Source organism: Microbacterium sp. PAMC21962 (assembly GCF_019443465.1).
Classification (GTDB): domain Bacteria; phylum Actinomycetota; class Actinomycetes; order Actinomycetales; family Microbacteriaceae; genus Microbacterium; species Microbacterium hominis.
This window is the reverse complement of sequence record NZ_CP080381.1, coordinates 2215520-3138265: the sequence shown is the minus strand read 5'-3', so window position 1 is coordinate 3138265 and position 922746 is coordinate 2215520. Positions and strand designations below refer to the sequence as shown.

The 922746-nt window shown below is 71.0% G+C and carries 815 protein-coding genes, 9 tRNA genes and 2 pseudogenes (2 of these 826 only partly in view); 404 read left to right on the top strand and 422 right to left on the bottom strand.

The genetic code is table 11. The features are described 5' to 3' along the window. From KY498_RS14725 to KY498_RS14700, 6 genes are all read left to right on the top strand, one after another. On the top strand, nt 1-872 hold the 3' portion of the coding sequence (locus KY498_RS14725; protein WP_191009008.1) for a LacI family DNA-binding transcriptional regulator. 145 nt of this gene lie to the left of the window's left edge; the window shows 872 of its 1017 coding nt (coding positions 146-1017); the start codon falls outside the window, past its left edge; the stop codon is at nt 870-872. A gap of 143 nt (nt 873-1015) precedes the next feature. Then, nucleotides 1016-2335, top strand: a complete 1320-nt coding sequence (locus KY498_RS14720) for an ABC transporter substrate-binding protein (RefSeq protein WP_191009009.1) — start codon at nt 1016-1018, stop codon at nt 2333-2335. Nucleotides 2336-2412: 77 nt separating this feature from the next. Further along, nucleotides 2413-3375, top strand: a complete 963-nt coding sequence (locus tag KY498_RS14715) for a carbohydrate ABC transporter permease (RefSeq protein ID WP_060960735.1) — start codon at nt 2413-2415, stop codon at nt 3373-3375. Beyond that, complete coding sequence (locus KY498_RS14710; protein WP_191009010.1) at nt 3375-4268, top strand: carbohydrate ABC transporter permease; 894 nt, start codon at nt 3375-3377, stop codon at nt 4266-4268. Before KY498_RS14715 ends, KY498_RS14710 begins: the two co-directional genes overlap by 1 nt. Next, nucleotides 4268-6502, top strand: coding sequence for an alpha-xylosidase (yicI, locus tag KY498_RS14705; RefSeq protein ID WP_191009011.1), 2235 nt, complete (start codon nt 4268-4270; stop codon nt 6500-6502). The genes KY498_RS14710 and yicI overlap by 1 nt, the downstream gene beginning before the upstream one ends. 209 nt (nt 6503-6711) lie before the next feature. Next, nucleotides 6712-7566 carry an endonuclease domain-containing protein gene (locus KY498_RS14700; protein WP_223849531.1) on the top strand — a complete coding sequence of 285 codons (855 nt, stop codon included), beginning with the start codon at nt 6712-6714 and terminating at the stop codon, nt 7564-7566. Between the two features lie 203 nt (nt 7567-7769). Here KY498_RS14700 and KY498_RS14695 read toward each other — a convergent pair whose 3' ends face one another. From KY498_RS14695 to KY498_RS14645, 11 genes are all read right to left on the bottom strand, one after another. Next, nucleotides 7770-9599 carry an ABC transporter ATP-binding protein gene (locus tag KY498_RS14695; RefSeq protein ID WP_101306800.1) on the bottom strand — a complete coding sequence of 610 codons (1830 nt, stop codon included), beginning with the start codon at nt 9597-9599 and terminating at the stop codon, nt 7770-7772. Further along, nucleotides 9596-11449, bottom strand: coding sequence for an ABC transporter ATP-binding protein (locus tag KY498_RS14690; protein WP_061781847.1), 1854 nt, complete (start codon nt 11447-11449; stop codon nt 9596-9598). Before KY498_RS14690 ends, KY498_RS14695 begins: the two co-directional genes overlap by 4 nt. Nucleotides 11450-11809: 360 nt before the next feature. Then, the gene (locus KY498_RS14685) at nt 11810-12313 is read right to left on the bottom strand and encodes a methylated-DNA--[protein]-cysteine S-methyltransferase (RefSeq protein ID WP_061781848.1); all 504 of its coding nucleotides are present in this window, start codon (nt 12311-12313) and stop codon (nt 11810-11812) included. Continuing rightward, nucleotides 12310-13830, bottom strand: coding sequence for a DNA-3-methyladenine glycosylase 2 family protein (locus KY498_RS14680; RefSeq protein ID WP_191009012.1), 1521 nt, complete (start codon nt 13828-13830; stop codon nt 12310-12312). Before KY498_RS14680 ends, KY498_RS14685 begins: the two co-directional genes overlap by 4 nt. A 95-nt stretch (nt 13831-13925) precedes the next feature. Beyond that, a complete protein-coding gene (locus KY498_RS14675) occupies nt 13926-15338 on the bottom strand; it encodes a mechanosensitive ion channel domain-containing protein (protein ID WP_060960730.1) in 1413 nt (470 codons plus the stop codon). Then, nucleotides 15335-17458 (bottom strand): adenylate/guanylate cyclase domain-containing protein, encoded by a 2124-nt coding sequence (locus KY498_RS14670; RefSeq protein ID WP_191009013.1) that lies wholly within the window; start codon nt 17456-17458, stop codon nt 15335-15337. The genes KY498_RS14675 and KY498_RS14670 overlap by 4 nt, the downstream gene beginning before the upstream one ends. Before the next feature lie 100 nt (nt 17459-17558). Then, entirely contained in the window at nt 17559-18176 is a 618-nt protein-coding gene (locus KY498_RS14665; RefSeq protein ID WP_191009014.1) for a hypothetical protein, read from the bottom strand. A gap of 129 nt (nt 18177-18305) precedes the next feature. After that, nucleotides 18306-19709, bottom strand: a complete 1404-nt coding sequence (locus KY498_RS14660; RefSeq protein ID WP_191009015.1) for an MFS transporter — start codon at nt 19707-19709, stop codon at nt 18306-18308. A gap of 100 nt (nt 19710-19809) precedes the next feature. After that, nucleotides 19810-21420, bottom strand: a complete 1611-nt coding sequence (gene purH, locus KY498_RS14655; RefSeq protein WP_061781852.1) for a bifunctional phosphoribosylaminoimidazolecarboxamide formyltransferase/IMP cyclohydrolase — start codon at nt 21418-21420, stop codon at nt 19810-19812. Nucleotides 21421-21460: 40 nt separating this feature from the next. Further along, nucleotides 21461-22054 (bottom strand): phosphoribosylglycinamide formyltransferase, encoded by a 594-nt coding sequence (gene purN, locus KY498_RS14650; protein WP_061781853.1) that lies wholly within the window; start codon nt 22052-22054, stop codon nt 21461-21463. Nucleotides 22055-22058: 4 nt separating this feature from the next. Continuing rightward, a complete protein-coding gene (locus tag KY498_RS14645) occupies nt 22059-23312 on the bottom strand; it encodes a DUF6350 family protein (protein ID WP_101306807.1) in 1254 nt (417 codons plus the stop codon). A gap of 95 nt (nt 23313-23407) precedes the next feature. On the opposite strand from KY498_RS14645, the gene KY498_RS14640 reads away from it, so the two are divergent. Continuing rightward, complete coding sequence (locus tag KY498_RS14640; RefSeq protein ID WP_191009016.1) at nt 23408-24862, top strand: NCS2 family permease; 1455 nt, start codon at nt 23408-23410, stop codon at nt 24860-24862. A 154-nt stretch (nt 24863-25016) separates the two neighbouring features. Here KY498_RS14640 and sucD read toward each other — a convergent pair whose 3' ends face one another. From sucD to KY498_RS14625, 3 genes are all read right to left on the bottom strand, one after another. Beyond that, nucleotides 25017-25919, bottom strand: coding sequence for a succinate--CoA ligase subunit alpha (gene sucD, locus KY498_RS14635; protein WP_060960724.1), 903 nt, complete (start codon nt 25917-25919; stop codon nt 25017-25019). A 28-nt stretch (nt 25920-25947) separates the two neighbouring features. Beyond that, the gene (gene sucC, locus KY498_RS14630; RefSeq protein WP_191009017.1) at nt 25948-27126 is read right to left on the bottom strand and encodes an ADP-forming succinate--CoA ligase subunit beta; all 1179 of its coding nucleotides are present in this window, start codon (nt 27124-27126) and stop codon (nt 25948-25950) included. 150 nt (nt 27127-27276) lie between these two features. Continuing rightward, on the bottom strand, nt 27277-28836 hold the full coding sequence (locus tag KY498_RS14625) for an FAD-dependent oxidoreductase (protein WP_191009575.1): 1560 nt from the start codon (nt 28834-28836) through the stop codon (nt 27277-27279). Nucleotides 28837-28923: 87 nt separating this feature from the next. Here KY498_RS14625 and KY498_RS14620 point away from each other — a divergent pair, with 87 nt between their 5' ends. After that, nucleotides 28924-29601: a TetR/AcrR family transcriptional regulator gene (locus tag KY498_RS14620; protein WP_061781856.1), complete on the top strand. Its 678-nt coding sequence runs from the start codon at nt 28924-28926 to the stop codon at nt 29599-29601. A gap of 456 nt (nt 29602-30057) precedes the next feature. On the opposite strand, the gene KY498_RS14615 is transcribed toward KY498_RS14620, so the two are convergent. Continuing rightward, nucleotides 30058-31785: an acyl-CoA dehydrogenase gene (locus KY498_RS14615; RefSeq protein ID WP_191009018.1), complete on the bottom strand. Its 1728-nt coding sequence runs from the start codon at nt 31783-31785 to the stop codon at nt 30058-30060. Nucleotides 31786-31899: 114 nt separating this feature from the next. Here KY498_RS14615 and KY498_RS14610 point away from each other — a divergent pair, with 114 nt between their 5' ends. The 3 genes from KY498_RS14610 (at nt 31900) to KY498_RS14600 (ending at nt 35756) form a co-directional block, all read left to right on the top strand. Further along, a complete protein-coding gene (locus KY498_RS14610) occupies nt 31900-32946 on the top strand; it encodes an ATP-dependent DNA ligase (protein WP_191009019.1) in 1047 nt (348 codons plus the stop codon). 274 nt (nt 32947-33220) lie between these two features. Beyond that, complete coding sequence (locus tag KY498_RS14605) at nt 33221-34540, top strand: threonine/serine exporter ThrE family protein (protein WP_061781858.1); 1320 nt, start codon at nt 33221-33223, stop codon at nt 34538-34540. Nucleotides 34541-34577: 37 nt separating this feature from the next. Next, the gene (locus tag KY498_RS14600; RefSeq protein WP_191009576.1) at nt 34578-35756 is read left to right on the top strand and encodes an AI-2E family transporter; all 1179 of its coding nucleotides are present in this window, start codon (nt 34578-34580) and stop codon (nt 35754-35756) included. Between the two features lie 33 nt (nt 35757-35789). Here KY498_RS14600 and KY498_RS14595 read toward each other — a convergent pair whose 3' ends face one another. Next, complete coding sequence (locus KY498_RS14595) at nt 35790-36473, bottom strand: hypothetical protein (RefSeq protein WP_223848729.1); 684 nt, start codon at nt 36471-36473, stop codon at nt 35790-35792. A 111-nt stretch (nt 36474-36584) separates the two neighbouring features. Between KY498_RS14595 and KY498_RS14590 the strand changes: the two genes are divergently transcribed. The 3 genes from KY498_RS14590 (at nt 36585) to KY498_RS14580 (ending at nt 41209) form a co-directional block, all read left to right on the top strand. Then, nucleotides 36585-37811: a HupE/UreJ family protein gene (locus tag KY498_RS14590; protein WP_191009020.1), complete on the top strand. Its 1227-nt coding sequence runs from the start codon at nt 36585-36587 to the stop codon at nt 37809-37811. Nucleotides 37812-37958: 147 nt separating this feature from the next. After that, nucleotides 37959-39959: a metallophosphoesterase family protein gene (locus KY498_RS14585; protein ID WP_223848730.1), complete on the top strand. Its 2001-nt coding sequence runs from the start codon at nt 37959-37961 to the stop codon at nt 39957-39959. Between the two features lie 95 nt (nt 39960-40054). Beyond that, a complete protein-coding gene (locus KY498_RS14580) occupies nt 40055-41209 on the top strand; it encodes a WxL protein peptidoglycan domain-containing protein (protein ID WP_191009021.1) in 1155 nt (384 codons plus the stop codon). Between the two features lie 14 nt (nt 41210-41223). On the opposite strand, the gene KY498_RS14575 is transcribed toward KY498_RS14580, so the two are convergent. The 6 genes from KY498_RS14575 to KY498_RS14550 form a co-directional block, all read right to left on the bottom strand. After that, nucleotides 41224-41556 (bottom strand): hypothetical protein, encoded by a 333-nt coding sequence (locus tag KY498_RS14575; protein ID WP_101306816.1) that lies wholly within the window; start codon nt 41554-41556, stop codon nt 41224-41226. A gap of 94 nt (nt 41557-41650) precedes the next feature. Further along, complete coding sequence (gene ligD / locus KY498_RS14570; RefSeq protein WP_191009022.1) at nt 41651-42661, bottom strand: non-homologous end-joining DNA ligase; 1011 nt, start codon at nt 42659-42661, stop codon at nt 41651-41653. Nucleotides 42662-42804: 143 nt separating this feature from the next. After that, the gene (locus KY498_RS14565) at nt 42805-43815 is read right to left on the bottom strand and encodes an SseB family protein (RefSeq protein WP_191009023.1); all 1011 of its coding nucleotides are present in this window, start codon (nt 43813-43815) and stop codon (nt 42805-42807) included. Nucleotides 43816-43872: 57 nt separating this feature from the next. Beyond that, nucleotides 43873-46290, bottom strand: coding sequence for an ATP-dependent helicase (locus tag KY498_RS14560; protein ID WP_191009024.1), 2418 nt, complete (start codon nt 46288-46290; stop codon nt 43873-43875). Between the two features lie 47 nt (nt 46291-46337). Next, complete coding sequence (locus tag KY498_RS14555) at nt 46338-46997, bottom strand: response regulator transcription factor (protein WP_191009025.1); 660 nt, start codon at nt 46995-46997, stop codon at nt 46338-46340. Next, on the bottom strand, nt 46990-48210 hold the full coding sequence (locus KY498_RS14550; RefSeq protein ID WP_223848731.1) for an ATP-binding protein: 1221 nt from the start codon (nt 48208-48210) through the stop codon (nt 46990-46992). Before KY498_RS14550 ends, KY498_RS14555 begins: the two co-directional genes overlap by 8 nt. Before the next feature lie 107 nt (nt 48211-48317). Here KY498_RS14550 and KY498_RS14545 point away from each other — a divergent pair, with 107 nt between their 5' ends. The 5 genes from KY498_RS14545 (at nt 48318) to KY498_RS14525 (ending at nt 51901) form a co-directional block, all read left to right on the top strand. Next, entirely contained in the window at nt 48318-49988 is a 1671-nt protein-coding gene (locus KY498_RS14545; protein WP_191009026.1) for a PspC domain-containing protein, read from the top strand. Then, nucleotides 49985-50308 (top strand): hypothetical protein, encoded by a 324-nt coding sequence (locus KY498_RS14540; protein ID WP_101306823.1) that lies wholly within the window; start codon nt 49985-49987, stop codon nt 50306-50308. The genes KY498_RS14545 and KY498_RS14540 overlap by 4 nt, the downstream gene beginning before the upstream one ends. Nucleotides 50309-50337: 29 nt before the next feature. Then, the gene (locus KY498_RS14535; protein WP_060960343.1) at nt 50338-50736 is read left to right on the top strand and encodes a YccF domain-containing protein; all 399 of its coding nucleotides are present in this window, start codon (nt 50338-50340) and stop codon (nt 50734-50736) included. 111 nt (nt 50737-50847) lie between these two features. Next, nucleotides 50848-50920 (top strand) — tRNA-Met (locus KY498_RS14530). 207 nt (nt 50921-51127) lie between these two features. Further along, on the top strand, nt 51128-51901 hold the full coding sequence (locus KY498_RS14525) for a hypothetical protein (protein WP_191009027.1): 774 nt from the start codon (nt 51128-51130) through the stop codon (nt 51899-51901). A gap of 31 nt (nt 51902-51932) precedes the next feature. On the opposite strand, the gene KY498_RS14520 is transcribed toward KY498_RS14525, so the two are convergent. After that, nucleotides 51933-52337: a hypothetical protein gene (locus tag KY498_RS14520; RefSeq protein WP_191009028.1), complete on the bottom strand. Its 405-nt coding sequence runs from the start codon at nt 52335-52337 to the stop codon at nt 51933-51935. A gap of 3 nt (nt 52338-52340) precedes the next feature. Next, nucleotides 52341-53015 carry a DUF433 domain-containing protein gene (locus KY498_RS14515; RefSeq protein ID WP_191009029.1) on the bottom strand — a complete coding sequence of 225 codons (675 nt, stop codon included), beginning with the start codon at nt 53013-53015 and terminating at the stop codon, nt 52341-52343. Between the two features lie 141 nt (nt 53016-53156). Here KY498_RS14515 and KY498_RS14510 point away from each other — a divergent pair, with 141 nt between their 5' ends. Then, nucleotides 53157-53573, top strand: coding sequence for a hypothetical protein (locus KY498_RS14510; RefSeq protein ID WP_101306826.1), 417 nt, complete (start codon nt 53157-53159; stop codon nt 53571-53573). 66 nt (nt 53574-53639) lie between these two features. Here the strand turns inward: KY498_RS14510 and KY498_RS14505 are convergent, their stop codons facing one another. From KY498_RS14505 to KY498_RS14490, 4 genes are all read right to left on the bottom strand, one after another. Continuing rightward, on the bottom strand, nt 53640-56750 hold the full coding sequence (locus KY498_RS14505) for a S8 family serine peptidase (RefSeq protein WP_191009030.1): 3111 nt from the start codon (nt 56748-56750) through the stop codon (nt 53640-53642). A 131-nt stretch (nt 56751-56881) separates the two neighbouring features. After that, nucleotides 56882-57970, bottom strand: coding sequence for an ABC transporter permease (locus KY498_RS14500; protein ID WP_191009031.1), 1089 nt, complete (start codon nt 57968-57970; stop codon nt 56882-56884). Continuing rightward, a complete protein-coding gene (locus KY498_RS14495) occupies nt 57967-58899 on the bottom strand; it encodes an ABC transporter ATP-binding protein (protein ID WP_191009032.1) in 933 nt (310 codons plus the stop codon). The genes KY498_RS14500 and KY498_RS14495 overlap by 4 nt, the downstream gene beginning before the upstream one ends. A gap of 56 nt (nt 58900-58955) precedes the next feature. After that, complete coding sequence (locus KY498_RS14490; protein WP_060960338.1) at nt 58956-59963, bottom strand: glycerophosphodiester phosphodiesterase family protein; 1008 nt, start codon at nt 59961-59963, stop codon at nt 58956-58958. 159 nt (nt 59964-60122) lie between these two features. Here KY498_RS14490 and KY498_RS14485 point away from each other — a divergent pair, with 159 nt between their 5' ends. Continuing rightward, nucleotides 60123-61049, top strand: a complete 927-nt coding sequence (locus KY498_RS14485; protein WP_060960337.1) for a Bax inhibitor-1/YccA family protein — start codon at nt 60123-60125, stop codon at nt 61047-61049. Nucleotides 61050-61250: 201 nt separating this feature from the next. Here the strand turns inward: KY498_RS14485 and guaA are convergent, their stop codons facing one another. The 6 genes from guaA to KY498_RS14455 all read right to left on the bottom strand — a co-directional run bounded on the left by guaA (nt 61251) and on the right by KY498_RS14455 (nt 67725). Beyond that, nucleotides 61251-62834 carry a glutamine-hydrolyzing GMP synthase gene (guaA, locus tag KY498_RS14480; protein ID WP_060960336.1) on the bottom strand — a complete coding sequence of 528 codons (1584 nt, stop codon included), beginning with the start codon at nt 62832-62834 and terminating at the stop codon, nt 61251-61253. Next, nucleotides 62831-63301 carry a DUF3817 domain-containing protein gene (locus KY498_RS14475; protein ID WP_060960335.1) on the bottom strand — a complete coding sequence of 157 codons (471 nt, stop codon included), beginning with the start codon at nt 63299-63301 and terminating at the stop codon, nt 62831-62833. The genes guaA and KY498_RS14475 overlap by 4 nt, the downstream gene beginning before the upstream one ends. Before the next feature lie 78 nt (nt 63302-63379). Further along, complete coding sequence (locus tag KY498_RS14470; RefSeq protein WP_060960334.1) at nt 63380-64201, bottom strand: SURF1 family protein; 822 nt, start codon at nt 64199-64201, stop codon at nt 63380-63382. After that, nucleotides 64198-65319, bottom strand: a complete 1122-nt coding sequence (locus KY498_RS14465; protein ID WP_060960333.1) for a GuaB3 family IMP dehydrogenase-related protein — start codon at nt 65317-65319, stop codon at nt 64198-64200. Before KY498_RS14465 ends, KY498_RS14470 begins: the two co-directional genes overlap by 4 nt. A gap of 15 nt (nt 65320-65334) precedes the next feature. Continuing rightward, entirely contained in the window at nt 65335-66027 is a 693-nt protein-coding gene (locus tag KY498_RS14460) for a TMEM175 family protein (RefSeq protein WP_223848732.1), read from the bottom strand. Between the two features lie 9 nt (nt 66028-66036). Next, entirely contained in the window at nt 66037-67725 is a 1689-nt protein-coding gene (locus tag KY498_RS14455; protein ID WP_191009033.1) for an ABC-F family ATP-binding cassette domain-containing protein, read from the bottom strand. Nucleotides 67726-67972: 247 nt separating this feature from the next. Here KY498_RS14455 and KY498_RS14450 point away from each other — a divergent pair, with 247 nt between their 5' ends. Continuing rightward, the gene (locus KY498_RS14450) at nt 67973-69043 is read left to right on the top strand and encodes an FAD-dependent oxidoreductase (protein ID WP_375140961.1); all 1071 of its coding nucleotides are present in this window, start codon (nt 67973-67975) and stop codon (nt 69041-69043) included. Between the two features lie 16 nt (nt 69044-69059). Here the strand turns inward: KY498_RS14450 and guaB are convergent, their stop codons facing one another. Beyond that, nucleotides 69060-70562 (bottom strand): IMP dehydrogenase, encoded by a 1503-nt coding sequence (guaB, locus tag KY498_RS14445; RefSeq protein WP_061781864.1) that lies wholly within the window; start codon nt 70560-70562, stop codon nt 69060-69062. A 231-nt stretch (nt 70563-70793) separates the two neighbouring features. Here guaB and KY498_RS14440 point away from each other — a divergent pair, with 231 nt between their 5' ends. The 4 genes from KY498_RS14440 (at nt 70794) to KY498_RS14425 (ending at nt 74932) form a co-directional block, all read left to right on the top strand. After that, nucleotides 70794-72149: a branched-chain amino acid ABC transporter permease gene (locus KY498_RS14440; protein WP_060960329.1), complete on the top strand. Its 1356-nt coding sequence runs from the start codon at nt 70794-70796 to the stop codon at nt 72147-72149. A 5-nt stretch (nt 72150-72154) separates the two neighbouring features. Then, a complete protein-coding gene (locus KY498_RS14435; protein WP_060960328.1) occupies nt 72155-73144 on the top strand; it encodes a branched-chain amino acid ABC transporter permease in 990 nt (329 codons plus the stop codon). A 130-nt stretch (nt 73145-73274) separates the two neighbouring features. Then, the gene (locus KY498_RS14430; protein ID WP_197425781.1) at nt 73275-74150 is read left to right on the top strand and encodes an ABC transporter ATP-binding protein; all 876 of its coding nucleotides are present in this window, start codon (nt 73275-73277) and stop codon (nt 74148-74150) included. Nucleotides 74151-74206: 56 nt separating this feature from the next. Further along, on the top strand, nt 74207-74932 hold the full coding sequence (locus tag KY498_RS14425) for an ABC transporter ATP-binding protein (protein ID WP_101307269.1): 726 nt from the start codon (nt 74207-74209) through the stop codon (nt 74930-74932). Between the two features lie 149 nt (nt 74933-75081). Here KY498_RS14425 and KY498_RS14420 read toward each other — a convergent pair whose 3' ends face one another. From KY498_RS14420 to groES, 3 genes are all read right to left on the bottom strand, one after another. Continuing rightward, entirely contained in the window at nt 75082-76344 is a 1263-nt protein-coding gene (locus KY498_RS14420) for an ABC transporter substrate-binding protein (RefSeq protein ID WP_060960326.1), read from the bottom strand. A gap of 181 nt (nt 76345-76525) precedes the next feature. Then, nucleotides 76526-77458: an EamA family transporter RarD gene (rarD, locus tag KY498_RS14415; protein ID WP_060960325.1), complete on the bottom strand. Its 933-nt coding sequence runs from the start codon at nt 77456-77458 to the stop codon at nt 76526-76528. Between the two features lie 198 nt (nt 77459-77656). After that, nucleotides 77657-77953 carry a co-chaperone GroES gene (gene groES, locus KY498_RS14410; protein WP_005050391.1) on the bottom strand — a complete coding sequence of 99 codons (297 nt, stop codon included), beginning with the start codon at nt 77951-77953 and terminating at the stop codon, nt 77657-77659. A gap of 241 nt (nt 77954-78194) precedes the next feature. Here groES and KY498_RS16605 point away from each other — a divergent pair, with 241 nt between their 5' ends. Together KY498_RS16605 and KY498_RS14400 are read left to right on the top strand one after the other, a co-directional pair. Beyond that, nucleotides 78195-79451 (top strand): PHB depolymerase family esterase, encoded by a 1257-nt coding sequence (locus KY498_RS16605; RefSeq protein ID WP_191009035.1) that lies wholly within the window; start codon nt 78195-78197, stop codon nt 79449-79451. A 23-nt stretch (nt 79452-79474) separates the two neighbouring features. Beyond that, nucleotides 79475-80671 (top strand): methyltransferase domain-containing protein, encoded by a 1197-nt coding sequence (locus KY498_RS14400; RefSeq protein ID WP_191009036.1) that lies wholly within the window; start codon nt 79475-79477, stop codon nt 80669-80671. 16 nt (nt 80672-80687) lie between these two features. On the opposite strand, the gene KY498_RS14395 is transcribed toward KY498_RS14400, so the two are convergent. The 9 genes from KY498_RS14395 to coaA form a co-directional block, all read right to left on the bottom strand. Further along, the gene (locus KY498_RS14395) at nt 80688-81152 is read right to left on the bottom strand and encodes a hypothetical protein (protein WP_191009037.1); all 465 of its coding nucleotides are present in this window, start codon (nt 81150-81152) and stop codon (nt 80688-80690) included. After that, nucleotides 81149-82204 carry a tRNA (adenosine(37)-N6)-threonylcarbamoyltransferase complex transferase subunit TsaD gene (tsaD, locus tag KY498_RS14390; RefSeq protein ID WP_061781898.1) on the bottom strand — a complete coding sequence of 352 codons (1056 nt, stop codon included), beginning with the start codon at nt 82202-82204 and terminating at the stop codon, nt 81149-81151. Before tsaD ends, KY498_RS14395 begins: the two co-directional genes overlap by 4 nt. Continuing rightward, the gene (gene rimI, locus KY498_RS14385) at nt 82201-82710 is read right to left on the bottom strand and encodes a ribosomal protein S18-alanine N-acetyltransferase (RefSeq protein ID WP_191009038.1); all 510 of its coding nucleotides are present in this window, start codon (nt 82708-82710) and stop codon (nt 82201-82203) included. Before rimI ends, tsaD begins: the two co-directional genes overlap by 4 nt. Further along, nucleotides 82707-83399: a tRNA (adenosine(37)-N6)-threonylcarbamoyltransferase complex dimerization subunit type 1 TsaB gene (gene tsaB / locus KY498_RS14380; protein WP_219879418.1), complete on the bottom strand. Its 693-nt coding sequence runs from the start codon at nt 83397-83399 to the stop codon at nt 82707-82709. The genes rimI and tsaB overlap by 4 nt, the downstream gene beginning before the upstream one ends. A gap of 44 nt (nt 83400-83443) precedes the next feature. Continuing rightward, nucleotides 83444-83947, bottom strand: coding sequence for a tRNA (adenosine(37)-N6)-threonylcarbamoyltransferase complex ATPase subunit type 1 TsaE (tsaE, locus tag KY498_RS14375; protein WP_060960320.1), 504 nt, complete (start codon nt 83945-83947; stop codon nt 83444-83446). Next, the gene (gene alr / locus KY498_RS14370) at nt 83944-85068 is read right to left on the bottom strand and encodes an alanine racemase (RefSeq protein ID WP_191009039.1); all 1125 of its coding nucleotides are present in this window, start codon (nt 85066-85068) and stop codon (nt 83944-83946) included. Before alr ends, tsaE begins: the two co-directional genes overlap by 4 nt. Beyond that, complete coding sequence (locus KY498_RS14365; protein ID WP_191009040.1) at nt 85065-85460, bottom strand: holo-ACP synthase; 396 nt, start codon at nt 85458-85460, stop codon at nt 85065-85067. The genes alr and KY498_RS14365 overlap by 4 nt, the downstream gene beginning before the upstream one ends. 311 nt (nt 85461-85771) lie before the next feature. Beyond that, nucleotides 85772-87622: a glutamine--fructose-6-phosphate transaminase (isomerizing) gene (glmS, locus tag KY498_RS14360; protein WP_101307271.1), complete on the bottom strand. Its 1851-nt coding sequence runs from the start codon at nt 87620-87622 to the stop codon at nt 85772-85774. A 60-nt stretch (nt 87623-87682) separates the two neighbouring features. After that, nucleotides 87683-88630 carry a type I pantothenate kinase gene (gene coaA / locus KY498_RS14355; protein WP_060960316.1) on the bottom strand — a complete coding sequence of 316 codons (948 nt, stop codon included), beginning with the start codon at nt 88628-88630 and terminating at the stop codon, nt 87683-87685. 100 nt (nt 88631-88730) lie between these two features. On the opposite strand from coaA, the gene KY498_RS14350 reads away from it, so the two are divergent. Then, on the top strand, nt 88731-89672 hold the full coding sequence (locus tag KY498_RS14350) for a Ppx/GppA phosphatase family protein (RefSeq protein ID WP_060960315.1): 942 nt from the start codon (nt 88731-88733) through the stop codon (nt 89670-89672). 274 nt (nt 89673-89946) lie between these two features. Here the strand turns inward: KY498_RS14350 and glmM are convergent, their stop codons facing one another. The 5 genes from glmM to KY498_RS14325 all read right to left on the bottom strand — a co-directional run bounded on the left by glmM (nt 89947) and on the right by KY498_RS14325 (nt 95423). Then, nucleotides 89947-91290: a phosphoglucosamine mutase gene (gene glmM, locus KY498_RS14345; protein WP_191009041.1), complete on the bottom strand. Its 1344-nt coding sequence runs from the start codon at nt 91288-91290 to the stop codon at nt 89947-89949. Between the two features lie 6 nt (nt 91291-91296). Beyond that, the gene (gene rpsI, locus KY498_RS14340; protein WP_005050408.1) at nt 91297-91794 is read right to left on the bottom strand and encodes a 30S ribosomal protein S9; all 498 of its coding nucleotides are present in this window, start codon (nt 91792-91794) and stop codon (nt 91297-91299) included. Nucleotides 91795-91821: 27 nt separating this feature from the next. Then, entirely contained in the window at nt 91822-92268 is a 447-nt protein-coding gene (gene rplM / locus KY498_RS14335) for a 50S ribosomal protein L13 (protein ID WP_060960312.1), read from the bottom strand. A gap of 372 nt (nt 92269-92640) precedes the next feature. Then, a complete protein-coding gene (locus tag KY498_RS14330) occupies nt 92641-93579 on the bottom strand; it encodes a UTP--glucose-1-phosphate uridylyltransferase (protein ID WP_060960311.1) in 939 nt (312 codons plus the stop codon). Between the two features lie 146 nt (nt 93580-93725). Further along, on the bottom strand, nt 93726-95423 hold the full coding sequence (locus tag KY498_RS14325; protein WP_223848995.1) for an ATPase: 1698 nt from the start codon (nt 95421-95423) through the stop codon (nt 93726-93728). A gap of 135 nt (nt 95424-95558) precedes the next feature. Between KY498_RS14325 and KY498_RS14320 the strand changes: the two genes are divergently transcribed. Beyond that, nucleotides 95559-96038 carry a VanZ family protein gene (locus KY498_RS14320; RefSeq protein WP_191009043.1) on the top strand — a complete coding sequence of 160 codons (480 nt, stop codon included), beginning with the start codon at nt 95559-95561 and terminating at the stop codon, nt 96036-96038. Here KY498_RS14320 and KY498_RS14315 read toward each other — a convergent pair. The 9 genes from KY498_RS14315 to KY498_RS14275 form a co-directional block, all read right to left on the bottom strand. Then, on the bottom strand, nt 96035-98311 hold the full coding sequence (locus tag KY498_RS14315) for a right-handed parallel beta-helix repeat-containing protein (protein WP_191009044.1): 2277 nt from the start codon (nt 98309-98311) through the stop codon (nt 96035-96037). The genes KY498_RS14320 and KY498_RS14315 overlap by 4 nt on opposite strands. Beyond that, nucleotides 98308-99543: a glycosyltransferase gene (locus KY498_RS14310; RefSeq protein WP_191009045.1), complete on the bottom strand. Its 1236-nt coding sequence runs from the start codon at nt 99541-99543 to the stop codon at nt 98308-98310. The genes KY498_RS14315 and KY498_RS14310 overlap by 4 nt, the downstream gene beginning before the upstream one ends. A gap of 87 nt (nt 99544-99630) precedes the next feature. Then, the gene (locus KY498_RS14305; RefSeq protein ID WP_219879417.1) at nt 99631-100644 is read right to left on the bottom strand and encodes a right-handed parallel beta-helix repeat-containing protein; all 1014 of its coding nucleotides are present in this window, start codon (nt 100642-100644) and stop codon (nt 99631-99633) included. 84 nt (nt 100645-100728) lie between these two features. Continuing rightward, nucleotides 100729-102552 (bottom strand): amidase family protein, encoded by a 1824-nt coding sequence (locus tag KY498_RS14300; RefSeq protein ID WP_191009047.1) that lies wholly within the window; start codon nt 102550-102552, stop codon nt 100729-100731. After that, nucleotides 102549-103229, bottom strand: coding sequence for a cohesin domain-containing protein (locus tag KY498_RS14295; protein ID WP_191009048.1), 681 nt, complete (start codon nt 103227-103229; stop codon nt 102549-102551). Before KY498_RS14295 ends, KY498_RS14300 begins: the two co-directional genes overlap by 4 nt. 448 nt (nt 103230-103677) lie before the next feature. Continuing rightward, nucleotides 103678-104373: a response regulator transcription factor gene (locus KY498_RS14290; RefSeq protein WP_060960303.1), complete on the bottom strand. Its 696-nt coding sequence runs from the start codon at nt 104371-104373 to the stop codon at nt 103678-103680. Further along, the gene (locus KY498_RS14285) at nt 104370-104627 is read right to left on the bottom strand and encodes a hypothetical protein (protein ID WP_060960302.1); all 258 of its coding nucleotides are present in this window, start codon (nt 104625-104627) and stop codon (nt 104370-104372) included. The genes KY498_RS14290 and KY498_RS14285 overlap by 4 nt, the downstream gene beginning before the upstream one ends. A 326-nt stretch (nt 104628-104953) precedes the next feature. Then, complete coding sequence (locus KY498_RS14280) at nt 104954-106090, bottom strand: sensor histidine kinase (RefSeq protein ID WP_191009049.1); 1137 nt, start codon at nt 106088-106090, stop codon at nt 104954-104956. After that, a complete protein-coding gene (locus tag KY498_RS14275) occupies nt 106087-106833 on the bottom strand; it encodes a response regulator transcription factor (protein ID WP_223848733.1) in 747 nt (248 codons plus the stop codon). Before KY498_RS14275 ends, KY498_RS14280 begins: the two co-directional genes overlap by 4 nt. A gap of 247 nt (nt 106834-107080) precedes the next feature. Here KY498_RS14275 and KY498_RS14270 point away from each other — a divergent pair, with 247 nt between their 5' ends. Next, nucleotides 107081-108175, top strand: coding sequence for a HAMP domain-containing histidine kinase (locus tag KY498_RS14270; protein WP_223849532.1), 1095 nt, complete (start codon nt 107081-107083; stop codon nt 108173-108175). Nucleotides 108176-108218: 43 nt separating this feature from the next. Here KY498_RS14270 and KY498_RS14265 read toward each other — a convergent pair whose 3' ends face one another. Next, entirely contained in the window at nt 108219-108974 is a 756-nt protein-coding gene (locus KY498_RS14265; protein WP_191009050.1) for a DeoR/GlpR family DNA-binding transcription regulator, read from the bottom strand. Nucleotides 108975-109021: 47 nt separating this feature from the next. On the opposite strand from KY498_RS14265, the gene KY498_RS14260 reads away from it, so the two are divergent. Next, a complete protein-coding gene (locus KY498_RS14260) occupies nt 109022-109417 on the top strand; it encodes a DUF4406 domain-containing protein (RefSeq protein ID WP_223848735.1) in 396 nt (131 codons plus the stop codon). 78 nt (nt 109418-109495) lie between these two features. On the opposite strand, the gene KY498_RS14255 is transcribed toward KY498_RS14260, so the two are convergent. The 5 genes from KY498_RS14255 to KY498_RS14235 all read right to left on the bottom strand — a co-directional run bounded on the left by KY498_RS14255 (nt 109496) and on the right by KY498_RS14235 (nt 115210). Continuing rightward, a complete protein-coding gene (locus KY498_RS14255) occupies nt 109496-110848 on the bottom strand; it encodes an HNH endonuclease signature motif containing protein (protein WP_191009581.1) in 1353 nt (450 codons plus the stop codon). Then, nucleotides 110845-111084, bottom strand: coding sequence for a hypothetical protein (locus KY498_RS14250; RefSeq protein WP_219879416.1), 240 nt, complete (start codon nt 111082-111084; stop codon nt 110845-110847). Before KY498_RS14250 ends, KY498_RS14255 begins: the two co-directional genes overlap by 4 nt. Nucleotides 111085-111094: 10 nt before the next feature. After that, nucleotides 111095-112405, bottom strand: a complete 1311-nt coding sequence (locus tag KY498_RS14245; RefSeq protein WP_191009051.1) for a UDP-glucose/GDP-mannose dehydrogenase family protein — start codon at nt 112403-112405, stop codon at nt 111095-111097. 607 nt (nt 112406-113012) lie between these two features. Next, a complete protein-coding gene (locus KY498_RS14240) occupies nt 113013-114041 on the bottom strand; it encodes a glycoside hydrolase family 5 protein (protein WP_191009052.1) in 1029 nt (342 codons plus the stop codon). A gap of 164 nt (nt 114042-114205) precedes the next feature. After that, the gene (locus tag KY498_RS14235; RefSeq protein ID WP_219879415.1) at nt 114206-115210 is read right to left on the bottom strand and encodes a glycosyltransferase; all 1005 of its coding nucleotides are present in this window, start codon (nt 115208-115210) and stop codon (nt 114206-114208) included. A 114-nt stretch (nt 115211-115324) separates the two neighbouring features. Here KY498_RS14235 and KY498_RS14230 point away from each other — a divergent pair, with 114 nt between their 5' ends. Genes KY498_RS14230 through KY498_RS14220 form a run of 3 tightly spaced genes read left to right on the top strand, consistent with a single transcriptional unit; the run spans nt 115325 to nt 118994 of the window. Further along, nucleotides 115325-116773, top strand: coding sequence for a lipopolysaccharide biosynthesis protein (locus KY498_RS14230; protein WP_191009054.1), 1449 nt, complete (start codon nt 115325-115327; stop codon nt 116771-116773). Next, nucleotides 116770-117606 carry a polysaccharide pyruvyl transferase family protein gene (locus KY498_RS14225; RefSeq protein WP_060960292.1) on the top strand — a complete coding sequence of 279 codons (837 nt, stop codon included), beginning with the start codon at nt 116770-116772 and terminating at the stop codon, nt 117604-117606. Before KY498_RS14230 ends, KY498_RS14225 begins: the two co-directional genes overlap by 4 nt. Continuing rightward, nucleotides 117603-118994 carry an O-antigen ligase family protein gene (locus KY498_RS14220; protein WP_191009055.1) on the top strand — a complete coding sequence of 464 codons (1392 nt, stop codon included), beginning with the start codon at nt 117603-117605 and terminating at the stop codon, nt 118992-118994. Before KY498_RS14225 ends, KY498_RS14220 begins: the two co-directional genes overlap by 4 nt. Here KY498_RS14220 and KY498_RS14215 read toward each other — a convergent pair. The 7 genes from KY498_RS14215 to KY498_RS14185 form a co-directional block, all read right to left on the bottom strand. Further along, the gene (locus KY498_RS14215; protein WP_191009056.1) at nt 118975-119943 is read right to left on the bottom strand and encodes a glycosyltransferase; all 969 of its coding nucleotides are present in this window, start codon (nt 119941-119943) and stop codon (nt 118975-118977) included. The two genes, KY498_RS14220 and KY498_RS14215, sit on opposite strands and share 20 nt — an antisense overlap. Further along, nucleotides 119940-120983, bottom strand: coding sequence for a hypothetical protein (locus KY498_RS14210; protein ID WP_060960289.1), 1044 nt, complete (start codon nt 120981-120983; stop codon nt 119940-119942). The genes KY498_RS14215 and KY498_RS14210 overlap by 4 nt, the downstream gene beginning before the upstream one ends. Next, entirely contained in the window at nt 120980-122074 is a 1095-nt protein-coding gene (locus KY498_RS14205; RefSeq protein ID WP_191009057.1) for a glycosyltransferase, read from the bottom strand. Before KY498_RS14205 ends, KY498_RS14210 begins: the two co-directional genes overlap by 4 nt. Then, nucleotides 122071-124200: a glycosyltransferase gene (locus tag KY498_RS14200; protein ID WP_191009058.1), complete on the bottom strand. Its 2130-nt coding sequence runs from the start codon at nt 124198-124200 to the stop codon at nt 122071-122073. Before KY498_RS14200 ends, KY498_RS14205 begins: the two co-directional genes overlap by 4 nt. Further along, nucleotides 124197-125177, bottom strand: coding sequence for a glycosyltransferase (locus KY498_RS14195; protein ID WP_191009059.1), 981 nt, complete (start codon nt 125175-125177; stop codon nt 124197-124199). Before KY498_RS14195 ends, KY498_RS14200 begins: the two co-directional genes overlap by 4 nt. 24 nt (nt 125178-125201) lie before the next feature. Continuing rightward, a complete protein-coding gene (locus tag KY498_RS14190) occupies nt 125202-126674 on the bottom strand; it encodes a sugar transferase (RefSeq protein WP_191009060.1) in 1473 nt (490 codons plus the stop codon). 302 nt (nt 126675-126976) lie between these two features. Continuing rightward, nucleotides 126977-127720 carry a CPBP family intramembrane glutamic endopeptidase gene (locus KY498_RS14185; protein WP_061781874.1) on the bottom strand — a complete coding sequence of 248 codons (744 nt, stop codon included), beginning with the start codon at nt 127718-127720 and terminating at the stop codon, nt 126977-126979. Between the two features lie 203 nt (nt 127721-127923). On the opposite strand from KY498_RS14185, the gene KY498_RS14180 reads away from it, so the two are divergent. From KY498_RS14180 to KY498_RS14165, 4 genes are all read left to right on the top strand, one after another. Then, nucleotides 127924-128529 carry a low molecular weight phosphatase family protein gene (locus KY498_RS14180; protein ID WP_191009061.1) on the top strand — a complete coding sequence of 202 codons (606 nt, stop codon included), beginning with the start codon at nt 127924-127926 and terminating at the stop codon, nt 128527-128529. 378 nt (nt 128530-128907) lie between these two features. Next, nucleotides 128908-130239, top strand: coding sequence for an HNH endonuclease signature motif containing protein (locus KY498_RS14175; protein ID WP_191009062.1), 1332 nt, complete (start codon nt 128908-128910; stop codon nt 130237-130239). A 142-nt stretch (nt 130240-130381) separates the two neighbouring features. Next, the gene (locus tag KY498_RS14170; RefSeq protein ID WP_060960284.1) at nt 130382-131899 is read left to right on the top strand and encodes a polysaccharide biosynthesis tyrosine autokinase; all 1518 of its coding nucleotides are present in this window, start codon (nt 130382-130384) and stop codon (nt 131897-131899) included. Between the two features lie 3 nt (nt 131900-131902). Next, nucleotides 131903-132877 (top strand): hypothetical protein, encoded by a 975-nt coding sequence (locus KY498_RS14165; RefSeq protein ID WP_191009063.1) that lies wholly within the window; start codon nt 131903-131905, stop codon nt 132875-132877. A 21-nt stretch (nt 132878-132898) separates the two neighbouring features. On the opposite strand, the gene KY498_RS14160 is transcribed toward KY498_RS14165, so the two are convergent. Further along, on the bottom strand, nt 132899-133264 hold the full coding sequence (locus tag KY498_RS14160) for a response regulator transcription factor (protein ID WP_219879414.1): 366 nt from the start codon (nt 133262-133264) through the stop codon (nt 132899-132901). 70 nt (nt 133265-133334) lie between these two features. Between KY498_RS14160 and KY498_RS14155 the strand changes: the two genes are divergently transcribed. The 7 genes from KY498_RS14155 (at nt 133335) to KY498_RS14125 (ending at nt 142565) form a co-directional block, all read left to right on the top strand. Continuing rightward, nucleotides 133335-135056, top strand: a complete 1722-nt coding sequence (locus KY498_RS14155; RefSeq protein WP_219879413.1) for a HAMP domain-containing sensor histidine kinase — start codon at nt 133335-133337, stop codon at nt 135054-135056. 19 nt (nt 135057-135075) lie between these two features. Continuing rightward, nucleotides 135076-136728: a cell wall metabolism sensor histidine kinase WalK gene (locus tag KY498_RS14150; protein WP_060960280.1), complete on the top strand. Its 1653-nt coding sequence runs from the start codon at nt 135076-135078 to the stop codon at nt 136726-136728. Continuing rightward, nucleotides 136725-137837: a hypothetical protein gene (locus tag KY498_RS14145; protein ID WP_101306878.1), complete on the top strand. Its 1113-nt coding sequence runs from the start codon at nt 136725-136727 to the stop codon at nt 137835-137837. The genes KY498_RS14150 and KY498_RS14145 overlap by 4 nt, the downstream gene beginning before the upstream one ends. Before the next feature lie 24 nt (nt 137838-137861). Continuing rightward, entirely contained in the window at nt 137862-139652 is a 1791-nt protein-coding gene (locus KY498_RS14140; RefSeq protein WP_191009065.1) for a DUF4012 domain-containing protein, read from the top strand. Between the two features lie 68 nt (nt 139653-139720). Next, nucleotides 139721-140293: a cell wall protein gene (locus tag KY498_RS14135; protein ID WP_191009066.1), complete on the top strand. Its 573-nt coding sequence runs from the start codon at nt 139721-139723 to the stop codon at nt 140291-140293. Between the two features lie 27 nt (nt 140294-140320). Then, nucleotides 140321-141334 (top strand): glycoside hydrolase family 6 protein, encoded by a 1014-nt coding sequence (locus KY498_RS14130; RefSeq protein ID WP_101306880.1) that lies wholly within the window; start codon nt 140321-140323, stop codon nt 141332-141334. An 88-nt stretch (nt 141335-141422) separates the two neighbouring features. Beyond that, complete coding sequence (locus tag KY498_RS14125) at nt 141423-142565, top strand: response regulator transcription factor (RefSeq protein ID WP_191009067.1); 1143 nt, start codon at nt 141423-141425, stop codon at nt 142563-142565. Nucleotides 142566-142589: 24 nt separating this feature from the next. Here the strand turns inward: KY498_RS14125 and KY498_RS14120 are convergent, their stop codons facing one another. From KY498_RS14120 to KY498_RS14110, 3 genes are all read right to left on the bottom strand, one after another. Continuing rightward, nucleotides 142590-144125 (bottom strand): glycosyltransferase family 2 protein, encoded by a 1536-nt coding sequence (locus KY498_RS14120; protein WP_060960276.1) that lies wholly within the window; start codon nt 144123-144125, stop codon nt 142590-142592. Nucleotides 144126-144157: 32 nt separating this feature from the next. Beyond that, nucleotides 144158-144889 (bottom strand): hypothetical protein, encoded by a 732-nt coding sequence (locus KY498_RS14115; protein WP_060960348.1) that lies wholly within the window; start codon nt 144887-144889, stop codon nt 144158-144160. Between the two features lie 89 nt (nt 144890-144978). Beyond that, a complete protein-coding gene (locus KY498_RS14110) occupies nt 144979-145575 on the bottom strand; it encodes a hypothetical protein (RefSeq protein WP_223848738.1) in 597 nt (198 codons plus the stop codon). A gap of 259 nt (nt 145576-145834) precedes the next feature. Between KY498_RS14110 and KY498_RS14105 the strand changes: the two genes are divergently transcribed. Then, nucleotides 145835-146353: an LPXTG cell wall anchor domain-containing protein gene (locus KY498_RS14105; RefSeq protein ID WP_060960274.1), complete on the top strand. Its 519-nt coding sequence runs from the start codon at nt 145835-145837 to the stop codon at nt 146351-146353. 91 nt (nt 146354-146444) lie between these two features. On the opposite strand, the gene KY498_RS14100 is transcribed toward KY498_RS14105, so the two are convergent. The 4 genes from KY498_RS14100 to KY498_RS14085 all read right to left on the bottom strand — a co-directional run bounded on the left by KY498_RS14100 (nt 146445) and on the right by KY498_RS14085 (nt 149917). Beyond that, nucleotides 146445-147296: a universal stress protein gene (locus tag KY498_RS14100; RefSeq protein WP_191009069.1), complete on the bottom strand. Its 852-nt coding sequence runs from the start codon at nt 147294-147296 to the stop codon at nt 146445-146447. Between the two features lie 86 nt (nt 147297-147382). After that, nucleotides 147383-148072, bottom strand: a complete 690-nt coding sequence (locus KY498_RS14095; RefSeq protein ID WP_191009070.1) for an endonuclease/exonuclease/phosphatase family protein — start codon at nt 148070-148072, stop codon at nt 147383-147385. A gap of 75 nt (nt 148073-148147) precedes the next feature. Then, entirely contained in the window at nt 148148-148984 is an 837-nt protein-coding gene (gene truA / locus KY498_RS14090; RefSeq protein ID WP_191009582.1) for a tRNA pseudouridine(38-40) synthase TruA, read from the bottom strand. Between the two features lie 36 nt (nt 148985-149020). Next, complete coding sequence (locus tag KY498_RS14085) at nt 149021-149917, bottom strand: carbohydrate kinase (RefSeq protein WP_191009071.1); 897 nt, start codon at nt 149915-149917, stop codon at nt 149021-149023. Nucleotides 149918-150092: 175 nt separating this feature from the next. On the opposite strand from KY498_RS14085, the gene KY498_RS14080 reads away from it, so the two are divergent. Further along, entirely contained in the window at nt 150093-152057 is a 1965-nt protein-coding gene (locus KY498_RS14080) for an acyltransferase family protein (protein WP_191009072.1), read from the top strand. Between the two features lie 56 nt (nt 152058-152113). Here the strand turns inward: KY498_RS14080 and KY498_RS14075 are convergent, their stop codons facing one another. The 46 genes from KY498_RS14075 to KY498_RS13850 all read right to left on the bottom strand — a co-directional run bounded on the left by KY498_RS14075 (nt 152114) and on the right by KY498_RS13850 (nt 193390). After that, nucleotides 152114-153199, bottom strand: a complete 1086-nt coding sequence (locus KY498_RS14075) for a GNAT family N-acetyltransferase (RefSeq protein ID WP_223848739.1) — start codon at nt 153197-153199, stop codon at nt 152114-152116. Nucleotides 153200-153317: 118 nt separating this feature from the next. After that, nucleotides 153318-153905 (bottom strand): 50S ribosomal protein L17, encoded by a 588-nt coding sequence (rplQ, locus tag KY498_RS14070; protein WP_060960268.1) that lies wholly within the window; start codon nt 153903-153905, stop codon nt 153318-153320. Nucleotides 153906-153988: 83 nt separating this feature from the next. Further along, a complete protein-coding gene (locus KY498_RS14065) occupies nt 153989-154978 on the bottom strand; it encodes a DNA-directed RNA polymerase subunit alpha (RefSeq protein WP_005050489.1) in 990 nt (329 codons plus the stop codon). Between the two features lie 120 nt (nt 154979-155098). Then, nucleotides 155099-155497 carry a 30S ribosomal protein S11 gene (rpsK, locus tag KY498_RS14060; protein WP_005050490.1) on the bottom strand — a complete coding sequence of 133 codons (399 nt, stop codon included), beginning with the start codon at nt 155495-155497 and terminating at the stop codon, nt 155099-155101. A gap of 36 nt (nt 155498-155533) precedes the next feature. Continuing rightward, nucleotides 155534-155914: a 30S ribosomal protein S13 gene (gene rpsM / locus KY498_RS14055; protein ID WP_060960267.1), complete on the bottom strand. Its 381-nt coding sequence runs from the start codon at nt 155912-155914 to the stop codon at nt 155534-155536. A gap of 314 nt (nt 155915-156228) precedes the next feature. Further along, nucleotides 156229-156345 (bottom strand): 50S ribosomal protein L36, encoded by a 117-nt coding sequence (gene rpmJ / locus KY498_RS14050; RefSeq protein ID WP_005050492.1) that lies wholly within the window; start codon nt 156343-156345, stop codon nt 156229-156231. A 73-nt stretch (nt 156346-156418) separates the two neighbouring features. Beyond that, nucleotides 156419-156640 (bottom strand): translation initiation factor IF-1, encoded by a 222-nt coding sequence (gene infA, locus KY498_RS14045; protein WP_005050493.1) that lies wholly within the window; start codon nt 156638-156640, stop codon nt 156419-156421. Between the two features lie 157 nt (nt 156641-156797). Continuing rightward, nucleotides 156798-157484, bottom strand: a complete 687-nt coding sequence (locus KY498_RS14040) for a thioredoxin domain-containing protein (protein ID WP_060960266.1) — start codon at nt 157482-157484, stop codon at nt 156798-156800. A 188-nt stretch (nt 157485-157672) separates the two neighbouring features. After that, nucleotides 157673-158659, bottom strand: a complete 987-nt coding sequence (locus KY498_RS14035) for a hypothetical protein (protein ID WP_191009074.1) — start codon at nt 158657-158659, stop codon at nt 157673-157675. A 206-nt stretch (nt 158660-158865) separates the two neighbouring features. Then, entirely contained in the window at nt 158866-159696 is an 831-nt protein-coding gene (gene map / locus KY498_RS14030) for a type I methionyl aminopeptidase (protein WP_060960264.1), read from the bottom strand. Next, nucleotides 159696-160292, bottom strand: a complete 597-nt coding sequence (locus KY498_RS14025; protein ID WP_101306889.1) for an adenylate kinase — start codon at nt 160290-160292, stop codon at nt 159696-159698. The genes map and KY498_RS14025 overlap by 1 nt, the downstream gene beginning before the upstream one ends. Beyond that, nucleotides 160289-161626, bottom strand: a complete 1338-nt coding sequence (gene secY / locus KY498_RS14020) for a preprotein translocase subunit SecY (RefSeq protein ID WP_060960262.1) — start codon at nt 161624-161626, stop codon at nt 160289-160291. Before secY ends, KY498_RS14025 begins: the two co-directional genes overlap by 4 nt. Before the next feature lie 109 nt (nt 161627-161735). Then, on the bottom strand, nt 161736-162335 hold the full coding sequence (gene rplO / locus KY498_RS14015; RefSeq protein ID WP_101306890.1) for a 50S ribosomal protein L15: 600 nt from the start codon (nt 162333-162335) through the stop codon (nt 161736-161738). Further along, the gene (rpmD, locus tag KY498_RS14010; protein ID WP_060960260.1) at nt 162335-162520 is read right to left on the bottom strand and encodes a 50S ribosomal protein L30; all 186 of its coding nucleotides are present in this window, start codon (nt 162518-162520) and stop codon (nt 162335-162337) included. The genes rplO and rpmD overlap by 1 nt, the downstream gene beginning before the upstream one ends. Beyond that, nucleotides 162520-163164 (bottom strand): 30S ribosomal protein S5, encoded by a 645-nt coding sequence (gene rpsE / locus KY498_RS14005; protein WP_223848740.1) that lies wholly within the window; start codon nt 163162-163164, stop codon nt 162520-162522. Before rpsE ends, rpmD begins: the two co-directional genes overlap by 1 nt. Nucleotides 163165-163196: 32 nt before the next feature. Then, nucleotides 163197-163556 (bottom strand): 50S ribosomal protein L18, encoded by a 360-nt coding sequence (rplR, locus tag KY498_RS14000; RefSeq protein ID WP_005050501.1) that lies wholly within the window; start codon nt 163554-163556, stop codon nt 163197-163199. A gap of 2 nt (nt 163557-163558) precedes the next feature. After that, on the bottom strand, nt 163559-164095 hold the full coding sequence (gene rplF / locus KY498_RS13995; protein ID WP_101306891.1) for a 50S ribosomal protein L6: 537 nt from the start codon (nt 164093-164095) through the stop codon (nt 163559-163561). Nucleotides 164096-164101: 6 nt separating this feature from the next. Next, nucleotides 164102-164500: a 30S ribosomal protein S8 gene (gene rpsH, locus KY498_RS13990; protein ID WP_005050503.1), complete on the bottom strand. Its 399-nt coding sequence runs from the start codon at nt 164498-164500 to the stop codon at nt 164102-164104. 88 nt (nt 164501-164588) lie between these two features. Further along, the gene (gene rplE / locus KY498_RS13985; RefSeq protein ID WP_060960257.1) at nt 164589-165179 is read right to left on the bottom strand and encodes a 50S ribosomal protein L5; all 591 of its coding nucleotides are present in this window, start codon (nt 165177-165179) and stop codon (nt 164589-164591) included. Nucleotides 165180-165181: 2 nt separating this feature from the next. After that, complete coding sequence (rplX, locus tag KY498_RS13980; protein WP_060960256.1) at nt 165182-165541, bottom strand: 50S ribosomal protein L24; 360 nt, start codon at nt 165539-165541, stop codon at nt 165182-165184. A gap of 5 nt (nt 165542-165546) precedes the next feature. After that, the gene (gene rplN, locus KY498_RS13975) at nt 165547-165915 is read right to left on the bottom strand and encodes a 50S ribosomal protein L14 (protein ID WP_018171454.1); all 369 of its coding nucleotides are present in this window, start codon (nt 165913-165915) and stop codon (nt 165547-165549) included. Nucleotides 165916-165918: 3 nt separating this feature from the next. Further along, nucleotides 165919-166284 carry a 30S ribosomal protein S17 gene (gene rpsQ, locus KY498_RS16600; protein ID WP_060960255.1) on the bottom strand — a complete coding sequence of 122 codons (366 nt, stop codon included), beginning with the start codon at nt 166282-166284 and terminating at the stop codon, nt 165919-165921. Next, nucleotides 166284-166598, bottom strand: coding sequence for a 50S ribosomal protein L29 (rpmC, locus tag KY498_RS13965; protein WP_060960254.1), 315 nt, complete (start codon nt 166596-166598; stop codon nt 166284-166286). Before rpmC ends, rpsQ begins: the two co-directional genes overlap by 1 nt. Continuing rightward, nucleotides 166598-167017, bottom strand: coding sequence for a 50S ribosomal protein L16 (rplP, locus tag KY498_RS13960; RefSeq protein ID WP_016463572.1), 420 nt, complete (start codon nt 167015-167017; stop codon nt 166598-166600). The genes rpmC and rplP overlap by 1 nt, the downstream gene beginning before the upstream one ends. Further along, nucleotides 167017-167778: a 30S ribosomal protein S3 gene (gene rpsC / locus KY498_RS13955; RefSeq protein WP_005050510.1), complete on the bottom strand. Its 762-nt coding sequence runs from the start codon at nt 167776-167778 to the stop codon at nt 167017-167019. The genes rplP and rpsC overlap by 1 nt, the downstream gene beginning before the upstream one ends. Next, nucleotides 167778-168161: a 50S ribosomal protein L22 gene (gene rplV, locus KY498_RS13950; protein WP_191009075.1), complete on the bottom strand. Its 384-nt coding sequence runs from the start codon at nt 168159-168161 to the stop codon at nt 167778-167780. The genes rpsC and rplV overlap by 1 nt, the downstream gene beginning before the upstream one ends. A gap of 38 nt (nt 168162-168199) precedes the next feature. Further along, nucleotides 168200-168481: a 30S ribosomal protein S19 gene (gene rpsS / locus KY498_RS13945; RefSeq protein ID WP_005050512.1), complete on the bottom strand. Its 282-nt coding sequence runs from the start codon at nt 168479-168481 to the stop codon at nt 168200-168202. Nucleotides 168482-168493: 12 nt separating this feature from the next. Then, a complete protein-coding gene (gene rplB, locus KY498_RS13940; RefSeq protein WP_060960253.1) occupies nt 168494-169333 on the bottom strand; it encodes a 50S ribosomal protein L2 in 840 nt (279 codons plus the stop codon). A 24-nt stretch (nt 169334-169357) separates the two neighbouring features. After that, a complete protein-coding gene (gene rplW, locus KY498_RS13935; RefSeq protein ID WP_060960252.1) occupies nt 169358-169660 on the bottom strand; it encodes a 50S ribosomal protein L23 in 303 nt (100 codons plus the stop codon). Further along, nucleotides 169657-170319, bottom strand: coding sequence for a 50S ribosomal protein L4 (rplD, locus tag KY498_RS13930; RefSeq protein WP_060960251.1), 663 nt, complete (start codon nt 170317-170319; stop codon nt 169657-169659). The genes rplW and rplD overlap by 4 nt, the downstream gene beginning before the upstream one ends. 2 nt (nt 170320-170321) lie before the next feature. Then, on the bottom strand, nt 170322-170981 hold the full coding sequence (rplC, locus tag KY498_RS13925) for a 50S ribosomal protein L3 (RefSeq protein ID WP_191009076.1): 660 nt from the start codon (nt 170979-170981) through the stop codon (nt 170322-170324). A 10-nt stretch (nt 170982-170991) separates the two neighbouring features. Beyond that, nucleotides 170992-171300: a 30S ribosomal protein S10 gene (gene rpsJ / locus KY498_RS13920; RefSeq protein ID WP_005050520.1), complete on the bottom strand. Its 309-nt coding sequence runs from the start codon at nt 171298-171300 to the stop codon at nt 170992-170994. An 887-nt stretch (nt 171301-172187) separates the two neighbouring features. After that, nucleotides 172188-172400 (bottom strand): Rv0909 family putative TA system antitoxin, encoded by a 213-nt coding sequence (locus KY498_RS13915; RefSeq protein WP_060960346.1) that lies wholly within the window; start codon nt 172398-172400, stop codon nt 172188-172190. A 150-nt stretch (nt 172401-172550) separates the two neighbouring features. Continuing rightward, nucleotides 172551-173744: an elongation factor Tu gene (gene tuf / locus KY498_RS13910; protein ID WP_060960249.1), complete on the bottom strand. Its 1194-nt coding sequence runs from the start codon at nt 173742-173744 to the stop codon at nt 172551-172553. Between the two features lie 165 nt (nt 173745-173909). After that, nucleotides 173910-176024: an elongation factor G gene (fusA, locus tag KY498_RS13905; protein ID WP_060960248.1), complete on the bottom strand. Its 2115-nt coding sequence runs from the start codon at nt 176022-176024 to the stop codon at nt 173910-173912. Between the two features lie 123 nt (nt 176025-176147). Further along, nucleotides 176148-176618: a 30S ribosomal protein S7 gene (gene rpsG / locus KY498_RS13900; protein WP_005050524.1), complete on the bottom strand. Its 471-nt coding sequence runs from the start codon at nt 176616-176618 to the stop codon at nt 176148-176150. A gap of 5 nt (nt 176619-176623) precedes the next feature. Continuing rightward, nucleotides 176624-176992 (bottom strand): 30S ribosomal protein S12, encoded by a 369-nt coding sequence (rpsL, locus tag KY498_RS13895; protein ID WP_017201609.1) that lies wholly within the window; start codon nt 176990-176992, stop codon nt 176624-176626. A 306-nt stretch (nt 176993-177298) separates the two neighbouring features. Further along, nucleotides 177299-179083 (bottom strand): DUF5684 domain-containing protein, encoded by a 1785-nt coding sequence (locus KY498_RS13890; RefSeq protein ID WP_191009077.1) that lies wholly within the window; start codon nt 179081-179083, stop codon nt 177299-177301. Continuing rightward, nucleotides 179080-181530, bottom strand: a complete 2451-nt coding sequence (locus KY498_RS13885) for a transglutaminase domain-containing protein (protein WP_191009078.1) — start codon at nt 181528-181530, stop codon at nt 179080-179082. Before KY498_RS13885 ends, KY498_RS13890 begins: the two co-directional genes overlap by 4 nt. Further along, entirely contained in the window at nt 181527-182903 is a 1377-nt protein-coding gene (locus tag KY498_RS13880) for a DUF58 domain-containing protein (protein WP_082808026.1), read from the bottom strand. The genes KY498_RS13885 and KY498_RS13880 overlap by 4 nt, the downstream gene beginning before the upstream one ends. Beyond that, nucleotides 182900-183865 carry a MoxR family ATPase gene (locus KY498_RS13875; protein ID WP_191009079.1) on the bottom strand — a complete coding sequence of 322 codons (966 nt, stop codon included), beginning with the start codon at nt 183863-183865 and terminating at the stop codon, nt 182900-182902. Before KY498_RS13875 ends, KY498_RS13880 begins: the two co-directional genes overlap by 4 nt. Before the next feature lie 17 nt (nt 183866-183882). Continuing rightward, complete coding sequence (locus KY498_RS13870; RefSeq protein ID WP_191009080.1) at nt 183883-189825, bottom strand: Ig-like domain-containing protein; 5943 nt, start codon at nt 189823-189825, stop codon at nt 183883-183885. Then, nucleotides 189822-190970 (bottom strand): serine/threonine-protein kinase, encoded by a 1149-nt coding sequence (locus tag KY498_RS13865; protein ID WP_060958400.1) that lies wholly within the window; start codon nt 190968-190970, stop codon nt 189822-189824. Before KY498_RS13865 ends, KY498_RS13870 begins: the two co-directional genes overlap by 4 nt. 181 nt (nt 190971-191151) lie before the next feature. Beyond that, nucleotides 191152-191817, bottom strand: a complete 666-nt coding sequence (locus tag KY498_RS13860; protein ID WP_060958399.1) for a hypothetical protein — start codon at nt 191815-191817, stop codon at nt 191152-191154. A gap of 128 nt (nt 191818-191945) precedes the next feature. Continuing rightward, nucleotides 191946-192437, bottom strand: coding sequence for a hypothetical protein (locus KY498_RS13855; protein WP_191009081.1), 492 nt, complete (start codon nt 192435-192437; stop codon nt 191946-191948). Beyond that, complete coding sequence (locus tag KY498_RS13850) at nt 192437-193390, bottom strand: ABC transporter (protein ID WP_101306898.1); 954 nt, start codon at nt 193388-193390, stop codon at nt 192437-192439. Before KY498_RS13850 ends, KY498_RS13855 begins: the two co-directional genes overlap by 1 nt. Before the next feature lie 127 nt (nt 193391-193517). On the opposite strand from KY498_RS13850, the gene KY498_RS13845 reads away from it, so the two are divergent. Then, entirely contained in the window at nt 193518-194180 is a 663-nt protein-coding gene (locus KY498_RS13845) for a hypothetical protein (protein ID WP_191009082.1), read from the top strand. 3 nt (nt 194181-194183) lie between these two features. On the opposite strand, the gene KY498_RS13840 is transcribed toward KY498_RS13845, so the two are convergent. The 6 genes from KY498_RS13840 to pxpA form a co-directional block, all read right to left on the bottom strand. Further along, on the bottom strand, nt 194184-197369 hold the full coding sequence (locus KY498_RS13840; RefSeq protein ID WP_191009083.1) for a hypothetical protein: 3186 nt from the start codon (nt 197367-197369) through the stop codon (nt 194184-194186). Between the two features lie 90 nt (nt 197370-197459). Then, nucleotides 197460-198059 carry a hypothetical protein gene (locus KY498_RS13835; protein WP_191009084.1) on the bottom strand — a complete coding sequence of 200 codons (600 nt, stop codon included), beginning with the start codon at nt 198057-198059 and terminating at the stop codon, nt 197460-197462. Between the two features lie 178 nt (nt 198060-198237). Continuing rightward, nucleotides 198238-202113 carry a DNA-directed RNA polymerase subunit beta' gene (gene rpoC, locus KY498_RS13830; protein WP_060958393.1) on the bottom strand — a complete coding sequence of 1292 codons (3876 nt, stop codon included), beginning with the start codon at nt 202111-202113 and terminating at the stop codon, nt 198238-198240. 39 nt (nt 202114-202152) lie between these two features. Beyond that, nucleotides 202153-205653, bottom strand: a complete 3501-nt coding sequence (gene rpoB, locus KY498_RS13825; protein ID WP_101306901.1) for a DNA-directed RNA polymerase subunit beta — start codon at nt 205651-205653, stop codon at nt 202153-202155. 262 nt (nt 205654-205915) lie between these two features. Continuing rightward, on the bottom strand, nt 205916-207556 hold the full coding sequence (pxpB, locus tag KY498_RS13820) for a 5-oxoprolinase subunit PxpB (protein WP_191009085.1): 1641 nt from the start codon (nt 207554-207556) through the stop codon (nt 205916-205918). After that, nucleotides 207553-208308 carry a 5-oxoprolinase subunit PxpA gene (pxpA, locus tag KY498_RS13815; protein ID WP_191009086.1) on the bottom strand — a complete coding sequence of 252 codons (756 nt, stop codon included), beginning with the start codon at nt 208306-208308 and terminating at the stop codon, nt 207553-207555. Before pxpA ends, pxpB begins: the two co-directional genes overlap by 4 nt. Before the next feature lie 159 nt (nt 208309-208467). On the opposite strand from pxpA, the gene KY498_RS13810 reads away from it, so the two are divergent. The 3 genes from KY498_RS13810 to KY498_RS13800 all read left to right on the top strand — a co-directional run bounded on the left by KY498_RS13810 (nt 208468) and on the right by KY498_RS13800 (nt 210498). Continuing rightward, nucleotides 208468-209331, top strand: coding sequence for a spermidine synthase (locus KY498_RS13810; protein ID WP_191009087.1), 864 nt, complete (start codon nt 208468-208470; stop codon nt 209329-209331). 106 nt (nt 209332-209437) lie between these two features. Further along, complete coding sequence (locus KY498_RS13805) at nt 209438-209959, top strand: hypothetical protein (protein ID WP_060958389.1); 522 nt, start codon at nt 209438-209440, stop codon at nt 209957-209959. Between the two features lie 29 nt (nt 209960-209988). Next, complete coding sequence (locus KY498_RS13800; protein ID WP_191009088.1) at nt 209989-210498, top strand: SprT-like domain-containing protein; 510 nt, start codon at nt 209989-209991, stop codon at nt 210496-210498. Between the two features lie 360 nt (nt 210499-210858). Here the strand turns inward: KY498_RS13800 and KY498_RS13795 are convergent, their stop codons facing one another. Further along, nucleotides 210859-211500, bottom strand: a complete 642-nt coding sequence (locus KY498_RS13795) for a 2-phosphosulfolactate phosphatase (protein WP_191009089.1) — start codon at nt 211498-211500, stop codon at nt 210859-210861. A gap of 39 nt (nt 211501-211539) precedes the next feature. Here KY498_RS13795 and KY498_RS13790 point away from each other — a divergent pair, with 39 nt between their 5' ends. Further along, a complete protein-coding gene (locus tag KY498_RS13790) occupies nt 211540-212073 on the top strand; it encodes a hypothetical protein (RefSeq protein ID WP_191009090.1) in 534 nt (177 codons plus the stop codon). Nucleotides 212074-212114: 41 nt separating this feature from the next. On the opposite strand, the gene KY498_RS13785 is transcribed toward KY498_RS13790, so the two are convergent. The 5 genes from KY498_RS13785 to KY498_RS13765 form a co-directional block, all read right to left on the bottom strand. Further along, on the bottom strand, nt 212115-213584 hold the full coding sequence (locus KY498_RS13785; RefSeq protein ID WP_375140943.1) for an FtsX-like permease family protein: 1470 nt from the start codon (nt 213582-213584) through the stop codon (nt 212115-212117). Beyond that, complete coding sequence (locus KY498_RS13780; protein ID WP_101306906.1) at nt 213581-214342, bottom strand: ABC transporter ATP-binding protein; 762 nt, start codon at nt 214340-214342, stop codon at nt 213581-213583. Before KY498_RS13780 ends, KY498_RS13785 begins: the two co-directional genes overlap by 4 nt. 128 nt (nt 214343-214470) lie before the next feature. Beyond that, the gene (locus tag KY498_RS13775; RefSeq protein ID WP_060958385.1) at nt 214471-215127 is read right to left on the bottom strand and encodes a response regulator transcription factor; all 657 of its coding nucleotides are present in this window, start codon (nt 215125-215127) and stop codon (nt 214471-214473) included. Then, a complete protein-coding gene (locus KY498_RS13770) occupies nt 215124-216362 on the bottom strand; it encodes a sensor histidine kinase (RefSeq protein WP_191009091.1) in 1239 nt (412 codons plus the stop codon). The genes KY498_RS13775 and KY498_RS13770 overlap by 4 nt, the downstream gene beginning before the upstream one ends. Nucleotides 216363-216470: 108 nt before the next feature. Continuing rightward, complete coding sequence (locus KY498_RS13765; protein ID WP_101306908.1) at nt 216471-216923, bottom strand: Lrp/AsnC family transcriptional regulator; 453 nt, start codon at nt 216921-216923, stop codon at nt 216471-216473. 72 nt (nt 216924-216995) lie between these two features. On the opposite strand from KY498_RS13765, the gene KY498_RS13760 reads away from it, so the two are divergent. The 3 genes from KY498_RS13760 (at nt 216996) to KY498_RS13750 (ending at nt 220440) form a co-directional block, all read left to right on the top strand. After that, entirely contained in the window at nt 216996-218510 is a 1515-nt protein-coding gene (locus tag KY498_RS13760; protein ID WP_219879412.1) for a DUF6421 family protein, read from the top strand. Further along, nucleotides 218503-219174: an SDR family oxidoreductase gene (locus tag KY498_RS13755; RefSeq protein ID WP_191009092.1), complete on the top strand. Its 672-nt coding sequence runs from the start codon at nt 218503-218505 to the stop codon at nt 219172-219174. The genes KY498_RS13760 and KY498_RS13755 overlap by 8 nt, the downstream gene beginning before the upstream one ends. Before the next feature lie 144 nt (nt 219175-219318). After that, nucleotides 219319-220440: a low specificity L-threonine aldolase gene (locus tag KY498_RS13750; protein WP_191009093.1), complete on the top strand. Its 1122-nt coding sequence runs from the start codon at nt 219319-219321 to the stop codon at nt 220438-220440. A gap of 42 nt (nt 220441-220482) precedes the next feature. Here the strand turns inward: KY498_RS13750 and KY498_RS13745 are convergent, their stop codons facing one another. From KY498_RS13745 to KY498_RS13735, 3 genes are read right to left on the bottom strand one after another with little or no spacing between them, the layout of a single operon-like run. Next, a complete protein-coding gene (locus tag KY498_RS13745; protein ID WP_191009094.1) occupies nt 220483-222420 on the bottom strand; it encodes a M3 family metallopeptidase in 1938 nt (645 codons plus the stop codon). Nucleotides 222421-222471: 51 nt separating this feature from the next. After that, complete coding sequence (locus KY498_RS13740; RefSeq protein ID WP_223848742.1) at nt 222472-223293, bottom strand: helix-turn-helix domain-containing protein; 822 nt, start codon at nt 223291-223293, stop codon at nt 222472-222474. Nucleotides 223294-223334: 41 nt separating this feature from the next. Further along, on the bottom strand, nt 223335-223997 hold the full coding sequence (locus tag KY498_RS13735) for an NUDIX hydrolase family protein (RefSeq protein ID WP_060958379.1): 663 nt from the start codon (nt 223995-223997) through the stop codon (nt 223335-223337). Nucleotides 223998-224114: 117 nt separating this feature from the next. Between KY498_RS13735 and KY498_RS13730 the strand changes: the two genes are divergently transcribed. The 4 genes from KY498_RS13730 (at nt 224115) to KY498_RS13715 (ending at nt 232457) form a co-directional block, all read left to right on the top strand. Beyond that, nucleotides 224115-224795 carry an alpha/beta hydrolase gene (locus KY498_RS13730; RefSeq protein ID WP_191009095.1) on the top strand — a complete coding sequence of 227 codons (681 nt, stop codon included), beginning with the start codon at nt 224115-224117 and terminating at the stop codon, nt 224793-224795. Nucleotides 224796-225026: 231 nt separating this feature from the next. After that, on the top strand, nt 225027-226622 hold the full coding sequence (locus tag KY498_RS13725; RefSeq protein WP_191009096.1) for an ABC-F family ATP-binding cassette domain-containing protein: 1596 nt from the start codon (nt 225027-225029) through the stop codon (nt 226620-226622). A gap of 207 nt (nt 226623-226829) precedes the next feature. Then, entirely contained in the window at nt 226830-231635 is a 4806-nt protein-coding gene (locus tag KY498_RS13720; protein ID WP_191009097.1) for an ATP-dependent helicase, read from the top strand. 48 nt (nt 231636-231683) lie between these two features. Continuing rightward, a complete protein-coding gene (locus KY498_RS13715) occupies nt 231684-232457 on the top strand; it encodes an Fpg/Nei family DNA glycosylase (RefSeq protein ID WP_191009098.1) in 774 nt (257 codons plus the stop codon). Between the two features lie 164 nt (nt 232458-232621). Here the strand turns inward: KY498_RS13715 and KY498_RS13710 are convergent, their stop codons facing one another. The 3 genes from KY498_RS13710 to KY498_RS13700 are packed head-to-tail and all read right to left on the bottom strand — an operon-like array spanning nt 232622 to nt 236650. Then, nucleotides 232622-233983 (bottom strand): L-serine ammonia-lyase, encoded by a 1362-nt coding sequence (locus tag KY498_RS13710; protein WP_191009099.1) that lies wholly within the window; start codon nt 233981-233983, stop codon nt 232622-232624. A 29-nt stretch (nt 233984-234012) separates the two neighbouring features. After that, nucleotides 234013-235392, bottom strand: coding sequence for a DUF3100 domain-containing protein (locus KY498_RS13705; protein ID WP_191009100.1), 1380 nt, complete (start codon nt 235390-235392; stop codon nt 234013-234015). Nucleotides 235393-235426: 34 nt separating this feature from the next. Then, nucleotides 235427-236650: an amidohydrolase gene (locus tag KY498_RS13700; protein WP_060958404.1), complete on the bottom strand. Its 1224-nt coding sequence runs from the start codon at nt 236648-236650 to the stop codon at nt 235427-235429. Between the two features lie 145 nt (nt 236651-236795). Here KY498_RS13700 and KY498_RS13695 point away from each other — a divergent pair, with 145 nt between their 5' ends. Then, nucleotides 236796-237788: an Lrp/AsnC family transcriptional regulator gene (locus KY498_RS13695; protein ID WP_060958372.1), complete on the top strand. Its 993-nt coding sequence runs from the start codon at nt 236796-236798 to the stop codon at nt 237786-237788. A gap of 225 nt (nt 237789-238013) precedes the next feature. Here KY498_RS13695 and KY498_RS13690 read toward each other — a convergent pair whose 3' ends face one another. Continuing rightward, on the bottom strand, nt 238014-238676 hold the full coding sequence (locus tag KY498_RS13690; protein ID WP_060958371.1) for a YitT family protein: 663 nt from the start codon (nt 238674-238676) through the stop codon (nt 238014-238016). A gap of 89 nt (nt 238677-238765) precedes the next feature. On the opposite strand from KY498_RS13690, the gene KY498_RS13685 reads away from it, so the two are divergent. From KY498_RS13685 to KY498_RS13665, 5 genes are read left to right on the top strand one after another with little or no spacing between them, the layout of a single operon-like run. Then, nucleotides 238766-239731: a phosphodiester glycosidase family protein gene (locus KY498_RS13685; protein ID WP_060958370.1), complete on the top strand. Its 966-nt coding sequence runs from the start codon at nt 238766-238768 to the stop codon at nt 239729-239731. A 5-nt stretch (nt 239732-239736) separates the two neighbouring features. After that, complete coding sequence (locus KY498_RS13680) at nt 239737-240891, top strand: bifunctional glycosyltransferase family 2/GtrA family protein (protein ID WP_191009101.1); 1155 nt, start codon at nt 239737-239739, stop codon at nt 240889-240891. 39 nt (nt 240892-240930) lie between these two features. Beyond that, nucleotides 240931-241338 (top strand): transferase, encoded by a 408-nt coding sequence (locus KY498_RS13675; RefSeq protein WP_061782438.1) that lies wholly within the window; start codon nt 240931-240933, stop codon nt 241336-241338. A gap of 51 nt (nt 241339-241389) precedes the next feature. Next, complete coding sequence (locus KY498_RS13670; RefSeq protein WP_191009102.1) at nt 241390-242136, top strand: LysR substrate-binding domain-containing protein; 747 nt, start codon at nt 241390-241392, stop codon at nt 242134-242136. A 45-nt stretch (nt 242137-242181) separates the two neighbouring features. After that, nucleotides 242182-242907 (top strand): GMP synthase, encoded by a 726-nt coding sequence (locus KY498_RS13665; RefSeq protein ID WP_101306917.1) that lies wholly within the window; start codon nt 242182-242184, stop codon nt 242905-242907. Nucleotides 242908-242920: 13 nt separating this feature from the next. Here the strand turns inward: KY498_RS13665 and KY498_RS13660 are convergent, their stop codons facing one another. After that, complete coding sequence (locus tag KY498_RS13660) at nt 242921-243748, bottom strand: TspO/MBR family protein (protein WP_191009103.1); 828 nt, start codon at nt 243746-243748, stop codon at nt 242921-242923. Nucleotides 243749-243862: 114 nt separating this feature from the next. Next, a complete protein-coding gene (gene treZ, locus KY498_RS13655) occupies nt 243863-245596 on the bottom strand; it encodes a malto-oligosyltrehalose trehalohydrolase (RefSeq protein WP_191009104.1) in 1734 nt (577 codons plus the stop codon). A gap of 82 nt (nt 245597-245678) precedes the next feature. On the opposite strand from treZ, the gene KY498_RS13650 reads away from it, so the two are divergent. Continuing rightward, nucleotides 245679-246506, top strand: a complete 828-nt coding sequence (locus KY498_RS13650; protein ID WP_191009105.1) for a DUF4344 domain-containing metallopeptidase — start codon at nt 245679-245681, stop codon at nt 246504-246506. Between the two features lie 70 nt (nt 246507-246576). Here KY498_RS13650 and KY498_RS13645 read toward each other — a convergent pair whose 3' ends face one another. From KY498_RS13645 to xylA, 13 genes are all read right to left on the bottom strand, one after another. Beyond that, nucleotides 246577-247794, bottom strand: coding sequence for an amidohydrolase (locus tag KY498_RS13645; RefSeq protein ID WP_061782442.1), 1218 nt, complete (start codon nt 247792-247794; stop codon nt 246577-246579). After that, entirely contained in the window at nt 247791-248438 is a 648-nt protein-coding gene (locus tag KY498_RS13640; RefSeq protein WP_191009106.1) for a VOC family protein, read from the bottom strand. Before KY498_RS13640 ends, KY498_RS13645 begins: the two co-directional genes overlap by 4 nt. Nucleotides 248439-248466: 28 nt before the next feature. Continuing rightward, nucleotides 248467-249090 carry an alkylhydroperoxidase domain protein gene (locus KY498_RS13635; protein WP_061782443.1) on the bottom strand — a complete coding sequence of 208 codons (624 nt, stop codon included), beginning with the start codon at nt 249088-249090 and terminating at the stop codon, nt 248467-248469. Between the two features lies 1 nt (nt 249091). Further along, nucleotides 249092-249724 (bottom strand): CMD domain protein, encoded by a 633-nt coding sequence (locus KY498_RS13630; RefSeq protein ID WP_061782444.1) that lies wholly within the window; start codon nt 249722-249724, stop codon nt 249092-249094. After that, nucleotides 249721-250797 (bottom strand): putative FMN-dependent luciferase-like monooxygenase, encoded by a 1077-nt coding sequence (locus KY498_RS13625; RefSeq protein ID WP_191009107.1) that lies wholly within the window; start codon nt 250795-250797, stop codon nt 249721-249723. Before KY498_RS13625 ends, KY498_RS13630 begins: the two co-directional genes overlap by 4 nt. Next, nucleotides 250794-252476 carry an ABC transporter ATP-binding protein gene (locus KY498_RS13620; RefSeq protein ID WP_101306924.1) on the bottom strand — a complete coding sequence of 561 codons (1683 nt, stop codon included), beginning with the start codon at nt 252474-252476 and terminating at the stop codon, nt 250794-250796. The genes KY498_RS13625 and KY498_RS13620 overlap by 4 nt, the downstream gene beginning before the upstream one ends. Then, nucleotides 252473-253369, bottom strand: coding sequence for an ABC transporter permease (locus KY498_RS13615; protein ID WP_061782447.1), 897 nt, complete (start codon nt 253367-253369; stop codon nt 252473-252475). Before KY498_RS13615 ends, KY498_RS13620 begins: the two co-directional genes overlap by 4 nt. Further along, on the bottom strand, nt 253366-254415 hold the full coding sequence (locus KY498_RS13610) for an ABC transporter permease (protein ID WP_191009108.1): 1050 nt from the start codon (nt 254413-254415) through the stop codon (nt 253366-253368). The genes KY498_RS13615 and KY498_RS13610 overlap by 4 nt, the downstream gene beginning before the upstream one ends. A 34-nt stretch (nt 254416-254449) precedes the next feature. Continuing rightward, the gene (locus KY498_RS13605; protein WP_060958402.1) at nt 254450-256105 is read right to left on the bottom strand and encodes a TIGR04028 family ABC transporter substrate-binding protein; all 1656 of its coding nucleotides are present in this window, start codon (nt 256103-256105) and stop codon (nt 254450-254452) included. Nucleotides 256106-256415: 310 nt separating this feature from the next. Then, a complete protein-coding gene (treY, locus tag KY498_RS13600; RefSeq protein WP_191009109.1) occupies nt 256416-258917 on the bottom strand; it encodes a malto-oligosyltrehalose synthase in 2502 nt (833 codons plus the stop codon). Between the two features lie 2 nt (nt 258918-258919). Beyond that, on the bottom strand, nt 258920-261130 hold the full coding sequence (gene glgX, locus KY498_RS13595) for a glycogen debranching protein GlgX (protein ID WP_101306927.1): 2211 nt from the start codon (nt 261128-261130) through the stop codon (nt 258920-258922). Nucleotides 261131-261400: 270 nt separating this feature from the next. Next, a complete protein-coding gene (locus KY498_RS13590; RefSeq protein ID WP_191009110.1) occupies nt 261401-262699 on the bottom strand; it encodes an FGGY family carbohydrate kinase in 1299 nt (432 codons plus the stop codon). Between the two features lie 98 nt (nt 262700-262797). Beyond that, on the bottom strand, nt 262798-263985 hold the full coding sequence (xylA, locus tag KY498_RS13585; protein ID WP_191009111.1) for a xylose isomerase: 1188 nt from the start codon (nt 263983-263985) through the stop codon (nt 262798-262800). 114 nt (nt 263986-264099) lie between these two features. Between xylA and KY498_RS13580 the strand changes: the two genes are divergently transcribed. Beyond that, the gene (locus KY498_RS13580) at nt 264100-265272 is read left to right on the top strand and encodes an ROK family transcriptional regulator (protein ID WP_061782450.1); all 1173 of its coding nucleotides are present in this window, start codon (nt 264100-264102) and stop codon (nt 265270-265272) included. A 60-nt stretch (nt 265273-265332) separates the two neighbouring features. On the opposite strand, the gene KY498_RS13575 is transcribed toward KY498_RS13580, so the two are convergent. Next, nucleotides 265333-266331 (bottom strand): LacI family DNA-binding transcriptional regulator, encoded by a 999-nt coding sequence (locus KY498_RS13575; protein ID WP_060960629.1) that lies wholly within the window; start codon nt 266329-266331, stop codon nt 265333-265335. A 170-nt stretch (nt 266332-266501) separates the two neighbouring features. Between KY498_RS13575 and KY498_RS13570 the strand changes: the two genes are divergently transcribed. The 4 genes from KY498_RS13570 to KY498_RS13555 are packed head-to-tail and all read left to right on the top strand — an operon-like array spanning nt 266502 to nt 272044. Beyond that, a complete protein-coding gene (locus KY498_RS13570; protein WP_101306930.1) occupies nt 266502-267791 on the top strand; it encodes an ABC transporter substrate-binding protein in 1290 nt (429 codons plus the stop codon). Between the two features lie 28 nt (nt 267792-267819). After that, a complete protein-coding gene (locus KY498_RS13565) occupies nt 267820-268821 on the top strand; it encodes a carbohydrate ABC transporter permease (RefSeq protein ID WP_060960651.1) in 1002 nt (333 codons plus the stop codon). Next, nucleotides 268818-269717, top strand: a complete 900-nt coding sequence (locus KY498_RS13560; RefSeq protein ID WP_060960627.1) for a carbohydrate ABC transporter permease — start codon at nt 268818-268820, stop codon at nt 269715-269717. The genes KY498_RS13565 and KY498_RS13560 overlap by 4 nt, the downstream gene beginning before the upstream one ends. Nucleotides 269718-269722: 5 nt before the next feature. Then, nucleotides 269723-272044: a glycoside hydrolase family 3 protein gene (locus KY498_RS13555; protein ID WP_191009112.1), complete on the top strand. Its 2322-nt coding sequence runs from the start codon at nt 269723-269725 to the stop codon at nt 272042-272044. A gap of 72 nt (nt 272045-272116) precedes the next feature. On the opposite strand, the gene KY498_RS13550 is transcribed toward KY498_RS13555, so the two are convergent. Beyond that, entirely contained in the window at nt 272117-273631 is a 1515-nt protein-coding gene (locus KY498_RS13550) for an alpha-N-arabinofuranosidase (protein WP_191009113.1), read from the bottom strand. Nucleotides 273632-273694: 63 nt separating this feature from the next. On the opposite strand from KY498_RS13550, the gene KY498_RS13545 reads away from it, so the two are divergent. Next, nucleotides 273695-274300 (top strand): sugar O-acetyltransferase, encoded by a 606-nt coding sequence (locus KY498_RS13545; protein WP_060960624.1) that lies wholly within the window; start codon nt 273695-273697, stop codon nt 274298-274300. 47 nt (nt 274301-274347) lie between these two features. Here the strand turns inward: KY498_RS13545 and KY498_RS13540 are convergent, their stop codons facing one another. The 5 genes from KY498_RS13540 to KY498_RS13520 form a co-directional block, all read right to left on the bottom strand. Next, nucleotides 274348-274857, bottom strand: a complete 510-nt coding sequence (locus KY498_RS13540) for a glutaminase (protein ID WP_191009114.1) — start codon at nt 274855-274857, stop codon at nt 274348-274350. Further along, the gene (locus KY498_RS13535; protein ID WP_191009115.1) at nt 274854-275549 is read right to left on the bottom strand and encodes an SDR family oxidoreductase; all 696 of its coding nucleotides are present in this window, start codon (nt 275547-275549) and stop codon (nt 274854-274856) included. Before KY498_RS13535 ends, KY498_RS13540 begins: the two co-directional genes overlap by 4 nt. Nucleotides 275550-275593: 44 nt before the next feature. After that, entirely contained in the window at nt 275594-276820 is a 1227-nt protein-coding gene (locus KY498_RS13530; protein ID WP_191009116.1) for a saccharopine dehydrogenase family protein, read from the bottom strand. A gap of 80 nt (nt 276821-276900) precedes the next feature. Beyond that, nucleotides 276901-278451: an APC family permease gene (locus tag KY498_RS13525; protein ID WP_060960620.1), complete on the bottom strand. Its 1551-nt coding sequence runs from the start codon at nt 278449-278451 to the stop codon at nt 276901-276903. Between the two features lie 310 nt (nt 278452-278761). Next, nucleotides 278762-279355, bottom strand: a complete 594-nt coding sequence (locus KY498_RS13520; protein WP_191009117.1) for a TetR/AcrR family transcriptional regulator — start codon at nt 279353-279355, stop codon at nt 278762-278764. Nucleotides 279356-279430: 75 nt separating this feature from the next. Here KY498_RS13520 and KY498_RS13515 point away from each other — a divergent pair, with 75 nt between their 5' ends. Then, nucleotides 279431-279817 carry a DUF1304 domain-containing protein gene (locus KY498_RS13515; RefSeq protein WP_191009118.1) on the top strand — a complete coding sequence of 129 codons (387 nt, stop codon included), beginning with the start codon at nt 279431-279433 and terminating at the stop codon, nt 279815-279817. 78 nt (nt 279818-279895) lie between these two features. After that, nucleotides 279896-280906 (top strand): NADP-dependent oxidoreductase, encoded by a 1011-nt coding sequence (locus KY498_RS13510; protein WP_191009119.1) that lies wholly within the window; start codon nt 279896-279898, stop codon nt 280904-280906. Between the two features lie 149 nt (nt 280907-281055). Here the strand turns inward: KY498_RS13510 and KY498_RS13505 are convergent, their stop codons facing one another. The 3 genes from KY498_RS13505 to KY498_RS13495 all read right to left on the bottom strand — a co-directional run bounded on the left by KY498_RS13505 (nt 281056) and on the right by KY498_RS13495 (nt 284567). Continuing rightward, nucleotides 281056-282066, bottom strand: a complete 1011-nt coding sequence (locus tag KY498_RS13505; RefSeq protein ID WP_191009120.1) for a tocopherol cyclase family protein — start codon at nt 282064-282066, stop codon at nt 281056-281058. Nucleotides 282067-283163: 1097 nt separating this feature from the next. After that, on the bottom strand, nt 283164-283883 hold the full coding sequence (locus KY498_RS13500) for a VIT family protein (RefSeq protein ID WP_101306939.1): 720 nt from the start codon (nt 283881-283883) through the stop codon (nt 283164-283166). Nucleotides 283884-284027: 144 nt separating this feature from the next. Beyond that, the gene (locus tag KY498_RS13495; RefSeq protein ID WP_101306940.1) at nt 284028-284567 is read right to left on the bottom strand and encodes a YaeQ family protein; all 540 of its coding nucleotides are present in this window, start codon (nt 284565-284567) and stop codon (nt 284028-284030) included. A gap of 70 nt (nt 284568-284637) precedes the next feature. Between KY498_RS13495 and KY498_RS13490 the strand changes: the two genes are divergently transcribed. Continuing rightward, the gene (locus KY498_RS13490; protein WP_191009121.1) at nt 284638-285816 is read left to right on the top strand and encodes an ATP-binding protein; all 1179 of its coding nucleotides are present in this window, start codon (nt 284638-284640) and stop codon (nt 285814-285816) included. A gap of 30 nt (nt 285817-285846) precedes the next feature. Here the strand turns inward: KY498_RS13490 and KY498_RS13485 are convergent, their stop codons facing one another. Together KY498_RS13485 and KY498_RS13480 are read right to left on the bottom strand one after the other, a co-directional pair. Further along, nucleotides 285847-286281: a PaaI family thioesterase gene (locus KY498_RS13485; protein WP_223848747.1), complete on the bottom strand. Its 435-nt coding sequence runs from the start codon at nt 286279-286281 to the stop codon at nt 285847-285849. Beyond that, nucleotides 286278-286937, bottom strand: a complete 660-nt coding sequence (locus tag KY498_RS13480; protein WP_191009122.1) for a TetR/AcrR family transcriptional regulator — start codon at nt 286935-286937, stop codon at nt 286278-286280. Before KY498_RS13480 ends, KY498_RS13485 begins: the two co-directional genes overlap by 4 nt. Nucleotides 286938-287103: 166 nt before the next feature. Between KY498_RS13480 and KY498_RS13475 the strand changes: the two genes are divergently transcribed. The 12 genes from KY498_RS13475 to KY498_RS13420 all read left to right on the top strand — a co-directional run bounded on the left by KY498_RS13475 (nt 287104) and on the right by KY498_RS13420 (nt 297978). Beyond that, entirely contained in the window at nt 287104-288309 is a 1206-nt protein-coding gene (locus KY498_RS13475) for an acetyl-CoA C-acyltransferase (protein WP_191009123.1), read from the top strand. Further along, nucleotides 288306-289073 carry an enoyl-CoA hydratase/isomerase family protein gene (locus tag KY498_RS13470; RefSeq protein WP_191009124.1) on the top strand — a complete coding sequence of 256 codons (768 nt, stop codon included), beginning with the start codon at nt 288306-288308 and terminating at the stop codon, nt 289071-289073. The genes KY498_RS13475 and KY498_RS13470 overlap by 4 nt, the downstream gene beginning before the upstream one ends. Next, nucleotides 289070-289948 (top strand): 3-hydroxyacyl-CoA dehydrogenase family protein, encoded by an 879-nt coding sequence (locus KY498_RS13465; protein ID WP_191009125.1) that lies wholly within the window; start codon nt 289070-289072, stop codon nt 289946-289948. The genes KY498_RS13470 and KY498_RS13465 overlap by 4 nt, the downstream gene beginning before the upstream one ends. Continuing rightward, on the top strand, nt 289945-292005 hold the full coding sequence (gene paaZ, locus KY498_RS13460) for a phenylacetic acid degradation bifunctional protein PaaZ (protein WP_191009126.1): 2061 nt from the start codon (nt 289945-289947) through the stop codon (nt 292003-292005). The genes KY498_RS13465 and paaZ overlap by 4 nt, the downstream gene beginning before the upstream one ends. After that, nucleotides 292002-292454 (top strand): hydroxyphenylacetyl-CoA thioesterase PaaI, encoded by a 453-nt coding sequence (gene paaI / locus KY498_RS13455; protein WP_223848748.1) that lies wholly within the window; start codon nt 292002-292004, stop codon nt 292452-292454. The genes paaZ and paaI overlap by 4 nt, the downstream gene beginning before the upstream one ends. 28 nt (nt 292455-292482) lie before the next feature. Further along, nucleotides 292483-293445: a 1,2-phenylacetyl-CoA epoxidase subunit PaaA gene (paaA, locus tag KY498_RS13450; protein WP_191009127.1), complete on the top strand. Its 963-nt coding sequence runs from the start codon at nt 292483-292485 to the stop codon at nt 293443-293445. Further along, a complete protein-coding gene (gene paaB / locus KY498_RS13445) occupies nt 293445-293750 on the top strand; it encodes a 1,2-phenylacetyl-CoA epoxidase subunit PaaB (RefSeq protein WP_060960606.1) in 306 nt (101 codons plus the stop codon). Before paaA ends, paaB begins: the two co-directional genes overlap by 1 nt. After that, entirely contained in the window at nt 293747-294580 is an 834-nt protein-coding gene (paaC, locus tag KY498_RS13440; RefSeq protein ID WP_191009128.1) for a 1,2-phenylacetyl-CoA epoxidase subunit PaaC, read from the top strand. The genes paaB and paaC overlap by 4 nt, the downstream gene beginning before the upstream one ends. Nucleotides 294581-294636: 56 nt before the next feature. Beyond that, nucleotides 294637-295074 carry a 1,2-phenylacetyl-CoA epoxidase subunit PaaD gene (paaD, locus tag KY498_RS13435; RefSeq protein WP_375140960.1) on the top strand — a complete coding sequence of 146 codons (438 nt, stop codon included), beginning with the start codon at nt 294637-294639 and terminating at the stop codon, nt 295072-295074. Continuing rightward, entirely contained in the window at nt 295058-296215 is a 1158-nt protein-coding gene (gene paaE, locus KY498_RS13430; protein ID WP_191009130.1) for a 1,2-phenylacetyl-CoA epoxidase subunit PaaE, read from the top strand. The genes paaD and paaE overlap by 17 nt, the downstream gene beginning before the upstream one ends. A 9-nt stretch (nt 296216-296224) precedes the next feature. Beyond that, on the top strand, nt 296225-297022 hold the full coding sequence (locus KY498_RS13425) for an enoyl-CoA hydratase/isomerase family protein (RefSeq protein WP_375140942.1): 798 nt from the start codon (nt 296225-296227) through the stop codon (nt 297020-297022). Between the two features lie 65 nt (nt 297023-297087). Next, on the top strand, nt 297088-297978 hold the full coding sequence (locus KY498_RS13420; protein ID WP_191009131.1) for an aldo/keto reductase: 891 nt from the start codon (nt 297088-297090) through the stop codon (nt 297976-297978). 131 nt (nt 297979-298109) lie between these two features. On the opposite strand, the gene KY498_RS13415 is transcribed toward KY498_RS13420, so the two are convergent. The 8 genes from KY498_RS13415 to KY498_RS13380 are packed head-to-tail and all read right to left on the bottom strand — an operon-like array spanning nt 298110 to nt 304741. After that, entirely contained in the window at nt 298110-299405 is a 1296-nt protein-coding gene (locus tag KY498_RS13415) for an NAD(P)/FAD-dependent oxidoreductase (protein WP_191009132.1), read from the bottom strand. Next, nucleotides 299402-300235 carry an aspartate/glutamate racemase family protein gene (locus KY498_RS13410; RefSeq protein ID WP_191009133.1) on the bottom strand — a complete coding sequence of 278 codons (834 nt, stop codon included), beginning with the start codon at nt 300233-300235 and terminating at the stop codon, nt 299402-299404. The genes KY498_RS13415 and KY498_RS13410 overlap by 4 nt, the downstream gene beginning before the upstream one ends. Beyond that, nucleotides 300232-300879, bottom strand: coding sequence for an amino acid ABC transporter permease (locus KY498_RS13405; RefSeq protein WP_060960599.1), 648 nt, complete (start codon nt 300877-300879; stop codon nt 300232-300234). Before KY498_RS13405 ends, KY498_RS13410 begins: the two co-directional genes overlap by 4 nt. Further along, a complete protein-coding gene (locus KY498_RS13400) occupies nt 300876-301538 on the bottom strand; it encodes an amino acid ABC transporter permease (RefSeq protein WP_060960598.1) in 663 nt (220 codons plus the stop codon). Before KY498_RS13400 ends, KY498_RS13405 begins: the two co-directional genes overlap by 4 nt. A gap of 1 nt (nt 301539) precedes the next feature. After that, nucleotides 301540-302325 carry an amino acid ABC transporter ATP-binding protein gene (locus KY498_RS13395; protein WP_269801237.1) on the bottom strand — a complete coding sequence of 262 codons (786 nt, stop codon included), beginning with the start codon at nt 302323-302325 and terminating at the stop codon, nt 301540-301542. Nucleotides 302326-302381: 56 nt separating this feature from the next. Continuing rightward, a complete protein-coding gene (locus KY498_RS13390) occupies nt 302382-303254 on the bottom strand; it encodes an ABC transporter substrate-binding protein (RefSeq protein WP_060960597.1) in 873 nt (290 codons plus the stop codon). Nucleotides 303255-303311: 57 nt separating this feature from the next. Beyond that, nucleotides 303312-304025, bottom strand: coding sequence for an SDR family NAD(P)-dependent oxidoreductase (locus tag KY498_RS13385; protein WP_191009134.1), 714 nt, complete (start codon nt 304023-304025; stop codon nt 303312-303314). Beyond that, nucleotides 304022-304741 (bottom strand): SDR family NAD(P)-dependent oxidoreductase, encoded by a 720-nt coding sequence (locus KY498_RS13380; RefSeq protein WP_061781952.1) that lies wholly within the window; start codon nt 304739-304741, stop codon nt 304022-304024. Before KY498_RS13380 ends, KY498_RS13385 begins: the two co-directional genes overlap by 4 nt. Nucleotides 304742-304861: 120 nt before the next feature. On the opposite strand from KY498_RS13380, the gene KY498_RS13375 reads away from it, so the two are divergent. The 8 genes from KY498_RS13375 to KY498_RS13340 all read left to right on the top strand — a co-directional run bounded on the left by KY498_RS13375 (nt 304862) and on the right by KY498_RS13340 (nt 313760). Continuing rightward, complete coding sequence (locus KY498_RS13375) at nt 304862-305791, top strand: LysR family transcriptional regulator (protein WP_191009135.1); 930 nt, start codon at nt 304862-304864, stop codon at nt 305789-305791. A gap of 288 nt (nt 305792-306079) precedes the next feature. Further along, complete coding sequence (locus KY498_RS13370; RefSeq protein WP_060960593.1) at nt 306080-307651, top strand: amino acid permease; 1572 nt, start codon at nt 306080-306082, stop codon at nt 307649-307651. A gap of 30 nt (nt 307652-307681) precedes the next feature. Beyond that, a complete protein-coding gene (locus KY498_RS13365) occupies nt 307682-308311 on the top strand; it encodes a hypothetical protein (protein ID WP_191009136.1) in 630 nt (209 codons plus the stop codon). Between the two features lie 93 nt (nt 308312-308404). After that, nucleotides 308405-309013 carry a copper resistance CopC family protein gene (locus tag KY498_RS13360; RefSeq protein WP_191009137.1) on the top strand — a complete coding sequence of 203 codons (609 nt, stop codon included), beginning with the start codon at nt 308405-308407 and terminating at the stop codon, nt 309011-309013. Further along, nucleotides 309010-309594, top strand: a complete 585-nt coding sequence (locus tag KY498_RS13355) for a copper chaperone PCu(A)C (protein ID WP_223848749.1) — start codon at nt 309010-309012, stop codon at nt 309592-309594. The genes KY498_RS13360 and KY498_RS13355 overlap by 4 nt, the downstream gene beginning before the upstream one ends. Further along, nucleotides 309594-310823, top strand: coding sequence for a Dyp-type peroxidase (locus tag KY498_RS13350; protein WP_191009138.1), 1230 nt, complete (start codon nt 309594-309596; stop codon nt 310821-310823). Before KY498_RS13355 ends, KY498_RS13350 begins: the two co-directional genes overlap by 1 nt. Nucleotides 310824-310972: 149 nt before the next feature. Then, the gene (locus KY498_RS13345) at nt 310973-311620 is read left to right on the top strand and encodes a response regulator transcription factor (RefSeq protein WP_101306957.1); all 648 of its coding nucleotides are present in this window, start codon (nt 310973-310975) and stop codon (nt 311618-311620) included. Then, complete coding sequence (locus KY498_RS13340) at nt 311613-313760, top strand: ATP-binding protein (RefSeq protein ID WP_191009139.1); 2148 nt, start codon at nt 311613-311615, stop codon at nt 313758-313760. Before KY498_RS13345 ends, KY498_RS13340 begins: the two co-directional genes overlap by 8 nt. Here the strand turns inward: KY498_RS13340 and KY498_RS13335 are convergent. Together KY498_RS13335 and KY498_RS13330 are read right to left on the bottom strand one after the other, a co-directional pair. Continuing rightward, nucleotides 313727-315274: a carbohydrate-binding protein gene (locus KY498_RS13335; RefSeq protein WP_191009140.1), complete on the bottom strand. Its 1548-nt coding sequence runs from the start codon at nt 315272-315274 to the stop codon at nt 313727-313729. The genes KY498_RS13340 and KY498_RS13335 overlap by 34 nt on opposite strands. After that, the gene (locus KY498_RS13330) at nt 315271-317499 is read right to left on the bottom strand and encodes a glycosyltransferase family 2 protein (protein ID WP_191009141.1); all 2229 of its coding nucleotides are present in this window, start codon (nt 317497-317499) and stop codon (nt 315271-315273) included. The genes KY498_RS13335 and KY498_RS13330 overlap by 4 nt, the downstream gene beginning before the upstream one ends. Before the next feature lie 165 nt (nt 317500-317664). Between KY498_RS13330 and KY498_RS13325 the strand changes: the two genes are divergently transcribed. Next, entirely contained in the window at nt 317665-317811 is a 147-nt protein-coding gene (locus KY498_RS13325; protein WP_191009142.1) for a hypothetical protein, read from the top strand. A 71-nt stretch (nt 317812-317882) separates the two neighbouring features. Here KY498_RS13325 and KY498_RS13320 read toward each other — a convergent pair whose 3' ends face one another. Beyond that, the gene (locus KY498_RS13320) at nt 317883-320303 is read right to left on the bottom strand and encodes a glycoside hydrolase family 2 TIM barrel-domain containing protein (protein ID WP_191009143.1); all 2421 of its coding nucleotides are present in this window, start codon (nt 320301-320303) and stop codon (nt 317883-317885) included. Nucleotides 320304-320349: 46 nt separating this feature from the next. Next, complete coding sequence (locus KY498_RS13315; protein WP_060960585.1) at nt 320350-321690, bottom strand: MFS transporter; 1341 nt, start codon at nt 321688-321690, stop codon at nt 320350-320352. A 124-nt stretch (nt 321691-321814) separates the two neighbouring features. Here KY498_RS13315 and KY498_RS13310 point away from each other — a divergent pair, with 124 nt between their 5' ends. Together KY498_RS13310 and KY498_RS13305 are read left to right on the top strand one after the other, a co-directional pair. Then, entirely contained in the window at nt 321815-322555 is a 741-nt protein-coding gene (locus KY498_RS13310) for a TetR/AcrR family transcriptional regulator C-terminal domain-containing protein (RefSeq protein ID WP_219879411.1), read from the top strand. Between the two features lie 171 nt (nt 322556-322726). Continuing rightward, nucleotides 322727-323563: a M23 family metallopeptidase gene (locus KY498_RS13305; RefSeq protein WP_082734246.1), complete on the top strand. Its 837-nt coding sequence runs from the start codon at nt 322727-322729 to the stop codon at nt 323561-323563. A gap of 255 nt (nt 323564-323818) precedes the next feature. On the opposite strand, the gene KY498_RS13300 is transcribed toward KY498_RS13305, so the two are convergent. Next, a tRNA-Ser gene (locus KY498_RS13300) sits at nt 323819-323909 on the bottom strand. Between the two features lie 219 nt (nt 323910-324128). On the opposite strand from KY498_RS13300, the gene KY498_RS13295 reads away from it, so the two are divergent. Then, complete coding sequence (locus KY498_RS13295; RefSeq protein ID WP_191009145.1) at nt 324129-325526, top strand: MFS transporter; 1398 nt, start codon at nt 324129-324131, stop codon at nt 325524-325526. Here the strand turns inward: KY498_RS13295 and KY498_RS13290 are convergent. Then, complete coding sequence (locus KY498_RS13290; protein ID WP_191009146.1) at nt 325496-326197, bottom strand: DUF899 family protein; 702 nt, start codon at nt 326195-326197, stop codon at nt 325496-325498. The genes KY498_RS13295 and KY498_RS13290 overlap by 31 nt on opposite strands. 114 nt (nt 326198-326311) lie before the next feature. Between KY498_RS13290 and KY498_RS13285 the strand changes: the two genes are divergently transcribed. Both KY498_RS13285 and radA read left to right on the top strand, forming a co-directional pair. Continuing rightward, entirely contained in the window at nt 326312-327265 is a 954-nt protein-coding gene (locus KY498_RS13285; protein WP_101306964.1) for an L-lactate dehydrogenase, read from the top strand. Nucleotides 327266-327330: 65 nt separating this feature from the next. Next, on the top strand, nt 327331-328686 hold the full coding sequence (gene radA / locus KY498_RS13280; RefSeq protein ID WP_191009147.1) for a DNA repair protein RadA: 1356 nt from the start codon (nt 327331-327333) through the stop codon (nt 328684-328686). Nucleotides 328687-329608: 922 nt separating this feature from the next. Here radA and KY498_RS13275 read toward each other — a convergent pair. The 3 genes from KY498_RS13275 to KY498_RS13265 form a co-directional block, all read right to left on the bottom strand. Then, the gene (locus KY498_RS13275) at nt 329609-330016 is read right to left on the bottom strand and encodes a dehydrogenase (protein WP_191009148.1); all 408 of its coding nucleotides are present in this window, start codon (nt 330014-330016) and stop codon (nt 329609-329611) included. 271 nt (nt 330017-330287) lie between these two features. Further along, on the bottom strand, nt 330288-330971 hold the full coding sequence (locus KY498_RS13270) for a hypothetical protein (RefSeq protein WP_191009149.1): 684 nt from the start codon (nt 330969-330971) through the stop codon (nt 330288-330290). Nucleotides 330972-331023: 52 nt separating this feature from the next. Beyond that, complete coding sequence (locus KY498_RS13265; RefSeq protein ID WP_060960557.1) at nt 331024-331557, bottom strand: amino-acid N-acetyltransferase; 534 nt, start codon at nt 331555-331557, stop codon at nt 331024-331026. Between the two features lie 48 nt (nt 331558-331605). Here KY498_RS13265 and KY498_RS13260 point away from each other — a divergent pair, with 48 nt between their 5' ends. The 3 genes from KY498_RS13260 to KY498_RS13250 are packed head-to-tail and all read left to right on the top strand — an operon-like array spanning nt 331606 to nt 335773. After that, nucleotides 331606-334137, top strand: a complete 2532-nt coding sequence (locus tag KY498_RS13260) for a circularly permuted type 2 ATP-grasp protein (protein WP_219879410.1) — start codon at nt 331606-331608, stop codon at nt 334135-334137. Next, nucleotides 334134-335033, top strand: a complete 900-nt coding sequence (locus KY498_RS13255; protein WP_191009151.1) for a transglutaminase family protein — start codon at nt 334134-334136, stop codon at nt 335031-335033. The genes KY498_RS13260 and KY498_RS13255 overlap by 4 nt, the downstream gene beginning before the upstream one ends. Before the next feature lie 8 nt (nt 335034-335041). Next, nucleotides 335042-335773: a gamma-glutamyl-gamma-aminobutyrate hydrolase family protein gene (locus tag KY498_RS13250; protein ID WP_191009590.1), complete on the top strand. Its 732-nt coding sequence runs from the start codon at nt 335042-335044 to the stop codon at nt 335771-335773. A 322-nt stretch (nt 335774-336095) separates the two neighbouring features. Here KY498_RS13250 and KY498_RS13245 read toward each other — a convergent pair whose 3' ends face one another. The 4 genes from KY498_RS13245 to KY498_RS13230 all read right to left on the bottom strand — a co-directional run bounded on the left by KY498_RS13245 (nt 336096) and on the right by KY498_RS13230 (nt 341355). Next, nucleotides 336096-338621: an ATP-dependent Clp protease ATP-binding subunit gene (locus KY498_RS13245; RefSeq protein WP_060960554.1), complete on the bottom strand. Its 2526-nt coding sequence runs from the start codon at nt 338619-338621 to the stop codon at nt 336096-336098. Nucleotides 338622-338819: 198 nt separating this feature from the next. Beyond that, complete coding sequence (locus tag KY498_RS13240; protein WP_191009152.1) at nt 338820-339530, bottom strand: hypothetical protein; 711 nt, start codon at nt 339528-339530, stop codon at nt 338820-338822. Between the two features lie 74 nt (nt 339531-339604). Then, complete coding sequence (gene cls, locus KY498_RS13235) at nt 339605-341065, bottom strand: cardiolipin synthase (protein ID WP_191009153.1); 1461 nt, start codon at nt 341063-341065, stop codon at nt 339605-339607. A gap of 50 nt (nt 341066-341115) precedes the next feature. Then, the gene (locus tag KY498_RS13230; RefSeq protein ID WP_191009714.1) at nt 341116-341355 is read right to left on the bottom strand and encodes a hypothetical protein; all 240 of its coding nucleotides are present in this window, start codon (nt 341353-341355) and stop codon (nt 341116-341118) included. A 117-nt stretch (nt 341356-341472) separates the two neighbouring features. Between KY498_RS13230 and KY498_RS13225 the strand changes: the two genes are divergently transcribed. From KY498_RS13225 to KY498_RS13165, 13 genes are all read left to right on the top strand, one after another. After that, a complete protein-coding gene (locus tag KY498_RS13225) occupies nt 341473-342660 on the top strand; it encodes a DUF4192 family protein (RefSeq protein ID WP_219879409.1) in 1188 nt (395 codons plus the stop codon). Between the two features lie 28 nt (nt 342661-342688). Next, nucleotides 342689-344158 carry a tyrosine-type recombinase/integrase gene (locus KY498_RS13220; protein WP_219879408.1) on the top strand — a complete coding sequence of 490 codons (1470 nt, stop codon included), beginning with the start codon at nt 342689-342691 and terminating at the stop codon, nt 344156-344158. Next, a complete protein-coding gene (locus tag KY498_RS13215) occupies nt 344152-345951 on the top strand; it encodes a hypothetical protein (protein ID WP_219879407.1) in 1800 nt (599 codons plus the stop codon). Before KY498_RS13220 ends, KY498_RS13215 begins: the two co-directional genes overlap by 7 nt. After that, a complete protein-coding gene (locus tag KY498_RS13210) occupies nt 345948-348053 on the top strand; it encodes a hypothetical protein (protein ID WP_219879406.1) in 2106 nt (701 codons plus the stop codon). Before KY498_RS13215 ends, KY498_RS13210 begins: the two co-directional genes overlap by 4 nt. After that, nucleotides 348050-348460 carry a hypothetical protein gene (locus KY498_RS13205; RefSeq protein ID WP_219879405.1) on the top strand — a complete coding sequence of 137 codons (411 nt, stop codon included), beginning with the start codon at nt 348050-348052 and terminating at the stop codon, nt 348458-348460. Before KY498_RS13210 ends, KY498_RS13205 begins: the two co-directional genes overlap by 4 nt. A 136-nt stretch (nt 348461-348596) precedes the next feature. Beyond that, nucleotides 348597-348980: a hypothetical protein gene (locus KY498_RS13200; RefSeq protein ID WP_219879404.1), complete on the top strand. Its 384-nt coding sequence runs from the start codon at nt 348597-348599 to the stop codon at nt 348978-348980. After that, nucleotides 348977-349216: a helix-turn-helix transcriptional regulator gene (locus tag KY498_RS13195; RefSeq protein WP_219879403.1), complete on the top strand. Its 240-nt coding sequence runs from the start codon at nt 348977-348979 to the stop codon at nt 349214-349216. Before KY498_RS13200 ends, KY498_RS13195 begins: the two co-directional genes overlap by 4 nt. 192 nt (nt 349217-349408) lie before the next feature. Then, nucleotides 349409-350851, top strand: coding sequence for a Rieske 2Fe-2S domain-containing protein (locus KY498_RS13190; RefSeq protein WP_219879402.1), 1443 nt, complete (start codon nt 349409-349411; stop codon nt 350849-350851). After that, complete coding sequence (locus tag KY498_RS13185) at nt 350848-351438, top strand: 3-phenylpropionate/cinnamic acid dioxygenase subunit beta (protein WP_219879401.1); 591 nt, start codon at nt 350848-350850, stop codon at nt 351436-351438. Before KY498_RS13190 ends, KY498_RS13185 begins: the two co-directional genes overlap by 4 nt. After that, nucleotides 351435-351746 carry a hypothetical protein gene (locus KY498_RS13180; protein ID WP_219879400.1) on the top strand — a complete coding sequence of 104 codons (312 nt, stop codon included), beginning with the start codon at nt 351435-351437 and terminating at the stop codon, nt 351744-351746. The genes KY498_RS13185 and KY498_RS13180 overlap by 4 nt, the downstream gene beginning before the upstream one ends. Before the next feature lie 9 nt (nt 351747-351755). Continuing rightward, the gene (locus KY498_RS13175) at nt 351756-351950 is read left to right on the top strand and encodes a ferredoxin (protein ID WP_219879399.1); all 195 of its coding nucleotides are present in this window, start codon (nt 351756-351758) and stop codon (nt 351948-351950) included. Between the two features lie 5 nt (nt 351951-351955). Next, nucleotides 351956-353191, top strand: a complete 1236-nt coding sequence (locus KY498_RS13170) for an NAD(P)/FAD-dependent oxidoreductase (RefSeq protein ID WP_219879398.1) — start codon at nt 351956-351958, stop codon at nt 353189-353191. A 47-nt stretch (nt 353192-353238) separates the two neighbouring features. Continuing rightward, complete coding sequence (locus KY498_RS13165) at nt 353239-353964, top strand: class II aldolase/adducin family protein (RefSeq protein ID WP_219879397.1); 726 nt, start codon at nt 353239-353241, stop codon at nt 353962-353964. 29 nt (nt 353965-353993) lie between these two features. Here KY498_RS13165 and KY498_RS13160 read toward each other — a convergent pair whose 3' ends face one another. The 7 genes from KY498_RS13160 to KY498_RS13130 form a co-directional block, all read right to left on the bottom strand. Beyond that, complete coding sequence (locus KY498_RS13160; RefSeq protein WP_258186421.1) at nt 353994-354719, bottom strand: IclR family transcriptional regulator; 726 nt, start codon at nt 354717-354719, stop codon at nt 353994-353996. Nucleotides 354720-354851: 132 nt separating this feature from the next. Further along, nucleotides 354852-355616 (bottom strand): aldo/keto reductase, encoded by a 765-nt coding sequence (locus KY498_RS13155; RefSeq protein ID WP_258186420.1) that lies wholly within the window; start codon nt 355614-355616, stop codon nt 354852-354854. Between the two features lie 109 nt (nt 355617-355725). Then, complete coding sequence (locus KY498_RS13150; RefSeq protein ID WP_258186419.1) at nt 355726-356526, bottom strand: ABC transporter permease; 801 nt, start codon at nt 356524-356526, stop codon at nt 355726-355728. Next, nucleotides 356523-357323, bottom strand: a complete 801-nt coding sequence (locus tag KY498_RS13145) for an ABC transporter permease (protein WP_258186418.1) — start codon at nt 357321-357323, stop codon at nt 356523-356525. Before KY498_RS13145 ends, KY498_RS13150 begins: the two co-directional genes overlap by 4 nt. Next, a complete protein-coding gene (locus tag KY498_RS13140) occupies nt 357320-358141 on the bottom strand; it encodes an ABC transporter ATP-binding protein (protein ID WP_219879395.1) in 822 nt (273 codons plus the stop codon). The genes KY498_RS13145 and KY498_RS13140 overlap by 4 nt, the downstream gene beginning before the upstream one ends. Next, nucleotides 358138-359103: an ABC transporter substrate-binding protein gene (locus KY498_RS13135; protein ID WP_258186417.1), complete on the bottom strand. Its 966-nt coding sequence runs from the start codon at nt 359101-359103 to the stop codon at nt 358138-358140. The genes KY498_RS13140 and KY498_RS13135 overlap by 4 nt, the downstream gene beginning before the upstream one ends. A 791-nt stretch (nt 359104-359894) precedes the next feature. Beyond that, nucleotides 359895-360227 (bottom strand): hypothetical protein, encoded by a 333-nt coding sequence (locus KY498_RS13130; RefSeq protein WP_219879394.1) that lies wholly within the window; start codon nt 360225-360227, stop codon nt 359895-359897. 222 nt (nt 360228-360449) lie between these two features. Between KY498_RS13130 and KY498_RS13125 the strand changes: the two genes are divergently transcribed. Then, complete coding sequence (locus tag KY498_RS13125; protein WP_219879393.1) at nt 360450-361292, top strand: hypothetical protein; 843 nt, start codon at nt 360450-360452, stop codon at nt 361290-361292. 155 nt (nt 361293-361447) lie between these two features. On the opposite strand, the gene KY498_RS13120 is transcribed toward KY498_RS13125, so the two are convergent. Genes KY498_RS13120 through dhaK form a run of 3 tightly spaced genes read right to left on the bottom strand, consistent with a single transcriptional unit; the run spans nt 361448 to nt 363892 of the window. Beyond that, a complete protein-coding gene (locus KY498_RS13120) occupies nt 361448-362239 on the bottom strand; it encodes an HPr family phosphocarrier protein (protein ID WP_191009155.1) in 792 nt (263 codons plus the stop codon). Then, nucleotides 362236-362898: a dihydroxyacetone kinase subunit DhaL gene (gene dhaL / locus KY498_RS13115; protein WP_191009156.1), complete on the bottom strand. Its 663-nt coding sequence runs from the start codon at nt 362896-362898 to the stop codon at nt 362236-362238. Before dhaL ends, KY498_RS13120 begins: the two co-directional genes overlap by 4 nt. 1 nt (nt 362899) lies before the next feature. Then, nucleotides 362900-363892 carry a dihydroxyacetone kinase subunit DhaK gene (dhaK, locus tag KY498_RS13110; protein ID WP_191009157.1) on the bottom strand — a complete coding sequence of 331 codons (993 nt, stop codon included), beginning with the start codon at nt 363890-363892 and terminating at the stop codon, nt 362900-362902. Nucleotides 363893-364101: 209 nt separating this feature from the next. On the opposite strand from dhaK, the gene KY498_RS13105 reads away from it, so the two are divergent. Next, complete coding sequence (locus KY498_RS13105) at nt 364102-364866, top strand: IclR family transcriptional regulator (protein WP_191009158.1); 765 nt, start codon at nt 364102-364104, stop codon at nt 364864-364866. Between the two features lie 392 nt (nt 364867-365258). Here the strand turns inward: KY498_RS13105 and lysS are convergent, their stop codons facing one another. From lysS to tilS, 12 genes are all read right to left on the bottom strand, one after another. Further along, nucleotides 365259-366809, bottom strand: a complete 1551-nt coding sequence (gene lysS / locus KY498_RS13100; RefSeq protein WP_060960545.1) for a lysine--tRNA ligase — start codon at nt 366807-366809, stop codon at nt 365259-365261. Between the two features lie 91 nt (nt 366810-366900). After that, nucleotides 366901-367590 carry a Rossmann-like and DUF2520 domain-containing protein gene (locus KY498_RS13095; protein ID WP_191009159.1) on the bottom strand — a complete coding sequence of 230 codons (690 nt, stop codon included), beginning with the start codon at nt 367588-367590 and terminating at the stop codon, nt 366901-366903. After that, on the bottom strand, nt 367587-369323 hold the full coding sequence (locus tag KY498_RS13090; RefSeq protein ID WP_223848750.1) for a PH domain-containing protein: 1737 nt from the start codon (nt 369321-369323) through the stop codon (nt 367587-367589). Before KY498_RS13090 ends, KY498_RS13095 begins: the two co-directional genes overlap by 4 nt. After that, complete coding sequence (locus KY498_RS13085; RefSeq protein ID WP_060960644.1) at nt 369320-369820, bottom strand: PH domain-containing protein; 501 nt, start codon at nt 369818-369820, stop codon at nt 369320-369322. Before KY498_RS13085 ends, KY498_RS13090 begins: the two co-directional genes overlap by 4 nt. Nucleotides 369821-369938: 118 nt before the next feature. Then, nucleotides 369939-370433, bottom strand: a complete 495-nt coding sequence (locus KY498_RS13080; RefSeq protein WP_060960543.1) for a DUF3180 domain-containing protein — start codon at nt 370431-370433, stop codon at nt 369939-369941. After that, on the bottom strand, nt 370430-371023 hold the full coding sequence (gene folK, locus KY498_RS13075) for a 2-amino-4-hydroxy-6-hydroxymethyldihydropteridine diphosphokinase (protein ID WP_191009161.1): 594 nt from the start codon (nt 371021-371023) through the stop codon (nt 370430-370432). The genes KY498_RS13080 and folK overlap by 4 nt, the downstream gene beginning before the upstream one ends. Then, a complete protein-coding gene (folB, locus tag KY498_RS13070; protein WP_060960541.1) occupies nt 371020-371394 on the bottom strand; it encodes a dihydroneopterin aldolase in 375 nt (124 codons plus the stop codon). Before folB ends, folK begins: the two co-directional genes overlap by 4 nt. After that, nucleotides 371391-372218, bottom strand: coding sequence for a dihydropteroate synthase (gene folP, locus KY498_RS13065; protein ID WP_191009162.1), 828 nt, complete (start codon nt 372216-372218; stop codon nt 371391-371393). The genes folB and folP overlap by 4 nt, the downstream gene beginning before the upstream one ends. Beyond that, complete coding sequence (folE, locus tag KY498_RS13060; protein WP_191009163.1) at nt 372215-372805, bottom strand: GTP cyclohydrolase I; 591 nt, start codon at nt 372803-372805, stop codon at nt 372215-372217. Before folE ends, folP begins: the two co-directional genes overlap by 4 nt. Before the next feature lie 9 nt (nt 372806-372814). Beyond that, on the bottom strand, nt 372815-374824 hold the full coding sequence (ftsH, locus tag KY498_RS13055; RefSeq protein ID WP_060960538.1) for an ATP-dependent zinc metalloprotease FtsH: 2010 nt from the start codon (nt 374822-374824) through the stop codon (nt 372815-372817). 232 nt (nt 374825-375056) lie between these two features. Further along, entirely contained in the window at nt 375057-375608 is a 552-nt protein-coding gene (gene hpt / locus KY498_RS13050; protein ID WP_060960537.1) for a hypoxanthine phosphoribosyltransferase, read from the bottom strand. 31 nt (nt 375609-375639) lie between these two features. Continuing rightward, nucleotides 375640-376635: a tRNA lysidine(34) synthetase TilS gene (gene tilS / locus KY498_RS13045; RefSeq protein WP_191009164.1), complete on the bottom strand. Its 996-nt coding sequence runs from the start codon at nt 376633-376635 to the stop codon at nt 375640-375642. Nucleotides 376636-376830: 195 nt separating this feature from the next. Here tilS and KY498_RS13040 point away from each other — a divergent pair, with 195 nt between their 5' ends. Continuing rightward, nucleotides 376831-377364, top strand: a complete 534-nt coding sequence (locus KY498_RS13040) for an inorganic diphosphatase (RefSeq protein WP_060960536.1) — start codon at nt 376831-376833, stop codon at nt 377362-377364. Between the two features lie 69 nt (nt 377365-377433). Here KY498_RS13040 and KY498_RS13035 read toward each other — a convergent pair whose 3' ends face one another. Beyond that, nucleotides 377434-378840: a peptidoglycan DD-metalloendopeptidase family protein gene (locus KY498_RS13035; protein ID WP_061781945.1), complete on the bottom strand. Its 1407-nt coding sequence runs from the start codon at nt 378838-378840 to the stop codon at nt 377434-377436. 284 nt (nt 378841-379124) lie between these two features. Here KY498_RS13035 and KY498_RS13030 point away from each other — a divergent pair. From KY498_RS13030 to KY498_RS13010, 5 genes are all read left to right on the top strand, one after another. Continuing rightward, nucleotides 379125-379197 (top strand) — tRNA-Glu (locus KY498_RS13030). A gap of 27 nt (nt 379198-379224) precedes the next feature. Next, nucleotides 379225-379298: transfer RNA gene (locus tag KY498_RS13025), tRNA-Asp, on the top strand. A gap of 82 nt (nt 379299-379380) precedes the next feature. Beyond that, nucleotides 379381-379453, top strand: a tRNA-Phe gene (locus KY498_RS13020). Nucleotides 379454-380094: 641 nt separating this feature from the next. Beyond that, nucleotides 380095-382317 (top strand): caspase family protein, encoded by a 2223-nt coding sequence (locus KY498_RS13015; protein ID WP_191009165.1) that lies wholly within the window; start codon nt 380095-380097, stop codon nt 382315-382317. A gap of 348 nt (nt 382318-382665) precedes the next feature. Beyond that, nucleotides 382666-383265 carry a class I SAM-dependent methyltransferase gene (locus KY498_RS13010; protein ID WP_219879391.1) on the top strand — a complete coding sequence of 200 codons (600 nt, stop codon included), beginning with the start codon at nt 382666-382668 and terminating at the stop codon, nt 383263-383265. Nucleotides 383266-383273: 8 nt separating this feature from the next. Here the strand turns inward: KY498_RS13010 and KY498_RS13005 are convergent, their stop codons facing one another. Continuing rightward, nucleotides 383274-383768 carry a GNAT family N-acetyltransferase gene (locus KY498_RS13005; RefSeq protein ID WP_191009166.1) on the bottom strand — a complete coding sequence of 165 codons (495 nt, stop codon included), beginning with the start codon at nt 383766-383768 and terminating at the stop codon, nt 383274-383276. A 155-nt stretch (nt 383769-383923) separates the two neighbouring features. Between KY498_RS13005 and KY498_RS13000 the strand changes: the two genes are divergently transcribed. Continuing rightward, nucleotides 383924-384133 (top strand): chemotaxis protein CheY, encoded by a 210-nt coding sequence (locus KY498_RS13000; RefSeq protein ID WP_191009167.1) that lies wholly within the window; start codon nt 383924-383926, stop codon nt 384131-384133. Between the two features lie 28 nt (nt 384134-384161). Here KY498_RS13000 and KY498_RS16555 read toward each other — a convergent pair. Next, nucleotides 384162-384994: pseudogene (locus tag KY498_RS16555) on the bottom strand (right-handed parallel beta-helix repeat-containing protein); the annotation flags it as partial. Nucleotides 384995-385042: 48 nt separating this feature from the next. Between KY498_RS16555 and KY498_RS12985 the strand changes: the two are divergent. From KY498_RS12985 to KY498_RS12950, 8 genes are all read left to right on the top strand, one after another. Further along, a complete protein-coding gene (locus KY498_RS12985; RefSeq protein WP_191009170.1) occupies nt 385043-386470 on the top strand; it encodes a carboxylesterase/lipase family protein in 1428 nt (475 codons plus the stop codon). A 374-nt stretch (nt 386471-386844) separates the two neighbouring features. After that, nucleotides 386845-388371 carry a sugar transferase gene (locus KY498_RS12980; protein WP_101306986.1) on the top strand — a complete coding sequence of 509 codons (1527 nt, stop codon included), beginning with the start codon at nt 386845-386847 and terminating at the stop codon, nt 388369-388371. Continuing rightward, on the top strand, nt 388371-389522 hold the full coding sequence (locus tag KY498_RS12975) for a DUF1972 domain-containing protein (RefSeq protein ID WP_191009171.1): 1152 nt from the start codon (nt 388371-388373) through the stop codon (nt 389520-389522). Before KY498_RS12980 ends, KY498_RS12975 begins: the two co-directional genes overlap by 1 nt. Next, nucleotides 389519-390643, top strand: a complete 1125-nt coding sequence (locus KY498_RS12970; protein WP_060960525.1) for a Gfo/Idh/MocA family protein — start codon at nt 389519-389521, stop codon at nt 390641-390643. Before KY498_RS12975 ends, KY498_RS12970 begins: the two co-directional genes overlap by 4 nt. Further along, nucleotides 390640-391539 (top strand): hypothetical protein, encoded by a 900-nt coding sequence (locus KY498_RS12965; protein ID WP_219879390.1) that lies wholly within the window; start codon nt 390640-390642, stop codon nt 391537-391539. Before KY498_RS12970 ends, KY498_RS12965 begins: the two co-directional genes overlap by 4 nt. A 1-nt stretch (nt 391540) precedes the next feature. Beyond that, the gene (locus KY498_RS12960) at nt 391541-392782 is read left to right on the top strand and encodes a glycosyltransferase (protein ID WP_191009172.1); all 1242 of its coding nucleotides are present in this window, start codon (nt 391541-391543) and stop codon (nt 392780-392782) included. Beyond that, nucleotides 392779-393453, top strand: a complete 675-nt coding sequence (locus KY498_RS12955) for a hypothetical protein (RefSeq protein ID WP_191009173.1) — start codon at nt 392779-392781, stop codon at nt 393451-393453. Before KY498_RS12960 ends, KY498_RS12955 begins: the two co-directional genes overlap by 4 nt. A gap of 52 nt (nt 393454-393505) precedes the next feature. Next, nucleotides 393506-398218 carry a LamG domain-containing protein gene (locus KY498_RS12950; RefSeq protein WP_191009174.1) on the top strand — a complete coding sequence of 1571 codons (4713 nt, stop codon included), beginning with the start codon at nt 393506-393508 and terminating at the stop codon, nt 398216-398218. Between the two features lie 100 nt (nt 398219-398318). On the opposite strand, the gene KY498_RS12945 is transcribed toward KY498_RS12950, so the two are convergent. From KY498_RS12945 to KY498_RS12915, 7 genes are all read right to left on the bottom strand, one after another. Further along, nucleotides 398319-400922 (bottom strand): right-handed parallel beta-helix repeat-containing protein, encoded by a 2604-nt coding sequence (locus tag KY498_RS12945; protein ID WP_191009175.1) that lies wholly within the window; start codon nt 400920-400922, stop codon nt 398319-398321. Nucleotides 400923-401053: 131 nt separating this feature from the next. Continuing rightward, the gene (locus tag KY498_RS12940; RefSeq protein WP_223849534.1) at nt 401054-401767 is read right to left on the bottom strand and encodes a CDP-alcohol phosphatidyltransferase family protein; all 714 of its coding nucleotides are present in this window, start codon (nt 401765-401767) and stop codon (nt 401054-401056) included. After that, entirely contained in the window at nt 401764-407115 is a 5352-nt protein-coding gene (locus KY498_RS12935; protein WP_219879389.1) for a PKD domain-containing protein, read from the bottom strand. The genes KY498_RS12940 and KY498_RS12935 overlap by 4 nt, the downstream gene beginning before the upstream one ends. A gap of 75 nt (nt 407116-407190) precedes the next feature. Beyond that, the gene (locus KY498_RS12930; protein ID WP_191009177.1) at nt 407191-407826 is read right to left on the bottom strand and encodes a hypothetical protein; all 636 of its coding nucleotides are present in this window, start codon (nt 407824-407826) and stop codon (nt 407191-407193) included. Nucleotides 407827-407890: 64 nt separating this feature from the next. Then, nucleotides 407891-409174, bottom strand: coding sequence for an O-antigen ligase family protein (locus KY498_RS12925; protein WP_191009178.1), 1284 nt, complete (start codon nt 409172-409174; stop codon nt 407891-407893). 10 nt (nt 409175-409184) lie between these two features. After that, nucleotides 409185-410516, bottom strand: a complete 1332-nt coding sequence (locus tag KY498_RS12920) for a YveK family protein (protein WP_191009179.1) — start codon at nt 410514-410516, stop codon at nt 409185-409187. Between the two features lie 144 nt (nt 410517-410660). Continuing rightward, nucleotides 410661-411872, bottom strand: coding sequence for a hypothetical protein (locus tag KY498_RS12915; protein WP_191009180.1), 1212 nt, complete (start codon nt 411870-411872; stop codon nt 410661-410663). 192 nt (nt 411873-412064) lie between these two features. On the opposite strand from KY498_RS12915, the gene KY498_RS12910 reads away from it, so the two are divergent. The 6 genes from KY498_RS12910 to KY498_RS12885 all read left to right on the top strand — a co-directional run bounded on the left by KY498_RS12910 (nt 412065) and on the right by KY498_RS12885 (nt 418864). Continuing rightward, a complete protein-coding gene (locus tag KY498_RS12910; protein WP_061781929.1) occupies nt 412065-412523 on the top strand; it encodes an adenylyltransferase/cytidyltransferase family protein in 459 nt (152 codons plus the stop codon). 128 nt (nt 412524-412651) lie between these two features. After that, nucleotides 412652-413803 (top strand): polysaccharide deacetylase family protein, encoded by a 1152-nt coding sequence (locus KY498_RS12905; RefSeq protein WP_191009181.1) that lies wholly within the window; start codon nt 412652-412654, stop codon nt 413801-413803. Between the two features lie 112 nt (nt 413804-413915). Then, nucleotides 413916-415049 carry a glycosyltransferase family 2 protein gene (locus KY498_RS12900; RefSeq protein ID WP_061781927.1) on the top strand — a complete coding sequence of 378 codons (1134 nt, stop codon included), beginning with the start codon at nt 413916-413918 and terminating at the stop codon, nt 415047-415049. Further along, the gene (locus KY498_RS12895; protein ID WP_060961124.1) at nt 415046-415306 is read left to right on the top strand and encodes a glutaredoxin family protein; all 261 of its coding nucleotides are present in this window, start codon (nt 415046-415048) and stop codon (nt 415304-415306) included. The genes KY498_RS12900 and KY498_RS12895 overlap by 4 nt, the downstream gene beginning before the upstream one ends. A gap of 130 nt (nt 415307-415436) precedes the next feature. Beyond that, nucleotides 415437-417218, top strand: a complete 1782-nt coding sequence (locus KY498_RS12890; protein ID WP_191009182.1) for an aldehyde dehydrogenase family protein — start codon at nt 415437-415439, stop codon at nt 417216-417218. Continuing rightward, on the top strand, nt 417215-418864 hold the full coding sequence (locus KY498_RS12885) for a GMC family oxidoreductase (RefSeq protein WP_219879388.1): 1650 nt from the start codon (nt 417215-417217) through the stop codon (nt 418862-418864). The genes KY498_RS12890 and KY498_RS12885 overlap by 4 nt, the downstream gene beginning before the upstream one ends. A 368-nt stretch (nt 418865-419232) precedes the next feature. On the opposite strand, the gene KY498_RS12880 is transcribed toward KY498_RS12885, so the two are convergent. The 3 genes from KY498_RS12880 to KY498_RS12870 all read right to left on the bottom strand — a co-directional run bounded on the left by KY498_RS12880 (nt 419233) and on the right by KY498_RS12870 (nt 422962). After that, the gene (locus KY498_RS12880) at nt 419233-420825 is read right to left on the bottom strand and encodes a DEAD/DEAH box helicase (RefSeq protein ID WP_101307295.1); all 1593 of its coding nucleotides are present in this window, start codon (nt 420823-420825) and stop codon (nt 419233-419235) included. Between the two features lie 299 nt (nt 420826-421124). After that, the gene (gene pip / locus KY498_RS12875) at nt 421125-422099 is read right to left on the bottom strand and encodes a prolyl aminopeptidase (protein ID WP_191009183.1); all 975 of its coding nucleotides are present in this window, start codon (nt 422097-422099) and stop codon (nt 421125-421127) included. After that, nucleotides 422096-422962, bottom strand: a complete 867-nt coding sequence (locus tag KY498_RS12870) for a neutral zinc metallopeptidase (RefSeq protein WP_191009184.1) — start codon at nt 422960-422962, stop codon at nt 422096-422098. The genes pip and KY498_RS12870 overlap by 4 nt, the downstream gene beginning before the upstream one ends. Nucleotides 422963-423007: 45 nt before the next feature. On the opposite strand from KY498_RS12870, the gene KY498_RS12865 reads away from it, so the two are divergent. Genes KY498_RS12865 through KY498_RS12855 form a run of 3 tightly spaced genes read left to right on the top strand, consistent with a single transcriptional unit; the run spans nt 423008 to nt 426330 of the window. Beyond that, on the top strand, nt 423008-424012 hold the full coding sequence (locus tag KY498_RS12865) for a malate dehydrogenase (RefSeq protein WP_191009185.1): 1005 nt from the start codon (nt 423008-423010) through the stop codon (nt 424010-424012). A gap of 7 nt (nt 424013-424019) precedes the next feature. Next, nucleotides 424020-425843 carry a sodium:proton antiporter gene (locus KY498_RS12860; RefSeq protein ID WP_191009186.1) on the top strand — a complete coding sequence of 608 codons (1824 nt, stop codon included), beginning with the start codon at nt 424020-424022 and terminating at the stop codon, nt 425841-425843. Nucleotides 425844-425892: 49 nt separating this feature from the next. Next, nucleotides 425893-426330 carry a dehydrogenase gene (locus tag KY498_RS12855; RefSeq protein WP_060961130.1) on the top strand — a complete coding sequence of 146 codons (438 nt, stop codon included), beginning with the start codon at nt 425893-425895 and terminating at the stop codon, nt 426328-426330. A 120-nt stretch (nt 426331-426450) separates the two neighbouring features. On the opposite strand, the gene KY498_RS12850 is transcribed toward KY498_RS12855, so the two are convergent. The 16 genes from KY498_RS12850 to KY498_RS12775 all read right to left on the bottom strand — a co-directional run bounded on the left by KY498_RS12850 (nt 426451) and on the right by KY498_RS12775 (nt 457288). Next, nucleotides 426451-426747 carry a WXG100 family type VII secretion target gene (locus KY498_RS12850; RefSeq protein WP_060961131.1) on the bottom strand — a complete coding sequence of 99 codons (297 nt, stop codon included), beginning with the start codon at nt 426745-426747 and terminating at the stop codon, nt 426451-426453. A gap of 133 nt (nt 426748-426880) precedes the next feature. Next, nucleotides 426881-431365 carry an FtsK/SpoIIIE domain-containing protein gene (locus KY498_RS12845; protein ID WP_191009187.1) on the bottom strand — a complete coding sequence of 1495 codons (4485 nt, stop codon included), beginning with the start codon at nt 431363-431365 and terminating at the stop codon, nt 426881-426883. Further along, entirely contained in the window at nt 431362-432159 is a 798-nt protein-coding gene (locus tag KY498_RS12840) for a hypothetical protein (RefSeq protein ID WP_061781922.1), read from the bottom strand. Before KY498_RS12840 ends, KY498_RS12845 begins: the two co-directional genes overlap by 4 nt. Next, on the bottom strand, nt 432156-433829 hold the full coding sequence (locus KY498_RS12835; RefSeq protein WP_191009188.1) for a serine/threonine-protein kinase: 1674 nt from the start codon (nt 433827-433829) through the stop codon (nt 432156-432158). The genes KY498_RS12840 and KY498_RS12835 overlap by 4 nt, the downstream gene beginning before the upstream one ends. After that, nucleotides 433826-435436, bottom strand: coding sequence for an FHA domain-containing protein (locus tag KY498_RS12830; protein ID WP_191009773.1), 1611 nt, complete (start codon nt 435434-435436; stop codon nt 433826-433828). Before KY498_RS12830 ends, KY498_RS12835 begins: the two co-directional genes overlap by 4 nt. Before the next feature lie 14 nt (nt 435437-435450). Next, nucleotides 435451-436278, bottom strand: a complete 828-nt coding sequence (locus KY498_RS12825; protein WP_061781920.1) for a PP2C family serine/threonine-protein phosphatase — start codon at nt 436276-436278, stop codon at nt 435451-435453. Then, the gene (locus KY498_RS12820; RefSeq protein ID WP_191009189.1) at nt 436275-437441 is read right to left on the bottom strand and encodes an RDD family protein; all 1167 of its coding nucleotides are present in this window, start codon (nt 437439-437441) and stop codon (nt 436275-436277) included. The genes KY498_RS12825 and KY498_RS12820 overlap by 4 nt, the downstream gene beginning before the upstream one ends. After that, nucleotides 437434-439872, bottom strand: a complete 2439-nt coding sequence (locus KY498_RS12815) for a transglutaminase family protein (RefSeq protein WP_191009190.1) — start codon at nt 439870-439872, stop codon at nt 437434-437436. The genes KY498_RS12820 and KY498_RS12815 overlap by 8 nt, the downstream gene beginning before the upstream one ends. Beyond that, nucleotides 439869-441248, bottom strand: a complete 1380-nt coding sequence (locus KY498_RS12810; protein ID WP_101307010.1) for a DUF58 domain-containing protein — start codon at nt 441246-441248, stop codon at nt 439869-439871. The genes KY498_RS12815 and KY498_RS12810 overlap by 4 nt, the downstream gene beginning before the upstream one ends. Next, nucleotides 441248-442219 carry a MoxR family ATPase gene (locus KY498_RS12805; protein ID WP_060961084.1) on the bottom strand — a complete coding sequence of 324 codons (972 nt, stop codon included), beginning with the start codon at nt 442217-442219 and terminating at the stop codon, nt 441248-441250. The genes KY498_RS12810 and KY498_RS12805 overlap by 1 nt, the downstream gene beginning before the upstream one ends. A 37-nt stretch (nt 442220-442256) precedes the next feature. Further along, on the bottom strand, nt 442257-448289 hold the full coding sequence (locus KY498_RS12800) for an Ig-like domain-containing protein (RefSeq protein ID WP_258186416.1): 6033 nt from the start codon (nt 448287-448289) through the stop codon (nt 442257-442259). Between the two features lie 212 nt (nt 448290-448501). Continuing rightward, the gene (locus tag KY498_RS12795) at nt 448502-450856 is read right to left on the bottom strand and encodes an excinuclease ABC subunit UvrA (protein ID WP_191009192.1); all 2355 of its coding nucleotides are present in this window, start codon (nt 450854-450856) and stop codon (nt 448502-448504) included. 62 nt (nt 450857-450918) lie between these two features. Then, the gene (locus KY498_RS12790) at nt 450919-451497 is read right to left on the bottom strand and encodes a DNA-3-methyladenine glycosylase I (RefSeq protein ID WP_060961087.1); all 579 of its coding nucleotides are present in this window, start codon (nt 451495-451497) and stop codon (nt 450919-450921) included. Nucleotides 451498-451818: 321 nt separating this feature from the next. Beyond that, complete coding sequence (locus KY498_RS12785) at nt 451819-453924, bottom strand: acyl-CoA dehydrogenase (protein ID WP_191009193.1); 2106 nt, start codon at nt 453922-453924, stop codon at nt 451819-451821. Nucleotides 453925-454202: 278 nt separating this feature from the next. Beyond that, nucleotides 454203-455987, bottom strand: a complete 1785-nt coding sequence (locus KY498_RS12780) for a glycoside hydrolase family 3 N-terminal domain-containing protein (protein ID WP_191009194.1) — start codon at nt 455985-455987, stop codon at nt 454203-454205. Then, nucleotides 455984-457288, bottom strand: coding sequence for an MFS transporter (locus KY498_RS12775; protein WP_191009195.1), 1305 nt, complete (start codon nt 457286-457288; stop codon nt 455984-455986). Before KY498_RS12775 ends, KY498_RS12780 begins: the two co-directional genes overlap by 4 nt. Before the next feature lie 135 nt (nt 457289-457423). On the opposite strand from KY498_RS12775, the gene KY498_RS12770 reads away from it, so the two are divergent. Further along, nucleotides 457424-458740, top strand: coding sequence for a TetR/AcrR family transcriptional regulator (locus tag KY498_RS12770; RefSeq protein ID WP_191009196.1), 1317 nt, complete (start codon nt 457424-457426; stop codon nt 458738-458740). A 709-nt stretch (nt 458741-459449) separates the two neighbouring features. Here the strand turns inward: KY498_RS12770 and KY498_RS12765 are convergent. The 4 genes from KY498_RS12765 to KY498_RS12750 all read right to left on the bottom strand — a co-directional run bounded on the left by KY498_RS12765 (nt 459450) and on the right by KY498_RS12750 (nt 467178). Then, a complete protein-coding gene (locus KY498_RS12765) occupies nt 459450-460778 on the bottom strand; it encodes a CotH kinase family protein (protein ID WP_191009197.1) in 1329 nt (442 codons plus the stop codon). Between the two features lie 67 nt (nt 460779-460845). Then, nucleotides 460846-462990, bottom strand: a complete 2145-nt coding sequence (gene recQ / locus KY498_RS12760) for a DNA helicase RecQ (RefSeq protein WP_191009198.1) — start codon at nt 462988-462990, stop codon at nt 460846-460848. A 160-nt stretch (nt 462991-463150) separates the two neighbouring features. Then, nucleotides 463151-465817: an RNA helicase gene (locus tag KY498_RS12755; protein WP_191009199.1), complete on the bottom strand. Its 2667-nt coding sequence runs from the start codon at nt 465815-465817 to the stop codon at nt 463151-463153. A gap of 170 nt (nt 465818-465987) precedes the next feature. After that, nucleotides 465988-467178 carry a glycoside hydrolase family 3 protein gene (locus tag KY498_RS12750; RefSeq protein WP_191009200.1) on the bottom strand — a complete coding sequence of 397 codons (1191 nt, stop codon included), beginning with the start codon at nt 467176-467178 and terminating at the stop codon, nt 465988-465990. A 100-nt stretch (nt 467179-467278) separates the two neighbouring features. On the opposite strand from KY498_RS12750, the gene KY498_RS12745 reads away from it, so the two are divergent. The 7 genes from KY498_RS12745 to KY498_RS12715 all read left to right on the top strand — a co-directional run bounded on the left by KY498_RS12745 (nt 467279) and on the right by KY498_RS12715 (nt 473425). Further along, complete coding sequence (locus KY498_RS12745) at nt 467279-467653, top strand: GNAT family N-acetyltransferase (RefSeq protein WP_191009201.1); 375 nt, start codon at nt 467279-467281, stop codon at nt 467651-467653. Further along, nucleotides 467650-468663, top strand: a complete 1014-nt coding sequence (locus KY498_RS12740; protein ID WP_191009202.1) for a pirin family protein — start codon at nt 467650-467652, stop codon at nt 468661-468663. Before KY498_RS12745 ends, KY498_RS12740 begins: the two co-directional genes overlap by 4 nt. 48 nt (nt 468664-468711) lie before the next feature. After that, nucleotides 468712-469272, top strand: a complete 561-nt coding sequence (locus tag KY498_RS12735) for an ECF transporter S component (protein ID WP_060961104.1) — start codon at nt 468712-468714, stop codon at nt 469270-469272. Between the two features lie 71 nt (nt 469273-469343). Continuing rightward, a complete protein-coding gene (locus KY498_RS12730) occupies nt 469344-471185 on the top strand; it encodes an ABC transporter ATP-binding protein (protein WP_191009203.1) in 1842 nt (613 codons plus the stop codon). Next, the gene (locus tag KY498_RS12725; RefSeq protein ID WP_191009204.1) at nt 471182-471985 is read left to right on the top strand and encodes an energy-coupling factor transporter transmembrane protein EcfT; all 804 of its coding nucleotides are present in this window, start codon (nt 471182-471184) and stop codon (nt 471983-471985) included. Before KY498_RS12730 ends, KY498_RS12725 begins: the two co-directional genes overlap by 4 nt. A 22-nt stretch (nt 471986-472007) precedes the next feature. Next, nucleotides 472008-472880 (top strand): siderophore-interacting protein, encoded by an 873-nt coding sequence (locus KY498_RS12720; protein ID WP_191009205.1) that lies wholly within the window; start codon nt 472008-472010, stop codon nt 472878-472880. Further along, on the top strand, nt 472880-473425 hold the full coding sequence (locus KY498_RS12715) for an ECF transporter S component (RefSeq protein WP_191009206.1): 546 nt from the start codon (nt 472880-472882) through the stop codon (nt 473423-473425). The genes KY498_RS12720 and KY498_RS12715 overlap by 1 nt, the downstream gene beginning before the upstream one ends. Before the next feature lie 16 nt (nt 473426-473441). Here KY498_RS12715 and KY498_RS12710 read toward each other — a convergent pair whose 3' ends face one another. From KY498_RS12710 to KY498_RS12700, 3 genes are all read right to left on the bottom strand, one after another. Then, complete coding sequence (locus KY498_RS12710) at nt 473442-473867, bottom strand: GIY-YIG nuclease family protein (RefSeq protein WP_191009207.1); 426 nt, start codon at nt 473865-473867, stop codon at nt 473442-473444. A gap of 190 nt (nt 473868-474057) precedes the next feature. Then, on the bottom strand, nt 474058-475221 hold the full coding sequence (locus tag KY498_RS12705; protein ID WP_191009208.1) for an acyl-CoA dehydrogenase family protein: 1164 nt from the start codon (nt 475219-475221) through the stop codon (nt 474058-474060). 152 nt (nt 475222-475373) lie between these two features. Further along, nucleotides 475374-476402, bottom strand: coding sequence for a M15 family metallopeptidase (locus KY498_RS12700; RefSeq protein WP_223849535.1), 1029 nt, complete (start codon nt 476400-476402; stop codon nt 475374-475376). A 76-nt stretch (nt 476403-476478) separates the two neighbouring features. Between KY498_RS12700 and KY498_RS12695 the strand changes: the two genes are divergently transcribed. Further along, nucleotides 476479-477531, top strand: a complete 1053-nt coding sequence (locus KY498_RS12695) for an Rv2578c family radical SAM protein (RefSeq protein WP_191009209.1) — start codon at nt 476479-476481, stop codon at nt 477529-477531. A gap of 54 nt (nt 477532-477585) precedes the next feature. Here the strand turns inward: KY498_RS12695 and KY498_RS12690 are convergent, their stop codons facing one another. Beyond that, nucleotides 477586-479754 (bottom strand): DEAD/DEAH box helicase, encoded by a 2169-nt coding sequence (locus KY498_RS12690; protein WP_219879386.1) that lies wholly within the window; start codon nt 479752-479754, stop codon nt 477586-477588. Between the two features lie 302 nt (nt 479755-480056). On the opposite strand from KY498_RS12690, the gene KY498_RS12685 reads away from it, so the two are divergent. Then, nucleotides 480057-481136 (top strand): hypothetical protein, encoded by a 1080-nt coding sequence (locus KY498_RS12685; RefSeq protein ID WP_191009211.1) that lies wholly within the window; start codon nt 480057-480059, stop codon nt 481134-481136. A 10-nt stretch (nt 481137-481146) separates the two neighbouring features. Here the strand turns inward: KY498_RS12685 and KY498_RS12680 are convergent, their stop codons facing one another. The 6 genes from KY498_RS12680 to KY498_RS12655 form a co-directional block, all read right to left on the bottom strand. Next, a complete protein-coding gene (locus tag KY498_RS12680) occupies nt 481147-481794 on the bottom strand; it encodes a hypothetical protein (RefSeq protein ID WP_191009212.1) in 648 nt (215 codons plus the stop codon). A 9-nt stretch (nt 481795-481803) separates the two neighbouring features. Further along, nucleotides 481804-485004 (bottom strand): efflux RND transporter permease subunit, encoded by a 3201-nt coding sequence (locus KY498_RS12675; RefSeq protein ID WP_191009213.1) that lies wholly within the window; start codon nt 485002-485004, stop codon nt 481804-481806. A gap of 271 nt (nt 485005-485275) precedes the next feature. Beyond that, complete coding sequence (crcB, locus tag KY498_RS12670) at nt 485276-485653, bottom strand: fluoride efflux transporter CrcB (protein WP_101307030.1); 378 nt, start codon at nt 485651-485653, stop codon at nt 485276-485278. Next, on the bottom strand, nt 485650-486084 hold the full coding sequence (locus KY498_RS12665; RefSeq protein ID WP_223848753.1) for a CrcB family protein: 435 nt from the start codon (nt 486082-486084) through the stop codon (nt 485650-485652). Before KY498_RS12665 ends, crcB begins: the two co-directional genes overlap by 4 nt. Before the next feature lie 20 nt (nt 486085-486104). Continuing rightward, nucleotides 486105-487067 (bottom strand): DNA topoisomerase IB, encoded by a 963-nt coding sequence (locus KY498_RS12660; protein ID WP_061781905.1) that lies wholly within the window; start codon nt 487065-487067, stop codon nt 486105-486107. Nucleotide 487068: 1 nt separating this feature from the next. After that, nucleotides 487069-487338 (bottom strand): Rho termination factor N-terminal domain-containing protein, encoded by a 270-nt coding sequence (locus KY498_RS12655; protein ID WP_101307032.1) that lies wholly within the window; start codon nt 487336-487338, stop codon nt 487069-487071. Nucleotides 487339-487446: 108 nt separating this feature from the next. Here KY498_RS12655 and KY498_RS12650 point away from each other — a divergent pair, with 108 nt between their 5' ends. Then, nucleotides 487447-487608: a hypothetical protein gene (locus KY498_RS12650; protein ID WP_167626506.1), complete on the top strand. Its 162-nt coding sequence runs from the start codon at nt 487447-487449 to the stop codon at nt 487606-487608. Between the two features lie 132 nt (nt 487609-487740). Here KY498_RS12650 and KY498_RS12645 read toward each other — a convergent pair whose 3' ends face one another. Next, nucleotides 487741-488502: a MerR family transcriptional regulator gene (locus tag KY498_RS12645; protein WP_191009214.1), complete on the bottom strand. Its 762-nt coding sequence runs from the start codon at nt 488500-488502 to the stop codon at nt 487741-487743. 134 nt (nt 488503-488636) lie between these two features. On the opposite strand from KY498_RS12645, the gene KY498_RS12640 reads away from it, so the two are divergent. Then, nucleotides 488637-489488, top strand: coding sequence for a DUF4097 family beta strand repeat-containing protein (locus tag KY498_RS12640; RefSeq protein ID WP_101307034.1), 852 nt, complete (start codon nt 488637-488639; stop codon nt 489486-489488). Nucleotides 489489-489490: 2 nt separating this feature from the next. Continuing rightward, the gene (locus KY498_RS12635) at nt 489491-490126 is read left to right on the top strand and encodes a PadR family transcriptional regulator (protein ID WP_191009215.1); all 636 of its coding nucleotides are present in this window, start codon (nt 489491-489493) and stop codon (nt 490124-490126) included. A gap of 111 nt (nt 490127-490237) precedes the next feature. Here the strand turns inward: KY498_RS12635 and KY498_RS12630 are convergent, their stop codons facing one another. Continuing rightward, on the bottom strand, nt 490238-490750 hold the full coding sequence (locus KY498_RS12630) for a universal stress protein (RefSeq protein WP_191009216.1): 513 nt from the start codon (nt 490748-490750) through the stop codon (nt 490238-490240). 166 nt (nt 490751-490916) lie between these two features. Here KY498_RS12630 and KY498_RS12625 point away from each other — a divergent pair, with 166 nt between their 5' ends. Then, nucleotides 490917-491096 carry a DUF3073 family protein gene (locus KY498_RS12625; protein WP_060959110.1) on the top strand — a complete coding sequence of 60 codons (180 nt, stop codon included), beginning with the start codon at nt 490917-490919 and terminating at the stop codon, nt 491094-491096. Nucleotides 491097-491246: 150 nt separating this feature from the next. Here KY498_RS12625 and KY498_RS12620 read toward each other — a convergent pair whose 3' ends face one another. The 4 genes from KY498_RS12620 to KY498_RS12605 form a co-directional block, all read right to left on the bottom strand. After that, nucleotides 491247-492485 carry an MFS transporter gene (locus KY498_RS12620; RefSeq protein WP_101307036.1) on the bottom strand — a complete coding sequence of 413 codons (1239 nt, stop codon included), beginning with the start codon at nt 492483-492485 and terminating at the stop codon, nt 491247-491249. 229 nt (nt 492486-492714) lie between these two features. Continuing rightward, nucleotides 492715-494196 (bottom strand): amidophosphoribosyltransferase, encoded by a 1482-nt coding sequence (gene purF, locus KY498_RS12615; protein WP_060959108.1) that lies wholly within the window; start codon nt 494194-494196, stop codon nt 492715-492717. A gap of 27 nt (nt 494197-494223) precedes the next feature. Then, entirely contained in the window at nt 494224-495336 is a 1113-nt protein-coding gene (gene purM / locus KY498_RS12610; protein ID WP_060959107.1) for a phosphoribosylformylglycinamidine cyclo-ligase, read from the bottom strand. Nucleotides 495337-495429: 93 nt separating this feature from the next. Continuing rightward, entirely contained in the window at nt 495430-495657 is a 228-nt protein-coding gene (locus tag KY498_RS12605; RefSeq protein ID WP_101307037.1) for a histidine ammonia-lyase, read from the bottom strand. 113 nt (nt 495658-495770) lie between these two features. Between KY498_RS12605 and KY498_RS12600 the strand changes: the two genes are divergently transcribed. Beyond that, a complete protein-coding gene (locus KY498_RS12600; RefSeq protein WP_060959105.1) occupies nt 495771-496382 on the top strand; it encodes a hypothetical protein in 612 nt (203 codons plus the stop codon). A gap of 165 nt (nt 496383-496547) precedes the next feature. Here KY498_RS12600 and KY498_RS12595 read toward each other — a convergent pair whose 3' ends face one another. After that, complete coding sequence (locus KY498_RS12595) at nt 496548-496874, bottom strand: hypothetical protein (protein ID WP_060959104.1); 327 nt, start codon at nt 496872-496874, stop codon at nt 496548-496550. A 139-nt stretch (nt 496875-497013) separates the two neighbouring features. Between KY498_RS12595 and KY498_RS12590 the strand changes: the two genes are divergently transcribed. Next, entirely contained in the window at nt 497014-498393 is a 1380-nt protein-coding gene (locus tag KY498_RS12590; protein ID WP_191009596.1) for an NAD(P)/FAD-dependent oxidoreductase, read from the top strand. 926 nt (nt 498394-499319) lie between these two features. On the opposite strand, the gene KY498_RS12585 is transcribed toward KY498_RS12590, so the two are convergent. From KY498_RS12585 to KY498_RS12545, 9 genes are all read right to left on the bottom strand, one after another. After that, nucleotides 499320-502277, bottom strand: a complete 2958-nt coding sequence (locus KY498_RS12585) for an HtaA domain-containing protein (RefSeq protein WP_191009217.1) — start codon at nt 502275-502277, stop codon at nt 499320-499322. A gap of 93 nt (nt 502278-502370) precedes the next feature. Beyond that, nucleotides 502371-503168, bottom strand: a complete 798-nt coding sequence (locus KY498_RS12580; protein ID WP_101307040.1) for a heme ABC transporter ATP-binding protein — start codon at nt 503166-503168, stop codon at nt 502371-502373. Next, nucleotides 503165-504217 carry an iron ABC transporter permease gene (locus KY498_RS12575; protein WP_101307299.1) on the bottom strand — a complete coding sequence of 351 codons (1053 nt, stop codon included), beginning with the start codon at nt 504215-504217 and terminating at the stop codon, nt 503165-503167. The genes KY498_RS12580 and KY498_RS12575 overlap by 4 nt, the downstream gene beginning before the upstream one ends. 53 nt (nt 504218-504270) lie before the next feature. Then, nucleotides 504271-505410, bottom strand: coding sequence for a hemin ABC transporter substrate-binding protein (locus KY498_RS12570; RefSeq protein ID WP_223848754.1), 1140 nt, complete (start codon nt 505408-505410; stop codon nt 504271-504273). Then, the gene (locus tag KY498_RS12565; RefSeq protein WP_191009218.1) at nt 505407-506255 is read right to left on the bottom strand and encodes an HtaA domain-containing protein; all 849 of its coding nucleotides are present in this window, start codon (nt 506253-506255) and stop codon (nt 505407-505409) included. Before KY498_RS12565 ends, KY498_RS12570 begins: the two co-directional genes overlap by 4 nt. Before the next feature lie 101 nt (nt 506256-506356). Beyond that, the gene (locus tag KY498_RS12560) at nt 506357-507115 is read right to left on the bottom strand and encodes an ABC transporter permease (RefSeq protein ID WP_082734107.1); all 759 of its coding nucleotides are present in this window, start codon (nt 507113-507115) and stop codon (nt 506357-506359) included. Then, nucleotides 507112-507939: an ABC transporter ATP-binding protein gene (locus tag KY498_RS12555; RefSeq protein ID WP_191009219.1), complete on the bottom strand. Its 828-nt coding sequence runs from the start codon at nt 507937-507939 to the stop codon at nt 507112-507114. The genes KY498_RS12560 and KY498_RS12555 overlap by 4 nt, the downstream gene beginning before the upstream one ends. Continuing rightward, nucleotides 507936-508295 carry a DUF1048 domain-containing protein gene (locus tag KY498_RS12550; RefSeq protein WP_101307044.1) on the bottom strand — a complete coding sequence of 120 codons (360 nt, stop codon included), beginning with the start codon at nt 508293-508295 and terminating at the stop codon, nt 507936-507938. Before KY498_RS12550 ends, KY498_RS12555 begins: the two co-directional genes overlap by 4 nt. Before the next feature lies 1 nt (nt 508296). Continuing rightward, nucleotides 508297-508638 (bottom strand): PadR family transcriptional regulator, encoded by a 342-nt coding sequence (locus KY498_RS12545; protein ID WP_060959096.1) that lies wholly within the window; start codon nt 508636-508638, stop codon nt 508297-508299. Nucleotides 508639-508771: 133 nt separating this feature from the next. On the opposite strand from KY498_RS12545, the gene KY498_RS12540 reads away from it, so the two are divergent. From KY498_RS12540 to KY498_RS12505, 8 genes are all read left to right on the top strand, one after another. Further along, complete coding sequence (locus KY498_RS12540) at nt 508772-509719, top strand: aldo/keto reductase (protein WP_191009220.1); 948 nt, start codon at nt 508772-508774, stop codon at nt 509717-509719. Next, complete coding sequence (locus KY498_RS12535; protein ID WP_191009221.1) at nt 509716-510081, top strand: MerR family transcriptional regulator; 366 nt, start codon at nt 509716-509718, stop codon at nt 510079-510081. The genes KY498_RS12540 and KY498_RS12535 overlap by 4 nt, the downstream gene beginning before the upstream one ends. A gap of 404 nt (nt 510082-510485) precedes the next feature. After that, nucleotides 510486-510575 (top strand): K(+)-transporting ATPase subunit F, encoded by a 90-nt coding sequence (gene kdpF / locus KY498_RS12530; protein ID WP_060959093.1) that lies wholly within the window; start codon nt 510486-510488, stop codon nt 510573-510575. Beyond that, on the top strand, nt 510575-512263 hold the full coding sequence (gene kdpA, locus KY498_RS12525) for a potassium-transporting ATPase subunit KdpA (protein ID WP_060959092.1): 1689 nt from the start codon (nt 510575-510577) through the stop codon (nt 512261-512263). Before kdpF ends, kdpA begins: the two co-directional genes overlap by 1 nt. A 1-nt stretch (nt 512264) precedes the next feature. Further along, entirely contained in the window at nt 512265-514436 is a 2172-nt protein-coding gene (gene kdpB / locus KY498_RS12520) for a potassium-transporting ATPase subunit KdpB (protein ID WP_191009222.1), read from the top strand. A 23-nt stretch (nt 514437-514459) separates the two neighbouring features. Continuing rightward, complete coding sequence (gene kdpC, locus KY498_RS12515) at nt 514460-515080, top strand: potassium-transporting ATPase subunit KdpC (RefSeq protein WP_191009223.1); 621 nt, start codon at nt 514460-514462, stop codon at nt 515078-515080. 802 nt (nt 515081-515882) lie between these two features. Then, entirely contained in the window at nt 515883-518435 is a 2553-nt protein-coding gene (locus tag KY498_RS12510; protein ID WP_101307048.1) for a DUF4118 domain-containing protein, read from the top strand. A gap of 4 nt (nt 518436-518439) precedes the next feature. Further along, nucleotides 518440-519129 (top strand): response regulator, encoded by a 690-nt coding sequence (locus KY498_RS12505; protein ID WP_191009224.1) that lies wholly within the window; start codon nt 518440-518442, stop codon nt 519127-519129. A gap of 121 nt (nt 519130-519250) precedes the next feature. On the opposite strand, the gene KY498_RS12500 is transcribed toward KY498_RS12505, so the two are convergent. From KY498_RS12500 to KY498_RS12485, 4 genes are all read right to left on the bottom strand, one after another. Beyond that, the gene (locus KY498_RS12500) at nt 519251-520213 is read right to left on the bottom strand and encodes an SRPBCC domain-containing protein (protein WP_101307050.1); all 963 of its coding nucleotides are present in this window, start codon (nt 520211-520213) and stop codon (nt 519251-519253) included. 1 nt (nt 520214) lies between these two features. Next, nucleotides 520215-520577 (bottom strand): helix-turn-helix transcriptional regulator, encoded by a 363-nt coding sequence (locus tag KY498_RS12495; protein WP_060959087.1) that lies wholly within the window; start codon nt 520575-520577, stop codon nt 520215-520217. A gap of 542 nt (nt 520578-521119) precedes the next feature. Continuing rightward, entirely contained in the window at nt 521120-521455 is a 336-nt protein-coding gene (locus tag KY498_RS12490; RefSeq protein WP_101307051.1) for a TraR/DksA C4-type zinc finger protein, read from the bottom strand. Then, nucleotides 521452-521847 (bottom strand): VOC family protein, encoded by a 396-nt coding sequence (locus KY498_RS12485; protein WP_191009225.1) that lies wholly within the window; start codon nt 521845-521847, stop codon nt 521452-521454. The genes KY498_RS12490 and KY498_RS12485 overlap by 4 nt, the downstream gene beginning before the upstream one ends. A 108-nt stretch (nt 521848-521955) precedes the next feature. Between KY498_RS12485 and KY498_RS12480 the strand changes: the two genes are divergently transcribed. Beyond that, a complete protein-coding gene (locus KY498_RS12480; protein ID WP_191009226.1) occupies nt 521956-522231 on the top strand; it encodes a hypothetical protein in 276 nt (91 codons plus the stop codon). A 35-nt stretch (nt 522232-522266) separates the two neighbouring features. Here the strand turns inward: KY498_RS12480 and KY498_RS12475 are convergent, their stop codons facing one another. Beyond that, entirely contained in the window at nt 522267-522845 is a 579-nt protein-coding gene (locus KY498_RS12475; protein WP_191009227.1) for a hypothetical protein, read from the bottom strand. Nucleotides 522846-523125: 280 nt separating this feature from the next. On the opposite strand from KY498_RS12475, the gene purL reads away from it, so the two are divergent. From purL to KY498_RS12460, 4 genes are all read left to right on the top strand, one after another. Further along, nucleotides 523126-525462, top strand: coding sequence for a phosphoribosylformylglycinamidine synthase subunit PurL (purL, locus tag KY498_RS12470; protein ID WP_061782386.1), 2337 nt, complete (start codon nt 523126-523128; stop codon nt 525460-525462). Between the two features lie 4 nt (nt 525463-525466). After that, nucleotides 525467-525601, top strand: coding sequence for a hypothetical protein (locus KY498_RS16550; RefSeq protein WP_255266093.1), 135 nt, complete (start codon nt 525467-525469; stop codon nt 525599-525601). 122 nt (nt 525602-525723) lie between these two features. Continuing rightward, nucleotides 525724-526710 (top strand): hypothetical protein, encoded by a 987-nt coding sequence (locus KY498_RS12465; RefSeq protein WP_191009228.1) that lies wholly within the window; start codon nt 525724-525726, stop codon nt 526708-526710. 42 nt (nt 526711-526752) lie between these two features. Next, nucleotides 526753-527511, top strand: coding sequence for a hypothetical protein (locus KY498_RS12460; RefSeq protein ID WP_101307061.1), 759 nt, complete (start codon nt 526753-526755; stop codon nt 527509-527511). A gap of 10 nt (nt 527512-527521) precedes the next feature. Here KY498_RS12460 and KY498_RS12455 read toward each other — a convergent pair whose 3' ends face one another. The 3 genes from KY498_RS12455 to KY498_RS12445 are packed head-to-tail and all read right to left on the bottom strand — an operon-like array spanning nt 527522 to nt 530642. After that, nucleotides 527522-528409 carry a glycine betaine ABC transporter substrate-binding protein gene (locus KY498_RS12455; protein ID WP_191009229.1) on the bottom strand — a complete coding sequence of 296 codons (888 nt, stop codon included), beginning with the start codon at nt 528407-528409 and terminating at the stop codon, nt 527522-527524. Next, on the bottom strand, nt 528406-529356 hold the full coding sequence (locus tag KY498_RS12450) for a proline/glycine betaine ABC transporter permease (protein ID WP_191009230.1): 951 nt from the start codon (nt 529354-529356) through the stop codon (nt 528406-528408). The genes KY498_RS12455 and KY498_RS12450 overlap by 4 nt, the downstream gene beginning before the upstream one ends. Continuing rightward, a complete protein-coding gene (locus KY498_RS12445) occupies nt 529356-530642 on the bottom strand; it encodes a glycine betaine/L-proline ABC transporter ATP-binding protein (RefSeq protein ID WP_191009231.1) in 1287 nt (428 codons plus the stop codon). Before KY498_RS12445 ends, KY498_RS12450 begins: the two co-directional genes overlap by 1 nt. Nucleotides 530643-531002: 360 nt before the next feature. Between KY498_RS12445 and KY498_RS12440 the strand changes: the two genes are divergently transcribed. Genes KY498_RS12440 through KY498_RS12430 form a run of 3 tightly spaced genes read left to right on the top strand, consistent with a single transcriptional unit; the run spans nt 531003 to nt 533010 of the window. After that, nucleotides 531003-531431, top strand: a complete 429-nt coding sequence (locus KY498_RS12440) for a GntR family transcriptional regulator (RefSeq protein WP_060959654.1) — start codon at nt 531003-531005, stop codon at nt 531429-531431. Beyond that, a complete protein-coding gene (locus KY498_RS12435) occupies nt 531428-532327 on the top strand; it encodes an ABC transporter ATP-binding protein (protein ID WP_191009232.1) in 900 nt (299 codons plus the stop codon). The genes KY498_RS12440 and KY498_RS12435 overlap by 4 nt, the downstream gene beginning before the upstream one ends. Then, on the top strand, nt 532324-533010 hold the full coding sequence (locus KY498_RS12430) for a hypothetical protein (RefSeq protein ID WP_191009233.1): 687 nt from the start codon (nt 532324-532326) through the stop codon (nt 533008-533010). Before KY498_RS12435 ends, KY498_RS12430 begins: the two co-directional genes overlap by 4 nt. Nucleotides 533011-533037: 27 nt before the next feature. Here KY498_RS12430 and KY498_RS12425 read toward each other — a convergent pair whose 3' ends face one another. Continuing rightward, nucleotides 533038-533328 carry a chorismate mutase gene (locus KY498_RS12425; protein ID WP_060959651.1) on the bottom strand — a complete coding sequence of 97 codons (291 nt, stop codon included), beginning with the start codon at nt 533326-533328 and terminating at the stop codon, nt 533038-533040. Nucleotides 533329-533391: 63 nt separating this feature from the next. Between KY498_RS12425 and KY498_RS12420 the strand changes: the two genes are divergently transcribed. The 7 genes from KY498_RS12420 to KY498_RS12390 all read left to right on the top strand — a co-directional run bounded on the left by KY498_RS12420 (nt 533392) and on the right by KY498_RS12390 (nt 543516). Then, nucleotides 533392-534591 carry an AI-2E family transporter gene (locus KY498_RS12420; RefSeq protein ID WP_060959650.1) on the top strand — a complete coding sequence of 400 codons (1200 nt, stop codon included), beginning with the start codon at nt 533392-533394 and terminating at the stop codon, nt 534589-534591. Nucleotides 534592-534718: 127 nt separating this feature from the next. After that, complete coding sequence (locus tag KY498_RS12415) at nt 534719-537556, top strand: discoidin domain-containing protein (RefSeq protein WP_191009234.1); 2838 nt, start codon at nt 534719-534721, stop codon at nt 537554-537556. 189 nt (nt 537557-537745) lie between these two features. Beyond that, complete coding sequence (locus KY498_RS12410; protein WP_223848756.1) at nt 537746-538993, top strand: extracellular solute-binding protein; 1248 nt, start codon at nt 537746-537748, stop codon at nt 538991-538993. A gap of 52 nt (nt 538994-539045) precedes the next feature. Further along, nucleotides 539046-539924, top strand: coding sequence for a carbohydrate ABC transporter permease (locus KY498_RS12405; protein WP_191009235.1), 879 nt, complete (start codon nt 539046-539048; stop codon nt 539922-539924). After that, nucleotides 539911-540810 carry a carbohydrate ABC transporter permease gene (locus KY498_RS12400; RefSeq protein ID WP_101307067.1) on the top strand — a complete coding sequence of 300 codons (900 nt, stop codon included), beginning with the start codon at nt 539911-539913 and terminating at the stop codon, nt 540808-540810. The genes KY498_RS12405 and KY498_RS12400 overlap by 14 nt, the downstream gene beginning before the upstream one ends. Before the next feature lie 22 nt (nt 540811-540832). Then, entirely contained in the window at nt 540833-542269 is a 1437-nt protein-coding gene (locus KY498_RS12395) for a glycoside hydrolase family 5 protein (RefSeq protein ID WP_191009236.1), read from the top strand. A 17-nt stretch (nt 542270-542286) separates the two neighbouring features. After that, nucleotides 542287-543516 carry an ROK family transcriptional regulator gene (locus tag KY498_RS12390; RefSeq protein WP_060959644.1) on the top strand — a complete coding sequence of 410 codons (1230 nt, stop codon included), beginning with the start codon at nt 542287-542289 and terminating at the stop codon, nt 543514-543516. Between the two features lie 70 nt (nt 543517-543586). Here KY498_RS12390 and KY498_RS12385 read toward each other — a convergent pair whose 3' ends face one another. The 3 genes from KY498_RS12385 to KY498_RS12375 form a co-directional block, all read right to left on the bottom strand. Beyond that, nucleotides 543587-544630, bottom strand: coding sequence for a beta-propeller fold lactonase family protein (locus KY498_RS12385; protein ID WP_191009237.1), 1044 nt, complete (start codon nt 544628-544630; stop codon nt 543587-543589). Between the two features lies 1 nt (nt 544631). Continuing rightward, on the bottom strand, nt 544632-545918 hold the full coding sequence (locus tag KY498_RS12380; RefSeq protein ID WP_060959642.1) for an adenylosuccinate synthase: 1287 nt from the start codon (nt 545916-545918) through the stop codon (nt 544632-544634). Between the two features lie 148 nt (nt 545919-546066). Continuing rightward, nucleotides 546067-553239, bottom strand: a complete 7173-nt coding sequence (locus KY498_RS12375; RefSeq protein ID WP_191009238.1) for a DUF5979 domain-containing protein — start codon at nt 553237-553239, stop codon at nt 546067-546069. A 306-nt stretch (nt 553240-553545) separates the two neighbouring features. Between KY498_RS12375 and argG the strand changes: the two genes are divergently transcribed. From argG to KY498_RS12345, 6 genes are all read left to right on the top strand, one after another. Further along, on the top strand, nt 553546-554988 hold the full coding sequence (argG, locus tag KY498_RS12370; RefSeq protein WP_061782382.1) for an argininosuccinate synthase: 1443 nt from the start codon (nt 553546-553548) through the stop codon (nt 554986-554988). Nucleotides 554989-555189: 201 nt separating this feature from the next. Then, entirely contained in the window at nt 555190-555813 is a 624-nt protein-coding gene (locus KY498_RS12365) for a TetR/AcrR family transcriptional regulator (RefSeq protein WP_101307071.1), read from the top strand. After that, nucleotides 555813-556508 carry a hypothetical protein gene (locus KY498_RS12360; RefSeq protein ID WP_060959638.1) on the top strand — a complete coding sequence of 232 codons (696 nt, stop codon included), beginning with the start codon at nt 555813-555815 and terminating at the stop codon, nt 556506-556508. Before KY498_RS12365 ends, KY498_RS12360 begins: the two co-directional genes overlap by 1 nt. Further along, on the top strand, nt 556505-558358 hold the full coding sequence (locus KY498_RS12355) for a YhgE/Pip family protein (RefSeq protein WP_191009239.1): 1854 nt from the start codon (nt 556505-556507) through the stop codon (nt 558356-558358). The genes KY498_RS12360 and KY498_RS12355 overlap by 4 nt, the downstream gene beginning before the upstream one ends. Nucleotides 558359-558606: 248 nt before the next feature. After that, entirely contained in the window at nt 558607-559173 is a 567-nt protein-coding gene (locus KY498_RS12350; protein WP_191009240.1) for an SRPBCC family protein, read from the top strand. After that, nucleotides 559170-560615, top strand: a complete 1446-nt coding sequence (locus KY498_RS12345) for an NAD(P)/FAD-dependent oxidoreductase (RefSeq protein WP_191009241.1) — start codon at nt 559170-559172, stop codon at nt 560613-560615. The genes KY498_RS12350 and KY498_RS12345 overlap by 4 nt, the downstream gene beginning before the upstream one ends. A gap of 184 nt (nt 560616-560799) precedes the next feature. Here KY498_RS12345 and mnhG read toward each other — a convergent pair whose 3' ends face one another. The 7 genes from mnhG to KY498_RS12310 are packed head-to-tail and all read right to left on the bottom strand — an operon-like array spanning nt 560800 to nt 568155. Beyond that, nucleotides 560800-561156 (bottom strand): monovalent cation/H(+) antiporter subunit G, encoded by a 357-nt coding sequence (gene mnhG / locus KY498_RS12340; RefSeq protein WP_060959635.1) that lies wholly within the window; start codon nt 561154-561156, stop codon nt 560800-560802. Next, nucleotides 561153-561422 (bottom strand): monovalent cation/H+ antiporter complex subunit F, encoded by a 270-nt coding sequence (locus tag KY498_RS12335; RefSeq protein ID WP_060959634.1) that lies wholly within the window; start codon nt 561420-561422, stop codon nt 561153-561155. Before KY498_RS12335 ends, mnhG begins: the two co-directional genes overlap by 4 nt. Further along, on the bottom strand, nt 561419-562000 hold the full coding sequence (locus KY498_RS12330) for a Na+/H+ antiporter subunit E (protein ID WP_060959633.1): 582 nt from the start codon (nt 561998-562000) through the stop codon (nt 561419-561421). The genes KY498_RS12335 and KY498_RS12330 overlap by 4 nt, the downstream gene beginning before the upstream one ends. Continuing rightward, on the bottom strand, nt 561997-563562 hold the full coding sequence (locus KY498_RS12325) for a Na+/H+ antiporter subunit D (RefSeq protein WP_060959632.1): 1566 nt from the start codon (nt 563560-563562) through the stop codon (nt 561997-561999). The genes KY498_RS12330 and KY498_RS12325 overlap by 4 nt, the downstream gene beginning before the upstream one ends. Next, nucleotides 563559-564116 carry a Na(+)/H(+) antiporter subunit C gene (locus KY498_RS12320; protein WP_061782378.1) on the bottom strand — a complete coding sequence of 186 codons (558 nt, stop codon included), beginning with the start codon at nt 564114-564116 and terminating at the stop codon, nt 563559-563561. Before KY498_RS12320 ends, KY498_RS12325 begins: the two co-directional genes overlap by 4 nt. Further along, nucleotides 564113-567049: a Na+/H+ antiporter subunit A gene (locus tag KY498_RS12315; RefSeq protein ID WP_061782377.1), complete on the bottom strand. Its 2937-nt coding sequence runs from the start codon at nt 567047-567049 to the stop codon at nt 564113-564115. The genes KY498_RS12320 and KY498_RS12315 overlap by 4 nt, the downstream gene beginning before the upstream one ends. Nucleotides 567050-567105: 56 nt before the next feature. After that, a complete protein-coding gene (locus KY498_RS12310) occupies nt 567106-568155 on the bottom strand; it encodes a LacI family DNA-binding transcriptional regulator (RefSeq protein WP_060959629.1) in 1050 nt (349 codons plus the stop codon). Nucleotides 568156-568243: 88 nt separating this feature from the next. Between KY498_RS12310 and KY498_RS12305 the strand changes: the two genes are divergently transcribed. The 4 genes from KY498_RS12305 to KY498_RS12290 all read left to right on the top strand — a co-directional run bounded on the left by KY498_RS12305 (nt 568244) and on the right by KY498_RS12290 (nt 572590). Beyond that, nucleotides 568244-569476 carry an MFS transporter gene (locus KY498_RS12305; protein WP_061782376.1) on the top strand — a complete coding sequence of 411 codons (1233 nt, stop codon included), beginning with the start codon at nt 568244-568246 and terminating at the stop codon, nt 569474-569476. Between the two features lie 83 nt (nt 569477-569559). Next, nucleotides 569560-569988 (top strand): hypothetical protein, encoded by a 429-nt coding sequence (locus KY498_RS12300; protein ID WP_191009242.1) that lies wholly within the window; start codon nt 569560-569562, stop codon nt 569986-569988. Between the two features lie 1149 nt (nt 569989-571137). Beyond that, nucleotides 571138-571830: an endonuclease NucS gene (nucS, locus tag KY498_RS12295; RefSeq protein ID WP_101307077.1), complete on the top strand. Its 693-nt coding sequence runs from the start codon at nt 571138-571140 to the stop codon at nt 571828-571830. 64 nt (nt 571831-571894) lie between these two features. Then, nucleotides 571895-572590, top strand: a complete 696-nt coding sequence (locus KY498_RS12290; protein ID WP_060959626.1) for an HAD hydrolase-like protein — start codon at nt 571895-571897, stop codon at nt 572588-572590. A gap of 149 nt (nt 572591-572739) precedes the next feature. Here KY498_RS12290 and KY498_RS12285 read toward each other — a convergent pair whose 3' ends face one another. Then, the gene (locus KY498_RS12285; RefSeq protein ID WP_028496198.1) at nt 572740-572946 is read right to left on the bottom strand and encodes a cold-shock protein; all 207 of its coding nucleotides are present in this window, start codon (nt 572944-572946) and stop codon (nt 572740-572742) included. Nucleotides 572947-573149: 203 nt separating this feature from the next. On the opposite strand from KY498_RS12285, the gene KY498_RS12280 reads away from it, so the two are divergent. From KY498_RS12280 to KY498_RS12265, 4 genes are all read left to right on the top strand, one after another. Next, the gene (locus KY498_RS12280) at nt 573150-573800 is read left to right on the top strand and encodes a GntR family transcriptional regulator (protein ID WP_060959625.1); all 651 of its coding nucleotides are present in this window, start codon (nt 573150-573152) and stop codon (nt 573798-573800) included. Nucleotides 573801-574058: 258 nt separating this feature from the next. Further along, complete coding sequence (gene lanKC, locus KY498_RS12275; protein WP_191009243.1) at nt 574059-576707, top strand: class III lanthionine synthetase LanKC; 2649 nt, start codon at nt 574059-574061, stop codon at nt 576705-576707. A gap of 98 nt (nt 576708-576805) precedes the next feature. After that, nucleotides 576806-578098, top strand: coding sequence for a sensor histidine kinase (locus tag KY498_RS12270; protein ID WP_060959623.1), 1293 nt, complete (start codon nt 576806-576808; stop codon nt 578096-578098). Further along, complete coding sequence (locus KY498_RS12265; RefSeq protein WP_191009244.1) at nt 578095-578775, top strand: response regulator transcription factor; 681 nt, start codon at nt 578095-578097, stop codon at nt 578773-578775. The genes KY498_RS12270 and KY498_RS12265 overlap by 4 nt, the downstream gene beginning before the upstream one ends. A gap of 261 nt (nt 578776-579036) precedes the next feature. On the opposite strand, the gene KY498_RS12260 is transcribed toward KY498_RS12265, so the two are convergent. After that, entirely contained in the window at nt 579037-580221 is a 1185-nt protein-coding gene (locus KY498_RS12260; protein ID WP_191009245.1) for an MFS transporter, read from the bottom strand. A gap of 60 nt (nt 580222-580281) precedes the next feature. On the opposite strand from KY498_RS12260, the gene KY498_RS12255 reads away from it, so the two are divergent. The 4 genes from KY498_RS12255 to KY498_RS12240 all read left to right on the top strand — a co-directional run bounded on the left by KY498_RS12255 (nt 580282) and on the right by KY498_RS12240 (nt 583277). After that, entirely contained in the window at nt 580282-580965 is a 684-nt protein-coding gene (locus KY498_RS12255) for a GntR family transcriptional regulator (RefSeq protein WP_191009246.1), read from the top strand. Nucleotides 580966-581061: 96 nt separating this feature from the next. Further along, on the top strand, nt 581062-582045 hold the full coding sequence (locus tag KY498_RS12250) for an AraC family transcriptional regulator (protein ID WP_219879385.1): 984 nt from the start codon (nt 581062-581064) through the stop codon (nt 582043-582045). A 44-nt stretch (nt 582046-582089) separates the two neighbouring features. Then, nucleotides 582090-582521 (top strand): SHOCT domain-containing protein, encoded by a 432-nt coding sequence (locus KY498_RS12245; RefSeq protein ID WP_060959618.1) that lies wholly within the window; start codon nt 582090-582092, stop codon nt 582519-582521. Nucleotides 582522-582605: 84 nt separating this feature from the next. Next, nucleotides 582606-583277, top strand: coding sequence for a GntR family transcriptional regulator (locus tag KY498_RS12240; RefSeq protein WP_191009248.1), 672 nt, complete (start codon nt 582606-582608; stop codon nt 583275-583277). Nucleotides 583278-583282: 5 nt separating this feature from the next. Here the strand turns inward: KY498_RS12240 and KY498_RS12235 are convergent, their stop codons facing one another. Beyond that, the gene (locus tag KY498_RS12235; RefSeq protein ID WP_191009249.1) at nt 583283-584695 is read right to left on the bottom strand and encodes a sigma-70 family RNA polymerase sigma factor; all 1413 of its coding nucleotides are present in this window, start codon (nt 584693-584695) and stop codon (nt 583283-583285) included. A 360-nt stretch (nt 584696-585055) separates the two neighbouring features. On the opposite strand from KY498_RS12235, the gene KY498_RS12230 reads away from it, so the two are divergent. The 3 genes from KY498_RS12230 to KY498_RS12220 all read left to right on the top strand — a co-directional run bounded on the left by KY498_RS12230 (nt 585056) and on the right by KY498_RS12220 (nt 588253). Further along, nucleotides 585056-586714, top strand: a complete 1659-nt coding sequence (locus KY498_RS12230) for a putative Ig domain-containing protein (RefSeq protein ID WP_191009250.1) — start codon at nt 585056-585058, stop codon at nt 586712-586714. A 284-nt stretch (nt 586715-586998) separates the two neighbouring features. Next, the gene (locus KY498_RS12225; protein WP_191009251.1) at nt 586999-587529 is read left to right on the top strand and encodes a hypothetical protein; all 531 of its coding nucleotides are present in this window, start codon (nt 586999-587001) and stop codon (nt 587527-587529) included. Further along, complete coding sequence (locus tag KY498_RS12220; protein ID WP_191009252.1) at nt 587519-588253, top strand: hypothetical protein; 735 nt, start codon at nt 587519-587521, stop codon at nt 588251-588253. The genes KY498_RS12225 and KY498_RS12220 overlap by 11 nt, the downstream gene beginning before the upstream one ends. 22 nt (nt 588254-588275) lie before the next feature. Here KY498_RS12220 and KY498_RS12215 read toward each other — a convergent pair whose 3' ends face one another. The 3 genes from KY498_RS12215 to KY498_RS12205 form a co-directional block, all read right to left on the bottom strand. Continuing rightward, nucleotides 588276-589559: a sigma-70 family RNA polymerase sigma factor gene (locus tag KY498_RS12215; RefSeq protein WP_219879384.1), complete on the bottom strand. Its 1284-nt coding sequence runs from the start codon at nt 589557-589559 to the stop codon at nt 588276-588278. Between the two features lie 168 nt (nt 589560-589727). Further along, complete coding sequence (locus KY498_RS12210) at nt 589728-591911, bottom strand: putative Ig domain-containing protein (protein ID WP_191009254.1); 2184 nt, start codon at nt 591909-591911, stop codon at nt 589728-589730. Nucleotides 591912-592533: 622 nt separating this feature from the next. After that, a tRNA-Leu gene (locus tag KY498_RS12205) sits at nt 592534-592620 on the bottom strand. A 230-nt stretch (nt 592621-592850) separates the two neighbouring features. Here KY498_RS12205 and KY498_RS12200 point away from each other — a divergent pair. From KY498_RS12200 to pknB, 7 genes are all read left to right on the top strand, one after another. Continuing rightward, a complete protein-coding gene (locus tag KY498_RS12200; RefSeq protein WP_191009255.1) occupies nt 592851-593582 on the top strand; it encodes a DUF3662 and FHA domain-containing protein in 732 nt (243 codons plus the stop codon). Then, nucleotides 593579-594121, top strand: coding sequence for an FHA domain-containing protein (locus KY498_RS12195; RefSeq protein WP_101307093.1), 543 nt, complete (start codon nt 593579-593581; stop codon nt 594119-594121). Before KY498_RS12200 ends, KY498_RS12195 begins: the two co-directional genes overlap by 4 nt. A gap of 10 nt (nt 594122-594131) precedes the next feature. Further along, nucleotides 594132-595370, top strand: coding sequence for a PP2C family serine/threonine-protein phosphatase (locus KY498_RS12190; RefSeq protein WP_191009256.1), 1239 nt, complete (start codon nt 594132-594134; stop codon nt 595368-595370). After that, a complete protein-coding gene (locus KY498_RS12185; protein ID WP_060959613.1) occupies nt 595367-596758 on the top strand; it encodes an FtsW/RodA/SpoVE family cell cycle protein in 1392 nt (463 codons plus the stop codon). Before KY498_RS12190 ends, KY498_RS12185 begins: the two co-directional genes overlap by 4 nt. After that, entirely contained in the window at nt 596755-598215 is a 1461-nt protein-coding gene (locus tag KY498_RS12180) for a penicillin-binding protein 2 (RefSeq protein ID WP_060959612.1), read from the top strand. The genes KY498_RS12185 and KY498_RS12180 overlap by 4 nt, the downstream gene beginning before the upstream one ends. After that, nucleotides 598212-599936, top strand: coding sequence for a serine/threonine-protein kinase (locus KY498_RS12175; RefSeq protein WP_061782374.1), 1725 nt, complete (start codon nt 598212-598214; stop codon nt 599934-599936). The genes KY498_RS12180 and KY498_RS12175 overlap by 4 nt, the downstream gene beginning before the upstream one ends. Nucleotides 599937-600023: 87 nt before the next feature. After that, nucleotides 600024-601727, top strand: a complete 1704-nt coding sequence (gene pknB, locus KY498_RS12170) for a Stk1 family PASTA domain-containing Ser/Thr kinase (protein WP_060959610.1) — start codon at nt 600024-600026, stop codon at nt 601725-601727. Nucleotides 601728-601743: 16 nt separating this feature from the next. Here the strand turns inward: pknB and KY498_RS12165 are convergent, their stop codons facing one another. From KY498_RS12165 to KY498_RS12160, 3 genes are read right to left on the bottom strand one after another with little or no spacing between them, the layout of a single operon-like run. Further along, on the bottom strand, nt 601744-602379 hold the full coding sequence (locus tag KY498_RS12165; RefSeq protein WP_223848760.1) for an aminodeoxychorismate/anthranilate synthase component II: 636 nt from the start codon (nt 602377-602379) through the stop codon (nt 601744-601746). Continuing rightward, nucleotides 602372-602530, bottom strand: a complete 159-nt coding sequence (locus tag KY498_RS16545) for a hypothetical protein (protein ID WP_223848761.1) — start codon at nt 602528-602530, stop codon at nt 602372-602374. The genes KY498_RS12165 and KY498_RS16545 overlap by 8 nt, the downstream gene beginning before the upstream one ends. Beyond that, nucleotides 602530-603477, bottom strand: a complete 948-nt coding sequence (locus KY498_RS12160; RefSeq protein WP_375140941.1) for a class E sortase — start codon at nt 603475-603477, stop codon at nt 602530-602532. Before KY498_RS12160 ends, KY498_RS16545 begins: the two co-directional genes overlap by 1 nt. A 55-nt stretch (nt 603478-603532) precedes the next feature. Here KY498_RS12160 and KY498_RS12155 point away from each other — a divergent pair, with 55 nt between their 5' ends. Then, nucleotides 603533-603772 carry a cell division protein CrgA gene (locus KY498_RS12155; protein ID WP_060959608.1) on the top strand — a complete coding sequence of 80 codons (240 nt, stop codon included), beginning with the start codon at nt 603533-603535 and terminating at the stop codon, nt 603770-603772. 147 nt (nt 603773-603919) lie between these two features. Here KY498_RS12155 and KY498_RS12150 read toward each other — a convergent pair whose 3' ends face one another. Both KY498_RS12150 and KY498_RS12145 read right to left on the bottom strand, forming a co-directional pair. Beyond that, entirely contained in the window at nt 603920-604762 is an 843-nt protein-coding gene (locus tag KY498_RS12150; RefSeq protein ID WP_191009258.1) for a rhomboid family intramembrane serine protease, read from the bottom strand. Nucleotides 604763-604781: 19 nt separating this feature from the next. Continuing rightward, entirely contained in the window at nt 604782-605339 is a 558-nt protein-coding gene (locus KY498_RS12145) for a peptidylprolyl isomerase (protein WP_060959606.1), read from the bottom strand. Nucleotides 605340-605430: 91 nt separating this feature from the next. On the opposite strand from KY498_RS12145, the gene KY498_RS12140 reads away from it, so the two are divergent. Both KY498_RS12140 and KY498_RS12135 read left to right on the top strand, forming a co-directional pair. Next, nucleotides 605431-606000, top strand: a complete 570-nt coding sequence (locus KY498_RS12140; RefSeq protein WP_060959605.1) for a hypothetical protein — start codon at nt 605431-605433, stop codon at nt 605998-606000. A gap of 114 nt (nt 606001-606114) precedes the next feature. Further along, a complete protein-coding gene (locus KY498_RS12135; RefSeq protein WP_191009259.1) occupies nt 606115-606597 on the top strand; it encodes an aminoacyl-tRNA deacylase in 483 nt (160 codons plus the stop codon). On the opposite strand, the gene KY498_RS12130 is transcribed toward KY498_RS12135, so the two are convergent. Beyond that, nucleotides 606581-607018 (bottom strand): NUDIX hydrolase, encoded by a 438-nt coding sequence (locus KY498_RS12130; protein WP_060959603.1) that lies wholly within the window; start codon nt 607016-607018, stop codon nt 606581-606583. The genes KY498_RS12135 and KY498_RS12130 overlap by 17 nt on opposite strands. A gap of 64 nt (nt 607019-607082) precedes the next feature. Next, entirely contained in the window at nt 607083-608981 is a 1899-nt protein-coding gene (gene ilvD, locus KY498_RS12125; protein ID WP_191009260.1) for a dihydroxy-acid dehydratase, read from the bottom strand. A gap of 76 nt (nt 608982-609057) precedes the next feature. On the opposite strand from ilvD, the gene KY498_RS12120 reads away from it, so the two are divergent. Then, on the top strand, nt 609058-609912 hold the full coding sequence (locus tag KY498_RS12120; RefSeq protein ID WP_191009261.1) for a helix-turn-helix transcriptional regulator: 855 nt from the start codon (nt 609058-609060) through the stop codon (nt 609910-609912). A 15-nt stretch (nt 609913-609927) separates the two neighbouring features. On the opposite strand, the gene KY498_RS12115 is transcribed toward KY498_RS12120, so the two are convergent. The 6 genes from KY498_RS12115 to KY498_RS12090 all read right to left on the bottom strand — a co-directional run bounded on the left by KY498_RS12115 (nt 609928) and on the right by KY498_RS12090 (nt 615614). Next, nucleotides 609928-611226: an ABC transporter permease gene (locus tag KY498_RS12115; protein ID WP_308813211.1), complete on the bottom strand. Its 1299-nt coding sequence runs from the start codon at nt 611224-611226 to the stop codon at nt 609928-609930. Nucleotide 611227: 1 nt separating this feature from the next. Next, nucleotides 611228-611920: an ABC transporter ATP-binding protein gene (locus KY498_RS12110; RefSeq protein ID WP_101307103.1), complete on the bottom strand. Its 693-nt coding sequence runs from the start codon at nt 611918-611920 to the stop codon at nt 611228-611230. Continuing rightward, nucleotides 611917-613533 (bottom strand): hypothetical protein, encoded by a 1617-nt coding sequence (locus KY498_RS12105; protein WP_223849536.1) that lies wholly within the window; start codon nt 613531-613533, stop codon nt 611917-611919. Before KY498_RS12105 ends, KY498_RS12110 begins: the two co-directional genes overlap by 4 nt. Continuing rightward, the gene (locus tag KY498_RS12100) at nt 613534-614514 is read right to left on the bottom strand and encodes a hypothetical protein (RefSeq protein ID WP_191009262.1); all 981 of its coding nucleotides are present in this window, start codon (nt 614512-614514) and stop codon (nt 613534-613536) included. It lies immediately after the preceding gene. A 142-nt stretch (nt 614515-614656) separates the two neighbouring features. Next, the gene (locus KY498_RS12095; protein ID WP_191009263.1) at nt 614657-615085 is read right to left on the bottom strand and encodes a YdeI/OmpD-associated family protein; all 429 of its coding nucleotides are present in this window, start codon (nt 615083-615085) and stop codon (nt 614657-614659) included. A 112-nt stretch (nt 615086-615197) separates the two neighbouring features. Then, entirely contained in the window at nt 615198-615614 is a 417-nt protein-coding gene (locus tag KY498_RS12090) for an SRPBCC family protein (protein WP_191009264.1), read from the bottom strand. Between the two features lie 310 nt (nt 615615-615924). Here KY498_RS12090 and KY498_RS12085 point away from each other — a divergent pair, with 310 nt between their 5' ends. Next, nucleotides 615925-616377 (top strand): MarR family winged helix-turn-helix transcriptional regulator, encoded by a 453-nt coding sequence (locus KY498_RS12085; RefSeq protein ID WP_219879383.1) that lies wholly within the window; start codon nt 615925-615927, stop codon nt 616375-616377. A 55-nt stretch (nt 616378-616432) separates the two neighbouring features. On the opposite strand, the gene KY498_RS12080 is transcribed toward KY498_RS12085, so the two are convergent. The 9 genes from KY498_RS12080 to dnaA all read right to left on the bottom strand — a co-directional run bounded on the left by KY498_RS12080 (nt 616433) and on the right by dnaA (nt 626690). Next, a tRNA-Ala gene (locus tag KY498_RS12080) sits at nt 616433-616505 on the bottom strand. A gap of 10 nt (nt 616506-616515) precedes the next feature. After that, nucleotides 616516-616592 (bottom strand) — tRNA-Ile (locus tag KY498_RS12075). A 69-nt stretch (nt 616593-616661) separates the two neighbouring features. After that, nucleotides 616662-617063: a DUF3566 domain-containing protein gene (locus tag KY498_RS12070; protein ID WP_060960835.1), complete on the bottom strand. Its 402-nt coding sequence runs from the start codon at nt 617061-617063 to the stop codon at nt 616662-616664. Beyond that, nucleotides 617060-619636 carry a DNA gyrase subunit A gene (gene gyrA / locus KY498_RS12065; RefSeq protein ID WP_060960834.1) on the bottom strand — a complete coding sequence of 859 codons (2577 nt, stop codon included), beginning with the start codon at nt 619634-619636 and terminating at the stop codon, nt 617060-617062. The genes KY498_RS12070 and gyrA overlap by 4 nt, the downstream gene beginning before the upstream one ends. Nucleotides 619637-619759: 123 nt before the next feature. After that, nucleotides 619760-621799: a DNA topoisomerase (ATP-hydrolyzing) subunit B gene (gyrB, locus tag KY498_RS12060; RefSeq protein ID WP_060960833.1), complete on the bottom strand. Its 2040-nt coding sequence runs from the start codon at nt 621797-621799 to the stop codon at nt 619760-619762. A gap of 123 nt (nt 621800-621922) precedes the next feature. Continuing rightward, nucleotides 621923-622420 (bottom strand): DUF721 domain-containing protein, encoded by a 498-nt coding sequence (locus KY498_RS12055; RefSeq protein ID WP_060960832.1) that lies wholly within the window; start codon nt 622418-622420, stop codon nt 621923-621925. Continuing rightward, entirely contained in the window at nt 622413-623609 is a 1197-nt protein-coding gene (gene recF, locus KY498_RS12050; RefSeq protein ID WP_101307107.1) for a DNA replication/repair protein RecF, read from the bottom strand. Before recF ends, KY498_RS12055 begins: the two co-directional genes overlap by 8 nt. Nucleotides 623610-623658: 49 nt before the next feature. Beyond that, nucleotides 623659-624801 (bottom strand): DNA polymerase III subunit beta, encoded by a 1143-nt coding sequence (gene dnaN, locus KY498_RS12045; protein ID WP_060960830.1) that lies wholly within the window; start codon nt 624799-624801, stop codon nt 623659-623661. 470 nt (nt 624802-625271) lie between these two features. Then, nucleotides 625272-626690: a chromosomal replication initiator protein DnaA gene (dnaA, locus tag KY498_RS12040; RefSeq protein ID WP_060960829.1), complete on the bottom strand. Its 1419-nt coding sequence runs from the start codon at nt 626688-626690 to the stop codon at nt 625272-625274. Nucleotides 626691-627017: 327 nt separating this feature from the next. On the opposite strand from dnaA, the gene rpmH reads away from it, so the two are divergent. The 9 genes from rpmH to KY498_RS11995 all read left to right on the top strand — a co-directional run bounded on the left by rpmH (nt 627018) and on the right by KY498_RS11995 (nt 633201). Continuing rightward, the gene (gene rpmH, locus KY498_RS12035) at nt 627018-627155 is read left to right on the top strand and encodes a 50S ribosomal protein L34 (protein WP_005054680.1); all 138 of its coding nucleotides are present in this window, start codon (nt 627018-627020) and stop codon (nt 627153-627155) included. A 10-nt stretch (nt 627156-627165) separates the two neighbouring features. Beyond that, nucleotides 627166-627504, top strand: a complete 339-nt coding sequence (rnpA, locus tag KY498_RS12030) for a ribonuclease P protein component (protein WP_101305164.1) — start codon at nt 627166-627168, stop codon at nt 627502-627504. After that, nucleotides 627501-627887 (top strand): membrane protein insertion efficiency factor YidD, encoded by a 387-nt coding sequence (gene yidD / locus KY498_RS12025; protein WP_223849537.1) that lies wholly within the window; start codon nt 627501-627503, stop codon nt 627885-627887. The genes rnpA and yidD overlap by 4 nt, the downstream gene beginning before the upstream one ends. A 3-nt stretch (nt 627888-627890) precedes the next feature. After that, entirely contained in the window at nt 627891-629015 is a 1125-nt protein-coding gene (gene yidC / locus KY498_RS12020; protein WP_219879382.1) for a membrane protein insertase YidC, read from the top strand. 28 nt (nt 629016-629043) lie between these two features. Further along, nucleotides 629044-629550, top strand: coding sequence for a R3H domain-containing nucleic acid-binding protein (locus KY498_RS12015; protein WP_060960826.1), 507 nt, complete (start codon nt 629044-629046; stop codon nt 629548-629550). Nucleotides 629551-629554: 4 nt separating this feature from the next. Further along, the gene (gene rsmG / locus KY498_RS12010; RefSeq protein WP_191009268.1) at nt 629555-630208 is read left to right on the top strand and encodes a 16S rRNA (guanine(527)-N(7))-methyltransferase RsmG; all 654 of its coding nucleotides are present in this window, start codon (nt 629555-629557) and stop codon (nt 630206-630208) included. Between the two features lie 681 nt (nt 630209-630889). Beyond that, nucleotides 630890-631825 carry a ParA family protein gene (locus KY498_RS12005; RefSeq protein ID WP_101307108.1) on the top strand — a complete coding sequence of 312 codons (936 nt, stop codon included), beginning with the start codon at nt 630890-630892 and terminating at the stop codon, nt 631823-631825. Continuing rightward, nucleotides 631825-632850 carry a ParB/RepB/Spo0J family partition protein gene (locus KY498_RS12000; protein ID WP_191009269.1) on the top strand — a complete coding sequence of 342 codons (1026 nt, stop codon included), beginning with the start codon at nt 631825-631827 and terminating at the stop codon, nt 632848-632850. Before KY498_RS12005 ends, KY498_RS12000 begins: the two co-directional genes overlap by 1 nt. Nucleotides 632851-632859: 9 nt before the next feature. Beyond that, the gene (locus KY498_RS11995) at nt 632860-633201 is read left to right on the top strand and encodes a hypothetical protein (RefSeq protein ID WP_060960823.1); all 342 of its coding nucleotides are present in this window, start codon (nt 632860-632862) and stop codon (nt 633199-633201) included. Between the two features lie 72 nt (nt 633202-633273). On the opposite strand, the gene trxA is transcribed toward KY498_RS11995, so the two are convergent. The 4 genes from trxA to KY498_RS11975 all read right to left on the bottom strand — a co-directional run bounded on the left by trxA (nt 633274) and on the right by KY498_RS11975 (nt 638570). After that, nucleotides 633274-633597, bottom strand: a complete 324-nt coding sequence (gene trxA, locus KY498_RS11990; RefSeq protein ID WP_060960822.1) for a thioredoxin — start codon at nt 633595-633597, stop codon at nt 633274-633276. Between the two features lie 90 nt (nt 633598-633687). Beyond that, nucleotides 633688-634668, bottom strand: coding sequence for a thioredoxin-disulfide reductase (gene trxB, locus KY498_RS11985; protein ID WP_191009270.1), 981 nt, complete (start codon nt 634666-634668; stop codon nt 633688-633690). A gap of 103 nt (nt 634669-634771) precedes the next feature. Further along, nucleotides 634772-636382: a murein biosynthesis integral membrane protein MurJ gene (gene murJ / locus KY498_RS11980; RefSeq protein WP_191009271.1), complete on the bottom strand. Its 1611-nt coding sequence runs from the start codon at nt 636380-636382 to the stop codon at nt 634772-634774. After that, nucleotides 636375-638570: a DUF6049 family protein gene (locus KY498_RS11975; protein WP_191009272.1), complete on the bottom strand. Its 2196-nt coding sequence runs from the start codon at nt 638568-638570 to the stop codon at nt 636375-636377. The genes murJ and KY498_RS11975 overlap by 8 nt, the downstream gene beginning before the upstream one ends. 180 nt (nt 638571-638750) lie before the next feature. On the opposite strand from KY498_RS11975, the gene KY498_RS11970 reads away from it, so the two are divergent. From KY498_RS11970 to malQ, 4 genes are all read left to right on the top strand, one after another. Then, entirely contained in the window at nt 638751-640322 is a 1572-nt protein-coding gene (locus KY498_RS11970; RefSeq protein ID WP_191009273.1) for a methyltransferase, read from the top strand. A gap of 59 nt (nt 640323-640381) precedes the next feature. Beyond that, nucleotides 640382-641821: a CCA tRNA nucleotidyltransferase gene (locus KY498_RS11965; RefSeq protein ID WP_101305171.1), complete on the top strand. Its 1440-nt coding sequence runs from the start codon at nt 640382-640384 to the stop codon at nt 641819-641821. 163 nt (nt 641822-641984) lie between these two features. Beyond that, entirely contained in the window at nt 641985-643316 is a 1332-nt protein-coding gene (locus KY498_RS11960; RefSeq protein WP_060960847.1) for a GAF domain-containing protein, read from the top strand. 152 nt (nt 643317-643468) lie between these two features. Next, nucleotides 643469-645604 carry a 4-alpha-glucanotransferase gene (malQ, locus tag KY498_RS11955; RefSeq protein WP_191009274.1) on the top strand — a complete coding sequence of 712 codons (2136 nt, stop codon included), beginning with the start codon at nt 643469-643471 and terminating at the stop codon, nt 645602-645604. Here the strand turns inward: malQ and KY498_RS11950 are convergent. After that, nucleotides 645576-646532, bottom strand: a complete 957-nt coding sequence (locus KY498_RS11950) for a DMT family transporter (protein WP_191009275.1) — start codon at nt 646530-646532, stop codon at nt 645576-645578. The genes malQ and KY498_RS11950 overlap by 29 nt on opposite strands. A 55-nt stretch (nt 646533-646587) precedes the next feature. Between KY498_RS11950 and KY498_RS11945 the strand changes: the two genes are divergently transcribed. The 3 genes from KY498_RS11945 (at nt 646588) to KY498_RS11935 (ending at nt 649307) form a co-directional block, all read left to right on the top strand. Next, nucleotides 646588-647079, top strand: a complete 492-nt coding sequence (locus KY498_RS11945; protein WP_191009276.1) for a MarR family winged helix-turn-helix transcriptional regulator — start codon at nt 646588-646590, stop codon at nt 647077-647079. 213 nt (nt 647080-647292) lie between these two features. Next, nucleotides 647293-648840, top strand: coding sequence for an aldehyde dehydrogenase family protein (locus KY498_RS11940; protein ID WP_191009277.1), 1548 nt, complete (start codon nt 647293-647295; stop codon nt 648838-648840). 83 nt (nt 648841-648923) lie between these two features. Further along, nucleotides 648924-649307, top strand: a complete 384-nt coding sequence (locus KY498_RS11935; RefSeq protein WP_060960814.1) for a DUF779 domain-containing protein — start codon at nt 648924-648926, stop codon at nt 649305-649307. Between the two features lie 25 nt (nt 649308-649332). Here the strand turns inward: KY498_RS11935 and KY498_RS11930 are convergent, their stop codons facing one another. Beyond that, complete coding sequence (locus KY498_RS11930; RefSeq protein ID WP_191009278.1) at nt 649333-649701, bottom strand: VOC family protein; 369 nt, start codon at nt 649699-649701, stop codon at nt 649333-649335. 58 nt (nt 649702-649759) lie between these two features. Here KY498_RS11930 and KY498_RS11925 point away from each other — a divergent pair, with 58 nt between their 5' ends. After that, nucleotides 649760-650203: a MarR family winged helix-turn-helix transcriptional regulator gene (locus tag KY498_RS11925; protein ID WP_060960813.1), complete on the top strand. Its 444-nt coding sequence runs from the start codon at nt 649760-649762 to the stop codon at nt 650201-650203. On the opposite strand, the gene KY498_RS11920 is transcribed toward KY498_RS11925, so the two are convergent. The 4 genes from KY498_RS11920 to KY498_RS11905 are packed head-to-tail and all read right to left on the bottom strand — an operon-like array spanning nt 650200 to nt 653725. Continuing rightward, a complete protein-coding gene (locus KY498_RS11920; protein ID WP_191009279.1) occupies nt 650200-650805 on the bottom strand; it encodes a response regulator in 606 nt (201 codons plus the stop codon). The two genes, KY498_RS11925 and KY498_RS11920, sit on opposite strands and share 4 nt — an antisense overlap. After that, entirely contained in the window at nt 650802-651965 is a 1164-nt protein-coding gene (locus KY498_RS11915; protein ID WP_223848763.1) for a sensor histidine kinase, read from the bottom strand. Before KY498_RS11915 ends, KY498_RS11920 begins: the two co-directional genes overlap by 4 nt. Before the next feature lie 24 nt (nt 651966-651989). Beyond that, nucleotides 651990-652823 carry an ABC transporter permease gene (locus tag KY498_RS11910; protein ID WP_101305176.1) on the bottom strand — a complete coding sequence of 278 codons (834 nt, stop codon included), beginning with the start codon at nt 652821-652823 and terminating at the stop codon, nt 651990-651992. Next, entirely contained in the window at nt 652820-653725 is a 906-nt protein-coding gene (locus KY498_RS11905) for an ABC transporter ATP-binding protein (protein ID WP_101305177.1), read from the bottom strand. Before KY498_RS11905 ends, KY498_RS11910 begins: the two co-directional genes overlap by 4 nt. A 146-nt stretch (nt 653726-653871) precedes the next feature. Between KY498_RS11905 and KY498_RS11900 the strand changes: the two genes are divergently transcribed. The 6 genes from KY498_RS11900 to KY498_RS11875 all read left to right on the top strand — a co-directional run bounded on the left by KY498_RS11900 (nt 653872) and on the right by KY498_RS11875 (nt 660825). Further along, nucleotides 653872-654558, top strand: a complete 687-nt coding sequence (locus KY498_RS11900) for a response regulator transcription factor (protein ID WP_191009281.1) — start codon at nt 653872-653874, stop codon at nt 654556-654558. A 151-nt stretch (nt 654559-654709) separates the two neighbouring features. Further along, nucleotides 654710-656356, top strand: coding sequence for an ABC transporter substrate-binding protein (locus KY498_RS11895; RefSeq protein ID WP_101305178.1), 1647 nt, complete (start codon nt 654710-654712; stop codon nt 656354-656356). Between the two features lie 119 nt (nt 656357-656475). Further along, on the top strand, nt 656476-657567 hold the full coding sequence (locus KY498_RS11890; RefSeq protein ID WP_101305179.1) for an ABC transporter permease: 1092 nt from the start codon (nt 656476-656478) through the stop codon (nt 657565-657567). A gap of 14 nt (nt 657568-657581) precedes the next feature. Beyond that, entirely contained in the window at nt 657582-658574 is a 993-nt protein-coding gene (locus tag KY498_RS11885) for an ABC transporter permease (RefSeq protein ID WP_191009282.1), read from the top strand. Continuing rightward, nucleotides 658574-660235 carry an ABC transporter ATP-binding protein gene (locus tag KY498_RS11880; protein WP_191009283.1) on the top strand — a complete coding sequence of 554 codons (1662 nt, stop codon included), beginning with the start codon at nt 658574-658576 and terminating at the stop codon, nt 660233-660235. Before KY498_RS11885 ends, KY498_RS11880 begins: the two co-directional genes overlap by 1 nt. 191 nt (nt 660236-660426) lie before the next feature. Continuing rightward, on the top strand, nt 660427-660825 hold the full coding sequence (locus KY498_RS11875) for a VOC family protein (RefSeq protein ID WP_101305180.1): 399 nt from the start codon (nt 660427-660429) through the stop codon (nt 660823-660825). A 52-nt stretch (nt 660826-660877) separates the two neighbouring features. Here the strand turns inward: KY498_RS11875 and KY498_RS11870 are convergent, their stop codons facing one another. Together KY498_RS11870 and KY498_RS11865 are read right to left on the bottom strand one after the other, a co-directional pair. Further along, nucleotides 660878-662095: a hypothetical protein gene (locus KY498_RS11870; RefSeq protein WP_191009284.1), complete on the bottom strand. Its 1218-nt coding sequence runs from the start codon at nt 662093-662095 to the stop codon at nt 660878-660880. A 25-nt stretch (nt 662096-662120) separates the two neighbouring features. Next, nucleotides 662121-663686: an MFS transporter gene (locus KY498_RS11865; protein WP_191009285.1), complete on the bottom strand. Its 1566-nt coding sequence runs from the start codon at nt 663684-663686 to the stop codon at nt 662121-662123. A gap of 196 nt (nt 663687-663882) precedes the next feature. Here KY498_RS11865 and rpsF point away from each other — a divergent pair, with 196 nt between their 5' ends. The 4 genes from rpsF (at nt 663883) to rplI (ending at nt 665602) form a co-directional block, all read left to right on the top strand. Beyond that, complete coding sequence (gene rpsF / locus KY498_RS11860; protein WP_060960846.1) at nt 663883-664221, top strand: 30S ribosomal protein S6; 339 nt, start codon at nt 663883-663885, stop codon at nt 664219-664221. A 5-nt stretch (nt 664222-664226) separates the two neighbouring features. Continuing rightward, entirely contained in the window at nt 664227-664733 is a 507-nt protein-coding gene (locus KY498_RS11855; RefSeq protein WP_060960800.1) for a single-stranded DNA-binding protein, read from the top strand. 149 nt (nt 664734-664882) lie between these two features. Further along, nucleotides 664883-665137 carry a 30S ribosomal protein S18 gene (gene rpsR, locus KY498_RS11850; protein WP_005054609.1) on the top strand — a complete coding sequence of 85 codons (255 nt, stop codon included), beginning with the start codon at nt 664883-664885 and terminating at the stop codon, nt 665135-665137. Nucleotides 665138-665149: 12 nt separating this feature from the next. Continuing rightward, nucleotides 665150-665602 (top strand): 50S ribosomal protein L9, encoded by a 453-nt coding sequence (gene rplI / locus KY498_RS11845; protein ID WP_036288929.1) that lies wholly within the window; start codon nt 665150-665152, stop codon nt 665600-665602. Between the two features lie 211 nt (nt 665603-665813). Here the strand turns inward: rplI and KY498_RS11840 are convergent, their stop codons facing one another. Next, entirely contained in the window at nt 665814-667133 is a 1320-nt protein-coding gene (locus KY498_RS11840) for a hypothetical protein (RefSeq protein WP_219879381.1), read from the bottom strand. Between the two features lie 83 nt (nt 667134-667216). Next, the gene (locus tag KY498_RS11835) at nt 667217-668170 is read right to left on the bottom strand and encodes a hypothetical protein (protein WP_191009287.1); all 954 of its coding nucleotides are present in this window, start codon (nt 668168-668170) and stop codon (nt 667217-667219) included. 480 nt (nt 668171-668650) lie between these two features. Here KY498_RS11835 and dnaB point away from each other — a divergent pair, with 480 nt between their 5' ends. From dnaB to KY498_RS11735, 20 genes are all read left to right on the top strand, one after another. Continuing rightward, complete coding sequence (gene dnaB / locus KY498_RS11830) at nt 668651-670033, top strand: replicative DNA helicase (RefSeq protein ID WP_060960798.1); 1383 nt, start codon at nt 668651-668653, stop codon at nt 670031-670033. A 301-nt stretch (nt 670034-670334) separates the two neighbouring features. Further along, complete coding sequence (locus KY498_RS11825) at nt 670335-671318, top strand: bile acid:sodium symporter (protein WP_204947467.1); 984 nt, start codon at nt 670335-670337, stop codon at nt 671316-671318. 7 nt (nt 671319-671325) lie between these two features. Continuing rightward, entirely contained in the window at nt 671326-671661 is a 336-nt protein-coding gene (locus tag KY498_RS11820; protein WP_067165134.1) for a helix-turn-helix transcriptional regulator, read from the top strand. Next, the gene (locus KY498_RS11815; RefSeq protein ID WP_048809235.1) at nt 671658-672002 is read left to right on the top strand and encodes a hypothetical protein; all 345 of its coding nucleotides are present in this window, start codon (nt 671658-671660) and stop codon (nt 672000-672002) included. The genes KY498_RS11820 and KY498_RS11815 overlap by 4 nt, the downstream gene beginning before the upstream one ends. A 134-nt stretch (nt 672003-672136) precedes the next feature. After that, complete coding sequence (locus KY498_RS11810; RefSeq protein ID WP_191009603.1) at nt 672137-674104, top strand: cation-translocating P-type ATPase; 1968 nt, start codon at nt 672137-672139, stop codon at nt 674102-674104. A gap of 215 nt (nt 674105-674319) precedes the next feature. After that, nucleotides 674320-674772, top strand: a complete 453-nt coding sequence (locus KY498_RS11805; RefSeq protein ID WP_045246905.1) for a hypothetical protein — start codon at nt 674320-674322, stop codon at nt 674770-674772. 91 nt (nt 674773-674863) lie between these two features. Then, the gene (locus tag KY498_RS11800) at nt 674864-675532 is read left to right on the top strand and encodes a thioredoxin domain-containing protein (protein ID WP_045246904.1); all 669 of its coding nucleotides are present in this window, start codon (nt 674864-674866) and stop codon (nt 675530-675532) included. After that, entirely contained in the window at nt 675532-676551 is a 1020-nt protein-coding gene (locus KY498_RS11795; protein ID WP_045246903.1) for an NAD(P)-binding domain-containing protein, read from the top strand. Before KY498_RS11800 ends, KY498_RS11795 begins: the two co-directional genes overlap by 1 nt. Before the next feature lie 13 nt (nt 676552-676564). Next, nucleotides 676565-677281: a copper resistance CopC family protein gene (locus tag KY498_RS11790; RefSeq protein WP_048809232.1), complete on the top strand. Its 717-nt coding sequence runs from the start codon at nt 676565-676567 to the stop codon at nt 677279-677281. Then, the gene (locus KY498_RS11785; RefSeq protein WP_045246902.1) at nt 677278-677553 is read left to right on the top strand and encodes a zf-TFIIB domain-containing protein; all 276 of its coding nucleotides are present in this window, start codon (nt 677278-677280) and stop codon (nt 677551-677553) included. The genes KY498_RS11790 and KY498_RS11785 overlap by 4 nt, the downstream gene beginning before the upstream one ends. A gap of 77 nt (nt 677554-677630) precedes the next feature. Next, a complete protein-coding gene (locus tag KY498_RS11780) occupies nt 677631-678179 on the top strand; it encodes a signal peptidase II (RefSeq protein WP_191009288.1) in 549 nt (182 codons plus the stop codon). Further along, nucleotides 678176-678511, top strand: a complete 336-nt coding sequence (locus KY498_RS11775; RefSeq protein ID WP_060958837.1) for a DUF6804 family protein — start codon at nt 678176-678178, stop codon at nt 678509-678511. The genes KY498_RS11780 and KY498_RS11775 overlap by 4 nt, the downstream gene beginning before the upstream one ends. After that, on the top strand, nt 678508-679107 hold the full coding sequence (locus KY498_RS11770; protein ID WP_191009289.1) for a TlpA disulfide reductase family protein: 600 nt from the start codon (nt 678508-678510) through the stop codon (nt 679105-679107). The genes KY498_RS11775 and KY498_RS11770 overlap by 4 nt, the downstream gene beginning before the upstream one ends. Beyond that, a complete protein-coding gene (locus tag KY498_RS11765; protein ID WP_191009290.1) occupies nt 679104-679871 on the top strand; it encodes a cytochrome c biogenesis CcdA family protein in 768 nt (255 codons plus the stop codon). Before KY498_RS11770 ends, KY498_RS11765 begins: the two co-directional genes overlap by 4 nt. Next, complete coding sequence (locus KY498_RS11760; protein WP_191009291.1) at nt 679852-681540, top strand: cytochrome c biogenesis protein ResB; 1689 nt, start codon at nt 679852-679854, stop codon at nt 681538-681540. Before KY498_RS11765 ends, KY498_RS11760 begins: the two co-directional genes overlap by 20 nt. After that, nucleotides 681537-682478 carry a cytochrome c oxidase assembly protein gene (locus tag KY498_RS11755; protein ID WP_191009292.1) on the top strand — a complete coding sequence of 314 codons (942 nt, stop codon included), beginning with the start codon at nt 681537-681539 and terminating at the stop codon, nt 682476-682478. Before KY498_RS11760 ends, KY498_RS11755 begins: the two co-directional genes overlap by 4 nt. Nucleotides 682479-682481: 3 nt before the next feature. Continuing rightward, entirely contained in the window at nt 682482-684101 is a 1620-nt protein-coding gene (gene lnt, locus KY498_RS11750) for an apolipoprotein N-acyltransferase (protein ID WP_191009293.1), read from the top strand. A 313-nt stretch (nt 684102-684414) separates the two neighbouring features. After that, entirely contained in the window at nt 684415-685431 is a 1017-nt protein-coding gene (gene ccsB, locus KY498_RS11745; RefSeq protein ID WP_045246027.1) for a c-type cytochrome biogenesis protein CcsB, read from the top strand. 129 nt (nt 685432-685560) lie between these two features. After that, nucleotides 685561-687540: a cytochrome c oxidase assembly protein gene (locus KY498_RS11740; RefSeq protein ID WP_219879380.1), complete on the top strand. Its 1980-nt coding sequence runs from the start codon at nt 685561-685563 to the stop codon at nt 687538-687540. Nucleotides 687541-687550: 10 nt separating this feature from the next. Further along, nucleotides 687551-687946 (top strand): DUF4307 domain-containing protein, encoded by a 396-nt coding sequence (locus KY498_RS11735; protein WP_045246023.1) that lies wholly within the window; start codon nt 687551-687553, stop codon nt 687944-687946. A gap of 39 nt (nt 687947-687985) precedes the next feature. Here the strand turns inward: KY498_RS11735 and KY498_RS11730 are convergent, their stop codons facing one another. Then, the gene (locus tag KY498_RS11730; RefSeq protein WP_048809453.1) at nt 687986-690022 is read right to left on the bottom strand and encodes a heavy metal translocating P-type ATPase; all 2037 of its coding nucleotides are present in this window, start codon (nt 690020-690022) and stop codon (nt 687986-687988) included. Between the two features lie 78 nt (nt 690023-690100). Here KY498_RS11730 and KY498_RS11725 point away from each other — a divergent pair, with 78 nt between their 5' ends. The 5 genes from KY498_RS11725 (at nt 690101) to KY498_RS11705 (ending at nt 695481) form a co-directional block, all read left to right on the top strand. Continuing rightward, nucleotides 690101-690433, top strand: a complete 333-nt coding sequence (locus tag KY498_RS11725) for a helix-turn-helix transcriptional regulator (RefSeq protein ID WP_045246029.1) — start codon at nt 690101-690103, stop codon at nt 690431-690433. A gap of 470 nt (nt 690434-690903) precedes the next feature. Then, nucleotides 690904-692661: a P-loop NTPase fold protein gene (locus tag KY498_RS11720; RefSeq protein ID WP_219879379.1), complete on the top strand. Its 1758-nt coding sequence runs from the start codon at nt 690904-690906 to the stop codon at nt 692659-692661. A 317-nt stretch (nt 692662-692978) separates the two neighbouring features. Next, nucleotides 692979-693428 (top strand): hypothetical protein, encoded by a 450-nt coding sequence (locus KY498_RS11715; RefSeq protein WP_219879378.1) that lies wholly within the window; start codon nt 692979-692981, stop codon nt 693426-693428. Continuing rightward, nucleotides 693425-694714 carry a 7-cyano-7-deazaguanine synthase gene (locus KY498_RS11710; protein ID WP_101305223.1) on the top strand — a complete coding sequence of 430 codons (1290 nt, stop codon included), beginning with the start codon at nt 693425-693427 and terminating at the stop codon, nt 694712-694714. The genes KY498_RS11715 and KY498_RS11710 overlap by 4 nt, the downstream gene beginning before the upstream one ends. A gap of 38 nt (nt 694715-694752) precedes the next feature. After that, on the top strand, nt 694753-695481 hold the full coding sequence (locus KY498_RS11705) for a TatD family hydrolase (RefSeq protein WP_219879377.1): 729 nt from the start codon (nt 694753-694755) through the stop codon (nt 695479-695481). Between the two features lie 59 nt (nt 695482-695540). Here KY498_RS11705 and KY498_RS11700 read toward each other — a convergent pair whose 3' ends face one another. Continuing rightward, nucleotides 695541-695861 (bottom strand): hypothetical protein, encoded by a 321-nt coding sequence (locus tag KY498_RS11700; protein ID WP_113681778.1) that lies wholly within the window; start codon nt 695859-695861, stop codon nt 695541-695543. Between the two features lie 264 nt (nt 695862-696125). Between KY498_RS11700 and KY498_RS11695 the strand changes: the two genes are divergently transcribed. Genes KY498_RS11695 through KY498_RS11675 form a run of 5 tightly spaced genes read left to right on the top strand, consistent with a single transcriptional unit; the run spans nt 696126 to nt 702852 of the window. Next, nucleotides 696126-696884 (top strand): TnsA-like heteromeric transposase endonuclease subunit, encoded by a 759-nt coding sequence (locus KY498_RS11695; RefSeq protein WP_198553656.1) that lies wholly within the window; start codon nt 696126-696128, stop codon nt 696882-696884. Nucleotides 696885-696918: 34 nt separating this feature from the next. Further along, complete coding sequence (locus tag KY498_RS11690; RefSeq protein ID WP_101305226.1) at nt 696919-699069, top strand: DDE-type integrase/transposase/recombinase; 2151 nt, start codon at nt 696919-696921, stop codon at nt 699067-699069. Beyond that, on the top strand, nt 699066-700244 hold the full coding sequence (locus KY498_RS11685) for an AAA family ATPase (protein ID WP_191009295.1): 1179 nt from the start codon (nt 699066-699068) through the stop codon (nt 700242-700244). Before KY498_RS11690 ends, KY498_RS11685 begins: the two co-directional genes overlap by 4 nt. Beyond that, nucleotides 700244-702661 carry a TniQ family protein gene (locus KY498_RS11680; protein ID WP_191009296.1) on the top strand — a complete coding sequence of 806 codons (2418 nt, stop codon included), beginning with the start codon at nt 700244-700246 and terminating at the stop codon, nt 702659-702661. The genes KY498_RS11685 and KY498_RS11680 overlap by 1 nt, the downstream gene beginning before the upstream one ends. Next, nucleotides 702658-702852: a hypothetical protein gene (locus tag KY498_RS11675; RefSeq protein ID WP_101305229.1), complete on the top strand. Its 195-nt coding sequence runs from the start codon at nt 702658-702660 to the stop codon at nt 702850-702852. Before KY498_RS11680 ends, KY498_RS11675 begins: the two co-directional genes overlap by 4 nt. A 396-nt stretch (nt 702853-703248) precedes the next feature. Here the strand turns inward: KY498_RS11675 and KY498_RS11670 are convergent, their stop codons facing one another. The 3 genes from KY498_RS11670 to KY498_RS11660 form a co-directional block, all read right to left on the bottom strand. Beyond that, entirely contained in the window at nt 703249-704034 is a 786-nt protein-coding gene (locus KY498_RS11670; protein WP_101305230.1) for a hypothetical protein, read from the bottom strand. Nucleotides 704035-704111: 77 nt separating this feature from the next. Further along, nucleotides 704112-704552 (bottom strand): zinc ABC transporter ATPase, encoded by a 441-nt coding sequence (locus KY498_RS11665; RefSeq protein WP_191009297.1) that lies wholly within the window; start codon nt 704550-704552, stop codon nt 704112-704114. 105 nt (nt 704553-704657) lie between these two features. Further along, nucleotides 704658-705062 carry a response regulator transcription factor gene (locus tag KY498_RS11660; protein ID WP_051498749.1) on the bottom strand — a complete coding sequence of 135 codons (405 nt, stop codon included), beginning with the start codon at nt 705060-705062 and terminating at the stop codon, nt 704658-704660. Between the two features lie 65 nt (nt 705063-705127). Here KY498_RS11660 and KY498_RS11655 point away from each other — a divergent pair, with 65 nt between their 5' ends. The 3 genes from KY498_RS11655 to KY498_RS11645 all read left to right on the top strand — a co-directional run bounded on the left by KY498_RS11655 (nt 705128) and on the right by KY498_RS11645 (nt 707702). Further along, nucleotides 705128-705415, top strand: a complete 288-nt coding sequence (locus KY498_RS11655) for a tyrosine-type recombinase/integrase (RefSeq protein WP_375140940.1) — start codon at nt 705128-705130, stop codon at nt 705413-705415. A 31-nt stretch (nt 705416-705446) separates the two neighbouring features. Next, nucleotides 705447-705740 carry a helix-turn-helix transcriptional regulator gene (locus KY498_RS11650; RefSeq protein ID WP_223849006.1) on the top strand — a complete coding sequence of 98 codons (294 nt, stop codon included), beginning with the start codon at nt 705447-705449 and terminating at the stop codon, nt 705738-705740. A 390-nt stretch (nt 705741-706130) separates the two neighbouring features. Continuing rightward, nucleotides 706131-707702, top strand: a complete 1572-nt coding sequence (locus KY498_RS11645) for a hypothetical protein (protein WP_223849538.1) — start codon at nt 706131-706133, stop codon at nt 707700-707702. Nucleotides 707703-707776: 74 nt separating this feature from the next. Here the strand turns inward: KY498_RS11645 and KY498_RS11640 are convergent, their stop codons facing one another. After that, nucleotides 707777-708166: a heavy metal-responsive transcriptional regulator gene (locus KY498_RS11640; RefSeq protein ID WP_017828519.1), complete on the bottom strand. Its 390-nt coding sequence runs from the start codon at nt 708164-708166 to the stop codon at nt 707777-707779. Nucleotides 708167-708281: 115 nt separating this feature from the next. Here KY498_RS11640 and merA point away from each other — a divergent pair, with 115 nt between their 5' ends. Then, on the top strand, nt 708282-709706 hold the full coding sequence (gene merA / locus KY498_RS11635) for a mercury(II) reductase (protein ID WP_191009298.1): 1425 nt from the start codon (nt 708282-708284) through the stop codon (nt 709704-709706). Next, nucleotides 709616-710113 carry an organomercurial lyase gene (merB, locus tag KY498_RS11630; RefSeq protein ID WP_025104814.1) on the top strand — a complete coding sequence of 166 codons (498 nt, stop codon included), beginning with the start codon at nt 709616-709618 and terminating at the stop codon, nt 710111-710113. The genes merA and merB overlap by 91 nt, the downstream gene beginning before the upstream one ends. 503 nt (nt 710114-710616) lie before the next feature. Here the strand turns inward: merB and KY498_RS11625 are convergent. The 5 genes and pseudogenes from KY498_RS11625 to KY498_RS11605 all read right to left on the bottom strand — a co-directional run bounded on the left by KY498_RS11625 (nt 710617) and on the right by KY498_RS11605 (nt 715737). Then, a complete protein-coding gene (locus KY498_RS11625; RefSeq protein WP_174524677.1) occupies nt 710617-712530 on the bottom strand; it encodes a cation-translocating P-type ATPase in 1914 nt (637 codons plus the stop codon). Next, complete coding sequence (locus tag KY498_RS11620) at nt 712527-712886, bottom strand: helix-turn-helix transcriptional regulator (protein WP_060960787.1); 360 nt, start codon at nt 712884-712886, stop codon at nt 712527-712529. The genes KY498_RS11625 and KY498_RS11620 overlap by 4 nt, the downstream gene beginning before the upstream one ends. A 77-nt stretch (nt 712887-712963) precedes the next feature. Further along, nucleotides 712964-713455, bottom strand: a pseudogene (locus tag KY498_RS11615) (type II glyceraldehyde-3-phosphate dehydrogenase); the annotation flags it as partial. 39 nt (nt 713456-713494) lie between these two features. Continuing rightward, nucleotides 713495-715150, bottom strand: a complete 1656-nt coding sequence (locus KY498_RS11610) for an AarF/ABC1/UbiB kinase family protein (protein ID WP_036286080.1) — start codon at nt 715148-715150, stop codon at nt 713495-713497. Beyond that, the gene (locus tag KY498_RS11605; RefSeq protein WP_036286077.1) at nt 715150-715737 is read right to left on the bottom strand and encodes an AAA family ATPase; all 588 of its coding nucleotides are present in this window, start codon (nt 715735-715737) and stop codon (nt 715150-715152) included. The genes KY498_RS11610 and KY498_RS11605 overlap by 1 nt, the downstream gene beginning before the upstream one ends. A gap of 60 nt (nt 715738-715797) precedes the next feature. Between KY498_RS11605 and KY498_RS11600 the strand changes: the two genes are divergently transcribed. From KY498_RS11600 to KY498_RS11575, 6 genes are all read left to right on the top strand, one after another. Continuing rightward, nucleotides 715798-716082, top strand: coding sequence for a metal-sensitive transcriptional regulator (locus KY498_RS11600; protein WP_005049572.1), 285 nt, complete (start codon nt 715798-715800; stop codon nt 716080-716082). A 46-nt stretch (nt 716083-716128) separates the two neighbouring features. Beyond that, nucleotides 716129-716488, top strand: a complete 360-nt coding sequence (locus KY498_RS11595; RefSeq protein WP_051498747.1) for a heavy-metal-associated domain-containing protein — start codon at nt 716129-716131, stop codon at nt 716486-716488. Beyond that, a complete protein-coding gene (locus tag KY498_RS11590; RefSeq protein WP_060960785.1) occupies nt 716485-718764 on the top strand; it encodes a cation-translocating P-type ATPase in 2280 nt (759 codons plus the stop codon). Before KY498_RS11595 ends, KY498_RS11590 begins: the two co-directional genes overlap by 4 nt. A 25-nt stretch (nt 718765-718789) precedes the next feature. Continuing rightward, nucleotides 718790-719068: a YHS domain-containing protein gene (locus KY498_RS11585; RefSeq protein ID WP_005049577.1), complete on the top strand. Its 279-nt coding sequence runs from the start codon at nt 718790-718792 to the stop codon at nt 719066-719068. 30 nt (nt 719069-719098) lie between these two features. Continuing rightward, entirely contained in the window at nt 719099-719716 is a 618-nt protein-coding gene (locus tag KY498_RS11580) for a hypothetical protein (RefSeq protein ID WP_135948657.1), read from the top strand. 114 nt (nt 719717-719830) lie between these two features. Further along, entirely contained in the window at nt 719831-720607 is a 777-nt protein-coding gene (locus tag KY498_RS11575) for an alpha/beta fold hydrolase (protein WP_223849539.1), read from the top strand. Between the two features lie 28 nt (nt 720608-720635). Here the strand turns inward: KY498_RS11575 and lnt (KY498_RS11570) are convergent, their stop codons facing one another. The 3 genes from lnt (KY498_RS11570) to KY498_RS11560 all read right to left on the bottom strand — a co-directional run bounded on the left by lnt (KY498_RS11570) (nt 720636) and on the right by KY498_RS11560 (nt 723974). Continuing rightward, nucleotides 720636-722243 carry an apolipoprotein N-acyltransferase gene (gene lnt / locus KY498_RS11570; RefSeq protein WP_157532490.1) on the bottom strand — a complete coding sequence of 536 codons (1608 nt, stop codon included), beginning with the start codon at nt 722241-722243 and terminating at the stop codon, nt 720636-720638. Then, on the bottom strand, nt 722240-723259 hold the full coding sequence (locus tag KY498_RS11565) for an NAD(P)/FAD-dependent oxidoreductase (RefSeq protein WP_060960843.1): 1020 nt from the start codon (nt 723257-723259) through the stop codon (nt 722240-722242). Before KY498_RS11565 ends, lnt (KY498_RS11570) begins: the two co-directional genes overlap by 4 nt. 268 nt (nt 723260-723527) lie before the next feature. Continuing rightward, nucleotides 723528-723974: a hypothetical protein gene (locus KY498_RS11560; RefSeq protein WP_191009299.1), complete on the bottom strand. Its 447-nt coding sequence runs from the start codon at nt 723972-723974 to the stop codon at nt 723528-723530. Between the two features lie 424 nt (nt 723975-724398). Between KY498_RS11560 and KY498_RS11555 the strand changes: the two genes are divergently transcribed. Beyond that, on the top strand, nt 724399-726312 hold the full coding sequence (locus KY498_RS11555; RefSeq protein WP_060960784.1) for a DUF4396 domain-containing protein: 1914 nt from the start codon (nt 724399-724401) through the stop codon (nt 726310-726312). Nucleotides 726313-726495: 183 nt separating this feature from the next. Here KY498_RS11555 and KY498_RS11550 read toward each other — a convergent pair whose 3' ends face one another. From KY498_RS11550 to KY498_RS11510, 9 genes are all read right to left on the bottom strand, one after another. Beyond that, the gene (locus tag KY498_RS11550; RefSeq protein ID WP_060960783.1) at nt 726496-728007 is read right to left on the bottom strand and encodes a hypothetical protein; all 1512 of its coding nucleotides are present in this window, start codon (nt 728005-728007) and stop codon (nt 726496-726498) included. 93 nt (nt 728008-728100) lie between these two features. Beyond that, entirely contained in the window at nt 728101-728829 is a 729-nt protein-coding gene (locus tag KY498_RS11545) for a cytochrome c biogenesis CcdA family protein (protein WP_191009300.1), read from the bottom strand. Continuing rightward, nucleotides 728829-729458, bottom strand: coding sequence for a TlpA disulfide reductase family protein (locus KY498_RS11540; RefSeq protein ID WP_005049587.1), 630 nt, complete (start codon nt 729456-729458; stop codon nt 728829-728831). Before KY498_RS11540 ends, KY498_RS11545 begins: the two co-directional genes overlap by 1 nt. Before the next feature lie 19 nt (nt 729459-729477). Next, the gene (locus tag KY498_RS11535; RefSeq protein ID WP_005049588.1) at nt 729478-729753 is read right to left on the bottom strand and encodes a hypothetical protein; all 276 of its coding nucleotides are present in this window, start codon (nt 729751-729753) and stop codon (nt 729478-729480) included. A gap of 25 nt (nt 729754-729778) precedes the next feature. Next, nucleotides 729779-730777: a c-type cytochrome biogenesis protein CcsB gene (gene ccsB, locus KY498_RS11530; protein ID WP_191009301.1), complete on the bottom strand. Its 999-nt coding sequence runs from the start codon at nt 730775-730777 to the stop codon at nt 729779-729781. Next, nucleotides 730761-732407, bottom strand: coding sequence for a cytochrome c biogenesis protein ResB (locus KY498_RS11525; RefSeq protein WP_191009302.1), 1647 nt, complete (start codon nt 732405-732407; stop codon nt 730761-730763). Before KY498_RS11525 ends, ccsB (KY498_RS11530) begins: the two co-directional genes overlap by 17 nt. Next, on the bottom strand, nt 732385-733275 hold the full coding sequence (lgt, locus tag KY498_RS11520; protein WP_191009303.1) for a prolipoprotein diacylglyceryl transferase: 891 nt from the start codon (nt 733273-733275) through the stop codon (nt 732385-732387). Before lgt ends, KY498_RS11525 begins: the two co-directional genes overlap by 23 nt. Continuing rightward, on the bottom strand, nt 733275-733946 hold the full coding sequence (locus KY498_RS11515; protein ID WP_005049595.1) for a M23 family metallopeptidase: 672 nt from the start codon (nt 733944-733946) through the stop codon (nt 733275-733277). The genes lgt and KY498_RS11515 overlap by 1 nt, the downstream gene beginning before the upstream one ends. A 394-nt stretch (nt 733947-734340) precedes the next feature. Beyond that, nucleotides 734341-734796 carry a DUF6153 family protein gene (locus tag KY498_RS11510; RefSeq protein WP_056207388.1) on the bottom strand — a complete coding sequence of 152 codons (456 nt, stop codon included), beginning with the start codon at nt 734794-734796 and terminating at the stop codon, nt 734341-734343. Nucleotides 734797-734960: 164 nt separating this feature from the next. On the opposite strand from KY498_RS11510, the gene KY498_RS11505 reads away from it, so the two are divergent. The 10 genes from KY498_RS11505 to KY498_RS11460 all read left to right on the top strand — a co-directional run bounded on the left by KY498_RS11505 (nt 734961) and on the right by KY498_RS11460 (nt 750597). Further along, nucleotides 734961-735431, top strand: coding sequence for a DUF6153 family protein (locus KY498_RS11505; protein WP_036286051.1), 471 nt, complete (start codon nt 734961-734963; stop codon nt 735429-735431). Nucleotides 735432-735531: 100 nt separating this feature from the next. Next, nucleotides 735532-736146 carry a DUF305 domain-containing protein gene (locus tag KY498_RS11500; RefSeq protein WP_056207384.1) on the top strand — a complete coding sequence of 205 codons (615 nt, stop codon included), beginning with the start codon at nt 735532-735534 and terminating at the stop codon, nt 736144-736146. A gap of 117 nt (nt 736147-736263) precedes the next feature. Next, nucleotides 736264-737124, top strand: coding sequence for a F510_1955 family glycosylhydrolase (locus KY498_RS11495; protein WP_060959933.1), 861 nt, complete (start codon nt 736264-736266; stop codon nt 737122-737124). 58 nt (nt 737125-737182) lie between these two features. Further along, nucleotides 737183-739636 (top strand): phosphoketolase, encoded by a 2454-nt coding sequence (locus KY498_RS11490; protein ID WP_191009304.1) that lies wholly within the window; start codon nt 737183-737185, stop codon nt 739634-739636. After that, the gene (locus KY498_RS11485; protein WP_056518808.1) at nt 739633-742254 is read left to right on the top strand and encodes a heavy metal translocating P-type ATPase; all 2622 of its coding nucleotides are present in this window, start codon (nt 739633-739635) and stop codon (nt 742252-742254) included. Before KY498_RS11490 ends, KY498_RS11485 begins: the two co-directional genes overlap by 4 nt. Continuing rightward, on the top strand, nt 742247-743776 hold the full coding sequence (locus KY498_RS11480) for a multicopper oxidase family protein (RefSeq protein ID WP_113680074.1): 1530 nt from the start codon (nt 742247-742249) through the stop codon (nt 743774-743776). The genes KY498_RS11485 and KY498_RS11480 overlap by 8 nt, the downstream gene beginning before the upstream one ends. Nucleotides 743777-744388: 612 nt before the next feature. Then, entirely contained in the window at nt 744389-746665 is a 2277-nt protein-coding gene (locus KY498_RS11475) for an NACHT domain-containing NTPase (protein WP_219879376.1), read from the top strand. 391 nt (nt 746666-747056) lie between these two features. Further along, nucleotides 747057-748307, top strand: coding sequence for a hypothetical protein (locus KY498_RS11470; RefSeq protein WP_191009305.1), 1251 nt, complete (start codon nt 747057-747059; stop codon nt 748305-748307). Between the two features lie 116 nt (nt 748308-748423). Next, nucleotides 748424-749614, top strand: coding sequence for a DUF4041 domain-containing protein (locus tag KY498_RS11465; RefSeq protein WP_223848776.1), 1191 nt, complete (start codon nt 748424-748426; stop codon nt 749612-749614). Between the two features lie 467 nt (nt 749615-750081). Further along, nucleotides 750082-750597, top strand: a complete 516-nt coding sequence (locus KY498_RS11460) for a hypothetical protein (RefSeq protein ID WP_191009307.1) — start codon at nt 750082-750084, stop codon at nt 750595-750597. Between the two features lie 613 nt (nt 750598-751210). Here KY498_RS11460 and KY498_RS11455 read toward each other — a convergent pair. Together KY498_RS11455 and KY498_RS11450 are read right to left on the bottom strand one after the other, a co-directional pair. After that, nucleotides 751211-751390 carry a hypothetical protein gene (locus tag KY498_RS11455; protein ID WP_191009309.1) on the bottom strand — a complete coding sequence of 60 codons (180 nt, stop codon included), beginning with the start codon at nt 751388-751390 and terminating at the stop codon, nt 751211-751213. A gap of 265 nt (nt 751391-751655) precedes the next feature. Then, a complete protein-coding gene (locus tag KY498_RS11450) occupies nt 751656-752153 on the bottom strand; it encodes a hypothetical protein (protein WP_191009310.1) in 498 nt (165 codons plus the stop codon). 370 nt (nt 752154-752523) lie between these two features. On the opposite strand from KY498_RS11450, the gene KY498_RS11445 reads away from it, so the two are divergent. The 3 genes from KY498_RS11445 (at nt 752524) to KY498_RS11435 (ending at nt 754232) form a co-directional block, all read left to right on the top strand. Beyond that, nucleotides 752524-752793 (top strand): methyltransferase domain-containing protein, encoded by a 270-nt coding sequence (locus KY498_RS11445; RefSeq protein WP_219879375.1) that lies wholly within the window; start codon nt 752524-752526, stop codon nt 752791-752793. Between the two features lie 142 nt (nt 752794-752935). Beyond that, nucleotides 752936-753547, top strand: coding sequence for an MFS transporter (locus KY498_RS11440; protein WP_191009312.1), 612 nt, complete (start codon nt 752936-752938; stop codon nt 753545-753547). Then, the gene (locus KY498_RS11435) at nt 753528-754232 is read left to right on the top strand and encodes an MFS transporter (protein ID WP_191009313.1); all 705 of its coding nucleotides are present in this window, start codon (nt 753528-753530) and stop codon (nt 754230-754232) included. Before KY498_RS11440 ends, KY498_RS11435 begins: the two co-directional genes overlap by 20 nt. A gap of 195 nt (nt 754233-754427) precedes the next feature. On the opposite strand, the gene KY498_RS11430 is transcribed toward KY498_RS11435, so the two are convergent. Together KY498_RS11430 and KY498_RS16540 are read right to left on the bottom strand one after the other, a co-directional pair. Continuing rightward, nucleotides 754428-754829, bottom strand: coding sequence for a DoxX family protein (locus KY498_RS11430; RefSeq protein WP_191009315.1), 402 nt, complete (start codon nt 754827-754829; stop codon nt 754428-754430). An 81-nt stretch (nt 754830-754910) separates the two neighbouring features. After that, a complete protein-coding gene (locus KY498_RS16540) occupies nt 754911-755036 on the bottom strand; it encodes a hypothetical protein (protein ID WP_258186352.1) in 126 nt (41 codons plus the stop codon). 6 nt (nt 755037-755042) lie between these two features. On the opposite strand from KY498_RS16540, the gene KY498_RS11425 reads away from it, so the two are divergent. After that, nucleotides 755043-755171: a hypothetical protein gene (locus KY498_RS11425; protein ID WP_258186351.1), complete on the top strand. Its 129-nt coding sequence runs from the start codon at nt 755043-755045 to the stop codon at nt 755169-755171. A 24-nt stretch (nt 755172-755195) separates the two neighbouring features. Here KY498_RS11425 and KY498_RS11420 read toward each other — a convergent pair whose 3' ends face one another. Further along, nucleotides 755196-755660: a DUF6326 family protein gene (locus KY498_RS11420; protein WP_101305251.1), complete on the bottom strand. Its 465-nt coding sequence runs from the start codon at nt 755658-755660 to the stop codon at nt 755196-755198. Between the two features lie 43 nt (nt 755661-755703). Beyond that, complete coding sequence (locus tag KY498_RS11415; protein ID WP_219879374.1) at nt 755704-756726, bottom strand: NAD(P)-dependent alcohol dehydrogenase; 1023 nt, start codon at nt 756724-756726, stop codon at nt 755704-755706. A 114-nt stretch (nt 756727-756840) separates the two neighbouring features. On the opposite strand from KY498_RS11415, the gene KY498_RS11410 reads away from it, so the two are divergent. Next, nucleotides 756841-757512 carry a TetR/AcrR family transcriptional regulator gene (locus KY498_RS11410; protein WP_060961155.1) on the top strand — a complete coding sequence of 224 codons (672 nt, stop codon included), beginning with the start codon at nt 756841-756843 and terminating at the stop codon, nt 757510-757512. A gap of 19 nt (nt 757513-757531) precedes the next feature. Here KY498_RS11410 and KY498_RS11405 read toward each other — a convergent pair whose 3' ends face one another. Further along, nucleotides 757532-757987, bottom strand: a complete 456-nt coding sequence (locus KY498_RS11405) for a MarR family winged helix-turn-helix transcriptional regulator (protein WP_223848777.1) — start codon at nt 757985-757987, stop codon at nt 757532-757534. 47 nt (nt 757988-758034) lie between these two features. Here KY498_RS11405 and KY498_RS11400 point away from each other — a divergent pair, with 47 nt between their 5' ends. The 6 genes from KY498_RS11400 to KY498_RS11375 all read left to right on the top strand — a co-directional run bounded on the left by KY498_RS11400 (nt 758035) and on the right by KY498_RS11375 (nt 763849). Further along, complete coding sequence (locus KY498_RS11400) at nt 758035-759285, top strand: multidrug effflux MFS transporter (protein ID WP_191009317.1); 1251 nt, start codon at nt 758035-758037, stop codon at nt 759283-759285. Nucleotides 759286-759342: 57 nt separating this feature from the next. Further along, a complete protein-coding gene (locus tag KY498_RS11395) occupies nt 759343-760212 on the top strand; it encodes an NAD-dependent epimerase/dehydratase family protein (protein ID WP_191009318.1) in 870 nt (289 codons plus the stop codon). Nucleotides 760213-760256: 44 nt separating this feature from the next. Further along, a complete protein-coding gene (locus tag KY498_RS11390; protein ID WP_101305254.1) occupies nt 760257-760550 on the top strand; it encodes a DUF2277 domain-containing protein in 294 nt (97 codons plus the stop codon). A gap of 214 nt (nt 760551-760764) precedes the next feature. Then, the gene (locus tag KY498_RS11385) at nt 760765-761757 is read left to right on the top strand and encodes a TerC/Alx family metal homeostasis membrane protein (protein WP_191009326.1); all 993 of its coding nucleotides are present in this window, start codon (nt 760765-760767) and stop codon (nt 761755-761757) included. 82 nt (nt 761758-761839) lie between these two features. Next, nucleotides 761840-762733, top strand: coding sequence for an alpha/beta hydrolase (locus tag KY498_RS11380; protein ID WP_191009328.1), 894 nt, complete (start codon nt 761840-761842; stop codon nt 762731-762733). 240 nt (nt 762734-762973) lie between these two features. Continuing rightward, nucleotides 762974-763849: a GNAT family N-acetyltransferase gene (locus tag KY498_RS11375; RefSeq protein ID WP_191009330.1), complete on the top strand. Its 876-nt coding sequence runs from the start codon at nt 762974-762976 to the stop codon at nt 763847-763849. Nucleotides 763850-763861: 12 nt separating this feature from the next. On the opposite strand, the gene KY498_RS11370 is transcribed toward KY498_RS11375, so the two are convergent. Further along, the gene (locus KY498_RS11370; protein WP_191009332.1) at nt 763862-764398 is read right to left on the bottom strand and encodes a GNAT family N-acetyltransferase; all 537 of its coding nucleotides are present in this window, start codon (nt 764396-764398) and stop codon (nt 763862-763864) included. 10 nt (nt 764399-764408) lie between these two features. Further along, a complete protein-coding gene (locus tag KY498_RS11365; RefSeq protein WP_223848778.1) occupies nt 764409-765215 on the bottom strand; it encodes a FadR/GntR family transcriptional regulator in 807 nt (268 codons plus the stop codon). A gap of 112 nt (nt 765216-765327) precedes the next feature. On the opposite strand from KY498_RS11365, the gene KY498_RS11360 reads away from it, so the two are divergent. From KY498_RS11360 to KY498_RS11350, 3 genes are all read left to right on the top strand, one after another. After that, nucleotides 765328-766599 carry an alpha-hydroxy acid oxidase gene (locus KY498_RS11360; protein WP_219879619.1) on the top strand — a complete coding sequence of 424 codons (1272 nt, stop codon included), beginning with the start codon at nt 765328-765330 and terminating at the stop codon, nt 766597-766599. 98 nt (nt 766600-766697) lie between these two features. After that, complete coding sequence (locus tag KY498_RS11355) at nt 766698-767273, top strand: dihydrofolate reductase family protein (RefSeq protein ID WP_191009335.1); 576 nt, start codon at nt 766698-766700, stop codon at nt 767271-767273. A 668-nt stretch (nt 767274-767941) separates the two neighbouring features. Next, entirely contained in the window at nt 767942-769093 is a 1152-nt protein-coding gene (locus KY498_RS11350) for a DUF998 domain-containing protein (RefSeq protein WP_191009337.1), read from the top strand. A 60-nt stretch (nt 769094-769153) separates the two neighbouring features. Here the strand turns inward: KY498_RS11350 and KY498_RS11345 are convergent, their stop codons facing one another. Next, a complete protein-coding gene (locus tag KY498_RS11345) occupies nt 769154-769321 on the bottom strand; it encodes a hypothetical protein (RefSeq protein WP_167626536.1) in 168 nt (55 codons plus the stop codon). 35 nt (nt 769322-769356) lie between these two features. After that, nucleotides 769357-770562 carry an ice-binding family protein gene (locus KY498_RS11340; RefSeq protein WP_191009339.1) on the bottom strand — a complete coding sequence of 402 codons (1206 nt, stop codon included), beginning with the start codon at nt 770560-770562 and terminating at the stop codon, nt 769357-769359. Between the two features lie 181 nt (nt 770563-770743). On the opposite strand from KY498_RS11340, the gene KY498_RS11335 reads away from it, so the two are divergent. Continuing rightward, nucleotides 770744-771805 carry a zinc-binding dehydrogenase gene (locus KY498_RS11335; protein ID WP_191009340.1) on the top strand — a complete coding sequence of 354 codons (1062 nt, stop codon included), beginning with the start codon at nt 770744-770746 and terminating at the stop codon, nt 771803-771805. Beyond that, complete coding sequence (locus tag KY498_RS11330) at nt 771802-772137, top strand: DUF6804 family protein (RefSeq protein WP_191009342.1); 336 nt, start codon at nt 771802-771804, stop codon at nt 772135-772137. Before KY498_RS11335 ends, KY498_RS11330 begins: the two co-directional genes overlap by 4 nt. 212 nt (nt 772138-772349) lie before the next feature. On the opposite strand, the gene KY498_RS11325 is transcribed toward KY498_RS11330, so the two are convergent. Beyond that, on the bottom strand, nt 772350-773612 hold the full coding sequence (locus KY498_RS11325) for an ROK family protein (protein WP_223848779.1): 1263 nt from the start codon (nt 773610-773612) through the stop codon (nt 772350-772352). Nucleotides 773613-773731: 119 nt separating this feature from the next. Here KY498_RS11325 and KY498_RS11320 point away from each other — a divergent pair, with 119 nt between their 5' ends. Genes KY498_RS11320 through KY498_RS11305 form a run of 4 tightly spaced genes read left to right on the top strand, consistent with a single transcriptional unit; the run spans nt 773732 to nt 778584 of the window. Continuing rightward, the gene (locus KY498_RS11320; protein WP_101305263.1) at nt 773732-775036 is read left to right on the top strand and encodes an ABC transporter substrate-binding protein; all 1305 of its coding nucleotides are present in this window, start codon (nt 773732-773734) and stop codon (nt 775034-775036) included. Further along, the gene (locus KY498_RS11315; RefSeq protein WP_060960129.1) at nt 775033-775941 is read left to right on the top strand and encodes a carbohydrate ABC transporter permease; all 909 of its coding nucleotides are present in this window, start codon (nt 775033-775035) and stop codon (nt 775939-775941) included. The genes KY498_RS11320 and KY498_RS11315 overlap by 4 nt, the downstream gene beginning before the upstream one ends. Further along, entirely contained in the window at nt 775941-776849 is a 909-nt protein-coding gene (locus KY498_RS11310; protein WP_191009343.1) for a carbohydrate ABC transporter permease, read from the top strand. The genes KY498_RS11315 and KY498_RS11310 overlap by 1 nt, the downstream gene beginning before the upstream one ends. A gap of 40 nt (nt 776850-776889) precedes the next feature. Further along, nucleotides 776890-778584, top strand: a complete 1695-nt coding sequence (locus tag KY498_RS11305) for a glycoside hydrolase family 13 protein (protein WP_191009344.1) — start codon at nt 776890-776892, stop codon at nt 778582-778584. Between the two features lie 140 nt (nt 778585-778724). Here the strand turns inward: KY498_RS11305 and KY498_RS11300 are convergent, their stop codons facing one another. Next, on the bottom strand, nt 778725-779129 hold the full coding sequence (locus KY498_RS11300; RefSeq protein WP_101305266.1) for a DUF6855 family protein: 405 nt from the start codon (nt 779127-779129) through the stop codon (nt 778725-778727). Between the two features lie 151 nt (nt 779130-779280). On the opposite strand from KY498_RS11300, the gene KY498_RS11295 reads away from it, so the two are divergent. Together KY498_RS11295 and KY498_RS11290 are read left to right on the top strand one after the other, a co-directional pair. Then, nucleotides 779281-779955, top strand: coding sequence for a hypothetical protein (locus KY498_RS11295; protein ID WP_101305267.1), 675 nt, complete (start codon nt 779281-779283; stop codon nt 779953-779955). Between the two features lie 73 nt (nt 779956-780028). Beyond that, the gene (locus KY498_RS11290; RefSeq protein WP_082734205.1) at nt 780029-781549 is read left to right on the top strand and encodes an SDR family oxidoreductase; all 1521 of its coding nucleotides are present in this window, start codon (nt 780029-780031) and stop codon (nt 781547-781549) included. A gap of 24 nt (nt 781550-781573) precedes the next feature. On the opposite strand, the gene KY498_RS11285 is transcribed toward KY498_RS11290, so the two are convergent. Then, nucleotides 781574-782005 (bottom strand): NUDIX domain-containing protein, encoded by a 432-nt coding sequence (locus KY498_RS11285; RefSeq protein WP_060960134.1) that lies wholly within the window; start codon nt 782003-782005, stop codon nt 781574-781576. 116 nt (nt 782006-782121) lie between these two features. Here KY498_RS11285 and KY498_RS11280 point away from each other — a divergent pair, with 116 nt between their 5' ends. Next, the gene (locus KY498_RS11280; protein WP_060960135.1) at nt 782122-782796 is read left to right on the top strand and encodes a Type 1 glutamine amidotransferase-like domain-containing protein; all 675 of its coding nucleotides are present in this window, start codon (nt 782122-782124) and stop codon (nt 782794-782796) included. Here the strand turns inward: KY498_RS11280 and KY498_RS11275 are convergent. Then, nucleotides 782786-783835, bottom strand: coding sequence for a zinc-binding dehydrogenase (locus KY498_RS11275; protein ID WP_197425776.1), 1050 nt, complete (start codon nt 783833-783835; stop codon nt 782786-782788). The genes KY498_RS11280 and KY498_RS11275 overlap by 11 nt on opposite strands. A gap of 129 nt (nt 783836-783964) precedes the next feature. On the opposite strand from KY498_RS11275, the gene helR reads away from it, so the two are divergent. Continuing rightward, on the top strand, nt 783965-786199 hold the full coding sequence (gene helR, locus KY498_RS11270; protein WP_191009345.1) for an RNA polymerase recycling motor ATPase HelR: 2235 nt from the start codon (nt 783965-783967) through the stop codon (nt 786197-786199). Nucleotides 786200-786229: 30 nt separating this feature from the next. On the opposite strand, the gene KY498_RS11265 is transcribed toward helR, so the two are convergent. Then, nucleotides 786230-787456, bottom strand: coding sequence for an MFS transporter (locus KY498_RS11265; protein WP_223848780.1), 1227 nt, complete (start codon nt 787454-787456; stop codon nt 786230-786232). An 82-nt stretch (nt 787457-787538) separates the two neighbouring features. Between KY498_RS11265 and KY498_RS11260 the strand changes: the two genes are divergently transcribed. Together KY498_RS11260 and KY498_RS11255 are read left to right on the top strand one after the other, a co-directional pair. After that, nucleotides 787539-788414 carry a LysR family transcriptional regulator gene (locus KY498_RS11260; protein ID WP_101305272.1) on the top strand — a complete coding sequence of 292 codons (876 nt, stop codon included), beginning with the start codon at nt 787539-787541 and terminating at the stop codon, nt 788412-788414. 167 nt (nt 788415-788581) lie between these two features. Then, nucleotides 788582-791479 (top strand): aminotransferase class III-fold pyridoxal phosphate-dependent enzyme, encoded by a 2898-nt coding sequence (locus KY498_RS11255; RefSeq protein WP_191009347.1) that lies wholly within the window; start codon nt 788582-788584, stop codon nt 791477-791479. A 6-nt stretch (nt 791480-791485) separates the two neighbouring features. Here the strand turns inward: KY498_RS11255 and KY498_RS11250 are convergent, their stop codons facing one another. Continuing rightward, a complete protein-coding gene (locus tag KY498_RS11250; protein ID WP_191009802.1) occupies nt 791486-792442 on the bottom strand; it encodes a ribokinase in 957 nt (318 codons plus the stop codon). A gap of 69 nt (nt 792443-792511) precedes the next feature. Between KY498_RS11250 and KY498_RS11245 the strand changes: the two genes are divergently transcribed. Then, complete coding sequence (locus KY498_RS11245) at nt 792512-794641, top strand: HAD-IA family hydrolase (RefSeq protein ID WP_191009348.1); 2130 nt, start codon at nt 792512-792514, stop codon at nt 794639-794641. A 142-nt stretch (nt 794642-794783) separates the two neighbouring features. On the opposite strand, the gene KY498_RS11240 is transcribed toward KY498_RS11245, so the two are convergent. Then, nucleotides 794784-795704 carry a DUF808 domain-containing protein gene (locus KY498_RS11240; RefSeq protein ID WP_061782508.1) on the bottom strand — a complete coding sequence of 307 codons (921 nt, stop codon included), beginning with the start codon at nt 795702-795704 and terminating at the stop codon, nt 794784-794786. Nucleotides 795705-795846: 142 nt separating this feature from the next. Between KY498_RS11240 and KY498_RS11235 the strand changes: the two genes are divergently transcribed. From KY498_RS11235 to KY498_RS11225, 3 genes are read left to right on the top strand one after another with little or no spacing between them, the layout of a single operon-like run. Then, nucleotides 795847-797364, top strand: a complete 1518-nt coding sequence (locus KY498_RS11235) for an MATE family efflux transporter (RefSeq protein ID WP_060960517.1) — start codon at nt 795847-795849, stop codon at nt 797362-797364. Then, nucleotides 797361-797663, top strand: a complete 303-nt coding sequence (locus KY498_RS11230) for a DUF427 domain-containing protein (protein WP_060960516.1) — start codon at nt 797361-797363, stop codon at nt 797661-797663. Before KY498_RS11235 ends, KY498_RS11230 begins: the two co-directional genes overlap by 4 nt. Before the next feature lie 39 nt (nt 797664-797702). Then, nucleotides 797703-798509 carry an alpha/beta fold hydrolase gene (locus tag KY498_RS11225; protein WP_060960515.1) on the top strand — a complete coding sequence of 269 codons (807 nt, stop codon included), beginning with the start codon at nt 797703-797705 and terminating at the stop codon, nt 798507-798509. A gap of 112 nt (nt 798510-798621) precedes the next feature. On the opposite strand, the gene sufU is transcribed toward KY498_RS11225, so the two are convergent. From sufU to KY498_RS11210, 3 genes are all read right to left on the bottom strand, one after another. After that, entirely contained in the window at nt 798622-799083 is a 462-nt protein-coding gene (gene sufU, locus KY498_RS11220) for a Fe-S cluster assembly sulfur transfer protein SufU (protein ID WP_060960514.1), read from the bottom strand. A 1-nt stretch (nt 799084) separates the two neighbouring features. Next, nucleotides 799085-800356 carry a SufS family cysteine desulfurase gene (locus KY498_RS11215; RefSeq protein WP_191009349.1) on the bottom strand — a complete coding sequence of 424 codons (1272 nt, stop codon included), beginning with the start codon at nt 800354-800356 and terminating at the stop codon, nt 799085-799087. 63 nt (nt 800357-800419) lie between these two features. Then, the gene (locus KY498_RS11210; RefSeq protein ID WP_060960512.1) at nt 800420-802471 is read right to left on the bottom strand and encodes an APC family permease; all 2052 of its coding nucleotides are present in this window, start codon (nt 802469-802471) and stop codon (nt 800420-800422) included. Nucleotides 802472-802543: 72 nt separating this feature from the next. Between KY498_RS11210 and KY498_RS11205 the strand changes: the two genes are divergently transcribed. Then, nucleotides 802544-803659: a VanZ family protein gene (locus tag KY498_RS11205; protein WP_101305278.1), complete on the top strand. Its 1116-nt coding sequence runs from the start codon at nt 802544-802546 to the stop codon at nt 803657-803659. Between the two features lie 46 nt (nt 803660-803705). On the opposite strand, the gene KY498_RS11200 is transcribed toward KY498_RS11205, so the two are convergent. The 4 genes from KY498_RS11200 to KY498_RS11185 all read right to left on the bottom strand — a co-directional run bounded on the left by KY498_RS11200 (nt 803706) and on the right by KY498_RS11185 (nt 808685). After that, the gene (locus KY498_RS11200) at nt 803706-804389 is read right to left on the bottom strand and encodes a hypothetical protein (RefSeq protein ID WP_223848781.1); all 684 of its coding nucleotides are present in this window, start codon (nt 804387-804389) and stop codon (nt 803706-803708) included. Nucleotides 804390-804604: 215 nt separating this feature from the next. Beyond that, on the bottom strand, nt 804605-805828 hold the full coding sequence (locus tag KY498_RS11195) for an amidohydrolase (protein WP_191009350.1): 1224 nt from the start codon (nt 805826-805828) through the stop codon (nt 804605-804607). A gap of 168 nt (nt 805829-805996) precedes the next feature. Next, nucleotides 805997-807001 (bottom strand): LacI family DNA-binding transcriptional regulator, encoded by a 1005-nt coding sequence (locus KY498_RS11190; protein WP_191009351.1) that lies wholly within the window; start codon nt 806999-807001, stop codon nt 805997-805999. A 1-nt stretch (nt 807002) separates the two neighbouring features. Beyond that, the gene (locus KY498_RS11185; RefSeq protein WP_191009352.1) at nt 807003-808685 is read right to left on the bottom strand and encodes an alpha-amylase family glycosyl hydrolase; all 1683 of its coding nucleotides are present in this window, start codon (nt 808683-808685) and stop codon (nt 807003-807005) included. A gap of 446 nt (nt 808686-809131) precedes the next feature. Between KY498_RS11185 and KY498_RS11180 the strand changes: the two genes are divergently transcribed. Further along, a complete protein-coding gene (locus KY498_RS11180) occupies nt 809132-809650 on the top strand; it encodes an adenine phosphoribosyltransferase (RefSeq protein WP_191009354.1) in 519 nt (172 codons plus the stop codon). A 10-nt stretch (nt 809651-809660) separates the two neighbouring features. Here KY498_RS11180 and KY498_RS11175 read toward each other — a convergent pair whose 3' ends face one another. Beyond that, nucleotides 809661-810713: a LacI family DNA-binding transcriptional regulator gene (locus KY498_RS11175; RefSeq protein ID WP_223848782.1), complete on the bottom strand. Its 1053-nt coding sequence runs from the start codon at nt 810711-810713 to the stop codon at nt 809661-809663. A 150-nt stretch (nt 810714-810863) separates the two neighbouring features. On the opposite strand from KY498_RS11175, the gene KY498_RS11170 reads away from it, so the two are divergent. From KY498_RS11170 to KY498_RS11145, 6 genes are read left to right on the top strand one after another with little or no spacing between them, the layout of a single operon-like run. Next, nucleotides 810864-812231 carry an ABC transporter substrate-binding protein gene (locus tag KY498_RS11170; protein ID WP_258186350.1) on the top strand — a complete coding sequence of 456 codons (1368 nt, stop codon included), beginning with the start codon at nt 810864-810866 and terminating at the stop codon, nt 812229-812231. Between the two features lie 3 nt (nt 812232-812234). Further along, a complete protein-coding gene (locus KY498_RS11165; RefSeq protein ID WP_061782430.1) occupies nt 812235-813197 on the top strand; it encodes a carbohydrate ABC transporter permease in 963 nt (320 codons plus the stop codon). Further along, complete coding sequence (locus KY498_RS11160) at nt 813197-814021, top strand: carbohydrate ABC transporter permease (protein ID WP_101305284.1); 825 nt, start codon at nt 813197-813199, stop codon at nt 814019-814021. The genes KY498_RS11165 and KY498_RS11160 overlap by 1 nt, the downstream gene beginning before the upstream one ends. Continuing rightward, complete coding sequence (locus KY498_RS11155; RefSeq protein ID WP_101305285.1) at nt 814018-814989, top strand: alpha/beta hydrolase; 972 nt, start codon at nt 814018-814020, stop codon at nt 814987-814989. Before KY498_RS11160 ends, KY498_RS11155 begins: the two co-directional genes overlap by 4 nt. 42 nt (nt 814990-815031) lie before the next feature. Beyond that, on the top strand, nt 815032-816513 hold the full coding sequence (gene gtfA / locus KY498_RS11150) for a sucrose phosphorylase (RefSeq protein ID WP_191009356.1): 1482 nt from the start codon (nt 815032-815034) through the stop codon (nt 816511-816513). Between the two features lie 49 nt (nt 816514-816562). Then, nucleotides 816563-818068: a chromosome partitioning protein gene (locus KY498_RS11145; RefSeq protein ID WP_219879373.1), complete on the top strand. Its 1506-nt coding sequence runs from the start codon at nt 816563-816565 to the stop codon at nt 818066-818068. 653 nt (nt 818069-818721) lie between these two features. Here KY498_RS11145 and hpxO read toward each other — a convergent pair. The 4 genes from hpxO to KY498_RS11125 form a co-directional block, all read right to left on the bottom strand. Next, the gene (hpxO, locus tag KY498_RS11140) at nt 818722-819912 is read right to left on the bottom strand and encodes an FAD-dependent urate hydroxylase HpxO (protein ID WP_191009358.1); all 1191 of its coding nucleotides are present in this window, start codon (nt 819910-819912) and stop codon (nt 818722-818724) included. 97 nt (nt 819913-820009) lie between these two features. After that, on the bottom strand, nt 820010-820330 hold the full coding sequence (uraH, locus tag KY498_RS11135; RefSeq protein WP_101305288.1) for a hydroxyisourate hydrolase: 321 nt from the start codon (nt 820328-820330) through the stop codon (nt 820010-820012). After that, nucleotides 820327-820833 carry a 2-oxo-4-hydroxy-4-carboxy-5-ureidoimidazoline decarboxylase gene (gene uraD, locus KY498_RS11130; RefSeq protein WP_191009359.1) on the bottom strand — a complete coding sequence of 169 codons (507 nt, stop codon included), beginning with the start codon at nt 820831-820833 and terminating at the stop codon, nt 820327-820329. Before uraD ends, uraH begins: the two co-directional genes overlap by 4 nt. A 1-nt stretch (nt 820834) precedes the next feature. Continuing rightward, the gene (locus KY498_RS11125) at nt 820835-821479 is read right to left on the bottom strand and encodes a helix-turn-helix domain-containing protein (protein WP_191009360.1); all 645 of its coding nucleotides are present in this window, start codon (nt 821477-821479) and stop codon (nt 820835-820837) included. A 224-nt stretch (nt 821480-821703) separates the two neighbouring features. On the opposite strand from KY498_RS11125, the gene allB reads away from it, so the two are divergent. The 5 genes from allB (at nt 821704) to KY498_RS11100 (ending at nt 828619) form a co-directional block, all read left to right on the top strand. Beyond that, nucleotides 821704-823164 carry an allantoinase AllB gene (allB, locus tag KY498_RS11120; protein WP_191009361.1) on the top strand — a complete coding sequence of 487 codons (1461 nt, stop codon included), beginning with the start codon at nt 821704-821706 and terminating at the stop codon, nt 823162-823164. Further along, nucleotides 823161-824303, top strand: coding sequence for an acetamidase/formamidase family protein (locus KY498_RS11115; RefSeq protein ID WP_191009362.1), 1143 nt, complete (start codon nt 823161-823163; stop codon nt 824301-824303). Before allB ends, KY498_RS11115 begins: the two co-directional genes overlap by 4 nt. A gap of 166 nt (nt 824304-824469) precedes the next feature. Next, a complete protein-coding gene (locus tag KY498_RS11110; protein ID WP_219879372.1) occupies nt 824470-826053 on the top strand; it encodes an AtzH-like domain-containing protein in 1584 nt (527 codons plus the stop codon). Next, complete coding sequence (locus KY498_RS11105; protein WP_191009364.1) at nt 826050-827330, top strand: alanine--glyoxylate aminotransferase family protein; 1281 nt, start codon at nt 826050-826052, stop codon at nt 827328-827330. The genes KY498_RS11110 and KY498_RS11105 overlap by 4 nt, the downstream gene beginning before the upstream one ends. Further along, the gene (locus tag KY498_RS11100; RefSeq protein ID WP_191009365.1) at nt 827327-828619 is read left to right on the top strand and encodes a Zn-dependent hydrolase; all 1293 of its coding nucleotides are present in this window, start codon (nt 827327-827329) and stop codon (nt 828617-828619) included. Before KY498_RS11105 ends, KY498_RS11100 begins: the two co-directional genes overlap by 4 nt. A 117-nt stretch (nt 828620-828736) precedes the next feature. On the opposite strand, the gene KY498_RS11095 is transcribed toward KY498_RS11100, so the two are convergent. Beyond that, entirely contained in the window at nt 828737-829354 is a 618-nt protein-coding gene (locus KY498_RS11095; RefSeq protein WP_191009366.1) for a TIGR00730 family Rossman fold protein, read from the bottom strand. 93 nt (nt 829355-829447) lie between these two features. Between KY498_RS11095 and KY498_RS11090 the strand changes: the two genes are divergently transcribed. Then, a complete protein-coding gene (locus KY498_RS11090) occupies nt 829448-830824 on the top strand; it encodes an amidohydrolase family protein (protein WP_191009367.1) in 1377 nt (458 codons plus the stop codon). Nucleotides 830825-831497: 673 nt separating this feature from the next. On the opposite strand, the gene KY498_RS11085 is transcribed toward KY498_RS11090, so the two are convergent. Both KY498_RS11085 and KY498_RS11080 read right to left on the bottom strand, forming a co-directional pair. Further along, the gene (locus KY498_RS11085; protein WP_191009368.1) at nt 831498-834218 is read right to left on the bottom strand and encodes a molybdopterin cofactor-binding domain-containing protein; all 2721 of its coding nucleotides are present in this window, start codon (nt 834216-834218) and stop codon (nt 831498-831500) included. Then, nucleotides 834215-835018: a xanthine dehydrogenase family protein subunit M gene (locus tag KY498_RS11080; protein ID WP_191009369.1), complete on the bottom strand. Its 804-nt coding sequence runs from the start codon at nt 835016-835018 to the stop codon at nt 834215-834217. The genes KY498_RS11085 and KY498_RS11080 overlap by 4 nt, the downstream gene beginning before the upstream one ends. Before the next feature lie 146 nt (nt 835019-835164). Here KY498_RS11080 and KY498_RS11075 point away from each other — a divergent pair, with 146 nt between their 5' ends. From KY498_RS11075 to add, 7 genes are all read left to right on the top strand, one after another. Further along, a complete protein-coding gene (locus KY498_RS11075) occupies nt 835165-836244 on the top strand; it encodes an XdhC family protein (RefSeq protein WP_191009370.1) in 1080 nt (359 codons plus the stop codon). Further along, nucleotides 836241-836804: an NTP transferase domain-containing protein gene (locus KY498_RS11070; RefSeq protein ID WP_191009371.1), complete on the top strand. Its 564-nt coding sequence runs from the start codon at nt 836241-836243 to the stop codon at nt 836802-836804. The genes KY498_RS11075 and KY498_RS11070 overlap by 4 nt, the downstream gene beginning before the upstream one ends. A 125-nt stretch (nt 836805-836929) precedes the next feature. Beyond that, nucleotides 836930-838003 carry an ABC transporter substrate-binding protein gene (locus KY498_RS11065; RefSeq protein ID WP_101305302.1) on the top strand — a complete coding sequence of 358 codons (1074 nt, stop codon included), beginning with the start codon at nt 836930-836932 and terminating at the stop codon, nt 838001-838003. A gap of 58 nt (nt 838004-838061) precedes the next feature. Beyond that, complete coding sequence (locus KY498_RS11060) at nt 838062-838850, top strand: ABC transporter ATP-binding protein (RefSeq protein ID WP_060960779.1); 789 nt, start codon at nt 838062-838064, stop codon at nt 838848-838850. After that, nucleotides 838840-839676: an ABC transporter permease gene (locus tag KY498_RS11055; RefSeq protein WP_223848785.1), complete on the top strand. Its 837-nt coding sequence runs from the start codon at nt 838840-838842 to the stop codon at nt 839674-839676. The genes KY498_RS11060 and KY498_RS11055 overlap by 11 nt, the downstream gene beginning before the upstream one ends. After that, entirely contained in the window at nt 839673-840473 is an 801-nt protein-coding gene (locus KY498_RS11050) for an ABC transporter permease (RefSeq protein WP_060960770.1), read from the top strand. The genes KY498_RS11055 and KY498_RS11050 overlap by 4 nt, the downstream gene beginning before the upstream one ends. Nucleotides 840474-840496: 23 nt before the next feature. Then, the gene (gene add, locus KY498_RS11045) at nt 840497-841528 is read left to right on the top strand and encodes an adenosine deaminase (protein WP_060960769.1); all 1032 of its coding nucleotides are present in this window, start codon (nt 840497-840499) and stop codon (nt 841526-841528) included. An 11-nt stretch (nt 841529-841539) separates the two neighbouring features. On the opposite strand, the gene KY498_RS11040 is transcribed toward add, so the two are convergent. From KY498_RS11040 to purS, 3 genes are all read right to left on the bottom strand, one after another. Beyond that, nucleotides 841540-842136: a nucleoside deaminase gene (locus tag KY498_RS11040; RefSeq protein WP_191009372.1), complete on the bottom strand. Its 597-nt coding sequence runs from the start codon at nt 842134-842136 to the stop codon at nt 841540-841542. A gap of 81 nt (nt 842137-842217) precedes the next feature. Then, entirely contained in the window at nt 842218-842925 is a 708-nt protein-coding gene (purQ, locus tag KY498_RS11035) for a phosphoribosylformylglycinamidine synthase subunit PurQ (RefSeq protein WP_061782419.1), read from the bottom strand. Further along, nucleotides 842922-843167, bottom strand: a complete 246-nt coding sequence (gene purS / locus KY498_RS11030; RefSeq protein ID WP_060960766.1) for a phosphoribosylformylglycinamidine synthase subunit PurS — start codon at nt 843165-843167, stop codon at nt 842922-842924. Before purS ends, purQ begins: the two co-directional genes overlap by 4 nt. A 342-nt stretch (nt 843168-843509) precedes the next feature. Between purS and KY498_RS11025 the strand changes: the two genes are divergently transcribed. The 5 genes from KY498_RS11025 (at nt 843510) to KY498_RS11005 (ending at nt 849446) form a co-directional block, all read left to right on the top strand. Beyond that, nucleotides 843510-844784: an ABC transporter substrate-binding protein gene (locus tag KY498_RS11025; RefSeq protein WP_060960765.1), complete on the top strand. Its 1275-nt coding sequence runs from the start codon at nt 843510-843512 to the stop codon at nt 844782-844784. A gap of 126 nt (nt 844785-844910) precedes the next feature. After that, nucleotides 844911-845975 (top strand): carbohydrate ABC transporter permease, encoded by a 1065-nt coding sequence (locus KY498_RS11020; protein ID WP_061782418.1) that lies wholly within the window; start codon nt 844911-844913, stop codon nt 845973-845975. Continuing rightward, nucleotides 845972-846889, top strand: coding sequence for a carbohydrate ABC transporter permease (locus tag KY498_RS11015; RefSeq protein ID WP_060960764.1), 918 nt, complete (start codon nt 845972-845974; stop codon nt 846887-846889). The genes KY498_RS11020 and KY498_RS11015 overlap by 4 nt, the downstream gene beginning before the upstream one ends. 29 nt (nt 846890-846918) lie before the next feature. Beyond that, nucleotides 846919-848430, top strand: coding sequence for a GH1 family beta-glucosidase (locus tag KY498_RS11010; RefSeq protein WP_101305304.1), 1512 nt, complete (start codon nt 846919-846921; stop codon nt 848428-848430). A gap of 2 nt (nt 848431-848432) precedes the next feature. Then, a complete protein-coding gene (locus KY498_RS11005) occupies nt 848433-849446 on the top strand; it encodes a LacI family DNA-binding transcriptional regulator (RefSeq protein WP_060960762.1) in 1014 nt (337 codons plus the stop codon). A 22-nt stretch (nt 849447-849468) separates the two neighbouring features. Here the strand turns inward: KY498_RS11005 and KY498_RS11000 are convergent, their stop codons facing one another. Further along, complete coding sequence (locus KY498_RS11000) at nt 849469-850824, bottom strand: uracil-xanthine permease family protein (protein WP_191009373.1); 1356 nt, start codon at nt 850822-850824, stop codon at nt 849469-849471. A 128-nt stretch (nt 850825-850952) separates the two neighbouring features. Continuing rightward, entirely contained in the window at nt 850953-851852 is a 900-nt protein-coding gene (locus KY498_RS10995) for a hypothetical protein (protein ID WP_061782416.1), read from the bottom strand. A 734-nt stretch (nt 851853-852586) separates the two neighbouring features. On the opposite strand from KY498_RS10995, the gene KY498_RS10990 reads away from it, so the two are divergent. Continuing rightward, nucleotides 852587-853813: a peptidoglycan-binding domain-containing protein gene (locus KY498_RS10990; protein WP_191009374.1), complete on the top strand. Its 1227-nt coding sequence runs from the start codon at nt 852587-852589 to the stop codon at nt 853811-853813. After that, nucleotides 853810-855780: an ATP-binding cassette domain-containing protein gene (locus tag KY498_RS10985; RefSeq protein ID WP_191009375.1), complete on the top strand. Its 1971-nt coding sequence runs from the start codon at nt 853810-853812 to the stop codon at nt 855778-855780. The genes KY498_RS10990 and KY498_RS10985 overlap by 4 nt, the downstream gene beginning before the upstream one ends. Nucleotides 855781-855825: 45 nt before the next feature. Here KY498_RS10985 and KY498_RS10980 read toward each other — a convergent pair whose 3' ends face one another. Together KY498_RS10980 and KY498_RS10975 are read right to left on the bottom strand one after the other, a co-directional pair. Continuing rightward, nucleotides 855826-856782, bottom strand: a complete 957-nt coding sequence (locus KY498_RS10980; RefSeq protein ID WP_191009376.1) for a phosphoribosylaminoimidazolesuccinocarboxamide synthase — start codon at nt 856780-856782, stop codon at nt 855826-855828. Nucleotides 856783-856822: 40 nt separating this feature from the next. Next, nucleotides 856823-857149 carry a hypothetical protein gene (locus tag KY498_RS10975; protein WP_191009377.1) on the bottom strand — a complete coding sequence of 109 codons (327 nt, stop codon included), beginning with the start codon at nt 857147-857149 and terminating at the stop codon, nt 856823-856825. 91 nt (nt 857150-857240) lie between these two features. Here KY498_RS10975 and KY498_RS10970 point away from each other — a divergent pair, with 91 nt between their 5' ends. Next, a complete protein-coding gene (locus tag KY498_RS10970; protein ID WP_060960754.1) occupies nt 857241-857864 on the top strand; it encodes a PadR family transcriptional regulator in 624 nt (207 codons plus the stop codon). Continuing rightward, on the top strand, nt 857861-859345 hold the full coding sequence (locus tag KY498_RS10965) for an MFS transporter (RefSeq protein ID WP_060960753.1): 1485 nt from the start codon (nt 857861-857863) through the stop codon (nt 859343-859345). Before KY498_RS10970 ends, KY498_RS10965 begins: the two co-directional genes overlap by 4 nt. Before the next feature lie 37 nt (nt 859346-859382). On the opposite strand, the gene purD is transcribed toward KY498_RS10965, so the two are convergent. Beyond that, nucleotides 859383-860657, bottom strand: coding sequence for a phosphoribosylamine--glycine ligase (gene purD / locus KY498_RS10960; RefSeq protein ID WP_191009378.1), 1275 nt, complete (start codon nt 860655-860657; stop codon nt 859383-859385). Nucleotides 860658-860808: 151 nt separating this feature from the next. On the opposite strand from purD, the gene KY498_RS10955 reads away from it, so the two are divergent. Then, nucleotides 860809-861177 carry a sterol carrier family protein gene (locus tag KY498_RS10955; RefSeq protein ID WP_101305313.1) on the top strand — a complete coding sequence of 123 codons (369 nt, stop codon included), beginning with the start codon at nt 860809-860811 and terminating at the stop codon, nt 861175-861177. 26 nt (nt 861178-861203) lie between these two features. Here the strand turns inward: KY498_RS10955 and KY498_RS10950 are convergent, their stop codons facing one another. Continuing rightward, complete coding sequence (locus tag KY498_RS10950; RefSeq protein WP_191009379.1) at nt 861204-862127, bottom strand: NADP-dependent oxidoreductase; 924 nt, start codon at nt 862125-862127, stop codon at nt 861204-861206. 68 nt (nt 862128-862195) lie between these two features. Between KY498_RS10950 and KY498_RS10945 the strand changes: the two genes are divergently transcribed. The 6 genes from KY498_RS10945 to KY498_RS10920 all read left to right on the top strand — a co-directional run bounded on the left by KY498_RS10945 (nt 862196) and on the right by KY498_RS10920 (nt 865598). After that, nucleotides 862196-863173, top strand: coding sequence for a Gfo/Idh/MocA family protein (locus KY498_RS10945; RefSeq protein ID WP_191009380.1), 978 nt, complete (start codon nt 862196-862198; stop codon nt 863171-863173). 50 nt (nt 863174-863223) lie between these two features. Continuing rightward, on the top strand, nt 863224-863607 hold the full coding sequence (locus KY498_RS10940; RefSeq protein WP_223849541.1) for a helix-turn-helix transcriptional regulator: 384 nt from the start codon (nt 863224-863226) through the stop codon (nt 863605-863607). 5 nt (nt 863608-863612) lie between these two features. Beyond that, a complete protein-coding gene (locus KY498_RS10935) occupies nt 863613-864032 on the top strand; it encodes a VOC family protein (RefSeq protein ID WP_191009381.1) in 420 nt (139 codons plus the stop codon). 28 nt (nt 864033-864060) lie between these two features. Beyond that, nucleotides 864061-864498: a hypothetical protein gene (locus tag KY498_RS10930; protein ID WP_060960748.1), complete on the top strand. Its 438-nt coding sequence runs from the start codon at nt 864061-864063 to the stop codon at nt 864496-864498. 99 nt (nt 864499-864597) lie between these two features. Next, nucleotides 864598-865266, top strand: coding sequence for an acyl-CoA synthetase (locus KY498_RS10925; RefSeq protein ID WP_191009382.1), 669 nt, complete (start codon nt 864598-864600; stop codon nt 865264-865266). Further along, the gene (locus KY498_RS10920) at nt 865263-865598 is read left to right on the top strand and encodes a hypothetical protein (RefSeq protein ID WP_060960746.1); all 336 of its coding nucleotides are present in this window, start codon (nt 865263-865265) and stop codon (nt 865596-865598) included. The genes KY498_RS10925 and KY498_RS10920 overlap by 4 nt, the downstream gene beginning before the upstream one ends. A 37-nt stretch (nt 865599-865635) precedes the next feature. Here KY498_RS10920 and purB read toward each other — a convergent pair whose 3' ends face one another. Both purB and KY498_RS10910 read right to left on the bottom strand, forming a co-directional pair. Then, a complete protein-coding gene (purB, locus tag KY498_RS10915; protein ID WP_167626534.1) occupies nt 865636-867024 on the bottom strand; it encodes an adenylosuccinate lyase in 1389 nt (462 codons plus the stop codon). 58 nt (nt 867025-867082) lie between these two features. Further along, nucleotides 867083-867520, bottom strand: coding sequence for a low molecular weight protein-tyrosine-phosphatase (locus KY498_RS10910; protein WP_258186453.1), 438 nt, complete (start codon nt 867518-867520; stop codon nt 867083-867085). A 225-nt stretch (nt 867521-867745) separates the two neighbouring features. Between KY498_RS10910 and KY498_RS10905 the strand changes: the two genes are divergently transcribed. Both KY498_RS10905 and KY498_RS10900 read left to right on the top strand, forming a co-directional pair. Further along, a complete protein-coding gene (locus KY498_RS10905; RefSeq protein WP_101305319.1) occupies nt 867746-867997 on the top strand; it encodes a hypothetical protein in 252 nt (83 codons plus the stop codon). Continuing rightward, on the top strand, nt 867994-869337 hold the full coding sequence (locus KY498_RS10900; protein ID WP_191009384.1) for a hypothetical protein: 1344 nt from the start codon (nt 867994-867996) through the stop codon (nt 869335-869337). Before KY498_RS10905 ends, KY498_RS10900 begins: the two co-directional genes overlap by 4 nt. A gap of 9 nt (nt 869338-869346) precedes the next feature. Here the strand turns inward: KY498_RS10900 and KY498_RS10895 are convergent, their stop codons facing one another. Then, nucleotides 869347-869745: a phage holin family protein gene (locus KY498_RS10895; RefSeq protein WP_191009385.1), complete on the bottom strand. Its 399-nt coding sequence runs from the start codon at nt 869743-869745 to the stop codon at nt 869347-869349. A gap of 84 nt (nt 869746-869829) precedes the next feature. On the opposite strand from KY498_RS10895, the gene KY498_RS10890 reads away from it, so the two are divergent. The 6 genes from KY498_RS10890 (at nt 869830) to KY498_RS10865 (ending at nt 876852) form a co-directional block, all read left to right on the top strand. Then, nucleotides 869830-870897, top strand: coding sequence for a histidinol-phosphate transaminase (locus KY498_RS10890; protein ID WP_101305321.1), 1068 nt, complete (start codon nt 869830-869832; stop codon nt 870895-870897). A 193-nt stretch (nt 870898-871090) separates the two neighbouring features. Further along, nucleotides 871091-872218, top strand: a complete 1128-nt coding sequence (locus KY498_RS10885; protein ID WP_191009386.1) for a thiamine pyrophosphate-dependent enzyme — start codon at nt 871091-871093, stop codon at nt 872216-872218. Then, nucleotides 872218-873195 (top strand): alpha-ketoacid dehydrogenase subunit beta, encoded by a 978-nt coding sequence (locus tag KY498_RS10880; protein WP_060959764.1) that lies wholly within the window; start codon nt 872218-872220, stop codon nt 873193-873195. Before KY498_RS10885 ends, KY498_RS10880 begins: the two co-directional genes overlap by 1 nt. A gap of 27 nt (nt 873196-873222) precedes the next feature. Continuing rightward, nucleotides 873223-874551 carry a dihydrolipoamide acetyltransferase family protein gene (locus tag KY498_RS10875; RefSeq protein WP_101305323.1) on the top strand — a complete coding sequence of 443 codons (1329 nt, stop codon included), beginning with the start codon at nt 873223-873225 and terminating at the stop codon, nt 874549-874551. Nucleotides 874552-874582: 31 nt separating this feature from the next. Then, nucleotides 874583-875209 carry a MarC family protein gene (locus KY498_RS10870; RefSeq protein WP_101305324.1) on the top strand — a complete coding sequence of 209 codons (627 nt, stop codon included), beginning with the start codon at nt 874583-874585 and terminating at the stop codon, nt 875207-875209. A 125-nt stretch (nt 875210-875334) separates the two neighbouring features. Next, a complete protein-coding gene (locus KY498_RS10865) occupies nt 875335-876852 on the top strand; it encodes an HNH endonuclease signature motif containing protein (RefSeq protein ID WP_191009387.1) in 1518 nt (505 codons plus the stop codon). A gap of 103 nt (nt 876853-876955) precedes the next feature. Here the strand turns inward: KY498_RS10865 and KY498_RS10860 are convergent, their stop codons facing one another. Genes KY498_RS10860 through KY498_RS10845 form a run of 4 tightly spaced genes read right to left on the bottom strand, consistent with a single transcriptional unit; the run spans nt 876956 to nt 879719 of the window. After that, a complete protein-coding gene (locus KY498_RS10860) occupies nt 876956-877939 on the bottom strand; it encodes a formylglycine-generating enzyme family protein (RefSeq protein WP_191009388.1) in 984 nt (327 codons plus the stop codon). Next, on the bottom strand, nt 877936-878286 hold the full coding sequence (locus KY498_RS10855; RefSeq protein ID WP_191009389.1) for a DUF202 domain-containing protein: 351 nt from the start codon (nt 878284-878286) through the stop codon (nt 877936-877938). The genes KY498_RS10860 and KY498_RS10855 overlap by 4 nt, the downstream gene beginning before the upstream one ends. Before the next feature lie 6 nt (nt 878287-878292). Next, nucleotides 878293-878661, bottom strand: coding sequence for a YidH family protein (locus KY498_RS10850; protein WP_191009390.1), 369 nt, complete (start codon nt 878659-878661; stop codon nt 878293-878295). Beyond that, nucleotides 878658-879719, bottom strand: a complete 1062-nt coding sequence (locus KY498_RS10845) for a LacI family DNA-binding transcriptional regulator (protein WP_191009391.1) — start codon at nt 879717-879719, stop codon at nt 878658-878660. The genes KY498_RS10850 and KY498_RS10845 overlap by 4 nt, the downstream gene beginning before the upstream one ends. Before the next feature lie 182 nt (nt 879720-879901). Here KY498_RS10845 and KY498_RS10840 point away from each other — a divergent pair, with 182 nt between their 5' ends. Genes KY498_RS10840 through KY498_RS10830 form a run of 3 tightly spaced genes read left to right on the top strand, consistent with a single transcriptional unit; the run spans nt 879902 to nt 884330 of the window. Then, nucleotides 879902-881242: an MFS transporter gene (locus KY498_RS10840; RefSeq protein WP_191009392.1), complete on the top strand. Its 1341-nt coding sequence runs from the start codon at nt 879902-879904 to the stop codon at nt 881240-881242. Nucleotides 881243-881273: 31 nt separating this feature from the next. Next, a complete protein-coding gene (locus tag KY498_RS10835; protein ID WP_191009393.1) occupies nt 881274-883487 on the top strand; it encodes an arylsulfatase in 2214 nt (737 codons plus the stop codon). A gap of 27 nt (nt 883488-883514) precedes the next feature. Then, complete coding sequence (locus KY498_RS10830; RefSeq protein ID WP_191009394.1) at nt 883515-884330, top strand: purine-nucleoside phosphorylase; 816 nt, start codon at nt 883515-883517, stop codon at nt 884328-884330. 17 nt (nt 884331-884347) lie between these two features. Here the strand turns inward: KY498_RS10830 and KY498_RS10825 are convergent, their stop codons facing one another. Further along, nucleotides 884348-885793: a sulfatase gene (locus KY498_RS10825; protein ID WP_191009395.1), complete on the bottom strand. Its 1446-nt coding sequence runs from the start codon at nt 885791-885793 to the stop codon at nt 884348-884350. Nucleotides 885794-885915: 122 nt separating this feature from the next. Continuing rightward, a complete protein-coding gene (locus tag KY498_RS10820; protein WP_191009396.1) occupies nt 885916-886653 on the bottom strand; it encodes an SDR family NAD(P)-dependent oxidoreductase in 738 nt (245 codons plus the stop codon). 106 nt (nt 886654-886759) lie between these two features. Between KY498_RS10820 and KY498_RS10815 the strand changes: the two genes are divergently transcribed. From KY498_RS10815 to rpiB, 8 genes are all read left to right on the top strand, one after another. Continuing rightward, nucleotides 886760-887707: a sugar-binding transcriptional regulator gene (locus KY498_RS10815; protein WP_157831545.1), complete on the top strand. Its 948-nt coding sequence runs from the start codon at nt 886760-886762 to the stop codon at nt 887705-887707. Nucleotides 887708-887815: 108 nt separating this feature from the next. After that, nucleotides 887816-888568: an SDR family NAD(P)-dependent oxidoreductase gene (locus KY498_RS10810; protein WP_191009397.1), complete on the top strand. Its 753-nt coding sequence runs from the start codon at nt 887816-887818 to the stop codon at nt 888566-888568. Between the two features lie 29 nt (nt 888569-888597). Next, nucleotides 888598-890109, top strand: coding sequence for a mannitol dehydrogenase family protein (locus tag KY498_RS10805; protein ID WP_191009398.1), 1512 nt, complete (start codon nt 888598-888600; stop codon nt 890107-890109). Next, nucleotides 890106-890945, top strand: coding sequence for an ABC transporter permease (locus KY498_RS10800; protein ID WP_101305336.1), 840 nt, complete (start codon nt 890106-890108; stop codon nt 890943-890945). Before KY498_RS10805 ends, KY498_RS10800 begins: the two co-directional genes overlap by 4 nt. Further along, complete coding sequence (locus KY498_RS10795) at nt 890942-891793, top strand: ABC transporter permease (RefSeq protein WP_191009399.1); 852 nt, start codon at nt 890942-890944, stop codon at nt 891791-891793. The genes KY498_RS10800 and KY498_RS10795 overlap by 4 nt, the downstream gene beginning before the upstream one ends. A 3-nt stretch (nt 891794-891796) precedes the next feature. Then, on the top strand, nt 891797-892639 hold the full coding sequence (locus tag KY498_RS10790; protein ID WP_223848786.1) for an ABC transporter ATP-binding protein: 843 nt from the start codon (nt 891797-891799) through the stop codon (nt 892637-892639). A 57-nt stretch (nt 892640-892696) separates the two neighbouring features. Further along, complete coding sequence (locus KY498_RS10785) at nt 892697-893752, top strand: ABC transporter substrate-binding protein (RefSeq protein WP_191009400.1); 1056 nt, start codon at nt 892697-892699, stop codon at nt 893750-893752. An 81-nt stretch (nt 893753-893833) separates the two neighbouring features. Next, nucleotides 893834-894298 (top strand): ribose 5-phosphate isomerase B, encoded by a 465-nt coding sequence (gene rpiB, locus KY498_RS10780; protein WP_101305339.1) that lies wholly within the window; start codon nt 893834-893836, stop codon nt 894296-894298. A gap of 49 nt (nt 894299-894347) precedes the next feature. On the opposite strand, the gene KY498_RS10775 is transcribed toward rpiB, so the two are convergent. Beyond that, nucleotides 894348-894974, bottom strand: a complete 627-nt coding sequence (locus KY498_RS10775) for a manganese efflux pump MntP family protein (RefSeq protein WP_060959756.1) — start codon at nt 894972-894974, stop codon at nt 894348-894350. Nucleotides 894975-895137: 163 nt separating this feature from the next. Between KY498_RS10775 and KY498_RS10770 the strand changes: the two genes are divergently transcribed. From KY498_RS10770 to KY498_RS10710, 13 genes are all read left to right on the top strand, one after another. Beyond that, nucleotides 895138-896076 carry a metal ABC transporter solute-binding protein, Zn/Mn family gene (locus KY498_RS10770; RefSeq protein ID WP_191009401.1) on the top strand — a complete coding sequence of 313 codons (939 nt, stop codon included), beginning with the start codon at nt 895138-895140 and terminating at the stop codon, nt 896074-896076. A gap of 29 nt (nt 896077-896105) precedes the next feature. After that, complete coding sequence (locus tag KY498_RS10765) at nt 896106-896906, top strand: metal ABC transporter ATP-binding protein (RefSeq protein ID WP_223848787.1); 801 nt, start codon at nt 896106-896108, stop codon at nt 896904-896906. A 2-nt stretch (nt 896907-896908) separates the two neighbouring features. Continuing rightward, nucleotides 896909-897763: a metal ABC transporter permease gene (locus KY498_RS10760; protein ID WP_267956415.1), complete on the top strand. Its 855-nt coding sequence runs from the start codon at nt 896909-896911 to the stop codon at nt 897761-897763. A 55-nt stretch (nt 897764-897818) separates the two neighbouring features. Beyond that, nucleotides 897819-898241, top strand: a complete 423-nt coding sequence (locus tag KY498_RS10755) for a Fur family transcriptional regulator (protein ID WP_060959752.1) — start codon at nt 897819-897821, stop codon at nt 898239-898241. Further along, the gene (locus tag KY498_RS10750) at nt 898231-899241 is read left to right on the top strand and encodes a permease (protein ID WP_061782192.1); all 1011 of its coding nucleotides are present in this window, start codon (nt 898231-898233) and stop codon (nt 899239-899241) included. The genes KY498_RS10755 and KY498_RS10750 overlap by 11 nt, the downstream gene beginning before the upstream one ends. Next, a complete protein-coding gene (locus KY498_RS10745) occupies nt 899234-900016 on the top strand; it encodes a TIGR03943 family putative permease subunit (RefSeq protein ID WP_060959750.1) in 783 nt (260 codons plus the stop codon). The genes KY498_RS10750 and KY498_RS10745 overlap by 8 nt, the downstream gene beginning before the upstream one ends. After that, nucleotides 900006-901430 (top strand): hypothetical protein, encoded by a 1425-nt coding sequence (locus KY498_RS10740; RefSeq protein ID WP_191009402.1) that lies wholly within the window; start codon nt 900006-900008, stop codon nt 901428-901430. Before KY498_RS10745 ends, KY498_RS10740 begins: the two co-directional genes overlap by 11 nt. A 4-nt stretch (nt 901431-901434) precedes the next feature. Continuing rightward, nucleotides 901435-902103, top strand: a complete 669-nt coding sequence (locus KY498_RS10735; protein WP_191009403.1) for a DNA-3-methyladenine glycosylase — start codon at nt 901435-901437, stop codon at nt 902101-902103. A gap of 145 nt (nt 902104-902248) precedes the next feature. After that, entirely contained in the window at nt 902249-902485 is a 237-nt protein-coding gene (gene rpmB / locus KY498_RS10730; protein WP_060959747.1) for a 50S ribosomal protein L28, read from the top strand. Beyond that, entirely contained in the window at nt 902485-902655 is a 171-nt protein-coding gene (gene rpmG / locus KY498_RS10725) for a 50S ribosomal protein L33 (protein WP_005051772.1), read from the top strand. Before rpmB ends, rpmG begins: the two co-directional genes overlap by 1 nt. A 4-nt stretch (nt 902656-902659) precedes the next feature. After that, entirely contained in the window at nt 902660-902965 is a 306-nt protein-coding gene (gene rpsN, locus KY498_RS10720; RefSeq protein WP_005051773.1) for a 30S ribosomal protein S14, read from the top strand. Between the two features lie 258 nt (nt 902966-903223). Next, nucleotides 903224-903502: an HU family DNA-binding protein gene (locus KY498_RS10715; protein ID WP_005051774.1), complete on the top strand. Its 279-nt coding sequence runs from the start codon at nt 903224-903226 to the stop codon at nt 903500-903502. 77 nt (nt 903503-903579) lie between these two features. Continuing rightward, complete coding sequence (locus KY498_RS10710) at nt 903580-905574, top strand: cytochrome c oxidase assembly protein (protein WP_060959779.1); 1995 nt, start codon at nt 903580-903582, stop codon at nt 905572-905574. Nucleotides 905575-905587: 13 nt separating this feature from the next. On the opposite strand, the gene KY498_RS10705 is transcribed toward KY498_RS10710, so the two are convergent. Further along, nucleotides 905588-906685, bottom strand: a complete 1098-nt coding sequence (locus tag KY498_RS10705; RefSeq protein WP_191009615.1) for a hypothetical protein — start codon at nt 906683-906685, stop codon at nt 905588-905590. Nucleotides 906686-906732: 47 nt separating this feature from the next. Between KY498_RS10705 and KY498_RS10700 the strand changes: the two genes are divergently transcribed. Continuing rightward, entirely contained in the window at nt 906733-908118 is a 1386-nt protein-coding gene (locus KY498_RS10700; protein WP_375140959.1) for an ATP-dependent RecD-like DNA helicase, read from the top strand. A 94-nt stretch (nt 908119-908212) separates the two neighbouring features. Here the strand turns inward: KY498_RS10700 and KY498_RS10695 are convergent, their stop codons facing one another. Both KY498_RS10695 and KY498_RS10690 read right to left on the bottom strand, forming a co-directional pair. Further along, nucleotides 908213-908872 carry a heme oxygenase (biliverdin-producing) gene (locus KY498_RS10695; protein ID WP_191009405.1) on the bottom strand — a complete coding sequence of 220 codons (660 nt, stop codon included), beginning with the start codon at nt 908870-908872 and terminating at the stop codon, nt 908213-908215. 59 nt (nt 908873-908931) lie between these two features. Further along, complete coding sequence (locus KY498_RS10690; RefSeq protein WP_191009406.1) at nt 908932-909243, bottom strand: DUF2470 domain-containing protein; 312 nt, start codon at nt 909241-909243, stop codon at nt 908932-908934. Between the two features lie 143 nt (nt 909244-909386). Here KY498_RS10690 and KY498_RS10685 point away from each other — a divergent pair, with 143 nt between their 5' ends. The 3 genes from KY498_RS10685 (at nt 909387) to KY498_RS10675 (ending at nt 912250) form a co-directional block, all read left to right on the top strand. Then, nucleotides 909387-910640, top strand: a complete 1254-nt coding sequence (locus tag KY498_RS10685) for a serine hydrolase (protein WP_191009407.1) — start codon at nt 909387-909389, stop codon at nt 910638-910640. Nucleotides 910641-910650: 10 nt separating this feature from the next. Then, nucleotides 910651-911538, top strand: a complete 888-nt coding sequence (locus KY498_RS10680; RefSeq protein ID WP_191009408.1) for a DMT family transporter — start codon at nt 910651-910653, stop codon at nt 911536-911538. 70 nt (nt 911539-911608) lie between these two features. After that, a complete protein-coding gene (locus tag KY498_RS10675) occupies nt 911609-912250 on the top strand; it encodes a peptidase M23 (RefSeq protein WP_223848789.1) in 642 nt (213 codons plus the stop codon). On the opposite strand, the gene KY498_RS10670 is transcribed toward KY498_RS10675, so the two are convergent. The 5 genes from KY498_RS10670 to KY498_RS10650 form a co-directional block, all read right to left on the bottom strand. After that, nucleotides 912223-913383 carry a low temperature requirement protein A gene (locus KY498_RS10670; protein ID WP_060959740.1) on the bottom strand — a complete coding sequence of 387 codons (1161 nt, stop codon included), beginning with the start codon at nt 913381-913383 and terminating at the stop codon, nt 912223-912225. The two genes, KY498_RS10675 and KY498_RS10670, sit on opposite strands and share 28 nt — an antisense overlap. Before the next feature lie 119 nt (nt 913384-913502). Then, nucleotides 913503-913576, bottom strand: a tRNA-Gly gene (locus tag KY498_RS10665). A 58-nt stretch (nt 913577-913634) separates the two neighbouring features. After that, nucleotides 913635-914372: a hypothetical protein gene (locus KY498_RS10660; RefSeq protein ID WP_191009409.1), complete on the bottom strand. Its 738-nt coding sequence runs from the start codon at nt 914370-914372 to the stop codon at nt 913635-913637. Next, on the bottom strand, nt 914369-914833 hold the full coding sequence (locus KY498_RS10655; RefSeq protein ID WP_219879371.1) for a DUF6114 domain-containing protein: 465 nt from the start codon (nt 914831-914833) through the stop codon (nt 914369-914371). The genes KY498_RS10660 and KY498_RS10655 overlap by 4 nt, the downstream gene beginning before the upstream one ends. Further along, nucleotides 914824-915420, bottom strand: coding sequence for a DUF6230 family protein (locus KY498_RS10650; RefSeq protein WP_060959737.1), 597 nt, complete (start codon nt 915418-915420; stop codon nt 914824-914826). Before KY498_RS10650 ends, KY498_RS10655 begins: the two co-directional genes overlap by 10 nt. 174 nt (nt 915421-915594) lie before the next feature. Here KY498_RS10650 and KY498_RS10645 point away from each other — a divergent pair, with 174 nt between their 5' ends. From KY498_RS10645 to KY498_RS10635, 3 genes are read left to right on the top strand one after another with little or no spacing between them, the layout of a single operon-like run. Beyond that, nucleotides 915595-916185, top strand: coding sequence for a TetR/AcrR family transcriptional regulator (locus KY498_RS10645; protein WP_191009410.1), 591 nt, complete (start codon nt 915595-915597; stop codon nt 916183-916185). 40 nt (nt 916186-916225) lie between these two features. Beyond that, on the top strand, nt 916226-916831 hold the full coding sequence (dcd, locus tag KY498_RS10640) for a dCTP deaminase (RefSeq protein ID WP_061782197.1): 606 nt from the start codon (nt 916226-916228) through the stop codon (nt 916829-916831). Next, nucleotides 916828-918489, top strand: a complete 1662-nt coding sequence (locus KY498_RS10635) for a BCCT family transporter (RefSeq protein ID WP_101305358.1) — start codon at nt 916828-916830, stop codon at nt 918487-918489. The genes dcd and KY498_RS10635 overlap by 4 nt, the downstream gene beginning before the upstream one ends. 156 nt (nt 918490-918645) lie before the next feature. Here KY498_RS10635 and KY498_RS10630 read toward each other — a convergent pair whose 3' ends face one another. Next, nucleotides 918646-919290, bottom strand: a complete 645-nt coding sequence (locus KY498_RS10630) for a hypothetical protein (protein ID WP_191009411.1) — start codon at nt 919288-919290, stop codon at nt 918646-918648. A gap of 114 nt (nt 919291-919404) precedes the next feature. Here KY498_RS10630 and KY498_RS16535 point away from each other — a divergent pair, with 114 nt between their 5' ends. Then, complete coding sequence (locus KY498_RS16535) at nt 919405-919992, top strand: MarR family winged helix-turn-helix transcriptional regulator (protein WP_223848793.1); 588 nt, start codon at nt 919405-919407, stop codon at nt 919990-919992. A 9-nt stretch (nt 919993-920001) separates the two neighbouring features. Here KY498_RS16535 and KY498_RS10620 read toward each other — a convergent pair whose 3' ends face one another. Then, complete coding sequence (locus KY498_RS10620; RefSeq protein ID WP_060959733.1) at nt 920002-920601, bottom strand: LON peptidase substrate-binding domain-containing protein; 600 nt, start codon at nt 920599-920601, stop codon at nt 920002-920004. 36 nt (nt 920602-920637) lie between these two features. Here KY498_RS10620 and KY498_RS10615 point away from each other — a divergent pair, with 36 nt between their 5' ends. Next, entirely contained in the window at nt 920638-921135 is a 498-nt protein-coding gene (locus tag KY498_RS10615) for a DUF427 domain-containing protein (RefSeq protein WP_191009412.1), read from the top strand. A gap of 26 nt (nt 921136-921161) precedes the next feature. Continuing rightward, nucleotides 921162-922746, top strand: the 5' portion of a protein-coding gene (locus KY498_RS10610; RefSeq protein WP_223848794.1) for a DEAD/DEAH box helicase. 230 nt of this gene lie beyond the right edge of the window; 1585 of the gene's 1815 nt are visible here — the first part of the coding sequence; it begins with the start codon at nt 921162-921164; its stop codon lies beyond the right edge, outside the window.

Genomic DNA, 922746 nt, shown 5'->3' with positions numbered 1-922746 from the left:
CCGGAGCCCGCATGCTGGCGGGTCGCCTCACCCACATCTTCGCCCTCACCGAGCCGCTGCGACGCGAGACCCACGCGCCGACGCACATGTCCTTCGTGCTGGCGGCGGCCGTCGCGGCGCGCCGCCACGACTACGACATCCTGCTCCTCACCGACCAGCAGGCCTCGGCCGGCATGCAGCGGGTGACGGCCTCGGGTCTCGTCGACGCGATCCTCGTGCTCGACGTCGCGCCCGACGACGAGCGGGTCGCCATCGCCCGCTCGATCACCACGCCGACGGTGTTCATCGGCATCCCCGACGACCACGAGGGCCTGGACTGCGTCGACCTCGATTTCGAGGCGGCCGCACGACGCGCCGTCGACCGCGTGGCCGACGCGGGTCACCGCCGCATCGCCCTCATCGGCCAGCCGGCGAGCACCTACCGACTGTCCAACTTCCCTCCCCGCGTCCGCCGCGCCGTCGCCGAGCACGCGGCGCACCGGGCGCTCGAGCACTCGTTCGCGACGACGGGCGAGGTCGTCACGGATGCCGACGCGGTGCGCGCGGCCGTGAACGACGCGCTCGACGCCGGTGCGACCGCACTGCTGCTGCACGGCGTCGACGACATGCACGCCGCCGTGCTCGCCGCCCTCGCCGAGCGCGGGGCGGAGGTGGGCGCGGACGTCTCGATCGTCTCGATCGCGGCATCCTTCGACACCACGAAGCTGCCGACCCAGCTCGACACCATCCCGCTGATCCCCGAGGCGTCGTGCGATCTCGCCGTCGACCTCGCGCTGGCGCGGATCGACGACCCGCGCCGGCCCGCCGGCATCCACCTGCTCGCACCCGTGTACCGCGACGCGGGCTCGGTGACGACTCCCCCGCACGCGTGACCGCTTCCTCGGAAGCGCTTTCGTTCGCCGTTCATCGAAGCGCTTCGACAGACTTCACCTCCTGACCTGCAACTGAACACCGGCAACTGAACACCGCAATCACAGACCGGGCCGATGGCGGCCCACCGAAAGGAGTGCCGACGATGGCACGAATCACAGGGCGGACGCGGGCACTGACCGCCGCCGTCATCCTCACCGCCGCGGCGCTGAGCATCAGCGCCTGCTCCTCCTCCGGCGACACCGGCACAGGCAGCACCGACGGCGCCGGCCAGACCCTCAAGCTCTGGCACTACGAGGGCGCCGACAGCGCGATGGGCAAGGCCTGGGCCGAGGCCATCGACGTCTTCGAGAAGGAGACCGGCGCCAAGGTCGAGTTCGAGGAGAAGTCGTTCGAGCAGATCCAGAAGACGGCCAGCCAGGTGCTCGACACGGATGCCGCGCCCGATGTCATGGAGTTCAACAAGGGCAACGCGACCGCCGGCTTCCTCGCGTCGACGGGACTGATCAGCGACATCTCCGACGCCGTGGCGAAGTACGGGTGGGCCGACAAGCTCGCTCCCTCGCTGCAGACGACCGCGAAGTACACCGACAAGGGCGTCATGGGCGGCGACACCTGGTACGGCGTGCCCAACTACGGCGAGTTCGTCGGCGTCTACTACAACAAGGACGCCTTCGCCGCGGCGGGGCTGGAGATCCCCACCACGTACGACGAGTTCGTCAAGGTGCTCGACGCGTTCGTGGCGAAGGGCGTCACCCCGCTCGCCGAGGCCGGCGCGGAGTACCCGCTCGGCCAGCTCTGGTACCAGCTGGCGCTGTCCCATGGCGACCGCGACTGGGTGAACGACTACCAGCTCTACAAGAACCCGGTCGACTGGCAGGGCGCCGAGACGACCTACGCCAGCGACACCCTCAAGGACTACGTCGCCAAGGGCTACATCGCCAAGGACGTCTCCTCGATCAAGGCCGAGGATGCCGGGGTGTCCTTCATCAACGGCACCTCCCCCATCTTCGTGTCGGGCTCGTGGTGGTACGGACGCTTCACCGAGCAGGCCACCGGGTTCGACTGGACGATGCAGGCCTTCCCGGGCTCGAAGCTGTCGCTCGGCTCGTCGGGCAATCTGTGGGTGGTTCCGGAGAACGCGAAGAACAAGGACCTCGCCTACACGTTCATCGACATCACGATGCGACCGGAGATCCAGGCGATCATCGGCAACAACGGCGGCCTGCCCGTCGCGGCCGACCCGAAGGACATCACCGACCCGAAGAGCCAGGAGCTCATCTCGGTCTTCAACGGCGTCCTCGACCAGGACGGCCTCTCCTTCTACCCCGACTGGCCGGCTCCGGGCTTCTACGACGTGATCGTCCAGCAGCTCCAGGGCCTCGTCACCGGCACGCAGGATGCCGCGACCACCAACGCGAACCTCGGCAAGGCCTACGACGAGGGCACCGCGGACTACCGCTGACCGACCGGTGGGGGCGGCCTCGTGCCGCCCCCACCCCCGCTCCCGCCCCCGGCCCCGCCCCCGAACGAAAGCACCGCATGTCGCTCACAACACGCTCTCGGCGCACCCCGGTCGTCGACGACGAACCCGCCATCCCCCAGCGCGGAGGCGGACGCGGCGGGTACTGGCTGTACCTGCTGCCCGGCTTCGTCCTGCTGCTGGTCATCGTCATCGTCCCGCTGGTGTGGAACGTCTACCTCACCTTCACGAGCTGGAAGGGGGTGCGCGCACCGGAGTTCATCGGTGTCGACAACTGGATCAAGCTCGTCGGCGACGACGCGTTCTGGACCTCCTTCCTCAACTCCGTGTGGATGGTCATCGCCATGGTGATCGTGCCGACGATCGTCGGCCTGATCGTCGCCGCGCTCCTGTTCGACGTCGTCGGACGCAAGTTCGGCGGCCGGGTCGGCAGCTTCCTGCGCGCGACCTACTACCTCCCGCAGATCCTGCCGGTGGCCGTCGCCGGCATCGTGATCGGCTGGATCGTGCGGCCGGGCGCCGACGGCGCCCTCAACCAGCTGCTGGCCGCCGTCGGCATCGCCCCCGTCGACTGGCTGGGCCAGATGCCCTCCGCGCTCATCGTGCTCATGGTGGTGCTGGTGTGGGTGCAGATCGGCTATCCCGTGGTCGTGTTCATGGCGGCGCTGCAGCGGGTCGATCCCGAGCTGTACGAGGCCGCCGAGCTCGACGGCGCCAACTGGTTCCAGCGCTTCGCGTCCATCACCGTCAGCATCATCCGTCCGGAGATCTTCGTCGTCACCCTCACCTGCACGATCGCGGCGCTGAAGGTGTTCGGTCCGGTCTACGTCATCACCCGCGGCGGCCCCGCCGGCGCCACCCTCGTGCCGTCGTACTACGCCTACCAGGAGTTCTTCACCAAGCGCGACGTCGGCTACGGCGCCACCATCGCGACGGTGCTGACGATCGTCGTCGTCATCGTGTCGATCGTCTTCATCCGGGTGCAGAACTCCCTCGAACGCAAGGAAAGGGCGGGCCTGTGATGGCTGCCGGAACCGTACTCACGACCACGATCCGTCCCCGACGCGCCCCGCGCGGACGCGGCGGCATGGTCACCAAACGCGGAGTCGACTGGCTGATGCTCGTGCTGGTCGCTGTCGGCGCCCTCCTGGTGATCGCGCCGTTCTACCTCGTGCTGGTCAACTCGTTCAAGTCGCCGACCGACTACGCGAACTCGGGTCCGCTCGCCCTGCCGCACGCCCTCGACTTCACCGGCATCACCAAGTTCTGGGAGCGGGTCAACTTCCCGCAGAAGGTCTGGAACTCCCTCTTCATCTCCGGGGTGGTCGCCGTGCTCGCGGTGCTGATCTCGATGCTCAACGCGTTCGCGATCGGCATCGGCCGCGTCCGCGGCCGCACCTGGATCGTGCTGCTGTTCCTGCTGGCGAACCTGCTCCCCCAGGAGGCCCTGCTCTACCCGCTGTACTACATGTTCAAGTCGGTCGGCCTCTACGACAACGTGTGGTCGGTGATCATCATCTTCACGGTCGTCCAGGCCGCGTTCGGCACCTACCTGCTGTCGTCGGTGTACGGCACCTTCCCCAAGGAGGTGCTGGAGGCGGCATCCCTCGACGGCGCCGGACGCTGGACGATCCTGTGGCGCGTCGTCTTCCCGATCAGCCGTCCCACGCTGTCGGTGCTGCTCATCTTCTTCTTCATCTGGACGTGGAACGAGTTCCTCATCCCGCTGACGTTCCTCGCCTCGAACGCGAACCAGACCGTGCCGGTGGCGATCAGCGTGCTCCAGGGCGACCGCCTCATGGACGTGACCACGACCAGCGCGTCGGCCCTGCTGGGCATCATCCCGACGCTCATCTTCTTCCTCATCTTCCAACGCACCCTCACCCGGGGCATCACGGCAGGAGCAGTCAAGTAATGAAGTTCACCGACGGGTTCTGGCAGCTGCGCCCCGGAGTCACCGCGCTCTACGCGCAGGAGGCGTACGACCTGTGGCAGATCCCCGACACCCCCGACGGCCCCGGGCTGATGGTCACCGCGCCCACCGCGGTCATCGCGCGGCGCGGCGACGTGCTCAACCGGCCCGTGCTGACCACGACCCTCTCCTCGCCCGCCGAAGGGGTGATCCGCGTGCGGATCGCGCACCACACCGGCGCCGCGTGGCACGGTGGCTTCCCGATGCCGGGTGCCGGCGGGTCGGCCGACCGCGTCGAGATCACGGAGACCGAAGGTCTCGTCCGCGCCGGCATCCTCACCGCTCGCGTCGGGGCCGGCGCCCCGTGGGACCTCTCCTTCGAGGTCGACGGCCGCCGGGTCACCGGCAGCGGCCACAAATCCCAGGGCTATCTGCGGGTGGCCTCCGACGCTCAGGTCGACACCGGCATCGTCGGCAACGCCCGGGCCGGGCAGCGCACGGACACCGCCCCCGCCTACGTGCACGAACAGCTGGAGCTCGGTGTCGGCGAGCTCGTCTACGGCCTCGGCGAGCGCTTCGGCCCGCTGGTGAAGAACGGGCAGACGGTCGACATCTGGAACGCCGACGGGGGCACCTCGAGCGAGCAGGCCTACAAGAACGTGCCGTTCTACCTCACCACCCGCGGCCACGGCGTGCTCGTCAACGACCCCGGCCACGTGTCGTTCGAGGTGGGGTCGGAAGCCGTCGAGCGGGTGCAGTTCTCGGTGCCCGGCGAGGTGCTGGAGTACTTCGTGATCGCAGGGCCGACGCCCGCCGACGTGCTGCGCCGCTACACGGCTCTCACCGGCCGGCCGCCCGTGGTGCCGGCATGGTCGTACGGCCTGTGGCTGTCGACGAGCTTCACCACCGCCTACGACGAGGCGACCATCACCTCGTTCATCGACGAGATGGCGGCCCGCGAGCTGCCGGTGTCGGTGTTCCACTTCGACTGCTTCTGGATGCGCGAGTTCAACTGGTGCGACTTCGAGTGGGATGCCCGCGTGTTCCCCGACCCCGACGGCATGCTCGCGCGGCTCCACGAGCGCGAGCTGCGCGTGTGCGTCTGGATCAACCCCTACATCGCGCAGCGCTCGCCCCTGTTTCGCGAAGCGGCGGATGCCGGCTACCTCGTGCGCCGCGCGGACGGCTCGATCTGGCAGTGGGACCTCTGGCAGGCCGGCATGGGGCTGGTCGACTTCACGAACCCCGCTGCGACCGCGTGGTATCAGGAGAAGCTGCGGGCGCTGATCGCCCAGGGCGTCGACTGCTTCAAGACGGACTTCGGCGAGCGCATCCCCACCGACGTGGTGTGGGCCGACGGCAGCGACCCGCAGCGCATGCACAACCTCTACACCGAGCTGTACAACCGGGCCGTCCACGACGTGCTGGTCGCCACCCGCGGCGAGGGCGAGGCCGTGCTGTTCGCCCGTTCCGCCACGGCGGGAGGACAGAGCATGCCGGTGCACTGGGGCGGTGACTCGACCTCGACCTTCACCTCGATGGCCGAGACGCTGCGCGGAGGTCTCTCGCTCGCGATGAGCGGCTTCGCGTACTGGAGCCACGACATCGGCGGTTTCGAGGGCACACCCGATGCCGCCGTGTTCAAGAGGTGGACGGCGTTCGGTCTGCTCAGCTCGCACTCGCGCTTCCACGGGTCGGACTCCTACCGCGTGCCGTGGGCCTTCGACGAGGAGGCCGTGGCGGTGACGCGCCGCTTCACCCACCTCAAGATGCGGCTCATGCCGTATCTGCATCAGCTCGGCGTCGACGCGGCGCGCACCGGCATCCCGCTGCTGCGACCCCTGGCGCTGGAGTTCCCGGGCGACCCGGCCGTCGCCTACCTCGACCGCCAGTACATGCTGGGCCCGTCGCTGCTGGTCGCGCCCGTGATGTCGGCGGACGGGGAGGTGGAGTTCTACCTGCCCGACGGCGAGTGGACCTCGCTGCTGAGCGGCGAGCGCGTGAGCGGCGGGCGGTGGCGGCGCGAGACCCACGGGTTCGATTCCCTGCCGCTGTACGTGCGGCCGGGCGCGGTGCTGCCGTGGGGCGCGCGCGACGACCGGCCGGACTACGACTACCTCGACGGTCTCGAGCTGCGCGTGTTCGCGGGCGGCTCCGGGACGCGGGAGGTCGTCGTCACCGCCCCCGACGGTCGCCGCCAGACGTTCGAGGTCGACCTGGACGCGCCGACCCCCTGACCCGGCCGTCGGGTGTTCGGGTTCGCGTTCGCGGATTCGGAGAATGGCGACAGATGCGGATGCCGTGGGCCGCAGCATCCGCATCTGTTCACGTCCTCCGCATCCGCTGCGGGCGCGTCGGCTCCTCCCCAGCCATGGCGGTCCGGCGAGTCGTGCACGACAGCGCGCGGATCGGCGTGCGGAGGCGTGCGGGCGGGCAGGCTCGGACCGTGGGGATCCGAGAGCTGGTGGAGGCGGGTGGCGGCATCGTGCATCGGCGAGCCGTGCTGGATGCCGGCATCCGCCCCACCACGCTGCGAGCGGCCATCACGGCGGGCGAGGTGCGCCGCGTGCGCCGCTTCTGGGTGGCCACGGACGCGGCCCCGGCCGCGCTCGTGCACGCGGCGGAGGTCAGTGCGCGGGTGGCCTGCGTGTCGGCGGCTCGTCACCGCGGCTGGTGGCTGCCGCCGGAGATCCCGACGGGTCCGCACCTGCACGTGCCCGCCCACGCGCAGCGCCCTCGACCCGACGAACGCTCCGGGGACGGCGTGGTCGTCCACTGGGATACGCCGCTGGTGCCGTCGCACCCGCACGTGCTCGTCGAGTCGGTTCCCGACGCGCTGGCGCACCTCGCCCGGTGTCTGCCCCACGAGGATGCGCTCGTCGTGTGGGAGTCCGCCGTACGCCGCGAACGGCTCGACCCGGACGTGCTGCGGCGCTACCGCTGGCGCACGCCCGATGCGCGGCGACTGGCGGCGGAGGTCACGGGCCTCAGCGATTCCGGCCTCGAGACGCTCTTCGTCTCGCGGATACGTGGGATCGGCCTCGACGTCCGCCAGCAGGTGCTGCTGCTCGGACACCACGTCGACGGCCTCATCGGCGAGCGACTCGTCGCGCAGCTGGACGGCTTCGCCTTCCATTCCTCGGCCGCCGATCGGGGCCGAGACCTGAGCCACGACCGCGAGCTGACGGCGCGCGGGTACACCGTGCTGCGCTTCACCTACGCCGAGGTCGTGCATCAGTGGCCCCGGGTGGAGGCCGCGATCCTCCGCGCGGTCGCGCAGGGCCTTCACCTCGCGCGCTGACACCCCGCCGCCACCGGATTCGGATCACGTCACCACATGCGGATGCCGCGAGCCCTCGCATCCGCATCTGCTGCCCATCTCCGAATCTGCGGCAGGGCGCCCAGCCCAGCCCAGCCCGCACCGGATTCGGAGCAGCGCAACAGAATCGGATGCCGCGCGCCGCAGCATCCGATTCTGTTGGCCATCGCCGAAACCGGCGGGGGTCAGACGAGCGACTGCTTCCAGGCGCTGTGCAGCTGGGCGAACTTGCCCGTGCCGGCGATCAGCTCCGCCGGGGTGTCGTCCTCGATGATGCGGCCGTGCTCCATCACGAGCACCCGGTCGGCGATCGACACGGTCGACAGCCGGTGGGCGATGATGATCGCGGTACGATCGGCCAGCAGCGTCTGCAGCGCCGACTGGATCTGACGCTCGCTCGGGATGTCGAGCGACGCCGTAGCCTCGTCCAGGATGAGCACCGCGGGATCGGCGAGGAACGCGCGGGCGAACGAGATCAGCTGACGCTGTCCGGCCGACACCCGGCCGCCGCGCTTGTTGACGTCGGTGTCGTACCCGTCGGGCAGCCGCTCGATGAACGTGTCGGCGCCCACCGCGCGGGCCGCAGCCCGGATCTCCTCGAACGTCGCGTCGGGCTTGCCGAGCGCGATGTTGTCGGCGACGGTGCCGCTGAACAGGTACGCCTCCTGCGTCACCATCACGATCGCGCGACGGAGGTCCTTCGGATGCAGCGACCGCAGGTCGACGCCGTCGAGCATGACCGCGCCGTGCGACGGGTCGTAGAACCGCGACACGAGCTTCGCGAGCGTCGACTTGCCGGCGCCCGTCGTGCCGACCAGGGCGATCGTCTGCCCGGCGGGGATGTCGAGCGAGAAGTGCGGCAGGATCGTGCGGTCGTCCGCGTAGCCGAACACGACGTCGCGGAACTCCACGTGACCGGACGCCTTCCAGAGGTCGACCGGACGCACGGGGTCGGGAACGGTCGGCTCCTCCTCCAGCACGCCCGACACCTTCTCCAGCGCGGCCGTGGCCGACTGGTAGGAGTTCAGGAACATGGCGACTTCCTGCAGCGGCGAGAAGAAGTTCCGCACGTACAGGACGGCGGCCAGCAGGGTGCCCACGAGCAGGGTCCCGTCGACCACCCGCAGACCGCCCCAGAGGAGCACGCCCGCGACGGCGAAGGCCGAGACCGCCATCATCCCCGGCTCGAACGTGCCGAACAGCCGAAGCGAGCGCATGTTGACGTCGCGGTACTGTCCCGACAGGTCGCCGAACTCCTCGTCGTTGCGAGGCTCCTTGCGGAAGGCCTTCACGGCGCGGATGCCGGTCATCGTCTCGACGAACTTCACGATCACCTTGGCGCTGACCACGCGCGACTCCCGGTATGCACGCTGCGAGTTGCGGTAGAACCAGCGCATCAGCAGGTACAGCGGGATGCCCGCGACGGCGAGGATGACGCCCGACTGCCAGTCCAGCAGCAGCAGCGCGATCAGCGTGAACGCGCCGTAGAGCACGCCCGAGACGAGCTCGTTGAGCCCGCCGTCGAGCAGCTCGCGGATGGAGTCGAGGTCGCTCGTCTGGCGCGAGATGATGCGGCCCGACGTGTACGACTCGTGGAACTCCAGGCTGAGCCGCTGGGTGTGCAGGAAGATGCGGGTGCGCAGGTCGAGCATGACCGCCTGCGTCAGCCGCGCGGCCACGACCGCGTACCAGCCGATGAGCGCCGCCCCGCCGATGCCGGCGAGGAGGTAGACGGCGACGATGACGATCGTCGGCATCCAGTCGGCATCCTGCATGGCCTGCGGCAGCGCCGTGTTCAGGCCGTACGCGATCAGCGCGGGGCCCGCGACGCGCAGCGCCGTGGAGACGACGAGCACGGCCAGCGCCAGCACGAGCTGCCACCGCAGCGGGTCGACGAGCGAGCCCAGCAGGCGCAGCGAGCGCTGGCGGATCGAGCGCGACTCGGCGCGCGTGTAGTCCGAGCGGTCTTCACCGGTGGTGCCGGCGACGGACGCCGTGCCTCCCGTTGAGCTCATCGGTTCACCTCCGTCTCCCGCAAGCGGGTGTTCTGTTCCTCGGCGTCTTCCAGACTCGAGATGACGTGCCGGTAGTGTTCGCTCGTGCGCAGCAGCTCGGCGTGGGTGCCGACGGCCGTGATGCGGCCCTCCTCCAGGAGCGCGACCCGATCGGCGAGCATCACGGTCGACGGCCGATGGGCGATGACGAGCGTCGTGGTGTCGGCCATGACCTCGCGGAGGGCGTCCTCGACGAGCGCCTCGGTGTCGACGTCGAGCGCCGACAGGGGGTCGTCGAGCACCAGCACGGCCGGGCGGGCCGCGATGGCCCGGGCGAGCGCGAGCCGCTGGCGCTGTCCACCGGACAGCGACAGCCCCTCCTCGCCGATGATCGTGTCGACCCCGTCGGGCAGGTCCTCGACGAAGCCGGCCTGCGCGACGGCGAGCGCTTCGCGCAGCACCGCCTCGGCCTCGGGGCTTCCCGCGGCCAGGTCCTCGCGGCCGAGCAGCACGTTCTCGCGCACCGTCTGCGAGAAGAGCGTCGAGTCCTCGAACGCCATCCCCACATGCGTGCGCAGCTCCGTGAGGGTGAGGTCGCGGACGTCCACGCCGTCGACCGTCACGCGTCCGCCGGTCACGTCGTACAGGCGGGCCGGCAGCGTCGTGAGCGTCGTCTTGCCCGAACCGGTGAGGCCGACGAGGGCCATGGTCTCCCCCGGCACGAGCGTCAGGTCGATGCCGTCGAGGAGGTCGCGCTCGCCGTCCCCGGCATCCTGGTAGCGGAAGTGGACGCCCTCGAACGCGAGCGCGCCGCGCGACGAGCCCAGCACGACGGGGGCCGCGGCGTCGGTGATCGTGTTCTCCTCGTCGAAGACCTCGAAGATGCGATCGCTCGCCGTGCGCGCGTCGAGCAGGAACGAGAAGAGGAAGCCGATCGACTCCATGGGCCAGCGGAGCACCGTCGCCATGGCGAAGAAGGCCACGAGCTCGGCGATCGACAGCTGGCCGAGCTGCTGCAGCACGATGCCGACGCCGAGGCACAGGGCGAACGCGATCTCGGGCAGCAGCACCAGCCAGAACCAGATCCAGCCGACGGCGCGCGCCTTGCTCAGCTCGGTCTCGCGCAGCGTCTCGGCCTGCCGGGTGAACTTCTGCAGGGCGTGCTTCCCCCGCCCGAAGGCCTTCAGCACGCGGATGCCGTGCACGCTCTCCTCGACGCTGGTCGCGAGGTCGCCGGCCTGGTCCTGGCTCTGGCGCGCGAGGGTGCCGTACGTCTTCTCGAACCGGTAGCCGGCGTACCAGAGGGGGGCGCACACGATGAGGAAGGTGACGCCGAGCGCCCAGTGCCACCGGAAGAGCAGCGCCATGCCGACGAGGATGGTCAGCAGGTTGACGACCAGCAGCACGATGCCGAAGGCCATCCAGCGGCGCAGCATGCTGATGTCCTGCATCATGCGCGACAGCAGCTGGCCCGACTGCCACCGGTCGTGGAACGCGACCGGCAGGCGCTGCAGCCGCTCGTAGAAGCTCGTGCGCAGGTCGTACTCGACCTTGGTCGACGGCGCCAGCACGAACCAGCGCCGCAGCCACACCATGACGGCCTCGAGCAGGCCGAGCACGAGGATGATCGCGGCGCCCCAGACGAGCTGGCTGCGGTCGCCGGCGCTGGAGGCACCGGCGGCGATCGGGCCCTGCACGAGCACTTCGAGCACGAGCGGGATCGACAGGGCGAGCAGGCTCGCGACGAGGGCGCTGACGGCGCCCAGGATCAGGCGCGGCAGGACGGGTTTGGCGAAGGGGTACAGCCGGGCGAGGGCGCGGACGGTGGACAGGCGCTCGACGGGCTCGAGGTGCTCGGAGGAGGAGGTCATGATCCTTGCGAAGGGGTGGAGCGGATGCCGAGGTCACGGGTCGGCGATGAGTGACGGAGGGCGCACAGCGGCGCGGCAGGACGAGACGGGGCCCTGTCGGAGAGAACGCGCGGCGGGACGATGCCGCCGAAGGAGGAGGCGCGGCGCGTTATCCCCGGCCGACTCCGGCGGCCTCGAACGCGCGCGGGGCGACGGCCGAGGGACGGAGGAAGGCGGGCTTCGTGGTGACGATGGCCGTGGACATGGCTTCCTCCAAGGAGTCGGTGAACGGGGACCGCGCGCCGCCCGTGCGGCGACAGGGGCGCGACAGCCCTCCAGCCTATGCCGACCTCTCGCCCCGCCGCAAGGGCGGTCTTCCGATCAGGCCGCGGACTCGCGGGCGAGCAGGGCCCGCTTCACATCCAGGCCCCACGCGAAACCGCCGAGGGCGCCGCCGGTGCGCAGCACGCGGTGGCACGGCACGAACAGGGCGGGAGCGTTGCGGGCGCAGATGGATGCCGCGGCGCGCACGGCGCTCGGGCGGCCCAGAGCGGCCGCGAACTCCGCATAGGTGAGCGGGCTGCCCGGGGCGATGCGGCGCAGCGCCGCCCAGCCGTCGAGCTGCAGGGCGGTGCCGGTCTGCGCGACGGCCACCTCGTCGATGGCCGCGAGGTCGCCGTCGTAATAGGCGGCGACCGCGGCCGCGGCATCCGTCCGTCCCTCTCGCACGTCGCTCGGCGGCGAGGCCAGCCGGTGCAGCACGTCCGCCGGCTCGGCGGTCCACCCGCTGGCCAGGACGCGGCCGCGGTCGTCGGCGAGCAGCGTGAACGGGCCGTCCGGCGTGTCGACCGTCTGCAGGGTGGCGCTGTGGCGGGTGGCGGTCATGGGGTGCTCCGTTCGGGGGATGTGCGGGCCGGGCCGGGCGCGGCCGTGGGAACCGACGCCCGCCACAGGTGGGCGGTCAGGTAGCTGCGCCAGGGGGCGGCCCGCGTGGCCCAGGCGTCGTAGCCGCGGGGGTCGGAGGGGATGCCGACGGCTGCGGCGCCCGCGCGGACCGCGACGTCTCCCGGCAGCGTGATGTCGGGATCGCCGAGCACGCGCATGCGCACGTAGTCGGCGGTCCACGGCCCGATGCCGGGGCGGGCGAGCAGCGCCGCACGTTGCTCGGCGCCGTCGTCACCGGTCGTGAGCTCGAGCGTGCCGTCGGCCAGCGCGGCCGCGGCCGCGGTCACCGCCCGGATGCGCGCCGCGGGGCCGCGCAGCACATCGGCGCCGTGCTCGGCGATGGCCGCCATCGTCGGGAACAGGCGGTCCATGCCGTCGTGCGCATCGACGCGTTCTCCCAATGCCGCCGTGAGCGCGGTGAGCGCCGTGCGCGCCGCCGCGACCGAGATCTGCTGGCCGATCATGGCGCGGATGAGCATCTCGTGCGGGTCTGCGGCGCCCGGCACGCGGATGCCGGGGACGGCCCCGACCAGCGGGGCGATGGCGTCATGGGCGGACAGGGCCGCATCGATCGCGAGAGGGTCGGCGTCGAGGTCGAACAGCCGACGCACGCGCGCGACGAGCACGGGCAGGTCGGCGAGGTGGGTGAGCCGGGCGCTGAGACGCACCCTCCCGGCGTCGTCGAGACGGATCGCGAACCAGACCGGACCGCCCGCCAGACGCAGTACGCGCGCGAACGAGTCGGCACCGGCCGTCTCGATGCCGTCGACGGCGCGCGCCCGCATCCAGGCGAAGAGGCCGGAGGCGTCGAGCGGGCCGCGATGCGGCAGCAACAGATCGATCGTTCCGGCGGCGGGCACGCCGGCCGCCGCCGTGGGCCGGCGGGCGCGCAGGGCGCTCGGCGTCAGCCCGAAGACCTCCCGGACGGTGTCGTTGAACTGGCGCACGCTCGCGAATCCGGCCGAGAAGGCGACGTCCGCGGCGGCGAGATCCGTCGACACCAGGAGCAGGCGTGCCGTGTGGGCGCGCTGGGCGCGTGCGAGCGCGAGAGGGCCGGCGCCCAGCTCGGCCGTCAGCAGCCGGGTGAGATGGCGCGGCGAGTAGCCGAGCCGGCGCGCGAGCCCGGGCACCCCCTCCCGTTCGACGATCCCCTCCGCGATCAGCCGCATCGCGCGGCCCGCGACGTCGCCGCGCAGGTCCCATTCGGGGGAGCCGGGCGCCGCTTCGGGCAGGCACCGCTTGCACGCCCGGTATCCGGCCTCGTGCGCCGCGGCGGAGGTCGGATAGAAGGTGACGTTCGCCGCCTTCGGCGTGCGCGCCGGGCAGCTCGGACGGCAGTAGATCCCGGTCGAGCGCACCGCCGTCACGAACTGGCCGTCGAAGCGCGCGTCCCGCGCGTCGATCGCGCGATAGCGTTCGTCGAACGTCATCGCGGCGGAGGCGTCGACGGGGCTCATGCGACTAGCCTGACACGCCCCCGTACCCCCGGCTCGCGGAAATCGGACACGGCAGCGACGGCAGCGCCGGCCGCCCCGCCGCCGGGCGCGCGGGATCAGGCCGGCGCGACGCCGGCACGGCCGCCGGCGGCGCGGGCCGCCTGGGCCCGCCGCAGCTCGAGGTCGGCTCCGAGCTCGGACGCGAAGACGGGATGGGCGCGGATGATCCGGGCGATGAGCTCGGCGGGCAGCACGAGCACCGTCGTGGATGCCGTGGCGACGGCGGTCACGAGAGCCGGCTCGCGCGTCACCGCGGCGGTTCCCACGAACTCCCCGTCGCGGAGGTCGCCGCAGGCGACCTCGCCGCGCGGCGTCGGAGCGGTCAGCCGCGCCGCGCCCTCGACGAGGTAGCTCACCGCGGACGGCACGACCCCCGCACGACCCAGGTACTCCCCCGGCGCGTACTGCTCCACCCGGCACGCACTGAGCGCCGCTTCGTGCAGCTCCGCATCGAGGTGGAGGGCGCGCGCGACGTCGTCGACCACCGTGCGGAGCCGGTTCTCGGTCGCGGCCGTATCGGGTGCGACCTTGTCGAGGGCGAGTCCATGTCGCCGTGCGGCGTACCACAGGCGTCCGAGAAAGGCCGCGACGGTCTCGTCCGACTGGCTCGGCGCGGCGACCGGGATCTCCACGGTGTAGGCGCCGGCGCCGCCGTACTGCACGCCGGAGGGGACCTCCGCCAGCCTCATCGGCAGATCGTCGGCGGTGCTGCGCAGCAGCGCCGCCACCTCGTGCGGCGCATCGCCCGGCGCGAACACGACGGGGACGACGACGGTGAACGGCCCGGCCGGTCGACTCAGATTGCGAAAGGACGCCCCGGCGAGCGTCGCGTTGGGGATCACCTGGAGTCCCGAGCCGGTGTCGATGTGAAGAGCACGCCAGTTGACTTCGACCACCCGGCCCGCCGCCCCGCCGGTGTCGATCCAGTCGCCGAGCTTGAACGGCTGCTCGAACAGCACCAGCAGGCCCGAGACGATGCCCCCGGCGGCGTTCTGCAGGGCGAGGCCCACGATGATGGACGTGACGCCCAGGGTCGCGATCAAGCCCTCGATGTCGGCGTTCCAGACGACCTGGAAGAGGATCGCGAGCCCGACCACGACGAGCACGAGCCGCACGATCTCCACGAAGATCGTCGGCACGCGCTCCCGCCAGGTGCCTTCGCGCGCGGACGAGAAGAGGGCGACGTTGAGACCGCTCAGCAGGAGCAGGATCAGCAGGAAGCCGAGGAGCGTGCCGACGATCCTCACCCAGATGAGGTCCTGATCCGACCGTGTCGCGAACGCGAGCAGGGCGACGAGGGCCGCCACCGGGACGACCGCGTTGCGCAGGAGGAGCAACGGCCGCACGGCCGGGTTCCGACGCCGACGGAGCACGCCGATGATCTCGGTGAGCGCCACGAGGACCAGCGGAACGCCGACGGCGAGCGCGGCGGCCCACCACACCCACCCCTCGGCGAGCACGGGGATCATTCCGTGACCCGCCAGACCGCGCTCGTCCGCCCGGAGGCGTCCACGGCACCCACCTCGGTGAACTCCCAGAGGCCGTGGACCCGGTCGTGCACCGCGTCGCTGACGTACACACCCGGCGCATCCACGGCGCGTCGGACGCGGCTGGCGAGGTCGACGGCGTCACCCCAGAGGTCGTAGGCGAGGCTCGAACGGGCGACGAGGCCGCTCGTCACCGCGCCGGTGTCGACACCGGCGCGAAGCTCCAGACGCGATCCGGTGCGCTCGTTGAACCGTCGGACGTGCGTGTGCATCTCGAGGGCGAACTCGACGGCCCGACGCGCGTTGTCCACGCGCGGGATCGTCAGCCCGCAGCTGGCGAGGTAGCCGCCGCGAAGGGTGCGCACCGACTCCACGCCGACGCGCTCCGCCGCCTCCTCGAAGCCGCGCATGAGCTCGTTGAGCGCGTGGGTCTCCTGCTGACCGTCGAGCGCGCGGGAGAAGTCGTCGACACCCATCAACTCCGCATACACGACGGCCACGTCCTCGTGCTGCTCCGCGATCGTCTGCTCGCCCTCGCGGTAGCGCGCCGCGAGACTGTCCGGCATGAGGGTGCGCAGAAGGCGCTCGTTCTCCTCGCGCTGGCGGTCGATGAGATCCTGCTTGATCTGCAGGCCCGCGGCCATCTCGTTGAAGTCGCGCGACAGCTCGCCCATCTCGTCGGCCCCGCCGACCGCCACCCGCACACCGTAGTCGCCACCGGCCACGCGGCGAACCGCCTCCGCGAGCCGGCGCAGCGGCGCGGTGAACGCCTGCGCAAGCAGCAGCGACAGCACACTGATGACGAGAGTCAGCCCCAGCACCGACAGCAGCAGCGTGCGGGTGAAGTCGGCGACCGGCGCGAACGCTTCGGACGTCTCCATCCGAGCCACCACGACCCAGTCGAGTCCTTCGATGTTCGCCGGCCCGTAGGCGGTGATGCTCTCCGCGCCGATGTACTGCCCCGAGATCATCGTTCCCGACTGCCCCGCCAGCGCACGGCGCACGGGCTCCTGGTCCACGCTCTGCAGGATCGTCGAGTCGCCGACCTCGACGATGCGCTCGGCATCCGCGGCGGAGGTCCCGTTCTCGATCACCCCCTGGGCGTACGTCGTCGGCGAGGCGATCAGCTCTCGCGAGTTCGACCGCATGAGGCCGTCTGTACCGGCGAGGTACACCTCGCCGGTGTCGCCCAGACCCTGGGTCGTCCACTGCTGGTACCCGGTGGTGACGTCGTTGATCCACGACACGGGGATCTGCAGGGCCATCGCCCCGGTGACACCGGACTCGTCGCCGATGGGAGAGACGACCCACATCGTCGCCGCACCCTGCGCCGGGGCCCACGACTCGATGTCCGTCGTCACGACGGTGTCGACCGAGTTGGTCGCCATCGCCTTCCGGTAGCCCTCGGCGAGTCTGCTGTCGCGGAACGGGCCCTCGTCGAGGCTCGTCCCGAGCGCGGGAGTGTTGTACGTGCTGAAGACCACATCCGCGTCGAGGTTCATCACCAGCACATCCTGGTAGCCGACCGTCTCGACGAGATTCGCGAAGTAGCCCTGCGCGGATGCGTGCGCCGCGCTGTAGGCGCTGCCGTCGCCCGGATCCTTCAGCTCGAGGGATGCCGAGGACCCGCCGCCCTGCCGCGTGTACCAGTACTGCAGGTAGGCGCCGGCGGCACTGTCCGGGAGGAACGCGGCATCCGTGTACTGCTCGCCCGTCCGCTTCTCCAGCCCCGGGAGGAAGGAGCCGCGGTAGTAGTCCTCCACGGCCGCACGCTCCGCCGGCGTCACCGTCGCGGACGCCAGCGCCGCCCACCCCGCGTTCAGGGCGATCGACGCCTCGCGGGCACTGGAGTTGTCGGTCGCGAGCGACGCCTCTCGCTGGATCTCGCCGATCAGCGCGGAGACCTCACCGGCGCGCAGCTCGCGCGCGGCGGTCAGCTTGTCGATGATCGCGTCCTGGAGGGAGTCGCGGCCACTGATGTAGCCGATCGTGCCGACGACGCCGGCCGAGACGATGCCCACCGCCAACAGCATGATCAGCAGACGCGACTGCACGCTCAGCCGCCTGCGCGGGCGCCGTTCCCGATCTCCGACATGTCCCACGCTCGCACCCGACATGCGCATTCCCTCCCCAAGTTCCCTCACTCTAGCGGCCGGCCGCGGCGCCGCCGCGACGGCGCCGGCCACCGGCGAGACCGCGGCGTCACAAGCCGTCCGGTCGGGGCGAGAGCCACCGGGCACCGTACGCCCGAAGCGACTCCCGCCGCTGCGGGTCGATCAGGAACACATCGATCCCGCCGTCGTACGGCGCGAGCAGCCACGCGAGGTGCGGCATCGCGATCACGACATGGGCGTCGCCCGTCGCCGCGAGCTCGAGCAGCAGGTCCGCGCGGTCACGGCGCACAGCGGTGTCTGCCCAGAAGTACCCGACCGTGTCGCCCGTCGTGGGATCGGGGGGCAGCCCCCGCCGCCAGGCCCGTCGCGCCGGCAGTGCCGCCGCGCTCCACCCGGCCGCCCCGTCGGGCGCGCCCCAGTCCTCGGCGATCGCGACCAGACCGGCGGAGGGCTCCCCGCGCAGGAGGTACGAGAGCACCTCCTGCTGCCGACGACGCACTTCCGCGCGATCGTCCTCGTCGGCCGCCGGCCGCGCGCCGTCCGGCAGGGTGTGGAACCGAAGCCAGCGATCGGGATACGCGCGTCGGAGCGCATCCCCGGCGGGCTCGGCGTCTGCCCAGAGGTCACCCCACGTCGCGGTCAAGGAGGCCAGCTCGCTGGCGTCGTCGGCGCCGTCGAAGCTGCCCGTCGGTCTGTCGATGATCATCGCCCCGCCCTTCCTCGCCCGCCCGCACACGCGTGCACGACGCGAACCCGCCGCGCCGCGGGCCTCCATCCTCCCACCGGACGAGTCCGACGCGCCCGGCGCGTGCCGCCCCCGTCACCCCGCGCGGGCTCACGGGGTCGTGCGCGGGCGACGCAGCACCCCGGCCGCGCCGATGCCGGCGCCGATCAGGAGCACGGCGGAGGTCATCACGGCGGTGTGGAAGCCGTCGGATGCGCTGGCACCGGTCAGGGCGACGGCGCCGAGAAGGGCGGTTCCGAACCCGCCGCCGAGATCGTACGAGATCTCCTCCAGTGCGGCGGCTCCACCGACCTCGTGCACGCCGGCGGAGGAGATGATGAGGTCGTTGGCGGCGACGGCGGAGATCTCGATGCTGAGCCCGGCCAGCGCCGTCGACACCGCGAACACGGCGAGGTCGAGGGGTTCGCCCCAGAGCGCCAGCGCTGCCAACGCCCCGCCGGCGAGGACGAAGGTGGCGGTGAGGGCCGTGCGATGTCCCCATCGCCGGAGGACCCGCGGCGAGAGGAACGCGCCGACGATGGTCGCCAGCGCCAGCGGCACGAGGGCGACGGCGGCGTGCAACGGAGTGAGCCCGCGTTCGAGCTGCAGGTAGCGGGCGAACTGCAGCTCCAGCCCGACGAGGGCGAACATCGCCACGGCGATGGCGGCGAGGCCCGCGGAGAAAGCCGTGTTGCGAAACAGCGCGACGTCGAGCATGGGCTGCTCGCCGCGGCGTCGGAGCCGTCGCTGTCGGGCGACGAAGGTCCACCCCGACGCGACCGCGACCAGCATCCCGCCGATGAAGACCTCGACGTGGTGCTCGGCCAGGCTGTTCGCGGCGACGGCCGCCGTCAGCACCGCGGCGATCGCGAGGCCCTGGCTGCCCAGGTCGGCGCTGCCCGGGCGGTCGGACCGCGACTCCGTCACCCAGACGGCGGCCGCGACGACGACGAGGCCGCCGAGCGGCACGTTGATGAGGAACACCCCACCCCACCAGCTGTGCTCGACGATGAACCCGCCGACGACGGGCCCCGCCGCGGCGGCGGCGGCGGAGGACATCGACCAGATCGCCACGGCACGCACCCGCCGCTCCCGATCCGGATAGGCGACGCGCAGCAGCGACATCGTGGGCGGAAGCACCGCGGCGGCGCCGACGGCCATGACCACGCGCGCCGCGATGAGCGCGGCGGGCGTCCACGCGAAAGCTCCGAGAGCGGAGCCGAGGATGAACACGCTCATCCCGGCCATCAGGAACAGCCGACGCCCGTACCGATCGCTGAGCACGCCGGCCGACAGCAGCAGCGGTGCGATCACGAACGGGAAGGCATCGATGATCCACAGCAGCTCCGCGTCGTCCGCGTGCAGCTCGCGAGCGATGGTCGGGGCGGCGACGTGCAGCACGGTGACGTCGATCGAGATGAGCGCGAGCGCTCCGCAGACGGTCGCGAGCACGCGCCGCGCTTCGCGCGCGGACGGGCTCCGCCCCTCGCGGACGTGCGCCCCGACGTCTTCCATGACACCCATGGTGGCCGGACGCGGCGCGAATCGCGAGAACGGATCCGATCGATTCGGAGCCGCGTCGGCAGGCGGTGCCGGCAGACGGAGGCGGCGCCGCTCAGTGGAAGAAGTGGCGCTCCCCCGTGAAGAACATCGTCACCCCGGCCGCCCGAGCCGCGTCGACCACTTCCTGGTCGCGCACCGAGCCGCCCGGCTGCACGATGGTGCGGATGCCGGCGTCGATGAGCACCTGCGGACCGTCGGCGAACGGGAAGAACGCGTCGGATGCGGCGACCGAGCCGGCCGCGCGGTCGCCGGCGCGCTCGACGGCCAGGCGGCACGAGTCGACCCGGTTGACCTGGCCCATGCCGATGCCGACCGTCGCGAGGCCCTGGGCCAGCACGATGGCGTTCGACTTCACGGCGCGGCAGGCCTTCCACGCGAAGATGAGGTTCTCCATCTCCTCGGGGCTGTCGGGACGCTCACCGGAGACGAGCTCCCAGTTCTTCGCGACCGACTCGATGTCGTCCGGGAAGCGGTCCGCGTCCTGCAGCAGCAGTCCGCCCGACAGCAGCCGGACGTCCATGGGCTCCTGGCGCCAGTCGGCCGGCAGGCGCAGCACGCGCAGGTTCTTCTTGAGCTTGAAGACCTCCAGCGCCTCGGGCTCGAAGTCGGGGGCGACGATCACCTCGGTGAAGATGTCGCGCAGGTTCTCCGCCATCTTCAGCGTGACCGTGCGGTTGGCCGCGATCACGCCGCCGAACGCCGAGACCGGGTCGCACTCGTGGGCGCGCAGGTGCGCCGACGCGATGGGATCCAGCGCGTTGGGCGCCGCCACCGCGATGCCGCACGGGTTGGCGTGCTTGATGATCGCGACGGCGGGCTTGACCATGTCGAACGCGGCACGCAGCGCCGCATCGGCGTCGACGTAGTTGTTGTACGACATCTCCTTGCCCTGCAGCTGCTCCGCCTGCGCGATGCCGTGGGCACCGGCACGCGTGTAGATCGCGGCGCGCTGGTGCGAGTTCTCCCCGTAGCGCAGGGTCGCCAGGCGCTCGGCCTTGATGGTCAGGTGCTGCGGCAGCTCGCCCTCGGCCTCGAGGGTCTCCTCGGCGAACCACGTCGCCACCGCCCGGTCGTAGGCCGCCGTGTGGGCGAACGCGCGCGCGGCGAGCTCCCGCCGCTGCGCGAGCGAGGTGCCGCCGGCATCCAGCGCCTCGACGATCGCAGGATACGACTCGGGCGAGACGGCGATCGCGACGTTGGCGTAGTTCTTGGCAGAGGCGCGCACCATCGCCGGGCCGCCGATGTCGATCTGCTCGACGACGGCGTCGCCGACGGCGCCCGAGGCGACCGTCTCCACGAACGGGTAGAGGTTCACGACGACGAGCTCGAAGGGCAGGATGCCGAGGGCTCCCAGCTGCTCCTCGTGGTCTTCGAGGCGGAGGTCGGCCAGCAGCCCCGCGTGCACGCTCGGGTGGAGCGTCTTCACGCGGCCGCCGAGCGACTCCGGGAACCCGGTGACCTCCGCCACGTCCTTGACCGCGATGCCGGCGTCGCGCAGCAGCGCGGCCGATCCGCCGGTCGACACGATCTCGACGCCGGCGGCATCCAGCGCCTGGGCCAGCGGCAGCAGACCGGTCTTGTCGCTCACGGAGATGAGCGCGCGCCGCACGGGGACGAGGTCACGGGATCGGTAGAGGGCGGGATCGACGGCAGGACCGGCCATGCAGGGCTCCAGTGTTCGGTGTGGATCGGGTTCGGATCTGTCAGGACGAGGGGACCGCGGAGAGCTCGAGCTCCCCGCGGGCGATGGCGCGGACGACATCGATGAGCAGCCGCCGCTCGACCGGCTTGATGCGCTCGTGGAGCGTGTGCTCGGTGTCGTCGGGCAGGACGGCGACGCGCTCCTGCGCGAGGATCGGGCCCGTGTCCACGCCGTTGTCGACGACGATGACGCTGGCGCCGGTCTGCGCGACGCCGGCCGCGAGCGCGTCGCGCACGCCGTGTGCCCCCGGGAACTCCGGCAGGAAGGCGGGATGCGTGTTGATGAGCCGCGGCGACCACGCGTCGACGACGGCGGCCGGAAGCAGCCGCATCAGTCCGCTGAGCACCACGAGGTCGGGGTTCCAGACGCGGAGCTGACGGTCGAGCTCCTCCCCCCAGTGCTCGCGGGTCTCGAACTCGCGGAAGGGCACGAGGAAGGTGGGGATGCCGAAAGCCTCCGCGTGGGCGAAGCCGTCGGCCTGGCGGTCCGCCCCGACGACGACGACGCGCGCGGGGAAATCGGGGTCGGCGGCGGCCTCGAGGAGGGCCCGGAGATTGGAGCCGGTGCCCGAGATGAGAACGGCGACCGTCAGCACCCGGTCAGTCTACCGGCGCGACGGCGGCCTCTCGGGAGCGGGCCGGCGAGAACAGCGCGATGGCGGCGCCGACCGCGACCTCGACGCCCACCGTGAACGCGAACGGGCCGGCCGCGGGACCGACCTCGTCGAGGCGTCCGGGGCCGATCGCCCCCGAGGCGCAGGCCGCGAGCAGGGCCGCGGCGGCCGCGGCGAGGACGACCACGGCGACCAGCACCGCCAGCCGCACCGGTGCGGAGTCGGAGCCGGAGGCGGCGACCCCGTCGGCGGCGAGGCGCGCCCGCGCCGCCGCGCCGGCCACGAACCCGATGCCGACGACGAGGAGCACGAGGGCGAACAGCCACGGCGTCGAGCCCTCCGGGACCAGACCCAGCACGGGCAGGCCGGGCACCACGCCCAGTGTCGTGCCGGCCGGCGAGACCGCGGTGCCCGCACCGACGGCGAAGCCCGGACCGGCCGCGAACGCGGCGCCCCAGACGATCAGCGTGGGCAGATAGGCCAGCTGCCCCAGGGCGAGCACGCCGCCGCCGACCGCGTCGACGTGTGCCGCCTCGAACAGCGAGACGACCTGACCGCCGCGCGCGATCGCCGCGACGGCGACCAGCAGCGCGCCGACGGCGACGAGTCCCGTCACCGCGATGCCGGTGCCGCGGGCGGATGCCGCGACGGCGGCGACCCACGGATGCCCCCGGCGCGGGTCGGCGCCGTCGATCCGGTCCCGCACGGCATCCACGAGTCCGTCGTCGCCGCCGCGCCACGCCTCGACGAGGGCGCCGAGCAGTGCGGGGACGGCGAAGACCAGCGTCGGCAGCAGGAGCGCCTGCCAGCCGTAGACCGCCGCGACCGGGGTGCGCGAGGTCGCCCACAGCGCGGCCGCCAGCAGCAGGGTGACCCCCGATCCCGCGGCGACGCCGACGGGCCACGACCCGGAGCGCGCCGCCCGGATGCCCGAGCGCGCCGCGAACACGGCGGTGAAGGTCGCGAGCGCGAGCGGGGCGAGGGAGACGACGAAGGTCGCCGCCTGGGCGGGGATGCCGGCCGCGACGAGGTACTCGTCTCCCAGCACGACGTGCAGCGGAACGAAGTGGCCCAGCTGCCAGATGCGCACGGCCGCGGGCCACAGCGCGCCCCAGTCCGCCGTCCCGCCGAGCCCCACGACCCAGAAGACGGTGAGGGGTGCCAAGACGACGGCGACGCCGACGGCCGCCGCGATGAGGGCATCGACGGCGGAGAGGAGGAGGACGAGCAGGCGGTTCATGCGCGTTCGACCCTACCCACCCCGACCATGTGCGTCGGGTGGACGCGCGGGATGCCGGGACGGCGGCATCCACTACGGTTCTGGATGGAGGATCCATGCCCGCTACACCCTCGTCCGCCGCCCGCCCCACCCCCGCCGAGCCCACCGGCGCACTCGACCGCTTCTTCGAGATCACCCGACGAGGCTCCACGATCGGCGGTGAGATCCGCGGCGGACTGGTCACCTTCGTGACGATGGCCTACATCGTCATCCTGAATCCGATCATCCTGTCGGGCAAGGCCGACATCGCCGGCAACGAGCTCGCGTTCTCCGCCGTGGGGGCCGCCACGGCGCTGACCGCCGGCGTCATGACGATCCTCTTCGGCCTCATCACCCGGCTGCCGTTCGCGTTCGCGGCCGGGCTCGGCATCAACGCGTTCCTCGCCTTCAGCGTCATCCACGAGGTGACGTGGCCCGAGGCGATGGCCCTCGTGATGATCAACGGCGTCATCATCGTGCTGCTGGCGGCGACGGGGCTGCGAAAGCTCATCTTCGACGCCGTCCCGGTGCAGCTGAAGCTCGCGATCACGGTCGCGATCGGCCTGTTCATCGCGTTCATCGGGTTCGTAAACTCGGGCTTCGTCACGGCGACGGGCTCGAACTCCCCGCCCGTCGGGCTCGGCATCGGCGGCTCGGTCGCGTCGGTGCCGACGCTGATGTTCGTGCTGACGCTGCTGGCCACCGGCGTGCTGGTGGCCCGCAAGGTCAAGGGCGGGATGCTGATCGGCCTCGTGGGCGGGACGGTCGTCTCGGTGATCATCGAGGCGATCTGGCACCTCGGCTCGGCGACGGATCACCCCGGGGGCTGGGGCCTGACGATCCCGGCGCTGACCGGCTCGCCGGTGAGCGTTCCCGATCTGAGCCTCCTGGGTGCGGTCGACTTCGGATTCGACGTCGGCAAGGTCGGCTTCGTGGCCCTCGTCATGCTCGTGTTCACGCTGGTGTTCTCGAACTTCTTCGACGCGATGGGCACGATGACCGGACTCGCCAAAGAGGCCGGGCTCGCCGACGAGAAGGGCGACTTCCCCCGCATCAAGTCCGCGCTCGTGGTCGAAGGCGTCGGCGCCGTCGTGGGAGGCGCGACCTCCTCATCGTCGGCCACGGTGTTCATCGAGTCGGGGTCCGGCATCGGCGAGGGCGCCCGCACGGGCCTCGCCAACGTCGTCACCGGACTCGTGTTCCTGCTGGCGATGTTCTTCACGCCCCTCACCTCGATCGTGCCGACCGAGGTCGCCGCCGCGGCCCTCGTGATCGTCGGCGCGATGATGATGGCGCAGGTCAAGCACATCGACCTCAGCGACTTCAGCGTGCTGCTGCCGGTGTTCCTGACGGTGTCGGTCATGCCGATGACGTACTCGATCGCCAACGGCATCGGCGCGGGCTTCATCAGCTGGGTGGTCGTGCGTTCGCTCTCCGGCAAGGCGCGGCAGATCAGCCCCCTGCTGTGGGTGGTCGCCGCCGGCTTCCTGATCTACTTCGCCCGCGGCCCCATCGAGCTCCTCCTGACCTGACCCCTCCCTCGCGAGCCGCTACGCCCCGGGCGAGCCGCTATCGCGCGGGCGGGCCGCCGCGTGGCGGGTCGCACGCGGGATAGCGGCTCGCGGGGATGGAGAAGGGGAAGGGGGTGGATGCTGCGGCATCCACCCCCTTGTCCTACGCGAGGCGTCAGAGCGTCTCGATGATCTCCCGCATGAGGGCGGCGGTCTCGGACGGCGTCTTGCCGACCTTGACGCCGGCGGCCTCGAGGGCCTCCTTCTTGGCCTGCGCGGTGCCCGCCGAGCCGGAGACGATCGCGCCGGCGTGGCCCATCGTCTTGCCCTCGGGAGCCGTGAAGCCCGCGACGTAGCCGACGACCGGCTTGGTGACGTTCGCCTTGATGAACTCGGCCGCGCGCTCCTCGGCGTCGCCGCCGATCTCGCCGATCATGACGATCGCCTTGGTCTCGGGGTCGGCCTCGAACGCGGCGAGCGCGTCGATGTGCGTCGTGCCGATGATGGGGTCGCCGCCGATGCCGATGGCCGTGGAGAAGCCCAGGTCGCGCAGCTCGAACATCATCTGGTAGGTCAGGGTGCCCGACTTCGACACGAGGCCGATGGGGCCCTTGCCCGTGATGTTCGCCGGCGTGATCCCCACGAGCGCCTCGCCGGGCGTGATGATGCCGGGGCAGTTCGGACCGATGATGCGGGTCTTGTTGCCCTTGCTCTTGGCGTACGCCCACGCCTCGGCGGTGTCGCCGACGGGCACGCCCTCGGTGATGACGACGAGGAGCGGGATCTCGGTGTCGATGGCCTCGACCATCGCGTCCTTCGTGAACGCCGGCGGCACGAACGCAATCGACACGTCGGCGCCGGTGGCGGCGATGGCCTCGGCGACCGACGCGAAGACGGGCAGCTCGACGGTGTTGCCGTCCTTGTCGACGTGCGAGACGGTCGTGCCGGCCTTGCGCGCGTTGACACCGCCGACGACGTTGGTGCCCGCCTTCAGCATCAGCGCGGTGTGCTTGGTGCCCTCACCGCCGGTGATGCCCTGGACGATGACCTTGGAGTCCTTGTTGAGGTAGATAGACATTTCTCTGCAGTCCTGTTCTCGTCGGCGCTCAGGCGGTGGCGGTGACGTTGGCCAGCTCGGCGGCCTTGTCGGCGCCCTCATCCATGCCCGCGGCGAGGGTCACGAGCGGGTTGTTCGCGGCGGCGAGGATGGCGCGGCCCTCCTCGACCTGGTTGCCGTCGAGGCGCACGACCAGCGGCTTGGTGGCCGCGTCGCCGAGGATCTCGAGCGCCTTGACGATGCCCTCCGCCACGGCCACGCACGAGGTGATGCCGCCGAAGACGTTGACGAACACCGACTTCACCTGCGGGTCGCCGAGGATGACGTCCAGGCCCGCGGCCATGACGGTCGCCGAGGCGCCGCCGCCGATGTCGAGGAAGTTGGCGGGCTTCACGCCGCCGTGGTTCTCGCCGGCGTAGGCGACGACGTCGAGGGTCGACATGACCAGGCCCGCGCCGTTGCCGATGATGCCGACCTGGCCGTCGAGCTTGACGTAGTTGAGGCCGGAGGCCTTGGCCTTCGCCTCGAGCGGGTCGGCCGCGTCCTTGTCCTCGAGCTCCTCGTGCTCGGGGTGGCGCACCTCGGTGGCGTTGTCGTCGAGCGACACCTTGCCGTCGAGGGCGATGATGTTGCCCGCGGCATCCTGGATGAGGGGGTTCACCTCGACGAGGGTGGCACCCTCACCGGTGTACACGTCGTAGAGCTTGACGAAGACGTCGGCGACCTTCGGCGCCAGCTCGTCGTCGAAGCCGCCGGCCTTGGCGATCTCGAGCGCCTTCGCGGCGTCGATGCCGGTCAGCGGGTCGACCTCGACCTTGGCGAGGGCCTCGGGCTTCTCGACGGCGAGCTGCTCGATCTCCATACCGCCCTCGACCGAGCACAGGCTCAGGTACGAGCGGTTGGCGCGGTCCAGCAGCACCGAGAAGTAGAACTCCTTCTCGATCTGGGCGCCCGCGGCGACCATCACGCGCTTGACGACGTGGCCCTTGATGTCCAGGCCCAGGATGGCCTTGGCGGCTTCGTACGCGTCGTCGGGGGTCTTCGCGACCTTGACGCCGCCGGCCTTGCCGCGGCCTCCGGTCTTGACCTGAGCCTTGACGACCACGACGCCGCCGAGCTTCTCGGCCGCCGCCTTCGCCTCCTCAGGAGTGTCGGCGATGATGCCGGGGAGCACCGGCACCTCGTACTTCTCGAACAGGTCTCGTGCCTGGTACTCGTACAGATCCACGTGCAATCCTTCGCTGGGCGTCAGTGGGTGTCGTGCCGAAGGGTTCTCGGTATCGGAACAAAAGTGCCGAAACAATCTCGATATCGAGAGATCGACCGATCCCCCAGCTTAGTCGACGCGCCGAAGAGCTCCGACCGCGCGGAGCCCGCCTCACTCCTCTCGCAGGTGCCCGCGATCGCCGTCGGCGCGGCGTCGCGACCGGCGCGGTTCGGTCGGCAGATCGGTCACGGCCGGCCCCTCGATCCGCGTGCCGTCAGGGGTGAAGCGCGAGGCGTGCAGCGGGCAGTCCCACGTGCAGTCCGCGTCGTTCCACGTCAGGACGCCGCCGAGGTGGGGACAGACCGCGCGCACCGCGCGGGTGCGGCCGTTCACCGTTGAGACACCGACGGGAACGCCGCCGCGGGAGGTGACGACGCCCTGGCCCTCGGGCGGGCGCGGCACGGGCGCGGAGCGTCGTTCGGCGTCGATCCAGCCGGATGCGGCGAGTCGCGCGACCTCGGCGTTCTCCCGTCCGCCGCGGGCGAGGTCGGCGGGCACCGTCAGCCGCGTGCCGAAGGTGCGCATCCAGGGCGAGCGCTCCCGCCACGGGACGTCCGTGATCTCCGCGGCGAGCCGCAGCGCGGCGGCCGGCGCGAGCGCGAGCCCCCATTTGCCGTAGCCGGTCGCGAACGAGACGCGACCGGCCCCGCGGGGCAGATGCCCGATGAAGGGGATCAGATTGTGGGACTCGTAGTCCTGGGCCGACCACCACGTGACGGGCTCCGCGCCGGGGAAGTGCGCGCGGGTCCACGAGACCAGCTCGCCGACGGCCGCACTCTCCGACGGCTCCCGCCCGACCGGGTGCCCCTCGCCGCCCACCACCAGCCGCGCACCGGCGGGCCCGTCGGAGGCGGTCACCGATCGGAGCGAGCGGGTCGGCCCGTCGACCGACAGGTACAGGCCGTCGGGGACCTCACCGGGCACCGCGAAGGCGACGGCGTAACTGCGCAGCCCGCGGGTCTTGGCGAACGTGAGGCCGCGGTCGACGATCGGCGTGCCCGTCGCCAGCACGATGTGTCCGGCCGCGATGCCACCGGCATCCGTCAGCACCCGTACCTGCGGGAACACACGCACCCCGGTGGCGCGGATGCCGGCGTGCACCGCCCCGCCCTCCGCGAGCAGGCGCACCGTCAACGCGCGCACGAGCGCATACGGATCGATCGCGACCTGGTCGTCGAGAGCGACGGCATCCACCAGCGGAAACGGCACCGCCTCCCCCGCGGGCGGACGCCCCCGCCGCACGGCGAGGCCGGCGGCGCTGGCCGCGGCGGCCTCGTCGGCGACGATCGCCGCGCCGGCGCGTCCCTGCGCGTAGGAGTACGCCGTGCGACGCGTGTACGGGACGCCTTCGGCGTCGGCGAACGCGATGATCCACGCGGCGCCCTCGCGGTTCGCGTCGACGTACGCGCGTGCCAGACCGGCCGGATGATGGGCGCGCAGGCGGGACAGCACGCTCCCCTGCAGCAGCGACAGCTTGCCGGTGTTGCCCCCGCTGGCCAGGGCGCCGGGTCCGGCGGCATCCACCACCGTCACGCTGCGCCCGGCTCGGCGCAGCAGCAGGGCGGTCACGAGGCCGGTCAGCCCCGCCCCGACGATCACGACGTCGGCGGCGCGGGGCGCACCCGCGGTCGTGGGGACGGGGTCGGCGTCACGACGCCACAGCGATTCCATGGTGCCCACGCAATCCTCCGCGACGCCCGCGGGCAACCCGCTTGACAGCGCACGTGCGAGCGGCGGGGGCGCGTTAGGCTCACGGGCATGACCGACGCAAGTCCCACCTCCGCTCGCAACGCCGTCGTCGCCGCTGCGCTGGACCTCTTCGTCGCGCAGGGGTTCGAGGCGACGTCGGTGGAGCAGATCGCGCAGGCCGCGGGGGTCTCCCGCTCGACGTTCTTCCGCCAGTTCGGAGGCAAGGACGACGTCGTCTTCAGCGACCACGACGTCCTCCTCGCGCACCTGCGCGCGTCGCTCGCGACCGGCACGCACGGCGCCGGCACGAACCCGTGGGCCGCCGCGTGCGCCGCCTCGGTCGAGGTGTTCCGCCACTTCGCGGCCGAGCCGGAGCTCGCGCGCCGCCGCTACGCGGTCGTCCGCCAGGTGCCGGCGCTGCGCGATCGGGAGATCGTGACCGTCTTCCAGTACGAGCGACTGTTCGACGACTACCTGCGCTCGGCCCTGCCCGGCCTCGACCCGATCGACGCGGTCGCGTTCTCGGCGGCCGTCACGGCGGTCCACAACCACGTTCTGCGCCGGCTCCTGCGCGGCACGGAAGACATCCCCGAGTCGGTCCTCACCGACGCCTACGACGAGCTCATGCACCGCTTCGGCGTGCATCCCGACGGCGAGCGGGCGCAGAGCGACGACGTGGTCGTCGCGACGTTCCCCCGCCGGATGCCGATGGCCGAGGTCGTCCGGCGTCTGCGCGACGAGCTCTGACCGCGCGCGCTGCCCGCCTGCGCTGCCTGCCCGCGCTGCCTGCACTGCCTGCCCGCGCGCCTGCCCGAACTGCAAGGGCTCGCGCGCGGCGCGCCGTGATCGCGGCCTCCCGAGCGGCGTGTCGCACGGCAGACCTTGCAGTTGCGGCGCGGGCGCTTTGGCGGCGCGGGATGACGGGGCGCGGGATGCCCGGGGTGGTGGTGCGGGCGCGGGATGGCGCGGGCGCGGCGCGTTTCGACTCGCTGCGCTCGCTCAACGACCGGGGGTGCACGCGGCGGCCCGCCCGAACTGCAAGGGCTCGCGCGCGGCGCGCCGTGATCGCGGCATCCCGAGCGGCGTGTCGCACGGAAGGCCTTGCAGGTGCGGCGCGGGACGCCGGCGCGGGATGGCGCGCGCGGCGCGTTTCGACTCGCTGCGCTCGCTCAACGGCCGGGTGCACGGCGGGCGGGCGGCGGGTCAGGCGGTCTCGCCGGAGGCGACCGTCTCGGCGAGCGCGTGCACGCGCGGCAGGTGGTGGGCGCCGTAGAAGTCGGCGGCCGTCAGTCGGGCGGCATCCGCCTCGTCCGCCCCCTCGTGCGCCGCGACGGCCACGACGGCCAGCGCGTGCATCCACCCGCCGGCCAGCACGCCGAGGAGCATGAGGTACGGCACGCTGACGGCGTGGGCGTCCCGCGGCGAGGAGCCGAACGCGACCATCGCCGCGGTGGCGCGACGGGCGGCATCCACGGCCCGCTCGAGCCGGTCGGCCGTGCGCGCCGCGACGTCGCCGCCGGCGGCGCGCAGGGCGTCGACCGTCCGCTCGATGTCGGCGAACAGCGCGGCCGCCGTGGCGCCCTGGTTGCGGATGACCTTGCGGCCGATGAGGTCGTTCGACTGGATCGCGGTCGTGCCCTCGTAGATCGGCATGATCCGGGCATCGCGGTAGTGCTGCGCGACGCCCGTCTCCTCGATGAAGCCCATGCCGCCGTGCACCTGGATCGCGTCGCTGGTGAGGGCCACGGCATCCTCGGTCGACCAGCCCTTCAGGATCGGCACGAAGAACTCGGCCATCGCGAGCACGTCGGCATCCTCGGTCTGCTCGGCGCGGTCGAACAGGTCGGCGACGTACACGCCGAGGGCGCGCATCGCAAACACCTGACTGCGCATCGACAGCAGCAGCCGCCGCACGTCGGGGTGCTCGGCGATGGGCGCGACCCCGTCGCGTCCCAGCACGCGCCCCTGTATGCGGTCTGCGGCATATGCGCGCGCCTGCTGCAGGGCGCGGTCCGCGATCCCCGTCGCCTGGAACCCCATGGCGATGCGTGCGGAGTTCATCATGACGAACATGCCCGCGAGCCCGCCGCCGACCTCGCCGACGAGGTAGCCGGTGGCGTCCTCGTAGGAGAGCACGCACGTCGGGCTGCCGTGGATGCCGAGCTTGTGCTCGACCGCGACGGTCGTGACGGCGTTGCGGGCACCGAGCGATCCGTCGGCGTCGACGAGGTACTTGGGGGCGACGAACAGCGACAGTCCCTTCGCGCCCTCCGGAGCGCCGGGGGTGCGCGCCAGCACGAGGTGCACGATGTTCTCGGCCACGTCGTGGTCGCCCCACGTGATGAAGATCTTCTGCCCGCGGATCGCATACGTGCCGTCGCCGCGCGGGGTCGCCGTCGTGCGGATCGCCCCCAGGTCGGTGCCGGCGGCCGGCTCGGTGAGGTTCATCGTGCCGGTCCACTGCCCCGACACCAGCTTGGTCAGGTACGTCTCGCGCAGCTCGTCGGACGCCGCGGCATCCAGGGCGTGGATCTGCCCCGCGGTCAGCAGCCAGCAGAGCGCGAAGGCCGCGTTCGACGCGTTCCAGATCTCGCCGAGGCCCGCGCGCACCGCTCCCGGGAGCCCGTCGCCCCCCGCCGAGGCCGGCGCCTCCGCGCTGACCCATCCCGCCTCGACGAACGCGGCGTAGGCCTGGGCGAAGCCCTCGGGCAGCCGGACCTGGCCGTCGACGAGGCGTGCGCCCTCGCGGTCGCCGACCGTCTGCAGCGGGGCGAGCACGGATGCCGCGAACTCCCCGGCGCCCGCCACGATGTCGGCGCCGTCCTCCGCGGTCAGCTCCCCGCCGGTGGCGCGCGCGACGATGTCGACGCCGAACGCCTCACCGAAGAGGAAGGCGTAGTCGGCGGTGGGGGCCTGGTAGTCGGCGGCCATGGGGGCTCCTCGGTTCGGGCGATACTCAGTGAGACTGCGAACCATATTAGGTGATACTGAGTGTCATCGCGAGGCCTCTGTCGTCCGCGCCCGCCGAGGGACAGGATGGGGACCATGCCCTACGAGATCCCCGCCCCGATGCTGGCGAAGGCCGTCGCGGCCGTCCCCGACCCGACCAAGACGCCCGGTGGCCTGGCGTTCGAGCCGAAATGGGACGGCTTCCGCGCCCTCATCTCCTGGGACGGCACCGAGGTCGAGATCGGCTCGCGCGGCGCGAAGCCGCTCACGCGCTACTTCCCCGAGCTCGTCGCCGCCTGCGCCGAACTGCTTCCCGAGCCGTGCCTGGTCGACGGCGAGATCGTCGTCGCCCTCACCGCCTCCGACGGGTCGCGCCGCCTGTCGTGGGACGCACTGTCGCAGCGCATCCACCCGGCCGCCTCGCGCGTCGCGCTGCTGGGCGCCGAGACTCCCGCGATGTTCATCGCCTTCGACCTGCTCGCGCGCGGCGACCGCGATCTGCGGGACGAGCCGTTCTCGACGCGTCGCGCGGAGCTGGAACACCTGCTGGCCGGCGTTCCCGCGCCCCTGCACCTCACCCGGACCACGGCCGATCACGACCTCGCGACGCAGTGGCTCGCCCGCTTCGAGGGTGCGGGCCTGGACGGCGTGGTGGCCAAGCCGCTCGCCGGTGCGTACGCACCCGGCAAGCGGACGATGTTCAAGATCAAGCACGCCCGCACCGCCGACGTCGTGCTCGTGGGCTACCGCATCCACAAGAGCGGCGAGGGCGTGGGCTCGCTGCTGCTGGGGCTGTACGACGAGACCGGCACCCTGCGCAACGTGGGCGGCGCGTCCGCGTTCAGCGACGCTCGGCGCCGCGAGCTCGTCGACGAGCTGGCGCCGCTCGTCGTCACGGATGCCGAGGGCGCGGCGGTGACCGGAGAGACCGAGCGCTCGCGCTTCTCGGCGGCGAAGGACACCTCCTTCGTGCGGCTGCGCCCCGAACGCGTGCTCGAGGTGCGCTACGACCAGCTGGAGGGGGCGCGCTTCCGGCACACGGTGCAGTTCGATCGGTGGCGACCCGACCGCGACCCGCGATCGTGCACCTTCGCGCAGCTGGAGCAGGTGAGCGCGTACGACCTCGCCGACGTCCTCGCCTGAGGACGCGCGGACGGCGGCGCTCGGATCCGGCCCGCGCAGCACCGCACGGGCCGGATCCGGCTCTTCCGCACGTCGCCCGCATCGGCGCCGGGTCCCGGCGGCCGGACATGCGATCCGATGGTGCGGCTGGTGAGGGACGCTCTCCCCTCCTCCGTGATGCCGACGATACGCGCGCTCGCGCCCGCGCTCATCCGCCGGCGACCGTGAAAATCGGGGCCCGTTCTCCCGGCCCGTCCCCCTCGCCGCGGCACCGCGACGATGCGAGGATCGAACCATGGTCCCCGCCCCTTCCGACGAGCCGGACGCGCCCGCGCCCGCGCCGGAGCCGACCCCGACGCAGGAACTCGCGCTCGAACCGGTGCAGTTCATCGCGCGCACCGACGCGGTGCTGCGCCTGGGCACCCTCATGCTGGGCGCGGGCGCATCGTCGGCCCGCGTGCGCGACAGCATGGTGCGCGCGGCGGCGGCGCTCGGGATCGACGACGTGCACTGCCGCGTCGGCATGACCGACATCGTGCTCACCACCGGCCGCGGCCAGCTCTTCCGCACCCGGGTCGCCGAGGTGCCGCGTCCCGCGGTCGACGCCGATCGCATGACCGCCCTCAAGCAGCTGACGGCGCGGCTGACGCCCGGCACCACCCCGTCCGGTCTGCAGGACGAGCTGCGCCGGATCGAACGGATGCCGCGACGCTACGCGGAGCTCACCCGCGTGCTCGCGGCCGCGTTCGCCTGCGCCGCGTTCGCCCTGCTCAACAACGGCGGCTGGCAGGAGTTCGTCGCGGTGGGCATCGCCGCCGCCGCCGGTCAGTGGGTGCGCATGCTCATCCACCGCCTGCGCACCAATGAGTTCCTGCTGGTGTTCGCCTCGGCGATGACGGCCCTGCTCGTGTACCTGGCCGTCGCACAGGTCTTCGTGGCCGCGGGCGTGCCGGGCGGTCAGCACGACGCGGCCCTGACCAGCGCGGTGCTCTACCTCGTGCCGGGCTTCCCGCTCGTCACCGGCGCCCTGGATCTTGCCCGCCTGGACCTCAACGCCGGCATCGCCCGCGTCACGTACGCCGTACTGATCCTCCTCGCCACCGGAACGGCGGTGTGGGGCGTCGCGACGCTGTTCGATGCGACGGTGACCCAGGTGGCGACTCCCGAGTTCGCCGAGCCGCTCCTCTCGCTCGTGCGCCTCGCGGCGGGCTTCGTCGGCGTCCTCGGCTTCGCGCTGCTCTTCTCGACGCCGTGGGCGATCGCATTGGTCGCGGCCAGCCTCGGCGCCGTCGCGAACGTCGGACGGCTGGCGCTCGTCGATGCGCACGTGAACCCGGCCGTCGCGGCGGCGGCCGCAGCCCTCGCGGTGGGCCTGGGGGCCTATCTGTTCGGCGAGCGCCTGCGTGCCGCCCGGGTGACCCTCACCGTGCCGGCCGTGCTGATCATGGTGCCGGGCGCGGCCGCGTACCGCTCCATCGCGGGCGTCATCGGCGGCGACACGGTCGCGGCGATCCAGAACGCGACCACCGCGGTGTTCGTGGTGGTGGCGCTCGCCATCGGCCTCACGGTCGCCCGCGTGCTGACCGAACGGGAGTGGTCGCTGCCGGCACGGTGACGTCGTGCGCGCGCCCGCCGTCGTCTACGGTCGAGGCATGGGCCTGTTCCGCGACACCTCCCGCACCGTCCGCATCGACCAGCGCGGCGCCGACGCGGTGACCGTGCGCCCGGCCGGCAAGCCGTGGAGCCTGTGGGCCGACGCGTTCGGGGCGCTCGCGATCCGCGCCGCCCAGATCCTGGTCGTCGTCACCCTCGCCGCAGGGGTGATCTGGGGCATCCGCCAGCTGACGGTCGTGACGATCCCCCTCGTGATCGCCCTGATCCTCGCGTCGGCCTTCGCCCCGCTCATGAGCTGGCTGCGCCGGCGCGGCGTCCCTTCCGTCGTGGCGACGCTGCTGACGCTGCTCGCGATCGTCGTCGTGCTGACGGCCGTCGGCTGGCTGATCGTCTGGGCCGTCCGTGATCAGTGGGACGAGCTGGCCACGCAGGCGCAGGGCGGGTTCTCCGACCTCTTGGCATGGGCGAACACGCTGCCCTTCCAGATCGACCGCGCCCAGATCGACGAATGGATCGCGACGCTCACCGATTTCGTCACGAGCGCGCAGTTCGGCAGCGGGGCGCTGGCGGGCGTCAGCGCGGTCGCCAACTTCATCACGGGACTCGTGCTCATGGTCGTGATGCTGTTCTTCTTCCTCAAGGACGGCCCGCAGATGTGGGCGTTCCTGCTGCGTCCCTTCCGCGGCGAGTCCTACGAGCGCGCGCTGCGCGTCGGGGACAAGACGGTCACGGTGCTCGGCTCGTACGTGCGCGGCACGGCGACCGTGGCGGCGGTGGATGCCATCGGCATCCACATCGGCCTGCTCATCCTCCAGGTGCCGCTCGCGCTGCCGCTGGCCGTGCTGGTGTTCCTGCTCGCGTTCATCCCGATCGTCGGAGCGACGCTCGCGGGCATCCTGGCGGCCCTCGTCGCGCTCGTCGCGAACGGCTGGCTCGTCGCGCTCCTGGTCGTCGGCGTGGTCGTCCTCGTCAACCAGCTGGAGGGCAACCTGCTGCAACCCGTGCTGATGGGGCGGTCGATGCACCTGCACGCGTTCGTGATCCTGGTCGCGTTGACCGCCGGCACCGTGCTCGGCGGCATCGTCGGCGCCGTCCTCGCGGTGCCGCTCACCGCGGTCGCGTGGGGCATCGTGCAGGTGTGGGACGGGCCGCACACGCCCGCGCGCTGGGCGCGTCCGCACCGCGGAGAGGCGAGGGCCGCCGAAGCGGCGCGCTGACGCCGGTCCGTCCCGCGCCGGTCCGTCCCGCGCTCAGGGGATCCAGACGACGACGCCGTTCTGGCCGCTCAGCAGCGCCGCGACACCCGCGTCGACCGCGTCGCGGCAGCGTTCGGGTGTGAAGCTGGCCGGGTCGTGATGCGCGGCCTGACCGAGGTCCTCTCCCCGGAAGCCCGCACCCGCCCAGTCCACGGCGAGCACGTTCTCCGTCGGCTCCGCCAGCTCGCCGCCGAGCACGAGGAACGGCTGATCGAGGTGGCTGGCCGTCACGATCGCGAGCGGGTCGACCAGCGCGTCGCCCGCCGACATGATCACATCGGGATGCATCCCGATCGCCTCGGAGATCGCGGGGATCGGATCGGTTCCCGCCCGCACCTCGCGAAGGTCTGCCCCGACCTCCCGCGCCCAGGTGCGCACGGCCTCGGCCATCGTGGCGGTGCCCGCCTCGTCGCCCATCGTCAGCAGCACCACGCGGTACCCCCGCGACGGGTGGGCGCCGAGCCACGATCCCGGGCTCGGCGTCATGGTCGCGGCGGGCGCGAGCGGCGTGGCGGGCAGGAACCCGGGCTGCGCCGCGGCGACGAGCGTGGGAGAGGGATGCGGCGAGCTCCAGTCCGCCGCGCATCCGACGAGGGATGCCGCGACCACGACGATCGCCAGTCCCGCGGCCACGGAGCGCGGACGCGCGGGCAGGGGACGGAGCCGAGCGGGTCGCACCCCTCCAGCATCGCCGCCGACGCGGCGGGCACCGCTACCGGCGGCACGTCGTTCGTCCAAGGTTGTCACACGGGTCAACCTCCGTTCACCGAGCACGCGCACGCTCACGCCGTGACCGTTCGCCGCCTCCCCACCGCCCTCCTCGTCGCGTTCACGGCCGTACTGGCGGTGGCCCCCGCACTCGTGTCGGCATCCGCCGCCCTGGCGCACGGCTTCAGCTCGGTCGTCTTCGCCGACCTGTCGCACGACGAGGACGGACGAACGGTCGCGACGCTGCAACTCGAGTACGACCTGCTGGTGGTCTCGGCGGCCGACACCCAGCAGGACGACGACTTCTTCCGGGCGGGCACGGCCGCTTTCGATGCACGCGACGACGCGGCGATGGCCACGGCGGTCAGGGATCATCGCGACACCGTCTCGCGCTACCTCGACGAGCGCTTCACGGTCCGCACGACCGGCGGCGACGCGGGCACGTGCACGCTCGGCGCACTCGATACCGTGACGATGACCGTGCAGGAAGGGGTGCCCTACGTGGTCCTCCCGCTCGCGGTGGACTGCCCGCCGGGAGAGGCGCACGTCGTGCGCAGCACCCTGTTCCCCGACGAGGAGGGCTACGTCACGGGCACGAAGACGATCCTGACCTACGACATCGACCTGCACGCCGGGTCGGCCGCCCTGGACGCCTCGACACCGGAGTTCTCGACCGCGCAGAGCACGTGGGAACGCTTCTGGGAGTTCTTCCGCCTGGGCGCCGAGCACCTGCTGACCGGCATCGACCACATCCTCTTCCTGCTCGCGCTCATCGCCGGCTCTCGAAAGCTCCGGGAGATCGTCCTGGCCGCGACGGTGTTCACGATCGCCCACTCGGTGACCTTCATCCTCGCCGCGACCAAGGTGGTGAACCTGCCGAGCATCATCATCGAGCCCACCATCGCCCTGTCCATCGCGATCGTGGCCGCCTGGTATCTGTTCCGCCTGTGGCGCGAGGGTGAGGCCGCGACCGAGCTGACCCGTGACTCGGGTCCACTCGGGCTCGACCGCGCCGGCTGGCTGCGGCTCCTCGTGGTCTTCTGCTTCGGCCTGATCCACGGCCTCGGCTTCGCCTCCGCCCTCGGCATCGACGAGCCGTGGTCGTGGACGCTGCTGTGGTCGCTGCTCGTGTTCAACCTCGGCATCGAAGCCGTGCAGATCGGCCTCATCGCGCTCGTGTTCCCGGTGCTCGTGCTGCTGCGGCGACGCACTCCCCGTCTCGCGATGTGGGCCACCGGCGCCCTCGCGGTGGCCGTCACCCTCGCGGGCCTCATCTGGTTCGTGCAGCGCGTCTTCGGCTGGGACTGAGCCCGCTCTGGGCGAACCCTCAGAGTTTCGCCGCGACGTCACCGCTCCGGGGCGAGATGTTCACCGCGGTGTCATCCCCGAGGCGGATCGTCCAGATGACGCCCCTCGCGGCGCCTGCGTCGGGCCTTCGCCACGCATCCCTCACCCATGAACGGACAGACCATGCCGCACTCCGCCGAACTGCGAGCGCCGCGCCTCCCGCGCCGGTCGATCGCCTGGATCACCGCCGCCACGCTGTGCGCGACGGCCTTCGCGGGAGTCGTCGCGACTCCCGCCCTCGCCGACACCCCGACGACGCAGACCGGCGTCATCCTCGGCGTCGGCGCCGACGAGACCCAGCGCATCGTGAGCTGGTACACCTCCGCCGACACGGCCCAGGTCGTGCAGGTCGCGCCCACGGCCGCGCTCGTGGGCGGCGCCTTCCCGGCATCCGCCGTGACGTTCGCCGCGACCGGCGGCGCCAACATCGCGACCAGCGGCGGCTACAACCGCCACGCGACCATCACCGGCCTGCAGGAGAACACGCAGTACTCCTACCGCGTCGGTGCCGAGGGCGCGTGGTCGACGACCACGACCTTCCAGACGCACTCCTTCGAGGGCGACTTCGACTTCCTCTTCTACGGCGACCCGCAGATCGGCTCGTCGGGCGATGTCGCGAAGGACACCGCCGGGTGGGTCGACACGGTCAACGTCTCGCTGCAGTCGAACCCGAACGCGGAGCTGCTCGTCTCGGGCGGCGACCAGGTCGACAAGGCCAACACGGAGGCGCAGTGGGACGGCTTCCTCGCCCCCGCGCAGCTTCGCAGCTACCCGTGGGTCGCCACGATCGGCAACCACGACGTCGGCGGCAAGGCGTACGAGCAGCACTTCTACACCCCCAACACCGACCGATCGAGCCAGTACTACGTCAACGGCGACCCGACCTCCAACACGTCGGGCGGCGACTACTGGTTCATCCACAAGGACGTGCTGTTCATCGACCTGAACTCGAACAGCTACACCTCCTCGTCGGGCGGCGGCGGCGACGCGGCTCACATCCAGTACGTCACCGACGTCATCAACGCTCACGGCGCACAGGCGAAGTACACCGTGCTCGTCTACCACCACGCGATCTACTCCCCCGCCGACCACGCGCAGGATGCCGACAACAAGGTGCGCCGCGTCGACTTCCCGACCACGTTCTCCCAGCTCGGGGTCGACCTGGTGCTCCAGGGCCACGACCACAGCTACTCGCGCTCATACGAGATCAAGAACGGCCAGAAGGCGAACGCCGACGAGAAGCCCGGTCAGAACGAGGTCTTCGAGGGCCCCGGGGGCGTCGTCTACGTGACGGCGAACTCGGCCTCCGGCTCGAAGTACTACGACCTCACCGCGCCCGTCGCCGGTGACGCCACCTCCGGCGCGGGCAACGGCGCCGACCCGCAGAACCCGTCGAACTACTGGTACAACTCGGTCGAGAACCAGGAGCACGTGCGCACCTTCGTCAAGGTGCAGGTGCAGAAGGACGCCCTCGTCGTGCAGAACGTGCGCTCCGGCACGTGCGACGCGCCGAACGCGGCCGTCGAGCTGCGCAAGGTGCTGTGGTGCGGCCCCGCGAACGGCACGCAGGCGGCGCAGCCCGTCGGCTCGGTGCAGGACGAGGTGACCATCCACCCCAACCACGGCGACGGTCAGGACATCCAGGTCGACGTGCCCGACGCCGCCCCGGGCGAGTTCGGCTGGACCATCGACGGACACAACGGTCTCGTCGACCTCGGCACCGCCACGGAGAAGAGCAACAGCTACTTCGAGGCCACCGGCCAGATCAACCCGATCACCGTCACCGACACCCGCCGCGCCGTCGCCCCCTGGTCGATCGCGGCGAAGGTCGGCGACTTCACCGACGGTGACAAGTCGTTCTCGGGCTCGTACCTCGGCTGGACCCCGAAGCTGGTGACCGCCGGCGGCGGCGCCGTCGCGGGCGCGACCGTCGGCTCCGGCTACGACGGCGGCACGGGTCTGTCCGACTCGCGTGTGCTCGGCTCGGCCGCGCAGGGCCACGAGCGCGGCACCGCGACCCTCGGCTCCGACCTGGATCTGAAGATCCCGGTCGACGTCGACAAGGGCAGCTACCGCGGCACGCTCACCCTCACGGCGATCAGCAACTGATCTCCACCTCACCCCGCGCCCCGGGGCGGATCGGCGCGCATCGCCGCCGATCCGCCTCGGGACGCACCCGTTCCCACCCCACGCCGGAGGACCCCATGTTCCGCTCCCGCCGCTCTCTCCCCACGGCGCTGGCCGCTCCCCTGCTGGCCGCGGCCGTCCTCCTCGGCGGCGTCGCGGTGCCCGCCGCCTCCGCTCACGCGGTCACGGATGCCGCCGCCGCCGACTCCGCGGACGACGTCACCTGGACGGTGCGCACCGCCTCGAACGGCTTCGGCGCCGAGCGCACCTCGTACACGTACGCGGTCGATCCGGGCCAGAGCGTCAGCGACGCCCTCGTCGTGAGCAACCACGGCAGTGCGCCGCTGCAGCTGGCTGTGTACGCCGCCGACGGCTACACGGGCGCGGGCGGGCAGCTCGACCTGCTGACGCCCGCGGAGACCTCCGTCGGCATCGGCGCCTGGACGCATGCCGCCGCGACCACCGTCACGGTGGCGCCGGACGAGTCGGCGACCGTGCCGTTCGAGGTGTCGGTGCCCGCGACCGCGACCCCCGGCGACTACGTCGGCGGCATCGTCACCTCGCTCGCATCGTCGGCCGATCAGGGCATCTCCGTCGACCGCCGCCTCGGCATCCGCATCGGGCTGCGCGTCTCGGGGGCGCTCGCCCCCGCGCTGACGATCGAGAACCCGCAGGTGAGCTGGGGAGGCACGTGGGGACTCGGCAGCGGCGCGGCCACCCTCACCTACACGCTCCACAACACCGGCAACACGACGATGGGGGCCCAGCAGGCGGCCTCGATCGCGGGCCCCTTCGGCTGGTTCCCGACGGATGCCGGCGACGTCGCGCCCGAGGTCCAGATCCTCCCCGGCGAGACCCGCGACGTGCAGATCACCGTGCCGGGCATCGCCGGCATGCTCGCCCTCGTGGCCTCCGCGACGGTCACACCGATCGTCGTGGACGCGTCCGGTTCGACGAGCGCGCTGGAGCCCGTCGCGACCCAGACGATGGGTCTCGCCGTCCCGTGGCTGCTGCTGATCCTCGTGCTGCTCGCCGCCGCGATCGCGCTCGGCGCCGTCTGGTTGCGCCGCCGCACCGCCGCGACGCGGCGCCGGCGCGAGGACGAGCGCGTCGCCCGCGCCGTCGCCGACGCCCTCGCGGAGGCCCAGGGCACGGTCGGGGCGGAGGATGCCGCGGACACCGTCGCCCACGGGCCGAGCGCGGCCGGCACCCGCGCGTCCGGCGCGGACTGACGACCCGGCGGTCGTCAGGATCGACGCGCGGCGCGGGCACGCAGCGCTGCCCCGGCGGCGAGCAGCGCCGCCCCCACCGCGGCGAACGCGAGCGCGCCGGCCACCTGGTCGCCGGTCGACGCGAGGCCCCCGGCGTCGGAGCCGCCCGATGCGTCCGCGGGCGGGGTCACGGGCGGCGCGGGGCGATCGTGTGGAGGAACGACGACCGCGATGACCATGGTCGAGCCGCCCCCGTCCGCGCTCGCGCCGTCGTCGGCCGCGTACGCGACAGAGGTCGGCCCGGCGAGCAGGGCGATCGTGGCAGCTAGTGCGGCGAGACAGCGCGTCGCGGCATCCCTCGCGCCCATTCCCGCCCCCTTCCGCGCCGCAGCGCTCGCGCGCCACGATAAGCGGCGCGGGTGTCGCCGCGGATGCCGGTGGGCGACGCGGCGGTGAACCCGCTCAGTCCTTCTTCGCCCGACTCGGCTGCACCCGCGGGGGCTCGCCGGGCATCTTGGGGAACTCCGGCGGGAACGGCAGCTCGCCGAGCCCCGCCTCGAGGTCGCGCTGCCACCACTGGAGCAGCGTGTCGATGCGGCCCGGGGAGCGCTGCAGCCCCTCCCAGGGGTCGCCCATCGCGGCGAGACGCTCCGGGACGGTGCGCACCGTGAACGCCGTGGGATCGACGCCGTCCGCCAGCTCGTCCCACGTGATCGGCGTCGCGACCGTCGCGGACGGGAGAGCGCGCGGACTGTAGGCGCCGGCCATCGTGCGATCGCGGTTGGCCTGGTTGAAGTCGACGAAGATGCGCGCGCCGCGCTCCTCCTTCCACCAGTCCATCGTGACGGCATCCGGCAGCCGTCGGGCGAGCTCGCGCCCGGCGGCGATGACGGCGTGCCGGACGTCCAGGAACTCATGGGTCGGCTCGATCGGGCAGAACACGTGGATGCCGCGATTGCCACTCGTCTTCAGCCACGGCTCGAGCCCGGCCTCGCGCAGCACCTCGCGCAGCGCGGGCGCGACCGCCGCGGCATCCGCGAAGTCGGTGCCCGGCTGGGGGTCGAGGTCGATCCGCAGCTCGACGGGGTTGTCGGTGTCGTTCGCGAGCGAGGCCCACGGATGGAAGACGACCGTGTTCATCTGCACGGCCCACACGATCGCCGCCGCCTCGTCGAGCACGACCTGCGGGTGGCGGCGACCGCTGTTGTACGTGCACATGACCTCGTGCACGTAGTCGGGCGCGCCGCGCGGCGGGTTCTTCGAGAAGAAGCGCTCACCGTCGACCGTGTCGGGAAAGCGCTCGAGCGAGACCGGCCGGTGGCCGTTGGCGCGCAGGAACGGCTCCGCGACGGCGAGGAAATACTCGGCGAGCTCGCGCTTGGTGATGCCCGGCTCCGGCCAGATCACGCGGTTCGGGCTCGACAGCGACACCTCTCGGTCGCCGACCTCGATCGTGATGCGCTCCGATGCCATGCCTCGACCCTAGGGGGCGCCCGGCGGCGGCGACAGGGGTCTCCGCGACGGCAGCGGATTCGGATCACTCAACCGGATGCGGACGGCGCGGCGCGCGGCATCCGCATCTGTGTCGCGCCCCCGATTCCGCGAGCGCCCGGGTGTCAGTCGTCGGCGAGGGCGATCACGCCGGCGAGCGCGGCGCGGTCCAGCTCGATCCAGGGACCGCCGGGGTCGACGACGACGCCGGTCAGACCCGGCTCGGATGCCAGTGCCCGCCCGAGCTGCACGGGCTGCACGGGAAGGGGCCGATCGCCGCGACCGAGGGCGACGACCTCCAGCGGATGCGAGAACACCTCGATGCGTCGCAGTCCCTCGGGGGTCCGCGCCTCGGCGAGCCCCATCCGCCCCTCGGCGTCCGTGCCGCCGGCGACCCAGACGGGAAGGCGCGACAGGGCGTCGGCGACGCGGGCGGGCGTGCTCTCATCGCGCGGTCCGGACAGGAGCGCCTTGATCTCGAAGGTGGGCTCGCTCTCCTCGATGGCGCGGCTGAGCAGCGGCGCGGGAAGGATCACCCGGGCACCCGGCGTGGCGTGGTCGAGGTAGATGCCGTCGTAGCCGCCGGCAACGGCGTTGCGCAGCACCTCGAGCGCGGGCTGGCCGATGACCGAGGTCGACGCACCCCCCTCGGACTCGACGCTGGCCTGCAGCGCGGCACCGCCGCTGAAGGCGAGGAGGAAGCGCGTGCCCTCGAGCGATGCGATCGCGAGGTTGATCTGTTCTCCCGCGGCGAGCAGCGCCTGCACGTCGCCCTGCGCGCGGAGGAACAGCTGCCCCTGCAGCGCCTGGCGCATGACGTTCATGATCTCGGTGTTCTGCGGTTCGTCCGACAGCGCGGCGAGAGCCGCCTGCAGCAGCCCGTTGTCGATCAGGCCCGGCACGATCTCTTGAGCCTCGGGCGCGGTCGCGGCGGGGCGGGTCGCCGCCGCGGGCGGGGCGGAGGCGACCGCGGGGTCGGTGCCGAACGTCGAGACGGAGATGCGCACCTCGGGCACCGCTTCGGCCGCGGCCTCGGTCGGCGCGGACGCGTCGGCGGCGGACTCGGCCGGATCGACCGCGGGCGTCGCCGCATCCTCGGTGGTGTCGGATCGGCCGCGACGCGAGAACAGTGCCATGCGTTCGAGCCTAGCCGCGGCGCCCCGACGCTGCCGCCGCCGGCGCAGAGCGCTGCGCTACAGCTTCTCGATCGGCGCGATCTTGATCAGCAGCTTCTTCTGGCCGGCCCGATCGAACCGCACGTGCGCGACGCGCTTGGCGCCCTCGCCGGTGATCTGGTCGACGCGCCCCTCGCCGAAGTCCTCGTGACGGATGCGGTCGCCGGGAGCGAGCTCCATGTCGCCGTTGTCGCGCACCTTCGCCGGAATGCGGTTCGTGAACTTGGTCAGGTCGCCCGCCGGCTTCTCGCGTCGCGGCAGGGGAACGAGATCGTCGCCGTAGCGCGATCCGCCCGATCCGCCGAAACCGCCGCCCGGACGCCGCGCGTTGAGCGCGCGCGAGGGGCCGCCGCCGCGGGAGTTGATGTCTCCGGGCGACTGCCGCCAGTCGATGAGCTCGTGCGGGATCTCCTGCAGGAACCGGCTGGGCATCGCGACCGAGACCTCGCCGAACTGGGCGCGCGTCATCGCGAGCGACAGGTGCAGCCGCTTGCGGGCGCGGGTCAGGGCGACGTAGAACAGGCGCCGTTCCTCCTGCGGGCCGCCCGGCTCGCCGGCCGAGATCCGGTGCGGGATCAGATCCTCCTCGACGCCCGTGACGAACACGGCGTCGTACTCCAGCCCCTTCGCCGTGTGCATCGTCATGAGCGACACCGAGCCCGACGCGTCGGCGAGGTCGTCGGCATCCGAGACGAGCGCGACCTCCGTGAGGAAGTCGAGGATCGTCCCGTCGGGATTGTTGCGGGCGAACTCGCGCGTCACCGCGACGAGCTCGTCGAGGTTCTCGACGCGCGCCTCGTCCTGCGGATCCTTCGACATCCGCAGGGCGTCGAGGTAGCCGCTCTTGCCGAGCAGCAGGTTCAGTCCGTCGGTGACGGAGGTGGGGGGCGGCGCCTCGCCCGAGGCGGGCAACAGGATGGCGGTCGCCTCGGCGAGCACGGCGTCGAGCTGAGCGATGGCGGCCTGGATCTTCGGCCCGACGCCGAGGGCGGACGCATTGGCCAGTGCATCGCGGAAGGTGATGCCCTCGTCCGCGGCGTAGCGGGCGATGGCCGTCTCGGTGACGTCGCCGATGCCGCGGCGGGGCTTGTTGAGGATGCGGCGGACGCTCAGCTCGTCGGCCGGGTTGGCGACCGCGATCAGATACGCGAGCGCGTCCTTGATCTCGGCACGCTCGTAGAACTTCGTGCCGCCCATGATCTTGTACGGCACCGCCGCGCGGATGAAGATCTCTTCCAGCGCACGGGACTGCGAGTTGGTGCGGTAGAAGACGGCCATCTCGCCGTACGCGAGTCCTGCGCGGTGCAGGGCCTCGACCTCGTCGGCGACGAACTGCGCCTCGTCGTGCTGGGAGTAGCCGGTGAAGCCGACGATCTTCTCCCCCGCGCCGACGTCGGTCCACAGCTTCTTGTCTTTGCGGTCGAAGTTGTTGCTGATGACGGCGTTGGCGGCGGTGAGGATGTTCTGGGTCGACCGGTAGTTCTGCTCGAGGAGCACGACCTTCGCACCCGGATAGTCGCGTTCGAACTCGGTGATGTTGCGGATGTCGGCGCCGCGGAAGGCGTAGATCGACTGGTCGGAGTCGCCGACCACGGTCAGCGAGGCGCCGTCGGTCTCGTCGAGCAGCGCCCCGACGTCTTCGATGGGCCGGGTGAGCTCGTGGATGAGCGCGTACTGCGCGTGGTTCGTGTCCTGGTACTCGTCGACCAGGATGTGCCGGAACCGGCGCCGGTACGTGTCGGCGACGTGCGGGAAGGCGCGGAACAGATACACCGTCTGCGCGATGAGGTCGTCGAAGTCGAAGGCGTTGGCGCGCTGCAGCGAGCGCTGATAGTCGGCGAAGATCTCCGCGAACAGACGCTCGGCGGGGTCGCTCATGTTGGCCGTGCGGGCGAAGGACTCGGCATCCGCGAGCTCGTTCTTGAGCTTCGAGATGCGGCTCTGCACGGATGCCGGGGTCAGGCCGAACGCGTCGGCCTCGTACTGCTTGACGAGACGTTTGACGAGCGCCCGGGAGTCGCCCGAGTCGTAGATGGTGAAGCTCTTGGTGAAGCCGAACTGGTCGGCCTCGCGGCGGAGGATGCGCACGCACGCGGAGTGGAACGTCGAGATCCACATCCCCTGCGCGGTGTCGCCGATGAGGTGCCGCACGCGCTCGCGCATCTCGCCGGCGGCCTTGTTGGTGAAGGTGATCGCGAGGATCTGACTCGGCCACGCCTCGCGGCCGCGCAGCAGCGAGGCGATGCGGCGCGTGAGCACGCTGGTCTTGCCCGATCCGGCGCCGGCGACGATGAGGAGCGCCTGTCCGCGATAGGTGACCGCTTCGCGCTGCGGGGGGTTGAGCCCGGCCAGGAGGTCGTCGTCGACGCGCGCCCCCGTGCCGCGCGCGGCATCCGTGGGCATGCCGACGATGACGGGCTTGATCGGGTCACTCATATCCCGACAAGTCTAGGTCGCGGCTCCGACACCGCAGTCGCCGCACGTCACAGCAGGCGCCGCTGAGAGGCCCAAACCGTCAGCTCGTGCCGCGACGACAGCTGCAGCTTCCGCAACACCGCCGAGACGTGGGTCTCGACCGTCTTGATCGAGATGAACAGTGCGCTCGCGACCTCCTTGTACGCGTAGCCGCGGGCGATGAGGCGCATCACCTCCTGCTCGCGGGTCGACAGCCGGTCGAGCTCGTCGTCGACGGCGGCAGTCTCGCCGGCGACGGCTCCGAACGCGTCGAGCACGAACCCCGCGAGCCGCGGCGAGAACACGGCGTCGCCGTCGGCGACGGCGCGGGCGGCACGGCTCACTTCGGCGCCCGACGACCCTTTCGTGATGTAGCCGCGCGCTCCGGCGCGGATCACGCGCACGACGTCCTCGGCCGCGTCGGAAACGCTCAGCGCCAGAAAGCGGGTCGACACCCCGGCAGAGCCGCGAATGACGTCCTCGCCGCCCGTCGCGTCGTCGCCGCGTCCCCCGGGCAGGTGCACATCGAGCAGCACGACGTCCGGCTGTGTCTCGGCGACGACGGCGATCGCCGTCGGCACGTCCGCCGCCTCCCCGACCACCGCGACGTCGTCGTCGAGATCGCTGCGCAGACCCGAGCGGAAGATCGAGTGGTCGTCGACGATGACCACGCGGATGCCGTCAACCACGAGCGTTGCCCTCTGCCGTCGTCGCCCGCAGCTGTACCTCGGTGCCCTCCGGTCCCGACGTCACCGTCGCGGTGCCGCCGAGGCGCCGCATGCGTCCGATCACCGACTGGCGAACGCCGAGCCGGTCGTCCGCCACGTCGTCGAGAACGAAACCCGGCCCCCGGTCGCGGACGAAGACGTCGACGCCGTCGGCGCGCCCTTCGATGTAGACGGAGACGTCGCCGCCGGCGTGGCGCGCCGCATTCAGCATCGCTTCCCGTGCCGCCGCCGCGATCTCGCCGCTCGCGCGCTCATTCGAGATCCCCGCGGCGACCACGTCGATCCGCACCGGGTAATCGAGCTCGAGCGCGGCGGCGTAGTCGCGAAGGTCGGTGGCGAGGTCGCTGTCGGCCGGCTGATCGCCGTCGTACAGCCAGGCCCGCAGCTCTCGCTCCTGTGCCCGGGCGAGCCGCGCGACGTCGCTCGATGCGCCGCCCCGGTTCTGGATCAGGGCGAGCGTCTGCAGGACAGAATCGTGCAGGTGAGCGGCCATCTCGGCGCGCTGCTCCTCGCGGATGCGCCGGTCGCGCTCACCTGTGAGCTCGCGCCACTTCTCGACGAGAGTCGACGACAGCACCGCGGCGAGCGCGATCAGCGGCACCACGATCAGGAGAGCATCCGCCGCCACGCCGTCGCGGAGGGCGAGGATGGTCACTCCGAACACGGCGAGGAGGATGATCACGGCCGTGGTTCGGACGATCACCGCGTGCCCCGGTCCGCGGAGAAGGTCACGGCGGTCGACCAGCGTCGCCCATGCTCCCGCGGCCGCGGCCGCCGCCGATGCGGCGACGACGACGACGGCGAGGTCAGAGCTCGCACGCGAGCCGACGACGGCGAGCGCAGTCAGCGGCAGCAGGATGATCGCGGCGCCGCACGTGAGAATCCAGGCGATCGGCGCCGAGCTCGTGGTCGGCGCGTCTCCGGCGGCGCGGGGCGCGAAGGCCCAGCACCAGGCGTAGAAGAGGATGCCGGCACCTCCGCACAGCGCGAGGACGACCAACAACGCGCGCACCGCGCTCACGGGAGCACCGAGGTGGTGGGCGAGGCCCTCGGCGACGCCGGCGACGACGCACTCACGAGGACGAACGAGCGGCGGCCGGGCCGGCGGCACAGGACGCGGCGCGGGCGCGGCGCGCGCGGCATCCGGGGCGGCGGCGGGCGTCATACGGCCCATCAAACCATCCGCGAGCGCGGCCGTCATCGCCGCAGCTGCAGAGATCAGGGCCGTCTCAGGGGTTCCCCCGATGGTCGGCGCGGCCGCCACGCCGCGAAGATCGATGCATGACCACCCCACCCGTGGAGCCGCCGCAGACGACCGTGTCGACACAACCTCCTCCTCCCGACACCGACACCGGTGGCCGCAACGCCGGCGACCGCTTCTTCTCGTGGACCGGGGGACTCGGGCTGATCCGCGGCGACGGGTGGATCGGCGGGGTCGCGGCGGGAATCGCGGCGCGCCTGCGGATCGATCCGCTGATCGTCCGCGGCATCCTGGTCGTGGTCGGCCTCTTCGGGTTCCCGGTGATCTTCCTCTACGCGCTGGCCTGGGCACTCCTCCCCGACCTCGATGGTCGGATTCTGCTGCGCGACGCTCTGCGTCGTCGGTTCGAGCCGGCTCAGATCGGGATTCTCGGTCTGCTGATCCTCGGGCTCATCCCGCTCGGACCGGGAGTCGTCTTCGTCGGCGGCATCCCGCAGTGGATGCTGAGCCCCGGGCTCGGCGGATGGTCTGCGCTGTCCGCGCTGATGGTGACCGTCGGTCTGGTTCTCGCCGTCGCGCTCCTGTTCATCATCGTGCGCGCGGCGCGTCACTCCGCGCGCTCCGTGTCCCCGGCACCGCCGCAGCAGAGGGCTTCCGCTGCGGATGCATCGCCGGACGCGTCCGCCGTGGCCACCGGTTCGGGTCCGGTCGCCTCCGCGGACCCGCAGGGGACGGATGCCGCCGGCTTCGCGGCATCCTCCCCTGCCTTCCCGTCCCCGGGCACCGCCCCCGACTCCTCGAGCGACGCCGCCCCCGACCTCCGGTCGTCGAGCGGGGCCGGCACGGCCGAGTCGGAACGCCCTGCACCCGGCGACGACGCCTACGCCGCGTGGCGCGAGCAGCACGCCGCGTGGAAAGTGCAGGACGACGCCTGGCGCCGGCAGCAGCAGGATGCCGATCGTGCCGTCCGCGACCAGGCGCGCCGCGAGCGGCAGGAGCGCGCCGCCGCGTTCGCTGCCGAAGCCGCCGAGCGCCGTCGACTGCGGCGTCTGAACTCTCCCCGCACGTCGCTCGCGTTCGTCGGCGTCGCCGTCGGAGTCGCCGTGATCGCGGGTACCGCCACCGCCATCGCTCAGCGCGATGCCCTGGGTGCCGCACGCGGGCTGTTCGTCGCGGGCGTCGTGCTCGGCATGTCGATGGTGGTGGCCGGTGCGCTGCGCCGCCGCAGCGGCTTCCTCGCGTTCGTGACCGTCGTGACGCTGCTCGGCGCGGGCGCAGCGACGGCGGTGCCGATTGCGCAGACGCTTCATATCGGAAGCTACTGGATCACTGTGGGCGATGCCTCGCAGCCGGGCACCTCGGCATCGGACCCGTTCATGCAGACGTGGGGCGACCTCGTCATCGCGACACAGGACACCGGCCTCGATGGCGCCGCCTTCGTCGAGAAGAAATCGGGGAACACCCGCGTTCTTCCCGAGCCTCCCGATGACTCTGCCCGGATCGACATAGAGATCACGACACGCGACGCCGCCGTCGACGGCGTCAGCGTGAGCAGTTCCGGTGAGTATTCCTTCTCGCGACTCGACGACATCCCGGGCGTCACGTCCGCTCGACTCCCGGACGGCCGGATCCGCTACTCGGCTGCGTTCGGCGACCCCGGCTCCCGTACCCATCAGAGGATCGTCATCGAACAGGACGGCGGGTCCGTCACCGTCTTCCTCCCCACGCCCACCACCGGAGGTTCCCGATGACCGAGTACGACACCGTGACCGATCTGACCGCCGCATCCACCGCCGACGAAGAGAACACGACTCTCGACGCGATGCCGCAGCCTCGCATCCGCTGGGCGGGCATCGTCTGGGGCCTCGTGTTCGTGGCGGTCGCCATGGTCGGTGCCGCACTGACATGGGCACCCGGCGCGCTCGACGATCTCGCGACGATCGTGCCGCAGCTGGACGCCGCCACGCTCGTCGCCGGCACGCTCATGGCGCTCGGCGCGCTCGCCCTGATCTGCGGACTCGTAGGACTGCTCCGTCACGCGCAGGGCGCGGCGGCCCGGCGCCGCGTGTAGGCCCGCCCGGTTGCGGCGACAATGGACCCATGCGCACGATCCTCAACATCGTCTGGATCATCTTCGCCGGCTTCTGGCTGTTCGTCGGCTACGTGATCGCCGGGGTGGTGCTGTGCATCCCGATCATCACGATCCCATGGGCGATCGCCTCGTTCCGCACCGCCGGCTACGTCATCTGGCCGTTCGGACGCACGATCGTGCCGAAGCCCACCGCGGGCGTGGGGTCCTTCCTCGGCAACGTCGTCTGGGTGATCCTCGCCGGCTGGTGGCTTGCGATCGGGCACCTCGTCAGCGGCATCGCCCTCTGCATCACCATCATCGGCATCCCGATGGCGATCGCCGACTTCAAGATGATCCCGATCTCGCTCATGCCGCTCGGCAAGGACATCGTGTCGACCCGCCAGGGCGCGTTCGACCGCACGCTGTGATGCGGCGGCCGGAAGCCCGTCACGCGCGGACACATAACGCAAACACAGGTCACACACCTAGGCACGACGGGCGTGGCGGGTTAGCGTGATGGCGTCCCCACCTCGGGGCATCGCGGCGATCCGGGCGGACCCGGGCACCGGTTCATACCCGGTCGCGTTGCGGGTTCGACTCCCGCCGTCGCGTCTTCTTTCGAGGGGGCACGATCCCAGTCATAGCAAGGGATCGTGGCCGCTCAGTCGGCGTCGGAAGGCGCCAATGGACGCGGTTTGGACACAATCGCGGTCGTACGAGCCCGGTCGAGGGCGGTCCTCGCGCGCTTGCACCAGACGGTGCCCCCCCTCTGCCTCGCCGCCACCCTTCACCGGTTGGGGTCGCGTGCGATCATTTCTCATGCCGTCCTTCCCGGGGAGCCTTCCCGCCGCGCCCAGCCGTGAACCGGACATTGATGACGACTTCACCACCGGGCTGAACCCAAAGCGATGGGTTGCGAGCTATCTGCCGCAATGGACGACCCCAGAGCGGGCGCGCGCGCACTACGAAATCGTCGCTGCCGGGATCGAGCTGCGGATCGACTCTGACCAGCCAGATTGGCGCCTCGAAGACGCGCCTCTGCGCGTCTCCAATCTGCAGACAGGTGTGTATTCCGGGCCGGTCGGCTCACCGCTCGGAACACATCGTCACCGAGTCGATCTCGACGTCCGTACCGAGACACCACAAAGTCTCCTGTTTGCGCCGTCATGCGGGCGGGTGGAAATCACCGTCTCCGCGACCCGCGCCCCCAATTGCATGCTCGCGGGATGGCTCGTCGGAACTGAACACCGATCCCCGACAGAGTCCGGCGAGATCTGCATCTTCGAGATCGACGCCGACGCCATCGGGGAAACCACCGTGGCCCGCACCGGCATCAAAGCGCACCACGACCCGGGATTGACCACCGACATGGGCGAAGTGGTCCTCCCCTTCGACGCCTCCTCTCCCCACACCTGGACGGTGATCTGGGGTCGGGGAGAGACAGTGATCGGATGCGAAGGCCGCGTGCTCCGACGGATCGAACAGGCTCCCGACTATCCACTTTTCCTCATGATCGACCTGTTCGAGATCGGACCTCACACCGGTAGCTACCCCAAGTCCGCCACTATCCACCATGTCCGCGCCTGGCAATGACAAGAGAACCGAATCGGTTTGGCAACACGTCCTAGGGCGCGGCCAGTCGCTTGCGCGCGAGGCCATGGGCAGCGAGGGAGTACACAAAGGGACCGCGCGCGGCAGCGAGCCTGTGGATCTTGTCCGAGTACTCGAGGCAGAGGTCACCCATCTGCGCCGCGGTGAGGTCGCCTCGGGCGAAGACGAGCACTCTGGCGTCGTGGGCGTAGATCGCATGAGCCTCGAGGGGGCGCGTGGCGATGCGGTGGTCTTTCGCGACGAGGAAGTAGCCGGCCATCGCCCCGGCCCCGATCCACTCCTCGTCGCGCATGCGCTGCGCACGCTCGTCGCCGTACTGGTCGGCGAGCGTTTGAACGTCCCATCCGGCATCGCGAAGCCTCGCCGCAAGCGCTCGCTGACCAAGCGACCGGTCGAGGAGGAAGCGAACCGGGAGCACGGTTCAAGCAGCCTGGAGGATGAGCGAGCGTAGCTCGGGGCGTTCGAGTCCGAAGTCGTCTGCAACGTCGCCCATGGGCTCTCCGGCGCGCACACGGCTCACAATGTCGTCGACGCGCACGCCGATCCGATCCACTGTTGGCTGACCCGAATTGCGGTGCGGGTCCACGACGACATCGACAGCCTCAAAGATGGGCAACCGCAGGTACTGTGCGAATCCGTCCCGGTAGCTAATGCTCTGGAGGAACTCGGCGACGACCTCGTTGAACACGCCCTGGTGGTTGCGGACCACGACGAGCTCGCCCTGACCGTTTTGGTAAAGGATCTCCGCGCCGTCGGTTCGCAGCCGCTCACTGAGCAGAGCGTTTTCGAGGCCGATTTCTTCCCGAAGCACCTCGATCGCTGGCCGGATGCGCGCCATCGGCAGTCCGACCCGGCGGAACGACTCGATGATGAACCCCTCCGCAAGCGCGTTGAACGGCACGGTGTAGCCGCGCCCGTCGGTGACGCCGGTCAGCAGCGGAGGACTCCAACCGAACTCGCCGGCCGTCCGCTGCGCGAAACGGTGTCCGTGCGCCCAGCGTGCAAACGACGTCGGCGGCGCTTGGATGATGCGCGCGGCCTCGCTTTGACCGTAGATCGGCGTTGTGTACGCGCGATCCTTCACGAGTGTTTGCATGCAAACATGCTAGGGCACATCTAGCTCGGTCTGCCTGCTCGAAACCGAGTCACGCGAGCGTGGTCCTCCCCGCGCATTCGCAGGCGCAGGGCCTACCCTCGCTTCATCCGGCATCCGCATCGCCGGCCCGAGGAGGCTCTCATGCGCAGAACACCGATCCTGGCCGTGATCGCCCTGGCGGCGCTCGCCCTCACGTCGTGCGGGTCGGGGGCCACCGACCCGGCCGCGGAGTCGCCCGCCGCGTCGGCGTCGAGCCGACCTCCCCTGCAGACGGCCACACCGGGGCCCGTCGGGCCGACGGGCGCTGCCGTGGAGGTGCCGCAGAGCCGCTGGGATGCGATCGTCGCCGATCTGACCGCACGCGGGGTGAAAGGCACCCCGCAGCTCGTGTCCTCCCAGGCCGTGACGTTCAACGACGGCTCTCTCGGGTGCGCGACGCCCGGCCAGAGCTACACGCAGGCGCAGATCGACGGCCTGCGCATCATCGTGAGCGTCGACGGCACGACCTACGACTACCGGTTCGGCCAGGGCGCCGAGCCGAAGCTCTGCACGGCCTGATCCCTGACCGGGCGCACGACGGAGGGGACGGATGCCGCGGCATCCGTCCCCTCCGTCGTGGCGGGCCTACTTCTTGAGCGGCAGCAGCAGCGCCTCATCGGCGCCGGACTGGTTGTCCATCACGACCACCATCGAGCCGAGCGGCTTCTGCGCCTCGATCTGCTTCGCGTTGAAGCTCACGTCGACGCTCGCCGAGCCGCGCTGCGGGACGGTGACGTACTGCCCGTTGCTGATCGCCGGAGCGGTCGGGTCGTAGGTCGCCCACCCGTCCACGGCATCCGACGCGTTGTTGGACGCGAAGGTCTCGGCCGTGTACGCGAAGGCACCGGTGATGCCGAGGTCGCTGGCGCGGACCGGCAGCAGCAGCGTGCTGCTGTCGGTGGGCGCCTGGGTGAGGAACCCGGCCGCCGCCAGCTCCTTCGTCTTCGCGTTGACGATGAACACCTCCGAGAGGCCGTTCGTGTCTCCGTTGCGCACGGCGCCCGAGTCCGCCGACAGGACGATCCAGTCGGCCTGGCCGTCGCGATCGGTGTCGATCACGATGTCGTACTCGTTGGCGGCGGCGTTGGACCACCGGTGATGCATGTTCATCGCGAAGACCATCAGGTGATCGTCTCCCTCGGCGAACGACTGCACACCGACGGCACGGATGTCATACCCCGTGTCGGGGAGCGACGCCGCGGCATCCTTCGGGTCCGACAGCCCCCAGGTGTAGACGTCGGCACCGGCCGGAAGAGCCCCGGCGAGGTTGCGCAGCGTCAGCTTCTTGGTGCCGTCGGCGACCTTCTGCTTGCCCCCGAACCACGGACCGTTCGCAGTCGCCTTCACCGTGCTGTCCGCACGGGGGACGAGCAGATACGGAACGCGCAGAGTCGAGTCGGCCGCGCTCAGCACGATGTCGCCGGAGATCTCCGAGAACGCGAACTGATCGGACGCCCCCACAGAGCTCGGCACGTCCTTCGCGGCCGCGGCGACGATGAGCAGCAGCTTCGCCGTTCCCCCCGCCGGCACCGTGATCGACCGGTTCGAGAGGATGATCCGCGCCTTCTTCGACTGCGCCGAGGGCGCCGTCGAGACGTCGTAGCGCACGGCGGTCGGGCCGTCGTTGCGCACGGTGACCGTCTTGACCCCGCCGAAGCCGAGCGGCGACTCCTGGAAGCCGAAGCTCAGCGCCGACTCGCGGGCCCAGCCGCTCTCCGTGCGGAAGGCGTCTCCCGTCGCGGTCACCGTGGTGGCGACCGCCTGCGCCGCGTCGACCAGGCCCACGCCGCCGAGAGTCAGGCTCTGGCCGGCGACCTTGTCGGGGTCCGCCGTCGACACGACGGATGCCGCGATCTGCGGAGCCGTCCAGGACGGGTGCGCCTCAGCGGAGAGCGCGGCGACGCCGGCGACGTGCGGGGCGGCCATCGAGGTGCCCGACAGGATGGCGGCGCCGTTGCCCGAGCCGACCGCGGCCGACGAGATCGACACACCGGGGGCGGCGACGTCGGGGCTGATGGCGCTGTCTCCGGACCGCGGACCGGACGAGCTGAACGACGCGTAGCCGCGGAAGCCGGGGTTCGCGATCTGGGTGGCCACGAGGCTCGCCGTGGCGCCGGAGACGAAGACCGGGCCGTTCGAGGACCGCACGCCGAGGAACGGGATCGTCAGATCGAACGCCTCGCCGGTGTCGGGGTTCGCGGTGACGGCACCTTCGTACGGCGGCAGATCGTCGGTCGTGTTGACCATGACGACGGCCGCGGCACCGGCCTGCTGGCCGTAGATCGCCTTCGCGACGCGGGCGCAGGAGCCGCGGTCGACGACCGCGAGCTGATTGCCGCCCGGCACGATGCCGGCGGCCGTGAAGGCGGCGGCGGAGCAGCCCAGCACGTTGTCGCCCGTCAGACGCACGACCGAGAGATCGCCGAGGCCGTCCAGCGAGGCCCCGTTGGCGTTGATCGCCTCGACGGGGGCGCCGTCGACCGTGACCGTCGCGCCCGGGAAGCCCTCAGCGCTGTCCACGGCGGACACCGAGATGACGCCGTCGCCCGTGCCGGGAGAGCCGGTGAGGTAGGGGTTGTGTCCGGCGTTGCCGGACGAGGCCACGACGACCACACCGGCGCCCACCGCGTTGGCCGCGGCGACGGCGTCGGGGTCGTCGCCCCGGCCGAAGGACGAGCCGAGCGACATGTTCACGACGTCCATGCCGTTGTCGACCGCCCAGTCCAGGGCGGGCACGACGACGTCGGTCGATCCCTCGCAGCCGAAGACGCGCACCGCGTAGAGGTCGACCTGCGGTGCGACGCCGGGGCCGACGCGGAAGGTGTTCGACGGGGTCGTCGTGTCGTAGGGGCCCGGATAGGTCGTGCCGTCGGCGAGGACGCCGGAGCCGCCCGTGGTGCCCGCGACGTGCGAGCCGTGGCCGTTGCAGTCGAGCGGGTTGTCGTCGGGGTGCGGCACGGGCTGGTACGACGCGCTGGTCGGGTCGGCGTTGTAGTCGTCGCCGACGAGGTCGATGCCGCCCTTGACGCGCGGCGCGTCGGGGCCGTAGAGCGCGGGGTCGGCCGGCTGCGCCGACGTCGCGGCGGCCGCCTGGAACGCCTCGACGGTGCCGGGCCCGCCGAAGGTGGCGTGCGTGTAGTCGATGCCCGTGTCGATGATGGCGACCTTGACGTTCTGGCCCGTGTAGCCCGTGCTCTCCCACACCTGAGGGACGCCGAGGAACGGCACCGACACCGCGTTGTCGACCGAGTAGGTGCGCACCGGGTGCACGGCGACGACGTTCGGCATCGACGCGATGGCGTCGAGCTCGGCCGCGGGCACCTTCGCCTGCAGACCGTTGTACGCCGACTGCATCTCGGCCTGGACCGAGCCGCCCTTGTCCTCGATCGCCGCGCTCACGGGCTCCTGGGCGTCCTTGAGCCGACTCTTGACGTCGCCGCGCTCACCGTCGCTCAGCTCCCGGCCCTGCTCGGCCTCGACGACCGCCACGGGGTCGCCGGTCATCTCCACGACCACCGTCACGAGGCCGTCGGCCCCGATCGCGGCCGACGTGAACGAGGTCGAGACCTTCCCGGCGGATGCCGCGGGCAGGAACCGTGACGAGGGATCGCTGCCGTCGGGAGTGGCCGCGTACGCGGCTGCGGAGGGCAGGAGCAGCGCTAGCGCGCCGGCTGCAGCCAGAATGCGTCGTCGCAAAGGGGGACCGCCTTTCGTGCAGGGGGAGGTGCCACATCGGGGTGTGACGCGGCTGTATGGAGGCTATGCACCCCCTGCATACGGCGAAAGGAGGATGAGAGGATCCTCATCCATTGGCACTGCCGCCGCCGTCAGGCGATGCGCGTGCCCGGGGGCAGCTTCCGCGCGGGGGTGCGCGTGCGGGCCCAGGCCCACCACAGCAGCAATGCGGCGAGCGCGATCTGCACCGCCAGTCCGACGAACCAGCTCGGCACCGTGCCGTCGATGACCTGCTGGGGCGAGCGCCGGTCGCCGTCGTCGACGTACATGCGGGGGTCGCAGTCGTCCCACCGCTGCTCGAGGGACGGCGGCACCTGAGCCGAGCGGACGGAGAGCTTGAGCGAGCCGAACAGGTCGTCCGGGTAGCCGTACTCGTTGTAGGTCGTCGGCGTCGCATCACCGAGGATGACGAAGGGGTTGGCCGACAGCATCCACCAGACGTAGTCGAAGCGCGGCACGCGGTAGGTGCTGGTCGTCCACTCGCCGCACACGATCCGACCCGGATCGTTCCCGCAGTCGTCGCCGTCGTCGCGGCACAGGGGCAGGCCGTCGGGCCCGATCTCGTACGACCGCGTCAGCGAGGTGCCCTCGCTGGCGACGGCGGAGCCGATGAGCCCGAACCCGAGCGGTGTGCCCACGGCGAGCGCGGCGACGACGAGATACGTCGTCGCCACGGAGAACAGTGGACGGGCCAGCACGCCCGACAGCGCGACGCCGATCGCGGCGATCACGCCGGTCTCCAGGACGAGCACGGCGAGCGACACGACGACCGTCAGCGCATTCACCCCGCCCGCGAACGTCGAGATCACGAGGAACGGCGCTGCGACCGCGGCGAACGCGAGCCCCGTGATCCACCCCGCGAGGAACTTGCCGAGCAGGATCTCGCCGGCCGTGACCAGCGTGACCTGCACGGGCGCCAGGGTCGCGGCATCCCGGTCGCCGTTGATGCTGTTGCCGCTGAGGGTGGGCGAGACGAGGAGCACGAGCAGCAGGGTGACGTAGACGACGACGGAGAAGACCCCCGGCCCGCTCTGACCCCACCCGCCGTAGGCGAGGAACGCGAGGGCGGTCACACCGATGAGGACGAGGGCGAAGACTCCGAGCAGCACGTACCACGAGACGGTGCGCACGCGTTGCAGCAGCTCGAGACGGGCGATCGTCCACAGCCGCGCGGCGCTCATGAGCGGTCTCCTTCGAGGTCGAGGAAGGTGTGTTCCAGCATCCCCGTCGCGGCGGCGAACTCCGCCACCGGCAGGCCCGCTCCGACGAGGGCGGCGAGGGCGGATGCCGCGTCCGCGTCGCTCGCGAACGCGACGAGCAGATCGCGGCGGTCGATCGGCACGAGCGCGGCGTCGAGTCCCAGGGTCCGCGCCACCGGGAGCACCGCTGCCGTCGCGTCGCGGTCGGCCAGCCGGATGCGCCAGGAGCGCTGACGCGTCGCCGCCGCGGCGACGCGGTCGCCGGCGACCGTGGATCCCTCGACGAGGAACACGGCGTCGTCGACCACCTCCTCCAGCTCCGAGAGGATGTGGCTGGAGAGGAGGATGGTGCGCCCGTCGGCCGCGAGCCGGCGCAGCAGCACGCGCAGATCGATACGCGCCTGTGGGTCCAGACCCGACGCCGGCTCGTCCAGGAGCAGCACCCGCGGGTCGTGCACGAGCGCCCGCGCGAGCCCCAGCCGCTGCTTCTGGCCCCGCGACAGCACCCGTGCGGGGGCGTCGGCGAGCGCGGACAGCCCCACCTCGGCGAGCAGGCGGGCGGCACCCTCGCGCGCCGGGTCGGGTTCGATGCCGTACAGACGCGCGGTCATCGTCAGCGTCTCCCGGGCCGTCAGCGACGGCCAGGCGCCGAGCGCGTCCGGCATCCACCCGAGCACCGCGCGGGCCGACGCCGGGTCGGCGACCGGGTCGATCCCGCCGATGCGGATGGTGCCGGCATCCGGCGCCAGCAGCGACGCCAGCATCAGCATCAGGGTGGTCTTGCCGGAGCCGTTGGGGCCCACGAGACCCGTCACGGCGCCGGCGCGGGCGTCGAAGGAGACGTCGCGCACCGCGTGGACGGCGCCGAACGAGCGGCGCACCCCGGTGACGACGATGCCGGAAGGGCTCATGCCCTCACCCTATGCGGTCGCTGTGGAAGGACACCGCCGCGCCGCCGGCCGCTGCGTCAGCGGAAGAACGCGACCCCGAGGTCGGCGTGATCCACGAAGACGCCGTCCACCCCGGCATCCGCGATCACCCCCCACTCCCCCGCGTAGTCGCCGAACGCGGCCTTCGACCGGCCCCGCCGGTACGCCGCCAGGAGGAAGGCGTTCTCGGGACGGCAGGTCCACGTGAACACCCGGAGCCCGCGCTCGTGCGCGTCGGCGACGACGCGGGCCGGACCCGTGGCACGGCCCAGACGATCGGGGGCGAGGATCATGCGTTTGTCGACGCTGATCGCGTCGACCTCGCCGGCGAGGCGGTCCAGGCCCGCCGGCGTCGCCTGCTCGCGGTAGGTCGGTGGCGTGCTCCCGGCGGCGGAGAGGAGGTCGTAGGCGGTGCCGCTCGCCTCGAGCAGGTACACGTACGTGCCCCGGATGCCGCGGGCGCGCAGCCGCATCAGCACGTCCTGCTCGAAGGACTCGAGGTACAGCGGCAGTTCGCCGTCGGCCCACCCCGCACGCCGGAGCTCCGCGGCGACGAGGGCGTCGAGGTCGACGCCGAGGCCGGCGAAGTACGTCGCGTGCTTGATCTCCAGCACGACGCCGATCTCTCGCCCCTGGTCACGGGACGCCGTCCGCACGAGGTCCAACACGTCGCGGAGGCGCAGCGGCGGCTCCGCCCCGTCGAACGCGGCACTGGACGGGCGCAGCTGGGGCAGCCGCTCGCGGCAGCGCAGCGTCGCCAGCTCGTCCCACGTGAAGTCCTCCGTGAACCACCCCGTGTGCTCCACCCCGTCGATGGTCTTCGTGGTGCGCCGCGCGGCGAACTCGGGGTGCTCGGCGACGTCGGTCGTCCCGCCGATCTCGTTCTCGTGACGCACGACCAGCACCCCGTCGGCGGTGACGACGACATCCGGCTCGACCGCGTCCACGCCCAGCGCGAGGGCGAGCGCGTACGACGAACGGGTGTGCTCGGGCCGATACCCCGGGGCGCCACGATGACCGATGATCAGGGGCCGGACGGCAGGCATGCCTCCCAGGCTAACGAGAGCGGCTATGACCTCTCCGAGCGCCTTCACAGCAGCGACACAGCCGGGCCCTGACGCCGCGCGACACCCGTCCGATAGCCTGGTGTCACAGCACCTCGCTGTGCACCCGTCCGGTGCACCCCTAGGGAGTGGAAAGAGACCATGGCCTCCGGCAACTTCGCATTCAACAACCCGGCGTTCCAAGAGCAGCGTCCCGGCCTCACGCCGCCGGCCGCGCCGCAGCCCGGCGCCCAGACCGCCTACGCCGCGACGTCGCACCAGGTGACGGATGCCGCGGTGAACGCCCAGCTCGAGGGCGCCTTCGCCGCGCCCGCCGCCGCGTCGCACCAGACCGGCCGGATGACCGTCGAGGACACCGTCGCGAAGACCGTCGGCCTGTTCGCGATCCTCCTCGTCACGGCCGTCGTCGGCTGGGTGTGGACCCTGGGCGGCGCGTTCTCGCCGGAGCAGCTCACCACCACCTCGCAGGTGACGATCGTGCCCTGGATCATCGGCATGCTCGGCGGGTTCGTGCTGGCGATGGTGATCTCGTTCACGTCGCGCAAGAAGGTCCGCCCCGCGCTGATCTTCGCCTACGCGGCGTTCGAGGGCCTCTTCGTCGGCGGCATCTCGGCGTACTTCGAGTTCATCTGGCCCGGCATCGTCATGCAGGCCACGCTGGCGACCCTGTCGGTCGTCGGTGTCACCCTGGCCCTCTTCGCCAGCGGCAAGGTCCGCGCGAGCGCGCGCGCCACGAAGATCTTCATGATCGCGATGATCGGCTACCTCGTCTTCGGCCTGCTGAACGTCGTGCTGATGATGTTCGGCGCGGCGGGCGAGGGCGGCGCCTTCGGTCTGTACAGCAACATCAAGATCGCCGGCATCCCCCTCGGCCTGATCATCGGTGTGCTCGTGGTCATCATGGCCGCGTACTCGCTCGTGCTCGACTTCGACCAGATCCAGCAGGGTGTGCGCAACGGCGCGCCCCGCGAGTACGGCTGGCTCGGCGGCTTCGGCATCATGGTGACGGTCGTGTGGCTGTACATCGAGATCCTGCGCCTCATCGCGATCGCACGCGGCAACAACTAGTCGGCCCGCGCCCCGCGCGCACGAAGGCCCGTCCGGCTCCCCGGGCGGGCCTTCGGCTTTCCCGGGACAGCCCGCACGCGCACGGCATCCCTGGTCACGCCATCCAGACGGAAGACGAAACCGACCCGGCCCGCACGATGACCGGGCAACGACGGATGCCGGGACCCGGGGCAGTCCCCGCGATCCCGGCATCCGGTCAGATCACTCCCACTCGATGGTCCCCGGGGGCTTCGACGTGACGTCGAGCACGACCCGGTTGACCTCGCGGACCTCGTTGGTGATGCGGTTGCTGATCTTCGACAGCACGTCGTACGGCAGGCGCGTCCAGTCGGCGGTCATCGCGTCCTCGCTCGAGACGGGACGCAGCACGATCGGGTGGCCGTACGTGCGGCCGTCGCCCTGCACGCCCACCGACCGGACGTCGGCCAGGAGCACCACCGGGCACTGCCAGATCTCGCCGTCCAGGCCCGCCTTCGTCAGCTCCTCGCGGGCGATGGCGTCGGCGTCACGCAGGATCTCGAGGCGGTCAGCGGTGACCTCACCCACGATGCGGATGCCGAGGCCGGGCCCCGGAAACGGCTGGCGGCCGACGATCGCCTCGGGAAGCCCCAGCTCGCGACCGATCGCGCGCACCTCGTCCTTGAAGAGGGTGCGCAGCGGCTCGACGAGCTCGAACTGCAGATCCTCCGGGAGCCCGCCGACGTTGTGGTGGCTCTTGATGTTCGCGGTCCCCGCACCGCCGCCGGACTCGACGACATCGGGGTACAGCGTCCCCTGCACGAGGAACCGGATCGGCTCGCCCTCGGCGGCCGCCTCGGCGACGAGGTCGGCCTGCACCTTCTCGAAGGCGCGGATGAACTCGCGGCCGATGATCTTGCGCTTCTGCTCCGGGTCGCTCACGCCGGCGAGGGCGGTGAGGAAGGTCTCGCGGGCGTCGACCGTGATCAGGCGCACGCCGGTGGATGCCACGTAGTCGTTCTCGACCTGCTCGCGCTCGCCCTTGCGCAGCAGGCCGTGGTCGACGAAGACGGCGACGAGCTGGTCGCCGACGGCCTTGTGCACGAGCGCCGTCGACACCGCGGAGTCGACGCCGCCGGACAGCGCCGACAGCACGCGGCCGCTGCCGACCTGCGCGCGGATGCGCTCGACCTGCTCGGCGATGACGTTGCCGCTGTTCCAGTCGGCGGCCAGTCCCGCCGCCTTGTGGAGGAAGTTGACGATGACATCCTGGCCGTAGTCGGAGTGCTTGACCTCGGGGTGCCACTGGACGCCGTAGAAGCACTTCTCGGCGTTGCCGAAGGCGGCGACCGGCGTCGCCGCGGTCGAGGCGAGCACCTCGAAGCCCTCGGGGGCCGCCGCGACCTGGTCGCCGTGGCTCATCCAGACGTTCTGCTCGACGGGCTGACCGCCGAGCAGCACACCGCCGTCATTCGCGACCACGGCATCCGTCGCGCCGTACTCGCGCAGGCCGGTGTTGGCGACCTGGCCGCCCAGCTGCTGCGCCATCACCTGGAAGCCGTAGCAGATGCCGAGCGTCGGCACGCCGAGCTGCAGCACGGCCGGGTCGAGCGTCGGGGCACCGGGCTCGTACACGGAGGACGGACCGCCGGAGAGGATGATGGCCACCGGGTTCTTCGCCTCGACGTCGGCGGCGGTCACGGTGTGCGGCACCAGCTCGCTGTAGACACCGGCCTCGCGCACCCGTCGCGCGATGAGCTGCGCGTACTGGGCTCCGAAGTCGACGACGAGGACGGGACGCTGAGCGGTCTCGGTCTGGGTGGTCACCGGCTGCCTTCCGTGGCGGGGATCGGGGCGGAGGACTCGTCGGCCTCGCGCTGCGCGAGGTAGGCCCGCACCTCGCGGGCGACGCGCGCCTCCATGAAGAACGACAGGAGCGGGACGATGCCGCCGAGCGCGAGCACGATGAACCGCACGAAGCCCCAGCGCATGAGGCTCCACACGCGGAAGCACGCGAAGAGGTACACGACGTAGAACCAGCCGTGCGCGATGAGGATGCCGGTGGACAGGTTGATCGCGCCGCCGGTGAGGTCGCCGCCGCCGTCCAGCGTGACCGGGTGCAGCCAGAGCGCTCCCCCGGCGCCGCCGGCGAACAGCTCGTAGCCGAAGGCGTACTTGACGATCATCTCGGCGCACAGCGACAGGAGCATGACACCCGTGATCACCGAGGCGATCTGGTAGAACCTGAGCGCCCCGCGGATCGCCGGAAAACTGGCGAGTTTGGGCTGAGGCATGCCGTCAAGTCTAGTCGGCGACGCCCGCCGGTTCGGCCGCCGCGGATGCGGTGACGGCGGCGACCGGCGCCTCGCGCATCACACGGTCTCCCGCGCTCGCGCGGCCTGCTCCTCCTCGAGCGCCTCGACCTCTTTCTCCCACGCGTCGCGGGCCAGCCGGTACCACATGTAGAACGCGAAGCCCGCGAAGATGGCCCACTCGACGGCGTAGAAGATGTTCAGCCAGTTGATGGCGGAGCCCTCGGCGGGAGCCGGCGAATCGATCGCGACGAGCCCGCCCACGAGCGGCTCGCCGGCATCGGCGACCAGGTACGGGCGGTACACCGAGAGCTCGTCCGTGTCGTGCCACCAGCTCAGCAGGGCCGCCGGCGACATCCGGGTCATCTCGGTGGGCGCGGCGCCGCGCGGCGGCGCCATGGGGCCCTCGTCGGCGATGAGCCGACCGGTGAGCGTGAGCGCGCCGCCGGGGTCGGCGTTGAGGGCGGATGCCGCGGCATCCGCGACCGCGCGGTCATCCGTCCAGCCGACGGCGACCGCGAGCGAGGTCGGGGTCGCGGCGTCGGTGCGGAACTGTCCGGTCACCCAGTAGCCCTGTCGCCCGTCGTTGAACCGGGACGAGACGACGAGGAAGTCATCGGCGACGAAGGAGCCCGAGACCTCGACGCGCTGACCGACCAGCGGCTCGGGCAGATACGCACCGGGCTCGGTGATCTCCGCGATCGGGCGCACCTGCTCGGTGGCCCCGGGAGCGGGCGGCGACGTGTCGATCGCGCGGCCGAGCTGCCACTGGCCGAGCCAGGCGAAGACGGCCGCGACGACGAGCGCGAACACGAGCATGCCGAGCCACCAGGGGCGCAGCATGACCTCGCGCAGCGTGGGCGGGAACGGCTCCGTGGTCATCGACCTGCCATGTAGGGCGCGACGACGACCTCGACGCGCTGGAACTCCTTGAGGTCGGAGTAGCCCGTGGTGGCCATCGACTTCTTGAGCGCGCCGATGAGGTTCGCGGTGCCGTCGGCGACCGGGGCCGGCCCGTACAGGATCTCCTCGAGCGGCGCCACTTGCCCGACCTCGACGCGCTTGCCGCGCGGGAGCTTCGGGTGGTGGGCCTCGGGACCCCAGTGGTGTCCGCGGCCGGGCGCGTCGGTCGCGCGCGCAAGGGCGACGCCGAGCATGACGGCATCCGCGCCCATCGCGAGGGCCTTCACGATGTCGCCCGAGGTGCCGACGCCGCCGTCGGCGATGACGTGCACGTAGCGGCCGCCCGACTCGTCGAGGTAGTCGCGGCGGGCCCCGGCCACGTCGGCGACGGCGGTCGCCATCGGCGCGTGGATGCCGAGGGTGGCGCGGGTGGTCGAGGCCGCTCCGCCGCCGAAGCCCACCAGCACGCCCGCGGCTCCCGTGCGCATGAGGTGCAGCGCCGCCGTGTACGTGGAGGCGCCGCCGACGATCACGGGGACGTCGAGGTCGTAGATGAACTTCTTGAGGTTCAGGGGGGCGTCGACGCTGGAAACGTGCTCGGCGGAGACGGTCGTGCCGCGGATGACGAAGAGGTCGACGCCGGCCGCGACGACCGTCTCGTACAGCTCCTGGGTGCGCTGAGGGGTCAGGGCACCGGCGACCGTGACGCCGGCATCGCGGATCTCGGCGAGGCGGTCGCGGACGAGCTCGGGCTTGATCGGCTCGGCGTACAGCTCCTGCATGCGACGGGTCGCCTCGGATGCCGGCAGCGACCCGATCTCCTCGAGCAGGGGCTCCGGGTCGTCGTACCGCGTCCACACCCCTTCGAGGTCGAGCACGCCGAGGCCGCCGAGCTGGCCGAGCATCACGGCCGTGCGCGGGCTCATGACCGAGTCCATCGGGGCGCCGAGGACGGGGATCTCGAAACCGAAGGCATCGATCGACCAGGCGGTCGAGACGTCCTCGGGGTTGCGGGTGCGCCGCGAAGGCACGACCGCGATGTCGTCGAACGCATAGGCGCGGCGGGCGCGCTTGGCGCGGCCGAGCTCGATCTCCATGGTCACATCCCCAGCCTACCCGCGCTCTCCGTCCGCCCCCGCGGTATCCGCACCCGCGGCATCCCCTGCGGGATGCGGCGGCGTGAGGCGGAGGATGAGCGCGGCGAGCACGCCGTTGAGCAGGAAGGCGAGGAAGGCGTACGACCCGATCCACGGCGACAGCGCCACGGCGACGGCGGCGCACGTGACCGCGGAGATGCCGCCGGCGCTCGCCGCGCGGACGTTCTCGACCGCCTCCGGGCGCAACAGCTGCCCGCCGCGGGCGGCGGCCCACCTCCAGGACAGGTGACCGAACAGCGCCACGAGGAAGAAGTCGACGGGCAGCAGGACGCGCCCCGCGAGGAAGTCCGAGTACTGCGAGGTCAGCGCCGTCGTGAACGGGATGAGGACGACGAACAGCAGCCGGGCGTTGTTCAGCCACAGCAGCGTCGTGTCGACGTCGGCGATGTCACGGAACTGCCGCAGGTGGATCATCCACATGCCGCTCAGCAGCGCGAAGCTCACGGCGAACGAGGACACATTCGGCCACAGTCCCGCGAGGGCCGCCCACATGTCGGCATCCGAACCGATCTCGCCGAACGAGGCGGTCGTCAGATCGAGCACGAGCAGCGTCGCGGCGATCGCGAAGACGGCGTCGGAGTACGCCTCGACGCGGGAGGTGCCACCGGAGGCCACGCGTCGGCGGCGCGGCCGCGTCGTCTCGCTCACGCGCTCAGGCTAGCGCGGCCGCGCGACGCGCGCCTCGTCCCAGACCGGCTCAGCGGTCTCCACGACGCGGCCGTCGGCGCCGAAGACGAGGAAGCGATCGAACGAGCGCGCGAACCACCGATCGTGGGTCACGGCCATCACGGTCCCCTCGAACCGCTGCAGCGCGTCTTCCAGCGCCGCCGCCGAGACGAGGTCGAGGTTGTCGGTGGGCTCGTCCAGCAGCAGCAGCGTCGCGCCTGACAGCTCCAGCAGCAAGACCTGGAACCGGGCCTGCTGCCCACCCGAGAGGCTGTCGAACGTCTGCTCGGCCTGACGGACCAGTCCGTACCGGTCGAGGGCCGAGCTGGCCGCGTCGCGCGGCAGGCCGGGCCGCCGGTCGTCGCCGCGGTGCAGGATGTCGAGCAGCGACCGGCCGGAGAACTCCGGCTGCCGGTGGGTCTGCGCGAACCAACCGGGAGTGACGCGGGCGCCGAGCACCGCACGACCCGTGTGCGCCACCGGGTCGAGCACGGCTCCCACCTCGGTGACATGGCCCTGCAGCCGGTCGGGGTCGGTTCCCCCGCGCGCCAGCAGGCGCAGGAAGTGGGATTTGCCCGACCCGTTGGAGCCGAGCACCGCGATGCGGTCGCCGAACCAGACCTCGAGGTCGAACGCCGTCATGAGGCCGGTCAGCTCGAGCCGCTCGGCGACGACGGCGCGTTTGCCCGTCCGCGCGCCGCGGAGGCGCACGTCCAGCGTCTGCGCCGGCGGGCGTTCCTCGGGCGGCCCGGCCTCCTCGAAGCGGCGCAGCCGCGTCTGCGCCGCCCGGTACCGGGAGGCGAACTCGTCGCTGGCCGCCGCCTTCGCCTTCATGTCCGCGACGAAGCGGATGAGCTTCGCGTGCTGCTCGTCCCAGCGCCGGCGCAACTCGTCGAGGCGCGCCATCCGGTCTTCGCGGGCGGCGTGATACCCGCCGAACCCGCCGCCGTGCACCCAGGCCGTGCTGCCCGCCCCGCCGGCTTCGAGGGTCACGATGCGGTCGGCGGCGCGAGCGAGCAGCTCGCGGTCGTGCGAGACGAGCAGGACGGTCTTCGCCGTCTCGCGCAGGCGCTCCTCGAGCCAGCGCTTGCCGGGGACGTCGAGGTAGTTGTCGGGCTCGTCCAGCAGGAGCACCTGGTCGGGACCACGCAGCAGCGCCTCGAGGGCGAGCCGCTTCTGCTCGCCGCCCGACAGCGTCGTCAGCGCGCGGAACCGGGCGCGCGCGAACGGCACGCCCAGGGCCGCGGTCGTGCACGTGTCCCACACGGTCTCGTACTCGTAGCCACCCGCTTCGGCGTAGTCGGCGAGCGCGGCCGCGTAGCGCATCTGCGTGTCGAGGTCGTCGCGGTCGATGATGGCCGACTCGGCATCCTCGAGCTCGCGCGCGGCGGAGCGGACACGGCCCGGGGCGACGGAGATGAGCAGGTCGTGGATCGTCTGGCCCGCCTCGCCGTGGCCGACGAACTGGTCCATGACGCCGAGTCCTCCGTCGATGGTCACGACCCCCGAACGCGGCGCGAGCTCGCCGCGGATGATGCGCAGCAGCGTGGTCTTGCCCGCGCCGTTCTGGCCGATCAGCGCGGTGGTCCTGCCGTCGGCGACCCGGAACGTCACCTCGTCCAGCAGCGGGCGCCCGTCCGGCAGCGTGAACGAGACGGCGGCGATGTCGATGTAGCCCATGACGGGTCCTTCCGCCCTCGCCGCGTCGCGGGCGCAGAGCCGACCAGCCTAGCGTGTTGTCCTCCGAGCGACCAGCGCGAGCCTCCGAGCGACCGGCGCGAGCCGTCGCGCGGCCACCGCCGCGCCCGCGGGCCGCCGACCCGCGGCGTCACGAACGCGCCGTCGACGGGCGCGGTGGCCCAGGATGGATGCCGGAACGAGAGGAGACGGCGTGGCGCAGCGCATCGTCGTGATCGGCGGCGGGGTCATGGGCCTGGCGACGGCCTGGCAGCTGACGCTGCGCGGAGAACGGCCGATCGTGCTCGACCGCTTCGCGCGGGGCCACCGCCAGGGCGCGTCGCACGGGGCGACACGCAACTTCAACAACGCGTACGGCGAGGAGCACTACCTCGATCTGCTGGCGCGCGCCCGGGAGGGATGGGACGGGCTCGGCATCGTCGAGGGAGAGCCGCTGCTGCGTCTGCACGGCCTGGTGACGCACGGCGCGGGCCTTCGCGACGCCCCCGTGCCGGTGGCCGAGATCGCCCGCCGCCTGCAGGAGCGCGGCATCCGCGCCGAACTGCTCGACGCCGCGCAGGCGCATCGCCGCTGGCCCGGGATGCGGTTCGAGGACGTCGTGCTCCACTCCCCCGAGGGCGGGGTCGTCCGCGCCGACGCGGCGCTGCGCGAATGGGAGCGGCGGATCGTCGCCGCCGGCGCCGCGGTGCGGTGGCAGACCCCGGTCCACGCGGTGCGTCCCGATGCGGACGGCGTCGACGTCGTGCTCGACGGCGAGACGCTGCGGGCGGATGTCGCGGTCGTGACCGCGGGGGCGTGGACCGATCGGCTGCTGGCGGGCGCCGACCCGGACCTCCGTCTGCCTCCCTTGCGGGTCACCGAGGAGAGCCCGGCGCACTTCGCCGCCGTCGGTCCCGGTCCCTGGCCGTCGTTCAACCACATCGGCGTCCCGGGAGAGCGTCCGGGCGGGGTCTACGGCATGCCGACACCCGGTGAGGGCGTCAAGGTGGGGTTCCACGCCGTCGGAGACGAGGTCGATCCCGACGCCCGGCCGCATCGGCCGACGCTCCAGCGCGAGCTGCGGGAGTACGTGCGGGAGTGGTTCCCGGGCCTGGACGCCGACAGCGCGGCGCCGATCTCGTGCACGTACACGTCCACTCCGGATGCCGCGTTCGTGCTCGACCGCGTGGGACCGCTCGTGGTCGGGGCGGGCTTCTCCGGCCACGGCTTCAAGTTCGCGCCGGGCGTGGGCGCGACCCTCGCCGCGCTCGCTCTGGACCCGTCGGCGCGGGCCGCCGCGCCGTTCCGCCTGCCGTCCTGACGACCGGCGACGGCCGCTACTTCTTGTAGTTGGGCGCCTCCACGACGATCTGCACGTCGTGGGGGTGGCTCTCCTTGAGCCCGGCCGCCGTGATGCGGACGAACTTGCCCCGGGCCTTGAGCTCCTCGATGGTGCGGGCGCCGACGTAGAACATCGACTGACGGAGGCCGCCGACGAGCTGGTAGGCCACTGCAGAGACCGGACCGCGGTACGCGACCTGACCCTCGATGCCCTCGGGGATGAGCTTGTCGTCGCTCGGGATGTCGGCCTGGAAGTAGCGGTCCTTCGAGTAGGACGTCTTCTTGCCGCGCGTCTGCATCGCACCGAGCGAGCCCATGCCGCGGTAGAGCTTGAACTGCTTCCCGCCCTGGAAGACGATCTCGCCCGGCGACTCGTCGGTGCCCGCGAGGAGCGATCCGAGCATGACGGTGTCGGCGCCCGCGACGAGAGCCTTGGCGATGTCGCCGGAGTACTGCAGGCCGCCGTCGGCGATGACGGGGATGCCGGCCTCGCGCGCGGCCTGGTAGGCCTCCCAGATCGCGGTCACCTGGGGTACGCCCACGCCCGCGACGATGCGCGTCGTGCAGATCGAGCCCGGGCCGACGCCGACCTTGACGGCATCCACGCCCGCATCGATGAGCGCCTGCGCGCCCTCGCGCGTCGCGACGTTGCCGCCGATGACGTCGATGTGGGCGAACGACTCGTCGGCCTTCAGGCGGCGGACCATGTCGATGACGCCCTGCGACTGGCCGTTGGCCGTGTCGACGACGATGACGTCGACACCCGCGTCGCGGAGGGCCTCGGCGCGCTCCCACGCGTCGCCGAAGAAGCCGATCGCCGCTCCGACGCGCAGGCGCCCCTGGTCGTCCTTCGTCGCGAGCGGGTACTTCTCGCTCTTGTCGAAGTCCTTGATCGTGATGAGGCCCGCGAGCTTGCCGTCGTCGTCGATGAGCGGGAGCTTCTCGACGCGGTGCTGCGCGAACAGCGCGATGACCTCGTTGGCGCCGATGCCGACGCGCCCGGTGACCAGGCCCTCGCTGGTCATGACGTCGCGCACCTTGGTGGTCTGGCGCTCGAAGCCCGACACGAAGCGCATGTCGCGGTTCGTGATGATGCCCAGCAGCTGCCCGTCCTCGTCCACGACGGGGAGCCCGGAGATGCGGTACTGGCCGCACAGCTTGTCGACCTCGTCGATCGTGGCGTCGGGGGTGGTCGTGATCGGGTCGGTGATCATGCCCGACTCGCTCCGCTTGACCTGGTCGACCATGGCGGCCTGCTCGGCGATGGCGAGGTTGCGGTGCAGGATGCCGAGACCGCCCTCGCGGGCCATCGCGATCGCCATCCGCGCCTCGCTGACGGTGTCCATCGCCGCCGACAGCAGCGGCGTCGCCACGGTGATCCGGCGGGTGACGCGCGACGACGTGTCGGCCTCGGAGGGGATGACGTCGGTGTGCCCCGGCAGGAGCAGCACGTCGTCATAGGTCAGTCCGACGAAACCGAACGGGTCGTTGTGCTCCACGTGCTCTCCTGTTATCTCGCGCGCGCGAATTCGGGTGTGTACCGATTGTAAGTCGCGGGCGGCGGCGCGCATTCCGCGGCCCGTTCCCGCGGCCGGCTTCCGCTCCCCCGGAAACATGAGGCGGGTAGGCGAAACAATGGCGACACATTACGCTCGTACCGTCGTTGATCAATGTCGAGGCGACCGCACCACCTGCCATGGTGTGCCGGACTGGAGGAACCTTTGCGTCCCATGACCGCCACCGCACGAACGCCCCAGAGGTGGCTCGTGCTCATCCTCGGAGCGCTGCTCGCAGCGTCACTCCTGATCGTCGGCGGGGCTGCGAGCGCCGCGCACGCCGCCGGCGCCCCCGATACGCCCGGCGGGGATCAGGAGAAGACCGACTACTACTTCGGCGGGGTGATCACGTTCGAGGACAAACCCGTCGCCGATGTCGGGATGTCGGTGAAGGGCGGCGGCTTCGAGGCGAAGACCGTCACCGATGCCCAGGGCAAGTGGCGACTGTACGTTCCCGACAAGGACACCTACACGCTCGTCGTCGATGAGACCACGCTCCCGGAAGGCGTCATCGTCGACGCGTCGAACCTGCCCGAGGGACTCCAGCCCATCCAGGGCACGACGGGATCCTTCGAGGTCGAGTTCGGGCTCACGAAGACGAAGATCGTCAACCTGTTCCTCGGCCAGGGCGAGCGCGTCACGCAGTCGTTCGTCGACCAGCTCGCGGTGCGGCTGGTCAACGGTCTGAACTTCGGGCTGTTGCTGGCCCTCGCCGCGATGGGCGCGGCGCTCATCTTCGGCACGACCGGCCTGTCGAACTTCGCCCACGGCGAGATGGTCACGTGGGGCGCGCTGCTCGCCCTGCTGTTCAGCACGACCTGGCAGCTTCCGCTGTGGCTGGGGGTGACGGCGGCGGTTCTCGGCGGCGGCGCCCTGGGCCTGGTCCTGGATGCCGGCCTGTGGCGGCCGCTGCGCCGTCGCGGGCTCGGCGTCGTCCAGCTGATGATCGTGAGCATCGGCCTGTCGCTGGCGCTGCGCTACACGTATCAGTACTTCGTGGGCGGCGCGACGAGCCAGCTGCCGGGGTCGAGCCCGGCGCCGATCGAGTTCGGCCCGATCTCCCTGTCGTACATCGACCTCATCAGCATGGGGGTGAGCGTCATCGTCATCCTCGGCGTCGCCTACTTCCTGCTGCGCACCCGCATCGGCAAGGCGACGCGCGCGATCTCCGACAACCCGCAGCTCGCCGCCGCATCCGGCATCAACGTCGACCGCGTGGTGCGCATCGTGTGGGTCCTCGCGGGAGCGCTGGCGGCCATCTCCGGCGTGCTGTGGGCGTACTTCCGACCGGGCGTGCGCTGGGACATGGGAACGCAGATGCTGCTGCTGATCTTCGCCGCCATCACGCTCGGTGGGCTCGGCACGGCATTCGGCGCACTGCTCGGTGCGCTCATCGTCGGCATCGTCGTGGAGACCTCGACGCTCTGGATCCCGTCGGATCTCAAGTACGCGGGAGCCCTCGTCGTGCTCATCATCATCCTGCTGGTCAGGCCTCAAGGTCTGCTGGGTCGCAGAGAAAGGCTCGGGTGACGGCCATGGATTGGGGCGCCATCATCGGCAACACGCTCGGCTATCTGCTGAGCCCCGTCACGATCGCGTACGCGCTGGCCGCGACCGGCCTCGCGGTGCACTTCGGCTACGCGGGCCTCCTGAACTTCGGCATGGCCGGGTTCATGGCCCTCGGTGCCTACGGCTACGCGATCTCGATCCTCACCTTCGGGCTCCCGTGGTACCTCGCGATGATCGTCGGCCTGCTGCTGGCCGCCGTCTTCGCGGTCATCCTCGGCATCCCGACCCTGCGGCTGCGCGCGGACTACCTCGCGATCGTCACGATCGCGGCCGCGGAGATCGTGCGCCTGCTGTTCACCACGCAGGTGTTCGACGAGTGGACGAACTCCGCCGACGGCCTCGGCAACTACAACGGGAGCTTCCAGTCGGCCAACCCGTTCCCGTCGCTGCCCGGCGGCGCGCGCTACGGCTGGGGTCCCTGGCAGTTCACGGCGCAGCAGCTCTGGGTCGTCGTGTTCGGTCTGGTGCTGCTCGCGGTGTCGATCTTCGTGGTCTGGGCGCTCATGCGCAGCCCGTGGGGACGCGTGCTCAAGGGCATCCGCGAAGACGAGGACGCCGTACGCTCCCTGGGCAAGAACGTCTTCGCCTACAAGATGCAGGCGCTCGTCGTCGGCGGCGTGATCGGCGCGCTCGGCGGCATCGTCTACGTGCTGCCGTCCGCGGTGATCCCGTCGAGCTACACGACGGCGCTCACCTTCTTCCTGTGGACGATCCTCCTGCTCGGCGGCGCGTCGACCATCTTCGGCCCGTCGCTCGGTGCCGTCCTGTTCTGGATGGTGATGGCCCTGCTCGGCAACCTCCTGCCCGAGATGGCGAAGGCCGGCTGGCTGCCCATGAGCGACATCCAGGCGGGCACGCTGCGCTTCATCCTCGTGGGCGTCGCCCTCATGCTCATCGTGATCTTCCGGCCGCAGGGCATCCTCGGCGACAAGAAGGAGATGACCTTTGTCAAGTGATCAGAACCCCCAGGGCGTCCCCGACGCGACCGCGCCGGTGACGACCGCGACGGGCAGCATCCGCCGCCCGAAGAAGACCGGTCTCGCCACGGGCGCCGCCGTCCCGGGGGTGGCGAAGGTCGACCCGATCATGGTGATCGACGACGTCACGCGACGCTTCGGCGGCCTCACCGCCGTCGACGTCGACCACCTCGAGATCCCGCGGCACGCCATCACGGCGCTCATCGGCCCCAACGGCGCCGGCAAGACGACCCTGTTCAACCTGCTGTGCGGCTTCGACAAGCCCAACTCGGGCACGTGGTCGTACGACGGGAAGAACCTCGCCGGCATCCCCGCCTTCAAGGTGGCCCGGATGGGGCAGGTGCGCACGTTCCAGCTGACCAAGGCGCTGTCGCTGCTGACGGTGCTCGAGAACATGAAGCTCGGCGCGCCCAAGCAGAAGGGCGAACGGTTCTGGTCCGCCTTCATCCCGGGCATCTGGCGCGGGCAGGAGACGGCGAACGAGGAGAAGGCCCGCGGCCTGCTGCAGCGCTTCAAGCTCGACACCAAGGAGAAGGACTTCGCCGCATCGCTGTCGGGCGGCCAGCGCAAGCTCCTGGAGATGGCGCGGGCGCTCATGAGCGATCCGCAGCTGGTCATGCTGGACGAGCCGATGGCGGGCGTGAACCCCGCGCTCACGCAGTCGCTGCTGGATCACATCCTGGATCTGAAGGATCTGGGCGTGACCGTGCTGTTCGTCGAACACGACATGCACATGGTGCGCCACATCGCGGACTGGGTGGTCGTCATGGCCGAGGGCCGCGTCGTCGCGGAGGGCCCGCCGGACTCGGTCATGCAGGACAAGGCCGTCATCGACGCGTACCTCGGCAGCCACCAGGACGTCGACCTCGGGGTCGTCACGGGCCGCATCCCGGGAGAGCTCGACGAGTCCGCCAAGGAGCTGCTCGAGGAGATCGAGGACGTCGAGGCCGCGAGCATCGCCGAGGCCGAGGAGGAGAAGAAGTGAGTGCATCCACGGGCCCGGGAGCCGTCGCGCAGGCCGCACCCGCGGCATCCGACGAGATCGTCGTCGAGGTCTCCGATCTCACCGCCGGCTACCTGCCGGGCATCAACATCATCAACGGCGCGAACCTCGTCGCCCGCAAGGGCGAGCTGATCGGCATCATCGGTCCCAACGGCGCCGGCAAGTCCACGCTGCTGAAGTCGATCTTCGGGCTCGTGAAGGTGCGCGGCGGCGACATCACGGTGAACGGCGAGTCGATCGTGGGCCTCAAGGCCGACAAGCTCGTCCAGCGCGGGGTGGCGTTCGTCCCGCAGACGAACAACGTCTTCCCGTCGCTGTCGATCGAGGAGAACCTGCAGATGGGGCTCTACCAGAACCCCAAGATCTACGCGGCCCGCCTCGAGTTCGTGACCGGCATCTTCGCCGAGCTCGGCAAGCGCCTCAAGCAGCGTGCCGGCTCGCTGTCCGGCGGCGAACGGCAGATGGTGGCGATGAGCCGCGCCCTCATGATGGACCCGTCGGTGCTGCTGCTCGACGAGCCGAGCGCCGGGCTGTCGCCCGTACGTCAGGACGACGCCTTCATCCGCGTCTCCGACATCAACAAGGCGGGCGTGACGACGATCATGGTCGAGCAGAACGCGCGCCGCTGCCTGCAGATCTGCGACCGCGGCTACGTCCTCGACCAGGGCCGCGACGCGCACGAGGGCACGGGGCGCGACCTGCTGAACGACCCGCAGGTCATCGGTCTCTACCTGGGTACGCTGGGCACGGACGAGGAGCACTGAGCACCCCGTCCGGCACGACCGAAGAGGCCCCCTCCCGCCGCGAGGGGGCCTCTTCGCGTACCGGGATGCCGTGGCATCCATCCGCAGCGGCGCCGCACGCACGGGAAAGGGCCCCGGATCGCTCCGGGGCCCTCTCTACGCGTCGAGTGTCAGCGCGTGTCGATGCGGGTGTGCATGTTGTCGGCACCGAACTGGAAGATGCCGATGGACGCCTGCGTCGGGTCGCCGTGCTCGTCGAAGGTGATCGGGCCGGAGTAGCCGTCGTAGTCGGCCACGCCGCCGCCGAGGATGATGTCGGCGCACTCGGAGAACGAGGTGCACTTCTTGCCATCGCCCGAGCCGCCGGAGACCTCCTGCAGCTTGCCCGCCATGTCGGCGCCGGTGGTCGACTTCGCCGCGAGGGCGGAGAGGGCCAGCAGCACGACCGCGTCGTAGGACTCGGCCGCGTACGAGTAGTCCTCGAGCGCGGCGTTGCCGGCGGCGGTCCACGTGGTGTTCAGACGCTCCTTGAAGTCGTCCTCGAGCACCGGTCCGGGCGTGGTGCCCTTGGCGCCTTCGAGCGACACGGAGACCTTGTCGCCCCACTGCTTGAGGTTGCCGTCGACGAGGTAGAAGTTGCTCGCCGGCAGACCCGCGTTGACCAGGAGCGGAGCGATCGTCGCGAACTGGTCGAACGTGACGAGCACGACCGCGTCCGGCTTGGCGGCCGCGATCGTCGCCACCTGGGCGTCGAACGAGCTGTCGCCGTCGTTGTAGGACGCCTCGGCCACGACCTTGCCGCCGGTGGACTCGAAGACATCCTTGACGACACCGAACAGACCGGTGCCGTAGGCGTCGTTCTGGTAGATGATGCCGATGTTCTTGTGGCCGTCCTCGGCGATCAGGTTGCCGAGCACCTCACCCTGCAGCAGGTCGCTGGGGGCGGTGCGCCAGTACAGGCCCTTGTCGTCCCAGTTGGTGAAGTCGGGCGAGGTGTTGGCGGGCGAGAAGGTGATGATGCCGGCCGCGACGTTGGAGTCGAGGAACAGCTTCGTGACACCCGATGCCGCCGCACCGATCATGGCCGAGACGCCGGCGCTCTGCAGCTTGGGCACCGTGGTCTCGAAGGCCTTGTTGTCGGCGTCGCCGGAGTCGCCGGGGGTGAAGTCGACCGTGATGCCCTTGGCCGCCTTGTTCACCTCGTCGACGGCGAGCAGGACGCCGGCCTCCTCGGGCGGGCCGAGGAAGGCGAGGCTACCCGTCTGCGGCAGCACGCTGCCGATCTTGAGGGTCAGGTCCTCGGCCGGGCCGCTGCTTTCGCTGGGCGTAGACGAGCCGCCGCCGGCACAGCCGGCGAGCAGAACGGCGCTGACGGCGGCCACGGCGATACCGCCGAGCACCTTGCCAGCCCGCGAACGTGTGAAGACGCTCATGTTGCTCCTTGATCTGGTTGACACGGGGCGAGCTCGGGAGCCTCCCCAGTGGGTCAAACCTAACGGCCTGGTCGCGTCCGGATTGTTGCGATGCGTTAACGGTGTGAAACGGAACGGTCACGGTGCGATAACGGTCGCGGCGGGCCGCGCGGCGGGTCTCGCGGTGGGCCGCGCGGTGGGCTCAGACCAGATCGACGACGTCGGCCGCGCCGCGGGCGCGCCGCCCGGCGATCAGCGAGTCGGCGCTGAGGACGATGAGCGCCACCCAGACGAGTCCGAACCCGATCCACCGCTCCAGCGGCATCGGCTCCTGGAGGATCCACGCGCCGGTGATGAACTGCAGGATCGGCGCGACGAACTGGAGCAGGCCGATGACGGTGAGCGGGGCACGGCGGGCGCCGCTGGCGAACAGCAGCAGCGGCACGGCTGTCACGACGCCGGCGAGGGTGACCAGCACGGTGTGGCCGGCTCCCTGGGTGCCGAAGACGAGACCGGTCGTGCTCGCGACGACGACGAGCTGGATGAGCGCGATCGGGGTGAGCCAGAGGGACTCGAGCGTGAGACCGCTGATCGCGTCGACGCGCGGACCGATCTGCTTCTTGACGAGCCCGTAGGCGCCGAAGCTGGCGGCGAGGGTGAGGGCGATCCAGGGGAAGGAGCCGTACGCGACGATGATGACGATCACCGCGAGGCCGGCGAAACCGATGGCGACCCACTGCGCGGTGCGCAGGCGCTCCTTCAGCACGATGACACCCAGCAGGACGGTCACGATCGGGTTGATGAAGTAGCCCAGGCTGCCCTCGATGACGTGCCCGGTGAGGATGCCGATGAGGAAGACCTGCCAGTTCACGTAGATCAGCAGACCCGCCACGATGGTCCAGAACACGAGACGGCGGTCGCGCAGGATCGCGAACAGCTTGCCCCAGGTGCGCGTGACCGTCAGCAGCACCGCGCAGAACAGCAGCGAGAAGAGGATGCGCCAGACGACGATCTCCCACGGCCCGATCGGGGCGAGCGTCAGGAAATAGAGGGGCATGAAGCCCCACAGGAAGTAGGCCGCGAAGGCATAGATCCCGCCGAGCCGCTCTTCGCGTGCGGTGTCGGCGGGTGTCATGAGACAAAGCCTACGACGGTCCTGACACTCGGATGCCGCGGCATCCTGCCGTTCAGCGTGCGCGAACCGCCATGTTCTGTGCGAGCCGCCACATTTCGGACGGGACGGGCCGTGGCGGCTCGACCGGGGTGTAGCGGCTCGCGAGGGGATGCAGAAGGGCCCGGATGCCGTGGCATCCGGGCCCTTCTGTGCGAATCGTCAGCGGACGACGACCGCCAGCACGTCGCGAGCGGACAGGACGAGGAACTCGTCGCCGCCGAACTTCACCTCGGTGCCGCCGTACTTGCTGTAGATGACGCGGTCGCCGACGGCGACGTCGAGCGGGACGCGGTTGCCGTTGTCGTCGATGCGGCCGGGGCCCACGGCCACGACCTCGCCCTCCTGGGGCTTCTCCTTGGCGGTGTCGGGGATGACGAGGCCACTGGACGTGACCTGCTCAGCCTCGACCTGCTTGATGACGATGCGGTCCTCGAGCGGCTTGATGGAAACCGACACGGTCTACCTCTTTCTTGCTGGGCGTGATGCTTCAAGACTCGTTAGCACCCACAGGGGTGGAGTGCTAACAGAAGTCTAGGGCGGAGTTGGCACTCGTGCAACGCGAGTGCCAACCGTGCGACACGGAACCCCCCTGTTACATGAATCATGTTTCACCTAACATCGGCTCTGGGCTCCCCTGAGCCGGGACCGCCGGGCAATGGTGCCCGGTCGAAGGCGGGAGCCGGATCGGAGCAGACCGATGACATCCCCCCGCATCCCCCGACGCCGCGCCGTGGCGGCGATGCTGACGGCCGCCGCACTCGCGGCCGCCGGACTGCTCGCCGGGCCGCTGGCGACACCCGCCACGGCGGCGACCGGGTCGTGGACCACCGAGTCGATCGCCGGCATGAACGTGCGCCTCTACACGCCGGCGAGCGCGCCGACGCTCGGCGCCGGTCGCGCCCTCATGGTCAGTCTGCACGGCTGCGTCCAGACGGCCTCCACCCTGCAGACGGCCGGCAACTGGGCGGCGACCGCCGAGAGGTACGGCATGGTCGTCGCCCTGCCCGACGCCCCCAACGGCGGCGTCGTGCTGGGCTGCTGGGACTACTACGACGCGAACCACTCGCGCACCTCCCCCGCCCGCCACGACGACAACCTCCTCGCCCTCGTCTCCACCCTCACCGCACGCGGCACCCTGGGCATCGACGCGGCGCAGGTGTACCTGTCGGGACTGTCGTCGGGCGGCGGCGAGACGATGGTGATGGGCTGCCTCGCCCCCGACGTGTTCGCGGGCATCGGCATCAACGCCGGGCCCACCGTCGGCACCACGTCCGGTCAGATCGGCAGCGTCGCCGTGTCGCAGGCCCAGGGCCGGAACACCTGCACGACGTTCGCCGGCTCGGCATCCGGAGCCTTCGCGACGCAACTGACCTCGGTGGTCTACGGGTCGAACGACACGACGGTCGCTCCCGGCTACAACACGCTGAACGCGCAGATCATGGCGGGCATCTACGGCGCCGGGTCGACCTCGACGTTCGCGCTCACCGGTCTCGCCGGAACGAACACCGCGGGCTCGGGCACGCTCTACGCGGATGCCGCGGGTCCCCGTGTCTCGCTGATCCAGAACACCGGGCTCGGACACAACTGGCCCGCGGGCGGCGGCCCGGGCGGATCGTACGTGTCGACGAACAGCATCGACTACCCGGCCTACGTCACGGGCTTCTTCTTCCAGAACAACCGACGCGTCGACCGCTCGGGCACTCCGACGCCCACCCCCACGCCCACCCCTACCTCCACTCCGACGCCCACGTCGACGCCGACCGCGCCGGCGGGCTGTGTGACCGCGTCCAACGCGGACCACAAGGCGGCGGGCCGCGCCACGAGCTACGGCACCAACCCCTACAACCCGTACTACGCGGTCGGGAGCCTCGACTACCTGGGACAGGGGGATGCGACCGTGACGAGCCTGCAGCAGGTGTCGGCGACGCGGTGGACCAAGGTGGCCGGCTGCTGAGCCGACCCGCATAGGCTGGCCGGATGGAACGCGCCGAGCTCACCGCCCTGCTGACCGCCGACGGTCTGCGGCTGGTCGATGAGCTCGGCGCGATCGATTCCGCCGACGACGTCGCCCGCACGGTCTCACGGCTGCGCGCCGCGGGGCTGTCGCCCGAGCTGGTCTCGGCCGCCGTCGGCCAGGCGCGGCTGCGCACCCGCGCCCGCGCCAAGTTCGGCGAGTTCGCCGACCGCATGCTGTTCACGAGGGCGGGGCTGGAGCAGGCGACGCGGCTGTCGATCGCCGCCCGTCACGCCGGCCGCTTCCGCGATGCGGGCGTACGGCGCGTGGCCGACCTCGGATGCGGCATCGGCGGCGACGCGCTCGCCCTGGCCGGCATCGGGCTGGAGGTGCTGGCCGTCGACGCCGACGAGACCACCGCCGCCCTCGCCGCCTACAACCTCGCGCCCTTCGGCGACGCGGCGACGGTGCGCCACGCCCGTGCCGAGGAGGTGCCGCTCGACGGCATCGACGCCGTCTGGCTCGATCCCGCTCGGCGCACGGCGGGACACGCCGAGACCGCCCGGCTCGGCGCGGCCGACTGGTCGCCGTCGCTGGACTGGGTGTTCCCGCTGGCCGCGCGGATGCCCGCGGGCATCAAACTCGGGCCCGCCTTCGACCGCGCCCTCATCCCGGACGATCCCGCCGGAGTGGAGGCCCAGTGGATCAGCGTCGACGGGTCGACGATCGAGCTCGTCCTCTGGACGGGCGCGCTGGCCCGCCCGGGGGTGCGGCGGGCCGCCCTCGTCCTCCGCGCGGGCGCCGCCTCCGAGCTGACGGCCGACGCGGACGCGCCCGACGCCGAAGTGCGCCCGCTCGGCAGATTCATCCACGAGCCCGAGGGCGCCGTCATCCGTGCCCGGCTCATCGGGGAGGTCGCGCGCCGGCTCGACGCCGGCATGCTCGCCCCGGGCATCGCCTACCTCACCTCGGATGCCGAGGCCACGAGCCCCTTCGTGCAGACCTTCCGCGTCCGCGAGCAGCTGCCGACCGATGTCAAGGCGCTCGCCCGCGCACTGCGCGAGCGCGAGATCGGCACGCTCGAGATCAAGAAGCGGGGCGTCGACGTCGACCCGGCCGCACTCCGCACGAAGCTGAAGCTGCGCGGCCCCGGCACGGCCACCCTCATCCTCACCCGCGCGGGGACGTCACGGGTGGCGGTGCTCGCCGACCGGGTGTGACCCCACGGCGGCGCCGTCAGCCGAACAGAGGCCCCTGGGTGGAAGCCCACCACAGCCATCCCGCACTGTAGGCGAGCGAGAGCAGGCTCAGACAGAGTGCCCACACCGCGACGGCGCGACTCTCCCACGGCCGGCGAATCGCCACGATCGCCAGCACCGCGCCGACGAGGCCGATGAGGAAGCCCCACCCCACGAGCATCGAGACGATGAGGCCCAGCACGGCGAAGGTGAGCGCCCACGGGGCGCTGCGCGGCAGGACCTCGGGCGGCGGTGCCCAGCGCACCTCGGGCTCGGGCATCCAACTCGACTCCCCCTCCCCCGCGGCCACGGGCGTCGCCAGCGGCACGGGTTGGGTGAACTCGCGCTGGAAGCCGCCCCGGTGCTCGCCGGGGAGCGCCGCGGTCGCCGCGGGCGCCACGTCGTCGGAGGGCGCCTCGACGCGCGGCTCGGGCGGAGGTGCGGGGGTACGCTCGTCGCTCATCCGGCCACCTGGATCTCGGTCACGGGCAGGGTCGAGTCCGCACCGAAGCCGAGGTGCGAGGCCGGGCGTCCGTGAGCGATGAGCTCTGCAGCCAGCGCGGCGATCATCGCTCCGTTGTCGGTGCACAGGCTGAGCGGCGGGATGCGCACCGCGACGCCGGCCTCCGCCGCGCGCGTCAGCGCGACCTCGCGCAGGCGCCGGTTCGCGATGACCCCGCCGCCGAGGAGCAGCCGCGGCACGTCGTGACGCGCGCACGCGTCGAGCGCTTTCGTGACGAGCACGTCGACGACCGCTTCGCGGAACGAGGCGGCGACGTCGGACACGTCGGGTGCCCGCCCGTCGGCCTCGGCCTGCTCGACCCATCGCGCGACGGCCGTCTTCAACCCGGAGAACGAGAAGTCGTAGCGGTGCGCAGCCATGTCCGACGCACGCGACAGCCCTCGCGGGAACCGGATCGCCGCCGGGTCTCCGGTGGCCGCGGCGCGATCGATCTCCGGGCCGCCGGGATAGGGCAGCCCGAGGATGCGCGCGATCTTGTCGAAGGCCTCCCCCGCCGCGTCGTCCAGCGTCTCGCCGAGCAGCTCGACGTCCGACACGAGGTCGCGCACGAGCAGCAGAGAGGTGTGACCGCCGCTGACGAGGAGCGCGATCGTCGGGTACTCCACGTCGTCGCCGGTCAACAGGTCGGCGGCGATGTGGCCCACGAGGTGGTTGACGGCGTACAGGGGCTTGTCCAGCCCGACGGCGAGCGCCTTCGCCGCGCCGATGCCGACCATGAGCGCGCCGGCCAGGCCCGGTCCGCTCGTGACGGCGACCGCGTCGAGGTCGGACAGGGCGATCCCCGCCTCCGCGACCGCGGCGTCGATCGCGGGCTGCAGCGCCTCCAGGTGGGCGCGGGCGGCGACCTCCGGCACGACGCCGCCGTAGCGGGCGTGCTCGTCCATGGAGCTCGCGATCGTGTTGCTCAACAGGGTGCGGCCGCGCACGATGCCGATGCCGGTCTCGTCGCAGCTCGTCTCGATGCCGAGCACGAGGGGTTCGGTGGCCGTCACGAGCACGCTCCCGCATCCGTCGAGGTGGCGCCCGCCGCCGCGGTGCGGGCGGCGGCCCACCCCGCGAGGTCGAGCTTCATGACGACGGCGTCCACGTCGTCGGGCTGGTAGTAGCGGGGACGGCGGGCGATCTCGATGAAGCCCTCGGAGAGGTACAGCGCGGACGCCGTCGGGTTGTCGGCGCGCACCTCGAGGAACACCTCGCGGGCGCCGCGCTCGCGCGCCGCGTCGAGCAGGGCGCGCAGCAGCAGGCGTCCCCGGCCCCGTCCACGGGATGCCGCGGCGATCGCGATCGTCTGGATGTCGGCGTCGGCCGCGCGCGCGACGGCGCGCACCCCGCCGTAGCCGACGAGCCGGCCGCCCTCGACGTCGACGAGGTAGCGCGCATGCGGCGACGCGAGCTCCTCGCGCATCATCGCCGCGCTCCACGCGTCGGTCGGGAACGAGGCGCGCTCCAGCTCCATGATGGCGGGAAGGTCGTCGGCCGCCGCGGGTCGCAGGCTCATCCGGCCGCCCCCGGCGGACGGGCGGCGGCGCTGCGCGGGAGGGTGACGTCGGGAGCGCGCAGATACAGCGGCTCGGGACCGGCGAGGGTCCGCCCGGCGGCCACCGCGCGCGCCGCGAGCACGGCGAGCACGGCCGCGCTGACCGCCGCGACGTCGCGTCGCACCGCGCCGGTGCGGGCGAGGAGGTCGTCGATGTCGGCGCGGGGGCTGAGGGCGGGGCCGTCGGTGCGGATCGGGATGCCGTCGGCATCCACCCCCTCGTACACCGAGTACGCGACCTCGCGCCGGCGGGCGTCCGTGACGACGGCGAACCGCTCCGGCTCGGCGAACGGGTCGACCAGGGCGGTGGCCAGAAGGATCTCGAGAGCGGCGGCGTCGTGGCTGGGCACGGCGACCACCGGCAGCTCCCGGGCCAGGGCGAAGGCCCGCGCCGCGGCGATGCCGACCCGCAGCCCCGTGAAGGGTCCCGGACCCATGCCCACCGCGACGTGGGTGAGCACGACCGGCTCGCTCACGCCGGTCTGACCGAGCGGACCGCGTTCGGCCTCGACGAGCGCCTGCCGCAGCAGGTCGCCGATGACCTCGGCATGGCCGAGCGGGTTCGCGCTTGCACTCTCCGCCCGCACGGCCCCGTCGGGATCGACGATGCCGACGGCGGTGCCGAGCGAGGTGTCGATGCCGAGGATCACCGTTCCAGGGTAGTCGGGGTGCGCGCGCCGGCGGGCAGGACGGCTCAGCCGTGGCGGGTGATGCGGACGAGGCGCGGAGCGGCGTCCTCCATCGCGGCCGCATGCGGGCCGGCCGTGCCGCAGGCGTTGTCCACCCCGGTGCCGCTCCAGCCGCGGTCGATCTCGACCTCCCACCAGCGATCCGCCACGGCATCCGCGAAGGGCGCCGCCCACTCGGCGATGACCACGGCGTTCTCGAAGTCGATGTCGAGGTCGTCGAGCTCGCCGTCGGTGCCGAGACGATACGCGTCCACGTGGACGAGGGCGGGGCCGTCACCCAGCGACGGATGGGTCCGCGCGATGACGAACGTCGGACTCTGCACGCGTCCGCGCACCCCGAGGGACGCGGCGATGCCGCGGGTGAGGGTGGTCTTGCCCGCCCCCAGCGGCCCCGTCAGCACGACCAGGTCTCCCGCGCGCAGGGCCGCTCCGAAGGAGCGTCCGAGGTCCTCCATGTCCGCGGGCGATGCGACCTCACGCTCGCCGAGGAATCCGTCCAGTCCGCTCATGCGCTCCCCTCCCGCCGCGGCACGCGCGGGCCGATGCGCGTCACGATCTCGTAGTTGATGGTGCCCGCGGCATCCGCCCACGCCTCCACCGGCGGGGCGCCGAGGGTCGGATCGCCGAACAGCACCACCTCATCGCCGACCGCGACCGGATGATCGCCGACGTCGACGACGAACTGGTCCATCGCGATCCGGCCCGCGACCGGGAACACCTCGCCGCCGATGCGCACGGCCGCCCCGCCCGAGGCGGCGCGCGGGACCCCGTCGGCGTACCCCGCCGGCACGAGCGCCAGCGTGGACTCCTGCGCGGTGCGGTGACGGTATCCGTACGAGACGCCCTGCCCGGCCGGCACCCGGCGGACGGCGGCGACGGCCGCGCGCAGCGTCATCGCGGGACGAAGGCCCAGGTCGGCCGATGTGCGCTCGGGGAACGGCGACAGCCCGTAGATCGACACGCCGAGCCGCACACAGCCGAAGCGCGACTGCGGAAGGGCGATCGCCGCGTGCGAGGCGGCGATGTGTCGCAGCTGCGGGGCGAGGCCGTGGGATGCCGCGAGCGCGAGCGCGTCGGTGAACCGCCCGATCGCGGCACGGTCGTCGTCGGCCGACGCGTTGGAGAGGTGGCTGAAGATCCCGATGACGCGCAGCCGCCCGATGCGCTCGAGCCGTGCGGCTTCCGCGAAGGCGGTGGCGTAGGCGGCCGGAGCCAGACCGTTGCGGCCGAGGCCCGTCTCGAGCTTGAGGTGCACGCCGACGGGACGGTCGCCGGATGCCGCGGCCGCCGCGGCCTGCAGCTGGTCGAGGCTCGACACACCCAGCTCGATACCGCGGCCGGCGGCCTCGGCGAAGCGGGCTCCGGGGGCGTGCAGCCACGCCAGGATCGGGGCGTCGATGCCGGCGCGTCGCAGCGCGAGCGCCTCGTCGATGTCCGAGACTCCGATGCGCCGCGCGCCGCCGTCGAGGGCGGCGCGGGCCGAGCGGACCGCGCCGTGCCCGTACCCGTCGGCCTTGACGACGGCGATGACCTCGGATGCCGTCAGCTGTCGCAGATGACGCACGTTCGCGCTGATCGCGGACGTGTCGATGAGCGCTTCGCGCAGCACGCCCTCCGGAAGTCGGCTCACGCGTCCCCCTCGATGTCGCGGATGATCGGCCCGCCGCCCACCGCGGACTCGGCGACGACGTAGGCCGCGGCCAGTCCGGCGTCATGGCTGAGCGAGAGGTGGATCATGCCGATGCCGCGGGCGGTGACCGTCGCGGCGGTGTCGCCGCTGAGCGCGAAGACGGGGCGTCCCGAGGGCTCGCTCGCGACCTCGATGTCGGTCCAGTGCACGCCGTCCGAGCCGCCGAGCGCCTTGATCAGCGCCTCCTTCGCCGCGTAGCGCGCGGCGAGCGAGTGCGGTTTCAGGCGACGCTCCGCGGGCGCGAAGAGGCGCTCGCGCAGTCGCGGCGTGCGCTCCAGCGACCGCTCGAAACGCGGGATGTCGACGAGGTCGACGCCGATTCCGATGATCACGGCATCCCCCTGTTCTGCTCGGCGGCGTGGTGGTCGACCTGTTTTGCTCGGCGGCGTCGTGGTCGACCTGTTCTGCTCGACGGCGTGGTGGTCGACCTGTTCTGCTCGGCGGCGTTGTGGTCGACGCCGCGTCGCCCGCGCCCCCGCCAGCCTACTGGCGCCGCATCCCGATCGCCGCGGCCGGCCTGCCCGCGCCCGCGCTCCCGAGAAACCACTCCCGTGCCGAGAAACCCGCCACGGAGTGGTTTCTCGGCACGCAAGATGCGTCTCGCGGTGCGGCGCGAGGCGCGCGGCGGCGCGAGGCGCGAGGGTTACTCGACCGTGACGGACTTCGCGAGGTTGCGCGGCTGGTCGACGTCCAGGCCCTTCGCCGTGGCGAGGCCCATCGCGAACACGTGCAGCGGCACGACGGCCAGCAGCGGCTCGAACAGGGGCCCGGCGAGCGGGATGCGCAGCACCTCGTCGGCGAACGGGAGCACCGCGGCATCCCCCTCTTCGGCGACGACGATCACGCGGGCGCCGCGAGCGCGGATCTCCTGGATGTTGGAGACCACCTTCTTGTGCAGCTCGGCCGACTCGCGCGGCGACGGCACGATGACGAACACGGGCTGGCCGGGCTCGATGAGCGCGATCGGGCCGTGCTTGAGCTCGCCGGCGGCGAAGCCCTCGGCGTGGATGTAGCTGATCTCCTTGAGCTTCAGCGCACCCTCGAGGGCGATCGGGTAACCGACGTGACGGCCGAGGAAGAGCACCGACTGCGTGTCGGCCATCCAGCGCGAGAACTGCTCGATGTGCGCCTGCTCCTCGTCGAGCACGCGCTGGATCTTGCCGGGGACGGCCTCCAGCTCGCGCACGTGCAGCGCCTGCTCGGCGTGCGAGATGGTGCCGCGCACGCGCGCGACGTGCAGCGCGAGCAGGTACAGCGCGGTGATCTGGGCGACGAAGGCCTTGGTGGATGCCACGGCCACCTCGGGTCCGGCGTGCGTGTAGATCACGGCATCCGACTCGCGCGGAATCGTCGCGCCCTGCGTGTTGCAGATCGACAGCGTCTTCGCGCCGTGCTCGCGCGCGTACTTGACCGCCATGAGCGTGTCCATCGTCTCGCCGGACTGGCTGATCGAGACGACGAGGGTGTCCTCGCCGATCACCGGATCGCGGTAGCGGAACTCGTGTGCGAGCTCGACGTCGACGGGGATGCGCGTCCACTGCTCGAGCGCGTACTTGCCGGTCTGGCCCGCGTACGCGGCGGTGCCGCACGCGATGACGACGATGCGACGGATGCCGGTGAACAGCTCGTCCATGCCGTCCAGCTCGGGGATGGTCACGGCGGCGTCGTGGAGGCGCCCGCGGATGGTGTTCGCGACGGCCTCGGGCTCCTCGGAGACCTCCTTGGCCATGAACGACGACCAGCCGCCCTTCTCTGCGGCCGAGGCGTCCCAGACGACCTCGAAGGGCTCCACCTCGACGGGCGCGCCGGCGAAGTCGGTCACCTCGACGCCGGCCGGGGTGATCGCCACGATCTCGTCCTGCCCGATCGCGAGGGCGTTGCGGGTGTGCTCCACGAAGGCCGCGACGTCGGATCCGAGGAAGTTCTCCCCGTCGCCGAGGCCGATGACCAGCGGCGAGTTGCGGCGGGCGCCGACGACGAGTCCCGGCTGGTCGCGGTGCATCGCGAGCAGGGTGAACGCCCCCTCCAGGCGCGCGACGACCGTGCGGAACGCGGCGACGAGGTCGCCCGAGGCCTGGTACTCGCGGCCGAGGAGGACCGCCGCGACCTCGGTGTCGGTCTCGGAGCGGAACGTGAAGCCCTCGCTGAGCAGCTCGGCCTTGAGCTCGGAGAAGTTCTCGATGATGCCGTTGTGGATGACGGCGAGCTTGTCGTCGTCGGCCAGATGCGGATGCGCGTTCGCGTCGGTCGGGCCGCCGTGGGTCGCCCAGCGCGTGTGGCCGATGCCGGTGGTGCCGTCGGGCATGGGGTGGGCGGCGAGGTCGTCGCGCAGCACCTGGAGCTTGCCGGCGCGCTTGCGCATGTCGAGATCGCCCTGACCGTCGATCACGGCGATGCCGGCGGAGTCGTAGCCGCGGTACTCGAGGCGGGCGAGCCCGGACAGGAGGATGGCCTGGCTGTCGCGCGGGCCCACGTATCCGACGATTCCACACATGGGGTCCATGCTAGGTCCGGGTATTTGCGCGGATCCCTCACAAACGCCGTGAGATTGCGCTCAGAGTTTGCGCAGCCGCACCGACTCGACGGCGTGCGCCGCCGCCTTCTTCAGCACGAGGGTCGCCCGATGCCGCGTGGGCGCGACGTTCTCGCGGAGGTTCGGCAGGTTGATGTCGTTCCAGTAGCCGAGCGCCGTGGTCACCGCCTCCTCGTCGGACAGCTCCGCGAACACCTTGAAGAACGAGTGGGGGTTGCTGAAGGCGCCGCGCCGCAGGGCCAGGAACCGGTCGACGTACCACTGCGCGATGTCGGCCTCGTCGGCATCCACGTAGATCGAGAAGTCGAACAGGTCGCTGACGGCGACGTCGTTCGGCGTCGGGGGCGGCGAGAGCACGTTCAGCCCCTCGACGATCACGACGTCCGGGCGGCGGACGGTGACGTGGGCGTCCGGGACGATGTCGTACCGCACGTGGGAGTAGAACGGCGCCCGCACCTCCGCCGCACCCGACTTGACCTCGGTGAGGAAGCTGACAAGGGCGCGCCGGTCGTACGACTCGGGGAACCCCTTGCGGGCCATCAGCCCGCGCCGCTCGAGCTCGGCGTTGGAGTAGAGGAAGCCGTCCGTCGTGACCAGCTCGACGCGCGGTGTGCCGGGCCAGCGGCTCATCAGCTCGCGCAGCAGCCGCGCGATGGTCGACTTGCCCACGGCCACCGAGCCGGCGACGGCGACCACGAACGGCGTCGTGGAGTCGGGCTCGCCCAGGAACGCCGCGGTCTCGGCGCCCAGCCGCTTGGTGTTCTCGGCGTAGGTGCTCAGCAGTCGGCTGAGCGGGAGGTACACCTCGCGCACCTCGGCGAGGTCCAACCGGTCGCCGATGCCGCGCAACTGCACGACCTCGGTCTCACTGAGGGGGGTGGGGATGCCGGCCGCCAGCCGGGCCCACTCGGAACGGTCGATCTCGCGGTACAGCGAGTCGATGGCAGTCGTCTCGTCTTCGGTGGACATCGGGCCTACTCTATCCATGCGGCGGCTCCGCCCCGCGAGGGGATGCCGGGCCCGCGTCGGCTGTGACGGCGCGGAACCCATCTGTGGATACGCTGAACGCATGCGTCTCGGAGTCCTCGACATCGGCTCGAACACCGTCCACCTGCTCGTCGCCGATGTCCACCCCGGAGGACGCCCCCAGGCCACCACGAGCCAACGCACGGTGCTGCGCCTGATGCGCTACCTCGAGCCCGACGGATCGATCAGCGAGACGGGCGTGACGGCGCTGGTGGATGCCGTCACCCAGGCGCGCGCGGTCGCCCAGGCCGAGAACGTCGTCGAGCTGCTCGCCACCGCGACGAGCGCCGTGCGCGAGGCCGCCAACGGCGCCGACGTGATCGCCCGGATCGAGGCGGCGCTCGGACAGGAGCTGCAGGTGCTCGGCGGCGAGTCCGAGGCCCGTTTCACCTTCCTCGCCGTGCGTCGCTGGTTCGGCTGGTCGGCCGGCCAGATCCTGCTCTTCGACATCGGCGGCGGATCGCTCGAGGTGGCCTCGGGCGCCGACGAACTGCCGGACGTCGCCGCCTCCGTGCCGCTGGGAGCCGGCCGGTCGACGGTGGAGTTCCTGCCGCACGACCCGCCCGGGGAGGATGCCGTCGAGGTGCTGCGCGACCACGCGCGCGGCGTCCTGGCGCCCGTCGCCGAGCTCATGTCCGGCCAGCCGCGGCCGAATCACGTGGTCGGATCGTCCAAGGCGATCCGCTCCCTCGCCAAGCTCGCAGGCTATCCCGCCCCCGGCTGGAGCGGCAGCGAGCGGATGCTGCTGCCGCGCGGCGCGCTGGGCTCGTGGATTCCGCGGCTCGCGCGCATCCCGGCATCCGCTCGGCAGGAGCTGCCCGGCATCACCGCCGATCGCACGTTCCAGATCGTCGCGGCGGCCGTCGTGCTGCACACCGCGATGACCGCACTGGACGTCGACGAGCTCGAGGTGAGCCCGTGGGCCCTGCGTGAGGGCGTGCTGCTGCGGTACATCGAGTCGCTGAGCTGGCAGGAACCGGCCTGACGCCGCGCATCGACCGGTCGGGAGCTTCCCCGGCCGTCCGCGCGCGGCATCCCGGGGCCGGAGGGGGAGCGACCCCTCCGTCTGGGGGATGCGGGGGGACATCGACGGAGGGGTCGCGCACCCCAGTCGTCAAACCCGTCGCACCCCGTCCCTGTCGGGTCAGGGCGCGGGGAATGGGCATGTGAGTGCACGCCCAGGGTAGAGTCGCCGCCGATCGCGGCGCCACTGCTGCGGCGACGTTTAACAGACGCTTAACGTGCGGCGCCCACGGCGTTCAGCCGCGGACGATGTCCGCGAGCTCGTCGGCGATGCGCTGGGCGTCCTCCTGCGAGGCCGCTTCGACCATCACCCGCACCATCTGCTCGGTGCCGGAGGGCCGGATCAGCACCCGTCCGCTGTCGCCGAGGGCCGCTTCGGCGACCTGCACGCCCGCCAGGACGTCCGCATCGGTCGCGCGCGAGCGCTCGACGCCGCGCACGTTGATCAGCACCTGCGGGAACACGGTCATCACCGCGGCGAGCTCGGCGAGCGACCGGCCCGTGCGGGCCATCTCGGCGCACAGGTGCAGCCCCGTCAGCACCCCGTCGCCGGTGGTCGCGTAGCGGCTCATGATGACGTGCCCGCTCTGCTCGCCGCCGAGCGAGTAGCCGCCCTCGTTCATGCGCTCCAGGACGTAGCGGTCACCGACCGCCGTCTGCTCGACGGCGATGCCCTGTGCGGCCATCGCGCGGTGCAGTCCGAGGTTGCTCATGACGGTCGCGACGAGCGTGTCGTTCTTCAACCGCCCGTCGCGCTTCATCGCCACGGCGAGGATCGCCATGATCTGGTCGCCGTCCACCAGGGTGCCGTCGGCATCCACCGCGAGGCAGCGGTCGGCGTCGCCGTCGTGGGCGATACCGACGTCGGCGCCGGTGCGCACGACCTCCGCGGCGAGACGCTCCATGTGCGTCGAGCCGTAGCCGTCGTTGATGTTGATGCCGTCGGGGTCTGCGCCGATGACGGTGACCTTCGCTCCGGCGTTGCGGAACGTCTCGGGCGAGACCCCGGATGCCGCGCCGTGCGCGCAGTCGAGCACGACGTGCAGGCCGTCGAGGCGGTGGGGAAGGGAGGCGAGCAGGTGGATCGCGTAGCGGTCCTCGGCATCCGAGAAGCGCACCACACGACCGACGTCGCCGCCGGTCGGACGCAGCTTCTCGCCCGTCATCGCCTCTTCGATGCGCCGCTCGACCTGATCGGGGAGCTTGACGCCGCCGCGCGCGAAGATCTTGATGCCGTTGTCGGGCGCGGGGTTGTGCGACGCCGAGATCATGACCCCGAAATCGGCGTCGATGTCGCCGATGAGGTAGGCCGCGGCCGGCGTGGGCAGCGTTCCCGCATCGAGCACGTCGACGCCGGAGGAGGCGAGACCCGCCTCGACCGCCGCGGACAGGAACTGGCCCGACACGCGGGGATCACGCGCGATGACGGCGGTGAGCCGCTTTCCCGCGGCCTTGCGCGCCTCGGCGATACGGCCCTGGCCCAGGACGACGGCAGTCGCCTGGGCCAGGGTGAGCGCGAGGTCGGCGGTGAGGGGGCCATTGGCCAGGCCCCGCACACCGTCCGTCCCGAACAGCGCCATGAAGCTTTAGCGCTTCGAGTACTGCGGAGCCTTGCGGGCCTTCTTGAGACCGGCCTTCTTGCGCTCCTTGACGCGAGCGTCGCGCGAGAGGAAGCCGGCCTTCTTCAGGGTCGGGCGGTTGTTCTCGGCGTCGATCTCGTTGAGCGCACGGGCGATGCCCAGGCGCAGCGCGCCGGCCTGGCCCGAGGGGCCACCACCGGAGATGCGCGCGATGACGTCGTAGCCACCGGCGAGGTCGAGGACCGTGAACGGGTCGTTGATGAGCTGCTGGTGCAGCTTGTTGGGGAAGTAGTCCTCGAGGGTGCGACCGTTCACCGTGATGGTGCCGGAGCCCGGGATGAGGCGGACGCGCGCGATGGCCTGCTTGCGGCGGCCGACGGCGGCACCGGGAACCGACAGCACCGGGCGGGGAGCGGCAGCGGCCTCGACCGGGGCGCTCTCGGTGGTGTAGCTCTCCGCGTTGTCGAGGGTGTTCTCTTCGATGGAGTCAGCGATCTTCGCCATGAGTTGTCCTTATGTCTCTCGGCGCGCTTACTGGGCGACCTGGCCGAAGGTGTACGGGGTGGGCTGCTGGGCCGCGTGCGGGTGCTCGGCGCCCACGTAGACCTTCAGCTTCGACAGCTGCTGGCGGCCCAGGCTGTTCTTGGGGAGCATGCCGCGGATCGCCTTCTCGACGGCGCGGACCGGGTTCTTCTCGAGGAGCTCGGCGTACGAGGTGGCCGTGAGGCCGCCCGGGTAGCCCGAGTGGCGGTAGGCCATCTTCTTCTGGAGCTTCTGACCCGTGAGGGCGACCTTCTCGGCGTTGACGACGATGACGAAGTCACCGGTGTCGATGTGGTTCGCGAAGGTGGGCTTGTGCTTGCCGCGGAGGATGGCGGCGGCGTGCGAGGCGAGGCGTCCGAGGACGACGTCGGTCGCGTCGATGACGACCCACTCACGGGTCACTTCACCGGCCTTGGGGGTGTAGGTGCGCGTCACAGTAGTGCTGCTTTCTTGATTCGAACGGAGAGGTTCGTGAATCCCGCTCCGGGGTGGTTCGCTGCGCGGTGACGGTGCACGATGCAGGGGAACACGCCAGTGGAGGGCTCACGTTCGCGGTGCCGGCCGCAGGCAGCGCGAGCACCAAAGGGAGAGTCTACGCCATGCGGATGCCGCGACAAAACCGGCCGTGCGACGGGCGCCGTGAGAAAAAGGGCGACCGAGGGGCCGAAGGGATACTCCGGGCCCCTCGGTCGCGGCGGCCGCACGCGGGGGGTCGGCGACCGCCAACCGGTCGTGTGGGGACACTACCGGGGGCTGAGGGATCTTCAGCGGACGCCGGTGACGGCGCCGCGTTTATCGGTAACCAGCCTACCGGGCGGAGGGGCTCTGCACCGTAGCCCCGGCCGGAGAAACATCCGTCGCCGCGAGGCCCGCTGCGAACTGCTTGATCCAGGGTCGTAGCTCGGGTCCGAGGTCGTCGCGGTCCACGGCCAGCTGCAGGATCGCCTTGATGTAGTCGACCCGGTCGCCCGTGTCGTACCGGCGACCGCTGAAGACGACGCCGTAGACGCCGGGGCCCTCGGGGTCGGCCGCGAGCTCGCGGAGGGCGTCGGTGAGCTGGATCTCGCCGCCCTTGCCGGGAGCGGTGTGCGCGAGCACGCCGAAGACCTCGGGGCCGAGCACGTACCGGCCGATCACCGCGAGGTTCGACGGCGCCTCCTCGCGGGACGGCTTCTCGACCAGATCGAGCACCCGGTACGAGCCGTCGGGGTCGCGGTCGCCGACGGTGGCCACGCCGTAGAGGTGCACCTGTTCGGGGTCGACCTCCATCAGGGCGACGACCGCACCGCCGGTGCGCTCGTGCACCGCGAGCATGGTCGGCAGCAGCGGGTCGCGCTCGTCGATCAGATCGTCGCCGAGCATGACGACGAAGGAGCAGTCGCCGACGTACGAGGCGGCGCGGGAGACGGCGTGACCGAGGCCGCGCGGCTCGCCCTGGCGCGTGATGTGGATGTCGGCGAGCTGCGAGGAGTGGGCGACCTTGCCGAGCTTGGCCGTGTCGCCCTTCGTCGTCAGCGCCGTCTCGAGTTCGGGAACCGAGTCGAAGTGGTTGGCGATGTTGTTCTTGTTGCGGCCGACGATGATCAGCACGTCGCGGATGCCGGCGGCGACCGCCTCCTCGACGACGTACTGGATGGCCGGCTTGTCGACGACGGGGAGCATCTCCTTCGGCATCGCCTTGGTGGCGGGAAGGAACCTCGTGCCGAGACCGGCGGCGGGGATGACGGCTTTGTAACGGGGGGACATGCGATCTCCTGCGGGGCGTAGGGGGGTGTGCTCCGAGGCGTCCGGGGACGCGCGCGTATCGCGAGCATAGCGAACGACGTCACATCGTCTGTGACGGGGATGCGACGGCTCGATGACGAGCGCGGACGTGGCCGACGAGCGCGGACTCAGGCGTGGGCCGCGAGCGCCGGAGCCGGGATCATCGACTCGAGCACGACGTCGTCGCCCTCCTGGTACAGGAGCGTGCGACCCGCGAACGGGCGCATCGGCATGACGGCGCGCGGCAGCGCGCCGGAGGACGCGACGCGCACGTGCAGCACGCCGTCGGCGCCTGTCGTGATCTCGATGCGCGCCGCGCGCGCACCGGAGTGCTTGACCGCGTTCACGAGCGCCTCGTTGACGACCTCGGTGACGATCGGTGCGGCCTCGGAGCGTTCGACGGCGGCGACGGCGCCGTCGTCGATGCGGGTGTCGAGATGCATGATGGGCTCCCAGCCCGCCAGCATGCGTCGCAGCTCGCCGCCCGACTCGATCTCGGCGGCGCGCACCGGGGCGATGACCTCGTCGAGGGCGCGATCCGTCTCGGAGCGGAAGCGCGCGATCTCCCGCGCCGTCGGGGCGTTCTCGTCGACGTGTGCCGCGAAGATCACGCACCGCCCCTGCACCCGTCCGTGCAGGGTGGATGCCGCCTGGAGCAGCGGCAGCTGCGCGCGGCGCGTGCGGTCGGCGAACTCCCCCGCGGCGCGGGCGAGCTCGACGGTGGAGCGCGCCGCCTCCTCGCGTGCGCGCCGGCGCGTGTCGATGGCGAGCGCCAGGACGATCGCGGCGAGCGGCATCGCGACCAGCGGGATCAGCATGATGGCGCCCGTGTCGGGCAGCAGCAGGTGTCCGACGGCGGTCGTGGCGGCGCCGGCGAGGATCCAGACCAGCAGGAAGGCGATGCCGCGGGTGCGCGGCGCAGCCGTCGGCAGCGCGCGCAGCACGGCGCCGGCGGCGAGGTCGACGAGCACGACCGCGACGGCCGCGGCGAGCACACCCACGACGTCGGGCAGCGTGACCAGGAACGGCGCGCACATGAAGAGGTAGAGGACGCCGACCCACAGCAGCGGCGTGGGCTGCAGCCGCTCCACGCCACGGCGGCGCGCGGCCGACAGCGGCCGCGGCGTCCACAGCGCAGGCACCGGAGGGCTGGCCGCAGCCAGCTCCTCGAGGCGGTGGCTGGCGGTGCGCACCCGCTCGGAGAAGTCGCGGACGGCGTCGAAGTCGACGGTGCCGGCGAGCATCGCGTCGCGTTCGGTGCGCAGCTCGGCGACCATGCCGCGCACGACCAGTCGCGCATCCCGCTCGTCGTTCAGGACCTGCTGGCTCGCGGCATCCAGTCGACCGAGGGCGTGCGCGAGCCGGTCGACCGTGGCCCGCGTCTGGGAGTACTCGGTCGTGATGATCGCGATCAGGGAGAAGAGGCCGAACGCGACGACGAGGTTGGTGCCCGTGCGGGCGAGCCACACGCCGTTCGAGTGGCCGTGGAAGACGATGCCCACGAGCATCTCGTTCAGGACCGGACGGACGAGGGCGACGGCGACGAGGGTCGTCGTGACGAGGATGCCGCGCGCACGGTGATCGCGCATGCGGCGTTCGGCTGCGGCGACGGCGAGGACGGGCAGTGCCAGCAGGGTCCATGCCATCGCGGCGGCCGCGACGCCCTGGCCGTAACCGTCCGGACGGCCGTCGACGACCGGGACGAGCAGGAGCGTCGCGATCGGCAGCGACACGATGGCGCTCCAGCGCGTGAAGAAACGACCGCTTCCCGCCGCATCCCAGTACGCTGACACGACGTTGATCGTGCGCGACCCACCGCGGGCCATCAGGTGCACCCCAACATTCCTACCCCCAAGTAGTAGTCAGTGTAGCCATTCGTCTACATGATGGGGAGAGGAAATTCCTTATAATCCAGCGTCTATTCCGTCGCACCGGAGCGGCCCCGATTCGAGGAGCCTGACATGACGGACGAGCCCGCTGCGGCACACCGCCGCACCCGGTGGGCGGCGCGCGTGACGGATCCCCGCGCCTGGCTGTCGGTCTACGCGGTCGCCCTGGCGCTCGTCGCGTTCTGGCCTGTGCCCGTCGACTCCGGCGCGCGGCCCTTTCTGCGGGCGGTGACGGCGCTGTTCCCCGCGCTGACCTCCGCACGGATCGAGTTCGTGGCGAACATCGTCATGTTCGTCCCGCTGGGGTTCCTGCTGACCGTGATCCTGCGACGCCGGCGCTGGATGGTGCTGCCGATCGCGTTCCTCACGACGGTCGTCATCGAGACCGGCCAGGCGGTCGCGCTCGCCGCCCGCACGCCGAGCGTGCTCGACATCGTGGCGAACACGGCGGGTGCGTGCGCGGGGATGCTGCTGGCCGCCCTCGCCGAGCGGCTCGCGCGTGCACGCACGCGACCGCCCGCGGACGCTCCCGCGCCGCCGCGGCGCGGCTAGCGACGCGGGCGGACGCCGGGCTCCGGAGGGCGCGAGGCCTCCTCGACCGCTTCCTCGAGCCACGTCTGCAGGCGCCACGCGGGGACGCGGAACATCCGCGAGATGGTCGACAGCGGATAGCCCGCCTCGAGCACGGCGGCCACGGCGAACTGTCGCATCGAGTCGAAGTCGCGGTCGGCGAGCGCGCCGGTGCGCAGATCGGCGAGCGAGCGGGGACGCGCTACCGGCGCGCCGGATGCGGCGCCGGCGTCCGTCGCGATGCCCGGTGACGGTGACGGTGACGGTGCGGATGCTGCGGCGGAGGCGGATGCTGCGGCGGAGGCGGGGGCGGCAGTGCGCGCGCTCGTGGCCGGTCGCGACGGGTGCGGCCGCGCAGGCGGCGGCGTCCGAGGTCCTTGCGGAACGGGCTCGGCCGGCGCCTCGGGGGTGACCGCAGGCTCGGCCGATGCCGGCGCCGTCGCCGGCGCGGCTGCGGGCTCCTCCGTCGATGTCACCGTCTCATCGACGCCGTAGGCCGCGATCCGCTGCTGGCCGTACTGCACGATCGCCTGCTCCAGCAGGCGTCGGAGCTGCCGGTGCCGCACGCGCCGACGCCACAGCAGCGGCACGCCGACCAGGGGGATGACGAGCACCGACAGCCACATCCACGCCATGGGGTGGGCGTTGAGCCACGTGACGAAGTCGGAACGGAACTCCCACGTGCGTGTGTCGTTGCCCTGGACGGTCGGGGCGGCACCGTCCGAGGTCGCGACGGCATCCTGACCGATGCCGCCGAGGACGTTCTTCGCGACGGTGACGCGGCCCTCCCCCACGACGGCGACCGCGTTCCCGAGCCCGACGGTGATGTCGTTGTGTTCCACGTCGGCGACCGAGGCCGCGACGCGCAGCGCCGCCCCCTGCCCGTGGAGGACGTTGCCGGTGACGACGGCCGGCACGACGCCGTCAGCGATGACGACGGCGGGCTCCGCCGAGGAGGTGAGATCGCAGCCGACGATCTCGAGGCGTTTCGCGGGGCCGTTGGCCCGCACGGCGGCGGCGGTCTCGCGGGCCGTGACGCCGGTGAGGATCGTGCCGTCCGCCTCCTCGAGGAGCAGTCCGCCGCGGGCGTTGTCCGCGAACGTTCCTCCCTTGACGGCGAACCCGCTGCTGCGGTCGGTGCCGTAGCCGGCGGCCGTCGGCCCCGTCGCGAGCGCCCGTCCGCTCAGGCGCAGGCCGTACTCGCCCGAATCGCGCACGGTCGCGTCGCCGATGCCGACGGTCGAGGAGCCGCCGCCCACCTGGATGCCGTCATCGCCGGACGCGTCGACGTCCACGCCCGAGAGCGCGACGCGCTGCGACTGGCCGGTGACGGCCACGCCGGAGACCTCGGCGGCGATCGACGAGAAGGAGGTCACCGTGGTGTCGACGACGCCCGAGAGGAAGAGCCCGTAGTGCGAGTCCTCGCTGGACACCCGCGCGAGGTCGGCCCGCGCCGATCCGGTGTCGCTGCCGGTGACGGCCAGCCCGCCGGTGCGTCCGCTCCAGAACCCGAGGTGGTCCACGTGCACGTCGGACATCGTCAGCACCCCGTCGCGCACGCGGAGGTAGGCACGCCCATCGTCGGTGGCGTCGTCGGGGGCGCCGGCCTCGGCATCCCACCCCGTGATCGTGAGCGGCGCATCGGCGCCCCCGTGCAGGTCGAGCGACCCGCCCCAGGCGACGATGCTGACGAAGCCGTCCGACCCGCTGTGCAACCGCAGCGTCGCACCCGGCTGCACGAGGGAGAGGGTGGCACCGGCACGGACGACGACGTTGCGCGTGAGGGCCCACGTGTTCTCGCCGTCGGGGGCGGCGGCGCCGGCATCCACGAGGTCGCTCAGTCCGTAGGGCGCGTCGCGGGCAGCGAGCACGACGGTGCCGAACGTCGAGAGCGCCGCCGGGTCGCCCGGCGCGACGCGGCTCAGCCCCGCGAGGCGTCCGTCCTCGCGGGCGACGGCGACGGCGGGATCGGGGGCGACGGGCGGCGCGTACGTGCCGGCGGTGACCTGCGCGGCGAGGCCGCTCATCGCCGTCGCAACGGCGGTGGCGGTTCCCGGAGGAAGCGTCGGCACGGGCGCGGCCGTCGGCGACACCTGATCCCACGGGTACCCCTTCTGGTGGATGAGGGGACCGACGAAAACGATGAGGAGGACGAAGACGGCGATCGCCGACACCACGACCACCCGCCCGAGCACGTGGCGCGTGAGCGTGGTGTCGCCGCGCTCTTCGCGGGTGAAGCCGTCGGGCGCGCTCATGACGTGGCCGTCGCCGCCGGAGGGCCGTCCAGACTCGCCTCGGACTGCCCCTCGCCGCCCTGCTGCGTGGCGGAGCGGGTGAGCCAGCCCTGCTTGTTCATCGTGAACAGGGCGTAGACCTTGATCGGCAGGGCGATGAGGATCGTGACGGCGGCCACGAGCGGCAGGACCACGATGTCCTCGGGGCGACGCCAGAGGTGCGAGACGCCGCGGATGCCGCGACCGATGACGACCCACACGAATGCCAGGAGGAGGGCGAGGGCGGGTTGGGCCGAGCGGATCGAGAGGATGATGTAGGCGACCGCCACTCCCATCGTGAACGGCGTCATCAGGATCTGCATCATCGTCAGCTGGGAGATGAAGGGCGTGCGGAACACCCATCCTTTCCCGATGGCCGTGAGGTAGCAGCGGTAGGAGTTCCTGCTCCACCGCACCCGCTGCTTCACGAAGGCGCGGAAGGTGGAGGGGAACATCGAGAGGGCGCGCGCATTGTCCTGGTGTGTGACGCGGAAGCCCTGCGAGAGCACCAGCCAGGTCATCCGCCCGTCGTCGCCGGCGACGCACTCGCGGCCGAAGAAGACCTCGTGCTCGAGCTGCTCGACCTGTGGGACGATCACGGCCGCGCGATACGCCGCCGTGCGGCCGGACGCGCAGATCACGCCCCCGTAGCGCGCCATGGCCGGAACGTAGTCGTAGTAGCGGAGGTCGATGATCCAGTCGGCGACCCGCCGCCACACGCTCGACCGCGGGCGGTAGACGTTCTGCCGCGTGCTGACGGCGCCGACCGCGGGGTCGATGAAGGGCATCTGGATCGCGTCCAGCATCCCCTCCTCCCACGCCGTGTCGCTGTCGACGAAGATGACGAGCTCGGTGTCGACCATCCGCATCCCGTGACCGAGGGCCGATCTCTTGCCGTGGTGGTGGAACAGCACCGCCTCGACGCCGCGGAGGGCCAGGGCGTCGATCCTGGCCTTCGCCTCCAGGTCGGCGACGTCGAGCACGATGATGATCCGCGAGGGCCCCTGGCGATGCCAGGTGTGCAGGCAGCGGATGAGGACGTCGGGGTCTTCGTGGTACGACGGCACGACGACGGTGACGGTGGTGCGATAGTCGTTGACGACCGGTCGCGTCATCATCGCGAGCACCTTGCGGAGGATCCAGAACGACCAGGAGATCAACCCGAGCACGCCGAAGGGCAGCATCCAGAGCGCATGCTGAGTCAGCAGTTCCATCGATCCTCCGGGGCTTCGGGGGTCCCCACATCGTGCACAGCATATCTACGGCGTGTTCGCGCACGCACGCACGCGCGCAGGCAGGAATCAGCGGCAGGACGGCGACATCGGCGGCGGGGTCGAGGCGCCGTCGGACACGTTGTCGCACGTGACCGTGTTGCCCGCCCGCCGCGCGGCGCCGACGACGGTGACGGCGACGGCGGATGCCGAGAGGTCGAAGGTGTTCCGTGACACGGTGTTCGACGCACCGCTGCGGACCTCGACCGGAGTCGAGATGCTGTGGATCTGGATGCCGTCGCCCGCCGCGACGGTGAGGCGATTGTCCGCCACGAGCCAGCCGGTGCCCTTGAGGTCGACCACCGAGTCGACGGCGGCGGCATCCGCGATGGAGAGCGTGTTGCCGCTGATCACGCCGTCCGACGTGCCCTCCTTGACGTCGATGGCCTCGGCGGTGACGTCGAAGACGGTGGTGCCGGTCACCCGGTTGCGGTCGCTGCGGTCGGGTTCGCACGCGGTGACGGTGCACCAGTTCGATGCGGCGGTGCCGATGTAGACGCCTTCGCCGAACTCCGGCGTGGAGCGGCCGGTGTCGTGGATGACCAGTCCGTCGATCACGTTGTCGCTGCTGCCCGCGCGGAGGTGGACCGCCTCCTGGCCGGTGCCGGACACCTCCAGACCGGTGAGGGTCGTCGTGGCGACGCCGTCCAGCACGATCCCCTTCTGCCCGCCGGTCACCCGGAAACCGGTGAGCACCCAGTCGGCGACGTGGTCGAGGTGCAACGCGTAGCCGCTGTCGACCGATCCCCCGTCGAGCACCGACGCGCTCGTGCCGCACAGCGTGATGGGCTCGTCGGCGCCGGAGGTCGTGATCGTGAACGGGCCGCGATAGGTGGCTGCGGCGAGCGCGAGCACGTCGCCGGGTCGCGCGTCGTCCAGTGCCCGCTGGAGGGCGTCGGCCGAGGGATCGACGGCCCGCGCCTGCGGTCCGCAGGCACCGACCGCCGCGCCGCCCGCGGAGCCGGGAGCGTCCGGAGCGCATCCCGCGAGCGCGGCAACGAGGACGCCGAGCGCGGCGACAGCCGCGGCGGCTCGTGTTCGCATGCGCACGAGTATGACATCCCGGGCGCGCAGGTCCGCGCCCGGGGGTTCCGACCGGCGCGCCCGCCGGAACCCCCGGGACACGTCCTAGCCGAGTGCCGGGTAGAGGGTGGGCGTCGTGCGGAAGTGCGTCGCCTGCTCGTAGTCGTAGGCGAGACCGAGGAGGCTGCCCTCCGAGAAGTCGCGCCCGAGGAACTCGAGGTTGACGCCGGCGCTCGATCCGCCCTGGCCTGCTCCCGCGCTTCCCATCGGCAGCGTCACCGCCGGCATCCCCGTGTTGGGGCTCAGCCGCATGTTCGTGCCGATCGTGCCGTAGGCATTGGTGCTCGGGTAGATGAGCGCGTCGAGGTCGTTGTCGTCCATCATCTGCGTGACGAGCACCTTGCCGGCGGCGAGCTGGGTGGTGTGGCTGCCGGTCGGCCCGGCCCACGCCTGATAGACGCTGTCCGTGACGCTGTTGCGCTGCACGTAGGTGCTCCGCCGCGAGGTCACGAAGTTCCCGCCGGCCAGGATGTCGTCCAGGGTGCGCTGGGCGACGTCGGGGGCCAGGTGAGTGGCGACGTAGGCAGTGAGGTCGTGCTTGAACTCGTTGGTCGAGCCCGAGCTCTCGCCCAGCACCCCGGCGAACGCGCCGGGAGGCGTGATCTCCACGACCGTCGCGCCCTGCGCGGTCAGCTCGGCCTTCGCCTTCTCGAACAGGGCGACGGTGGTCGCGTTCGAGCCGATCATCGAGGAGACGTAGCCGATGCGCGCTCCCTCCAGCGCGGTCGTCGACAGCCCCGCGGTGTAGGACGAGGGGACCTTGCCCTCCTGACGGGCAGTGACCGGATCGGCGGCATCCACGCCCACGACGGCGTCCAGGGCGACCGCTGCGTCGACGACCGACCGTGCGATCGGGCCACCGGTGTCCTGGGTGAGGGCCAGCGGGATGATGCCGTCACGACTGGCGAGGCCGACCGTGGGGCGCACACCGACGAGCTGGTTGTACGACGAGGGCACGCGGATGGAGCCGCCCGTGTCGGTTCCGAAGCCGATGCCGGCGAGGTTCGCCGCGATCGCCGCGCCGGTGCCTCCGGAGGAGCCGCCCGCGGTCTTCGTCGTGTCGTACGGCGACGCGACGAGCAGGGTCGAGCCGGGGGCCTGGAACGAGGAGAACTCGGACGCGAAGCCGTACGCGAACTCGTCGAGCGAGGCTTTGGCCAGCACGACGGCACCCGCCGCGCGCAGTCCGGCGACCATCGCCGCATCCGTCGAGGTCTGGTTGTCGTTCCAGCAGCCGCAGCCGCCCGTGGTGACCATGTCGACGGTGTCGTAGTTGTCCTTGAGGGCGATCGGGACCCCGAGCAGCATGCTGGTCATTCCGTGCTCCGCGCGCTCGGCGTCGGCCTTGGCCGCCGCGTCCAGCGCCACGGAGCTCACCGTGATGATCGAGTTGAGCGGCCGCGTCGCCCCCGCCACGACCGTGCGATCGTAGGCGCTGATGCGGTCGAGGTATGCCTGCGTCAGCGCGACCGATGTCGTCACGCCGGCGTTCATGGCCGCCTGCATGTCGATCACCGAGGCCTCGACGAGCTCGAACGGGCCGTCGTCGTAGATCATGCGGTGCGAGAGGGCCGCCAGGTCCTTCACCGTGAGGCGGCCGTCGGCATCCAGATCGATGCGTCCGACGGTGGCCCACGCGGCATCCGCCGTCGTCGCACCCAGCGCTGCGGCCGCGACCTCGAGGTCGGCCGCGGTCACCTGCGCATCGCCGGTGAGATCGAGCTCGGTGTAGTAGGGCGCGAGCATCGGCGCGACGGCGGGCGGCGCCTCCGCCGCGGAGGCGGGCGCAGCGACGGTGAGGGCGGATGCGGCCGCGACGACGGTGGCGGCCGCGACGATCCGGCGGGAGCGAGGGGTGAGCGCGGTCATCGCAGGGACTCCTTCGTGGTGGTGGCGCGACGGACGATGAGGACGATGCCGAGCGCGATGACGGCCGCGGCGAGCGCACCGCCGACGAGGAACGGCACGGCGTCGGCACCGGTGGAGGCCAGCGGGTCGCTCGACGTGTCGCCGCTGTCCGCGACGACGGGGGTGGCCGAGGGCGAAACGGAGACCTCCGGGTCGGGGGTGCCGGGCTCGACGACGGGCGCGGCGTCGAGGGCGATCACCGCGGCGGCGGGCGGCGTGACCGCGGTGGAGGCACCGTCGCTCGCGACGAAAGTGATGGCCGTGGGGGTGAGCGCGGTGGTCTGGCCCCCGGCGAGCACCGTGAAGGCGAGAGTGACGAGGGTCTGCGGACCGGTGAGGCCGGGCGAGGAGCCGAGGCGGGTGTGGGTGATCGTCACCTGACCGCTCGTCGGGGTGGCCGCGTCGTAGCCGCCCGCCGGGAACACGGCGGAGCCGTCGTCGTACGCGAGCAGCGCGGGATCGAACTGCAGGGTCAGCTCGTAGGCGTAGAGGTCGCTCACGGCGTCGGCCGCGACCGTGACGCTGATCACGTCGCCGGCGGTGGCCGTCGTCGGCGATGCGAGTGTGACCGCGGGGTCCGATGCGGCGGTGGCGGTCGGGGCGAAGAGCCCGGCCGCGGCGGTGAGCGAGAGCGTCACCGCCGTGAGGAGAGCGGCACGAGCGCGGGCGCGCCGTGCGGTTTCTCTGTGCTGTGGTGCGGGCATGCGAGGAGACGTCCTTTCGGGAGGGCGAGAGGACGGCCGACGCGCCAGTGCTGCGAGTCGCATCGGCGCGTCCGGGGGGGGTCCTCGCACCCTCCCAAAACCGGATGTCGTTCGGGTTTCATCAGATGACGATCGCGTTTCCGCACGACCGGCGGGGTTCTCCGACGCTCGGGAAGCGGCGTTCTCCGACGTCTCGGGAGACGGTCTTCTCAGACGCTCGGGAGGCGGCGCGTGCGCCGCAGGCGAGCGGAGTGGATACGGTCGCCCCGCCGCAGCCCCCCGGCAGGGGCAGGGCGACCGTCTTCCCGGGCGATGTGTGGGGTCACATCGCTGGTGGGGATGGGGCATGCTCATCATCGACGATGCGGGACCCGTTGTGGGGCTAGATGAGAGGAATCTCACCTGCACCGGGCAACGGCGTCACTCCCGCGTGCGCGAGATACCGGCGCGCGGCCTCGACGCGGGCGTTGCGCTCGGGGTCGGACCCGACGCCGAGCAGGGCGTAGGACGTCCGCAGGTGCGCTTCGACCGAACGCGGCGAGATCGCGAGCCGCCGCGCGATGGCGGCGTTGCTCAGCCCGTCGGCGACGAGAGCGAGGACCTCGCGCTGGCGCGGGCTGAGGCGGCTCAGCGGGTTGTTGCGACGCGTCGCGCGCTCGGCGCGGATGGCGGGGTCGAGCACGCTGCGCCCCTCCGCCACGGAGCGGATGGCGTAGACGAGCGCGGATGCCGTCAGCGACAGGTTCTTGGACAGCACGCCCCATCCGGCGGTCTCGGAGCAGTGCACCTCCCGCAGCTGGTCGTGCACGTCCGGCGCCGACAGCACGATGATGCCGAGCCGCGGCGAGCGCGCGCGCAGCGCGTGCCCGAGCGAGATCCCGTCGCCGTCGGGCAGGCGCGGCCCGAGCAGAGCGACATCGATCGCACGGTCGGTCGCGGCGAGCGCGTCATCCATCGAGGCGCAGGCGCGCACCGTGCGCATGTCGTGCTGCTGGTCGACGAGACCCGCGAGAAGATCGCGGAACAGGGGCTGACCCTCGACCACGAGCACCCGCAGCGGTCGCCGACCCTCCGTCACGCGGGTGGCGAGGCGTCGTCGCCACGATGCGTCGTGGTGGCGAGGTAGCGGGCGACCGAGATGTCCCGTCCGACCAGGCCGGCCGAGCGACCGGTGACCCGACTCCACAGGCTCGGCACGACCCGAACCATCGTGATGCCCTCCAGGCGCAGCTGACGCGCGGTCGGAGGGTCGAGGTAGCGGCGGGCCGGCGCCGTCTGCCAGTGCGCGTCGACGTAGATCTCGACGATACGGGCGCCGCCTGCTCGGCTCATCGTTGGTCCTCTTTCCCCAAGGCACGACCCGCCACGGGCACACGCGCGCACCCCGATCGAGCGGGTTGCGCGGCGTCGCGAGTGCTCCGTTCGCAAGGACGGAGGGGTCACGCGGGGCCCCATGACCTCGCGCAGGATCATTGTGGCGCAGGCCGAAACACGCATCCGACCGAACGCCGCGATTTCACGAGAGTTTTACGTGAAATCACCTAGCGCTCCGGGCGGGCGCGGCGGGCGCGTCGATCCGTGAGCGCTCCCACGGACCGTCGGCGGCGGCATCCCGCGGCGCGCCCGGACGCGTGGTCGCGTCGACCACGGCGCGACCGTCAGCGCGGCGGGTCTTCCAACGGGAGCCGGAGCGTCAGCCGCGCACCCGGCGACGGGCGCGCGCCGGCTCCCGCGACCAGGGCCAGCTCGCCGCCGAGCACCTCCGCCCGGCGGCGCAACCGCGCCAGCCCGGACCACGGCGCATCGGAACGGGGCGGAGCGCCGTTGTTGCGGACGGCGACCCGGAGGTGATCGGCATCGGCCCGCGCGTCGATCGTGATCTCGTCGGCGCCGCCGTGACGCAGCGCGTTGGAGAGGGCGTCCTCGATGACGCGGATGACGAGCACCCTCGCCTCGTGCGACAGCCGGTGCTCGACCGTCGCGAGCACATCGGCGGCGGGCGCCCGCACGGCCACCGAGGGCGGCAGGCGCACGACGAGGGCGCGCACGGCGGGCGCCAGTCCGCGCTCGAGGTCGACCGGGTAGAGCCGAGCGCTGAGCGCCCGTAGCTCCTTCTCCCGCAGGCGTTCGAGCTGCCCCGCGATCGCGGTGAGCTCGGCCGCACCGTCCTCGTCGCGCGGCCGCACGCCCGCGGCGAGGTGGCGCAGCCTCGTCTCGATGACGACGAACGTGCCCTGCACGCTGCCGTGGATGGTTTCGGCCAGTTCGTACCGAAGGCGCAGCTCCTCCTCCTGCAGCTCGGCGACGAGCCCCGCCGCCCGGGCCTGCGCGACGGATTGCCCGCGCTCGGCATGGCGGATGCGGCGGGCCACGTCGACCTGCACGAGACCCAATCCGATCGCGCAGGCCGCGGCGAGGGTCGCGCTCGCGAACTCGCCCGCCCCGACCGAGGTGCCCGCGTCGTCGGCGGCGAGCAGGGAGATGACGACGCGGACCCCCGCCAGGGTGAGGGCGGCGCCGAGGGCCAGCACGAGGACGAGTCCGCAGCGCGCGAGGAGCCCGTAGCGCTCGGGGCGCAGCACGTGGACGGCGGCCAGCATGGCGATCGGCGCGACGACGGCCGCCGTGGCCGGCGCGGCGACCCCGACGTCGCTGCCCCAGGTGCGCAGCAGCACCGACTGCAGGCTGGTGTACAGCGTGATGGCGACGGTGGCCGCGGCGGTCGCGACCAGCGCGATGCGATGGTCCGTCGCGGCATCCGACGAGGGATGGCGCGACTGCGACGCGCCGCTCATCCTCCGGCTGTCCAGGGCGACGCGGTGTGCTCCAGATAGCTGCGCACCGCCTCGACGCGCGGGTTGCGCTCGCGGCTGGCGGGAAGTCCGAGCACCGCGTACGCGACGTTGAGGTGCGCGTCGACCGACCGCGGTGAGATGCCGAGACGGTCGGCGATCGCGGCGTTGGTGAGCCCCTCGGCCACCAGGGCGACCACCTCGTACTGCCGGGCGCTGAGGCGCGAGAGCGGGCTGTTCCGCCGCACTTCGCGCTGCGCGCGGATCGCGGGGTCGAGCACCGCGCGCCCGGCCGCGACCGCGCGGATGGCGTACACGAGCGCGGATGCCGAGAGCGAGGAGTTCTTCGAGAGGAAGCCCCAGCCCGCCGCTTCGGCGCCCGGCACCTCCAGGAGGGTGCTGATCGAGTCGGAGGCCGAGAGGATCAGCACCCCGAGACCGGGACGACGGCGGCGGAGCTCGCGGCCGAGGCTGATCCCGTCGCCGTCCGGCAGTCGGAGGTCGAGGAGGGCGACGTCGAGGCCGCGGACGTCGACGACGCGGGTGCCTTCGGCGCTGCGCGCGACCGCCGCCACGCGCAGACCCTTCTGCTCGCCCAGGAGCACCGCGAGCATCTCGCGGAACAGCGGCTGGTCCTCGACGACCATCACGTCGAGGGTCGGCAGGCGCCCGTTCACGGCCGCGGCACGGAGGCGGGACGCGGAACCGGAGTGGAGGTGCCCGAGGTGCGCGGATGCCGCGGGCACGAGAGTCGGGGGCGCGCTTGTCGCATGTGAGGTCTCCTGTCGACGTCTCCCCCGCCGCGCACCATTGTCACGCATCCGCTTCGACGCGCCGGTCGAAAAGTCGGCAGAACACGGCGTCCTCGGGCGGAGAAGCGCAGATTCGCTCGGTGATTCCACCTAGGGGCGGGCGGCGCAGAGCGAGGTCCGCGCCGACGCTCTGCTAGAACCGGGGAGGGAGGAAGTCCGTGGCGAGCACGGGATGGGACCCATGAATCTGGCGAGCAGGAGCGCGAACCAGCCGGCCTTTCCTCGGGGTCGGCGGACACGTCACGCCGCCGCGAGCGACGCGTCCGTCCTCGCGACGGTCAGCGATGCGGTCAGTGATGCCGTCGTCGTGACCGACGAGCGCGGCATCCCGGTGCGCCTCAACGCTGCGGCCCGCGAGGCCTTCGCCCGGGCGGGCCTGCCGGAGCGGATCCGCGCCGACGCGGAGTACCGCGATCTGCGGTTCTTCCATGCCGACCGCGTGACCCCGATCACCGTCGGCCCTCCCCTGCTGCACCATGTCACGCACGCCGGTTCCCGCATCCCCTATACGACGTGGGTGGGAGAGGGCGACGACCAGCGGGCGATGTCGATCACGGCCCGGCCCTACGCGGACGCGCGCGGCACCCGCCGCGGGGCGGTCATCGTCGCACGGGACATGACGGTGATGTTCGAGGCGGCCCGCATCCGCGACGACTTCCTCCGTGACGCCGCACACCGCCTGCGCGGACACCTGACGACGGTGGCCGGCTACGCCGAGCTGCTGGAGACGGATGCCCATCTGGGGGAGATCGGCGAGCGGTTGACGCGGGTGACCGGTCAGCTCGTCGACACGGTGGACGACCTCTTCCGCACGGCCCGCGAAGACATCGCCCGATCGATTCCGCCGGCCGACCTCTCCTCGGCCCTGGCCGACGTGTGCTCCGTCTTCCTGGCCGTCGCGGCGGCGCGGGGCGTCACGCTCCAGGTGATCGACGAGGGATGCGGGCGGGTGCGCTTCGAGCAGGCGGAGCTGCGTCAGGTGCTCGCCGATCTCCTCTCGCACGCGATCGGCCATTGCGCCACGGCGGGGAAGGTGGTGGTGCGGGCGCACCGGGACCACCACCGCACGACCGTCTCGGTGAGCGACGACGGACTCCACACGAGCCACGATCAGCGCCGCCGCGAGCTGGCGCAGCTGACGGGCGGGCCGGCGCCGGAGGAGGCGGCCCCGGGCACCGCCCGGCGCAACGTCGTGCGCGCCAATCAGGCGACGCTGTCGGTACGACCCGACCACCCGGTGGGGACGATCGCGAGTCTCGTGATGATCGCGGTATGAGGCCCTGCGGGCGGGGAGGCGGAGGGGGTTCGTGCGCCGCGCCTCACCGCGTGTGGATGAGGGCGACCCCGGCCTCAACGAGCTCACGGGCGCCGGGGTCGGTGTCGGGGATGTCGGCGATGATCGCCGTGACGGCGTCGAGGCCGAGCACGCCGTAGCGCGAGGCGGTGCCGATCTTCTCGTCGCTGCCGAGCACGTAGGTGTCGGCGGCGCGCGCGGCGAGGGTGCGCTTCATGGCGGCCTCGTCGGCGTCACCGGTCGTGAGTCCCGCGGTGGCATGGATGCCGGTCACTCCCAGGAAGAAGAGGTCGGCGCTGATGCGGTTCGCCGCTTCGACAGCGGCGGCGCCGCACGCGACCGCCGAGTGCTTGAAGAGCTGGCCACCGATGAGGAAGACGTCGACCGCGTGGTCGAGCAGTGCCGCCGCGATCGTCGGGCTGTGGGTGATGATCGTGCCCGGCTGGGTGCGCGGGAGTGCGGCGACGAGGGCGAGGCTCGTGGTGCCGCCGTCGAGGATGGCCGTCGCGCCCGGTTCGATGAGGGCTGCCGCGGCCGCCCCGACCCGCCGCTTGCTGTCGGGGGCGACGCCGGTGCGGGCGGCGTAGTCGACGACGGCCGGGGATGCCGGCAGGGCGCCGCCGTACACGCGGACGGCGAGACCCGCGGCGTCCAGGTCGCGCAGGTCGCGGCGGATGCTGTCTTCGGACAGGCCGAGCTCCGCGGCGATCTCCTTGGCGACGATGCGACCGTCGCGGCGGAGGCGATCAAGCAGCAGGTCTCTGCGGGCGGCAGCGAGCATTCACGTTCCTTCTTGTTTTTGCACGTTGTTGTCGTATTGTAGCCGACATGACCGCATCTCTCATGATCCTCATCGCCGGCCCGTACGCATCGGGCACCGACGGCGACCCCGCCCGGATGGCGCAGAACCTGAAACGCCTGGAGACGGCGGCCTGGCCGCTGTTCCAGGCGGGGCACGTGCCGATGATCGGCGAGTGGGTCGCGTTGCCGGTGCTGGAGAGCGCCGGCGCGTCGGGACCGACCGATCCGCTCGCTGCGCAGGTCATGTACCCGACGGCGGAGCGCCTGCTGCAGCGGTGCGATGCGGTGCTGCGCCTTCCCGGCGCGTCCCGGGGAGCCGACCAGGACGTCGCGATCGCCGAGGCGAGGGGCCTCCCGGTGTACTACGCCCTCGAGGACGTGCCCGGGGTGGCGCCGTCAGCGGGCCAGGAACGCCGCACCTGAGGCCGTCGCGGACGTGCGCGACGGCGGCCCCCTCGGGGCCACGCGGCATCCAGCCCCCTCACGACCCGACGTCGACGCTCAGAACGGTGCCGCCACGACGGCGATCGCGTTGCGGCCCGGCGGGGACGTTCTCGTGGGCGGCGCGACGGCATCGGCCACGAAGGCGACGAGCGGAGTCGGCGCATCTTCTCGGTAGACGCGCCCCGTCGGCGAGGTCCATTCGAGCACTCCCCTCCCGCGCTGTCGTACCGCCCAGGGGGTGAACTGCTTCATCGAATGATGTCGTTGACAGAGGTGCGCGAGGTTCCAGAGCGCGGTGGGTCCGCCTCGAGCCGCATCGACGGTGTGGTCGATCTCGCAGCGGATCGCCGCCCGTCGGCATCCGGGGAACCGACAGTGCTGATCGCGCGCCCGCAGGAACCTCCGCTGCGGCCAGGGCGTCCGGTAGCGGTCGACCGCGACGACCGTGCCGTCGATCGGGTCGGTGAGCACGCGCGAGAGGCTGGGGGCATTGGCCGCGAGACACCGCGCCGTCTCGGCATCCACCGGGGTACGTCCGACGAGGTCGACCGGGCCCTCGTCCGCTCCGAGGAGCGCGAGGACCGGCACCACCACCTGTACCTGCGCACGAATGCCGCCCAGCTCACCGGGGCCGTCGCCGTGGGCGGTGGGGTCGAGGGCGGGCGTGGCGGTCAGGAGCAGGTCGCTGAGCACGTCGGCGCGGATCTGGTCCACCGAACGCGGGTCGTCGTCGCCCGGCTCGCGGGCATCGACGATCACGGTCGCCTGCCGGGTCAGCCGATCGAGGATGCCGTCGGCGATCACCGTCGGCACGGTGGCGACGACCTCGGACATCCCGTGCGCGCCGGGAACGACGCGAACCCGTCGGCCGGCGCTCGCGTCGCGGTGCCGGTCGGTGAAGGAACGTTCCGCCGCGCGTTCGGCGAGGATCTCGACGGCGGCGCGGACCCGGTTGGCGGTGTCGCCCTCGCAGCGCCGGATCGCTTCGGCCTCGAAGTCAGGCCGCCGATCGACGGGAACCACCGCGCCCGCGTCGACGATCACGCGGACATGGCCGCGCGTGATCCGGCCCGCTTCCCAGGCGTCGAGCGTCGCCGGAAAGCCCTCGACGAGCTCGCGCGCCTCACCGATGCGCTGCTGTACCGTGCGGTCGGTCACCCGCAGCACCCCGCCGAGCTCCGCGGCGATCGAGCGCAGCACCATGTCGTGCTCCCGCACCGATCCGCTCTGGCTGGCCACCTCACGCTCCGCGAGTCGACCGGCGCGCGCCAGCATCCGGACCTCGGCGACCTGCGCCTGCGTCAACGCTGCCGCCACCCCCTCGGCGTCGGATACGAGGCCGGCGAGCGCGGTCACGTACCCGCCGCCCGCATCGGCCTGGAAGACGCCCCCCGGCGTGAACTCCGTCATGCGTCCATCATGCCGCGACCCTCGGACATTCGTTCGAATTTCCGGACGAGCGCGCCGGTCGCGGCGCGGGCCGGCGACACGTCCGGCAGAGGCTTCGCCCAGATGGTGGCGGCCAGGATCACCGACACGGCGGCCAGCGCGCCGGCCGAGACCGTATCCCACCACTCCCGCCACCACCTCGCGGCGACGAACTCCGCCGCTCCGCGAGAGCGACGCCGTCGGGACTCCTCCGTCACGGCATGCGGCTTAGGGGCGCCCCATCCCGTAGTACGTCCAGCCCGCGGCGCGCCAGGCGGCGGCGTCGAGCCCGTTGCGCCCGTCGACGACCACGCGCCCCGCGGTGAGCGACGACGCGTGCTCCGGCGGCAGCTCGCGGCGGTACTCGTCCCACTCGGTCACGAGGACGAGCGCATCCGCATCGCGGATGGCGTCGTCGCGGTCGTCGACGTAGGTCAGCTGAGGGTGGATGCGCCGCGCGTTCTCGATCGCGGCCGGGTCGGTCACGGTCACGTTCGCACCGAGGCCGTGCAGGCGCACGGCGACGTCGAGTGCGGGCGAGTCGCGGATGTCATCGGAGTGCGGCTTGAACGCCGCGCCGAGCACCGTCACGTTCTTCTCGTAGACCGAGCCGCCGAGACCATCCACGACGAGCTGCACGGCGCGGTCGCGGCGTCGCAGGTTGATCTCGTCGACCTGTCGCAGGAACGCCACCGACTCGCCCCGGCCGAGCTCCTCGGCTCGCGCGGAGAAGGCGCGGATGTCCTTCGGCAGACACCCGCCGCCGAAGCCGATGCCGGCGCCGAGGAAGCGCCGGCCGATGCGGGCGTCGTGGCCGATGGCGTCGGCGAGCTGGGTCACGTCGGCTCCGGTCACCTCGGCGATCTCGGCCATGGCGTTGATGAAGCTGATCTTGGTCGCGAGGAAGGCGTTCGCCGACACCTTGACGAGTTCGGCGGTTGCGTAGTCGGTGACGATGAACGGCGTGCCCTTGGCGACGGACGGGTGGTAGACCTCGCGCAGCACGGATGCCGCGACCTCTCCCTCGTCACCGGCGGGGACGCCCGCGACGAGGCGGTCGGGGTCGACGGTGTCCTGGACGGCATAGCCCTCACGGAGGAACTCCGGGTTCCAGACCAGCGTCGCTCCGGTCGCCGACACCCGCGGCGCGAGGCTCGCGGCCGTTCCGACCGGGACCGTCGACTTGCCCGCGACGATGTCGCCGGGTGCGAGGTAGGGCAGCAGACCGTCGAACGCCGCGTTCACATACGTGAGGTCGGCGGCGTAGCTGTCCTTCTGCTGCGGCGTGCCGACGCCCACGAAGTGCACCTTCGCGCCGGCCGCGTCGGCCATGTCGGTGGTGAACCTGAGGTTGCCCGCCGCGATCCCGGCGGTGAGGATCTCCTGCAGACCCGGCTCGAAGAACGGCGCCTCCCCCTTCGACAGGGCGGCGATCTTGCGCTCGTCGACGTCGATGCCGACGACCTCGTGACCGATGGATGCCATGGCGGCAGCATGCACCGCGCCGAGATAACCACAACCGATGACGGACAGCTTCATAGGAGCTCCTGTTGGGGGGACGGTGCGTGCGAGGAGAAGGAACACGCAAGACTGTTCCTACCAGAGACGCGTATCCGGCATGTAAACGAGGGAGCGCAAAAAGGAACACACGCGCGAGCGGCGATACCGCAACGGGCGCAGCACGCCCGGACTCGCATCGGATGGCGGCTGAGCCCCCAGCGATCGCCGAACCGTCCGCCGAGAGCCGCGCTCATCGACGCGAGTTCCGTGGCGACGCTCGCGCGCTACGGAACTCACTCACGCCCCGATACGGATGCCCGCCTGAATCTGAGCCAGTTCCTCGAGGCGGGAGCGGTTCGCCACCTCGGGGTATCGCTGAGAATAGGGATCCTGCGCACCCCCGAGTCGAGCACGAAAAGCGGATTCTCGCCGCTTCATCCTCTTGACGACGCGGCGCAATTCGTCGGTCACGAATGGGTCGCCGTCGAGAATCGACGCGAGTCTGGACCGCGACTCGCGCCGCTGGTCCCAGTATTTCTTGGCTTGCTCGTAAGTAACCACATTGCCCCCCGGCTCTGGTCGAGAAGATTGTATGCAGATCAGAGCGCCGTCCGCCAGTTCCGCGGCCGTCGAGGGCAAGGCCGTCCTAGCGCTTGTCGCGCGAGAGGAACTGCTCGATGACGCCGGCCTGCGACCGCGCCTGATCGATCCCCACGGTCACCGGGAAGGTCGGCGAGGTTGAGTCGTACGCGAGCAAGCGGCTGTCGGCTCCCCCCATGGCCGCGAAGTACGTGACGTCCATCCCGTACCGGTCGGCGGTGGCGTACGCGCGATCGCCGACCGCATTCCACGCGGCGATGTCATTCGGATCGACCTCTGGAGATCCGGTCCCCGGCCATCCGATCTCGCCGATCGAACATGTCACACCCCAGCGCTCGCACCACTCACCGAAGTCGACGATCGACGTCTGGAAGGCTTCGTACCCCCGCCAATAGTCGTAGCGGACCTGAGTGGTCGCCGTGCCGCGCGGATAGAAATGCTGGGAGTACACGATGCTCTTGTCCACCTCGCCGTGCGCGTCCGTGACCCAGGGCCCCTTGACGGCGTCTCTCGCGAAGGTCCAGTTCCCGACCATCGCCTCGACCCAGATCCGGGACGTATCGCCCTCGTCGCGAATCGCGTCGACGACCGCCTGGGTCGCGGCTCGATAGGTCGCGAAGCTGATCAAGTCGCTGCGGGGCTCGTTGAAGATGTCATAGGCGTAGATCGCCGGATCGTCTTTGAACTCGCGGGAGAGCGTCCTCCAAATGCTCGTCTGGGCGTCGAGCGAGAGATCGCGGCCGCAGATCAGGGAGTTCTCCGATGTGGCGCCCGGTCCCGTGGGGAAGGTGCACCCATTGTGCAGATCGAGGACGACACGCATCCCCGCGCGTTCGATCCGGTCCACCTGCTCGTGGAGCATCGTCAGCGCTTTCGGGTCGACGGGAGCACTCAAAGCGGCGGCCCGGTCAGCCGCCGTGTCCGTCAGAGCCGGCTGAAGGGTGCCCCACGAGATGGCGAGCCTCACGATTGACATTCCGCGCGAGGCGAGGAAGTCGTAGCTCGACTGCGGCTCTCCCCAATCAGACACCGGCGCATCCGAACCGCGGTGCATCAGGAGCGTGTAGACGTTCACGCCGCGCTCGAAAGGGCGCGACGATATGGGAACGCATCCCGGGAGCACCACGGCAGCGCAGGCGAGCACGGCGAGGAGGACTATCGATCGACGTCGGTGGGGCGACGCGGAGCGGTGGGCGCGCGATCCCCGCCGGCCACGACCCTTCCGGTCGTCCGTGGGGCTCATCGGACCAGCCGGCGATACACCTCTGCGTGTCTCCGTCCGATGAGCGGCCATTCGCGCGCAGCCATGTCGACGCTGTCGCCATCGCAGGTGCGCGCAAGGGCGATGGCTCGTTCGAGGTCGCTCGGCGTGAGAGGCGCGGCGAACATCAGCACCCACCGGTCGCCGAACTCGTCGACGAGCTCCCGCGTCGCCTCGCAGTCCGGCATGAGAACGGGACGGTTCGATGAGAGGGCGAGCAACGCCGCACCAGAGTTGTACATCTCGGCATACGGCAGGGCGACGAGTGTCGACGTCGCGAGGAGTTCGGGAACCTGCTCGTCGGGGACGAACTCGAGCCGCAAGTCGACCCGCGGGTCCTCCCCGGCGATCTCGGCGAGCTGGACACCGTAGGACGGCGGCACGGGTTTGCCCGCGACGAGCAGTTCAGCGCCGGCGTCGCGGGCTCCCACGAATGCCTCTACGAGCTGATCGCTGTTCTTGTAGGGACGAAGAAGCCCGAAATGGAGTACACGGGGGATCTCCGGCAGGGGCTGATCGAGGACGAGCCCGTAGGCGTCGCGGTAGTGACCATGGGGAATCTTCTCCCAGTCCACCCCTTCCACGCCGTCCTCGCGACCGAGCAGGAGGATCCGAAACGCCACGCGCGACTCGAACAGCCGAAGAGCGACGCGGGAGAGCCAGGGCAGCCGCTCGTGAGGCGTGCGGTTGTGCACCGTCCAGACGATCGGTCGGCGCCGGACGGCCAGCCACCCGAGCAGCGTGATGAACAGGACGGCGTTCCGGACACCCGTGCCGCCCTTCGTCGGGCCCGCGAGCGAGTGCGGCCAGTGCACGTGAAACATGTCGTAACGCCCGAGGAACGCGTGGCGCCAGGTGAAGTACGAAGGCGAGATCTCATCGAGCGGCAACGATTCGGCGAGCAGGCGAGTGTAGGGATTCCTCGCTCGCGAGGGATCCCCGAACGACATGAGGACCCGAACTCGATCGCGCGCAGCTGTCACGGCAATCAGCCTAGGCAGTCTCTCGCCCAGGAACGTCACGCGACGGCACTTCTTAGCATGAAGGTAACCTCGCCGTGACCGACGCGAATCCGCGGCCATGAGACGATGACGGACGTGAGCTTGTCGAAGGCTGCGGCGCGTGGCGCGATGACCACCCTCGGGGGTCAGTGGATCCGTTTCGTGGTGCAGACCCTGTCCGTCATCGTCTTGGCGCGGCTGCTCACGCCCCAGGACTACGGCCTCGTGGCGATGGCGACCGCGGTGTCCGGGCTTGCGTTGCTGTTGGGCGACTTCGGTCTGTCGCTCGCATCGATTCAGTCCCAGACGATCACCCATCAGCAACGAAGCAACATCTTCTGGATCAATCTGGGCGTGGGCCTCGCGATATCGGGGATCGTCTTCGGACTGGCCTATCCCATGGCAGCGTTCTACGGACAACCGGAGGTCGCGCTCGTCGCCATGGGGATCTCCCCGATGTTCCTCCTGGAGAACTGCGCCTCGCAGTTCCGGGCCGAATGTTCCCGGAACCTGCGGTTCAAGTGGATGGCGGCCGCAGACATCATCAGTCAAACTGCGGGTCTTGCAGCCGCTGTCATCGTCGCGCTGAGCGGCGGCGGGTTCTGGGCGCTCGTCGTGCAGCAGGTCGGCATCTCGCTCGTGCGGCTCATCGTGCTCGTCATCGCTGCACGTTGGGCGCCCACGCTCCCCCGCCGCGCCCAGGGGATGGGCGCGCTCTACACGTTCGGACTGAACACGCTCGGGGTGCAGTTCGTGAACTACCTCAGCTCCAACGTCGACAACATCCTGGTCGGCAAGGTCTACGGGGCGGACGCGCTCGGCATGTACAGCAGGGCGTATCAACTGTTCCGACTGCCCATGCAGCAGGTCGCGGCGCCCATGACCCGCGTCGCGCTTCCGATCCTGTCGAAGATCGAGGATCAGTCGCGGTTCAACGCCTACGTCGAGCGGGCGCAGCTGCTGCTCACGTATGTGCTCGGCGGCGCATTCATGCTTGCGACGGCGTTCGCGCTCCCCATCGTCTCCATCGTGCTGGGCTCGCAGTGGACAGCGAGTGCGCCGATCTTCGCGGTCCTCGCGGCCGGCGGTGTCTTCCAGGGCATCGGGTACGTCTACTACTGGGTGTTCTTGGCCAAGGCGTTGACGGGGCTTCAGCTCCGGTACGCGATCATCAGCCGACTCCTGATGATCGCACTGATGGTCGCCGGACTCCCCTTCGGTCCGATCGGCGTCGCCGCGGGCGCGAGCACCGGCCTGGCTCTCAACTGGATCATCCTGACCATCTTCGCGATCCCGAAGGCGGGCATCGACGCGAAGTCTCTCGCGGCACAGGCGATCGTCCCGATCCTGGTGTATCTGCCCCTCGTCGCTGCCCTGCTGCCCCTGTCCTATCTCTGGAACGACGCCCTCGGAAGCTGGGGACTGCTCGGAGCGCTGTCGGGTATCGCTATCGTCTATCTCGTGGCCGTCTGGCTGACGATCCCGAGAGTGCGCCAAGACCTCAGACTGCTGACCGCCACCGCTCGCCTGATAAGGAACCGATGACCGTTCGCGACGACGTGCCCCCGTGGATCTTCCACTGGAATCCCCGCAAGCCTGTCTTCCCGGGACGGCTCGGCCGGCTGATCCCCCTGCGAAGAAGAGTCAACAACTTCGGAGACCTCCTCGGTCCGCGGATCGTCCGACTCCTGATGCAGCAGCGCGGGGCGGTCGATCTCGGGCTCGAGGCGCCGCGGCGGCTCTTCAGCGTCGGATCGGTGCTCCACTTCGCTGCGGATGACGACATCGTCTGGGGCTCGGGCGTCAACGGGAAGGTATCGCAGAGCAGCCTGGGCTTCGAACGCCTCGATGTGCGCGCAGTGCGAGGACCGCGCACGGCAGCGATCCTGCGAGACAAGGGCATTGCAGTACCGGAGGTGTACGGCGACCCTGCGTTGCTGTTGCGGGACCTCGATCAGGATTTCGCGGGATGGTCGCTGGACAAGCGCCACAAGATCACGATCGTCCCCAACCTCAACGACCTGTCGACGCTGGGCCGGACGGCCGACGTCCTCGATCCTCGGGGACGCGTCGATGACTGCCTCGAACGGATCGCCCGGAGCGAGGTGGTCGTCGCCTCCTCCCTGCACGGCATCATCCTGGGCGAGCTCGCGGGAGCGAAGGTCGTTCCCTTCCGCGCGACGCGGGAGCACATCTTCAAGTACGACGACTACTACGAAGGGACGGGACGCGCACGACCGGAGTTCGCGCCGGATCTCGACTCCGCGTTGGATCTGGCTGCCGGCGCCGCGTCGGTGTCGGATCCCCTCGAGAACTGGGATGCCCGACCGCTGCTCGACGCGTTTCCCTGGGACGCGCTGACGACGGGCCGGGAATGAGCGCCACTGTTCCGCAGCTGCTCACGACGCCGTCCCCGGCGGCCGTCCAGCGCGCCGCGCGTGACACGCGCAACGCCAGGATCATCGGCCTGCTGTTCGGCATCTACGCCGGGACGATCGGGGTCAGGATCAGCGTCGGCGGCGGGCTGGCGTTTCCGACCGCGGTCTTCTTGATCGGCCTGGTCGCGACGCTCCTGTGCTTCGCACCGCAACGGTTGCGTCATCTGCGGATAACGTGGATCGACTTCGCGATCGTGGCCTATTTCCTCGTGCGTGTGTTGACCGAAGCCATCAACGCCGATCGGCTGGACCACTCGCCGGCATATCCGGTGGCCGTGAACGCCGCGTACTACATCACGGCGTACTACTGCGCGCGGCTGACGGTCAGCAATCGGGACGAGCTCCGCGCCTTTCTCGGCGCTTTGGCGCTGCCCTCCATCGCGGTGAGCGCGATCGGCGTGCTCCAAGTGCTCGGCGTGAGCGCCGTCACGAGTTTCGTCGTCAACTTCACGCAGAGCGACGCGGTGATCAACCGGCTCACGGACGGACGGCTCACGCGCGCATCGAGTCTCATCGGCCACTGGTCCGCCCTCGGCGGGTACCTGTGCTGCGCGGCCGCCATCGCGGCCGTGTGCCTGGTTCTCGATCGGGCGGAGGGGCGTCGGGTGTCGCGAACTCAGCTGCTCGTGTTCGCTGCGAGCATGGTGGGGGTGCTCGCCACGTTCACATTCGCCGCGATCCTCGCCGCGCTCGCGATTCTGATCGCGACGATGGCCGTCCTCGGGTACAAGGTGCGCGGCCTGCTCGCGCTCACCCTGCTGTTCGTCGCCGCGAGCGTCGTCTTCGGAGACTCCTTGCAATCGCGCTTCAACCTCCAAGACCTGCCGACGACATATCTTCCGCCGGAGTTCGCCTGGGTCCCCTCCACGCTGGCCGTGCGGATCTACCTGTGGACGACTCAGACCCTCCCCGCCATCAGCATCGAGCCGTGGCTCGGCTGGGGACACAGCGTGTTCGCGGGCGTGGGCACCTGGCCGGTCTACCCGAAGACGATCGTGTGGCCGTTCCCGGAATCCGAGTACATCAAGACGCTGATCACAGGCGGGATCGCAGAGCTGTCCGCACAGGTCCTCGTCTTCATCGGCTGGCTGACCGTCATCCGGCGGGGCGGCGGGAGCATCGATGTGCGCGCGCGCTCAGTCCTCACGGTGACCTTCGCGTCCCTGCTCATCGCGTCTTCCATCAACGCCTACTTCACGAATCAGGGAGTCCCCTCTATCTGGTGGCCTCTGGTGGGGGCGTTGGCCTTCGCCTACACGCCAGGCAGCGCACTCCCGGCATCGCGCCGAACGTCGACAGTGACGAGGACTACATCTTCCGCACGATGACCGGCGTGGCGAACGGTGCGAACTTGAGAAGGAGGAGCGCCACCGCCCGTCGTCGATCGACGCGAACAGTCCGGGTCACGACCGTCGCGACCGAGATCCTCGCTCGGGCCCGCCGACGCGCTTCGCGCGCCTCCTGCGGTGAGTAGCGAGGATTGTACGAGTCCTTGATCGCGGACAAGAGGAAGAAGCGGTGGACGAAATCCTCCACCAGCGGAGGATCGATCCCGACCCGCTGCGTGGCGGTACGGACAGCTCCTTCGACGATGGCAAGGGACTGCGCACGCCGTCGACCGGATTGGATGATCGATCCGGGACGCACGAGGTAGCGGTACTTCACCTGGTCCGTGAAGATGACCGTCGTCGCGGCGGCGAGATACGAGGACGTCATGGTGAGGTCCGAGTGCACCTCCGAGGGGGGAACCTCGATGCTCTCGATGAGCACGCGCGAGAAGAGCTTGTTCCACAGGTGCCCCTTCAGCACGCCGGACAAGAGACGTTCGACGGCTTCGCGACCATCCATGCGAGAGGTCTGGGCAGTGGGATGCACCGGCCGGACGAGTCCCGACGGGTAGACATAGTCGGCGTCGCAGATCACCACGTCGGCTGCCGCCGACTCGGCGAGCCCCACCATCGAGCTGAGCAGCGTGGCGTCCCAATCGTCGTCGATGTCGACGAACCACACGAAGTCGCCGCTCGCGCGAGCCAGCCCCGCCCGACGTGCCCGCGCCACACCTTGATTCACCTCGAGACGCACGAGCACGACGCGAGCATCGTCGCCGACGACACGCTCGATCACACGGAGCGAGTCATCCGACGAGCCATCGTCGACCAGGATGAGCTCACCGTCCACCTCCGCGACTTCCGCGATGAGCTTCGGGAGGGATTCTTCGAGGTATGCGGACGCGTTGAAGATCGCCGCCACCGCGGACACGCGCGGACGAGTAGTCACTGGTTCACCACTTTCGACATCGTGAGGACGGTGGACTCGATCGACGCTCTCGCGCGACCCAGACTCTCGCGCAAGGCATTCTGCCGCGGCTCGATGTCCGCCGCCGCCCCGATGAGATCATCCGGGGTGACCAGGTCGCGGTCGAATGCTCCGACATCGAGACCGGCCGAGTCGAGCGTGCGCCACGCCTTCTCGCGACGGTTCGAGACCAGCGCGACCGGCAGCGCCCCCTCGGTCACGCCGATGGCGAGCGCGTGCAGTCGATCGCTGAGAACGATCCGAGAGGCTCGATAGACAAGACGGATCCGCTGCTCTTGGCGCATCATGTCGTCGTCATCCCAACGGACGTGCTCGCCGCCGACGAGCGCTGCGAGCTTGCGCGCCATCTGTTCGTCGCGCCGGATCTGGGCGACCACCAGAACTCGCAGATCGAGCTGCCGCGCCGCCTGACGGATGGCGTTGACGAGACCGGGGCTCGGCGCTGCGCCGTCATAGCGCAGGGAGACGGCAAGGACGTCACGGATGCCGGAGCCCTCACCCTCTTCGGGATCGCCCAGCCGCAACGCCCAGTCGGGGGCGACGCCTCCTACACCGATGTACTGGGCGCTCCACTGATCACGCCATTGCACGATGTGCATCAGTCGAAGTACGCACGCGACCACGATGCGCCCACGGCCGGGCGCCCGGATGCCCACTCCCACGTGCACGTTCGTGCCGCCGCGGAGGCGGTTCAGAAGGAGAATCGGAGCGAGCCGCCCGTAGCGAAGGGCATGGCGCCCGGCCGCGCCCGACTCGCCGGCGTTGTGAGCGTAGAGCATCCCTCCCATCGCCCCCGCCAGAAGTGCTCTGCGCCACTCCGCGCGGTCTCGAACGAGGATGTCGTCGTCACGCACGCCCAGTCCGGAGATGTACCCGGCCGATTGACCCCCGACGAAGACCGTGAGCGGGCCGAAGCCGCGGAGGACATCGAAGAACGCTCGGCGGAGGGCTGTGTCTCCAAGATTGTCACGTTGCCCCAGAGCGGAGACGAGGACCCTCATCCGGAGACGTAACGCCTCGTTCGATCGAGCAGAGCCTCGAGGAGCGAGACACTGTTCTCGGGCGAGAACCGGTGCAGCCACCTGCTCGTGTCCGTCATCGTCAGTGCCGACGCGCGCTGCACGGCGTCCGCGATGTCCGAGGGCCGATCCGAGACGGCGAGCTCACCCGTGATGCCGGGGACGATGGCGTCCGCGACACCGAGCGCTGCGGAGAGGGCGACCGACGGGAACCCCGCCGCCGCCGCTTCGACCAGGACGTTTCCGAATCCTTCACGATCCGAGGGGAGCAGCACGACGGCATCGGCGGGGAACTGCGTGAACCAGTCCTCGACCCATCCCTTGAACTCGATGTCCACGCCGGCTCGCCGCGCCGCGAGCTCGACGCTCGCCTTCAACGGCCCGTCGCCGAAACTCACCACCCTGACCGACACGCCGCGGCGCGCGAGTTCGGCGGCGGTCGCGACGGCGAGTTCCGGTCGCTTCTGCGAAACCAGTCGCGAGGGCAGCACGATGGAGATCGTGTCGCTCGGCTGACGCGTGCCGTCCGCAGCCGCGGCTCGGCTCGTCTTGGCCGTCGCCGGGTTGGGGATGACGGTGCAGCGCTCACTGAGCACACCGAATCCCGCCACGAGTTCGGCGGCGACCGGATGCGAGATCGCGACGACGTGATCTGCCCAGGGATAGACCAGCTTCGCGATGCGGATCTTCACCCGGTGGGACAGCGACGCGGACCTCAGCCCCAGAGAGACGAGGTTCCTCTCCGAGATGAGCACCGCCGGGCGGTCCTGCCGAGATATCAGGCGTGAGGCGATGAGTGCGAGGAGATTCGGATGCGCCTGCAGCGCCAGCACGACATCCGGCTTCTCCCGCTGCATGGCCTTGGCGATCGCCCGGACCTTCGCGACCTGCCCTCCGCGCCCCTTGAGCGAATGGAACTCGACACCCGCCGGAGCGTACGCGGGGTCGACGTCTCCTGCGGTGAGAACCGTCACGACGTGATGGCCGCGCTCGACCAGCGCCCCCATCCATGTGCGCGCCACGAACTCTGCGCCGCCTCCGCGCAGCGCCGGCACGACGAACATGATCCTCATCGAGCGATCTCCTCTACTGCTGCGCGATCGCTGCCGTAACGCGCATCCCGCGCCTCGGTCCATGCCCGCTCGAGGACGGGCGCCACGGCCTTCATCGAGTAGTTCTCCTCGAAGCGCTGCAGCCCGCGCGACGCGACGTCACGGCGCTTGGCGGCATCGTCCATGAGGGTGCCCAGTGCGGCGGCGAGCTCATCGACGTCTCCCGGGGGCACGATGAGCCCCGCACCCTCATCGAGGAGCTTCTCGATGCCGCCGACGCTCGTCGCCACCACCGCACAGCCGTTGGCCATGGCTTCGATGAGGAACATCGGCATCGCTTCATCGAACGACGGCAGGACGGCGATCTCGGCGCCGGCCAGATCCGCCATCAGCTCATCATGCGGCTGGGAACCCGTGAACTCGGCGTTCGGGATGGAGAGCCCGGCGAAACTCGAATCCACGATCGGCCCCACGATGCGCAGGTTCCAGTCCGGACGCGTTGCAGACACTCGCGACCACGCCTCCAGCAGCGGGCCGACACCCTTCCTTCGCGACACCGCACCGCCGAACACGACGGTGGGTCGCTTTGCCGAGGATGCGGCCTCCTGAACGGCATTCGGGATCAGCTTCACGTCGCTGTCGGGGAGGAGGTGCGAGACGGCGTCCGCCGTCTCCTCGGAGAGGACGACCACGGTGTCCGCGGCGGCCAGCACTCGTCTCACGAGCTTCGGCCGCTCCGTGGCGAAGGACACGAACTCGCTGCCGTGCAGATGAGCGACGGTCGCAAAACCACGGATGTCGGCGAGCCGGAGCAGCATCCCCTCCCGCCAGAAGGATCCCCCCTGGGACAGATGCACGACGATGACGTCGCGACGGTCCCTCCTCTTGGTGAGTATCTTGGCGGCGGCCGAGAGGAAGAGCCAGGTGCCGCGCAGACCGCGCGTCCCGTCCCGCGAGACGATGACGTGGGATGTGCTCTGATCGAACGACCAGTTCAGATAGGAGTTGACGACCTGCGTCATGCCGCCCGCCACCTCGCCCGACCGTCCCACGTGCCAGACCCGCTGCGGAGAGTCGCCGTCGCCGTCGAACAGCGTGGCGATCTCGGCGCGGACCTCGGCCAGTTCCGCGCGCGCGGCTCGCGCCGCTGCCTGAGTCTCCTCGACGCGTTCGATCGCGGCGGCCAGGTGGTCCTGCAGAAGCTGAGCATCGGCGCCGGCCGCGGAGACGGAGACGCCGTCGATGCCGGCCGCCCTGAAATGGCGATCGATCTTGTCCGACCCGTCCGTGAGCAGCGCCGCCGGGGCCACGCCCTCCGTTGTGGCCGCGATCAGCACGTGAAGGCGATCGCTCACGGCGAGGAGCGATTCCCGGTAGAGGTCGCGCAGAGCCTCCTCGTGCTCGAGGGGACGGGAACCGTCCCAATCGTGCAACGCACCTTCCAAGCGCTGGGCGAGCACCGCGGACCGTTCGCGGTCGCGCAACACCTGCACGACGCACACGATGGCGAGGTCGTGTTCGTCCGCCGTCCGCCGGACGGCGTCGAACCATGCGTCCGAGGGCAGATCGCGATCGCTTCGCATCGACACGACCATCTTCGACCGCGTGGGGCGCTCCGCGGTCGCCGCGGCGGGCAGCCGCTCCGCCTGACCGAACGCCAGATCCGGCATGAGGCGACCGCGGAAGTACTCCGCGGTTCGCGTGTCGCGCCACAGTGTCACGTGCGAGAGGCCGATCGATGGCTTCATCAGCATGCGGGGCAGGGGGGCGAAGTCTCGACTTCCCGCACCGACCCTCGCGACGGGACCCCGTCTCAACCGCACCAGAGCCACCGCCGGCAGCATCCCGAGATGCTCCTTCATGCCTTTCAGCGTCAGCTGGATCTCGCCCGGCTTGAAGACGTAGGCGGCATCGCCTCGCGCAGCGCTTCGCAGCAGCGCCCGGTACCACGCCGTGAAGCTGTAGTAGATCGTGGAATCCGGGCCCGCATCCAACGCGTCCGCGTAGCCCTCCGGAGCCGCACCGACATAGACGTGGAGCTTTCCGAACGGACGCAGCCACTCGATCAGCTCGCGCCGGAGGATGATGTCACCGATGTTGTCGTGCTGCCCGACACCGGGGACGAAGATGTGACGTGCAGAACTCACGGTGTGGCTTCTCCGGGGGAGATGGGACGGACGCGCTTGCTGCTCGCTTCGACCAGCAGGTCGGCGGTCATCTCGTAGGGGTCGACAGCGGTGGCGATGCCCAACTCATTGACCAGCTCCGCGATCTGGGCTTGGTGATCATCGACGTGCTCGCCTCTCTGGCTCTTCCGCACGGCGAGAACGGGATGAACACCGAGCTCCAGCAGCTCGAGGAGCGACCCGACGCCGGCGTGGCTGATCACGACATCAGCGTTACGCGCGTACTCCGAGAACTCATCCGCCCGGATGTGCTCGAACACGTGCCCGGGGAGATCCGTCCGGCCGGTCGTCTCACCGACCTGCCAGATCGTGCGGTCATCCGCCAAGCCCGTCGCGAGCACGGCGTCGATGGCCGAATCGAACCGGTACTTCTTGATGGTGCCCAGCGTGACGAACAGACGCGGCCGATCGACCGGCTGTCCCACCTCGGTCGTGAACTCCGCGAGCACGCTGCGGTGAGGCTTCCACCGTCCTGACGCCCACTGCGGGTGCTGCGTGAAGGTCTCGAATCGGCGCATCGCCGCGAGCATCCGTCCGGACAGCGACGGGCCGGAGACGCGTGAGACGCTCTCGATGTACGTGCAGGGGATGCCGAAGCGTCGCGCGAGCGGCAGCGCCGACACCGCCAGCGCCGCTCCCGTGCTGTACGCCGCGTCGAAGTCGTTCTCGTTCCTCAGATGTTCGGCGATCAGACGCCGCGCCCGGAGAGCGCCCTTCCAGTCACGAGGTTCGACGTAGGGCACGTAGAAGACCCGCTTGTCGGCGAGCAGCGACTTGCTCTGAGCGGTGTCGAAGGTGATCCACAGCGAGTCCTCGCTCGCGCCCAGCGATTCGGCGAATCGGGACAGTTGCGCGAGATGGCCTCCCGTCGATGCGACGAGGAGGAGCTTGCGGGCACCCACGGAGCTGAGGGTCGGCTGGGTCTGGGGGGAACTCATGACCATGCCCTTTCGGTTCGTTGACTAGGACGCGGAGTCGCCCGGCGCGACGGCCGCGCGGGCGGTCTTCGCGAGAATGGCGAGGTCGCCGACGAGCGACCAGTTCTCGACGTAGGAGAGATCGAGCCGCACGGTGTCCTCCCACGACAGCGTCGACCGGCCGCTGACCTGCCACAGGCCGGTGACGCCCGGCTTGACGAGGAACCGCCGATGGACATGCGTGGCGTACTGCGCGACTTCGCTGGGAAGGGGAGGGCGAGGACCGACGAGTGACATCGATCCGCCGATGACGTTGAAGAGCTGAGGAAGCTCGTCGAGGCTGAACTTCCGCATGATCCTGCCGATCGGAGTCACACGCGGATCGTTCTTCATCTTGAACATGACCTCGTTGCCCGAGTCCACGCCCTGCTCTCGACGCTCGCGCCAGAGCTGTTCGAGCATGTCCTCTGCATTGGTGACCATGGAGCGGAACTTCAGCATCGTGAACTCGGTGCCACCGCGGCCGACGCGGACCTGCCGGAACAAGACGGGCCCCTCCGAGGAGAGCCGCACGCTCATCGCCAGGAATGCCAGGAGCGGACTGAGCACGAGGACGCCGACGGCGCTCGCGACGATGTCCACCGCACGCTTCAAGAACAGCTGCCCCTTGCTGAAGCGGGGTGTCTCCACGTGGATCAGCGGCAGCCCGGCCACCGGACGGGTGTGGAGACGTGGTCCCGCGATGTCCACGATGCTGGGGGCGAGAACGAGGTGCTGGCGTCCGGCTTGAAGGTTCCACGAGATCTGCTTGACCTTGTCGGGGGGAAGCTCGTCCGTGCTCGTGACGGCGACGGTGTCAGCCGCCGTGCGTTCCATCGCCCGCTCGATCGCGTCGACGCTGCCCATCATCGGGATCGCGGTTCCGGGGACGAAGTCCGCGACCTTCCCGGTCGGCGTGCAGGCGCCGACGACGTGGTAACCGGCGCTCGGCGTCCGCAGGAGTTCGCGGGCGATCTGCGCGACGGACTCTTCGGATCCGACGAGAAGGACGCGCGCCGAGTAGGCACCGGTACGCCGCTTCATGATGAGCCACTGGCGCCACAGCCAGCGCGTCCACAGAAGCACGAAGACCCCGAACGGCAGGCTCAGCAGGAGGAACCCGCGCGCGATGTCGATGCGCGTCAGGAAGGCGATGATCGCGATCGCGCCGAACAGCCGCAGACTCGCATCGACGATGCGGAGGTATTCGGTCGAGCCCGAGCCCAACACCCGGATGCTGCGCGAATCGTTCCACGACAGCGCGCCCATCCAGAGGAGGACGAGCAGGATCGAGAACACCCAATAGGAGACGTCGGTGATGCGCGCATCGTCACGAATGGCGACTTGGGCGTTGCCGAAGCCGAACCACGCGATCTGGGTACCGAAGACGACCCACATCAGGACGAGGAAGTCGCTGAGGACGAGCCGACGTTGAAAACGCCGACGCCAGTCGTCGAGTGGAGCAGGAGCAGGGGGCATGGGGATGGCGGCCTGAACCGACGGTGCCACGCGATCCGGGGCGCTTGCCGCGCCCTGAGCGGTGGGTCCTGTCGAGTCGTGAGGCGACTCCGGCGTCGCATCGACCTGAAAGCCGGTCGACACTTCGGCGTCCTCCTTCTGTTCCTCTGGTCCTGGGCCCCCCGGCTCTCGGGAGATTATCAGCCGAATGTGTCAGGCGTGTGACGCCTGCCAGCTCGGTTACTCCCGGTGACACCTGAGCGTAGGGGCCAAGGGAGGCCGGCTCATCATCCTTTTGGTGAAAACTTGGTGACTCAGGTGACTCAGATGAGAGCGGTACCGACGACGACGAGGGCGAGGTACGTCACGTTGTAGACGACGTGGGTGAGCACCGCACCCCAGATACGGCCCGTCAGGAGCACGACGAGCGCGCACGTGGCACCGACGGCGAAGAGTTGGATGCCGTCGCTCAGCGTCAAGACGCCGGCGGTCGCATGCAGCAGCACGAAACCGCCCGCCGACACCAGCAGCGCCGTCATTCCGGCGGCGACACCACCCACGCCGCGTCGCAGCAGCTGGTAGACCGCCACGAGCACGACCGTCCGGAAGAAGAACTCCTCCACCACGGGCGCGATCACCCCCGCGGGGAGGGCGTCGGTGAGCCACCATCCGGACGGCAGGGATCCGTCGAGGCTCACGGCGGAGGGGAAGGACGCGGCATCCGCGCCGCTCACCCATCCCTGCATCATGCGCAGTGCGATCCCCAGCCCGAGGCCCCACAGCAGATCGGTCGGCCGGAAGCGCAGGAGCCCGGCAGGCCGGCCGCGCAGGAAGGCGAAGGCGATCGCAGCACCGAGTCCCGCCCACAGCACGACGGTCGACGCGAGCGGTGCCCACGGCGCCGCGATGCGACTGACCGCCCCTCCCCCGACCACCCCGATCCCGACGCCGATCAGCGCCGCCGACAGCACCGTCAGGTCCCACCGCCGCACGGCACGGCCGCCCTCGCGCCAGTCGGTGCGCTTGCGGCGCCGGCGCGGCCGATGGGCGGCATCCGGGGTCGACACGGGCGTGGCCCGTTCCGACTCGCTGCGCTCGCTCGACGACCGGGACGCGCCGGCGGGAGCGGGATGTTCCGGCGCGCCGGACTCCCCCCTCGGCCGGGGGGAAGGCGAAGCGGGGTCGCTAAGCTGATCGGGCACGTGGCCAAACTACCGGTCGCGCAGCGAGCCACACACTCCCCCCGCTCCTCCCGACACCGGAAGTCACCGTGCTCGAGATCCTCACCGTGTGCACCGGCAACATCTGCCGCTCCCCTCTGGCCGCGCAGCTGCTGGCCCTCCGCCTCGCCGACCTGGACGTGTCCGTCACCAGCGCGGGCACGCGCGCACGCGAGGGGATGCCGATGACACCGGAGGCCGCCGATCTCGCCGCCGCCCGCGGCGTCGGCCCCGCGCTCACCGCGGCGCACGGCGCCCGCTACCTCACGCCGGCTCACGTGCACGGCGCCGATCTCGTGCTGGCGATGGCGCGCGACCACCGCCGCGAGATCGTCGAACTCGATCCGTCGCGCACGCGCAGCGCCTTCATCGCACGGGAGTTCGCGCGGCTCGCGGGCGACGTCACCGACGAGGAGCTGCGGACGGCCGCGGCCGGCGCGGGCGATGCGGCCGGTCCGCGGGAGCGGTTCGCGGCGGCGCTCGCCGTGATCGCCGGCCGTCGCGGGATCACTCTGCCCCCGGCATCCCCCGATGAGGACGACGTCGTCGACCCGTACGGGCGCTCCGCGGCGACGTACGAACGCTCCGCGGCGGAGCTCGAGCCCGGACTCGCCGCCGTCGAGCGCGTGGTGCGGATCGCGCTGACCGGTCGTTGAGCGAGCGCAGCGAGTCGAACCACCCACCCACCCCCGGTCGTTGAGCGAGCGAAGCGAGTCGAACCACCCACCCACCCCCGGTCGTTGAGCGAGCGAAGCGAGTCGAAACGCCCACCCACCGGTCGTTGAGCGAGCGAAGCGAGTCGAAACGCCCACCCACCGGTCGTTGACCGCGCGCAGCGAGTCGAACCACCCACCCCCATCCGGTCGTTGAGCGAGCGCAGCAAGCCGAACCACCCACCCACCCCCGGTCGTTGAGCGAGCGAAGCGAGTCGAAACGGCCACCCCCACCCATCCGGTCGTTGAGCGAGCGCAGCGAGTCGAAACGCCTGTGGATAACTCACCCCAGTGTCGTATCTATGTTCTAATGTCGAAGGCATGGAGAACCGACTCGATGGCATCGCCGCAGCGCTCGACGCGCTGACGGCCGCCGGTGGTGGCCGGGCTCCGGAGGCGCTCTCACCGGGCGAGCTCATCGAGGTGAACCGCATCTTCGGTCAGCTCATGCGACAGGTGGATGCCGCGTTCGCTCCCGTCGCCGCGGAGATCGCCCGGCAGTCGCGACCGCAGCTGGGCGGCGACTCCCTCGCGAAGCGGCAAGGCTTCCGGTCTCCGGTCGCGCTGATCCAGGCGACCACCGGCACGAGCGTCGGCGAGGCGATCAGGCTGGTGCAGGTCGGCGAGGCCACGGCGTCGCGGGCGACGTTCGGCGGCGACGAGCGGCCGGCGGCGCATCCGCATGTGGCGGCGGCGGTCGCGACGGGCACGCTGGGTATGACGGCGGCATCCGCGATCATCGGGCTGCTCGATCGGCTGGCACTGCGGGTCGACCCCGACCGTCGAGACGCGGCCGAGCAGGACTTGTGCGAACGGGCACCGGGGCTCCGCGCCGACGAGCTGTCGCGGCTGCTCGCGCGGGCCGAGGCGCAGCTCGATCCCGACGGCATCGCCGCCGCACACGAGGAGCACCGGTCGCAGCGTGCCTTGCGCGTCCAGGAGCGCGACGGGATGCTGCATCTGACCGGTGTGTTCGACGTGGCCAGCGGTGCGCCCATCAAGACCGCGCTCGATGCGATGGTGCCGCGGGTTCTCCAGCAGAACGAGCATCGCGATGACGCGGCGCGAGACGAGCGCACGTTGCCACAGATGCGCGCCGACGCTCTCCACGAGCTGTGCGCGCACGCTCTCGGATGCGATCGGGTGCCGACTGCGGCGACGACGACCGTCGTGGTGCGGATGACCCTCGACGAGCTCGAGTCGGGGCGAGGATTGGCGAGCATCGACGGGTTCGATGCCGCGCTGCCCGCGGCCGAGGTGCGGCGGCTGGCGGCGGATCTGCAGGTCATTCCGTGCGTGCTCGGCGGCGACAGCGAGATCCTCGACTGGGGACGCGCGCGGCGACTGTTCTCCTCGGCGCAGAAGCTGGCTCTCGCCGAACGGGACGGCGGCTGCGCCTTCTGCGGGGCGCCCCCGCCGTGGACGCACGGTCATCACCTCTCCTGGTGGGATCGAGATACCGGACCGACCGACATCGACAACGGCGTGCTGCTGTGCACCGGATGCCACCACCGCGTGCACGACGACGGTTGGGAGATCCGCATCGACGGCCGCGGCACGGCGGCAAGCGTCTGGTTCGTGCCGCCGCCCTGGATCGATGCGGACCGCACACCACGGCTCGGCGGGAACGCGCGGTATGCACTCCGGGAGTGAGTCCGGGTGCGAACGACCCACCCGCACGGCATCGTGCCGTTGCCGCCTGGACACCGGCACGAAACATGGCCTATGGCAGACTGAGTCCGATCGTCCGGCCTCCACCCCCCTCTTGGCCGGCAGCGCGTCTTCGAGAGGCACCATGGAGCTCAGCGACTACATCCGCATCCTCCGCAAGAACTGGCTCGTGATCGTTGTCCTGACCCTCCTCGGGCTCGGGGCGGCCGCGGGGTACTCGCTCACGCGCACGCCGATCTACGAATCGTCGAGCACGGTCTTCGTCTCGACCCAGACGGCGGGCACGGCTGCGGAGCTTCAGCAGGGCTCCAACTTCACTCAGGCGCGCATCAACACGTACGTCGGTCTCGTGAGCACGCCCGTGGTCCTCAACCCGGTGATCGCCGACCTCGGTCTCGCCGTGACGGCGGAGTCGCTGGCGGGGCGCGTGAAGGCGTCGGCCACGCTGAACTCGACCCTGATCACCATCAGCGTGTCGGACCCCGACGCGGTCCAGTCGGCGAAGCTGGCGAACGCGATCGCGGCCAGCCTCGCGTCGGCGGTGCCGCAGCTCGAGCCCGAGACCGCGGCGGGCGGGAGCCCCGTCCGCCTGAGCCGCGTCAGCGACGCGCAGCCGGCGCTGAAGCCGTCGAGCCCCAACGTCCCGCTGAACCTCGCGCTCGGAACGCTCATCGGGCTCGCGCTCGGCATCGGTGTCGCCGTCCTGCGCACGACGCTCGACAACCGCGTGCGCACGCCGCGCGACGCCGAGCAGATCACCGGCGCCCCCGGCATCGGCGCGATCGCGTACGACGCGAAGGCGAAGGAACGCCCGCTCATCGTGCACGCCGACCCCCTCAGCCCGCGAGCCGAGTCGTTCCGGGCGCTGCGCACGAACCTGCAGTTCCTCGACATGGGCGGCCGGTCGAGTTTCGTGATCACCAGCTCCATCCCGAGCGAGGGCAAGTCGACCACGACGATCAACCTCGCCATCGCCCTGGCCGACGCCGGAAAGCGCGTCGCCCTGCTCGACACCGACCTCCGCAAGCCCAAGGTCGCCGAATACCTCGGCCTGGAGGGCGGAGCGGGCCTCACCGACGTTCTCATCGGACGCGCCAAGGTCAGCGAGGTCATGCTCCCGTGGGGTGGCCGCAGCCTCTTTGTGCTCCCCGCCGGCAAAGTGCCGCCGAACCCGAGCGAGCTGCTCGGCTCGCACCAGATGAGCATGCTCCTCGACATGCTCGAGCAGGACTTCGACGTCGTCCTGTGCGACGCGCCGCCGCTGCTCCCCGTGACGGATGCCGCGATCCTCGCGCGCGCCACGAGCGGCGCGCTGCTGATCGTCTCCGCCGGCAAGACCACCCGTCACCAGCTCACCGGGGCGACCGAAGCGCTCAACACGGTGGGCGCCAAGCTCGCCGGGTTCGTCATGTCGATGGTGCCCACACGCGGTCCCGACTCCTATTACTCCGCCTACGGGTACGGATACGGCTACGGGTACGGGTACCGCGAGGCCCCCGCGAAGAGCGACAAGGCCGGCCGCAAGGCGGAGAAGCGCCGTGGACGGTCGACGCCGCTGGCCACCGTCCCCGCAGCGCCGACGCTGGACGAGCTCGGGTTCGACTCCCGCCGCGAGGCGCGCGAGGCCGACAGGGAGAGCTGACACGTGCCCCGCCAGCGCCGCTTCACCGCGACGCGGGGCGGTGTCACCGTCATCGCGATCGGGCTCACCGTGCTCGCTGTCGCGGTCGCCGCCCTGAGCATCGCCGCGCTCCGTCAGGGGCGCGGTCCCGCCGACGCCGAGACGACCGCCGGCCCGGCGCCGACCTTCACCTACGTCCAGCGGACACCGACGGCCTCCGCCGTCCCCACCCCCACCCCAACGGCACCCGCCGACACGGCCCCGGGCCCCGACGAGCGGTTCCTGTCCGTCGGCGCGGAGGCCATGTGGCGCGGCACCGCCGGCGCGTGCGGAGGAGCGGCACCACTGATCGAGCGCTCCGGCGACGAGGGCACCACCTGGCAGAACGTCACGCCCACCGCGAAAGGCATCGCGCAGCTGCAGAGCCTCACCTCCTTCGGCGGCCGCAACGCGACGGCCGTCGCCGATCTGGGCGCCGCGTGCGCCAAGACCACCCTGCGCACCTACACCGACGGCCAGTTCTGGGAGCCCTACCCCGACATCTTCGCCGTCGACACCTACGCCCTCCCCGGCGAGCGCGCGGTCGTCGTCGACGGCGCGAAGATCGCCGCGCCGTGCGCCACCCCCTGGGGTCTGCGTTCGACGGGCGGGGTGGCCGCGCTCGTGTGCGACGGCACCGCCTATCGGCTCGACGGCCAGGCCTGGACCGCCCTCTCGGGCGGCGCGCGCGCCGTCGCCGTGACCTCCGGCGGCGTCTACGTCGCCCAGACGGATGCCGCCTGCACCACCACCGCCACCACGACCACGACCACGACCACCACCACCGCCGGCATCCGCGTCACCGGCCATCCCACCGGCTCGTCGGCGATCGACCTCGGCTGTGTCGAGATGGACGCGGCGGAGGCAGCCGGCCCGGTCGCCCTCGACGCGACGGCGACGGGCTCGGGCACCAGCCTCGCCCTCTGGGCCGGAACGCGCATCATCGCCGTCGCGAGCTGAAGGCTCCCGGCCGAGCCGGGCTCAGGACGCGAGAAGGTCGGCGACGCGGCGGCGCAGCTCGCGCGGCGCGAACGGCTTCACGACGTAGTCGTCGGCGCCGGCCCCGCGGGCCGCGTCGATGTCGCTCTGCGCCGACTTCGCCGTCAGCATGATGATGCGCGTCTCGTCGAAGGCGTGGTCCTGGCGCAGCGTGCGGCACACCTCGATGCCCGTCATCCCCGGCATCATCCGGTCGAGCACGATCAGGTCGGGACGCTGCGCGGATGCCGCCGCGAGGCCGCGCTGGCCGTCGCCCGCGACATCGACCGAATGGCCGGCGATCGTCAGCACGGTGCGCACGAGTTCGGCGACGTCGGCGTCATCGTCGACCACGAGCACATGCGCCATGGGTGTGGCCTCCACCGAGTCTGCCCCTCGTGTACCTAGTTTCCACCCCGATTGCCATTAGCGTACTCGTATGAGAGCCCCCGGGGTGGAACACTCCGTCGCACACCGACCCGCGGCTCTCCGTCGTCGCCCCCCGCAGCGCCGCGCGCAGCAATGGCGCGCGGTCGCGTTCTGGGTGGGCGGCAGCGCGCTCATCTTCGGCCTCTCCTTCCTGGCCGTCGCCTTCGCACTCCCGGGGATGGTCGTGGCATTGTGGTGGCCCGCTGCGGGGGTTTCGGCCGTGCTGGTGCTGCGCGCCCGGGCGGCGCACCGGCCGTCGGCGGTCGCGATCGTGCTCGTGGTCACCACTCTCGGTAACCTCTTCGCCGGTCGGCCGGTGGGAGTCAGCGCCCTGTACGGCGCAGCGAACGCGGTCGAGGTGGCATTGCTGGCCTGGCTGCTCCTGCGCGGCCGGGAGGACGCACGTCTGCGCACCACGAACGACGCCGTGCGCTTCGTCGCCTGGGCGGCCGTGGCGGCGTTGGTGTTCGCGCTCACGATCGCGCTGATCAACGCGGTGCTCGGAAGCGCCGACGCGCTGCCCGCCGCGCTCGCGACGGGCGCGTCGCACTTCTCCGCCGTGCTGCTGATCGTGCCGCTCGCGCTCTTCGATCCGCAACCCCAGTCGCCGCCGGCCGCCAGCGAGCTGGTCGGCCAGTTCATCCTCATGGTCGTCGTGCTCGCGGCGGGACTCGGCCCCCTGACACGGCTTCCCCTCGCGTTCCTCGTCTTCGTTCCGCTCGCGTGGGCGACACTGCGTTTTCCGCCGCTGCTCGCACACCTGCAGGCGCTCGCCATCGCGGTCGTCACGGTCGTGTACAGCAGGGTGAGCGTCGGCGTGTTCGCCACCTCGACCATCGACACGACCGAGCTGTCGATCACGGTGACGATCTTCCTCTCGGCGATCGCGATCTTCGCGGTGTCGACCACCACCGAGCGCAACGAGTCCCTCGTCAACGCGCGCACGGCCGTGGATGCCGCCGAAACGGCCGCCGAAGCGGCGCGGGCGACCGCTGCGACGCTGCAGGTGCGCTACGACCTGGAGCGCCAGCGTCAAGACTTCCTCTCCACCACCAGCCACGAACTGCGCACGCCCGTCACGATCATCGCGGGCTACACCGAGCTTCTCGGCGAGATCGATCTGCCGAGTGAGGCGAGGCCGTGGGTGGACGCGATCCACCGCAACACCGGACGCCTCGCCGGCATGCTCGACGACCTCCTCTCCTTCAGCCGCACGCAGGCCGAGCGTCCACGGCCCACCGACATCGCCGCCAGCGATCTGGTGACCACCGTCGTGAGCCGGCACGTCGAGGTCGCCTCCGCGCGAGATCTCGCCGTCACGGTGGGGGCGATCGGGGATCTCGGCGTCATCGCCGATCGCGACGACGCCATCCGCGCCCTCGGCAACCTGGTCTCCAACGCCGTGAAGTTCACGCCGGACGGCGGTCGCGTCCACATCGAGGCGACCGACGTCGCCGGCGACGTCATGATCACCGTCAGCGACACCGGTCCCGGCATCGGTCCCGACGCGCTGGGCCAGGTCTTCGATCCCTTCTACCGCGGAGAGCAGTCCGAGGTGCGCGCCATGCCCGGCACGGGACTGGGACTGCCGATCGCGCGTATGCTCGCGCGGCGCAACGGGGGCGAGGTCATGCTCGTCTCCCTCCCCGGTCACGGCACGAAGGCCACGCTGCTCCTTCCTCGCGTCGGTGGCGCGGACGACCTGGATGAGAGCGCGGAGGACGCTCAATAGACTGCCGTGTGAGGAACCGATGACCACCCCCCGCGTCGAGAGTCGATGGGCCGACAGCCAGCTGATCGGCACCGTCGTCAGGTCCGTGTGGCAGTGGCAGCTGGTGGTCGCCTTCAGCACGGTCGCGGTCGCCGTGGGCATCGCGCTGCTCGATCCGCACCTCTTCGGCGACATCGCCTTCCTCGCCGGCCTCACCGCCATCGCGGGCGCCACGATCGCCGCGATCGTGATCCCCTGGGCGCGCCACCGCGACGCCGTCGTCGCGCTGCCCCTGTTCGACGCCGCCGCCATCGGGTTGCTCGCGATGTCCGACGAAGCGCTCGGCTACCTCTGGGTCATTCCCATCGCGTGGGTCGCGACCTACTACTCGATGGCGGCCGTCACCGCCGCGCTGGTGGTCGTGCTGGCCCTCCAGCTGTGTCGCTGGGCCGTTCCGGGCAGCGCCGCCGCCTCGCCGCTCGAGATCGTCATCGTCCTGCTGGCGCTGGGCTTCCTCGGCGTCGCGATGAACCAGGGCGCGCGACGAACACGGGCGTTCCGCCTCCTCATCCGCCGCCAGTCCCGGCAGCTCGACCGCTCGGTCGCGCGGATGACCGTCCACGAGGACCGCGCCAACGGACTGTTCGACACGATCAGCACCGCGCTCGCCCGTGTCGACGACCGCGGTCAGCTCGATCTCGCGAACGCCGCGTACCGGCACCTCTACGCCTACGACAACGACGACTACCGGCATCCCCCGCGCGCCGTCGAGTACGACGGCTATCGCGGCACGGCGCTGCCGCGCGAATCGACCTCCATCGCGCGCGCCGGACGCGGCGAGCGTACCGAGAACGAGCTGCTGTGGCTTTACGACGCGAGCGGCAACTGGCGCGCGCTGTCGCTGTCGATCCGGGGTCGCACCGTGATGCAGGAGTCGGCGCCCGACGCGGAGGTCTCGATCATCCAGCTCGACGACGTGACCGCGCACGAGTTCGAGCGTCGACAGCAGCGCGCGGCGACCAGCGCCGTCTCCCACGAGCTGCGCAACCCCCTGACGGTGATCCTCGGGCACGCCGACCTGCTGCTCGACAGCGACGAGCTCACGCCCGCGCAGCGAGAGCACGCCGCGCTCATCGAGGGCGCGGCCGAGCGGATGATCACGCTCACGGCATCCTTGCTCGACACGCACCGCACGACCGATCACGCCGACGGTTTCGATCTGCGCGGGCTCTCGATCGCCACGGTCGACGCCTTCGCGCCGGCCGCGGCCTCCGCCGACATCGATCTCACCCGCGACGGCGACGAGCCGCTCCCGGTCGCGGGGGACGGATTCCGGATGCGTCAGGTGGTCGACAACGTGATCAGCAACGCCATCAAGTACACGCCGCGCGCCGGGACGGTCCGTGTGTGGACGACCCGCGAGGGGGACGAAGCCGTGCTGCGCGTCGCGGACTCCGGCATCGGCATCGCGCCGTCCGATCTGGATAGTGTGTTCGTACCGTACTTCCGCGCCCGCAGCGCCACCGCGAGCGGCATCGCCGGCACCGGCCTCGGGATGTCGATCGCGCGCACGATCGTGGAGGAGAACGGTGGCACCATCGCCCTGGACAGCGCGCTGGGATCGGGAACGACCGTCACGGTCCGCCTCCCTCTGACGCACGGACGAGACGACGAGAGCGGGGACCAGGCGTGACCGAGATCGAACCGCTGCTCATCACCCTGTCGACGGTCTGCACGGCCATCATGATCGGCCTGGGCTTCCTGCCGCATCCCTCGCGTGAGTCCGCGATCTGGTCGAGCGCCTTCGTCGCCGCGATGGTCGCGACCTATTTCGATGCCGCGTCCGAGACCCTCGGCGGCGCCTGGCCGCGCGCCCTCGCGGAGGCCCTCAACGTCGCGGCGCTCGGCCTGGTCTGGGTCGGCATCCGGGTGCGCATCGGACGACGCCACGTGCTGCTCGTGCCGACGCTGCTCGTGTCGGCGCTGGTGGGGGTCGCGCTCGCGGTGAGCGCCGACACCGACGCGCAGCCGCTCGTCCTCGCCGTCGGGCTCGTGCTCGTCGCCGCCGTGTCGGCCGCCATCGCCATCGAGCTGTTCGCGGTGCGCTCCGCACAGCGCGCCGCGACCATCCCGCTCACCATCGCCGCGGGCCTCATCAGCGTCTTCGCCCTCATCTGGTTCGTGTCGGGCCTCGTCCGTCATGCGGAGGACAGCATCGGCACGCTCCTCATGGCGCAGCAGTATGCCCCCGCCGTCGCGGTGGTCACGCTGGTCACCGCCCTGGTGTCGCTGCTCCTGCTCGTACGCACCGAGGCGCCCGTCGCCGACGAGGACGCGCCCACCGGGTTCCGCGCCGTCGCCGTCGATCGCCTCGTCCGCGCCGAGCGCTTCGACGACGCGTGGTGGTCGCTGCTCGACGTGCGCCTCGACGATCCCCTCGCACTGCGCGAAGCCTCCAGCGCGCTCGCCTACACCCGCGTGCTCGACCGCTTCGCCGCGGACGTGTCGGCCGTCTTCCCCGCCGAAGCCGACCTCGACCGCGTCGAGCCGAACCGCATGCTCGTGCTCCTGCCGCGGCACGAGGCCGCGGTCCGACCGATGCTGCGTTCGCTGCTGGAGCGTGTGTCGACGGTGTCGAGCGACCAGTCCATCGATGTGCGACTGTCGGCCAGCATCGGATGGGCGAGCGTCTCGCTCATCGGGTACGACCTCGACGACCTCATCGCCGCCGCCGCGGCCGCGGCCGACGAGGCCCAGCTGTCCGGCGGCGACCGCTGGGAGCGCGCGAGCATCGTCGCCTAGGCCGTCCCCCTTAGGATCAGTGGCGTGAGCCCACTCCCCCGTCCGGCGCGCACCGCGGGCCGCGCCTTCGCCTGGATTCTGGCCGGCGCCCTGGTGCTCGGCCTCTTCGCCGCCGTGTGGATCGGTGTGCGCGGCGCGATGGCCTACCAGCACCTCACCCGCATCCAGACCGGAGCCGACGACACCACGGCGGCCCTCGCGGACGACCCGGCGTCGGCCGCCCCGACCCTCGCGCGACTTGCGACGGATGCGGCGGCCGCGCACGAGCTCACGTCCGACCCGATCTGGGCCCTCGCCGCGCACACACCGTGGATCGGCCCGCAGCTCGCGGCGTTCGGCACGGTCGCGGCCGCCTCCGACGAGCTGCTCCGCGAGAGCCTCCTGCCGCTCGCCACCGCCGCGCAGGGCATATCGGTCGACGCGCTGCGCCCTGTCGGCGGGCGCATCGACACGAGCGTGCTCACCGGTATCGCCGCACCGGCGCAGGATGCCGCGACGAAAGCGACCTCGGCGGCGGAGGCGGTTCAGGAGATCGATCGCACGCCCCTGGTCGGCGTGGTCGGCACGGCCGTCGACCGCGCCGACGACCTGTTCACGCGGGTCGCGACCGCCGTGGACACCGTGTCGCGCACCGCGCAGCTGCTGCCCGACATGCTCGGCCAGAACGGTCCCCGCAACTATCTCGTGCTCGTGCAGAACAACGCCGAGTGGCGCTCGCTGGGCGGGATCGCCGGCGCGGCCATCGTGGTGCACACCGAAGGCGGCGCACTGTCCCTGTCGGGCACGCTCTCCTCGCGCGACTTCCCCCGCGGCTACGACGAGCCGGTCGCTCCGCTCTCGGAGGAGGTGGTCGGCATCTTCGACACCAAGCCCGCCCGCTACTTCCAGAACCTCACCCAGATCCCCGACTTCTCGGTGGACGGCCCGATCGCGCGCGCGATGTACCGGCTAAAGACCGGCAGCGACGTCGACGGCGTGCTCGCGGTCGACCCGGTCGTGCTGTCGTACCTGTTGAAGACCACCGGCCCCGTCTCGCTGCCCACCGGCGACACCCTGACCGCCGAGAACGCGGTCCCTCTGCTCCTGAACGAGGTGTACCTGCGCTACACGAACCCGGCTGAACAAGACGCCTTCTTCGCCGGCGCCGCCGGAGCGGTCTTCCAGGCTCTCGCGGACGGGCGCGGCTCGGCATCCGGGCTCATCGAAGCCCTCACGCGCGCGGGTGAGGAACACCGCCTCCTCGCCTGGAGCGCCGATGCCGACGAGCAGAAGCTCATCGACGGCACCGTCGTCGCCGGTCAGCTTCCCGTCACCGACGCCCGCACCGCGCGCTTCGGCGTCTACCTGAACGACGGCACCGGCTCCAAGATGAGCTACTACACCGAGCCCGACGTCTCGCTCGCCTGGGCTTCCTGCCTCCCCGCCGGAACGGTGGCGTCGAGGCAGCTCACGCTCCAACTGACGCTCACCAGTCGCGCACCGGCGGATGCCGCCACCTCCCTTCCGTCCTACGTCACGGGCGGCGGCAACTTCGGCACGCCCGCGGGAACGACGGAGGTCGTCGGCAACCTCTACCTGCCCGAGGGGTTCGAGCTGGTCTCCGCCGAGGCGACCAACGGTGCCGGGTTCGCCGGCGGCATGCACGAGGGGCGGCGCGTTCTGACGTTCGACATCGATCTCGATCCCGGAGCATCGACAGGGCTGACCGTCATCGTCCGCGCGACGACGCCCGTCGCCGATGCCCAGGCGCTCGTGACCCCGACGGCAGATGCCGGTCGTAGCCCCGTCGTCGTGGCGACGTGCGGGGTCGGTTAGACTCCCTGCAACCGCGACAACCGCCGAGCTCCACCGAGGCCGCACCGCAGATCGCAGGGAGAAGCTCCATGACCCGCTCGCACCGCTCCATCGACCGGCTCCGCGTCGCACGCGTCGCGGGGGCGAGCCTGCTGGGCGCCGCGCTGGCGCTGTCCCCGGTCGCCGCCCAGGCGTCGACGATCTACCCGCCGGTCGACTCCTGCACGAGCTCCCCGGCGAGCGTGCCCGCGGGCGGCACGCTGTCGTTCGTCTGCGCGTCCGGCACCTTCGCCGCGAACGAGCCCGTGACGATCACCGTCACCGGCGAGAACGGTCGCGACGTCGCGTTCGGCATCGTGCGCTTCGCGATCAGCACGGGCAGCGTCACGCGCACCTCCGACGCCACCGGCGCCCTGCCCGCCGTGGGCATCACCCTCCCTCAGAACGCGAGCGGGGTCTACAACATCGCGGCGATCTCCCGCAGTTCCGCGGGCGGCACGGCGAGCACCTCCATCACGGGGGCGGACGGGCTGCCGAGCACCGGCGGCGACAGCGGCCAGCTGGTCGGCGTCTGGGTGGGCGGCGGCGCGCTCGTCCTCGCGGGCGCCACCGTGCTGATCGCCCTCGCCGCGCGGCGGCGACGCGACCGCGACGATCGCTGACGGACCAGCACCCGCTACAGTTCAGGAGTGTCCTCCTCCCCCCGCAGGCGCATCTCCCGCCGCGCGATCGTCATCACCGCGATCTCAGCGGGAGCCGTCCTCGTGCTCGGCGCGATCGCCGTCGTCGGGGTCTTCATCACCCAGGGGGTGCACGCCGTGCTCGCACAGCCGCCCGCCGTCGGCACGACCGTCATCGCGCCCGAGCAGTCGAAGGCGCGCGTCGCGCTGGACCACATCGACATGGCGGCCGACGCCACCGCCGCCACGCAGTATCTCGCCGCCCAACCGACGGCCTACTGGCTCACGCCCGAGCAGGATCCGATCGGCACGGTCGGCGGCACGGTGCTCAGCCTCATCGCTCAGGGCCGCGACCAGGGCCGTGCGACCGCGATGGTCGTCTACGGGCTGCCCGACCGTGACTGCGGCAACCACTCCGCCGGCGGCCTGTCGCCCGAGGATTACCCGCGCTGGGTGCGCGAGATCGGCAAGGCGCTGAAGACGGCGCCCGACGAACAGAAGATCGTGGTGCTCGAGCCCGACAGCATCGCTCTGACGAGTGAGTGCGGCGACATCCCGACGCGGGCGAAGTATCTCTCCGACGCCGTCGACGCACTGAGCTCGACCGGCACCTGGATCTATATCGACGGCGGCCACAGCGCCTGGCACAGCGCCGACGAGATGGCCGATCTCATCGGCCAGATGGGCATCATCGACCGGGTGCGCGGCGTCGCGACCAACGTGTCGAACTATCAGTCGACCTACGACGAGTTCGCCTACGCCCACGCCCTGTCCGCACGGCTCGGCGGCACGCATGCGGTGATCGACACCTCCCGCAACGGCCTCGCGACCGCGGGGGCCACCTGGTGCAACCCTTCCGGGCAGCGGGTCGGCGACCCCGGCGGCACCTTCGGCGACGACGTCGTCGACACCAACCTGTGGATCAAACCCCCGGGCGAGAGCGACGGCACCTGCAACGGCGGCCCGGACGCCGGGCGGTGGTGGCCGCAGGCAGCGGAGGAGCTCACGCGCGACGTCCGCTGAGCGGGCCGCGGTCCCGCGGCGCTCCGCCGTGGCTAGACTGTGGCTCACCACCCTGCTCCACACCCCCCTAATGGAGAACCTCGGGCCCATGACCGATCCCTCGTTGCCGATGAAGACCGCCGTGATCATCGAAGATGATCCCGACATCCGCCACCTCATCGTCGAGGTGCTGGAAGCGGCGGGCTTCTCGACCGTCTCGGTCGGCAACGGCATCGACGGCGTGCGCGCCGTGCTCTCCTACCAGCCGCTCGTCACGACGCTGGACGTCAACATGCCCGGCATCGACGGATTCGAGGCGGCGCGACGCATCCGGGCGCAGAGCGACACCTTCATCATCATGATCACGGGCCTGGAGGAGGAGGCCGACGTCGTCGTGGGGCTCGGGTCGGGGGCCGACGACTACATCGTCAAGCCCTTCCGCCCGCGCGAGCTGCGCGCCCGCATCGACTCCCTGTTGCGCCGACCGCGTGCGACGATGACGAACGCCCCGCAGCAGACGGCGCCGCGCCAGGAGGTCGCCGGTCCGTCCTTCCCCGGCGCACGTCCCGGTCAGCGTGTGCCCGACTACGGGATGCCGTCGGCTCCCGCCGCCGGCTACGGCTATCCCGGCCAGGCGGCGCCCGCGGGATGGCCCGGGGTCGCGTCGCCGACCGGCGCTCCCGACGCCCAGCCGGGGCCATGGCCCACCGTCGAGCCGGTCGCCGACCCGCCCTACAGCTTCGACGAGGTCCGCCACACGGGGGCTCCCGCGGCGGCGGGCCAGCCCGCGGCATCCGCGCCGGCGCCGCCCGCGCCGGCGCAGCCGATCGTCGTCCCCTCCACCGTGGGGCCGCAGGTGCCCGGCACCGAGCTCGCCGCGTCCGGCGGCCCCGGCGCGGTCGTCGCGTTCACGGGACCCGGCTGGGTCGCGCACCGCGATCTCGCCGTCAACCCGGAACAGCGCGTCGCGGCGATCAACGGTCAGGAGCTCGTCCTGACGCGGACGGAGTTCGACCTGCTGGCGACGCTGATGGAGTCCAAGCGTCGGGTGCGCAGCAAGGCGGACCTCACCCTCGTGCTGCGCGGCGAGTCGTACGTGACGAGCTACTTCGTCGGCGAAGCCGACAAGCGCGCCATCGAAGCCCACATGACGAACCTCCGCCGCAAGCTCGGCGACAACCCGGCGAACCCGCGTTACATCGAGACCGTCCGCGGCGTCGGCTACCGGCTCACCTCGGAGCACGCCGCCTGATCCGGCCCGGCGCGGCGCCGGTCGTCAGACCTTGAAGCCCTGGTGCCGGCGGAACAGCTTGAACGACATGAGCACGGTCTGGATGACCGTGACGACACCGACGATCGGCCAGCCCACCCACAGGATGGCGGACTGCGCCACCGGGTCGAGCATGTTCCAAATGACCGCGACGGCGATCGCGACGATCGCGAGCATGATGAACGGCACCCAGTGCCCGATGCTGCCGCCGCCGCGCTCCGCACGCGCCTGCATCGCCCAGTTGTCGACCTTCTTGCGCGAGAGGAACCGCGTCCACGAGCGCAGGAAGTGGCTGATGCGGATCCACATGAACACCTCGGCCGGGACGATGAGACCGGCGAACATGAGGTCTCGCGAATCGCATGCCTCCATCGTGCGCGCGACGCGCAGGTTCAGCATGGTCGCGATCACGGGCGGGATGAGCCACCACGGCGAGAAGACGAAGGCGTTGATCGACAGCGAGGCGATCAGCAGGGTCAGGAAGGCGACGCGCACGAACAGGTTGGTGAGCATCGAGAAGTTCTCGAACCACCGCAGGCGCAGGTTCGGGTGGAACGGCTGCCCCTTCGTGTCGCCGCGCTGACCGGGCCACATGAGCTCGATCGCGCCGTACGTCCACTTCACCTGCTGGGCGTCGTAGCCCTTCAGCGTCGTCATGCCGCCGACATCCGCGCGGGCGAACGGGCTGATCTTGGTGAGGTAGCCGGCGCTCTTGATCTGCAGCGACAGGAGCGAGTCCTCGACCTCGCTGTCCTTGACCCAGGGCGAGTTCTGGTGGTTCGCCTTCATCACGTCGCGCAGCGCCGTCGTCGAGAAGATCGAGAACTGCCCGCCCAGCACGGCCATGTTGCGCCCGCGCAGGAGGTTCTGGAGGTTGAAGGCGGCGAACTGCGTGCGCTGGCCGGCGATCAGGAACTTGGCGACCAGCCCCTGGATGGGCTTGTCGTCGATCGAGTAGATCGCCGAGATGCCGCCGATACGCGAGTCCGAGACCGCCTCGCTCTCGAGGAACTCGACCGCGCGACGGTCCGCGATCGTGTCGCCGTCGACACCGAGGAGGTAGTCGTAGCCCTCGACGAGCGCATAGCCGTAGTTGAGCGCCCCGACCTTCTTGTCGGGGTTCTTGCCGATGTCGTGCACGAACACCTCGGTGAACTGCTCCCCGAGTTCGGTCGAGATCTCGTGCGGTCCGCTGAACTCCGACGCGATCTTGACGGTGGCGTCGGAGGTGTTGTTGACGACGACGTGGATGACGTCGGGAACGCGACTCTGTCCGAGGAGGGAACGGATCACGTCCGCGATCGACTCCTCCTCGTTGTACGCGGGCACGACGCACCCGATCGTCGAGCGGTGGACCGTCGTGTGCTCGAGGACCGAGGCGAAGTCGTCGAGGTCGGGGATCGCGAGATCGGCCGGATGCGCCGACGCGTCCGGCGCCGGGAACGCGAACGGGTTCGCCGGGGGCGCCGGCGGCGTGGCGAACGGCGCAGCGGTGAACTGCGGTTCGGCTGCCTGCCGTCCGGTGTCAAAGGGCGTGCTCACGATAGATACCTCGTGTCTGCTGTGCTGACAGACTATTGAGTGGAAGCGGTCGGAGAGAAGATGGCGACCGGCAGAACCTGATAGACGGTCTGCTGCGCGAAGCTCGAGTCGGTGTTGGCGGTGCCTTCCACCCACACCTGGAGCGCGAACTGCAGCGTGATCCCGTAGGTGTCCGCGGGAAGCTGATGGATCGTGGTGGTGGGCACGAGCAGCCCACCCTGGTAGCTGTTGAGCAGCAGACCGCGGTCGGAGCGCAGCGTGTCGGTCGGCACGAGCGTGCGCGGGTCGGCCGAGAACTGGAACGGCGACATCATCTGCTGCTGTCCGATCGTGGACTGCGACACCTGCGAGGTGACGCTGATCATCGACAGGTAGACCCGGCGCTTCTGCGTGAGGACGGCCTTCTCGTCGACGCGGTGGTCGTACACGTTGACGGCGAACCCGAAGGTCTTGTCGTTGTCGGGCGCCCACTCCTGCGTGCGCTTGGGGTCGGCCGCCCACACGTCGAGGCGCACCTCGAGGCCGTCGGCGACGTCGGTGGACAGCGACACCGACCCGTCGTAGGTGAAGGCGGAGTCGAACGGCATCGAGACCGCGGCCGACGCCGACGGGCGCGGTTCGGGCGTGGCGACGACGTTCTGCTGGAGACCGTTGAAGGCGCTCGCGATCTGAGTGCAACCGGTCAGCGAGGTCAGCACGACGAGTCCGGCCGCGACGGTGCCGACGGCGCGGAGCCGGGCGGGGCGGAGGGGGGCGGGAGGCATGATCGACACGTTATCTTCTGGGCGCTCCCCCGCCCGCGGAACTGGGGAAACCTCGACGCGGTCTTTACCCGATCTTGAGGAAGGGGCGGTCAGCCGCCGGTCTGGGCCGCGATGGCGATCGTGAGCGTGTCGCTGGCGGTCTGCTTCGCGAACTCCGTCGACGTGGGCGTGGTCTGCACGAGGAAGTCGTAGTCGAACTGGATCGTCACGTAGGTCGCCTCGGCGGGGACAGCGCCGACGTTGAAGGTGTTCGAGTAGCTGTAGGGCGAGAGCACGAGATAGCCGGGCGACACGGTCGACTGGTCGACCTGCGCGTCCAGCGGCGCGAAGGTCTCCGTCGCGTTCGCGGGGATCGCCGTCATCGACGCACGCTGGAGGTAGACCTTCTGCCCGTCGTTCGGGGTGATCGTCGTGACCATCGAGAGGCTGATCGGCTTGACGGCCGTGGCGGTCCAGCGGTCCATGCGCAGCGTCGACCAGTAGTTCACGGTGGCCGAGACCGCCCCCGCGGTCAGGGTGCGCTGCGTCGAACCTCCGGACAGGTCGTTCGAGACGGGCGGCGCGACGGGCGCGGCCGAGGTCGCCGGCGGGGCGGCGGGTGTGGTTCCCGTGGCCCACGGCGCGGGTCCGCAGCCCGACAGCGGCAGCGCGACCGCGACGATCCCGAGGGCGGCGAGGCGGAGCATGCGATGACGCGCCGACACTGCTGTGCGGGCGGCGCCCCTCCCGGCTCGTCCCATCCGTCAGGTCCCCTTCACGTCGCGAAACATTTACATATCGGAAACCGCGAGAGTTTGCAATCCGACAGACCCCTAGGCAATACTCGGGAGAGCATCAGCTACACCATACCGCTTCATTCTCATCCCCCCCATCTGCAACAAGACCGGATATACGGAACGAGCGGATCATCAGGTACCCCCAGACCGGATTCGAAAGCAGGCTCTCATGAAGCATCGATTCACCAAGGCGGTGGCCTCGGCCGCCGTCGCCGCAGCGCTCGTCTTCGCGGCGCCCGCCATGGCTCAGGCCTACACGCCGGGCGGCACCGTCGACGTCGTCTCGGACGCGCCCTTCACGGTGTCGGGAGACACCTACACGTTCTCGGGATTCGAGGCGGGCGCCACCGTCACGTTCACCCTGACCGGCGAGAACGCGGCCGCGGGCTCCCTCGCGATCGCCAAGTTCGCCGTGTCGTCGACCTCCACGACGAAGACGGCCAGCTCGTCGGGCGTCGCGGCGGTCACCGTCACGCTCCCCGCCGAGGCCAGCGGCAGCTACACCCTGTCGGCCACCGGTGCTCTGACGCCCGCGAGCGCGGGTGGGAGCGGCACGCTGCCGTCCACCGGTGGCGACAGCGAGTCGCTGCTCGGCATCTGGGTCGGTGGCGGGGCACTCGTCCTCGCCGGCGCGACGATCGCCGTGGCCGCCACGGTCCGCCGCGGCCGCCAGGAGACCAGCGCCTGACACGCACCACGCAACGAGAGAGCCTCCCCGGTCACGGCCGGGGAGGCTCTCTCGTTGTCGGGACGCCCGTGGCGCGGCATCCGCAGCGCGCTCAGCGCACGACGGCGGTGACGCTCGTGAGCCGCGACAGCACCTCCTGGCTGATCGAGCCGAGCAGGAAGCGCGCGAGCGCACCGCGCCCGTGCGTGCCCACGACGGCGAGGCGCGCGGTCATCGCGCGCGATCCGATGACCCGCGAGGGATACCCGCGCTCGACCACCCGCTCCACGACGAGGTCGGGGAAGTCGACGGCGAGACCGGCGAGGGCGACCGCCTGCATCTCCTCCGTCGCGGCCTGCATGTTGGCGAGGTACATCTCGGGGTACACCGCGAGTCCGTTGCGCGGGGCCTCCAGCGGCGTCCACACACTCACCGCCGTCAGCGACTCGCCCAGCCGGTCGGCCTCGCAGGCCGCGAAGCGCAGCGCGTGCTCCGAGACGGGCGAGCCGTCGATGCCGACCACGACGCCCGAGCGCCCCACCAGCTCCACGTCGGGGACGACGACGACCGGGCACGCGGCACCGGCGGCGATGCGGATGCCGTGGGCTCCCCGCGCCGGACCCGCGCCCGGCCCGCGGTAATCGCTGCCGATCACGAGAAGCGCCGCCTCCGCGCTGGCGTCGATCAGCCGCGAGACGGGGTCGCCGGCCTCCGCGCGGCAGACCACCGGGATCCCGGCATCCCGCACCGGCTCGGCGAGGCGCTCCAGCAACGTCTCCGTCACCGCGACGGCCTGCTCGAGCACCGCCGCTTCACCGACGGTGCCGAGCACGCCGCCGACCACCGAGAGGAGCTCGATCCGCTGACTTCCCGGAGGCGCCGCCTGCGCCCGCTGCACTGCCCAGCGCACCGCGCGAACGGCGACGGGCGCACCCGTCACGGCTACAACGATCGAGTCGACCATGATCTCATCCCTCCGTCGGGATCGGCGTAGCAGAACCCTACGCCGGACGGCACGAGACCCGCGCGGGCGCGCGCCGTGACTAACCCTCAGGACGACGCGGTCGGCAACGCGGTCGGCTCGGCCGTGATGAGGATCGGCAGGTGGTCGCTGCGCCCCTGCGGCAGCGTCGTGATCGTGTCGATGTGGAAGCCGACGCTCGTCGCGAAGTCGTAGTGTCCGCGGAAGAACTTGTACCGCGTGTAGGTGCGCGCATCGCTCAGGGTCAGCTCGTATCCCGACTCGCGGACGTGCTGGCCCAGGTTCTCCTTGAACACGGGGTAGTTGTAGTCGCCGACCATGAGGATCGGCAGGTCGGGCCCCAGGCTCGTGAGCTCCTCGAGCGCCGCCTGGATCTGCTTGCGCCGCAGCGAGTTCAGCGCGGTCAGGGGTGCGGCGTGGAAGCTCGCGACGATCAGCTCGCGACCGAGATCGATGTCGTGCAGGCGCACCGCCAGCATCCGCTCCTCCGCAGGCTTGAGCACGCGGTCGTGGAGCGACTTCTTCAGCGCGAGGGAGCGCACCTCGCGGGCGGCGAAGCTGTTGCGGCGGTAGTAGAGGGCCAGCCCCAGACGGTTGCGCGCCGTCGCCTCGGCGAGGTGGAGATCGCCGATCTCCACCGGAAGGTCGCCCGAGACCGCCTCCTGCAGGCACAGGATGTCGGCGCCCGTCGTCTCCACGAGCGCGTCGAGCTCGCCGATCGCCTTGTGCTTGTTGAGGTTGTACGAGATGACCTTCATCCCCCGCCTTCCGTCGCCATCAGCCTAGGCGCGCCTCTTAAGAATCCGCTCCGTCTTGACAACGCGCGCAGGCCGTCAGTCGGCGTCGAGGCGGCGGTGGGCGCGCGTCTGCTCGGCACGGGCCGCGAGCTGATCGTCGGCGGGGTAGCCCACCTCCGTCAGGGTGAGGCCGCGGGCCGCCAGCACCTTCACCTCGCTCGTGCGCACGCCCTCGTCGCGGATCGCGGCGACGTCGGCGACCTCCAGGCGTCCCTCGCCGACGGCGGCGCACGCGCCGACGAGAGCGCGCACCATGCTGTGGCAGAAGGCGTCGGCCCGCACCCGCGCGACCAGGATGCCGCGGTCATCGCGGTGCCATCCGAAGTCGAGCAGCGTGCGGATCGTCGTGGCGCCCTCGCGCCACTTGCAGTAGGCCGCGAAGTCGTGGAGGCCGATGAGGGAGCGGGCCGCGGCATCCATGGCCGCCACGTCGAGAGCGGCCTTGACGGTCGTCGTCCGCACCCTCTCCAGGGGGTCGTATCCGGATTCCCGGTCGGCGATGCGGTACTCGTAGCGACGCCACACGGCGGAGAAGCGCGCGTCGAAGCCGTCGGCGGCGCGCGCGGTGCGCCGCAGCGCGACGTCGGGGTACGGGCCCAGCACGCCGTTCACGCGGGCGGCGAGCGCCTCGGCCGTCGCCGCCCGGCTCTTCGCGAGACGCTCCTGCTGGGCCGGCGTGAGGTCCAGATGCGCCACCTGCCCGGAGGCGTGGACGCCGGCATCCGTCCGCCCCGCGACGACCAGTTGGGGGTCGCCGCCGAGCACGCGCGCGATCGCGGCCTCGAGGGTGCCCTGCACGGTGCGTAGGCCCGGTTGACGCGCCCAGCCGCGGAAGGCGGTGCCGTCATAGGCGAGGTCGAGGCGCAGCCGCACGGGGGCCGTGTCGTCGTCGGTCACCGATCGATCCGCTCAGCCGAGAACCGCGTCGACCTCGGCGCGGACGGGCGGATTGGCTCCGGCACGCGAGACCGTGATGCCGGCGGTGACGGCGGCGCGGCGCAGCGCCGCCCGGAACACGGCGGCGTCCTCGAACAGGGCGGGGTCGTCGAGGGCGCTCGAGACGAGGCTCGCCATGTAGGCGTCCCCCGCGCCGATCGTGTCGGCGACCGTGACCGGGAGCGCGTCGACCGCGGCGACGCCGCCGGGCCCGAGTCCGATGGCGCCGGATCCCCCGCGGGTCATGACGACGATGCGCGGGCCGTGCGCGGCGATCTGGTGCAGGACGGCCTCGGCGTCCAGGCCCGGGTAGAGCCACGCGGCGTCTTCGTCGCTGAGCTTGACGAGGTCCGCGGATGCCGCGGCCTGCGCGAACCGCGCGCGTGCCACCTCGTGACCGCCCACGAGGGCGGAACGGATGTTCGGGTCGAGCGTCACGAGCGCCGTCCCGCTGTCGGCGGCGCGGCGCAGCACCTCCAGCACGGCGCTTCCCCCGGGCTCCAGGAACAGCGCGATCGAGCCCGTGTGCACGATGCGGACGTCGTCGGCGGCGAGCACCGGCACGGCCCAGTCGATGGCGAACTCGTACTCCGCGGAACCGTCGGCGCGCAACCGGGCGCGCGCCGTGGAGGTCGCGGCATCCGTCCACGACGCCTCGTCGACGACCGCTCCCGACGCGGTGATCTGGGCGGCGATCCGCTCGCCGCGCGCATCCCGTCCGAGACGGGTGAGCAGGCGCACGCGGTGCCCCTGACGGGCCACGCCCACCGCGACGTTGGCGGGGCTGCCGCCCACCAGCTCACGGTCGCCGTCCGTCGTCTCCACGATGTCGATCAGGGCCTCGCCGATCACCAGCACATCCGCTTCCATGCCCCCAGTCTGGCAGGACGTCCGCGACCCGCGCGTCACCGGACGGCCGTGCCTCCGCGACGCGTGCCTGGCGTGTCGCCGCGCGCCGGAACGTACACTGGAGAACCTGCGCGAGCCCGCCCCGTCCGGCCCCGCCGCGCCCGCGCTCTCCCCTCCGGAAACAGCCCTCCCCGCCATGACCACACCTTCCGCCCCGCGCTACGCGGGCCTCGACGGCCTGCGTGCCCTCGCCGTGCTGCTCGTGGTCGTCTACCACCTGTTCCCCGCCGGGATGCTGCGCAGCGGGTTCATCGGCGTCGACGTGTTCTTCGTGATCTCCGGCTTCCTGATCACCTCGCTGCTGCTGCGCGAACGGGGATCCACCGGCCGTATCGCGCTGCGCGCCTTCTGGATGCGGCGCGCGCGGCGCCTGCTGCCGGCGCTGGCCGTCGTGGTGGCCACGAGCGCGAGCGTCGCGGGCCTCGTCGGCGGCGACGTGCTGCTCGGACTCGGCCGTCAGGTGATCGGCGCGGTCACGTTCTCGTACAACTGGACGTCGATCTCCGCCGGCGCCTCCTACTTCGGCGCCACACAGCCGGAGCTGCTGCGCAACCTCTGGTCGCTGGCGGTCGAGGAGCAGTTCTACGTGCTGTGGCCGCTGCTGCTGCCGCTGTTCCTGCTGCTGCCGCGCCGGTGGATGCGGACGGCTGTCGCCGCGCTGCTGGCTGCGGCCTCCGTCGCCTGGGCCGCGCAGGTCGTCGGCGCCGGCCCGGGGCTCGCGGGCCTGACCCGCGCCTACTACGGCACCGACACCCACGCCTTCGGGCTGCTCATCGGCGTCGCCCTCGCGTTCGCCCTGGCGGGGCGCACCGCCTGGAGCGCCGCGGCCCGCCCGTCGATCGGCGGCGTCGGCCCCGCGTGGACCGCCGTGGTGGGCGCGGTCAGCGTCGGAGGGATCGTCGTCATCGGCATAATCGCCGACGGCGCGACGGCCTACCCGATCGTGCCGTTGGCGGCGAGCGCCCTGACGGCGGTCGCGATCGCCGCAGCCACGCTCACCGGCTCGTGGTTCGGTCCCGCGCTCGACGTCGCGCCGCTGCGGTGGGTCGGCGAGCGCTCCTACGGCATCTATCTGTGGCATTGGCCGGTCGTCGTGCTCCTCACCGTCGCGGTGACGGGCACGTTCGTCGAGGAGACCGTGCCCGTCCCCGTGGGGGTCGCGGCCGCCGTGACGACCCTCGTGCTGTCGGCGGCCTCGTACCGGCTGCTCGAACAGCCGATCCGCCGGCTCGGCTTCCGCGGCGCCGCGTCCGCGTTCGGCCGCCGCCTGCGCTCGACGCCCGCGCGGCGCTTCGGCGCCGTCGCGTCGCTCGGCGTGACCGCGCTGGTGGTCGCGGGCACCGCCGCGGCCGTGGCCGCCGTGCCCGCCGTCAGCTCGGGCCAAGCCGTCGTCGAAGCCGGGCAGCGCGCGCTGGATGCGGCATCCGCGTCGCCGACCCCTCCGCCGTCGTCGCCGCCGTCCGGCGATCCCGGCGCGACCACACCCCGCCCCACGCCGACGGTGGGTCCCGACGGCGAGCCCTTGCCGCCGCCCCCGGTGTCGGTGCCCGGCGATCGCGTCACGGCCGTCGGCGACTCGGTCATGCTGGCATCCGCCGGCGGACTGCTCGAGGAGCTTCCCGGCATCCAGATCGACGCCGAGGTGTCGCGATCGATGTGGGTCGGCAGCGAGATCGTCGACCGGCTCGCCGCGCAGGGCGCGCTGCGCGACTACGTCGTCGTCGGCCTCGGCACCAACGGGCCCGTCGACGGCGAGGCGCTCCAGGACATCTACGACAAGGTCGGACGGGACCGCACGCTCGTGCTCGTCAACGCCTTCGCCCCGCGCGACTGGATCGACGGCGTCAACCGCGACCTCGCGGCGTTCGCGGCCACCCACCCGGGGGTGATCGTCGCCGACTGGTCACAGGCCATCGCGCCGCGCACCGATCTGCTGGCGGGCGACGACATCCACCCGGGCGAGGCGGGCGGGCGCGTCTACGCCGACACCGTCACGACCGCGGTGGATGCCGTGGCCAACCAGCGCGCGCAGGTGCGCTACCAGGTGCAGCTGATCCGCTGGGCCACCACCCGCGCGCTCGCCCCCACCGCGACGCCCTGAACGGGGCCCACGCCGCCCGCGCCGCGGCGGACAGCCCGGACCAGCTGCGGGTCGGGTCAGACGTGGGCGACGAGCGCGACCGCGCGCTCGTCCGCGACGAAACCGAGTCCCTCGTAGAGGGTGTTGGCCCCGGTCGGGCTCGCCGTGTCGACGTCGAGGACGGCCTTCTCCAGGCCGGCGGCGGCGATGGCGCGGAGCGCGTCCGCGACGACGACCGGCGCGAGCCCCTGCCGGCGATGGGCGCGGACGACGCCGATCAGGTCGATGTACGCGTGCGAGGCGCCGAGCATCTCCCAGTCGTCCTCGTTGACCGACGCGAGGCAGAAGGCGGCAATGGCCCCCGCGTCATCGACGACGAGGCGCGAGAGGTCGGGGCGGAAGAACTCGCCGCCGACGAACTTCGCCCACGACTCCGGCGGGCTCGGCAGGCTTCCCCAGTGGTCGCGGAACGCATCGTTGCGGGCGCGACGCGCGTCGTCGTCGCGGTCGTGGGTGTAGGCCACGACGCGCAGTCCGCGGGCCGCGGCATCCGCCGACAGCACCACGTCGGGAAGCGGACGGGCCAGGTCGCGCAGCATCGTGGCGAACCACCGCTCGGCGGCGAAGCCGCGCGCCTCCGCGAGCCGCCGATGGCCCAGGTTGCCCTCCTCCGCGTAGACCTTGAGATCGGCGGTCCACTCCCCCGCCTCCACCGGCGCGAGCGACGGGGCGACCTCGGCGAGCTGCTCGAGCGCGCGGGCGTACTGCCACGCGAACACGGCCGTCCCGATGCCTCGGCGCCACCGTTCGGGCAGCACGGCGCCGGACAGCGACACGGTCAAGGCCCCATCGCGCGCCGGATGCAGGAACGCGCTGCCGTAGGCGATCACCGTGCCCGCGGCATCCACCGCCAGCACCGTGTCGCGGGTGTGGTCGATGTGCGGCAGGTCGAAGGTGTCCGCGACCTCCTGGCGGGGCGTCGTCCACGTCGGGTGGTCGATGCGCTCGGCCGCGACCATGACGGCGTGAAGCGCGTCGATGTCGTCCGTCGTGGCGGTCCGCCAGGCGGCGACCTCGGGATGCCGCGGCGGCAGCGGACCGGCGTCGACACCGGCCTCGCGCTGCAACCGGTGGATGCGCTCGATCAGGGACGTCTCGCTCACCACACCACCGTAGCGGGGCGCAGGACGGTTCGCGGGCCGGCGCCGCGCCGCGCTCCCGCCCCACGCAGCGAGGCCCGCACCCCCGTTCCGGGGTGCGGGCCTCGCGACAGCGTTCGCCTTACTTGGTGGCGTCCTCGGCGGCGGCCTCCGCGGCCGCGCCCTCCTCGGGCGACTCGGCGCCGGCAGCGGCGGCGTCGTCCGTGGCGACCTCGTCAGCGGCGTCCTGAGCCTCGTCGGCCTCGGCGACGGCCTCGGTCGCGGCCTCCTCGGCGGCGTCCTCGTCCTTCGCCGGGGCGGCGACGGGAGCCGCGGCGGCCGACTTCTTGGCCGACTTCGGCTTCGGGTTGACGGGCTCGAGCACGAGCTCGATCACGGCCATGGGGGCGTTGTCGCCCTTGCGGTTGCCGATCTTCGTGATGCGGGTGTAGCCGCCCTCGCGCTCGGCGACGAGCGGAGCGATCTCGGCGAACAGCACGTGCACCGCATCCTTGTTGCCGATGACCGACAGCACGCGACGGCGAGCGTGCAGGTCGCCGCGCTTGGCGAAGGTGACGAGACGCTCGGCGAGCGGACGCAGGCGCTTGGCCTTGGTCTCGGTCGTCGTGATCGACTTGTGCGTGAACAGGGCGGCGGCCAGGTTGGCCAGCAGCAGACGCTCGTGGGCGGGGCCGCCTCCGAGGCGGGGACCCTTGGTGGGCTTGGGCATATCAGTTACTCCAGAGGAAAAGTGTCAGCGAACCGGTCGGGGCCGGAGCGCGCAGAAGGTCTTGCCGGTGCGAGCGCGGAGGCTCAGAGGGCCTCGTCGTCGTAGCCGCCGTAGAAGTGCGCGCCGTCGAACCCGGGGACCGAGTCCTTCAGCGACAGGCCGAGCGAGACGAGCTTGTCGCGCACCTCGTCGACCGACTTCTGACCGAAGTTGCGGATGTTCATCAGCTGCGTCTCGGAGAGGGCGACCAGCTCGGACACCGTGTTGATGCCCTCGCGCTTGAGGCAGTTGTACGAACGCACCGACAGATCGAGGTCCTCGATCGGCATCGACAGCTCGTTGGTGAGCACCTCGGCGACCGGCGCGGGGCCGATCTCGATGCCCTCGGCCTCGACGTTCAGCTCGCGGGCGAGACCGAACAGCTCGGTGAGCGTGCGACCGGCCGACGCGACGGCGTCGCGCGGCGAGATCGACGGCTTGGCCTCGACGTCCAGGACGAGCTTGTCGAAGTCGGTGCGCTCACCGGCACGCGTGGCGTCGACGCGGTACGACACCTTCAGCACGGGCGAGTAGATCGAGTCGATCGGGATCTGACCGGCCTCGGCGTACTCGTTGCGGTTCTGCGTGGCCGACACGTAGCCGCGGCCGCGCTCGATCGTGAGCTCGAGCTCGAACTTCGCCGAGTCGTTGAGCGTCGCGATGACCAGCTCGGGGTTGTGCACCTCGACACCCGCCGGAGCGGAGATGTCGGCGGCGGTGACCTCGCCGGCGCCGGTCTTGCGCAGGTACGCCGTGATCGGCTCGTCGCGCTCGGACGAGACGACGAGCTGCTTGATGTTGAGGATGATCTCGGTGACATCCTCCTTCACACCCGGGATGGTGCTGAACTCGTGCAGCACGCCGTCGATGCGGATGCTGGTGACAGCCGCACCGGGGATCGAGGACAGCAGGCTGCGGCGCAGCGCGTTGCCGATCGTGTAGCCGAAGCCGGGCTCCAGCGGCTCGATGACGAAGCGGCTGCGGAACTCGCCGATCTTCTCCTCGGTCAGAGTGGGACGCTGTGCAATGAGCACTATGTGTTCCTTTCCGTCACGTGCCCGCTATATGACACGTGCGATTGCAAGAGGTGTTGAGTTTTCAAAGACGACGGATGCCGGGTGCCGCCCGCGATGCGGGGGCACCCGGCCCGGAAGTCAGACGCGGCGACGCTTCGGCGGACGGCAGCCGTTGTGCGCCTGCGGGGTGACGTCGGAGATCGACCCCACCTCGAGGCCGGCGGCCTGCAGCGAGCGGATCGCGGTCTCGCGGCCCGAACCCGGGCCCTTCACGAAGACGTCCACCTTCTTGACGCCGTGCTCGGCGGCCTGGCGGGCGGCCGACTCGGCAGCCATGCCGGCGGCGTACGGGGTCGACTTGCGCGAGCCCTTGAAGCCCACCCCACCCGAGGACGCCCAGCTGATGACGGCGCCCGAGGGGTCGGTGATCGAGACGATCGTGTTGTTGAACGTCGACTTGATGTGGGCCTGGCCCAGCGCGATGTTCTTCTTTTCCTTGCGGCGCGGCTTGCGCGCAGCGGTCTTGGCCTGTGCCATGTGTCTGTTCTCCTAAACCTGTACCGGGGGCCGCGCTTACTTGCGGCCGGCCTTCTTCTTGCCGGCGACGGTGCGCTTCGGGCCCTTGCGGGTACGCGCGTTGGTCTTGGTGCGCTGACCGCGCACCGGAAGGCCGCGGCGGTGGCGCAGACCCTCGTACGAGCCGATCTCGACCTTGCGGCGGATGTCGGCGGCGACCTCGCGGCGCAGGTCACCCTCCACCTTGTAGTTGCCTTCGATGTAGTCGCGCAGGGCGACCAGCTGGTCGTCGGTGAGGTCCTTGACGCGGATCGACTCGTCGATCTCGGTGGCCTTGAGGATCTCGACCGAACGCGTACGGCCGATGCCGTAGATGTAGGTGAGGGCGATCACCACGCGCTTGTCGCGCGGGATGTCGACGCCGGCAAGACGTGCCATGCGGGTTCTCCTAGGAGTAGTGGAGGTGTGGAACAGGATCGGTGCCCGGGCCTCCGCCCGAGGTGTCCCCTCCGGAGAGGTTCTGACCCTGCAATGTGCTGACCGTTGCCGGTCGGTGTGCGAGCGTCGCGCCGCCCCCGACCATCCGGTCGTTGAGCGAGCGCAGCGAGTCGAAACGCGCCGTTCGCGGACCATCCGGTCGTTGAGCGAGCGCAGCGAGTCGAAACGCGCCGTTCGCGGTATGGAGTTGTGTCTTCGTACTGAGGTGTCGACTCGGCCCTGCGGGCCTCGCTCACCCTTGAGTCGCGAGCGACTCAGCCCTGGCGCTGCTTGTGACGCGGGTTCGACTTGCAGATGACCATGACGCGACCGTGGCGACGGATGACCTTGCAGTGGTCGCAGATGGGCTTGACGGAGGGGTTGACCTTCATGATGTTTCCTGTTCGCTGTCTTCGAGTCGCGCGGATGCCGCAGCATCCGCCCGCTCGTTACTTCTCGACCGGTCTAGCGGTAGCGATAGACGATGCGACCGCGCGTGAGGTCGTAGGGCGAGAGCTCCACGACGACGCGGTCTTCGGGGATGATGCGGATGTAGTTCTGCCGCATCTTGCCGGAGATCGTGGCGAGAACCTTGTGTCCGTTCGTGAGCTCAACGCGGAACATCGCGTTGGGCAGCGCCTCGGACACGACGCCCTCGATTTCGATGACACCGTCTTTCTTAGCCATAGCCTCGCTGACGCTTGAGCAGACCGGTCGGTCTGCGGTGAGTGGGATGTGGTGCGGCGACACGCCAATGAAGGCGCAAGGCACCAAAGATTCAGTGTACGTGATAGGGGGCCGGACGGCAAACTGCCGTCCGGCCCCCTCCCCGTCGTCTCGGTGCTTACTGGAACAGCGTCGCGAACTGGCCCTTGGCGGGGATGGTCTGGTTGGCGATGACGGTGCCGTTGACGGCCAGCGTCGGCGTGCCGATGCCGCTGGAGCCGGGCTGCACGGGCGTCTTCTCGGTCATGGCCGCCACGAACTTCGTATACGTGCCGTCGGAGACGCAGGAGTCGATGCCCGTCACCCCGACGCTGGAGGCGACATCGAGGATCTGCTGGTCGGTGAGACCCGTGGAGTTCTCCTCCGGCTGCGCCTTGAAGAGGGCCTGCATGAAGGTCACGGCCTTGTCGGGGTCGGCCTCGGCGACGCAGTACATCGCGTTCGCGGCTCGGGTGGAGTACTTCGTCCCCTGCGAGTAGCGGTCGAGGATCGAGATGGGGTGGATGTTGAGCGTGATCGTGCCGTTGTTGGCGAGATCGAGGATCTCGTCGCCGTAGGTCTGCTCGAACTGGTTGCAGATGGGGCACATGAAGTCGATGTAGGTGTCGAGCGTCTGCGAGCCCGAGCCGACCACGACGGCGCCGGTCTCCTGGTTGATGCCCGATCCGGAGGGAGCCGTGCCCGGGTCGGTCGCCGCGCGGTTCATCCACACGACCAGTGCGACCACGAGGGCGACGATGACGACCACCGCCACGCTCACCCAGATCGCGAACCAGTTCTTCCTGCCTGCCGCTGCCTGCGCCATAGCCCGATGCCTCTCCTCGCCGCGGCCCACGCCGCCGTCGTTCTATCTTCCCTCACTCCCCCCTATGCGTTCCCCGTGAACTCCGTTATCCTCGCGAGCCGCCATCCCCTGCCCGGACCGCCCATCCGCGGACCGCACACCGTGTGCCGGTTCGCGCGCGGCGTGGCGGCTCGCGGAAGGGCGCGGGGTCAGTGGGGCGGATACACCGAGAACGCCGCCAGACGCCGGCCGAGGGCGGCGGCCGAGGTGGTGTGCGCCTTGCCCCACCGCGCGAACCGCCGGTTCGTCGTCCCCCGGATCCAGTCCTCCCGCATCTTCTCGTCGAGAACCGCCTGGGCGATGTCGACGCCGTCGCCGCGCAGCCGCGGATCGAGGTACTTGCCCTCTCCGTCGTACTCTCCCCAGGCTGCGGCATCGTCGAGCCCGAAGTCCGCGTAGTACGTGCCGCCCCTCGGAGCGGGGATCGGTACCTGCAGCCGCGGCGCGGCGAATCCGAGCTCCCGCAGATACAGACGACTGACACTCTCCCCGGGCGACGCCGCGCGGCCGTCCGCGAGGTCGAGGATCCGCCGCGCCCGGCGCACGCCGCGGCCGCCCCGCGGCACGCGCGACGCGATGCGCGCCCGAAGGGATGCCGCGGCATCCTCGTCGTAGCGCCCCGTCGCCCGATCGTGGGCTTCGATCCGCAGCGCCGCATCGGCGAGGGCGAGTCCGGACTCCTCGGACACGCCGCGCAGCGTGTCCGCCACGGTGCGCGGCAGCGATGTGCAGCGCAGTGCGTCGCGTTCGACGATGTCGTCGTCGGGCACGGCGACCTCATGCCGCGCCACGAGCGGATTCGACGCCCTCACGTGCCCGCTCGCCGACCGACCGCTGAGGTGGACGCGCTCGGGCTCGAGCCGGAAGAGCGGCAGTCCCCACAGGACGGCGGCCGCCGTGTGCGAGTACACGAGGGACGAACCGCCGCGCCGGCGCTCCTCGGCCGCGACGACGCGCATCAGCTGACGGCCTTCCGCGTAGGCGCTCCGCCAGTGCGCGGCATCCGCGTACCACCCCTGGTCGACGCGGATCAGCGTGCCCGCCCGTACCCGGGAGGTGATGTCCCGCGTGGTCAGTCCCGCCGCCTCCAGATCCGCGCGCGATCGGAGCGCGGCTCGAGCGTGTTCCGTGAGCATGCCGCCCACCCTGCCGCGCGCCGCCTCTCCCCCGACGCACGCACCCCCACCCCGTGCACAATCCCCCTCTCCTCCCGCCTGTGGAGGACATCCCACCCCTCCGCCGAGCCGCTACTGGGCGGCCGAGCCGACACGGTTCGTGCGGTCCGGCGCGTGGCGGCTCGACCGCGGCGTAGCGGCTCGCGGGCGCGGGGGGGTGGGGGGAGCTAGGGGATGGGGGTGGGGGTCACGTTGAAGGGGGCGAGGGATGCGGCGCCGCCGTCGGCGGCGGTCAGCACCCAGATGCCGCCCTCGTGCACGGCGACGCTGTGCTCCCAGTGACAGCCGTCGCTGCCGTCGACGGTCGTGACGGTCCAGTCGTCGTCCTCGACGTACGTCTGGTCCGAGCCGCCCGTGACCATGGGCTCGATCGCGAGGCACAGGCCCGGCCGCACGGCGGGACCGAGGTCGTCGACCCGGTAGTTGAAGACGGTCGGGCCCTCGTGCATCCGGCGCCCGATGCCGTGACCGACGTAGTCGCGCAGGATGCCGTAGCCCTCGCCGGAGCGCTCGATGTAGCCCTGGACGGCGTCGCCGATCTCGCCGACCCGTGCCGCGGACGCGAGCGCCGCGACGCCCGCCCAGAGCGATCCCTCCGTGACCGCCGACAAGCGCTCGCGCGCGGCCCGCACACCCGGGTCGCCCCCGGGCACCACGACCGTGATCGCCGAGTCGCCGTTCCAGCCCTTGAACTGCGCGCCGGCGTCGATCGAGACGATGTCACCCGGCTCCAGCACGCGCCCGCCGGGGATGCCGTGGACGACCTGGTCGTTGACGGAGATGCAGGTCGTGTGCCGGTACCCGCGCACCAGCTGGAAGTTCGACTCGGCACCGCGGGCGACGATGACATCGGATGCCGCGGCATCCAGCTCTGCCGTCGTCACACCGGGGGCGACCAGCGCACGGACCGCGTCGAGCGCGGCCGCGGTGATGAGTCCCGGCTCGACCATCGAGCGCAGCTGCGCAGGGGTCTTGTACAGGGAGCGGCGCAGCCCCATCAGAGCGCGGCGGCCGTGATGCCGCGCGCCGTCAGCGCGGCGGTGATGCGTGCGTAGACCTCGTCCAACGTGCCGACGCCGTCGATCTGGTCGACGATGCCGCGCTGGCGGTACACGTCGAGGATCGGGGCCGTCTCGGACTCGTAGATCGCGAGGCGCTTGGCGATCGACTCCTCGTTGTCGTCCGCGCGGCCTTGCTCGGTCGCGCGCAGCGACAGACGCTGGATCGACTCCTCGCGCGGCACAACCAGCTCGATGACCGCGGTCAGCGGCTCGTCGCGCGCGTCGAGGAACGCGTCGAGGTCGCCGACCTGACCGAGGTTGCGCGGGTAGCCGTCGAGCAGGAAGCCCGCCGCGGCATCCGGCTGCGCCAGACGGTCGCGGACGATCTCGCCCGTCAGCTCGTCGGGCACCAGATCGCCGGCGTCGATGATGGCCTTGACCTTCAGACCCAGCTCGGTGCCGTCCTTCACGTTGGCGCGGAAGACGTCGCCCGTCGAGACGGCGGGGATGCCGAGGGCCTCGGCCACCCGCACGCCCTGCGTGCCCTTGCCGGAGCCCTGCGGGCCGATGATGAGCAGTCGCGCAGCAGTCATCGCAGCAGCCCTTCGTAGTGGCGCTGCTGCAGCTGCGCGTCGATCTGCTTGACCGTCTCCAGACCCACACCGACGATGATGAGGATCGACGCGCCGCCGAACGGGAAGTTCTGGTTGGCGCTGACGGTGGCAAGCGCCACGAGCGGCAGCAACGCGATGAGACCGAGGTAGATCGAGCCCGGCAGCGTGATGCGCGTCAGGACGTAGTCGAGGTACTCCGCCGTGGGGCGACCGGCCCGGATGCCCGGGATGAAGCCGCCGTACTTCTTCATGTTGTCGGCGACCTCGACGGGGTTGAAGGTGATCGCGACGTAGAAGTAGGTGAAGCCGACGATGAGCAGGAAGTACAGCAGCATGTAGAGCGGGTGATCGCCCTTCGTGAGGTACTGCTGGATCCAGGTCACCCAGCCCGGGATGTTGCCGTTCGCGTCGGGCGTCTGGTTGAACTGTGCGATCAGCGCGGGGATGTACAGCAGCGACGAGGCGAAGATGACCGGGACGACACCCGCCATGTTCACCTTGATCGGGATGTACGTGTTCGTCCCACCGAGCGTGCGCCGGCCGACCATCCGCTTCGCGTACTGCACCGGGATGCGCCGCTGCGACTGCTCGACGAAGACCACGAGGGCCACGACGACGATGCCGACCGCGAGCACCAGGAGGAAGACCTCGAAGCCGCGCGAGGTGGCGATGGCCCACATCGCGGCCGGGAACTGCGCCGCGATCGAGGTGAAGATGAGGATCGACATGCCGTTGCCGACGCCGCGCTCGGTGACGAGCTCGGCGAACCACATGATGAGGCCGGTGCCGGCGGTCAGCGTGATGATCATCAGCAGCTGCGCCCACCACACGTCGTTGGTCAGCAGGGCGTTGCACTCCGCGATGCCGGTCGTGCCGAACAGCTGACCGGAGCGGGCCACCGTGACCAGCGTGGTCGACTGCAGCAGCGCGAGCGCGATCGTGAGGTAGCGGGTGTACTGCGTGAGGCGGGCCTGACCGGACTGCCCCTCCTTGTACAGCGCCTCGAAGTGGGGGATGACGACGCGCAGCAGCTGCACGATGATCGTCGCCGTGATGTAGGGCATGACCCCCAGGGCGAAGATCGACAGCTGCAGGAGGGCGCCGCCGGAGAAGAGGTTGACCAGGGAGAGCAGGCCCTCACTGGCCGATCCGGTCTGCTGCAGGCAGGACTGGACGTTCGGGAAGCTCACGAAGGGCGCCGGGATGTGCGCACCGAGGCGGTAGATGGCGATGATCGCGAGAGTGAAGCCGATCTTCCGCCGGAGGTCCGGGGTGCGGAAGACCCGCGCGATGGCGCTGACGGCGCTGAACAAAAGGATTTCCTCCAGTGAGCTGACCGGTGTCTCGAGACGCGTCCGAGGACACCGCTTCCAGAGTACGGCAACAGGGGCCGGAGGCTCGCCTCCGGCCCCTGCCGTGGAATTACTTGACCGAACCGCCCGCGGCGACGATCTTCTGCTCGGCCGAACCCGAGACCTTGTCGACCGCGACGGTGAGCTTGACCGAGATGTCTCCGGTGCCGAGCACCTTGACCTTCTCGTTCTTGCGCACGGCGCCCTTCGCGACCAGGTCGCTCACGGTGACGTCGCCACCGGCCGGGTACAGCTCGGCGAGCTTGTCGAGGTTGACCACCTGGTACTCGACGCGGAACGGGTTCTTGAACCCGCGCAGCTTCGGCGTACGCATGTGCAGCGGCATCTGGCCGCCCTCGAAGCCGATCTTGACCTGGTAGCGGGCCTTGGTGCCCTTGGTGCCACGGCCCGCGGTCTTACCCTTCGAGCCCTCACCACGACCGACACGGGTCTTCGCGGTGTTGGAGCCCGGGACGGGACGCAGGTGGTGCACCTTCAGCACACCGGGACGCGACGCCTCGGCATCCGCCTTCTTGGCGGGAGCCTTCTTCGCGGCCGGCTTGGCCGCAGCCTTGGCGGGAGCCTTCTCGGCGGTCTTCTTGGCAGCCGGCTTGGCGGCGGCCTTCTTCTCGACGACCTCTTCGGTCGCCTTCTCAGCCTTGTCGGCCATCAGTCGATCTCCTCAACCTTGACGAGGTGGGCGACGGTCTTGACGTAACCGCGCGTCTGCGCGTCGTCGGGACGGACGACCGAGTCGCCGATCCGCTTCAGGCCGAGCGAACGCAGCGTGTCACGCTGGTTCTGCTTCTCGCTCACCTTGGACTTGATCTGGGTCACCTTGAGACGCGCGGCCATCAGGCACCTCCCTTTGCAGCGGCCGCGGCGTCAGCCTCGGCACGGATCAGACGGGCGGGAGCCACCTGGTCGAAGTCGAGACCACGACGGGCGGCGACCGCGCGGGGCTCCTCGAGCTGCTTCAGCGCCTCGACGGTCGCGTGCACGATGTTGATCGTGTTCGACGAGCCGAGGGACTTGGAGAGCACGTCGTGGATGCCGGCGCACTCGAGCACGGCGCGAACCGGACCACCGGCGATGACACCGGTACCGGCGGCAGCCGGACGCAGGAGCACGACACCGGCAGCGGCCTCGCCCTGCACCGGGTGCGGGATCGACGAGCCGGTGCGGGGCACGCGGAAGAAGTTGCGCTTGGCCTCTTCGACACCCTTGGAGATGGCGAGGGGGACCTCACGCGCCTTGCCGTAGCCGACGCCGACGAGACCGTTGCCGTCACCCACGACGACGAGCGCCGTGAAGCTGAAGCGACGACCGCCCTTGACGACCTTCGACACGCGGTTGATCGTCACGACGCGCTCGAGGAACTGGCTCTTCTCGGCGTCGCGCGAACCGCGGTCGCGGTTGGGGTTGCGCTCGCGTCCGCCGCGGCGGGGCTCGCGGGCCTCGCGCTCGACGGGAGCGGTGGCCGCAGCCTGCTCGGTCACTTCGTTCTCCACATTCTGAGTAGTTGCATCGCTCACAGGTTCAGACCTCCCTCGCGGGCGCCCTCGGCGATCGCTGCGACACGGCCCGCGTAGCGGTTGCCACCGCGGTCGAACACGACGTCCGAGAAGCCGGCCGCCTTCGCACGCTCGGCGACGAGCTCGCCGACCTTGCGCGCCTTCGCGGTCTTGTCACCGTCGAACGTGCGCAGGTCCGACTCGAGGGTCGACGCCGACGCGACGGTCACGCCCTTGCTGTCGTCCACGAGCTGGACGAAGACGTGGCGGGCCGAACGGGTGACGACCAGGCGCGGACGGGCCTCGGTGCCCACGACCTTCTTGCGAAGGCGCAGGTGACGACGCGAACGCGCGTCGCTCTTCGACTTGACAGCCATGATTACTTACCAGCCTTTCCGGCCTTGCGGCGAACGACCTCGCCCGCGTAGCGCACACCCTTGCCCTTGTACGGCTCGGGCTTGCGGATCTTGCGGATGTTCGCGGCGGCCTCACCCACGGCCTGCTTGGAGATACCGCTGACGGTGAGCTTGTTGTTGCCCTCGACGGTCAGCGTGATGCCGGCCGGCGCCTCGACGAGCACCGGGTGCGAGAAGCCGAGCGCGAACTCGACCGCCGTGCCCTTCTGTGCGACGCGGTAACCGGTGCCGACGACCTCGAGGCCCTTGGTGTAGCCCTCGGTCACGCCGATGATGTTGTTGTTGATCAGGGTGCGGGTCAGCCCGTGCAGCGAACGCGACTCGCGCTCGTCGTCGGGGCGGGAGACCAGGACCTGGTTCTCCTCGACCTTGACCTCGATGGGCTTGGCGACGGAGAGCGCGAGCTCGCCCTTCGGGCCCTTGACGGTGACGTCCTGGCCGTCCACCGAAACGGTGACGCCGGCGGGGATGTCGATGGGAAGACGTCCGATACGCGACATGTCAGATCACCACACGTAGGCGAGGACTTCCCCACCCACGCCCTTCTGCTCTGCCTGACGGTCGGTGAGAAGACCGGAGGAGGTGGACAGGATCGCGACGCCGAGGCCGCCGAGGACCTTGGGGATCTCGGTCGAGCGTGCGTACACGCGCAGACCGGGCTTCGAGACGCGCTTGATACCGGCGATCGACCGCTCGCGGTTCGGGCCGTACTTGAGCGTCAGGGTGAGGGTCTGGCCGACACGGGCGTCGGAGACCTCCCAGCCGGAGATGTAGCCCTCCTGCTGGAGGATCTCGGCGATGTGGGTCTTGAGCTTGGAGCTCGGCAGCGACACGGAGTCGTGGTGCGCCGAGTTCGCGTTGCGCAGACGGGTCAGCATGTCAGCGACCGGGTCTGTCATCGTCATTTCTTGGTGTCCTTTGTTCAGCGGTTTCGGATGCCGTTACACGACAGCCGACCTTCTTGATGGTCCGACCGGAACGGTCGGGGGTGGGTCAGGCCTGGTTCTCGTCCGTCTTGAACGGGAAGCCCAGCTGGCGCAGCAGCGACCGGCCCTCGGCATCCGTCTTCGCCGTGGTGACGATCGTGATGTCGAAGCCGCGGACGCGGTCGATCTTGTCCTGGTTGATCTCGTGGAAGACCGACTGCTCCTGCAGACCGAACGTGTAGTTGCCGTGTCCGTCGAACTGCTTCGGGGACAGGCCGCGGAAGTCGCGGATGCGCGGCAGCGCCAGGTTCACGAGACGGTCCAGGAACTCCCACGCGCGGTCACCGCGGAGGGTGACGTGCGCGCCGATGGCCTGGCCCTCGCGCAGCTTGAACTGGGCGATGGACTTGCGGGCCTTCGTGACGACCGGCTTCTGGCCGGTGATCTTGGTGAGGTCGTCGACGGCGCCATCGATCACCTTGGAGTCACGAGCAGCCTCGCCGACACCGGTGTTCACGACGACCTTGACGATCCCGGGGATCTGCATGACGTTGGCGTAGCCGAACTCGTCCTGCAGAGCCTTCTTGATCTCGCCCTGGTACTTCTGCTTCAGGCGGGGCTGGATCTTGCCAGCCGCCGCGGCAGTGGTGGTGCTCATGTTCAGAGGTCCTTGCCGCTCTTCTTCGCGTAGCGCACACGGACGGTGCGCTTCACGCCGTCCTTCGTCTGCTCCTCGACACGGTGACCGACCTTGGTCGGCTTCTTGGTCGAGGGGTCGACGAGGGCGACGTTGGAGATGTGGATCGGGGCTTCCATCGTCTCGATGCCGCCCGTCTTGGTGCCGCGCTGGGACTGGCCCACACGGTTGTGCTTCGTGACGTAGTTGACGCCCTCGACGATGACACGGTTCTGCTCGACGATGACGTCGAGAACCTTGCCCTGCTTGCCGCGGTCGCCGCCCTTGTCCTGCTTCTTGCCAGTGATGACCTGAACCAGGTCACCCTTCTTGATCTTGGCCATGAGGGTCAGATCACCTCCGGTGCGAGCGAGACGATCTTCATGAACTTCTTGTCGCGAAGCTCACGACCGACCGGTCCGAAGATGCGGGTGCCGCGGGGCTCCCCGTCGTTCTTCAGGATGACGGCGGCGTTCTCGTCGAACTTGATGTACGAACCGTCGGCACGACGGGTCTGCTTGACGGTGCGGACGACGACGGCCTTGACCACGTCGCCCTTCTTGACGTTGCCGCCGGGGATCGCGTCCTTGACGGTCGCGACGATGATGTCGCCGAGACCGGCGTAGCGGCGGTTGGAGCCGCCGAGCACGCGGATCGTGAGCAGCTCCTTGGCGCCGGTGTTGTCGGCGACCTTGAGGCGGGACTCAGTCTGGATCATTTCTTACTTCGCCTTCTCGAGGATCTCGACCAGGCGCCACCGCTTGGTGGCGCTCAGCGGCCGGGTCTCGTTGATGAGCACGAGGTCGCCGATGCCGGCGCTGTTCTGCTCGTCGTGGGCCTTGACCTTCGACGTGCGGCGGATGACCTTGCCGTAGAGCGGGTGCTTCACGCGGTCCTCGACCTCGACGACGATCGTCTTGTCCATCTTGTCGCTCACGACGTAGCCACGACGCGACTTGCGGTAGCCACGGGCGTCGGCGTCGCGCACGTCGTGCGCAGCCGACTCGTGACCGGCGACGGGCGCCTCGACGACGGCCTCGGCGGCCGGCGCCTTCTTGGCGGCCTTCTTCTCGGTGGTCTCAGCCATCACTCGGCCTCTTCCTTCGTGGCCTCGGCAGCGTCATCCGCCTTCTTGGCCTTGGTCTTCTTCGCCTTGGTCGCGACCTCGACGGGCGCAGGCGTGGCACGGATGCCCAGCTCGCGCTCGCGGATCACGGTGTAGAGCCGCGCGATGTCGCGCTTGACGGCGCGGATGCGGCCGTGGCTCTCGAGCTGGCCCGTGGCCGACTGGAAGCGCAGGTTGAACAGCTCTTCCTTGGCCTTGCGCAGCTCCTCGACGAGGCGCTGGTCCTCGAACGTGTCCAGCTCGCTGGGAGCGAGCGTCTTGGTTCCGACGGCCATTACGCGTCGCCCTCCTCGCGCTTGATGATGCGTGCCTTCAGGGGCAGCTTGTGGATTGCACGGGTGAGGGCCTCACGAGCGAGCTGCTCGTTGACGCCCGCGACCTCGAAGAGGACGCGACCCGGCTTGACGTTGGCGACCCACCACTCCGGCGAACCCTTACCGGAACCCATGCGGGTTTCGGCCGGCTTCTTGGTGAGCGGACGGTCGGGGTAGATGTTGATCCACACCTTGCCACCGCGCTTGATGTGACGGGTCATCGCGATACGAGCGGACTCGATCTGACGGTTCGTCACGTACGCGGGGGTGAGGGCCTGGATGCCGAACTCGCCGAAGGAGACCTTCGTGCCGCCGGTGGCCTGGCCCGCGCGGCCCGGGTGGTGCTGCTTGCGGTACTTGACCTTACGGGGAATAAGCATTATGCCGATGCTCCTTCTGCGACGGGCGCCTCGTTGCGGGGCGCGCGACGACGGTCGCCACCACGGTCGTCACGACCGCGGGGTGCCTTCGGCGCGTTCGCCTGCTCGCGCGCGAGCTCCTTGTTGGTGAGGTCGCCCTTGTAGATCCAGACCTTCACGCCGATGCGGCCGAAGGTGGTCTTGGCCTCGTAGAAGCCGTAGTCGATGTTCGCGCGCAGCGTGTGCAGCGGCACACGACCCTCGCGGTAGAACTCCGAGCGGCTCATCTCCGCGCCGCCGAGGCGGCCGGAGACCTGGATGCGGATGCCCTTGGCACCGGCGCGCTGCGCGCCCTGCAGGCCCTTGCGCATCGCGCGGCGGAACGCCACGCGGGCGGAGAGCTGCTCGGCGATGCCCTGGGCGACCAGCTGGGCGTCGGCCTCGGGGTTCTTGACCTCGAGGATGTTCAGCTGGATCTGCTTGCCGGTGAGCTTCTCGAGGTCGGCGCGGATGCGCTCGGCCTCGGCGCCGCGGCGACCGATCACGATGCCCGGGCGGGCGGTGTGGATGTCGACGCGGACGCGGTCACGCGTGCGCTCGATCTCGATGCCGCTCACGCCGGCGCGGTCCAGCTGCGTCTGCAGGAGCTTGCGGATCTTGATGTCCTCGGCCACGTAGTCGGCGTAACGCTGTCCCGGCTTCGTGGAGTCGGAGAACCAACGCGACACGTGGTCCGTGGTGATGCCGAGGCGGAAGCCGTAGGGGTTGACCTTCTGTCCCATTACTTGCTCGCCTTCTTGCTGGTCTCGGCAACCTCGGGGGTCGCGAGCTGGATGGTGATGTGGCTCGTGCGCTTCTTGATCTGGAAGGCACGACCCTGGGCGCGGGGGCGGAAGCGCTTGAGCGTCGACCCCTCGTCCACGTACGCGTTGGCCACGTACAGGTCCTGCTCGTCCAGGAACTCGCTGTCCTTGTCGGCCTTCACCCGGGCGTTGGCGATCGCCGACTCCACGAGCTTGTAGATCGGCTCACTGGCAGCCTGCGGGGCGAACTTCAGGATGGCCAGGGCCTCCAGAGCCTGCTTGCCCTTGATCAGCGCGACGACACGACGAGCCTTCTGAGGGGTCACGCGGATGTGCTTGACGCGTGCGATGGATTCCACCATTTCTCTCCTCCTCTAGTCCTCTCTGGAACGCCACCGCGTCAGCGGCGGCGACCCTTCTTGTCGTCCTTCTCGTGGCCGCGGAAGGTGCGGGTGGGCGCGAACTCGCCCAGCTTGTGACCGACCATGGTCTCGGACACGAACACGGGGATGTGCTTGCGTCCGTCGTGCACGGCGATGGTGTGTCCCAGCATGGCGGGGATGATCATCGAACGGCGCGACCAGGTCTTGATGACGTTCTTGGTGCCGGCATCGTTCTGCGAGACGACCTTGCGAAGCAGGTGCTCGTCGACGAAGGGGCCCTTCTTCAGGCTGCGAGGCATCTTCCTCTACTCCTACTTGCGCTTCTTGCCGGCGTTGCGACGGCGGACGATGTACTTGTCGCTTTCCTTGTTGGCGTGGCGGGTGCGACCCTCAGCCTGGCCCCAAGGAGAGACGGGGTGACGTCCACCGGACGTCTTGCCCTCACCACCACCGTGCGGGTGGTCGACCGGGTTCATCGCGACACCACGGACGGTCGGGCGCACGCCCTTCCAGCGCTTGCGGCCGGCCTTGCCCCAGTTGATGTTGGACTGCTCGGCGTTGCCGACCTCGCCGATCGTGGCGCGGCAGCGCGCGTCGACGTTGCGGATCTCGCCCGACGGCAGACGGAGCTGCGCGTAGGGGCCGTCCTTGGCGACCAGACGCACCGAGGCGCCGGCCGAGCGCGCCATCTTCGCGCCGCCGCCGGGGCGGAGCTCGATGGCGTGGATGACCGTACCGGTGGGGATGTTCTTCAGCGGCAGGTTGTTGCCCGGCTTGATGTCGGCGCCCGGACCGGACTCGACGACGTCGCCCTGCTGCAGCTTGTTCGGCGCGAGGATGTAACGCTTCTCGCCGTCCACGTAGTGCAGCAGCGCGATGCGCGCGGTGCGGTTGGGGTCGTACTCGATGTGAGCGACCTTGGCGTCGACGCCGTCCTTGTCGTTGCGACGGAAGTCGATGACACGGTACTGGCGCTTGTGGCCGCCACCGATGTGGCGGGTGGTGATGCGGCCCTGGTTGTTGCGGCCACCGGTCTTCGACAGCGGGCGCAGCAGCGACTTCTCAGGCGTCGATCGCGTGATCTCGGCGAAGTCTGCCACCGACGAACCGCGGCGACCCGGGGTCGTGGGCTTGTACTTGCGAATAGCCATGTTGGTTGTCCTCTATCCCAGCTGTCAGCCGACGGCCGTGAAGATGTCGATGGTGCCCGACTTCAGCGTGACGATGGCGCGCTTGGTGTCCTTGCGCTTGCCGGTGCCGAAGCGGGTGCGGCGGGCCTTGCCCGTGCGGTTGAGCGTGTTGACCGCGGCGACCTTGACGCCGAAGATCTTCTCGATCGCGAGCTTGATCTCGGTCTTCGAGGCGCGCGGGTCCACCAGGAAGGTGTACTTGCCCTCGTCGATGAGCCCGTAGCTCTTCTCCGAGACGACCGGCTTCAGGATGATGTCGCGCGGGTCCTTGTTGACGGAGACGTTCATGCCGAGACCTCCTCGGTGGTGGCGCTCTTCGACGCGACGAACGCGTCGTAGGCGGCCTTGGTGAAGACGATGTCGTCGGAGACGAGAACGTCGTAGGCGTTCAGCTGGTCGAACGTGAGCACGTGGACGTACGCGAGGTTGCGCACGCTCTTGACGCTCAGCTCGTCGCCGCGCTCGATGACGACCAGGACGTTCTTGGTCGGCGCGAGCTCGGCGAGGACGGCCGCAGCGGCCTTGGTCGACGGGGCGCCCTCGATGCCGAACGAGTCGACGACGTGGAGGCGGCCACCGCGAGCACGGTCGCTCAGCGCGCCCAGCAGGGCGGCGGCGATCATCTTCTTGGGGGTGCGCTGGGCGTAGTCGCGCGGCTTCGGGCCGTGGACGATGCCACCACCGGTCATGTGCGGCGCGCGGATCGAGCCCTGACGGGCGTTACCCGTGCCCTTCTGCTTGAAGGGCTTGCGGCCGGCACCCGAGACCTCGCCACGACGCTTGGTCGAGTGCGTGCCCTGGCGAGCCGCGGCGAGCTGCGCCACGACGACCTGGTGGATGAGGGGGATGTTCGTCTTGACGTCGAACAGCGCGGCGGGCAGCTCGACCGAGCCGGCCTTCTTGCCGTTGGGGCTGTGGACGTCGAGCGCGAGAGTCGAGTCAGCCATGATCAGGCACCCTTCACTGCGTTGCGGACGTAGACGATGCGGCCGCGCGCACCGGGGACGGCGCCCTTGACGAGCAGCAGACCCTTCTCGGCGTCGACGGCGTGCACCGTGAGGTTGAGGACGGTCACGCGCTCGCCACCCATACGGCCGGCCATGCGCATGCCCTTGAAGACGCGGCTCGGCGTCGACGAGGCGCCGATCGAGCCCGGCTTGCGGTGGTTGCGGTGCGCACCGTGCGAGGCGGAGACGCCCTTGAAGTTGTGGCGCTTCATGACACCCGCGGTGCCCTTGCCCTTGCTGGTGCCGACGACGTCGACCAGCTGGCCGGCCTCGAAGGTGGCGTCCACGGTGAGCTCCTGACCGAGTGAGTAGTCAGCGGCATCCGCGGTGCGCACCTCGGTGAGGTGGCGGCGAGGGGTCACGCCGGCGGCCTCGAAGTGGGCCGTCAGGGGCTGGTTGACCTTGCGCGGGTCGATCTGGCCGTAGGCGATCTGGACGGCGTTGTAGCCGTCGTGCTCCGGCGTGCGCACCTGGGTGACCACGTTGGGGGCCACCTCGATGACGGTGACGGGAACGAGCTTGCCGTTCTCGTCCCAGACCTGGGTCATGCCGAGCTTCGTGCCGAGCAGGCCCTTGGAAACCTTTTCGTTGATGTGTGCCATGACCGGGACCTCAGAGCTTGATCTCGATGTTGACGTCGGCCGGGAGGTCGAGACGCATCAGCGAGTCGACGGCCTTGGGCGTCGGGTCGATGATGTCGATCAGGCGCTTGTGGGTGCGCATCTCGAAGTGCTCGCGGCTGTCCTTGTACTTGTGGGGCGACCGGATGACGCACACGACGTTCTTCTCGGTCGGAAGGGGCACGGGGCCCACGACGGTGGCGCCTGCGCGGGTCACCGTGTCGACGATCTTGCGCGCCGACGTGTCGATGACCTCGTGGTCATACGACTTCAGGCGAATGCGGATCTTCTGTCCCGCCATTGTCTGCTCACTCTCTTTCTCGCGTCGTACCTCTGGGGCATTGGACGCACAGGGCACAGGGTTGTGCCGGGCACTTGCGCACCACTGTTCTGATGTCAGTCCCGACCGCCGCGCGCACGCGCGCGGATCCCGTTTCCGGGTGGAGTCGGATTGTCGTGTTCTGCTGCCCGCGGCCTAGGTCACTGCGCGTTCTCGTGGAGAGGATGCGCCGCCTATGCACTGCCCTGGCAGTGATCCCGCGCCGCGCTTTCGCGCACGCAGGAATGTGGAACTGGTCTAGTCTACGTGCCTCCCGGGCGTGTCGCAAACCCGGGCGTGTCGCGGACGGCGCGCGGCCTCGGCATCCGTCCGCGGGCGCCGCATAACGGCACAAAAAAGGGGAGGGGTGGGCCCTTGGGGAAAGCCCACCCCTCCCGGTCTCCGCGGGACGCGCGACCCCCCGATCACGCGTCCCGGGTCTCAGCGCGCCGCGTCCCCCCGACGCGGACGCGCGGCATCGAGGACGACGCCACGGCGCGGACGGCGTCGACGCGGAAGCCCCCCGGCATCCACGTCGACGGCGATTCGTCCATCGCCGGCAGGAGCGAGAGGCGCGCGGCCGGAGATCCCGTACCGCGGCGAGTGTGCTCGGGTCCCCCGAACGTCCCCCATAAATCCACGAGCAGCGCTCATGCCCCCACAACCTGTCACCGTGCACACACGCATTCTCTGCGTGGTGCGGCGGAACGAACCCCCACAGTTCGTCCAGTCGGTCTCAGCCCCCCGGCGTCGTACTGACCAAGGTCGACGCTAAGCGGTCCGGGTCCCGGCGTCAAGTCGGTTTTGATCTCGTTTTCGACACGGCACGACGAAGGGTCGGATGCCGTGGCATCCGACCCTTCTCGAACTCAGTTGCCGATGGCGCCGTCGACCTGGTCGCGCACCTCGTCGACCTTCGCGTCGAACTGGTCCGGGGCGACCTTCTTGACGAAGTCGGCCGCCGCGTCGAGGACGCTGTCGCTGACCTCCTCCGCCTTGTCGGAGTGGATCACCTCGTCGATCTTGTCCTTGTTCTGCTCGAGGAACTGCTTCCCCTGATTCACGATGTCATCCAGCCCCATGGCCGTCCCCTCTTCGTCGATCGATGCGGCGCGGGCGCGCTCGCTGCCATTCTGGCCGCAGACGACGTCGAGCAATAGGGGGCGGACCCCCGGAAACGACGACGCCTCCGGGAGCGCGAGGCTCCCGGAGGCGTCGTCGGTGCGAAGTGCTTACTTCAGGATCTTGGTGACGGTACCGGCACCGACGGTGCGGCCACCCTCACGGATCGCGAAGCCGAGGCCCTCTTCCATGGCGATCGGCTGGATCAGCTCGACCGACATCTCCGTGGTGTCGCCGGGCATGACCATCTCGGTGCCCTCGGGCAGCGTGATGACGCCGGTGACGTCGGTGGTGCGGAAGTAGAACTGCGGGCGGTAGTTCGTGAAGAACGGGTTGTGACGGCCACCCTCCTCCTTGGAGAGGATGTACGCGGTGCCCTCGAAGTCGGTGTGCGGCGTGACCGAACCCGGCTTGACGACGACCTGACCACGCTCGACGTCGTCACGCTTGGTGCCGCGCAGGAGCAGACCACAGTTCTCGCCGGCCCAGGCCTCGTCGAGCTGCTTGTGGAACATCTCGATACCGGTGACGATCGTCTTCTGCGTCGGGCGGATGCCGACGATCTCGACCTCGGAGTTGATCGCCAGCGTGCCACGCTCGGCGCGGCCCGTGACGACCGTGCCACGGCCGGTGATCGTGAAGACGTCCTCGATGGGCATGAGGAACGGCTTGTCCTTGTCGCGCACCGGGTCCGGGATGGACTCGTCGACGGCGTTCATCAGCTCGACGATCGACTCGACCCACTTCTCGTCGCCCTCGAGAGCCTTCAGGCCCGAGACGCGCACGACGGGGGCGTTGTCGCCGTCGAAGTCCTGCGAGCTGAGGAGCTCACGGACCTCGAGCTCGACGAGCTCCAGGATCTCCTCGTCGTCGACCATGTCGCTCTTGTTGAGCGCGACGAGCAGGTAGGGCACGCCGACCTGCTTGGCGAGCAGGACGTGCTCACGCGTCTGCGCCATCGGGCCGTCGGTGGCGGCGACCACGAGGATCGCGCCGTCCATCTGAGCGGCACCGGTGATCATGTTCTTGATGTAGTCGGCGTGGCCGGGCGCGTCGACGTGCGCGTAGTGGCGCTTCGGGGTCTCGTACTCGACGTGCGAGATGTTGATCGTGATACCACGCTGACGCTCTTCGGGAGCCGAGTCGATCGACGCGAAGTCACGCTGCACGTTGGTCGCCGACGGGTACTTGTCGGCGAGCACCTTCGAGATGGCAGCGGTGAGCGTGGTCTTGCCGTGGTCGACGTGACCGATCGTTCCGATGTTGACGTGCGGCTTGGTCCGCTCGAACTTGGCCTTGGCCACTGGGTCCTCCTCAGGACATTCGTGTAGAGGTTCCGGGCGCTGGATTGCGACCGGTGCTCTACGGGGATGGGTGTCAGTCTAGACGACTGGGTCTGTATTCAGTTTGTGCGGATGCTGTGCGCGGGGCCGTCTGCGCAGACGGCCCTGCGCACGGCATCCAGAGCGTTACTCGCCCTTGTTCTTCTGGACGATCTCGTCGGCGACGGCCTTGGGGACCTCGGCGTACGAGTCGAACTCCATCGAGTACACGGCCCGGCCCGAGGTCTTCGAGCGCAGGTCGCCGATGTAGCCGAACATCTCCGACAGCGGGACGAGCGCGCGGACGATCTTGATGCCCGAGCCGTCCTCCATCGACTGGATCTGGCCACGACGCGAGTTCAGGTCGCCGATGACGTCGCCCATGTACTCCTCGGGCGTGCGCACCTCGACGGCCATCAGCGGCTCGAGGATGGCGGGGGCGGCCTTGCGGACGGCCTCCTTGAAGCCCATCGAACCGGCGATCTTGAACGCCATCTCGGACGAGTCGACGTCGTGCGATGCACCGTCGAGCAGGATCGCCTTGACGCCCACGATGGGGTAGCCGGCGAGCACGCCGACGTTCATCGCGTCCTGGAAGCCCTGGTTGGTCGGCTCGATGTACTCGCGCGGGATACGGCCACCGGTGACCTTGTTCTCGAACTCGTACGTCTTGTCCGCCGTGACCTCGAGGGGCTCGAGCGCGAACTGGATCTTCGCGAACTGACCCGACCCACCGGTCTGCTTCTTGTGGGTGTAGTCGTGGCGCTCGACGGCCTTCTTGATCGTCTCGCGGTAGGCCACCTGGGGCTTGCCGACGTTGGCCTCGACCTTGAACTCGCGCTTCATGCGGTCCACGAGGATGTCGAGGTGCAGCTCGCCCATGCCCTTGATGACCGTCTGACCGGTCTCGGGGTTGAGCTCGGTGCGGAAGGTCGGGTCCTCTTCGGCCAGCTTCTGGATCGCGGTGCCCAGCTTCTCCTGGTCGGCCTTGGTCTTCGGCTCGATGGCGACCTCGATGACCGGCTCGGGGAAGGTCATCGACTCGAGGACGACGGGCTCGGCGGGGTCGGCCAGGGTGTCACCGGTGGTGGTGTCCTTGAGGCCGATCACGGCGTAGATGTTGCCCGCGGTGACCGAGTCGACCGGGTTCTCCTTGTTGGCGTGCATCTGGAAGATCTTCCCGATGCGCTCCTTCTTGCCCTTGGTCGAGTTGATGACCTGGGCGCCGGAGTCGAGGTGACCGGAGTACACGCGGATGTAGGTGAGGCGACCGAAGAACGGGTGCACCGCCACCTTGAACGCGAGCGCGGCGAACGGGTCGTTGGCGTCGGGGTGACGCTCGATGACCTTCTCCTCGTCCTTGGGGTCGTGCGCCTCGATGGCGGGCACGTCCAGGGGCGACGGCAGGTAGTCGACGACCGCGTCCAGCATCGGCTGGACGCCGCGGTTCTTGAACGCCGAGCCGCAGAGCACGGGGTACAGCTCGCCGCCGACGGTGAGCTTGCGGATCGCGCCCTTGATCTCGGCGAGCGTGAGCTCCTCGCCGCCGAAGTACTTCTCGAGCAGCGCCTCGTCGGTCTCGGCGACCGTCTCGAGCAGCTTCTCGCGGTACTCGGCCGCGCGGTCGGCCAGGTCGGCCGGGATCTCCTGGACCTCGTACTTGGCGCCCATGGTGACATCACCCTTGGCGTCGCCGGGCCACACCAGGGCACGCATCTCAACGAGGTCGATGACGCCGACGAAGTCGTTCTCGGCACCGATCGGCAGCTGCAGCACGAGCGGCTTGGCACCGAGGCGGTTCACGATGGTGTCGACGGTGAAGTAGAAGTCGGCGCCCAGCTTGTCCATCTTGTTGACGAAGCAGATGCGGGGCACGTCGTACTTGTCGGCCTGACGCCAGACGGTCTCGGACTGGGGCTCGACGCCCTCCTTGCCGTCGAAGACGGCGACCGCGCCGTCGAGGACGCGGAGCGAGCGCTCCACCTCGACCGTGAAGTCCACGTGGCCCGGGGTGTCGATGATGTTGATCTGGTGCTTGTTCCAGAAGCAGGTGACGGCGGCCGACGTGATCGTGATGCCGCGCTCCTTCTCCTGCTCCATCCAGTCGGTGGTCGAGGCGCCGTCGTGGGTCTCGCCCAGCTTGTGGTTGACACCCGTGTAGAACAGGATGCGCTCGGTCGTCGTCGTCTTGCCGGCATCGATGTGCGCCATGATGCCGATGTTGCGGACCTTGTTGAGGTCGGTGAGCACTTCTTGTGCCACGGGGTGTCCTTACGTGTGGTTTCGGGTTGCGGACGTTTCGACTCGGCTCTGCGAGCCTCGCTCAACGACCGGGGGGGGGTGGGCCCCGCCGGTCGTTGAGCGAGCGCAGCGAGTCGAAACGCGTTACCAGCGGTAGTGCGCGAAGGCGCGGTTCGACTCGGCCATCTTGTGGGTGTCCTCGCGGCGCTTGACCGCGGCACCGAGGCCGTTCGAGGCGTCGAGGATCTCGTTCTGCAGACGCTCGGTCATCGTCTTCTCACGACGACCCTTCGCGTAGCTGACGAGCCAGCGCAGCGCGAGGGTGTTCGCGCGGTGCGGCTTGACCTCGACCGGCACCTGGTAGGTCGAGCCACCGACGCGGCGGCTCTTGACCTCGAGGGTGGGGCGGACGTTGTCGAGCGCCTTCTTGAGCGTCGCGACGGCATCCTGGCCGTTCTTGGCCTCGACGCCCTTGAGGGCGTTGTAGACGATCGACTCGGCGAGCGACTTCTTGCCGTCGACGAGGATCTTGTTCACCAGCTGGGTGACGATCGGAGCACCGTAGACCGGGTCGTTGACGACGACGCGGCGAGGTGCGGGTCCCTTGCGAGGCATCGGACTCAGCCCTTCTTGGCGCCGTAGCGGCTACGGGCCTGCTTGCGGTTCTTGACGGCCTGGGTGTCCAGGGCGCCGCGAACGATCTTGTAGCGGACACCGGGGAGGTCCTTGACACGGCCTCCACGGACGAGCACGAGCGAGTGCTCCTGCAGGTTGTGGCCCTCACCCGGGATGTAGGCCGTGACCTCGGTGCCGTTGCGGAGCTTCACACGGGCGACCTTGCGCATGGCCGAGTTCGGCTTCTTGGGCGTGGTCGTGTAGACGCGGGTGCAGACACCCGCCTGCTGGGGGTTCGACTTCAGGGCGGGAGCCTTGGTCTTGGTGACCTTCGGCGAGCGACCCTTGCGAACCAACTGCTGAATGGTTGGCACGTTCTCTCCTTGTAAGTCCGTGCGGTCTTCTCGTCCGCACGGGTGCTGCACGGTGACAGCGATGGTGGTTTCACCACAGATCCACCGGCGCGGCGGTGTGCCGAGCGTGTGTGGTGGATATGCCGTGGGGGCGGCCTGTTCGCAGACCGGTCCCGCTGTGTGCACCCGCCCCTTCCGCAGGCCGTGGCACGGCGGATGGCGCGCATACGCGCACACCCGGTCAATACTACGCCGTATGACGAACTCGGGCAAACGCGCCCGGTGAGTCGCCGCACGGCCCACGGATGCCGTCGCGCGGGCGCCCGCTCAGTGATCGAGACGCTGCAGATGGAACTCTTCGTCGCCCAGGAAGAAGCGCTCGCCGGCGTCGATCTTCGATCCGGGTTCGACCTCGACCTCCTCGCCCATCAGCGTGCGCACGAGCACGCCGTTGGTCGAGGCCAGATCGGTGATGGTCCACACGTCGTCGTGGCGTTCGAGGCGCGCATGCGTCTTCGAGACGGTGAGCGCCTCCCCCGGCACCGCGACCAGCTGCGCGCGCGGGAAGGCGGCGTCGCCGGAGGGTCGGCGCCCCAGGATGACGATGTCCGAGGTGATCGGCACGGGGGCGCCCGAGACCGGGACCAGCTGCCAGGTGGGCTTGCGGGCCCGGCGCGTGATGATCGTCTGATCGAGGTCGTCGTCGCCGGCGTCCCCGCGGCGGTGCTGGGCGGCGACGGCGCCCGCGGCCGAACGGGGCGACCCGGCGGCGGGCGAGCCGATGACCGCGGAGACCTCTCCCGACAGCTCCGGGAACCCGTCGGGCTCGTTCGGGGCGACCGCGAACGCCGGCCACGGGCGGGCGCGGCGCAGCTCGGGTTCCGGCGCCTCCGCGGACGGCCGGGCGGCGGCCGGCGGGGCGGCATCCGTCGCGGCCTCGGGCTCCGCACGGCGGGCGGGCGCCGGCTCGGGCATGGCGGCACGGGCCGCCGCCTCCGCCGCCGAGACGCGCTGGACGGGCGCATCCGCCGGCGCGGCCGCCTGCTCCGACGGCGACGGCAGCGCCGTGCTGCGCCGGCCCGGCACGAAGTCGATGGGGGCGTCCTCGGTCACCGGCGGCATCGCGTGGCGCCACCCGGCGCCCGAGCTCGGCGGGAACGGCGACGGCGCGATCGCCGAGACGTCGTCGATCTCCGACGGCCATGCGTCGTCGTCGGAGGGAGGGCCGGCCTCGGCGGACGAGGCGACGACGGCCGCGGCGGACACGGGCGCGGGCGCCGCGGGGCGCGTGGCCGCCGGCGGCGGGGAGGCGGCGGGCGACGGGTCCTCCGCGGCGGCGGGCTCGTGGGACGCCGCCGGGGCATCCGCGACCGACGCACCCGGGACGAGCGGGGCATCCGCCGGGCGGTCGTCGAGGACGGACGCCGCGGACTCCGGCGGCGCGGTCGTCGTGTCGGGCGGGGTCCACTGCGCGGCCGGCGCGGAGGGCGGCGGCGCGAACAGGCGGACCAGGTCGTCGTCGGTCTCGTCCGCGTCGGCGTCCTCGCGGCCGCGCGCGAGGGCGGCATCCGGGGCGGCGGCATCCGTGGGCGCGGCCAGCGGCGGCTCCGGGACGAACGGCCCCGTCGGCAGCACGGAGACCACGACCGGCGCGGGCGATGCCGGCTCGGCGGCGAAGACGCCGCCGAGGGTGGCGGCGCGCGACGCGCCCTCGGAACGCGATCCCCCGGCGCGGGCACCCAGCCAGCGGGCCGGACCGAAGCCGAGGATGCTCGCCCAGACGACGAACAGCACGGCGGAGACCACGGTCATGCCGGCGCCGTACCCGAATCCGGGGTTGATGCGGTGCGCGGCGACGATCAGCAGCACCCAGACCGCGACGGGGCCGAGGACCGGGACGAGCAGGAGCAGGATCAGCCAGGGACTGAAGCCGCCCCACGCCAGCACCGTCGCCTGATTGAAGAACGGCACCCAGCCCTTCCAGGCCTCGTCGCCCATCTTCCGGAACATCGCCGCGAGCGCCAGGGCCGTCCAGACGTACAGGGCGAGCCCGACGCCGACGGCGACCAGGCCCAGCAGGGCGCCGACGGAGTCGCCGATGGGTGCGTTCATGCGGTGCGCCGCGGGCGGGATGCCGCGCGACTCCCCCTCTCGAAGTGTGACCGGAACGATCGCGGGACGAACGATCTCAACGATACGGCCGCACGGAGCCGGCGCCACCGGGTCGGTGCGAGCGCGGTGCGTTCCTCGTCGACGATCCGCCAGAACGCATCGGCCTCGTCCGCGTCGATCACGCGCGCAGAGAACACCGCTTCGTCCGCGGCGCGCGCGAGGCCGCCGGCGGACGGGCGCGACAGCGCGGCGGCGATCTCGGTGCGCGTCGCGGCGGCCGGCAGCGGACGGCGCGCGTCGGTCGCCGCATCCAGGTACTCGTCCCATCCGCCCGCGATGCGCGCGGCCGGAGCCTCCTGCCGGCGGCGGCGACGACGGCGCACGGCCTTGGCGATCACGATCGCGAGGAAGGGCCCCGCCAGCACCAGCAGGACCGCGAGCACACCGCCGGCGACGCCCAGCGCCGTCCACAGTCCACGCAGATCCAGAGCGTCGGAGCGATCGGCGGGGGCGGCGGTGTCCTCCTGCGCGGGACGCTGCGGCTGCACCTCGTCGACGCCGTCGGGACGCACGGAGGTCGCGATCTGCGGGTCGGGCTGCTCCGTCACCTCGCGCTGCGGGGGGCGGGTGTGCTGCGGGGTCACGTCGACGGGGATCCACTCCCCCGTCGACGCGCGCACCTCGACCCAGGCCGACACGTCGCCGGCGCGGCACACCCCGTCCGTGCACGCGGCGGCATCCGGATCGGTCGACGACAGACGCGTGCCCACGACGATCCGCGCCGGGAAGCCGAGCTCGCGGGCGATGAGCGCGACGGCCACGGAGAACTGCTCGTCGTCGCCGACGGCGGCCACGAGGTCATCGGATGCCGCGGCGGCCGGGTCGGCCTCACGGGCCAGCAGCGCCGTGAACATGTCGTCGATGCGGGCGAGCGAATGGCCCGACGCGCTCGGGGCGAAGCGGTACCCGCCCGCGGCGGACAGCTCGCGCATCCAGGCGGCGCCGCCGTCCTGGCCCGTGAGGGCATGGCTGAGGTAGCCGCGCTCCCGCAGCAGGGCGACGAGCCCCTCCAGGGCCGCGCCTCCCGTGCCGGTCGCGTGCTGCTGGACCCACGTGCGCAGGCTCGCCGGAGCCGCCGGTGCGCCGCCCGCGGCATCCGACGCTCCGCTCGCGGCGGACTGCCCGCCCGGCGCCGACACCGAGGCCAGCGCCGGCGCCGGCGGCACCGCGGCGCGCAGACGGTACTCGTCGCCGTCCTGCCAGGGGGCCGTCTCGACAGCGGCGTCGCGCGCGTCGCTCACGTAGAACCCGTCGGCGAGCACGCCGGCTCGCGGGCCCGTGAACGAGACGGATGCCACGACGCCCGCCGACGGCATCCAGAGCCCGTCCAGCGCCCCGATCGAGAAGACGGCGTCCACGGGGGCGCCGGCCGCCATCGGGCGCGCCGACGCGAGGCGCACGAACGGATCGCCGGCGGCGTCGGTGCGGAAGACGGCGCCGTCGTAGGCGTCGAGGACCGCCAGCCGCACCCGATCGGGGACGGCCTCGCCGGACACGCGGAAGAGCTCCTCGTCGATGCGCGCGTCCGCGAACAGGGCGCGGTACGAGCTCAGGGGGCTGACCGCCTGCGAGATCTCCTCCCGCGGGCCGGTCACGCCGCGCAGCACGTCGCGCTGTTCGGGGGCGGCGACCGCGGGGACGGCGAGCGCCACGACCGTGGCGATCGCGACCATCCCGGCCCCCAGCGCCGCACGCCGCAACGCGGGCCCTCGCCGGCGGGGCGGCGCCGCACCGAGGCGCGCGCCCGCGTCGTCGGCCGCACGACGCAGGGCACGCCGCCGCCCGTCGCGCGTGCGCCACGCCAGCCACAGCACGCCGCTGAGCAGGACCCCCGCACCCACGGCCGTCTCGACCGGTGCGCGGAGCGTCACCGCGCCGATGACGAGCGGCGCGCTCACCTCGGCGCGCCCGAACAGCAGTCCGAACGCCGCCATCGCGATGGCGACCGGCACGGCGAGGACCGCGAGCGCATCCGTGCGCCAGGCGAGCAGCAGCACGCTGGCGGTGCCGACGAGGAAGACGACGAGCGCGGGGACGAGGAGGTTGCGGTAGGAGCCGACGGGCAGCTCCACGGTCAGCAGGTCCTTCCACCCCCACAGCACACCGGCGCCCAGCTCGCCGAGTCCGTGCACGACGTCCTCCGCGGAGCCGGTGCGAGCCGGCACGGCCAGCGGTACACCCACGATCAGGATCGTCGCGGCGAGCAGTCCCGCGGCGGCCCACCCGCTCCAGCGCCGCCACGCCACGAGGGCCGCGACGGCCGCCGCGAGCACCGCGGCGACGGCGACGAGCAGCAGGAAGGCCGGCGAGCGGTAGAGGGGCCAGGCCGCCACCGCGGCGAGCACCACCGCCACGAGCGCGTAGATCCCGCCGGCGACGATCCTCATGAGCGTGCGCCTCTCAGCAGCAGCCCGGCGAGGTCCTCGATCGTGCCGATCGTGAGCACGGTCAGCGGACCGGCCGCCTGCGTGCGCGGATGCGCGCGCTCGTCGCAGACGACCGCGATCACCGCGGCATCCGCGGGGAAGGCCAGGGCCGCCAGACGCAGCGTCGCCAGCCCCACCCCGGAGCCCGCCACGAGGACGACGACGGACAGCCGCTCGTTCGCCTCCGCGGTGAGGCGGCAGACCTCGGGGAAGGACATCGTCTCGGTGAGGCGCTCGACGCCGCTGAAGCCGTCCAGGACCACGCGCGGCGAGCCGGCGGGGATGTGCCGGATCGCGCGGAGGCGGCCGCGGACGACGCGCGGGATCTCGGCACCGACGACGATGTCGAGGTCGCGCGCGTCGTGCACGGCGCGCAGGGCCAGGGAGCCGGCGGCGCTGACGGCCAGCTCGAACTCGTCGTCCGAGGCGTACTCGCCCGCCGCGAGGCCGAGCACGACCGCCATCCGCGACCGCCGGGACTCCTCGTACTGGCGCACCATGAGCCGGCCGGTCTTGGCGGTCGACTTCCAGTGGATCTGGCGGCGGGCGTCTCCGGGCGCATACTCGCGGATGGCGTGGAAGGACATGTCGGCGTCGACGAGCCGCCGCGTGGCACTGCCGTCGAGGTCGCGGATGAGGCCCGCGCTCGACGAGGGGACGGCGACCGTGCGGGGGTGCACGAACAGCTCCTGCACCTCCTCGAACGCGTGCTCCCGGCGCAGCAGGCCGAGGGGATCCGAGCGGATCGTGGTCGCGGGTCCGATGCGCACGACGCCGCGGCGCTGAGGGGGCAGCTCCAGGGCATGCCGCGACACGGCGCCGGGGGCGAGCAGCGGGACGCCGAACTCGACCAGGCCCGCCCCGATCGGCACGTCGATGCGCCCCGGAAGGGCCGTGCGCGACCCGACGTTGCGCACCTCGACCGTCGCCCGGGCGGGAGTTCCGGCCACGACCCGCAGCCGGTCGAGCACGAGGCCCACCTCGTACGCCCGTGCGTTCAGCAGGAACGGGATGCCGAGGATCAGGAGCGTCAGGGCCGCGACACCCGCGACGATCGCCTCGACCCAGCCGAAGACGATGCCCGCGGCGAGTCCCGCCGTGGCGGCGAGGATCACCAGCGCGCCCGCGGGACGAACGGTCGCGCGCGCCCACTGGACCACGACGTGCGCGCCGGCGCGCACGGTCGTCCACGCGCGCGACGCCCGCAGCGCCGCGCCGACGAGGCGACGGCCGCGGCGCGCGGTGACCTCCGTGCGCTCCCCGGTGAGGCCCCCGGCCGACGTCCGGGTGAGCCGCGACTCGGCCGGCAGGGCGCGGCTGTCGCCGAGCGTCACACCGGCTCCCGGCGGGTGGGCGGCGCGACGTCGAGCAGCACCTGCCCGACCACGGCCTCGGGCGTGACCCCGTCGAACTCGGCCTCCGCGTGCAGGATGAGGCGGTGGGCGAGGACCGGCACCGCCAGACGCTTCACGTCGTCCGGGGTGACGTAGGTGCGGCCGTGCGAGGCGGCGCTGGCCCGCGCCGCCCGCGTGAGCGCGAGGGCGCCGCGGATGCTCACCCCCAGGCGCACCTCGTCCGCGGCGCGCGTCGCGTCGACGATCCGGGCGATGTAGTCCAGGACGAGCGCGTCGACGTAGACGTCGGCGGCGAGCTCCGTCATCCCGACCAGCGCGCCGGGGGTGATCACGGCGGGCAGGTCCGCGATCGGCACCGCGGCGCGGTCGAGGATGCGCACCGTCGCCGCGTGGTCGGGGTAGCCGAGCGCCGTCCGCAGCAGGAAGCGGTCGAGCTGCGCCTCGGGCAGCCGGTACGTTCCGGCCTGCTCGACGGGGTTCTGCGTGGCGAGCACGAGGAACGGCGCGCCGACCGTGCGCGAGACGCCGTCGATGGTGACGCGCCCCTCCTCCATGACCTCCAGCAGGGCGGCCTGCGTCTTGGGGCTCGCCCGGTTGATCTCGTCGGCGAGCACGATGTTGGCGAAGATCGGACCGGCGTGGAAGTCGAAGGTCCCCGTCTTCTGGTCGTACACGGTGATGCCGGTGATGTCGCCCGGGAGGAGGTCGGGCGTGAACTGGATGCGCGTCGTCGTGCCCTGGACCGACTGCGCGACCGCGCGGGCGAGCGACGTCTTGCCCGTGCCCGGGACGTCCTCGATGAGCACGTGCCCTTCGCTCAGCATCGCCGTGAGCACGAGCTCGACGACGTGGCGCTTGCCGAGGACGGCGCGCTCGACGTTGTCGGCGAGCTGCGCGAACGTCTGCGCGAACCAGGTCGCCTGCTCGGTGGTGATCGTCATGGGGGACTCCGTGGGGGTCAGCCGGCCGGGTCGGGCGCGGTGGAGGGCGTGCAGCGGGTGGACAGTTCTGCGGTGGCCGGCGACAGGTTCCAGCCCTGGCCGGACCAGTCGACGACGACCTGGATGCCGGCGACGCGCGCGGCATCCGCCGGCACCGTCCACGGGTCGGCGCCGGGGGCGATGAGCGCGTCGTTGCGGTCGTAGTAGCGGATGGCGGCGGCGTCGAAGGCGATGTCGGCGCGCGAGCCGCTCGAGCTGCCCGAGGGCTCGAGCGTCGCTCCGCCCGTGCAGGATCCGAGCGTCCACGAGGCCTGCACCTGGTACGGGGCGCTGCCCGGCGCCGGGGTCACCGCCCCCCAGGCGGACTGCCACCAGCCGTCCTTGTGCTCGTAGCGCACCTCGATCCCGGGGTCTTTGTCGAACACGCTGCTCGGCAGTCCCCGGAAGACGACGTCGTTCTCGTTCGGCGGCGTCTCGGGGGAGGTCGGCGTCTGATCGATCGTCCAGGTCGCCCGGCCGGCGTCGTTCCCGCTGCCGCTGACGTGGGCCGTCGGCCCGACCACGAAGGTGTAGCCGGTGGGCGCGGCGCCGCTCTGCGTGGCGCGCACCTGCTGCGTGACGGTCGCCCGCCCGAACGACGTCCCGTCGTACCAGGACTCGACGCAGAGCACGAAGGTGTACAGCCGCCCGTCCGGAAGGTCGCCGAAGACTCGCCGCGCGCCGTCCTCGCTCGTGCGACAGCTGTCCGCCGAGACCGGACCGTCGGCGGCGGGCGGGCCGTCCACGCGCACGATGCCGTAGCGCACGCGCGCGTTGTCGCCGCCCGGCGACGCCGTGCCGACGGCGGTGATGTCGACCCGGCCGCCGCCGACGTTCACCGCCGTCAGGCTCAGCGCCGCCCCGGTGGGCGCGCCGATGCCGTAGGCCTGTACCGTCATGCTCCCGATCGCGGGGCCGGGAAGGCCCGGGGGGACGGCGTAGCGGGAGACCGGGGTCACCGTCACGGGCGTCGCGGTGTTCGCGCCGACGCGGAACGTCGGGACGGACACCTGGGTCTGATCGGCGGCGACGGCGATCGTGCGCGTCTCGCCGGAGGGGCTCGAGATCTGCAGTGCGCCGGTGTCGGCGGCATCCACACCGGTGAGCGTCAGCGCCGCGACGCCGCCGTCCGCGCCCGCCACGACGGGGACGGCGCTCCCGCCCGTCGGAGCGGCGGGCGGATCGTAGGCCCACGCGGTGGTGCGCACCGACGTCAGCGAGGCGCCGACGGCGTTGACGGCCACCGCCTCGTAGGAGCGCTGCTCGCCGTTGGGCGCGCTGATCGGCGGGCAGATGCCCTGCGGCGTGCACACCGCGACCCGCTGCCCGCCCTGACGCACCTCGAAGCCGGTGAGAGCCGGATAGGCGGCCTGCGCCGGTCCGGGGTCCACTCGCAGCGTGAGGCTGCCGTCCGCATACGCGGACTGCGCGACGCTGGCCGGCGCGCGGGGGAAGCCCTGCAGGTCGAGGAGGATGCGCCCGTCGCGCGCGCTCGCGCTCTGGCGCCCCTGCGCGTCGCGGACCGTGAAGCTCGCCGCGCAGGCCGCACCCGGCGCGTCGTCGGTCCAGCTGGCGACGACGCTCGTCGGCGAGACGACCGCGAACGTGACCCCCGTGCACGCCGCCGCCGGCGCCACCGCGACCACCTGCAACGGCGTGCTCGGCAGCGGGTTGACCTCGCCGTTGGCCCCGATGACGTCGATCGTGCACGAGCTGCCGGCCGCCTGGCTGCACTGCTGCTGCACCGCGCCGCCCTGCGGGAGGGTCGAGGGCGCGGCGCCGACGCGGAGCGAGACGCGGGCGGGGGCGACGCCCGGGTGCGAGGCGACCTGCACCACGACGCCCTCGACGGTTCCGGGAACGGCGGCGTCGCGCCCGCGGACGGTGAGCTGGGCGCCCTGCAACGACACGTCGAAGGATGCCGGTGTGCCGTCGATCCGGTAGACGATCGCCTCGGGACGGCCCTGCCAGGTCGTCATCGCGCCGAGGTCGAACACCTGGGTGTCGCCGGGGGCGACCTCGAGGGCCGCCGGCGACAGCCGCGGCTGGGGGTCGAGCGGGGTGACGACCACCGCGATCGACAGCACGGTCCACGTCGACTGGCCGGACAGCCGGACCGGCACGAGGCAGGCGTCGGTCCAGGGGGCGTCCGCGCCCGCGGTGTAGCGCAGCGTCGTGCCCGACACCACCGTGCACGTCGCGGCCGCACGCGCACCGGAGGCGCGCACCTCGTCGGACATCTCGAGCGTGCGCCCGCGCGGCACCGCGACGAGCGTGCTGACGTCGACGTCGGCCTGCGCGTTCTCCCCCACCGTCAACGGCGGCGACCCCGGCCGGAGGGTGAGCGGGGCGTCGGCGACGGCGGGGATCCGCAGGAACGCGTAGGTGGTCACCGGTCCGGCCACGGTGGGGCCGGTGACCGAGAACGCGATGAGGTGCGCGCCGTCGTCCACGCTGCCGCGCAGGCGGGTGCCGTCGACGGTGATCCCGGCCGGGGCGCCCCACAGCCCGACGGTGAGCTCGTCCGTGTCGCCGCCGGACCACACCGCCTTGCCGGCGAGCACGTCGATGCCGCGGGCCAGGTCGTCGCGTCCGTCGGCGCTGAGCACGGTGTCGGAGACGACCGGGAAGTCGGCGACGCGCTGGGCGACCACCTTCACGACGATGAGGCCGCGGGCGGTGTTGCCCGACGAGGAGACGACGTCGTACAGGAAGGACATCGTCCCCGGAGACGCGCCGGCGGCGATCGTCAGCGCGTCCTCGCTCTGCGCGACGATCCGATCCTGCAGCCGCGCGAACTCGGCGGTCGGCGTGCCGTCGAGCGCGAACTCGGGCACGTCGGGGCGCACGCGCTCCAGCGTGAGACGCCCCTGCAGGGGATCGATGTCGTTCGCGAGCGGATGCACGCGGATGACGTTGCCGTCGCCGGCCTGCACCTGCACGTAGTCGGTGTAGGTGACGGGGGCGGGGCTGGCTTCGCCGTCGAGCACTCCCACCCGCACGGTGCCGATGGCGCTCCGACCCGACGGGTCGACGACGCGATAGGCGAAGGAGTCCTGCCCGGAACTGCCGGCGACGCTCGAGTAGACGATCGACGCCCCGTCCGCGGAGATCACGGCGGAGCCGTGCGCCGGCTGGTCGACGATGCGGTCCAGCCGCACGACGTCGCCGTCGGGATCCATGCCGAAGCCGCTGAACGGGATGGTCGTCGACAGGCCGCTGAGCACACGGCCGGACAGGGTGCGCGGCAGCGGATCGCGGTTGCTCTCGTCGCCCGCGACGCGGATCCGGACCGTCGCGATGTCACCGAGGGCCGGGGCCCCGGTCGTGAACGCGCGGTACTCCACGGTGTAATCGCCCGGCGTCGTCGGCGCCAGGTAGCGCAGCACGTCCCCGGCCGCGAAGGCGAGGGCGTCGGGGCTCGACGAGACGATCGACTCGGGGTCCAGCCGCGGCCGGGTCCCGACGGCGGCGACGTCGTTGTCGAGCACCGGGATGTCGATCTGCGAGCCGGCGCGGACGACCACACGGTCATCGACCGCGATCGGCGCCTGCTCGTCGGCGGGGGGCAGCAGGTACACGGTGGCCTCGCCGATCACCGACGAGCCGTCGTCGGTCGTCCCGTCGCCGACGCGGTACGAGACGGTGCCGAGCAGCCCCGACGCGCCCGAGGGCGTCGTCCCCGACACCCGCAGCTGACTCTGGGCCACGATGTCGGCGGACAGCGACGCTCCGGTCGCCGGACGGATGACCGGATCGCTCAGCAGCAGCACGCGCCGCGTCGGGTTGGTCACCGCGGCCAGCACGTCCACCGTCGCATCCGCCTGCGGCCGGACGAAGGCGACGACCGGCGCGGTCGACAGGTTCGCGGCACCCGCGGCATCCAGGAGTGTGAGGCGCACCGTGCCGGTCGCCTCGCGTCCGCCCGCCGAGACGGTGACGGCCACGCGGTAGGCGCCCGGGGATGCCGCGGCGAAGTCGAACGTCGTCGAGCCGCCGACGACCGTCGCCGTCGCGGCGGCGTCGTCGAGCACGCGCGCCGCCGTGAGGGTGAGGTCACCCGCCGTGCCGGTCACGTGCGGCGCGACGTCCACCGCCACGCGCGAGCCGGCCACGTCGACGACGGCGAACGACTGCACGACCGGCTGCGCGTCGTCGCGGATGCGGATCACGAGCTGCCGCGTCGCCGTGGCGCCGCGGACATCGGCCACGGTCACCGTGACCGACGCGGCCTGCTCGCCCTCGACACCCGTGTCGTGGTGCTGGAAGACGACATCGCCCTCCGGCGTCGTGGCGACCTGCCCGAGCCCGGAGTCATCGGTCGCCGACAGCAGGAGCACGGGATCGCCCTCGGGATCCACCCAGTCGCCGAGGACGGGCACGCTGACGGTTCCGCCGGGGGCCACCTCCGGGCTCGGCCAGTCCTGCCGGCACGCCTCCACGCCGCACCAGACCGGAGCGGAGTTGTCCTCGTCGGAGACCGCCCGCAGCGTCACGGTCGCCGGCGGCGACAGCAGCCCGTCGGCGGTGGTCCCGTCGGTGACGGCGTAGGAGAAGGCGGCGGTCCCCGACGCCCCCGGCGCGACCCGCACCGCCAGGCGCTGGCGGTCGTCGGTGGTCGTCACCGTTCCGAAGGCCGGGTCCAGCCCCGTGACGGATGCCGGATCGACGGCGAGCACGTCGTCGTTCGGATCGTGGTCGTTCAGCAGCACCGGCAGGCTCACGAGAGCCCCGGGGCGCACCCCGAAGGCATCGTCCTGGGCCACCGGCGGACGCGGGTCGATGACCGGCGGCGGCTTCTGGTCGTTCGTCTTCGGGGCGGTCTGGACGTCGTCCTCGATGTCCCAGTTCTGACTCGACGGAAGGAGCCGCCCGTCGGGCACCGACCACACCCACCCGGATCGGGCGTCGTTGAGGACGACGCCGTCGCCGGCATCCACGAACACCGGTCGGCGCTGCGATCCGAGCCCCTGCCCGGCGTAGTCCAGCGGCACGTCCGCGCCGGTCGAGGTCCACAGCGTGCCGCCACGCGTGCCCTCGCCGAGCCACGCCGCGCTCACGACGCCCTCGCGGACGACGGGGCGCGCCGGCGTGCCGCGCGAGGTCGTGCTGTCACCGAACACCCGCTCCGCGCCGTCGCCCGACACCGGGATGCGCACGAGCCCGGACTCGTCGGCGACGTACACCGCGTCGCCGTCGGCCGAAGCACGCCCCACCGCCGTCGCTCCGGCGATCGGCACGCGTCCGCTTCCGCCGCGCGTCCAGAACCGCCCCGCGTCCGCCCCGCCCGTCTCCACGAGCACCCAGTCGTCGCCGGCGCCCGTGAGCACGGGCCGCTCCACCGTGGCCGCGACGGTGTCGGTGGCCAGGACGCTCCCGGTGGCGGCGTCGATGCGGGCCACCGTGCCGGCACTCGCGGAATAGCTGAAGACCGTGCCGCCCGATTCGGCGGCCACCGCCACCGAGGCCGCCACGTCGACCGCCGCCGCCGGTCCCGCCGATAGCCTGCCCACGAACACCGTCCCCGCGTCGGTGCGGTAGGCGACGATGTCGCCGGAGGCGTCCATGTCGGCGGTCCCCGCCGGCGCCGCCGTCGCCGAGCGCAGGCCGTCCGCGTCGAGATCGACCGGCGCGGCGTCGTCGATCCGCACGACCTTCGCGTCGCTGTCGGTGAACATGTAGGCGGCGTCGGCGGCGCCGACGATCCGGCTCGGGTTGCTGACGGCGCGCACGGTGTCGATCTCACCGATCGCGGTGTTCACGCGGGCATAGCGCAGGGAGTCGGCCTGCAGCACCCACGCCGTGGTCTGACGCGGCGGCGTGCGCTGGGCGTCCAGGCCCGGCCAGACCACGCTCACGCCGGCGATGAGCGCCAGCGCCGCGCCCGCGGCGGCGAGGCCCACGACCGTCCCGCGTTTCATGGGCCGATCACCGTCCACAGTGCGGCCCCGGCGGCGAGGAGTCCGCCCACCGCGACGATCGCGCCGACCACGGAGAGCACGATCACGCGTGGGGACCACAACCTGCGCGGCTCCGAGGCGCTGAGCCCGGTCGCGTCGTCCTCGGCGCTGGGGGTGCGGCGCGCGACGGCATCCGTCGGAACGCGGCGCCGGCCCTCTGCCACGCGGCTGCGGGCCGGGCCGCGCGCGGACACGTCGGTGAAGTCGACGGCGTCGGATGCCGGCATCCACTCCTGGGTCGGCACCTCCAGCGGCGTCGGCGCGAGTCCGACCGACCGCTGCACGTCGCGGATGGCTTCACCGAACGCGCTCGCCGACGCGTAGCGACGGTCGGGATCGCGGGTCATGGCCGTCGCGAGCACCTGCTGCAGCGCGTCGGGGACGTCGGGGCGCGGGATCGGGACGAAGGTCGCGCGAGCGATGCGGCGCCGCATGAGCTCGCGGGTGTTCTGCTCCTTCTCGCGACGCTCGAACGGGCTGTGCCCGGCGAGCAGGGAGTACACGGTCGCGCCGAGACTCCAGACCTCGCTCGCGATCGTGCCGCCGCTGTGCTCGGCGACGACCTCGGGCGCACTCCACGGGATCGACATCGCGAGCACGTCGGAGGCCGCGCTGCGCTGCAGCGACGACGAGATGCCGAAGTCGGCCAGGACCGCCGACCCGAAGCTCGTGACGAGGATGTTGCTCGGCTTGATGTCGCGGTGGATGAGCCCCGCCCGGTGCGCGGACTCCAGCGCTCCCGCCAGGCGCACGGCGACCGCCATCACCTCGTCGACCGGCATCCGCTCGATGCGGTAGCGCTGGGCGAGCGAGCCGGGGCAGTACTCCATGACGATGTACGGGCGCCCGTCGGCCGAGATGCCCGCCTGGTAGACGGTGACGATGGCGGGATGCGCGGACAGATGCGCGAGCACGTCGGCCTCGGCGTTGAACATGCGCAGCAGATCGGGATCGCGCTCCCCCGCCGGCAGCACCTTCACCGCGACGGCGCGCCGGGGCATGTCCTGCTGATACAGGAAGACGTCGGCGAAACCGCCGGACCCCAGTGGACGCACATAGTCCAGCCCCGGCAGCTGCGGCGGCGCAGACGGGAGCCTGCGCGTCATGGCACCCCTCAGTCATCTCACGGACCCGGTCCCCGACGACGTCGACGACCCGGCCATGCTAACAAAACCCCCGGATAGCCCCTCCGCCGAGCCGCCACGTCTCGGCCGAGCCGCCACGCTCCGGACGGGCCACGCGGTAGCGGTTCGGCGAACGGATAGCGGCTCGCGGGGGCGGGGGGAGCTACAGGTCGGGCAGGCCGGGGTCGGCGTGCGGGTCGAACGGGGCATCCAGCGAACGCGTGAGCTCCTCCAGCATCGCCGTGATCTGCGGCTCGACGTATTCGGCGATCGCGGCCTGGATGCGCAGCCGGTGGTGCAGCAGCACGGCGCACACCTCGCGACCGACCATGTTGGCGTAGTCGTCGGCGAGACCCACCTCCTGGCGCAGCGCGGCCTTCGCCTCGTCGCTCAGGGGCGGAAGGGCGGGGATGTCGGCGTCCGCCTCCTCGGCGAGACCGCCGATGGTGAAGAGGAAGGGGGCCCCGGGAACGGGATCGGGATCCATCGGCAGGCCCTCGAACTCGGGGTCCAAGCCCTCCGCGGGACGGTAGCTGCGGGCGCGGTTGCGCGCCGCCTGCTGGTCGAGCTCGGCCTGCAGCATCGGGAGGTTGCGGGATGTGTAGTCCGCGACCGCGTGGTCGACGATGGTCTTGATGCGGGTCGACAGCCCATGCTGCACACCGTGCGGGACGTCGGAGCCGAGACCCGCCGCCGACAGCACCGGCGAGCCGAAACAGCGCCGGCACGGCGCGACGCGGCCCCGATGCGTGGAGGGCTCCCAGCGCGGCAGCCAGCGCAGCCACGCGTCCACCGCCTGGCTGACCTGGGTCTCGATCGACCGCTCCACGGGTCCATTGTCGCGGTTCCGGGCCGTTCCCGGCGGATTTGCGTCGCGGCATCCGCCGCAGGCGCTGTCGAATCCTGCTCGGAGGACGCCGCGAGGGTGTGCCCGCGGCGTCGCCGGCAGCCCAGGGCTCAGTCCTCGTCGCCCTCCCACGGCCAGCGCGGACGATCGGCACTGGTGCGCACGAGGGCGACGGCGACCCAGCCCGCCACGAGGGCGGCGGATGCCAGGACCACGGCGAACCACGAGGTCGCGAACCCGCCGATCGCAGCCGCGGTGCGCGCGGCATCCGTGCCCCCGAGCACCGCCCCGACCAGCACGCCGAGAAGATACGCGAGGAACGTCGCGACGACGACCGTGAGGACGGCGACGTACCGCGGTCGGGCCGGCCGGACGGCGAGCCACGTCGTCGACGCGAACGCCGCGAGCGCCAGCACCGCACCGCCCACGCCGGGCAGCTGCCCGAGCCCCGTCACCGGGAGCACCTCGGCGCCGCTGAACAGGCTCAGCATGCCGAACCCGGCGATCAGCAGCGCGAAGAAGCCCACGACGGCGAACGCCGTCGCGATCGGGGGCGCGACGCCGCCGCCGTCTCCGGCGCGGGGATCGCGCGACCCCGACATCAGCTCTGGTGCAGTCGCGGGCCCGCCTCGAGCGTGCGCTCGTACTCGCGCTGCGCCTCGTCGTTCAGCTCCGTCACGCGCTTGCCGCGCGCGGCGACCCAGGCGCCGAACCAGATCGTGAGCTCGCGGCCGAGCACGAAGGCGACGATCGCTAGCGGCGCCAGCAGCTGGCCCTGGACGAGATCCGCACCCTGTCGCGCCGTCAGCGTCCAGAACGGAGCCTGGAACAGCTGCCCCAGCAGGTGGCCGGCATACGCCACGACGCCCACGAGCAGACCGAAGACCACCCAGTGACCCCAGCGGCCGCGGTTGATGATCGCGCCCAGCAGCCAGAACCCGAGGAAGAAGACGACCACCGGCACCCACAGCCACCACGACTGCACGGCCGCGAGCGCCGCCGTGCCGATGTTGGCTCCCGTGACGTCGCCCGTGATGGCCTTCAGACCGAGGGCCGCGCCGAGGTACAGCACCCCGAAGGAGACGGCGGCGAGGAGGCCGATCGCACCGGCCGCACCGCGGTTGCCGCGCAGACGCGGCGGCTCGGGGGCCTGGACGAAGATCGGCTGCGGCGCCGGCGCCACGACGGGAGCGACGGGCTCGGCGACGACGACGGTCTCGGCCGCGGCGCCGGAGTACGCACCGGGCACATAGGCCTCATCGACCGGGTCGTCGGCGTACGAGGAGCCGTAGACCGGGGCGGCGGGTGCCGTCTCGGCCGCGGCGACGGTCTCGGGGGCGTCGCGGGGAGCGTCCGCGACCGGGGCGGCAGGCGCGGCGGGAACCTCGGCGTCCGCGGGCTCAGCCGACACGACGGGCTCGTCGACCGCGGCCTCCCGAGAGGCGGCCTCCGCGTCGGCGAGGCCGGCGTGGGCGCTCGCGACGGCGTCGTCCACCGACGTGGTCTCGACCGGGGTCGGCTCCTCGATCGGTTCGCCGTACTTGGGGTCGCTCATGGCGTGTGCTCCTCACGCGGGACGTGTGCCGCCGCACAGCGAGCGTAACCCGCACCCCGCGCGCCGGAGCGGAGCCATGCCGACGTGTCTCGACCCCCGGCGCCCGTGGGCCGCCTATCGTGAGCGCATGACCGTTCGCCCTCGCCTCGCCGCTCTCGGCCTCACGCTGCTCGCGGTCACGGGTCTCAGCGCCTGCGCCGGCGTGCCGGACGGCGGCGCCACGACCTCGGGCGCGACGGCCAGCGCGGCCCCCGCGACCCCCTCTCCCGCGCTGACCCTCGCCGCGTTCCCCATGGGCGCCTCGACGTCCACGACCGCGCTGCCCGCCGACCTTCCGCAGGGATGCCGCGACATCCTCACGGCGACGGTGCTGAAGGAGCTGGACGGGGTGCCGCTGAACGCGGACGGGATGGGCGGCGGCATCCGCTCCGACAGCACCCGGGTGTGCGTCTGGGGTGAGCCCGGGGCGGTCGCCACACGGCTCGTGACCCTCATCGGCTACTCCCCCGATCGTGAGGCGCGCGACGCCCTCTACGCCCTCGGCAACGACGGCTACACGTGCTACGAGCCGCACGGCGGCATCCGTTGCGAGAAGACCTGGCAGTCGCCGACGCTCGCCGTGGAGGAGGGACGCACTCTGTTCTACCGCGACGGCGTCATCGTCGACACGCAGTACTCCAACCTCGCTCCCGCCGGCTACACCGACGCGGTCATCGACGCGCTGTGGCCGCCGGCGGGATCTCCACCGCGGACGAGCGCCCCGACGCCGAGCCCGACGCCGACGCGGTAGCCGTCATCCCTCCCACGCGCTGAGGGCGCCCCACCGATCGTCCCGGTGACGGTTTCGTCGCGCCTCCCGCATCAGCACGGTGGCCGCCCGGTCGCGGGGGTTGTGGGCGACCCACGTGTCCACGGCGCCCTGGACCCAGTCCGTCGCCCCCAGTGCGGGGAAGTACAGCAGGTGTTTCAGGAGCGACCGGGCCTCGGGGCGAGTCCCGTGCACCCGCAACCACGACCGCACGGGGTCGAGCACCCAGGCGGCGCGCCGGTAGTCGGCGTCGTAGAGCAGGGCTCCGAGGAGCTCTCGAGCGCCGGCATCCATCGTGTGGTCCTGAAGCCACCTGCGCACGGCGTCTTCGACCCACGGCGCGGTGCGCAGCGCCTCACGTTGGCAGGCACGAGCGAGCAGCGGGCGCGCATCGGCGGACGCACCGTGGTGGTCGAGCCACCGTCGGATGGCGTCGTGGACCCAGGGCACGACATGAAGGTCGTCGTTCTCGAGCAGACGAAGCAGGATGCCGCGGGCGCCCTTCTCCGTTCCGTGGGCCTCAAGCCACCGGCGGGCATCGGAATGCACCCAGTCGGCGGACGCGAAGTCGTCCTGCTCGATCAGTCGCGCCAGGACGTCGAGCGTGTCGGCGTCGTCGCCGTGCGCGTCGATCCAGGTGCGCAGCGCGGTCTGCACCCACTGCCTCTCGCGCAGGTCGGGCTGCTCGATGAGGCGGGTGATGATCACGCGCGCCTCCGCGGAATCGCCGTAGGCGTCGAGCCAGCGGGACGCGGCCGCCTGTGCCCACGGCTGCGTGCGGAGCTGGTTCTGCGCGATGACATTGCCCAGGATGCTGCGGGCTTCTCTCGACGTGCCCCAGACCTCCAACCACGACTCGACCGCGACGCGTACCCACTCTTCGGTGCAGAGCAGACTCTGACCGACCAGTCTCGAGAGAACGCCGCGAGCCTCCGGTGTGCGCCCGTGGAGCGCCAGCCAGGAGGAGACCCACCCCTGGAGTTCTTCCGCGGGATACAACGGCGCGTGACCGACGATCTCGGCCAGGACCGTACGCGCATCGACGTCGTCGCCGTTGACCTCGAGCCACCGGGCGGTGCTCTGGCGCACGGTGGGCATCCCAGCCGCCGCGGGGGACTGGACGAGCGTCACGAGGACGCGACGCGCCTGCGGCGCCGCCTCGTTCGCGCTGAGCCACGGGACGATCACAGAGCTGACCCACTCGCTGTCCTGCCTCGTCGCGGTGCCGGCGATCCTGGCGATGAGCATGAGGGCCGACGGCCGTGTGCCGTAGAGAGCGAGCCATTCCTCGACAGCCGACCGAACCCACTCGAGTCGACTGAACTCGACGTTGCCGATGAGCGACGCGAGCACATTCTGCGCCGTCTCTTCGGTGCCGTGGAGCCGGCACCACTCGCGCCAGCAGTCGCCGACCAGCGAGGCGGTGTCCTCCGTCCTCAAGCGAGGATCGAGAAGGAGGCGCAGGACGGCCGCAAGCTCGCCGTCGTTCGTCTGGAGGACGGCGGCCCGCAGGACCGGAAAGGCCGCCTCCGCCCAGCCCCGCAGATAGAGGGAGCGCTCTTGCGGGGTCGCACGCCCGGAGGTGGCGGCATCCGTCGCGTAGCGCTGGAGGTGCAGGAGCAGGCTCGCCGCGGAAGGGAGGTGAGCGGCCACCGAGGTGAACACCACGCCCGCGTACTCGCGGCGCCCGTTCTGGATGTCGCTCTCGACGACCTCCGACATCAGGTGATCCACCACGGTGTCGTGGATCGAGGCCACCTGGCCGTCGGCGACGGCGACCCACCCCGCCGTCACCAGATGATCCAGCGTGCGTCGGGCGAAGAGATCCGGATCGTGCTCGCCCACGGCCTCGCAAACCCCGCTCGCGCCGCGCAGCGCGACATCCGTCGAGGCGGGGGTGGCGGCGACGAGGGCCACCGCGACGCAGAGAGCGGGCGGCAACTCTCTGCGCTCCGCCAGTCGCGCGGTCCGTGTGCCCGCGTAGCCGTCGTCGGCGAACCTCCGGCGCAGCCAGTCACCGAGATCACCGCTGCGAATCGCGGACGTCTCGCTGGCGCGCAGCGGAGCGTCCCGCGCGAGGGCCTCGAGCTGGCGGGCGATGAGGGTCGCGATCATGGGACGCGACCCGACGAGCCGTCGGAACTCTTCGTCTCCCAGCTGAACGGCCGCGGTGGGGGCGACGGACAACGCGATGGCGTGGGAGACACGTTGCTGATGCTGCTCGCTGTTGTCGATGGCCACGATCTCGAAGGGGCCGAGGTCGGGCGATGTCGCGAGCCAGCCGGGGCGCGCCGCGGCGAGGAACGACACCTGGATGCCGTGATCGCGCGCCTCGGGCAGGAGCTGGTCGCGTAGCTCGTGCAGCGCGAACCCGTCGAGCTCATTGGGATAGTCGATCAGGACGAGTACGGGCGCGGTGCTGGCCAGGACCACGGCCTCGAGGTCGCTGACGGTGCTCGACGGCGTGTGCAGGAGATGGATGACATGCCAGCCGGTGCGATGCGCCCGAGCGGCGATCTCGAGCAGCAACCGGGTCTTTCCCGCGCCCCCCACTCCTTTGAGGAGCAGGGCGCAGCCGTCGTCCGAGGAGAGTCGACGCCAGATGTTCTCGCGGTGCGCCGGATGATCCGGTGCGGGGTCGATGTACTCGTGGGCGCCGGCGACCTGGCCGCCGCTGCGACGCTGCAGCAGTGCGGTGTATCGACCGTGACTGGCGAACGCGCGAGACGTGGAGGCGAGCAGGTGCGCGGTCAGCAGCTCCTGAATGACACCGAGCGACGATTGCATCGCCGCCGCGTCGGCGAGCAGCTGACGTTCGGTCCACGAGGCGAAACGGATCGCACTCGCGCGCAGACTCTCACGAAGCGCCGCGCCGATCACACTCGCGTCGGCCGCATCGCGGACCCCGAGCGCGCGCAGCGTGTCGTCGTCGAGATACTGATCGAGGGGCGATGCCGCGCCGGCGCCGAGCCACGCCAGGAAAGACGGGTGCTTCGCGACTTTCGTCGTGAGCACCGCGGAGGAGGTCCCCGCCGACCGCTCCACGTCCGCGACGACGGCACGGCGGAAAGCGCGATCGGCGAGGGCCTCACGGATCGAGGTCGCGGCCTCGCCGGTGGCCGCCCCCCACCCGAGATTCAATGCCTCGGCGAGATCGAACACCAATCCCATCCGAGATCCTCGCCCTTTATCGCGCTGACATTTCCGCTCAGCATAGCGACGCCGAGCCGGACGCCGAGCCCGACGCCGACGCGGTGGCGGTCATCCCCAGACGCGCTTGGCGGTGCGGGTCACGTAGTCCGACGGATGCCACGCGTTCTCGCTCGTGGACAGCCACAGCCCGCCGCCGGCCTCGATCGTCTCGGTGAGGTCGCCGTCGGTCCGGCTGCAGCGGGTGCGCTCCTTCTCCGTCGTGCAGGAGAACCCCGCGGCGGGGAGCGCGGCGGCGGCGAGAGGTCCGGCATCCGTCGGCACCGTCGCGAGCGTCGTGGAGACGCTGCCGGCGTCGGCGTGCCAGAAGCAGGTGAACGTGACCTGCGGCTGCAGCGCCGTGACGAGCTGGCCGGCCGTCGTGGTCGGCGCGTCGGTCGAGGGGGTGAGCACCGCACCCCGGGTGAAGCGCAGTGCGGCCCAGAGGGCCTCGTCGTACAGTCCGGCGCAGTCGGTGGGGACGCCCGCCGCCTCATCGTCGGCGGCCGCGACCGGTTTCGAGGTGGCCGGCCCCTGGACGGCGCCGCCGACCCACGAGACGGATGCCGGGATCATCGGGATCGCGAGGTACGCCAAGGCACCCACGGTCGCCGCGCATCCGATGCCGACGACCCACGCGAAGAGGGCGTTCCTGCCGCCGATCCGGGCCATGTCCTCAGGCTAGCCCGCCCCGCGGGGGGTCACCCCCCGCGCCGTGCGCGAGCCGCCAACATCCGTGCGAGCCGCCATCGCCCGGACGTACCGGGGGATGGCGGCTCGGCCGGGTCGTGGCGGCTCGCGGGAACGGCGAAGGGCCCCAGGAACGCGTCCTGGGGCCCTTCGCTCGCGATCAGTTGTAGGTGCCGGGCGTGAAGTCGTCCGTCGAGAAGCTGTCGAAGTCGACATAGCTCAGGTCGGCGTCGCTGTACGCGCCGTCCGAGGCGAAGATGCGGTTGGGGTACCGCTCGCTCTTAGCCTCCTCCGTCGCCTCGACCACGACGTTGCGGTACTTCGCAAGGCCGGTGCCGGCGGGGATGAGCTTTCCGATGATGACGTTCTCCTTGAGGCCGACGAGCGGGTCGCTCTTGCCCTCCATGGCCGCCTGCGTCAGGACGCGGGTGGTCTCCTGGAACGATGCCGCCGACAGCCACGACTCCGTCGCGAGCGACGCCTTCGTGATACCCATCAGCTCCGGACGGCCCGACGCGGGGCGCTTGCCCTCGGCCACGGCCTCGCGGTTGATCTGCTGGTAGCGCTTGAAGTCGACCAGCTCACCCGGAAGCAGCGTCGTGTCGCCGTGGTCGACCACGGTGACCTTCCGCAGCATCTGGCGCACGATGACCTCGATGTGCTTGTCGTGGATCGGCACACCCTGCGAGCGGTACACGCCCTGCACGCCGCCGACGAGGTACTTCTGCACCTCGCGGGCACCCTGCACGCGCATGACCTCCTTGGGGTCGAGCGTTCCGACGAGGATCGGCTGACCGACCGTGACGCGCTGGCCCTCCTCGACGAGAAGCGTCGCGCGCTTCAGGACGGGGTAGACGTGCGGCTCGTCGCCGTTATCGGGCGTCAGGATGACCTTCTTGGCCTTGTCGGTCTCATCGATCTTGATGACACCGTCGGCCTCGGCGATCGGGGACGCGCCCTTGGGGGTACGCGCCTCGAACAGCTCCTGCACACGGGGCAGACCCTGCGTGATGTCGTCGGCCGACGCGGAACCACCGGTGTGGAAGGTACGCATCGTCAGCTGCGTGCCGGGCTCACCGATCGACTGCGCCGCGATGATGCCCACGGCCTCACCGATGTCGACGAGCTTGCCGGTCGCGAGCGAACGGCCGTAGCACTTCGCGCAGACACCGACGGCCGAGTCGCACGTGAGCACCGAGCGGACCTTGATGGTCTCGACGCCGGCGGCCACGAGCTTGTCGATGAGCACGTCGCCCACGTCGTCCCCGGCCTCCGCGACGATCTCGCCCGAGGGCGCGACCACGTCGGCGGCGAGGGTACGGGCGAACACCGAGTTCTCGACGTTCGCGTCGCGCACCAGCGTGCCGTCGGCACCCGGAGCGGCGATCGTGAACTCGAGGCCCTTGGAGGTGCCGCAGTCGTCCTCACGGATGATGACGTCCTGCGAGACGTCCACGAGACGACGCGTCAGGTAACCCGAGTCGGCCGTACGGAGGGCCGTGTCGGCCAGACCCTTACGGGCACCGTGCGTCGCGGTGAAGTACTCCGCCACCGACAGCCCCTCGCGGTACGAGGAGATGATCGGGCGGGGCATGATCTCACCCTTGGTGTTGTTGACCAGGCCTCGGATACCGGCGATGTTACGGATCTGCAGCCAGTTACCACGGGCGCCCGAGCTCACCATGCGGTTGATGGTGTTGTCGGCCGGGAAGTTGGCCTTCATGGCCGCCTGCACCTCGTCGGTCGCCTCGGTCCAGATCTTGATCTGCTCCTGACGACGCTCGGCGTCGGTCACGAGACCCTTCTCGAACTGGCCCTGGACCTTCTGCGCCTGCTTCTCGTACTTGGCGATGATCTCGCCCTTGTTCGGCGGGGTCAGGATGTCGCTGAGCGCGACGGTGACACCCGAGCGCGTGGCCCAGTAGAAGCCGGCGTCCTTGATGCGGTCCAGGGATGCCGCGACCTCGACCTTGGGGTACTCCTCGGCCAGCTTGTTGACGATCTGCGACAGCTTGCCCTTGTCGGCCTGCTCGCGCACGAACGGGTAGCCCTTGGGGAGCGTGTCGTTGAAGATCGCCTGACCGAGCGAGGCGTCCACGAGACCGTGGCGCTCGTAGCCCTCGGGGGCTTCGCCCTCGAGGAAGGTCAGACCGGGGATGCGGATGCGCACCTTGGCCTGCAGGTCGAGGGTGCCCTCGTCCTTCGCCAGGATCGCCTCGCCGACCGAGCCGAACACGCGCCCCTCGCCCGCGGCGCCCTCCTTGACCGTGGTCAGGTGGTGGAGGCCGATGATCATGTCCTGCGAAGGCAGGGTGACCGGACGGCCGTCCGACGGCTTGAGGATGTTGTTCGACGCGAGCATCAGCACGCGGGCCTCGGCCTGGGCCTCGACCGACAGCGGCAGGTGCACGGCCATCTGGTCGCCGTCGAAGTCCGCGTTGAAGGCGGCGCAGACGAGCGGGTGCAGCTGGATGGCCTTACCCTCGACGAGCTGAGGCTCGAAGGCCTGGATCCCGAGACGGTGCAGCGTGGGCGCACGGTTGAGCAGCACGGGACGCTCGCGGATGATCTCCTCGAGCACGTCCCAGACCTCGGGACGCGTGCGCTCGACGGCACGCTTGGCCGCCTTGATGTTCTGCGAGTGACCGAGGTCGATCAGGCGCTTGATCACGAACGGCTTGAACAGCTCCAGCGCCATCTGCTTGGGCAGGCCGCACTGGTGGAGCTTGAGCTGCGGGCCGACGATGATGACCGAACGGCCCGAGTAGTCCACGCGCTTGCCGAGCAGGTTCTGACGGAAGCGGCCCTGCTTGCCCTTGAGCATGTCGGACAGCGACTTCAGCGCACGGTTGCCGGTGCCGGTGACGGGGCGACCGCGGCGGCCGTTGTCGAACAGCGCGTCGACGGCCTCCTGCAGCATCCGCTTCTCGTTGTTGACGATGATCTCGGGGGCACCGAGGTCGATCAGGCGACGGAGACGGTTGTTGCGGTTGATCACGCGGCGGTACAGGTCGTTCAGGTCGCTGGTGGCGAAGCGGCCACCGTCGAGCTGGACCATCGGACGCAGCTCCGGCGGGATCACCGGGACGACGTCGAGCACCATGGAGGCCGGGCTCATGCCGGTCTGCAGGAACGAGTTGACGACCTTGAGGCGCTTGATCGCGCGGATCTTGCGCTGGCCCTTGCCCTCGGAGATCTGCAGGTGCAGCGACTCGGCCTCGGCGGCCAGGTCGAACGCCTGGAGGCGACGCTGGATCGACTCCGCGCCCATGTAGGCCTCGAAGTACTGGCCGAAGCGGTCCTGCAGCTCGTGGAAGACGTCGTCCTCCTGCTTGAGCTGGCCGACCTCGAGGCCGCGGAACTCGTCCCACATGCGCTCGAGCTTGGCGACCTGGTCGTCCGCGTTCTTGCGGATGGAGGCCATCTCCTTCTCGGCGGCGTCCTTGACCTTCTTCTTCTGGTCGGCCTTGGCGCCCTCGGCCTCGAGGGCCGCGAGCTCCTCCTCCAGCTTGGCCAGACGCGTCGCCACACGGGCGTCGCGGCGGTCGCCGAGGTTCTTGATCTCGAGGCGGAGGTTCGCCTCGTGCGTGGGCATGTCGCGGTGGCGGGCGTCCTCGTCGACCGAGATCACCATGTACGCGGCGAAGTAGATGACCTTCTCGAGGTCCTTCGGCGCCATGTCCAGCAGGTATCCGAGGCGCGAGGGCACGCCCTTGAAGTACCAGATGTGGGTGACGGGGGCGGCGAGCTCGATGTGGCCCATGCGCTCACGGCGGACCGAGCTCTTGGTGACCTCGACGCCGCAGCGCTCGCAGACGATGCCCTTGAAGCGGACGCGCTTGTACTTGCCGCAGGCGCACTCCCAGTCGCGGGAAGGTCCGAAGATCTGCTCGCCGAACAGACCGTCCTTCTCGGGCTTCAGGGTGCGGTAGTTGATGGTCTCGGGCTTCTTGACCTCGCCGTACGACCAACGACGGATGTCGTCAGCGGTGGCCAGGCCGATGCGAAGCTGATCGAAAGTGGTGGACTCGAGCACTGGTTCTCCTGTGTCTCAGAAAGTTTCGTAACGGCCGGGTCAGATCTCGTCGATGGACGAGGACTCGAAACGGCTGGAGATGTTGATGCCGAGCTCCTCCGCGGCGCGGAAGGCCTCGTCATCCGTGTCACGGAGGTTCACCGCGGTGCCGTCGGCCGAGAGGACCTCGACGTTCAGGCAGAGCGACTGCATCTCCTTCATGAGCACCTTGAACGACTCGGGGATGCCGGGCTCCTGGATGTTCTCGCCCTTGACGATGGCCTCGTAGACCTTCACGCGGCCGACGATGTCGTCCGACTTGATCGTCAGGAGCTCCTGGAGCGCGTACGCGGCGCCGTAGGCCTCGAGGGCCCACACCTCCATCTCACCGAAGCGCTGACCGCCGAACTGCGCCTTACCACCGAGCGGCTGCTGGGTGATCATCGAGTAGGGGCCGGTCGAACGCGCGTGGATCTTGTCGTCCACGAGGTGGTGCAGCTTCAGGATGTACATGTAGCCGACCGAGATGGGCGCCGGGAACGGCTCGCCGGAGCGGCCGTCGAACAGCGTCGTCTTGCCCGAGCTGTCGATGAGACGCTCGCCGTCGCGGTTGGGCAGCGTCGAGTCGAGCAGACCCGCGATCTCCGCCTCGTGCGCGCCGTCGAACACCGGGGTCGCGACCTTCGTGCCGGGAGCGGCCTCGCGGGCCTCCTCGGGCAGGTGCACGGCCCACTCCGGGGTGCCCTCGACCTTCCAGCCCTGCTTGGCGATCCACCCGAGGTGGGTCTCCAGCACCTGGCCGAAGTTCATTCGACCCGGGATGCCGAGCGGGTTGAGCACGACGTCGACCGGCGTGCCGTCCGCGAGGAACGGCATGTCCTCGACGGGGAGGATCTTCGCGATGACGCCCTTGTTGCCGTGACGGCCGGCGAGCTTGTCACCCTCGGTGATCTTGCGCTTCTGGGCGATGTAGACCACGACGCGACGGTTGACGCCCGAGCCCAGCTCGTCGTCGCCGTCCTCGGCGTTGAACTCCTTGACGGCGATGATCGTGCCCTGCTCGCCGTGGGGCACCTTCAGCGAGGTGTCACGGACTTCGCGGCTCTTCTCGTTGAAGATCGCGCGCAGCAGGCGCTCCTCGGCGCTCAGCTCGGTCTCGCCCTTGGGCGTGACCTTGCCGACGAGGATGTCGCCGGGACGCACCTCGGCGCCGATGCGGACGATGCCGCGCTCGTCGAGGTCCTTCAGCAGGTCGGGGCTGACGTTGGGGAGGTCACGGGTGATCTCCTCCTTGCCGAGCTTGGTGTCGCGAGCATCCACCTCGTACTCCTCGATGTGGATCGAGGAGAGGGTGTCGTTCTTGACGAGGTCCTGGCTGAGGATGATGGCGTCCTCGAAGTTGTGACCCTCCCACGTCATGAACGCGACGAGCAGGTTCTTCCCGATCGCCAGCTCGCCGTTCTCGGTGGCGGGGCCGTCGGCGATGACCTCGCCGACCTCGACCCGGTCGCCCGCCGAGACGATGACGCGCTGGTTGTAGGAGTTGCCCTGGTTGGAGCGGTCGAACTTGCGCAGGAAGTAGTCCTTCGTGCCGCCCTCGTCGAGCTGCACGGTGACGACGTCGGCGGAGACCTCCATGACGACACCGGCCTTGTCGGCGGTGATGACGTCACCGGCGTCGATCGCGGCGTAGCCCTCCATACCGGTTCCGACGAACGGCGAGTCGCTGCGCAGCAGCGGCACGGCCTGACGCTGCATGTTCGCACCCATGAGGGCGCGGTTGGCGTCGTCGTGCTCGAGGAACGGGATGAGCGAGGTGCCGACCGACACCATCTGGCGCGGCGAGACGTCCATGTAGCCGATCTCGTCGGCGTGGAACAGGTCGACCTCGCCGCCCTTGCCGCGGCGGGCGAGGACGCGCTCGGTGGCGAACGAGCCGTCGGCGGCGAGCTCGGCGCCCGCCTGCGCGACGATGTAGTCGTTCTCCTCGGATGCCGTGAGGTAGTCGATCTGGTCGGTGACCTTGCCCTCGACCACGCGGCGGTACGGCGTCTCGATGAAGCCGAACGCGTTGATGCGGGCGAACGAGGCGAGCGAGCCGATCAGACCGATGTTCGGGCCTTCCGGCGTCTCGATCGGGCACATGCGGCCGTAGTGCGACGGGTGGACGTCGCGGACCTCGACGCCGGCGCGCTCACGCGACAGACCGCCGGGGCCCAGGGCCGACAGGCGGCGCTTGTGGGTCAGACCCGCGAGCGGGTTGTTCTGGTCCATGAACTGCGACAGCTGCGAGGTTCCGAAGAACTCCTTGATCGCGGCGACGACGGGGCGCACGTTGATCAGGGTCTGCGGCGTGATGGCCTCGATGTCCTGCGTGGTCATGCGCTCGCGGACGACGCGCTCCATGCGGGACAGACCCGTGCGGACCTGGTTCTGGATGAGCTCGCCGACGGCGCGGATGCGACGGTTGCCGAAGTTGTCGATGTCGTCGACGTCGAGACGGATCTCCGCGGCCTGACCGCCCCGGACACCCGGGATCGTCGTGTCGCCGTTGTGGAGGGCGACGAGGTACTTGATCGTCGCGACGATGTCGTCGACGGTGAGCACCGAGTCGCTCAGCGGCTTGTCGAGGCCGAGCTTCTGGTTGATCTTGTAGCGACCCACCTTGGCCAGGTCGTAGCGCTTCGGGTTGAAGTAGAAGTTGTCCAGCAGCGCGCGGGCGGCCTCGGCGGCGACCTGCTCGCCCGGACGGAGCTTGCGGTAGATGTCGCGGAGCGCGTCCTCCTTGGTGAGGATCGTGTCCTTGCTCAGCGTGTCGGCGATCGACTCGTAGCCGGCGAACTCGGCGAGGATGTCCTCGCTCGACAGGCCGAGGGCCTTGAGGAAGACGGTGACGGACTGCTTGCGCTTGCGGTCGATGCGCACGCCCACCTGGTCGCGCTTGTCGATCTCGAACTCGAGCCATGCGCCACGGCTGGGGATGACGCGCGCCGAGACGATGTCCTTGTCGCTGGTCTTGTCGGGGGTCTTGTCGAAGTAGACGCCCGGGCTGCGGACCAGCTGGGAGACGACGACACGCTCGGTGCCGTTGATGATGAACGTGCCCTTGCCGGTCTGCAGGGGGAAGTCGCCCATGAAGACCGTCTGGGTCTTGATCTCACCGGTGAGGTGGTTCATGAACTCGGCCTCGACGTACAGCGGCGCGGCGTACGTCTTGCCGCGCTCCTTGCACTCCTCGATCGAGTACTTCTCCGGCTCCAGGTACGGGTTCGTGAAGCTCAGCTGCATCGTCTCGCCGAGGTCCTCGATCGGCGAGATCTCCTCGAAGATCTCCTCGAGGCCGCTGGTCTCGGGCACGTCGGTGCGACCGGTCTCCTTCGCCTCTGCGACGCGAGCCTTCCAGGCGTCGTTGCCGACGAGCCAGTCGAAGGACTCCGTCTGCAGCGCGAGAAGGTCGGGGACCGTCAGCGTGTCGGAGATCTTGGCGAACGACAGGCGCGATGCGCCGCGGCCGTTCTTGGGGGTGGTGGTGGAATTGGTTGCGTTGCGCGCAGCAGCCAAGGGGATTACCTCCATGAGCCCGGGCAGGGGCTGGTTTCCTTGTCGTCAGGTGGAGTGCTCCGTTCCACTCCTGCGCAACACACCCCGACATGTCGGGGGCGCACAGGCACAAGCCGACCACCATATGAGGGCATGGGGGAAGGGAGCGCAACTACCCACTATAGTCCGGGCGACGCGCCATGTCCAGTCGATTCTTGACGCGTGCCGGATGCTGCGGTATAAACGCGCGACGCAGCGTCCGCCCGGCACCGTGCGGAGCCGCTCAGAGGACCGTCCGTGCGTGGCGGAAGCGGATGCGGGTGCCCGGCCGCGCCTGGCCGAGCGCGTCGCGGTCGGCGTCCGTGACGACCGCGACGACGGGATAGCCGCCCGTCACCGGACCGTCGGGCCCGAGGATGACGGGGCGCCCGTCCGGGGGCACCTGGATCGCCCCCGGGAGCATCCCCTCGCTCGGAATCTCGGCGGTGTCGGTGCGCTCGAGCCCCGGTCCGTCCAGACGGATGCCGACGCGGTCGGCCTGTGCGGACACGGTCCACACGGCGTCGTAGAGCGGCGCGAGCGTGCGGACCAGGTGTGCGCGCGGGCCGGGGGCGAGCGCGACCTCGAGGTCGGCGCCGGGCGGGCTCCACGGCCGCAGGTCGTCGGCGGGGAGGGGCCCCGCCACGGCGTCGCCGACGACGAGCGCCGTGTCCGCCGAGAGCGGCGACGGCCCGAGACCGGCGAGGGTGTCGGTCGCGCGCGAGCCCCACAGCCGCGCGGCCTCGACGCCGCCGCGCAGGGCGAGGTAGCCGCGCGCGCCGTGATCGAACCAGTCGATGCGCAGCTCCGCACCCGGCGGCCAGCGATGGGCCGCATACGGGTCGACCGGGCGACCGTCCAGGAGGACCGGACCCCACGCCCCGGCGACCGCGAACCAGACGTCGTCGGATGCCGAGGCCTCGCGTACGGCGCGGAACCCGCCCATCGTGATCTCGATGCCGGCGGCGTTCTCGTCGGTGCCGACGAGCCGGTTCGCCGTCCGCAGTGCCGCCCGATCGGCGGCTCCGGAGACCGCGACGCCCGCCGCGAGCGCGCCCGGCCGCCCCTGGTCCTGCACGGTGGCGAGCAGCCCCGGCGCGAGGACGCGGATCGCGGCCGCATCCGCATCCGCTCGTCCGCCCGCGGGGGCTGCTGCGCGCCCGTGAGAAACCATCGGCGCACTGAGACCACGCCCGGCATGCGATGTCTCGGTGCGCAATCGCGGTCTCGCGGACACGGCGGGCGTCGCGGAGGCGGCGGAGAGGGGCACGAAGCGGACGAGATCGCCGGGCTGGAGGAGCGCGGGTGTCGCGGCATCCGGATCGAACAGCGGCGCCGAGGTCGTGCCGATCAGCTGCCACCCGCCGGGCGTCGCGCGGGGGTACACGCCGGAGAACGCGCCGGCGAGGCCGACCGCGCCGGCCGGAACACGGGGGCGCGGACGTGCACGTCGCGGCACGTCGAACCGCCAGTCGGGGCTCACGAGATAGCCGAACCCCGGCGCGAAGCCCGTGAAGGCGACCGTCCAGCGCGCAGCGGCGTGCCGGCGCACCAGCTCGGCGGGGCGGATCTCGAGCAGGGATGCCGCCTCCGCGAGGTCGTCGCCGTCGTAGACCACCGGGATCTCGACCGTGCGGGGCGTGCGCGCCGGCGCGGGCGTCCCGTCGGCGACGGCCGCGGCGATCCACGCTCGCGCCGCCGTCAGCGGCAGAACGGCGGGATCGACGACCACCAGCACCGTCCGCGCGGCCGGGACGAGGTCGACGACCCCGTCGATGCGCCCGGACGACAGCCGCGCGTGGAGGGCGAGCACGCGCTCGAGCCCATCCGTCTCGACGAGCAGGCCGCGGTCGCCGAACGGGCGGACGGAGACGGCGTCGGTCACCACGGCGGCGCGACCGCGATGCCCGCGGCATCCAGGGCGCGCCGCACGGCGCGGGCCATCTCGACCGCGCCCGGGGAGTCGCCGTGCACGCACAGCGACACCGCGCCGGTGTCGAGCAGGGTGCCGTCGACGGCCTCGACCACGCCGTCGCGCGCGAGCCGCACGGCGCGGTCGGCGACCTGACCCGGGTCGTGGAGGAGGGCGCCGGGCGCTCCGCGCGGGACGAGCGCGCCGTCGGGCAGATAGCCGCGATCCAGGAACGCCTCGCGGCGGAAGGGCAGCCCGGCGCGAGCCGCCTCGGCGGCGATGAGGCCGTCGAGGCCGAGGATCGGGACGGCGCGCCCGAGCCGGGCGGACAGCGCGGCGACGGCGCCGACGACCGCCCCGGCGTGGGCAGCGTCGTCGCGGACCGCGTGATAGAGCGCGCCGTGCGGCTTGACGTAGCGGATGTCGGCGCCCGCGGCGGCGAGCGCGGACAGCTGCGCGTCGAGGCTCGCCCGCAGGTCGGCCGAGGCGATCGCGAGCCGCGTCCGCCCGAAGCCGGCCCGGTCGGGATAGGACGGGTGCGCGCCGATCGCGACCTCCGTCGCCGTGGAGCGTTCGACCGCCGCGCGCATCGCGGCGGCGTCGCCGGCGTGGCCGCCGCAGGCGATCGAGGCGCTCGAGATCACCGCGAACATCGCGTCGTCGTCGCCGGTGGGCACCCCGTCGACCGTCTCGCCCAGATCGGCGTTGAGATCGATGACCGCCACGCTCCGAGCGTACCCGCGGGGTCCTCGGCGCGGCGCACGCAGCCGACGTCCACAACTCCTCCTCCTTGTTGCAAGACGAGGCTCGCGCGGGTGATGGGGCAGGTCGAGGCGGAGTTGTGCACGCTGCTCCCGACCCGGCACGCCCGGTAGCGTGGGGGCATGGCCCGGGCACGCGTGGAGGACGACGGACCGCAGGCACGCCTGTCCGACGGCACGCTCGCGCGCGTCGTGCCGAGCCGGTTCGCGGGCGGGTACGAGCTCGACGTGGACGGCACGCCGCAGTCGCACGTCGACCTGGACGACCCCAGCCACCTCCACTTCGAGTACGTGGCACGGATGGGCGCGGTCATCGACCGTCTCCGGATGCCGGGGCAGCCCCTCACCGCCGTCCACCTCGGCGCGGGCGCCCTCACCCTCCCCCGCTACGTCGAGCACACGCGGCCGGGCTCGCGCCAGCAGGTGATCGAGCTGGAGCAGCCGCTCGTCGACCTCGTCCGCGCGCAGCTGCCGCTCCCCCGCGGCGCGCAGATACGGGTGCGGATCGGCGACGCCCGCGACGTCGCCGCCCGACTGCCGGCCGGGCTGCAGGGCGCCGCCGACCTCGTCGTGTCCGACGTCTTCGCCGGGGCGCAGACTCCCGCGCACCTGACGACGGTGGAGTACTTCCGCATCCTCGCGGGCCTGCTCGCTCCCGACGGCGTGCTGCTCGTCAACGTGGCCGACGGCGCCGGCCTCGCCTTCGCGCGCCGCGAGGTCGCGACGGTGCGGGCGGTGCTGTCGGAGGTGATCGTCCTCGCGGAGGTGCAGACCCTCAAGGGGCGCCGCTTCGGAAACCTCGTCATCGCGGCCTCGCCGTCGCCCCTTCCGGTCGAGTGGCTCCCGCGCCTGATGGCCGCGGGCCCCCACCCGGCGAAGGTGGCCCAGGGCGCCGAGCTCGACGAGTTCGCCCGGGGCGCGCAGGTCGCGACGGATGCCGACGCCACCGCATCCCCCAAGCCCGCCGCATCGGTCTTCGAGCGTTGAGAATCCGGCGGCGCGGCGTGTGCGCACGGGCTCGCCGCGGCGGTCGGGTGAGACTGGACGGGCGCGCCGCACGCCCGCGCGATCCGGACGGAGGAGGGGGCTGCCGATGAGCTACATCAAGGGATACGACCCGCAGACCCTGCGGGAGATCGTCGACCCCGTCGACTGCCGGGAACGCCTCGACGAACTGGGAGACCAGCGGAGCCTCCCCGCGCTCCTCGAGCGGGTCTGGCTGCTGAAGGTGCTCGATCGCCTCGACGAGTCGCTCGTCGTGTCCGAGCAGTCGGTGCGGGTCGCCCGCATGGGCGGCACGCGCAAAGACCTGCTGCGCGCACGGATCCTGCACGCGAGCGTGCTGCAGTTCCGCGGGGCGTTCGCGGCAGCGCACCAGGAGCTGACGACCTGCGCCGAGGAGGCGGAGGGCCAAGGGTGGGCCGCCCTGGCCGCGTTCGCCTTCCAGCACCGCGGGAAGGTGAGCTACGAGGCCGAGGACTTCGCCGACGCGCGCGCCGACTTCAAGCGCGCCCTGTTCCTGCGTCAGCAGGCGGGTGCTCCCGAGGAGCAGCTCGAGTCGACGCTGCTCGCCATCGAGGCCGCCGATCGTCGTCGCACGGCTGTCGCCAGCTGAATGTCGCAGCCCCTCTCTAGCGTGACCGCATGACCGATCTGGACGTCGTCCGGCGCGAGGCCGAAGAGCTGATCCACGCGCATCTCGACACCTCCTGGACGTTCGCGTTCGACAACGCGAAGCGACGGGCCGGCGCCTGCGACTACACCCGCCGGCGCATCACCGTGTCGCGCTACCTCGCCGCCCGCTACGACGACGAGACCAACCGGCAGACGCTCCTGCACGAGGTCGCCCACGCCCTCGCCGGCCCGCGCACCGGCCACGGGACGGCGTGGAAACGCACGGCGCGCGCACTCGGCTACACGGGCGGAACCACCCACCAGGGCGAGACGGCCACCGAGCTCGCCCCCTGGGTCGGCGTGTGCCCCGCGGGTCACGTCGCCTATCGGCACCGCCGCGCGACGCGCCCCACCTCGTGCGCCCGGTGCTCGCGCTCGTTCGACGACCGGTTCCTGTTCACCTGGACCCGGCGTGAGATCTCCTCGGCCACGCGACGCGCGGCGATGACACCGCGCGAGACCGTCGGCGCCGGGCGCTGACGGCGCCGCTGCCGGGCGCCGCGTTTCGACTCGTCGCTGCGCTCCTCGCTCAACGACCGGAGGAGGGCAGGCGTTTCGACTCGTCGCTGCGCTCCTCGCTCAACGACCGGAGGGTGCTGCGGGCGGGCGTTTCGACTCGTCGCTGCGCTCCTCGCTCAACGACCGGGGAGTGCGGGGCGGGCAGGCGTTTCGACTCGTCGCTGCGCTCCTCGCTCAACGACCGGGGGTGCGGGCGCCGCGTTTCGACTCGTCGCTGCGCTCCTCGCTCAACGGCCGGGGGGGGTGCGGGGCCCCGGTCGTTGAGCGAGCGCAGCGAGTCGAAACGCCCCGAGCCGAGCGGACGCACCCCGAAGCGCCGGGTCAGGCGTAGGCCACGAACACGCCCGCGCGCAGGACGGGCACGGATGCCGCGGCATCCACCTCTGCGGCCGCGAGCACCTCGTCACGCGCGTCACGTCCGATGAGCTCCTGTCCCGAGCCGCTCGCCGTGAGGAGGTGGCGCACGGCGGGCCGCAGCCCGCGGAAGGCCTCGCCCGCGGCGGCGGCTTCGGGCGACGTGTGGTCGATGCCGCGCGCACCCAGGGCGTCGATGACGGCTCCCGCGCCGAGCAGGTCCTCGACGGCGAACCGCAGCCGCGCATCGGACTCGCGGCCGGAAAGCTCACCGGCGGCGAGCACGAGGATGCTCGTGCGTGCGCCGCGGCGGCGCTGCTCCGCGAGGATCGCGTCGGCCACGGCGGCCGCATTCACGAGCGCACCGAGCAGCACGACGGCGCCGGTCGCGCCCGCACGCGCCGCGATCGCGGCACCGTTCACCGACGCGGCGTGCGCGGCGTCGTCCAGCGCCACCGCGTCTCCGGTCGCGACGCGGCGGGCGACCGTGCTGGAGAACCGCAGGACGTCGACGACGACCACGACGTCGGACGCCGCGACGCGATCGAGGCCGTCGGCACCCCATTCGAGGCGCACCTGGTACCGGGACTGATCGAACGGGGAGGCCATGTCTCCAGGCTACGGGGGCACCGGTGCGAGACTGGCGGTATGCGGATCATGCTCAAGCTCGTCCTCGACTGCGATGCGGATGCCGCGTGGCGCGCCCTGCACTCGCCGCGGGCGGTCGCCGACCTCTACGGTCCGTTCCTCGACCTCGCGCCCCTCGCCGCCGAAGGCCTGCCGACCAGACTCGTGCCGGGCGCCGACGTCCCGGTGGCGATGAGCGTCGCCGGCGTCGTCCCGCTCGGATCGCAGCTGATCCACGTCAGCGAGCGGCACACGGTCGATGCCCACGGCCCCGTGCGGATCTTCCGCGACAGCGGCATCCCGCTGACGGGACCGCTGGCCGCCCTCGACGTGTGGGACCACCAGATGGCGGTGGCGCCGGCGCCGGGCGACCCGTCGAAGACGCTGTGGCGCGACCGGCTCGTGATCGGCGGGGCCGCCGCGCCCGCGCTCTGGCCGGTGCTCTGGGCGACGTGGCAGTGGCGCGGCGCCCGCCTCGCCGCGCTCGCGCCGACCTGGGCCTTCGACCCCGACGCCCACCGCGACGAATCGCCGGCTGTCGCGGTCGAAGCCTGACCGCGACAGCCGGCACCGGACACCCCCAGGCATCCGGGTCCTCACTCGGCGAGCGCCTCCACGGCCGTCACCCGCGTCGCCAACCGCGTCGGGACGACCGTCGCGACGACGGTGAGGAGCGCAGTGGCCAGCACCACGACGAGCACCGGCATCCACGGCACGGCCGGGACCACCAGCGTCGGCGCGGAGAGCGCGGGCGGCACGGCCACCGAGCCGAGCAGCGACTGCGCGGCCACCCACCCGTAGGCGACGCCCAGCACGAGCCCGAAGGTGAGCGCCGTGATGGTGACGTGCACGGCCTCGAGCAGCACGACCCGTCGCACCTGGCGGGAGGAGAGGCCGAGGGCCCGCAGCAGTCCGAGCTCGCGACGTCGCTGGACGACGCCGATCGTCAGCAGGTTGACGAGGCCGACGGCGGCGATCACGGCCGAGACGGCGACCAGCCCCATCATGATGGCGGCGAAGGTGTCGAGCACGCGATCGAGCTCCGCGGGCGGCGTTCCCCCCGACGACGACGCCATCACGGCTTTGACCGACGCGCCGGCGACCGCGAACATCACGACGAGCGTCACGCCCATGACCACCCCGATCGCCATGCGGCTCGCCCGCTCGGGGTAGCGCAGGGCGTTCTCGGCCGCGAGTCGCGCCGGCGCCGACCGGCCGAACAGGCGTCCGGTGAGGCGCAGCAGCGGCGGCATGACGATGACGGCGCCGAGGGTCAGGCCGGTGAAGGAGAGGATGCCGCCGAAGAAGGCGACGATGACGCCGAGCGGCGACACGAGCCCGACGACGACGCCTCCGGCCAACAGCGCCGCCCCGGCGAACGACAGGATCACGGCCGCGACATCGCGCGCCGGCGAGCGGGTCTCCTCGTGCGTGCGCGGGGCCGATCCGGCGAGCGCCTGCAGCGGGGTGACGGTCAGCACCCGCCGCGATCCGCTCCATGCACCCGCCCACGTGGTCAGCGCGACGACGGCGGCGGGCAGCAGCAGCACCGGCTGCGCGACGGCGTAGCCGGCCGTGATGCCCAGCAGCGCGTCGGCGAGGCGCACCAGGACGGCGGCGGCCGCGGTGCCCACCGCCAGACCGACGGCGGCACCGATGATCCCGACGCCGAGACCCTGGCGGCCGACCTCCTGGCGCTGGGCACGAGCGGACGCGCCGATGAGGCGCATCATGGCGATGTGACGGGTGCGCCCGGCGACGATCGTCGCGAAGGTGTTCGCCGTCACGATCGCGGCGACGTACACGGCGACGCCGACGAGCAGGACGCTGAGGATGCCGAGCACGATCGCGACCGTCTCGCTGTTGCCGAGATACGGGTCGGAGCGCGCCCATGCCGCGATGTAGCCCGTCGCGGTGAGCAGCAGCACACCGAACGCCGCGGAGATGGCGGCGACGAGCACGGTCGCGCCCATCCCCCGCTCGCGCACCCACGCGAGCCGCGACGCGCGGGACGTGATCGCCGCCGGCGCGCCGAGCGAGACCGGATCGGCCACGGCGGCGCTCACACCGCCACCTCGGACGCGAGCATGAACGCCGAGACCTGCTCCGCGCTCTGCCGGGGCTTGTCGGCGACGACCCGCCCGTCCCCGAGGAAGAGGACGCGATCGGCGTGGGCGGCCGCGATCGGATCGTGGGTGACCATCGCGATCGACTGCCCATGCTCGCGGCTCGCGGTCCGCAGCAGCGCGAGCACCTCGCGGCTGGAGCGCGAGTCGAGGTTGCCGGTCGGCTCGTCGGCGAACACCAGGTCGGGTGCGGTGGCGAGGGCGCGCGCGATCGCCACGCGCTGCTGCTGCCCGCCCGACAGCTCGTGGGGGCGGTGCCGCAGTCGATCGCGCACGCCGAGGGAGTCGATGAGGCTCTCGATGCGGGCGCGCTCCAGCGCCGTGGGCCGGCGCCCGTCGAGGTCGAACGGCAGCAGGATGTTGCTCAGCGCGTCGAGGGTCGGCACGAGGTTGAAGGACTGGAAGACGAAGCCGATGCGCCGGCGCCGCAGCAGGGTGAGCTCGAGGTCGGACAGCCCCGTGATCTCGGTGTCGCCGATCCAGGCACGGCCCGTCGTGGCGGCATCCAGTCCGGCCATGATGTGCATGAGCGTGGACTTGCCCGACCCGGAGGGCCCCATGATCGCGGTGAACTCCCCGCGACGGATGCCGACGGTCACGCCGTCGAGTGCGCGCACCCCCGTCTCGCCGGCTCCGTAGGTCTTCGTGACGCTCTGCACCCGGGCGGCGAGGCCCAGCTCGGTGGTCGTGATCTCCATGCCCCTCACGCTACGGACGCGACCACGGGCACCGCGTCGGCCTGCGGTCGCGAACGCGTACATCGCGAGGATGACGCACCCGGACGGTCGGGGGCGGCCCCGCCGCCGACCGGCGGGTCATCCGCGGGTCAGGCCAGCCCGTGCTCGAAGGCGAACACGACGAGCTGCACCCGGTCGCGGAGGGAGAGCTTGCCGAGGATGCGGCTGATGTGCGTCTTCACGGTCGCCTCGGAGAGGAACTCCCGTTGCGCGATCTCGGCGTTGGACAGTCCTCGGGCGGCGAGGGCGAAGATCTCGCGCTCGCGATCCGTCAGCTCGGTGAAGGTCTCGGGGATGGTGCGCGACGGCTCGGAGAACTGCGCGAACAGCTCGCGGGTCGCCGAGGCGGCGATGACCGCCGAGCCCGACTGCACCGTCCGGATCGCGGCGAGCAGGAACTCCGGGTCGGCGTCCTTGAGGAGGAAGCCGCTGGCCCCCTGCCGGATCGCCCGCGCGGCCGCCTCGTCGAGGTCGAACGTCGTGAGCATGACGATGCGGGGCGGGTCGGCGGCCAGCGTCGGATCGGCGAGGAGCTCGGCCGTCGCGGCGAGGCCGTCCATCACCGGCATCCGGATGTCCATCAGCACGACGTCGGGCCGGGTCTGGCGCACGACGCGCACGCCCTCGGCGCCGTCGCCCGCCTCGCCGACGACCGCGAGGTCGGACTGCGAATCGATCACCATGCGGATCCCCGCACGGAAGAGGGCCTGGTCGTCGACGAGGACGACCCTGATCGGGGCGCTCATGCCTGTCCCCCGGCGGCGGCGGACGGCGCGATCGGCAGCCGCGCCCGCACGACGAACAGGGCGCCCTGCCGGCTCGCGTCGAGCTGGCCTCCGACCAGCTGCGCACGCTCGCGCATGCCGATCAGGCCGTGCCCGCGGTACTCCTCGGCGGATCGGTCGCCGGCGACGGAGCCGCCCGCGGTCTCGGCGGGGGCGACGGGATTGCGCACGGTCAGTTCCACTCCCCCAGCGTGCCACGCGAGATCGACGCCCACGGCCGCATCGGCGCCGTGGCGGAGCGCGTTCGTGAGCGCCTCCTGCAGAATGCGGAACACCGCGAGCTGCACGGCCGCGGGCACCTCCCCGACCGGTGCCGGATCGACGTCGACCCGGAGCGTCACACCCGCCGCACGCACCTGCGCGTAGAGCTGCTCGAGGTCGGCGAGGGTCGGCTGCGGGCCCTCCGCCTGCGTGTGGCGCAGCTGGGTCAGCAGCATCCGGACGTCGGAGAGCGCGGCGCGGGCCGTCGTGGAGATGGTGCCGAGCGTCACGGCGGCGACGGCGGGGTCGGATGCCGCGGCGTACCGCGCCCCGTCGGCCTGGGCGATGACGACGGCCAGCGAGTGGGCGACGACGTCGTGCATGTCTCGCGCGATGCGGGTGCGCTCCGCCTCGGCGACGGCGGTGGCCTCGGCGAGCTCCTGCGCGCGACGGTTCTCGCGGGCGCGCAGGCTCGTTCTGACCAGGGCGCCGGCGGTCCAGGCGAGCAGGAGGGCGAAGGCGGCGGAGGCGAAGGTCGCCGCGGTGGCGAAGACGTAGGTGCCGATGCCGCTGGTGGTCCACTGACCGAGCACGAGCGGCATGACGATGATGTAGATCGCGATGGCCACCGCCCCCAGCAGCGACGACGCGAACCCGAACCAGAAGGTGCGCCGCGCGCCGTAGGCCGCGGTCGTGTAGAGCACCCCGAAGATGGCGATGTTCGCCGGCAGCGGCGGCAGGCCGGTGGCCATCTGGAGGACCGCGGCGGCCCAGCAGACCGCGAGGGCGAGCTCGGGCGCCAGTCGGCGGACCGCGGCGGCCCCGGAGAAGACGAGGGTGAGCGCGAGCGCGACGATCAGCGCGACCCGCGAGGGGACCATCGCCGACCCGATTCCGTCGGACGGCACGAGCGTCGCGAACAGTGCGAACAGCGCGAACAGGCCGGCCGCGACGATGTCGACGGTCAGCTGCATGCGGGTCAGCGTCCGAAACACGCTACGACGCTACGCGACCGCCGCGCGCGGCGGCATCCATCGAGCGATGTATCGCCGTCGGCGCGCGCCGGGCCGGATCGGACCGCTTGGTCCGCGCGGTCTGCGCCGTCAGCCCGACTGCGGCACCAGCGGTCGGTGCTCGTAGAAGGTCTGCAGCACGACGGTCGTGCGGGTGCGGACCGCGGCGGCGAGCCGGATCTCACGTACGAGGTCTTCGAGGGCGCGCGGCGACGCGACACGGGCGAAGAGCATGTAGCTGGCGTCACCGGCGATGGAGTGGCAGGCCTCGATCGCGTCGAGGTGCTCGAGGAGCTCGGGGGCGTTGTCGGGCTGAGCCGGGTCGAGCGGAGTGATCTCGATGAAGGCGGCCAGCGGGCGCCCGACCGCCTCGGCGTCGACGAGCGCGCGGTAGCCGGTGACGACGCCACGCGACTCCAGCCGCTTGAGGCGGGCCTGAACGGCGGAGATCGAGAGCCCGACCGCGGCGGACAGGTCGGCGAGCGTCATCCGGCCGTCTCGCGAGACCTCGGCCACGATCCGACGGTCGACATCATCTTCCATGCATGGAAGAATATCCGATGCAAGGCAGTCTTGCCGTAAATATTCCTGTCTCGACGAGCGGAGGTGCCCACCATGTCCCTTTACACGCCCACGAAGTCCGTCATCGGAGAGCCCGAGGTCGTCGAAGACGACCGACCGATGGTGCCGCTCGTCGAAGACGACCGACCGATGGTGCCGCTCGTCGAAGACGACCGACCGCTGGTGCCGCTCGTCGAAGACGACCGACCGCTCGAGCAGCAGCCCGCCTGGCAGGCGCTGAAGGATGCCGTCGGCCGGCTGCAACCGCTGCAGGCGCAGGACGGCTCGGTTCCCGGCGACGCCGACCGCGCCGTCGCCGCCGACCTCATCGACACCATCGCCGCCGGCATCCGCACCCTCGCACCGCTGTTCCCGCACGACGCCGACTACCTCTCGGCCTGCATCGTCGACCTCCGCCGGTGGGCGGACGCCGACTTCCCCGCGCCGGACTTCCTCGACTCGCTGGTCGCCTTCCAGCCCCAGCGCGACCGTGTCGACGGCCTCCGCCACCTCGTCGTGTTCCCGATGTACACGCAGAACGGGTCGCGCGACCGGCACCTCGAGGCCGTGCTCTGCGAGGTGATCTGGCCGGAGTTCATCGGCGAGCTGGAGCAGACCTACACCAACGGCCTGTTCGTCTCGCTGCGGCTGATCGACTTCACCTCCGGCTACGACACCAATTCCGCCGTGCTCTTCCCCGAGACGGTGGCGATGCGCGAGATCCCCTCGTTCACGTGGGGGGCGATCTTCCAGGACCGCGAGGCCGCACGCTTCCGGCGGGTGGTGGCCGCGGCATCCGAGATCACCAAGCTCGACGTGCCGGACGGCGTCGCCCGGATGCTCGCCGATCAGGGCCTCACCGAGCGGACGTTCGTCATGTGGGACCTCATCCACGACCGCAGCCACATGCGCGGCGACCTGCCGTTCGACCCGTTCATGATCAAGCAGCGCATGCCCTACTTCCTCTACACGCTCGAGGAGTTGCGCTGCGACCTCACGGCGTACCGGGAATGCGTGGGCATCGCCGCGCGACTGTCGGCACGCGCGGCGGACGGTCACCCGCTGACGGATGCCGAGACGGCCATGCTCGACCACGCGCGCCTGGTGCAGTACGCCGTGATCTTCGATCGGATCTTCCGGTTCGCGATCACCGGCTCGCGCGTGCGCAACTACGACGGCCTCGGCGGCCAGCTGCTGTTCGCGTGGCTGCATCGGCGCGGGGTGCTGCACTGGACCGACACCGCGCTCGCCTTCGACTGGGACGGGGTGCCGGACGCCGTCATCGCCCTCAGCGACGCGATCGACCGCCTGTACTGGGAGTCGATCGACCGCCCCAAGGTCGCCCACTGGCTCGCGGCCTACGACCTCGTGCGCAGCGTCGTGACCCCGCATCCGGCCTCGACCTGGGCGCGCGGCCTGCCCGACGACGTGCTCGCCGGCGCGCCGAAGGGGTACACCGACGCGGTGCTCGACGACGAGTTCCCGCTCTCGATGTTCTTCGAGGCGCTCGACAAGAAGATGCAGGGCGTCATCTCCTCGACGGCGGGCATCACGGGTCGCGATGGGTGACGGGGTCCGCGGGCGCACGGTCGTGATCGCGGGTGCCACGAGCGCGAGCGGGCGCGCGGCGGTGCGCGCGCTCCGGGGCGCCGGGGCGGTCGCGATCGCCGTGGGCCGCGACGACGCGAAGCTCGCCGGGCTGCGCGATCTCGGCGCGCGGACCGCGGTGTGCGATCTGACCGACGAGGCCGAGGTGGGCGCGTTCGCGGCGGCGCTCCGCGCCGACGGGACGCCGGTGGACGGCATCCTGCACCTCGTCGGCGGATGGCGCGGCGGCGGCGGGCTTCCGGGCCAGAGCGACGCCGATTACCGCGCGCTCGAGGCCGGACTGACCGCCCAGCGGCACGTCACCCGCGCTTTCTGGGGCGACCTGATCGCCTCGGATGCCGCGCGGGTCGCGATCGTCTCCTCGACCGCGGTCGCGCGCCCGCTGGCGGGAGGCGCCAACTACGCCGCCGTCAAGGCGGCGGAGGAGGCGTGGGCGCGGGCGATGGCCCAGGGGTTCGCCGCGGACACCCGCGGCGGGCACCGCGCGCCGGCGGCGGCATCCACGATCTTCCGGGTGCGCGCGCTCGAGGGTCTGGAGGAGGAGCTCGCGGCGGCGTTCCTCGGCCTCTGGGACCGGGGAGCGGACGAGGTCAACGACGCCGTCATCACCCTCGGCCCGGGCTGAACTCCTCCATCGCACGCCCCTGTCCGCCGGACGCGGCCCCGTCGCCCCATACGCCCGCCTCGATGGAGGAGTTCGGGCCAGGGGGGCGGCGAGCCGCGGTCCGCGACGTCGCGGGCCCGCGCCCCCGAACTAGATTGGATACCCGTGACCACTCTGCATGACACGACCGCCCGCGGCTTCGCCAGCGACAACTACTCCGGCGTCCACCCCGAGATCCTCGAGGCGATCGCCGCCGCGAACCACGGCCACCAGATCGCCTACGGCGAAGACGCCTACACGATCCGTCTGCAGGAGGTCTTCCGCCGCCACTTCGGCGAATCCGCCGAGGCGTTCCCCGTCTTCAACGGCACCGGGGCCAACGTGGTGGGCCTGCAGTCGATGCTCCCCCGCTGGGGCGCCGTGATCGCGGCATCCACCGCCCACATCAACGTCGACGAGGGCGGCGCGCCCGAGCGGGTGGCCGGGATCAAGATCCTGAACGTCCCCACCCGCGACGGCAAGCTCACCCCCGAGCTCGTCGACCGCGAGGCCTGGGGGTGGGGCGACGAGCACCGCGCCCAGCCGCTGGCGGTCTCCATCACCCAGTCGACCGAGCTCGGCACGCTGTACACCCCCGACGAGATCCGCGCCCTCGCCGACCACGCCCACGCCCACGGCATGCGCCTGCACCTCGACGGCGCCCGGATCTCCAACGCCGCCGCCGCCCTCGACGTCCCGCTGCGCGCCTTCACGACCGACGTCGGCGTGGACGTGCTGAGCTTCGGCGGCACGAAGAACGGCGCGCTCGGCGGCGAGGCGGTCGTCGTCCTGAACCCGGATGCCGCGGAGGGCCTGCTCTTCCTACGCAAGCTCAACATGCAGCTCGCCTCGAAGATGCGCTTCATCTCCGCGCAGCTGGTCGCGCTGCTGGAGGGCGACCTATACCTGCGCAACGCCCGGCACGCCAACGCGATGGCCCAGCGCCTGCGCGCCGGCGTCGAGGCGGGCATCGCGGACGGGTCGATCACCGGGGTGGGCTTCAGCCAGCCGACGCAGGCCAACGGGGTCTTCGCGACCCTGCCCGACGGCATCGCCGACGCGCTGCGCGAGAGCTTCCGCTTCTACGACTGGGGCCCCGCCGGCGGAGGCTCGACGGAGCGCGACGGCGATCCGTCGAGTGCCGGTGGGGAGGATGCCGCGAAGAACGAGGTCCGCTGGATGTGCTCGTTCGACACGTCGGAGGACGACGTCGACGCGTTCGTCGCGGAGCTCGCGCGCCTCACCTGATCCCGGCGCGGCCGGGCTCTCACCGCCGCATCCGCGGAGCGGTCACGCCCCGGCGAGCCACTCCCGGTACGCATCGAACGCGTACGGGCGCCCGAGGAAGGCCTCGACGAGCGCGGTCGCGTCGCGGCGTCCCCCGGGCTCGAGGATCTCGCGCCGATAGCGGGTCGCGGCCTCGGCATCCATCAGATCGCCCCCGAACCCCGAGAGCAGGTCGCGGGCGATCACGAGGCTCCACTGGTACGTGTAGTAGCAGGCGCCGTATCCCGTCAGATGGCCGAAGCCGGCGTACGGATGCCGGCCCCGCAGCGGCTGGACGGGACTCGTCGAGGCGTACCAGTGCTCCGTCGCGGCCTGCAGATCGGCCGGTCGATCCACGTGCAGGTGGTACGACACGTTGGCGTGACCGAGCTGGCGCCGCACCTCCAGCGCACGGCCGAAGCCGTCGGCGACGCGCATCTTGGCGACCAGATCGGCCGGAATGGGCTGCCCGTCGGCGTCGGCGGTGAAAGAGGCGAGGACCTCGGCATCCCAGGCCCATTCCTCGAGGAGCTGGCTGGGTGCCTCGACGAAGTCCCACTCGGTCGCGACGCCGGAGAAGCGGACGAAACGCTGATCGCCGCCGAGGATGTCGTGCACGAGGTGGCCGAACTCGTGGAAGAAGGTGACGACCTCGTCGTGCGTCATCAGCCCGCGCGAGAAGTTGCACAGCAGCACGGCCTCGGGGAGCACCCGTCCGGTCACCCCCGGGGCGAGCGGGAAGCACGCGGCGTGGTTGTACTTGCCGTCGCGCGGATGCAGGTCGAGGTGGATGCGGCCGAGCCGCGCCCCGGCACGCACGACGTCGTAGGAGCGGACGTCGTGGTGCCAGGTCGGCACGTCGACCGGCACGTACTCGACGTCGAGCAGCCGCGACGTGGTCGCCAGGACGCCCGGCAGCACGCGGTCGAACGAGAAGTACGAGCGCACGAGCTGCGCATCGACGTCGTGCCGCTCGCGGCGCAGGGCGCTCAGCAGGTAGAAGAAGTCGGCGATGGTCACCTCGGTGGCGGCGGGGTCGTCGCGCTGGAGCCGCGCGAGGAGCACGGGATACTCCGCCGCGGCGGCCGCCGCCGAGGCCTCGTCGAGGCGCGCGAGGAACTCCGCGATGGCCGCGCTGCCGCCGTCCGGGCGACCTGCGCCGATCATCCGCGTCTCGGTCTCGAAGTCCGCCCAGTCGCCATACCCGAGCAGCTGCGCCCGCTCCGCCCGCACGGCGAGCAGCTCCGCGAGGACGGCGTCGTTCTCGGGCCAGGCGAGGTCGTTGTAGGCCTCGACGAGCGCGGTGCGCGTGGCCCGGTCCGTCGCGTATTCCCGTACGGGCATGAGGTCGGTGTACTCGGTGGTGAGCACGACGAGGCCGTCGTCGCCGACGGGGTGGTCGTCGATGAAGTCCTGCGGCAGGCCGGCGAGCCCCGCGGGCGGCACCCGGATCTCGCGCCGTCCGTCGCGCACGTTGCGCGAGAACTCCAGGCTGAGCTGCGTGTCGCGGTCGGTGAGCTCCCGCACGCGCTCCCGCTCCGCGTCGGGAAGGGCGACGCCGCCGCGCCGGAAGTCGCGTCGCAGGTGGTCGAGCAGCCGGCGCTGATCGGCGTCGAGACCGTCGTCCGGCAGGTCCGCGAACGCGGCGAAGAGGCGGTCGTCGAGCAGTCGCGCGGCCGACAGGGCCTCCAGCGCCTGCACCTGCTCCTCCGCGGCGGTGCGCACCGCGGCATCCGGATGCGCCTCGCTGAGCAGATACGCCTCGCTCGTGGCCTGCCGCAGGGCGAGGTCGGCGTCGTTCCACAGCTCCAGGCGTGTCGCGGCGTCGAGGTCGTCGTCCGTCGCGGCGAGGCGTGCGTCGAGGTCGGCGACGAGGGCGACGGCGGCGGCCGGGCGGGCGGACGCGAAGGCGCTCCAGCCCGGGGCGTCGGTCGGGAAGGCGAGGGGCTCGATCGCGGTCATGCTCCGAGCCTACGACGGCGCGCCGAGGGCTCGAGGGCGACGGCTGTCGGTTCAGCGGCGCCCGAACAGGGTGTCGGCCACGGTCGGGCGGAAATGCCGGGCGACGTAGGTGAGCGCCTCGTCCACACCGAAGGCGCGCGTCGAGTTGCCGACCCGCACCCAGAGCTCCTTCGCGGCGCCCTGGGTCACGAAGACGGGCTCGGCGGCGCGCGGACACCGCACGGCGCAGACCGTGCGCCCCTCGACCTCGGCGAAGCGGATGCGGGGCATGGCGGCGGCGTTCTTGCCGAGGCTCGCCGCCAGCATGTCGCGCAACCACAGCTCGAAGCGGTCGGCGTCGGGGGTGCGCAGCGTCGCGAAGTCGCGGTCGAGGCCGTGGACGCGGCCGTCGTCGTCGACGCCGATCACGAGGGTGCCGCCGGCACTGTTCAGGAACGCGGCGACGGTCTTGGCCACGACCTGTTCCATGCGGGCGTCCTTCTTGTCGTCACGGACGTTCCAGCGCGCCGTCTCCTTGAACTCGACCTGCTCGCTCTCGCCCTTCTCGAGCAGCGCGACGACGTCGATGGCACCGTCGCGGCGCACGATCGCGGCGATGCCGGCGACGACGAAGGACAATCCCAGGCTCGTTCCCGCGGCCAGCAGCAGCGACGTCGGCATCCACAGTCGCAGCCCGAAGAAGAACCAGCCCGCGAGGAACAGCCCGAGGCTCACCCCGAGCAGGGAGACGATCGTCATGACCGACAACGGCAGGGAGAGGCGGGCGCCGAAGATGCGGCGGAGCACCCACGCGATGACGAAGGAGAGCAGCAGCGCGAGCGGGAGGGCGCCGGCGAAGTCGACCAGCATCTCGCTGCGGGGCACGGTGATCACCTCTGAATCGGGGGCGGGGTGAGGGTGAGACGGGCGGTGCGTCAGCGCAGAGCGCCGACGCTCGCCAGCGCCAGACGGATGAGGGTCGAGCGGCCGCCCTCCATCTCGGCGGCCAACGACTCCGACGACGCCTCTTCCGGGGTCATCCAGGTGACCTCGAGCGCGTCCTGACGCGGCTCGCAGGTGCCCGTCACGGGGATGACGAAGGCGAGGGAGACCGCATGCTGGCGATCGTCGTGGAAGGCGCTGACGCCCGGCAGCGGGAAGTACTCCGCCACCGTGAACGGCACGGGCTGCGGCGGAAGCTGCGGGAACGCCATGGGGCCGAGGTCGTTCTCGAGGTGGCGGAAGAGGGCGTCGCGCACCGTCTCGCCGTAGCGGACGCGCCCCGAGACGATCGAGCGGGTGATCTCCCCCAGCGGCGTCGCGCGCAGCAGCACGCCCACCTGCGTGACCGCACCGACGCCGTCGGTGCGCACGGGGACGGCCTCCACGTACAGGATGGGCAGTCGCCGACGCGCCTCGGCCAGCTCGATGTCGGTCAGCCACCCCGGGTTGGCGGCGCTGCCCGGCGTGGGCGAGCCGAACGAGCCGTCGCCCATCGGGTGGCCCGGACGCCCGCCGCCGAAGCCGCGGAGCGGATCGCGGGGGGTCCCGTCGTCGTCGCGTTCGTTCGGATCGGGGTCGGGGGTTCGAACGGCCATGCCTCATGTATACCCGCACCTCCGGTCGCCCCGTGTCCGCGACGCCCGTCGACGCCGGCGGTCGGGTGCCCCCGCGAGCACGGCCGCGGTGTCGGCGGGGACTGAGAGGATGTCGGTATGAGCGCGATCGCGATCGATGACGACGCCGTCCTGTGGTCGGCGCCCGCCGCCGAGCGCGCGGGCCGACCGCTGCTGCTGCTCCTGCACGGGTACGGCTCCGACGAGCGCGACCTGTTCGGCCTGGTCCCGTTCCTGCCCGATGCGTATGTGTTCGCGGCCGTTCGCGCACCGCTGTCTCCGCCGTTTCCCGCACCGGGCTGGTCCTGGTACCCCATCGAAGGTCTCGACGGCCGATCGAGCGGGGCGGTGACCGACGCCGCCGAGGCGCTGATCGCGTGGGTGGAGGCGGCGACGGATGCCGAGACCATCGGCATCCTCGGCTTCTCGCAGGGTGCGGCCGTCGCCCTGCAAGCCCTTCGGCTGCGGCCCGAGCGGTTCGCGTTCGCCGTCAATCTCGCGGGATACGTCGACCCGTCGCCGCTGCCCGCCGACGCACGGCTGGCCGAGCGGCGCCCCCCGGTCTTCTGGGGACGCGGCGCCCGCGACGAGGTGATCCCGCCCGCCGCCGTCGCCCACACGGTCCAGTGGCTCCCCGAGCACGTCGAGCTCAGCGGTCGGGTCTACAAGGGACTCACCCACAGCGTGTCGCAGGAGGAGCTCGACGACGTCCGCGTGTTCCTGCAGAAGCGCCTCGACGACGTCGCCGCCGGCCGCCCTGGCGAGGGCGCCGCGGGCTGAGGTAGGCTGTCCGGGTTCCTGTCCCGAGTGTGAGGAAGACCGTTGAAGGGTTTCGACGCCGCGCTGTGATCCCGCGCTGAGCCGTCGACCCTCCGTCCCTCCTCGGACACCGGGTTCTCCGACGCGTCGGCGCATCCTTCCGCGCCGGCCGTCGACCCTCCCGTCGTCCCGGGAACGGTGTCGTGCGCGCCTGCGCCCCGACATCGTTCACGACATCGACAGGAGGCTCCCATGCCCCACCCCTCACCCGCGGTCGTCCTCGACCGCCTCACCTTCGCCTGGCCCGACGGCACGATCGCCGTGGACGACGTCTCCGGCGCGTTCGGCACCGGCCGCACCGGGCTCATCGGGCGAAACGGCACCGGCAAGTCCACCCTGCTCGCACTCATCGCGGGACGCCTCGTCCCGGCATCCGGTGCCGTCGTCCGCACCGGCGCCGTCGAGATGCTGGCCCAGCGGCTCGACCCCCGGACGCGCGTCGCGGACGTGCTCGGCGTGGCCGGCGCCCTCGACGCCGTCCGCGCGATCGGCGCCGGCGACGTCGATCAGCGTCACTTCGACACGGTCGGCGACGACTGGGATGTCGAGGCGCGCGCCGTGGCCGCCCTCGCCGAGGCCGGCCTGCCGCCCGACGCGCTGGATCGTCGCGTGGGAGAGCTCTCCGGCGGCGAGGCGATGCTGGCGGCGATCGTCGGCATCCGACTGCGCGGCGCCCCGATCGCTCTGCTCGACGAGCCGACCAACAACCTCGACCGCGACGCCCGCGTCCACGTCCACGAGCTGGTGCGGGGCTGGCGCGGGACACTCATCGTGGTCAGCCACGACACCGCGCTGCTGGATCTCATGGACGACACGGCGGAGCTCTACGACAACGAGCTGACGACGTTCGGTGGACCCTACTCGCACTGGCGCGCTGCGCACGAGGCGGAGCAGGCGGCGGCGCGGGAGGCCGAGGCGGTGGCGCGTCAGCACGTGCGGCGCGAGAAGCGCGACCGCATCCATCAGGAACTGGTGCTCGCGACGCGGGCCGCGGTCGGCAGGAAGGCGTCGATGGACAAGCGCGCGCCGAAGATCGTCATGGGTGGGAAGAAGCGTGCCGCCCAGGTCTCGGCCGGCCGCCTCCGCGTGGAGGCGCGGGGGAAGGAGGAGGAGGCCCGCGCCGCGCTCGACGTCGCGGAGCGTCGCGTCCGCGACGACGAGTCCGTGCACATCGACCTGCCCGACCCGCGGGTGGCCTCCGGCCGCCGCATCGCGACGATCCGCGATGCGGAGCGGTCGTGGACGGTGCAGGGGCCGGAGCAGGTGGCCCTGGTCGGTCCGAACGGCGCCGGCAAGACGACGCTGCTGGAGCGCCTCGTCGGCGACGGTCGTGGCACCCCGACCGACGTGGATGCCGTGGCCCACACCGACCGGATCGGCTACCTCTCGCAGCGCGTCGACGGCCTGGACGACGAGGCGTCGCCGCTGGCCAACCTGCGGCGCGCGGCGCCCGGGGTCGGCGACGTCGAGCTGCGCAACCGCCTCGCACGGTTCCTCCTGCGCGGCGACACGGTGCTCCGGCCCGTGTCGGCGCTGTCGGGCGGCGAACGGTTCCGGCTGGCGCTGGCCTGCCTGGTGATGGCCGACCCGCCGCCCCAGCTGCTGGTGCTCGACGAGCCGACGAACAACCTCGACCTCGACACCGTCGATCAGCTCGTCGCGGCGCTGTCCGCGTTCCGCGGGGCCGTGCTGGTCGTCAGCCACGACGACGGCTTCCTGCGCCGCATCGAGCCCGACCTCGTCCTCGAACTGCGCGACGGCCGGCTCGCCGAGTCTGTGGTGGGCTGAGCGGGTGAGCTGGGGCCGCCCGGGTGGCACGGCTGGTCGAGCCGGCCGGTCGAGCCGGCCCGGCCGTCCGTATTCAGTCTCCCCGGGTGCCGCAGCGGCGCCGGACCGCAGGATTCCGGGCCCGCCACCGCCCGATGACGCCGCGGAGACTGAATACGGAACACGCGCCGCACCCCGCGTGTCGGCGGTCCGCGGGATGATGGATCGATGGCCGATGTGCTGGAGCGGTTCGGTCCTGCGACCCAGGACTGGTTCCGTGGCGCCTTCGCCCAGCCGACGACCGCGCAGACCGGGGCATGGGAGGCGATCTCGGCCGGCAAGCACGCCCTCGTGGTCGCCCCCACCGGCTCGGGCAAGACCCTGTCGGCGTTCCTGTGGGCCATCGACCGGGTGTTCCGGGAGAAGGCCACTGCCCCGGCCGACGGCGCGGTCCCCGTCGACGCCGCGCCCGCCGGGGCGGCCAGAAAGAGGCCGCCGAAGAAGGATGCCGCGGGCACGCGCATCCTCTACATCTCGCCGCTGAAGGCCCTCGGCGTCGATGTGGAGCGCAATCTCCGCTCGCCGCTGGTGGGCATCGGCCAGGCCGCGCGCCGTCTCGGCATGCCGTTGCCGGAGGTGACCGTCGGCGTGCGCTCGGGCGACACACCCGCCGCCGACCGCCGCAAGCTCGTCACCGATCCGCCCGACATCCTCATCACGACACCCGAGTCGCTCTATCTGATGCTCACCTCCCAGGCGGCCGAGACCCTGCGCGACGTGCACACCGTGATCGTCGACGAGGTGCACGCCGTCGCGGCCACCAAGCGGGGCGCCCACCTGGCGGTGAGCCTCGAACGGCTCGACGCCCTGCGCCGCGGCGACGATCCGGATCGTCCTGCCGCGCAGCGGGTGGGACTGTCGGCGACGGTGCGCCCGATCGACGAGGTGGCGCGCTTCCTGGGCGGCTCCGCCCCGGTCGAGATCGTCGCTCCGCGCGCCACGAAGGCGTTCGATCTGCGCGTCGTCGTGCCGATGTCGGACATGCTCAACCCCCCGCCCCCGCCGGAGCACCGCCCGGATGCCGGCGCCGAGGGCGAGACGGCGGATGCCGAGGGTGACGGCGACTGGTTCGCGCCGTCGCCGCCCACGGAGATCACCGGATCGGTGTGGCCCCATGTGGAGGAGGCGATCGTCGACCGGGTGCTCGCGCACCGCTCGACGATCGTGTTCGCGAACTCGCGGCGGCTCGCGGAACGACTGACCGGGCGCCTCAACGAGATCTACGCGGAACGCCTCGGCCTCGAGCTGCCCGATGCGACGGTCCCCGCTCAGACGATGGCGCAGGCGGGCGCGAGCGCCGGCGCCCCTCCGGAGCTCGCGAAGGCCCACCACGGCTCGGTGTCGAAGGAGCAGCGCGCGCAGGTCGAAGACGAGCTGAAGCGCGGCATCCTGCGCTGCGTGGTCGCGACGAGCTCGCTTGAGCTCGGCATCGACATGGGCGAGGTCGACCTCGTCATCCAGGTGGAGGCGCCGCCGTCGGCGGCGTCCGGACTGCAGCGCGTCGGCCGCGCCGGACACCAGGTGGGCGAGGTGAGCCGCGCCGCGCTGTTCCCGAAGCACCGCGGCGACGTCCTGCACACCGCGGTGGTCACCGAGCGGATGCTGGCGGGGCAGATCGAGGCCATCGCCGTGCCGCAGAACCCGCTCGACATCCTCGCCCAGCAGACGATCGCGGCCTGCGCCGTCGGCGTCGTCGACGTCGAGGGCTGGTTCGAGACCGTGCGCCGCTCGGCACCGTTTCGGACCCTCCCGCGCTCGGCATACGAGGCCACACTCGACCTGCTCGCGGGCAAGTACCCCTCCGACGAGTTCGCGGAGCTGCGCCCGCGCGTCGTCTGGGACCGCGATCACGGCACCCTGACGGCGCGCCCCGGTGCGCAACGCGTCGCCGTGACGAGCGGTGGCACCATCCCCGACCGGGGCCTGTTCGGGGTGTTCGTCGCCGGCGAGACCCGCAACGCACGCGTCGGCGAGCTCGACGAGGAGATGGTCTACGAGTCGCGGGTGGGCGACGTGTTCACCCTCGGCACCACGAGCTGGCGGATCGTCGAGATCACCCATGATCGCGTCAACGTGCTGCCCGCGTTCGGCCAGCCGGGCAAGCTGCCGTTCTGGCACGGCGACGGCCTCGGACGGCCCGCCGAGCTGGGCGAGGCGCTGGGGCGTTTCTCCCGCGAGGTCGCCGCCGCGGGCTCCGAGAAGGCCACCGCGCGTCTTCGCGACTCGGGGCTCGACGACAACGCCATCGGCAACCTGCTGGCCTATCTCGACGAGCAGAAGGAGGCGACGGGCAGCCTCCCCACCGACCGCACCCTGACGGTCGAGCGTTCCCGCGACGAGGTCGGCGACTGGCGCATCATCCTGCATTCCCCGTACGGCATGCACGTCCACGCACCCTGGGCTCTCGCCGTCAACGCGCGCATCCGCGAGCGGCTCGGCGTGGAGGGGTCGGCGGTCGCGAGCGACGACGGCATCATCGCGCGCGTGCCGGATGCCGAGAGCGAGCCGCCGGGAGCCGACCTGTTCGTCTTCGAACCCGACGAGCTGGAACGGCTCGTGACCGACGAGGTGGGCGGCTCGGCGCTGTTCGCCTCGCGCTTCCGCGAGTGCGCCGCCCGCGCCCTGCTGCTGCCCCGCCTCAACCCCAACAAGCGCTCGCCACTGTGGCAGCAGCGGCAGAAGTCCGCGCAGCTGCTGGAGGTCGCCAAGAACCACCCCACCTTCCCGATCATCCTGGAGACGCTGCGCGAGGTGCTCCAGGACGTCTACGACCTGCCCGCTCTGCTGCGCATCGCGCGGTCGATCGGCGACCGGCGCATCCGCCTCGTCGAGACCACGACCAGCCAGCCGTCGCCGTTCGCACGCGATCTGCTCTTCGGATATGTCGGCGCGTTCATGTACGAGGGAGACTCGCCGCTGGCCGAGCGCCGGGCCGCCGCGCTCTCGGTGGATCCCGCACTGCTCGGCGAACTGCTCGGCAAGGTCGAGATGCGGGAGCTCCTCGACCCCGCCGTGATCGCGCAGTTCGAGCGCGAGGCGCAGCGGCTCGATCCGTCGCGCCGCGTGCGCGGCGTGGAAGGGGTGGCCGACCTGCTGCGCCTGCTCGGGCCCCTGGATGCCGCGGAGGTCGCGGCCCGCCTCGAGGCCCCCGACGTCGCGCCGGCCTCCGCCGGGGACGAGACGGATCCGGCCGCGGACGCTGCTGCGACGGCCGCGGATCCGGCTGCGGCACAGGCCGTGGCGGCGTCCCTGCTCGGGGAGCTGATCGACGCGCGTCGCGCGATCCGCGTCACGGTCGGCGGCGTCGAGCGCGTCGCCGCCATCGAGGATGCGGGCCGGCTCCGCGACGCTCTCGGAGCGGCGCTTCCCGTCGGCATCCCCCTCGCCTTCCTCGAGCCCGTCGCCGACCCGCTCGCCGACCTCGTCGCCCGCCACGCCCGCACCCATGGCCCGTTCCGGACCGCGGACGTCGCCGGGCGCCTCGGCGTCGGCACGGCGGTCGCGCGGCAGACGCTGCAACGCCTGGAGTCGCAGGGGCGCGTGTCGGCGGGCTTCTTCCTGCCCGACGCCGCCGCCACCACCGACGGACGCGCCCCCGCGGACGACCTGGAGTGGTGCGACAGCGAGGTGCTGAGGCGCCTGCGGCTGCGATCCTTGGCGGCCATCCGCGGCACGGTCGAGCCGGTCGCCCCGGAGTCGTACGCGCGGTTCCTGCCCGCCTGGCAGCACGTGGCCGGGTCGGCCGGCGGCCGTCCGATGGAGGGCGTCGACGGAGTGCTCGCCGCGATCGAGCAGCTCGCGGGCGTCCCCCTCCCGGCGAGCGCGTGGGAGTCGCTCGTGCTGCCCGCGCGGATCAGCGACTACACGCCCGCGATGCTCGACGAGCTCACCTCGACGGGCGAGGTCGTCTGGTCGGGGCACGGCTCGCTGCCGGGGCGCGACGGGTGGATCGCGTTGCACCCGATCGACGCCGTGCCGCTCACCCTCGCCCTGCCCGACGACCCCGAGCCGCCCACGGAACTGGAGCAGCGGATCCTCGACGCGCTCGGCGCGGGCGGCGCCTTCTTCGCCGGCCAGCTCGCCGGCATGACGTCCGCCCTCAGCGAGCAGGCGGTCGTCGAGGCGCTATGGAACCTCACCTGGACCGGACGGGTGACGAACGACACCTTCGCGCCGGTGCGCGGCCTGCTCGCCGGCGGATCGCAGGCGCATCGCACGACGCGGCGCACGCCGCGGGCGCGGATGTTCCGGGGCACCTCGATCGCAGCGACCGTCATGGCACCGCGGGCGGCACCCCCGCGCCCTCCCCTCGTGGGCGGCCGGTGGTCGCTGCTGCCGCAGCCGTCCGCCGACGCCGCGCTTCGCGCCGCGGCATCCGCGAGCCTGCTGCTGGAGCGCTACGGCGTGGTCACGCGCGGGGCGGTGCAGGCGGAGGGGGTGCCCGGCGGCTTCGCGCAGACCTACCGTGTGCTGGCGGGTTTCGAGGATGCGGGCCACTGCCGTCGCGGATACTTCATCGAGAAGCTCGGGGCGGCTCAGTTCGCGGCATCCGCCACCGTCGACCGCCTACGCGAGTACGCCGCGCTGCCCGATCCCGCGCCGCTGCGGGCGGTGACGCTCGCCGCGACCGATCCCGCCAACCCCTACGGCGCCGCGCTCGCCTGGCCGGCGCTGGAGGCGGTCGCCCACCGGCCGGGACGCAAGGCGGGAGGACTCGTGACGCTCGTCGACGGCGCCCTCGTGCTCTATCTCGAACGCGGCGGACGTTCGGCGCTCGTGTTCAGCGATGACGACGACGTGCTCGCCGCCGCCGCCGCCAGCCTCGTCGACACGGCGCGACGCCGGCACCTCGACACCCTGACCGTCGAGCAGGTGTCGGGCGCATTCGTCTACGGCACGCCCGCCGGACGGGCGCTGCAGACGGCGGGCTTCGTCGAGTCCAGCCGTGGCCTGACCCTGCGGCGGCAGCGGTGACCCGCGGGGGCGCCGTGGCTGGCGGCCGCGCGAACCGCGGAGGGGCGCATGCCTGAGGGCGACACCGTGTTCCGCACCGCCCGACGGCTGCACGAGGCGCTCGCGGGTGCGGAGGTGACCCGCTTCGACCTGCGCGTGCCGCGGTACGCCACGGCCGACTTGACGGGTGAGCTCGTGCACGAGGTCGTGCCGCGGGGCAAGCACCTGCTGATGCGCATCGGCGGCTTCACCCTGCACTCGCACCTCAAGATGGAGGGCCGCTGGCTCGTGTTCCGCCGCGGCGAGCGGTGGCGCTCCCCCGCCTTCCAGGCGCGCGCCATCGTCGGCACCGCGCAGGTGGATGCCGTGGGCTTCGAGATCGCGATGGTCGACCTCGTCCCCACCAGCGAGGAGGACGCCCTCGTCGGCCACCTCGGTCCCGACCTGCTCGGCCCCGACTGGGACCCGGCCGAAGCGGCGCGCCGCCTCTCCGCCGATGGGAGGCCCGTGCACGTGGCGGTCCTCGATCAGCGAAATCTCGCCGGGCTCGGCAACGAGTACGCCAACGAGCTGCTTTTCGTCCGCGGCATCCTGCCGACGACGCCGGCCGCCGACGTGGATGTCGCGGGTCTGGTGGACACCGCCGCGCGGATGATCACCGCCAACCGGGACCGACCATCGCGGACCTTCACCGGTGACACCCGACCGGGTCGGCAGAACTGGGTCTATCGGCGCGAGCGCAAGCCCTGCCGGCGGTGCGGCACGCCCATCCGCCGCACCGAGCTGGGCGCGACCGAGACGAGCGAGCGCATCGTCTTCTGGTGCCCCGTCTGCCAGACGTGACCGCGGCGTCCACCGAGGACGCCGCAGAATCGGAGCGTCGCACCGCATTCGGATGCCGCGGCATCCACCCTCCGCATCCGTTGCAGGGCACCGAATCCGCGACCGGAGCGGGTACCGAATCCGCGCCGGCGCCGGCGAATGCAGCCTCAGCGGGCGGCGCGGGCTCAGCACTCCACGACGTTGACGGCCAGGCCCGCCTCGCTGGTCTCCTTGTAGCGAGCAGACATGTCTGCGCCGGTCTGCCGCATCGTCTCGATGACGGTGTCGAGGGTGACGACGTGCGTTCCGTCGCCCAGCAGCGCGAGGCGTGACGCGGTGAGGGCGGTCGCCGCGGCGACCGCATTGCGCTCGATACAGGGGATCTGCACGAGGCCTCCGACCGGGTCGCAGGTCATGCCGAGGTGATGCTCCATCGCGATCTCGGCGGCGTTCTCGATCTGCGCGGGTGTGCCGCCGCGGATGGCGGTGAGACCCGCCGCCGCCATGGCGCAGGCGCTCCCCACTTCCGCTTGGCACCCCGCCTCGGCGCCGGAGATCGATGCGTTCGCCTTGATGATCGATCCGACGGCGGTGGCCGTCAACAAGAAGACACGGACCTCCGCGCGGTCGAATCCGCCCGCGCGGCACGCGTGATACATCACCGCAGGGAGAACGCCCGCCGCGCCGTTGGTCGGTGCGGTCACCACCCGTCCGCCGGCGGCGTTCTCCTCGTTGACCGCCATCGCGTAGAGGGACAGCGCCTCGGACGTCTCCGCCGGATCGCCGGTCGACGCCAGACGCGCCCACGCCGCCGCGGCGCGTCGGGGCACACCGAGCCGTCCCGGCAGCACCCCGCGAACATTCAACCCGCGCTCCACACAGGCGCGCATCTCCTGCCAGATGAGATCGAGCCCGGCGGCGGCGCGATCCGCACCGCGCAGCGCGACCTCATCGGCCCAGGCGACCTCGGCGATCGTCCGACCGTCGAGGGCGGCGAGCAACTCGGCCATCGTGCGGTACCGCGACGGCAGCATCCCCGCGAGGCCGTCGTCGCCGACCGATTCTGGAACGCTCTCGTCGGACCCGGACTCCCCGACGCGTCGCACGAAGCCGCCGCCGATCGACAGGTAGGTCTCCGAGGCGAGCTCGCCGTCGCCGTCGAACGCGGTCAGGGTGAGGGCATTGGGGTGACCGTGATGGCGCTCGCGGGGAGCGAAGGCGATGTCACCCTCGGTGAGAGCGACCTGGCCGATGCGCACGTCCTCCCCCGCGCACAGGCGTGCCCACTCACCGTGCACGTGCGCCGGGTCGACGGTCTCCGGGCGCAGGCCCCGTAGACCCGCGATGACGGCGTCGGGGGTCCCATGGCCGACGCCCGTCGCCGCCAGGGAGCCGTGGAGCCGACAGACGAACCGGGTCACCCGCTCTCGGATTCCCGCGCTCTCCAGGCCGTCGACGAAGGCGAGCGCAGCACGCATGGGCCCCACGGTGTGCGAGCTCGACGGACCGATCCCCAGGGAGAAGAGATCGAGCGCGGAGACGTACACTCCGCGCTCGATCTCCGGCGACGCGCCTCTCAATGGCCCCACAGGCCCAGCGCGAACTCGGCGACGACGGCCGAGAGGAGGAACGAGGCGGTGATCGACACGATGCCGACCGGGATGATCTTCCACCCGATACTGCGAAGCATCGGCAGGTCCTTGCCCAGACTGAGACCCGCGATCGTGAGCATCACCGTGATCAGTGCGAGGAAGTCGACGGATGCCGCGGCTCCCGTGACCCAGGACGCGATCGGGGAGAGAGGCGAGGTCAGCAGGGCGCCTGCGGTCATCACGACGATGATGGCGGGGACCTTGCCTCGTGTGATCCGTGCCGCACCGAGCCCCGCGAGCACGAGGATCGTCAACATCGCGTACGTGATGACCGTGTTCACCGACAGCGACCTCGCGGCGATGGCTGCGACGACCAGGCCGGCGGCGGAGATGATCAGCACCGACAGCCACAAGGGCACCCGCACGGTGGGCGGGTGGACCGTGGCCGCTTCGATCGTCGGAAGGTCGGCGGCCGGCAGCGTCCCCTGCGGTGAGCGCGGCCGACGGCCCGGGAGGAGGGCGTCCTTGTCCCGTGTCAGCGCCTTGTACAGGCGGTCGGCGAGGGGGAGGGACACCCAGACGCCGATGTAGAGGCCGAGGATCCCGGTGATGAGGTTGGAGGTGGCCGCCAGCGCCAGCACCTGGTCCTGCATCTCCGGGTGTGCGGAGACGATGACCGATGCCGCCGCCGCCATCATCGATCCGGAGCCGACACCCGCCCCCATCGCCAGCGCAAGCGGATCGAACAGGCCGAGAGACGCCGCCAACGAGGCGATGAGGCTGACGATGACAGCACCGAAGATCGTGCCGAACACGTACATCGACAGCACACCGCGGTACTGCGGCGAGTCGGATCCGTAACGCTCGCTCACCATCGCGAACGACCCCTCGCGGTCGATGGAGAACGTCGCCCCGACCGTCGCCGGGCCCATGCGCAGCAGGACCGCGAGCGGGAGAGCGAGCGCGATCGTGCCGAAGAGGTGGCCGAGTTCCTGGAGCAGCAGCGCCGGGCCGGCTTGCAGGAGAAGGGGGATGTTGGGACCGATCGTGAACGACATGCGCGCGACGAGGAACAGCACCGCCACGCCCATCACGACCGTGGCGGCCTGCTGCAGGTCGATCGGGAAGGGCTTGAGACGCTGCCCGGACACGATCGTGCCCGCGAGGATCCCCCAGATCATGGGCAGCAGCGTGATGGAGGCGATGCCGAGGGGGATGACGACGGGACCGATCGCCTGTGCGCCGGCGGCGATCGCGACGACACATGCGAGCAGCATCCACACGCGGCGGTCGCGGAGGGTGAGGACGGCGACGGCGCGTGCCGTCGAGACGGGCGTGGCCGCACGGGCCTGATTGGTGGTCATGGCATCTTCTCCGGTGGGGCCTGTCGCTGCGCGATCAGGCTTCGAGCGTGATCCGAGTCGCCCCGGCGGGGCGAGCGGCGGTGCGCCTGTGGAGCTCGGCGCGGAGGTTCTGGTCGCAGGCGACGTCGAGCGCCGTCCAGGCCAGGAGCAGAGCGCCGTCGACGACGGCGTCGTCGGCGGCCGGGCTGACCGCCGCCACGGCGAAGTCCGGGTTGTGCGGCACGGCCGTCTCGCCGAGGAAGGCGATGGTCGGGTGGATGGACGGGACGACCTGCGAGACGTTTCCCATGTCCGTCGAACCGCCACCGGCAGGGGCATCCCCGATGATGCGCCCGCGGGCGATCAGATTGCGGTCCCACACGTCCGCCAGCGCGGCATCGGGCGTCAACGGCGCATACGGATGCTCCGTCGGGCGCCATTCCCAGCGGCAGCCCGTGGCGATCGCCGCCCCCTCGAAGCAGGCCAGCACTTTGTTCTTCATGTCGCGCCAGACCTCGATGTCGTAGGCACGCAGCTCGACCTGGAGCACCGAACGCTCCGCGATGATGTTCGTCGCCTCACCGCCCATCGACACGAACATGTTCATGTTCGTGTCCGCCGGAAGCTGCTGGCGCAGCAGGGCGGCGGCGGTCTGTGCCAGCGTCGCTGCCGCCGCCGCGTTGATGCCTCGTTCCGGAGCGCCGGCGGCATGGGCAGCGAGCCCGTGGAACTCCACCTCGAACCGATCCACCGCGGTGGAGCGGAACGCCGAGGCGGAGATGTCACCTCCGGTCATGCCGTGGACCATCATCGAGAAGTCGACGTCCTCCCAGGCTCCGCGTGTGAGCATCGCGACCTTGCCCCCACCGTGCTCCTCCGCAGGGGTGCCGAGCAGCTTGATGCGCAGGCCCACCGAAGCGGCCAGGGGTGCGAGCAGCAGCGCGGCGCCCGCTCCTGCGGCGGCGATGACGTTGTGTCCGCAGGCGTGGCCGATCCCCGGCAGGGCGTCGTACTCGGCGCAGAGGGCGAGGGTGAGATCCCCCTCCCCGTACGTCGCTTCGAAGGCCGTGTCGAGACCGTAGGCCTCTCGGCGGACATCGAACCCCTCTGACTCGAGGAGGTCGGCGATGCGGGCGGCGGACCGGTGCTCCTGCCACGAAAGCTCGGGATCCGCGTGGACGGCGTGACTCAACGCGACGAGTTGCGCTCTGCGACGATCGACCTCGTCGGTGGCGCGGTCTTTCAATGCGTCGACGTCGGCGGCGAGCCGGGGCTGCATGGTGGTCACCGGTTGTCCTCTCGTGGGCGGATGCCGATGATTGTGCAGACAGTCATGTCACTGTTTTGTAAACTCTCGCGAATTCTGCGCAAAAGACGGCTTCGGTGCGGGATAACCGGTGCATCCTGTGTTTAGGAGGACCACGATGACGTCCACGCGGCTCGACGACACCGACCTGCGACTGCTGCATGCGCTGCAGATCGAACCGCGCGCTCCCTGGAGCGATCTCGCTTCGGCCGTCGGCGCCGACGCGGGGACCTTGGCGAGACGCTGGGCGCGATTGAGCGCAGAGGGCATCGCGTGGGTCACCGGCCACGCGATCCGGGGGCAGCTCGCGCTGCTGGAGGTCGAAGTCGAGCTATCCCAGCTGAACGCCGTCGCCAATGGGCTCCAGAACGACCCTTTCGTCGTCGTCCTCGACCATGCGTCGGGCTCTCGTGACCTTCTCGCTCTGGTCCAGGCCCCTGATCTGGGGGCCCTGTCCACCTACGCTCTGACGAGGCTGGGCGGGCTGGACGGCATCCGATCGGTGCGCACACACCTGGCCAACGAAGTCCTCATCGACGCATCGCGGTGGCGTCTGCGCGCGCTCGAACCCGAGGAGGCCGGCCGCATCCGACCGCCTCGGCCGCCGCGCCCGCGCGCCAGCCGCCACGTCCCCGACGAGTTGCGCACCGCACTGGCGCGGGAGCTGTGGCACGACGGACGGATGAGTGTCGCCGAGCTGAGCACGCGCACCGGGTTCGCCGCTCAGCGCATCGCGGACGCCATCGCGACGCTGCGCGCGAGCGGGGAGCTCACCTTCCGCGTCGACCTCGCCCGCGGCTACACGGGCTGGCCGATCTACACGTGGTACTTCGTCGAAGCACCCGCGCGCGTCATCGAAGCGGCGCGAACCGCGATCACCAGCGTGCCGGAGGTCCGGCTGGCGATGACGGCCGCCAGCCGCTACAACCTCATCCTTGCGGTGTGGCTTCGCAATCTCGCCGACGTCAACCGCTTCGAGATGGCCCTCGAGACAGCCCTGCAGGGGTCCAGGATCGCGGATCGCGCCGTCGTGCTGCGCATCGCGAAGCAGATGGGGCGAATGGTCAGCCCCGACACCCGGGCAAGCGGCCCCTCCGCACCGCCGGCGTAACCACCAGAATCGGACCACGATCACAGAATCGGATGCCGCGGCCCCCACCCTCCGCATCCGCGACCACCCTCCGCATCTGCGGCGGCCACGCGCGAGCACGCCCCGCGCCACCACCAGAATCGGACCACGATCACAGAATCGGATGCCACGGCCCCCACCCTCCGCATCCGTGATCACTCTCCGCATCTGCTGCCGCGCGGCGACAGCAAAACGCCGGCGCGCGGGTCAGCGACCGAGGTAGCGGCCGGGACGGTGGTTCAGGGCCAGCACCAGGTTGAGGAGCACCGCGCCGGCGGCGCTCATCAGCACGTTCTGCCACGGGACGACCAGCAGCGCGAGCGCGACGATCAGCACGTCGAAGATCATCATCGTCCAGCCCGCCCGGAAGCCCGTGCGGTCCTGGATCTCCAGCCCGATGATGTTGATGCCGCCGACGCTCGCGCGATGGCGGAAGAGGATGAGCACCCCCACGCCCGCCAGCAGGTTGCCGGCGAGGGTGCCGTAGAGCGGCTGCAACCCCTCGATGGGGAAGAGGGCGTCGTGCAGCGGCGCGAACGCCGACACGAGCGCGATGGAGATCACCGTGCGGATCGTGAAGTCCCAGCCCCGACGCCAGACCGCCAGCAGCGCGAAGGGCAGGTTGACCGCGGCGAAGAGCACCCAGAACGGCCAGCCGGTCGCGTAACCGAGGAGCAGCGAGAGGCCGGCCGTGCCGCCGGTCACCGCCTGTGCGGCGTGCAGCAGGTGCAGTCCCGAGGAGACGAGGAAGGTCCCGGTGAGCAGGCCGAGGATGTCTTCGCCGACCGAGTGGTCCTGCGCCTTGGTGTCGAAGACGAGCGTCGGACCGGTGGTCGGGTCGTCATCTGCGGGAGCGGTCACGGCATCCATCTTCGCAACATCCGCGGGGCGCGACGTTCATAGCCGCCGCGTAGCCGCCGCCAAGGGGGCGCCTACCGCGACCGCCGAGGGTGGTCCTCATGAAAAAGCGTGTCAAGCACTCCCTCATCGCCGGTGGGGTCGCGGTCCTGCTCGCCGCGGGGGGCGGGACGGCCTGGGCACTCGACCGGTTCGTCGTCCCCCACGTCGTCGTCTCGGACGTCGCCGCCTACGAGGCGGCGCAGAACGGGACGGCCTCGGCATCCCCCACGGCATCGGCGTCCGCCGACGCGACGAGCACGGCCTCGACGCCCGTCGTCACCGCCACCACCTACACCTCCGACGACGCGGCGATCTCGATCAGCACGCACACCCAGGGCACCGGGGACGCCACGGTCACGTACTACGTCGCCGACATCACGCTGAGCGACGCGACCGCGCTGCGCAGCGCCTTCGCGAACAACCAGTTCGGCGAGAACATCACGGCCCTCGTGAGCGAGACGGCGACCGCCAACGGGGCGGTGTTCGCCGTCAACGGCGACTACTACGGCTTCCGCGACTCGGGGATCGTCATCCGCAACGGCGTCGTCTTCCGCGACGACGGCGCACGCGAGGGCCTCGTCTTCTACAAGGACGGCACGGCGGCGGTGTACGACGAGACGCAGACCTCGGCCGCGGAGCTGCTCGCCGACGGGGCGTGGAACACGTTGAGCTTCGGTCCCGCGCTGGTGGAGGACGGCGCGGTCGTCTCCGGCATCGACGACGTCGAGATCGACACCAACATCGGCAACCATTCGATCCAGGGCGAGCAGCCCCGCACGGCGATCGGCGTCATCGACGAGAACCACATCGTGATCGTGGTGGTCGACGGGCGCAGTCCGGGCTACAGCGCGGGCGTCACGATGAGCGGACTCGCCGACATCATGGTCTCGTTGGGCGCCACCACGGCGTACAACCTCGACGGGGGCGGGTCGAGCGAGATGTGGTTCAACGGCACGGTCGTCAACAAGCCCTCCAACGGGGGCGAGCGCGCGACGAGCGACATCCTCTACATCGCGGCGGGGTGATCGCGATGCACATCGTCCTGATCCCCGCGTACGAGCCCGACGGCCGTCTCGTCGACGTGATCGCCGCCCTCACCGCCGCGGCGCCCGAGACGCCCGTCCTGGTCGTCGACGACGGCTCGGGTGAGCGGTTCGCCCCGGTGTTCGCGGCCGCCGCGGCGGCGGGCGCCGTCGTGCTCCGGCACGGACGCAACCGCGGAAAGGGCGCGGCGCTGCGCACCGGGTTCGCTCACGCCGCGCGGGCATGGCCGGGCGCGGCGGTGGTGACGGCGGATGCCGACGGCCAGCACACCCCGGCGGACATCCGCCGCGTCGCCGAGGCGGTCGATCCCGACGGCGCGCGGCGTCCGCGGGAACTCGTCGGCCAGTCCGCCGGCTCCGCCTCCGGCCCGCGGGCCGGCACCCCCGCAGCGACGCCGACGGCGACGACACCGACGGCGGACGACGCGGCCCGCGCACGCACGATCGTGCTCGGGGCCCGCGCCTTCTCCGGGGAGGTGCCGCTGCGCAGCCGCGTCGGCAACGGCACCACCCGCTGGGCCTTCCGCCTGGCGACCGGGCAGCGGCTGCGCGACACCCAGACGGGACTGCGGGGGTATCCGGCCGCGACGCTGCCGTGGCTGCAACAGGTTCCCGGCGACCGGTTCGAGTACGAGCTGGCGATGCTGCTGCGCGCCCGCGGCGCCGGGATCGCGCTCGCGGAGGTGCCGATCGAGACCGTCTACCTCGACGGCAACCGCTCCAGCCACTTCCGGCCGGTGGCGGACTCGGTGCGCGTGTACGGCCCGCTGCTGAGGTTCACGGCCTCGGCGCTGCTCGCCTTCGCCATCGACACCGCCGCGCTGCTCGTGCTGGACGCGTTGACCGGGTGGCTGCTCTTCTCGGTGGTCTTCGCACGTCTGTTGAGCGCCAGCGTGAATTTCGCCGTCAACCGCTCGTTCGTGTTCGGTCGCGCCCGGTCGCTTCCCACGCGCACGACGGCGCTGCGCTACTTCTCGCTCGCGGGGTTGCTGCTGGCGGCGAACTACGGCATCCTCAGCGCCCTGACGGACGCCGGCATCCCCGTCCTGCTGGCGAAGATCGCGACCGAGACGACCCTCTTCGTGGTCAGCTACGGCGTGCAGCGGACGGTCGTGTTCGCCCCGACGCCCGGCCGGGAATGATTCCCGCCCCGACGCGGTTGCGATCACCAGGAGGGATTCGTGGGTAAGAACTACATCGACATCGAAGACGATCGCGGGCAGACGCTCCGCTATCGAAAGCACGTCAACGGCCGCGGCCTGGTCGCGAACGGCGCGAAGGTGCACGCCTCCGCGCTCGTCGAAGCGGGCGCGTATGTCGAACCGGGCGCGCAGATCGCCGCGGGCGCCCACATCGGCCGCGGCGTCTGGATCGAGCCCGACGCGGTCATCGGCCCCGACGCGGAGATCGCCCCGCACGCGCACATCGGATCCGGCGCGGCCATCGGCCCGCGCGCGAAGATCGGTGTCCGCACCGTCGTCGGCGCGCACGCGCGCGTCGCGGGCGGATCGCTCATCGGCGACGACGAGCAGATCGCCGACGGCGAGCGCGTCGCGACCGACCGCCGGGGATTGCGCCTGGCCGCCTGACGCCCGCCCGTCCCGCGTCGTCCGCCGGCCCACCCGGCTACGCTGGCCTGCATGGCAGGCAGTGGCGCGGGACGCGCGAACCGGCGCGGGGGCAGACCCGCCCGCCCGGGTTCGGGGCGCACGTCCGGAGCGCCCGCGGGCGCGGCCAAGAAGCCTCCGCAGAAGAGGCCCGCACCGCCCCCGCCGCCCGTCGAGCCGCACGGCACGTTCCGACTCGGCGCGATCGAGGGCGCGACGCCGGGCACCTGGATCGACCGCTGGCGTGAGCGGATGCCGCGTGTCGCGGTCGACCTGGTACCCCTGGACATCGCCGATCAGCGTGAGGCGGTCGCCTCGGCATCCGTCGACGCTGCCCTCGTCCGCCTCCCGCTGGATCGCGCGGGGCTGCACGTCATCGAGCTGTACGACGAGGTGCCGGTGGTGGTGTGCGCGGCCGACTCGCATCTGACGGCGGCCGACGAGCTCACGCTCGACGACCTCGACGGCGAGGTCGTCATCGCGCCGCAGCATCCGCCCGTCGAGATCGCGGTGCCCGGAGCGCTCGTTCCCCGGTTCGCGGCACCCGAGAGCGTCGGCGAGGCGATCGCGATCGCCGCGTCGGGGGTCGGCGTCGTGATCGTGCCGATGTCGCTCGCGCGGCTGCACCACCGCAAGGACGCCACGTTCCGCCCCCTCGTCGGCGGACCGGTGTCGACCGTGGCCCTCGCGTGGCCCGTGTCGGCCGACGGCGACAACGGACCGCTCGTCGACGCGTTCATCGGGATCGTGCGCGGGCGCACCGCCAACTCGTCGCGCTGACGTCACACGCGGTCCCGTCGCGGCATCGCCGCCTAGACTCTCCGCATGGCTCCGCTCGTCTACGTGTGTGCGCGCCCCCAGCAGGGCGCGGCGGCCGCCGAGTACGAATCGTTCCGTCTCGCCATGCACCTCGACGAGGGCGATCTGCAACGGTGGGACCTCGTCCGCGACCCGTGGCCGGCCGATGCCGCCGTCCGGTGGCGCGGCGCCGTCGTCGGGGGAAGCCCGTTCAACGTGACCGACCCCGAGTCGGCGAAGACCGCGGCGCAGCGACGTCTCGAAGCCGACCTGGCGCGCCTGGCGGAGGCGGCGGCGGCCGGGGAGACCGCGGCCCTCTTCACGTGTTACGGCATCGGCGTCGCGACCCGCACGCTCGGCGGGGAGGTCACGCGCGCCTACCCCGAGGACACCGGACCGACGGTCGTGAACCTGACGGACGAGGCCCGCCGCGACGGCCTGTTCGGCGCCCTCGCGCCTACCTTCTCGGCGCTCACCGCGCACAAGGAGGGAACGGGGCGGATGCCGGAGGGTGCGGTGCTGCTCGCGACCAACGAGGCCTGCCCCGTGCAGGCCTATCGCCTGGGCGACACGCTCTACGCGACCCAGTTCCACCCCGAGCCCACCGGTCGCGCCTTCACGGAGCGCATGGCGGTCTACCGCGACGACGGCTACTTCGCGGCCCACGACTACGACCGCATCGCCGGGCTGGTGCTCGCCGCCACGCTCACCGAGCCGATGCGCATCCTCCGCGCCTTCTCGCAGACGTTCTGACGCGCGACCCTCGTCAGTCCCCGATGGTCGCGGCGACCGCGCGTCGGCGACCTGCCGCCGCGATCGCCGAGACCAGCACGACGACGGCCACGACGAAGGCCGCGGTCGCGACCGCGGGGGCATGCGGCTCGCCGCTCGTGCGCGCGATCCCGATCCACACGAGGCCCCACGACATCGCGAGCGCCGGGGCGATGCGTCCGCCCGATCCGAACGCGACCGCGACACCGACGAGGGCGACGACCACCAGGACGATCACGCCCCACAGCTGCTGACTGTCGGCATCCATCGCGGGCACGACGTCCGCGGCCAGCCAGGCCGTGATGTTGGCGACCGTCGCGAGGCTCACCCAGCCGAGGTGGATGCCGACGGTGCCGTCCATGAGCAGTCGATCGGCCCACGTCTCCGCAGGCGTCCGCACGAGAGCCCGCAGCGTCGCCCCCAGGGCGACCAGGAGCACGATGATCGCGATCACCGTGGCCGGCAGCGTGAGGAACTGCGCCGCGAGGAGCCAGCCGCCGTTGAGGACGGCGGTGATCGCGATCCACCACCCCGCGCGCCGCTGGCGCTCCCGCCCGCGCTGTGCGGGCAGGGCCTGCCAGACGGCGTAGGCGACCATGAGGACGTAGACGACGGACCAGATCGAGAACGCCGGCGTCGCCGGCGCGAGCACGGTCGCATCGGCATCCAGTGCGCCGCCCTGCAGGTCGCGGACGTTCGTGCCGCCGAACAGTCCGGTCCCCACCATCGCGGCGATGATCATGAAGACCACCGCGGAGATGACGACGATCTGACGCGCGAGGTCGGCGCCCGTGGGGCTCTGCGTGCCGCGAGAAGTGTCCATGCCATTCACGGTATGGAGGGATGCCGCCGTGCGCCAGGCCCTTGACAGGCACCGCGACGGCGCCCGGCGCACCGGCGGTCAGCGAGACACCGGCGGTCAGCGAGACACAGGCGGTCAGCGAGACACGGGGCCGACGATCGCGGCGGTGTCCGCCGGGAGCACGAGGGCGCCGGCGTCCGCAGCGCCCGCGGGGGCGCCGGACGTGGCGAGCCACACCTCGCGCCCGTCGAGGTCGATGCTCCACGGCTCGGGCGAGAGGTTGACGTAGACGGCCGCGGCGTCGCGGCGGAGCACCCACCGTCCGGGGCCGGCGCTCTCGGCCCCGTGCCCGCGGCGATCCGGGTCGGTCAGCTCGGGGCGGGCTCGCCGCAGCCGCGACAGCGCCCGGTACAGCTCCAGCAGTCGCGCGTGCACGCCGGCGCCGGGCTCCGCCCAGTCCAGCTTCGACCGCTCGAACGTCGCGGGATCGTTCGGGTCGGGCACGAGCGCCTCGTCCCAGCCCATCCGCGCGAACTCCGCCGTGCGGCCCGCGCGGGTCGCGGCGGCGAGCTCGGGCTCGGGATGCGAGGTGAAGAACTGCCAGGGCGTCGAGGCCCCCCACTCCTCGCCCATGAACAGCATCGGCGTGCCGGGGGCGGTCATCGTCAGCACCGCCGCCACCTCGAGGCGCTCCGCCGACAGCGACTGGCTGAGCCGGTCGCCGGCGGCGCGGTTGCCGATCTGGTCGTGATCCTGCGCGAAGGTCACCAGGCGCCATGACGGCACCGCGGCGGGGATCGGCGCCCCCCAGTCGCGATCCCGGAACGAGGAGAACGTGCCGTCGTGGTAGAAGCCGCCGGTCCACGTCTTCGGCGGCGCCTGCGGGTCGGCGAAGTCGGCGTAGTACCCCTCCGTCTCCCCGGTGAGGGCGACGTGCACCGCGTGATGCCAGTCATCGACCCACTGCGCGGTGAGCCCGTAGCCGCCGGCCTCGCGCGGAAGGATCATCACCGGGTCGTTGAGGTCACTCTCCGCGATGAGCGTCAGCGGCCGGCCGAGGTGGGCCGACAGCGCGTCGACCCGCTCGGCGATCTCCCGCAGGATGTGCACGGGGCTTGCGGCCGACTCGTGCAGGGCGTGCACGGCGTCCAGGCGCAGACCGTCGACGTGCATGTCCCCGAGCCACATCAGCGCGTTGTCGATGATGTGGTCGCGCACCGCGCGCTGATCGAGATCGACGCTCGATCCCCACGTCGTGCTCTGCCCGTCACGCAGGTACGGCCCGAACTCGGGCAGGTAGTTTCCCGAGGGGCCGAGGTGGTTGTAGACGACGTCCTGCACGACCGCGAGGCCCGCCGCGTGCGCCGCGTCGACGAAGCGGCGGTACGCCTCCGGCCCGCCGTAGTCCTCCTGCACCGTGTACCAGAGCACGCCGTCGTAGCCCCAGTTGTGCGTGCCGTTGAAGCCGTTCACCGGCAGCAGCTCGACGTGCGTGACGCCCAGGTCGACGAGGTGCGGCAGGCGCCCGATCGCGGCATCCAGCGTGCCCTCGTGTGTGAACGTGCCGACGTGCAGCTCGTAGACGAGTCCCCCGGCGAGCTGACGCCCGGTCCAGGCCGCATCGGTCCAGGCGAAGGATGCCGGGTCGTCCCAGGCCGAGAGCTCGTGCACGCCCCGCGGCTGACGCCGCGAGCGCGGGTCGGGGCGCACGGCGCCGTCGTCGAGCACGAAACCGTACTCGTCGCCGGACGCCAGCGTCAGCGGAGCCGTCCACCAGCCGGCCTCCCCCGCGGTCAGCTCGACGTCGTCGAGCCCCGGTCGCCGCAGTCGCACCCGCGCCGCGCGCGGCGCCCACACCTCGATCGTCATGCGACCATCCTGCCGGTCGCGACGAGATCGCCGTGACCCCTTGACCTCGCCCCACGAGCGGTCCTCTGCGAGGATGCTCCCCGTGCACCCTCGTCTCCTCTCCCGCCGCGCCCGCATCGTGAGTGTCCTCGCCGCCGCGACGGCCCTGCTGGCCGGATGCACGGCGCCGGACCCCGGCGCCGTGGCGAGCGGGGCAGCGTCCGCCGGCCACGTCGTCGTCGACTACGCGGCGACGACGACACCGGAGAACGAGACCGAACGACGCCTCTTGCAGGACGCCGGGCTCCTCGAAGCCTTCGCCGCGTGGATGGAGGAGACGGTGCGTCTGCCGAAGGACATCGCCCTCGTCGCGAAGGAGTGCCAGGACGCCAACGCGTTCTACACGGCGCAGGACTCGACGATCACCGTGTGCTACGAACTGCCCGCGAGCGAGCGCGTCTCACTGCGCGCCGACGGCACCGCCGACGCGGACATCGACACGCAGCTGCTCGAGAGCGCTCGCGAGGTCCTCTTCCACGAGGGCGGCCACGCCCTGCTGGCCGAGCTGGACCTCGCATTCACGGGCCGGGAGGAGGACGTGGCCGACCAGTTCTCCGTCTACGCGCTCACCGGCACCGAGGCCGACACCGACTCGCTGATCACGGTGGCGAAGCTCTACTACCTGCGGGCGCAGGCGGTCACCACCATCGACGAGCTCCCGTTCTCCGACACGCACGGACTCGACGCGCAGAGGTCGGCGAACTTCCTCTGCTACGTCTACGGGGCCGCCCCGGACCGCTACGACTACCTCGTCACCGACGGCGTCCTCGACGGCGACCGCGCCGCCGGGTGTCCGGAGGAGTACGCCCAGCTGACCGCGGGCTGGAACGCCCTGCTCGCGCCGTTCCGGACCACCTCCGCGACCTCCTGACTCCGACACCGGGCCCCGCACCGCGGGATCCGGTGTCGTCGCTTCGCCTGTCCGCGTCCGCGCAGCGCGCTCAGTCCGCCCAGCGGGAGGGGCCGCCGGATGCCGCGAACTCCGCCGCCGCCGCGGCGCGCAGCTCGGGGTCGGCCGCGTAGGCGACGGCCGTCGCGGCGAGGGCGGCCGCGGCATCCACGAGCGCGTCGGTCGCGGCCGGCAGCACCGTGAGATCGGCGAAGGCCGCGTTGTGCGGGAAGACGTCGTCGGGTCCGCCGAGGCCGAGCGACGGGTGGATCGACGGCACGAGCCGGCTGACGTTTCCCATGTCGGTCGACGGTCCGCCCTGCGGCGGCTCGGCCGGCGGCGGGACCTCGTGCCCGCGTGCGGCGAACGCATCCACCCAACGCGAGGTCAGGGCGGTGTTCGTCTGCAGCGGCAGGTACGGCGGGACCGGGTCGACGTCGATCTCGGCGCGCGTTCCCGTGGCGAGCGCAGCACCCTCCAGCACCGCGACGACGCGGTCGGTCAGCTCGCGGAGCGCGGCGACGTCGGCCGACCGCACGTAGAACAGCGCCGAGGCGCGTTCGGGCACGATGTTGGGCGCGGCGCCGCCGTCGGTGATGATGCCGTGGAGGCGGTCGGTCGGCAGGATGTGCTGGCGCAGTTGCGCGATGCTCTGGTACGCCGTCACGACGCCGTCGAGCGCGTTGCGGCCGAGCCACGGCGCCCCCGCGGCGTGCGCGGCGCGGCCGTGATAGGTCACGGCGACCCGCCGCACCCCGGTGGTGCGCTGGCCGAGCACCGAGCTGGTGCCCGATCCGCTCGAGGGGTGCACCATGCCCGCGGCATCGACGTCGTCGAAGCCGCCGGCGCGGATGATGAGCTCCTTGCCGCCGCCGTTCTCCTCGGCGGGGGTGCCGATGAGCGACAACCGCCCGCCGAGGCCGGCGACCACCGGCGCCGCCGCGAGGTACGCGCCCACGGCGACGGCCGCGATCACGTTGTGCCCGCAGGCGTGGCCGATGCCCGGCAGGGCGTCGTACTCGGCGATGATCGCGAAGTGCGGGCCGGATGCCGCGCCCGCCGCGGCCGTACTCGCGCGCAGGGCGGTGTCGAGGCCGAAGGCGCCGACCTCGACATCCACACCGTGTGCCGCCAGCAGCGACGCGATGCGGGCGACCGACGCGTGCTCCTCGAAGCCGATCTCGGGCTCGTCGTAGAGCTCGCGCGCGAGCCGCTCCAGCTCGGGGCGGAGCCGCTCGACGGCGTCCGCGATCTCCGCGTCGGCGCTCACAGCTCGACGAGCTCGCCGTCGGTGCGGCGCAGCGTGAGCCGGAATCCCGACTCCTCGCCCGCCACGACCTCCGCGACGCCGTCGCCCAGGCCGTACGCGCCCAGGATCGCCTGCAGCGGCGCCGGGTCGGGCTCGGTGCGCACGAGCGAGACCAGCTCGATGGTGGGGATGTCGCTGAGGCCCGGCTGCGGGGTCGTGCCCCAGTCGATGAGGAACGGCACGTCGATGCGACGGTTCTCCCCGCGGGTGAGCCGCCACTCCAGCAGCGTTCCGTCGGGCGTGCGCCGCGAGAGGTCGCTGACGTCACCCGGGTCGTAGCCACCGGCGCGGGCGGTGGCGACCGTCGCCTCGATGTCGGACGGGTGCACCGCGTAGGCCTGCACGCGGGGCGCGGCGAGGGTGGCGATGCCGAAGGTCTCCGGCAGTTCCGGCTCGGGTCGCGCCGGGTTCGGGCCGATCAGCTCGATGTACTGCGGGCCGCGGCTGCCGTCGACGGTGAGCGCGACGAGCGCGTTGGCGGTGCCGGTCGGGTGCGCGCCGCCGGGCGCGGCGACGACACCGGTGCGCTCGGCGAACCAGTCGACCAGGGCGGCCAGGTCGGGGCCGGCGATGACGACGTGGTCGAGAAGGGTGGGGATGCTCATGGATGTCCTCGCTATCGGGGTGGAACGTCTATCGGGTCGCGGCGCGTCGCGCGGGCACTTCGGGCTCGCCGAGCGACAGCATGAGGCGGTTCGCCCAGTTGAAGAACGCGGCGCCGCCGATGACGTCGACGATCTCGGCGTCGTCGAGGCCCGCATCCCGCAGGCGCGCGATGTCGGCCTCGCCGAACGCGAGCGGGGTGTCGGCGAGCGCCACGGATGCAGCGACCACCGCGTTCCACGTCTCGTCGCCGAGGTCGGCCTCCACGCCCTCGTCGAGCAGGCGCTGCACGTCGGCCTCGCGACCGGACTCGCGGGTGGCGGAGGCGGCGTGCACGGAGGCGCAGAAGACGCAGCCGTTGTGACGCGAGGTGGCCGCGGCGGCCAGCTCCCGCTCGGCGCGCCCGATGCCGCCGGAGACGTTGTAGAAGATGTCGAGGTCGGTGAGCGTGCGGGCGCGGAGCGCCTCGGGGTCGCGTGCGAGCAGCCGGAAGTACGGCATCTTCGCGCGCGCGGGCTCGATGAGCGCGTCGCGCTGCGCGTCGGTCAGCTCGTCCTCGGCCACCGGCAGCAGCCACGGCACCCAGCCGAGCCCCTGCTGCGTGAAGGCGTCGGGGCGGGCGAGGTCGGGGTACGTGGTGACGGTGTCGGTCATGTCAGGCTCCTTCGGACACGGCGGCGGCGGGAACGGCGACGGAGGCCGCGGCGAGCGTGCGCAGCCCCCACGCGACCCGCAACTGGAACGTGAGGAACGCGACGAGCTGCGACAGCGACACGATGTCGTCGGGGCTCCATCCGGCATCCACAAGGGCCTGGATCGCCTCGGCGCGGGCCTCGCGCGGACGGAAGACGAGCAGGTGCGTGTGCGTGAAGGCGGCCGCCAGTCGCGTCTGGAGCGCCTCCGCGGTCGCCGCGTCGGGTGTCCAGCGCGCGCCGTCGGTGGACTCCCCCTGCAGACGCGGCTCGCGGTAGGCGCCGAACGGCCCGGTCGCGGCGGCGGAGGCCGCGGCCGCCGCGACGACGGAGGTCAGCGCGGGGGCCTCGTCGCCGAGGAGGTCGCCGTAGAACGCCGTCGCCTCGGCGAACCCGTGCAGCTGCGAGACGAAGGAGGCCACCGCGTACCGCTCGGCGAGCGGGAAGGTGCCCGGGTCGGCGGGCTCGAGGAGCGCCTCGAAGCTGCGCTGCGCGTTCTCCCGCGCCTGCGCGCGCTGATCGCGCACGGCGGCGAGTGCGTCGCCCGGCGCGATGCCGGCCAGCAGGTCGATGATGTCGGCGGTGGGCGTGCTCATGCGATTCCTTCCGTGGGGGTGCCGGCGAGGGCGAGCGGCCGGTGCGCGCGATGGAGGTCGGCGGCGGCGTCGGGGCCGACGGTGAAGCCGAGGCGCGGAGCGACCTCGTCGGCGAGCAGCTGCAGCGAGCGGAGCGTGAGCTCGTGGGTCGCCGCGATCGAGTGCACCTGGAACGACACGTCGCTGGCCGCCGGCAGCGTCTGGTCGGCCGACAGCGACGCCACGACCTCGTCGACCGTGCCCACATGGGTGTCGGTGATCCGGATGAGCTCGTCGAGCGAGACCCCGTCGGTGTCGATGCCGAACATCGTGCGGGCGAGGTGGCGCAGGCCGTCGCCGGCCAGTTCGAGGGCGCGCGTGCGGTCCTCGGGATCGACGACGAGCGCGGTCCGCGACGCGAGGATGCGCACGGGCGCACCCTCGGGCAGGGCGGCGCGGTACGCCTCGATGATCGGCAGCTGCAGCTCGTGCAGCGGCGCGTCGGGAGCCTCCGGCGTGCGCGGCTGCGTGCGCGACAGCAGCAGGCCGTCGCCCCGCTCGCCCGCGCGGCGGCCGCCGTCGACCGAGAAGGTCGCCTGCCAGATGCGCGCCGACAGGTCGCCCGCGGCGGGGTAGATGTGCGAGTCGGTGCCGCGGACGCCGCGGCCCTCGAGTGCGTCGAGGAGCACGTCGAGGTGGTCGGCGAAGATCTCCCGCCGCCGGTCGGACTCCCGCCCGAACGCCGCGAACGACGACGGCGTGCCGCCGGTGGCCAGACCCAGCTGCACGCGCCCGCCGCTCAGCTGATCGAGCACGGTGGCGTCCTCCGCGACCCGCAGCGGGTCGTCGAGGGGCAGCGTGACGACGCCGGTCGCCAGCGCGATGCGGCTCGTGCGCTCCGCGGCGGCGGCCAGCAGCACGAACGGCGAGGGCAGCCCGCCCTCGTGCTCGCCGAAGTGGTGCTGCGCGACCCAGGCCGACGCGAAGCCGCTGCGCTCGGCCTGGGCGATCTGCTCGATCGCGAACCGGTAGCGGTCGGCGGCGGACGCCTCTTCGAGCACGCGGCTGAAGAAGCCGAGACGGGGGCCGCTCATGCGGGTACCTCTTCCTTGCGGGGGGCGGTCGGGTCGGGGGGCGTCGCCGTCTCCTCGCGCAGTGATGCGCCCGGGATCGCGGCGAGCAGCTCGCGGGTGTACTCGTGCTGCGGACGGTCGAAGACGGTCGCGGCGGCGCCGTGCTCGACCTGGCGGCCGCGGCGCAGCACCGAGACGGTGTCGGCGATCTGGCGGACGACGGCGAGGTCGTGCGAGATGAACACGTAGGTGAGGCCGAGCTCGCTCTGCAGCCGCGCGAGCAGCCGCAGGATCTGCGCCTGCACCGTCACGTCGAGCGCCGAGACCGCCTCGTCGAGCACGACCAGCTCGGGTTCGACGATCAGCGCCCGGGCGATCGCGACGCGCTGGCGCTGCCCTCCGGAGAGCTCCCGCGGATGCCGCGCCCCGATCTCGGGCGCGAGCGCGACGAGCTCGAGGTGGTGCGCCACGCGGTCGGCGCGGTCGGCGCGCGAGCCGATGCCGAAGTTGCGCAGGGGCTCGGCGAGGATGTCGGCGATGCTCTGGCGCGGATCGAGCGACGCGTACGGGTTCTGGTACACGAGCTGGGTGGTGCGGTGGAACGCGCGCCGCGCGCGCCCGCCCGACAGCGCCGTGACCTCCGTGCCGCCGACGCGGATGGTCCCGCGCGTCGGGCTGTTGAAGCCCGCGATCGAGCGCCCCGTGGTGGTCTTGCCCGAGCCCGACTCCCCGACGAGCGCGTGGGTCGTGCCGCGGGCGACGGTGAACGACACGTCGTCGACCGCGCGCAGCGGCGAGCGTCCCGCGCGGCGGAACTCCTGCGTGAGCGCGGAGACCTCCACGAGCGTGTCCGCGCCGGCCGCGGCATCCGGGGCGACCCGGTCGACGACGCGCGCGAGCGACGGCGCGTCGGCGAGGAGGGTGCGGGTGTACGCGGATGCGGGCGCCGCGAGGACCGCGGCCGTCGCTCCGGCCTCCTGCACCTGACCGGCGCGCATCACCACGAGCGCGTCCGAACGATCGGCCGCGACGGCGAGGTCGTGCGTGATGAAGAGGATGCCGGTGCCCGTCTCGGCCCGGAGCTCGTCGAGCAGGTCGAGGACCGTCCGCTGCACCGTCACGTCGAGCGCACTGGTGGGCTCGTCGGCGATGATCAGCTCGGGCTGCAGCGCGAGAGCCGCCGCGATGAGGACGCGCTGGCGCATCCCGCCCGACAGCTCGTGCGGGTACTGGCGCGCGCGGGTCTCGGGGTCGTCGATGCCGACGCGCTCGAGCAGGTCGATGACGCGCGTCTGGATCTTGGCGCGGTCCTTCCAGCCGTGGATGCGCAGCGCCTCCGCGACGCTCCAGCCGATCGTCGCGACCGGGTTCAGCGAGTTGCCCGGGTCCTGCGGGATGAGCGCGATGCAGCGTCCGCGCAGGTGCCGCCACCGCCGCTCCGACAGTCCCACGAGCTCGGTGGGTCCGTCCGTGCGCTCGGACAGGCGGATGCTGCCGCCGGCCACGCGGCCGTTCCCGGCCAGGAGGCCGATGACCGCCTGCGCCACGGTGGTCTTGCCCGAGCCCGACTCGCCGACGAGCGCCGTGACCGACCCCGCCTCGACATCGAACGAGACACCGCGCACGGCGTCGACGGGGCCCCGGCGGGTGCGGTACTGCACGGCCAGGTCGCGGATGGACAGCAGCGGCTGCGCGCTCACGCGGCATCCCCTCCTCTGAGGGCCTGGCTGAGGCGGTTCGTGGCCAGCACGACGAACACGACGATGAGACCGGGAAGCACGGTCAGCCACCAGGCCGTCGCGACGTAGTTGCGCCCCTCGGCGATGAGCAGACCCCACTCGGGCGTGGGTGGCGGAGCGCCGTAGCCGAGGAAGCCGAGGGTGGAGATCTGCAGGATCGCCGAGCCGAACTGCAGAGCGGCCAGGGCGATCACCGGGGTCAGCGAGTTGGGGAGGATGTGCCGCCAGAGCACGCCGAAGAAGGTGCCGCCGGAGCCGTAGGCGGCCTCGACGAAATCGGTGACGCGCACGCTGACCACGCGGGAGCGCGCGAGACGCGCGAACACGGCGATCGACGTCACACCGACCGCCACCGCGGCGCTGGTGGTGCCGAAGCCGAGCAGGATGACCACGCTCAACGACAGCAGCAGGGCCGGGATCGCGAGGAGCACGTCGACCACGCGCATGAGCACCTCGTCGACGGGCCCGCCGAGGGCGCCGGCCGCCAGTCCGATGGCCGTTCCCACGATGAGTCCGACGAGCACGGCGACGAGCGCGCCGATGATCGACTGCGACGCGCCGTAGACGACGCGGGCGTAGAGGTCGCGGCCCGTGGCGTCGGTGCCGAACCAGTGCTCGGCGCTCGGCGCCTGCAGCGCGGGCGCGACGGTCTCCGTCGGGTTCTGGCTCGTGAACAGGCTCGGGAACAGCGCCCACAGCAGGGCGACGACGATCACGAGGGCCGGGACGACGAAGCCGGCGCGCGAGAGGAGGCTCCGCCAGCGGAGCCGACGATCGGCGGCGGGAGCGCCGGGGCCGGAGCCGCCGGGTGCCGTGTCGCCGGCGAGGCCGGCGGTGGTGGCGAGCGCAGTCATCGGGTCTCTCCTCGGGTTGCGGCGCCGACGGGGTCGCCGACCTCGGCATCCAGGCGCTCGTCGACGGCGCGCTCCGCGGCATCCGTCTCATCGGCCGCGCTCGCGCCGCCGCGGGTGCGGCCGGCGGTGCGCAGCCGCGCGTCGAGCACGGGGTAGAGCAGATCGACGATCAGGTTGATGACGACGAAGGCGACGGTGGAGATCACGACCACGGCCAGCAGCACCGGGGTGTCGCGGTTCGCGACGGCCTGGGCGGTGAGCTGGCCGATGCCGGCCCGCGCGAACACCGTCTCGGTGACGACGGCGCCGCCGACGAGCTCGCCGAACAGCAGGCCCGCCATCGTGAGCGTCGGCAGGAGGGCGTTGCGGGCGACGTTGCGCCACAGCAACCACGGCGTGCTCGCGCCGCGGGCGCGGACGACCGCGACGAACGGCTGCTCGCGCACCTCGTCGATCGAGCGCATGAGCACCTGCGCCAGCGGAGCGGAGATCGGGATCGCGAGCGTGATCACGGGCAGGATGAGCGCCTGCACCGGGTCGGCCCCGATCACCGGGACGAGCCCCAGGCGGAACGAGAAGACCTGGATCAGGATGATGCCGATCCAGAAGACCGGCAGCGAGACGAACAGCGGGGGGATGCCGCGGAAGACGCGCCGCAGCGCCCGCCCGGCGCCGTACGTCGCGGTGAACGCGATCGTCACCGCCAGGAAGACCGCGAGCGCGAGGCCGAGCACGGCCAGCGTGAGCGTCGGCGGCAACGCGGTGGCGACCAGGTCGGAGACGGCCGCGCCGCTGGCCACCGAGTAGCCGAAGTCTCCCGTCAGGAAGCCCGCGATCGAGCGGAAGTACTGGACGATGAGCGGCTGATCGGCACCCAGCGACTGGCGGATCGCCTCGATCTGCTCGGGGGTGAGCCCCAGCTCGGGGCTCCCGTACCGGGCGATGACGGCATCGCCCGGGAGGGCCGCCAGCAGCAGATAGGCCGCCGTGTAGGCCAGAGCGAGGACGAGCACCGCCTGGCCCACACGACGAAGGACGTACGACATGGATTCTCCGTGAACCGGTCCGGGAACCGGGTTCTCAGCCTGCGAGCCAGGTCGAGTAGAACGTCGGGCGACCGACCGACTCCGTCTCGAAGCCCTGCACCTTGGCGGTCAGGCCGAACACCTGCGGCTCCTCGAAGATCGGCAGGATGTACGCGTTCTCGGCGAGGTACTTCTGCGCCGCCTCGGACGCCGCCTGACGCTCGGCCGTCGTGGGCTCGGACGCGATCGCCTGCAGCAGCGTGTCGAGCTCCGGGTCACCGACGGTGCCGTCGGCCGGGTTGAGGTTGAGCAGCGTGTTGCGGTTCTTGGAGAAGTACTGCGACTTCAGCACATCGAAGTCCGCGCGGCCGACCATCGAGTGGTACACCTGGATCGTGCTCTGATCGGTCGACGCCTTGGTCTGCGCGGCCATGTCGCCCGCGAACAGCGACACCTGGATGCCGAGCTTGCCCAGCTGCTCCTGGATGAGGGTCACGACCTCCTTGGAGCGCGGCTGCGGCAGCGCCTCGTTGAAGGAGAGCGTCAGCTTCTCGCCGTCCTTCGCGCGGATGCCGTCGGAGCCGAGCGTCCAGCCGGCCTCGTCGAGCAGGGTGGCCGCCTTCTCCGGGTCGTACGTGTAGTACGACGAGGTGTCGACGTAGCCGAGGGCGGTCGTGGCGAGAGCACCGGTGGCGAGGGGGTAGTTCTTCGTGAACAGGGTGTCGACGATCTTCTGACGGTCGATGCCGGCGATGATCGCCTGGCGCACCCGCACGTCGGCCAGACGCGGCTCGCGGAAGCGGAAGCTCAGGCCGTTGTTGACGCCGTTGGTCGCGGCGGCGTGCAGCGACAGGCCGCCGGCCGCGAACTGGGCCTCGTCGGGTGCGGGGATGTTGCGGGCGATGTCGGCCTGGCCGGCGACGACCGTGCCGACGCGGACGCTGTTCTCGGCGGCGACGACGTAGTCGATGCCGTCGAGGTAGGCCGCGCCCTGGTGCTTCAGCGACGGCGGCGCCCAGTTGTAGTCCTTGCGCGCGGTCACGCTGGTCTGCGTGCCGATCTGCTCGTCGGAGATGACGAACGGGCCGCTGCCGATGATCTTCGTGGCGTTGCCGGGGCCGAACTGCTCGCTCGTGCGGTCGAGTGTCGCGTCGGAGAGCAGCCCCGAGTTGATGGTCGAGACGGCCTGCGCGAATCCGGGCGACGGCGCCGTGAAGTGGAAGACGACCGTGTGCTCGCCGGTGACCTCACCGTGGTCGTAGTTGTTGATCGCCTCGGACACGGTCAGGGCGCGACCCTTGTCGCCCTTGCCGTAGAGGTCGATGTTCTTGACGACGTTGGCCGCGGTCAGCGGCGTGCCGTCGGAGTAAGTGACGTCGGTGCGCAGATCGAACGTGTACTCGGTCGCGTCGTCGTTGACCTTGTAGTCGGTCGCGATCCACGGCTCGAGCTCGAGCGTCTCGGGGTTCTGGTAGAGCAGACGGTCGGTGATGTTGTTGACGATGCCGCCGTTGGGGTAGAAGCCCGCGGACGGCGGATACAGCGTCGTCCAGGTCTGCGGCTCGAGGTAGGTCAGGGTGCCGCCGGTCTTCGGCTCGCCGCTGCCGTCCGAGGCGGACGGAGCGGAGGCGCCGGAGGCGCAGCCGGCGAGGAGGGCGACCACGGCGACGGTGGATGCCGCCGCGAGGGCCGTGCGGGTGAATCGGGACATGGTGGTCTCCTGGGATGCGCCGGATGGCGCTGCGGTGTTCGGGATGATCCAGCCCACCATGCGACCCGAGGGCGGAGCCAGTCGCCGGTCACGGGGCGTAAGCGTTCGTCACGAAACGTCATACGCGCTGCGTTTCGACTCGCTGCGCTCGCTCGACGACCGGCGGAAGCGACCCTCCGCGCTCGCTCAACGACCGGCGGGAGCAACCCTCCGCGCTCGCTCGACGACCGGCGCCCGCCTCAGCCCCCGGTCGTTGAGCGAGCGGCGCAGCCGCGAGTCGAAACGCCCCGGCCCCGTCCGCGCCGAGCGGTCAGTCGGCCGCGACCAGCAGCGCGACCGGCAGGTCGGCGAGCACGACGGCCAGGGGCGCGGCCCCGCCGGCGAGCTCGCGGCCCGTGAACGCATCGCGCCAGCGCCGCGCGGGCAGCAGCACCGCGGTGTCGCCCCAGCCGCCGCGCGCCGCGAGCCCGACGGACAGACGCGTCGCCACCGCGATCGCACCGCCCCGGTCGAACGCGACGGCGTGCGCGGATGCCGCGCCGACGACGGGCAGCGGCGTGTACCGCGTGAACAGGTCGGGCCGGTCGCGGCGCAGCCGAAGGGTCCGCGACACGACGAGGAGCTTGGCGCCGCCGGTGCCGTCGAGCGGCGGCATCCACCCGTCGTCGAGCCGTGCGAGCAGCGCGCGGCGGCCGGCGAAGTCGACGGGGCGGCGGTTGTCGGGGTCGACGAGCGAGAGGTCCCACAGCTCCGTGCCCTGGTAGACGTCGGGCACGCCGGGTCCGGCCAGCTGCAGCAGCTTCGCCGACAGGGAGTTCGATCGGCCCGCCTCCACCACCTCGGCGACGAGCGCCTCGACCGTCGGCCGCGCGGACGCGAACGCGGCATCCACGAGCCCGTGGACCCGCGCCTCGAAGGCCTCGTCGGGGTCTGTCCAGCTCGTACCCACGCCGCCCTCGCGGGCCGCCTTCTCGGCGTAGCCGTGCAGGCGCTCGGGCAGGGCGGGGTCATCTGACCACGCGCCGACCACCGCCTGCCACAGGAGCGCATCGAGGGGGCCGTCGCCGGTGGACGCCGCCGCACGGAGCGCGTCCAGCGCCTCGGCCCAGCGACCGGGGATCTCCGCGAGCACCGAGAGGCGCGCCCGCACGTCCTCGGAGCGCTTCGTGTCGTGCGTCGTCAGGGCGGTCAAGGTGTGCGGCCACGAGGCCTGGCGACGCGCGAACGCGGCGTGGAGTCCGGCGACGTCGAGCGCGAACCGCGACGGATCGCCGCCGACCTCGGTGAGCGACGTCAGCCGCGCGTACCGGTAGAACGCGCGGTCCTCCACGCCCTTGGCGGTCACCGGGCCGGTGGTCTGCATGAAGCGCCGCGACAGCTCGGCGTCCGCATCGGCGACGAGCTCCGCCAGCGCGACGAGGGCATCGGCGAGGTCGGGTCGGCGCTCGGATGCCGTGGCCACGGCATCCGCCAGCAGCTCGCGGCCGGCCGGGAGGTACGCGCGGTAGACGGGGAAGGCGGCGAGCAGCTCCGCGAACGCGTCACGCGCACGGGCGTCGCCGAGGTCGGCGCGCACGGCGTCCGGCAGGCAGCGGATGAGGCGACCGACCTCGGCGGCCTGCGACGTGTCGGCGATCTCGCGTTTGGTGCCGCCGATCATGTCGTGCCAGTCCCCCGGCCCGCCGCGCAAGCGCTCGTCGAGCGCGGTCAGCGCCGGCGCACCGGCGGGGTCGACGAGCACCCGGTCGATCTCGCCGAGGGCGTCGTAGCCGGTGGTGCCGTCGGTGGCCCACCAGCCGGGCAGCTCCTCCCCCGGCTCGAGGATCTTCTCGACGTAGACGGGGATGCGCTTCGACGCGGCGCTGCGCGCCTCGCTCAACGACCGGGAAGCATCCTCCTCCCCCGCCGAGCGGGAAGCGCCCACGTGCCGGTCGTCGAGCGCGCGCAGCGCATCGGAGCGCGCCTCCCGCGCGTCCGCGACCGCCGCGGCGAGCGCGTCGAGGTAGCCGCCCGGATCGGCGAGGCCGTCGGGGTGGTCGATGCGCAGCCCGTCGACGAGCCCCTCGCGCACCCACCGCAGGATCTCCCGGTGCGACGCGGCGAAGACCTCGGGAAGCTCCACCCGTACGCCCGCGAGCGAGGTGACGGTGAAGAAGCGCCGGTAGTTCAGCTCCTCGGCATCCCGCCGCCACGACGTCACCCGCCAGTGCTGCCGCTCCAGCACGTCGCGCACCGCGAGGCGGTCGGTCGTCGCGTGCAGCGGCGCGGTGCCGGGGGCCAGCGGCAGCACGAGCTCGTAGTAGCGCGCCGTGCCGAAACCGTCGTCGTCGCCCGCCGGCGGTGCCACCTCGATCTCGCCGCGACCGAGCACCTCGTCGAGCGTCCCGCCGAGCACCGGCAGCACGACGCGCTCGGCGCCGTGCTCCCAGTCGATGTCGAACGCGGCCGCGTGCGCCGAGCGGCGCCCGTGGGTGAGCACGTCCCACCACCACGGGTTCTCGGTCGGGTCGGCGACGCCCTGATGGTTCGGCACGATGTCCACGAGGATGCCGAGACCGGCGTCCCGTGCCGCCGCGACGAAACGCGACAGCCCGCCCGGACCGCCGCGGTCGGCGTCCACGCGCGTGGGGTCGACGACGTCGTAGCCGTGGTCGGAGCCGGCCGCCGCCTGCAGGATCGGCGACAGGTAGGCCCAGTCGACGCCGAGATCGCGCAGGTAGTCGGTGACGGTGGCCGCGGCATCCAGGTCGAACGACGCCCGCACCTGGAGGCGGTAGGTCGAGGCGGGGCGGGGCGCCGTGGCATCCGACATGATCAGTGCGGCAGCTCGGCCTGCGGCGCGGGAGAGCGGACGATGTCGATCGGCACCGTGAGGGCCGCGAGCGACGCGGCGACCGAATGGTCGACGTCGGGCTTCTCCTCCTGATAGTCGCGCAGGACGATCAGCGAGCGCCCCGCCAGCTCGATGGCCTCTCCGCCGTTGCGCGGGTACGTGTCGGTGAGCTGGCCGGTCGTGTCGACCACGATCTCCCACTTCGGGCTGAACTCGGCGCGCGGGATCGTGAACTCGAGCCCTTCGTCACCCGCGTTGAACAGGATGAAGAAGTGGCGGTCCTCGATCTGCTCACCGCGACGGTCGCGCTCACGGATGCCGGCGCCGTTGAGGAACACGCCGACGGCGCGCCCGAAGCCCGACTCCCAGTCCTCCGGCTGCATCTCGGTGCCGTCGGGACGCAGCCACGCGATGTCCGGCAGCGGAGCCCCCTCTTCGCGGCGGACGGGGCGCCCGTCGAAGAAGCGGCTGCGCCGGAAGGTCGGGTGCTCGCGGCGCAGGCGCGCGAGCGCCGCTGTGAACTCGACCAGCGGCTGATCGACGTGGCTCCAGTCGATCCACGTGATCTCGTTGTCCTGCGCGTAGCCGTTGTTGTTGCCGCCCTGCGTGCGTCCGAGCTCGTCGCCGTGCGAGATCATCGGCACGCCCTGGCTCAGCAGCAGGGTCGCGAGGAAGTTGCGCTGCTGGCGGGCGCGCAGCGTGAGAACGCCCTGGTCGTCGGTGGGGCCCTCGACGCCGCAGTTCCAGGACCGGTTGTGCGATTCGCCGTCGTTGTTGTCCTCGCCGTTGGCCTCGTTGTGCTTCTCGTTGTACGACACGAGGTCGCGGAGCGTGAAGCCGTCGTGGGCGGTGACGAAGTTGATGGATGCCACGGGTCGCCGCCCCGAGTTCTCGTAGAGGTCCGCCGAGCCGGTCAGGCGCGACGCGAACTCGCCGAGGGTGGCCGGCTCGCCGCGCCACAGGTCGCGGACGGTGTCGCGGTACTTGCCGTTCCACTCCGTCCACTGCGGCGGGAAGTTGCCCACCTGGTAGCCGCCGGGGCCGATGTCCCACGGCTCGGCGATGAGCTTGACCTGCGAGATCACCGGATCCTGCTGCACGATCTCGAAGAAGGCCGCGAGCCGGTCGACCTCGTAGAACTCGCGGGCGAGGGTCGCGGCGAGGTCGAACCGGAAGCCGTCGACGTGCATCTCGAGCACCCAGTAGCGCAGCGAGTCCATGATCAGCTGCAGCGTGTGCGGGTTGCCCACGTTCATGCTGTTGCCGGTGCCGGTGTAGTCGGTGTAGTACCGCTTGTCGTCGGCCTCGAGGCGGTAGTAGGCCTCGTTGTCGATGCCGCGCATGGAGAGGGTCGGGCCCAGGTGGTTGCCCTCCGCGGTGTGGTTGTAGACCACGTCGAGGATGACCTCGATGCCGGCGGCGTGCAGGGCCTTCACCATGCTCTTGAACTCCTGCACCTGCTGGCCGCGCTGGCCGGTCGAGGCGTAGGTGTTCTGCGGGGCGAGGAAGGCGATCGTGTTGTAGCCCCAGTAGTTGCTGAGACCCTTCTCCTGCAGCGTGGAGTCGTTGACGAACTGGTGCACCGGCATGAGCTCGATGGCCGTGACGCCGATGTGCTTGAGGTGCTCGATGATCGCCGGGTGCGCGATCGCGCTGTAGGTGCCGCGGATCTCCTCGGGGATCTCCGGGTGCAGCTCGGTGAGGCCCTTCACGTGGGCCTCGTAGATGACGGTCTCGGCATACGGCGTCTTCGGCTGCCGGTCGCCGGCCCAGTCGAAGAACGGGTTGACGACGACACCCTTCATCATCGCGTGCGCCGAATCCTCGTCGTTGCGGGAGTCGGGGTCACCGAAGTCGTAGCCGAACACCTCCTGGCCCCACTGCACCTGACCCTCGACGGCCTTCGCGTAGGGGTCGAGCAGCAGCTTGTTCGGGTTGAAGCGCTGGCCGTTCGCCGGGTCGTTCGGCCCGTGGACGCGGTAGCCGTAGCGCTGGCCCGGCTGCACGGTCGGCAGGTAGACGTGCCAGACGAACGCGTCGACGTCGCGCATCTCGATGCGCGTCTCCTTGCCCCGGTCACCGAACAGGCAGAGCTCGACCCGCTCCGCGCCCTCGCTGAAGAGAGCGAAGTTGGTTCCGCTGCCGTCGAAGGTCGCCCCGAGCGGGTACGCGGATCCTGGCCATGACTGCATGTGCGACTCCCTGTTCGATGACATCGCTCGGTGACATCGCTGCCACACCGTGACGAGACCGCCCCGTGACGAGATCAGCCTAGGGGGCGGATCCTCGCACCGGGGTGTCGGGCGGTGGGTCTGGACGGGGGCGCGCGGAGTTGCTATGCACCCGCGGCATCCCCGCGAGAAACCAGCCCCGACGCGAGAAAGACGTGCGGACGGGATGTCTCGCGTCGGGGATGGTTTCTCGACGGCTGCCGGATGCCGGCTCGGGCGAGGGGGATGCCGTCAGGCGGGGAGGAGGCGGGCGGCTTGGCGGGCGGCGCCGAGCGCGACGTACTCCCCCGGTGCGGGCACCTCGACCGGCACGCCCAGCACGTCGGGCGCGATGCGGCGCACGGCCGCCGACTGCGCCCCGCCGCCGACGAGCAGCGCGCGCTCGATCGGCACGCCGAGCCCGCGGATCGCGTCGAGGCCGGCGGCGAGCCCGCGCAGCATGCCCTCGACGGCGGCGCGGGCGAGGTTCTCGCGCGTCGTGGAGGCGAGCGTCATCCCGGTCAGCTCCGCGGTCGCGTCGGGCAGGTTCGGTGTGCGCTCGCCTTCGAAGTAGGGCAGCAGCCGCAGCCCGCCGGCCCCGGATGCCGCGGCCAGCGCGAGGGCGCTGAGCCCGTCGTGGTCGACGGCGAGCAGCCGGGCGGTCACGTCCAGCACACGCGCGGCGTTGAGCGTCGCCACCAGCGGGAGGAAGTGGCCGTCGGCATCGGCGAAGCCCGCGACGGTGCCGGTCGGGTCGATCGTCCGCTCCGCGCTGACCGCGAACACCGTGCCGCTGGTCCCGATCGACACCACGACATCGCCGACACCGGCTCCGACCCCGAAGGCCGCCGCCGCGTTGTCGCCCGCGCCCGCGCCGACGCGGCGCCCGTCGGCATCCGCGACCGACTCGAGCGGGCCGAGCACCCGCGGCAGCGCGGCGTCGTGGCCGAGGGCGGCGACGAGCAGCGCGCGGTCGTAGCCGTCGGTCGCCGGATCCCAGTAGCCGGTGCCCGACGCGTCGGAGCGATCGGTGATCAGCTCGTCGAACGCCGGGGCGCCGTCGGCGACGGGGCCGTAGCCGCGCAGCCGCCACGTCAGCCAGTCGTGCGGGAGCGCCACGGCGGCGACGGCCGCGGCGTTGTCGGGTTCGGCGTCGCGCAGCCATCGGAGCTTCGTGATCGTGAACGAGGCCACCGGCACGACTCCCGTGCGCGCGGCCAGGGCGTCGGCGCCGAACTCGGCGATCAGATCCGCCGCCGCCCCCGCCGAGCGGGTGTCGTTCCACAGCAGGGCGTCGCGCACGACCCGACCCTGCGCGTCGAGGGCGACCATGCCGTGCTGCTGCCCGCCGATCGCCCAGGCCGCGACGTCGGCGATGCCGCCGGCATCCGCGATCGCCGCCTGCAGCGCGACCCACCACGCTTCGGGATCGACGCTCGTGCCGTCGGGATGCGACGCGCGCCCCGTCCGCACGACGGCGCCCGTCGCGGTGTCGACGATGACGACCTTGCAGGACTGCGTCGAGCTGTCGACGCCCATCACGAGTGCCATGTCGGCATCCTCATCTCTTCGTGAGTCGGGGGCGTCCGCGCGTGAGACCCCGGCCGGACGACCAGGGTCTCACGCGCGGACGCGGGCGGATGCCGGGGTCAGCGCGCGCCGAGCAGGTGCTCGGTCGCGAGCTGCTGCAGTCGGACGAAGCCGAAGCCCTTGCCGCCGAGGTACGCGTCGGTGTCGAAGTCCTCGTAGGCGGAGCGGTCGGCGACGAAGTCGTCGTAGCTCTCGCCCTCGCCGAACGTCGGCTGTGCGAGCTCCGCGACGCGCGCGGCGGCGAGCGCCTCCTGCACCTCGGGGTCGGCGCGGAACGCGGCCGCACGCTCCTTCAGCAGCAGGTAGGTGCGCATGTTGGCGGCTGCCGAGTCCCAGACACCCGTCTCGTCCTCGGTGCGCGACGGCTTGTAGTCGAAGTGACGGGGGCCCTCGTACGACTGCCCGCCGTTCGGGCCGCCGTTCTCGAGCAGGTCGACCAGCGCGAACGCGTTGTGCAGGTCGCCGTGACCGAACACGAGGTCCTGGTCGTACTTGATGCCGCGCTGGCCGTTGAGGTCGATGTGGAAGAGCTTGCCGTGGTACAGCGCCTGCGCGATGCCGGCCGCGAAGTTCAGCCCGGCCATCTGCTCGTGGCCGACCTCGGGGTTGAGGCCCACGAGCTCGGGACGCTCGAGCGAGTCGATGAACGCGAGGGCGTGACCCACGGTCGGCAGCAGGATGTCGCCGCGCGGCTCGTTCGGCTTCGGCTCGATCGCGAAGCGGATGTCGTAGCCCTTGTCGACCACGTAGTCGCCGAGGAAGTTGACGGCCTCGCGGTAGCGCTCCAGCGCCTGGCGGATGTCCTTCGCGGAGTCGTACTCGGCGCCCTCGCGGCCGCCCCACATCACGAATGTCTGCGCGCCCAGCTCGGCGCCGAGGTCGATCTGGCGCAGCACCTTGCGGATCGCGAAGCGACGCACGTCGCGGTCGTTCGAGGTGAACCCGCCGTCCTTGAAGACGGGGGCGCTGAAGAGGTTGGTCGTGACCATCGGCACGGTGAGGCCGGTCGCGTCCAGCGCGCCCTTCAGCCGGTCGATCTGATGCTGCCGGTCCGCCTCGGAGGAGCCGAACGCGAACAGGTCGTCGTCGTGGAAGGTGAGGCCGTACGCGCCGAGCTCGGCGAGCTTCTCGACCGCGTGGACGACGTCGAGCGGCGGACGGGTCGGCCCGCCGAACGGGTCGGTGCCGTTGTAGCCGATGGTCCAGAGACCGAAGGTGAACTTGTCGGCGGGGGTCGGGACGGTCATGGCGCTCCTTCGCGAGGACTCCCGTGAGGGAGTTTTGTTGTTAGTCACAACCTATACCACGACGCACCCTCCGTCCACCACGCCCACCGGCATCCGCGCCTCTAGGGTGGACGCGTGGCACGCGCAGAGGGAACCGTCGAGGGCGTCCGTCGCGCCAACCTCTCACGGGTGCTGCGGCTCGTGCACGAAGACGGCCCGCTCTCGCGTGCCGCCCTGACCGAGTCGACGGGTCTGAACCGCTCCACGATCGGGGCCCTCGTCGCCGACCTCGTCGCGGCGGGACTCGCCAGCGAGGGCGCCCCGGAGGTGCATCGCCGCGTCGGGCGCCCCTCCCCCTCCGTCGCGGCCGCGCCGGACGTCGTCGCGATCGCGGTGAACCCCGAGGTGGACGCGCTCACCGTGGCGGCGATCGGGCTCGATCGCACGATCGTGCTGCGCGAGCGCATCGAGCTGGAGGGACTGATCTCGGCCGCGCAGGCCGTCGAGCTCACGACCGGCGTCACCGACCGGTGGCGCGGGGGCGAGCTCGCCGCCCACCGCATCGCGGGCATCGGCGTGGCCGTGCCCGGCCTCGTGCGCACCGCCGACGGCCTGGTGCGCCGCGCGCCGCACCTCGACTGGACCGACGCGCCGCTGCGCGACACCCTCGCCCGCGCGAGCGGGCTGCCGGTCGCGATCGACAACGACGCCACGCTCGGCGCCCTCGCCGAGAGCATGTACGGCGCGGGCCGCGACGTGAGCGACCTGATCTACCTCAACGGCGGCGCGAGCGGCATCGGCGGCGGGCTGGTGATCGGCGGGCGCCTCGTGCGCGGCGCCGGCGGCTACGCGGGCGAGCTGGGCCAGAACCGCCCCGGGATCGCACAGCCCGCCGACCGCCGCTCCGGAGCGCAGGGCACGCTGGAGGACGAGGTGAGCCGGTCCCGACTGCTCGCCGTCGTCGGTCTGCACAGCGCGGACGAGCCGACGCTCGAGCGGGCGATCCGCGAATCGCGCAGTGTGGAGGTGGCCGCCGAGGTCGAGCGCCAGCGCCGCATCCTGGCGACGGCGCTCGCCAACGCCGTCAACGTTCTCAACCCGTCGACCGTCGTGCTGGGCGGCTTCCTCGCGACGATCCTGGATCAGGATGCCGAGGCCCTCCTGTCCGCCGTGCGCGCGCAGGCCATGGCGATGAACGCCGAGGACCTGCAGCTGCGCCCGGCCGACCTCGGCCCCGACCGCCTGCTCGTCGGCGCCGCCGAGATCGCGTTCGAGGCGCTGCTGACCGATCCGCTCACGCCCGCGTGACGGCCCGACGCCGGGAGCGACCGGCGCCGCGCACCCGGACGGCGGCGACCGGGCCGTGCGTCAGCGCAGCGGAGCGGTCGTCGCCCGCGGGATCAGGCGCGTCGGGAGCACCAGGTGCGTCGCCTCCGGGGTGGCCCCGGCCAGCATGGTCACCAGCATCCGCGCCGCCTCGGCACCGAGACGCTGGATGGGCTGACGCACCGTGCTCAGCGGGCGCGCGGTGAGGAATGCCTCGGGGATGTCGTCGAAGCCGATCACCGACAGATCCCCCGGGACATCGAGCCCGAGCTCCGCCGCGACGTCGATCAGTCCGAGCGCGGTGCGGTCGTTGGCCGCGAACACCGCGGTCGGGCGGTCGGGCTGCTGCAACAGGGCGCGACCGACGACGCGCACCGTGTCGGGATCGTACATGCCGACGGCCACGAGGGCGGGATCGAAGCGGATGCCGGACTGACGCAGTGCACGGCGGTAGCCCGCCTCGCGCATCTCCGAGGAGCGCAGCTCGGGGCGGCCCGCGAGGTAGCCGATGCGGCGGTGGCCGAGCTCGATGAGGTGCATCGTCGCCTCGAAGCCGCCGGTGAGACTGTCGGATTCGACCGAGGGGATGTCCACCCGACCCGCGTGGGGGTCGACGGCGACGATCGGGACGTCGGCGTTCACACCCACCACGGTCGGGGTGACCATGATCGCCGCGTCGATCAGCGTGCCGCTGAGCCGGCTGAGCGAGCGCCGCTCCCACCCCTGCGGGTCGGCGTCGCGGGCGCCGCTGTAGGCCAGCAGGTCGTAGCGATGCCCGCTCAGCGCGGCGCCGACGCCCTTGAGCACCTCGGCACTGAACGGCTCGAAGTCCGACACCAGCACGCCCACGACGCCGGTTCGGCGCGAGCGCATGCTGCTGGCGACCAGGCTCGACTCGTACCCGAGCTCGGCCACGGCGTCGAGCACGCGCGACACGGTCTCGCTCGCCACGCCGTATCGACCGTTGACCGCTTTGGAAACCGTGGCCACGGACACACCGGCGGCCGCGGCGACGTCATGGATGGTGGCTCTGCGACTCACGTGGGTGATACTACGGGCGCGGAAACGTTATTGAAAAGGTTTTTGAAAACGTTTGACGTCGTTGACAACAAATGGTCACACTGGTGCTCATTCCGGCCCGAACGCGTTCACCGGAATACTCCGTGCCCCGAATGACCGGGGTGAGGCTCAATGAGGAGGACAGGAATCACATGAAGGCGAACAAGATCCTGACCGGAGCGGCGCTCCTGGTCGCGGGCACGCTCGGTCTGAGCGCCTGCAGCGGCGGGTCGGGCGACACCAACGCCGACGGCAAGGTCGAGATGACGCTGTGGCAGAACTCGACGACGGGCCCCGGCCAGCAGTTCTGGAAGGACGCCATCGCGGCCTTCGAGAAGGCGAACCCGAACGTCACCATCACGATGCAGTCGGTGCAGAACGAGGACATGGACGGCAAGCTGCAGACCGCCCTCAACGCGGGCGACGCTCCCGACATCTTCCTGCAGCGCGGCGGCGGAAAGCTCGCGGCGATGGTGCAGGCGGGCCAGCTCATGGACCTCACCGACAAGATCGGCGACACCGCGAAGTCCGAGATCTCCGAGGGTTCGTTCAAGGCCGAGACCTACCAGGACAAGATCTGGGCGATGCCGCTGGCGGTGCTGCCGAGCGGCTTCTGGTACAGCTCCGACCTCTTCACCAAGGCGGGCATCACGACCGCCCCGACGACGATCAGCGACCTCGAGTCGGCCGTCGACAAGCTCAAGACCGCGGGCGTCGCCCCGATCGCGCTCGGCGCGAAGGACGCCTGGCCCGCCGCGCACTGGTACTACAACTTCGCCCTGCGCGAGTGCAGCCCCCAGACCATCGAGAAGACCGGCGACTCGAAGGACTTCAGCGACGGATGCTGGCTGAAGGCCGCCGAAGACCTCAACGACTTCGCCGCGACGAAGCCGTTCAACGAGGGCTTCCTCACCACCTCCGCCCAGCAGGGCGCCGGCAGCTCCGCTGGTCTCGTCGCCAACCACCAGGCCGCGATGGAGCTCATGGGCGCCTGGGACCCGGGTGTGATCGCCTCGCTCACCCCCGACGAGAAGCCCCTCCCCGACCTGGCGTGGTTCCCCTTCCCGGAGGTCTCCGGCGGTCAGGGTGAGCCGGGATCGATGATGGGTGGCGTCGACGGATACTCGTGCTCGGCCAAGGCGCCCAAGGAGTGCGCGGACTTCCTGAACTTCATCGCGTCGGCCGACCAGCAGGAGGCGTACTACGCGGCCTTCAGCGCCCCGCCGGTCAACAAGACCGCCCAGGCCGCCGTCAAGGAGCCCTACCTCCAGGAGGTGCTCGCCGCCTACAACAAGGCGCCGTTCGTCTCGCAGTGGCTCGACACCGTCCTCGGCCAGAACGTCGGCAACGCGCTGAACGTGGCCGTGGTCGACCTGCTCGCGGGCAAGAGCAACCCGCAGCAGATGATCCAGTCGGTCACCGACGCGGCCAAGAAGGGCTGATCGGATCGTGTCCCTCCGCGAGACCTCCGTGGCCGTCACCGACCCGGAGACGGATCTCGCGCAGCACGGCGGGGGCGGCGTGACGCCGCCCCCGCCCACGCCGCGCCGCCGTCCCCGTGGACTGGGCTGGGCCGGGAGATTCGAGATCGCGCTGCTCGTCGGGCCGGCGCTGATCATGTTCCTCGGCTTCGTGATCTTCCCGGTCGCGATGGCGGCCTACTACGGCTTCTTCCGGTGGCAGGGCTACGGCGCCCCCACCGACTTCGTCGGCCTGCAGAACTATCTGACGATCCTCACCGATCCGACCTTCCTCGAGGCGCTCGGCCACAACGGCTTCATCGTCATCGCCTCCATCGTGCTGCAGGGGCCGGTCGCGGTGCTGCTGGCACTGCTGCTGAACCGCCGGATGCGGGGGCAGTCCCTCATCCGCGTCCTCATCTTCGTGCCGTACGTCATCGCCGAGGTCGTCGTCGGCACGGGCTTCGGGCTCATGCTGCAGACACAGGGAGCGCTGAACGGCCTGCTGGAGAGCTGGGGGCTCGGCGCGCTCGCCCACGACTGGATCTCCGATCCGGCGATCGCCATCTGGACGCTCATGGCCATCCTCACCTGGAAGTACGTCGGCTTCGCCGTCATCCTCTTCCTCGCGGGGCTCCAGGGCATCCCGGAGGAGCTCTACGAGGCCGCCGCCCTCGACGGCGCGGGATACTGGCAGGCCCACTGGCGCATCACGCTGCCGCTGCTGGCGCCCACCCTGCGCATCTGGGCGTTCCTGTCGATCATCGGCGCCCTGCAGCTGTTCGACCTCGTCTACATCATCTGGGGCCAGTACGTCGCCTCGACGGCGGGCACCTCCACGATGGCGACCTACATGGTCGTCAACGGCCGCAACGCCGGCAACTTCGGCTTCGGCAACGCCGTCGCCGTCGTCATCTTCGTCATCTCGCTCGTCGTCGCCCTCATCTACCAGCGCTTCGTGCTGCGCCGCGACACGGCCGGCGCCATCACCGAAGGGAAGAAGACCCGATGAGCGCGCTCACCGTCGACACCGCCACCCTCGCGACCGGCGCCGCCGGCCGCGGGCCCGCACGCCGCCGCGCGAAGGAGCGCCTGCCCTGGGGCAGCCCGCTCGTCTACTTCATCGCGCTCGTCGTCATCGCCCTCATGCTCGCCCCGGTGCTCTACATCGTCATCGGCGGGTTCCGCAGCAATTCGCAGATCACGGTCGATCCCGCCGGCTGGCCCGACCCGTGGAACGTGCAGAACTACCTCACGGTGCTCACGGGTCCGCAGTTCTGGCGTCAGGTGCTCAACTCGCTGATCGCGGCGACGGCCACCACCGCGGGCGTCGTCGCGCTGGGACTCATGGCGAGCTACGTCATCGCGCGCTACCCGTTCCGCGGGCGCGGCGCGCTCTACGCGCTGTTCGCCGCCGGGCTGATGTTCCCGATCACGGTCGCGATCACCCCGCTGTACATCGTGATCCGCGACCTCGGTCTCATGAACTCGCTGGCCGGGATCATCCTGCCCCAGATCGCGTTCGCGCTGCCGACGACCATCATCATCCTGGTGCCGTTCCTCCGGGCGATCCCCGACGAGATCCAGGAGGCCGCGTTCATCGACGGGTGCAGCCGCCTGGGCTTCTTCTGGCGGATGGTGCTGCCGCTGTCGGTGCCGGGCGTCATCACCGTCGGCATCCTGGCGTTCATCGGCAGCTGGAACAGCTACCTGCTGCCCCTGTTCATCCTCAACAACGAGGCGAGCTTCACCCTGCCGCTGGGCGTGCAGGCGTTCTCGTCCCAGTACTCGGTCGACACCGCCAAGGTGCTGGCCTTCACCTCTCTGTCGATGCTCCCCGCGCTGCTGTTCTTCAGCCTGTTCGAGCGTCGTATCGTCGGCGGCCTCACGGGCGCCGTGAAGGGCTGATCCGCATGACGATCTCCGACAACTCCCTCGACCGCCGTCTCGTCCAGCCGGTCTCGCCACGGGTGGCCGCCCTCATGGCCGACATGACGCCCGACCAGAAGGTCGCGCAGCTGGTGGGCTTCTGGGTCGACCAGGGCGAGGAGGCGGTGGCACCCCTGGCCGACGAGATGAGGGCCGGCGCGACGACCGCCTCCGACCGGTACGAGCAGGCCTCCGCCCACGGGCTCGGTCACCTCACACGCGTCTACGGCACCCGGCCGGTGGATGCCGCGGAGCGCGCGAGCTGGCTGTGGGAGCAGCAGCAGCGGTTGCGCGCGGCATCGGGCCACGGCATCGGCGCGATCGTGCACGAGGAGTCGCTGACGGGTCTCGCGGCCTGGAAGGCGGCGACCTTCCCGACGCCGCTCGCGTGGGGCGCCGCGTTCGACCCCGAGCTCGTCGAGCGCATGGGGCGCCTCATCGGCGACACGATGCGCGAGCTGGGCGTGCACCAGACCCTCGCACCGGTGCTGGACGTCATCCGCGATCCGCGCTGGGGGCGGGTGGACGAGTGCATCTCGGAAGACCCGTACGTCGTGGGCACGATCGCGACGGCCTACGTCCGCGGCATCCAGGATGCCGGGGTGCACGCGACCCTGAAGCACTTCGTCGGCTACTCCGCGTCGCAGGCGGGTCGCAACCACGCACCCGTGCACGCCGGTCCGCGCGAGCTCGCCGACGTGTTCCTGCCGCCCTTCGAGATGGCGGTGCGCGACGGCGGGGCGCGGTCGGTGATGAACTCGTACACGGACGTGGACGGCATCCCCGTCGCCTCCGATCCGCGACTGCTCACCGATCTGCTCCGCGGCGAGTGGGGCTTCGACGGCGTCGTGGTGTCGGACTACTTCGCGATCGCGTTCCTCCAGACGATGCACGCCGTCGCCGTCGACCGCACCGAGGCGGCGCGCCTGGCCCTGACGGCCGGCATCGACGTGGAGCTGCCCAGCGGCGACGCGTACGCGACCCCGCTGCGGGAAGGCCTGCGCGACGGTCGCATCGACGAGGCGCTCGTCGACCGCGCGCTGGCGCGCGTGCTCGCGCAGAAGGAGGAGCTCGGCCTGCTCGATCCCGACGACAGCGCGCCGCCGACCGCCGTCGACCTCGACTCCCCCGCCCACCGCGCCGTCGCGCGCGAGCTGGCCGAGCGCTCTCTGGTGCTGCTGTCGAACGACGGCACGCTGCCGCTGGCCCGTCCCGGGCGCGTCGCCGTGATCGGGCCGAACGGCCACGACGCGTCGGCGCTCATGGGCTGCTACTCCTTCGCCAACCACGTGCTGGCCCACCACCCGGGCACGCCGTACGGGTTCGCGATCCCGACGGTCGCCGAGGCCCTTCGGGCCGAGCTGCCGGAGGCCGCGATCGTGTCGGTCGCCGGCTGCGATGTCGAGGGCGATGACCGCTCGGGCTTCGCCGCCGCGGTGGATGCCGCGGCATCCGCCGACGTGGCGATCGTCGTGGTCGGCGACCGGGCCGGGCTGTTCGGACGCGGCACGGTCGGCGAGGGCAACGATGCGGAGAGCCTCGAGCTGCCCGGGGTGCAGCGCGAGCTCGCCGAGGCGGTCGCCGCGACGGGCACGCCGGTCGTGCTCGTGGTGGTCACCGGCCGGCCCTACGCTCTGGCCTGGGCGCTGGACGGCGACGCGGGCTCGGCCCCCGCAGCCGTCGTGCAGGCGTTCTTCCCGGGCGAGGAGGGCGGCACGGCGATCGCCCGCGTGCTCACGGGCGCCGTCGCCCCGTCGGGGCGGCTGCCCGTCTCGCTGCCACGGTCGGCGGGCGCGCAGCCGTTCTCGTACCTGCATCCGATCCTCGGCGGCGACAGCGAGGTGACGAGCGCCGACAGCACGCCGGTGCGACCCTTCGGCTTCGGGCTCGGGTACACGACCTTCGCGCGCACGGGCCTGTCGGCACCCGAGGAGGTCGCCGCGGGCGACGAGCTGACGGTGACCGTGACGGTCGCCAACACCGGTGACCGCGCCGGCACCGAGATCGTGCAGCTGTACGCGCACGACGTGCACGCGAGCGTCGTCCGCCCGGTCGCGCAGCTGCTCGGCTACGCGCGGGTGAGCCTGGCACCGGGGGCGTCCGCCACGGTCCGCTTCGACGTGCCGACGGCGCGCCTGGCGTTCACGGGACGGGGCGGCATCCGGATCGTGGAGCCGGGCCGCGTCGACCTGTGGGTCGGCGCGTCGGTCGCCGACCGCGAGACGGCCGCGACGGTCACCCTCACGGGCGACGTGCACCGGGTCACCGCCGCGGACGCGCGCACCGTGGCCACCCACGTCGAGTAGCGGTCTCTCGTCTCTTCCGCCGCTCGATCGGACGGCCCGCCCCTCCCGGGGCGGGCCGTTCTCACGCGTCGATCAGGCGAGGGCGAGCTCGACGGTCGCGAAGGCGTGCGGGGGCAGCTGCAGGCGCAGGACGCCGTCGTCGATCGCCGCGTCCAGCGGCACCGGGCGGACGACGTCGGGGCTCGCCGGCGTGTTGTGGGCCGCGGCGTCCGTGCCGGTGAGCACCCGGGCGCGGGTGAGCGTCGCGGCACGGCCGCGCAGGTCGATCTCGACCGCGAGCGGGCCGTCGACGCCGACGTGCGTGAGCGACAGGAGCGCCGCGCCGTCCTTCGTGGATGCCGACAGCGACAGCGCCGGCAGCTCCGCGCCGTCGACGCCGACGGAGGGAACCGACACGACGTGCGCGGGCACGGACTGCGCGTCGTGGTGGCCGACGTTCATCTCGTACACGTGGTAGGTCGGTGTCAGCACGAGCCCGCCGTCGTCGTCGGTGAGGATCATCGCCTGCAGCACGTTGAGGGTCTGGGCGATGTTCGCCATGCGCAGGCGAGCCGCGTGGCGGTGGAACACGTCGAAGTGGATGCCGGCGACCAGCGCGTCGCGCACCGTGTTCTGCTGGAAGAGGAAGCCGGGGTTGGTGCCGGGCTCCACGCTCCACCAGGTGCCCCACTCGTCGCACACGAGGTCGATCGACCGCTCGGGGTCGTAGGCGTCCATGACCGCCTCGTGGGCGCGGATCACGCGCTCGATCTCGTAGGCCTTGCCGATCGTGCGCACGTACTCGTCGCGGGAGAACGTCGTGGCCGACTCCTTCTGGATGCCGGTGCCGGCGTGCGTGTAGTAGTGGAACGAGATCGCCTGGAACGGGGACGGCTGCGGGTCGGGCGCGTTCGACGACGTCGCCGAGGCCATGAGCGCGTGCGTCCAGCGCACGTCGTCGTCGGCCGCGCCCGCGGCGATACGGTACAGCCGGTTGCCGTCGTGCTCGCGGCAGAACGTCGCGTACCGGCGGGCGAGCGAGGTGTAGTACTCCGGCGTCATGTGGCCGCCGCACCCCCAGGCCTCGTTGCCGAGGCCCCAGAACGGCACCCGCCAGGGCTCGTCGCGACCGTTCTCGCGGCGCAGACGCGCCATCGGGCTGTCGCCGGAGCGGGTGAGGTACTCGACCCACTCGCTCATCTCCTGCACCGTGCCGCTGCCGACGTTGCCGTTGACGTAGGGCTCGGCCCCGAGCAGGTCGCAGAGGTCCATGAACTCGTGCGTGCCGAACGCGTTGTCCTCGACGACGTCGCCCCAGTTCGTGTTGACCATCGTCGGGCGCTCATCGCGGGGCCCGACGCCGTCGCGCCAGTGGTACTCGTCGGCGAAGCATCCGCCGGGCCACCGGAGGTTGGGCACGTGCAGGCGGCGCAGGGCCTCCACGACGTCGAGGCGGATGCCGCGCTCGTTCGGGATCGGCGACTCCTCCCCCACCCAGAAGCCGCCGTAGATGCACCGGCCGAGATGCTCGGCGAAGTGCCCGTAGAGGTGGCGGCTGATCTGCGGACCGGTGACGTCGAGGTCGACGGCGGCGCGGGCGATGGTCATGACGGCTCCCGTTGTTCTGCGGCGACATCGCCGTACGGCCATCCTCCCACTAATATGTTCCGTATGACAACAAATATGGATCTCGCCGCGCTGATCGCAGACGACGCGGACGTGCGCGCGCTCTTCGCCGGCGACGGGATCCGTTACCGCGCCTCGGCATCCCTGCCCGATCTCACCTGGCACGCCCAGTCGACGTGCGCCCGGATCAACCGGATCTTCTTCGACGACCCCGCCGAGGCCCAGCGCCTGTTCCACGAGCTCGTGCCGGGCGCCGGATCCGGCATCGACTTCCGTCCGCCGCTCAACCTCGACTACGGCATCGGGCTCACGATCGGCGACCGCACCTTCCTCAACAAGGACTTCCTCGTCGTCGGCGGCGGCTACGTCACGATCGGCGCCGACTGCCTCATCGGGCCCCGCTGCAGCATCTACACGCCCAACCACGCCGAGGATCCGACCCTCCGCCGGGAGGGATGGGAGCGCGCGTCCGCCGTCACGATCGGCGACAACGTCTGGCTCGGCGGCTCGGTCACGATCCTGCCGGGCGTGACGATCGGCAGCGACAGCATCATCGGAGCCGGATCGGTGGTCACGCGCGACATCCCTGCCGGGGTCGTCGCGGTGGGCAACCCGTGCCGCGTCGTGCGGCCGATCCGCGCCGACGTCTGAGGCGCGGCACCCGCGCGCCGGAGGGCGTGGCATCCGCGGGGCGAGGGTCAGCGCAGCGAGAGCTGATCGTCCAGGTAGTCCGCCAGGGGCCGGCGCGCGCCGGCCGGCGTCCACGTCACAAGCGGGATGCCGTCGACCAGCGCCAGCGGACCCGACGCCTCCCCGCGGCGCACCGCGTCGAGGTCGATCGCCGTCGCACCGAGGTGCAGCACCTCGCCGTCGGCGAACCCGCCGCGCGCCGCGGCGGCGGCACGCTCGGAGCGGGCGCGCTGCGCCTCGGCGGTGTAGCCGCGGATCGCCTCGGTGCGGGCGCGCAGCACCTCGCCGGTCGCGAAGAGGTCGGCATCCCCGATCAGCAGGACGCCGACGTGCCACGCCTCACCCACCGGCACGATGCGCGGCGCGCGGCCGAACCCGAGCAGGCGGCGGGCGTGCGCCCAGTCGCCGAGCCGCTCCTTCGGCGTGCCCGCGAGCCGGCGGCGGGCGTCGTCGAGGATCGCATCGAGCAGTCCCGGCCCGACGGGGACGTCGGCGCCGGACGCGGACGGGACGGTCATCGTGGGCCGGGCCGCACCGTCAGGTCGCTGATGACCGCGTCGCGCGGCAGATCGAGCGCCGTGAGCGCGGCCGTCGCGACCGAGGCCGGGTCGATCCACCGGTCGGGGTCGTAGGCGGCGCCCTCCTGCGCATGCACCTCCGCCTGCATGGGCGTCGCGGTGCGCCCGGGGTACACCGTCGTGACGCGCACGCCGTGCTCGGCCTCCTCGCCGCGCAGGGCATCGGCGAGCGCCTTGAGCCCGTGCTTGGATGCCGCGTACGCCGCCCAGTTCGGATGCGCGGTGAGACCGGCTCCCGAGTTGATGAACAGCACCTGACCGCGTGCCGCACGCACCCGGGGCAGCAGCACGCGGGTGAGCTCGGCGGGCGCCACGAGGTTGACGGCCAGCTGGCTCGTCCACGCCGAGACGGGCAGGTCGCCGACCCGCCCGAGCTCCACGATGCCCGCCGCGTGGATCACCGCGTCGATGCGGTCGGGGATGCCGTCGGCATCCCGCACCGCGTCGGCGATCGTCTCGGGGTGCGCGAGGTCGGCGACGATCGGGATGCTGCCGGCGAACGCGCGGACGAGGTCGTCCGCCCGCGCGCGGTCGCGCACGACCAGCACGAGCCGGTCGCCGCGCGCCGCGAGCCGCTCTGCGATGAGGGTGCCGATGCCGGAGCCCGCTCCGGTGATCACGTGGGTGGCCATCCGTCCATCCTTCCACCGCGGACACCCCCGCGTCCGCCGACGGCTCAGACGGGCTTGTCCTCCATGCCCCACGGAGAGCCGTAGCCGCCGGGCGCCGGCGCCGCGAGCAGATCGAGGAAGGGCTTCGCGTCGAAGGCCTCGGGGCCGAGCACGCCGGTGCCGGTCCAGACGCCGGTCGCGAGCAGCTCGAGGGCGATGACCGGGTTGATGGCCGTCTGCCAGACGACCGCCTGGGAGCCGTACTCGCGCATCGTCTGCTCGTTGTCGGCCACGTGGTAGAGGTAGGTCGAGCGGGGACGGCCGTCGACGCCGGTGCCGGTCACCCAGACGCCCGCGCAGGTCTTGCCGCTCATCTTGTCGCCGATGGTCGCCGGATCGGGCAGGCACGCGGCGACGACATCGCGCGGCGACACCTCGACGCCCTTGACGTTCACCTTCTCGGTGCTGTCCAGACCGAGCTTGTGCAGCGTCTTCAGCACGCCGATGAACTCGTCGCCCAGCCCGTACTTGAAGGTCACGCGCTTGGCCTTGGTCCACCGCGGCATGAGGAGCACCTCCTCGTGCTCGACGTTGACGCACTCGACCGGGCCGATGCCGTCGGGGAAGTCGAACACCTCGGGCTCGCTGAACGGCGCCGTCGTGTACCAGCCGCGGTCCTCCTCGTAGATGACCGGCGGGTTGAGGCACTCCTCGATCGTCGTCCAGATCGAGAACGAGGGCGCGAAGTCGTATCCGGCGACGACGAGGTTCGCTCCGTCGCGCACGCCCAGCTCGTCGATCTCGCTGAACAGGTGATCCTCGGCGTAGCGGGCGAACACGTCCGACAGCCCCGGCTCGACGCCGATGCCGACGAGCGCGAGCCGACCGGCATCCTTCCACTGGTCGTCCTTGGCGAACTGCTCGTCGCCGAGCTTCACCCCCGGCAGCGCGTGCGGCTGCTCGGGGTGCGGCGTCGAGAGGCTCATCGCCATGTCGAGGTAGGTCGCACCGGCGGCGAGCGCGCCGTCGAAGATCGGCATGACGAAGCGGGGGTCCACGGCGTTGAGCACGTGGGTGATGCCGTGCGCCTCGATGAGCCCGGCCACCGCATCGGCACGGGAGGCGTCGACCTGGGCCGCCTCCACCCGCGGGTCGGCGACCTCGGCGACGAGCGCCTGCGGGCGCGCCGGGTCGTAGTCGGCGATGACGAGCTTCTCGAAGAAGTCGCGACGCACGGCGATGCGGACGGCGGCCGAGCCGACGCCGCCGGCGCCGACGATGAGGATACGCATGGTGTTCCTTAGTCGTGGTGATGAGGGTGCGGATGCCGGGCCGGCGCGGGCCGCTCGAGCCCGACCGGGAGCCGGGGAGGTCAGATGCCGCCGTCGATGGAGCGGACGATGTCGCCCGGCTCGTCGGGCACGAGGACGGGGGTCTCGCGGTTGAGGGCCCGCCCCTGGAAGAACGGCTTCGAGCGCGGGAAGACGAACCAGACGAACATGAGCACGACGCCGACGAGCAGGGCTCCGATGCCGACCACGAACGTTCCGCCGATGCCCAGCAGCACCGAGTTGCCGTAGTCCACGTCGTACATGTCGATCGCCGACTGCACGAACGCGAACGTCAGCATGAGGGCGCCCAGCAGCGGGAAGATGCCCTTGAGCCACAGGTCGCGCGCGGAGCGGCCGAGGTCGCGTCGGTAGTACCAGACGCAGGCGAAGCCGGTGATGGCGTAGTAGAAGGCGATCGCGAGCCCGAGCGACAGGATCGAGTCCTGCAGGATGTTGTCGCTGATCAGCGTCATGCCGACGTAGTAGCAGATGGCGACCGTGCCGCCCACGATCGTGGAGAACGAGGGCGTCTTGTACACGGGATGCACGGTCTTGAAACGCGCGGGGAGCGCGCGGTAGACGCCCATCGCGAGCGTGCCGCGGGCGGTGGGCAGGATGGTCGTCTGCGTCGAGGACACCGCCGAGATCAGCACCGCGACCACCAGCAGCCAGCCCCACGGGCCGAGCAGTCCGTCCTTGATCGCGAGGAAGAAGTCGTCCGCGTTGTCGGCGTTGCCCAGCCCGGTGCCGTCCTCGCCGAGCCCCGCGTACATCATCGCGGCGATCGTCACCGACACGTAGGTGAACAGCAGGATGATCGTGGTGAGCAGCGCCGCACGACCCGGGATGCGCTTGGGGTCCTTGGTCTCCTCGTTGAGGGCGAGGCAGGTGTCCCAGCCCCAGTAGATGAAGAGGGCGAGCAGCACCGCCTCGGTGAAGCCGTGGAAGTCGGTGAAGGCGAAGGGGTTCAGCCAGTTCCAGTCGAACGGCGTGGGGTTCGGTGCCGACCCGGCGAAGAACTGCCAGAGCGAAGCGACGACGAAGATCGCCAGCGCGAGGTACTGCACGGCGAGCAGCACGTTCTGGATCCGTTCGCCGATCTCCACGCCGCGCCAGCTCACCCACGTCATCGCCGCGATGAACAGGACGGCGACCAGCACGATGCGCCAGTCGTTGTTCTCGAGTTCCAGACCGAAGAGGTCCCAGAAGTAGACGGAGGCGATCTGCGCGAGGTTCGCGAGCACGACCATGCCGGCCACCGCGACGCCCCAGCCGCCCATCCATCCCACCCACGGACCGAACGCCTTTGTCCCCCAGGTGAAGGTGGTGCCGCAGTCCGGGATCTCGTTGTTGAGCTCGCGATAGGCGAACGCGATGAACAGCATCGGCACGAAGGCGATGATGAACGCGATCGGCGCCTGGCCCCCGACGGCGAGCACGACGAAGCCCAGGGTCGCGACGAGGGAGTAGACGGGGGCGGTGGATGCCAGACCGATGACGGTCGACCCCCACAGGCCCAGCGTGCCGGCGGCGAGGCCTTTGCCTTCGCCGCGTTCCAGGTGGATCGGTGTGGTGCTGCCGAAGTCGCTCATCGCTCTTCTCCGCCCTCGCGTGATCATGCGTGCGCCGACGTCCCCAGTGACGCGGTGAGGGAAGACTAGAACGAGAGCGCACGCGAGCGCGGTCGACACGAGGGCGAATCTGCGCCGATCATCCGGCCCCCGCGTACATTCCGGGGTTGGGGGCGGGGCGCGGGGCGGGGCGAGTCCCGGCATCCCCCAAACCCAACTGCAAGGCCTCCCGGGCGACACGCCGCACCGGATGCCGCCGCCACGGCGCGCCGCGCGCGAAACCTTGCAGTTCGGCCACCCGCAGCACCCCGAAGGCGCACCACTCCGGCAGTCAGGCGGTGGCGCCCTCGGCGTCCACCAGGGCGGCCGCCGTCTCGAGACCGCGGATCGCCTCCCGGGGCGACGTGCGCACGAGCGCGAACGCGGCGACGACGAGACCCGTCACGGCGTCGCCGAGACGCGTGCGCCCGACAGCGGATGCCGCGGGCACCGCGGCGTCGACTCCGCGGGAGATCGCCGCGTGCAGCTCGGCGCGGTAGTCCTCGATGACGCGGGCCACCTCGGCGTCGCGCGACACCGGGGCGCCGGCGGCGTTGATGAGGAGGCAGCCGTGGGTGGCGGGCATGGACCCGACCCGGCCGAAGGCGGCGGTGAGTCCCCGCAGATACTCGGCGAGCGCCCGCTCCTCGACGGCAGCGGCCTGGAGGGGAGCCAGACGCGGACGGACGATCTCGTCCAGATAGCTCTGCACGGCTTCGTCGAACAGTCCCCGCTTGGAGCCGAAAGCGTTGTAGATGCTGGAGCGGTTCAGCCCCGTGGCGGCCTCGAGCCCCGCGATGGACGCGTCCTCGTATCCGTGCTCCCAGAAGAACTGCCGTGCGGCGCGCACGACCGCCGCACGATCGAACTCACGACTCCTGGCCACGGCATCCGCCCACTTTCCGAAACGACCGTTTCAGTATATATTGAACCAGTCAGTTCAGAAACAGGAGGATCCCCCATGGTCATCGTCGGTCTCGTGCTCGCCTCCCTCGCGGCACTCCTGCACGTCTTCATCTTCTGGCTCGAGTCGATCGCGTGGACCACCCCCCGGGCGCGGGCGACGTTCGGCACGAGCGAGACGGAAGCCCAGGCCACGCGCGAGATGGCGTTCAACCAGGGGTTCTACAACCTGTTCCTCGCGATCCTCGTCGCCGCCGGCGTCATCCTCTTCGCCACGGGCGCCACCGCCCCCGGAGCGGCTCTCGTCTTCGCCGGCGCCGGCTCCATGGCCGCCGCGGCGCTCGTCCTGCTGCTGTCGAGCCCCGACAAGGCGTCCGCCGCGCTGAAGCAGGGTGTCCTGCCCGCGCTCGGCGTGATCGCGCTCGCCATCGGCCTTCTCATCTGACGCCACTCGCGTCCCCCTCCCGCCCCACCCACCGGGCTCCGACCCGCACAGCCCGACCCCATCCCACAAGGAGAACGAATGACAGACGCCACCAGCACCCAGATCCAGCTCGCCGCCCGCCCCGTGGGGTGGCCGACGCACGACGACTTCCACGTCGCGCAGGTCACCTACGGCGCCCCGCAGCCGGGCGAGGTGCGCGTGCGCAACGAGTTCGTGTCCGTCGACCCCTATATGCGGGGACGCATGAACGACACCCGCAGCTACGTCGCGCCGTACGCCCTCGGCGAGACCATCACCGGCGGCGCCGTCGGACGCGTCGTGGCCTCGGCATCCGACGACCTTCCGGTGGGCGCCGTCGTGCTGCACCAGCACGGATGGGCGGACATCGTGCAGGCGGATGCCGCGACCTTCCGCGCCATCCCCGAGATCCCCGGCGTGCCGCTGTCGCTCAACCTGCACATCCTCGGCATGACCGGCCTCACCGCCTATGTCGGTCTCACCGCGATCGCGCACCTGAAGCCCGGCGACACCGTCTTCGTCTCGGGCGCCGCCGGCGCGGTGGGCACCGCCGTGGGCCAGATCGCCAAGCGCCTCGGCGCCGGCCGGGTCATCGGCTCGGCCGGGACGGCGGAGAAGGTCGCCCTCCTCACCGAGAAGTACGGCTACGACGCCGCTTTCGACTACAAGTCCGGCGACGTGCGCACGCTGCTCGCCGAGGCCGCCCCCGAGGGCATCGACGTGTTCTTCGACAACGTCGGCGGCGACCACCTCGAAGCCGCCCTCGACGTCTTCAACGACGGCGGCCGCGCGGCCCTCTGCGGCGCGATCACCGGCTACAACACGACGGAGCGCACGCCGGGCCCCGACAACATGTCGAACATGATCACCCGCGCCCTCACCATGCAGGGCTTCACCCTCGCGGCGTACCTGCACCTCGCGCCCGAGTTCCAGCAGCACATGTCGGGCTGGTTCGCCGACGGCGGCATCGTCTACGACGAGACGATCGTCGACGGCATCGAGAACACCGTCGACGCCTTCCTGTCGATGATGCGCGGCGCCAACACCGGGAAGATGCTCGTCCGCATCTGAGCCGCACCCGACCCGCGGAGGCCCGCCGCATCGGGGTCGCGTCCGCCCTGTGACAACCGTCACGGCGGATCGCGGCCCCGATTCGCGTCGTGGGCACCCCCGCGCGCCGACCCGCTGCGCTCCGGCCGGCCGAGCGCCCCCCGCGGGCGTCAGCGCAGGGCGAGCAGCCGGGCGGTGTCGCCGAAGACCTCGAGCCCGGCGCACGCACCGACGCCCTCCAGCAGCACCCGCCCGGCGGCATCCGTGTGCCGGATCATCACCCGGGCGTCGAGCGTCTCCTCCACCCGCTGGTGCATCGCGGTGCGCAGCGGCGCGTGCAGGAGCCCGCCGCGCACGCGCTCGGCCTCGAGCTCGAGATGCCCGTCGGGTCCGCTCATGCTCCAGCGCACCCGATCGTCGTCGATCTGCAGGCTGCGCTCGCGGGAGCGGTTGTAGGTGGTCCAGCGGTGCAGTCGGCCGCTGTGACGAAGCCCCACGATCGACCCGCGGAACGATCCGCGCAGCCACGGGATGATCGCCACGGATGCCACGAGTGAGGCATCCGTCGGCGCGTCGTCGACCGTGTCGATGTGGTTCGACGCCAGCCAGACGTAGCCGGCGGGAAACGCCTGACCCCAGTCCTTCTCGATGTAGCCGCGGCCGCCGTCGAACGCGACCTCCGCGCCCTCGACTTCCAGCGTGCCGGCGAGCCCGTGCCCGAAGGAGACGACGCCGTGGAAGCACTCCATGAACGGCACGAGCCCGTACCAGCCCATGATCCCGGGTTCGCGGGCGGTGACCGGCCACGGCTCGAGGGCCGTCGTGTACGAGATCCGCCCGCGAAGCTGCGGCAGATCGAGCACCGCACCTTCGGCGTCGAACACGTTCGCCCCGACGCGCACCTCGAACCGTCGATCGGATGCCGAGAACTCCGCCGGATCGTAACGGTGGTACCACGACCTCCCCGAGACCCCGTCGAGCACCTGGACGAACGCCTCGTCCACCGGCATCCCGCCGCGCCCGTCGCCGCGGAAGACCCCCGGGATCACCGCCCAGCGCTGCGCCCGGTCGGCCGTGACGAGCTTGACGTACCAACCCTCGAAGAAGGGCCGCCCGGCCCCGCGGCCGTGGAAGGCCTCGGGATGCCGCGCCCCCCGCAGATACGCCATCGGAGTCCGCATGCGGCTCACCCTACGCCCGGCCCGCGACGTTTCGACTCGCTGCGCTCGCTCGACGACTGGGCGTGGGGGCGGGGTCTTCGCGCGCCGGGGCGGGGGCGCGGGCGACCGGGCCCAGCACGACCGGACCGCAAGGGATCTGACGCGACACGCCGGGACCACGGCATCCGCGCCGGTGTGTCGCCTGACAGGCCTTGCAGTTGCGTCAGGGGGATGCCGCGGGGCGGAGCGTTTCGACTCGCTGCGCTCGCTCAACGACCGGGCGGTGGGGGCGGCGCGGGCGACCGGGCCCAGCACGGCCGGACTGCAAGGGGCCCGACGCGACACGCCGCGACCACGGCATCCGCGCCGGTGTGTCGCCCGACAAGCCTTGCAGATGCGTCAGGGGGGATGCCGCGGAGCGGGGCGTTTCGACTCGCTGCGCTCGCTCAACGACCGGGGGCCGGGGGCGGGGGCTTCGCGCGACCGGACTGCAAGGGATCCGACGCAACACGCCGGGACCACGGCATCCGCCCCGGCGCGTCGTCTGACAGGCCTTGCAGTTGCGTCAGGGGGATGCCGCGGGATGGGGCGTTTCGACTCGCTGCGCTCGCTCAACGACCGGGCGTGGCAGCGGCGCGGGCGACCGGGCCCAGCGTGACCGAACTGCAAGGGATCCGACGCAACACGCCGTGACCACGGCATCCGCCCCGGCGCGTCGGCTGACAGGCCTTGCAGTTGCGTCAGGGGGATGCCGCGGCGCGGGGCGTTTCGACTCGCTGCGCTCGCTCAACGACCGGGCGTGGGGGCGGGGGCGCGGTCGACCGGGCCCAGCGCGACCGAACTGCAAGGGGCCCGACGCAACACGCCGTGGCCACGGCATCCGCGCCGGTGTGTCGCCCGACAGGCCTTGCAGTTGCGTCAGGGGGATGCCGCGGGGCGGAGCGTTTCGACTCGCTGCGCTCGCTCAACGACCGGGCGTGAAGGCGGCGCGGGCGACCGGGCCCAGCGCGACCGGACTGCAAGGGATCCGGCGCGACACGCCGTGGCCACGGCATCCGCGCCGGTGTGTCGCCTGACAGGCCTTGCAGTTGCGTCAGGGGGGATGCCGCGGGACGGGGTCAGCCGACGGCGGTCCCGAACAGCGTGCCGACGAGGAAGGTCGCCCCGAGCGCGAGCGCCCCGCCGATCACCGTGCGCATGATGGCGCGACCGCGGTTGGCCCCGCCGAGCCAGGCGGCGAGGTAGCCGGTGACGGCGAGCGCGACGAGCACCGCGATGAAGGTCCAGATGAGGCGCGCCGGGTGCGGCAGCAGCAGGATCGTCGCCATCGGCAGGAGGGCGCCGACGGTGAACGCGATCGCCGACGCGAGGGCCGCGTGCCAGGGGCTGACGACGTCGTCCTGATCGATGTTGAGCTCGGCCGAGAGGTGCGCGGACAGCGCATCGCGCTCGGTGAGCTCGGTCGCGACGCGCGTCGCCGTCTCCTCGCTCAGTCCCTGCGCCCGGTACAGCCCGACGAGTTCGACGAACTCGGCTTCGGGATCGTCGGCGAGCTCCTTGCGCTCCTTCTCGATGAGCGCGCGCTCGGTGTCGCGCTGGCTGGACACCGAGACGTACTCGCCCAGCGCCATCGAGATCGCGCCGCCGACGAGCGCGGCCGATCCGGCCAGCAGCACGGGCATGACCTCCGAGGTCGCACCGGCGACACCGACCACGACCGCGGCCGTCGACACGATGCCGTCGTTCGCGCCCAGCACCCCGGCGCGCAGCCAGTTGAGTCGCTGCGCGATGCCGGTGCGGTGCGGCTCGTCGGGGTGGGAGGAGTCGATCTCGCTCATACCGTCACCGTAGGCCGACCGCTGCGGGTCCGCCAGCAAGGCAAGCCCAAGCGAACTCGCCCGTGCCCGTCACCCCCGCCACCCCCGGCCGCCACCCCCACGCCCCCCGGCCGTTGAGCGAGCGCAGCGCGTCGAAACGCGCCGTCAGGCGAGCGGATGCTCGTGCAGCGCCGACGAGAGGCTCGTCCCGTTGACGTCGAGGTACAGCTGGCCCTCGGTCACCGAGAGGGTGACGGCGTTGCGCCGCTCGACGGCGTCGGCCGCGGCATCCACGAAGCCGGGGTCGAAGGTGCGCAGCACGATGGCGTCGGCGCGGTGGATCTTCTTGCCCGCCCACAGGGGCAGGAGTTTCGCCGGATCGCGGTGGCTGTAGACGACGGTGCGGTCGGCGAGCTTGCTGCCGCGGTGCAGCCGGTCGGCGTCGGGGGCACCCACCTCGATCCAGGCGGTGATCGATCCGGTCGCGTCGCGCACGAGCACGGCGGGCTCGTCGGTGGCCGACACGCCCTCGGTGAAGGCGATGCCCTCCACGTACTCGAGGCAGTACGCGAGGAGACGGGTGACCATGAAGGCGTCGGTCTCGGACGGATGCCGCGCCATGCGCAGCGACAGCTCCTCGTAGACGCCGCGGTCGACATCCGCCACCTGGACATCGAAGGTGTGCATCACCGCGCCGGTCGCCATCCCTCCAGCCTAGGCGGCCGACCGCCGCGACGCCGCCGTTATCCTGGTCGCAGCCAGGAGGAGAGAACCCATGCCGATCACGGATGCCGCGGCGCGCACCGAGGCGATCGCCGACTACCGCATCGTCGGTGCTCCGGCGGAGCCGAACCTCGAGGGCCTGGCTCGCCTCGCGACGACCCTGTGCCGCGTGAGCGGTGCGGCCGTCAACATCATCGACGACCGATACCAGTACCAGGTGGCCACGTCGGGGGTGGAGGGGGCGATCTGCGATCGCGAGGACTCGATGTGCGCGGTCGTGCTGCCCGACGCCCGGCACGTCTTCGTCAGCGACGCGCGCGCGGACGAGCGCTTCGCGGCGAACCCGTTCGTCACCGGCGAGCGCGGCCGCGTGCGCTTCTACGCTTCCAGCCCCCTCATCACCCCCGCGGGCGTCGCGATCGGCACGCTGTGCGTCTTCGACGACACGACCGGCACCCTGACGACGGAGCAGAGCGCCGCGCTGGACCTCCTCGCCGGGCAGGCCGTGGAGGTGCTCGAGCTCCGCCGGCTCACCCACGAGCTGGAGCGCTCGAACGATCAGCTCGCGCACTTCGCCGGCCAGATCAGCCACGACCTGCGTAACCCCCTCACCGCGCTCATGGGCCAGCTCGACCTCGCCCTCGACGGGTTGGACGACGGCGACGGCTCACGGACGGTGCGGGCGCTGGGGCGAGCGGATGCCGCGGCATCCCGCATGGGCACGATGATCACCGAACTGCTGGCGTACGCGCGCGTGGGCGGGGCGGAGGCCCACCGCGAGCCCGCGGCGCTCGGTGTGATCGTGGAGGGCGTGGTCGCCGACCTGGAGCGGGCGGTGGCCGCGTTCGACGCCGCGATCACCGTGCGCATCGAGCCCGACGACGCGATCGTCTGCGACCCGACGCTCCTCGCCGTGCTGCTGCAGAACCTCCTCGCCAATGCGCTGAAGTTCGCGGCATCCGCCGGGGTCTCCCCCCTCGTCGACCTCGACGCGCAGGTGGGCCCGGCCGGGTGGACGATCACGGTCGACGACAACGGACCGGGCGTGGCCCCCGAGCTGCGCGAGCGCGTGTTCGAGGTCATGGAGCGCGGCGACCCGGGAGACGTGCCGGGGCTGGGGCTGGGACTCGCGACCTGCCGGCGCATCGTGCAGGCGCACGGCGGGCGCATCGCGATCGAGGACGGCGCGCTCGGCGGAGCGCGCGTGCGGGTGACGCTGCCGGCGGCGTGAGAGCGCTCGCCTGCGGCATCGGCGCGGGGCTCACTCGGGGTCGATGAGGAAGTTCGTGATGCGGGCGGTGGCCAGGTGGGCGCCGTCCTCGTGCGTGACGACGATCTGATGCGCCGTCGAACGACGCCCCAGATGCAGCGGGGTGGCCGTCGCACGGATGACGCCCTCGCGCGCGCCGCGGTGGTGCGTGATGTTCAGGTCGACACCGACGCACGCCTTGCCGAACGTGGAGGCGTAGACGAGCGCCGCCCACGACCCGACCGCCTCGGCGAGCGCCGCGCTCGCCCCGCCGTGCAGGCGCCCGAGCGACTGCGTGTTGCCCGCCACGGGCATCTCGGCGATCACGGCCGCCACGCTCTGCTCGAGGACGACGATGCCGAGCTTCTCGTCGAGGGCACCCGGGACGATGCGCCAGGGCTCGTACGGACCGGCGCGCAGCGCCGAGGGGTCGGCGGGGCTGCTCACCGCGTCGCCGCCGCATCGGTCGGGCGTCGCTGCAGGCCGTCCCAGGCGATGCGCAGCACGTCGTCGGCGATCGCATCGGGGTCGAGGGGACCGCCCGGCCGGTACCACTCGGTGAGCGAGTTGACCATGCCGAAGACGAGGCGGGTCGCCACGGCGGCGTCGATGTCGGCGGCGATGGCGCCGGCGGCCTGCGCGTCCTCGACGAGGGCCGTGACGCGCTGATCGAACAGGCGGCGGCGCTCCAGCGCCGCGCGCTCGACGTCGCTGTTGCCGCGCACCCGCAGCAGGAGCGTCACCTGGGGGAGCCGGGCGGCGAGCACCCGCACCGCCCCGCGCACGACGGCGCGCAGGGCTTCCATCGGCGGTATGTCCGCGGCCGCGGCCTCGTCGAGCACCGACTCGAGCGCCGTCAGCGCGTCGTCGAGCGCGGTGCTCAGGATCGACTCCTTGGAGTCGACGTGGTGGTAGAGCGCCGATTTGGTGAGGCCGAGCCGTCCGGCGAGATCGGCGACCGACGTGGCGTCGTAGCCCTGTTCGTTGAACAGCTGGACGGCGATCTCGACGACCTGCGCGCGGTCGTACCCCGGCCGCCCTCGGCGCGCAGCCGCCGGCGGGGTGGCCGTCTCCGGCTGCGGCGCGGTCGCGTGCACGGTCATCGCTCCAGTCTGGCACTGCGCCGATCGGGTCCGGCGGCGCGCGTCCCCGCATCCGGCGGCGGCGGGTTGCCCCGGCGTCGGGACCTCTGTCATTATTACTGAACGATCATTCGGTAATCAACCCCGATGAGCGGATCCGCCGATGGGGGCGGACGAGAGGATGACGATGTCCGAGGCCTACCTGATCGGCGGCATCCGCACCCCCGTCGGCCGTCACGGCGGAGCCCTCGCCGACGTACGGCCCGACGACCTCGCCGCCCTCGTGGTGCGCGCCGCCGTGGACCGCGCCGGCATCGCGGCCGACGCGGTCGACGAGGTGGTGCTCGGGGCGGCGAACCAGGCGGGCGAAGACAACAGGAACGTCGCCCGCATGGCGGTGCTGCTCGCGGGGCTGCCCGACGAGATCCCGGGTCTGACGGTGAACCGACTGTGCGCCTCCGGCATGTCGGCCATCGCGATCGCCGCCAACGCCGTCCGCGCCGGCGAGGCCGACGTGATCGTCGCCGGCGGCGTGGAGTCCATGACCCGCGCGCCCTGGGTGCAGGCCAAGCCGTCGCGACCGTGGGCCGCCCCCGGCGAGACGCACGACACCTCGATCGGCTGGCGGTTCGTGAACCCCGCCCTCGCGCGGCGCGAGAAGGCCACCCTGTCGATGCCCGAGACGGCGGAGGAGGTGGCCCGGCTCGAGGGGATCACCCGCGCGGATGCCGACGCGTTCGCGCTCCGCAGCCACCGGCTCGCGATCGCGGCGATCGACGCGGGACGATTCCGCGACGAGATCGTGCCGGTGCCCACCCGCGGCGGCGCCGTCGACACCGACGAGGGACCGCGCCGGGACACCTCCGCGGAGGCGCTGGCGGCCCTGCGCCCGGTCGTGACCGGCGGCGCGGTGGTCACCGCGGGAAACTCCAGCGCGCTCAACGACGGTGCCGCCGCCATCGTGGTGGCCAGCGCCGACGCGGTCGCCCGTCACGGTCTGCGGCCGCGGGCGCGGATCGTGGCGCACGCGGCGGCGGCGCTGGCGCCCGAGATCATGGGCCTCGGGCCCGTCCCGGCATCCGAGAAGGCCCTCCGCCGGGCGGGCCTGGACGTGTCCGACATGGGAGCCGTCGAGCTCAACGAGGCCTTCGCCGCGCAGTCACTGGCCGTGATCCGCCGCCTCGGGCTGCGCCCGGAGTCGGTGAACGCGGACGGCGGCGCGATCGCCCTCGGACATCCGCTGGGATCGAGCGGCGCGCGCCTGGTCGTCACCCTGCTGGGACGGCTCGAGCGGGAGCGGTCCCGCTACGGGCTCGCCACGATGTGCGTCGGCGTCGGCCAGGGCACCGCGATGATCGTCGAGCGCGTCGCCGACGGGGCGAGCACCCGATGACCGAGCCGAGCGTGCGCATCGAGGAGCGCCCCGACCGGGTGGTGGCGATCCTCGACCGACCGGCGACGCTCAACGCGATCGACCAGGCGATGGTCGACGAGCTGCACACCCTGTGCGCCCTGCTCGAAGCGCACCCGAAGACGCTCCTGCTCACCGGCGCGGGCGGCGTGTTCGCCTCGGGCGCCGACATCGCGCAGCTGCGCGAGCGCACCTCAGCCGATGCCCGCCGCGGCATCAACGCCACGCTGTTCCGCCGGATCCGCGCGCTGCCGATGCCCGTCGTCGCCGCGATCGACGGCTACGCGCTCGGCGGGGGCGCGGAGCTCGCCTACGCGGCCGACGTGCGCATCGCCACGCCGGGGGCACGGTTCGGCAACCCCGAGACGGGACTCGGCATCATCGCCGCCGCCGGCGCGACCTGGCGCCTGCCCGAGATCGTGGGGCACGCGCGCGCGAGCGACCTCCTGCTGACCGGTCGGATGATCGACGGCGAGACCGCCCTCGCGTGGGGACTCGTGAGCGCTCTGCATGAGCGGGCGGAACTGCTGGCGGCGGCGCACGCGATCGTCGACCGCATCGCCGCCAACGGCGCACGCGCGACACAGCTGACCAAACAGGCGCTCAGCGCGCCGATCGAGGCCCACCCCGCGATCGAGCTCGAGCTGCAGGCGGAGCTGTTCGACAGCCCCGAGAAGGCGGCGCGCATGACGGCGTTCCTCGAGCGGCGTCGCGACCGCACCCACCGGACGGAGCCGCGCCGGTGAGCGCGCGGGATGCCGAGGCCACGGCCCCCGCCCGCGTGGGCGTGCTGGGCGGTGGACGGATGGGCGCCGGGATCGCGCACGCCTTCGTGCTGGCCGGCAGCCGGGTCGCCGTCGTCGAGCGCGATGAGGCGAGCGCGGAGGCCGCGCGCGGCCGCATCGGTCGGATGCTCGCGGAGTCGACGACGCGCGGATCCGCGACGGCGCCGCTGTCCGCGCTCGAGGCACGCGTGCGCGTCGGCCTCGACCCGGCCGCGTTCGACGGCGCCGACCTCGTGGTGGAGGCGGTGCCCGAAGACCGCGACGTCAAGACTGCGGCGCTGGCGCGCATCGCCGCGGTCGTGGGCGCGGCATCCGCGATCGCATCGAACACATCGTCGATCTCGATCGACGCGCTCGCGACCGCGGTGACGCGGCCGGAGCGTTTCCTGGGGCTGCACTTCTTCAACCCGGTGCCCGCCTCGTCGCTCGTCGAGGTCGTCGCGGGGACGGCGACGACACCGGCGCTCGTCGAGCGCGCCCGCAGCTGGACGCGCGCTCTCGGCAAGACGCCCGTGGTGGTGCGCGACAGTCCGGGCTTCGCCTCGAGCCGCCTCGGCGTCGCCCTGGGGCTGGAGGCCATCCGCATGCTCGAGGAGGGGGTGGCCGACGCCGCCGACATCGACGCGGCGATGGAGCTCGGCTACCGGCATCCGATGGGTCCGCTGCGCACGACCGACATCGTCGGCCTCGACGTGCGGCTCGGCATCGCCGAGGAGCTCGAGGCGGCATTCGGCCCGCGGTTCACGCCCCCGGCCCTGCTGCGGCGGCTGGTCGCCGAGGGCAACCTCGGCCGCAAGACCGGCCGCGGATTCTACGAATGGAGCGACGCCCGATGACCGAGATCCTGCCCAGCTACGTGCGCGACGGCTGGTGGTCGCCGACCGACGACAGCGAGACGGCGACGGTGCGCGATTCCTCGACCGGCGCCGAGGTGTGCCGCGTCGGCACGGTCGGCATCGACCTGGCCGGGGCCGTCGCCCACGCCCGCAGCGTCGGACAGCGCACGCTCGGCGCCCTGACCTTCCACCAGCGCGCCCTCCTGCTGAAGCAGTTCGCGATCGCGCTGACGGCGCGCAAGGACGAGCTGTACGCACTCTCGGCGCGCGCGGGCGCCACGGCGCGCGACGCGGCGGCCGACGTCGACGGCGGCATCGGCGTGCTGTTCACCTACGGCTCCAAGGGCCGCCGCGAGCTGCCGAATGCGCGGGTGGTGCTCGACGGCCCCGTCGAGACGCTGTCGGCGGACGGCTCGTTCCTCGGCCGGCACGTGCTCACGCGCCTGCCCGGGGTCGCCGTGCAGATCAACGCGTTCAACTTCCCCGTGTGGGGCGCCCTGGAGAAGTTCGCCCCCGCGTTCCTCGCCGGCATGCCGACGATCGTGAAGCCCGCGACGCCGACCGCCTACCTCGCGGAGGCGTGGGTGCGCATCCTCGTCGCATCCGGGCTCGTCCCCGACGGCACGCTGCAGCTGGTGAGCGGGCCGGTGCCCGGGCTGTTCGACCTGCTCGAGCTGGGCGACACCGTGAGCTTCACGGGCAGCGCCTCGACGGCCTCGCGCCTGCGCGCGCAGGTGCGGCCGGGCGTGCGGTTCACGAGCGAGACCGACTCGATCAACGCCTCCGTGCTGGGGCCGGATGCCGCGCCCGGCACCCCCGAGTTCGACGCGTTCGTCCGCCAGCTCCTGGTCGAGCTCACGACCAAGGCCGGCCAGAAGTGCACGGCGATCCGCCGCGCGATCGTGCCGGCCGGCCGGGAGGACGCGCTCATCGACGCGCTGGCCGCGCGGATCGCCGAGCGCGTCGTCGTCGGCGACCCCCGCGGTCCGGGCGTGACCATGGGACCGCTCGTCTCGCGCGACCAGCGCGACGAGGTGCTGCGCCAGGTCGCGGCGCTGCGCGAGGCCGGCGGGCGCCTGGTCCTCGGCGACGTCGACGAGCCCGCGGTCGTGCACGCCGACGGGACCGTCGCCCCCGCTGCGGAGGGGGCGTTCGTCGCACCGATCGTGCTCGCGTTCGACGCCGCGGATGCCGGGGCCGCGGTGCACGAGGTGGAGGCGTTCGGACCGGTCACGAGCGTGATCGGCTACCGCGACCTCGACGAGGCGGGCGCGCTCGTCGCCCGCGGCGGCGGCTCTCTCGTCACGAGCGTCGCGACGCATGATCCCGCGGTCGCGGCCGCGCTGCTGACACGCATCGCCGACGTCAACGGGCGCGTGCTCTTCCTCGACCGCGACGACGCCCGCACGTCCACGGGTCACGGGGCCCCGGTGCCGCATCTGGTGCACGGCGGGCCGGGTCGCGCCGGCGGGGGCGAGGAGCTCGGCGGCATCCGCGCCCTGCACCACTACCTGCAGCGCACGGCGGTGCAGGGCTCGCCGCGGATGCTGACCGCCGTGACGGGCGTGTGGCACGCCGGCGCCGAGGTCGACGTCTCGGACGTCCACCCGTTCCGCAAGCCCCTCTCGCGGCTGCGCATCGGCGACCGGATCGCCTCACCCTCGCGCGAGGTGACCCTCGACGACATCGAGGCGTTCGCGCACCTGACCGGAGACACCTTCTACGCCCACATGGACGAGGAGGCGGCCGCGGCGAACCCGTTCTTCCCGGGCCGGGTCGCCCACGGCTACCTGCTGGTGTCGTGGGCGGCCGGCCTGTTCGTCGATCCCGACCCGGGCCCCGTGCTCGCCAACTACGGGCTGGACGACCTGCGCCTGCTCACGCCGGTCTCGCCCGGCGACCGCATCCGCGTGACCCTCACGGCGAAGCAGATCACGCCGCGCGAGACCGACGACTACGGCGAGGTGCGCTGGGATGCGGTCATCCACAACCAGCGCGATGAGGTCGTCGCCGCCTACGACGTGCTGACGCTCGTGGCGAAGGAGTGGGCGGCGTGAGCGGCGCCGAGGAGATGATGCGCCGCGACGCGGCCTCCGCGATGCTCGGGATGGTGGTCGAGCGCTCCGCTCCCGGCGACGCCGTCGTGTCGATGAGCGTCCGTCCGGACATGCTCAACGGCCATGCGATCACGCACGGGGGGATCGTGTTCGCCCTCGCCGACACCGCCTTCGCCATCGCGTGCAACGAGGACGAGCGGGTGACCGTGGCCGGGGGTGCGGACATCACGTTCCTGCACCCCACGACGGCGGGGCAGACGCTGACGGCGCACGCGGTGCGACGGGCCCGGACGGGCCGCACGGGGCTCTACGACGTCCGGGTGGTCGATGAGACCGGCACCACCGTCGCCGAGATGCGCGGCCGTTCGGTGACGACGCGGCGCCACCCGGCCGGCGACCCCGCGGACGGGGGCGATCTTGACTTACTGAACGATCGGTCTGTAAAGTGACACCATCGTCCAGCCGAAGGAGTCGACGATGACGGCACCGACCGAGGATGAGCTCCACGGCGAGTTCGATGCGCTCATCGCGGCCGATCAGCGCATCGAACCGCGCGATTGGATGCCGGAGGCCTACCGCAGGACCCTCATCCGGCAGATCTCGCAGCACGCGCACTCCGAGATCATCGGCATGCAGCCCGAAGGGGCCTGGATCACGCGGGCCCCGAGCCTGAAGCGCAAGGCGATCCTGATGGCGAAGGTGCAGGACGAGGCCGGGCACGGGCTCTACCTCTACTCGGCGGCTCAGACGCTCGGCATCACGCGCGACGAGATGACCCGGCAGCTCATCGACGGACGCGCGAAGTACTCCTCGATCTTCAACTACCCCGCGCCGTCGTGGGCCGACATGGGCGCGATCGGGTGGCTCGTCGACGGTGCCGCGATCTGCAACCAGGTGCCGCTGTGCCGCGCGTCGTACGGACCGTACGGCCGCGCGATGGTGCGCATCTGCAAGGAGGAGTCGTTCCATCAGCGCCAGGGGTTCGAGATCCTCCTGAGCCTCATGCAGGGCACGCCCGCGCAACGCGCGATGGCGCAGGAGAGCGTCGACCGCTGGTACTGGCCGGCGCTGATGATGTTCGGACCACCCGACGACGCCTCCCCAAACTCCGCGCAGTCGATGGCGTGGAAGATCAAGCGGTTCAGCAACGACGAGCTGCGCCAACGCTTCGTCGGGATGCTCGTCCCACAGGCCGCGGCGCTGGGGGTGACCCTTCCCGACCCCGCCCTGCACTTCGACGAGGAGCAGGGGCGCTGGATCATGAGCGAGATCGACTGGACCGAGTTCCACGAGGTGCTCGCGGGGCGCGGCCCCCTCAACGCCGAGCGCATCCGCAACCGGCGCGACGCGCACGAGGAGGGCGCGTGGGTGCGCGAAGCGGCCGCGGCCTACGCGGCCAAGAAGGCGGCGCGGACCGCCGCGACGGGCAGGGCCGCCTGATGCCGACGCCGGGCGGCTCCCCCGACGAGACGTGGCCGCTGTGGGAGGTCTTCGTCCGCGCGAGCCGCGGCCTGAGCCACGTGCATGTCGGATCGCTGCACGCGCCCGACGCCGAGCTGGCGGTGCGCAACGCCCGCGACCTGTATACGCGACGGGGCGAGGGCGTGTCGATCTGGGTGGTCCCCTCGGATGCCGTCACCACGAGCGATCCGGGAGCGAAGGGCGCCTTCTTCGAGTCCCCGGCGGGCAAGAACTACCGCCACGCCGCCTACTACACGGCATCCGAGGGGGTGCCACACCTGTGACCCCGACATCCGACGACGGCCCGCACGGCACGGTCGAGGTCGACCGCGCCGCACTCGACGAGGAGTTGCGGGGCACTCGCCGCCGCGCCGCGACGGCCGACGTCGCAGAGTACGCGCTGCGACTGGGCGACGACGCGCTCGTGTTGGCCCAGCAGCTCTCGCGCTGGATCGCGCACGCCCCGGAGCTGGAGGAAGACGTCGCGCTGGCCAACATCGCACTCGACCTCCTGGGCCACGCGCGCTCGCTGCTGCGCTTCGCCGGATCGTACGACGGCAGGTCGGAGGACGACCTCGCCTACTTCCGGGGTGAGCCCGAGTTCCGCAGCGCGTGGCTGTTCGAGCAGGAAAACGGCGACTTCGCGCGCACGATCGCCCGCCAGCTGATCGCCTCGGTCTACCTGTTCGAGCTCTACACCGACCTGCAGGCGTCCGAGGAGCCGGCGCTGGCCGAGATCGCGGCCAAGGCCGTCAAAGAGGTGGACTACCACCGCGATCACGCCGCGCAGTGGACGCTCCGCCTCGCCGGCGGAACCGACACGTCGCGCCGCCGCCTGCTCCGCGGACTGACCGACGTGTGGCCCTACGTCGACGAGCTGTTCCGCGACGACGCGCTCATCGACCGCCTCGGCGGCATCGCCGTGCGTCCGTCGTCTCTGCGGGAACGCTTCGACGACGTGGTCGCGGGCGTGCTCGCCGAGGAGGAGATGAGCGTCCCCGGGGTTCCCCCCGCCGCCGGGGGCGGGCGCGACGGACGGCACTTCCCCACGCTGGGGTTCGTGCTGGCCGAGATGCAGGTGCTCGCCCGACAGCATCCGGGGGCGACGTGGTGACCGCGGCGGCGGTCGAGACGGCGCGCGCCGCGGTCGCCGCCGTCTGCGACCCGGAGATGCCCGTGCTCACCATCGACGACCTCGGCGTGCTCCGGGACGTCCGCGTCGACGAACGCGGGGTCGTCGTGACGATCACGCCCACCTACTCGGGCTGTCCGGCGATGGACGCGATCCGCGACGACATCGTGCGGGCGCTCGCGCACGCGGGATTCGACCGGGTGAGCGTCGAGACCGTGCTGTCGCCCGCGTGGACGACCGACTGGATGAGCGATGCCGCGCGGCGCAAGCTCGTCGCCGCCGGCATCGCACCGCCCTCCGGACGGGCCTCCCTCGCGCGGTCGGGCGGCCCCGTCCGCGTGCGCCTCGCGGTGCGCTGCCCGCGCTGCGGCTCCCTCGACACGCAGGAGGTGTCGCGGTTCGGTGCGACCTCGTGCACGGCGCTGTTCACCTGCCGCGCCTGCCGGGAACCCTTCGACCATGTCAAGGCGCTCTGAGGGGGATCCGACCGTGCGCACCGACACCGCCGCACCCGCCCGCCGCCGCGCCCGCTTCCACCGTCTGCGGGTGGCGGACGTGCGAGCGCTGACGGCGGATGCCGTGGAGGTCACGTTCGCGGTGCCCGACGAGCTCGCCGACGCGTTCGACTACGCCCCCGGGCAGTACGTGGCGCTGCGCACCGTGATCGACGGCGTCGAGGTGCGGCGCTCGTACTCGATCTGCCGGCCGCCGGTGCGCGGCGCCATCGCCGTGGGCATCAAGCGCGATCCCGGTGGGCGCTTCTCGACGTGGGCGCACACGGCGCTGCGGCCGGGCGACGAGATCGACGTGATGAGCCCGCAGGGCACGTTCGTGTCGGCGCGGGCCGATGCCGCCGCCGGCCACGTGGTCGGCATCGCGGCGGGCTCCGGGATCACACCGATCATGTCCCTCGCGGCATCCGTGCTGAGCGCCTCGACGACGTCGCGGTTCACGCTCGTGTACACCAACCGCTCGTCGACGGACGTGATGTTCGTCGACGAGCTGGCCGACCTCAAGGACCGCTATCCCGCGCGCATCGCCGTGCACCACGTGCTCTCGCGCGAACAGCGCGCCGCCCCGGTGCTGTCCGGACGCATCGACGAGGAGCGGCTGCGGCTCATCCTCACCGCGCTCATCCGCCCCGAGACGGTCGACGAGTGGTTCCTCTGCGGCCCGTTCGCGCTCGTGCAGCTCTGCCGCGACGTGCTCGCCGATCTGGGCGTCGACGCGGACCGCGTGCGCTTCGAGCTCTTCACGACCGGGGAGGCCCCGGCGCCCGCCACGGCACCCGGCACGGCGGGCGGGCGACCGCGCGCTGCGCGGCCCGACGAGCGGGTGCACCGCATCGACCTCACGCTGGACGGCACCTCGACGCGCGTCGACAGCCCGGTCGACGCGCACGAGAGCATCCTGACGGCCGCGCTGCGGGTGCGCCCCGACGTGCCCTTCGCATGCGCGGGCGGGGTCTGCGGCACCTGCCGTGCACGCCTCGTCTCGGGTTCCGTGCAGATGAGCGAGAACTATGCGCTGGAGCCCGAGGAGATCGAGCGCGGCTACGTGCTCACCTGCCAGTCCCACCCGACGACCGCGCGCGTCGTCGTCGACTACGACGTGTGAGGGGAAGCCGTGATCGAGTACGCGTTCGAGCGCATCGAGACGGATGCCGGAGGCACCGCCGATCTGGCGACGATCACCCTCCGCAACGCGGCGGTCCGCAACGCCGTCGACGAGGAGGCGCTGCGCGCCCTCGACGCCGCGTACCGGAGGGCGGAGGCGGACGGCGCCCGCGCCGTGCTGCTGCAGGGCGAGGGCCGGGCCTTCTGCGCGGGCCGGGACATCTCCCGCGTCGATCCGCGCACCGACGACGTGCCGGGCTACCTCGACGGCCTGCTGGCACCCCTGCTGCGACGGATCGCGGACTTCCCGGCGCCCACCTTCGCGGCGGCCCAGGGCGCCTGCCTCGGCGTGGGCCTCGGCCTGCTGATCGCCACGGACGTCGTGTACGTGGCCGACGACGCCAAGATCGGGTCGCCCTTCGGCGCGCTCGGTGCGGCGCTGGACTCGGGGGGCCACGCGTTCTTCCTCGAACGGCTGGGGGCGCACCGCACCCTCGACCTCGTCTACACCGGCCGCCTCCTCACCGGCGCCGAGGCGGTCGCGGGCGGTCTCTTCTCGCGGTCGATGTCCCCGGACGAGCTGGCCCCTCGCACCCGCGAGGCGGCGATCGCCGCGGCATCCGGCCCCACCGCCGCCTTCGTCGCGAGCAAGCGGCTCCTGTGGCGGCTGCGCACCGAGCGGCTCGGCTTCTGGGACGCGCTCGACGCCGAGAGCAGCGTGCAGGCGACCCTGTCGACGACCGAGGACTACCGCGAGGGCTTCGCCGCGTTCCAGCAGCGGCGCGCACCCGTGTTCCGCGGACGGTGAGCCGGTGTCGGCGACGTGCGGCAGAGTGTGAAGCGCACGTCTTCGGACCCCACCGGAAGGACCCCATGCAGCAGCGCACGATCGGACCGTTCACCGTCTCCGCCATCGGGCTGGGCGCCATGCCCGTCTCGATGAACAACGACAACGTCCTGCCCGATCGGGGCGACGCCGTGGCGACGGTGCACGCGGCACTGGATGCCGGGGTCACCTTCATCGACACGGCCGACATCTACGCGCCGTCCTGGGATCAGATGGGCCACAACGAGCGCATCGTCCGCGATGCGCTCGCCTCGTGGGACGGCGACACGAGCGGCATCCTCGTCGGCACGAAGGGCGGCATCACGCGCACGGCCGAGAAGGACTTCGGCCGCGACGGCTCGCTCGCCTACCTGCGCTCGGCGGTGCAGCGCTCCCTGGACAACCTCGGGGTCGAGGTCATCGACCTCTACCAGTACCACCGCCCCGACCGCTGGATGGTCTACGGCGAGATCATGCAGAACCTGAAGGCGCTGCAGGACGAGGGACTCGTCCGCGCGATCGGCATCTCCAACGCGAGCGTCGAGGAGATCGCGATCGCCCGGGAGGTTCTCGGCGAGGGCAACCTGACCAGCGTGCAGAACGAGTTCTCGCCGCGGCATCCGGGCAGCTTCGACGAGTTGCGGTACTGCGACGCGCACGGCATCGCCTTCCTGCCGTGGAGCCCGCTCGGCGGTACGGGCGGGGGCGGGCGTTCGGTGGGCGAGCGGTTCGGCGTCTTCCGGGAGGTCGGCGAGGCGCACGGCGTCAGTCCTCAGCAGGTGGTGCTCGCGTGGGAGCTGTCGCTGAGCCCCGTCGTGGTGCCGATTCCGGGGGCGCGACGCGCGGCATCCATCATCGACTCGGCGCGCGCAGCCGACCTCGTGCTCGATGCGGACGAGCTCGCACGCTGCTCCGCCGCGGTGGGACTCGAGCTCTGACACCGCGTTTCGACTCGCTGCGCTCGCTCAACGACCGGGGCGAGCGGCGCCGCCCACCCGGTCGTTGAGCGAGCGGCGCAGCCCACCCCCCGGTCGTTGAGCGAGCGGCACAGCCGCGAGTCGAAACGCCCTCACCCGGCGGCGCTGAGCTCCTCCTGCCGCGAGAAGGCGAACGCCTCGAGCAGCCGCTCGGTGTCGGCCAGCTGCGCGAGCCAGGTGACGCGCACGATGTCGATCCGGTCGTCGGGCTCCTGCAGCCGGGAGAGGTACTCCGCGATGGGCGCGAAGCCGCCGGGCGCGGTCTCGTGCAGCTGCAGCATCCGCAGGGCGATCTTCGTCTGCTCGCCGTAGATCGGCAGCTGCGGACCCCGCGGCGCCGTCAGCCCGATGAAGTACAGCTTCTCGAGCCCCGCGGGCACGATGCCCCCCGCGAACCGCAGCGGCACCGACGAGCGGCGCTCGATCAGCGCCTCGTCCAGGAACGGCAGCGAGACGTGGAAGCCCGTCGCCCAGAGGATGGTGTCGTACTCCCCCGCGGTGCCGTCGGCGAAGTGCACCGTCGTGCCCTCGATGCGGTCGATGCCGGGACGGATGTGCACCCGGCCGTGCTGCACCCAGTACAGCAGCAGGTCGTTGACGACCGCGCGCCCCTCGGCGAGGGTCGCGGCGGCGGGAGCCGGCATGCCCGGGTAGTCCTTCGCCTCGCCGATCGAGACCTTGGCGAGCATGCGGGCGATGAAGTCCTGCTCCTCGGGCGAGAACTGCCCCATCCACGGGATCTCCTGGCGGGGCACGCCGAAGTACGACTTCGGCTGGAAGAACATGCCCTCGCGCATCACGATGTCGACCTCGAAGCGGTGCTGCGCCGCGTCGACGGCGAGGTCGCAGCCCGAGTTGCCCGCGCCGACGACCAGCACCCGGCGCCCCGTGATGTCGGACGTGTTGCGGTACGAGCCGGAGTGCACCTGGGTGCCGGTGAAGTCACGACCGACCGCCGGGACCTTCTGATCCCACAGGTGACCGTTGGCGACGAACACGCCGTCGTAGTCGCGGGACTCCCCGGTCGACAGGGTGACGGTCCAGCCGGCCGACCCGACGGGCCCCTCGGTCGCGCGCGGCACGACCGCGACGACCTCGACGCCGAAGACGACCTTCTCGAACAGGCCGTGCTCCTGCGCGTACGCGGCGAGGTAGTCGCGCACCTGGTCACGCCGCGGGAAGTGCGGGTACTCCGCCGGCATGGGGAAGCCCTCGAAGCCGGTCATGTCGCGCGAGGTGATGAGGTGCAGGGCGTCGTAGTCGGTGTTCCAGTGGCCGCCGACCCGGTCGGACTTCTCGAAGCAGTCGACCTGGTAGCCGGCACGGGTGAGCTGGACGACGGCGGACATGCCGGCCGCGCCGGCTCCGATCACGCAGTAGCGGGTCATGCGGGGGTTCCTTCCTGGGAGGTGGATGCCGCGGCGTCGGGGACCAGCCGCCGGGACGTGTGGAGCAGCGCCGCGCGTCGGGCGCCGGCCGCGGACGGGTAGCCGCGATCGGTGGGACGGATGCCGGCGTCGGCGAGGTGGCAGAGCTGCAGGACGTGTTCGAGCGCGAGCAGGTTCGGGTCGATCACCGGCACGTCGGCCGCGGTGCTGACGGCGCGGTAGCCGTGCGCGTCGAAGATCGCCCCGAGGTAGCCGCATCCGACGACGACCGCATCGGCGCCCTCGTCGACGGCGACCCGGGCGGACGCGTCGAAGCGCTCGATGAGGTCGGTCGGATCGTCGACGGCGCGCAGCACGTCGAGGTGCGTGGACTCGGGCCGGTAGGCGCGCACGGGCGGGGCGCCGAAGACTCCCGCACCTCCCAGCCCGCGGATCTCGTCCGCGAAGACCGGGACGAGGCTGTCGGCGACGGTGACGACCGCGGCGCGGCGGGCGAGCGAGCCCATCGCGCGCACGCTCGCCTCGGCCAGGCCGGTGACGGGGACCGGGACGGCGGCGCGGACGACCGCGGTCGGCGCGCCCCAGCATCCGATGACGAACGCGTCCGCGTCGCCCGCCTCTTCCAGCGTGGCGGCGCGGGCGAGCAGGACGGCGTCGCTGAGCAGACGGTTGGCGGGGGTGCGGATGCCGCCGGCGTCGGCGCCCGCGTGGACGAGGCGCGTGCGCACCCGCCCCGCGGCGAGCCGTGCGATCCGTTCGCCGAGGAAGTCCCACAGCCCGCCCAGGGCCGGATCGCCCACGGTGGCCTCGAGCCAGACGACGGATCTCATGCGTACCCCCGGTTGAGCCGACGCTCGACCCAGACCGACAGCCAGGTCGCCGGGACGGCGATGGCCGCGTAGATCAGCCCGGTCAGCGCGTAGACCCACAGGTACTGGAACGTGATCGTGCTGACCTGGTACGCCTGGCTCATCAGCTCGTTGACCGAGATGGAGTACGCCAGCGAGGTGCCCTGGAACGACATGATCGCCAGACCCATGAGGGCCGGGATCGAGGCGCGCATCCCCTGCGGCAGCACGACGCGCACGAACGTGGTCGTCCGCGACAGTCCGAGGGCCGCCGACGCCTCGCGCTGACCGGTCGGCACCGACTGGATGCCGGAGCGGATCATTTCGGACGAGTACGCCGCGGCGGTGAAGGTGAGACCGATCACCGCGGCCCAGAAGTTCTCGAACAGCACGCCGAGGGCGGGAAGGCCGAAGTAGACGATGTAGAGCACGACGAGCGCGGGGATGCCGCGGCCGACCTCCACGAGCACGAGGCACGGCCAGCGCACCCAGCCGCGCTGAGCGGACACCCCGAGGGCGAACAGCAGCCCGATGAGGTAGCCGAGCACGACGGAGAGGGCGGTCAGCTGCAGGCTGACGACGAGCCCCTGTCCGAGCCGGGGCAGGTAGACGGCGAGGTCGATCATGCGACGGCCTCCTTGCGCAGGCGGGTGTCGAGCCGGCGTGCGGTGACCGCGATCGGGATCGACACGACGAGGTACACGGCGGCGGCGAGGAAGAAGGGGACGATGCCGGCGACGGCCGGGTTCTGCCGGGCGAACATCGTGGCCTGGAAGACCATGTCGGCGACGCCGATCGTCGAGGCGATGGACGAGTCCTTCAGCAGCGACAACAGGAAGGTCGCCATCGACGGCAGGGCGGTGCGGAACGCCTGGGGCGCCAGCACGCGGACGAAGGTCGTGACGCGTCCGAGTCCGAGGGCGGCGGCCGCCTCACCCTGGCCGCGGGCCACGGTGGCGAACGCGCCGCGGTAGATCTCGGCGAGGTAGGCGCTGGAGATGAGGCCGAGCCCCGTGACCGCCGCGGACAGCGAGTCGAAGCGGATCGTGCCCACCTGCACGCCGAAGTAGATGAGGAACAGCCACACGATCGGGGGCACGCCGCGCACGATGTCCACGACCAGTCGCAGCGCGAGTCGCAGCGGCAGGATGCGCGAGCGCAGGCCGAGCATGAGGGGGATGCCGAGCACGACCCCCACCGCGTAGGCGAGCGCCGTCACCAGCAGGGTCATCGGGAGGCCGGCGAGGACGAGGAGCATCGCCGCCGAGATGTCGACGCCGCCCATGTCAGCGCTCCAGCACGGCGCTGAGGAAGCGCCGTGTGCGCTCTTCGCGGGGGTCGGCCATCACCTCGTGCGGCACGCCCTCCTCGATGATGCGTCCGTCGGCCATGACCACCAGGTGGTCGCCGACGTCGCGGGCGAACTGCATCTCATGGGTGACGACGATCATCGTCATGCCCGACTCGGCGAGCTCGCGCATGACGGCCAGCACCTCGACGCCGACCTCGGGGTCCAGCGCGCTGGTCGGCTCGTCGAACAGCATCGCGCGCGGGTTCAGCGCCAGCGCGCGCACGATCGCGATGCGCTGCTGCTGACCGCCGGAGCACCGACCCGGATGCTGGTGCGCCTTGTCCTTGAGGCCGACGCGGTCCAGCAGCGTGAGCGCGCGCTGCTCCGCTTCCTCGCGGGAGCGGCCGAGGATGCGCTCCTGCGGGAAGGCGACGTTGCGCAGCACGCTCATGTGGGGGAACAGGTTGAAGGACTGGAACACCATGCCCACCTGGCGCCGCAGGGCGAGCAGGTCGCGGTCGGGGACGCGGCGGCCCGCGGTGATCGTCTGCGAGCCGACGGTGATGGTGCCGGCATCCGGGGTCTCGAGGAGGTTGACGCACCGCAGCAGGGTGCTCTTGCCGGAGCCCGACGGCCCGATCAGGGCGGTGACGCTGCCCGGGCTGACCGACATGGAGATGTCGTCGAGCACGAGGTGGTCGCCGAAGCTCTTCGACAGGTTCTCGATCGTCACTCCGGCGATCGCGAGCTCGTTGGCCTGCGTGATGAGGGGTCGGGACACGGCGGTTCCTAACGTTCGAGGTGGTGGGGGCGCCCGGCGCCCCCACCACGGCCGGCTCAGCGGATGGAGGTCGCCGCTTTGTCGGCGGGGACGATGAGGGAGTCGGGCAGGTCGTAGCTCGCGTTGAGCTCGGCGAGCGTGCCGTCGGCGCGGAAGCCGTCGATCAGCTCGCTGAACGCGTCGGCGAGCGCCGTGTTGTTCTTGTCGATGGGGAACGCGATCATCGGCTGCTCGGTGGTGATGGCCACGCGGTCGTCCTCCTGGGCCGGCTTCACGACGAAGCCGGTGTCCTTGTAGGCGACGGTCGCGACGGCGTACCCGTCGAGGGCCGCCTGGATCCGACCGTTGAGGAGATCCTGCTTCATCTCGGCGGTGCCCGGGTAGGTCTTGAACTTGTCGCCGAGGATGCCGGACATGTCGGCCTCCCACGAGAAGCCCGCGCCGGAGCCGACCGCGCCGACGCTCTCCAGGCCCGTGACGGTGTCGATGCCGTCCTTGGAGATGATGCCCATGGAGTCGTAGAAGGTGGGGCTGGTGAAGCCGACCTTCTCGGCGCGGGCCGCCGTGACGTACCAGCCGCCCGTGATCATGTCGGTCTTCTTCTGCTCGCTGATCATCGGGATGCCGTTGGCGTAGGTGATCGGCACGAACGCCAGGGCGAGGCACTCGGCCTCGGCGAGCTTGCGCACGACGTCGATCTCGAGGCCGGACGCGTCGGAGCCCTTGGTCTGCGTGTAGGGCAGGTTCTCCGGCACGCCCACTGTGAGGGTGCCCGGCGTGAAGGTCGTCAGCCCTTCGTGCGCGGGGGTGCAGTCGGAGGCGACGGTGGACGCGGGGGCGGCGGAGCCGGCGCAGCCGGTGAGCAGCACGGCGACGGAGGCGATGGACACGAGCGCGGTGGCGGCGCGGGCGCGGGTGGTGCGGGACATGGCTTCCTGCTTTCTGGGTAGTGCTCGAGTGGGTTTTCGGGTGTGGATTCGGGTGGGTCAGACGGCCGTCAGGCCGCCGTCGATCGTCAGGACGGATCCGGTGACGAAAGAGGAGGAGTCGGAGATGAGGTAGCGCACGAGCGGGGAGATCTCGTCGGGGCGCGCGCGTCGGCCGAGGGGGGCGCCGGAGGAGCTGCCCCCGGCGGGCTCGTCGTCGTTCATCGGGGTGTCGACGCCGCCCGGGCAGATCGCGTTGACGCGCACCAGCGGCGCGTACTCCACCGCGGCGACACGCGTCAGCGCGAGCACGGCGGCCTTCGACGCCGAGTAGGCGGCGTAGCCCGCGGTCCCCACCAGCGCCGCCGTCGACGACACGTTCACGATGGACCCGCCGGTGTGCATGAGCGGGGCGAGGGCGCGGATGCCGAGGAATGCGCCGAGCGCGTTGACCCGGTCGTGCAGGAGCCAGGTGGCCGCGTCGGTGTCGGCGATCGCCCCGTGCCGGAGGATGCCCGCGTTGTTGACGAGGCCGACCAGCGGGTCTTCGGTCTCGGCGAGCTGCGCGGCGAGCACGGCCCACCCTCCCTCATCGGCGACGTCGAGGGAGAAGTAGCGCGCGTCGGCGCCGCGGTCGCGCAGGGTCGCGGCGACGGCGCGACCGGCGTCGTCCATCCGGTCGGCCAGCACCAGCGCGTGGCCGGCCTCGGCCAGAGCGGCGGCGTGTGCCGCTCCCTGACCGCGCGCCGCGCCGGTGATGACCACGGTGCTCATCGCATCACGTCCGCACCCGACAGGACGATGGTCTCGCCGTCGAGGAACGCGCCGTACTCGGGCTGGGAGACGAGCCACACCCACGCCGCGATCTCCTCGGGCGTCGCGACGCGGCCGAGGGGGATCGACGCGGCGGCCGCCTCCATCCGACCGGTCGCCGCGTTGCCGGGCGTCGCGACCCAGCCGGGTGCGATGCCGTTGACGCGGATGCCGTCGGGGGCGAGCTCGAGGGCGAGCGCCTTGGTCAGCATGACGACCGCCGCCTTCGAGGCGCCGTACAGGAGCTGACCGGGTGACACCGTGAACGCGTCGACCGACGCGAAGTTCACGACGGACGCGCCGCGCGACAGGCGGGGGCGTGCGGCGGCGATCACGTTCAGCACGCCTAGGACGTTGATGTCGAAGATGCGCCGGTAGGTGGCCTCGTCGTAGCTCGCGAGCGTCGTCGGCGGGTAGACGCCGGCGATGTTGGCGACCACGTCGATACCGCGGCCGGGGGCGAGTACGGCGTCGACGGCGGCGGCCACGGCCTCCCGCGACCGGACGTCGGCGACGATCCGCAGCACGTCGCCGTCGACGGCGGCGGATTCCGCCGGCCAGGCGACATCCAGCGCGACCACCGTGTACCCGCGCTCGCGGAAGAGCTCGACGGTGCTCTGTCCCATTCCGCTGGCGGCCCCGGTGATGAGTGCAACCGGGGGTGTGGGGGTCTGCATGCGGGGATCTCCTCGGATAGTCGGGCCGTGTAAAACCCAGTGCACCACTGGCCGCCCACCAAGGACAATCCTCAAACCGTTATAGTCACCATAGGACAAACCTCTACAAAGCGAGCGCCCATGGCCACCCCGACCGTACGACAGCTGCAGTACTTCCTCACCGCGGCGCGGCTCGGCACGTTCTCCGCGGCGGCCGCCGAACACCACATCGCGCAGCCGAGTCTGTCGGAGCAGATCTCGGTCCTCGAGGCCAACCTGGGGCTGCGGCTGTTCACCCGCACGACGCGGCGGCTCCTGCTCACCGGCGTGGGCAAGCAGCTGGTCCCCCTCGCCGAGAAGACGCTCGCCGACGTCGACGAGATCGCCGACTTCGGGCGCCGAGTGGGTTCGCTCGAGGAGGGCACGGTGCTGTTCGGCACCTTCAACAGCGCCCACCTGTACCTCCTGACCGACCTGATCCGCGAGTTCCATTCGCGGCATCCGGCCGTGAAGGTCAAGGTCACCGGCTTGAACTCGTCCGAAGTCGCCGAGTCGGTGCGCAACGGCGACCTGGAGGCCGGGATCGTCCAGCTGCCGATCGACGACCGACAGCTGCGTCTGATCCCCGGCATCTTCGTGGACCACGTCGTCTACGTCTCGCGCAACCCCGAGCACACCCGCGCCCCGATCGACATCCGGACGCTCTCGACCCGGCCGCTGATCCTGTCCGAGGCGCGGTGGTCGCTCGACGATCCGCTGCGCGTGTCGCTGCTGGAGCGCGCGCAGGCCGCGGGCGTACGGCTCGACCCGATCATCGAGGTCGAGTTCCAGACGCACGCGCTGGAGCTCGCGGCGCAGGGCGTCGGAGACTCGCTCGTGTCGTACCACGTCGGCCGCTCGGTGATCGCCGAGCGTGGGCTCTACATGACGCCGCTGTCACCCGCCGTCGAGGAGCACTACGCGTTCGTGACCCGCCGCGCCGGCTCCATCTCGCCCGCGACGGCCGCGTTCATGGCGCTCGCCCGCCAGATCCTCGCCGGCCTGCAGGCGCCTCCGCCGACGGCGGGCTGACCCGGGCGCACGTCGTTTCGACTCGCTGCGCTCGCTCAACGCCCGGCCCACCTCCCGGTCGTTGAGCGAGCGGCGCAGCCGCGAGTCGAAACGCCCCCACCCACCTCCCCCGGTCGTTGAGCGAGCGGCGCAGCCGCGAGTCGAAACGCCCCCACCGCCCCGGTCGTTGAGCGAGCGGCGCCGCCGCGAGTCGAAACGCCCCACCCACCCCCGACCATCGGCTGGTTTTTCACGACACGCGTGGCCACGCGTCACGGCACCGAAACGCACGGCATCCATGATTGCGGGATGACGCACAACGAGCCGACGTCCGGGCTGGACCCGGAGGACGCCCGCGAGAACGCGCGCGAGCTGACGGGCGATCGCACCGAAGCGGTGCAGGACTTCTCCAGCGAGGATGCGGGCTACCACAAGACCCTGCGCCCGCGACAGATCCAGATGATCGCGATCGGCGGCGCTATCGGCACCGGTCTGTTCATGGGCGCCGGCGGCCGTCTCGCCTCGAGCGGACCGTCGCTGATCCTGGTCTACGCGGTCTGCGGCTTCTTCGCATTCCTCATCCTGCGCGCGCTCGGGGAGCTCGTGCTGCACCGCCCGTCGTCGGGGTCGTTCGTGTCCTACGCCCGCGAGTTCTACGGCGAGAAGCTCGCGTTCGGCGCCGGGTGGATGTACTTCCTCAACTGGGCGATGACCTCGATCGTCGACGTGACCGCGGCCGCCCTCTACGTCAAGTTCTGGGCGCAGTACTGGGAGCCGCTGCAGCAGATCCCGCAGTGGCTGATCGCCCTCGTGGCCCTGGTCGTCGTGCTGTCGCTGAACCTGGTGAGCGTCAAGCTCTTCGGCGAGATGGAGTTCTGGTTCGCCCTCATCAAGGTCGCGGCCCTCGTGATCTTCCTCATCGTCGGCACCTGCTTCCTGATCTTCGGCGGCGCGACGGATGTCGGGCCCACCGGCTTCAGCGTGATCTCGGACAACGGCGGTCTCTTCCCGATGGGTGTCGTCGCACCCCTGCTGGCCATCTCGGGCGTGGTCTTCGCCTACGCGGCCATCGAACTCGTCGGCACGGCCGCCGGCGAGACGGAGAACCCCGAGAAGGTCATGCCGAAGGCGATCAACACGGTCGTCATCCGCATCGCCGTCTTCTACGTGGGCTCGATCCTGCTGCTGTCGCTGCTGCTGCCGTTCGGCACCTACGAGGCCGGGCAGTCGCCGTTCGTCACCTTCTTCTCGCACATCGGCTCGCCGCAGACCGGCGCGATCGCCGGCTCGGTCATGAACTTCGTCGTCCTCACGGCGGCGCTGTCGAGCCTCAACGCGGGCCTGTACTCGACGGGCCGCATCCTGCGCTCGATGTCGGTCAACGGGTCGGCGCCGGCGTTCACCGCGGCGATGAGCCGCAACGGCGTGCCGTACGGCGGCATCCTGCTGACGGCCGTCATCACGCTCGCGGGCGTCGGCATCAACGCGCTCTGGCCGTCGCAGGCGTTCGAGATCGTGCTGGAGGTGTCGGCCCTCGGCATCATCGGTGGGTGGGCGACGATCATCCTCTGCCAGCTCAAGCTCGTGAAGTGGGCGAAGGAGGGCAGGCTCCAGCGGCCGTCGTTCCGTCTGTTCGGGGCGCCGTACACGTCGTACCTGACGCTGGCGTTCCTCTTCTTCGTGCTCGTGACGATGGGCTTCTCGGAGACGGGACGGTGGGTGCTCGCCTCGCTGATCGTGCTGATCCCGGCGCTGATCATCGGCTGGTTCGCCGCCCGCGGCAAGATCCAGGCGGCCGTCGCCGCGCGCGAGGGCTACACCGGCACCCATCCGGTCATCGCCGAGCGGCAGGCGACCGAAGCGGCCAAGCGGCGCCGCTGAGGTCGCGGCACGACCTGGCAGACTGGGCGCATGCGACGCTCCCGGACTCCGCGCGTCGCGCGGGGTGCCGTCGTCGCCTCCGTCGCGACGTTCACGGCGCTCGTGTCGCACGTCGTCGCCGGCGGGTCGGTTCCCGGACCGTTCGGGATCGTCGCCCCGTGGATGCTGGCGCTCATGGTGTCGACGCTCCTCGCCGGCCGGACGCTCTCCGCGGTGCGACTCGGGCTGAGCGTCGTGGCGAGCCAGCTGCTGTTCCACACCCTGTTCGTGATGGGCGCCCCCGTCTCGGGCGCCGCCTCGGCGATCTCGCACCACGATCACGGTGCGATGGCGATGTCCGCGGATGCCGTCACCACCACGTCTGCGAGCGCACTCGTGTCGGCGCTGTGCGCCGACCCGCTGATGTGGGCGCTGCACGCGGCGGCCGCGCTCGTCACGACCGCTGCGCTGTACCGCGGCGAGCGCACCATCCGCGCCCTGCTGCAGCTGGCCCGTGACATCCGCGCCTGGGCCCGCCGCGCGGTCGCGCGGGCCCGTACCGTCATCGCCCGTCCCGTTCCCGCCGCCCGTGCGGCCGACGCGGTCGCCTGGAGGGTGCGCCCCGCCGCGCACGTCGTCGACGGTCGCCGCCGCGGACCCCCGCTCGCCCCCGCGCTCTGATCCCTGTCCCCGCCCGCGACGCGATGTCCGGGCGCGGATCCGCTGTGCGCTCGCACCTGCGTCGTGAGCGCGCGATCGATCGGTGGTCGTTCCATGTCGTCTTCCCGTTTCCGCACCCGTCTTCGCACGCTGCTGCTCGCCGTGGCCCTCGCCGGCACGTCGGTGCTCGTCACCGCCCTGCCCGCGGCGGCCCACGATGAGCTGCTCGGCAGCACCCCGGCATCCGGGGAGGCGCTCACCGACGCCCCGGCGGAGGTGACACTCACCTTCTCGGCCGACGTGCTGACGATCGGCGCCGCCGTGATCGTCGCAGACGGAGCGGACCGCGACTGGGTCGCCGACGCCCCCGTCGTGCGCGACGGCACGGTGACGGTGAGCCTCGACCCGCAGCTGCCGACCGGCGGTTACGAGATCCGCTGGCGTGTCGTCTCGCAGGACGGGCATCCGATCAGCGGGATCATCCCGTTCACGGTCGGCGGCGCCGAGCCGTTGACGCGGACGCCGGCGGCCACGGCCCCGTCGACATCGACGGATGCCGGAACGGCCGCGGACGCACAGGACACCACCGCACAGGATCAGGGCGCACGAGAGGACCAGGGGATCATCCGGATCCTGCTGGTCGGCGCGGGCGGGGCGATCATCGCCGTCGCCGCCTACGCCGCTTTCCACTTCCTCCGCCGAAAGAAAGGCACCTCCTCGTGAGCATCCACACCACCACCCGCACCCGCCTGACCGTCGCCGCCCGCGCCGGCGCTCTCCTGAGCGTCGGCCTCCTGGCCTTCGCGGGCTGCGCCAGCACGAGCTCCTCCGCCGGATCGACGCCGTCCGCCTCGGCGACGAGCGCCGACGCCGGCGCCGCCGTGACGATCTCCGACGCCTGGGTCAAGGCTGCCGACTCCGGCATGTCCGCCGCCTTCGGCACCCTCCGCAACGGCTCGTCCGCGCCGGTCACCCTCGTGTCGGCGACCTCCCCGGCCTCCTCCATGCTGCAGTTGCACGAGACCGTCTCCGACGCCTCGGGCGCGATGGTCATGAAGGAGAAGGACGGCGGTTTCGTGATTCCGGCCGGCGGTGAGCTCGTGCTGCAGCCGGGCGGCAACCACATCATGCTGATGGACCTGACCGCGCCGCTGAAGGCGGGTGAGGAGACCCGCTTCACGCTGACGTTCTCCGACGGTTCCACGGCGGCGTTCTCGGCCCCGGTCAAGGACTACTCCGGTGCCAACGAGACCTACCAGGGCGGCGAGATGGACATGAGCCCGAGCCCCACGCCGAGCAACTGATGGCCGCGCCCGACACGGGCGCGCGTCGATCGGCGTCGACCCGGCGGCAGTTCCTCCTCGGAGGAGCTGTCGCCGGCGTCGGCGCCGCCGCCGCCATCGGCATCGACCTCGCCCTCACCCCCTCTCCCGACGCGGCCGCGCCGGCCGCGGCATCCGTCCCGCTCAACGGCACCGAGATCGTGCCGTTCCACGGCGTCCACCAGGCGGGCGTCGACACCGACGCGCAGGCGCACGGGACGTTCGTCGCGCTCGACCTGCACGCCGATGTCGACCGCGACGACCTGCGCCGCCTCCTGCGCGTGCTGAGCGATGACGCCGAGCGGCTGACGCAGGGGCGGCCGGCCCTCGCCGACTCCGAACCGGAGCTGGCCGCGGCGCCCGCCCGCCTCACCGTGACGTTCGCGTTCGGACCCGGGCTCGTCTCCCGGGCGCAGGGAGCCGCGCCGAGCTGGCTGCGACCGCTGCCCGCGTTCGGCATCGATCGCCTCCGCGACGAGTTCAGCCACGGCGACCTGCTGCTGCAGATCGCCGGCGACGACCCGCTGACGGTCGCCCATGCGACGCGGATGCTGCTGAAGGACGCCCGCAGCTTCGCCGAGGTGCGCTGGACGCAGCAGGGGTTCCGCCGCGCCTACGGCACGGTCGCGCCGGGCACGACCATGCGCAACCTCTTCGGCCAGGTCGACGGCACCGCGAACCCTCAGCCCGGAACCGGCCACTTCGACGAAGTCGTCTGGTCGGATGCGGGGTGGATGGCCGGCGGCACGGGCATGGTCATCCGCCGCATCCACATGGACCTCGACAAATGGGACAGGCTCGACCGCCCGGGACGCGAGGACTCCGTCGGGCGCACGCTGTCCAACGGCGCTCCGCTCACCGGTGCGGCCGAGCACGACGAGCCCGACTTCGATGCGAAGACCCCGGTCGGCTTCCCTGTGATCCCGGAGTTCTCGCACCTGCGCCGCTCGCGGCCCGATGATGCGAGACAGCGGATCTTCCGTCGCGGCTACAACTACGACGAGCGTCCGGACGGCGGACAGGTGTCCGACTCGGGGCTGATCTTCGTGTCGTTCCAGGCCGACGTGGACGCTCAGTTCGTTCCCATCCAGCGGCGGCTGGACGAGCTCGACCTGCTCAACGAGTGGACGACACCGATCGGCTCGGCGGTGTTCGCCGTCCCACCCGGGTGCCGGCCGGGCGGGTACATCGGGGAGACGCTGCTGGCGTGACGATGCGGGCCGACGGCAGCCGGGCTGGCGCGCCGGTAATAATGCGGAGTCGACGGCGCGCACGGCGAATCCTGCCCCTATCCTGGAGCGGCGCGAGGTGCGGCACGTCCACCGCCGGGGGGGCCGGCTCGAAGAGAGGTGTCCTGGGGATGGTGGATGCGGCATCCGTCGCCGTCGTCGACGACCACGAGCTCGTCGCGATGGCGGTGCAGAACCTCCTCGCCGCGACGCCCGAGGTCAGCTTCGTCGGTCACGCCCGCACCGTCGACGAGCTGGTGCGCCACCCGCGACGTGCCGAACTGGTCCTGCTCGATCTGAGCCTGCGCGACGGATCGCATCCGGCGGACAACGTCGCGGCGCTGCGCCGCTGGGGCGCCCAGGTTCTCGTGCTGACCTCCGGCGAGGATCCGTACCTCGTGCGCGCCGCCTCACGCGCCGACATCCGCGGCGTCGTGAGGAAGTCCGCGCCGTCGGCAGGGCTGCTCACCGCGATCGTGTCGGCGTCGCGCGGCGAGCACGTCTCGACGGCGGAATGGGCCTCGGCGCTGGACACCGATCCTCTGCTCGAGGGCGCCCCGCTCACCGCGCGCGAGCGCGAGGTCCTGGCGCTGTACGCGTCGGGGCTGGGCGCGCGGGACGTCGCGACTCGGCTGTTCATCTCCGAGAACACCGTCAACGATCACCTTCGCCGCATCCGCTCCGTCTACCATCAGCTGGGCCGCCCGGCGGCGACGAAGGTCGAGCTGTATCAGCGGGGCCTCGAAGACGGCTACGTGCCGGTACCGCGGCGTGAGTGACGCGGATGCCGCTGAGCGCGCCGCTCGGCGGGTGCTGCTGGCGACCAGCGGCGCGATGGTGGCGGCGGTCGGCACGTTCAACCTGACCGTCGTGGCCCGCGAACACCCCGTCCTTCCCCTCTGGTATCTGATCATCGTGGTCGCCGCCACGGCCATCACCATCGTCGGCGGGGCGCTCTCCCCCCTGCTGGGCACCCGGATGCTGCGCCGCACGGCCGGCGCTGCGACGATCCTGTTCTGGGCCGCGGTCATCCTGTTCGCCCCGGCGGCGGCGACGTCGGAGGTGGAGCGGATGCCGTGGGTGCTGACGGCATCCAGCGCCGCCACCGCCTGCGCGCTCGTCGCCTTCGGCCCGCGTGCGGGGTGGGCCACGCTGGCGATCGGGACTCTCGCGGGGGCGACGTACCGTCTCACGTTCGGAGGCTTCGATCTGGACGGAATCGTCAACGACTCGCACGCGCTGCTGACCGCGGCCGTGGTCTGCGTGCTCGGCGGCCATGTGCTGTCGGTCGGCGCCGGCCTGGACGCCGCCGCAGCGGAGCGCCGGGCCGCCGCGGCCCGCGAGTCGGCCGAGCGGGGTCGCCTGGCGGCGCGGACGCACGCGGCCGCCCTCGTCCACGACGAGGTGCTGGCGACGCTCGTGCTGGCCGCCTCCGAACTGCCGGTTCCGCTCGATCGACTCGCCGTCCAGGCGCGGCGTGCGGCGGGGATGGTCACGTCGCTCGTCGACGACGGCGCGCGCGAGCCTCTCCCGCTGGATGCCGAGCTGGTCGTGGAGACCCGCCGGCAGGGGGCAGAGCTGACCTGCGACATCGAAGGTCCCCTCCTCCTCGACGACGGTGCGACCACGGCGATGCTGGGGGCGACGCGTCAGGCGCTGACGAACGCGGCCCGGCATGCACCGCTGGCGCGGCGGCAGGTCCATCTCCGTTCCCGCGACGACGACGTCCGCATCGACATCGTCGATGACGGCCCCGGCTTCGAGCTGGCCCGGATCGACGACGACCGCCTCGGCATCCGCCAGAGCATCGTCGCGCGCATGGAACGCGTTCCCGGCGGCGCCGCCGAGATCGTCTCCACACGAGGCGTCGGCACGCGCGTCACGCTGCGGTACGCGCCGCCCGCGCCGGGCGTCCAGATGGCGGCGGTCACCGACTCCGCGGCGCTGCGACGCGGTGTGACCCGCATCGGGGTGGGCTACGTCGTGCTGCAGTCGTTGTGCGCGATGGCAGCGACGGTCGTGGCGCCGCACACGTGGGCGCTGCAGGTGGCGGCACTGGCGGCGATCCTGGTCACCGCCGAGCTGCTGCGCCGCTCCCTGCCCGCCGAGCCGTCGTGGGGCCGGTCGATCGGCGTCGTCGGGCTCGTGGTCGGTGGCACACTCGGCACCGTCGCGGTCGCCCCGCTGACCTACGGCACCCTGTGGCCGGTGATGGCGCTGTCCTTCCTGCTCGTGCCGCTGGCTCTGCGAGGGCGCGGGGGCACGGCGCTCGTCGGCGCCGCCCTGGTCGTCGGTGTCCTGATCGCCGCGGGAGCCGCTCAGGGCGTCGCCCCCGGCCAGATCCTCCAGCTGATCACCCGCCCCGGACTGGTCGTCGGCGTCGCCGTCCTGATGCTGCACGTCATCGCGCGCATGCAGCGGGGCATCGTCGTCCTGCACCATGAGGCCGTCGCCGCCGCGGAACGGCAGAGCTGGTCGATGTCGGCGCGTGCGGAGCTGCGCGAGCACGCCGACGATCTCGCCGCCTCCGTCGTGCCCCTGCTGAACCGCATCGCCGAAGGGCGGTCGCCCTCACCCGAGGAGCGGCGCGCCTATGCGGCGCAAGAGGGCCGACTGCGCGACGACCTGCGCGCCGGCGCGCTGGCGCGTGAGCCGCTGCGCAGCGCCGTCGCGGCCGCGCGCGCCCGCGGCGTCGACGTGGTCCTGCTCGACGACAGCGGCGCCGCCGCCGCCGACGACGGGATCGATGCGGCCGTGGGGTGGATGGCCGAGAGCATCTCCGATGCGCGCCGGCACGTCGTCGGACGCTTGCATCCGGACGGACGAGCCGTGCGGGCGACCATCGCGATCGACGGCCGCCCGCACGTGTTCGATGCCGTCAGCGGTCACGACCCGTCGAGGAGCTTCCACGGCGAGTAGTCGTGATCGAGCACCGACCGATCGGGACGCTGTCCCTGCGACCACCAGCGCGCCTCGTACCCGCTGCCGTCGTACAGGACGCGATCGCCCTGGTTGTAGAGGCCGGTGGCGGACCATTCCGGGTAGGTGCCCTCCGGCAGCTGCGGCAGGGTGAACGGGCGGTCGCTCGAGAGCACGGGGCCCACGTAGGTCCACGCGGATGCCGCGGCATCCAACGAGGGGTCATCGGGCTGGGGGCCGTCCTCGTTCCACCACTTGGACACGTAGACCGAGCCCCGCCAGACCACGAACACCCCTGCCGAGTAGAACGACTGCGACGTCCACAGCGGGAAGGGGCTGGTGGCGGCGTCGTCGGGGACGATGGGACCGTCCTGCGGAGCGAGGGGCTCCCCCGACGGCGTGCCCGTGTGCCCGTCGGCGAGGGTGCCGGCGAAACTCACGCCGGCCTGATCGACGCCGCTGCACAGGGGCGAGACCCGATGCACGAGCGGGTAGTTCGATCCGCAGGTGCGGTCGCGGTTGAGGGACCACATCGACATCCTCGCGATGCCCTGCGCGGTGGCGTAGTCGGCGAGCGCCCGGGCGTCATCGAGCGTGAAGACCTCGCGCTCGATGTCGCTCTGACCGATCATCGGGGTCGCTCCCAGCAAGGCCCGCGCTCCGCCCGGCGGCAGGGTGCGCCCGTGGGCGTCCCACAGGTCGGTGACCTGCCGGGCGGTGGCGTCCAACGCGCTGATCGCGAGCGACGACGTGGAGGCGGCGTGATCGTCGGCGTTGAAGTCCATCGTCATGGCGTTGACACCGGCGATCTCGACTCCCCCGTCGAGCATCGCCGAGACCTGCGCGGACCCTTGGGCGGTGAGACCGTCGGGCGCCACGGGCAGTGTGAGCCACACCTGCAACGACGTGCCCTCCGCGCTCCGCTGCTTCTGCAGCTGTGCGATCGCCGCGGCACGTCGTGCCGTCGCCGCCGCGTCGTCGAGAGCATCCCCTTCGATGTCGAGGTCGACGGTGTCGATGCCGTACCGGTCGAGCACGGTGCGATACGCCGTCGCCAGGGCGTCGACCGTCGCACACGCGGAGGCCAGCTCGGTGTTGAGGGCGCCTCCGAACGACACCGCGAGCGGGCGCCCCTCGCGGTGCATCCGCTCGACGCGACGATCGAGCTGGAACCGCTGGGCGGCGTCGTCGAGCGTGTACGTGCGTCCCCACGTGGGCGTGCAGTCGTCGTCACCCGCGGCGACGACGAAGGCGAGGACCAGTCCCCCGGGGGCATCGTCCATCGTGCTGCGCGACAGCTCGTCGCCGGATTCGAGCGTCACGTCGTAGTACGGCGCGAACCAGCGGTGGGCGGCGTCGGCGCCGGCCACCGCCGGCGGCAACGCCGGGACGAGGGCGGCCGCGGTCGCGCCGAGTCCCAGCGTGACGACCACGGCCATGCTGAGGGCGAGGCGCCCGAACGAGAGCTGCCGTCCGGCGAACCGCGAACGCCGGGGCGCGTGCACCGGGCTCATGAGAGCGCTCCGATCGCGTCCAGCGGCCCGTCGTCGAGGACCGCAGCCCACCGCGGAGAGGAGGCGGTGGCGGGCGCGGCGGCATCCTTCTCCTCCACCCAGATCCAGTCCATCCACGCGAACCAGAGATCGGATGCCGTGGCACGCACGCCGATGAGACGCACGATGGCCCACAGCGTCGCGATCGTGGTGAACGCCGCGAAGACCGCGGTGCCCCATGCTCCCGCCATCCCGGCGCGCACGCCGACAGCGCCCGCCACGAGTACCAGCGCCAGGGGCGCGACGAGGAAGAAGGCCGGAACGCGGGTGCGCGACGACACTTTCGGCGTCCGCGCGAACTGCGCCTTGCGGCCGGTCAGGACCTGCAGCACCGACGCCGCACTGCCGGCGAGATTGACGGGCAGGAGCAGGAGGTTGAGTCCGTAGATGGCGACGACGTCACGCCGGTGGTAGCCGAGCATGCGCAGATCCGACGCCATCTCGACGAAATAGGGTAACGCGATCAGCATGAGCAGGATGGTGACCAGCTGCCCGTCCATCGGGTAGAGCGTGAGCACCGCGAGCAGGCCCACCGTGACCCAGGAGATCGAACCGAGGTAGTTCAGTCGGAGCAGCCGCTCGGCGGCCCGCATCGGCTCGCCGCCGCGGCGACGGCGAGCGGCCAGGGCGCGCAGGGCGGGGATGATCAGCAGCCCGCCGTCCGCCCAGCGGCGACGCTGGATGACGAGGGAGCCGAAGTCGGGCGGTGTGGCGCTGTAGCTGAGGCGCTCCGGGTAGTTCATCAGCGTCCAGCCGTGCTCGGCGATGTCGATGCTCGACTCGGTGTCCTCGATGGCCGTCCGGTCGGAGATGTACCGCACGATGCGCGTGCCGTCTTCCACCGACTCGCGTCGCAGCGAGGTCAGGGCCTGCCAGCGCAGCACGGCGTTCGCGCCCACCCAGAACGTCGCCCCGAACGCCGTGAGACCTTGGTGCACGACGTGCTGCAGGTCGGTCGTCGCCCCGGCGATGCGTTCGAGCCGGGTCGGAGCCCCGCGGTAGGCGGAGTAGGGCGTCTGGGCGACCGCGACGCGCGCGTTCTCCGGCTGCTCGAGGGTGTGGACCAGCGTCGCGCAGTACCCGGGCAGCAGCATCGAGTCGGCGTCCAGGGTCAGCACGTAGTCGGGTTCGGCCACTTCGAGGGTGCTGCGCCCGGCGCCGGCATCCTCGAGGACCCGCTGACCGCCCACCCATCGCTCCCGGTAGCGACCGCCGATCAGGCCGAGGTACGCGTTCAGGTTCATGGCCTTGTTGGACACGTGCGACAACGAGGCGTAGCGCCGCCGCTCGAAGGTGGAGGCGTCCACACCGAAGATCCGCACGAGGCGGCTGACAAGCTGATGCGCACGCGCGAGCGTCAGCGGCGCCGCCCCGCTCTCCGCGGCTTCGAGCAGAGCCGCGGCCGTGGCCTCGAGATCGGATGCCAGGCGCCGCAGCACCTGCTCGACGAAGAAGACCTCGACGTGCGTCCGGGTCGGCGCCTCCTCGGCGCGTGCGTGCAGCCACTGCGCGCACGCCGCATGCTCGCGCATCACGAGCTCCGTCGCCGCGGCCGCGGAGAGTTCGCCCGCGCGGATGCGGGCGGCGGCGGCATCCACGCGCTCGAAGACCGGACGCAGTGCGGCATCCAGCTCTCCCGTCAGGGCGCGGCACCCCTCCAGCCCGGCGCGCGCCGCGTCGTCGGCGGGGTCGGGGTCGTCGTCCAGCAGCAGCACGACGTCGAGCCGCGGAAACTCCTGCAACGCGACGGACCAGAGCGCCATCCGCACGAGGTCGGGATCCTCGCGTCGAGAGGGCAGCAGAGCGGTCAGCAGGGGTTCGTGATCGAAGAAGTGCTCGTCGATCACGATCCGGCGGGGGCGGCGATGATCCGCGAGCCGAGGAAGAGCGCCCGCCCGCGCGAGCAGATACATGCAGGCCGAGAACGTGAGCGCGGTCACGGAGACGAGGAACAGCGTCGTGGCCAGCAGCTGGGTGGAGTCGACGAGCGCACCGCCGCGAGAGAGGGTGACGATGACCGTCGTGAGGTAGAGCATCCACAGCACCACGCACGAGATCAGGGCGATCCGCGACCGCGCGATACGGGCCGTGGAAGGCCGTGCGTGCTGCGCCGGCTGCGGTGTCGCGTCGCGATCGGTGCCGCCCTGGCGGCGGCGGGCTCGGGTGACGGCGGTGTCTGAAGTCATGGTCGACGTTCCTTCGACGGGGGGCCGCGGCGTCGGGTCGCCGCGGCGACGTGCCCGACAAGTCCCAGGTCGGTCACGGTAGGGCCATCGTGCCGGGCGCGGCCGTCTCGTAGCGGCCGTTTCAGCCACCGGAATCGGTGGTTCTCCGCGGGCATCGGGGTCGCCGTGGCACTGGTGATCCTGTTCGTGATCGGCGCCACCCTCGTGGATGCGGCGCAGACCTGTGCACGCCTCGGAGAGGGCGTGCACACCGTCGGCCCCGCGACGTACACCTGCGGACTCGGCTCCTTCTACGTCCGCTACGGCGGCTGACCGGCAGCCGCCGACGACGAAGGCCCCGACATCCGCGTGATGTCGCGGGCGTCGGGATCTTCGTGGCGGACTCAGAGAATGACCTCGATCTGCGCGCCCTGCTCGGCCTCGGCTGTGAGCGTGATGGCTCCGCGACCGGTGCGACGTACGACCGCCAACGCGCGGCCGTCGAAGGTCGTGTGACGATCGGTGACGAAGCTCTCCTCCGTCTTCGGGTTCGCCGATCCGAAGCCCTGGAGGACGGCGGGACCCTCCAGGCGCACAGCGATCGACTGATCCTCGCCCGTGATGACCGTCCCACGACCGTCGGTGAGGGCGAGCATGACGAAGGAGAGGTCGTCGGCCCCGCTGTCGACCTCTGCATCCAGCCTCCGCGGCGTCCCGCCGGCGTGCAGCGCGTACCGGCCCACCTCGGCGCCGCCGAGGTACGACACCGCCTCGAGCGTCCCCGAACGGTAGACCGTTTCGAAGTCGGCGCGGAAGGCCTTCGTGACGCCGATCGGCTGGCGGCCGATCTCCTCGCCGTCCAACAGCAGCGCCACCTCGTCGCCACGACCATAGACCTCGACATGCACGGGCTGGTTCTCGAAGCCCGTCCACGTCCAACTCGACACCGAATCAGTCCAGGCCCACGGAGTGGCGAAGGCCACGGTCTTGCCGTGGTGCTGCGGCCGCTGGACCGCGATGTAGGGGTCGGTGCGGAGCCCGAAGACGATCTCCCGGTAGAACGAAGCGGGGCGACGGTGACCGATGATGTCGATGTCGCCGCAGTAGGCGAGCAGCCACGGGTAGTCACGGGCGACGCTCTGCTGGGAGTTCTTCAGGTCCTCGACGTAGTCGATGCCGCCGATGCCGGCCTCGCCGATGTAGTCCCACCCGGTCCACGTGAAGTCGCCGATGACGCGCGCATCTGCCTCGACCAGCGCCCAGATCTCGTCGATCGCCGTCGGGAACGACTCGGTGCCGACAGTGATGCGCTCGGGGAAGCGGTCGCGGTCGAGCTCGTATCGCGCTTGCGAGTAGTTCATCCCTGCGACGTCGAGCACCGCCTGCGACTCCTCCGTGCGCACAGTGACCGGCTCGGAGACAGCGATGAGGCCCACGTAGTCGCCGAGTTGCGCCATCATCGTGTTGACGCCGCCGGAGGCCTGGTCGTCGGAGGGAGCTTGGACGCGCATCGCAGCGATGACGTCGTCCAGCGTTGCGACGAATCCGTTGATTCCGTTGGTGACCAGGCGCGTGGGATCGAGGGTCCGGATGTGCTCCGCGATCTTGCGGCTCTGCACGGCACCGAACGGGGTGCCGTTCTCGGGGATTTCGTTGCCGATCGAGTAGAAGATCACGCTGGGGTGGTTGATGTCCTTGGCCACCATCGACTCGACATCGCGCTCCCACCATTCGGGGAACTCGTAGGAGTAGTCTTCGTCGGTCTTGCTGACGGTCCAGGTGTCGAACGCCTCGTCCATGACGTACATGCCCAGGCGATCGCACGCGTCGAGCATCGCTCGGCTCAACGGGTTGTGTGAGCTGCGGATGGCGTTGAAGCCGGCCGCCTTCAACAGGCGCACGCGTCGTTCCTCGGCCGACGCGAAGGTGGCGGCCCCGAGAACGCCGTTGTCGTGGTGCACGCACGCACCGCGCAGCTTGACCGTCTTGCCGTTGACGCGCAGGCCATGCCGCGGGTCGACCTGGATCGTCCGTACCCCGAACCGGGTCTGGCGATCATCGACGACCCCCTCTCCTTCCCGCTCCAGCTCGACCGACACGTCGTAAAGGTGGGGTGTCTCGGCCGACCAGACCACGGGATCGCTCAGGAACACGCGCTGGCGCACCATCATCTGCTCGCCGGGCAACACGGTCACGGGGGTGTCCAACTCGCTCACCGCCGTGCCGGAGAACGACATCCGCAGGGACACGCGCCCGCGTGCGGTGCGGATACCGTCGTTGCGCACGAGCGTGGCGACCTCGACGACCGCCTCAGCCTCGCCCAGATGGGTCGTGCGCACGTGCGTGTGCGCTATGCGCATCCGCGACTGGGTCACCAGGTGCACCGGCCGATAGATGCCCGCTCCCGAGTACCAGCGCGCGTCCTTCCCGTTGCGGCACTCCACGACGATCTCGTTGTCGGCCCCGAACGTGACGTACGGATCGATGCGCACCGAGAACTCGGCGTAGCCGCTCGGCCGCTGGCCCGCCAGCGTCCCGTTGACGAAGACGGCGGCGTTGCGGTACACGCCTTCGAAGACGAGGGTGAGCAGTGCGCCTTCGTCTTCGGCCGGCACGAACAGCGTCCGGCGGTACTGGTAGGCCCCGCCCGGAAAGTGCCCGCTGGTTGCTCCATGCGCGAGATCGTCGCGGCGCGTTTCGTGGAGCATGGCATCGTGCGGGATGACGACCGGCTGCCACTCGGTCACTCCCGCTCCACCGAGCTCGGAGAAGACGCTGGCCTTCGTGCGGTAGTCCCAGCCTTCGGCCAGGGTCTGGATCGGCATGCGGTGGTGCTCTCTCTCGTAGGAACGGGCGTGTGACGGGTCGGGGTCAGGGAACCGACCGGATGAAGCGCACCGAGATCGCCGACAACACGACGACGACGGCGGTGATGACGAAGAGGATGCTGTAGTTGCCGGTGAACGCGATGACCCCACCGGCGACCGCCGGGGCGATGACCTGGGGTCCGGAGTTGGCGATGTTGATCAGGCCGAGGTCACGCGCGGCATTCTGCGTGTTCGGCAGCACGCGGGTGATGAGCACCTGGTCGACGGCGGTGTACATGCCGAAGGCGGACCCGAGGATCCCCTGGGCGATGAAGAAGCCGGTGAGGGTCGGGACGAAGATGAACACGAGGCACGCCGGGACGAACAGCAGGCAGGCCAGTCCGACGAAGATGCGAACCCGGCCGAAGCGGTCCGAGAGCACGCCGCCCACGATCGCGAAGATGAGTGTGAACAGTGCGGCGAGTCCAGCGACGGCGACGACCATCTGCGACGCGGCGTCCGTGCTCCCGTCGCCGACCCCGATGTAGTCGCGCAGCAGGTAGAGGTTGAACCCGCTGATGACGAAGTAGCCGAAGATCATCAAGAAGCGACCGGCGAAGGTCCACCAGAAATCGGGCGCAGTGCGCAGGCCGGGAAGGCGATTGATCGCTCGCTTCTGCTCACGGGAGAGTTCGAGGTTCTCGACCGGCGCGGGGACGTCCTTCGTCGTGAAGGCGAACAAGGTCGAGGTGACCACGAGCAACACGACGATGAGGAGGTATCCGACGAAGGCGGTCGGAGCCAGTCCGCCCAGCGTCACGCCGAAGACGGCGCCGACGACGCTGATCGTTCCGACGATCCCCGACATCGTCCCGCGACGGGCGAGCGGGACGCGCTCGGGGAGGACGGCAGTCAGCGCCGCCTGCAGGGCGCTCAGCGGAATCATGGCGAGAGCCCACAGGATGCCGGCCGCGATGAGGTTGTCACTCAACCCGAGCCCGATGAGCACGAGGCCCGAGGCGAGCCCGCCACACAGGATCCAGAGGTTGCGACGCCCCAGGAACCGGGTGCGCGTCAGATCGGACAGGCGACCCATGACAGGCTGCGCGATCAACGGCACGAGCGAGGCGATGCTCAGCACGAGGCCGAGCGCGCCCGCGGCCTGGAGAGGGTCGGTCACGATCTCTGCGATCTGACGTCCCAGGAGGACGGAGATGACGGCGCCCCACACCGATCCGATACCGATCAGCGCGATCGGGTACGCCACCCACAGCCATCGGCTCATCGTCGTCGGAGCGCTCGCGTCGGCAGTCTCGACGACAGGCTCGGGTGCCGGCACGGCCGACCGCGCGGCGGCGAGTACGGCAGCGGCGTCGTCAGACGAATCGGGAGGGATGGTGGTCATGGTGGCTCCTCGGCACTGAGTAGTTCGCGGCCTCGACGCCGCAATTATCGAGCGTGAATGTTATTCACGCTCGTGAATAGTACAGTGGGTATTCACGACCGTCAAATCACGAGCCGGAGGCGCGATGTCTCGCCGTCAGAACGCACCCTCGCGGTCAGCCGGACGAGGGCCCGGGCAGAGCGCCGGCATCGACGCTCAGCGCATCGTCGAGGTCGCGCGCGGCCTGGAGCCGCACTTGGTGACGGTGCAGGCGGTCGCACGAGAGCTCGGCGTCGACCGCAGCGCCGTGCACTATCACGTCAAAGATCGCGAACGACTGCTCGAGCTCGTGGCGCGCGACGCCTTCGCCGCACACTTCTCGCAGTTCCGATTCCCCTCCGATCCGAGCTGGCAGGAGGGATGCCGCGCCTATGCCCGGGCGCTCCGCGACGCCCTCGTGTCGACGGGCAGTCTTGTGGCCTACTTCCGGTACGACCTCGAAGGCGGACTCGACCTCCTCCGACCGTCGGAGCTCCTGCTGGAGATGATGCTCGACGCCGGATTCGCGCCCGCGCACGTCGCTCAAGCGTCTTTGATGCTGGCGAACATCGCGATGTCGCTGGCCAAAGACATCATCTTCATCCAGACGAGTGGCCACCACCCGCAACCCGGCATCCTGCGCGCTGCCCTGCGCTCAGCACCCGAGGAGGAGTTTCACGCGTTGCGGGTGATCATGACCTCGAGTTCCGACCTCGACGACGACTCGTACGGTGAGCTGCAGTTCGATTTCGCCCTGGATGTCTTCATCAGCGGGCTGGAGCGACTCCTCGCACACGACGACGAAAACCGAGCGCCGCACGATGAGGGTCACGGATCCGGGCATTGAGCCCCACGCTGCCAGCGGCTCCCGGCGCCGCTGGCGCGGGCGCTTCGAAGGCACCCCATGGATCGACCGGCCCGCCGCCGGCGATGAGCTTCGCGGCATCCGCGGGGCTCACGCCGCGTTCATACTTTCGTCGTCTCGCCATCCGTGTGGCGCGACCAATAGCGTGAGGTCATGGAGTCTCCTCAAACGCCGGCGGCCGATGCCCGTGACGCGCCACAGCTGACTCGACGTCAGGTCGTCGGCGTCGCCGGAGCGGCCGCCGCGACCTACGTTGCCGGGTCAGTCGTTCTGGGCGCCGCCCCAGCAACAGCCGCGGGGACCTGGACGCGCGCCCAACACGATGCACTCCCGATCGCGTGGAATCATCCGTTCACGCAACGAGCAGAGACGCGCCTGGGCGTGGACGGTTACCCGGAGCCCAGCTATCCAGGTCATCGTGGCGTCGACTACTACGTCACGCCGCGCGCAGGCACGCCTGCGTGCGCGGTCGCAAGCGGAGTCGTGACCGGTGGGGGTTACGAGCCGAGCGGGCGCGGTCAGTTCGTGACCATCAACCACGGCTCCGGCGTCTTCGGCGACTACTGCCACTTCATCCAAGGCAGCACGAGTGTGTCGATCGGGCAGAACGTGAGCGGCGGCACGGTGGTCGGCCTCACCGGCTTCACCGGCTACCTTGATCCCCCTGAGCGCGAGAACTCGCATCTTCACCTGCGCCTGTACCTGAGCGACGGAACCAACCTGAATCCGATTTGGTTGGTCACGAACGCCCCGCTCGCCGGGGACAGCCCGACAGGCCCGCCGCAGAACCCCGGAGAGGACGAACTCATGTACAAACTCATCACGTTCGCAGAGAACCAGCAGGTCTGGATCGTCGGCATCAGCGGTAAGCGCAAGTACATCCCGAACACCTACCACCTGAGCCTGCTGCAGCGATTCCTGAAGGGTGACAGCCTGCTGGGCGCGGAACTCGACATCATCGCGGGGTATCAGGCAGCCGTCGCTCCCTGAGCGAACCTCGCGTCGACGCTCCTCCCGAGCGCAGCCCGCCCTGGCACCATCCTCCCCGGCACGCGCCGAGGCTGCGCTCGTTTGTCCCCCCTGACCAGGTGGTGGTCCGAGTAGAAGCAGCAGTCGACGAGTGGCCGACCGCTCATCGCATCCTCGACGACGAGGGGAAGGCCGGGGCGGAGGCGCGAGGCGGATGCAGGGAAGGAAGAACCCCCGCGATCCCAGTGTTTCCAGGGGATCTGCGGGGGTTCTCCGTGGCGGTGACGGTGGGATTTGAACCCACGGTAGGGGGTTACCCTACACAACTTTTCGAGAGTTGCACCTTCGGCCGCTCGGACACGTCACCGCCGTATAGCTTACGACACTCCGCGGGGCGCCGCGAACCGAGGAGATGTGGGATGCCGAGGAGCCCGTCGCCCGGAAAGCTCCTCGGATCGCGTCATCTCCTCGGAATCGACGCGGTGGGTGTGGCCGGCGACGGCCGCGGCATCCCGAGCGGCCCTGTCCACCCCCTTCTCGATGTCCGTGCCGCGCCCTAGCGTGAGGACATGACCGAGCGGACACCGTGGCAGACAAGCTGAGCCCCCCGCAGCGCCTGGTGCTGGCGATCGCGATCCTCGGCTCATTCGTGGCGTTCCTCGACGGCACCATCGTCAACGTCGCCCTGCCGGCCATCGCGCGCGACCTGGGCGGCGGCCTGTCCACGCAGCAGTGGACCGTCGACGCGTATCTGGTCACCCTCGGCGCGCTCATCCTCGTCGCGGGCGCCGTCAGCGACGCGTTCGGTCGCATCCTCGTGCTGCGCATCGGCCTCATCGGCTTCGGCATCGCCTCGGTCGCCGTCGCCCTTTCCCCCTCCCCCGAGCTGCTCGTCGCGGCGCGCGCGGTGCAGGGCGCGGCGGGGGCGTTCCTCGTCCCGAGCTCGCTCGCCCTCATCACGGCCACGATGCACGAACCGCTGCGCTCCCGCGCGATCGGCATCTGGACGGCATCCACCACCGCGGCCATGATCGTGGGCCCCCTGGTCGGAGGGCTGATCGTCGACAACTCCTCGTGGCGATGGGCGTTCGGGATCAACCTCCTGCCCATCGCCGTCGCCCTGTGGCTGCTCACCCGACTCGCCCACCCCGACGAGCGCCGCGCCGGCGCCCACGTCGATGTGCTCGGGGCGATCATGTGCACCCTCGGCCTCGGCGCGGCGGTGTTCGCGCTCATCGAGCAGCCCCACCTCGGCTGGACCTCACCGGCGATCTGGATGCCGGGGCTCGCGGGGCTGGTCCTGCTCGCCGCGTTCGTGTGGCGCCAGCGTCACGTTCCCGATCCGATCCTGCCCCTCGACCTCTTCCGCAGCCGCAACTTCTCCGCCGGCAACCTCTCGACTCTCTTCATCTATGCCGCCCTGTCGCTCAACGGCTTCGTGCTCGCGATCTATCTGCAGCAGGGCGCGGGTCTCAGCGCCACCCTCGCCGGACTCGCGAGCCTGCCGACGACACTGCTCATGATCGCCCTGAGCGCACGCATCGGCGCCCTCGTCGGCCGGTGGGGACCCCGGCTGTTCATGACCGCGGGCCCGCTGATCATGGCCGGCGGCGCCCTGCTCCTGCTCCTCGTCGCCGACGACTTCGACTACTGGTGGCAGGTGCTGCCGGGGATGATCGTGTTCGGTCTGGGACTCGCGCTCACGGTGTCGCCGCTGACGTCCACGATCCTCGGCGCGACCGACCCGGACCGCTCCGGCATCGCCTCGGCCGTCAACAACGCCGTCGCCCGCGTCGCGGGACTCCTCCCGATCGCCGCACTGGCGGCCATCACGGGCGGAACCCTCGATCTCGCGGGCTTCCACCGCGCGGCGATCACGACGGCCGCACTCCTCGTCGTCGGCGGCCTCGTCGCGCTCGGCGGCATCCGCAATCCATCCTCCGCCGGACGGGATCAGCCCGCGGCCGATCCTCCCGGCCCGTAGAGCGCCGCGATACCGGGAGAGCCGATACCGCCCTCGTACGTCGGATGCTGCGGCCACCCGTGCGGCGAATCCTCCCAGGCCTCCTGACGCCCGTACGGCAGCACGTCGACGAGCCCGTGGAGGTGCCCGAGCTGCTCCGTACCGCGACCGTCGGTGTGCCAGGTGCGGTAGACCGTGTCGCCGTCGCGCAGGAACACGTTGACGGCGAACCCCGCATCGGGCGGCGCCCCCATGTCGGCTCCGAACGGGCTGTTCGCCGTGGAGTACCAGTCCATGCGGTTGCCGACGCGCTCCCGGTAGGCGAGCGCCTCGTCGATCGGCCCCTGCGTCACGATGACGAACCGCGCGTCGTAGTCGTCGAGGAACTCGAGCCGCGTGAACTGGGCCGTCCAGCTCGTGCAGCCCGGACATTGCCACTGCTTCCCGTCCGCCCACATGTGGCTGTAGACGATCAGCTGCGGCTTGTCGCCGAAGATGTCCGCGAGTCGCACGGGGCCGTCGGGCCCTTCGAGCACATAGTCCGGCAGCTCGACCATCGGCAGCCGGCGTCGCTGCGCGGCGATCGCGTCGAGCTCGCGGGTGGCGGCCTTCTCGCGTACGCGGAGGGCATCGAGTTCGCGTCGCCAGGTGTCGGCGTCGACGACAGGGGGCAGGGCCGGGGCATCCGTCATGCCGCCCATCGTCCGCCGCTCGACAGCCGCCCGCAAGGGCCGCGCCGGTCCCGGCACCCCACCGCCGACGCGGCCGCGGTGGCCTCGGCATCCCCCGCCTGTCAGACTGGGGCCATGAGCGTGATCGAGAACTCGAAACTCACCGTCGTCGGCGCCGGCGCGGTCGGATCGTCCGTCGCCTATGCGGCCCTCATCCGCGGCTCGGCCCGCCACGTCGCCCTGTACGACATCGCGGCGGAGAAGACCGAGGCCGAGGTGCTCGATCTGGCGCACGGCGCGCAGTTCACGGGGTCGAGCGACATCATCGGCGGCGCCGACATCTCGGTCGCCAAGGGCTCGCACGTCGTCGTCATCACCGCGGGCGCCAAGCAGAAGCCCGGCCAGACGCGTATCGAGCTGGCCGGCGTCAACGCCAGCATCCTCAAGTCGATGATGCCGCAGCTGCTCGACGTCGCCCCCGACGCGACGTTCGTCATCGTCACGAACCCCTGCGACGTGCTGACCGTGCTCGCGCAGGAGACCACCGGACTGCCCTACGAGCGCATCTTCGCCTCCGGCACCGTGCTCGACACCTCCCGCCTGCGCTGGAAGATCGCCCAGCGGGCGGGCGTGTCGATCTCGAGCGTGCACGCCTACATCGTGGGCGAGCACGGCGACACCGAGTTCCCGCTGTGGTCGCACGCCACGATCGGCACCGTCCCGATCCTCGACTGGCAGCCGCTCGACGGCCAGCCGAAGTTCACGGTCGAGGAGCTCGACCAGATCGCCGTCGACGTGCGGGATGCCGCGTACAAGGTCATCCAGGGCAAGGGCGCGACCAATTACGCCATCGGACTGTCGAGCGCGCGCATCGTCGAGGCGATCCTCGACGATGAGCACGCGGTCATGCCCGTCTCGGCCGTGCTCGACGACTTCCACGGCGTCAGCGGGGTCGCCCTCTCGGTGCCCGCGGTCGTCTCGGCCGCCGGCGCGGTGCCGATCCGCGAGACGTCGTTCTCCGACCACGAGCTCGGACTGTTCCGCCGCTCGGCCGACGCCCTCCGCGAGGTCGCCGACTCGCTGCGCTGAGTCGCGGGTACCGGCGGGGCAGCCGCCGCGCGTGCACTGTCGGATGCCGCGACTAGCCTGAACGCATGGCATCCAAGCGCACCGCGACCACGAGCGCGTTCCGCTGCACGGAGTGCGGCTGGACGAGTGCCAAGTGGGTGGGGCGCTGCGGCGAGTGCCAGCAGTGGGGCACGGTCGTCGAGGCCGTGTCGTCCACGCCCGTCCACGCTGTGGCGCCGCTCGCGCCGACGCGCGCGGCACGCCCCATCACCTCGATCGACACGCGCGAGACACCCCGGCGCACGACGGGCATCGGCGAGTTCGACCGCGTGCTCGGCGGGGGGCTCGTGCCGGGGGCGGCGATCCTGCTGTCCGGCGAGCCGGGGGTCGGCAAGTCGACCCTGTTGCTCGAGGTCGCCGCGCAGACCGCGCGCGCAGGACGACGCGTGCTCTACGTCAGCGCGGAGGAGTCGCTCGGGCAGGTGCGGCTTCGCGCGGAGCGCACGGGCGCGCTGCACGACGAGCTCTACCTCGCCAGTGAGACCGATCTCGCCACGATCCTCGGTCACGTCGACGAGACCCGGCCCGAACTGCTCATCGTGGACTCGGTGCAGACCGTCGCCTCGAGTCTCGTCGACGGGGCGCCCGGACATCCGAGCCAGGTGCGAGAGGTCGCCTCGACGCTCATCCGCGTCGCCAAGGAGCGCGATCTCCCGGTCATCATCGTCGGACACGTCACCAAAGACGGTCAGGTCGCCGGGCCGCGCGTGCTCGAGCACCTCGTCGACGTCGTCTGCCACTTCGAAGGTGATCGGCAGACGGCGCTGCGGTTCGTCCGCGCCCTCAAGAACCGTTTCGGCGCGACCGACGAGGTCGGATGCTTCGAGCAGACCAGCCGCGGCATCGCCGAGGTACCCGACCCCAGCGCGCTCTTCCTCGGTCACGGCTCCCGCGAACCGGGGACCTGCGTCACGATCGCGATGGAGGGGCGGCGCGCCCTGCCCGTCGAGGTGCAGGCGCTGACCCTGCCCGGGTCGGGGCCGAACCCGCGGCGCATCGTGAGCGGCGTCGACGGCGCCCGCGTGGCGATGGTGCTCGCGGTGCTCGAGAAGCGGGCCGGCATCCGCGTGTCCGACCAGGACGTCTACGTTTCGACCGTCGGCGGGGTGCGGCTGGTCGAGCCCGCGGCCGACCTCGCCATCGCGCTGGCGGTGGCGAGCGCCGTCACCGGCCGGGCGACGCCGAAGGGCCTCGTCGCGATCGGCGAGCTGAGCCTCGCGGGCGAGGTCCGCGCCGTGACCGCCCACGAGCAGCGCCGGTCGGAGGCGAACCGGGTCGGGTATCGGTCGGTGATCGACACGGCATCCCGCGATCTGCGCGGAGCCCTGCGCGATCTGACGCAGCGGCATCCGGTCGAGCCGGGCGACCAACCCGACTTCTGATCCTCCCCCGGTCGTTGAGCGAGGGCGCGCAGCGACCGAGTCGAAACGCCGAACCACCGCGTTTCGACTCGCTCCGCTCGCTCAACGACCGGGACACGACACCACCGCGCCCCCAACACCCGGTCGTTGAGCGAGGACGCGCAGCGACCGAGTCGAAACGCCGAACCACCGCGTTTCGACTCGCTCCGCTCGCTCAACGACCGGGGCGGCTCCGCTCGCTCAACGACCGGGGGCAGAACCGCTCGCACAACGACCGGGAGACAACACCACCGCACCCCCAACACCCGGCCGTTGAGCGAGGACGCGCAGCGACCGAGTCGAAGCGCCGAACCACCGCGTTTCGACTCGCTCCGCTCGCTCAACGACCGGGGGGCACCACCACTGCACCCCCAACACCCGGACGTTGAGCGAGGACGCGCAGCGACCGAGTCGAAACGCCGAACCACCGCGTTTCGACTCGCTCCGCTCGCTCAACGACCGGGGGGGGACAGCTCCGCTCGCTCAACGACCGGGGCGGCACCACCGCACCCCCAACACCCGGTCGTTGAGCGAGGACGCGCAGCGACCGAGTCGAAACGCCGAACCACCGCGTTTCGACTCGCTCCGCTCGCTCAACGACCGGGGGGCACCACCACTGCACCCCCAACACCCGGACGTTGAGCGAGGACGCGCAGCGACCGAGTCGAAACGCCGAACCACCGCGTTTCGACTCGCTCCGCTCGCTCAACGACCGGGGGGGGACAGCTCCGCTCGCTCAACGACCGGGGCGGCACCACCGCACCCCCAACACCCGGTCGTTGAGCGAGGACGCGCAGCGACCGAGTCGAAACGCCGAACCACCGCGTTTCGACTCGCTCCGCTCGCTCAACGACCGGGGGGGACAACTCCGCTCGCTCAACGACCGGGGGCGGCGAAGCCGCGGTCAGGCACCCAGGTCGAGGGCCGCCAGAAGGTCGCCGGGTGCGGCCTGCATCGGGTGCGGGCCGGCGATGTCGAAGAAGACGGTCGTGATCTCCTCCCGGTGCGCGGCCAGGAACGCGCGCAGCCACGCGGGCGACTGCAGCGCGACCGCGGGCGGCAGCGCTTCGGGTTTGTTCGCGGCGTCGCTGAACAGCAGCAGCGCGACATCGCCCGTGTTCGGGTCGCGGTACGTCCAGACCTCGCCGCTGTCGCGGGGGTCGTCGCGCTGGCCCGGCCGCATGAGCGGCGCCACGGTGGGACCGTGGCGAAGTGCGAAGGCGAGGGCGGCCATGTCCTGGGTCTGCAGGGCGTCGGCGAGCTGCGTGTTGCGGAACTCGAGCGGGGGCTTCGCGCGCTTCTTGCCGGCCATCCGTCCAGCATACGAGGGTGTCACCGGTCGCCAGAATGGAGGGGCCCTCTCGATCCCCACATTGGGGGCTGGGGGGATCGAGAGGGCCTGAGCTCGTCGGGCGTTCGTGCCGGATATGCCGGTCATTGGGGGTGACGCGACGACCGTCGTTGGGGGCGACGGCGGCTCGCACCGAGAGCTGAGACAAGGGTAACCTCGCTCACTTCGGTGGCGGCACCGAGGAACGTGAGAAATCTCTCAGACTCAGAGATATATCAGTATCTAGATATCGTCAGCGCAGTTCGAACATCTTCGTGTCGGCGGCCTGGATGCCTCCGATGGACACCGACAGGTGGTAGTAGCCGGCCGCCGCCTGGGGTCGGGACGACCCGCACGTGTCGACGGACGACCGCGTGCGATCCCACTGCAGCGGAGTGACGCTCGACACCGTCTGCCCGCCGGCGAGCTGCACGACCTGGTCGCTGGACTCCGACTGACAGTCGGTCGAGCGCCACCAGGTGTCGCTCCCGCTCGTGATCACGAACGACTGCGTCGCCGTGCCGACATTGATCAAGCAGGGCACCGCGGTCGTGTTGGAGAGCGTGATCGACAGCTTCGGCTGCTCGCCCGACGCGTAGACGTCCTGGTCGGTGACGGCCTGCACCGAGATGTCCGCCGTCGAGCAGGCCGCGACGGCCGGGGTGCTCGCCGAGGGGTCGGGCGCCGGTGCGGGCTCCTCGGATGCCGCGGCATCCGCGGCCGGAGTCTCCGGCGCCGGGGAGGTGACGAGCGCGCTGGGCGAGGCGCTCGGTGTCGCCGACGGGGATGCCGCCGGCTCTCCGCTTCCCCGCCACGGCTGCCAGAACGCCAGCACGACGGCGGCCACCACGGCGATCAGGATCAGCACGGCCACGAGCCGGCGCCGCCGGTACACGGCGGGGCTGGGTCGTCGTGTGCGACGCGTCGGGGTGCTCACCCTTCCAGGCTAGGCCGCGGCATCCCCCGCCCTCGACGTGGCGCGCGGGGGGTCAGAGGTTCTTCAGCATCCGCGTGTTGCCGAGCGTGTTCGGCTTGACGTGCGCGAGATCCAGGAATTCCGCGACACCCTCGTCGGGGCTGCGCAGCAGCTGCGAGTACACGTCGGGGTCGACGACCTGCTCGCCGATGGGGGCGAATCCGCGGCGGGTGAAGAAGTCCACCTCGAAGGTGAGGCAGAACAGTCGCGTGAGACCGAGCTCCCGAGCGCGCTGTTCGAGCTGTGTGACGATCGCGCCGCCGACGCCGTGGTGCAGCCACTCCTCCGCGACGATCAGGGTGCGGATCTCGCCGAGGTCCTCCCACATGACGTGCAGCGCACCGCACCCGATCAGCTCGTCGCCGATCTCCGCGACGACGAACTCCTGCACCGATTCGAAGAGGGTGACGATCTCCTTGCCGAGCAGGATGCGGCGCTGCACCCAGGGCTCCAGCAGGTCCAGGATGCCGCGGACGTCGGAGGTCCGAGCGGGGCGGACGACCGGTCGCGGCGGCCGGGCCGGGTCGGAGGGGGCGGGAAGGGTCACCGACCCACTGTATTGCCCCCTACGCTGGAGCCGGGAGGGGACTTCGCCGTGAGTGTGTTGCGCGACTATGCCGCGACGGTGTCGCAGCCGACGCTGCCCCTGTCGGCTCCGCCGGAGACGTTCCGCTACGACGAGTTCGTCGATGCCGAGGGCGGCCTGCGCCCCGGCTGGAAGGCGCTGGCAGCCCACGCGCTCAGCCTCACCGCCGACGATCTCCACCGCGTCGACGGCGAGATCGTGCGTTTCCTCGCCGATGACGGCGTCTCGTATCTGCGCGGCGAGTCCGGCCCGCAGCCCTGGCAGCTGGATGCCGTGCCGTTCGTGCTCGACGCCGCCGGCTGGTCGCCGCTCGAGGTCGGCCTCGCCCAGCGCGCCGAGCTGCTGAACGCCGTGCTGGTGGATCTGTACGGCGAGCAGTCCCTCCTGCGGGAGGGCATCGTGCCGTCGGCCGTGGTGTTCGGCCACTCGGGTTTCACCCGTCCGCTGGCGCGGGCGAGCGCCGTCGACCCGCATCCGCTCCTGCTCGCCGCCACCGATCTGGGCCGTGACGGTCACGGCGACTGGCATGTGCTCGCCGACCGCGTGCAGGCACCGTCGGGGCTGGGATTCGCGGCGGAGAACCGCCGCGTCATCTCACAGGTGCTCCCCGACCTCTTCCAGGAGGGGAGTCTGCACCGCATCGACCCGTACTTCTCCGCCCTGCGGGCGGCGCTGCTGTCGTCGGTGGCGGACGAGGTCGAAGACCCCCGCGTCGTCATCCTCTCCCCCGGAACCCTGAGCGAGACCGCGTTCGACCAGGCCTTCCTCGCGACCGCCCTCGGCTTCCCGCTGGTGCAGGGCAACGACCTCGTCGTGCGGGACGGGTACGTGTGGATGAAGCCGGCGGGCTGGCCGCGCACACGCCCGACCGACCGCATCGATGTCATCATCCGCCGAGTGGATGCCGCGTGGTGCGACCCCCTGGAGCTGCGCGGCGACTCGCGACTCGGTGTCGCCGGGCTGACGGAGGCCGTGCGCCGCGGCCGCGTGCGGATCGTGAACGGGCTCGGTGCGGGCGTGCTCGAGAACCCGGGCCTGCTGCCGTACCTCCCGGCCGCGTGCGAGCACCTGCTCGGCGAGCAGCTGCGCATCCCCGCGGTGCCGACCGTGTGGTGCGGCGAGCCCCAGGCGCTCGACGCCGTGCTCGCGCGCCTGCGCGACGGCGACCCGGAACTGATCGTCCGGACCATCGACGAGCCGCGCAAGGTCTTCAGCGACCTGCCGGCCGACGAGCTCGCCCGACGCGTCGAGGCCGCTCCGCACCGCTTCGTCGGGCAGGATCTGCTCCCGCTGTCGCAGACGCCCGTCTGGGCGTCCGGCGCCGACGGCCAGGGCGCGCGCATCGGTGCGTTGCCGCTCACGCTGCGCGCGTTCGCGCTGCGGTACGGCTCGGCCTACCGTCCGCTGGTCGGCGGCCTCGCGACCGTCCGCGAGAGCCCCGACGGCCCGCTGCGGACGAAGGACGTCTGGGTGCTGAAGGCGGCGGAGGACGATCCCGACCAGAACCTGGCCGAGATCGCCCCCGGCCCGACGGCGCGCAGCATCCCGCCGCTCGCGCCCCGCGCCCACGCCGACATGTTCTGGATCGGCCGCTACGCCGAGCGCACGGAAGACCTCCTGCGTCTGCTGCTCACCGCGCAGACCGAGCTCGACCAGCCGGGAGCCTACGCGTCGGGCGCTCTCGCCGAAAGCCCGCGCGTCCTGCTCGACGTGCTGGGACGGCTCGCCGGCATGCGGTCGCTCGATCCCGAGGCGGAGTTCCGTTCCCTGCTCCTCGACGCGCGGCGCCCGGGATCGGCGGCCCACTCGATCGCCCGGTTGCGCGAGGCGATGGAGGGCGTGCGCGACCAGCTGTCGGGCGACACGTGGCGCGTGTTCGCGACGATCGATCGGGCGACGCGGGCCCTGCGGGGATCGGCCCACCCGCACCGGACGGCGGAGTCGGGCGGCCGGATGCTGTCGGCGATGCTGTCGCTGTACGGCATCACGGCGAACATGATCCGCGACACGGGCTGGCACATGATCGAGGCGGGTCGCTTCCTGGAGCGCGGTCTGCAGCTGTCGGAGCTGCTGTCGACGGCCCTCGCCGACCGGCACGGCCCGCGCGCGGCGCGCAGCGTGCTGGAGGCGGTGCTGCTGGCGGCCGAGAGCGTCGTGACGCATCGTCGGCGCTACCGCGGCTCGATGCGGGCCGCCGACGTGCTCGATCTCCTGCTGCTGGACCACAGCAACCCCCGCTCCCTCGCCTTCGCCCTGGCCCGGCTGCGCGAGCATCTGGCCGCCATGCCGGCATCCACCGGCTCGACGCGCGCGGAGCGCCTGCTCGACCACCTCGAGACCGAGCTGACCGCCGCCGACGTCGGGGCGCTGGGCGCGATCGAGGGGGGCCGTCGCGAGGTGCTGGTCGACTTCCTCGCGGGCGTCACGGCGCAGCTCGAACAGCTCTCGGATGCCGTCACCCACCTGCACTTCGAGAGCGGCCCGCCGGCCGTGGCGATGACCGACCTGTCCCTCGTCGAGCTGATGGAGAGCCGCGCATGATGCAGTACCGCGTGTGGCACCGCACGGCGTACGCCTACGGCAAGCCGGTGCAGGACAGCGTCGGGCAGTTCCACCTCGTCCCCCGCGAGCTGCCGTGGCAGCAGGTGTCGTCGGCGCGCGTCGAGGTCGACCCGGCGCCGGGAGACATCGCGCCCGATACCGATGCCTTCGGCAACTCCGCCACCTACTTCCACCTCACCGACCCGCACGATGAGCTCACCATCACGGCATCCAGCGATGTCACCGTGCATGAGCCCGCCTACGACGCCGATGCCCTCGCGCGGCCGTGGGAGGACGCCCGGCCCCTGCAGAACCCGCACCTGCCCGAGGCCTGGCTGGCCGTCGAGTACGCCCTCGAGTCGCCGCGGGTGCGGCACGAGGCCGAGGCCGCCGCCTACGGCGCCGCCTCACTGACGCCCGGTCGTCCGATCGGCGAGGCCGCCACCGACCTCATGCGACGGATCTACCGCGACTTCGACTACGACAAGACGGCGACCACCGTCACCAGCACGGTCGGCGATGCGATGCGCGCCCGCGCGGGCGTCTGTCAGGATTTCGCGCACGTCGCGCTGGCATGCCTGCGGTCCCACGGCGTCGCGGCGCGCTACGTCTCCGGGTACCTCGCGACGCAGCCGCCGCCCGGCAAGGAGCGCGTGTTCGGTGCGGATGCCTCGCACGCCTGGCTGGCCGTGTGGCTGCCCGGCACCGACCAGTGGCTCGCGATCGATCCGACGAACGACCAGTGGGCGAACGACCGGTACGTCACGGTCGCGTGGGGCCGCGACTACGGTGACGTGTCGCCGGTGCGCGGCATCATCTTCACGAAGGCGAAGAACTCCACGCTGCGCGTCTCGGTCGACGTCGCGCCGCTCGCGGTCTCGGACGGCGCCGCGTGAGCTCGGCGATGGGAAGCGGACGACCGGTCATCGGGCTGACCACCTATCTGGAGCGCGCCCAGCAGGGCGTGTGGGACGTTCGGGCCGCGTTCCTGCCGCACGTGTACCTCGACGCGGTCACCGCCGTCGGCGGCGCGGGCGTGCTGCTCACACCGCAGATCGAGCCGGATGCCGCGGCGGAGGCGATCCTCGACGGCCTCGACGGCCTCGTGCTCACCGGGGGTCTCGACGTCGACCCTGCGCTCTACGGGGCCGAGCCGCACCCCGAGATCGACGAGCCGCGCCGCGACCGCGACGCGTGGGAGCTCGCGCTGCTGGCCGGGGCGCGTCGCCGCGGCATCCCGGTGTTCGGCATCTGCCGCGGGCTGCAGCTGGGCAACGTCGCCTTCGGCGGGACGCTGCACCAGCACCTGCCCGATGTCCTCGGCACGGATCAGTACCAGCTGGGCGAGGGCGTCTTCGCCCTCAACACCGTGACGGTCTCCGCGGGCTCACGCCTGGCCGCCGTCGTCGGCGCCGGTGACATCGCGGTGCGCAGCTACCACCACCAGGGCATCGACCGGGTCGGCGACGGCCTGACCGTGACGGCGCGCAGCGACGACGGGCTGCCCCAGGCGATCGAGGCCGCCGACGGGTCGTGGTTCGTCGCGGTGCAGTGGCATCCGGAGGAGGATGCCGCCGACCGGCGCCTCTTCGCGGCCCTGGTCGAGGAAGCGCGCCGCTTCCGCGCCGGGCGCTAGGCGTTCGCCCCTGGCCCGCCGCCGCGGCGGGAGCGGGCGGCGGTCCCGAACTCCTCCAGCGGCCCGGTCCCACCCCGAAAAGCGGTGCCCTCGACGCCTGAGACGGTCGGTATGGAGGAGTTAGGGCCCGGGCCCTCACCCGCCCGGCCCCGCCCCCCGGTCGTTGAGCGAGGCGCGCAGCGCCGAGTCGAAACGCCCCCACCCCGCCCCCGGTCGTTGAGCGAGGCGCGCAGCGCCGAGTCGAAAGGCCCGCACCCCCGCCGCACACGCCGGAGGGGCGGATGCCGCAGCATCCGCCCCTCCGGGTGACGTTCGATCCGGGTCAGCCTCCGGCGACGATGTCCGGGGTGGCCTCGATGGCTCCCGCCGCGCCGACGCCGACCGCGACCTTCTCGCCGCGCGGGCCGTGCTCGAACAGGAACTTGCCGTTCTCGGCATCCACCTTGACGTGGTCGCCGGGGTTGAGCTCACCGTGCAGGATCCGCTCGGAGAGCTGGTCCTCGACCTCGCGCTGCATGGCGCGGCGCAGCGGCCGGGCACCGAGCGTCGGGTCGAACCCGATCTCGATGAGGCGGTCCTTCGCGGCGTCCGACAGCTCGACCGTCATGTCGCGGTCGAGCAGACGCTCGCTCAGCCGCTTCGTGAACAGGCCCACGATCTGACGGAGCTCGTCCTTGTTGAGCTGCGGGAAGACGATGACGTCGTCGACGCGGTTGAGGAACTCGGGCTTGAAGTGGCGCTTCAGCTCCTCGTCGACCTTGCCCTTCATCCGCTCGTACGTCGTCTGCGCGTTGCCCTCGACCTGGAACCCGACCGGGCCGCCGGCGATCGCCGACGAACCGAGGTTGGTGGTCATGATGATGACCGTGTTCTTGAAGTCTACGACGCGGCCCTGACCGTCGGTCAGGCGACCCTCTTCGAGGATCTGCAGCAGCGAGTTGAAGATGTCGGGGTGCGCCTTCTCGATCTCGTCGAAGAGCACGACCGAGAACGGCTTGCGGCGCACCTTCTCGGTGAGCTGGCCGCCCTCTTCGAAACCGACGAACCCCGGAGGGGCACCGAACAGCCGCGAGACGGTGTGCTTCTCACCGAACTCGCTCATGTCGAGCGAGATCAGCGCGCCCTCGTCGTCGAACAGGAACTCGGCGAGCGCCTTGGCGAGCTCGGTCTTCCCGACGCCCGTGGGGCCGGCGAAGATGAACGAGCCGCTGGGACGCTTCGGGTCCTTGAGCCCGGCACGCTGGCGGCGGATCGTGCGGCTGAGCGCGGCGATCGCCTCCTCCTGGCCGATGACCCGCTGGTGCAGAGCCTTCTCCATGAAGACGAGACGGCTGGTCTCCTCCTCGGTGAGCTTGAAGACGGGGATGCCGGTGGCCTGCGCCAGCACCTCGGCGATCAGACCCTCGTCGACCACCGCGTGGCTGGCGACGTCGCCGCTGCGCCACTGCTTCTCGAGGCGCAGACGCTCGGCGAGCAGGGACTTCTCCTCGTCGCGGAGGGCCGCGGCCTTCTCGAAGTCCTGCTCCTCGCTGGCGGTCTCCTTGTCCTCGCGGACCTTGGCGATCTTCTCGTCGAACTCGCGCAGCTCCGGCGGGCTCGACAGGATCGACAGGCGCAGGCGGGCGCCGGCCTCGTCGATCAGGTCGATGGCCTTGTCGGGCAGGAAGCGGTCGCTGATGTAACGGTCGGCGAGGTTCGCCGCGGCGACGATCGCGCCGTCGGTGATCTGCACCTTGTGGTGCGCCTCGTAGCGGTCGCGCAGCCCCTTCAGGATGTTGATCGCGTGGGGCAGGCTCGGCTCGGCCACCTGGATCGGCTGGAACCGGCGCTCGAGCGCGGCATCCTTCTCGAAGTGCTTGCGGTACTCGTCGAGGGTCGTCGCACCGATCGTCTGCAGCTCGCCGCGGGCGAGCAGCGGCTTGAGGATCGAGGCGGCGTCGATCGCTCCTTCGGCGGCACCCGCACCCACGAGGGTGTGGATCTCGTCGATGAAGACGATGATGTCGCCGCGGGTGCGGATCTCTTTGGTGACCTTCTTCAGGCGCTCCTCGAAGTCGCCGCGGTAGCGGGAACCGGCGATGAGCGAGCCGAGGTCGAGCGAGTAGACCTGCTTGTCCTTCAGGGTCTCGGGCACGTCGTTCTTCACGATCGCCTGCGCGAGGCCCTCCACGACGGCGGTCTTGCCGACGCCGGGCTCACCGATGAGGACGGGGTTGTTCTTCGAGCGGCGCGAGAGGATCTGCATGACCCGCTCGATCTCCTTCTCGCGTCCGATCACGGGGTCGAGCTTGTTGTCGCGCGCGGCCTGCGTGAGGTTGCGGCCGAACTGGTCGAGCACCGCCGAGCCGCCCTGGGCGGCCTGCTGGTTCTGCTCGCCGGCACCGGCGGCGACGCCCGCGGGCTCCTTGCCCTGGTAGCCGCTGAGCAGCTGGATGACCTGCTGGCGCACCTTGTTGAGGTCGGCGCCGAGCTTGACGAGCACCTGGGCGGCGACGCCCTCACCCTCGCGGATGAGGCCGAGCAGGATGTGCTCGGTGCCGATGTAGTTGTGGCCGAGCTGCAGCGCCTCGCGCAGGCTCAGCTCCAGCACCTTCTTCGCGCGCGGCGTGAAGGGGATGTGGCCGGTCGGCTGCTGCTGACCCTGGCCGATGATGTCCTGGACCTGCTCGCGGACGGCGTCCAGCGAGATCCCCAGGCTCTCGAGCGCCTTGGCGGCGACGCCCTCGCCCTCGTGGATGAGACCGAGCAGGATGTGCTCGGTGCCGATGTAGTTGTGGTTGAGCATCTTCGCCTCTTCTTGGGCGAGAACGACCACACGACGGGCACGGTCCGTGAATCTCTCGAACATTCGTCGACACTCCTCCGGCGCACGTCTTCTGGTGCGCTTACGTCGAGGGTAACGATCAGCGAATGCCGGTATGCCCGTGTTCGCCGTCGGCGCACCGCCGCGGCATCCGCTCGGCCCGCCGCCCGCACGAGCGAGGCGGGTCCGTCCGACGAAGGCCCCGCCGCCACCGAGCAGACCGAGACGATCCGCGGGCTCGGCTCAGCCTGCGATGGGGATGGTGACCGGGGTCGCGAACTGCGCGTCGCCGCCGGAGAGCGTCGCGGTCATGCCGGATGCCGCGGTCGCGCCGTCGACGTGCGCGAGGGCGACGCGCGGCGCCATGTCCATCGTGCAGGGCTGACCGTCCGGCAGGTCGGCGAAGGTCACCGCGATGTCGGTCTGGCCGGCGACGGCATCCTTCACGGTCGGCGCGCACGAGGACGAGCCCCACGTGAGGATGGCCAGCATCCCGTCGCCGACCCAGCCCGCCGAGGGCGCATAGTCGGCCACCTCGGGTCCGGCGTACGGGGACAGCACGGTCTCGCCGGGCGCTCCCCCGTCGAGGGACACCGTGAGGGCGATCTTCTGCGTGGCGTCCACACCGGCCGGCAGGGAGACGAGGCTCGCGCGTGGCGCGTAGTCGGCGGTGCAGACGACATCGCCGGTGGGGTTGTCGAGGGTGACGGCGACGGAGCCGTCGGCCTGGAGGTCGACCGCGGAGGCCGTCGGCACACAGCTGGACGAGCCCTGGGTGACGACAGCCACGGCGCGGCCCCCGTCGAGCCAGCCGGCCCAGACCTCCAGCGCGCTCGCGTCGCCGCTCGCCGCGGGCGTCGCCGCGGGCGAGGTGGAGCCGGATGCGCAGCCGGCGAGCGCGAGCGCCCCCGAGATCGCGATGGTGGACAGGGCGAGCGCGCGTCGGGACGTCATGGCACCATCCTGGCGGAGCGTTCTGAACCCGTCCCGTGAGGGCGGTCACGACCGGATAACGACTGCCGCGCGCCTCACTGCAGGGCGGAGGTGAGGCGCGCGAGGTTGTCGAGCACCGTCGAGCGCAGCGGCTGCTTCATCCACTCGTCGAGCGTCAGTTCGCGGCTGAGCGCGCGGTACTCGTCCTCGACGGTGCGCAGCTGGCCGACGAAGTCCTCGCCGCGCACGAGCAGCGAGATCTCCAGGTTGAGGCCGAAGCTGCGCATGTCCATGTTGCTCGACCCGATGACGGCGACCTCGTCGTCGATCGACATCGACTTGGAGTGGAGGATGAACGGCTTCTCGTACATCCAGATCTTCACTCCCCCGCGCAGCAGGGCCTCGTAGTAGCTGCGCTGCGCGTGGTAGACCATCGCCTGGTCGCCCTCTTCCGAGACGAACAGCTCGACGTGGACGCCCCGCTGGCACGCCGTCTGGATCGCGAGCAGCAGTCCTTCGTCGGGCACGAAGTAGGGCGAGACGATGATGATCTTCTCGCGCGCGGCGAAGAGCAGCGTCATGAACAGCTTGAGGTTGTTCTGGAACTCGAATCCCGGGCCGGACGGGATGACCTGGCAGTCGAGGTCTCCGCCGCCGGTGCGCACGTCGAAGAGCTCGATCCCCTCGACGATCTCATCCGTCTCGCTGTACCAGTCGCTCAGGAAGACGGCGTTGACGGATGCCACGACCGGCCCGTCCAGTCGCGCCATCATGTCGACCCAGTGCAGGCCGCGCTTGATGTTCTTGCGGAGGTTGTATGTGGAGTCGGTGACGTTCTGCGAGCCCATGAAGGCGGTGTGCCCGTCGACGACGAGGAGCTTGCGGTGGTTGCGCAGATCGGGCCGCTGGTACTTGCCGCGCAGCGGCTGCACCGGCAGCATCAGGTGCCACGTCGCGCCCATGGCGTCGAGCCGGCGACAGGTCTCGGCGTAGAAGGGCTTGCCCCGGTTGGCCCAGTGGTCCAGCAGCACCCGCACGACCACGCCCCGCTCGATGGCGTCCTCGAGGGCGTCGAAGAAGACCTCGGTAGTGGCGTCGCACTGCAGGATGTAGAACTCGACGTGCACGTAGCTCGTCGCCTCACGGATGGCGGCGGCCATCTCCTCGATGCTCTCCTCGTATCCGGAGATGAGCGTCGCGTCGTTCTCACCCGAGAGCGGCATCGCCCCGAGGTTGCGGTTGAGCCGTACGAGCTGAGCGAACCAGAGCGGCGGGTCGGGGCGCAGCGTGCCGAGGTCGAGCCCGTGGCTGGTGGTGCGGATGTAGTCGTTGATCTGCTGCTGCTTCTTGCGGCGCTTGCGCGGCAGGCGCGGATTGCCGATCATCAAGAAGAGGAAGACGCCGATCAGCGGGATGAAGTAGATGGCGAGCAGCCACGCCATCGCCGCGGTCGGGCGACGGTTGCGCGGGACGATGATCACCGCGAGGATGCGGACCGTCACATCGGTCACGAAGACCAGGATCACCCAGGCGAGGGTCCATCCGGTCTGGTCCACGTCGCTCTCCCCGCTGTCGGACTCCGCCCAGCGTAGCGACTATCTCCGACTCAGGTCGTCGGCGGCGCGTCGGCGGTCGCGGCCGTCGGGGATGCCGCGACGTGCGCCTCCTCGCCGGCGCCGACGGGCGGCAATCCGCGCTTGGCGCGCTCTTCGTTCTCGACCTCGGTGTAGACGCGACGCTCGGTGCGATCCATCCGCAGGATCGAGCGCAGGACGAACACGAACAGCCCCAGCACGACGACGGTCGGCAGGAGCGACCACGCGACGGCGGTCCAGTACGAGTCCATGCCCTCCATCGTACGCGCGTGGTCGCCGTCTCCTCCCCAGCACCGACGTCCGCGGAGGTTGTCCACGGGTGACGTCCGCGCCGCCCGGCGACCTCGCCCGCCGATCAGACTCGCCGCATGTCCACGATCGTCCGGGCCGCCGACGCGGCACAGTTCCTGTCCGTCCTCCCGCACATGCTGGGGTGCACACCGCACGACAGCGTCGTCGTCGTTCCGCTGGCGCAGGGGCGGAGCCTCGGCGTCCTGCGCGTCGATCTCCCGTCCGAGGAGGCGGCCGCCGGCGCCGCGGCCAGCATCATCGGCATGGCCTGCCGCATCGCCGAGGTGGAGACCGTGATGATCGTCGTCTACACGGATGCCGAGATCAGCGCGGATGCCGCGGACGGGGACGGGGCGGCGGCCGACGGCGGCGCGCGATCCGCGGGTGCGCTGCCGCACCGTCCGGTCGTCGATGCGCTCCTGAACCGCGCCGACGACTGCGGACTCCCGGTCGGCGATGCGTTGATCGTCGCGGCGAACGGCTGGGGTTCGGCGCGAGCCGACGACCTGCCGCCCGGCGGTCACCCGCTGGCCGCCATCGCGCCGCGCGACGACCTGCCCGCGGAGGCCGTCGACGGTCCGCTCGCCGCGGATCAGGCCGCGGGAGCGCGGCTGCCCCTCCCCGGCGCCACCCGGCGACGCGCCGTCGGGCAGGCGCTGCGCTCGCTCGACGCGGCCCTCGAGACCCTCTGCGGCATCCCTCGGGTGAGCGGATCCGCTCCCTCCCGTATCGACCCCGCCGCGCTGCAGGCGTCGTGCGCGCTCGACGACCTGCCGGCCCTGTTCGAACGCGCACTGTCGTGGAACGCCGAGGATCTCGCACCGATGGATGCCGCGATGCTCGGCTGGTGCTTCGCGCGTCCCGCGCTGCGCGATGTCGCGCTGGTCCAGTGGGCGAGCGACGTCGACGGCGGCGACGCGGCGATGGAGGCGCAACGGCGGTGGGAGGACGGCGAGGAGTACCCGAGCGACCTCGCGGAGGTGATGTGGGGCGACGGACCCCGCCCGGATCCCGTACGCCTCGACACGGCGCTGCGCCTGGCGCGCGCGGTGGCGGCGGTCATGCCGAAGAAGCGGCGCGCCGGGGCTCTCGCGGTGTGCGGCTGGATCGCGTGGGCCCGCGGCCGCTCGACGCACGCGGAGGCGTACATCCGGCAGGCGCTGCACGCTGAGCCGCGGCACGGGCTCGCGGAGATCGTCGGCTCCTTCGTCACCGCGGGCCATCTGCCCCGCTTTCTCTGGTCAAGTGAGTGTTGCAATGCCTGAGGGGGCCACGACGACGTAGCTTCGCGACATGCGAACTGCGACCTCCTCGTCGGCGTGGCGATTGTTCTTCCACGACACCGACGCGCTCGGCCCGGACGAGTCGGCGCTGGTCGACTCGGAGACCGCGGTCTTGATCAGCGAGTCACGAGATCGACCGCGCAGACGAGGTACACCGTTCTTCATCGCCCCCGACGGAATCCCGGATGACATTCTGAATGACTACTTCCGATCGGCCGGACCGGGTGCAGCACTGGCTGACACCTCGGCGCGCAGCTATGCGTACGACCTGCTCGTTTTTCTCAGCATCCTCGGCCAGTGGAAGATCAGTTGGCGCGATGCGTCTCCTGAGCAGCTGGGCGACGTGCGCACCTGGCGACTGCACGGCAAAGACAACCCGCGTCGAGTGAGCGATTCCACCTGGCAACGACAGGCGCAAGCAATCAGCTCGGTGTACAAGTGGGCGGCGACCCGAGGCATACGAAATCCCGTGCCGCCCAGCTTCGACCGCGCGCACCGGCGTGTGGCCGACGCCGGGGGGTCCTACCCCCGCGGCAGCTCGATCAAGTGGTTCACGGCGGCCGCCATCCGTCGCTGGATCGACCTCGGCCTCCGTGGCTACCTCCCGGACGGATCGCCGGACTCCAGGTACCGGCACCGCTCCGGACTGCGCGACAGCGCCTTCGTCCGCGCCGCATACGGAACAGGGCTGCGCACCCAGGAGCTCGGGAATCTCGTTCTCGGAACCGAATGGCCCATCAGCACCCCCGGCCCCTACGCAACCCTGCACATCGGAGAAGGGATCGCGAAGGGCGGGCTCGCACGCAAAGCCTGGGCATCAGCCGAGGCTTTGTCTGCCGTCTACTCCTATGTCCAGACCGACCGTCGCCTGGCGGTCGAGGCCGCGAACAGGCGCGGCGACTACGCCCGGGTCGCGGGCAGGCTCACGCTCGATCCCCGACCCGATCGCGCTGTCGCCATCGACGCGCGGGGATTCACACGCTCGCTCGCGCTCCTCACGCCGTTCGAGCGGCAACGGCTCTTCATCGACCGGGATGGGTTCCTGGAACCCGCGCAGATCTGGCTGACAGAGCAAGGCATGCCGCTTCCGCACACACGATGGAACCGCATCTTCGACCGCGCGAACGACCGGATCACCGTGCTGGATGTCACGATGAGCCGGCTGACTCCCCACCGGCTGCGACACAGCTTCGCGCTGAAGTGGTTCGTGATCGGCCGCCTGTTGTGGATGGGACGCGGCTCGGGTCTGCCCCGCGACGAAGTCGAGGCGCTGCGCGACGAGATGGGATCGGAGTGGTTCCTCGTGCAGACGCTGCTCGGGCACCGCAGCGTGGAGACCACCCGCAACGTCTACCTCGAGCCCTTCATCGGCCTCGACATCGAAACGCTCCTCAGCCAAGTCCACGACCAAGACGCTGAGCAACTCCTCACGCTGTTCCTCAACGGACACGCGCGAGTCGAATCGCATCCATCGTGGTAGCCGGTCGCCCCGCATCGCTCCCCTCCCACCCGCCCGAACAGCGGGTCACCGGCACCACGTATGTGTTCATCGCCGCGAAGTCCGGACGCCGGTACGAGATCGACTTCTCCGGCACGGGCCTGGGCCCGAGCCTTGAGTCGTTCTTCATCGCGGTCTTCGACGACGTCGCCGGTCCGCTCGGCACCACTCGTTCGATTCAGGCCGCCAGAATGCACGCGTGGGCGCTGAGAAGCCTGATGCACGCCCTCGCGCGCAGCCGACCGGTTCCCACAACCCCGGCGAGCTTCCCGCCGAGCGCATTTCTGGAGACGCGCCTCCAGGTCGGACCGCGACATTACGACAGGCTCCGATTCGCGCTGCGGCGACGCGCAGACCAGTTCAGCCCGGACGTGCGCGAGCTGTTGCATGCGAGGGGGAGCAAGCGTCCGCCCGACGGTCAGACATCTGGCCTTTCGGCTTCGGAGTTCGATCGTGTCCTCGACGCCGCCCGGGCGGACGTCCGCGCCGCGCGCGACCGGATACGTCCGAACCTCCACGAACTGGAACGATGGCGTCGAGGCGTGAACGCCGACGCGACCCTCTCCCGCCGGCTCCGCGTCCTGGATGGCATCGCCACGACCGGCGACTGCCCCAGGTATGACAACGGCCACCAGCACTCGCGCATGCTTCGCGAAGCGGGGTTCGGAACCGGGGCCAGCGCACTGTCCAGCCTATTCCTGACCGCGCACGACGCCGTCGCGTTCGGCATCCTGCTGGTCGGCCTCACCGGACACAACATGTCCACACTCGAGTCGATGCGGACCCCGCTGCATCATGCCGGAGACCAACCCGACTCCCCCGACGACGCGATCGTGGCGAAAGCCCTGAAGCCCCGGCGCGGCAAGTCGCGGGCCGCGATGACGATCAGCGCGTTCAACACGCCAGCCCAGCCGGACTCCCGCGGTCGAACCGGCGACCTACGGAACGCGCACAACGTGTTCGCGCTGTTGGAAGCTCTCACCGCACCCGCGCGGAACGTCAGCGGAGCGGACCACCTGTTCTCCTGGGTCAGCCCCGCACGCGCACACGGGATCGTCCACTCCACCATCGTTCAGGGAACGAAAGTGCGACCGCAGAACTGGGCGAGCGGCCATGGCATCCTCGCTGACGACGGCACCCCACTCGAGCTGACCTTTCGACGACTTCGGCTCACGTTCGTGACAGCGCGCGACCGCCCGGTCGCCCACAGCCGACGCACCCTCCGACAGACCTACCAGGCCAAGAACACCCGCGAGCTTCACAAGTACCAACGACTCGTCGCCACCGTCCTCGATGAACAAGTCCGGGTCGCCCAGTCCACGCACCACAGCGCCTTCCTCAGCGAAGCGGACCTCGCGCGGCTCTCGGTCGACCCCACGAGTGGCGCGAAGGCTCTCGGCTTACCTGTCCGCGTCGCCGAACGCCTGTTGACCGGCAACCTCGACACCGTCCTCACCGCATGCGTCGACAACGAGAACGGACCACACAACGACGGCCCCTGCCGCGCCTCCTTTCTCCTATGCGCCGGCTGCCCCTGCGCGGTCGCGATGCCGACCCACTGGCCGATGCTCGTCGCCACACACCGACGGCTGCTCCAACACCGCGACGCAATGACTGAAATCGAATGGGCGCGCAGGTTCGGAGAAGCGACAGCTCGCCTGACGCAACTCGTCGACCAGATCCCGGCCGGTGCCGGGGAGAAGGCGATGGCGCAGCTCACCACTGAGCAGAGTGCCCTGATCGACCGGCTCCTCGACGGAGGGATGGACGCGTGAGCCTTCAGCCGCCATCAGCCGTCGCGGATCTGTTCATCGAGCGGCCCGCCGTCACACCCGTGGACGACACGACGCCGGTGCTGCTGACACGACCAACTCGAAAAAATGCCCCGAATCCGTCGCTGTTCGGCGACAGCGTGTGGGACCTGTCAGCCGCTGTCTTCGAAGCGCACGTCCAGCCTCATCTTCTCGATTGGGCCACATACCCTGAAGCGCTGCGCCCCTCGTTCAAGCAGTACTTCTGGACCATCATCAACCTTGACGCCCACCGTCTGGAGGCCAATCACACCGCGTGGTCGATCGCGACCATCAAACACCAGCACCGGTTCCTCCGCAGCTTCGCGCAGCAGATGGCCCACCTGGGCCGAGGCGACCTGAGCCAGCTCCAAGCGAGCGACCTGGACTCGTGGGTCGCATACGTCCAGACCAGCGGTTCGCCCATCAGAGAGCGCCACAAGCTCCTGAACGCCGTCCGTTCCATGTGGGACTGTCGCGCCCTCGTCCCTGAGTACGCACGCCTGCAGAATCTCATCCCCTGGGACGGTCGCAAGACCACTGAGCTCCTCGGTGCCCTGCCGAGCTATGTCGGCGAGAACAAGACACCACGGATCGACGAACTGACGATGGCGGGATTGCTGAGCTGGAGCATCGCGATCGTGGAGCACCTCGCCGCGCCCATCACCGTCGCGTCCCGCCGCCTGCGAGAGCTCCGCCAGCACGGCCCGCGCGCGACGCAACGCCGCTTTGCAGACGCCAGCGAGCGCTCCGAACCTGCCCACGTCGCCGACATCGTCCTCGCGTACTTCCGAACCAGAAACCTGCCCCTCCCCGGCTACCGCCATCAGCACGGCGTCCGCCTACATGCGAACAACATCGCCCGGCTGGTCGGCATCCCCAGACTCAGCGCTGCCCAAGCACGACAGTTGAGCGCCAGCGGGTACCCGATCGCTCCGGACACCGTCCTCCACCCGCTGGTCGCCCCATCCATCGCCGGGCGACCTCTCGAGGTCACCTTCACGTTGACGGAGATACCGGAGCTCGAACGGGTCCTCTGGTCCGCGGCGCTGGTGATCGTCTCCTATCTCTCGGGCATGCGGCCAGGCGAAGCGCTGAACCTCACACGCGGGAGCGCTCGCAAAGCCGGGCGCCTCCACTACCTGGTCGGAAGAACATTCAAGGACGTCCGCGACTCGACCGGGGCCAAGGACCCGGCAGGCAAAGTACGCGACGTCCCCTGGGTGGTGTGCGAGCCCGTCCTGCGCGCCGTAGCCGCGATGGAGAACCTGCACGAGAACACCCTGCTCTTCGCGAGGAGGTCAGAATGGCACCCCGACGGCCAGGCTCACACTGTTTCGCCCGCAGCGAGGACCGTGATCATCATGGGCCTCGTGAACTGGGTGAACACCGCGTGCGCGGCACAGCAGCGGCCCGACCCCATCCCCCACGACCCGAACTGTCGTTCCCTCTATATGAGTCGTTTCCGGCGCACCCTCGCCTGGCACATCGCCCGCCGACCACAGGGGATCGTCGCCGCGTCCATCCAGTACGGACACGTCGGCACCCAGATGACGCAGGGCTACGCCGGCTCGCTCGCGTCAGGCTTCCCCGACGAGCACTCCTTCGAAGCGTTCCTTCAGCGCCTCGAGACCCTCGGGCAGGCGAACACCCGCCTGCAGTCCGGCGAGCAGGTCAGCGGCCCCGCCGCCGCAACCTACCGTTCCAGAGTCACGAACATCGCTCGTTTCGAAGGCATCACCATCCCGACCAACGCGGCCGCCCGCCGCCTGCTGAACAGCCGCGAACTCCAGGTCATCCAAGGCGACGCGCTGAGCTGCGTCTACGACCCGGCCAAAGCACTCTGCAGCAAACGAGCCCAGCCCGACGCCGCGAACGATGCGCCCGACCTCGGCACCTGCCAGCCATCGTGCGCGAACATCGCCCGCACCGACACCGACATCCAAGAGATCCGACGCCGCGCACGGCAGCTGTCGATCATCGTCGCCGACCCGGCCAGCCCACCCATCCGGCATGCCCGCGAACGGAACGAGCTCGACCGGCTCAACAGTCTGATCGACCACCACGAGAACGGACGGATCACATGAGCGACCACGCACAGGAGCGCGAAGCGATACAGCGAGAAGCCGACACGCTCCTCGCCCGAGACGTGTCGCAATCCCGGCCCACCGTCGCCGATCTCTGTATCGCCGCCGGATACCCGCGCTGGAAGCTCACACACCGCCACGTCGACCTCAAAGACAACTTCCTGTCGGACGTGACCCGAAAGTGGGGCGCACGCGCCGACCTCTCGCCACAAGCGAAAGAACTGGAACGGCTCCGAGAACAGAACACCGGACTACGAGACGAACTGGGCGTCGCCGAAACAACCATCCGGATCTACGCGGAAGCTCTCGAAGAGTTGCGACTCCAGCTTGCAGCCGCGCGCCAGCACCCCGCCGAGTCCTGCGTCATCGACATCGCCTCAGCGCGCGCCAAGGGTCGGTCAGAATAGCGGTGCATGTGGGCTAGACGGCCCGTCGACCTTCGGGAGCGCACCGGTCGATCACAACACCGTCAGTCGGACTCGAGCAGCCCGGATGCTCGCCCTCGCGTGAATCACCATTCCTTCTCTATCGAGATCCGAGTTGATGAGTGAGTTCGAGAGCGGGATGGCTCACGCGAGCCAGTCCTCGACGACCTCCGCGAAGGCGGGCGGGTTCTCCCACATGGGGCAGTGTCCGGTTCCGTCGATGACGACGATCGCGGTGCTCGTACTCGGGGTGCTGTGGCAGTGGTTCGCGCAGACCGCCGCATACAAGGCGGCGGTCTGCGTCTACGGCAGCGCGCATCTCAGCGGCGAGTGGCCGCTCGACGGCGACCCGTCAGCGACGCAGACGGTGTCGTGGCCCGACGCGACCTTCGCGCTCTACATCGACTTCTGGCCTGTGTGGGCTGCGCTCGCGCTCGGCGCGTTGGCGGCCGTCATCCGATACGGCGCGCGCCTGCAGCGCGACACCCGGGGCCTCGTGTGAGCCCCTCCGACCACGACGAAGACGGGCCGAGCGGCATCCACTGCCGCCTCGACGAGCTGCTCGAAGGGCGCGGCATGACTCTCACGCGGCTCAGCGAGCTCGTCGGAGTCTCGATCGTCAATCTTTCCGTGCTCAAGAACGACCGCGCGCGGGCCATCCGCTATTCGACGCTGTCGGCGATCTGCCGCGCCCTCGACTGCGAGATCGGCGACCTGCTCGTCCGCGCCGACAGGTAGCCGATCGACGGCGTCACGCCGGCTATCCGCACCCGACGAGCTCCGGAGCGCGCGCTCTGTCGTGAGTCTCGGCGGATGACTTGACGATGCTATCCTCGCACTGACAGAATACTATTCTGCTTACCAGATAGTCAGGCACCTTCGTCTGGCGGGGCCGGCGCAGTACCAAGTGCTAAGGGATAGGGCGCAAAGATGAGCACCTCGACCACCACGATCTATGACGAGATCCATCGCGGCATGATCCCGGCATACATCTACAACGATGCCGAGATCTTCGAGCGCGAGCGGAAGAACCTCTTCAGCCGTGCGTGGCTGTTCGTCGGTCACGAGTCCGAGATCCCGCAAGCCGGAGACTATGTCGTGCGGCGAGTGCTGGACGACTCGTTCATCATCGTGCGCGACGAGAGCGGCCAGATTCACGCGCACTTCAACATGTGCCTGCACCGCGGCATGCAGGTCTGCCGGGCCGAGATCGGCAACGCCTCCCACTTCCGCTGCCCGTATCACGGCTGGTCCTACCGGAACGACGGCCGCATCGTCGGCCTCCCCTTCCATCAGGAGGCGTATGGCGGCGAAGCGGGCTTCAGCCGCAAAGGCGCCCGGTTGCTGCCCGCTCCCAACCTCGGCACCTACAACGGGCTGATCTTCATCAGCATGGACCCCGACGCGCCGAGCCTCATCGACTACATCGGAGACTTCGCGTTCTACCTCGACTACTACACCCGCCAGAGCCCGGGCGGCATCGAATTGAAGGGGCCGCAACGCTGGCGGGTGAAGACGAACTGGAAGATCGGTGCGGAGAACTTCGCCGGTGACATGTATCACACCCCGCAGACGCACACCTCGGTCGTCGAGATCGGGCTCTTCCGCGAGCCCAAGGCGGAGAAGCGCAAGGACGGGAACACGTACTGGGCTGGAAACGGCGGCGGGACCACCTACAAGCTCCCTGCAGGAACGCTCGAGGAACGCCTGAGCTACGTCGGCTATCCAGACGAGATGATCGCCCGGATGAAGGAGACGTGGTCCCAGGAGCAGCTGGATGTCATCGGACGCGACGGGTTCATGATCTCCGCAGCATCGCTGTTCCCGAACATGAGCTTCGTCCACAACTGGCCGAAGGTCGAAGAGGGCTCCGACGAGGATGTGCTCCCCTTCATCTCGATCCGGACCTGGGTGCCGATCAGCGAGGATGAGACAGAGGTCTACTCGTGGTTCGCCGTCGATGCGGAAGCGCCCGAGGAGTTCAAGGCATTGTCCTACAAGGCCTACCTCATGTGCTTCGGCACGAGCGGAATGTTCGAGCAGGACGACGTGGAGAACTGGGTGTCGCTCACGAACACCGCGAAGGGCTCGATGGCTCGCCGCCTCCTCCTGAACGGCCGGATGGGCATGCTCAAGGATGGCACCCCGGTGGTCGAGCCTCTCGGAGCAGACGAGTTCGCCGGTCCCGGTGTGGCGCACATCGGCTATGGCGAGTACAACCAGCGCCACCTGCTCGACCGCTGGGCCGACTATCTGGAACCCGACTACGAAGGCATCGACTTCCACGCCCTCACCATCGGCGGCGAGGTACCGGCGTCCACGACTCCCCGGCCCCTGGGCATCACCAACAACGGCCAGGAAGTGAAGCGATGATCGAGGAAGCCGGAAAGACGATCTCTGAGACATCGACGCTCTACAGCGGCTCCACTCTCGCCGACAGGGTGGGAGCGTCTTTGCCGTTCACCAGCGACCTCCACGCCACGATCCACCGCTGGCTCGTCGAGGAAGCGTACACGCTCGACCAGCAGCGGTACGAGGACTGGCTCGACACGCTCACAGAGGACATCCACTACGTCATGCCGGTCCGGGTCACGACAGCTCTCGGCACGCCGTTCAGCATCTCTCCGGGAATGGCGCATTGGGACGACAACAAGTACTCGCTGAGTCGCCGCGTCGCACGCTTTCTCACGGAGCACGCGTGGACGGAGGATCCGCCGTCGAGACTGCGGCACTATGTGACCAACGTGCGGGTCTTCGAGACCGATGTTCCAGGAGAGGTTCTCGCCGACTCGGCGGTGCTCCTGTTCCGCAGCCGCGGTGACATGAATGAGCCCTCGATCATCTCGGCGCATCGCGAGGACGTCTTTCGCGATGTCGACGGCGAGTACAAGCTCGCCCGTCGCGTCATCATGGTCGACGAATCGGTGCTTCGCACCCAGAACCTCGCGATCTTCCTATGACATTGGAGTGGGAGGGCGCCGACATCGACCGGGCGGCCGCGATCGCGGCCGCCGAGGAGCGCGCGCTGCTCGTTGCGCGCACGGTAGGTGAGCCCCTGACGATCGCCAACGAGTTCTCGGAGGTCAAGGTGAGTCGTGTGGAGACGCGCAACGGCACGCGCCTGCTCGTGGAGTCGCCGAAGTCGGGCCAGTGGATCGCACTCGATCCCCTCGAGCTGGAGGCGCTGACCTGGCAGACCGTCCAGACGTTCTCCGCGATGATCGGCGTCCCGTACGAGCCGATGTTTCCCGACCCCATGGATCACTAAGGATGCTGCATGGCCACCGTCAAGGCTGACCTCTCTCTTTGCCAGGGCTACGCGAACTGCGTCATCGCCGCCGGCGACTACTTCGACATCGACGACGATGGCCTGGTCGTGCTGCTGAAGGTCGACGTGCCGGAATCGGAACGGACCCGCGTCGAAGAAGCAGCGCGGACCTGTCCGGCGGCCGCGCTCTGGGTTGAGGACTGACCGAGATGCCGCACCCCCAGATCTCGCACGTCGTCATCGTCGGCGCCTCGGTCGCCGGCGTGAAGCTCGCCCAGTGCCTTCGCTCGGAAGGCTTCACCGGAGCGGTGACGCTCGTCGATGCCGAGGACGACCCGCTCTACGACAAGCCGCCGCTGTCGAAGGACTATCTGAGCGGCGTTTCGTCGGCGCCGGAGATCGCCTTGACGACGCTGGATGACCTGAACGCCCGGGAGATCAGCGCGCGGTTCGGGGTCTCGGCGGTTTCGCTCGATCCTGCTACGAAGACGCTTGCACTCAGCGATGGAAGCGAGCTGTCCTACGACGCGCTCGTGATTGCCACCGGTGCCCGAGCCCGCCTGACACCGTGGGCGTCGCTTCCCGGCGTACATGTCCTGCGTACGCGAGCCGACGCCGACGAACTCCGCAAGGAGATCGTCGCCGGGCGCCACCTCGCTGTGATCGGCGCGGGATTCGTCGGCGCCGAGGCTGCCGCAACGGCGCTCAAGGCAGGCTTGCGAGTGACGATCATCGAGCCGCTCGGCGCCCCGATGGGCAGAGCGATGAACGCGGAAGTGGGTGGCATCTTCGCCGACAAGCACCGCCATGAGGGTGCCGAGTTCCGATTCGGCATCTCTGTGGAACGCGTCGAGCCGATCGGCGAGCGCTGTCGGCTCCTGCTCACCGATGGCTCCGCTCTGGACGTCGATGCAGTCCTGCTCGGCATCGGCGCCGTTGCCAACACCGAGTGGCTGCAGTCGTCGGGAGTGTCGATCGACAACGGCATCGTGTGCGACGCGACGTTGGCCGCGGTCGGCGTTCCCGACGTCTATGCGATCGGCGATGTGGCACGGTTCACCAACGATCGCCATCCCGACTCGGTGCGGCTCGAGCACTGGACGAGCGCGGCCGATCAAGCATTGCTCGTCGCGCACAACATCGCGCATCCGGACGATCCGCGAAGCTACAACCCGACCGAGTATGTGTGGAGTGACCAGTACGACTGGAAGATTCAGATCGTCGGCCTCACCGGATCCGACCACTGGACCATCGTCGGCGATCCTGCCGCCGACCGGTTCGCGATCGTCTACGGCGTGGACACGCAACCGGTCCAAGGAGTGGTGATCGTGAACTGGCCACGGGCGCTGATCGACTCCCGGCGGTCGGTGGCCTCGGCAGTGGCAACGGGCGACCTGACCGAACGACTGCGTCGCCTCCTCGTCGCATCGAAGGCGGCGGTGTGACAGCCCAACCGCGTCAGCATGACGCACAACAGCGGGAGATGCCGAAGATGCGCACCGACGTCCGACTCGACGCAATCCACGACCTCGTCGACGCCAACCATGTCCTCGTCCGCCGCGACATCCTCGATGGGTTCGGACACGTCAGCGTGCGCAACCCCGAGGATCCGGCGACGTTCCTCATCTCGCGAAGCCTCGCCCCCGGTCTCGTCGTCGAGGACGACATTCAGGTCGTCGCGCTCGACGGAACCACGACGGACACACGGCCGAGCTACCTCGAGCGGTTCATCCACGCCGAGATCTACCGGGCGCGCCCCGACGTGCACGCCGTCGTCCACAGCCACTCCGCTTCGATGGTGCCGTTTAGCATCTCCCGGACGCCGCTGCGAGCGGTGTGGCACATGGCCGGCTTCCTTGGCGACGCGACACCTGTCTTCGAGGTGCGTGACACGGCAGGCGACGGAAGCGATCTTCTGATCCGGAGTGCCGCGCTCGGCGCCGACTTGGCCGATGTGCTCGGCAACGGGGCGGTCACGCTGATGCGAGGGCATGGATTCGTCGCGGTCGGAGACTCGATTCCGCAGGCTGTCGCGCGCGCCGTCTACGCCGACCTCAACGCCCGCGCACAGGCCACGGCAATACAGCTGCTCGGCGACTACACAGCGCTTACCGTCGAGGAAGGCAGGGCCGCCTCTGAGACGAACGACGGACAGCTCGGGCGCGCGTGGGAGATCTGGAGGGCAGAAGCAGGTCGCACACGCGGCGCAGCTGTCTAGGATCATGCGCCGCACGCGCGCGAAGAGCGTCAGCCAAGCGACTCGGCGAGCCGTGCCGCCGCATCCTGCAACGCACGTCCGAACCGCTTCACCTTGCTCGCCGGCAGACGCTGAATCGGCGCCGAAGCGTTGATCGCCAGTCTCAGTCCGGAAGACACGGGAACAGGGACCGCGACGCTCGCCACGCCCTCTTCGCTCTCCTGTCGATTGAGCGCGTATCCGTCGAGACGCGTCTTCGCCAGCTGAGCGAACAGCTGGTCACGCGACGAAAGCGAGTTGGACGTCACTGTCGTGAGGCGTTCGCTCGGATACAGGCGAAGCAGCTGCTCGTCGCTCAGCTCGGCAAGGAGCACCTTGCCGGTCGATGTGCAGTGCGCCGGCGACGACCTTCCCAGACGGGACGCGACGCGGACGGCGACATCGGGTTCTGAGACCGCGAGGAACCGGACGTGATCTCCCTCGAGCGTCCCCAGATGGCATGTCTCGCCGAGCGACTGCACGAGATCGTCAAGAATTGGCTGCGCCAGTCGCGGGATGTCCATGCGACGCAGCACTGAGAACGCGACGGTGGTCAGGGCCGGTCCCGGGCCGTACGTCTTCGTCACTGGATCCTGCCTGACGAACCCGCGCCAGGTGAGCATCGCCAGAAGGCGGTGGGCAGTCGATGTCGCCACACCGAGGTGCGTGCCCGCGTCGGTCAGCCGGATCTCTTGCTGCTCCCCGAGCAGCAAGATCAGCTTCAGCGCGTTGTCCACCGATTCGATCGGATACTGAGGAGGGTCGGTCGGAGACAATCGCGAAGCTCGTTTCTGCACAACAGAGAGCATATCAATGCGTGGCGGGCCACCGGCCCGGATGCGTCGATCTGCCTCCGGGCGGTAGACGGACTAGTGCCCGTTCTCCGGCGCATCGGAGTCGCGTGCCGCCCCCTCGCCTCGGTCGAGCCGCTCGAGCTCAGCGAGCTGCGCGGGAGAGAGCGAGAAGTCGAAGATCGCGAGGTTCTCGGCGATCCAGCGCGGATCGGCAGCCTGCGGGACCGGGACCAGCGAGTTCTCGACGTGCCAGCGGAGAATGATCTGCGCAGGCGAACGACCCGCCTCCGCCGCGATGCGCACGACCGTCGGATGGTCTCGAAGACCGCTGGATCTGCCGAGCGGGCTCCACGACTCGGTCGCTATCCCATGCTGCTCGTGATAGCGACGCGGCTCCTGCCTCGCGATGTCAGGGCTGAGCTGGATCTGGTTGACATCAGGGACGACGCCCGTCGCATCGATGATGCGCTCGAGGTGTGCGGGTGTGAAGTTCGAGACGCCGATGGCCCGGACCGCGCCTTCCGACAAGAGCTGGACCAGCCCCTCCCACGCCTCGACGTAGCGATCGAGCTGCGGCACAGGCCAGTGGCAGAGGTACAGATCCAGATAGTCCAGTCCCATCCGGCGCAGGCTGGCATCGTAGGCGCGTCGAACGCCGTCGACGCTGTGCGACTCCTTGTTGAACTTGCTGGTGACGAACACCTCCTCCCGGGGGACGCCCGAGGAGCGGATCGCACGACCGACCTCCTCCTCGTTGCCGTAGGCGAACGCCGTGTCGACGAGACGGTAGCCGCTTTGCAGCGCCGTGCGGACCGCATCCTCGCATTCGTCGCCGACCATCGGCCACGTGCCGAGTCCGACGCGCGGGATGTCGTGCCCGTGTCCGAGCCGCAGACGCGGCGCGGGCACCGGATGGACCGACGCTTCCGGCTCGGCGCTCACTCCCGGATCACCTTCTCGTGGCGGCAAGCCGCCGCTCCAGCGCCCACAGTGCGATGTTGCCGATCAAGGCGATCAGGGCGAGCAGAACGATGACGCCGTACATCAACGGCAGATCGAGCTGCCCGTATGCCCGCAGCGCGAGCAGCCCGAGCCCGGCGCGCGCCGCGAAGAAGTCGGCGATGATGACGTTGATCAACGCGATGCTGAACCCGATTCGGATTCCGACCATCAACGACGGCGCCATCGCGGGTATGTAGATCTTCGTCACGGTCTGAACCCGGGTGAGACTGAGCGATCGCGCCAGTTTCGGAAGCAACGGGTTCACGGCACGGACGCCGGCCGTCGTGGACACCATGATGGGGAACACAGCCGCGAGCGCCCCCATCGCCGCCTGCGCCCCGACGCCGACTCCGAAGATCTGCAGCAGCACGGGGAAGAAGACGACCCTCGGGATCGCGAAGGCGCCCGCGACGATGGGATCGAACACCGCGCCCAGGAACTTGCTCCGACCGATCATGTAGCCGAGAGGGAAGCCGATCACCGCGGCGATCGCGAACCCCACCACGACCGCGTTGACGGTCGCCCAGAGAGCGCGGTAGATCGAGCCGTCCGCGAAGGTGCTCGCCAGCGCGTCGAACGCCGCGAACGGCGAGGCGACCAGATCGGACACCAGTGACAGGAGCCACCAGATCACGAACAGTCCGACGAGGACCGCGGCCCTCCAGAGGTTGTCGGACACCGTCGTCCGAGTACGCGTGCGCACTGCCGTCGCGCGCGACATGAACAGGCTCTTCGTGTCGACGCTCACAGCATGTCCCTTCGGATTCTCCGCTCAGCCGCCGTCAGCAGTCCGTTGACGATCACGCTCAGGATGACGACGATCATGATGTACGCCCACATGTCAGCCGTCTGGAGTTCCCGGTAGTAGAAGCCCACACGGAATCCGATCCCGCTCGCGGCCAGGATGAACTCCATCGCGATGGTCCCGATGACCGCATAGATGAAGCCGAGCCGGACCCCGGGGAAGATCAGAGGAGTGGCGGCGGGCAGGAGCACCTTGAGGTAGTACTGGCGGTTCGAGGCGCTGACCGACTTCGCCAGCTTGTGCAGGATCGGCTTGACCGCGTTGAGCGCCACCATCGTCGTCAGGGCGATCGGCACGAGCGCCATCGTCGCCGCGATCAGGATGATCGGGCCGGCGTTAAGGCCGAGGAGCGCAAGCAGAACGGGATAGAACAGCAGCGTGGGCATCGCATACCCCGTCACGATGAACGGTTCGAGCACACGACCTGCGGTGGGGACCCGCCAGAGGAAAACGCCCAGCGCTATGCCCGCCACGAGCCCGATCAGGAAGGCCACGAGGATCGTCGACAGCGACACGAAGGCATCGCGCCCGAACTGGGGAGTCGGGACGATGGAGAACAGGCGCCAGATGATCTCGGATGGCGGCACGAAGATCGCCGGGCTGATGGCACCCGCCCGTGTCAGCACCTCGAGGAGCAGGAGCAGCCCGAGGATGATTCCCCACCGGACGAGGGCCGCCTTGCGCTTCATCGGGAGCGCTTGCCCGCGACGGATGCGCCTTTCTTCGATGACGGTCGTCACGCTCGTTGAGCTCCTGGGCCGAGAGTCTTCTCGGCTTCGACCTTGATCAGATTCCACAGATGGTCTTCGAGCTCGCGGAAGCGCGGCAAGGCGTGCGTCCCGCTCGGGCGGGGCCGCGGCAGATCCACCTTCACGACTTCCTTGACCACCGACGGCCGTGCAGACATCACCCACACCTCGTCTGAGAGGTAGACGGCTTCCTGGATGTCGTGCGTGATGAACAGAACCCGGTTGCGGGTCTTCTCCCAGATCTGCAGGAGCTCGCGCCCGATGAACTGGCGCGTCTGCTGGTCGAGCGCCCCGAACGGCTCATCCATCAGGAGAACTCGGGGCTGCATCGCCAGCGCCCGTGCGATGGCCACGCGCTGCTTCATGCCTCCGGAGAGCTGGCCGGGACGATGTGCCTCGAAGCCGCTCAGCCCGACTAGCTCGATCATCGACCGGGCCTTCTCGTAGCGCTCCGCCTTCGGCGACCCGTGCACTTCGAGACCGAACGCGACGTTGTCCAGAACGCTCCGCCAGTGCAGCGTGGAGTCTTCCTGGAATACCATCGAGGTGTCCTTGCGAGGGCCTGCGACCCTCTCGCCGTTGATCGAGATCGAGCCTTTCGTCGGCTTGAGCAGACCGCCGACCATGTCCAGCAGGGTGCTCTTGCCGCAGCCGCTCGGACCGATCACGGAGACGAATCGCCCCTCCGGAATCGTGCCAGTCACGTTTGCGACCGCTTCGGTGCTCGCGGTGTCGCTGTGGAAGGTGATCCCGACCTCGTCAAAGACGACGTCGGTGGTGCCAGAAGTCCGTGTCGCCGTGGCGGTCATGCCGCGAACTCTCTCAGGACGATGGAGTCGACGTCGGGCTCTCGCGTGATCTGGCCCTGCTCCTTGCCGGCGGCGATCACAGCGTCGATCTGGGCATCGGTCAGAACGAGGCTGTAGAAGTCCTGCGAGCTGGCGAGCGCCTTGAACGCGATCTCGGGAGCGATCTCGATCGCGCGCCCGTAGATCTCCGACGCACGTTCGAGATCCGTCGAGATCAGATCCATCCCCCTCCCGATGGCACGCTTCCACGCCCTCAGCGCCTCCGTGTTCTCGTCGACGAAGTCGCCGGTGGCCACCAAGCACGTGTCGGACCATTCGGTCACGAAGTCCCGCGAGCGCCAGATCACCTTTCGACCGCTCTCGGCGTCGATGATCTCCGAGAGCGGCGAGGCGCTCCATGCCACGTCGATCACGCCGCGGGACGCCATGGTCCAGGAATCGGAGGCCGATCCCACCGCGACCAGTTCGACGTCCACGCCCGGGGTGAGTCCCGCCTCTCGGAGCGTGCGCTCCGCGAAGTACGTCGAGTTGGAACCGGGCGCGCTGACGCCCACAGTCTTGCCGCGGACGTCCTCGATGGTGTTGATCGGCGAGTCGGCCACCGTGATGAAGTCCACGGATGCGGCCGTGTACACGTTGCCGATGATCTTGACGTCGAGTCCGCTCTGCGCCGCGATGAACACGGGGATCGTCGACGTCGTGCCGAGCCCGATGCCCGATTCCACCCCTCGCACGGCGTCGAGGCCGCCGGGGAACTGGATGTGCTCGAGTTGCAGGTTCTCCTCTTCGTAGAACCCCTCGGCCTCCGCGATGAAGAAGGGCGCGGAATGTATGAGGCTGGCAAGACCGGTGACGACGACGTCTCCGGAGTAGCCGCCTTGACCGCCGTTTCCAGACGGGGCGCAGGCAGTCGTGCCTGCACCCAGGAACAGGACGCCCCCGGCCGCAGCGGAGAGCTTCATGAACCCTCTTCGGTCGAGTATGAGTCTGTTCATTGCGTTTTCGTTGGCCATTGAGCATTCCTTCGCCATTGACAGGGACCGTACGACAGCAACTCAGTAAAGCATGAAATGTCTCTGCTGTACAGATTCGATACCTGTTGAGCAGAACTTATGAGGAGAGGGCGCAAGCAGACATGAGGCATGGAGTCAGTACGAGCCGTCGATCAGGCATCGGTTCGGTCGCCAGGGATGACAGCTCAGCCGCTAGCCGACCCACCATCTGTGACAACTCGCAGAGGACGGAGCACCGAACGCCGCCCGTCTCACGCGCGCCCGAGCGGGATCCGCCCCAGCACAGTCGTCCCAGCGGCGGAGAGCACCTCGTCGGTTCGGACGACCTCGATCTGCTCGACTTCGAACGAGCCCAGGTCGGCCCGTGCGAGGGAGCGTACTCCCGTGCGAAGCTCACGAACCTCAAGGGTTGCGAAACGAACGAGGTTCACGAACCCAGCAACCGGCGCGCAGGCGGCAGGTCACACCCGGTTGCCGCGGCGACGTCTCCGCGCAACCGCCACAACGAATCTGTGGCATCCCACGCCTGGGCGTAGACTGACTGTGCAATCGCGTCCGGCACCGGACGCGATTTCGCACGAACAGCAGCGAACCCGCATTCTTGCGTGAGCCGCCTGATCACAATCACACTCTGCCAGGGCTCTCGGGCAGCACCACCAGATTCGAGACAGGCGAGCGTGGGAAGAGAGGCTCAGGAGACAGGCCCGGCCCGCAGAACGCACAACACAGAACGACAGGCGTCAGTTCGACCCGTAGATCGGGATGCGGACGTCGGGGAACTCGGCGCCCCCCGTGAGCACGAGCTCGGCTTCGGTCGTCGACTCGAGGCCCTCGACCCAGCCGACAGCCGCCCGCGGTGCGAAGTCCATCGTGCAGACCTGGTTCGGTTCGGGCTCGGCGAAGGTGATCGTGACCTCGGCGGCGCCGGTCGCGGCGATGTCTTCGACGACGGGCACGCACGACGAGCTGCCGTAGGTGAGGAAGACGAACTGGCCTTCGTCCTGCGTCCAGCCGGCGCTCGGTTCGCCGAACGCCTCCTCGTCGGCCTCCAGACCCGCAACGCCTGGCAGCACGACCTCGCCCGTGCTGCCTGGTCCCCTTGCCGGAGTCATCACGTTCTCTTCGCTGGCGGCCCTAGGCTCACGGACTGAGTTCGTGGTGGTTCGAGAGCCATCGTGGGAATCGATATCAGAGGAGGCAAGAGGCGGTCGGCGACGTTCACACCCGGAAGCATGCCTGGTGGCGCAGCACTAGAGTCCACTAGACATCCATCCCGCTGATCGACGGAGGCGACCGTGAGGGAGTACCCGTGGTTCGACTTCGATCAGGTCGACTTCGTCACCGCAGACACCCACTTCAGCCACGCCCGCATCAGCGAACTCGCCGACCGACCCTTTGCCACCGTCAATGAGATGAACGAGGAGCTGGTCCGTCGGTGGAACGACACCGTGGGAGCAGATGACGTCGTCCTGCACCTCGGGGATGTCGCGCTCGGGCCGATCGAGGAGTCGATCGGCCTCACCGCGCAACTGAACGGGCGCCGTTTCCTGGTGCCGGGAAACCACGACCGTGTGTCACCTGCCACTCAGAGCAAGCGCGCGATCGAACGCTTCGTGCCGTTGTACGAAGCGGCCGGGTGGGCGATCCTGCCGGAGGTGATCGAAGGCACCCGACACGGATACCGGCTCTTCGCTTCCCACTACCCGTACCGGGGAGACTCCCAAGACACCGACCGGCACACCTCGCACCGACCGCGATGGGACGACGGCATCCCGCTGCTGCACGGGCACACCCACGCCCACGACCACGGGCCGGACGGACACCAGTTCCACGTCGGTCTCGACGCGCACGACTACGCCCCGATCCCCTTCACCGTCATCGACGCGTGGATCCAGACCATCCCTGACATCGAGACCCGCCTCGAGACCGCGATCCGTGAGGCACGTCAGATCGTCGCCGACCTCGACAGCGGGGAGCGGCCGGGCATGGACGGGGTGTTCTACATGCACGGCTACGAAGAGTTGCACATCGCGCTCGACGAGCTCCTCGACGCTCTGGGCGCCCCGGCCTATCCAGCCCAAGAAGTACAGCAACCGCCGGCCGACACCGCAATAGATGAGGACGGCGCTGCGAGCTAAAGGCGGGGGTCCACTTGAGGCGCTCACCGCTCCCGGAGTCCACAGCCACACGCGAGGGCGCTGACCGCCATCAATGATGGCGCATCTGCGGCGCTCGTATTGCAACACTCCGAAACGGCAAGAGAACCGACTGGGCGTTCCGTGCACGGTAGTCGTCAGGCCGACGCGGCTGCGAGCTCACCAAACCCGTCGTCGACGAGTCGGCGGATGGCATCGACGGCCGCGGCGGCCTCCGCCCCGATCGCGGTGATGCGCACGGTGTCGCCCTCCGACGCCCCCAGGGTCAGCAGACCGATCAGGCTGGCGGCGGAAGCGGGGCCGGCACCCGTCGTGACATCGGCGATCGCGACGTCCGCATCGAACCCGCCGGCGGCTTTGACGACCATGGCCGCCGGCCGCGAGTGCAGCCCCATCGGGTTCCGCAGCAGCGCGTCGACGGAGGCATCCGGCGTCGACGCGCCGTCGGGGGCGACCGGGGTGAGGGCGCCGGGGTTGGACGCGCCGGGGGCAGGCGCTCCGGGCGCTGCGGGGATGGACGCGCCGGGGGATGCCGGCGATCCCTGCGGCTGCTTGGCCGCGAGCGCGGCGGCGGCCTCGTGTGCCACGTCGTCGAGGCTGCCGCCGGTGGCCGCACGCACCATCCCTGCGGTGATGCCCTCCACGAAGGGACCGTCGCTGATGCGCACCGGCACCGTGCTCGTGCGCAGGTCGAGAGCCAGCTCGGAACTGATCACCGCGGAGCCGAGGTCGGTGATGATCACCACGCCGTCGGAGTCGGCCAACGCATCGACGGCGTCGGCGATGGCCGCAGCGTCCGTGCCGAATCCGCCGTCGGCGCCCGAGGCGACCCGCACCGGCGGGGCCGCACCGTGGACCATCTGCATCGCGAGGTCGACGGCAGCGTGCGCGAGGGGCTCGCTGTGCGAGACGATGACGAACCCGATCACGCCGCCTCCCCGGCGAGCGCGTCGGCGAACGCCCTCAGCAGCAGAGCGGTCGAGGCCGAGCCGGGGTCGATGTGACCGACGCTGCGCTCCCCGAGATACGAGGCGCGCCCCTTGCGTGCGACGAGCGGCTCGGTGTCGGCGCTGCCGCGCTCGGCGGCGTCCGCTGCTGCTCCCGCCGCCGCGGCCAGCGTCGCACCGCCGGCGAGTGCGCTGTCGAGCGCCTCCAGGGCGGGGCCGAACGCATCGATCATCGTCTTGTCGCCGGGCTGCGCGTGCCCGCGCGCCACGACGGCGGCGACACCTGCGGACAGGGCGTGAGCCCATTCGACTGCCGACAGCGACGTGCCGTCGGGCGCACTCTTCCCCATGTCGAGGAACAGCGTTCCGTACAGCGACCCGCTCGCTCCGCCGACCTTGCTGACGAGGGTCATACCCACGGCCTTGAAGAACTCCGGCACCGTCTGCGGCGGCGTCGCATCCAGCTTCGCGACGATCGCCGTGAAGCCACGATGCATGTTCGTGCCGTGGTCCGCGTCACCGATCGCCGAGTCGAGCGCGGTGAGCCGGTCGGCCTCGGCGTCCAGCCGGGCGGCGCCGAGACGCACCCACCGGTCGAGGATCTCGAGCGTCACCGCGTCGGTCGTCGCCGCATCCGTCATCTCAGCGCCCCCACCGCAGCGCGCTCGTCTCGACGGGAGCATCCCAGAGGCGCAGCACCTCGTCGTCGGCGCGCAGGAGGGTCAGCGAGCATCCCGCCATGTCGAGGCTCGTGACGTAATCGCCGACGAGGCTCCGCGCGACGGTGATGCCCTTGGCGGCCAGCGCGTCGGCGATGTCGGCGTAGATCACGTACAGCTCGATGAGAGGAGTGCCGCCCAGCCCGGTCAGCAGAGCGATCACGGGAGCCCCGGTGAAGTCCAGATCGCCGGCGATCGCCTCGACGAGCTCGCCCGCGATATCGCGCGCCGGCGCGAGGGGCACGCGGGTGCGCCCGGGTTCGCCGTGGATGCCGACACCCATCTCCATCTCGTCGTCGGGCAGATCGAAGCTGGGATGCCCGACGGCCGGGACCGTGCAGCTGGTGAGCGCCACCCCCATCGACCGCCCCTGTGACGCGACGTGCTCGGCGATCGCCTTCACCTCCGCAAGGCTCTTGCCCTCCGCGGCCGCGGCTCCGGCGATCTTCTCGACGAGCAGCGTCGTGCCGACGCCGCGACGCCCGGCCGTCCAGGTCGAGTCCTTGACGGCGACGTCGTCGGCGACGATGACGGATTCCGAGGCGATCCCCTCGTCGGCGGCCAGCTCGGCCGCCATCTCGAAGTTGAGCACGTCGCCCGTGTAGTTCTTGACGATGAACAGCACGCCCGCGCCGGAGTCGACGGCCTGCGCGGCGGCGAGCATCTGGTCGGGCGTCGGCGAGGTGAACACTTCGCCGGCACAGGCGGCATCCAGCATGCCCGCACCGACGAACCCGCTGTGCAGCGGTTCGTGACCCGAGCCGCCCCCCGAGATGAGGGCGACACGTCCCTCGCGCGGAGCGTTGCTGATCACGACACGGTTGTCATGATCGACCGTGAGCTCGGGATGCGCGGCCGCGACGCCGCGCAGGGCGTCGGCCAGCACCGCTTCGGCCGAGTTGATGAGCTTCTTCATGCGCGGTTCTCCTCTTCGCTGAGTTCTTCGCTCGAGTTCTTGGCTCGGGTTCTTCACTGGCTTCATCGCGGTGCGTCACGGGGCCGCGGCTGCGCCGTGGCGTTTTCGACATGATCGACTGCGATTCGTCTATGTCGAATATCTTCCCCATCTGCACCCCTGTCAAGAGGTAGTGTGACGTCCACCGTCCGCGCGCGAAAGGCCTCGGGATGATCCAGTCCATCGACCGCGCCGCGCGCATCCTCTCTCTGCTGCAGGGCGCGCGGCGACTCGGCATCAGCGAGCTCGCCGCCGCGCTCGAGCTGCCGCCGTCGACGGTGCACGGCCTCGTGAAGTCGCTGCAGGAGCACGGCCTGGTCGCGCAGGAGACGCGTGGCAGCCGCTACGCGCTCGGCCCGGCGCTGCTCACCCTGTCGAGCGTGTACCTCGACACCCTCGACGTGCGCGGCCGGTCATTGCGGCGCATGCACGATCTGTCGCACCGCACCGGACTCGCCTCGCGCCTCGGGGTCGCGCACAACACCGACGTCCTCGTCATCCATCACGACCGGCGTCCCGACGGCACCGAGCAGATGCCCGAGACCGGCATCACCCTTCCCGCCCATGCGTCCGCGCTCGGGAAGGTCCTGCTCGCCTACGACGACGCGTTCCGCGCGGACGTTCTCACCCGCGATCTGGCGGACCTCACCGGCGACACCGTCACCGACGGCGACGCGCTGCGCGACCAGCTCGCCGTCGTGCGCGACCGGGCCCTCGCCACCGAGGACGAGGAGGCGGTGATCGGGGATGCGTCGATCGCGGTCCCGGTCGCCGGGGAGGACGGTGTCGTGGTCGCCGCACTCGGGGTCGTGTTCCCCGCGCCCGCGTCCGCGCTGGATGCTCCGGTGCTCAAGGAGCTGCGCGACGCGGCGCAGGCGATCTCGCGCGATCTCGGTGCGCCCGGCTGGCCCCCGCGACCCGGGTCCGGGATCTGATCACCGCGTTTCGACTCGTCGCTGCGCTCCTCGCTCAACGACCGCGGCTCCGCCCCACCCCCGCGCCCGCGTCCGCGCTGGATGCTGCGGTGCTCAAGGAGCTGCGCGACGCGGCGCAGGCGATCTCGCGCGATCTCGGTGCGCCCGGCTGGCCCCCGCGACCGGGGTCCGGGATCTGATCACCGCGTTTCGACTCGTCGCTGCGCTCCTCGCTCAACGACCGCGGCTCCACCCCACCCCGCCCCCGGCCGTTGAGCGAGGCCGAAGGCCGAGTCGAAACACCCCACCCCCGCCCCCGGTCGTTGAGCGAGGCCGAAGGCCGAGTCGAAACGCCCCACCCCACCCCCGGTCGTTGAGCGAGGCCGAAGGCCGAGTCGAAACGCGCCGCGCCCCTACTTCACCAGCGGGAACAGGATCGTCTCGCGGATGCCGAGGCCCGTGATCGCCATGAGCAGTCGGTCGATGCCCATGCCCATGCCGCCCGTCGGGGGCATGCCGTGCTCGAGCGCCCGCAGGAACTCCTCATCGACGCGCATGGCCTCGTCGTCGCCGCGGGCGGCGAGCTTCGCCTGCTCCACGAAGCGCTCCCGCTGGATGACGGGGTCGACCAGCTCGGAGTATCCGGTCGCCAGCTCGAAGCCGCGGACGTACAGGTCCCACTTCTCCACGACGCCCGGGATCGAGCGGTGCTCCCGCACGAGGGGCGAGGTGTCGAGCGGGAAGTCCATCACGAACGTGGGCCGCTCCAGGCCGCCCTTCACGAAGTGCTCCCACAGCTCCTCGACGTACTTGCCGTGGGTCGCGACCTTCTCGGGCACCTCGACGCCGACGGAGGCGGCGAGCGCCTTCAGCTCGTCGAGAGGGGTTTCGGGCGTGATCGAGATGCCCGCGGCATCCGACAGCGACTCGTACATGGAGATGCGGTCCCACTGCCCGCCGAGATCGAACGCGGTGCCGTCGGCCCAGGTGACCGTGGTCGAGCCCGCCACCGCGATCGCGGCGTTCTGGATGAGCTCCTGGGTGAGGTCGGCGATCCCGTTGTAGTCCGTGTACGACTGGTAGGCCTCGAGCATCGCGAACTCGGGGCTGTGGGTCGAGTCGGCGCCCTCGTTGCGGAAGTTGCGGTTGATCTCGAACACGCGGTCGATGCCGCCGACCACGGCGCGCTTGAGGAAGAGCTCCGGGGCGATGCGCAGGTACAGCTCGGCGTCGAAGGCGTTGGAGTGGGTGACGAACGGCCGGGCGGCGGCGCCGCCGTGCTGCACCTGGAGCATGGGGGTCTCGACCTCGAGGAAGTCGTGGTCGGTGAAGGTCTGCCGCAACGACGCATTGACCCGCGCCCGGGCGACCGCCGTCTCGCGCGCCTGGTCGCGCACGATGAGGTCGAGGAACCGCGAGCGCACCCGGCTCTCCTCCGACAACTCGGTGTAGAGGTTCGGCAGCGGCAGCAGCGCCTTGGCGGCGATGACCCAGTCGGACACCATGATCGACAGCTCGCCCCGTCGGCTGGAGATGACCTGACCCGTGACCGAGACGTGGTCGCCGAGATCGACGAGGTCCTTCCACGCCTGCAGCGACTCCTCGCCCACCTCGGCGAGCGACACCATCGCCTGGATGCGGCTGCCGTCGCCGGCCTGCAGCGACGCGAAGCACAGCTTGCCCGTGTTGCGGCTGAACACCACGCGGCCCGCGACGGCGGCGATGACGCCGGTCTCCGCGCCGGGCTCGAGGTCGGAGTACCGCGCGCGAAGGGCGGCGATGGTGTCGGTGACCGGAACGGTGACCGGGTAGGCGCCGCCCGCGGCATCCGCACGCTCGGCGAGCAGCCGCTCGCGCTTGGCGAGGCGCACCGCCTTCTGCTCGTGCACGTCGGCGAGATCGAGATCCCCGGCGTCGGGCGCGGCCTGGACGGGCGTGGACGCAGCGTTCGGCGTCTGAGTCATGGTGCGGGGCTCCTCGGAATCGACGTTCCAGTCTACCGAGAGCGCACTCCTCATCCCCCGGGGGCCGCGGCTCCGGGAAGACCCGGCCGCGTCAGACGTCGATGACCGGCGAACCGTCCTGGAGGGCACGGTCGACCGCCGAGTGGACGAGCATCGACAGGTACCGCCCGGGCTCCTCGATGCCCGCCGTCCGCAGCAGCGACGTCGCCTGCCGCACGACGGATGCCGAGAACTCGGTCGCCGTCGCGATCGCCTCGCCGTATGCCGCCCGGTCCGCTTCGGCGACGACGACGGGCTCGCATCCGAGCTCCACGGCGAGGGCCTGCGCGATCGGCAGCACGGCGGCCGGCGCGGTGACCGCCGCGAACGAGTCGTGCAGCAGCCGCAGGTCCATCGAGGTGCCGGTGAAGGTGACCGCCGGGTGCACGGCGAGCGGGATGGCGCCCCGGCGCGCGGCGGGAGCGAGTACGTCGGTGCCCCACACCGGGTCGGTGTGCAGGACGAGCTGGCCGATCTGCCAGCGCTCGAGCTCGGCGAGCCCCGACACGAGACCGGGGAGCTCGTCGTGCGGCACCGCCAGCACGACCAGCTCGCTGCGGCGCACGATCTCGTCGGGATCCAGCACGGGAACGCCGGGCAGCACCGCTTCGACGCGGTCGCGGTCCGACCCCGCCGTGATCCCGACGAGCGCATGGCCGGCTCCGGCCAGCGCCGCACCGATGACCGGTCCGACCTTCCCTGCGCCGATGATCCCGACACCCAGCCTGCTCGCGCCTGTCACGCGTTCTCCCTCCGTTCGTCGCCCGCCGGTCCGGCCGCCGCGGCGGCGCTGACGGGCAGGTCGCGCGCACCGGCACCCGTCGCGGCATCGCGCGCACCGGCATCCTCGGCCCCGCCGGCATCGCCCGCTCCGGCATCCCCCACTCCAGCATCCCCCGCTGCGCCGTCACCCGGCTCGGCATCCCTCGGCGGCTCGGCGTCCCATCGATGGGAGCGGTCGGTGGCGGCGGCGGCGATGACGGCCGCCGCGATCCGCTGCCACAGTCCGTAGGCGTCATCGCGGTCGATGATGCCGACCGCTCCCGCGACCTGTCCGGCGACCGTATGTCCGGTCAGGTTCGCGACGCGGCGGGCACGGTCGAGCGGACCCTGCGAGATGCCCACCGATTGCAGGCGCGCCAGCGGGAGGATGATCAGCGAGCGCCAGATCATGCCGCGGCGCAGCAGCAGTGCATCGGGCGTCAGCAGTACGCCGTTGCGCCGCCACGACAGCGGACGCAGCCACCAGGCGCGCCGCGGGGTCGTGACGTACGGATCGCCGTCGTGCGGGCCGAGCAGGCCGTGAACCACCAGTTCCTGCCACTGCGCCGCCGAGATGCCGGGAAGGAACAGGCGCAGCACCCGTTCGACGTCATCACGGGTGCCGACGGGCAGCACGTCGGCGAACTGCTGGGACTGGGCATCGTTCGCGGAGCGACCCGAGAGTCGATTGACCCGGATGGCCCACCACCCGAAACCGCGCCACAGCAGCGGCTGACGGATCTCGAACGCGTGCACGCGACCCGGCGGCAGCGTCTCGGTGATCGTCGTGAACAGCCCGAACGTGATCCGCACCCCCGAGGGCGTGGGGGCGATCGAGTATCGCAGCGCGCGCGTGATCGTACGGAACCAGTACGCCCCGAAACCGAGGATCGCGGGCACCAGGGTGAACAGCACCCACGGCGTGCCCACGATGGCCCCCACCACGATCGCGGCCGCGAGCACCAGCAGCCAGAGGGTCGATCCCGACAGCAGCCGGGAGGCGATGAGGCGTCCGGGCGGGATGTGCACGACGGATGCCGGTTCGGCGACGGGCTGCTCGGCGCCGTCGATCAGCCCGGTCAGTCCGGCGCTGACGGCCGCCACGGCGGCGCGGCCGCGACCTGCCGGGCCCCCGGCATCCGCGGCGCGCGCGAGCTGGCGACCCGACGCGAGGCGCAGGATGTCCGCCCGCACCGCCTCGGCGTTGGCGGTCGAGAGGTACTCGAGCTTGACGTTCGCGTCGAGGCCGGCGCCGACGACTTCGAGCTTCGCGGCACCGAGCAGGCGTGCGACCATCGGGCGCGTCAGGTTGACCCCCTGCACCCGGTCGAGGGGCGCCCGCCGGTGTGTGCGGAAGAGGATGCCGCTGCGCACCTCGACGTCGTCGCCGGTGATGCGGAAGGTGTGGAAGCGCCACGACAGCCAGAACCCGCCCAGCAGCAGCAGGAGCACCCCGAGCACGGCGAGCAGCGCGAGGAGGACGAGGTTGTTGCTGACGACGTAGTCCACCGGGTCGGCCTCGTACCGTTCCCAGTCTTCGAGACCCGGGACCAGCCACCCGATGATGCGATCGCGGAGGTTGGTGATGACGATGCCGAGCACCACGAGGAGGAAGAGCCCTCCGCGCAGGACGGGCGTGAGCGGATGCAGCCGGTGCCACTCGCCGTCACTGAGGGGCGAGCGCACGTCGGCGACGGCGGCGGGATCGGTCACAGGCCGGTCCGCCGCGTCTCGGCCACCGCGATCAGGGTGTCGCGCAGACGCTCGGCGGCGGGCTGCGCGAGCCCGGGGATCGTGACGCCGGTGGTCGCGGCGGCGGTGACGAGCTTGAGCTGGGCGATGCCGAACACGCGGTCCAGGGGCCCGTGGGTGATGTCGACGAGCTGCATACGTCCGTAGGGGACCGCGACGAGACGCTGCCAGAGGATGCCGCGCCGGAAGACCAGGTCGTCCTCGCGGAGCTGATAGCCGTAGGCGCGGGCCTGGCGCGGCAGGATCACGAGCGTCCAGACCGTCACGACGACGACGATCGCCGCCGGGATCCAGACCCACGTCAGACGCAGGACGAGCGCACCCACCAGCGCCGCGGCGAGGACGAGCACGAGGAACGCGATCGTCGAGATCAGCCGGACCCAGACGTAGTTGCGCGAGAGCTGGTGCCACGTGCCGTCGCCGAGCGGCAGCCGGTTCGCGCTGCGCGGCTCGAGGATGCGCTCGTACGTCCCCTCGTCGAGCGCCTCACCCGCGCCCTCCCCCCCGGTCGTTGAGCGAGCGGAGCGAGTCGAAACGCCCTCACCCTCGCCCGCACCCTCACCCGCCGAAGGACCGTCAGTCGTGGTGGGAGAGACCGAAGCCGGGTTCGGGAGGTCCGGGGTGTTCGTCATCGTCGTCCTTCCGGATGGTGCAGAGGTGTTCGGCCACGAGGCCCGCCGCAACGAGCACGAGGCCTCCGACGATCGAGGCGATCACCGCTCCCGTCGAGCCTAACGAGGGCGCGACGGGACGGGTGAGCAGGAAGGCGAGCAGGCCGCCGGCGACCCCGGCGACCGCGGCTCCGACGAGCGTGGACGCCTTGGCGAGCATCGCGATGCGCACGGCGCGGAACGGGTCGACGGGTGTCGGGTTCGCCCCCGAGATCGCCCTCCGGATCGGCAGGGCGAACAGCACGAGCGCGATGCCCAGCAGCACGAGCAGGATCGGCAGCAGGAACGACGGCGTGAAGGTCGGGCGCCCCGTCGCGGTGAGCACCTGGTCGATGGCGAAGCCGAGGAACACGCCGATCGCGACCGCGGCGACGATCGTCCCCGCTCCCGTCCGCTTCACGCCGCACCGCCGTCCGCCGGCGCGGCTCCCGCATCGGGCCCGGATGCCGGCGCCTCCTCCAGCCGCGCGAGAAGCTCGTCCACCCGCCCGGCGCCCGGGAGCACGGCATCCGGGTCGACGTGCAGCCACGGCGCGAGCACGAACGTCCGCTCCGCCGCCCGCGGGTGGGGCAGGGTCAGCGCGGGGTCGGCGGAGCGCACGTCGCCGTAGGCGATGAGGTCGAGGTCGAGGGTGCGGCTCTGCCACCGCAGGTCGTCGACGCGCCGTGGGGGCCTCCCATGCGCCTCCTCGATGGCGTGGAGGTAGCCGAGCAGCACCGAGGGCGCGAGGCGCGTCGTGACGAGGGCGACGGCGTTGAGGTAGGCCGGGGCCTCGGCATCCGGTCCGTCGAGGGTCAGCGCGACGGTCTCGATCGGGGCCGAGGCCACGATCCGGGTGGTCAGCGGCAGGCGGGCGAGATCCTCGAGGGCGGCGGTCATGGTCGCCTCGCGGTCGCCGAGGTTGGTGCCGATCGCGACGACGGCGACGGTCTCGTCGTGATCCCGGGGCGGGGACTCGTCGTGATAGCCCTGCGCGAGGCGGCGGTTCATGCGGACGCTCCTTCACGGACGCGGCGGATGGAGACGCTCACATCGTCGAACGGCACCGCGATGGGCGCCTGCGGTTTGTGGATGGTGACCTCGACGGCATCCACGCGGGCGTAGCCGAGCGCGCGGTCGGCCACGCGCTGCGCGACGGTCTCGAGGAGGTCGGCGGGATCGCCCGCGAGGACGGCGGCGACTTGGTCGGCGAGCTCGCCGTAGTGCACCGTGTCGGCGACGTCGTCGCTGCGTGCGGCGTCGGCGAGCGAGAGCTCCAGCACGACATCGGCGATGAAGACCTGTCCCTCACGGCGCTCGTGCTCGTAGACCCCGTGGTAGCCCGTCGCGCGGACTCCGGTCAGCGTGATGCGGTCGCTCATGCGTGTCCTCCGTCGCTCTCGCCGTTCCAGTTCGTCCAGACCGCGAGCGCATCGCGCGTGCCCGCCGCGTCGTGCACCCGCACGGCCCACGCGCCGCTCTGCGCCGCCAGCACGCTGGTGACCGCGGTCGCGAGGTCGCGCCGTTCGGCCGACACGTCCTCCTCGGGGGTGAGGGCGGCCAGCGCTTCGGCGAGGAACCGCTTCCGACTCGTGCCGACGAGCACCCGCGGACCGATCGCGACGACCCGATCCAGGGCCCGCAGCGCCTCCCAGTTCTGCGCACCGCGCTTGCCGAAGCCGATTCCGGGATCGAGGATCACCCGGTCGGGAGAGATCCCCGCCGCGACGGCCGCGTCGAGGCGCGCCTCGAGCTCCGCGACGAGGTCGCGGCCGAGGTCGTCGTACCCGGCGTGGGCGTACATGTCGGCGGAGGGCCCGCGCCAGTGCTGCAGCACGACGTCGACGCCGGATGCCGCGACCGCGCTCAGCATGTCGGGATCGCTGAGACCGCCCGAGACGTCGTTGACGATGCGGGCACCGCGCTCGACGGCGGCGAGCGCCGTCGAGGCGTTCATCGTGTCGATGCTGACCGTCGCGCCGTCCGCGGCGAGAGCAGCGATCACCGGAAGCACGCGCGCGCGCTCCTCGGCGGGATCCACCCGTTCCGCGCCCGGCCGGGTCGACTCCCCGCCGACGTCGAGGAGGTCGGCGCCGGCCGCGCGCAGGGCCCGGCCGTGCGCGACGGCGGCGTCGGCGGACAGGAAGCGCCCGCCGTCGCTGAAGGAGTCGGGCGTCACATTGACGATGCCCATGATCGCCGTCATGTCGGCGTCCCGGTCACGAGCATCAGGATCTCCGCACGGGCCGCCGGGTCGGCGAGGGCGCCGCGCGCGGCGATCGTGACCGTGGCGGCATCCGGCTGGCGGCCGCCACGCATCGTGACGCACTCGTGGTGGGCACCGAGCACGACCAGCACCCCGCGGGCATCGAGCGCCGCCGCGATCGTGTCGGCGATCTGCTCGCCCAGTCGCTCCTGCACCTGCGGCCGCGCGGCGAGCACCTCCACGACCCGCGGCAGCGCCCCGAGCCCGACGACCTGCTCGCCCGGGAGGTACGCGATGTGCGCACGCCCGGCGAACGGCAGCAGGTGGTGCTCGCAGACCGAGCGGAAGCGGATGTCGCGCAGCAGCACCGCCCCTGACGGCAGCGTGTCGGGTGCGGGACCCCGCGACACACTGATGGTGTGGGCCAGCGGCGCACCGGCATCCTCGCCGACGCCGGCGAAGAAGTCGGCGTAGGCCTCGGCGACGCGCTGAGGGGTCGCCTTCAGCCCCGGGCGATCGGGGTCTTCCCCGATCGCGACGAGGATGTCGCGCACGGCGGCGGCGACGCGGTCTCGATCGACGGCCACGTCACGAGCCTAGGCGGTGGCGGGGCGCGCCTGCCCGCTCGGGCGACGCTGCGCCGCCGTGTGCGCGGCCGGCTGGTCCTCGGCGACGGATGCCGCGGCCAGCCCGGTCTCGTCCTGCCGGCGCGGCACGTCCACCGGCGGCAGCATCGAGACGGGACGGTCGTCGCTGGACAGCCACTGCGGGCGCGGCGGCAGCTTCCTGACGTCGGTGAAGATCTCGGCGAGCTCGAGGTGGTCGAGCGTCTCCTTCTCCAGCAGGGCGAGGGCCAGCTTGTCGAGGATGTCGCGGTTGGCGTTGATCACCTCGTACGCCTCGTTGTGCGCCTGCTCGATGAGCTCGCGCACCTGCTGGTCGACGCGCTCGGCGATGCGCTCGGAGAAGTCGCGACCGTGACCCATGTCGCGCCCCATGAACACCTCACCCGAGGACGAGCCCAGCTTGACCGGGCCGACGTCGGTGGTCATGCCGTACTCGGTGACCATCTTGCGGGCGATGCCCGTCGCCTTCTCGATGTCGTTGCTGGCGCCGGTGGTCGGGTCGTGGAAGACGATCTCCTCCGCGACACGGCCGCCCATCGCGTACGTCAGCTGGTCCTGCAGCTCGTTGCGGGTGACGGAGTACTTGTCCTCGAGCGGAAGCACCATCGTGTAGCCGAGGGCCTTGCCGCGCGGAAGGATGGTGACCTTCGTGACCGGGTCGGTGTTGTTCATCGCGGCGGCGGCGAGGGCGTGACCGCCCTCGTGGTACGCCGTGATGAGCTTCTCCTTGTCCTTCATGATGCGCGTGCGGCGCTGCGGACCGGCGATGACGCGGTCGATCGCCTCGTCGAGGGCTCGCATGTCGATGAGCTGCGCGTTGGAGCGCGCCGTCAGCAGGGCGGCCTCGTTGAGCACGTTCGCGAGGTCGGCACCGGTGAAGCCGGGCGTCTTGCGGGCGATGACGGCGAGGTCGACCGACGGCGACAGCGGCTTGCCGCGGCCGTGCACCTCGAGGATGCGCTGACGGCCCTTGAGGTCGGGGGCGTCGACGCCGATCTGGCGGTCGAAGCGACCCGGACGCAGCAGGGCCGGGTCGAGGATGTCGGGACGGTTGGTCGCCGCGATCACGAGCACCGACGCCTTCGGGTCGAACCCGTCCATCTCGACGAGCATCTGGTTGAGCGTCTGCTCGCGCTCGTCGTGACCGCCGCCCATGCCGGCACCGCGGTGACGGCCGACGGCGTCGATCTCGTCGATGAAGATGATCGCGGGGGCGTTCTCCTTGGCCTGGTTGAACAGGTCGCGAACGCGGCTCGCACCGACACCGACGAACATCTCCACGAAGTCGGAGCCCGAGATGGAGTAGAACGGCACGCCCGCCTCGCCGGCGACGGCGCGCGCGAGCAGGGTCTTTCCGGTTCCGGGAGGACCGTACAGCAGCACGCCCTTCGGGATACGGGCGCCGACCGCCTGGAACTTCGCGGGATCCTTCAGGAAGTCCTTGATCTCCTGCATCTCCTCGATGGCCTCGTCGGCACCGGCGACGTCGGCGAAGGTGACCGTCGGGGTCTCCTTCGTCACGAGTTTCGCGCGGGACTTGCCGAACTGCATCACCTTGCTGTTGCCACCCTGGGCAGCGGAGAAGAAGAACCAGAAGAGCAGACCCAGCAGCAGGATCGGGATCAGCAGCGACAGGAGGCTCTCGAAGAAGGTCGTGCGCGGCACGACGTCGTTGTAGCCGTCCTTCGGGGTCGCGGCATCCACCGCCGAGACGACCTCGTTCGCGCGCGCGCCCACGTAGTAGAACTGCACCTGCGTGGCGCCCTCGAACGGTGCGGACAGGGTCATGTCGACCCGCTGGTCGCCGTCGGTGTTGGTCACCTGGGTGACCGTGCCGCCCTTCAGGAGCGTCAGGCCCTCCTGCGTCGTGATCTGCTTGGCGCCGGTGAGCGTCGAGATCAGCGACATGCCGATCAGCAGCAGGGCGCCGATGAGCAACACGTAGACGAACGGGTTGCGGCTGAGCTTCTTGAAGTCCATGATCCGCTCAGGCTACCGCGCACCGACTATGGGGCGTCTGTGCATTCGCCACAGGCGAACCGGGAGGGACCCGGGCGCCGTCTGCGTTTCGACTCCTCGCTGCGCTCGTCGCTCAACGACCGGGACTTTCCCCCGGTCGTTGAGCGAGCGCACCCCGGTCGTTGAGCGAGCGCAGCGAGTCGAAACGCCCCACCCCGGTCGTTGAGCGAGCGCAGCGAGTCGAAACGCCGCGTCAGCTGTAGACGTGCGGCGCGAGCACCGCGACGTCGCGCAGGTTGCGGAACCGCTCGTCGTAGTCCAGGCCGTAGCCGACCACGAACTCGGTGGGGATGTCGAAGCCGACGTAACGGCAGTCGATCTCGACCTTGGCCGCTTCGGGCTTGCGCAGCAGGGCGAGGATCTCGATCGAGGCGGCGCCGCGCGAGGCGAAGTTCTCCAGCAGCCAGCTCAGGGTGAGGCCCGAGTCGATGATGTCCTCGACGATCAGCACGTGCTTGCCGGTGAGGTCGGTGTCGAGGTCCTTGCGGATCTGGACGACACCGCTGGACTTCGTGCCCGCACCGTACGACGAGACGGCCATCCAGTCGATGACGATGTCGCGGCGGAGCTTGCGGGAGAAGTCCGCCATCACCATGACGGCACCCTTGAGCACCCCCACGAGGAGCAGCTCCTTGCCCTCGTAGTCGGCCTCGACGCGCTGGGCGAGCTCACCGAGCTTCTCGTGGATCTGTTCCTCGGTCACGAGGATGGTGGACAGCTGGTCAGCGATGTCGGCTGCGCGCATTCCTCGATTTTAGGCCCGTCGGCGGGCGTTCTCAGTCCGCGACGAACTCCAGCCGGCTGCCACTGCGCCGGGCACGGCATCCGGGGAGGTCGATCGGCCCCTGACCGTGCCAGTCGGTGACGAGCCGCGCGACCTCGAGCGTCTGGGCCCGGGTGAGGCTCGCCCCGAACTCGCTCGCGACGACGTGCCGGATGATGCGGTGACGCAGGGCCGGCGGGTTGGCGGCGAGCGCGGGAACCGAGACCGCGATACCGGCCTCGGCGTGTTCGACGATGTCCTCGATCGTCTCGTCGATCATGTCGGCGAAGGCCGCGGCATCCTCGCGGAGCTGGTCGCTCGTGCGGGCGAGGGCTTCCGCCACGCCGGGGCCGAGCTCAGCCTCGAGCACGGGCATGACGTCCTGGCGCACGCGCACGCGCAGGAACCGACGGTCGAGGTTGTGCGGGTCCTCCCACGGCGGCAGCCCCGCCGCGGCGCAGGCCGCGCGGGTGGTGGCGCGGCGCACCTCGAGCAGGGGACGCAGGATGCGGATGCCCTCCTCGACCCGGTCGGGCGACATCGCGCCGAGACTCGCGGCGCCGGAGCCGCGGGCGAGGCCGATGAGCACGGTCTCGGCCTGGTCGTCGAGAGTGTGGGCGAGCATGATCGCCTCGGCCCCGGCCTCCCTCGCGGCGGCGAGCAGGGCCGCGCGGCGGGCGTCGCGGGCGGCGGCCTCCGGCCCGCCGTCGGTGCCGACCTCGACCCGGACGACCCGCGCGGTGAGACCTCGCTCCTCCGCGACGGCCGCCGCACGCGCGGCGACGCGGTCGGACCCGGGCTGCAGGCCGTGGTCGATGACCGCCGCGGATGCCGCGATGTTCGCTTTCGGCGCCTCGAACGCGACGGCGTCGGCGAGTGCGAGCGAGTCGGCGCCGCCCGAGAGCCCCACGAGCACCGGCCCCGTCACGGTCGCGAGGGCGGTGCGCACGGCACGACGGATCTCAGCGGCGGCGGGATCGAGGCTGGGGCGATGGTCCACGGCATCCACGGTAGCGAGTTGCCGCCCGCACAACTCCGCCTCAATGGGGGTAGGGGCCTCCGACCGAACCGATACGGGCGGCTGAGGCGGAGTTGTGAAGGTGACGGCTGCGCAACCGGCGCGCGGTGGCCCCCGGACTAGGCTGGATGCCGGCATCCACCAGACCCTCCGAACATCCACCAGATCCTCCGAAGGAGCACCAGTATGGGCGCATACGACGCCGTCATCGAGATTCCGCGCGGCAGCCGCGTGAAGTACGAGGTCGACCACGGAACGGGTCGGGTGTTCCTCGACCGCGTGCTGTTCACGCCGATGGGCTACCCCGCCAACTACGGCTTCTTCGAGGACACCCTCGGCGAGGACGGCGACCCGCTCGACGTGCTGCTGCTGCTCGACCGCGACCTGTACCCGGGTGTCATGGCGAAGGTCCGCCCCGTCGCGGTGCTGAAGATGCTCGACGAGGCCGGCGGTGACGACAAGGTCGTCGCCGTGCTCGCGAAGGACCCGCGCTGGAACCACATCCAGGACGTCGACGACCTCGACGAGTGGACCAAGGGCGAGATCGGCCACTTCTTCGAGCACTACAAGGACCTCGAGCCCGACAAGTGGGTCAAGGTCGACCAGTGGGCCGGCGCCGAAGAGGCCGAGCGCCTGGTGTCCGAGGCCTTCCAGCGCTTCCAGGACGAGGGCGCCCAGACGGCCACGCAGGGCGAGGGCCACGCCCCGAAGACCATCTGAGCCCCGTCTCACACGCAGAAGAGCGGATGCCGATCGGCATCCGCTCTTCTGCGTGGTCGGCGCGAACCGTCAGTAGACGTTGATGCCGTGGTCGAGGAGGACGGGCGCGGGGTCGATCCGCACGCCCTGCCAGTAGACCTCGAAGTGCAGGTGGCAGCCGGTGGAGGCTCCGGTGTTGCCGACGTAGGCGATGACGTCGCCGGCGTTGACCCACTGGCCGTAGTTGACGTTGTAGCCGCCGTTGACGATGTGCGCGTAGCCGGTGACGACGCCGCCGCCGTTGTCGATCTTGATGTAGTTGCCCCAGTCGCCGGTGTACTGGGCCCAGACCACCGTTCCGGAGGCCGCCGCGTAGATCGGCGACCAGCAGGAGGTGGCGAAGTCGATGCCGCGGTGTCCGCCGCTGGTGCACGAGCCGTTGCCACACACCGAGCCGCGGTTTCCGAACCAGGAGCTGATGTAGCCGGATGCCGGGCGCACCCAGCCTCCGGTGCCGGCCGACCCGCCGCTGCCGCTGCTTCCGCCGCTGCTGCTTCCGCCGCCGCCACCACCGCCACCGGCGTTCGCCGCGGCTTCGGCCTCGGCCTGCCGCCGACGCTCTTCGGCGAGGGCGGCCTGGCGGGCCTCCTCGGCCTTGCGCGCGGCCTCGACGCCGGCCTGGTAGTCGGCGACGGTCTTCGCGGTCTGGTCCTGGAGTGCCGCGAGCTGCGCCTGCAGCGTGCCGAGGTTCTTGTCCTGCTCGGCGAGGGCGGCCTGCGCCGCAGCGGCGGCATCCTGGGCTGCCTGCATCTTCTGCTCGGCTTCCTTCTGCAGACGATCGCGCTCGTCGCGCGCCACCTTCGCCTTGTCGCTCAGGCTCTGGGCGTTGTTGCGGGCGCTCACCGCGTCGGCGTAGACGCCGCGGTTGGCCTCGACGAGGCGGTCCATCGTGCCGAGCTTGGTGAGCAGGTCGTCGGCGCTGGCGGCGGAGCCGGAGAAGAAGAGCTCCATCGACGGGTCGTCGCCGCCGGAGCGGTACTGCTGCGCCGCCAGACGTCCGAGCTTCTTGGCGGTCTCGGTGGCTCGCGCCGATTCGGCGTCCGCCTGCGTCTGCAGCGCGTTCGCGTTGTCGGCGGCGGTCTCGAACGCGATCTGCGCCGCGACGTACTCGTTCGCGAGGCGTTCGGCTTCGGCCTGCTTCGCGGCGACGTCGGCCTGCAGTGCGGCGATGAGGTCCTGGATGCGGGAGACCTCGGCCGCCTTCGCGGCTTCGTTGTTCTTGGCGTTCTGGACGTCGTCCCACGAGGGGTAGTCGGCGGCGAACGCCGACGGGCTGAACCGCAGTCCGAGAGCGCTCACGGCGCCGAGGCTGAGAACGCCCAGGCCCGCCAGTCCGAGCGCCGTGCGGCGGCTCAGGGGGCCCCGGAGGGTCGTCAGTTCCTTCGCGGTCGGCGCGCACCCGCAGTCCTCCGCCGAAGCGGCCTTCTCGGTCTTCACCTCGAACCTCCGTCATTCACGCGCGTCGACCCCCGCCATCCTGCGATGGCAACACACGTCACACTAACAACATTCGTCACATTCGCCCAAGGGTTTCTTCGACGCCCCGACGGGAGCGAATCCGGCCGCGACCAGCGGTGACCTGCCTGCGCACGACGGATGCGGATGCCGCCATCCTCCCCCGCGGAGGGGGCGCGCCACGGCATCCCACGCCCTCGATTTCCGATTTGGGGAGGGATCTCGTATGCTTGAGCGTCGGTAAGAATGAGCCCTCGGGTTCGCTCGGCCCCATCGTTTAGCGGCCTAGGACGCCGCCCTTTCACGGCGGTAGCACGGGTTCGAATCCCGTTGGGGTCACTCTCCGACACACAACTGAATACGTATGGCCCTGTAGCGCAGTTGGTTAGCGTGCCGCCCTGTCACGGCGGAGGTCGCGGGTTCAAGTCCCGTCAGGGTCGCTCCGAGCGACGGGCCCTTTTCTTTCGAGATCGAGGGCCCTTCGCGTAGGACGCGGCAGGTTCTGTACAGCGCGTGCCGCGCGGCTCTGTAGCTCAGTTGGTAGAGCGCACGACTGAAAATCGTGAGGTCACGGGATCGACGCCCGTCGGAGCCACACGGACCGTCGTTACAACGGTCCCAGAAACCCTCGCCTAGCTTCTACATGGCGGGGGTTTTGCTTTGGGCTGGCCCGAGGATGTTTTTCAGCGCCCGCTCCACACTCCGATCTCCCGGTCGCTGAGCGAACGAAGCGAGTCGAGATGACGGAAGCGGATGCCATGCCGCAGCCCCGTCAGAAGCTTGGGCCGGTCTAGGGCCGGTCGCCGCAGCAATCTTGCCGCTCGACCGCCACGCGGACCACTGGTCAGCGCACGGCAGATTCGCCCGGATACGCGATCTCGGCCAGGCCTAGGCACCTAGACAAGGGCTGCAGCGGCTCTGCGATCGTCGTTCCGGATGCACTGAAACAGAGTGATTCGAGACGGCAGCTGGGCCGGTCCCGGGCCGGGAACTCGGGTGAAACCATCGAAAACCAGTCGTTGCCATCGAATGCAGCGCGACAGTACGCACTCCATGCACGGATGAGACACGCTGCAGCCGAAAGCTCGGGCCGGTCTGGGGCCAACCAGTCAGCACGCGCGCCGCAGACGCCCTCTGCAGCCATCAACCAACCCAGCCGTCGCCCCCGAAGACGTCGGCGACTTTTGGTGGGCATGGCAACCATCCGGCCCACTAGTGTCAGAGCGGGAGGCGACCATGCGACGAAGCGTAGTGATAGGAATCAATCAGTATGAAGACGCCGACAGGCTGTCCGGGTGCGTCCGGGACGCTACAGAAGTCGCGAAGCTTCTAGCCGGCGACCACTACGGATTCGAGAACAACGTCGTTCTCGATACTGACGCGTCTCGGCGCACGTGCCTCGAGGCACTCTGGGAGGCAGCCGAGCAGGAGGGGGAGACTCTCCTCATCTACTTCGCCGGCCACGGCGGAATACATTCCGGCTCTGGCTACCTCATGACGACAGATGGCATCGGGCGCGACCCAGGTATCGGTCTCCACGAGCTTGCCCAAGTCATCGCTGCGGGTGCGACGAACTATCAGCACGTCGTGACCATCCTCGACGCGTGCCACTCAGGTGCCGGCTCGACGTGGACCGATCACCGACCGCTAACCGCCGCGGCTGTGGCCGAGTCGATAGACGTAGTCAATGCAAGTCGAATCCTCATGGCGGCCTGCCGTCCAGAGCAGGTCGCGTATGAGACGGACGAGCCAAACGTTCACGGCGCGTTCACCAAGGTGCTTCTTGACGCCCTCGCGGGCGACGCCGTCGATTTCGCAGGCAACGTCACCGTCCACGCCCTCTTCGATGTGGTCGCCTCGCGGATGGACCTCGAACAACAGATGCCAGTATTCAAGGGAGATTCCGCGGGATCAGTCATCCTAGGCTCAGGATTTGTCCCGCGGGGGGGCGCCCCGCTCGCGCCAAATGACAAGGCCGAGTTGCTCGCGAAAGCTGAACGGCTCTTGGACGAGTACCAGATCCTCCAGACCCGAGAGTTGTCGCGAAACGACCGCAGAATGAGCGTCGGGCTAAGCGCGTGCGCGCGTTCGCTCTCAGGCATCATTCACTGGTTTAGCGAAACAGAGAAAGAGGATCATGACATCGTCCGAGAGGCCGACTGGCAGAGGTTTCGCCATTCAGTGCTCAACTACCAGGGCACATTAGCGTCAATCGGAATCGGCGATACCTTGCCGCTGGGGGTAGTCCAGCGCCATGTCGGCGATGGAGGCTTTGGTCATGTGTGGGAACTGCGCGACCAGGGAGAGCTGCCCATCGCATACAAGGTCTTTCACGGCTCGGAGTTGAGCGATGCAGTGAAGGCAAAACGCTTCCGAAACGGCTACTTCTCGATGGCGAGCCTCTCGCATCCGCGCATTGTCGCCGTCCATGAACTGACCGAGGCGCCCCTCGGCTTCACGATGGATCTCGTGCAGGGCGCGGACCTGCGAAGCGCTTACGTTGATCGGGACGACGCCGCCGCACTGCTAACTCTTGCGCTAGATATCGCCGATACCATCCGTTTCGCGCACGGCAAAGGGGTTATTCATCGCGACGTCAAGCCGGAGAACGTCATCATGGAGTGGCAAGAAAACGGGTCTCTCGTTCCGAAGCTGACAGACTTCGATCTTGCGTACATCGAGACGAATCGTACCGTCACGATCAACATGGTCGGAGGTGTGGTCAACTACGCTGCCCCAGAGCAGTTCTATGCGAGCAACAGTGCCATCGCACGAGCAGTCACCGTTGACGTCTACGCTTTTGGCCAGCTGTTGTTCTACCTCGCGGTGGGTTCCGACCCTTCTGCCGACAGACCAACTGCGAACATGGAGCGCTTCACGGCTGCCGTCAACGATCACCTCCCCTACGAGGCCGCTGGCATCCTCTCCGAGCTTTACGAGAGATCAACTAAAGTCTCGCCGGGCGAGCGACCACAAGACATGGACGAAGTATGCGCGCAGCTCTCGCGTGCGCGACTGTCCTATCACGCTCACACTCAGCAATCCACTTTCGATCCGAGCGAAATCTGCCGGCAAGTCGCTCACGCATACATCGGCGTGGGCGGATTCACCTCGACGGACGAAGGTGCCTACCTCGATAGTCGCGCGGGAACTCTAAGCATCGAGATCCTCCCCCGCGGAGTCCCTACCGCCGACAGGAGCGATTTTGTGCTGAACATCAGCACTAGTCAACACTTCGGTGTCCCTGGTGCGGGCTCAGGGACTCAGGCGCGGAGGATTCTTAATCAACGCCTGGACCGGCGACTGCAACGGTTCGACGGCGTCACCCGCATCGCAGGGGAGCAAGGCTATTTTGAGACCCATATTCGAGTTGATCAGGTTGCCCGCACTGCCGCGGGGGCGGCGCGATTGTCGGACATCCTCACCTCCACGATCGGCGCCATCGAGCAAGTGGACTAGCGAGTCCGGGCCGGCCCCGGGCCGGGAACTCGATTGAAACCATCGAGGACCAGCCATCACCAACGAGCACGACTTCCGCGGAGTCACGCGGCAAACAAGCACTCGTGAGCACCCGTAAACCCGCCGCATACAACTGAAAATCGTGAGGTCACGGAATCGACGCCCGTCGGAGCCACACGGACCGTCGTTACAACGGTCCCAGAAACCCTCGCCTATCTTCTACATCGCGAGGATTTTGCTTCTTCCTGATGAGGGTCGGGCTCCGATCTTCCGGTCATTGAGCGAGCGAAGCACGCCGAAACGGCGGCGCCGAGTCGACCACCGAGACCACATCGATAGCCTCTTCGGGTGACCGATGTACAAGCCGCGTATGCCGCACGCGCCGCCGAATACTCCGACGCCCTCGGGTCCATGGATGCGGTGCATCCGAGCGACAGGCAACTCGTCGACACGTGGGCGAGCAAGGTCTCCGGCCGAGTTCTCGACGCAGGATCCGGACCGGGCCACTGGACCGATTACCTCGGCCGTCGCGGGATCGATGTGCAGGGCATCGATATCGTCCCGGAGTTCCTCGACAGAGCTCGAACGCGCTACCCGTCTGCCAGGTTCGACGCGGGGAGCATCGACGCGATCGACGAACCCGACGACGCCTTCGGCGGCATCCTTTCCTGGTTCTCGACGATTCATCACGAGCCGTCGCGGGTCGGCATCCCGCTGCTCGAGTTCGCGCGCGTACTGCGGCCCGGCGGCACTGTGCTGCTCGGCCACTTCGACGGCGCCGAGGTCGAGCCGTTCGATCATGCCGTCGTTCGCGCGTACCGCTGGCCCGCAGGCGGACTGATCAAGGTGCTCGACGCCGCGGGATTCGACGTCATCGAGACGCACCGACGAACCGAGCGAGGCCGGCGCGACGTCGGCGCCATCCTCTGCGAGCGTCGCGCGCGCTGAGGTGCTCGCTATCTCACCATGCGCGCATCCGTGATCAGCGGGGCGTGCGGATCGCGCTGCTCCGTCCCGTCGAACCGGAAGCCGTTGCGCAGGTAGAACGCCGTCGCGCGGGGATTCTCCTTCGCGACCCACAGCATGGCGGGCGCGGTCCCGAGCGTCTCGTCCAGGAGCGCCTGCCCGACACCCGCCCCGTGCTGCGATGCCAGCACATAGATCGCGTAGAGCAGGCGGTCCCGAGGCGGCTCCTCGCCGTCCAGACCCTCGCCGGGGCCGACCCACGCGAACCCGACGATGTCTTCACCGACCTCGGCCACACGGATGACCATGCCATCCCGCCGCTCCGCCAGCACCTGACGCCACATCCGGTGCCGCCTGTCGACGTACTCCGCCGAGAAGTAGCCGTCGGGCAGCAGATGCGCGTAGGCCTCCTTCCACGTGGCGACGTGGAGCTCGGCGATGGCCGCCGCATCCGCGGGCCGGGGCTCTCGGATCACGAATGCCATGCACCGATCGTGTCATGAGCGTTCACTCTGCTGCGAACCCGCCGCGACGGTTCCTGGGCTCGGCCCGAGCTATCACCACGGAGCGGGTGCGTGCCCGCTCCGAGACGGGCGGCGCCCGACTGTTATCCTTCTTACCCCCACCCGGAAAGTGCCCCATGGCCGAACGCGTCGCCGAGCGGGTCGCCCGTCTCATGGCGGAGCACCCCGACATCACGGTCCGCTTCACCTCGGCTGTCACCGCTGACAGCTACCTGTTCAGTATGAGCCGCAGCATCCCGGTGATCTTCATGAACCCCGTCCACGAACCGCTGGTCGAGAGCCTGCGCGCTGCGCAGCAGACTCGCGACAACACGGCGACCGCCTGACGCCTCGGGCGTCGCCGGCGCCTCCCGGCTAGACACCGACCTCGGGCGTGGGCCGCACGGCGTTGGCCGCGGGGTCGACGACGAACTGAGCCGTCGTTCCCGCGTCGAGCACGGTGTTGCGCACCGAGCCCGGCTCGACGAGGACCGTGATGACGGCGAGGTCCTGCGCGGTGCGCGCCGACAGCAGCGCGCCGACCTGTGCCGCGAAGCAGTCGTCGCCTACGTCGACACCCCGATCGCGCGCGACCACGTGCATGCTCGCGACGTAGTTGTCGGTCCCGGAGACGATCCGGATGATCACGGGCTTCGCGCCGACGGGACGGACGTCGCCCGCCGCGATGACCGTCGAGAAGTGGTTGGCGATGAGCGAATTGCCGTCGCCCTCGACGCGCAGCAGACCATACTCGTCGTCGCGGCCGCCACCCGCACCGAGGAACGGCGTCCAGGGCTCCTGGTCCCGGAGGAAGTGGTTCGCGGCGACCAGGTTCTCCGCACTCGCCCCGTCGAGCACGACCATGCCGGGAGCGAACGCGTGGAGGCGGTTGCCCGTCACGTTCGACCGCGTGACGCCCCGCAGGTGCACGCTGCTGGCTCCGCGCGGGAAGACGTTGTTGGCCGAGACGAGCAGACCGCCGTGAAGTTGTCGTGGATCGAGAGCGCATCGGCGTGGTGGATGACCAGCGCGTGCTCGAGGTAGACGAAGCCCATGCCGTTGATGCGCACGGAGTCGTTGGCGGTGGCGGCGTAGATGCCCGTCATGCCGTTGACGTAGGTGTTCTCCGGATGCCGCCCCGACCCGTCGGGCTCGAAGTGCAGGCCATCGATGCAGAATCCCGCGAACTCGATCGAGCTCAGCCGCGGCCGACATCCCGCCGACGATCCGCCGACGGGGGCGAATAGGGTGAGGCCATGGAGCAGCCCGTCGCCCCCGAGGTCACGACATCCACCGGCACCGTTCGCGGCAGCCGGACCGACGGGATCGGCCGCTTCCTCGGCATCCCGTACGCGGCGGCGCCCGTGGGCGGACGCCGCTTCCGCGCGCCCGCCCCGCCGGCGGCCTGGTCGGGCGTGCGCGATGCGACGAGGTTCGGCGCGACGGCGCCGCAGGCGCCCTACGCAGGCGCGATCGGCGAGCTCCTCAGCTGCCCGGTGATCGAGGGCGACGACATCCTCACCGCCAACGTGTGGACCCCGGCGGATGCCGCGGCATCCGCCGCCCCCGTCGTCCTCTGGATCCATGGCGGCGCCCTCGAGCGCGGCGCCGCGGCCGAGCCCACCTACGACGGGACCGGCTTCGCCCGCGACGGGATCGTGTTCGTGTCGGTCAACTATCGCCTCGGCGTCGAGGGGTTCAGCGTGCTCGACGGGGCGCCGACGAACCTCGGACTGCTCGACGTGGCACGGGCGCTGGAGTGGGTGCACGCCGAGATCGGCGCCTTCGGCGGCGACCCCGCTCGCATCACGCTGATGGGAGAGTCCGCCGGTGGGGCGCTGGTGGCCGCACTCCTGTCGCGCCCGGCATCGCGCGCCCTGGTCGCCGGCGCGATCATCCAGTCCGGGCCGCTCGACGCAGCACCCCTGCAGAAGGCGCGCCGCGCGTCGGATGCGATCGCGCGCCGCCTCGGCATCCCGGCGACGCGCGAGGCGTTCGCGGCCCGGACGACGGCCGAACTCCTGCGGGCGCGATCGCAGATCGCCGCCGGCTCGTCCCCGTTGCGAGGCGCACCCGGCTTCACGCTCGCGCTCGACCCGGAGACCCTTCCCGCATCGCCGGTCGACGCCCTGCCGAGCCTCGGGATACCGCTCCTGATCGGCACCAACACCGACGAGTACCGCCTCTGGCTGACGCCCGACGCCATCGCCGCCATCGGCGGCGTGAAGTCGTGGCTCGCCCGCCGCGCCCTGCGCACCCCCGAACGCGCCGCCCGGGCCGTGCGGGCCGCGATGCCCGACGCGAGCGCCGGCGAGGTCCTCGGTCAGCTGCTCACCGACCGCCTCCTGCGCGGCCCCGCGACCCGCGTCGCACGGGCGCGGACCGCCCCGACCTACGTCTACGAGTTCGCCTGGGAGAGCCCGGTGCGAGACCTCCGCGCCGCGCACGCGTTGGAACTCGGCTTCGTCTTCGACACCCTGACGACCGACCAGGCCGTGAGACTGGCGGGCGACGACGCACCCGCCGACCTCGCCCGCGACATGCACCGCGCGTGGGTGGCGTTCATCACGACGGGTGATCCCGGCTGGCCGGCTTTCGGCGCCGATCGGACGACGAAAGTGTGGGATGCCGCGTCACACGTGACCCCTCAGCGCCGCGCGGCCGTCGTCGACGCACTGGGGTAGGGCGCTTCGACTCGGCGCTGCGCGCCGCGCTCGACGACCGGGGGCGGAGGGGCGCGGTAGGGCGCTTCGACTCGGCGCTGCGCGCCTCGCTCGACGACCGGGAGGTGCGCGGGAGGGCGCGGGCGGCGAGCGCGTCTGAACACCGGGGGAACGGGATCTGTCCACAGTCCGACGATTGACGGTGGCGCTCCGCACGATCGGCGGGGTAGAGTCGCTCCCGACGCACGCGTGACAGCCGGGGGGCTGGTCCGCAGGAGACGGGGGTCTTCGCGTCGTCTTACTGGGGATGGGGCGGATCACGATTCGCCCGTCGGTTTGCTGGGGGGCAAAATGCCGACTTTGCTGTTGCGTTCCGTCGTGGCGGTGGTCACGCGATGACCGCGATCCACGACGCCGCGAGCATCGCGCGAACGGGCTTCGCCGCGCCGTTCACGACGATCACCTCGCGGGCATCGGCGACCGCCGGCCCGTCGCGGGCGCTGGAGCGGCGTCACTCGTGGGAACGCCGCTACCGGTGGATCCTGCGCACGAGCGACGCCGCCGCGGTCGTGATCACCTGCGCGATCGCGACGGTCGTGTCGACAGGGGTCGCCGGCGGTCCGCTCGCCGCCGGCGACCCCGGCCTCGTCGGTCAGATCGCCCTCGTGACCGCGGCCGTGTGGCTGCTGATGCTGTCGCTGTTCGCCACGCGCGATGTGAAGCTGATCGGCTCGGGCGCCGCCGAGTACACCCGGCTGGTGCACGCGACCGGGTTCGCGTTCGGGCTGCTGGCGATGCTCGACGTCGCCCTCGACGTCGACGGCATCCGCTCTCAACTGTTCGTCGCGCTCCCGCTGGGCGTCAGCGTCCTGCTCGTGGAGCGCTGGCTGTGGCGCCGCTGGCTGATCCGCCGCCGCGCGACCGGGGCCTACACCTCGCGCGCCATGGTGGTCGGCGACCGCGCCGACGTCGAGTACGTCATCCGCACGATCGCCGACCCCGGGCTGGGCTATCAGGTCGTCGGGGCCTCGCTGCGCGGCGACGAGCTCGACAGTCTCCGCGTCGACGACGCCACCTACCCGGTCCTGCGCACGCACACCGTCGCGGAGGCGGCCGCCGCCCTCGACGCCGACACGATCATCGTCGCCAGCGGCGGTGATCGCGATCCCGACGACATCAAGCACCTCGCCTGGCAGTTGGAGAACACGGCGGCCGAGCTCGTCATCTCGAGCCGCCTGTCCGACGTCGCCGGACCCCGCATGTCGCTGCGCCCGATCGAGGGCCTGCCGCTCATCCACGTCGAGATCGCCTCGTTCGCCGGTCGCGCCTATCTCGCCAAGCGCGCGCTCGACATCGTCGTGTCCGCCACGGCCCTTCTGCTCTTCGCACCGGTCGCGGCGGTCATCGCCCTCGCGATCCGGCTCGACTCGCCCGGTCCGCTGCTCTTTCCCCAGGCACGGGTCGGACGGGACGGTCACGAGTTCCGGATGATCAAATTCCGCTCGATGACCGTGGATGCCGAGGAGCGGCGCGCCGCGCTGCTCGCGGCGAACGAGGGCGCGGGCCCGCTGTTCAAGATGCACGACGACCCTCGTGTCACCCGCGTGGGCCGGATCCTGCGGAAGTACTCGCTCGACGAGGTTCCCCAGTTCTGGAACGTGCTGGTCGGCGACATGAGCGTCGTGGGTCCGCGCCCTCCCCTCCCGAGCGAAGTCGCGACATACGACGACGACGTCCTCCGCCGGCTCTACATCAAGCCGGGTATCACCGGCCCCTGGCAGGTGGGCGGACGCAGCGACCTGAGCTGGGAGGAGAGCGTGCGCCTCGACCTGCGCTACGTCGAGAACTGGACAGTCATGACCGACCTGGTGCTCATGTGGCGGACGGTGCGCGTCATGCTCCGCCCGGACGGGGCCTACTGATGACGCGCCGCACCGTCCGCATCCTCGGCACCCACGGGGTTCCGGCCGCCTACGGCGGGTTCGAGACCGCCGCCGAGCACGTGGGGCTGTACCTGCGCGACCACGGGTGGGACGTCGTCGTCTACTGCCAGGTCGACGGGGAAGGCGAGATCGCCTCCGACCGGTGGAACGGCATCGAACGCGTCCTCATCCCCGAGCCGCGCGACGGCTGGAAGGGCACCTCGCACTTCGACCTCGTGTCCATCCGCCACGCGACGCACCACCACCGCGACGGCGACGTCTGGCTGACGTTCGGCTACAACACGGGCGTCCTCGACGTCATGCCGCGCCTTCGCGGCATCCCGAACGTGATCAACATGGACGGCATGGAGTGGACCCGCCGCCGGTGGGGCCTCGCGAAGCAGGGCATCCTGCTGGCCAACGAACGCCTCGCGGGTCTCGTGGGCGACGTCCTGATCGGCGACCACCCCGTCATCTCGGCCTATCTCGGACGCCACTTCGGCCGCCGCCGGGTCGAGACCATCACCTACGGCGCCCCTTCGGTGACGTCGGCACCGGTCGCGCCGGTGCGCGACCTGCGCCTCGAGCCCGACGCCTACGGCATCGTGGTCTGCCGTCCCATTCCCGAGAACTCCGTCCTCGAGATCGTCACCGCGTGGTCGGCGCGACGCCGCGGGATGCCGCTGGTCGTGGTGGGCCCGTACACCGACACCGATCCGTATCACGTCGCCGTCCGCGCGGCGGCATCCGACGAGGTGCGCTTCCCCGGGGCGATCTTCGACAGCGGGCGCCTGCAGGCGCTGCGCTTCCACAGCGCGCTCTACCTGCACGGGCACACCGTCGGGGGCACGAACCCGTCCCTGGTCGAGGCGATGGGCGCCGGCAACGCCGTCGTGGCCCACGACAACAGGTACAACACGTGGGTCGCCGGCCCCGGGAACGCCTATTTCCGAGGCGCGGACGATCTCGGCGACCTGCTCGACGACCTGCTCGCCGACCCGCGACGCCGACGTCGCATGGGCGAGGCGAGCCGCGCGCGCCACCGCGAGGAGTTCACCTGGGACCACATCGGTGCCCAGTACGAGCAGTCGCTGCTCACGGCGCTCGCGCGCCACGGCCATGTCACTCGACGAACGGAGGTGCTGGTGTGATCGATGTCGCTGTCGTGGGCCTCGGCAAAATGGGGCTGTCTCACCTGTCCATGATCAAGGCGCACCCGGAGGTGAACCTCGTCGGCGTGTGCGACGCGACGGGGTACCTCCTCGACGTCCTCGCCAAGTACACGGGGGTGGCGACCTTCAAGGATCTCGGCAAGATGCTCGACACGGCGCAGCCCGACGCGATCATCGTGGCCACTCCCACCCATCTGCACGCGGGGATGATCCGCGAGGCGATCCGCCGCGGCATCCATGTGTTCTGCGAGAAGCCGCTCGTGATCGACCCCGACGAGGGCGCGGAGCTGACCGCGCTCGCCGAGGCGCGCGGGATCGTGACCCAGGTCGGGTACCACAACCGCTTCGTCGGGGCGTTCCGCGAGGTGCAGCGACTGCTGGAACTCGGTGCGATCGGCACGGTGGAGACCGCGCTCGCGGAGGCGTACGGGCCGGTGGTGCTCAAACCCTCGGGTCACACGTGGCGCAGTCAACGGGCCACGGGCGGAGGATGCCTGTACGACTACGCCGCCCACCCGCTGAACCTGCTGACCTGGTATCTCGGCGAGCCGGAGTCCGTCAGCGGAAGCCAGCTCACCAGCATCTTCTCCGCCCAGATCGACGACGCCGTCGCCGCGACCCTCCACTACCCGCAGGGGACGGCGCAGATCATCGCGAACTGGTCCGACGAGTCGCAGCGCAAGATGACGACGAAGGTGACCCTCTGGGGCGAGCACGGGCGCATCTACGCCGACCGGCAGGAGATCCAGGTCTACCTGCGCGACACGGCCGAGATCCCCGAGGGCTATCGCGCCGGCTGGAACGTCCGCTACACGACCGACCTCACCGCCGCGCCCTGGTTCTACCTGCGCGGCGAGGAGTACAGCGCGCAGCTCGACGCCTTCGTGTGGCGCGTGCGTGCGCACGCCGTGCACGGTCAGAACGACTTCGGCTCGGCCGCCGCCACCGATCGCGTCATCGCCATGATCAGCGAAGACGCGACCCGCGTCGACGCGAGGCTGACGACCCCCGGACACGTCGCCACCATCACACCCCTGCCCGCTCGACGCGGCAACCCGTTCGGAACGGCGCTGCGTGCGCTGCGAGGAGGAGCACGATGACTCTCATCACACCGTCGTCCACCCGGACCATGGATCGCCTGCTGTTCGGCGACAACCAGTTCTTCGGGGTGAACCACATGTCGGAGGAGAAGGCGCGCGCCCAGCAGATGCGCTTCCAGGACACCGACGCGATCATGTCGGTGCTGGATGCCGCGTACGACGAGGGCGTCCACACGTTCATGTGCACCACCCACGACCGCATCGGGGAGATCGCCGAACGCGTGCGGACCCATCCCGACCGCTACGAGGGCATGAGCTTCTTCCCGTGCATGCCGTACGCGCACAAGTACGCGAACGCGATCACCGACGACGGCTTCCTCGGGGCCGTGCGGCGGTTCCTGCCGGAGGAGGGTCTGCTCGACAGCATCGCCCGCGGCGCGTCCTCGTTCGCCCGCAAGGACATCGAGGGCGTGGCGACGCTGCTCATCGACGCCGAGCTGAAGATGTTCGCGGGACTGTCCACCCCGGTGATCTGGCTGCAGAACGTGATCGTCGACCTGTTGTCGGGGCTGGGGTTCACGGACGCGTTCCGGATCTTCGCCGACCACGTCCGCACGCGCTACGGCGCCGAGCCGGGCTTCATCACGATGAACCTGCCGCGGGTGCTCGACGACCTCGACCGCGCCGGGGTGGAGAACCCGATCGTCTGCTCCAACATCAACAAGCTCGGCTTCCGCATGTCGGGCGGGGTGGAGAGCTATCTCGACGCGATGGAGCGCCGGCCATTCCGCGCCGTGGCGATGTCGGTCTTCGCGAGCGGGGCGATCTCTCCGCGCGAAGCCATCGAGTGGGTGACCGCGCTGCCCAACCTCGAGGCGATCGTGTTCGGCGCCTCCAGCCGCGCGAACATCGCGTCGACGGTGAGCCTCGTCGACGAGTACTGGCCCGAGCACTGACATGTCCGCCGCCGATCGCGCTCGCACCGTCCTCGTCGCCAACCCGTCCGCCGATCTGTACGGGTCGGACCGGATGATGCTCGAAGGGGTCCGCGGCCTCGTCGAGCTCGGGTGGCGCGTGGTCGTGACGAGCTCGGACGACGGCCCGCTCATCCCGCTCCTTCGCGCCGCCGGGGCCGACGTCCGCTTCCTCGATGCGCCCGTCATCCGCAAGAGCGCCCTGCGTCCTCGCGGTCTCGTGCGACTGCTTCGCGACGTCGTGGCGCGCGGGCCGAGGATGCGGCGCCTCATCGCCGACGTCGGCGCCGATGTGGTGCTGGTGAACACCGTGACCATCCCGTTCTGGATCCTCGCCGCCCGCCGCGCGGGCGTGCCGAGCGTCGTCCACGTGCACGAAGCCGAGTCGACGCTTCCCGCAGCCGCGCGGGCGATCCTCACCCGCCCCCTGCGGTGGGCGTCGGGCGTGATCTTCAACTCTCAAACCAGTCGGCGCGTCGCCGGCTCGGCGTGGCTGGAGCGCCGCGATCGCGCGCGCGTCGTTCCCAACGGCGTCGCCGGACCGTCGGCACCGACCCCCGCCCGGATCCGCCTCGACGCACCGCTGCGCATCGTCTACGTCGGACGGCTCTCGCCGCGCAAGGGCGTCGACCTCGTCGTCGACGCGGTGGCGCGGCTGCAGGGGCTCGGGCTGGCGGCCGAGCTGGAGATCGTCGGCGACGTCTTCCCGGGCTACGAGTGGTACGAGCAGAGCCTGCGCGACCGCGTCGCCGAGCTCGCCATCGGCGAGCGGGTGCGATTCGCCGGCTTCCAGCGCTCGGTGTGGGACCGCCTCTCCGCCGCCGATGTCGCCGTCGTCCCCTCGCGCGGCGCGGAGTCGTTCGGCAACGTGCTCATCGAGGCCGCACTGTGCGCCCGCCCCGTCGTGGCGGCCGACCACACCGGCCTGCGGGAGGCGTCCGCGGACCTCGCCTCGGCGGTCCTGGTGGCCACGGACGACGTCGACGCCCTCGCGGCGGGACTGCGGCGCGTGCACGACGAGTGGGATGCGCTGCGGGAGGGCGCCTGGGGGGATGCCGAGCGCGTCCGGCTGCGCCACTCCCCCGATCGGTACCACCGCGCGCTGTCCGCGGCGCTTCTCGAACGCCTCCGCGAGGAGACGGGATCGGCCGCCGCGCCGGCGCCCGCGCCCTCCCCGCAGGCCGGATCACGAAGCCCGCGACTCACGGAGGAGCTGACACCATGACCACCGAGAGATCTGCGTCCGGGGCGCTGTCCCGCGGCATCGGCGCGACGCTGCTGGCGCTGATCGTCGCCGCCGGGGCGACGGGCTGCGCGGCCTCGTCCCGCGGCGATGCGGCATCCCCGCCCGCGGCGACGCCGGCCGCGGCGACGCCCACGACGACGCCCGAAACAGCCGCGACCGCATCGCCCGCCCCCGCGCCGCCGACGGCAGCCGCGGACGCGCCCGTCCCGAAAGCCGGCCGCGACGGCGCCCCCGCCGCTCCCGCGATCAGCGCGGCGGTCGCCTCGCCGGCCGAACAGGTGACGTACGGCGACGGCGTCGTGCTGAGGATCTCGTCCGTGACGTACGGGTCCGAGACCGCACAGGGACCGGGCGCCGCGACGGGCCGCGAGTTCGCGCGCATCTCGCTCGAGCTGACCAACGGGTCGGACGGCGAGATCGACGTGTCGTCCACCGTGGTCACGGTGCTCGACCCCTCCGGAGCCCGTCTCGTTCCCGTGTACACGACGGAGTCCGGCGCACGCGACTTCGCCGGCACGGTCGGGCCCGCAGCGATCACGACCGCCGTGTACGCCGTCGCGGCACCGGCCGATCACTCCACGCCGCTCACGATCGTCGTCGACTTCGACGCCGTCCACACCTCCGCGGTCTTCCGTGGGGCTCTCAGCTGATGTCCGTCCGTCTCGCCCGCCAACGCGTCCCGCACTCCGTCCGAGGAACATCATGATCCGCACCACTTCGCGCCGACCGCGCCTGGCCCGTCTTCTCGCCCCCGTCATCGCCCTGGCGACGATCGTCGCGGGCGCCGTCGTCGTCACCGCCGCGCCCGCCTACGCGGACGCGGCGCCTGCGGCGCCCGAGACCGCGACCGTCGACCTCCTGCCCACCTGGCAGATCAACGGCGTCGTCTGGAGTCAGGCCGTCGCCGGCAACACCGTGTACGTCACCGGCAGCTTCACCAAGGCCCGGCCCCCCGGGGTGGCCGCGGGAGGGGCGGGAGAGATCGATGCGAACAACGTGTTCGCGTTCGACATCACGACGGGCAACCCGGCCCCGAACTTCTCGCACTCCTTCGACGCGCAGGGGCTGGTCGTCCGGGCCGCGCCCGACGGCAAGACGGTCTACTTCGGCGGCGACTTCACGACCGTCGACGGGCAGGCACGGGCGCACGTGGCCGCCTTCGACGTCGCGACGGGAGCGCTCACCGGCTGGGCGCCCCGCACGGACGGGCAGGTGCGCGGCTTCGCCGTGATCGGCGACACGGTGTACGCCGGCGGTAACTTCCGTTCCAGCAATGGTCAGCCGCGCACTGAGCTCGCCGCCTGGAACGCGACGACGGCCGCGCTCACACCGTGGGCACCGACCGCCGCCGGCAACGGGTTCGTCTGGGACATGCTGACGAGCCCCGACAACTCCCGCATCATCGTCGCCGGATCGTTCACCCTCCTCAACGGCGCCGCCGCGTACGGGATGGGAGCCCTGGATGCCGCGACGGGCGCGGCCCTGCCGTGGGCGGCGGTCGACCGCATCCGCACCGCGGGGCTGAACGGTGCGATCTCCAGCCTCAGCACCGACGGCACGCAGGTGTACGGCACGGGCTACGCCTTCGGTGCCGGCGCCTCGTTCGAGGGCACCTTCGCCGCCGATCCCTACACGGGCGCCCTGAACTGGGTGAATGACTGCCTCGGCGACACCTACTCGAGCTTCCCGCAGGGGGGCGTGCTGTACGCCGTCGGTCACCGCCACGACTGCAGCGTCGTCGGCGGGTTCCCCGACACCAACCCCCGGTCGCGGTGGATGAAGGCGACCGCCGAACCGACCTCGCCGACCGGTGTCATCACGCGCAAGGACGCCTACGGATGGGACTTCACGGGTCTGCCGTACGCCGGCCTGCTGAACTGGTACCCCGACCTGGAGTTCGGCTCCTACACCTCTGCCCGCCAAGCGGCCTGGAGCGTGACGGGCAACAGCGACTACGTGGTGCTCGCCGGCGAGTTCCCGAAGGTGGGCAGCACGGCCCAGCAGGGACTCGCCCGGTTCGGCAAGCGCACGGTGTCGCCGCACCTGAGCGGGCCCATCTACACCTCCGCGATGACACCGGCGCCGTACTCGAACGAGCGCGGCACGGTGCGCGTGCCCTTCGCGAGCGCCTGGGACCGCGACGGCGCCCCCATCACCTACGACGTCTTCCGCAGCCCGGCCACGAAGATCGCGACCTTCACCCGCACGGACAGCCGGTTCTGGTCGCTGCCGAGCCTCAGCATCACCGACACGGGACAGACGCCCGGCGCCCAGGTGCGCTACCAGGTGCGCGCGAAGGATGCCGACGGCAACGTGCAATGGAGCGCCTGGTCGCCCTGGACCACCGTCTCCGATGCGGCGACATCCGCCTATCGTGCGGCCGTGCGCAGCAGCGGCGCCTCGCACTACTGGCGTCTGGGCGAGGGCTCCGGCACGCGCCTGTACGACGACATCGGCGACATGCCCGGCACCACGACGAGCCTCACCCTCGGCACGCCGGGCGCGCTCGCAGGCGACACCGACACCGCCGTGACGTCGACCGGCGGCAGCACGCCCCGGATGACGACGCAGGACGTCGTCCCCAGCGATGCCGCGGTCACCGTCGAAGCCTGGGTGAACACGACCAGCACCCGGGGTGGACGCATCGTCGGCTTCGGCGACTCCGCCACGGGCACCTCGTCGTCCGGCGGCACCGACCGCGTGCTGTACCTCGATGCCTCCGGGCGTGCGAACTTCGCGATCAACGACGGCAGCTACCGCACGATCTTCAGCCGCGCCGGGGTGAACGACGGCCAGTGGCACCACCTCGTGGGCACGGTCGACGGCTCCGGCATGCAACTGTACGTCGACGGCATCCGCGCGGGCAGGTCGCAGGCCGCGACCTCACCGAAGAGCTACGCGGGCTACTGGCGCATCGGCGCCGACCAGACCGGCGGCTTCACCAACCGTCCGAACGACGCCGGCCTCGCCGGCAGCATCGACGACGTGGCCGTCTACCCGAAGGCCCTGTCGCAGAGCGACGTCCAGGCGCACTACCTCGCCAGCGGACGTTCCGCGAGCTGGAGCGCCGTCGCGACCGACGCCTACGGTGCGACGGTGTCGACCGACCGTCCCGACCTGTACTGGCGGCTCGACGAGCCCGCCGGCAGCACCACCCTGACGGATGCCGCCGCGGGAGGACCCACGGGCGCACTGACCGGAACGGTCACCCGCTCGGTGGCCGGTATCACGGCTTCCGGCACGGCCACCACGTTCAACGGGACCAACGCGGTCGGCATCGCCCAGGAGGCGTGGGACTCGCCGCTGGCCTACAGCGCAGAGCTGTGGTTCAAGACGACGAGCACCAAGGGCGGCAAGCTGATCGGGTTCGGCAACACGTCCTCCGGTCTGAGCAGCAGCTACGACCGTCACGTCGTGATGCAGTCGAACGGACGGGTCAACTTCGGCACGTACAACGGGACGCAGACCACGATCACCAGCACCAGCGCCTACAACGACGGCCAGTGGCACCACCTCGTCGCCTCGCAGGGCGCCAGCGGGATGAAGCTGTGGATCGACACGCAGCTCGTCGCGAGCTCACCCGTGGCCACCGGCCAGGCCTACCGCGGATTCTGGCGGATCGGCGGGGACAAGACGTGGGGGAACACCTCCAGCAACTACATCGCCGCGACCCTCGACGAGGTCGCCGTCTACCCCGGCGTCCTCAGTGAGGACCGCGTGCGCGCGCACCACGCCGCCGCCGGGCGGGTGCCGAGCGAGCGCGCGCCGGTCGCCGCCTTCACGCTGTCGTCGACATATCTCGGCATCGGCGTGGATGCCTCCGCCACGACGGATGCCGACGGCAACCTCGCCACCTACGCGTGGAACTTCGGCGACGGGACGTCGGCGGCCGGCCCGACGGCGACCCACACCTATGCCGCGGCCGGGACATACACGGTGACGCTGACGGCGACCGACGCGACCCTGCTGACCGGAGCACTGTCGAAAACGGTGACCGTCGCGCCGAACCAGGCGCCCACGGCATCCTTCACGCCGACGATGGACCACCTCGCCCTGACGGCCGATGCGAGCGCCTCCCGCGACACGGACGGCAGCGTCTCCTCCTACGCGTGGGACTTCGGCGACGGGTCCACCGCCACCGGGGCGACGGCGGCGCACACGTACGCCGCGCCCGGGGACTACACGGTGCGCCTCACCGTCACCGACAACGACGGGCTCACCGGGACGACGACCCGCACGGTCACCGCCAGCGCCCGCCCGAACCAGGCGCCGGTCGCCGCGTTCACCTCGACGACCGACTTCCTCGCGCTCACGGTGGACGCCACGGGCTCGTCCGATGCCGACGGCACGGTCGCCTCGTACGCCTGGGACTTCGGCGACGGGACGACCGGCTCGGGACCGACCGCGACGCACACGTACGGCTCGGCCGGCACCTTCACGGTCGCGCTGACCGTGACCGACGACGCCGGCGCGACGGCCACGACCTCCCGCGCCGTCACGGTCGTGGCCAACCGCGCGCCGACCGCCGCGTTCACCACCACGGTCGCCGATCTGCGGGTGACCGCGGACGGCAGCGGCTCGGCCGACCCCGACGGCACGGTCGCCTCGTACGCCTGGGACTTCGGCGACGGGACCACCGGCTCGGGAGCGACCGCGACGCACGACTATGCGAGTGCCGGCACGTACACCGTCACCCTCACGGTCGCGGACGACCGCGGCGTCACCGCGACGCAGACCGCAGCGGTGACCGTCACCGCTGCGCGCGTGTGGGCGCGCGACGACTTCGAACGCACCGCGACCGGCGGGTGGGGTGCGGCCGATGTCGGCGGGACGTGGGCGATCACGCCGGGGACCACGACCGCGACCTCGAAGTTCTCCGTCGCCGGCGGGGTCGGCAAGGTCACTCTGTCGCCCGGCAACTCCTACACCGCCGCGCTGACGTCGGCGGCACCGTCGACGGACACCGAGGAGCGGTTCACGGTGTCGTTCAACCAGCCCGCGACGGGAGGCGGCTCCTACTTCTCGGCCATCGGGCGCCAGGTCGACGCCGCGAACGACTACCGCGCCAAGGTGCGCGTGGCCTCCACCGGCGCCGTCGCGGTGTGGCTGACCCGCACGGTCGGCGGAACGGAGACGGTGCTCACCAGCCTCACGATCCCGAACACGACGGTGACGGCGGGCGACGCGCTCAGCATCCGCTTCCAGGTGACCGGTGTCAACGCCACGACCCTGAAGGCCAAGGTCTGGCGCACCGCATCGCCGGAGCCCGCCGCGTGGACGCTCACGTCCACCGACGCGACGGCCGTGCTGCAGGCACCCGGCGTCGTCGGGATCAACAGCTACCTATCCGCGAGCGCGACGGCGGCGCCGGTGGTCTACTCCTACGACAGTCTGTGGGCCGGCCCGGCGAAGTAGCAGCATCCGGGCGCGCACCCCGCCGCCCGCCGCCCGTCGTCGCGGCGGCGGGGTGCCGCGGCCGCGTGCCGGGGGCGCCGGGCCCGGGCGCGGCCGCCGATCACGGCATCCGCGCCCCGACACCGTTCGGGGCGCCCGTCCACAGCGCGGCCGCACGCGCGGGTCGCGCCTGCGCGAGGCCGCTCACCGGCACATCGCCGAGCAGGGCGCCGTCCGCCGCGGTCACGGGACGGCCGTCGATCGCGAGCGAATGGAGATCCTGTCCGGTGGCCACGCGGTAGGCGTCCAGCGAGGTGAACACGAACGGATTCACGTTCGCCGCACCGCGGGACCACACGACGAGCCACGCGGGCTGCGGGGCTCCGGCCGGTGAGGCCGTGTTCCGCTGGAACACGTTGCCGTCCGAGCGGATGTTCAGGTCGCTTGCGGCGTACCGGTGCGAGTAGTCCTCGACGCACAGCGTGCACGTGCCGGAGCTGCCGGCGATCACGTTGTTGCCGATCGAGATGTCACGGATCAGCCAGGGCATCGTGGGGTCCGGGAAGGGGCGTCGCGGGTCGTGGCCCGGCACCGCCGGGTCGGCGGCGTCACGCGGATCCTGCACGATGTTGACGGTGCGGTTGCCGCCGACGATCGTGTTGTTCCAGATCAGGACGTCCCCGGTGTTGTTGATCTTCAGCCCGTTGCCGCCGTTTCCGACCACGAGGTCATCCACGACGTCCACCTTCTGGGTGAGCTCGATGAACGCGCCGTGGCCGAGGTTGCCGATGAGGTCGCTGGAGGCCACCGTCAGGTCGTAGACCGACTGATCGGTCCAGATCCCCGGACCGTCGTTGCGCAGGAACGCGGAGTCGGTGATGTCGACACCGCGCGACTTCGCGATCTTGATCCCGCCCGACACGGGGGCCTGGTTGAAGTGGTCGGCGTTGTTCTCGACGGCGAGCACGTCATCGACGCGCAGGCGGTCGGCGAGGTTCGCTCCGATCCCCATGAGGCCGTTTCGCGCCACCGTCACGCCGTGCAGGGTGGCATCGCTCGCCCCCACGAACACGCCCGTGCTCGCGTTGTCGTACACGACGACGTTGTCGAGAACGACCCGCGGCGCCTCGATCGTGACCGTGCCCATCATCCAGACCGAGGTGGCGTAGCGCCGGATGCCGATGTCGCGCACGATCGTGCCCTCGCCTCGCACCGACAGCGCCTTGGCCAGCACCGACGCGCGCACATGATGCCCGTCCGGGGCGGATCCGATGTAGAGACGGCGCGCGGCGGCATCCACGTAGAACGTGCCCGGCGCGAGTGTCGCGCGGCTGCCGACCTGCGCGAGGGCGGCGCCGTCGATCCAGACCTGGTCGGGATGCGCGGCGAGCGGATGCGCGGAGTTGAGCCATTGCCAGCCGCTCGCGGTGCCGTCGGCGGCGCCGCGGGTGAAGGTCGGGCTCGAGTCGAAGTCGGAGGTCCAGCCGTCCACGTACCAGGCGCCGTCGGCGTTCTTCCACCCCGTGACGAGGCGGGATCCATCGAGCCACACCTGCTCTCCCGGCGCGGACTGGATCGTGACGCCCTTTCCGGCCGGGACCGTGACGCTCTCGTTGTAGGTGCCGCCGCGCACGACGATCACGGCACCGGCCGCCGCCCGGTCGACGGCGCTCTGCACGGTCGAGAGGGGCGCCGCCGCCGTGCCCGAACCGCCCGCGCGAGCGCGTGAGTCGACGAAGATCGCGCCGGCGGGCGCGGGCGGCGCGACGGTGCCGAGGGGGGCGGCCCCACGGACGCGGCGCGTGCCGGAGACGTCCCAGGCCGGTGCGCCATCCGTCGTCGAGGGGACGGAGGCGGGCGGCGCGCTCGTCGGCGTCGGGGCGGGAGCCGGCGTCGGCGTGGCGGTCGGGGTCTGGGTCGGCGTGGCGGTCGGGGTCGGCGCCGCGGTGGGGGTCGCGGGAGCGCTGGGCGTCGCGGCGGCTGCGGTCGTCGTCACGCGGTAGTCGTCGAAGACGATCGCCTGCGCGGGGGAGCTGCTGGAGAGGTAGGCTCCAACGCCCACGCCACCCGCGCCCGCCTGGCGCGACGAGCTCGCGTCGATCGCCGACACCCGCGCGACGACGCCGGCGACGCTCACGCTGGCGTCGATCGCGACCGCCGCAGTTCCGCGCACACTGGTCTGCACGGTGAGCGGTGAGCCCGCGCTGACGCGAGGGACCTCCGTCGTGCGGGCGAGCACCGTCTGCGTGCGGCCGTTCACCCGGAGCACCTCCAGCAGCGCCGCACCCTTCGCATCCACGACGACCTGCACGTGATACCGCCCGGCGGCGGTCGTGCGCGACTGCAGATTGAGATAGACGCCGCGGCCGAAGGCGGGCAGCTGCGGCACGGTGAAGACGACCGACTGCGACACGTCCTCCGCCGACACGGCGGCCGGCGATGCGGTCACCGACGTCCCCGGTACGCGCAGCGTGGCCTGGGCGGTCCCGCCCGAGACGGCGAACGCGCGCGGGTCGGAGAGCCGGTACGCGCCGCCGACCGGAGCGTCGCCCAGCCCTGCCGAGACCCGACGATCCATCGTGTCGGACACGACGAGCGCCGGGCCGGATGCCGCGGCGGGCTGCGACGCGGATGCCGCCGCGGGGACGGCCCCGAAGAGGATCGCGCTGGCGGCGACGATCGCCGTCAGCGCGCGGAGGGAGACGGCTGTCGCCGAAGAACGCATGAGGAGTCTCTTTCTCCCCAAGAGTCCGCCCGCGGCAGAAAACACCGGCGGGTCACACCGACCCTAACAACCCGCGGTGGACGGACCACGCACTATGAGACTCTTCTCACGCCGCCCCGCCGGTCGCGGGCTCACCCGAGCTGTCCCATGCGTCGGAACCACACCGGCAGCGCGGCCGCCAGATAGAGCACGGCGGCGATCGCGAGCAGCGAGTACACGACGGCGAAGACCGGCGGCATCCCCCACAGCACGAACGAGAGGCACCACACGCCGTAGTCGACGGGGAGTCCGAGAACGGATCGCAGGGGCGACGAGCCGCCCGCCTCCGCCGCTTGCGGCACGCCCGACCGTGCGCGCAGCAGGTCGTTCAGGATCATGGCGAAGAAGGTCACCGTCGCCACGATCGCGAACCCGAGCGGGACCAGCGTCCACGCGAGCGGCATGCCGAAGAAGCGGAACGCGCCGATCGCCACCGCGACGTGGAGCGAGACGAGCTTCGCGGCATCCACGACGTGGTCGAGCCATTCCCCGGCGAGCGATCCTCCGCCCCGGAGGCGCGCGACCTGCCCGTCGGCGCTGTCCCACGCATACCCCGCGGCCAGCAGCAGCCAGACGCCGATGCCGAGGGCCGTCGACGGCGGGACCAGCGCCAGCAGCGCCACGCCCGTGAAGGTGAGGACCGCGCTGACCGCCGTCACCTGGTTCGGCGACAGCCCCCACGTGTACGCCCCGGCGGCGATCACCCGCCCGACGGGGCGGTTGACGTACAGCGAGTAGGCGGGCGCGCCCCGCCCCCGCCCCTTCTGCGCGGAGCCGAGCAGGGCGTAGGCGTGGGCGATCGTCACGGGGTCACGGCTCTCGCCTGGAAGTCGTCGAACCGCACCGCAGACGGGAGGGCCGTGAAGCCCGTGCCCGCGTACGTCGTGAAGCCGGGGAAGCCGGCCGTCTGCAGCGCGGCCGTCGTGTCGGTCGTGCTCAGCTGCCACGCCGCCGGCTCGGCCGTCCCGGCCGGCCAGATCTTGCTGCGCAGCGCCGTGGTTCCGGTGCCGTCGACCTGCACCCGGACGCTGTAGACCGTGCCGGCGCTCACGGTGAAGCCCGGGAGATCCAGCGACGCCAGCACGGTGCCGCCGCGCGCGAGCTGCGCCTGCACGGCGCCGCCGGGCGCGATCACCCACCGGGCCCGGTAGTCGTCGGAACCCACGACCCGGCCGAGCGCCGAGACGTACATCCGGGCGCCCGTCGGGACGGCGGAGAGCGAGAAGCCGAACGTCAGATCCGTGCTCGTCGAGGTGGCCGCGTTGAGCGTGGCGGAACGGGTCTGCCCGGCGGCCTGCGTCGTCAGCTTCGCCGCGCCGGCGTCGATCGCGACGTTGGCCGTCCCGGAGGTCTGTGTCCAGGTCCCCCCGGTGGTCGCCGCCCCGAGGACCGTCCCCGACGTGCGTTCGAAGGCATCCACCGCGAACGGGGCCGCGACGGGCGCGGTCACGGTCACCGCGTTGGTCGTGGTGCCGGTGGCGCCCTTGTCGTCGGTCACCGTCAGCTTCACCGTGTACGTCCCGGCCGCCGCGTAGGCGTGCGACGCGGTCGCCCCCGTGCCGGTCGCCCCGTCACCGAAGTCCCACGCGAACGCCGTCACCGTGCCATCCGGATCGGACGAGCCCGAACCGTCCACCGCCACCGACAGCCCCGACGGCGTCGAGGTGAACGCCGCCGTCGGCGCCTGATTGACCGGTCCGACGGGCGCGGTCACGGTCACCGCGTTGGTCGTGGTGCCGGTGGCGCCCTTGTCGTCGGTCACCGTCAGCTTCACCGTGTACGTCCCGGCCGCCGCGTAGGCGTGCGACGCGGTCGCCCCCGTGCCGGTCGCCCCGTCACCGAAGTCCCACGCGAACGCCGTCACCGTGCCATCCGGATCGGACGAGCCCGAACCGTCCACCGCCACCGACAGCCCCGACGGCGTCGAGGTGAACGCCGCCGTCGGCGCCTGGTTCACCGGAGCCGCACCCGCGGACGATCCGGCCCAGAAGTTGTCGAAGCGCGTCTCGAAGGGCACGGTGGTCACGCCGCCGCCGAGGTAGACGCCGAGCCCGACGGCCCCCGGCGCCTGCAGGGCGGCGGTGGCGTCGGTCGCCGTCGCCGTCCAGGCGGTCGGCTCGGCCGTGCCGACCTTCCAGACCTTCACCCGCAGCGTCGTGGGCGAGGTGCCCACCGCCTCGGTCCGCACGTGCAGGGTGTCGCCGGCGGCGACGGTGAGAGCGGTGCCCACGTTCGCCAGGGTCACGCCCGTCTGCTGCAACTGCACGGTGAGGCCGCCCGACGGGGCGACGACGAGCCGCGCCTTGTACTCCGCGGTGCCCACGCGCCGCGAGTGCACCGTCACGTACGCGCTGCCGCCGACGGGACGCTGCGGAAGCGTCACGTCCACGTCGACCGCGGTGTCGGTGGACGACACCCCCGTCAGGTACGCGTAGCGCTGCGACGTCGCGGACGGCTGGATGAAGACGGCCTTCGTGCCGTCGACGCGATAGTTGGATGCCGTGTTGGACAGCGTCCACGCACCGCCGTTGTCGGCGGTGCCGAGCCCCGCCGCCACGGCCCGGTTGAACGAGTCGTTCGCATAGGTCGCGCCGACGACCGGAGCGGTCACCGTCACCGGGATCGCCTGCGTCGCCGTCGCGCCGTCGTCGGTGACGGTGAGCGTGATCGTGTAGGAGCCCGCCGTCGTGTAGGCGTGGGTCGCCGTGACGCCGCTGCCCGCCGGGGAGCCGTCGCCCCAGTTCCAGGCGTACCCCGTGACATGCCCGTCGCCGTCGGTCGATCCGCCCGCGTCCACGGCGACCGTGAGGTCGGTGGCGGTCGAGGTGAACGACGCCGACGGCGCCTGGTTGGCCACCGCGACGACGGGCGCGGACGACGTCGCCGTCGCCCCCTTGTCGTCGGTGACGGTCAGGGTCACCGTGTAGGTGCCCGCCGCCGCATAGGTGTGCGTCGCCGTCGCACCGGCACCGTCGGGCGTCCCGTCGCCCCACGACCAGCTGTACCCGGCGACCGTGCCGTCGGCATCCGTCGAGCCGCTCCCGTCGACGGCGACCGCGAGCTTGGTGACGCTCGACGTGAACGATGCGGTGGGCGGGAGGTTGGCGGCCGCTCCCGTCGCGCCCAGCGCGTGATGCTGGGCGACGTCGCTCGCCGCGAGCGGGGCCGCGTAGACGGCGACCTCGTCGATGCGACCGTCGAACTCCCAGTCGCCCGGGCCCCACGTCACGTCGCCGCCGACGTGCCAGTAGCCGGTGTAGTCCTGCGCGTTCGACTGGGTGTTCGACCCCTTCAGCACGCCGTCGACGTAGAGCCGCATGCCCTCGCTCCCCTGGGTCGCCACGACGTGGTGCCACGCACCGTCGTTGTACCCGGGCCCCGACTGCAGCGTCTCGGCGAACCCGACCCACACGCCGTAGACGAGGGTGCCGTCCGGCGTCATGTAGACGTGCCGGTCGTAGTTGTTCGAGTTGCCGTCCGGGCTGTTGCCGAACCCGATGATCTTGCCGCCGGTGGTCGTCGACGTCTGGAACCACGCCTCCAGGGAGTACGACCTCGGGTTGGAGAACGTGTTCTTGCTGATGACCTGACCGCCGGCGAAGGTCGCGGCGGTGTCGGCGACCCCGGCGAGCGCCCCGCCCGCGCCCGGCGCGACCGCGCCGATGTAGGTGCCGGGCTGGCCGAAGCCGGAGGAGTCGGCGGCGACCGGTCCGTTCTGTTCACCCAGACGCCAGTAGAGCGAGGGCTCGAGCGCGTACACGGCGGCGCCGTAGGCGTCGCTCGGCGCGGTCGCCGCGGTCAGCGTGCGCCCCGATGCGACGTAGTGCGCGGCGACCTGCTGGCGCGTCAGCGGCGCCCCGTAGATCGCGACGTCGTCGATCGCCCCCGCGAAGAAGGCGTTGCCCGACCACGGGCTGTCGCCGCCGACGCGCCAGTAGCCGTTGTACGGCTGCGCGGACGTGACATCCGTGCGCATGGCCACGCGCACACCGTCGACGTACAGGACCATGCCCGACGCGCCCATGCCCGCGGAGATCTGATGCCATTGCCCGTCGTTGTAGGCCTTCGACGACGTGATCGTCTGCGCCGAGCCCGGGTAGACGCCGAAGGTGATGCGCCCGTCCGGCTCCATGTACACGTGGCGGTCGTAGTTGCTCGAGGTGCCCGTGGAGCTGTTGCCGAACCCGACGATCTTCCCGCCGGCCGTCGTGGTCGTCTTGATCCACGCTTCGATGCCGAACGAGTCGGGACCGGCGATCGGCTGCGTCGTCGAGGCGAACCCCGCCGCGCTGCCGTCGAAGGTCGACGAGGGTCGCGCGTCGTTGAGCATGGCGCCGGTGGTGCCGCGTGCGACGCCGCTGTTGACGCTCAGGTCGGCCGCGCCCGCCCAGTCGTAGGAGACGGTCGTCGAGTCGTCGTCGAGAGGCCAGTAGTCCAGCGGCGCGTCCGCGAGGACGGCATCCCTGTAGGCGCTCGCGGTCGAGGTCCCGCTCGCGGTCACCGTCGCGGTGCCCCCGAGGATCGCGTGCCCCTGCGGATCGGTCGCGCGCACACGGTAGGTGTAGGTCGTTCCCGACGTCACGGCGTTGTCGATGTAGGCCATCGCGGGGAGGCCCCAGTCGGGCGACTTGGAGCGCACGTTCTCGAACGTCTTGACGACGACGTTGTTGCGGAGCACCTCGTAGGTGAGGAACTCGCTGTCGCGGTCGTAGTTGAGCGGCCAGCTCACGCGCACGGATCCGCCCGACAGCGAGATCGCAGTCGCCGGCCACGCCGTGTTCCACAGGAGCGGCCCCTGCGCGTTGGTCGACTTCCCGCCGACCGCGAAGCGCACGAGGCCCTGTTGGCCGGTGTTGTTCACGCGGGTGAACTCGCCGCCGTAGACGAGGTACTGTCCGTTGCCGTTGACGGTCCACGGTCCCTGCGATGCGCCGCTGACCGAGCCCGTGTTGAAGCTCGGGAACCAGTGGAGCAGTCGCGGCGCCGGGTTGCCGCCGAAGTCGTAGTAGCCGTTATTGAGCCCGGCGGGCGTGATGCGGGCGGGCTCGTTGGTCACGGCGATGCCGCGGTAGAACGTCCACGGGTCGCTCTGCGGGAAGCCGTCCTCGAGGCTGCCGCAGTAGTGGGAGTGGCCCGCCGCGTAGACGACGTCGCCCATCGGCTGGACGTCGTACTCGTCGCCGTGGCAGTCGTTGACCCACACGAGGCTTCCCGTCGCCCACGACGAGCGGAAGCTGCCTTCGAGGTTGCCCCCGCTGCCGTACACGTAGCCCGTGCCGTAGAACGACCCGGCGCCGTCGGACTTGAGCGACAAGATCGAGGCGTCCAGCCCGGCGTTGCGGATCACGTCGTTCGTCTGGAACGGCAGCAGCGAGGCGTCGGCGGCGCTGACCATCGCGAGGCCGTAGCCCGGATTGCTGCTCCCGTTGAGCGTCTGGAAGTTGCCGCCGAGCACGACCTTGCCGCCGTCGGGCGAGACGACGACGACGCGGCCCTGGCGCCCCTCGAGCACCGGGGCCCACGGCAGCAGCGCGCCGGCGCGGGTGACCGCCGCCGCACCGGCGCGGTCGTTGCCGGAGATGCGGCCGAAGGTGCCGGTGAGATAGACCGTGTCGTTCGTCGCGGCGACGCCCGAGGTGACCCCGTTGGAGTTCGGGTTGAAGCTCGAGAGCGTCCCGCTCGGGAGGTCGAAGGCCGCCACGCGGTTGCGCGTCTGCCCGTTGACGGTGGTGAAGTCGCCGACGATGTACAGGCGCGTGCCGTCGGGCGAGGCCTCGACCTGACGCACCTGCGCGTTGATCGACGGCGCGAACGAGGCGATCAGGACGCCGGTCGTGATGTCGTAGGCGAGCAGGTTGCTGCGGGGCGTCTCGTTCGTGCCCGCGGCCGCGCCCGCCGGGCGCGCGGACGTGAACTTGCCGGCCGCGTAGACGACGTTACCGACGACCGCCTGATCCCAGACGATGCCGTTGATCTGCACCGTCGGCAGCGCGTCGGCGGTGACGGTCGACGGTGTTCCCGTCGGCGGGCTGACGTCGGCGTGCGCCGGAGCGACGGCGACGAAGCCGCTGATGACGACGGCGAGCGCCGTCACGAAAACCGCCGCGATGTTCCGCGTCCGCTGTACGCCGACGCCGGCACGAATACGCACCATGACTCCCCCAGTCATCCCCCGCGACCGGATCCCCATCCGTTGATGCCGCGAAGGCGATAGTCCCCCCAGCGCCCGCTACGGCCTGGGGCCGACGAAGACGATGTCTGGCGCAGACGCCAGCAGGTCGACGGTAACACGGATGTCCCCCTCCGCCGCAAGGGGTGCGACGAACGTGAAGTCCGCCGTGGCCTCGGCTCCCGGGGCGATGGATGCCGGGAAGGTGCGCGCGGTCTTGTCCGTGACGGCGATCGCCGGCGTCCTGTCGTCGCCGCCGTAGCTGAGGTTGACGCTGGATCCTGCGGTGTCGATCGGCGTCGTCCCGCCGTTCGCGATGCGCACCGACACCGTGATGGCATCCCCGCTCGGCTCGCCCGGGACGTCGCCGGTGAACGAGCCCGCGGTGAGACCGACCACCTCCACGACGGCGCCGGCGACGGGCGGCGCGGCCTGATCGAGCGGCACCTCCGTCGAGGAGGGCGGCTTGGCGATGTCGGCGGTCGCGCCGGGGCTCGGCGTCTCGAACGCCGTCGGTTGCGGCGTGGGCGTGGCCCACGACGGCGACGGCGACGCGGCGGCCGCGGCATCCCCCGCCGGGCCCTGGCTCACCACCGCCCACACGATCCCGCCGACGAGAAGCGTCGCGACGAGCGCGAACACCAGCCACGGCGCCTGCGTGCGCGCACGCCCGATCCCACCCCTGTGATCCGTCATACGGAAAGCACCCCCCACGTGCTCACGCACCGTGTCGGGGCCCCAGTTCCCCGGATGCGTTCCCTCAGCGTACGCCGACGACGCCCGCCTGGCGAGGGTGAATCCGCGGCCGGTCGTCCGGCGGCGGGCGATCCCCGTGCCGGGAGCGACGTGTGAGCACCGCCGAGAGCGTGACGAACAGCACGAAGGGCATGGCGCTGTCGACCATGCCGCTCTCCGTGAAGGTGCGGATGACGAACATCGTCAGCAGCGGCAGCACGAGACCCCGGCGCGAGCCCGCCGTCACGGCGGTGACCAGACACCACGCCACGAGGAGGCCGACGAGCACGACGCCGACGAGGCCGGCCTGCGCGAGCAGCGACACCCAGCTGCTGTCGAGCACCTGCGAGGAGCGCCACTTCTCCTGGACCGCGACCTCCTTGACCGACAGCCCCACTCCGAGCCACCGCTCCCACGACGTCCAGTCCCAGCCCAGCACCACCTGCCATCCCGTGAGGCGCGAGTCCAGCGCGGTGCTCTCGGCCGACGTGCCGCCGCGACTGGCGAGTCCGTCGACGACGCCGGTGAACACCACGACCGCGTAGACGAGCGGCACGAACGCGAGCAGCGCGTAGAGCACGCCGCGTCGGCGGACGCCGTTGGTGATCAGCGCCACGATCGCGCCCGCCAGCGTCCCGACGAGCGCGATGCGCGAGCCGGTCGCGACGACGATGGCGAACAGCACGACGATGCCCGCGACGGGCCCGGCCCGCACGCCCCGACGCAGCACGAGGATGACGAGGGCGATCAGCGGCAGCGCCGCCAGCCCGGCGAGCTCGTTCGGATGGATCTCGGGGATGCCGCCGCCCAGACGTCCCCCGGCGAGGGTGCGCACACCGGTCGCCGCGGCCACGATCGCCACGAGGGACATCGCCGTCAGCAGCGCGGCCACCGCCCGATCCCACGGCGCGTTGGTCAGCAGCAGCAGCAGCGTCGCCATGACGATGAACACCCGCGTCACCAGCACCGCGGTGGCCGTGCCGTTGCCGGCGACCACGCCGCCGAGGAGGCTGACGGCCAACGTGAGGGCGAGGACGGCCGCGGGGCCGAGCCCGACAGGCATGCGCCGCCGCGTGTACAGCGTCAGCGCCGCGGCGCCGCCGAGGGCGACGAGGGCGATCGCCGCCTTCGCGAGGACCACCGGGTCGACCCCTCCGGCATAGAAGGCCTGGGGCCGCCACGGGATCACGCTGACGATCACCAGCAGGAACAGGGCCGTGAGCACGGCGAAGCGCCGACGGGTGGGATGCGCCGCGTCGGCGTGCGCCGCGACGCGGACGGGCATCCTCGATCCCACGACCGTCGACATCAGCGGAGCCTCAGCGCGGCGTCGGCGCAGGCTGCGGGTCGTCGCCGCCCCGCCAGGTCTCGGTGACGACACCCGTGGAGTGCGCCGGGGCGCCGGTGAGGAGGACCCCCAGCGGGTGCACGTCGGCGAAGGAGAGCTTGGTGACCAGGGCCGTCAGGGCGGATGCCGACGTCGACCCGCTCCGCACGGCGATGACCACGCCGGTGCCGTCGCGGACGAGCTCGCGGGCGACGGCGGTCGCCCCCGCATCCGCGATCGCGACGGCCGCGTCGATGTGCTCCGCGAGGGCCGCCCAGAGCACCGGCATCCGCTCCTGGAGCACGGCCGTGGAGGGAGGCACGGCATCGGCGAAGCGCCGACCCGCCACCTCCGCGGCGAACTCGAGGTCCGCGGGCCACGACGCCTCCCCGACGAGGTCCAGGAGCGCGGCGAGCGATGCCGGCTCGTCGCTCGGATCGGGGTCGGCACGGGTGTCGACGATCGTCGCAGTGCGCCCCGCCGCGGCGAAGGCGGCGGCCAAACCGTCCTTCTCGGCGTCGGCGATCGCGTCGTCGGACGCCGTCAGCACGAGCACGGCCGACACCTGCGGGCCGCCCAGCACGCCGAGGTTCGCGATCGTCTCGTCCCAGGCGGACTCCTGATCGAGGCCCCCGCCGCGCCGCCAGCGCCGACGCCGCGGGATGCGCCCGACGACCCGCAGCCCGGCCAGGCGACGGACGTCGGAGATCGTGATGACGGTGCGGTTGGTCACGGTGCGGTAGACCGCGACGATGCCGCCGACCGCGATGCCGAGGATGAGGCCGAGCCCGGTGATCGCCAGCACCTGCGGCGAGACCGGCGCGAGCGGCTCGACCGCCGGCAGCACGACCGTGAGGTTGACCTGGTAGCGATCGTCCGCGTCGGAGTTCTCCGTCGACTCGATGAGGCGCGACAGATGCGACGCCGCCGCGTTGGCGATCGCCGCGCTGAGCGGCGCCGTCGGGGCGTCGGCCCGCACGACGAGCAGCACGGTGTCGGTGGTGTTCTCGGCGGAGACCATCCTCCGCAGCTCACGATCGCTGTACTCGTCCGGCGACAGGCCCAAATCGGTGCGGATGCCGCTGATCACCTGCGGACTGTCGACGAGCTCCGGATACGACCGGATCCGCGCCAGGCTGAACTGGTTGCGCTCGAACAGCGACGCTTCCTTCGAGTCGACCTGCAGCATCATCGTCGACGTGGACGCGTAGGTCTCCGGCAGCAGCTTCGCGACACCGTAGGCCGCGCCCGCGCCGAGCAGCGCCATGATCAGGACCAGCAGCCATCCTTCACGCAGGATCCGCCCATACGGAACGTCCTCCATGCTCCCCACCCCCCAAGATGAGCCCGACCGCCGGACGTACCCCTGTCACCTTCCGAGCGTCTTCGTGCTGGGCCGAACCTACCACCAGAGCGCTCGACCCGCCTCTGCTCACAGGTGGTTGGGAGAGACGACCCCAGGGACGGCTCAGGCCGGGGGCGGATCGGCATCCGGTCGCGCCGAGGCCGCGATCGCGCGGAGGGCGAGTCCGCCGAGCAGGGATGCCGCGGCGAGCGCGAACGGCACGAGCGCGGCGCCGCCTCCGGCCAGCAGCACGACCGCCGTGAGCACGAGGGCCAGCACCGTGTCGGCCAGGCGGATCAGGAACACGGCCCGCTGGCGCCCGCCGACGGCGCTCAGCGCCCCGTAGGGGGTCACCATCGCGACCGACAGGCCGTAGACGAGCCATCCGACGAGCGTCACCGGATCGAACGCGACTCCGAAGGCGAGCGGACCCAGCCAGGGGGCGAGGGCGAGGGCGACGCCGCTCATCGCCGTCGTCCCGACGACGAGCACGACGACGACGCGGTCGGCCTCGCGGAGCGATCCGGCGCCGCCCGCGCGCCGCCGGTCGGCGAAGCGCACGAACAGGAACGACGAGAGGCCGCCGACCACGAGCAGGAGCGGCGACGCGTAGGTGCGCGCCGCTTCGAGCAGACCGACCGCTGCCGCCCCGGAGACCGCGAGCACGGCGAGGCGGACGACCGTGAGCATCGCCGGTCGCAGCGTCTGCTGCAGTCCGCGCCAGGCCCCGTATCCCCACACGGACGCCAGATCCGCACCGCGCCATCCGACCAGCACGCGCTCGGCGCGCGGCAGCAGCCGCCAGCCCACCAGCGCGCCGACGCTCTGCCCCGCCGCGATCGCGCCGAGGAAGGCCGCCAGCGAGAGCCCGCCGAGCGCGGCCGCACCGCCGAGGAAAGCCGCACTGACCGCGAAGCCCGTGAGGTCGGCGGCCACGACACGGGTGAACCCGTACCCGGCCATGAGGAGCCGGCGCACGATCTCCTCCACCACGAACGCGGCCAGCGCGAGCGCGAACAGCAGCCCCTCCAGGGGGCTCGCGAACCCGGTGAGCGCCGCGACGGCGCCCGCGAGCAGGGCGGTCGCGCCGGCGGCCACGGCGAGCCAGACCTCCAGCCCCGCCCGGATGCGACGGGACGCGCGATCGAGCACGACGAGGGCGTCGCCGACGAGGCCCGTGACGATGCCCGAGGCCAGCACGACGACACCGTAGAGGATCGCGAAGCGCCCGTAGTCCGCGATGCCGAGGAGGCGGGCGACGAGGATCTGCAGCGCGAGGCTGACCGCCGCCTGCGCCGCCTGCGCCGCGATCGCCCCCACCGCCTGCCGCTTCACGCCGTCCCCTTCCCCCTCGCCCATCATGCCCGAGTCGGTCCGCGCGCCGAGGGGCCGCCGGCGCCCGCACTGTCGTCGACGACCCGGGTGCGGTAATGTGCAGCCGTGGGCCGGGGGGCCCGCATCGAGCCGGGGGGCTCGGACCGGGCCGGGGGGCCCGGGATTTCACGTCAGCAGCTGGGGGGGCTCGCTATGGCTGTGTCGATCGGATACGCCGCGGGGGCGTTCGATCTGTTCCACATCGGACACCTGAACATCCTTCGACATGCGAAGGAGCAGTGCGATCTGCTCATCGCCGGGGTGGTCAGCGACGAGATGCTCCGGCTGGTGAAGGGGGTCGAGCCCTTCGTCCCGACGATCGAGCGCGCGCAGATCGTCCGAGACATCAAGTACGTCGACCACGTCCACATCGAGACGGTGCCCGACAAGCTCGAGGTCTGGCGGGAGGTGGGCTTCACCCACTTCTTCAAGGGCGACGACTGGCGCGGCACCGAGAAGGGCCTCCGCCTCGAGCGCGACTTCGCCGCCGTCGGCGTGCAGGTCGTGTACTTCCCGTACACGGCGCACACGTCGAGCACGCAGCTGCGGCGCGCGCTGGAGGCGGCGAGCGCGGCCGGCGAGGACCGGCCGAGCGCGCGTGAGACCGCCTGACGACGCCACGACGGATGTCGCCGCCGCGCCGTCCCGGCCGAGGTCAGGCGCGCGCCGACGAGAGGAGGAGCGGGCCGACCGTAGGATGATCCCGGGCGCGGGGTGCGCCCTCGTCTTGGGGGTCATACATGGGCGGTCTGCAGACCAGTCGTGGCGTTCTCGGCCGGGCGCTCGCCGTCGGCCTCATCGTCGGGGCCGTCGCGGCGGCACTGTCCGGCTGCGCATCCGAGCCGACGGACGGTTCCACGCCGGATGCCGGGGCCTCGGCATCCATCGCCTCGCCGACGCCGACGCCGACGCCGCTCACGGCGGCCGAGCAGCTCCTCGCCGCCCACCCCGACGTCGCGGGCGCCTGCGCCGTCAGCTTCCGCGTCGACGGCGTCACCCTCGATCCGCAGCTGCAGGTGCAGGACCGCCTGTACGACCATCTCCCGATCCCCCGCGCCGACGGACGCGTCTTCGCGGGGTGGTATGCCGATGCGGCGACGGCGGCCGCGGCATCCGCCGACCCCGCCGCGCACGCGGGAGACCCCGCCACGAGGATCAACGGATCCGACCTCGTCTCGTGCACGGAGCGCCAGACGACGCTCTACGGAGCCTGGACGAACGCCGACGCGGTCACCGCCGCGAAGGCGCGGGTGCCGATCCTCATGTACCACCAGTTCACGACCAAGCCCGGCGGCGAAGAGGGCTGGCTGCGCGGCAACTACGCGTACATCGAGGACTACCGCGCGCAGATGCAGTACATCAAGGACCAGGCGTTCTACCTGCCCACCTGGGACGAACTGAGCGCTTTCATCGACGGAGCGCTGTACCTCCCCGATCACTCGGTCATCATCACCGACGACGACGCCGACCCGTCGTGGTTGACCATGGCCTCGCCGATCAACGAGCAGCTGCAGCTCATGGCGACCTCCTTCGTGATCACCGGCTCGGGCGTGCCCGCGCAGAACCGTTTCATCCTGCCGCGCTCGCACACCAACGACATGCACAAGGCGGGCGCGAACGGAAAGGGGGAGATGGTCAACCTCTCCGCTGCGCAGATCGCGGCCGACATGACGGCGTCGGCGACGGCGCTCGGGGGCGTCGCCGAGGTCATGGCCTATCCGTACGGTCACAACGACGACACCGCCAAGGAGGGCCTCCGCGAAGCCGGCTTCGAGATGGCGAGGACCATCGAGCAGGGCTACGTGTCGGTCGGCACGGAGAAGCTCGCGCTGCCCTGCATCCGCATCAACTACGGGATGGGCGTGCCCGATCTGAAGAAGCAGATCGGCTGATCACCGGCGCCGCAGGACCTTGCGGAACTGACAGAGCACGCACAGCACTTGCCCAACTCCGCGTCGATAGGCTGGGACGGTTCTGTCCCTGACCGATCGCGAGCGCATGCCCATGGATCTTTCCGTCATCGTTCCCACCTTCAATGAGGGGGAGAACGTCGCCGAGCTGGTCCGACGCATCGGCGCGGCGCTGGGGGACGTCGACTTCGAGATCGTGTTCGTCGACGACTCGACCGACGACACGCCCGCCACGATCGCAGCGGTCGCCCGGGCCACCGACTTCCCCGTCCGCGTCATCCACCGCGACGCGCCCGAGGGCGGTCTGAGCGGCGCCGTGCTCGAGGGCTTCCGCAGCGCGCAGGCGCGCTGGTGCCTCGTGATGGACGGCGACCTGCAGCATCCGCCGGAGGACATCCCCCGCATGCTCGACCGCGCCGCGCTCGGCGACGTCGACATCGTTGTCGCCTCGCGCTACGTCGCCGGCGGCACCGCCGGCGGGCTCGCCGGCGCCACGCGCACGGCCGTCTCGCGCACCTCCACCCTTCTGACGAAGGCCATGTTCCCGCGGAAGCTGCACGGCTGCACCGACCCGATGACCGGGTTCTTCCTCGTCGACCGCGACACCGTCGACCTCGACGACCTGCGCCCGCGCGGCTTCAAGATCCTGCTCGAGATCCTCGCGCGCCGTCAGATGCGCATCGGCGAGATCCCGTTCGCCTTCGCCACCCGCTTCGCCGGCGAGTCGAAGGCGACGTTCTCGCAGGGCATGCGGTTCCTGACCCAGCTGGCGATGCTCCGCTTCGGCCGCATGTCGGCGTTCGCCCTCGTCGGCGGCGTCGGGGCGATCGCGAACCTCGTCATCATGTGGGGTCTCATCCACCTCGGCATGAACTACCTCACCGCCGCGATCATCGCGAGCGAGGTGACGATCATCGGCAACTTCCTGCTGCTCGAGTACCTCGTCTTCGCCGACATGCGCTCCGAGTCCGGCCAGATGTGGGTGCGTTTCCTGAAGTCGTTCGCGTTCAACAACGTCGAAGCCGTCGTCCGCATCCCGATCATCCCGCTGCTCGTGCAGGGCGCCCACATCCCGAGCGTCCTGGCCGCGGCGATCACGCTCGCGGCGGCGTTCGTGGTGCGATTCGTCTATCACGCGCTGTGGGTGTACGCCCCGAAGAAAACGTCCACGTCCCGTGTGGCGACCCGGGCCGTCACCCGCACCGCCGAGCGTACGCTGGAATCATGACCTCCGAGAACACCCCGATCACGATGTTCGGCGCCGACTGGTGCCGCGACTGCATCCGCACCAAGAAGCAGCTCGACGAGCTGGGTGTGGAGTACACCTATGTGGACCTCGTCGCCGACCCCGCCGCCGCCGACGTGGCCCGCGAGATCTCGGGTCGCACGAACATCCCCGTCGTCGTCTACCCCGACGCCTCCCACCACGTCGAGCCCACCAACGCCGACGTCGAGGCGAAGCTGCGTGAGCTCTCGCTGATCTGAGCGCGCGCCCCGGACCGCGCCGCGAGCCGTCGGAACGGCATCGAGTGGCAATGACCCTGGGACTGCGTCTCGCTCCGACGTAAGCTGGAGGCCCGCGCGCGAGCGCGAACCCGCTTCGAAGGAGAACGCCGTGACCGCAGGCGCCCCGTCCGCACCACCGAAGACGTCGACCGGAGACCGGCTCGACCACGACGTGCAGGACGGTCTGGATGCCGCGATCGCCCAGCTCCGCAGCGGCACCCGCGCGTGGAGCGCCCTCACGCTCGGCCAGCGGCGCACGCTGATCCGCCGCGTCCGCGTCGCGACCGCGGCGGTCGCCGAGGAATGGGCCGACACGGCGGCGACCTCGAAGGGACTGCCGCCCGGGCATCCGCTGCGCGGCGAGGAGTGGCTGTCCGGACCGTACGCGGCCCTCGTCGCCCTCGACGCCTACGCCGACACCCTGCACGCCCTCGCGGTCGGCCGGTCGCCGCTCGAAGACCTCCGAACCGGGTCCGCCCCCGGTGCGCGCACGGTCGTCCACACCTCACCGCTGACGGCGACCGACACGCTGCTGCTGTCGGGCTACACCACCGAGGTCTGGCTGCAGCCCGGCGTCGACGCCGCCACCGCCCGCCGTGAGGCGGGCCTCGGACAGCTCGACCCCGCGGCATCCGGCGGTGTGGGCCTCGTGCTCGGCGCGGGCAACATCACCTCCATCCCCTACCTCGATGTGCTGTACGAGCTGCTGGCGTTCAACCGCGTCGTGATCCTCAAGGTCAACCCCACGCAGGACGCGCTGGTGCCGGTGTTCGAGCGCGCGCTGGCGCCGCTCATCGAGCCCGGACTCCTGCGGATCGTCCGCGGCGGCGGCGACGTCGGGGGCTACCTGACCCAGCATCCGGACATCGATCACGTGCACATCACCGGCTCGGAGTCGACGTTCGGCGCGATCGTGTGGGGGCCGTCGCACACGCCGGGAGCCGCGGGTGCGGCCACGCGTCGGCGGCGGGAGGGACGACCGCTGCTGAAGAAGCCGATCACGGCCGAGCTCGGCGGCGTGTCGCCCATCATCGTGGTGCCCGGTGACTGGTCGGCGGCCGACCTGCGCTTCCAGGCGGAGCACGTCGTCACCATGCGGCTGCACAACAGCGGCCACAACTGCATCGCCGGGCAGGTCGTGCTGCTCTCGGAGGACTGGCCGCAGCGCGACGCGTTCCTCGACGAGGTGCGCGCCGCGTACGAGCGCGCGCCCTCGCGACCCGTCTGGTACCCGCACAGTCAGAGCAAGCTCGACGCGGCGCGCTCCTCCTACCCGGATGCCGCCTGGTGCGCCGGCGGGACCCGCGCCCTCATCGAGGCGCGCCCCGAGGATGCGACCACCCTCGAGGCGACCGAGTACTTCGCGCCCGTGCTCGCCCTGGTGGGCCTGCGCGGGACGGGTCAGGAGTTCCTCGACGCCGCCGTCGCGCACGCCAACGACCGGCTCGTCGGCACCCTCGGCGCCAATGTGCTCATCGACCCCGTCACCCAGAACGCGCTCGGCGACGGCTTCGAACGCGCCGTCGCCGACCTGCGGTACGGCACCGTCGCGGTCAACGCCTGGACGGCGTTCGGGTTCCTCACCCCGACGGCGACCTGGGGCGCGTTCCCGGGAGGCACCCTCGCCGACGCGCCCAGCGGCATGGGCATCGTCCACAACGCGCTGCTGCTCGACCGGGTCGAGCGGACCGTCGTGCGCGGCCCGTTCCGCCCGTTCCCCCGGTCCGTCTCCTCCGCCGCCCGCGGGCGCGGCCTGTCGGTGCTTCCCAAGCCGCCCTGGTTCGTGACGTCGCGCACCGGCGCCGCCGTGTGCGAGGGGTTCACGCGGTTCCGCATCGACGGCAACCCCGCGAAGATGGCCGTCACGCTCGTGAAGGCCTTCGGCGCGTGAGCGCGTCGAGACGGGCGACCCGCGGGAGGCCGTCCACGCTGGAGGCCGACTACGTCATCGTCGGCGCCGGCTCCGCCGGGGCCGCCCTCGCCGCCCGTCTCAGCGAGGATCCGGCGACGTCGGTGCTCGTGCTGGAGGCCGGGCCGCCGGACGCGGCCCTCGCGCTGCACGTGCCGGCGGCCTTCTCCACCCTGTTCCGGGGGCGCTACGACTGGAACTACGACACGGTGCCCCAGCGCGAGCTGGAGAACCGCACCATCTACTGGCCGCGGGGAAAGACGCTCGGCGGGTCGTCGTCGCTCAACGCCATGATGTGGGTGCGCGGTTTCGCCGCCGACTACGACGAATGGGCGCAGAGCGCCGGCGACAGCTGGTCGTGGGCGTCGCTCGCGCCGTACTTCCAGCGCGTCGAGGCGACGCAGGGCGCCGCCGACGCCAGCCAGGGCACCGCCGGCGCGCAGCCGGTCGAGCACCAGCGCGATCCCCGGCCCCACACGGCGGCATTCCTGCAGGCCGCGCGCGAGCTGCGGCATCCCGTCACCGCCGCGAACCTGCCCACCCGTCAGGGCTTCTCCCAGACGATGGTCACGCAGCACCGCGGCGCCCGCGCCTCGACCGCCGACGCGTACCTTCGCCCGGCCCGGGCCCGAGCCAACCTGCGGGTCGTCACCGACGCCCTCGTCCGACGCATCACCTTCGAGGAGGGCGACGGACGCCCCCGCGCCACCGGCGTCTACGTCGACATCGCCGGCATCACCCGCCACGCGCGCGCCCGCCGCGAGGTCATCCTCGCCGGCGGAGCGATCAACACGCCGCAGCTGCTCCTGCTCAGCGGGATCGGCGACGCGGACGAGCTCCGCAGCCACGGCATCCGGGTGCGGGTCGATGCCCCCGGTGTCGGTGCGAACCTCCAGGACCATCTCGTGGCAGGGCTCGCGCCCGCCGCCCGCGGCGGAACGCTCTACGGGGCGCAGCGGCCCGGTCAACTGGCGCGCTACCTCTCCTCGCGACGCGGCATGCTGAGCTCGAACGTGGCCGAGGCCTACGGCTTCGTGCGCACCGCGGTCGCCGACGACCGGGGCGCGCCCGCGGGGCTGCCGGACATCGAGATCATCTTCGCCGCCGCCCCGTACGTCGGTGAGGGCCTCGTGCCGCCGCCCGCGGAGGGCATCACCGTGGGGGCCATCCTCCTGCGCCCGCGCAGTCGCGGGACGATCCGTCTGGCCTCGGCCGACCCCGCGGACGCCGCGATCATCGACCCCGGCTACCTCACCGATCCCGAGGGCGTCGACGCCGAGACGCTGCGGGCGGGGCTCGCGGAGTGCGAACGCCTCATCGCGACGCCCGCGCTGCGCGCCGTGACCACCGGCGGTTGGGTGCAGCCGGCCGGTGGCGAGCGGATGAGCGCCGCCGAACGCATCGAGCTGTCGCTGCGGCGGTATTCGCACACCCTGTACCACCCGGTGGGCACGGCGCGTATGGGCGAGGACGCGGCATCCGTGGTCGATCCCGCGCTGCGCGTGCGCGGAGTCGACGGCCTGCGGGTCGCGGACGCGTCGGTGATCCCCACGATCATCCGCGGGCACACGAACGCGCCCGCGATCGTGATCGGCGAGCGCGCCGCGGACCTCATCCGCGCGGTCTGACCCCGCCCGCCGGGTGGTGGGGCCGGGCGGGGGGCGGCGCGGGTGGGCGGTAGCGCCGGTGGGCGCGTGACCAACGCCGGACAACCGTCAGCTCACCCGCGGGCGTGCCGCGGAAGCCCGCGGGTCATTGGCCGCGCCGGCGTCGATCGTCCGACGCTCGTCACGGCGGACCGGGGACGACCCGTGGCGGCGTGGACGCAGCAGCGGGTGGCACGGGTGGTCGCGTGACCAACGCCGGACAACCGTCAGCTCACCCGCGGGCGTGCCGCACAAACCCGCGGGTCGTCGGCCGGGCCGGCGTCGATCGTCCGACATTCGTCACGGCGAACCGTCGAGGCCCGCGGGGCCGCGGCCCCGACCGCCCGGAATCAGCGTCCGGAGCGGCGCGGGCCGCCATTCTGCCGCACGACCGATCCCACCATGAGCTTGCCGCCGGTGGCACCGGCTCCCCCGGCGTGCGTGGCGCGGCGTCCCGCCGTGCGCGCGTTGCCGGATGCCGCGGGCTGCGCGGCGGCACGGTGATCGCGAGCCGGGCGCTGCTCGCGACCGCCGGCGGCACGGTCCGCGGCCGGGCGTCCGGCACGATCCGCGGCCGGGCGTCCGGCGCGGTCCGCGCGGGGCTGATCCTGGCTGCGCTGGCCGTTGCCACGGCCGCCGCGTCCGCCCTGGCCGGCCGGCGCGCCCTCGCGGGCCGCGCGCTTGCGCTGGGCGTTGGCGCCCTGGCTGCGACCGCCGCCGCCCTGGCCGCGGCCGGGCTGCTCGGACTTCGGCGCGGGTGCGACGTAGGGGGCGACCTCGCCGACGAGCGCGGTGACCTGCGGGGAGGTCGGCGTCACGGGCACGGGGGTCGCGGTGATCGCGGCCTTCCGGAGGAGGTCCTTGACGTCCTTCTCCTGACCGGGCAGCACGAGCGTGACGACCGAGCCCTCGGCACCGGCGCGGGCCGTGCGGCCGGAGCGGTGCAGGTACGCCTTGTGCTCCATGGGCGGGTCGACGTGGATGACGAGCTCGACGTCGTCGACGTGCACACCGCGCGCGGCGACATCGGTGGCGACGAGCACCTTCGCGGCGCCCGAGCTGAAGGCGGCGAGGTTGCGGTCACGGGCCGGCTGCGACAGGTTGCCGTGCAGATCGACCGACGGGATGCCCTGCGACGTCAGCTGCTGGGCGAGCTTCTTGGCGTGGTGCTTGGTACGCATGAAGAGGATGCGACGGCCGGTGCCCGAGGCGAGCGTGCGCACGAGCTCCTTCTTCTCCTCGACGCCGCCGACGTGGAAGACGTGGTGGGTCATCGCGGCGACGGGCGAGTGCGCCTCGTCGACCGAGTGCAGCACCTCGTTCTGCAGGAACCGCTTCACGAGCTTGTCGACGCCGTTGTCCAGCGTGGCGCTGAACAGCAGGCGCTGCCCGTCGCGCGGGGTCTTGTCGAGGATGCGCGTGACCGAGGGCAGGAAGCCCAGGTCGGCCATGTGGTCGGCCTCGTCGATGACGGTGATCTCCACGGCATCCAGCTTCACGAAGCCCTGCGAGATGAGGTCTTCGAGGCGGCCGGGGCAGGCGACGACGATGTCGACGCCGGCCTTCAGCGCGGCGACCTGGCGGTTCTGGTTGACGCCGCCGAAGATCGTCGTGGTCTTCATGCCGTACGCGGCCGCCAGGGGCTCGAGGGTCGCGTTGATCTGCGTGGCGAGCTCACGCGTCGGCGCGAGCACGAGACCGAGGATGCGGCCGGAGCGGCGGCTGCCGCCGGCGAGCGGGCCGCCGAGGCGGGCGGCGAGGGGGATGGAGAAGGCGAGGGTCTTGCCCGAGCCGGTCTTGCCGCGGCCGAGCACGTCGCGGCCGGCGAGCGTGTCGGGCAGGGTGTCGACCTGGATGGGGAAGGCGGTGGTCTTGCCGTCCTTCGCGAGCACGTCGAGCAGGGGGGCGGGCACGCCGAGCGCGCCGAAAGTGATGTCAGACATGGTGATGTTTCTGGGCGGGACGCCCGGATCGGTGGCCTCTGCGCGGATGCGCACAGGGTCGCCGTACGAAGAATGTCAGCCGATCATCCGGTCGGGGCCGGGCGGCGAGGGAAGCGTTCTACGACGCGAGAGCGCCGATTCGGCGCTGCAAGTACCCCCATCCTAGCAGTCCCCCACCCTCCCCCTTCTCGCCGAGCCGCTATCGCCCGGCCGAGCCGCCACGATCCGGCCGGTACGGCGCGTAGCGGCTCGCACGCGGAGTAGCGGCTCGCGCTCCAGAGGGGGGAGAGAGGAGGGGGCTAGGCGAAGCGGTCGGTGGCGGCGCGGAGGGCGCGGGCGATGCCGGGCTCGGATGCCGAGTGGCCGGCATCGTCCACGACGACGAACTCGGCCTCGGGCCACGCGCGGTGGAGGTCCCATGCCGTCATGATCGGGGTGCACACGTCGTAGCGGCCCTGGACGATGACGGCGGGGATGTCGCGGATCACGCCGACGTCGTCGATGAGCTGGCCCTCGCGCAGCCACCCGCCGTGCACGAAGTAGTGGTTCTCGATGCGGGCGAACGCCACGGCGGTCGCGGCGTCGGTCATCGAGGCCACCAGATCGGGATCGGGGTGGAGGGTGAGCGTCGACATCTCCCACGTGGTCCACGCGATCGCCGCCGGCTCGTGGACGGCGGGATCGGGGTCGGTGAGCCGCCGGTGGTAGGCCTCGATCATCCGCGAGCGCTCGAGCACGGGGATCGGCGCGACGTACGCCTCCCACAGATCGGGGAAGATCGCCGACGCGCCACCCTCGTAGAACCACTCCAGCTCGTGGCGACGCAGCGTGAAGACGCCGCGCAGCACGATCTCGCTGACGGCATCCGGGTGGCACTGCGCGTAGGCGAGCGCGAGGGCGGAGCCCCACGATCCGCCGAAGACCTGCCACCGGTCGATCCCGAGGTTGCGCCGCAGCAGCTCGATGTCGGCCACCAGGTGCCAGGTCGTGTTGAACCGCGGATCGGCGTCGGGCGCGCTCATGTGGGGCGTCGACCGGCCGCAGCCGCGCTGGTCGAACAGCACGATGAGGTACCTCTCCGGGTCGAAGAAGCGGCGGTGCCACGGCGAGGTGCCGCCGCCGGGACCTCCGTGCAGGAACACGACGGGCTTGCCGTCGGGGTTGCCGGACTGCTCCCAGTAGACCCGTTGGCCGTCGCCGGCCAGCAGGTACCCCGTCTCGTAGGGCTCGATCGCGGGATACAGGATGTCGTCGAGGTGCGCCGGCCCGTTCACAGTTCTCCTCCCGACACCGAGAAGGTGTCGCAGGCGTCGAGCCCGCTCTGGTAGCCGGTGGTGAACCAGCGCTGGCGCTGTCCGCTCGACCCGTGGGTCCAGGTCTCGGGGTTGACCCGTCCGGACTGCGCCTGGATGCGGTCGTCGCCGACGGCGGCCGCCGCATCGAGCGCGTCGCGCAGCTGCGCGTCGGTGGGCTGCTGCAGGTAGGCCACGCCGTTCGCGTCCGTCGTGGAGGTCGCATCCGCGATCCACGCGCCGGCGAAGCAGTCGGCCTGCAGCTCGGTGCGCACCCCGTTGCTGGTCGGCCCGGTGCCGTCGTTCGGGTACTGGTCCATGATCCCGGTGATCTGCTGGATGTGGTGGCCGTACTCGTGGGCGAGGACGTAGAGCTGGGCGAGGTCGCCCGCCTGCGCTCCGAACTGGCTGCGGAGCAGGCCGAAGAACGTCGGATCGACGTAGATGGTCTCCTCCGGCGGGCAGTAGAACGGGCCCGTCGCGTTCGAGGCCGTGCCGCACCGCGTCGAGGTCGACCCGTCGACGATGATCAGCTGCGGCGCACGGTAGCCCTGCACCTGATCGGCCCAGTAGCCGTCGAGCGCCTTCTGTCCGAACACGAGCCGGCAGTCGTCGTTCGCGTTCGCGTCGGCGCCGGTGTCGCAGCCCGCGATGGCGGAGTCCTGCCCGCCGCCCGTGCCGCCGAGCAGGCTCGTGACGTCGCCGCCGGTGAAGAGCACGAGCAGGAGCACCGCGATCCCACCGAGGCCGGCCAGCCCGCCGCCGGCGACCGCCGCGGCACCTCCCCCGCGGCCTCGTCGCCGTGCGGTCGTCCCTCCCAGCTCTGCATTGCTGTTGAAGCTCATGCCCCACCGTACCGCCACCGGGCTCGCCCCCGTAGGCTCAGATCCATGGATGCCACGACAGTCACCGTGACCGGAGCCGGCGGACAGATCGGCTACGCGCTGCTGTTCCGGATCGCCGCCGGCGACATGCTCGGCGCCGAGCGTCCGGTGCGTCTGCGCCTGCTGGAGATCCCGCAGGGGCTCGCCTCCGCCGAGGGGGCCGCACTGGAGCTGCAGGACTGCGCGTTCCCCCTGCTGGCGGATGTCGAGATCACCGACGACCCGCGCGTCGCCTTCGACGGCGCCAACATCGCGATGCTCGTCGGAGCCCGTCCCCGCTCGGCCGGGATGGAGCGCGCCGACCTGCTGGCGGCCAACGCGGGCATCTTCGGTCCGCAGGGCGCGGCCCTGAACGCGGCGGCCGCCGACGACGTGCGCGTCGTGGTGGTCGGCAACCCCGCCAACACCAATGCGCTCATCGCGGCGGCATCCGCCCCCGACATCCCGGGCGAGCGCTTCGCCGCGCTGACGCGCCTCGACCACGACCGCGCGCTCGCCCAGCTCGCCGCCGCGCTGGAGACGCCGGTGGCGGCGCTGCGCGGCGTCATCGTCTGGGGCAACCACTCGGCGACGCAGTTCCCGGACGTCGCGCACGCGACGGTGGCGGGACGCCCGGTGACGGACGCGCTCGCCGAGCGTCTCGGCGGCAGCGCGGCGGCGGCCGCCTGGCTCGACGAGGCGTTCGTGCCGCGGGTCGCCCAGCGCGGTGCCGAGATCATCTCGGTGCGCGGATCGTCGTCGGCCGCGTCGGCGGCCCACGCTGCGATCTCCCATGTCCGCGACCTCGTGCACGGCACGGGCGACGGCTGGACGTCGGCGGCGGTCCTGTCGCACGGCGAGTACGGCGTGCCGGCGGGGCTCTACTCGTCGGCGCCGGTCACGAGCGACGGCACGGCGTACCGCGTCGTCGACGGGCTGGAGCTGGACGAGCGCGGCCGCGCCCGCCTCGACGCCTCGGTGGCCGAGCTGGTCGCCGAGCGCGACGCGGTGCGCGCCCTCGGTCTGATCTGAGTCCGCGGTGAGCGACCTCACCTGGCTGATCGCGGGCATCGCGGTCATCGGCGTCTCGACGGTCCTCGCGCGGCGGCTCGGCGTCGCGGGGCCGCTGATCCTCGTCGCGATCGGTCTCGTGGCGTCGCTGCTGCTGCCGGCGTTCTCGGTGCCGCCGGACCTCATCCTGGTCGGCATTCTCCCGCCCCTGCTCTACGCCTCGGCCGTGCGACTGCCGGCGGTCGAGTTCCGTCGCGACGCGATGCCGATCGCGGGCCTGGCCGTCGTGCTCGTCGTCATCAGCGCCCTGGCCCTCGGCACCCTGTTCTACTTCGCCATCCCGGGACTCGACTTCGCGCTCGCCGTCGCCCTCGGCGCCATCCTCAGTCCCACGGATGCCGTCGCCACCTCGATCGCGAAGAAGCTCGGCATCGCGCCGCGGGTCATCACGATGCTGGAGGGCGAGAGCCTGCTGAACGACGCCACCGCGCTCGTGCTGCTGCGCAGCGCCGTGGCGGCATCCGCAGCGGGGTTCTCGCTGGGCAGCACGATCGGCGCGTTCGCGTGGGGCGTGCTGGTCGCGGTCGTCATCGGCGTCGCCGTGGGCCTGCTCACCCTTCGGATACGGCGGTGGATCGGCGAGCCGGTCGCCAACACGGCGATCGGCTTCATCGTGCCGTTCATCGCGTACCTGCCCACCGAGCACCTGGGCGGCTCGGGCCTCGTGGCCGCCGTGGCCGCGGGCATCACGACCGGCCAGGGTGCCGCGCGGTGGTCGACCCCCGAGCAGCGGGTCTCCGACGAACTGAACTGGCACACCCTCGAGCTGCTGCTGGAGGGCGCGGTCTTCCTCATCATGGGGCTCGAGCTGCGCGACATCGTCACCGGCAACATCGACAAGCACAACGGTGTGGGCATCGGCATCACGCTGGCGCTGGTGGCGCTCGCGATCGTGCTGGCCGTGCGCGCGCTCTACGTGTCGGGACTCGTGTTCCTCATCGACCGCCGCGCCCGGCGGATGCAGCGCGACCGGCTGCAGGCGTTCAGCGACCGCCTCGACGCCTTCGATCCGGGCACGAGCGATCTGCGCGAGCTGAGACCGTCGCGCGAGGACGGGGACCCCGCCGGCGGGGAGCGGCCGGGGCTGCTCCGACGCACGGCGCGCGGCACCGCCCGCCGCCTGGCCCGTCGCGTCGCACGTCGAGAGCCGGATGCCGCCGCCACGCAGCAGCGCGTCGAAGGGCTCCGGGCGCGGATCGGCCGGGTGCTCAACGACATGGACTACTACCAGGGGTCGCCCCTCGGGTGGAAGGACGGGGTGGTCATCGTCTGGGCCGGGATGCGTGGTGTCGTCACGCTCGCGGCGGCCCAGACGCTCGAGCCGTCCACCCCCGCGCGGGAGCTGCTGATCTTCATCGCGTTCGTCGTCGCCCTCGTCAGCCTCATGGTGCAGGGACTCACCCTCCCCTGGGTGATCCGCATGCTGAAGATCCCCGCGAGCACGGGCGACGGCGGCTCGGCGGAGGAGGGCGAGCGGCTGGACGACGAGCTGCGCGAAGCCGCCCTCGCGCGGCTGCGCACGCCCGGGCTGGCGGATGCGAGCGGCGTGCTCTATCCGCCGGAGGTGCTCGCGAAGCTGGCCGAGCGGATGAGCGCTCCGCGGATCGAGTCGCCCGAGATCAGCTCGGCCGGCGTGATCGACCTGCGGATCGCGCTGATCGAGGCGATGCGGGAGCGGCTCGTCGACGTCTCGCGGGAGGGGTCGTACTCGTCCGCGGCGCTGCGCCACGCCCTCGCACAGCTCGACGCCGACCAGCTGAGCATGCAGCTGCGCCGCCTCGAGGACGACTGACGCGCACCGCTGCACGTCGCACACGTGCGTGTCGGCGCCGTGGGACAGAATGGATGCCGTGAGCACCCCGCATCCGGACGACCAGCGCGCCCCCGCCGACTACGCGGAGTCGATCGCGCTGCCCGCGGTCACCTCCGCGGTGCCCGTGGTCGTCTCGGGCACCGACTGGTGGGCCGCCCGTCCGGCGGGCTCGCGACTGGTGGGGCTCGTGGTCGCCCGCGACGACCTGCCGTCCGTGATCGCCCAGCGCGACGCCCTGGCGGAGTTCGGGGTGCCGATCGAGGGCTTCCGGCATCCCGCCCCCGAAACCGGCGAGAGCTGGTCGGAGCGCCTCACGCGCCTGTTCGGCCGACTGGTGTCGGGCGACGTGGTCGTCGTGGCCGACAAGCACGCCCTCGGGCGCACGGTCGACGAGGAGACCCACGCGATCGCCGAGCTGCGCCGCCGCGGGATCATCGTGAAGGTGCTCGGCCACTCCCGCGGCTGACGCCTCCGGCGGCGGTCGTCGTCCCCCGAGGTTCGCGAGGCCCTCCACCCACGGCGTCGGAGCACCGGGGTGGAAGGCCTCGTGAACCTGCGGAGCGCGGGCGCGCTCCGCAGGTCGACATCACTGGCCGAGCTGGCTGGCGAGCTGCTCGTCCGTCGACTGGAGGGCCTGAGCGGCCTTCTCGAGGAAGGCGGCCATGCCCTCGATGCCCTGGACCGTCTTGGTCGCACCGGTGGTGAACTCGGTGTACGAGGCGTCGAACGCGCCCGAGGCACGGCTCGTGGTGAAGCCGTCCTGGACCAGCTGGGCGACCAGCTGACGCAGGCGCTGGAGGTTCGCCTCGAGCTCGCTCTGGCCGTCACGCAGGCGCGAAGCGGCCGAGTTCATCTGGTCGTAGGTGACATTCAGATTGGCCATGAGGGCCCCTTTCATCTGGCCCGGCCGGTGTGCCGGGAGGTCTTGTTGTTTCGACGATAGGCGGCGGTGCCGCCCGTGACCATGGGCAGAACTCCCCATGAGCGCTCCGTGCGGGCGACGTTCGCGCGCCCCGTCACGAGACGGCTCCCGTCGCCGCCAGCTCGGCCGCCGCGGTCGCGATCGGGAACTGGATGCGCACCGTCTTGCCGCGGTGGGCGAGGATGCCGCGCCCGACGGGCAGCTCGCCGCGGACGAGGCGCGGGAACGGGGTCTTGAGCACGACCTCGCCGTCGATGGTCTCCGGCTGGAGCACCACGCCGCGGCGCGCCGCCTTGATCTCGCCGAGCAGGCCGAAGTTCGTCGTCCACTCGCTCATCTCGCCGACGACGACGAAGAAGACCTCGCCGCGGCCCGCGCGCTTCACGAGGGTGGAGAGGTTCATCTCGATGAGAGAGGTGGCGAACTCGCCGATGCCCTCGAGCACGACGATCGGCACGGCGCCGCCCTCCGCGGTGCGGTCGGCGGCCTCGTCGACGGCACCGAGCACCGCCATCGCCGCCGAGGCGGATTCGGCGGTGGACGTCCACGCGACGGCATCCTGCACCGGGGAACGGCGATCGCCGATGTAGAAGGCGGCCGTGTCGGGCCGTGCGCGCAGGGTCTGGCGGACGATGGCGGCGGCGGCGTTGGAGCGTCCGGCACCGGGCGAGCCCGCCACGATGAACGTGCCCGCCGGCTCGATGCCGTAGGGGCCGAGATCGAGGTCGGACAGGCCGATGGCGACCCCCGTGCCCGCCGTCGGCGGCAGCTCGTCGATCGCGTACTCGACGGGAAGCGCGCGGATGCCGGGGGCGGGCGTCGTGCCGCGGCGGATCATCGCCTCGGCCATACGATCGATCGCCAGCGACTGGTCCTTCGTGCTCGCGGTGCCGCCGATCACGGCGATCTGCGCTTCGTGGTCGTCGACGATCGCCCGCCCCGGCGCCGCGTCGGGCCCGAGGATGTCGCGCGGCATCCCGAGCAGCGCGTAGCCGTCCTCATCCGCCATGCGCAGCACGATGCGGCGCTGGATCATGGCCTGCAGCGAGGTGGGCACGCTCTGCCCGCGGTCGGCCGTGAGGGCCACGTGGATGCCGAGGCCACGACCGTCGGTGAGCACCTGCTGGAACGCGCGGTAGGACTCCGCGCGACCGGGCACGCCCTCGAAGGCGGAGCGGAAGGCGGGGAAGCCGTCGACGAGCAGCAGGATGCGCGGCTCGTCGCCGCGGCCGGCGAGCGTGCGGTACTCGGTCAGGGTCGACGCGCCGGACGCCGCGTACGCGTCGCCGCGGCGGTCGAGCTCGGCCCGCAGCATCCCGAACAGCCGCTCGATGCGCTCGGTGTCGTCGCCCGAGATCACCGCGCCGACGTGCGGCAGCGACTCCAGCATGCGCAGTCCGCCGGTGGCGGCATCCAGCCCGTACACGTGCACGGGTCCCCCGCGCGGCGTGATCCCGGCCGAGACGGCGAGCGTGCGCAGCGCCACCGACTTGCCGGAGCCGCCGGTGCCGAAGACGGCGAGGTGGCCCTCGGTGTCGGGTTCGAAGAAGAACGGCACCTGGTCCTGGCGCTCGGGCACGTCGACGACACCGAGCACCAGCCGCGCGTCGGTGCGCTGGTGCAGCTTGGTCTGGTCGAACGTCCGCGCGAGCTCGTCGAGCCACGGGCGCCGCGGCGGAGCGATGCGGGCCAGCTGGGCCGCGTCGCCGAAGCGGGCGACCAGGAGCTGCTGGTCGTTCGGGCCCAGATCCTCGGTCTCGGCGGGGGCCTCGGAGACCGCGGGCTTCTCCCACAGGGGCGCCTCGCCGAGCAGGAACGGGCGGACCTCCACCGCCGGCTCGGGCTCGGCGCGCAGGCTCCAGCCGCCGGAGTAGGCCGACTGGAAGAGGCTCATGCGGCCCGGTCCGGTCTTCGCGATGCCGCGCCCGGGGATGCCCGGGTCGAACAGCGCGGCCTCCTTCGAGCCGATGACGTCGTCCGAGTCGGTCTCGTCGGCCATGCGGAGGGCCACGCGGAGGTTCGTGTTGGCCCGCAGGTTGTCCTTGATGACACCGGCCGGACGCTGCGTCGCCATGATGAGGTGGATGCCGAGGGAGCGCCCGCGCTGGGCGATGTCGACGACACCGTCCACGAACTCGGGCACCTCTTTGGCGAGGGCGGCGAACTCGTCGATCACGAGCACGAGGGCGGGCGGCGCATCGGGGTCGGCGGCCTTCTCGAGCTCGAGGAGGTCCTTGGCCTTCTTGCGGTTGAAGAGGTGCTCGCGGTGGTGCAGCTCGGCGCGCAGGCTCGTCAGGGCGCGGCGGACCAGGTGCGGACTCAGGTCGGTGACGAGACCCACGCAGTGCGGCAGGTTGACGCAGTCGGCGAAGGCCGACCCGCCCTTGTAGTCGACGAAGAGGAACGTCACGCGCTCGGGGCTGTACTCGGCGGCCATGCCGAGCACCCACGCCTGCAGGAACTCGCTCTTGCCCGAGCCGGTCGTCCCGCCGACGAGGGCGTGCGGGCCCTGCTGGCGGAGATCGAGGTGGAGCGCTCCCTGCGCCCCCTGGCCCACGAGGGCGCGCAGCTTCGGCTGGTAGCCGGCGCCGGAGCGCGTCGCGCGGATCGACGCGTTCTGCGTCCAGCGGTCGATCACGGCGTCGGCGCTGGTCGCCATGTCGGGGCCCAGCAGCTGCAGCAGCGGGATCGTGCGCGGCACGTCACCGGCATCCTCGGCGACGTCGCCGATGTCGGTGATGCGCGCGAGCGCCCGGGCGACGACGCCGAAGCGCGCGGCGTCGAGAGCCTCGACGCGCAGCGGCGCGACGACGACGCCCAGGCGCACGAAGTGCGCGCTCGCATCGCCGTCGGCGGGCAGTTCGACCCACGTGCGGCAGGCCGCGGGCAGGTGCTCCACCTTCGAGACGGCCCACACCGGGACGACGCCGCTGCCGGCGGCCCGCTCGCTGAGCTGGATCAGCCGGCCGCGGTCGACGGGGGCGTCGGGCGTGATGATGACGACATATGCCGGAAGCGGCATCTCCTCCTCGCGCCCGCGGGACTCGCCCACCTCGGCACCGGCGGAGGTCGCGGCATCCGTCGCTTTGAGGGCCCGCAGCCGCCGCAGCCGCTTCGTGCGGGTGTCGACGAGCTCCTCGAGCTGCGCGAGCAGCCGCGAGGCGGTCGCCGCGTTGTCGGCGATGGGTGCCGTGCCCAGTGCGTCCTCGGCGGCCCACGTGTGCGGCAGCCACTTCAGGTCGGCGAGCGCCGCGCGGGTGGCGGGGCCCACGAAGGCGACGATGTGGACATCCGACGGCGCGTGGAGACCCGCCGTCTGTGCCAGGAGCGCGCGGGCGGTGTCGCCGACGCGCGCGGTCGCCCCCGCGATGCCGATCGCCCCTGCCTCGGCGAGCGATTCGAGGATCGGCACGTCGTCGACCTCGCGGAAGGCCTCGACGACCTCGTCGAGACGGTCGACATACGAGGGGATCGCCGCATCGCGCTTGGTGGACTCCGCGACCGTGTTGCGGCTCGCAGCGATGCCGTCACCCAGACGCACGTGCAGGAACGACCAGTGCTCGGGCCGGCGCGTCCAGACGAGCGGACCGGCGGCGAGCGCGTCGGCGCAGATCGGGTCGAGCTCGGGCACCTCGCCGCGGCGGACGCGACGCTCGGTCTCGCGCTCCTGCTCCAGGCGCGAGGAGAGCCGCGTCAGCTGCTGCTCGAAGCGGTCCTTGTCGCGCTGCAGCTGCGCGCGCCCCTGCAGGCGCGTCGTCAGCCACGTGCCCAGCATCAGCAGCGGGGATGCCGCCACGAACACGAGCGCCATCGGGTTCCTCATCACGAAGAACAGCACCGCACCCATGATCACGGGCGCGATCATCGCGAGCCACGGGAACATCTGCGGCGCGGGCGGCGCGGGCAGGTCGGTGCCCGGCAACTCCTCGCCGAGGTAGCGGGCCTCGACCCGCGGCGAGCGCACGAACGGGACCTGCCGCCACGTCGAGGGCGCGACGGTCGCATCTCCGGCCGCGGTGATGCGCACGCGCGTGTCGCCCAGGACGGCGTCGATCTCGCCGTCGGCGGCGGTCAGATAGGTGACCGGTGCGCCGTCGACGAGGATGCCGTTGGCCGAGTTGAGGTCGACGAGCTCGGCCCGTCCCTGCCCCACCTCGAGCCGGGCGTGCCGCTTCGAGACGAGCGGGTCGTCCAGCACGATGTCGCACTGCGGGTCGCGACCGATGATCACGACCGTCCGCTCCAGCGGGATCGTCGTCCCGGCGCCGGGCCCGGACACGATCTCCACCTCGCCGACGCGCTGTCGCGGCTGGTAGCCGGCCGGGACGACCCGGATCGCCGACCCCGCGCCGAGCTGGACGTGGGCGACGGATGCCGCGGCATCCAGCACCTCGCCGGGTCCCTGCGCGATCGTGCCGAACGCTTCCAGGGTGACGTCCTCGCGCGGGTCGCCTCCGCCGCGGGGGTCGACCTCGGCGATGGTGCGGGCGAGGTCGCCGACGGTCGCGTCGGCGTCGGCGTTGATGACGAGATCCTCGGGTTCTCCCCCGGGTCGGACGAGGGTCGTGCGCAGCTTCATCCGTCTTCCTTTCGGCGCGGGGCGTCGTCGCCGGCCTCGCGCTCGAAGCGCGCGGGATCGTCGAGCAGGGCGAGGTCGTCGCGGACGACCAGGCGCGAGGCGACGGCGTGCTCGACGAGGCGCACCCGCCGGTTGGTCGCCGAGCTCGTCACTCCGCCGCGCAGCCCGGGGACCCCCTGACGGTCGAGCTTGTCGCATACGTTGTCGAGCTTGCGGTTGAAGCGGGTGATGCTCCAGCCCAGGCGCTGGGCCGCCGCGGCCGAGCTGGGCAGCTCGCTCATGCCGGTGCCCTCGCGGCGCAGCACGGGCTCGGCGAGGGACAGGATGAGGAGCTTCTGGCTGGGCGTGAGGGGAACGGCACCGATCGTCGACTCGCCGTCGGCCACCCGCTCCGGAACCGTCGCACGAAACGCCGGCTGCGCCGTGTGCACCGACAGCTCGTAGGTCGTGGGACCCGCGCTGAACACCACGGTCGTCACGCCGAACACGATCGGCAACCGCGCCCCCGGCGCCAGCTGCGCCTGCACGCGACCCTCCGTGTCGGTGACGGTCGCCGACAGCCGCGAGCCGATGTTGACAAGCCACCACAGTCCGCCGGACTGCTCGATCGAGAGGAAGTGCCGGTGCAGGAAACGGTTGTCGTCGATGGCGAGGTCGCCCTCGCGCCCGATCGTGAACCGCGTTCCGGACGGCACGGTGACGTACTCGCCGGCGAACTCGACGGTGATGTCCGCCCCCGTCACGTCGTCCTCGGGGGCGTCCGCGGGGGGAACGGTGTCGTGGATGTCGGTCATGGGGTGCACTTCCGTGTCTCGGTGCCCGCGGTGCCGTCCTTGCGGACGAGCGTCACCGCGATGCAGGTCGTGCCGCCGGCATCCACCGGCAGGGTCACGCTCGTCTCGGTGACCTTGCGGGTCTCGCCGTCGCCGGCGAGCGTGTACGGATACCAGAGATAGCCGTCGCCGTCCTGCGGCTCGGGATTGGTCCAGGTGAACACGGCGTCGCCTCCCTGCACCGTGCCGGCGAGCGCCTCCACCGGCGGCACGTACCCGCCCAGCGGGTCTTGCGGCGCGGCCGACGTCGTCGGCTCGTCGTCGGCGGGCGGCTGCACCGCGGGCGCCACGAGGCTGGCCCCGACGGCGACTCCCGCGACGACGACCACGGCGGCGGCGATGCCGAGACCGATCCACAGTCCGCGGCGCGTGCGCGGTGCCGGCGCATCGGCGGCGGCGTCGGCCGCCTCGGCGGGATCCGCGACGGACGGCGACGCGGCGGCAGCGACGGCGGGGTCGACGGTGCGGGCCGCCGCGGCCGGGCCGGGTCGGCGGATCGTGGACGAGGTGTCGAGGTCCGCCGCCTGCGGCGCGATGGAGACGGGGCCCCGCAGCAACGTCGGGTCGGCGGTGTCGGTGGGAACGGGCGGCCCCGGGACGACGGCGGGCGCGGCGGGCGCGGCGGCCGCGGTGTCGTCCGGCCGGTCGCGCCGACGCGTCGGGCCGGCGGCCGGGTGGGTCTGCGGCTCGATGCTGACGATGCCGCGGACGCGGGTGAGCTCGCCGTCGACGTCGTCCTCGCCGGCGTCCTCGGGGGCGTCGTCGAGGATGTCGATCGGGGTCACCGAGTGGGCGAGCTCGATCTGCACGCGCTGGAGGGCCCGCGCGAACGCGATCGCCGAGTCGTAGCGGTCGCCGGGACGCTTGGCCATCGCGCGTTCGAGCACGGCCTGGAGCGACGGCGGGGCGTCGGCGCGCTCCAGACGCGGCACCGGCTGGGACTCGATGCGCTGGATGAGATCGGCGCCGCCGTTGCGCCCGCCCGGCTGCTCGAACGGCGAGCGACCGGCCAGCAGCGTGTAGACGGTGGCGCCCAGGGCGTACACGTCGGTGGCGACGCCCGAGCCGGGCACGTCGCTGAACGACTCGGGCGGCGACCACGGGATCGACATCCCCGCCGACGACTCCTCCGACTCGGCGGTCGTCGCGATGCCGAAGTCGGTGAGGGCCGGACGGTTGTACTCGGTGACGAGGATGTTCGCCGGCTTGATGTCGCGGTGCAGGATGCCGGCGCGATGCGCGGTCTCGACGGCGGCGGCGACCTGCACGCCGACCCGCAGCGCCTCGGCGACCGAGAAGGCCGCGGCGCGCGAGCGCACCTGCAGATTGGGGCGCGAGCAGTACTCCATCACGAGGTACGGACGCCCGTCGTCCGAGACGCCCGCCTGGTAGATGGTGACGATCGCGGGATGCGTCGACAGCAGCGCCATGACGTTCGCCTCGGCGGTGAACTGCTCCGCCGATCCCGACGCCATGCGGTCGGGGAGCATGACCTTCACCGCGACCCGGCGGCGCGGCAGGTGCTGCTCGTAGAGGTAGACGTCGGCGAAGCCGCCGGAGCCGAGCACGTCGACGTAGGTGAACCCGGGCAGCGCGGGCGGCGGTGCCGGCGGACGCTTCGCGGCGCTCACGGGAGGTCCTCGAAGGTCACGGTGACCTCGTCGCCGAGGTCGAGGACGTCTCCCGTGACGACCATGGTCGGCTCGTTGGGGTGCAGTCGCACCGGCTCGTTGCCGCCGCGCAGCAGCACCGTGCCGTTGGTGGTGTCGAGGTCGGTGACGAGGACGTGCTCGCCCTCCGCGCGGATCTCCACGTGACTGCGCGAGATGTCCTGCTCGGGGCTGTCGACGGCCACGAGGGTCGGCAGCTCGGCTCCCGAGGTGCGCGTGGACTTCGGGCGACGTCCGATCACGACGGGCCGCTCGAGCTCCACGACGCGGCCGGTCGACAGCCGGATGCGGCCCCGCGCGGGGCGGCGGGCCGGGACGCTGTCCGTCGACTCGAACGCGATGCGCTCCGCCCGCATCGCCCGCACGTCCGCCACGGCGATCGTCGCGCCGTCGTGGTCGCCGAGCCCGTCGGGCGTGGCCGGTGCGTCCGCTCCGTCCGCTGCGGCGGTCCGCGACGCCGCGGCGGGAGGGGCCGGGTCGGCCGACGGGGCGGGTCCGGGTTCCGCACCCGGTGCGGCGGCGGCATCCGCGGCATCCGTCTCCGCTTCGACGGGGGCGATCGCCGCCGCCGACACGGGACGGGCGACCGTCTCGCCCCACAGCAGGTCGTACTCGTCCACGGGTGCGGGCTCGGCGTCCTCGGCGGCCGTCGCCTCCGGGATCAGCGTGTCGGCGGAGGTGTCGGCACGCGGCGCCACCCCGGGCTCGGGCGGGGATTCGGGTGCCGCATCGGACTCGGACTCGGACTCGGCGGGAGGCGCAGGCTCGGCCGCCGTCGCCGCCGGCGCGACCGTCTCGGCGGGTTCTGGTGCCGTCCCCGGGGCGGCCGCCGACCGCGCCCCGAACAGTCCCGGCGGCACCGAGTCGATGACGGATGCCGAGGAGGCGGCGGGTGCCGAGGAGATGGCGGGTGCCGAGGAGGCGGCGGATATCGAGGAAATGGCGGATGCCGCGGAGGCGGCAGCAGCGGGCGGCTCCTCAGCATCCGACATCTCCTCAGGATCGGACGGCTCGGCCGCCCCGGCAGCCGGCGCAGCGGATGCCGCGGATGCAGCGGATGCAGCGGATGCCGCGGCGGTGGGGACCGCCGGATCGACCCGGGTCGGCGACGCGCCCAGCTCCAGCCGGATCTGGTCCGCGCGCACGACGCCGGAACGCAGCGGCACGTCGGCGGCCGGCGCGGTCGTGGCCCCGGCCGGCACGATCGTCGCGCGGACCGCTCCGGGCAGGAAGCGCTCGGTCCACGTCGCGACGCCCGTGCCCGACACGGCCTCGACGCCGTCGCCCTCGACGATGATCTCCACGTCACCGCGCACCGCGACGCGCACGCCGCCGGGCTCGGCGATCGCGAGCGCGAACGGCGGGATAGCGGCCAGCGAGGTGCCGAACGCGCCGGTGAGCGCCTCCAGCACCGCCCCGATCCCGCCGGTGCCGAGGCCGCGCCAGATGGTCGCCGCCGTCGCCGCCGACACGACGGGCGACAGCGCCGCCAGGGCGCCGTCATCGACAGCCACCCACCAGGCGGCCTCGGCGTCGGCCGGCCGGTAGTCGACTCGTGTGCTCGTCATCGCATCCCCCACCATCAGAAGTCACCCCTCGCGTCCGCGCGCGGGCGCGTATCGCCGTCGGCGTCGCCGCGTCGCGCCCCCGCCGGCGCGGTGTCGTACACGTCGTCGTAGCCCGACACCGCGAGCGCGTCGACCACGACGGCCGTGATGTTGTCGCGCCCGCCGTGCACGAGCGCCTCGTGGATGAGGCGGGTGGCCGCGGCATCCGGATCGGACTCGTCGGCGAGGATGTCGCGCAGCCGCTCGGCGGACAGCTCCCCCGACAGCCCGTCGGAGCAGACGAGGATGCGGTCGCCCGGCGCGGCGGGGACCATCCAGTAGTCCGCCTGACCGTCGCTTCCCGCGCCGATCGCTCGGGTGATCTCGTTGCGGCGGCTGTCGGTCGCGGCATCCGCTCCGCTGAGCACGCCCGCGTCGAGGAGCTCCTGGACCACCGAGTGGTCGACGCTGATCTGCTCCAGGACGCCGTTCGCGAAGCGATAGGTGCGGGAGTCGCCCACGTTCACCGTGAGCCAGTAGCCCACCCCACCGACCTCCGCGACCACCACGCCGGCGAGGGTGGTGCCGGCGGCGCGGCCGTCGCTGGCGATCGCCTCCACGCGGGCGCGGGCGCGACGCAGCGCCGTGCGCATCTGATCGATCGCCAGGCTCGCCCCGCCGACCAGGTGCGCGAACTCCGCGACGACGGCGGCGCTCGCACGGTCGCCGGCGTCGTGACCGCCCATCCCGTCGGCGACCAGGAACAGCGGCGCCTGCGCGAGGAACGCGTCTTCGTTCACGCGGCGGCGCAGCCCCGTGTGGGTCGCCGCGCCCGCGCGCACGACGATGGGCACCGCGGTCACGACGCCACCTCGATCGTCACCTGCCGGTCGCCGAACTCGAGCACGTCGCCGCTGCGCACGCGCGTGCGCTCCCCCGGGACCAGCGGCTGCGCATCCGCGCCGCCGACCCCGCGGCGCAGCACGACGCCGTTGGTCGAATGCCGGTCGACGACCCAGACGGAACGGTCGTCGGCGGGGACGAGCTCGAAATGGGTCTTGGACAGCGACAGCGTCTCATCGCGCACCGCAGAGACCATCGCTCCCGTCTCGGGGGCGGGGTTGCGCCCGAAGAGCGTGCGGCCGTACACGGCCTGGCGGGTGCCGTCGTCCCAGACGAGGCGCGCGAACGGCCGCTCGCCCGTGGAGATGCGGGTCTCGTCGAGGTTCTCGATGAGCGGGACGTCGGCCGTCCGCGGGCCGGGCGCCGCCGCGGTGTCGCGGGCGGGCGGCGGGCCGACCGGCGCCGCATCGACCGTCGGCACCGCCGGCGCCGGGGCGGGTGCCGGCTCGTCCAGACGGGAGGGGTCGCTGACGCCGGGGACGAAGGAGATCACGCCGCTCGCGAGCGGTGACGCGGGCGCCGGGGCGGCGGGGCCGGCCGGCGTCCAGCCGTCGAGGTCGGCGGCGTCGCCGGCCGGGAGGATGGGCGCGGGCGGGAGCACCGACGGCGCGAGAGCACCGACGGGAGCCGCCGGCGTCGGCGCGACCGACGCGTCCTCGGAGGGCACGGCCGGGCGGCCGGCGACGTCGGTCATCACCGCTCCCGCGGCACGGTCGTGCCAGCCGCGACGCCACGGCGTCCCGTCGAACAGGGGGGAGAAGTACCCGACCACGATCGCCGCACCCAGGCCCCAGACGAGGTTGCGCCCGAGCGCTCGACCGAAGCCGAGGGGCGCGGCATCCGACGCGCCCTCGCGGACGAGGCGCAGACCGAGAGCGCGCATGCCCAGCGAGCCCGCCCCCGCCTGCAGGACCGTGTAGACCACGAGCCACCCCAGCCCGACGACGTACGCCAGCAGGACGGCGACCGACAGCGGCAGCCCGCCGCCCGTGCCGAACGAGATGCCGGCGAACACGCCCACGGCGATCAGCAGGACGATCAACCCGATCGCCGCATCGATCAGATACGCGCCCGCACGACGGCCCAGCCGAGCCGGGCGGTGCACCGATGCCGGATCACTCATCGGAGGACTCCGTTCCACGAGAGGGGCGTCGACGGATGCTGCGCCGCACCCAGGCGCCCACGGATGCGCCGGCACCGGCCACGGTGCGGCGCACGGCCTGCCACGGCGGGCCGCCGTGGCGCAGGGAGCGCAGACTGAGCCGCGCGCGCAGGCGCTGCCACAGCGTGGCGGAACCCCTCATCTCCCCGACGATGTCGTCCACCTCGCGCCAGAACGTCTCGACGTCCTCGGGCGTCGGATCACCCGGTCCGAAGACATCGACATCGGCCCGGGTCGCGAGCGAGGCCACGCGCGGCTGGGCGAAGGCGGCACCGAGCACGTCCGCACTCTCGGCACGGGTGGCGCCGGCGACGACGGGCGCGCGCAGATCGACGGCGGAGTCGACCAGTTCGTCCCAGCCGCCGGAGATGCGGTCGGCGGTCCGCGCCGCCCCGCGCCGACGCGCCCGCCGGGCGCCCTTGATGACGCCCATCACGATGAAGGGGGCCAGCAGCAGCGCGAGCACCCCGAGGGTGATGCCGCCGTAGAGCAGCACCGGCCCGAGCCAGCTGAGCCCGGCCGCCTGGTCCTCCTCCTGATCGCGGTTCTCCGCGATCGCGGGCGGCAGGTCGGCCGGCTCCTGCGCCGGGGGCGGCGGCTGCAGCACCTGCGGCTTGGGGTTCGCCTTCGGCTTGGTCGACTGGTCGTTCGGCTTGTTGTCCTCGTCCGGTGTCGGGTCGAAGACGACCCAACCGTGGTCCTGGAACGCGACCTCGACCCAGGCGTGGAGGTTGCCGCCGGTCGCGGTGAGCGTGGGACCGTCCTGCGGGTGCTTGTCGTCGGCGTGCCACCCCATCACGACGCGGGCCGGCATGCCGAGCTGCGTGGCCATGAGGGCCATGGCCACCGCGTACTGCTCGTCGTCGCCGACCATCTGCTCGCTGCCGAACAGCGACGTGATGCGGGCGGCGCCATGACCGGAGAGGGAGAGGACCTCGTCGCCGAGGCCGTGGCTGAAGAAGCCCTGCGTGTGCAGGTAGCTCTCGAGGGCCCGCGCCCGCTCGATGGGCGTCTCGGCGCTCGTGGTCGCCTTCGACGCGAGGTCGGCGATCTTCTCGGGGATGCCGCTCTGCTTCGGCATCTTCAGCGACGCGAAGGGGACATCCGCCAAGGCGGCGTCGCTGGGCTGCTCGGGCACGACCGTCTCGATCGTGTAGGCGTCGCCCTTTGCGAGGCCGATCGGGGAGACCGCGGTTCCCGTCGCATCGTTGAAATGGGTCGTGCGGGCGAGCTCGGACGCCCGCGGCCCGTCGAAGGCGAAGTCGCGGACGGCACCGACATCCGGCACCCACACGCCGTCGAGGTCGCCGACCTCCACGCGCACGGTCGCCGGGGTGCCCGTCGCGGTCGGCGACATGTTCGAGCGGATCGGCGTGAACGCGCTGGACGAGCCGGCGCCGTCATCCGAGACGTTGTACACGATGCCGTCGTACGCATCCATCGTCGCCAGTCGTACCCGGCCGTCCTCGGGCAGCCCGGTGACGGTGAACAGCGTCTTGTCGGCGTCGTCGCGGACGTGGCCGCGGAACGACTGCAGCGGACTGGGGTACTGCGTGACATCGAACGGCGGAACGATGAAGTCGCGCAGGATGTACCGCGGCGGGGTCGCCACGGCGGCCGTCGCGATGCCCGCCGCCGAGGCCACCGCCAGCACGATGCCGCCCGCGACGAGGCGGCGCGTGCGGGAGCTGCGCACCGTGGCGGCGTCGGAGGCACCGGCGGACTCCACCCGGACGGCGGCGCGGTCGTGGTCCCACACCCGCCGCAGGGCGAGCCACACCGTCGCCACGACGGCGAAGAGGATGCCCTGCACGAGCGGCGCCGCGGGCTGCGCGACGCCGAGGAGCACCGTCGTGACGAGCACGGCGAGCGCCGGCAGCAGCGCCCAGGCCGCCTGACGGGCCCGCAGCGCGAGGGAGCCCGTGAGCACGGCGCCGACGAGCGTGAGGATGAACGGCACGACGAGGTGGCCGTCGCCCGCCGCGACGGGCGGGACCGTGGTCAGCAGCTGCTTCCACGAGGTGACGGCGCCGACGGCGAGCTGCTGCAGGGTGTCCAGCGTCGGCACGACGCCCAGCAGCGCGGTGTGCGGCAGCGCGAGCGCCCCGCCGAACACGAGGTAGGCGCCGATCGTGCCGCCCGCGAGGCTCAGGATGCCCCAGCGCCACCGCGCTCCGACCACTGCGAGGGCGAGACCGAGCGCGAGGCCGCCGATCCCGGCGACGAGGTACTGCGGCGAATCGAACGTCGGGGCGAACCCGATGACCGACACGATCAGCAGGAGGGCGGCGGCGACGACATCCAGCGCGACGCGGCGCGGCTCCCGCGTCTCCGGCACCCGCGACGACGCGGGACGCGGGCGCAGACGCGGCATCCGGGCCCGGGCGCTCACGACAGCACCTTCCGGACGGCGCGCGGCAGCTGGTCGAGGGCCCCGATCGTGACGACGTCGGCCTCTCCGATGCGCTGGAGGGCGGGCGCGTCGACGCGGACGTCCGCGACGACGGCGAGGGCGCGCACGCCCTGCGGCAGACGGGAGCAGGCCAGACGCAGCTCGGCGGCGTCGATCCGGGCGCCCGTCACGAGCACGACGACCGCGGCATCCGGGGCGTGCGCGGCGATGCTGCCGGCGAGGGCGACCGTGCCGCCCAGCCGGGGCCGCGACGCGCCCAGCATCGACAGCTCGTCGAGGAAGCGCCGCGCCGTGACGGAGCGCACCGGACCGTGCTGCGTGCGGACGTCGAGGATGCGGGAGTCGCGCAGGGCGCGCAGCCCCACCGAGCCGGCGACCGAAATGGCGAGCTCGAACTCCTCGGCCTCGCGGTACTCGTCGGGAAGGGTCGAGAGCCCGACGACGAAGTGCGAGCGCCGCGTCTCCTCGTACTGGCGGACCATCACCTCGCCGACGCGCGCGGTCGACTTCCAGTGCACGTGCCGCAGGTCGTCGCCCGGCTGGTATTCCCGCAGCGCGTGGAAGGAGACGTCGTCGCGGGACAGGTGCTGCACCGGCAGGCCCTCGAGGTCGCGCAGGTGCCCGAGCGAGAGGCCGTCGAGCGTCGTCGTGCGCGGGTGGACGTAGAGGTCGACGGCCTGGCGGCGGTCGTGGGCACGCTCGAACAGCCCCAGCGGATCGCCGCGGCGCACGCTCACCGGGCCGACCGACAGGACGCCGCGTGCCGTGGTCGGGATGGCGAAGACCTCTTCGTGCTCCTCGCCGGGGACGAGCCGCGGCACCTGGAAGACGCCCCGGCCGGCGCCGACGGGCAGGATCACTTCCGAGGGCAGGAGGGTGCGCGAGGTGCGGTTGGCGAGCATGAGGCCGCCGACGGCGCGTTCGCCGACGACGACGTGGGTGCGCGTCAGATCCAGCCCGATCTCGTACGTGGTCCGCCCGAACAGGAAGCCGAGGCTGACCACCAGCGTGGTGGTGACCACGCCCGCGACGACGAGGAACTCGCGCCAGCCGTACGCGAAGGCGAGCCACCAGACGAGCACCGCCGTCGCGATCAGCACCCAGCCGAGCGGCTGCACGACGTCGGCGACCGTGCGCAGCGCACGTGTCGTGCGCCGCCGCACCACCTCGATCCGCTCCCGGCGGCGCTCCGCCGCCGTCGCCTCGCGCGGGGCGACCAGAGGCGCCTCGTCGTCGCCGGCGACGTCCTCGGATGCCGGCGCGGGTGTCGGCGTCCCACTCGCGGGTACGCCGGAGTCGCCGCCCCGCCGGCGCGCACGACGCGACGGGGTCAGGGTGTCCGGCGCCGACGACATCAGCTCGCGGCCCGTGCCAGGGGTGCCTCGACCGCGCCGACGGCGCGCTGCACGACGCTCTCGGCGCTCGTGCCGGAGAACTCCGCTTCGGGATCGAGCACGAGCCGGTGAGCCCAGACGGGCACCGCGAGCGTCTTCACGTCGTCGGGCACGACGAAGTGGCGGCCCTGCGAGGCGGCGTAGACCTTCGCGACGCGGATCATCGAGATCGCCCCACGCACCGACACGCCCAGGCGCGTCGACTCCGATGCGCGCGTGTGCTCCACGAGCTGCGCGGCGTAGCGGGCCACGACCGGGTCGACGTGCACCGTCGCGGCGAGGTCGGCCATGTCGGCGACGGCGCTCGTCGTGATGATGGCGCTGAGGGATGCCGAGGGGTTGCGGTCGACCGCCCCGGCGAGGATCCGCTCGGTGACGGCGAGCGTCGGGTAGCCGATGGAGGTCTTCAGCATGAAGCGGTCCAGCTGCGCCTCCGGCAGCTTGTACGTACCCGACTGCTCGATGGGGTTCTGCGTCGCGATGACCAGGAACGGGCGGCCGACCTCGTGTGCCACGCCGTCGACCGTCACCCGGGACTCCTCCATCACCTCCAGGAGCGCGGACTGCGTCTTCGGGGAGGCGCGGTTGATCTCGTCCGCCAGCACGATCGAGGAGAACACCGGGCCGCGGTGGAACTCGAAGCGGTGGTTCTGCTGGTCGTAGATGGTGACGCCCGTGACGTCGGAGGGCAGCAGGTCGGGCGTGAACTGGATGCGGGTGCTCGTGCCCTGGACGGAGGCGGCGATGGCCTTCGCGAGGCTCGTCTTGCCGGTGCCCGGCGCATCCTCCAGCAGCACGTGGCCCTCCGCGAGCATGGCGGACAGCACCAGGCCCACCACTTCGCGCTTTCCGAGCAGCGCCTGATCGACGTTGTCGACCAGCCGCGTGAAGGTGTCGCGGAACCACGCCGCCTGTTCGGGGGTCATGCTCATTCGTTCGTTCCTTGCTGTGCGAGTTCGTTCGTGGACGTCAGTTCCGTGGCCACCAGGACGTCTCCGTGTCGACGGAGCCACCCCAGCCGAGGATGTCGACCCACACGTCGTAGCCGTCGGCGCCGAGGAAGCACTCCAGCTGCTTCGAGCCGTTGGCGGGCAGGTCGAAGGGACCCTGCCACGTGTTGATCGGACCGTTGCCGCCGCTGCGGTAGCAGTTGATCTTGTAGCTGCCGGCCGGGAAGTTCTGGGTGTTGACGACGAACTTGTAGCAGCCGTTGACACACCCGTTGTTGACGAAGTCGCCGCGCGTGACCCACACCCGCGGTTTCGGCGGATCGGCGGTGCGCGCCGAGTCGGAGGCCGTCGTCGTCTGGCCCGCCGCGCTCGTGCGCACCTCGATGCTGTGCGTCTCGGCATAGCCGTAGCCCCGGGTCAGCGATCCGTTCGCGTCACGGCTGACGAGCCCGCCGTCGATGTACACCTCGGTCGAGATGTCGCGCCCGTTGCGGCCCGGCGACGACCAGGAGTAGGTGATGTTCGTGCCGGATGCCGACGCCCGCGCCGACGGGTTGCCGATCGGACCGTAGGGGGCGACGGCGTTGGACTCGTTCGACGCGCCGCTCGCGAAGGAGCTTCCGTCGACGGTCGACACGGCGCGCACGCGGATCTTGTAGGTGCCGTTGTTGGCCACCTGCGACCCGCTGATCGTGCCGGAGCCGTTGGTGCCGCCCGACGCCCAGGAGCCGCTCCACCCGCCGTTGTTGACCGAGTACTCGTAGCGGATCTCGTTCGCGGCCGCACCGTTGCCCGACCCGGCCGTCCACGTGACGCCGACCGCGTTGTTGCCCTCGCTCGCCGCGACACCGGTCGGCGCCGCCGGAGCCGTCACACCGCGACGCGGCGCCGACTGCGGGCTGCGCTCGCCCCAGCCCGCCTTGTTCTGCGCGCGCACGTCGAACGTGTAGTCCGTCGTCGAGGTGTCGACGACGACGGCCTGACTGGTCTGGCTGCCCGAGACGGGGACGGTCTTCACGACCGATCCCCCCCGCAGCACGCGCAGCTCGTACGCCGAGATCGTGTCGCCGTTGTTGGCGGGGGCGCTCCAGTCGACACGGATCTGAGCCTGTGAGCCCACCGGGTCGAGAAGCGTCGTCGTGGGCGCGTTCGGCGCCGCCGGCGGCGCGGCCGGCACCATCGAGGCCGACCAGGCACTGAACTCGCTCGGCTCCGGCGCGCGGTTGTGCGCCCGGACGCGCACCTGGTACGACGAGCCGTTCTCGAGGCCGTCCCACACGATCGTGGTGCCGGTGACGCCGGTCTTCTGCACGATGCCCGACGGCGGCGCGGGCGAGATCTCGAGCGTGTACGACTCCACCGGAGAGCCCTCGGTGCGCGGCGCCACCCACGAGACGGTGAGGCTGCGGTCGCCGAACTTCAGCGTCGGCGGCGCGGGCGTGTCGGGGCGGACGTCGGGACGGGCGGTCTCCGACGGCATCGACGGGTCGGACGTGCCGACCTTGTTGCTCGCGGTGACCACGAAGTTGTACTCGACGTTGTTGGTGAGCCCGTCGAGGGTGCACGTCGTCGACGCGCACTGCTTCATGTAGTTGTTCGCCGTCGAGGTGACCGTGTACCCCGTGATCGGCGAGCCGTTGTCGGTCGGCGGCGTCCAGGAGAGCACGACGGTGCGACTCTGGATGCTCGACACGACGGGCCGGCCGGGAGCGTCCGGCTTGCCCTGCACCGTGATGCGGATGCGTCCCTCGACGGCGCGGTCGGGGTCCCCCGTGGCATCCATCACGCGGTAGCGCGCGACCACGACGCCCACGAAGGCCTTGTCGCTCGTGACCTCGACGCGGTCGCCGCGGACGGCGACCTGCGCCTGGCCGGTCTCGAGCGTGGCGCTCTCGACCTTCAGCGGGGTCTCCGGGAACGGGTTGACATCGTTGTCGAGGACGGCGACGGACTCGGTGGAGCCCTGGTTCGACTGGGCGATGACGTCGTCGTTGGCGCTGGCCAGCGGCCGTGTGGACGCCGTCACGGTGATCGAGATCGTCGCTTCCGCCGGCGGCGTCGTGCCGTCGTCCGCGGTGACGGTGAGATCGGCCCGCGTGCCCTTCTTCGTCGACGCGGATGCCGACACCTTGAGCTGGGTGCCGTCGACCGCGGCGGTGAGCCCGTCGGGGGTCGATCCCTTGATGCGGAACGTGAGCTTGCCCTGGTCGCCCGGGTCGGGGTCGCTCGCCAGCGCCGCGAGGTCGAGCACCGTCGCGTCTTCTCCGGGCGAGACGTTCATCGACGCGCCGAGCATCGTGGGCGACTGGTTGTCGGGCGGGAGCACCGTGATCGGGATGGTCAGCGTCGCCTTGCGGCCGGTCGGATCGTCGGGGCCGTCGCCGTCGGTGACCTCGAAGGTCAGCGCATCGGAGCCGAAGTACCGGTCGGCCGACGTGTACACGAGGGTCTGCTGATCCTTGATCAGGTTCGCGCCGTTCGCGTGCACGGCCGTGACCTTGGCGGCCTCGGTGATGACGACGCCCTTGCCGCCGGCGGCGCGGACGTACTGCGAGAGAGGCAGCTCGATGGTCTCGCCGCTCTTCACCTCGACGGGCTTCGTCGAGATCAGGCTGGGCGGCAGCTCCGACAGCGCGGGCACCCGGATGAACGCGGAGTCGGTGAGGCCGTCCGGGTCGGTCACGGTGTAGGTGATCAGCTGACGCTGGTCGCCGACCTCGACCCGCACGGAGCCGTCCGCGCCGACGCGGGCGGTCTCGCCGCCGACGCCGAGCGTGACGGTCAGGTCGGCCTTCGTGCCGTCGGGGTCGTCGTCGTTCTCGAGCACCGCGATCTCGGCGGTCGTGCCGTCCTTGACGTCCTCCGCCCGCACGCGATCGTCTCGCGCGATGGGTCGCTCCAGCGGCACCTCCGGGTCGACGGTGATCTGCACGCTCGTGCTCGCCCGCGCGCCGCGCGCGTCGGTGATCGCGTACTGCAGCGAGGTGTTCATCTGCTCTTCGGGAGCGGTGATCAGCAGGTACTTCCCGCTGATGCGCGCCTTCAGGCCGGCGACGTCGGGAAGCGTGATCGGGTCGTCCTCGGCGAAGCCGAACTCGTCGCCGTCGGGGTCGGAGTCGTTGGCCAGCACCGGCACGGCGACCTCTCGGCCGGGCCGGATCACGACGGCGTCGCGCACGGCGTAGGGCGCCTGGTTGACCGACGCCGCCGGGGCGATGCCCACCTGGATGGTCGCGGTCGCGTCCTTGCCCAGGCTGTCGCGCACGCGGTACGAGAAGGTGTCGACGCCGACCGCGTCGCCGAACGCCTCGTAGGTGAACGAGTTGGCCCCCGTCTCGGCGATGCGCCCCTTCTTGGGCGCTTCTGCGATGCCGATCAGCTCGACGGAGTCGCCGTCCTGGTCGATCCCGTCCAGCGGCACCGGGATCGTCACCGTGGCCCCGCTCAACGTGCGCGCGGTGATGTCGTGCGGCTTCGGAGCGGAGTTCGCCTCGTCGTTGCGGGGCAGGATCTGGATCGTGACGTAGCCGGCGTCGCGCTGGCCCGACGAGTCGACCGCCTCGTACGTCACATAGACGGTCTTGGGCGTGTCCCCGGCACGGAAGCGCACCTTGTCCTCCGAGACGAACGCCGCGCCGTCGGCGGGGTCGACCAGCGGGGCGACGAGATCGGGAGCGACGTGGATGGTGTCGCCGTTGGGGTGGTAGTCGTTCGCGAGCACCGGGATGGTGACGGTGTCGCCGACGCGCACGACGGCCTGGTCGTCGTTCGCGACCGGCGGGCGCAGCTTGGCGGGCGGCGGCACGGGGATCACGACGATCTCGCCGGTGGCCGACCGCGACCCGTTCGAGATCGTGTACCCCACCCGCACCTGCTTGTTGAGCGAGCCGACGTCGCTGATGCGCACCGTCTCGTGGCCGAGGACGGCCGCCGCGACGCCCGAGCCCGGCTCGGACGTGACCGACTGCACCACGAGGATGCCGCCGCCCGGGTCGGTGTCGTTGGACAGCACGTTCACGAGCACGTCGCCGCCGACCGGCAGCAGCGCGATGTCGCGCACCGCGACGGGCGGGAGATCCTCGTTGGATGCCGGGAGCACATCGACGCGGACGAGGCCCGGAACGGAGTTCGGGCCCGCCGACACGAGGTACTGCGGGTAGTAGGTCCCCGGGCTGGCCGCGGTGAACGTGAAGGTCTTGTTCGCGAAGTCCGGAACGATCGTCGCCCCCGGCACCTCGTCGACGCGCGTGAGGCGCAGCGGCTCGCTGCCCGAGCTGGTGTCGTTCGTGAGGGGGGAGACGGTGACGGTGCGGCCCGCGCGGGTGACGACGTGATCGGAGTTCGTCACCGGCAGCGTGGTGCCGAGCGGCCGGATGTCGTAGCGGGAGACGCCCGGACCGTCGGCGGAGCCGTCCGAGACCAGGATCGGCACGTCCTTCCGACCCTGGGTGCCGCCGATCGCGCGATACGTGATCTGGCCGTCGGGGGTGAAGTCCGCCTCGTCGCCGCCGTCGGCCGCGACGTCCTTGAGGAAGATGTCGTCCCCGTCCGGGTCGATCCAATCCGAGAGCACGTTGTACGACGCGGTGCCTCCCGACTCGACCGTGATGGGCGTGGTGCGCTTCTGCACGGGGGCGGAGTTGACGTCGAAGGGGTGCACCGTCACCGTGACGGTCGCCGATGCCTCGCCTCCGCGCCCGTCGTCGACCGTGTAGCGGAAGCTCGTCGATCCGGTGGCGTCCTCCGGCGTCGTGAACTGCAGGGCCGCGCCGTTGTTGATCGGCTCGACGCTGCCGAAGCCGGGGGTCGACGACGCGGCGGCCACGAGCACGTCGCCGTCGGCGTCGGTGTCGTTGTCGAGTACGGGCAGCACGGTCGTGCGGCCCGGCCGCACGCCGTACTCGTCGTCCTGCGCCACCGGGGGCGTGTTCTGGTCGGTGCGCTCCGGGAGGGTGGTCTGCACCGTCTCCTCGGTGGTCTCCTCCTCATCGTCGCCCTCACCCTCGGGCGGCGTGATGTCCTGCCAGTTGTCGACGCGCTGCATCGAGTCCGACGCCATCCACGCCGCCCCGCCGAACACGTCGTTGAGGACGACGACATCGCGGTTGACGCGGAAGCGGAGCACGCTCGTGGGCTCGATGCCCGGCACGTCCTGGACGACGTCGTCGGCCTCGCCGGGGCAGTCGCGGACGAAGCGTCCGCTGCCCGACCAGGCACCGTACGCGCACCCCGCGACGTAGACGGGCTCGGCGGGTGCGCCCTCGGCGCTCCCGGCATCCACGGTCTCCGGGTCACCGCCGCCGATCGGGACCCGCACGAGAGCCGTCGGCGTCGCGAGGGTCACGGCGCTCGCGGTTCCCGACGGCTGCTGGAGGACGGCGCCGCGGGGCACCTGCACGCGGGAGCCGTCGCCGCCGTAGAGGGTGTCGGTGTCGTGATCGAGCACGTACGGCGTGGTGCCGACGACGGTCAGCGACAGCGTGTGGTCGGCGGAGACGCCGTCCAAGTCGCGCGACGACTTCTGCACGGTGGTGCTGTCGTCGCCCGGGCCGTAGGAGCGCAGCACCGCGTCGGCGGCCGACGCCGCGTACACGGTCCCGTCGACGCCGACGGCGACCTTCGCGTTCTTGCCCTCGTCCGCCACCGGTTCGGTGCCCTCGGCCCCGATCCCGCTGATGGCCGTGAAGGGGCTGGTCCAGAGCGCGCCGGTCGGCTCGAGCACCGCGACCGTGTCGGCACCCATCGCGACGGCGGCGCCCGGCTTCAGCTCGGCGGAGTCGGACAGGATCACCCGTGCCGGATCGATCGCGGCCATCGAGGATGCCGTCGAGTCGACGACCAGCACCCGGGTGCCGCTCTGCAGCAGGTCGTAGTCGGCGGTGCCGTTGCGCAGGCCGCCGTCGAGGACGCGCGAGGAGTGGTTGAAGTGGCCGATGAGCAGGCTCGACTGCTTGGTGACCCACACACCGCCGTCGTTGAGGTCGACCTCAGTGGTCGGCTTTCCCTCGTACGAGACGGCGAAGAAGCCCACCACCAGGGCGGCCGCCGTCACGGCAGCGGTCGAAATCAGCGTGCGCGGACGCGCGCGAAGCCACGCAAAGGACTTCATTGTGGGCTCGGCTCCCCTCCGGGCTCGTTGTTTGCGTGGCGTCGGGACCTGTTGCTGAAGCAGGCGCACACGTCGTGCAGACCCGGATAGCCTACGTCACAGAATTCACGGCGGTGCACCCTTGCGCATGGGGAGAACTACCCACTATTGGCTCGTCATCCTCCGACGTACGTCGCGAGATGACGGGCGGTCAGCGTCTCGCGCTGCGCGACGAGCGCGGCCGGCGTCCCCTCGAAGACCACCCGTCCCCCGTCGCGGCCGGCCCCGGGGCCGACGTCGATGATCCAGTCGGCGTGCGCCATGACGGCCTGGTGATGCTCGATCGCGATCACCGAGTTTCCGGCATCCACCAGCCGGTCGAGCAGCGCCAGCAGGTTGTCGACGTCGGCCAGATGCAGCCCGGTCGTGGGCTCGTCGAGCACGTAGACCGCGCCCGGCTTCGCCATGGCGATCGCGAGCTTGAGGCGTTGGCGTTCCCCGCCGGAGAGCGACGCGAGCGACTGGCCGAGGGTGATGTAGCCCAGGCCCACGTCGATCATGCGGACGAGCACCGCGTGCGCCGGCCCCTTCCCCACGAAGGGGGCCGCCTCGTCGACCGGCATGGCGAGCACCTCGGCGATGGTGCGCCCCTGCCAGCGGTACTCCAGCACCGTGTCGCTGAAGCCGCTGCCCTCGCACAGCTCGCACCGCGTCTCGACGCTCTGGGTGAAACCGAGGTTCGTGATGATGACCCCGAGCCCCCGGCACGCGGGGCACGCCCCCTCCGAGTTCGCGCTGAACAGTCCGGGCTTCACGCCGTTGGCCTTCGCGAACGCGGCGCGGATCGCGTCGAGCACGCCGGTGTAGGTCGCCGGGCTCGACCGGCGGGAGCCCTTGATGGGCGTCTGGTCCACGACGACCACGCCCTCGAAGGCGGGCAGGCTCCCGTGGATCAGGGAGGACTTGCCCGAACCGGCGACGCCGGTGACGACGGTGAGGATGCCGAGGGGCACGTCGACGTCGACGCCCTGGAGGTTGTGCAGGCGCGCACCGCGGATCGGCAGCGCGCCCCGGGCGCCGCGCGTCTCGGGCTTCAGTCGGGCGCGATGGTCGATGTGCCGGCCGGTGACGGTGTCGGACGCGCGCAGTCCGGCGACGTCGCCTTCGTACGTGATGCGCCCGCCGGCCCGCCCCGCGCCGGGTCCGAGGTCGACGACGTGGTCGGCGATCGCGATGACCTCCGGCTTGTGCTCGACGACCAGCACGGTGTTGCCCTTGTCGCGCAGCAGGAGCAGGAGGTCGTTCATGCGCTGGATGTCGTGCGGGTGCAGACCCGTCGTGGGCTCGTCGAACACGTACGTGACGTCGGTGAGGCTCGAGCCCAGATGGCGGATCATCTTGGTGCGCTGGGCCTCGCCGCCGGACAGCGTGCCGCTGGCGCGATCGAGGGACAGATAGCCCAGCCCGATCGCCACGAACGAGTCCAGCGTCTGGCGCAGCCCCGTCACCAGCGGCGCGACCGACGGGTCGTCGATCGTCGCCACCCAGGCCGCGAGCTCGGTGATCTGCATCGCCGCGGCATCCGCGATGCTGACGTCCGCGATCTTCGACGATCGCGCCGCGTGGTTGAGTCGCGTCCCGCTGCATGCCGCGCACGGCATGAACTTCACCGCACGGTCGACGAAGGCCCGGACGTGGGGCTGCAGGCCCTCCCGGTCCTTCTGCAGCATCGACTTCGTGATGCGCGGGACGAGTCCCTCGTAGGTCATGTTGATGCCCGCGATCTTCACCTTCGTCTGCTCCCGGTGCAGCAGCACGTGCAGCTCGTCGTCGGTGAAGTCCGCGATGGGCTTGTCGGGGTCGAAGAACCCGGACTCGCTGTAGCCCTTCACCATCCAGCCGTCGGGCGTGTAGCCGGGAACCCGGATGGCGCCCGCGCGCAGCGACAGCGAGCGGTCGAGCAGCTCGTCGATGTCGATGTCGCTCACCTGCCCCAGCCCTTCGCACGCGGGGCACATGCCGCCGGTGACCTCGAACGAGCGGCGCTCGGTCTTGCCGTCGTCGGCGCCGACGGCGATCGTGATCGCCCCCGACCCCGAGACCGACGGCACGTTGAACGAGAAGGCCTGCGGCGAGCCGACGTGCGGCCGGCCGATGCGGCTGAAGAGCACCCGCAGCATGGCGTGGACGTCGGTCGCGGTGCCGACCGTGGAGCGCGCGTTGGCGCCCATCCGCTCCTGATCGACCACGATGGCCGGGCTCACGTTCTCGAGCGCGTCGACGTCGGGGCGACTCAGCTGTCCCATGAACTGCTGCACGAACGTGGGATACGTCTCGTTGATCAGCCGCTGCGATTCGGCCGCGATCGTTCCGAACACGAGGCTGGACTTGCCGGAGCCGCTGACGCCGGTGAAGACCGTCAGCCTCCGCTTCGGGATCTCGACGTCGATGCCCTGGAGGTTGTTCTCACGCGCCCCGACGACGCGGATGCGTCCGTGCGAGTCGGCGACGTGCTCGGATGCGGGTGCCATGGCGTCAGTCTGCCGCGTGGGTGCGACACGGCGCACCCCTCCCGGCGGTCAGGGTGCGTCGATCAGGGTGCGCGGTGACACCCGTGAAGGTGGTCGTCGACCATCCCCGCCGACTGCATCAGCGCGTACATCGTGGTGGAGCCGACGAAACGGAACCCCGCCGTGCGCAGCGCGGCGGACAGCGCATCGGATGCCGGGGTCACCGCCGGCACGTCCGCGAAGACGCGCGGCCGCTCCGCCTCGGCCCTCGCGTCGGGCGCGAACGACCACATCAGCGCGTCGAGCTCACCGGGACGCATGTCGCGGACGAGCCGCGCGTTGCCGATCGTCGCGAGGATCTTCGCGCGGTTGCGGACGATCCCGGCATCCGCCATCAGCCTGTCGACGTCACCGTCGTCGAAGCCCGCGACGACCTCGGGGTCGAAGCCGGCGAACGCCTCGCGGAAACCGGGACGCTTGCGGAGGATCGTGATCCACGACAGTCCCGCCTGGAAGCCCTCGAGGCTCAGCTTCTCGAAGAGCGCGCGGTCGCCGTGCAGCGGCCGGCCCCACTCCTCGTCGTGGTAGCGACGGTACTCCGGGTCGTCACCGACCCAGCCGCACCGCGAGACGCCGTCGGGGCCCACACGCAGATCACTCACTCCGTCAGGCTAGCCGCGGGCGCCGACACCGCGCGGCCGCGTCGCGCCGTCGGGAGCCCCGGCATGACCGGGGTGTCGGGGACGGGCGCCGAGGTCCGGGTCCCGAACTCCTCCAACTCGCTGCGGTCGCGGGGCAGGGACGCTCGGACGCGGCCCACGCCCCCGCGCGTGGAGGAGTCCGGCACACGCGCGGGGTCGGCCGGCCCGCCACTCACCACCACCACCACCGAGCCGCTACCCCGTGACCGAGCCGTCACACAATGGCCCGGCCGCGCCGTAGCGGCTCGCGCGAATCGTGTCGGCTCGCGGGGCGTCGCGGGGCTACTTCTTCTTCAGGGTCTTCTCTGAGACGGGGGCGGCCCCCGAGGCGGCGAGGTCGGCGTAGTAGGTGCGGGCCTCCTCCTGCCGCTCCCGCTCGGCGCCCGAGGCGATCGGCGCACGCACGTGCTCGGGCGCGAACCCGAACGCGTCGACGAGGTCCTGCGCGTGCGGGCGCAGGCGCAGGAGCAGCCGGTCGATGTACTTCGACACGGAGGCCGCTCGCTGCGCCGACAGGCGCCCGTTGATCAGGTACCAGGCGAGGTGCTTCTCGATCAGGTGCAGGCCGAACAGGTCGCGCAGCCACGTGAGCACCTGAGCCGTGCCGGCATCCGAGACGCCGGCGATGCCGTCGCTGAACGCCTCCCACTGCAGCAGCTCGCCGTGGGCGCGCGCAGCCTCGATGAGCTCGGCCTGGTTGGCGTTGAAGATCGCCGCCGCCTCGGCCGGCGAGGCCTTGGATGCCGGGCGCAGCCGGCCCGCGATGTCTTCGATCATCTGCTGTACGCGTCCGGCCAGCAGCTCGTGCTGCTGCTCGGCCCGCAGACCGAGCTCGACGGACCGCGCCGTCGAGCCCAGGTCCGTCACCGCCTGTCCGAGCTGGCGCAGCCCCGCGCCGTGGAACACCTTGCCGGCCGTCTGCCTGGCGGCGAAGGAGGCGAGCTTGGCGGCATCCGCGCCCCGGAACTGCTTCGCGAAGTCGCTGAGCAGCCGCTTGCCGACGAGCTGGAGGAGCACGTTGTTGTCACCCTCGAAGGTGACGTAGACGTCGAGGTCGTGGTGCAGCCCCACCAGACGGTTGTCGGCCATGAAACCCGAGCCGCCGCACGCCTCGCGGCACTCCTGGATCGTGTCGAGCGCGTTCCACGTCGACAGCGGCTTGAGGGCCGCCGCGAGGGTCTCGAGGTTCTCGCGCTCCTCGGGGGTGTCGGTGCGGCCGCTGAAGACGCCGTCGAAGGTGCGCAGCAGCTCGTCGTTGGAGAAGAACTGCGCGTACACCTGCGCCAACCGCGGCAGCAGACGCCGCTGGTGCTTGCCGTAGTCGAGCAGCACGACCTCGTCGCTGCCGGAGCCCGAGTCGAACTGGCGGCGCTGGCCCGCGTAGGTGATCGCGATGTTCAGGGCGAGGGCCGTCGCCGTGGTCGCGGCGCCGTCGAGCGAGACGCGTCCCTGCACCAGCGCGCCGAGCATCGTGAAGAAGCGGCGGCCGGGGCTCGGGATCTCCGAGGTGTAGGTGCCGTCGGCGGCGACGTCGCCGTAGCGGTTGAGGAGGTTGAAGCGCGGGACGCGCACGTGGTCGAAGGCGAGCCGGCCGTTGTCGATGCCGTTGAGGCCGCCCTTCACGCCGTCGTCCTCGCTCTGCACGCCCGGGAGCATCTCGCCGTTCTCGTCGCGGATGGGGACGAAGAAGCAGTGCACGCCGTAGTTGACCCCGGCGGTGATGAGCTGGGCGAACACCGTGGCCGCGCGCCCGTGCAGCGCGGCGTTGCCGAGGTAGTCCTTCCATGCGCCGCGGAACGGCGTGTGGATGACGAACTCCTCGGTCTCGGGGTCGTAGGTGGCGGTCGTGCCGATGGCCGCGACATCGGAGCCGTGGCCGATCTCGGTCATGGCGAAGGCGCCGGGGAGCTCGAGGTCGATGACGTCGCGCAGCCACGCGTCGTGGTGCTTCTCGGTGCCGAGCTGGTAGATCGCCGAGCCGAACAGGCCCCACTGCACGCCCGACTTGATCTGCAGCGACGGGTCGGCGAGGACGAGCTCCATGAAGCCGGCGAGGTTGGCGCCGTTGTCCTCGAGGCCGCCGTACTTCTTCGGGAACGCGCGGCGCGATCCGTTGTTCTCGACGAGCACGCGCAGCTGCCCGAGGACGCGCTCGCGGTGGTCGGCCACCGACAGCCCCTCGATCTTCCACATCGCGGGGTCCTTGATCATCTCGCGGGCCTCGCGCCGCGTGTCGGCCCAGGTGCCGAGCAGCAGGTCGGTGACGGTGTCGACGTGGATGCGGGCCTCGTGCGCCTCGGCCGCGGTGTGCGCGGCGGTGGGGGCTCCCCCCGCGGGAGTGCGCGTGTTCGTGGCGGGCTTCTTCGGACGGACGGCGGCGTCGGTCATCGGCGTACCTTTCGACAGCGGACAGCAGAACTCAGTCTCGACGGTAGGAGGGCTACAACACCGCCGCAAACCCGTTGCGGGCTCTCCACAACGCTCGCGACCGTCGCGGCATCCGGACCTGTATGGAACCCACACCCACGCTTCGTGAGACTGAGTCTCACGGGCACGCAGGGTGCGGGCCGCCGCGGAATCGGAGCACCAAAACAGAATCGGATGCCGCGCGCCGCGGCATCCGATTCTGTCGCCCTCCCCCGATCAGGCGAGACGGCCACGCGCGGTCAGAGATCGACGCCGTGGCCGAAGCGGAACAGCGGGTCGATCGTGTCGAACGGGACGTCGGGACGCGAGGCCTCCACCGCGGCCATCGACCGCGGCAGGTCGAAGGGGAGCCGTCCGCGGGCGACGGCCCGACCCGAGAGCACGTCGAGCAGCGCGGCGGAGCTCGCACCCCAGTTGCCCGTCACCGTCACGCCCAGCTCGACCAGCGGCGTGAGGATCGCGGGACGGTCGAGGAACACGTCGACGACGGTCGGCACCGCGGCCGCGACCTCGGCGACGTGGGCGACGACCTCGTCCGGGAAGTCGAGCGACCCGGCGTGGAAGAAGTTCTCGAACATCGAGCCGCGCTGCTCGTACGGCGCCTGCAGGCGCAGCACGGCGACGTCGGCCTCGCCCGGTGTCGCGACGACCTGCCCGTACTGCGCGGCGAGGTCGGCGTCGATCCCCTCGACGTAGAGCTTCGGCTCGGGCCCGAACGGCACCGCGTCGGTCGCGGCGAGCACCGTGATCGCCGCGCGCTGAGCGGCGTCGCCCGCCGCCCGGAAGTCCGGGGAGCCCACGATGCGATCCGCGGCGTCGACATCGACGTACGGGTCGTCGAACAGGCCGAGCAGGAACTTCTCCCGCAGCAGGCGCCGGGCCGAGACGTCGAGACGGTCCTCGGCGACGACCCCGTCGGCCACCAGCTGCAGCAGGATCTCGGTGCAGCGCTCCCCGCCGAACTGGTCGGCGCCCGCATCGAGCGTCTTCGCCATGCGCTCCGCCGGGGTCAGGTGCTCGACGCCCCAGGCGCGGGCCGGGAACGGCGTTCCCATGATCTCGCTGTCGGTGAGCAGACCCCAGTCCGTGCAGACGATGCCGTCGAACCCGAACCGCTCCCGCAGCAGACCCGTGAGCACGCTCTTGTTGAACCCGAAGCCGACCTCCTCGTACTGCGTGCCGACCGGCATCCCGTAGTAGGGCATGACCTGGCGCACGCCGGCCGCGAACGCCGCCTCGAACGGCTTCAGGTGCAGCTCGAACGCGTCGCCGGGGTACACCTGCTCGCGGCCGTAGGCGAAGTGCGGATCCTCCCCGTCCTTCTGCGGCCCGCCGCCCGGGAAGTGCTTGACCATCGTGGACACCGACCCCGCCCCGACGCTGTCGCCCTGGAATCCGCGGATGTACGCGGCGCCCAGCCGCGCCGACAGCTCGGCATCCTCTCCGAAGGTCTGCAGCTGACGCGCCCAGCGCGGCTCGGTCGCGAGGTCGACCTGCGGATGCAGGGCGACGCGGATGCCGACGGCCGTGTACTCCTGCCGCGCGATGTCGCCGAAGGTGCGCACGAGCTCCTCGTCGCGCGTCGCCGCGAGGCCGAGCGCGTCGGGCCACTGCGAGAACGGGCCCGAGAGCATCGCGGTGCCGGGGTTCTCGGTGAAGGAGTGGCGCGGGTCGGTCGAGATCGTCACGGGGATGCCGAGACGCGTCGAGGCCGCGAGCTCCTGCAGGCGGTTGTGCCACTGCGCGATCTCGCGCGCGGTCGGGGCGACGCCGAGCAGGTTGAAGTGGGTCATGTGCCGCTCACGCACGTACTCGTCGGTCGAGGGGAGCCCGAAGGCGGGGTCGCCGTCGGAGAGCGCGCCGTCGGGACCCATCGCGATCATCGTCTGGAAGAACAGGCCCGCCTTCTCCTCGACGGTCATCTCCCCCAGCAGCAGCTCGACGCGCTCGTCGATCGGAAGATCGGCGTCGAGCCAGGGCCGCTCGATCGCGGTGGGCGGGGTCGTCGTGGTGTCGGTGGTCATTTCACTCCCTTGATGCGGTAGACGAGGACGGCGCCGGCGAGGGCCACGAGGGCGCCGAAGAGGTAGTACGTCGTGTAGCCCCCGAGCGGCGTCGCGGCGCCGAGCGCGATGATCGACGGCGCAATGGCGGGCGCGATCGACTGCGGCAGCGCGTTGGCGATGTTGAGCACGCCGAGGTCTTTCGCGACGTCGTCGGGGTTCGGCAGCACCTGGGTCGCGAGGGCGAGATCGACGGAGAAGAACGACCCGGCGCCGAACCCGATGATCGCCTGCGCGACGATGAGCACGGGGATGCTGGGCGCGAAGGCCAGCAGCACGAGGCCGACGACCATGATCAGACCGGCGATCGCGACGAAGGGACGCCGCTTGCCGATGCGGTCGGACAGGATGCCGCCGAGCGGGCTCGACACCATCATGGCCGCCATCGACGCGAGGTTCGCCACCAGGATCGTCGCGATGGCTCCCTGCTCATCGAGGCCGAACTTCTCCACGAGGTAGAACGGGAGGAAGGTCGCGATGCCGGCGTAGCCGAACATCACCAGGAACTTGGTGAGCCAGGTCCAGCCGAAGTCGGGGTGGGCGGCGGGGTTGAACACGAACGAGCCGAAGAACTTGCCGATCGTGAAGCGGTCGACGGGCTTCTCCGTGCGGACGCGGTCCTTGAGCATGACGACGAAGACGACGGCGAGCACCGTCGAGATCAATGCCGGCACGAGGAAGCGGAGGAAGTCCTCGGCGATGAAGTTCATCAGGAAGCTGCCGCCGAGGATGCCGAGGGGCGTCGTGATGCCCACGAGCCCCGAGACGGCGCCGCGACGGGCCACCGGCACCTGGTCGGGCAGCGTCGCGTTGGCCGCCGCGAGGAGCGCGTTCATCGCCGCCTGCGCGAGGCACCATCCCACCAGCACGACCCACACCGAGGTGGCGGCGCCGATCAACGCGAAGGCGCCGAGACCGACGATCGCCCCGCCGAGGATCCACGGCCGCCGCATGCCCCAGCGCGACGTCGTCCGATCGGAGAGGCGTCCGGCGAGGGGGTTCGCGACGAGGGCGAACAGCGCACCGACGCCCAGGACCAGCCCGAGGTTGGCGGTCGCGGCGGCGGCATCCGTCGAGATGTGCTGGATCTTGAACGCCATCGACACCATGACCGGCGTGAGCAGCGCCAGATAGACGCCGAAGTTCACGGCGGCGAGGCTCGCGGTGTAGCCCCGCGGCGTCTTCGACGGGGTGGTGCCCGGCGTCCGGATGCCGGTCGTTCCGACGGCCGCGGCGGTCGCAGCCGGTGACAGCTCTGTCATGGAGAGTCCTTTCACAGCGATGTGAGGGTGAGACGCGAGGTCTCGAGGGACACGGTACACGAAACCCGACCGATTGGTAACTGAATCCTTCGGGAGGGCAGGGGCCGCAGTAGGGTGGTCTCTCGGGAGGCGAGCATGACGACGAGCACGCCGCAGCGCACACGCAACGCCGCCGCCACCCGCGACCGCATCGTGGAGGCGGCCCGAGACGTGTTCGTCTCGCGCGGCTACCGCGCGGCATCACTGCGCGACGTCGCCGCCGCCGCCGGAATCACGCACCCCGGCCTGCTCAAGCACTTCGCCTCGAAGGATCTGCTCCTGACGGCGGTGATCGCCTCCTTCGACCGCGCCACCGAGGAGGCGCTGCTCGACGGCGACGCCGTCCCCGCGCCGGGCACGCTGATGTTCGCCGCCATCGCGGCGCGCAACGAGGGCCTCGAGGGCTACCTGCCGCTGTACGCCGCACTGGTCGGCGAGAGCTCGACGCGGGACCACCCCGCCCACGCCTACATGCGCGAGCGCTACGCGCGGCTGCGCGAGTTCTCGGTCGTCGCCCTGCGCGACGCGGCCGCCGCCGGCACCGTGGATCCGGCGCGCGACTTCGAGGGCGAGGCCGTGCGCGTCGCGGCCGTCTGGGACGGCCTGCAGCTGCTGGAGCTCTACCTCCCCGACCGCGTCGACCTCGTCCCGTTGCTCACGGAGGTGCAGCACGCGCTCGCGACGCCCCCCGGATGGCACGGGGATGCCGCGGCCACGACCGTGGGCCGGGGGTCTGGGGGTTCCGGGGGGTCTGGTTCCGGGGGTTCTGGTTCCGCCGTGTCCGTCTCGTGGCAGCCGCTCGACTCGGCATCCGCCGACGAGACCGGCACCGACGGCTATCGGGTCGGCCGCGAGCGCCGGGCCCGCATCCTCCGCGACGCGACGGCCCTCTTCGCCCGCGACGGCTACGCCGCCACGAGCCTCCGCGAGATCGCGGAACGTGTCGGCGTGTCCAAATCGGCCCTGCTGCACCACTACTCCTCCAAGGACGCGCTGCTCGGCGCCGTCCTCGCCGAGCGCGACCGAGCCGTCTCGGTCGAACCCCTGGAAGGACTCACCCGCGCCGCCGACATCCTGCGCGACATCCCCCGCGGTGCCGCCGCCAACGCGGCCACCGCACCCGGACTGATCGAGGTCTACGCGGTGCTCTCGTGCGAGGCCCTGCCCGACGACCACCCGGCTCACGACTACTTCGAGCGCCGGTTCACGCTCGCGATCGACCGCCTCGCCGCGATGCTGAGCGCCGCGCGCGACGACGGCGACCTGCCGGCGCACCGCGACCCCGAGCGCGAGGCGATCCGCCTCGTCGCACTGTGGGACGGCCTGCAGTACCAGTGGTTGTACGACCGCGAGAGCGTCGACGTGGCCGCGCACCTCGCTGCCCACCTCGACGACATCCTGCCCCGCCGCTGACCGCCCGGGCCGGGGCCGCTGCCGCGCCGCGGCGGATTCGGAGGAGCGCAGCAGATTCGGACCACATGCGCTCCCGCATCCGATTCCGGCGCGCGCCTCCGACTCCGCGGCGGGGGGGCGGGCGGTAGGGCTCAGGCCGTGCGGGCAGGCGGCCGAAGCGGGCACGCACACCGGAAGCCGCGTCGAGTGCTGGATGCCGCGCAGCGGATGCGGAGACCGCAAGCGGATTCGGACCAGGGCAGCCCCGGCATCCGAATCTGGTGCGCGCCTCCGATTCCGCGGCGGCGGGATGGGCGGGAGTGCAAGCGGTCGCGGGGCGGGTGGGACACAGACCGGATGCCGCATTGCGCAGGCCGGCACCCGTGTCGAGTGCTGGATGCCGCGTGCGCAACGGATGCGGAGAACGCAAGCGGATTCGGATCAGGGGAGCCCCGGCATCCGATTCTGCTGCGCGCCTCCGATTCCGCGGCGGCGGTGCGGGAAGGCGACGGAGCAAGCGGTCGTGAGGCGGGCCGGACACAGACCGGATGCCGCATTGCGCAGACCGGAACCCGCGTCGAGTGCTGGATGCCGCGCAGCGGATGCGGAGAACGCAAGCGGATTCGGACCCGGGCAGCCCCAGCATCCGATTCTGGTGCGCGCCACCGATTCCGGGACGACGGGCCCGGGCAACGACGGGCCCGGACCCAGCCCGGCCCCCGCCCGGGGGTCAGGCGCCCGCTGCGGAGAGGATGGCCGCGGCATCCGACTGGACGGTCGACGCGTCGACGAGATCGCCGGCCTGAGCGGTCAGCAGCGCCGTCCACGCGTCGACCGAGGTGGACAGCGTGCCGTTCGCGACCAGCGTCTGCTGCAACTGCGTCTTCTTCTCGGCGATGAGCTGGGCCCACGTGCTGTTCGCCTCGAACGCCGTGACGAGCGGGTTGTCGGAGGCTCCTCCGCGCACGCCGCCCCCGCCGGCCGCCCCACCGTCGGCCTGCCCGCCCGGAGCCCGCCCGCCTCCCGGCGCGGCACCGCCGCCTTGACCACCCCCACCGACGTTCTGCACCCCGAAGGCGAGGTTGTGGTCCCACGCCACGACGGTGAACCGTTGGGTGCTCGAATCCCAGAACAGGTACGCGTTGTTGCCGGGCCCCGAGATGTCGTCGAAGTTGTCGATGGCCTCCTCGAGGGCCAGGTAGGTCGCGAACGAGTCGACGTCGAGCAGCGTGGGGAGCTTCTCGGCGATCTCGTCGGCCGTGCCGTTGTTGACCAGATCGAGCAGGGTGACGAGCGGCGCGTAGTCCTCCGCACCGGCCTCGATGTCGAACGAGGCACTGTAGTCGCCGTCGGCCCCCGCCCAGTCCCAGTTCCCGTCGGCATTGGCCTTGTAGAGCACCGAATCGGCACCGGCGTCGGGGAAGTTCTCGTCGACCCACGAGTCGTTCAGCGCCTGGACGCTCAGCCGCAGGACCTCCGTGCCGCCGTTGACCGAGAACCTCGTCGCGGCGGACTTCTCGGAGGCGAGACCCGCCGCGGACAGCGCGTCGAGCGCGACCGCCTCGTTCATCGACGTCGACGAGGAGTTGGCGCGGATCGTGAAGTCAGTGACGCCCGACGCGTTCTGGCCGTCGACGTACTTGTCCAGGCGGATGCGCCACGGCAGCGTCGACGCGTCGCTGTCGCTCGTGATCCCCTTCAGGGTCGAGTTGCCCTTCAGCTTGATGCCGACGTTCTCGTAGGCGACGCCGTCGATCGTGACCGTCGCCGTGAGCCACTCCTTGTCACCCGCGGACAGGTAGGTCGCGAGCATGTCGGAGAGCGCATCGGCATCCACCTGGACCGACACCGTGTGGACGGTCGACGTGTCCCAGAGCGACCCCGAAGCGTCCGCGACGACCGTCTCGGAGCTCACCCCGGTCGACGTCGGCATCGACGACACCGTGTCGAGGGCGGCGAGCGAGCCACAGCCCGCGAGGCCGAGCGTGAGCACCACGGCGGTGACGGGCAGCAGCACACGACGTGACGGGTGGACGCGCGAGCGGGATCGATCGGTCATGCAGACCACCCGAACATCCGCGCCTATGGTTCACGCCTCCCCGGGCTGTGGAGCGCGGGGACGGTTCCTATGAACCTGCGATGACAGCGAGGACCGCCTCGCCGTACGCCTCGCGCTTCTTCGCCCCGATGCCCGTGATGCCTTCCAGCGCGGCGACGGATGCCGGGCGCTGCGCGGCCAGCGCCCGCAGGGTCGCATCGCCGAAGACGATGTAGGCCGGCACTCCCTGCTCCTTCGCCGCGCCGGCACGCCACGCGCGCAACGCCTCGAACAGGTCGCGGTCGCCGTCGGCGACGGCATCCGCGGCGGGGGTCTTGCGCACCCGCACCGCCCCGCCGCCCTTGCCGAGCACGTCGCGTCGCAGCGGCACGGCGAGCTCGCCGCGCAACACCGCCGCACCCTCCTCGCCGACGGCGAGCACGCCGTATTCGCCCCGCGCGACGATGATGCCGCGGGCGAGGAGCTGGCGGATCACGCTGCGCCAGTCCTGGTCGCTGAGGTCGGCTCCGAGCCCGTACGTCGCGAGGGCGTCGTGACCCTGCTGGCGGATGCGCTCGGTCGACGCGCCGCGCAGGATGTCGACGAGGTGCCCGGCGCCGAACGCCTGGTTGCGCTCGCGCTGCAGGCGGACGATGGTCGACAGGAGCTTCTGGGCGGGCACGAGCCCGTCCCAGGTGTCGGGGGTGTCGAGACAGGTGTCGCAGTTGCCACACGGCTCGGAGCTCTGACCGAAGTAGTTGAGGAGGTTCTGGCGGCGGCACGACACGGTCTCGCAGAGGGCGAGCATGGCGTCGAGATGCTGGCCGAGGCGCATCTTGTACGACCGGTCGCCCGGTGACTGGTCGATCAGGCGGCGCTGCTGCACGACGTCGCCGAGGCCGTACGCCATCCAGGCCACCGCGGGCTCGCCGTCGCGGCCGGCGCGACCGGTCTCCTGGTAGTAGCCCTCGACGGACTTCGGCAGGTCGATGTGCGCCACGAAGCGCACATCGGGCTTGTCGATGCCCATGCCGAACGCGATCGTCGCGACCATCACGACGCCGTCGTCGCGGAGGAAGCGCTGCTGGTGACGCGCGCGGATCGCGGCATCCAACCCCGCGTGATACGGCAGGGCGTCGACCCCCTGCGTGCGGAGGTAGTCGGCGGTCTGGTCGACCGACTTGCGGCTGAGCGCGTAGACGATGCCGGCGGAGCCCGCCGGCTGCGCGCGCACGAACTGCAGCAGCTGCCGGCGCGGGTCGACCTTCGGCTCGATGCGGTACTGGATGTTGGGCCGGTCGAAGCTCGCGACGAAGTGGCGCGCGTCGGGCAGTTGCAGACGCTCGGTGATCTCCTGGTGCGTCGCGCGCGTCGCCGTCGCGGTGAGCGCCATGCGCGGCACGCCCGGGAACCGCTCGGCGAGGTCGCCCAGCGCGAGGTAGTCGGGGCGGAAGTCGTGGCCCCACTGGCTGACGCAGTGCGCCTCGTCGATCGCGATGACGCTCAGCCGACCGCGCTGCAGCAGCGCCGTCGTCGCGGGTGCGCTCAGCCGTTCGGGGGCGACGTAGAGCAGATCGAGCTCTCCGGCGAGGAAGTCCTGCTCGACGCCCGCGCGCTCAGCGGGGTTCTGGGTGGAGTTCAGGAACGCGGCGCGCACGCCGTTGGCTCGCAGGGCGTCGACCTGGTCGTGCATCAGGGCGATGAGCGGGCTGACCACGAGCCCCGTGCCCGGGCGCACGAGAGCGGGCACCTGGTAGGTGATCGACTTGCCGCCGCCCGTGGGCATGAGCACCACGGCGTCGCCGCCGGCCACGACGTGCGCGACGATGTCGGCCTGGTCGCCGCGGAACTCGTCGTAGCCGAAGACCTCCTTCAGGACGGCCGTCGGGTCGGTCGACCGCGGCGGACGGGCGACCCCGGCCGCGGGCCGCGCTGCGGGGGCGTGGGCGTGGGCGGTGTGGGATGCCGCGGCGGAACGGCCAGCGTATGCCACGCCCCGCGGTGACGCGGAACGGCCAGCGGATGCCGCGCCCCGCGGCGGGGCGACATCGCCACGAGATCCCGGGCCCTCCGGCGACGCCGCGGTGTCACGCGTGGCGCGCGCGAGGGCACCGGCATACCCGTCGTACTCCGGCGGCGGCGGCACATCGAACTCGTCGGGCGGGGTCAGCTCATCGACATCCCACGGCACGTCCGCATACGGGTCGTCGTCGCGGTGGATCGATGCAGTCACCCGTCCAGGCTAGCCGCGGCATCCGACACCTCGTCCCCCTCCGTCGCCAGCACCCGCCGAGCCGCTACGCGCTGGCCGAGCCGCCATCGCACGTCCGTCCGCGCCGTGGCGGCTCGGGCAGGGCGTGGCGGCTCGCGGGAGGAAGCAAGAAGAGGGCGGGCTAGAGGCGGACGAGCTCGACGGCGCGGACCACGGCGGCGCCCTCCTCGACCGAGGCGGCGAGGTCGACCTCGGCGCGCAGGCGCCAGTCGTGATCGCCCTCGGGGTCGTCGATGGTCTGCTCGACGCGCCAGATGCCGGATGCCGCGGCATCCGCCCGGTCGATCGCGCACAGCCGAGGCGCGCGGGCCGGTCCGCCCGTGAGGATCTGGTCGTGCTCGTCGTAGTAGCGGTCGAGCGCGGCCGGCCAGTCGAGGTCGGGGTCGAGGGCGACCAGCGCGTCGTCGTCCTGCAGCGCCGCGAGCTGCACGCGCCGGAACAGCTCGTTGCGCACGAGCACCGTGAAGGCGCGCTCGTTCGTGAGGATCGACGGGGGTGCGGGCGGCACCACGGGAGCGCCGTCCTCGGGCAGCACCGCCGAAGGGTCGACGAGCGCGGACCACTCGTCGACGAGACTCGAGTCCACCTGACGCACGAGCTCGCCGAGCCACTCGATGATGTCCATCAGCTCGTCGGTGCGCGCCTCCGCCGGGACGGTCTGGCGGATCGCGCGATACGCGTCGGAGAGGTAGCGCAGCACCAGCCCCTCGCTGCGCGCCAGCTGATAGAAGGAGACGTATTCCGCGAACGACATGGCCCGCTCGAACATGTCGCGGACGACCGACTTGGGACTCAGCTCGAAGTCGCGCACCCACGGCTGACTCGACGCGAAGACCTCGAACGACTGCGCCAGCAGGTCGGCCAGCGGCTTCGGGTAGGTGATCTCCTCGAGCAGCGCCATCCGCTCCTCGTACTCGATCCCGTCCCGCTTCATGGCCGCGACCGCCTCGCCGCGGGCGCGGTACTCCTGCTGCGAGAGGATCGCCCGCGGATCGTCGAGCGTCGCCTCGATCACGCTGAGCACATCCAGGGCGTAGTGGCCGGTGCCGATGCCGCCCGCGGCGACGGTGGCGGCCTCGGCGCGACCCGAACTCCTCCAATCCGCACCCCGATCCCCCGGATCAGCCTCGACAGCGGCGGGAGCGCCCCCGGTGGAGGAGTTCGGGACGGCAGCGGCGCCGGGCCGCACGTCGTCGTCGGGCGAGAGCAGCTCGATGGCGGCGAGCGCGAACGGCGACAGGGGCTGGTTGAGGGCGAAGTTCGGCTGCAGATCGACGGTGAGCGCGATGTGCGGGCCGGATGCCGCGTCGCGGTCGACCTCGACGATCCCCGCGTCCACGAGCGTCCGGAAGATCGCGATCGCCCGTCGGGCGAGGGCGTAGCGGCGCTCGCGCGGCTCGTGGTTGTCGAACACGAGCGACCGGACGTTGCCGAAGACGTCGCCGCCGCGGCCGATGACGTTGATGAGCATCGCGGCCGTCAGCTTCAGCTGCGGCACGAGCGGCTCGGGCGGCGCCGCGATCAGCCGCTCGTACGAGCCCTCGCCCCAGTTGACGACGCCGGTGGGCGCCTTCTTGCGGACGATCTTCTTTCGCTTGGCCGCGTCGTCGCCGGCCTTCGCCAGCGCGACCGCGTTCTCGATCTCCCACTCCGGAGCCATCACGACGACGTTGCCGTGCGTGTCGTAGCCGGCGCGGCCGGCGCGACCGGCCACCTGATGGAACTCGCGCGCGCTGAGCTGGCGCATCTTCGTGCCGTCGTACTTGCTGAGCGCGGTGATCATGACGGTGCGGATCGGCACGTTGATGCCGACGCCGAGCGTGTCGGTGCCGCAGATCACCCGGAGCAGTCCGCGCTGCGCGAGCGTCTCGACGAGGCGGCGGTAGCGCGGCAGCATCCCGGCGTGGTGCACACCGATGCCCGCGCGCACCAGACGCGACAGCGTCTTGCCGAAGCCCGTCGTGAAGCGGAAGCCGCCGATCGCCTCCGCGATCTCGTCGCGCTGCGCGCGGGTGGTGAGGGTGACGGATGCCAGGGCCTGCGCGCGTTCGAGCGCGGCCGCCTGCGCGAAGTGGACGATGTAGACCGGCACCTCGCGCTCGTCGACGAGCATCGTCAGCACCTCGTGCACGGGGCGACGCTCGTACGAGAAGTGCAGGGGCACCGGGCGCTCGACACCGGTCACGAGCGCCACGGGCCGCCCCGTCCGCCGCGCCAGGTCGTCGGCGATGGCCGTCACGTCGCCCAGGGTCGCCGACATCAGCAGGAACTGCGCCCGCGGCAGCAGGAGCAGCGGCACCTGCCACGCCCATCCGCGGTCGGGGTCGCCGTAGTAGTGGAACTCGTCCATCACGACCTGATCGACGGGGGCGTCCCCGCCCTGGCGCAGTGCGATGTTGGCGAGGATCTCCGCGGTGCAGCAGACGATCGGGGCGTCGGGGTTGACGGACGAGTCGCCGGTGACCATGCCGACGTTCTCGGGACCGAAGATCTCGACGAGGGCGAAGAACTTCTCGCTGACCAGCGCCTTGATCGGCGCCGTGTAGTACGAGCGCCCTCCGGCGGCGAGACACGCCGCGTGCGCCGCGATCGCGACGAGCGACTTACCGGTGCCCGTCGGGGTCGAGAGGATGACGTTCGCGCCGGAGACGAGCTCGATGATCGCCTCGTCCTGAGCGGGGTAAAGCGTCAGCCCCCGCCCGGTCGCCCACGCGACGAAGCCCTCGTAGGCGGCATCCGCCGTCGCCTGCGCGGGCACGAGGTCGGTCAGTGCCGCGGCAGAGGTCATGTCCCGAGTCTGCCAGGCGCCGCCTCCGCTCGGTCACGCCGCCGGGATCGGCTCGCGCGCCCGACACGACGACGGCGGATGCCGGATGCCGGTCACACCGCCGCACCCCGCGACCCGGTCACACCGCCGCACCCCGCGACCCGGTCACACCGCCGCACCCCGCGACCCGGTCACGGCCGCGCGGCTTTGGCGGCCAGCACGTGGCGCGCGGCGTCGTCGACGCGGGCTGCGAACACCGGGTCGGACTGGGCCTTCGCCAGCACGGCGTCGTACATGGCCGGGAAGACGGTGGGATCGGTCGAAGCCAACACGACGTCGATGCCCGCGGTGATGGCGAGCACGGCGCGATCGGCGGGACTCCAGGCCTGCACGGCCTGCGCCGCCGACAGATCGTCGGTCATGAGCATGCCCTCCGGGCCGACCTTCGCCCGTGCGAGGCCCACCACCGTCGGCGAGAACACCGCCGGCGCCGACGGGTCGAGGTTCTGGTAGATCGCGCTCGAGACCATCACGCCCGCCGGCCCGCCCGCGAGCAGCGTGCCGTAGACGGCGATGTCGGGGCCGTCGGCGGTGACGGTCGTGTCGACGACGTCGGCCGTCGTGTCGGTGTTGGCGGTGACGTGTCCGAGTCCCGGGAAGTGCTTGAACACGGGCATCACGCCGGCCGCGCGCATGCCGTCCGCGAAGGCGCCCGCCTTCGCGGCGACGGTCGCCCCGTCGTAGCCGTACTGCCGGCCCAGCCCGCCGATGGGCGGGTTGTCGAACCGGGTCGCCGCGCTCGTGACGATGTCGGCGACCGGGGCGAGGTTCAGCGTCACGCCCGCGGCGGCGATCTGACCGCCCCACGTGGTCGCCACGGCGCGGAGCTGGTCGTCGGGCAGATCCGCCTGCCGGATCGCGTAGGGCATGTCGTCGAACCCGGGCCCCGTGAGCACCTGCACCTCGCCGCCCTCCTGATCGGTCGACACCCACAGGGGGATGCCGTCGGCATCCGCCGTCGTGAACGAACCGACCACCCTCGCCACGGCCTGGGCGCCCGCCTGCGAACGCCCGTGCAGGAAGATGCCGCCCGCGTGCCGGTCGACCACCGCCGAGAGCGTATCGGGGGTGACGGCATCGACCGCCGTTCCGACGATGAACAGCTGTCCGACGCGCTGGCGCAGGTCCAGTCCGGCCAGGGGGTCGGGCGTCGCGGTCGGCGAGGGGGTCGGCGCGGGCGTCGCGGTCGGGGTCGACGTCGGCGAGGGCGACGGGGACGGACCGTAGGCCCCGCATCCCGAGAGCAGGAGCGCGGTCGCCGCGACGACCGCTCCCGCGCAGACGAGGAGGCGCGGACGGCGGCGGGCGGAGCGGGGGGTCATGCCGCCATCCTCCCCGCTCGCGCCTCCCGGCGACAGCCCTGGCGGAACAGGTGACGACGCGCCTACGTTGGGGAGGACACATCGACCCGACAGGAGCGTCATGACCGACGACGTCCGCATCTCACGCAACGACGAGAAGGACCGCTACGAGATCCTCGTCGACGGCGACATCGCCGGCTACACCGAGTTCGAGGAGGATGCCGAGGGGCGTCTGGTCTTCCCGCACACCGAGATCGATCCGGCCTACGGCGGTCGGGGCCTCGGCACGAAGCTGGTCGCGGCGGCGATGACGGACGAGGCCGCCCGGGGCGACGTGGTGGTGCCGGTCTGCCCGTTCATCGTCACCTACCTGCAGAAGCACGAGGTCCCCGGGCTGAAGGCGGTGTGGCGCGAACGCGACGTCGAGACGGCGGAGCACGCGTCGACGGCGGAGCCCACCCCGGGCGACGAAGGCGTGGGAACGCCGCGCGGATGACCCGCCTCGACGACGCCCCGCCCGACGTGGCCGGCCCGGCGGTCTGCGACGGTCCGCGGGCGTTGCTGCTGGAAGCCCGCGAGGTCCCGCTCGGCGGGGTGCGCGCCATGGAGGTGCACCGCAGCCTGCCGCAGCGGGCGCTGCCCCTGGTCGGCGCGTGGTGCTTCCTCGACCGGTTCGGCCCGCAGACGGCGCGCATGCGCGTCGAGCCGCATCCGCACATCGGCCTGCAGACGGTCACCTGGCCGCTCGTGGGCGAAGTGCGCCACCGCGACACCCTCGGCAGCGACGTCGTCGTGCGCCGCGGGGTGCTCAACCTGATGACCAGCGGCGCCGGCATCGCCCACTCCGAGTACTCGGTCGGCGAGGAGGCGGTGGCCCTCGACGCCCTGCAGCTGTGGGTCGCGCTGCCCGAGTCGCGCCGCCACGGCGCCGCCGCCTTCGAGCGCCACGACGACCTGCCCGTGACGACGATCCCCGACGCCGCCGGCGGGACGGGCGCCACCGCAACGGTCGTGGTGGGCTCGTTCGCGGGGGCGACCTCGCCCGCGACGATGTACACCCCGATCGTCGGCGCCGAGCTCCACCTCCCGGCCGGCTCCCGCGTCCGGCTCCCGCTCGAACCGTCGTGGGAGTACGCGCTGGTCGGCATCGACGGCACCCCCGAGGTGTGGGCGACAGCGGATGCCGCGACCGCCCTGCCCGACCAGGGCCTGCTGTACCTCGGCATCCACCGCGACGGCGTCGAGGTCACCGCGGTGCGCGAGACGACGCTCTTCCTGCTGGGCGGGGAGCCGTTCGAAGCCGACATCGTGATGTGGTGGAACTTCGTGGCGCGTTCGCACGAGGAGATCGTCGCGGCCCGGGCGGCGTGGGAGGCCGAGGCGGAGGACGCCCCGACGCCCGCGCCACAGGCGCGCTTCGGTCACGTCGTCGGGCACGGCGCCGAGCGGGTGCCCGCACCGCCGCTTCCCGCGGTGCGGCTGACACCGCGGCGGCGCAGCATCTGAGCATTTTTCCCGGCCTGAGCCCCGGGGACGCGCGGCTACGCTGGGATCGTGGCCCGAAACACCGTCCTGTCGACGCGCGTCCTGCTGGTGTGCGCGGCCATCGGTGTGGCCACCGGCATCCTCGGCGGCATCGCCGGACTCGTCACGCCGGTGGTGCTCGCGGTGCCCGGCCTCGCCATCGTCTACGGGCTCGTCCTCGGGGCGCACGTGCTCCCCGGGATCGTCGCGCAGGAGGTGCTGCGGCTGCCGCTCGTGGCACTGCTCACGCACGTGCTCGCCGCGCTGGTCGCCAGCGCGTTCGCCCCCGTGTGGACGATGCGGTTCCTCGGCACGGCCCTGCTGTTCGGCGCCATCCAGGAGGGGGTCGCGGCACTCACGCGCTATCGCGCCTGGGGAGCGTGGCGCTTCTTCATCTCCGCGGCGGTCATCGGCGTGCTCGTGGCGGTCGTCGTCTTCTTCGCGGCGCATCTGAGCGCCTACGCCCTGTGGGCCCAGATCGCCTACCTCGCCCTCTCCGTGTGCGGTCCCGTCGCGTGGACGGCGATCGGCCTGGGCGTCGGAGCCTCGCTGCGGCGCGCCGGCGTGGCGCGGCAGACCGTCCGGCGCTGACGACTGTTGGCCGCTGAGGTTAGGCTGGGCTAACCTGGGAGCGACCCTCTGCCCGACCGCTGGGATGATCCGTGACCTCTGCCGTCTTCGGAGCGGAAGCCGCTGCTCCCGCCGGCCGTGAGCCTGCTCCGCTGCTGCGCGTGCGCGATCTCGCGATCCGGCATGAGGGCGCGGATGCCGATGCCCCGGCATCCGCCACGTTCGACGTGGCGCGCGGTGAGGTGGTGCTGCTGCTCGGACCCAGCGGCGCCGGGAAGTCCACGCTGGCGCTCGCTCTCAACGGCCTCATCCCGCACGCCGTGCCCGCCGCCCTCTCCGGCACCGTCGAGGTCGCCGGGCTCGACACCGCCACGACGCCCGTGGCCCGGCTGAGCACGCACGTGGGCATGGTCTTCCAGGACCCGGACGCACAGCTGGTGACCGGCACGCTGCTCGACGAAGTGGCGTTCGGTCCCGAGAATCTGCGGCTGCCGGTGGACGAGGTGCTGACCCGGGCCGAGGAGGCGTTGCGCCGCGTCGGCCTGTGGGAGCGCCGCCACGAGAACCCCGACCGTCTGAGCGGCGGCGGCCGGCAACGGCTCGCGATCGCGTGCGCCCTGGCGATGGGCTCGCCCCTGCTCGTTCTCGACGAGCCCACGGCCAACCTCGACCCGCAGGGCATCGAGGAGGTCTACGCCGCACTGGGCGCCCTCGTCGCCGCCGGCGACCGGGCGATCCTGCTGGTCGAGCACAACCTCGACGCCGTCGTGGGGATCACCGACCGGGTCGTCGTGCTCGACCACGTCGGGCGCACCGTCGCGGACGGCACCGTCGACGACGTGCTCCGCGCCCGCGCCGCCGAGCTGCACGAGATGGGCGTGTGGCTGCCCGTGTCGACCCTCGCCGCCCTCCGCCTGCGCGCGGCCGGCTGGACGCTCGACCCCCTCCCCCTCGAACCCGCCGAGCTGCACGCCGCCCTGGAGTCGGCCGACACATCCGCGGGCGGCAGTCTGCACGACTCCGCCTCTACGACGGCCACCGCCGGCTCCGCCCCCTCCGAAGGCTCGTCCAGGCGGAGTCGTGCAGACGATGCGGAGGCACCGGGCGCGGCATCCCCCGTCATCCGTGCGCGCGGGCTGCGCACGCGCCGCGGGCGCCGCGAGATCCTCCACGGCATCGACCTCGACGTCGACGCCGGCGCGTTCGTCGCGATCGTCGGCGCGAACGGCGCCGGCAAGACGACGCTCCTGCAGTCGCTCGCGGGAGTCGTCTCGGTCCCGCGCGGGCAGGTCACCGTGGACGGCGTCGACGTGGGCCGCACCGACCTCCGCGCCCTGTCACGGCGGATCGGCTTCGTCTTCCAGAATCCCGAACACCAGTTCATCGCCCACACGGTGTACGACGAGCTCGCCCACGGCCTGCGCCGACAGCGGCTGCCCGAGGAGGAGGTGCGCGAGCGCGCGTTCGACGTGCTGCGCCGCTTCGGCCTCGAGGACAAGGCCGAGGTCCACCCGTTCCTGCTCTCGGGCGGCCAGAAGCGCCGCCTCTCGGTCGGCACGGCTCTGGTCGCGGGCGCACCGGTGCTCGCGCTCGACGAGCCGACGTTCGGTCAGGACCGCGCACGCGCCGACGAGTTGATGGGCCTGCTGAGCGACCTCAGCGCCGAAGGCACGACCATCCTCGTCGTCACCCACGACATGCAACTGGTCACCGAGCACGCGCACCGCACGATCGTCGTGGGCGACGGGCGCATCATCGCGGATGCCGCGACACCCGCCGTATTCGCCGACGACGATCTGCTCCGCTCGGCGGGGCTGCGACAGCCTCCCCTGCGCCGCGCGTTCGCCGGCCTGACGCGGCATCCTTCCCTCGCCGGCGTCACCCGACTCGCCGATCTGCCGGCGGCGGATGCCGCGGGGAGGGCGGCGCGGTGAGCGCGACGACCGTCGACCCCTGGGCCCGCGTCGACGCGGGCGGGCTCCTCGCGGGGCTGAACCCGCTCGCGAAGCTCGCGGCACCGCTGCCGGCGATGGTGCTCCTCGTCTTCGCGCGCGACCTCGCGACCCCGCTCGCATTCCTCGCCCTCGCCTGTGCGGTCATCCTCGCCGGCACCCGGATCACCCGGCGGATCGCGCTGCTGCTGCTCGTGGCGGTGCCGGTCGCGACGATCGTGATCGGCCTGTCGATGAGCCTGTGGACCGATCCGGCGCGCGTCGGCGGCGACGTCGTCGCCCGGATCGGCGACTGGAGCCTCACGACCGGTGCGCTGACCGTCGGGTTCGCGACGGGTCTGCGCCTGGCGGCGATCGTCGCGCTCGCGCTCATCGCGGGGCTGACGACCACCGGACCCGATCTCGTGCGGGCGAGCGTGCAGCAGCTGCGGGTGCCGTACCGCATCGGCTACACCGCGCTGGCCGCGTTCCGCTTCGTCCCGAGGTTCGGGCACGAGCTCGACGTCATCCGCCAGGCCCACCGCGTGCGGGGGTCGCACGGCGGCCGCGGCCCCGTCGCCGCGCTCGCGCGCTGGTGGGGCTACCTCGTGCCGCTGCTGGCGGGCGCGATCCGGCACGCCGAGCGGGTCGCCCTCGCGATGGATGCGCGCGCCTTCGGCGCCCACCCCGACCGCACCGAACGGCACCTCGTCCCGTGGCGCCGACGCGACACGGTGTTCGTCGCCGTCTTCTGGCTGACCAGTGCCGTCATCCTCGTCGCCCTCTTCCCGTGGGCACCCTGATCCGTCGCAGAAAGGATGCCGCATGGCCCGCTCCTCACGCCTGACCAAGCCCGCCTCCCAAGACCTTCTCCGACTGGAGGTGGTCGCCGTCCGCCGCCTCGCCCCCCACTGGATGCGCGTCACCCTCGGCGGTGGCGACATCGGCCGGTTCGCGCCGCTGGGCTACGACCAGTGGTTCCGGCTGTTCCTGCCGCACCGCAGCGACAGCGCGGGCGCGGGCCTGGAGCGCATCCCCGCGAAGGCGAACCGGATCTTCGGGTACCTGTCGTACCTGCGCATCCCGGAGGGCATCCGGCCCGCGATGCGCAACTACACGGTCCGCGCCTACCGGGCGAGCGGGCCCAGCGGCGGAGCGGAGCTCGACGTCGACTTCGTGCTGCACGGCTCCGGGCCGACCGCGGGTCCGGCGTCGCGCTGGGCCGCCTCCGCGACCGTGGGCGAGTCGGTCGTGATCATCGACGAGGGGCTGGGCTTCTCACCGGAGCGCGGCGTCGAGCGCGTCCTGCTGATCGCCGACGAGACGGGCGTCCCGGCGGTGTCCGGCGTGTGCGCGTCGCTGCCCTCCACCGCGACGGGCACCGTGCTGGTCGAGGCGCCGTCGGCCGACGACGTGCTGGAGATCGACGCGCCCGACGGCGTGGAGGTGCGGTGGCTGGTGCGGGATGCCGGGGCGCGCCCCGGAACCCTCGCGCTGAGTGCTCTGCGGCAGCTCGACCCTCCGGCATCCGATACGCATGTCTTCGTCGTCGGCGAGCAGTCGCTGCCGGTCGCCGCCCGCCGGCACCTCGTCGCGTCGGGGCACCCGAAGGACCGGATCAGCTTCGTCGGCTACTGGCGCGCCGGGTCCGCATCGCCGACGCCGGCGGCGGAGCGCAGCGGCGCGGAGGAGCACTGATGGGCCGGGTCACGACCGCCTACCTGTTGACCTGCGCGGCCATCGGCGTGGCGGGAGGCGTCGTCCTCGCGGCGGGCTGGTGGGTGTCGCTGGCATTGTTCGCGACGTTGCCGTTCGTCTCGATCGGTATCGCCGGTCTCTGGGTGATCCCCGCCGTGGTCGCGCTGCGGCTGCTGCACCGCCCCGTCGCCGGCCTGCTGGTCGGACTCATCTCCGGCCTCGTGCTCGCGCCGTTCTTCACGATCTCGGCGGTGGCGACCACCCTGTTCTGGGCGTTCTTCCCGGAGCTGCCGTTCCTGCTGACGGCGTACCGCCGCTGGGCCACGTGGATGCACTACGCGGGAGCGATCGTCATCGGCATCGCCTACCCCGTCCTCGCCGCCCAGTCGTTCGACCTCTGGGCGATGTCGCCGGTCGCGCTCAGCGGCTTCATCGCGCTGTGCGTGGCATCCTGCGTGGGCGGCACGGCGATCGCGATCGTCATCGCCGACCGGCTGCGCGCCGCCGGGGTGGCCCGCCTCGCCCGTCACCGCGCGGTGGCGTGATCGGTGCGACCCTGCGTCAGCTGACCGCCTGACGCAGGGCGTCGGCCATCCACCGGGCGTAGCGGTGCCACGGGGGCACCGTCCCCGCGAGCTCGGCGGCGTGGGCCCGCAGCTCCGGCTCCGCGCGGAACCACTCGCCACCTTCGCGCAGGTGCGCGAACTGCGCGTGCCGCGCGCGCTCGACAGCGCGCCCGCCGAGTTCGAACGCCAGCAGCTCCTGATGCCGGATCGCGGCGAGACGCCGCCGGGGCTCGCGACTCGTCCCGATCTTGATGCGCTCTTCCCACCGCAGGTAGTAGACCACCTCGACGCGCGGGCGCGGCAGGTCGGGATCGGGACTGTCGCCGAGCCGCCACCCGCACACCGGGCAGGTCGGGGTGCCGTCGGCATCCGCGGTCGGCTGCGTGAGCCCGCACATCACGCACCGCTGCGCCTCCGCCATGCCCGCACGCTACCCGCACCCGCCGACACCCCCGCCGCCCTCGCCCGCGCCTCGCTCTCGCCCTCGCCTTGCCCGCGCCTCGCCCGCGAGAAACCATCCCCACAACGAGAAACCACCTGCGCACCGGTTTCTCGGTGCGCAGATGGTTTCTCGCGGCAGAGCGGATGCCGCGGCAGAGCGGATCTCGCGGTCAGCGCTTGCCGACGATCTGGCGCGACACGATGTCGCGCATGATCTCGTTCGTGCCGCCGTAGATGCGGTGGACGCGGGCGTCGAGGTAGGCGCGGGCGATCGGGTACTCGGTGATGTAGCCGTACCCGCCGTGCAGCTGCACGCCGGTGTCGAGCAGCTCCGCCTCGCGGTCGGTCGACCAGAACTTGACCTTCGCGGCCTCCTCGGCGGTGAGCTTCTTGTCCTTGTAGAGCATCATCGCGCGGTCGTTGTAGGTCCACATGACGTCGACCGTCGTGGCCATGTCGGCCAGCAGGAACCGCGTGTTCTGGAAGTCGGCGATCCGCTCGCCGAACGCCTCACGGCTGAGCACGTAGTCGCGCGTCCAGACGAACGCGGCCTCGCCGGCGGCCGCCGCGGCGACGCCGATCGACAGACGCTCGAGCGGGAGGTTCATCATGAGCTGGATGAAGCCCAGGCCCTCCTTGCCGCCGATGAGGTTCGCCTCCGGGACGAAGACGTCGGTGAAGCTCAGCTCGGCGGTGTCCCACCCGTGGAAGCCCATCTTCTCGAGCTTCTTGCCATGGTCGAAGCCCTCCATGCCGTCCTCGAGGATCAGCAGGCTGAAGGCATCCGGACGGTTGCCCTCGCCGGTCTTCACGAACGTGACGACCATGTCGGCGGTCTTTCCCGAGGAGATGAAGGTCTTGGCGCCGTTGACGAGGTAGCCGCCGTCGACCTTCTTCGCCGTGGTCTTGATGCCGCGCAGGTCGCTGCCGGCGCCGGGCTCGGTCATCGCGAGCGCGCCGAGGATCTCGCCGGTCGCCATCCCCGGCAGCCACTTCTCCTTCTGCTCCTGCGTCCCCATGTGCACGATGTACGGGACGGCGAGGTCGTCCTGGATGCCGAAGGCCCCGGCGAGCGAGCCCTGGCCGGCCCCGATCGTCTCCTCGAGCACGATCGCGCGGAAACGGTAGTCCTGCAGCATCCCGGCGCCGCCGAACTCCTCCGGCACGCTCAGACCGATGATGCCGGCCTCGCCGGCGGCGAGCATGGTGGCGCGGTCGATCTCCCCGTCCGCCTCCCACTGCTTGCGCTTCTGCTCGGTGGCGAAGCGCTTGAGGAACTCCTTGACGACGTCGCGGAACGCCTCGTGATCCTCGTCGTAGATGTCGCGCTCCATGGTGCGCCCGTCCTCTCGTCGTCGAGTGTCGAATCTGCGGGACGCGTCGCGATGAACGACGGATGCCGGTGGCATCGCATCCCAGCATCCATGGTACTGGGTTTCATGTCGGTGGCGACAGGACGACCTCGCGCGACGGCGACCCCGGGCGATCAGTAGTCGGGGGCGGCCGGCAGCCCGAAGAAGTCCTCGAGCGTGTGGAACCCACCCTCGTGGTACGCCTTCGCGAGCTCGGGGCCGATGTAGCGCAGATGCCACGGCTCGGCCTCGTACCCCGTGGTGGCGGTGTAGCCGCTCTCGTAGCGGACGATGTAGCCGAACCGCCACGCGTTCTCGGCGACCCAGGCGCCCTGCGGCGTCCCGCCGAACGCTTCGATCGCGCCGCAGCCGCCGTCGCAGGCCGCCACGTCGGTGGCGAGTCCGGTCTGGTGCTCGCTGAAGCCGGGCCGCGCGCTCTGCTGGTCGGCGGCGGCGCGACCGAGGGTGTTCACGTAGCCGTTGTAGGTGCGCGTCTGCGAGGCGAACGAACGGTAGGCGCTGTTGAGGCCGATCGCCCCCGCGCCCTCGTTCGCCGCCGCCGCCACGAGCGCGGTGAGCGCCTCCGCCGCCGCGGGCTGCAGCCGGCCGTCGACGGTTCGCTGCATGTCGGCGGGGGCGACGACCGAGGTCGGCTCGACGTCGATCGGGTTCAACGGGCGCTGCTTGTCGACGACGATCCACAGCCGGTGCGGGTCGCCGAGATCGATGCAGGGCGCTGCCCCCGACACGACGGCGGCGCGGAAGGCGGCGCCGCCTCCGAAGGCGGTGATGACGTCGGCATCCCTGCCCTCGGCGAGCGCCGACGAGACCGCGGGATCGTCGCAGGATGCCGCGGCCACCCCGCTCTGCGCGGGCACGGGCAGGCCGGTCGCGGGCGTGCCCGACCCCACCCCGTCCGGCAGCGCGACCGCGTCGGTGGGCGCGGTGACGCCCGCGGCGCCGCCCCCGGGCGCCGTGGCGGCGCCTCCGGGACGCGTCAGCGCGATGACGACGACGAGCACCACCAAAGCCGCGAGCCCCGCCAGCACCACGAGACCGCGGCGCCCGACGGCCGGCATCGACCGACGCGCGGGCGACTCCGGCGCCGCCTCGGCGGCGAGGCGCGCGGCGCGTCGGCTGGTCGGCTGCTCGGGTTGCGGCACCCGCCCATTCTGCCGCGCCCGGCCGAGAGGACGGTGCGCATTGCACAGTCATCGAATCTATGTTCGTATATCAGGCATGCGCTGGCGTGGACAAAGAATCGATTCGACGGATGCCGCAGCCCTGCCCGGCCTCGAGACGCGGGAGGGGCTGGTCCGCACGGTGACCACCCCCGAGTTCGCGGGCATGACCTTTCACGAGGTCGCCGCGAAGTCGGCGCTGAACCATGTGCCGTCGGCATCCGCGATGCCGTTCGACTGGACCGTGAACCCCTATCGCGGGTGCAGCCATGCGTGCTCGTACTGCTTCGCCCGCAACACCCACACCTATCTCGACCTCGACGCCGGACGCGACTTCGACGAGCAGATCGTCGTGAAGGTCAACGTCGCCGAAGTGCTGCGACGCGAGCTCGCCGCGCGCTCGTGGGGGCGGGAGCCGGTCGCGCTCGGCACCAACACCGACCCGTACCAGCGGGCCGAGGGGAGATACCGGCTCATGCCGGAGATCATCGACGCGCTCGCGGCGAGCCGGACGCCGTTCTCGGTGCTGACCAAGGGCACGCTCCTGCGCCGCGACCTGCCGGTGCTCGCGGAGGCCCGCCGGCGCGTGCCCGTGCACCTGTCGATGTCGATCGCCATGCCCGACGAGCGCCTGCGGCAGACGCTCGAAGCGGGCGCCCCCACCTTCCAGGCCCGGCTCGACACCGTGCGGGCGGCCGCCGACGCGGGCTTCGCCGTGACCGTGTTCCTCATGCCGATCGTGCCGCACCTGACGGATGCCGTGGCGGTGCTCGACGACGCGCTGGCGCGCATCGCGGCATCCGGAGCCGTCCGCGTCGTCTTCGGAGCGCTGCACCTGCGGCCCGGAGCCCGCGAGTGGTTCTGGCAGTGGCTCGAACGGGAGCACCCCGAGCTGGTGCCCGCGTATCGGGGGCTCTACCCCGGCGCCAGCGTGTACGCGCCCGTCGGCTACCGGAAGTGGCTCGCGGCGCGGGTCCGGCCGCTGCTGCGGCGACACCGGCTCACGGGCGGTCCGGAGGAAGAAGTCGAGACCCGGCCGGCGCGACCGGGGCCCGTGCGGACCACGGCGCGGGCCGCGGCATCCGCCGCCGCCCCGGCGATGCTGTTCTGACCACACGCCGGAGGGGCCGCGACGCGAACGTCTCGGCCCCTCCGGGTGCGGGTGTCAGCGGTCGACGTGCGCGGCCTGCCGCCCGGACAGCTCCTCGATCACGTCGTCGCCGGGACGGGCGTCCTCGAACGGCGCGTCGATCTCGGCGCGGTCGAGCATCTCGGTCATGCGCCGGCGGCGCTGACGCGGGATGAGCGTCACGACGGTGCCGGAACGCCCCGCGCGACCGGTGCGACCGGAGCGGTGCAGGTACGTCTTGTACTCGTCGGGCGCGTCGGCCTGGATGACCAGGTCGATGTCGTCGACGTGGATGCCGCGCGCGGCGACATCCGTCGCGACCAGCACGCTGACGCGGCCCGAGGTGAGCCGCTCGAGGTTGCGCGTGCGCTTGCCCTGGTTGAGGTCGCCGTGGAGGGCGACCGCGTGGATGCCGGCGTCGTCGAACTGCTCGGCGAGCATCTCGGCGTACGCACGGGTGCGGGCGAACACGAGCGTCTTGCCGGCGCGGTCGACGAGCGAGGTGAGGATGTCGGCCTTGTCGCGGTGGTCGATGACGAGCACGCGGTGGTCGATCGTGCCGGAGTCCTGGTCCTCGCCGGCGACCTCGTACACCGCCGGGTCGACGAGGAACTCATCGACGAGCGCCGCGACCTCGCGGTCGAGGGTCGCCGAGAACAGCAGCTTCTGCGCGTCGGGCTCGACCAGACGGAGGATCCGCTGCATCGGCTCGAGGAAGCCGAGCTCGCTCATGTGGTCGGCCTCGTCCAGCACGACGACGCCGATCTCGGACAGGTCGAGCTTGCCCTGCTCCTGCAGGTCTTCGATGCGGCCCGGGGTGCCGATGATGATGTCGACACCCTTCTTGAGCGCACCGACCTGGCGCGCCTGGGGCACACCGCCGTAGATCTGGGTCGTGAACAGGCCGACGCTGCGGGCGATCGGCTGGATCGTACGGTCGATCTGCAGTGCGAGCTCGCGCGTCGGGGCCAAGATCAGCGCGCGGGGGCTGCGGCCGAACGCGCGGCGCTTGCCGGCCTGGCTGCGCAGCACCGACTCGACGAGCGGGGCGCCGAAGGCGATGGTCTTGCCCGAGCCGGTGCGGCCGCGCGCGAGCACGTCCTTGCCGGCGAGAATCGGCGCGATCGTCGCCGCCTGGATCGGGAACGGCGCCGCGGCGCCCAGCTCGGCGAGCGCCCGGACGATGTTCTCGCCCAGGCCGAGGCCGGCGAAGCTCACGTCCGCGACCTCTTCGGCCTGCACGGCCTGCGCCTGCAGCTTCTCGTGCACGACGTCGGCGTGCGCCTCGTAGGCCTTGCGGGCCGCGGCATCCTTCGCGTCGGCGTTCCAGTCCGCACGGTTGCCGCCGGTGGCGCGGGCCGGACGGTCATCGCGGCGGGGGCGGTCGTCGCGGGCCGGGCGGTCGTCGCGGCGGGGGCGGTCGAAACTCCTCCGATCCTCGTCGCGGGGGCCGAAAGCAGGCCGCTCCCGCCGCTCCGCACTCGACGTGGAGGAGTTACGGCCACGGTCATCGAACGACCGAGCCGGGCGGTCATCACGACGCGGGCGGTCATCGAACGACCGGGCGGGCCGGTCGTCACGACGCGGCCGGTCATCGAAGGACCGGGCCGGACGGTCGTCGCGACGCGGGCGGTCGAAACTCCTCCGATCCGTGTCGCGAGAACCGAAACCAGGCCGCTCACGGCGATCCCCGCCCGATGTGGAGGAGTTACGGCCACGGTCATCGAACGACCGAGCAGGCCGGTCGTCACGACGCGGCCGGTCGTCGCGACGCGGGCGGTCGAAACTCCTCCGATCCTCGTCCCGAGAGCCGAAACCAGGCCGCTCACGGCGATCCCCGCCCGACGTGGAGGAGTTACGGCCACGGTCATCGAACGACCGAGCCGGGCGGTCGTCACGGCGCGGGCGGTCATCGAACGACCGAGCCGGGCGGTCGTCGCGGGCCGGGCGGTCGCCGTGGGCGCGGGAGCGGATGCCGCGCGCCTCGTCGCGGCCGGCGCGCTCCTGGGCGCTCCAGCGCTGCTTGGGCGCCGCGTCGGTCGCCTCGGCGGCGCGATAGCCGCGGTGGCCGGGGCTCTTGCTGCCGGGCTTGCCGGCAGAGGACTGACCGGGACGGCGCTTCGCGTCCTGGTAGCTGGTCTTCGCGCCGTAGCGCGGCTCGAAGTTCTGGGCGCGGCCGCCGGCCGGCTTCTTGCTCTTGGGCATGGTGTTCTTCCTGGGTTTTCTCGCGCGAGAACAGCGCCTCCGCGCCGAAGGAGTCCCCCACGACGCGATGGTCGAGGAGATCGGGGCGGCGGGCGACCCGGTGGTCCGGGGGCCATTCACAGTGATGGTCATGTGCGCCGAGCGGCGCTCACCATCGGCCCCTTGGACTCACAAACCCACCCGCGCCGCAGCGCGGTGTCCAGAGCCGACCGCACCACTGTACCGGTCGCACCTGTGAGAGCGCCGGTCGGGTCCGGCCACGCCGGGATCGCGGCCCGCCGGCGGCCCCCTACACTGGCGCCATGACCGCAGCGGAACCCACCCGACTCCCCGCCGCCGCCGACGCCGATCGCGCCCCCGCGCCCTCGTTGCGCGTCGAGGCGGAGGCTCTGCTCGCCGCGGCGATCGCCGCCGTCTCCGGCGGCGGCGTCGGGCTCATCGTCGGACTGCTCGGCATCGGCACGCGCCTGTGGGGCGACGGGAGCATCGCCGGCTGGGCGGCGGCCGGGGCGGGCCTCGCGGCGGGCGTCAGCTCCGCGCTCGGCTATTGGCGCGCCCGCACCACCGACGGTCAGGAGTGGCGGCGCAGGATCGCGAGCTGGCGCTACGTGGTGTCGACGGCATCCGTCGTGATCGCGCACGGCGCCCTCGCGGCGATCGGGACCGTCGCGCTGTTCGCCGTGCTCTCGCGCGCCTTCATCGACGTCGAGCTCACCGCGTTCTGGACGACCGTGCTGGCGGCCACGGCGACGGGCCTGTCGGGCTGGCTGAGCTACCTCTCCGCCTCGCGGATGACGACCCAGCGCCTCACGACGCTGCTGGTCACCTTCATCGGGATCGGGACGCTGGCGGCCATGATCACGACCTCCGACCCGCTCTGGTGGACCTACCACTTCAGCCAGCTGGGGACGTTCGGTGATATGTCGAGCTTCCTCTTCAACGGCACGCTCGTCGCCGGAGGCCTGCTCGTGACGACCTTCACGCTGTACGTCTCCCACGACCTCGCCGCGCTGGGCGAGGCGCCGCGCGGCATCCGTGTCGTCGGCACGGCGCTGGCGATCATGGGCGTCATGCTGGCCTGCGTCGGCATCTTCCCGGTCAACGTGAACATGCTGCTGCACAACCTGTCGGCGTCGGGCATGGCCCTGATGTTCCTGCTGCTGCTCGTCGGCGGCCCGTGGATCGTGCGGCGGATGCCGCGCGCCTACTTCTTGGCGTCGTGGGCGTTCCTGGCCGGCCTGGTCGCCTCGATCGCACTGTTCGCCACGGGCTACTTCGGGCTGACGGCCTTCGAGATCATCGTGTTCGCGCTGATCTTCGGGTGGCTCGCCGTCTTCATCCGCTTCATGGTGGTCGCCGATCAGCCCGATCCGCGCGGCTGAGGCGCCCCGCTCACCCCGCGTTGGCGGCCCGCAGGGCGGCCACGGCGGCGGGGAGGTAAGCGGACTGCATCGCCGCTTCCTTGCTGTTGCCGACGATCGCCAGCCACGTCGTCCCCTCGAACGCATAGCCGACCGCCCCGTCGGCGATCTCACCGTGCACGGCTGAAGTGAAGACCGTGGCGTCGTCGATCGCGGCCTCGGTGTACCCGTCGGCGGTGCGCAGCGCACTCACGAGTTCGTCGCGCACCTCGGCGGGCAGCTCGAGCACGGCCGCGTGCACGCCACCGTCCGAGCCGCCGCGGACGCCCCATCCGCAGTCGACGGCACGCTCTGCCTTCTCGACTGCTGAGCGTGCCACCGGGCCGGGAAGAACCTGCCCGATGGTCCATCCACCGCCGTCGGTGTACCCGACGACGTCCGTCGAGAAGTTCTGCTGCAGCAGCTCGATCGGGATCAGGTCCTCGCAGCGGGGGAAGACGGCCGCGGCGGCCGCGGCCGCGGTCGCCGTCGGCGTCGGCGTCGGCGCGGCCGCGGCGCCTTCATCGCTGGCCGTGGCCGTGGCCGGCGCCGTGGGGGTGGCCGCCGGGACGCTCGCGGCGCACCCGGCCAGTGCGACGCCGAGGGTGAGGACGGCGACGCCGAGGAGTCGGGGACGCATGACTCGACTCTACTTCCCGCGCAGCGCGCGGCGCGGGTGCAGCGCGGCGGCACCGGATGCCGGGGCGACGGGGTCCGCACCGGCATCCGCGGCCGCCTCGTGGCCGCCGTCTGCGGCTCCCCGGCGGGCGGCCCGGCGCTCGCGGGCCCCCTCGACGAGGTTGTAGAGCGTCGGCAGCACCAGCAGCGTCAGCACGGTCGAGGAGACGAGGCCGCCGATCACGACGATCGCGAGGGGCTGCGAGATGAAGCCGCCGTGGCCGGTGATGCCGAGCGCCATCGGCGTCAGCGCGAAGATCGTCGCGAGCGCCGTCATGAGGATGGGTCGCAGGCGTCGCGAGCCGCCCGCGACGGTCGCGTCATGGGTGCTGAGCCCCTTCTCGCGGTACTGGTTGACGAGGTCGACGAGCACGATCGCGTTGGTGACGACGATGCCGATCAGCATCAGCACACCGATGAGCGAGGCGACGCCGAGCGGCACCCCGGTGGCGATCTGCAGGAGGATCGCACCGGTCGCCGCGAACGGCACCGACACGAGCAGCAGCAACGGCTGGCGCAGCGACTTGAAGGTCGCGACCATGACGATGTAGACGATCAGGATGGCCGCGAGCATGGCGAGACCGAGCTGTCCGAAGGCATCCGTCTGCTGCGTCACGACACCGCCGACCTTCGCGTCGGCCCCCGTGGGCAGATCCAGGCTGGTGAGGGCCGTGCGGACGCTCGCCGACGCGGTGTTGAGGTCGTCGGTCGACGGAGTGACCGTCACGGTCGCGGTGCGCTGGCCGCGCTGGGTCGTGATGGAGGTCGGACCCTGGCTCTGCTCGACGGTGGCGACCTGATCGAGGCGCACGAGACCGTTGGCCGAGGCGATCTGCAGGCCCTTGAGCTCGTCGATCGTCTGCGGCACGGTCGCCGCCTGGAGGTAGACGGTGAGCGAGGTGCCGTCGATCTCGACCGAGCCGATCTGACGCGGCTGCATCGTGTTGGAGACGAGCCCGCCGACGGCGACCTCCGACAGCCCGAGCTGGGCGGCCTTCGCGCGGTCGACGGTGACGGCGACGTACGGGAGGGATGCCGAGAGGTTCGAGGTGATCTGGCCGATGCCTTCCTTGCCCTGCAGCCCGGCGACGACCGCGTCGGTGGCCTTCTGGAGCGCGTCGGCGGACGGGGCGGTCACGTCGACCTCGACGTTGCTCGAGCCGAATCCGCCCTGACCGGAGGAGATCGTGACGGTGCCGACGTCGCCGAGTCCGGCGATCGCCTTCTCGACCTCGTCGCGGACGGTGAGCTGGTCGGCCCCCGTGTCGGTCGTGACCGAGTAGGTGATTCCGGTGCTGCCGCCGCGGAAGGCGTCGCGCACCGCCGATCCGCTGGAGCCGATCGAGGTCTGCACCGTGGTCACGCCGGCGACGCCCTTCACGGCGGTCTCGACCTTCTGCGCCGCGGCGTCTTCGGCGTCGAGGCTCGGCGCCTGCCCGACCTGCTGCGTGATGGTGAAGGTGTTCTGCCCGCTGTCGCCGAGGAAGTTCGTCTTCATGAGGGGCGCCGCCGCGGCGGTGCCCCCGAGCACGAGCACGGCGAGCAGCAGCGTGACCCAGGAGTGCTTCAGCGTCCAGCCGAGGATGGGCAGGTAGCCCCGCTGCAGGCGGGACGGAGGCGCTGCGGGGTCTTCCGGGTCGATCGGGTCGCCCTCGGCGTCGCGCACCGGCTTTCCGGGGCGCAGGAACCAGTAGGCGAGCACCGGCACGATGGTCAGCGCCACGAACAGCGAGGCGGCCATCGCGATGGTGACGGTCATCGCGAACGGGCGGAACAGCTCGCCGGTCACGTCGCCCACGAAGGCGATCGGCAGGAAGACGGCGACCGTCGTGATGGTCGAGGCGGTGATCGCGGCGGCCACCTCGCGGACGGCGAGCAGGATCGAGGCGAGCTTGTCGGCCCCCTCGACGTAGTGGCGCTTGATGTTCTCGATCACCACGATGGAGTCGTCGACGACGCGGCCGATCGCGATCGTCAGCGCCCCGAGCGTGAGGATGTTCAGCGAGTAGCCGAACGCCTGGATGCCGACGAAGGTGATGAGAACGCTCGTCGGGATCGAGATCGCCGTGACGAGTGTCGAACGCACCGACAGCAGGAACACGAGGATGACGAGCACGGCGAAGACGAGTCCGAGCAGGCCCTCCTGCGCGAGCGACTCGATCGACTGCTCGATGTAGGGCGCCTGGTCGAAGACCACGGTGAACGACGCGTCGCCGCCGATGTCGCTCTGCAGGGTGGGCAGCAGCGCGGTGACGGCACGGCTGACGTCGACGGTGTTCGCCGCGGGAAGCTTGGTGATGGAGATCGTCAGGGCGGGCTCGCCGTTGACGCGCGAGATCGAGGTGACCGGGTCTTGCGCCAGCGCCACGGTCGCCACGTCGCCGACGGTCAGCGCGCCGCTGGCGAGGGCGCCCTCGAACTGCGCCGCGGACGTCGGCACGAGCGGCAGTGCCGCGATCTGGTCGACGGAGGTCAGCTTGCTCCCCGTCTGCACCGTGAGCGTCTGATCGCCCTCCGTGACGGTGCCGCCGGGGAAGAGCACGCCGTTCTGTGTGAGCGCGTCGGTCAACGCCGTCTGCGTGAACCCGGCCGCGGCGAGCTTCTGCTGGTCGGGGGTGATCGTCACGCGCTGCCCCTGGCCGCCGACGATGGAGGCCGCGCTGACGCCCTTGACGTCCTCGAGGTCGGGGATCGTGGTCGCCTGCAGCTTGGCCTGGATGGTCTTCTCGTCGCTGTATCCGGTGACGGCCAGCGCGATGACGGGCAGATCGTCGATGGAGAACGACACGACGTTCGGCTCGACGCCGCTGGGCAGATCGGACTTGATGCGGTTGATCGCCTGGAGGATCTTCTGCTCGGCGGTGGCCAGATCGGTGCCGTAGGTGAAGGAGGCCTGGATGATCGAGGCGTTCGTCGTGCTCGTGGCGGTCGTGGACTCCAGGCCCGGGATGCCCTGGATCGCGGACTCGATGGGCGTCGAGACGTCGTTGTTGACGACGTCGGGCGACGCGCCCGGGTAGGTCGACAGGATCGACAGCTGCGGGAACTCGACCGAAGGGATGAGCTCCTGTTTGAGGCTCGTCAGGGCGAGGCCGCCGAAGATCGCCGCGACGATCGTGATCAAGGCGATGAGGGCCCGGTTCTTCAGGCTCAGTACGGCGAGATGCGACACGGGAACCCTTGCTCTCCAGACGGGCGCGCACGAGAAGCTCGATACACGCGTGTATCGGCTTCATTGTCGCACGCGCGCTGGTTCCGATCCGCGCACCGCCACCGTCCCGATCTGCGAGGGCGCCCGGTGGACGCGCCGCGGCGGCGACGGATGCCGCGGCGTGTCGCTCGGCATCCCTTGCACATCGGCATGGGCGCCGGCCGGGCCGATGACGAAGCACCTGCCCGGCCGCCCGCCGGGCCGCCGGCCGGGCCGCCGCGGGAGCGCCGGGTCAGCGGGGGAAGAGGCCCCCGAGGAGCAGCCCAAGGGCCGCGGCGGCGAGCGAGAGCACGAGCGTGCCGAGGAGGTTGATCCACGCCCAGTCGCGGCGTCCCCGCTCGGCGAGCAGCGCCGTCTCCGTCGAGACCGTGCTGAAGGTCGTGAAGCCGCCGAGCACCCCGACACCCAGGATGCTCATCCACACCGGTGCGACCGACGTGCCGAGTCCCGTCAGAAGTCCGAGGAGGAACGACCCCAGCACGTTCACCAGCAGGATGCCGACGGGGAACGCCCCCGACCGGCCGCGCATGACCGCGGCATCCATCAGATAGCGCGCCCCCGCCCCGAGCCCGCCGCCGACGATGAGCGCCGCCACCTCGACCGCGCTCATTCCGCGTCCTCGGGCCGCTCGATCTCGCCCGGGCGGTCGGCGAGGCGACGGCCGACGGCGAGACCCGCGACGGCGGCGAGCACCCCGCCGAACAGCGAGACGACGATGAGCGCGATGCCGACGAACGGCGAGGCGGTCGCCGTCGTCACGGCCTGGACGGCGAAGGCGCTGTAGGTGGTGAACCCGCCCATGACCCCGGTGCCGAGGAAGAGTCGTGCGCGTGGATGCCGATCCGCCAGCCATCCGACGATGACGCCGAGGAGTAGCGAACCGATCAGGTTGACGACGAGGGTCGCGGCCGGGACGACGAGCGGATGCAGGCCGGCGGCGGTCAGCGGCACGACGACGACCGCCCGCAGCGCCACGCCGACCATGCCGCCGGCGATCACCAGCAGCAGAGCGACGAGCGAGAACCGGCGGGCGGGGGGCACGTCCGCAGACTAGCGCCGGCTCACGAGGCGAGGAGGGCGCGGATCGCCGATTCCGGGGAAATGGAGGTGTCGAGCAGGACGCCGCGTCGGTAACGGGCGAACACCCGCGGGTCGATGTACGAGCTCTTGGCGACGGCGGGCGTGTTGCCCAGAGCCGTGGCCGTCGCTCTGACCGCGAGGACCTCGGCGCGCTTGCGATCGGTCTTCGTCGACGTCGGACCGATGCGGGCGAGGGCGTCGGCGGCGAGGATCGTGCCGCGGAGGGTGCGGAAGTCCTTCGCGGTGAAGCTTCCGCCGGTCATCGCCCGCACGTACGCGTTCACGTCCTTCGGTGTGAGCGCGACCCGGCGACGCCCGCGCACGTAGGCCAGCAGCGGCGCCGCGGGCCGCCCCGCCGCGAGGAGTCCGACCACCACGGCGAGGTCGGCGTCATCGACGTCGAGGCGCTGCCGTTTGCCGCTCTTGCCGGGAAAGCGCAGGCTCGTGACGCTGCCGTCGACCAGGGCGTCGCGTCGTTGGAGCGTCGTGAGCCCCCGGCTCCCGTGGGCGGAGAAGTACCGCTCGCTGCCCACGCGCGGCGCCGCCTGATCGAGGAGGCGGAAGGCCGTGGCCAGCACCCGCTCCCGGTCGAGATCGTCGCGGCGCAGGGATGCCGTGACGCGGCCGCGCGCATGCGGCAGACGCTCGGCCAGCTCGAGCGCGCGAGCGTACTTGCCCTTGTCGCGACGGGTCGACCAGTCCGGATGGTAGAGGTACTGCATCCGGCCCGCCTCGTCCACGCCGGTGGCCTGGATGTGCCCGTTGGCCGCCGCCGCGATCCACACATCGCCCCAGGCCGGCGGGATGACGAGCGCCCGCACGCGGTCGCGCTCGGCGGCCGGGAGGGGCGACCCGTCGGCATCCACGTAGCGGAATCCCGTGCCCGAGCGCACGCGTCGGTAGCCGAGGTCGCGGCCGGGCCGGACCCTGCGAAGGCGCGCCACCTCAGGAGTCGCGGAGCATGTCGACGAGCTCCGCCTTCCGCGCGTTCGCGTAGCCGCGGATGCCGAGTTCCTTGGCGCGTCCGCGCAGCTCGGCGACGGTCCAGTCCTCGTACGATCCTGCCGCGCCGCCGCGGCGACCCACGGCCGTGCGGCCGTCGCGGGCGGCGGCGTTGGAGATGCGGGCGGCCTTCTGCTTCGATGCGCCGTCCGTGCGCAGCTCTTCGTAGAGCTGCGGATCCTTCAGGGACGCGGGGGTGTCGTTCTGGGGCATATAACGGCCCTATCGCACGGGAAGAGCCCGTGGCAAGGGGGGTGCCCGCGGCCGCGAACGCGACTAGCTTCAGGGGGTCATGGAGTCCCTCGAGAATGGAGCAATCACATGAATCTCGCTCTGATCATCATCATCGTCGTCGCGATCGTTCTTGCGATCGTCGGCGGCATGAACGCCGCCCTGAACTGGCTGCTGTGGGTCGCCCTGATCGTCGGCATCATCGCCATCATCGCGTTCCTGCTGCGACTCGTGCGAGGCGGTCGCGCCTAGCGTCGACCGCCCGGACCGCGCCGGCTCATCCCCTGGGGTGAGCCGGCGCGGTCGCGTGTGCCGCTCGTCCGTCCCGCGTGGTCGCATCTCGGATGCCGAAGCGACAGCGCGGGACGGATGGGCGGCGCGCCCTCACCGCTGGGCGGTGAGGTAGGCCTCGAGCGAGGCGCGGACGAACTCCGCACCGGCGGGGCCGCCGTAGTTCGCCGCGAACCGCGGGTCGGCGACGTACATCTCGCCGAGCCCCCGCAGGTAGCCGGCGATGTCGCCGTCCGGCGCCGCGGCGGGCGTCCCCGGGATGCCGCGGAGCCAGTCCACGTGACGGGCGGCGAGCTCCTGGGCCTCGCCTCCGGCGGGGTCGAGGCCGCGCCCGGCGGCATCCACCCACGCGGCGTTGAGCGCGGCGACCCGCGCCTTCGCGTCGCGGTGGCCCTCGGCATCCAGCCCTCGCCACCAGCGGTCCGCGTCGGCGTACGCCGCCTCGCCCCAGCGCTCGATGACCTCGTCGTGGTATCGCGTGTGGTCGAACCCGTCGAACATGTTCTCGGCCATGGGCTCTTCTCCTTTCTCCAGTGCGGTGATGGTCGATGCGACCGAGGCGATCCGCCGTGCGAGCCGTTCCTGCTCCTCGTGCAGTGCCCGCAGGTGGCGCCGCAACGCGTCGGTCTCGGTCGTGGGCCGTTCGAGCACCTCCGCGATCTCGGGCAGAGCGAGCCCCATCTCGCGCAGGAGCAGGATCCGCTGCAGGCGCACGAGGGCCGCGGCGTCGTAGTACCGATAGCCGTTGGCACCCACGCGGCTCGGCCGCAGCAGCCCGAGCTCGCCGTAGTGCCGCAGGGTGCGGCTCGTGGTGCCCGCGAGGCGCGCGGTCTGCTGGATCGACCAGTCGTTCATGAGGACGACGCTAGAGGTTGACGTCGCGTCAAGGTCAAGGAGACGTCGGCGAAGGCTCTGGCAAATCGAGATATATCGTGTTACTCTCGCCACAACGCGATATATCTCGAATCGCCAGAACCCAGGAGAAACCCATGACACTCGAGAAGTGGCTCATCAAGCCGGGCGAGACCCGGGTGATCGACCTCGAAGACGTCCGCAAGCTCAAGATCGGACTCGTCGGCGGACAGGTGGATGTCGTCGCGCACGACGAGCCCGGGGTGCGCATCGAGGTGCACGCCGTGACCATCAAAGACCTCCGCATCGAGGCGTCGGGCGACGTCGTGGAGATCGACCACCCGCAGCTGCGCTGGGACAACTTCCTCGAGGTGTTCCGCAACTTCGGCTCCGGCGGCCCCAAGGCCGAGATCAGCGTGGCGGTCCCCCGCGGCATCCTCCTCAACCTCGGCGTCGTCTCGGCGAGCGCCCTGGTGTCGGGGCTCGCCTCGGGTGCGCGTCTGAACACCGTGTCGGGCGACATCATCGTCGACGGCCTGACGGGCGACCTGTCGGTCAACGCGGTTTCGGGCGACGTGCAGATCCGCGGACTCGACGGCACCCTGAGCGCCAACTCGGTCTCCGGCGACGTCGCGGCGACGGGCAGCATCCGCAAGGCGACCATCGACACCGTGTCGGGCGGCATGCTCGTCGACTCGACCGATCGCGTCGACGTCGTCAGCCTCAACACGGTCTCCGGCGACGCCACCGTGCGCCTGGACGAGGGCCACCCGGCCAACTTCGTGCTGCGCAGCGTGAGCGGCCGCCTCATGGTCGACGGCGTCAAGCGCTCGACCTCCGGGCCCTCGAACTACGTCGACTCGGTCGGCGAGCTCAGCGGCAGCTTCGCCGACGTTCGCGCGAACTCGGTGTCGGGCGACGTCACTGTGCTGCGTCGGGCCACGGCGACCCCGGATGCCGCGGCCTCCGCGACCGCCGAGGAGGTCTGACGATGCCCCCCGTCTTCTCGCACGGCGACCTGCGCCTCTACCTGCTGAACCTCCTCGACGAGTCGCCCCGGCACGGCTACGACCTGATGCAGGCGCTGTCGGATCGCACCGGCGGCACGTACACGCCGAGCGCCGGAACGATCTACCCGCGGCTGTCCAAGCTGGAGGAGGAGGGCCTGGTCACGAAAGTCGTCGACGGTCGCAAGACCGTCTACGAGATCACGGACGCGGGCCGCGCCGAGGTCTCCGCGCGGGCGCACGAGCTCGAGGGCATCGAGGCGGGACTTGCCGACAGCGTCCGCCTCATCGCCGACGAGGTGCGCGGCAGCGTGCGCGAGGCGATGAAGAGCCTCCGCGCGGATCTGGCGGCCTCGGCCCAGTCGGAGCGCAACCAGGCGCAGCGCGATCGCGACGAGGCCCGCGCCTCGGCATCCGCGTCGCCGTCGGATGACGCGCGCGCGTCGTCCCGCGAGCAGCTGCGGCGCACCGAGGCGATCCTCGGCGAGTTCCGAGCGACCGTGCGCGCCGATGTGCGCACGCATCTCGCACACGGCGGGGAGCTCGCGGCATCCGCCGTCGACGACCTGTCGCGCGCGCTCGACGACGCGCTCGCCGCGCTGACCCGCGCCCTGCGCTGATCCCCCCTGCCTGCCGAGCCGCCATCCCCTGTGCGAGCCGCCACGCGGTGTACAGCACAGCGGATGGCGGCTCGGCCGCGGCATAGCGGCTCGCGGGAGGGGGGAAGAGAGCTAGGCGGGCCAGGGAGTATCGTCGTCGAGCGGCTCCTCCAGGGGGACCACGAGGATCGGGCGCGACTGGCGGTGCGCGAGCCGCGCGGCGACCGAGCCCGTGAAGAACTCGCGGATCGACTCGCCGAACCCGCGGCGCCGCGTCCCCACGACGATCAGGCGCGCCTGCGCGCGCTCGGCGAGATGCTTGATCGCCAGCGCCGGGTCACCCACGAGCTGCGTGACGGTCCACTCCACGCCCGAACCCTCGAGCGCGGATGCCGCGGCATCCCGCACCGACGCGAGCTGCACCTCTCCGACGGCGAGGTCGATGTCGATCGGCGCCGAATGCACATAACCGTCGGGATCTTCGTACGTGACGAACCGCGTGACATCGACGTGGGCGACGATCAGGGGCGCCTGGAAGAGCTTCGCGTACCGCGCCGCCTCTTTGAGCACCCGCGCCGGCTGGTCGGGGATCGCGCCGACCACGACCGCGTGGAGCGGGACCGGGCTCTCATCCGAATCGACCATGACACCCTCCCCGTCCTCCCCCGCACCGCGAGGCGCCGGGGGCACCGTGTTATTCTGAATGCTACTCTTCCCGGCAGGAAGCCGGATCGTCAACCGCATCGTGAATGCGCCGGACCAAAGTGCGGAACACCGCATCGTCCGTGACTCAGAAATGAGGGGGTCTCGCATGGGGCGTGGCCGTCAGAAAGCGAAGCACACCAAGATCGCTCGCGAGCTGAAGTACGACACCTACACCGTGAACTACTCCGCGCTCGAAAAGGAGCTCGGACACCACGAGGACGACCCGTACGTCGACAAGTGGGCCGATCAGTATGCCGACGACGAGGACGAGCTGGAGACAGCCTGACGCCCTCGTCATGCCGTGCTGAACGGCGTCACGTGTGCAACGTCGGACTTTTCAGCGCGCTGATTCTGTGAAGGCAGGAGCGGGCGGGCGTGGACCGCGGCGTCGTCGGAATCTCCGACGTTCGTCACAGGCCCGGCACCGCACTGATCCTCACCACACGCCGTGGCGGCGCTCCCACTCGTCTTCGATCGTCCGCGGCTTCGACACGATGATTCCGGTCGGGATCGCCGCCAGGAACAGCGCGCCGAAGACGAGGAGCACCGGCTGCCAGCTGCCGGTCAGCTCGTGCACCACGGCGAACATCAGCGGGAACAGCGCCGCGATCGCGTAGCCCACGCTCTGCGCGAAGCCGCTCAGCGCCACGGCGCCCTCGTGCGTGCGCGTGCGCAGCTGGATGAGCACGAGCACGGCGGGGAACAGCGCCTGCGGGGTGCCCAGCAGGACGACCCACAGGATCGTGGCGGCCGTCGGGGCCAGCACCATGCCCCCGACACCGGCGAGACCCGCCACCAGGGCGACCGCGTAGATCACGCCGACGCGTCGCCACCGCGTGATGACGATCGGAACCAGGATCGACCAGGGCAGGCCCATCGCGCCGAACAGCGAGAGCAGCGCGCCCGCCTCGGCGTGCGAGACCCCGGCCACGTCGACGAGCACGACCGGGAGCCACGCGAAACACGCGTACACGCTCGCAGCGGAGATGCCGAAGGTCGCCGCCAGTGCCCACGCCAGCGACAGTCGCGGCAGGCGTCCGAGCACCCCCGGCGCGGGCTCCTCGATCGCGACCGCCGACTGCTGCGCGGCGGAGGTACGGGCCCGGACGACGAGAGAGACCCACGGCACCACCGCGAGCAACGCGAAGACGGCCCACATCCCGAGCGAGAAGCGCCACCCTGCGGCATCCGCGACGGGCACCGCGACCAGCGGCGGCACGAAGGCCGCCACGGCGAGCAACGCGGAGTAGAGCGCGGTCATCGTGCCGATGCGATCGGGGAAGTACGCCTTGATCAGGGGCGGCAGGACCACGTTGCCGACGCCGACCGCGGCGAACAGCACCGCGGTGGCCACCAGCAGCGTCACGGCGTCGCCGGCGAGCGCGCGCCAGATGAGCGCCGCCGTCACGACGACCATGGATGCCGCCGCCAGCCGCTGCAGCCCGAAACGCCGTTCGAGCATCGGCGTCACGATGCCGAACACGGCGAAGCAGACGGGAGGGGCGGTGCCGATGAGGCCGACGACCCACGTCGGCACAGCGAAGTCCTCCTGCACCTCGGCGAGGATCGGAGACAGCGCCGCCACGGCGGAGCGCAGCGAGAAGGCGACGAGCACGACGCCCGCGAGTGCGAGGAGCCTTCCCCGCCAGAGGGATCGGGGGCGGGGAGCGGTCACCCGATCCAGCCTAGGGCGGGCGCAGGGGTTTCGACTCGCTGCGCTCGCTCAACCACCGGGCGCAGGGCAGGCGCGGGGGGGTTTCGACTCGCTGCGCTCGCTCAACCACCGGGCGCAGGGCGGGCCGGGGGGGGTTTCGACTCGCTGCGCTCGCTCAACCACCGGCGGTGGTTGCCGGGCGTGGGGCGAGGCGCGCAGCGCCGAGTCGAAACGTTCCCGACGCGCGGGGTCAGCTCTCCTGCGTGCCCTCGACCCAGGCGAGGTACTCGTCCGACACCGTGCCGGTGATGTACCGCCCGTCGAAGCAGCTCATGTCGAGGTCTTCGACGTCGGGCGCCCCCTCGAGGATCGCGGCCTTCAGGTCGTCGATCTCCTGGTACACCATGTAGTCCGCGCCCAGCTCCGCCGCGATCTCGGGGATCGTGCGGCCGTGGGCGACGAGCTCGTGCCGCGACGGCATGTTGATGCCGTACACGTGCGGGTAGCGCACGGGCGGGGCGGCCGAGGCGAACGTGACGCTCTTGGCCCCGGCATCCCGGGCCATCTGGATGATCTCCTTGGACGTCGTGCCGCGGACGATCGAGTCGTCGATGAGCAGCACGTTCTTGCCCTTGAACTCGCTCGACATCGCGTTGAGCTTCTGGCGGACGCTCTTCTTGCGCACCGCCTGCCCCGGCATGATGAAGGTCCGCCCGACGTAGCGGTTCTTGTAGAAGCCCTCGCGATACTCGATGCCGAGCTTGCGGGCCACCTGCATGGCGGCGGGTCGCGAGCTGTCGGGGATGGGCATGACGACGTCGATGGCCCCCGCCGGCGTGTACTTGGCGATCGTGTCGGCGAGACGCTCGCCCATCCGCAGGCGCGCCTCGTACACCGAGATGCCGTTCATGACCGAGTCGGGACGGGCGAGGTAGACGTACTCGAACGAGCAGGGCACGAGCTGCGGGTTCGTCGCGCACTGCTGGGTGTGCAGGCGTCCCTCGAGGTCGATGAAGACGGCCTCGCCGGGCTCGACGTCGCGGACGACCTCGAAACCGCCGTTCTCCAGCACCAGCGACTCGGAGGCGACGATCCACTCGTAGCGGCCGGTGGCGGTGCCCTCGGCATCCACCGCGGGGCGCGTGCCCAGGATGAGGGGGCGGATGCCGAACGGGTCGCGGAAGGCGAGCAGGCCGTACCCGGCGATCAGCGCGATCGTGGCGTACGACCCCTCGACGCGCTCGTGCACGCGGGTGACCGCCTGGAAGACCTGCGCCGGGTCGAGCTCGAACCCGGAGATCGAGGACTGCAGCTCGTTGGCCAGCACGTTCACCAGCAGCTCGGTGTCGGAGCTGGTGTTGAGGTGGCGGCGGTCCTTGCTGAAGAGCTCCTTGGTCAGCTCACGCGTGTTGGTGAGGTTGCCGTTGTGCACCAGCACGATGCCGTACGGGGCGTTGACGTAGAACGGCTGCGCCTCTTCCTCGCTCGACGCGGTGCCCTTGGTGGCGTAGCGCACGTGCCCGAGGCCGATGTTGCCGAGGAGGGCGCGCATGTCGCGGGTGCGGAAGGCCTCGCGCACCTGGCCCTTCGCCTTGAAGAGGTGGAAGACGCCGTTGGTCTCCGCCGTCGCGATGCCGGTGGAGTCCTGACCGCGATGCTGCAGCAGCAGGAGCGAGTCGTAGATGTCCTGGTTGACCGGGCCCTGTCCGACGACGCCGACGATTCCGCACATGTGGTGTAGCTCAATCCGTTTCTGCGTCTAAACCGCTGATGAGTAGGCGCCGACCAGACGCACGGCGCCGCCGTCCACGCCCTTGGCACCCTGCTCGAAGTGCCCGTCGGGACGGGCGCCCTCGTGCACGACGCCGACCTGCCACGTCGCGATGCCGGCCGCCGACAGGAGGGAAGCCGCGGCATCCGCCTGCGCCGCCGAGACGACGGCGACGAAGCCGATGCCGAGGTTCCAGGTGCCCTCGGTGTCTTCGAGCCGCAGTCCGCCGAGGTCGGCGAGCACGCGGAACACGGGCGTCGGCGACCACGTGGAGCGGTCGATCTCGACCCACGCCTGCGGCGGGAGCACGCGGGCCACGTTCGCGGCGATGCCGCCACCGGTCACGTGGCTGAGCGCGTGGACCGCGCCCGGCAGGGCGGTGAGCAGGTTCAGCAGCGGCAGCGTGTACAGACGGGTGGGCTCGAGCAGCTCCTCGCCCCACGTGCGGCCGAAGTCCGCGGCGTGGGCGCCGTAGCTGAGGCCCGTGCCCGCGACGATGTGGCGGATGAGCGAGTACCCGTTGGAGTGCGGGCCGCTGGATGCCAAGGCCAGCACCACGTCGCCCGGCTGCACGCGGTCGGCGCCGAGCACGTCACCGGCATCCACGACACCGGTCGCCGCTCCCGCGACGTCGTAGTCGTTGACGCCGAGCAGACCCGGGTGCTCCGCGGTCTCGCCGCCGACGAGCGCCGTGCCGGTCTGCTCGCACCCGGAGGCGATGCCGCGGACGATGTCGGCGATGCGCTCGGGGAAGACCTTGCCGCACGCGATGTAGTCGGTCATGAAGAGCGGCTTCGCGCCCACCACGACGATGTCGTCGACGACCATGCCGACGAGGTCCTGGCCGATCGTGTCGTGCTTGTCGAGGGCCTGCGCGATGGCCACTTTCGTGCCGACGCCGTCGGTCGAGGTCGCCAGCAGCGGCTTCTCGTACGCCTGCAGCGCCGAGGCGTCGAACAGGCCGGCGAAGCCGCCCACACCGCCCAGCACCTCGGGCCCGTGGGTGCGACGAACCGCCGACTTCATCAGTTCGACGGCGAGGTCTCCCGCCGCAGTGTCGACGCCGGCTTCGGAATAGGGGTTCTGTGGGGCTTCTGCCACGCGAACAGCCTACCGGCAGGGGCGGGGCGCGCGGACCGCGGCATCCGGCCGTGCGTGCGGGCGACGCTGCGGCGCCGACCACGCAGGAGACGCCTACGACGCCGAGGGATCGTGCGGGTTCCCCGGGCCGTGGTGACGACCGGTCGCGGGATCGATCCAGTTGCCGGAGCCGGTGAGCCGGTGCCAGCGCCGGTGGAACGCGAGATCGGTGTCGTTCGCGTCGACGACGGCGGCACCGCACAGGTCGCAGATGCGCAGGATGACGACATCGCCGCCCGCGGTCGTGACGACGACCGACCCCTCCGGAAAGTCGACGCCCATCGTGTGCCCCTCCCCCTGCGGCCGACCGTCATGGTCCGGCTCCGAGAATGCCCTCAGACTACGCGAGGCGCGCACCCTGTCGCCGGCCCGACCGCTGTCCCTAGGATGGCGGCATGGCAGCGGCGGGAACACCGGAATGGATCGTGCGCGAAGACGCGAGCCTCCCCGTCCTCGTCGCCCTGTATCTGCGTCAGGTGCTCGGCATCCGTTTTCCCGAGGAGCTGCCGCACCTGCGCGGCATCCCGCCGACGGCTCGCGCCGAGATGGGCGAGTACGACGATCGGCCGGCGATCGAGCGCGAGTGGCGCGCGTACTGGGACCTGACCGTCGAGCCGCAGGCGAACCCTTCGCCCGTGCCGCTGGAGCTGATCGACGGGTTCGACACCTACGTCGCACTGCCGGTCGAGGGGTTCACCGAGCTGCAGGCGGCGATCGCCCCCCACGGCGAGGATGCGGTGGCGTACGCGCGATCCGCGAACGGCCGCTACCGTTCCAGCCTCGGCAGCGGGGCGTCATACCGGGCCTACGCGAGCGCGATCGCCGAGCACGAGCGGGTGGTGGGGCGCCGCGCGCACTCGTTCGAGCTGAACGTCCAGGTGCTTCCGTTCACGCAGCGCGGCGTGTGGTGGATCGGCGCGCTGACGATCGCGGTCACCGACGGTCTGCGCGGCGACATCGCGGCCTTCGACGCCGCCGTGGGGCCGATCATCGCCGATATCGCCTGATCGCGGCATCCGCTGTCACGGCGCACGGGCCGGGGCGGGTGAGCGGCCCGGGCGGGCGAGCGGCCGGGGGCAGGCGAGCGGCCCGGAACAGGCCGTTCGCGGCGAGAAGCGCCTGCTGCCGGCAGATCGCCGGCCCTCGGGCGGCGACGGTCGTGCGAACGGGGCTTACTCGGCGTCGTCGACGGTGATGACCTCGTGATCGACGCGCACCTCGCGGGCGCGGCGGGCGAGGGAGCGATCGAGCACCAGCGCGACCACGCCGCCGACGGCGATGCCGAGGGGGATCGCGAAGAGGCACACGAAGCCGAAGACCTGCGAGGTCGAGTAGGTCACACCCGTGGTCGCACTGACGTTCTCGGTGCCGTCGAACGCGAAGGTCAGCACCAGGGCGACCAGGATGCCGAGGGCAGCGCCCGCCAGGAGGAACACCGCGTACCGCGGGCTGCGCCGCACCTGGGCGGTCTCGATGCGGTGGTCGGCGGTGGGCGTCATGACCCCATTGTCCCACCTCCCATCCGGAGGCGGGCGACACGAGCTCGTCACGGCGTCGCGGTAATCTGCGGCTATGACGGCATCCGCTCCCCTGGCTTCTGACGGCGCGACGAACCCGGTTCCGGATGCGAGGCCGCACGTGGTCATCATCGGCGGGGGCTTCGCCGGAATCAGCGCGGCGCGGGCCCTGCGCCACGCACCGGTGCGCGTGACGCTCGTCGACCGGCGCGTCTACAACACCTTCCAGCCGCTGCTGTACCAGGTGGCCACCGGCGGGCTGAACCCCGGCGACGTGACCCACTTCCTGCGAAGCCTGCGCGTGCGCCAGCCCAACCTCGACGTCGTGCACGAGCACCTCATGGAGATCGACACCGATGCCCGCACCGTGCGTCTGCTCGACGGTCAGGAGATGTCGTACGACTACCTGCTCGTCGCGAACGGCGTCACCACGGCGTATCACGGCACCCCCGGGGCGAAGGAGAACTCGTTCGCCGTGTACTCCCGCTCGCAGGCGATCGCGATCCGCGACACCCTCTTCACCCGTCTGGAGCGCGTCGCGGTGCAGGGCGGCCGCACCAAGGGGCTCTCGGTCGTCGTGATCGGCGGCGGGCCGACCGGCATCGAGATGGCCGGTGCCCTCGCCGAGCTGCGCGACCAGGGGCTCGAGCCGGCGTACCCCGAGCTCGACGGCGATGCCTTCCGCATCACGCTCGTGCAGCGCAGCGAGATCCTCAAGCCGTTCATCCCGAAGCTCCGCGACTACGCGGCCGCCCAGCTGCGGCGCCGCGACGTCGAGCTGCGCCTCGGGGCGGGCGTGGACGAGGTGCGACCGGATGCCGTCGTGCTCTCGGACGGCACCGTGCTGCCGTCCGATCTCACCGTGTGGGCGACGGGTGTCGCGCCGCACGAGGAGGTGCGCGACTGGAGCCTGCCGCTGGACAAGGGCGACCGCATCCGCGTCGGGGAGGACCTGCAGGTCGTGGGGCTGCCCGGGGTCTTCGCCGCCGGCGACGTCGCGATCGCGCCGCAGGATCTGCCCCAGCTGGCGCAGCCGGCCATCCAGGGCGGTGAGCACGTGGCGCGCCAGATCGTGCGCCTCATCGCGGGCGAGCCGACCGCGCCGTTCTCCTACTACGACAAGGGTCAGCTCGCGATCATCGGCCGTCGCTCGGCGATCGGGGAGCTCCCCGGCATCGCGAACCTGCCGGTGCTGCACCGTCTGCGCTTCCTCGGCAAGATCCCGCTGCTGCGCAAGACGGTGGCGCTCACCGGATCGGTCGCGTGGATGACGTGGCTGTTCGTCCACATCGCGAGCCTGCTCGGGCCCCGCAACAAGCTGATGGTGCTGATCGGACTGGTGGCCCGCTACGGCGTGCACCTGTATCGCACACCGGTGCCGATCGTCGGCGACGTGCCCGCGATCCGCCCGTCGAAGGCGCAGCGCCGCCGCCTCACCCCCGAACAGCGCGCCGCGGCCGATGCCGACGCCGGCGTCGCCGCCGCCCCCGCCGCCGACTGAGCCGCGGCCGGCCGGGGGGCCGGGGCCGGTGGCCGGGGCCGGTGCCGAAGTGCAAGGGATGCGGGGCGACACACCGCGGCATCCCCCTGCGAAGACGGCGTGTCGGGCACCGCGCCTTGCAGTTGAGGCAGCGCGCGGGCGTTTCGACTCGGCGCTACGCGCCTCGCTCAACGACCGGGAGCGTGACCCATGCCCGTGCCCCCGTCTGCGCCCGCGGGCCGGACTGCAAGGGATGCGGGGCGACACGCCGCGGCATCCCCCCGCGGAGACGGCGTGTCGGGCACCGCGCCTTGCAGTTGGGTCGCCGCGTCGCGCGCGGGGCGTTTCGACTCGGCGCTGCGCCCCTCGCTCAACGACCGGGGGTTCCGCCGCATGCCGGTGCCCCCGCCTGTGCCCCCGGGCCGAAGTGCAAGGGATGCGGGGCGACACACCGCGGCATCCCCCTGCGAAGATGGCGTGTCGAGCACCGCGCCTCGCAGTTGAGGCGGCGGGCGCGGGCGTTTCGACTCGGCGCTGCGCGCCTCGCTCAACGACCGGGAGCGTGACCCATGCCGGTGCCCCCGCCTGCGCCCGCATGCCGAACTGCAAGGGATGCCGGGCGACACACCGCCGCATCCCCCTGCGGAGACCGCGTGTCGGACACCGCGCCTTGCAGTTCGGGGCACACGGGCGCGGGCGTTTCGACTCGGCGCTGCGCGCCTCGCTCAACGACCGGGGGTTCCGCCGCATGCCGGTGCCCCCGCCTGCGCCCGCGGGCCGAAGTGCAAGGGATGCCGGGCGACACGCCGCGGCATCCCCCTGCGAAGACGGCGCGTCGGGCACCGCGCCTTGCAGTTGAGGCCGCGCGCGGCCTCGGGCGCCGGGCGCCGCGCCGAAGCGCCGCAGCGCCCCGCCGAAGCCGGGCGGGGCGCTGCGGGGTCGAGGGCTCAGACCGCGCGGTCGGCCATCGTCCTGCGGCGGATCGCCACCAGGCCCGCACCGAGCAGGAGCATTCCGAGCCCCACCCAGACGGTTCCGTCCGGCATCGTTCCGCCCGTGGCCGCGAGTGCTCCCGACGTCGCCGTGTCGCACGGCACCTCCGCGCCCAGCGGGAACGAGAACGACACCGGGTCGAGGCTCTCGCCCGCCGCGTAGAAACCGCCGAAGGCCTCCGCGCCGGCCGCCGTCAGGGTGGCCGCGGCATCCGTCCACGCGATCGCGCCGCCGCGGGTCGTCGCCGCCGGGAGCGTCAGGTTCGCGAGCACGACGCGGCCGTCGACCGACGGGCTGCCGCCGTATCCCTTCGACTGCACGTAGGCGCTGAGGGTCGCAGTGCGCGCGCCGGTGACCTGGATCACGGGGTTGGAGATCGTCAGGTCGAGCAGGCCTCCGTGTCCGGTGAAGCTCGCCGCTCCGCCGAAGGACACCCGGCCGATGCCCTCCTCGGTGTTGAACGCCCCCGATCCGCTGCGCCACGCGATCGACGCGGAGCCCTTCGCGATCGGGCCGTTCACGTACGACACGAAGCTCTGCTTCACACCCCACGTGAGGGAGGCCCCGTCGACCGCCCACGCCGTGCAGACCGCGACCGGTGCGGCGACCGCCTCGGGCGCGGGGGATGCCGATGCGGCCTCGACCGTGATCGGCTGCTCCACGGTGATGTCGCCCGCACGGACGACGACCGTGTGCGCGCCCGCGGGCAGGGTGGCCGGGATGACGCCGGTGACCGAGAAGAGGCCGCCGTCGCCGACGGTCGTGGTGCCGAGGTCGACCACGTCGGAGTGCACCTCGACGGTGACGGCGACCCCGGCGGGGAAGCCGCTGCCGCGCACCGTGAGCGATCCGCCCTGGACGACGCTGGGTGCGCTCAGGAACACGGTGGGCGTCGTGGTGGTCGGCGTCGCCACCGTCACCGCCGTGAAGGTGTCGAGGCTGCGGTCCGTCAGCGACAGCCCGTGCGCCGCGGACGTCGCGACCTGGTAGCTCGTGCCCGGCTCGAGGGTGCCGGCCGGGATCGTCAGCGTCGTGGTGAACGCGCCGTCGAGGATCGTCGGGACCCAGGCCTGCGCGATCCACCCGCCGGCGGGGAGCGCGGACTGCCCCGACCACAGCGAACTCTCGCCGAACAGCACGTACACGCCGTTGGCCGCGCCGGGTCCGGTGAAGCCGGTGCCTGAGACGGTCAGGACGTTCTCGACGGCGGGGTCCAGTTCGGATGCCGGGGTCACGGTGACCGTCGGACCATCGACCGGGGGCACCTCGGCCGTGAACGAGATCGGCGTGGCGGTCTCGAACGGCGCGTACGTCGCACCGCCGGCCGCGTAGGTGTACACGCCCCACGTGCCGTTCGCGAGCGCGCCGTCGGCCTTCGAGACGTGCAGCGTGGTCGAGAAGCTGCCGTCGGCGGCGATCTCGATCGCACCTGCGGCGGCGCCCCCGACCTTCGAAACGTCGGCGGCGAGCAGGCCCCACTTCGTGTCGAAGCCCTTGCGCGCGGAGGAGGTCGCGCCGGTGCTCGGTCGCCAGTCGGCGGCGAAGGAGCCGAACACGACGTAGGCCCCGGTGAACGAGCCCTGCAGCGGCGGCCGGGTGCCGTCGGTGTCGGGCGAGTGGGGGAGGAAGCCGGTGCCGGTGACCGTCACCGTCTCGCCGCTCGGGTCGAGATCCGCCGTCTTCGACACGGTGACCGTCGGGGTCGGGGCGGGCTCCGGCGCGGAGCCGGCCGCGTCGACGACGGTGAACGTCGAGAAGGGCGCGTAGACCGCGCCGCCGGCGGCCCACGTGCGCACGCCGAAGCGGGCACCGTCGGGCGCCGTCGCGCTGCGCACGACGCTCAGCGTCGTGGCGAAGGTGCCGTCCGCCGCGATGGCGACGGCACCCGCCGCCGCGCCGCCGATCTTGGCGACATCACCCTCCGACACCGCCCACCGGGTGTACTCGGTGCTGCGGCCGGCCGAGGTCCAGGCGTCGCCGGCGTAGAAGCCGAAGCCCACGTACGCGCCGCCGAAGGCGCCCGCGAGAGGCGGACGCGTTCCGTCGGTCGCCGGCGCGTCCGGCACGAAACCCCGGCCCTTCACGACGACGGTGTCGCCGTCGTACAGCGCCTGACCCGTATACGCGGTGACGCCGTCGGCGAGGAACACCGAGACGGCGGGCGTCGGCTTCTCGGGCTCGACGACCGCGGTGATGTCGTAGGCGACGGCATCCGACGTCGAGCCGCTGGTGGCGGCATCGGCCGGGGTGAACACGGCCGTCAGCGAGTGCCCGCCGACGCTCAGCGCCGAGGTGATCACCTGCGCCGAGCCGGCCGCGACGGCGACGGAGCCCAGCGACACGGAGCCGTCGAAGAACTCCACGGCGCCGGATGCCGCGGGCGTGACGGTCGCGGTCAGCGCCACGCTCGTGCCCGACACGGCGGACCCACTCGGCGACACGGTGAGGGTCGTCGTGGTCGCGGTGGGCGGGAACAGCGCCTCCCAGTCGATGGTGACCGCAGTGCGCGCGAGCAGGTTCGACGCCGACGGGAACGAGCGCGACGGCCACGCGATCACGTCGTACGCCGTCGCGCTATCCAGCTTCGCGGCGGTCTGCGTGAGGGTTCCGGCCACGCTTCCGCCGGCATCCACGACGGCATCCGTGTTCGGAGTGCTGGCCTGGTCGACGTCGTAGCCGTCGCGCGTCACCAGCGCGAGGTAGACGTGCGGTGCCGTCTGACCCGGCAGCGCCTGCACGTTCTGGAACCCGGTGCCCGCGACCGCGATGTCGCCGACGGTCGCCGTCAGCGCGGGATCGGATGCGGCCTGCGCGGGCGCGGCGACGCCGACGAGCGAACCGGCGGCGACGAGCACGGCGGCCAGCCCGCTCGCGAGGGCGCGTCTCAGCGACGGCCTCCTTGTTCTGTGCACGGGAGAACCTCCAGGAGTGTGGCGAAAGGAAGCGAATGACGTAGGGCAAACGTCCAGCTTGGAGTTAGCTTAGCCTATCCTTATCCATTCCATTCACCGGTATGAACCGCGCCGGGGGAGGATGATCGGCCGGCCCGTGTCAGGGTCGGCCAGCACGCGCACGGGGATGCCGTAGACCTCGGCGATCCGCTCCTCCACCAAGACCTCCGCGGGTTCGCCGTGCGCGACGAGTCGGCCGCGATCGATGACCGCGATCTCGTCGGCGTAGGCGCCGGCGAGCGACAGGTCGTGGAGCACCACGACCACCGCGCGCCCCTCCGCCGCCAGCTCCCGGGCGATCCGCAGCACGTCCTCCTGGTGGCGGAGGTCGAGAGCGGCCGTGGGCTCGTCGAGCAGCACGATGGGCGTGTCCTGCGCCAGCACGCGGGCCAGCGACACCCGCGCCTTCTCGCCGCCCGACAACGACGGGAACTCCCGCTCGCGCAGGTGGGACACGTCTGCCCGCGTCAGCGCCTCGGCGATGAGGCGATCGTCGTCGTCGGCCCGCGCCGTGTTGATCCAGGGCGCTCGACCCATCTCCACGACGTCGGCCGCCGTGAACGAGAACGCGACCCGATGCGACTGCAGGAGGACCGACCGGGCGCGTGCGAGCTCCCGCGCGCGCCACTGGGCGAGCGGACGCCCGTCGAGCTCCACCGTGCCGGCGGAGGGCGCCGCATCCCCGGTCAGCACGCTCAGGAGAGTCGACTTCCCCGCACCGTTGGGACCGACGAGGGCCAGAACCCGCCCGTAGGCGATGTCGAGGGTGACGCCCGCGAGGATCTCGGCGCCTCCCCCGGGCGAGCCGACCCGGTAGGACACGTCGCGGAGCGCATAGGCGAGCCCGCTCACGCCCAGCCTCCGGCGCGGCGACGGGTGCGGCGGATGAGCACGTAGAAGAACGGTCCGCCGACCAGTGAGGTCAGCACGCCGATGGGGAGGTCCGCCGACGGGATCACCGTGCGGGCGAGGAGGTCGGCAGAGACGAGCACGACCGCCCCGCCGAGCAGCGAGGCGGGAAGCAGCGTGCGATTCGAGGGGCCCAGCAGCATCCGCATCACGTGCGGCACCACCAGCCCCACGAACGCGATGATGCCCACGAAGGCCACGGCGACGCCCGTGAGCAGGGCGACCAGCACGATCGCGATCACGCGCAGCCGTTCGACCCGCACCCCCAGGTGCGCCGCCGTGCGGTCGCCGAGGGCCAACAGGTCGAGCCGGCGGGCGAGACCGACCGTGGCGGATGCCGCGGCCAGCCCGACCAGGGCGACGAGCCCCACCTCGGTCCACCGGGAGCCGTTCATCGAGCCCAGCTGCCAGAACACGATCTGCTCGCGAGACGCCGTGTCGCCCGCGAACATCAGCACGGCGAGCGCGGCTCCCGTGAAGGCGTTGACCGCGATGCCGGTGAGGATCAGCGTGACCGATTCGGTGCGACCCTGCGACCGGGCCGTCGCGTACACGACGAGGGTCGCCGCCAGCCCTCCGACGAAGGCGAACACGGCGGTCGTCCAGCCGCCGAGGGAGGTGAGGCCGAGCGTGATCGCGGCGGCGGCCCCGACGGCGGCGCCCGACGACACCCCGACGACACCGGGCTCGGCCAGAGGGTTGGCGAAGATGGCCTGCATGACGGCGCCGGCGAGCGCCAGCAACGCCCCCACCAGCACCGACATGACCACGCGGGGGAAGCGGATCTGCCACAGCGTCTGCTCGATCAACGGCGCCGACGGCGCCCAGGCGTTCGGGATGCCGAGGGAGCGCAGCAGGGAGCCGACGACCTCGGCCGGGCCGATGGGCAACTGACCGATGCCCGCCGAGAGGATGACCCCGACCAGGAGCAGGGCCGCCGTCACCGCGAAGACGGCGCCCGCACGGCCCCGACGGCGCGGACGCGGCGGCACCCGCGTCGCCGCGCCGCGCGACGGACCCGGCGAGGGGGCGGGGGCGACGGAGGTCACGGGCCCTGCTCCGCCGGCACGGCCGGCGACGCGGCATCCGACGCGCCGTCGGGCGCATAGACCGCCCGCGCGAGCGCATCCAGCACCTCCGCCGACCGCGGGCCGAACGAGAGGATCTGCCCGTCCGCCATGTCGACGAAGCGTCGGTGCTGACCCGCGGAGGTGAGCGCGATCGCGGGCTTCTCGGCGAGCAGCCCGTCGATGCCGCCGACCGACGCGATGCCGGCGGTCATGACGAGGATCAGGTCGGGGTCGGCGGCGACCATCGCCTCGTCGGTCATCGGCTGCATGCCGCGCCAGCCCAGCTGACCGGCGACGTCGATGCCGCCGAGGGCGCCGATGAGGTCGTCGGCGCCGGACTCGCTACCGAACAGGTAGTAGATGCCCGACGTCCCGCGCAGATAGAGGAAGACCATGCGCAGCCGGTCGGACTCGGCGGCGGGCGCGATCCGGGAGATCTGCGCGGTGACGGTCTGCAGCTCGCCCTCGATGCGGCCGGCCAGCAGGTCTCCGGCGTCGGCGGCACCGAAGATCGCGGCGACGGCGCGCGCCTGCGCGGCGGCGCCCGCGAACGAGGACGAGCGCTCGACGAACACCACCGTGATGCCGACGTCGCGCAGCTGCTGGACGACGTCGGCCGGACCGATGCTCCCGTCCGTGATGACGAGCGTCGGCGCGAGCCCGATGATCGCCTCGGCGTTGACGGAGTGGCCGCCGGAGGTGATCACGGGCAGGTCGCTCACGCCCGCGAAGGTGGTCGAGATGTCGCGGCCGACCAGCCGGTCGGCGAAGCCGAGCCCCGCGACGGTCGCCGCGAGGGAACCGGAGAGGTCCATGGCGATGACACGCGAGGCGTCGGTGACGGTGACCTCCACATCGCCCGACAGGTCGCGGGAGGTCACGGTGACCGGCAGCCGCGACGACGGCGCGGCGAGGACGGGCTCGATCGCGGCGTCGTCGAGCGTCGCGGTCGAGGGGCCGACGTACGCCTTGGGGTCGGCGAGCGGGCTGACCTCCGACAACGCGACGCGCGGAGCGGATGCCGTGGGCTCGGCGGGCGCCGCCGCGGCGGAGCAGCCGGCCAGGAGCACGACGACGAGGCTCAGCGCCGTCGCCGCGACGCGGCGGAGGATCACGAGCCCTCCCCTTCCGCGCCGGCGCGGTTCCGGCGCCGGCGGACGAGGAGCAGCGCGGCCGCCGCGACCGCGACGACGGCGGCGGCCGCCCCGGCGATCGCCCCGACCGGCGCCGAGGGCTCACGGCTCGCGGCGAGTGCGGCGTCGTCCGTCCCGGATTCCGCGGGGGCGGCGGGCGCGACCTCGGCGGTCGGGGTGGATGCCGGGCACTGCGCCGTGACCGAGAACGTGAGCGGGTCGAACGCCGTTCCGGCCGGATAGCTGCCGAAGGCGGCGAAGCCCTCCTCCGTCACGGCGGTCGCGGCATCCGTCGCGGAGAACGTGACGACGTCGCCGGCGCGCACGTACTCGATGGCGGCCGCGTCGACCGTGACGAACGGCGTTTGGGTGACCGTGTCGACGGTGCCGTCGCCGGCCATCGCGTTCTCCATCGAGACGCCCGCGACGTCGAGGAGCAGTCGGGCCCCACCCGCCGACAGCGCGAGCGTGGGGTGGGCGACGGTCGTGTCGAGCAGCCCGTCGTGCCCCGTGAACCGGATGCCGCCGGGGAAGGAGACCGCGCCGACGGTGCCGTCCGGGGCGACGGTGCCGGTGCCGGCGGACCAGTGGAAGGCGGGCGTGGTGTACGTCGCGCCATCGACCGTCTCCCACCCACCGCGGGCGATCGAGCCGGAGATGTAGGAGCGGAACGACTCCTTGAACCCCCAGGTCAGCGACGCGGCCGTCACCGTGCAGTCGGCGGGATCGGTCTCTCCCGTCGCAGCGGCGGGGGCGGCGGGAGAGACCGCCGCGACGATCGCGAGCAGGGCGATCGCGACGGGACGCGCAGACGGGGCAGGGCGCACGGGAGCTCCTGACGGGACGACGGCCGGAGCCGACTTCGGATAAGGATTGCCTTACCTAAAGTACACGGCCGGGTGGGCCTCCCGCGCGACGGCGCCTCGCGTCAGGTCGTCCGGCGGCGGTAGATCGCCGAGGCGGCGACGAAGGCCGCGACGAGGATGCCGAGCACCCAGCCCAGGGCCACCCAGATCTGACCCGAGACCGGCGCGCCCGCGAACAGGGCACGGATCGTCTCGACGATCGGCGTCACCGGTTGGTTCTCCGCGAACCAGGCGACCGGAGCCGGCATGGAGTCGGTGGGCACGAAGGCGGAGCTGAGGAACGGGAGGAAGATCAGCGGATAGCTGAAGGCGCTCGCGCCATCCACGGTCTTGGCCGTCAACCCCGCGATCACCGCCACCCAGGTCAGCGCCGTCGTGAACAGCAGCAGGATGCCGATCACCGCGAGCCAGCCGAGCACACCGGCCCCCGTGCGGAAGCCCATGGCCAGCGCGACGGCGACCACGATGACCAGCGAGGCGGTGTTCGCCGCCAACGACGTGAGCACGTGCGCCCACAGCACACTCGACCGGGCGATCGGCATGGACTGGAACCGCTCGAGGATGCCGCCCTGCAGATCGAGGAAGAGACGGTACGCGGTGTACGCGATGCCCGAGGCGATCGTGATGAGCAGGATGCCGGGGAGCATGTAGTCGATGTACGGACCCGACCCGGTGTCGATGGCCCCGCCGAACACGTAGACGAACAGCAGCAGGAGTGCGACGGGCGTCACGGCCGTCGTGATGATCGTGTCGGGGCTGCGCAGGATGTGGCGCAGCGAGCGCCCGGTGAGGATGCGGGTGTCCAGGAGTGCGGTGCTCATGATGCGCGCCTCTCGGTGTCGGTGTGGGGATCGGTGTCGGTCTCGGGATCGGCCGCGCCGGTGAGGGCGAGGAAGATCTCCTCGAGCGTGGGCTGCTTCTCGACGTACTCCACCGTCGCCGGGGGCAGCAGGCGCTTCAGCTCCGCGAGCGTGCCCTCGACCAGGATGCGGCCGCGATGCAGGATGGCGATGCGGTCGGCCAGCTGCTCGGCCTCGTCGAGATACTGGGTCGTCAGCAGCACGGTCGTCCCGCCGTCGGCGAGCGCACGGACGGTGCTCCACACCTCCGCGCGCGCCTGGGGGTCGAGGCCCGTCGTCGGCTCGTCGAGGAAGACGACGGACGGATCTCCGACGAGGCTCATGGCGATGTCGAGTCGACGCCGCATGCCGCCGGAGTACGTGCCGGCCGGGCGCGACGCGGCATCCGTCAGCGAGAACCGCGCGAGCAGAGCGTCGACGACGTCGGCCGGTGCGGCCACGTGCCGCAGCCGGGCGACGAGCAGGAGGTTCTCCCGCCCCGTCAGCACCTCGTCGACGGCGGCGAACTGGCCGGTCAGGCTGATGGCGCGCCGCACGGCATCCCCGTCGGTGGCCACATCGTGCCCGTCGACCGTCGCGAGCCCGCGATCGGGTCGCAGCAGCGTCGCCAGGATCCGCACGAGGGTCGTCTTGCCGGCCCCGTTCGAGCCCAGCAGGGCCACGACGGTGCCCCGCGGCACCTCGAGGTCGACGCCGCGGAGCACCTCCAGGTCTCCGAACGACTTCTCGATGCCGGCGACCCGGATCGCGGGCGCGGTGGCGGGGGGCGTGGCGGTGGCGTTCATGAGCGTTCCCGTTCGGCCCGCTCGATCGCCTCGACCAGCCGCGCGCGCTCCTTGTCGATCCACTGCCGGCCCGAGTACGCGCGGACGAAGTCCTCGCCGAACTCGACGGGGTCCGCGCCGACGATGTCGCGCAGCGGGGTGGCGTCGGCCGCGGCGCGCTCCCAGAGGTCGACGAAGTCCGCGAACAGGGTCACGAGCGTGTCGCCGTCGAGGAATCCCGCGGAGTACATGAAGTACCGCTGATAGGCCTTCGCCGCGTCGCGGTAGGGCGCGGGCAAGGCATCCATCCGCGCGACGGCGTTCTTGTACTGCTTCTTCTGCTCGAGCGATCCGGTGAGCTTCTCGATCCACGACATCTCAGTTCTCCTTCTGGTCGTCTTCGGCGTGGAGCTGATCGAGTCGGTCGGCGAGGAAGCTCCACGTTCCCCAGAACTCTTCGAGCTGGTCCGCGCCCTGCGCGTTCAGCGTGTAGACCTTGCGGGGCGGCCCCTTCTCCGACGGCACCTTCTCGACGTCGACGAGACCGCGTTGCTCGATGCGCACGAGGAGCGCGTACACCGTTCCCTCGGCGATCTCCGCGAACCCCTGCTCGCGCAGCCAGGCGGTGATCTCGTAGCCGTACGCCGGACGACGGCCGAGAATCGCCAGCACGATGCCCTCGAGCACGCCCTTGAGCATCTCGGTGGATTGGCGTCCCATGGATCCTCCTCAGTCGGTACTCATCAACAACGAGTACCGGTACATAGTAAGCATGAGTACCGGTACTCCGCAAGACTGAGTACCGATCCCGGTTTTGACCTGGAGCGCGCTCCAGGTGGTGGGCTGTGGAGCCATGGACACCACTCATCGCAAGGAACTGGCGCTGGGCACGATCTGGTTCGGCACGCGACAGGATGCCGAACGCTCGTATGCGCTGCTCGATCACTACGTGGCACGCGGCGGACGCTGGCTCGACACCGCCGACAACTACGCGTTCTGGGAGTCGCCGAGCGGCACCGGCGGCGCGAGCGAGACCGTCATCGGCGACTGGCTCCGCCGGCATCCGGGCGTACGCGACGAGGTGGCGATCTCGACCAAGATCGGCGCGAACCCGACGGTGCCCGGCACGTGGGCCGCCCCGATGGAGGGTCTCAGCCCGCGCGCCGTCGAGGAGGCGGTCGCGCCGTCGATGGCCCGTCTCGGCGTGGACGTCATCGACCTGCTCTGGGCGCACATCGAAGACCGCGCGGTTCCCCTCGAGGAGCAGGTCGAGGCGCTCGGGTCGCTCGTCGCCGACGGCCGGGTGCGTCGACTCGGCGCGTCGAACCACGCGACCTGGCGCGTCGAACGCGCGCGCTCCCTCGCCCGCACGCGCGGACTGGCCTCCTACGATGCCCTCCAACTGCGGCACAGCTACCTCCAGCCGATGCCGTTCGCACCGCTGCCGCCGGGCCACGTGGTCGCGACCCCCGAGTCCCTCGACTACGTCGCCTCCGAGGGACTCGACATGTGGGCCTACACGACGCTCCTGTCGGGGGCGTACGCGCGCACCGACCGGCTGCCGCACGCCTATCGGCATCCCGAGACCGACCGGCGACTGGCCGCGCTGGACCGCGTCGCCCGGCGCCTGGACGCCACACGCAACCAGGTGGTGCTCGCGTGGCTGATCGGCGGCACGCCGGCCGTCACGCCCGTCGTCGGCGTGTCCGACATCGCACAGTTGGATGAGGCGATGGACGCGCTCGCACTGCCGCTGGATGCCGAGGCGCGCGCCGTGCTCGACGGAAGGGATGCGCAATGACCACGATGCTCACGATGGGCGAGGCCGTCGCGGCGAGCGGCCTCTCGGCCGACACCCTCCGCTACTACGAGGACGAGGGGATCATCGGCCCGCTCACGCGCGATCACCGCAACCATCGGGTGTTCAGCGACAACGATCTCGCCTGGATCGGGGTCGTCACGTGCATGAAGGATGCCGGGCTCGGCATCGACGATCTGCGCACGTTCGCCGATCTCCTCCACGGCCCCCACGCCGCCGTCGACCCGGTGGCCTTCCTCGAGGAGCGCCGTCGCGTGCTCTCCCGCGCGATCACGGTCATGGACGACAAGATCGCGCACTTCCGCCGGTCTCGCGATCGAGCGGGCTCTCCCGACGCCGGCTGAGCCGGGCGCGCGTTTCGACTCGGCGCTGCGCGCCTCGCCCCCGGCCGTTGAGCGAGCGCAGCACCCCACCCCCGGTCGTTGAGCGAGCGCAGCGAGTCGAAACGCCCCACCCCCCCGGCCGTTGAGCGAGCGCAGCGAGTCGAAACGCCCCACCCCCGCCCGCGACGTGAGCGAGCCGTGAGGACCGCCCGCCGGGCCGTAGGGAAACCGTAAGGACGGCGCAGCCCGCCGCGACGCCGGAGTTGGATCGGATTCCGTGCCCACGGTGGGCGCCCGCGCAGAGGCCCGATGACGGAGCGCGGTCAGTGTCCGGGAGTTCCTGTGCTCGATGTGATCTACGTCGTCGTGACGATCGCGGTGTTCGCGGTCGTCGCCCTCGTCGCGAAGGGGGCGGAGCGACTCTGATGGACGTCTTCTCGATCATCGGCGCCGTGCTCGGCGTCGCCAGCGTCGTCTACCTGGTCGTCGCCCTCGTGAAGCCGGAGCGCTTCTGATGGGCGTCGACACCGCCGACATCTGGTTCGGCGTCCTGCAGATCGCGACGCTCGTCCTGCTGCTCGCGCTGCTCTACCGTCCCGTGGGCGATCTCATGTTCCGCATCTTCACGAGCGAGAAGGATGCCGCCGCCGAGCGCGTCGTCTACCGCCTCATCGGCGTCGATCCGCAGAGCGAACAGACCTGGCAGGCCTACACCCGCGGCGTGCTCGCCTTCTCGCTCCTGGGCGTGCTGTTCGTCTACGCGCTCCAGCGACTGCAGGCGTTCCTGCCCGCTTCGCTCGGGCTGCCGGCCGTGCCGGAAGGGCTGGCATTCAACACCGCGGCATCCTTCGTCACGAACACCAACTGGCAGTCGTACTCGCCCGAGGCGACGATGGGCTACCTCGTGCAGCTCGCCGGTCTCACCGTGCAGAACTTCGTGTCGGCCGCGGTGGGCATCGCGGTCGCGATCGCGCTCGTGCGCGGCTTCGCGCGGCGCGGGCAGAGCACGATCGGCAACTTCTGGGTCGACCTGACCCGCGGGCTCGGCCGGCTGCTGCTGCCGATCGCGGTCGTGGCGGCGCTCGTGCTGCTGGCCGGCGGCGTCATCCAGAACCTGAACGGCTTCGTCGACGCGCACACCCTCACCGGAGCGACGCAGTCGATCCCGGGCGGGCCGGTCGCCTCGCAGGAGGCGATCAAGATGCTCGGCACCAACGGCGGCGGGTTCTTCAACGCGAACTCCGCGCACCCGTTCGAGAACCCGACGCCGTGGACGAACCTGGTCCAGCTGCTGCTGATCCTCGTCATCCCGATCTCGCTCCCCCGCACGTTCGGCCGCATGGTCGGCGACAACCGCCAGGGCTACGCGATCCTCGCCGTCATGTCGACCCTCGCGATCGCGTCGATCGCCGCGGTGAGCGCGCTCGAGGTCGCCGGCCACGGCACGGCCCCGCAGCTCGCGGGCGGCGCCATGGAGGGCAAGGAGCAGCGTTTCGGCATCGTCGGCTCCGCCCTGTACGCGGCCGTGACGACCCTCACCTCGACCGGCGCCGTGAACTCGATGCACGACTCGTACACCGCCACCGGCGGCATGATCCCGCTGCTGAACATGATGCTCGGCGAGGTCGCCCCCGGCGGCGTCGGCTCGGGCCTGTACGGCATGCTCGTGCTCGCGATCATCGCGGTCTTCGTCGGCGGCCTGCTCGTCGGGCGCACCCCCGAGTACCTGGGCAAGAAGATCGGTCCGACGCAGATCAAGCTCGCGAGCCTCTACATCCTCGTGACCCCGACACTCGTGCTCGCCGGCACGGCGCTGAGCTTCGGCATCCCCGCCGTGCGTGCCGACGTCGAGGCGACCTCGATCCTCAATCCCGGCATCCACGGGATGACGGAGGTGCTCTACGCGTTCACCTCGGCCGCGAACAACAACGGCTCCGCCTTCGCGGGCCTCACCGCCAACACGCCCTGGTTCAACACGGCGCTCGGGGTGGTGATGCTGCTCGGCCGGTTCGTGCCGATCGTGCTCGTGCTCGCCCTGGCCGGCTCGCTCGCCGCGCAGGAGCGTGTTCCGTCCACCGCCGGGACGCTGCCCACGCACCGTCCGCAGTTCGTCGGCCTGCTCGCGGTCGTGACGGTCGTCATCACCGCTCTCACCTACTTCCCCGTTCTCGCGCTGGGTCCCCTGGCAGAAGGTCTGTCCTGACATGAACACGTCCACCCCGGTCCTCCACCGTCCGCAGCCCGCCGGTGACGACACCGCGTCGTCGCCCGCCCCCGCCCGCCGCGCGTTCGGCTGGACGCAGCTGGTCGGCGCCCTCCCCGGCGCCCTCCGCAAGCTCAACCCCGCCGAGCTGTGGCGCAGCCCCGTCATGTTCCTCGTGTGGGTCGGCGCGGCCCTCACCACCGCCATCGCCATCGCCGAGCCGTTCCTCGGCGGACCGCAGAGCTCCGGCGGCACGCCCGTGCCGGCCGGTTTCACGTGGGGCATCGCGGTGTGGCTCTGGCTGACCGTGCTGTTCGCCAACCTCGCCGAGTCGGTCGCGGAGGGCCGCGGCAAGGCGCAGGCGCAAGCCCTGCGGACGACCCGCACCGCGACGCTCGCGCACCTCGTGCGGGGCTACGACCCCACAACGGATGCCGCGGCCACCGCGGCCACCACCGACGACGTCGCCTCGTCCGAGCTCGCCCTCGATGACGTCGTGGTCGTGTCGGCGGGCGAGCTCATCCCCGGCGACGGCGACGTGATCTGGGGCATCGCCACGGTCGACGAGTCGGCGATCACGGGCGAGTCCGCCCCCGTCGTCCGGGAGTCCGGCGGCGACCGCAGCGCCGTCACCGGCGGCACGCGGGTGCTCAGCGACCGCATCGTGGTGCGCATCACCTCCCAGCCGGGCCAGACCTTCGTCGACCGCATGATCGCGCTCGTCGAGGGCGCGAACCGCCAGCGCACGCCCAACGAGATCGCCCTCGGCATCCTGCTGGCGAGCCTGTCGATCGTGTTCGTGATCGTCGTGCTGACCCTCAACCCGATCGCGTCGTACGCGGCGAGCCCGGTCAGCATCCCCGTGCTCGTCGCCCTGCTCGTGTGCCTCATCCCGACCACGATCGGCGCCCTCCTGTCGGCGATCGGCATCGCGGGCATGGACCGCCTCGTGCAGCACAACGTGCTCGCCATGTCGGGGCGCGCCGTCGAAGCCGCCGGCGACGTGACCACGCTGCTGCTCGACAAGACCGGCACGATCACCTACGGCAACCGCCGCGCGAGCGCCTTCGTCGCGCTCACCGGTGTCGCCGGCGACGAGCTGGCTCGCGCGGCCGCACTGTCCTCGCTCGCCGACCCGACCCCCGAGGGCGTGTCGATCGTCGAGCTCGCCGCGGCTCAGGGGGCCGCTCCCGCCGCGCCGGACGGATCGACGCCCGTGCCGTTCACGGCGCAGACGCGCATGAGCGGTCTCGATCTGGTCGACGGCACGCAGGTGCGCAAGGGCGCGGCATCCGCCGTGCTCGCCTGGCTCGAGGCGGAGGGGCACGCGGTGGCGCCGCAGCAGCGCGCCGAACTCCTCCAATTCACCGACGCCATCGCCCAGTCCGGCGGAACCCCGCTGGTGGTCGCCACGCTCGACCCCCGATCTGGAGGAGTTCCGCTCGGCGCCGTGCACCTGAAGGACGTCGTCAAGGAGGGTCTCGCCGAGCGGTTCACGCAACTGCGTGCGATGGGCATCCGCACCGTGATGATCACGGGCGACAACCCGCTCACCGCGCGGGCGATCGCCGCGGAGGCGGGCGTCGACGACTTCCTCGCCGAGGCCACCCCGGAGGACAAGCTGGCGCTCATCCAGCGCGAGCAGGCCGGCGGCGCGCTCGTCGCGATGACCGGCGACGGCACCAACGACGCCCCCGCGCTCGCGCAGGCCGACGTCGGTGTCGCGATGAACACGGGCACCTCGGCCGCGAAGGAGGCCGGCAACATGGTCGACCTCGACAGCGACCCGACGAAGCTCATCGACATCGTCCGCATCGGCAAGCAGCTGCTGATCACCCGCGGCGCCCTGACCACGTTCTCCCTCGCCAACGACATCGCGAAGTACTTCGCGATCATCCCCGCGATGTTCATGGGCGTCTTCCCCGGACTCGCGGCGCTGAACCTCATGCAGCTGCACTCCCCGGCATCCGCCGTGACGAGCGCGATCATCTTCAACGCGATCATCATCGTCGTGCTCATCCCGCTGGCGCTGAAGGGCGTCGCGTACCGGCCGGCGAGCGCCTCGCAGATCCTCGGACGCAACCTCCTCATCTACGGCCTGGGCGGAGTCGTCGCCCCGTTCGTCGGCATCAAGCTCATCGACCTCGTCGTGAGCCTTCTCCCGGGCTTCTGACCGGGCTTCCGAAAGGCATCGTCATGTCCACCCGCACCTCCACCCGTACCTATGCCCGCCACCTCGGCGTCGCCGCCCGCGCGATGCTCGTCGCCACCGCCGTGCTCGGCCTCGCCTACACCGCCGTGATCACCGGCGTCGGGCAGCTCGCCCTCCCCGCGCAGGCGAACGGCTCGCTCGTGCGCGGCACCGACGGACAGGTCGTCGGCAGCGCGCTGATCGGCCAGTCCTTCACGGATGCCGACGGCGCGGCCCTCCCGCAGTACTTCCAGTCGCGGCCGTCCGCCGCCGGCGACGGCTACGACGGCACGGCCTCGAGCGGCTCGAACCTCGGGCCCGAGAACTCGGACCTCGTGGCCGCGATCGGCGAGCGCCAGGCCGCGATCGCCTCGTCGGACGGCGTGGCGATCGGCGACATCCCGGCCGACGCCGTCACGGCATCCGGGTCGGGCCTCGACCCGCACATCTCGCCGGCGTACGCGCAGCTGCAGGTGGCGCGTGTCGCCGAGGCCCGGGGCCTGGACCCCGCCGCGGTGTCGGCGCTCGTCGATCAGCACACCACCGGCCGGGACCTCGGTTTCCTCGGCGAGCCCCGCGTGAACGTGCTCGAGCTGAACCTCGCCCTCGACGCCCTCGGACGCTGACGCGTGCGGGACGGCGGCAAGCGGCGTCTCGACGCCCTGCGCTCGCTCGCTCGCTCGACGAGCGGGGCGGAGTCGGAACCCCCGGGAGCAACCGCACTGCAAGGCCGCCGCGCCGACACGCCGCCGGTGCGACGGATGCGACGGCGTGTCCCCCAGCGTCCCTTGCAGTTCGGGTCGGTTGCCGGGCCGGCGGTGGCCGAGTCCTGTTGGTCGGGTCGGGTCGGGCCTGTGGCGGGAGCCCCGTCCGGGCCACGGACCCCACCCCAACTGCAAGGCCGACGCGCCGACACGCCGCCGGTGCGACGGATGCCACGGCGTGTCCCCCGGCATCCCTTGCAGTTCGGGTCGCGTGTGGTGGGTTCAGGGCGGGCAGGTGGGGGGCAGCCGGGTCCCAACGACCGGCAGCGCCTACCCCACCCCAACTGCAAGGCCGACGCCGCGACACGCCACCGGTGCGACGGATGCCACGGCGTGTCCCCCGGCATCCCTTGCAGTTCGGGTCGGTTGCCGGGCCGGCGGTGGCCGAGTCCTGTTGGTCGGGTCGGGGCGGGCCCACGGCGGGAGCCCCGTCCGGCCCGCAGACCCCACCCCAACTGCAAGGCCGACGCCGCGACACGCCGCCCCCGCAACGGATGCGGCGGCGCGTCGCCCGGCATCCCTTGCAGTTCGGGCCGGTTGCCGGGTCAGGCGAGCGGCACAGCCCGGGCCGCCCGGCCGGGCCTGGTCCCGCCGCCCACACCCGGGCCGACGAGAACAGCTTCGGCGGGGGCCGGAGAACCGACGGGAGAACTAGGGTGAACGCATGAAGCGCGGCAGGCTGCGGGTGCTGCTCGGGGCCGCGCCCGGCGTGGGCAAGACGTACGAGATGCTCTCCGAGGGGCGTCGGCTGCTCGCCGACGGCCACGACGTCGTCGTCGGCATCGTCGAGACGCACGGGCGCGCCGCGACCGCCGCGCAGGCGGAGGGCCTCCCCACGCTCGCGCGCCGGCGGCTACGCCACCGCGAGGTCGAGCTCGACGAACTCGACCTCGACGGCCTGCTGGAGCGGCATCCGGAGATCGCGCTCGTCGACGAGCTCGCGCACACCAACGCGCCGGGCTCGCGCAACGAGAAGCGCTGGCAGGACGTCGAGGAGCTGCTGGCGGCGGGCATCGACGTCATCACGACCGTCAACGTGCAGCACATCACCTCGCTCGGCGGGGTGGTCGCGCAGATCACGGGCGTCGCGCAGCGCGAGACGGTGCCGGATGCCGTGGTGCGCGCGGCCGACCAGATCGAGGTGGTCGACCTCGCGCCGCAGTCGCTGCGCGACCGGCTCGCCGCCGGTGCGGTCTACCCGGCCGAGCGGATCGACGCGGCCCTGTCGAACTACTTCCGTCTGGGCAACCTCACGGCACTGCGCGAGCTCGCGCTGCTGTGGCTCGCCGACGAGGTCGACAGCGCGCTGCAGAGCTACCGCGAGGAGCACGGCATCCGCGGCGCATGGCAGGCCCGCGAGCGCGTCGTCGTCGCCCTGACGGGCGGCCCCGAGGGCGACACCCTGCTGCGCCGCGGCGCACGCATCGCGGCGCGCGCGGCCGGCGGCGAACTGCTGGCCGTGCACGTGACGACGCAGGAGGGCCTGCGCGCCGCCGCGCCCGGGGCGCTGGCGGCCCAGCGCGCGCTGGTCGAATCGCTGGGCGGCAGCTACCACCAGGTCATCGGCGAAGACGTGCCGCGCACGCTCGTCGACTTCGCGCGCTCCGTCAACGCGACGCAGCTCGTGCTGGGAGCGAGCCGGCGCAGTCGGCTCGGCGCGGCGTTCACGGGTCCCGGCATCGGTGCCACGGTCATCCGCGAGTCGGGCGACATCGACGTCCACATCGTCACGCACGCGGCCGCGGGCGGCGCGCTGCACCTGCCGCGGGTCACCGGCGGCGCGCTCGGCTGGCGCCGCCGCATCCTGGGGCTCGTCGTCGCACTGACGGGCGGGCCGTTGCTGTCGTGGCTGCTGTTCGCGACATCCAACGATGAGACGATCACCTCCGATGTGCTCGCGTATCAGCTGCTGGTGGTGGTCGTCGCCCTGATCGGCGGCATCTGGCCGGCCCTGTTCGCGGCGGTGCTGTCGGGACTCACGCTCGACTTCCTCTTCATCGATCCCCGCTTCACCGTCACGATCGACAACCCGCTGCACGCCCTGTCGCTCGTGCTGTACGTCATCATCGCGATCCTGGTCAGCTGGATCGTCGACCAGGCCGCGCGGCGCACGCGGCGGGCGCGTCGGGCGGCAGCGGAATCCGAGCTGCTCGCGACGGTGGCCGGCAGCGTGCTGCGCGGCGAGAGCGCCGTTCCCGCGCTGGTCAGCCGCACCCGCGAGGCGTTCGGCCTGAGCGGGGCGCGCCTGCTCGCCGGCGACGGATCGAGTGGAGAGGTGCTCGCCACCGACGGCGAGCCGGTACGGGACGGTCGCGCCGTCGTCGTGCCGGTCGGCGCCGACGCGAGCGGACGACCCCGCGCCACCCTCGAACTCCACGGCGGCGACGTCGACGCGCTCGAACGCCGGCTGCTCGACGTGATCACGGCGCAGCTCGCGGCCGCGCTCGAGCACGGCGACCTCACGCAGACGGCGCGCACCGCCGATGCCCTCGCCGCCACCGACCAGGTGCGCACGGCGCTGTTGTCGGCGGTGAGCCACGACCTGCGGCGTCCCCTGGCCGCCGCGATCGCCGCCGTCGGGGGCCTGCGGGCCGCGGGGCCCTCCCTGAGCGCCGACGACCGCGACGAGCTCATCACCACGGCGGATGAGTCGCTCGCCGCGCTCGCGTCGCTCGTCACCGATCTGCTCGACGTCAGCCGCGTGCAGGCCGGCGTGCTGGCCGTCTCGCTGGCCCCGGTGGATGTCGCGGCGACGGTGCTGGAGGCGATCGACGAGCTCGGGCTCGGCCCCGATGCCGTCGAGCTCGCCCTCGATCCGGCGGTCCCGGCCGTCCGCGCCGATCCGGTGCTGCTGCAGCGCGTCGTGGTCAACGTGCTCGCGAACGCCCGCCGCTACGCCCCGTCCGGCACGCGCGTGCGCATCGCGTCGAGCCGCCTCTCCGCGACCGTCGAGCTGCGCATCGTCGACCACGGCCCGGGCGTCGAGACGGAGCGGCAGGGCGACATCTTCGCCCCGTTCCAGCGACTCGGCGACACCGACAACACCACCGGGCTCGGCCTCGGCCTCGCCCTTTCGAAGGGTTTCACCGAGGGGATGGGCGGAACGCTCACGCCCGAGACCACTCCCGGCGGCGGCCTCACGATGGTGATCTCGCTGCCCGTGGATGCCGCGGCATCCGTCACCGCGACGACCACCCGCTCCGGGGCGGGAGGATGACACCGTGAAGATCCTGGTCGCCGACGACGACCCGCAGCTCGTGCGGGCCCTGCGCATCACCCTCGCCGCACACGGCTATGAGGTCGTCGCCGCCCCCGACGGCGCCGCCGCGATCGCGCTCACGGCGCAGGCCCGGCCCGACATCGTGATGCTCGATCTCGGGATGCCGCGCCTCGACGGCGTCGAGGTGATCCACGCGCTCCGCGGCTGGACCGACGTGCCGATCCTCGTCGTCTCCGGACGCACGGGATCGGCCGACAAGGTCGAGGCGCTGGATGCCGGGGCCGACGACTACGTCACGAAGCCGTTCCAGATCGATGAGCTGCTCGCGCGGCTGCGGGCCCTCGGGAGGCGCCGATCCGGGGGTGCCGCGGCATCCGCCGACGCGCCCGTCGTGCGCTTCGGCGACGTCGAGGTCGACCTCGCCGCGACGCGGGTGGTGCGCGGGGGCGAGGTCGTGCACCTCACGCCCACGGAGTGGCGCATGCTCGAGTTCCTGGCCCGCAACCCCGGCACGCTGGTGACCCGGCAGAACCTGCTGAGGGACATCTGGGGCACCGATCAGGTGGCGGACTCGGGATACCTGCGCCTGTACATGTCGCAGCTGCGCAAGAAGCTCGAACGCGACCCCGCCCACCCGCAGCATCTGCTGACGGAGCAGGGCATGGGCTACCGGCTGGTGCTCGGGGACTGACCCGACCACGCCGTCGCGGCGTGCCACGTTTCGACTCGCTGCGCTCGATCAACGACCGGAGGACGCACCCTTCCCGGTCGTTGAGCGAGGCGCGCAGCGCCGCGTCGAAACGCCCCGACCCTCAGCCCGCGACGACCGCCTCCAGCCGCGCGTACGACGACTCCATGCCGTCGGTCATCCCCGTGGCGAGGATCATGTCGCGCGTCTCCTTGTCGGGGTACTCGATCAGCAGCGTCAGCAACGTCGCGCCATCCTCCTCGTAGAGCTGGAGGTCGTTGAGGTTGGCCGGTCCCGGAACCCCGATCATCCGCTCGGTCGACACCTCGCGCCAGATCGGCTCGCTGAGCACGGTCTCGCTCTCGAAGCCGAACCGGGTCGACTCGTCGTCGCCCTGCTGCCACACGAAGCGGGTGGTCTCGCCGACCTCGCACTCGATCATCTGCCAGCCGTCGGGTCCCAGCAGCCACTGCCGCAGCAGCTCGGGCTCGTGGTGGGCGCGCCACACCAGCTCGCGCGAGCCCTCGATGAGTCGGGTGATGCGCACGTGCTGGTCGGTCAGCAGCTCGGTGCGGGTGCCCTTGCCCTGCGCGTAGGCGCGGAGGTCCTGCAGCACCGCGTCGAGCTGGCTCATCGCGAGGCGCGAACCCTCGATCGCGCCCATCGCGACGACCTGCTCGAGCGCCTCGAGCGAGGTGAAGTAGGTGGTGTTGGTCAGGCGAGAGCCCTCGGCGGTCGCATCGAAGGAGAACAGCATCCGCATCGACGGGAAGCCTTCGAGCTTCTCGCCGTCGTCGCCGACGAACGAGTCGAGCACCTCGAAACTGCGACCGGGCTCGACGTTCAGGACCTCCCACGATCCGGCGGAGCGCTCCCCCCGCGGACTCGTCATGCGGTAGTCCACGCGACCGCCGGGGCGGAGGTCGAACGCGGTGAACGTCGCCGGCCAGCCGGGAGGACCCCAGAACCGCTCGAGCTGCCGCGGGTCGGTGAAGGCCTCCCAGAGCCGGGAGACGGGAGCCGCGGCATCCGCGACGAGGGTCATCGTGAGGTTCTCGGGGTCGGTCGTGATGTCGGTGACGGGCATGTCAGTCTCCTTGCGTGGGACGGGGATCGTGCGGTTCAGCCAGCAGGGCGTCGAGGCGGTCGATGCGCGAGCGCCAGAGGTCTTCGTAGCGGGCGAGCAGCGCCCGGGCGCGGGCGATCATGCGCGGGTCGGCGCGCACGAGGCGCTCGCGTCCCTCGGCGCGCTTGATGACGAGGCCGGCGGCCTCGAGCACGGCGATGTGCTTCTGCACGGCCGCGAACGACATGTCGTAGTCCGCGGCGAGCGCCGACACCGACTGCTCGTCGACGATCGTGCGTCGCAGGATGTCGCGCCGCGTCGCCGCCGCGAGGGCGTGGAACAGGCGGTCGGTCTCATCGTCGCTCAACTCAGTTTGTACAACCATTTGGTTGTACGTTAGGGCAGGGGATGCCGCGTGTCAATGCCCCCTTTTCACAGCCCCGGAGACCACGCCGTCGAACCTCCGCGGATGTCGCGGCGCACACCGACGGCGCCGGCCCTCCGGGCTGCGGACACGAAGCCGCGCCTGCGTCGTCGCGAGCGCCCGTGGCGGCCCGGACTCCTCCACATCGACACGTGGCATGGTCGAATGCGGCTCGGAGACCACCCCGGAGCAGTGGGTGGAGGAGTTGGGGACCCGGCGGCGCGGCGAGTCGGGCAGGCACGGCGACCCGGCGCGCCCGGCCCGTCAGGTGCCGCCGGCTTGCGCGACCCGAACTCCTCCATATCGGCCGCTGGGTCCCGCTCCGCGGCGTTCCTGGACAGCTTCGACCCGCGAATGGAGGAGTTAGGGACACGGCGACCGCGGCGCGGCGGCCCCGGCACGGCACGGCTCGGCACGGCTCGGCACGGCTCGGCGGGCACCGCACGGCGCCGCGGCCCCCGCTACCCGGGCACGGCACCGCGACCCGGGCACGGCGCGGTGCGTCAGGCGGCGCAGGCGATGCAGGTCGTCGCCATGGGGCGCGCCTCGAGCCGGCCGGGAGCGATCGGGGCACCGCACACGACGCAGACGCCGTAGGTCCCGGCATCCACCCGCGCGAGCGCGGCGTCGACCTCCGCCCGCTCGTCGCGCACGGAGCGACGGAGCGCGTCGATGCGCTGCCACTCCCCCGACAGGGTCGAGCCCTCCGGGTCGTGCTCGTCGTCGGCGGTCGCGTCGGACCGGTCGGCGCGCACGGCGACCTCATCGGCGTCGAGCCGGGCGAGCAGCTCGTCGAGCTCCGCGGCGCGAGCCCGCAGGCGCACGACGGGGTCGGTCATCCCTGATAGCCGATGAGCCAGGTCACCCCGAACCGGTCGCGCACCTGTCCGTCGTGATCGCCCCACGGCCGCAGTGCGAGGGCATCGAGAACCTCGCCTCCCTCGGCGAGCGCCGCGAACCACTCCTCGAGCGTCGCCGGATCGGCGGTGCCCAGGAGGGAGAACAGGATGCCGCGGAGTTCGAGGGTCTGCTCGCCGCTCCCGGCATCCGACGCGAAGAGCTCGACCGGACCCTGCAGCATGCCGTGCGCGATGCGGTCGGCGGGCCCGTCGTCGCGACCGAACTCGCCGAAGGTCGAGAGGACGAGTTCGCCGCCGAAGACGTCCCGGTAGAACTCGAGTGCGTCGTGTGCCGTGCCGTCGAAGGAGAGGTACGGGGTGAGTCCGGTCATGGGGGCGAGGATACGTCGAACCCGCGACACGCACGACCCCTCCTGTCAACCCCCGTGCGCGTCGCGCCGACCCGGCGAACAGTGGAGGGCACCACGAAGGAGGACGAGATGACCGATCCGCAGACGTCCGACACGATCGACGGCACGGCCGGCGTCGGCACCGAAGACGCCCCCGAGGGCGTCGAGCCCGACACCGAGGCGCTGACCGCGCCGAGCACCGAGAAGGACCCGGGCGAGGAGCCCCTGGCACCGCACCCGGAGGAACCGCTCGCGCCGAATCCGGAGGAGCCCCTCGCGCCCACTCCGGACGAGCCGACGATGCCGCAGGCGGAGGAGCCCAGCCACCACGCCGTGGGCATCGGCGTGATCGACGACGAGGTCTGACGGCGACTGCGCACCGGTTCCGCGTCGGCCCGGTTTCAGGACCTCAGCCCGCGCCGGGCGGCGACCGCACCGCACCGCCAGCCGGGCGCATCGCCGCCGCGAGGCGGCGCGATCTCGGCGGTGTCGATCCCCGAGCCTTCCAGAAGCCAGGCGACCAGCGAGTTCGAGTTCCACATGTCGCCGATCCCGAACGGATCGCGTCCCCAGACGAAGCGGGGCGCACTGCCCACCCGCGCGATCAGTGCGCCTGCCGCCGCGGGTGAGAGGGCGAGCCGACGGGGCGGCTCCACGGCCCACCGGCGGTCGGGGATGACGCCGTCCTTCCAGCAGCGGATCTCGTAGCGGAAGAGTCGGGAGCCCCCGAGCCGGCGCGATCCCACCGGTCCCTCGGCGACGACGCCGCGGGGGCCCACCGGACCGCCCCAGGCCGGCGTCATCTCGATGACGTATCCGGCCTCTCCGTCGAAGACCTCGAGGGCGGCATGGAAGAGGGGCCGCGGCGCCCGACGCGCCCGGAGGGCGCGCAGCGACTCCCACCAGCGGCTCGTCCGCACCACGACGCGCCCACCCGCCCCGACGGGCAGCCACCACAGGTCGGCGTGGGCTCCGGTCATGAGCGGCGACCGACGCGAGACGGAGACCCCATGCGTCGAGGCTACCGACCCTCGTGATCCGGGCCACGGCCCGAACTCCTCCACCCCGCCGCCGAACCCCGCCGCCGCACCCGGCGGATCGGGCTGTGGCCGCCTCCGACAGGCGCGGATGGAGGAGTTCGGGACACGAGCAGACGCGGAGCGGACCCCGCGGAGCGGGCCACGGGCGCGCGCCCGTGGCGGACAGCGTCCCGGCTAGACTGAGGCCGTCCCCGGCACCCGAGTCTTGGAGTCCCGCCGCGTGAGCACCCCCGCATCCGACAGCAAGGTCGCAGACACTGTCGAGAACGCCGTCCAGACGCCGGAGAAGGAGCAGCCGTACGCGGCACTCGGACTCAAGAGCGACGAGTACGACCAGATCAAGCAGATCCTCGGCCGCCGCCCCACCAGCGGCGAGCTGGCGATGTACTCGGTGATGTGGAGCGAGCACTGCTCGTACAAGTCCTCCAAGATCTACCTGCGCCGGTTCGGGCAGAAGGTCTCCGAGGAGATGAAGGCGCGCCTCATGGTCGGCATGGGCCAGAACGCCGGCGTCGTCGACGTGGGCGAGGGCTGGGCGGTCACCTTCAAAGTCGAGAGCCACAACCACCCCAGCTACATCGAGCCGTTCCAGGGCGCCGCGACCGGCGTCGGCGGCATCGTCCGCGACATCATCTCGATGGGCGCGCGCCCCGTCGCGGTCATGGACCAGCTGCGCTTCGGCGCCATCGACAACCCCGACACGGCCCGCGTCGTGCACGGGGTGGTCAGCGGCATCAGCTTCTACGCGAACTGCCTGGGCCTGCCGAACATCGGCGGCGAGACGGTCTTCGACTCCGTCTACCAGGGCAACCCGCTCGTCAACGCCCTCGCGGTCGGCGTCATGCGCCACGAGGACATCAAGCTCGCCAACGCCACCGGCGCCGGCAACAAGGTCGTCCTCTTCGGCGCCCGCACGGGCGGCGACGGCATCGGCGGCGCATCGATCCTCGCGTCCGACACCTTCGCCGACGGCGGCCCCACCAAGCGGCCGGCCGTGCAGGTTGGCGACCCGTTCGCCGAGAAGGTGCTCATCGAGTGCTGCCTGGAGCTCTACCGCGACGAGCTCGTCGAGGCGATCCAGGACCTCGGCGCCGCCGGCATCTCCTGCGCCACGAGCGAGCTGGCCGCCAACGGCGGCTCGGGCATGCGCGTCGACCTCGAGAACGTGCTGCTGCGCGATCCCACGCTCACGCCGGAGGAGATCCTCATGAGCGAGAGTCAGGAGCGCATGATGGCGATCGTCGCGCCCGAGAAGCTCGACGCGTTCCTGGCCGTCACGGGCAAGTGGGATGTCGAGACGAGCGTGCTCGGCGAGGTCACCGGCGACGGCCGCCTGCAGATCTTCTGGCACGGCGAGCAGATCGTCGACGTCGACCCCTCGACCGTCGCCGTCGACGGCCCGGTCTACGAGCGCCCGGTCGCCTACCCCACCTGGATCGACGCCCTGCGCGACGACTCGGCCTCGGCTCTCGACCGCACCGACGACCCCGCGACCCTGCGCACGCAGTTCCTCGATCTGCTGGGCAGCCCCAACCTCGCCGACACCAGCTGGGTCACCAACCAGTACGACTACTACGTCATGGGCAACACGGCGCTGAGCTTCCCCGATGACGCCGGCATGATCCGCGTCGACGAGGAGAGCGGCCTCGGCTTCGCGATCGCGACCGACTGCAACGGCCGCTTCTGCCAGCTCGACCCGTATGCGGGTGCGCAGCTGGCCCTCGCCGAGGCGTACCGCAACGTCGCCGTCACGGGGGCCGTTCCCACCGCCGTCACCGACTGCCTGAACTTCGGCAGCCCGGAGAACCCCGAGGTCATGTGGCAGTTCGGCCAGGCCGTCGACGGTCTCGCCGACGCGTGCCTCGAGCTCGGCGTCCCGGTCACCGGCGGCAACGTCAGCTTCTACAACCAGACCGGCGACACCCCGATCTTCCCGACGCCGGTGGTGGGCGTGCTGGGCATCATCGACGACGTCGCCCGCCGCATCCCGAGCGGCTGGCAGGATGCCGGCGAGAACATCTATCTGCTGGGTGTCACGGCCACCGAGCTGAGCGGATCGGCGTGGGCCGAGACCGTGCACGGCCACCTCGGCGGACGCCCGCCGGCGGTCGACCTCGCGCAGGAGAAGCGCCTGGCGGAGCTCATCCACGCGGCATCCCAGCAGGAGCTCGTCTCGAGCGCGCACGACCTCTCGTCGGGCGGGCTCGCCCAGGCCCTCGCCGAGGCGGTGACGCGGTTCGGTGTCGGCGCGCGCGTGTGGCTGCGCGAGATCATGGAGCGCGACGGCGTGGATGCCGCGACCGCCCTGTTCAGCGAGTCGACCGGCCGCGTCATCGTGTCGGTGCCGCGCGAGGAGGACGTGAAGTTCCGCGGACTGTGCGAGGGCCGCGGCTACCCGGTGCTGCGCATCGGCGTGACCGACGTCGCGGCGGACGGCGACGAGCCGGCACTCGAGGTGCAGGACGTGTTCACGGTGACCGTCGGCGAGCTGCGCGCCCGCGCGCAGGCCACGCTGCCCGCGGCGTTCGGTCCGACCGTCACCGAGCCCGTAGGCTGAGCGCATGAGCGACGAGGACGAGTACACCGGCATGAACGAGGCGCGCACGCGCCGCACGCGCATCATCGCCTGGGTCACGATCATCGCCCTCATCCTCGTGGGCGGCGGCGCGACGGTGCTCGCCCTGCTCTTCGGCTGAGCCGGCGCGCGGGCTCCTCGGCGCATCGCGCACTCCGCGTCGGATCGAGAGGCCTCGGCCGGTACGGATGCCGCGGCATCCGGTCTGCGAGCGCTCCCAGGCGTTCTCGTTAGGCTGAGGACGTGGATCCGCTCTGGGCGTCTCTCGCCGAGTTCTGGTGGATCGGGCCGACGGTGATCGGCACCGGCACCCTCGGCTGGCTCGGGCTGCGCCGGGAGCGTCGGCAGCGCCACCGCCGCATCGAGCTCGACGCGGCGCGCCTGGAGATGCACGCCGCCCGCCGCGCGGCGACGGCCGCGCGTGCCCGGCACCGGGTGGCGCGCACCGAGCTGGCGCGGGTGCAGGCCGAACAGGCGACGGGGCGCGCCGGTCGCGCGGACGTGATCGCCGCACGGCGCGAGCTCGACCGTGCCGCCGACGAGGCGCGCGCCGCCGCGGCGACCGCGCGCGCCCGACGTGCGCACGTGGCGGCCGCCCGCGCGGCGCTGCCCGCGGCGACGGATGCCGCCGACACCCCCACCGCGCGGCTGCTGGCCACGCACGACGCGATCACGGCGCGATGGATGACCTATGAGACCGATCCCGCGCGGCTGATCGCCTTCCCGGCGATGACCGATGCCCGCCAGCCGCTGACGGCGGCGTTCCTGGCCGTGGAGCGGCGGGCGCGCGAGCGGCGTCCGGCCTCCGCGCAGGCGCGCATCACGCCGCCGCAGTTCGCCGCGTACCGGGATGCCGTGGCGGCCGTCTCCCGCGCATTCGATGCGGCCGAGGCCGACGCCTGGCGGCAGGCGCGGGCGGCGGGCGACGCCCCGGCACGACCGGCGCCCGGCGACCCCGATGCGCCGCGCGCCGGCACGATCGGGATCGCCCCGTGGACGGAGATCGCGCAGAACCTCACCCAGACGGTCACGCACACGGTGATCGCGCGGGGGACGGAGGCGTTCGCCCGCGTGATGGCGACCCGGGGATCGCCGGCGCCGCCCGGCGACGCGGACACGACGCAGAACCCCGAAGACCCACCCCCGGGCGCCGCCGGCCCCGCCCCTTCCGGTCGTCCCGACGCTCCCGGCGGTCCGATCTGGCCCGTGCCGCGACGCCCGCGCGCCTAGGCCTCGCCGCGCAGAGGCCTCCCCGCGCATAGGGTTGAGGCCGTGGACCAGTTCTGGATCTTCGCCCAGCACTATTGGTGGCTGGTGTTCCCCGTTCTCGGCGTCGCGGGCGGCGCACTGCGCCGGTGGGACGTGCTCGCGCAGCGTCGTCACGCGCGTCGGCTGGAGGTCATGAAGGCGAAGGCCGAGCTGAAGACCATCACGGCGTCCACCCGCGTCTCCGGAAGCGACCCCCAGCCCATCACGAAGCCCTCCCCGCTGCCCGATCAGCTGGAGAAGCTGTTCGCGGTCCACGACGACGTGACCGCGCGGTGGTTGGAGTACGAGCTCGATGTGGCCCGCATGATCGCCTTCCCCACCATGAGCGACGGCCGCCAGCCCCTGACCGCGGCGTTCCTGCGTGCCAAGAAGGTCGCCGACCGTCTGCGCCCGCCGTCGGCCGATGCCCGGGTCGGCGCCGACCAGGTCGCCGAGTACCGGGCGGCGGTGACCGACTACGAGGTCGCCTTCGATCTCGCCGAACGCGAGGCCCGACGCGTGCGCGACTCGCAGTTCACCGAGACCGAGCGCAAGCGTCTCGCCACCGCGCAGCAGCTGCTGGCCGTCGCTCTCGACGAGTCCGCGACGCCGGCCGAGCGCCAGGTCGCCTACCGGCGGGTGCGCGAGGAGGTCGACGGCCTGCTGGCCCTGTCCGACGAGGCCGTCGAGATCCTCGAGAACCGCGTGGCCCTCCAGCTCGAGCGTCCGCATCCCGCTTCCGACGACGAACGGGGTCCGGCGAACGCCGGACCCCGTCCCTGACGGTCACGCCTCACGCGGTGAGGCCGTCGACCCATTCCTGGTTGTCGGCGATCCACTGCTTCACGACGGGGCCGTAGTCGTCGCCGCTGTACTGGTTGAACATGGCGTCCTCGAGCGAGGCGAGCTTGTCGCCCGGCATCGAGAAGCCCGAGATCCAGCCGTGCACCTCGGGGTGGTCCTGCGCGAACGAGGTCGCGGCCACCGAGTGGATGCTCTCGGCATCCCCCAGCAGTCCCTTCGGGTCGGCGAGATCCTTCACCGGGAACGCGTTGTACGCCCAGTGCGGCCGCCACAGGGTGACGGCGATGTTCTGCCCGGCATCCGTCGCCTTCTTCAGCTCGGCGAGCATGGCGGGCGTCGACGACTCGACGAGCTGCAGGCCGTCCAGCCCGTAGCCCGGCACGACGTCGTCGCCGGTGATGCGCATGAGTCCGGACCCGGGCTCGATGCCGATGATCCGGCCGCCGAACTGGTCGGATGCCGCGGCGAGCTCGTCGAGCGAGTCGATCGGCGCATCCGCGTTCACGGCGATGGTGAGCCGGGCGTCGTCGTTCCACGCGCCGAGGTCCTCGACCTTGTCGCCGTAGCGCTCCATGTAGTCGGCGTGGGTCGTGGGCAGCCAGGTGTCGAGGACGAGGTCGAAGTCGCCGCGGGCGAGCCCCTGGTACACCGGCGCGACGTCGGCGTACGTGAGCGTCACCTCGTAGCCCTTGTCCTCGAGGATCGACTGCCACAGGTACGACGCGGCGATGCCTTCGTCCCACCCGTTGAACACGGCGATCTCGATCGACTTCGGGTCGGAGGCGGATGCGCCGGCGCCTCCGGCGCATCCGCTCAGGACGAGCGCGGTCGCCGCGGTCAGGGCGATGCCGCCCAGAATGCTCCTGGTGTTCTTCATGCTGACGTCCTCTCCATCCGCGTGCTGTCCGCGGATCGTTCGGTGTCAGCCGCGGACTCTCCGCGGCTGGGGCGGGCGTCGTGCCCGCCGGGTCGGGGGGCGGTGCGGGCACGGCGCGGTACGCGTGGGCGCCCGAGCGCCGAGGTGAGGCGGTCGAGGATCATGGCGATCATCACGACCGACAGCCCGGCCTCGAAGCCGAGGCCCACGTTGATGCGGCCGATGGCGCGGACGATCTCGCCGCCGAGGCCGCCGGCGCCGACCATCCCGGCGATGACGACCATCGAGAGGCTGAGCATGATCACCTGGTTGATGCCGGCCATGATCGACGGCAGCGCGAGCGGGATCTGGATCTGGCGCAGCACGCGCGCCGGGGAGGCCCCGAAGGCGTACCCGGCCTCGACGACCTCGCCGTCCACCCCGCGGATGCCGAGCTCGGTGAGGCGGACGCCGGGTGCGATGGCGAACAGGATCGTGGCGATCATGCCGGGGACCGCCCCGACGCCGAAGAAGATGATCGCCGGGATCAGGTAGACGAAGGCGGGCATCGTCTGCAGGAAGTCGAGCACGGGACGCACGATGCGCGACACGGTGTCGCTCCGCGCCGCCCAGATGCCGACCGGGATCGCGATCACGATCGCCACCAGCGCCGCGACGATCACGAGCGCGAGGGTGTCCATCGCGTTGTCCCACTGGTCGACGGCGACGATGACCAGCAGCCCCAGCGCGGTGCCGAGCGCCAGGCGCCAGCCGCTCACGGCGAAGGCGGCCGCGGCGAGCACCAGGATCAGCAGCCAGAACGGGGGCGCCATGAGCACGGCATCCACCCCGTCGTAGACGGCACCGAGCACGAACGCGACGGCGTCGAAGAGCCCGCGCAGCACGTCGCCGAGCACGTCGACGACGGCCTCGGCCCACTCTCCGACGGGAATGCGCAGCGCCTCCATCAGCGACCCCCTTCCGCCGCGGCGTCGACGAGCGGGGTGAACTCCGCCACCATCTCCAGCGGCGTCTGCACGACCGGCATCTCGCGCGTGGTCGGCGGCACGTTGCCGAGCGCCGCGAGCAGCGTGATGCGCGGGATGACGCCGCGCAGGCGCCCGTCGGCGTCGACCACCGCGAGCGGGACGGTCGCCTCGACGGCGGTCTCGACGATGTCGGTGAGCAGGTCGTCGGGCCCGACGGTCGGCACGTGCGCATCGACGATGCGGCGGAGGTCGGTCTCCCCCGACTTCACGGCGCGGATGACCGCCCGATCCGTCACGACGCCGACCAGACGCCGATTCTCGGTGGCGAACACCGCGCCGGCCTGGTTCTCGCGCATCGCGCGGAGAGCCCCGCGCACGCCCGCGGTGATCGGCGTGGACAGCGTGGGCGGCTCCATGACGGCGGATGCCGTGAGCACCCGCGCCCGGTCGACGTCCTGGACGAACTGGGCGACGTAGTCGTTGGCCGGGTCGGTGAGGATCTCCTCCGGCGTGCCGTTCTGCACGATGCGGCCATCGCGCATGACCGCGATGCGGTCGCCGAGGAACATCGCCTCGTTGAGGTCGTGCGTGATGAACACGATCGTCCGCCCCAGCTCGCGCTGCAGCTCGACGAGCTGCTCCTGCATCTCGCGACGGATGAGGGGGTCAAGGGCGGAGAAGGCCTCGTCCATGAGCAGGATGTCGGTCCCGGCGGTGAGCGCCCGCGCGATGCCGACGCGCTGGCGCATGCCGCCGGACAGCTGGTCCGGAAGCGCGTCCGCGCGATCGCCGAGCCCGACCCGCTCCAGGATGTCGCGGGCCCGCTCGCGGCGCTCCGCCTTTCCGACGCCCTGGATCTCGAGGGCGTAGGCGGCGTTGTCGAGCACGCTGAGGTGCGGCAGCAGCGCGAAGTGCTGGAAGACCATCGACACCGACTCGCGGCGGATGCTGCGCAGCTGCGCGGCGGAGGCCGTCGTCACGTTGCGGCCGTCGATCGTCACCTCGCCGGCGGTGGGGGCGAGCAGGCCGTTGAGCATGCGGATGATCGTCGACTTGCCCGAGCCGGACAGCCCCATGATCACGAAGATCTCGCCGCGGTTCACGGTGAAGCTGGCATCGACGACGGCGGCCGTCCCGGCATCCGCCACGTCGGCGCGGGACTGTCCGGCGCGCAGCCGCGCGACGGCATCCTTCGGATCGCGTCCGAAGACCTTGAACAGATGCCGCGCCTCCAACAGGGGCGCAGCGGAAACAGCGTCGGTCACAGAACACCTCGGCAGCCCGGTGCACAGGCTGCATCGGTCACGCCCGGGTGACGGCCGCTCGCGCTCGTGCTGAACGCTCGGCGCAGGACATCGGGTCCGCGCAAAGGCCGCCGACCGTACGTCCGCCGGTGCCAACGGGCACGACAGCGGTCGCGGACTGGTCTGGGTCATCGACCCCGCAAGGGGCCGTGCTCCACGGTTTCATCCCTGTGAATGCTCACGCAAATTGGACCTTTCGCCGCCGGCTCGCTATCGCGCGTGCGCGCGGGCCCGGCCGCGGGACGCGACGCTTGACGTCCTCGACGTTCTATGGTTACTTAGTCAAGTAACTAACCAAGAAACCGGATGCCGGGAGGTCCCGTGATCGACGAGGGACGCGCACTCTTCGTACAGATCGCCGAGAACGTCGAGGACTCCATCGTGGACGGCAGCCTCGCCGAGGACTCGCGTGCGCCATCGACCAACGAGCTCGCGGCGTTCTACCGCATCAACCCGGCCACGGCCGCGAAAGGGGTGAACATGCTCGTCGAGAAAGGTGTCCTCGTGAAGCGGCGCGGCATCGGGATGTTCGTCGCGATCGGAGCGCGCGAGCAGCTGCGCCTCGAACGCAGGGCCGCGTTCGCCGCACGCTTCATCCAGCCCCTGCTGGCCGAGGCGCGCACGCTCGGCCTCACCCCGGACGAGCTCGCCACCCTCGTCCGCGAGCAGGCCGCCGCACGGCCGGCCTCCGCCGCCCATCCGTCCGCACCAGCCCCGACCGCCCCGTTCCCGGAAGGAGACGCACGATGACCGTCGTCGACGTGACCGATCTCGTCAAGCGCTACAAGGACACCACCGCCCTCGACCGCGTCTCGCTCGCCCTCGAGGAGAACGTCATCTACGGCCTGCTCGGACGCAACGGCGCCGGCAAGACCACGCTGATGTCGATCCTCACGGCGCAGAACTTCGCCACCTCCGGCGACGTGCGCGTGTTCGGGGAGAGCCCCTACGAGAACGCCCGGGTGCTCACCCGCGTCTGCTTCGTGCGGGAGAGCCAGCGCTACCCCGACGACGCCCGACCGGGCCACGCGTTCCGCATGGCACGCATGTTCTTCCCCCACTGGAACCAGGAGCTCGCGGACGACCTCGTGCGCGCGTTCCAGCTGCCGATGAAGACACGGATCAAGAAGCTCTCCCGCGGACAGCTGTCGGCCGTCGGCGTGATCATCGGCCTGGCCTCGCGCGCCGAGCTGACCTTCTTCGACGAGCCCTATCTCGGGCTGGATGCCGTCGCCCGACAGATCTTCTACGACCGCCTCCTCGCCGACTACGTGGAGCACCCCCGCACGATCGTGCTCTCCAGCCACCTCATCGACGAGGTCGCCGACCTCATCGAGCGGGTCATCGTCATCGACCGCGGCCGCATCCTGCTCGACGAGGAGACCGACGGCGTGCGCGGGCGGGCCGCGACGATAGTCGGCGACGCCGACGCGGTGGCCGCCTTCACCGCGGGCCGCGAGGTGCTCCACCGGGAGAGCCTCGGGCGCGTCACCAGCGTCACGGTGCTCGGCGCGCTCGATGCCGACGACCGGGCGCGCCTGGCGGCTTCCGGCCTCGAAGCGGGGCCCGTGTCGCTGCAGCAGCTGATCGTCCGCCTCACCCAGCACCAGGCCGAGAACGCCGCCGCCGAAGGAGCACTCCGATGAACCGTGTCGTCACCGTCGCCCGCATGCAGTTCGTCAACAAGTACACGTTCGTGTGGCTGCCGCTGATCATCCTCGGCGCCACGCTCGTGCTCTCCATCGCGATCTTCGCGATGATCCCGTACGGCGGCGCGAAGTATGGCGGCGGAAGTCAGGCGCCGATCTGGTACTTCTTCGGCCTGGGCATCATGTCGCTGAGCTACACCTTCCCGTTCTCGCAGGCGCTGAGCATCACCCGGCGGGAGTTCTTCTTCGGCACCATGCTGGCCGCCCTCGTGACCGCGGCGATGCTCGGCCTCGTCTTCGCCGTCGGCGGCGCCGTCGAACGGGCCACGGGCGGCTGGGGGGTGAACGGCTACTTCTTCTCGCTCGACTGGATCTGGACGGCGGGCGCGATCGGCGCCGGCGTGTTCTTCGGCGTCACGGCGATGCTGCTGTTCATCCTGGGGTTCTGGGGAGCCACGATCTACCGGCGGTACGGCGCCCTCGGCCTCACCGTGGCCCTCGTCACGGTCGGCCTGCTGCTGGTCGCCGCGCTGTGGCTCGTCGCCCGCCTGGAGGCCTGGGCCGCGGTCGGCGCCTGGCTCACCGCGCTGGGGCCGATGGGCCTCACGGGCGTGCTGGCGGTCGCGGGGGTCGCGGTGGGGGCGGCGTCGTTCGCGACTCTCCGCCGCGCCATCCCCTGAGCCGTCGGGACGCGACGCCGGGCGGCGTCAGTCCGCGGCGCCCGCCGCCGTGTGATGGCGGATGACCTCCGCGACGACGAAGTTGAACCACTTCTCCGCGAACTCGGGGTCGAGGTCGGCGTCGAGCGCGAGGCGGCGCAGACGCGCGATCTGCTGCTCTTCGCGGGCGGGGTCGGATGCCGGCATCCGGTGCTCCGCTTTGAGCACACCGACCTGCTGCGTGGAGCGGAAGCGCTCGGCCAGCAGGAAGATGAGTGCGGCGTCGATGTTGTCGATGCTGGCACGCAGGCGCTGCAGGTGCGCGGCGGCGTCGGTCATGTGCTCCCTTTCGTCTCCGCCGACCTTACCGGCTCCGCCGCCGCGCAGCCTTAGAGTGTGACCATGGCAGTAGGCACCGACGAGCCCGGCAAGCGTTCACTTCTGCGGCGCGCGAAGACGCAGACGACGCCCGACGTCGACGAGGGCGGCCGGCCGCCGGCCGCGTCCTCCGCGGAGTCCGGCACGCCGCCCGTGGCACGATCCGGACGGCAGGTCTGGACCACGATCAACCGCCCCTTCGTCGCCGGCTTCTTCCTCACGTTCGGCGGGTTGGTCGCGATCCTCCTCGGCCTCGCCGTCAGCAGCCTCGTGACCGTCTGGATCTACGTCGCCTTCGCCCTGTTCGTGGCGCTCGGCCTCAACCCCGTCGTGCAGCGTCTGCAGCGTCACGGCGTCGCGCGCGCCTGGGCCATCGTCATCGTCTACTTCGCCTTCGCGGTCCTGATCACCGCGGTGGTGTGGCTGATCGTCCCGACGGTCGTCCGCCAGATCAGCCAGTTCATCACCGACCTGCCGACGCTCGTCTCGTCGTTCCAGCAGACGGAGCTGTACGCCTGGGTGCGCGAGCAGTTCGGCGACCAGGTGCCGGTGATCCTCTCCGAGGTGCAGAGGTTCCTGACCGATCCGGGGCACATCGCGGCCATCGGCGGCGGCGTCCTGCAGATCGGCATCTCGATCGGCACGACCCTCTCCGGCATCATCATCATCGTCGTGCTGAGCCTGTACTTCCTGGCCTCGCTGCCCGAGATCAAGCAGGCGTTCTACCGCATGGTCCCCGCGCGCAGCCGCGAGCTGGCGGCGGATCTCACCGAGCAGATCACCGAGTCCGTCGGCGGATACCTGGGCGGAATGGTCGTGCTCGCGTTCTTCAACGCGGTGGTCAGCTTCATCCTCTACACGGTGCTCGGACTGCCGTTCCCCGCCCTCATGGCGGTCGTGGCCTTCTGCCTGACGATCATCCCGCTGGTCGGAACGGTGCTCTTCTGGGGCATCGCCTCGATCGTCGCCCTGTTCGCCAGCCCGCTGTCCGCGCTGATCTTCGCCCTCGCCTACCTCGTGTACATGCAGCTCGAGGCATACGTGCTGACGCCGAAGGTCATGAACAAGGCGATCGCGGTCCCCGGGGCGCTCGTCGTCATCGGCGCGCTCGTGGGCGGCACGCTGATGGGCCTGCTCGGCGCTCTGGTCGCGATCCCCGTGACGGCGTCGATCCTGCTCATCATCAAGAAGGTCTTCATCCCGAAACAGGATGCCGCCATCTGAGGCCCCTGTAATTCTGAAGCCCCTGTAATTGCTGGGCTTATTTTAAGTCCTTGACAAAGTAGATGTCGGCTCGCGATGCTGACCAGCGACGGAACCAGTGGGTGTTCCGCGCTGATCAAGGAGGATCGTGAAACGACATGTTCTCGCCGCGCTGGTCACAGCCGCGGCCGTGGCGGCGACCGCCGTCCTACCCGTGACGGCGGCGCACGCCGCCGCCCTCACCTCCGCCGACTTCCTCAAAGCCAGCGGCAACGTGCTGAAGAAGTCCTCGGGCACGGGCGCCGCCGTGAACCTCCGGGGCACGAACATCGGTGGATGGCTCACCCAGGAGGACTGGATGTCGCCGCTGGGCGAGTTCGCCGCCGACCGCACCGGCTGGACCGCGACGGCCTCGGCGGGCACCCCCGCGAACGCGCTGGACGGATCGGGCACGAGCCGATGGACGACCGGAGCGAACCAAGCCGGCGGCGAGTGGATCCGCCTCGACCTGGGGGCGGCCACCCTCTTCAACCGGCTCACGATCGACAACACGGCCAATGGCGGCCAGTGGCCGCGGGCGCTCACCGTCGAGACCTCGTCGAACGGCTCGACGTGGACGAGCGTGGCGAACCAGCCCGGAGCGGACGGTCTCACCACGGTGAAGTTCAGCCCGCAGGTGGCGCGGTACGTGAGGGTCACGCAGACCGGCACCGCCGCGGCGCCGTGGTCGGTCGGTGAGATCAACCTCTACAGCGACCCGGTGCTGTTCAACGGCACGCACACGGCCACCGCGACCTCCAGCGCCCCCGGCACGAACGCCCAGATGACGCTCGACGGCAACGTCTCCACCGTGTGGCAGAGCGGCGCCCCGCAGGCGCCCGGACAGTCCCTGACGGTCGACCTCGGCCGCAACGTCGACATGGACAAGGTGCTGTTCGACGCCGGCGCGGCCACGGCGAACGACTATCCCCGGGTGTACGACGTGTTCACGTCGTACGACAACGCGAGCTGGACGAAGGTGGCGAGCGGCTACGGCGCGAACCGCGTCGTGCAGGCCGACTTCCAGGGCACCAAGAACGGCCGCTACCTGCGGATCACGTCCAACGGCACCTCGTCGCAGTGGTGGTCGGTCGCGGAGATCGCGATCTCGAGCGGGACCTCGCTCGACCGCGGCGGGTGGGCCGTCACCTCGTCGGTGGGCGCCTCCCCCGCGAACATGCTCGACGGCACCACCTCGACACGGTGGAGCAGCGGCGCCGCGCAGGCACCGGGACAGTCGGTGACGGTGGACATGGGCGCGCTCATCACCCTCAACAACGTCACGACCGACACGGCCAAGAACACCACCGACGAGGACGACTGGCCGCGCGGCTACACGCTCCAGCTGTCGCGAGACGGGTCGAGCTGGAGCACCGTGGCCACCGGCGCGGGAACCAAGAAGGCCTCGACCATCGGGTTCACGGCGCAAGCGGCGCGCTACTTCCGGCTCACCCAGACCGCAAGCGCGGGCAACTGGTGGTCGATCGGCGAGCTCACCGCCGGTCTCTACAACGACGACTACTCGCTGACCAACACGATGACCGCGCGCTTCGGCGCCACCACCACGGCCTCCGTCGTCGGCACGCACCAGGACACCTGGTTCACGGCGAACGACCTCGACGCGATCCAGGCCACGGGGATGAACTTCATCCGCGTGCCGATCGGGTGGAACGTGTTCCTGAACCTCGACGGCACCTGGAAGTCCAACCCCTGGTCGAAGATCGACTGGGTCGTGAACGAGGCGGCATCCCGCGGGATCTACGTGCTCATCGACCTGCACACGGTTCCCGGCGGCGGCTGCCCGTGGGGCTCCTGCGGTCGCATCGGCCCGAATCCCAACGGGTTCTGGGGCAGCGCCACGTATCAGAACTGGGTGGAGGACATCTGGAAGAAGATCGCGACGCGCTACAACGGCAACCCCGCTGTCGCCGGCTACGACCTCATCAACGAGCCGCTGATCGACTACAACGAAGACAGCGACGACGTGGCCCAGAAGAGCGACTACTACAACCGGCTGTACACCGCGGTGCGCGCCATCGATGCGGATCACGCGATCTTCCTCGGCGCGTTCTTCGGCCTGGACAAGCTGGCGTCGCCGTCGACCTACGGGTGGACGAACGTCGTCTACGAGTACCACCCGTACGACATGCCGAACTCGAAGGACTGGACGGCGCAGAACCAGCTCGTGACGAACGAGCTGGGCGGACTGGCCGCGAAGCTCTCGAATCCCGGCGTGCCCATCCTCTACGGCGAATACTCGCTGTACTACAACGACGACGTCTGGGCACGGTTCATGGCCGGCCTCAACGCCTCGCAGGTGTCGTGGTCGAACTGGTCGTACAAGGTCAAGGGATCGGCGGAGGACGGCTTCGCGTACTGGGGCATGTACTACGACGATCGCAAGCCGGTGCCGGTCATCAACAGTGACGACGCGGCGACCTACCAGTCGAAGCTGTCGCAGTTCGGCACGGCCAACTTCACGCAGAACGCGCGCTTCGTCGCCACCATCGCGAAGTACGCCGGCGGCCTGTCGAGCTTCGCCCCGGTCGCCGTGAGCCACTCGGGCTGGACGGCGACGGCATCCACGACCGCGGCCGGCAGCACAGCCGGCGCGGGGATCGACGGTGCGAACGGCACCTCGTGGAAGAGCGGTCAGGCCATGGCCGGCGGGGAGTGGTACCGCATCGACATGGGTGCGACCCGCACGGTCGCGATGGTGACGGTGCAGACCGACAGCGGATCGACGTGGGACTACCCGCGCGGGTTCACCGTCGAGACCTCGCTCGACGGGTCGACGTGGTCGACGGCCGCGACCGGCATCGCGTACGGCTGGAAACGCCCGATCTCGATCGCACCGACGAGCGCCCGCTACATCCGGATCACGCAGACCGGAGTCGCGCCGCAGTGGTGGTCGATCGACGAGGTGACGGTGTACTCGTCCTACTGAGCACGATCGGCGCAGGGGGTCGCGATGGCTGCGGCCCCCTGCGTCGTGTGCGGCGGATCTCCTCTTGCCGCCAGATCCGACATGCCTTAATCTAAGGCTTAGAGAAAGGACGAAGGAGTCTCTTCCCGTCCTCTCGCCGCCGAGTCCCGACTCGGCACCGCACCTCCTGCACCCCGAAAGGACCTCTCGATGAAGAGAATGCGCTGGCTCGCCCTGGGCACCGCCGCCCTGACCGCAGCCACCCTCGCCGGATGCTCGTCATCCGCACCCGGCGACGGCGGCACCACCACCACGGAGCTGACCGTCTGGGTCATGGGCGACAGCTCCGCCCACTTCGACGCGCTCGTCAAGCCGTTCGAAGACAAGACGGGCATCGACGTGAAGACCGTCGCCATCCCGTGGGACAGCGTCGACCAGAAGTTCACGACGGCGGTCGCCTCGGGCGACGGGCCGGACGTACTGCAGATCGGGCTCTCCAAGCTGCGCACCTACGCCGACAGCGGGGCGCTGCTCACCCTCGACGAGGCGACCCTCTCCGGCCACGAGAACCTCGCGGCATCCCGCTTCGTCGACGGGGTCGCCGGAGACGCGACCGCCATCGGCGGAAAGGTCGTGTCGGTGCCGTGGGTGTCGGACACCCGCGTGCTGTTCTACCGCAGCGACATCCTCGAGGCGGCGGGCATCAGCACCCCGCCCGCCACCTGGGACCAGCTGCGCGCCGACGCGAAGACCCTGGCCGGTCGTGGCGACGGATCGTACGGGTACTACATCCCCCAGTGGGACAGCGCCCTCCCGGTCATCATGACGTGGGATCAGGGCGGCGACATCGTCGACGGCCAGGGGAAGATCGACTTCGACACCCCCGCCTTCGGCAAGGCCGTGGACCTGTACACCGGGCTGTACGCCGACAAGAGCGTGCCGACGAACAGCGACTTCGACCAGACGCAGGGCTTCATCACGGGAAGCACGCCCATGCTCGTCAGCGGCCCCTACCTCGCGGCCGCCATCTCGCAGTCGGCGCCGGAGCTGGCCGGCAAGTGGAACGTCACCACCGTGCCCTCGGGGGCGAAGGACACGTCGCTGCTCGCCGGCTCGAACCTCGGCGTCTGGGGCTCCACGAAGAACAAGGACGGCGCGCTCCAGCTGCTCGACTACCTGTCGCAGCCCGACGTGCAGGTGAGCTGGTACCAGTCCGACGGCCAGCTGCCGACCGTGAAGGCGGCGCTCACCGACAGCGCGCTGACCAGCGACCCGATGGTCTCCGTCTACACGAAGCAGCTCGCGTCCTCGCGCCTGCTGCCGCTCGTGCCGAACTGGGACGGCGAGACGGGGAAGGCGCTGCTCGACGCGCTGAACTCGATCGTGCTCACCGGGGCGAACCGCGATGAGGCGCTGACGACGCTGTTCACCACCACCGCCGGGACCCCCGCGAACTGAGCTCCGGGGGTGCGCGGCGACCCGATCGCCGCGCACCCCCGGCCCTGAGGCCATGAAGAACCGCATCGTCCCCTATACGTTCATCGCTCCGGCGATGCTCCTGCTCATCGTCTTCGGCATCCTGCCTATCGCCGTGGCGCTCCTCGTGAGCTTCACCGACATGAACCTCGCCGGTCTCGGCAACTGGTCGCGCATCCAGTTCATCGGCGCCGACAACTACACCGCGCTGTTCGCCGACCCCGACTTCTGGCAGGCCCTCGGAAACACGGCCCTCTTCGCGGTCGTCGGCGTGCCGAGCGTGATCGTGCTGTCTCTGGCGATCGCGCTCGCGCTCAACCGGTCGCAGGGGCGCTTCTTCCGCGCCCTGCGCTCGTTCTACTTCGTGCCCGCCATCACCGCGATCGTGGCCGTCGCCCTCGTCTGGGGCTACCTCTACAACACGCAGTTCGGGCTCTTCAACTATCTGCTCTCGCTCGTCGGCCTGCCCCCGGTCCCCTGGCTCTCCGATCCCACCGTGGTGAAGTTCTCCGTCGGGCTCGTCGCCGTCTGGCGCGGTCTGGGGCTGAACGTGATCATCTTCCTCGCCGCCCTGCAGGGCGTGCCGAAGGAGTACCTGGAGGCGGCGGCGATCGACGGCGCGTCCGGGCTGCGACGCATCTTCTCGATCGTCCTCCCGCTGCTGCGCTTCGCCATCGTCTTCGTCACGATCACCACCGTCATCGCCTGGCTGCAGTTCTTCGACGAGCCCTTCGTGCTCACCAAGGGCGGCCCGCTCGGCTCCTCGACCTCCATCGCGCTCTTCCTCTACCAGAAGGGCTTCTCGTCGAGCCAGTTCGGCTACGCGAGTGCGGGCTCGGTCGTCCTGGTCGCCATCATCGCGACCATCACCATCGTCCAGCTGCGTCTGAGGAGGTCCGATGTCGACCACTGAGCTCGTCACCCGCGGCGGCCGCCGCCTCGCCTCGCATCCGTCCGCGTCGCGCGTCGGGCGCCCGGGACGGCGCCGCGGACGCACCGGCACCATCGTGATCGGCGCGCTGCTGACCGTCGGCGCGCTGATCACCGCGTTCCCGTTCCTGTGGATGATCTTCGCCTCCGTGAAGCCGCGCAGCGAGTCCGTCGCGTTCCCCCCGCAGCTGCTGCCGCGCAATCCGACGCTCGAGTACTTCATCCAGCTCTTCACCGAGCTGGACTTCGGGCGCTACCTCCTGAACACTCTGCTCATCGTCGTCATCTGCATGGTCGGTCTGCTGCTCATGGCGGCGGCCGGCTACGGCTTCGCCAAGTTCGACTTCCCCGGCAGGGATGCCCTGTTCTTCCTCGTGCTGGTCACGATGATGATCCCGGGTCAGGTCACGATGATCCCGAGCTACCTCATCCTCAACGGGATGAAACTCACCAACACACTCATCGGCATCGCGCTGCCGATGCTGGTGTCGGGCTTCGCCGTGTTCCTCTTCCGTCAGTTCATGGCCACGATCCCGACGGAGATCCTCGAAGCGGCGCGGATGGACGGCGCGGGCGAATGGCGCATCTTCTTCCGGATCATCCTGCCCATGTCGGGACCGATCCTCGCCGTCCAGGTGGTCCTCACCTTCATCGCCGGGTGGAACAGCTTCCTCTGGCCGCTGATCATCGCCAACGACCAGGGCCTGTACACGCTCTCGGTGGGCATCTCGCTGCTCAACCAGCAGATCTCCACCAACCCGTCGCTCCAGATGGCGGCCTCGACGCTGATGGTCGTGCCCATCCTCATCGTCTTCGTCGTCTTCCAGCGCTACGTCGTCCAAGGGTTCGCCCTGTCCGGCCTGAAATGAGGCCCCGCCCGTGAGGAACACCATGACCCCGCCCCTTCGCCCCCGCGGCTTCGTCCGCGCCGTCGGCACCGAGCTCGTCGATGACGACGGACCCCTGCTCCTTCGCGGTGTGGGCCTCGGCAACTGGCTGCTCGCGGAAGGGTACATGTGGCGCTTCGGCGACGAACTGGCCTCTCCGCGTCAGATCGAAGCGCGGATCGCCGCTCTCGTGGGGCCGGTGCGGGCGGCCGAGTTCTGGCGCCGGTTCCGCGACGAGTTCGTCACCGAGAAGGACTTCGCCCTCATCGCGGCGCAGGGCTTCGATCACGTCCGCCTGCCGATCAACGCACGCGGCGTGATGGACGACGACGGCAGCTTCCTCGACGACGGCTTCGCGCTGATCGCCCGCGCCGTCACCTGGGCCGAACGCCACGGCCTGCGGGTGCTGATCGATCTGCACGGCGCGCCGGGCGGGCAGACGGGGACCAACATCGACGACTCGCCCCGCGGCATCCCCGAGCTGTTCATGTCGGAGTGCCACCGCGCGCACACGGTCGCGCTGTGGCGCGAGATCGCCCGCCGGTTCCGCGACAGCGAGACGGTGCTCGGCTACGACCTGCTCAACGAGCCCCTCCCGAACGACTGGCAGCACCGCTATCAGGACGACCTGATCGCCCTCTACCGCGAGCTCACCGCGGCGATCCGCGAGATCGATCCGCACCACCTGCTCATGTACGAAGGCAGCCACTGGGCGACCAACCCCGAGCCCGTGCGGATGCGCTACGACGACAACCAGGCCGTGCAGTTCCACCGGTACTGGTGCGCGCCCGACGAGACGAGCATCGCCGACTTCCTGCAGCTGCGCCGCGAGTCGGGCCTGCCGATCTACATGGGCGAGGGCGGCGAGAACACGCCCGGCTGGGTCTACGCGGCGACGCGGCTCTACGAACGCCACGGCATCGGCTGGAACTTCTGGCCCTGGAAGAAGCTCGACACGCTCACCTCCCCCCTCTCGGCGCGGGTGCCGGAGGGGTGGGAGCTGATCGCCGACCCGACGGCGACGCTCGACCCCGACCGCGCGTGGCGCATCCTGGAGGAGTATCTCGCCGCCGTCGCGGTGGAGCGTTGCGAGGTGCGCACCCCGGTGCTCGATGCCCTCTTCGCGCGCCCCGACCTGCAGCTTCCCGCCTGGACGGGACGCAGCGGATCGGGCGAGACCTCGATCGCCCGGTTCACCGCCGCCCCCGTCCCGGAGGGGATCTGGCATCACACCGCGGGGGCCGCCTACCGCAGCGACGAGTACGTGCCGGTGGAGGTCACCGCCGAGACCCCCCTCTCCTTCGGGTTCTCCACGCGCCCGGCATCCTGGCACGTCGACGCCGACGACCCCCGGGCCGTCTCGGCGCGGTGGGACGACGGGCGCCTCCAACTCACCGCCACCCGGCCCGTGCTGGTGCGACGACTCGAGGTGCGCACATGACGGGCTATCGTCGAACCATGAGTGCACAGGCCCGGGGGGCCGGCTCCCCGGCGCGCGCCTCCGCGACCGTCACGACACTGCGTCAGCAGAACCGGGCGGCCGCGCTGCGCTTCGTGCTCCAGCAGGGCGAGACGACGCGCGCGGACCTCGCCCGGCGATGCGGCTTCTCCGCGGCATCCGCCGCGAACATCACGTCCGAGCTGATCGACGACGGACTGCTCGCGGAAGTGGGATCCGTCTCCTCGCGGGGCGGACGGCCCATCTCGCTCATCGCCCCGCGCGCCGAGGGCGCCTACGCGATCGGTGTGGATGTCGGCGAGCGCGGGGTGGCGGTCGAGCTCTTCGACCTGTCGCTCACGATGGTCGACCGCGAGTTCCGCGGCGGACGCCACGATGAGACTCCTGACGGCATCCACCGCGATCTCGTCGAAGCCGTCGCCGCCCTGCGCGCGCGCAACCAGGAGCGGTGGCCGCGCGTGCTCGGCATCGGGCTGGGCCTGCCCGGCGTCGTGGAGACCGGACCGGACGGTGCCCAGGTGCTCTACGCCCAGAGCCTCGGGTGGGAGCCCTGGCCCCTCCCGCGCGACCTCGATGCGGACCTGCCGGTCTTCGCCGAGAACGGCGCGAAGACGCAGGCCCGGGCCGAGCTCTGGTACGGCGCCGCCCGCGGCATCGACCATGCCGTCGTCGCCCTCCTCGGGCGCGGCGTCGGACTCGGCGTGATCACCGACGGGTCTCTCGCGCACGGGGCGTTCAGCAGCGCGGGCGAGTGGGGTCACACGAAGATCAACGTCGGCGGTGCGCGCTGCCGCTGCGGGCAGAACGGTTGCGTCGAGGCCTACCTGGGCGCCGATGCGATCCTGCACGCGTGGCAGGCGCGCGGCGGCTCGTTCGACGGGTCGGGATGGCAGGCGGTCGGCGCGCTCCTCACCGCGGCGGACGGCGACGCGGATGCGCGCGCCGTCGTCGACGACGTCGTCGAGGCGCTCGGTGCGGCGCTCGGCAGCGTCGTCAACCTCACCAATCCGGAACGCGTCGTCGTCGGCGGATGGGTCGGGATGCGGCTGATGGAGCACCGGTCGGCGCAGATCGCCGACGCCGTGCGGCGCAACTGCCTGCACCGCCTCGGGATGCAGTTCGAACTCGTGCCGGCGACGTTCGGCGGCGACACCGTCGCACTCGGCTCGGCGCTCATGCCCATCACCGCGCTGATCGACACGCCGCGCAGCGAGCTCTTCGCGGTCTAGTCCCCACCCCGGCATCCGCCTGCTCTGGGCAGACGGCCTGCGCTGAGCACGCGGGGGCCGGGCGACGAGGTCAGGATGCCGGGAGCACGCAGGTCGGCGACGGGGCGTCGACTCGGCGGCGGGCGCGGCCGGGCACGCCGGTGCGCTCGTCGAGTGCCAGCGCCACCACCTCGTGGGAGAGCTGACCGGCGACCAGCACCGTGTCGCGCACGACCACGTGGTGGCGGGGCCCCTCGACGCCCGCGTCCACCAGGGCGACCGGACGCAGCTCGGCCCCATCCCCGCGCACCTCGAGCACCGCCAGCGTGTTCGAGCCGCGGAGACCGGCGTAGACGTAGCGACCGTCGCGCGAGAAGGCGAGCTCCGCGGCGGCATCCCCGGGGAGCTCGGACGGCGACAACGGCACGCCGGCCACGACACGCCACTGTCCGTTCGGGTCGGGCGCCAGGGCGTAGAGCTCGGTGGACAGCTCGGTCACGACGAACAGGTGCCCCGACGGATGCCATCGGCTGTGGCGCGGTCCGGTTCCGCGCGGAAGCACGACATCGCGCGAGCCTTGCCCGCCGTCGCCGTGCCAGAACCGCACGAGGTCGAACCCGAGATCGGTCGTCGCGACGGTGTTCCGCGGAAGGAAGCGGACGTGGTGGGCGCGCGACGGGCGGGGAGGCGTCGCCGATATGCCGCCGAGGGCATACGGGTCTTCAGCGGCGGCCAGATCGGCCGCCGTGACGGGTCGCCCCTCTCCGTCGAGGCGGATCCGCACCAGCCGGCCGTCGCCCCAGCAGGCGGCGATCACGGCGTCGCCCGACGGGGCGACCGCGACGTGGCACACCGCCTCTCCCGCCGCGACCGGCTCACCGAGCGGGGCGAAAGACTCGTCGCCGTCCCGCCGGAACGCCTGCACGAGACCCCGATGCTCCAGCGCCGCGTAGAGGACGGGCAACGTCGGATGCCACGTGATCCATGACGGCGAGTCGGCGCGCACCGCGGGCGCCGCGCACCGCGACAGCTCCCCAGCGGCGGAGGCATCGTCGGGATCGCCCGCGAGGAGCACCCCGATGCCCTCGGCCGCGCCACCCCCGTCGGCGGTGTAGCCCCCGAGGAGGAAACGCACGTCAGTCGACGAGGTCGTGGCGCACGATGACCGCGTCGCGGGCGGGGCCCACGCCGATCACCGAGATGCGGGTACCGCTCATGGCCTCGAGCGCGAGCACGTACTCCTGCGCCTGCACCGGCAGGTCGTCGAAGGTCCGCGCCCCGGAGATGTCGTCCTTCCAGCCGGGGAAGAACTCGAGGATCGGCGTCGCGTGGTGGAAGTCGCTCTGGTTGACCGGCACCTCGTCGAACCGCTCGCCGTCGACGTCGTAGGCGACGCACACGGGGATCTCGTCGAGACCCGTGAGGATGTCGAGCTTGGTGAGCACGAGGTCGGTGATGCCGTTGATGCGGGTGGCGTACCGGGTGATCGGGGCGTCGTACCAGCCCACGCGCCGCGGGCGGCCCGTGGTCGTGCCGAACTCGAAGCCGCGCTTGCGCAGCCACTCGCCCTGCTCATCGAACAGCTCGGTCGGGAAGGGGCCCGAGCCGACGCGCGTCGTGTACGCCTTCACGATGCCGACGATGCGGTCGAGGCGGTTCGGTCCCACGCCGGAGCCGGTGGACGCGCCGCCCGCCGTCGCCGACGACGACGTCACGAAGGGGTAGGTGCCGTGGTCGACGTCGAGCATGGTGGCCTGGCCACCCTCGAAGACGACGACGTCGCCGGCATCCAGGGCGCGGCTGAGCAGCAGCCCGGTGTCGCACACCATGGGGCGCAGGCGCTCGACGTAGGAGAGGAGGTCGTCGACGATCTCGTCGACCGTGATGGCCCGGCGGTTGAAGACCTTCACCAGCAGGTGGTTCTTCTGGTCGAGGGCGCCCTCGACCTTCTGGCGCAGGATGTTCTCGTCGAACAGGTCTTGGATGCGGATGCCGACGCGGTTGATCTTGTCGGCGTAGGTCGGGCCGATGCCGCGACCCGTGGTGCCGATCATGCGCTTGCCGAGGAAGCGCTCGGTGACCTTGTCGAGCGTGCGGTGGTACTGGGTGATGACGTGCGCATTCGCGCTGATCTTCAGGCGCGAGGTGTCGAGGCCGCGCGCGTTGAGCGCCTCGAGCTCGGCGAAGAGCACCTCGAGGTCGACGACGACGCCGTTGCCGATGACGGCGTTGACGCCGGGCGAGAGGATGCCGGAGGGCAGCAGGTGCAGCGCGTACTTCTCGTCGCCGATGACGACGGTGTGACCCGCGTTGTTGCCGCCGTTGAACTTGACGACCCAGTCGGTGCGGTCGCCGAGGAGATCGGTGGCCTTCCCCTTGCCCTCGTCACCCCACTGGACGCCGACGATGACGATTCCTGGCATGGACAGCTCCCCCGTTTTCGGCCTTCTGGCGCACATCGGACGGTTGCACCGGGAATGCCGGTACACCCCATCCTATCGAGCACCCTCGACACCGCCCCGCCGCGGTCGGGCGGTGCGCACCTGGCGTACGCACCGCCCGGTCGGCGGATCAGACCTCGCGGCGACGGCGACGGGTCAGCAGGGCGATGCCCGCGAGCACGCCGCCCACGCCCAGGCCCGAGAGCGCGACGATGATCGCCGAGCTGCCGCCCGTGGCCGGCAGCGGCTTGTCGAAGCGGTTGTCGACCGCGACGGCGATCGTCGTGTCCTTGCCGATGGTCAGGGATGCCGGGTTCTTCGCCGGGGCGCCGTCGACGGTCACCGTGACCTGCGTGGCGTCACCGGTGCGCGACTCGGTGAGCACGCACTCGGCATCCGTCGGCAGGTCGGTGTAGACCACCGGCGTTCCGACGACGAGGTCGCGGACCGCTCCCCCGGGGATCGGCAGGTCGGCCCCGTACCAGGTGCAGACGAGCGTCACGCCGAACGTGTCGCCGCTGTGCGCGGCGGAGGCGGTGCCGGAGACCGTCTTGGTGACCGAGATCTGGCCGGCCGTGAACGTGTTGGCGATCGTCATCAGCTGCGGCGTCTCCCCGCCGACGAGCTCGATGGTCGCCGAGGTCCCCGTGACGGGATCGGCGTCGTCGACCGTGATGGTCGTCGCGTCGGCGTGGCCGGTGACGGTCTCGGTGACCTCGCACGTCGCCCCCACGGGGAGGTCGGCGTAGGTCGCGCGGTAGTCGTTGTCGGCCGTCAGCTGACGCTCCGACCCGCCCGGGACCTCGAGCGCGGTGACGGTGCCGTCGACGACGTAGGTGCAGACCGCGTCGACCGTGAACGGACCTGCCGCACCCGGGTTGAGCAGATTGCCCTCGCGCTCCTTGACGACGTCGAACGAGGCGAGGTCGAAGCGGTTGGTGGCCGTGACGGTCACGTCTCCGATGCCCGCGGGGTCGGTCGCGGCGACGATGGTGACCTTCCCGTCGGCGGGGTCGAGGGTCGCCTCGGTCGCACCGCCGGTGGTCAGCTCCGTCACGTCGCAGAGCGTGCCCGCCGGGTAGACCCCGAAGCTCTGGGTGTCGCCGCCGCGCAGCGAGAAGCGCTGATCGAGCAGCGTCTGGCCCTGGTAGACGCAGACCGCGGAGAAGTCGAACGCGCCGGTGCCGTACAGGTCGGCACCCGCCCCGGTGACGTCCTTGGCGACGGTGAGGCGCCCGGCGTCGTAGCCGTTGGTCACGGTGACCTCTGCGGCATCCACGCCCGGGGTGACCGTCGCGGAGCCGTCACCGGCGTCGTCGACGTTCGTGCCCGTGATCACGATGTGATCGGCGAAGAAGTCGTCGGTCTCCGTCAGCGTGCAGCTCGCACGGGCGGGGATCCGGTCCGCCGGGGCGTTCCAGGTCTCGCCGGCCGCGAGGGTGAAGGTCAGCGTGGTGCTGCCCTGCTCGTCGAACACGACCGGGCTTCCCGTCGCGCTGGTGCACGACAGCGAGAAGGTGAACGGTCCGAACGCGCCCGACGTGGCCTCGGTCTGCACCTGCTTGGTGACCGACAGTCCGGTGAACTGGTAGTCGTTCGTGATCGCCGCGATCTGGGCGACGGGGATCTCCCCCTCGGTCCCGTCCTGCGGGGCGGCCTCGGTCACGGCGACCGTGGTCGGCGACCCGGTGCGCGACGTCTCGCCGAACGCGCCGACGTCGCCCTGCTCGGTGACGGTGCAGGTCGTGCCGGCCTCGCTCAGCGGGATGCCGTCGATGCGCGCCGCATAGTCACCGGCCGCGCTCAGGGTGACGGTGGATGCCGAGCCGAGGTCGAGCGGGACCCCACCGGCGGTGCAGACGACGTCGGCGAGGAAGCTCGTCGGCGCGTACCGCGAGGCGGGGCCGGTGATCTCCTTCGTCACGCCGATCGACCCGAAGCGCAGGTGGCTGCCGACGACGGCGGGCGCGATCTTGCGGAACGTGCTCTCGGTGGTCAGCTCGTACTTGACGCCGTACTGGTTCCACGCGAACTGGTCGGTGGCCGGGACGACGGCCGACGCCCCGTCGGGACGGTCGGCCGAAGCCAGCCGGTTGACGGTGGAGAAGGTGACGTCTGCGGCCTGACCCGGGGTGAGGGCCTTCGCCGTCGTCGTGCGGAAGTCGAGGTGCACGCGGATGCCGGTGACCTTCGTCCAGTCGGTGTCGGCGGACACCGCGGTCCACTGCTCGCCGCTCTGCTCGCACACGGGTGCGGTCGTCAGCGTCGACCAGGTGTTGACGCAGACATCCGGGCTGCTGGTGACCTCGACGGTCTGGGTGGTGCCCGCGGGCGCCGCGACCTTGAGCGAGTCCGCGACGAGCTCGGGGCGCAGCGTCGACCCACGGCCGGTGCCGGAGATCAGCAGCGTGTCGCCGGGCGTCGGGAGCTGGTCGAAGACCGTCATCTCGGCGACCGGGACGGTGCCGGCGTTGACGTTGTGCAGCACCCAGTCGTCGGTGCCGTCGACCTGGGAGTTGGCGACACAGGGGGCACGGAAGTACCCCTTGCCCTGCGCGACGAGGTTCTGCTGGCAGATCGCGTCGGCGACGCCGGGCTGGTAGGCGCCCGGGAGCGAGCCGACGACACCCTTGACGGTGTACAGGTTCGAGCCCGCGACGACGCCGACGTAGTCGGTGGTGCCGCACGTCGTCGGGTCGTTCGCGAACGCGCTGGTGGTCGAGCCGCCCGGCACCGTGTTGCGGCAGGCCGTCAGCTGTTCGGCGGTCTGGATCGTCATGGTGTTCGTGGCGCGCTCGCCCTGGGCGAGACCCGGCTGCAGCTCGAGGTAGAGGCGCACCTTGAAGACCTCGCCCGGCTTCATGCGGTCACCGTCCGACGGCCACGTGAACGTGACCGTGCGGCCGTCGGGGCTGAGGCCCAGGGTGACCTGGTCGGAGAGCAGACCATCGGCCTGCTTCGTGTAGATCGGCGCCGGCGTCGCGAGGAAGTTCAGCTCCGCGGGCAGCGTGTCGGTGAGCTGCGAGACCGTGAGGTATCCCGTCCCGGTGTTCTGGAACGTCAGATCGAACGGCACGGGCGAGCCGACCGAGACGAGGCGGTCGCCGTTGTTGCTCAGCTTGTTCACCGCGATCTGGTGGGTGCCCTGGGTGAGCGTGACCTGCGCGGCGGCCTGCTTGCGGCCCGAGTCGTTGCCGTCGGTGCGGGTCGACTGGGACGTCTGCGTGTTGGTCACCGTGTGGTCGAACACGACCGGGCCGCTGGCGTCGCGGTACGTGTCGCGCACCACGACGGAGAACGCGGCCGAGGCCGACCAGTTCGCCGCGGGCAGGGTGGAGGAGAACAGTCCGCCGTCGGCGCGGGTGAAGGTGAACCGCAGGCCCTGGACGGCCCCGGCATCCACACCGGCGGGCAGCGCGGCGGTCGCCGCCGGCGTTCCGAGCACCCACGCGGCACCCGTGTACGCGTCGACCTGCACGCGATCCGCGCCCGCCGGGAGCGTCACCGCGCCCAGCGCGACGAAGTCGAAGGTGTTCCAGAAGTCCGTGGCGTCGGCCTGGTCCTCGATGACGACGACGTTCGGCGACAGCGTGCTGCGCGGGTTGGAGCCCTGGTTGGCGCCGAGGGTCACGGTGACGGGCGTCGCCTTGGCCGGCTGCGCGATCGAGGAGGGGCTGATCGACTTCGTCGGGGTGATGTTGACGTCGCCGCCCGTGAGCACGACCTTCGCGTCGGCGACGTCGCCGGTCTTCGTCGTCGGGGACAGCACCGGGTCGTAGGACTGCGCGAACACGCGGTTCGCCACATCGACGGTCTTGCCGGCAGGGAGCACCTGGGCCGCGCCGCTCGAGCGCAGCGCCGGGCGGAGCCGACTGCCGATCGTCATCGTGAACCGGTTGTCCTGGTCGATCGTCCCCGTGCCGCCGGCGCTGACGCCGCGGAACGTGACGCTCACGCCGACGACGTCGGCGAGCTGGTCCGCCGTGAAGGCGTTGACCTCGGCGACCGTGTGCGACGTCGTGGTGTAGACGCCCCCCGCGTAGTGCAGGAGCCACACGGTCGAGCCGGCGGCGTCGATCTGGCCGGGGATGGTCGCCGCGATCGAGATCTTCGTCGCGGTGAAGCGGTCGAAGGGGCTCGGGGTCCCGGCATCCGTCAGGTAGTCGGTCTGACCCGACGTGTCGAACGGGTCGGCGAACGCGGCGCTCACGTCGGACTGGCAGCCGCCGAGTGCGGTCTGGCTGCAGGTCGCCGGGTCGGTGAGGCGGATCGCACTGGCCTTGGCGGTCGAGTCGTTGCGCGCCGTCATCGTCCACTGCGACGTCGGGTAATCCTGCGCAGGGGTGCCCTGCACCGGGGTGAAGATGGCCGACGTCGGGGATGCCGACTTGGTCACCTTGACGCCCGGGGGCTGGTTGATGATCTGGATCGTGTCGTCGTCGCGGTCGGTGACCACCGGGCCGCCGGCCAGCGGCAGCGACGAGATCTCCACCGTGTTGTCCACGACACCGGCGGTCGAGGTGTTCAGCAGGGAGGCCGCCGTGACCGGCGTGGCATCCGCGCGCGTGACATCGCGCAGCTGCCAGGTCAGGGCGAACTGACGCTGCACGCTGCCGGAGCCGACGCCCGAGCCCGGCGCGGGAGCGAACGGGTCGAAGGCGGGACCGGTCTGGCGCGCCGCCTCGCGCGCGGCGGTGTCGGCGGCGGTCTCGTCGAGGACGAGGCGAACGGCGGTCGTCTTGGCCGACTCGTCCGCGGTGAGGGTGTAGCCGACGAAGCCGCGGCCGGAGCTCATCCAGCTGCCGCCCGGAGCGGGCACCGTGTGCCAGCTGTTGTCGAAGAACAGCTCGACGGCGGTGACCGTGTCGTACTTGAGGTACCACCCGTTGCTGTACGGGTCGGAGCTGGCCGCGATCGGGCGCACCGCGACGAGGTCGAACGCGTCGAAGACGGTGGCCTTCGGGTTCGCCGCATCCGTCGCCGGGTCGGTGATCGTCACGGGAGCGTAGCCCGACGAGACGTGCCAGCCGAGCGTGGTGTCGGCCTGCTGGCCGGACTGGGCGTTGACGAAGTCACGGTTCCAGCGCTTCTGGATGTCGGGACCCGGTCCGGGCGGGTTGTCGTCGGTCTGGATCGTCCCCGGAGCCGTGTCGCGCGCGTCGTCCGTGAGCGGCTTGCCGCCGTCGCTCACGCCGTCGACCGTCGCGACGGCCGTGTTCGTGTAGGTGGTGGGACGGTCGGGACCGGGGGTCGTGGCGCCGCCGCTGCGACGCTCGCTCTGCGCCTCGAAGACGAGGTTCGGCGTCACGTTCGTGGTGTCGGAGAACCCGGCGTCGCTGTGGAAGGTGAAGCGCACCCCCTCGACATCCGACGGAGCCAGCGGTGCCAGCGCGGCCGCGACCTGCGCGGCATCCATCTCGAAGACGAACGCCTGGGCCTGGGCGGGGGCGACCGCGAGGGTCACCCACGTACCGTCCGGACGCTTGACCTCGACGGTCAGGTCGGCCGTCGCGGGGACCTGGGTCGGCGCGATGGCGGTGAGGTCGAACGCGTTCCAGAAGGCGTTCTGCGAGCCGTCCCACGCGTCCTCGACGACGATGTCGTGGATCAGCGCGCCGTCGCCCGTCGCGTCGGCGGTGGTCTGGAGCGACGCGATCACGCTGTCACCGGGGCCGACGGGCGCCCCCGGACGCACCGTCTTGTCGATCGTGACCGACACCGACGGGTCGATGATGACGAGCGTGTCGCTGTCGGTGGCGTCGGCGGTCAGCCCGTTGGGTGCCGTGACGGTCGAGGTGACGCGGTTGGTGAGGGTGAGGCTCGGCGCCCCGCCCGTCGCGTTCTCGGTGGTGTCGATCTCGAACACGGCGGATGCCGGGGCGTCGGCCTGGATGAGCGTGCCGGTGTAGACGATCTCGAACCCGCTGATCGGGGCCGAGGGGGCCGACGGAACGGCACCGTCGGCGAAGGCGACGTCCTGCGTGCCGCCGGCGGCGAGGTGGTAGACGACGGTCGCGGAGGAGGCGCCGGCCGGCCAGACGGGGGCGGCGGTGAAGCCGCCGAACGCGATGTCGGCGGTGAAGAAGTCGAGGTCCGCGATGCGCAGCTCGGCCACGGGGACGTCGCCGTTCGTGGCGGAGAGGGTCGCCGCGGCCTTCTGGCCGGCGGTGATCTGTCCCGGCTCGATGTTCTTCGTGGTCTGCACCGTGGGCATCGACGGCGTGACCGTGTAGTTCGCGGTCGCGTCCTTCGTCGCGGAGCGGCCGTGCGCGGTCGCGGTGCCGGTCGCGACGTTGTCGACGCGGTGCTCGGCCGTGGAGAGATCGGCACCCGTGTCGCGCTGCGTCGCCCGCTGCGCGAGGCCGAGGTCGAAGCGCACCTCGTCGCCCGGCGCGATGGTTCCGTCGCACGTCAGGCGGATGCCGCCGACCTGCGCGTTCGTCACGCCGTCCGGGAGGGTCAGCGTCGCCGACGGCACGCCGGCGGTCCACGTCCAGGCGGTGCCGTCGAAGACGTACGCGTCCACCTGGACGGTCGTGCAGCTGGCCGGGACGGCGACGGCCTCGAAACCGGTGAAGTCGGTGATCGTGAACGGGTTGCTCGCGTCGAGCGTCGCGGCGCCCTCGGTGGCGGCCTTCGGCTCCTGGATGACCAGCTGGTCGACGTTGACGTTGGAGGCGTTGGAGATCTTGAGCGCGATGTCGGAGTGGGCGCCGGGCTCGAACGACTGGCGGGACGGGGTCCAGGTCTTCAGGTCGTCGACGCCGATGTTCTCGGGGACGTCGATGTTGATCGTCGCGGAGCTGTCGACCGGGTTGGCGTTGGTCGCGGTGACGGCGGCGGTGTTGACGATGTCGCCGCTCTCGCCGGCGGGGTAGTCGTCGGGAACCCGCAGGCTCACCAGCATCGAGAACGTCGTGCCTGCCGACATGCCGACCCCCACCGGGGTGTCGGTGGTCTCGGTCAGATCGACCGTGACCTTGGTGTCGGCGGCGACCTTCGCCGGAGGCGTGGCGCTGCCGCCCGTCCAGGTGGCCGTGTAGGGCGTGGTGTCGGGGGTGAACCGCACGGCCTCGATGTCGAAGCCGACCAGTCCGGCGGGGAAGGCGTCGGTCAGCTGGGTGTCGAGGCAGTCCTGCTCGGAGCAGGTCACCTTGACGGTGTAGGTGAAGGTCTCACCCGGCTGCGGCGTGGGCTTGTCGACGCTCTTGTCGATCTGCAGGTAGTCGCCCGGACCGGCGGCGGCGACCGCGGCGGGGGCGACGGTGCCCACCACGCCCCCGATCGCCAGGAGAACGACCATGAGCCCCGCCAACAGCGGATGCTTCGCGGACACGACGGAAGAGCGCGCAGCGCGCATGCCAACTACCCCCAAGGTAGAGCGCCCCTGCAACCGACCCCACGTCGGTGGCCCCGATCCCACATCGGAGAGCGCACGTTGCCGACCACTATAGGACACCGGCGCCGTTTCCCGTCAACACGGCGACCCCCCGACGACCCCCCGGCTGGCCTCTCGGGCCGACCACTCCGAGAGCCCCGCGACGGGGCGGCCCGCTCCAGCCCGCCCCCGTCGCAGCGGCATCGGCGGCGCTCAGTAGACTGAGGTTCCATGTCGAAGGTCCTTCAGTCCCTGCCCGTCGGCGAGCGCGTCGGCATCGCCTTCTCGGGGGGTCTCGATACCTCCGTCGCCGTCGCGTGGATGCGCGACAAGGGTGCCGTCCCCTATACCTACACCGGCGACCTCGGCCAGTACGACGAGGACGACATCGCCTCGATCCCCGGTCGCGCGCTGCAGTACGGCGCCGAGCAGTCGCGACTCATCGACTGCAAGCCGCTCATGGTCGAGGAGGGTCTCGTGGCCCTCGCCTGCGGCGCCTTCCACATCCGCTCGGGCGGACGCACCTACTTCAACACGACGCCGATCGGCCGCGCCGTCACCGGCACGCTCCTCGTGCGCGCCATGAAGGAGGACGGCGTCGACATCTGGGGCGACGGCTCGACCTACAAGGGCAACGACATCGAGCGCTTCTACCGCTACGGCCTGCTCGCCAACCCCGCGCTGCGCATCTACAAGCCCTGGCTGGACGCCGATTTCGTCACGGAGCTCGGCGGGCGCAAGGAGATGAGCGAGTGGCTCGTCGCCCATGACTTCCCGTACCGCGACTCGGTCGAGAAGGCCTACTCCACCGACGCCAACATCTGGGGCGCGACGCACGAGGCGAAGACCCTCGAGCACCTCGACGTCTCGCTCGAGGTCGTCGACCCGATCATGGGCGTGCGCTTCTGGGACCCGTCCGTGGAGATCGCGACCGAAGACGTGGCGATCACGTTCGAGGCGGGCCGCCCCGTCGCCATCAACGGCGTCGAGTTCACGGATGCCGTGGCCCTCGTCCGGGAGGCGAACGCCATCGGCGGTCGCCACGGTCTGGGCATGAGCGACCAGATCGAGAACCGCATCATCGAGGCGAAGTCCCGCGGCGTCTACGAGGCGCCGGGCATGGCGCTGCTGTTCATCGCCTACGAGCGGCTGATCAACGGCATCCTCAACGAGGACACGCTGGCGACCTACCACGAGCAGGGCCGCCGCCTCGGCCGCCTCATGTACGAGGGGCGCTGGCTCGAGCCGCAGTCGTTCATGCTGCGCGAGTCGATCCAGCGCTGGGTGGGCTCGGCGATCAGCGGCACGGTCACGCTGCGCCTGCGCCGCGGCGAGGACTACACGATCCTCGACACGGTCTCGCCGAACCTCTCCTACGCCCCCGAGAAGCTCTCGATGGAGCGCGTCGGCGACGCCGCCTTCGGCCCCACCGACCGCATCGGTCAGCTCACCATGCGCAACCTCGACATCGCCGACTCGCGTGCACGCCTCGAGCAGTACGCCGGGCTGGGCCTCATCGGCGGCGCCACCGCCGAGCTCGTCGGCGAGCTGTCCTCCGGCGAGTCCGCGGGGATCACCGGCCACGCCGCACCGTTCGACGCCGCGCGCGAGCAGCTGGCCGAAGCCCTGGACGAGGCCTCGGAGTCGGCGTCCTTCGACTTCGGCGCCGACTGACCGCGCGCTCACGGCGTTTCGACTCGGCGCTGCGCGCCTCGCTCAACGACCGGCATGCCCCACCCGCACCCCCGGTCGTTGAGCGAGCGGAGCGAGTCGAAACGCCCCACCCGCACCCCGGTCGTTGAGCGAGCGAAGCGAGTCGAAACGCCTCGCTCCCCGAAACTTGCACAACCGTGTGCAAGTTAATACACTGACCCGGTGACGACCACCGCACCCCTCCGTCGGCCCCGCAAGGATGCCGCCGCCAATCGCGCCGGCATCCTGCGCGCCGCAGCGACCACCCTCGCGGTCGACCCCTCCGCCTCGATCGACCAGATCGCCCGCGCCGCGGGTTTGTCCCGGCGCGCCCTGTACGGGCACTTCGACGACCGTCAGGCGCTGCTCACCGAGCTCATCTCCGCCGGCGCCCAGCGCTTCAACGCCATCGCCTCCTCCCTCGACGAACCGCATCCGCCGCTCGCCCTCGCCCGCCTGACCGCGGCCCTGTGGGCCGAGGCCTCCCACGTGCAGGTCGCCGCCGCCCTCGCGCTCGACGAGACGCACCTCGAGCAGACGGCCACCGCCCTCGCGCCGCTGCGACGCGCTCTCGTCGCCGTCGTCCGCGCCGGGCAGGACGACGAGAGCCTCCGGGCCGACATGGCCGCACCGACCCTGGCCCGCCTCATCGAGGAGACGGCGCGCGCCGCCGTCAGCCGCATCGACGCATCGTCGCCCATCGCCGCCTCGCTGGCCGTCCGCGCCGTGCTGAGCATCGCGGGCCTGTCGTGGCGCGAGTCCGAGGCGCTGCTCAACGCCCACCCCGACGTGCTGGAGGCGAACTGATGCGCGTGCACCTCGACGAGGTCCAGAAGGGGCGGCGCGGCGAGGCCCTCGGCGCGACGAGCCTCACCTACCGCAGCGGCCGCGCCACCCTCGCCGTCGCCGAGACCGAACAGCGTCCCACCGTGCTCGGGCTCATCGCCTCGGGCCGCATGCGACCGGATGCCGGCACCGTCTCCCTCGACGACGCGGACGACCGCCGTGCCCACAACGCGCTGCGTCGCCGGGTCGCCCTGATCGACGCCCCCGATGTCAGCGAGCCGGCGCCCAACATCGCGGTGGCGGGTGTCGTCGCGGAGGAGCTGATGTTCGCCGGTCTCGCCTCCGACCCGCTCTCGGCACGGCGGTGGCTCGACGAGCACGATCTGCGCTCGTCCTCGCGTCTGCCGATCGCCGATCTCGCCCCCGCGCACCGTCTGCGCATCCTGCTCGAGCTGGCCTCGGCGCGTCCCGGCGTGGACGGCCTGGTCCTCGTCTCCCCCGACCGCCACGGCGGCGACCCCGCCCAGTGGTGGGAGCTCGCCGAGGAGTTCGCCGACCGCGGCTTCGCGGTGCTGGTCATCGCGGGCGAAGCGGCAGCCGCCGTCCTGTCCGATGCCTCGGCATCCCCCTCTCAGCATCCGTCGAGCGCCCGCGTCCTCAAGCCCAGTCGCGTGCGCCTGCGCCCCACTACCCCCCTCGCCGGAGGCCACCGATGAAGATCCCCGCCATGATCGCTGCCGAGCTGCGGCGCCTGACGGCGACGCGGATGTCGGTGCTCGCGCTCGTCGCCCTCATGCTCGTGCCCGTGCTCTACGGCGGCCTCTACCTGTGGGCCAACCAGGACCCGTACGGCCACTTCTCCGAGGTTCCGGTCGCGCTCGTCGACCTCGACGAGGGGTCGGGCAGCGGCGCCGACGCGGCCCAGTACGGCAGTCAGGTCTCGCAGCAGCTCATCGACGGTCACGCGTTCGACTGGCGCGCGTTGAGCGAGGCGGATGCCGCGACCGCCCTCCACGACGGCACGGTCGACTTCATCGTGACGATCCCCTCCGACTTCTCCGCCGCGCTGGTCTCCTCCGGGGGATCGGCCCCGCGGCAGGCGACGATCGGTTTGCAGACCAACGACGCCAACAACTACCTCGCCTCGACCATCGGCACGCAGGCCGTGGAGAAGATCCGCCGGTCGGTCGCGGAGCTCGTCGGGCAGGAGGCCGCCTCGCGTCTGCTCACGGGGCTCAGCGACATCCGCGCGCAGCTCGTCCAGGCCACCGACGGCGCGACGACCCTCACCGACGGCGCTCAGCAGGTCGCGGACGGCAGCACGACGCTGGCGCAGGGCACCGCGACCCTGGCGACCGGTGCCGCGACGCTCACGGGCGGCGCCACCCAGGTCGCCGACGGAGCGGCCCAGGTGGCCGACGGTGCCGCCCAGGTCGCCGACGGGACGGCGACCCTCGACGGGTACGCCGACCGGGCCGCCGCCGCGGGGCAGGACGTCGTGGACAGCCTGCCGCAGGCGCGCGCCGACATCGCCGCGCTCTTGGCCCAGCAGGGCGTCGACCAGGCGACCATCGACCGCGTCCTCGCCTCGCTCGATCCCGTCGGGGATGCCGCGCGCACCGGCAACGCGCGCCTCCAGTCGGCGGTCGCGCAGGTCGACCGCCTCGCCGCCGGCGCGGCACAGGTGGCTTCCGGTGCCGCCCAGGTCTCGTCCGGAGCCGCCCAGGTGGCGTCGGGCGCCGGGGCGCTCACCGACGGGGCGAACCAGGCGGCGACGGGAGCGGCGACGCTCTCGTCGGGCGCCGGTCAGGTGGCCTCGGGTGCGGCGCAGCTGCGCGACGGGCTCGCCTCGGGCGTGCAGGCCATTCCCGACACGGATGCCGCGACCCGCGACGCCCAGGCCAAGGTGATCTCCGACCCGGTGGCCGTCGACTCGAGCGCGCAGACCTCGGCCGGCGACTACGGCGCGGGCCTCGCGCCGTTCTTCGCGGCGCTGGCCGGATGGATCGGGATCTACGCGCTCTTCCTCATCGTGAAGCCGATCTCGCGCCGCGCCGTGACGGCGCTGCGCTCCCCGATCCGCGTGACGATCGCCGGCTGGCTGACGCCGGCGCTGCTGGGCAGCGTCGGCATGGTCGCCCTGTTCGCGGTGCTGTCGTTCACCCTCGGCTTCCGTTTCGCCAACCCGCTCGGCACCCTCGGCATCCTGATGCTGGCGTCGTTCACCTACGCGGCCATCATCCTCGCGCTGAACGTGTGGCTCGGGTCGGTCGGCCAGTTCGTGGGTCTGGTGATGATGGTGCTCCAGCTGGTGACCGCGGGCGGCACGTTCCCATGGCAGACGCTTCCGGCGCCGCTCGCCACACTGCACCACATCCTGCCGATGGGCTACGTCGTCGACGCCATGCGCCAGCTGATGTACGGCGGCGACCTCGCCCGGGTGAGCACCGACATCGGCGTGCTGCTGCTGTGGCTCGGCGGGGCGCTCGCGCTGTCGGCGGTGGGCGTCACCCGCATGACGCACCGCCGGACGCTGCGCGACCTGCAGCCGAGCCTCATCGGCTAGCCCCGCCCGCGCCGCGCCGGTCGGGCGGCCGGGCGTCCGCTGCCGTCTTCAGTCTGGATGGGGGCGCGTCCCTCCCGGAACCCCGGAACTCCGGGGGTCGTGCCCGGCGGCACCGGCCGGGAGACTGAATACGGAACACCGGACCCCCACCCACAGCCCCGGCCGCGCGGCGCGGCGAGACGGCCTGTCAAGGCCCCTCGCCCCGCGGCGTTCCCGCCTACGATCGGAAGGGACCCGGAGGAGACCCCATGGCGACCGCCAGTGTCCGACTGTTCGACTGCACCCCCGACGACGTGTTCGCCGTGCTGGGCGACGGCTGGGTGTATCCGGCCTGGGTGGTGGGCGCCTCGCGCATGCGCGCCGTCGACCCGGAGTGGCCCGCGGAGGGCGCCCACATCCACCACTCCCTGGGCGCGTGGCCCGTGCTGGTCGACGACGACACGCAGATCGTCGAGTGGTCGCCCCCGCGGCGCCTGCGCCTACGGGCCAAGGCGGGCCTGTTCGGCCGCGCCGTCGTGGTCATCGAGGTGCGGCCCCGCGGGGAGGGCTGCGTCGTGCGTCTGGCGGAAGAGCCGGTCGGCGGCGCGGGACGCCTTCCCCGGTTCCTGTGGGCGCCGTTGCTGCACCTGCGCAACGAGGAGACGATCCGGAGGCTGCGCTACCTGTCGGAGGGCCGCCGTCGCGAACGCGACGCCGCGCAGACCTCCGCGCGACCTGCCGTGCCCGACCCGGCCGGCGGCACCCCCGATGCGGATGCCGTGGCCGACGCCGCCGAGGCGACGGATGCGCACGACGCGGCGGCGGGAGTGGCGTGACCGACGTCGAGGTGGTCGGCTCGGGACCCAACGGCCTCGCCGCGGCGGTCACGCTCGCGCGCGCCGGACTCTCGGTGCGGGTGTTCGAGCGGATGCCGCGGTGGGGCGGCGGTGCCCGCACGGCGGAGACCGTCGCCCCCGGTTTCCGGCACGACACGTGCTCGGCGGTGCATCCGCTGGCGGTGGCATCCCCCTTCTTCCGCGCGTTCGGCCTCGCCCGGCGCATCCCGTTCGTCACCCCGGAGATCTCGTTCGCCCACCCGCTCGGCGCGGCGGACGGGGGGTCCGGGATCGCCTACCGCGACCTCGACCGGACGGTGGCGGAGCTCGGACGCGACGGCGCCGCGTATCGACGGCTCCTCGGCCCGCTCGCCGCCCGCGCACGCGAAGTCGCGCGGTTCACGGGATCACCGCTGCTGCGCGTGCCGCCGCATCCCGTCGTCGCCGCGCGGTTCGGGATGCGGGCGCTGCAGCAGGGCAGCCCCCTCTGGAATGCGGGCTTCGCGGAGCGGGTGGCACCGGCGATGATGACGGGCGTCGCGGCGCACGCGATCGCCCCGCAGCCCAGTCCGGTCGCGGCGGCCGCGGGTCTCGCCCTGCAGGCGCATGCGCATGCCGCCGGATGGCCCCTTCCGGTCGGCGGCTCCCAGGCGATCTCCGATGCGCTCGCGGACGATCTCCGCGCGCACGGCGGTGAGATCGTCACCGATCACGAGGTGACCTCGCTCGACGAGCTCACCGCGGCGGCGATCGTGCTCGACGTGACCCCGCGCGCGCTGATCCGACTCGCCGGGCACCGGATGCCGGCCGGCTACCGGAGCCGTCTGGAGCGCTTCCGGTACGGCAGCGGGTCGGCGAAGGTGCAGTTCGCGCTGTCGGGGCCCGTCCCCTGGGCCGACGAGCGCATCGCGCGCGCCGGCACCGTGCACATCGGCGGCACGCGCGAGCGCATCGCCGCGGGCGAGCGGGAGGTGCTGGCGGGGCGGCACGCGGCATCCCCGTACGTGCTCGTGGCGCAGCCGTCGGTGTTCGACTCCACCCGCGCCCCGGCCGGGCAGCACGCGCTCTGGGCGTACACCCACGTCCCGACGGGTTCGACGGTGGATCAGACGGAGGCCGTCACTCGCGCGATCGAAGAGGTGGCCCCCGGGTTCCGCGACGTCATCCTCGCCACGCGCGGCACGACCGCCGCCGAGCTCGCTCTCGACAACCCCAACTACGTGGGCGGCGACATCGCCGCCGGCGTCGCGACGCTCCCGCAACTGCTGGCCCGCCCCGTCCTGAGCGTGGACCCGTGGCGGACGCCGCTGCCCGGCGTGTACCTCTGCGGAGCCTCCACCGTGCCGGGCCCGGGCGTCCACGGCCAGTCGGGATGGTTCGCTGCCCGCAGCGTGCTGCGCCACGAGTTCGGCATCGCGCGGACACCGTCCCTCGCCCCCTGACCGCGCGGGCGCGCGGGCGGGGAGGATGTCGGGGCCGGGCCGGTCACCCCCCAGTTCCGCGCCCGGCTCCCGACCCTTCGAGTGTGACGCGTCGGGAGGCCGCCGCGTCGTCCGTCCACAGGCGCGGATCGGAGATCTCCGATCCCCCGGGTTGTGGAGGAGGGTGCGCGCCGTCGGCGGGTGCTCAGCCGCCGGCGCCGGGGGGCGTCCGGCGGGCGGCGTCGAGCTCGTCGACGTACAGCGAGCGCTCGTCGATCGTGCCGTTGCGGTAGGCCTGACGGCCGACCATGTGCGCCGACAACGGCGCGGTCGCCAGCTGCATCATCACGATGGGCACGAGGAAGGCGATGACGGGCCACGACCGCAGCGACAACGCGATCGCGAGGCAGATGAGGATGAGACCCAGCACCTGGGGCTTGGTGGCGGCGTGCAGCCGGGTGGGCACGTCGTGGAAGCGCAGGAGCCCGATCGCGGCGGTGATGCAGAGCAGCCCGCCGATCAGCACGAGCACGAGGGCGGCGGTGTCGAGGATCTCGTTCATCGGTCGGTGTTGTCCCTCCGCGCGACGAAACGGGCCACCGCGATCGAGCCGAACACGCCCACCGCCGCGATGATGAGCAGCGCCGGCAGCGAGCGGGTGTGATGGTTGATGACCATGTCGGCGCCGAGCGCGCACATCACCAGGGTCAGCAGCACGTCGGATGCCACGGCGCGGTCGAGGATCGACGGCCCGACGATGATCCGCCACAGCGTCAGGAGCCCGGCGATCGCGAAGACGACGTAGACGGCGACGATCAGAACGTTCATCGGCCCGCACCCCCTTCGCGCGGGCTCTGGGCACCCGCGGTGCGGATGGCGGCGAGCTGGGCGCGCGACCCCACGGCGCGGACGATACGCGACTCCCAGCCCTGCACCGCGCGGCGCTGGTTCTCCACGTCGCGGTCCGACGAGACGCCGATGACGTGCAGGTAGAGGATGCGACGGTCACGATCGACGTCGACGATGAGCGACCCCGGGATCAGCGAGGCGGTCACGCCGACGTGCGCCATGATCAGGTCGTCATCGGTGCGCAGCGGCACGGCGATGACCGCCGTGCCCGGGTAGCGCCGTGGGTTCAGCGTCTGCCAGGCGACCAGCAGCGAGCCGCGGATCAGCGCCAGGAAGAACATCACGACGAACACGGCCCCGTACCAGATGTTGACGCGGCCCGAGAGCTCCACGGGGGGAAGGCGGAAGACGCGGGTGACCACGATCGCGACGATCAGCCCCGTGACGGCGGCGAGCACCGTGAACTGTCCCCACAGCAGCATCCAGAGGGCGACGAGCCAGACGAAGAAGGGGAGCTGGCGCCACACGGCGGACGCGACCGAGGTGGACGGGCTCACGATCCGCCTCCTTCATCGAGCTGCACGAGCGTGACCGGCGTCAGGAGGGCGTCGCCGATGCTCGCGCACAGCGCGTACAGCGGTCCCGCGAAGATCGTGAGGGCGACCGTGACGGCGACCATTCCCGCGGTCGTCGCCGTCATGATGCGCGGAATGACGCGTCGCGCGCCCTCGTCGTCGGCGGCCGGGGCATCGCCGAGGTAGGAGATGCGGTCGACGACGCCGGTCTCCTCGGTGTGGTCGTCGTCCTCGCGCCAGAAGGCGAGGTTCCAGGCGCGCATGAGGGTGTAGAGCGTGAGCAGCGAGGTGACGATGCCGCCGATGATCAGCACGTACATCAGGGGCGTTCCCACCTCGGCGGCGGCGTCGAAGAGTGCGAGCTTGCCGATGAACCCCGAGAACGGCGGCAGACCGCCCAGGTTGATCGCCGGGATGAAGTAGAGCACGGCGATCACCGGCGCGGCGCGCATCAGCCCCTTGACCTTGAGGATCGAGGTCGATCCGGCCCGCCGCTCGATCAGTCCCACCGCGAGGAACAGGGTGGTCTGCACGATGATGTGGTGGACCATGTAGTAGATGGTCGCGCCGAGGGCCAGCGGGGTGGCGATGGCCAGTCCGAAGACCAGATAGCCGACGTGGCTGACGAGGGTGAACGACAGGATGCGCTTGAGCTCCGCCTGCGCCAACGCGCCGAGCACGCCCACGATCATCGTGGCGAGCGCGACGATCAGCAGCAGGGTGTTGACGTCGTTGTCGCGGAAGATCTGCGTCTCGGTGCGGATCATCGCGTAGACGCCGACCTTGGTCAGCAGGCCCGCGAACACCGCGGTGACGGGGGCCGGAGCGGTCGGGTACGAGTCCGGAAGCCAGAACGACAGCGGGAAGACCGCGGCCTTGATGCTGAAGGCGAGCAGCAGCATCAGGTGCAGCACGAGCTGCGTCGAGTCGGGCAGCTCGGTCATGCGCTCGGCGAGCTGCGCGATGTTGACGGTGCCCAGCGCGCCGTAGATCGCGGCGATCGCGGCGAGGAAGAGGATCGACGACACCAGCGACACCACGATGTACACGACGCCGGCGCGGATGCGGGACTCGGTGGATCCGAGGGTGATGAGCACGTACGAGGCCACGAGCAGGATCTCGAAACCGACGTAGAGGTTGAACAGGTCGCCCGCGATGAACGCGTTGAAGATGCCCGCCGACAGGATCAGGTAGGAGGGGTGGAAGATCGTGACGGGGGTGTCGTCGTCGCCGTCGGCGGCGCCCTGCCCGACCGAGAAGAGGAGGACCGCGAGCAGCACGATGCTCGAGATGACGACGAGCAACGCGGCGAGACGGTCGACGTACAGCACGATGCCGAACGGGATCGGCCAGCCGCCCACCGACACGGCGATCGCCTGCCCCGACGAATCGACGGTGTACAGGAGCACGGCGGCGATCGCCAGCACGAGCGTGAGGGTGACGACGGACACGCCGACCTGCACGCGGCGCTGACGACCGAAGACGAGCGCGATGCCGGCCCCGAGCAGGGGGAGGGCGACCAGGAGCGGGACGAGGGCGTTCACCGCGGCTCACCCCCCTCGTCGCGGCGACCTCGCGCGTCACCGCGCGGGCGGTCCACGGGGGCGTCGTCGCGGATGCCGTCGAGATCGCGGTGGTGCAGGACGGTGATCGGCGCCGTGTCGGTGCCGATGAAGTCGGTCGTCGCGTCGTCGTCCTCGTCCTCGATCGAGGTCTCGTCGTCCATCTGGTCTTCCTCGACGGTGCCGCGATCACGCACGGCGATGTCCTCTTCGTCGTCGACGACGGTGTCGGCTTGGCCGAGCTGCCACGACCGGTAGATGAGCGCCAGCAGGAAGGCCGACACGGCGAAGGTGATGACGATGGCCGTCAGGGTGAGCGCCTGCGGCAGCGGATCGCTCATCTCCTCGACATCGCCCGACCCGAAGAAGGAGGCGACGCCGGGACGGCCCATCACGATGAGCAGGAAGAGGTTGGTCGCGTTGCCGAGCAGCAGGAACCCGATCAGCACGCGGGTGAGGCTGCGCTCCAGCATCGCGTACACGCCGCACGCGAAGAGCACCGCCATGATGATGACGAGCACCGCGGACACCGTCATGAGACCGTCACCCCCCGCTCGCGCAGCTCCTGCGTCTGGCGGTCGACCTCGCCGCCGAGCGAACGCAGCACGTCGAGCACGAGGCCGATGACGACCAGGTAGACACCGATGTCGAAGAGGGTGGAGGTGACGAACTCGATGTGGCCGATGACGGGGATCTCCGTCTCCCAGAACCAGCTGGTCAGCGGCGGCAGACCGAACAGCAGCGGCACGACGGCGCACGCGACGGCCAGCGTCATGCCGGCGCCGAGGAGCCGTCCCGCGTCGGTCGGCGCGGCCGCGCCCAGCTCGTACCGGCCACCGGCGACGTAGCGCATGACCAGCGCCATGCCCGCGACGAGGCCGCCCGCGAACCCGCCGCCGGGGAGGTTGTGCCCGGCGAAGAGCAGATAGATCGAGACGACGATGATCGTGTGGAAGAGGATCCGGACGATGACCTCGAGCATGATCGACCGGTTCTCGGGGCGCACCTTCTGCCCGCCGACCAGCCAGGTCTGCCGTGTGCTGCCGGGAGCGCTCGCGCGCGGTCGGGGGCCCTCGTCGGTTTCGATGAGGGGTCGCCGGGTGCGCGTCGCGCCCGTGGGCAACGCCGAGATCGACCGCGAGATGAGATCCGAGCGGTGCGTGACGAACACGAGGGATGCCACGCCGGTCGCCGCCACGATGAGCACGGACAGCTCGCCCATGGTGTCCCAGCCGCGCAGGTCGACGAGCGCCACGTTGACGACGTTCTTGCCGTGGCCGAGTTCGTAGGCGAGCTCGGGGAAGCGCTCCGAGATGGGCGTCGCCACCCGGGCGCCGGTGGCCACCATCGCGACCATGGCCATCGTCGCCCCCACGGCGACCGCGAGGATCGCGCGCGCCAGCGGCAGCACCGACGCGTTGTGCTCGCCGAGTCGGGCGGGGATGCGGCGCAGCACCAGCGCGAAGGCCACGAGGGTGACCGTCTCGACGAGGATCTGCGTCAGGGCGAGGTCGGGTGCGCCGCTCGAGGCGAACAGCGCGATCATGCCGAGCCCGGTGGCCGAGACGAGCACGACGCCGGTGTAGCGCTTGCGTGCCCGGACGGCGAAGATCCCGGCGATGATCATGATCGGCGCGACGACCAGCTGCATGGGGGTCTGCCACGCGTCCAGCGAGATCTGCCACGACGGGCTCGCCAGCAGGGCGGTGCCCTCGGCGGCGACGAACACGACGAAGATCGTGCCCACGTACACCGGCAGCGACCCGCGCTGGGTGAACGTGGTGGTCCACACCGCCAGGCGCGCGATGACGCGCAGGGACGCGTTGTAGACGTCGGCCGCGGTGAAGGGCAGGATGCGGCGCGGGACGAGTCCGGTGCGCTGGGCCAGCCAGAACAGCACGGCACCGAGGGCGATGCTGCCGAGCGAGAGGAAGAGCGCGGGCTCCCATCCGTGCCAGAGCGCGAGGTGGTACGGGTACCCGTTCTCCCCGCCGGCGGCCGGAAGGGTGTCGGCGTAGCCGGAGAACGCGGCGTCGAGCAGCGGCGCGGCGAAGCCCGCGACGACGGTGAGTGCCGACAGCAGCACCGGCGCGGCGAGGAATCCCATCGGCGGGTCGGGCCACACCGTGACCGGCAGCGGCGTGCCGGCGGCATCCTTCTTCGTCCAGAACGCGCCCCACACGAACCGCAGGCCGTACGCCGTCGTCAGCACCGAGCCGAGCACGATCCCGACGAGCGGGATGAGGGCTTCCGGGCGCGACCCGCCTTCGAGCAGCGAGGTCAGCACGGCCTCCTTCGCCACGAATCCGACCGTGGGTGCCAGTCCCACCATCGAGGCGATCGCGATGATCGAGAAGACGGCCAGCGTCGGGGCCTGGCGGCCGACTCCGGACAACTCGCCGATGTCACGCGTGGAGAGCTGCCGGTCGATCACGCCCACGACCAGGAACAGCGACGACTTGAACAGCGCGTGGCCGATCAGCAGCGCGAGACCGGCGAGCGCCGAGTTGCGCTCCCCGTAGCCGAGGACGACGGTGAGCATGCCCAGCTGGCTGACGGTGCCGAACGCGAGGATGCGCTTGAGGTCCGACTCGCGCAACGCCTGGAGGCCGCCGAGCAGCATCGTGAACAGGCCCAGGCTGATCACGATCGGACGCCAGAACTCGCTGTGCGCGAAGGCCGGAGCGAGGCGGGCGATGAGGTAGATGCCCGCCTTCACCATCGCGGCCGCGTGCAGGTAGGCGCTCACCGGCGTCGGCGCCGCCATGGCGCCCGGGAGCCAGAAGTGGAAGGGGAAGATGGCCGACTTGCTGAGTGCGCCGACCAGCAGCAGCACGATCGCCACGTTCAGCAGACCTTCGCTTCCGGGCCTGAGCGTCGCGGTGCCGCCGACGATGGCGGCCAGGCTGTTGGTGCCGTAGATCACCGCCATCATGACCGCGCCGACGAACATGACGAGACCGCCGAGCGTCGTCACGAGCAGCGCCTGCAGCGCGGCACGGCGGCTCGCGCCACGCGCGTGGTAGAAGCCGATGAGGAGGTAGGACAGGATGCTGGTGATCTCCCAGAGCATCACGAGCACGATGATGTCGTCGGTCAGGACGAGGCCGTACATCGCTCCGGCGAAGCCGAGGAGGACGGCGGCGAACAGGCCGACGCCCTGCTTCTTGCCGTCGAAGTACCAGCGGCAGTAGATCAGCACGAGGGCTCCGACGCCGGTGACGATGAGCGTCATGAGCCAGCCCAGCGTGTCCATCCGCATCGACAGATCGATCCCGAGCTGCGGGATCCACGACACCGATTCCGTCGGCACCCGACCGGCGATGACTTCGGGGGTCATGAGCAGCGCGTGGACGAAGGCCACGACCGGCAGGACCGCCGCGACGAGGAACGCCCGTGGGCCGATGCGACCGAACAGCCATGGCAGCGACAGCGGAACGACCGCGAACGCAGCCAGGAGCACGAGCAATCTGGCCTCCTGACAGGTCGCGGGGGTCGGATTCCCAGTCTACCCGGCGTGCGGGCCTAGCCGACCCGCGCGGTGGTGTTGCCGAGGCGGAAGGTGGAGATCAGATCGACGGATGCGGGCTCCCGCCCGTCGAGCATGGCGGCGATCGCGGCGCCTGCGGCGCGGCCCTTGTCGGTGGCGGGCTGCACGAGAGTGGTCAGCTCGTAGGGGGCAAGGCCGTCCACGGGCACCCCGTCGAAACCGGTGACGCTGACGTCTTCGGGAACGCGCAGCCCCGCGTCCTCGGCCGCGCGGATGACGCCCGCGGCGAGCAGGTCGCTCTGCGCGATCACGGCCGTGGGACGCGTCCGCGGGTCGGCGAAGAGCACCCGTCCCGCCGCGAACCCGTCGTCGATGGAGCTGCCCCCCGTCGCGAGCGCGGGCGCGTCGGGGAAGACGTCGCGTGCGCCCTGCAGGCGATCGCGGGTGACGTCGACGGTGATGTCGGCGTCGGGCGCGATCCAGCCGACGGTGCCCGCGGCATCCTGCCAAAGGGTGACGATCGCCACACGCGTGTGGCCGAGGTCGCGGATGTGCTCGGCCGCCCGGCGCTCCGCCTCGCGGTTGTCGAGGGCGATGCGCGGGATGCCCTCGCCCGCGTCGCCCTCCACCACGACCACGGGGATGCCGCGCGCCAGCACGATCGGCAACGACTCCCGCAGCGACCCGTCGCATCCGATCAGGACGGCCGCGTCGATCGATGCCGTCGTGAGGGTGGGGGCGTTCTCGATGTCGAGCTCCGCGTCTCGGCGCAGCAGCAGCAGGCCGGCGCCGAGCGGAGCGACCGCCTCCGCCAGACCGTCCATGAGCAGCCGCTGCACGGGGTCGACGAACATGAAGTTGAGCGACGAGCCGACCACGACGGCGACGATGCCGCTGCGCCCCAGTCGCAGCGACGCCGCGCGCGGATCGGGACCCGTGTAGCCGAGCGAGGCGGCCGCGTCCATGACGCGCAGCCGAGTGGTGTCGGAGACCGGTGTCTTGCCGCTGAAGACGACGGACGCCGTCGACGGCGACACGCCCGCGACCCGAGCGACGTCGGCGATGGTGGCGCGGCGGTTCGTCACTCCCCGATGGTAACTCGCGTCAGAGGCGATCCGAAACGATTCGTCGAATCGTTTCGGCGGGGGTCGAATCGATTCGCTAAGGTGAAGTGTGATCACCAGAACCACGCTCGATCGTCGCGGACTCGTCCGATGGCGCACCGCGATCTTCACCCTGTTCCTCCTGAGCGGAGTGACGTTCGCGTCGTGGGCGTCGCGCCTGCCGGCCGTCAAGCAGAACCTGGGCATCGACGACTTCGAGGTCGGCATCCTGCTCTTCGCGATGGGCGCGGGCTCGCTCCTGGGAGTGATGTCCGCGAACGTCATCGTGGTGCGGTGGGGCGCCAAGCGAGGACTGTCGGTCACGATCGTCGGCGTCGCCGTCGGCCTCTTCCTCGCCGCCCTCGGCGTCGATGCGCTCTCCTCCTACGCGGTCGCCGTCGCGGGCCTCGCCATCCTCGGGCTGTGCTTCGGCGCGACCGACGTCATGATGAACGTCGAAGCGGCCGCCGTCGAGCAGGCCTTCGAGCGGACGCTGATGCCGCTGTTCCACGCGTTCTTCAGCCTCGGCACGGTCGCCGGGGCCGGCGTCGGCGTCGCGATGGCGGCGTGGGGCGTCGGGGCCTCCTGGCACCTCGGCACGGTCGCCGTGGTCTGGCTGATCGTGACCGCCAACGCGTTGCGCGCGATCCCCGCGCAGGCGCTGGCTGTCGTCGACTCCGAGGCCGTGGCCCCGTCGCGGGGCGCGCGGTTGCACGCGGCCCTGGAGGTGTGGCGCGACCCGCGCACCTACGCCATCGGCGCCATCATCCTCGGCATGGCCTTCGCCGAAGGCAGCGCCAACGACTGGCTGACCATCGCCGTGGTCGACGGCCACGGCGAGTCGGAGGCGATCGGCGCGATCTTCCTCACCGTGTTCTCCGTGTCGATGACCGTCTTCCGCGCCGCCGGCGGCCCGCTCGTCGACCGCATCGGACGCGTGTGGACCCTCCGCGCCCTCTCGATCGCGGCGGGCCTCGGCCTGATCGTGTTCATCCTCGCGCCCAACCTCCCGCTTGCCTTCGTGGGTGTCGCGCTGTGGGGCGCCGGCGCCTCGCTCGGCTTCCCGCTCGGCATGTCGGCGGCGGCGGACGACCCCCGCAAGGCCGCCGCGTCGGTGTCGGCCGCGGCGACGATCGGCTACGTCGCCTTCCTGTGCGGGCCGCCCGTCCTGGGCTGGGTCAGCCACCAGATCGGCATCCTGAACACCCTCTGGATCATCGTGGCGCTCATCGCGATGAGCGGCTTCGCCTCCGGAGCGGCCAAGCCCATCGCCGGCTCGAAGGTCGGCGTCGGCCACCACTGACTCGCGCGTCCGAGGGCGGATGCCGCCTCCCGGGAGCCGTGGATGAGTGAACGGATGTCGGAGGGTCGCGAGACGATCGAGGTATGACGGACGTCGCGCCGGGGGGCGTCATGGAGGCCGGCAGCGGTGGCCGGTTCGTGGCCGCGCTGGCGGGTCTCGTCGACGAGACCGACGCGGTGGCTCGTGCGGCGACGGCGGCACAGGTGGCCGAGGTGCGGGTGCTCGCGCGCGCCGGTCGGCTGGCAGAGCAGGAGACCGCGACCCTGCGCGGGTCGGTACGCGAGCACGACATGGTGCTGCGCTCGATCGCCGCGGAGCTCGGCGGGGTGCTGCGGGTGACCGACCGCACGGTGCAGCAGCGCATCGGTGAGGCGCGCGAACTCGTCGAGGGCTTTGCGGCGACACTTCAGGCGTGGGAGTCGGGGAGGATCACGCGCGGTCATGTCCGCGTGATCGTCGACGCCGGTGGGCCTGGCCGAGAGGATATCTCTCCCAGCCGGAACGAATCATGACATAGCCAGAGCCATCCACCCTGCGTGTCAGCAGAGCGTGACGTAGGGCGACCAAGCAGTCCATGCACTGGTCGTGAGTCCACCCTGGACCTGAACACACGTCGACCCGGGAGCGTAAACCTGGTAACCGTACGCCCAGCCGCCGGGGTAAAGGTCGCTGCTTGTGATGGCGCCCGAGTCGGGCAGAGATCCTTGCGCGTAACGACGGATGTACGTCTTACTTAAGGCATCCGAGGTGCCGCTGTTGTAGACGCGTACCCAGTTCGTCTGACAACTCGGCGAGTAGCGGACCTCCATGTACCCGACGAGAGGCCCCGACCCGTTGGCGTACAGGTTGTAGGTCTTGATGGGGTAAGAGCCGCTTGCGCAGTAGTCGGGCCCGCCTGCCGGATCGGTGTTGTCGAACCCTGTCCCCGAAGTTGCGGATGCTGGGACGGCGGTTGAGCCGACGAGGAGAGCGACCAGTGCTGCTCCTATGGTGATTCGCTTGCCGAAACTGAGGCGCATAGCTAATCCCTTCTTCAATGCAACGTCCGTCGCGTTGGTGGGTCTCTGCGCGACTCATGGCTTCGCGGAACACGGGGCCAACTCCCGATGAGGCTCAAGTTAGCCGTCGCCATTGAGGCGATGAATCCCACAAATGAGTGAAACCGCCGTACGCCGTGGCGACGCTGAAGCGTGGCCTCGTAGAGGTCGACTCCCTGACGGCAGCGCACTCCGAGTATGTCGCTGCGTGGGTGCCCCTGAGAGCCATCGATATGGGGGGTGGACGGTAGCGTAGGGTCAAGCCGCAAAGCACGGGAGGAAGCGTTGGGTCGCTACAACCTTGAGCAGCTCGGACCCGTTGGCTTCCAGGATCTGGCGGCGTCTCTCGCACTTGCCGTGTTCGGCCCAGGCGTTCAGACACTTGGCTCTGGACGAGACGGTGGCCGCGATATGACCTGCACGGGACGCACGCAGTGGCCCTCCGAAGGCGATGCACGCGGTGAGATCTGGGACGGATACACCGTGGGATTCGTCACGAGTCCTTCACCACCCGATCACGATCGCCCCCCGCGGGAGTCTCCCCCACCGTTCTGACGGTCACCCAGCGATGCCCCGGTGCTACCGCGGCGATGATCGCCCCCCGGAGACTGCGAGACTGGACGGGTGCGTCTCATCATCGCCCGCTGCTCCGTCGACTACTCCGGACGGCTGAACACCCATCTTCCGCTCGCCACGCGTCTCATCATGATCAAGGCCGACGGGACGGTCGCGTTCCATCGAGACATCCAACACGCCCCCCTCAACTGGATGAGCCCGCCCTGCACGCTCACCGTCGAGGTGCCGGATGCCGAGTCGATCGCCGCCGGCGTGCAGGAGCACTGGCGGGTGACGCACGCGAAGACCGGCGACGCCCTGCTGGTGCGCATCTACGAGGTGCTGCACGACTCCTCGCACGAGCTGGGCGTCGACCCCGGACTGCAGAAGGACGGCGTCGAGGCCGACCTGCAGCGTCTGCTGGCCGAGCAGGTCGAGGTCATCGGCGACGGGCTCACCCTCGTGCGTCGCGAGTTCCCGACGGCGATCGGACCCGTCGACCTGCTGCTGCGCAACCCCGCGGGCGGCACGATCGCCGTCGAGGTGAAGCGTCGCGGCGACATCGACGGCGTGGAGCAGCTCACCCGCTACCTCGACCTGTTGAACCGCGACCCGCACCTCGCACCGGTGGCGGGCGTGTTCGCGGCGCAGGAGATAAAGCCGCAGGCCAAGACGCTCGCCGGCGACCGCGGCATCCGTTGCGTGACCCTCGACTACGAGGGCATGAAGGGCATCGAGTCGGGCGCGCCGCGGCTGTTCTGACGCCGGCATCCGCGCCCGCGGGACCGCGGTCTGCGTCGGCGCTCCCGCTCGTTAGGCTGAGGGCATGGCGTTGAGATCTCCGTGGACCTGTGTGCTGTGGGACGTCGACGGGACTCTCGTCGACGCCTCCGATGGGATCCTGCGTCGTCTGACCACCGCGCTGGAGCACTTCGGCAAGCCCGCGCCGACGCGCGAGGAGCTCGTCCACTGGATCGGTCCGCCGATGTTCGAATCGTTCCAGACCAACGTGGGGATGTCGCCCGCCGAGGCCACCGAGGCGGTCGCCTTCTACCGCACCCTCGGGAAGGCCGACGGCTACACGACCGGAGCGCGGCTCTACCCCGGGGTCGCCGACATCATCGCCGAGCTGGACGACGCGGGCGTCGCTCAGGCCACGGCGAGCTCGAAGCCGGAGGTGCAGGTGGTCGCCCTCATGGAGCACTTCGACCTAGCCCCGCACCTGCAGGCGATGGCCGGATCGACGCCCGATGAGAAGACCCTCGCGTCGAAGTCGGACATCGTCGCCGAGGCACTGCGGCGCCTGCGCGCCGCGGGAGCCGACACGAGCCGGCCCGTCCTGATCGGCGACCGGCACCACGATGTCGACGGCGGTGCGGCACAGGGAGTGCCGGTGATCTTCGTGCGATGGGGATTCAGCTGGCCGCACGAGGCGGACGGCGCAGCGGCGGCCGTCGACGACGCCGCGCAGTTGCGCGCGCTCCTCCTCATCGACGACGCGGCATCCGCTCCCGCGGATTGACGTCGACCGCGTGGGCGATCGATGACCCGACGCAGAACCGTCACCACGGGGGCGGGCTCACGCGCCGAAGGAGCCGCCGCCGCACCGTGACGGTGGGCGACGGCTCACGCCGACGTGAAAACGGCCCGCTCGGAAGCGGGCCGTTCAACTCACAGGGGGCGGATGTTCTCCGCCTGCAGGCCCTTGGGGCCCTGGGCGATCTCGAACTCGACGCGCTGGTTCTCCTCGAGCGAGCGGTAACCGCCCGACTGGATGGCGGAGTAGTGGGCGAAGACGTCAGCGCCGCCCTCATCGGGAGCGATGAACCCGAAGCCCTTCTCCGAGTTGAACCACTTGACGGTACCGCTGGTGCTCATGAACTGCCTTACTGACGTGCGACGACGACGCGACTGCGCCGACGGGGTCCACGCTAACGGTCGGCATCCTCGCGCGCAGTACCAGATGAGACAAGGTGACACAAACGTTGCAAGAACTCCGCCGAAAGTGGCAACGCCGCCGCCCCGGCGCAGGGGTCCTCGGGGTGTTTCCGGGCGCAGCCGGACGTACACTCTTCCCAGCGATGTCCCCGAAACTCTCGCCCATCGATCACAGCGATCTGACCAGCGGCGTCAGCCTCAGCGATGAGGTCTACGCCCGCATCGGCGCGGCGATCCTCGACGGCACCCTCGCGCCCGGCGAGCGCCTGCGCGACGTCGACATCGCGACGCAGTTGGGCATCTCCCGCACCCCGGTGCGGGAGGCGCTGCAGCGGCTCGAGCGATTCGGCCTCGTGGAGGTCGCCGTCGGCCGCTACACCCGCGTCTCCGTCCCGGACGACCGCGTGCGCCGTGAGACCGGGGTCTTCACGGCCTACCTCATGGGCAACGCCGTCCGCCTCGCGCTCAGCGCCGCGACGGACGAGGAACTGGCCGTGATCGTCGCGACAGCGGATGCCGTCGTCGACAGCGCCCGCGCGGAGGACGTCGCCCTCCTCTTCGCGAAGTGCACCGAGATGTTCGAGCTGGTGACCCGCGCCACGCACAACTCGGTGTTCATCGGCGTCGTGCGCGAAGCCGCGCTCGCCATCGAACGCAACCTGCGGGGGTGGGAGCCCTTCCTCGCCGACACGGTCCGACGCGTGGACCTCTTCGTGCGGCTGCGCGCACAGATGCACGCCCGCGACGGCGCCGGGGCGGAGCAGAGCCTGCGGGAGCTGCACGGCGTCGCCTGATCCGGGCCGAACCGACTCGCCGGCATCCGCAAGACGTCGCGAGACGGCCTGTCGCATCATCCATTTGAATGAAAGACGCCCACGGGTCTCGGCGGCGGGATGCCGAGGCGCGCGGCCTCGGATCCGCATGATCACGCGGATCCGAGGCACCGGGAGGCCCTCAGAGGCACCGCCGCCGGCTGTCGACGTGGGCGGAGAGCGCCACCCACGGCGCGCACAATGTGCTCGCCGATACAGGACTTCGCCCGAGGAGACGCCGTGGACGCCGCACATGCTGCCTTCGCCCGCGCGGACGCGTTGTTCTACGACAAGCCCGGCCGACGCGACACGGACTCGTCGGCACGGTTCGAGGTGCCGGACTCCCGGGACTGGACCCTGTGGACCCGCGTCGACGACGACCATTGGACCCACTGGCTGCCGCGCACGGCGGGCCTTCCCGACCAGGGCTGGAAGATCCACGTCAGCGTCGTGCCCGCCACCGCCGCGGCGACCCTCGATGCGGTCGCGGCCTTCTGCCACCATCATCTCCTCGCCTTCAAGCACGTGCGCAGCCGCCTGCACCTCGGCTTCAGCCTCGCCAAGGACGCGGATCGCGGCGCGGCGGGAAAGTTCATCACCGTCTATCCGCCCGACGATCACCGCCTCCGCGTGGCGCTCGAGGGTCTCGATGCGCTCATCGGCGGATGCCCGGGGCCCTACATCCTCTCCGACGTGCGCTGGCGGCAGGGTCCGCTGTTCGTCCGCTACGGCGCGTTCCTCACCCAGACCGTCGTCCACGAGGGCCGCTCGGTGCCCGCGCTGCGCGATCTGCGCACCGGCGAGCTCGTGCCCGACGTGCGGGCGCCGTCCTTCCGCTGTCCCGACTGGGTGCGCCCGCCGGCGTTCCTGCAGGAGGAGATCGACGCCCTCGGCGACATGACGCCGCCGCCCGGGTTCCCGCGGATCACGGCCGCGCTGCACCACTCCAACGCGGGCGGCGTCTACGCCGCGATGATCGACGATCGGCCTGTCGTCCTGAAGGAGGCCCGGCCCCACAGCGGATGGACCCCCGACGGCCGCGACGCGGTGGACCGCCTCGTCGACGAGGAGCGCACGCTCGCGCGCATCCCGGACTCGGTCTCGGCGCCGCGTTCCGTAGGGGTGCTCCGCGCGCACGGCCATCGTTTCCTCGCGCTCGAGCACGTCGCCGGGTCGTCGTTGATGGATGCCGTGGTGTTGCGCAACCCGCTGACGGATCGCACGAGCACCCCCGCGGACATCGCGTCGTATCGCGAGTGGGCGCTCGGCGTGGGCGCGGAGCTCCGGCGGCAGGTGCGCCGACTCCACGCCTCCGGGCTGACCCACGGCGACCTGCATCCGCGCAACGTGCTCGTCACCGACGACGGGGCCGTGTCTCTGCTCGACTTCGAGATGTCGCTTCCGGTGTCGGCACGCGCCGGTGCGCCGGTGGGCGCACCGGGTTTCGTCGCCCCCGGGTCGCCCTCGCCGCGGGCGCGGGACGAGTACGCGCTCGCGTGCGTCGAGCTGTTCATGTTCCTGCCCCTCACCGCGCTGCTGCCGTTGGACGCCGACAAGGCGCACCAGCTGCTGCGCACGGCGAGCGAGCACTTCGACCTCGACGATCGGTGGGTGGCCGACCGGGCCCGCGTGCTCGAGCGCGCGACGCGTGGGCGCGGCCGGCGGCGCGCACGACCGGATGCGCCGCGGGCGACGATGGACGAGATCGCGCACACCCTCTCCCGCGACGGCGTCCCCGACCGCGACGACCGGCTGTGGCCCGGCGATCCCCGCCAGTTCGAGGAGCCACCGTATGCGCTCGGCTTCGGCGCCCTCGGGGTGGGGGCCGCGCTGGCCGCTGCCGGGGTCGCGCTCAGCGAGGCGCAGCGCGACTGGGTCCGCGACGCCCTCTCGGGCGATCTGTCGCGTGAGCCCATCGGACTGATGAACGGCCTGGCCGGTGCAGTGTGGGGATGCCGCGCCGTCGGCATGCCGGACGTCGCCGACCACCTCCTCGACGAGATCGTCCGCCGCGACTGGCGCGAGCTCGACGCGACGCTGTACTCCGGCATCCCGGGCGTCGCCCTGACCTTGCTCGCCGATGCCGACGAGCACCCGCGGTGGGGCGTCGCGGCGAGTGCGATGGGACGGCTGCTGCGCGACCGCCTCGACGCCGCCCCGCATCGAGACCGCGTCGCGACGAGCCGCGGCGGACTGTTCGCGGGCGCGACCGGGACGGCGCTCCTCGGTCTCCGGCTGTACGAGACCTACGGAGACCGCACCCACCTCGACCTCGCCGCGCACGCTCTCGACGTCGACCTCGCCACCCTCACCGCGGCGCCGGACGGCGGGCTGCACGTGAATGAGGGCTGGCGGCTCATCCCCTATCTCGGCTACGGGTCCGCGGGCATCGGGCTGGTCCTCGCGCAGTTCCTCGACGTGACTCCGGGAGCGGACCGGCACCATCGCGCCCTCGACGGCATCCTCGCCGCCGCGACGGGTCCGTTCAGCGTGCAGGCCGGCCTGCTCCACGGCCGCGCAGGGCTCATCCACGTGCTCGCGGAGGCGGAGCGGCTCGGTTTCGGGTCGGTCGACGCCCGCCGAGCGCGCGAGCGGCACGTGGCCGCCCTCGACCTGCACACCGTGCGCGGAGCCGGCGCGGGCGAGGTGCGCTTCGCGGGTGACGGTCTGATGCGGGCCTCGTGCGATCTCGCGTCCGGAGCCGCGGGCGTCCTCGTCGCGCTCACGAGTCACACCGCGGCGGGAGAAGGTGTGGGGACACTCCCGGGGGCCCTCGGATTCCTCGGGCCGTTCGGATCACGCGCACGGCGTGATCCCCGACGAGGGAAGGGAGGTGAGAGGGATGGGGTTCCTTCTCTCCCTGCAGGCGCTGGAGGGCGAACACGGTGACGGTCATGGTGCCGTCGGCGTCAGTCACGTCAGCAGTGCGTGCAACAGCAGCTTCTCCAGCGTCTGCTGAGCACAGAGCGCTCCCGTACTGTCGTGACATGACGAGTCACGATCCCGCCGGGGCGTCGGCGCTGCTGACGCCCCGGCGATACGACATCCTCGGCTCCCGTCGCACCGCGGTGCTCTTCTCGGTCACGGTGTTCGTCACGACGCTCATCCAGGTGCTCTCCAACCCGGTCTCGCTCCTGATGGAGGGCTACATGTCCTGGGAGCTGCCGCTTCCGGAGTGGGCGGTGATGACGGTCATCGTCGCCGGATGCGCCGTGCAGTCGGTGGCCCTCGTATGGGCCGAGCGGATGCCGCACCAGGCGGTGCTGATCACGGTGGCCACCTACCTGCTGATCGCCGTCGGGCTGCAGATCCCGTCGTGGCTGTCGGCCATGTACCTCGTGATCTCGGCCGCCCTCTTCCTCCTCGCCACCCGACTCAGCGCCCTCGCCACCGTGCTGTGGACATCGGGGGTGATCGCCGCGGTCGTGATCGCCCTCTTCCTCGCACTGCTCAGTTGGGGACGCAGCGTCGGCGAGGCGCAGGCGTACGTGCTGCGCGAGTCGGCGGGGTTCACGATGCCGGCGATCGCCGTCGCGGCGCTGGGCCTGTGGTGGGGGACGCAGGCGCGACGCGTGGAGCGCGCGAGCGAGGAGGCCGCCCTGGCGAAGCAGGAGCACGATCGGCGTATCGAAGAGGCGCAGCGCGCGGAGCGGGCACGCATCGCGCAGGAGCTGCACGACGTCGCCGGCCAGCACCTCGCCGGTCTCATCACGCTCGCCGAGGCGGCGGCGACCCTCGTCGACACCCAGCCCCAGCGGGCGATGGAGCTGGTGGCGTCGGTGAAGAACGAAGGCAGGTTCGCGGCCGCGAGCGTCACCGGTGCGCTCTCCGATCTGCGCGCGACCGGCGCCGAGCCGCCGTCGAAGACCGCCGACCTGCGGCGCGCGTGGGAGCTCGCCGAGTACTGGGACCGGATCGGGATGTCGGTCGAGGTGGACGTCGTCGGTTCCCTCGACGACCTTCCGGTCGTCGTCTCCAGCACCGCGTACCGCGCGCTCCAGGAGGCGCTGACGAACGTCGCGAAGCACGCCGCGGGTGCGCCCGTGCGGGTCCGGATCCGCGTCGACGCCTTCCTCGACATGGTCATCGAGAACGACGCGGACGGCGGACGGGTCAAGCCGGCCTCCGACGTCGGCCTCGGATGGGGGTTGGCGTCGATGCACGAGAGGACGCTCCTGCTGCGCGGCACCCTCACGGCGGGCCCCGTCGCCGGAGGCGGGTGGCGTGTGCACCTGCGGGTGCCGCTGAACGAGGAGGCGCTCGTGAGGGATCGACGATGACGGCGGCCCCCGCCCGCATCCGCGTGCTCATCGCCGACGACAATCGAGCGGTGCGACTGGGCATGCGGCTGCAGCTCGACAGCGTCCCCGACATCCTCGTCGTCGGGGAAGCGGCCAACGGCGCCGACGCGCTCACCGCCGCGCGCACCGAGCGGCCGGACGTGGTCCTGATGGACCTGCAGATGCCCGGCGTCGACGGCATCGAGGCGACCCGTCAGCTCACCGCACCGGATGCCGAGCACCCGGCGGCCGTCGTGGTGATGACGAGCTTCGCCGTCGACGGATACGTGCGCGACGCGCTGGATGCCGGCGCGGCGGGCTACCTGCTCAAGACGCACGACTCGCACTACCTCGTCGACGCGATCCGCGCGGCGGCGCGTGGGGAGGCCGTGGTCTCGCCCCGGATGATGGCCCCCGTCCTCAAGGAGTTCGTGCGCCGCGGGCGTCCCGCGTCGGGCGACGCGCTCCCCTCGTCGCTGTCGCCCGCCGAGCGCCGTGTGGTCTCGATCCTCGCGAGCGGGGTGACGAGCAACGAGGACATCGCGGCGCATCTGAAGGTCTCGGCGCACACGGTGCGGTCGCAGTTGCAGTCCGCCATGCGCAAGACCGGCGTCGCCGACCGGACGCAGCTCGCGCTGTGGGCGGTGCGCCGCGGCCTGGAGCGGGACGAGGCGTAGGTCGCGGCGCGCGCGGTCGCGTCGATGAGAAGAGACCCGAGGAAAGAACGGGGAAGGGAACCGGGAAGGGCGGAGGCTCTCATGGTTCCCCCCTTCCCGGCCGGGCCCTTCGACCCCTCACCGGACGTGCCGGTGCTGCGCCGCCCCCGCGGCGCCGTCTGCGAGTGGCGAGGCCCCTGACGGTGACTCTCGCTTCCGAGAACATGATACCAATTGGTATTGGTATCGTCAAGAGTGCGGTCCCGGCGCTCCGACGCTTCCTCACCCGACGTCACGTCGAGGGATCGCGACGAACGCCATGAGCGGCGCGGAGCCGGCGATCGCGAACGCAGCGGGGTAGCCCACGAGGGCGATCAGCGCCCCCACGGCTGGTGCGACGGCGGATGCGGCGAGGAACTGACCGGTGTTCTGAACGCCCAGAGCCCGCCCCGACCACGAGGCCCCGGCGGCTTCGGCGACGGACGTGTACGCGAGCCCGTTGTCGGCGACCGCGATCGTGGAGGCGACGACGTAGAGTGCAGCGGCGAGCGCGTCGGCGTGCACCCACCCGGCGAGAGCGAGCAGCGCCATCGCGACGACGCCCGCGACGGCCACGCCGCGCAGCAGCCCCACCCGGGTGCCCAGACGGTCGCTGAGGTGCCCGACGCCGATGCGGCCGACCGCACCGACGAACTGCGCCCCCGCGACCACGGCCCCCGCCGCGACCGCCTCCCAGCCGAGTCCCGATATGAGCCAGACGAGACCGAACGTGCTCAGCGCGAACTGCGGGACGACGAGTAGGGCCGACGCGAGGTGGATGCGAAGGAGGAAGCCGTCGCGGCGGTACGGGTTCGCGGCGGCATCCCGCGCCGGACCGGGAGCCGGCCGGGGAGGGTTGCGGATGCCCCACGCGCACAGGGCGGCGAGCGCGAGGGCCACGAGCCCCGCGACGGCGAAGGGAGCGGTGAGGCCACGGCTCTCGGCGAGCGGCGGCACGACGAGCGCCGCGGCCGCGACGCCGAGCGGCTGCGACATCTGCCGGATGCCCATCGCCAGCCCTCTGCGATGCTTCGGGAACCACCCGATCACCACCCGCCCGCTGGCGGCGTTGGTGCTCGCCGACGCCGCGCCGCCGAGGACCAGGAGGATGCCGAGTGTCCCGTATCCCTGGGCGAACACGCACGCCAGGGCGAAGACTCCCGTGAGCGCGAGTCCGCCCGCGATCACCCCGCGCTCTCCGCGGCGGTCGGCGAGCAGCCCCCACAGCACCAGGGTGCACACCATGCCGAACGTCGGTGCGGCCGCCAGCAGGCCCGCCTGGGCCAGCGACATCCCGCCCACGGAGTGGAGCTGGGGGATCAGGTACGCGGGCGCCGAGACCAGGAGCGTTCCCGCCGCCTGCGCCGCGACCCCGAGAGCCAGCATCACCCACGCCCGGCGTGGCACCGGCGCAATCGTCTCCGTCATCGCATCCTCACATGATGTACCGTATTGGTATACCAGTTTGGCGCACCAGGAGGGGGTCCGATGACCACGGCATCCGAGAACGGGACCTACGAGAACCTGCGCACCGCGATCCTCTCCCTCGAGCTGCTGCCCGGCGAGCGCCTCAGCGAGCGCGGCCTCGAGTCGCTCCTCGGTGCCTCGCGCACGCCGATCCGGGCAGCCCTGATGCGGCTCGAGAACGAGGGGCTGACGCGGCGCGATGGGCGCTCCTGGCAGGTCGCGCCGATCGATCTGACCGAGATCCGCGCCGTCATGGAGTACCGCGAGGCCGTCGAGGTGGCGGTCGTCGCACACGCCGTGGACCGGGCGGACGCGACCGACATCGCGGCCCTGGAGGCGATGGCCCGCGACGGCCGCGGCCACGACGACGCCGACGCGGTGCTCCGCGACGGCGGCGACTTCCATCTGGCGCTCGCCCGCCTGTCGCGAAACCCCTTCCTGGTCGAGGCGATGGGCAACGCGCTCACCCGGCTCGTGCGCACGCGGTGGCTCGAGGTGCGCACTCCCGAGTCGCGCGCGCAGGCCGGCGACGAGCACCTCGCGATCGTCGCCGCCGTCGCCGCACGTGACACCGACGGCGCACGCCGCCTCGTGATCGCGCACAGCCGCGGCACGCGCGATCGACTGCTGGAGGCGCTCGCGCAGGAGCGTCAGCGGATGCGGGGACGCGGCCTCTCGATCATCGAGTCGGCGAGCGCGGCCTGACCCGGAGACCCGCACCCCCGGGGCCCGCGTGGCGCGATTCACCGCCTCCCGTGGCGCGCGTTGTCGAGAGCTCCGGCGGCGCCTCATACTTTGCGTATGGGTGGCCGTGGGGGAGCCGAGGTCGTGGAGCATTTCTTCACGCCGCGCCGCCCGGTGTCGGCACGACTGCAGGGTGTCGCGGGCATCGAGGCGATGGACTGGCACTCCCGGATCGTCGCCGATCCGGAGACGTTCTCGATCGCGCTCGATCTGGTCGTCTTCGACTCGCTGGCACTCATCCGGACGACGCTCTCCCCCGCACGGATCGAGCGCACCCCGGCCCACGTGCAGGCGCTCCGGATCGGAACGACCGTGTACCTGCCGATCGGCGGTCGACTGCTGTTCCGGCAGGGCGACACCCGCGTGTCGGCCGTCCCCGGCTCCGCCGTCGCCGTCACGGGCGACCTCCCCTTCGAGATGACCGTCGAGGAGACCGCGCAGGTCATCATCGTCGTCCTGCGCCGCGGTGTCCTCTACGGCCAGGGCCTGCCCGCCACGCCGACGGGCATCCGCGCCCTCCGGGCGACGTCCTTCCTCGCCGCGGTGTGCACGTTCCTGCGCGCGCTGACCGCGGAGCTTCCCAGCCCGCTCACCCAGGTCGGCGTCTCGGCGCAGCAGGCCGTCCTCCATCTGATCGCGGGAGTTTTGGCCGACGATCTCGACGACGGCGCCCGGCCTCGGCGTCAGGACGCGCAGCTCGCTCACGCGTTGAGCTTCATCACGGCGAATGCCGCCGACTCGGAGCTGAACACCCTCGACGTCGCGACGGCGGCGGGCCTCTCCGTCCGTCATCTGCAACGGATTCTGGCCGCCGCCGGCACCTCCGTGGCCGCCGAGCTGCGACGGGCGCGTCTGGAGCGCGCGTGCGCGACCCTCACCGATCCGGCCCGTCGGCTCTTGAGCGTCGAGGATGTCGCGCGCGTCAGCGGCTTCGGCAATCTCGAGCGCATGCGACGCGCTTTCGTCCACGGGCTCGGCGTCACCCCCGCCGCGTACCGCTCAGCCGGCGCTCCCCGGCTGCCCACAGGCCTCGCGCGCTGACAGCGCGTCAGGAAACATCCCGTCCCTCACATCGAAAGACTCCCATGCGACTTCTCGAGACCGCGACCCCCATCTCCTACCCCTACCAGGGCTTCTGGGGCTCGTTCGGAGATCTGATCTGGTGGTTCCTCACCCTCTTCCTGATCTTCACCTACCTGTTCGTCCTCTTCGCGATCATCAGCGACCTGTTCCGCGACAACACCCTGAAGGGCGGGTGGAAGGCCGTGTGGATCGTCTTCCTGCTGTTCTTCCCGATCGTGACGGCGCTCGTGTACCTCGTCGCGCGCGGTCGCAGCATGGGCCAGCGCAACCAGGCGCAGGCCGCGCAGATTCGGGAGGCCCAGTCCGACTACGTGCGGTCGCTGGTCGAGCCGAGCACCCCGGCCGATCAGATCGCGAAGGCGAAGGCCCTGCTGGATGCCGGGACGATCACGCCTGCGGAGTTCGACGCCCTCAAGGCCAAAGCCCTCTCCTGACACGCGACCGGTGCGGACCCCGGCCCCTCGGGGTCCGCACCGGCGCTTTCGTCCACCGTCGCCGAGTCGTACCATTCCACAGACATGAGTGCCGAGCTTTCTCCCATCGAACTCACCAGCGGGATGATCCTGAGCGACGAGATCTACGCCCGCATCGGTGCGGCGATCGCCGACGGCACGTTCCCTCCGGGCCACCGGCTCCGCGACGTCGAGCTCGCGCGGCAGCTCGGCGTGTCCCGGACGCCCGTGCGTGAGGCGCTGCAGCGACTGGAGCGCTTCGGGCTCGTCGAGATCGCGGTCGGCCGCTACACCCGGGTCACCGCTCCCGACGATGCGCTCCGCCGCGACACCGGCGAGTTCGCCGCGTACTTCCTGGGCAACGCGGTGAACCTGGCCGTCTCCCGGTGCTCGGACGAGGACCTCGCCGACATCGTCGGCACCGTCGACGCCGCCCTCGCGGGCATCGACGCGGGCGAGCCGGCAGCGGTCTTCGCCGCGGCATCCGCCTTGGGGCTCCTCGCCACGCGGGCGACGGGCAACGGGGTCTTCCTCACGATCATCCGCGAGACTTCGATCGTGGTGCAACGCAACCTCCGGGGGTGGTCGGGCGTCGTCGCCAGACCGGCACCGCGCCGCGAGAACTGGCAGCGGCTGCGCGACCGCATCGCCGCGCGCGACGCGGTCGGCGCGGAACAGGCCATCCGGACGCTCTACGGCGTGACGCCCGGCGCCGCGCCGGCGTCACCCGACCCCTGACCCCGTCACCGGATGTCCGTCCGCGAGATCTCGCCGAGGCGGGCGCGGGCGACGTGGACGGTGGGAGTCAGCGCGCCCGTCGCGGTTCCCGTGATCGATCCGCGTACACCGGTCATCCCCACGGATGTCGTGGCCTCCACCTCGAGCCGGTACGTGCCCTCTGCCGCGGTCCGCCGGTCATGCAGGCCGATGCGGCCATCCGTGGAGCCCGAGGTCGTGCACCTCAGAACCTCACGATCCGCGCTGTCCTCGATGTCACAGCTCCACTGGTCGGGCAGGCTCGCGAAGGAGATGCCGCTGGGCACGGAGACCGTGAGGTTCAGCTGCGATCCGGTGTCGTCATCCAGATCGAGTCGCAGATGGATCATCCCCGTGCCGTCGCCGGCAGCGACCGACTCGACGACGAGCTCAGCCGAAGGCCCCCCGGCATCCGGGGCACCCGCCGTGTCGCCGGACGTGGCCGAGGGAGAGAGCGAGGACGCGACGAACCCGCCGAGGAGTACCGCCCCTGCGGCCGCCGTCACCGCGCCGGTCGCTTTTATGACCGTGGGCGCGTTGCGCGCCCACGCCCCCCTCGGTGCAGCGCGCCCGTCCACGCCGACGCCGGGGCCGGGTGCCGCGTCATCCTGTACCACCCGATCGTCCGCAGATGCCGCCGCGGGACGGATCAGGCCGGTGGTGTCCGCAAGGACCAGGAGCCCCGCAATCCCGAACGCGCCACGGAGCGCGGCGAAACGAATCCACACGCGGCGACAGCGATCGCACGAGCGGATGTGATCCATCGCGGCGGCATCAGCCGTGTCCTCCACCCGATCCGCGATCGCGCTCGGAAGCGTGGATGCGGCTCGACGACAATCCGGCGGCGCGTCCTCGGCCAGCATGATCGACAGCGTCGCCCGTCGCAGCGCGAGCTTCGCCCGCCGATTGAGGGAGTGGATCGCCGCAGCAGGTCGCCCCAGTTCGTCGACGAGGTCGCCCGGCTTGCGTCCATCGAGGATCGTCGCCTTCAAGATCGCTTGATGGTCGGCGCTGAGGCTGGCCAACGCGGCGACGACGTAGCCGGCCTCGCGATGGAGTTCCACGCGCTCGATCTCCGGGGATGCCGCGGCGACGAGAACCTCCTCGCCGGGGAGCGCCGACGTGCGCGATCGTGGAGAGCGGGCCTCGTCGATGACCCGATTGCGCATCGATTGGACGATGTAGCCGACGACCCCCTCCCGCGGACCGAGTCCTCGACGCCACCGATCGAGGACGGAGGTGATCGCCTCGGAGACCAGGTCATCGGGATCGACGAGCCCACCGGAGACGCGGTGAGCGATGGCGTGCAGCATCCGGAGGTTTCGGGCGAAGAACTCCGCGGCCGCCGCCGCATCGCCGGATGCTGCAGCGGCGGTCAGGTCATCGTCATGCTCATGCATCTCTTCGGCCCTTCGTGTCGCCGCCCTTTTCACCCACGGCGCACCAGTGCTGCACGCAGCCCCGTACGACCTCGCCACGTGCCGTCGTCGTCTCGATCGTCCGGACGCCACCGGAGCCTCAGCGACAGATTCTGAACGCACCTTCGTGGGGTGGGTGGGACGTATCCGGCCCCGGACTCGAACGTTGCGCGGAGAACGCATCCTGGCCAGTATGGATCACAAGGGGGAAGTATTCAAATGCATGCAAATGGGCGATCGACGCTGCCCGGGGAAAGGGCCGCACCGCGTGCCCGACGCGTCAGCATCCTCGCATTCGCGTTCACAACAGCCGCTGCGCTGGCCTCGATGGCGGCGCCGGCGATGGCGGCAGAGCCGCCGGTGATCGGCTCCGACGGCGAGTATCGGGACGTCCAGCACTGGGACACCCAGTACAGTTCACCGGACGAGCCACCGTTCGCGCACTTCGGCACGCCCACCAACGGTGTCGTCGGTGCCGACGGCTCCCTCTATGTGATGGCCAACTACTCGTCGGGGAGCTCGCCGCTGGTTCAGCGGTACGACCCGACCACGGGGGACGTGCTCGCGAGGTTCGGCGTCGTCGAAGGCGATCCGGGTGACGAGTACTACAGCATCTCGCCAACGGGACTCTGGGCGGATCCCGACGGATCGATCTGGGTCATCGGAACCAACGCGGGAAGCGTGCTGGCTCATTTCTCCGCCGACGGTGTGCCGTTGTCCGTCACGTCGCTGAGCACCCCGAACTCGCCGGTGGGTCTGGTGCGACTGAACGACGGTCGATTCGCCACGATTATGAACGGCTTCACCCCGTCCGTCGGGACGATCGACGGGGCGACGGGCACCGTGACGGAAGTCGCCCTCCCCGCAGGCGTGGACGCACTCTCTGCGGCGGGTCAGCTCAACCTCACCCCGGACGGCGCGCTGCTGTGGGTGGCGTCGGGGACGCTGTACACGGTGAACCCCGACGGCTCCGGGCTGACCGCCACGGCGGCCCCTGACGTCGACCAGGCCACGATCGGCGCCGACGGAAGGCTCTACACCGTCAACTCGAGCGCCGCGATCTTCGTGACGGACCCCTCCGACCTGAGCCTGCCCGGCACACAGATCGCCGCCGACAGATCCTCGCCCACGTTCGCGTCGGTCATGCCGATGTCGACGCTGGGCGTCACCGCCGGCGCTGACGGCACCGTCTACGTGCTCGGGTACTACTACCCTCAGGACCCGGCCGCCACCAACAGCATGGGCGTCATCGCCCTCCGGCAGATCCACTCTCCCGTGCTCACCGCCACGCGCCGATACGAGATCACCGCGTGCCAGGCATTCACCTCCGACGCCCCGACGGCGAGCGGGACCCCGGAACCCGCTTGGTTCGGCATCTCCAGCGGGGAGCTGCCTCCCGGCCTCGCGCTCGACGAGACGACGGGGATCATCTCGGGGACGGCGACGACGCCCGGCGACGTCGTCGTGACCCTCAAGACGAGCAACGGCGTCACTCCCGCCCCGGGGGTGACCACCGACACGGCGACCGTCACCCTGTCCGTCCGGGAGGGCTCGTTCACACCCGGAGCCGTCACGGTCACCGGGACGCCGCGTTCGGGTCAGACCCTGACCGCGAGCCCCGGCACCTGGACGCCGACCCCGACCACCGTCACGTACCAGTGGCTGCGCGACGGTGACCCGATCGACGGAGCCACCGAGCAGCAGTACCTGATTCGAGACGCGGACCTCGGGCACACCCTGTCCGTGCGCGTCGACGCCGCCGCGGCATGCACGGTGGACGCGGAGGCGACCTCCCCCGCCCTCGTCGTGGCTGCAGCGGAGACGCCGTCTACCGACGCGTCGCCCGCCGCGGCGACGCCGGCACCGGCTGTCGCCGACGCGAGCGCAACACTCGCCCATACGGGCGGCGAACAGCCCTGGGGGTGGGGTGCGCTGGGCGCGCTGATGATCGTGCTCGGTGGGGCGACGTTCGCCCTCGCGGGACGCATGCGGCGCAGCTGAGAGACGAGCGGACGACGTCGACGTCGGATGAGGAGGGGGAGCGCTTGGGGAACGCTCCCCCTCCTCGGCGGCGCCTGGGGAACGCCGGCCTGGCGTCGGCTGAGAGCCTCGCCGAGGAACATCTGGGGAATGCCCTCACCCTCACACACGAAGAGCTGACCGGATTCTGTCGCTGCCCGGCCTGGTCGGCCTGTCCGCACCGATAGATTTCCCCCGTTGCGTCGTTTGTTAAGAGGACAGCTCACATCCGTGGGTCGGCCATCTCGAAACGATCGGACACCACCATGCCGGACTATTCCGCTATCGGCGCAGCCCTGACCACCCCGGAGGCCTTCCTCGCCCTCACCGATGAGGCGGGTGTCTTCGGCGTGAAGAAACAGGCGAAGGCTGCACTCGAGGTCTGGAATCAGGCAGAGTCGCGCTACGTCGGTGCGTACCGCGGCTTCGTCGCCCCCGGCGGCAAAGGCACGGGGTTCGTGATCCGCACCTTCTGGGATCCCACCCGCACGACCCCGGACGTCGATGCGATCACCGTAGCCGTGCAGACAGCTCTTCCCGTCGCCCTGACCCGAGCGGACGAGAAGATCACCTGGAAGACGCGCAACAACAAGCAGTCCAGCTTCTTCCTCTGGCAGGTCTCTCACCAGCAGGCGCTCTCGCAGTGGTTCCAGGAGCGCTTCGGGGTCAGTGCGTGCGCGACCCAGCTCTTCGACCGAGCAGATCTCCATCAAGACACCGCCGTCGTTGCGCGCTCCGGCGGCATCGATCGTCTGTGGTCGCTGACATCCGCCGACCGATCGCGGAATGCGATCTGATTCCCGGGCACCGTTCTCGCAACGACTGCTGAGGGGGTTCCTCTCTGCGATCGGCTACGTGCTGACCCTCCTGGGAGTCATCGCGCTGGTCGTCGCCGCAGCGGCCCCGTCGTTCGGTGGAGCGCTGCGCGCCGGCATCGTCGCCGCGACGATCCTTGCCGCATTCGGCCCCGTCGCGGTCGCCGTCGCCTACCTTCTGGTGCGTGCCCGAAACCGACGTCTGGAGTCGCACATCGGCGCGTCGCCGCTGTCCGAGCGCGCGTTGACGACGCAGACGGTGCTCGGCTCGCTGTCGAGAATCTGGCCGGCGGGCGCACACGGAGCGGATCTGGAGAGCGCGGTGCTCGGCGACGAGTTCCGTATCGCCGAGTCGACGGTGCGCGCGCTCGCGCCGGACGTTCTGCTCGCGTTCCTCTGGGTAGCGCGCCCCGCACAGCCGAGCGACTTCGCGACATCCCCGGAGTTCGCCGGCCTCCCGGTGCCCGTCCAAGACGCGATCATCCTGCTGGACCTGCGCCGCGATGTCGAGCTGCGGGGCGTCGACGTCGCTCTGACCGCGGGATCCGGCTTCTATCACCACGATCGGGCGAAGACGATGGCTGCCGTGCGGCGCACGGCGAACGCGGCTCTGGCCCGTGAGCTCGAGTCTCCTCAGCCCAGGGCCGAGGCACTGCTCGCCGCGCTCGACGAGCCTTCCACCTGGGAGCGCCTGCTCCACGGCTGATCGACCGGCTCGCGCGGGGCGATCACGACCGCGGCAGCACCCCGTCGGCGACACCGTGGAGGGCGTAGGAGCCGGACCGACCGTCGACCTCGAGGTGGTAGACGGTGACGGACGTGTCGGGGTTCGGACGGATCGTGATGGTCGCGTCAATCGGCCCGGAGCCGGGTCGGCATTCGAGCGTGGACGTCACGTATCGACAGTCCCACCCCGACGGCACCGCCTCGACCGTGCCGCCCGTCACCAGGATCTCCACGGAATCCACCTGCCACGACGCCGCACTCACATCGAAGTCGATGGAGAGCTGCGTCGCGGAGATCGGCCTCACATCGAGTCGACCCTCAGGTTTGACCTCCCCGGCGCCCGTCGCACCGAAGACTCCCGCGGTGACGACCAACACCCCCGCGAGCCCCAGGGTCACACCGGCGACGGCGAGGATCGAGCGAGCACGCGGAGGTGAGGGCGCCCGTCGCGGGCCCGACCGGTGCTCGGGCGAGGCCTCCTCGGGGCGCTCTTCTACGGCAGATGCTCCACTCGGCCGGTCCGTGAGCGCGACGACGAGACCCGCTCCGACACCGAGGGCGGTCGGGATCGTCGCCCACCTCGCCCAGTTCCCCTGGCAGGTCCGGCAGCCTTCGACGTGACGCATGCCCGCGTCGCGCACGTCGTGATCGCGCCAGTCCGCAGACGGCACGCGGGGGATCTCCCTCGCATTGCGTCGACAGTCCTCCTGACCGCTTCGAAGGCTCTGGATGAGAGCCTGACGACTCAGGTTCGCTTTCGCCCGCTTCAGCAGATTCGAGATCGCCGGAGCGTTCCTCCCCAGCTCCGTGGTGAGTTCACGAGGCTTGCGACCGCCGACGACCACGTCGAGGAGCACCCGCTGCTGGTCCCGCGGAAGCTCCGCCAAAGCCTCCCGGATGAGGGCGGACTCACTTGCCAACTCGGCGTCGCGCAGACTCCGCACGGCATCGTCGTCGACGAAGAGGTCATCCTCCGGGAGCGGGACGTTTCGTGAACGAGGAGAGCGCAGCTCGTCGACCACGAGGTTTCGAATGGTGCGTATGACGTACGCGTGAGCCAGCTGATCCGGGCCTGTTCCGTCGTTCCACTTATGAAGGAGGCGGACAAGCGCTTCGCTGAGAAGCTCATCCGCGTCCAGGGGTGGGAGCACGATCTTGACCGCCGTCGCGCGCAGGAACGGGAGCACGTGGCGGAGGTATTCGGCAGCCGCGTCGTTCTCTCCTTGCGCCGCCCGCACATTCAGGCGTGCGAGTGTTGCTGCCTCCTCGCCTTCGGGGAGAGTCATGGGAACTCCATCTTGGTTGGCACCGCCTTCACCGCCGACATCGATGCGCTCGAGTGACGTGTGGGTGGAATCGGTGAGGGACGTGACGACGCTCACGCAGCCGGAAGGAGCGCTTCACTGCTCCTGCAGCGAAACGCCCCTCCCGGTGTCAACGACGGTGCGGCGAGCTCAGCGGCGTCGGATCACATGACGACGCGCAGCGAACAGCACGCCACCCGCGACCAACATCGCAGTACCGACGGAAACCAGCAGCCAGCTGGGCCCATTCCCACCCGTCACCGCCAGATGCGAAGACGGCGAACCGGTCGACAGCACCACCGCGGACGGCACCACCGCGGACGGCACCGCGACGGTCACGGTGTACTCGCGAGTGTCCTGACCGGCCGCATTGGTGGCCGAGATCGTGAAGGTGAACGTTCCTCCCTGGGTCGGAGTTCCCGTGATCTCCCCCGTAGCCGGGTCGAGCGTGAGCCCCGGCGGCAACGAACCGCCCGCGACGGCGAAGGTGATCGTCGCGTCACCGGTGGCCTCGACGACGGTCTGATACCCCGTGCCGACGGTGCCGCTCGGCACGGACGGAGTCGTGATCGTGGGCGGAACGGCCGCAGGAACGATTCGCACGGTGTAGGAGTGCGTATCGGACCCGATCGCGTTCGTCGCCGTCACCGCGAAGGTGAAGACGCCGTCGGTCGTCGGGGTCCCCGCCACGACCCCGGTGGCGGGGTCGAGCGTGAGACCCGGGGGCAGCGACCCGCTGGCTACCGAGTAGGTGACGGGCACGGAGCTGGTGGCCGTCACCGTGGCGGAGTACGCCGTTCCCACGACCCCGTTCGGCAGGCTCTGCGTCGTGATCACCGGCGGCGCGATGTAGGTGAAGCCGTCCACGTACACGACGGGATCGATGGCGACCGGGCCCGCGACACTCCCCCCGTAGATCGAGACGATCACCGCCACATCGACGGGACCTTCCGGGTGGGCCGGTGTCGTCACCGTCAGCCCCGAGGGGGTCGTCGCAAGGCCGGTTCCCGGGAGGGAATCGAAGGTCACCTGCGAGACGGCGAAGTTCGGCCCGAGCACGGGAGAGGGCGAGGAGCCGAACATCGAGCCATTGCCGTACTGGCCGCCCCAGTTCTCACCCCAGACGTAGACCTTTCCGTCGCTGCCGACCCCGCGTGTCGACCAGTTCCCCGCGGCGATCGCTACCAGGGAGACTCCGGTGGGGATGACGCCCTGGCCGACGGCCACGGGGGTGGACCGACTCGTGGTCGTGCCGTCGCCGAGCTCACCGTACGTGTTGTCGCCCCAGGAGTACACGGTGCCGTCCGAGGTCACGGCAAAGCCCGAGTTCCTTCCCGCCGTGAGGGTGACGACGGAGGCACCTGCAGGGATCGCACCATCGGAGACGACAACCGGCACGGAGGACGTCACGGTCGTCCCGTTGCCGAGCTGGCCACTCGCGCCGTTACCCCACGCGTAGACGTGTCCGTCGTCACCGAGAGCCGCCGCCCATCGAAGACCGGCGACGACAGAGGTGAGCCGGACGCCGGACGGAACCCCACCAGCGGCCACCGCCACCGGCGACGTCTTCGACACCGTCGTCCCGTCGCCGAGCTGACCGTAGTCGTTGGCGCCCCAGGCATAGACCTTGCCGTCGTCACCGAGGGCGTACATGCTCGACCCTGCGCTGGCGACGTCGGTGAATCGAACTCCCGACGGCACGGCACCCTGCGCCACGGCTACCGGCGCATTCCGGTTGATCGTGGACCCGTCGCCGAGCTGGCCGGAACTGTTGTCCCCCCAGGTGTAGGCGCGACCGTCTCCGAGAGCGATCACCGAGTCGCCGAAACTCAGCCCGCCGTCATACCGAGCGGCGACCTTCGTGAGAGGGACGCCCGCGGGGACGGCACCCTGAGACACGGGACTGGGTGTGGCGTGGCTCGTGTTCGTTCCGTCGCCGAGCTCGCCGTAGTCGTTCGCGCCCCACGAATACAACACACCGTCGTCACCGGTCGCGAACGCGGACGATTGGCCCGAAGTGACCGACGTGAAGGAGATCCCGGCGGGCCGCACGACCTCCACCGGAACCGTCTCCTGCGTCCACGCCGTCGAGCCGGTCCCCAGCATCCCGTTGCCGGTGGACATCCCGTTGGAGAAGATCCGCCCGTCTGCGGTGATCGCGAACCCGACGTAGAAGCCGACGGCCGCGTCGACGAACCCGTAGTCGGAGCCATCGATGCTGACAGAGGTCCCGCCGACGACCGGACCGAAGTCAGGATCCGGGAGTGCTACCGCGGGAGCCGCGACGAGGACGGCAGTGAGGGCCGCGGCAGCCGTCGCAAGGGTCGCGGTCACGACGCGCCTCTCCGTCAGCCGGTGGCGCCTCCCTCGCGTGTCGGCGGTGGTGGATGGCATGTGATCTCCGTTCAGTCGAAAAAGGACCCGGAGAAGCGATGCGTCACCGACGATGCCGTCGCTTGATTCACCCCCGCACCCCCAGATGCATCAGCCAAATGTATAGACACACCAGCCGAATGTATAGCTGCCATGACGCGAGATTGACGACCTGCCGTCCAGGAGATTCGAGAACGATAGAAAACGATCGTTGGCTCGTTGATATACAGTGCGGGGTTCTTTGAGGCGACTCGAAATCGCCGCGCTCGGGTGCTGAGGACTGGGGGGTTTTCAGCGGCGCCGACCTCACGTTCCCCAAGCGTGAGAGCGGTCGCAGGGTGGGATGTCCGACCCCACCGGCTCCCACCCACCCGAGGTTCACATCCCCCTGATCCCTCGTCCGCCCATTCGGGAATGACGCCACGCAACGCTGATCGGAAATGCGCGACGATCATTCGGTGCGGCGCGCCCGGAAAGGCCCCGAACAGCAGAAAAGGCCACCCCGGAGGGTGACCTTTTCCATCGAACCGTAGGAGACCAGATCACCACCGGTGAAGCCGGGGTGATTTCCTTCGTCTTCCTGTGGTGCGCGAGGGGGGAGTTGAACCCCCACGCCCTTTCGGGCACTGGCACCTGAAGCCAGCGCGTCTGCCTATTCCGCCACTCGCGCGAGCCGCGACATCCGAAGATCTCACGGACTCAACTTCCCGAGGATATCACGAGACGGGAGGCGTTTCGACTCGGCGCTGCGCGCCTCGCTCAACGCACGGGGCGGGCGGGGCCCCCGGTCGTTGAGCGAGCGCAGCGAGTCGAAACGCGACGCCCGACATCGCACGTTCCGCGTGCGCTCAGCCTGTGCAACTAGCATGTACGCACCGGTCGGCGATCCTGAGGAGCCCTGTGGGACTACTGGACAGCTTCGAGAAGGGACTCGAGCGCGCAGTGAACAGCGCGTTCGCGAAGTCCTTCCGTAGTGGCATTCAGCCCGTCGAGATCGCGGCCGCCCTGCGCAGCGAGCTCGATGCGAAGGCTGCCGTCGTCAGCCGCGACCGCATCCTGGCCCCCAACACGTTCGAGGTGCGCATGTCGCCGGCGGATGCCGAGCGCATGCTGTCCCTGGGCAGCGCGCTCGACTCCGAGCTGCACACGCTCGTCGATGCGCACGCGAAGGCACAGGGCTTCACGTTCGCGGGACCCGTGACCATCTCGCTCACCGCGGATCCGACGCTGTCGACGGGGACGCTGCGCGTGGCATCCCAGACGGCCGCCGGCCAGGTCGCGTGGCGCGGCGTCGTGGAGATCACCGGAGCGCAGCACCCCCTCGCGAAGGGGCGCACCGTCATCGGGCGCGGCAGCGACGCCGACATCACCATCCCGGATGCCGGCACCAGCCGCCGCCACGTCGAGATCCTCTGGGACGGCGAGCGCGCGATGGTCCGCGACATGGGCTCCACCAACGGCACGCAGCTGAACGGCACCAAGATCGCGGAGGCTCCGCTGCCGCCCGACTCGGTGATCACGATCGGACGCACCGACATCGTCTTCCGCGTCGTCGCACAGGCGACGCCTCCCCGCCCCACCACCTCTGCCGCCGACGCGACCCGCGCCTTTGGATTCGGAGGATCCGCGTGAGCGAGTTGACCCTCCTGCTGCTGCAGATCGGATTCCTGATCCTGCTGTGGTTCTTCGTGTTCGCCGTCGTCTACTCCCTGCGCGCCGACCTCTTCGGCGTGAAGGTTCGAAAGCTCCCCGAGCCGGCGGCCGCGGGGCTCGCCCCGGCGGCGGCATCCGCTCCCGCGCAGGCCGCCACGGCGCCCATCGCCCCCGCCGCCCCCGCGGCGGCGCCCACACCGAGCGGGCCGCAGAAGGCGACCCGCGACGCCGTGTCGCGCATCGTCATCACGAGCGGACCGAAGGCCGGCCTCGAACTCCCCCTCGGCTCCGAGGCCCTCACGATCGGCCGCTCCAGCGAGTCCGGGCTCGTCATCCGCGACGACTACACGTCCAGCCATCACGCCCGCCTGCTGCTGTGGGGCGACCAGTGGATGATCCAGGACCTCGACTCCACCAACGGCACCTGGCACGACGGCGCACGCGTGAGCACCCCGGTGCCCGTGCGCGTGGGCGCACCGATCAAGGTCGGCGCGACGACGTTCGAGCTGAGGAAGTAGCCCGCGGCTCATGGTGTTCGAGGGATCGAGCGTCGCCATCTCCCATACGGGGAAGGTGCGCTCCAACAATCAGGACTCGGGCTACGCCGGCTCGAACCTCTTCGTCGTCGCCGACGGCATGGGCGGCCACGCCGGCGGGGATGTCGCCTCGAGCATCGCCGTCCACCGTCTGAAGGAGCTCGACCACCCGTACGGGTCCACCGGTGAGGCCGAACAGGCCCTTCAGGAGGCGATCTCCTCCACGGCGGCCGTGCTCATCGACACCGTCGCACGCCGGCCCGAGCTCGCCGGCATGGGGACGACCGTCAGCGGCCTCATCATGGTCGACGACTACGCCGTCATCGCCCACATCGGCGACTCCCGCATCTACCTGTACCGCGACGACGCGCTCACTCAGATCACGACGGACCACACCTTCGTGCAGCGCCTCGTCGACTCGGGTCGCATCACCCCCGAGGAAGCGCGCTACCACCCCCGCCGGTCGGTGCTCATGCGCGTGCTCGGCGACATGGACCCCGACCCCGAGGTCGACACCTTCATCATGCCGACGCAGCCCGGCGACCGCTGGCTGCTGTGCTCCGACGGTCTGTCCGGGGTCGTCGACGACGCCCACACGAGCAAGGTGCTGGGCCACCACTACCCTCCGGGGCGCACCGCCGACCTCCTGCTCAAGCAGGCCCTCGACGGCGGGGCTCCCGACAACGTCACGGTCGTCATCGTCGACGTGGGCGGCAGCCACCCCATGTTCAGCGGGACCGCCACCATCGTCGGCTCGGCATCCAACCCGCAGGGCGTCGAGGTTCCGGCCGCCCGACCCGGTCGCACCAGCTGGCTGCACGCGGCGCGGCAGGCCGCGAACGAGCCGACGCACTTCGAGCCCGCCGCCGAGTTCCTCGAGGAGCTCATCGAGGAGGATCGGCGCCGCGCCCGCCGTCGACGCGTGTGGTGGGTGGTCGGGCTGCTGACGATCCTCCTCGCGCTCGCGGCGGCGGCGCTGGGCGCCTACAGCTGGACCCAGACGCGGTACTTCGTGGGCGCCGACACCGACACCGTCGTCATCTTCCGCGGCATCCAGCAGGATCTCGGTCCGCTCTCGCTCTCCTCGGTCTACGAGGACACCGGCATCATGCTGAAGGACCTGCCGTTCTACCAGCGGCTCGCGGTCACCTCGACCATCTCCGCGCGGTCGCTGTCCGACGCGGAGCAGATCGTCGACACGCTGCGCACCACCGTGGAGGATGAGCGATGAGCGCGTCGACCGACACCGTCCAGACCGATACGACGGTCGTCAAGGCGCTGCGGAGACTCCGCGTGCCGCAGACGCAGCGCAATCGCGAGCTGGGTCTGCTGCTGTTCGCGTTCGCGATCAACGGCGCCGCCATCGCACTCGTGCAGCTGGGCGCGCTCGGCCACATCGACTGGACGTTCCTCTACTACTGCGGCGCACTGACGGTCCTCGTCCTGGGGCTGCACATCGTGCTGCGTTTCAAGGCGTCGCAGGCAGATCCCTTCGTCGTCCCGATCGCGACCGTGCTGTCGGGACTCGGGCTCGCCATGATCTACCGCATCGACATCGAGGATCAGAGCACCGGCTGGGACGCCCTGTCCACGCGCCAGCTCGTCTGGCTCGCGATCGCCACGGCGGCAGCCGTCGCGATCGTCGTCTTCCTCAAGAACTACCGTGTGCTGTTCCGCTACACGTACGTGTTCGGTTTCGCCGGCATCCTCCTGCTCGTGCTGCCGTTCATCCCGGGCCTCGGCACCGACGCCAACGCCGACGTCTGGATCTCGATCGGCGGCATCTTCTCGTTCCAGCCGGGCGAGCTCGCCAAGATCGCGCTCGCGATCTTCTTCGCCGGCTACCTGGTGCGCACCCGCGAGGCGCTGAGCTCGGTCGGCACCCGCTTCCTCGGGATGACCTGGCCACGCGCCCGCGAGCTCGGTCCGCTGCTGCTGATCTGGCTCGCCTCGATGGCGATCATCGTCTTCCAACGCGACCTCGGCACCGGTCTGCTGATGTTCGGCATGTTCATCGCCATGATCTACGTGGCGACCGGCAAGACCAGCTGGGCGGTGCTCGGCGTGCTCCTCGCCGTCGGCGGGGCGATCATCGCCTCGCAGGTGCTGACGTACGTCGGCTGGCGCTTCCAGAACTGGCTCGACGCCTTCAACCCCGCCGTCATCGATCGCGACGGCGGCAGCTACCAGCTGGTCAGCGGCATCTTCGGCCTCTCCGAGGGCGGGCTGCTCGGGACGGGACTCGGTCGCGGACGCCCCGGCCTGACGCCGCTGTCGCAGAGCGACTACATCTTCCCCAGCCTCGGCGAGGAGCTGGGCCTGATCGGCGTCTTCGCGATCCTCTGCCTGTACATGGTCTTCGCGAGCCGCGGCATCCGCATCGGTATCGCCGGACAAGACGACTTCGGCAAGCTCCTCGCGACGGGCCTGTCGTTCACGATCGCCCTGCAGGTGTTCATCATGGTCGGCGGCGTCACCCGCCTGATCCCGCTGACGGGTCTGACGACCCCGTTCCTCGCGGCCGGCGGCTCCTCGCTGGTGGCCAACTGGATCATCGTCGCGCTGCTGTTGCGGATCTCGGATGCCGTGCGCTCCCGACCCCGGGTGGTGATCGGATGACCCGTGAGCTGCGACGGCTGTCGTTCATCATGCTGGCGATGTTCATCGCCCTGTTCGGCGCGACCAGCTGGATCCAGGTCGTGCAGGCCGGCGACCTCGGCGAGAACCCGCGCAACAAGCGCGCCCTGTACGACGCCTTCGAGGTGCAGCGCGGGTCGATCATCGCGGGCGACACCGTGATCGCCGACTCCGTGCCCAGCGACGACGTGTACGCGTGGCAGCGCCAGTACGTCGATCCGCAGATGTGGGCGCCGGTCACCGGCTACATGAACCCGCTGCTGAACTCCCTGACGGGTCTCGAGCAGTCCATGAACAAGGAGCTGTCCGGCACCGCGAGCTCGCAGTTCCTGTCCCGCGTCGAGCGGGTGATCACGGGTCAGCCGGCCCGCGGGTCCAACGTGCTGCTGACCCTCGACCCGACCATCCAGAAGGCCGCCTTCGACGCCCTCGGCAGCTACCAGGGCGCCGTCGTGGCGATGGACCCCACGACCGGACGCATCCTGGCGATGGTGACCAGCCCGAGCTATGACACCAACGCGATGGCGGTGCACAACGCCAAGCAGGTCAACACGACGTACGACGAGCTGCTCAGCGCGGCGGTCAACCCGCTGGAGAACCGCACGATCGGCACCCTCAACCCGCCCGGCTCGACGTTCAAGCTCGTCGTCGTGTCGGCTGCCCTGTCGTCCGGAAAGTTCACGCCGGACTCGACCTTCCCGAACCCGGCGACCTACACCCTGCCCGGCACCTCGACCTCCATCCGCAACTTCGACGGCAACACGTGCGGACCGGGCGACCAGGTCACCATCGCCACCGCGCTGCGGCTGAGCTGCAACATCCCGATGGCCCAGCTCGCCGTCGCCCTCGGCCAGGACGCGCTGCGCGCCGAGGCGGAGAAGTTCGGGTTCAACGGCGCCGATCTCGACATCCCCCTCGCGGTCACGGGATCGGTCTACCCGACGTCGAAGCTCAGCGATGCGCAGGTCGCGCTCAGCGGTTTCGGCCAGGGCGACGTCACGGCGACGCCGCTGCAGATGGCGATGGTCGCGGCCGGTATCGCCAACGACGGGGTCGTGATGAAGCCCCGCATGGTCGACCGCGTCGTGGCCCCGGATCTGACGGTGCAGGAGAGCTTCGCCGACACCGAGCTGGGCCGCGCGCTCAGCACGACGGATGCCGCGACGATGACCTCGCTGATGATCTCGAATGTCCGTGACGGCGCTGCCAGCGGTGCAACAATAGACGGGGTCGATGTGGCCGGGAAGACCGGGACGGCAGAGCATGGGGCTTCGGATCCGTACACGCTCTGGTTCACGGGCTTCGCCCCGGCGCAGGATCCGAAGGTGGTCGTCGCCGTCATGGTGGAGAACGGCGGAGGTCTCGGGCAGTCCGGCACGAGCAACGGGATCGCGGCTCCAATCGCGAAGAAAGTCATGGAGGCGGTGCTGAGCAGATGAGACCGACACAGGGTGTGAGCTTCGGTGGACGCTACGAGCTGGACTCGCGGATCGCGATCGGCGGCATGGGCGAGGTCTGGGAGGCCACCGACCACGTGATCGGACGCACCGTCGCGATCAAGATCCTCAAAGACGAGTACATGGGCGACCCGGGCTTCCTGGAGCGTTTCCGTGCCGAGGCCCGCCACGCGGCGCTCGTCAACCACGAGGGCATCGCCAGCGTCTTCGACTACGGCGAGGAGAACGGCTCGGCCTTCCTCGTGATGGAGCTCGTGCCCGGCGAGGCGCTGTCGACGATCCTGGAGCGCGAAGGGTCGCTGTCGACCGACAAGACGCTCGACATCGTCGCACAGACCGCCGCCGCCCTGCAGGCCGCCCACGCGGCCGGCCTCGTCCACCGCGACATCAAGCCCGGCAACCTCCTGATCACGCCCGACGGGCGTGTGAAGATCACCGACTTCGGCATCGCGCGCATCGCGGACCAGGTGCCCCTGACGGCGACCGGACAGGTGATGGGCACGGTCCAGTACCTGTCGCCCGAGCAGGCGTCGGGTCACCCGGCATCCCCGGCGACGGACATCTACTCGCTGGGCATCGTCGCCTACGAGTGCCTGGCGGGCAAGCGCCCCTTCACCGGTGAGTCGCAGGTCGCCATCGCGATGGCGCAGATCAACGACGCTCCGCCTCCGCTGCCGGCCACCATCGCCGAGCCGGTGCGCAACTTCGTCATGAGCATGATCGCCAAGAAGCCCGAAGACCGGCCGGCCACCGCGTCGGCGGTCGCCCGGGCCGCCACGGCGCTGCGTCGCGGCGACGTCGCCGGGGCGGTGGCGATCGTCCCCGCGATCGCGGGAGCGATGGCGCTCGACGACGTCACCAAGCTGCTCACTCCGGGGATGGCGACCCAGGAGGCGACCCGCATCCTGCCGACCGCCGCCGCGCTGGGTTCGGCGGCGGACGCGGGAGCGCCCGCCGAGGAGCCGAAGAAGAAGCGCAGCCCGTGGACGTGGCCGCTCGTCGCGCTCATCGCGCTGCTGCTGATCGTCCTCGGCGGCACGCTGTTCGCACTGTTCGCCAACCAGGGCGGGCAGCCGACGCCGACGCCGACGACCACGTCGACGACGGCCTCCCGCACACCCACGACTCCCACGCCGACGCCGAGCAAGACGACGGTGTCGATCGACAGCCTCGGACTGATCGGAAAGACGTGTGACGAGGCGCAGTCCATCGCCACCGCGAACGACGTCCAGATCACGTGCGAACGCGGCTCCGCCGCTCCGACCGACGCCGAGGTCGGCAAGATCTACCAGACCAACCCGACGCGCGGCGAAGTCCCCACCGGCAGCATCATCACGGTGACCTTCTACGACGAGATGTCGCCGATCGGCACGCCCACGGCGCCGACCGTGACGAACGATCCCAAGGGGTCGCAGACGTTCACGGTGACGTGGGAGGCCTTCAGCTGCCCGGCCGGGTCGTCGGTCACGGCGTACAACTTCACGGTGATCAACGGCACCTTCAACGCCAACGACAGCACGACCTACCAGTCGCCGACCGCACCGCGCAGCCTGCAGGTGACCGCCGACAAGGACGTGCAGCCGGGATCACTCATTCTGGTGAAATACACCGCGCAGTGCGGCGACCGCGAGAGCGGCTCCTCGCAGGAGGGCCAGGCGCAGATCCCCACGGCGAGCACGTCGACGGGAACTCCGGCGCCCTGAGCGGCGAGGCTCCTGGGACGGGGGCGCCCCAGGAGGCGTTCAGCAGGGTTCGATTAGGCTGGCGGTGAGTCAGCCCAGGGGAGAGAAGTGTCGGGAGAGCAGCGTGTGCTGTCCGAGCGGTACCGCGTCGATGAGCTCATCGGCCGCGGTGGGATGGCGAGCGTCTACCGTGGACAAGATCTGACCCTCGGCCGCCAGGTCGCGATCAAGGTCCTCAAGCGCGAGCTCGCCGACGACAACGCCTTCCGCACCCGTTTCCGGCTCGAGGCGCAGTCCGCCTCGAGGATGTCGCACCCGGCGATCGTCCGCGTCTACGACGCCGGAGAGGACACCGAGACCGACCCCGACGGCACGGCGCACCAGGTTCCGTACATCGTCATGGAGCTCGTCGAGGGCACCCTGCTGAAAGACCTGGTCACCGACGGCGGTGTCGCGGTCCCCGATGCCATCCGCTACGTGGACGGCATCCTGGAGGCCCTCGAGTACTCGCACCGTGCGGGCGTCGTGCACCGCGACATCAAGCCGGGCAACGTCATGATCACCGCGGCCGGCCAGGTCAAGGTGATGGACTTCGGCATCGCCCGCGCCGTGTCCGACTCCTCCTCGACGGTCGCCGAGACGACCGCGATCATCGGGACCGCCGCCTACCTCTCGCCGGAGCAGGCGAAGGGCGAGCCGGTCGATGCCCGGGCCGACCTCTACTCGGCCGGCATCGTCCTGTACGAGCTCCTCACCGGCCGTCAGCCGTTCCGCGGCGAGTCGCCCGTCGCCGTGGCGTACCAGCACGTCAGCGAGACGCCGCTGGCTCCCTCGGAGCTCGTCGACGCGATCCCCCGCTCGGTGGATGCCGTGGCCCTGCGTGCTCTCGCCAAGGATCCGTTCCAGCGCTACCAGGACGCGGCCTCCTTCCGACAGGCGCTCGACGCGACCCTCGAGGGGCGCGCACCCACGAAGAAGCAGGTGGGGGCGCTCACCAGCGAGCTCTACGGCGCCAACCCGCGGCAGGCGGCCGAGACCGCGCGGTCGCTCCGGCAGCTGACCGCGGACACGACGATGAGACGCACGCAGGCAGGCCCGCCCGCGGCCTGGATCTGGGCGGGCGTCGCCGTGCTGGCGGTCGTCCTGATCTCCGTGCTGATCTGGGTGATGACCAGTCGCCCGGGCACGCCCGTGCCCCAGAACTCCCGCATCGTCGAAGACGTCACCGACATGTCGTGGGACCGCGCGAGCGAGACGCTCACGGCCCAGGATCTGCAGCCGCGGCGCGTCGACCAGAGCAGCGACCAGATCACGGAAGGCAACGTCATCCGCACCGATCCGGGCGCAGGCACCACGGTCGCACCGGGTCAGTCGATCACCGTCTACGTGTCGACGGGCCAGCAGACCAGCGCCGTGCCGGCGCTCACGGGTCTGTCGTCCACGCAAGCCGAGGCCGCTCTGAAGACGGCCGGCCTGCAGCTGGGCGCGGTCACGACCCGCAGCGACCCCGATCTGGCGCAGGGCATCGTGATGTCGGCCGACCAGACCGAGGGAGCGCAGGTGCCCGTCGGCACGCGCGTCAACCTCACGGTGGCCAGCGGCAAGGTCGCGCTGGTGAATCTGGTCGGCTACACGGTGGAGGCCGCGACGCGCGAACTCGAGTCGGACGGCCTGAAGCTCACGCCGACCGTCGTCGAGGATCCGTCGTGCCCCGCCAACCCCGGCACGCCGATCGTCGCCGGACAGTCGTTGCCGCCGGGAGACGTCCCCATCCACTCCACGGTGGAACTGCGGGTCTGCTCCGGCACCTGACCGGCCGCGCGCGGGCTCAGCCCCGAAGCGGGTGCAGTCGCGCACCGCGCGCCGCCGCACCGGGCACGCCCACCCGTTCGAGCCAGTTTCCGAGCAGCAGGTAGCCGCCCTCGGTGAGCACCGCCTCCGGGTGGAACTGCACCCCCCACAGCGGCAGGTGGCGGTGGGCGAGTCCCATCACCACCCCCGACGCCGTCTCGGCCGTGACGTCGAGTTCCTCCGGGAGCGTGTCCCGCCTCACAGCGAGCGAGTGGTACCGGGTCGCCGTGAACGGTGACGGCAGTCCCGTGAAGGGGACGTCCCCGCGATGCCGCACGCGCGAGGTGGTGCCGTGGCGCAGTTCGGGCGCCTCCGCCACGGTCGCCCCGAAGGCGACCGCGAGGGCTTGGTGCCCCAGGCAGACACCGAGCAGAGGGATGCCGGCGGCAGCGGCGGCGCGGACGACGGCGACGGACGACCCCGCGACCTCGGGACGTCCCGGACCGGGGGAGACCAGCACGCCGGCGAACGCTCCGATCGTGCGGACCGGGTCGGCGACGGCATCCGCTTCGACCATGTCGGTGTCGGCGCCGAGCTCGTGCAGGTAGCCCACGAGCGTGTGCACGAAGCTGTCGTGATTGTCCACGACCAGCACGCGCGCGCGATCAGCCACCGACGGTGGCCTCCTGCGGGTTGATGAACTGACCGACCCAGGGGAACACGTACCAGAACAGGCCGTAGAGCACGGCGGCCAGCAGGACGAGGAGGATGAGCACCCGCACCCAGGCCGGGCCGGGCAGGACGCGCCACAGAGCGGCATACATCAGGCGGTCACTCCCTGAGTCAGTGAAGCGGGGGCACCCGCGGCGGTCGGGGTGAAGCTCTCGAACACCGCGTAGGCGATGATGCGCTCGAGCATGTTGAGCTTGGGGGCGCAGCTGGTCAGCGTGAGGTAGCGGCCGTTCGCCGCCAGACCGACCTGCTGCGGCACGGGGAGGAGGACCTCGACCTGGGTGTCCTGCACGTACTCCAGCGTGCGGAAGCGGTAGGTGTACCAGCCGTCGGGCGTCTGGATCACGATCGCGTCGCCGATGACGAGCTTGTCGATCGGGTCGAACGGGGCACCGGAGGTCCAGCGGTGCGCGGCGTAGACGGTGTTGCCCACCTCGCCCGGCATGGCGGTGTCGGTGTAGTGACCGATCTCGCCCGCGTCGAGGATGTCGCGACGACCCGTTCCGGCGGCGACCGTGAACTGCCAGTTCGGACCGAAACGAGGGATGAACATCACGCCGAACTGCTGGCCGTAGTCCTGCTGGGCCAGGACGGGCACGACCGGATCACCCGTCTCGGTCGGAGATGCGCTCGGTGTCGCGCTGGGCGAGCCGGATGCCGTCGGGTCGTCGCTCGGCTGCTGCAGCCAGCTCTGCGACAGCGCGCTGGCCTCGTTGTGCTTCTGCGAGCCGATGATCAGGTCGCCGATCCACATCTGCCAGGCGACGTACAGGAGGGCGACGACACCCGCCGTGATCAGCAACTCGCCGAGCACGCCCAGGAAGGACGCGCGCCGTCGCGGACGCGCGGGGGTCACGACGGGGGTCGCGGGAGCCTCCGCGGCCGGTGCGGCGGAGGTGGCGGGGGCGGCGGCATCCGCGGACGAGGGGGTCGACGGACCGCCCGCACCGTCCTGTGCGGCGAGTCGACGCGCGCGACGCGACGTGTGCTCACCCGGGCCGGCGACCCGGGGCTCGTCGTCGCCCATACCCTCGTTCACGGTGCGATTCTCGCACAGCATGGCTGAGGGAGACCTGCCAGGTAGAATCTTCGCCATGGCACGTTCAGGCAAGGAAGACGAGCAGCTCGCGGAGTACGGCGAGGGCGAGTCCGCACCCAACCCGGTGTGGTTCAAGCCCATCATGCTCGGGCTCATGATCCTCGGTCTGCTGTGGGTGATCGTGTTCTACCTGAGCAACCAGGCGCTGCCGATCCCGGGCATCGCCGGCTGGAACCTGGTGATCGGCTTCGGCATCGCCTTCATCGGGTTCCTCATGACGACGCGCTGGCGCTGACCCCCGCACGACCCGTCGTCCGCGCTGTCCACAGGCGCATCCCCCTGTGAATTACACCGGTGTGATTCATCCCCATATGTGGATGAAGCTGTGGATAACTCTCTCCCGCGGCACCCGCGGACCCCGCCTCCCGCGAGGCGGACGGCGTCAGGCGTACACGAAGAGCGGCACCGCCAGCAGCGCGACGAGCCCGACGGCGACGGCGATCAACAGCCAGGTCTGCAGCGCGCGCTGACGGATCTTGCGGGTGCGCGCGAAGATGACGCCGATCATCGCCCCCACCAGACCGCCGCCGATGTGCGCCTGCCAGGCGATGTTCGACCCCGGCAGGAACGTGATCACCAGGTTGATCCCCAGCAGCACTGCGATCGCCGTCACGTTCGCGCCGAGGTGTCGGCCGATGATGAACATCGCACCCAGCAGACCCCAGACCGCGCCCGAGGCGCCGACGACCACCGTCGCCGGCGCGAGCAGTGCCGTGAGCACCGACCCGCCGACCGCACTCAGGACGTACAGCGTGAGGAACCGCCACCGCCCGAGCAGCGGTTCGAGGCTGCGCCCCAGCGCCCACAGCGCGAGCATGTTGAACGCGATGTGCCAGATGCTCGCGTGCACGAGCGTCACGGTCACGAGCCGCCACGGCTCGGTGTAGGCCAGGGGGGCGTAGAACGCGAGCGCATTGCGCACGGTCGCGCCGACCCCGCCGGGGATCAGGCCGATGAGGTAGAGGGCGCTCGTGACGATCAGGAGCGCGTACGTGACGACCGGCTTGCCGTCGAGTCCGGCCACGCGGCGCCGCGGCATCCGCGTGACGTTCGCCGCCTTGCGCTGGTCGGCCAGGCACTCCGGGCAGATGACTCCCACGGGCAGCGGCGTCTGGCACTCGGGGCAGATCGTCCGCAGGCAGCGCTGACAGAGCACGAAGCTCTGGCGATCCGGATGCCGGTAGCAGAAGTTGTCCGGGTTGGTCCGGAGCTCGGAGTCGGTCACGCCGGCCGGTTCCGCGCGATCAGGCCGCGACGACGTCGATGGAGCTGATGACGACGGGCTCGATCGGGCGGTCGCCCGCGGCGGTCGGGACGGCCGAGATCGCGTCGACGACGGCGCGCGACGCATCGTCGGCGACCTCGCCGAAGATCGTGTGCTTGCCGTTGAGCCACGGCGTCGGGTCGGTGGTGATGAAGAACTGCGAGCCGTTCGTGCCCTCGGCCTTACCCGTGATCGCGTTGCGACGCAGACCCGCGTTGGCCATGGCCAGCAGGTAGGGCGCGCCGAAGGTGAGCTCGGGGTGGATCTCGTCGTTGAAGTTGTAGCCCGGCCCGCCGACGCCCTGGCCGAGCGGGTCGCCGCCCTGGATCATGAAGTTCGGGATGATGCGGTGGAAGATGACGTCCTTGTACAGCGGGCCCTCACCCGGCTTGCCGGTCGCCGGGTGCGTCCACGCCTGCGAGCCGTCGGCGAGACCGGTGAAGTTCTGCACGGTGCGGGGTGCGTGGTCTCCGAAGAGGTTGACGACGATGTCGCCGTGGTTGGTGTGGATGGTCGCGACGGCGGTGTGGATCGGCATGCCTAGCATTCTCTCACCTGTCAACCCCTCGCAAGGCCCGGGAGGTCTGGCAAGATGGGATGAAACCCAGCCGGAACCCAGGGAGGGCACCGTGAGCCTCAGCCGCAAGCGCAAGAAGGAACTCCGCAAGCTCCAGCACCAGGCGAACACGCTGTGGGAGTCGCAGCAGGTCCTGATCGGACAGGCCGGCGAGGTCGCCCGCGAGGCGGGACGCCAGCTCGGCAACTACAACCGCGAGCAGGTCGTGCCGACCGTGCAGCACACGTATGAGAAGTACGCCGCCCCGTACGTCGAGCAGGGCGTCGCGACCTCCAAGAAGGTCTACAACGACAAGGTCGTCCCGACCGCCGGTGCCCTGATCGGCTCGGCGCTGTCGGTGTGGGATGCCGCGAGCGAGAAGCGTCACGACCTCGCAGCCGGCCGCGGTTTCGGCTCGATCGACCTGGCGGCCATCCAGAAGAAGGCCGACAAGTACGGCAAGAAGGCGACCAAGCAGCTCAGCGTCGCGGCACCCAAGAAGCGCATCGGCGCCGGCGGTGTCATCGCGATCCTGCTCGGCGTCGCCGCGGCCGCGGGCGTCGTCTACGCCGCCTGGCAGACCCTGCGTGCCGACGACGAGCTGTGGGTGGCGGACGACCCGCTGCGCGCACCGGATGCCTGAGCAGCCCCCGGTCGTTGAGCTCCCGCAGCCCCCGGTCGTCAAGCTCCCGCAGCCCCCGGTCGTCAAGCTCCCGCAGCCCCCGGTCGTTGAGCGAGCGCAGCGAGTCGAAACGCCATGACTGATCCGCTCGCGCGCGTGCGCACCGCCGCCGCGGTGCGCGGTCTCGACATCGAGCTGCGCGAGCGACCCCCGGCATCCAGTCTCGACGAGGCCGCGCGGTTGCTGGGCCTCCAGCCGGCCGACATCGTGAAGACCCTCGTGGTGAAGAAGTCGGACGACACCTACCTGTTCGCGCTGATCCCCGGAGACCTGGCGATCTCGTGGCCGAAGCTGCGCGCTCTCGTCGGCGTGAACAAGCTGCGCCTGCCGGAGCCCGAGCTCGCCCTGCAGGCGACGGGGTACGAGCGGGGGACGATCGTCCCCATCGGCAGCACGACCGACTGGCCGGTGTACGCGGACGCGTCGATCGCCGGGCGCCGCATCGCGATGGGCGCCGGCGCGCACGGGTACAGCCTCTTCGTGGACGCCGACGAACTGATCGCCGCCTACGACGCCACGGTCGCCGACATCTCGCAGCCGGTCAGCCCGACGCGCTGACGGCGAGGCCGGCCATGCCGAGCGCCACGTCGACCAGCTTCACCCGTTGCGGCGGAAGTGCGCTGAGCGGAAACCACTCGGCGCGGTCGGTCGACCCGTTCTGCTCGTGCCGCAACCGGCCGCCGGTCACCTCGGCTCGGTAGACGATCCGCAGGGTGTGGAGCGGTTCCGTGTCCTCCGCATACACGCGTCTGCTCGCGGGGATCACGCGGGAATGGATGCCGAGGAGCTCACCCACCCGCACGCGGAAGCCGGTCTCCTCCCAGACTTCACGGCGGGCCGCGTCGACGGGGTCCTCACCGGGCTCGAGGCCTCCGCCGGGCATGGTCCACGCGCCGCGGCGCCCCTGATGCCAGTGGGCGAGCAGCACGCGATCGTCCGCGTCGACGACGACGGCGTACGCCGCAACCCGCAGGTCCATCCCGTGAGCCTAGCGGGCGCGGCTATGACGCCGGGAGGCGTCTTTTCCCCGTCGGACACGCGGGTCAGACGGCCGCGGTCCGCAACTCCCGGTCGCGCAGGGCGCGCTCGACCGCCTCGACGTCGCGCACGGCGCCCCGGTCGGCCGACGTCGCCATCGCGGCGTAGGCGCGCAAGGCGAGCGACACGGGACGGTTGCGGTCGCGGGGCGCGTAGCCGCCGTCCGACAACAGCCGGGCACGCCGACGCTCGAGCTCGTCGTCGTCCACGCGCAGGCTCATGCCGCGCGAGGGGATGTCGATGTCGATGATGTCGCCGTCCTCGACGAGCGCGATGATCCCACCGCTGGCCGCCTCGGGGGAGACGTGTCCGATCGACAGACCCGACGTCCCGCCGGAGAACCGACCGTCGGTGACGAGGGCGCAGACCTTGCCCAGACCGCGGCCCTTGAGGAACGAGGTCGGGTGCAGCATCTCCTGCATCCCCGGCCCGCCCTTCGGTCCTTCGTACCGGATGACGACGACATCGCCCGGCTGCACCTGCTTGCCGAGGATCTTGGCGACCGCCTCCTCCTGCGACTCGCACACGACCGCCGGTCCCGAGAACACGAGGATCGACGGATCGACGCCCGCCGTCTTGACGACCGCCCCGTCGACGGCCAGGTTGCCGCGCAGCACCGCGAGCCCGCCGTCGGCCGAGTACGCGTGCGCGGCGGACCGGATGCAGCCGTTCTCGGCATCCTCATCCAGCGCCGCCCAGCGCTCGGACTGCGAGAACGCGCTCGAGGACCGCACGCCGCCGGGGGCCGCATGCCACAGGTCGCGGGCGGTGTCGGACGCGGTGCCTCCGCGCACGTCCCACTCCGCCAGCCACGAGGCGAGGGAGTCGGAGTGGATGGACGACACGTCCTCGTTGAGCAGACCCGCGCGGTGCAGCTCGCCGAGGATCGTGGGGATGCCGCCCGCGCGGTGCACGTCCTCCATGTAGTACATGCGGCCGTACGCCGGGTTGGGGGCGATCTTGGCGAGGCAGGGCACGCGGCGGGAGATGGCGTCGATCTCGTCGAGCCCGAAGTCGATGCCGGCCTCGTGTGCCGCGGCCAGCAGATGCAGGATCGTGTTGGTCGACCCGCCCATGGCGATGTCGAGCGCCATGGCGTTGGCGAAAGCGGAGGGACTCGCGACCGCCCGGGGGAGCACCGAGGCGTCGTCCTCGTCGTAGAAGGCGCGGGTGATCTGCACGGCGACCTCGCCGGCCTTCTCGTACAGGGCGCGGCGGGCCGTGTGCGTCGCGAGCACCGATCCGTTGCCGGGGAGGGCCAGGCCGAGGGCCTCGACGAGGCAGTTCATCGAGTTCGCGGTGAACATCCCCGAACACGAACCGCAGGTCGGGCAGGCGTTCTCCTCGATGCGCTGGATGTCGGCATCCGACACGGTGTCGTTGGCCGCCTCGGAGATCGCGTCGACGAGGTCGAGGGTGCGGACGGTCCCGTCGACGAGGGTGGCGCGGCCCGACTCCATCGGCCCGCCCGAGACGAAGACCGTCGGGATGTTCAGACGCAGCGCCGCCATGAGCATGCCGGGGGTGATCTTGTCGCAGTTGGAGATGCACACCAGCGCGTCGGCCTGATGGGCGTTGACCATGTACTCCACCGAGTCGGCGATGAGGTCGCGCGAGGGCAGCGAGTAGAGCATGCCGCCGTGGCCCATCGCGATGCCGTCGTCGACGGCGATCGTGTTGAACTCGCGCGGGATGCCGCCGGCGGCGGAGATCGCCTCGGACACGATGCGACCGACCGGCTGCAGGTGGGTGTGGCCGGGGACGAACTCGGTGAAGCTGTTCGCGACCGCGATCATCGGCTTGCCGAAGTCGGCCGCGTTGACACCGGCGGCGCGGAAGAGGGCACGGGCGCCGGCGGCGTTGCGGCCGTGGGTGACGGTGCGGGAGCGCAGAGGGGTGGGCATGGTTCCACCCTGGGGGCCGGCGGCGGTCGGCGGAAGTGGCTGCTGATACTAGTAGTGGGAGCACTAGGTTTGTGGAGTGACCGATGACCACCCCCATGACGTCCGTGACGACGGCCGTCAGCAACGACGGGAGCTCGGATCGTTCCTGCGCCGGCAGCGCGAGCGCCTCGACCGCTCGACGTACGGTCTCCCGCCCGCCGGACGCGGACGCACGACGGGCCTGCGCCGCGAGGAGGTGTCGTACCTCTCCGGCGTGAGCGTGACCTGGTACACGTGGCTCGAGCAGGGCCGCGACATCCATCCCTCGCGCCAAGTGCTCGACGCCGTGGCGACGGCGCTGCGCCTCACCGATACGGAGCACGACTACGTCCTGAGCCTCGTGGGACTCGCTCCGAGGCCCGCGGTGCGCGCGGGAGCGGTGGACGTCGCCCCCGCGCACGTCCAGCGCTTCCTCGACGCGCTCGACGAGCACCCCGCCTACGCGCTCGCACCCGACTGGGGCATCACGGGGTGGAACCGCGCCTACGAGCGGCTCTATCCGGGGGTCGCGACCACGACGCCCGAGGATCGCAACCTGCTCTGGCTGGTCTTCACCGATCCGTCGGTGCGCTCGCTCCTGGACGACTGGGATGACACGAGCCGCCGTTTCCTCGCCGAGTTCCGCGCCGAAGCGGGCCCCCGACTCGGCGACCCGCGGTATCGCGACCTGGTGGCCCGTCTATCCGCCGCGAGTGACGACTTCCGTGCGCGCTGGAACGAGCACGGCGTGAGCGGGTTCCGCTCCCGCGAGCGCGTGTTCCGGCATCCGGCGCTCGGACGCCTCGTCTTCGAGCACCACCAGCTGCGCCCCTCCGACGAGACCGATCTGCAGCTCGTCGTCTACGTGGCGGATGCCGAGACGCGAACGCGCTTCCACGGCTCGGCATCCTGAGCGGGCGCCTCGCGGTCAGCTGCGCAGGGCCACCACCGGCTCGATCCGCGCCGCGCGGCGCGCCGGGATCCATCCCGCGACGAGTCCGACCACTCCGCCGAGGACGGCGCCGGCGGCGGCGAGCAGCGGGTCGAGGACGGGGACCCAGCCCGCGACGAGCGAGACCGCGAGCACACCGAGCACCGCGAGCGCGGCCCCCATGATGCCGCCGAGCAGCCCGATGACGACCGACTCCACGACGAACTGCCCGGCGATCTGCCGCGAGGTCGCCCCCAGCGCGCGGCGCAGGCCGATCTCCGGTGTGCGCTCCATCACGGAGAGCATCGTCACGTTGGCGATGCCGAGGCCACCCGCGAGGAGCACGATGACCCCGAGCGCCACGAAGACGATGTTCACATCCGATTGCACGCCGCGGCTGAGGTCGCTTCCGGCGCGGGGCGCGGCGACCTCGACCGCGTCCGGATCGGCGGGGTTGAGGGTGAGTGGCGCCTGGTCCTTCACCTGCGGCCCGGCGCCGACGACGATCCGCGCCTGCACGCTGCCCGGTCCGCCGAGGCCGAAGTCGGCACGGGCCGCGCCGGTCGGGACGATCACGGCGTCGAGCAGGTCGGCGCGACGTTCGAACCCGTCCACGATGCCGATGACGGCGTACGCGATCCCCCCGATGAAGATCGACGGCTGACTGTCGATGCGGTTGATCGAGAGGCGCTCCGCCACGCGGGCGCCCACCACGGCGACGCGGTCGCCGCGCCGATCGTGACCGAGGTCGAACATGCGCCCCGCCTGGACGGTGCCGCCGATCGTGTCGAGCAGCTCCGCGGATGCCGCGACGATGGGCGGGGCCGCGGGCAACGCGATCGAGGGGTCGTTGACCGGCACCGCGGTGACGGTCGCGCCGTCGGGAAGCGCCACGTCGGACAGGAGCACGGCGGACTCGACGCCCGCGAGGCGCTCGACGCGCTCGACGGCATCCCACGGCAGCCGCGCGGTGGCGACCTGTCCGCCGCCGCGCGTGCTCGCCGTCGACGGAGTGATCTCGATACCCGTCGCCGCGACGGCGTCGAACTGTCGCGCGATCTGTCCCGCGGCCGTCTGCGCGAAGCCGAGTGTCGCGACGAGGGCGCCGACGCCGAGGACCGTGCCGGCGAGGGTCATCACGAGTCGTGCCGGTCGTGCGCCGATGTCCACCGTCGCCTCGGCGACGAGGTCGGCCGCGGAGAACCGATCCGCGCGCGCGACGGGCGGGACGAGCCCGTCGACGCCCGCTTCCTCGGCGGGAGGACGGCGGTCGCGGCGACGCGGGATCCATCGCACGTCAGGCCACCTCTTCCAGTCGCCCGTCGGAGATGCGCACGCGCCGCCCGGCCCGTGCGGCCACGGTGCTGTCGTGCGTGATGACCACCAGCGTCTGACCCTCGCCGTGCAGCTCGTCGAACAGCTCGAGCACCTCGTCGGAGGTGCTCCGGTCCAGGTTGCCGGTGGGCTCGTCGGCGAGCAGAAGGCTCGGCCGGCCCACGACCGCACGGGCGACGGCCACCCGCTGCCGTTCGCCGCCCGACAGGAGCGTGGGCAGGAAGTCGACGCGGTGACCGAGACCGACGCGGTCGAGCGCCGCGCGCGCCCGTGACTCGCGCTCGCCCCGCGGCACGCCGCTGTAGAGCATGGGGACCAGGACGTTCTCGAGGACGGTCCGACGGGGCATGAGGTGGAACGCCTGGAAGACGAAGCCGATGCGCCGGGCTCGCACCGCCGCACGCCGATCCTCGTCGAGGGCGCCGGTGAGAACGCCGTCGAAGCGGTACTCGCCGACACTCGGGCGGTCGAGCAGGCCGAGGATGCTCAACATGGTCGACTTGCCCGACCCGCTCGGCCCCACGATCGAAACGTAGTCCCCGGTGTCGACACGCAGATTGATCCCCTTGAGAGCCTGCACCTCCGGCGGTCCGGGAAACGACCGGGTCACGTCGCGCAGTTCGACCAGGGGTGCGACGGCATCCGCCGCACTCACTTCCCGACCACCACGAGGTCGCCCTCCGTGAGCTCGCCGCCGGACGGCGTCACCTCGACGACACCCTTCGCCGACAGGCCCGTCTGCACGGTGACGAGCCGCGTCTGCGCGCGAGGGTCGCGAGGATCACCGACGACGACCTCGACGCGGGCCTCCCCGCCGGTGCCCGCCGACAGTGCCGCGAGGGGGACGGAGAGCACCTTGCCGTCGGTCGCGCCGACCGGGATCGACACGCGGACGTTGCTGCCCTGGATCTGCTGGATCTGCTCGGTCGAGAGGGGGTCGGGGGTGAGCGTCAGCGACCAGCGGCCGTTCGCGTCTTTACCGCTTGCGGGGGTGATCGCGGCGATCGTCGCCGTGTGCGCCGCGCCGTCCGGCAGCGCGAAGCTCGCTTTCCCGCCGACCGTCAGAAGCCGCGCGTCGGCCGAGGCCACCGAGCCGGTGAGCTGCACGGTGGCGCCCGAGACGGTCATCGCCTTCCCCTGCAGCACGCTCCCGCGCTTGGCCGTCACCTCATCCACACGTCGCGGAAGACTGCTGAGATACAGCACCTCCGAGGAGGGCAGTGCGGTGAGTGCGGCTTCACGGGCCCGCGCCAGGTCGGCCTCGGCCTGGGCGACCTGCTCGCGCGCGGCATCCCTCGCGGCGCGCTGCGCCGAGGTGTCGGGAGCGGCGGACAGCTGCTCGCGCCGCAACTGGGCCAGCGCGAGGTCGTCCTGGAGATTGGCGATACGCGAGGGTGCCTCACCCGCGGCCTGGGCGTCGGCGACCGCGCGCTGCGCGGCGGCGACCTCGTTGTCCGCCTGACGGATCTCGACCGCCGAGGCGCCGGAGGCGGCCTTCCCGAGATCGGCGGATGCCGCGCCCAACGACTGCCGCGCCGACTGCAGCCCTTGCTCCGCCGCCCGGACGGTCGCGGCCGCGGAGGCATCCCCGCCCGGGGCGGGATAGCCGGCGGCCGTGTACAGCGCGTTAACGCCGGCCGCGGTGGTCTCGTCGAAGCGGTCGGATGCCGGATCGCCGCCGTCGATGCCGACCGCGCGCAGCGCGTTCTTCAACTGCACGACGTCGGGGCCGGAGACGCCGAAGCGGAGCGTGCGGTACGCGGGCAGCTCGCCCGGCAGGACGATCACCGGCCTGCCGGCCACTTCGAGCGCGATCGACAGGGGGTTCAGCTCCGCGCCCGTGGCGGGCACCTGGCCGGTCACGACGGTGGGACCCTCGACGCTCGCGGTGTCGATCGTCACCTCCGTGGCGTCGGCGTAGCCGACGTCGGCCCGGACGGTGACATCGTTGCTCAACTCACCGAACTCGACGGGCACGGTGACGAGCCCCGCCGCGGGCGCGGCGGCGTTGGCCCCACCCGCCGGCGCGACGACGAAAGTCCCCACGAGGAGTCCGGCGACGAGGGCCCCGGTCGCGACGAGCGCGGTGATCCACAGCGCTCGATTGGCCCGCAGCATCCCTCGCCAGCCGGAGCGGCGCCCGGCATCCGGCGCATCGGATGCCGGCGCATCACCGGCGGGCACGACATCGTCGGTAGGTGCGAGATCGCCGAGCAGGTCGACCTCGGAGGAGCGGTCGGGGTCGCCGGCGGCGCGGTCGCTCGTCATCTATCGTCCCGCCTGCTCGGCGGCCGCCTTGAGCGCCTCGAGCTCGGCCTTGTGGTCGGCGATGAACTGTCGCTCCAGCTCGAACTGCACCTTCTGCTGCTCCGCGCTGTATCCGGTCTTCGTCCGGCAGTCGAGGTCGGCGAGGGCGACGGCGACCTCCTCCTCGGCGAGCGTGGCGAGTTCGGGGTCATTGTCCTGCGCACCCGAGGAGCCGCTCATCTTCTCGTAGTACGACGACAGCTTGTTCGAGATCGACATCTGCGCGTCGGTCTGCGCCGAGAAGCCCGTGTGTCCGGCGTCGCTCATGCAGGACGACCACTTCTGGTTGATCTCCGCGAAAGCCGTGTTGGTGGCCATGTCCGTGTAGAACGTGTTGATCGCTTCGTTCAGCGAGGCGAACTGCTCGTCCTGCATCGGATCGCTGTTGGTCTCGTGCTGCGCCGCGCCCTGGCATCCCGCCGTCTTCCAGTCGTACTCGTACGACCCGTCCTCGCCGAGCTGGTCCTCGGTGGGCTGCGGTCCGTAGAGCGCCTCCCAGTACGCGGTCTGCTCCGTCTGGGAGAGGCTGTCGAGGTAGCCCTGGTTCGGGTCGGTGTACGGGGTCTCCTGCGCGGGCTGGTCGGACATCGGGTTCTTCACCATGCCGTAGCCGTACTGCGAGACCCAGTCCCGGTCGTCGGGCTTCCACATGTCCGCGTCACCGGCCGAGAACGAGACGTTCTGGGTGTTCGGCGTGTACTCGAAGCCCTGGTCCTTCATGCACTGGGCGACGAGCTCCTCGGACTTCTTCTGCGATTCGGCGTATCGCTGCTCCTGCTCCGAGGCCGACAGGTTGGTGCCGTAGACGGCGCCGAGGTACTCCATCAGCGGCGAGTCGGCCTTCCCACCATTGCCGTCGGAGGCGGCCGTGCAGCCGGATGCCGAGATCGCGAGGGCGACCGCGGCCAGCGTGGTGGTGGCGATACGGGTGAGGGTCTTCATTGCGGGGGTCCCATCGTGTCGTCGGAGCGAAACGGCTCCGATGAACACGCTATGAGAGGCCCATGGACCCTCGCGTCCCCCTAGAGGATGATCCGCTCCGCGGCCCGGGCGTGTCTCGCCGCCGCGTGGCGGATGTCGGTGCTCAGGCGAGCTTCGCGACGATCGCCGCGATGCGACGCGCCCGCGTCTCCTCCGCCTTCGCCGACAGCACGTTCGTGACGTGGGCCTTCCGCGCGCTCGGCGCGAGCGCGTCGAATGCGGCGCGAGCTCCGGCATCCGCCAGCGCGCCGGCCAGGTCGTCGGGGAGCTCGACGGTGCGCGGTGCCGTGTCGAGCTCGAGGACGACCTCGATGGCGTCACCGCCGGCCAGGCCCGTCGCCGCCCGTTTGTCGGATGAGAAGGGGATCAGATGCCGCCCGCCCATCACCGCGAGGGTGCTCGGGTAGGTGAAGCCGTTGACGGTCACGGAAACGGCGGCACGACTGCCCCCACCCAGTCCGTCGACGATCTCGGGCGGCACCACGATCCCGGTGTTGTTGCCCTGCTGGAACAGCGTGGTCTCAAAGCGCATGCAGTGAGTATCCCAGCGCACGACCAGCGGCGGAAGACGGGGCGAGATGTCTGAACCGATGCTGCGTGCACCGGTTCGCCACCAGCGCGAGCGAAGTGGCGGGCGACGCGTCTTACGGGCGCAACGCGCGACGCTCCGCACGCTGCTGGAGCCGGTCGAGTCGCAAGGTCGGAACGTTGGTCATTGCGTTGTGCATGACGGCGAAGAGGGCGCCGGCGTGGAGCATGGTGTGGGTCACAAGGGTCTTCTCGCCGTGCGCTCGCACGTCCCATTGCCCCGTTTCACTGCTGCCCGCCACCTCCAGCCTCCACACGATCCGCTCGATCGTCGCGTCAGTGTAGGTGAGGGTCGCGCGGCCAGGAACACGTGTGGACACGGGGTAGGGATGGCCGAGTCTCGCCGACAGATCACGGGTTCCGGTGCTGTTGAGGGCAGGATTCCAGTCGGCGAGCTCGGCGATGTTCATGATGATGTCGGCGATGATCTGAGGGCTTGCGTGGATCTCGCGTTGTGCTGTGAGGGGGTTCATCAGGGTGCTCTCTGTGGAGATGGCGGTCGTGTGGGCGTGACGCGACTGTGGGTGCTCAACCGAATCCGGTCGTGGACCCACTCCCCGAGAGCTTCGAGGAATTAGATGTCACGTCATGTAATGTTATGTCGCCAACCTGTTGGGCACCCGTCGTAGAGTGGCATGTCGAAGATGAGCCGTCACGGGCACGTCGGTTCGGCCTGGTAGCCTTGCCGCGACGCGATCTGCTCGATGGCTGATCGGCGAACAGAATCCATCCGCACCGGAGACGTGGGGAGCCAGCACGGATGCTCGACACTCACCGCGACGCGTGAGCGCCACAGAACTGCGATACGCGATTCTCGCGGCGCAACGTGAAGGCAACCGACAACTCGCTCGTGCTCTCGCACCACTCGACGTGACTCCCTCGCAAGCAGAGGTGATCACGGTTCTCGCCGACTATGGCCCGATAACCCTTAAAGGGCTCGGCAGTCTGCTGGTATGCGAGTCGGGAAGTCCGAGCAGGCTCGTGGACTCCCTGGTGAAGCGCGGCCTCGTCGACCGGATAGACAACCCGGTTGACCGGCGACAGGTGCTGCTACAGCTGACCAAGGAAGGCCGCAGGCTGCGCCCTCACGTCGAAGCGGCGGAAGCCACCATCGACGCGAACCTCCGCGACGTCTTCGGCGACGAACTCGTCCGCGACATCGTTCAGCAGATCCGGAAGTTCCTCGCAGGCAGCAACGTCGGCGCGGCGCTCACCCGCCGCTTCAACGGCAAGTGACGCACTCCACGCGGCGACGGCTGAGACGGGCGTGTCCCACGGGGCGAGATGTCTGTGGAGCCTAGGAGATTCGAACTCCTGACATCCTGCTTGCAAAGCAGGCGCTCTACCAACTGAGCTAAGGCCCCGGACGGGAAGTGGTGGGGCTACCAGGACTTGAACCTGGGACCTCTTCATTATCAGTGAAGCGCTCTAACCGCCTGAGCTATAGCCCCGTCCGGAGGCGGCGTCTCCGCCGTCAACCTCCAAGACTTTACCCGACGAGCGGGCAAACCAAAAATCGGTCAGTTGGAGGTGAACCCGACGAGCAGGCCGCCGGTCACCTTGACCATCAGGTTGTAGATCCCCGCGATGACGGCGCCCAGCACGGTGAGCACGATGAGGTTCAGGATCGCGACGACCGCGGAGAACGCCATCACCTGCGGGAGGTTGATGACGTCGCTCAGCTTGAAGTTGTCGTCGAACGCCGTGAACAGCTCGTCGAGCTTGCCGATCAGACCCGTGGTGCTCAGCACCATGTACACGAGGAAGCTCGCCACCACCGTGACGATCGCCAGGGCGACCGCCGCGAGGAACGACAGCTTCACGGCGGACCAGAAGTCGACGTAAACGAGGCGCAGGCGCACCTGCTTGGCGCTGGTCTTGCTCGATGACTTCTTGGCGAGCTTGTCGGCTACCGTGCTCATGCGTCAGTGTCACTTCCTTCGGGGCGTGAAGCGGGGGGTTCTTCGGCGTCTGCCGTCTCGGCCGAGTCATGCTCCTGACGGAGAGCTCGCTCCGAATTACGGGCGATCGCGAGGATGCGGTCGTCGTCATCGGGACGGGCGAAAACCACTCCCATGGTGTCGCGACCCTTCGCAGGCACCTCGGCCACGGCAGAGCGTACCACCTTGCCGCTGGCAAGAACCACCAAGACCTCGTCGTCCTCACCCACGATCAGACCGCCCGCGAGAACGCCCCGATCCTCGTTCAGTTTGGCCACCTTGATGCCCAATCCGCCGCGGCCCTGGAGCCGGTACTGGTCGACCGCGGTGCGCTTCGCGTAGCCGCCTTCGGTCACGACGAACACGTACGCGTCGTCCTTCGCGACGGATGCCGACAGCAGCATGTCGTCCTCGCGGAAGGACATTCCCTTCACGCCTTCGGTCGAGCGTCCCATCGGCCGCAGCGACTCGTCGGTGGCCGTGAAGCGCAGCGACATGCCCTGGCGGGAGATGAGGAGGATGTCGTCGGTGTCGTCGACCAGCAGTGCGCTGACGACCTCGTCGCCGTCCTCCTCGTCCTGACCGCGCAGGCGGATCGCGATGATGCCGCCCTGACGGTTGGTGTCGTACTCGCTGAGGAAGGTCTTCTTCACCTTGCCGTCGCGGGTCGCGAGCACCAGGTACTGCGCGACCTTGTAGTCGCGGATGTCGAGGATCTGCGCGATCTCCTCGCCCGGCTGCAGCGCGAGCAGGTTCGCGACGTGCTGACCCTTCGCATCGCGGCCGGCCTCGGGCACCTCGTACGCCTTGGACCGGTAGACGCGGCCCTTCGTCGTGAAGAAGAGGAGCCAGTGGTGCGTCGTCGTCACGAAGAAGTGCTCGACGACGTCGTCGGCGCGCAGCTGGGCACCCTTGACGCCCTTGCCGCCGCGGTGCTGCGAGCGGTAGTTGTCGCTGCGCGTGCGCTTGATGTAGCCGTCGCGCGTGACGGTGATGACCATCTCCTCCTCGGGGATCAGGTCCTCCATCGACATGTCGCCGTCGAAGCCGTGCAGGATCGTCGTGCGCCGCTCGTCGCCGAACTTGTCGACGATGCCCGTGAGCTCTTCGGCGATGATCGTGCGCTGACGGCCCGGCGTGACGAGGATGTCGTTCAGGTCGGCGATCTGCGCCTCGAGCTCGGTCGCCTCGTCGATGATCTTCTGGCGCTCGAGAGCCGCCAGGCGGCGCAGCTGCATCGCGAGGATCGCATCGGCCTGCACGTCGTCGATCGCGAGCAGCGACTTCAGACCCTCGCGCGCCTCGTCGACCGTGGGCGAGCGGCGGATGAGCGCGATGACCTCGTCCAGCGCATCCAGCGCCTTCAGGTACGCGCGCAGGATGTGCATGCGCTCTTCGGCCTTGCGGAGGCGGAAGCGCGTGCGCCGCACGATGACCTCGACCTGATGGTCGATCCAGTAGGAGATGAAGCCGTCGAGGGCGAGCGTGCGCGGCACGCCGTCGACGATCGCCAGCATGTTGGCGCCGAAGTTCTCCTGCAGCTGCGTGTGCTTGTACAGGTTGTTGAGGACCACCTTCGCGACGGCATCCCGCTTCAGCACGATCACGAGCCGCTGGCCCGTGCGGTCGCTGGTCTCGTCGCGGATGTCGGCGATGCCGGTGATACGCCCGTCGCGGGCGAGGTCACGGATCTTCAGCGCGACGTTGTCGGGGTTCACCTGGTAGGGCAGCTCGGTGATGACCAGGCAGGTGCGCCCCTGGATCTCCTCGACGTTGACCACGGCGCGCATCGTGATCGACCCGCGGCCCGTGCGCTGAGCCTCGCGAATGCCCTTCGTGCCCAGGATCTGGGCGCCCGTCGGGAAGTCGGGACCGTGGATACGGCCCATGAGAGCTTCGAGCAGCTCCTCGCGGGTGGCATCCGGGTTCTCCAGCGCCCACAGCGCGCCGTCGGCGACCTCGCGCAGGTTGTGGGGCGGGATGTTGGTGGCCATGCCGACCGCGATGCCGACCGAGCCGTTGACGAGGAGGTTGGGGAAGCGCGAGGGCAGGACGACGGGCTCCTGGGTCTTCCCGTCGTAGTTGTCCTCGAAATCGACGGTGTCCTCGTCGATGTCGCGGACCATCTCCATCGCGAGCGCGGCCATCTTGGTCTCGGTGTACCGCGGGGCGGCGGCGCCCTGGTTGCCGGGAGAGCCGAAGTTTCCCTGTCCGTCGGCGAGCGGGTAGCGCAGCGACCACGGCTGCACGAGGCGCACGAGTGCGTCGTAGATCGCGCTGTCACCGTGCGGGTGGTACTGGCCCATGACCTCGCCGACGACGCGGGCGCACTTGTTGAAGCTCTTGTCGGGACGGTACCCGCCGTCGTACATCCCGTAGATGACGCGGCGGTGCACCGGCTTCAGACCGTCTTCGACGCGCGGCAGCGCGCGGCCGACGATGACGCTCATGGCGTAGTCGAGGTAGCTGCGCTGCATCTCGACCTGGAGATCGACCTGGTCGATGTTGCCGTGGTTGTGCCCGGCGTTCGGGTCGGGGCGTTCTTCGTCAGTCATGTCTTCTCGTTCTCACATGGGTGGGGGTGCGTGTGTCGCGTTTCGAGTCGTCGCGGCGCTCCTCGCTCGACGACCGGATCGAACCCGACCGGTCGTCGAGCGAGCGCAGCGAGTCGAAACGCATCAGATGTCGAGGAAGCGGACGTCCTTGGCGTTGCGCTGGATGAAGCTCCGGCGCGACTCGACGTCCTCGCCCATCAGCACCGAGAAGATCTCGTCCGCCGCGGCCGCGTCGTCGATCGTGACCTGGCGGAGGGTGCGGGTGTTGTGGTCCATCGTCGTCTCCCACAGCTCCTTCGGGTTCATCTCGCCCAGACCCTTGTAGCGCTGGATGCCGGAGTCCTTCGGCATCCGCTTGCCGTTGGCCAGGCCGTCGGCCAGCAGCGCATCGCGCTCCCGGTCGCTGAACACGTACTCGTGCTCGGCGTTGGACCACTTCAGCCGGAACAGCGGCGGCATGGCGAGATAGACGAAGCCGGCCTCGATGAGTCCGCGCATGTAGCGGAACAGCAGGGTCAGCAGCAGCGTCGTGATGTGCTGGCCGTCGACGTCGGCATCGGCCATCAGCACGATCTTGTGATAGCGGGCCTTCGCGACGTCGAAGTCCTCGCCGATCCCGCAGCCGAACGCCGAGATGATCGCCTGGATCTCGTTGTTGCCGAGCGCGCGGTCGAGCCGCGCCTTCTCGACGTTGAGCACCTTGCCGCGCAGCGACAGGATGGCCTGGGTCTCGGGGTCGCGGCCGCGCACGGCCGAGCCGCCGGCCGAGTCGCCCTCGACGAGGAAGATCTCGCTGATCGAGGGGTCTTTGCTCGTGCAGTCCTTGAGCTTGTCGGGCATGGATGCCGACTCGAACACGCTCTTGCGCCGCGCCGTCTCCCGCGCCTTGCGGGCCGCGAGGCGCGCGGTCGCGGCGTCGATCGCCTTCATGATGACCCGCTTGGCCTGCGCGGGGTTGCGGTCGAGCCAGTCGGTGAGCTGGTCGCCCACGACCTTCTGCACGAACGCCTTGGCCTCGGTGTTGCCGAGCTTCGTCTTGGTCTGACCCTCGAACTGCGGCTCGGACAGCTTGACGGAGATGACCGCGGTCAGACCCTCTCGGATGTCCTCACCGGTGAGGTTGTCGTCCTTCTCCTTGAGTAGGCCCTTCTCGCGCGCGTACTTGTTGATGTACGTCGTCATCGCGGCGCGGAAGCCCTCTTCGTGGGTTCCGCCCTCGTGGGTGTTGATCGTGTTGGCGAAGGTGAAGACGTTCTCCGTGTAGCTCGTCGTCCACTGCATGGCCAGCTCGAGGGAGATGTGGCGCTCGGTGTCTTCCGACTCGACCTCGATGATCTCGTCGTTGACCACCTCGGCCTTGCGGATCTTGTTGAGGTACTCGACGTAGTCGACCAGTCCGCGCTCGTAGTGGAAATCGTCGAACGGCTGCTTCTCGACGGCCTGCCCGTCTTCGCCGTCGACGACGTAGGCCGAGGAGGCGCGCAGGTCGCTGAGCGTGATCCGCAGACCCTTGTTCAGGAACGCCGTCTGCTGGAAACGGGTGCGCAGCGTGTCGTAGTCGAAGTCGGTGGTCTCGAAGATCGAGGCGTCGGGCCAGAACGTGATGGTCGTGCCGGTCTCCTCCGTCGCCTCGTCCTCGCTCAGCGGAGCCTGCGGCACGCCGCCGTCGCGGAACGACTGGCGCCAGACGTGCCCCTGCCGGCGCACCTCGACGTCGAGGCGGGTGGACAGCGCGTTCACCACCGACGAGCCGACGCCGTGCAGACCGCCGGAGACCGCGTACCCGCCGCCGCCGAACTTGCCGCCGGCGTGGAGCACGGTCAGCACGACCTCGACGGTCGACTTCCCCTCGGTCTTGTGCATGTCGACCGGGATGCCGCGACCGTTGTCGACGACACGGATCGCCCCGTCCTCGAGGATCGTCACCGTGATCGTGTCGCAGTAGCCGGCGAGGGCTTCGTCGACGGAGTTGTCGACGATCTCGTACACGAGGTGGTGGAGGCCGCGCTCACCCGTCGAGCCGATGTACATGCCGGGGCGCTTGCGCACCGCCTCGAGGCCCTCGAGCACCTGGATGGCGTCGGCCCCGTACTCGTTCTCGACCTTCTGGGACTGCTTCGGCGGAAGTTCCTGGGGAACGCTGTCGGGGGTGTCGGACGTCATAGGTTTCGAGCGCTCCTGAATGGTCGATCAAAGACGTCTCATTCTACCCCCAGTCACCCCTCGAAAGCCCGCAGAAAGCCCCTGTGGCGCCCTGAAATCGTTCCGGATGCCGTCGGACCCTCCTCAGCCGTAGGTATCGCGAGGACCCCGCCCTGGAACGGCTCTGGGGCCCCATTTCCACGAGGGGACGTCCGGCCCGACGAATCGGACGTTCTGCACACCGGCATCCGGGAACCGTCTCATCAGCTGAGTGACGATCTCGGCCCGCATCAGCTGGAGGTTCTTCGCCCACGCGGTGGAGTCGCACTGCACGGTGAGCAGCCCGTCGGACAGCGCCACCGGATGGGCGTGACGCGCCGTCTCCTCGCCGGTGACGTCCGTCCACTGCAGCACGAGGTCCTCCCGCGCCAGCTGGGTGTCCCACCCCGACTGACGGGTCAGATCCGCCAGCACGTCGGCCACGCCCTTGGGATCGCGCCCGGGCGCGAACGGCTGCTTGTCGTCGTCCTCGGCCGCACGTCTCTTGCGCCGTCGCGCGGTCCGCGGCGAGGGCTCGAGACCGCGCAGCCGCAGATACGTGCCGATCGTCTCCGGCACCATCCCCGGCACCTCGTCACTCATCGACGCCTCCCGTCGTGGCGGGTTCGATGATCGTCCCCGCGACGACCCGCACGGTGCGCGCGCGCAGCGCGCTCGGCACATCTTCCTCCACCGCCGCGGTCACCACCACCTGCTCGTATCCCTCGACCAGGCCCGCCAACCGGGCGCGGCGATCCGTGTCGAGCTCGGCGAACACGTCATCGAGGATGAGGACCGGATCGCCCAACTGCGACTGGGCGCGCAGCAGCTGCGCAGACGCCAGACGCAGGGCGAGGGCCACCGACCACGATTCGCCGTGCGATGCGTAGCCCTTCACCGGCAGGCCCCGCACGCGCAGCAGGAGGTCGTCGCGGTGGGGTCCGACGAGAGTGAGCCCGCGTTCGAGCTCGGAGGAGCGGCGCGCGGCGAGCGCATCGCGGAAGTTCTCGCGGACCTCCTCCGCGCTGAGTCCGGTCACCGCTGTGCGGTCGCCCGCCTGGTCGGCCTCGTCGTCGTCGACGTCGGGGTCCGCGCCCCCGATCGACAGCATCCATTCCAGCTCCGGCCGGTGATCCTCGCCGGCGATCGCGCGGTACGCCTCGGCGACCGGGCCGGCGAGGTCGTCGGCGAGCACCGAGCGGGCGCGGATGACGTCGGTGCCCAGCTGCACCAGCTTGTCGTCCCAGACGTCGAGCGTCGTCAGTGCATCCGCGCGGATGCCGCGGGCGCGCGCGGACTTCAACAGCGCGTTGCGCTGCTTGAGCACGCGGTCGTAGTCCGCCAGGACGCCCGCCATCCGCGGAGCGCGCTGGATGAGGAGCTGATCGGCGAAGCGGCGACGCGCGGAGGGGTCGGAGCGGACGATCTGGAGATCCTCCGGCGCGAAGAGGACGACCTGTGCGTAGCGCGGGAGCTCGGCGGTGCGGACAGCCGAGCCGTTGACTCGGGCCTTGTTGCTGCCCGACCGGTTGAGCTGGGCCTCGAGCAGCACACGACGGTCACCGTAGGCGAGACGCATGCGGACGATCGCGGCATCCGCCCCGTCGCGCACCATCGGGGCATCCTGCGAGACCCGGTGGGAACCGAGTGTGGCGAAGTAGCCGATGGCCTCGGCGAGATTCGTCTTGCCTTGACCGTTGCGACCGACGAACACGTTGGCGCCCGCCGCCAGAGTCACATCGGCGGCCGCATAGTTGCGGAAGTCGACGAGGCTCAGCTGTTCCACGATCACCGATCCAGCCTATGCGGCAGCGCCGACGCCGGTCGGAACGCGAGGATCGTCAGCGCAGCAGGAGATTCGGCTGCAGCAGGTACTTGAAGCTCTCCGGGGTGCCGGAGGTCTGCGGCGTGATGAGCACCGGGCTGAGCTTGTTCGCGTTGTCGCTCGAGGTGAACGTGATGCGCGCGAACTCGCTCTTGACGGCGCCGAGCGCTTCGAGCAGGTACTGCGGGTTCAACCCGAGCGTGACCTCCTCGCCCGCGAGGGTCGCATCGACGGACTCGGTCGCCCGCGCCTGCTCGGTGCCGGACGCATCCATCGACACGCCGTCCTCGGTGAAGGTGAAGCGCAGCGGAGCGGAACGGTCGAGCACGAGGGCGACGCGTCGCACCGCCTCGGCGAGCTCGGCCGTGTTCACGACGGCGTAGTGGTCGGTCTGCTCGGGGAACAGCCGACGCACGGGCGGGAAGTTGCCCTTGATGAGCAGCGACGTCACGGTCTTGTTGCCGGCGGTGAACGCGATGATCTCCCGATCTCCCGAGCCGGAGAACGCGACCTGGATGTCACCCGAGTGGGCGAAGGTCTTGCCGACCTCGGTGAGCGTGCGCGCGGGGACGAGCGCGGTCGTCGACTCGTCGCCGGCGACACCGCCGCCGTCCCACGCGACGTCGCGCAGGGCGACGCGGTAGCGGTCGGTCGCGACGAGGCTCAGCTGCGTGCCGGCGACCTCGAGCTGCACACCCGTGAGCACCGGGGTGACGTCGTCGCGGGACGCGGCGAAGGCGACCTGGGCGATCGCGGTGGCGAAATCCTCCGCGGGGACCAGACCCGACTCGCCCGAGACCTCGGGGATCGCGGGATATTCCTGCACCGGCATCGAGGCGAGGGTGAAGCGGGCGGAGCCGCAGCTGAGGACGATGCCGTCGTCCTCACCGACCTCGATCTGGATCGGCGCGTTCGGCAGACGGCTGGCGATCTCCGACAGGAGTCGGCCGTGGACGAGGATCGTGCCGGGCTCGTCGACGGTCGCTTCGATGGTCGTGCGCGCCGAGGCCTCGTAGTCGAACGCCGCCAGCGACAGCCCCTCGTCGGATGCTTCGATCAGCACACCCGCCAGGATCGGCTGCGGGTTCCGCTGCGGCAGGAGCTTGACGACGAATGACACGGCCTCGCTGAACACATCGCGATTCACGTGGAACTTCACTGGCGCTCCCTTGACGTCGAGTAGGGCCCTCCCATGCTAGTGCCCCGACCGGAACGGATTGTCCCGGCATCCCGTCGACCGCCTCCGACGCCTCGCACCGCAGAGGTGATCGAATCGGATTCTCTAAGGAAGGTCTCTGTCATGGTGTTAACGGCTGTGGAAACTGTGGACAACTCCGCCGATCCCAGTCGCGACAGGGAAACCACACGCGTGTAAGTTGTGGGCGCGATGCGGAGAGCCGGTGCGGACGCCATCGTGCACCCCGGTCGAGACATTCTTGTCATCCACAGCTTCGGGCCATCGACTCACAAGAGTCCACGGGGAAGTGGAGTTATCCACAGCCTGTCCACACTGTGCAGAACGCGCATATTGGCGGCGCCCGTGCGCCGATGTCAAGCGCTCCGCACGCAGAAGACCCCCGGTTTCGTGGCCGGGGGTCTTGCGGGCCGCGGGATGCCGCGGGCGAGAGGTCAGCGTCCGACGCGGCCGAGCTGCGTGGTGATCTCGGAGACCTGGTTGTAGATCGAGCGGCGCTCCTTCATGAGCTCGCTGATCTTCTTGTACGCGTACATGACCGTGGTGTGATCGCGATTGCCGAACAGCTGGCCGATCTTCGGCAGGGAGAGACTCGTGCGCTCGCGGCACAGGTACATCGCGATCTGACGGGCCGTGGCGATCGACTGCGACCGGCTGGATCCGTAGAGGTCGTCGACCGACAGGCGGAAGTACTGCGCCGTCGCCGTGATGATGTCGGTCGGCGAGATGACGTTGGCGTCGTCGGTGTCGACGATGTCGCGCAGCACCGTCTGGGCGAGGGAGATGTCGAGATTGGAGCGGTTCAGGCTGGCGAAGGCCGACACCCGGATCAGCGCGCCCTCGAGCTCGCGGATGTTGCTCGACACCTTGGTGGCGATGTACTCGAGCACCTCGTCGGGGACGAGCAGCCGCTCGGACTGCGCCTTCTTGCGGAGGATCGCGATGCGGGTCTCGAGGTCGGGGGCTTGGACGTCGGTGATGAGGCCCCATTCGAACCGGCTCCGCATGCGGTCCTCGAACCCGGTCAGGTGACGCGGGGGGACGTCGCTGGTGATCACGACCTGCTTGTCGTGGTCGTGCAGCGTGTTGAAGGTGTGGAAGAAGGCCTCCTGGGTCTCGGCCTTGCCCTGGAGGAACTGGATGTCGTCGATGAGAAGGATGTCGACGTCGCGGTAGCGCGCCTGGAAGGCGGATCCGCGGTTGTTGGCGATCGAGTTGATGAAGTCGTTCGTGAACTCCTCGCTCGAGACGTACCGGACGCGGATGCCCGCATACAGACTGAGCGCGTAGTCGCCGATCGCATGCAGCAGGTGCGTCTTGCCCAGACCCGAGTCGCCGTAGATGAACAGCGGGTTGTACGCCTTCGCCGGCGCCTCGGCCACGGCGACGGCGGCCGCGTGGGCGAAGCGGTTGGACTGGCCGATGACGAAGTTGTCGAAGCTGTACTTGGGGTTCAGTCGCGTGTCGTTGCGCGACGGCGCGGCCGCGGTCTCCACGTAGTCGTCCGCCGCAGGCCGCGCGATCGGCACGGGAGCGGATGCCGACTGCACCGGGACGGGCACGGTGAGGTGGGCGTCGGCGAGCTCCGGGTTCACCACGACGCGGAACGAGGATGCGGCCGGCTCGGCGTCGACGCGCGCGAGCGCCTCCATGATCGGTGCGCGCAGCCGCTTGTTCAGCTGTGCGGCCGTCAGGTCGTTCGGCACGTCGAGGTACAGGGTGCCGCTCATCACGCCCTGCGCGACGGCGAGACTGATGAACCCCTGCAGCTGGGGGGTCACCCGTTCGTCGCCCGACAGCTCCTGCAGCACTGCGGTCCAGACGGGGACATCCGGAATATCGTGCTGTGACATGTCCCCTCCGGGGGTGCGATCGGTGCGGCACAGGCGATCGTGAACGACGATCGAGCCTGTGGATAACTACCGCAGTCACGGTAGTCAGCGACCCTGTGAAGAGCAAAATCCACTGTAGATCCGCCCCGCGTGTCTTCACCAGACGCTATCCACAGTCCGTGGATAATGTGCCGTCCGGCTCGGCCGGTTTGAGTTCTCGTCGCTCTCGACGTAGCCTTAGTCGGTTGACTTATGCCCTGGGGTGCCCTCGGACGCCCCCGGACAGTCCCTGTACCCCGTGTCCCCGGTCTAGAGCGTTCGGGTGACCGCCGATCCGGAGTGATCCTCATGAGCAAGCGTACGTTCCAGCCCAACAACCGTCGTCGCGCCAAGAAGCACGGCTTCCGCGCCCGCATGCGCACGCGTGCCGGCCGTTCGATCCTGTCGGCGCGCCGCGCCAAGGGTCGCACCGAGCTGTCCGCCTGATCCGACGAAAGTGCTGGCGCGCGGGAACCGCATCACCCGCGGGGCGGAGTACAAGACCGTCGTCCGCAGGGGCGTCCGCTGTGCCGCGCCGCACACGGTGACCTACGTCATCGCGTCCGCCGAAGACCGCCCCGCGCGGTTCGGCTTCATCGTCAGCAAGCAGGTCGGCGGCGCCGTCACGCGCAACACCGTGCGACGTCGGCTGAAGGCCGTCTGCGCCGAAGCCCTTCCCGGCGTCGGCCGTGGAGCGGATGTCGTCATCCGGGCACTTCCGTCCGCGGCATCCGCCGACTTCGCACAGCTGCGCGCGGAGGTCACGCGCTGCCTCGCCCGACGGGCCGCGGCGTGAGCACCTCGACACTTCCCTCCTACGCGCTCGGCTCCGGCCGGCTCTCGCCGACGTCGGCGCTGCGTGCGGTGCCGCTGCTTCCCCGCAACGCCGGGCTCGTCCTCCTGCACGCGTACCGTGCGACGATCTCCCATCTCTACGGCGACGTCTGCAAGTACTACCCGTCGTGCTCGGCGTACTCCGTCGGCGCTGTGCAGCAGCACGGTCTCCTCAAGGGATCGGCGCTCACCGCAGCTCGCCTCGCGCGATGCCACCCCTGGGCCCGTGGTGGAATCGACGACGTGCCCCCGCACGCGCACTTCCGACACGAGCTGACCCGTCATGGGTTCGTCGTGCCATCCACAGACGACGGGTCCGCGGACTCCTCGCCGAGAAAGGACTGATCCGTGCTGGATCTTCTGTATGCCGCCGCCGCCGCTGCGACGCCGACCCCGGTCGTGCCGACGCCGACGACGCCCGCGCCGTCGAGCAGCCTCGACTTCTTCAGCACCATCATGTGGCCGTTCAAGTGGATCGTCGAGGCGATCCTCGTGTTCTGGCACTGGATCTTCACCTCGGTGGGCCTGCCGGCCGATGCCGGACTCACCTGGGTCCTGTCGATCATGGGGCTCGTCATCGTGGTGCGCAGTGCCCTGATCCCCCTCTTCGTGCGGCAGATCAAGAGCCAGTGGAAGATGATGGAAATCGCTCCTGAACTGCGGAAAGTTCAGGAGAAGTACCGCGGGAAGAAGGATCAGCTCTCCCGTGAGGCCATGAGTCGCGAGACCATGGCGCTGTACAAGAAGCACGGCACCACGCCGGTCTCCAGCTGTCTGCCCCTCCTCGTGCAGATGCCCATCCTGCTGGGCATGTTCTACACCTTGAGCGACGTGAAGAAGCACGCGGAGTGGGGCGTGGGCGGCGTCGGTCTGCTGAGCAAAGACCTGACGTGGCAGTTCTACGAGGCGAAGCTGTTCGGCGTCGCTCCCCTGCACACGAGTCTCATCGAGGCGTTCAACCAGAAGCCCGACGGCTGGGAGGCCACCGTCGCGATCCTCGTGGTCCTGGTCATCCTGATGATCGCGTCGCAGTTCATCACCCAGCTGCAGATCATCTCGAAGAACCTCTCCCCCGAGGCCAAGACCGGCCAGGCCTACCAGATGCAGCGCATCATGCTGTACATCCTGCCGCTGGCCTTCATCTTCTCCGGTGTGTTCTTCCCGCTGGGTGTGGTCCTCTACTGGTTCACGTCCAACATCTGGACGATGGTGCAGCAGTTCCTCGTCATCCGTAACCTGCCCACGCCAGGTTCCGAGGCGGCGAAGGCACGTGAGGAGAGGCTGGCGCGCAAGGGTAAGGCGATCGACGCGAACGGCAAGATCGTTCCGCTCGAGAAGTACCAGGCCGAGCAGCAGCGTCTGTACGAAGAGGCGCAGAAGGCGAAGGCGCAGGCTCCCAAGCGTCAGCAGCCGGTGAGCAAGCAGCGCGCCAAGAAGCAGTCGAAGAACACCAAGCCCAACACCGACTCGTGACCGGGTCGACGTCTCTCGAGGAACAGTCATGAGCACCACTTCCGACCACGACGCGGCCGAGCGCCCCGCGGCCACGATCGAGCAGCTCGAGCAGGAGGGCGACATCGCCGCCGATTACCTCGAGGTCCTGCTGGACATCGCGGACATCGACGGCGACCTCGCCCTCGACGTCCGCAGCGGCCGAGCGTACGTCTCGGTGGAGAACGATGACCCGGCATCCCTTCGTCTGCTCGCCGAACCCGACACCGTCCAGGCTCTGCAGGAGCTGACGCGCATCGCGGTGCAGACGAAGACCGGACGCTTCTCCCGCCTCATCCTCGACGTGGGTGGCTCGCGCGATGCGCGGCAGCGCCAGCTGGAGAAGCTGGTGGATCGTGCGATCGCACGCCTGGACGAAGGGGCGACGCAGGCCTCGCTCCCCTCGATGACGAGCTACGAGCGCAAGCTCGTCCATGACATCGTCGCGGACCGGGGTCTCGTGTCCGAGTCCTACGGTGAGGGCGCCGACCGTCACACCGTCATCCGCCGCTCCTGATCCGATGGACGATGTTTCACGTGAAACACCGGTGATCGAAGATGAGCCGGCCGTCGCGGTATCCCTCTTCGGTGGCCGTATCGACCTCGCGCGTCGCTTCACTGCCGCGCTGGGCGCGTACGGTGAGGAACGCGGACTGATCGGCCCGCTCGAGCCGCCCCGTCTCTGGAACCGTCACATCCTCAACTCCGCGATCGCCGCTCCCCTCTTTACTGCGGGAGCCCGTGTCGGAGACGTCGGCTCGGGCGCGGGTCTTCCCGGGCTCGTGCTCGCGATCGCCCGCCCCGACGTCGAGTGGGTGCTCATCGAGCCGATGGAGCGTCGCGTCGCCTGGTTGCAGGAGCAGAAGGACGAGCTCGGGCTCGACAACGTCGCAGTCGTGCGCGCTCGGGGTGAGGAGTGGAAAGAGGGTGCGGTGCTGGATGCCGTGACCGCGCGCGCCGTGAGCGCCCTGCGCACCCTTATCCCCCTGACCGTTCCCCTGTTGCGCGCCGGAGGAGAGCTGATCCTCCTCAAGGGCGTCAACGCCGAGAACGAGATCGCCGCGGCGGAGAAGGCCATCCGCAAGTACAAGCTGAGCGATGTGCGCGTCGAGGTCGTCGGTGAGGGCATCATCTCCGAGCCGACCCGCGTTCTCCGCGCCACCCGTTCCGCCTGACCGCGCCGCCGCCAGATGTTTCACGTGAAACGCACGTGAGGGCGTTTCGACTCGGCGCTGCGCGCCTCGCTCAACGACCGGGACGGGTAGCGCGAGCCCCGGCCGTTGAGTGAGTGGAGCGAGTCGAAACGTGAGGCCTCGCTTAACGGCCGGCATGGGCAGAGTGACCACCGGCCGTTGAGCGAGCGAAGCGAGTCGAAACGTGGCGAGGACGCTGGTAGGTGTTTCACGTGAAACAGGCCGTTTCGACTCGGCGCTGCGCGCCTCGCTCAACGAACGGGACGGAGTAGCGCGAGTCCCGGCCGTTGAGCGAGCGAAGCGAGTCGAAACGTGGCAAGCACGCGGGTACCTGTTTCACGTGAAACGGGGCGTTTCGACTCGGCGCTGCGCGCCTCGCTCAACGACCGGCATGGGCAGAGTGACCACCGGCCGTTGAGCGAGCGGAGCGAGTCGAAACGTCGCTCGACCACAGACGCCCGCACATGTTTCACGTGAAACGGGACGTTTCGACTCCGCGCTGCGCGCCTCGCTCAACGACCGGGAGTCAGCGAGCGAGGCGAGTCGAAACGCGCAAAGGCGCCGGGGGTTTCACGTGAAACCCCGTCGGCGGTGGGTCTCGATGACCAGGGTGTGGGACCCCTCGACTACAGTAGAAGAGTCCCGAAAAGACAGGAGTTGATGGTGCCGGAACCGGAGAACGCGACCGCACCCGCACCCTTCTCCATCGACGACAGCCCCATCGCGCGGGAGCTCGCGGATCTCACATCCCGCCGCCGAGCGCTGGACGCCGTCACGGTCGACTTCCACGGCGAGACACGCATCCTCACCGTGTCGAACCAGAAGGGCGGGGTCGGCAAGACCACGACCACCGTCAACATCGCCGCGGCCCTCGCTTCTCTCGGTGCTCGCGTCCTGGTGATCGATCTCGACCCGCAAGGCAACGCATCCACGGCCTTGGGGGTGCCGCACTCGGCCGATATCCCGAGCGTCTACGACGTGCTGATCGACGAGTTCCCCCTCGCCGAGATCATTCAGACGAGCCCGGAGTCGCCGAACCTCCTGTGCGCTCCCAGCACCATCCACCTCGCCGGCGCCGAGATCGAGCTGGTGTCGCAGGTGGCCCGCGAGCATCGCCTTCGGACGGCCATCGAGGACTATCTGGCACAGGCCGACGAGCGCCTCGACTTCATCCTCATCGACTGCCCGCCCTCGCTGGGACTGCTCACCATCAACGCGTTCACGGCTGCCGGGGAGCTCCTGATCCCGATCCAGTGCGAGTATTACGCCCTGGAAGGCCTCAGTCAGCTGCTGGGGAGCGTCCGGATGATCCAGAAGCACCTCAACCCGCGGCTGCACCTCTCGACGATCCTGCTCACGATGTACGACGGACGCACTCGGTTGGCGCAGCAGGTGGCCGACGAGGTTCGCCAGCACTTCGCTCGCGAGGTGCTCCACACGGTCATCCCGCGATCGGTCCGCGTGTCCGAGGCGCCGAGCTTCGGCCAGACCGTCATCGCGTACGACGGACAGTCCGCCGGCGCCGTCTCCTACCGCGAGGCAGCGGTCGAACTCGTCCAACGCGGACAGCGCACCACCACGAACGAGGAGAACTCCTGATGGCCAAACGCACCGGTCTGGGCCGTGGAATCGGCGCCCTCATCCCCACCGCCGACAGCGCGGAGGCGCGGCCCGTCGACGTCTTCTTCCCGGGTGCGCCCCTCGCGACCGTACCGACGCCGGATGCCGCCGATGCAACGGATGCCGGGGGACAGGCGGATGCCGCAGCATCCACGCCCGATGACACCCCCGGCGACCTCGTCGCGGTGCCCGGTGCGCGCCTGATCTCGCTCGATCCGAACGACATCGTCCCCAACCCCCGCCAGCCGCGGACCAACTTCGACGCCGACGACCTGGCCGAGCTCGTGCACAGCGTTCGGGAGTTCGGGGTGCTGCAGCCGGTGGTCGTGCGCCTGAACGAGGACGGCGCCTACGAGCTCATCATGGGTGAGCGCCGCACCCGTGCCTCACGCGAGGCGGGCCTCACCTCCATTCCGGCGATCGTCCGCGACACGGCGGACGAGGATCTCCTACGCGACGCGCTTCTCGAGAACCTCCACCGGTCGCAGCTGAACCCGCTCGAGGAGGCGTCGGCGTATCTGCAGCTCCTCGAGGACTTCGGCATCACTCAGGAGCAGCTCGCGTCGCGCATCGGCCGTTCGCGGCCCCAGATCAGCAACACGATCCGCCTGCTCAAGCTCCCGATGCCGGTGCAGCAGCGCGTCGCGGCCGGTGTCATCAGTGCCGGGCACGCACGCGCGATCCTCTCGCTGGACGACTCCGATGCGATGCAGCGGCTCGCCGACAAGATCGTCAACGAAGACCTCTCGGTGCGCGCCGCGGAGGCTGCGGCGAAGGGAGCGGCGGAGCTGGGCGCACGGCGTCCGGCACCCAGGGCCGGCGCCCGTCGGGCCCACCTCGATGACGTCGCCGAGCGACTCGGTGACCGCCTCAACACCAAGGTGAAGATCACTTTGAGTGCGAGAAAAGGCCAGATCAACATTGATTTCGCCACGATCCAGGATCTCAACCGCATCCTGGGGGAACTGGGGGAGACCGAGTACGGCGTCGGAGCCGGCGCGTAGGCTGGCAGGGTGACCGATCGTCCTCACCTTCCCCGGCGCGCCAGTCTGGAGCTGCTGCGCGCGGAGGCATCCGACGAACTGTCGGTGCTGATCGAGGAGCGCATCCGCGACGGTGAAGATCCCTGGGACTTCATGGAGGATTTGCCCTCCGTCGACGAGCTGGTGGTCCTCACGCTGCGCGCGGAGAACATCGCGTCGGACGGCGGCAACAAGCCCACGGCGGCGAGGAACTATCGCGTGCTTCGCCAGATCGCGTTCGACTACCCGCCGCTCACGCGTGCCGTGTGGCGTCTGCTGGGAAGCGAACCGCACCGGCGCTGGGACGCCTCGGTGCGAGCCGAGGCATCCTGATCAACGCCGGTGCGGTGAGTCTGCCGTGCATCTGCGGTGGGCCGCACGTGGCGGCGTCACGCGCGAGGGTCGTCAGCCGAGGTATGCGGCGAGGTCCTGCTCGAGCGCGAACTTCGGCTTGGCGCCGATGATCGTCTTCTCGACCGCGCCCTTGTTGAACACCTTCATCGCGGGGATCGAGGTGATCTGATACTCCATCGCGAGGTTGGGGTTCTCATCGACGTTGAGCTTGAGCACCGTGATCTTGTCGCCGTTCTCCGACTGGATCTCGTCGAGGATGGGTCCGACCATGCGGCACGGACCACACCACGCGGCCCAGAAGTCGACCAGCACGGGTCCCTCGGCGTCGATGACGTCCTGCTGCCAGGTGCTCTCGCTCGTGGCCTTGGCGGTCATGTCTGTCTCCTTCGTTGCGAGCCGCCATCGTGCGGCTCTGGGGTATCAAACGCGACGGATGCCGGAGATGTTCCCCGACCCGTGCGGGGCTCAGGCGACGGGCTCGAGCCCGTCGATCTCGGCGGCATCCACCTCGGGCGCACCGGCGTCGCCGCGCGCGGCGAGGTAGTGCTCCACGTCGAGGGCGGCCGTCGTACCGCTGCCGGCCGCCGTCACCGCCTGGCGGTAGATGGGGTCGACGACGTCACCGGCCGCGAAGACGCCGGGAACCGACGTGCGCGACGAGCGGCCGTCGACCCACACGGTGCCGTGCTCGGTGAGCTTCAGCGAGTCGTGCACGAGGTGCGTACGCGGGTCGTTGCCGATCGCGACGAAAACCCCGGTCACAGGCAGTTCTCGCGTCGAACCGTCGACGGTGTCGCGCAGCAGCAGACCCGTCACGGCGTCACCGCCGAGCACGTCGACGACCTCGCTGTTCCACACGAACTCGATCTTCTCGTTCGCGAAGGCGCGCTCCTGCATGATCTTGGAGGCGCGCAGCTGGTCGCGGCGGTGGATGATGTACACCTTCGACGCGAACTTGGTGAGGAACGTGGCCTCCTCCATCGCGGAGTCGCCGCCACCGACGACGGCGATGGCCTGCTCGCGGAAGAAGAACCCGTCGCACGTCGCGCAGTAGGAGACGCCGTGTCCGGACAGGCGCGACTCGCCCTCGATGCCCATCTTGCGCGGTGCCGAGCCGGTGGCGAAGACGACGCTCTCGGCCTCGTGCTCCGTCCCGCTGCCGAGGACGACCTTCTTCACGTCGCCGGTCAGCTCGAGCTTCACGACGTCGTCGTAGACGACCTCGGTGCCGAACTTCTCGGCCTGCTCCTGCATCTTCGCCATGAGGTCGGGTCCCATGATGCCCTCGGGGAAACCGGGGAAGTTCTCCACCTCGGTGGTGTTCATCAGCTCGCCGCCCGCCTCCACCGAGCTCGCGATGAGCAGCGGCGAGAGGTTCGCCCGCGCCGCGTAGATGGCGGCGGTGAATCCGGCCGGACCGGAACCGATGATGATGACCTGTCGCACGTGCTCTTCCCTTTCCGCACGAGCCCCTGACGGGCTCCAGTGCGTGCAACCAATGCTAACCGCGGGGCATTCCGAGCAGACGGTGCACCGCGCGGCGCGCTCGTCAGCGCCCGATGAGGCGCCGCAGCATCCGCCTGCCGATGGCGAGCTCGGGAGCCCGCAGCAGCGCGAGGGCGGCGACGTACACCAGCAGGGCGACGCCGCCCACGAGTGCTCCGGCCACCGCGCCGAGCAGACGGTCCGACGCGGGCCATCCGTCGGCGCCGCCCAGGAACAGGAAGAACAGCCATCCGGCGGCGAAGGCGGGGACGGCGGCGACCGTGAACCGCCCGAGCGACCGCCAGGTGGCGCGCAGCGGCGCCGTGTCGGTGTGGCGACGCAGCAGACGCAGGGCGACGGGCAGCTGGACGTAGGTGGAGAGCGACTGGGTGAGGGCGACGGCGGCGGCGAGGAACCCGAGCGGCAGCAGACCCATGCCGACGGCGGCTACGGCGATGACGGCGCCGAGGGCGGCCAGCGACGCCTGGACGAGGGAGAAGACGAACGGCGTCCGCGTGTCCTGGAAGGCGAAGAACGCCCGGCGGATGATCACCAGCACGCCGAAGGGGACGAGGGCGATCAGGTACCCGCAGAGCACCCAGGCCATCGCGACCGCGCCGTCGGTGCTGGTGGTGAACACCCGCGAGACGGCGACGGATGCCGCGGCGATGGCCGCCGTGAAACCGAAACCGAACAGCGCGATCGCGCGGATCGACTCGTCGAGGTTCGGCGCGACCCGGTCGAGGCGGCCCGCGGTGATCTCCTCGGCGAGGCGTGTGAAGTACGTCGTCGAGATCGACATGGCGACGATCGAGTGGGGAAGCATGAAGATCAGCCACGCGTACACCATCACGGTGACGCTCGCCTCGCCGGAGGCCTGGGTGACGACCAGCGACTGCACGATACCGGCGAGCTGACCGACCACGACGGCGAGGAACGTCCACCAGGCCAGGGTGCCGACGTGACGCAGGCCGATGCCACGCCAGCCGAAGTCGGGACGGATGTGCAGGCGGGTGCGCTTCCAGAAGAAGAGCAGCACGACCGTCTGCATCGCGATGCCGAGGGTGGCGGTGCCGCCGAGGAGGGCGATCATCCCGGCATCCCAGTCGCCGATCGCGGTGAACGGGCCGCCGAAGACGACCAGGAACACCCCGAATCCCGCGATCGAGACGATGTTGTTGACCGTCGGTGCCCAGCTGTACGGGCCGAAGACCTTGCGCGCGTTGAGCACCTCGCCCAGCAGGGCGAACAGGCCGTAGAACAGCAGCTGGGGCAGCAGCCAGTAGGCGAAGGCGGTGGCCAGGGCCTTCTGCTCCGGCCCCCAGCTGGCCGCGTAGAGCCAGATCAGCACCGGCGCGAGCGCCATCATCAGCGCTGTCGCGGCGACGAGGACGACCGCGCCGAGCGTGAGGAGCTTCGACACGTACCGCGAACCGCCGTCGGTGTGCGCGGCCGCCTTGACGATCTGCGGCACGAGGATGCCGGTGATCACGCCGGCGGCGAGCAGCTCGTACACGTTGGTGGGCAGCATGGCCGCGACGCTGAAGGCGTCGGCGGCCTTGCTGCCGAACGAACCGATGACGGCGACGAGGACGACCGAGCGCACCAGACCGGTGACCCGCGAGAAGAGCGTGCCCGCTCCGATGATGGCGCTCGCGCGACCGAGACTAGCCATCGACATCCTCTTTCTGCGGGGCTTCCTTCTGCGGCGCTTCGCCGTGCTCGTCCTCGGCGGGTGAGGCCGCGCCGCGCCGACGCAGCTTGCGTACGGTGCGGATCAGACCCAGCACGAGCATCGCTCCGATCAGCACCACCATGAGCACGATGCCCACCGACTCCCACTCGGCGCGCACGGTCACCGCGACGCGGACCTCCGATCCGATCGGCACGCCCGCGGTGCTGCGCAGCTGCAGGTCGAGGGTGGACTCGCCGCTGCCGACGCGTGCCTGCACGGGCACCTGCACTCGCGTGCTCTGCGCGGAGCCGGCCGAGACCTCCGCGGTCTTCTGGACGATCAGGCGCGGGTCGTTGGGGTTCACCGACAGGGTGAGGGTGACCGGCCAGGGCAGATCGTTGCGCACCGAGAAGGTGAGCGGCGCCGACGAGGCGAGCAGGGTGATGTCGCTGGGCGGAACGATGGCGACGGCCCTCATCGTCTTCGCCGTCGCGTCGCGGTGATCGCTGACCGCCGTGGCGAACTGATCGGGCACCGCGAGCCAGACGTTGGCGAGCAGCTGCAGGATCTTGGCGCGTTCGGGGGCCGTCAGGAGAGCGGGATCGCTGAGCACGGTCGCGAACGCCGAAAGGGCGGTCTCGTCGTCGAGCAGGCCGTGGAGGGCGTCGACGCGTGCGGAGTCGGGTGCGGTGCCACCGGTGACCGTGACGGCCGTCGCGGGCGCAGCGGCCACCGCCGACAGATCGATCGCGGTGCGACCGGCGAGCGAGGTCGCCGCGGTGATCGCCGCCCGCAGGCCGGTGGACGAGCGGCCGCTGGCCCGGTCGATCACGACCAGTAGGGGCGCCGAGGCGGACGAGCCCTGAACGGCGAGGCTCGCATAGGCGGATGCCGCGGCGAGCCCCGCGCCCTGGTGGACGCCGTCCGAGGCGAGCGACGCCGTCCGCAGCGCCGCCGAGACGTCCGCGTCGTAGGAGAGGATCGCGGCCCCCTCGGCATCCGCTCGCGCCCCCACCGCGCCCGTGAGGGTGTTCGATGACACGAGGGTGAGCGGCGTCTCGCTCTCGTCGGTGCCGGTGGAGGTGCCGGTCGCGAGGGCGGAAACGAGCCCCGCCGTCGCCGACCCGGTCGCGGGCCAGAACACCCCGGTGCGCGTCGCGCCGATGTCGAGGAGCTCGGAGAGGCTCGGCAGCGTGCGAGCGGCCGCCGGCGTGGGTGTCGACGATGCACTCGGCGATTCCGAGGATGCCGGGAGCGGCGTGCCGGTCGTCGCGAAGTTCCGTGCCGACATGTACGGGTCGAGACTCGAGACGGAGAGCGGCTCGTCCTGCCCCGCGGCGAACTGGGTGGCGAGATCGGCATCGCCGAACTGGAGCGCGAAACGCGAGTTCGGCAGCGCGAGCAGGTCGGACAGCCACTGCTGAGCCGATGCGGGCGCCGCCGTACCCAGCACACGGATCGCCGCGACGATGGCGGGATCCACGGCGAGGATCGCGGTGGTGCCGGTCACCGCATCGAGCTGGATGCGGAGTCCGCCGTCGGCGGCGGTCAGCGTGGCGAGGTCGTCCGACGTGAGCAGCCCCGTGGTGGTGGGGGGCGCCGTCAGCGGCACGACGACGGCGACGCCTCCGCCGGAGGAGGCGGCATCCGGGACGACGATCGCCGTGTGTGCGACGAGATCGCCCTGGGCGGCGGGGAACGCCGCGCTCACGGGGTAGACACCGGGGGCGAGGTCGCCGCCGGTGGCGGCCAGGTCGATCGCGGTCGTCGAGGTCGCGGTCCCGCGCGCGGCGACGGCCGTCACGGCCGCCGTCGCGACCTCGGTGTCGGCGCGCGCGTCGGAGTCCAGCCACGCCGTCACCTCGGCGGCGGTGGTCAAGGGCGACCGGGTCAGCGCCACGCTGACCGTGCCCCCGGCAGCGGGCGCATCGCCGGTGTTGGTCACCGAGAAGGTGACGGAGAACACCGACGCGCCGATGACCCCGTTGCCCGACGGCGACACCGCGACGGTGAGCCTCCCGCTCTCGGCGGGCGCCCCGGTCGCGGCGACCGCGGTGCCGGCGACGGGCGCGGCCACGACGAGGGCCATCGCGACGGCGACGGCGCTCCGCCAGCGCGCGCGGCGACGGCGACTCGTCCCGACTCCGTCGGGAGTCCGGCGCGCGGGACGGGAAAGAGGAAAGGTCATGTCGGGAATCGGCTCCTGTGCGATCCCTGACCGCACGATCAGGTCAGATTCTAGGGTCCCCGCCCTGTGCGCGACCCGTGACGGGCCGCGGGCGCCGGTATCCGCGCGCGGCGGCATCCGTCGGTCCCGTCTCGGTCCCGCACCGCCGGCACCGCCCCGCGTGCGTGAGGATGGGATGCTGTGGACCATCCCCTGAACCCCGATCCCGCCCTCGTGGCCGACCTCCGCCGCGATCTGGCGGCCGCCGGCTACACCGCAGACGCCGTGCGGACCGGGTGGGGCCCTCTCGCCGACGACGCCGTCGGGCACGGTCTGCACGGACCCGCGCTCGCCGCCCTGGGAACACGGGACGACGCATCGGCGACGTTGGCGCGGCTGCTGTTCCTCGGCGTCCGCACGCCGCGGGACGCCGTCGACCGCGCGCTGCCCCACCTCGGCGCGGGCGGACTCGCGACGCTCGGTCTGGCCCGCATCGACGATGCCGAGGTGACACCGCTCGCGCTCGTGCGACCGCAGGGCTTCGCCGACGCGGACGGCGCCGGGCACTGGTGGATCGCGAGCGATCTCGACGAGGCGGCGCTGGGGGGACCACTGCCGACCGGCCACGTGCTGGGTGTCGGCGGCGCCTCCCTCACCCTCGCCGGCCTGCAGCTCGCGACGCCCGCGCGACGGGTGCTCGACGTCGGCACGGGCTGCGGCATCCAGGCGCTGCGGGCGCACCGCGCGCTGGCGGCATCCGCGGATGCCTCCGCCGATGCCGTCACCGATGCCGTCGTCGTCGCGACGGACCTGTCGCCGCGCGCCCTGGCGTTCACGACGCTCAACGCGCTCCTGAACGGCGTCGGGGGGATCGAGACCCGACACGGCAGCCTCTTCGAGCCCGTCGCGGGCGAACGGTTCGACCGCGTCGTGTCGAACCCGCCGTTCGTCATCACCCCCCGCGTCGCCGGCGTTCCCGAGTACGAGTACCGCGACGCGGGGTTCGCGGGGGACGACCTCGTCGCGGCGTTCGTCCGAGGGGTGGGCGAGGTGCTCGCTCCGCAGGGGACGGCGCAGCTGCTGGGCAACTGGGAGTATCGCGACGGCGGCGACGGCCTCGAGCGCGTCCGCGCCTGGGTGGCCGCCTCGCCCGTGCCCCTCGAGGCCTGGGTGATCGAGCGGGAGCGGCTCGACCCCCTCGCGTACGCGGAACTGTGGGTCCGCGACGGCGGCACCGCCCCCGGCACCCCCGGCTACGCGGCCCTCGTCGATGCGTGGCTGGACGACTTCGCGGCGCGCGGCGTGGACGCGATCGGGTTCGGCTACATCCTGCTGCGACGACCGGCATCCGGGGTCGCCGCGCTGGCGCGCTACGAACGCATCACCCACGCCCTGCCGGAGACCTCGGGAGGACTCGGCCGGCACCTGTCCGCCGCGCTGCAGGCCTTCGACGCACTGGAACTGCTCGACGACGACGCCCTGGCCCGTGCGCAAACCGTGGTGGCCGGCGACGTCACCGAGGCCCGTCATCATCTGCCGGGCGCCGAGGCCCCGAGCGTGATCGAGCTGCGCCAGGGCGGCGGGCTCGCCCGCACCGTCGAGGTCGACCCGGCCCTGGCCGCCCTCGTCGGCGCCTCCGACGGCGAGCTCACCGTCGGACAGCTCTCCGACGCGATCGCCGAGCTGCTCGAGGTGGATGCCGGCGCCCTCCGCGCCGACCTGCTGCCGCGCGTGCGCGAGCTCGTCTTCACCGGGATGCTGCGGCTGGCGTGAGGGGTCGCACGACGGTCGCGGGCGGGGGCGACGGAAGGCGCGCCGGTAGTCTGGAGACCATGCTCAACATGGCCGAAGGCCTCGACCGGCTGGGGTCGCTCGCGACTTCTCCGATCATGGCCTCCCTCGGTGCGGCGTTCGCCCAGGCGGGGTTCGAGCTGGCGATCGTCGGCGGTCCGGTGCGCGACGCGCTGCTCGGCCGCCCCACCCACGACCTCGATCTCACGACGAACGCGCGCCCCGACGACATCCTCCGCATCGTGAAGCCGCTGGCGACCGCGACGTGGGACATCGGGCGCGCGTTCGGCACCATCGGTGCGAAGATCACCGGCCCGAGCGGGACGTCCGAGCAGGTCGAGATCACGACGTACCGCGCCGACAGCTACGACGGGGTCACGCGCAAGCCCACGGTCGCCTTCGGAGACCGCCTGGAGGACGACCTCGCCCGCCGCGACTTCACCGTGGGCGCCATGGCGCTGCGCCTTCCCGTGCCGGCGCTCGTCGACCCGACCGGGGGTGTCGAGGACCTGCTCGCGGGCGTGCTGCGCACGCCGGGCGACCCCGACGTCAGCTTCGGCGACGACCCGCTGCGCATGCTGCGGGCCGCCCGCTTCGCCAGCCAGCTCGAGTTCGACGTCGCCCCGGCCACGCTGGACGCGATGGAGCGCCTGCGGGCGACGATCGAGATCGTCAGCCCCGAGCGGGTGCAGGCCGAGCTGGTGAAGCTGCTCGCGACGGACGACCCGGTGCGCGGCATCCGGATCCTCGTCGAGACCGGGCTCATGGGCGAGATCCTGCCCGAGGTGCCGGCGTTGCGGCTCGAGGTCGACGAGCACCACCACCACAAGGACGTCTACGAGCACTCGCTCACGGTGCTGCGCCAGGCCATCGAGCTGGAGCACGCCCGGCATCCGGGGGCGGCGCCCGACACGACGCTGCGCCTGGCCGCACTGCTGCACGACATCGGCAAGCCCGCGACGCGCAAGCTCGAGCCGGGCGGCGGCGTGAGCTTCCACCACCACGACGTCAAGGGTGCGCGTCTGGCCCGCAAGCGCCTGCAGGCGCTGCGCTTCGACGGCGACACCATCGCCGCGGTCACGCAGCTCATCGAGCAGCACCTGCGCTTCTTCGGCTACGCCGAGGGCGCGTGGACCGACTCCGCGGTGCGGCGCTACGTGCGGGATGCCGGTGATCAGCTCGAGCGGCTCCACATCCTCACCCGCGCCGACGTCACCACGCGCAACGCGAAGAAGGCGACGCGCCTGCGCCGCGCGTACGACGACATCGAGTGGCGCATCGACGAGCTCGCCTCGCAGGAGGAGCTCGCCGCCATCCGCCCCGAGCTCGACGGCAACCGGATCCAGGAGATCCTCGGCATCCCGCCCGGACGCGAGGTCGGGGAGGCGTACCGCTTCCTGCTGGAGGTGCGCCTGGACGAGGGTCCGATCGGCGCGGATGCCGCCGAGCAGCGCCTGCGCGCCTGGTGGTCCGCCCGCTGACCCGCCCCCCGCGCCCGCCCCCGCGCCGCGCCGCGATCGCCGAGCCGCCACTGCCCGGCCGAGCCGCTATCCGGCGGGCCGGCCGAATCTTGGCGGCTCGGCCGAATCTTGGCGGTTCGCGACTTAGACTGACGACACCTCCTCATTGGTGAACGGAGTCGCCGTGCCCTCGCCGTGGTCATCGCGCCGCGAGGTCTCGCCCGAGACGTCGCGTCTGCTCATCGAGCGCGCGCACGAGGAGCTCGTGGGTGGCAACGTCGGCGATCCGCGGCTGGGTCAGATCCGCCCGCTCGTGCAGGATTCCTGGCGCCGGTCGCTGGCGCACCTGGTGGGGGCCGAAGGGCTGCCCCCGCTCGATCTGGGTGACGACGAGCTCGAGGCCTACCGGCGGGCGCACCCGCTCGCCGCCGCCATGGACATGATCCGCTCCCTGCTGCTGCCCGGCGGCGAGGACAGCGACTCGGGCGTCGTCGTCGCCGTGGGCGACGCCGTGGGACGACTCCTGTGGGTCGAGGGAGACCGGCGTGTGCGGTCGCTCACCGGCGACATGGGTTTCGTGGCCGGCGCGAACTGGTCGGAGGAGGCGGTCGGCACCTCCGCACCCGGCACGGCGCTCGCGCTCGGGCGATCGGTGCAGATCCACGGAGCCGAGCACTACAACCGGCTCGTCCAGCCGTGGTCCTGCACGGCCGCGCCCGTCTACGACCCCGAGACGCGCCGCGTGCTCGGGGTGATCGACGTCACCGGCGACAGCGATGCCGCCACGCCCCAGGCGCAGCTCCTCGTCGACGCGACCGCCCGCGCGGTGGAAGCCGAACTCCTCGTCGGGCGACTGAGAGCGCGGGCTCAGGCTCCCGCACCGAGCCGCATCCGCCGCGCGGCACCGGCTCCGCGGGCGGCGACGACGATGCTCCGCGTCCTCGGGCGGGACAAGGCGCTCCTCGATGTCGCCGGCCCCGACAGTGCGACGGTGACAGAGCTGTCGGCGCGGCACGCCGAGATCCTCCTCATGCTCGCGGTGCACCGCGAGGGGTTGTCGGCCGAGCGCCTCGGGCAGCTCGTCTACGGCGAGGATGCCGCGGAGGGGACGCTGAGGCCGGAACTCGTCCGGCTGCGCAAGGTGCTGGAGCGGGTTGCGCCGCAGCTGGTCCCGGCCTCCCGGCCCTACCGCCTCACCGCGGAGCTGCACACCGATGCGCATCAGGTCGTCGCGCTGCTCGGCCGGGGCGCCCACCGGGTGGCGCTCGCCGCCTACCGCGGGCGGGTGCTTCCCGATTCGGTCGCGCCCGGGGTGGAGGAGTTCCGCGACTCGGTGCGGCTCGCGCTGCGCGACGCCCTGATGACGGAGGCGTCCGTGGATGTGCTGCTCGCGTACGCCGACACCGACGACGGCGCCGAGGACGTGGAGGTCCTGCGTCTGGCCCTCGAGATGCTGCCCGCCCGGTCTCCCCGCCGCGCCGGGCTCGTCGCACGGATCGAGAAGCTCGAGGCGTGAGCCCCGCCCCGGCGTGCACAACTCCGCCGGAGCTGCTGTTTCCGCGGTCCTCACACCCACAACGGCCCACGGAGGCGGAGCTGTGCATGCTCCCCCGGCGAGGATGCCAGGATGGGCGCAGACGCCGTCACCGGCGCCGAGGGAGGATCGACATGACCGACGACGCGCCCACCCCCGACCTCGGGCGGCTCGCCGCCGTGCACGGCATCGCGACCGAGTACTGGTCGTTCTTCGGCGACCGGGTGCAGGTCCCGGCATCCACCCTCCGCGCGGTGCTCGCGGCCATGCGCGTCGACGCCTCGTCGGATGCCGCGGTCACGGCATCCCTCATCGCCGAGGAGGAGCGGGTGTGGCGCGAGCTGCTGCCCGCCTCGTTCGTGACGCGCGCCGGGGTCGGCGTGCTGTGGCTGCACGTCTTCGACGGGCACGACGTGACCGTGACGGTGGCTCTCGAGGACGGGGCGGTGCGCGTGCTCACGATCCCCGAGCAGCGGCCGGCCGCGCGTCTGGTGGACGGCATCCTGCGGTGGCGGGTCGAGATTCCGGTGCCCGACGACCTGCCGCTGGGGTGGCACACCGTGCGCGCGGAGCAGCGCCCGTTCGGCGGCGCCGACGCCGACCGCACGGCATCCGCCCCGTTCGTGATCACGCCCGATCGCCTCGGCGACCCGCCCGCCCGTCCCGGACGTACGCGCGGCTGGGGCCTCATGGCGCAGCTGTACTCCGTCCGCTCACGGGCATCGTGGGGCCTCGGCGACTTCGCCGACCTCGCCGATCTCGCCGCGATCGCGGGCGAGCGCGGCGCCGACTTCCTGCTGATCAACCCCGTGCACGCGGCCGAGGTGACCAGTCCGATCGAACCGTCGCCGTACCGCCCCGCGACCCGCCGCTTCCTGGCGCCGCTGTACGTGCGCCCCGAGGACATCCGGGAGGTCGCTTACCTGACGCCCACCGAGCGCGCCGTCGTCGAGGCCGCCCGCGGTCCCGTCGCGGCGATGGACGACGACGCGGACCGCATCGATCGCGACGCGGTCTGGGCCGCCAAACGGCTCGGCCTCGACGCGATCTTCGCGGTGCCGCTGACGCCGTCGCGCCGCGCCGAGCTCGATGCGTTCGCCGCGCGCGAGGGGCAGCCGCTGCAGGACTTCGCCCTGTGGTGCGCGCTCGAGGAGCACTACCTCGGTCGCGAGCGGCCCGTCGAGGTCGACGACATCCGCTCCCCGCTGGTCGCCGAGCTGCGCACGCGCCTGGCCGACCGCGTCGCGTTCCACGTGTGGCTGCAGTGGATCGCCGACCAGCAGGTCGCCGACGCGCAGGCCGCGGCGACGGCGGCGGGCATGGCGATCGGTGTCATGCACGACCTCGCGGTCGGCGTGCACCCCCAGGGGTCGGATGCGTGGTCGCTGCGGGAGATGTACGCCACCGGCATGGCGGTCGGCGCGCCGCCGGACATGTACAACCAGCAGGGCCAGACCTGGAACCAGCCGCCGTGGCTGCCGCGCGCGCTCGCCGAGGCCGGGTACGCCCCGCTGCGCGACATGATCCGCACGCTGCTGCGCCACGCCGGCGCCCTGCGCATCGACCACGTGATCGGGCTGTTCCGCCTGTGGTGGATCCCCGAGGGGCTGAGTCCCGCCGCCGGCACGTACGTCCGCTACGACCACGAGGCGATGATCGGCGTGCTGCTGCTCGAGGCCCACCGCGCCGGAGCGGTGCTCATCGGCGAGGATCTCGGCAACGTCGAGCCGTGGGTGCGCGAGTACCTGGCGGCGCGCGGCGTGCTGGGCACCTCGGTGCTGTGGTTCGAGCGCGAGGGCGACGGCTTCCGTCCGCCGGAGCAGTACCGCCGCTCGCTGCTGGCCACCGTGAACACGCACGACCTGCCCCCGACCGCGGGGTACCTGGCCGACGAGCACGTCGCTCTCCGCGCGCGGCTCGGTCTGCTGACGCGTCCGGTCGAGGAGGAGCTGGCCGACGCGGATGCCGAGCGGGCGACCATGCTGGCGCTGCTGCGCGACCGCGGGCTGCTGGGCGCCGACCCGTCGGAGGCGGAGGTGATCGAGGCCCTGAACGCGCTGATCACGGCATCCCCTTCGCAGCTGCTCGGGGTGGCGCTGGTGGATGCCGTCGGCGAGCGCCGCGCGCAGAACCAGCCTGGAACCGACCGCGAGTACCCCAACTGGCAGATCCCGCTCGCGGGACCGGACGGTCGCGCCGTGCTGCTGGACGACCTGCGCGACCACGGCCGTTTCGTCGCTCTCACCCGCGCGGTCGATTCCCGGCTCTGAGCTCCGCGGCGGCGGGTGAGGCGGGGCCGGGTGAGGCGGGTCCGGCGGGTCCCGCGGGTCCCGCGGGTTCCGCGGGCTCGATCCCGGCCGTTCGTGGTCGCGTCAGCGTGCCGGCGAGCACGCCCACCACGACGAGCGCGAGACCGACCATCTGCGCGGGTCCGAACGGTTCGTGCGCGAGCCACACGCCGAGCAGCACGCCGGTGACGGGGTTGAGCAGTCCGATCACCCCGACGACCGCACCGGGAAGACGGGCGAGGCCCGTGAACCACGCCGCGTAGGCGATCGCCGTGGCCACGAGGATGACGTACGCGAACCCGAGCAGCGCCGGCCCGTCCAGGGCGGGCGGTGCGCCCTCGACCGCGATCGCGAGGGGCGCGACGACGAGGGAGCCGGCGATGAGCTGCCACGCCGTCATCGTCAGCGGCGGGATGTCGGCACCCCAGCGGCGCGTGAGGACGAATCCCAGCGACGAGGAGAGCATGGCCAGCACGGATGCCGCGATTCCCCAGCCGTCGGCCTCGCCGCCGCCCGGCTGCAGCATGACGACGACGCCGAGGATGCCGAGCACCGCTCCGGCGGCGGCGCGCAGGGCGGGGCGCTGGCCGAGGACGATCCAGCTCAGCACGATCAGCGCGGCGGCCGAGGTCGACATGATCGTGGCCGCGAGGCTCGTCGCCAGGCGCTGCGCGGCGACGTAGACGAGGACGTTCAGCCCGCCGACCGTGAGCGCGCCGAGCACGACCGACCGCCACCACCACGCCCCGCGCGGCAGTCGCCGGGTGACCAGCAGCACCAGCATCCCGGCCGGCAGGCACCGGATCACGGCGCCCCACAGCGCCGCGTCGGGCGGCAGTAGATGACGCGTCACGAAGTAGGTGCTCCCCCAAGCGACGGGGGCGATCGCCGTCACGAGAACCCACCGCATCCGTTTATCTTCCACGGAAGAGAATATAGCTTCCGCGGAAGGTAAAGTCGACGGGGTGCAGGATCACGTCGACCTCGTCCAGGAGCAGTGGCGCCGCGAACGCCCCGATCTCGATCCGTCACCGCAGGGTGTGATCGGCCGCCTCCATCGTCTGGCCGCGGCGCTGACGGCGGAGCTGACCGCCGTCTACGCGCAGTTCGGACTGAGCGAGGCGGAGTTCGACCTCCTGGCATCCCTTCGCCGCGCCGGTGCGCCGTACGAGCTGCCGGCGGGCGAACTGGCCGACCACACGATGGTCACCACCGGCGGGCTCACCAAGCGCGTCGACCGCCTGATCGACCGCGGCCTCGTCGTCCGCACGGATGCCGACGACGACCGCCGTCGGCGTCTCGTGCGCCTCACCCCCGAGGGCGTCGATCTCATCGACGGCGCGTTCACGGCGCACCTCGCCAACGAGCACCGCCTGGTCGCGCTCCTGCCCGCGGGCGACGCCGACGCCCTGCGCGACGCCTCCCGCCGCTGGCTCGCCGCCCTCGCTCACGACTGACCCCCGGCATCCGCCCCGCCCGCCGCCGCGAGAAACCACTCGCACAGCGAGAAACCCCCCACGCAGCGGTTTCTCGATGCGCAAGGTGTGTCTCGCGACGGATGCCGCGGCGCAGGCCGCGGCGCAACGCGATGCAACGTTGCGGTGCGTAGCGTCAGCGCATCCGAACGCGGCGAGGGATGCCGCGGACCATGCACTGTCGAAGGAGACATCATGACCATCGTCGAAGAGGGCGTCTCGAGCGTCTACGCCGCTCCGGGCCAGCGCGGCGCGATCGCCGAGTATCGTCCGCGGTACGGGCACTACATCGGCGGCGAGTTCGTCGAGCCCATCAAGGGCCAGTACTTCGAGAACATCACGCCGGTCACCGGCAAGCCGTTCACCGAGGTCGGGCGCGGCACCGCGGAGGACATCGACCGCGCCGTCGACGTCGCGTGGAAGGCGTTCGAGTCGTGGAAGAAGACGACGCCCGCCGACCGCGCGAACATCCTCAACAAGATCGCCGACCGCATCGAGGCGAACCTCGAGAAGATCGCCGTCGCCGAGACGTGGGAGAACGGCAAGCCGGTGCGCGAGACGCTGGCCGCCGACATCCCGCTGGCGATCGACCACTTCCGCTACTTCGCCGGCGTCCTGCGCGCCCAGGAGGGCACGCTCAGCCAGATCGACGAGGACACCGTCGCGTACCACTTCCACGAGCCGCTGGGTGTGGTGGGCCAGATCATCCCGTGGAACTTCCCGCTGCTCATGGCCACGTGGAAGCTCGCCCCCGCCCTCGCCGCCGGCAACTGCGTCGTGCTGAAGCCGGCCGAGCAGACCCCGGCATCCATCCTGTTCCTCTTCGACATCATCGGCGACCTGCTGCCGGCGGGCGTCGTGAACATCGTCAACGGGTTCGGCATCGAGGCCGGCGCACCGCTCGCGCAGCACAAGCGCATCCGCAAGGTCGCCTTCACGGGTGAGACCACCACGGGCCGGCTCATCATGCAGTACGCGTCGCAGAACCTCATCCCGGTCACCCTGGAGCTCGGCGGCAAGAGCGCGAACATCTTCTTCGAGGACGTCGCGCGTCAGCGGGACGCCTACTACGACAAGGCGCTGGAGGGCTTCACGTTCTTCGCGCTCAACCAGGGCGAGGTGTGCACGTGCCCGTCGCGCGCGCTCATCCAGCGCTCGATCTACGACCAGTTCCTCGGCGACGGCCTGGAGCGCGTCGGCAAGATCATCCAGGGAAACCCGCTGGATCCGGCCACCATGATCGGCGCGCAGGCCTCCAACGACCAGCTCGAGAAGATCCTCAGCTACATCGAGATCGGCAAGGCGGAGGGCGCGAAGCTCCTCGCCGGCGGCGAGCGGGTGGACCTCGGCGGCGAGCTCAGCGGGGGCTACTACGTGGCACCGACGGTGTTCGAGGGCCAGAACAGCATGCGGATCTTCCAGGAGGAGATCTTCGGCCCCGTCGTCTCGGTGACCAGCTTCGACGGGTTCGACGACGCCATCCACACCGCCAACGACACCCTCTACGGCCTCGGCGCGGGGGTGTGGAGCCGCTCGGCCGACACGATGTACCGCGCCGGGCGCAGCATCGAGGCGGGTCGCGTCTGGACGAACACCTACCACCAGTACCCGGCGCACGCCGCGTTCGGCGGGTACAAGCAGTCGGGCATCGGTCGCGAGAACCACCTCAAGATGCTCGATCACTACCAGCAGACCAAGAACCTGCTGGTGTCCTACGCCGAAGGAGCGATGGGCTTCTTCTGAGCCGCGTCGCCGAAGACGATCCGGCGCACGGGACGCACGCGCGTCTCGGGCGCCGGATCATCTCCGGAGGGAAAGGTCGAGCGATGACCACCACTGTCAGTCGCGTCGCGGTCACGGATGCCGCGGCGGCACTGCTGCGCCGGCTGACGGCGCAGCACGGGAAGCTCATGTTCCACCAGTCCGGCGGATGCTGCGACGGCAGTGCACCGATGTGCTACCCCGTCGGCATGTTCCTGACGGGGCCGTCGGACATCAGGCTCGGCGACCTCGACGTGGGACTGGACGATCCGATCGAGGTGTTCATGTCCGAGGCGCAGTTCGCGTACTGGAAGTACACGCACCTCACGATCGACGTCGTCCCGGGCCGCGGGGCCGGCTTCAGCGTCGAGGGTCCGACGGGGATGCGCTTCCTCATCCGCTCGCGGATGCTGGACGACGCCGAGCTCGACCACTTCGGACTGCGCTGACGGCGGCATCCCCGCGGCTCGCCGGTCAGGCGCGGTCGTGCAGCGTGATGCGGTAACCGTCCGGGTCGACGAACGTGAAGGTGAGGCCGAACGGGCCGTCGATCGGCGCCGCGACGATCTCGTGGCCGGCGGCGACCAGGGCGTCGTGGATCTGCTGCACCTCGGTCGCGTGCAGCCAGAGGGCGATGCCCGCCCCCGGCGGGGTGGCGGCATCCCGGACGGCGTCATCGACGATGTCGCGCACGGCGAACGCGATCGGCGTCGTCGTGAACACGACGGCGTGGGGCGGTCCTGCCGGTGACCGCACGAGGCCGAGGAAGCTCTCGTAGAACGCCTGGGATGCGGCGAGGTCGCGAACCTGCAGGGAAACGAAGTCGGGGCCGGTGGCGGGCATGGGATCATCCTCTCGTGTGTCAGTTATCTGACATGCAACTGTATGTCAGGATACTGACATGAGTCAACGCCTTCCCGCCATCGATCTGCCGACCTCCGTCGGCTATCGCCTCAAAGAGGCAGCCAGCGCCCTCCGGGCCGCGATGGAGGACGTTCTGCGACCGCTCGGGATGAACGTCACCCACTACGCGTGCCTCGAGCTGCTGGCACAGCGCCCCGGCCTGTCGAACTCTGATCTGGCCCGCGGCACCTTTGTCACCCGCCAGACCATGAACGTGCTGCTGCAGAAGCTCGAGCGCGACGGTGAGATCTCGCGGCCCGACACCCCCGTCAGCGGCAAGGTGCTTCCCGCCACGATCACCGATCGCGGCCGCACCGCGCTGGCCGCCGCCAGCACCGCCGTGCGCTCGGTGGAGGATCGCATGCTGGACGGTCTCGACGCGGACGACCGCGATGAGGCGTTGCGGCTGCTCGCCGCGATGATCCGTTCGCTGCGCGGCTAGAGCCAGCCGTTCTCGTCGGCGATCCGCACGGCATCGGCGCGGTTGCGGGCCCCCGTCTTGCCGATCGCGCTGGAGAGATGATTGCGGACGGTGCCCTCGCTCAGGTGCAGCATCTGCGCGATGTCGGCGATCGAGCCGCCGGTACGCGCGACGGAGAGCACGTCGGTCTCGCGGCTCGTGAGCGGCGACTCCCCCTGCGCGAGCGAGTCGGCGGCGAGGGCCGGGTCGACCACCCGCAGCCCCTGCGACACGCGGCGCACGGCGTCGGCGAGCTGTGCGGCCGGTGTGTCCTTGACCACGAAGCCGGCCGCTCCCGCCCGCATCGCGCGCGTCAGGTACCCCGGTCGCCCGAAGGTGGTCACGATGAGCGCCCGGCACGCGGGTCGTGCGCTGCGCAGCGCGGATGCCGCCGCGATCCCGTCCATCCCGGGCATCTCGATGTCCAGAAGCGCGGCGTCGGCGGCCGTGCGCACCGCGGCATCCACCACCTCGTCGCCGCGACCCACCTCGGCGACCACCTCGATGTCGGGCTCGAGCCCGAGCAGGGCGGAGAGCGCGCCGCGCACGAGCGCCTGGTCATCGGCGATGAGCAGCCGGATCACAGCGTCACCCGCAGGAGGAACCCGCCGAGGTCGCTGCGTCCGAGCGTGAGGCGCCCGCCGGCGGCCTCCACCCGTTCGCGCAGGCCGATCAGCCCGGTGCCGGCGGCGGTCGCTGCGGATGTCGGGCCCACCCCGTCGTCCTCGATGCTGACGCTACGCGCGCTCAGGCGCACGCGGCACCGCGACGCCTGCGCATGGCGGATCACGTTGGTCACACCTTCGCGCACGATCCAGCCGGCCAGTTCGCGGCGCTCGGCAGGGACGTTCTCGGTGGCGGTGGGCAGCTCGGCCGCGATGCCCGCGGCATCCAGCGCCGCCCGCGCCGCGGCGAGCTCGCCCGCGACGCTGACCCCGCGGTAGCCGGCGACGGTGGTGCGCACATCGGCGAGAGCCCCGCGGGCGAGGGCCTCGACTTCGCCGATCTCCCCCCGCGCCCGTGCCGGATCGACGTCGATCAGGCGTCCGGCGAGCTCGGATTTCACCGTGATGACCGTGAGCGAGTGGCCGAGGATGTCGTGCAGGTCGCGCGCGACGCGGCTGCGTTCGCGTTCCACGGCCATCTCCGCCATCTGGTCGCGGGTCGCCCGGAGGGCGTTCATGGCCGCGATGTTGCGTCCGAAGGCGGCCATCATCGCGGAGACCGAGACGATGATCGCGGGCAGGAACAGCACGCCCTCGGTCCAGCCGTCGGAGATCACCCCGACGACCAGGGATGCCGCTCCGAGCGCGAGCAGCAGCAGCCAGGTCGTGCGCAGGCGGACCACGGCCATGCCGATCGCGACGCCCACGTAGCTCCAGACGCCGCGGACATCCCACCCGATCCAGGGGAACAGGCTGAAGGAGAGCACGAACAGCCAGGCCGCCGGAAGCAGCCGAAGGCGCAGGGGCAGAAGGCGCGAGACGGGGACGGCGATCAGGAAGGATGCCGCGAAGCACACCAGCAGGGCGATCACGACGGCGCTCGACACGGCCGTGTCGGCCGCCGCGACGGCCTCGGTGGCCACGATGAACAACCAGATGAGCGAGATCGACGCGCCGACGTACCAGCCTCGGGCGGCGCGGGCGGTCAAGATCTCACGGGGCGTCGGTGCGGTCGACGAGGCGGGGACCGGGGGAACGTCCCACCCGGTCCCGTCGAGATCGTCTCGCGTCGCGCTCACGGACTTCACTGTAGGGCGCGCCTCTCACACGCGCTTCGTGTCGCGCCGGAACGCCCAGGTCGTCCCCGCGACGAACACGACCAGCCACACCAAGGCGTTGATGAGCCACATCGCGTCGAAGCTCTCCCCGGTCAGAGGCGAGCGGGCGAGCTCGCCGATGCCGTACACCGGTGTGAACTTCGCGATCGTCTGCATGAAGTCGGGCATGCTGCTCAGCGGGTAGAACAGGCCTCCGAGGAACGACAGGAAGACGACGATGAGGCTCGTCACCTGGGCGGCGTTCTCGCTCGGCATGAGGTAGCCGACGAAGAGGCCGAGCGTCGTGAACACGGCGCTCGCGAGCACCCAGCCCACCAGGCCCGTGCCGATCCACTGCCCGGCGCTGAGCTGGATGCCGCTGATCGCGCCGGCGGCATAGGTCGCAACCACGGCGAGCAGCCCCAGCACCATGCCCGCGATCATCTTGATGATGATGTTGACGAGCGGGTTCAGCGGGGTGAGGCGCAGCTGGCGGCTCCACCCCTGCGTGCGCTCGAGCGCGACGGCGGCGCCCGTCTGGGTGGCCGACATCATGGCGCCGTACATCGCCATCGACACCATGATGTAGGCCGCGACGGAGACACCGCCGTCGGCGACGGGCGTCGCCGTCAGCTGTTCGTCGCGCAGCCGCAGGCCGATGATGACGTACATCACGACGGGGAACGCGATCGTGAAGAAGAGCGTCCGGCGATTGCGCAGGCGGCGCTTCAGCTCGATGCCCAGATAGGTCAGGTTGAAGCCGCCGAGCGGCGGCACCCGCCGGTCGAGGGTGACGCGATCGGTCGACAGCGCGGTCGGCGCGGTGGATGCGGTGCTCATGCGGGGGCTCCTTCGGAGGTGAGCGCGAGGAAGACGCTCTCGAGGTTCTGGGACGTGATCTCGATGTCGCGGGCCGCGGTCTCGGTGAGGAGGTGGCGGGCGACGGCATCCGAGTCCTTCGTGTGGATGCTGATGCGGTCGCCGGCGAACTCGACGTCGTCGACGGCGGGAAGGGCGGCGAGGCGCGCCGGGTCGGCGCCCGGCAGGGTGGCACGCACGATGCGTCCCGACACGAGGTTCTTGATCTCGGCGGTGGAGCCGTCGGCCACGATGCGGCCGCGGCTCATGAGCACGATGCGGTCGGCGTACTCGTCGGCCTCGTCGAGGTAGTGGGTCGCGAACAGCACCGTGCGGCCGCGGGCGGCGTCGGAGCGGATCGCGCTCCAGAACGCGCGACGCCCCTCGACGTCCATGCCGGTGGTCGGCTCGTCGAGGATCAGCAGTCCGGGGTCGCTGAGCAGCGCCATGGCGAAGCGCAGCCGCTGCTGCTGGCCGCCCGAGCACAGGCCGACCCGTCGACTCCCGAGCTCACTGATGCCCGCACGCTGCATGACCTCCTCGATCGGACGCGTGTCGGCGAACAGGCTCGCCGTGAGAGCGAGCGTCTCGCGCACCGTGATGTCTTTCAGCAGGCCGCCGGTCTGCAGCACCGCCGACACCAGTCCGTGCGAGATCGCCGCCCGCGGGCTCTCACCGAACACCCGCACCGCGCCGCCGTCGGGGTCGGAGAGCCCCAGCAGCATGTCGATCGTCGTCGTCTTTCCCGCGCCGTTCGGGCCCAGGAAGGCGACGATCTCACCCGGGCGCACCCGCAGATCGACGCTCTCCACCGCTCGGACGCTGCCGAAGCTCTTGCGCAGGCCCGCGGCATCCACCGCGAGCACTCCCTCGTTCTGATCCATGTCTCCGACTCTGCCGCGGCCCGGTGCGACGTGCCGCACACGGGCGTCACGACCGCGCCATGACATTCGTCACGGCAGGAATCTCGCCCAACCGCGTCACAGATCGGTGGTTTCGGACTCTCACTTACGGGAGGAGAGGAGTCGGGATGGTCCAGCCGGGAGGGGGAGCGCTGCGGCGCGCCGCCATCGTCGATGCGTCGAGCGCGCGCCGCGGGCGTGCTCGCGAGCTGCTGACGCGGCGTCTCGGCATGAGCGTCGTGGACGAGTCGGCGTCGCTGCACGACCTCGCGATGCGGCTGCGGGGCACCGATCGGGCGGCACGGGCTCAGATGATCCTGCTCGTCTCGGCGTCGCTGGCCGACGGACCGGAACTCGAAGCGCTCGCCGCCTGTCGTGCCGCCGGGCTGCGCGTGGTCGCCCTGGTGCCGGGCGCGGGCGATCGCACGATGTGCGTGCTGAGGGATGCCGGGGTGGACGGCATCGTGTCCTCCCTCGAATCGGAGCGGGTCGTGCTCGCCGTCATCGACGCCGTGCGCCGCCGCGCACGCGCCTGGTCCCCCCGCGCACGCGCGGTTCTCGCGGCGCTGCCCGTGCGGCCCGCGCTGAGTCCCCAGGAGGAGCGGCTCGTCGTGCTCTACGGCGCCGGCCACACGATCGGCGAGGTCGCCGAACGCATCGGCGTGCGGGAGGACACCGCCCGCAAGTACCTCAATCGCGTCAAGGCGAAGTACGCGGCGGTGGGTCGCCCGGTGCACACGAAGGTCGAGATCGCGCGGGTCGCGCGCGCCGACGGGCTGCTCACCGGGACGGACGGCGACCGCGGCGTCTCGTGACGGAACGGCGATCCACGATCGCTGGTCCCGGGTTTCATTCTCGTTACAAAAAACGCGATGACGGGGTGAATTCCGGATGCCGGGGTCAAGATAGCGGTCTGGACTCCGCCTCCCCGGCGGGGTCGACCGACACACAGCAGAGGTAGTTCATATGGCACTGCACTTCACTTCCCCGGGGACTGGTCGAGGCCGCATCGGCCTGGCCGCCGGGGCACTCGCCGTCTCCGCGCTCCTGCTCGCCGGCTGCGCCGGCGGCGGCTCGACCGGTGGCTCGACCGACGGCGCCGCCGGAGGCCCCGTCATCGTCGGCACCACCGACAAGGTGACCACCCTCGACCCGGCCGGCTCGTACGACAACGGCTCGCTCGCCGTGCAGACGCAGGTCTTCCCGTATCTCGTGAACACGGACTACAACTCGACCGAGGTCGTGCCCGACCTCGCGGAGTCGGCCGAGTTCACCGCCCCCAACGAGTACACCGTCACGCTGCCGGCCGGTCTGAAGTGGGCCAACGGCCACGACCTCACCTCCTCGGACGTGAAGTTCTCCTTCGACCGCAACCTGAAGATCGCCGACCCGAACGGGGCGTCGAGCCTGCTCTACAACCTCGACAGCGTCGAGACCCCCGACGCCACGACGGTGGTCTTCAAGCTCAAGACCGACAACGACCAGGTCTTCCCCTTCATCCTCACCTCGTTCCCCGGCGCGATCGTCGACGAGGAGGTGTTCTCGGCCGACGCGATCACGCCCGACCAGGACATCGTCTCGGCCGACGCCTTCGGCGGGCCCTACTCGATCACGAAGTGGGACTTCAACAAGACCGTCGAGTTCACCCCGAACGCCAACTACAAGGGACTGCTGCCCGCCGCGACCAACTCGGGCGTCATCCTCAGCTACTTCGCCGAGTCGTCGAACCTGAAGCTCGCCGTGCAGCAGGGCGACGTCGACGTGGCCTACCGCAGCCTGTCGGCCACCGACGTGTCCGACCTGTCGGGCAATGACAAGGTCAAGGTCGTCGAGGGCCCCGGCGGCGAGATCCGCTACATCGTGTTCAACTTCAACACGCAGCCGTTCGGCGCCACGACCGCCGAGGCCGACCCGGCCAAGGCGCTCGCCGTCCGCCAGGCGGTGGCCGACCTCATCGACCGCGAGACCATCTCGGAGCAGGTCTACAAGGGCACGTACACCCCGCTGTACTCCTACGTCCCGGCCGGCTTCGCGGGTGCGACGGATGCGCTGAAGGGCCTGTACGGCGACGGCAACGGTGGTCCGGACGCCGACAAGGCGAAGGCGACGCTCGCCGCGGCCGGCATCACGACGCCCGTCACCCTGAGCCTGCAGTACAGCCCGGACCACTACGGCCCCTCCTCGGGTGACGAGTACGCGCTGGTCAAGCAGCAGCTCGAGAAGGACGGTCTCTTCACGGTCAACCTGCAGTCGACCGAGTGGGTGCAGTACTCCAAGGACCGCACCGCCGACGTCTACCCCGCCTACCAGCTGGGCTGGTTCCCGGACTACTCCGACGCCGACAACTACTTGACGCCGTTCTTCCTCGAGAAGAACTTCCTGGGCAACCACTACGTCAACCAGGAGGTCAATGACCTGATCCTCAAGCAGGCCGTGGAGCCGGATGCCGCCACGCGCACGTCCGACATCGAGAAGATCCAGGAGCTCGTCGCGAAGGATCTGTCCACCGTCCCGCTGCTGCAGGGCGCCCAGGTCGCGGTCACCGGTGCGGACGTGAAGGGAGTGACGCTCGACGCGTCGTTCAAGCTCCGGTTCGCGCCGATCACGAAGTAACCGCCGCGGGCGTTTCGACTCGTCGCTGCGCTCCTCGCTCGACGACCGGGGGATCACACCCCCGGTCGTTGAGCGAGCGCAGCGAGTCGAAACGCCCATCATCCGTAGAGTAGGCATCCATGACCAGCAACGTCGCGGCATCCTCCATCGCCGAGCCGCCACCCGCGCTCGAGGTGACGAAGAGTCGTTCGGGGTCGACGCTGGGCCGGTACATCCTCATCCGGTTCCTGCTGATCTTCCCGACCGTGCTCATCCTGGTGACGCTGGTCTTCTTCCTCATCCGCCTGACGGGCGACCCGATCACGGCGGCGCTGGGCGGACGGCTGCCGGCCGACCAGCTGGCCGAGCGCATCCACGAGGCGGGCTACGACCGCCCGATCTTCGTGCAGTACGTCGAGTACCTCGGGCGCATCCTCACCTTCGACTTCGGCACGACCATCACCGACAACCAGCCGGTCGTGCAGGTCATCGTCACGTACGGCACCGCGACCCTCGAGCTCGTGCTGTACTCGCTCGTGGTGGCCTTCCTCGTCGGCATCCCGCTGGGCCTCGTCGCCGCGGCGTTGCGCGACCGCTGGCCCGACGCGCTGCTGCGCGTGAGCGCCATCCTCTTCTATGCGACGCCGGTGTTCTTCGCGGGCCTCGTCGCCAAGCTGATCTTCGGTGTCTGGCTGGGCTGGCTGCCCGTCTCGGGCCGGGCGAGCGTGCGCACCGAGCTGGCCATCGGCCGCAACGGTGGGACCGGCATCTACCTCATCGACGCGATCGCGACCGGGAACCCCGCCTACATCCAGGACGTGCTGTTGCACGCGGTGCTGCCCGCGCTCACCCTGGGCCTGCTGACGGCGGGCATCTTCCTGCGCCTGGTGCGCACGAATGTCATCGGCACGTTCAACATGCCGTACATCGACGCCGCCCGCTCCCGCGGCGTCCGCGAGGGCCGTCTGGTCCGCACGCACGCGTACAAGCCGGCCCTGATCCCGATCATCACGGTGATCGGTCTGCAGATCGCCCTCATGCTCGGCGGTGCGGTGCTCACCGAGACGACCTTCGAGTGGAAGGGGCTGGGCTTCCAGCTGGCCGCGTACCTGGCATCCCGCGACTTCGTCGCCGTGCAGGGCATCGTCGCCATGATCGCGATCATCGTCGCGCTCACGAACTTCGCCGTCGACATCATCGCCGCGTTCATCGACCCGCGGGTCCGGTACTGAAGAGGGATGCGGACATGACCAAGCCCCGCCTCATCGACCGGATGCCGGTCGTCCATCAACTCCGCCAGAGCGTGGGCCTCCAGCGCGGCATGCTCGTCGCCGGTCTCGTGCTCACCGGCATCTTCGTGCTCTGCGCGATCCTCGCCCCCCTCATCGCGCCCTACGGGTTCGGGCAGCTGAGCGGCCCCGACGGCAACTTCGGGGCGCAGCAGCCGCCCAGTGCGGAGCATCTGCTCGGCACCACCGTCGGTGGGTACGACGTGCTCTCCCGCGTGATCTGGGGCGCCCAGACGGCGCTCTACGTCGTCATCGTGGCGATCGTGCTGTCGGTGTTCATCGGCATCCTGCTGGGCCTCGTCTCCGGCTACCTCGGCGGCTGGGTCGACCGCACCCTCGTCGTCGTGGCGGATGCGATCTACGCCTTCCCGACCCTGCTGCTCGCGATCGTGGTCGCGATCGCCATCAGCGGCGGGCAGTCGGGGCTGTGGCCCGGCATCCTCGCCGCCGCGGCATCCATCACCGTCGTCTTCATCCCGCAGTACTTCCGCGTCGTGCGCGCCGAGGTCGTGCGCATCAAGGCGGAGGCGTTCGTCGAGTCGGCCAAGGTGATCGGCGCCTCCACGCCGCGCATCATGTTCCGCCACGTGCTGCGCAACGCCACCCGGACGCTGCCGCTCATCGTGACGCTCAACGCGTCGGAGGCGATCTCGACCCTCGCCGCCCTCGGCTTCCTCGGTTTCGGCATCGAGCCGACGGCCGCCGCCGAGTGGGGCTACGACCTCAACAAGTCGATCAGCGACGTGGCCGCCGGCATCTGGTGGACCGCGATCCCGCCGGGCGTCGCGATCGTGCTGACGGTGCTGGGCATCACCCTCATCGGCGAGAGCCTGAACGACCTGGCCGACCCGCGCCTGCGGGCCCGCCGCCGCGCGAAGGCGCAGACGCCGGCCGACGCCGTCGCCGCCACGCAGCCGGCCTCGCGCGAGTTCATGGGAGAGGTGGAGTGATGGCCACGGCATCCTCCGGCGCGTCCGCCGTCGACATCCGCGGGCTCGACGTCACGTTCGCGACCGACGGCGGCGACGTCCACGCCGTCCGCGGCGTGAGTCTCGACGTGCGGCCCGGCGAGGTGCTCGCGATCGTGGGCGAGTCGGGCAGCGGCAAGACCGTCACGGCGCGCACGATCCTGGGACTCCTGCCCGAGACGGCGCTGACCCAGGGCGCGGTCGTACTCGACGGCACCGACGTGGTGGGGCTCGATCGCGAGTCGCTGCGGCGCCTGCGCGGGACCACGGCCGCGATGATCTTCCAGGAGCCGTCGACGGCGCTCAATCCGGTGTTCACCGTCGGCTGGCAGCTCGCGGAGGGCCTGCGGGCGCACGGGAAGTACACCAAGAAGCAGGCCCGTGCCCGCGCCATCGAGATGCTGGGCCGCGTCGGCATCCCCGACCCCGAACGACGCGTCGACGACTATCCCCACCAGTTCTCGGGCGGTCAGAAGCAGCGCATCGTCATCGCGACGGCGCTCGCGCTCGACCCGACCGTGATCATCGCCGACGAGCCCACGACCGCGCTCGACGTGACCGTGCAGGCGGAGATCCTCGATCTGCTGCGTCGGCTGCGCGACGAGGACGGCACGGCGATCGTGCTCATCACCCACAACATGGGCGTCGTCGCCGATCTCGCCGATCGCGTCGCGGTCATGCTCAACGGCGAGGTCGTCGAGACCGCCCCGGTCGCCGAGCTGTTCGCCGCGCCCCGCGACGCGTACACCCGGCGCCTGCTGGCGGCCGTGCCGCGGCTGGAGATCGTCGATCGTCAGCCGCCGGCGGGTGCCGCGGAGGCGGTGCCGGTGGTCGCGGCCGAGGATCTCGTCATCGAGTACGCCGGACGCCTGCGCCGCGCCGGCTTCCGCGCGGTCGACCGGGTGAGCTTCACGATCGCGCCCGGCGAGGTCGTGGGACTGGTGGGCGAGAGCGGATCGGGCAAGACCACCATCGGTCGGGCGATCGCGGGGCTCACGCCCGTGACCGGGGGGTCGCTGCGGGTGCTCGATGTGGAGATGAACGGCGTGAAGGAGCGCACGTTCCGTCGCCACCGCAAGGACCTCGGCTTCGTCTTCCAAGACCCGGCGACGAGCTTCAACCCGCTGCTGACGATCGCGCAGAACGTCGCCGAGCCGCTCATCGTGCACGGCGGTGCGCGGGATGCGGCCGATGCGCGCGACCGCGTCGATGAGCTGCTGGAGGCCGTGCAGCTTCCCAAGGCGTTCGGCGACCGCTTCCCGCACGAGCTGTCAGGTGGTCAGCGCCAGCGGGCGTCGCTCGCGCGCGGTCTCGCCCTCGACCCGAAGCTGCTCATCGCCGATGAGCCGACCAGTGCGCTCGACGTGTCGGTGCAGGCGCGTGTGCTCGAGCTGTTCGGCGAGCTGCAGGAGCGCTTCGGGTTCGCGACCCTCTTCATCACCCACGACCTCGCGGTCGTCGACATGCTCGCGCACCGCGTCGTCGTGCTCCACAAGGGCACCATCGCCGAGACCGGCCCGACCGCGCAGGTGCTCGGCGACCCACAGGACGACTACACGCGCAAGCTGATCGCGTCGCTGCCGGTGCCCGACCCCGTCGAGCAGGCCGCACGTCGGGAGGCGTGGCGCGCCGCTCGCGGCTGAAGCCGCGGCATCCGCGTGCCCTGCTGCCCCCGGGCCTGGGGCCCGCGGTTCTGCGGCCCGCGCGCGGCGTGCGTAACTCCAGCTGGATGGCACCGGCGGGGGCGTGCGGCTCGGGCGCGTGCGGTTCAGGCGGAGTTGTGCACGCGGGGCGCGCGAGGGCGAGTGTCTCCGGCCTGCCATAGCCTGACGGGATGACAGTGAAACTCGGCTTCATCGGCATCGTCGTGCGCGACATGGCGGCATCCCTCGCGTTCTACCGCGCGCTCGGCGTTCCGATCGCCGACGGCCAAGACGATGCGCCGCACGTGGACGCGGTGCTGGACGGCGGCGTCGCCCTCGCCTGGGACACGGTCGAGACGATCCGCAGCTTCGACCCCGGCTACGAGCCGGCGTCGGGGGGCCATCGCATCGCGCTCGCGTTCGTGCAGGACAGCCCCGCCGAGGTGGATGCCGTCTACGCCGCTCTCGTGGCGGCGGGGCACGACGGTCACGTCGCGCCGTTCGACGCCTTCTGGGGGCAGCGCTACGCGACCGTGCTCGACCCCGACGGCAACGCCGTCGACCTGTTCGCGCCCTTGCCGGCCGCCTGAACTCGTTGTCGCGCGACCAGCGACGCCCAACGTTTCACGTGCAACGCGGGTGTCAGTTCGACAGGTTGTCGATGAGTGACGCGAATACGCCGAGCGGGCCGAACAGCATCAGCATCAGCACGGCGCCGATGATGATGATGGCGGCCCACGGAACGCGTCGGCGGAGGCGGCGGCCCGCCGGCGCGACGCCGGGCGGTGGCCGCAGGGATGCCGTGGGCGCCGCGAACGGCAGCCGCGCCGGCGCGGGCTCCGCCGGCGCGGCATCCCCTGTCGTGGCGTCCCCTGTCGCGGGATGCGTCGTCACCGCCGTTGCGGGCGGAGCGAGCCGGTCGTCGCGCCAGCGCTCCCACTGCGCGAGCTTGTCGAGCAGTGCCGCCACGACGGAGAACAGCCAGGCCCAGGTCGCCGGATCGAGGGTGGAAGCCTCGCGCTGCGTGTAGAGGAACAGCCAGTCGTCGACGATCTCCACGTCGAGGGCGGCCGCGTGATCGACGAAGCGGGCCATGATGTCGGGCGTGAAGAGGTACAGGGCGTCGGCCTCGTAGCCGGACGGGCAGTAGAGGGTGAAGTAGCGGTCGAAGTCGCCCTCGAGGCTGAGCCGCTGCGCCCCGTCGAAGGCGGCCGGCAGGGTGGAGCCGAACAGTCCGTTGTTGCCCAGGGCGTCCAGCACGATGTTCGGCAGGGGCGTCGCGAGCTTCACCGCGACGTAGCCCCACCGATGGGTGGACTCGTTCTTGCCCGAGCCGGTGCGGTAGACGTAGTTGCCGAACTCCACGAAGCGCGGGCTCTCGCCGCGGACCACGTCGGTGGCTTCGCGGCCGTGTCCGAGGCCGAACACCATCCCCGGAAGCGGCGGCGCGGGCACCGACGGGTACCAGGTCATGGCGTTGGCGCGCGCGAAGCGGTCGAGGCGCCACCAGCGCTCCCCCGTCCGGGCGCCGAACGCCCGCACGATGCCGACAGCGAGGACCGCGACGACGGCCACGAGCATGACCACCGGCGCGAAGGCCAGCACCGTGAAGCCGTCTCCGGAGACGGCCGCGGATGCGGCGCTCATCGCTCCGGCGAGCACGCCCAGGATCGTCGACCCGAAGACGATCGCGAAGACCACGCCGACGATCACGGCCATGACGACGCGCGCGCTCGTCGCGGCGGCCGGTGCGTGTCCGCCGGCGCGCAGCTCGCGGACGTAGGCGCGTACCGCCGCGCGATCGGCGGGCTCGATGAGCGGTCGCGCGTCGAAGGGCGAGGATGCCGCAGGCGTGCTCATGTCGTCACGCTACCGGGCCGAGCTTTCAGGGCGCCGTCCGTGCGTCCTCGTCACGATAACGGGCGCGCAACTCTTTTTCGACGGATGCCGTCGGCAGCCCGACCGCGACCACGAGCAGCCCCAGCACCAGCGCGACGGCCCCCACGAGATACGCCGCCCAGGCGCCGTCGACGAAGCTGAGGCGCGCGGCCTCGAGGATCTGCGTCGCGTATGCCGGGTTCTCCGCTGCGACATGGGCGGCGGAGGCGAACGAGGCTTGCAGTGCGCGCGTCACGTCGTCGGAGAGGGCCGCGGCATCCGGTGAGGCGGCGATCAGCCCCGCGAACACGTGCGCGAACCCGCCGGCGAGCACGGCACCGAGCAGCGCCTGCAGCACCGCCCCGCCGAGATCGCTCTGCAGGTCGCTCGTCGCCGAGGCCATGCCCGCTTTGCGCACCGGCGTGCTGCTGGTGAGCGAGCGGGATGCCGCGGTCATCACGAACGAGGCTCCTCCCCCGACGAGGGCGAACGCGGCGGCGACCACCACCGGCGTGGTGTCCTCGTTCCACGCGAGCATCGTGCCGAAGGCGCCGATGAGCACGACATAGCCGACGATCATCGCGATCCGGGTCCCGCGCTCGACCAGGACGGCGGCGAGCGGCGCGCAGGCGAGCAGGGCGATCGCGGCCGGGATGAGGGCGACGCCGGCCTGCAGGGCGTCGTAGCCGAGGATGTTCTGCAGGTACTGCTGACCGACGAACATGGCGCCGACGAGCGACCCGAACGCGAGTGTTCCCGCGACCGCCGGCACCCAGAAGAGGCGTCGCCGGGCGACCCGCAGGTCGTACAGGGGCGCCGCGACGCGCAGCTGGCGCGCGACGAAGGCCGCGATCAGCGCCGCCGCCGCGACCAGGAGCGTCAGGCCGGCCGTCGCATCTCCCGGCGCGAACACGATGCCGAGACCCAGGACCAGTGCGGCGACGGCGAGCACCGACAGAACCCCGCCGAGGTGGTCGACCGGTTCGTCCGACTCGGCGACACCGCGCGGGATCGCGCGCGCGGCGATCAGCAGCGCGGCGACGGCGACGGGGACGGGCAGCAGCAGGGCGATACGCCACCCGAAGGCGACGACGAGGGCCCCCGACAGCACCGATCCCCCGACCGTCGCGACCGCGCCCGTCGCGGTCCACAGCGCGATCGCGCGGACGCGGGCGGGCCCCTCGCCCCACAGTGCGGTGATGAGGGCGAGCGTCGTCGGGAACGCGAATCCGGCGGCGATCCCCGTGAGCACGCGCGCCGCCATGAGGAACCCGATCGAGGGGGCGAGGCTCGCGGCCGTGCCGACGACGAGCAGTCCCACGAGCCCGATGCAGAGCACCCGGACCCGGCCGTGGCGGTCGCCGATGGCGCCGGCGTACAGCACGGTCATGGCCAGGCCGAGGCCCGTGCCGAGGGCGACGAGGTTGAGGGTGGTCTGCGAGGCGTCGAAGGTCGCGGCGATGTCGGGGAGGGCGACGGTCGCGCCGCCGGTGGTGAGGTTGCAGACCGCGGCGGCCAGCAGCAGTGCCGTCAGCACGGCGCCGGAACGCGCCGGAACGTGCGTGCTCGGCATCCGCCGTCCTTCCGTCGTCCCGTCGTCGTCCCTGAGCGTAGCGCTCGTCGGGTAGACTGTTGTGGTTGCCCGTCTGCGTTCCGTTCCGGAATCCGCGCGGGCACGTGCATCAACCCTCCTGATGCCGGGAAATGCCCGGCATCCGTTCTAGTCCGAAGGAGGTGGGTTAGTGACGCACTCACACCAGTACGAGCTCATGGTCATCCTCGACCCCGAGATCGACGAGCGTCAGGTCGCCCCCAAGCTCGACGGGTTCCTCAAGGTCATCACCGGCGACGGTGGCACCATCGAGAACGTCGACATCTGGGGCAAGCGTCGCCTGGCGTACGAGATCCAGAAGAAGAACGAGGGCATCTACGCCGTCGTCAACTTCACCGCCACGAGCGAGGCCACGCAGGAGCTCGACCGTCAGCTCAAGCTGAACGAGCAGATCATGCGTACCAAGGTCCTGCGTGCCGAGGAGGCGATCGCCCAGGTCGCCGCCGAGAAGGAGCGCGCCGAGGCCAAGGCCGCCCGCAAGGCAGCGAAGGCGTAACGACGATGGCCGGCGAGACCGTCATCACCGTCGTGGGAAACCTCACGGCAGACCCCGAGCTGCGGTACACGCAGAACGGCCTGCCCGTCGCGAACTTCACGATCGCGTCGACGCCGCGCAACTTCGACCGTCAGGCCAACGAGTGGAAGGACGGCGAAGCGCTGTTCCTCCGCGCGTCGGTGTGGCGCGAGTTCGCCGAGCACGTCGCCGGTTCGCTGACGAAGGGTTCCCGTGTCATCGCGACCGGTCGGTTGAAGCAGCGCTCCTACCAGGACCGCGAGGGCAACAACCGGACCGCGATCGAGCTGGAGGTCGACGAGATCGGCCCCTCGCTGCGGTATGCCACGGCTCAGGTCACGCGTGCCGCATCCGGCGGAGGCAACTACGGAGGCGGCCAGCAGTCGCGTCCGCAGCAGCAGGTGCAGCAGGAGGAGCCGTGGGCGACCCCGGGCTCTGCCGCACCCGACGCCTGGAGCGCACCCGGCGCCTACGGCGACGACACTCCGTTTTGAGTCGGCTCGGGTCACTGTCGCGAAGCGACACTGACGCGAGATCGACTCACGGTTGAGCGAGGCCCGCAGGGCCGAGTCGAAACCCGGGATCCGTCGCAAGATTCTCGAATTCTGGATGCCTCGGCATCCGCACACACCTAAGGAAAACAATGGCTGGAAAGGCTACCGGCGATCGCCGTAAGCCGCGGAAGGGCGCGAAGAACGCCGCTCCCGCGAAGGCGATCCGCGTCGGCGTCATCGACTACAAGGACGTCGCAACGCTTCGCAAGTTCATCTCGGAGCGCGGCAAGATCCGCGCCCGTCGTATCACCGGTGTCTCGGTGCAGGAGCAGCGTCTGATCGCCAAGGCGATCAAGAACGCGCGCGAAATGGCGCTCCTGCCTTACGCCGGCGCTGGCCGCTAAGGAGCACCGATCATGGCAAAGCTGATTCTCACGAACGAGGTTGCCGGGCTCGGAAGCGCCGGCGACGTCATCGAGGTCAAGAACGGGTACGCCCGCAACTACCTCATCCCTCAGGGCTTCGCTGTGGCGTGGACCCGCGGTGGCGAGAAGCAGGTGGCGTCCATCCGCGCCGCCCGTGACGCCCGTGCGATCCACGACCACGAAGAGGCCGTCGCGCTCAAGGACACCCTCGAGTCGAACAAGGTCAAGCTGTCGGTCAAGGCCGGCAAGGAAGGCCGCCTCTTCGGGTCGGTCAAGACCGCCGACGTGGCCGATGCCGTCAAGGCTGCCGGTCTCGGCGAGCTCGACAAGCGCAAGATCCACATCACCGCGCCCATCAAGGCCGTCGGTGAGCACGAGGCGACCGTGCGTCTGCGCGACGACCTCACCGCAGTGATCACCCTTCAGGTGGTCGCCGCCAAGTAAGTCCCGCCGGATTCCCGGTCGTTGAGCCAGGCGCGCGAGCGCCGAGATGCAGCGTCGAGAACCGGTCGTTGAGCGAGGCGCGCGAGCGCCGCGTCGAAACGCCGCACGGATGCCGTGACCTCCCCCAAGGTGAGGTCACGGCATCCGTCGTTTCCGCCGGACGGTGGAGGAGCCGGTGCCAGGCACGGTCGCCGGCTCCTCCCGCCGGGGGTCATTCGGTGCGTGCACGGCGGCGTGCGGTGAGCATCACCCCCAGAGCGAGCGCGGCCAGCCCCGCCAGCAGCGGCAGCAGGGTGAGGACGCCGCCGGTCTGAGCGAGCGTCTTCACGGCGCCGCTCGCGGCCAGCACGCCCGTGACAGCGGTGCCGCCCGTGGTCGACGTGCCGGGTGTGGTCGGCGTGGTCGGCGTCGTGGGCGTCGTGGGCGTCGTGGGCGTCGTGGGCGTGGTCGGCGTCGTGGGCGTCGTCGGGCCGGTGGTCGGCGCCGTCGTGGTGGCGTCACCGACCACGGCGATCGCGTTGCCGCCGAGCGTGATCGGCGCCGTGATCGGCAGGCCCAGCTGCGTGCCGCCGAGGATGCCGTCGGTGCCGCTGGTGGTCGCACCTCCGGTCGCGCCGCCCGTGCTTCCCGCCGGGGCGGTGGGGGTGGCATCCGTGCTGTCGGCGTCGCCGAGCACGGAGATGGCGTTGCCGCCGGCGGTCACCGGTGCGGTGATCGGTGCGAGCACCTGGGTGCCGCCGAGGATGCCGTCGGTGCCGCTCGTGGTGGAGCCATCGGTGGTCCCGCCGGTTCCCGCCGGGGCCGTGGTGGCCGCACCCGTGCTGTCGGCGTCGCCGAGCACGGAGATGGCGTTGCCGCCGGCGGTCACCGGTGCGGTGATCGGGGCGAGCACCTGGGTGCCGCCGAGGATGCCGTCCGTGCCGTCGGTGGTCGCGCCGTCGGTCGTTCCGGCGGGGGCGCCGGCCGGGGCGGTGGTGGCCGCACCCGTGCTGTCGGCGTCGCCGAGCACCGAGACGGCGTTGCCACCCACGGTCACCGGCACCGCGACGTCCACGACGCCCTGGGTGCCGCCCAGGACGCTGTCCGAGCCGCTGGTGGTGGCAGCGGGTGCCTCGGCCGGTGCGGAGGCCGGCGCGGCGGGTTCCGCGGCCGGGGAGGTCGCGGCATCCGTGCTGTCGGCGTCGCCGAGCACCGAGACGGCGTTGCCGCCGAGTGTCACCGGCACGACGACGTCGATGACGGCCTGTGTGCCGGAGCCGACGCCGTCGGAGCCGCCCGTGGAGGCGTCTCCGCCGCCGATCGACACCGACGGTGCCGAGGTCTGCGCCTCCGTGCTCGTGGCGTCGCCCAGCACCGAGATGCCGTTGCCGGCGACCGTGACGGGCACCGCAACGGAGATGAGCCCCTGGGTTCCCGACAGCAGACCGTCGTCGCCCGTGGTCTCGGCCGCCTGTGCGACCGTCGCGCCGAAGAGCGTGATGCCTCCGGCCAGGAGCGTGCCCCACAGGGCGCGCTTGATGGTGGTGTTCATGATGTCTCTCTCCTGAAAGTGTTGACGGGGGTGCGCGCGAGAGCGCGCGGGATCGTGCCGCTCAGAAGGCGGCCGAACCCCGGTCAGTCAGGGGAGACGTCGGTGTCGAACACCGGCGCGGGCAGGGCGTACTCGTCGCCCGGTGCGCGTCGCAGCATCCAGGCACGGTGCGCTGCGAACAGACCGAAGGCGAGCACGGCGCTCGCGCCGAAGGAGAATCCAGCCGCGCTGGAGAAGAACGAGGTCGCCTCCAGGGCGGACCCGGGCGGGGCCCATCCCCCCGTCGGCGACGCGGGCAGCACGGATGCCGGGGTCAGCACGGCGGCACCGGGAACGAACGAGGTCACCGCCGTCTCGAGCGAGACGAGCACGGTGTTCAGCGTGGCTCCGAGCCCGGCCGTCGCCTGATCCCAGGCCGCCGTGAGCACCGCGAGCGCGGCCTCGGTGGAGGCCGGCGAGCCCGCGGACGGGTCGGTGGGGGATGCCGCGCCCCCGGCAGGGGGGACCGCGCTCGTGAGGGGGGTCACGAGGCTTCCGACGACGGGGAGCGATGTCACCGCGTCGGTCACGGGGGCCGCGGCATCCACGAGGGGCGCGACCGCGCCGGTCACGGGTGCGAGGACAGGTGCGAGGGGGCTCACGATCTCGCCGACCGCCGAGCCGATCGGGGCGACGACGTCGCCGACGGGCGCGAGGGGCTCGAGCGCCGGAGCCACGGAGGTGACGATATCGCCGACCGGAGGTGCCACGGTCTCGACCACGGGAGCGACGGTCTCGGCGACGGGAGAGAGGATCTCTGCGACCGGGTCGAGCACGGGCGTCGTGACCGTCGACAGCGTGCTGGAGACGCCGCCGACGAGGGAGCCGAGAGGATTGTCGGTGTCATCGGCGGCATGGGCCGACGGACCGGAGAACAGGGTGAGGGCGAACCAGGCGAACGCGGCGCCGACACCGACGGCGCCCAGCATCGCCCATCGCCGTGTCGACTCTGTGGTCGAACGTCCGCGGCGCAGCGGGGGGACTGCGATCGTCACCATGTTCACCTCCCACGACGATGTGTCGGGATGCCGGCGCGAGCCGACGCCCATGGAGTGCCTGGATACGTGAAGATACGCCGATATATCACTTGTGTCTAGACCCCCCGGACGCGCGGCGTCTTCGCGCGGGACACGCCCGACCGACGCGCGCGAGCCGACCCCTCGACTTGACAACGACGCATTCATCCCCATGGTTGTCCCCAACCCTCACGCACGGGCCGAACCTTCAACCGGCACTTCAACCACATTGTGAATCCACAGGGTGTGAATCAGAGAATGCCCGGTCAGGTAGCTTTTTCTGAGGAGAATCTTTGGATGCCACGGCGTGTTTCCACAGGCACTGTGCACAGGGTGTCCGGCGTTTCACGCAGATCATCCACAGAGTTATCCACAGGCCTGTTTGCGACTGTCGGACCCCGTCCCTAACGTGGCGTGTGGTCTCGCGGCGGGACCGGTCATCGAGCGTGTGAAGGGGACTGCATGTCGATCGCGGACATCTCCGAGGATCGTTTCGGTGGACCCCTCGAGAGCCGCGGACCCGAGCGCACGCCGCCGCACGACCTCCTCGCCGAGCAGAGCACCCTCGGCGGGATGCTGCTGTCGAGCGACGCCGTCGCCGACGTGATCGAGGCGCTGCGCGGCACCGACTTCTACGTGCCGAAGCACGAGCTGATCTTCGAGGCGATCCTCTCGCTCTACTCGCACGGCGAGCCCACCGATGTGGTCGCCGTCACCGACGAACTCATCAAGACGGGTGACCTGCAGCGCTCCGGCGGCGCCGACTACCTGCACTCGCTGACCTCGATCGTGCCGACCGCGGCCAACGCCGCGTACTACGCGTCGATCGTGCGCGAGCGCGCGCTGCTGCGGCGGCTCGTCGAGGCCGGCACGCGCATCGTGCAGATGGGCTACAACGGCCAGGGCGATGCGCTCGACCTGGTCAACAACGCGCAGGCGGAGATCTACTCGGTCACCGGTGCCGAGCAGGCCGAGGACTACGTCCCGCTCGAGGTCGCCGTCAACGCGGCCGTCGAGGAGATCGAGGCCGCGCGCGGGCGCGACGGTCAGATGACCGGCATCCCCACCGGATTCGCCGGGCTGGACCAGCTGACCAACGGTCTGCATCCGGGCCAGATGATCATCATCGCGGCGCGCCCCGCCATGGGTAAGTCGACGCTGGCGCTGGACTTCGCCCGCGCGGCGGCGATCAAGGCGCAGCAGCCGACGATCGTCTTCTCGCTCGAAATGGGTCGCAGTGAGATCGCCATGCGTCTGATGAGCGCCGAGGGTGCGATTCCGCTCCAGAGCATGCGCAAGGGCACGCTCGACTCCCGCGACTGGACGACGATCGCCGCCACCCGCGGCCGCATCAACGACGCGCCGCTGTACATCGACGACAGCCCCAACATGACGCTCGTTGAGATCCGCGCGAAGTGCCGCAAGCTCAAGCAGCGCGTGGGTCTGAAGATGGTGGTCATCGACTACCTACAGCTGATGACGTCGGGCAAGCGCGTCGAGAGCCGTCAGCAGGAGGTCTCGGAGTTCTCGCGTGCGCTGAAGCTCCTCGCGAAGGAGCTGCAGGTGCCGGTGATCGCGCTGTCGCAGCTGAACCGTGGTCCCGAGCAGCGCGCCGACAAGAAGCCCGCCCTGAGCGACCTGCGCGAGTCGGGCTCGATCGAGCAGGATGCCGACATGGTGGTGCTGCTGCACCGCGAGGCCGCCTACGAGAAGGACAGCCCCCGCGCCGGCGAGGCCGACCTGATCGTCGCCAAGCACCGTAACGGCCCCACGGATACGATCACCGTCGCCTTCCAAGGGCACTTCTCCCGCTTCACCGACATGGCACCGGGGGACTTCGGGTAGTTGTAGGTTCCACGCCGAAATGACATATTCCACGGGTAGTTGGCAGGCACTTGGCATCTCTGCCAAGTGCCTGTAGGTTCTCGGCGAAGATGGCGGATTCTTAGATGAAGTGGCGGACAAGTGGCGGATCCGAAAGATTGGTGAGAACGATGCGTGTAAGTGCCGTGTCGGTTCCTATCCGAAATGACAGATTCCGCGGGTAGTTGGCATGCACCTAGCAGTCCTGCCATTGGCTGGGGGTGAAGGGTTACTCGCTCACTCGATTAGGGGCGAACCGGCTACATTCGACAGGCTTGTGCTCGTGTGCACAGCTGTGGAGTGGTGGGAGCGGCATCAGGTAGTGCTCTACCTCGCAGCGATCGCCGTGGGTGCGGTGGTCGGTCTACTCGTGCCGGCGGTGGCGGATCCGCTCGAGTCGGCGATCAATCCCGTGCTCGGGTTGTTGCTGTACGCGACGTTCCTGGGGGTGCCGTTCACGGCGATCGGCCGGGCCTTCACGGATTGGCGGTTCCTGGGCGTCGTGCTCGTCCTGAACTTCGTCGTCGTGCCGGTGGTCGTGTTCGGGTTGAGTCGCGCCGTGGCGGCTGATCAGGCGGTGCTCGTTGGGGTGTTGTTCGTGCTGCTGACGCCGTGTGTGGATTACGTGATTGTGTTCACTGGCCTGGCTGGCGGTGCACGTGCGCGGCTGCTTGCTGCCACGCCCCTGCTGATGCTTCTGCAGATCGTGTTGCTGCCGGTGTACCTGTGGCTGATGGCCGGCGCCGAGGTGGTGGGTGCGTTCGACCCGCATCCGTTCGTGGAGGCATTTCTGTTGTTGATCGTGCTGCCGCTCGTTCTCGCCGCCGCCACGCAGCTGCTGGCGAAACGGTTCCGTGCCGGCCGCGCGATCGAGGGCGTGGTGCTGGCGGCAATGGTGCCGCTGATGATGCTGACTCTCGCCGTGGTGATCGGCTCGCAGGTCTTCGGCGTGAGCAGCGCTCTCGGCCAGCTGCTAATCGCGGTTCCCGTGTTCGTCGTGTTCGTCCTAATCGTGGCACCACTCGGTGCGCTCCTCGGGAGCGCGGCACGCTTGGATGTTCCCAGCCGCCGGGCGGCCACGTTCAGCGGGGTCACCCGCAACTCGCTGGTCGTGCTCCCGCTCGCTCTCGCGCTGCCGGCATCTTTCGCTCTGACGCCGTTGGTTGTAGTGACTCAGACCTTGGTGGAGCTCGTCGCAATGGTGGTCATGGTCGCCGGGGTACCGCGACTCATCCGCCCTCGCATTAGTACAGCGGAGAATGTATAGTCAGCCTGTGCTGACTCTTACTTCTCGCCTCGATGTGATGAACCGGCTGGGTCGGGCGATGGCCGACCCGACCCGTTCCCGGATCCTCCTCACACTGCTGGACGCTCCCGGCTACCCGGCTGAGCTGGCACGAGATCTCGAGCTGACCCGCACGAACGTCTCGAATCATCTGACGTGCCTGCGGGGCTGCGGGTTGATCGTCGCCACACCGGAAGGTCGGCGCACCCGGTATGAGATCGCCGACCCGCATCTGACCCAGGGGTTGCGACAGCTGCTCGAGGCGGTCGTCGCCGTCGACGAGGGCGCCCCGTGCATGGACGATCAGTGCGAGTGCTGCGCATGAGCCTCATCGACCGTGACCTGCTGCCGGTGGCCTGCACGCTGACGCCCGGCGCTGGTGCTGCACAGCTAGCCGCGTGGCAGGAATTCAACGACGACTACCTCCTCGACATCGACAGGACGGCCGCCCAGATCACCGTCCACTACCCAAAGATCGACGACGCGACCGCCCGGCTGACGGAGCTGGTCCGCACCGAGCAGTCCTGCTGCGCGTTCGCGACTTGGGCGATCGACACGACCCACCCCGACCTGCGCCTTTCCGTTACCGGCACCGATGACGCACTGGCCGCGCTCACGTTCCTAGAGCAGACGCCCGCCCCCGCAACGAAGGAGAGCGTGCAGTGAGCGAAGAGTGTTGCGGCCCCAACGAGCCGCGCAAGCCCGGTACGGTCCGGCGCATCGAACTGTCCCGGCCGCTCTCGACCGGTGACGCCTGCTGCGCCGCGGAACCCTCCTCCAAGACCGCGGCGCCAAGCGCGGTGCACGATGCGGGCGATGCCTGCTGCGGCCCCGACCTCGCCACCACCCCCACCGAGGCGGACGAGGAGCCGGAGGTCCGCCCGCCCTGGTGGCGCGACTTCGCGTTGCTTCCCTCCGCGCTGTCCGGGCTGTTCCTCCTCGCCGGATACACGTTCGAGTGGACTGGTCTGCACATCCCGGCGCTGGTGCTGCAGTGGGCGGCGCTGCTCGCCGGCGCCTACACCTTCGTCCCCGGCGCGATCCGCCGCCTCATCCGCGGTCGCCTCGGGGTCGGGCTGCTGATGACCATCGCCGCGATCGGCGCGGTCCTGCTCGGCCACGTTGGCGAGGCCGCGACCCTGGCGTTCCTGTTCTCCCTGGCCGAGGCGCTTGAAGACCGGGCGATGGACCGCGCCAAGGAAGGCTTGCGCGCCCTTCTGTCCCTCATCCCCGACACTGTCCGCGTCTCCCGCCTAACCAGCGACGTCACGATCCCCGCCGCGGACGTGCGTGAGCTGGACATCCTCGTCATCGGTGCCGGCGATCGCATCGCCACAGACGGCGTGGTCGTGGAGGGTAGGTCGAGCCTGGACACGTCGGCGATCACGGGCGAGTCGATCCCGGTCGAGGTCGGCCCCGGCGATCCGGTCGCCGCCGGTTCGGTCAACGGGGCGGCGACGTTGCGGATCGAGGCAACTGCGGACGGCCGCGACAACTCCCTCACCCAGATCGTCGCCCTCGTGGAGCAGGCCCACGCCCGCAAGGGCAACCGGGCACGCCTCGCCGACCGGATCGCGAAGCCGCTCGTTCCCGTCGTCCTGATCGCCGCTGCCGTGGTCGCCCTGTTCGGGCTGCTGGTCGGCGACCCGTGGACCTGGATCGAACGCGCCCTCGTCGTCCTGGTTGCGGCATCCCCGTGCGCGCTGGCCATCGCGGTGCCCGTGACGGTGATCAGCGCGATCGGAGCGGCGTCAAAGTTCGGCGTCGTCATCAAGTCAGGTGAAGCGTTCGAGCAGTTCGGCACGATCCGCGCCGTCGCCCTCGACAAGACCGGCACCCTCACCCGCAACGAGCCCACCGTCGTCGACGTCCAGCCCGCACCCGGTATCACCCGCGACGACCTGCTCGCCTGGGCCGCCGCCGTGGAGGCCACCAGCACCCACCCCCTCGCCGCGGCCATCATCGCGGCCGCACCCGTCGCCAGCCCCGCAACGGAGGTGGTCGAGGAGGCCGGGCATGGCATCACCGGGACCGTCGACGGCCGGGCGATCCGGGTCGGCAATGTCCGCTGGCTCCATCCCGCCGGCCAGCAGTTGAACGCGGAGGCGATTGCCGCGCAGGGCATGACCGTCGTCGTGGTCGAGGCGGACGGGCAGATCGCCGGCCTGATCGGCGTGCGGGACGAGCTGCGCCCGGAGTCGGCCGAGACGGTCCGGATGCTGCAGTCGCAGGGCATTGAGACCATCATGCTCACCGGCGACAACACCCGCACCGCCCACGCCATCGCCGCCGAGGCGGGCGTAACCGACGTTCGCGCCGAGCAGCTGCCCGCCGACAAGGCCGCCGCGATTGAGGCGCTCGTCACGCAGCAACCGACCGCGATGGTCGGCGACGGCATCAACGACGCCCCGGCACTGGCGACGGCGACGGTCGGGATCGCGATGGGTGTGAAAGGCTCCGCGGCGGCGATCGAGTCCGCCGACGTCGCCTTCATCGGCCACGACCTCCGCCTCATCCCCGGCGCCCTCGCCCACGCCCGCCGCGGCCGACGCATCATGACCGCCAACATCGGTCTGGCTCTGGCGATCATCGTCGCGCTGTTCCCGCTCGCCCTGTTCGGCATCCTCGGGCTCGCCGGCGTCGTGCTGGTGCATGAGATCGCCGAGGTCGTCGTCATCCTCAATGGCGTCCGCGCCGCCCGTCGCCCCGCTGCGCTACGGCAACTCGCCACGGTGCCCGCTCGCCAGCCCGAACCCGCCCACGCCTGACCACCGACCCCTCGCCCCGCGGTGGCAGAACACCGCCCGACTTGGAACCGGCCCTTGTGAAGACCCCCATCAAAGCCACCTTCGCCACCGTTGCCGTCGTCATCGTCCTGGTTGACCGGCTAGCCGCGCCGGACCCGGCCGGCGCTGCCGGCGCTCCCGTGCTCGGGTGAACCGGGCTCCGAATGGGTTTAGGTGCGCACGGTAGGCTGTGGGCGATGGTCTCTTCGGCCCGGACTCCGCGCTCCACGACGCTGAATGAGCAATTGTTGATAATGAGGCTCATTACCAGCGTCGGTTTGGCGCTGCTGCTGATGTTGGGTCTGGCAGCGACGGGTCACACAGAGGCGGACGGTTCGACTCCTGTTCCGCTGGTGATTTCTGGGTTCATGGACCCCCACGTCGAGCCCGTGGCAGACGCCCCAGTCGAGCATGAGGCGGTCGCCGGTGGCGTCGTTTCTGGGCCGAACGCGTTGGTGGGCGCTGCGCTGTGCATGTTGGGCGTGTTGTGCGGGCTGACGTTCATGGTGGTGCTGCGGGGGTTGTGGCGTCGGCGGATGCCTCCGGTTCTCGGTGACGGGCCACGGATGCCTTCGCTGCTTCCGGCGCCGGCTGCCCGTGCTCACCCGATTGTCTTTTCGTTGACGCAGTTGGGTCTTTCCCGAACCTGACATTTGGCACGCCACCCTTTCCGGGTGGCGCTTCGTCCCGGGCTGCGTGCCCGGGTTCTGTCCTGTGCCGTGTCTTGGTTTGGAGTACCCGATGAAAACCCCTGTGAAGGCGACGCTCGTCACCATTGCCGTTGTGGTGGTGATGGTGATCGCCGCGTTGATCTATGTCCTTGTCAATCAGAGCCAGTCCGCTCCACCTTCATCTGGGGGCGGTGACGCATCCCCGCAGGTGGTGCGGGAGAGCTCGCATGTCCTCGACGACGGCGGGGAGGGCGCTGTCACCCTGGTGGAGTTCCTCGACTTCGAGTGCGAGGCGTGTGGCGCGTTCTTCCCGATCGTGGAGGATATGCGGGAGCAGTTCGCTGGGGAGATCACGTATGTGGTCCGCTACTTCCCGCTGCCCGGTCACTTCAATTCGAAGAACGCGGCGGTCGCGGCGGAAGCGGCCGCGCAGCAGGACCGGTTCGAGGACATGTATGTCCGGTTGTTCGAGACGCAGGCGGAGTGGGGTGAGGCGCAGGAGTCTCGCGCCGACCTGTTCCGTGGCTTCGCGGAGGAGATCGGTCTGGACATGGCCGCCTATGACGCCGCCGTGGCGGACCCGGCTACGGCGGAGCGGGTGGAGCTGGATTTCGAGGAGGGCCAGGCGCTCGGGGTGAGCAGCACGCCGACGTTCTTCCTCGACGGTGAGCTGCTCGAGCTGCAGGAGTGGGACGACCTCGAGAACGCCATCCAGGCTGCGGTGAACGGTGGCCGGTGATGCGGGCGGGTTTGACGCATCGGCGGGCGATCATCGTCGGCGCCGGGCAGTCTGGGCTCGCGGTTGCCGCGGCTCTGGCCGCGGAAGGGCTGCGGCCGCAGCACGAGTTTGTGGTGATCGACGCCGCCAGCACGGGGCAGCGTTCCTGGTCCTCACGGTGGCATTCGATGGAGCTTCTCAGCGACGCCCGGCATAGCGCGCTGTCTCCGCGGCGGCTGCTGGGTGACCAGCGCCGGCATCCGCGAGTGGACGAGATGGCGGACTACCTCACCTTCGTGGAAGCCGGGCTGGGCGTGGAGACGGTCTGGGGCATCCAGGCGACCGGGGTGGAGCATCGCGGGAACGGCTCGACTCTGCTGCTGTCGACGACGGCAGGGGAGGTGCAGACCCGCAACGTGATCTGCGCGACGGGCGCGGCCGCGCACCCGCGGATTCCGGAGTGGGCGTCTCTGCTGACGATGCCCGGGGTGGTGCTGCACAGCAGCGAGTACCTGTACCCGAAGCAGATCCCCGTCGGCGACGTGCTCATCGTGGGCGGCGGGAACAGCGGTGTGCAGCTGGCCCGCGAACTGTCCGCGTCGCACACCGTGACGCTGTCCGTGCGAACCCGGCGGCAGCATCGCCCCGCGATGAGCTATCCCGCCGCGGCGGGGGAGAGGGTGCCGCTGTTCTCGCGGGAGCGTCGCCCCGAGCCGATCTTCGGCGACAGCTATGAGCAGCTGCGCCGCGTCGGGGTCACGATCGCAGCTGCGGTGCAGGACGCGGCCGGCGCCGGGGTGACCTTCGCCGATGGCACGCAGGCATCCCCCCGCTCGGTGATCCTCGCCACCGGCTACACCCCTGGCGACGACTGGCTCCCGGAACCGGCCCGCGTCGACCGGCCGCGGCGCACCCTGACCGGCCTGCCCGGGCTGTTCGTGGCGGGGATGCCGCAGTACGGCGGCCGCGGCTCCGACACCCTCGCCGGGGTCTGGAAAGACGCGACGACGATCGCCCAGCACATCATCAACCGGCCCTGAAAGGACCACCGCCTTGACCACCGTCACCGACCACGAACACCCGCACCGATCCGGCTCACGGAGACGCATCCTCCTCCTGTCCACTCTGACGACGCTGCTGCTGGCCGCCGGGCTCCTGTTCGCCACCGCGGCGCCCGCAGCCGCGCACGATGAGATCGTCTCCTCCTCCCCGGAAGCCGGATCCACGGTCAGCGTGGTCCCGGAGGAGATTTCGCTGACGTTCAGCGGCGAGATCCTCACCGATTTCAGCGCCGTGATCATTGAGGTGGTCGCCCCGGACGGGCAGAACATCGCATCGGGGGATCCGGTCATCGACGGGACCACGGTCACCCAGGCGGTGACGCCTGGTCAGGCGGGCGTGTACACGGTGCGGTGGCGGGTCGTGTCCAGCGACGGGCACCCGATCAGCAACGAGTACCAGTACACCGTCGAAGCGGTCACCGTCCCCACCAGCGCCCCTACCCCCGAAGCGACCGAGGAGCAGACACCCGACCCGTCTCCCACATCTGCCGCCAATACGTCCGGAGAGGTTCACAACGGGCCATCCGGAGGTGGGGAACTCCTCCCCGTCCTTGCGGTCCTGAGTGGCGTAATCGTGCTGGGCGGCGCGCTGGTGGTCGTGCTCATGGTGGCCAGAGAGCGTCGTCGCCGCGACCGAGCAGCCGCGGCCGCGGCCGCCGCGGATGGTGGAACCGCCGACGACCAGCAACAGAAGGAGAACCCCTCATGAAATGTCCGGTCGACGGGACCGCCCTGCTGATCACGGAACGCTCCGGGGTCGAGATCGACTACTGCCCGCAGTGCCGGGGCGTCTGGCTGGACCGTGGCGAGCTCGACAAGATCATCGACCGCGCCGCCGACCTTGCCGGCGGCGGCCGGCAAACCAGCACCGCCCCCTATCCGCGCGAGGGCGACCACCGTTCTGACCGCGACAGGGATCATCACGGTCGCTCCGGGCGTCGGCGGAAGGAAGGGTTCCTCGGTGACCTCTTCGACTTCTGACACCAAAAACCTCTTCCTGATAGCCGGTCTGATGACCGGGTTATCAGCGGCCCTCGCGAACGCAGGAGGAGCCGCTGATGGTTCGTGAGCAGACCCGGCGGTTCGCGGTCGCGTGCCTGGCCGCCGCTGTGGTGGTCCTGGTCGACCAGGCGACGAAGGCGGCCGCACTGGGAGGGTTGAGTCAGGAGGAGCGGATCCCGCTGCTGGGGGATCTGCTTGGGCTGCAGCTCGCGTTCAACCCCGGCGCGATCCTCTCCCTCGGAGCCGGGGTCACCGGGCTGCTCACTCTCCTCGGGGTCGGTGCCGTGGTGCTGCTGGTCGTCGCCGCCGCGCGGGCGCGGACCGGATGGTGGGCGATGGGGATCGGCCTGATCCTCGGGGGCGCGATCGGGAACCTGATCGACCGGCTGTTCTCCCCCCCTGGGTTCGGGGTCGGGCACGTCACCGACTTCCTCGCCTACGGGAACCTGTTCATCGGCAACCTCGCCGACGTCGCCCTCGGCGCCGGCGTCATCGTCCTCGGCCTGAGCCTGTGGGCCCGTCACCGCCGCGCCCGCGCGAGCGCAGCGGACGGTGCGCCGGCCGGTGCGCCGCCTGCGACGGGCTCCGTAGGGAGCGGGTCATGATGGCGAAGCAGCGCACTCCGTCCGTGTACCAGCGCAACGCGTTCGCGCCGGGGCTGCTCGCGGCGGCGGTGTTGTTCCTCGCGCCGGTGCTGATGGGCGGGGACTGGTTCACCGTGGTGCTGTTTGTCGCCGCGATCTTCGCGGTCATCGTGGGGTGGTTCGCGATCCAGGCGCGGCAGTGGTGGTGGCTGCCGGTGTTTGCGGTGATCGTGGTGATCTGGAACCCGGTGTTCCCGTTCCCGTTCTCCGGCCCGGTGTGGACGGCCGCACAGCCGGTCGCGGCGGTCGTGTTCCTGGTCGCCGGCGCCCTGATCAAAGTCAAGCGCGCATGATCCGCCGCCCCGTCCTTGCCGCCATGACGCTGGTCGCGGCGCTGCTGCTGGCCGGGTGCACGTCCAGCGATTCGCTTGCGCAGCAGTACCGGGACGGGAACCAGAAGGGATACATCGCCGGCGACTTCCAGATCGTCGAGATCCCGGATCCCGACCGCGGGGAGCCGGTGGCGTTCGAGGGCGTCACCGAGACCGGCGAGACGGTGTCCAGTGACGACTACCGCGGCGGAGTGCTGGTGGTGAACTTCTGGTACGCCGCGTGCGGGCCGTGCATCGTCGAAGCCCCCCTGCTCGAGGAGGTCTGGCAGGAGTACCAGGATCAGGGCGTCGCTTTCCTCGGGGTGAACACCTACGACCAGCCCGCCACCGCACTGTCGTTCGCGAGAGACAACAACGTCACCTACCCCAGCGTGATCGACGTGAACGACGGACGGGTCAAGCTCGCGTTCGCGCAGGTCACCCCGATCCAGGCCACCCCCACCACACTGGTCATCGACCGGGATGGACGGGTCGCGGCGCGGATCATCGGACAGCTGGCCAGCGCGTCGATCCTGTCCACCCTGGTCGCCGATACCCTCGCCGAGGACAGCTCGTGAACCCGGGCCAGGTGATCGTCGACGGCGCTCTGTGGGTCGCGATCCCGGTCGCGATCCTCGCCGGGCTGGTCTCGTTCGTGTCCCCGTGCGTGCTGCCGCTGGTGCCCGGCTACCTCGGCTACCTCGGCAGCACCACCACGACGACCGCGGCCCCCACGGTGGACGGGGGGCGCACGGTGACGGCGCAGCGCGCTCGGCTGCTGCTGGGCGTGACACTGTTCATCGCCGGGTTCACCGTGGTGTTCGTCGCCGTCACGATCCTCGGCGGCACCTTCGGGTACCTGCTGCTGCAATACGCCAATGTGCTCACTCGCGTCTTCGGGGTCGTCATCATTGCCCTGGGCCTGGTGTTCCTCGGGTTCTTCGGCATCGCCCAGCGCACTCTCCGCCCCCGCGCCCAGGGCAGGGCCGGCCTGATCGGGGCGCCGCTGCTCGGGTTCGCGCTCGGCGTCGGCTGGACCCCCTGCATCGGCCCGACGCTCGCAGCGATCATCTCGATGTCGTGGAACCTCGGCGACCCCGCCCGCGCGGGCCTGCTCGGGCTCGCGTACTCGCTGGGTCTGGGCATCCCGTTCCTGATCCTCGCGGCCGGATGGGGGTGGGCGTCCCGCTCGGTGACGTTCCTGCGCCGCCACATCCGCGCCCTGAACATCATCGGCGGGGCCATGCTCATCGCCCTCGGCCTGCTGATGGTGACCGGGCTGTGGACGGCGCTGATGTCGCAGCTGCAACAGGTGGTGATCAATGTCCCCCTCCCGCTCTGACATCGGCACCGACGTCACCGCCGACCCGCTGCGCCCCGGCGACCACGCCGACAGCGAATCCGCGATCGAGATCACCCAGCCGGCGCTGGGCGTCACGGGGTGGTTGCGGTGGGCGTGGCGGCAGCTGACCAGCATGCGCACCGCGCTGGTGCTGCTGCTGTTTCTCGCGATCGCCGCGGTGCCGGGGTCTCTGTTCCCGCAGCGCAGCGCCGACCCCAACGGCGTCATCCAGTGGGAGCGGGACAACCCCGACGTGTTCCCGCTGGCGGAGGCGGTGGGCCTGTTCGACGTGTATCTGTCGCCGTGGTTCTCCGCGATCTATCTGCTGCTGTTCACCTCTCTGATCGGCTGCGTGATCCCGCGCGCCAAGCACCACTACAAGGCGCTGCGTTCCCGCCCGCCGCGCACCCCGGCGCGGCTGTCGCGCCTCTCGGAGTACCGGGAGCTCACGTTGCCGGCGGGGGAGGGGCGGACCGACGCGGCCGGGCACGCGGTGGATGTCGCGGCGGAGCAGCTGCGGCGTGCCGGGTACCGGGTGGAGCGATACGACGCCCGCGGAGCCGCGTCGGTGTCGGCCGAACGCGGCTACCTGCGCGAGACCGGCAACCTGATCTTCCACGTTGCCCTCGTCGGCGTGCTGGTCTCGGTGGCGATCGGCGGGTCGTTCGCGTACACCGGGCAGCGGGTGGTGGTGGAGGGCACCACATTCGTGAACGCGCTCAGCGACTACTCCTCGTTCAACCCCGGCCGGTTCGTCGACGGCACCCGCCTTGCCCCCTACTCGCTCACCCTCGACGACTTCCAGGTTTCCTACCGGCTGCCCGGCACACCCGGCGCAGGCCAGGCCGGCGACTTCTCCGCCGATGTCACGATCCGCCAGCCCGGGCAAGACGACCGGGCGCAGAGCGTGATCGTGAACTACCCGATCACCGTCGACGGCGACCGCATCTACCTCCTCGGCAACGGCTACGCCCCCACCCTCACGATCCGCGACGCCGCCGGCGAGGTGGTGTACAGCGAGTCGCAGCCGTTCCTGCCGCAGGACTCCAACATGACCTCGCTGGGGATCATCAAGATCCCGGACGGGCTGCCCGAACAGGTCGGGCTGGTCGGGTTCTTCTACCCCACCCAGGGGGTGCTGCCCTCCGGCGCGTTCACCTCCGTCTACCCGGACGTGGTCAACCCGGTGCTGACCCTCAACGTGTTCAGCGGGGATCTCGGCATCGACGACGGCACCCCCAGGTCGGTTTACACGCTCGAGGTCGACGGTCTCACCCAGCACACCGGCGGCGACACCGCCGCCGACTCCCTCGAGCTCACCCCCGGCGCCACCGTCGACCTGCCGAACGGGTGGGGCACCATCACGTGGGAGGAAGACACGGCGGAGGAACCGGTGAAGCGGTTCGCGTCGCTGCAGATCCAACGCGACCCCAGCAGCGGCTGGGTGCTCGCGTTCTCCGTGCTCGCCACCCTCGGCCTGTTCGCCGGCCTGTTCGTGCCCCGCCGCCGGCTCTGGGTGAAAGCCCGCACCACCCCGGATGGTGTGCACGTCGAGTACGCAGGCCTCGCCCGAGGCGAAGACCCCGCTTTGGCGCGCGCCGTCGACGAGTTCGCGACCCGCCACGCGCACGCCCTCGGCGTAGACCAGCCTGCGAAGGACACACCGTGACGACCGTGTGGATCCCGGACGCCCCGCCGACCCTCGGCGGGTTCCTCACCCCGGCCCCGCTTCCGGCTCCGGTGCTCCCGCTCCTCGCGGGACTCCTCGCGGTCGCCTACCTGGCCGGTGCGATCCGGATGTGGGTCCGCGGCCGCAGCTGGCCGGTGTGGCGGACGGTCAGCTTCCTGCTCGGCTGCGTCGCCCTCGCCGCGGTCACCGGCCTGGCGGTGGAGAACTACGGGTACGCCCTGTTCTCGGTGTTCATGTTCCAGCAGCTCACCCTGATAATGGCGATCCCGCCGCTGCTGGTCCTCGGCTCTCCCGGCACCCTGCTGCTGCGCGCCACCCCGCACCACGGCCCAGGTCTCCTGGTGCTCCGCGCCGCGCACGCCGGGCTACGCAGTCGCACCGCACGGTGGCTGCTCAGCCCGTGGCTGGCGGTGCCGCTATACCTGGCCGCGTTTTACGGTCTGTACCTGGCGAACTTCGCCGATCCGATCCTGTCCACCGTCACCGGCCATACCCTCCTCGAGGTCGGGTTCCTGGTCGCCGGGATGCTGTTCACCATCCCGATCCTGTCGTCGGACCCGCTGCCGGTGCGGATGAGCCACGGCGGCCGCGCCCTGGACGTGTTCGCCGAGGCCGCCCTGCACGCCTTCTTCGGCGTCTTCCTGATGATGGCCACCACCACCCTCATCGACGGGTTCGCCGGCCCGACGAGCGCGCTGGGCATCGACCCGATCGAAGACCAGCGCCTCGCCGGCGGGCTGGCCTGGTCCTACGGCGAGGCCCCCACCTTGCTGATGCTCATCTACGTCATGCACCGCTGGTTCCGCGACGACACCGCCCAAGCGGTCGCCGCCGACCGTCGCGCCGACGCACACGGCGACCCTGAGCTCGACGCGTACAACGACTACCTCACCCGACTCCACCAGAAAGACACCTGACCGATGCGCACGCCTTTGCCGACACCCGCCCCGGCCGCCGCGCCGGAGCAGGAGACGCCGCGCCGCACCGTGGCGGCGTGGTCGTTGCCGGTGTGGGCGGCGGTGCTGGCATCCGCGGCCGCCGGCCTGCTGCTGGATCTCGCCTCCGCACCGGTGGGGTGGTGGCCGTTGACGTTCGTGAGTGTCACGGTCGCCTTGGTGGCCCTGATCGGCCGCAGCATCGGCGGGGCGTTGCTGGTCGGCACTGTGTTCGGCGCCGTGTTCTACACGACCCATCTGGTGTGGGTGGGGGAGTTCCTCGGCCCGGTGCCGTGGCTTGCCCTCGCCGGGCTGGAAGCGGTCCTGTTTGGCGCGGGAGCGGTGCCGATCGCGCTTGCCTACCGGTGGACCGCCCGCTATCCGGCCCGCGGCCTCGTGCAGCTGCTCGTGGTACCTCCGCTGATCGCGGTTCTGTGGACGGCCCGTGAGGTGGTGATGGGTGCGTGGCCGTACTCCGGGTTCCCGTGGGCGCGCCTCGGGATGACCCAGGTGGGTGGGCCGCTCGCGGAGGTCGTGTCGTGGACGAGCGTGACCGGCCTGTCGCTGCTGATCGTCATTCTGTGCGCCTCTGGGGTGCAGTGGGTCCGCGCCGGCGGCATCCGGTTCATGCTCGGGTTGCATCCTGCCGTGAGCGTCGCTGCTCTCCTGGTGATAGCGCCGCAGTTCCCCACCGCGCCGGCCGGGGAGTTCCGGGTCGGATGGGTGCAGGGTAACGGCCCCACCGGGTACTTCGACGACAAGGCGCCCGGCGACGTCCTGGCCGCGCAGACCGCCGCCACGGTGCCGCTGTACGGGCAGCCGATGGATCTGCTGGCCTGGCCGGAGGGCGGCGTCGACGCCGACCCGCTTAGTGATCCCGCGGCCGCCGAGGCGTTGGACCGGGTCGTGCGCTCGGCCGGGGCGCCGTTGCTGATGAACGCCGCCACCACCCGCGGCGACGATGTCTTCAACACGTCCCTGCTGTGGACCGCGGATCCCACGGGCCGGCAGTGGCACGACAAGGTCAACCCGGTCCCGTTCGGGGAGTACGTGCCGGACCGGTGGTTCTACGAGCTGATCGTCCCCGACCTGGTGGGCTTGATCCAACGCGAATACACCCCCGGCAGCAACCCGCCGCTCGTGCAGGTCGGCGACGTCGTGGTGGGGTTGGCGATCTGCTTCGACGTGATCTACGACGTCGTGCTCTGGGACGGCGCCCGCGCCGGCGCAGAGGTGTTCGTGTTCCAGACCAACAACGCCGACTTCCGCGGCACCGACGAGAACCTGCAGCAGCTCGCGTTCGCCCGGATGCGCGCTATCGAAACCGGCCGCGCGGTCGTCAACGTCTCCACGGTGGGCACCAGCCAGGTCATCGCCCCGGACGGCACCACCGTCGACAGCATCGGCGTCGACACCGTTGACGCGTCGATCACCACCGTCCCGCTGCGCACCGGACTCACCCCGGCGGTGATCCTCGGTCCCTGGCTCACCGCTCTCATCGTCCTCGCTGCCGCCGGCGCTCTCACCGCGGCGGGGTTCTCCCACCGTGCCCGCACGCGTGCGGCCGCCGCAGATCGTTCGACTGATCCGGGGAGGCACCCATGAACACGCCACGGATGAGGCCTGCCGGAGGTCGACTGGCCTGGTCGCTGCGAACGCTGGCGACGGGCAGCGATCTCACCCTTCCTGGTGACCTGACGGCGGAGGAGTGTGGGTGCGCGCCCACGCCCGCGGAGAGCCGCGCATTCCGGGCCGGGGTGAGCCGGCGCACTCTGCTGACGGCGGGAACATTGAGCGCGGCCGTGGACTCGCTGGCCTGGCTGGAAGCGAACGCGGGCTGACCGATGTGCACGGATCTACCGCGCCACCCCGCTCGCGGGCACCCCCTGACCGCAACGACGAAGAGGACGACCCTGCCATGACCGGAACCGACGCGCTCTCCCTCGACGGCATCTCACTGCTGCTGGTGTGGACGGCGATCGCCACCTACCTGCTCGCGTTCATCGCGTACACCATCGACCTGGCCGGGCGCTCCGTCCCCGCCAGCGTCCCGCAGCGGGAGCCGGTCCTGGCCGGCGCTACCGCACGGGCGGGCCAGCAGACGGACAACGCCCAGAGTGGGTCGGTGGACAGTGTTCGCACGCCGCCCGCGCAGCGTCAACGGCTGCTGTGGGCGCGGATCGGGACGTCGCTGACGGTCCTCGCGTTCCTGTTCCACCTGGCCGGCACCATCCTGCGCGGCATCGCCGCGGAGCGGGTGCCGTGGGCGAACATGTACGAGTTCGCGCTGACCGGCACGGTCTTGATCGTGGCCGTCTACCTGCTGGTGCTGCGCCGCTACGACCTCCGCTTCCTCGGTGCGTTCCTGATCGGCATGGTGGTGCTGCTGCTGGGTGGCGCGACGGTCTCGTTCTACGTCGAGGTCGTTCCGCTGATGGATCCGCTCAAGAGCGTGTGGCTGGTCATCCACGTCTTCGTCGCGTCCCTGGCCACCGCCCTGTTCGCGATCGCCTGCGGCATCTCCATCACCCAGCTCCTGCAGGCCCGCCGGGAGCGCCGCACCCGAGCATCCTCGGACACTGCCCGCGCCGACGGTCTTGGGTTTCTGCGCACTCTGCCCGCCGCCGACGTGCTCGAGTCCCTCGCGTACCGGTTCGCGATCGTGGGGTTCGTGTTCTGGACGTTCACCCTGATCGCCGGCGCGATCTGGGCCAACGACTCCTGGGGTCGCTACTGGGGCTTCGATGTCAAGGAGGTGTGGACGTTCGTGATCTGGGTGCTCTACGCCGGCTACATCCACGCCCGCGCGACCCGCGGCTGGCGCGGCACCCGCTCCGCCTGGCTGTCCATCATCGGGTTCGTCGCGGTGCTGTTCAACTTCACGATCGTGAACATGTTCTTCCAGGGCCTCCACTCCTACTCCGGGCTCACATGACCCCGCACCCCTGCCCCGCCCTCTTGCCCGAGCCGAAAGCACGCACATGACCCCGATACTCTCGATTCCCGCCACCACGGGTGCGGATGCCACTGAACGCGGACAGCGGTCACTCCGACCGCGACAGGAATGACTCCTCGCGTCTTGCGGGTCGCAGGGCCTGCGATCCTCGGCGGGGTCGCACTCATCGCCTTGGTCGGGGCGTTGTGGTTCGGTGGGGGTGCTGCGCAGATCCCACTCGGCGACGCCGGCCCTGTTGTGCGCTGGGGGCTTCCGGTCACGAAACTGGTCGTGAATCTCGCCGCCGCGGGCATGGTCGGTGTGCTCGTGACCGCCTTGTTCACGCTGCGGGCCGGTGAGCGCGAGTTCGACGTCGCCCTCGATACCGCGTCGATCTCTGCAGCCCTGTTCAGCGTGGCCGCGGGCGCGACCGGGTTCCTCACGCTTCTCAGCGTGTTCAACCCGGCCATCGACGCAGGCCCCCAGTTCGGTGCCCAGCTCGGCCGGTTCCTCGTCGAGCTCGAGGTCGGCAGGACATGGCTGATCACGACGGTCGCCGGCGCCGCCCTCACCGTCCTGACATTCGCCGTGCGGTCCTGGGTCGGGACGCTTCTGGTCGCCCTGGTGGCGGTGGCCTCGCTCGTGCCGATGGGCACGCAGGGGCACTCCGGCGATGACGCCTTCCACCACGAGGCGATGATGGCGCTCATCCTGCACATCATCGGCGCCGCGGTGTGGCTCGGCGGGCTCCTGCTGCTCATCGCCGTCCGTCCAGCCCTCGACCGTCGCCGCATCCCCGATCTCGTCGCCCGCTACTCGAGCATCGCTCTGGCCGCGTTCGTGCTCGTCGCCGTGTCCGGCACGGTGCGCGCCGCCATCGGCCTGCAGGAGTGGTCCGATCTGCTCTCGCCCTATGGCGCGATCTTGGGCATCAAGGTCGTCGCGCTCGTCGGCCTCGGCCTCTTCGGGGCGTGGTACCGCACCCGCTTGATCGGCAGGATGCGCAGCTCCGACGCGGCATCCCGCCCTTTCTGGATGCTCATCGCGTTCGAGCTGGCACTGATGGGTGTGGCCAGCGGCGCCGCCGCAGCGCTGGCCCGCACTCCGCCACCGAACCCGGCCCCGCTTCCCGAGATCCCCTCGCCGGCAGAACGCCTCACCGGTGCCCCGCTGCCCCCGGAGCTCACGATCGAACGGTGGGTCACCGCGTGGAACGTGGACATGTTGTGGGCGGTGCTCGCCGGGTTCGCGATCTTCTTCTATCTCGCCGGGGTGTGGCGGCTGCGCCGGCGCGGCGACGCGTGGCCTGTGTATCGCACGATCATGTGGGTCGCCGGCATGGTGCTGCTGGTCTGGGTCACCGGCGGCGTCGTCAACGTCTACCAGGACTACCTGTTCAGCATGCACATGGTGGGGCACATGCTGCTCACGATGGCGATCCCGGTGCTGCTGGTCGCCGGCGCCCCGGTGACCCTCGCCGCCCGGGCGATCCGCAAACGCGACGACGGCACCCGCGGCGGGCGGGAGTGGATCCTGTGGGCGGTGCATTCGCCCGTCGCCCGCATCCTGACGAACCCGTTCGTCGCGGCCGCCCTGTTCATCGGCTCACTGTGGGTGTTCTATTACACCGACCTGTTCCGCTGGTCGCTGTACGACCACCTCGGCCACCAGTGGATGATCGCGCACTTCCTCATCACCGGCTACCTGTTCGCGCTCTCCCTGATCGGCATCGACCCGGTGCCGTGGCGGCTTCCCTACGCCGGCAGGCTGCTGCTGCTCATCGGTGTGATGGCGATGCACGCGTTCTTCGGCATCGCCATCATGATGCAGTCGGGGCTGATGGTCGCCGACTGGTTCGGGTCGATGGGTCGCACCTGGGGTGTCACACCGCTCGAGGATCAGTACACCGGCGGCGGTATCGCGTGGTCGATCGGTGAGATCCCCACCCTGATCCTCGCGATCACGGTCGCGATTCAGTGGAGTCGCAGCGACGACCGCGAGACCAAGCGGCGAGACCGGCACGCCGACCGCACCGGCGAAGCCGAGCTCGAGGCCTACAACGCACGCCTCACCGAGCTCGCCGACCGCGATGCTCGCAGCCGCAGATAGGGCGCACTACGTGACGACGAAAGAGGAGCTCGCCGACCGCTACGGTCGGGGACCGCGGCCCATCCGCCGCCGCGTGTTCTGGGTCACCGTCGCGACGGCGGCAATCCTGTCTGTCGCCGGGCTTTCGTGGCTGACTGTCTCGAACTCGCTCGACGACGTCGGATTCGACGAGACCGGATACGAGCTGGTCGATGCGCGCACCGTGACCGTATCCTTCCAAGCCACGCCACCCGCTGGGACGTCGTTCGCATGCGCGGTGCAGGCATTGGATGAGGACTTCGGCATCGTCGGTTGGCGGGTCATCGAGTACCCCGCGTCCGAGGAGATCACACGAGCACTCGTGGAGACCATCCCGACCGTCGCGCAGGCAACGACCGGCACCGTGCAATCCTGCTGGGCCACATAGCCGCGCAAGGGAGGCCGTCGCCTGCGCCGGCTGAGTCTCTCAAGCGGTGGGCCTGTCTTCGTGGTCGATGCCGTGGTGCTCTTTGCCGCGCTCGAAGTTGAGCAGGCGGAGTGCGTTGCCGACGACGATCAGGGTGGAGCCTTCGTGGATGAGTACGACCGCGCCGATGTTCAGGCCGAGGAAGGTGGCGAGGATGAGGAACGCGACGATCGCGAGGCTGGCGATGAGGTTCTGCCGGATGATGCGGCTGGTGGCGCGGCTGAGCCGCACGGCGAACGGGACGCGGCCGAGGTCGTCGCTCATCAGCGCGATGTCGCAGGTTTCCAACGCGACGGTGGAGCCGGCGGCGCCCATCGCGATGCCGACGTCGGCGCGGGCCATCGCGGGGGCGTCGTTGACGCCGTCGCCGACCATCGCGATCGGTCGGTGGGTTTCGGCGAGGCGGGTGATCTGAGCGACTTTGTCCTCGGGGAGCAGTTCGCCGATCGCGGTGTCGACGCCGACTTCCCGGCCGACCGCGTCGGCGACGCGCTGGTTGTCGCCGGAGATCATCACGAGCTGCCCCACGTTCGCGCCCCGGAGCGCGCTGAGCACCTGGGCGGACTCCGCGCGGGACGCATCCATCACGCCGACGATGCCGAGGAACCGGTCGCCACGGCGGATGATCATCAGCGTCTGCCCGGAGTCCCGCGCCTGCGTGTACGCGTCGGCGAGCGTGCCGGTCAGCGCGAGTTGCTGCTCGTCGAACATGCGCAGGTTGCCGACGTCGACCCGCTCGCCGTCGATCGTCGCCGTGACGCCACGCCCGACGACCGCGTTCAGGTCTGTCGCGGTGAGGCGCTCGGCCTGGGGGACGCGGGGCTCGAGGTCGCGGACGATCGCCTCGGCCAGCGGGTGATCGCTGAGCGCTTCGACAGCGACCAGAGTGCGGATCAGCTCGGACTCGGGCACGTCGGCGGCGGGGGTGACGGACGTCACCCGGGGGGCACCCCAGGTCAGGGTGCCGGTCTTGTCGAACGCCATCGCCTTGACCCGCCCGAGCGTCTCGAGCGGGGCGCCGCCCTTGACGAGCACCCCGGCACGCGCAGCACGGGCGACCCCTGCCAGCACCGCGGCCGGGGTTGCGATCGCGAGCGCGCAGGGGCTGGCGGCGACGAGCACGGTCATGGCGAGGTAGAACGCGTCGGGGAACGGTTGCGCGAACGCGAGCCAGGAGATCAGGAGGGTGACGGCGACCCCGAGGATCACGGCGGGCACGTACCAACGCTGGAACCGGTCGATGAACTGCTGTGTGGGGGAGGCGGCCTGGTCGGCGGAGCGGACGAGCTCGACGACCTTGCTGAGCGTCGAGTCCGCGGAGGTCGCGGTGACCTCGACCTCGAGCACGCCGGACCCGTTCACGGTGCCGGCGAACACACGGTTGGCGGCGGGCAGGGTGTCGACGGTGCGCATCGCCCGCTCCGGGTCGGCCACCGGCTCCTTCTCCACCGGAATCGACTCCCCGGTGACCGCGGACTGATCCACCGCGGACACCCCGGAGATCACGAACCCGTCTGAGGGAATGCGGGAGTTCGGGCGGATGACGACGATGTCCCCGACGACGATCTCCTCCACCGGCACCTCCACCGGCTCGTCCCCGCCGCGGCGCACCAGGGCGCTGCGGGGAGCGAGCTCGGCCAGGGACTCGATGGACTTGCTGGCACGGCTGAGGGCGTATTCCTCGAGCGCGTGGCCGAGGCTGAACAGGAACAGCAGCACCGCCCCTTCCGCCCACCGGCCGATGAGGGCGGCGCCGATCGCGGCCACCAGCATGAGGAAGTCGACCTCGAACTTCCCTCGCATCGTCGAGGCGATCGCGGTGCGGAACGTGAAGAACCCACCGAAGAAGTAGGTGGCGAGGAAGAACACCAACGGCCACCCGACCATCGGCAGCCCCAACGCGAACTCGGCGATCATCCCGCCGGCGTAGGTCACGCCCGCGGCGATCGCGAACCACAGCTCCCACCGGGCCGAACCGTGGGAATGGTCGTGCGTCTCCGCAGCGGGCGCGGTAGTCGTCGGGGAAGAAGCAGTCATGCGACCAGGATACATCACAAGATCATGATATATTGTAGTTGTGAATGATTATCGTGGTCGGAGGGCACAATGGTGAGCATGGCCGGTACTGAGACGCGTCGGGAAGCAGGCACCCTGTCCGTAGCGGATGCTGAGCGTCTCGCCGAGATCATGCAGGCACTGGCGTCACCTGTGCGGCTGCGCATTCTGAGCGCGCTGAGTGTTCAGCCGAGCACCGTGACCGACCTCAGCGAACAGCTGCACATCGGACAGACGACCACATCGAACCATTTGCGGCTGCTGCGGCATCTGAGCCTGGTCCTTGGCACGCGCGACGGCCGGCACATCCACTACTCGCTCTTCGACGACCACGTCTCCGAACTGCTCGAGGAGGCCATCGGGCACCTCGAGCATCTGCCCGGCGGAGGATGACGCCTGCCGGAGCTCCCCGATTGACGAGAGTATTCCCGTTCACGTCGGGGGGCGCTGCTGCGGCCGGGGAGAGCGCGTCGCTGCCGGTTCGGACACGCTGCATGGTGTGTAGCCGATCGCCGCGACGGCCATGAGCTCTTGTAAGAATCCGCCACTACTCGCGGAATCCTGAACCCGAAACCCCAGCCAACTACCGTGGAATCGCGGCATTCCTCGCCATCTCGAGCGGGAACCTACAGTAGTTGTAGGTTCCACGCCGAAATGACATATTCCACGGGTAGTTGGCAGGCACTTGGCATCTCTGCCAAGTGCCGTGGACACGCGCTTGTGGCTGAGGCGTGTGGTTCTGGGGAGGGAGTCGGTTCCAGTCCGTAGGGTCGGAACGCTGGCCTGGGTTGAGTTGCGAAGCACTGGGGGTTGTTGTGGGGTCAGATTTTCGGTTGTGGTCGGATGAGCCATCGGCGACAGACTTGCTGTCGTTCGATGCGATCGCGGACACCGTGGTCGATGCGCTATTCGACGGTGAGCTGGATCCAGTTGCTCTCGGTCTTGAGGGCGCTTGGGGTAGCGGCAAGACGACGGTGCTGCATCTGATTGAAAATCGGATCGCCACGGAGAACGTGGATGGTCAAGTGGTTGTCGTGGTTCGGTCGAACCCTTGGCAGTACGACCCGGCAGTGGGCGCCAAAGAGAGTTTGATAGCCGAGATCCTCGGTGCGTTGAGTGCTGAGTTTGACGCGTCCGACCCTGTGGGATCGGCGGGTCTGACTGCACTGAAGGCGCTGGTGAAGCGTGTCAACTGGTCCAAGGCTGTGAAGATGGCGGCCCGAACGGCTTTGACCTTGCAGCTTCCGTCGTTGGACGACGTCTTCGACTTGGTCAGCGACGACCCTGAGTCACTCGATTCGCCCAAGGGCATGGCGTCTTTCAAGGAGGAGTTCCAGAAGCTGCTGGCCGACCCGGCGTTGGCGCATGTGTCGCGAGTCGTCGTGTTGGTCGACGACCTCGATCGATGTCTACCGCCGACTGTGGTCGAGACTCTCGAGACGATCCGCTTGTTCCTGTCGGTCCCGGGGATGTGCTTCGTCGTGGCTGCGGATGGGGCGCGGGTCGCGGAGGCGATTCGGATGCATCTTGGAACACCGCTTGTCGGGGACGGGCGAGAGAGTGTTGCGAGCTTGTATCTCCACAAGATCGTGCAGACGACGGTGCCAGTTCCGGCATTGAGCGCGTTCGACACGCGGGCATACTTGTTCCTACTTCTGGCGAAGCAGGAGTGCGGCAGTGATGATGCGTTCGCAGAGCTGGTGCGGGCGTGTGGTGAGCTGCGCGTCGCTGCCGGGAGCCTCGATGACCTGGAGCTGCCGGCGGATGGTTCGTTGCGGTCTGCGATGCAGAGCGCGGCGAGGTTGACCCCGATTCTGTATGAGAAGTTGCAGGCGAACCCGCGTCGAATCAAGCGGTTCATGAATGACTTGAACGTCCGGCAGTCGATCGCGGATCGGCGAGGGATTGCATTGTCGCCGGATGCGGTCGCGAAACTCATGGTGCTGGAGCGCACGTTGCCGACCGACTTCGACACTCTGCTCGGTTGGCTGAGCGCGGGGGTGCTGCGTCCCCGGCTGGAGCGTTTGTCCGAGGTCGCAGAGTCCGGCGCCGCCGCCGATCGCGGGGACGCAGATGATGGGGAAGGTGTCGACGAAGAGTCGTTCTCGGCAACCATGATCCGGTGGGCCAAGCTTCCGCCTGCCCTCGACGCGGCTGCGGCTGGCGGGTACTTGACGCTTGCGGCGGCGTTCCATGGTCGGCTGCTCGTCGACGAGGGGCTTCCGGAACAGTTGCGGGATATCGCTGCGGCATTGGCGTCAAGGTCGCAGATCGAACGTGAGGCGGTATCTCAGGACGAGCTACAGGCCTTGCCTCTGGGAGATGTGTCGGTGCTGCTCGATCATCTCGGCCGACGCCTCCAGGACGAGCCGGGCGTGCAGTTCGCGGCGGTGAACGCGATCATCACACTGGCGCGACTGCATCCGGCGGTACAGCAGGAGGCGCTCGTCGCCCTGGCTCGGCTGCGCGCGACCGATGTGAATGCCTCGACGGTGATGCTGTTCCGTTCCATCGAAGCTCAGTACGTCGATGTCCTTGAGGGGTGGCGCGTGGTGGGTGCCGACGATACCGACACCTCGAAGGCGCTGACATCGCTGCTCGGGCCGGTGGTGGCGTCCTGATGGGAACTAGTGGTGTGTACAAGGGAGGCGGCGGTGCAGCGGCTGCCGGACTGAGGGATGCGCTGAGCGACTGGCTTGACAGCGCATCCGCGCCATCGGCTCCCGCAGCTGGCGGCCCGACGATCGACGGGCGCCTGGATCCGAAGCGTGTGGGCGGGGCGTTGCGGTTGTGGTCCGGCCCGTCGGGTGGTGGCCGATCGGGTCGCGCTGGAGGATCCGGGAGCTCCGGTGGCGGCCGTTCTAGCGGCGGCGCGCAGCGCTCGGCCGCACGCGTAGCCGGCCCAGCCGGCAGCGCTGCGACTCTGTCGACCGCGTACTTGCGGGGTGAGCGCGCACCGTTGGAGGCGGCCGGGCTCGACCTCGATGAGCTTCGCGCCCTTGATGATCCGCTCGAGGTGCGCCGGCGCATCGTCGAGGCCGCGTTCGAGTCGGAACCTGACAGTACAATCGCCGATGGCGAGGCGCGACTGATCGTCGCAGACCTCGTGACGTGGACGCTGGAGACTCCGCGGGATCCGGCGCAGATCGTGCGCCACACGGTCGAGTTGATGATCGCTCGTTCCATCCTGACGGAGGTCGGCGACCGGATTCGACAAGAACCGAGGGCTGCGCTTCGGCGTTCCGCAGAGGATGAGATCCGACTCGCCGCGAAGGCATGGGCGATGCGATTCGATGTCGCCGCGGTGACTCTGGATGGCCCGTCCATTAGCGCGGCGGTCCAAACAGGCGTGACGGATCTTCTTGCTATCTATGGGGATGAGTTATGACGAGCATCGCTCTGTGTCTGTCCCGGGAGGATGCTGCCAAGAGCGGGGCGGACGAGGTGTTTTTGTGGGATGGCACGCCGGGCGATTCCTTCAATACGGGGTTACGACCGGACCTGCGCCAGCTCGGGACAGTTCCTTCGATCAATGCCGACTTCGTTCGTGTGGCCCTCACCGTCTATGTCGCAGACCATTCGGTGAGACGTGAACGGGGTGGATCGAACTGGAATCAGCGCGACCTAGTCTTGACCGTGCCGGTGATCCACGCGGAGAAGTGGCAGGCCGTCGCGGCGGAGTTGGAACGCACGCTCGCGTTCCTCACCGGCGACCGGTGGACTCTGCAGTTCGCCCGACTCGCCGCCTCCGAGACGAGTGGTGTGCTGGTGCCCGACACGGCCGCTCGGACGGTTCTGGTCAGCGGCGGCGCGGACTCCGCATCCGGCGCGCTGGTGTCCGCGGCATCGCTCCGGTCCGGGGAAGGGCAGCGGCTTGTCTCCCACTCAAGCTCGGGTGCGGGAGCGAGCGCCCCGCAGCAGCGTGTCGCCGCCGCCCTGGAGGCGCTGTTCAGCGGGACGACCATCCACCATTACCAGGTGCATTTGCAACGCAGAACACATCGCCTCAACGGCACACGATTTCGACGGGAACCGTCGAGCCGCTCGCGATCGTTGCTGTTCCTCGCGCTCGGGCTGGCAGTGGCAAGCCAGAGTGGCCGCGGCCTGTGGATCGCCGAGAACGGCTTCGCCTCCATCAACCCCCCACTTGGCCCAGAGCGGGTGGGAGCATTGTCGACCCGCACGACGCAGCCTTGGTTCCTCTGGCGCGTGGGCTCACTGTTGACAGATCTGGGCGGGTACGGCGAAATTGAGAATCCCTTCCAAGCCTTGACGAAGGGCGATGAGTACCGACGCGTCGTCGAGCTGGTCGGCGCGGATCGTGCCGCGGCATTCCTCAGCGCAACGAACTCCTGCTCGCACAGCGACCAGCAGTACTTGGGTCAGGTCGCCAGTGGTTCGCACTGCGGAAAGTGCTTCGGCTGTGTCCTTCGTCGCGCCGCGTTTGCCGCGGCAGATCTTTCCGATGCCACCCCGTACCTCGCCGACCGCGGAGGACGCTTCGCGAAGTATGCGGAGCAGCGGTCGATCGAAAACGCGGTCCGAGACTTCGTCGATGCGGGCGTGGACGAGAGCTTCCTCATGACAACCCCACTGCCCCCAGCCCTCACCGTCGCCGACGCGCGGACCCTATACGCACGGGGCTTGGCCGAGTTGGAAAACTATCTGGGATGAGACGCCTACCTCCCCTGGACACGCACGCGCACGTCGCGTTGGACATCGCGCCGTTCGAGCTTGAAAAGCTGGGCGCGGTTGTCCTGATCGCTACCCGGTCACTCGACGAATACGCGCAAGTGGAGTCGCGTTCGGATCGCGCCAGCGTATGGGGGGTGGGGTGTCACCCGGGTCTCGTCGGCGCCGATCGTGGATTCGATCCGGATCGCTTTGCGACCATGCTCCAGTCGACCTCATATGTTGCGGAGGTGGGACTCGATGGCGCGTCCCGCGTTCCACGCGACACCCAGCGGGCGACGTTCGAACGCATCGTTAAGGCGGTCGAGACCTCCCCTCGGATCGCTTCAATTCATAGCTACCGGGCGACCAGCGCTGTACTTGAGGTGTTGCGTGCATCTCACCTGCGTGCGGGGGCCGTTCTGCACTGGTGGTTGGGCACGCCTGAAGAGACTCGGGAGGCTGTCGCGTTGGGCTGCTACTTCTCGGTCAACTATTCGATGACCCGCTCGCCCGACGTGCTCCGAGCTATCCCGCGAGAACGTCTACTTGTCGAGACCGATCATCCCAGCGGTGATCGTTTCTCCCAAAGCCCACGCCGACCAGGCCGGGTGGAACCGGTCGAGGCCGGGATAGCGCGGGCGCTCGGCCTCGCGCCCGCGGTTGTCCGTACTGTCGTCTGGTCGAACTTCGCCGCGCTGGTCGACGACACAGGAGTCGATTCCCTGCTCCCCGCCGCGCTTCGACAAATGATCCAGTCCGCGAGGTGAGACGCGTGGTTCCGCGCGCAGACGGTCGGGCGGGCCTAGCCCGTAGGTGACCGTCGCCGTCAGGACGCGGAACGCTCCTCGGCCGTGCTCTGCTCCTCCACGTACTGGCTCGCCGCATTCCACCAGGGATTCCCGCGGACCCGGTACAGGATGGTCCGCTCTCCGGGCACGCGCTCGACGAACTCGATGAAGTTCGCTCGGCGGAGCTTCTGGATCAGTGGGTGCACGATGCCAGGGGAGAGCCGCGTGGCGTCGGTGATCGTCTTCGATGAGAACTTCTCGCCGCGTAGCCCGGCGATCTCGACCATGACGCTGTACATGTAGCTGTTGCCGAAGACGAGCCGGGATTCCTCCGGCGCGATGGGCTCCAACATGGTCATGTCCTTGAGTGTCGCACACGCGGCCGACGTGGGCTTCAGGCCGGCCTGTGGGCGTTGATTTTGTGGTCCCTATATTTGTATCCCTGACGGTGACTTGTTATCTATGTGACGTCCATTACAGTGAATGTCACATTCACTAGTATTCGTGACTCGCATATACCGAATTAACCCGTGATAGCAAGAGCGAGATCCTGAATCGTATTTCGCGAATCTATGGCGGCAGCGTGCATTCTCCCGGACCGATTCGACCCTCACGCTGGCTTCATGACGGAGCGCGAGCAACTCGGGACGCGGGGCGGAGCGTTCCCGGCGGATGTCGGGCTGATGGTTCGCAAAGCGGGTGGCGAGGTGGACGTTGTTCCGCTGCAGTCAGCTCGATTGAGCGTCTTCGACGCCGCCGTCCCGTGGCGTGATTTCCGCTGGTACCGGGGGCAGCGGCATTTCTCGGGCAGCTACTGGTCGGCAACCATGCAATCGCATGTCGGATACGAGTCGCGGCTCGAGTACGCGAACCTGCTGTTGGCCGACTTCGACCCTCGCGTCGACTGGATCCTGTCTCAGCCGTTCCTCCTCGAGGGGGAGGACAAGGGCACACGCCGTCGCCACATTCCCGACTATCTGATCGTCCACGCGGACCAAACCGTCTGCGTGGTGGATGTGAAGCCCGCCGCGAAGCTCACCATCCCGAAGGTGCGTGACTCGCTGAGCTGGTCGCGGCGCGTGATCGAACCCCACGGGTGGGAGTACCGCGTCCAATCCGAGCCGGATGAGGTGTTGCTACGCAACGTCGAGTTCCTTGCCGGCTACCGCCGACCCTTCCAGTTCGCCGACGGCGACGTCACCGGCGCGCTCGGCGAGCTGAGATCGCCCATGGCGTTCGGCGAGGCGGTGCGCGCGATTCCGGCCGTCGCCGGCGGGCTTCTCGCAGCACGCGCGCTTGTCCTGCACCTGCTGTGGGCTCGCCGGCTGAGCACCGACCTGACTCGACTTCTGAGCGCCACGAGCATCGTGACGCGGGCCTGAGATACCACCCCCTCAACACCTGAAGGAGATAGCGATGAGCAGCACGTGGACCCTGAAACCCGGCGTGGACATCGTCTACGACGGCGATGCCTGCACCGTTGCGGAGATCTGCGAGGGCGCGGTCATCGTCCGTACCCGAACTGGGCAGGTTCGGCGCCTGCGGATGATCGACCTCCTGCGCCCCCGCGCTGAGGGAGGTACGACACGCATCCCCGGAAACAGTCGCGATGAGGACGCGGCTCCACTGGGTGTCGTCTGGGCCGATGCCAGCGACGCGGCCCGCGCGGTGTCCGCCGAGCGCGCTGATCATGTGCGAGAGGTCCTCACCGGCTACCGGTCGGGGGCGGCCGAGATCGCACGTGAGGGCGAACCGAAGCTCGCCTACCATCCGGAGCGTCGCATCGAGGAGCGGATCGCGGCGAAGGCGCTCGAGCTCGGTAAGGGTCGCCGGACCGTCGCGAGGTGGGTGGCGCGGTATAAGGATGCCGGCGAGATCGGACTGATCGATCACCGCAAGGCGCAGCCGGGCAATCTGCTCGTCAACTTCGACGACCGCTGGGTCACGGCGGCACGTGAGGTCATCGATGAGCAGACGCCGGAGTCGAAGGTCGCGAAAAGCATCATCATCGCGAGAGTCAACGCCCGAGCCGACCGCACCCACGGGCCAGGTATCGTCGCCGCCCCTTCTCGAAGCGCCGCATACAAGATCCTCGACGAGCTCTCCCGTGGCCGCGCGACCTTCTCCGGGAGCACCAAGCGCAAGCGCTCCAACGCGAACCGGCCGCCCGCTCCGTACGGACGCCTGCACGCCACCGCGCCCGGCCAATACGTTCTCCTCGATACGACGCCGCTCAACGTCTTCGCCGTGGCCCCGGTGACGGGCAAGTGGGTCGCCGCAGACCTCACGGTCGCGATCGACCTCTACTCCCGCTGCATTCTCGGCATGCGGCTGACGCCCGGCTCAACGAAATCCATCGACGTATCCGGCGTGCTCATGGAAGCGTGCCAACCCTTCGACACTCCCGCGGAGTGGGGCACGAGCGCACGATGGCCCTTCCACGGTGTCGCCGGTTCCGTGCTCGTCGACCCGACGCGCATCCGCGTCCCGCGGTTCGTCCGTGCGGGGATCCTGCCCGACACGATCATCGTCGACCACGGCGCACCGTACCTCTCGGAGCACGTGACCAGCGCGTGCGCACGCCTGGGCATATCCATCCAGCCGGCCCGCGTCTACCAGCCCACCGACAAGAGCCCTGTCGAGAGGTTCTTCCGCACCCTCGACACGTTCCTCCAGGAACTCCCTGGCTACAAGGGCGCGGACGTCGGCGGCCGCGGCGACGACGTCGAAGCCGACGCGGTCTACACGGTCCCGCAGCTGGAGCAGATCATCCGCGAATGGGTCGCGACGGTCTACCACCTCCGACCCCACGACTCCCTCGAGGATCCCCGCCTCCCCGGCGTCAAGCTCAGCCCCGCCGAGAGATACGACCAGGGGCTCGCCGTTGCCGGGCAACTGCGGATGCCGATCGACCGGAGCGTTCTCCTCGAGCTGCTGCCGGTGGTGAAACGGCAGTTCAATCACTACGGCGTCGAGATCCACAAGCTGCGCTACACCGGAGACTCGGTCGCGAAGTACCGCAACCGCGCCCGGTCGATCCACCGAGACAAGGGCACGGAGTGGCCGTTCGTGGTCAACCCCGACGACTTGACGCAGATCTACTTCCACGACCCCGAGGACGGCACCTGGCACACCCTCGAGTGGGAGCACAAGGGAGCCTTCGACACACCGTTCAGCCTCGACGCGCTGGAGTACGCGAAGAAGATCGCGATCCGCCAGGGTCGCCCCTCTCAGGTCGACGACGTCGCCGCGCAGCTGCTCGAGGACTGGGGCGCGGGACGCGCGCTCACCCCATCGGAGAGGCGGATGAGTTCCCGCATGGCCGCGCAGCTCAACGAGAAGGATCCCGCGGCTGACGGGGTGTGGTCGCTGCGCACCGTGCAGCGGATGCTCGAGGCCGAACTGAACCCCACCACAGATCTCGGACGGGAGCTCACCGGCGAGGTCCGCGACCCACGCAAGCGCGTCGACATTCCCGAAACGGGCGATGACGACGACGAGGACGACATCGACGAGCCCACGATCCGATCCGACTACCACTTCGAGCCGATGGAGATGATCCAATGACCGCCACAGTCCCGGGCGAGCACGACGCGCCTCGCCGGCAGCGGAGCCTGTCGACCTACGAGGGATGGAAGGACTTCGCCGAACGTCCCCCGCGCGATAAGCCCGCGTTGCTAACGACCGAGCAGCTCGGACCGCTCGGCCCGGACGAGTTCGCGCGGTACAACGCGGACCGGCGGGCGTGGCACGCGAACATCCTGCTGCGCACCCGGCAGGTGCACGGGGTGCACCTGCAACTGGGCGACATCCTGGACAGCAACCTGCAGGACTCCGACCGGGTCAAATCCGCCGCCGCCCTCGACGCCCCACCGGCCCTCGGGAAGTCGACGGTGGTCAACACGTTCGGGCGCGACTTCCACCGTCAGCGGATCGCGGAAGTGGGCGAGTACCTCGACGAGGATCGCGACATCCTCCACCTCCCGGTCTGCCACATCACCGTCCCAGGGCGCCTCACGATCAAGGGCCTGCACATGATGATCCTCGGGTTCTACGCCCACCCCGCGACCGCGGGCATCCTGCACCGTTCGATGGCCGGCCGAGATCTGGCGCGGGCGGCCGCGGACTGCATCGAACGGCACGACACCCGCCTCGTGATCATCGACGATCTGCACTTCATCCAGATGCGCACCCGCGACGGTGTCGAGGTCGCGAACCAGCTGAAGTGGCTGTCCAACGAGTACAGCGCCACCTTCCTGTTCGCCGGCGTCGCGCTCCGCGAACGCGGCCTCGTCGGCGAGGGCGCGACCGGGAAGGAAGCGGCGATGGCGCAGACGTTCCGCCGCTGGACCGTGCTCAGCCTCGACCCGTACAGCCTGCGCACCAAGCAGACCCGCCAGGAGTGGGACAGCCTGCTCTGGCACATCGAACAGGCCCTCGTGCTCGCGGACGCGCACGAAGGGATGCTCGTCGACATGTCGCGGTACCTGTTTGCCCGCACCACCGGCAACATCGGCTCGCTCATGGACCTCATCCGCCGCGGCGCGTCCCGCGCCATCCGCACCGGCGCCGAGCGGATCGACCGGAAGCTCCTCGACGACATCCGCATCGACGAGGGAGCAGAAACGGAGCGCACCGAGCTGCAGGCCAAGCACGACCAAGAGGATCGGGCACGCCGTGAGCGGCGCCGACGCCGACTGAAGAGCGACGGCGCCGAAGAGACCGGCGAGGAGGCCGCCTGATGAGCGAGACGGCCGGTGCCGTGCGCGTCCTTCCGTTCCGGGTCCGCCCCTTGCCGGATGAGCCGTTCGACTCCTGGCTGGAGGCCTCGGCGGCCGCGAACCGCGCGACTGTCGCGGAGATGGCGTGCGCGCTCGGCCTGGTGGAGCAGGAGGGCGGCAGGGCGGTGTCAGCGACATCGTGGATGGCCGCGCAGTGGGCGACCGAGCTCACCGATGAGCAGGCGTCCCGGCTGGAGCGGTCGACGGGGATCCCGGCGGCGCAGTTCCAGGAGATGACGCGGATGCGGTTCGCACGCCACGCGATCCGCTACACCCGGCAGGGACGGATCAGCTTCCGCTGCCCCGTCGGCGGGATGGCGGGACGGTACTGCCCCGAATGCCTGGCGGACTCCGGAGGCAGGTGGCGGATGTCGTGGCAGTTCCCATTCACCTTCGCGTGCGTCAGACACCGCCGCATCCTCGCCGACAACTGCCCGGTGTGCCACAAGCCACCGCGTCACACCGGGCACCCGCTCGCCGGGATCCCACATCCCGGGCACTGCCACAATCCCGTCGCCGGTGCCGGGACGGGCCCGATCGCGAGCCGCTGCCGCGGCGACCTCACCGCGCATCCCGAACGCATCGCCGCACCCGACCCGGCGCTCCACGCACAGCGCCGAATGATGCAGATCCTCTCCACCGGCGAGGGCCGGTTCGGGATCTATGCGGACGCCCCGCAACCCGCGATCACCGTCCTCGAAGACATCCGTCTCCTCACCCGCGCCGCAGGAGTTACGCTCTGCGATGGCGGCGACCTCGACATGCCAGAGCTGGAAACGGACCTCCTCGCGGCGGTGCCTCGAGACAAGCATGAGTGGACGTGGGCGGGACCGCCCACAGCGGCCGGCGGCGCGGTCGGTACGACGATCGCGATCGCCGCACTCGAAGACCCCGACCGTGCGGTTCGGCTGCTGGCTGGGCGCCTCGCGGTGAGCACGTCGTACACCGGTCAGACGCCGCAGCTGCAGCGACTGATCGCCGCGTCCCTCGGACGCACCCGACGACCGACGCTGTTCCTACAAGCTGCGCCAGCCTCGGACGTAAACCCGGAAGAGCGGGCACGGAAGGTGCCCGCACAACTCTGGGATGAATGGACGAACGCGCTCACCCCACGCCGCATCAACGGCGACGTCGCCGCCTCCGCGCTGGCCGCGGCCGTCGTGTTCACCGGCACACGGCTGACCCACTCCGCTGCCCTCGCCCTCCTGGACTCGACGGCGCCCATTCGTCAGGTCACTCATGTGATGCGCGAGTTCGGGAGGCCGGGCGCGGAGACGCCCGCCCTCGCGGCGATCCTCAACCTCGCCGCCTACCTCGACAGCCACGAGACACCGATCGACTACGCACGCCGCCGCAGACTCGACTGCACTGAACTCCTTCCCGAAGAGGAATGGCAGCAGCTGTGCGCCCGACTGAATGTCCAACCCGGCTCCGGCGCCCGACACCGCGATGCGCGCGCCCACCTCTACCGGGCCATCACCGGCAACTCGATGCGACGCGCACCGGAAGCATGGGACGCGGCCGGGATATCTCCGCGGACGGTCACGACGTTCACGAAGACGCTGCCGGACACCGTGCGCCGCGAGCTGAACGATATCGGCCGCGCCTTCCTGCTCCGCCGAGGGATCGACGAGCCACTCAGCTGGGCGCCCCCGCTGTCGACGCACATCGAACCCGCCGTCCGCAGCGACCCCGTCGGTGAGTGGGCGACGGCCAGACCCGTCCGTGGCGCACTCGACACACCATCTCGCAGCCGCGAACTCATCGCCCAATACGGTGAGGGCGCGACCACCTATGAGCTCGCACGGCGGACGGGAGTATCGCGGCAGACGGTGTCGCGTGTGCTCGCCGACGGCAACAGCACCCTCCGCCGCGGACGGCCCACCACGTTCGTCATCGACGAGGCTTGGCTGCGCGAGCGGTACGAGAAGGAAGGGATGACGCTGCGACAGATCGCGGCGCTCGTCGGCTGCAGCGCTCCCACGATCGCGCACCGCATCCAAGCGGCAGGCATCACGATGCGACCCGGCCCACACGACCGCACCCCTCACCCACTGGCCGGCCGGTCACGGCTCCTCCAGCGCGCCCTCGTCGGCCGCCACCCCATCGAACGCGCGCGCCGATTCCTCATCGCCACACAGCACGACAACGTGCGCGCCGCCGCGGCGACCATCCGCACGACCCAAAGCTCACTGAGCGCCCAGCTCGCAAGCCTCGGCGCCGACGTCGGCGGGGGCCTGTTCGTTGCCGCGGCACGCAACAGGCCGATGCGCCTCACCCCACTCGGCGAACGGCTCGCTCGCGAGCTCCATCGCGCCCTCGCCGCCGACCCCCATACCCAGACCACATCACCTACCGAAGAGAAGAAGGCATCATGACCGAGAAGAAGCGGACCTCCAGTCGTCTGCAACGGGCAGCACGGGAGCGCATGAAGGTGACAGGGGAGAAGTACACCGCGGCGCTGATGGCCGTGACGGAGGACGCCGGGTCACAGACTGAGCTCAGCTCCCCGCCGACCACGCCCGCTGGTTCACTGCGCGCGTCCGTCGACCCCGAGGCGCGGCGGTGAGCCCCGGCTCTACCGAGGATGGCGAGCCGGTCCTCCAGCCCGACACGATGCAGTGGAACAACTCCGGGTGGACCGAAAAGCCGTGGTCGGCACCTCACCTGGCGCCGCTGTTCACCGAGCTCACGTCAGCGAAGAGCGCGCCGAGCTGGGCGCGTCGCGCTGTGAAGATCATCCACCGGTACACCCGCGAGCACGGCGAACCGCCGACGTTCCGCGAGCTGTTCACCGAGCTCGCCGCACAAGACCCCGACTACGCCGACCACGAGGAGGCGTGGTCGTCACGCGCAGTCCGGAGCCTCGTGATGGTGCATTGGCGAAGGCAGGGATGGGTGCGCTACCGGACCGAGACGCGCACTCTCCGATCCGGCCCCACCGCGAACGGCGACCTGTTCCCGGCTACCCGTCCGCCTCGTCGGGAGGGAGCGCGGCGAGAAGCTCCTCGAGAACGATGACGAGCTCGTTGTATCCCTGTGTGTAGAACAGCGCGTCCGAGCCCGGGGTTTCGCCGCCGACGATATCGGCGAGCACGGTGCGCGCTTCCCGAGTTGCGGCCTGCAGTCGTGTCTCGATGTCCGGCAGGCTGCGGATCCATTCGTCGATGACGGTGAAGCGGATGGGCGTGAAGTCGTGGGCGTCGACGCCGACGTGGAACTCGTGCCCGTGGGGGCCGTGATCGCGGGCATGCGTGTGACCGTGCAGCAGCGGAACGCCCTCGTCGCCGCGTGGGCGGTGCGTCGTATGCCGGTCGGTGCCGTGCGAGTCGCCGCTGTAGGGATAGTGGGATGCCAGGATCCGGTACCCGCGGCGGGTGCCCTCGATGACCTCGGGGAGTATGCTCCACCCGGCCGCCTCGTACAGCGGGGCGAATCGTTCGATCGCGCGCCTTGACTGTGTTGCCGGCGAAACTCGGTCGTGGTTGCCGGGCACGAGAAATCGTCGCCCGTTCAGGTGCTCGGTCAGCCCGACAGATTCCTCGATCGGTCCGAGCGCGAGGTCACCGAGATGAAGGACGATGTCGTCCGGTCCCACGACCTCGTTCCACCGTCGCACCAGCTCCGCGTTCATCTCTTCCACGGTCGCGAACGGGCGGTCGGCGAGTTCGCTGATCCGTGCGTGGCTGAAGTGCTGGTCCGAGGTGACGAAGTCCACCTGGTCGAAGTCAAACCACGGATACTGGCTCACACCGGCCTCCTTCGATGAGCGTGGCCCTCGAGAAATCTAGGGATATCTATCGTTTCGCTAGACGGGTGTAGATGTTCCTAGAGATCATCGAGGTCGACCCCGAAGCGCGCCGCCACATCCTCGAGCGGTTCACCGCTCATGCCATCCCGCTCACGCACCACCCGCTCGACCTCGCGGTCGTCGATTGCTTCGACCAGCTCCTCGAGTACTCGGTCGATGTCGCCGCCGTTCGCGGCGGCGACTCGCGCCACTTCCCTTGCCGCGTCAGCGAGCGTGTAGAGACGCTCCCAGGGGTGGTCTCCGTGACGGGCGATCGCGACGGTCTCACGAGTGTAGGAGCGGTCGTCCCCGGCGACGAGCCAGCGTTCCTCGCCCTCAGCGGTGATGAAGAAATCGACCACACACTCACCGCACGGCATCTTGTAGACGCCCGGTTCGGTGGGCGCCGCCTCGGTCGCACGCGTGATCATCTCGCGGATGACGCCTTCCCAATCGACCGCCGGTTCATCGTCGCCCATGGTGACCTCCCGAAGTAGAACAGAGAAGTGTCTCACTTCGGCACCGCGGCGTCTAGGGCTCAGCCCCGTCGCGTTCGCGCATCAGTTCGCTTGACCACCGATGGTCTACCCGAGCTGGTGGGCAAGAATCACAGCCTGCACGCGGTCGCGGACGCCGAGCTTGGCGAAGATTCGGTTGATATGCGTCTTCACCGTTGCGGGTGAGAGATGCAGTGCCTGGCTGATCTCGCCGTTGGAGAGGCCGAGCGCGATCGCGTTGAAAACGTCGCGTTCTCGGGGGGACAGAACCGAGAGGCCCTGTCCGCCCGGGACGGGCTGGTCGCGGCCGGTGTAGGCGTCGATGAGCTGCCGTGTGATGCGGGGCGTCACGATGGCATCGCCTCGAGCGACGACGCGTACGGCGTCCACGAGTTCTTGGTGTGTCGCAGTTTTGACGAGGAACGCACTCGCCCCCGCGCGGAGTGCCCCGAAGGCGTACTCGTCCAAGTCGAACGTCGTGAGTACGATCACGCGGCTCCGCAGCCCGCCGTCGACAATTGCGCGGGTGGCGTGGATACCGTCTTGACGCGCTGTGGGTGACGGAACGCCGCACCCGACTGTCGGCCGGCTATCTCGACCGGCGGTTCGCGGAGCTGCGGGACGAGGCCGGCTTGTCAAAGGCCCTGACTCTGCACAGCCTCCGGCATTCGTACGTGACGCACCTGCTCGAGTTCGGCTACGCCGACCGATTCGTCCAGGAGCAGGTCGGGCACATGCATGCTTCGACGACCTCGATCTACGCCTCCGTCAGCTCGGACTTCAAGAACCGGGTACTCGCGGACGCATTGAAGGCCCTCATCGAAGGAGAAGCAGATTACCGTTGAGCTCGAGACCGCATGGAGCCTCCGCAGCGTGATGGCCTCGCGCGGGATCTTCCAGACCTCCAAGCTGAAGCCGTTGCTCGAGGAGCGGGGCGTCGACCTGTCCCGGGAACAGGTGTACCGACTGGTGACGCAAGCACCGCAGCGGGTTCGCATCGACGTGCTCGCCGCGCTGTGCGACGCGTTGGAGTGCTCGCTCGACGACCTCGTGCAGGTCACCCGCCGGGAGGCTGCGGCCCCGGTCGCGGTGGGTGAAGAGGCGACGCGGGGTGCGATCGGCGATCTGCGGCCCGTGCGGGCCACGATCCGTCGCCCGCGCTCGAAGTAGGCCGCGGTGGCGAAGCCTCCGCAGGAGCCCAGGGTTGCTGAGGTCGCCGGGCTCGTCCACGCGATCGCGCCGGAGATCCCGGTGGAGCGCCTTGTTGAGATCGTGGCTGAAGTCGCACCCGTGCCGCTCACCCAACGGCGTCTCGAACTCGCACTCCTCAAACAACCTGGAGTCCTCGAAGGGCGACACCGGAACGTACCGGTGACGGTGCAGGATCTGGCCCACGCTCTCGTGAACGAGGGTGCCGGGCGGGTCGTCTTGCCTACATGCGATTCCTGTGGACGTGCCGTTCGGATGCCTCACAAGACGCAGACCGGCGGTCGCCACTGCTCGCGCTGTGAACGGAATGCCCGATCGGTCGCGTGTGCCAGATGCGGACGAGTTCAGCCCGTGCAGCGCACCGTCGATGGGCAACGGTTCTGCCGGGACTGCTGGCGAGCCGATCCGCGGTCGTTCGGCGACTGCTCGCGATGCGGGCAGAACGCCACGATTATCGTCCGTCGCCCCGCGCTCGTCTGTCTCGCGTGCTACACCGCGCCGGTCAAGATGTGCGAGCTCTGCGGGGAGCCGGGCCGCGTAGCGACGCACCTGGACGGCCGACGGGTCTGCGCCCGCTGCTACTACGCGATGCGACGCCCCCAGCCGTGCCCGGAGTGCGGGCGGAAGGTGTTCCTCACTGGCTTCATGAATGGGCACAAGGTCTGCACCGAGTGCGCAGGAGCTCCCGTGACGATGGCATGCCCGGGATGCGGGACGATCGAAGAGGTGCGCAAGCACCGGCTATGCGTAGAGTGCCGGCGACCTATCGCCATCCAGCAACTGCTTGCTGACGACAGCGGAGAGATCCGCCCCGAGCTGCACCCGCTCGCGGAGTATCTGGTGACGCACCACGGCAGTGCGATCTCCCTCGAGCGGTGGCTGTACAAGAGCCGCTGTGCGGTCGTCCTCCGTGAGCTCGCCGATGGCACGCTGCCCCTCACCGCGGACGCGATCATGACCAGAGCGCACGCCGGCCAGTCCGTGGCATTCCTGCTCTCGCTCCTCATCCGCTCAGGCGTGCTGCCCGATTTCGACATCCAAGCGGCGAGGTTCGAGCACTGGTTCCAACGGTGGCTTCCGACCGTCCCCCATCCCGAGGACCGGCTCCTCCTACGGCGGTACTGCACCTGGGAGCTGCTGCCGTCGGGCAGATCACTCAGGGGCAGACCAGCTACGGCCGTCCGATCCGGCTCCACCTATCAGAAGGTGCGTGCGGCGCTGAAGCGGTGCGCGGCCCTCCTGCAGCAGATCCGCGCGAGCGGCGAAACGCTGACGACATACCCGCAGCGATCTCTCGACGGCTTCCTCACCGGTTCGCCCTCACAACGGGATGCCCTCGCGCCGTTCACCCGGTGGCTGCGACGGCACCGCCTGAGCCGCCTCCGGGTCGAGTTCCGCAGCCATCGCCTCGAAGGGCGCGACTACGCCGCCGACCATCGGTGGACGATGGCACGCGCGTTCATCACGCGAGACGACATGGATCCCGTGACGCGAGTCAGCGGATTGCTCGTCCTGTTCTACGGGCTCCACCTGACCCGCATCGCAGCGATCACCCGCGCACAAGTCGATACGACCGCGCGCCCCATGACGCTGACGGTCGGAACTGAACCGATCGAGCTGCCCGAAGTCCTCGCCGAAGCAATGGTCCAGCTGCTCGACGGCAACCGCTCCGACACTTGGCTCTTCCCGGGCAGGAACCCGGGCCGACCGATCACCCCCGGGCCGCTCAGCCGTCGACTCCGTCAAGAAGGACTCCTCGCCGGCAGCGCTCGTGTCACCGCGCTGATGGACCTCACCCGACAACTGCATCCTCGAATCGTGTCCGACCTGCTCGGCATCACGGCGTCATCAGCTGCCGCCTGGGCACGCCTCTCCGGGGGCGAATGGTCCGACTATCCCGCGCTGCGCTCAACCTCGACCTGAGCACCAATGGCCTCCCGCTACGCTTGCGCCTCCAGTGGGACTGCCTGAATTATCGGACAGACCCCCGGGCTTGGCTACAGATAGCGGCAGACCTGATCCGAGCTGCACGTGTCGGGCTCGACGTGCTCGGCCTGGTCGCGGAGCCCGGCGAGGGTGTCGCGCAGGTCGTGGAGCTGCCTGAGCTGCTGGTCGATATCGGTGAGGCGTGCGTCGAGGAGGTCGCGGACGTGGCTGCAGGGCGCTTGGCCGTGGTCGCGGATGTGGAGGATCTGCTGGATCTGGGCGAGGGTGAGTCCAGCGGCTTGGCCGCGGTGGATGAAGTCGATTCGGGCGATGGTCTCGGCGGTGTAGTTGCGGTAGCCGCTGGGCGTGCGCCCGGCCGGCGGCAGGAGCCCCTGGTCCTCGTAGAACCGCAACGTCTTCGCCGTGGTGCCGGCCGCGTCGGCGAGCTCTCCGATCCGCATTCCCCGCCCCCCCTTTTCGCTGGTCGCAAATTTCGTGCTTGACCTTCCCCTGTGGTGGAAGGTTCATGATGAGTGTATCAGCGGGATGTTCCAAGATGTCCAGGGAGGAATAAGGATGCCATCGAGGTTTGATCTGGCCGTGATTGGGTCGGGTGGCGCGGCATTCGCCGCGGCGATCCGCGCCACCACACTGGGAAAGTCGGTGGTGATGATCGAGCGCGGCACGTTGGGCGGCACGTGCGTGAACACGGGGTGCGTTCCGTCCAAGGCGCTGCTCGCGGCCGCCGAGGCCCGCCACGTGGCCGCGGATGCGGGCTCCCGGTTCCCGGGGATCGCCGCCACCGCTGGCCCGGTAGACATGCACGGGCTGGTGGGTGGCAAGCGGGACCTGGTCGAGGCGATGCGGAGTGAGAAGTACATCGACGTGGCAGAAGCCTACGGCTGGCCGGTCCGCCAGGGCGAGGCGGCGTTCGCCGGCACGCCGGATGCGTCGGTCCTCGAGGTCACCGCCGCGGACGGCACCGTCGAAACCATCGAGGCCGCCCACTACCTCATCGCCACAGGCTCCCGCCCGTGGGCTCCTGCCATCGAGGGGCTGGACGGCGTCGACTTTCTCACCTCGACGTCGGCGATGGAGCTGTCCGAGGTGCCTGACTCGCTGCTGGTGCTCGGCGGGGGCTATGTGGCGCTGGAGATGGCACAGTTGTTCGCCCGGCTCGGCTCGAAGGTGACTCTGCTGGTGAGGTCCCGGCTGGCGTCGAAGGAGGAGCCGGAAGTCTCCAAGGCGTTGCAGGAAATCTTCGCCGACGAGGGCATCCGAGTGGTCCGCCGCGCCATCCCCACCCGCGTCACCCGCGACCCGGGCACCGGCCAGATCGTCGCCGCGGCCGAGGTCTCGGGCGGCGTGCAGGAGTTCCGTGCCGACGAGATCCTCGTCGCGCTCGGCCGCGCCCCGGTCACCGACGGGCTCAACCTCGAGACCGTGCAAGTGAAGACCGGCGCGGCCGGAGAGGTCGTGGTCACCGACCAGTTGCAGTCCTCCAACCCTCGCGTCTGGGCGGCTGGGGATGTCACCGGGCACCCCGAGTTCGTCTACGTCGCAGCCCGGCACGGCACGTTGGTCGCCGAGAACGCCTTCACTGACGCCAGCACGTCGGTCGACTACACGCGGATGCCGCGGGTCACATTCACGAGCCCTGCCGTCGGCGCGGTCGGGATGACCGAGAAGGAGGTCATCGCGGCCGGGATCCGCTGCGACTGCCGTGTCCTGCCACTGGAGTACGTGCCCCGCGCGCTGGTGAACCGGGACACCCGCGGGTTCATCAAGATGGTCGCCAACGCGGACACCGGCGAGATCCTCGGCCTGACCGCGGTCGCCAAGGACGCCGGCGAACTCGCCGCCGCAGGTGTCCACATCCTCGGCAAGACCATCACCGAGGTCGCCGACGCGTGGGCCCCGTACCTGACCACGGCCGAAGGCATCCGGATCGTAGCCAAGGCCTTCACCACCGATGTGTCGATGCTGTCCTGCTGCGCCTGACCGCGCGCCAGACAGCGGATCCACCCCATCAGAAACTGGAGCCTCGCCCGCTCCTCGATCGGCCCGCCCGGGTCGAATCGATCTCCCCGGCCAGCGGCGACACGATCCGCGTCACCGTCGACTCGACCGCCGGTGTCACTAGCGTGGAACCGGCGACCGCGGTGGTGTCCTTGGTCAGCCCCGAGGCCATGCACTCGATTCGCTCCTCGTTCTGCAACCAGGTCCACTACTTCGCTTCCCGCGAGGACGCCGCCGGATGGCTCACGGAACACCCGATGGCCCAAATCCTCACGGTCGCCGATGCCTTCGAGGTTGGCAGCACCCTGATCACCGAGATGCTCGAGCGCCCCCGGACCGGTGCCGACGAACTGTCTGGAAGCTGCTGCGGTCCCGAGACCTGCTGCTGAGACGGCACCACGAGAGGACAGAACACCAATGCCTCCCAACCAGGACGACCAGCGAGGCGGCCGTGGCCTGCTCCTTGGGGCCGTCGCCGCACTGCTCGTGGTCGGCTGCTGCGCCCTCCTTCCACTTCTCGTCGTCGGAGGCACGATCACAGGGATCGGCACCCTCCTCCGCAACCCGTGGGTGATCACGGGCGGTGCCGCACTCCTGATCCTCGCGGTGGTTGCAAGCATCGTGATGACAGCGCGTGCCAGGCGACACCGCCGCGAAAACGACCCCGACTGCTGCCCGCCCCTTCGCCCGACCATAACGAAGACAGACCCGAGGCGAAGGGAAACCGGAACCAAATGATCATGGCCATTAGACCCCGGCATACGGCCCGCCCGATAGGCCCCTAGCCAGCAGGCAAGTCGCCGATCAACGCGCGCGAACTCTGATGTGAAATCTAAAGGTCATCCGCATGGTCCCGGATCAAGCCGTCACGCGGCGGCGACGTCCTGCGCGGTCACGTGCTTGCCTTCCGCGTCGACGCGGCGCGCAGGCCGTTGAGGATCACGATCACCTCGGCGATCTCGTGCACCAGCACCACCGCCGCAAGCCCCAGGACGCCAAAGAGGGCGAGCGGGAGCAGGGCGGTGATGATCAGCAGCGACAGGATGATGTTCTGGTTGATGATGTGCCGCCCCCGACGGGCATGGGCGAACGCGCGCGGGAGAAGCCGCAGATCGTGACCGGTGAAGGCCACGTCGGCCGACTCGATCGCGGCGTCGGAGCCCGTCGCGCCCATCGCGATCCCGATGTCCGCGGCGGCCAGCGCAGGGGCGTCGTTGATGCCGTCGCCGATCATCGCGACCGGCCCCTTCGCACCGAGCTCTGCGATCGCGGCGGCCTTGTCTTCGGGGCGCAGCTCGGCGCGGACGTCATCGATCCCTGCATGCGCAGCGAGGGCGCGGGCGGTGCGGGCGTTGTCGCCGGTGAGCATGGTCACCCCGATGCCCTGGGTCGCGAGGGTGCGGACCACTTCAGGGACCTCGGGGCGCAGCTCGTCGCGGACGCCGATCGCGGCGACCGGGACGCCGCCGCGGTGGACGATCACGACTGTCATGCCCTGCTCCTCCAGCCCCGCGACCCGGTCGCCGAGGGTCCCGGCGTCGAGCCAGCGCGGGCTGCCGACGGTGATCCGCGCGCCGGCGAGCTCGCCCTCGATGCCGTGCCCGGCCTGCTCGGTCACGCCCTCCGCCGCAGGGGCATCCGGCGCTGCGGCGGTGATCGCGGCGGCGAGGGGGTGGGTGCTGTGCTGCTCCAGAGCGGCCGCCCACGCCAGCGCCTCCGCCTCGCTCACACCGTCCACGGTGAGGACGGCGGTGACGGCGGGCTCGTTGCGGGTGAGGGTGCCGGTCTTGTCGACGGCGACGTGGCGGATCACGCCGAACCGCTCGAACGCGGCACCGGACTTGATGATCACGCCGAACTTGCTCGCCGAGCCGATCGCCGCGACCACGGTCAGCGGCACGGAGATCGCCAGTGCGCAGGGCGATGCCGCGACCAGCACGACCAGGGCGCGGGTGATCCACAGCTCCGGGTCGCCGAGCAGCGAGCCGATGATCGCGACCAGGGCGGCGAGGATCAGCACGCCCGGGACGAGAGGGCGGGCGATGCGGTCGGCGAGGCGGGCGCGGTCGCCCTTCTCCGCCTGAGCCTTCTCCACGAGGTCGACGATCGTGGTCAGTGAGTTGTCGGTGCCTGCCGCGGTCGTTTCGACCTCCAGTGCCCCGGCGGTGTTGATTGCGCCGGCGGAGACGGCATCGCCGGGTTCGACCTCGACCGGGATCGACTCCCCGGTGATCGCGGACGTGTCCAGGCTGGAACGTCCCGTGCGGACGACGCCGTCGGTCGCGATCCGCTCACCCGGCCGCACCAACATCAGCTGCCCGACAGCCAGATCCTTCGCGGCGACCTCGACCGAGACGCCGTCGCGGCGGATGGTGGCGGTCTCCGGGACGAGCTTGAGCAGTGCCCGCAGCCCGCCGCGGGCACGGTCCATCGCCTTGTCCTCCAGCGCCTCGGCGATCGAGTACAGGAATGCCAGCGCTGCGGCCTCCTCGACGTAGCCGAGGATCACCGCGCCGACCGCGCTGATGGTCATCAGCAGCCCGATGCCGAGCTTGCCCTTGAAGAGGTTCCGGATCGCGCCCGGCGTGAACGTCGACGCGCCCAGCAGCAGGCCGATCCAGAACAGCACCAGCGCAGGGATCTCCATCCCGGACCACTCCAGCGCCAGACCGGTGAGGAACGCCACACCGGAGAAGACCGGGACCATGATCCCGCGGTCCCGCCACCAGGGGCGCTCCGCCTCCTCGGCCTCTTCGCCGACTGCGGTCTCAGGCTCGTCGTGCTCGCAGCCGCACGCCGCGCTCACGCGCCCGCTCCCGTCCCGCAGCAGCCCGGCACCGTGCACGAAGCGTCCATGCAGGGCGCGTGCTCGTCCACCGCGAGCGTCACGTCCACCAGCGCGGTCAGCGCCGCCGCGAGGTGCGGGTCCGCGATCTCGTAGCGCGTCTGCCGCCCTTCCGGCTCGGCGACCACGATGCCGCAGTCGCGCAGGCAGGTCAGGTGGTTCGAGACGTTCGAGCGGGTCAGCTCCAGCTCACGCGAGAGCACCGCCGGGTAGCTGGGGCCGTCGAGCAGGGTCATCAGTATCCGGGAGCGCGTCGGGTCCGCCATGGCCCGGCCGAGCCGGTTCATGACGTCGAGACGTGGAGCAATGGTCAGCATGCACTGATCATACAGTGTTGACTGAACTAATCCCAGGATGAATAGTGCACCCTGCGACATTCGGCCCTACCAGTAACCCCGCGGGCGCGCAGCAGCAGCCCGGCGTTTTCGAGCGCGCCGAGGACGCGGACGATGCTGGTGGTGTTGCAGGACACCACCCGGGTCAGGTCCCGGCCGAGCGCGGTGGCGTAGTTGGCCTGGGCGACGAAGGAGTGCCCGGTGGTCGAGTGCGCTTCCCCGCCCTGCACGATCACCTTTACTCCCGCCGCCTGGTAGCGGGGCAGGTTTCCGGCGGCGACGTGCTTGGGGGTCGTATCGACGATCACGTCGCTCTGCGCGAGGAGATCGTCGAGGGTTCCCTCGGGGCGGATGCCGGTGTCCACCATGCCGCTGTGCGCGTCGGGGGTGGCGGCGAATACGGGCAGCCGCGGGACGGCGGATTGTATTCGCCAGTCGGTGACGATGTCCGCGACGCCCACCAGGTGCATGTCGGGTTGGGCGTGGACGGCGTCGGCGACCCTCTTGCCGATCACTCCGTACCCGTTGACGCCGACTCTGATCCTGTCCATCTTCGTCTCCTTTCGTGGTGTTCTTGAGCCGTGCGCGGGTCAGGGGCGGGGTCGGCGGCGCCGCAGCGTCCACAGCAGATAGCTGCCGAGGGCGCCGATCGTGCCGGTCCCGGCGCCGATCAGGACGCCTTCCCGGGAGCGCCATTTCGTGTTCCCGCCGACGAGGGTGCCGATCCCGCTGATCAGCGCGGCGGCGATCATTCCCGCGACGACACGGTTGCCGACGCGTTCGGCGCGCCCGACGAGAGGTTCCAGCTCCGTCGCGCGCAGGTGCACCTCGAACCCGCCGTCTTCGAGGAGATGCCGGAGCCGGCTCAGGGTGGCGGGCAGCTCGGTGAGCAGTGCCCCGGTGTCGGCTCCCGCGCGCGCCCATCGCCGGGCCAGAGCCGGCAGGGACAGCTGGGCGCGGGTGAGCTGCTCAGCGTAGGGCTGCAGGGCGTCGAGCATCTGGAAGTCCGGATCCAGCCGCGCCGCGGTCCCTTCGGCCATCATCAGCACTTTGAACAGCAGCGCCGTCTCCTGCGGAAGGTGCAGCTGGTGCTGCTGCAGGATGCCGAGCAGCTGCTGGAGCATGATTGCGAGGCTGATCTCCGACAGCGAACGGCCCCGGTAGCGGGCCGTGAACGCGGTGATCGCCTGCCGCAGCCCTGCCCGGTCGACGACGTCGGCGGTCCGGGAGAGTTCTATCAGGGCGGTGGTGAGGGTGTCCGGGTCGTCGCGGGTGAAGGCGAGCACGATGCCGGCGAGGCCGTCCGTGGTCTGTTCGGTGAGCTCCCCGACCATCCCGAAGTCGATCAGCGCGAGCGCGCCGTCGGGCTGCACGAACATGTTCCCGGGATGGGGGTCGGCATGGAAGAACCGGTTGTCGAACACCATCGTGAGCACGATGTCGGCACCCAGCCGCGCGAGTGCGACCCGGTCGATGCCGGCGGCGTCCAGGCCCTCCAGGTCGTCGATCCGCACCCCGCTCATCCGCTCCAGGGTCAGCACGCGCGAGGTCGTGGTCTCCCCGTGCACGCGGGGAATCCGCACCCGCGCCGCGTGGGCGAACTCCTGCGCGAACCGTTCGGCGTTGCGGGCCTCCTGCAGGTAGTCCAGCTCGGCACGCAGCGTGCGGGAGAACTCCTCCACCAGCCCGGGCAGGTCGTACTGCCGGATGGCATCCCAGCGCCGGTCGGCGCGGTCGGCGAGGTTGCGGAGAATGTCCAGGTCTTCATGCACCTGCGCGACCACGCCGGGCCGGCGCACCTTCACGACGACCTCGGTGCCGTCGTGAAGAGTTGCCGCGTACGCCTGCCCGATGGACGCCGCCGCCAGCGGCACCGGGTCGAACTGGGCGAACACGTGCTCTGGGTCGGCGCCGAGCTCTTCACGGAGCACGTCCCGAATGCCCTCCCACGGTGCCGCGGCGACGTCGTCCTGCAGTTTGGCGAACTCGGCGACCCATGCCGCGGGGAGCAGATCGTGCCGGGTGGAGAGGATCTGGCCCAGTTTCACGAACGTCGGCCCGAGCTCCTCCAACGCGACCCGCACATGCTCGGGGTTCGTGTAGGGGTCCTCCTGCCGGGCGTGTCCGAGGGCGCCGCGGTGGAACGGCACCAAGCCGCCCAGGCCCAGCACGCCGGCCAGGACGCCGAGTCCGTGCCGGCGCAGCACGGCCCCGATCTGCCGGTACCGGCTACTCCCCGCGCCCATCAGCTCACGCCCCTCTCGGCTGGAGTGCCGGCCGATGCTCGTTCGAGGATGAAGTCGACGCGCGCGTCGGGGGCGAGTGCGGGGACGGTGACGACGGGAAAGCCCAGCTCCTGGTACACCAGCCCGAGCAGGTCGTGGATGCGCCGCTGCGCGGCGGGGTCCTCGGTGCGCGCGTAGTCGGACGCCAGCGGGAGCAGGTCAAGCAGGAACACCGTCGCGTACCGGGCGCCGGCCAGCGCGCCCAGCAGGGCGGTGCCGGGGGCGAGGCCGAGGAAGCGGTAGTAGGCGAGCGAGTCCGGCAGAGCACGGTCCAGGAACACGGTCTGTTGCGGGTCGAGGGAGCGTTCCTGCTCGATCTGCATGTCGACGACGGCGCGCTGGAACTCGCTCTGCCGTGCCCGCACCTCCGCGGTGCTGCGCCCGGTGATCCGTTGCAGGTCGATGTAGTGGCGGGCGTGCTCGATTGTGGTCGTGTACCCGCGGCCCCGCAGCAGGTTGACCGTGGTGGTCTTGCCCGAGCTGGGACCGCCCGTCACGACGTGCCAACGGGTGGTCTGTGCGGGCCGCGGCTCCTGGATGCCGGTCATGACCTCACCCTACACCCTGTACCCCTACAGGGTATGGTAGATTGTGGGTGGAGGTGCGAGATGGCACACGGGTATGTGGACAACAAGCCGGCGCTGCTGGCGCGGCTGAGCCGCGCGGAGGGTCAGGTGCGCGGGATCGCGCGGATGATCGACGAGGACGTGTACTGCATCGACGTGCTGACCCAGGTGTCGGCGGCGACGAAGGCGCTGGAGTCCGTCGCGCTGTCGCTGCTGGAAGACCACCTCGCGCATTGCGTCGCGCAGGCGACCGCCGAAGGCGGCCCGCTCGCGGAGGAGAAGCTCCGCGAGGCGAACGCCGCGATCGCGCGCCTCGTGCGCTCCTAACGTCGTCCCCACTCACATCGTTCAACGCTCTTGAAGGGAGCACATCATGACCGGACAGGGATTCCAGGACCTCGGCCTGCAGGCGACCAGCACCGGCGGTGGCTGCGCCTGTTGCAGCCCCACCTCCCACGCCACGGCAGCCACCGACACCGGCGCGCCGGCGCAGCAGACGGCGGCGGGTGAGACCGTGTCGGCGCAGTTCCTGGTGGAGGGGATGACCTGCGCGCACTGCGTGCGTAGCGTCACCGAGGAGGTCTCCGCGATCGACGGTGTCTCCGACGTCGCGGTCGATCTGCACGCCGGTGGCGTGTCCACGGTGACGGTGTCCAGCGCGACGCCGGTGGATGCGGAGCGGGTGCGGGCGGCGGTGGAGGAGGCCGGGTACAGCCTCGCCGCAGCCTCATGAGCACGCTGGACGTCGATCTCGACATCACCGGGATGACCTGCGCGTCGTGCGCGACGCGGGTCGAGCGGAAGCTGAACAAGCTGCCCGGGGTGGAGGCGACGGTCAACTTCGCCACCGAGAAGGCCCGCGTGCACTCGGAGGCCCCGGTGCCGGTGGAGGAGCTGATCGCGGCGGTCGAGCAGGCGGGGTACGGAGCGAGCCTCCCAGCCCCGCCTGTGCCCGACACGGCTGAGCAGACCATCCCGCGGGACGATGAGCTGGCGTCGCTGCGGCAGCGGCTGATCGTCTCGGCGGTGCTGGCGGTGCCGGTCGCGGTGCTGTCGATGATCCCCGCCCTGCAGTTCACCTACTGGCAGTGGCTCACGCTCACCCTGGCCGCGCCGGTGGTGGTGTGGGGGGCGTGGCCGTTCCACCGCGCCGCGGCGATCAATGCCCGGCACGGGGCGGCGACGATGGACACTCTGATCAGCGTCGGGGTGCTGGCCGCGTTCGGCTGGTCGCTGTACGCGCTGTTCTTCGGCGGTGCGGGGATGCCGGGAATGCGGATGAGCGTCACCTTCGTCGGCACCCCGCAGGCCGGTGGCCACGAGGTGTACCTGGAGGTCGCCGCGCTGGTGACCGTGTTCATCCTCCTCGGCCGCTACCTCGAGGTTCGTGCCAAGCGGCAGTCCGGCGAGGCCCTGCGCGCCCTGCTGGAGCTCGGCGCCAAGGACGCAGTGATCCTCCGCGAAGGCACTGAGCAGCGCGTCCCCGTCGCACAGCTCGTTCCGGGTGATGTCGTGGTGGTGCGGCCGGGTGAGAAGATCCCCGCCGACGGCCTCGTCACCGAGGGAATGTCCGCGGTGGACGAGTCGATGCTGACCGGCGAGTCCGTGCCGGTCGAAGTCGCCCCCGGCTCCCGCGTGGTCGGCGCGACTGTGAACACCGGCGGGCGCCTGCTCGTGCAGATCACCCGCGTCGGCGCCGACACCGAGCTGGCCCGGATGGCGCGGCTGGTCGAGGAGGCGCAGACCGGCAAGGCCCAGGTGCAGCGCCTCGCCGACCGGGTGTCGGCCGTCTTCGTCCCCATCGTCATCGTCCTCGCCCTGGCCGCGTTCGCCGGGTGGCTGATCGCGGGGGCGCCCTTGGAGGTCGCCTTCACCGCCGCGGTGACCACCCTGATCATCGCCTGCCCGTGCGCGCTGGGGCTGGCGACGCCGACCGCTCTGCTGGTCGGCACCGGCCGCGGCGCCCAGCTGGGCATCCTCATCCGCGGACCCCAGGTGCTCGAGCAGACCCGCCGCATCGACACCGTCGTGCTCGACAAGACCGGCACCATCACCGCCGGCACCATGACCGTCACCGGCATCCACCCCGCTCCCGGCACCGATGAGGCGGAGCTGATCCGGTTCGCCGCGGCGCTCGAGCACGGCTCCGAGCACCCCATCGGCCGCGCCATCACCGCCGCAGCCGACGGCCCGACGGATGCCGTGGAGTCATTCGCCGCCGAGGCCGGTCAAGGCGTGCAGGGCATCGTCGACGGCCGCCTGGTCGCCGCCGGCCGCGCCTCCTGGATCACCACCCAATGGGCGCTCCCCATCCCCGCCGAGCTCGCCGCGACCATCGCGGCGGACGAGGCGGCGGGGGCGACGGTGACGGTGGTGGCGTGGGACGGGCAGGTGCGCGGGGCGATCAGCGTCGCCGACACCATCAAACCCACCAGCCGTGAGGCGGTCGCACGGCTCCGGGAGCTCGGGTTGACCCCGATCCTGCTCACCGGCGACAACCCCGGCGCCGCCCGCGCGATCGCCAACCAGGCCGGGATCGAGGACGTCCGCGCCGGGGTCACCCCGCAGGGCAAGCTCGACACCATCCGCGACCTGCAGGCCGCGGGCCGGGTGGTCGCGATGGTCGGCGACGGCGTCAACGACGCCGCAGCCCTCGCCGCCGCCGACCTCGGGATCGCGATGGGCACCGGCACCGACGCGGCCATCACCGCCGCGGACCTGACCATCGTCTCCGGCGACCTGATGCTGGTCCCGGACGCGATCCGGCTGGCCCGCCGCACCCTGGGCACGATCAAGGGGAACCTGTTCTGGGCGTTCGCGTACAACGTCGCCGCGATCCCGGTCGCGATGCTCGCCCTGCTCAACCCCATCCTCGCCGCCGCGGCAATGGCGTTCAGCAGCGTGTTCGTCGTCACCAACAGCCTCCGCCTGCGCCGCTTCCGCCCCCTGCCCACCCCGACCCGTGCCGGCGCCCCCGCCACCCGAGAGCCCGCGCCCGTCCAGGCCTAACCATCGCTCGAGAAGGAGACACACCATGTCCCACGACCACGACCACTCCGGGCACGACCACACGCACGGGCACGACCATGGAGGACACGAGCATGGTGCGCACGAGCATCACCATCACGAGCCGCCGGCGGGGGCGACGAACCTGGTGACCTGTCCGGTGATGCCCGGCAACCAGGTCGACCCGGCCTGGGCCGAGCAGCGCGGCCTGTTCCGCGACTACCAGGGCAGCCGGTACTGGTTCTGCTGCGCCGAGTGCGGGCCGCTGTTCGACGCCGACCCGGCCCGCTACGCGCACGCCGCCTGACCGGCCAGATAACCCGGTCGGAGATAGAGGGTGGACACGGCGGTCGGGCTGGTGCAGGCGTACCTGCGGGTCAACGGCTACTTCACCGTCGCCGAATACCCCGTGCTGGACGCCACCGGTCCCGGCGGTCCCCGCACCATCACCGACCTGGACATCCTCGCCGTACGGCTGCACCGCGCACCGGGAGCGTCCGGGACCGTCGACGCACCGCTGGACCCGGCCCTGGGTGCCGGGGGCGGAGCGGACATGATCGTCGGCGAGGTCAAGGAAGGCCGCCCGCACCCCAACCCGGCGATGCGGGACCCGGCCGTGCTGGAAGCCGCGTTCACCCGGTTCGGGTGCTGCGCCCCGACCGATGCCGCCCGGCTGGTCGCCGAACTGCTGGAAACGGGACGGACGGTGGCGCCGGAAGGGCGCACGATCCGCACGGTCGTGTTCGGCAACCCCACCTCCCCGCCCGGGGCGGGGGCGCCGTGGCACACCGTCCCGTTCGCCCGGGTGCTGCGCTACCTCGAAGACCACCTGAGCGCGCACTGGGGCATCCTCGGCCGCACCCAGATCAAGGACGACACCCTCGCCCTGCTGGCCCTGCGGGAGAAGGCCCACCGCGCCGCGACCGGCGCCTCCCGCCAGGGCACGGACCGGTAGGGCGGGTCATGGCGGGGGAGCGTGTGCACACGCAGGGGGAGCCGGTGTGGGTGCGCACCCGTGGCGGGCGCGCCCCTTATGCGATGGTGCTGCCGGGCCCCGCCGGGGCCCCGGGTGCCGACGGTGGTGTTCGAGGCGGGATCGGCGGCGACCCGCTCCACCTGGGCGTCGGTGCAGACCCGGGTCGCCGCGTTCACGCGGGCCGTGGTGTATGACCGGGCGGGGCTGGGTCGGTCCGTCCCGGATAGTGCAGGGCGCACCCTGGACCGGATGGCCGACGACCTGAACGATCTGCTGGACGGCCTCGAGCCGAGCAGCGGGTTCGTGCAGGTGGGGCATTCCGCGGGCGGCCCGATGGTGCGGCTGGCCGCGTCCCGCCGCCCGGACCGGGTGGCCGGGCTGGTGCTGGTGGATCCGACCGATGAGGCAGCGGACCTCCTGTTCGGTATGCGGTTCCGGGTCGGGGAGAAGATCGTGATCGCCGTGGAGTGGGTGCTGGCCCGGGTGGGGATGCTGGAGCGGTTCTTCCGGTTCCTCGGGGAGGGGATGCCCGAGGATGTGCGGGCCGATCTTCACCGGGAGGCGTTCCGGCCCGCGGTGGTGGTCACCCAGGGTCGGCAAGCGCGCACCTTCCTCACCGAGCTGCACGCCTGGCAGGGCGACCCGCCGGCGCTGCCCGATGTCCCGGTCACCGTCATCTCCGGCAGTCTCGCGGACGGGATGCCGCGACGGGTCCGGGATGCCGCGACCGCCGCCGGGCGGTATCGGGCCGCACAGTCCCGGCAGGGCCGGCACGTGGTCGCTGCCCGCTCCGGCCACTACATCCCCGCCACAGAACCAGATCTGATCGCTGCGGAGATCCGCCGCCTCGTCCTCCCACCCGCAGGATAACCCCGGGTTGTCTGGCGGGCATGCCTAGTCAGGCCACAGCAGGGGTGCGCCGCCGCCAGGCGATCGCGCCGGTGAGGGCGAGACCACCCAGCCCACCCCACAAGGTGACAGCGGAGACGCCTTGCCCGATGAGGACGGCGGGGGTGATGCCGGTGCGCAGGTCGGTGTCGGCGATCAGCGCCCCGGCCTGTCCGGCGGGCAGACCGGTGAGGGTGCTGCCGTCGGGGCGGATGATCTGGCTGGTGCCGACGGTGGAGACGTTCACCACGGTACGGCCGGTCTCTACCGCGCGGATCCGGGCGACCGCGAGCTGCTGCAGGTTCTCGTCCGTGCCGCGGAAGTCGGCGTTGTTGGTCTGGAACACCAGCAGCTCCGCACCGGCGGTGATGCTCTCGGCGATGACCTCGTCGTAGATCACGTCGAAGCAGATCGCCAACCCCACCGGCACACCGCCGACGGTGACCAGCGGCACGTCCGTGCCGTGCGCGTAGTCGCGTTGCAGCAGCCCGACCAGGTCGGGGGCGAGCAGGGTGTAGAACGCCCGGTCGGGCACGTACTCGCCGAACGGCACCGGGTGGCGTTTCGCGTGCGTCTGCACCTGCTCCCGCTGCGGCGTGGCACCGGTGGTGGCCGGGTCCCACAGGAACGACGTGTTGTAGATGTTGCCGCCCGCCGTGGTGGCCGCGTTCGCCAGCAGCGGGGCACCTGCCCGGGTGCTGATGCCGGTGAGATACTCGGCCAGCCACGGGGTCTGGAACGGGTCAGCATCCAGCCCTTCCGGCCACACCACCAGATCCACATCCGCGTCGAGCACCGGGCCGGTCGCGTCCCCCTGCGCCCGGGCGATCGCCCCCACGGTGCGCTGGTCGAAGTACCCGGACGGGCCGTTGCCTTGCACCGCCCCGACCCGCATCGTCCCGGCCGGTGTGGTGGGAAACGCCGGGACCAGGACCAGCATCAGGGTGGTGACGGCGGGTACGGCGGCGGGGAACGGGCGACGCCACCGGCCGGTCCGGATGGCTTCGATCGCGGCGGCGACGGTGAAGACCATCAGGAAGGTGAGCCCGCTCACCCCGACCCAGGACACCGTCTGAACGAGGGGGCTGTCGGCTTGGGTGATCCCGAGCCGCGCCCACGGCAGCCCCCCGTACGGCCAGGCGCCCAGCAGCACCTCCCGGCCCGTCCACAACGCGGCCACCAGGCCCGGCAGCAGGAGCAGGCGTCCGACCGGGCCGGGGGCGGCGCGCGGCACCCACCGGTAGGCGAGTGCCAGCGGGATGATCCCGACCGCGGTCAGGGTCCCTTCCACCACGGTCAGTGCCGCCCACGGCACCGGCCCGAGATACCGGGTCGTCCAGGACACCAGCAGCCCGAAGAACAGCAACCCGAACACCGCCCCGACCGCCACCGCCCCCCACACGCTCCGGCCGATCAGGGCGAGAAGCAGCAGCCCGGTCGCGGCGAACGCGGCCGGCCAGAATCCCACCTCCGGGTAGGCGAGATCCATCAGCACCGCCGCGGCTGCCGCGACCGGCAACGCCATCGCCAATGGCATCACCGCCCGGGCGCGGCGGTTCGGCGGGGTGGGTTGGGGGCGTCCGTGCGGGTCCTGGAGGGTCGTCGGGGTGGCGGTCATGGCCGGTCCGCGATGGTGCGGGCGATTACGGCGGCGTCCCGGGACACCCCGGCGAGGGTGTCCGCTCCGGGGCGGCTGTGGGCGGGGATCCCGGCGACGAACAAGCCCGGCAGCCCGGTCATCGCCGGGCGGGACCGGGCTGCGGTCGCCTCGGCGGGGAGCCAGTCCTCGCCGGGGTCGTACCCGGTGGCGAGGATTACCGAGTCCGGGGCGAGGGTGCTGCCATCGGCGAACGTGACCTGCCCGCCGTCCGCGCCGGTCACCGCCGGGGCGACCGCCACACCCGCGTGACGCAGCGCATGGTAGCTGTCGCCGAACACCGGCTGCACGGCGGGTGGGCGACCCAGCCAGGACGAGCCTGCCCGGGCGTGGACGGGGAAGGTACGGGCGGGTCGGTGCGGGCGCCGGGTGCGGACCGCGAGGGTGACCTCGTGGGAGGTGGATAGCTCTCGCGCCAGCTGCACGCCGCTGTTTCCGCCGCCGACGATCAGCACCCGCCCGGTGGGCACCTGCCGGGGGAATTGGTAGTGGGCGCTGTGCAGCACCACCCCGGGCACCCGCAGCTGCTGCGCCCACGCAGGGATGCGGGGGTGGGTGGCGGCGCCGGTCGCGCACACCACGTTGCGGGTCTGCACGTCGCCCTCTGCGGTCTGCAGCTGCAGCACCGACCCGTGACCGACGCGTTCCACCCCGACCACACGCAACCCCCAGAACGGGTCCACCCCCAGGGTGTGCTGCACCTGGTCCAGGTAGTTCGCGATCTCATCCGCCCGCGGGTGCTCGTGCGGGTCCACCGGTAGAGGCCGGACTGGCAGCGTGCTGTGGCGGGCGTCGGATAGCAGCCGCATCGAATGCCACCGGGACGCCCAACTGCGTTGCCGGTCCGTGGCGGCGTCGACGACCACGAACTCCTGCTGCGGCCGGAACCCCAACCCGATCAGCGCGGCGGCCACCGCGAGCCCGGCCTGCCCGGCCCCGACGATGATCGCCCGCCGATGCGTCAACCCCGACCGCATCACCACCCCCTCCCCGCAGAAGAGGGCCGGGGCGGGAATGGACGGAGGATGATCGCGCCGGCGCCGCGGCGGGACGGGGCCGGACGGGGCCGAGCGGGGCCGGGTGGGCGGCGGTGACCGGCCGCAGCCGTCGGCACCGGACCGGCGAAGGGGGCCGCCGTGATACGGGTCGTCAAGACATTCTCCAAACCTAGAAATCGGCATCACACAGCGCCCGCACACGGGCGGGCGGGAAGACGCCGCCCATGGGTGGGCGGCATGCCGGATCTCAGGTTCGGGAAATCGACAACAGCAGCAGTGAGGGCGCGGCCGGACGCCGCGACACGGGCACCGGCACCAGCAGCGGCGCGCGCACCGGACGGGATACCCGCAGTATCCGCAGCCGGCCCTGGAGCCGGGAAGCCGTCACGGCCGCCAGTACCAGCAGCGTGCACACCACCCCGATCAGGCACCCCCACGCCCCGGACGCATCGACGGACACCCCCGCAGAGGACGACGCCGTCCGGCCCTCCACCGGTGCCCCCGAGTCTGGGGTAGAGCCGGTCGCGACGGGGGAGCCCGCACTGGTGTCGGCGTGCGCGTCAGCCGTGGTGTGGGAGGTGGTCCAGCCGCCGATGATGAGCACAAGTGCCAGGCCCAGGATGGTCAGCAGCCGCCCCGACCACCACCCCGCCGCGATGACCCGGTCGGGCCGGGATCGGGGGTCGCGGGACATAGTCCCTCACTGTACCAATCCGACCTTTGCGTCTCCCGGATCTCGCCCGGCCGCAGGCCTTCCACGCCTTCGCCGACAGAGCAGCCACATCGCGTCCACCGGCACGTCGTTCTCGATTATCGGCGAACGACGTCCGTCTCCTGAGCGGAAGGATCAGTGCCCTCGGGGTGCCGTGGTGTCGGTCAAGGCGGGCAGCAGGATCGCCGTGACGCCGTCGGGGTCGAGTCTGCCGGTGCGGACTTCTTCGGCGGCGCCGTTGAGGACGGCACGGGTCGCTGAACTCCGCCGCGATCGTCTCGGCTGCGTCAGGTTCGCCCCACCGGGCACGTGCACCCGTCGGCACCCGAGGCGGCGCCGATTGAAAGAATACCTATAGGGGGTATAAGGTGTGGGGGAGTCGTGTGCGAGGGAGAGGCGGGCGAGGTTGATTCAACCGATCGACTATTTCCTGGTCGCCTGGTTCGTGCTGGTCGCGATCAGCACGATCTGGGTCGGGGTGGACCAGTTCCGTCACAACCCGGAGCCGGCGGTGATGAAGTGGGGCTTCATCCTGGTCACCCTCTACCTGGGGCCGATCGGGGCGCTGCTGTATGTGCTCGCGGACAAGGAGCCACGGCCGGGAGAGCATGAGGAGTTCACCCGGCCGCTGTGGAAGCAGGGCATCGGCTCGACCATCCACTGCGTCGCGGGCGATGCCACCGGCATCATCGTCGCCGCCGTCGTCGTCGCGTCGCTGGGCCTGCCGATGTGGCTGGATCTGATCATCGAGTACGCCGCCGGGTTCGCGTTCGGGTTGTTCGTGTTCCAGGCCCTGTTCATGAAGAACATGATGGGCGGCAGCTACTGGCAGAACGTGCGCCGCTCGTTCCTGCCCGAGTTCATCAGCATGAACTTGATGATGGCGGGCATGGCGCCGGTGATGTCGCTGCTGATGATGGGCCGCGACATGCGGGCCATGCTGCCCACCGAGTTGCTGTTCTGGGCGGTGATGAGTTTCGGGATCGCGGTCGGGTTCGTGCTCGCTTACCCCGTGAACGTGTGGATGGTGAAGAAGGGCCTCAAGCACGGTCTGATGACCGTCCGCCCCCAGCCCGCCACCCACCCCCAGGAGCATGACGCGCACGCGCAGCACAGCCCGCGGCCGGAGGCGCACGCCGGCCACGACCAGGCGGCGGGCGGTGCGTCGTCGCCGGGGTCGGGGCATGAGGCGCACCAGCCTTCTGGCGCCGGAGCGGTGACCGTGCCGCAGCTGACCGTGGTCGGCGCGTTCTCCGCGATCGCGCTCGTGGTCGGGATGGTCGCCCCCGCGAACGCCGTCAACATGACTCTCAGCGCGCACGACGTCGGTGGGCTGATCATGCCGCCCGGGATGATCATGACCCGTGACACCCCCGCCGAGGCGATGCGGGACATGGCCGCCGTCGACCCGCGGGCCGCGACCGCCGCGTACGACGTGGACACCCGCGGTGATGAGGTGCTGGAACCTGCCCGCGTCGAGGACGGGGTGAGGGTGTTCGAGCTGACCGTGTCGCAGATCCGCTGGGAGATCCTCCCCGGCGTCACCGTCGACGCGTACGCGTACAACGGGCAGATCCCGGGGCCTCGGCTGCAGGTCACCCAGGGCGACCGGATCCGCATCGACGTGACCAACGAGCTCGACGAGTCCACGACCGTGCACTGGCACGGCCTGGACGTGCCCAACGAGATGGACGGGCCCGCCGGGATCACCCAGGATCCCATCCAACCCGGCGACACCTACCGGTACGAGTACACGGTGAAGCAGTGGGGCACGTTCTTCTACCACTCCCACGATCACGCCGACCGGCAGCAGGCCCTCGGCCTGTACGGGGCGCTGATCATCGACCCCGCCGACCCTGGCCTGCAGCCGCCTGCCGATCGCGAGTACACGATCCAGCTGCAGGAGTGGCTGTCCCGGGAGGGGCTGACCTATCCGGCGATGCCGATGGAAGGGGGCATGCCGAACTACTTCACCATCAACGGGAAGGCGTACCCGGCCACCGAGACCATCGACATGAAGGTGGGGGAGACCCTCCGGGTGCGGTTCATCGGCTCGAACACCAACGACATCCACCCGATGCACATCCACGGCGGCCCGTTCACCGTCGTCGCCCGCGACGGGGCGGCCCTCACCACGGCGCAGCAGTTCCAGGCCGACACGATCAACGTCGGGCCGGGACAACGCTACGACGTGCTCTGGAACGCGCTCGAGCCCGGCCAGTGGCTCATCCACTGCCACATCAACCACCACACCACCAACAACAACGTCGAAACCGACGGCGCTGGCGGCCTGACCATGATCATCAACGTCACCGAATAACCCCACGAACCGAAGAACCGCCGCCGTTGTGGTCGCCGTTGCCGCGTCGAGTCACGTCCGCGCCCTCCGGCAGCACAGCAGGCGGATGCCAGGGGTGCCCAGCTCATCGTGCCCGACCGTTTCGGTTGCCGGAGGCCGAGATCGCCCGCCCGCCCGCAACGGGGCGCGGTGACCTCGCCGTGGTCAGGTGGTCGCGGGAGGGAGGACGCGTCGGCGGCGGGCGACGGTGACGGCCGCGGCGACCGTGAGTGCCGTCGAGACGGCGAGGAGCACGGCGCCGAGGATGATCTGCCCCGGTGACGGGGTGAGGGCGGTGACGGGCTGGTAGAGGTTGCGCTGCTGGCTCTGCGGGCCGGTGAGTTGCTGATCGACGGGCACCCACACCTCGAGGGTGCGTTCGCCGGTGGCGAACTGGGCGTACACGAACCACAGCCCCGGTGACGGCAGTGCCAGTTCCCCGGTGAAGGTACCGGGAGGCGGGGTGCCGGGTTGTGCGCGCAGCGGCGCGGTGAGGTCCTCTCCGGTGCGGCGGGCGACCAGACGGGACGGGGTGAGGTCGGTGTCGTCGGTAAGGCGGATGCCGGTGATGGTGACGGTCAGCTGCCCGGTGCCGTCGCCGGTGACGGTCATCTGTGCGGTGCCGTAGGCGGTGCCCTGGCCGGGGTCGTGCGCCTGCGCGGGTGGGGGCGGGGCGAGGGCGACCAGCAGAAGGGTGAGGGCCGCGGCCGCGCCGCCGGATCGGAGGCGAGTCCCCGGCCGCACGGTGAGGGCGATCATGCTGACGATGATCACCGTGGTGGTGCCGACGGCGGACCAGGCGACGGGGGTGGGTGGGACGCTGCTGATCCCGGTCCCGGAGGCCAGCAGTTGCAGGGTGGTCACGGCGAGGGCGGCCACCGGCCACCGCCACCGGGGGACGGGCAGGGCCAGCAGGAAGAGCCCGGCCACCGCGACCGGCAGGTCGGGGGCGAGCCACCCAGAGGTGGTGAGCAGCACCCACAGCACCACCCGGAACACCAGGTACACGGCGACGACGAGGACAAGGCGGGTGCGGCCGGGGACCAGGGTGGTGATCACCCATGCCGCGCCGAGCGTGGTCGCCAGCAGCAGCGGCAGGTACAGGGTCTCGGTGAACTGGGGCACGTCGGTGTCGTATTCCATCACGATGATCAGCGCCGCCCCCAGCACGCCTGCGGCCAGGGCGATCCGCGGCGGGGCGGGCACGTGCCGGTCGGTGCCGGTGAGCAGGCCGATCAGCACGCACAGGGTGCCGATCACCGACAGCAGGTGCGGGGGCGACCAGAGCACCGCGTCACGCCCGAACGCGGTGTGCCAGAACGCGTCGGCGGGCGCGGCCGCCGCGGTCGCGACCGCCGCAGCGACCGCGAGGGCGAACCCGGGAGTGCGGAACACGGCGGCCACGGATCGTGTCGCGGCCAGCCGCCGCCACCCCCAGCCGGCGATCACGACCCCGACGGTGAGGATCGACGCATACAGCAGCAGGTGCGGAGGGATGAAGGTGCTGTCCCGGCCGAGGGTGGTGTGCCAGGAGTCGTCCCAATACGCCGACCCAACCCCGGCGGCCGCGGCCGCTGCGGCGACCCAGACGCCCCCTGCCCCCAGCGCCGGGGAACCGCGGGCCGGGTCCGGCTCGGACGGGATGGGGGCGCGGTCACGGCTGCCGTGTGGTCGCATGGTCTGTCCTTTCTGTGATGCGGCAGGGAGCCGGTCCGGCCCTGGCGGCTAACGCCATGGCCCCGCTCCCGGCAGCGGGGTGTTAGAGGTGTGTTAGAGGGGGAGCACGGTGGCTCCGATGAGGTTCTGGATGCTGGAGGTGAGGAGTGTCCAGGCTCCGCTGATCATCGCGATGCCGGTGGCGATCATGAGGACCCCGCCGGTGATGTTGATGGTGCGGATGTGGCGGCGCAGGAACGTGATGCTTCCGGTGGCCCAGTTCAGGCCGGCGGCGGCGATGATGAAGGGCAACCCCAGGCCCAGGCAGTAGGTGACGGCGAGGAGGGCGCCGCGGGCGGGGTTGCCGGTGGTGAGGCTGAGGGCGGAGATCGCGGCGAGGGTGGGGCCCAGGCACGGGGTCCAGCCGAGCCCGAACGCGATGCCGAGCAGGGGAGCTCCGGCCAGCCCGCTGGGTGGGTGGATGGCGGGTTTCGCGGTGCGTTGGAAGAGCCGGAACACGCCGAGGAACACGAGCCCCATCAGCAGGACCACGATCCCGAGGATGCGGGTGAGGAGATCTTGCCAGCGGATGAGCCAGGCCCCCAGGGCGCCGAACGCGGCCCCGTAGCCGATGAACAGGACGGAGAAGCCGAGGGTGAACAGTCCGGTCCCGGCCAGCGCCCGCCACCGGGAGACCCCCGCGGTGGTGGTGGTGCCGGTGAGGTAGCCGAGGTAGCCGGGCACGAGGGGGAGCACGCAGGGGGAGGCGAAGGACACCAGCCCGGCGAGGAGGGCTAGGGGGAGGGCGGCCCAGATGCTGCCGGCGGTGATGATCTCCCCCATCAGGGGCTCGTCTCGGCGAGGACGGTGTCGATGAGGGCGGCGAGGGTGGTGCGGGTAGGCAGTTGCCCGATGATGCGGGCGGCCATCCGGCCGGTGCGGTCCAGGACGATTGTGGTGGGCACGGCGCCGGGGGCGGCTTTCCCGGCGAACGCGGCTTGCACCGTGCCGGTGGTGGCGTCCAGGATCGACGGGTAGGTGATGCCGAACTGGTTCTCGAACGCGGCGGCGGTGTCGGCGCTGTCGCGCACGTTGACGCCGATGAACACGACACCGTCGGGCTGGTAGGTCTGGGCGAGGGCTTCCAGGTCGGGCGCTTCGGCACGGCAGGGCGGGCAGGCGGCGTACCAGAAGTTCACCACAACGACCGAACCCGCCCACGCGGTGGAATCCGCCTGCTCCCCGGTGTCGGTGGTGCCGGTGAAGGTGACCGGGTCGTCGCGCTGGTCGGCGGGGATCTCCCGCACGGTCTCGTCCGCGGACAGATACCCCGGGGACGGGGAGGAGGACAACAGGCCGGGCGTCTGGGCGGTGCACCCGGCCAGAAGCAGGACGAGCGCGCCGAACACGGCGACCGCGGCGGCGGTGACGGCGCGGCGGGGTGGGCGTGTCAGGGTGGTGGGGGTGCGCATGCGGGATCACTCCGGTCGGTCAGGTGTTCGTGCTCTTGCTGGTGGGGCGGCGGCGGCCGGCGAGGATGGCGCCGGTGATCAGCAGCAGCGCCCCGGTCGGGTACCCGGCGACCAGGTCGAGCCAGCCGGAGGGCTGGCCGGGGCCGAACACTTCCAGGTGCGCGAGCCAGTGGATGATCGCGACGATCGCGCCGGCGGCCATCAGGGCCTGGCCGACCCGGACGAGCAGGCGGTGTCGCCGCCAGGCGCGTTGCGGGTCCTCAGCTGGGGCGGGGCGGGGGGTGGTGCGGGTCATGAGCGGTCCTTTCGCAGGGGGCGGGTCACAGTCCGGAGTAGGAGTGCAGCCCGGTGAAGAAGACGTTGACGACGCCGAAGTTGAACAGCACGGCGGCGAAGCCGACGATGCACAGCCAGGCGGCGCGGGTGCCGGCCCAGCCGCGGGTGGCGGTGGCGTGCAGGTATCCGGCGTAGAGCACCCAGATGATGAACGTCCACACCTCTTTCACGTCCCACCCCCAGAACCTGCCCCAGGCGCGGCCGGCCCAGATCGCCCCGGCGATCAGGGTGAAGGTCCACAGGATGAACCCGACGATCGTCAGCCGGTATGCGAGTCGGTCCAGATCCTCCGGCCCGGGCAGACTGTCCCGCAGCCGGGTGAGCCGGGAGGGGAGGCCGCGGCGGCGGGTGGTGAGCAGGTAGGTGAGGGAGACGAGGAACGCGAGCCCGAAGAACGCGGTCGCCAGCAGCGCGACCAGCACGTGGATGACCAGCCACCCGGACTGCAGGGCGGGCATCAGGGGGACGACGGGGACGTAGAAGCTGACCGTCGCGACGCCGAGCAGCAGCACGGTCAGCCCGAGCACGGCGCTGCCCAGGTACGCCAGCCGCACCCGCAGCGACACGGCCAGGAAGGTGGCGATGATCAGGGCGGTGCCGGTGAGGGAGAACTCGAACATGTTCGCCCACGGCACCCGGTCCGCGGCGACCCCGCGCAGCACCACCCCGGCAAGATGGAACACCCAGCCCAGCACGGTCAACACGAACCCGACCCGCGCCGCCTTCCCCGCCCCCCGTCCGCCCCCCGGGGCAGCGGCGGCACCGGGTGCGGTGTTGGGGGCGGGGGCGGTGGGTGTGCCTGCCAGGTCCGGGTCGGTGGTGCTGGTGGCGCCGGCGGTGACCGGCACCCGGACGGTGACCGGGACGGCAGGGGTGCTGGCGCGGCGGGCGAGGTGAAGGGTGTAGGCGACGAATGCGGCGGCGTAGATCGCGATCGCCGAGTACACCAGCAGCAGGGACAGGGCGTCAAGGAACGGGGTCATCAGAGCCTCCTCGAAGGGGTGCGGGGGAAGGGGTGAGGCGGGTGGCGAGGGTGTCGACGGTGGGTTGCAGGCGGGGGTCGTCGCCGCGGGCGAGCCCGGCGACCTCAAGCACCGTGCCGCCGTCCCGGCCGGTGGTTGCGCGGACCCAAAGGCGGCGGCGGGGCACGAACAGGGACAGGGCCAACCCGGCCATCGCGACGACCGCGGCGATCAGAGTGGGGGTTTGGGTGGGGTCGGCGGCGATCTCCAGCGACGCGAATCGGGGGATCGGGCCGAGCTCGATCGTGCCCAGCTCGTCCGGCAGCGGAACCGGGGTGCCGGGGACCAACTGCAGGGCGGGGGTGGGGGTGCCCCGCCCGGCGATCTGGGTGAGGGTGCTGGTGTCCAGTGCGTACACCGACACCGGGACCCCGGTGTTCAGGCCCAGGTCGCCGACGTACACGTTGAAGGTGACGACCGGGTCCAGCAGGTCCGGGTAGCTGGACGCGAACGCCCCAGAGGCGGTGGTCGCGCGGGTGGGGTACAGCATCCCGACCAGGCCGACCTGCTCGGCCAGCCCGTCGGGAACCTTCACGATGCCCAAGCTGGTCAAATTCGCGTCCTGCGGCAGGAACGGGACCGTGTCACGGAACACGATCTTCCCGGCCGGGTTTCGGACGGTGAGGGTGGGGGCGTACCCGTTGCCGAGCAGATAGATGTCGGTGCCAGCCACCGGCAGCGGCTCGTTGACCCGGATGCTGGAGGCCTGCCGGGTGCCGCCAGTGGTGGTCGTGACCTGCGCGTCGAACGTCTTCGGCATGCCGAGCGCGTTGACGTTGTCCAGGACGTAGTCGACGCGGAACCGGTCCAGGGTGAGGGAGAACGCCGGGATCTGCGTGTCAGTGATGAACCGGCCGGCGGTGAACGAGTCGTACGCGATCCGGGTGGACGCGAACGTCTGCCCCTCCACCAGCACCCGCTGCCCGGTGAACCGGAACCCGCCGCCGACGCCGACCACGACCAGCACCGCCAGCAGCGCCACGTGGAACAGCAGGTTCCCGGTCTCCCGCAGGTAGCCGCGCTCGGCTGCGACCGAGTCCCGTCCGTCGTCGCCGCGGACCCGGCGGGTGCGGTACCGCTGCCGACGCAGCGCCTTCTCGGCCGCGTCCAAGACCGCACCGGGGGGCGTGTCGGGGAGGACGCGGCGGGTGTGGGCGGGCAGGCGGGACAGGTTGCGGGGGGTGGCCGGGGGCGGGGCGAGCAGCGCGGTCAGGTGGTGGCGGATGCGGGGGATGACGCAGCCGATCAGCGACGCGAACAACAGCAGGTAGATCGCGGAGAACCACACCGACCCGAACACGTCGTGCAGCTGCAGCAGGTCCACCGCCCACATCCAGCCCGGGTTGGTCTTGTCGAACTGGATCACCCCGTTCGGGTCGGAGGAGCGTTGCGGGATCAACGACCCGGGGATCGCGGCCACCGCGAGCAGCAGCAACAACACCAGGGCGGTGCGCATGCTGGTCAGCTGCCGCCACGCCCACCGCGCCCACCCCGACACGCTCAGGCGCGGATTCGTGCGCTCCTCCACCGGCCGGTCGACGTGATCGGCGGGCAGCTGCGGGGCCTGCTCATTGCGGATCGACACGCGCATCCCCCCTCCCCCGGACGGGTGCGCGGCGGCGGGCGCGCCAGGAGGCGTGGGCGAGCAGCCCGACCCCCAGTACGGCGGCCACCAGGGCGGTGAGCACGTTCGCTTTCAGCCCGCCGGCGAGCAGCTCGGTGGGATCCAGCCGGATGGACTCCAGCACCGCCCGCCCCGCCCCGTACCACAGCAGGTACACGCCCAGACTCCGCCCGGCGCCCAGCGTGATCCGGCCGTGCCGGCGGCGGTGCTGCTCGAGCAGCACGATCACGGCGGCACCGGCCAGGTTCCACAGCAGCTCGTACAGGAACAGCGGATGAAACAGGGTCCCCGCCGGGGTCCCCGGCGGGATCGCGGAGGCTGAGGGGTCGATCTGCAGCCCCCACGGTAAGGTGGTGGGCGGGCCGAACAGCTCCTGGTTGAAGTAGTTCCCCAGCCGTCCCACCGCCTGGGCGACCAGCATCCCCGGCGCGAGCGCGTCCAGGAACAGCAGCACCGGGATCCCGGCGCGACGGGTGCCGATCACAATCCCGACCAGCCCGCCCAGGATCGCACCGAAGATTGCGATCCCGCCTTCCCAGATGTAGAGCACCCGCCACAGGTCCGCGCCAGGGAAGAAGTAGTCGCCGGGATGGGTGAGCACATGGTAGATCCGGGCGCCGAGGATCCCGAACGGCACCGCCCACATCGCCACATCCACCACGACCCCGGCCGGGTGCCCGACCGCCCGCAGCCGACGGCCGGTGATCAGCACCGCCAGCACGATCCCGGCCAGGATCGCCAGCGCGTAGAACCGGATCTGGAACGGACCGACCTGAACGAAGCTGATCCCCGGGCTCGGGATCAGCGCCGGAGCCACAATGAGGAGTGCGTCCATCAGGGCCTCACCCTCGCCGGAAGCCACGCCAGCGGGTCCACCGCTTCGCCTCCGGTGCGGATCTCGAAGTGCAGGTGTGCGCCGAAGCTGCGTCCACTGTCCCCGACCCGGCCGACCATCTGCCCCACCCGCACGGTCTGTCCCGGGGTCAGGGCGAGGGACCCTTCCCGCATGTGCGCGTACGCGCTTTCCACGACCTGCCCGTCGATCTCGTGCCGGATCACCACGTACACCCCGTACGCGCCGCCCTGCTCCGTCGCGGTGGTGACCACCCCGTCGGCGATCGCCTGGATCGGGGTGCCGATCCCGGGGGTCATGTCCAGTCCGGCATGGAAATTTGAGCAGGACGGGCATGGCGGGGTGCGGTACCCGAACGTGCTGCTGATCGGCACTCCCACGGTGAACGGCCACTGCACCGCCGATGCCGGGTCGTTGGTGAATGTGTCCGCGGTGTGCGCGTACGACTCGGTCCCGACGGGGGCGGTCACCGCCACCGTGTAGTCCCCGCGCACCATCACCGTCCCGGTGACGGTGTCGGGGGTGGTGAACGACTGGGCGCGCACCGGGGTGCGGGTCGCCTCGACGGCGAACACCGGCTCCGGCGTCAACGGGATCAGCAACGGCAGTCCGGCGATCGACGCGACCGGGAGCATCACCGCGCCGGCGAGCATCCGGGATCGGGTGAGCGTGCGGCGCGGCGCGTGTCGAGGTGTCCGGGCGGCACGGGTGGGCCGACGGCGTCGATCGCGTCGCGTCTGGACGGGTGGGGAAGACAGGGCGGCTCTCGCCGCACGGCGCGTTCCGGTACCGGGAGTCGGGGTGGAGGGGGCGGGTTCGGGCATACAAGACTTTCCTGGATGAGGGGGACGATGAAGGTGCGCACGGTCGCCGTCACACGGTCCAACCGGGAGCCGCGGCCCGGAGTGCACGGCGAGAATCCGGGATCGGATCACCCATGGCGCTGCCGCAGACGGGTCGCGCTCGCCTGCGGGCCGCACATCGTGGACCGTCGGCGACATCACGCGCCGGCGGCGGCTCAGGCGGCGGGCGCGGGCGGGGTGCTGATCAGGTGCGGCTGATCGACAGCACGATCAGGGAGGGCCGCAGAAGAGGCGACCCGGACGTGAACGAGCTCGACCTGCCGGGGAGGGATCGCAGCCACGCCAGCAGCGACATCCACCCGTCCCGGGCCGGGAGCACCAGGATGAGCAGGGTCAGCAACGCGAGCAGACACGTCACGGCAGCGAAAGCATGAGACGTCCCGCAGACCGTCTCATCGCACGAGGGCGTCACCACCCCGCTGACCAGGACATCAGCGGCGGCATCGGGGGCCGCAACGACTGCGGAGGCGGACACGACAGTGCCCGCCTGGTCCTCTTCCAGACTCAGCGAATGCATCGCAAGCAGCCCCGCGATGATCGCGGTCACCGCGGCCAGGTAGAACCACAGGGCACGCCGGGACCCGAGTGCCCGCCGTCGCGCCACCACCTGGTTCACCGTCGACGCCCCTTCCTCGATCACGCCCAGCATACCCCGGGCGGGTAGCCATCCCCGAAGCGATACCCATCCTGGATACCCCGGATGGGTATATGCTGAGTGGTAGGGGGCACCCGCTCCCGTGCGTGGTGTTCTGACCGTGTCGCGGAGGCAAGGCACCGCTACCCTGGACGGGAAGGAGGTCGGTCGTGAACGTGATTCGCTCGCACGCGCGTCTGACCCCCGGGGTGCGACGGCTCCTGCTGGCCGCTCCGATCGCCCTGGCGATCATCACCGGGCTGCTGTCCATGCACGTCCTGACCGGTTCCCACCAGCCCGCCCTGGCATCAGAGACCAGCGCGATGAGCACGCACAGCCAGGTCGGCTCCGCACCAGCCGCCGCCGACGATACGCCGATGACCGCAGCTGCGGCGGAGGGCGCTGGAGGGCATTGCCAGGACGGGTGCGGCAGCCCTGCGGGGATGCCGGATCACTCGATGCTGATGATGGTGTGCGTGCTGGCGCTGCTGGCCGCGGTGATCGTCCTGCTCGCCCCGACGTCCCGTGCCCTTCTCACATACGCCGTAGCCCGCTCGCGCTCCCATACCCGGACTCTGCTGGTCGGATTGCCGCATCCCCGCCCGCCTTCACTGCTTGTCCTGTCCATCAGTCGCACCTGATTCCGCCTGAACCCCGGCGACCCTTGCCGGGGATGCTGCACCCTGCCCTCCCGGGCACTGAATCAGACCCTCACCGACTGAATAGACAAGGACACCCCTGATGCGTTTTCGTACTCTCACGCTGACCGCCGGCGCCCTGGCCACCGTGCTCGTGCTCGCCGGCTGCGCCCCCACCGACGGCACCATGCCCGGCATGGACCACGGACCCGGGGGGATGACCAGCACCGCCCCCTCCCAGTCCGCCGCCGCGTTCAACGCCGCGGACGAGATGTTCGTGACCATGATGATCCCGCACCACCAGCAGGCCATCGAGATGGCCGATCAGATCCTCGCGAAAGACGGCATCGACGAGCGAGTCGTCTCCCTCGCCGAGCAGATCAAGGCCGCACAGGACCCGGAGATCCAGACCATGAAGGGCTGGCTGGAGGAGTGGGGCGTCCCGTACGACGACTCCATGTCCGGGATGGACGGCATGGACATGGGCGGCGGGATGATGTCGGAGGACGACATGGCCGCTCTGGATGCCGCGACCGGGGTCGAGGCGACCCGCCTGTTCCTGAACGGCATGATCGCTCACCACCAGGGCGCCGTGACGATGGCGCAGTCGGTGCTCACCGACGGACAGAACCCGGACGTGGCCGCCCTCGCGCAGCAGATCATCGACGGGCAGACCGCCGAGATCACCACGATGCAGGACATCCTCGCCAGCCTCTGACCCGGTACCCCTCGGACGGGACCCGCGCTCCCGATGCCGGTCCCGTCCGAGGCCCCACCCTCGACCCCTGTGCGGTCACCGGTATCCGGCGTACCCGCACGGAAAGGACCTCCGTTCATGATCTCTCCCACCACCCGCAGACTGGCGATCACGGCCACCGTCACCGTCGCGCTGCTGCTCACGGGCTGCAGCACCACCCCTGCGGAGCCCGATGCCCCCGCGGGCACCGCGGCCGGGTTCGGGCATGTGCACGGCATCGTCGACGCCGGTGACAGCACCGTGCTGCTGGGCACCCACACCGGCCTGTACACGCTGGGCGAGGACGGCACCGTCACCGGCCCGGTCGGTGGCATCGACCTGGACGCGATGGGACTGACCGCTACCGGTGACACCCTCTACGCGTCCGGGCACCCCGGCCCGTCCACCCCGGCGGAGCTCGGCGCCCCCAACCTCGGCATCATCCGCAGCCTCGACGCCGGCGCCTCGTGGGAACCGGTCGCGTTCACCGGGGAAGAGGACTTCCACGTCCTCACCGTCACCGGCGACGGCACCCTGTACGGGATCGGATCCTCCCGGCTGCTGCTGCGCACCAGCAGCGACGGCGGGCAGAGTTGGGCGGACGGTGCCGAGCTGCCCGCCGTCGACCTGGCCGCCGCGACCGACGGCACCCTGTACGCCGCCACCCAGGACGGGCTGCAGCACAGCACCGACGGTGGCGCCACCTTCACCCCGGCGCCGGACGCGCCAGTGCTGTACCTGGTGGAGACCGACCCAACCGGTGGGGTGGTCGGAGTGGACACCGACGGGACGTTGCGACGCCTAGTCGGCACCGGCTGGGAGAACGTCGGCACCACCACGGGAACCGTCCAAGCCCTCGGGGTCACCGGGGACGGTGCGATCGTCCTGGTCGATGACCGCGGCGTGGTCTGGATCCGCGACACCACCGCCACCGTTCTCATCCCGGCGGCAACACCATGACCACCGTCATTCGCACCTGGCGCGACCCGAGCGGTCGCGGATCGGAAGGAGACCGACCATGACCCCCACACCGGCACCCCCCGCGTGGGCGCACCGCACCACTGATGCCACCGCCGAGCAGTTGGCGGCGGTGGATGCGTGGTGGCGGGCGGCGAACTATCTGAGCATCGGGCAGATCTACCTGCAGGGTAACCCGCTGCTGCGCCACCGCCTCAGCCGGGACGACATCAAGCCGCGGCTGCTGGGGCATTGGGGCACCACCCCGGGCCTGAACTTCCTCTACGCCCACCTGAACCGCGCCATCCGCGACCGCGACCTGAACACCCTGTACGTGACCGGGCCCGGGCACGGCGGACCCGGCATGGTCGCCAACGCCTACCTCGACGGCACCTACACCGAACGCTACCCGGGCATCGACCGCACCGAAGAGGGGCTGCGGGCGCTGTTCCGGCAGTTCTCCTTCCCGGGCGGGATCCCCTCGCACGCGTCCCCGGAAACGCCCGGGTCGATCAACGAGGGCGGGGAGCTGGGCTACTCCCTCGTGCACGCCTACGGGGCCGCGTTCGACAACCCCGACCTGCTGGTCGCCTGCGTGATCGGTGACGGGGAGGCGGAGACCGGGCCGCTGGCGACCGCGTGGCACGGCAACAAGTTCCTCAACCCCGCCCATGACGGGGTGGTGCTGCCGATCCTGCATCTGAACGGGTACAAGATCGCCAACCCGACCGTGCTGTCCCGCATCCCCGAGGAAGAGCTGGTCGCGCTGCTGCGCGGCTACGGCCATCACCCCCACGTCGTCACGGTCGGCTTCGATGGCGAGACCCCGCAGGAGTCCCACGCGACGTTCGCGGCGGTCCTGGATGCGGTGCTGGATGAGATCGCGGACATCAAGGCCGCCGCGGCGGCCGGGACGCTGGAGGGGCGGCCGGCGTGGCCGGCGATCGTGCTGCGCAGCCCGAAGGGGTGGACCTGCCCGAAGATCATCGACGGTCTGCCGGTGGAGGGCACCTGGCGGGCACACCAGGTGCCGCTCGCCGAGGTCCGCGACAATCCCGAGCACCTGCGGATCCTCGAGGACTGGCTGGCGTCCTACCGCCCGCACGAGCTGTTCGACGTGACCGGCGCCCCCCGCCCGGCCACGGTCGCGATCGCCCCGGACGGGGATCGGCGGATGAGCGCGAACCCGGCCGGCAACGGCGGACAACTCACCGTCCCGCTGCGGCTCCCGGACTTCCACAAGCACGCGCAGCCGGTCGACCCGGCCGAGCGGGGTGCGGGAACCGGGGAAGCGACCCGCGTGCTGGGCGAGTGGCTGGCGGGGGTGATCCGGGACAACCCGGACAACTTCCGCATCTTCGGCCCGGACGAGACCGCCTCCAACCGGCTCGCCCCACCCGTCTACCAGGCCACCGGCAAGCAGTGGAACGCGGCCGTGGAGCCCGTCGACGAGCACCTGGCCCCGACTGGGCGGGTGATGGAGGTGCTCAGCGAGCACCAGTGCCAGGGCTGGCTCGAGGGCTACGTCCTTACCGGCCGGCATGGGCTGTTCAACTGCTACGAGGCGTTCACCCACATCGTCGACTCGATGTTCAACCAGCACGCCAAATGGCTCGAAGCGGCCCGGGAGGTGTCGTGGCGGGACCCGATCCCGAGCTTCAACTACCTGCTCTCCAGCCACGTCTGGCGGCAGGACCACAACGGGTTCTCTCACCAGGACCCCGGGTTCATCGACCTCGCCCTGAACAAGAGCCCCGACATCGTCCGCGTCTACCTGCCGTTCGACGCGAACACGCTGCTGTCCACCTACGACCACTGCCTGCGCTCGGCCGGGTACATCAACGTCGTCGTCGCCGGGAAGCAGCCCGCCCCGCAGTGGCTGACGATGGACGAGGCGATCGAGCACTGCACCCGCGGGCTCGGGATCCTGCCGTGGGCGGGCACCGAAACCGAAGGCACCGAGCCGGATGTGGTGCTCGCCGCCGCCGGCGACGTCCCCACCCTCGAGACCCTCGCCGCGGCGGCGCTGCTGCGCGAGCACATCCCCGACCTGAGAGTGCGGGTGGTGAACGTGGTCGACCTGACCCGGCTGCAATCCGAGGACCAGCACCCGCACGGTCTCCCGGACCGGGAGTTCGATGCGATCTTCACTCCCGACAAGCCGGTGATCTTCGCCTACCACGGCTACCCGTGGCTGATCCACCGACTCACCTACAAGCGCGCCGGGCACCAGAACCTGCACGTGCACGGCTTCCAGGAGCGCGGCACCACCACGACCCCGTTCGACATGGTCATGCTCAACGACCTCGACCGGTACCGGCTCGCGATCGACGTCCTCGACCACGTCCCGGGCCTCGCCGCCCGCCACGCCGGCCTGCGGCAGGAGCTGCAGGACGCCCGCCTGCACGCCCGCGCCCACACCCGCGAGCACGGCACCGACATCCCCGCCGTCGCCGACTGGCAATGGCCCCACCCCGACACCACCGACCCCACCCTCGGGAAGGAACCGAAATGAGCGACACCAGAACCGTGACCCTGCAGGTCAGCGGCATGATCCGCGCGACCTCCAAGAACGTCACCGAAGCCCACCTGAGCCGACAACCCGGAGTGATCGCCGTGGACGCGAACCCGGTCTCACAGACCGCGACCGTCACCTACGACCCCGAGACCACCTCGGTCGCCCACCTCCAGCAATGGGTCATCGACTGCGGGTATCACTGCGCCGGCCAGTCCGTCCCCGACCATATCTGCGACCCCGCGCACGACCCGCACGACGAGGGTGCGCACGACCACAGCGCCCACCACGGCCCCGCAGCTGAGGGCGCACAGGAACCGCACGCGAGTCACGACGCGCACGAGGGCCACACGGATGCCACGGGTCACGCCAGCCACGCGGGCCATAAGGGTCCTGCGGGCTATCACGACGACCCCGTCCACGACCACGCCGCTGGCCACGACCACACGCACGCCCCGTCGGCGACGGCGGATGACGGTGAGCATGCCGGCCACCACGTCGAGCACGCCGGTCACACCGCGGCCGCGGGTGGGCACGATCATGGTGCAGCGTCGGGTCACAGTGCGCAGGAGATGATGGGCCACGGTGGGCATCACGGCGGGATGTCGATGGACGCGATGATCCGCGACATGCGCAACCGGTTCCTGGTCGCGCTGATCCTGTCGATCCCGATCACCCTGTGGTCTCCGATCGGGCGGGAGGTGATCGGATTCGAGGTGCCGGCACCGTTCGGGCTGCGCGATGACGTGTTCATGCTGATCCTGTCGCTGCCGGTGATCTTCTACTCGGCGTGGATCTTCTTCGACGGCGCCTACCGGGCGCTGCGCGCGAAGACCCTCGACATGATGGTGCTCGTCGCAGTCGGTGTCGGCGCCGGCTGGCTGTACTCCCTCGCGGTCACCCTCACCGGCGGCGGTGAAGTGTTCTACGAAGCCGCCACGGTGCTTGCCACCTTCGTGCTGCTGGGGCATTGGGTGGAGATGCGCGCCCGCGGCGGCGCGAACGACGCCATCCGCACCCTCCTGGAGCTCGCACCCTCGCAGGCGGTCGTGATCCGTGACGGGCAGGAGGTCGAGATCCCCACCAGCGAGGTCGTCCCGGGGGATCTGATGCTGGTGCGGCCGGGGGCCAAGATCCCCACCGACGGTGTCGTGGAATCCGGAGAGTCCGAGGTGGACGAGTCGATGGTCACCGGCGAGTCCATGCCGGTGGACAAAGCGCCCGGGTCGGAGGTGATCGGAGCGACCGTGAACACCGTCGGCACCCTCCGCGTCACAGCCACCAAAGTCGGCTCGGACACGGCGTTGGCGCAGATCGTGAAGCTCGTGCAGGAGGCGCAGAACTCCAAAGCCCCCGGGCAGCGCCTCGCCGACCGGGCAGCGTTCTGGCTCGTCCTGGTCGCCCTGATCGGCGGCACCCTCACCTTCCTGGTGTGGCTGCTCGCCGGCGCTGCAATCCCGATGGCGATCCTGTTCGCTATCACCGTCGTCGTCATCACCTGCCCCGACGCGCTCGGCCTCGCCACCCCGACGGCGATCATGGTCGGCACCGGGCTCGGCGCGAAACGGGGCGTGTTGTTCAAGAACGCCTCCGGGATCGAAACCGCCGCCCACATCGACACGGTCGTGTTCGACAAGACCGGCACCCTCACCAAGGGGGAGCCGGAGGTCACCGACTACATCCCCGTCGGCGGCGACGAGCTCGAGACTCTCTCCCTCGCGGTCGCGTTGGAGCGGGAATCCGAGCATCCTCTGGCGAAAGCGATCGTGAATTACGCCGACGCCCGCGACATCCCCCGTCGCACCGCGACCGCGTTCCGAAACGTCACCGGGCAGGGCGCGATCGCCACCGTCGACGGTCGACAGGTCGTCCTCGGCAACCCGCGCCTTCTCACCGGGGAGGGGATCGACATCAGCGGGGTGCAGGCCGCTCAGCAGGACCTGGCTGGGTCCGGCCGCACCGCGATCCTGTTCGCCGTGGACGGGCAAGTCGCCGGGATCATCGGTCTCGCCGACGCACCCCGGGACACCGCAAAGACCGCGATCGACGCTCTCCACGAGCAGGGCGTCGAGGTCGCAATGCTCACCGGGGACAACAAGCCCACCGCCGACCGGATCGCCGCTCTCCTCGGCATCGACACCGTGATCGCGGATGTGCTCCCCGAGGACAAGTCCGCGAAGGTCGCCGAGCTGCAGAAGACGGGCAAGAAGGTCGCGATGGTCGGCGACGGCGTCAACGACGCCCCCGCCCTCGCCCAGGCCGACCTCGGCATCGCGATCGGCGCCGGCACCGACGTCGCCATCGAGACCGCCGACGTGGTCCTGATGCGCTCGGACCCGCTCGATGTTGCGATCGCACTCAAGATCGGCAAGGGCACACTGCGAAAGATGCGGCAGAACCTGGGCTGGGCCATCGGATACAACGCCGCCGCCCTCCCCATCGCCGCTGGCGTGTTCTATCCGGCGTTCGGGATCATGCTGTCCCCGGAGATCGCCGCCCTGTCGATGTCCGGTTCCTCCGTGATCGTCGCCGTCAACGCCCTCCTCCTCAAGCGGCTCCGCCTGCCCGCCCAGGCGCCCGCTGCGACGACCATGCAGAAGGAGCCCGAACATGCCTGACCGTCCGCTCTCTCCCACACCGTCCTCCCCGATGCTGCTGACCCGACGAGGTGTGCTCGGACTCGGACTGGGCGCCGTCGCGGCAGCCGTGCTCGCCTCCTGCACCCCCGCGCCGCAATGGGTGACACCCACCGGCGCAGCGGTGTCCGGCACGGAGAAGAACCGCGGCGGCACCGGCCGAGTCACCACCGTCGACCTCACCGCCGCCCCCACCACGCTCGACCTGGCCGGTACCGCCGCCGCCACCTGGGCGTTCGGAGGTATCCCCGCCCCGGTAATCCGGCTCACCGCAGGCGACACGCTGAAAGCGACCGTCCGCAACCAGCTCGACGCGGACACCTCCGTGCACTGGCACGGACTCGCCCTCCGCAACGACATGGATGGGGTCCCTCCGGTAACCCAAGCCCCCATCGCCCCGGGCGGACAGTTCGCATACGAGTTCGTCACCCCGCATCCGGGCACCTACTGGTTCCACCCCCACGTCGGCCCGCAACTGGACCACGGCCTCTACGGTGCGCTCATCATCGACGACCCGGACGAGAAGGTGACGTGGGACGACGAATGGGTGCTGATCCTCGACGACTGGCTCGACGGCGTCACCGCCACCCCGGACCAGGTCCTCACCGACCTCTCGAAGGGCATGGGAGACATGGGCGGGATGGGCGACATGTTCATGCGGATGGGGAACCTGCTGATGGGCGCCACCTCCGAGCTGCTCGGCGGCGACGCCGGCGACGTCTACTACCCGCAGTACCTCATCAACGGCAAACCCAAAGCCGACCCCGCCCAATTCACCGGCACTCCTGGTGCCCGGGTGCGGATCCGTGTCATCAACGCCGGCAGCGACACCGCGTTCCGGTTCGCGATCGGCGGCCACACCCTGACGATCACCCACACCGACGGGTTCCCGGTGGATCCTGTCGAGGTCGACAGTGTCCTGATCGGGATGGGCGAACGCTACGACCTGCAGGTCACCCTGGACGATGGGGTGTTCCCTGTCGTCGCCGACGCGGAAGGCAAGCAGGATCGCGCGTTCGCGCTCGTTCGCACCGCCGCTGGCACGGCTCCGGCCAGCGACGTCCCCGTCGCCGAGCTCGGCACCGGCAGGGTCGGCACCGCTGCCGGACTGAGCGCGACCGCCTCCGTCACCCTGCACCAGGCATCCCCCGACCGGGTCGTGCACCTCGCGCTGACCGGGGGGATGGAGGCGTACGACTGGGGGATCAATGGGCGCCGGTTCGACATGAACGACCCGTTGCGGGACGCGCACGCGGTCAGTATGGGGGAGCGGGTGCAGTTGCGGATCCGCAATGACACCGAGATGTGGCATCCGTTCCACCTGCACGGCCACACCTACCAGCACGCGAACGGCGGCCCCCGGAAGGACACCTCCATCATCCTCCCGGGCCAGACCCTGACAGTCGACTTCGACGCCGACAACCCCGGCCAGTGGGTCGCGCACTGCCACAACATCTACCACGCCGAGACCGGCATGACCACGGTGCTCGGATACCAGTCATGAACCGCGCGTTCATCCCCAGCACGGGAGGATGATCGCGCGGGCGATCGGACGGCGGCGGCGGACGTCAAGTCTAAGTGGACTTCCTACTCTTATGTAGGGATCTGCCATTTCGCGCGGAATCCTGCTGACGAAACTGCTGCCAATTAGCGTGGAATCCCCGAGTTCTCCGCCACCTTGACCGGGAACCTACATGAAAGGCGATCTCACTAGTGTGTGGCTGATTCGGATGTGCTCGGAGTGATAGCGCTGGTCCAGTTCGGGTGCGGGCGAAGCCGACCAGGTGTCGGCGCCGATCCGGAACCCGGAAGTGCCGCCGAGTCTCTCGTAGGCGATCCAACCGAACCAGCAACGGTCAATAGCTGGCCGAATTCCCGGCGACGCCCGACGTGTTTGTGAAGACTCTTCTTGCGGTGCGGAACGGATCCCCGCGGTCGTCGATTGTCCTTTCAGCGACCGCAGGTTCGTAGGGTCGGGAAGGCGCTGCTGGCGATGCTGAGAACTTTATGGACCAAGCCGACCCCACGTGGCTGACCCGCCTTCCGGAGGGCCGTGACTGATGATAGAGATCAAGGCCGGATTGCATCCGGAGACGTGTTAACAAGAGGAGTCGCAGTGGAGCTGGTTGGGGAGTCCGGGCATGAGTTTGAGCAGCGCGGGCTCGCGCTTGCGCGCGCATTGCACGATCCGATGGGGGCTCAGGGGGCCGTCATGTATCTCGGAAAGGAGCGTGACGGGCTGTTCGTCGGGCATGATGAAATCCACGCCTACGAGTTTTCTATTGCGAGAACGAAGGACAAGGCCTCAAAAGATGGCGAGAAGCTGGCAGAGCTTCTTGCAGGTGTAGGAGGACAGCCCGGAAATTCTCTCAAGGCCAGGACTGGGTGGTTTATCACTCTTGAGGAGCCGACAGCAGAACAGCGAACGACCATCGAGGCCATCAGCAAGGCCAAAGGTGAGCGCCTTCATGCGATAAGCATCGGCACTCTCCATCAGCGAATGGTGAACTCCGAGCGTTACATCCAGCAACGAGACAATGCTCCGTTCGGGAGCGTCAATTTCGGTATTCAGTCACGTGCAGTGAACACCCCGAATGTCCAGGTGGAGCTGGAGAGCTCGACAGGTGACGCCGTTTCGATACGGGCGATGGCGGACCGATTGATCGCGGGCCAAAGATCACTTCTCGTCGGAAACTACGGCGTAGGCAAGAGCCATACCCTTCGTGAGATCTATTCGCTCCTCAGGAAGGATCACTTCAAGAAGGGGAAGCTCACCCCGTTTCCCGTCCACATCAACCTTCGGGACTGCGCCGGGCTTAAGACTCCCGCCGAAATCCTTCGCAGGCACTCCGAGGAGATCGGCTTCGATCACCCCAATGGGTTGATCTCCGCTTGGCGCGCCGGAACCTGCATCCTCCTCCTCGACGGATTTGACGAGATCGTCCCAAGTCGCTGGTTCGGCGGTGCGGCAGACCTGAAGACGGTGCGTTGGGAGGCGCTGAGCCCGATCCGCCGGCTCGTCAGCGAGACTCCTCCAGGTGCAGGCGTGGTCGTTGCGGGGCGGTCTCACTACTTCTCGGGTCGGGCCGAGATGGCTTTGGCGCTCGGGTTCAAGTCTTTTGAACAATTCAAGGTCCCCGACTTTGACGACGCCCAGTTGGCCGACTTCCTTGCACAGGCTGGGGTTAGCTGGGTGGTACCGGATTGGGTGCCCATGCGCCCGTTGCTCTTGGGCTATTTGGTCTCGATCGATGTGAAAGATGCCGCGGGCGTGGCATCCGCAGTTAGCCGGGCTGCGGGCTGGCGGAGGTTCATCGATGCGATCTGCGAGCGTGAAGCTCAGATGTTCACTGCGGTGCGACCCGAGACGATACGGAGCATCGTGTCCCGCGTAGCTACGCTCGCTAGATCTAGGTCAGACGTGACTGGACCTGTGGACATGGACATGTTGCGATCCGCCTTCGTCGCCGTGAACGGCCTACAGCCGGACGAGGAGGGGCTGCAGTTGCTCCTTCGCCTGCCAGGACTAGCTACCGCGGATGCGGATGACGCATCGGACTCGCGCGTGTTCGTCGACCGGGACCTGGCGGACACTGCTTACGGACTCGATCTCGTTGACTATGCGATCGACCCCTACGGTGACTCGCACCCACTCGCCAGCGTTGCTTCTTGGGCGACTGCGTCGAGCGACCTTGGCATTGAAGTTGCTGCCGACGCGCTCGAGGAGTTCGGCGTAGCAACTTCAACGGTCATGGCCGCGTTGGTTGCTCGCGACAAGCAGGAGCGATTCGACGCCGTAATGGCCGATCTGATCCGGGTCGCAACGGAGCTCGCTTGGGACGACAGGCCCGTCAACTCGAGCTTCCACGTCGCCGGCGTCTATTTTGAGCAACTCGTGCTCTCAGATCACCCCATTTATGGTGCATCAACGATCCGAGACTCCGTCATCGAACGTCTCGATGTCGGTGGTCTCGACGAGACAAGCGCGGTTCCGTATTTTCAGCAGGATCTGGTCGGACTTTTAGACGGGGCCTCAATACTCCCCAAATGGCTTGAGCCTCGCTTCTCGGACTGTGAGATCGATCGTTTCAGCATTGCGACCCAGACCACCGCGGGCATCATGCAGCTGGGCATCGATCGCGATTCGCGCATCGCGCTCAGCATCCTCAAGAAGGTCTTCGGTCAGCGCGGTTCGGCCCGAAAAGAGGGGGCGTTGAGCCGGGGGCTCGGCCTTGCCGAACGTCCATTCGTCCCAAAGGTAATCGAAGAGCTCGTTTCTCAGGGATGGCTTCAGAAGTCTAGCTCGGGGAACAACGTGCTTTATGTCGGGGTGAAGGAGCGTCGAAAGGACGCGTTGCATGCTCTCGAGTCGCCAGCGGATTTCAGGCTCTGAAAAGAGTTCGTGTCGTAGCCAGCGACGTATAGAGCGACCCACGTCATGGTGAGGTGTCTGCAGTGGGATGTGGCTTTGCAACTTGAGCAGAAACAAGCGGCGCCCTGGAGCCTAGTTGGGACTTCAAAGTCATGGCGCGAACTCTACCTTCTGCGTTGTAGCGACGGTCGCCGACGGCAGATGGTGTCTGCGCGAAGGCATGTGTAGGAGCTGGGTCCTGCACGCCTGTGCGTCCAATCGGGGAGGGGGGTGAGGCGACTGGCCGCGTGGCTGTCGCTCGGCGCCCTGGTGAGCCATCACCGCGACACAAGACCGTAGCGGCGGTGACAACGATGAGTCAGCGTCGGGTCGACGACCGGCCGATATACTGCGGCCAGATAGGGGAGTCGCAATGGCACGTCGTCGTGGGTTCTTTGCTGAGATGCAACATCAGGCGAAGCTGGCGGAGCAACGTCAGCGCGCAGCGGCGCGTCAGCACGAGCAGGCGGTGAGACAGTCCGAGGTGGCCCAGCGGCGCGCGGAGCGCGCGCAGATTGCGGCGGAGCGCGCGTCTGAGCAGGACAGGAAGCGTCTGGAGCGGGAGGCAGCGCAGGCCTACGCCGAAGCCCGCGCAGCAGAGGCCGAGGACGCGACCTATGAGCTGCATGGTCGATTCGCTGAGCTTGATGGGATCCTCGAGGCGACGCTCGCCGTGGATGACTTCGTAGATCTGGAGACGCTGCGAGCCGTTGCAGAGCACCCGCCCTTTCCGTACCCAGAGCTGCACAAAGCCTTGCCTACTCCGGCGCCGATTTCAGAGCCCCCGCTCCCGGTGAAGCAGGAGCCGGAGCCGGTGAAGGGCATGTTCGGCCGCAAGCAGAAGCAGCAGCAGGCAATCGCCTCAGTGGAGCAGAAGTACGCGGAGGATTACTACGCGTGGAAGCGGGCCACGGATGAGCTACCGGCACGTCGAGCGGAACAGCTCGACGCGCATGCACGAGCGGAGAAGGAACGCCAGGAGAAGTTGGCGGCGGCGGAGGCGACGTACGCACGGGAGAGTGCCGAACGGGAACGCGAAGTGGCTGAGCAGAACGAGTCGCTCGACCAGCTGATTGTGGGTCTCGGGTACGGCACAGTGGATGCTGTCCAGGAGTACGTGTCGATTGTCCTGGCTAACTCCGTATATCCGGAGTGGCTGCCTGTGTCGCACTCCGCCGAGTTTGATCCAGCAAACGCAGAATTGGCGTTGCGTGTTCTCGTCCCCGGACCCGAGATTGTTCCAGCGGTGAAGTACTTCAAGTACACGAAGTCCACTGATGAGATTGCTCCAGTCGCAGCGACTCAGAAGGATACCAAGGATAGGTACTCGGGTCTCGTGCACAATGTGGCATTGCGATCGCTGCACGAGGTGTTCGAGGCGGATCGCCGTGGGCTGATCCAGACGATTTCGCTCGAGCTGGGCACCGAGACGGTCAGCCCGGCTACCGGCCAGCCGACGTACGTGCCGTTTGTCGCAGTTGCGAGCAGCCGTGACGAGTTCGAGAAGCTGGACTTGTCGGCAGTTGTTCCGGCGGCGACTCTCGAGCATCTGGGTGCCGCAGTATCGAAGAACCCGTACGCGCTGACACCGATCACGGCAGCCGGCGTCCGCCGCGCGCGATGACGCTCTCCTTCAATCCTCCGCCCGGCTGGCCGAAGCCCCCCGCCGGGTGGGTACCTCCTGCCGGATGGAGCCCCGACCCCTCATGGCCGGATCCGCCGGACGGATGGCAACTATGGGTGCCGAACGACGATGACCCAGTCGAGGCGTCAGAGCCGAGCACTCGCGTTGATGCTTTGGCAGCTTCGTCGCTTCAAGCCCCAAATGACAACGCTCGGATTGCTTACCTCGAAGCCGAGAACGCCGCGCTCCGCGCAAAACTCGAGGCGAGCGGCACCGACGAGTATGTCGTTCTCGACGACGCGCGCGTCCTTCAGGAAGTTGGAATCTACCGCTACCACCATCCCCTGGAGACAGCCGCGGCTTACCAGGACGAGCTCAACTCACTCGAGAAGGAGATCGCGTCGATGGTGACCGCTGGCGAGGCGATCATCCGATCCGAACTTTTCACCCTCAACAATTCGCTGGCCCAGGGGCGTCGGATGACCGATGACCTCGGAAAGCTCATGCTGCGGGCTTACAACGCTGAGGCCGACAATGTCTTGCGGGCCCTCCGCGCGGGGAATGTCCTCACAGCTAAGCGCCGGCTCGAAGCGTCTCGCTCCGCCATTGCGAAGCTCGGAAAAATGATGGAAATGCGTATCCGTGACGAGTTCCACGACCTCCGCGTTCGCGAGATCGAGCTGACGGCGGACTGGCTCATGAAGAAGCAGCAGGAGCGGGAAGCGGAGCGCGACGAGCGAGCTCGCCTCCGGGAAGAGAAGCGCGTCGAGAGGGAACTTGCAGAGGAACGCGTACGCCTCGACAAAGAACGTCTTCACCTCCTCAACACGTTGGCCGCTCTGCAGCAGAACGGGCAAGATGACCCGACTCTCGCGCAGCGACTCGCAGAGATCGACGCCGCCATCGAGCAGAACGACTACCGTGCCGCCAACATCCGTGCAGGCTACGTCTACGTCATTTCGAACCAGGGCGCATTCGGTGAGAACGTCGTGAAGATCGGACTCACGAGACGCCTCGAACCCCGCGATCGCATCTATGAGCTCGGTGGGGCGTCCGTCCCGTTCCGTTTCGACACCCACGCCCTGTTCTTCTCAGAAGACGCCGTCAGCCTGGAAGCTGAGCTTCACCGTCACTTTGCGGACCGCGCTCTCAATCGCGCGAACCACCGCAAGGAGTTCTTTTTCGCCAGTCCCAGTGAGGTCCGCGAGGTGCTCCTCAGCAAGGTCGGCAACATCCTCGAGTTCGTCGAGGAGCCTGACGCTACTGAGTATCGGCAATCCGTAGGCTTGTGGCCTCACGGTCGTTGAGTCGGATGCCGTCCCGCGTCGGATCCGTTCGGCGACTAAGTCGTTGCGGCCCGGACCTTCCCCCGTCTAGGCCGAGCTGCCGTAAACCACCCGGTGCCAAGCCAATTCTTTGGTCCAAATGAGTGAAATCTGGCGACGAATATTGAGCGCGCGTTGGGGTAACCGAAGTCATCCAGTTGCGAGATACGCGCACCTGCAAGCCGAAGGTGGTTCGGCACACCCACCTATTCAGACACCCCTAACGAACGGTCGCGTCGACGACGGTCCCCCAGGAGCGCTCCGGCGGCAGCGTTCGTTCCCCATCGAAGCTCTCGTCCGACCATAAGGTGGCACCGAGCTTTCACCTGAGGGGAGCGCTTCGGCGACCGCGCGTCGTCCGGCCAGGGATCTCTTGCGAGCGCTCGCCACCGTCAGCAACGGAGTGCCAACCGCTCGGCCTCGTGTCAACTTCGCGGTAGGTTTCGAGCATGACGCCGGAAGGAACCGCTGCTCTTGTTTCGGCAGGAGCTGCCGTTATTGCGCTGTTTGCCGCGTTGTTCGCGTGGTTACAACGGCCGAAGCCAAACCTGCAGTTATCCCACTTTGTCATTGACGACTCGGCATGGCATAGCGAGACTGACATCGTTAGGGTAAGAGCGATTGTGGTAAATCACGGCGACGCACCTGCGCTGTCAGTCACCCTGTGGCTTCGAAAAAAGGGAATGCCACGCCGCTGGATGCGAACTTCAGCGGCGGATTACTGGGCAGCGATCTATCCGGGCGAAGCTATTGTCTACACGACCCACACGAGCCTGAAACTCTGGCAGCCGAAGAAGGAGCTGTTCGTCAGTGGTGCGGGAGGGTTTGCGAACTTCGGGGGAGCGAAGCTGCGCGTGAGGAGGAGGGGGAAGTTTTACGCTCCGATGTGCACGACCTGGAACTTGGATCGTCGCCACCGCCGGCAAGGCCGCTCGACCCGAGACTTGGCCGCCCTTAACGACTAAATCCAGCTGGACAGCCGTGGCGCGGTCGATATGCGAACTCGTGCGCGCATTCGCCCTCTCAATGAGTAGTCGCCGGGTGCTGGAGCGCGCCGCTTAGGTCGTGCGCAAGGGACGCACGCTATCGCGCAAACCGTGACGCCGAATGGCGAACGGTCACGAGGGCGTGTCAGGAATTCTGGGGACACCTCACCGGGACGAGAGAGCAGGATTGACCCTCGCTTCTGGTCGAGACCCCGGCTAAGCGGCTCAGCCGCATCGGAAAGCGGCGAGCTTACTCCTGACGGAGCGCGTTTGCGAGTGACGGTCACAATCTCTTCCTCCTTGCGTTGGAGAGCTTCGAGCCACAGCGTCATGCGGATCAGTGCCAGCTGAGGGCATCAACCACCCCATGGCGCTCCTGCTCGACGGGGGAGTTCGTGCAGTCAAATGTGTGCCCACGTAACAGGGGGAGCCCGCGGTGGATCGTTCGACACGGGCGACAGCGATCCCCGAGTTGGGTCTCCCCTCGCGAAACGGACACAGGTGCGCGTCGAGCGGATGGAACCTGAAGGATGCGGTAGCCGACGGCGGGCTCAGCGTCACTTTCGTCTGCGAGAAATGCGCCAGCGTCGAGCTAGTCATGCTGCCCTTGGCGCGCAATAGGGGTGACGACGATCTGCTCGTCCATGTCAGCCTCGGTGATTGCGGGCACCGCGTTCAGCCCCGCCTTGTGAAGGAGCTCGTCAATCAGAGAAACCGTCTGGGCCGTCCGGCGGTCAACTCCTGCAAGATCGAGGAGTTCGCGAACGGTCATTGGTGTTGGCTTGCCCGAGGGGAGCTCCTCGATGCTTGCCGGCAGGGGCCCACCGTCGCGAGACGGTCCAGGGTCGGGCCTTCCGTCGCGAACCTTCGTCAGGCGCTCGGCTGCGCCAAAGCGGGCCAGCTCGCAACACCGTGAGGAGTGCGCCCAGTGACGCGCGCAGGTCTTGTCTCAAGGGCGCCCGATCGACGTCCGAACGCTGCCAGTGGACCGATCTAAAGTGCCCGCCGTGTTCGAGTTCGTCGAACCCGTAACCCGATCAAACAGTTCCGATTGCCAGTGAGCCATCGGACTTCAATGGCATCACGACGATGTCTCCCACCTGCATCTCGTTGACGAACCTGTCCAACTGTCCCGTCCAGTTGCCGATGAGGTAATTCGAGGCGCTGGGGTGCACAGCGGTGAGGGCTTCTCGAATCTGTTCGCGAGAGAGATTCGTCGTCCCAAGGAACGCTTCGACCGACAGCAGCGTCGCGCCGAGGACGCCGACCGAGTTGCCCATTTGCAGGGTGCGCGCGCGGCGGCCCGAATCCGCCAGCGAACCCGCTGGGATGACACCAATCAGCACCGGCAACGTCCGCAGGAACACCACGAGCGATGTCAGGGCGGTTGAGCCAGTCGCGGCGAGCACCACGATCGGCAGGTATGTGAGGCTCAATCCCTCCGCGATCGACGCGAGGCTGTGCACGGCAAGGAAGTTGCGCCAAGATGCCGGATTGGTTGAGACGCTTTCTCTTCTCATGATGCCTTTCGCCACGAAGGTGTGGACGATCCTCCCATGGCCATTTGACTCACAAGAAAGCGATGACGTCATAATCATCGGCTCCGCGCGGCGCGGCGCGGCGCGGCGCGGTTCGCAGCTAAGCCGGGCCGAGGCAGCTTCAAAGACGCTCTCTTAAACGATGGACCCCTTTGGAATGAACCGTTCTTTTCAAAAGAGAGGTTCTCCTGTGTGAGCCGACACGCAACTCACTCGTGTGCGCAGTGTTCACTATTTGATGACCGCGTCTTGCTACGACCCCTCTGCGGCTGCTGCACACGGGAGGAGGATCGGGGTGGACCCGTGAGGTCGTCGCGGGATCCTCGGCATCGTCCCCCAGGTCGTCGCGATCGACCTGGATGCCGCTGTGCTCGGCCGCGCCACGGCGCGGCAGCATGGTGTCCGGTCGGTGTGCGATGACGGGATGGCACGCGACTTCGGCCGGACATTCGATGTGGTGGCGTCCGTCGCCACCATCCACCTCCTGCCCGACATCCGTGCGGCCCAGCGCCGGCTCGCGGACCTCACGCCACCGGGAGGAGTGCTCGTCGTCGTCGTCGGGCGCGCGGCCGACGACTCTCGGGGATCACATGTTCTCTCTCGCGGGCGTTCCGCACGAGATGAGAACGGTGGATGAAATTCGATAGGGTGATCGACATCTGTTGAATCGAGCACGTGTCGATTTCCCCGCACACGGACCGTGGCGAACTTCATTCCGTTCGATAGGGGAGCGATGTTCTGCCCCACGAGCCACTTCGCGCGGGAACGAGGGACTTCTAGTGAGTAAGACACGCTCGGAACGCCCGGGCTTGCTCAAGAACGCGAACTATCGCCGGCTGCTGGGCGCATCCGCTTTCGGTGCGGTGTCGGCTGGCGCCGCGGGTATTGGACTGGATCTCGTCGCGGTCATCACTCTGCAGGCATCCGCATTCGAAGTCGGACTTATCAATGCGGTGGGCACGGTGTCGTACCTCGTCCTGAGTGTTCCGGTCGGTGTGCTCGTCGACCGCATGCGCAAGAGCGCGATCATGGGGTTCGCTGAGCTGCTCGCCGCCGTTGCCTTGCTGTGGATTCCGGTTGCGTTCATGCTGGGGATCCTTGAGTACTGGCAACTTCTGCTCGTCACCTTCGTCTCGGGATTCGCGGGGATGCTGTTCAGCATCGCGAGTCGAAGCGTCTTGCCAGACATCGTCGATGACGACAACGTCGCGCTTGCCTACTCTCGTCAAGAGAGCGCAACCACGGCGATCGACATCGTCGCCCCCTTCGTCGTGGGGCAGGTGCTGCGATGGGTCGCCGCCCCCTTTGTCTTGCTGATCTCGTCGGTCGCTCGGGTGCTCTCCTCCCATTCTGGCTTTCAGACTGCGAGGGTTGCCGGAGCGTGTCGATGAGCGCGCGGAGCCCTACTACCGCGCACTCGGTACCGGACTGCGATTCAGTCTGGGCAACAGGCCCGTCCGACTCATTGTGATCAGCACGGCGCTGATCAACTTCGGACTTGCCATGGGGTCGGCGGTGGAGACGATCTACTACGTCCGCACGCTGGAGATGTCAGCACCCGAGATCGGGGTGGTACTGATGTGCATCGGTATCGGCGGTCTCGCGGGGACGCTCATCGGTCCGATCATCAACAAGTCGCTCGGTGAACGCGTCGCGTTTCGAACCGTCACCATCGCGATGGTGCCCGTCGTGGCGATCTTGCCCCTGATCGCAGGATTCGGGCGCTTCGCCTACGTGGCCGTCGCCGCACAGGGAATGCTCTACGCGGTCCTCGTCGTCGTTTACAACGTGAACTCGTACTCGCTGACGTCACGTCTCACGCCGCGATCGCTGATCGCTCGGCAGATGAGCTTTCTCGGGTTCGCGGGGATGGGGGTGGTTCCCATCGCCAGCTTGCTCGGAGGCTTCACGGGCACGGCGATTGGAGCGGTCTCGACGCTGTGGATCTGGGTCGGAATCTCCGTGCTGGCCGTGATCCCGACGCTGGCGCTCCCCGACGTCCGCGCGCCGCAGGAAGGCGGCGCCATACCTGCGGAGGATGCCGCGACCGAAGACTCAACACGCTCAGCCTCGTAGGAACCCGCCACTTCACGTCGAGCCCTGCGGGCATGCCCGCCGCGGGATGGATGCCGGGGGATTCCAAGCTGGGCGTGTTGGCAGCGGCCACCGGCATTCCGCACCGGCGGCTCGGCGGACAACGAGGCGATCATCCGCGCGAACGACGCGCTGGGCTACCTCCGCGACGAGGAGTGGGTCACCCTCGAGCGTTGCTCAGTGTGAGTTCCCGAGCGCCCGTCGGATCAACGTGACCTGAAGCGGCAGCCGCACCAACGACACGGCGAACGCGGCCCACGCTTTCGGCGTGCGTCGGCGCGCTGCCCGGCGGCCGAGGTCCACGCTCATCTGCACGTTCGCGGGCCAGACGGCGGCGAGCACCACCGCACTCGCTCGCCCGGCGGCGACGCGCGTCGACGGCACGATCAGCCCCACCGCGCATGCCAGCTCGGCGAGGCCCGAGACGATCACCAGCGGCCGATCCCACCGGCGCAGCACGCGCGGGATGATCGGCGTGAACACGCCCGGCCGCACGAGATGGATGACGCCTGACACCGCGAACGGCACCATCACGATCCAGGGGATGGTGGCCGTGGGCTTCTTCGCGCGATGGGTCATCACGCCATTCTCCCCGCCCGCCGACGCGCGGGGCCGCCGCGCGAACACCTCCGTTGGCCGCGTAAGCAGATGCTCTCCCCCTCAATCCTGGAGCGAGCCCGACCGGCACCTCGCCGTCGCCTGGGCCGCCGACTGCGCCAGCTGCGGGTGCAGGGTTCGCAACTCGCGCAGCCCATCACCCAGCTGCACGACCTCGACGACGATCACGCAGGCATGATCGGTGAGCAGGATCACGGCATTCAAGCCGCGGTGCGCCCGGGGCCAGCCCGCTGGCTGAGCCGCGCGATCGACGAGAGCCCGGGCGCCGCGGACATCGATCCCGACACCGCCACCTGGCGATGAGGGTCATGTCCGCGGCGTCCGGAATCACCGATCGGTGCGGAGCACGAGCGCTTCGCGGCGAGAAACTGAGGTCCACGCGCGCTGCACGATGAACACCAGTAGCGCCAGCTCCGCCCCGATGGACAGCACGTAGAACGGTAGCCACTCGGCAGTCGATCCGGCGATGTTGAACGCCGAGTACGGCACGTACAGCGACGCCACTACGACGTTCACGATGGGGTTCGCCCGCGGCGGGAGGGTCACCGACAGTACGATCATCACCGCCGGGACCATCACCGAGGCGAGCATCCCCGTCAGCAGCGGCGGGTTCACCTCGAACTGCCAGACCATCCCGTCGAGGATGCCGGCGACGACATGCGGTTTGTAGAAGTTCAAGACGTCGACGTAGACGTACAGGAACATGAAGCTGGTCCAGGCGGCGGCGAGCTTCACCGGTGTGGGGATCGATGCGACGTCGAGTGCGGCGCGGGTCTTGAGCGTGGTGCACATGGGTTCTCCTTGGCTGTGGTGGGTGTGGTCCAGGGATGCCGCGTCACGGGATGACGACGAGCTTGCCGCGCGTGTGCCCGGTCGCGACCCGGCGGAGGGCGTCGGCGGCATCCGTCAGTGCGTAGCTCCGATCGACGACCGGCGTGATCTCGCCGCTCGCGAGCATCTCCGCGAGCGCGACCAGATCGTCACGGCGGCCGAGGGAGGTGAACGGCCGCAGTCGCTGGCGCGTCAGCGCTGACAGCAGACGCGCGCGGGCGATGCGACCGAGGGGCCCGATCCAGGCGCCGCCGCGACCGCTGTTCGGGATGAGCGTTCCGGTCGGGGTGAGGATCCGCCGCATCGCCGCGAGCGGCTGCGCCTCCACACTGTCGAGGATCACGTCGAACCGCGCGCTCCCGCCGGTCACGTCGGTCGTCTCGTAGTCGATGACGTGATCGGCGCCGAGGCGGCGGACGAGCTCGGCGTTGCGCCCACTGCAGACGGCCGTGACCTCGGCGCCGAGCGCTTTCGCGATCTGCACCGCGAACGACCCCACGCCGCCGGAGGCCCCGGTGATCAGCACCGTCTGCCCGGCCGTCAACCGCGCCACGTCGCGCAGCGCCTGCAGCGCCGTCATCCCCGATGTCGGGACCGCGGCTGCGTCTGCCGCGGAGACGCCCGCGGGAACCGGCGCGAGATGATCCTCGCGGACGGTGGCGTACTCCGCGAGCGCGCCCGTCGTCGTCCACCCGAACACCCGGTCTCCGACGTGCACCGAGGTCACCTCCGCACCCACCGCTCGGACGACGCCGGCCAGGTCCATACCCGGGGTGCGCCGGCGAGGCCGCCGCAGCCCGAACGCCAGCCGCACCAGGCGCGGCCGGCCCGTCATCACGAAGTAGTCCCCCGGGTGCACGGATGCGGCGCCGACCCCGACGAGCACCTCCCGCCGGCCGGGCGTCGGGACCTCGACGGCCCCGAGCGACAGCACCTCCGGCGTCCCGTATCGCTCCTGCACGAGCGCCTGCATCCGCCCCGGAGAGGTCACGGCAGCCGACGGATCCGGCGAGGCGGGGGTGGTCATGAGATCTCCTGGTGGTCGTGAGCGGCGGATTCGTACACCGTACGTCGTACACCGTACTATCGGACGTACGCTGTACGATTGTCAAGTTCTTCGATGCGATGAGGAGCCCGATCGATGGCGCGACGACGCCCGCCCACGCCTGTCGGCGCCGGTCTCAGCAAGGAGCGCGTCGTCGCCGAGGCGATGCGCATCGCCGACCGCGAGGGGGTGGAGCGACTCAGCATGCGCGCACTCGCCGCCGCGCTCGACGCCGGCGCCATGTCGCTGTATCACTACGTCGCGAACAAGGAGGAGCTGCTCGACGCGATGATCGATGTCGTCTTCGACGAGATCGCGCTGCCCTCCCTCGATGTCGACTGGACGGTCGCGATGCGCGCCGAGTCGGTCTCTGCGCACGAGGTGCTCGCCCGGCATCCGTGGGCGATCAGTCTGATGGAGTCGCGCACGTCGCCCGGGCCGGCGAACCTCCGTCACCGCGAGGCCGTGACCGCGTGCCTGCGCCGCGCCGGGTTCTCGGTCGAGATGGCGACCCACGCGAACTGGCTGCTCAGCAGTCATGTCTACGGCTACGCGCTGCAGGAGGCGAGCCTGCCGTTCGGCACGGCCGAGGAGCTCGCCGACATGACCGAGGAGGTGTATCTGCCGCAGGTGCCGGCGGAGCTGTATCCCTCGCTGCACGAGTCCGGTGCGCACCTCCTGGCGATCGGGTACGACCCGTCCCAGGAGTTCCTCTTCGGCCTCGATCTCGTGCTCGCCGCCCTCGAGGCGCTCCGCCCGAAGCCCTGACGGCGCGGAGGCGTCGGTCTCAGGCCTGCATCGGCGGGTGCATCCCGTCGTCGATGCGCGTGAGGAGGCGCATCGCGGCGTCGAGCTCGCGTTCGTCGACATCCGCCGGCAGCGCGCGCGCCAGGCTATGCGACCACCACGCGCGCAGTCGTCCGATGTTCTCGATGGCCAGGTCGGTCGGGAACAGCTGCACCTGCCGGCCGTCGTCCGGCGCGCCGCGCCGTTCGATCATCCCCTTGCGCTCGAGCTCCCGCAGCGCGGTGCTCAGGTTGCTGCGCCGCAGCCCCGTGGCAACGGCGGTGGCGCTGGGGGATGTTCCCGGATGCCCGTCGATCCAGCGCATCGCGAGGATCTCCGTGCCGGTGAGCGCGACGACGTCCGGCCCGGCCGAGACGCCGTGCGGATCGAGCTCGCGGGCCACGCGGAGCACGAGCTCGGCGAAATCACCCCACATGGCATCCGGCACCGACGTCACTCGGACAGCTTACCTCCGCCGTGAGAATTAGTTATAGTTTCATAACTATGACTTCTTCTACATCCACCGCCGAACGCGTCGCCCTCCCGGACGCGAACTCCGACGCATCCCGCCCCATCACGCCCGCTCTGCTGGTGGTGCTGGGTCTGCTCAGCGCGATCGCGCCCTTCGCGACGGACCTCTACCTGCCCGCGTTCCCGGAGATGGCCGCCGATCTGCAGACCTCCGAGACCGCCGTCCAGCTCAGCCTCACGTCGTTCCTGCTGGGAGTCACCGCGGGCCAGCTCGTCTTCGGCCCGCTCTCCGATCGCTTGGGACGCGTCGCCCCGCTCGTCGCCGGCGCGGTGCTGTGCGTCGCCGCGAGCGTCATCGCCGTCTTCGCCCCGACGGTCGGCGTCCTCATCGCCGCACGTTTCGTGCAGGGGCTCGGCGGTGCCGCCGGCATGGTCATCGGTCGTGCGATCATCTCGGACCTCGCCACCGGACGGCCCGCTGCGCGCGCCTTCTCGCTGATGATGATCGTCGGCGGCGTGGCGCCCGTGATCGCACCGCTCGTCGGCGGCGTGCTCACGGCGGCGATCGGATGGCGGGGACTGCTCGCGATCGTGCTGGGGCTGGCGGTCGTGATGCTCGTCGCCGTGCTGGTCGTGGTGCGCGAGACCCACCTCAAGGAGCGGCGCGACGCCCTCCGCGCCGAGCGCCGCGGATCGTCGTCCGGGGCGCGTGAGATGCTCTCGCGCACCTTCATCGGCTACGCGGCGAGCTTCGCCTTCGCGTTCGCCGCCATGATGGCCTACATCTCCGCCTCGCCCTTCGTCTATCAGGACATGATCGGGCTCGACAGTGCGGGTTACGGCATCGCGTTCGGCATCAACGCCCTCGTGCTCATGGTGACCAGTGTCGTCTCCGCGAAGCTGGTCGCGACGCGCTCGGTGCGGGCCGTGCTCGGCACCGGGCTCGGCGGCGTGCTCGTCGCCGCCGTCGCGTTCGCCGTCCTCGCTGTCACCGCCGCCCCCGTCGCCCTGCTCGCCGTGCCGCTGTTCCTGCTGTCCGGGAGCCTCGGCTTCGTGCTCGGCAACGGCACCGCGCTGGCCCTCGCGGCCGTCCCGAAGGCGGCCGGCACCGCCTCGGCCGTGGTCGGGGCGCTGCAGTTCGGCCTGGCCGCCCTCGTCTCGCCGCTGGTGAGCCTCGGTGGGTCGACGACCGCTGTCCCGCTGGCCGTGGTCATGCTCGCCGCCGCGGTCGTCGCCCTCGCCTTCTTCGCGATCGCGCGCCCCGCCCGCCCCCGCACGACGTGAGCGGGGCCACCTTCCCCGACCGCCCCTGCCTCCCCCGGACGTGCCTACGATGGCGGGATGAAGATCGTGCTCACCGGCGCCACCGGCTACATTGGCTCCTCCGTTCTCGCCGCTCTCCGGGAGCGGGGCCACGAGGTCGTCGCGCCCGTGCGCAGCGCGTCGTCGGCGCAGAAGGCCACCGCGGCCGGTGCGACCGCCGTCGTCGGCGACATCACCGACCCCGCCTGGTTCGCCCCGATCCTCGAGGGCGCGGATGCCGCGATCCACACCGCCGCGCCCGGCGACGGCAGCTCGCCGCAGTTCGATAGCGCCGTCGCCGACGCCGTGATCTCCGCCTTCGGCGGCACCGGCAAGCCGTACATCCACACCGGCGGGCTCTGGATCCACGGCCCGTCCACCGACCTCACCGAGGAGACGCCGTTCGCCCCGCCCGCCCTCGTCGCCTGGCGCGAGGCGGTCGAGTCCCGCCTCGCCGACGCCGACCTGGCGCTCACGATCGTCGAGCCCGGCATCGTGTACGGGCACGGCGGCGGCATCCCGGCGTCGTTGGCCGACGCCCCGAGGGATGCCGAGGGTCGCCTCACCGTCGTCGGCGACGGCACGCAGCACTGGGCGACCGTGCACGTCGACGACCTCGCCGACCTCTACGCTTTGGTCATCGAGGGCCCGGCCCCCGTCGGACGCGTGCTGGGTTTGAGCGGACACAACCCGACGGTGGCCGAAATCGGCGAGGCCTTCGCCGACGGCCCGGTCGTGCCCGAAGGCGCCGCCGCATCGCGCGAGCGCCTCGGCACCCCCTTCGCCGACGCCCTCATGCTCGACCAGCAGGGGTACGGCCGCCGGGCGCGCACACTCGGCTGGACGCCCGCGCGCCCGACTCTGATCGAGGAGATCCGCACCGGCTACGCCGCCCCCGCGGCCGACTGAACGAGGCCCTGTCGGCCGCGTCCGCTGCGGTCTACGCTCTCGGCATGTGCCGAAACATCCGGGTGCTCCACAACTTCGAACCTCCCACCACCGATGACGAGGTCCGCGAGGCCGCGTTGCAGTTCGTCCGCAAGGTGAGCGGGTCGACCCGTCCGTCGCGCGCGAACGCGGAAGCCTTCGACGCCGCGGTCGACGAGATCGCCGTGGCCACGCGGCGCCTCCTCGACGCGCTCGTCACCGCCGCGCCCCCGAAGAACCGCGAGGCCGAGGCGGTGAAGGGACGCGCCCGCCACGAGAAGCGGATGGAGCGCGAGGTGCGCATCCGTACGGCGTCGTGACGCGGATGCCGCGCCGGCGCGGCATCCGTCGCCATCCGGCGACTTCCCAGGTTCGCGTCACCCCGCTGCCCTACTCTGACTCCAGTCCAGGGGGAGTACTCCGAGACGGACGGTTCGTCATTACGGTCGCATGCGGCCCGGGCCGCCCGGTCCCGATCAGGGATGGAGGAGACTCTGGCGTCGACCACGTCACGCCATTCTTCGGGAGACCCTTGTGAACATCACGCCGCTCGTGTGGATCATCACGATCGCCGTCACCATCGCCTTCTTCGTGTGGGAGTTCTTCGCGCACGTGCGCAAGCCCCACGAGCCGACGGTGGGCGAGTCGGCCCGGTGGTCGACGTTCTACATCGGCCTCGCGCTGCTGTTCGGCGTCGGCGTCGGTGTGGTCTCGGGGTGGACCTACGGCGGCGAGTACTTCGCCGGCTACCTCACCGAGAAGGCCCTGTCGATCGACAACCTGTTCGTCTTCCTCATCGTCATGACCGGCTTCGCGGTGCCGAAGATCTATCAGCAGAAGGTGCTGATGATCGGCATCGTCATCGCCCTCATCATGCGCGGCGCGTTCATCGCCGTCGGTGCGGCCCTGATCGAGAACTTCTCGTGGGTGTTCTACCTGTTCGGTGCCCTGCTGCTGTTCCTCGCCTACCGCCAGGCGTTCGCGCACGGCGAGTCCAACCCCGCCGACGGCCGCTTCATGCGCCTCGTCCGCCGGGTGCTGCCGGTGAGCGACGAGTACAACGGCGACAAGCTCACGGTCGTGAAGGACGGACGCCGCTTCGTCACCCCGATGCTGCTCGTCATCGTCGCGATCGGCTTCATCGACCTCGTCTTCGCCGTCGACTCGATCCCGGCGATCTACGGGCTCACGCAGGAGGCCTACCTCGTCTTCACGGCGAACGCCTTCGCGCTCATGGGCCTGCGTCAGCTGTACTTCCTCATCGGCGGACTGCTCGAGCGCCTCGTCTACCTCGCGCAGGGCCTCGCGGTGATCCTCGCGTTCATCGGTGTGAAGCTGCTCATCCACGCGCTCCACAAGAACGAGCTGCCGTTCATCAACGGCGGCGAGCACGTGACGATCATCCCCGAGATCCCCATCTGGCTCTCGCTCGTCGTCATCGCCGCCACGATCGCCGTCGCGACGATCGCCAGCCTCGCCAAGACGCGTCGGGACCGCCTGGCGGTCGAGCCGCACGACGTCGCCTGAGCGCGGCGGGTCGGGCACGAGACCTCCGCGCCTCGGGCGCGCCGGGATCTAGGCTGGTGTCGCCCGAGGAGAGGACGTCGACGTGGATGCTGTGGTGCTCGTGTCCGGCGGAGCAGCGGTCACCCCGTACACCAGCGCGGAGCGTGCCGCGGGCGAGGGTCTCGCCGCCGGCAACACGTCGACGGCCCTGCGCACCCATCTGCTGCAGCGGCACGCCGCGGTGTTCACGGCGCCGGCGCGCATCGGCGACGGCGAGGTGCGCGAAGACACCGGCTGGCAGGGGTTCTCCGACGTCGCCGACGTCCTTCCCGCCGAGATGACGATCAACGCGGTCGGCGACATCGACGCCGCCGGGGTGAGGCTGGCCGCGTTCCTCGGGTGGCTGGGCGAGGAGCACGGCGTCTCGTCGGTCCGGCTCGTGGCGCACTCGATGGGTGGACTGTTCTGCCGGGCGGCGCTGCGCGAGATCGGACGCGGAGGGCCCGCCGTGTCACACCTGGTGACCCTGGGAACGCCCTGGCACGGATCCCTGCTCGGCGACGTCCTCAGCGGCGATATCACCACGGCCGATGCGCACGACGATCCGCCGACGCTGAGCATCCTCGAGGCGTCGCCCGGGTACGCGGCGCAGAATTCGCAAGGAGCGGCCGCCGAGGTGTCGGCTCACTTCCTTGCGGAGTGGAACGCGGCCCAGCAGGGTGTGCTGGACAATGTCGCGGTCACGGTCATCGGCGGCGGCCACTTCCGCGCGTACCGCGAGCCCGATCGGCTGTGGCCCCACGACGGCCTGGTGTCGCTGCGCAGCGCGCTCGCCACCGACGTCCCCGCCGCGGTGCTGCCGCAGGTGCGCCGACACACGGTGGACGACGACGTGCACAGCATCTTCTTCGCGAACGGCTTCGATCTCCCGTGGGAGCGCGCGCTCACGTGGGATCCGGCGGTGTTCGAGCTCGTCGACGCCGCGCTGACCACGTGACGGGTGGCCGCCGGTCGGGGGCGCGGAGAGTTCGGGCCGCGGGGTGGCGCGGAACGCCACCCCGCCCCGCAGCACGGGCCTCTGGGGAAGGCGGCGTCTGCGGGTGACGAGCCCCCCAGCTCATCGAGGCCCGAACACGGCGGGAAACCATCACCGCCGCATTCATGAGATGGGCATTCGCGTGAATCATGACGCGAGTGTCGAAAAGTCGCGGTCGCACCGGTCTGGGACCATGTCGGCATGAGCACGAGCTTCGACCGGCGCGATCTGCGCGTGCGCCCGGCATCCGTCGACGACGCCCGCGGCATCGCCGAGGTGCACGTGCAGGCCTGGCGCGAGGCCTACGCGCGTCAACTGCCGGCTCACCTCCTCGCCGGACTGCGTGTGGAGCCGCGCGTCGAGCGCTGGGCGGCGATCGTCGCCGACGACACCACGGACGTCTTCGTGGCCGAGGTCGACGGCCGTGTCGTCGGCTGGTCCACGGCCTCCGGTGGGCGCGACGACGACCGCCCCACGCCGCGCGAGTTGGAGGGCATCTACGTTCTCGCCGCGCTCTCCGGCGCCGGCGTCGGGCAGCGCCTGTTGGATGCCGCGATCGGCACCGAACCCGCCCACCTCTGGATGCTGGACGACAACCCGCGGGCCGAGGCCTTCTACCGCCGCAACGGCTTCGTCCGCGACGGTGTCGAGCGCGATCGCACCATGGCCGGGCATCCGATCCACGTCGTCCGCCTGGTGCGCCACGACGGGGTACCGCAGTGGGCCGCGGTGAAGGATGCCGAGATCGCGCTGCTGCGCGCGGACGTGCGCCGCGATCCCGCACGGGTGAGCGCTCTGCTGCATCCGACGTTCGTCGAGATCGGGCGCTCCGGCATCCTGTGGACGCGGGACCAGGTGGTGGCCGCGCTCGCCGAGGAGGGCGGACGCGCCGAGCCTCCCACCGACCAATGGGAGTTCCGGCAGCAGTCCGCGGATCTCGTGCTGATCACCTATCGGCTCACGACGCCGTCGGGACGCAGTCGCCATTCGTCGCTCTGGGACGTCGGTGGCGCCACGCCGCGGCTGCGCTTCCATCAGGGCACGCTCGTGCCGCCCGCGCACGACGCCGCGCGATAGCGGACCGCGACCTCAGCGGTCGGTGCGCTCCCAGTCGGTGCGCAGCAGGCCGAGCACGACCATGTCTTCATAGGCGCCGCGCACCCACGCGTGTTCGCGCAGCCTGCCCTCGACCTCGAAGCCGGCCTTCTCGTACACGCGGATCGCACCGACGTTGGAGCTGATGGCCTGCAGATGCACGCGTCGCAGATTGCAGCGCACGAATGCGAAGGTGACCATCTTCGCCAGGGCGGCGGTGCCGATGCCGCGGCCCCGGTGCTCGGCGAGCACGGCGATGCCGATCTCGGCGTGACGGGCGAGGTCGTCGAATCCGAACAGGCTCACGCTGCCGACCGCGGCGCCGTCGACGTCGATCACGAACTCGATGCTGCGCGTGCCCGGTCCGCTCGCCGTGTCGGTGAGCCGTTTCTCGAACGCCGACCGGGTCACCGGGGAGGGCCGCGACGGTGTGCGCTCCTCCCACGTCTCCAGGTCGGCGGTGAGGCGGTAGAGCGCGTCGACGTCCGCGGCGGTGCGGGCGCGCAGGGTCACGAGCGGGGCGTGGGGCATTCCCTCCACGTTACCGGCGGGGTGCGACGATCGGCCCGTCGGCCTCCGATCGGCGGCCGGCCGGCACGCTTCCCGCGGTCGTCGGGAGTCCGAACAGCACGGATGCCGCGCGGCGGATATGGGTCTCCGCGAGATCGGCGGCCCGATCGGCGTCGCCGCCGTCGATCGCGGTGAAGATCGCCCGGTGCTCGGCGCGCAGCCGGTCGGACTCCTCGGGCCACTCCTCGGTGCGCTCGGCGGCGCGGAGGATCGGCACCTTCATCGCGCTGCGGATGGCGGCGGTGAGCGCCGCCGACAGGGCGCTTCCCGAGGCCTCGGCGATCGCCAGGTGGAACTGTGTGTCGGCGTCGTTGAAGGAGTCCCGCGACGAGTGGGGCTGATCCATCCGGTCGAGCGCGTCGATCATCCGCGTCCGCGCGGCGTCGTCGAGCCGGCGCGCGGCCGAGGCGGCACTGGCGCGCTCGAGAACGACACGGGCGTCGGTGACGTCCTGGATGGTGAAGTTCGACAGCGCGACGTGCAGCCGGAGGAAGCGGGTCAGCGCGTCGCGGGGGAGGGCGGCGACGAACGTCCCCGCGGTGGCGCCCGCTCCGGGCTGCGATCGCAGGACGCCCTGCGCCTCCAACACGCGCACGGCTTCGCGCACGCCGGCGCGGCTGACCTCGAGGCTGGCCGACAGCTCGCGCTCGGGCGGAAGGGCGTCGCCGACCTGGAGCGCGCCGGAGAGGATCCGGTCCTCGATCGCCTCGATCACCAGCTCGTGGGCGCGGGCCTTCTTCACCGGTCGCCACGGCGATGCCGTCCTGTCGTCCGTCATCGCGAATCGCGCCGCCTTTCGTCGCCGCTTGACAGCCTAGGGCGCGTCGAATACCGTGCGCTAGAGGTCAGACCTCTCCATGACCGTGCGTCGTCGCATCCGAAAGGCCGTCATGTCACCCATCAAGCGCCAGCTGCCCAAGCCCGCCGAGCTGCTCGAACTCATGCAGTTCAAGAAGCCTGAGCTCGACGCGCGCAAGAGGCGACTGGATGCCGCGCTCACGATCGCCGATCTGCGCACGATCGCCAAGCGCCGCACGCCGAAGGCCGCCTTCGACTACACCGACGGCGCCGCGGAGGGGGAGCTGTCGCTCGCCCGGGCACGTCAGGCGTTCCAGGACATCGAGTTCCACCCCGACATCCTGCGGCCGGCGGCGGAGGTCGACATGTCGACCGAGATCCTCGGCGGCCCCTCGGCGCTGCCCTTCGGCATCGCCCCCACCGGCTTCACGCGGCTGATGCAGACCGAGGGCGAGACGGCCGGGGCCGGCGCCGCCGGCGCCGCCGGCATCCCGTTCACCCTCTCGACGCTCGGCACGACCTCGATCGAGGACGTGAAGGCCGCGAACCCGCACGGGCGCAACTGGTTCCAGCTGTACGTCATGCGCGAGCGCGAGATCTCGTACGGACTCGTCACGCGCGCGGCGGCCGCGGGCTTCGACACCCTGCAGTTCACCGTGGACACGCCCGTCGCGGGCGCGCGCCTGCGCGACAAGCGCAACGGCTTCTCGATCCCGCCACAGCTGACCGTCGGCACGATCATCAACGCGATCCCGCGCCCGTGGTGGTGGATCGACTTCCTCACCACGCCCAAGCTCGAGTTCGCGTCGCTGTCCACCACCGGAGGAACCGTCGGTGAGCTCCTGAACGCGGCGATGGACCCGTCGATCAGCTACGACGACCTCGACGTCATCCGCGGCCTGTGGCCCGGCAAGATCGTCGTCAAGGGCGTGCAGAACGTCGAGGACTCGAAGCGGCTCATCGACCGCGGCGTCGACGGCATCATCCTCTCCAACCACGGCGGCCGCCAGCTCGACCGGGCGCCGATCCCGTTCCACCTGCTGCCGGAGGTCGTGCGCGAGGTCGGCAAGGACGCCACGGTCATGATCGACACCGGCATCATGAACGGCGCCGACATCGTCGCCGCGGTCGCGATGGGCGCCACGTTCACCCTCATCGGCCGCGCCTACCTGTACGGGCTCATGGCCGGTGGACGCCAGGGCGTCGACCGCACGATCGAGATCCTCCGCAGCGAGATCGAGCGCACCATGAAGCTGCTCGGCGTCTCGACCCTCGCCGAGCTCGAGCCGCGCCACGTGACCCAGCTCGAGCGCCTCGTGCCGCGCGCGGCGAACGGGAGCGTGCTGGCCGCGGCATCCGTGTGAATTCGAGGCCGGCCGCGGCGGCCGACCCCGTGTCGCGCCGCGGGCGCCCGGTGTAGCCTCGGGCGCACATCGACGGCACCGACGCGAAGGAGCGGAACATGGGCCTGATCGTGTTCTCCATGTCGCACTCGCTCGACGGCTACATCACGGATGCCGAGGGCCGCTTCGACTGGGGCGTGCCCGACGCGGAGATCTTCCGGGCGGCACTCGAGGAGGTCCGCGGGCTGAGCGCTCACTTCCTGGGGCGCCGCCTCTACGAGACGATGCGGTACTGGGAGGATCCGGAGGTCGCGCCCACCCTCGATCCGCTCGAGCGCGAGTTCGCCGAGGTCTGGAACGAGCTGCCGAAGATCGTCGTGTCGTCGACGCTGGATGCCGCCCCCGGGCGCAACACGACGCTGCTGCGCGGCGACCTGATCGCGGAGGTCGCGCGCCTGCGCGACGACGACGAGGTCGGGGAGGTCGCGATCGGGGGTGCGACCCTGGCCGCCGCGGTGGCCGCGGCGGGACTCGTCGACGAGTATCGGAGCGTCGTGTATCCGATCCTGCTCGGCGGGGGCACCCCGTTCTATCCGCGGGGCGTCGGTCCGACGAGCCTCGAACTCGTCTCGAGCCACCGGTGGGCCCGCGGCATCCAGGCGTTGCGCTACCGCGTGGTGCGGCCCGCGCGCTGAGCGCCTGCGGGGTGGGGAGTGGGCGTGGCCCGGCGGCATCCGAAATGCAAGGGATGCCGGGCGACACGCCGGTGCGCCGCGCGTCCGGGCGGAGTGTCGCCGCGGTGGCCTTGCAGTTCGGGTCAGGGGTGCGCTGGGGGAGGTAGCCAGGGCCTGGGGTGCCCGCGGCGGTGTGGGGCGGTGCGGTGTGGGGGTGGCCCGGACCGGCGTCACGCGCAGGCGCGGCGGGCCGGGGTGGCGGCGCCGGCCGGGCGCCCACACGCCCGCCATCCGAAGTGCAAGGGATGCCGGGCGACACGCCGGTGCGCCGCGCGTCCGGGCGGCGTGTCGCCGCGGTGGCCTTGCAGTTCGGGTCGGGGTGCGCTGGGGGAGGTAGCCAGGGCCTGGGGTACCCGCGGCGGTGGGGGGCGGGGTGGGCCGGTGCGGGGTCACCCGGACCGGCGTCACGCGCAGGCGCGGCGGGCCGGGGTGGCGGCGCCGGCCGGGCGCCCACACGCCCGTGATCCGAAGTGCAAGGGATGCCGGGAGACACGCCGGTGCGCCGCGCGTCCGGGCGGCGTGTCGCCGCGGTGACCTTGCGCTTCGGGTTATGGGTGGTAAGCAGCAGGCCAGCGAAGTCCTGGCCCGGCGGCGAACGGTGCGGGCGGGGCCGAAAGTAAGCTCGACGCGTGAGCAGATGGCGGACGTCTCCCGCGCGACGGACGCACCACGCGGCATCCGAGACGCCCCGCTTCTCCCCGACGGTCGAGGCCCGAGCGACACGGTGGGCGCTGGGCGCCGCTCTTGTCGCAGCGGCGGCGACGGTGCTCGTCATGGGTGGGGTGCGGATGCCGCTCGGCGGCGGCGAATCCGTCGGGAGCCTGGCGGCGCTGCTCGCGGCGATCGCGGCCGGTCCCGCCTTCGCCGTCTCGTTCGCCCTTGAACGGCGCCGTGGATATCTCGCGTGGCGCAACACTCTGCCGCGCGCCAAGCGGGCCACCGACCTGATCGCGCTGTCGGCCGCGATGATGATGCTCGCGGCGCTGGTGGTGGTGGCCGTCGCGGAGCTGTTCCAGCTGGGATTCCGCGGCCTCACGATCGACCCGTTCGGTGCCGCTGCCCTCGCCGCAGCTGCTGTCGGAGCGATGACCTACGTCGCGTCGGCCTCGGGCGCGCGGGTCACCTCGACCGGGGTCGCCTCCCTGGCCACTCTCGTCTTGTTCATCGGCACGCTGGCGAGCATGGTCAGCGCCTCACAGGGCGATTGGTGGAGGTTCCACTTCTCCGAACTGGGCAACGAGTCGGGATACGCCGGCTACCAGTTCAACCTCTCCCTCATCATGACCGGTGCGGTGATCACGGCGCTCGCGAACTTCGTCGCCCGCGATCTCGAGATCGGACTGCGCGCGCACGTCGAGACCGCGCAGCGGCGTGCACGACTGTTCGCCTGGCTGCTCGCGGTGATCGGCCTGTGTTTGATGGTCGCCGGGTTCGTTCCGGATGCCGTGGCTTTCCCGGTTCACGTGGGCGCGGCATCCGGGATGGTCGTCGTCTTCGGCGTGCTCGTGGGTTGCCTGCTGACCCTCGTGCCCGGGATCGGCCGCGATATCGCGGTCTTCTCGGTGCTGGTGGTCGTGGGCATCCTCGTCGCCGTCGCCCTCTGGGTACCCGTCGACTACTACAACCTCACCGGGTCGGAGTTCATCATCGCCGGCCTGTTGTTCGCGTGGCTCATGCTCTTCGTGCGCCAGGCGAGGGCGTACGCGGATGCCGCCGCACCGGCCGCATCCCTCGCGTCCGCTCCGGTCGCGCAGCCGGACGGGACCGCCGCGACGGTCTGACAGGGCGACCCGCCGTGCGTGCCGGTGACACCCGGCGGGCGGGCGGATGCCGCCGGTGGATCAGGCGCGTCGTTTGGCCTTGCCGGCGGAGCGGCGGACAGCGCCGAAGGCCGCGGTGGCGAGGAAGAGCACGATGCCGATGATCCCGAGCCAGAACAGCCCCTCGATGGCGAAGCCGACGATGCTGAGGATGAGCCAGATGGCGAGGAGGACGATGACGGTCTTCATGGGGTTCCTTCGATGTTCGGCGGGCTGGGGGGGAATCAGATACGTCGTGATCGACGTCGACGAGCGATCGTGGTCAGGGCGACGCCGCCCACGAGAAGGAGGCCTGCTGCAGCGAGCGGCACGGTGGAGTCGCCGCCCGTCGCCGCCAGCTCCGCGGAGGGCTGGTCGCCGCCGACGTCACCACCCGCCGGAGGGGAGAGGGGGCTCGCCGAAGGCGCGGTCGCCGACGGGGCGACGGTGACCTGAACGACGGTCGTATCGTCCGGCGAGGTGCCGTTGGATGCCGTGATCGTCACCGTCGATGTGCCCGGTGTCGTGGGGGTGCCCGAGATGACGCCCGTCGCGCCGTCCAGGCTCAGCCCGACAGGCAGGCCGGTTGCCGTGAACGTGGGGGCGGGGTTGCCGGTGGCGGTGACCGTGAAGGAGTAGGGCGTCCCGGCGGTTGCGCCGGTCGGCCCGGCCGAGGTGATCACCGGAGCGATGGTCTCCGACGGCGTTCCGGGACTCGGGCAGCCGCTCGGCGCGGTGATCGTGTTCGTGTCGAGCGTCACGGCGCCGTTACGGGCGAGGAGTCGTCCGACGACGACCGCGCCCGTGGTGGCGGTGACCGATTGGTCAGCGAGCACGGTGCCCTGGAACTGCGCACCGGCGCCGATGGTCGCCGAGCTGCCGACCTGCCAGAACACGTTGCAGGAGCTGGCGCCACCGGTGATGATGATGCGCGTGCCCGAGCCGATCGTCAACGTCGAGGCGGCCTGAAAGACCCACACGGAGTCCGCGCTGCCGGCGAGAGTCAACTCACCCGTATCGGCCAGGCCGAGGGTGCCGCCGGAGTAGACACCCGGCGTGAGCGACAGCCCGTTGAGCTCCGTCATGCCCGTCTGGGTGGGGCTCAGCGAGGCGGCGACGTCGTACGCGGTCGTGGCGTCGCTCTGCGCCTGGTCGGCCACAGCGTCGGTCTGATGGACCGTGCCGTTGACGACGCCGTCCGGCGCGGCCCCGAAGCCCGTGATCGAGGTGCCCGGGGAGATTCCGAGATCTCCGTTCACGACGGTGGGTCCGGTGTTCGTGACGGCGCTGGCGCCGAGGACACCGTAGGGCGCGGCGGCGCCGAGGTCCACCGGGCCGTCGATCACCGTTGCCGCCGACGCGGACGAGCTGGCGATCATCGCCAGCGACGCGGCGAGAGCGAGGCCGGTGAGGACCGTGAGAAAAGGAGGGAACGAGCGGGACGTGGCCATGGCGGCACCTGTCTGAAGGGGGGAGGACAGGGTAGCCGTCGACGACGTGAGAATGATCTCCTGTCTGTGCAGTATGCTCCTTTCCCGCGCGGATCTGGGGAAACGGCAACGATTGGTGCCAAACGGTCAGGAATGGACGGGCCGCGTCACCGGCTAGCGTGAAGGGGACGAAAGGGCCCGGATGCGTGCAGTGGTGATGGATGCCGTCGGCGAGCCGTTGGAGGTGCGTGAGGTCGATGACCCGATCGCACCCGCAGGCGGCGTCGTCGTGGAGGTGCGGGCGACAGGCCTGTGCCGCAGTGACTGGCACGCGTGGGTGGGCCACGACGACATCGCGGTGCCCCACGTTCCGGGCCATGAGCTGGCCGGGGTCGTCGTGGAGACGGGCGCGGGGGTCGAGCGTTTCGCGGTCGGCGACCGGGTGACCGTGCCGTTCGTGTGCGGCTGCGGGGCGTGCGAGTGGTGCCGCGCCGGCGACGCACAGGTGTGCCCCGACCAGCAGCAGCCCGGGTTCACGCACTGGGGCTCGTTCGCCGAGCGCGTCGCCCTTCACGCCGCCGACACCAACCTCGTGCGCATCCCCGACGACGTGTCGTTCGCCGCGGCCGCCTCACTCGGATGCCGCTTCGCGACGGCGTTTCGCGCCCTGACCGCCCGCGCCCGGCTGCAGCCCGGTGAATGGGTCGTCGTGGTCGGCGCCGGTGGGGTGGGACTGAGCGTCGTGATGATCGCCCGCGCGCTCGGTGCGCACGTCGTGGCCGTCGACCGGACGGAGGCGGCGCTGGCCGCGGCATCCGCTCTGGGCGCCGACGCCGTGGTGCTCGCCGACGGGACGGATGTGCCCGACGCCGTCCACCGGATCACCGGGGGAGGCGCACACGTGTCGATCGACGCGGTGGGCGCCGAACAGACCGCGACGGATGCCGTGCTGAGCCTGCGTCGCCGCGGTCGGCACGTGCAGGTCGGGCTGCTCCCGTCGGAGACCGGGCTGTCGGGGATGCCGATGGCGCGGGCCATCGCCTGGGAACTCGATCTGCTCGGCAGCCACGGTATGGCCGCCGTCGACTATCCGGCGATGCTCGAGCTCATCGCGGCCGGGCGACTGCGCCCGCAGGACCTCATCGAACGCACGATCTCGCTCGCCGAGGCCGCTGCGCTGCTGCCCGCCTTCGACCGTGCCACGCTTGCCGGTATGACGATGATCGATCCTGCGGTGGATGCCGTGTCGGAGGCGACCGCATGAGTGGCGCGAAGCCGAGCGAGCCGACGTTCCAGCGCAACGCCCTCGCCCCCGCGTTGATCGCGGCCGCCGTGCTGTTCCTCGCGCCCGTGCTGTTGACGGCGGGTTGGGGGATCGTCGTGCTCTTCGTCGTCGCGATCCTGGCGCTGATCGTCGGCTGGTTCGCCGTGCAGGCGCGTCAGTGGGTGTGGGCGGCGGTCTTCGCCGTGATCGCCGTGGTGTGGAACCCGGTCTTTCCGTTCGGGTTCGACGGCGTGGTCTGGTCGCTCGTGCAGCCGGCGGCCGCGATCGTCTTCCTCGTCGCCGGCGCGCTGATCAAGACCCCGCGGGACTGACCCGCCCGGTCTGCAAGGGCTCGCCGCGCCCTCGATCCTCCCGCGTCCCGAACTGCAAGGTCTGTCGCGCGGCGCGCCGCCGGGTGAGCGGATGCTGCGGCGTGTCGTCCGGCATCCCTTGCAGTTGGGGCCGGACGGGACGGCTCACGCCACGCCACGGCAACGCCACGGCCAGGCCGGGCAACACCGAGCCCTGCCGCCGGCGGCGGGGGTCAGGCGGGGCGGGCGGCTCGGGCGACGCGCCGGGGGAGGGCGCTGGCCCGGGCGCACTCGCGCGCCCGGGCCAGCGCGCCCCGGATCACGACGTCGCCACCGAGCGTCGAGCTCAGCAGCGCCGGCGCGGGAAGGTGGATCTGCGCGGCGAGCGTGCGCTGCGCGGCATCGAGCACGGGCTGGATGCCGTCGGCGATCGCCCCGCACACGATGACGCGCTCGGGGTCGAACATGTTCCCGAGAACGCCCACGATGCGCGCGAGCACGCGACCGACGGCATCCGTGGCCTCGCGGGCGAGCGGATCGCCGGCGGCGGCCAGCTCGAGCACCTCCCGACCGTGCACGGCGGCGGGGTCGAGCGCGGCCAGCCCGGCACGCCGCTCTCCGGCGCCCGCCCGCCCGGCCTCCGCCTCGCCGGCCTCCGCCCCGCCGGCGACCGCCCGGGAGATGAGCTCGCGCGCGTGCCGTTCGAGTGACGGGCCGAGCCCGAAAGCCGAGTCGACGTCGCGGATGTAGTCGAACGCGAACATCTCCCCGACCCCGCCGTGCGCGCCGTGGAGGAGGTGTCCGTCGACGACCACGCCGGCGCCCAGGCGCTCTCCCGCGAGCAGGGCGACGTAGTCGCGGCATCCGACCGCGCCGCCGTCGGTGCCCTCGGCGGCAGCGGCCAGCTGCGCGTCGTTCTTGACCTCCACCACGTCTGCCCAGTCGTGCAGCGCGTCGATCAGCCCCGGATTGGTGCGCTCCCAGAAGCCTTCCGGATGCGGGGGCGAGGCGCCGCGACGCGTCACGGGTGCGGCGACCCCTGCGCACAGCGCCAGCACGCGGTCGGCCGTGATCCGGGCGTCGGCGAGGGTCGCCTGCACGTGCCCCACGATCGCCGCACGACGGTCGTCCACGCTCTGCGCCGGTGACAGCGGAATCTGCGAGCGGACGATCGTCTCGCCCGCCAGATCCGCGATTGCGGCGGTCAGATGCGTGTCACCGGCGTCGAGGGCGACGATGACCCCGGCATCGGAGCGCAGCTCGAATCGGCGCGCCGGGCGCCCCGCGCGGTACTGGCCGGCATCGCGGGCGTTGGGCAGCTCTCGCAGCACCTGCGCCTCGATGAGGGTGTCGATCGCCTCGATCGCGGTCGATCGCGTCAGAGACGCCGCCTGCATGGCGTCGGTCGCGGTGAAGGCCCCGGCATCCCACGCGAAGTCGAGCACGCTGTCGACGCTGGCGCGCCCCGTGCCGCTCTCGACGACCGTCTGATTCACTCTTGACCTCTCCGCGGGTGTTCTGTCAGAGTATTGCCATCCAATTGATTCGACCACTAAATCTAATCTGGATCGAATCTCGAGAGGCGGCGCATGCGCCGCCGGACGGAAGGACGACGGTGTCTGTGAGAACCTCTCGAGCGCTGCGGGCGGTCGCCGCCGGCGTCGCTCTCGCCCTGGCGGGCACCCTCCTCGCGGGGTGCAGCAGTGACGGGCGCGAAACCATCCGCTTCACCTTCAGCAAGCGCGAGGCCCTCGCCTTCATGAACGGCGTGGTCGACCGGTACAACGCGTCGCAGGACCGGGTGCGCGTCGAGATGGACACCTCCGGCGTCGACGTCGTCTCGGCGAGCTTCGTCCGCGGCAACCCGCCCGACATCATGCTCGCGAACTACAACTACGAGACGGCCCGCTTCGTGCAGCGCTGCGCCCTCAGTGACCTGAGCGGTACGACCGCGGCGTCCACGACCCGCGACGACCTGCAGGCCCTCATGGACCAGTACGGCTCGTGCCCGGGTCGCGTCAGCGCGCTGCCGTACTCGGTGATGGCGGCATCCGTCATCTACAACGAGGACCTCTTCGCGCAGGCCGGCATCGACGTGCCCACGACGTGGGACGAGCTGCTCGCCGCCTGCGCGAAGCTGACGGCGGCCGGCATCACCCCGTTCTACGCGACCTTCAAGGACGACTGGACGGTCGGACAGGGCTGGTACGACTACTCGGTCGGCGGCTCGGTCGACGTCGTCGACTTCTTCAACCGCCTCGCCGCGGAAGGCGACGCCGTCGGGCCCGACGCGGCCACCTCGTTCCAGAAGGACTTCACCGCGCCCTTGGAGAAGATGACGCAGCTCACGTCGCAGTTCGTCAACGCGGATGCCGCCAGTCGCGGCTACGGCGACGGCAACCTCGCCTTCGCGAAGGGCGAGGCGGCGATGTACCTGCAGGGACCGTGGGCGTTCAGCGAGATCGCGAAGACCGCGCCCGACCTGAACCTCGGCACGTTCCCGCTGCCGATGACCGACGATCCGGCCGACCTCCGCGTGCGCGTCAACATGGACCTCGCGGCGATGATCCCTGAGGGCTCCCGCCACAAGGATGCCGCGCGGGACTTCCTCGAGTACCTGTACCGCCCCGAGACGATCGAGGCCTACAACGCCGCGCAGCTCGGCTTCACCCCCACCACCGACGCGCCCGCACCGGACGATCCCCGCATCGCCGGAATGATCCCCTTCTACACGGCGGGCAAGGTCTACCAGGGGCCGTCGGTGCTGGTGCCCAAGACAATCCCCGTCTTCAACTACGTGCAGGCCGTCGTGCTGGGCGCGAGCCCCGAGGCGACGCTGCGGACGATGGATGCCGACTGGGCGCGCCTCGCCTTCCGCGCACCCGCCCCCACGACCGAGACAGAGGAGTCCGGGCAATGACCACGTCCACGATCGTCACCGCCGGTGACCGCACCGCCCGGCGCAGCCACCGGCGCGTCGAGCCGATCTACTACTTCTTCCTGCTCCCGAGTCTCGTCCTGTTCACGCTGGCGATCACGGTGCCGGGCGTCGTGGGGATCTTCTTCAGCTTCACCGACTCGATCGGCATCGGCGAGTGGCACTTCACGGGGCTGACCAACTACATCGCCCTGTTCAGCGACCCCGCCATCCTGCAGAGCTACCTGTTCACGATCGGCTTCTCGATCGCGACCGTGATCGTCGTGAACGTGCTGGCGTTCCTGCTCGCGGTGGGCCTCACCGCCCGCATCCGGCTGAAGACGGCCCTGCGGACCGTGTTCGTGATCCCCATGGTGATCTCGGGCATCATCATCGCCTACGTCTTCAACTTCCTGTTCTCGAACTCGCTTCCGTCGGTCGGGGAGGCCCTCGGCATCCCGGCGCTGTCGACGAGCCTGCTCGCCGATCCCGACCTGGCCTGGGTCGCGATCGTGATCGTGACCGCGTGGCAGGCGATCCCGGGGACGCTGCTCATCTACATCGCCGGCCTGCTCGCCGTGCCCGGCGACGTCTATGAGGCCGCGGCGCTGGACGGCGCCTCCAAAGGCCAGCAGCTCGTGCGCATCACCCTGCCGCTGGTCGCCGGGTACGTCGTCATCAACGTCATCCTCGGATTCAAGGGCTTCCTGAACGCATACGACATCATCGTCGGACTCACCAACGGCGGCCCCGGCACCGCCACCCGCAGCGTCGCGATGACGATCATCGCGGGCTTCAACGGCGGCGACTACGCCTACCAGATGGCCAACGCGACCATCTTCTTCGTCGTCGCCATCCTCATCTCCCTGCTCCAGCTCTCGCTGACTCGCGGAAGGAACGCCTTCTGATGTCCACGCAACCCGCCCTCGTCGCCGAGGATGCCGCCGCCTTCGCGCCCGCGGACGACCGCCGTCGCAAGAGCCCCGCCACCCGCGGTGAGCGCGTCAGCTGGTCGACGACGATCATCCTGATCCTCTGCGCCGTCACCGTGCTGCTGCCGCTGTACGTCACCATCTCGATGTCGCTGAAGACGACGGGTCAGGCCGTCGACGGCAACGCGTTCTCGCTTCCTGCGCCGTTCAGCGTCGACGGCTTCGTCGAGGCGTGGAACCTCACGACGTTCCCGGTCGGGGCGGGCATCTCCCTGTTCGTCACCGCGGGCACCGTCGTCGCGACGATCCTGCTGGCCGCGTTCGCGTCGTACGCGATCGAGCGCAACTGGGATCGGCGGCTGTTCCGATACTCGTTCTTCTATCTGTTGGCCGCGATGTTCATCCCGTTCCCGGTCGTCGCGCTGCCGCAGATCCAGCTCACCGGACGCGTCGGCCTGGACAACCCGTTCGGGGTCATCATCCTCGCCACGATGTTCCAGCTGAGCTTCAGCGTCCTGCTGTTCACGGCGTTCCTGCGGTCGATCCCGATCGAGCTCGAGGAGAGCGCGCGCATCGACGGCGCCACCACCTGGCAGACCTTCTGGAAGCTCATCTTCCCGCTGCTCGCACCGATGAGCGCGACCGTCGGCATCTTCGCGTTCCTCTACGCCTGGAACGACTTCATGATGCCGTCGCTCATCATCTCCGACCCGGCGCTGCAGACGTTGCCCGTGCGACAGAACCTCTTCCAGACGCAGTTCAGCAACAACTACAACGTGTCGTTCGCGTCGTACCTCATGGCGATGGCGCCCGCGATCCTCGCCTATCTCTTCACCCAGCGCTGGGTGATGGAGGGCGTCACCCAGGGCGCCGTCAAGGGCTGATCCCGTCTCTCACCTCCCCTCTCCTATCGAAAGGTCCCGCATGTCCGCCCTGCTCTCCGTCTCCGACCGCCCCGCGCTCTCCCGCCCGGAGGATCGGGACTGGTGGCGCCAGGCCGTCGTCTACCAGGTCTACCCCCGCAGCTTCGCGGATGCCGACGGCGACGGCATCGGCGACCTCCGCGGCATCCTGTCGCGCGCCGACTACCTGGCCGAGCTGGGTGTGGATGCCGTCTGGCTCAGTCCCTTCTACCCCTCCGAGCTCGCCGACGGCGGCTACGACGTGGCGGACTACCGCGACGTCGATCCGCGGCTCGGCACGCTCGACGATTTCGACGAGCTCGTCGCGGCGCTGCATGCCCGCGGCATCCGGATCGTCGTCGACATCGTGCCGAACCACACGTCCGACCGGCACGCGTGGTTCCAGGAGGCCCTCGCCGCCGGTCGGGGATCGGCCGCACGGCGGCGCTACATCTTCCGCGAGGGAAGCGGCCCCGACGGATCCGAGCCGCCGACGGACTGGACCGCGGCGTTCGGCGGGTCGGCGTGGGAGCGCGTCGCCGACGGGCAGTGGTACCTGCACAGCTTCGCGATCGAGCAGCCCGACCTCGACTGGAGCAACCCGGAGGTGCGCGCCGACTTCCTGACGACGCTGCGGTTCTGGTCGGATCGCGGGGTCGACGGCTTCCGCATCGACGTCGCGCACATGCTCACGAAGGATCTGAGCGAGCCGCTGCCGTCCGCGGCCGAGCTCGCTGCGCTGCCCGTCGACGGCTCGCACCCGCTGCTCGACCGCGATGACGTGCACGAGATCTACGCCGAGTGGCGCCGCGTGTTCGACGCGTACGACCCGCCGCGCACCGCCGTCGCCGAGGCCTGGGTCGCCTCCGACCGGGTGCCGAAGTACGCGAGCCCGGAGAGCCTGGGCCAGTCGTTCAACTTCGACCTGCTGCGCGCGTCGTTCGACGCGCGCGAGTTCCGCCGGATCGTGACCGACAACATCGCCCTCGCGGCCCGATCCGGCTCGTCGAGCACGTGGGTGCTGTCGAATCACGACGTGTTCCGGCACGCGACGCGCTACGCACTGCCGCGGGTCGAGGAGATCGACGGCGCCGTGCCGAACCGACACGGCGGGGGCTGGCTCGAAGCCGGCGCCGACGAAGCGGTCATCGATCGGGTCGGGGGACTGCGGCGTGCGCGCGCGGCGTCGCTGTTCCTGCTCGGGCTGCCCGGATCGGCATACCTGTACCAGGGCGAGGAGCTGGGCCTGCACGAAGTGGCCGAGATCCCCGCCGACCAGCGTCAGGACCCGACCTTCTTCCGCACGCACCAGGAGCAGTACGGGCGCGACGGATGCCGCGTGCCGCTGCCCTGGACCCGCGAGGGCTCCTCGTTCGGTTTCGGTTCGGGCGGCGCGCACCTGCCGCAGCCGTCGTGGTTCGCGGACGTGTCGGTCGAGGCGGAGGAGGGCGACCCGGCATCCACCCTCTCGCTCTACCGTCGCGCGCTCGCCCTGCGGCACGAGCTGCTCGCGCCGGAGCACCTGGAATGGGTCGAGACCGGCCGGGACGACGTGCTGCGCTTCCGCCGCCCGAACGGGTGGGAGGTCGTGACGGTGTTCGGCGTGGAGCCGTTCGCGCTGCCCCTCGCCTCGGGGCAGCGTGTGGTGCTGTCGAGCGCGCCGATCGACGGGGGCGTCGTGCCGGGGGAGACGACCGTGTGGGTCGCCGCGGCCTGAGCCGGCGGGGTGACCTCAGGGGCGCCCGAACTGCAAGGTCTCTCGGGCGGCGCGCCGCCGGGCGAGCGGATGCCGCGGCGGGTCGCCCGGCATCCCTTGCAGTTCGGGCACCGCGGGCGGGGCCGCGCGAACCTGCACGATCAGACGATCGCGCGCGCCTTGTTGTTGCGGGGGTCGTGCGTCAGTTCGATCAGACCCAGCCGCTCCAAGAGCGGAGGAACGTACATGGCGAACCGTCCTCGATACCCCTTGCGCAGGCCGTACCACCCACCGACAGGGTTCGTGGGCTCCCGAGCCCACGCTTCGATCGTTCCGGGAGATGCCGGCTTGTTCTCATCCGCGGCTCCGAGTGGAACCCAATCCCCCTGCGCCGCGAGCCACTGCGCCAGATCTTCGACGGCACGGGCGTGGTAGGTGAGCCAGGTGGTGCCCACGTGGCAGAACAGCACAGGAGGGTCGGCGGAATCATCCCGGTAGATGCTGTAGCGGGATGTGCCCGGGGCGGTGGTCAGATCCCAGGGGGATTGCTTCGTGCCTTCGACCATGGCTGCCTCCCGCGAGCGTGCTTGACCGTCAGGCTCGCACGGCACCGGCGCCGAGTCAACGATCGCGGCAGCGGTCGAGCCCAGGTTGCCGAGGCGAGGGGGCTGTGGAGAACTTCCGTGGCGGGTTCGTGACGCTGGCTAGGATGCCCGGGTGACAGCCCCCCGCTTCGTACCCCGTACCGCTCTCGTCCTCCTTCTCGGCGCCGCTGCTCTCGGCTTCGCGGGATGCGCCGCCGCGGCCGACGTCGCGTCATCGCCGTCGGTCTCCGGCTCGGGCGCCGTCGGAGCCGCGACGCCCACCGGCAGCACCGGCGATCCCGGCGACGGCGACGGAGGCGACGGCGGTGGTGACGCGGGCGGGGGCAGCGCACCGTCGGTCCCGACCATGGCGCTCGCCGACGTGCTCGGCCGCTACCCCGACTGCGCCGCGATGGGGTCGCTGCTGGGCTCGGCGCTCGACGGGCTCGAGCCGAACGGTGCGGACAACGACGGCCAGACCGTGCAGTGCGACTGGATCTCGGCGATCGGCGACGACGTCAACAATGTCAGCATCACGGTCACGACCAACAACGGCGCCGTCGACGTCGCCGCCAAGGAGGACATCGCCGCCATCGGCTCCGACTATGTCGCGGATGCCGCGCTCGAGGCGCGCGGCGGCATCGCCTGGCTGACGAAGAACACCGGCGACCTGCGCATCTTCGTGACCAACGTCGACGTGCCGGGGCTCGCCGTCGCGATCACCTCCGGGGCCCTCAACCAGGATCCGCGCATCTCCGGCGGCCCCGCGGTCGCCGCCGCGAAGCAGCTCCTCGGCATCGCGGGCTGACACTCGACCGCCGCGCCGCCTCCGGCCCGGGCACACCGACCCCCGGCCCGGGCGTGCCCGGGTAAACTCTGGCGTGCCCGAAAGTCCCGCCGACCCCGCGAACACCCCCGAGAGCTCCGCCTCGGCACCGCCGACGACCGACCCGAGCGCGCCGACGATCGACCCGGCCGAGCTCGAGATCGCGCTGCGCGTCATCGACGCGGCATCCCACCTCGACCGCGACGATCCCGCGTACATCGCCCTGCGCCGCCAGACGGGCAAGATGTACAAGGACGTCAAGCGCCTGTCCCGTCAGGAGAAGCGCCAGCGCATCGCCGACGCCGACCGCGCGGTGGTCGCCGCCACCGCCACGGGCGCCCCCGACCGCATCGACGACGAGACCCGCGGCATCCCGCTCGCGGCGCGCACGGCGGCGCCGATCGCCGGCGAGCTCATCAAGCCGCGCGCCTGCTACATCTGCAAAGAGCTGTACACGACCGTCGACGCGTTCTACCACCAGCTGTGCCCCGACTGCGCGGCGATGAGTCACGCCAAGCGCGACGCCCGCACCGACCTGACCGGCAGGCGAGCTCTCCTCACCGGAGGCCGCGCGAAGATCGGCATGTACATCGCGCTGCGGCTGCTGCGCGACGGCGCGCACACGACGATCACGACCCGCTTCCCCCGCGACGCCGTCCGCCGCTTCTCGGCCCTCCCCGACAGCGCCGACTGGATCCACCGGCTCAAGATCGTCGGCATCGACCTGCGCGATCCCGCCCAGGTCATCGGTCTCGCGGATGCCGTGGCCGCCGACGGACCGCTCGACATCCTCATCAACAACGCGGCGCAGACCGTGCGCCGCTCCGCCGGGGCCTACAAGCCGCTCGTGGATGCCGAGCTCGCGCCGCTGCCGACGGGACCCCTGCCGGAGCTGCTGACCTTCGGCCACACCAACGACGCGCATCCGCTCGCGCTCGCGCAGTCGGTGTCGAGCCATCCGATCCTCGCAGCCGCGGCCCGCACGGCCGACGAGCTGACCGCCGAGGCGATGGCGGCGGGCTCGTCGTCGCTGGAGCGCCTGGCGGCCGGTACCGCCATCGACGCGGGCGGTCTCGTGCCCGACGAGAACCACATCAACAGCTGGACGCAGTCGGTGGACCAGGTCGAGCCGCTGGAGATGCTCGAGGTGCAGCTGGCGAACATGACCGCGCCGTTCCTGCTCGTCTCCCGCCTGCGCCCCGCCATGGCGGCGTCGCCGGCGCGGCGAAAGTACGTCGTGAACGTGTCGGCCATGGAGGGGGTGTTCAGCCGCGGATACAAGGGGCCGGGGCATCCGCACACGAACATGGCCAAGGCGGCGCTGAACATGCTCACGCGCACCAGCGCCCGCGAGATGTTCGAGACCGACCGCATCCTCATGACGGCCGTCGACACCGGCTGGATCACCGACGAACGCCCCCACTATACGAAGGTGCGCCTCGCCGAGGAGGGCTTCCACGCACCGCTCGACCTGGTCGACGGCGCGGCCCGCGTCTACGACCCGATCGTGCGGGGCGAGGCGGGCGAAGACCTGTTCGGCATCTTCCTCAAGGACTACCGCAAGAGCCCGTGGTGACCGGCCGCTGACCGGTCGGCGCGCTCAGTGCTCCGGCAGGAAGTAGGCCGCCGCGAGCGGCGCGACCTCCAGAGCGGATGCCGCGGCCCGGTCGACCCAGCGCAGCTCCTCGATCTCGGCATCCGTCACCGGCTGCTGATCGCCGATGTCGACGCGGAAGACGTCGGCGACGACGGCGAAGCCCGGCTCGTTCGCGGCGGGCGCGGTGAACTCGCCGAGCGGCGTGAGGTCGGCACCGGTCAGGCGCAGCCCGATCTCCTCGGCGAGCTCGCGGATGAGCGTCTGCGCGGCATCCTCGCCGGCCTCGGGCTTGCCGCCCGGCTGCATGAACGCGCGGGTGCCTGCCTTGCGCACGAGGAGCAGGCGGCCGTCCGCGTCGGTGATGACGGCGGCGGAGACGCGGATCGAGCGCGCGGATCCGGTCGGGGCGGCGGAGGCATCCGGAGTCGAGGTCACCCTCGAACGCTAACAGTCGACGACCCCGTGCCGCCGCGCTCCCGACCGCGCTGAGCCCGCGCGCCCGGCGAGGGCGGCCCCTGGCCGTGCGCCGCCGCAGACGGTTGACTGGGCGTATGAAGCTCCTGCTGACCTCGGGCGGGGTCACCAACGACAGCATCCGCCGCACCCTCGAGGAGATGCTCGGCAAACCCATCGCCGACAGCTCCGCGCTGTTCGTGCCGACGGCCCAGTGGGGGCAGCCGATGTGCTCGCCCGAGACGGTCTGGCGATCCACGGCGGGCACCTGGCCGGACGGCATCCCCAGTCCCGTCGAACTCGGATGGCGCTCCGTCGGGGTGCTCGAGCTCACCGCACTGCCGACGATCGCGCCCGAGCGGTGGATGCCGTGGGTGCGCCAGGCCGACGCCCTGCTCGTCGACGGGGGTGAGGCCGTGTACCTCGCCGAGTGGATCCGCACCTCGGGGCTCGGCGATCTGCTGCCCGAGCTGGAGGACACCGTCTGGGTCGGCATCAGTGCCGGGAGCATGGCGCTCACACCCCGCGTGGGCCCGGAGTTCGTCGACCGCGACCCCGGCGGCACCGACGAGACGCTCGGCCTCGTCGACTTCTCGATCTTCCCCCACCTCGACTACCCGGGCTGGACGGGGAACACGACCGCGGCGGCGCACCGATGGGCGGCCGCCCTCGGGGCGCGCGCCTACGCCATCGACGACCAGACGGCCATCCGGGTCGTCGACGGCGCGGTCGAGGTGATCTCCGAGGGCACCTGGGAGCTGCTCAACGCGTGAGCATCACCTTCAGCGCCTCGCGCGCGTCCATCGCGGCGTAGGCGGCGGGCGCCTCGTCGAGCGTCATGATCCGGTCGAACACGCGGCCGGGATCGATCGTGCCGTCGAGCACCAGCGGGATCGTGTCGTCGAGATAGGCGCGCACCGGGGCCACCCCTCCGGTCAGCGTGATGTTCTTGCCGAACAGCGACGCCGATCCGACCGGTGCGCTCTCGTACTGCGGCACGCCGACGCGGGAGATGACACCGCCGGGGCGCACGACACCGTACGCCTGCTCGTACGCGGGCATGTGGCCGACGGCCTCGATGACGACGTGGCTGCCCTCGCCGTTCGTGAGGTCGCGGACACGCGCGATCCCCTCGGCTCCCCGCTCCGCGACGACGTCGGTCGCGCCGAACTCCACGCCGAGATCGGTGCGGTCGGTGTGCCGACCCATCAGGATGATCCGCTCGGCCCCGAGGGTGCGGGCGGCCAGCACCGCCGACAGGCCCACGGCGCCGTCGCCGATCACGGTGACCGTCTGCCCGGCGCGGACCCGGGCGAGATGCGCGGCGTGATAACCCGTGAGGTACACGTCCGAGAGCGTCAGCAGCGAGGCGAGCAGCGCGTCGGATGCGGCATCCGGATCGACGTCGCGCACGACGACCAGGGTGCCGTCGGCCTGGGGGATGAGGGCCCGTTCGGCCTGGAGGCCGCCGACGCGCCCGCTGCCGTAGAACCCGCCGTGCAGGCACGAGGTCTGGAAGCCCTCCCGGCAGAAGACGCACGTGTTGTCGGAGTAGACGAACGGCACGATCACGAAGTCGCCCGGGCGCACCGCCGTCACCTCGGCGCCGGTCTCCTCGACGACGGCGATGAGCTCGTGCCCCATCCGCCGGCCCTTCGACGACTCGGCCATCGAATGGTACGGGTGCAGATCGGAGCCGCAGACGCACGCGCGGACGATGCGCACGACGGCGTCGGTCGGCTGCTGGACGACGGGATCGGGGACGTTCTCGACGCGGACGTCTCCGGCGCCGAACATGACGGTTGCTCGCATGAGTACATTTCACGCCATCCGGCCTGCCCTTTCCATTATCCCGCGCGGAGGGGGGCTTGCCGCAAGGGCCCCTCCGTGGGGCAGAATCGCAGGTCGCGCTGTCTTTTGCGGCGCGGGAAGGGGATTCGGATGCCGAGGGGAAACACTCCGGAGAGCGTGTTCGATCTGCCGCCACGGCTGCACCGCAAGGCCGATCCGCTGCTCATCGGCCGGGACGAGCAGCAGTTCGCCGCCATCGCCCGGGCCCTCGCCGCCGACGTGCGGCGCACCGAGGAGCGTACGGCGGCGCTGCAGCGCGAGGCCGTCGGCGGCGGCCAGCGGGCGCTCGAACGCGACCTCGAGGTGCAGAGCCTGACGGCGCGGCTGCGCATCCTCCGCCGGTTCGGCCTCGATGCCTGCATCGGCCGGATGGTCGATGCGGCGGGAGCCGTCACCTACATCGGGCGCTTCGGTCTCGCGGATGCCGCGGAGGAGCGGCTGCTGACGGACTGGCGGGCCCCGGCATCCGCCCCGTTCTTCGCCGCGACCGCGGCGCGTCCGCTCGGTCTCACGAGCCGGCGCCGCTATCGCTGGCGGGAGGGACGCATCGTCGACTACTGGGACGAGGTGTTCGCCGACGACGGCGTGGACCACAGCGGCGCGCTCGACGACCAGTCGGCGTTCATCGCGAGCCTCGGCGCGAGCCGTTCGCCCCGGATGCGCGACGTGCTCGGGACGATCCAGGCCGACCAGGACGCGATCATCCGCGCCGACTCCCGGCGCGCGCTCGTCGTCGACGGCGGCCCCGGGACGGGCAAGACGGTCGTCGCGCTGCACCGCGCCGCGTACCTGCTCTACGACGATGCGCGGATGCGGGCCGGACACGGCGGGCTGCTGTTCGTGGGCCCGCACCGCCCGTACGTCGACTACGTGGACGACGTGCTGCCGAGCCTCGGGGAGGACGGCGCGCTGGTCTGCGCCGTCGACGATCTCGTCGCCGGGGGCGCCGAGGCGGCGGAGGAGGCCGATCCGCAGATCCGGCGCCTGCTCGGCGACGGTCGCGTGGTCGACGCCGTCGACGCCGCGGTGCGCCGGTGGCAGCGCCCGCCGAGGCGCGCGACCGCGATCGAGACCGCGTGGGGGACCGTCGTGGTGGGGCCCGCGGAGTGGTCCGAGATCTTCGCCGACGCCGACGAGCTGCCGCACAACGCGCACCGCGCGCGGGCCTGGGATCGCCTGCTCGACCTGCTCGAGGACCGCATCGACGACGACCTGCGCGACGGCGGTGGCGGGTCGGCGGATGCCTGGGGGGAGGGCTGGGGCGAGGCGTCCCGTCCTCGCGACGACTTCGACGCGTACGGCTCGGGCTGGGAGGAGGACGAGTCGACCCGCGAGACGCTGGAGAACGACGAGGAGCTGCGGGCGCTGTTCGATCGGGCCTGGCCGCTGCTGGATCCCGAGGCGCTGCTGCGCGGGCTTCTCTCGACGCCCGAGCTGCTGCGACGCTGCGCACCCTGGCTGGCGGCCGCGGACGTCGACGTGCTCGTCGCGCGCGGTGCGCCGCCCGCGTGGACCGACGTCGATCTGCCTCTGCTCGATGCGGCCCGCCGCGGCGTCGGCGATCCGCGCAGCGAGGTGCGCGAGCGGCGGGCGCGCCGTGCGGCCGCCGAAGAGCGCCGGGTGATGTCCGACGTGGTGAGCGACCTGATCGCGGCCGACGACGGCGACCTGCGGATCATGTCGATGCTGCGCGGGCAGGATCTGCGCGGCACGCTCGCGCAGCCCACGGCATCCGAGCGCGACCCGTACGCCGGGCCGTTCGCGCACCTGGTCATCGACGAGGCGCAGGAGCTCACCGACGCGCAGTGGCGGATGCTGCTGCGCCGGTGTCCGTCGCGGAGCGTGACGATCGTCGGAGATCGTGCGCAGGCGCGCCACGGTTTCCCCGAGACCTGGGGTGAGCGGCTCGCGCGGGTGGGCCTGGATCGGGCGAACGTCACGTCGCTGAGCGTCAACTACCGCACGCCCCAGGAGGTGATGGACGTCGCCGGCCCGGTCATCCGCGCCGCGCTGCCCGATGCGAACGTCCCGGAGTCGATCCGCCGCACCGGGATTCCGGTCGCCTACGGGTCGCGGGACGAGCTGGAGGCGGTGCTGGACGCGTGGGAGCGCGACCGCGCGGAGGGGACGGCCGTGGTGATCGGCGCGCCCGCGTTCGCATCACGACCGCGGGTGGCGTCGCTCGATCCGCAGCGGGTCAAGGGCCTCGAGTTCGACCTCGTCGTGTTCGTCGATCCCGACCGGTTCGGCGGGGGGATCACCGGCGCCGTCGACCGGTACGTCGCGATGACCCGCGCGACCCAGCGCCTCGTCGTGCTCTCGTGACACGCGGTGCGCGCGGGAGCGCCGGCACGCTCAGCCGGCGCGGCGCAGACGGAGCCCGAGGAAGAGCACCGCGGATGCCGCGGTCAGCGCCGCGGCGAGCACGATCACCGCGGTCCAGCCGGCGCCGGCGAACAGGTGGGTCGAGGCCGTCCCCGCCACGGTGCTGCCCAGGTAGTAGGTGAGCAGGTAGGCGCTCGAGGCGCGCGACGTGCTGCGCCCGGTCGCCTGGGCGCGGGCGACGACCCAGCCGCTGAGCACCGAGTGCGTGCCCAGGAACGCCGCGGTCAGCAGCCCGAGTCCCGCGAACACAGCGACGACGTCCGGCCAGACGAGCAGGCCGATCGCGCCGAGGGTGGCGGCGGCGCCGAGCAGCGATGTCAGCGCGCGACCGCGGCGGCGCGAGATCCGGTGGAACAGGCCCGGCGCGAGGATGCCCAGGGGGTAGGCGAGGTAGACGAACACCTCCGCCGCTCCGAGCGAGAAGGGCGGCCCGTCGAGGCGGAACGGCACGGCGTTATACAGCCCGACGAACGTCGCCATCGCGAGCGCACCGGCGGCGCACACCGCCAGGATGACGGGGTCGCGCAGGGAGGCCACCGTGCCGCCGAGCAGGTCGCCGAGTCGGAGGGGGAGGGGCGCCGCGCCGTCGCGGGGCAGTGCGATCCACACCAGGGCGCCGACGACGACGCTCACGCCGCCGAGCACGATGCTCACCGTCTGCCAGCCTCCGAGGGCCGCGAGCGGCAGCGGAGCGAGCCGCCCGACGGCCCCGCCGACCGCGGTGCCGGAGATGTACAGCGCGTTCGCGCGCCCGTGCGCGTCGTCGCGCACGGCGTCGCGGAGGTAGGCGAGTGCGACGGCGGGCAGGACGGCCAGGGCGACGCCGCCGGCGGCGCGCAGGGCGAGGAAGAGCTCCCAGGTGGGCGCGACGGCGCAGGCGACGGACAGGACTCCGGCGAGCACGAGCGAGCCGCTCATCGCGGTGACGCGCCCGATGCGGTCGGAGAGCGGGCCCGACAGCAGCAGTCCCAGCAGCATGGCCGCGGTCGTGGCGGAGATCGCGAGCCCGGACGCTCCGGCATCCACCCGGAACGACGCCGCGATCGCGGGCAGCAGCGGCTGCGGGAAGTAGATGATCGCGAAGTTCGCGAGGCCGCCGGCGGCCAGCAGGCCGACGACCCGGCGGTAGGAGGGCGTGCCGGCGGCCAGGCGCGCGATCGAGCCGGTGGGGGTGCGGTCGAGCACGCTGGCGGCCATGGGCTCCATCGTGATCCGCCGGTGTCGTGTCTGGAAATGATCTGACGCGCCCGTGTGATGCGTCTGGCGCATAATGAGGCGCATGGACGAGCAGGCACTGCGGATCTTCCTCTCCCTCGCCGAGACGCAGAACACCCGCGACACCGCGGCCGAGCTGCGCGTGAACCAGTCGAACGTCTCGCGCGCCCTCGCCCGCCTGGAGGCGCAGGTGGGGATGCCGCTGTTCGCGCGGCACGGCAAGCGTCTCGAGCTGAACGCCGGCGGCCTCGCCTTCCGCGCCGACGCGGCCGGTGTGCTCGACGCCTTCGATGCGGCCCGCCGCCACGCCGAGCTCATCGCGGAGGAGGGGCGGCTGCTGCGCGTCGGCTTCCTGCATTCGGTCGCGCGGTGGATGGTGCCCGACGTCGTGCAGCGCTTCCGCGCGCTCCGGCCCGACGTACGCGTCTCGCTGCGGCAGGGCTTCGCCCGCGATCTCTACGGCTGGCTCGCGCTCGATGCGATCGACGTCGCGCTGAGCACCGCGCCGATCGCGCCGTCCGCAGCGTCCGACGACATCGGCTGGCTCGCCCTCGCCGAGGAGCCGTTGTGCATCGCCGTCCCGGCGGGGCACCCGCTCGCGGCGGCCGACGGGGTCGAGGTCGGCGACCTCGCCGGTCGCGACTTCATCGGCTTCTCGCGCATCGCCGAGCTGCGCGCGGTGGTCACCGGCATCCTCGACGAGGCGGGCGTCGCCGTGAACGTGACCTTCGAGAGCAGCGAGATCGACACGATGCGCAGCCTGGTCGCCGGCGGTCTGGGCGTCTCGATCCTCCCGCGCACCCCGGGTCGCGACGATCCGGGGGTCGTCTACCTGCCCCTCCGGCCGCGCCGCGTGCGGGCGCTGGGCATCGCGTGGAGCCCGACGGCGCAGGGCGCCCCCTACGCGACCGAGCTGGTGGCGGCGCTCGCGGCTCCGTAGCCACCCGGCCCGACCCGCGAGCCCCGCGCGGCGGACCGACTGACCGACGACGGGCGACGATCCGGACACACGGACGCGGCGGCATCCGCCAGAATCGTGGTGCCCGGCCGTCGCGCGATGGCCGGGCACCCGTTTCGACCCGCCCTCATCCGAAGGACGTGCTCCCGATGACCGAGAACTGGTTGCTGGCCCGACCCGACGTCGACCTCGACGAGGTGCGGGCGCTCGCTCGTCGCGAGTACGGCGTCGACGGCGAGCTGACCGAGCTGGGCAGTCAGCAGGATCGCAACTTCCTGGTGCGCGGCGCCGACGGCGCGGGTCTGCTCGTCAAGATCTTCCACCCCACCGTCGACGCGGCCGCGGTCGCGCTGCACATCGCCGCATCGGACCGCCTGCGCGCCCAGGGGCTCCTCACGCCCGAGGTGCTCACGACGGCAGACGCCGCCCGCACGACGCAGATCGTCTGCGCCGACGGGCAGATCGCCCGCGTGGCCGGGTTCCAGATCGTCGACGGCCGGCCGCTGTCCGACGTCACCGACGCCGATGGGGCCCAGGCCGAGGAGCTCGGCGCGCTGGTCGCGGAGGTCACCACCGCGTTCGCGGGGCTGGATGCCGACGACACCGACCGCAATCTGCAATGGGAGCTGGGCAACGCGCTCGCCGTCGTCGAACAGCTCATCGACGACCTGCCGGAGGATCGGCGCGAGCAGTGCCTCACCGCGGCCCGGCGTGCGGCGGCCGAGCTGGACCGTGTCGCGGCGGACCTCCCGCGTCAGGTGATCCACGGCGACCTGACGGCCGACAACGTCATGCGCGACCGCCGCGGGCGGCACTGGGTGATCGACCTCGGCGACGTCGCGACGTCGTGGCGGGCCGCCGAGCTCGCGATGCTGCTCGCCGACCTCATGGGCCGCACCGACGACCTCGCGATCGTCGGCCGGGCCGTCGCCGGCTTCGATGCGCACGCGCACCTCGCCGACGCCGAGCTCGAGGCCCTCTGGCCCCTCGTCGTGCTGCGCGGTGCCGTGCTCGCCGTCAGCGGGTGGAGCCAGCTGCGCATCGACCCGGGCAACGACTACGCGCGTGAGCGGGTCGAGCACGAGTGGCAGGTGTTCGCGCGGACGGCGCGCGTGCCGTCGTCCGAGGTGACGGCGCAGCTGCGTCTCGCGGCCGGGCGGCCGCACCGCCGGGGCGTCGCCTACCGGCCCGTGCTGGCGCGGGGGGATGCCGCGGCCACCGTGGATCTCGGCATCCGGAGTCCGCTTCTCGACCGGGGGCGCTGGACCGTGCCCGGCATCGAGCAGGAGCTCGTGAGGGAGGCGCTGAACGATGCGCCGATCGCCGTGCTCCGCTACGGCGAGAGCCGGCTGAGCCGCGTGTCGACGGACACCACGCGGCCCGCGGCGACGCGGGCGCGCTGCGTCGAGCTGTGGACGCGCCCGGGCGCCGCGGTCGCCGCGCCCTTCCGCGGCTTCACGCAGGTCGACGTGGGCGCCGGGGCGGTGGAGCTCCACGACGCGGGCGTCGTCCTGCGGATCGAGGGGGTCGACCTCGCCGCCGAGGTCGCGGCGGGCGAGGCGGTGGATGCCGGGGCCGTGCTCGGCCGTGTCGCCGAGGCCGAGCCGGGCCTCGGGCGTCTGCGCATCACCCGCCGCCTGCGCGACGCCGCACCGGCCGCCCCGTTCGTCGACGCCGACGGGGAGGACCAGACGCCGGGCGCCGCGGATCCGTCGCCGATCCTCGGCGTGCCGCGGGTGGCCGACCCGGTGGCTGCGACCCGCCGCGCCCGACGGGTGCGGGAGGAGGCGATCGGCGCCGCCGCGGAACGGTTCTACGCCGAGCCGCCGCAGATCGAGCGCGGCTGGGGCGCGCTGCTTGTCGACACGCAGGGCCGCGCGTACGTCGACCTCGTCAACAACGTCTCGGCCATCGGTCACGCCCACCCCGAGTTCGCCGACCGTGTCGCCCGTCAGCTGAACCTGCTCAACACCAACTCGCGCTTCCTCTACGACGCGTTCGCGGAGTTCGCCGCGCGGCTCGTCGCCCATGCCCCCGACCCGTCGCTCGACACGGTGATCCCCGTCAACAGCGGCTCGGAGGCGGTCGATCTGGCCCTCACCCTCGCCCGCGTCGCGACCGGTCGGCGCGATGTCATCGCGGTGCGCGAGAGCTATCACGGGTGGACGAGCGCCGCCGACGCCGTCAGCACGTCGGCGTTCGACAATCCGCACGCCGCCGACTCGCGACCCGCCTGGGTGCACCTCGTCGACGCCCCGAACGCCTACCGGGGCCGCCACCGCGGGCCGGATGCCGGGGCCGCCTACGCGCGCGAGGTCGCCGACCTCGCGCGCTCCCTGGCCGCGGAGGGCCGCCCCGCGGGTGCGTTCATCTGCGAGCCGGTGCTCGGCAACGCCGGCGGCGTCATCCCGCCCCGCGGCTATCTGACCGCCGTCGCCGACGCCGTGCGGGCCCACGGCGGTCTGGTCGTCGCCGACGAGGTGCAGGTCGGCTACGGGCGCCTGGGCGACGCGTTCTGGGGGAGCACGTTGCAGGGGCTCGTCCCCGACATCGTCGCGGTGGCCAAGGCTGCCGGCAACGCCTACCCGCTGGGAGCCGTCCTCACCCGCCGCGAGATCGTCGACGCGCTCGCGTGGGAGGGGACCTTCTTCTCGTCGGCCGGCGGCACCCCCGTCAGCGCCGTCGCGGGATCGGCGATCCTCGACATCATCGACGCGGAGGGGCTGCAGGACAACGCGCGCCGGGTCGGCCGCGTGATCGCCGACGGGGCCCGCGCGCTGGCGGAGCGGCATCCGCTCATCGGCGCGGTGCACGGCACGGGCCTGTACCTCGGCATCGAGCTGGTCCGCGACCGCGACACCCTCGAGCCGGCCCGCGCGGAGGCCGCGCGCGTCTGCGACCTGCTGCGCGAGCACGGTTTCATCGTGCAGCCGGCGTCGGAGCGGCAGAATGTGCTGAAGGTCAAGCCGCCGCTGGTGCTGACCGAGCCCGACGCGCGTCGGTTCCTCGCCGCCCTCGACGCCGTCTTGAGCACGCTCGGCGACTGAGCGCGCTCAGCCCCGCAGGACCGCGACGATCTCGTCGCGGGTGGGCATGCCCGCCGCGGCGCCGGGGCGGGTCACGGCGAGGGATGCCGCGGCACTCGCCGCCGCGAGGGCGTCCGTCAGCTCGGCGCCGTCGGCGAGCCACGCGACGAGCACTCCCGCGAACGTGTCGCCGGCGCCGGTGGTGTCGACGGCGTGCACGGCGCGGGCGGCGACGGGCGCGAGGAGGGTGCCGCCCCGGGCGACGATCGCCCCGGCCGCACCCCGCGTGACGACGGCGATGCCGCTGCCGTCGCCGCCCGCGGCGTGGGCGCTGAGCGCCCGGGCCGCCGCCTCGGGGTCGTCGCCCGTCGCCCCCTTGGGGTCCAGTGCCCGCAGCAGCACGGCGGCCTCGCCGTCGTTCGGGACGACGATGTCGGCGAGCGGAACGAGCTCGGCGGCCGCGGGCACGGCGGGCGCCGGGGTGAGCACCGTCCGCACACCGGCAGTGCGCGCGAGCTCCAGAGCCGCGCGCATGAGCGTCAGCGGGCGCTCCAGCTGTACGAGGAGGAACGCCGCTCCCGCGATGGCGCGCCGGTCGGTGTCGGTGAGGGCGTCGTCGGCGTTCGCCCCCGGGACCACCACGATCGCGTTCTCGCCGTCGTCGGTCACGCTGATGGCGGCGACCCCGGTGGACCCGGCCGCCGCGGGCGCGGTCACGGTGCGGATGCCGTCGGCATCCACACCCGCCGCGCGCAACGCCTCGACGAGCCGGTGGCCGAACGCGTCGTCGCCGACGCACCCGAGGAACGCGACGGTGTCCGCGGACCCGGCGGCCCGCGCCGCGGCGATCGCCTGGTTGAGCCCCTTGCCGCCGGGCCCCGTGGCGAACGACGTGCCCGCGAGCGTCTCGCCCGGCCGCGCGAGACGCGGCTGTCGCACGACGAGGTCCATGTTGGCGCTGCCGAGGACGACGATCCGGCTCATCCTCAGACTCTACGGGGAGCGCCCCGCGCGGCGGCCGGCCCGTCCGGGGCGGCTCGTAGAGTGGGGGAGATGACTTCCTCGCCGCAGTCCCATCGCCCCCTCTCGTCCCGGCCGCTTCCGCGTCGTACCCCTGTCGAGCTCGGCATCCCCGAGGCCGCAGTGCTGGCGCTCGCGGAGAGGCTCGCGGCCGAGGGCCTCGACCCGCACGCGCTTCTCGTCGCCCGCCACGGAGAGGTCGCGTTCGAGACCGCGTGGGCTCCGTACCGGTTGGAGCGGCCGGCGCTCGTGTACTCGGCATCCAAGACCTACACGTCCCTCGCGATCGGCTTCCTCGCCGACGAGGGCCGGCTGCGACTGGACGACTCGGCCGGCATCGCCGTGGGCGAGGACAACCCGCACGGCATCACGGTGCGCCATCTGCTCACGATGAACACCGGGCACTCCGCGGAGCAGATCGACCGGATCGGCGCGGACCCGCTCGTGCTTCTCCGGGAGGCTCCGGCGTTCGCGCCCGGCACGCACTTCGCGTACAACTCCCCGGCCACGCACACGCTCTCCGCGATCGTCACGGCCTTCACCGGCGAGCCGCTCACGACCTACCTGCGCCCGCGGCTGCTCGACCCGCTCGGCATCGGGGAGCGCTGGATGACGCCGTACGGAGGCATCGAGCACGGCGCCTCCGGCTTCCACCTCACGGTGGACGACCTCGCGCGGACCGCGATCATGCTGGGCGCGGGCGGCGTCTTCGACGGCGTGCAGGTCGCACCCGCCTGGTACGTCGAGGAGCTGTCGCGCCCCTGGTCGGAGACGGCCGCGTTCGACGGTCCGGTGGCCGCCGACGGCGAGGTCAACGACTGGGCGGTCGGCTACGGCTACCAGGTGTGGCGCGGCCGTCACGGGTTCCGGCTGGACGGCGCCGCGGGGCAGTTCGGTCTCGTCCTTCCCGAGCACGACCTCGTCATCGCCTACCAGGGCGCCACGCTCGACACCCAGGCGACGCTGCGCGCGTTCTGGGCGTTCGTCGCGGCCGTCGAGGTCGCGGATGCGGCGGGCGGGGCGGATGCCGCGACCCCCGCTGCCGGGGCGGGCGCAGGCGCGCCGGCCATGACCGCCCCTGCCGTGACCGGCGGTGCCGCCCCGGCCGTGACCGCCCCTGCCGTGCCGCGCGATGCGTGGACCGCGCGTGACCGGCTCGCGGTCAGCGCCGAGCCGTTCGCCTCCGCGGGGCTCGTCCTCGACGACACGGCGGACGGGTGGAGCCTGGTGCTGCCCGACGTCGGCACGCTTCCCGTCGCCCCCTTCTGGCAGGAGGTCGCGGTCGAGGGCCCGGCCCCCGACGGCGCCCCCGGCGCCACCCACCTGCGCCTGGCCACCCGCGGGGAGCGCCGCGACGACGGCAGCGTCCTCGTGCACGTCGTCGACACGACCTCCCCCCACCGCGCCATCGTCCGCCGTGCCGCCTCCGGCGCCGTTGACGCCGGCTGGCACGTGCCGCCCCTCGGGGGAGGTTGGGAGGTGCTGCGCGTCCCGGCATCCGTCCCCCGCATCGACACCTCGGCATCGGCCGTGCTGCTCGACATGGACGGTACCCTCGTCGACTCGCACGCCGTCGTCGAACGGCTGTGGACGCAGTGGTCGCTCGATCACGGCGTCGACCCGGCGCGGACCCTGTCGATCATCCACGGCCGCCAGGGGCAGGACTCGATGGCGCTCCTGCTGCCGGATCGCCCGCACGAGGTCAACCTCGCCGAGAACGCCGCGCTGCTCGCCCTCGAGACGGCCCAGACCGACGGGGTCGTCGCGATCCCCGGCGCGGCCGCCCTGCTGGCCGCGCTCGCCGCGGCCGACCTGCCCTACGCCCTCGTCACCTCGGCGACCACGGAGCTCGCGACCGCGCGCATGCGGGCGGCCGGGCTGCCGCTGCCGCCCGTCGTCATCGCCGCCGCCGACGTGAGCCGCAGCAAGCCCGACCCGGAGGGATTCCTCGCTGGCGCGGCCGCGCTCGGGGTGGATGCCGCGCGCTGCATCGTGGTCGAGGACTCCGCCAACGGCATCGCCGCCGGACTCGCCGCCGGCATGCGCGTGATCGGCGTCGGTCCGCACGCCGCCGAGGCGGCGCCCACGTGGACGGTCGCGGACGCCCGCGGCATCCACGTCACCCGCCCCGACGGCGCGGACCCTCTCATCACGCTCGACTGACGCCGCCCGCCGCCCCGCCGCGCCCCCTCCCCCTCACGCGAGAAACCACATCCGCCCCGAGAAACCACGGCGCCGACGGTTTCTCGGGGCGGATGTGGTTTCTCGGCCGCAGGGCGCCCCGCTCGGCCGCGGGGTGTCGCCGTCAGTCGGTCTCGCCGTGCGGGGCGCGGTGGCCCTCGCTGAAGCTGAGGTTCTTGCCGAAGGCCTTGCCGATGATCAGCGCGATGCCGACGATCACGAGACCCACGGCCAGGCCCGCGACGGCCGACACGAAGGTGTCGCCGACCCAGACCACCACGGGCCCGAGGGGTTCGAGCGCGTGCTCGACCGCGTGGAGCAGTTCCACCGGCGCGTGCCAGCCGACCTCGCCGAGGTTCGCGAGCACCAGGTGGCCACCGACCCAGAGCATCGCGACGGTGCCGACGATCGAGATGACGCGGAAGACGCCCGGCATCGACCGCACCACCCGCATGCCGGTGTGGCGCACGCGCGCCGACGAGCTCTTGGCCATCTTCAGGCCGATGTCGTCGATCTTGACCAGCAGTGCGACGGCCCCGTAGACCAGCGCGGTCATGGCGAGCGCGATGACGGCGAGCACGGCGAGGCGCAGCCAGAAGTCGAGCTCCGGGTCGACGTTCGACAGGCCGATGAGCATGATCTCGGTCGACAGGATCAGGTCGGTGCGGATCGCGCCTCTGACCAGGCGCTTCTCGTCGCGCCCGCCCTCGTCGTCGTGACCGCCGTGGTGGAAGCCGAACCACTCGAGCACCTTCTCGGCGCCCTCGAAGCAGAGGTACGCACCCCCGACGATGAGCAGCCACGGCAGCACCCACGGGGCGAAGGCGGTGAGCACCATCGCGATCGGGATGATGATGAGGAACTTGTTCGCGAGCGATCCCAGGGCGATCCGCCCCACCACCGGCAGCTCGCGCGCGGGCGACAGCCCCTGCACGTACTGCGGGGTCACGGCGGCGTCGTCGATCACGACCCCCGCCGACTTCGCCGACGCCTTGAGCGCCGCGCTGAGGATGTCATCGACGACGGCGAGCAGACCCACGGACATGCCAGCAACAGTACCGGCCGCGCACGACCCGGCTCGCGGATGCCGGGGCTTGCATCCTCCGAATCGATTCGATAGCCTGAGACCCGGCGCTCCCCTCCGGAGCGCCTTTCGCCGTTTCCGCCCCCGTCTCGAACCCGGTCGTATGTCACGTTCTCTCACCACCGGTAGCCCCTGGCGCGTCATCCTCGCCTTCGCGGTGCCCCTGCTCATCGGCAACGTCGTGCAGCAGCTCTACCAGTTCGCCGATGCCATCGTCGTCGGCCGTCACCTCGGCGTCGACGCCCTCGCCGCCGTCGGCGCGACGGGAAGCCTGCTGTTCCTGCTGCTCGGCTTCGCGTGGGGCCTCACGAGCGGGTTCGCCATTCCGACGGCGCAGGCGTTCGGCGCGCGCGACCTCGGCGCGGTGCGACGCTCGGTGGCGGCGGGGACCGTCCTCACCGCCCTCACGACGCTCGTGCTGACCGTGGCGGCGCCCTTGCTAGCCGGCCCCGCGCTGCACCTGCTGCAGACCCCGCCCGAGCTGATGGAGCAGGCGACCGTGTTCGCCCAGATCAGCTTCCTCGGCGCCGGTGCCATCATGGGCTTCAACTATCTGTCGGCGATCATCCGGGCCATCGGCGACTCGCGCACCCCGCTCGTGTTCCTCACGATCGCGTGCGCCCTCAACGTCGCCCTCGTGATCGTCATGGTCGGCCCGCTGGAGCTCGGCGTCGGAGGCGCCGCGCTGGCGACCGTCGTCTCCCAGGCGCTGTCGGTGCTGCTGTGCCTCGAGTACGTGCGGCGCCGGCTGCCGGTGCTGCACATGCGTCGCCTCGACTGGCGGGTGACCCGCGCCGATCTCACCGAGCACCTCCGCCTCGGCCTGCCGATGGGCTTCCAGGCCTCGATCATCGCGATCGGCACCCTCACGGTGCAGGTGGCGCTCAACACCCTCGGCGCCGATGCCGTCGCCGCCTACACGACAGCGTCGCGCGTGGACGGCCTGGCCGTCGCGCTCCTGCAGTCGCTCGGGCTCGCGGCATCCATGTACGCCGCACAGAACCTCGGTGCGCGCCGTCCCGACCGCATCCGCCGCGGCGTCGTGCAGGCCGTGTGGATGGCGCTGATCGCCGCCGTCGTCCTCGGGGCGCTGCTGATCGCCTTCGGTGCGCCGCTCGTGCGTCTGTTCGTCGGCGACGGCAGCGACACGGTCGTGCAGCTCGCCGCGCTCATGCTGCTCATCAACGGCGCCAGCTACACCGCGCTGGGTGTGCTGTTCATCCTGCGCGGCACGCTGCAGGGCCTCGGCAGCACGATCATCCCGACCGTCACGGGTCTCGTCGAGCTCGTCATGCGCGTCGGCGCCGCCGTCGTGCTCGGCCACCTCTTCGGCTTCGTCGGCGTGGTGTGGAGCAATCCGCTCGCCTGGATCGGCGCCGCGGTCATCCTGATCCCCGCCTACGTCCGCGCCCATCGCGCCCTCGAGCGGATGCCGGTCGACCCCGACGAGCCGACCCTCACGACCCCGATCGCCGTCATCGGTCCCACCGACGGGTCGATGGTGGTGGATGCCGTGGTCACCCAGCCCATCCCGCTGCCGCAGCAGCCGGCCGCCGACCTCGTTGCGGCACGGCCCCGGCGGTGGAAGGGTGGGACCCGAGCGAAGCGGAGGACGCGATGAAGGCAGTTCTGGGCGATGCGACGGTGGCCGAGGCCGACCGCGACGATCTCATCTCGATCGAGGGCAACTGGTACTTCCCGCCGTCGAGCGTGAACTGGGATCTCCTGGAGGAGAGTCCCACTCCCTACACGTGCCCGTGGAAGGGCGAGTGCCAGTACTACTCGGTGCGCGGCGCCGACGGCCTGCTCGCCGACCGGGCCTGGGCGTATCCGCACCCGTACGAGAGCGGCATCGCCCGGGTCGGCAAGGACTTCTCGGGCTACGTCGCGTTCTGGAAGGAGGTGCGCGTCGAGGACTGACGCGCACCGCAGCGTCGCGGCGACCGCAGAGGCGGCAGGATGGATACCGTGACCGCTCCCCTTCAGAACCTCACGCAGATGCCCGACCCGCAGTACCTCATGGTCGGCGACGGCTACCGCATCGCGACGTACTCGTGGGGCGACGAGGACGCGCCGACCGTCGTGGTCGTGCACGGGTTCGCCTCGAGCACGAAGGACAACTGGGTCGCGACCGGGTGGGTGCGCGACCTGACCGCCGCCGGCTACCGGGTGCTCGCGCTCGACCAGCGCGGTCACGGCGCGAGCGACAAGCCGCATGAGCCGAGCGCCTACGACATCCGCCAGCTCGCCGGCGACGTCGAGACGATGCTCGACACCTACCTCGTCGACGAGGCGTCCTACGTCGGCTACTCGCTGGGGGCGCGGGTGGGGTGGGAGGTCGTGCAGGACATCGCCCCGCGCATCCCGCGGGCCGTCCTCGGCGGGGTCCCCGACGGCATCCCGCTCGCGCGCCTCGACCTCGCCCAGGTGCGCGCCCTCATCGCCGACGGTACCCCGGTGACCGATCGCGTCACGCAGAACTACATCGCGCTCACCGAGCGGGTGCCGGGCAACGACCTGCGCGCGCTGCTGGCGATCGCGGAGGGCATGCGGTCCTCCAAGACCGTCGACCCCGACCCCGCGCACGCGCCGCAGCAGCCGGTGATGTTCGCCACCGGATCGCTCGACGGCATCATCGAGGGCTCGAAGGCGCTCGCCGCGGCGTGCCCGCAGGGCCGCTTCGTCGAGATCCCCGACCGCCACCACTTCAACGCCCCCGGCTCGCGCGTCTTCCGCGCCGCCGCCCTGGATTTCCTGGCCGAGTGACCCCGCCGCCATCCGCCGCCGAGCCGCCACGCCGTGTGCGACCCGCCATGCCGCGGGCGGGCCGACGCGTAGCGGCTCGGCCGCGGCGTAGCGGCTCGGCAAGAAGAGAGGGTCAGGCCTTGGCGATCGCGTCCTCGAGGGCGACCCAGGCGAGCATCGCGCACTTGACGCGCGCGGAGAACTTCGACACCCCCGACAGGGCGGCGGCGTCGCCGTAGACCTCCTCGTCGAGCTCGATCGTGCCGCGCGAGCGCAGCGCCTCGCGGAACCCCTCGACGAGCTGCAGCGCCTCGGCGCGGGTCAGGCCCTCCTCGGCGACGAGGTCGGCCAGCATCGAGGCCGACGCCTGCGAGATGGAGCAGCCGCGACCCTCCCACTGCACGTCGGCGATCGTCTCGCCGTCCACGCGGGCGCGGAGGGTGATCTCATCGCCGCAGACGGGGTTCTTCTGGTACGAGGTGCCGATCGTGCCGGCGACGGCGGGCGCATCGCCCTCATCGGCCAGGCCGAAGTGCTGCGGATGCTTGGAGTGATCGAGGATCAGCTCGCGGTAGAGGGCGTCGAGATCGCTCATGTCAGACTCCGAAGTAGGGGCGGATGCCGCCGACGGCCTCGATCAGGCGGTCGACGTCGTCGGTCGTGTTGTACAGCGCCGTGCTCGCGCGCACGCTCGCGGTGACGCCGTAACGGCTGTGCAGGGGCGCGGCGCAGTGATGGCCGACCCGGACGGCGATGCCGAGCGCGTCGAGATACTGCCCGGCGTCGTGCGCGTGCACGCCGTCGACGTCGAACGCCCACAACCCCACGCGCTCCACCCCCGCGGCGTCGCCGAGCAGGCGGATGCCGGGGATCTCCACGAGCCCCGCGCGCATGCGCTCCGCGAGCATGCTCTCGTGGGCATGTATCCGTTCCAGGCCGATGCCGTCGAGGTAGCGCACGGCCGCGGCCAGCCCGATCGCCGGCCCGACGGGCTGCGTGCCCGCCTCGAAGCGCTGCGGCGGCGGCAGGTACTCGGCCCGGTCGAGCGTGACCGTCGTGATCATCGACCCGCCCGTCAGGAACGGCGGCAGCGCCTCGAGCACCGGCGTGCGTCCGTACAGACCGCCGACGCCGTAGGGCCCCAGCATCTTGTGACCGCTGAAGACCGCGAGGTCCACGCCGAGCGCCGGCAGGTCGAGGGGAAGGTGCGGGGCCGACTGGCAGGCATCCATCACCGTGATCGCGTCCACCGCACGGGCGAGGGCGATCAGCTCGGCCACGGGGTTCACGATGCCGAGCACGTTCGACACGTGCGTGAAGGCGACGACGCGGGTGCGCTCGCCGATGAGGGCTGCCGCGGCCTCCAGATCGAGGGTGCCGTCGTCGTGGGCCGGGATGTGGCGGAGCACCGCGCCGGTGCGGGCGGCGAGCTCCTGCCAGGGGATGAGGTTCGCGTGGTGCTCGACGGCGGTCGTGACGATCTCGTCGCCGGGGCGGATCAGTCCCGCATTCCCGATCGAGTATGCGACGAGGTTGAGGCCCATGGTCGCCCCGCTCGTCCACACGAGCTGCTCCGGCTGCGCGCCGACGAAGCCCGCCACGGTCGCCCGGGCGTCCTCGAAGAGCTCGGTCGCCTCGGCGGCCAGCGTGTGGGCACCGCGGTGCACGGCGGCGTTCGCGTGCGTGAGGAAGTCGCGCTCCGCGTCGAGCACGGCCAGCGGCTTCTGGCTGGTGGCGGCGGAGTCGAGGTAGGCGAGGGGATGCCCGTTCACCTGCTCGCCGAGGATCGGGAAGTCCCTCTTGATCGCGGAGGCGTCGAGGGCCGCCACGGGTGCGGCGGAAACGGGGGACGCGGTCGCGGAAGTCACCCCTCTAGGCTACGCCCCGGCACAGCGCACGGCTCCGGAGCGCGGCCCGGCCTCGGCCGCCGCTCAGTGGTCGTCGTCCGTGTGGGCGACGAGTCCGTACGAGGTGATGCGCCCGGCGCGGTCGTCGCCCGGCAGCGGCCGCGAACGGCGCCCGTAGATGAGCTCCGACGAGTCCAGCAGCCAGGGCACGAGGGTGATCTGCACGCCGTGCACGAGCATGAGCTGCTGCGCGATGCGGCGCGCCCGCCGGTTGTGGAGGAAGGTCTCCCACCAGTGGCCGACGATGTACTGCGGCAGGTAGACGGTGATCACCGACGGGCCGTGCTTCTTGCGGTACTGCTCGATGAACTGCGCGAGCGGCGCCGCGTACTGCCGGTAGGGCGACTCGATCACCAGGAGCGGGATCGGCATCCGGTGGAACTGCCACTCGTCCTGCACGTCACGCGCCTCCTCGGCGGTGACGGCGACATGCACCGCGAGCGTCTTCTCGTGCTTGGCCGACAGTGCGTAGTCGACGGCCTTCGCCGTGGGCTTCTGCAGCTTGCCCACGAGCACGATCGCGACGTCACCGGTCGAGCCGTAGTGCACGTCGTCGTCCATGGCGATCTCGTGCTCGACGTCGCGGTAGTACCGGTGCACGCCGATCATCAGGAAGGACAGCAGCGGGATCGCGATGAAGACGAGGTAGGCGCCGTGCGTGAACTTGGTGATCGTGACGATCACCAGCACGACGATCGTGAACGTCGCGCCCAGCGAGTTGATCAACAGGCCCGACACGGCCTCGCGGCGGGGCTTGACCGCCTTGGGCGAGAGGAGACGCAGCTCCCGGCGCCAGTGCTTCACCATGCCGAGCTGGCCCAGCGAGAACGACACGAACACGCCGATGATGTACAGCTGGATCAGCGTCGTCAGCTTCGCCTGGAAGATCACGAGCACGAGCACGGCGGCCAGTCCGAGCACGATCATCCCGTTGGAGTAGACCAGTCGGTCGCCGCGCGTGTTGAGCGCCTTGGGCGCGTAGCCGTCACGGGCGAGTACCGAGCCGAGCAGCGGGAAGCCGTTGAACGCCGTGTTCGCGGCGAGCAGCAGCACGGCCGCCGTGGCCGCCTGCACGACGTAGAACAGGATGCTGCCGCCGCCGAAGGTGGCCGCGGCCACCTGCGCCATGAGGCTGGGCTGCACGAGCGCCTGGCAGTTGAAGCCGATGAGACGGCAGGGGTCCTCGGAGTAGTGGACCCCGGCGACGAGCGCAAGGATCGTGAGGCCCGCGAACATGGTGATCGCGATCGAGCCCATCAGCACCAGCGTCGTCTGCGCGTTGCGGATCTTCGGCTGGCGGAAGGCGGGTACGCCGTTGGACACCGCCTCGACGCCGGTGAGGGCGGAGCAGCCGCTGGAGAACGCGCGCAGCACCAGGAGGATGAGGGCGGCCTGACTCAGATCCTCCGCCTGCACCGCGAACTGGGCGCTCTCGGCGATGGGCGCATCCCCCAGCATCCACCGCACGAGGCCGGTGCCGATCATGAGCATGACCGACCCGATGAACAGGTAGGTGGGGATCGCGAACGCCGTCGAGGCCTCGCGGACGCCGCGGAGGTTGACGAGGATGATCAGGATCACGAAGCCGACGGCCAGCTCCACCCGCCACGGATCGAGGTTCGGCAGGGCCGAGATGATGTTGTCGACGCCCGAGGCCACCGACACGGCGACCGTGAGGATGTAGTCGACCAGCAGCGCGGCCGCCACCACGACGCCCGCCTTCTCGCCCAGGTTGGTGCGGGCGACCTCGTAGTCGCCGCCGCCGGAGGGGTAGGCCTTGATGAGCTGCCGGTAGCTGAGGACGACGACGATCAGCAGCGCCACGACGGCCGTCGCCACCCACGGGCTGAGCGCGAGGAAGGCCGTCCCGCCGATGAGGAGGATCATCAGCAGCTCCTGCGGGGCGTACGCCACCGAGGACAGGGCGTCGGAGGCGAAGATGGGCAGCGCCATCTTCTTGGGGAGCAGCTGTCCCTCGAGCTCTTCGCTCGTCAGCGGCTCGCCGATCAGGATGCGCTTGGCGATCGGCGTCTCTTCGCCGGGGCCGCGACTGTCGTCTGTCACGGCGGGCGACATTACGCGGTCGCGCGACGCCGCGCAATCCCGGCGTGCGTGAGAATCCGCGCGCGCGGCTGAGAGGATCGGAGCATGGGGAATGAGGTCTACTCCGGTGCGGTCGCGATCGGCATCGGATTCGTCGTCGGGATCGTGCTGTTCGTGCCGTTCGTGGCGCTCAGCTACCGCCGTCGCGGGCGTCTCACCGTCGGCCGCTTCGCGCTGTGGGCGGCCGCCCTCGTCTACTTCTGGGCCATCTGGACGTATACGCTCCTTCCCCTTCCCGACGCCGAGGTGTACGCCTGCGCCGGGGTCAACCTCGATGTCTGGGCGTTCGTCGACGACCTGCGCGGTGCGCGGAGCCTCACCGACTTCGCCGTCCTCCAGCTCGCGCTGAACGTGCTGCTGTTCGCGCCGCTCGGCTTCTTCCTCCGGGTGCTCGGCGGCCGCGGCATCCTCGTGGCCTTCGTCACGGGCGCCCTCGTGTCGTTGACGATCGAGACCACGCAACTGACCGGCGTGTGGGGGCTGTACCCGTGCGCGTACCGCGTGTTCGACGTCGACGACCTGCTGACCAACACGGTCGGCGCCGTGGTCGGCTCGCTGGTCGGCTTCCTCGTGCCCCGACGCCTGTGGGGCAGCCGGGTGGCGGATGCCGGGTCGCGTCCGCATCCGGTCACGCGGGGGCGGCGACTGCTCGCGATGTTCTGCGACCTGCTGGGAAGCGGCCTCGTCGCCTATGGGTCGGCGATCGCGGTCCAGGTGTTCCTGGAGTACGTCGTGCGCGATCACGCCGCCGTGCTCGACGGCGCCGCGGGCCGCTTCGTCATGACGGCGTCGCCGATCGCGGTCTGGGCCGTCGTGGTGCTCGCGACGGGCCGCACACCCGGTGATCTCGCCGTCGAGCTGCGCTACCGGGGCGGGCCGTTGCCGGCGCCGGTGTCACGGCCGCTGCGCTTCCTGACCGGGATCGGCGGGTACCTCCTGCTCGGGCTGCTGCCCGCGCCCTGGTCGATCGCCCAGTTCGTGTTCGTCGTGGCATCCGTGGTGCTCGTGTTCACCACGCGCGGCGGGCGCGGCCTGCCGGGACTGCTGACCGGCCAGCAGCTCGTCGACGCACGCGAGAGCGGTCGGGCCGGAGAGACGGTCGCGGCGACCGCGCCGGAGGGCTCCTCCGCGGAGGCGGGGCACGGCGCTCCGCAGTCGTGAATGCGGGACGGGACGACCGGACCGGCGGCCGCCCCGTCGGCGGGGGCTACTGCGGCGCGTAGAAGTACAGGATCGTCCCGATGGGGCCGTCCGCGCCGTCGGTGTCGGCGAAGACACTGTACGACGGCACGCCGTTCTTGAACGAGGACCGCTGCGGGTCGAACCCGAAACGGATGCTGCCGGACGCGCGCGCCGTCTCGCTCGCCGGCGGCGGCGTCAGCGCCCGCACCTGGTCCGCGGTCATGCCGATCTTCAGGCCGAACTCCGCCGTGATCGCGACCCCGTTGACCTCGTTCGCGGTGAACAGCGCGTAGGCGGGCTGCGAGAAGCTCTCGCGCGTGAGCGCCGCGGTCGGCACCATCTCGAACAGCGAGAAGCCGCTCCACGAGTACACCGTGTAGTCCGGCAGGGTCGAGCCGTCGCCGGCCTGCGTCCGCTGGGTGGGGGCGGCTCCGAAGGCCGTCGTCAGCGCGGCGATCGCGGCCGTGGGATCGTCCGCCCACCGGTAGGTGAGCGGGGCCCCGGAGCTCGTCTGCAGCGTGAAGCCGGTGGCCGACAGCGTGAGCCCCAGGGCGGTCGCGTCGGTCGGGCTGGGTGTCGGCGTCGGGGTGGATGCCGGGACCGACGCCGCCGCGGACGAATCGGCGGGCGCGGGACCCGCGGGCTGCGCCGAGTCGGACGGGCGGGTGAGGGCGAAGCCGAGCACCGCCACCACGGCGACGGCCAGCACGCCCGCGACGATGCCGAGGACGAGCGTGCCGCGCGATCGGCCGTCACTCGGATCGCGCGGTTCGCGCGGCGGTTTCGGCTCGCGCGGAGGGCGGGGTTCGCGCGGCGGGCGGGGCTCGCGCGGGGGTTTCGGTTCGCGCGGGGGCTTCGGTTCGCGCCCCGCCGGTGACGGTCGTTCCGGCTCGTCCGGCTGAGGGCCGAAGAGGTCTTCGAGGCTCATCCGAGGAACTCCCGGGCGGCGACGACGAGCGCGTCCACCCCGCGCTCGATGGTGGGGTGCAGCAGCGGCGCGAAGAACGGCGAGTGGTTGGTGGGGATGTCCTCGTTGACGGTGCCGCGGGCCACGGCATCCGCGAACTGCTGGGGGTCGAGCCCGCCCCAGAACCAGTACACGAGCGGCACGTCCGCTTCGCGGGCGAACCACGAGACGTCCTCGCTGCCGGTGAACATGCCGGGGTCGACGACCGTGCCCTCGCCGAAGGCGCGGTCCCAGGCGGCGGTCAGGCGCGCGGTGGCCTCGTGGTCGTTGATCGTCGGCGGGAGCGAGTGGTCGGTCGTGATGACCGGCTCCTGCTCCGCTCCGGATGCCGCGGCCTCCGCCCGCACGATGCGCTCCACCCGTGCCAGCACGTCGGCGCGTGCCTCATCGTCGGGGTAGCGCAGGCTCAGCTCGAGCTTCGCCTCGGCAGGGATGATGTTGTTCTTCAGGCCGGCGTGGATCGAGCCGACGGTGACGACGGCCATCTCCCGCGGATCGATCTCGCGCGACACGATGGTCTGCAGGCGCATGACGGTCGCCGCCGCCATGACGACCGGGTCGATCGTGGCGTGGGGGCGCGATCCGTGACCGCCGCGTCCGAGGAGGCGCACCGTCAGGCCGTCGGAGGCGGCCATCTGCGTTCCCGGGCGCACGCCGATGGTGCCCGCGGGCAGCGGCGTGAGGTGCTGGCCGAGCACGATGTCGGGCTTCGGGAAGCGGTCGAGCACGCCGTCGGCGATCATCGCCTGCGCCCCGGCGCCGTACTCCTCCGCGGGCTGGAACACGGCGACGACCGTTCCCGACCACTCGTCGCGCGTCGCGGCGAGCCGCTCCAGCGCCCCCAGCAGCGCGGTCACGTGCATGTCGTGTCCGCACGCGTGCATGACCGGCACCTCGGTGCCCGCCGGGTCGACGCCGCGGGCCGTGCTCGCGTACGCGAGTCCGGTCTGCTCGGCGACGGGCAGGCCGTCCATGTCGGCGCGCAGCCACACGACCGGGCCCTCGCCCGCGCCGGTGCCGGTGATGCTCGTCGCGACGCCGGTCGTGCCCAGGCCCTCGACGTAGTCGAGCCCGAGCGCCGTCAGCTCGCGCGTGATGACGCCCGCGGTGCGGGTCTCCTGGAAGGACAGTTCCGGGTGGCGGTGCAGGTCGATGTAGAGGGCTTCGAGGTCGATGCTCATGCCATCGAGAGTACGCGGCGTCGCGTTGCGGCATGCCCATGCCGTATTCAGTCTGGGCGGACGCGGCATCCGGCACGGCCCGCGTCGTTCCGCGGCACGGGCGCCGAGCGGCCGCGGCGGAGACTGAATACGGAACAGGGAACACGGCGCGCCCGCCGGCCGGGCCGGTCAGCGCGGCGGCGCGGTGGAACCCCGGGCGACGAGCTCGAAGGGCAGGGATGCCGAGGGCATCGGCACCCCGTCGACGCCGAGGGCCGCGAGAACCGCCTGACCGGCCCGCTCGCCCTGGGCATGCGGGAACTGCGCGATCGTGGTCAGGTCGAACAGGCTCCCCAGCTCGTGCCCGTCGACGCCGATGACCGAGAGCCGGCCGGGCAGCTCGATGCCCAGCTCGCGGGCCGCGGAGAGGACGCCGTACGCCATCTCGTCGGACGCGGCGAAGATCGCCGTGGGCGCGTCGGGGCCCGCGAGGAGATCGCGCGCGACGCGCCGCGCGCCGTCGACGGTGAAGTCGGCCGCGACGAAACGGGGCGCCGTGACCCCGGCATCCGTCATCGCCTGCGCGAACCCGCGACGCCGCCGGGTGGGGATGTCGAGCGTCTCGCCCGCATCGTCGGGCAGGCTCCAGCCGAGGTGCACGATGTCGCGGTGCCCGAGTTCGAGCAGGTGTTCCGTGGCGAGCCGGCCCACGGCCGTGTCGTCGACCCGCAGCCCGTTCAGCTCGGCGTGCGGCACGCCGAGCCCCACGACCGGCACGGGCAGATCGTCGAGCTGGCGCAGTTCGTCGGCGCTCAGCTCCACCGACAGCACGATCAGGCCGTCGACGCGCCGCCGCCGCAGCGACGTCTCGAACAGGTTGCGCCGCTGGGCGGGGTCGTCGGTGAGGTTGTAGAGCGTCATGTCGTAGCCGCGGGGCGCGAGCTGCGCGGCGATGCCGTCGAGCACCGTCGCGAAGAACCAGCGATCCAGCAACGGCACGATCACGCCGATGTTCTCGGCGCGACCCGAGGCGAGCGTGGATGCCGCGGCCGACACGACATACCCGAGATCAGCGGCCGCGGCCCGCACGCGTGCGCGGGTCGCCTCGGACAGCCGGCCCCGGCCGCTGAGGGCGCGCGACACCGTCGCCGTGGAGACGCCGGCGGCGTGCGCGACCTCCTCGATGCCGGTCATGTCAGTCCGCGAGCATCCACACCGCGACATCGGCGGGAAGCTCCGCGCCGTCGAACGGCTCGCTGGCGACCAACACCGTGCCCGACGGCAGGGCCACCGGGGAGGTGCCGGCGTTGGCGACGACGGTGACCGCGCCCGAGCGGAACGCGATCACGTCGTCGCCGTAGCCGTCCAGCCACTCGAGGCTCGCCCCGCCGAGGCCCTCCGCGCGTCGCGTCGCGAGCAGCGTGCGGTACAGCCACAGCGTCGAATCGGGGTCGCCCTCCTGGACATCGCGGGCGAGCGTGGCCCACTCGGCGGGCTGCGGCAGCCACGACTGTCCGTCGGGGCTGAAGCCGTAGGCCGGGGCATCCGCCGTCCACGGGATCGGCACGCGGCATCCGTCGCGGCCGTAGCGCTCGCCGTCGGTGCGGAACCACGTCGGGTCCTGCCGCGACTCCGGCGGCAGCGCGATGACCTCGGGAAGGCCCAGCTCCTCGCCCTGGTAGAGGTACGCGGAGCCCGGAAGCGCCAGCATGACCGCCGTCGCCGCGCGGGCACGGCGCAGCCCCACCTCGGGGATCGGCTGGCCGGGCGAGTCGGGACCGATGCCGTGGCCCTGCGGGTTCTCGGCGGTCAGTGCGAGCCGCGACGCGTGGCGCACGACGTCGTGGTTGGAGAGCACCCAGGTCGCCGGGGCGCCGACCGCGGGGAACGCGCGCAGCGACTCGGAGATGACCTCGCGGATGGCCGCGGCATCCCACTCGGTCATCAGATAGGGGAAGTTGAACGCCTGGTGCATCTCGTCGGAGCGCACCCACTCCGCCGTGCGATCGACGGTCGGCAGCCATGCCTCGGCGCAGAGGGCGCGGTCGCCGTCGTACGCCGCGAGCACGCGATGCCAGTCGCGGTAGATCTCGTGCACGCCGTCCTGCCCCCAGTAGGGCACGTCCTCGTCGGAGCCGCCCATGCTGTCGGCATCCACGGCGGGCAGGTGGTCGGGCAGGCCGTCGGACTTGACCAGACCGTGCGCCACGTCGACGCGGAAGCCGTCGACGCCGCGGTCGAGCCAGAACCGCAGGATGCCGCGGAACTCCTCCTGCACCTCGGGGTTGGACCAGTCGAAGTCGGGCTGGCTCGTGTCGAACAGGTGCAGGTACCACTGGCCGGGCGTGCCGTCGGCCTCGGTGACGCGGGTCCAGGCCGGGCCGCCGAAGACCGACTCCCAGTTGTTCGGGGGCAGCTCCCCGTTCTCGCCCTTGCCGTCGCGGAAGAGATAGCGGGCGCGCGCGGCACTGCCGGGGGCCGCGGCGAGCGCCTCCTGGAACCAGACGTGCCGGTCGGAGCTGTGGTTGGGCACGAGGTCGACGATCACGCGGATGCCGCGGTCGTGCGCGGCGGCCAGCATGGCGTCGAAGTCGGCGAGCGTGCCGAACAGCGGGTCGACGTCGCGGTAGTCGGCGACGTCGTAGCCGGCATCCTTCTGCGGCGAACGGTAGAAGGGGCTCAGCCACACGGCGTCCACGCCGAGCGCGCGCAGGTCGTCCAGGTGCGCGGTCACGCCGGGAAGGTCGCCGATGCCGTCGCCGGACGCGTCGGCGAACGACCGCGGGTAGATCTGGTAGATCACCGCGGTGCGCCACCATTCGGCGCCCGGGCGGCTCTCGCCGATGTCGGGAAGGGAGGAGGTCAGCTGCGACGTCATGCGCACCAGGATAGCGCAAGCGCTTGCGCACGGGGTCACGGGGTCGCAGGGTCACGGGGCACGGGTCGCGCGGCGGCCGGCTGCCGGGTCGATTGCCCGGCGGTCGCGCCGGCCCACCGTGACGAGCGTCGGAGATCCGCCGCCGGCCGCCGTCGGCACGGCGCCACCCGGCCCGGGGTCGACCGGAACTCCGACGTTCGTCACGCGCCCCGCTGTGGCCCCCGACTAACCCCGCGCCCCGGCCCCCCCGACAAACCCGGGCCGCGCCGGCCGGCCCCGTGACGAGCGTCGGAGATCCGCCGCCGGCCCCCGCCGACACGGCGCCACCCGGCCCGGGCCCGACCGAAACTCCGACGTTCGTCACGCGCCCCGCGCCGCGGCCCCCGACAAACCCGGGCCGCGCCGCCGCGCGCGGGGCCGCGCGTACCGGCGGCTAGCCTTGACCGGTGACTTCCGAGGCTCTCGCCCACGCCGAATCGCTCATCGCCGGCATCCCCGACTTCCCCGAACCCGGGGTGCTGTTCCGCGACATCTCGCCTCTGCTGGCCGACGCCGTCGCCTTGCGCACGGTGGTGGATGCCGTCGTGGAGCCGTTCGCGGGGCGCTTCGACGTCGTCGCGGGCATCGAGGCCCGCGGTTTCATGCTCGCCGGAGCCGTCGCGGTCGCGGCCGGCGTCGGTATGGCGCCGATCCGGAAGGCGGGGAAGCTGCCGCGGCCCGCGGCGTCGGTCGCCTACGCGCTCGAGTACGGCACGGCCGAGATCGAGATGAGCGCCGACCTCGCCCCGGGAACGCGCGTGCTGCTCGTCGACGACATCCTCGCGACCGGCGGCACCCTTCGCGCGGGGCAGCAGCTCGTGGACGAGCTGGGGCTGCAGCTGGCGGGAACCGCCGTGCTCATGGAGCTGGTCGAGCTCGGCGGCCGCGAGGTCTGCGGCCCGGTCCACTCGGTGTTCCGGGTCTGAGGTCCCCCGGTCAGCCGCGCTCGGCGACCGACTCGCGCGTGCGCAGCGGCAGGGGGATCAGGTGCACGGCCGCACCGGGGCCCGCGCCCTCGTCCCCGTCGTCGCGGGCGCGCTCGATCAGGTCGATGAGCTCGTCGGTCGCCCGCCGGCCGAGCGCCCGCTGCGGAAACGCGAACGTCGTGAGCCCGGGTCGCAGCCAGCGCGCGAACGGGGTGTCGTCGAACGACAGCACCGACACGTCGTCGGGCACCCGTACCCCGGCCTCCTGCAGCGCCTGGTACGCGCCCATCGCGAGCCGGTCGTTGAAGCACAGCAGGGCGTCGGCGGGCTCGCCCCGTTCGACGAGCGCCGTGGTCAGGCGGAAGCCCTCGGGCGGCAGCCACTGGCCGGCCGGCTGAGCGGATGCCACGCGCAGCCCCTCCTCGGCCAGCACGTCCAGCACGCCGCGCAGGCGCTGCGCGGCGGCGAGGGCGAACGGGTGCGCGTGCGCCGGGTCGTCCCCGACGCCGATGAGGTGGATGCGGCGGTGGCCCGTGTCGACCAGCAGCCGCGCCGCCTCGCGGCCGGCGCGGTACTCGTCGGGCAGCACCTGCACGAGATCGGTGTCGCCGTCGGGCTCGATGTTGAGCAGCACCGTCGGCATCCGTGTCGCGGCGGTGGGGATCGTGCGGGCGTGGGTGAGCATGGTGGCGAGCACGATGCCGTCGACCTGGCGGTCGAACATCGCGTCGAGCAGGTCGCGTTCGAGCTGGCCGTCGCCGCCCGTCTCGCCGACGAACACCATGTAGCCCCGGGCGCGGGCGGCCTCGATGGCGCCGCGGATCATCTCGCCGGCCAGCTGCGACGACGCGACCGAGTCCGAGACGAAGCCGAGCGTGCGCGTGGAGCCGGTGCGCAGGCCGGCCGACAGCGCGTTCGGCCGGTACCCGAGCCGGCGGGCCGCCTCGCGCACGCGCTCCTGCGCCGTGGCGGAGATGCGCAGCTCGTCGGCGCGGCCCGCCAGCACGAGCGAGGCCGTGGATGCCGCGACCCCCGCCTCCTGTGCGACCTGCGACAGGGTCACCCGTTTCCTGACCACGCGGTCCTCCCTGATTCCGTCGTCGGCGTCCCCGGTTCGATGAGGGGGTTGCGCGCGTCGATCTCCGCTAGTACGTTTTAGCACGCGAGCTGAATCGGTATAGCAGCAAACTCCATCCTCGCACCGAGAAACTGCATGGAAAGGCAGACAATGATGTCGAACACGAAGCGCCTGCGCGCCTCCGCTGTCGTCGCCACGACCGTGATCGCAGGAGTGGCCCTCACCGCCTGCGCTCCTCCCGGGGCCGACACCTCCAGCACCCCGGCCGCGTCCAGCGACGTGGTCCTGAGCTGTGGAACCGATCCGGTCACCCTCAGCGCGTACGTCGAGACCGGATTCCCGCTGTTCAACGACCTCACGGCGGAGTTCACCAAGCAGTTCCCGAACGTCACGTTCGACACGCGTGAAGACCAGTTCGCGGTCATCACGCAGAACGCCCCGCGTGTGCTCGTCGACTCGCCGCCGGACATCATGCGCCTGCCCACGATCGTCGACCTCGTGAACGACAACCTGCTCTACAACCTCGACGGCTACGCCAAGGGCTACGGGTGGGACCAGTGGCCGTCGTCGCAGCTCGAGCAGCTGCGGGTCAACGACAAGGGTCAGCGCGGCGACGGCTCCCTCTACGCGATGGGCGTCAACTACTCGGTCACCGGCGTCTTCTACAACAAGAAGCTCGCCGCGCAGATCGGCATGACCTCCGCCCCGACGACGCTCGACGAGTTCGACTCCTACCTGAAGAAGGCGAAGGATGCCGGGATCACGCCGATCGCGCAGTTCAACGGCGGGGCGACCGGCGGTCTCGCCTTCCCGCTCCAGGCGCTGATGGCCAGCTACGGCAAGCCGAGCGCGATCAACGACTGGATCTTCCTCAAGGACGACGCCACGATCGACACCCCGGAGAACGTCAAGGCCGCGGAGCACCTCGACTCGTGGATCACGGCGGGATACTTCGCCGACGACGCCAACTCGATGGACTACTCCCAGATGATCAGTCGCTTCACGAGCGGCCAGAGCCTGTTCATCTTCGACGGCGACTGGGAGTCGGGCAACTTCGACACCCAGATGCCCGGCGACGTGGGCTTCTTCCTGTCGCCCCCGCTCGAGGCGGGCGGCCAGAACGGCGCCATGTCGGCTCCGCTCACCTACGGCGTGTCGGCGAAGGCCGCGCACCCCGACTGCGCCGCGTTCTTCTTCAACTGGGTCGCGACGAACGAGACGGCGCGCACCATCGCGGTGGAGAAGGGCGGATCGCACCCCATGGGTCCCGCCGACGCCTTCATGCCCGCCGTCAAGGAGGGCACCGTGACGGCCGAGACCCTGGCCGCGGGCGCGCAGCTCTCGCAGAACAACGGTTCGATGGACTTCATCGCCAACGCCACCGGCTCGATCTACGCGAAGAGCCTCACGCCGAACCTGCAGGAGCTGTTCGCGGGCAAGCAGACCCCGGCCGGCCTTCTGACCCAGGTACAGGCCGACTATCTGAGCAGCAAGAAGGGCTGACCCATGAGCACGTCCACGCAGCCCGGGCAGGCCCGGGCTGCGCGGGACCGTGCGGCCGCCCCGGCCCGCGACCACCGCGCTCGACGCGCGCGGTGGTCGCGGGAGGCGGTTGTCGGTCTCGCGCTGATCGCACCCGCCTTCGTCTTCTACGCGCTCTTCGTGCTCGTGCCGCTCGCCTCGACGGTGCAGTACTCGTTCTACGACTGGAACGGTGTCACGACCGCCACGTGGGCGGGGCTCGACAACTACGTGCGCATCTTCACCGACGCGCAGCTGCTCGGACCCATCGTCAACGCGCTGACGCTCATCCTGTACTTCTCGATCATCCCGGTGACCGTCGGGCTCGTCGCCGCTGCGCTGATCCGCAAGCTCGGGGGCAGTCGTCTGGCCTCCGTGTCGCGCACCGTCCTGTTCCTCCCGCAGGTCATCCCGCTGGTCGCCGCCGGCATCATGTGGACGTGGCTGCTGGCCGCCGACGGTGCGGTCAACCAGTTCCTCAGCGCGATCGGGCTCGGCGGCATCACCCGTGCGTGGCTCGGCGACTTCGACACCGCTCTGCCCGCCGTCGGCGTGATCGGCGCGTGGGTCTCGCTCGGCCTGTGCATGCTGCTGCTGCTCGCCGGCATGACCAAGATCGATCCCGCCCTCTACGAGGCCGCGCGCATCGACGGCGCGGGGCCCATCCGCGAGTTCTTCACGGTGACCCTGCCCGCCATCCGGCAGGAGCTCGGCGTCGCGGTGCTCATCACCGTCATCGGGGCCCTGCGCAGCTTCGACATCATCTACATCTCCACCCAGGGCGGCCCCGGCCGCAGCACGATGGTGCCGGGTCTGGAGATCTACTACCTCGCGTTCTTCGAGCGGCAGGTCGGCCAGGCCTCCGCCCTCGCGGTCGTGCTCACCCTGCTGGTGCTCGCCGTCGTGCTGCCGCTGAACAAGCTCACCCGCGGAAAGGACGAGAGCTGATGAAGACCTCCGCCGTCGAGGTGTGGACCGGCCGCCTCCTGCTCATCGTCGTCATGGCGCTGACGATCATCCCGTTCATCTCGCTGTTCGTGACCGCGCTGCACGCCCCCGGGACCTACCCGGCGGGGCTGTCCTGGCCCGACGAGCCGCACTGGGACAACTTCCTCCTCGCGTTCCAGTCGGCCGACATGCTGAAGATGCTGGGCTCCAGCATCCTCATCGAGCTCGGCGTCGTGCCCGTGAGCCTGTTCGCCGCGACGCTCGCCGGATTCGCGCTCGGGCACCTCAAGGTGCCGCTGTCGCGCACCCTCTTCGTCGTGTTCGTGCTGGGACTGACCCTCCCGATCGAGGGCATCATCGTGCCGATCTACTACCAGATCCGCAGCTACGGGCTCCTCAACACCCAGTGGGCGATCGTCCTGCCGCTGATCGGTCTGTTCATGCCGTTCGCCGTCATGTGGATGCGGGCGCACTTCGTCAACATGCCCCACGAGCTGACCGAGGCCGCCCGCACCGACGGCGCCAGCACCTGGCAGCTGTTCTGGCGCATCCACGTGCCGCTGTCGGGTCCGGCGATCTCCTCGCTCGCGATCCTGCTGTTCCTGTGGACGTGGAACCAGTTCCTCCTCGCGATCGTGCTCGTCGACGACCCGACCAAGCGGACGATGGCCGGTGCCCTCGGCGCGTTCCAGGGTCAGTGGGGCACCGACATCCCGCTGCTGTGCGCCGGGTCGATCCTGATCCTGCTGCCGACCCTGATCGTGTTCCTGGTGTTCCAGCGGCAGTTCGTCGCGGCGCTGCTCCAGGGTGCGGTGAAGGGATGACGCCGCCGCCGTCGGCCCGCCCGCGGCCGCCGCTCGACCCGGGTGTCGCCCGCGCCTTCGACGAGCTCGACGACATCGTCGTCTCGATCACCCCCGACGACATCGTGCGGGTGCGCGAGAGCGCGACGGTGGCGCCGATGACGGACCTCACGCAGCACGGAGCGTTCACGCGCGCCGCGCGCACGATCCCGGGCGCGACGGGCGACGTGGCCGTCGTGGTCTCGCTGCCGGTGGAGTGCCCCCGCCCGGTACCCGTGCTGCTGCACCTGCACGGCGGCGGCCTCGTGTCGGGCACCCCCGATTCGGAGATGCCCGCCGTGACCGCGATGGCCGACCGCGTCGGCTGCGCCGTGGTGTCGGTCGACTACCGGCTCGCTCCCGAGCACCCCTTCCCCGCCGCGCTCGACGACGCCATGGCCGCCCTGCGGTGGCTGGCCGGTCCCGACGCGCCCGCGCAGATCGACCCCGACCGCATCGTCCTCACCGGGGTGAGCGCCGGGGCGGGCCTCGCGGCGGCGCTCGCACTGTACGCCCGCGACCACGGCGGTCCCCGGCCGGCCGGCCTGCTGCTGCAGGCGCCGATGCTCGACCACCGGTCGGCGTCGGCCTCGGCGATCCAGATGGCGGGCCACGGGTCGTGGGACCGCGCGGCCAACGAGGTCGCCTGGGCCGCGTACCTCGGCGGCGCCGACGGAGCCGGGCGCGTGTCGGCCTACGCCTCGCCCGCGCTCGCCGACGACCTCGCGGGTCTGCCGCCGACATTCATCGACGTCGGCTCCGCCGAGACCTTCCGCGACGAGTGCGTCGCGTTCGCCGATGCCATCTGGCGCGCGGGGGGCGACGCGGAGCTGCACGTGTGGCCGGGCGGCACGCACGCGTTCGACCTCATGGCGCCGTGGCTGCCGCTGTCGCGCGAAGCCCGCCGCGCTCGCCGCGCGTGGCTGCGACGTCTCCTCCGGCGCGCGTAGCGCTCCGCATCCCACCCGAGAACCCAGAGAGAGAACCCCGTCATGAACGGCACGCCCCCGCAGCTGATCACCTACGTCGACCGCCTCGCCGGCACCGTCGCCGGCGTGCAGGAGATGCTCGACACACGACTGTCGGGGATGTTCGGCGGCATCCACCTCCTGCCCTACTTCACCCCGTTCGACGGCGTGGACGCGGGCTTCGACCCCCGCGACCACACCCGCATCGATCCGCGGCTGGGCACGTGGGACGACGTCCGCGCGCTCAGCGGCGACGCCGTCGTGATGAGCGACGTGATCGTCAACCACGTCTCGGCCGACTCCGACGCCTTCCTGGACGTGCGCCGTCGCGGCGACGCCTCGCCCTGGGCACCGATGTTCCTCACGCTCGACGCCGTCTTCCCAGACGGCGCCCGCGAGGACGACCTGGCCCGCATCTACCGCCCGCGGCCCGGCCTGCCGTTCACCGTGATGGAGCTGGGCGGGCGCAAGCGTCTCGTCTGGACGACCTTCACCGCCGACCAGGTCGACATCGACCTGCGCACCGAGGTCGCCTGGGACTACCTCACCTCGGTGCTCGACGCGCTCGGCGCCGCCGGTGTCACGATGCTGCGCCTGGATGCCGTGGGCTACACGGGCAAGGAAGCGGGCACCGACTGCTTCATGACGGCATCCACCGATCGGTACACGCGGCGCATCCTCGAGCTCGCCCACGACCGCGGCATGCGGGTGCTGCTCGAGGTGCACGGCCACTTCACGCAGCAGATCGACATCGCCCGCAGCGTGGACTACGTCTACGACTTCGCGCTGCCGCCGCTGCTGCTGCACGCTCTGCACGCGCACGACCTGCGTCCCCTCGCGCAGTGGCTCGACGTGCGCCCCGCCAACACGATCACGGTGCTCGACACGCACGACGGCATCGGCATCGTCGACGTGGGCGAGAGCGACCTGAAGCCGGGGGTCCCGGGGCTGCTCGCGCCGGCGCAGATCGACGCGCTCGTCGAGGCGATCCACGACGCGAGCGGCGGCACGAGTCGCCTCGCGACGGGAGCCGCGGCATCCAACCTCGACCTGTACCAGGTGAACTGCACCTACTACGACGCCGTGGGCGCCGACGACCGCGCCTACCTGCTCGCCCGACTCGTCCAGCTCATGGTGCCCGGTGTCCCGCAGGTGTACTACGTGGGACTGTTCGCGGGCCGCAACGACGTCGAGCTGCTGCGCGCGACGGGGGTCGGCCGCGACGTGAACCGCCACCACTACACCGCCGACGAGATCGACCTCGAGCTCGAACGCCCCGTCGTGCGGGCGCTGGGGGAGCTGCTGCGTCTGCGGGCGGCCCATCCCGCCTTCGACGGCACGTTCACGGCCGACCTCGCCGACACCCGTGGCCTGCTCCGGTGGGAGCAGGGCGCGCATCGTGTGACCATGGAGCTCGACGTCGCACAGCGCAGCTTCACGCTGACGGCGACCGACGGGGATGCCGACTGGCGACGCACCGTCGACGAGCTGCTCGCCGGGGCGTGAGAGCCCCCTTCCCGGGTGTTGTGCGGGCGTCGATGGGATACTCGTAGGCGTGACTTATGAACCGACCGTCCTCGTCACCTCGCAGACCGCCGCCGAGATCCATCTCGCCGGTGAGGTCGACGAGGTCTTCGCCTCGACGCAGGAAGGGCTGCGCAGTCGCATCGTGGAGTCCATCCGCCTGATGGCCGCGTCGGCCGGCGAGCCGGTGACCGCCACGGTCGTCGACGGCGCCACCCGGTGGGCGCTCGTCGTCAGCCCCGACGGCAGCTTCACGGAGGCCACGGCCCCGGCCGCGGTTTCCGCTCCGGCTGTGGCTTCCGCTCCGGCCGCGGTTTCCGCTCCGGCGGCTTCGGTTTCCGCTCCGGCCGCGACCCCCGGGGCCGAGGACGTCTCCTCCGTCGCGGCATCCTCGGTCGCCGCCCCCATCTCGGCGGTGCCGCTGTCGCCGGCCGCCGCTGCCGCGGTCGCGGAGTCGGTTCCGGCGGAGACCGCCGCGGAGCCCGCGGCCGCCGCCCCGGCGACGTCGGCGACGACCGCCGTTGCGACAGCGACGGTCGACGGACCGCTGCGCAGCGGTGCGACGCGGCGGGAGGGCGCTCAGCGCACCCCCGCGCAGCGCGCGACGCCGACGGTCGACGACCTGCTCAACTCCCGAGCCGACCGGGCGCGGCCGCGTGCGACCGAGGGCTGGCGCGGCGCGATCCGGCGTCTGACCGGCGGTGCGATCTCCCCGCGGCCCGGAAAGGCGGAGCAATCGCGGCTGGATCGCGAGCGCCTCGTGCAGCGACGACTCGACGCGCCGCGCACGATCGTCGTCCTCAACCCCAAGGGCGGTGCGCACAAGACGACGTCGACGCTGCTGCTCGCCACCACCTTCGGCACCCAGCGCGGCGGTGCGACCCTCGCGTGGGACAACAACGAGACCCGGGGCACGCTCGGCTGGCGCGCGCAGCACGCCCCCCACCACCGCACGGCCGTCGACCTGCTCGACGACCTCGACCGCTTCACGACGCCCGACCGTGCCAGCCTCGCCGCCCTCGACACCTACGTGCGCACGCAGGTCGACGCGCGGTTCGACGTGCTGGCGTCCGACGAGGATGCCGCGGCATCCTCGACCATCGACGCCGCCGGATTCGATCGCCTGCACGACGTGCTGTCGCGCTACTACCGCCTGCTGATCGTCGACACCGGCAATAACATGCGCGCGTCGAACTGGGTCGCGGCCGTCGCCGCCGCCGACCAGCTCGTCATCGTCTCGACCGTGCGCGAGGACACGGCGGCCAGCGCCGCGTGGCTCCTCGACGGCCTGCGCGAGAAGGGCTTCGATCACAAGATCGACGAGGCGGTGACGATCCTCGCCGCGCCGTCGGCGAAGCCCGACCGCAAGCTCGCCGACCGCCTCGAGCGCCACTTCGCGCAGGTGACCGCTGAGGTCGTGCACGTGCCGTTCGACGCCGCCCTGGTCGACGGCGGCCCGATCGACTTCGACGCGCTCTCGCCCGAGAGCCGCGACGCGTGGCTCACCGTCGCGGCCTCCATCGCCCGCCGCCTCTGACCCCTCCGCGCGCTAGCTGCGCCGCCCGCTGCGCGCGCAACTGCAAGGCCGCAGCCGCGACACCCCGCGCCGGTGCCCCTGTGCAGCCGCGTGTCGCGCGGCATCCCTTGCAGTTCGGTCGAGGCGGATGCCGCGGGTGAGCCCGGATGCCGCGGCACGACCGGTCGGTGACTCGTTCGCGTCCTCGGCGCCTGCGAACCACTCAGACTGGGTCCGCCCCGCCCCACCCCGCCGCCCGCCAACATGCGCAACTGCAAGGTCGCAGCGGCGACACCCCGCGCGGGTGGCCCTGCGCGGCGGCGTGTCGCGCGGGATCCCTTGCAGTTCGGTCGGGAGGGGCGACGGCTGATGCCGCCGCATCGAGCGGATGCCGCCGCCCGGCCGTCGCCCTTCCGTCGCCCACCAACATGCGCAACTGCAAGGTCGCAGCGGCGACACCCCGCGCGGGTGGCCCTGCGCGGCGGCGTGTCGCGCGGGATCCCTTGCAGCTCGGTCGGGACGGGCGATGGCGGATGCCGCCGCCCGCCAACATGCGCAACTGCAAGGTCGCAGCGGCGACACCCCGCGCCGGTGCCCCTGTGTAGCGGCGTGTCGCGCGGCATCCCTTGCAGTTCGGTCGGGAGGGCACCGGCCCACCCGCCCCAGCGACCCGCTCAGCCGAGCAGCAACCCGCCGCCGAGGTTGACGGGGCTGTCCTCGATGTTGCCGACGATGCCGCGGATGATGCCGGCGCCGTCGGTGCCGCGCAGGCTCTCGTACCAGGCGTCGGTCACGGCGGGGTCGAAGGCGTGCGTCTCCCACCCGCGCTTGCGTGCCCGCAGCACGAGCTCGCCCGCCCGCTCGACCCGCATCGCGGCGTAGCGGCGGAGGGTATCGGCGACGTCGAGCGTGTTGGTGGCGAACGCGATGCCGAGGGCGAAGGCGTCCTCGAGCGCCGAGCACGCTCCCTGGCCGATGTCGGGGGCGGTGTTGTGCGCGGCATCCCCGAGGATGGCGACCCGCCCCTTCGTCCAGGTGTCGAACGGGGTGATGTCCCAGATCTCCACGCGGTTGAGCGAGGTCGCGGGGTCGATCGCGGAGAGCAGCTCTTGCACGCCGGGCGCCCAATCGCCGAACGCCTCGAGCAGAGGGGTGAGGTCGCCCCGCTCGTAGGGGAGTCCCGACGGCTGCGGGATGTCGAACCAGAAGTAGAAGCGGTCGCCCGCGATCGGCATGACGGCGGCGCGCTTGCCCTCGGCGACGTAGGTCGTCCAGGCGGTGGCGCGCCCGATGGTCTCCGACACCGGCACGAGCCCGTTGAGGTTCGTGTATCCCGAGTACTCCCGCTCGATCGGCGGCGCCCCGTCGGGCTGCACGTAGGCGCGCACGATCGAGCGCGCGCCGTCGGCCCCGATGAGCATGTCGGCCGTGTCGGTGGTGCCGTCGGCGAACGTCGCGGTCACGGTCGTGCCGTCGTCGGAGACGCCGGTCAGTCGCTTGCCGAGGTGGATGCCGCCGAGGCCGAACCGCTCCATCAGCAGCGCCTGCAGGTCGGCGCGCGCGACGGGGTAGGGTTTCTGCCCGGTCTGGGCCGTGACGGGCGCGAGCGAGAAGTCGCACATCGTCTCGCCGGTGTGCCCGTCGAGGTAGACCATGTCGGCCATGTCGCCGCCGAGAGCTGCGACCTCGTCGCCGAGTCCGAGCCAGTTGAGCACCTTCACGCCGTTGGGCCACAGTGACAGCGCCGCGCCCACGGGCCGGTTCTCGCGCATCTGGTCGTAGATGACGACCTCGTGCCCGAGTCTCTGCAGCGCGATCCCCGCGCTCGTTCCCCCGACACCGGCTCCGACGACGATCACCTTCATGTCCGTCACGCTACGGATGCCGTGTCACCGCGACGTTTCCCCCGGGTAACCGCGCGGCATCCCGCGCCCGGGGCGGTCCCGCCGGAGCCGGAGCGGATCAGGTGCCGCGGTACGTGGAGTAGGCGAAGGGGCTCAGCAGCAACGGCACGTGGTGGTGCCGGCCGTCGGCGACCGCGAAGGTCACGGTGACCGAGGGGTAGAAGGTGGCGGTGTCGCGCGCCGCGAAGTACGCCCCGGTCTGGAACACGAGCGCGTAGGTGCCGGCGGGAAGCTCCTCCGGGCCGAGGGCGAGGCGGCCGTCGACGTCCGTGCTCCCGGCGGCGAGGGCGTCGCCGTCCGCGTCGACGAGGGTCACCTCGACGCCGGATGCCGCGGCCCCGGCGGCCCCGTCCAGCACATGCGTGGTCACGTGGCTCATGCGATCGTCGCCTCCAGTCGTCGCAGCGCGATCTGGCGCAGCTGGTCGAGCGCCTCCGCGGTCTCGGTCTCGTCGTCGTTGTGCAGCCGTCGCTCGAGTTCCGCGCGCATCTCTTCGGGGCTGCGACCCGCGGCGCGGATGAGGAACACCCGGCCGAAGCGCTCCTCGTACGCGGCGTTACCGGCCGCGATCGCGGCGGCCGTCGCGGCCTCCGCGGTCGACATCGAGGCCTGCTCGTGACGCGAGGCGTGCGCCTCGGCGCTCGCGCCCTGCGGTCTGTCGCCGATGCGCGGGTGGTGGGCGAGCGCGCCGTCCAAGTCGGCGCGCGTCCAGGCGCGCGCGAGCTCGTCCGCGCGCGCCTCCAGCGCCGCCCGCGTGCCGTAGGGGCGTCCCGCGACGACCGCGTCGATCCACGCGGGCACGGCGGCCCAGACGCGCACGAGGGAGGCCGCGGCATCCGGGTCGAGGGCGTCGAAGTCGGGGAGGGCGAGGACGTCGGTCATGTCAGTGGGCTCCGTGGACGATGAGCCAGCGGGCGACGGCCGGCTCGGAGGACGTGTTGTGCAGTCGATGCGGACGCGAGCACGGATAGCTGATCGCGTCCCCGGCGCGCAGGACCACGCGCTCGTCGTCGAAGTCGACGGTCAGCTCGCCCGAGACGACCGTGCCGATCTCGTAGCCCTCGTGGCGGAACAGTCCGCCCTCGCCGTGCGCCGTCGCCCCCGGCGGATAGGTCGACTCGAAGTAGTCCACCCCGGGCGTCGCGACCGGGGAGATGCGGCGGAAGGCGACGCCGTCGTCGAGGAGGATCGCCGTGTCGTGGGCGGCGCGGCGCAGCCCGAAGCTCGTCGCGCCCGTCTGGGCCGGTGCGCCGGAGGGGTCGAACACCGACGTCAACGGCACGTCGAGCTCGTCGGTGATGGCGATCAGGCGCGACACGCTCGGCCGCATGACGCCCCGCTCGATCTGCGAGACGGCGCTGGGCGAGATGCCGAGCCGTCTCGCGAGGTCGCGCGCCGACATGCCGCGGGCGATCCGCAGCGCGCGCAGGCGCTCGCCCACGCCGTCGCCGTCTCCGGCGGCCGCGCGATCGGCGGCGTCCGCGGGCGCGGCGGTGTGCGACGCGTCGACGGCGGACAGGCGGCTCATGGTCGAGAGCGTAGCGGGCGGCGGCATCCCGTCGGCCCGGTGCCGGGGATTCGACCCGGATTCGTCATCTGTGAAGGGGCGACTTCACATGCTCGTTACACGGGAGACATCCTGCCGCGAAGATGAAGCTATAGCTTCACACTCGAGCCCGGCGCGTCCGGGCGGAAACACCCGCGAAACGACGCCTCGCTAGCGTCGGACCCATTCCCGAGAGAGGCGGCGCCGTGGCAGAGGTGAGGGTGATCCGGGCCGAGCGCGCGTGGATCGACGGAGGGTTCCGCCCCGCGCAGGTGCGCATCGTCGACGGGGTGATCGCAGAGGTGGCCGGTCTCGACGGGTTCGACGGGCCCGGCGGTCTCGACGACGCGGATGCCGCGGCATCCGCCGAGGTCGTGGTGCTCGCTCCCGACGAGGTGCTGCTGCCGGGCCTCGTCGACTCGCACGTGCACCTGGACGAGCCGGGTCGCACCGACTGGGAGGGCTTCGCGACGGGCACCGCCGCCGCGGCCGCCGGCGGCATCACGACCCTGTTCGACATGCCGCTGAACTCGGTGCCGGTGACCACCACGCCCGCGGCGCTCGCCGCGAAGCGGGCCGCCGCGGGCGGAAAGCTCGCCGTGGACGTGGGCTACTGGGGCGGCGCGGTCCCCGAGAACCTCGGCAGCCTGCGTGAGCTGGCCGATGCCGGCGTCGTCGGCTTCAAGTGCTTCCTCGTGCCGAGCGGCATCGACGAGTTCGGACACCTCGACGGCGCGGGCCTGCGCGCCGCGCTGACCGAGCTCGCCGCCTTCGACGGCCTGCTGATCGCCCACGCGGAGGACGAGGCCCACCTGCACGAGGCCGCCGTCGAGGTCGGGGCGGGACCCGACGGAGAGCTCGGTCGTCACTACGACGCGTTCCTGCGCAGCCGTCCGCCCGTCAGCGAGGAGGCCGCGATCGCGGCGGTGATCGACGCGGCCCGGGCCACCGGCGGCCGTGCGCACATCGTCCACGTCGCCGACGGGCACGCGCTCGACCTCATCCGTGCCGCGAAGGCGGAGGGCATCCGACTCACGATCGAGACGTGCCCGCACTACCTCACGCTGTCGGCCGAAGAGGTGCCCGACGGGGCGAGCGCGTTCAAGTGCTGCCCGCCGATCCGCGACCGCGTCAACCAGGACTTGCTGTGGGAAGGCGTCGTCGACGGCACGATCGACGCGATCGTCAGCGACCACTCGCCCGCGACGCTCGCCCTCAAGACCGCGGGCGGCGGCGACTTCGGCCTCGCCTGGGGCGGCATCGCCGGCGTGCAGACGGGCTTCGCGAGCGTCTGGACCGCGGCGGCGCGCCGCGGCATCCCGCTGGAGCGCCTGCTGCCGCTGTTCACGACCGGACCGGCGCGCATCGCCGGGATGCCGGGACTCGGCGTCATCGCGCCGGGCGCGCGGGCGAACCTCACCGTGTTCGCTCCGGAGCGGTCGTGGACGGTCGACGCGCAGCGGCTGCTGTACCGGCACAAGCTGTCGCCGTGGGATGGCCGCGAGCTGCGCGGCGGGGTCGTCGCGACGCTCGTCGGCGGTACCGTCGTGTACCGCGCCGGCGATGACGATGCGCGGGCCCGGCCCGGCGTGGAACTGCTGGCCGGTGCCGGTCCCCGTGCCGGTGCGTTCGCCGGTGACGACGTGCGCGAAGGAGCGACATCATGACCGAGACCCTCGAGATCCTGCAGCCCCGCGAAGGGGCGATCCCCGGCGACCACTACGTCGCGGCATCCCCGGCGACGGTGCTGTGGGGGCGACTGCCCTGCGCCGCGGACGCACCGGTGCTGACGATCGCGGCGGGCGAGACGGTGACCATCGACACCGTGAGCCACGAGGGCATCCTCCCCGATCAGGGGCAGGATCCGCTCGGCTACTTCACGGGGCACGGAGTGGCGGCCGCGCACGTGCTCACCGATGCGATCGAGATCGCCGCCACCGTCCCGCGCGATGCGCTCGCCGACGGCCCGCACGTGGTGACGGGACCCGTCTTCGTCGCGGGCGCCGAGGTGGGCGATCTGCTGAAGATCACCGTCGTCGACCTCGCCCCGCGGGTGCCCTACGGGGTCATCTCCAACCGGCACGGCAAGGGCGCGCTGGTCGGTGTGCTCCCGCGGGGGCCCGGGAACGTCAGCGTGTTCACGCCGGTGTCGGACGGCAGCGGCATCCTGCCCCTGGTCGACGGGGGCGAGCGCGTCGTGCGGTTCCCGCTCGCGCCGTTCCTCGGGACGATGGGTGTCGCCGTCGCCGGCGAGGAGCGGCCGCACTCGGTGCCGCCCGGCGCGCACGGCGGCAACATCGACATCAACCTGCTCGTCGAAGGTGCAGTGCTGTACCTGCCGGTGCAGGTGCCCGGCGCGCTCGCCTACGTCGGCGACCCGCACTTCGCGCAGGGCGACGGGGAGGTGGCGCTGACCGCCCTGGAGGCGTCGCTGCGCGCGACGCTGCGCTTCGACGTGGTGCCGCGGGCCGAGGCCCTCGCCGCGTTCGGCGAGGTGACCGGACCGCTCGTCCGCACCGACGAGTACCTCGTGCCGACCGGGCTCGACGTCGATCTCGACGAGGCGATGCGCAAGGCGGTGCGCGCCGCCCTCGATCTGCTGCAGGCGCGCTACGGCATGGCCGAGCACCTGGCCTACGCCTACCTGTCGGCGGCGACCGACTTCGACATCTCGCAGGTCGTCGACATCGTCTGCGGCGTGCACGCGCGCATCCGCGAGGCGGACTTCGCCGCCGTCCGCCCCGCCGCCGGTCCCGCCGCCGGGTCGGTGCCGGGTGCCTCGGCGCCGTCGGGAGCCCCGGCGTGACCGGGGTGGCGGGGACGGGCGCCGCGGTCGGGGTCCCGAACTCCTCCAACTCGACCGGATTGCCCGGCCCTGAGCACCTCCCGCGGCCTGCGCGGCCCGCGGTGGAGGAGTTCGGGACGCCGCCACCACCACCGACGCCACAGCAACACCGGCGGGGAGGCCACCGATGACCGCCGACCAGCCCCTGCCCGACGACCTGCGCGCGGCGTTCGAGGCGTACGAGCGGGCGATCCTGGCGAACGACCTCGACGCCCTGGATGCCGCGTTCGCGCCCGGCGACCGCACTCTCCGCGGCGACGGCGCCGGACTGCTGGTCGGCCACGACGCGATCAGCGCGTTCCGCGGCTCTCGCGGCGGTGTGTCGGCCCGCACCATCGAGCGCGTCGAGTACCGGCCGCTCGCCGACGGGGTCGCGCTCATCGTCGCGGTGTCGCGGTTCGCGACGGGCGGCACCGGTCTGCAGACGCAGGTGTGGGAGCTGATCGACGGCCGGTGGCTCATCACCGCCGCGCACGTCACGCCGCGCTCGGCCGCGTTCGACCGCTCGATCTGGCGTACCGTCGGCGACCCGCTGTACCAGGGCGCGTGGGACGGACCGCTCGCCGGTCTCACCGTGGCCGTCAAGGACCTCTTCGCGATCAAGGGCTATCGCATCGGCGCCGGCAACCCGGCCTATCTCGCCTCGGCTCGCGCCGAGACCACGAGCGCGCCCGCGGTGGGCGATCTGCTGCGCGGCGGGGCATCGCTGCGGGGCATCGCCCGCACCGACGAGTTCGCGTACTCGATCGCCGGCGACAACGCACACTACGGCACCCCGCCCAACGCCGCGGTGCCCGGTGCGCTCCCCGGCGGCTCGTCGAGCGGTCCGGCCTCCGCCGTCGCCCTCGGCCACGCCGACGTCGCCCTCGCCACCGACACCGCCGGGTCGGTGCGGGTGCCGGCGTCGTACCAGGGACTCTGGGGCCTGCGCACGACGCACGACCTCGTGCCGCGCCAGGGCCTGCTCCCGCTCGCGCAGTCGTTCGACACCGTCGGGTGGCTCACCCGCGACGGCGCGACGCTGCAGGCCGTCGCGGACTGGTGCCTGAGCTACGACGGCTCCGACTCGACCGCATCGGTGTTCGGTGCCTCCGGCGACGACCTGCCGTGGCGGTTCCGCGTGCCGGTCGAAGCCCTGGCGGCGGCCGACCCGGCCACGCGCGCGGCGTTCGAGGGGATGCTCGCGGCCTCCGGCCTGCCGGTCGAGGAGATCGCGCTGGGCGACCTCGACGATTACCTCGTGCCGTTCCGGACGGTGCAGGGTGCAGAGGCCTGGCGCAACACCGGCGACTGGCTGCGCGCCCACCCCGGCTCGACCGGGCCCGCCGTGGCCGAGCGCTTCCGGACGGCTGCCGCCGTGACCGCGGCCGACGAGGCCGCGGCCCGCGCCGCCCTCGCCCCGCTGCGCGAGGCACTGCACGCGCACGTCCGCGACGCCGTGCTGCTGCTGCCGACGGTGCCCGGACCGGCGCCGTCGCGCGCGGCCACCGGCGCGCAGGTGGATGCCGTCCGCCAGAACACCCTGCGGCTGACCACGCCGGCCGCCGTCGGCGGCCTCCCCGCGCTGTCGGTGCCGGTGCTCACGGTCGCCACCGACCGCGGCGACGCTCCGGTCGGCGTCAGCCTCGTCTCGCGCGCCGGCACCGACATCGCCCTCGTGCGCCTCGGCCGCGCCCTCCACGCCCGCATCACCGAAACGGAATCCGTATGAGCACCACCGCCCTTCCCGGCCCGATCGCCCCGCCCGCCCGCCTGCTCATGGGCCCGGGGCCGATCTCGGCGTACCCGAGCGTCCTCACCGCGATGTCGGCGCCGCTGGTCGGCCAGTACGAGCCGTTCATGACGGCGACGATGACCGAGACGCAGGAGCTGTACCGCGGCGTCTGGAGCACGCGCAACGACGCGACCCTGCTCGTCGACGGCACGAGCCGTGCCGGCATCGAGGCCGCGATCGTCTCGCTCGTGAAGCCCGGCGACCGGGTGCTCGTCCCGGTGTTCGGCCGCTTCGGGCACCTGCTGGCCGAGATCGCCGAGCGGGCGCTCGCCGAGGTGCACACGATCGAGACCGACTGGGGTCAGGTGTTCCCGGCATCCGTGATCGAGGAGGCGATCGTGCGCGTGAAGCCGGCGCTGCTCGCCCTCGTGCAGGGCGACACCTCGACCACGATGCTCCAGCCGCTGGAGGATGTCGGCGAGCTCTGCCGCCGCCATGGCGTGCTGTTCTACTCCGACGCCACCGCCTCGCTGGGCGGGAACGCCTTCGAGGCAGACGCCTGGGGACTGGATGCCGCGACCGCCGGGCTGCAGAAGTGCCTGGGGGGTCCGAGCGGATCGTCGCCGATCACGCTGAGCCCGCGGGCGGTGGAGGTCATCCGGGCGCGCAAGAAGGTCGAGGCGGGTATCCGCGAGCCCGGCGACGAGTCGTCGGCCGACTTCGTCCGCTCGAACTACTTCGACCTGGGCCAGATCCTCGACTACTGGGGCCCCCGTCGCCTGAACCACCACACCGAGGCGACGAGCATGCTCTACGGCGCCCGGGAGTGCGCCCGGCTTCTGCTGGTCGAGGGTCGCGAGGCCGTGATCGCCCGCCACGAGCTCGCCGGACGCGCGATGCTCGCCGGTGTCGAGGCGCTCGGCCTCGTCGTGTTCGGCGACGTCGGCCACAAGATGAGCAACGTCGTGGCGGTCGAGATCCCGGAGGGCGTTCCCGGTGATGCCGCCCGGTCGGCCCTGCTCGAGGACTTCGGCATCGAGATCGGCACCTCCTTCGGGCCGCTCCACGGCAAGGTCTGGCGCATCGGCACGATGGGCTACAACGCGCGCAAGGATGCCGTGCTCACCACCCTCGCCGCCCTCGAGAGCGTGCTGCGGCGCTTCGGTGCCGCGGTGCCGGCGGGTGGGGGCGTCGAGGCCGCGGCCGACGTGTTCGCCGCCGCCCCGGCCGCCCTGCACGCCCCTGGCGCGCCCGCTCCCACGGGGGCGCCGTGACCGCGGCATCCCTCCTGCGCGCCGCGCCCGATGACATCGCCGCCGCCGCGCGACGCGTGATGGCCCGGTGCGAGGAGCTCGCGCGGGTGAGCGCGGACGCGGCATCCATCGAGCGCGTCTACCTCTCGCCCGAGCACGCCCGCGTCAATCGGCTGGCGGCGGAATGGATGCGCGAGCTGGGCATGCGCACGTGGCAGGATGCCGCGGGCAACCAGGTCGGCCGGATCGGCGACCCGGCGGCGCCCGCGCTGATGCTGGGCTCGCACCAGGACACGGTGCTCGACGCCGGGCGCTACGACGGCATCGCGGGGGTGCTGATGGCGCTCGAGGTCGTGCGGCTGCTGCGCGTGCCGGCGGGCGAGGGCTGGACCGTGCCGCTGCCGTTCGCGATCGAGGTGGTCGCCTTCTCCGACGAGGAGGGCACCCGGTTCGGCAAGGCGCTGCTCGGATCGTCCGCCGTGGCCGGCACGTGGAACGACGCGTGGTGGGAGCTGGCGGATGCCGACGGCGTGAGCCTGCGCCGGGCGTTCCTCGAGTTCGGGCTCGACCCCGCCCGGGTCGGGGAGGCCGCGCGGCGACCGGACGAGCTGGTGGGGTACCTCGAGGCGCACATCGAGCAGGGGCCCGAGCTCGACCGGGCCGGGGAGCCTCTCGCCGTCGTCTCGTCGATCGCGTCGGCGCGGCGGTTCCAGCTGGTGGTGGAGGGCGAGGCCCGTCACGCCGGGGGGACGCCCTACGACATGCGTCGTGACGCGCTGCTGGGCGCGAGCGAGGCCGCCCTGGCCGTGGAGCGGATCTGCTCCGCCGAGCATCACATCGTCGGCACCGTGGGCCGCTTCGAGGCGTTCCCGGGGGCGGTCAACGTGATCCCGGGTGAGGTGCAGTTCTCGCTCGATCTGCGCGGCGAGTTCGACGGCGAACGCGACCGCGTGTGGGACGCGCTGGCCCGCGAGCTGGACGACATCATGGGTCGCCGCGGACTGCGCTGGCGCTCACGCGAAGTGCACAGCGCGCCGGCGGTGTTCTGCGCGCCCCTGCTGCAGGACGTGGTGGCCGGCGGCATCCGCGCGACCCTCCCGCCGCGGTCGGACGCCCCGCCCGTGATCTTCAGCCGTGCCGGGCACGACGGCATGTCGCTGGGGGCCGTGACCGACGTCGGCATGCTGTTCCTGCGCAACCCCGACGGGGTCAGCCATCACCCCGACGAGTCCGTCTCCGCGGGCGATGTGGCCCACGGCATCCGCGCCCTCGCCGAAGCCGTCCTGCTGCGCGGCCGGGAGCGGGTCTGACCGCCGCGGGCCGGCCCGACGCCCCGAGAAACACCTTCCGCCCCGAGAAGCCTTCGCTGCGGGGGTGTCTCGGCGCGAGAGTGGTTTCTCGCTCCGAGCCGGATGCCGCCGGAAGCGCTAGGGACGCACGGGCAGCGACAGGGCTCCGGTCATCTCGGCGCCGGGCGAGGCCGCGGTGCGCGCCGGGGGTACGTAGTCGCGCAGACGCGCGAGCGCCTCGGTGGCCTCGGTCGCGACGACGAGCATGTCGGTGTAGCGGGGGTGGGTGAAGCCGCGGTCGCGCATGTTGGCGACGAACGCGAGCAGCGGGTCGAAGTACCCGTCGACGTTGAGCACTCCCACGGGCTTGTCGTGGATGCCGAGCTGCGCCCACGTCCACTGCTCGGTGAGCTCTTCGAGGGTCCCCGGTCCGCCGGGAAGCGCCAGGAAGGCATCGGCGCGGTCGGCCATGAGCATCTTCCGCTCGTGCATCGTGTCGACGAGGATCAGCTCGGTCAGGTCCTCGTTGACGGCTTCGCGCGCCTGCAGCGCCCGCGGGATCACTCCGGTGACCTCCGCGCCGGCCGCGAGGGCGGCATCCGCCACCGTGCCCATGAGTCCGACGTGGCCGCCGCCGTAGACGAGCGCCATGCCGGAGCGTCCGATCGCCGTGCCGACGGCGCGGGCCGCCTCGACGTAGACCGGGTCGAAGCCCGGGGAGGATCCGCAGAAGACCGTGACCGTGAATCGCGACATGCACAGACGCTAATCCGCCCGTGTTTCCGGGCCGTGCACGGGTGTTTCCGTGCCGTGACAGGTCGGAAACATGGCCTGATTAGCGTGCAGAGCATGTCGCTCCTCGTCACGCACGCCCGTCTGATCACCGTCCCCGCCGGCACGGATGACCCGGGCTACATCGAGGACGGCTGGATGCTGGTGGGCGACGACGGCCGCATCGCCGCGCTCGGTGCGGGCACGCCGCCCCTCGGGACGATCGCGGACGAGACGCTCGACGTCGCGGGAGCCTTCGTCGCGCCGGGGTTCGTGTCGAGCCACTCGCATCTGTTCACGAGCGGCCTGCGCGGGCTCGGCGTCGCCGACACCCTCTACGGCTGGTGCGACGCGATGCTCGGCACCACCGCGCACATGACCGCCGACCAGCTCTACTGGGCGACGCTGCACGGCTCGCTCGACTTCCTGTCGAACGGGGTCACGACGGCGTACAACTTCACCGACCCGCTGCAGGCCTGGGAGCCGATGGTCGATGGCAAGCGCACCGGCACCGCGGGCCTGCGGGGCCTCGAGTACCACTGGCGCCAGGCGGACGGCACGCGCGACGCCGGCATCCGTTTCGTGGATGCCGCCGGCATGGACGTCACCGCCGGCACCCCCGAGGAGGTCTTCGACCGCTTCGCCGCGGAGGTCGCCCACACCCGCACGTTCGATGCCGACTTCGCCCTCGGCTCGTCGATCATGGGTCAGGTGCAGTGGTCGCCGCATCCGGATGCGGCGGCATTCGAGGTCGAGGCGATGCGCCGGTTCGGGGTCACCAACCAGGCCCACTTCCTGGAGTCGCCGGAGGCCGTCGAGCACCAGCAGTCCAAGTTCGCGCTCTACCGGGATGCCGGTGCCCTCGAGCTCGGGCTCGTGTTCGGCCACTTCATCCAGACGACCCCCGAGATCATCGCGGAGTCGGTCGCCGGGGGTGCGGCGATGTCGTGGCAACCGGCATCCAACGGGCGCCTCGCGTCGGGGACCGCGCTCGTACCCGAAATGCTCGAGATGGGGATGAAGGTCGGCGTCGGCCTCGACGACCAGGCCTGCACCGACGTGAGCGACCCCTGGCAGAACATGCGCATCGGCATCTACGCGCAGCGGGCGCGCACGAAGGACCCGCTGTCGATGATGCCCGAGCGGATGCTGCGCCTGCACACCCTGGGCTCCGCGGAGATCATGGGCGTCGCCGATCGGGTCGGTTCGCTCGAGGTCGGCAAGTTCGCCGACTTCGTGGTGGTCGACCCGCGCCGCCCCGACGTCGGACCGCTCTGGCATCCCGTGCGCTCGTACGTGCTGGCGATGAGTCCGCGAAACCTCAAGGCCGTCTACGTCGGCGGGCGTCTCGTCAACGCGGACGGGGTCTCGACCAATCCGCTCGCCGAGGAGGCGTCGGCGAAGGTGCACGAGCTGCCGGCCGCCGTCCTGCCGCTGCGCGGCCACCCGCACTGACCCCGCCGGCCGCGGTCGCCCCGCACCGCCGGGCGTGGCCCTTGCCCGCTGCCCGCCGCCGCTGCCCGCCCCAGGTCGACCCAGTCCGCCCCAGCTCAACCAACTCACCCCAGCTCGACCCAACTGCAAGGGATGCTGGGCGACACGCCGCATCCGTGGGCCTGAGGGCGGCGTGTCGGTCGCGGGGCCTTGCAGTTCGGTCGCGGGCCAGGTGAGGCGAGGCGGCCGGGCTGCGGGATCCGGGGGCCGGAGAGGGCACCGAGTTTGCCCGCCCGCTACTCGCCCGCCCGCGGCCCTCGCCACACTCAGCCCACCCCAACTGCAAGGGATGCTGGGCGACACGCGGCATCCGCGGCCCCGGGGGCCGGCGTGTCGGTCGCGGGGCCTTGCAGTTCGGTCGCGGGCGAGGCGAGGCGAGGTGAGGCGTCGGCGGGGCGGCCGGGGCGAGGCGGGGCGTCGGCAAGGCTGCTCCCCCCATGCCGCCGCCATGCCCGACTCAGGTCGACCCAACTGCAAGGGATGCTGGGCGACACGCCGCATCCGCGGGCCTGAGGGCGGCGTGTCGGTCGCGGGGCCTTGCAGTTCGGGTCGCCGCGCCGCCCCACCCCGACCCCGACCCAGCCCCACCCCGACCCCACCCGACCCACCCGACCCCACCCCCACCCCGACCGGGTCAGGCGTCGCGGTGCGGCGACGCCAGGCGCCAGACGCGGTCGCGGCGGAACGGCTGGACGTACGGGCGGGCGCCGAGCGCGCGGGCGATCGCGTTGCCGATCGCGGGCGCGACCGGGTTGTACGGCGACTCGCTCATCGACTTCGCCCCGAAGGGTCCGAGCTCGTCGGCGGTGTCGGCGAAGTAGACCTCGGTCTCGGGCACGTCGCCGAACTGGGGCACGCGATAGAGCCGGAAGACCGGGGTGACGACCTTGCCCTCGTCGACCATGACCTCCTCGTAGAGCGCGCTGCCGATCCCCTGTGCGACGCCGCCCTCGATCTGGCCGCGGCATTGCGCGGGGTTCATCACGAATCCGGCATCCGCCGACTGGATCGACTGGAGGATGCGGACGACGCCCGTCCGCGGATCGACCGCGACGCGCACGGCGTGCACGTTGAAGGCGAGCGAGCGCTGCTCGCCGGCCTCGCTGCCGTCAGCCGAGATCTCGCCGTCCGCCGTCAGCTCGGCGAAAGACACCACTCGTGCGGGTGTGTATACGCCGTCGGGCATGAGTCGGGCGTGGGCGGCATCCGTGCCGGTCAGCGCCGCCGCGTCGTCGCGCAGTCGCGCCGCCAGGGCGAGGCACGCGGCGTGCAGCGCCTTGCCGGCGACGGTGATGCCGGCGGAGGCGAACGCGCCGGTGTCGTGCGCGACCGCGTCGGTGTCGGCGTGCCACAGGGCGATCCGGGCGGGATCGGCGGCGAGGTCGGTCGCGGCGATCTGGCGCAGCACGGTCGTCGTGCCGTTGCCGAACTCTGCCGTCCCGGCGCGCACCAGGTAGGTGCCGTCGGCGCGCAGCGTCGCGCTCGTGTGCGCGATGTGGCCGAAAGGCGCCATCGTGGCGATCATCGCGGCGGCGACGCCCTCGCCGACGAGCCAGCCCGCGGGCGCCCCGACCCCGTTGCCGCGCCGCAGCGCCGACTCGGCGAGGTCGAGGCACTGGTCGAACCCATAGCTGCCCCAGACGAGGTCGTCGTGCTCCGGATCGTCCTCCGGCGTCACCGCATTGCGGCGCCGCAGCTCGAACGGGTCGATATCGAGCCGCTCGGACAGCATGTCCATGGCCGACTCCACGCCGAGCACGATCTGCCCGAGCCCGTAGCCGCGGAAGGCGCCGGAGGGGACGTTGTTCGTGTAGACGACCTCGGCGTCCAGTCGCTTGAGCGGCACCCGGTAGATCGTCGTGGACTCGGCGAGCGAGTGGAACATCACGCCGCGGGAATGGTTGCCGTAGGCGCCCGTGTCGCTCAGCACGTCGATCGCCATGGCTGTGAGCCGGCCCTCGTCGTCGGCGCCCAGCGTGACGCTCACCCGCATCGGATGCCGCACGGCGGCGCGTTGGAACTCGTCCGCGCGCGTGAACTCGAACGCGACCGGCCGGCCCGTGCCCAGCACCGCGAGGGCGACGAGGTCTTCGGTGAACAGCTCCTGCTTGCCGCCGAAGCCCCCGCCCAGCCGCGCGGCGTGCACCCGCACGCGGTCGCGGTCGAGCCCGAGGATGCGGGCGAGCTCGTCGCGCGTGAGGAACGGCACCTGCGTGGAGGAGCGGATGACGAGGCGACCCTCGTCATCGATCCAGCCGATCGACCCGTGGGTCTCGAGCTGCGCGTGGCTCACGCGCGAGGTCTGCCAGGTGCCGCTGACGGTCACGGCGCTCGCGCGGAGGGCCGCGGTGACGTCGGGGCCGGTGTGCACGCTCGCGATGACGTTGCGTCCCGCCTCGTCGACGCGGTCGTCGGGCGTGCGCTCGGGGTGCAGCAGCGGGGCGCCGGGTCGTCGGGCCTCGTCGGGATCGAACACGGCGGGCAGCGGCGCGTAGTCGACGCGGACGAGCCGGCACGCCTCGTCGGCGGCCTCGGCGGTCTCGGCGACCACCGCGGCGACCCGCTGGCCGATGTGGCGGACGACGTCGTCGAGCATGCGCGTGTCGTCGGGGTCGTCGGTGCGGTGCTCGTGCCGACCCGTGGAGTAGCGCACGTCGGGCACGTCCCGGTGCGTCAGGACGGCCACGACGCCCGGAACGGCGCGAGCCGCGGAGACGTCGATCCCGGTGATCCGCGCGTGGGCGTGCGGGCTCGTGACCAGCCGCAGCACCAGCGCGTCGGTCGCCGGATGACCGGGCTCGAGGTCGAAGGTGAAGGGCTCGCGTCCCTGCGTCAGTCGCGGCCCGGCCTCCGGCGGTACCGAGCGCCCCACGAGCGGCGCCTCCGGCAGAGCGACGACTCGCTCGCGGCGCGACGGTCCGGTCTCGCGGACGGCCGTCATGATCGCCTCGCGGATCGGACGGTAGCCGGTGCAGCGGCAGAGATTGCCCTTCATGCGTCGGTCGAGGTCGTCGAGATCCGACGCGCACAGGGTGGAGGCCGTCACGCTCATGCCCGGCGTGCAGAACCCGCACTGGAAGCCGAAACCGGAGGCGAGCGCCTCCTGCACGGGGTGCAGCTCGTCGCCGGGTGCGAGCCCCGCCGCCGTCGTCACGGCGCGTCCCTCGACCCGGACCGCGGGGATGAGGCAGGAGTGCACCGGCTCGCCGTCCAGCAGCACCGTGCAGGCGCCGCAGTCGCCGGCGTCGCAGCCCTTCTTGACCTGCGTGTGCCCCGTCTCGCGCAGCAGCGTGCGCAGGCACTGGCCGGGGCGGGGGTCGGCATCCCTCTCGGCGCCGTCGACGGTCCACCTCATGTCAGCTCCCTCCGGATCTCCTCGGCGAGCACGGCGCTGACGCCGCGGCGCCAGTCCGCCGACCCGAGGGGGTCGGTGTAGTAGCCCGCGGCGCCGTGGACCGCCGCGGCGAGGACCGCGGCATCCGGCACGGCGGGGAAGCGCAGCACGGTCGGGCGCCACGTGGCCGCCGTGACGGTGAAGACGCTCGTGCCGTCGGGGTCGACGCGGCCCGTGACGACGGCACCCGAGCGCCCGTGCTCGGCGAGGGCGATCTTGCGCAGCGCGGCGCGCGAGCGCAGCGCGGCGGCCGGCAGGCGGATGCTGCGCAGCACCTCACCGGGAGCGAGCGCCGTCGTCCCGTTGCCGGTGACCAGCTCCGCGACCGGCAGCTCGCGATCGCCCGCCCCGCTCCAGATCTCGGCGACACCGTCGAGGGCGACGCACAGCGACACCATGGCGCCGGCGGCGAACGCCCGGCAGACGTTCCCGCCGACGGTGGCGGTGTTCCAGATCTTGAACGAGGCGAGGAGGGCATTCGCGGCATCCGGGATCAGGGACGCGGCGGTCCACTCGATCGGTGCCTCCGCGGCGAAGGCCACGAGACGCGCAATCGTGCAGGTGGCTCCGATGCGCAGGCCGTCCGCGGCGACTTCGATGTCGGGCCAGCCCATCCCGGTCAGGTCGACGAAGCCGGTCACCGCCGGCTGCGGCTCGCTCATCAGCCACGTGCCGCCCGCGATGACGACCTCTCCGGGCGCGAGCACGAGGTCGTCGCGGGTGTGCGCGAGGCGGAACGCGCGGACGGTGGTGATGTCCATGGTGCTGCTCCGTTACTCGTTCGATGGGTGCGCGGCGCGTTCGCCTGCGCGGGCCCGATGGTGATCGAGTGAAACAGAGCGCCGTTTCGCCCGTGTTTCACGCGCCCGCAACAGGCCCGCAACGAGCGGTGGTTAGCGTGGCGGCCATGCGCGAGATCCTGTCCCCGGCGGCCCGATGGGTGCGCGAGGGGCGAGCGTTCGCGATCGCCACGGTCGTCGGCACGTCGGGCAGCGCGCCGCGTCCGGTCGGCTCGAGCATGATCGTCTCGGCGGCCGGGGTGTTCGGCAACGTGTCCGGGGGGTGCGTCGAGGGCGCCGTCTACGAGCGCGCTCTGGAGGCGATCGCGACCGGCGACGCCTCGGTCGAGACCTTCGGCTACAGCGACGGCGAGGGCCTCGCGATCGGCCTGACCTGCGGCGGGGCGGTGGACGTCCTCGTGCGCCCGGTTCCGCCGGCCGGTGCGGCGGCGGCGCAGCTGGCGCTGCTGGCCGAACGGGATGCCCGCGGCATCCCGACCCGGTTCCGTCTCGTCACATCGGGGCCGCTCACCGGCGCGGGATTCGTCATCGAGGCCGGGGACGAGGACGGCGACGCCGGTACGGATGCCGACGCGGTCGTCGTCGAGGTCGGCGCGCGGCCACGGCTCATCGTGGTCGGCGCCGTCGAGTTCGCCGTCGCGCTCGCCCGGCTGGGCGCCGCCCTCGGCCACCGCGTCGTGGTCGTCGACCCGCGGGAGGTCTTCGCGAGCGTCGACCGCTTCCCGGGAGCCGAGGTCGTGGTCGACTGGCCCGACCGCTACCTCGCGACGCAGAGTCTCGAAGGCCCGACCGCGATCTGCGTGCTCAGCCACGACGCGCGCCTCGACGTTCCCGCGCTGCGCGTCGCGCTCGCCTCCGGTGCCGACTACGTCGGCGCGATGGGCAGCCGGCGCACGCACGACGACCGGATGCGGCGGCTGCGCGAGGCCGGTGTCGGCGACCGCGAGCTCGCGCGCCTGCGCTCTCCGATCGGCCTCGACCTCGGCGCCGTCTCGGCCGACGAGACGGCGCTGTCGATCCTGGCCGAGATCGTCGCCGACCGTCACGGCGGGTCGGGCGCTGCGCTGTCGACCCTCGCCGGTGCGATCCACGGCGGCACCGACTCGGCGCCGCCGACGCGCGAGCAGCCCGGAGCGCCGCGCGCGGTGATCTGCGCGGTGCCGCGGGCTCCGGTGGAGCGTCGGTGACCGTCTGCGCCATCGTGCTCGCGGCGGGTGCGGGCACCCGCTTCGGCGGGCCGAAGGCGCTCGCGCGCGACGCCGCGGGCGAGCCGTGGCTGGCCCGCGCGGTGCGGACGCTCCGGGCCGCCGGGTGCGACCCGGTGCTCGTGGTGCTGGGCGCCGCGGCCGACGACGCTGCCGTCCACGTGCCCCCCGAGGCCGTCGTCGTCCGCGCCCCGCGGTGGCGCGAGGGGCTGTCGGCCTCCGTCCGGGCCGGCCTCGACGCGGCCGCCGGGACCGCCGCCGCGGCCGCGCTGCTGGTGCCGGTCGACGTCCCGGAGCTCCCGGCATCCGCCTGCCGTCGGGTGATGCGGGATGCCGGGCCGAGCAGCCTCCGCCGGGCGCGCTACGCCGACGCTCCCGGGCATCCCGTGCTCATCGGCCGTGACCACTGGGGCCCGCTGGGGGCGTCGCTGCGTGCCGACCGCGGCGCCGGCGGCTACCTGCGCGCGCACGGCGCGGAGGCGGTGGAGTGCGCCGACCTCTGGCACGGGCGCGATGTCGACCGTCGTCCGACGGAGGCGTAACCGCCCCGAAACAGACCCCCGATGTCCGCGAAACGTGCATCTCCTAGCGTCGCTTGCAGTCGCGCCGGTGGCGCACGAGGTCCTCGCCCCGAAGAGAACCGTCAAGAACACGGAGATCACAGCACATGAGCATCCTTTCCTCGCGACGCGCTCGCCGCGCCGCCGCCGCCCTTGCGGGCACCGCCCTCGCCGTCGCCGCCCTCGTCGGCTGCTCCTCCTCGTCGGCGTCGTCGTCCGACCCGTCCGCGTCGGCCGCGGCCGACTACGGCGACCTGACGGTGCAGCTGAGCTGGATCAAGAACGAGGAGTTCGCCGGCGAGTACATCGCCGACAGCAAGGGGTACTACAAGGAGGCCGGGTTCTCCTCGGTGAACCTCGTCCCCGGCCCGTCCACCGGTGTGGCGGAGCTCGCCAGCGGCACGGCCACGGTCGCCCTCAGCGACTCGGTGTCGGTCGGCGCCGCCGTCGCGAACGAGGGGGCGCCGGTCAAGATCATCGGCGCGACGTTCCAGAAGAACCCCTTCACGATCCTCTCGCTCAAGAGCGGCGGCAACATCTCGACCCCCGCCGACCTGAAGGGCAAGAAGATCGGCGTGCAGGACTCCAACGCGTCGCTGTTCAAGGCGCTGCTGAGCGCGAACGGCATCGACCCCTCCGAGCTGACGATCGTCCCCGTCCAGTACGACCCGGCACCGCTGGTCAACGGCGAGGTCGACGGCTTCGTCGCGTACCTCACGAACGAGGCGATCACGCTGGAGATGAAGGGCATCGCGACCACCAACCTCCCGTTCGCCGAGAACGGCCTCCCCTTCGTCGCGGAGACCGTCGCGGCGACGGACGACACCATCGCCAACAAGCGCGAGATGCTCAAGGCGTTCCTCAAGGCAGAGATCCGCGGCTGGAAGGATGCGCTCGCCGACCCGCAGGAGGGTGCCGACCTGGCCATGTCGACGTACGGCGCCGACCTCGGGCTCGACCCCGCCAAGACGCTCGCCGGATCGAAGGCGCAGAACGAGCTCGTCGTCTCGGACGAGACCGTTGCCAACGGCCTGTTCACCATCTCCGACAAGCTTCAGAGCATGACGATCGAGAGCCTCGCCGGCGCCGGCATCACGCTCAAGGCATCGGACCTGTTCGACCTCAGCCTCCTCTCCGAGGTCTACGCCGAGGACCCGAGCCTCGTCGCGTACGCGGGCTGAGGCCGGGGACGACGGAGCTTTCGTGACCGACACGGCCACCCGGACCGGTGCCCAGGCGATGAGCCCGGGCACCGGTCTGCAGATCACCGCACTCAACAAGACCTTCACGGTCGGTCGCACGCAGGTGGTGGCGCTGCAGGATGCCGATCTGCACACCGATCAGGGATCGTTCCTGTCGCTGCTCGGGCCGTCCGGTTGCGGCAAGTCCACGATCCTGCGCATCCTCGCGGGGCTGGAGGAGCCCACGAGCGGAACGACGCGCGTCGACGGCAAGAGCCCGAAGGAGCTGCGCAAGGCGGGGGAGCTGGGCATCGCGTTCCAGGACTCGGCGCTGCTGCCCTGGCGCAGCGTGCAGTCCAACATCCAGCTCCCGTTCGAGGTGGCGGGCCGTCCCGTCGACCGCGACTACGTGCGCGAGATGATCGAGCTGGTCGGGCTCAAGGGCTTCGAGAAGGCGAAGCCGGCGCAGCTGTCGGGCGGCATGCGTCAGCGCGTGTCGATCGCGCGCTCGCTCATCATGAAGCCGTCGGTGCTGCTGTTCGACGAGCCCTTCGGCGCCCTCGACGACATGACGCGGCAGAAGCTGAACCTCGAGCTCCTGCGCATCTGGACCGAGAAGCCGGCGACCACCCTCATGGTGACGCACGGCATCTCCGAGGCGATCTTCCTCTCCGATCAGGTGGCGGTGATGAGCCCGCGTCCGGGTCGCGTCAAGGAGGTCATGGAGATCGACCTGCCGCGTCCGCGGCTGCCCGAGATGATGCGCACGCCGGAGTTCCACGCCTACGTCGACCGGGCATCCGAGCTGCTGTTCGGCGCGGGAGGCGCCGCGGCCGATGACCACTGACCAGGCGATGACGCGCGGCCTCACCCGCCGCGCCGTCCGCCTCCCGCCCTGGCTCACGGGCGTGCTGGGCGGCGTCGGGATCATCCTGCTGTGGTGGGTGCTCGCCGCCACCGTGTTCGCGCGCGTCGGCCCGGGCGGGGTCCAGGCCATCCCCACCCCGCCGCAGGTCGTCGCCGAGATCGTGGACAGCGGATGGTCGTACTTCGCCCGCAACTTCTCCGTCACGATCAGTGAGGCGGGAACCGGGTATCTGTGGGGCAACGGCCTCGCGCTGCTGCTCTCCGCCCTCGTGCTCGTGGTGCCGCGCCTGGAGGGCGTGGTGATGCAGCTCGCGATCATCACCTACTGCATCCCGATCGTCGCGATCGGCATGCTGCTCGTGGTCATCATCCCGGTGCCCAAGCCGGGCGAGCCGTCGGGGACGGCATCCTTCCTCGCCGCCCTCGCGGTCTTCTTCACGACCGTCGTCGGCGCGCTGCTCGGCCTCAAGGCCGCCGACCGGGCCAGCCTCGACGTGGTCGCCGTCTACGGCGGATCCCGGCTGACGCAGCTGCGGAAGATCCGGCTGATCGCGGCGCTGCCGTCCGTGCTCAACGCTTTGCAGATCGCCGTGCCGGCGGCCTTCCTCGGCGCCGTGCTCGGCGAGTTCTTCGGCAAGGTGGAGCTCGGTGTGGGGCCGGCGATGATCGCCGCGCAGCAGGCGCTCGACGCCCCGCGGGTCTGGGCGCTCGCCCTGGTCTCCGGCGCCGTCGCCCTGGTCGGCTACGCGCTGCTCGGCGTCGTGGCCCGCCTCGTGGCGCCCTGGGCGAAGGGAGCGCGCCGATGAGCGGCACGGGCGCATTGCGCGCGCTGGGGTCGAGCGTGCTCACCCTCGTGCTGACGGTCGTGACCGTGCTCGTGCTGTGGGCCGGTGCGCTGTGGGCGTTCCGGGTGAGCCCGTACGTCGGCAAGGGACCGCTCGACGTCTGGAACTACCTCTTCACCGTTCCCGCCGCGGAGGCCAACCGCGCCACCGTCTTCGGCCAGCTGTGGGTGTCGCTCGGCCACGCCGCGATCGGCTTCGTCGCCGGGCTGCTCGTGGCGATCCTGGTCGCCGCGCTGTTCCAGCTGAGCGCGGGTGTCGAGCATGCCCTGATGCCGCTCGCGATGCTGCTGCGATCGGTGCCGCTGATCGCGATGGCCCCCGTCATCATCCTGATCTTCGCCCGCGACTTCGCGACGATCGCGGTGCTCGGCGGCATCGTCGTGCTCTTTCCCGCCCTCGTCACGATCGCCTTCGGCCTGAAGTCCGCGCCGGCGCACATGAACGACCTCGTCGAGGTCTACGGCGGATCGTCGTGGACGACGCTGCGCAAGGTCGCGCTGCCCAGTGCGCTGCCCTCGCTGCTCGCGGCGGTGCGCATCTCGGTGCCCGGTGCCATCACCGGGGCGCTGCTGGCCGAGTGGCTCGCCGTCGGCGGCGGCATCGGCGGCGCGTTCGGCGGCTACATCGCCGCCGCGCAGTTCTCCGCCCTGTGGTCGTCGGTCGCGGTGATCACCGTCGCGGCGCTGCTGCTGTACAACCTCGTCCATATCCTGGAGGCGGTCCTCCTCGCCCGCATGGGCATGTCCGACCGCGCCTGATCCCCCGCCCCGAAAGGTCCACGATGTCCGACCTCGCCGAGTTCGCCTTCGGCCTGCCCAAAGCAGAGCTCCACCTCCACCTCGAAGGCACGCTCGAGCCCGAGCTGAAGTTCGCGCTCGCCGAACGCAACGGCATCCGCCTCGCCGAGACGAGCGTCGCCGAGGTGCGCGCCACCTACGACTTCACCGACCTGACGAGCTTCCTCGCCGTCTACTACCCGGCGATGGAGGTGCTGCAGACGGCGGACGACTTCCACGACCTGGCCTGGGCGTACCTGCTGCGCGCGAAGGAGCAGGGCGTCGTCCACGCCGAGATGTTCTTCGACCCGCAGGCGCACACCAGCCGCGGCGTGCCCTTCTCCGCCGTCATCGGCGGCTACCGCCGCGCCGCCGTGCGGGCTCAGGACGAGCTGGGCATCTCCGCCGAGCTGATCCTCTGCTTCCTGCGCGACTTCTCCGCCGAGTTCGCCATGGCGACCCTCATGGAGGCGCTCCCCTACAAGCAGTGGATCGTGGGCGTCGGGCTCGACTCCGACGAGCGCGACAACCCGCCGTCGAAGTTCGCCGCCGTCTTCGCGCGGGCGAAGGCCGAGGGCTTCTTCCTGACGATGCACTGCGACATCGACCAGGTCGGCTCGATCGACAACATCCGCGAGGTGCTCCGCGACATCCGCGTCGACCGCATCGACCACGGCACCAACATCGTCGAGGACCCGGAGCTCATCGCGCTCGCGAAGGAGCGCGGCCTCGGCTTCACGTGCTGTCCCGTGTCGAACTCGTTCGTGACCGCCCAGATGAAGGCCGACGAGATCGTGACGCTGCTGCGCGAGGGCGTGCGCGTGACGATCAACTCCGACGACCCGGCCTACTTCGGCGCGTACGTCGCGGAGAACTACGTCGCGCTCGCGCAGCAGGCCGGGCTCACCGAGGCCGACCTCGCCCAGCTGGCGATCAACTCCTTCGAGGCGTCCTGGCTGACCCCGGCGCGCCGCGCCGCGTTCGTGGCCGCGGTCCAGGAGTACGCGGCCGAGCGCGGTGTGAGCCTGCCGCGCTGACGGCGCGGGGGTCAGACCTCGACGGCGCCGCGGGCGTTGTAGACCACCGCGTCGCTCGCGCCGTAGGCCCGATAGACGGCGACGGCGTCGTCGTAGCCGACGCCGGTGCGCACCCGGATGCCGCGCCGCTCGAACTGCGCGGCCCAGTCGTCGACCATCGGACCCTCGTCGAAGCCGGTGTGCTCCTCCAGGAGGTCGCCCTCGCCCGCGACGACGAGAGAGCGCACACCGCTCCACATCGTGGCCCCGTAGCACTGCACGCACGGGCGCCAGTTGACCACGAGCGTCAGGCGGGCGCCGCCCGCGCCGAGGTCCCACCGTCCGAGGGCGCGCTGGGCGAGCGCGAGCGCCATGACCTCGGCGTGGGCCGAGGTGACGCCGGATTCGAGCACGACGTTGACGCCGACGGACACCAGCGCGCCCGTCGACTCGTCGACCACGATCGCGGCGAAGGGGCCGCCGTTGCCCGCGCGCCAGTTGCGGTCGGCGAGCTCGTTCACCAGGCGCATCTGCTCCTCGGCCGAGGGCAGAGCCGTCGGCAGGGCGTCCAGGTCGGCGATGAGCCAGCCAGGCAGGGAGGCCGTGTAGGAGGTCGCGAGTGCCGTCATGCCGCGACGATATCGTCGCCATGTTTCGGCCAGGCTACGCCCCGGCGGGGCCGCGACCGCAGGGGCGCCCGCGTCGCGGATTTACGCGGCGGCGCCCACCACGGCGGCGATCGCCGACGTGAAGAAGGCCAGACCGTCCACACCGGAGCGCATGGCCTCGGGGGTGTCGGGGCCGAAGCCGGGCTCCACCGCGTGCTCGGGGTGCGGCATGAGCCCCACCACGTTGCCGCGCGTGTTGGTGAGACCGGCGATGTCGTCGAGCGAGCCGTTGGGGTTCACGCCGAGGTAGCGGAAGGCGACGAGCCCCTCGCCCTCGATCCGCTCGAGCGTCTCGGTGGAGCAGATGTACCCGCCGTCGGCGTTCTTCAGCGGGATCGTGATCTCCTGGCCGGCCTCGAACTGCGAGGTCCAGGCGGTCGTCGCGTTCTCGACGCGCAGGCGCTGGTCGCGACGGATGAACTGCTGGTGGGCGTTGCGGATGAGCCCGCCGGGCAGCAGGTGCGCCTCGACGAGCATCTGGAAGCCGTTGCAGATGCCGAGGACGGGCATGCCCTGCGCCGCGGCATCCTTCACCTCGGACATGATCGGCGCGAGTGCGGCGATCGCGCCCGCGCGCAGGTAGTCGCCGTAGCTGAAGCCGCCCGGGAGCACGAGGGCGTCGACGCCCTCGAGGTCGTGCGAGCCGTGCCACAGGGCGACGGGCTCGGCGCCGGCGAGGCGGATCGCGCGGTGCGCGTCGCCGTCGTCGAGCGAGCCCGGGAAGGTGATGACCCCGATGCGGGCGGTCACTCGACGACCTCGATGCCCACGACGTCCTCGATCACCGCGTTCGACAGGATGTCGGCGGCGAGGGTGCGCACGGTCTCCAGGGTCTTCTCGTCGGCGACGTCGACGGTCAGCTCGAAGCGCTTGCCGATCCGGACGGACGAGAAGCCCTCGACGCCGAGGCGGTCCAGGGCGCCGGCCACGGCCTTGCCCTGCGGGTCCAGCAGCTCGGCCTTGGGCATGACGTCGACGACGATGGTGGGCATTCGGTCCTCCTGTGGGCCGCGCACGGCCGCGGCTTCCGGTCGCCCCGCGATCGCGGATGCCGGTGGGCCGGCGCACCGCGGATCGAGGGAGGGGTCGGCACCAGTCTACGGGCGCGCGCGGCCTTCGCGGAGCCGACCGTGGGGGCGGCCACCGCCGGATTGTCACGGCTGCCGTTACACAACCGTGATGCGCTCATGGGAGCGCTCCCTTGTGTTCCTGGGAGCGATCCCATAACGTCGTCGCTGTCCGGTGAGAGCGCTCCCATTCCCACATCGATGCGATGGCGCGGGAGGGCGGGAACGCGAACACGCACCTGCAACACATCCACAAAGGAGTGACACGTGAACACACGCGCACTGCGGCGCATCGGCCTCGTGGCCGGCGCCCTGACCACCTCCGCCCTCGTGCTCGCCGGCTGTGCCGGCGGCAGCGGCACGGCGGCGACGGCCGATCCCAACGAGAAGGTCACGCTGACCGTGGCGACCTTCAACGACTTCGGATACTCGGACGCCCTGTTCGCCGAGTACACGAAGGAGCACCCGAACGTCACGATCGTCCACAACAAGGCAGCGACGAGCAACGACGCACGCGCCAACTACTTCCAGAAGCTCGGCAAGACGGGCCTGGCCGACATCGAGGCCATCGAGGTCGACTGGCTGCCCGAGGTCATGAAGTACTCCGACCTGCTCGCGCCGGTCCCCACCGACCTGAAGAGCCGCTGGCTCGACTGGAAGGTCAAGGCCGCCACCGACGCGCAGGGCAACCTCATCGGCTACGGCACCGACATCGGGCCGGAGGGCGTCTGCTACCGCTCCGACCTGTTCGCCGCCGCCGGCCTGCCGACCGACCGCGAGGAGGTCGCGAAGCTGCTGACCGGCGACTGGAAGACCTACTTCGACACCGGCGCGAAGTACACCGCCGCGACCGGCAAGGCGTTCTTCGACTCCGCCGGCGGCACGTACCAGGGCATGGTCAACCAGATCGAGGCCGCGTACGAGAACCCCTCGGACGGCAAGATCGACATCGACCCGAAGGTCGAGACCATCTACAACCAGGTGCTCGACGCCTCCGCGACGCAGTCCGCGCACCTCAGCCAGTGGTCCGACGACTGGATGGCGGGCCTGTCCAACGGCTCGTTCGCCACGATGCTCTGCCCGGGCTGGATGCTCGGCGTCATCTCCGGCAACGCCAAGGACGTCAAGGGCTGGGACATCGCCAACGTCTTCCCCGGCGGCGGCGGCAACTGGGGCGGCTCGTACCTGACCGTTCCCGCGAACGGCAAGAACGTCGCGGCCGCGCAGCAGCTCGCCGACTGGCTCACCAGCCCCGACACGCAGCTCAAGGCGTTCGAGGCGGCCGGCACGTTCCCGAGCCAGGTCGACGCGATGAAGTCCGACACCCTGCTGAGCTCGAAGAACGAGTTCTTCAACAACGCTCCGGTCGGCCAGATCCTCACCGACCGTGCCAACGCGGTGACGGTCTCGCCCTTCAAGGGACAGTTCTACTTCCAGATCAACGACGCGATGCAGAAGGCTCTGACCCGCGTCGAAGAGGGAACGCAGGACAAGGCGGCCTCGTGGGCCCAGTGGCAGACGGAAGTCGCCGCCATCAAGTAATCCCCTTCACCGGTCGTTGAGCGAGGATGCCGTCGGCATCCGAGTCGGAACGCCCGCCCGCTCGGGCGTTCCGACTCGCCCCGCTCGCTCAACGACCGGTGCCCATCGACTCCCGAAGGACATGCCGTGACCACCACCACCTCCCGCGCCCCGAAGCGCATCGGCTTCGGCAGCCGGCTGAGCTCGTGGGATCTCAAGCTCTCGCCCTACCTCTACATCTCCCCGTTCTTCATCCTGTTCCTCGTCGTCGGGCTCTTCCCGATCGGGTACACCGCGGTGATCTCCTTCATGGACTGGGACCTCGTGCGCAACTCGGGAACCTTCGTCGGGTTCGACCAGTACGCCACGGTGATCTCCGACCCGAAGTTCTGGGCGGCGCTGCGCAACACCTTCAGCATCTTCCTGCTCTCGTCCGTGCCGCAGCTCATCGCCGCCGTGGTCATCGCAGCGCTGCTGGACCAGAACATCCGCGCCAAGACCTTCTGGCGCATGGGCGTGCTCGTCCCGTACGTGATGGCGCCCGTCGCCGTCGCCCTGGTCTTCTCCAACATGTTCGGCGACCAGTACGGCATCATCAACACCTGGCTCAGCAGCATCGGCTTGCCCCCGGTCATGTGGCACTCCGACACCTTCGCGAGCCACATCGCCATCGCCACGATGGTGAACTTCCGGTGGACCGGGTACAACACCCTCATCCTCCTCGCGGCGATGCAGGCCATCCCGCGCGACTACTACGAGGCCGCGACCGTCGACGGCGCCGGCAAGGTGCGTCAGTTCTTCGCGATCACCCTGCCCAGCCTCCGGCCCACGCTGATCTTCGTCATCATCACGTCCACCATCGGTGGCCTGCAGATCTTCGACGAGCCGCGCATGTACGACCAGACGGGCACCGGCGGTGCGAACAACCAGTGGCTGACGATCTCGCTCTGGCTGTACGACATCGGGTGGGGGCAGTGGAACCTCGGCCGCGCGGCGGCGCTGGCGTGGATCCTCTTCCTCATCATCCTGGTGATCGGCATCATCAACCTCTTCATCACCCGCAACCTCGTGCGTGACGAGGGCAGTCGCAACAGCCTCACCCGCGCCCAGATGCGCGCCGCGGCGCGGGCCGCCCGCGCGGCGGTGGCGGCCGACCGCGCCGCGGCATCCGAACCCCGTCGCACGAACGAATCAGCGGAGGTGACGCGATGAGCGTCCTCAACGAACAGGCCGTCCCCGTCGTCGACGACGCGCTGCCCGCCCCCAAGAAGGGTGCGAGGACGCGCCGCCCGCGCCACGTCAAGGGCACCCGCCCGGGCTGGATCGTCTACGCCTGCCTCGCCGCCGTGCTCGTCGGCAGCCTCTTTCCGTTCTACTGGTCGCTGCTGATCGGCTCGGGCGACTCGTACACGATCCGCGACCCCAACATGTCGTGGATCCCGGGCGGGAACTTCCTCGCCAATGCGGCGAAGGTCGTCAACGACCCGGCGGTCAACTTCTGGGTCGCCCTGTGGAACTCGATCATCAGCTCCGGCCTGATCGCGATCTCGGTCGTGTTCTTCTCCACCCTGGCCGGGTGGGCGTTCGCGAAGCTGAAGTTCAAGGGCTCCAGCTGGCTGCTGGTGTTCGTCATCGCGACGATGGCCGTTCCCACGCAGCTCGGCGTCGTGCCGCTGTACATCCTCTTCAGCGACCTCGGCTGGACCGGCCAGCTCGGCGCGATCATCGTGCCCGCGCTCGTGAGCGCCTTCGGCGTGTTCTGGATGACGCAGTATCTCCGCCAGGCCGTGCCCGACGAGCTCATCGAGGCGGCTCGGGTCGACGGGGCGAGCTCGTTCCGCACGTTCCTGACCGTGGGCCTTCCCGCCGCGCGTCCCGCGGCGGCGATGCTGGCCCTGTTCACCTTCGTGTCGGCGTGGAACAACTTCTTCTGGCCGTTCATCGTGCTCGATCGGCAGAACCCCACGCTTCCGGTGGCTCTATCGTTGCTGCAGTCCAACTACTTCATCGACTACTCGATCGTGCTGGCGGGGGTGCTCCTGGCGACCATCCCTCTGCTGATCCTGTTCGTCTTCGCCGGCAAACAGTTGGTCAGCGGCATCATGCAAGGCGCGGTCAAGGGCTGAGGTCCGGACCGCTTCAGAAAGGTCGATTCATGACAGAGTTCTCGCGCCCGTTCCCGAAGGGCTTCCTCTTCGGCGCGGCCACCGCCGCCTACCAGATCGAGGGCGCGGCCTTCGAGGACGGCCGCACGGCCTCCATCTGGGACGCGTTCAGCCGGGTGCCCGGAGCGGTCATCGCCGCCGACAACGGCGACGTCGCGTGCGACCACTATCACCGCTTCCGCGACGACGTGGCCCTCATGAAGGACCTCGGGCTCGACACCTACCGCTTCTCGGTCTCGTGGTCGCGGGTGCGCCCCGACGGCGGACCGCTCAACCGCAAGGGGCTCGACTTCTACGAGCGTCTCGTGGACGAGCTGCGGGCGGCGGACATCCTGCCGTGGCTCACCCTGTACCACTGGGACATGCCGCAGGCCATCGAGGAGCAGGGCGGCTGGACCGTGCGCTCCACGAGCGAGCAGTTCGTCGAGTACGCCCTGAGCGTGCACGACGCCCTCGGCGACCGGGTGCAGAACTGGACGACCCTCAACGAGCCGTGGTGCTCGTCCTTCCTCAGCTACACCGCCGGCATCCACGCGCCGGGACGCTACAGCGTGACCGACGGCGTGCTCGCCGCGCACCACCTCCTGCTCGGCCACGGCGCCGTCGTCCGCGAGCTGCGCGAGCGCGACGCCGACCTGAGCCTGGGCATCACGCTCAACCTCACGGTGGCCGACGCGGTCGACCCGGCGGATGCCGCGGACGCGGACGCCGCCCGGCGCATCGACGGCCAGTTCAACCGCTGGTTCCTGGACCCGATCTTCCGGGGGGAGTACCCGGCCGACGTAGTCGAGGACATCCGCGCCGTCGCTCCGGAGGCGATCGAGGCCCTCGTGCAGGCGAACCGGCCGGGCGACCTCGCCACGATCTCCCAGCCGCTGGACGCGCTGGGCGTGAACTACTACCACGGCGAGTTCGTCGGAGGATCCCCCGACCCCGAGCCGCCGCTTCCCGGCGACGCGCCCACCGACCGCCCGGCGGCATCCCCCTTCCCGTCGCACGAGGGGATCTACTGGCACGACCGCGGCCTGCCGCGCACCAACATGCACTGGGAGGTGCAGCCCGAGGGGCTCACCCGCCTCCTGCAGCGCGTGGGGGACGAGTACGCCGCGCCCGCGGGCACCGCCCTGTACGTCACCGAGAACGGCGCGTCGTACGACGACGAGCTCGTCGTGGAGGACGGCGTCGCGCGCGTGCACGACGTCGAGCGCACCCGCTTCCTGCTCGGTCATCTGGAGGCGATCCTCGACGCGGCGGATGCCGGCGTGGACGTGCGCGGCTACTTCTACTGGTCGCTCCTGGACAACTTCGAGTGGGCCTGGGGATACGCCAAGCGCTTCGGGATCGTGCACGTCGATTACGCCACCCAGGTGCGCACCGCGAAGGACAGCGCGCTGGAGTATCGTCGGGTCATCGACGCTCGCGCGATCGAGGACGCGGCGGTGCCGCTGCCCCGACCCGCCGTCCAGATCACCCCCACTCAGATCTCCAGCCTTCAGAGGTAGCCGTGACCATCGACACGCCGCGAGTCGCACCGACCATCGAAGAGGTCGCCGCCGCCGCGGGAGTGTCCCGGTCGACCGTCTCCCGCGTCGTCAACGGCTCCACGGCCGTGAGCCCGGCGGCGCTGGAGGCGGTCACGCGCGCCATCGCCGAGCTCAACTACGTGCCCAACCGGGCCGCGCGCTCGCTCGCCAGCCGCGCGACGATGGCGATCGCCCTCGTCGTCCCGGAGGACACCACGCGGTTCTTCGGCGACCCGTTCTTCGCCTCGATCGTCTCGGGCATCAACGCCCGGCTCAGCCGCTCGGAGTACGTGCTGAACCTGATCATCGCGAGCGACGACCCGGGCGACAAGACCTCGGCGTATGTGCGCAGCGGTGCCGTCGACGGCGCGATCGTTGTGTCGCACCACACCAGCGACACGTTCATCGACCGCATCGCGCACGTCGTGCCGGTCGTGTACGGCGGTCGCCCGGTGCGCGAGCGCGAGCGCGACTTCTACGTCGACGTCGACAACGTCGCGGGCGGCCGCGAGGCCACCGCGTACCTGATCGGACGCGGATTCCGCCGGATCGCCACGATCGCGGGGCCGGTCACCATGCCGGCCGGCATCGACCGTCTCGTGGGCTACCAGGAGGCGCTGTCGGACGCGGGGCTGGAGGCGGCCGCCGTCGAGGACGGCAACTTCACCGCCGACGGCGGGGCGGCCGCGATGCAGCGCATCCTGGACTCCGGCGTGCCGTTCGACGCCCTGTTCGTCGCGAGCGACCTCATGGCGCGCGGCGCCCTCGCCGCGCTGGGGCGGGCGGGCGTGCGCGTGCCCGAGGACATCGCGATCATCGGCTTCGACGACTCGCCCGTCGCGCGCACGGTCAACCCGCTGCTCACCACGATGCGCCAGCCCTCGCACGAGCAGGGCGAGAAGATGGCGGACGTCCTGCTGTCGATCCTCGCCGGCGGCACGCCGCCGCACGTCACCATCCTGCCCACCGAGCTCGTCGTCCGCGCCTCCGCCTGATCCGGCGGCGGATGCCGCGGGCTCAGCCCACGTTCTCGGGATCGCCGCCCAGCGGGCCGATGGGCACGATCGGGCCGCCGTCGTCGGCGCCGGTCTTGCGCGCCCGCGCGATGGCGTTGCCGAGGTGGTAGATCACGAGGGCGGCGACGGTGCCGAGCACGATGGCGCCGAAGCTCAGCGTGCCGAGGTTCATCGTGAACCCGGCGATCGCGATGACGAACGCGACGGCCACGGTGTACTGGTTGACCGGGCGGGAGAAGTCCACCTGGTTGTCGACCCAGATCTTGATCCCGATGACGCCGATCAGGCCGTAGAGGGCGGTCGTCACGCCGCCGAGCACGCCCGCCGGCATGGCGAAGATGACCGCGCCCACCTTGGGGGAGAACGCGAGCAGGATCGCGACGATGCCGGCGACCCAGTAGGCCGCGGTCGAGTACACGCGGGTCGCGGCCATGACGCCGATGTTCTCGCCGTAGGTCGTGGTGCCCGAGCCGCCGCCGAGACCGGCGATCGTGGTCGCGAGGCCGTCGGCGATGAGCGCACGCCCGGTGCGCTTGTTGATCGAGGGGTCGCCGGTCATCGTCGCGACACCGCGGACGTGGCCGACGTTCTCGGCGATGAGCACGAGGATCACCGGCAGGAACATCGGGAGCATCGCCCAGGCGTGCGCGTCGCCGAAGGCCGGCAGGTGGAACTGGGGGAGGCCGATCCAGGCGGCACCCGCCACCCCGGACCAGTCCACCCGGCCGAGGAGGGCGGCGACGACGTAGCCGACGACGACGCCGAGGAAGATCGAGATGCGCCCGAGGAACCCGCGGAAGAACACCGCGAACAGGATGCAGGCGGCCAGCGTGATCGCGCCGAGCAGTGCGTCCTGCTGGAAGTTGGTCCACGCCACCGGCGCCAGGTTCAACCCGATCAGGGCGACGATCGCGCCCGAGACCACGGGCGGCATGAGCCGCTCGATCCAGCCGGTGCCGGTCGCCTGCACGAGGAAGCCGATGCCGGCCAGCAGCACACCCGCGACGAACACGCCCAGCAGCGCCTGGCTGATCTGCTCACCGGTCTGCAGGGCCTTGCCGTCGCCGGGGCCGAGCGCGAGGATCGGCGCGATGAACGCGAACGAGCTGCCGAGGTAGCTCGGCAGACGGTTGCCCGTCAGCAGCAGGAACAGCAGGGTGCCGAGGCCGGAGAACAGCAGCGTCGTCGACACGGGGAAGCCCGTCAGCAGCGGCACGAGGAACGTGGCGCCGAACATCGCGACCACGTGCTGGGCGCCGATGGCGATCGTGGCCGGCCATCCGAGCCGCTCGTGCGGCTTGACGACGGCACCGGGCTCGACGGTGCGGCCGTCTCCGTGCGGGGTCCAGATGGGCATGCGCGTGCTCCTCGGTCGTCGAGATCCGGTGGTCGTCGGGGTGGCGGGATGCCGAGGTCAGGCTACCTGGGAGCCGGCTGTGAGCGGCGCACGCGCGCCGTGAAAGTCGGTCGGTGAGAAATCGTGCGTCAGCCCGCGGGCCGCGAAGCCCACGCGGCATCCGGGTCGCGAAGCACCTCGTCCAGTCGCGCCTCGACCGCTGTCGCGTGCTCCTCGAGGGCGACGAACTGCGCCTCGCGCTGGTCGATGTACGCGGCTTGATAGCGCGCAGTGAGGTCGTACAGCTCTTGGATGGCCCCGGTCTGCTCGCTGCATTGGGCGGCGACCACGGCGACTCGCACCATCGTCTCGTCGGCCCGCTCTCCCGTGCCGTAGTCGGAGCTCGGCATGGATGTCTCGGGATCGACCACGACGCCCTCGTTCTCCATGCACGTGGTGCGCTTCTGGAGGGCGGCCTTGCCCTCGGGGGAGTCCAGCGTCGCGCGCGCCGCCTGGCGGTAGACCTGATAGTCGACGTTGGTCGAGCTCTCGATGAACGTGAGCTCCGGCGCGAGCACTTCCTGCATCCCGTCCCAGCACGGGGTGAGCTGCGAGTTGTAAGCGACGCCGCGCGCCACGGTGTCGATGCGGAACCCTTCGAGCGTGTCCGGTGACGGCACCGCACCGAATCGACTCGCGAGCGCCGTGCTCCAGCGCCCGTAGAGACGATCCTCGTCGGGGGCGATGGCGGGCCAGGAGACGTCCGCGCTCACCCGCGGGTGCCCGTGCTCGGCCATGCACGCGTCCGTGACGGCCCAGATCGCGCGGCGACTCTTGTTGGCCACTTCGGGGGTGACGGCTCGCACGGCGTCCAACGGCATCTCCACGGTGCCGGTCTCATAGTTCAGACGCGCCGTGACGTGCGAATAGTCGGCGATCGAGACCTCTCCCCAGTCGTCCTCCGTCTGCGGGCTGGTGGGGGAGCAGCCGCTCAGTGCGGCCATCCCCACGATCGCGAGCAGGATCACGGATGCCGAGCGGGATGTCATCGATCGCCGACCAATCTCTTCGCGGTGTGGTGCCGTGCGGCGTCAGTAGACGCTGCTGGTGAGGTCGTTGAAGTGGTGGTCGACGAGGTTGGACTTGTTCGAGCTCCACGTCGGCGTGGAGGCGCCGCCGTAGTCCTCGTGCTCATACAGCTTCGCGGTCGTTCCGCTGATCTTGACGGCGCTCGCGCGGTCGTTCCAGCTCCCGAGTGCACCTGCAGGCCGTTGCCGAGGTCGCGCGATCCCCCTCCGTACATGATGTCGTCGTAGATGACGATGGAGGCCTGCGCGGGCGAAGTGAATGCGACGACGCCGGCGACGGCGGCCGCGATGGCGAATCCGAGACGTGCTTTCTTCATGGTCGATCTCCCCTTTTTGTGTCGTGCCTGTCGGCGACGGGCGAGCGTGGCATCGGCTCGCTGGCGGCAAGCTAGCGCCAATGCGGGTGGCGGGGTTCCGGCGCGTCGACGGCCTCTCCCGCGCCCGCCGCGTGATCGCGCGGATCGGAGCGGGTCCGCGAGCGAAATCCGTCGCGAGATTTCACTCGGTCGGATGAAAAAGGGGCGCGGATTCGGCGGCCCCGGCCCACGGCACGATCCGCGGGCAACGCCGGAAGTCCGCGTCATCTCGGGTCGTCCGCGCCGTGGCGCGATGCTCGCGACCGCGCGGGGCACGCCGACGCCGCCGCGTGCGGTCGGTTACGGTCGAGCCGTCCGGCTCCCAGGAAAGCGACGACGATGGTACCCACCGATTCATCCGAGCCCACCGGTGACGACGCCTCCGAGACGAGAGGCTCCGCGACGGGAGCGATCGTCCGGCTCCGCCGCGTGCAGCACCCCGGACGGATCATCGCCTTCGTGGCGGTGGTGATCGTCATGCTGGCCGCGTCGTTCGTCGCCGGAGCCATGCTGGTGGCGCCGGAGAGAGAGGCGGTCGACAACGCGACGACGCGCGTCGACCCGACGTTGTTCGTCGAAGAGCGGGTCGTCGTCGCCGAGCTCCAACTGTCGGCCGGTGTCGTCGCCGGTGCCAGCTACGACATCGTCCGGGGCCCCGAGTACCTTCTGGGCGCCGAGCGGAGCGTCGTCAGCGCGATGCGCGTCCTGCCGGGCGATCTCATCGACTACGGGACCGTCGTCGCCGAGGTCTCCGGTCGGCCCGTCATCACCGTGCCGGCGGCCACTCCGCTCTACCGTGATCTGCAGGTCGGCGCCGAGGGGGCCGACGTGCGCGCCTTGCAGGTGATGCTGGCCGACCTCGACTACCGCGGCGTCACGGTCACCGGCATCCTCGACGAGGGGACGATCGACGCGATGCGTCGCCTGTACACGGCGAGCGGCTACCAGCTGTCTCCGGATACGGAGGGGAAGACGATTCGCTGGCGGGAGTTCGCCCGGATTCCCGTCGATCACGGCACCCTCGTGCGGGCGGCCGAGGTGGGTACCGTTCTCGACGGTGAGACGCCGCTGATGACGGTGCAGACCGCGCCCCCGACGCTCGTCGCCCGGGCGACGCTGCTCGAAGCCGACCGGCTCACCGTCGGCCAGGAGGTGATGGTGTCTGCCGGCGGCGGCGCCCCCGTCTCGTCCACGGTGCTGGCCATCGGCGAGTTCAGCACGGATGCGGTCTCCGGGGCCGGGGGCAAGCAGATCTCCGTCGCGTTGCCGCCGTCGCTGGTCGCGGACGCCGGGCAACCGCTCACCGTGCGCTCGCGTGCGCCGGAGCCGACCGGTCTCGCGGTCCCGCTGGTGGCCGTCCAGACCGACGATGAGGGCACGTTCGTGCGGGAGTTCCGCAGCGCCGGCGAGCGTGCCGCCGAGGCCGAGGAGGGCCTTGAGGAGAGCGCGGCCGCCGCGGCGGAGGGCCGGATCGCGGTCGAGGCGACGGCACAAGCCGGCGGATGGGTCGCGGTGGCTCCGAACGATCGGCTTCGCGTCGGCATGCGGCTGGGGATGCCGGAATGAGCGGATCGGGCGCGCCGGGTCGCGCTCCCCTGCTGAGGCTGCGGGGAGTCGGACGCTCCTTCGGCGGTTCCGGCGGTTCCGGCGGTTCCGTGCAGGCGTTGCGCGACGTGAGCTTCGACGTCTACGAGGGCGAGTTCGTCGCCGTCGTCGGCCCGTCCGGAGCCGGGAAGTCCACGTTGCTGAATGTGCTGGGCCTCCTGGACGAGCCCGATGCCGGCGAGTACGTGGTCGACGGTGTGGATGTGCGCTCGCTCAGCGAACGACAGCGCGACGCGCTGCGCTCGCGGGCGATCGGGTTCGTCTTCCAGGCGTCGCACATCATGGGAGATGCCACCGCCGCCGAGAATGCGGCGCTGGGTCTGCGGGTGCAGTCGGTGTCGTTGGCGCGACGACGTGTGGAGGTCGCGCTGGCGCTGGAGCGTCTCGGCCTGCTCTCGCGCGCCGGGGCGCTCGGTCGCAACCTCTCAGGAGGTGAGCGTCAGCGGGTCGCCATCGCTCGTGCGATCGCGACGTCACCCCGTCTGATCCTCGCGGACGAGCCGACGGGCGCGCTCGATTCCGCGAACTCCCGGCGTCTGCTCGACTACCTCCGTTCGTTGAACGAGGCGGGGACGACCATCGTGATGATCACCCATGACGAGCGCGTCGCCGCGCAGGCGGGCCGACGATTCCGGCTGTCCGATGGGCGTCTCACGGACGCGGAGCCGGTCGCCGACGACCCGTTCCGCCTCCGCCCCGACACGGGTCCGGACGGGCCGCCCCCCGAAGCGCGGGCCGGTAGGTTGCGCCGCGGAGTGCGCACGGTGGTGGACGAGACGCTCGAAGCCGTGTCTCACCACGCCAACGCGCCGGTGCGCGCGCTGCTCCTGCTCCTCGCGTTCCTCCTCGGCACGGCGGGGTTGGTCGCCTCCCTCGGCATCAGTCAGAGCGCCGCGGCCCAGGTCTCCCAGCGCATCACCACCGCCGGTCTCGATGAGATCACCGTGGAGCCGACGGGATCCACGCTGGAGGACATCGATCGCGACCTGAGCCGGATCCGTCTGCTCGACGGCGTGGAGGAAGCGGGGTTCTCCGCGGCGATCACCTCGGGCGACGCCACCGTCACGGCCCTGGCGCAGAGCCCTCGGCTGGGTCAGGACCGGTTCACCGGGAACGTCGTCATCGCGGATGCCGCTTACCTGGACGCTCAGGGCATCGAGGTGTCTCCCGCCCACGCCGCTGCGCTTCTCGACAACGACTGGGCGGGGCCGGTGGCGATCCTCGGAGCGGACGCCGCCGCACGGCTCGGCGTGGTCGGTTCCGGTTCGACGCAACGGATCTGGATCGACGACGTCGCCGTGGACATCGTGGGCGTCGTCAGCGCACCGGGGCGCGACAGCGGGGTGGCCGGCGGGGTCATCGCGTCGGCGGCTCTCTACGACACCGTGCACCACGGCGCACCGCAACTGCTCGTGCGCACTCGGGTCGGTTCGCCGGCACCGGTCGCGGAGGCCATCCCGCTCAGCCTCGACCCCGGCAACCCCGCCGCGGTGCGCGTGTCCACGGTCGCCGACCTGCGCCGGCTGCGCACGGGCGTGGGGGAGGATCTGGCGACGTTGATCGGTGTCAGCTCGGTGGTTCTGCTCGCGCTCGCGTCATTGAGCGCCGCCACGGCGATGTACCTCTCCGTGCGCAGCCGAGCGCCCGAGATCGCCCTACGCCGTGCCATCGGGTCGAGTCGATCGGCGATCTGGCGCATGTTCACGTTGGAGGGAGCGGTGATCGGCGCGGCCGGGGGCATCGCCGGAGGAGCCGTGGGGATCCTCACCCTTCTCGTGACGGCCGCGATACAGGGGTGGGTGCCGGTCCTCGACCCGACCTTGCCGGCAGTGGGGCTTCTGCTCGGCACGGTGACCGGCGTGGTCTCCGCCACGTATCCCGCGCTCGCGGCGGCTCGAGCGAACCCGGCGGAGGCGATCCGGGGCTGAGCATCCCGCCCGCTCACGCACCGACCGGTGCCGCGCGCTTCTCCGTCAGCCGGTGAGCTTCTCGAGCAGCTCGCGATACTTGTCCGCCGTGCGATCGACGATCTCCGCGGGCAGCTCGGGGGGCGTCCCCTGCCCGTCCCACGCGGCGGCGAGCCAGTCGCGGACGATCTGCTTGTCGAAGCTCGCCATCCGCTCCGCGGGGGTGGAACCGGCCGCCCAGGCCGCGGCATCCCAGTACCGCGACGAGTCGCTCGTGAGCACCTCGTCCGCCAGGGTGAGCACGCCGTCGGCATCCACGCCGAACTCGAACTTCGTGTCGGCGAGGATCAGGCCCTTCGCCTCGGCGGTCGCGGCGGCGCGCCGGTAGATCTCGAGCGAGAGGTCGCGCAGCTGTGCCGCGCGCTCCGGGCCCACGAGCTCCTCGGTGCGGGCGAACGAGATGTTCTCGTCGTGCTCGCCCATCGGCGCCTTGTACGCCGGGGTGAACAGCGGCTCGGGGAGACGGTCGCCGTCCTGCAGGCCCGCCGGCAGGGGGATGCCGCAGACCGTCCCCTCGGCGACGTACTCCTTCCAGCCCGAGCCGGTCAGGTAGCCGCGCACGACGCACTCGATCGGCAGCATGTCGAGGCTGCGCACCACCATCGCCCGTCCGGCGACGGCGGCGGGGACGAGGTCGACCGCGTCGCCCGACGCGGGCGCGAGCGCATGCGTGGCGGCGAGGTGGTTGGGGATGCGGCGGCCGCCGTCCGCGCCCGCGAGCTGGTCGAACCACCACAGGCTGAGCGTGGTGAGCAGCTCGCCCTTGCCGGGGATGCCGGGGCTGAGGACGTGGTCGAACGCGCTCACGCGGTCGCTCGCGACGACGAGCATCCGGTCGGCCCGTGCGCCCGCCGCCGGCTCGGGCCGGTACAGGTCGCGCACCTTGCCGGAGTAGACGTGGGTCCAGCCGGGCAGGTCGGTGGCGGGGGAGGTCGCGTCGGAGTTCGAGGAGGCGTCGGTCACGCGTCCATTATCGCGGGGTGGCGCGGTGCGCGCGGGCTGCTCAGCGCGGCGTGATCGCGTCGACGAACGCGTACGCCTCCGCGACGATGTCGGGCCAGAGGTCGACGGCGTCCGGACCCGCGAAGACCCACTCTCGCATCGTGCGGCCGCGCATGGTCATGTGTTCGGCTCTGCCGGTCCGCTCGAGCGCGGTGACCCGCTCTTCGGGCAGCTTGGCGATCAGTCCCGACCGATGGCCCATGAACGCGAAGACCTTTCCGCGGATGCGCAGGCCCTCGCTGCCGAACATCGGACCGATGTCGACGCCCGGGAGCATCATGTACTCCGCGGCGATGTCGTCGAAGACGGTGCGCGCGTCGGGGCCCATGAGCAGACGCTAGCGCGCCGGGAGAAACCCCGATATAGTCCATGTGGACTAGTCGATATGGAGTAGTCGGACGATCATCGAAGGAGTCGCCGTGAAGACCGCCATGAACCGGCTCACACCGTTGGGGGTGATGGTTCTCGCGCTGCTGCGGGAGGACGACATGCATCCCTACGAGATGATCCGGCTCCTGCGTCACCGCCGCGACGACCGCATCGTCGCGATCACCAACGGCACGGTCTACCACACCGTCGCACGGCTCGAGAAGCACGGGCTGGTGGCCGAGATCGGCGTCGACCGCGACGGGAACCGCCCGGAGCGCACGACCTACGCCCTCACCGACACCGGGCATCGCGCCGTCGAGGAGTGGGTGCGCCGCGAGCTCCCGCTGATCGACCGGCCCGTCGAGTTCCGGGTGGCCCTCGCCGAGGCCCACAACCTCGACCGCGACGAGACCGTGGCGCTGCTGACGGCACGCCTGGCGGCGCTCGCCGCCGCGCGGGACGAGCTGGCCGACGGCATCCGCGGCGCGCGGGATGCCGGGGCGCCCGTCGTCGAGCAGTACCTCCTCGAGATCGACCGCGAACGGGCCCTGCTCGCCGCCGACCATGACTGGCTCGCCGCCCTGCTGGGCCGGCTCGCCCACCCCGACTTCGTGTGGGGATCACACGAGAAAACCGATCGCTACCTGGCACAGAGAGAAGCCGCACGCTCATGACCGAACAACGCACGCGCGACGTGACCGCGCCCGCGCCCACCCCCGAACGCAGCCCGTGGCCGGCCCTCTGGGCGCTCGTCATCGGGTTCTTCATGATCCTGGTCGACACCACGATCGTCTCGGTGGCGAACCCCGCCATCAAGGCGGCGCTCGACCCGTCCACCAACAACCTCGACAACGTCGTGTGGGTCACCTCGGCCTACCTGCTCGCGTACGCCGTGCCGCTGCTGATCACCGGGCGCCTCGGCGACCGGTTCGGCCCGAAGCGCATCTACCTCATCGGACTCGCGATCTTCACGCTCGCCTCCCTCGGCTGCGGCCTGTCGGGAACCCTCGAGATGCTCATCGTGTTCCGCGCGGTGCAGGGCCTCGGCGCGGCACTCATGACGCCGCAGACGATGGCCGTCATCACCCGCACCTTCCCGCCGAACGCCCGCGGTGCCGCCATGGGCCTGTGGGGTGCCACCTCGGGCGTCGCGATGCTCGTCGGCCCGCTGGCCGGCGGCCTGCTCGTCGACGGCCTGGGATGGGAGTGGATCTTCTTCGTCAACCTGCCCGTCGGCGTCATCGGCTTCGTGCTCGCGTGGATGCTGGTGCCGAACCTCCCGACCCACGAGCACCGTTTCGACCTGATCGGCGTCGTGCTCAGCGCGATCGGTCTCTTCCTGATCGTGTTCGGGCTGCAGGAGGGCGAGCACTTCGACTGGGCCGCGTGGGTGTGGACGATGATCGCGGGCGGCGTGCTCGTGATGGCCGTGTTCATCTGGCAGCAGGCCAAGACGCGCAGCGAACCGCTCGTGCCGCTCGGGCTCTTCCGCGACCGCAACTTCTCGGTCGCCAACATCACGATCGCCACGGTCGGCTTCACCGTGACGAGCATGTCGTTGCCGCTCATGTTCTTCGTGCAGCTGGCCCGCGGTCTGACCCCCACCGAGTCCGCGCTGCTGCTCGTGCCGATGGCCGTGGCCGCGGGTGTGCTGTCGCCGCTCACGGGACGTCTGCTCGACCGCGTCGACGCGCGCGTGCTGTTGGTGCCGGGTCTTCTCCTGGTCGCGGGATCGTTGTTCTGGTACGCGTCGCTCATGCACGCCGACACCCCGATCTGGATGTTCCTGCTCCCGTCGCTCATGATGGGCATCGGCAACTCGGGCATGTGGGGGCCGCTGGCGACGACGGCCACCCGCAACCTGGAGCCGCGTCAGGCGGGCGCCGGCGCCGGCATCTACAACACGACGCGCACGATCGGCTCGGTGCTGGGCTCGGCCGCCATCGCCGCCTTCATGCAGTCGCGGCTCGAGGCCAACCTCCCCGGAGCATCCGACGCCGGCGGCGACTTCGGCTCGGGGCAGCTGCCCTCGTTCGTCGTCGACGGGTTCTCCAGCGCGATGGCGCAGACCATCCTGCTGCCGGCGATCGTGATGCTGATCGGCGTCGTGGCGGTGCTGTTCATGAAGCGCCCGCCGCACCTCGACAAGCGCTGATCGCGCGCCGCCGCGCGCGCCATCGCCGTCCGGGCCGTCAGTCGACGGCGACCCGGGCGGCGATGTCGCGTCGGAAGTGCGCGCCGTCGAGCGCGATCTCGCCGAGAGCGGCGTAGGCGCGCTCGCGAGCCTCGGCGAACGTGCCGCCCGTCGCGACGACGTTCAGCACCCGGCCGCCGGTGGCGACCAGTGCGCCGTCCCGGTCGGCGGTGGCGGCGTGCGCCAGGTGCACGCCGGCGACGGATGCCGCCGCATCCGTGCCCGTGATGACCCGGCCGGTCTGCGGCGCCTCGGGATAGCCCTCGCTCGCGAGCACGACCGTGATGGCCGCGGTGTCGGCGAACGTGGGCGCGGGCTCGTCCTCGAGCGTGCCGGACGCGGCCGCCATGAGCAGCCGGGAGAGCGGGCTCGTCAGACGCGCGAGGACCACCTGGGTCTCGGGATCGCCGAAGCGCGCGTTGAACTCGATGACCTTGATGCCGTCGGCCGTCAGGATGAGCCCCGCGTACAGCAGCCCGATGAACGGGGTGCCCTCGGCATCCAGGGTGCGGATGACCGGCTCGGCCACCGTGCGGGTCACCTCGGCGACGAAGGCCTCCTCGCCGCCGAAGCCGTCGGCCAGCCACGGCAGAGGAGAGTAGGCGCCCATGCCGCCGGTGTTCGGGCCGGCGTCGCCGTCGAAGGCGCGCTTGAAGTCCTGGGCGGGGCTGAGTGCCCGCACCGTGTCGCCGTCGCTCACGAAGAACAGGGAGACTTCGGGGCCCGAGAGGAACTCCTCGACGAGCACCGGTCCGGTGGGCAGGTAGGTGTCGGCGTGCGCGAGGGCCGCGTCGCGGTCGTCGGTCACGACGACGCCCTTGCCGGCGGCCAGACCGTCGGCCTTGACGACGTGCGGTGCGCCGTAGGCGGCGAGGGCCGCCTCGACCTCGGCGCGGGTCGTCGCCCGCGTCGCGCGCCCGGTCGGCACCCCGGCGGCATCCATGATGCGCTTCGCGAAGGCCTTCGAGCCCTCCAGCTGGGCCGCCGCCTTCCCGGGCCCGAACACCGGGACGCCGTGCTCGCGCAGGGCATCGGCGACGCCCGCGACCAAGGGCGCTTCGGGGCCGATGATGACGAGGTCGATGTCGTGGTCGTTCGCGTACTCCGTGACCGCGGCGGGCGCGTTCGCGTCGAGGTCGGCGACGATCGTCGCGTCGGCGGCGATGCCGGCGTTGCCGGGGGCGGCGAACAGCTCGTGCCCGGCGCCCTCTCCCTTCAGTGCGAGGAGGATGGCGTGCTCGCGGGCACCGGAACCGAGGACGAGAATGCGCACCCGGCCAGCCTACCGACGGGCCCGTCGCGCCGCGGCTGCGTGACGATCGTCGGAACTCCCGGCCGCCCGGCGCCGCATACCGCGCCAGGGCGCGGGCCGCGCCGTCGCCGGGCCCGCAGATCCGACGTTCGTCACGGGCTAGCGTGGAGGGATGGTCCGCAAGATCTCCACCGGCGACGGCCGCGACGCGCTTGCCGCGGTGGCCCAGGCCGCGGATGCCGGCACGCCGCCGGCGCGCACCGCCCTCGCCACCGCAGTGCGCTACCTCCTGCAGCTGCTCGCCGAGAAGGCGCCCGGCAACACGGTCGAGGTCCGGGTGCCGCCCTTCGGCGCGGTGCAGGTCGTCGAGGGCCCGCGGCACACGCGCGGCACGCCGCCGAACGTCGTCGAGACGGATGCGGCGACGTGGATCGCTCTCGCGACCGGCGCCGAGCGGTGGGCGGATGCGGTGGCCGCCGGCCGGATCCACGCGTCGGGCACGCGTGCCGACCTCGCCGCCCTGCTGCCGCTGCGCCCCTGAGCCTCAGCCGGCCCCGCCCGGCGGGATCAGACGGTGACGACGATCTTGCCGCGGGTGTGGCCCTCCTCGAGTTCGGCGTAGGCGGCGGCCGCCTCGTCGAGCGGGTAGGTCGACGCGATCTCCACGCGCAGGTCGCCGGCCGCGGCCAGCTGCGCGAGCTCGCCGAGCTGGGCGGCATCCGGTCGCACCCAGATGTAGTGCCCGCCGAACTCGGTGCGTGCCCGGCTGTCGGCGATGGAGGCGACCACGCCGCCCGGGGCGAGGAGCTCGCGCGTGGTGTCGAGGGTCGACCCGCCGACGAAGTCCACGATGACGTCGAACCCCGACGGCACGAGCGCCCGGGCCGCGTCCACCAGCCCGTCCCCGTAGACGACCGGTTCGGCGCCGAGCTCTCGCAGGTACGCGTGGTTGCGCTCCGAGGCGGTCCCCACCACCCGCGCGCCGCGCAGCCGCGCGAGCTGCACGCCGAATGACCCGACGCCGCCCGCGGCGCCGTGGATGAGCACGTTCTGCCCCGCTCCGACCGCGGCGCGCTCGAGCGTCTGCAGCGCCGTCAGCCCCGCGAGCGGGAGCGCGGCGGCCGCTTCGAAGGAGAGCCCGTCGGGCTTGCGGGTGGCGGCGCGCACCGGCACCGGCATCAGCTCGGCGACCGACCCGTGGCCGACGACGTCGGCGCGGGCGTAGGCGAGCACCGGGTCGCCGACGGCGAACTCGGGCGTGTCCAGTCCGGTCTTCTCGACGATGCCCGCGACGTCCCAACCGGGCACGGCCGGCAGCTGGGTGTCGATGAGGCCGCGCAGGTAGCCCTCGCGGATCTTGTAGTCGACCGGGTTGATGCCCGCGGCGACGACCCGTACGACCAGCGTGTCGGGCCCGACGTGGGGCTCCTCCCGCTCGGTGAGCTCGAAACGATCGTTTCCGCCGAAATCTGAGTAGACGAGTGCCTTCATGCTCAGGGCCAACCCTCGGCGCGCGGCATCCATTCCGGAGGCGAGGCCCGCGCGCCTATCCTGGGGGCGTGATCAGACTCGCCACGATCGGCACCAGCACCATCACCGAGAAGTTCGCGGATGCCGTCGCGCAGACGCCCGGCATCCGCATCGACGTCGTGTTCTCGCGCGACGCCGACCGCGGGCGGGCCTTCGCCGACCGGCTCGGGATCGACCGGGTGAGCACGGATCTCGACGCGCTGCTGGCGACGGGCGAGGTGGATGCCGTCTACGTCGGCTCGCCGAACGGGGCCCACGCGGCGCAGGCCGCCGCGGCGATCGCGGCGGGGGTCCACGTGTTCCTGGAGAAGCCCGCGACCCCGACGGCGGACGAGTTCGCGCGTCTCGTGGACGACGCCCGCGATCGCGGGGTCGTCGTGTTCGAGGGGATGCGCAACGTCTACGACCCGGGGATGAGCCGCCTGCGCGAACTGCTGCCGCGGGTGGGCGCGGTGCGCCTCGTGTCGTTCGGGCAAAGCCAGCGCTCCGCGCGGTACGACCTCGTGCTCGCCGGCGAGACGCCCAACATCTTCGATCCGGCGCTCGCCGGCGGAGCGCTCTTCGATCTCGGGGTGTACCCGCTCAGCGCCGCGATCGAGCTGTTCGGGGCGCCCTCCCGCGTGCTCGGGGCGACGGTCGCGATCGCGACGGGTGCGGACGGCGCCGGGGCCGCCGTGCTCGACTACGACGGTTTCGTCGCGCAGATCGCGTTCTCGAAGATCGGGGCCTCGCGCCGACCGAACGAGATCCAGGGCGAGCTGGGCACGATCGAGATCGACGAGATCACGGCGCCCCGCCGTCTCGTGCTCGACCTCTTCTCCGGCATCCGCGAGGAGATCGAGATCGACGGCCCCGACAACAACATGCAGTTCGAGGTCGCCCGCTTCGCCGCGCTCGTGCGCGGCGAAGCCGACCCGGCCCCGGACCAGCGCCGCAGCCTGGAAGTGCTCCGGACCGTGGAGGCGATCCGCGCCGGCGACGGTGCCCGGGGGCCCGCACGGCCGTGACCTCGGGGATCGACCTCGACACGCTGGTGCGGATGCGGAGGGTCCGCGACATGATGGACCGCGACTACGCGCAGCCCCTCGACCTCGCCGCCCTGGCGCGCGCCGTGCACGTCTCGGCCGGTCACCTGTCACGCCAGTTCCGGCGGGCGTACGGGGAGACGCCGTACTCCTACCTCATGACCCGGCGGATCGAGCGCGCGATGACGCTGCTGCGCACCACCGAGCTGAGCGTCACGGAGGTGAGCCTCGCGGTCGGGTGCGCGTCGCTGGGCACGTTCACGACGCGTTTCACCGAGCTCGTCGGCGTCTCGCCCGGGCGCTACCGGGAGCGCGGTGCTCCCGTGCGCGCGGGGATGCTGCCGTGCATCGCGCGCCGGCTGACCAGACCGATCAGGAATCGAGAAGCGGAGGGCCCGCGACCGGGCCTATCGTGAGCCGCATGGGTATCAGCATCCACTCCTCCTTCCTCCCCCACGTCGATGCCGAGGCGTCGCTGGAGTTCTACCGCGACGTGCTCGGGTTCGAGGTGCGTCTGGACGTCGGCTACGAGGACCTCCGCTGGATCACCGTGGGTCCCGTCGGTCAGCCGGACACCGCGATCGTCCTGCATCCGGTCGGGGTCGGCACCGACATCAGCGACGAGGAGCGGCTCGCCCTGCAGGAGCTGGTCGCCAAGGGGAGCTACTTCGGCGTGAACCTCGCCTCGGACGACCTCGACGCCGAGTTCGCCCGCATCGCGGCCGCGGGCGCCGACGTGGTGCAGGAGCCGACCGATCAGGACTACGGTCTGCGGGATGCCGCGATCCGCGACCCCGCGGGCAACCTCATCCGCATCCAGCAGACCCCTCCCGCGGCCTGAGCGCCGACCAGGAAAGAAGAGGACCGACATGGCCGACACCACCGGCGGATTCAGTGACGACGAGCGCGCGGCGATGCGCCAGCGCGCCGAGGAACTGCGCACGACGAAGGGCCTCAAGGGCGCCGCGAAGCTCGCGAAGGAGCTGGAGGCGTGCGTCGAGGCGATCGAGGGGCTGCACGGCACCGACCGGGAGGTGGCGACGCTGCTGCACCGCGTGGTCTCCGAGGTCGCTCCCCAGCTCGAGCCCAAGACCTGGTACGGCTTCCCGTCGTACGCCCGCGACGGCAAGGTGGTCGTGTTCTATCAGCCGGCGAGCAAGTTCGCGACGCGCTACGGCACGGTCGGCTTCCAGGAGGACGCCTTCCTCGACGACGGCGACATGTGGGCGACCTCGTTCGCCGTGGTCGCGGTGACTCCCGCCGTGGAAAAGAAGCTCCGCGCCCTCGTGGAGGCGGCCGCCGGCTGAGGCCGCGCCGGCGCGGTGCCGTGGCGGGCGGAGGCGGATCCCGGCGGCGGACGACCTAGACTGGTGAGGTTCCGCCTTCCCCGATCCGATGAGTCCGACGTGTCCGACGACGCCCCCGCTGCCTCCCGCGCCACCGGTGCCGGTGAGCGCCCGACGCGCGCCTTCGACGTGCGCCATGTGCAGCTCGGCCGCGCGCTCCTGGCCGCCGTCGCCGCGGTGATGGTCACGTTCTCGCCCGACCATTCGGCCGCCGTGGGCCTCGCGGTCTTCAGCGGCTGGGCGATCGCGACCGCCCTCGTGCTGCTGATCGGCGCTTGGCTGGTGTACCCGCGGGAGCGCCGCGCTGCGCCCGTCCTTCTCGGTGTCCTGACGCTCGTGGCCGGGATGGCGACCGGCATCCCGGGGCTGCGCTCGACCGCGCTCTTCTTCGTCGTCGTCATCGTCTGGGCGGCGGCGTCCGGGATCGCCGAGCTGGTCGGCGGCATCCGCCTCCGGCGGGGCGAGTACCGCGACGAGGGCCGCGACGGCATCCTGATCGGTGCGGTGACCCTCGCGCTCGGCGTCGCCCTGCTCCTCGTCAATCCCGCCTACAGTCTCGAATACTTCATCTCCGAGGCCGGGCGCAGCTTCACGCTGACCGGCATCACGATCGGGGTCGGTCTGTTCGGCGGGTACGCCGCCGTCATCGCCGTCTTCCTCGGCATCGCCGGCTTCTCGCCGCGCCGCCCGATCGCCGCGGAGCCCGTCTCGTCAGGAGAATCCGCATGAGCACGCCGCGCACCACCCGCCGTGATCTCCTCAAGCCGGTGCAGCTGTTGGGCTTCGCCTTCGCCGCGGCCCTCTTCGCCGGTCTCGTGACGCTCGTGTCGATGGGCTTCTTCCAGGACCTGACGGGCGACGAGCGCGTGCACGTCGTGGTCGTGGCGCTCGTGGTGGCCGGGATCGCGTTCATCGCCACCCTCGTGATCATCGCGCTGTGCATGCTCGCCGTCGACCCCGCCCAGGTGACCCGCGAGGTCGACCACGGCGTGCTCGTCGACGATGCGGATGCCGCGGCATCCCCCGACGCGTCCGACGACGGTTCCGCGCCGCGCGACTGACCTCTCGCGGGACCCGCAGAGCCGCGTCGAAACGCCCTCAGACGCGGTCGACGAGCTCGTCGGCGAGGCCGATGTAGCCGGCGGGGGTCAGCGCCAGCAGGCGCTCCTTCGCGGCATCCCCGATGTCGAGGGTGCGCACGAACTCCGCCAGCTCCGCGCCGCCCACCCGGCGGCCCCGCGTGAGCTCCTTCAGGAGCGCGTACGGGTCGGTGATCTGCGATCGGCCCGCCACGATCTCGGCGCGCACGACGGTCTGGATGGCCTCGGCGAGCACCTCCCAGTTCGCGTCGAGGTCGGCCAGCAGCACGTCGCGCGAGAGGGAGATCTCGGTGAGACCGCGCTGCAGGTTGTCGAGCGCGAGGAGGGAGTGGCCGAAGGCGACGCCGATGTTGCGCTGCGTCGTCGAATCGGTGAGGTCCCGCTGCATCCGGCTCGTCACGAGCGTCGAGGCGAGGGTCGTGAACAGGCCGCCCGAGATCTCCAGGTTCGCCTCGGCGTTCTCGAACCGGATGGGGTTGATCTTGTGCGGCATCGTCGACGACCCGGTGGCCCCGGCGACCGGGATCTGCGCGAAGAAGCCCATCGCGATGTAGGTCCAGATGTCGGTGGCCAGGTTGTGCAGGATGCCGCCGGCGTGGCGGACCCGGTCGTACAGCTCGACCTGCCAGTCGTGCGATTCGATCTGCGTCGTCAGCACGTTGAAGTCGATGCCGAGGCCCTCGATGAACGTGCGCGACAGCTCGGGCCAGTCGACCTCGGGAGCCGCGGCCAGGTGGGCCGACCAGGTGCCGGTCGCGCCCGAGAACTTGGCGAGGTACTGGCCGCCCGCGATCTGCGCGGCGACGCGCTCCAGGCGCCACGCGAAGACGGCGAGCTCCTTGCCCATCGTCGACGGCGTCGCCGGCTGACCGTGCGTGCGCGAGAGCATCGCGGCATCCCGGTGCTCGTGCGCGAGGGTGCCGAGGGCATCGATGACGACACGGAGCTTGGGCAGCCACACCTCGTCGACCGCACGCTTGACGGTGAGGGCGTAGGAGGCGGAGTTGATGTCCTCGCTCGTGCAGGCGAAATGCGTGAGCTCGGCCACCGCCTCGAGCCCGAGGGTCTGCAGCCGGTCGCGGACGAGGTACTCGACGGCCTTGACGTCGTGCCGAGTCACCGACTCGGTTGTGGCGAGCCAGTCGATCTCCGTCTGCCCGAAGTCGCGGTAGAGGGCGCGCAGCGAGTCCTTCTGCGCGTCGGTGAGCGGTGCCGAGCCGAAGAGGGAGCGATCGGTGAGGGTGATGATCCACTCGACCTCCACCTCGACGCGTGCGCGGTTGAGGCCGGCCTCGGAGAGGTACGCGGACAAGCCCGAGACGGCGCCGCGGTAGCGGCCGTCGAGGGGGCTGAGGGGCTGGTGGGCGAGGGTGTTCGCGGTGGTCACGACGCGGGCTCCGATCACGGTGTCTGTCGACGCGCGGCCGGTGCTCAGGGTGACGTGCTCAGCACGGGCGGATGGCCGGTTCGAGCTGCCGGAAGAGCGCCCGACTCGCGCTCTCGATCATACCGAGCACGTCGTCGAACATCTCCGGCCCCGCGTAGTACGGGTCGGGGACGTCCAGGTTGCCGTGGGCGTCGGCGTCGAACGACAGCAGGAGCGCGAGCTTGTCGGCATCCGCCGTCGTGCGCGCCCAGGTCGACAGGATGCGCTCGTGGGACCGGTCGAGGGCGACCACGAGGTCGTTGCTCTCGAAGTCGTCGAGCGTGAACTGCCGGGCGCGGTGGCGCGCGCCGTCGTAGCCGCGGCGCTGGAGCGCGTCGAGCGTGCGCGCGTCGGCCCGTTCACCGACGTGCCAGTCACCCGTTCCCGAGCTGGTCGAGACGACGCGGTCGCCGAGTCCGGCGCGCTCCGAGACGTCGCGGAAGACGATCTCGGCCATGGGGGAACGGCAGATGTTGCCGGTGCAGACGAACACGACGCGGAAAGGTGCGGCGCGGCGAGTCACCTCCCCATTGTGGAGCAGGTCGCTCCCGCGCCGAAAGTGGTCCGTGCCCGGACTCGCGTCGTCGCCCGAGTCCTCCTCCCCCGCGGCGGCGTGCGCCGGAACGTCCACATTCCCCCGGACGTCGTCCGCTGCCGCCGCTGCTTCCGGGACGATCGGGGGGTGAACCGCGTCGACGACATCGACCGCGCCCTCGCCCAGGTGCGGGAGGCGAGCGCGCTGCTGGCGGAGGTCCGTGCCCGCGCTCCCGCGCTGATCGATGAGGTTCCGGGCGGCAACTCCGCCGTGGCGCCGCTGCGCGATGAGCTCGTCGCCTGGACCCGGCTGCTGGCGGCCGCGGCGGCGGAGATCGACGAGTGGGAGCGCTCGCTGCGGCGCGAGCGTTGCCGCGCCCTGGCGGAAGCGGCGGGATGACGGGGGACGTCGACATCCGATCCGGCGGGCTGGTGGTCGTCGACACGGACACGCTCCGACACCTCGCGGCCACGCTCGCCCTGTTCGCGGCACGCCTCGCGGAGGCGGGGGAGGTGCTCGGACGCGCGCACGCGTCGTCGCTCGCGGGCGGGCTCTGGGTGGCGTCGCCGCAGGGCGGCGCGCGCGCCGCCGAAGACGCGGCCGCCGCTCTGGCGCGCAGCGTGCGCAGACTCGCGGAGGTCTACGAGCTCGCGGAGCAGGAGGCGCTCGCGCGCATCCGCGGCGCCCGCGGCGCGGGCGGCGCGGACGGCGCGGACGGCCTGCGGCTCGCCGCCCGGCGGCTCGCCGTCGCCCCCGACGTCGCCGCCGAGGCCGCGCACCTCGCGGAGGCGTGGAGCGAGGGACGCCACGCCGAGATCGAGGGTCAGATGCGCGCCGCCGCCGGGATGCTCGGCGTCTACGGCCCGCTCGGCCCGAGCCTCACACTGCTCACGGGCGCCGTCCGCGCGGCCGACCGGGGCACGATCCCCGCCGACGCGCCACCCCTGCGGCCGGTGGGGGCGACGGCATCCGTCGTGGAGCTGAGCCGGCACCGGGCCCCCGGCGCCGCGGCGGCTCCGCGCTCGCTCGTCGAGATCATCGACCGGATGCCGGGGGAGGACGGGCTCGACGGGGCGCGCGTCCGCGTCGAGGAGTACCGGTTCGCGTCCGGTGAGCGCGAGTTCTTCGTCTACATCGGCGGCACGCGGGCGGCCGTCGACCGCGACGAGCCGTGGGACATGGCATCCAACGTGCAGCTGTACTTCGGCGAGGAGTCGTCGTCGTACGAGGCGGTCGAACGGGCGCTCGCGGCGGCGGGAGCGGTCGCGGGCGATCGGCTGCACGTCGTCGGGCATTCGCAGGGCGCGATGATCGGAGCGCATCTGGCCCGTCAGGGCGGCTACGACGTGCGCACCCAGATCGGCATCGCGGGTCCCGTGCAGGCGGAGCTTCCGGCGGGGGTGCTGTCCCTGACGATCCGCCACACCGACGATCCGGTCGCGGCCCTGGCGGTGGGCGGTCCGCCCGGGGTGTCGGGCTCGACCCAGAGCCTGGTCGTGCAGCGCACCGCCCACCCGGCTCCGGCGTGGACCGATGCGATGCTGGTCGTGCACGGCCTCGACGCGTATCGCGACACCGCCCGGCTCGTCGACGCCGCGCCCGATCCGCGTGTCACCGCGGTGCGCGACCGGCTCGCGCCGCTCGCGGGCGCGGTGACGGTCACGTCGATCGTGTACGGGGCCCGCCGCACATCGTCGGCGGACGACGCACGCGTGCGTCGACGCTCCGGCGGGCTCTGAGGCCGCCGGTCAGCGGCGCTTCTTCTCCTGGGGTCGCAGCAGGATGCCGAAGACCCAGTTGATGAGCGAGATCACGATCGCCGCGACGACGCCGAGCCAGAAGTCCCCGACGGTGAGCCCCCAGCCCCACGAGCTCGTGACCCACGCGGTGATCCAGAGCAGGAGGCCGTTGATGACGAACGAGATGAGTCCGAGCGTCAGGATGTACAGCGGGAAGGCGACGATCTTGATGACCGTCCCGATGATCGTGTTCACCAGGGCGAAGATGGCCGCGACGGCGAGCAGGGTCAGCACGAGCTGCAGCGTCTCACCGGGGGCGAACGGGGTCACCCCCACCTCGAGGGCGGGCAGGAGCGTCACGACCCAGAGGGCGAAGGCGTTGACGGCGACGCGGACGATGAAGCGCATGGTCCCTCCAGTGTTCCACGCGGCCGCGTCGCCGGGAAGGCGTCGTCCCGCACGCGTCGAGCGGCGCCCTCGTAGACTCGTCCCGTGACCGAGCTGCCCGTCCGCATCCGCCCCGAGATCGCCGCCCTCCCCGCCTACAAGCAGGGCAAGCAGGCCGGTGCGGAGGCGTTCAAGCTGTCCAGCAACGAGAACCCGTTCCCGCCGCTGCCGAGCGTCGTGGCGGCGGTGCAGACGGCGGTCGCCGTCAACCGCTACCCCGACGCGTCGTCGCCGCGGCTGCGCGCGCGCCTGGCGGAGCGCTTCGGGGTGGGCGACGACGCCGTGCACATCGCGGCCGGATCGGTGTCGATCCTCTTCCAGCTGGCACAGGCCACGAGCGGACCGGGCGACGAGATCCTCTTCTCGTGGCGCTCCTTCGAGGCCTACCCGAGCCTGGCCACGGTCGCCGGCGCCACCGCCGTCACGGTTCCGAACGACGTGGACGGCGGCCACGACCTCGAGGCGATGGCGGATGCCGTGACCGACCGCACCCGCATGGTCATCGTGTGCAGTCCGAACAACCCGACGGGTCCCGTCGTGACCGCCGCGGGTTTCGACGCCTTCCTCGCCCGGGTGCCGGCCGACGTCCTGGTGGTCCTCGACGAGGCCTACGCGGAGTTCGTCACCGACCCCGACGCCGTCTCCGGTCCCGCGGTGCTGGCCGCCGGGCACCCGAACGTCGTCGTGCTGCGCACCTTCTCGAAGGCGTACGGCCTCGCGGGCCTGCGCGTGGGCTACGCCGTGGGCGATCCGCGCATCCTCGCGGCCGCGCGCAGCACCGGCATCCCCCTGTCGGTCACGGCCGCCGCCGAGGAGGCGGCCCTGGCGAGCCTCGACGCCGAGGACGAGTTGCTCGACCGTGTGCGCACCCTCGCCGGGCACCGCGACGACCTCGCCGCGCGGCTGCGCGAGACCGGCTGGGACGTTCCCGAGGCGCAGGGCAACTTCGTCTGGCTGCCCGCCGGGGAGCGCGCGCTCGAGGTCGCCGCGGCGTTCGAGGAGGCCGGGCTGATCGTCCGCCCGTTCGCGGGCGACGGCGTGCGCATCTCCATCGGCGAGCACGAGGCGCTCGACACGATCGTGCGCGTCGCCGCATCCGTCGCGCCGCGCTGAGGCCTCCTCGCCCGGGTTTCGGACGCCACGAGCGCCCGAAACCCGCCCCCACGCCGTTTCGGTCGCCAGAGGCGTCCGAAACTCCCCGTCGCGCGGTTTGCCCCGGCGCGTTGTGGCGCGGGCACGGCGGATCGCGGCTCCCGTTGTCGATCCCATGCAGTACGACGCATGCGGAGGGCGTTAGCGTGGGAACATGACCCCGCCTGACGACCCGGCCCTCGTGCGCGTCCTGGCGGCGGACGGGACGTTCGCCCCCACGCCCGAAGCCGAGCGCTATCTGCCGCTCATCGACGCGCTCTCCGATGCCGAGCTCGAGACGTTCTACCGCGACATGGTCGTCGTCCGCGCGTTCGACCGGCAGGCCACCAACCTGCAGCGGCAGGGCCAGCTCGCACTGTGGCCGCCCTCTCTCGGGCAGGAGGCCGCGCAGGTCGGGTCGGTGCGCGCCGCCCGCCCGCAGGACCACCTCTTCCCCTCGTACCGCGAGCACGTCGTCGCCACGACCCGCGGCGTCGACCCGATCGACATCATCCGCGTGATGCGCGGTCTCACCCACGGCGGGTGGGACCCCACCGACCCGAAGAACGGCAACGTGCGCATCTACACGCTGGTGCTCGGGTCGCAGACGCTGCACGCCACCGGCTTCGGCATGGGGCTCGTGTTCGACGGCCGCACCGGCACGGGTGACGCGAACCGCGACGAGGCCGTCGTCGTCTACTACGGCGACGGCGCGTCCAGCCAGGGCGACGTGCACGAGGCGATGGTGTTCGCGAACACGTACCGCACGCCCCAGGTCTTCTTCCTGCAGAACAACCATTGGGCCATCTCGGTGCCGGTCGCCACCCAGTCGCGCGCTCCGCTGTACCGCCGCGCCGAGGGCTACGGCATGCCGTCGATCCTCGTCGACGGCAACGACGTGCTCGCCAGCTACGCGGTGTCGCGGCTCGCGCTCGACGAGGCGCGCGCCGGCGACGGTCCCCGCGCGATCGAAGCGATGACCTACCGCATGGGCGCCCACACCACGAGCGATGACCCCACCAAGTACCGCACCTCCGACGAGGAGCAGTCGTGGGCCCGCCGCGACCCGATCGCGCGGATGCGCGCGTACCTCGAGGGCCGGGGGGCCGCGGCATCCTTCTTCGACGACGTGGATGCTGCCGCGCAGGCCTACGCCGACGACGTGCGGGTGCGCACCAACGCCCTGGGCACGATCGAGCCGGACTCGATGTTCGCCCACGTCTACAGTGAGGACCACCCCCTGATGGTGGAGCAGCGGCGCTGGCTCGCCGCCTACGAGGCATCGCTGGAGGGAGGCGTCTGATGGTCGAGTCCATGCCCCTGGCCAAGGCCCTCAGCGCGGGCCTGCGCGCCGCGATGGCCGCCGACGACCACGTCCTGCTGATGGGCGAGGACATCGGTCGTCTCGGCGGCGTGTTCCGCGTCACCGAGGGCCTGCAGGCCGAGTTCGGCGACCGGCGGGTGCTCGACACCCCGCTGGCGGAGTCGGGCATCGTCGGCACGGCGATCGGTCTCGCGATGGCGGGTTTCCGGCCGATCGTGGAGATCCAGTTCGACGGCTTCGTCTTCCCCGCGTTCGACCAGATCACGACACAGCTCGCGAAGCTGACGAACCGGCACGAGGGCGCGCTGCAGATGCCCGTCGTCATCCGCATCCCCTACGGCGGCCACATCGGCGCGGTCGAGCACCACCAGGAGAGCCCGGAGGCGTACTTCACGCACACGGCGGGCCTGCGGGTCGTTTCGCCGTCGACGGCGAACGACGCGTACTGGATGATCCAGGATGCCGTGCGCTCCCCCGACCCGGTGATCTTCCTCGAGCCCAAGGCGAAGTACTGGATGAAGGGCGACGTCGACGTCGACGAGCGGCCGCTGCCGTTGCACGCCTCGCGCCTCGTGCGCCGCGGCACCGACGTCACGCTCGTCGGCCACGGCGCGATGGTGACGACGCTCCTGCAGGCCGCCGCGCTCGCCGAGAGCGAGGGCACGTCGTGCGAGGTGATCGACCTGCGCTCGCTGTCGCCGATCGACTACGGCCCCATCCTCGACTCGGTGCGCCGCACGGGCCGCATGGTCTACGCGCAGGAGGCACCGGGATTCACCTCGGTCGGCTCTGAGGTCGCGGCGACCGTCATGGAGCGCGCGTTCTTCGCGCTCGAGGCGCCCGTGCTGCGCGTGTCGGGCTTCGACGTGCCGTTCCCGCCCGCCAAGCTCGAGGGCACGTACCTCCCGGATGCCGACCGCATCCTCGAGGCCGTGGACCGCGCCCTCGCCTACTGAACGTCCGCCGCGAAGGAGAACCACGACATGAGCGAGCAGATCTTCCACCTGCCGGACGTCGGTGAAGGACTCACCGAGGCCGAGATCGTGCAGTGGCGCGTCGCGCCCGGTGACGCCGTCGAGGTCAACGACGTGCTGGTCGAGATCGAGACCGCGAAGTCGCTCGTCGAGCTGCCCTCGCCGTTCTCCGGCACCGTGGGCGAGCTGCTCGCGCCCGAGGGGCAGACCGTCACGGTCGGCGCGGCGATCATCACCATCGCCGGCGACGCGGGGGATGCCGCGGCATCCGCTCCCGCCCCGGCCGAGCAGGCCGCGGCATCCGACGACGACGGCGGTGCGGTGCTCGTCGGCTACGGCACGGGTGCCGGGGCCACCTCCCGCCGCAAGCGCCCCGCCGAGCGGGGCGAGACGGTGCGTGCGTCGGTCGGCGTGGTCGCCAAGCCGCCGGTGCGAAAGCTCGCGCGCGACCTCGGGGTCACGCTGTCGGAGGTCACCCCGACCGGTCCCGCCGGGGAGGTCACCCGCGACGACGTCGTGCGCCACGCCGAGCAGGCGAGCGTCTTCCGCAACATCGCGACGCCGGTCGCTCCCGCCGAGCGCGAGCAGACGATCCCGGTCTCCGCGCCGGCGCCCGCCGCTCCGCCCGTGGGCGAGCGCGAGGAGGCGATCCCGGTCAAGGGCGTGCGCAAGGCCACGGCATCCGGCATGGTGCGCTCCGCCTACACGGCGCCCCACGTCTCGGTGTGGACCGATGTCGACGCGACCCGCACGATGGAGCTCGTCAAGCGGCTGAAGGCCTCGCCCGACTTCGCCGACATCAAGGTGTCGCCCCTGCTGATCATGGCGCGCGCCGTGATCTGGGCGGTCCGGCGCACGCCCCTGATCGGCGCCGCGTGGATCGACAAGGAGGACGGCTCCGCCGAGATCCGGGTGCGCAACTACGTCAACCTCGGCATCGCCGCCGCGACGCCCCGCGGCCTGCTCGTGCCGAACATCAAGGACGCGCAGGACCTGAACCTCCGCGAGCTCGCGAAGGCGCTCGAGAAGCTGACGCTGACCGCCCGTGAGGGCAAGACGACCCCGGCCGACCAGCAGGGCGGCACGATCACGATCACGAACATCGGTGTGTTCGGGATGGATGCCGGGACCCCGATCATCAACCCGGGGGAGTCCGGCATCGTCGCGATGGGCACGATCCGCCAGAAGCCGTGGGTCGTCGACGGCGAGGTGCGTCCGCGGTTCGTGACGACGGTCTCGGGCTCGTTCGATCACCGCGTCATCGACGGTGACGGCATGAGCCGGTTCATCGCCGATGTCGCGTCGATCCTCGAGGAGCCCGCGCTGCTGCTCGACTGATCGAGCGGGCCGGCTGCGCCACAATGAAGGCATGCTGAGCGTCTTCGTCGCCGCGCTCGCGGCGCTCGTCCCGATCACGAATCCGATCGGCGCGGTCGCCGCCTACGCGGGTCTGGCGGCGCATCTCGACGAGGCGGACCGCCGCCGGCAGTCGTGGCTCACGGGCGTCTACGTCGCGGTGATCCTGACCGTCTTCGCCCTTCTCGGCACGCTGATCCTCGAGTTCTTCGGCATCTCGCTCGGGGCGCTGCAGATCGCGGGCGGCCTGGTCGTGATGCACGCCGGGTTCGGCATGGTCGTGCCGCGCGCTCTGGGGGCGGGGGCCTCGGATGCCGAGAAGGAGCACGCCGCGACGAAGACGGACATCAGCTTCTCGCCCATGGCGCTGCCGCTCATCGCCGGCCCGGGCGCGATCGGCGTCGTCGTCGGTCTTGCGGCGCGCAATCCCGGCATCCTGGACCGCGTCGCGATCGTCGCGGCCGTGCTCGTCATCGCCGCCGCGATCGCGGTGCTGCTGCGCTACGGGACGCCCCTCACCGAGAAGCTCGGTGCGACGGGCGTCGGCGCCATCACGCGCGTGATGGGCTTCCTCATCCTCGCGATCGGCGTGGAGATCCTCGTGCACGGTCTCGCGGCGGCGTTGCCGGGCCTCGCGTGAGCGGACCGTTTCGATGTCGCTCTTGCGTGTTTCGAATGTTTGTTCTATAGTGGGGTGAAGAAACCCCGCGCGTGCCCACCTTCTGTTGCGGGTCCTGTCCTCCGGTTGTGGCCGGGTCAGGGGTGATGATGCACGCGCTGACGAGTACCCGTGAGGGTGATGCGACCTGGCCCGGGTTGGATGCCGTGGTGGCCGGTGTGGTGGATGCGCGGCGGCGTGTGGCTGCCGCGCAGGCCGCGGAGGCGAGGCTCCTGGCCGACGCGGTGGAACTGGTCGCGGAGCGTGCCGCGGTGCTACGTCAGGAGGCGCAGCAGCGGGGTGGGTCGGTGCGGTCGTCGGATGCGGATCTGCCGTTGCGGGAAGTCGCGTTGGAGCTCGCGATGGCGTTGCGGGTGTCGGATCGGGGTGTGCAACGGCGAATGTCAGAGGCATACCTGCTGACCACCCTCTTCCCGCGGACGCTTGAGGTGTGGGCCAGCGGGGAGATCGATGCGGCTCACGCGTGGGCGATCAGCCGCACCGGCACGCTTCTCACCTCTGAAGCAGACCGGTCACGGTACGAAACCCTCGCTCTGGAGGCGGCCCGGTCGGAGTCGCCTGCGCGGATGAGCGCGGCGGCGAAGGCGATCGCGGCGACCATCGACCCGGCCGCGTTCGCCGAGGCCGCGCAGCGAGCGTACGCGGAGAGGTCCGTGCGTCTGTTCCCTCTCGACGATGGGATGGCCAGACTGATCGCGGATCTTCCCGCCCCGCTCGCCCACGCGATCCACGACACCCTGACCGCCCGGGGTCGGGTGATCCTCGATCAGCCCGACGAGGGCAGCGACGGTGCCGCGGATGCCGCCGACGCGGATGCCCTCGCCGATGTCGACACCGGTGTGAACACGCGCGTCGCGCGGGGCACGAGTGGCGGCCCGTGTGGCGAGAAGCTCATCACCAGCCCCGTCCGCGCCACGGGCCCCGCCCGCCCCATCGACGCGACCTGCACGCTCAAGACCACGACCATGCCCACGGCAACCGCCGTGAAGGACTCCCGCACTCTGGCGCAGGTGCGTGCGGACATCCTCACCGACCTGCTCCTGACCGCCACCGCGTCCACCCGAGCCACCGGCGCCGGTATCGAGGCGGTGACGGCGCAGATCCAGGTGACGGTCCCTGCCCTCACCCTCGCCGGCGACCCCGACGGAGGCCCGGCGATCTTGACCGGGTACGGCCCCATCGACCCGGGGCTTGCCCGACGCCTGGCCGCCCTGGCCCCCGGGTGGGATCGGGTGTTCACCGACCCGACCACCGGCATCCCCGTCGCCGTCAACCGCTACCGACCCAGTGCGGAAATCCGCCGTTACCTGGCTGCACGGGATGAACGCTGCCGCACCCCCGGCTGCACCCGCCCCGCCCACCGCTGCGACCGCGACCACACCACCCCCGCCAGCCACGGCGGCCCCACAGCACCCGACAACCTCGCCCACCTGTGCCGCCGCCACCACACCGTCAAACACCACACCGCCTGGCAGGTCCTACACCTCGGCCACGGAACCCTCCAATGGACATCACCCACCGGACGCCACTACGAAGACCACCCACCCAGCCTGGTGAGATTCGTCCCCGAACCCACCACGCCGGCCGACCCGCCACCCTTCTGAGCGGCGAGGGCCTTCCCGACGTGCACGACCGCGATCGACATCACGCACGCGGGCGCGCCGGCGGACGGCGGCGTCACCGCGCATCCCGACTCTCCGTCCGGCGTCAGCGCGGACGCGAGACCGTGCGAAAGCCCGCGTTGCCCATCGACGAGTCCGGCGTGTTCTGCGAGCGCGCCGAGTTCCGGTAGCGGTTGCAGTACGAGACGTGGCACAGATAGCTCCCGCCGCGCAGGACGCGGGAGGTGCCGGTCGCAGGCCCCGGCGGGTCGACCCGCGGCGAGCGCGCGTAGTAGTCGGGGTCGAACCAGTCTGCGCACCACTCCCAGACGTTGCCCACGGGCTGCCACAGGCCGTAGCCGTTGGGGGCGAACGAGCGCACCGGGGCGGTCGTGAGATAGCCGTCGTCCATCGTGTTCACGCGGGGGAACTCGCCCTGCCAGATGTTCACGGGCCAACCGTCGGTCCCGGGTTCGCGCTCCCCCCAGGGGTACTTCTCGGACGCCCGCCCGCCGCGAGCGGCGTACTCCCACTGCGCCTCGGTGGGCAGCGCGCGTCCGGCCCAGTCGCAGTAGGCGATCGCGTCGTTGAAGCTCACGTGGACGACCGGGTGGTCGGGCAGATCGTCGACCGTCGACGCGCGCCCTCCGGGATGCCGCCAGTCGGCCCCGCGCACGCCGATCCACCAGGGCGTTCCCGGCGCCCTGCCCAGCACGTCCTCCGCGGGGGCGGCGACCGCGAGGTGGAACACGGCGGAGAAGCCGAACGCCTCCGCGTCGGTGACGTAGCCGGTCGCCTCCACGAAGGCCGCGAAGGCCGCATTGGTCACGGTGGTCGCGTCGATGTCGAACGCGGCGAGCTCGACGGCGTGCACCGGGATCTCGCCGTCGCCGACGTTCGCATCGCCCGACGAGTCGCCCATCAGGAACGCTCCCGCCGGCACGTGGATCTGTTCGATGTCGTGAGCGGCGGCCCTCGCCGAACCGTCGTCCGCACGGCGCACGGGGCCGAGCGCGACGAACGCGTCGCGTCGCGGTCCTCCGCACGAGCAGTCCGGGCCGCACGACCCGCCGTCCTGTCCCGTCGTCATGGTGCCCCCGGTGTGTGCTGTGCGGTCAGGACGAGGACAGCGACGATCGCGGTGACGCCACCGCCGGCGACGAGCCCGGCCAGGACGAGCGTCAGCATCCCGACCGTGGGCACGACGCGATTGGCGGTCAGCTCGCGATACGTGTGCCGGAACCGTCGTTCGCTCAGGAGGTGGAGGGCGACGGCGGTGGCGATGATCGCGAGCGGGACCGGCAGCGCCCAGGGGCCGAGCGCGGACGGCAGCAGCCGCAGCGCGATGAGCCCCGCTCCGCCGATCGTGAGGAGGGTGCGCCGCCACGCCAGCAGCGTCCGCTCCAGCTGGAGCCCAGGGTCGAAGATCTCGGTCATGGCGATTCAGGCGATGAGGAGCCCGAGCACGATCAGCACGGTCACCACGGCGAGGACCACCGCGAGGGGGAGGGCGACGACGGGTACGGGCAGGGGCGTCTGCTGCCGCATCGCCCTCTCGGCCCGGCCCCAGCCCACCCACGCCAGCAGCGGCAGCGCGGCTCCGGTGGCGAGGAGGATGAGGGAGGCCGTCAGGCGCAGAACGGGATGCAGCGGAAGCCCGAGCGCTTCCAGCGCCACCCCGCCCGCGATGAGAGCGAGCGACGTGCGGATCCAGGCGAGGAACGTCCGCTCGTTCGCGAGGGTGAACCGGGGGTCGGGCTCCGTTCCGTGCCGGTAGATCCACCGGAGGGTCCGGCCTGCGCGCGGGTTCACCTGGTCTCGCCTTCTGCCGGATGCCGCGTGGTCTGTCTCTCCGAGAGGACGTAGGGCAGCGTCGCGTGCGGGGGATTGCGGCCCGCGATCAGCTGGGACAGGTGTTCGACCAGCGCCTCGCCGCTGGCTTCGGCCGTGACGCCGATGGTGGACACCGCGGGCGTGACGAGCTCGGCCAGCCCGACCTGCTCGCACGCGATGATCGCCAGGTCGTCGGGCACGAGGCGACGGCAGTGGTGGGCCGCGCGGACCGCACTGAGCGCGAGCGGGACGGTGCCCGCGATGATCCCGTCCGCCGGCGTGCTCGCTGACAGTTCGCGCAGCACGAGCTGGGTGGAGGTCGCGTCGGAGTACTGCGTCTGGAGGACGACGGCATCGAGGCCCGCTCGTTCGACCGCGGCGCGGTAGCCGGCTGCCCACCGCGCACCCACGTAGGTGTCGGCGTCGCCGATGAGCAGGATCGGCCGCCGCGACCCGTTCTCGATGAGCCGGGTCGTGGCCGCGTCGGCGATGGACGTGAAGTCCACCCCCACGCCGAACAGGTCGTCTTCGGGGAGGCGGCCGGAGATGACGATCGGCGTTCCGCCGGCGCGGGTCTCCGCGATGACAGCGCCCGCGCGGGAGCGCGACACGTCGTCGCCCGTGGAGATCACGATCCCGTCGACGCCCTGACGAGGAAGCTGACGCAGGAACGTGATGAGCCGCTCCTCGCTGTGATCGAGATCGCAGAGCAGCACGTTGAGGCCGCGTGCCTCCGCGGCGCGCGCGACCGCTTTCGCGACGGCGCTCTGGAACGGCTGCGACGCATCGCCGACCAGCAGTGCGATGGTGTCGAAACGTCCCGTGCGCAGGCCGCGGGCGCGGCTGCTCGGCCGGAAGCCGAGCTCGTCGATCGCGCCCTCGACGCGGGCGATCGTGTCGGCGGGGACGAGGTCGGGATGGTTGAGGACGCGTGAGACCGTGGTGCGCGAGACGCCCGCCAACGCGGCGACGTCCAGGATGGTGGCCGTCCCCGGGGAAGGGGCCGACGGAGAGGTGGCCGGTCGCGATGCAGCCATGCGAGTTCCTCCTCACGTCGTGGTCACACCACGGTATCCGGTGGACGTTCGCGTTCCCGACGGTGGGGCGGAATCGAACACCGCTTGCATGATGCCCTGTTGATCCCCTACCGTAGCGGAATCGATTCCCGGAATCGATTCCAGCGATATTTTTCCCGCCCCGCCTCACACTGGAGTGACCGATGAACCGACCGCACCACCCGCGAGTGCTCACGAAGCAGCAGATGTCGACCCGCGCCCTCGCCGGCGCCACGATCGGCTCCATCCTCGAGTACTACGACTTCTTCGTCTTCGGAACGCTGTCCGCCCTCGTCTTCGGGCGGGTGTTCTTCCCCCAGGACAACCCCGGCGTCGCGTCGCTCCTCGCGCTGGGGACCTTAGCCGTCGGCTTCATCGCCCGTCCGCTCGGCGGCATCATCCTCGGCAACTTCGGCGACCGCATCGGCCGCAAGCGGATCCTGCTCTTCAGCTTCATGCTCACAGGTGGCGTCACGCTCATCATCGGATTCCTGCCGACCTACGCCCAGGTCGGCGTCGTCGCCCCGATCCTCCTCGTCGTCCTGCGTGTCGCGCAGGGCGTCGGCATCGGAGCGGAGTGGAGCGGCGCCGCCCTCCTCGCCGTCGAGCACGCGCCCGACGGGAAGCGGGGCTTCTTCGGCAGTGTCGTGCAGGCCGGCGCGCCGATCGGTGTCATCCTGTCCAGCGGCTCCGTCGCGTTGCTGACGGCCACGATCGGCCTCGAACAGCTCGTCGAGTGGGGCTGGCGCGTGCCGTTCCTGGCGAGCGCGATCCTGCTGCTGGTCGGCATCTGGCTGCGCTTCAGCGTCGACGAGTCCCCCGAGTTCGAGAAGATCGAAGCCGCCGACGACAAGGTGAAGGTCCCCGTCTGGGAGGCCGTCCGTCGCTATCCCGCGCAGATCCTGGCCGCCGTCTTCATCCATGCCAGCGACGCCACCCTCGGACTCGTGGTCGGCGTGTTCGTGCTCGGCTACGCCTCCAACGTCCTCGGCATGGACCCGACGGTCGTCCTGCTCGCCAACATCCTCTCGTCGGTGACGAGCCTCATCATCACGCCCATCGCCGGTCGTCTCGGGGACCGTGTCGGCCAGCGTGCGGTCCTCGTCGTCGGGCTGGTCGCCCTGGTGCTGTGGGCGTTCCCGATGTTCCTGTTGATCGGAACCGCCACCGTCGGGGGCCTGTTCCTCGCCACCGGCATCTCCGGTCTCATCATCGGCACGCTGTTCAGCCAGCAGGCCACCCTGTTCGCCCACTACTTCCCGCCGCGCGTGCGCTACTCGGGCATGTCCGTCGGCTTCCAGCTCGGAACCGTGCTCGGCGGCGGCTTCGGCCCGGTGATCGCTCAAGCGCTCACCGGCGCCGCGAACGGCGCGACCTGGACGGTGTCGATGTACATCGCCTTCATCGCGGTCATCGCCCTGGTGTTCACCATCACGGTGAAGCCGCGCCACACCGTCTCCATCGCCGCCGCGAGCGCGCCCGCGACGGCCCCGGCCGCCCGGTGACCGTGCCGTCCCCCGCAGAAAGCAGTCACCGATGACGACCCTCGACCCTTCCTTCCGCGGATCCGTCGGCACCACCGTGGCGGATTCCGTCCCGTGGTGGCCCGAGCCGAACACGACGCCGCGACGGAACCTCGTCGTCGTGATCCTGGACGACACGGGGTGGTCCGATCTCGGATGCTTCGGCTCGGAGATCGCCACCCCCCACATCGATGCGCTCGCGCACAACGGGGTGAGATACAGCAACTTCCACGTCACCCCCCTGTGCTCGCCGACGCGGGCCTCCTTCCTCACCGGGAAGAACAACCACGCCGTCGGGATGCGGTTCCTCGCCGACACCGACACCGGCTTCCCGAACTCCCGCGGATCGGTGCGGGCGGGAACGCCCGTGCTGCCGCAGGTGCTGCGCGAGCAGGGGTACGGCACCTATCTCGTCGGCAAGTGGCACCTCGCCCCGCTCCACGAGATCACTCCCGCGGGTCCGCACGGCAACTGGCCGCTGGCGCTCGGCTTCGACCGCTACTACGGCTTCCTCGACGGGTGCACCGACCAGTACGAGCCGGAGCTCTACGAGGACAACCACGCCGTCCCCACCCCCACGCGGGACGGGTACCACCTCAGCGAGGATCTCGTCGACAGGTCGATCTCGTACCTGCGCGACCACCTCTCGTTCCGGCCGAACGATCCGTTCTACCTGCAGGTGGCCTTCGGGGCGACCCACGCGCCGTTCCAGGCGCCGCGCGCGTTCATCGAGAAGTACCTCGACGAGTTCGCGAAGGGGTGGGACCAGACGCGACGAGAGCGCCTCGCGCGGCAGATCCTCACCGGCGTCGTCCCGTCGGGTACGCCTCTGACCGAGCGCAACGAGGGCGTCAGCGCGTGGGAGGAGCTCACCGACGTCGAGCGCGAGGTGTTCACCCACCTGCAGTCCGCCTTCGCCGGGTTCCTCGAGCACACGGATGCGCAGATCGGACGACTGCTGAACGCCCTGGAGGAGTTCGGTCAGACCGATGACACCGTGTTCGCGCTCTTCTCCGACAACGGCGCCTCGCGCGAGGGCGGCCCGACGGGCGACGTCGACACCAACGGACCGTACAGCGGCATCCGTCGCCCCGCGGCGGCGATGGTCGGCGAGCTCGACAGGGTCGGCTCGGTCACCGGCGGCGCGCACTATCCCGAGGGATGGGCGATGGCGGGGAACACGCCCTTCCGGCGCTACAAGCAGTTCGTCGACCTCGGCGGCGTGCGCTCGCCGCTCGTCATCTCCACGCCCGAGACGTCGCGGGCCGCGGTGCGGACCCAGTTCATGCACGTGGTCGACCTCGCACCGACGCTCTACGACCTCATCGGGGCGACCGCTCCCGACGGGATGGACGGTGAGAGTCTCGCCGAGAGCATCGTGGATGCCACGGCCCCCGTCGGCCGCACCACGCAGTACTGGGAGACGCTCGGCCACCGCGCGATCTGGCACGACGGGTGGCGTGCGGTGACGGCTCACGAGGTCGGCGCGCCGTACGCCGACGACACCTGGCGCCTCTACGACACGCGCACCGACTTCGCCGAGGCGCGCGACGTCGCGGCGGAGCACCCCGACGTGCTCCGCCGGCTTCAGGACCTCTGGTGGCAGGAGGCGGGCCGTCACGACGTCCTGCCGCTCGATGACCGCCCGCTGCGCGTTCTCATCGAGCTCGCCGGACCCCACGGGCTGATCGCGCAGGACCGTCTCGAGCTGCGTCCGGGTCAGAGCCACGTCCCCGGCGCGACCGGGGTCACCGGCTCCCACCGCACCCTGACCGTCCGCGCCCGGCTCGCCACCGACGTCAGCGCCCTCACGGGAACCATCCTGTCCTCCGGCAACGCGCAGGGCGGCTACTTCCTGGCGGTGCAGGGCGGCGTGCTGCGCTTCGAGCACAAGCTCCTCGACACGCACCTGGCGCTGGTCGGCGACCGGCCGATCCCGCCCGATGCGCAGACCGTCGGATTCACTCTGCACGCCGCGGAAGACCGTCGGGCCCGCGTCCGTCTGACGATCGACGACGTCCCGGCATCCGACGAGCTGGTGATCCCGACGTCGTCCTCGCACCTCTCCTTCTGGGGCCTCGACGTCGGTGCCGGCGTCGTCTCCGGATTCAGCCCGCTGCAGACCATCGCCCTGCCGGCGCAGACGATCGCGCTCGTGACGATGGATGCCTCGCCGCAGGAGGACGACGCGCGCGAGCGCGCCGACGTCATCCTCGCCTCCGAATGACCGATCCGACCCAGAGAGGGCTCCCCGATGTCTGAACCGTCCCCCACCCACCAGGCCGCCGCTGCTGCCGCCGACATCGCACGTCTGACCGGCGTCGCCGAGCACGACATCGCCGTGACGCTCGGCAGCGGCTGGAAGACGGCCGTCGAGCACCTCGGCACCACCGTCGCCGACATCCCCGCCGCCGAGGTCACGGGCTTCCGTGCCTCCGCCGTCCAGGGGCACGCCGGAACGCTCCGCTCCCTCGTCACGGAGGACGGGACCCGGGTGCTCGTGCTCGGCGCGCGCACCCACTTCTACGAAGGACACGGCGTCGCCGCGACCGTCCACGGCGTCCGCACGGCCGCCGCCGCGGGGGTGAAGACGATGATCCTCACCAACGGCGCGGGCGCCCTCGACCCCGACCGCATCCCCGGCACGGCGGCACTGATCACCGATCACATCAACCTCACCGCGGTGTCTCCCGTGACCGGCGCCCGCTTCATCGATCTGACCGACCTCTACTCGTCGCGGCTGCGCACCCTCGCGCACGCCGTCGCGCCGGAGCTCGGCGAGGCCGTGTACGTGCAGCTCACGGGTCCGCACTACGAGACCCCGGCCGAGGTCCGCATGCTCCGCGGCCTCGGCGGCGACCTCGTCGGGATGTCCACCGCGCTCGAAGCGATCGCCGCCCGCGAGGCGGGGCTCGAGGTCCTCGGGCTGTCGCTGATCACGAATCTCGGCGCCGGCCTCCAGTCCGGGGCGCTGAGCCACCAGGAGGTGCTGGAGGCCGGGAAGTCGGCCGAGGCGACCCTCGGTCCGCTGCTGGCGCGCGTCATCCGCGCGATCGCCGCCGACTCCTGAGGGGGGTGGGCGCTCGTTCACACGGAGGACGACGCCCAGCCCGCCGTCCTGAGGGCGCTCTCCGCGCGCCAGCGGGAGATCACCTCTTTCAGGCGGGCTTTGGTTCCGGCCGCGGCGGGATCGTCCCACAGCGAATGCTCCTCGTGCGGGTCGGTGCGGAGGTCGAACAGCTGACCCTCGTCGGAGTCGATGAACTCCACGAGCTTCCACTCCGTGTCCCGCACCATGGTCATCAGAGCCGTCTCGGTGAGGATCATGTCGCGGGCGTGCTCGGCGAAGACGTGCGCGCGTCCCTCCCAGCCGTCGCCCGTCAGCGCCCCGCGCAGTGAGGTGGCCTCCATCCACGGGGGGATGTCCGCGCCGGCGAGCTCGAGGATCGTGGGGCCGAGGTCGAAGAGCGAGGCGAGGCCGTCGACCCGCGATCCCTGGCGGACGAACTTCGGGCCCCACACGATGGCGGGCACGCGCACGCTTCCCTCGTACATCGTCCACTTCTGGCTGTGGCCGTGGTCGCCGAGCGTGTCTCCGTGGTCGGAGGTGAAGATGACGATCGTGTTGTCGAGCACTCCCCGTGCCTCGAGGGCGTCGAGCAGGCGGCCGATCTGCGCGTCGATCATGGAGATGTTCGCGAGATAGTGGCGGCGCTGTCGCAGGCTCCGGTGCCGCTCGGGGTCTTCGTCGTGCACGACCGAGTCGTGGTCGTTGCGCACGTGCTCGGCGCGGAGGGCCTTCAGCACGGACGGCTGGCCGTCCCGGTCGGCCGCGGAGTTCACCGGCTCCGGCACCTCTCGCCCCTCGAAGAGATCGAGATACGCGGGCACGGCGTCGTAGGGCGGATGCGGCCCGGGGAAGCCGATCTGCAGGAAGAAGGGGAGGTCGGTCAGACCCGGGAAGACGTCCACCCAGTGCCGCGCCATGTTTCCGACGAAGTTGTCGACGTGCAGCTCCTCGGGAAGCTCCCAGACGAACGCCCCGAGACGATCCTGGTAGTCGGGCACGTCGCGCAGCGTCCGACGGTCGGGCTTGACGTACCCGTGGCTCCACAGCGCCTTGTCCCAGTTGTCGAAGAGGAAAGGCAGCTCGGGATTGCCGCGATCCTTGTTCTCCATCACGTGGCGCTCGTGGAATCCGACGGCGGCGTCATAGGGGAACGTGTGCATCTTCCCGACGTTCACGCAGCGGTAGCCCTGAGCGGCGACGCGCTCGACCCAGGAGTGTCGCCAGACGTCGTCGTTGCGGTAGACGCCGGTGGTGTGCGGGTACAGGCCGGTGAACAGGCTCGCACGGGAGGGCGCGCACGACGGTGAGGTCACGTACATGTTGGTGAAGGCGGTGCCTTCCCGCACGAGGCGGTCGAGGTGGGGCGTGATGGCATGCGAGTGCCCGAGCGCGGCGATGGTGTCCCAGCGCTGCTGATCCGTGATGATGAACACCACATTCGGCGGGGTGTCTGACTGAGGCATGAATCATCTCCGATTCGTTCACACGGCTCTCGTGCCTGACGCAGGCTCGAACTCTGAGGGAAAGCTAGCACAGGTGCTCACATATGAGAGCCTTCATCCCGTTTTGCCGCTCGTATGAGCGCTCACCGCATGCTGAGGCCGCCGTCGACGTCGAGGCAGGCTCCCGTGACGTACGCGGCGTCCGACCCGAGCAGGAAAGCGATCGCGGTGGCCACCTCGCGGGTCGAGCCCAGACGCTCGAGCGCGATGCCGGCGGCGGCGTCGCGGCGGACGTCGGCGAGGGCGCGGCCCGTGTCCTCGGCGACCTTCTCCATGACGGATGTCTGCATCGGGGTGGCGATCAGTCCCGGGCAGACCGAGTTCACGCGGATGCGAGGCGACAGCTCCCGGGCGAACGCCTTGGTGAGGTTCACCACGGCGGCTTTCGAGGCCGAGTACGCCATGGAGGCGGGGAAGCGCGCGAGGTGCGCCGAGGTCGAGGCGATGTTCACGATCGCGCCGCCGTCGACCAGTCCCGTGCCGGCGGCGCGGCAGAGATGGAACACCGATTTCACGTTCACGTCGATCGTGCGGTCCCACATGTCGTCGGTGATCTCGTCGACGGGGGCGGAGAGTGCGATGCCGGCGGCGTTCACGAGCCCGACCGCGCCCTCGAGCGCGGTGGCGACGGTGGCGCGGCCATCGGCATCGCTGAGATCTGCGGCGACGACGCCGCCGGAGTCGTCAGCGGAGGGGCGGACATCCGTGGCGAAGACCTCGTAGCCTCGTTCCCGCAGCGTCGCCACGATGGCCCCGCCGATCGCGCCGCCCGCTCCGGTGACGACGACGCGGCCGAGGGGGCGGGGTGTGGAGCTGCTCATGGTCGTCATGCCTCTCGAATCAGAGTCGCTCATATGAGCGCATTTGTGTCACACTGGATGCTGACTGTTCTACCCCGCCACGTGATGCATGTGCAAGGAAGCCACAATGACCGACATCGCCGCCACCGACCCGCTCCTCTCGAAGGAACTCATCACCCGTGTGGCTCACGCCTACTACCTGAAGGACGAGTCGAAGGTCGACATCGCCAAGCAGCACGGGATCAGTCGATTCCAGGTCGCGCGGCTGCTGCAACGGGCGCGTGAGCTGGAGATCGTCAAGATCGAGGTGCGTTCGCTGGACGGCGTGAACCTCGGGCTCAGCGAGCGGTTGCGGGCCAAGCTGGGGCTGACCGCGGCATGGGTCGTCGACTCCTCCGACCCGGCCGACGTCGTCGACATCATCGGCGCCACGATGGCGCGGATCCTGGAGGAGACCGTCCACCCCGGCGACGTCATCGGGATGTCGTGGAGCCGTGCGCTCGTCGCGATGACGCGGCACCTCGAACGTCTCCCGAAGTGCGTGACCGTCCAGCTCGCCGGACATGCCGGCAACAGCGCCGATCTCCCCGACAGCTCGGAGCTCGTGCGCCGGATCGCGCGCGCGTCCGGCGGAGCCGCCTATGCGATCCCGTCTCCGCTGCTCGTCACGGACGAAGGCGCATTGCGCTCGCTCCTCGGCCAGCCGATGATCTCCGCCGCCACGGCGATGTTCGATGCGATCGACGTCGCGGCGATCTCGATCGGCGCGTGGCGTCCGGACGAGTCCGCGGTCTACGCGGCCGCCTCGGAGCGCGACCGCGCTCGCGCCAGCGAGCTCGGCGTGGTGGGCGAGATGAACGGGCGGCTGTTCGACGCCGACGGTGTGCCGGAGGACTCCGTCATCGGCAATCGCGTCGTCGGCATCCCCCTGGATCAGCTCGCGAGGATTCCGCGGCTGATCGCCGGCAGTTTCGGGGCGGCGCGTGCCGAGGCCACCATCGCCGCCACGCGTGCCGGCTACGTCAACGAGCTGATCGCCGATCGGCGGCTCGCGGAGGCCATCCTGAGCGCGTGAGCGCCTGACCCCGTTCCGCCCCGCGCGATCTCGTTCTTGCGCGGGGCGGCGTCATCCCGTACAAATGATCATACGAGCACCTCAACCGCTCGAATGATTGGGACGAGAATGACCTCGAACACGGGATCGGGCACGGCCGCCTTTGATTTCTCCGGCGCGCGCGTCCTCGTCACCGGCGGCTCGCGCGGCATCGGTCAGGCCATCGTCGACGCCTTCGTCGCCGCGGGCGCGGACGTCACGTCGGTGCAGCGCAGCGACCGGGCGGGCGATGCGGCGAGAGTGCGGCGGATCGCGGCGGACCTCACCCTGCCGGACGACGTGGAAGCGGTCATCGCGCAGGTGCGGGCCGCGGGCGGCGTCGACGTGTTGGTGAACAACGCGGGACTGCAGGCGTGGCACGACTCGACCGACTTCCCCCTCGACGAGTTCGACCGGATCCTGTCGATCAACCTGCGTGCCGTGTTCCGGCTGAGTCAGGCGCTGGGCGGCGACATGCTGCGCAACGGGGCGGGGAAGATCATCAACATCGCATCGATGACGTCGTTCGTCGGCGGCTTCCGCGCTCCCGCCTATGTGGCCTCCAAAGGCGCCGTCGCGCAGCTGACCAAGGCGCTGTCGAACGAGTGGGCGGGTCGCGGTCTCAACGTCAACGCCATCGCCCCCGGATACATCGACACCGAGCTCAACCAAGAGCTCAAGGCCGACGCGGCGCGCTCGCGAGAGGTCTCCCACCGGATCCCCGCGGGCAGATGGGGGACCCCCGAGGACATCGCCGGCGCGGCGCTGTTCCTCGCCTCCGACGCGGCCGCCTACATCCACGGCGTCGTCCTGGCCGTCGACGGCGGCTGGCTCGCCCGCTGAACACCCCGCACCCTCAGAAAGGCCTCGCAATGGAGCGACTCACTCAAGACACCCTCGCGGCACTGCCGGAGGACATCGCCCGGCCCACCTACGACCGCAGCGCCGTCACCGCCGGAATCGCCCACATCGGCGTGGGCGGCTTCCACCGCGCGCATCAGGCGATGTACGTCGATCGCCTCCTGCAGCGCGGGCAGGCGCGGGAGTGGGGCATCTGCGGCATCGGCCTGCTGCCCACCGACGCGCACATGCGCGACGTCATGCGCGAGCAGGACGGCCTCTACACACTCGTGCTCACGCACGCCGACGGCCGCCGCGAGCGTCGCATCATCGGGAGCATCGTCGACTACCTGTTCGCGCCCGACGACATCGAGGCGGTGCTGGAGAGGCTCGCCTCCGCAGAGATCCGCATCGTCTCGCTGACGGTCACCGAGGGGGGATACAACTTCTCCGCCTCGACGGGGGAGTTCGACTTCGCCAACCCCGCCGTCGTCGCCGACCTGCGAGACCCGACGCGACCGAGCACGGTGTTCGGCATCGTCACCGAGGCGCTCGCGCGCCGCCGGGACCGAGGCATTCCGCCCTTCACGGTCCTGTCGTGCGACAACGTCCAGGGCAACGGCGCCATCGCCCGGCGTGTGTTCTGCGCGTTCGCGAGCCGGCGGGATGCGGAGCTCGGCGCGTGGGTGGAGCGGCACGTGACGTTCCCCGACACGATGGTCGACCGCATCACGCCGGTCACCTCGGACGCGGACCGGGTGGAGAACGACGCGGCCATCGGCGTGCACGATGCGTGGCCGGTCGTCTGCGAGCCCTTCGAGCAGTGGGTCATCCGGGACGACTTCGTGAACGATCGACCGGAGTGGGACCGCGTCGGCGCGCAGTTCGTCGCGGACGTCCATCCCTACGAGCTGATGAAGCTCCGTCTGCTCAACTCCAGTCACCAGGCGATGTGCTACTTCGGGGTGCTGGCGGGCTACACCTTCGCGCACGAGGCGGCGACGGATCCCGACATCGAGCGCCTGTTGCGCCGATACATGGACGAGGAGGGCACGCCGACCCTCGAGCCGGTCCCCGGGATCGATCTGACCGACTACAAGGACACGCTCATCGAGCGCTTCCAGAACCCGGAGGTGCGCGACACCCTCGCTCGGCTGTGTGCGGACTCCTCCAACCGCATCCCCAAGTGGCTCCTGCCGGTCGTTCGCGATCAGCTCGCCCGGAGCGGCCAGGTGCACCTCTCCGCCGCGATCGTGGCGAGCTGGGCGCGGTACGCGGCAGGGGTCGACGAGAGCGGGAAGGCGATCGAGGTCGTCGACGCGCTCAAGGAGCAGGTGATGGCCGCGGCGCGGGCCCGCCGGGACGACCCGCTGGCCTTCCTGCGCAACGAGGAGCTGTTCGGCTCCCTCGCGGACGAGCCCGCCTTCACCGATCCCTACCTGCGGGTGCTGGACTCCCTGTGGAGCGAGGGGGCGAAGCGCACCGTCGCCGTGCTGGCCGCGTCCGCGGATCCGGCCTCCCGCACCGCCGAGGACGCCCGATGACGACGACGAGGACGCTCGCGCTCAAGGACGTCCCCCGCCGCCGCCGGCCCTCACTGGAGCCGGTGTGGCGCCGCGAGCCCAGGAAACTCACGTCCCTGCTCATCTCGGTCGGCTCCGCCGTGGCACTGATCGCCGTCTGGGCGTGGGTGACACGTCCCGGAGGCGCGATCTCCCCGCTCTTCCTGCCCTCGCCGGGCGACGTGTGGGATGCCGCCGTCCGCTTGATCGAACGTCCCTACCTGGGCTCGACGCTCGGCGGGCACATCGTCTCGAGCCTGACCACCGTCATCGCCGGCTGGCTGCTCGCGGCGGCCGTCGGCATCCCTCTCGGAGTGTGGATCGGCTGGTCGCGCAAGGCCCGGTGGACGGTTTACCCGATCTTCCAGCTGCTGCGACCCATCCCGCCCATCGCGTGGATCCCGTTGGCCCTCGTCTGGTTCGGCATCGGGGATCCTTCGCGGGTGTTCGTGGTGTTCGTCTCCGCGATCGTCCCCTGGACGCTGAACTCGATCCACGCCGTCACCTCGGTGGAGCCCACCCTCGTCAACGCGGCACGCGTCCTCGGGGCGCCGCCGCTGACCATCCTGGGACGCGTCGTGATCCCGACGGCGATGGCCACGTTGCTCGCCGGCGGTCAGATCGCGATGGGAAACGCCTGGACGACGGTCATCGCCGCCGAGCTGCTGGGCGCGCTCAGCGGACTCGGATACGTCGCCCTCAACTCCTCGCGCACCCTCGACACCGACATCCTGCTGGTGTCGATGATCACCATCGGACTGATCGGAGCGCTGTTGTCCGCATTGATGAAGCTGCTCACCCCGGGAGGACGGAGATGACCGTCGTGAACGACCTCCCCGCCACCGTGACCAACGCGGTCGTCGACAGACCGCGGCGCGCTGCACGATTCGACATCGGTGCCATCGTCTGGACGACCGGGACGCTCGTGGGCCTGATGATCCTGTGGATCGTGGCGACCGACGTCCTCCAGCTCGTTCCCGAACGGGTGCTCCCGTCGCCGTCGGCGGTCGCCGGGAAGTTCGTCCAGGTCCTCGTGGAGCCGTTCGCCGGCGCGACGCTCGGAGGCCATGTCCTGGCGTCGCTCGGCCGATGGCTGAGCGGTGTGCTGATCGCGATCGTCGTGGGGGTGCCGCTGGGGTTCATCCTCGCGTGGATCCCCGTCGTCCGCGCGATCGTGGCGCCCGTCTTCGAGCTGCTGCGCTACATCCCGCCCTTCGCCTGGATTCCCATCGCGGTCCTGTGGATGGGCGCGAACACGTCGGCGCAGGCGCTCGTCGTCTTCATCGCCGCGTTTCCGGCGATCGTGATCAACAGCCGCCTCGGCGTCACGCAGGTCGACCCTCTGCTCGTGAAGGCGGCGCGCACGACCGGAGCCGGCTCGGCGCGGATCCTCGCCTCCGTTGTCGGCCCGGTGGCCGCCGCATCCGCCTTCACCGGTGTGCGCATCGGATTCGGAAACGGGTGGATGGCGCTCGTCGGCGCCGAGCTCATCGTGGGCAAGCAAGGCCTCGGCAACCTCATCCTCCAGGGGCAGGCCAACCTGTCCACGCCCATCATCATCGTCGGGATGATCTGCATCGCCGTCGTCGCGACGGTCTTCGACATCATCCTCCAGCGCATCCAGCGGCTGCTCTTCTCGTGGGCGCCGAAGAACAAGGGGAACTGACCCATGAACGACATCTCCACCGACAGCCCCACCGCCGCGGCCGTCCCCCTCGAGGGCGGAACCGTCCCGAAGATGCAGGTGCGCGGCGTCTCCAAGCGGTTCGTCACCAAGAGGGGCGAGGTGCAGGCGCTCGCCGAATGCGACCTCTCCATCGCGGAGGGTGAGTTCGTGACGATCGTCGGCCCGTCCGGGTGCGGCAAGTCGACGCTCATGATGATCGCCGCGGGTCTGGAGGATGCGACCACGGGCGAGATCCTCGTCGACGGCAAGGTCGCCGGTCAGCCGGGCCCGAACCGGAGCGTCGTGTTCCAGAAGTTCGCGCTCTTCCCCTCCCAGACCGTGTTCCACAACATCGAGTTCGGCCTCAAGGTCGCGCGGGTGCCGAAAGCCGAGCGCGAGCGCCGCGTGGACGCGCAGCTCGCCCTGATGGGACTCAAGAAGTTCAGGAACTCGTACCCCCACGAGCTGTCCGGCGGCATGCAGCAGCGCGTGGCGATCGCCCGCGCCCTGGTCGTGCGGCCGGAGATCCTCCTGATGGACGAGCCGTTCGGCGCGCTCGACGCGCAGACGCGGACGCTCCTGCAGGAGGAGGTCTCACGCCTGCACCGCCACGATCGGTACACGGTCCTGTTCATCACGCACAGCGTCGAGGAGGCCGTGTATCTCGCGGACCGCGTCATCGTGATGAGCGCGCGCCCGGGACGCATCAAAGCGGAGATACACGTCCCCCGCGATGCCGAGTGGCGCGCGGCAGACATCGAAGCGGCGATGGGCTACGCCGACTTCAGCGAGATCCGCCAGCGGATCTGGTCTCTCGTCCGGGAAGAGATCGTCACGGACGACTGATCCGCACACCCGAAGCCCGTTCCCCACAGAAGCCCGTCCACCACAAAGGAGTGTTTGATGAAGAAGAAGCGAACCAGCATCCGAGCCCTCACCACCGTCGCCACCTTGGCGACGATCGCCCTCACCGCGAGCGGCTGCGCGGGGGGAGGGGGCAGCGGTCAGGCGGATGCCGACGGCGTGACCCACATCACCATCGCGACGCAGGCGCAGCCCACCGGGTTCTCGCTGTGGCTGGCCCAGGACCTCGGCTACTACAAGGAGGCGGGCCTGGACGTCGACTTCCAGATCGCCGAGAGCGGAGCGGCCCTGCTCGCATCGGGCGCGGCCGGTGACTGGCAGGTCGGGTACATGGGCGGTCCGCCGCTCATCAGCGGCTACAAGACCTGGGGTCTGCTCCCCGCCGGAGCGATGATGGACGAGTACCGCAACCTCATCCTCTTCATGGACAAGGACGTCCTCGCGGGCACCGATCCGGCGACGGCGCTCGCCAAGACGCCCGTCGGCGTCGTCGCGAACAGCACCAGCGCCCAGCTCCTCTACGCCTGTGCCGACGCACTCGGTGTCGCCGCGGCCGACATCGAGACGGTCCCGCTCGATCCGGCTGCCATCGCGAACGGGATGCTGAACGACGACATCAACGCCGCCGTGCTGTTCTCGGTCAACAACGCGCCCCTCCTGGCCGACCCCGACAAGTACGTGCAGGTGTGCGACGGAGAGAAGGCGGGGGTGTCCATCCTCGACCCGTACGTCGTCACGCCCCGCTTCTGGGCCGAGAACCCGGATGCCGCCGCGGCGTGGGTCGACGCCGTGTACAAGGCCAACGAGTGGATCATCGACACGCCTCGCGACGAGGTGCTGGCCACGTTCCAGGTCTTCCTCAAGGAGATGGGAATCGAGGCGACCGACGAGGAGGCCACGTACGCGCTGGACGCGCGGCAGTGGCTGACCTTCGACCAAGCGCTGGAGCAGATGCGCGGGACCGCCTTCACGGACAGCCTCACCAAGACGGCGGAGTTCCTCGTCGGGGCGGGCGTCTACGACGAGATGCCGGCGATCCCCGAGCTGAACGCGAAGGGGCTGGAGATCATGGAGGCCGCGGCCCAGCGCCGCTGACCTCGGCATCCGCACGATGCCGGAGCGCCCCGCGTCGGGCTGGGCGCTCCGGCATCTCCACTCGACAGGAGAGGCAGTCCCATGACGGTCATCATCGGTTCGGATCACGGAGGGCACGATCTCCGGCGCGACCTCCTGACGCACCTGCGTGCGCGGGGCGTGCCCGTGCGGGACATCGGACCCGCGGACGATGCGATCGTCGACTTCCCCGACGTCGCCGCGCAGCTGACCACTGCCCTCCTGCGCAGCGAGGAGGGAAGCCGCGGCATTCTGATCTGCGGCTCCGGCGTCGGGGTGTCGATCGCCGCGAACAAGGTGCGCGGCATCCGTGCGGCGCTCGCGCACGACCACTACTCGGCGCACCAGAGCGTGGAGCACGATGACGCGAACGTGCTCTGTCTGGGAGGACGTGTCGTCGGAACCCAGGTGGCGCGTGAGCTGGTCGACGCCTTCCTCGGCGCGACGTATCAGGGGGGAAGCGACTTCGAGCGTCGCCTCCGAAAGGTGATCGCCCTCGAGAGCGGGCACGGCGAGCGCGAGCGATAGGCGCCAGGAGCGCCAGGAGCGCCAGGACCGCCGCAGCCGTCCCCGACGCTCAGGCGGTGAGGTGCTCGATGAGGATCTGCGTGCCGATGCCGATCAGCACGAGGCCGCCGAGGATCTCGGCGGGCCGGCGGAAGCGGGTGCCGATGCGGTAGCCGATGAACACCGCGATGAACGACAGGGCGAACGTCACGAGACCGATCGCGGTCACGGCGACCGCGACGTCGACGTTCAGGAAGGCGAACGACACCCCGACGGCGAGGGCGTCGATGCTGGTGGCGACCGACAGCAGCACGACCTCGCGGGTCGTGAAAGCCTCGACGTCGTGGACGTGTTCGGCTTCCCCGGCCTCCGTCGGCGCGTCGGGGGTGAGGGCCTCCCACAGCATCTTTCCGCCGACCAGCGCGAGCAGGCCGAACGAGATCCAGTGGTCGAACGGGGCGATGGCGTCCGCGAAGGTCGAGCCGAGCAGCCAGCCCAGCAGCGGCATGACCGCCTGGGCGACACCGAAGGCGGTCGCGAAGACGAGGGCCGTGCGCAGCACGTGGGCCCGCAGCTGGAGGCCCTTGCCCAGGGCGACGGCGAAGGCATCCGCCGATACGCCGAGGGCGAGCAGCAGAAGAGTCCAGGGTGAGATGACGGCTCCTCGGAACGGAAAGGCGACGACCGGAGAGGTCACGGTCGGAAAGGGGTGACGGGCCGTCCGCGTGCGCCGTCGGCGCGGGGGCCGAACAACAGCCTGACGTCGCGCGGTGCGCTCGTTCAAGCCGAGAGCCCGGATTGACAGCATTTCGGGCCGCCCGGATTTGATAACGATTATCACTAGCCGTACTCTGGGGGACATGAAGCGTCCCGTCGTCCTCCTCGCCGCGCTGACCGCGGCATCCGCCCTCGCGCTCACCGGCTGCTCCAGCTCGACCGGTGCGTCCTCCACGCCCTCCGCCTCCGCCGACGGCACGATCGCCGTCGTCGCCTCCACCAACGTGTACGGCGACATCGCGAAGACGATCGGCGGCGAGCACGTCGAGGTCACCGCCCTGATCGCCGACGAGAGCAAGGACCCGCACGAGTTCGAGGCCACCGCGGCCGACCAGCTCGACATCCAGAACGCGCAGCTGCTCATCGAGAACGGCGGCGGCTACGACCCGTTCATGGCGACGCTGAAGGATGCCGCGAAGTCGGACGCGCCGCTCATCAGCGCCGTGACGTTCTCCCCCGAATGGACGGGCTCCGACCCGTCCGAGGCCGTCGACGGCTTCAACGAGCACGTCTTCTACGACCCGCAGACCATCGCGGCCGTCGCCGACGAGATCGCCGCCCAGCTGGGCGCCCTCGACCCCGCGGAGGCGAGCGTGTTCACCGCCAACGCGAAGGCGTTCCGGGCGGACATCGACGCGAAGGTCACGCCGATCCTCACCGAGGTGGCGGCGGCCCACACCGGCACCGAGATCTTCGTCACCGAGCCGGTGCCGCTGTACCTCGCCGAAGCCGCGGGTCTGACGAACGTCACGCCCGCCGCCTTCAGCGAGGCCGTCGAGGAGGGGCAGGACGTGCCTCCCGCGACCCTTCTGGACGCGCTCACCCTCGTCGGCGGCGGGTCGGTGAAGATCGTCTTCGTCAACGCGCAGGCGGCCGGCGCGGAGACCACGCAGGTCGAGACGAAGGCCGGCGAGGCGGGCGTTCCCGTCATCAAGGCGTCGGAACTGCTCCCCGAGGGCGAGAACTACGTATCGTGGATGACCGACATGGCCACGCAGATCAAGAGCGCCCTGGGTTCGTGACCCCGGCGACATCCTCACCCCTTCGCATCATGGCCGCCGCGCTCTCGCGCGGCGGCCATGAGCTGTGGCGCGGCCTCGACCTCGAGCTCCAGCCCGGCGAGCTCGTCGCGGTGCTCGGCCCGAGCGGGGCCGGCAAGACCACGCTCCTGCGTGCCGTGCTGGGCCTGGAGCGGCTGACCGGCGGCACCATCGAGGCCCTCGGCGAGCGCGTCCGTCGCGCCGGCAACCGCCGCATCGGCTACATCCCCCAGCAGCGCCCGCTGCCCCGGCACACGGCCATGCGCGGGCGCGACCTCGTGCGCCTCGGCGTCGACGGCCACCGCTTCGGTCCGCCCCTGCCGCGCCGCGGCGACCGTCGGCGTGTGCAGGAGCTCATCGACGCCGTCGGGGCGACCGCCTTCGCCGACCGCCCCGTGGGCCTGCTGTCCGGTGGCGAGCAGCAGCGGCTGCGCGTCGGGCAGGCGCTCGCCGACGAGCCCGGCCTGCTGCTGTGCGACGAGCCGCTGACGAGCCTCGACCTGGCCAACCAGCGCGACGTGATCGATCTGATCGATCGCTACCGCACCGCGAGCGGCGCCGGGGTGCTGCTGGTCACCCACGACATCAACCCCGTGCTCGAGAAGGTCGACCGCATCCTCTACCTGACGGGCGGCCGCTTCACGCTGGGCCGGCCCGACGAGGTGCTGACCTCGCAGACGCTGACCGCCCTCTACGACACGCCCGTGCACGTCGCGCGTGTCGGGGGACGACTGGTCGTCGTCGGCGCCCCCGACTCGGATGCCGACCACCATCACCACGGCGACGCCGCCGCACCGGGAGCTGTCGCGTGAACATGGACGACATCGCGAACGCGCTCTTCGGCGGGCTCTCGCGCTACGGCGACATCCTCGCGCTCGTGCAGAACTCGGTGTGGGCGGGAGCCGTGCTCGGCATCGTCGGCGGGCTCATCGGCGTGTTCGTCATGCAGCGCGACATGGCCTTCGCGGTGCACGGCATCAGCGAGCTCTCCTTCGCCGGAGCGGCCGCCGCGCTCCTGCTCGGCTTCGACGTCGTGACGGGCTCCATCTTCGGATCGCTCGTCGCGGCCGGCCTCATCGGATGGCTCGGAGCGCGGGCGCGCGATCGCAACTCGATCATCGGCGTGCTCATGCCCTTCGGGCTCGGCATCGGCATCCTGTGCATCTCGCTCTACAACGGGCGCAGCGCCAACCGCTTCAGCCTGCTCACCGGCCAGATCGTGTCGGTGCAGAGCGATCAGCTCACCGTGCTGATCGTGCTGAGCGCCATCGTGCTCGTCGCGCTCCTGCTGATCTGGCGCCCGCTGACCTTCGACTCCCTCGACCCGCAGTCGGCGGCCGCCCGCGGAGTGCCGACCACGGTCGTGTCCTTCGCCTTCATGCTCCTGCTCGGCATCGTCGTCGCCGTCGCCGTCCACATCATCGGCGCACTGCTCGTGCTCTCCCTGCTGGTCACCCCCGCCGCGGCGGCGATGCGCGTGTCCAACGGTCCCGTCGCGGTGCCGCTGCTCGCCGCCGGCTTCGGCGTCACCGCGGCCGTCGGCGGCATCCTCCTCGCGATCGCCGGCACGCTGCCGGTGAGCCCGTACATCACGACGCTGTCCTTCCTCATCTACCTCGTCTGTCGTGCGATCGACGGGGTCCGTCGGCGGGGCAGTGTCGAGGCGTGAGGGCGGGCTGCGCCGTGTCCAGCCCGCTCCAAGACCCCGTGGGTAGACTCGCCGCATGGCCCAGCGCAACACCTGGCAGCGCGATCGCGTGCGCGAGGCGCTGAGCGACGCCACCGGTTTCGTCAGCGCTCAGACGCTGCATGCCACCCTGCGCGACGAGAACACCGGCATCGGTCTCGCGACCGTCTACCGCGCCCTGGCGACGCTGGCCGCGAGCGGCGAGGCCGACCAGCTGCAGAGTCCGGACGGCGAGGCGATCTACCGCGCCTGCACCAGCACGGGCCACCACCATCACCTGATCTGCCGTTCGTGCGGGCTCGCCGTGGAGATCGAGGCCAGCGAGGTCGAGGCGTGGGCGCAGCGCACCGCCGCGGCGCACGGATTCACCGAGGCCGAGCACGTGGTCGACATCTTCGGCGTGTGCGCGGCCTGCGCGGCGCAACGGGCGGCGGCGAGCCCCGGAGACCGTGTCGACTGAGGTGCGCGCCGCGCCGGTCCGCACCGCGGTGGCCGTCGGCATCGGCGTGCTGGTCGTCGCGACGCTCGTCGTCATCGCTCTCCTCTCGCCCGGGCCGTCGCTTCCGACGCGGGCGCAGGACGGACTGACCCTCGCGATCAGCGTGCTGATCGAGTCGCTGCCCTTCGTCGTGCTGGGCGTGCTGCTGTCGATCGTCGTGCAGGTGTGGGTGCCCGCCGGCGTCATCGAACGGTGGATGCCGCGCGCGCCGTGGGCGCGCCGCGCCGTGCTGTCGTTGCTCGGCATGCTCATCCCCGTCTGCGAGTGCGGCAACGTGCCGTTCGCCCGCGGCCTCATGATGCGCGGACTGGGCGTCGCCGAGACCCTCACCTTCCTGATCGCGGCGCCGATCGTCAACCCGATCGTCATCATCACGACCCACCAGGCGTTCGGCTTCGACGACGGCATCCTCATCGCCCGCCTGCTCGGCGGGTACGCCGTCGCCAACCTCATCGGATGGCTGTACAGCCGGCATCCCGACCCGGACGGCCTCATCACCGACCGCTTCCGCGCCAGCTGCGAGCTCTCGCTCGACAACGCCGCCCACGGCGGCGGCCCCGGCAAGGCGCAGCGCAGCCTCGCCCAGTTCGTCGTGGAACTGCGCGCCGTGATGCCGGCTCTCGTCATCGGCTCCGCCATCGCCGGCGCCGTGCAGGTGCTCGTGCCGCGCTCGGCACTGCTGGCGATCGGCTCCAACCCCGCACTGTCGATCATCGCGATGATCGCGCTCGCGATGATCGTCTCCATCTGCTCCAACGTCGACGCCTTCTTCGCGCTCTCGTTCGCCTCGACGTTCACGCCCGGCTCGATCGTCGCGTTCCTGCTGGTCGGACCGCTCGTCGACGTCAAGATGCTGGCGCTGCTGCGCACGACCTTCCGCACGAAGGTCCTCGGCGGTCTGGTGATCGTCGTCGTGCTGTTCGCCATCGCCGTCGGATCGGTGGTGAACCTCGTTGCGTGATCTCCTCGGATCCCGGCTCCTCGGTGTCGGCCTCGCCGCCGGCCTCTCCGCCGTCACGGTCGTGCTGTGGCTCACCGGTCAGCTCGCGCTCTACATCAACCCCTCGTCGAACTGGTTCGCGGTGCCGATGGCGATCCTCGCGCTGGTCGGCGCCGTGCTCAGCTTCGCGCTGCCGCGCGGCGCGGAGGCCGATCACGGGCACGACCACGGCGACGGGCACGAGCATGAGCACGGCGACGGACACGACCACGGCGACGACCACGGGCACGAGGCGCGCTCGGTGTGGGGCACCGCCGCGACGGTGACCGGCGGCATCCTGGCCACGGGCGTGGTCGCCGCCATCGTGCTCACACCCCCGGCGACGCTGTCGGCCGAGCTCGCCATGCAGCGCGACACCGGAGCGCCGCCGCTGTTCCAGGGCTCCGACACCGTGGCCCTCGCGTCGACCGGCGACACGTCGACGTTCGGCGTCGGCGAGTGGGCGAGCGTGTTCGCGACCGCGACCAACCCCGAGGCGTTCGACGGAGACACCATCACCCTCACCGGTTTCGTCACGCCCACCGACGGCGGCTTCGGGCTCACCCGGCTCGTGATCACCCACTGCGTGATCGACGCGCAGCCGGCCAGCGTGCCGGTCGCGCTCGCCGACGGCATCCCGTCGACCGGCACCTGGGTCACGGTGACCGGGACGATCCGCGACGCCGACGGGCGCCTGCAGATCCAGCCGGCGTCGGTGCAGACCGTCGACCAGCCCAAGGACCCGTATGAGTACTGATCGCGCGACGCGCCGCGAGCGCACGCGCCGGCGACGCTCCCGCGCCTTCCTCGTGGGCTTCGCGCTCGTCGTCGGCGCGCTCGCCGTCGTCGGGCTCGCCGGCTCCGCCGTGACGGTCGCGCAGGGGCCCCGCGTCACCAACGTGAGCGTCGACCCGGATGCCGCGGTGAGCGCCTCCGGCTCGCGCCTGATCATCACCACGACGCAGTCGCTGGCGACGGTCGAACCCGCACAGGTCACGGTCTCTCCCGCGGCGCCGTTCACGGTCGACACGTCGGGGCGCAGCGTCGGCATCCGCTTCACCCAGCCGCTGTGGGACGACACCTCCTACACCGTCACGATCGCGGGGCTCGTCGGTGTGGGCGGCGGGCCGACGGCCGCCGTCGAGCACAGCTTCACGACACCGCCCCTCCACGCGTACGTGCTCCAGCGCGGCACCGGCGGCGACACGATCCTGCGCACCGACCTCGCCGGAGAAGACCCCGAGCCGGTCTACACGAACGCCCACATCGAGGACTTCCGCGCGACGTCCGGCCACCTGGTGATGTCGACCCTCGGCGACGACGACACCTCCCACCTCGTCGTCACCGACCTCGACGGCGGCGACGTCCGCGAGCTGGCACTGCCCGGCGACGGCACCGTGACCGATCTGCAGAGCGCCGATCGCGGCGATCTCATCGGCTACACGTTCACCGACGCCACGGTCGGCACTCCCGGCGCCCGCGAGGCCCGCCTCTTCACGGCGTCGCTGACCGCCGCGCAGTCCGATGCCGCACCCACGATGATCGAACGCACGGGGGGAGAGTCGCGGGTCGACGACTGGCGTTTCGTGCCCGGCACCGACAGCATCCTGATGCTCACCTACGACGGCGCCCTCACCCTCATCTCCCCGTCGGGCGGCGACCCGGTCACGCTGGGGACGGCCGTCTCCATCGACGGCATCGCCCGCGGCACGACGACCGCGATCATCGAGCGTGTGGAGGGACCGGCGGCCATCGATCTGGCGACCGCCACCCAGGTGCCGCTGCCGCCCACCGACAAGGCGCTGGGCCAGACGAACAAGATGACGCCGATGACCGACGGGAGCACCCTGCGCGTGCTCGCCGTCGTCGACGGGTTCACCGTGCGGTCGACGACCGTGAACGTCGTCGACGCGTCGGGGGCGGCGACCCCCGTGTTCTCGGTCGATCCGAAGGACATCCTCATCCAGTCGTGCGTCTCGCCCAGCGGGCGCTACGCCGCCTTCCTCGTGGCGCCGGATGCCGTGTCGAACCCGTACGACGGCTACCGCCTCCCCCTCCCGACCCACGTGCGGACGCACGTCGTCGCGCTGACGGGGGCCGACGCGGGCACCGAGGTGGGCGCGCTCGCCGGCTTCGACATCTCGTGGTGCCAGACCCCTCCGCGCGGATGACGCCATGACGACGACGGGTCTCGTCCCGGCCACGCGCGCGGCGCTCGCGGGGCTGCCGGTCGACGTCGCGCCGCGGCTGCTCGACGGCGTGCTGGAGGTCGCGAGCGACGGCGCGGTGGTCGCGGTGCGCCTCACCGAGGTCGAGGCCTACCACGGCGCCGGCACGGGCCCCGAGCCCGACCCCGGCTCGCATGCGCGCGGCGGACGGACCGCCCGCAACGCCACGATGTGGGGACCGCCCGGGCACCTCTACGTCTACCTGAGTCACGGCATCCACTCGTGCGTCAACGTCGTGTGCGGACCCGAGGGTCAGGCGGGCGGCGTGCTGCTGCGGGCCGGTGAGATCGTCGCGGGAGAGGACGTCGCGTTCTCGCGGCGCCCCGCGGCCCGCGCCGGCCGCGACCTCGCGCGGGGTCCCGGCCGGCTCGGGGATGCCGTGGGGCTCCGGCATCCGCTGCACGACGGCATCGACGCGGTCACGGGAGCGCCGTGGGCCGGCGCGGTCGCCCGGCTGTGGCTGCCGACCCGTCCGCGCACCGACGTCGCCGCGGGTCCGCGGGTCGGGGTGGCCGGCGTCGGGGGCACCGCCGCGTTCCCGTGGCGGTTCTGGATCGAGGGCGATCCCACGGTCTCGCCGTTCCGGTGGGGACGGGGAGCCGGGCCGCTCGCGTGAGTCAAGGCGACACGCCCGGCCGTGCTAGACTGACTCTTTGTCTGCGCGCACTCCAGCACGCAGTTCGTATCCCCGTGTTCAGAGGGATGCAGACAAGGGATCTTGGGTGGCACCGTCCGGTGTCACGGTACTAAGGAGAATCACTATGGCAGCAGTGTGCCAGGTGACCGGAGCAGTTCCCGGCTTCGGTCACAACATCTCGCACTCGCACCGCCGGACGAAGCGTCGCTTCGACCCGAACGTGCAGAAGAAGACCTACTACGTTCCTTCGCTCGGTCGCAAGATCACGCTGAACGTCTCGGCCAAGGGCATCAAGGTCATTGACGCCCGCGGCATCGAGTCGGTCGTGAAGGACCTCCTCGCGAAGGGTGTGAAGCTCTAATGGCGAAGAAGGCTCAGGACGTCCGTCCGATCATCAAGCTCCGGTCGACTGCCGGCACGGGGTACACCTACGTGACGCGTAAGAACCGTCGCAACAACCCCGACCGCATCGTGCTGAAGAAGTACGACCCGGTGATCCGCAAGCACGTCGAATTCCGAGAGGAGCGCTGATCTCATGGCCAAGAAGAGCAAGATCGCGCGCAACAACCAGCGCGAGGAGGTCGTCGCCCGTTACGCCGAGAAGCGTGCCGAGCTGAAGAAGACCCTCGTCGACCCGAACGCGACCGACGAGGCCCGCGAGGCCGCCCGCGTCGGCCTGCAGAAGCTTCCCCGCAACGCGTCGCCCGTGCGCCTGCGTGGCCGCGACGCCATCGACGGTCGCCCCCGCGGCTACCTGTCGAAGTTCGGCATCTCGCGCGTCCGCTTCCGCGACATGGCGCACAAGGGCGAGCTGCCCGGCGTGACCAAGTCGAGCTGGTAAGCACCGCACCCGTCGGAAGGCCCGGTTCTCCTCGCGGAGGCCGGGCCTTCTGCTGTGCCCGCCGCGGTCACATCAGCCACATCCGTCACCGATCCGGGCCGACACGCCGGTGAAGATGACGTCTGAGGGCCGGAAATCCGCGGATTTCCGCGGATCGTAGGTATATTCGGGGACGGTCCAACCGACCAAACCGGTCGCCTCGCGTCCGGTCCGATCTCACTGAAGGCGGCATCTGCTGCCGTCTGGAGGACAACCCCAATGGCTATCACCAAGACTGAGCTCGTCGCGAGCATCGCCAGCGCCACCGGCGAGAGCCAGGCCACCGTCGGCCGCGTCGTCGACGGCCTGTTCTCGGCTGTCTCCGAGGCCGTCGCCAAGGGCGAGAAGGTCACGATCCCCGGCTTCCTCTCGTTCGAGCAGGTCGCCACGGCCGCCCGCACGGGCCGCAACCCGCAGACGGGTGAGGAGATCAAGATCGCCGCGGGCAAGCGCGTCAAGGTCACCGCGGGCTCGAAGCTCAAGGCCGCCGTCAAGTAAGCACGGTCCTGCGAAGGGGGGATGCCGCTCGGCATCCCCCCTTTCGTGTGTCCGGCGCCGCGTAGGCTGGACGGGTGATCTCGACCCGTGCGCTGCGCCTCGCGGGCCCCGCGATCCTCGTCGCGTCCGCCCTCGCCGCTCTGGTGCTCGGGCTGCTGTACGGGGGCGGGGCCGCGCCCCTGCTCATCGGCGACGCCGGTCCCGTCGTGCGCTGGGGGCTTCCCCTCGTGACGCTCGCCGTCAACCTGTCGGCGGCGGGGATGCTCGGTGCGCTGGTGCTCGCGCTCTTCGCGCTGCGGGCCGGGGAGAGCACCTTCGACGCGGCGCTGGACACGGCATCCATCTCGGCCGCCCTCTTCACCGTGGCCAGCGGGCTCACCGCGTTCTTCACCTTCCTCAGCATCTTCAACGCGACCCCCGACGTCGGTGCGGAGTTCGGCGGACAGCTCGGACGCTTCCTCGTCGAGACCGACGTGGGCCGCGCGTGGTCGCTCACGACGATCGCCGGGGCGGGCCTGACGGTGCTCACCTTCGCCGTCCGCGGGTGGACGTCGACGCTCGTCGTGGCGGTGCTGGCGGCGGCGAGCCTCGTGCCCATGGCGACGCAGGGCCACTCGGGCGACGAGGCCGGTCACAACATCGCCGTCTCGGCGCTCGTGCTGCACATCGTCGCCGCGGCCGTCTGGCTCGGCGGCCTGCTGCTTCTCATCGTGCTGCGACCGCAGCTGCGCGTCGCGGAGCTCGGCGCGGTGCTGACCCGCTACTCGAGCCTCGCGCTCGTCGCCTTCGTGGTCGTGTCGCTGTCGGGCGTCGCCCGCGCGGCCGTCGGCGTCGTCGAGCCCCGCTATCTGCTGTCGCCGTACGGCGCCCTGCTGGGTGTGAAAGTGGTCGCGCTGCTGCTGCTGGGCGCGCTGGGCGCGCGGTACCGCACGGGAGTGATCGCCCGTATCGCCCGCGCCGATCGGGCGGGCCAGGATGCCGCGGCGCGCCGCTTCTGGGGCCTCGTGACGCTCGAGCTCGTCTTCATGGGCATCGCCAGCGGCGCGGCGGTGGCGCTCTCGCGCACCCCGCCGCCCGTGGACACGACCCTGCCCGAGGTGAAGACGCCGGCCGAGATCCTGACCGGAACGCCGCTGCCGCCCGAGCTGACCATCACGCAGTGGTTCACGCAGTGGGACATCGACATCCTGTGGGTCTTCGCCGTCGGCTTCGGGCTGTTCTTCTACCTCGCCGGGGTGTGGCGCCTGCACCGCCGCGGCGACCGCTGGCCGATCTACCGCACCGTGCTCTGGGTGCTCGGCCTGCTGTCGCTGTTCTGGGTCACGAGCGGACCGATCAATGCGTATCAGGACTACCTGTTCAGCATGCACATGATCGGGCACATGCTGCTGTCGATGGCGATCCCGATGATGCTCGTGTTCGGGGCTCCCGTGACCCTGGCCTCCCGGGCCATCGCCAAGCGCGACGACGGCACGCGGGGCGGTCGCGAGTGGATCCTGTGGGCGGTGCACACGCCGTTCTCCCGGGTGATCACGCATCCGCTGTTCGCCGCGGCGATGTTCATCGGGTCGCTCTGGGCGTTCTACTACACCGACCTTTTCCGCTGGACCCTCTACGACCACATCGGCCACGAGTGGATGGTCGCGCACTTCCTGATCTCGGGGTACCTGTTCGTGCAGTCGCTCGTCGGCATCGATCCGGTGCCGCTGCGCTACCCCTATCCGTTCCGGCTGCTGACCCTCATCGGCGTCATGGCCATGCACGCGTTCTTCGGCATCGCGATCATGATGTCCACCGGCCTGTTCGTCGCGGAGTGGTTCGGCTCGATGGGACGCACCTGGGGCGAGGCGCCGCTGGTCGATCAGTACACGGGCGGCGGGGTCGCCTGGTCGATCGGCGAGATCCCGACGCTCATCCTCGCCATCACCGTCGCGATCCAGTGGAGCCGTTCCGACGAGCGGACGCAGCGGCGCAGCGACCGTCACGCCGACCGCACCGGCGACGCCGAGCTGGAGGCGTACAACGCCCGGCTCGCCGAGCTCGCCGAACGCGACGCCCGCGCGGCGCGCTGAGGCGACCGCGTCCTCAGCTCGCGGGTTCCACCTGGATGGAGGCGGTGCCGTCGGGAAGCATCGTGATCGTCCCGCCGACCCGGAACGGCACGTCCTCGTCGACGTGCCGGACGGTGCCGTCGAAGATCGATCGGATGTCGACGACGACGTGCGCCACGGCGTCCGCCGCAGAGATGGCCCACCCGGCGCCGTCGGGCTCGAGCGTGATCGTGGGCTGCGTGACCATCGACCACACCGGCGGCTCGACGATGCGGTTGCGCACCTGGAGTCCGAACGGGCACCCCGTCGGCTGCAGCACCTGCTGGGTCGTGCACGCCGTCAGGAACGACTCGACGCGGTCCTGCACGACCGCCACGAACTGCGTCGTCGGCTGCGTCTGGATGTCGACGGGCACCTGGGCCTGCGGCGTGTCGGACAGGACCGCGACCCCCGCACTCGTGGAGACGGGGGTGTCGACCGAGATGGAGTAGAGGCCGGGCGAGAAGACGAGGAGCGCGACCGGCGCGAGCGGATCGGCCTGCGCACCGGCCGGCGAGACCTGCCGCGTGTCGACCGCGAACCCGTTGACCGAGAACGCGGTGGCGCCGCGGAGCGTCAGGTCGATCACCGCGAGAGGACTCTGCGCGAACCGCCACGTGGGCGCCAGCCCGACCCAGCCGGAGCGCTCCACGCGGAAGGTCGACGTGCCGCTGTGCGGCCCCGCCTGGTACGACATCGTCACGACCTCGACGCCGTCGCTCTCCTGCTCGCTCACGACCTGGATGTCGCTGAGCGGGGCGAGCGCCGCGCGGCGCAGCAGCGCCTCGCTCGCGTCGGCGGGCAGGCCCGCGGAGGTCAGATCGGTGGAGTCGATCGTGACGCCCGGCAGCGCCAGCGCCTCCGGCGCGCGGCCCTGGCTCAGCATCTCCAGGTACCGGGTGACGAAGGCGCCGGGGCTGTAGAGATCGCGGTAGATCGTGACGGTCGCCGCGCCGACCGCCGCCAGCAGCAGCACGCCGACCACGGCGAGGGCGGTCAGGTCCAGAGCCAGCCGGCGGCTTCCGCGACGGGCGGAGGAGCGGCGCGACGCGGCATCGCCTCGCGTCTGCGCCGCGCGCGCATCGACACCCACCACCCCGTCCACAGGTCCAGTCTAGGAAACGGATGCTGATGGCTAGCATGGATCCGGTGAGCATCCCCGCCCTGTCCGCCGAGCAGGAGGAGCTGTTCCGCCTCATCGAGGACACTCGCGAGCACGTGTTCGTCACGGGACGGGCCGGTACCGGCAAGTCGACCCTCCTGCAGCATCTCGCGTGGAACACGCAGAAGCAGATCGCCGTGTGCGCGCCCACGGGCGTGGCGGCGCTGAACGTCGAGGGGCAGACGATCCATTCGCTCTTCCGGCTGCCGATCGGGCTCATCGCCGACAGCGAGCTCGACCAGTCCGAGCCGGCCCGCCGTGTGCTGAAGGCGATCGACACACTCGTGATCGACGAGGTCTCCATGGTCAACGCCGACCTCATGGATGCCATCGACCGCTCCCTCCGCCAGGCCCGGGGCCGCCGGTCGGAGCCGTTCGGCGGGGTGCAGGTGATCATGTTCGGCGATCCCTACCAGTTGTCACCGGTGCCCCCGCGCGGTGATGAGCTGCGCTACATCAACGACCACTACCGGTCGTTCTGGTTCTTCGACGCGCAGGTGTGGGCGGGACCGTCGGCCGACGGCTCCGCGATCCGCTCGGACGGACTGCTCGACCTCGGCCGGGTGGGCGCGCCCCTGCACATCCGCGAGCTGCGCGAGATCCACCGGCAGGCCGACAACGGCTTCAAGGCCATGCTGAACGCGGTGCGCCACGGGGTCGTGACCGCGGAGATCGCCGGCATGCTCAACGCCGCCGGGGCCCGTCCCGTCCCGGAGCCGGTCGACGGCGAGCCTCCGATCATCACCCTCGCCACGCGCAACGACATCGTCTCCCGCATCAACCAGCGTCACCTCGACGCGCTGCCCGGGCCGGTGCAGACGGCGCGCGCCGACATCAGCGGCGACTTCGGCCGGGGCGAGGCGTCGTATCCGGCCGACACGGAGCTGCAGCTCAAGGTCGGCGCCCAGGTGATGTTCCTGCGCAACGACGTGGGCACGCGGGGCGACGGACCGCGCTGGGTGAACGGGTCGATCGGCACCGTGACCCGGATCGCGGGTGGCACGGTGCGCGTCGAGATCGACGGCGAGGAGGTCGACGTCGAGCCGGCCGTGTGGGAGAGGTTCCGCTACGCGTACGACCCGGTGTCTCGAAAGCTCACGCGTGACATCGTCGCCGAGTTCACGCAGTTCCCGTTGCGCCTGGCCTGGGCCGTGACGATCCACAAGTCGCAGGGGAAGACCTACGACCGCGCCGTCATCGACCTCGGCTCGGGCGCCTTCGCCCCCGGACAGACGTACGTCGCGCTGTCGCGGCTCACCTCGCTCGACGGCCTGTACCTCTCACGGCCGCTGCGCCCGAGCGACATCCTCGTGGATGCCGACGTCCGCCGCTTCATGGCCGGGGTCCGCGCCGCCGGCTTCTGACCCTCGGGCGTTTCGACTCGCTGCGCTCGCTCAACGACCGGGGGCGGCACCCGGTCGTTGAGCGACGAGCGCAGCGAGGAGTCGAAACGCGCGGTCAGGCGGATGCCGCGGTGGCGGCCTTCGCGGCGGCGAGGTCGAGGAAGAGGTCGGTGTTGAACTGGTACGCCGTCAGGACCTCGTCGATGACGCGCTCGCGTTCGGCGGCATCCCAGGCGACCGCGTCGAGCTGCTCGCGGTAGACGTCCTTGAACGCGGCGGGATCGGCGATCTCGTCGAAGAGGTAGAAGCCGATGCCGTTGGTCTCGAAGCCGAACTGCCGCGCCATCAGCTTGCCGATGAACAGGCCGCCCGAGAGGTCGCCGAGATACCGGGTGTAGTGGTGGGCGACGAAGCCGCCGGGCCAGCTGGTGCCGACCTCCCGGATCCGCTCGACGTAGCGCCGCGTCGTGGGCAGGGGCTCGATGCGCGCGCGCCAGTCGTCGCCGATGAGGAACGCCAGGTCGGCCTCGATCGCGGGCAGCCGCGTCAGCTTGTCGCTGATGAACGGGGTGGCGACGGGGTCGTGCCGCATCGTCTCGGCGGCGGTCTCGAGGGCGTCGTAGATGAACCAGTGCTGTGCGACGAGGGCGACGTAGTCGTCGCGCGTGCCGCGACCGCGCATCAGGTCGTCCATGAAGCCGGCGTGCTCGCTGCCGGAGTGGGCGGAGCGCGAACGCTCGCGCAGGGCGGTGGAGAACGGGATCGGCTCGGTCACAGCCGTCAGTGTATCTGAAACTAAGGCTCACCTAAACTGAAGGTTGCCTCCGAGAATGCTCAGGAGTGCGGGCGCGGCGTGATCCCCAGCCGGGCGCAGGCCTCGTCGTACAGCGCGACGATCTCGCGGCGCACCTCACGGCGCTCCGTGATGGCACCACCCGGCCACGGGACCACGATGACGTCCTCGGTGCCGTCGGCGAGGCGGACGCGCCACCGGCCCGCCGCCCCGTCGAATCCGATCATCTCGGAGCCGATGACCTCGGTGAGCGGAGCGAAGGCGCGGGCGATGAGGAGGTTGTCGTCGGAGTGGTCGTCGTTCATGTGACCGAGCACGCCGGCGAGGGCGTCGTCGTCGAAGGTGTGCGCCATGGCACCCACCTTAGAGCCGGCGCCGCCGCGCCCCGCGATCGGCCGCCGGCGAAATCCGCTCACAGAAACGTCACAGGAGTGTCACGGCGTCCGGTCCGGTGCGCATCGTGTTCTACGCTGAAAGAACTGATCAGGGGGTGAGGATGCGGGGTCTTCGTCGATCGCGACGTCTCGCGGCTGTAGCCGGCACGCTCGCGTTGGCGATCGCGCTGGCCGCGTGCTCGTCGGACGATTCCGTCTCGCTGCCGCTGCCCGATCAGGTGGATGCCGCCATCCCCGCGGACGTGCAAGGACAGCTGCAGACGGCCGTCGAGCGCGCCCTCGCCGCATCCGGTGCGTCGGGAGCCGTCGTGGGCGTCCGGGTGCCGTGGTCGGGCGTGTGGGAGGCGGGCGTCGGCACGACCGCGCCCGAGGGCGCCGCCGTCAGCGACACGATGACCTTCCACGCGGGAGCGACCACGCGGTCGATGACCTGCGATGTGCTCTACGGGCTGGTGCACGACGGCGTCGTCAGCCTCGACGACACGGCCGGCGAGTACGTGGCGGGTCTCGGCGACCAGGGGGGCGTGACCCTCGGTCAGCTCTGCGACTCGACGGCGGGACTCGCGTCGTACGGGCCGTCGATCGAGACGCGCACCCGCGCGACGCCGGCCCGGCAGTGGAACCCCCGCGAGCTTCTCGGCTACGGCATGTCGCGAGGGTCGACGGGCCAGCCCGGCACGGTCTTCGCCGACTCCGACACCGGCTACGTGCTGCTCGGTCTCGCGCTCGAGCGCGCGTCGGGCAAGAGCTCCTCGCAGCTCTACCAGCACTACGTCTTCGGCCCGAACGGCATGTCGGACAGCTCTTTCCCGAGCACCGGCTCCGCGCAGCTGCCCGGGCTGTGGACGGGCAACGCCGAAGACGGCAGCGCGGCCTGCAGTGCTCCGACGCCGATCGAGGACCTCTCGCCGGCGGCGGGGTTCACGGCATCCGGTGTCATCACGGATCTCGCGGATCTGAGCCGCTACGTCCAGGCGCTGGCCCTCGGGCTGCGCCCCTACGACGCCGCCGGCCGCTTCGACAACGCACTGCCGGCGGTCGCCGACGGGCCGTCGTGGTTCACGGCGCGCGGCGGCGTCTACCAGGCGGGCAGTCTCGTCGGGCAGTACGGAGCGGTTCCCGGCGCGCTCACGGCGGCCTTCGCCGACCGCAACACCGGGATGAGCGTCGTCGTGACGCTGAACAACTCCCGCGCCTCCGCCGACCTCGTGCGGAGCCTCGCCTGGGAGCTCGCCGCGATCGCCTCCAAGGCGCCCGCCGCCTCGGGGCGCACGGCCCCGCAGGCGGGGCTCCCGTGGACCGCCGAGGACATGGCCGCCCAGGTCGCGGCGGTCGCCGTCTGCCCGATCCCGTGATCCGCCGCCGGTGACCAGCGGTCGCGCGGGGGCGTCCGCAGCTCCGGCCGCCGTTGCGCTCGTCGTCGCCGGGCTCGCCTTCCAGGAGGGCGGCGCGGCCATCGCGGTCACCCTCTTCCCGCACGTCGGCCCGCTCGGCATGGTGATGCTGCGGCTGGTCTTCTCGGCCCTGATCCTCCTGATCGTCGCCCGTCCCCGGCTGCGGGGTCGCGACGGTGCCGCGTGGCGCGACGTGGTGGTGTTCGGCGTCGTGCTCGTGATGATGAACGGGCTGTTCTATCTCGCGCTCGAGCGGCTCCCCCTGGGGGTCACGGTGACGATCGAGGTGCTCGGCCCGCTCGCCCTCTCGATCATCGCCGGCCGCGGGAGGGCGGCCTGGATCTGGGCGCTGCTCGCGTTCGCCGGCGTCGTCGCCCTCGCCGGCGGCGGATGGGATCGGCTCCGCCTCGACGGCGTGCTGTTCGCGCTCGGGGCGGCGGCGAGCTGGGCGCTCTACATCCTCGCGTCGTCGCGGGTGGGCGCCGCGTTCCCTCGTCTCGACGGGCTGGCGATCGCGATGACCGTCGGCGCCGTCCTCTCCCTCCCGTTCGGCCTCGTGGATGCCGGCGCCGCGCTCCTCCGGCCCGAGATCCTCGGGCTGGGCGCCGCCGTCGCGCTCTTGTCGTCGACGCTGCCCTACGCCTTCGAGCTCATCGCCCTGCGCCGTCTTCCGGCCGCGGCCTTCGCCGTGCTCATGAGTCTCGCCCCCGCCGTCGCCGCACTCGCTGGATGGGTGCTTCTCGGTCAGCATCTCGCGTGGTTGGAGGTCGTCGGCATCGCTCTGGTGATCGCCGCCTCGATCGGCGCGGTGCGCTCGGCCGGACGGCGCGCGGACGAGGCCGTCGAACCGGTCGGGTGACAGCGGTGACGGGGGGCGATCTCAGCCCCCGCTCGGCTGGCGGATAGCCGGGCGTGGCAGGATGCCGCAGGTGAGCAGCCGCCCGTCGACGTCGCGCCGATCCGCGGGCCGCCGCCGCCCGGCGGTCAGCGCCCGACGCCGCCGTCAGCTGCGCCGCCGGCGCGCGATCGCGCTCGCCGTGGCCGCCGTGCTCGCCGTGGGTCTGGGCATCGCGGGCGTGGCGATCGGGCGGTCGATCCATCACGCGGCCGTCTGCGCCGAGGCGGACGGCTTCGGTCGGGAGCAGCTCGACAACGCGCGCACCATCGTGGCCGCCGGGCGCGATGCGGGCCTGTCCGCGCGGGATCAGACCATCGCCGTGATGACCGCGCTCGGGGAGTCGAGTCTGCAGAACATCGACTACGGCGACTGGGAGACGGACGGCGTCACCAATCCGGACGGCTCCCGGACGACCTCGATCGGACTGTTCCAGCAGCAGGACGGCTGGGGGAGCCGGGAGCAACGGCTGGACCCGTACACCGCCGCCACGCTCTTCTATCGGGCGATGGTCGAGGACGTGCCCGAGCCGGAGCGATCGGAGACCGCACCCACCGAGGTCGCGCATCGCGTGCAGATCAACCGCGATCCGCAGCACTACGCGCCCTACTGGCCGCTCGCGGAGCGCATCGTGGCGGTGCTGGACGATCAGACCGTCGTCGACACCTGCCTCTGAGTCGCGCCCCGAGGGGCCGGGCCGATCTCGACGGCGACGACCGCGGTGACCGTGCCGACGGCGGCGGTGAGCAGCATCCCGATCGTCGAGGGGACGAACGTCGCGGCGGCGACGGCGGCCGTCCCGAGCAGCAGGAGCGTGTTGCCGGCCGCCGTCAACCGGGTCCGCAGCGTGAGTGCCCAGATCCCGAGGATGAACAGCGCCACGGGCACGGTGAGGGTGGCGTGCGCGGCGATGTCGGACAGGTGGGCCTCGCCGCCGATGGCGTCGACCGCGATCTCGATGCCCGCCGAGAAAGCACCCGCCGCGGCGAAGATGACGTAGTGGAAGTACCCGTAGCGGAGGGAGGAGGCGAGGGTGCGGATGTGTCCGGTGTGCTCGCGGGAGAAGTACACCCACCACATGCCCGCCGCGATGACCAGCGCCGCCGCAGACACGACGATCAGCTCGGCGAGGTGGTCCTGCTTCTGCACGGCCTCGATGATCGCGCCCGCCGAAGCGAGGATCGACTCGCCGAGCAGGATCAGGGTGAACAGGCTGTAGCGCTCGGTGATGTGATGCGCGTTCCACGGGGCGTGGTCGCGGTGCTCGGCCCAGATGGGCACGAGCGCCTCGGCGAGCACGAGCGCGAAGAACGCGATCGTTCCGGCGCCCGGGGGCAGCAGCAGGCGCAGCACCCACGCGACCTGCACGAGGGCGATTCCGCCCGCGTACCTCAGGCACACGCGGCGGTACGCGGGTACGGATGCCGCCGCGCGCAGCCACTGCCCGACCATCGCGAGGCGCATGATCACGTAGCCGAGCGTCACGATCGTGAAGTCCTGGTGCTCCATCGCGGCGGCGCTGCCACTGGCCAGCACCAGGACGCCGGCCATCTGGACGATCGTCATCACGCGGTACAGCCAGTCGTCGACGGCGAACGACGTGCCGAACCAGGTGAAGTTCATCCACGCCCACCAGACGGTGAAGAACACCATGATGTAGCTCAGGACGGCGACGCCCAGCGCGCCCTCCGACTCCATGTGGTGCAGCTGCTGCGACGACAGTGACACGGCGACCACGAAGACGAGGTCGAAGAACAGCTCCAGGGGGCTCGCGGCGCGGTGCCGTTCACCGGGATCGCGGGCCGTCATCCGGCGGAGGCCGAAACGAAGGGGTGGTGCGGCGTCCTGCGTCATGCTCCCGCGCTCCTCGCTCGCGCACGGTGCGCGACCCGCGGGAAAGATACCAAGAGGCGCTGCGCGCAAGAAAGTGGAGGGGCTGACGGGAATCGAACCCGCGCTGTCTGCTTGGGAAGCAGAAGTTCTGCCATTGAACTACAGCCCCATGCACCGGGAGGTGCGCGGCCAGCTTAGCAAACCGACCGGAGGCCGCCGCCCGCCCGTCACTCCGACAGGTGCTGCACCGTGTTCGTGTAGGTGATGGAGTCCGCCGTCGACCCGACGAGACCGAGGGTCACGCCGAACATCGACTCGAGGCCTTCGGCGGGCGGCGGGGTGTCGGCGCCCAGGGTGAGCAGCCGGCCCCCGGGCAGCGTCGCGCTCAGCGAGTTGAGGTAGACGGCCACGTGGCCCTCGAGCGTCATCGTGTCGGCGGTCGTCGTCAGGATCGGGCCGGTCTCGTGGCGGACGGTCAGGCTGAAGCCCGAGATCGTGATGCGGTCGGCTTCGAGCTTGAGCGCGGTCGTCCGCGAACCGTCCGCGAGGGGGACCGTCACGACCGAGATCCCCCGCAGCCCGCTGAACGACAGCGACGTCGACCCGAGCTGTGCGGACGGCTGCGTGAACACCGGCCCGTCTTCGTCGGCGACCGGTGCGACCGCCGGCGGCGTGGTGCCCTCCGACGGGGCGGGAGACGGAGCGGGAGACGGTGCGGGCGCAGGAGTCCCGGGATCCGGGACGGCGGGGGCTGACCCCGTGGGTGACGACGACGGCGACGGACTCGGCGACGGCGAGGAGGCGCCGTGGCACGGCAGGATGATCGGGATGCACCACTCCGCCGGATGCGGGGTCGACGCCGCGACCGACGTCGCCGGCACGATCGCGGCCCCCATGACGGCGGGCGTGAGCGCGAGCAGCGCCGCCGCGACCGCCGCAGCGCGGGCGCGCGGACGACCGGTCATCGCGTGACCGCCTCGTCGGGGACGATCGCCCCCTCGGGCTCCCTGTCCGCGTCCGCGTCTGCCTCCGCGGCGGGGTCGGTGCCGGGGCGCGGCATCCACGAGACGGCCAGGATGCCGCCGACGGCCGACAGCAGGAACCCGACGAGGAAGCCGCCGAGGTTGACGCCGACGATCGAGTAGACGCTCGTCGCCAGCGCGATGACGCCGTAGAGGATGCGGTGCGCCGGTGTCGCGATGACCAGGGCGCCGAGCACGATCAGCAGCAGGGGGATCACGACGGCCTGCAACCCCTCGATGCCGAGGTGGATGTGCAGCCGGCCGAAGTCGAGCTGGCTCGATCCGAACATCACGAGGCCGCCGAGGATGAGCAGGATGCCGCCGACCAGCGGCCGTTCGCGCCGCCAGATCCGACCGCGGCCGGGGGAGCGCGGCGCCCGGGGCGCCCGACGTGTCAGAAGCATCCGGTCGATCCGTCCGTCAGTGTCAGCGACATGCCGGTCAGCGTGAACACGGAGGCCTGCGTGCTCCAGGAGATCTGCTGGAGGTTGTCGATGGTGACGCTGTCGGCATCCTGAGCGAAGTCGCCGACGGAACCCTTCGCCGCCGTGTTGACCGTGGACGCGTCCACGCCGATGCGGATGTTCGAGAACGACGAGTCGCCCTTGAGGTCGGTCATGCCGATCTGCAGGTCGGTCGCCGAGGCGGGATTCCCGCCGCCGCCCGCGGTGATCCGCACGCCGACCTTGCCGAGCGGGGTGTCGGAGATCACCGACTGGCAGAGGTCGTAGAGCTGGGCCGACGCGATGTTCGCGATCGCGACGTTGTGCGAGCCGCCCGCGGTGTCCTGCGTGACCCCCGCGTACTGCGAGAAGCCGGTGCCCTCGAGCTTGGAGGCGCTGATCTGGAACTGGCTGCCGGAGACGGCGAACGAGACGGGGACGGCGCCCTGCGCGACCCCGCCCAGCAGGAACGTCGAGGCCAGGACGACGGGGACGGTGGCGAGGGTGATGCGCCCTGCGCGGGAGCGGGTCGGGTTCGAGAGTCTCATCGATCCTCCGGATGCCGTGGGCGCCGGCTCCGCTGCCGACGCGCTCGATCATCGACTGTGCGCCGGAATTGACAATCAGTCAATAAGGCCGACCGAGTGTGAGAGAACTCTCACCGACCCCTGCGACGTGGCCCGGCCCCTCGGTGTCGGGGAGCGGCTCGGTAGGGTCGGGACATGCCCTCCGACCAGCGTCGACGCCTGTCGCGGGAGGATCGTCGTGCCCAGCTGATCGCCTCGGGGGTCGCCTTCCTGGTCTCCCAGCCCCTCGACGACCTCACGATCGAGGCCCTCGCCGCGCGGGAGGACGTCTCCCGGGCGCTCGTGTTCCACTACTTCGGCTCGCGTCAGGGACTCCACACCGCGGTGGTGACGACGGCGCGGGACGCGCTGATCGCGGCATCCGCGCCGCGCGAGGAGCTGCCGCCGCGCGAGCGCCTCGACGACACCGTCGCACGCATCGTCGCGTTCGTGCGCGCCCACACCGGGACCTTCTACTCGCTCGTGCGGGGCGTCGCCAGCGGCGACCCCGTCGTGCGCGAGCTCGTCGACGAGGCACGCGACGAGAACGCCCGCCGCATCCTCGACGTCTTCCGGGAACTGGGCCACGCCGACTCGGCGACGCTGCGCGTGGCGGCCCGCGCCTGGGTCGCGTTCGCGGAGGACGTGCTCATCGAACTCGCCATCGCCTCCGATCGCCCCGCGGAGGAGATCACCGGGCTTCTGACCCGGTCCGCTCTGGCCGTCGCGGCATCCGTCGACGGCTGACCCGGCGGCGGTCGCCGGACACGGCCAGTAGGCTGGCGGCGTGCTGCTCAGCGATCGTGACATCCGCACCGAGATCTCCACCGGACGGGTCGGGCTCGCGCCCTGGGACCCCGCGATGGTGCAGCCGTCGAGCGTCGACGTGCGGCTCGACCGGTACTTCCGGCTGTTCGACAACCACAAGTACCCGTTCATCGACCCGGCCGAGGACCAGCCCGATCTGACACACCTCATCGAGGTGCGGCCCGACGAGCCGTTCATCCTGCACCCCGGCGAGTTCGTGCTCGGGTCGACGTTCGAGCAGGTGACGCTGCCCGACGACATCGCCGCGCGGCTGGAAGGCAAGTCCTCGCTCGGCCGCCTCGGGTTGCTGACCCACTCGACGGCGGGGTTCATCGATCCCGGCTTCTCGGGCCACGTCACCCTGGAGCTGTCGAACGTCGCGACGCTGCCCATCAAGCTGTGGCCCGGCATGAAGATCGGCCAGCTCTGCTTCTTCCGCCTGTCGTCCGCGGCGGAGAACCCCTACGGCACCGGCCCGTACCTCAACCGCTACCACGGCCAGCGCGGTCCGACGGCGTCGCGGTCGTTCCAGAACTTCCACCGCACGGATGTCGGGTCCACCGACGCCGGAGCACGGGGCGCATGAGCGGGGCGAGCCCGGCGGCGCCGGCGGCCGATCCGCTGGCCTCACGCCCGCTCGCCCGCTGGGTGTTCTGGCCGGCGGCGGCGATCATCGTCCTGGTGACCGCCTTCGCGGTGCTGTTCCCGGCGACCGCCGAGAGCGCGTTCGCCGCGGTGCAGGCCACGATTGTCCGCACGTTCAGCTGGTACTACGTGCTGATCTCGGCCTTCTTCGTCGCCTTCGCCCTGGTGCTGGGCTTCAGCCGCTTCGGCGACATCAAGCTCGGCAAGGACGACGACGAGCCGGAGTTCTCGGTCGGCGCCTGGTTCTCGCTGCTGTTCGCGGCGGGCATGGGGATCGGGCTCGTGTTCTACGGCGTGAGCGAGCCGCTCAGCCACTTCGTCTCGCCCCGGCCGGGCGTCACCGGAACCGACGCGCAGCTCGCGCAGAGCGCACTCATCCAGACCTACCTGCACTGGGGCGTGCAGGCGTGGGCCATCTACGTCGTCGTCGGGGTCGCGCTGGCCTACGCCATCCACCGCCGCCGGCGGCCGATCTCGATCCGCTGGGCGTTGGAGCCTCTGCTGGGACGGCACGTGCGCGGCACCTGGGGCAACGTGATCGACACGATCGCCCTGGTCGGCACCGTGTTCGGCGTCGCCACCTCGCTCGGCCTGGGCGTCATGCAGATCGGCGCCGGCCTCTCCAGCGCCGGGTTCGGCACCCCCGACACCCTCATGCAGGTGGTCATCATCGGCGTCATCACCGTCTTCGTGCTGTTCTCGGTGCTGTCGGGCGTCGCCAAGGGCATGAAGTGGCTGTCGACCTTCAACCTCGTGCTGGCGGCGCTTCTGCTGGTGTTCGTGCTCGTCGTCGGGCAGACCGAATACCTGCTGCGGGAATGGGTGCAGTCGATCGGGGCGTACCTGCAGAACTTCGTCGGGCTGAGCTTCACCGTCAGCGCGTTCCAGGGCGAGGCGGGGGAGCAGTGGCAGGCGGCCTGGACCTCGTTCTACTGGGGCTGGTGGATCTCGTGGGCCCCGTTCGTCGGCATCTTCATCGCTCGCGTGAGCAAGGGGCGCACGGTGCGGGAGTTCGTGCTGGGCGTCTTGATCGTGCCGACGCTCGTGGGCATCATCTGGTTCGCGGTGCTCGGAGGCTCCGCGCTCTACCAGGAGCTGAACGCCCCCGGGTCGATGCTGCTCCCGGACGGCAGCGTCGATCTGCAGGGGGCGCTGTTCCAGCTGTTCGCGCATCTGCCCGCCGGGCAGGTGCTGACGATCGGCGCGATCGTGCTGATCGGCATCTTCTTCGTCACCTCCGCCGATTCCGGCGCGCTCGTGATGGGGATGCTGGCGACCGGCGGCGACGCGGAGCCGAAGCGGTGGGTGCGGGTGTTCTTCACGCTCGCCACGGCGGCGCTCGCGATCGCGCTGCTCCTCGCCGGCGGGCTGTCGGCGCTGCAGACCGCGGCGATCACGATCGCGCTGCCGTTCAGCGTGGTCATGCTGCTCATGTGCTGGTCGACCGTCATCGCCTTCCGACGGGAGCGGCGCGTCTACGACCGTGCGGAGCGTGCCCAGCTCGTCGACTACGTCGGCGAGCACTACGGGCTCGACGTCGAGAGCGGCAACGAGCAGGGCGTCCGGATGCCGTCCTGGTGGCGGCGCACGCCGCGCTGACGCGCGGGGCGCGTCCGGGCGCCGCCGGGCGCGGTCCCGGACTCCTCCACTGGCGTCCCCTGCCGCCGCAGGAACCGCGTGGACGCGGGGCTGCGGCGACGGTGAGGGCGTCGATCGGAGGAGTTCGGGACGGGCGCGCGCCGGTTCGGGACGGGCTCACGCCCCGGCGGCCGTGCGGCCCTCGCTGAAACCGGCGGCGAAGCCGCGCTCGTACGCGCTCTCCGCGTCGCCCTGACGCGGGGCGTGGTCGCGGCAGCCCTCGCCGTGATGAGCCCGGCCCCGGCCGTGCGCGCCCGGTCCGAAGCCGTGCGCGCCCGGTCCGAAGCCGTGGCGGCGGTGTCGGGGATGGCCGTCCGGGCCGTCACCGTCCGGAGCGCCGAGCGCACGGGCGACGGCCTCGAGGGTCGTCGTGGCGGACGCGAGCTCGTCGGCCGACACGGCCTCGGCGAGGCGGGTTCCGATCTCCTCCCTGCGGTGGGTGAGGTGCTGCGTGAGTCGCTGGGCGGCGGTGCGGCCGGTCTCGGTCAGCGTCCAGGTGCCGTCGGTCTCGGTCGCCCAGCCGCGCTCGGCCAGCCGGCGAAGGCGCTTGCCGCCGTGCGGCAGGTGCTCCGGCAGGTCGGCGGCGCGCTCGGAGGCGAGCAGGTGCAGCAGTCGCGCCTCGCGCGGGCCGATGTCGTCGGCCGTGAACGCGGCGGCGCGCTCCTGCCAGAGGGCACGAGCGACCCTGCGCACCTCGCGGGCGAAGGCGCGCTGGTCGGGGACGGCGGGGGTGGTTTCGGGGATGTCTGTGAGGTTCTCCATGGGAGGTCCTTTCGTGAGGGATCGCGGGTGCGATCCATTTGCATGTCAATGCGCATGTACATGCAGTGTGACATGCAATGCCGGAACATGTCAAGAGACATGTAAATTCGAGGTATGCCGGATCCCGACTCCTCACCCTCCGACGCCGACCTCGATGCCATCGATGCCGCCCTCGGTCGTCTGCGCGGGCGGGGTCCGGGCCCCGGCGGCGGTGACCGCCACGGGCGTCCCCCGGGCGCGGAGGAGGGAGCGGGCGGCCCGCCCTGGATGAGGGGCGGACGCGGTCGCCACGGCGGTCATCACGACGTCGGGACGCCGCCGTCCTGGCCCGGCGCCCGAGAGGGCGGCCCCGCGATCCGCATGGGCGGCCCGGCGCGGCTGCGGTTGATCGAAGCGCTGCACGCGGCATCCCACCCGCTCAGCGTGAGCGAGCTCGGCGAGGCGATCGGAGTGGATCAGCCGCGGGCGTCGCGGCTGGTGCAGCAGAGCGTCGAGATGGGTCTGGTGCGGCGCGAGGCCGACCCCGACGACGCCCGTCGCACGCGCATCGCGCTCACGCCGACGGGGGAGCGGGTCGCGACGGGGTTCCGCGGACGGCGCCGGGAGCACCTCGCCGCCGCCCTCGCGGACTTCAGCGAGACCGAACGCGCCGACCTCGCCCGACTGCTCACGAAGCTCGCCGCCGCCTGGCCGCGAGGCTGAGCGCCGCCGTCAGTCGTCGGCGGGCCAGATCTCGTCGACCTCGAGCGTCAGATCGATGATCTGCTGCAGCAGGCCGCCCATCGTCGTCGCCCGCAGGAGTCGCTGCTGGTCGTACTCCACCAGCGGGGCGATCGCGGCGATCTGCCACACCGCGGCCACCGGGTCGGACGACAGCTCGATGTGCGCTCCCCACGGCGCGTCGGGGAACCGGCCGAGCACCCGCCGCACGATCGCCTCGGCCTCGGTGCGCAGCGGCGTCAGCGCGTCGTTCCACACCAGCGGATCCCGCCGGGACACCTCCGCCCGCGGGTAGGGGGCGTCGTCGAGCCACCCGTCGACGGTGAACCGGTCGGTGCCGACGGCGACCACCTGCAGAGCGTCCGCCCCGGCCGCGACGTTGACGAGGCGCGCCAGCGTGCCGATGTCGGACCGCTGATCGCCGCCGCCGGTCTCGTGTCCGCGCTCGATCAGCACGACACCGAACTGCGGGTCGTCGCTGTCGAGCAGCTCACCCATCAGCTGCAGATACCGCGGCTCGAACACCCGCAGCGGCAGGGGCGTGTGGGGGAAGAGCACCGCCCCGAGAGGAAACATCGGCATCACGGTCATGCGTCCAGTCAACACCGACGCACGTACAGTGGGCGCATGCCCCGCCCTCTCCCCGAAACGCCGGCTCCCGGGCAGGAGTCGGTGTGGGACTACCCCCGCCCGCCCCGCGTCGAGCCGGTCGCGGCACGGGTGACGATCCGCCTCGGCGGTGAGCTGATCGCCGACACGCGTGACGCGGTGCGCGTGCTCGAGACCAGTCATCCGCCGGTCTACTACCTGCCGATCGCCGACTTCGCCCCGGGTGCGCTGGTGGATGCCGAAGGCTCCTCGTTCTGCGAGTTCAAGGGTGCCGCCCGCTACCTCGACGTGGTGGGCGGCGGCCTCACCCGTCCGGGGGCGGCGTGGAACTATCCGCAGCCCTCGGCGGGCTACGGCATCCTGCGCGATCGGGTCGCCGTCTACGCCGCCCCGATGGACGCGTGCACCGTCGACGGGGAGGTCGTCACCCCGCAGCCGGGACGGTTCTACGGCGGGTGGGTGACGGCGAACGTCGTCGGGCCGTTCAAGGGAGTGCCCGGCTCGATGGGGTGGTGACGGCGCCGGGCGACTACCGTGGTCACATGGCCTCTGACAGCTCCACCGATCCCGTCGAGGCCGCTCCCGCGCCCGACACCCGCATCGCCGACTCCGCCGAGGCTCCGGCGGCGCCCGGATTCGCCGACCTCGGCCTCGACGCCGCGGTGCTCAAGGCGCTGAAGGACGTCGGCTACGAGACGCCGTCGGCCATCCAGGCCGCGACGATCCCGCCGCTGCTCGCGGGTCGCGACGTGCTCGGCACCGCGCAGACCGGCACCGGCAAGACGGCCGCGTTCGCGCTGCCGATCCTCTCGCAGCTCGACCTGTCGCAGAAGACGCCGCAGGCGCTCGTGCTCGCGCCGACCCGCGAGCTCGCCCTGCAGGTGTGCGAGGCGTTCGAGTCCTACGCCGGTCACCTCCGCGGCGTGCACGTGCTGCCCGTCTACGGCGGCCAGGGCTACGGGCAGCAGCTGTCGGCGCTCCGCCGCGGCGTGCACATCGTCGTCGGCACCCCCGGCCGCATCATGGACCACCTCGACAAGGGCACCCTCGACCTCTCCGAGCTGCGGTTCCTCGTGCTCGACGAGGCCGACGAGATGCTGAAGATGGGCTTCGCCGAGGACGTCGAGACGATCCTCGCCGACACCCCCGCGGGCAAGCAGGTCGCGCTCTTCTCCGCGACGATGCCCGCGCAGATCCGTCGCCTCGCCGGCACGTATCTGAAGGATGCCGAGGAGATCAACGTCAAGGCGAAGACCTCGACCGCGACCAACATCACCCAGCGCTACCTGATCGTGTCGTACCCGCAGAAGGTCGACGCGCTCACCCGCATCCTCGAGGTCGAGAACTTCGAGGGCATGATCGTCTTCACCCGCACGAAGAACGAGACCGAGACCCTCGCCGAGAAGCTGCGGGCGCGCGGATACGCCGCGGCCGCCATCAACGGCGATGTCGCGCAGGTGCAGCGCGAGCGCACCGTCAACCAGCTCAAGGACGGCAAGCTCGACATCCTCGTCGCCACCGACGTCGCCGCCCGCGGTCTCGACGTCGAGCGGATCAGCCACGTCGTCAACTTCGATCTGCCCATCGACACCGAGTCGTACGTCCACCGCATCGGCCGCACCGGCCGCGCCGGCCGCTCGGGCGACGCGATCAGCTTCGTCACGCCGCGCGAGCGCCGGATGCTCGCCTCCATCGAGAAGGCGACGCGCCAGCCCCTCACCGAGATGTCGCTGCCGAGCGCCGAGGACGTCAACGCGACGCGCCTCACCCGGTTCGACGACGCGATCACGGCGGCGCTGGCCGAGACCGAGCGCATCGACCGCTTCCGCGACATCATCAACCACTACGTCACGCACCACGACGTGCCCGAGGCGGATGTGGCCGCCGCGCTCGCCGTCGTCGCGCAGGGCGAGACCCCGCTGCTGCTGGACGCGGACGGCCCCGAGCCGCGCCGCGAGCGTGCGGACCGCGGCGACCGCGGCGACCGTCCCGTCCGTGACGGTGACCGCGGTGATCGCGGCGACCGGCCCCGGCGTGAGCGCAGCGGCGGTCCCACCGCCACGTACCGCATCGAGGTCGGGCGCCGTCACAAGGTCGAGCCGCGCCAGATCGTCGGTGCGCTCGCGA

Bases quoted from the DNA above. Each gene is read 5' to 3' on its own strand.
- KY498_RS14720 (WP_191009009.1), top strand. From the start codon at position 1,016: ATGGCACGAATCACAGGGCGGACGCGGGCACTGACCGCCGCCGTCATC.
- KY498_RS14715 (WP_060960735.1), top strand. From the start codon at position 2,413: ATGTCGCTCACAACACGCTCTCGGCGCACCCCGGTCGTCGACGACGAA.
- KY498_RS14710 (WP_191009010.1), top strand. From the start codon at position 3,375: ATGGCTGCCGGAACCGTACTCACGACCACGATCCGTCCCCGACGCGCC.
- yicI (WP_191009011.1), top strand. From the start codon at position 4,268: ATGAAGTTCACCGACGGGTTCTGGCAGCTGCGCCCCGGAGTCACCGCG.
- KY498_RS14695 (WP_101306800.1), bottom strand. From the start codon at position 9,599: ATGAGCTCAACGGGAGGCACGGCGTCCGTCGCCGGCACCACCGGTGAA.
- KY498_RS14690 (WP_061781847.1), bottom strand. From the start codon at position 11,449: ATGACCTCCTCCTCCGAGCACCTCGAGCCCGTCGAGCGCCTGTCCACC.
- KY498_RS14685 (WP_061781848.1), bottom strand. From the start codon at position 12,313: ATGACCGCCACCCGCCACAGCGCCACCCTGCAGACGGTCGACACGCCG.
- KY498_RS14680 (WP_191009012.1), bottom strand. From the start codon at position 13,830: ATGAGCCCCGTCGACGCCTCCGCCGCGATGACGTTCGACGAACGCTAT.
- KY498_RS14675 (WP_060960730.1), bottom strand. From the start codon at position 15,338: ATGATCCCCGTGCTCGCCGAGGGGTGGGTGTGGTGGGCCGCCGCGCTC.
- KY498_RS14665 (WP_191009014.1), bottom strand. From the start codon at position 18,176: ATGATCATCGACAGACCGACGGGCAGCTTCGACGGCGCCGACGACGCC.
- KY498_RS14660 (WP_191009015.1), bottom strand. From the start codon at position 19,709: ATGGAAGACGTCGGGGCGCACGTCCGCGAGGGGCGGAGCCCGTCCGCG.
- purH (WP_061781852.1), bottom strand. From the start codon at position 21,420: ATGGCCGGTCCTGCCGTCGATCCCGCCCTCTACCGATCCCGTGACCTC.
- KY498_RS14645 (WP_101306807.1), bottom strand. From the start codon at position 23,312: ATGAACCGCCTGCTCGTCCTCCTCCTCTCCGCCGTCGATGCCCTCATC.
- KY498_RS14640 (WP_191009016.1), top strand. From the start codon at position 23,408: ATGCCCGCTACACCCTCGTCCGCCGCCCGCCCCACCCCCGCCGAGCCC.
- sucD (WP_060960724.1), bottom strand. From the start codon at position 25,919: ATGTCTATCTACCTCAACAAGGACTCCAAGGTCATCGTCCAGGGCATC.
- KY498_RS14625 (WP_191009575.1), bottom strand. From the start codon at position 28,836: ATGGAATCGCTGTGGCGTCGTGACGCCGACCCCGTCCCCACGACCGCG.
- KY498_RS14620 (WP_061781856.1), top strand. From the start codon at position 28,924: ATGACCGACGCAAGTCCCACCTCCGCTCGCAACGCCGTCGTCGCCGCT.
- KY498_RS14615 (WP_191009018.1), bottom strand. From the start codon at position 31,785: ATGGCCGCCGACTACCAGGCCCCCACCGCCGACTACGCCTTCCTCTTC.
- KY498_RS14610 (WP_191009019.1), top strand. From the start codon at position 31,900: ATGCCCTACGAGATCCCCGCCCCGATGCTGGCGAAGGCCGTCGCGGCC.
- KY498_RS14605 (WP_061781858.1), top strand. From the start codon at position 33,221: ATGGTCCCCGCCCCTTCCGACGAGCCGGACGCGCCCGCGCCCGCGCCG.
- KY498_RS14600 (WP_191009576.1), top strand. From the start codon at position 34,578: ATGGGCCTGTTCCGCGACACCTCCCGCACCGTCCGCATCGACCAGCGC.
- KY498_RS14585 (WP_223848730.1), top strand. From the start codon at position 37,959: ATGAACGGACAGACCATGCCGCACTCCGCCGAACTGCGAGCGCCGCGC.
- KY498_RS14580 (WP_191009021.1), top strand. From the start codon at position 40,055: ATGTTCCGCTCCCGCCGCTCTCTCCCCACGGCGCTGGCCGCTCCCCTG.
- KY498_RS14575 (WP_101306816.1), bottom strand. From the start codon at position 41,556: ATGGGCGCGAGGGATGCCGCGACGCGCTGTCTCGCCGCACTAGCTGCC.
- ligD (WP_191009022.1), bottom strand. From the start codon at position 42,661: ATGGCATCGGAGCGCATCACGATCGAGGTCGGCGACCGAGAGGTGTCG.
- KY498_RS14565 (WP_191009023.1), bottom strand. From the start codon at position 43,815: ATGGCACTGTTCTCGCGTCGCGGCCGATCCGACACCACCGAGGATGCG.
- KY498_RS14560 (WP_191009024.1), bottom strand. From the start codon at position 46,290: ATGAGTGACCCGATCAAGCCCGTCATCGTCGGCATGCCCACGGATGCC.
- KY498_RS14550 (WP_223848731.1), bottom strand. From the start codon at position 48,210: ATGGGCCGTATGACGCCCGCCGCCGCCCCGGATGCCGCGCGCGCCGCG.
- KY498_RS14545 (WP_191009026.1), top strand. From the start codon at position 48,318: ATGACCACCCCACCCGTGGAGCCGCCGCAGACGACCGTGTCGACACAA.
- KY498_RS14540 (WP_101306823.1), top strand. From the start codon at position 49,985: ATGACCGAGTACGACACCGTGACCGATCTGACCGCCGCATCCACCGCC.
- KY498_RS14535 (WP_060960343.1), top strand. From the start codon at position 50,338: ATGCGCACGATCCTCAACATCGTCTGGATCATCTTCGCCGGCTTCTGG.
- KY498_RS14525 (WP_191009027.1), top strand. From the start codon at position 51,128: ATGCCGTCCTTCCCGGGGAGCCTTCCCGCCGCGCCCAGCCGTGAACCG.
- KY498_RS14515 (WP_191009029.1), bottom strand. From the start codon at position 53,015: ATGCAAACACTCGTGAAGGATCGCGCGTACACAACGCCGATCTACGGT.
- KY498_RS14510 (WP_101306826.1), top strand. From the start codon at position 53,157: ATGCGCAGAACACCGATCCTGGCCGTGATCGCCCTGGCGGCGCTCGCC.
- KY498_RS14500 (WP_191009031.1), bottom strand. From the start codon at position 57,970: ATGAGCGCCGCGCGGCTGTGGACGATCGCCCGTCTCGAGCTGCTGCAA.
- KY498_RS14495 (WP_191009032.1), bottom strand. From the start codon at position 58,899: ATGAGCCCTTCCGGCATCGTCGTCACCGGGGTGCGCCGCTCGTTCGGC.
- KY498_RS14490 (WP_060960338.1), bottom strand. From the start codon at position 59,963: ATGCCTGCCGTCCGGCCCCTGATCATCGGTCATCGTGGCGCCCCGGGG.
- KY498_RS14485 (WP_060960337.1), top strand. From the start codon at position 60,123: ATGGCCTCCGGCAACTTCGCATTCAACAACCCGGCGTTCCAAGAGCAG.
- KY498_RS14475 (WP_060960335.1), bottom strand. From the start codon at position 63,301: ATGCCTCAGCCCAAACTCGCCAGTTTTCCGGCGATCCGCGGGGCGCTC.
- KY498_RS14470 (WP_060960334.1), bottom strand. From the start codon at position 64,201: ATGACCACGGAGCCGTTCCCGCCCACGCTGCGCGAGGTCATGCTGCGC.
- KY498_RS14465 (WP_060960333.1), bottom strand. From the start codon at position 65,319: ATGGAGATCGAGCTCGGCCGCGCCAAGCGCGCCCGCCGCGCCTATGCG.
- KY498_RS14455 (WP_191009033.1), bottom strand. From the start codon at position 67,725: ATGGGCTACATCGACATCGCCGCCGTCTCGTTCACGCTGCCGGACGGG.
- KY498_RS14450 (WP_375140961.1), top strand. From the start codon at position 67,973: ATGGGCCTGGCGACGGCCTGGCAGCTGACGCTGCGCGGAGAACGGCCG.
- KY498_RS14440 (WP_060960329.1), top strand. From the start codon at position 70,794: ATGACCGCCACCGCACGAACGCCCCAGAGGTGGCTCGTGCTCATCCTC.
- KY498_RS14435 (WP_060960328.1), top strand. From the start codon at position 72,155: ATGGATTGGGGCGCCATCATCGGCAACACGCTCGGCTATCTGCTGAGC.
- KY498_RS14430 (WP_197425781.1), top strand. From the start codon at position 73,275: ATGGTGATCGACGACGTCACGCGACGCTTCGGCGGCCTCACCGCCGTC.
- KY498_RS14420 (WP_060960326.1), bottom strand. From the start codon at position 76,344: ATGAGCGTCTTCACACGTTCGCGGGCTGGCAAGGTGCTCGGCGGTATC.
- rarD (WP_060960325.1), bottom strand. From the start codon at position 77,458: ATGACACCCGCCGACACCGCACGCGAAGAGCGGCTCGGCGGGATCTAT.
- KY498_RS16605 (WP_191009035.1), top strand. From the start codon at position 78,195: ATGACATCCCCCCGCATCCCCCGACGCCGCGCCGTGGCGGCGATGCTG.
- KY498_RS14400 (WP_191009036.1), top strand. From the start codon at position 79,475: ATGGAACGCGCCGAGCTCACCGCCCTGCTGACCGCCGACGGTCTGCGG.
- KY498_RS14395 (WP_191009037.1), bottom strand. From the start codon at position 81,152: ATGAGCGACGAGCGTACCCCCGCACCTCCGCCCGAGCCGCGCGTCGAG.
- rimI (WP_191009038.1), bottom strand. From the start codon at position 82,710: ATGAGCCTGCGACCCGCGGCGGCCGACGACCTTCCCGCCATCATGGAG.
- tsaE (WP_060960320.1), bottom strand. From the start codon at position 83,947: ATGAGCGGACTGGACGGATTCCTCGGCGAGCGTGAGGTCGCATCGCCC.
- glmS (WP_101307271.1), bottom strand. From the start codon at position 87,622: ATGTGTGGAATCGTCGGATACGTGGGCCCGCGCGACAGCCAGGCCATC.
- coaA (WP_060960316.1), bottom strand. From the start codon at position 88,630: ATGTCCACCGAAGACGAGACGACTGCCATCGACTCGCTGTACCGCGAG.
- KY498_RS14350 (WP_060960315.1), top strand. From the start codon at position 88,731: ATGCGTCTCGGAGTCCTCGACATCGGCTCGAACACCGTCCACCTGCTC.
- glmM (WP_191009041.1), bottom strand. From the start codon at position 91,290: ATGGCGCTGTTCGGGACGGACGGTGTGCGGGGCCTGGCCAATGGCCCC.
- rpsI (WP_005050408.1), bottom strand. From the start codon at position 91,794: ATGGCGAAGATCGCTGACTCCATCGAAGAGAACACCCTCGACAACGCG.
- KY498_RS14330 (WP_060960311.1), bottom strand. From the start codon at position 93,579: ATGTCCCCCCGTTACAAAGCCGTCATCCCCGCCGCCGGTCTCGGCACG.
- KY498_RS14325 (WP_223848995.1), bottom strand. From the start codon at position 95,423: ATGGCCCGCGGTGGGTCGCGCACGATCAACGTCGTGTCAGCGTACTGG.
- KY498_RS14320 (WP_191009043.1), top strand. From the start codon at position 95,559: ATGACGGACGAGCCCGCTGCGGCACACCGCCGCACCCGGTGGGCGGCG.
- KY498_RS14315 (WP_191009044.1), bottom strand. From the start codon at position 98,311: ATGAGCGCGCCCGACGGCTTCACCCGCGAAGAGCGCGGCGACACCACG.
- KY498_RS14310 (WP_191009045.1), bottom strand. From the start codon at position 99,543: ATGGAACTGCTGACTCAGCATGCGCTCTGGATGCTGCCCTTCGGCGTG.
- KY498_RS14305 (WP_219879417.1), bottom strand. From the start codon at position 100,644: ATGCGAACACGAGCCGCCGCGGCTGTCGCCGCGCTCGGCGTCCTCGTT.
- KY498_RS14300 (WP_191009047.1), bottom strand. From the start codon at position 102,552: ATGACCGCGCTCACCCCTCGCTCCCGCCGGATCGTCGCGGCCGCCACC.
- KY498_RS14285 (WP_060960302.1), bottom strand. From the start codon at position 104,627: ATGAGCCGAGCAGGCGGCGCCCGTATCGTCGAGATCTACGTCGACGCG.
- KY498_RS14280 (WP_191009049.1), bottom strand. From the start codon at position 106,090: ATGAGCGGCGCGTCGCAGTCGCGCCATCCCTCGTCGGATGCCGCGACG.
- KY498_RS14270 (WP_223849532.1), top strand. From the start codon at position 107,081: ATGAATCTGGCGAGCAGGAGCGCGAACCAGCCGGCCTTTCCTCGGGGT.
- KY498_RS14265 (WP_191009050.1), bottom strand. From the start codon at position 108,974: ATGCTCGCTGCCGCCCGCAGAGACCTGCTGCTTGATCGCCTCCGCCGC.
- KY498_RS14260 (WP_223848735.1), top strand. From the start codon at position 109,022: ATGACCGCATCTCTCATGATCCTCATCGCCGGCCCGTACGCATCGGGC.
- KY498_RS14255 (WP_191009581.1), bottom strand. From the start codon at position 110,848: ATGACGGAGTTCACGCCGGGGGGCGTCTTCCAGGCCGATGCGGGCGGC.
- KY498_RS14245 (WP_191009051.1), bottom strand. From the start codon at position 112,405: ATGAAGCTGTCCGTCATCGGTTGTGGTTATCTCGGCGCGGTGCATGCT.
- KY498_RS14225 (WP_060960292.1), top strand. From the start codon at position 116,770: ATGACCGTTCGCGACGACGTGCCCCCGTGGATCTTCCACTGGAATCCC.
- KY498_RS14220 (WP_191009055.1), top strand. From the start codon at position 117,603: ATGAGCGCCACTGTTCCGCAGCTGCTCACGACGCCGTCCCCGGCGGCC.
- KY498_RS14210 (WP_060960289.1), bottom strand. From the start codon at position 120,983: ATGAGGGTCCTCGTCTCCGCTCTGGGGCAACGTGACAATCTTGGAGAC.
- KY498_RS14205 (WP_191009057.1), bottom strand. From the start codon at position 122,074: ATGAGGATCATGTTCGTCGTGCCGGCGCTGCGCGGAGGCGGCGCAGAG.
- KY498_RS14195 (WP_191009059.1), bottom strand. From the start codon at position 125,177: ATGAGTTCCCCCCAGACCCAGCCGACCCTCAGCTCCGTGGGTGCCCGC.
- KY498_RS14190 (WP_191009060.1), bottom strand. From the start codon at position 126,674: ATGCCCCCTGCTCCTGCTCCACTCGACGACTGGCGTCGGCGTTTTCAA.
- KY498_RS14175 (WP_191009062.1), top strand. From the start codon at position 128,908: ATGGAGAACCGACTCGATGGCATCGCCGCAGCGCTCGACGCGCTGACG.
- KY498_RS14170 (WP_060960284.1), top strand. From the start codon at position 130,382: ATGGAGCTCAGCGACTACATCCGCATCCTCCGCAAGAACTGGCTCGTG.
- KY498_RS14160 (WP_219879414.1), bottom strand. From the start codon at position 133,264: ATGGCGCATGTGCTCGTGGTCGACGATGACGCCGACGTCGCCGAACTC.
- KY498_RS14155 (WP_219879413.1), top strand. From the start codon at position 133,335: ATGAGAGCCCCCGGGGTGGAACACTCCGTCGCACACCGACCCGCGGCT.
- KY498_RS14150 (WP_060960280.1), top strand. From the start codon at position 135,076: ATGACCACCCCCCGCGTCGAGAGTCGATGGGCCGACAGCCAGCTGATC.
- KY498_RS14135 (WP_191009066.1), top strand. From the start codon at position 139,721: ATGACCCGCTCGCACCGCTCCATCGACCGGCTCCGCGTCGCACGCGTC.
- KY498_RS14125 (WP_191009067.1), top strand. From the start codon at position 141,423: ATGACCGATCCCTCGTTGCCGATGAAGACCGCCGTGATCATCGAAGAT.
- KY498_RS14115 (WP_060960348.1), bottom strand. From the start codon at position 144,889: ATGCCTCCCGCCCCCCTCCGCCCCGCCCGGCTCCGCGCCGTCGGCACC.
- KY498_RS14110 (WP_223848738.1), bottom strand. From the start codon at position 145,575: ATGCTCCGCCTCGCCGCCCTCGGGATCGTCGCGGTCGCGCTGCCGCTG.
- KY498_RS14105 (WP_060960274.1), top strand. From the start codon at position 145,835: ATGAAGCATCGATTCACCAAGGCGGTGGCCTCGGCCGCCGTCGCCGCA.
- KY498_RS14100 (WP_191009069.1), bottom strand. From the start codon at position 147,296: ATGGTCGACTCGATCGTTGTAGCCGTGACGGGTGCGCCCGTCGCCGTT.
- KY498_RS14095 (WP_191009070.1), bottom strand. From the start codon at position 148,072: ATGAAGGTCATCTCGTACAACCTCAACAAGCACAAGGCGATCGGCGAG.
- KY498_RS14085 (WP_191009071.1), bottom strand. From the start codon at position 149,917: ATGGAAGCGGATGTGCTGGTGATCGGCGAGGCCCTGATCGACATCGTG.
- KY498_RS14080 (WP_191009072.1), top strand. From the start codon at position 150,093: ATGACCACACCTTCCGCCCCGCGCTACGCGGGCCTCGACGGCCTGCGT.
- rplQ (WP_060960268.1), bottom strand. From the start codon at position 153,905: ATGCCCAAGCCCACCAAGGGTCCCCGCCTCGGAGGCGGCCCCGCCCAC.
- rpsK (WP_005050490.1), bottom strand. From the start codon at position 155,497: ATGGCACAGGCCAAGACCGCTGCGCGCAAGCCGCGCCGCAAGGAAAAG.
- rpsM (WP_060960267.1), bottom strand. From the start codon at position 155,914: ATGGCACGTCTTGCCGGCGTCGACATCCCGCGCGACAAGCGCGTGGTG.
- rpmJ (WP_005050492.1), bottom strand. From the start codon at position 156,345: ATGAAGGTCAACCCCTCCGTCAAGCCCATCTGCGACCACTGCAAGGTC.
- infA (WP_005050493.1), bottom strand. From the start codon at position 156,640: ATGGCTAAGAAAGACGGTGTCATCGAAATCGAGGGCGTCGTGTCCGAG.
- KY498_RS14040 (WP_060960266.1), bottom strand. From the start codon at position 157,484: ATGGCGCAGGCAGCGGCAGGCAGGAAGAACTGGTTCGCGATCTGGGTG.
- KY498_RS14035 (WP_191009074.1), bottom strand. From the start codon at position 158,659: ATGCTCACGGAACACGCTCGAGCCGCGCTCCGATCGCGCGCGGATCTG.
- map (WP_060960264.1), bottom strand. From the start codon at position 159,696: ATGGGGCTGCGCCGCTCCCTGTACAAGACCCCTGCGCAGCTGCGCTCG.
- KY498_RS14025 (WP_101306889.1), bottom strand. From the start codon at position 160,292: ATGACTGCTGCGCGACTGCTCATCATCGGCCCGCAGGGCTCCGGCAAG.
- rplO (WP_101306890.1), bottom strand. From the start codon at position 162,335: ATGGCCGACAAGGCTGAGAAGGCGACCGAAGAGGTCGTCGAGAAGAAG.
- rpmD (WP_060960260.1), bottom strand. From the start codon at position 162,520: ATGGCCGCGCGTCTCAAGGTGACCCAGATCAAGTCCAAGGTGAGCGAG.
- rplR (WP_005050501.1), bottom strand. From the start codon at position 163,556: ATGGCTGTCAAGTCGAAGAGCGACGCGCGTTCGCGTCGTCACCTGCGC.
- rplF (WP_101306891.1), bottom strand. From the start codon at position 164,095: ATGTCGCGTATCGGACGTCTTCCCATCGACATCCCCGCCGGCGTCACC.
- rpsH (WP_005050503.1), bottom strand. From the start codon at position 164,500: ATGACGATGACAGACCCGGTCGCTGACATGCTGACCCGTCTGCGCAAC.
- rplE (WP_060960257.1), bottom strand. From the start codon at position 165,179: ATGAGCACCACCACTGCCGCGGCGGCTGGCAAGATCCAGCCCCGCCTG.
- rplX (WP_060960256.1), bottom strand. From the start codon at position 165,541: ATGGCCAAGATCAAGAAGGGTGACCTGGTTCAGGTCATCACTGGCAAG.
- rplN (WP_018171454.1), bottom strand. From the start codon at position 165,915: ATGATCCAGACTGAGTCCCGCCTCAAGGTCGCCGACAACACCGGCGCC.
- rpsQ (WP_060960255.1), bottom strand. From the start codon at position 166,284: ATGGCTGAGACCACCGAGAAGAAGGCCGCCAAGAAGGCGCCGGCCGCC.
- rpmC (WP_060960254.1), bottom strand. From the start codon at position 166,598: ATGGCCGTCGGAACCAAGACGCTCGCTCCCAGCGAGCTGGACACGTTC.
- rplP (WP_016463572.1), bottom strand. From the start codon at position 167,017: ATGCTTATTCCCCGTAAGGTCAAGTACCGCAAGCAGCACCACCCGGGC.
- rpsC (WP_005050510.1), bottom strand. From the start codon at position 167,778: ATGGGACAGAAGGTCAACCCCTACGGCTTCCGCCTCGGCATCACCACG.
- rplV (WP_191009075.1), bottom strand. From the start codon at position 168,161: ATGGTGGAATCCATCGCACGCGTCAAGCACATCCGCGTGACCCCTCAG.
- rpsS (WP_005050512.1), bottom strand. From the start codon at position 168,481: ATGCCTCGCAGCCTGAAGAAGGGCCCCTTCGTCGACGAGCACCTGCTT.
- rplB (WP_060960253.1), bottom strand. From the start codon at position 169,333: ATGGCTATTCGCAAGTACAAGCCCACGACCCCGGGTCGCCGCGGTTCG.
- rplW (WP_060960252.1), bottom strand. From the start codon at position 169,660: ATGAACGTCTCCGTCAACAAGGACCCGCGCGACATCATCCTGAAGCCG.
- rplD (WP_060960251.1), bottom strand. From the start codon at position 170,319: ATGGCTGACTCGACTCTCGCGCTCGACGTCCACAGCCCCAACGGCAAG.
- rplC (WP_191009076.1), bottom strand. From the start codon at position 170,981: ATGGCACACATCAACGAAAAGGTTTCCAAGGGCCTGCTCGGCACGAAG.
- rpsJ (WP_005050520.1), bottom strand. From the start codon at position 171,300: ATGGCGGGACAGAAGATCCGCATTCGCCTGAAGTCGTATGACCACGAG.
- KY498_RS13915 (WP_060960346.1), bottom strand. From the start codon at position 172,400: ATGGGGCTGGATGACATCGTGAATCAGGGGAAGCAGTTCCTCGAGCAG.
- rpsG (WP_005050524.1), bottom strand. From the start codon at position 176,618: ATGCCTCGCAAGGGACCCGCACCTCGCCGCGTCGTCGTCAACGACCCG.
- KY498_RS13890 (WP_191009077.1), bottom strand. From the start codon at position 179,083: ATGAACGCACCCATCGGCGACTCCGTCGGCGCCCTGCTGGGCCTGGTC.
- KY498_RS13885 (WP_191009078.1), bottom strand. From the start codon at position 181,530: ATGAGGATCGTCGCCGGCGGGATCTACGCGCTCGTGGCGGTGGTGCTC.
- KY498_RS13875 (WP_191009079.1), bottom strand. From the start codon at position 183,865: ATGACGATCACCACCGAGCAGGCGACCTGGTTCGCGCAGACGTTCGCG.
- KY498_RS13870 (WP_191009080.1), bottom strand. From the start codon at position 189,825: ATGAAACGCGGGACGGTCGTGGGCCTCGCCGCCGCGGGCGCGGCGCTG.
- KY498_RS13865 (WP_060958400.1), bottom strand. From the start codon at position 190,970: ATGACGCGCAGGCTCCCGTCTGCGCCGCCGCAGCTGCCGGGGCTGGAC.
- KY498_RS13855 (WP_191009081.1), bottom strand. From the start codon at position 192,437: ATGTCGGGGTCGCGCGATCCCCGCGCCGGAGACGGCGGCGGCGTCGCG.
- KY498_RS13850 (WP_101306898.1), bottom strand. From the start codon at position 193,390: ATGAGCGACCCCAAGTACGGCGAACCGATCGAGGAGCCGACCCCGGTC.
- KY498_RS13845 (WP_191009082.1), top strand. From the start codon at position 193,518: ATGACCGTTCGCCCTCGCCTCGCCGCTCTCGGCCTCACGCTGCTCGCG.
- KY498_RS13840 (WP_191009083.1), bottom strand. From the start codon at position 197,369: ATGGGATTGGTGTTCGATCTCGCCGAGGCATTGAATCTCGGGTGGGGG.
- KY498_RS13835 (WP_191009084.1), bottom strand. From the start codon at position 198,059: ATGGCCCGGATCGGCGGCAGGAACGCCCTCTTCGCGTGGGTCGTCGGC.
- KY498_RS13810 (WP_191009087.1), top strand. From the start codon at position 208,468: ATGGCCCGGGCACGCGTGGAGGACGACGGACCGCAGGCACGCCTGTCC.
- KY498_RS13805 (WP_060958389.1), top strand. From the start codon at position 209,438: ATGAGCTACATCAAGGGATACGACCCGCAGACCCTGCGGGAGATCGTC.
- KY498_RS13800 (WP_191009088.1), top strand. From the start codon at position 209,989: ATGACCGATCTGGACGTCGTCCGGCGCGAGGCCGAAGAGCTGATCCAC.
- KY498_RS13795 (WP_191009089.1), bottom strand. From the start codon at position 211,500: ATGGCCTCCCCGTTCGATCAGTCCCGGTACCAGGTGCGCCTCGAATGG.
- KY498_RS13790 (WP_191009090.1), top strand. From the start codon at position 211,540: ATGCGGATCATGCTCAAGCTCGTCCTCGACTGCGATGCGGATGCCGCG.
- KY498_RS13780 (WP_101306906.1), bottom strand. From the start codon at position 214,342: ATGGAGATCACGACCACCGAGCTGGGCCTCGCCGCCCGGGTGCAGAGC.
- KY498_RS13775 (WP_060958385.1), bottom strand. From the start codon at position 215,127: ATGAGCGCCCCGATCAGGGTCGTCCTCGTCGACGACCAGGCCCTCTTC.
- KY498_RS13765 (WP_101306908.1), bottom strand. From the start codon at position 216,923: ATGGAAGATGATGTCGACCGTCGGATCGTGGCCGAGGTCTCGCGAGAC.
- KY498_RS13760 (WP_219879412.1), top strand. From the start codon at position 216,996: ATGTCCCTTTACACGCCCACGAAGTCCGTCATCGGAGAGCCCGAGGTC.
- KY498_RS13755 (WP_191009092.1), top strand. From the start codon at position 218,503: ATGGGTGACGGGGTCCGCGGGCGCACGGTCGTGATCGCGGGTGCCACG.
- KY498_RS13745 (WP_191009094.1), bottom strand. From the start codon at position 222,420: ATGACCGCGATCGAGCCCCTCGCCTTCCCGACCGACGCCCCGGGCTGG.
- KY498_RS13735 (WP_060958379.1), bottom strand. From the start codon at position 223,997: ATGGCCGTTCGAACCCCCGACCCCGATCCGAACGAACGCGACGACGAC.
- KY498_RS13730 (WP_191009095.1), top strand. From the start codon at position 224,115: ATGAGCGCGATCGCGATCGATGACGACGCCGTCCTGTGGTCGGCGCCC.
- KY498_RS13725 (WP_191009096.1), top strand. From the start codon at position 225,027: ATGCCCCACCCCTCACCCGCGGTCGTCCTCGACCGCCTCACCTTCGCC.
- KY498_RS13720 (WP_191009097.1), top strand. From the start codon at position 226,830: ATGGCCGATGTGCTGGAGCGGTTCGGTCCTGCGACCCAGGACTGGTTC.
- KY498_RS13715 (WP_191009098.1), top strand. From the start codon at position 231,684: ATGCCTGAGGGCGACACCGTGTTCCGCACCGCCCGACGGCTGCACGAG.
- KY498_RS13705 (WP_191009100.1), bottom strand. From the start codon at position 235,392: ATGACCACCAATCAGGCCCGTGCGGCCACGCCCGTCTCGACGGCACGC.
- KY498_RS13700 (WP_060958404.1), bottom strand. From the start codon at position 236,650: ATGCAGCCCCGGCTCGCCGCCGACGTCGACGCATTGAAAGACCGCGCC.
- KY498_RS13695 (WP_060958372.1), top strand. From the start codon at position 236,796: ATGACGTCCACGCGGCTCGACGACACCGACCTGCGACTGCTGCATGCG.
- KY498_RS13690 (WP_060958371.1), bottom strand. From the start codon at position 238,676: ATGGATGCCGTGACCGCTCCCGCAGATGACGACCCGACCACCGGTCCG.
- KY498_RS13685 (WP_060958370.1), top strand. From the start codon at position 238,766: ATGAAAAAGCGTGTCAAGCACTCCCTCATCGCCGGTGGGGTCGCGGTC.
- KY498_RS13680 (WP_191009101.1), top strand. From the start codon at position 239,737: ATGCACATCGTCCTGATCCCCGCGTACGAGCCCGACGGCCGTCTCGTC.
- KY498_RS13670 (WP_191009102.1), top strand. From the start codon at position 241,390: ATGGCAGGCAGTGGCGCGGGACGCGCGAACCGGCGCGGGGGCAGACCC.
- KY498_RS13665 (WP_101306917.1), top strand. From the start codon at position 242,182: ATGGCTCCGCTCGTCTACGTGTGTGCGCGCCCCCAGCAGGGCGCGGCG.
- KY498_RS13660 (WP_191009103.1), bottom strand. From the start codon at position 243,748: ATGGACACTTCTCGCGGCACGCAGAGCCCCACGGGCGCCGACCTCGCG.
- treZ (WP_191009104.1), bottom strand. From the start codon at position 245,596: ATGACGATCGAGGTGTGGGCGCCGCGCGCGGCGCGGGTGCGACTGCGG.
- KY498_RS13640 (WP_191009106.1), bottom strand. From the start codon at position 248,438: ATGAGCATCCCCACCCTTCTCGACCACGTCGTCATCGCCGGCCCCGAC.
- KY498_RS13635 (WP_061782443.1), bottom strand. From the start codon at position 249,090: ATGACCGACACCGTCACCACGTACCCCGACCTCGCCCGCCCCGACGCC.
- KY498_RS13630 (WP_061782444.1), bottom strand. From the start codon at position 249,724: ATGAGCACGCCCACCGCCGACATCATCGACCTGCTGGCCGGCATCGCG.
- KY498_RS13625 (WP_191009107.1), bottom strand. From the start codon at position 250,797: ATGAGCGGCCCCCGTCTCGGCTTCTTCAGCCGCGTGCTCGAAGAGGCG.
- KY498_RS13615 (WP_061782447.1), bottom strand. From the start codon at position 253,369: ATGACTGCGCTCGCCACCACCGCCGGCCTCGCCGGCGACACGGCACCC.
- KY498_RS13610 (WP_191009108.1), bottom strand. From the start codon at position 254,415: ATGTCGTACGTCCTTCGTCGTGTGGGCCAGGCGGTGCTCGTCCTCGCT.
- KY498_RS13605 (WP_060958402.1), bottom strand. From the start codon at position 256,105: ATGTCCCGATTCACCCGCACGGCCCTCGCGGCGGCATCCACCGTCGCC.
- treY (WP_191009109.1), bottom strand. From the start codon at position 258,917: ATGTCGGATGCCACGGCGCCCCGCCCCGCCTCGACCTACCGCCTCCAG.
- glgX (WP_101306927.1), bottom strand. From the start codon at position 261,130: ATGCAGTCATGGCCAGGATCCGCGTACCCGCTCGGGGCGACCTTCGAC.
- KY498_RS13590 (WP_191009110.1), bottom strand. From the start codon at position 262,699: ATGGCACTCGTGATGGGCGTCGACAGCTCGACGCAGTCCTGCAAGGTC.
- xylA (WP_191009111.1), bottom strand. From the start codon at position 263,985: ATGACCGTCCCGACCCCCGCCGACAAGTTCACCTTCGGTCTCTGGACC.
- KY498_RS13570 (WP_101306930.1), top strand. From the start codon at position 266,502: ATGAAGGCGAACAAGATCCTGACCGGAGCGGCGCTCCTGGTCGCGGGC.
- KY498_RS13560 (WP_060960627.1), top strand. From the start codon at position 268,818: ATGAGCGCGCTCACCGTCGACACCGCCACCCTCGCGACCGGCGCCGCC.
- KY498_RS13555 (WP_191009112.1), top strand. From the start codon at position 269,723: ATGACGATCTCCGACAACTCCCTCGACCGCCGTCTCGTCCAGCCGGTC.
- KY498_RS13550 (WP_191009113.1), bottom strand. From the start codon at position 273,631: ATGACCATCGCCCGCGCCGCCGTCGACCTCGACGTCACCGGTCCGCAG.
- KY498_RS13545 (WP_060960624.1), top strand. From the start codon at position 273,695: ATGACAACAAATATGGATCTCGCCGCGCTGATCGCAGACGACGCGGAC.
- KY498_RS13540 (WP_191009114.1), bottom strand. From the start codon at position 274,857: ATGACCGTCCCGTCCGCGTCCGGCGCCGACGTCCCCGTCGGGCCGGGA.
- KY498_RS13535 (WP_191009115.1), bottom strand. From the start codon at position 275,549: ATGGCCACCCACGTGATCACCGGAGCGGGCTCCGGCATCGGCACCCTC.
- KY498_RS13530 (WP_191009116.1), bottom strand. From the start codon at position 276,820: ATGCGTATCCTCATCGTCGGCGCCGGCGGCGTCGGCTCGGCCGCCGTC.
- KY498_RS13525 (WP_060960620.1), bottom strand. From the start codon at position 278,451: ATGAGCGACTTCGGCAGCACCACACCGATCCACCTGGAACGCGGCGAA.
- KY498_RS13515 (WP_191009118.1), top strand. From the start codon at position 279,431: ATGGTCATCGTCGGTCTCGTGCTCGCCTCCCTCGCGGCACTCCTGCAC.
- KY498_RS13510 (WP_191009119.1), top strand. From the start codon at position 279,896: ATGACAGACGCCACCAGCACCCAGATCCAGCTCGCCGCCCGCCCCGTG.
- KY498_RS13505 (WP_191009120.1), bottom strand. From the start codon at position 282,066: ATGCGGACTCCGATGGCGTATCTGCGGGGGGCGCGGCATCCCGAGGCC.
- KY498_RS13500 (WP_101306939.1), bottom strand. From the start codon at position 283,883: ATGAGCGAGATCGACTCCTCCCACCCCGACGAGCCGCACCGCACCGGC.
- KY498_RS13495 (WP_101306940.1), bottom strand. From the start codon at position 284,567: ATGGCGACCGGCGCGGTGATGCACACCTTCGATGTCCAGGTGGCGGAT.
- KY498_RS13490 (WP_191009121.1), top strand. From the start codon at position 284,638: ATGCCGATCACGGATGCCGCGGCGCGCACCGAGGCGATCGCCGACTAC.
- KY498_RS13480 (WP_191009122.1), bottom strand. From the start codon at position 286,937: ATGACCGTGCACGCGACCGCGCCGCAGCCGGAGACGGCCACCCCGCCG.
- KY498_RS13475 (WP_191009123.1), top strand. From the start codon at position 287,104: ATGTCCGAGGCCTACCTGATCGGCGGCATCCGCACCCCCGTCGGCCGT.
- KY498_RS13470 (WP_191009124.1), top strand. From the start codon at position 288,306: ATGACCGAGCCGAGCGTGCGCATCGAGGAGCGCCCCGACCGGGTGGTG.
- paaZ (WP_191009126.1), top strand. From the start codon at position 289,945: ATGACCGAGATCCTGCCCAGCTACGTGCGCGACGGCTGGTGGTCGCCG.
- paaA (WP_191009127.1), top strand. From the start codon at position 292,483: ATGACGGCACCGACCGAGGATGAGCTCCACGGCGAGTTCGATGCGCTC.
- paaB (WP_060960606.1), top strand. From the start codon at position 293,445: ATGCCGACGCCGGGCGGCTCCCCCGACGAGACGTGGCCGCTGTGGGAG.
- paaD (WP_375140960.1), top strand. From the start codon at position 294,637: ATGCCCGTGCTCACCATCGACGACCTCGGCGTGCTCCGGGACGTCCGC.
- paaE (WP_191009130.1), top strand. From the start codon at position 295,058: ATGTCAAGGCGCTCTGAGGGGGATCCGACCGTGCGCACCGACACCGCC.
- KY498_RS13420 (WP_191009131.1), top strand. From the start codon at position 297,088: ATGCAGCAGCGCACGATCGGACCGTTCACCGTCTCCGCCATCGGGCTG.
- KY498_RS13415 (WP_191009132.1), bottom strand. From the start codon at position 299,405: ATGACCCGCTACTGCGTGATCGGAGCCGGCGCGGCCGGCATGTCCGCC.
- KY498_RS13410 (WP_191009133.1), bottom strand. From the start codon at position 300,235: ATGAGATCCGTCGTCTGGCTCGAGGCCACCGTGGGCGATCCGGCCCTG.
- KY498_RS13405 (WP_060960599.1), bottom strand. From the start codon at position 300,879: ATGATCGACCTCGCCGTCTACCTGCCCCGGCTCGGACAGGGGCTCGTC.
- KY498_RS13400 (WP_060960598.1), bottom strand. From the start codon at position 301,538: ATGGGCGGCGTCGACATCTCGGCGGCGATGCTCCTCGTCCTCGCCGGC.
- KY498_RS13390 (WP_060960597.1), bottom strand. From the start codon at position 303,254: ATGTCCCGCACCACCCGCGCCCGCGCCGCCACCGCGCTCGTGTCCATC.
- KY498_RS13385 (WP_191009134.1), bottom strand. From the start codon at position 304,025: ATGAGCACCGTGGTCATCACCGGCGCGGCGCGCGGTCAGGGAGCGGCA.
- KY498_RS13380 (WP_061781952.1), bottom strand. From the start codon at position 304,741: ATGCAGACCCCCACACCCCCGGTTGCACTCATCACCGGGGCCGCCAGC.
- KY498_RS13375 (WP_191009135.1), top strand. From the start codon at position 304,862: ATGGCCACCCCGACCGTACGACAGCTGCAGTACTTCCTCACCGCGGCG.
- KY498_RS13370 (WP_060960593.1), top strand. From the start codon at position 306,080: ATGACGCACAACGAGCCGACGTCCGGGCTGGACCCGGAGGACGCCCGC.
- KY498_RS13365 (WP_191009136.1), top strand. From the start codon at position 307,682: ATGCGACGCTCCCGGACTCCGCGCGTCGCGCGGGGTGCCGTCGTCGCC.
- KY498_RS13360 (WP_191009137.1), top strand. From the start codon at position 308,405: ATGTCGTCTTCCCGTTTCCGCACCCGTCTTCGCACGCTGCTGCTCGCC.
- KY498_RS13350 (WP_191009138.1), top strand. From the start codon at position 309,594: ATGGCCGCGCCCGACACGGGCGCGCGTCGATCGGCGTCGACCCGGCGG.
- KY498_RS13345 (WP_101306957.1), top strand. From the start codon at position 310,973: ATGGTGGATGCGGCATCCGTCGCCGTCGTCGACGACCACGAGCTCGTC.
- KY498_RS13335 (WP_191009140.1), bottom strand. From the start codon at position 315,274: ATGAGCCCGGTGCACGCGCCCCGGCGTTCGCGGTTCGCCGGACGGCAG.
- KY498_RS13330 (WP_191009141.1), bottom strand. From the start codon at position 317,499: ATGACTTCAGACACCGCCGTCACCCGAGCCCGCCGCCGCCAGGGCGGC.
- KY498_RS13320 (WP_191009143.1), bottom strand. From the start codon at position 320,303: ATGCCGATCCAGACCCTGGCCGAAGGCTGGGACTACCGCACGAAGGCC.
- KY498_RS13315 (WP_060960585.1), bottom strand. From the start codon at position 321,690: ATGACCACCATCCCTCCCGATTCGTCTGACGACGCCGCTGCCGTACTC.
- KY498_RS13310 (WP_219879411.1), top strand. From the start codon at position 321,815: ATGTCTCGCCGTCAGAACGCACCCTCGCGGTCAGCCGGACGAGGGCCC.
- KY498_RS13305 (WP_082734246.1), top strand. From the start codon at position 322,727: ATGGAGTCTCCTCAAACGCCGGCGGCCGATGCCCGTGACGCGCCACAG.
- KY498_RS13290 (WP_191009146.1), bottom strand. From the start codon at position 326,197: ATGACGGATGCCCCGGCCCTGCCCCCTGTCGTCGACGCCGACACCTGG.
- KY498_RS13285 (WP_101306964.1), top strand. From the start codon at position 326,312: ATGAGCGTGATCGAGAACTCGAAACTCACCGTCGTCGGCGCCGGCGCG.
- radA (WP_191009147.1), top strand. From the start codon at position 327,331: ATGGCATCCAAGCGCACCGCGACCACGAGCGCGTTCCGCTGCACGGAG.
- KY498_RS13275 (WP_191009148.1), bottom strand. From the start codon at position 330,016: ATGGCCGGCAAGAAGCGCGCGAAGCCCCCGCTCGAGTTCCGCAACACG.
- KY498_RS13255 (WP_191009151.1), top strand. From the start codon at position 334,134: ATGATGCAGTACCGCGTGTGGCACCGCACGGCGTACGCCTACGGCAAG.
- KY498_RS13250 (WP_191009590.1), top strand. From the start codon at position 335,042: ATGGGAAGCGGACGACCGGTCATCGGGCTGACCACCTATCTGGAGCGC.
- KY498_RS13245 (WP_060960554.1), bottom strand. From the start codon at position 338,621: ATGTTCGAGAGATTCACGGACCGTGCCCGTCGTGTGGTCGTTCTCGCC.
- KY498_RS13240 (WP_191009152.1), bottom strand. From the start codon at position 339,530: ATGACGTCCCGACGCGCGCTCGCCCTGTCCACCATCGCGATCTCGGGG.
- KY498_RS13230 (WP_191009714.1), bottom strand. From the start codon at position 341,355: ATGGACTCGTACTGGACCGCCGTCGCGTGGTCGCTCCTGCCGACCGTC.
- KY498_RS13225 (WP_219879409.1), top strand. From the start codon at position 341,473: ATGTCCACGATCGTCCGGGCCGCCGACGCGGCACAGTTCCTGTCCGTC.
- KY498_RS13220 (WP_219879408.1), top strand. From the start codon at position 342,689: ATGCGAACTGCGACCTCCTCGTCGGCGTGGCGATTGTTCTTCCACGAC.
- KY498_RS13205 (WP_219879405.1), top strand. From the start codon at position 348,050: ATGAGCGACCACGCACAGGAGCGCGAAGCGATACAGCGAGAAGCCGAC.
- KY498_RS13200 (WP_219879404.1), top strand. From the start codon at position 348,597: ATGAGTGAGTTCGAGAGCGGGATGGCTCACGCGAGCCAGTCCTCGACG.
- KY498_RS13190 (WP_219879402.1), top strand. From the start codon at position 349,409: ATGAGCACCTCGACCACCACGATCTATGACGAGATCCATCGCGGCATG.
- KY498_RS13185 (WP_219879401.1), top strand. From the start codon at position 350,848: ATGATCGAGGAAGCCGGAAAGACGATCTCTGAGACATCGACGCTCTAC.
- KY498_RS13180 (WP_219879400.1), top strand. From the start codon at position 351,435: ATGACATTGGAGTGGGAGGGCGCCGACATCGACCGGGCGGCCGCGATC.
- KY498_RS13175 (WP_219879399.1), top strand. From the start codon at position 351,756: ATGGCCACCGTCAAGGCTGACCTCTCTCTTTGCCAGGGCTACGCGAAC.
- KY498_RS13170 (WP_219879398.1), top strand. From the start codon at position 351,956: ATGCCGCACCCCCAGATCTCGCACGTCGTCATCGTCGGCGCCTCGGTC.
- KY498_RS13165 (WP_219879397.1), top strand. From the start codon at position 353,239: ATGCGCACCGACGTCCGACTCGACGCAATCCACGACCTCGTCGACGCC.
- KY498_RS13155 (WP_258186420.1), bottom strand. From the start codon at position 355,616: ATGGTCGGCGACGAATGCGAGGATGCGGTCCGCACGGCGCTGCAAAGC.
- KY498_RS13140 (WP_219879395.1), bottom strand. From the start codon at position 358,141: ATGACCGCCACGGCGACACGGACTTCTGGCACCACCGACGTCGTCTTT.
- KY498_RS13135 (WP_258186417.1), bottom strand. From the start codon at position 359,103: ATGAAGCTCTCCGCTGCGGCCGGGGGCGTCCTGTTCCTGGGTGCAGGC.
- dhaL (WP_191009156.1), bottom strand. From the start codon at position 362,898: ATGACGGATGCGGCGACGACCGACGCGGTGACGCTCGAGATCCTCGAC.
- dhaK (WP_191009157.1), bottom strand. From the start codon at position 363,892: ATGAAGAAGCTCATCAACTCGGCCGAAGCGGTGCTGGCCGACGCCCTG.
- KY498_RS13105 (WP_191009158.1), top strand. From the start codon at position 364,102: ATGATCCAGTCCATCGACCGCGCCGCGCGCATCCTCTCTCTGCTGCAG.
- lysS (WP_060960545.1), bottom strand. From the start codon at position 366,809: ATGACTCAGACGCCGAACGCTGCGTCCACGCCCGTCCAGGCCGCGCCC.
- folK (WP_191009161.1), bottom strand. From the start codon at position 371,023: ATGAACCGCCGCCTCGCGCAGGGCTATCACGACGAGTCCCCGCCCCGG.
- folB (WP_060960541.1), bottom strand. From the start codon at position 371,394: ATGAGCGACCGCATCACGCTGACCGGAGTCCGCGCGACGGGCTACCAC.
- folP (WP_191009162.1), bottom strand. From the start codon at position 372,218: ATGACGGCGATCATGGGCATCGTCAATGTGACGCCCGACTCCTTCAGC.
- ftsH (WP_060960538.1), bottom strand. From the start codon at position 374,824: ATGGACTTCAAGAAGCTCAGCCGCAACCCGTTCGTCTACGTGTTGCTC.
- hpt (WP_060960537.1), bottom strand. From the start codon at position 375,608: ATGCGCGCAGCCGACATCGCTGACCAGCTGTCCACCATCCTCGTGACC.
- KY498_RS13040 (WP_060960536.1), top strand. From the start codon at position 376,831: ATGGGCGCATACGACGCCGTCATCGAGATTCCGCGCGGCAGCCGCGTG.
- KY498_RS13015 (WP_191009165.1), top strand. From the start codon at position 380,095: ATGCGACGAAGCGTAGTGATAGGAATCAATCAGTATGAAGACGCCGAC.
- KY498_RS13005 (WP_191009166.1), bottom strand. From the start codon at position 383,768: ATGGCATTCGTGATCCGAGAGCCCCGGCCCGCGGATGCGGCGGCCATC.
- KY498_RS13000 (WP_191009167.1), top strand. From the start codon at position 383,924: ATGGCCGAACGCGTCGCCGAGCGGGTCGCCCGTCTCATGGCGGAGCAC.
- KY498_RS12985 (WP_191009170.1), top strand. From the start codon at position 385,043: ATGGAGCAGCCCGTCGCCCCCGAGGTCACGACATCCACCGGCACCGTT.
- KY498_RS12980 (WP_101306986.1), top strand. From the start codon at position 386,845: ATGACCGCGATCCACGACGCCGCGAGCATCGCGCGAACGGGCTTCGCC.
- KY498_RS12975 (WP_191009171.1), top strand. From the start codon at position 388,371: ATGACGCGCCGCACCGTCCGCATCCTCGGCACCCACGGGGTTCCGGCC.
- KY498_RS12965 (WP_219879390.1), top strand. From the start codon at position 390,640: ATGACTCTCATCACACCGTCGTCCACCCGGACCATGGATCGCCTGCTG.
- KY498_RS12960 (WP_191009172.1), top strand. From the start codon at position 391,541: ATGTCCGCCGCCGATCGCGCTCGCACCGTCCTCGTCGCCAACCCGTCC.
- KY498_RS12955 (WP_191009173.1), top strand. From the start codon at position 392,779: ATGACCACCGAGAGATCTGCGTCCGGGGCGCTGTCCCGCGGCATCGGC.
- KY498_RS12950 (WP_191009174.1), top strand. From the start codon at position 393,506: ATGATCCGCACCACTTCGCGCCGACCGCGCCTGGCCCGTCTTCTCGCC.
- KY498_RS12945 (WP_191009175.1), bottom strand. From the start codon at position 400,922: ATGCGTTCTTCGGCGACAGCCGTCTCCCTCCGCGCGCTGACGGCGATC.
- KY498_RS12935 (WP_219879389.1), bottom strand. From the start codon at position 407,115: ATGGTGCGTATTCGTGCCGGCGTCGGCGTACAGCGGACGCGGAACATC.
- KY498_RS12930 (WP_191009177.1), bottom strand. From the start codon at position 407,826: ATGACGGATCACAGGGGTGGGATCGGGCGTGCGCGCACGCAGGCGCCG.
- KY498_RS12925 (WP_191009178.1), bottom strand. From the start codon at position 409,174: ATGTCGACGGTCGTGGGATCGAGGATGCCCGTCCGCGTCGCGGCGCAC.
- KY498_RS12920 (WP_191009179.1), bottom strand. From the start codon at position 410,516: ATGGAGGACGTTCCGTATGGGCGGATCCTGCGTGAAGGATGGCTGCTG.
- KY498_RS12910 (WP_061781929.1), top strand. From the start codon at position 412,065: ATGGCTGTGTCGATCGGATACGCCGCGGGGGCGTTCGATCTGTTCCAC.
- KY498_RS12905 (WP_191009181.1), top strand. From the start codon at position 412,652: ATGGGCGGTCTGCAGACCAGTCGTGGCGTTCTCGGCCGGGCGCTCGCC.
- KY498_RS12900 (WP_061781927.1), top strand. From the start codon at position 413,916: ATGGATCTTTCCGTCATCGTTCCCACCTTCAATGAGGGGGAGAACGTC.
- KY498_RS12895 (WP_060961124.1), top strand. From the start codon at position 415,046: ATGACCTCCGAGAACACCCCGATCACGATGTTCGGCGCCGACTGGTGC.
- KY498_RS12880 (WP_101307295.1), bottom strand. From the start codon at position 420,825: ATGTCTGACATCACTTTCGGCGCGCTCGGCGTGCCCGCCCCCCTGCTC.
- KY498_RS12870 (WP_191009184.1), bottom strand. From the start codon at position 422,962: ATGAGCTTCAACAGCAATGCAGAGCTGGGAGGGACGACCGCACGGCGA.
- KY498_RS12865 (WP_191009185.1), top strand. From the start codon at position 423,008: ATGGATGCCACGACAGTCACCGTGACCGGAGCCGGCGGACAGATCGGC.
- KY498_RS12855 (WP_060961130.1), top strand. From the start codon at position 425,893: ATGGATGCCGTGAGCACCCCGCATCCGGACGACCAGCGCGCCCCCGCC.
- KY498_RS12850 (WP_060961131.1), bottom strand. From the start codon at position 426,747: ATGGCCAATCTGAATGTCACCTACGACCAGATGAACTCGGCCGCTTCG.
- KY498_RS12845 (WP_191009187.1), bottom strand. From the start codon at position 431,365: ATGAAGCTGCGCACGACCCTCGTCCGACCCGGGGGAGAACCCGAGGAT.
- KY498_RS12840 (WP_061781922.1), bottom strand. From the start codon at position 432,159: ATGACCGACATCCACGACACCGTTCCCCCCGCGGACGCCCCCGAGGAC.
- KY498_RS12830 (WP_191009773.1), bottom strand. From the start codon at position 435,436: ATGACGAGCACACGAGTCGACTACCGGCCGGCCGACGCCGAGGCCGCC.
- KY498_RS12820 (WP_191009189.1), bottom strand. From the start codon at position 437,441: ATGAGTGATCCGGCATCGGTGCACCGCCCGGCTCGGCTGGGCCGTCGT.
- KY498_RS12810 (WP_101307010.1), bottom strand. From the start codon at position 441,248: ATGTCGTCGGCGCCGGACACCCTGACCCCGTCGCGTCGTGCGCGCCGG.
- KY498_RS12805 (WP_060961084.1), bottom strand. From the start codon at position 442,219: ATGAGCATGACCCCCGAACAGGCGGCGTGGTTCCGCGACACCTTCACG.
- KY498_RS12795 (WP_191009192.1), bottom strand. From the start codon at position 450,856: ATGGCACCCGCATCCGAGCACGTCGCCGACTCGCACGGACGCATCCGC.
- KY498_RS12785 (WP_191009193.1), bottom strand. From the start codon at position 453,924: ATGACCGACGCCGCCGTCCGTCCGAAGAAGCCCGCCACGAACACGCGC.
- KY498_RS12780 (WP_191009194.1), bottom strand. From the start codon at position 455,987: ATGACCACCGACACCACGACGACCCCGCCCACCGCGATCGAGCGGCCC.
- KY498_RS12775 (WP_191009195.1), bottom strand. From the start codon at position 457,288: ATGACAGAGCTGTCACCGGCTGCGACCGCCGCGGCCGTCGGAACGACC.
- KY498_RS12770 (WP_191009196.1), top strand. From the start codon at position 457,424: ATGACGACGAGCACGCCGCAGCGCACACGCAACGCCGCCGCCACCCGC.
- KY498_RS12765 (WP_191009197.1), bottom strand. From the start codon at position 460,778: ATGACCGATCGATCCCGCTCGCGCGTCCACCCGTCACGTCGTGTGCTG.
- KY498_RS12755 (WP_191009199.1), bottom strand. From the start codon at position 465,817: ATGACCTCTGCCGCGGCACTGACCGACCTCGTGCCCGCGCAGGCGACG.
- KY498_RS12750 (WP_191009200.1), bottom strand. From the start codon at position 467,178: ATGACCCCCCGCTCCGCCCGCCGCCGTCCGCGCCTCCTCGTCTGCGCG.
- KY498_RS12745 (WP_191009201.1), top strand. From the start codon at position 467,279: ATGACCGACGACGTCCGCATCTCACGCAACGACGAGAAGGACCGCTAC.
- KY498_RS12740 (WP_191009202.1), top strand. From the start codon at position 467,650: ATGACCCGCCTCGACGACGCCCCGCCCGACGTGGCCGGCCCGGCGGTC.
- KY498_RS12720 (WP_191009205.1), top strand. From the start codon at position 472,008: ATGGCCCGCTCCTCACGCCTGACCAAGCCCGCCTCCCAAGACCTTCTC.
- KY498_RS12715 (WP_191009206.1), top strand. From the start codon at position 472,880: ATGGGCCGGGTCACGACCGCCTACCTGTTGACCTGCGCGGCCATCGGC.
- KY498_RS12710 (WP_191009207.1), bottom strand. From the start codon at position 473,867: ATGGCGGAGGCGCAGCGGTGCGTGATGTGCGGGCTCACGCAGCCGACC.
- KY498_RS12705 (WP_191009208.1), bottom strand. From the start codon at position 475,221: ATGGAGCGCGACATCTACGACGAGGATCACGAGGCGTTCCGCGACGTC.
- KY498_RS12695 (WP_191009209.1), top strand. From the start codon at position 476,479: ATGCGCTGGCGTGGACAAAGAATCGATTCGACGGATGCCGCAGCCCTG.
- KY498_RS12690 (WP_219879386.1), bottom strand. From the start codon at position 479,754: ATGCCCAAGAGCAAGAAGCCGGCCGGCGGCCGCGCCCAGAACTTCGAG.
- KY498_RS12685 (WP_191009211.1), top strand. From the start codon at position 480,057: ATGACCGCAGCGGAACCCACCCGACTCCCCGCCGCCGCCGACGCCGAT.
- KY498_RS12680 (WP_191009212.1), bottom strand. From the start codon at position 481,794: ATGCGTCCCCGACTCCTCGGCGTCGCCGTCCTCACCCTCGGCGTCGCA.
- crcB (WP_101307030.1), bottom strand. From the start codon at position 485,653: ATGAGCGCGGTCGAGGTGGCGGCGCTCATCGTCGGCGGCGGGCTCGGG.
- KY498_RS12655 (WP_101307032.1), bottom strand. From the start codon at position 487,338: ATGCCCCAGAACGACACCCCCGCGTCCCTGAAGGATCCGCAGCTCTAC.
- KY498_RS12650 (WP_167626506.1), top strand. From the start codon at position 487,447: ATGAATCTCGCTCTGATCATCATCATCGTCGTCGCGATCGTTCTTGCG.
- KY498_RS12645 (WP_191009214.1), bottom strand. From the start codon at position 488,502: ATGAACGACTGGTCGATCCAGCAGACCGCGCGCCTCGCGGGCACCACG.
- KY498_RS12640 (WP_101307034.1), top strand. From the start codon at position 488,637: ATGACACTCGAGAAGTGGCTCATCAAGCCGGGCGAGACCCGGGTGATC.
- KY498_RS12635 (WP_191009215.1), top strand. From the start codon at position 489,491: ATGCCCCCCGTCTTCTCGCACGGCGACCTGCGCCTCTACCTGCTGAAC.
- KY498_RS12630 (WP_191009216.1), bottom strand. From the start codon at position 490,750: ATGGTCGATTCGGATGAGAGCCCGGTCCCGCTCCACGCGGTCGTGGTC.
- KY498_RS12625 (WP_060959110.1), top strand. From the start codon at position 490,917: ATGGGGCGTGGCCGTCAGAAAGCGAAGCACACCAAGATCGCTCGCGAG.
- purF (WP_060959108.1), bottom strand. From the start codon at position 494,196: ATGTGCGGAATCGTCGGCGTCGTCGGACAGGGCCCGGTCAACCAGGAC.
- KY498_RS12605 (WP_101307037.1), bottom strand. From the start codon at position 495,657: ATGGGCGTCGACTTTCCGGAGGGGTCGGTCGTCGTCACGACCGCGGGC.
- KY498_RS12600 (WP_060959105.1), top strand. From the start codon at position 495,771: ATGGCAGCGGCGGGAACACCGGAATGGATCGTGCGCGAAGACGCGAGC.
- KY498_RS12595 (WP_060959104.1), bottom strand. From the start codon at position 496,874: ATGACGCCCACCGCCGACCACCGCATCGAGACCGCCCAGGTGCGGCGC.
- KY498_RS12560 (WP_082734107.1), bottom strand. From the start codon at position 507,115: ATGAGCACCGCACTCCTGGACACCCGCATCCTCACCGGGCGCTCGCTG.
- KY498_RS12555 (WP_191009219.1), bottom strand. From the start codon at position 507,939: ATGAACGCCACCGCCACGCCCCCCGCCACCGCGCCCGCGATCCGGGTC.
- KY498_RS12550 (WP_101307044.1), bottom strand. From the start codon at position 508,295: ATGTCGTGGATCGAGAAGCTCACCGGATCGCTCGAGCAGAAGAAGCAG.
- KY498_RS12545 (WP_060959096.1), bottom strand. From the start codon at position 508,638: ATGGGACGCCAATCCACCGAGATGCTCAAGGGCGTGCTCGAGGGCATC.
- KY498_RS12540 (WP_191009220.1), top strand. From the start codon at position 508,772: ATGGACACCACTCATCGCAAGGAACTGGCGCTGGGCACGATCTGGTTC.
- KY498_RS12535 (WP_191009221.1), top strand. From the start codon at position 509,716: ATGACCACGATGCTCACGATGGGCGAGGCCGTCGCGGCGAGCGGCCTC.
- kdpF (WP_060959093.1), top strand. From the start codon at position 510,486: ATGGACGTCTTCTCGATCATCGGCGCCGTGCTCGGCGTCGCCAGCGTC.
- kdpA (WP_060959092.1), top strand. From the start codon at position 510,575: ATGGGCGTCGACACCGCCGACATCTGGTTCGGCGTCCTGCAGATCGCG.
- kdpB (WP_191009222.1), top strand. From the start codon at position 512,265: ATGAACACGTCCACCCCGGTCCTCCACCGTCCGCAGCCCGCCGGTGAC.
- kdpC (WP_191009223.1), top strand. From the start codon at position 514,460: ATGTCCACCCGCACCTCCACCCGTACCTATGCCCGCCACCTCGGCGTC.
- KY498_RS12510 (WP_101307048.1), top strand. From the start codon at position 515,883: ATGAAGCGCGGCAGGCTGCGGGTGCTGCTCGGGGCCGCGCCCGGCGTG.
- KY498_RS12500 (WP_101307050.1), bottom strand. From the start codon at position 520,213: ATGCCCGTCACCGACATCACGACCGACCCCGAGAACCTCACGATGACC.
- KY498_RS12495 (WP_060959087.1), bottom strand. From the start codon at position 520,577: ATGGTTGTACAAACTGAGTTGAGCGACGATGAGACCGACCGCCTGTTC.
- KY498_RS12490 (WP_101307051.1), bottom strand. From the start codon at position 521,455: ATGACCGACCCCGTCGTGCGCCTGCGGGCTCGCGCCGCGGAGCTCGAC.
- KY498_RS12485 (WP_191009225.1), bottom strand. From the start codon at position 521,847: ATGACCGGACTCACCCCGTACCTCTCCTTCGACGGCACGGCACACGAC.
- KY498_RS12480 (WP_191009226.1), top strand. From the start codon at position 521,956: ATGACCGATCCGCAGACGTCCGACACGATCGACGGCACGGCCGGCGTC.
- KY498_RS12475 (WP_191009227.1), bottom strand. From the start codon at position 522,845: ATGACCGGAGCCCACGCCGACCTGTGGTGGCTGCCCGTCGGGGCGGGT.
- KY498_RS16550 (WP_255266093.1), top strand. From the start codon at position 525,467: ATGAGCGACGAGGACGAGTACACCGGCATGAACGAGGCGCGCACGCGC.
- KY498_RS12455 (WP_191009229.1), bottom strand. From the start codon at position 528,409: ATGAAGAACACCAGGAGCATTCTGGGCGGCATCGCCCTGACCGCGGCG.
- KY498_RS12450 (WP_191009230.1), bottom strand. From the start codon at position 529,356: ATGGAGGCGCTGCGCATTCCCGTCGGAGAGTGGGCCGAGGCCGTCGTC.
- KY498_RS12435 (WP_191009232.1), top strand. From the start codon at position 531,428: ATGACCGTCGTCGACGTGACCGATCTCGTCAAGCGCTACAAGGACACC.
- KY498_RS12430 (WP_191009233.1), top strand. From the start codon at position 532,324: ATGAACCGTGTCGTCACCGTCGCCCGCATGCAGTTCGTCAACAAGTAC.
- KY498_RS12425 (WP_060959651.1), bottom strand. From the start codon at position 533,328: ATGACCGACGCCGCCGCGCACCTGCAGCGCCTGCGTGCCAGCATCGAC.
- KY498_RS12420 (WP_060959650.1), top strand. From the start codon at position 533,392: ATGGCAGTAGGCACCGACGAGCCCGGCAAGCGTTCACTTCTGCGGCGC.
- KY498_RS12410 (WP_223848756.1), top strand. From the start codon at position 537,746: ATGAAGAGAATGCGCTGGCTCGCCCTGGGCACCGCCGCCCTGACCGCA.
- KY498_RS12405 (WP_191009235.1), top strand. From the start codon at position 539,046: ATGAAGAACCGCATCGTCCCCTATACGTTCATCGCTCCGGCGATGCTC.
- KY498_RS12400 (WP_101307067.1), top strand. From the start codon at position 539,911: ATGTCGACCACTGAGCTCGTCACCCGCGGCGGCCGCCGCCTCGCCTCG.
- KY498_RS12395 (WP_191009236.1), top strand. From the start codon at position 540,833: ATGACCCCGCCCCTTCGCCCCCGCGGCTTCGTCCGCGCCGTCGGCACC.
- KY498_RS12390 (WP_060959644.1), top strand. From the start codon at position 542,287: ATGAGTGCACAGGCCCGGGGGGCCGGCTCCCCGGCGCGCGCCTCCGCG.
- KY498_RS12380 (WP_060959642.1), bottom strand. From the start codon at position 545,918: ATGCCAGGAATCGTCATCGTCGGCGTCCAGTGGGGTGACGAGGGCAAG.
- KY498_RS12375 (WP_191009238.1), bottom strand. From the start codon at position 553,239: ATGGTCGTTCTCCTGGCGATCGGGGGCGTGGTGGGCACCGTCGCCCCC.
- argG (WP_061782382.1), top strand. From the start codon at position 553,546: ATGTCGAAGGTCCTTCAGTCCCTGCCCGTCGGCGAGCGCGTCGGCATC.
- KY498_RS12360 (WP_060959638.1), top strand. From the start codon at position 555,813: ATGCGCGTGCACCTCGACGAGGTCCAGAAGGGGCGGCGCGGCGAGGCC.
- KY498_RS12355 (WP_191009239.1), top strand. From the start codon at position 556,505: ATGAAGATCCCCGCCATGATCGCTGCCGAGCTGCGGCGCCTGACGGCG.
- KY498_RS12350 (WP_191009240.1), top strand. From the start codon at position 558,607: ATGGCGACCGCCAGTGTCCGACTGTTCGACTGCACCCCCGACGACGTG.
- mnhG (WP_060959635.1), bottom strand. From the start codon at position 561,156: ATGAACGAGATCCTCGACACCGCCGCCCTCGTGCTCGTGCTGATCGGC.
- KY498_RS12335 (WP_060959634.1), bottom strand. From the start codon at position 561,422: ATGAACGTTCTGATCGTCGCCGTCTACGTCGTCTTCGCGATCGCCGGG.
- KY498_RS12320 (WP_061782378.1), bottom strand. From the start codon at position 564,116: ATGACGGTGTCCGCGGTGCTCGTCATCATCATGGCGGTGCTCTTCGCG.
- KY498_RS12300 (WP_191009242.1), top strand. From the start codon at position 569,560: ATGACGGACGTCGCGCCGGGGGGCGTCATGGAGGCCGGCAGCGGTGGC.
- KY498_RS12290 (WP_060959626.1), top strand. From the start codon at position 571,895: ATGGCGTTGAGATCTCCGTGGACCTGTGTGCTGTGGGACGTCGACGGG.
- KY498_RS12285 (WP_028496198.1), bottom strand. From the start codon at position 572,946: ATGAGCACCAGCGGTACCGTCAAGTGGTTCAACTCGGAGAAGGGCTTC.
- KY498_RS12280 (WP_060959625.1), top strand. From the start codon at position 573,150: ATGTCCCCGAAACTCTCGCCCATCGATCACAGCGATCTGACCAGCGGC.
- KY498_RS12270 (WP_060959623.1), top strand. From the start codon at position 576,806: ATGACGAGTCACGATCCCGCCGGGGCGTCGGCGCTGCTGACGCCCCGG.
- KY498_RS12265 (WP_191009244.1), top strand. From the start codon at position 578,095: ATGACGGCGGCCCCCGCCCGCATCCGCGTGCTCATCGCCGACGACAAT.
- KY498_RS12260 (WP_191009245.1), bottom strand. From the start codon at position 580,221: ATGACGGAGACGATTGCGCCGGTGCCACGCCGGGCGTGGGTGATGCTG.
- KY498_RS12255 (WP_191009246.1), top strand. From the start codon at position 580,282: ATGACCACGGCATCCGAGAACGGGACCTACGAGAACCTGCGCACCGCG.
- KY498_RS12250 (WP_219879385.1), top strand. From the start codon at position 581,062: ATGGGTGGCCGTGGGGGAGCCGAGGTCGTGGAGCATTTCTTCACGCCG.
- KY498_RS12245 (WP_060959618.1), top strand. From the start codon at position 582,090: ATGCGACTTCTCGAGACCGCGACCCCCATCTCCTACCCCTACCAGGGC.
- KY498_RS12240 (WP_191009248.1), top strand. From the start codon at position 582,606: ATGAGTGCCGAGCTTTCTCCCATCGAACTCACCAGCGGGATGATCCTG.
- KY498_RS12235 (WP_191009249.1), bottom strand. From the start codon at position 584,695: ATGCATGAGCATGACGATGACCTGACCGCCGCTGCAGCATCCGGCGAT.
- KY498_RS12230 (WP_191009250.1), top strand. From the start codon at position 585,056: ATGGCGGCAGAGCCGCCGGTGATCGGCTCCGACGGCGAGTATCGGGAC.
- KY498_RS12225 (WP_191009251.1), top strand. From the start codon at position 586,999: ATGCCGGACTATTCCGCTATCGGCGCAGCCCTGACCACCCCGGAGGCC.
- KY498_RS12220 (WP_191009252.1), top strand. From the start codon at position 587,519: ATGCGATCTGATTCCCGGGCACCGTTCTCGCAACGACTGCTGAGGGGG.
- KY498_RS12215 (WP_219879384.1), bottom strand. From the start codon at position 589,559: ATGACTCTCCCCGAAGGCGAGGAGGCAGCAACACTCGCACGCCTGAAT.
- KY498_RS12190 (WP_191009256.1), top strand. From the start codon at position 594,132: ATGGTGTTCGAGGGATCGAGCGTCGCCATCTCCCATACGGGGAAGGTG.
- KY498_RS12185 (WP_060959613.1), top strand. From the start codon at position 595,367: ATGAGCGCGTCGACCGACACCGTCCAGACCGATACGACGGTCGTCAAG.
- KY498_RS12180 (WP_060959612.1), top strand. From the start codon at position 596,755: ATGACCCGTGAGCTGCGACGGCTGTCGTTCATCATGCTGGCGATGTTC.
- KY498_RS12175 (WP_061782374.1), top strand. From the start codon at position 598,212: ATGAGACCGACACAGGGTGTGAGCTTCGGTGGACGCTACGAGCTGGAC.
- KY498_RS16545 (WP_223848761.1), bottom strand. From the start codon at position 602,530: ATGTATGCCGCTCTGTGGCGCGTCCTGCCCGGCCCGGCCTGGGTGCGG.
- KY498_RS12155 (WP_060959608.1), top strand. From the start codon at position 603,533: ATGGCACGTTCAGGCAAGGAAGACGAGCAGCTCGCGGAGTACGGCGAG.
- KY498_RS12145 (WP_060959606.1), bottom strand. From the start codon at position 605,339: ATGCCGATCCACACCGCCGTCGCGACCATCCACACCAACCACGGCGAC.
- KY498_RS12135 (WP_191009259.1), top strand. From the start codon at position 606,115: ATGACTGATCCGCTCGCGCGCGTGCGCACCGCCGCCGCGGTGCGCGGT.
- KY498_RS12130 (WP_060959603.1), bottom strand. From the start codon at position 607,018: ATGGACCTGCGGGTTGCGGCGTACGCCGTCGTCGTCGACGCGGACGAT.
- ilvD (WP_191009260.1), bottom strand. From the start codon at position 608,981: ATGCCCACCCCTCTGCGCTCCCGCACCGTCACCCACGGCCGCAACGCC.
- KY498_RS12105 (WP_223849536.1), bottom strand. From the start codon at position 613,533: ATGACGAGCGACCGCGCCGCCGGCGACCCCGACCGCTCCTCCGAGGTC.
- KY498_RS12100 (WP_191009262.1), bottom strand. From the start codon at position 614,514: ATGAAGACCCTCACCCGTATCGCCACCACCACGCTGGCCGCGGTCGCC.
- KY498_RS12095 (WP_191009263.1), bottom strand. From the start codon at position 615,085: ATGCGCTTTGAGACCACGCTGTTCCAGCAGGGCAACAACACCGGGATC.
- KY498_RS12090 (WP_191009264.1), bottom strand. From the start codon at position 615,614: ATGAACCCCCTCACAGCACAACGCGAGATCCACGCAAGCCCTCAGATC.
- KY498_RS12070 (WP_060960835.1), bottom strand. From the start codon at position 617,063: ATGAGCACGGTAGCCGACAAGCTCGCCAAGAAGTCATCGAGCAAGACC.
- gyrA (WP_060960834.1), bottom strand. From the start codon at position 619,636: ATGACTGACGAAGAACGCCCCGACCCGAACGCCGGGCACAACCACGGC.
- gyrB (WP_060960833.1), bottom strand. From the start codon at position 621,799: ATGACGTCCGACACCCCCGACAGCGTTCCCCAGGAACTTCCGCCGAAG.
- KY498_RS12055 (WP_060960832.1), bottom strand. From the start codon at position 622,420: ATGAGTGACGAGGTGCCGGGGATGGTGCCGGAGACGATCGGCACGTAT.
- dnaA (WP_060960829.1), bottom strand. From the start codon at position 626,690: ATGTCACAGCACGATATTCCGGATGTCCCCGTCTGGACCGCAGTGCTG.
- rpmH (WP_005054680.1), top strand. From the start codon at position 627,018: ATGAGCAAGCGTACGTTCCAGCCCAACAACCGTCGTCGCGCCAAGAAG.
- KY498_RS12015 (WP_060960826.1), top strand. From the start codon at position 629,044: ATGAGCACCACTTCCGACCACGACGCGGCCGAGCGCCCCGCGGCCACG.
- rsmG (WP_191009268.1), top strand. From the start codon at position 629,555: ATGGACGATGTTTCACGTGAAACACCGGTGATCGAAGATGAGCCGGCC.
- KY498_RS12000 (WP_191009269.1), top strand. From the start codon at position 631,825: ATGGCCAAACGCACCGGTCTGGGCCGTGGAATCGGCGCCCTCATCCCC.
- trxA (WP_060960822.1), bottom strand. From the start codon at position 633,597: ATGACCGCCAAGGCCACGAGCGAGAGCACCTGGCAGCAGGACGTCATC.
- murJ (WP_191009271.1), bottom strand. From the start codon at position 636,382: ATGGCTAGTCTCGGTCGCGCGAGCGCCATCATCGGAGCGGGCACGCTC.
- KY498_RS11975 (WP_191009272.1), bottom strand. From the start codon at position 638,570: ATGACCTTTCCTCTTTCCCGTCCCGCGCGCCGGACTCCCGACGGAGTC.
- KY498_RS11965 (WP_101305171.1), top strand. From the start codon at position 640,382: ATGCTCAACATGGCCGAAGGCCTCGACCGGCTGGGGTCGCTCGCGACT.
- malQ (WP_191009274.1), top strand. From the start codon at position 643,469: ATGACCGACGACGCGCCCACCCCCGACCTCGGGCGGCTCGCCGCCGTG.
- KY498_RS11950 (WP_191009275.1), bottom strand. From the start codon at position 646,532: ATGCGGTGGGTTCTCGTGACGGCGATCGCCCCCGTCGCTTGGGGGAGC.
- KY498_RS11940 (WP_191009277.1), top strand. From the start codon at position 647,293: ATGACCATCGTCGAAGAGGGCGTCTCGAGCGTCTACGCCGCTCCGGGC.
- KY498_RS11935 (WP_060960814.1), top strand. From the start codon at position 648,924: ATGACCACCACTGTCAGTCGCGTCGCGGTCACGGATGCCGCGGCGGCA.
- KY498_RS11930 (WP_191009278.1), bottom strand. From the start codon at position 649,701: ATGCCCGCCACCGGCCCCGACTTCGTTTCCCTGCAGGTTCGCGACCTC.
- KY498_RS11925 (WP_060960813.1), top strand. From the start codon at position 649,760: ATGAGTCAACGCCTTCCCGCCATCGATCTGCCGACCTCCGTCGGCTAT.
- KY498_RS11910 (WP_101305176.1), bottom strand. From the start codon at position 652,823: ATGAGCACCGCATCCACCGCGCCGACCGCGCTGTCGACCGATCGCGTC.
- KY498_RS11905 (WP_101305177.1), bottom strand. From the start codon at position 653,725: ATGGATCAGAACGAGGGAGTGCTCGCGGTGGATGCCGCGGGCCTGCGC.
- KY498_RS11900 (WP_191009281.1), top strand. From the start codon at position 653,872: ATGGTCCAGCCGGGAGGGGGAGCGCTGCGGCGCGCCGCCATCGTCGAT.
- KY498_RS11895 (WP_101305178.1), top strand. From the start codon at position 654,710: ATGGCACTGCACTTCACTTCCCCGGGGACTGGTCGAGGCCGCATCGGC.
- KY498_RS11890 (WP_101305179.1), top strand. From the start codon at position 656,476: ATGACCAGCAACGTCGCGGCATCCTCCATCGCCGAGCCGCCACCCGCG.
- KY498_RS11885 (WP_191009282.1), top strand. From the start codon at position 657,582: ATGACCAAGCCCCGCCTCATCGACCGGATGCCGGTCGTCCATCAACTC.
- KY498_RS11880 (WP_191009283.1), top strand. From the start codon at position 658,574: ATGGCCACGGCATCCTCCGGCGCGTCCGCCGTCGACATCCGCGGGCTC.
- KY498_RS11875 (WP_101305180.1), top strand. From the start codon at position 660,427: ATGACAGTGAAACTCGGCTTCATCGGCATCGTCGTGCGCGACATGGCG.
- KY498_RS11870 (WP_191009284.1), bottom strand. From the start codon at position 662,095: ATGAGCACGCCTGCGGCATCCTCGCCCTTCGACGCGCGACCGCTCATC.
- KY498_RS11865 (WP_191009285.1), bottom strand. From the start codon at position 663,686: ATGCCGAGCACGCACGTTCCGGCGCGTTCCGGCGCCGTGCTGACGGCA.
- rpsF (WP_060960846.1), top strand. From the start codon at position 663,883: ATGGTCATCCTCGACCCCGAGATCGACGAGCGTCAGGTCGCCCCCAAG.
- KY498_RS11855 (WP_060960800.1), top strand. From the start codon at position 664,227: ATGGCCGGCGAGACCGTCATCACCGTCGTGGGAAACCTCACGGCAGAC.
- rpsR (WP_005054609.1), top strand. From the start codon at position 664,883: ATGGCTGGAAAGGCTACCGGCGATCGCCGTAAGCCGCGGAAGGGCGCG.
- rplI (WP_036288929.1), top strand. From the start codon at position 665,150: ATGGCAAAGCTGATTCTCACGAACGAGGTTGCCGGGCTCGGAAGCGCC.
- KY498_RS11840 (WP_219879381.1), bottom strand. From the start codon at position 667,133: ATGAACACCACCATCAAGCGCGCCCTGTGGGGCACGCTCCTGGCCGGA.
- KY498_RS11835 (WP_191009287.1), bottom strand. From the start codon at position 668,170: ATGGTGACGATCGCAGTCCCCCCGCTGCGCCGCGGACGTTCGACCACA.
- dnaB (WP_060960798.1), top strand. From the start codon at position 668,651: ATGTCGATCGCGGACATCTCCGAGGATCGTTTCGGTGGACCCCTCGAG.
- KY498_RS11815 (WP_048809235.1), top strand. From the start codon at position 671,658: ATGAGCCTCATCGACCGTGACCTGCTGCCGGTGGCCTGCACGCTGACG.
- KY498_RS11805 (WP_045246905.1), top strand. From the start codon at position 674,320: ATGGTCTCTTCGGCCCGGACTCCGCGCTCCACGACGCTGAATGAGCAA.
- KY498_RS11800 (WP_045246904.1), top strand. From the start codon at position 674,864: ATGAAAACCCCTGTGAAGGCGACGCTCGTCACCATTGCCGTTGTGGTG.
- KY498_RS11795 (WP_045246903.1), top strand. From the start codon at position 675,532: ATGCGGGCGGGTTTGACGCATCGGCGGGCGATCATCGTCGGCGCCGGG.
- KY498_RS11785 (WP_045246902.1), top strand. From the start codon at position 677,278: ATGAAATGTCCGGTCGACGGGACCGCCCTGCTGATCACGGAACGCTCC.
- KY498_RS11780 (WP_191009288.1), top strand. From the start codon at position 677,631: ATGGTTCGTGAGCAGACCCGGCGGTTCGCGGTCGCGTGCCTGGCCGCC.
- KY498_RS11775 (WP_060958837.1), top strand. From the start codon at position 678,176: ATGATGGCGAAGCAGCGCACTCCGTCCGTGTACCAGCGCAACGCGTTC.
- KY498_RS11770 (WP_191009289.1), top strand. From the start codon at position 678,508: ATGATCCGCCGCCCCGTCCTTGCCGCCATGACGCTGGTCGCGGCGCTG.
- KY498_RS11760 (WP_191009291.1), top strand. From the start codon at position 679,852: ATGTCCCCCTCCCGCTCTGACATCGGCACCGACGTCACCGCCGACCCG.
- lnt (WP_191009293.1), top strand. From the start codon at position 682,482: ATGCGCACGCCTTTGCCGACACCCGCCCCGGCCGCCGCGCCGGAGCAG.
- ccsB (WP_045246027.1), top strand. From the start codon at position 684,415: ATGACCGGAACCGACGCGCTCTCCCTCGACGGCATCTCACTGCTGCTG.
- KY498_RS11740 (WP_219879380.1), top strand. From the start codon at position 685,561: ATGACTCCTCGCGTCTTGCGGGTCGCAGGGCCTGCGATCCTCGGCGGG.
- KY498_RS11730 (WP_048809453.1), bottom strand. From the start codon at position 690,022: ATGACTGCTTCTTCCCCGACGACTACCGCGCCCGCTGCGGAGACGCAC.
- KY498_RS11725 (WP_045246029.1), top strand. From the start codon at position 690,101: ATGGCCGGTACTGAGACGCGTCGGGAAGCAGGCACCCTGTCCGTAGCG.
- KY498_RS11710 (WP_101305223.1), top strand. From the start codon at position 693,425: ATGACGAGCATCGCTCTGTGTCTGTCCCGGGAGGATGCTGCCAAGAGC.
- KY498_RS11700 (WP_113681778.1), bottom strand. From the start codon at position 695,861: ATGACCATGTTGGAGCCCATCGCGCCGGAGGAATCCCGGCTCGTCTTC.
- KY498_RS11695 (WP_198553656.1), top strand. From the start codon at position 696,126: ATGACGGAGCGCGAGCAACTCGGGACGCGGGGCGGAGCGTTCCCGGCG.
- KY498_RS11690 (WP_101305226.1), top strand. From the start codon at position 696,919: ATGAGCAGCACGTGGACCCTGAAACCCGGCGTGGACATCGTCTACGAC.
- KY498_RS11685 (WP_191009295.1), top strand. From the start codon at position 699,066: ATGACCGCCACAGTCCCGGGCGAGCACGACGCGCCTCGCCGGCAGCGG.
- KY498_RS11680 (WP_191009296.1), top strand. From the start codon at position 700,244: ATGAGCGAGACGGCCGGTGCCGTGCGCGTCCTTCCGTTCCGGGTCCGC.
- KY498_RS11675 (WP_101305229.1), top strand. From the start codon at position 702,658: ATGACCGAGAAGAAGCGGACCTCCAGTCGTCTGCAACGGGCAGCACGG.
- KY498_RS11665 (WP_191009297.1), bottom strand. From the start codon at position 704,552: ATGGGCGACGATGAACCGGCGGTCGATTGGGAAGGCGTCATCCGCGAG.
- KY498_RS11650 (WP_223849006.1), top strand. From the start codon at position 705,447: ATGGCCTCGCGCGGGATCTTCCAGACCTCCAAGCTGAAGCCGTTGCTC.
- KY498_RS11640 (WP_017828519.1), bottom strand. From the start codon at position 708,166: ATGCGGATCGGAGAGCTCGCCGACGCGGCCGGCACCACGGCGAAGACG.
- merA (WP_191009298.1), top strand. From the start codon at position 708,282: ATGCCATCGAGGTTTGATCTGGCCGTGATTGGGTCGGGTGGCGCGGCA.
- KY498_RS11620 (WP_060960787.1), bottom strand. From the start codon at position 712,886: ATGCTGACCATTGCTCCACGTCTCGACGTCATGAACCGGCTCGGCCGG.
- KY498_RS11610 (WP_036286080.1), bottom strand. From the start codon at position 715,150: ATGGGCGCGGGGAGTAGCCGGTACCGGCAGATCGGGGCCGTGCTGCGC.
- KY498_RS11605 (WP_036286077.1), bottom strand. From the start codon at position 715,737: ATGACCGGCATCCAGGAGCCGCGGCCCGCACAGACCACCCGTTGGCAC.
- KY498_RS11600 (WP_005049572.1), top strand. From the start codon at position 715,798: ATGGCACACGGGTATGTGGACAACAAGCCGGCGCTGCTGGCGCGGCTG.
- KY498_RS11595 (WP_051498747.1), top strand. From the start codon at position 716,129: ATGACCGGACAGGGATTCCAGGACCTCGGCCTGCAGGCGACCAGCACC.
- KY498_RS11590 (WP_060960785.1), top strand. From the start codon at position 716,485: ATGAGCACGCTGGACGTCGATCTCGACATCACCGGGATGACCTGCGCG.
- KY498_RS11585 (WP_005049577.1), top strand. From the start codon at position 718,790: ATGTCCCACGACCACGACCACTCCGGGCACGACCACACGCACGGGCAC.
- lnt (WP_157532490.1), bottom strand. From the start codon at position 722,243: ATGACCGCCACCCCGACGACCCTCCAGGACCCGCACGGACGCCCCCAA.
- KY498_RS11565 (WP_060960843.1), bottom strand. From the start codon at position 723,259: ATGCGGTCGGGGTTGACGCATCGGCGGGCGATCATCGTCGGGGCCGGG.
- KY498_RS11560 (WP_191009299.1), bottom strand. From the start codon at position 723,974: ATGTCCCGCGACCCCCGATCCCGGCCCGACCGGGTCATCGCGGCGGGG.
- KY498_RS11550 (WP_060960783.1), bottom strand. From the start codon at position 728,007: ATGCGACCACACGGCAGCCGTGACCGCGCCCCCATCCCGTCCGAGCCG.
- KY498_RS11545 (WP_191009300.1), bottom strand. From the start codon at position 728,829: ATGGGGGAGATCATCACCGCCGGCAGCATCTGGGCCGCCCTCCCCCTA.
- KY498_RS11540 (WP_005049587.1), bottom strand. From the start codon at position 729,458: ATGCGCACCCCCACCACCCTGACACGCCCACCCCGCCGCGCCGTCACC.
- KY498_RS11535 (WP_005049588.1), bottom strand. From the start codon at position 729,753: ATGACCCGCACCACCCCCCGCCCCGCCCCAGCTGAGGACCCGCAACGC.
- ccsB (WP_191009301.1), bottom strand. From the start codon at position 730,777: ATGACCCCGTTCCTTGACGCCCTGTCCCTGCTGCTGGTGTACTCGGCG.
- KY498_RS11525 (WP_191009302.1), bottom strand. From the start codon at position 732,407: ATGCGCGTGTCGATCCGCAATGAGCAGGCCCCGCAGCTGCCCGCCGAT.
- lgt (WP_191009303.1), bottom strand. From the start codon at position 733,275: ATGGACGCACTCCTCATTGTGGCTCCGGCGCTGATCCCGAGCCCGGGG.
- KY498_RS11515 (WP_005049595.1), bottom strand. From the start codon at position 733,946: ATGCTCGCCGGCGCGGTGATGCTCCCGGTCGCGTCGATCGCCGGACTG.
- KY498_RS11500 (WP_056207384.1), top strand. From the start codon at position 735,532: ATGCGTTTTCGTACTCTCACGCTGACCGCCGGCGCCCTGGCCACCGTG.
- KY498_RS11495 (WP_060959933.1), top strand. From the start codon at position 736,264: ATGATCTCTCCCACCACCCGCAGACTGGCGATCACGGCCACCGTCACC.
- KY498_RS11490 (WP_191009304.1), top strand. From the start codon at position 737,183: ATGACCCCCACACCGGCACCCCCCGCGTGGGCGCACCGCACCACTGAT.
- KY498_RS11485 (WP_056518808.1), top strand. From the start codon at position 739,633: ATGAGCGACACCAGAACCGTGACCCTGCAGGTCAGCGGCATGATCCGC.
- KY498_RS11480 (WP_113680074.1), top strand. From the start codon at position 742,247: ATGCCTGACCGTCCGCTCTCTCCCACACCGTCCTCCCCGATGCTGCTG.
- KY498_RS11470 (WP_191009305.1), top strand. From the start codon at position 747,057: ATGGCACGTCGTCGTGGGTTCTTTGCTGAGATGCAACATCAGGCGAAG.
- KY498_RS11460 (WP_191009307.1), top strand. From the start codon at position 750,082: ATGACGCCGGAAGGAACCGCTGCTCTTGTTTCGGCAGGAGCTGCCGTT.
- KY498_RS11455 (WP_191009309.1), bottom strand. From the start codon at position 751,390: ATGACCGTTCGCGAACTCCTCGATCTTGCAGGAGTTGACCGCCGGACG.
- KY498_RS11430 (WP_191009315.1), bottom strand. From the start codon at position 754,829: ATGACCCATCGCGCGAAGAAGCCCACGGCCACCATCCCCTGGATCGTG.
- KY498_RS11425 (WP_258186351.1), top strand. From the start codon at position 755,043: ATGATCGGTGAGCAGGATCACGGCATTCAAGCCGCGGTGCGCCCGGGG.
- KY498_RS11420 (WP_101305251.1), bottom strand. From the start codon at position 755,660: ATGTGCACCACGCTCAAGACCCGCGCCGCACTCGACGTCGCATCGATC.
- KY498_RS11415 (WP_219879374.1), bottom strand. From the start codon at position 756,726: ATGACCACCCCCGCCTCGCCGGATCCGTCGGCTGCCGTGACCTCTCCG.
- KY498_RS11410 (WP_060961155.1), top strand. From the start codon at position 756,841: ATGGCGCGACGACGCCCGCCCACGCCTGTCGGCGCCGGTCTCAGCAAG.
- KY498_RS11400 (WP_191009317.1), top strand. From the start codon at position 758,035: ATGACTTCTTCTACATCCACCGCCGAACGCGTCGCCCTCCCGGACGCG.
- KY498_RS11395 (WP_191009318.1), top strand. From the start codon at position 759,343: ATGAAGATCGTGCTCACCGGCGCCACCGGCTACATTGGCTCCTCCGTT.
- KY498_RS11390 (WP_101305254.1), top strand. From the start codon at position 760,257: ATGTGCCGAAACATCCGGGTGCTCCACAACTTCGAACCTCCCACCACC.
- KY498_RS11375 (WP_191009330.1), top strand. From the start codon at position 762,974: ATGAGCACGAGCTTCGACCGGCGCGATCTGCGCGTGCGCCCGGCATCC.
- KY498_RS11370 (WP_191009332.1), bottom strand. From the start codon at position 764,398: ATGCCCCACGCCCCGCTCGTGACCCTGCGCGCCCGCACCGCCGCGGAC.
- KY498_RS11365 (WP_223848778.1), bottom strand. From the start codon at position 765,215: ATGACGGACGACAGGACGGCATCGCCGTGGCGACCGGTGAAGAAGGCC.
- KY498_RS11360 (WP_219879619.1), top strand. From the start codon at position 765,328: ATGTCACCCATCAAGCGCCAGCTGCCCAAGCCCGCCGAGCTGCTCGAA.
- KY498_RS11355 (WP_191009335.1), top strand. From the start codon at position 766,698: ATGGGCCTGATCGTGTTCTCCATGTCGCACTCGCTCGACGGCTACATC.
- KY498_RS11345 (WP_167626536.1), bottom strand. From the start codon at position 769,321: ATGAAGACCGTCATCGTCCTCCTCGCCATCTGGCTCATCCTCAGCATC.
- KY498_RS11340 (WP_191009339.1), bottom strand. From the start codon at position 770,562: ATGGCCACGTCCCGCTCGTTCCCTCCTTTTCTCACGGTCCTCACCGGC.
- KY498_RS11335 (WP_191009340.1), top strand. From the start codon at position 770,744: ATGCGTGCAGTGGTGATGGATGCCGTCGGCGAGCCGTTGGAGGTGCGT.
- KY498_RS11330 (WP_191009342.1), top strand. From the start codon at position 771,802: ATGAGTGGCGCGAAGCCGAGCGAGCCGACGTTCCAGCGCAACGCCCTC.
- KY498_RS11315 (WP_060960129.1), top strand. From the start codon at position 775,033: ATGACCACGTCCACGATCGTCACCGCCGGTGACCGCACCGCCCGGCGC.
- KY498_RS11310 (WP_191009343.1), top strand. From the start codon at position 775,941: ATGTCCACGCAACCCGCCCTCGTCGCCGAGGATGCCGCCGCCTTCGCG.
- KY498_RS11305 (WP_191009344.1), top strand. From the start codon at position 776,890: ATGTCCGCCCTGCTCTCCGTCTCCGACCGCCCCGCGCTCTCCCGCCCG.
- KY498_RS11300 (WP_101305266.1), bottom strand. From the start codon at position 779,129: ATGGTCGAAGGCACGAAGCAATCCCCCTGGGATCTGACCACCGCCCCG.
- KY498_RS11280 (WP_060960135.1), top strand. From the start codon at position 782,122: ATGAAGCTCCTGCTGACCTCGGGCGGGGTCACCAACGACAGCATCCGC.
- KY498_RS11275 (WP_197425776.1), bottom strand. From the start codon at position 783,835: ATGCGAGCAACCGTCATGTTCGGCGCCGGAGACGTCCGCGTCGAGAAC.
- helR (WP_191009345.1), top strand. From the start codon at position 783,965: ATGCCGAGGGGAAACACTCCGGAGAGCGTGTTCGATCTGCCGCCACGG.
- KY498_RS11265 (WP_223848780.1), bottom strand. From the start codon at position 787,456: ATGGCCGCCAGCGTGCTCGACCGCACCCCCACCGGCTCGATCGCGCGC.
- KY498_RS11260 (WP_101305272.1), top strand. From the start codon at position 787,539: ATGGACGAGCAGGCACTGCGGATCTTCCTCTCCCTCGCCGAGACGCAG.
- KY498_RS11255 (WP_191009347.1), top strand. From the start codon at position 788,582: ATGACCGAGAACTGGTTGCTGGCCCGACCCGACGTCGACCTCGACGAG.
- KY498_RS11250 (WP_191009802.1), bottom strand. From the start codon at position 792,442: ATGAGCCGGATCGTCGTCCTCGGCAGCGCCAACATGGACCTCGTCGTG.
- KY498_RS11245 (WP_191009348.1), top strand. From the start codon at position 792,512: ATGACTTCCTCGCCGCAGTCCCATCGCCCCCTCTCGTCCCGGCCGCTT.
- KY498_RS11240 (WP_061782508.1), bottom strand. From the start codon at position 795,704: ATGTCCGTGGGTCTGCTCGCCGTCGTCGATGACATCCTCAGCGCGGCG.
- KY498_RS11235 (WP_060960517.1), top strand. From the start codon at position 795,847: ATGTCACGTTCTCTCACCACCGGTAGCCCCTGGCGCGTCATCCTCGCC.
- KY498_RS11230 (WP_060960516.1), top strand. From the start codon at position 797,361: ATGAAGGCAGTTCTGGGCGATGCGACGGTGGCCGAGGCCGACCGCGAC.
- KY498_RS11225 (WP_060960515.1), top strand. From the start codon at position 797,703: ATGGATACCGTGACCGCTCCCCTTCAGAACCTCACGCAGATGCCCGAC.
- sufU (WP_060960514.1), bottom strand. From the start codon at position 799,083: ATGAGCGATCTCGACGCCCTCTACCGCGAGCTGATCCTCGATCACTCC.
- KY498_RS11210 (WP_060960512.1), bottom strand. From the start codon at position 802,471: ATGTCGCCCGCCGTGACAGACGACAGTCGCGGCCCCGGCGAAGAGACG.
- KY498_RS11205 (WP_101305278.1), top strand. From the start codon at position 802,544: ATGGGGAATGAGGTCTACTCCGGTGCGGTCGCGATCGGCATCGGATTC.
- KY498_RS11195 (WP_191009350.1), bottom strand. From the start codon at position 805,828: ATGAGCATCGACCTCGAAGCCCTCTACATCGACCTGCACCGCCACCCG.
- KY498_RS11190 (WP_191009351.1), bottom strand. From the start codon at position 807,001: ATGACCGGCATCGAGGAGGTCGCGCACGCCGCCGGCGTCTCCACGGCG.
- KY498_RS11185 (WP_191009352.1), bottom strand. From the start codon at position 808,685: ATGACGTCGCAGCTGACCTCCTCCCTTCCCGACATCGGCGAGAGCCGC.
- KY498_RS11170 (WP_258186350.1), top strand. From the start codon at position 810,864: ATGGAAAGGCAGACAATGATGTCGAACACGAAGCGCCTGCGCGCCTCC.
- KY498_RS11165 (WP_061782430.1), top strand. From the start codon at position 812,235: ATGAGCACGTCCACGCAGCCCGGGCAGGCCCGGGCTGCGCGGGACCGT.
- KY498_RS11160 (WP_101305284.1), top strand. From the start codon at position 813,197: ATGAAGACCTCCGCCGTCGAGGTGTGGACCGGCCGCCTCCTGCTCATC.
- KY498_RS11155 (WP_101305285.1), top strand. From the start codon at position 814,018: ATGACGCCGCCGCCGTCGGCCCGCCCGCGGCCGCCGCTCGACCCGGGT.
- gtfA (WP_191009356.1), top strand. From the start codon at position 815,032: ATGAACGGCACGCCCCCGCAGCTGATCACCTACGTCGACCGCCTCGCC.
- hpxO (WP_191009358.1), bottom strand. From the start codon at position 819,912: ATGAAGGTGATCGTCGTCGGAGCCGGTGTCGGGGGAACGAGCGCGGGG.
- uraH (WP_101305288.1), bottom strand. From the start codon at position 820,330: ATGAGCCACGTGACCACGCATGTGCTGGACGGGGCCGCCGGGGCCGCG.
- uraD (WP_191009359.1), bottom strand. From the start codon at position 820,833: ATGACCGACGTCCTCGCCCTCCCCGACTTCGACGCCCTCGACCCGGAT.
- KY498_RS11125 (WP_191009360.1), bottom strand. From the start codon at position 821,479: ATGAGCCGCCTGTCCGCCGTCGACGCGTCGCACACCGCCGCGCCCGCG.
- KY498_RS11115 (WP_191009362.1), top strand. From the start codon at position 823,161: ATGACCGAGACCCTCGAGATCCTGCAGCCCCGCGAAGGGGCGATCCCC.
- KY498_RS11110 (WP_219879372.1), top strand. From the start codon at position 824,470: ATGACCGCCGACCAGCCCCTGCCCGACGACCTGCGCGCGGCGTTCGAG.
- KY498_RS11105 (WP_191009364.1), top strand. From the start codon at position 826,050: ATGAGCACCACCGCCCTTCCCGGCCCGATCGCCCCGCCCGCCCGCCTG.
- KY498_RS11095 (WP_191009366.1), bottom strand. From the start codon at position 829,354: ATGTCGCGATTCACGGTCACGGTCTTCTGCGGATCCTCCCCGGGCTTC.
- KY498_RS11090 (WP_191009367.1), top strand. From the start codon at position 829,448: ATGTCGCTCCTCGTCACGCACGCCCGTCTGATCACCGTCCCCGCCGGC.
- KY498_RS11085 (WP_191009368.1), bottom strand. From the start codon at position 834,218: ATGAGGTGGACCGTCGACGGCGCCGAGAGGGATGCCGACCCCCGCCCC.
- KY498_RS11080 (WP_191009369.1), bottom strand. From the start codon at position 835,018: ATGGACATCACCACCGTCCGCGCGTTCCGCCTCGCGCACACCCGCGAC.
- KY498_RS11075 (WP_191009370.1), top strand. From the start codon at position 835,165: ATGCGCGAGATCCTGTCCCCGGCGGCCCGATGGGTGCGCGAGGGGCGA.
- KY498_RS11065 (WP_101305302.1), top strand. From the start codon at position 836,930: ATGAGCATCCTTTCCTCGCGACGCGCTCGCCGCGCCGCCGCCGCCCTT.
- KY498_RS11060 (WP_060960779.1), top strand. From the start codon at position 838,062: ATGAGCCCGGGCACCGGTCTGCAGATCACCGCACTCAACAAGACCTTC.
- KY498_RS11055 (WP_223848785.1), top strand. From the start codon at position 838,840: ATGACCACTGACCAGGCGATGACGCGCGGCCTCACCCGCCGCGCCGTC.
- KY498_RS11050 (WP_060960770.1), top strand. From the start codon at position 839,673: ATGAGCGGCACGGGCGCATTGCGCGCGCTGGGGTCGAGCGTGCTCACC.
- add (WP_060960769.1), top strand. From the start codon at position 840,497: ATGTCCGACCTCGCCGAGTTCGCCTTCGGCCTGCCCAAAGCAGAGCTC.
- KY498_RS11040 (WP_191009372.1), bottom strand. From the start codon at position 842,136: ATGACGGCACTCGCGACCTCCTACACGGCCTCCCTGCCTGGCTGGCTC.
- purS (WP_060960766.1), bottom strand. From the start codon at position 843,167: ATGCCCACCATCGTCGTCGACGTCATGCCCAAGGCCGAGCTGCTGGAC.
- KY498_RS11015 (WP_060960764.1), top strand. From the start codon at position 845,972: ATGAGCGTCCTCAACGAACAGGCCGTCCCCGTCGTCGACGACGCGCTG.
- KY498_RS11010 (WP_101305304.1), top strand. From the start codon at position 846,919: ATGACAGAGTTCTCGCGCCCGTTCCCGAAGGGCTTCCTCTTCGGCGCG.
- KY498_RS11000 (WP_191009373.1), bottom strand. From the start codon at position 850,824: ATGCCCATCTGGACCCCGCACGGAGACGGCCGCACCGTCGAGCCCGGT.
- KY498_RS10995 (WP_061782416.1), bottom strand. From the start codon at position 851,852: ATGACATCCCGCTCGGCATCCGTGATCCTGCTCGCGATCGTGGGGATG.
- KY498_RS10990 (WP_191009374.1), top strand. From the start codon at position 852,587: ATGGTACCCACCGATTCATCCGAGCCCACCGGTGACGACGCCTCCGAG.
- KY498_RS10985 (WP_191009375.1), top strand. From the start codon at position 853,810: ATGAGCGGATCGGGCGCGCCGGGTCGCGCTCCCCTGCTGAGGCTGCGG.
- KY498_RS10975 (WP_191009377.1), bottom strand. From the start codon at position 857,149: ATGGGCCCCGACGCGCGCACCGTCTTCGACGACATCGCCGCGGAGTAC.
- KY498_RS10965 (WP_060960753.1), top strand. From the start codon at position 857,861: ATGACCGAACAACGCACGCGCGACGTGACCGCGCCCGCGCCCACCCCC.
- KY498_RS10955 (WP_101305313.1), top strand. From the start codon at position 860,809: ATGGTCCGCAAGATCTCCACCGGCGACGGCCGCGACGCGCTTGCCGCG.
- KY498_RS10950 (WP_191009379.1), bottom strand. From the start codon at position 862,127: ATGAAGGCACTCGTCTACTCAGATTTCGGCGGAAACGATCGTTTCGAG.
- KY498_RS10940 (WP_223849541.1), top strand. From the start codon at position 863,224: ATGATGGACCGCGACTACGCGCAGCCCCTCGACCTCGCCGCCCTGGCG.
- KY498_RS10935 (WP_191009381.1), top strand. From the start codon at position 863,613: ATGGGTATCAGCATCCACTCCTCCTTCCTCCCCCACGTCGATGCCGAG.
- KY498_RS10930 (WP_060960748.1), top strand. From the start codon at position 864,061: ATGGCCGACACCACCGGCGGATTCAGTGACGACGAGCGCGCGGCGATG.
- KY498_RS10920 (WP_060960746.1), top strand. From the start codon at position 865,263: ATGAGCACGCCGCGCACCACCCGCCGTGATCTCCTCAAGCCGGTGCAG.
- KY498_RS10910 (WP_258186453.1), bottom strand. From the start codon at position 867,520: ATGGCCGAGATCGTCTTCCGCGACGTCTCGGAGCGCGCCGGACTCGGC.
- KY498_RS10900 (WP_191009384.1), top strand. From the start codon at position 867,994: ATGACGGGGGACGTCGACATCCGATCCGGCGGGCTGGTGGTCGTCGAC.
- KY498_RS10895 (WP_191009385.1), bottom strand. From the start codon at position 869,745: ATGCGCTTCATCGTCCGCGTCGCCGTCAACGCCTTCGCCCTCTGGGTC.
- KY498_RS10885 (WP_191009386.1), top strand. From the start codon at position 871,091: ATGACCCCGCCTGACGACCCGGCCCTCGTGCGCGTCCTGGCGGCGGAC.
- KY498_RS10880 (WP_060959764.1), top strand. From the start codon at position 872,218: ATGGTCGAGTCCATGCCCCTGGCCAAGGCCCTCAGCGCGGGCCTGCGC.
- KY498_RS10875 (WP_101305323.1), top strand. From the start codon at position 873,223: ATGAGCGAGCAGATCTTCCACCTGCCGGACGTCGGTGAAGGACTCACC.
- KY498_RS10870 (WP_101305324.1), top strand. From the start codon at position 874,583: ATGCTGAGCGTCTTCGTCGCCGCGCTCGCGGCGCTCGTCCCGATCACG.
- KY498_RS10865 (WP_191009387.1), top strand. From the start codon at position 875,335: ATGATGCACGCGCTGACGAGTACCCGTGAGGGTGATGCGACCTGGCCC.
- KY498_RS10860 (WP_191009388.1), bottom strand. From the start codon at position 877,939: ATGACGACGGGACAGGACGGCGGGTCGTGCGGCCCGGACTGCTCGTGC.
- KY498_RS10855 (WP_191009389.1), bottom strand. From the start codon at position 878,286: ATGACCGAGATCTTCGACCCTGGGCTCCAGCTGGAGCGGACGCTGCTG.
- KY498_RS10845 (WP_191009391.1), bottom strand. From the start codon at position 879,719: ATGGCTGCATCGCGACCGGCCACCTCTCCGTCGGCCCCTTCCCCGGGG.
- KY498_RS10840 (WP_191009392.1), top strand. From the start codon at position 879,902: ATGAACCGACCGCACCACCCGCGAGTGCTCACGAAGCAGCAGATGTCG.
- KY498_RS10835 (WP_191009393.1), top strand. From the start codon at position 881,274: ATGACGACCCTCGACCCTTCCTTCCGCGGATCCGTCGGCACCACCGTG.
- KY498_RS10830 (WP_191009394.1), top strand. From the start codon at position 883,515: ATGTCTGAACCGTCCCCCACCCACCAGGCCGCCGCTGCTGCCGCCGAC.
- KY498_RS10825 (WP_191009395.1), bottom strand. From the start codon at position 885,793: ATGCCTCAGTCAGACACCCCGCCGAATGTGGTGTTCATCATCACGGAT.
- KY498_RS10820 (WP_191009396.1), bottom strand. From the start codon at position 886,653: ATGAGCAGCTCCACACCCCGCCCCCTCGGCCGCGTCGTCGTCACCGGA.
- KY498_RS10815 (WP_157831545.1), top strand. From the start codon at position 886,760: ATGACCGACATCGCCGCCACCGACCCGCTCCTCTCGAAGGAACTCATC.
- KY498_RS10810 (WP_191009397.1), top strand. From the start codon at position 887,816: ATGACCTCGAACACGGGATCGGGCACGGCCGCCTTTGATTTCTCCGGC.
- KY498_RS10805 (WP_191009398.1), top strand. From the start codon at position 888,598: ATGGAGCGACTCACTCAAGACACCCTCGCGGCACTGCCGGAGGACATC.
- KY498_RS10800 (WP_101305336.1), top strand. From the start codon at position 890,106: ATGACGACGACGAGGACGCTCGCGCTCAAGGACGTCCCCCGCCGCCGC.
- KY498_RS10795 (WP_191009399.1), top strand. From the start codon at position 890,942: ATGACCGTCGTGAACGACCTCCCCGCCACCGTGACCAACGCGGTCGTC.
- KY498_RS10790 (WP_223848786.1), top strand. From the start codon at position 891,797: ATGAACGACATCTCCACCGACAGCCCCACCGCCGCGGCCGTCCCCCTC.
- KY498_RS10785 (WP_191009400.1), top strand. From the start codon at position 892,697: ATGAAGAAGAAGCGAACCAGCATCCGAGCCCTCACCACCGTCGCCACC.
- rpiB (WP_101305339.1), top strand. From the start codon at position 893,834: ATGACGGTCATCATCGGTTCGGATCACGGAGGGCACGATCTCCGGCGC.
- KY498_RS10770 (WP_191009401.1), top strand. From the start codon at position 895,138: ATGAAGCGTCCCGTCGTCCTCCTCGCCGCGCTGACCGCGGCATCCGCC.
- KY498_RS10765 (WP_223848787.1), top strand. From the start codon at position 896,106: ATGGCCGCCGCGCTCTCGCGCGGCGGCCATGAGCTGTGGCGCGGCCTC.
- KY498_RS10760 (WP_267956415.1), top strand. From the start codon at position 896,909: ATGGACGACATCGCGAACGCGCTCTTCGGCGGGCTCTCGCGCTACGGC.
- KY498_RS10755 (WP_060959752.1), top strand. From the start codon at position 897,819: ATGGCCCAGCGCAACACCTGGCAGCGCGATCGCGTGCGCGAGGCGCTG.
- KY498_RS10740 (WP_191009402.1), top strand. From the start codon at position 900,006: ATGAGTACTGATCGCGCGACGCGCCGCGAGCGCACGCGCCGGCGACGC.
- KY498_RS10735 (WP_191009403.1), top strand. From the start codon at position 901,435: ATGACGACGACGGGTCTCGTCCCGGCCACGCGCGCGGCGCTCGCGGGG.
- rpmB (WP_060959747.1), top strand. From the start codon at position 902,249: ATGGCAGCAGTGTGCCAGGTGACCGGAGCAGTTCCCGGCTTCGGTCAC.
- rpmG (WP_005051772.1), top strand. From the start codon at position 902,485: ATGGCGAAGAAGGCTCAGGACGTCCGTCCGATCATCAAGCTCCGGTCG.
- rpsN (WP_005051773.1), top strand. From the start codon at position 902,660: ATGGCCAAGAAGAGCAAGATCGCGCGCAACAACCAGCGCGAGGAGGTC.
- KY498_RS10715 (WP_005051774.1), top strand. From the start codon at position 903,224: ATGGCTATCACCAAGACTGAGCTCGTCGCGAGCATCGCCAGCGCCACC.
- KY498_RS10700 (WP_375140959.1), top strand. From the start codon at position 906,733: ATGGATCCGGTGAGCATCCCCGCCCTGTCCGCCGAGCAGGAGGAGCTG.
- KY498_RS10690 (WP_191009406.1), bottom strand. From the start codon at position 909,243: ATGGCGCACACCTTCGACGACGACGCCCTCGCCGGCGTGCTCGGTCAC.
- KY498_RS10685 (WP_191009407.1), top strand. From the start codon at position 909,387: ATGCGGGGTCTTCGTCGATCGCGACGTCTCGCGGCTGTAGCCGGCACG.
- KY498_RS10670 (WP_060959740.1), bottom strand. From the start codon at position 913,383: ATGACGGCCCGCGATCCCGGTGAACGGCACCGCGCCGCGAGCCCCCTG.
- KY498_RS10660 (WP_191009409.1), bottom strand. From the start codon at position 914,372: ATGACCGGTCGTCCGCGCGCCCGCGCTGCGGCGGTCGCGGCGGCGCTG.
- KY498_RS10655 (WP_219879371.1), bottom strand. From the start codon at position 914,833: ATGCTTCTGACACGTCGGGCGCCCCGGGCGCCGCGCTCCCCCGGCCGC.
- KY498_RS10650 (WP_060959737.1), bottom strand. From the start codon at position 915,420: ATGAGACTCTCGAACCCGACCCGCTCCCGCGCAGGGCGCATCACCCTC.
- KY498_RS10645 (WP_191009410.1), top strand. From the start codon at position 915,595: ATGCCCTCCGACCAGCGTCGACGCCTGTCGCGGGAGGATCGTCGTGCC.
- KY498_RS10635 (WP_101305358.1), top strand. From the start codon at position 916,828: ATGAGCGGGGCGAGCCCGGCGGCGCCGGCGGCCGATCCGCTGGCCTCA.
- KY498_RS10630 (WP_191009411.1), bottom strand. From the start codon at position 919,290: ATGGAGAACCTCACAGACATCCCCGAAACCACCCCCGCCGTCCCCGAC.
- KY498_RS16535 (WP_223848793.1), top strand. From the start codon at position 919,405: ATGCCGGATCCCGACTCCTCACCCTCCGACGCCGACCTCGATGCCATC.
- KY498_RS10620 (WP_060959733.1), bottom strand. From the start codon at position 920,601: ATGACCGTGATGCCGATGTTTCCTCTCGGGGCGGTGCTCTTCCCCCAC.
- KY498_RS10615 (WP_191009412.1), top strand. From the start codon at position 920,638: ATGCCCCGCCCTCTCCCCGAAACGCCGGCTCCCGGGCAGGAGTCGGTG.